This window comes from Chryseotalea sp. WA131a, from assembly GCA_025370075.1.
Lineage (GTDB): Bacteria > Bacteroidota > Bacteroidia > Cytophagales > Cyclobacteriaceae > ELB16-189.
Map to the genome: position 1 here is coordinate 288,358 of CP073016.1, position 922,746 is coordinate 1,211,103.

The 922,746-nt window shown below is 42.0% G+C and carries 793 protein-coding genes, 4 tRNA genes, 1 other RNA gene, 11 pseudogenes and 1 riboswitch (1 of these 810 only partly in view); of the genes and pseudogenes, 381 read left to right on the forward strand and 428 right to left on the reverse strand.

Going from position 1 to position 922,746, the window contains the following annotated elements:
• Nucleotides 1–19: 19 nt before the first annotated feature.
• Both KA713_01355 and KA713_01360 read right to left on the reverse strand, forming a co-directional pair.
• Nucleotides 20–529 carry a hypothetical protein gene (locus tag KA713_01355; protein UXE67281.1) on the reverse strand — a complete coding sequence of 170 codons (510 nt, stop codon included), beginning with the start codon at nucleotides 527–529 and terminating at the stop codon, nucleotides 20–22.
• Nucleotides 530–562: 33 nt separating this feature from the next.
• Entirely contained in the window at nucleotides 563–970 is a 408-nt protein-coding gene (locus tag KA713_01360) for an energy transducer TonB (GenBank protein ID UXE67282.1), read from the reverse strand.
• A 696-nt stretch (nucleotides 971–1,666) separates the two neighbouring features.
• Here KA713_01360 and KA713_01365 point away from each other — a divergent pair.
• Nucleotides 1,667–1,906 (forward strand): hypothetical protein, encoded by a 240-nt coding sequence (locus KA713_01365; GenBank protein UXE67283.1) that lies wholly within the window; start codon nucleotides 1,667–1,669, stop codon nucleotides 1,904–1,906.
• Between the two features lie 1,329 nt (nucleotides 1,907–3,235).
• On the opposite strand, the gene KA713_01370 is transcribed toward KA713_01365, so the two are convergent.
• The 33 genes from KA713_01370 to KA713_01530 form a co-directional block, all read right to left on the reverse strand.
• Nucleotides 3,236–3,397, reverse strand: coding sequence for a hypothetical protein (locus tag KA713_01370; protein ID UXE67284.1), 162 nt, complete (start codon nucleotides 3,395–3,397; stop codon nucleotides 3,236–3,238).
• 317 nt (nucleotides 3,398–3,714) lie between these two features.
• Nucleotides 3,715–4,734 (reverse strand): hypothetical protein, encoded by a 1,020-nt coding sequence (locus tag KA713_01375; protein UXE67285.1) that lies wholly within the window; start codon nucleotides 4,732–4,734, stop codon nucleotides 3,715–3,717.
• A 4-nt stretch (nucleotides 4,735–4,738) separates the two neighbouring features.
• Nucleotides 4,739–6,187 carry an MBOAT family protein gene (locus KA713_01380; GenBank protein ID UXE67286.1) on the reverse strand — a complete coding sequence of 483 codons (1,449 nt, stop codon included), beginning with the start codon at nucleotides 6,185–6,187 and terminating at the stop codon, nucleotides 4,739–4,741.
• 206 nt (nucleotides 6,188–6,393) lie between these two features.
• A complete protein-coding gene (locus KA713_01385) occupies nucleotides 6,394–7,158 on the reverse strand; it encodes a hypothetical protein (GenBank protein UXE67287.1) in 765 nt (254 codons plus the stop codon).
• Nucleotides 7,159–7,363: 205 nt separating this feature from the next.
• Nucleotides 7,364–7,906 (reverse strand): hypothetical protein, encoded by a 543-nt coding sequence (locus tag KA713_01390; protein ID UXE67288.1) that lies wholly within the window; start codon nucleotides 7,904–7,906, stop codon nucleotides 7,364–7,366.
• Between the two features lie 273 nt (nucleotides 7,907–8,179).
• On the reverse strand, nucleotides 8,180–8,575 hold the full coding sequence (locus KA713_01395) for a VOC family protein (protein UXE68992.1): 396 nt from the start codon (nucleotides 8,573–8,575) through the stop codon (nucleotides 8,180–8,182).
• A 142-nt stretch (nucleotides 8,576–8,717) separates the two neighbouring features.
• Nucleotides 8,718–9,452, reverse strand: coding sequence for a helix-turn-helix transcriptional regulator (locus KA713_01400; GenBank protein ID UXE67289.1), 735 nt, complete (start codon nucleotides 9,450–9,452; stop codon nucleotides 8,718–8,720).
• 160 nt (nucleotides 9,453–9,612) lie between these two features.
• Nucleotides 9,613–9,954 (reverse strand): hypothetical protein, encoded by a 342-nt coding sequence (locus KA713_01405; protein ID UXE67290.1) that lies wholly within the window; start codon nucleotides 9,952–9,954, stop codon nucleotides 9,613–9,615.
• 253 nt (nucleotides 9,955–10,207) lie between these two features.
• Complete coding sequence (locus KA713_01410) at nucleotides 10,208–10,780, reverse strand: hypothetical protein (GenBank protein UXE67291.1); 573 nt, start codon at nucleotides 10,778–10,780, stop codon at nucleotides 10,208–10,210.
• A 677-nt stretch (nucleotides 10,781–11,457) separates the two neighbouring features.
• Nucleotides 11,458–11,991 (reverse strand): hypothetical protein, encoded by a 534-nt coding sequence (locus KA713_01415; protein ID UXE67292.1) that lies wholly within the window; start codon nucleotides 11,989–11,991, stop codon nucleotides 11,458–11,460.
• Nucleotides 11,992–12,189: 198 nt separating this feature from the next.
• On the reverse strand, nucleotides 12,190–12,750 hold the full coding sequence (locus tag KA713_01420) for a hypothetical protein (protein UXE67293.1): 561 nt from the start codon (nucleotides 12,748–12,750) through the stop codon (nucleotides 12,190–12,192).
• 744 nt (nucleotides 12,751–13,494) lie between these two features.
• Complete coding sequence (locus tag KA713_01425) at nucleotides 13,495–13,920, reverse strand: hypothetical protein (GenBank protein ID UXE67294.1); 426 nt, start codon at nucleotides 13,918–13,920, stop codon at nucleotides 13,495–13,497.
• Between the two features lie 214 nt (nucleotides 13,921–14,134).
• A complete protein-coding gene (locus KA713_01430; GenBank protein UXE67295.1) occupies nucleotides 14,135–14,938 on the reverse strand; it encodes a hypothetical protein in 804 nt (267 codons plus the stop codon).
• Between the two features lie 137 nt (nucleotides 14,939–15,075).
• Nucleotides 15,076–15,387, reverse strand: coding sequence for a hypothetical protein (locus tag KA713_01435; GenBank protein ID UXE67296.1), 312 nt, complete (start codon nucleotides 15,385–15,387; stop codon nucleotides 15,076–15,078).
• Nucleotides 15,388–15,476: 89 nt separating this feature from the next.
• Nucleotides 15,477–15,875, reverse strand: a complete 399-nt coding sequence (locus tag KA713_01440; GenBank protein UXE67297.1) for a hypothetical protein — start codon at nucleotides 15,873–15,875, stop codon at nucleotides 15,477–15,479.
• A 152-nt stretch (nucleotides 15,876–16,027) separates the two neighbouring features.
• On the reverse strand, nucleotides 16,028–16,357 hold the full coding sequence (locus KA713_01445; protein UXE67298.1) for a hypothetical protein: 330 nt from the start codon (nucleotides 16,355–16,357) through the stop codon (nucleotides 16,028–16,030).
• Between the two features lie 471 nt (nucleotides 16,358–16,828).
• Entirely contained in the window at nucleotides 16,829–17,620 is a 792-nt protein-coding gene (locus KA713_01450; GenBank protein UXE67299.1) for a hypothetical protein, read from the reverse strand.
• A 1,156-nt stretch (nucleotides 17,621–18,776) separates the two neighbouring features.
• On the reverse strand, nucleotides 18,777–19,193 hold the full coding sequence (locus tag KA713_01455) for a hypothetical protein (protein UXE67300.1): 417 nt from the start codon (nucleotides 19,191–19,193) through the stop codon (nucleotides 18,777–18,779).
• Between the two features lie 662 nt (nucleotides 19,194–19,855).
• Entirely contained in the window at nucleotides 19,856–20,497 is a 642-nt protein-coding gene (locus tag KA713_01460) for a hypothetical protein (protein UXE67301.1), read from the reverse strand.
• Nucleotides 20,498–20,525: 28 nt separating this feature from the next.
• Nucleotides 20,526–20,837, reverse strand: a complete 312-nt coding sequence (locus KA713_01465) for a hypothetical protein (protein ID UXE67302.1) — start codon at nucleotides 20,835–20,837, stop codon at nucleotides 20,526–20,528.
• A gap of 10 nt (nucleotides 20,838–20,847) precedes the next feature.
• Nucleotides 20,848–21,333 carry an NUDIX domain-containing protein gene (locus KA713_01470; GenBank protein UXE67303.1) on the reverse strand — a complete coding sequence of 162 codons (486 nt, stop codon included), beginning with the start codon at nucleotides 21,331–21,333 and terminating at the stop codon, nucleotides 20,848–20,850.
• Nucleotides 21,334–21,500: 167 nt separating this feature from the next.
• The gene (locus tag KA713_01475) at nucleotides 21,501–23,747 is read right to left on the reverse strand and encodes a serine hydrolase (protein ID UXE67304.1); all 2,247 of its coding nucleotides are present in this window, start codon (nucleotides 23,745–23,747) and stop codon (nucleotides 21,501–21,503) included.
• 216 nt (nucleotides 23,748–23,963) lie between these two features.
• Nucleotides 23,964–24,479 carry a hypothetical protein gene (locus KA713_01480; GenBank protein UXE67305.1) on the reverse strand — a complete coding sequence of 172 codons (516 nt, stop codon included), beginning with the start codon at nucleotides 24,477–24,479 and terminating at the stop codon, nucleotides 23,964–23,966.
• Between the two features lie 174 nt (nucleotides 24,480–24,653).
• Complete coding sequence (locus tag KA713_01485; GenBank protein ID UXE67306.1) at nucleotides 24,654–25,343, reverse strand: hypothetical protein; 690 nt, start codon at nucleotides 25,341–25,343, stop codon at nucleotides 24,654–24,656.
• Nucleotides 25,344–25,521: 178 nt separating this feature from the next.
• The gene (locus KA713_01490) at nucleotides 25,522–26,349 is read right to left on the reverse strand and encodes a GIY-YIG nuclease family protein (GenBank protein ID UXE67307.1); all 828 of its coding nucleotides are present in this window, start codon (nucleotides 26,347–26,349) and stop codon (nucleotides 25,522–25,524) included.
• 194 nt (nucleotides 26,350–26,543) lie between these two features.
• Nucleotides 26,544–27,056: a hypothetical protein gene (locus KA713_01495; protein UXE67308.1), complete on the reverse strand. Its 513-nt coding sequence runs from the start codon at nucleotides 27,054–27,056 to the stop codon at nucleotides 26,544–26,546.
• A 763-nt stretch (nucleotides 27,057–27,819) separates the two neighbouring features.
• Nucleotides 27,820–30,207: an ABC transporter permease gene (locus KA713_01500; GenBank protein ID UXE67309.1), complete on the reverse strand. Its 2,388-nt coding sequence runs from the start codon at nucleotides 30,205–30,207 to the stop codon at nucleotides 27,820–27,822.
• Nucleotides 30,208–30,529: 322 nt separating this feature from the next.
• Entirely contained in the window at nucleotides 30,530–30,928 is a 399-nt protein-coding gene (locus KA713_01505; protein UXE67310.1) for a hypothetical protein, read from the reverse strand.
• A 357-nt stretch (nucleotides 30,929–31,285) separates the two neighbouring features.
• Complete coding sequence (locus tag KA713_01510) at nucleotides 31,286–31,717, reverse strand: DUF1569 domain-containing protein (GenBank protein UXE67311.1); 432 nt, start codon at nucleotides 31,715–31,717, stop codon at nucleotides 31,286–31,288.
• A gap of 265 nt (nucleotides 31,718–31,982) precedes the next feature.
• Nucleotides 31,983–32,294 (reverse strand): hypothetical protein, encoded by a 312-nt coding sequence (locus tag KA713_01515; protein ID UXE67312.1) that lies wholly within the window; start codon nucleotides 32,292–32,294, stop codon nucleotides 31,983–31,985.
• 8 nt (nucleotides 32,295–32,302) lie between these two features.
• A complete protein-coding gene (locus tag KA713_01520; protein UXE67313.1) occupies nucleotides 32,303–33,637 on the reverse strand; it encodes a hypothetical protein in 1,335 nt (444 codons plus the stop codon).
• A gap of 196 nt (nucleotides 33,638–33,833) precedes the next feature.
• Complete coding sequence (locus KA713_01525) at nucleotides 33,834–34,346, reverse strand: hypothetical protein (protein ID UXE67314.1); 513 nt, start codon at nucleotides 34,344–34,346, stop codon at nucleotides 33,834–33,836.
• Nucleotides 34,347–34,596: 250 nt separating this feature from the next.
• Nucleotides 34,597–35,658 carry a site-specific integrase gene (locus KA713_01530; GenBank protein ID UXE67315.1) on the reverse strand — a complete coding sequence of 354 codons (1,062 nt, stop codon included), beginning with the start codon at nucleotides 35,656–35,658 and terminating at the stop codon, nucleotides 34,597–34,599.
• A 180-nt stretch (nucleotides 35,659–35,838) separates the two neighbouring features.
• Between KA713_01530 and KA713_01535 the strand changes: the two genes are divergently transcribed.
• Nucleotides 35,839–36,321 (forward strand): hypothetical protein, encoded by a 483-nt coding sequence (locus KA713_01535; protein UXE67316.1) that lies wholly within the window; start codon nucleotides 35,839–35,841, stop codon nucleotides 36,319–36,321.
• Between the two features lie 41 nt (nucleotides 36,322–36,362).
• On the opposite strand, the gene KA713_01540 is transcribed toward KA713_01535, so the two are convergent.
• Together KA713_01540 and KA713_01545 are read right to left on the reverse strand one after the other, a co-directional pair.
• On the reverse strand, nucleotides 36,363–37,277 hold the full coding sequence (locus tag KA713_01540) for a hypothetical protein (GenBank protein UXE67317.1): 915 nt from the start codon (nucleotides 37,275–37,277) through the stop codon (nucleotides 36,363–36,365).
• Between the two features lie 2 nt (nucleotides 37,278–37,279).
• Nucleotides 37,280–38,047: a UDP-2,3-diacylglucosamine diphosphatase gene (locus KA713_01545; GenBank protein UXE67318.1), complete on the reverse strand. Its 768-nt coding sequence runs from the start codon at nucleotides 38,045–38,047 to the stop codon at nucleotides 37,280–37,282.
• Between KA713_01545 and KA713_01550 the strand changes: the two genes are divergently transcribed.
• Nucleotides 38,047–38,238, forward strand: a complete 192-nt coding sequence (locus tag KA713_01550; protein UXE67319.1) for a hypothetical protein — start codon at nucleotides 38,047–38,049, stop codon at nucleotides 38,236–38,238. The genes KA713_01545 and KA713_01550 overlap by 1 nt on opposite strands.
• Nucleotides 38,239–38,434: 196 nt before the next feature.
• On the opposite strand, the gene lhgO is transcribed toward KA713_01550, so the two are convergent.
• From lhgO to msrB, 3 genes are all read right to left on the reverse strand, one after another.
• On the reverse strand, nucleotides 38,435–39,628 hold the full coding sequence (gene lhgO / locus KA713_01555; protein UXE67320.1) for an L-2-hydroxyglutarate oxidase: 1,194 nt from the start codon (nucleotides 39,626–39,628) through the stop codon (nucleotides 38,435–38,437).
• Nucleotides 39,629–39,779: 151 nt separating this feature from the next.
• Entirely contained in the window at nucleotides 39,780–40,073 is a 294-nt protein-coding gene (locus tag KA713_01560) for a hypothetical protein (protein ID UXE67321.1), read from the reverse strand.
• Between the two features lie 236 nt (nucleotides 40,074–40,309).
• Complete coding sequence (gene msrB, locus KA713_01565; protein ID UXE67322.1) at nucleotides 40,310–40,822, reverse strand: peptide-methionine (R)-S-oxide reductase MsrB; 513 nt, start codon at nucleotides 40,820–40,822, stop codon at nucleotides 40,310–40,312.
• A gap of 201 nt (nucleotides 40,823–41,023) precedes the next feature.
• Between msrB and KA713_01570 the strand changes: the two genes are divergently transcribed.
• A complete protein-coding gene (locus KA713_01570; protein ID UXE67323.1) occupies nucleotides 41,024–41,521 on the forward strand; it encodes a YfiR family protein in 498 nt (165 codons plus the stop codon).
• Nucleotides 41,522–41,540: 19 nt separating this feature from the next.
• Complete coding sequence (locus KA713_01575) at nucleotides 41,541–43,532, forward strand: PAS domain S-box protein (protein UXE67324.1); 1,992 nt, start codon at nucleotides 41,541–41,543, stop codon at nucleotides 43,530–43,532.
• 189 nt (nucleotides 43,533–43,721) lie between these two features.
• On the opposite strand, the gene msrA is transcribed toward KA713_01575, so the two are convergent.
• From msrA to KA713_01615, 8 genes are all read right to left on the reverse strand, one after another.
• Entirely contained in the window at nucleotides 43,722–44,339 is a 618-nt protein-coding gene (gene msrA / locus KA713_01580; protein ID UXE67325.1) for a peptide-methionine (S)-S-oxide reductase MsrA, read from the reverse strand.
• 78 nt (nucleotides 44,340–44,417) lie between these two features.
• Nucleotides 44,418–45,530, reverse strand: coding sequence for a hypothetical protein (locus KA713_01585; protein UXE67326.1), 1,113 nt, complete (start codon nucleotides 45,528–45,530; stop codon nucleotides 44,418–44,420).
• 440 nt (nucleotides 45,531–45,970) lie between these two features.
• Entirely contained in the window at nucleotides 45,971–47,437 is a 1,467-nt protein-coding gene (locus KA713_01590; GenBank protein UXE68993.1) for an MFS transporter, read from the reverse strand.
• Nucleotides 47,438–47,684: 247 nt separating this feature from the next.
• Nucleotides 47,685–48,080, reverse strand: coding sequence for a DUF1801 domain-containing protein (locus tag KA713_01595; GenBank protein UXE67327.1), 396 nt, complete (start codon nucleotides 48,078–48,080; stop codon nucleotides 47,685–47,687).
• 2 nt (nucleotides 48,081–48,082) lie between these two features.
• Nucleotides 48,083–49,279 carry an L-fucose:H+ symporter permease gene (gene fucP, locus KA713_01600; GenBank protein ID UXE68994.1) on the reverse strand — a complete coding sequence of 399 codons (1,197 nt, stop codon included), beginning with the start codon at nucleotides 49,277–49,279 and terminating at the stop codon, nucleotides 48,083–48,085.
• 21 nt (nucleotides 49,280–49,300) lie between these two features.
• Nucleotides 49,301–49,477, reverse strand: coding sequence for a PspC domain-containing protein (locus tag KA713_01605; GenBank protein ID UXE67328.1), 177 nt, complete (start codon nucleotides 49,475–49,477; stop codon nucleotides 49,301–49,303).
• Nucleotides 49,478–49,537: 60 nt separating this feature from the next.
• Entirely contained in the window at nucleotides 49,538–50,881 is a 1,344-nt protein-coding gene (locus KA713_01610; GenBank protein ID UXE67329.1) for an rRNA methyltransferase, read from the reverse strand.
• A gap of 108 nt (nucleotides 50,882–50,989) precedes the next feature.
• Complete coding sequence (locus KA713_01615) at nucleotides 50,990–51,643, reverse strand: protein-L-isoaspartate(D-aspartate) O-methyltransferase (GenBank protein UXE67330.1); 654 nt, start codon at nucleotides 51,641–51,643, stop codon at nucleotides 50,990–50,992.
• Between the two features lie 464 nt (nucleotides 51,644–52,107).
• Here KA713_01615 and KA713_01620 point away from each other — a divergent pair, with 464 nt between their 5' ends.
• The 3 genes from KA713_01620 to KA713_01630 are packed head-to-tail and all read left to right on the forward strand — an operon-like array spanning nucleotide 52,108 to nucleotide 57,610.
• Nucleotides 52,108–54,072 carry a site-specific DNA-methyltransferase gene (locus KA713_01620; protein ID UXE67331.1) on the forward strand — a complete coding sequence of 655 codons (1,965 nt, stop codon included), beginning with the start codon at nucleotides 52,108–52,110 and terminating at the stop codon, nucleotides 54,070–54,072.
• Between the two features lie 50 nt (nucleotides 54,073–54,122).
• Nucleotides 54,123–54,965, forward strand: coding sequence for a DNA damage-inducible protein D (dinD, locus tag KA713_01625; GenBank protein ID UXE67332.1), 843 nt, complete (start codon nucleotides 54,123–54,125; stop codon nucleotides 54,963–54,965).
• Nucleotides 54,962–57,610 carry a DEAD/DEAH box helicase family protein gene (locus KA713_01630; protein UXE67333.1) on the forward strand — a complete coding sequence of 883 codons (2,649 nt, stop codon included), beginning with the start codon at nucleotides 54,962–54,964 and terminating at the stop codon, nucleotides 57,608–57,610. Before dinD (KA713_01625) ends, KA713_01630 begins: the two co-directional genes overlap by 4 nt.
• 90 nt (nucleotides 57,611–57,700) lie before the next feature.
• Here the strand turns inward: KA713_01630 and KA713_01635 are convergent, their stop codons facing one another.
• Nucleotides 57,701–60,367: a CHAT domain-containing protein gene (locus KA713_01635; protein ID UXE67334.1), complete on the reverse strand. Its 2,667-nt coding sequence runs from the start codon at nucleotides 60,365–60,367 to the stop codon at nucleotides 57,701–57,703.
• A complete protein-coding gene (locus KA713_01640) occupies nucleotides 60,367–61,296 on the reverse strand; it encodes a hypothetical protein (protein UXE67335.1) in 930 nt (309 codons plus the stop codon). The genes KA713_01635 and KA713_01640 overlap by 1 nt, the downstream gene beginning before the upstream one ends.
• Before the next feature lie 79 nt (nucleotides 61,297–61,375).
• Between KA713_01640 and KA713_01645 the strand changes: the two genes are divergently transcribed.
• The 6 genes from KA713_01645 (at nucleotide 61,376) to KA713_01670 (ending at nucleotide 64,727) form a co-directional block, all read left to right on the forward strand.
• Nucleotides 61,376–61,582 (forward strand): hypothetical protein, encoded by a 207-nt coding sequence (locus KA713_01645; protein ID UXE67336.1) that lies wholly within the window; start codon nucleotides 61,376–61,378, stop codon nucleotides 61,580–61,582.
• Nucleotides 61,579–62,025, forward strand: a complete 447-nt coding sequence (locus KA713_01650; GenBank protein ID UXE67337.1) for a hypothetical protein — start codon at nucleotides 61,579–61,581, stop codon at nucleotides 62,023–62,025. Before KA713_01645 ends, KA713_01650 begins: the two co-directional genes overlap by 4 nt.
• Before the next feature lie 62 nt (nucleotides 62,026–62,087).
• The gene (gene ychF, locus KA713_01655; protein UXE67338.1) at nucleotides 62,088–63,185 is read left to right on the forward strand and encodes a redox-regulated ATPase YchF; all 1,098 of its coding nucleotides are present in this window, start codon (nucleotides 62,088–62,090) and stop codon (nucleotides 63,183–63,185) included.
• Between the two features lie 112 nt (nucleotides 63,186–63,297).
• On the forward strand, nucleotides 63,298–64,098 hold the full coding sequence (gene cas6, locus KA713_01660; GenBank protein UXE68995.1) for a CRISPR-associated endoribonuclease Cas6: 801 nt from the start codon (nucleotides 63,298–63,300) through the stop codon (nucleotides 64,096–64,098).
• Nucleotides 64,099–64,197: 99 nt separating this feature from the next.
• Nucleotides 64,198–64,431 carry a hypothetical protein gene (locus KA713_01665; protein ID UXE67339.1) on the forward strand — a complete coding sequence of 78 codons (234 nt, stop codon included), beginning with the start codon at nucleotides 64,198–64,200 and terminating at the stop codon, nucleotides 64,429–64,431.
• On the forward strand, nucleotides 64,425–64,727 hold the full coding sequence (locus tag KA713_01670) for a type II toxin-antitoxin system RelE/ParE family toxin (GenBank protein UXE67340.1): 303 nt from the start codon (nucleotides 64,425–64,427) through the stop codon (nucleotides 64,725–64,727). The genes KA713_01665 and KA713_01670 overlap by 7 nt, the downstream gene beginning before the upstream one ends.
• A 24-nt stretch (nucleotides 64,728–64,751) precedes the next feature.
• On the opposite strand, the gene KA713_01675 is transcribed toward KA713_01670, so the two are convergent.
• Nucleotides 64,752–66,143, reverse strand: a complete 1,392-nt coding sequence (locus KA713_01675; GenBank protein ID UXE67341.1) for a DUF5103 domain-containing protein — start codon at nucleotides 66,141–66,143, stop codon at nucleotides 64,752–64,754.
• Nucleotides 66,144–66,299: 156 nt separating this feature from the next.
• Here KA713_01675 and KA713_01680 point away from each other — a divergent pair, with 156 nt between their 5' ends.
• From KA713_01680 to KA713_01695, 4 genes are all read left to right on the forward strand, one after another.
• On the forward strand, nucleotides 66,300–66,860 hold the full coding sequence (locus KA713_01680) for a sigma-70 family RNA polymerase sigma factor (protein UXE68996.1): 561 nt from the start codon (nucleotides 66,300–66,302) through the stop codon (nucleotides 66,858–66,860).
• A complete protein-coding gene (locus KA713_01685) occupies nucleotides 66,832–68,448 on the forward strand; it encodes an outer membrane beta-barrel protein (protein ID UXE67342.1) in 1,617 nt (538 codons plus the stop codon). Before KA713_01680 ends, KA713_01685 begins: the two co-directional genes overlap by 29 nt.
• A 272-nt stretch (nucleotides 68,449–68,720) precedes the next feature.
• Nucleotides 68,721–70,004: a hypothetical protein gene (locus tag KA713_01690; GenBank protein UXE67343.1), complete on the forward strand. Its 1,284-nt coding sequence runs from the start codon at nucleotides 68,721–68,723 to the stop codon at nucleotides 70,002–70,004.
• A gap of 3 nt (nucleotides 70,005–70,007) precedes the next feature.
• On the forward strand, nucleotides 70,008–70,598 hold the full coding sequence (locus KA713_01695) for a hypothetical protein (GenBank protein UXE67344.1): 591 nt from the start codon (nucleotides 70,008–70,010) through the stop codon (nucleotides 70,596–70,598).
• 81 nt (nucleotides 70,599–70,679) lie between these two features.
• On the opposite strand, the gene KA713_01700 is transcribed toward KA713_01695, so the two are convergent.
• Complete coding sequence (locus KA713_01700; protein UXE67345.1) at nucleotides 70,680–72,602, reverse strand: ABC-F family ATP-binding cassette domain-containing protein; 1,923 nt, start codon at nucleotides 72,600–72,602, stop codon at nucleotides 70,680–70,682.
• Nucleotides 72,603–72,921: 319 nt separating this feature from the next.
• Between KA713_01700 and KA713_01705 the strand changes: the two genes are divergently transcribed.
• From KA713_01705 to KA713_01780, 16 genes are all read left to right on the forward strand, one after another.
• Nucleotides 72,922–73,473: a CPBP family intramembrane metalloprotease gene (locus tag KA713_01705; GenBank protein ID UXE67346.1), complete on the forward strand. Its 552-nt coding sequence runs from the start codon at nucleotides 72,922–72,924 to the stop codon at nucleotides 73,471–73,473.
• A 164-nt stretch (nucleotides 73,474–73,637) separates the two neighbouring features.
• The gene (locus KA713_01710) at nucleotides 73,638–74,795 is read left to right on the forward strand and encodes a sorbosone dehydrogenase family protein (protein ID UXE67347.1); all 1,158 of its coding nucleotides are present in this window, start codon (nucleotides 73,638–73,640) and stop codon (nucleotides 74,793–74,795) included.
• A gap of 154 nt (nucleotides 74,796–74,949) precedes the next feature.
• A complete protein-coding gene (locus tag KA713_01715; protein UXE67348.1) occupies nucleotides 74,950–75,573 on the forward strand; it encodes a hypothetical protein in 624 nt (207 codons plus the stop codon).
• 131 nt (nucleotides 75,574–75,704) lie between these two features.
• Nucleotides 75,705–77,435, forward strand: a complete 1,731-nt coding sequence (locus tag KA713_01720; GenBank protein ID UXE67349.1) for a hypothetical protein — start codon at nucleotides 75,705–75,707, stop codon at nucleotides 77,433–77,435.
• Complete coding sequence (locus KA713_01725; GenBank protein UXE67350.1) at nucleotides 77,432–78,043, forward strand: response regulator transcription factor; 612 nt, start codon at nucleotides 77,432–77,434, stop codon at nucleotides 78,041–78,043. The genes KA713_01720 and KA713_01725 overlap by 4 nt, the downstream gene beginning before the upstream one ends.
• Nucleotides 78,044–78,180: 137 nt before the next feature.
• Nucleotides 78,181–78,417, forward strand: a complete 237-nt coding sequence (locus KA713_01730; GenBank protein ID UXE67351.1) for a hypothetical protein — start codon at nucleotides 78,181–78,183, stop codon at nucleotides 78,415–78,417.
• Nucleotides 78,418–78,711: 294 nt separating this feature from the next.
• Nucleotides 78,712–79,671, forward strand: a complete 960-nt coding sequence (locus KA713_01735) for a hypothetical protein (GenBank protein UXE67352.1) — start codon at nucleotides 78,712–78,714, stop codon at nucleotides 79,669–79,671.
• Nucleotides 79,602–80,087, forward strand: coding sequence for a hypothetical protein (locus KA713_01740; protein ID UXE67353.1), 486 nt, complete (start codon nucleotides 79,602–79,604; stop codon nucleotides 80,085–80,087). The genes KA713_01735 and KA713_01740 overlap by 70 nt, the downstream gene beginning before the upstream one ends.
• A gap of 372 nt (nucleotides 80,088–80,459) precedes the next feature.
• Entirely contained in the window at nucleotides 80,460–82,028 is a 1,569-nt protein-coding gene (locus KA713_01745) for a type I restriction-modification system subunit M (protein ID UXE67354.1), read from the forward strand.
• 13 nt (nucleotides 82,029–82,041) lie between these two features.
• Nucleotides 82,042–83,091: a virulence RhuM family protein gene (locus KA713_01750; protein UXE67355.1), complete on the forward strand. Its 1,050-nt coding sequence runs from the start codon at nucleotides 82,042–82,044 to the stop codon at nucleotides 83,089–83,091.
• Between the two features lie 110 nt (nucleotides 83,092–83,201).
• Entirely contained in the window at nucleotides 83,202–84,476 is a 1,275-nt protein-coding gene (locus KA713_01755) for a restriction endonuclease subunit S (GenBank protein ID UXE67356.1), read from the forward strand.
• 176 nt (nucleotides 84,477–84,652) lie between these two features.
• Nucleotides 84,653–85,048 (forward strand): GxxExxY protein, encoded by a 396-nt coding sequence (locus KA713_01760; protein UXE67357.1) that lies wholly within the window; start codon nucleotides 84,653–84,655, stop codon nucleotides 85,046–85,048.
• A 54-nt stretch (nucleotides 85,049–85,102) separates the two neighbouring features.
• Nucleotides 85,103–87,973 (forward strand): type I restriction endonuclease subunit R, encoded by a 2,871-nt coding sequence (locus KA713_01765; protein UXE67358.1) that lies wholly within the window; start codon nucleotides 85,103–85,105, stop codon nucleotides 87,971–87,973.
• A 189-nt stretch (nucleotides 87,974–88,162) separates the two neighbouring features.
• Nucleotides 88,163–89,974 (forward strand): DEAD/DEAH box helicase, encoded by a 1,812-nt coding sequence (locus tag KA713_01770; GenBank protein ID UXE67359.1) that lies wholly within the window; start codon nucleotides 88,163–88,165, stop codon nucleotides 89,972–89,974.
• A 330-nt stretch (nucleotides 89,975–90,304) separates the two neighbouring features.
• On the forward strand, nucleotides 90,305–91,102 hold the full coding sequence (locus tag KA713_01775) for a J domain-containing protein (protein UXE67360.1): 798 nt from the start codon (nucleotides 90,305–90,307) through the stop codon (nucleotides 91,100–91,102).
• A 108-nt stretch (nucleotides 91,103–91,210) separates the two neighbouring features.
• Complete coding sequence (locus tag KA713_01780) at nucleotides 91,211–91,558, forward strand: translation initiation factor (GenBank protein ID UXE67361.1); 348 nt, start codon at nucleotides 91,211–91,213, stop codon at nucleotides 91,556–91,558.
• On the opposite strand, the gene KA713_01785 is transcribed toward KA713_01780, so the two are convergent.
• A complete protein-coding gene (locus KA713_01785) occupies nucleotides 91,555–91,956 on the reverse strand; it encodes a TerB family tellurite resistance protein (protein UXE67362.1) in 402 nt (133 codons plus the stop codon). The genes KA713_01780 and KA713_01785 overlap by 4 nt on opposite strands.
• 428 nt (nucleotides 91,957–92,384) lie before the next feature.
• Here KA713_01785 and KA713_01790 point away from each other — a divergent pair, with 428 nt between their 5' ends.
• Together KA713_01790 and KA713_01795 are read left to right on the forward strand one after the other, a co-directional pair.
• Nucleotides 92,385–93,386: a galactose mutarotase gene (locus KA713_01790; GenBank protein UXE67363.1), complete on the forward strand. Its 1,002-nt coding sequence runs from the start codon at nucleotides 92,385–92,387 to the stop codon at nucleotides 93,384–93,386.
• Between the two features lie 28 nt (nucleotides 93,387–93,414).
• Nucleotides 93,415–94,389: an NADPH:quinone oxidoreductase family protein gene (locus tag KA713_01795; protein ID UXE67364.1), complete on the forward strand. Its 975-nt coding sequence runs from the start codon at nucleotides 93,415–93,417 to the stop codon at nucleotides 94,387–94,389.
• A gap of 84 nt (nucleotides 94,390–94,473) precedes the next feature.
• On the opposite strand, the gene glgP is transcribed toward KA713_01795, so the two are convergent.
• Entirely contained in the window at nucleotides 94,474–96,135 is a 1,662-nt protein-coding gene (gene glgP, locus KA713_01800; protein UXE67365.1) for an alpha-glucan family phosphorylase, read from the reverse strand.
• Nucleotides 96,136–96,597: 462 nt separating this feature from the next.
• On the opposite strand from glgP, the gene KA713_01805 reads away from it, so the two are divergent.
• On the forward strand, nucleotides 96,598–96,813 hold the full coding sequence (locus KA713_01805; protein ID UXE67366.1) for a hypothetical protein: 216 nt from the start codon (nucleotides 96,598–96,600) through the stop codon (nucleotides 96,811–96,813).
• A gap of 46 nt (nucleotides 96,814–96,859) precedes the next feature.
• On the opposite strand, the gene KA713_01810 is transcribed toward KA713_01805, so the two are convergent.
• The gene (locus KA713_01810; GenBank protein UXE67367.1) at nucleotides 96,860–97,711 is read right to left on the reverse strand and encodes an AraC family transcriptional regulator; all 852 of its coding nucleotides are present in this window, start codon (nucleotides 97,709–97,711) and stop codon (nucleotides 96,860–96,862) included.
• A 125-nt stretch (nucleotides 97,712–97,836) separates the two neighbouring features.
• Between KA713_01810 and KA713_01815 the strand changes: the two genes are divergently transcribed.
• The 12 genes from KA713_01815 to KA713_01870 all read left to right on the forward strand — a co-directional run bounded on the left by KA713_01815 (nucleotide 97,837) and on the right by KA713_01870 (nucleotide 112,337).
• Nucleotides 97,837–99,798 (forward strand): glycoside hydrolase family 127 protein, encoded by a 1,962-nt coding sequence (locus KA713_01815; protein ID UXE67368.1) that lies wholly within the window; start codon nucleotides 97,837–97,839, stop codon nucleotides 99,796–99,798.
• Nucleotides 99,799–99,983: 185 nt separating this feature from the next.
• Nucleotides 99,984–100,310: a cyclomaltodextrinase C-terminal domain-containing protein gene (locus KA713_01820; GenBank protein UXE67369.1), complete on the forward strand. Its 327-nt coding sequence runs from the start codon at nucleotides 99,984–99,986 to the stop codon at nucleotides 100,308–100,310.
• A 221-nt stretch (nucleotides 100,311–100,531) separates the two neighbouring features.
• Entirely contained in the window at nucleotides 100,532–101,356 is an 825-nt protein-coding gene (locus KA713_01825) for a phytanoyl-CoA dioxygenase family protein (GenBank protein ID UXE68997.1), read from the forward strand.
• Between the two features lie 5 nt (nucleotides 101,357–101,361).
• A complete protein-coding gene (locus tag KA713_01830; protein ID UXE67370.1) occupies nucleotides 101,362–102,198 on the forward strand; it encodes a sugar phosphate isomerase/epimerase in 837 nt (278 codons plus the stop codon).
• Nucleotides 102,199–102,265: 67 nt separating this feature from the next.
• On the forward strand, nucleotides 102,266–104,434 hold the full coding sequence (locus KA713_01835) for a GH92 family glycosyl hydrolase (GenBank protein ID UXE67371.1): 2,169 nt from the start codon (nucleotides 102,266–102,268) through the stop codon (nucleotides 104,432–104,434).
• Nucleotides 104,435–104,480: 46 nt separating this feature from the next.
• Nucleotides 104,481–105,401 (forward strand): alpha/beta hydrolase, encoded by a 921-nt coding sequence (locus KA713_01840; GenBank protein ID UXE67372.1) that lies wholly within the window; start codon nucleotides 104,481–104,483, stop codon nucleotides 105,399–105,401.
• Nucleotides 105,402–105,404: 3 nt separating this feature from the next.
• Complete coding sequence (locus tag KA713_01845) at nucleotides 105,405–107,252, forward strand: hypothetical protein (GenBank protein UXE67373.1); 1,848 nt, start codon at nucleotides 105,405–105,407, stop codon at nucleotides 107,250–107,252.
• 75 nt (nucleotides 107,253–107,327) lie between these two features.
• Nucleotides 107,328–108,812, forward strand: a complete 1,485-nt coding sequence (locus tag KA713_01850) for an MFS transporter (GenBank protein UXE67374.1) — start codon at nucleotides 107,328–107,330, stop codon at nucleotides 108,810–108,812.
• Nucleotides 108,813–108,844: 32 nt separating this feature from the next.
• Nucleotides 108,845–109,549: an aquaporin family protein gene (locus KA713_01855; GenBank protein ID UXE67375.1), complete on the forward strand. Its 705-nt coding sequence runs from the start codon at nucleotides 108,845–108,847 to the stop codon at nucleotides 109,547–109,549.
• A gap of 161 nt (nucleotides 109,550–109,710) precedes the next feature.
• Complete coding sequence (gene glpK, locus KA713_01860; GenBank protein UXE67376.1) at nucleotides 109,711–111,192, forward strand: glycerol kinase GlpK; 1,482 nt, start codon at nucleotides 109,711–109,713, stop codon at nucleotides 111,190–111,192.
• A gap of 106 nt (nucleotides 111,193–111,298) precedes the next feature.
• Nucleotides 111,299–111,820, forward strand: a complete 522-nt coding sequence (locus KA713_01865) for a transposase (protein UXE67377.1) — start codon at nucleotides 111,299–111,301, stop codon at nucleotides 111,818–111,820.
• Entirely contained in the window at nucleotides 111,801–112,337 is a 537-nt protein-coding gene (locus KA713_01870; protein ID UXE67378.1) for an IS630 family transposase, read from the forward strand. The genes KA713_01865 and KA713_01870 overlap by 20 nt, the downstream gene beginning before the upstream one ends.
• Nucleotides 112,338–112,408: 71 nt before the next feature.
• Here KA713_01870 and rnhA read toward each other — a convergent pair whose 3' ends face one another.
• From rnhA to rsmA, 9 genes are all read right to left on the reverse strand, one after another.
• Nucleotides 112,409–112,867, reverse strand: coding sequence for a ribonuclease HI (gene rnhA / locus KA713_01875; GenBank protein ID UXE67379.1), 459 nt, complete (start codon nucleotides 112,865–112,867; stop codon nucleotides 112,409–112,411).
• Nucleotides 112,864–113,319, reverse strand: coding sequence for a DUF3368 domain-containing protein (locus tag KA713_01880; GenBank protein UXE67380.1), 456 nt, complete (start codon nucleotides 113,317–113,319; stop codon nucleotides 112,864–112,866). The genes rnhA and KA713_01880 overlap by 4 nt, the downstream gene beginning before the upstream one ends.
• Nucleotides 113,312–113,539: a UPF0175 family protein gene (locus tag KA713_01885; GenBank protein UXE67381.1), complete on the reverse strand. Its 228-nt coding sequence runs from the start codon at nucleotides 113,537–113,539 to the stop codon at nucleotides 113,312–113,314. Before KA713_01885 ends, KA713_01880 begins: the two co-directional genes overlap by 8 nt.
• Before the next feature lie 37 nt (nucleotides 113,540–113,576).
• Nucleotides 113,577–114,146 (reverse strand): MarC family protein, encoded by a 570-nt coding sequence (locus tag KA713_01890; protein ID UXE67382.1) that lies wholly within the window; start codon nucleotides 114,144–114,146, stop codon nucleotides 113,577–113,579.
• Between the two features lie 60 nt (nucleotides 114,147–114,206).
• Nucleotides 114,207–114,605, reverse strand: a complete 399-nt coding sequence (locus KA713_01895; protein UXE67383.1) for an HIT family protein — start codon at nucleotides 114,603–114,605, stop codon at nucleotides 114,207–114,209.
• A gap of 17 nt (nucleotides 114,606–114,622) precedes the next feature.
• Nucleotides 114,623–115,099: a transcription elongation factor GreA gene (greA, locus tag KA713_01900; protein UXE67384.1), complete on the reverse strand. Its 477-nt coding sequence runs from the start codon at nucleotides 115,097–115,099 to the stop codon at nucleotides 114,623–114,625.
• Nucleotides 115,100–115,205: 106 nt separating this feature from the next.
• Nucleotides 115,206–116,051: a pentapeptide repeat-containing protein gene (locus KA713_01905; protein UXE67385.1), complete on the reverse strand. Its 846-nt coding sequence runs from the start codon at nucleotides 116,049–116,051 to the stop codon at nucleotides 115,206–115,208.
• 116 nt (nucleotides 116,052–116,167) lie between these two features.
• Nucleotides 116,168–117,520 (reverse strand): magnesium transporter, encoded by a 1,353-nt coding sequence (gene mgtE / locus KA713_01910; GenBank protein UXE67386.1) that lies wholly within the window; start codon nucleotides 117,518–117,520, stop codon nucleotides 116,168–116,170.
• Nucleotides 117,508–118,290 carry a 16S rRNA (adenine(1518)-N(6)/adenine(1519)-N(6))-dimethyltransferase RsmA gene (rsmA, locus tag KA713_01915; protein UXE67387.1) on the reverse strand — a complete coding sequence of 261 codons (783 nt, stop codon included), beginning with the start codon at nucleotides 118,288–118,290 and terminating at the stop codon, nucleotides 117,508–117,510. Before rsmA ends, mgtE begins: the two co-directional genes overlap by 13 nt.
• A 155-nt stretch (nucleotides 118,291–118,445) precedes the next feature.
• On the opposite strand from rsmA, the gene pdxA reads away from it, so the two are divergent.
• The 8 genes from pdxA to accC (KA713_01955) all read left to right on the forward strand — a co-directional run bounded on the left by pdxA (nucleotide 118,446) and on the right by accC (KA713_01955) (nucleotide 124,683).
• On the forward strand, nucleotides 118,446–119,471 hold the full coding sequence (pdxA, locus tag KA713_01920) for a 4-hydroxythreonine-4-phosphate dehydrogenase PdxA (GenBank protein UXE67388.1): 1,026 nt from the start codon (nucleotides 118,446–118,448) through the stop codon (nucleotides 119,469–119,471).
• A 75-nt stretch (nucleotides 119,472–119,546) separates the two neighbouring features.
• Nucleotides 119,547–119,948 (forward strand): TerB family tellurite resistance protein, encoded by a 402-nt coding sequence (locus KA713_01925; protein UXE67389.1) that lies wholly within the window; start codon nucleotides 119,547–119,549, stop codon nucleotides 119,946–119,948.
• A 107-nt stretch (nucleotides 119,949–120,055) separates the two neighbouring features.
• Complete coding sequence (locus KA713_01930; GenBank protein ID UXE67390.1) at nucleotides 120,056–120,562, forward strand: DUF177 domain-containing protein; 507 nt, start codon at nucleotides 120,056–120,058, stop codon at nucleotides 120,560–120,562.
• 37 nt (nucleotides 120,563–120,599) lie between these two features.
• Nucleotides 120,600–120,788 carry a 50S ribosomal protein L32 gene (gene rpmF, locus KA713_01935; protein ID UXE67391.1) on the forward strand — a complete coding sequence of 63 codons (189 nt, stop codon included), beginning with the start codon at nucleotides 120,600–120,602 and terminating at the stop codon, nucleotides 120,786–120,788.
• A gap of 135 nt (nucleotides 120,789–120,923) precedes the next feature.
• Entirely contained in the window at nucleotides 120,924–121,919 is a 996-nt protein-coding gene (locus KA713_01940) for a ketoacyl-ACP synthase III (GenBank protein ID UXE67392.1), read from the forward strand.
• Nucleotides 121,920–122,110: 191 nt separating this feature from the next.
• Complete coding sequence (gene efp / locus KA713_01945; protein UXE67393.1) at nucleotides 122,111–122,677, forward strand: elongation factor P; 567 nt, start codon at nucleotides 122,111–122,113, stop codon at nucleotides 122,675–122,677.
• A 76-nt stretch (nucleotides 122,678–122,753) separates the two neighbouring features.
• A complete protein-coding gene (gene accB / locus KA713_01950; GenBank protein UXE68998.1) occupies nucleotides 122,754–123,239 on the forward strand; it encodes an acetyl-CoA carboxylase biotin carboxyl carrier protein in 486 nt (161 codons plus the stop codon).
• 94 nt (nucleotides 123,240–123,333) lie between these two features.
• Nucleotides 123,334–124,683 carry an acetyl-CoA carboxylase biotin carboxylase subunit gene (accC, locus tag KA713_01955; GenBank protein UXE67394.1) on the forward strand — a complete coding sequence of 450 codons (1,350 nt, stop codon included), beginning with the start codon at nucleotides 123,334–123,336 and terminating at the stop codon, nucleotides 124,681–124,683.
• Nucleotides 124,684–124,768: 85 nt separating this feature from the next.
• Here accC (KA713_01955) and KA713_01960 read toward each other — a convergent pair whose 3' ends face one another.
• The 10 genes from KA713_01960 to KA713_02005 all read right to left on the reverse strand — a co-directional run bounded on the left by KA713_01960 (nucleotide 124,769) and on the right by KA713_02005 (nucleotide 131,993).
• Entirely contained in the window at nucleotides 124,769–125,002 is a 234-nt protein-coding gene (locus KA713_01960) for a hypothetical protein (protein ID UXE67395.1), read from the reverse strand.
• Entirely contained in the window at nucleotides 124,968–125,198 is a 231-nt protein-coding gene (locus KA713_01965) for a hypothetical protein (GenBank protein UXE67396.1), read from the reverse strand. Before KA713_01965 ends, KA713_01960 begins: the two co-directional genes overlap by 35 nt.
• Before the next feature lie 70 nt (nucleotides 125,199–125,268).
• A complete protein-coding gene (locus KA713_01970) occupies nucleotides 125,269–125,475 on the reverse strand; it encodes a helix-turn-helix transcriptional regulator (GenBank protein UXE67397.1) in 207 nt (68 codons plus the stop codon).
• 3 nt (nucleotides 125,476–125,478) lie between these two features.
• Complete coding sequence (locus KA713_01975) at nucleotides 125,479–126,033, reverse strand: DUF2975 domain-containing protein (protein ID UXE67398.1); 555 nt, start codon at nucleotides 126,031–126,033, stop codon at nucleotides 125,479–125,481.
• Nucleotides 126,034–126,165: 132 nt separating this feature from the next.
• Entirely contained in the window at nucleotides 126,166–127,611 is a 1,446-nt protein-coding gene (locus tag KA713_01980; GenBank protein UXE67399.1) for an SDR family oxidoreductase, read from the reverse strand.
• Nucleotides 127,608–128,756 carry a deoxyribodipyrimidine photolyase gene (locus KA713_01985; protein UXE67400.1) on the reverse strand — a complete coding sequence of 383 codons (1,149 nt, stop codon included), beginning with the start codon at nucleotides 128,754–128,756 and terminating at the stop codon, nucleotides 127,608–127,610. Before KA713_01985 ends, KA713_01980 begins: the two co-directional genes overlap by 4 nt.
• Complete coding sequence (locus KA713_01990; protein UXE67401.1) at nucleotides 128,753–129,034, reverse strand: TIGR03643 family protein; 282 nt, start codon at nucleotides 129,032–129,034, stop codon at nucleotides 128,753–128,755. The genes KA713_01985 and KA713_01990 overlap by 4 nt, the downstream gene beginning before the upstream one ends.
• Nucleotides 129,035–129,087: 53 nt before the next feature.
• The gene (locus KA713_01995) at nucleotides 129,088–129,978 is read right to left on the reverse strand and encodes a Brp/Blh family beta-carotene 15,15'-dioxygenase (GenBank protein UXE67402.1); all 891 of its coding nucleotides are present in this window, start codon (nucleotides 129,976–129,978) and stop codon (nucleotides 129,088–129,090) included.
• Nucleotides 129,978–131,186 carry a hypothetical protein gene (locus KA713_02000; GenBank protein UXE67403.1) on the reverse strand — a complete coding sequence of 403 codons (1,209 nt, stop codon included), beginning with the start codon at nucleotides 131,184–131,186 and terminating at the stop codon, nucleotides 129,978–129,980. The genes KA713_01995 and KA713_02000 overlap by 1 nt, the downstream gene beginning before the upstream one ends.
• Nucleotides 131,187–131,258: 72 nt before the next feature.
• Nucleotides 131,259–131,993, reverse strand: coding sequence for a bacteriorhodopsin (locus tag KA713_02005; protein UXE67404.1), 735 nt, complete (start codon nucleotides 131,991–131,993; stop codon nucleotides 131,259–131,261).
• Between the two features lie 327 nt (nucleotides 131,994–132,320).
• Between KA713_02005 and KA713_02010 the strand changes: the two genes are divergently transcribed.
• Nucleotides 132,321–133,349 carry a DUF2236 domain-containing protein gene (locus tag KA713_02010; protein UXE67405.1) on the forward strand — a complete coding sequence of 343 codons (1,029 nt, stop codon included), beginning with the start codon at nucleotides 132,321–132,323 and terminating at the stop codon, nucleotides 133,347–133,349.
• On the opposite strand, the gene KA713_02015 is transcribed toward KA713_02010, so the two are convergent.
• The 4 genes and pseudogenes from KA713_02015 to KA713_02030 form a co-directional block, all read right to left on the reverse strand.
• On the reverse strand, nucleotides 133,350–133,988 hold the full coding sequence (locus tag KA713_02015; protein UXE67406.1) for a flavin reductase: 639 nt from the start codon (nucleotides 133,986–133,988) through the stop codon (nucleotides 133,350–133,352).
• A gap of 36 nt (nucleotides 133,989–134,024) precedes the next feature.
• On the reverse strand, nucleotides 134,025–135,506 hold the full coding sequence (locus KA713_02020) for a cryptochrome/photolyase family protein (GenBank protein ID UXE67407.1): 1,482 nt from the start codon (nucleotides 135,504–135,506) through the stop codon (nucleotides 134,025–134,027).
• A 67-nt stretch (nucleotides 135,507–135,573) separates the two neighbouring features.
• Nucleotides 135,574–136,326, reverse strand: coding sequence for a hypothetical protein (locus tag KA713_02025; GenBank protein ID UXE67408.1), 753 nt, complete (start codon nucleotides 136,324–136,326; stop codon nucleotides 135,574–135,576).
• Nucleotides 136,323–136,616: pseudogene (locus KA713_02030) on the reverse strand (aldo/keto reductase). Before KA713_02030 ends, KA713_02025 begins: the two are co-directional and overlap by 4 nt.
• Before the next feature lie 167 nt (nucleotides 136,617–136,783).
• Between KA713_02030 and KA713_02035 the strand changes: the two are divergent.
• Nucleotides 136,784–137,683 (forward strand): helix-turn-helix transcriptional regulator, encoded by a 900-nt coding sequence (locus KA713_02035; protein ID UXE67409.1) that lies wholly within the window; start codon nucleotides 136,784–136,786, stop codon nucleotides 137,681–137,683.
• A gap of 4 nt (nucleotides 137,684–137,687) precedes the next feature.
• Here KA713_02035 and KA713_02040 read toward each other — a convergent pair whose 3' ends face one another.
• The 3 genes from KA713_02040 to KA713_02050 are packed head-to-tail and all read right to left on the reverse strand — an operon-like array spanning nucleotide 137,688 to nucleotide 139,019.
• Complete coding sequence (locus KA713_02040) at nucleotides 137,688–137,840, reverse strand: DUF2256 domain-containing protein (protein UXE67410.1); 153 nt, start codon at nucleotides 137,838–137,840, stop codon at nucleotides 137,688–137,690.
• A gap of 5 nt (nucleotides 137,841–137,845) precedes the next feature.
• Entirely contained in the window at nucleotides 137,846–138,319 is a 474-nt protein-coding gene (locus KA713_02045) for a flavin reductase (GenBank protein UXE67411.1), read from the reverse strand.
• A 1-nt stretch (nucleotide 138,320) separates the two neighbouring features.
• Nucleotides 138,321–139,019 (reverse strand): SDR family oxidoreductase, encoded by a 699-nt coding sequence (locus KA713_02050; protein ID UXE67412.1) that lies wholly within the window; start codon nucleotides 139,017–139,019, stop codon nucleotides 138,321–138,323.
• Between the two features lie 218 nt (nucleotides 139,020–139,237).
• On the opposite strand from KA713_02050, the gene KA713_02055 reads away from it, so the two are divergent.
• Nucleotides 139,238–139,462, forward strand: coding sequence for a CDGSH iron-sulfur domain-containing protein (locus KA713_02055; protein ID UXE68999.1), 225 nt, complete (start codon nucleotides 139,238–139,240; stop codon nucleotides 139,460–139,462).
• Nucleotides 139,463–139,561: 99 nt separating this feature from the next.
• Here the strand turns inward: KA713_02055 and KA713_02060 are convergent, their stop codons facing one another.
• From KA713_02060 to KA713_02085, 6 genes are all read right to left on the reverse strand, one after another.
• Nucleotides 139,562–140,626, reverse strand: coding sequence for a hypothetical protein (locus KA713_02060; protein UXE67413.1), 1,065 nt, complete (start codon nucleotides 140,624–140,626; stop codon nucleotides 139,562–139,564).
• Between the two features lie 102 nt (nucleotides 140,627–140,728).
• Complete coding sequence (locus KA713_02065) at nucleotides 140,729–141,433, reverse strand: response regulator transcription factor (protein UXE67414.1); 705 nt, start codon at nucleotides 141,431–141,433, stop codon at nucleotides 140,729–140,731.
• On the reverse strand, nucleotides 141,434–142,513 hold the full coding sequence (locus KA713_02070) for a histidine kinase (protein ID UXE67415.1): 1,080 nt from the start codon (nucleotides 142,511–142,513) through the stop codon (nucleotides 141,434–141,436).
• Nucleotides 142,513–142,722 (reverse strand): hypothetical protein, encoded by a 210-nt coding sequence (locus KA713_02075; GenBank protein ID UXE67416.1) that lies wholly within the window; start codon nucleotides 142,720–142,722, stop codon nucleotides 142,513–142,515. Before KA713_02075 ends, KA713_02070 begins: the two co-directional genes overlap by 1 nt.
• 62 nt (nucleotides 142,723–142,784) lie before the next feature.
• Nucleotides 142,785–144,107 (reverse strand): deoxyribodipyrimidine photo-lyase, encoded by a 1,323-nt coding sequence (locus KA713_02080; GenBank protein UXE67417.1) that lies wholly within the window; start codon nucleotides 144,105–144,107, stop codon nucleotides 142,785–142,787.
• Between the two features lie 5 nt (nucleotides 144,108–144,112).
• Nucleotides 144,113–144,295 (reverse strand): Lacal_2735 family protein, encoded by a 183-nt coding sequence (locus KA713_02085; GenBank protein ID UXE67418.1) that lies wholly within the window; start codon nucleotides 144,293–144,295, stop codon nucleotides 144,113–144,115.
• Between the two features lie 218 nt (nucleotides 144,296–144,513).
• Here KA713_02085 and dnaN point away from each other — a divergent pair, with 218 nt between their 5' ends.
• A complete protein-coding gene (gene dnaN, locus KA713_02090) occupies nucleotides 144,514–145,638 on the forward strand; it encodes a DNA polymerase III subunit beta (GenBank protein UXE67419.1) in 1,125 nt (374 codons plus the stop codon).
• A gap of 315 nt (nucleotides 145,639–145,953) precedes the next feature.
• Nucleotides 145,954–147,330 (forward strand): hypothetical protein, encoded by a 1,377-nt coding sequence (locus tag KA713_02095; protein ID UXE67420.1) that lies wholly within the window; start codon nucleotides 145,954–145,956, stop codon nucleotides 147,328–147,330.
• A 2-nt stretch (nucleotides 147,331–147,332) separates the two neighbouring features.
• Here the strand turns inward: KA713_02095 and KA713_02100 are convergent, their stop codons facing one another.
• On the reverse strand, nucleotides 147,333–149,297 hold the full coding sequence (locus KA713_02100; protein ID UXE67421.1) for an OmpA family protein: 1,965 nt from the start codon (nucleotides 149,295–149,297) through the stop codon (nucleotides 147,333–147,335).
• A gap of 176 nt (nucleotides 149,298–149,473) precedes the next feature.
• Here KA713_02100 and lon point away from each other — a divergent pair, with 176 nt between their 5' ends.
• From lon to KA713_02115, 3 genes are all read left to right on the forward strand, one after another.
• Nucleotides 149,474–151,936, forward strand: a complete 2,463-nt coding sequence (lon, locus tag KA713_02105) for an endopeptidase La (GenBank protein ID UXE67422.1) — start codon at nucleotides 149,474–149,476, stop codon at nucleotides 151,934–151,936.
• Between the two features lie 198 nt (nucleotides 151,937–152,134).
• A complete protein-coding gene (locus tag KA713_02110) occupies nucleotides 152,135–152,383 on the forward strand; it encodes a CopG family transcriptional regulator (protein UXE67423.1) in 249 nt (82 codons plus the stop codon).
• The gene (locus KA713_02115) at nucleotides 152,364–152,774 is read left to right on the forward strand and encodes a PIN domain-containing protein (GenBank protein UXE67424.1); all 411 of its coding nucleotides are present in this window, start codon (nucleotides 152,364–152,366) and stop codon (nucleotides 152,772–152,774) included. Before KA713_02110 ends, KA713_02115 begins: the two co-directional genes overlap by 20 nt.
• Nucleotides 152,775–152,846: 72 nt before the next feature.
• On the opposite strand, the gene KA713_02120 is transcribed toward KA713_02115, so the two are convergent.
• Nucleotides 152,847–154,895: an AAA family ATPase gene (locus KA713_02120; GenBank protein UXE67425.1), complete on the reverse strand. Its 2,049-nt coding sequence runs from the start codon at nucleotides 154,893–154,895 to the stop codon at nucleotides 152,847–152,849.
• Nucleotides 154,896–155,015: 120 nt separating this feature from the next.
• Complete coding sequence (locus KA713_02125) at nucleotides 155,016–156,185, reverse strand: ATP-binding protein (protein ID UXE67426.1); 1,170 nt, start codon at nucleotides 156,183–156,185, stop codon at nucleotides 155,016–155,018.
• Nucleotides 156,186–156,431: 246 nt separating this feature from the next.
• Between KA713_02125 and hslU the strand changes: the two genes are divergently transcribed.
• The 7 genes from hslU to KA713_02160 all read left to right on the forward strand — a co-directional run bounded on the left by hslU (nucleotide 156,432) and on the right by KA713_02160 (nucleotide 164,554).
• The gene (gene hslU / locus KA713_02130; GenBank protein UXE67427.1) at nucleotides 156,432–157,826 is read left to right on the forward strand and encodes an ATP-dependent protease ATPase subunit HslU; all 1,395 of its coding nucleotides are present in this window, start codon (nucleotides 156,432–156,434) and stop codon (nucleotides 157,824–157,826) included.
• Nucleotides 157,827–158,388: 562 nt separating this feature from the next.
• Nucleotides 158,389–160,092, forward strand: coding sequence for a hypothetical protein (locus KA713_02135; protein ID UXE67428.1), 1,704 nt, complete (start codon nucleotides 158,389–158,391; stop codon nucleotides 160,090–160,092).
• 127 nt (nucleotides 160,093–160,219) lie between these two features.
• Nucleotides 160,220–161,251, forward strand: a complete 1,032-nt coding sequence (locus KA713_02140) for a DUF4421 family protein (protein UXE67429.1) — start codon at nucleotides 160,220–160,222, stop codon at nucleotides 161,249–161,251.
• Between the two features lie 69 nt (nucleotides 161,252–161,320).
• A complete protein-coding gene (locus KA713_02145) occupies nucleotides 161,321–162,001 on the forward strand; it encodes a two pore domain potassium channel family protein (protein ID UXE67430.1) in 681 nt (226 codons plus the stop codon).
• Nucleotides 162,002–162,097: 96 nt separating this feature from the next.
• The gene (locus KA713_02150; protein UXE67431.1) at nucleotides 162,098–163,012 is read left to right on the forward strand and encodes a hypothetical protein; all 915 of its coding nucleotides are present in this window, start codon (nucleotides 162,098–162,100) and stop codon (nucleotides 163,010–163,012) included.
• Nucleotides 163,013–163,217: 205 nt separating this feature from the next.
• Nucleotides 163,218–164,048, forward strand: coding sequence for a hypothetical protein (locus tag KA713_02155; protein ID UXE67432.1), 831 nt, complete (start codon nucleotides 163,218–163,220; stop codon nucleotides 164,046–164,048).
• A gap of 26 nt (nucleotides 164,049–164,074) precedes the next feature.
• A complete protein-coding gene (locus tag KA713_02160) occupies nucleotides 164,075–164,554 on the forward strand; it encodes a hypothetical protein (GenBank protein UXE67433.1) in 480 nt (159 codons plus the stop codon).
• Nucleotides 164,555–164,725: 171 nt separating this feature from the next.
• Here the strand turns inward: KA713_02160 and KA713_02165 are convergent.
• From KA713_02165 to KA713_02240, 16 genes and pseudogenes are all read right to left on the reverse strand, one after another.
• Nucleotides 164,726–165,795: pseudogene (locus tag KA713_02165) on the reverse strand (IS3 family transposase).
• Between the two features lie 281 nt (nucleotides 165,796–166,076).
• Entirely contained in the window at nucleotides 166,077–166,505 is a 429-nt protein-coding gene (locus tag KA713_02170) for a hypothetical protein (GenBank protein ID UXE67434.1), read from the reverse strand.
• An 8-nt stretch (nucleotides 166,506–166,513) separates the two neighbouring features.
• On the reverse strand, nucleotides 166,514–166,846 hold the full coding sequence (locus KA713_02175) for a hypothetical protein (GenBank protein UXE67435.1): 333 nt from the start codon (nucleotides 166,844–166,846) through the stop codon (nucleotides 166,514–166,516).
• A 324-nt stretch (nucleotides 166,847–167,170) separates the two neighbouring features.
• A complete protein-coding gene (locus tag KA713_02180; GenBank protein ID UXE67436.1) occupies nucleotides 167,171–167,464 on the reverse strand; it encodes a hypothetical protein in 294 nt (97 codons plus the stop codon).
• Complete coding sequence (locus KA713_02185) at nucleotides 167,425–167,727, reverse strand: hypothetical protein (protein ID UXE67437.1); 303 nt, start codon at nucleotides 167,725–167,727, stop codon at nucleotides 167,425–167,427. The genes KA713_02180 and KA713_02185 overlap by 40 nt, the downstream gene beginning before the upstream one ends.
• Nucleotides 167,728–167,961: 234 nt before the next feature.
• Entirely contained in the window at nucleotides 167,962–168,648 is a 687-nt protein-coding gene (locus KA713_02190; GenBank protein ID UXE67438.1) for an HAD family hydrolase, read from the reverse strand.
• 350 nt (nucleotides 168,649–168,998) lie between these two features.
• Nucleotides 168,999–170,582: a D-aminoacylase gene (locus KA713_02195; GenBank protein ID UXE67439.1), complete on the reverse strand. Its 1,584-nt coding sequence runs from the start codon at nucleotides 170,580–170,582 to the stop codon at nucleotides 168,999–169,001.
• A 4-nt stretch (nucleotides 170,583–170,586) separates the two neighbouring features.
• The gene (locus tag KA713_02200; protein UXE67440.1) at nucleotides 170,587–173,754 is read right to left on the reverse strand and encodes a PD40 domain-containing protein; all 3,168 of its coding nucleotides are present in this window, start codon (nucleotides 173,752–173,754) and stop codon (nucleotides 170,587–170,589) included.
• A complete protein-coding gene (locus tag KA713_02205) occupies nucleotides 173,751–175,400 on the reverse strand; it encodes a serine hydrolase (protein ID UXE67441.1) in 1,650 nt (549 codons plus the stop codon). The genes KA713_02200 and KA713_02205 overlap by 4 nt, the downstream gene beginning before the upstream one ends.
• A gap of 499 nt (nucleotides 175,401–175,899) precedes the next feature.
• Nucleotides 175,900–177,081 carry a T9SS type A sorting domain-containing protein gene (locus KA713_02210; protein ID UXE67442.1) on the reverse strand — a complete coding sequence of 394 codons (1,182 nt, stop codon included), beginning with the start codon at nucleotides 177,079–177,081 and terminating at the stop codon, nucleotides 175,900–175,902.
• Nucleotides 177,014–178,498, reverse strand: a complete 1,485-nt coding sequence (locus KA713_02215; protein UXE67443.1) for an SUMF1/EgtB/PvdO family nonheme iron enzyme — start codon at nucleotides 178,496–178,498, stop codon at nucleotides 177,014–177,016. Before KA713_02215 ends, KA713_02210 begins: the two co-directional genes overlap by 68 nt.
• A 556-nt stretch (nucleotides 178,499–179,054) precedes the next feature.
• Nucleotides 179,055–179,522 carry a PAS domain S-box protein gene (locus KA713_02220; GenBank protein UXE67444.1) on the reverse strand — a complete coding sequence of 156 codons (468 nt, stop codon included), beginning with the start codon at nucleotides 179,520–179,522 and terminating at the stop codon, nucleotides 179,055–179,057.
• Nucleotides 179,506–180,024: a GAF domain-containing protein gene (locus KA713_02225; protein ID UXE67445.1), complete on the reverse strand. Its 519-nt coding sequence runs from the start codon at nucleotides 180,022–180,024 to the stop codon at nucleotides 179,506–179,508. Before KA713_02225 ends, KA713_02220 begins: the two co-directional genes overlap by 17 nt.
• Nucleotides 180,014–181,096, reverse strand: a complete 1,083-nt coding sequence (locus KA713_02230; protein UXE67446.1) for a hypothetical protein — start codon at nucleotides 181,094–181,096, stop codon at nucleotides 180,014–180,016. The genes KA713_02225 and KA713_02230 overlap by 11 nt, the downstream gene beginning before the upstream one ends.
• 28 nt (nucleotides 181,097–181,124) lie before the next feature.
• Nucleotides 181,125–181,319 (reverse strand): hypothetical protein, encoded by a 195-nt coding sequence (locus tag KA713_02235; protein ID UXE67447.1) that lies wholly within the window; start codon nucleotides 181,317–181,319, stop codon nucleotides 181,125–181,127.
• A 69-nt stretch (nucleotides 181,320–181,388) separates the two neighbouring features.
• On the reverse strand, nucleotides 181,389–181,577 hold the full coding sequence (locus tag KA713_02240; protein UXE67448.1) for a hypothetical protein: 189 nt from the start codon (nucleotides 181,575–181,577) through the stop codon (nucleotides 181,389–181,391).
• Nucleotides 181,578–181,837: 260 nt separating this feature from the next.
• Between KA713_02240 and KA713_02245 the strand changes: the two genes are divergently transcribed.
• Together KA713_02245 and KA713_02250 are read left to right on the forward strand one after the other, a co-directional pair.
• On the forward strand, nucleotides 181,838–183,160 hold the full coding sequence (locus tag KA713_02245) for an IS1380 family transposase (GenBank protein ID UXE67449.1): 1,323 nt from the start codon (nucleotides 181,838–181,840) through the stop codon (nucleotides 183,158–183,160).
• Nucleotides 183,153–183,362: a winged helix-turn-helix transcriptional regulator gene (locus tag KA713_02250; protein UXE69000.1), complete on the forward strand. Its 210-nt coding sequence runs from the start codon at nucleotides 183,153–183,155 to the stop codon at nucleotides 183,360–183,362. Before KA713_02245 ends, KA713_02250 begins: the two co-directional genes overlap by 8 nt.
• 217 nt (nucleotides 183,363–183,579) lie before the next feature.
• Here the strand turns inward: KA713_02250 and KA713_02255 are convergent, their stop codons facing one another.
• The 5 genes from KA713_02255 to KA713_02275 all read right to left on the reverse strand — a co-directional run bounded on the left by KA713_02255 (nucleotide 183,580) and on the right by KA713_02275 (nucleotide 186,460).
• On the reverse strand, nucleotides 183,580–184,434 hold the full coding sequence (locus KA713_02255) for a hypothetical protein (protein UXE67450.1): 855 nt from the start codon (nucleotides 184,432–184,434) through the stop codon (nucleotides 183,580–183,582).
• Between the two features lie 155 nt (nucleotides 184,435–184,589).
• The gene (locus KA713_02260) at nucleotides 184,590–185,066 is read right to left on the reverse strand and encodes a VOC family protein (protein UXE69001.1); all 477 of its coding nucleotides are present in this window, start codon (nucleotides 185,064–185,066) and stop codon (nucleotides 184,590–184,592) included.
• 152 nt (nucleotides 185,067–185,218) lie between these two features.
• Entirely contained in the window at nucleotides 185,219–185,740 is a 522-nt protein-coding gene (locus KA713_02265; protein UXE67451.1) for an SRPBCC domain-containing protein, read from the reverse strand.
• Nucleotides 185,737–186,063 carry a winged helix-turn-helix transcriptional regulator gene (locus tag KA713_02270; GenBank protein UXE67452.1) on the reverse strand — a complete coding sequence of 109 codons (327 nt, stop codon included), beginning with the start codon at nucleotides 186,061–186,063 and terminating at the stop codon, nucleotides 185,737–185,739. Before KA713_02270 ends, KA713_02265 begins: the two co-directional genes overlap by 4 nt.
• 160 nt (nucleotides 186,064–186,223) lie before the next feature.
• Nucleotides 186,224–186,460, reverse strand: coding sequence for a DUF4142 domain-containing protein (locus KA713_02275; protein ID UXE67453.1), 237 nt, complete (start codon nucleotides 186,458–186,460; stop codon nucleotides 186,224–186,226).
• Between the two features lie 209 nt (nucleotides 186,461–186,669).
• Here KA713_02275 and KA713_02280 point away from each other — a divergent pair, with 209 nt between their 5' ends.
• Nucleotides 186,670–187,149 (forward strand): hypothetical protein, encoded by a 480-nt coding sequence (locus KA713_02280; GenBank protein UXE67454.1) that lies wholly within the window; start codon nucleotides 186,670–186,672, stop codon nucleotides 187,147–187,149.
• A 26-nt stretch (nucleotides 187,150–187,175) separates the two neighbouring features.
• Nucleotides 187,176–187,703, forward strand: a complete 528-nt coding sequence (locus KA713_02285; GenBank protein UXE67455.1) for a cupin domain-containing protein — start codon at nucleotides 187,176–187,178, stop codon at nucleotides 187,701–187,703.
• Between the two features lie 206 nt (nucleotides 187,704–187,909).
• Here KA713_02285 and KA713_02290 read toward each other — a convergent pair whose 3' ends face one another.
• Together KA713_02290 and KA713_02295 are read right to left on the reverse strand one after the other, a co-directional pair.
• Nucleotides 187,910–196,624, reverse strand: a complete 8,715-nt coding sequence (locus tag KA713_02290) for a cyclic beta 1-2 glucan synthetase (GenBank protein ID UXE67456.1) — start codon at nucleotides 196,622–196,624, stop codon at nucleotides 187,910–187,912.
• A 133-nt stretch (nucleotides 196,625–196,757) separates the two neighbouring features.
• Entirely contained in the window at nucleotides 196,758–197,093 is a 336-nt protein-coding gene (locus KA713_02295) for a response regulator (GenBank protein ID UXE67457.1), read from the reverse strand.
• A gap of 280 nt (nucleotides 197,094–197,373) precedes the next feature.
• On the opposite strand from KA713_02295, the gene KA713_02300 reads away from it, so the two are divergent.
• The 3 genes from KA713_02300 (at nucleotide 197,374) to KA713_02310 (ending at nucleotide 203,203) form a co-directional block, all read left to right on the forward strand.
• The gene (locus KA713_02300; GenBank protein ID UXE67458.1) at nucleotides 197,374–197,853 is read left to right on the forward strand and encodes a response regulator; all 480 of its coding nucleotides are present in this window, start codon (nucleotides 197,374–197,376) and stop codon (nucleotides 197,851–197,853) included.
• Entirely contained in the window at nucleotides 197,850–201,752 is a 3,903-nt protein-coding gene (locus KA713_02305) for a PAS domain-containing protein (GenBank protein UXE67459.1), read from the forward strand. The genes KA713_02300 and KA713_02305 overlap by 4 nt, the downstream gene beginning before the upstream one ends.
• A 278-nt stretch (nucleotides 201,753–202,030) precedes the next feature.
• Complete coding sequence (locus tag KA713_02310; protein UXE67460.1) at nucleotides 202,031–203,203, forward strand: hypothetical protein; 1,173 nt, start codon at nucleotides 202,031–202,033, stop codon at nucleotides 203,201–203,203.
• A 78-nt stretch (nucleotides 203,204–203,281) separates the two neighbouring features.
• On the opposite strand, the gene KA713_02315 is transcribed toward KA713_02310, so the two are convergent.
• A complete protein-coding gene (locus KA713_02315; GenBank protein UXE67461.1) occupies nucleotides 203,282–204,292 on the reverse strand; it encodes a metal-dependent hydrolase in 1,011 nt (336 codons plus the stop codon).
• A gap of 159 nt (nucleotides 204,293–204,451) precedes the next feature.
• Here KA713_02315 and KA713_02320 point away from each other — a divergent pair, with 159 nt between their 5' ends.
• Together KA713_02320 and KA713_02325 are read left to right on the forward strand one after the other, a co-directional pair.
• Nucleotides 204,452–204,652 carry a hypothetical protein gene (locus KA713_02320; protein UXE67462.1) on the forward strand — a complete coding sequence of 67 codons (201 nt, stop codon included), beginning with the start codon at nucleotides 204,452–204,454 and terminating at the stop codon, nucleotides 204,650–204,652.
• Nucleotides 204,639–204,971 carry a hypothetical protein gene (locus KA713_02325; protein ID UXE67463.1) on the forward strand — a complete coding sequence of 111 codons (333 nt, stop codon included), beginning with the start codon at nucleotides 204,639–204,641 and terminating at the stop codon, nucleotides 204,969–204,971. The genes KA713_02320 and KA713_02325 overlap by 14 nt, the downstream gene beginning before the upstream one ends.
• Nucleotides 204,972–205,110: 139 nt before the next feature.
• Here KA713_02325 and KA713_02330 read toward each other — a convergent pair whose 3' ends face one another.
• Complete coding sequence (locus KA713_02330; GenBank protein ID UXE67464.1) at nucleotides 205,111–205,296, reverse strand: CsbD family protein; 186 nt, start codon at nucleotides 205,294–205,296, stop codon at nucleotides 205,111–205,113.
• Between the two features lie 74 nt (nucleotides 205,297–205,370).
• On the reverse strand, nucleotides 205,371–205,964 hold the full coding sequence (locus tag KA713_02335) for a YceI family protein (GenBank protein ID UXE67465.1): 594 nt from the start codon (nucleotides 205,962–205,964) through the stop codon (nucleotides 205,371–205,373).
• A 385-nt stretch (nucleotides 205,965–206,349) separates the two neighbouring features.
• Between KA713_02335 and KA713_02340 the strand changes: the two genes are divergently transcribed.
• Nucleotides 206,350–206,538 (forward strand): hypothetical protein, encoded by a 189-nt coding sequence (locus KA713_02340; GenBank protein UXE67466.1) that lies wholly within the window; start codon nucleotides 206,350–206,352, stop codon nucleotides 206,536–206,538.
• Nucleotides 206,539–206,644: 106 nt separating this feature from the next.
• Here KA713_02340 and KA713_02345 read toward each other — a convergent pair whose 3' ends face one another.
• From KA713_02345 to KA713_02385, 9 genes and pseudogenes are all read right to left on the reverse strand, one after another.
• A complete protein-coding gene (locus KA713_02345; GenBank protein UXE67467.1) occupies nucleotides 206,645–209,149 on the reverse strand; it encodes a cation-translocating P-type ATPase in 2,505 nt (834 codons plus the stop codon).
• A gap of 426 nt (nucleotides 209,150–209,575) precedes the next feature.
• A complete protein-coding gene (locus KA713_02350) occupies nucleotides 209,576–209,914 on the reverse strand; it encodes a four-helix bundle copper-binding protein (GenBank protein ID UXE67468.1) in 339 nt (112 codons plus the stop codon).
• 43 nt (nucleotides 209,915–209,957) lie between these two features.
• Entirely contained in the window at nucleotides 209,958–210,491 is a 534-nt protein-coding gene (locus KA713_02355; GenBank protein ID UXE67469.1) for a heme-binding protein, read from the reverse strand.
• 196 nt (nucleotides 210,492–210,687) lie between these two features.
• Nucleotides 210,688–211,371: an ABC transporter ATP-binding protein gene (locus KA713_02360; GenBank protein ID UXE67470.1), complete on the reverse strand. Its 684-nt coding sequence runs from the start codon at nucleotides 211,369–211,371 to the stop codon at nucleotides 210,688–210,690.
• Nucleotides 211,372–212,631: an ABC transporter permease gene (locus KA713_02365; protein ID UXE67471.1), complete on the reverse strand. Its 1,260-nt coding sequence runs from the start codon at nucleotides 212,629–212,631 to the stop codon at nucleotides 211,372–211,374.
• Entirely contained in the window at nucleotides 212,628–213,704 is a 1,077-nt protein-coding gene (locus KA713_02370) for an efflux RND transporter periplasmic adaptor subunit (protein ID UXE67472.1), read from the reverse strand. Before KA713_02370 ends, KA713_02365 begins: the two co-directional genes overlap by 4 nt.
• 22 nt (nucleotides 213,705–213,726) lie before the next feature.
• Nucleotides 213,727–214,269, reverse strand: coding sequence for a DUF4136 domain-containing protein (locus KA713_02375; GenBank protein ID UXE67473.1), 543 nt, complete (start codon nucleotides 214,267–214,269; stop codon nucleotides 213,727–213,729).
• 267 nt (nucleotides 214,270–214,536) lie between these two features.
• Nucleotides 214,537–214,695: a hypothetical protein gene (locus tag KA713_02380; protein ID UXE67474.1), complete on the reverse strand. Its 159-nt coding sequence runs from the start codon at nucleotides 214,693–214,695 to the stop codon at nucleotides 214,537–214,539.
• 70 nt (nucleotides 214,696–214,765) lie between these two features.
• Nucleotides 214,766–215,472, reverse strand: a pseudogene (locus KA713_02385) (superoxide dismutase).
• Between the two features lie 553 nt (nucleotides 215,473–216,025).
• Here KA713_02385 and KA713_02390 point away from each other — a divergent pair.
• From KA713_02390 to purT, 3 genes and pseudogenes are all read left to right on the forward strand, one after another.
• Nucleotides 216,026–216,184: a hypothetical protein gene (locus tag KA713_02390; GenBank protein UXE67475.1), complete on the forward strand. Its 159-nt coding sequence runs from the start codon at nucleotides 216,026–216,028 to the stop codon at nucleotides 216,182–216,184.
• A 19-nt stretch (nucleotides 216,185–216,203) separates the two neighbouring features.
• Nucleotides 216,204–216,293, forward strand: a pseudogene (locus KA713_02395) (ISAs1 family transposase).
• A gap of 216 nt (nucleotides 216,294–216,509) precedes the next feature.
• Nucleotides 216,510–217,703 (forward strand): formate-dependent phosphoribosylglycinamide formyltransferase, encoded by a 1,194-nt coding sequence (gene purT / locus KA713_02400; protein ID UXE67476.1) that lies wholly within the window; start codon nucleotides 216,510–216,512, stop codon nucleotides 217,701–217,703.
• 392 nt (nucleotides 217,704–218,095) lie between these two features.
• Here purT and KA713_02405 read toward each other — a convergent pair whose 3' ends face one another.
• Nucleotides 218,096–219,049, reverse strand: a complete 954-nt coding sequence (locus tag KA713_02405; GenBank protein UXE67477.1) for a winged helix-turn-helix transcriptional regulator — start codon at nucleotides 219,047–219,049, stop codon at nucleotides 218,096–218,098.
• Nucleotides 219,050–219,143: 94 nt separating this feature from the next.
• Here KA713_02405 and KA713_02410 point away from each other — a divergent pair, with 94 nt between their 5' ends.
• Nucleotides 219,144–220,298, forward strand: a complete 1,155-nt coding sequence (locus tag KA713_02410; protein UXE67478.1) for an exo-alpha-sialidase — start codon at nucleotides 219,144–219,146, stop codon at nucleotides 220,296–220,298.
• 136 nt (nucleotides 220,299–220,434) lie between these two features.
• Here KA713_02410 and KA713_02415 read toward each other — a convergent pair whose 3' ends face one another.
• Entirely contained in the window at nucleotides 220,435–221,172 is a 738-nt protein-coding gene (locus KA713_02415; protein ID UXE67479.1) for a hypothetical protein, read from the reverse strand.
• A gap of 168 nt (nucleotides 221,173–221,340) precedes the next feature.
• Nucleotides 221,341–221,586, reverse strand: a complete 246-nt coding sequence (locus KA713_02420) for a hypothetical protein (GenBank protein UXE67480.1) — start codon at nucleotides 221,584–221,586, stop codon at nucleotides 221,341–221,343.
• A 389-nt stretch (nucleotides 221,587–221,975) separates the two neighbouring features.
• Here KA713_02420 and KA713_02425 point away from each other — a divergent pair, with 389 nt between their 5' ends.
• Together KA713_02425 and KA713_02430 are read left to right on the forward strand one after the other, a co-directional pair.
• Complete coding sequence (locus tag KA713_02425) at nucleotides 221,976–222,488, forward strand: GNAT family N-acetyltransferase (protein ID UXE67481.1); 513 nt, start codon at nucleotides 221,976–221,978, stop codon at nucleotides 222,486–222,488.
• Between the two features lie 49 nt (nucleotides 222,489–222,537).
• A complete protein-coding gene (locus KA713_02430) occupies nucleotides 222,538–224,091 on the forward strand; it encodes a DUF853 family protein (protein UXE67482.1) in 1,554 nt (517 codons plus the stop codon).
• A gap of 96 nt (nucleotides 224,092–224,187) precedes the next feature.
• On the opposite strand, the gene KA713_02435 is transcribed toward KA713_02430, so the two are convergent.
• Nucleotides 224,188–224,892, reverse strand: a complete 705-nt coding sequence (locus KA713_02435; GenBank protein UXE67483.1) for a TIGR04283 family arsenosugar biosynthesis glycosyltransferase — start codon at nucleotides 224,890–224,892, stop codon at nucleotides 224,188–224,190.
• A gap of 99 nt (nucleotides 224,893–224,991) precedes the next feature.
• Here KA713_02435 and KA713_02440 point away from each other — a divergent pair, with 99 nt between their 5' ends.
• From KA713_02440 to KA713_02450, 3 genes are all read left to right on the forward strand, one after another.
• Nucleotides 224,992–225,570, forward strand: a complete 579-nt coding sequence (locus KA713_02440) for a YkgJ family cysteine cluster protein (protein UXE67484.1) — start codon at nucleotides 224,992–224,994, stop codon at nucleotides 225,568–225,570.
• A 36-nt stretch (nucleotides 225,571–225,606) separates the two neighbouring features.
• Nucleotides 225,607–226,047, forward strand: a complete 441-nt coding sequence (locus KA713_02445; GenBank protein UXE67485.1) for a hypothetical protein — start codon at nucleotides 225,607–225,609, stop codon at nucleotides 226,045–226,047.
• A gap of 114 nt (nucleotides 226,048–226,161) precedes the next feature.
• Nucleotides 226,162–226,740 carry a DUF255 domain-containing protein gene (locus KA713_02450; GenBank protein ID UXE67486.1) on the forward strand — a complete coding sequence of 193 codons (579 nt, stop codon included), beginning with the start codon at nucleotides 226,162–226,164 and terminating at the stop codon, nucleotides 226,738–226,740.
• 41 nt (nucleotides 226,741–226,781) lie between these two features.
• Here KA713_02450 and KA713_02455 read toward each other — a convergent pair whose 3' ends face one another.
• The gene (locus KA713_02455) at nucleotides 226,782–227,282 is read right to left on the reverse strand and encodes a hypothetical protein (GenBank protein UXE67487.1); all 501 of its coding nucleotides are present in this window, start codon (nucleotides 227,280–227,282) and stop codon (nucleotides 226,782–226,784) included.
• Between the two features lie 135 nt (nucleotides 227,283–227,417).
• Between KA713_02455 and KA713_02460 the strand changes: the two genes are divergently transcribed.
• From KA713_02460 to KA713_02470, 3 genes are all read left to right on the forward strand, one after another.
• A complete protein-coding gene (locus tag KA713_02460) occupies nucleotides 227,418–228,794 on the forward strand; it encodes an LPP20 family lipoprotein (GenBank protein UXE67488.1) in 1,377 nt (458 codons plus the stop codon).
• 80 nt (nucleotides 228,795–228,874) lie between these two features.
• A complete protein-coding gene (locus KA713_02465) occupies nucleotides 228,875–229,444 on the forward strand; it encodes an LPP20 family lipoprotein (GenBank protein ID UXE67489.1) in 570 nt (189 codons plus the stop codon).
• 69 nt (nucleotides 229,445–229,513) lie between these two features.
• On the forward strand, nucleotides 229,514–229,804 hold the full coding sequence (locus KA713_02470; protein UXE67490.1) for a hypothetical protein: 291 nt from the start codon (nucleotides 229,514–229,516) through the stop codon (nucleotides 229,802–229,804).
• A gap of 116 nt (nucleotides 229,805–229,920) precedes the next feature.
• Here the strand turns inward: KA713_02470 and KA713_02475 are convergent, their stop codons facing one another.
• Together KA713_02475 and KA713_02480 are read right to left on the reverse strand one after the other, a co-directional pair.
• Complete coding sequence (locus KA713_02475; GenBank protein ID UXE67491.1) at nucleotides 229,921–230,481, reverse strand: CAP domain-containing protein; 561 nt, start codon at nucleotides 230,479–230,481, stop codon at nucleotides 229,921–229,923.
• A gap of 73 nt (nucleotides 230,482–230,554) precedes the next feature.
• Entirely contained in the window at nucleotides 230,555–231,196 is a 642-nt protein-coding gene (locus tag KA713_02480) for an orotate phosphoribosyltransferase (GenBank protein ID UXE69002.1), read from the reverse strand.
• A gap of 153 nt (nucleotides 231,197–231,349) precedes the next feature.
• Between KA713_02480 and KA713_02485 the strand changes: the two genes are divergently transcribed.
• Nucleotides 231,350–232,030: an NUDIX domain-containing protein gene (locus KA713_02485; GenBank protein ID UXE67492.1), complete on the forward strand. Its 681-nt coding sequence runs from the start codon at nucleotides 231,350–231,352 to the stop codon at nucleotides 232,028–232,030.
• A gap of 22 nt (nucleotides 232,031–232,052) precedes the next feature.
• Here KA713_02485 and coaD read toward each other — a convergent pair whose 3' ends face one another.
• The 4 genes from coaD to KA713_02505 all read right to left on the reverse strand — a co-directional run bounded on the left by coaD (nucleotide 232,053) and on the right by KA713_02505 (nucleotide 234,856).
• The gene (gene coaD, locus KA713_02490) at nucleotides 232,053–232,511 is read right to left on the reverse strand and encodes a pantetheine-phosphate adenylyltransferase (protein UXE67493.1); all 459 of its coding nucleotides are present in this window, start codon (nucleotides 232,509–232,511) and stop codon (nucleotides 232,053–232,055) included.
• A 7-nt stretch (nucleotides 232,512–232,518) separates the two neighbouring features.
• On the reverse strand, nucleotides 232,519–233,406 hold the full coding sequence (locus KA713_02495) for a DUF3822 family protein (GenBank protein UXE67494.1): 888 nt from the start codon (nucleotides 233,404–233,406) through the stop codon (nucleotides 232,519–232,521).
• A complete protein-coding gene (locus KA713_02500; GenBank protein UXE67495.1) occupies nucleotides 233,407–234,240 on the reverse strand; it encodes a hypothetical protein in 834 nt (277 codons plus the stop codon).
• Between the two features lie 142 nt (nucleotides 234,241–234,382).
• Entirely contained in the window at nucleotides 234,383–234,856 is a 474-nt protein-coding gene (locus KA713_02505) for an NUDIX hydrolase (GenBank protein UXE67496.1), read from the reverse strand.
• A gap of 94 nt (nucleotides 234,857–234,950) precedes the next feature.
• Here KA713_02505 and KA713_02510 point away from each other — a divergent pair, with 94 nt between their 5' ends.
• Nucleotides 234,951–235,355: a DUF1573 domain-containing protein gene (locus KA713_02510; protein UXE67497.1), complete on the forward strand. Its 405-nt coding sequence runs from the start codon at nucleotides 234,951–234,953 to the stop codon at nucleotides 235,353–235,355.
• Between the two features lie 77 nt (nucleotides 235,356–235,432).
• On the opposite strand, the gene KA713_02515 is transcribed toward KA713_02510, so the two are convergent.
• Together KA713_02515 and KA713_02520 are read right to left on the reverse strand one after the other, a co-directional pair.
• Complete coding sequence (locus KA713_02515) at nucleotides 235,433–235,810, reverse strand: DUF423 domain-containing protein (GenBank protein UXE67498.1); 378 nt, start codon at nucleotides 235,808–235,810, stop codon at nucleotides 235,433–235,435.
• Nucleotides 235,811–235,812: 2 nt separating this feature from the next.
• On the reverse strand, nucleotides 235,813–236,487 hold the full coding sequence (locus KA713_02520) for a YggS family pyridoxal phosphate-dependent enzyme (protein ID UXE67499.1): 675 nt from the start codon (nucleotides 236,485–236,487) through the stop codon (nucleotides 235,813–235,815).
• A 37-nt stretch (nucleotides 236,488–236,524) separates the two neighbouring features.
• Between KA713_02520 and KA713_02525 the strand changes: the two genes are divergently transcribed.
• The 5 genes from KA713_02525 to KA713_02545 all read left to right on the forward strand — a co-directional run bounded on the left by KA713_02525 (nucleotide 236,525) and on the right by KA713_02545 (nucleotide 241,971).
• The gene (locus KA713_02525; GenBank protein ID UXE67500.1) at nucleotides 236,525–238,057 is read left to right on the forward strand and encodes a GH3 auxin-responsive promoter family protein; all 1,533 of its coding nucleotides are present in this window, start codon (nucleotides 236,525–236,527) and stop codon (nucleotides 238,055–238,057) included.
• 136 nt (nucleotides 238,058–238,193) lie between these two features.
• On the forward strand, nucleotides 238,194–238,826 hold the full coding sequence (locus KA713_02530; GenBank protein UXE67501.1) for a LysE family transporter: 633 nt from the start codon (nucleotides 238,194–238,196) through the stop codon (nucleotides 238,824–238,826).
• Nucleotides 238,827–238,860: 34 nt separating this feature from the next.
• Nucleotides 238,861–239,238: a hypothetical protein gene (locus KA713_02535; protein UXE67502.1), complete on the forward strand. Its 378-nt coding sequence runs from the start codon at nucleotides 238,861–238,863 to the stop codon at nucleotides 239,236–239,238.
• A gap of 73 nt (nucleotides 239,239–239,311) precedes the next feature.
• Nucleotides 239,312–239,650 carry a cation transporter gene (locus tag KA713_02540; protein UXE67503.1) on the forward strand — a complete coding sequence of 113 codons (339 nt, stop codon included), beginning with the start codon at nucleotides 239,312–239,314 and terminating at the stop codon, nucleotides 239,648–239,650.
• A 74-nt stretch (nucleotides 239,651–239,724) separates the two neighbouring features.
• Nucleotides 239,725–241,971 carry a TonB-dependent receptor gene (locus tag KA713_02545; protein UXE67504.1) on the forward strand — a complete coding sequence of 749 codons (2,247 nt, stop codon included), beginning with the start codon at nucleotides 239,725–239,727 and terminating at the stop codon, nucleotides 241,969–241,971.
• Between the two features lie 16 nt (nucleotides 241,972–241,987).
• Here KA713_02545 and KA713_02550 read toward each other — a convergent pair whose 3' ends face one another.
• The 4 genes from KA713_02550 to KA713_02565 all read right to left on the reverse strand — a co-directional run bounded on the left by KA713_02550 (nucleotide 241,988) and on the right by KA713_02565 (nucleotide 245,311).
• The gene (locus KA713_02550) at nucleotides 241,988–242,143 is read right to left on the reverse strand and encodes a hypothetical protein (GenBank protein ID UXE67505.1); all 156 of its coding nucleotides are present in this window, start codon (nucleotides 242,141–242,143) and stop codon (nucleotides 241,988–241,990) included.
• Between the two features lie 348 nt (nucleotides 242,144–242,491).
• Nucleotides 242,492–243,535, reverse strand: a complete 1,044-nt coding sequence (locus KA713_02555; protein UXE67506.1) for a VWA domain-containing protein — start codon at nucleotides 243,533–243,535, stop codon at nucleotides 242,492–242,494.
• Nucleotides 243,528–244,436 carry a hypothetical protein gene (locus KA713_02560; protein ID UXE67507.1) on the reverse strand — a complete coding sequence of 303 codons (909 nt, stop codon included), beginning with the start codon at nucleotides 244,434–244,436 and terminating at the stop codon, nucleotides 243,528–243,530. The genes KA713_02555 and KA713_02560 overlap by 8 nt, the downstream gene beginning before the upstream one ends.
• Nucleotides 244,433–245,311 (reverse strand): DUF58 domain-containing protein, encoded by an 879-nt coding sequence (locus KA713_02565; protein ID UXE67508.1) that lies wholly within the window; start codon nucleotides 245,309–245,311, stop codon nucleotides 244,433–244,435. The genes KA713_02560 and KA713_02565 overlap by 4 nt, the downstream gene beginning before the upstream one ends.
• 287 nt (nucleotides 245,312–245,598) lie before the next feature.
• On the opposite strand from KA713_02565, the gene KA713_02570 reads away from it, so the two are divergent.
• Together KA713_02570 and KA713_02575 are read left to right on the forward strand one after the other, a co-directional pair.
• Nucleotides 245,599–245,949, forward strand: a complete 351-nt coding sequence (locus tag KA713_02570; protein ID UXE67509.1) for a DUF4296 domain-containing protein — start codon at nucleotides 245,599–245,601, stop codon at nucleotides 245,947–245,949.
• Nucleotides 245,946–248,312: a Smr/MutS family protein gene (locus tag KA713_02575; protein UXE67510.1), complete on the forward strand. Its 2,367-nt coding sequence runs from the start codon at nucleotides 245,946–245,948 to the stop codon at nucleotides 248,310–248,312. The genes KA713_02570 and KA713_02575 overlap by 4 nt, the downstream gene beginning before the upstream one ends.
• A 49-nt stretch (nucleotides 248,313–248,361) precedes the next feature.
• Here KA713_02575 and KA713_02580 read toward each other — a convergent pair whose 3' ends face one another.
• From KA713_02580 to KA713_02605, 6 genes are all read right to left on the reverse strand, one after another.
• Nucleotides 248,362–248,865 (reverse strand): hypothetical protein, encoded by a 504-nt coding sequence (locus KA713_02580; protein UXE67511.1) that lies wholly within the window; start codon nucleotides 248,863–248,865, stop codon nucleotides 248,362–248,364.
• Between the two features lie 124 nt (nucleotides 248,866–248,989).
• Nucleotides 248,990–249,607, reverse strand: a complete 618-nt coding sequence (locus KA713_02585) for an ATP-binding cassette domain-containing protein (GenBank protein ID UXE67512.1) — start codon at nucleotides 249,605–249,607, stop codon at nucleotides 248,990–248,992.
• Between the two features lie 128 nt (nucleotides 249,608–249,735).
• A complete protein-coding gene (gene lpxA / locus KA713_02590; GenBank protein UXE67513.1) occupies nucleotides 249,736–250,536 on the reverse strand; it encodes an acyl-ACP--UDP-N-acetylglucosamine O-acyltransferase in 801 nt (266 codons plus the stop codon).
• Nucleotides 250,533–251,930, reverse strand: coding sequence for a bifunctional UDP-3-O-[3-hydroxymyristoyl] N-acetylglucosamine deacetylase/3-hydroxyacyl-ACP dehydratase (locus tag KA713_02595; protein ID UXE67514.1), 1,398 nt, complete (start codon nucleotides 251,928–251,930; stop codon nucleotides 250,533–250,535). The genes lpxA and KA713_02595 overlap by 4 nt, the downstream gene beginning before the upstream one ends.
• 88 nt (nucleotides 251,931–252,018) lie before the next feature.
• Nucleotides 252,019–253,080, reverse strand: a complete 1,062-nt coding sequence (lpxD, locus tag KA713_02600) for a UDP-3-O-(3-hydroxymyristoyl)glucosamine N-acyltransferase (GenBank protein UXE67515.1) — start codon at nucleotides 253,078–253,080, stop codon at nucleotides 252,019–252,021.
• Between the two features lies 1 nt (nucleotide 253,081).
• Nucleotides 253,082–254,314, reverse strand: a complete 1,233-nt coding sequence (locus KA713_02605) for an HD domain-containing protein (protein ID UXE67516.1) — start codon at nucleotides 254,312–254,314, stop codon at nucleotides 253,082–253,084.
• A gap of 66 nt (nucleotides 254,315–254,380) precedes the next feature.
• Between KA713_02605 and KA713_02610 the strand changes: the two genes are divergently transcribed.
• The 4 genes from KA713_02610 to KA713_02625 are packed head-to-tail and all read left to right on the forward strand — an operon-like array spanning nucleotide 254,381 to nucleotide 257,985.
• Entirely contained in the window at nucleotides 254,381–255,940 is a 1,560-nt protein-coding gene (locus KA713_02610; protein ID UXE67517.1) for a PglZ domain-containing protein, read from the forward strand.
• On the forward strand, nucleotides 255,933–256,373 hold the full coding sequence (gene tsaE, locus KA713_02615) for a tRNA (adenosine(37)-N6)-threonylcarbamoyltransferase complex ATPase subunit type 1 TsaE (GenBank protein UXE67518.1): 441 nt from the start codon (nucleotides 255,933–255,935) through the stop codon (nucleotides 256,371–256,373). Before KA713_02610 ends, tsaE begins: the two co-directional genes overlap by 8 nt.
• Entirely contained in the window at nucleotides 256,360–257,589 is a 1,230-nt protein-coding gene (locus KA713_02620) for an alanine dehydrogenase (protein UXE67519.1), read from the forward strand. Before tsaE ends, KA713_02620 begins: the two co-directional genes overlap by 14 nt.
• Before the next feature lie 12 nt (nucleotides 257,590–257,601).
• A complete protein-coding gene (locus tag KA713_02625) occupies nucleotides 257,602–257,985 on the forward strand; it encodes a TerB family tellurite resistance protein (GenBank protein ID UXE67520.1) in 384 nt (127 codons plus the stop codon).
• Nucleotides 257,986–257,987: 2 nt separating this feature from the next.
• Here KA713_02625 and KA713_02630 read toward each other — a convergent pair whose 3' ends face one another.
• A complete protein-coding gene (locus tag KA713_02630) occupies nucleotides 257,988–260,618 on the reverse strand; it encodes a PQQ-dependent sugar dehydrogenase (GenBank protein UXE67521.1) in 2,631 nt (876 codons plus the stop codon).
• Between the two features lie 26 nt (nucleotides 260,619–260,644).
• The gene (locus tag KA713_02635; protein UXE67522.1) at nucleotides 260,645–261,868 is read right to left on the reverse strand and encodes an amidohydrolase family protein; all 1,224 of its coding nucleotides are present in this window, start codon (nucleotides 261,866–261,868) and stop codon (nucleotides 260,645–260,647) included.
• A gap of 139 nt (nucleotides 261,869–262,007) precedes the next feature.
• Here KA713_02635 and KA713_02640 point away from each other — a divergent pair, with 139 nt between their 5' ends.
• Nucleotides 262,008–262,544, forward strand: a complete 537-nt coding sequence (locus KA713_02640; GenBank protein ID UXE67523.1) for a DUF4136 domain-containing protein — start codon at nucleotides 262,008–262,010, stop codon at nucleotides 262,542–262,544.
• Nucleotides 262,545–262,577: 33 nt separating this feature from the next.
• Here KA713_02640 and KA713_02645 read toward each other — a convergent pair whose 3' ends face one another.
• Nucleotides 262,578–263,012 (reverse strand): DUF4281 domain-containing protein, encoded by a 435-nt coding sequence (locus KA713_02645; GenBank protein ID UXE67524.1) that lies wholly within the window; start codon nucleotides 263,010–263,012, stop codon nucleotides 262,578–262,580.
• Between the two features lie 87 nt (nucleotides 263,013–263,099).
• On the opposite strand from KA713_02645, the gene KA713_02650 reads away from it, so the two are divergent.
• Genes KA713_02650 through KA713_02660 form a run of 3 tightly spaced genes read left to right on the forward strand, consistent with a single transcriptional unit; the run spans nucleotide 263,100 to nucleotide 264,321 of the window.
• The gene (locus tag KA713_02650; protein ID UXE67525.1) at nucleotides 263,100–263,753 is read left to right on the forward strand and encodes an SGNH/GDSL hydrolase family protein; all 654 of its coding nucleotides are present in this window, start codon (nucleotides 263,100–263,102) and stop codon (nucleotides 263,751–263,753) included.
• A 42-nt stretch (nucleotides 263,754–263,795) separates the two neighbouring features.
• A complete protein-coding gene (locus tag KA713_02655; protein UXE67526.1) occupies nucleotides 263,796–264,035 on the forward strand; it encodes a hypothetical protein in 240 nt (79 codons plus the stop codon).
• Complete coding sequence (locus KA713_02660; GenBank protein UXE67527.1) at nucleotides 264,019–264,321, forward strand: type II toxin-antitoxin system RelE/ParE family toxin; 303 nt, start codon at nucleotides 264,019–264,021, stop codon at nucleotides 264,319–264,321. Before KA713_02655 ends, KA713_02660 begins: the two co-directional genes overlap by 17 nt.
• Before the next feature lie 17 nt (nucleotides 264,322–264,338).
• Here KA713_02660 and KA713_02665 read toward each other — a convergent pair whose 3' ends face one another.
• Nucleotides 264,339–264,947 (reverse strand): arylesterase, encoded by a 609-nt coding sequence (locus tag KA713_02665; protein ID UXE67528.1) that lies wholly within the window; start codon nucleotides 264,945–264,947, stop codon nucleotides 264,339–264,341.
• A gap of 135 nt (nucleotides 264,948–265,082) precedes the next feature.
• Here KA713_02665 and KA713_02670 point away from each other — a divergent pair, with 135 nt between their 5' ends.
• Nucleotides 265,083–265,757 (forward strand): ABC transporter ATP-binding protein, encoded by a 675-nt coding sequence (locus KA713_02670; GenBank protein UXE67529.1) that lies wholly within the window; start codon nucleotides 265,083–265,085, stop codon nucleotides 265,755–265,757.
• 107 nt (nucleotides 265,758–265,864) lie between these two features.
• Nucleotides 265,865–268,438 carry an ABC transporter permease gene (locus KA713_02675; protein ID UXE67530.1) on the forward strand — a complete coding sequence of 858 codons (2,574 nt, stop codon included), beginning with the start codon at nucleotides 265,865–265,867 and terminating at the stop codon, nucleotides 268,436–268,438.
• Here KA713_02675 and KA713_02680 read toward each other — a convergent pair.
• From KA713_02680 to rsfS, 3 genes are all read right to left on the reverse strand, one after another.
• Entirely contained in the window at nucleotides 268,435–269,022 is a 588-nt protein-coding gene (locus KA713_02680; GenBank protein UXE67531.1) for a Uma2 family endonuclease, read from the reverse strand. The genes KA713_02675 and KA713_02680 overlap by 4 nt on opposite strands.
• A 92-nt stretch (nucleotides 269,023–269,114) precedes the next feature.
• Nucleotides 269,115–271,130, reverse strand: a complete 2,016-nt coding sequence (gene ftsH / locus KA713_02685) for an ATP-dependent zinc metalloprotease FtsH (GenBank protein UXE67532.1) — start codon at nucleotides 271,128–271,130, stop codon at nucleotides 269,115–269,117.
• A 63-nt stretch (nucleotides 271,131–271,193) separates the two neighbouring features.
• Nucleotides 271,194–271,565, reverse strand: a complete 372-nt coding sequence (gene rsfS, locus KA713_02690; GenBank protein ID UXE67533.1) for a ribosome silencing factor — start codon at nucleotides 271,563–271,565, stop codon at nucleotides 271,194–271,196.
• 57 nt (nucleotides 271,566–271,622) lie between these two features.
• Here rsfS and KA713_02695 point away from each other — a divergent pair, with 57 nt between their 5' ends.
• From KA713_02695 to KA713_02715, 5 genes are all read left to right on the forward strand, one after another.
• Entirely contained in the window at nucleotides 271,623–272,378 is a 756-nt protein-coding gene (locus KA713_02695) for a biotin--[acetyl-CoA-carboxylase] ligase (protein UXE67534.1), read from the forward strand.
• 87 nt (nucleotides 272,379–272,465) lie between these two features.
• Entirely contained in the window at nucleotides 272,466–273,356 is an 891-nt protein-coding gene (locus KA713_02700; protein ID UXE67535.1) for a helix-hairpin-helix domain-containing protein, read from the forward strand.
• A 2-nt stretch (nucleotides 273,357–273,358) separates the two neighbouring features.
• Nucleotides 273,359–277,342, forward strand: coding sequence for a DUF4011 domain-containing protein (locus KA713_02705; GenBank protein ID UXE67536.1), 3,984 nt, complete (start codon nucleotides 273,359–273,361; stop codon nucleotides 277,340–277,342).
• Between the two features lie 26 nt (nucleotides 277,343–277,368).
• Nucleotides 277,369–277,659 carry a hypothetical protein gene (locus tag KA713_02710; protein UXE67537.1) on the forward strand — a complete coding sequence of 97 codons (291 nt, stop codon included), beginning with the start codon at nucleotides 277,369–277,371 and terminating at the stop codon, nucleotides 277,657–277,659.
• A gap of 3 nt (nucleotides 277,660–277,662) precedes the next feature.
• A complete protein-coding gene (locus tag KA713_02715) occupies nucleotides 277,663–278,319 on the forward strand; it encodes a zeta toxin family protein (GenBank protein ID UXE67538.1) in 657 nt (218 codons plus the stop codon).
• Between the two features lie 82 nt (nucleotides 278,320–278,401).
• Here the strand turns inward: KA713_02715 and maf are convergent, their stop codons facing one another.
• Complete coding sequence (gene maf, locus KA713_02720; protein UXE67539.1) at nucleotides 278,402–279,073, reverse strand: septum formation protein Maf; 672 nt, start codon at nucleotides 279,071–279,073, stop codon at nucleotides 278,402–278,404.
• Between the two features lie 144 nt (nucleotides 279,074–279,217).
• On the opposite strand from maf, the gene KA713_02725 reads away from it, so the two are divergent.
• The 4 genes from KA713_02725 to KA713_02740 all read left to right on the forward strand — a co-directional run bounded on the left by KA713_02725 (nucleotide 279,218) and on the right by KA713_02740 (nucleotide 283,033).
• Nucleotides 279,218–279,964, forward strand: coding sequence for a hypothetical protein (locus KA713_02725; GenBank protein ID UXE67540.1), 747 nt, complete (start codon nucleotides 279,218–279,220; stop codon nucleotides 279,962–279,964).
• 256 nt (nucleotides 279,965–280,220) lie between these two features.
• The gene (locus tag KA713_02730) at nucleotides 280,221–281,942 is read left to right on the forward strand and encodes an amidohydrolase (GenBank protein ID UXE67541.1); all 1,722 of its coding nucleotides are present in this window, start codon (nucleotides 280,221–280,223) and stop codon (nucleotides 281,940–281,942) included.
• A 61-nt stretch (nucleotides 281,943–282,003) separates the two neighbouring features.
• Nucleotides 282,004–282,534, forward strand: coding sequence for a DUF4136 domain-containing protein (locus KA713_02735; GenBank protein ID UXE67542.1), 531 nt, complete (start codon nucleotides 282,004–282,006; stop codon nucleotides 282,532–282,534).
• A 40-nt stretch (nucleotides 282,535–282,574) separates the two neighbouring features.
• On the forward strand, nucleotides 282,575–283,033 hold the full coding sequence (locus tag KA713_02740; protein UXE67543.1) for a hypothetical protein: 459 nt from the start codon (nucleotides 282,575–282,577) through the stop codon (nucleotides 283,031–283,033).
• A gap of 362 nt (nucleotides 283,034–283,395) precedes the next feature.
• On the opposite strand, the gene KA713_02745 is transcribed toward KA713_02740, so the two are convergent.
• From KA713_02745 to KA713_02790, 10 genes are all read right to left on the reverse strand, one after another.
• The gene (locus KA713_02745; GenBank protein UXE67544.1) at nucleotides 283,396–283,827 is read right to left on the reverse strand and encodes a fasciclin domain-containing protein; all 432 of its coding nucleotides are present in this window, start codon (nucleotides 283,825–283,827) and stop codon (nucleotides 283,396–283,398) included.
• A 143-nt stretch (nucleotides 283,828–283,970) separates the two neighbouring features.
• The gene (locus tag KA713_02750) at nucleotides 283,971–285,041 is read right to left on the reverse strand and encodes a hypothetical protein (protein UXE67545.1); all 1,071 of its coding nucleotides are present in this window, start codon (nucleotides 285,039–285,041) and stop codon (nucleotides 283,971–283,973) included.
• Between the two features lie 96 nt (nucleotides 285,042–285,137).
• Nucleotides 285,138–285,716, reverse strand: coding sequence for a hypothetical protein (locus KA713_02755; GenBank protein ID UXE67546.1), 579 nt, complete (start codon nucleotides 285,714–285,716; stop codon nucleotides 285,138–285,140).
• A gap of 16 nt (nucleotides 285,717–285,732) precedes the next feature.
• Nucleotides 285,733–286,047: a hypothetical protein gene (locus KA713_02760; GenBank protein ID UXE69003.1), complete on the reverse strand. Its 315-nt coding sequence runs from the start codon at nucleotides 286,045–286,047 to the stop codon at nucleotides 285,733–285,735.
• Nucleotides 286,048–286,180: 133 nt separating this feature from the next.
• On the reverse strand, nucleotides 286,181–286,543 hold the full coding sequence (locus tag KA713_02765; protein UXE69004.1) for a hypothetical protein: 363 nt from the start codon (nucleotides 286,541–286,543) through the stop codon (nucleotides 286,181–286,183).
• A gap of 107 nt (nucleotides 286,544–286,650) precedes the next feature.
• The gene (locus KA713_02770) at nucleotides 286,651–286,803 is read right to left on the reverse strand and encodes a lmo0937 family membrane protein (GenBank protein ID UXE67547.1); all 153 of its coding nucleotides are present in this window, start codon (nucleotides 286,801–286,803) and stop codon (nucleotides 286,651–286,653) included.
• 23 nt (nucleotides 286,804–286,826) lie between these two features.
• The gene (locus KA713_02775) at nucleotides 286,827–287,396 is read right to left on the reverse strand and encodes a hypothetical protein (protein ID UXE67548.1); all 570 of its coding nucleotides are present in this window, start codon (nucleotides 287,394–287,396) and stop codon (nucleotides 286,827–286,829) included.
• Nucleotides 287,397–287,400: 4 nt separating this feature from the next.
• Nucleotides 287,401–287,667, reverse strand: a complete 267-nt coding sequence (locus tag KA713_02780; protein ID UXE67549.1) for a hypothetical protein — start codon at nucleotides 287,665–287,667, stop codon at nucleotides 287,401–287,403.
• 192 nt (nucleotides 287,668–287,859) lie between these two features.
• Nucleotides 287,860–288,300 carry a hypothetical protein gene (locus KA713_02785; GenBank protein ID UXE67550.1) on the reverse strand — a complete coding sequence of 147 codons (441 nt, stop codon included), beginning with the start codon at nucleotides 288,298–288,300 and terminating at the stop codon, nucleotides 287,860–287,862.
• Nucleotides 288,301–288,392: 92 nt separating this feature from the next.
• Nucleotides 288,393–288,950 (reverse strand): helix-turn-helix domain-containing protein, encoded by a 558-nt coding sequence (locus KA713_02790; GenBank protein ID UXE67551.1) that lies wholly within the window; start codon nucleotides 288,948–288,950, stop codon nucleotides 288,393–288,395.
• A 310-nt stretch (nucleotides 288,951–289,260) separates the two neighbouring features.
• On the opposite strand from KA713_02790, the gene KA713_02795 reads away from it, so the two are divergent.
• Complete coding sequence (locus tag KA713_02795) at nucleotides 289,261–290,715, forward strand: OmpA family protein (GenBank protein UXE67552.1); 1,455 nt, start codon at nucleotides 289,261–289,263, stop codon at nucleotides 290,713–290,715.
• A 200-nt stretch (nucleotides 290,716–290,915) separates the two neighbouring features.
• Here the strand turns inward: KA713_02795 and KA713_02800 are convergent, their stop codons facing one another.
• The 4 genes from KA713_02800 to KA713_02815 all read right to left on the reverse strand — a co-directional run bounded on the left by KA713_02800 (nucleotide 290,916) and on the right by KA713_02815 (nucleotide 295,953).
• The gene (locus tag KA713_02800; protein UXE69005.1) at nucleotides 290,916–291,296 is read right to left on the reverse strand and encodes a response regulator; all 381 of its coding nucleotides are present in this window, start codon (nucleotides 291,294–291,296) and stop codon (nucleotides 290,916–290,918) included.
• A 190-nt stretch (nucleotides 291,297–291,486) separates the two neighbouring features.
• The gene (locus KA713_02805; GenBank protein UXE67553.1) at nucleotides 291,487–293,271 is read right to left on the reverse strand and encodes a LysM peptidoglycan-binding domain-containing protein; all 1,785 of its coding nucleotides are present in this window, start codon (nucleotides 293,269–293,271) and stop codon (nucleotides 291,487–291,489) included.
• A gap of 66 nt (nucleotides 293,272–293,337) precedes the next feature.
• Entirely contained in the window at nucleotides 293,338–293,976 is a 639-nt protein-coding gene (locus tag KA713_02810; GenBank protein UXE67554.1) for a class I SAM-dependent methyltransferase, read from the reverse strand.
• Between the two features lie 66 nt (nucleotides 293,977–294,042).
• Nucleotides 294,043–295,953 carry a CocE/NonD family hydrolase gene (locus KA713_02815; GenBank protein UXE67555.1) on the reverse strand — a complete coding sequence of 637 codons (1,911 nt, stop codon included), beginning with the start codon at nucleotides 295,951–295,953 and terminating at the stop codon, nucleotides 294,043–294,045.
• A 123-nt stretch (nucleotides 295,954–296,076) separates the two neighbouring features.
• Between KA713_02815 and KA713_02820 the strand changes: the two genes are divergently transcribed.
• The 5 genes from KA713_02820 (at nucleotide 296,077) to KA713_02840 (ending at nucleotide 300,985) form a co-directional block, all read left to right on the forward strand.
• Nucleotides 296,077–297,102: an alkaline phosphatase family protein gene (locus KA713_02820; protein UXE67556.1), complete on the forward strand. Its 1,026-nt coding sequence runs from the start codon at nucleotides 296,077–296,079 to the stop codon at nucleotides 297,100–297,102.
• Nucleotides 297,103–297,199: 97 nt separating this feature from the next.
• Nucleotides 297,200–297,787 carry a fasciclin domain-containing protein gene (locus KA713_02825; protein ID UXE67557.1) on the forward strand — a complete coding sequence of 196 codons (588 nt, stop codon included), beginning with the start codon at nucleotides 297,200–297,202 and terminating at the stop codon, nucleotides 297,785–297,787.
• Nucleotides 297,788–297,910: 123 nt separating this feature from the next.
• Nucleotides 297,911–299,209 carry an amino acid permease gene (locus KA713_02830; GenBank protein UXE67558.1) on the forward strand — a complete coding sequence of 433 codons (1,299 nt, stop codon included), beginning with the start codon at nucleotides 297,911–297,913 and terminating at the stop codon, nucleotides 299,207–299,209.
• 35 nt (nucleotides 299,210–299,244) lie between these two features.
• Complete coding sequence (locus KA713_02835; GenBank protein ID UXE67559.1) at nucleotides 299,245–300,474, forward strand: hypothetical protein; 1,230 nt, start codon at nucleotides 299,245–299,247, stop codon at nucleotides 300,472–300,474.
• Nucleotides 300,475–300,571: 97 nt separating this feature from the next.
• On the forward strand, nucleotides 300,572–300,985 hold the full coding sequence (locus KA713_02840; protein ID UXE67560.1) for a VOC family protein: 414 nt from the start codon (nucleotides 300,572–300,574) through the stop codon (nucleotides 300,983–300,985).
• Here the strand turns inward: KA713_02840 and KA713_02845 are convergent.
• Nucleotides 300,982–301,494 carry a GNAT family N-acetyltransferase gene (locus KA713_02845; GenBank protein UXE67561.1) on the reverse strand — a complete coding sequence of 171 codons (513 nt, stop codon included), beginning with the start codon at nucleotides 301,492–301,494 and terminating at the stop codon, nucleotides 300,982–300,984. The two genes, KA713_02840 and KA713_02845, sit on opposite strands and share 4 nt — an antisense overlap.
• A 155-nt stretch (nucleotides 301,495–301,649) precedes the next feature.
• Between KA713_02845 and KA713_02850 the strand changes: the two genes are divergently transcribed.
• Nucleotides 301,650–302,132: a nuclear transport factor 2 family protein gene (locus KA713_02850; protein ID UXE67562.1), complete on the forward strand. Its 483-nt coding sequence runs from the start codon at nucleotides 301,650–301,652 to the stop codon at nucleotides 302,130–302,132.
• Nucleotides 302,133–302,151: 19 nt separating this feature from the next.
• Nucleotides 302,152–303,249, forward strand: coding sequence for an alkane 1-monooxygenase (locus tag KA713_02855; GenBank protein ID UXE67563.1), 1,098 nt, complete (start codon nucleotides 302,152–302,154; stop codon nucleotides 303,247–303,249).
• A gap of 3 nt (nucleotides 303,250–303,252) precedes the next feature.
• Here the strand turns inward: KA713_02855 and KA713_02860 are convergent, their stop codons facing one another.
• From KA713_02860 to KA713_02875, 4 genes are all read right to left on the reverse strand, one after another.
• Entirely contained in the window at nucleotides 303,253–305,667 is a 2,415-nt protein-coding gene (locus tag KA713_02860) for an ABC transporter permease (GenBank protein ID UXE67564.1), read from the reverse strand.
• 144 nt (nucleotides 305,668–305,811) lie between these two features.
• Entirely contained in the window at nucleotides 305,812–308,217 is a 2,406-nt protein-coding gene (locus KA713_02865; GenBank protein UXE67565.1) for an ABC transporter permease, read from the reverse strand.
• Between the two features lie 245 nt (nucleotides 308,218–308,462).
• Nucleotides 308,463–309,152: an ABC transporter ATP-binding protein gene (locus tag KA713_02870; protein UXE67566.1), complete on the reverse strand. Its 690-nt coding sequence runs from the start codon at nucleotides 309,150–309,152 to the stop codon at nucleotides 308,463–308,465.
• Nucleotides 309,153–309,332: 180 nt separating this feature from the next.
• Nucleotides 309,333–310,583 carry an HlyD family efflux transporter periplasmic adaptor subunit gene (locus KA713_02875; protein ID UXE67567.1) on the reverse strand — a complete coding sequence of 417 codons (1,251 nt, stop codon included), beginning with the start codon at nucleotides 310,581–310,583 and terminating at the stop codon, nucleotides 309,333–309,335.
• A gap of 294 nt (nucleotides 310,584–310,877) precedes the next feature.
• On the opposite strand from KA713_02875, the gene KA713_02880 reads away from it, so the two are divergent.
• From KA713_02880 to KA713_02890, 3 genes are all read left to right on the forward strand, one after another.
• Nucleotides 310,878–312,266: a sigma-54-dependent Fis family transcriptional regulator gene (locus KA713_02880; protein UXE67568.1), complete on the forward strand. Its 1,389-nt coding sequence runs from the start codon at nucleotides 310,878–310,880 to the stop codon at nucleotides 312,264–312,266.
• Between the two features lie 93 nt (nucleotides 312,267–312,359).
• The gene (locus tag KA713_02885; GenBank protein ID UXE67569.1) at nucleotides 312,360–313,703 is read left to right on the forward strand and encodes a histidine kinase; all 1,344 of its coding nucleotides are present in this window, start codon (nucleotides 312,360–312,362) and stop codon (nucleotides 313,701–313,703) included.
• Nucleotides 313,704–313,771: 68 nt separating this feature from the next.
• Nucleotides 313,772–313,972: a hypothetical protein gene (locus KA713_02890; protein ID UXE67570.1), complete on the forward strand. Its 201-nt coding sequence runs from the start codon at nucleotides 313,772–313,774 to the stop codon at nucleotides 313,970–313,972.
• On the opposite strand, the gene KA713_02895 is transcribed toward KA713_02890, so the two are convergent.
• The 6 genes from KA713_02895 to tsaD form a co-directional block, all read right to left on the reverse strand.
• Nucleotides 313,966–314,475 (reverse strand): HNH endonuclease, encoded by a 510-nt coding sequence (locus KA713_02895; protein ID UXE67571.1) that lies wholly within the window; start codon nucleotides 314,473–314,475, stop codon nucleotides 313,966–313,968. The genes KA713_02890 and KA713_02895 overlap by 7 nt on opposite strands.
• A 73-nt stretch (nucleotides 314,476–314,548) precedes the next feature.
• Nucleotides 314,549–315,331: a C40 family peptidase gene (locus KA713_02900; GenBank protein ID UXE67572.1), complete on the reverse strand. Its 783-nt coding sequence runs from the start codon at nucleotides 315,329–315,331 to the stop codon at nucleotides 314,549–314,551.
• 9 nt (nucleotides 315,332–315,340) lie between these two features.
• The gene (smpB, locus tag KA713_02905; protein ID UXE67573.1) at nucleotides 315,341–315,802 is read right to left on the reverse strand and encodes an SsrA-binding protein SmpB; all 462 of its coding nucleotides are present in this window, start codon (nucleotides 315,800–315,802) and stop codon (nucleotides 315,341–315,343) included.
• Between the two features lie 24 nt (nucleotides 315,803–315,826).
• Nucleotides 315,827–316,219 carry a hypothetical protein gene (locus KA713_02910; protein UXE67574.1) on the reverse strand — a complete coding sequence of 131 codons (393 nt, stop codon included), beginning with the start codon at nucleotides 316,217–316,219 and terminating at the stop codon, nucleotides 315,827–315,829.
• Between the two features lie 64 nt (nucleotides 316,220–316,283).
• Complete coding sequence (locus tag KA713_02915; GenBank protein UXE69006.1) at nucleotides 316,284–316,682, reverse strand: four helix bundle protein; 399 nt, start codon at nucleotides 316,680–316,682, stop codon at nucleotides 316,284–316,286.
• 54 nt (nucleotides 316,683–316,736) lie between these two features.
• Nucleotides 316,737–317,747, reverse strand: coding sequence for a tRNA (adenosine(37)-N6)-threonylcarbamoyltransferase complex transferase subunit TsaD (gene tsaD / locus KA713_02920; GenBank protein UXE67575.1), 1,011 nt, complete (start codon nucleotides 317,745–317,747; stop codon nucleotides 316,737–316,739).
• A 10-nt stretch (nucleotides 317,748–317,757) separates the two neighbouring features.
• On the opposite strand from tsaD, the gene KA713_02925 reads away from it, so the two are divergent.
• The 4 genes from KA713_02925 to KA713_02940 all read left to right on the forward strand — a co-directional run bounded on the left by KA713_02925 (nucleotide 317,758) and on the right by KA713_02940 (nucleotide 324,889).
• Nucleotides 317,758–322,314, forward strand: coding sequence for a translocation/assembly module TamB domain-containing protein (locus KA713_02925; protein ID UXE67576.1), 4,557 nt, complete (start codon nucleotides 317,758–317,760; stop codon nucleotides 322,312–322,314).
• Between the two features lie 74 nt (nucleotides 322,315–322,388).
• Entirely contained in the window at nucleotides 322,389–322,787 is a 399-nt protein-coding gene (locus KA713_02930; protein UXE67577.1) for a hypothetical protein, read from the forward strand.
• Nucleotides 322,788–323,231: 444 nt separating this feature from the next.
• An RNA gene (gene rnpB / locus KA713_02935) (RNase P RNA component class A) lies at nucleotides 323,232–323,637 on the forward strand.
• Nucleotides 323,638–323,728: 91 nt separating this feature from the next.
• Nucleotides 323,729–324,889, forward strand: coding sequence for a sigma-54-dependent Fis family transcriptional regulator (locus KA713_02940; protein ID UXE67578.1), 1,161 nt, complete (start codon nucleotides 323,729–323,731; stop codon nucleotides 324,887–324,889).
• A 211-nt stretch (nucleotides 324,890–325,100) separates the two neighbouring features.
• Here KA713_02940 and KA713_02945 read toward each other — a convergent pair whose 3' ends face one another.
• The gene (locus tag KA713_02945; protein UXE67579.1) at nucleotides 325,101–326,102 is read right to left on the reverse strand and encodes an acyl transferase; all 1,002 of its coding nucleotides are present in this window, start codon (nucleotides 326,100–326,102) and stop codon (nucleotides 325,101–325,103) included.
• 20 nt (nucleotides 326,103–326,122) lie between these two features.
• Between KA713_02945 and KA713_02950 the strand changes: the two genes are divergently transcribed.
• Nucleotides 326,123–326,887, forward strand: a complete 765-nt coding sequence (locus tag KA713_02950; protein UXE67580.1) for a hypothetical protein — start codon at nucleotides 326,123–326,125, stop codon at nucleotides 326,885–326,887.
• A gap of 13 nt (nucleotides 326,888–326,900) precedes the next feature.
• Here KA713_02950 and KA713_02955 read toward each other — a convergent pair whose 3' ends face one another.
• From KA713_02955 to KA713_02980, 6 genes are all read right to left on the reverse strand, one after another.
• Nucleotides 326,901–329,177: a transketolase gene (locus KA713_02955; protein ID UXE69007.1), complete on the reverse strand. Its 2,277-nt coding sequence runs from the start codon at nucleotides 329,175–329,177 to the stop codon at nucleotides 326,901–326,903.
• Nucleotides 329,178–329,389: 212 nt separating this feature from the next.
• Complete coding sequence (locus KA713_02960; protein ID UXE67581.1) at nucleotides 329,390–329,677, reverse strand: hypothetical protein; 288 nt, start codon at nucleotides 329,675–329,677, stop codon at nucleotides 329,390–329,392.
• A gap of 327 nt (nucleotides 329,678–330,004) precedes the next feature.
• The gene (locus tag KA713_02965) at nucleotides 330,005–331,102 is read right to left on the reverse strand and encodes a DUF1624 domain-containing protein (protein ID UXE67582.1); all 1,098 of its coding nucleotides are present in this window, start codon (nucleotides 331,100–331,102) and stop codon (nucleotides 330,005–330,007) included.
• A 103-nt stretch (nucleotides 331,103–331,205) separates the two neighbouring features.
• A complete protein-coding gene (locus KA713_02970; GenBank protein UXE67583.1) occupies nucleotides 331,206–332,609 on the reverse strand; it encodes an MBL fold metallo-hydrolase in 1,404 nt (467 codons plus the stop codon).
• Nucleotides 332,610–332,945: 336 nt separating this feature from the next.
• Complete coding sequence (locus tag KA713_02975; protein ID UXE67584.1) at nucleotides 332,946–335,375, reverse strand: PspC domain-containing protein; 2,430 nt, start codon at nucleotides 335,373–335,375, stop codon at nucleotides 332,946–332,948.
• A 183-nt stretch (nucleotides 335,376–335,558) separates the two neighbouring features.
• The gene (locus KA713_02980) at nucleotides 335,559–335,909 is read right to left on the reverse strand and encodes a PadR family transcriptional regulator (GenBank protein ID UXE67585.1); all 351 of its coding nucleotides are present in this window, start codon (nucleotides 335,907–335,909) and stop codon (nucleotides 335,559–335,561) included.
• A gap of 139 nt (nucleotides 335,910–336,048) precedes the next feature.
• On the opposite strand from KA713_02980, the gene KA713_02985 reads away from it, so the two are divergent.
• The 3 genes from KA713_02985 (at nucleotide 336,049) to KA713_02995 (ending at nucleotide 339,478) form a co-directional block, all read left to right on the forward strand.
• Nucleotides 336,049–337,536: an outer membrane protein transport protein gene (locus KA713_02985; GenBank protein ID UXE67586.1), complete on the forward strand. Its 1,488-nt coding sequence runs from the start codon at nucleotides 336,049–336,051 to the stop codon at nucleotides 337,534–337,536.
• 9 nt (nucleotides 337,537–337,545) lie between these two features.
• Entirely contained in the window at nucleotides 337,546–338,466 is a 921-nt protein-coding gene (locus KA713_02990; GenBank protein ID UXE67587.1) for an SUMF1/EgtB/PvdO family nonheme iron enzyme, read from the forward strand.
• A 757-nt stretch (nucleotides 338,467–339,223) separates the two neighbouring features.
• Nucleotides 339,224–339,478 (forward strand): 30S ribosomal protein S20, encoded by a 255-nt coding sequence (locus tag KA713_02995; GenBank protein UXE67588.1) that lies wholly within the window; start codon nucleotides 339,224–339,226, stop codon nucleotides 339,476–339,478.
• 206 nt (nucleotides 339,479–339,684) lie between these two features.
• Here KA713_02995 and thrC read toward each other — a convergent pair whose 3' ends face one another.
• The 3 genes from thrC to thrA all read right to left on the reverse strand — a co-directional run bounded on the left by thrC (nucleotide 339,685) and on the right by thrA (nucleotide 344,509).
• Complete coding sequence (thrC, locus tag KA713_03000; GenBank protein UXE67589.1) at nucleotides 339,685–340,983, reverse strand: threonine synthase; 1,299 nt, start codon at nucleotides 340,981–340,983, stop codon at nucleotides 339,685–339,687.
• 38 nt (nucleotides 340,984–341,021) lie between these two features.
• Complete coding sequence (locus tag KA713_03005; protein UXE69008.1) at nucleotides 341,022–341,963, reverse strand: homoserine kinase; 942 nt, start codon at nucleotides 341,961–341,963, stop codon at nucleotides 341,022–341,024.
• A gap of 98 nt (nucleotides 341,964–342,061) precedes the next feature.
• Entirely contained in the window at nucleotides 342,062–344,509 is a 2,448-nt protein-coding gene (gene thrA / locus KA713_03010) for a bifunctional aspartate kinase/homoserine dehydrogenase I (GenBank protein ID UXE67590.1), read from the reverse strand.
• 295 nt (nucleotides 344,510–344,804) lie between these two features.
• Here thrA and KA713_03015 point away from each other — a divergent pair, with 295 nt between their 5' ends.
• The 7 genes from KA713_03015 to recN all read left to right on the forward strand — a co-directional run bounded on the left by KA713_03015 (nucleotide 344,805) and on the right by recN (nucleotide 350,959).
• Nucleotides 344,805–345,329, forward strand: a complete 525-nt coding sequence (locus KA713_03015; GenBank protein UXE67591.1) for an acyl-CoA thioesterase — start codon at nucleotides 344,805–344,807, stop codon at nucleotides 345,327–345,329.
• Between the two features lie 4 nt (nucleotides 345,330–345,333).
• Nucleotides 345,334–345,705 carry a hypothetical protein gene (locus tag KA713_03020; GenBank protein ID UXE67592.1) on the forward strand — a complete coding sequence of 124 codons (372 nt, stop codon included), beginning with the start codon at nucleotides 345,334–345,336 and terminating at the stop codon, nucleotides 345,703–345,705.
• Nucleotides 345,706–345,886: 181 nt separating this feature from the next.
• A complete protein-coding gene (bamD, locus tag KA713_03025; GenBank protein UXE69009.1) occupies nucleotides 345,887–346,678 on the forward strand; it encodes an outer membrane protein assembly factor BamD in 792 nt (263 codons plus the stop codon).
• A 19-nt stretch (nucleotides 346,679–346,697) separates the two neighbouring features.
• Nucleotides 346,698–347,024 (forward strand): DNA-directed RNA polymerase subunit omega, encoded by a 327-nt coding sequence (locus KA713_03030; GenBank protein ID UXE67593.1) that lies wholly within the window; start codon nucleotides 346,698–346,700, stop codon nucleotides 347,022–347,024.
• Nucleotides 347,025–347,114: 90 nt separating this feature from the next.
• On the forward strand, nucleotides 347,115–348,317 hold the full coding sequence (coaBC, locus tag KA713_03035) for a bifunctional phosphopantothenoylcysteine decarboxylase/phosphopantothenate--cysteine ligase CoaBC (GenBank protein UXE69010.1): 1,203 nt from the start codon (nucleotides 347,115–347,117) through the stop codon (nucleotides 348,315–348,317).
• 11 nt (nucleotides 348,318–348,328) lie between these two features.
• Nucleotides 348,329–349,243 carry a DUF4835 family protein gene (locus tag KA713_03040; GenBank protein ID UXE67594.1) on the forward strand — a complete coding sequence of 305 codons (915 nt, stop codon included), beginning with the start codon at nucleotides 348,329–348,331 and terminating at the stop codon, nucleotides 349,241–349,243.
• 63 nt (nucleotides 349,244–349,306) lie between these two features.
• The gene (recN, locus tag KA713_03045) at nucleotides 349,307–350,959 is read left to right on the forward strand and encodes a DNA repair protein RecN (GenBank protein UXE67595.1); all 1,653 of its coding nucleotides are present in this window, start codon (nucleotides 349,307–349,309) and stop codon (nucleotides 350,957–350,959) included.
• Nucleotides 350,960–350,963: 4 nt separating this feature from the next.
• Here recN and KA713_03050 read toward each other — a convergent pair whose 3' ends face one another.
• Nucleotides 350,964–352,376 (reverse strand): inorganic phosphate transporter, encoded by a 1,413-nt coding sequence (locus KA713_03050; protein ID UXE67596.1) that lies wholly within the window; start codon nucleotides 352,374–352,376, stop codon nucleotides 350,964–350,966.
• A gap of 160 nt (nucleotides 352,377–352,536) precedes the next feature.
• On the opposite strand from KA713_03050, the gene pdeM reads away from it, so the two are divergent.
• Nucleotides 352,537–353,178, forward strand: coding sequence for a ligase-associated DNA damage response endonuclease PdeM (gene pdeM / locus KA713_03055; GenBank protein ID UXE67597.1), 642 nt, complete (start codon nucleotides 352,537–352,539; stop codon nucleotides 353,176–353,178).
• Nucleotides 353,179–353,192: 14 nt separating this feature from the next.
• On the opposite strand, the gene KA713_03060 is transcribed toward pdeM, so the two are convergent.
• The 3 genes from KA713_03060 to KA713_03070 are packed head-to-tail and all read right to left on the reverse strand — an operon-like array spanning nucleotide 353,193 to nucleotide 354,653.
• Nucleotides 353,193–353,657, reverse strand: a complete 465-nt coding sequence (locus tag KA713_03060; protein ID UXE67598.1) for a retroviral-like aspartic protease family protein — start codon at nucleotides 353,655–353,657, stop codon at nucleotides 353,193–353,195.
• A 2-nt stretch (nucleotides 353,658–353,659) separates the two neighbouring features.
• The gene (locus KA713_03065; protein UXE67599.1) at nucleotides 353,660–353,908 is read right to left on the reverse strand and encodes a hypothetical protein; all 249 of its coding nucleotides are present in this window, start codon (nucleotides 353,906–353,908) and stop codon (nucleotides 353,660–353,662) included.
• A gap of 25 nt (nucleotides 353,909–353,933) precedes the next feature.
• Complete coding sequence (locus KA713_03070) at nucleotides 353,934–354,653, reverse strand: hypothetical protein (protein ID UXE67600.1); 720 nt, start codon at nucleotides 354,651–354,653, stop codon at nucleotides 353,934–353,936.
• 175 nt (nucleotides 354,654–354,828) lie between these two features.
• On the opposite strand from KA713_03070, the gene KA713_03075 reads away from it, so the two are divergent.
• Nucleotides 354,829–356,532 (forward strand): amidohydrolase family protein, encoded by a 1,704-nt coding sequence (locus KA713_03075; GenBank protein UXE67601.1) that lies wholly within the window; start codon nucleotides 354,829–354,831, stop codon nucleotides 356,530–356,532.
• A 74-nt stretch (nucleotides 356,533–356,606) separates the two neighbouring features.
• Here the strand turns inward: KA713_03075 and KA713_03080 are convergent, their stop codons facing one another.
• Complete coding sequence (locus tag KA713_03080; GenBank protein ID UXE67602.1) at nucleotides 356,607–356,999, reverse strand: TerB family tellurite resistance protein; 393 nt, start codon at nucleotides 356,997–356,999, stop codon at nucleotides 356,607–356,609.
• Nucleotides 357,000–357,153: 154 nt separating this feature from the next.
• Between KA713_03080 and KA713_03085 the strand changes: the two genes are divergently transcribed.
• Nucleotides 357,154–357,843, forward strand: a complete 690-nt coding sequence (locus tag KA713_03085; protein ID UXE67603.1) for a DUF2807 domain-containing protein — start codon at nucleotides 357,154–357,156, stop codon at nucleotides 357,841–357,843.
• A gap of 272 nt (nucleotides 357,844–358,115) precedes the next feature.
• Here the strand turns inward: KA713_03085 and KA713_03090 are convergent, their stop codons facing one another.
• On the reverse strand, nucleotides 358,116–358,661 hold the full coding sequence (locus tag KA713_03090) for a phosphatase PAP2 family protein (GenBank protein ID UXE67604.1): 546 nt from the start codon (nucleotides 358,659–358,661) through the stop codon (nucleotides 358,116–358,118).
• A gap of 273 nt (nucleotides 358,662–358,934) precedes the next feature.
• Between KA713_03090 and KA713_03095 the strand changes: the two genes are divergently transcribed.
• The gene (locus KA713_03095) at nucleotides 358,935–361,097 is read left to right on the forward strand and encodes a glutamine synthetase III (protein UXE67605.1); all 2,163 of its coding nucleotides are present in this window, start codon (nucleotides 358,935–358,937) and stop codon (nucleotides 361,095–361,097) included.
• A 99-nt stretch (nucleotides 361,098–361,196) separates the two neighbouring features.
• Here the strand turns inward: KA713_03095 and KA713_03100 are convergent, their stop codons facing one another.
• Nucleotides 361,197–362,378 carry a chorismate-binding protein gene (locus KA713_03100; protein UXE67606.1) on the reverse strand — a complete coding sequence of 394 codons (1,182 nt, stop codon included), beginning with the start codon at nucleotides 362,376–362,378 and terminating at the stop codon, nucleotides 361,197–361,199.
• A complete protein-coding gene (locus tag KA713_03105) occupies nucleotides 362,378–362,803 on the reverse strand; it encodes a hotdog fold thioesterase (protein UXE67607.1) in 426 nt (141 codons plus the stop codon). Before KA713_03105 ends, KA713_03100 begins: the two co-directional genes overlap by 1 nt.
• A gap of 91 nt (nucleotides 362,804–362,894) precedes the next feature.
• Between KA713_03105 and KA713_03110 the strand changes: the two genes are divergently transcribed.
• A complete protein-coding gene (locus KA713_03110) occupies nucleotides 362,895–363,548 on the forward strand; it encodes a histidine phosphatase family protein (GenBank protein ID UXE67608.1) in 654 nt (217 codons plus the stop codon).
• 51 nt (nucleotides 363,549–363,599) lie between these two features.
• Here the strand turns inward: KA713_03110 and KA713_03115 are convergent, their stop codons facing one another.
• The gene (locus tag KA713_03115; protein UXE67609.1) at nucleotides 363,600–364,460 is read right to left on the reverse strand and encodes a PD-(D/E)XK nuclease family transposase; all 861 of its coding nucleotides are present in this window, start codon (nucleotides 364,458–364,460) and stop codon (nucleotides 363,600–363,602) included.
• A 35-nt stretch (nucleotides 364,461–364,495) separates the two neighbouring features.
• Nucleotides 364,496–364,882 (reverse strand): helix-turn-helix transcriptional regulator, encoded by a 387-nt coding sequence (locus KA713_03120; protein ID UXE67610.1) that lies wholly within the window; start codon nucleotides 364,880–364,882, stop codon nucleotides 364,496–364,498.
• Between the two features lie 157 nt (nucleotides 364,883–365,039).
• Between KA713_03120 and KA713_03125 the strand changes: the two genes are divergently transcribed.
• From KA713_03125 to KA713_03155, 7 genes are all read left to right on the forward strand, one after another.
• Nucleotides 365,040–365,234 carry a hypothetical protein gene (locus KA713_03125; GenBank protein UXE67611.1) on the forward strand — a complete coding sequence of 65 codons (195 nt, stop codon included), beginning with the start codon at nucleotides 365,040–365,042 and terminating at the stop codon, nucleotides 365,232–365,234.
• A 163-nt stretch (nucleotides 365,235–365,397) separates the two neighbouring features.
• Nucleotides 365,398–366,561, forward strand: a complete 1,164-nt coding sequence (locus KA713_03130) for an aspartyl protease family protein (GenBank protein ID UXE67612.1) — start codon at nucleotides 365,398–365,400, stop codon at nucleotides 366,559–366,561.
• Nucleotide 366,562: 1 nt separating this feature from the next.
• Entirely contained in the window at nucleotides 366,563–367,798 is a 1,236-nt protein-coding gene (locus tag KA713_03135) for a hypothetical protein (GenBank protein ID UXE67613.1), read from the forward strand.
• Nucleotides 367,782–368,645 (forward strand): tetratricopeptide repeat protein, encoded by an 864-nt coding sequence (locus tag KA713_03140; protein UXE67614.1) that lies wholly within the window; start codon nucleotides 367,782–367,784, stop codon nucleotides 368,643–368,645. The genes KA713_03135 and KA713_03140 overlap by 17 nt, the downstream gene beginning before the upstream one ends.
• An 8-nt stretch (nucleotides 368,646–368,653) precedes the next feature.
• Nucleotides 368,654–370,141: an MBL fold metallo-hydrolase gene (locus KA713_03145; protein UXE67615.1), complete on the forward strand. Its 1,488-nt coding sequence runs from the start codon at nucleotides 368,654–368,656 to the stop codon at nucleotides 370,139–370,141.
• A 55-nt stretch (nucleotides 370,142–370,196) separates the two neighbouring features.
• On the forward strand, nucleotides 370,197–372,362 hold the full coding sequence (locus KA713_03150) for a peptidase domain-containing ABC transporter (GenBank protein UXE69011.1): 2,166 nt from the start codon (nucleotides 370,197–370,199) through the stop codon (nucleotides 372,360–372,362).
• Nucleotides 372,362–373,651 carry an HlyD family efflux transporter periplasmic adaptor subunit gene (locus KA713_03155; protein UXE67616.1) on the forward strand — a complete coding sequence of 430 codons (1,290 nt, stop codon included), beginning with the start codon at nucleotides 372,362–372,364 and terminating at the stop codon, nucleotides 373,649–373,651. The genes KA713_03150 and KA713_03155 overlap by 1 nt, the downstream gene beginning before the upstream one ends.
• A 59-nt stretch (nucleotides 373,652–373,710) precedes the next feature.
• Here the strand turns inward: KA713_03155 and KA713_03160 are convergent, their stop codons facing one another.
• The 3 genes from KA713_03160 to KA713_03170 are packed head-to-tail and all read right to left on the reverse strand — an operon-like array spanning nucleotide 373,711 to nucleotide 377,110.
• Entirely contained in the window at nucleotides 373,711–375,273 is a 1,563-nt protein-coding gene (locus KA713_03160) for a hypothetical protein (GenBank protein UXE67617.1), read from the reverse strand.
• Nucleotides 375,215–376,003, reverse strand: coding sequence for a hypothetical protein (locus KA713_03165; GenBank protein UXE67618.1), 789 nt, complete (start codon nucleotides 376,001–376,003; stop codon nucleotides 375,215–375,217). The genes KA713_03160 and KA713_03165 overlap by 59 nt, the downstream gene beginning before the upstream one ends.
• A gap of 3 nt (nucleotides 376,004–376,006) precedes the next feature.
• On the reverse strand, nucleotides 376,007–377,110 hold the full coding sequence (locus tag KA713_03170; protein UXE67619.1) for a Nif3-like dinuclear metal center hexameric protein: 1,104 nt from the start codon (nucleotides 377,108–377,110) through the stop codon (nucleotides 376,007–376,009).
• Between the two features lie 62 nt (nucleotides 377,111–377,172).
• Between KA713_03170 and lpxK the strand changes: the two genes are divergently transcribed.
• From lpxK to KA713_03185, 3 genes are read left to right on the forward strand one after another with little or no spacing between them, the layout of a single operon-like run.
• Nucleotides 377,173–378,222 carry a tetraacyldisaccharide 4'-kinase gene (gene lpxK / locus KA713_03175; GenBank protein UXE67620.1) on the forward strand — a complete coding sequence of 350 codons (1,050 nt, stop codon included), beginning with the start codon at nucleotides 377,173–377,175 and terminating at the stop codon, nucleotides 378,220–378,222.
• A 19-nt stretch (nucleotides 378,223–378,241) separates the two neighbouring features.
• The gene (locus KA713_03180; GenBank protein UXE67621.1) at nucleotides 378,242–380,200 is read left to right on the forward strand and encodes a hypothetical protein; all 1,959 of its coding nucleotides are present in this window, start codon (nucleotides 378,242–378,244) and stop codon (nucleotides 380,198–380,200) included.
• Nucleotides 380,200–380,802 (forward strand): tRNA-(ms[2]io[6]A)-hydroxylase, encoded by a 603-nt coding sequence (locus KA713_03185; protein ID UXE67622.1) that lies wholly within the window; start codon nucleotides 380,200–380,202, stop codon nucleotides 380,800–380,802. Before KA713_03180 ends, KA713_03185 begins: the two co-directional genes overlap by 1 nt.
• Before the next feature lie 264 nt (nucleotides 380,803–381,066).
• Here the strand turns inward: KA713_03185 and KA713_03190 are convergent, their stop codons facing one another.
• Nucleotides 381,067–383,556, reverse strand: a complete 2,490-nt coding sequence (locus KA713_03190) for an aconitate hydratase (protein UXE67623.1) — start codon at nucleotides 383,554–383,556, stop codon at nucleotides 381,067–381,069.
• 389 nt (nucleotides 383,557–383,945) lie between these two features.
• Here KA713_03190 and KA713_03195 point away from each other — a divergent pair, with 389 nt between their 5' ends.
• On the forward strand, nucleotides 383,946–384,560 hold the full coding sequence (locus KA713_03195) for a sigma-70 family RNA polymerase sigma factor (protein UXE67624.1): 615 nt from the start codon (nucleotides 383,946–383,948) through the stop codon (nucleotides 384,558–384,560).
• Nucleotides 384,561–384,666: 106 nt separating this feature from the next.
• Nucleotides 384,667–385,437, forward strand: a complete 771-nt coding sequence (locus KA713_03200) for an acyl-CoA desaturase (GenBank protein ID UXE67625.1) — start codon at nucleotides 384,667–384,669, stop codon at nucleotides 385,435–385,437.
• Here the strand turns inward: KA713_03200 and KA713_03205 are convergent.
• Together KA713_03205 and KA713_03210 are read right to left on the reverse strand one after the other, a co-directional pair.
• On the reverse strand, nucleotides 385,406–385,633 hold the full coding sequence (locus KA713_03205) for a hypothetical protein (GenBank protein ID UXE67626.1): 228 nt from the start codon (nucleotides 385,631–385,633) through the stop codon (nucleotides 385,406–385,408). The genes KA713_03200 and KA713_03205 overlap by 32 nt on opposite strands.
• A gap of 111 nt (nucleotides 385,634–385,744) precedes the next feature.
• Nucleotides 385,745–387,001, reverse strand: a complete 1,257-nt coding sequence (locus tag KA713_03210) for an asparagine synthetase B (GenBank protein ID UXE69012.1) — start codon at nucleotides 386,999–387,001, stop codon at nucleotides 385,745–385,747.
• 140 nt (nucleotides 387,002–387,141) lie between these two features.
• On the opposite strand from KA713_03210, the gene KA713_03215 reads away from it, so the two are divergent.
• Nucleotides 387,142–388,377, forward strand: coding sequence for an ABC transporter permease (locus KA713_03215; protein ID UXE67627.1), 1,236 nt, complete (start codon nucleotides 387,142–387,144; stop codon nucleotides 388,375–388,377).
• A gap of 490 nt (nucleotides 388,378–388,867) precedes the next feature.
• Here the strand turns inward: KA713_03215 and KA713_03220 are convergent, their stop codons facing one another.
• The 10 genes from KA713_03220 to KA713_03265 form a co-directional block, all read right to left on the reverse strand.
• Nucleotides 388,868–389,779, reverse strand: coding sequence for a hypothetical protein (locus tag KA713_03220; GenBank protein UXE67628.1), 912 nt, complete (start codon nucleotides 389,777–389,779; stop codon nucleotides 388,868–388,870).
• Between the two features lie 174 nt (nucleotides 389,780–389,953).
• Nucleotides 389,954–390,607 (reverse strand): hypothetical protein, encoded by a 654-nt coding sequence (locus KA713_03225; GenBank protein UXE67629.1) that lies wholly within the window; start codon nucleotides 390,605–390,607, stop codon nucleotides 389,954–389,956.
• Nucleotides 390,608–390,674: 67 nt separating this feature from the next.
• Nucleotides 390,675–392,189 (reverse strand): M20/M25/M40 family metallo-hydrolase, encoded by a 1,515-nt coding sequence (locus KA713_03230; protein ID UXE67630.1) that lies wholly within the window; start codon nucleotides 392,187–392,189, stop codon nucleotides 390,675–390,677.
• 38 nt (nucleotides 392,190–392,227) lie between these two features.
• Nucleotides 392,228–392,734 (reverse strand): hypothetical protein, encoded by a 507-nt coding sequence (locus tag KA713_03235; protein ID UXE67631.1) that lies wholly within the window; start codon nucleotides 392,732–392,734, stop codon nucleotides 392,228–392,230.
• Between the two features lie 49 nt (nucleotides 392,735–392,783).
• Nucleotides 392,784–393,968 carry a phosphoglycerate kinase gene (locus KA713_03240; protein UXE67632.1) on the reverse strand — a complete coding sequence of 395 codons (1,185 nt, stop codon included), beginning with the start codon at nucleotides 393,966–393,968 and terminating at the stop codon, nucleotides 392,784–392,786.
• 135 nt (nucleotides 393,969–394,103) lie between these two features.
• Nucleotides 394,104–395,204: an ATP-dependent 6-phosphofructokinase gene (locus tag KA713_03245; protein ID UXE67633.1), complete on the reverse strand. Its 1,101-nt coding sequence runs from the start codon at nucleotides 395,202–395,204 to the stop codon at nucleotides 394,104–394,106.
• Nucleotides 395,205–395,367: 163 nt separating this feature from the next.
• A complete protein-coding gene (locus KA713_03250; GenBank protein UXE67634.1) occupies nucleotides 395,368–396,336 on the reverse strand; it encodes a threonylcarbamoyl-AMP synthase in 969 nt (322 codons plus the stop codon).
• A gap of 98 nt (nucleotides 396,337–396,434) precedes the next feature.
• The gene (locus KA713_03255; GenBank protein UXE67635.1) at nucleotides 396,435–396,980 is read right to left on the reverse strand and encodes an NUDIX hydrolase; all 546 of its coding nucleotides are present in this window, start codon (nucleotides 396,978–396,980) and stop codon (nucleotides 396,435–396,437) included.
• A gap of 97 nt (nucleotides 396,981–397,077) precedes the next feature.
• Nucleotides 397,078–397,425, reverse strand: coding sequence for a hypothetical protein (locus KA713_03260; protein UXE67636.1), 348 nt, complete (start codon nucleotides 397,423–397,425; stop codon nucleotides 397,078–397,080).
• Between the two features lie 30 nt (nucleotides 397,426–397,455).
• Nucleotides 397,456–402,741, reverse strand: a complete 5,286-nt coding sequence (locus KA713_03265; protein ID UXE67637.1) for a PKD domain-containing protein — start codon at nucleotides 402,739–402,741, stop codon at nucleotides 397,456–397,458.
• A gap of 194 nt (nucleotides 402,742–402,935) precedes the next feature.
• Between KA713_03265 and KA713_03270 the strand changes: the two genes are divergently transcribed.
• Both KA713_03270 and KA713_03275 read left to right on the forward strand, forming a co-directional pair.
• Complete coding sequence (locus KA713_03270) at nucleotides 402,936–403,952, forward strand: type IX secretion system membrane protein PorP/SprF (GenBank protein ID UXE69013.1); 1,017 nt, start codon at nucleotides 402,936–402,938, stop codon at nucleotides 403,950–403,952.
• Nucleotides 403,953–403,984: 32 nt separating this feature from the next.
• On the forward strand, nucleotides 403,985–404,395 hold the full coding sequence (locus KA713_03275) for a hypothetical protein (GenBank protein UXE67638.1): 411 nt from the start codon (nucleotides 403,985–403,987) through the stop codon (nucleotides 404,393–404,395).
• On the opposite strand, the gene KA713_03280 is transcribed toward KA713_03275, so the two are convergent.
• From KA713_03280 to KA713_03300, 5 genes are all read right to left on the reverse strand, one after another.
• Nucleotides 404,396–405,373 carry a succinylglutamate desuccinylase/aspartoacylase family protein gene (locus KA713_03280; protein ID UXE67639.1) on the reverse strand — a complete coding sequence of 326 codons (978 nt, stop codon included), beginning with the start codon at nucleotides 405,371–405,373 and terminating at the stop codon, nucleotides 404,396–404,398. It lies immediately after the preceding gene.
• A 49-nt stretch (nucleotides 405,374–405,422) separates the two neighbouring features.
• Nucleotides 405,423–405,788, reverse strand: a complete 366-nt coding sequence (locus KA713_03285) for a four helix bundle protein (protein ID UXE67640.1) — start codon at nucleotides 405,786–405,788, stop codon at nucleotides 405,423–405,425.
• 65 nt (nucleotides 405,789–405,853) lie between these two features.
• Nucleotides 405,854–406,762, reverse strand: a complete 909-nt coding sequence (gene rimK, locus KA713_03290; protein ID UXE67641.1) for a 30S ribosomal protein S6--L-glutamate ligase — start codon at nucleotides 406,760–406,762, stop codon at nucleotides 405,854–405,856.
• Complete coding sequence (locus KA713_03295) at nucleotides 406,759–407,184, reverse strand: ATP-dependent zinc protease (protein ID UXE67642.1); 426 nt, start codon at nucleotides 407,182–407,184, stop codon at nucleotides 406,759–406,761. Before KA713_03295 ends, rimK begins: the two co-directional genes overlap by 4 nt.
• 166 nt (nucleotides 407,185–407,350) lie before the next feature.
• Nucleotides 407,351–407,845, reverse strand: coding sequence for a DUF2911 domain-containing protein (locus KA713_03300; protein ID UXE67643.1), 495 nt, complete (start codon nucleotides 407,843–407,845; stop codon nucleotides 407,351–407,353).
• Nucleotides 407,846–408,115: 270 nt separating this feature from the next.
• On the opposite strand from KA713_03300, the gene KA713_03305 reads away from it, so the two are divergent.
• A complete protein-coding gene (locus tag KA713_03305; protein ID UXE67644.1) occupies nucleotides 408,116–409,003 on the forward strand; it encodes an NAD(P)H-binding protein in 888 nt (295 codons plus the stop codon).
• A 49-nt stretch (nucleotides 409,004–409,052) separates the two neighbouring features.
• On the opposite strand, the gene KA713_03310 is transcribed toward KA713_03305, so the two are convergent.
• Entirely contained in the window at nucleotides 409,053–409,463 is a 411-nt protein-coding gene (locus KA713_03310) for an acyl-CoA thioesterase (protein UXE67645.1), read from the reverse strand.
• Nucleotides 409,464–409,516: 53 nt separating this feature from the next.
• On the opposite strand from KA713_03310, the gene ligD reads away from it, so the two are divergent.
• From ligD to KA713_03380, 14 genes are all read left to right on the forward strand, one after another.
• On the forward strand, nucleotides 409,517–411,844 hold the full coding sequence (ligD, locus tag KA713_03315; protein ID UXE67646.1) for a non-homologous end-joining DNA ligase: 2,328 nt from the start codon (nucleotides 409,517–409,519) through the stop codon (nucleotides 411,842–411,844).
• Between the two features lie 34 nt (nucleotides 411,845–411,878).
• Nucleotides 411,879–412,172 (forward strand): type II toxin-antitoxin system HigB family toxin, encoded by a 294-nt coding sequence (locus KA713_03320; protein UXE67647.1) that lies wholly within the window; start codon nucleotides 411,879–411,881, stop codon nucleotides 412,170–412,172.
• A complete protein-coding gene (locus KA713_03325; GenBank protein UXE67648.1) occupies nucleotides 412,169–412,549 on the forward strand; it encodes a helix-turn-helix domain-containing protein in 381 nt (126 codons plus the stop codon). The genes KA713_03320 and KA713_03325 overlap by 4 nt, the downstream gene beginning before the upstream one ends.
• Nucleotides 412,550–412,592: 43 nt before the next feature.
• Nucleotides 412,593–413,642: an aromatic ring-hydroxylating dioxygenase subunit alpha gene (locus tag KA713_03330; GenBank protein UXE67649.1), complete on the forward strand. Its 1,050-nt coding sequence runs from the start codon at nucleotides 412,593–412,595 to the stop codon at nucleotides 413,640–413,642.
• A gap of 288 nt (nucleotides 413,643–413,930) precedes the next feature.
• The gene (typA, locus tag KA713_03335; protein ID UXE67650.1) at nucleotides 413,931–415,754 is read left to right on the forward strand and encodes a translational GTPase TypA; all 1,824 of its coding nucleotides are present in this window, start codon (nucleotides 413,931–413,933) and stop codon (nucleotides 415,752–415,754) included.
• A gap of 45 nt (nucleotides 415,755–415,799) precedes the next feature.
• The gene (locus KA713_03340; GenBank protein ID UXE67651.1) at nucleotides 415,800–416,627 is read left to right on the forward strand and encodes a tetratricopeptide repeat protein; all 828 of its coding nucleotides are present in this window, start codon (nucleotides 415,800–415,802) and stop codon (nucleotides 416,625–416,627) included.
• Nucleotides 416,628–417,128: 501 nt separating this feature from the next.
• Complete coding sequence (locus KA713_03345) at nucleotides 417,129–418,373, forward strand: c-type cytochrome (protein ID UXE67652.1); 1,245 nt, start codon at nucleotides 417,129–417,131, stop codon at nucleotides 418,371–418,373.
• A 126-nt stretch (nucleotides 418,374–418,499) separates the two neighbouring features.
• Nucleotides 418,500–421,586 (forward strand): TAT-variant-translocated molybdopterin oxidoreductase, encoded by a 3,087-nt coding sequence (locus tag KA713_03350; GenBank protein ID UXE67653.1) that lies wholly within the window; start codon nucleotides 418,500–418,502, stop codon nucleotides 421,584–421,586.
• Nucleotides 421,587–421,616: 30 nt separating this feature from the next.
• A complete protein-coding gene (gene nrfD / locus KA713_03355; protein UXE67654.1) occupies nucleotides 421,617–422,990 on the forward strand; it encodes a polysulfide reductase NrfD in 1,374 nt (457 codons plus the stop codon).
• A gap of 2 nt (nucleotides 422,991–422,992) precedes the next feature.
• The gene (locus tag KA713_03360) at nucleotides 422,993–423,517 is read left to right on the forward strand and encodes a DUF3341 domain-containing protein (protein ID UXE67655.1); all 525 of its coding nucleotides are present in this window, start codon (nucleotides 422,993–422,995) and stop codon (nucleotides 423,515–423,517) included.
• 25 nt (nucleotides 423,518–423,542) lie between these two features.
• Complete coding sequence (locus KA713_03365) at nucleotides 423,543–424,199, forward strand: cytochrome c (GenBank protein ID UXE67656.1); 657 nt, start codon at nucleotides 423,543–423,545, stop codon at nucleotides 424,197–424,199.
• A gap of 10 nt (nucleotides 424,200–424,209) precedes the next feature.
• On the forward strand, nucleotides 424,210–425,559 hold the full coding sequence (locus KA713_03370) for a quinol:cytochrome C oxidoreductase (protein ID UXE67657.1): 1,350 nt from the start codon (nucleotides 424,210–424,212) through the stop codon (nucleotides 425,557–425,559).
• A gap of 79 nt (nucleotides 425,560–425,638) precedes the next feature.
• Entirely contained in the window at nucleotides 425,639–426,658 is a 1,020-nt protein-coding gene (locus KA713_03375) for a cytochrome c oxidase subunit II (GenBank protein UXE69014.1), read from the forward strand.
• Nucleotides 426,659–426,689: 31 nt separating this feature from the next.
• Complete coding sequence (locus tag KA713_03380; protein UXE67658.1) at nucleotides 426,690–428,555, forward strand: cbb3-type cytochrome c oxidase subunit I; 1,866 nt, start codon at nucleotides 426,690–426,692, stop codon at nucleotides 428,553–428,555.
• Between the two features lie 462 nt (nucleotides 428,556–429,017).
• Here KA713_03380 and KA713_03385 read toward each other — a convergent pair whose 3' ends face one another.
• The gene (locus KA713_03385) at nucleotides 429,018–430,340 is read right to left on the reverse strand and encodes an IS1380 family transposase (GenBank protein ID UXE67659.1); all 1,323 of its coding nucleotides are present in this window, start codon (nucleotides 430,338–430,340) and stop codon (nucleotides 429,018–429,020) included.
• A gap of 104 nt (nucleotides 430,341–430,444) precedes the next feature.
• Between KA713_03385 and KA713_03390 the strand changes: the two genes are divergently transcribed.
• The 23 genes and pseudogenes from KA713_03390 (at nucleotide 430,445) to KA713_03500 (ending at nucleotide 459,409) form a co-directional block, all read left to right on the forward strand.
• On the forward strand, nucleotides 430,445–433,315 hold the full coding sequence (locus KA713_03390) for a hypothetical protein (GenBank protein UXE67660.1): 2,871 nt from the start codon (nucleotides 430,445–430,447) through the stop codon (nucleotides 433,313–433,315).
• Nucleotides 433,296–437,369 (forward strand): PKD domain-containing protein, encoded by a 4,074-nt coding sequence (locus KA713_03395; GenBank protein ID UXE67661.1) that lies wholly within the window; start codon nucleotides 433,296–433,298, stop codon nucleotides 437,367–437,369. The genes KA713_03390 and KA713_03395 overlap by 20 nt, the downstream gene beginning before the upstream one ends.
• An 18-nt stretch (nucleotides 437,370–437,387) precedes the next feature.
• Nucleotides 437,388–443,003: a hypothetical protein gene (locus KA713_03400; GenBank protein UXE67662.1), complete on the forward strand. Its 5,616-nt coding sequence runs from the start codon at nucleotides 437,388–437,390 to the stop codon at nucleotides 443,001–443,003.
• A gap of 15 nt (nucleotides 443,004–443,018) precedes the next feature.
• The gene (locus KA713_03405; GenBank protein UXE67663.1) at nucleotides 443,019–443,540 is read left to right on the forward strand and encodes an RDD family protein; all 522 of its coding nucleotides are present in this window, start codon (nucleotides 443,019–443,021) and stop codon (nucleotides 443,538–443,540) included.
• A gap of 176 nt (nucleotides 443,541–443,716) precedes the next feature.
• Nucleotides 443,717–443,884, forward strand: a complete 168-nt coding sequence (locus KA713_03410) for a hypothetical protein (GenBank protein UXE67664.1) — start codon at nucleotides 443,717–443,719, stop codon at nucleotides 443,882–443,884.
• Between the two features lie 227 nt (nucleotides 443,885–444,111).
• A complete protein-coding gene (locus KA713_03415) occupies nucleotides 444,112–445,077 on the forward strand; it encodes a hypothetical protein (GenBank protein ID UXE67665.1) in 966 nt (321 codons plus the stop codon).
• A 5-nt stretch (nucleotides 445,078–445,082) separates the two neighbouring features.
• Nucleotides 445,083–445,535, forward strand: a pseudogene (locus KA713_03420) (transposase).
• Nucleotides 445,536–445,652: 117 nt separating this feature from the next.
• Nucleotides 445,653–446,921 carry an IS4 family transposase gene (locus KA713_03425; protein UXE69015.1) on the forward strand — a complete coding sequence of 423 codons (1,269 nt, stop codon included), beginning with the start codon at nucleotides 445,653–445,655 and terminating at the stop codon, nucleotides 446,919–446,921.
• Between the two features lie 343 nt (nucleotides 446,922–447,264).
• Complete coding sequence (locus KA713_03430) at nucleotides 447,265–447,543, forward strand: hypothetical protein (GenBank protein UXE67666.1); 279 nt, start codon at nucleotides 447,265–447,267, stop codon at nucleotides 447,541–447,543.
• Nucleotides 447,544–447,548: 5 nt separating this feature from the next.
• On the forward strand, nucleotides 447,549–448,100 hold the full coding sequence (locus KA713_03435) for a transposase (protein UXE67667.1): 552 nt from the start codon (nucleotides 447,549–447,551) through the stop codon (nucleotides 448,098–448,100).
• A 206-nt stretch (nucleotides 448,101–448,306) separates the two neighbouring features.
• A complete protein-coding gene (locus KA713_03440; GenBank protein ID UXE67668.1) occupies nucleotides 448,307–449,218 on the forward strand; it encodes a hypothetical protein in 912 nt (303 codons plus the stop codon).
• 55 nt (nucleotides 449,219–449,273) lie between these two features.
• Nucleotides 449,274–450,302, forward strand: coding sequence for a COX15/CtaA family protein (locus KA713_03445; protein UXE67669.1), 1,029 nt, complete (start codon nucleotides 449,274–449,276; stop codon nucleotides 450,300–450,302).
• 2 nt (nucleotides 450,303–450,304) lie between these two features.
• On the forward strand, nucleotides 450,305–451,189 hold the full coding sequence (gene cyoE / locus KA713_03450; protein ID UXE67670.1) for a heme o synthase: 885 nt from the start codon (nucleotides 450,305–450,307) through the stop codon (nucleotides 451,187–451,189).
• The gene (locus KA713_03455; GenBank protein UXE67671.1) at nucleotides 451,190–451,621 is read left to right on the forward strand and encodes a clan AA aspartic protease; all 432 of its coding nucleotides are present in this window, start codon (nucleotides 451,190–451,192) and stop codon (nucleotides 451,619–451,621) included. It abuts the gene before it with no gap.
• 5 nt (nucleotides 451,622–451,626) lie between these two features.
• Complete coding sequence (locus tag KA713_03460; protein ID UXE67672.1) at nucleotides 451,627–452,205, forward strand: cytochrome c oxidase subunit 3; 579 nt, start codon at nucleotides 451,627–451,629, stop codon at nucleotides 452,203–452,205.
• A gap of 9 nt (nucleotides 452,206–452,214) precedes the next feature.
• A complete protein-coding gene (locus KA713_03465; protein UXE67673.1) occupies nucleotides 452,215–452,979 on the forward strand; it encodes a cytochrome c oxidase subunit 3 in 765 nt (254 codons plus the stop codon).
• A 38-nt stretch (nucleotides 452,980–453,017) separates the two neighbouring features.
• Nucleotides 453,018–453,356: a cytochrome C oxidase subunit IV family protein gene (locus tag KA713_03470; GenBank protein ID UXE67674.1), complete on the forward strand. Its 339-nt coding sequence runs from the start codon at nucleotides 453,018–453,020 to the stop codon at nucleotides 453,354–453,356.
• 64 nt (nucleotides 453,357–453,420) lie between these two features.
• The gene (locus tag KA713_03475) at nucleotides 453,421–453,891 is read left to right on the forward strand and encodes a hypothetical protein (GenBank protein ID UXE67675.1); all 471 of its coding nucleotides are present in this window, start codon (nucleotides 453,421–453,423) and stop codon (nucleotides 453,889–453,891) included.
• 35 nt (nucleotides 453,892–453,926) lie between these two features.
• Complete coding sequence (locus KA713_03480; protein ID UXE67676.1) at nucleotides 453,927–454,451, forward strand: DUF420 domain-containing protein; 525 nt, start codon at nucleotides 453,927–453,929, stop codon at nucleotides 454,449–454,451.
• A gap of 78 nt (nucleotides 454,452–454,529) precedes the next feature.
• Nucleotides 454,530–454,781 carry a hypothetical protein gene (locus KA713_03485; protein UXE67677.1) on the forward strand — a complete coding sequence of 84 codons (252 nt, stop codon included), beginning with the start codon at nucleotides 454,530–454,532 and terminating at the stop codon, nucleotides 454,779–454,781.
• A complete protein-coding gene (locus tag KA713_03490; protein UXE67678.1) occupies nucleotides 454,744–455,106 on the forward strand; it encodes a DUF983 domain-containing protein in 363 nt (120 codons plus the stop codon). The genes KA713_03485 and KA713_03490 overlap by 38 nt, the downstream gene beginning before the upstream one ends.
• Before the next feature lie 42 nt (nucleotides 455,107–455,148).
• On the forward strand, nucleotides 455,149–458,757 hold the full coding sequence (locus KA713_03495) for a HAMP domain-containing histidine kinase (protein UXE67679.1): 3,609 nt from the start codon (nucleotides 455,149–455,151) through the stop codon (nucleotides 458,755–458,757).
• A 58-nt stretch (nucleotides 458,758–458,815) separates the two neighbouring features.
• A complete protein-coding gene (locus KA713_03500; protein ID UXE67680.1) occupies nucleotides 458,816–459,409 on the forward strand; it encodes a Uma2 family endonuclease in 594 nt (197 codons plus the stop codon).
• Nucleotides 459,410–459,420: 11 nt separating this feature from the next.
• Here the strand turns inward: KA713_03500 and KA713_03505 are convergent, their stop codons facing one another.
• Nucleotides 459,421–460,176 carry an ATP-binding cassette domain-containing protein gene (locus KA713_03505; protein UXE67681.1) on the reverse strand — a complete coding sequence of 252 codons (756 nt, stop codon included), beginning with the start codon at nucleotides 460,174–460,176 and terminating at the stop codon, nucleotides 459,421–459,423.
• A gap of 10 nt (nucleotides 460,177–460,186) precedes the next feature.
• Entirely contained in the window at nucleotides 460,187–460,915 is a 729-nt protein-coding gene (locus KA713_03510; GenBank protein ID UXE67682.1) for an ABC transporter permease, read from the reverse strand.
• 364 nt (nucleotides 460,916–461,279) lie between these two features.
• On the opposite strand from KA713_03510, the gene KA713_03515 reads away from it, so the two are divergent.
• Nucleotides 461,280–461,984 carry an SDR family NAD(P)-dependent oxidoreductase gene (locus KA713_03515; protein UXE67683.1) on the forward strand — a complete coding sequence of 235 codons (705 nt, stop codon included), beginning with the start codon at nucleotides 461,280–461,282 and terminating at the stop codon, nucleotides 461,982–461,984.
• 105 nt (nucleotides 461,985–462,089) lie between these two features.
• Here KA713_03515 and KA713_03520 read toward each other — a convergent pair whose 3' ends face one another.
• Nucleotides 462,090–463,538: a TonB-dependent receptor gene (locus KA713_03520; GenBank protein ID UXE67684.1), complete on the reverse strand. Its 1,449-nt coding sequence runs from the start codon at nucleotides 463,536–463,538 to the stop codon at nucleotides 462,090–462,092.
• Between the two features lie 121 nt (nucleotides 463,539–463,659).
• On the opposite strand from KA713_03520, the gene KA713_03525 reads away from it, so the two are divergent.
• The gene (locus KA713_03525) at nucleotides 463,660–465,042 is read left to right on the forward strand and encodes a sodium-dependent transporter (GenBank protein ID UXE67685.1); all 1,383 of its coding nucleotides are present in this window, start codon (nucleotides 463,660–463,662) and stop codon (nucleotides 465,040–465,042) included.
• A 12-nt stretch (nucleotides 465,043–465,054) separates the two neighbouring features.
• Here the strand turns inward: KA713_03525 and KA713_03530 are convergent, their stop codons facing one another.
• Together KA713_03530 and KA713_03535 are read right to left on the reverse strand one after the other, a co-directional pair.
• Complete coding sequence (locus KA713_03530) at nucleotides 465,055–465,495, reverse strand: TerB family tellurite resistance protein (protein ID UXE67686.1); 441 nt, start codon at nucleotides 465,493–465,495, stop codon at nucleotides 465,055–465,057.
• Nucleotides 465,496–465,601: 106 nt separating this feature from the next.
• On the reverse strand, nucleotides 465,602–466,693 hold the full coding sequence (locus KA713_03535) for a UPF0236 family protein (protein ID UXE67687.1): 1,092 nt from the start codon (nucleotides 466,691–466,693) through the stop codon (nucleotides 465,602–465,604).
• Between the two features lie 204 nt (nucleotides 466,694–466,897).
• Between KA713_03535 and KA713_03540 the strand changes: the two genes are divergently transcribed.
• On the forward strand, nucleotides 466,898–468,766 hold the full coding sequence (locus tag KA713_03540) for an ABC-F family ATP-binding cassette domain-containing protein (GenBank protein ID UXE67688.1): 1,869 nt from the start codon (nucleotides 466,898–466,900) through the stop codon (nucleotides 468,764–468,766).
• 109 nt (nucleotides 468,767–468,875) lie between these two features.
• On the opposite strand, the gene KA713_03545 is transcribed toward KA713_03540, so the two are convergent.
• Together KA713_03545 and KA713_03550 are read right to left on the reverse strand one after the other, a co-directional pair.
• Nucleotides 468,876–469,076 carry a hypothetical protein gene (locus KA713_03545; protein UXE67689.1) on the reverse strand — a complete coding sequence of 67 codons (201 nt, stop codon included), beginning with the start codon at nucleotides 469,074–469,076 and terminating at the stop codon, nucleotides 468,876–468,878.
• A gap of 260 nt (nucleotides 469,077–469,336) precedes the next feature.
• Nucleotides 469,337–470,278, reverse strand: coding sequence for an alpha/beta hydrolase (locus KA713_03550; GenBank protein UXE67690.1), 942 nt, complete (start codon nucleotides 470,276–470,278; stop codon nucleotides 469,337–469,339).
• Between the two features lie 364 nt (nucleotides 470,279–470,642).
• Between KA713_03550 and ispG the strand changes: the two genes are divergently transcribed.
• The 3 genes from ispG (at nucleotide 470,643) to KA713_03565 (ending at nucleotide 476,611) form a co-directional block, all read left to right on the forward strand.
• A complete protein-coding gene (gene ispG, locus KA713_03555; protein UXE67691.1) occupies nucleotides 470,643–472,610 on the forward strand; it encodes a (E)-4-hydroxy-3-methylbut-2-enyl-diphosphate synthase in 1,968 nt (655 codons plus the stop codon).
• A gap of 661 nt (nucleotides 472,611–473,271) precedes the next feature.
• Nucleotides 473,272–474,510 carry an MFS transporter gene (locus KA713_03560; protein UXE67692.1) on the forward strand — a complete coding sequence of 413 codons (1,239 nt, stop codon included), beginning with the start codon at nucleotides 473,272–473,274 and terminating at the stop codon, nucleotides 474,508–474,510.
• A gap of 58 nt (nucleotides 474,511–474,568) precedes the next feature.
• On the forward strand, nucleotides 474,569–476,611 hold the full coding sequence (locus KA713_03565; protein ID UXE67693.1) for an oligopeptide transporter, OPT family: 2,043 nt from the start codon (nucleotides 474,569–474,571) through the stop codon (nucleotides 476,609–476,611).
• Nucleotides 476,612–476,638: 27 nt separating this feature from the next.
• Here KA713_03565 and KA713_03570 read toward each other — a convergent pair whose 3' ends face one another.
• From KA713_03570 to KA713_03580, 3 genes are all read right to left on the reverse strand, one after another.
• A complete protein-coding gene (locus KA713_03570; GenBank protein ID UXE67694.1) occupies nucleotides 476,639–477,016 on the reverse strand; it encodes a TerB family tellurite resistance protein in 378 nt (125 codons plus the stop codon).
• Between the two features lie 114 nt (nucleotides 477,017–477,130).
• Nucleotides 477,131–478,759: a chaperonin GroEL gene (groL, locus tag KA713_03575; GenBank protein ID UXE67695.1), complete on the reverse strand. Its 1,629-nt coding sequence runs from the start codon at nucleotides 478,757–478,759 to the stop codon at nucleotides 477,131–477,133.
• Between the two features lie 31 nt (nucleotides 478,760–478,790).
• On the reverse strand, nucleotides 478,791–479,069 hold the full coding sequence (locus KA713_03580; protein ID UXE67696.1) for a co-chaperone GroES: 279 nt from the start codon (nucleotides 479,067–479,069) through the stop codon (nucleotides 478,791–478,793).
• A 207-nt stretch (nucleotides 479,070–479,276) separates the two neighbouring features.
• Between KA713_03580 and KA713_03585 the strand changes: the two genes are divergently transcribed.
• Nucleotides 479,277–479,993 (forward strand): hypothetical protein, encoded by a 717-nt coding sequence (locus KA713_03585; GenBank protein UXE67697.1) that lies wholly within the window; start codon nucleotides 479,277–479,279, stop codon nucleotides 479,991–479,993.
• Between the two features lie 22 nt (nucleotides 479,994–480,015).
• Here the strand turns inward: KA713_03585 and secG are convergent, their stop codons facing one another.
• The 5 genes from secG to miaB all read right to left on the reverse strand — a co-directional run bounded on the left by secG (nucleotide 480,016) and on the right by miaB (nucleotide 484,705).
• Nucleotides 480,016–480,351, reverse strand: coding sequence for a preprotein translocase subunit SecG (gene secG, locus KA713_03590; GenBank protein ID UXE67698.1), 336 nt, complete (start codon nucleotides 480,349–480,351; stop codon nucleotides 480,016–480,018).
• Nucleotides 480,352–480,354: 3 nt separating this feature from the next.
• On the reverse strand, nucleotides 480,355–481,194 hold the full coding sequence (locus KA713_03595; protein UXE67699.1) for a hypothetical protein: 840 nt from the start codon (nucleotides 481,192–481,194) through the stop codon (nucleotides 480,355–480,357).
• 74 nt (nucleotides 481,195–481,268) lie between these two features.
• Entirely contained in the window at nucleotides 481,269–481,916 is a 648-nt protein-coding gene (locus KA713_03600; protein UXE67700.1) for an LptE family protein, read from the reverse strand.
• Nucleotides 481,903–483,159: a sigma-54-dependent Fis family transcriptional regulator gene (locus KA713_03605; protein UXE67701.1), complete on the reverse strand. Its 1,257-nt coding sequence runs from the start codon at nucleotides 483,157–483,159 to the stop codon at nucleotides 481,903–481,905. The genes KA713_03600 and KA713_03605 overlap by 14 nt, the downstream gene beginning before the upstream one ends.
• A gap of 82 nt (nucleotides 483,160–483,241) precedes the next feature.
• Complete coding sequence (gene miaB, locus KA713_03610) at nucleotides 483,242–484,705, reverse strand: tRNA (N6-isopentenyl adenosine(37)-C2)-methylthiotransferase MiaB (GenBank protein ID UXE67702.1); 1,464 nt, start codon at nucleotides 484,703–484,705, stop codon at nucleotides 483,242–483,244.
• Nucleotides 484,706–484,802: 97 nt separating this feature from the next.
• Between miaB and KA713_03615 the strand changes: the two genes are divergently transcribed.
• From KA713_03615 to KA713_03650, 8 genes are all read left to right on the forward strand, one after another.
• Entirely contained in the window at nucleotides 484,803–485,312 is a 510-nt protein-coding gene (locus KA713_03615; GenBank protein UXE67703.1) for a gamma carbonic anhydrase family protein, read from the forward strand.
• A 130-nt stretch (nucleotides 485,313–485,442) separates the two neighbouring features.
• The gene (locus KA713_03620) at nucleotides 485,443–485,994 is read left to right on the forward strand and encodes a hypothetical protein (protein ID UXE67704.1); all 552 of its coding nucleotides are present in this window, start codon (nucleotides 485,443–485,445) and stop codon (nucleotides 485,992–485,994) included.
• A 187-nt stretch (nucleotides 485,995–486,181) separates the two neighbouring features.
• Nucleotides 486,182–486,805 (forward strand): OmpH family outer membrane protein, encoded by a 624-nt coding sequence (locus KA713_03625; protein ID UXE67705.1) that lies wholly within the window; start codon nucleotides 486,182–486,184, stop codon nucleotides 486,803–486,805.
• Between the two features lie 60 nt (nucleotides 486,806–486,865).
• Nucleotides 486,866–490,030, forward strand: coding sequence for a cyclic nucleotide-binding domain-containing protein (locus tag KA713_03630; protein ID UXE67706.1), 3,165 nt, complete (start codon nucleotides 486,866–486,868; stop codon nucleotides 490,028–490,030).
• A gap of 145 nt (nucleotides 490,031–490,175) precedes the next feature.
• Entirely contained in the window at nucleotides 490,176–493,328 is a 3,153-nt protein-coding gene (locus KA713_03635; GenBank protein UXE67707.1) for a High-affnity carbon uptake protein Hat/HatR, read from the forward strand.
• Nucleotides 493,321–494,463, forward strand: a complete 1,143-nt coding sequence (locus tag KA713_03640) for a PorT family protein (protein ID UXE67708.1) — start codon at nucleotides 493,321–493,323, stop codon at nucleotides 494,461–494,463. The genes KA713_03635 and KA713_03640 overlap by 8 nt, the downstream gene beginning before the upstream one ends.
• Nucleotides 494,460–495,716 (forward strand): hypothetical protein, encoded by a 1,257-nt coding sequence (locus KA713_03645; GenBank protein ID UXE67709.1) that lies wholly within the window; start codon nucleotides 494,460–494,462, stop codon nucleotides 495,714–495,716. The genes KA713_03640 and KA713_03645 overlap by 4 nt, the downstream gene beginning before the upstream one ends.
• A gap of 64 nt (nucleotides 495,717–495,780) precedes the next feature.
• Nucleotides 495,781–501,108 (forward strand): T9SS type A sorting domain-containing protein, encoded by a 5,328-nt coding sequence (locus KA713_03650; protein ID UXE67710.1) that lies wholly within the window; start codon nucleotides 495,781–495,783, stop codon nucleotides 501,106–501,108.
• Here KA713_03650 and KA713_03655 read toward each other — a convergent pair.
• Nucleotides 501,095–503,038 (reverse strand): response regulator, encoded by a 1,944-nt coding sequence (locus KA713_03655; GenBank protein UXE67711.1) that lies wholly within the window; start codon nucleotides 503,036–503,038, stop codon nucleotides 501,095–501,097. The genes KA713_03650 and KA713_03655 overlap by 14 nt on opposite strands.
• Nucleotides 503,038–504,399, reverse strand: a complete 1,362-nt coding sequence (locus tag KA713_03660; protein ID UXE67712.1) for a sigma-54-dependent Fis family transcriptional regulator — start codon at nucleotides 504,397–504,399, stop codon at nucleotides 503,038–503,040. The genes KA713_03655 and KA713_03660 overlap by 1 nt, the downstream gene beginning before the upstream one ends.
• Before the next feature lie 81 nt (nucleotides 504,400–504,480).
• Here KA713_03660 and KA713_03665 point away from each other — a divergent pair, with 81 nt between their 5' ends.
• The 9 genes from KA713_03665 (at nucleotide 504,481) to KA713_03705 (ending at nucleotide 514,557) form a co-directional block, all read left to right on the forward strand.
• Nucleotides 504,481–504,942: a hypothetical protein gene (locus KA713_03665; GenBank protein UXE67713.1), complete on the forward strand. Its 462-nt coding sequence runs from the start codon at nucleotides 504,481–504,483 to the stop codon at nucleotides 504,940–504,942.
• A 74-nt stretch (nucleotides 504,943–505,016) separates the two neighbouring features.
• A complete protein-coding gene (locus KA713_03670) occupies nucleotides 505,017–505,529 on the forward strand; it encodes a rhomboid family intramembrane serine protease (GenBank protein UXE69016.1) in 513 nt (170 codons plus the stop codon).
• A 113-nt stretch (nucleotides 505,530–505,642) separates the two neighbouring features.
• Nucleotides 505,643–506,665 carry a DNA polymerase III subunit delta gene (gene holA, locus KA713_03675; GenBank protein UXE67714.1) on the forward strand — a complete coding sequence of 341 codons (1,023 nt, stop codon included), beginning with the start codon at nucleotides 505,643–505,645 and terminating at the stop codon, nucleotides 506,663–506,665.
• 76 nt (nucleotides 506,666–506,741) lie between these two features.
• Nucleotides 506,742–509,930 (forward strand): tetratricopeptide repeat protein, encoded by a 3,189-nt coding sequence (locus tag KA713_03680; protein ID UXE67715.1) that lies wholly within the window; start codon nucleotides 506,742–506,744, stop codon nucleotides 509,928–509,930.
• Nucleotides 509,917–511,656, forward strand: a complete 1,740-nt coding sequence (locus KA713_03685; protein ID UXE67716.1) for a hypothetical protein — start codon at nucleotides 509,917–509,919, stop codon at nucleotides 511,654–511,656. The genes KA713_03680 and KA713_03685 overlap by 14 nt, the downstream gene beginning before the upstream one ends.
• A 62-nt stretch (nucleotides 511,657–511,718) precedes the next feature.
• Entirely contained in the window at nucleotides 511,719–512,453 is a 735-nt protein-coding gene (locus KA713_03690) for a hypothetical protein (GenBank protein UXE67717.1), read from the forward strand.
• Between the two features lie 139 nt (nucleotides 512,454–512,592).
• Nucleotides 512,593–513,255 (forward strand): MotA/TolQ/ExbB proton channel family protein, encoded by a 663-nt coding sequence (locus tag KA713_03695; GenBank protein ID UXE67718.1) that lies wholly within the window; start codon nucleotides 512,593–512,595, stop codon nucleotides 513,253–513,255.
• A gap of 72 nt (nucleotides 513,256–513,327) precedes the next feature.
• Entirely contained in the window at nucleotides 513,328–513,717 is a 390-nt protein-coding gene (locus KA713_03700; protein ID UXE67719.1) for a biopolymer transporter ExbD, read from the forward strand.
• Between the two features lie 3 nt (nucleotides 513,718–513,720).
• Nucleotides 513,721–514,557, forward strand: a complete 837-nt coding sequence (locus KA713_03705; GenBank protein ID UXE67720.1) for a hypothetical protein — start codon at nucleotides 513,721–513,723, stop codon at nucleotides 514,555–514,557.
• Here KA713_03705 and KA713_03710 read toward each other — a convergent pair.
• The 3 genes from KA713_03710 to KA713_03720 form a co-directional block, all read right to left on the reverse strand.
• On the reverse strand, nucleotides 514,544–515,242 hold the full coding sequence (locus tag KA713_03710; GenBank protein UXE67721.1) for a restriction endonuclease subunit S: 699 nt from the start codon (nucleotides 515,240–515,242) through the stop codon (nucleotides 514,544–514,546). The two genes, KA713_03705 and KA713_03710, sit on opposite strands and share 14 nt — an antisense overlap.
• Nucleotides 515,242–516,090 (reverse strand): DNA damage-inducible protein D, encoded by an 849-nt coding sequence (gene dinD / locus KA713_03715; GenBank protein ID UXE67722.1) that lies wholly within the window; start codon nucleotides 516,088–516,090, stop codon nucleotides 515,242–515,244. The genes KA713_03710 and dinD (KA713_03715) overlap by 1 nt, the downstream gene beginning before the upstream one ends.
• A 173-nt stretch (nucleotides 516,091–516,263) precedes the next feature.
• Nucleotides 516,264–517,832 carry an SAM-dependent DNA methyltransferase gene (locus KA713_03720; protein ID UXE67723.1) on the reverse strand — a complete coding sequence of 523 codons (1,569 nt, stop codon included), beginning with the start codon at nucleotides 517,830–517,832 and terminating at the stop codon, nucleotides 516,264–516,266.
• 576 nt (nucleotides 517,833–518,408) lie between these two features.
• Between KA713_03720 and KA713_03725 the strand changes: the two genes are divergently transcribed.
• From KA713_03725 to KA713_03790, 14 genes are all read left to right on the forward strand, one after another.
• Complete coding sequence (locus KA713_03725; protein UXE67724.1) at nucleotides 518,409–520,691, forward strand: glycoside hydrolase family 65 protein; 2,283 nt, start codon at nucleotides 518,409–518,411, stop codon at nucleotides 520,689–520,691.
• 106 nt (nucleotides 520,692–520,797) lie between these two features.
• Nucleotides 520,798–521,496 carry a WbqC family protein gene (locus KA713_03730; protein ID UXE67725.1) on the forward strand — a complete coding sequence of 233 codons (699 nt, stop codon included), beginning with the start codon at nucleotides 520,798–520,800 and terminating at the stop codon, nucleotides 521,494–521,496.
• A gap of 17 nt (nucleotides 521,497–521,513) precedes the next feature.
• Nucleotides 521,514–522,434: a glycosyltransferase family 2 protein gene (locus KA713_03735; GenBank protein ID UXE67726.1), complete on the forward strand. Its 921-nt coding sequence runs from the start codon at nucleotides 521,514–521,516 to the stop codon at nucleotides 522,432–522,434.
• Nucleotides 522,431–523,054, forward strand: a complete 624-nt coding sequence (locus KA713_03740) for a class I SAM-dependent methyltransferase (protein UXE67727.1) — start codon at nucleotides 522,431–522,433, stop codon at nucleotides 523,052–523,054. The genes KA713_03735 and KA713_03740 overlap by 4 nt, the downstream gene beginning before the upstream one ends.
• Nucleotides 523,055–523,056: 2 nt before the next feature.
• A complete protein-coding gene (locus tag KA713_03745) occupies nucleotides 523,057–523,419 on the forward strand; it encodes an EamA family transporter (protein UXE67728.1) in 363 nt (120 codons plus the stop codon).
• Nucleotides 523,416–524,546 (forward strand): dTDP-4-amino-4,6-dideoxygalactose transaminase, encoded by a 1,131-nt coding sequence (gene rffA / locus KA713_03750; GenBank protein UXE67729.1) that lies wholly within the window; start codon nucleotides 523,416–523,418, stop codon nucleotides 524,544–524,546. The genes KA713_03745 and rffA overlap by 4 nt, the downstream gene beginning before the upstream one ends.
• A 127-nt stretch (nucleotides 524,547–524,673) precedes the next feature.
• Nucleotides 524,674–525,813 (forward strand): Gfo/Idh/MocA family oxidoreductase, encoded by a 1,140-nt coding sequence (locus KA713_03755; protein ID UXE69017.1) that lies wholly within the window; start codon nucleotides 524,674–524,676, stop codon nucleotides 525,811–525,813.
• Between the two features lie 149 nt (nucleotides 525,814–525,962).
• Entirely contained in the window at nucleotides 525,963–527,015 is a 1,053-nt protein-coding gene (locus KA713_03760; GenBank protein UXE67730.1) for a sugar phosphate isomerase/epimerase, read from the forward strand.
• A 39-nt stretch (nucleotides 527,016–527,054) separates the two neighbouring features.
• Entirely contained in the window at nucleotides 527,055–527,474 is a 420-nt protein-coding gene (locus KA713_03765) for a cytochrome c class I (GenBank protein UXE67731.1), read from the forward strand.
• Between the two features lie 58 nt (nucleotides 527,475–527,532).
• A complete protein-coding gene (locus tag KA713_03770; GenBank protein UXE67732.1) occupies nucleotides 527,533–528,270 on the forward strand; it encodes a DUF1080 domain-containing protein in 738 nt (245 codons plus the stop codon).
• Nucleotides 528,271–528,317: 47 nt separating this feature from the next.
• Entirely contained in the window at nucleotides 528,318–529,178 is an 861-nt protein-coding gene (locus KA713_03775) for a sugar phosphate isomerase/epimerase (protein UXE67733.1), read from the forward strand.
• Between the two features lie 22 nt (nucleotides 529,179–529,200).
• The gene (locus tag KA713_03780) at nucleotides 529,201–529,377 is read left to right on the forward strand and encodes a hypothetical protein (GenBank protein UXE67734.1); all 177 of its coding nucleotides are present in this window, start codon (nucleotides 529,201–529,203) and stop codon (nucleotides 529,375–529,377) included.
• Nucleotides 529,353–529,652 carry a hypothetical protein gene (locus KA713_03785; GenBank protein ID UXE67735.1) on the forward strand — a complete coding sequence of 100 codons (300 nt, stop codon included), beginning with the start codon at nucleotides 529,353–529,355 and terminating at the stop codon, nucleotides 529,650–529,652. Before KA713_03780 ends, KA713_03785 begins: the two co-directional genes overlap by 25 nt.
• Nucleotides 529,653–529,741: 89 nt before the next feature.
• Nucleotides 529,742–531,592 carry a phosphoenolpyruvate carboxykinase (GTP) gene (locus KA713_03790; GenBank protein UXE67736.1) on the forward strand — a complete coding sequence of 617 codons (1,851 nt, stop codon included), beginning with the start codon at nucleotides 529,742–529,744 and terminating at the stop codon, nucleotides 531,590–531,592.
• Between the two features lie 79 nt (nucleotides 531,593–531,671).
• Here KA713_03790 and KA713_03795 read toward each other — a convergent pair whose 3' ends face one another.
• From KA713_03795 to KA713_03815, 5 genes are all read right to left on the reverse strand, one after another.
• A complete protein-coding gene (locus tag KA713_03795) occupies nucleotides 531,672–533,048 on the reverse strand; it encodes a toxin-antitoxin system YwqK family antitoxin (protein ID UXE67737.1) in 1,377 nt (458 codons plus the stop codon).
• A gap of 33 nt (nucleotides 533,049–533,081) precedes the next feature.
• A complete protein-coding gene (locus KA713_03800; GenBank protein UXE67738.1) occupies nucleotides 533,082–534,260 on the reverse strand; it encodes an acetyl-CoA C-acyltransferase in 1,179 nt (392 codons plus the stop codon).
• Between the two features lie 40 nt (nucleotides 534,261–534,300).
• The gene (locus tag KA713_03805) at nucleotides 534,301–534,555 is read right to left on the reverse strand and encodes a type II toxin-antitoxin system RelE/ParE family toxin (GenBank protein ID UXE67739.1); all 255 of its coding nucleotides are present in this window, start codon (nucleotides 534,553–534,555) and stop codon (nucleotides 534,301–534,303) included.
• Nucleotides 534,555–534,767 (reverse strand): hypothetical protein, encoded by a 213-nt coding sequence (locus tag KA713_03810; GenBank protein ID UXE67740.1) that lies wholly within the window; start codon nucleotides 534,765–534,767, stop codon nucleotides 534,555–534,557. The genes KA713_03805 and KA713_03810 overlap by 1 nt, the downstream gene beginning before the upstream one ends.
• A gap of 68 nt (nucleotides 534,768–534,835) precedes the next feature.
• The gene (locus KA713_03815) at nucleotides 534,836–536,233 is read right to left on the reverse strand and encodes an alanine:cation symporter family protein (GenBank protein UXE67741.1); all 1,398 of its coding nucleotides are present in this window, start codon (nucleotides 536,231–536,233) and stop codon (nucleotides 534,836–534,838) included.
• 411 nt (nucleotides 536,234–536,644) lie between these two features.
• Here KA713_03815 and dnaB point away from each other — a divergent pair, with 411 nt between their 5' ends.
• Nucleotides 536,645–539,191 (forward strand): replicative DNA helicase, encoded by a 2,547-nt coding sequence (dnaB, locus tag KA713_03820; protein ID UXE67742.1) that lies wholly within the window; start codon nucleotides 536,645–536,647, stop codon nucleotides 539,189–539,191.
• Between the two features lie 151 nt (nucleotides 539,192–539,342).
• Nucleotides 539,343–540,332 carry a zinc-binding dehydrogenase gene (locus tag KA713_03825; protein UXE67743.1) on the forward strand — a complete coding sequence of 330 codons (990 nt, stop codon included), beginning with the start codon at nucleotides 539,343–539,345 and terminating at the stop codon, nucleotides 540,330–540,332.
• Between the two features lie 66 nt (nucleotides 540,333–540,398).
• Here the strand turns inward: KA713_03825 and KA713_03830 are convergent, their stop codons facing one another.
• Together KA713_03830 and KA713_03835 are read right to left on the reverse strand one after the other, a co-directional pair.
• Nucleotides 540,399–541,145 carry a prolyl oligopeptidase family serine peptidase gene (locus KA713_03830; protein ID UXE69018.1) on the reverse strand — a complete coding sequence of 249 codons (747 nt, stop codon included), beginning with the start codon at nucleotides 541,143–541,145 and terminating at the stop codon, nucleotides 540,399–540,401.
• 37 nt (nucleotides 541,146–541,182) lie between these two features.
• A complete protein-coding gene (locus KA713_03835) occupies nucleotides 541,183–541,497 on the reverse strand; it encodes a tetratricopeptide repeat protein (GenBank protein UXE67744.1) in 315 nt (104 codons plus the stop codon).
• 239 nt (nucleotides 541,498–541,736) lie between these two features.
• Between KA713_03835 and KA713_03840 the strand changes: the two genes are divergently transcribed.
• The 10 genes from KA713_03840 to KA713_03885 all read left to right on the forward strand — a co-directional run bounded on the left by KA713_03840 (nucleotide 541,737) and on the right by KA713_03885 (nucleotide 558,005).
• Nucleotides 541,737–542,471 (forward strand): electron transfer flavoprotein subunit beta/FixA family protein, encoded by a 735-nt coding sequence (locus KA713_03840; protein ID UXE67745.1) that lies wholly within the window; start codon nucleotides 541,737–541,739, stop codon nucleotides 542,469–542,471.
• 100 nt (nucleotides 542,472–542,571) lie between these two features.
• Nucleotides 542,572–543,519 carry an electron transfer flavoprotein subunit alpha/FixB family protein gene (locus tag KA713_03845; GenBank protein ID UXE67746.1) on the forward strand — a complete coding sequence of 316 codons (948 nt, stop codon included), beginning with the start codon at nucleotides 542,572–542,574 and terminating at the stop codon, nucleotides 543,517–543,519.
• A 165-nt stretch (nucleotides 543,520–543,684) separates the two neighbouring features.
• Nucleotides 543,685–544,290, forward strand: a complete 606-nt coding sequence (locus tag KA713_03850; GenBank protein ID UXE67747.1) for a bifunctional nuclease family protein — start codon at nucleotides 543,685–543,687, stop codon at nucleotides 544,288–544,290.
• A gap of 86 nt (nucleotides 544,291–544,376) precedes the next feature.
• On the forward strand, nucleotides 544,377–545,666 hold the full coding sequence (locus KA713_03855; protein ID UXE67748.1) for a NupC/NupG family nucleoside CNT transporter: 1,290 nt from the start codon (nucleotides 544,377–544,379) through the stop codon (nucleotides 545,664–545,666).
• A 78-nt stretch (nucleotides 545,667–545,744) separates the two neighbouring features.
• On the forward strand, nucleotides 545,745–547,532 hold the full coding sequence (locus KA713_03860; GenBank protein UXE67749.1) for an alpha-amylase family protein: 1,788 nt from the start codon (nucleotides 545,745–545,747) through the stop codon (nucleotides 547,530–547,532).
• Between the two features lie 9 nt (nucleotides 547,533–547,541).
• A complete protein-coding gene (locus KA713_03865) occupies nucleotides 547,542–549,488 on the forward strand; it encodes an alpha-1,4-glucan--maltose-1-phosphate maltosyltransferase (GenBank protein UXE67750.1) in 1,947 nt (648 codons plus the stop codon).
• A gap of 3 nt (nucleotides 549,489–549,491) precedes the next feature.
• Entirely contained in the window at nucleotides 549,492–552,809 is a 3,318-nt protein-coding gene (gene treS, locus KA713_03870) for a maltose alpha-D-glucosyltransferase (protein ID UXE67751.1), read from the forward strand.
• Nucleotides 552,810–552,843: 34 nt separating this feature from the next.
• Nucleotides 552,844–554,805 (forward strand): 1,4-alpha-glucan branching protein GlgB, encoded by a 1,962-nt coding sequence (gene glgB / locus KA713_03875; GenBank protein ID UXE67752.1) that lies wholly within the window; start codon nucleotides 552,844–552,846, stop codon nucleotides 554,803–554,805.
• A gap of 95 nt (nucleotides 554,806–554,900) precedes the next feature.
• Nucleotides 554,901–557,303 (forward strand): DUF3536 domain-containing protein, encoded by a 2,403-nt coding sequence (locus KA713_03880; GenBank protein ID UXE67753.1) that lies wholly within the window; start codon nucleotides 554,901–554,903, stop codon nucleotides 557,301–557,303.
• 273 nt (nucleotides 557,304–557,576) lie between these two features.
• Nucleotides 557,577–558,005: a putative toxin-antitoxin system toxin component, PIN family gene (locus KA713_03885; protein ID UXE67754.1), complete on the forward strand. Its 429-nt coding sequence runs from the start codon at nucleotides 557,577–557,579 to the stop codon at nucleotides 558,003–558,005.
• 51 nt (nucleotides 558,006–558,056) lie between these two features.
• Here the strand turns inward: KA713_03885 and KA713_03890 are convergent, their stop codons facing one another.
• On the reverse strand, nucleotides 558,057–558,524 hold the full coding sequence (locus tag KA713_03890; protein UXE67755.1) for a hypothetical protein: 468 nt from the start codon (nucleotides 558,522–558,524) through the stop codon (nucleotides 558,057–558,059).
• Nucleotides 558,525–558,680: 156 nt separating this feature from the next.
• Between KA713_03890 and KA713_03895 the strand changes: the two genes are divergently transcribed.
• Nucleotides 558,681–559,619: a polyphosphate kinase 2 family protein gene (locus KA713_03895; protein ID UXE67756.1), complete on the forward strand. Its 939-nt coding sequence runs from the start codon at nucleotides 558,681–558,683 to the stop codon at nucleotides 559,617–559,619.
• A gap of 109 nt (nucleotides 559,620–559,728) precedes the next feature.
• Here KA713_03895 and KA713_03900 read toward each other — a convergent pair whose 3' ends face one another.
• Nucleotides 559,729–561,096, reverse strand: a complete 1,368-nt coding sequence (locus KA713_03900) for a leucine-rich repeat domain-containing protein (protein UXE67757.1) — start codon at nucleotides 561,094–561,096, stop codon at nucleotides 559,729–559,731.
• Between the two features lie 136 nt (nucleotides 561,097–561,232).
• Here KA713_03900 and gyrB point away from each other — a divergent pair, with 136 nt between their 5' ends.
• The 3 genes from gyrB to KA713_03915 all read left to right on the forward strand — a co-directional run bounded on the left by gyrB (nucleotide 561,233) and on the right by KA713_03915 (nucleotide 568,552).
• Nucleotides 561,233–563,197 carry a DNA topoisomerase (ATP-hydrolyzing) subunit B gene (gyrB, locus tag KA713_03905; protein ID UXE67758.1) on the forward strand — a complete coding sequence of 655 codons (1,965 nt, stop codon included), beginning with the start codon at nucleotides 561,233–561,235 and terminating at the stop codon, nucleotides 563,195–563,197.
• 62 nt (nucleotides 563,198–563,259) lie between these two features.
• Nucleotides 563,260–565,389, forward strand: a complete 2,130-nt coding sequence (ppk1, locus tag KA713_03910; GenBank protein UXE67759.1) for a polyphosphate kinase 1 — start codon at nucleotides 563,260–563,262, stop codon at nucleotides 565,387–565,389.
• A 277-nt stretch (nucleotides 565,390–565,666) separates the two neighbouring features.
• A complete protein-coding gene (locus KA713_03915; protein ID UXE67760.1) occupies nucleotides 565,667–568,552 on the forward strand; it encodes an insulinase family protein in 2,886 nt (961 codons plus the stop codon).
• A 271-nt stretch (nucleotides 568,553–568,823) separates the two neighbouring features.
• On the opposite strand, the gene KA713_03920 is transcribed toward KA713_03915, so the two are convergent.
• The 3 genes from KA713_03920 to KA713_03930 form a co-directional block, all read right to left on the reverse strand.
• Nucleotides 568,824–569,012: a hypothetical protein gene (locus KA713_03920; GenBank protein ID UXE67761.1), complete on the reverse strand. Its 189-nt coding sequence runs from the start codon at nucleotides 569,010–569,012 to the stop codon at nucleotides 568,824–568,826.
• Nucleotides 569,013–569,133: 121 nt separating this feature from the next.
• Nucleotides 569,134–569,532 carry a HipA N-terminal domain-containing protein gene (locus tag KA713_03925; protein UXE67762.1) on the reverse strand — a complete coding sequence of 133 codons (399 nt, stop codon included), beginning with the start codon at nucleotides 569,530–569,532 and terminating at the stop codon, nucleotides 569,134–569,136.
• 104 nt (nucleotides 569,533–569,636) lie between these two features.
• Nucleotides 569,637–570,542: a HipA domain-containing protein gene (locus tag KA713_03930; GenBank protein UXE67763.1), complete on the reverse strand. Its 906-nt coding sequence runs from the start codon at nucleotides 570,540–570,542 to the stop codon at nucleotides 569,637–569,639.
• A gap of 477 nt (nucleotides 570,543–571,019) precedes the next feature.
• Between KA713_03930 and KA713_03935 the strand changes: the two genes are divergently transcribed.
• The 3 genes from KA713_03935 (at nucleotide 571,020) to KA713_03945 (ending at nucleotide 572,869) form a co-directional block, all read left to right on the forward strand.
• Nucleotides 571,020–571,646, forward strand: coding sequence for an IPT/TIG domain-containing protein (locus tag KA713_03935; protein UXE67764.1), 627 nt, complete (start codon nucleotides 571,020–571,022; stop codon nucleotides 571,644–571,646).
• Between the two features lie 45 nt (nucleotides 571,647–571,691).
• Nucleotides 571,692–572,276 carry a hypothetical protein gene (locus KA713_03940; protein ID UXE67765.1) on the forward strand — a complete coding sequence of 195 codons (585 nt, stop codon included), beginning with the start codon at nucleotides 571,692–571,694 and terminating at the stop codon, nucleotides 572,274–572,276.
• A gap of 287 nt (nucleotides 572,277–572,563) precedes the next feature.
• The gene (locus tag KA713_03945) at nucleotides 572,564–572,869 is read left to right on the forward strand and encodes a hypothetical protein (GenBank protein ID UXE67766.1); all 306 of its coding nucleotides are present in this window, start codon (nucleotides 572,564–572,566) and stop codon (nucleotides 572,867–572,869) included.
• 69 nt (nucleotides 572,870–572,938) lie between these two features.
• Here the strand turns inward: KA713_03945 and KA713_03950 are convergent, their stop codons facing one another.
• From KA713_03950 to KA713_04005, 12 genes are all read right to left on the reverse strand, one after another.
• Nucleotides 572,939–573,676 (reverse strand): hypothetical protein, encoded by a 738-nt coding sequence (locus KA713_03950; GenBank protein UXE67767.1) that lies wholly within the window; start codon nucleotides 573,674–573,676, stop codon nucleotides 572,939–572,941.
• 145 nt (nucleotides 573,677–573,821) lie between these two features.
• Nucleotides 573,822–574,568 (reverse strand): hypothetical protein, encoded by a 747-nt coding sequence (locus KA713_03955; GenBank protein UXE67768.1) that lies wholly within the window; start codon nucleotides 574,566–574,568, stop codon nucleotides 573,822–573,824.
• A gap of 174 nt (nucleotides 574,569–574,742) precedes the next feature.
• A complete protein-coding gene (locus tag KA713_03960) occupies nucleotides 574,743–575,162 on the reverse strand; it encodes a hypothetical protein (protein ID UXE67769.1) in 420 nt (139 codons plus the stop codon).
• Nucleotides 575,163–575,176: 14 nt separating this feature from the next.
• Entirely contained in the window at nucleotides 575,177–577,366 is a 2,190-nt protein-coding gene (locus KA713_03965; protein ID UXE67770.1) for a peptidase domain-containing ABC transporter, read from the reverse strand.
• Nucleotides 577,367–577,371: 5 nt separating this feature from the next.
• The gene (locus KA713_03970) at nucleotides 577,372–579,699 is read right to left on the reverse strand and encodes an ABC transporter permease (protein UXE67771.1); all 2,328 of its coding nucleotides are present in this window, start codon (nucleotides 579,697–579,699) and stop codon (nucleotides 577,372–577,374) included.
• A gap of 8 nt (nucleotides 579,700–579,707) precedes the next feature.
• Entirely contained in the window at nucleotides 579,708–580,331 is a 624-nt protein-coding gene (locus tag KA713_03975; protein ID UXE67772.1) for a hypothetical protein, read from the reverse strand.
• Between the two features lie 20 nt (nucleotides 580,332–580,351).
• Complete coding sequence (locus KA713_03980; GenBank protein UXE67773.1) at nucleotides 580,352–581,095, reverse strand: hypothetical protein; 744 nt, start codon at nucleotides 581,093–581,095, stop codon at nucleotides 580,352–580,354.
• Nucleotides 581,067–582,095, reverse strand: coding sequence for a grasp-with-spasm system SPASM domain peptide maturase (gene gwsS / locus KA713_03985; protein UXE67774.1), 1,029 nt, complete (start codon nucleotides 582,093–582,095; stop codon nucleotides 581,067–581,069). Before gwsS ends, KA713_03980 begins: the two co-directional genes overlap by 29 nt.
• A gap of 214 nt (nucleotides 582,096–582,309) precedes the next feature.
• A complete protein-coding gene (gene gwsG, locus KA713_03990; protein UXE67775.1) occupies nucleotides 582,310–583,302 on the reverse strand; it encodes a grasp-with-spasm system ATP-grasp peptide maturase in 993 nt (330 codons plus the stop codon).
• Nucleotides 583,303–583,427: 125 nt separating this feature from the next.
• Complete coding sequence (locus KA713_03995) at nucleotides 583,428–583,607, reverse strand: hypothetical protein (protein UXE67776.1); 180 nt, start codon at nucleotides 583,605–583,607, stop codon at nucleotides 583,428–583,430.
• Between the two features lie 54 nt (nucleotides 583,608–583,661).
• Nucleotides 583,662–583,841, reverse strand: a complete 180-nt coding sequence (locus KA713_04000; GenBank protein ID UXE67777.1) for a hypothetical protein — start codon at nucleotides 583,839–583,841, stop codon at nucleotides 583,662–583,664.
• Between the two features lie 183 nt (nucleotides 583,842–584,024).
• A complete protein-coding gene (locus KA713_04005; protein ID UXE67778.1) occupies nucleotides 584,025–584,666 on the reverse strand; it encodes a response regulator transcription factor in 642 nt (213 codons plus the stop codon).
• Nucleotides 584,667–584,763: 97 nt separating this feature from the next.
• Here KA713_04005 and KA713_04010 point away from each other — a divergent pair, with 97 nt between their 5' ends.
• The 17 genes from KA713_04010 to KA713_04090 all read left to right on the forward strand — a co-directional run bounded on the left by KA713_04010 (nucleotide 584,764) and on the right by KA713_04090 (nucleotide 598,793).
• A complete protein-coding gene (locus tag KA713_04010) occupies nucleotides 584,764–584,988 on the forward strand; it encodes a helix-turn-helix transcriptional regulator (protein ID UXE67779.1) in 225 nt (74 codons plus the stop codon).
• Nucleotides 584,989–586,586: 1,598 nt separating this feature from the next.
• Entirely contained in the window at nucleotides 586,587–586,829 is a 243-nt protein-coding gene (locus KA713_04015) for a hypothetical protein (GenBank protein UXE67780.1), read from the forward strand.
• 7 nt (nucleotides 586,830–586,836) lie between these two features.
• A complete protein-coding gene (gene trxA / locus KA713_04020) occupies nucleotides 586,837–587,139 on the forward strand; it encodes a thioredoxin (GenBank protein ID UXE67781.1) in 303 nt (100 codons plus the stop codon).
• On the forward strand, nucleotides 587,139–587,846 hold the full coding sequence (locus KA713_04025; protein ID UXE67782.1) for a redoxin domain-containing protein: 708 nt from the start codon (nucleotides 587,139–587,141) through the stop codon (nucleotides 587,844–587,846). The genes trxA and KA713_04025 overlap by 1 nt, the downstream gene beginning before the upstream one ends.
• Nucleotides 587,847–587,884: 38 nt before the next feature.
• Complete coding sequence (locus tag KA713_04030) at nucleotides 587,885–588,514, forward strand: Crp/Fnr family transcriptional regulator (protein ID UXE67783.1); 630 nt, start codon at nucleotides 587,885–587,887, stop codon at nucleotides 588,512–588,514.
• A gap of 67 nt (nucleotides 588,515–588,581) precedes the next feature.
• A complete protein-coding gene (locus KA713_04035) occupies nucleotides 588,582–589,379 on the forward strand; it encodes a sulfite exporter TauE/SafE family protein (GenBank protein UXE67784.1) in 798 nt (265 codons plus the stop codon).
• A gap of 127 nt (nucleotides 589,380–589,506) precedes the next feature.
• Nucleotides 589,507–590,907, forward strand: a complete 1,401-nt coding sequence (locus KA713_04040) for an MBL fold metallo-hydrolase (GenBank protein UXE67785.1) — start codon at nucleotides 589,507–589,509, stop codon at nucleotides 590,905–590,907.
• Nucleotides 590,908–591,074: 167 nt separating this feature from the next.
• Complete coding sequence (locus tag KA713_04045) at nucleotides 591,075–592,385, forward strand: TolC family protein (protein UXE67786.1); 1,311 nt, start codon at nucleotides 591,075–591,077, stop codon at nucleotides 592,383–592,385.
• A 10-nt stretch (nucleotides 592,386–592,395) separates the two neighbouring features.
• On the forward strand, nucleotides 592,396–593,475 hold the full coding sequence (locus tag KA713_04050) for an efflux RND transporter periplasmic adaptor subunit (protein ID UXE67787.1): 1,080 nt from the start codon (nucleotides 592,396–592,398) through the stop codon (nucleotides 593,473–593,475).
• A 124-nt stretch (nucleotides 593,476–593,599) separates the two neighbouring features.
• Nucleotides 593,600–596,791 (forward strand): efflux RND transporter permease subunit, encoded by a 3,192-nt coding sequence (locus tag KA713_04055; GenBank protein ID UXE67788.1) that lies wholly within the window; start codon nucleotides 593,600–593,602, stop codon nucleotides 596,789–596,791.
• A 13-nt stretch (nucleotides 596,792–596,804) separates the two neighbouring features.
• A complete protein-coding gene (locus KA713_04060) occupies nucleotides 596,805–597,122 on the forward strand; it encodes a hypothetical protein (GenBank protein ID UXE67789.1) in 318 nt (105 codons plus the stop codon).
• Between the two features lie 16 nt (nucleotides 597,123–597,138).
• A complete protein-coding gene (locus KA713_04065) occupies nucleotides 597,139–597,339 on the forward strand; it encodes a DUF2892 domain-containing protein (GenBank protein ID UXE67790.1) in 201 nt (66 codons plus the stop codon).
• A 148-nt stretch (nucleotides 597,340–597,487) separates the two neighbouring features.
• Nucleotides 597,488–597,694 carry a DUF2892 domain-containing protein gene (locus KA713_04070; GenBank protein ID UXE67791.1) on the forward strand — a complete coding sequence of 69 codons (207 nt, stop codon included), beginning with the start codon at nucleotides 597,488–597,490 and terminating at the stop codon, nucleotides 597,692–597,694.
• 1 nt (nucleotide 597,695) lies between these two features.
• On the forward strand, nucleotides 597,696–597,899 hold the full coding sequence (locus tag KA713_04075) for a hypothetical protein (GenBank protein UXE67792.1): 204 nt from the start codon (nucleotides 597,696–597,698) through the stop codon (nucleotides 597,897–597,899).
• Between the two features lies 1 nt (nucleotide 597,900).
• On the forward strand, nucleotides 597,901–598,173 hold the full coding sequence (locus KA713_04080) for a heavy-metal-associated domain-containing protein (protein ID UXE67793.1): 273 nt from the start codon (nucleotides 597,901–597,903) through the stop codon (nucleotides 598,171–598,173).
• 10 nt (nucleotides 598,174–598,183) lie between these two features.
• Nucleotides 598,184–598,468, forward strand: a complete 285-nt coding sequence (locus KA713_04085) for a rhodanese-like domain-containing protein (protein ID UXE67794.1) — start codon at nucleotides 598,184–598,186, stop codon at nucleotides 598,466–598,468.
• Between the two features lie 4 nt (nucleotides 598,469–598,472).
• Nucleotides 598,473–598,793, forward strand: coding sequence for a rhodanese-like domain-containing protein (locus tag KA713_04090; GenBank protein UXE67795.1), 321 nt, complete (start codon nucleotides 598,473–598,475; stop codon nucleotides 598,791–598,793).
• Between the two features lie 278 nt (nucleotides 598,794–599,071).
• Here the strand turns inward: KA713_04090 and KA713_04095 are convergent.
• From KA713_04095 to KA713_04105, 3 genes are all read right to left on the reverse strand, one after another.
• Nucleotides 599,072–599,144, reverse strand: a tRNA-Thr gene (locus tag KA713_04095).
• A gap of 520 nt (nucleotides 599,145–599,664) precedes the next feature.
• Nucleotides 599,665–601,494 carry a DUF349 domain-containing protein gene (locus tag KA713_04100; GenBank protein UXE67796.1) on the reverse strand — a complete coding sequence of 610 codons (1,830 nt, stop codon included), beginning with the start codon at nucleotides 601,492–601,494 and terminating at the stop codon, nucleotides 599,665–599,667.
• A 97-nt stretch (nucleotides 601,495–601,591) separates the two neighbouring features.
• Complete coding sequence (locus KA713_04105; protein UXE67797.1) at nucleotides 601,592–602,167, reverse strand: YqgE/AlgH family protein; 576 nt, start codon at nucleotides 602,165–602,167, stop codon at nucleotides 601,592–601,594.
• Nucleotides 602,168–602,256: 89 nt separating this feature from the next.
• Here KA713_04105 and pdxH point away from each other — a divergent pair, with 89 nt between their 5' ends.
• Entirely contained in the window at nucleotides 602,257–602,895 is a 639-nt protein-coding gene (gene pdxH, locus KA713_04110; protein ID UXE67798.1) for a pyridoxamine 5'-phosphate oxidase, read from the forward strand.
• A 43-nt stretch (nucleotides 602,896–602,938) separates the two neighbouring features.
• Here the strand turns inward: pdxH and KA713_04115 are convergent, their stop codons facing one another.
• Nucleotides 602,939–604,975, reverse strand: a complete 2,037-nt coding sequence (locus KA713_04115) for a carboxy terminal-processing peptidase (protein ID UXE67799.1) — start codon at nucleotides 604,973–604,975, stop codon at nucleotides 602,939–602,941.
• A gap of 41 nt (nucleotides 604,976–605,016) precedes the next feature.
• Entirely contained in the window at nucleotides 605,017–605,868 is an 852-nt protein-coding gene (locus KA713_04120) for a hypothetical protein (GenBank protein ID UXE69019.1), read from the reverse strand.
• A gap of 334 nt (nucleotides 605,869–606,202) precedes the next feature.
• Here KA713_04120 and KA713_04125 point away from each other — a divergent pair, with 334 nt between their 5' ends.
• Both KA713_04125 and KA713_04130 read left to right on the forward strand, forming a co-directional pair.
• Entirely contained in the window at nucleotides 606,203–606,451 is a 249-nt protein-coding gene (locus KA713_04125; GenBank protein UXE67800.1) for a hypothetical protein, read from the forward strand.
• Nucleotides 606,452–606,460: 9 nt separating this feature from the next.
• Nucleotides 606,461–606,688, forward strand: coding sequence for a hypothetical protein (locus KA713_04130; GenBank protein ID UXE67801.1), 228 nt, complete (start codon nucleotides 606,461–606,463; stop codon nucleotides 606,686–606,688).
• Nucleotide 606,689: 1 nt separating this feature from the next.
• Here the strand turns inward: KA713_04130 and KA713_04135 are convergent, their stop codons facing one another.
• Nucleotides 606,690–607,157 carry a nucleoside triphosphate pyrophosphohydrolase family protein gene (locus KA713_04135; protein ID UXE67802.1) on the reverse strand — a complete coding sequence of 156 codons (468 nt, stop codon included), beginning with the start codon at nucleotides 607,155–607,157 and terminating at the stop codon, nucleotides 606,690–606,692.
• 225 nt (nucleotides 607,158–607,382) lie between these two features.
• On the opposite strand from KA713_04135, the gene KA713_04140 reads away from it, so the two are divergent.
• The 4 genes from KA713_04140 to KA713_04155 all read left to right on the forward strand — a co-directional run bounded on the left by KA713_04140 (nucleotide 607,383) and on the right by KA713_04155 (nucleotide 611,100).
• Nucleotides 607,383–608,672, forward strand: a complete 1,290-nt coding sequence (locus tag KA713_04140) for a tyrosine--tRNA ligase (GenBank protein UXE67803.1) — start codon at nucleotides 607,383–607,385, stop codon at nucleotides 608,670–608,672.
• Nucleotides 608,672–609,307 carry a hypothetical protein gene (locus KA713_04145; protein UXE67804.1) on the forward strand — a complete coding sequence of 212 codons (636 nt, stop codon included), beginning with the start codon at nucleotides 608,672–608,674 and terminating at the stop codon, nucleotides 609,305–609,307. The genes KA713_04140 and KA713_04145 overlap by 1 nt, the downstream gene beginning before the upstream one ends.
• Nucleotides 609,308–609,420: 113 nt before the next feature.
• Nucleotides 609,421–610,317: a phytanoyl-CoA dioxygenase family protein gene (locus KA713_04150; GenBank protein UXE67805.1), complete on the forward strand. Its 897-nt coding sequence runs from the start codon at nucleotides 609,421–609,423 to the stop codon at nucleotides 610,315–610,317.
• 6 nt (nucleotides 610,318–610,323) lie between these two features.
• Nucleotides 610,324–611,100, forward strand: a complete 777-nt coding sequence (locus tag KA713_04155) for an SDR family oxidoreductase (GenBank protein ID UXE67806.1) — start codon at nucleotides 610,324–610,326, stop codon at nucleotides 611,098–611,100.
• Nucleotides 611,101–611,289: 189 nt separating this feature from the next.
• Here KA713_04155 and pgmB read toward each other — a convergent pair whose 3' ends face one another.
• The 6 genes from pgmB to glpD all read right to left on the reverse strand — a co-directional run bounded on the left by pgmB (nucleotide 611,290) and on the right by glpD (nucleotide 618,751).
• On the reverse strand, nucleotides 611,290–611,934 hold the full coding sequence (gene pgmB, locus KA713_04160) for a beta-phosphoglucomutase (GenBank protein ID UXE67807.1): 645 nt from the start codon (nucleotides 611,932–611,934) through the stop codon (nucleotides 611,290–611,292).
• Between the two features lie 60 nt (nucleotides 611,935–611,994).
• The gene (locus tag KA713_04165) at nucleotides 611,995–612,972 is read right to left on the reverse strand and encodes a hypothetical protein (protein UXE67808.1); all 978 of its coding nucleotides are present in this window, start codon (nucleotides 612,970–612,972) and stop codon (nucleotides 611,995–611,997) included.
• 107 nt (nucleotides 612,973–613,079) lie between these two features.
• Nucleotides 613,080–613,997 (reverse strand): ROK family protein, encoded by a 918-nt coding sequence (locus tag KA713_04170; protein ID UXE67809.1) that lies wholly within the window; start codon nucleotides 613,995–613,997, stop codon nucleotides 613,080–613,082.
• 84 nt (nucleotides 613,998–614,081) lie between these two features.
• Nucleotides 614,082–615,728 carry an alpha-glucosidase gene (locus tag KA713_04175; protein UXE67810.1) on the reverse strand — a complete coding sequence of 549 codons (1,647 nt, stop codon included), beginning with the start codon at nucleotides 615,726–615,728 and terminating at the stop codon, nucleotides 614,082–614,084.
• A gap of 80 nt (nucleotides 615,729–615,808) precedes the next feature.
• Nucleotides 615,809–616,996, reverse strand: coding sequence for a DUF3179 domain-containing protein (locus KA713_04180; GenBank protein UXE67811.1), 1,188 nt, complete (start codon nucleotides 616,994–616,996; stop codon nucleotides 615,809–615,811).
• A gap of 66 nt (nucleotides 616,997–617,062) precedes the next feature.
• Complete coding sequence (glpD, locus tag KA713_04185) at nucleotides 617,063–618,751, reverse strand: glycerol-3-phosphate dehydrogenase (GenBank protein ID UXE67812.1); 1,689 nt, start codon at nucleotides 618,749–618,751, stop codon at nucleotides 617,063–617,065.
• 75 nt (nucleotides 618,752–618,826) lie between these two features.
• Between glpD and KA713_04190 the strand changes: the two genes are divergently transcribed.
• The 4 genes from KA713_04190 to KA713_04205 all read left to right on the forward strand — a co-directional run bounded on the left by KA713_04190 (nucleotide 618,827) and on the right by KA713_04205 (nucleotide 621,907).
• A complete protein-coding gene (locus tag KA713_04190; protein UXE67813.1) occupies nucleotides 618,827–619,657 on the forward strand; it encodes a TerC family protein in 831 nt (276 codons plus the stop codon).
• Between the two features lie 7 nt (nucleotides 619,658–619,664).
• Nucleotides 619,665–620,192, forward strand: coding sequence for a putative metal-dependent hydrolase (locus tag KA713_04195; GenBank protein UXE67814.1), 528 nt, complete (start codon nucleotides 619,665–619,667; stop codon nucleotides 620,190–620,192).
• A 94-nt stretch (nucleotides 620,193–620,286) separates the two neighbouring features.
• Nucleotides 620,287–621,219, forward strand: a complete 933-nt coding sequence (locus tag KA713_04200) for an alpha/beta fold hydrolase (GenBank protein UXE67815.1) — start codon at nucleotides 620,287–620,289, stop codon at nucleotides 621,217–621,219.
• A complete protein-coding gene (locus KA713_04205; GenBank protein ID UXE67816.1) occupies nucleotides 621,212–621,907 on the forward strand; it encodes an SOS response-associated peptidase in 696 nt (231 codons plus the stop codon). The genes KA713_04200 and KA713_04205 overlap by 8 nt, the downstream gene beginning before the upstream one ends.
• Here KA713_04205 and KA713_04210 read toward each other — a convergent pair.
• Both KA713_04210 and KA713_04215 read right to left on the reverse strand, forming a co-directional pair.
• Nucleotides 621,904–622,884 (reverse strand): pyruvate dehydrogenase complex E1 component subunit beta, encoded by a 981-nt coding sequence (locus tag KA713_04210; GenBank protein UXE67817.1) that lies wholly within the window; start codon nucleotides 622,882–622,884, stop codon nucleotides 621,904–621,906. The two genes, KA713_04205 and KA713_04210, sit on opposite strands and share 4 nt — an antisense overlap.
• 158 nt (nucleotides 622,885–623,042) lie before the next feature.
• The gene (locus KA713_04215) at nucleotides 623,043–624,812 is read right to left on the reverse strand and encodes a hypothetical protein (protein ID UXE67818.1); all 1,770 of its coding nucleotides are present in this window, start codon (nucleotides 624,810–624,812) and stop codon (nucleotides 623,043–623,045) included.
• Between the two features lie 191 nt (nucleotides 624,813–625,003).
• On the opposite strand from KA713_04215, the gene KA713_04220 reads away from it, so the two are divergent.
• Complete coding sequence (locus KA713_04220; GenBank protein ID UXE67819.1) at nucleotides 625,004–625,228, forward strand: PspC domain-containing protein; 225 nt, start codon at nucleotides 625,004–625,006, stop codon at nucleotides 625,226–625,228.
• Here the strand turns inward: KA713_04220 and KA713_04225 are convergent.
• The 6 genes and pseudogenes from KA713_04225 to KA713_04250 all read right to left on the reverse strand — a co-directional run bounded on the left by KA713_04225 (nucleotide 625,225) and on the right by KA713_04250 (nucleotide 631,680).
• Complete coding sequence (locus KA713_04225) at nucleotides 625,225–626,241, reverse strand: glycosyltransferase family 2 protein (GenBank protein ID UXE67820.1); 1,017 nt, start codon at nucleotides 626,239–626,241, stop codon at nucleotides 625,225–625,227. The two genes, KA713_04220 and KA713_04225, sit on opposite strands and share 4 nt — an antisense overlap.
• Nucleotides 626,238–626,573 carry a YbaB/EbfC family nucleoid-associated protein gene (locus KA713_04230; GenBank protein UXE69020.1) on the reverse strand — a complete coding sequence of 112 codons (336 nt, stop codon included), beginning with the start codon at nucleotides 626,571–626,573 and terminating at the stop codon, nucleotides 626,238–626,240. The genes KA713_04225 and KA713_04230 overlap by 4 nt, the downstream gene beginning before the upstream one ends.
• A 71-nt stretch (nucleotides 626,574–626,644) precedes the next feature.
• Nucleotides 626,645–628,537, reverse strand: a complete 1,893-nt coding sequence (locus KA713_04235) for a gliding motility-associated C-terminal domain-containing protein (GenBank protein UXE67821.1) — start codon at nucleotides 628,535–628,537, stop codon at nucleotides 626,645–626,647.
• Entirely contained in the window at nucleotides 628,534–630,030 is a 1,497-nt protein-coding gene (hutH, locus tag KA713_04240; protein ID UXE67822.1) for a histidine ammonia-lyase, read from the reverse strand. Before hutH ends, KA713_04235 begins: the two co-directional genes overlap by 4 nt.
• Nucleotides 630,031–630,033: 3 nt before the next feature.
• Entirely contained in the window at nucleotides 630,034–631,335 is a 1,302-nt protein-coding gene (gene hisS / locus KA713_04245; GenBank protein ID UXE69021.1) for a histidine--tRNA ligase, read from the reverse strand.
• Nucleotides 631,336–631,452: 117 nt separating this feature from the next.
• Nucleotides 631,453–631,680 (reverse strand): annotated as a pseudogene (locus KA713_04250) (ATP phosphoribosyltransferase regulatory subunit).
• A 201-nt stretch (nucleotides 631,681–631,881) separates the two neighbouring features.
• On the opposite strand from KA713_04250, the gene KA713_04255 reads away from it, so the two are divergent.
• Entirely contained in the window at nucleotides 631,882–632,031 is a 150-nt protein-coding gene (locus tag KA713_04255) for a hypothetical protein (protein UXE67823.1), read from the forward strand.
• Between the two features lie 49 nt (nucleotides 632,032–632,080).
• On the opposite strand, the gene KA713_04260 is transcribed toward KA713_04255, so the two are convergent.
• Both KA713_04260 and KA713_04265 read right to left on the reverse strand, forming a co-directional pair.
• Nucleotides 632,081–632,263, reverse strand: coding sequence for a histone H1 (locus KA713_04260; protein UXE67824.1), 183 nt, complete (start codon nucleotides 632,261–632,263; stop codon nucleotides 632,081–632,083).
• A gap of 89 nt (nucleotides 632,264–632,352) precedes the next feature.
• Entirely contained in the window at nucleotides 632,353–633,579 is a 1,227-nt protein-coding gene (locus KA713_04265) for an aminotransferase class I/II-fold pyridoxal phosphate-dependent enzyme (protein UXE69022.1), read from the reverse strand.
• A 150-nt stretch (nucleotides 633,580–633,729) separates the two neighbouring features.
• On the opposite strand from KA713_04265, the gene KA713_04270 reads away from it, so the two are divergent.
• The 6 genes from KA713_04270 to KA713_04295 all read left to right on the forward strand — a co-directional run bounded on the left by KA713_04270 (nucleotide 633,730) and on the right by KA713_04295 (nucleotide 639,679).
• Nucleotides 633,730–633,912 carry a hypothetical protein gene (locus KA713_04270; GenBank protein UXE69023.1) on the forward strand — a complete coding sequence of 61 codons (183 nt, stop codon included), beginning with the start codon at nucleotides 633,730–633,732 and terminating at the stop codon, nucleotides 633,910–633,912.
• Nucleotides 633,900–634,178 (forward strand): type II toxin-antitoxin system RelE/ParE family toxin, encoded by a 279-nt coding sequence (locus tag KA713_04275; GenBank protein ID UXE67825.1) that lies wholly within the window; start codon nucleotides 633,900–633,902, stop codon nucleotides 634,176–634,178. The genes KA713_04270 and KA713_04275 overlap by 13 nt, the downstream gene beginning before the upstream one ends.
• Before the next feature lie 30 nt (nucleotides 634,179–634,208).
• Nucleotides 634,209–635,702 carry an acetyl-CoA carboxylase biotin carboxylase subunit gene (accC, locus tag KA713_04280; GenBank protein ID UXE67826.1) on the forward strand — a complete coding sequence of 498 codons (1,494 nt, stop codon included), beginning with the start codon at nucleotides 634,209–634,211 and terminating at the stop codon, nucleotides 635,700–635,702.
• A gap of 3 nt (nucleotides 635,703–635,705) precedes the next feature.
• Complete coding sequence (locus KA713_04285) at nucleotides 635,706–637,007, forward strand: DUF1015 domain-containing protein (GenBank protein ID UXE67827.1); 1,302 nt, start codon at nucleotides 635,706–635,708, stop codon at nucleotides 637,005–637,007.
• Between the two features lie 498 nt (nucleotides 637,008–637,505).
• A complete protein-coding gene (locus KA713_04290; GenBank protein ID UXE67828.1) occupies nucleotides 637,506–638,828 on the forward strand; it encodes an IS1380 family transposase in 1,323 nt (440 codons plus the stop codon).
• Nucleotides 638,829–638,851: 23 nt separating this feature from the next.
• Nucleotides 638,852–639,679 (forward strand): DUF3667 domain-containing protein, encoded by an 828-nt coding sequence (locus tag KA713_04295; GenBank protein UXE67829.1) that lies wholly within the window; start codon nucleotides 638,852–638,854, stop codon nucleotides 639,677–639,679.
• 1 nt (nucleotide 639,680) lies between these two features.
• Here the strand turns inward: KA713_04295 and KA713_04300 are convergent, their stop codons facing one another.
• The 3 genes from KA713_04300 to KA713_04310 form a co-directional block, all read right to left on the reverse strand.
• Nucleotides 639,681–640,277, reverse strand: a complete 597-nt coding sequence (locus KA713_04300) for a tetratricopeptide repeat protein (GenBank protein ID UXE67830.1) — start codon at nucleotides 640,275–640,277, stop codon at nucleotides 639,681–639,683.
• 80 nt (nucleotides 640,278–640,357) lie between these two features.
• Complete coding sequence (locus KA713_04305; protein UXE67831.1) at nucleotides 640,358–641,893, reverse strand: OmpA family protein; 1,536 nt, start codon at nucleotides 641,891–641,893, stop codon at nucleotides 640,358–640,360.
• Between the two features lie 139 nt (nucleotides 641,894–642,032).
• On the reverse strand, nucleotides 642,033–642,620 hold the full coding sequence (locus KA713_04310; protein UXE67832.1) for a DNA-3-methyladenine glycosylase: 588 nt from the start codon (nucleotides 642,618–642,620) through the stop codon (nucleotides 642,033–642,035).
• Between the two features lie 56 nt (nucleotides 642,621–642,676).
• Between KA713_04310 and KA713_04315 the strand changes: the two genes are divergently transcribed.
• Complete coding sequence (locus KA713_04315; protein ID UXE67833.1) at nucleotides 642,677–643,525, forward strand: DUF2911 domain-containing protein; 849 nt, start codon at nucleotides 642,677–642,679, stop codon at nucleotides 643,523–643,525.
• Nucleotides 643,526–643,557: 32 nt separating this feature from the next.
• On the opposite strand, the gene KA713_04320 is transcribed toward KA713_04315, so the two are convergent.
• From KA713_04320 to KA713_04335, 4 genes are all read right to left on the reverse strand, one after another.
• Nucleotides 643,558–645,270 (reverse strand): sodium:solute symporter, encoded by a 1,713-nt coding sequence (locus tag KA713_04320; protein UXE67834.1) that lies wholly within the window; start codon nucleotides 645,268–645,270, stop codon nucleotides 643,558–643,560.
• A gap of 142 nt (nucleotides 645,271–645,412) precedes the next feature.
• The gene (locus KA713_04325) at nucleotides 645,413–645,712 is read right to left on the reverse strand and encodes a hypothetical protein (GenBank protein UXE67835.1); all 300 of its coding nucleotides are present in this window, start codon (nucleotides 645,710–645,712) and stop codon (nucleotides 645,413–645,415) included.
• The gene (locus KA713_04330) at nucleotides 645,709–645,936 is read right to left on the reverse strand and encodes a hypothetical protein (GenBank protein UXE67836.1); all 228 of its coding nucleotides are present in this window, start codon (nucleotides 645,934–645,936) and stop codon (nucleotides 645,709–645,711) included. The genes KA713_04325 and KA713_04330 overlap by 4 nt, the downstream gene beginning before the upstream one ends.
• 45 nt (nucleotides 645,937–645,981) lie before the next feature.
• Nucleotides 645,982–648,516 (reverse strand): PIG-L family deacetylase, encoded by a 2,535-nt coding sequence (locus KA713_04335; GenBank protein UXE67837.1) that lies wholly within the window; start codon nucleotides 648,514–648,516, stop codon nucleotides 645,982–645,984.
• A 146-nt stretch (nucleotides 648,517–648,662) separates the two neighbouring features.
• On the opposite strand from KA713_04335, the gene KA713_04340 reads away from it, so the two are divergent.
• The 8 genes from KA713_04340 (at nucleotide 648,663) to KA713_04375 (ending at nucleotide 656,945) form a co-directional block, all read left to right on the forward strand.
• The gene (locus tag KA713_04340) at nucleotides 648,663–649,367 is read left to right on the forward strand and encodes a CoA transferase subunit A (GenBank protein ID UXE67838.1); all 705 of its coding nucleotides are present in this window, start codon (nucleotides 648,663–648,665) and stop codon (nucleotides 649,365–649,367) included.
• Nucleotides 649,368–649,390: 23 nt separating this feature from the next.
• On the forward strand, nucleotides 649,391–649,738 hold the full coding sequence (locus KA713_04345) for a four helix bundle protein (GenBank protein ID UXE67839.1): 348 nt from the start codon (nucleotides 649,391–649,393) through the stop codon (nucleotides 649,736–649,738).
• Between the two features lie 56 nt (nucleotides 649,739–649,794).
• A complete protein-coding gene (locus tag KA713_04350) occupies nucleotides 649,795–650,451 on the forward strand; it encodes a CoA transferase subunit B (protein UXE67840.1) in 657 nt (218 codons plus the stop codon).
• Nucleotides 650,452–650,478: 27 nt separating this feature from the next.
• Nucleotides 650,479–650,667 carry a hypothetical protein gene (locus tag KA713_04355; protein UXE67841.1) on the forward strand — a complete coding sequence of 63 codons (189 nt, stop codon included), beginning with the start codon at nucleotides 650,479–650,481 and terminating at the stop codon, nucleotides 650,665–650,667.
• Between the two features lie 62 nt (nucleotides 650,668–650,729).
• Entirely contained in the window at nucleotides 650,730–651,062 is a 333-nt protein-coding gene (gene gldC, locus KA713_04360; GenBank protein UXE67842.1) for a gliding motility protein GldC, read from the forward strand.
• Nucleotides 651,063–651,153: 91 nt separating this feature from the next.
• On the forward strand, nucleotides 651,154–653,943 hold the full coding sequence (locus KA713_04365) for a TonB-dependent receptor (GenBank protein UXE67843.1): 2,790 nt from the start codon (nucleotides 651,154–651,156) through the stop codon (nucleotides 653,941–653,943).
• A gap of 22 nt (nucleotides 653,944–653,965) precedes the next feature.
• Nucleotides 653,966–655,639 (forward strand): hypothetical protein, encoded by a 1,674-nt coding sequence (locus KA713_04370; GenBank protein ID UXE67844.1) that lies wholly within the window; start codon nucleotides 653,966–653,968, stop codon nucleotides 655,637–655,639.
• Nucleotides 655,640–655,754: 115 nt separating this feature from the next.
• Entirely contained in the window at nucleotides 655,755–656,945 is a 1,191-nt protein-coding gene (locus KA713_04375; GenBank protein ID UXE67845.1) for an ATP-binding protein, read from the forward strand.
• On the opposite strand, the gene metF is transcribed toward KA713_04375, so the two are convergent.
• From metF to KA713_04395, 4 genes are all read right to left on the reverse strand, one after another.
• A complete protein-coding gene (gene metF / locus KA713_04380) occupies nucleotides 656,942–657,898 on the reverse strand; it encodes a methylenetetrahydrofolate reductase [NAD(P)H] (GenBank protein ID UXE67846.1) in 957 nt (318 codons plus the stop codon). The genes KA713_04375 and metF overlap by 4 nt on opposite strands.
• A 41-nt stretch (nucleotides 657,899–657,939) precedes the next feature.
• Nucleotides 657,940–658,308 carry a four helix bundle protein gene (locus KA713_04385; GenBank protein ID UXE67847.1) on the reverse strand — a complete coding sequence of 123 codons (369 nt, stop codon included), beginning with the start codon at nucleotides 658,306–658,308 and terminating at the stop codon, nucleotides 657,940–657,942.
• Nucleotides 658,309–658,451: 143 nt separating this feature from the next.
• Complete coding sequence (metH, locus tag KA713_04390; GenBank protein ID UXE67848.1) at nucleotides 658,452–661,172, reverse strand: methionine synthase; 2,721 nt, start codon at nucleotides 661,170–661,172, stop codon at nucleotides 658,452–658,454.
• A 61-nt stretch (nucleotides 661,173–661,233) separates the two neighbouring features.
• Complete coding sequence (locus KA713_04395; protein UXE67849.1) at nucleotides 661,234–662,307, reverse strand: homocysteine S-methyltransferase family protein; 1,074 nt, start codon at nucleotides 662,305–662,307, stop codon at nucleotides 661,234–661,236.
• Nucleotides 662,301–662,417: riboswitch (SAM riboswitch) on the reverse strand. (Overlaps the previous gene by 7 nt.)
• A 75-nt stretch (nucleotides 662,418–662,492) precedes the next feature.
• On the opposite strand from KA713_04395, the gene KA713_04400 reads away from it, so the two are divergent.
• The 4 genes from KA713_04400 to KA713_04415 are packed head-to-tail and all read left to right on the forward strand — an operon-like array spanning nucleotide 662,493 to nucleotide 665,433.
• Nucleotides 662,493–663,440: a phosphatase gene (locus tag KA713_04400; GenBank protein ID UXE67850.1), complete on the forward strand. Its 948-nt coding sequence runs from the start codon at nucleotides 662,493–662,495 to the stop codon at nucleotides 663,438–663,440.
• 24 nt (nucleotides 663,441–663,464) lie between these two features.
• On the forward strand, nucleotides 663,465–664,367 hold the full coding sequence (locus KA713_04405) for a bile acid:sodium symporter family protein (protein ID UXE67851.1): 903 nt from the start codon (nucleotides 663,465–663,467) through the stop codon (nucleotides 664,365–664,367).
• Nucleotides 664,364–665,224, forward strand: coding sequence for a 1-acyl-sn-glycerol-3-phosphate acyltransferase (locus KA713_04410; protein UXE67852.1), 861 nt, complete (start codon nucleotides 664,364–664,366; stop codon nucleotides 665,222–665,224). The genes KA713_04405 and KA713_04410 overlap by 4 nt, the downstream gene beginning before the upstream one ends.
• A complete protein-coding gene (locus KA713_04415) occupies nucleotides 665,203–665,433 on the forward strand; it encodes a hypothetical protein (protein ID UXE67853.1) in 231 nt (76 codons plus the stop codon). Before KA713_04410 ends, KA713_04415 begins: the two co-directional genes overlap by 22 nt.
• Before the next feature lie 15 nt (nucleotides 665,434–665,448).
• Here the strand turns inward: KA713_04415 and KA713_04420 are convergent, their stop codons facing one another.
• Nucleotides 665,449–666,768: a saccharopine dehydrogenase NADP-binding domain-containing protein gene (locus KA713_04420; GenBank protein UXE67854.1), complete on the reverse strand. Its 1,320-nt coding sequence runs from the start codon at nucleotides 666,766–666,768 to the stop codon at nucleotides 665,449–665,451.
• Between the two features lie 137 nt (nucleotides 666,769–666,905).
• Here KA713_04420 and cdd point away from each other — a divergent pair, with 137 nt between their 5' ends.
• Together cdd and KA713_04430 are read left to right on the forward strand one after the other, a co-directional pair.
• On the forward strand, nucleotides 666,906–667,370 hold the full coding sequence (gene cdd, locus KA713_04425; GenBank protein UXE67855.1) for a cytidine deaminase: 465 nt from the start codon (nucleotides 666,906–666,908) through the stop codon (nucleotides 667,368–667,370).
• 21 nt (nucleotides 667,371–667,391) lie between these two features.
• A complete protein-coding gene (locus KA713_04430; protein UXE67856.1) occupies nucleotides 667,392–667,658 on the forward strand; it encodes a hypothetical protein in 267 nt (88 codons plus the stop codon).
• Nucleotides 667,659–667,906: 248 nt separating this feature from the next.
• Here the strand turns inward: KA713_04430 and KA713_04435 are convergent, their stop codons facing one another.
• The gene (locus tag KA713_04435) at nucleotides 667,907–668,743 is read right to left on the reverse strand and encodes an alpha/beta hydrolase fold domain-containing protein (GenBank protein UXE67857.1); all 837 of its coding nucleotides are present in this window, start codon (nucleotides 668,741–668,743) and stop codon (nucleotides 667,907–667,909) included.
• A 629-nt stretch (nucleotides 668,744–669,372) separates the two neighbouring features.
• On the opposite strand from KA713_04435, the gene KA713_04440 reads away from it, so the two are divergent.
• Nucleotides 669,373–670,137 (forward strand): DUF928 domain-containing protein, encoded by a 765-nt coding sequence (locus KA713_04440; protein ID UXE67858.1) that lies wholly within the window; start codon nucleotides 669,373–669,375, stop codon nucleotides 670,135–670,137.
• A 47-nt stretch (nucleotides 670,138–670,184) separates the two neighbouring features.
• The gene (locus tag KA713_04445; protein ID UXE67859.1) at nucleotides 670,185–670,418 is read left to right on the forward strand and encodes a hypothetical protein; all 234 of its coding nucleotides are present in this window, start codon (nucleotides 670,185–670,187) and stop codon (nucleotides 670,416–670,418) included.
• 269 nt (nucleotides 670,419–670,687) lie between these two features.
• Here the strand turns inward: KA713_04445 and KA713_04450 are convergent, their stop codons facing one another.
• The 5 genes from KA713_04450 to KA713_04470 all read right to left on the reverse strand — a co-directional run bounded on the left by KA713_04450 (nucleotide 670,688) and on the right by KA713_04470 (nucleotide 678,150).
• Nucleotides 670,688–672,238, reverse strand: a complete 1,551-nt coding sequence (locus tag KA713_04450) for a GAF domain-containing protein (GenBank protein UXE67860.1) — start codon at nucleotides 672,236–672,238, stop codon at nucleotides 670,688–670,690.
• Nucleotides 672,239–672,764: 526 nt separating this feature from the next.
• Nucleotides 672,765–673,601 (reverse strand): alpha/beta hydrolase fold domain-containing protein, encoded by an 837-nt coding sequence (locus KA713_04455; GenBank protein UXE67861.1) that lies wholly within the window; start codon nucleotides 673,599–673,601, stop codon nucleotides 672,765–672,767.
• Between the two features lie 738 nt (nucleotides 673,602–674,339).
• Nucleotides 674,340–675,926 (reverse strand): hypothetical protein, encoded by a 1,587-nt coding sequence (locus tag KA713_04460; GenBank protein ID UXE67862.1) that lies wholly within the window; start codon nucleotides 675,924–675,926, stop codon nucleotides 674,340–674,342.
• 226 nt (nucleotides 675,927–676,152) lie between these two features.
• Nucleotides 676,153–676,680 carry a transposase gene (locus KA713_04465; protein ID UXE67863.1) on the reverse strand — a complete coding sequence of 176 codons (528 nt, stop codon included), beginning with the start codon at nucleotides 676,678–676,680 and terminating at the stop codon, nucleotides 676,153–676,155.
• Nucleotides 676,681–677,226: 546 nt separating this feature from the next.
• Nucleotides 677,227–678,150 carry a toprim domain-containing protein gene (locus KA713_04470; GenBank protein ID UXE67864.1) on the reverse strand — a complete coding sequence of 308 codons (924 nt, stop codon included), beginning with the start codon at nucleotides 678,148–678,150 and terminating at the stop codon, nucleotides 677,227–677,229.
• A 144-nt stretch (nucleotides 678,151–678,294) separates the two neighbouring features.
• Here KA713_04470 and KA713_04475 point away from each other — a divergent pair, with 144 nt between their 5' ends.
• Nucleotides 678,295–678,630 carry a helix-turn-helix transcriptional regulator gene (locus tag KA713_04475; protein ID UXE67865.1) on the forward strand — a complete coding sequence of 112 codons (336 nt, stop codon included), beginning with the start codon at nucleotides 678,295–678,297 and terminating at the stop codon, nucleotides 678,628–678,630.
• A gap of 19 nt (nucleotides 678,631–678,649) precedes the next feature.
• Entirely contained in the window at nucleotides 678,650–679,033 is a 384-nt protein-coding gene (locus KA713_04480; GenBank protein UXE67866.1) for a hypothetical protein, read from the forward strand.
• A gap of 128 nt (nucleotides 679,034–679,161) precedes the next feature.
• Here KA713_04480 and KA713_04485 read toward each other — a convergent pair whose 3' ends face one another.
• From KA713_04485 to KA713_04545, 13 genes are all read right to left on the reverse strand, one after another.
• Nucleotides 679,162–679,548 carry a hypothetical protein gene (locus KA713_04485; GenBank protein ID UXE67867.1) on the reverse strand — a complete coding sequence of 129 codons (387 nt, stop codon included), beginning with the start codon at nucleotides 679,546–679,548 and terminating at the stop codon, nucleotides 679,162–679,164.
• Between the two features lie 17 nt (nucleotides 679,549–679,565).
• A complete protein-coding gene (locus KA713_04490) occupies nucleotides 679,566–680,891 on the reverse strand; it encodes a hypothetical protein (GenBank protein ID UXE67868.1) in 1,326 nt (441 codons plus the stop codon).
• 6 nt (nucleotides 680,892–680,897) lie between these two features.
• A complete protein-coding gene (locus KA713_04495; protein ID UXE67869.1) occupies nucleotides 680,898–681,656 on the reverse strand; it encodes a hypothetical protein in 759 nt (252 codons plus the stop codon).
• An 8-nt stretch (nucleotides 681,657–681,664) separates the two neighbouring features.
• Nucleotides 681,665–682,093, reverse strand: a complete 429-nt coding sequence (locus KA713_04500; protein ID UXE67870.1) for a hypothetical protein — start codon at nucleotides 682,091–682,093, stop codon at nucleotides 681,665–681,667.
• A gap of 88 nt (nucleotides 682,094–682,181) precedes the next feature.
• Nucleotides 682,182–682,718: a hypothetical protein gene (locus KA713_04505; protein ID UXE67871.1), complete on the reverse strand. Its 537-nt coding sequence runs from the start codon at nucleotides 682,716–682,718 to the stop codon at nucleotides 682,182–682,184.
• A 2-nt stretch (nucleotides 682,719–682,720) separates the two neighbouring features.
• The gene (locus KA713_04510) at nucleotides 682,721–688,555 is read right to left on the reverse strand and encodes a hypothetical protein (GenBank protein UXE67872.1); all 5,835 of its coding nucleotides are present in this window, start codon (nucleotides 688,553–688,555) and stop codon (nucleotides 682,721–682,723) included.
• A gap of 7 nt (nucleotides 688,556–688,562) precedes the next feature.
• Nucleotides 688,563–691,079, reverse strand: coding sequence for a hypothetical protein (locus KA713_04515; protein UXE67873.1), 2,517 nt, complete (start codon nucleotides 691,077–691,079; stop codon nucleotides 688,563–688,565).
• Nucleotides 691,070–694,894, reverse strand: a complete 3,825-nt coding sequence (locus KA713_04520) for a hypothetical protein (GenBank protein UXE67874.1) — start codon at nucleotides 694,892–694,894, stop codon at nucleotides 691,070–691,072. The genes KA713_04515 and KA713_04520 overlap by 10 nt, the downstream gene beginning before the upstream one ends.
• Before the next feature lie 28 nt (nucleotides 694,895–694,922).
• Nucleotides 694,923–695,642 (reverse strand): hypothetical protein, encoded by a 720-nt coding sequence (locus KA713_04525; protein ID UXE67875.1) that lies wholly within the window; start codon nucleotides 695,640–695,642, stop codon nucleotides 694,923–694,925.
• A 176-nt stretch (nucleotides 695,643–695,818) separates the two neighbouring features.
• A complete protein-coding gene (locus tag KA713_04530; GenBank protein UXE67876.1) occupies nucleotides 695,819–695,974 on the reverse strand; it encodes a hypothetical protein in 156 nt (51 codons plus the stop codon).
• 282 nt (nucleotides 695,975–696,256) lie between these two features.
• A complete protein-coding gene (locus KA713_04535) occupies nucleotides 696,257–696,559 on the reverse strand; it encodes a hypothetical protein (protein ID UXE67877.1) in 303 nt (100 codons plus the stop codon).
• 143 nt (nucleotides 696,560–696,702) lie between these two features.
• A complete protein-coding gene (locus KA713_04540) occupies nucleotides 696,703–697,167 on the reverse strand; it encodes a hypothetical protein (GenBank protein UXE67878.1) in 465 nt (154 codons plus the stop codon).
• Nucleotides 697,168–697,233: 66 nt separating this feature from the next.
• Nucleotides 697,234–700,326, reverse strand: a complete 3,093-nt coding sequence (locus KA713_04545) for an ATP-binding cassette domain-containing protein (protein UXE67879.1) — start codon at nucleotides 700,324–700,326, stop codon at nucleotides 697,234–697,236.
• Nucleotides 700,327–700,364: 38 nt separating this feature from the next.
• Between KA713_04545 and KA713_04550 the strand changes: the two genes are divergently transcribed.
• Nucleotides 700,365–700,604, forward strand: a complete 240-nt coding sequence (locus KA713_04550) for a hypothetical protein (protein UXE67880.1) — start codon at nucleotides 700,365–700,367, stop codon at nucleotides 700,602–700,604.
• A 307-nt stretch (nucleotides 700,605–700,911) separates the two neighbouring features.
• Here the strand turns inward: KA713_04550 and KA713_04555 are convergent, their stop codons facing one another.
• A complete protein-coding gene (locus tag KA713_04555; protein ID UXE67881.1) occupies nucleotides 700,912–701,760 on the reverse strand; it encodes a Ku protein in 849 nt (282 codons plus the stop codon).
• 220 nt (nucleotides 701,761–701,980) lie between these two features.
• Here KA713_04555 and KA713_04560 point away from each other — a divergent pair, with 220 nt between their 5' ends.
• The 3 genes from KA713_04560 (at nucleotide 701,981) to KA713_04570 (ending at nucleotide 704,639) form a co-directional block, all read left to right on the forward strand.
• A complete protein-coding gene (locus tag KA713_04560) occupies nucleotides 701,981–702,559 on the forward strand; it encodes a YceI family protein (protein ID UXE67882.1) in 579 nt (192 codons plus the stop codon).
• Nucleotides 702,560–702,605: 46 nt separating this feature from the next.
• Complete coding sequence (locus KA713_04565) at nucleotides 702,606–703,943, forward strand: hypothetical protein (GenBank protein UXE69024.1); 1,338 nt, start codon at nucleotides 702,606–702,608, stop codon at nucleotides 703,941–703,943.
• A 78-nt stretch (nucleotides 703,944–704,021) separates the two neighbouring features.
• Complete coding sequence (locus tag KA713_04570; protein ID UXE67883.1) at nucleotides 704,022–704,639, forward strand: YceI family protein; 618 nt, start codon at nucleotides 704,022–704,024, stop codon at nucleotides 704,637–704,639.
• A gap of 9 nt (nucleotides 704,640–704,648) precedes the next feature.
• On the opposite strand, the gene KA713_04575 is transcribed toward KA713_04570, so the two are convergent.
• Together KA713_04575 and KA713_04580 are read right to left on the reverse strand one after the other, a co-directional pair.
• On the reverse strand, nucleotides 704,649–705,965 hold the full coding sequence (locus tag KA713_04575; GenBank protein UXE67884.1) for a phosphotransferase: 1,317 nt from the start codon (nucleotides 705,963–705,965) through the stop codon (nucleotides 704,649–704,651).
• On the reverse strand, nucleotides 705,965–706,639 hold the full coding sequence (locus KA713_04580; protein UXE67885.1) for a TetR/AcrR family transcriptional regulator: 675 nt from the start codon (nucleotides 706,637–706,639) through the stop codon (nucleotides 705,965–705,967). The genes KA713_04575 and KA713_04580 overlap by 1 nt, the downstream gene beginning before the upstream one ends.
• A 71-nt stretch (nucleotides 706,640–706,710) precedes the next feature.
• On the opposite strand from KA713_04580, the gene KA713_04585 reads away from it, so the two are divergent.
• Together KA713_04585 and KA713_04590 are read left to right on the forward strand one after the other, a co-directional pair.
• Nucleotides 706,711–707,943, forward strand: a complete 1,233-nt coding sequence (locus tag KA713_04585; protein ID UXE67886.1) for a tetratricopeptide repeat protein — start codon at nucleotides 706,711–706,713, stop codon at nucleotides 707,941–707,943.
• 160 nt (nucleotides 707,944–708,103) lie between these two features.
• Nucleotides 708,104–709,102, forward strand: coding sequence for a hypothetical protein (locus tag KA713_04590; protein UXE67887.1), 999 nt, complete (start codon nucleotides 708,104–708,106; stop codon nucleotides 709,100–709,102).
• On the opposite strand, the gene KA713_04595 is transcribed toward KA713_04590, so the two are convergent.
• Both KA713_04595 and KA713_04600 read right to left on the reverse strand, forming a co-directional pair.
• Nucleotides 709,095–709,592 (reverse strand): hypothetical protein, encoded by a 498-nt coding sequence (locus KA713_04595; GenBank protein ID UXE67888.1) that lies wholly within the window; start codon nucleotides 709,590–709,592, stop codon nucleotides 709,095–709,097. The two genes, KA713_04590 and KA713_04595, sit on opposite strands and share 8 nt — an antisense overlap.
• Before the next feature lie 36 nt (nucleotides 709,593–709,628).
• A complete protein-coding gene (locus KA713_04600; protein ID UXE67889.1) occupies nucleotides 709,629–710,528 on the reverse strand; it encodes a class I SAM-dependent methyltransferase in 900 nt (299 codons plus the stop codon).
• A 214-nt stretch (nucleotides 710,529–710,742) separates the two neighbouring features.
• Between KA713_04600 and KA713_04605 the strand changes: the two genes are divergently transcribed.
• Nucleotides 710,743–711,444, forward strand: coding sequence for an RNA methyltransferase (locus tag KA713_04605; GenBank protein UXE69025.1), 702 nt, complete (start codon nucleotides 710,743–710,745; stop codon nucleotides 711,442–711,444).
• Here the strand turns inward: KA713_04605 and KA713_04610 are convergent.
• The 10 genes from KA713_04610 to KA713_04655 all read right to left on the reverse strand — a co-directional run bounded on the left by KA713_04610 (nucleotide 711,441) and on the right by KA713_04655 (nucleotide 725,747).
• Nucleotides 711,441–712,151 carry a hypothetical protein gene (locus KA713_04610; GenBank protein ID UXE67890.1) on the reverse strand — a complete coding sequence of 237 codons (711 nt, stop codon included), beginning with the start codon at nucleotides 712,149–712,151 and terminating at the stop codon, nucleotides 711,441–711,443. The two genes, KA713_04605 and KA713_04610, sit on opposite strands and share 4 nt — an antisense overlap.
• A 46-nt stretch (nucleotides 712,152–712,197) precedes the next feature.
• The gene (locus tag KA713_04615) at nucleotides 712,198–713,502 is read right to left on the reverse strand and encodes an amidohydrolase family protein (protein ID UXE69026.1); all 1,305 of its coding nucleotides are present in this window, start codon (nucleotides 713,500–713,502) and stop codon (nucleotides 712,198–712,200) included.
• A 14-nt stretch (nucleotides 713,503–713,516) separates the two neighbouring features.
• Nucleotides 713,517–714,935 carry an amidohydrolase gene (locus KA713_04620; GenBank protein UXE69027.1) on the reverse strand — a complete coding sequence of 473 codons (1,419 nt, stop codon included), beginning with the start codon at nucleotides 714,933–714,935 and terminating at the stop codon, nucleotides 713,517–713,519.
• 54 nt (nucleotides 714,936–714,989) lie between these two features.
• The gene (locus KA713_04625) at nucleotides 714,990–716,681 is read right to left on the reverse strand and encodes an amidohydrolase family protein (protein UXE67891.1); all 1,692 of its coding nucleotides are present in this window, start codon (nucleotides 716,679–716,681) and stop codon (nucleotides 714,990–714,992) included.
• Nucleotides 716,682–716,780: 99 nt separating this feature from the next.
• Complete coding sequence (locus KA713_04630; GenBank protein ID UXE67892.1) at nucleotides 716,781–718,676, reverse strand: tetratricopeptide repeat protein; 1,896 nt, start codon at nucleotides 718,674–718,676, stop codon at nucleotides 716,781–716,783.
• 113 nt (nucleotides 718,677–718,789) lie between these two features.
• Nucleotides 718,790–721,144, reverse strand: coding sequence for a zinc-dependent metalloprotease (locus KA713_04635; protein ID UXE69028.1), 2,355 nt, complete (start codon nucleotides 721,142–721,144; stop codon nucleotides 718,790–718,792).
• Nucleotides 721,145–721,380: 236 nt separating this feature from the next.
• Nucleotides 721,381–722,139 carry an SDR family NAD(P)-dependent oxidoreductase gene (locus KA713_04640; GenBank protein UXE67893.1) on the reverse strand — a complete coding sequence of 253 codons (759 nt, stop codon included), beginning with the start codon at nucleotides 722,137–722,139 and terminating at the stop codon, nucleotides 721,381–721,383.
• Nucleotides 722,140–722,147: 8 nt separating this feature from the next.
• A complete protein-coding gene (locus KA713_04645) occupies nucleotides 722,148–722,885 on the reverse strand; it encodes a PorT family protein (protein UXE67894.1) in 738 nt (245 codons plus the stop codon).
• Nucleotides 722,834–723,499 (reverse strand): bifunctional demethylmenaquinone methyltransferase/2-methoxy-6-polyprenyl-1,4-benzoquinol methylase UbiE, encoded by a 666-nt coding sequence (gene ubiE / locus KA713_04650; protein UXE69029.1) that lies wholly within the window; start codon nucleotides 723,497–723,499, stop codon nucleotides 722,834–722,836. Before ubiE ends, KA713_04645 begins: the two co-directional genes overlap by 52 nt.
• Before the next feature lie 175 nt (nucleotides 723,500–723,674).
• Nucleotides 723,675–725,747, reverse strand: a complete 2,073-nt coding sequence (locus KA713_04655; protein ID UXE67895.1) for an OmpA family protein — start codon at nucleotides 725,745–725,747, stop codon at nucleotides 723,675–723,677.
• A 149-nt stretch (nucleotides 725,748–725,896) separates the two neighbouring features.
• Between KA713_04655 and KA713_04660 the strand changes: the two genes are divergently transcribed.
• The 4 genes from KA713_04660 (at nucleotide 725,897) to KA713_04675 (ending at nucleotide 728,405) form a co-directional block, all read left to right on the forward strand.
• On the forward strand, nucleotides 725,897–726,499 hold the full coding sequence (locus KA713_04660) for a YihA family ribosome biogenesis GTP-binding protein (GenBank protein ID UXE67896.1): 603 nt from the start codon (nucleotides 725,897–725,899) through the stop codon (nucleotides 726,497–726,499).
• A 36-nt stretch (nucleotides 726,500–726,535) separates the two neighbouring features.
• The gene (locus tag KA713_04665) at nucleotides 726,536–726,955 is read left to right on the forward strand and encodes a DUF5606 domain-containing protein (GenBank protein UXE67897.1); all 420 of its coding nucleotides are present in this window, start codon (nucleotides 726,536–726,538) and stop codon (nucleotides 726,953–726,955) included.
• Nucleotides 726,956–727,036: 81 nt separating this feature from the next.
• Entirely contained in the window at nucleotides 727,037–727,693 is a 657-nt protein-coding gene (fsa, locus tag KA713_04670) for a fructose-6-phosphate aldolase (protein UXE67898.1), read from the forward strand.
• Between the two features lies 1 nt (nucleotide 727,694).
• The gene (locus KA713_04675) at nucleotides 727,695–728,405 is read left to right on the forward strand and encodes an ATP-binding cassette domain-containing protein (protein ID UXE67899.1); all 711 of its coding nucleotides are present in this window, start codon (nucleotides 727,695–727,697) and stop codon (nucleotides 728,403–728,405) included.
• Between the two features lie 50 nt (nucleotides 728,406–728,455).
• Here the strand turns inward: KA713_04675 and KA713_04680 are convergent, their stop codons facing one another.
• The 12 genes from KA713_04680 to KA713_04735 all read right to left on the reverse strand — a co-directional run bounded on the left by KA713_04680 (nucleotide 728,456) and on the right by KA713_04735 (nucleotide 740,572).
• The gene (locus KA713_04680) at nucleotides 728,456–728,977 is read right to left on the reverse strand and encodes a hypothetical protein (protein UXE67900.1); all 522 of its coding nucleotides are present in this window, start codon (nucleotides 728,975–728,977) and stop codon (nucleotides 728,456–728,458) included.
• 2 nt (nucleotides 728,978–728,979) lie between these two features.
• Nucleotides 728,980–729,423: an RNA polymerase sigma factor gene (locus KA713_04685; protein UXE69030.1), complete on the reverse strand. Its 444-nt coding sequence runs from the start codon at nucleotides 729,421–729,423 to the stop codon at nucleotides 728,980–728,982.
• A 212-nt stretch (nucleotides 729,424–729,635) separates the two neighbouring features.
• Nucleotides 729,636–730,400, reverse strand: coding sequence for a hypothetical protein (locus tag KA713_04690; protein UXE67901.1), 765 nt, complete (start codon nucleotides 730,398–730,400; stop codon nucleotides 729,636–729,638).
• A 2-nt stretch (nucleotides 730,401–730,402) separates the two neighbouring features.
• Complete coding sequence (locus tag KA713_04695; protein ID UXE67902.1) at nucleotides 730,403–731,839, reverse strand: HD domain-containing protein; 1,437 nt, start codon at nucleotides 731,837–731,839, stop codon at nucleotides 730,403–730,405.
• A gap of 66 nt (nucleotides 731,840–731,905) precedes the next feature.
• A complete protein-coding gene (locus KA713_04700) occupies nucleotides 731,906–732,928 on the reverse strand; it encodes an LLM class flavin-dependent oxidoreductase (protein ID UXE67903.1) in 1,023 nt (340 codons plus the stop codon).
• 433 nt (nucleotides 732,929–733,361) lie between these two features.
• Nucleotides 733,362–733,435, reverse strand: a tRNA-Cys gene (locus KA713_04705).
• Between the two features lie 100 nt (nucleotides 733,436–733,535).
• Entirely contained in the window at nucleotides 733,536–735,377 is a 1,842-nt protein-coding gene (gene rpsA, locus KA713_04710) for a 30S ribosomal protein S1 (GenBank protein ID UXE69031.1), read from the reverse strand.
• 368 nt (nucleotides 735,378–735,745) lie between these two features.
• Nucleotides 735,746–736,873, reverse strand: coding sequence for an ISAs1 family transposase (locus KA713_04715; protein ID UXE67904.1), 1,128 nt, complete (start codon nucleotides 736,871–736,873; stop codon nucleotides 735,746–735,748).
• 118 nt (nucleotides 736,874–736,991) lie between these two features.
• Nucleotides 736,992–738,437, reverse strand: a complete 1,446-nt coding sequence (locus KA713_04720; protein ID UXE67905.1) for a TolC family protein — start codon at nucleotides 738,435–738,437, stop codon at nucleotides 736,992–736,994.
• A 7-nt stretch (nucleotides 738,438–738,444) separates the two neighbouring features.
• On the reverse strand, nucleotides 738,445–739,125 hold the full coding sequence (locus KA713_04725; GenBank protein UXE67906.1) for an ABC transporter ATP-binding protein: 681 nt from the start codon (nucleotides 739,123–739,125) through the stop codon (nucleotides 738,445–738,447).
• 133 nt (nucleotides 739,126–739,258) lie between these two features.
• Nucleotides 739,259–740,140 carry a hypothetical protein gene (locus KA713_04730; GenBank protein UXE67907.1) on the reverse strand — a complete coding sequence of 294 codons (882 nt, stop codon included), beginning with the start codon at nucleotides 740,138–740,140 and terminating at the stop codon, nucleotides 739,259–739,261.
• Between the two features lie 18 nt (nucleotides 740,141–740,158).
• Entirely contained in the window at nucleotides 740,159–740,572 is a 414-nt protein-coding gene (locus KA713_04735; GenBank protein ID UXE67908.1) for an OmpA family protein, read from the reverse strand.
• Nucleotides 740,573–740,708: 136 nt separating this feature from the next.
• Between KA713_04735 and KA713_04740 the strand changes: the two genes are divergently transcribed.
• Together KA713_04740 and KA713_04745 are read left to right on the forward strand one after the other, a co-directional pair.
• Nucleotides 740,709–741,128 carry a hypothetical protein gene (locus KA713_04740; GenBank protein UXE67909.1) on the forward strand — a complete coding sequence of 140 codons (420 nt, stop codon included), beginning with the start codon at nucleotides 740,709–740,711 and terminating at the stop codon, nucleotides 741,126–741,128.
• 2 nt (nucleotides 741,129–741,130) lie between these two features.
• Nucleotides 741,131–741,751: a YdeI/OmpD-associated family protein gene (locus KA713_04745; GenBank protein ID UXE67910.1), complete on the forward strand. Its 621-nt coding sequence runs from the start codon at nucleotides 741,131–741,133 to the stop codon at nucleotides 741,749–741,751.
• A gap of 30 nt (nucleotides 741,752–741,781) precedes the next feature.
• Here the strand turns inward: KA713_04745 and KA713_04750 are convergent, their stop codons facing one another.
• Both KA713_04750 and KA713_04755 read right to left on the reverse strand, forming a co-directional pair.
• A complete protein-coding gene (locus KA713_04750) occupies nucleotides 741,782–742,273 on the reverse strand; it encodes a histidine phosphatase family protein (GenBank protein UXE67911.1) in 492 nt (163 codons plus the stop codon).
• Nucleotides 742,274–742,546: 273 nt separating this feature from the next.
• Complete coding sequence (locus KA713_04755) at nucleotides 742,547–743,041, reverse strand: nuclear transport factor 2 family protein (GenBank protein UXE67912.1); 495 nt, start codon at nucleotides 743,039–743,041, stop codon at nucleotides 742,547–742,549.
• Nucleotides 743,042–743,142: 101 nt separating this feature from the next.
• Between KA713_04755 and KA713_04760 the strand changes: the two genes are divergently transcribed.
• The 3 genes from KA713_04760 (at nucleotide 743,143) to KA713_04770 (ending at nucleotide 746,989) form a co-directional block, all read left to right on the forward strand.
• A complete protein-coding gene (locus tag KA713_04760) occupies nucleotides 743,143–744,285 on the forward strand; it encodes a tetratricopeptide repeat protein (protein UXE67913.1) in 1,143 nt (380 codons plus the stop codon).
• Complete coding sequence (locus tag KA713_04765) at nucleotides 744,285–744,824, forward strand: HD domain-containing protein (protein UXE69032.1); 540 nt, start codon at nucleotides 744,285–744,287, stop codon at nucleotides 744,822–744,824. Before KA713_04760 ends, KA713_04765 begins: the two co-directional genes overlap by 1 nt.
• Nucleotides 744,825–745,234: 410 nt before the next feature.
• The gene (locus KA713_04770; protein ID UXE69033.1) at nucleotides 745,235–746,989 is read left to right on the forward strand and encodes an AAA family ATPase; all 1,755 of its coding nucleotides are present in this window, start codon (nucleotides 745,235–745,237) and stop codon (nucleotides 746,987–746,989) included.
• 325 nt (nucleotides 746,990–747,314) lie between these two features.
• Here the strand turns inward: KA713_04770 and KA713_04775 are convergent, their stop codons facing one another.
• From KA713_04775 to KA713_04810, 8 genes are all read right to left on the reverse strand, one after another.
• Nucleotides 747,315–748,481: an O-succinylhomoserine sulfhydrylase gene (locus tag KA713_04775; protein UXE67914.1), complete on the reverse strand. Its 1,167-nt coding sequence runs from the start codon at nucleotides 748,479–748,481 to the stop codon at nucleotides 747,315–747,317.
• 33 nt (nucleotides 748,482–748,514) lie between these two features.
• Nucleotides 748,515–748,937, reverse strand: coding sequence for an OsmC family protein (locus KA713_04780; protein ID UXE67915.1), 423 nt, complete (start codon nucleotides 748,935–748,937; stop codon nucleotides 748,515–748,517).
• Nucleotides 748,934–750,331 (reverse strand): sodium:solute symporter family protein, encoded by a 1,398-nt coding sequence (locus KA713_04785; GenBank protein ID UXE67916.1) that lies wholly within the window; start codon nucleotides 750,329–750,331, stop codon nucleotides 748,934–748,936. The genes KA713_04780 and KA713_04785 overlap by 4 nt, the downstream gene beginning before the upstream one ends.
• A 74-nt stretch (nucleotides 750,332–750,405) precedes the next feature.
• The gene (locus tag KA713_04790; GenBank protein UXE69034.1) at nucleotides 750,406–751,233 is read right to left on the reverse strand and encodes a hypothetical protein; all 828 of its coding nucleotides are present in this window, start codon (nucleotides 751,231–751,233) and stop codon (nucleotides 750,406–750,408) included.
• 182 nt (nucleotides 751,234–751,415) lie between these two features.
• Nucleotides 751,416–752,711, reverse strand: a complete 1,296-nt coding sequence (locus KA713_04795) for a Na+/H+ antiporter NhaC family protein (protein ID UXE67917.1) — start codon at nucleotides 752,709–752,711, stop codon at nucleotides 751,416–751,418.
• Nucleotides 752,712–752,795: 84 nt separating this feature from the next.
• A complete protein-coding gene (locus tag KA713_04800; protein ID UXE67918.1) occupies nucleotides 752,796–753,266 on the reverse strand; it encodes a hypothetical protein in 471 nt (156 codons plus the stop codon).
• A gap of 43 nt (nucleotides 753,267–753,309) precedes the next feature.
• The gene (locus tag KA713_04805) at nucleotides 753,310–756,093 is read right to left on the reverse strand and encodes a PD-(D/E)XK nuclease family protein (GenBank protein ID UXE67919.1); all 2,784 of its coding nucleotides are present in this window, start codon (nucleotides 756,091–756,093) and stop codon (nucleotides 753,310–753,312) included.
• Nucleotides 756,090–759,281, reverse strand: coding sequence for a UvrD-helicase domain-containing protein (locus KA713_04810; protein UXE67920.1), 3,192 nt, complete (start codon nucleotides 759,279–759,281; stop codon nucleotides 756,090–756,092). Before KA713_04810 ends, KA713_04805 begins: the two co-directional genes overlap by 4 nt.
• Nucleotides 759,282–759,478: 197 nt before the next feature.
• Here KA713_04810 and KA713_04815 point away from each other — a divergent pair, with 197 nt between their 5' ends.
• The 4 genes and pseudogenes from KA713_04815 (at nucleotide 759,479) to KA713_04830 (ending at nucleotide 764,754) form a co-directional block, all read left to right on the forward strand.
• Nucleotides 759,479–761,674, forward strand: a complete 2,196-nt coding sequence (locus tag KA713_04815) for a patatin-like phospholipase family protein (GenBank protein ID UXE69035.1) — start codon at nucleotides 759,479–759,481, stop codon at nucleotides 761,672–761,674.
• 1 nt (nucleotide 761,675) lies between these two features.
• Nucleotides 761,676–762,107: a DUF2177 family protein gene (locus KA713_04820; protein ID UXE67921.1), complete on the forward strand. Its 432-nt coding sequence runs from the start codon at nucleotides 761,676–761,678 to the stop codon at nucleotides 762,105–762,107.
• 4 nt (nucleotides 762,108–762,111) lie between these two features.
• The gene (locus KA713_04825; protein UXE67922.1) at nucleotides 762,112–762,783 is read left to right on the forward strand and encodes a DUF4918 family protein; all 672 of its coding nucleotides are present in this window, start codon (nucleotides 762,112–762,114) and stop codon (nucleotides 762,781–762,783) included.
• Nucleotides 762,784–762,819: 36 nt separating this feature from the next.
• Nucleotides 762,820–764,754 (forward strand): annotated as a pseudogene (locus KA713_04830) (AAA family ATPase).
• Nucleotides 764,755–764,797: 43 nt separating this feature from the next.
• Here the strand turns inward: KA713_04830 and hrpB are convergent.
• The gene (gene hrpB / locus KA713_04835; GenBank protein ID UXE67923.1) at nucleotides 764,798–767,284 is read right to left on the reverse strand and encodes an ATP-dependent helicase HrpB; all 2,487 of its coding nucleotides are present in this window, start codon (nucleotides 767,282–767,284) and stop codon (nucleotides 764,798–764,800) included.
• A gap of 50 nt (nucleotides 767,285–767,334) precedes the next feature.
• On the opposite strand from hrpB, the gene KA713_04840 reads away from it, so the two are divergent.
• Nucleotides 767,335–767,700, forward strand: a complete 366-nt coding sequence (locus KA713_04840) for a hypothetical protein (GenBank protein ID UXE67924.1) — start codon at nucleotides 767,335–767,337, stop codon at nucleotides 767,698–767,700.
• Here KA713_04840 and KA713_04845 read toward each other — a convergent pair whose 3' ends face one another.
• Nucleotides 767,701–768,969 (reverse strand): aminotransferase class V-fold PLP-dependent enzyme, encoded by a 1,269-nt coding sequence (locus KA713_04845; GenBank protein ID UXE67925.1) that lies wholly within the window; start codon nucleotides 768,967–768,969, stop codon nucleotides 767,701–767,703.
• Nucleotides 768,970–769,346: 377 nt separating this feature from the next.
• Here KA713_04845 and KA713_04850 point away from each other — a divergent pair, with 377 nt between their 5' ends.
• The 7 genes and pseudogenes from KA713_04850 (at nucleotide 769,347) to KA713_04880 (ending at nucleotide 775,159) form a co-directional block, all read left to right on the forward strand.
• Nucleotides 769,347–770,516 carry an ATP-binding protein gene (locus tag KA713_04850; GenBank protein ID UXE67926.1) on the forward strand — a complete coding sequence of 390 codons (1,170 nt, stop codon included), beginning with the start codon at nucleotides 769,347–769,349 and terminating at the stop codon, nucleotides 770,514–770,516.
• 207 nt (nucleotides 770,517–770,723) lie between these two features.
• Nucleotides 770,724–771,032 (forward strand): CRISPR-associated endonuclease Cas2, encoded by a 309-nt coding sequence (gene cas2 / locus KA713_04855; protein UXE69036.1) that lies wholly within the window; start codon nucleotides 770,724–770,726, stop codon nucleotides 771,030–771,032.
• 800 nt (nucleotides 771,033–771,832) lie between these two features.
• Nucleotides 771,833–772,702, forward strand: coding sequence for an AraC family transcriptional regulator (locus tag KA713_04860; protein ID UXE67927.1), 870 nt, complete (start codon nucleotides 771,833–771,835; stop codon nucleotides 772,700–772,702).
• A gap of 79 nt (nucleotides 772,703–772,781) precedes the next feature.
• Entirely contained in the window at nucleotides 772,782–773,390 is a 609-nt protein-coding gene (locus KA713_04865) for a cupin domain-containing protein (GenBank protein UXE67928.1), read from the forward strand.
• 217 nt (nucleotides 773,391–773,607) lie between these two features.
• Nucleotides 773,608–773,978, forward strand: a pseudogene (locus tag KA713_04870) (DUF1080 domain-containing protein).
• A gap of 136 nt (nucleotides 773,979–774,114) precedes the next feature.
• Nucleotides 774,115–774,858, forward strand: a complete 744-nt coding sequence (locus KA713_04875) for a hypothetical protein (protein UXE67929.1) — start codon at nucleotides 774,115–774,117, stop codon at nucleotides 774,856–774,858.
• Nucleotides 774,848–775,159, forward strand: a complete 312-nt coding sequence (locus KA713_04880) for a hypothetical protein (GenBank protein UXE67930.1) — start codon at nucleotides 774,848–774,850, stop codon at nucleotides 775,157–775,159. The genes KA713_04875 and KA713_04880 overlap by 11 nt, the downstream gene beginning before the upstream one ends.
• A gap of 383 nt (nucleotides 775,160–775,542) precedes the next feature.
• Here KA713_04880 and KA713_04885 read toward each other — a convergent pair whose 3' ends face one another.
• Nucleotides 775,543–776,700 carry a hypothetical protein gene (locus KA713_04885; protein ID UXE67931.1) on the reverse strand — a complete coding sequence of 386 codons (1,158 nt, stop codon included), beginning with the start codon at nucleotides 776,698–776,700 and terminating at the stop codon, nucleotides 775,543–775,545.
• Between the two features lie 173 nt (nucleotides 776,701–776,873).
• Here KA713_04885 and KA713_04890 point away from each other — a divergent pair, with 173 nt between their 5' ends.
• Nucleotides 776,874–777,179 carry a glycoside hydrolase family 16 protein gene (locus tag KA713_04890; protein UXE69037.1) on the forward strand — a complete coding sequence of 102 codons (306 nt, stop codon included), beginning with the start codon at nucleotides 776,874–776,876 and terminating at the stop codon, nucleotides 777,177–777,179.
• 109 nt (nucleotides 777,180–777,288) lie between these two features.
• A complete protein-coding gene (locus KA713_04895) occupies nucleotides 777,289–778,104 on the forward strand; it encodes a T9SS type A sorting domain-containing protein (GenBank protein UXE67932.1) in 816 nt (271 codons plus the stop codon).
• A gap of 22 nt (nucleotides 778,105–778,126) precedes the next feature.
• Here KA713_04895 and KA713_04900 read toward each other — a convergent pair whose 3' ends face one another.
• From KA713_04900 to KA713_04945, 10 genes are all read right to left on the reverse strand, one after another.
• Nucleotides 778,127–779,116 (reverse strand): glycosyl transferase, encoded by a 990-nt coding sequence (locus tag KA713_04900; protein UXE67933.1) that lies wholly within the window; start codon nucleotides 779,114–779,116, stop codon nucleotides 778,127–778,129.
• The gene (locus KA713_04905) at nucleotides 779,113–779,967 is read right to left on the reverse strand and encodes a UDP-2,3-diacylglucosamine diphosphatase (protein ID UXE67934.1); all 855 of its coding nucleotides are present in this window, start codon (nucleotides 779,965–779,967) and stop codon (nucleotides 779,113–779,115) included. Before KA713_04905 ends, KA713_04900 begins: the two co-directional genes overlap by 4 nt.
• A gap of 107 nt (nucleotides 779,968–780,074) precedes the next feature.
• The gene (gene trmB, locus KA713_04910) at nucleotides 780,075–780,752 is read right to left on the reverse strand and encodes a tRNA (guanosine(46)-N7)-methyltransferase TrmB (protein ID UXE67935.1); all 678 of its coding nucleotides are present in this window, start codon (nucleotides 780,750–780,752) and stop codon (nucleotides 780,075–780,077) included.
• On the reverse strand, nucleotides 780,749–782,032 hold the full coding sequence (locus tag KA713_04915; protein ID UXE67936.1) for a bifunctional folylpolyglutamate synthase/dihydrofolate synthase: 1,284 nt from the start codon (nucleotides 782,030–782,032) through the stop codon (nucleotides 780,749–780,751). The genes trmB and KA713_04915 overlap by 4 nt, the downstream gene beginning before the upstream one ends.
• Before the next feature lie 64 nt (nucleotides 782,033–782,096).
• Entirely contained in the window at nucleotides 782,097–782,693 is a 597-nt protein-coding gene (locus tag KA713_04920; GenBank protein UXE67937.1) for a PorT family protein, read from the reverse strand.
• Between the two features lie 254 nt (nucleotides 782,694–782,947).
• Nucleotides 782,948–783,490 carry a lysophospholipid acyltransferase family protein gene (locus KA713_04925; GenBank protein ID UXE67938.1) on the reverse strand — a complete coding sequence of 181 codons (543 nt, stop codon included), beginning with the start codon at nucleotides 783,488–783,490 and terminating at the stop codon, nucleotides 782,948–782,950.
• A 2-nt stretch (nucleotides 783,491–783,492) separates the two neighbouring features.
• Nucleotides 783,493–785,478: a urocanate hydratase gene (locus tag KA713_04930; GenBank protein UXE69038.1), complete on the reverse strand. Its 1,986-nt coding sequence runs from the start codon at nucleotides 785,476–785,478 to the stop codon at nucleotides 783,493–783,495.
• A gap of 8 nt (nucleotides 785,479–785,486) precedes the next feature.
• Nucleotides 785,487–786,251, reverse strand: coding sequence for a patatin-like phospholipase family protein (locus KA713_04935; protein UXE67939.1), 765 nt, complete (start codon nucleotides 786,249–786,251; stop codon nucleotides 785,487–785,489).
• A 92-nt stretch (nucleotides 786,252–786,343) separates the two neighbouring features.
• Entirely contained in the window at nucleotides 786,344–787,189 is an 846-nt protein-coding gene (locus KA713_04940) for an MBL fold metallo-hydrolase (protein ID UXE67940.1), read from the reverse strand.
• A gap of 98 nt (nucleotides 787,190–787,287) precedes the next feature.
• Nucleotides 787,288–788,238, reverse strand: coding sequence for an acetyl-CoA carboxylase carboxyltransferase subunit alpha (locus KA713_04945; GenBank protein ID UXE67941.1), 951 nt, complete (start codon nucleotides 788,236–788,238; stop codon nucleotides 787,288–787,290).
• 163 nt (nucleotides 788,239–788,401) lie between these two features.
• Between KA713_04945 and KA713_04950 the strand changes: the two genes are divergently transcribed.
• Nucleotides 788,402–789,715 (forward strand): Gfo/Idh/MocA family oxidoreductase, encoded by a 1,314-nt coding sequence (locus KA713_04950; GenBank protein ID UXE67942.1) that lies wholly within the window; start codon nucleotides 788,402–788,404, stop codon nucleotides 789,713–789,715.
• Nucleotides 789,716–789,956: 241 nt separating this feature from the next.
• On the opposite strand, the gene KA713_04955 is transcribed toward KA713_04950, so the two are convergent.
• The 5 genes from KA713_04955 to KA713_04975 all read right to left on the reverse strand — a co-directional run bounded on the left by KA713_04955 (nucleotide 789,957) and on the right by KA713_04975 (nucleotide 791,877).
• Complete coding sequence (locus tag KA713_04955; protein UXE67943.1) at nucleotides 789,957–790,301, reverse strand: integrase core domain-containing protein; 345 nt, start codon at nucleotides 790,299–790,301, stop codon at nucleotides 789,957–789,959.
• Between the two features lie 236 nt (nucleotides 790,302–790,537).
• Complete coding sequence (locus tag KA713_04960; GenBank protein UXE67944.1) at nucleotides 790,538–790,837, reverse strand: ATP-binding protein; 300 nt, start codon at nucleotides 790,835–790,837, stop codon at nucleotides 790,538–790,540.
• Nucleotides 790,838–791,071: 234 nt separating this feature from the next.
• The gene (locus KA713_04965) at nucleotides 791,072–791,239 is read right to left on the reverse strand and encodes a hypothetical protein (GenBank protein ID UXE67945.1); all 168 of its coding nucleotides are present in this window, start codon (nucleotides 791,237–791,239) and stop codon (nucleotides 791,072–791,074) included.
• Nucleotides 791,240–791,254: 15 nt separating this feature from the next.
• Complete coding sequence (locus tag KA713_04970; GenBank protein UXE67946.1) at nucleotides 791,255–791,590, reverse strand: type II toxin-antitoxin system PemK/MazF family toxin; 336 nt, start codon at nucleotides 791,588–791,590, stop codon at nucleotides 791,255–791,257.
• Nucleotides 791,587–791,877 (reverse strand): AbrB/MazE/SpoVT family DNA-binding domain-containing protein, encoded by a 291-nt coding sequence (locus KA713_04975; GenBank protein ID UXE67947.1) that lies wholly within the window; start codon nucleotides 791,875–791,877, stop codon nucleotides 791,587–791,589. Before KA713_04975 ends, KA713_04970 begins: the two co-directional genes overlap by 4 nt.
• A 382-nt stretch (nucleotides 791,878–792,259) precedes the next feature.
• On the opposite strand from KA713_04975, the gene KA713_04980 reads away from it, so the two are divergent.
• On the forward strand, nucleotides 792,260–792,403 hold the full coding sequence (locus KA713_04980) for a hypothetical protein (GenBank protein ID UXE67948.1): 144 nt from the start codon (nucleotides 792,260–792,262) through the stop codon (nucleotides 792,401–792,403).
• A 511-nt stretch (nucleotides 792,404–792,914) separates the two neighbouring features.
• Here KA713_04980 and KA713_04985 read toward each other — a convergent pair.
• The 9 genes from KA713_04985 to KA713_05025 form a co-directional block, all read right to left on the reverse strand.
• The gene (locus KA713_04985; GenBank protein ID UXE67949.1) at nucleotides 792,915–794,684 is read right to left on the reverse strand and encodes an ATP-dependent helicase; all 1,770 of its coding nucleotides are present in this window, start codon (nucleotides 794,682–794,684) and stop codon (nucleotides 792,915–792,917) included.
• A complete protein-coding gene (locus KA713_04990) occupies nucleotides 794,681–796,429 on the reverse strand; it encodes an AAA family ATPase (protein ID UXE67950.1) in 1,749 nt (582 codons plus the stop codon). Before KA713_04990 ends, KA713_04985 begins: the two co-directional genes overlap by 4 nt.
• A 282-nt stretch (nucleotides 796,430–796,711) precedes the next feature.
• A complete protein-coding gene (locus KA713_04995) occupies nucleotides 796,712–798,715 on the reverse strand; it encodes a hypothetical protein (protein ID UXE67951.1) in 2,004 nt (667 codons plus the stop codon).
• Nucleotides 798,712–799,839, reverse strand: a complete 1,128-nt coding sequence (locus tag KA713_05000) for a hypothetical protein (protein ID UXE67952.1) — start codon at nucleotides 799,837–799,839, stop codon at nucleotides 798,712–798,714. Before KA713_05000 ends, KA713_04995 begins: the two co-directional genes overlap by 4 nt.
• Nucleotides 799,840–799,919: 80 nt before the next feature.
• Nucleotides 799,920–800,723, reverse strand: coding sequence for a hypothetical protein (locus KA713_05005; protein ID UXE67953.1), 804 nt, complete (start codon nucleotides 800,721–800,723; stop codon nucleotides 799,920–799,922).
• A gap of 6 nt (nucleotides 800,724–800,729) precedes the next feature.
• On the reverse strand, nucleotides 800,730–801,632 hold the full coding sequence (locus KA713_05010) for a hypothetical protein (protein UXE67954.1): 903 nt from the start codon (nucleotides 801,630–801,632) through the stop codon (nucleotides 800,730–800,732).
• On the reverse strand, nucleotides 801,616–802,044 hold the full coding sequence (locus KA713_05015) for a hypothetical protein (GenBank protein UXE67955.1): 429 nt from the start codon (nucleotides 802,042–802,044) through the stop codon (nucleotides 801,616–801,618). The genes KA713_05010 and KA713_05015 overlap by 17 nt, the downstream gene beginning before the upstream one ends.
• A 237-nt stretch (nucleotides 802,045–802,281) precedes the next feature.
• Complete coding sequence (locus KA713_05020; GenBank protein ID UXE67956.1) at nucleotides 802,282–803,547, reverse strand: MBL fold metallo-hydrolase; 1,266 nt, start codon at nucleotides 803,545–803,547, stop codon at nucleotides 802,282–802,284.
• The gene (locus KA713_05025) at nucleotides 803,544–805,553 is read right to left on the reverse strand and encodes a S8 family serine peptidase (protein UXE67957.1); all 2,010 of its coding nucleotides are present in this window, start codon (nucleotides 805,551–805,553) and stop codon (nucleotides 803,544–803,546) included. The genes KA713_05020 and KA713_05025 overlap by 4 nt, the downstream gene beginning before the upstream one ends.
• Before the next feature lie 702 nt (nucleotides 805,554–806,255).
• Between KA713_05025 and KA713_05030 the strand changes: the two genes are divergently transcribed.
• Both KA713_05030 and KA713_05035 read left to right on the forward strand, forming a co-directional pair.
• Nucleotides 806,256–806,993 (forward strand): hypothetical protein, encoded by a 738-nt coding sequence (locus tag KA713_05030; protein ID UXE67958.1) that lies wholly within the window; start codon nucleotides 806,256–806,258, stop codon nucleotides 806,991–806,993.
• Nucleotides 806,951–807,148 (forward strand): helix-turn-helix transcriptional regulator, encoded by a 198-nt coding sequence (locus KA713_05035; protein UXE67959.1) that lies wholly within the window; start codon nucleotides 806,951–806,953, stop codon nucleotides 807,146–807,148. Before KA713_05030 ends, KA713_05035 begins: the two co-directional genes overlap by 43 nt.
• On the opposite strand, the gene KA713_05040 is transcribed toward KA713_05035, so the two are convergent.
• On the reverse strand, nucleotides 807,135–807,374 hold the full coding sequence (locus KA713_05040; GenBank protein ID UXE67960.1) for a hypothetical protein: 240 nt from the start codon (nucleotides 807,372–807,374) through the stop codon (nucleotides 807,135–807,137). The genes KA713_05035 and KA713_05040 overlap by 14 nt on opposite strands.
• A gap of 130 nt (nucleotides 807,375–807,504) precedes the next feature.
• On the opposite strand from KA713_05040, the gene KA713_05045 reads away from it, so the two are divergent.
• Entirely contained in the window at nucleotides 807,505–807,786 is a 282-nt protein-coding gene (locus KA713_05045; protein ID UXE67961.1) for a transposase, read from the forward strand.
• Nucleotides 807,787–808,379: 593 nt separating this feature from the next.
• A complete protein-coding gene (locus KA713_05050) occupies nucleotides 808,380–809,207 on the forward strand; it encodes a hypothetical protein (GenBank protein UXE67962.1) in 828 nt (275 codons plus the stop codon).
• Here the strand turns inward: KA713_05050 and KA713_05055 are convergent.
• The 25 genes from KA713_05055 to KA713_05175 form a co-directional block, all read right to left on the reverse strand.
• Nucleotides 809,173–810,144 carry a glycosyltransferase gene (locus KA713_05055; GenBank protein ID UXE67963.1) on the reverse strand — a complete coding sequence of 324 codons (972 nt, stop codon included), beginning with the start codon at nucleotides 810,142–810,144 and terminating at the stop codon, nucleotides 809,173–809,175. The two genes, KA713_05050 and KA713_05055, sit on opposite strands and share 35 nt — an antisense overlap.
• Nucleotides 810,145–810,163: 19 nt before the next feature.
• Complete coding sequence (locus KA713_05060) at nucleotides 810,164–810,817, reverse strand: 4'-phosphopantetheinyl transferase superfamily protein (GenBank protein ID UXE67964.1); 654 nt, start codon at nucleotides 810,815–810,817, stop codon at nucleotides 810,164–810,166.
• A gap of 13 nt (nucleotides 810,818–810,830) precedes the next feature.
• Nucleotides 810,831–812,459, reverse strand: coding sequence for an MBL fold metallo-hydrolase (locus KA713_05065; protein UXE67965.1), 1,629 nt, complete (start codon nucleotides 812,457–812,459; stop codon nucleotides 810,831–810,833).
• 16 nt (nucleotides 812,460–812,475) lie between these two features.
• On the reverse strand, nucleotides 812,476–813,636 hold the full coding sequence (locus tag KA713_05070; protein ID UXE67966.1) for a glycosyltransferase family 2 protein: 1,161 nt from the start codon (nucleotides 813,634–813,636) through the stop codon (nucleotides 812,476–812,478).
• A gap of 8 nt (nucleotides 813,637–813,644) precedes the next feature.
• Entirely contained in the window at nucleotides 813,645–815,237 is a 1,593-nt protein-coding gene (locus KA713_05075) for a hypothetical protein (GenBank protein UXE67967.1), read from the reverse strand.
• Between the two features lie 18 nt (nucleotides 815,238–815,255).
• On the reverse strand, nucleotides 815,256–818,621 hold the full coding sequence (locus KA713_05080) for an amino acid adenylation domain-containing protein (protein UXE67968.1): 3,366 nt from the start codon (nucleotides 818,619–818,621) through the stop codon (nucleotides 815,256–815,258).
• A 16-nt stretch (nucleotides 818,622–818,637) separates the two neighbouring features.
• Nucleotides 818,638–819,351, reverse strand: a complete 714-nt coding sequence (locus KA713_05085; protein UXE67969.1) for a thioesterase — start codon at nucleotides 819,349–819,351, stop codon at nucleotides 818,638–818,640.
• 52 nt (nucleotides 819,352–819,403) lie between these two features.
• Complete coding sequence (locus KA713_05090) at nucleotides 819,404–820,171, reverse strand: aspartate/glutamate racemase family protein (protein UXE67970.1); 768 nt, start codon at nucleotides 820,169–820,171, stop codon at nucleotides 819,404–819,406.
• Between the two features lie 20 nt (nucleotides 820,172–820,191).
• Nucleotides 820,192–823,278: a cyclic peptide export ABC transporter gene (locus tag KA713_05095; protein UXE67971.1), complete on the reverse strand. Its 3,087-nt coding sequence runs from the start codon at nucleotides 823,276–823,278 to the stop codon at nucleotides 820,192–820,194.
• A gap of 55 nt (nucleotides 823,279–823,333) precedes the next feature.
• Nucleotides 823,334–824,284, reverse strand: a complete 951-nt coding sequence (locus KA713_05100) for a TauD/TfdA family dioxygenase (GenBank protein ID UXE67972.1) — start codon at nucleotides 824,282–824,284, stop codon at nucleotides 823,334–823,336.
• A 60-nt stretch (nucleotides 824,285–824,344) separates the two neighbouring features.
• Complete coding sequence (locus tag KA713_05105) at nucleotides 824,345–825,787, reverse strand: aspartate aminotransferase family protein (GenBank protein UXE67973.1); 1,443 nt, start codon at nucleotides 825,785–825,787, stop codon at nucleotides 824,345–824,347.
• A 9-nt stretch (nucleotides 825,788–825,796) separates the two neighbouring features.
• On the reverse strand, nucleotides 825,797–827,701 hold the full coding sequence (locus KA713_05110; GenBank protein ID UXE67974.1) for a serine hydrolase: 1,905 nt from the start codon (nucleotides 827,699–827,701) through the stop codon (nucleotides 825,797–825,799).
• A gap of 15 nt (nucleotides 827,702–827,716) precedes the next feature.
• Nucleotides 827,717–837,922: an amino acid adenylation domain-containing protein gene (locus KA713_05115; protein UXE67975.1), complete on the reverse strand. Its 10,206-nt coding sequence runs from the start codon at nucleotides 837,920–837,922 to the stop codon at nucleotides 827,717–827,719.
• 32 nt (nucleotides 837,923–837,954) lie between these two features.
• Complete coding sequence (locus tag KA713_05120; protein UXE67976.1) at nucleotides 837,955–841,092, reverse strand: amino acid adenylation domain-containing protein; 3,138 nt, start codon at nucleotides 841,090–841,092, stop codon at nucleotides 837,955–837,957.
• A 21-nt stretch (nucleotides 841,093–841,113) separates the two neighbouring features.
• Nucleotides 841,114–842,973: an asparagine synthase (glutamine-hydrolyzing) gene (asnB, locus tag KA713_05125; protein ID UXE67977.1), complete on the reverse strand. Its 1,860-nt coding sequence runs from the start codon at nucleotides 842,971–842,973 to the stop codon at nucleotides 841,114–841,116.
• A gap of 15 nt (nucleotides 842,974–842,988) precedes the next feature.
• Complete coding sequence (locus tag KA713_05130; protein ID UXE67978.1) at nucleotides 842,989–846,849, reverse strand: amino acid adenylation domain-containing protein; 3,861 nt, start codon at nucleotides 846,847–846,849, stop codon at nucleotides 842,989–842,991.
• Nucleotides 846,850–846,873: 24 nt separating this feature from the next.
• Nucleotides 846,874–850,050, reverse strand: a complete 3,177-nt coding sequence (locus KA713_05135) for an amino acid adenylation domain-containing protein (protein UXE67979.1) — start codon at nucleotides 850,048–850,050, stop codon at nucleotides 846,874–846,876.
• A 58-nt stretch (nucleotides 850,051–850,108) separates the two neighbouring features.
• Nucleotides 850,109–860,815 carry an amino acid adenylation domain-containing protein gene (locus KA713_05140; protein ID UXE67980.1) on the reverse strand — a complete coding sequence of 3,569 codons (10,707 nt, stop codon included), beginning with the start codon at nucleotides 860,813–860,815 and terminating at the stop codon, nucleotides 850,109–850,111.
• 34 nt (nucleotides 860,816–860,849) lie between these two features.
• Nucleotides 860,850–867,311: an amino acid adenylation domain-containing protein gene (locus KA713_05145; protein UXE67981.1), complete on the reverse strand. Its 6,462-nt coding sequence runs from the start codon at nucleotides 867,309–867,311 to the stop codon at nucleotides 860,850–860,852.
• 122 nt (nucleotides 867,312–867,433) lie between these two features.
• Nucleotides 867,434–869,884 carry an ABC transporter permease gene (locus KA713_05150; GenBank protein UXE67982.1) on the reverse strand — a complete coding sequence of 817 codons (2,451 nt, stop codon included), beginning with the start codon at nucleotides 869,882–869,884 and terminating at the stop codon, nucleotides 867,434–867,436.
• 91 nt (nucleotides 869,885–869,975) lie between these two features.
• Nucleotides 869,976–871,739, reverse strand: a complete 1,764-nt coding sequence (locus tag KA713_05155) for an HAD-IIIC family phosphatase (GenBank protein ID UXE67983.1) — start codon at nucleotides 871,737–871,739, stop codon at nucleotides 869,976–869,978.
• Nucleotides 871,732–872,451, reverse strand: coding sequence for a PIG-L family deacetylase (locus KA713_05160; protein UXE67984.1), 720 nt, complete (start codon nucleotides 872,449–872,451; stop codon nucleotides 871,732–871,734). The genes KA713_05155 and KA713_05160 overlap by 8 nt, the downstream gene beginning before the upstream one ends.
• 222 nt (nucleotides 872,452–872,673) lie before the next feature.
• Nucleotides 872,674–873,249 (reverse strand): UpxY family transcription antiterminator, encoded by a 576-nt coding sequence (locus KA713_05165; GenBank protein ID UXE67985.1) that lies wholly within the window; start codon nucleotides 873,247–873,249, stop codon nucleotides 872,674–872,676.
• Nucleotides 873,250–873,372: 123 nt separating this feature from the next.
• A complete protein-coding gene (locus tag KA713_05170; protein UXE67986.1) occupies nucleotides 873,373–874,587 on the reverse strand; it encodes a homoserine dehydrogenase in 1,215 nt (404 codons plus the stop codon).
• Nucleotides 874,588–875,029: 442 nt separating this feature from the next.
• Entirely contained in the window at nucleotides 875,030–875,911 is an 882-nt protein-coding gene (locus KA713_05175; GenBank protein UXE67987.1) for a ParB N-terminal domain-containing protein, read from the reverse strand.
• A gap of 81 nt (nucleotides 875,912–875,992) precedes the next feature.
• Here KA713_05175 and KA713_05180 point away from each other — a divergent pair, with 81 nt between their 5' ends.
• The 6 genes and pseudogenes from KA713_05180 to KA713_05205 all read left to right on the forward strand — a co-directional run bounded on the left by KA713_05180 (nucleotide 875,993) and on the right by KA713_05205 (nucleotide 882,528).
• Nucleotides 875,993–876,436, forward strand: coding sequence for a hypothetical protein (locus KA713_05180; protein ID UXE67988.1), 444 nt, complete (start codon nucleotides 875,993–875,995; stop codon nucleotides 876,434–876,436).
• Between the two features lie 248 nt (nucleotides 876,437–876,684).
• Nucleotides 876,685–878,568 carry a hypothetical protein gene (locus KA713_05185; protein UXE67989.1) on the forward strand — a complete coding sequence of 628 codons (1,884 nt, stop codon included), beginning with the start codon at nucleotides 876,685–876,687 and terminating at the stop codon, nucleotides 878,566–878,568.
• Nucleotides 878,569–878,715: 147 nt separating this feature from the next.
• Nucleotides 878,716–879,216: an NYN domain-containing protein gene (locus tag KA713_05190; GenBank protein ID UXE67990.1), complete on the forward strand. Its 501-nt coding sequence runs from the start codon at nucleotides 878,716–878,718 to the stop codon at nucleotides 879,214–879,216.
• 366 nt (nucleotides 879,217–879,582) lie between these two features.
• Nucleotides 879,583–880,029, forward strand: a complete 447-nt coding sequence (locus KA713_05195) for a hypothetical protein (protein UXE67991.1) — start codon at nucleotides 879,583–879,585, stop codon at nucleotides 880,027–880,029.
• 635 nt (nucleotides 880,030–880,664) lie between these two features.
• Nucleotides 880,665–880,967, forward strand: a complete 303-nt coding sequence (locus KA713_05200) for a hypothetical protein (protein ID UXE69039.1) — start codon at nucleotides 880,665–880,667, stop codon at nucleotides 880,965–880,967.
• Nucleotides 880,968–880,992: 25 nt separating this feature from the next.
• Nucleotides 880,993–882,528: pseudogene (locus tag KA713_05205) on the forward strand (FAD-binding protein).
• A 58-nt stretch (nucleotides 882,529–882,586) separates the two neighbouring features.
• Here the strand turns inward: KA713_05205 and KA713_05210 are convergent.
• The 3 genes from KA713_05210 to KA713_05220 form a co-directional block, all read right to left on the reverse strand.
• A complete protein-coding gene (locus KA713_05210) occupies nucleotides 882,587–882,925 on the reverse strand; it encodes a hypothetical protein (GenBank protein UXE67992.1) in 339 nt (112 codons plus the stop codon).
• A gap of 108 nt (nucleotides 882,926–883,033) precedes the next feature.
• Nucleotides 883,034–884,521 (reverse strand): hypothetical protein, encoded by a 1,488-nt coding sequence (locus KA713_05215; GenBank protein ID UXE67993.1) that lies wholly within the window; start codon nucleotides 884,519–884,521, stop codon nucleotides 883,034–883,036.
• Entirely contained in the window at nucleotides 884,511–887,234 is a 2,724-nt protein-coding gene (locus tag KA713_05220; protein UXE67994.1) for an SIR2 family protein, read from the reverse strand. Before KA713_05220 ends, KA713_05215 begins: the two co-directional genes overlap by 11 nt.
• Nucleotides 887,235–887,281: 47 nt before the next feature.
• Here KA713_05220 and KA713_05225 point away from each other — a divergent pair.
• The 3 genes and pseudogenes from KA713_05225 (at nucleotide 887,282) to KA713_05235 (ending at nucleotide 890,124) form a co-directional block, all read left to right on the forward strand.
• Nucleotides 887,282–888,351, forward strand: a pseudogene (locus tag KA713_05225) (IS3 family transposase).
• Nucleotides 888,352–889,150: 799 nt separating this feature from the next.
• Nucleotides 889,151–889,645: a DUF2384 domain-containing protein gene (locus tag KA713_05230; GenBank protein UXE67995.1), complete on the forward strand. Its 495-nt coding sequence runs from the start codon at nucleotides 889,151–889,153 to the stop codon at nucleotides 889,643–889,645.
• Nucleotides 889,646–889,647: 2 nt separating this feature from the next.
• A complete protein-coding gene (locus KA713_05235) occupies nucleotides 889,648–890,124 on the forward strand; it encodes an RES family NAD+ phosphorylase (GenBank protein UXE67996.1) in 477 nt (158 codons plus the stop codon).
• A gap of 382 nt (nucleotides 890,125–890,506) precedes the next feature.
• Here the strand turns inward: KA713_05235 and KA713_05240 are convergent, their stop codons facing one another.
• On the reverse strand, nucleotides 890,507–890,851 hold the full coding sequence (locus KA713_05240; GenBank protein ID UXE67997.1) for a helix-turn-helix transcriptional regulator: 345 nt from the start codon (nucleotides 890,849–890,851) through the stop codon (nucleotides 890,507–890,509).
• Nucleotides 890,852–891,154: 303 nt separating this feature from the next.
• Between KA713_05240 and KA713_05245 the strand changes: the two genes are divergently transcribed.
• The 4 genes and pseudogenes from KA713_05245 (at nucleotide 891,155) to KA713_05260 (ending at nucleotide 893,576) form a co-directional block, all read left to right on the forward strand.
• Nucleotides 891,155–891,937, forward strand: a complete 783-nt coding sequence (locus tag KA713_05245) for a recombinase family protein (protein UXE67998.1) — start codon at nucleotides 891,155–891,157, stop codon at nucleotides 891,935–891,937.
• A gap of 12 nt (nucleotides 891,938–891,949) precedes the next feature.
• The gene (locus KA713_05250; GenBank protein ID UXE67999.1) at nucleotides 891,950–892,174 is read left to right on the forward strand and encodes a hypothetical protein; all 225 of its coding nucleotides are present in this window, start codon (nucleotides 891,950–891,952) and stop codon (nucleotides 892,172–892,174) included.
• On the forward strand, nucleotides 892,161–893,021 hold the full coding sequence (locus KA713_05255) for a recombinase family protein (protein UXE68000.1): 861 nt from the start codon (nucleotides 892,161–892,163) through the stop codon (nucleotides 893,019–893,021). The genes KA713_05250 and KA713_05255 overlap by 14 nt, the downstream gene beginning before the upstream one ends.
• Before the next feature lie 21 nt (nucleotides 893,022–893,042).
• Nucleotides 893,043–893,576: pseudogene (locus KA713_05260) on the forward strand (recombinase family protein).
• A 1,039-nt stretch (nucleotides 893,577–894,615) separates the two neighbouring features.
• Here the strand turns inward: KA713_05260 and KA713_05265 are convergent.
• The 8 genes from KA713_05265 to KA713_05300 all read right to left on the reverse strand — a co-directional run bounded on the left by KA713_05265 (nucleotide 894,616) and on the right by KA713_05300 (nucleotide 901,889).
• Nucleotides 894,616–894,689: transfer RNA gene (locus KA713_05265), tRNA-Asp, on the reverse strand.
• Nucleotides 894,690–894,760: 71 nt separating this feature from the next.
• Nucleotides 894,761–895,483 (reverse strand): bacillithiol biosynthesis deacetylase BshB1, encoded by a 723-nt coding sequence (gene bshB1, locus KA713_05270; protein UXE68001.1) that lies wholly within the window; start codon nucleotides 895,481–895,483, stop codon nucleotides 894,761–894,763.
• Between the two features lie 30 nt (nucleotides 895,484–895,513).
• Nucleotides 895,514–896,467 carry a thioredoxin-disulfide reductase gene (gene trxB, locus KA713_05275; GenBank protein ID UXE68002.1) on the reverse strand — a complete coding sequence of 318 codons (954 nt, stop codon included), beginning with the start codon at nucleotides 896,465–896,467 and terminating at the stop codon, nucleotides 895,514–895,516.
• Nucleotides 896,468–896,564: 97 nt separating this feature from the next.
• Entirely contained in the window at nucleotides 896,565–897,428 is an 864-nt protein-coding gene (locus tag KA713_05280; GenBank protein ID UXE68003.1) for an RNA polymerase sigma factor RpoD/SigA, read from the reverse strand.
• Between the two features lie 64 nt (nucleotides 897,429–897,492).
• Entirely contained in the window at nucleotides 897,493–899,637 is a 2,145-nt protein-coding gene (gene pnp, locus KA713_05285; protein ID UXE68004.1) for a polyribonucleotide nucleotidyltransferase, read from the reverse strand.
• A 98-nt stretch (nucleotides 899,638–899,735) separates the two neighbouring features.
• On the reverse strand, nucleotides 899,736–900,011 hold the full coding sequence (rpsO, locus tag KA713_05290) for a 30S ribosomal protein S15 (protein ID UXE68005.1): 276 nt from the start codon (nucleotides 900,009–900,011) through the stop codon (nucleotides 899,736–899,738).
• A gap of 103 nt (nucleotides 900,012–900,114) precedes the next feature.
• Nucleotides 900,115–901,704 carry an LptF/LptG family permease gene (locus tag KA713_05295; protein UXE68006.1) on the reverse strand — a complete coding sequence of 530 codons (1,590 nt, stop codon included), beginning with the start codon at nucleotides 901,702–901,704 and terminating at the stop codon, nucleotides 900,115–900,117.
• Nucleotides 901,705–901,815: 111 nt separating this feature from the next.
• Nucleotides 901,816–901,889 (reverse strand) — tRNA-Met (locus KA713_05300).
• 195 nt (nucleotides 901,890–902,084) lie between these two features.
• On the opposite strand from KA713_05300, the gene KA713_05305 reads away from it, so the two are divergent.
• Entirely contained in the window at nucleotides 902,085–902,429 is a 345-nt protein-coding gene (locus KA713_05305; protein UXE69040.1) for an ATPase, read from the forward strand.
• Nucleotides 902,430–902,495: 66 nt separating this feature from the next.
• Here the strand turns inward: KA713_05305 and KA713_05310 are convergent, their stop codons facing one another.
• A complete protein-coding gene (locus tag KA713_05310; GenBank protein ID UXE68007.1) occupies nucleotides 902,496–903,350 on the reverse strand; it encodes a transporter substrate-binding domain-containing protein in 855 nt (284 codons plus the stop codon).
• A gap of 128 nt (nucleotides 903,351–903,478) precedes the next feature.
• On the opposite strand from KA713_05310, the gene pgi reads away from it, so the two are divergent.
• The 6 genes from pgi (at nucleotide 903,479) to KA713_05340 (ending at nucleotide 910,847) form a co-directional block, all read left to right on the forward strand.
• Nucleotides 903,479–905,131 carry a glucose-6-phosphate isomerase gene (pgi, locus tag KA713_05315; protein ID UXE68008.1) on the forward strand — a complete coding sequence of 551 codons (1,653 nt, stop codon included), beginning with the start codon at nucleotides 903,479–903,481 and terminating at the stop codon, nucleotides 905,129–905,131.
• 70 nt (nucleotides 905,132–905,201) lie between these two features.
• The gene (pfkA, locus tag KA713_05320) at nucleotides 905,202–906,185 is read left to right on the forward strand and encodes a 6-phosphofructokinase (protein ID UXE68009.1); all 984 of its coding nucleotides are present in this window, start codon (nucleotides 905,202–905,204) and stop codon (nucleotides 906,183–906,185) included.
• A 4-nt stretch (nucleotides 906,186–906,189) separates the two neighbouring features.
• Complete coding sequence (locus tag KA713_05325) at nucleotides 906,190–907,167, forward strand: ROK family protein (GenBank protein UXE68010.1); 978 nt, start codon at nucleotides 906,190–906,192, stop codon at nucleotides 907,165–907,167.
• A gap of 185 nt (nucleotides 907,168–907,352) precedes the next feature.
• Complete coding sequence (locus tag KA713_05330; protein UXE69041.1) at nucleotides 907,353–907,928, forward strand: sterol desaturase family protein; 576 nt, start codon at nucleotides 907,353–907,355, stop codon at nucleotides 907,926–907,928.
• A gap of 126 nt (nucleotides 907,929–908,054) precedes the next feature.
• Entirely contained in the window at nucleotides 908,055–910,286 is a 2,232-nt protein-coding gene (locus tag KA713_05335; protein ID UXE68011.1) for a M28 family peptidase, read from the forward strand.
• A 375-nt stretch (nucleotides 910,287–910,661) separates the two neighbouring features.
• Nucleotides 910,662–910,847, forward strand: a complete 186-nt coding sequence (locus KA713_05340; protein UXE69227.1) for a hypothetical protein — start codon at nucleotides 910,662–910,664, stop codon at nucleotides 910,845–910,847.
• Nucleotides 910,848–910,887: 40 nt separating this feature from the next.
• Here the strand turns inward: KA713_05340 and KA713_05345 are convergent, their stop codons facing one another.
• Nucleotides 910,888–911,319, reverse strand: a complete 432-nt coding sequence (locus KA713_05345; GenBank protein UXE68012.1) for a hypothetical protein — start codon at nucleotides 911,317–911,319, stop codon at nucleotides 910,888–910,890.
• Between the two features lie 202 nt (nucleotides 911,320–911,521).
• On the opposite strand from KA713_05345, the gene KA713_05350 reads away from it, so the two are divergent.
• The 5 genes from KA713_05350 (at nucleotide 911,522) to KA713_05370 (ending at nucleotide 915,995) form a co-directional block, all read left to right on the forward strand.
• Nucleotides 911,522–912,613: a UPF0236 family protein gene (locus KA713_05350; protein ID UXE68013.1), complete on the forward strand. Its 1,092-nt coding sequence runs from the start codon at nucleotides 911,522–911,524 to the stop codon at nucleotides 912,611–912,613.
• Between the two features lie 127 nt (nucleotides 912,614–912,740).
• Complete coding sequence (locus tag KA713_05355) at nucleotides 912,741–913,676, forward strand: phosphoribosylaminoimidazolesuccinocarboxamide synthase (GenBank protein UXE68014.1); 936 nt, start codon at nucleotides 912,741–912,743, stop codon at nucleotides 913,674–913,676.
• Nucleotides 913,677–913,830: 154 nt separating this feature from the next.
• On the forward strand, nucleotides 913,831–914,205 hold the full coding sequence (locus KA713_05360; protein UXE68015.1) for an STAS domain-containing protein: 375 nt from the start codon (nucleotides 913,831–913,833) through the stop codon (nucleotides 914,203–914,205).
• Between the two features lie 72 nt (nucleotides 914,206–914,277).
• Nucleotides 914,278–915,213 (forward strand): ribonuclease Z, encoded by a 936-nt coding sequence (locus tag KA713_05365; GenBank protein UXE68016.1) that lies wholly within the window; start codon nucleotides 914,278–914,280, stop codon nucleotides 915,211–915,213.
• Nucleotides 915,210–915,995 carry a queuosine precursor transporter gene (locus KA713_05370; protein ID UXE68017.1) on the forward strand — a complete coding sequence of 262 codons (786 nt, stop codon included), beginning with the start codon at nucleotides 915,210–915,212 and terminating at the stop codon, nucleotides 915,993–915,995. Before KA713_05365 ends, KA713_05370 begins: the two co-directional genes overlap by 4 nt.
• Nucleotides 915,996–915,999: 4 nt before the next feature.
• On the opposite strand, the gene KA713_05375 is transcribed toward KA713_05370, so the two are convergent.
• On the reverse strand, nucleotides 916,000–916,734 hold the full coding sequence (locus tag KA713_05375) for an RNA methyltransferase (protein UXE68018.1): 735 nt from the start codon (nucleotides 916,732–916,734) through the stop codon (nucleotides 916,000–916,002).
• A gap of 136 nt (nucleotides 916,735–916,870) precedes the next feature.
• Here KA713_05375 and KA713_05380 point away from each other — a divergent pair, with 136 nt between their 5' ends.
• Entirely contained in the window at nucleotides 916,871–919,198 is a 2,328-nt protein-coding gene (locus tag KA713_05380) for a BamA/TamA family outer membrane protein (GenBank protein ID UXE68019.1), read from the forward strand.
• Nucleotides 919,199–919,203: 5 nt separating this feature from the next.
• Here KA713_05380 and KA713_05385 read toward each other — a convergent pair whose 3' ends face one another.
• Nucleotides 919,204–920,109 (reverse strand): amidinotransferase, encoded by a 906-nt coding sequence (locus KA713_05385; protein ID UXE68020.1) that lies wholly within the window; start codon nucleotides 920,107–920,109, stop codon nucleotides 919,204–919,206.
• A gap of 5 nt (nucleotides 920,110–920,114) precedes the next feature.
• Nucleotides 920,115–922,184 (reverse strand): tungsten formylmethanofuran dehydrogenase, encoded by a 2,070-nt coding sequence (locus KA713_05390; protein UXE68021.1) that lies wholly within the window; start codon nucleotides 922,182–922,184, stop codon nucleotides 920,115–920,117.
• Between the two features lie 112 nt (nucleotides 922,185–922,296).
• Between KA713_05390 and KA713_05395 the strand changes: the two genes are divergently transcribed.
• Nucleotides 922,297–922,746, forward strand: the beginning of a protein-coding gene (locus tag KA713_05395; GenBank protein UXE68022.1) for a hypothetical protein. The gene runs 1,425 nt beyond the window's last position; only the first 450 of its 1,875 coding nucleotides appear in the window; the start codon lies at nucleotides 922,297–922,299; its stop codon lies beyond the right edge, outside the window.

Genomic DNA, 922,746 nt, shown 5'->3' on the forward strand with positions numbered 1-922,746 from the left:
CCAATGCAATAACGTTTTCCTAATTAGAACCCTCGTCTCCTTCTATCATGTTAAAATATAGCGTATAGGCATATGAACGTGAACGCTGTGTGATGTTCAATTTAAGCACCAAAGTGCTGTCGGTAATTTCCAATATATCATATGTATTAATTGAACCATTAGCAGTCAACAGCAAGCGCTTATTCTGTTCAACTACTTGCCAAGTACCATGTGAAAAAATCCTTTTATCATTTGGTTTATCCCTCGAAGCTCCTTCGTCATAGAGATATGTTCCATCCTCCCTCAATATAAGTATGTCATCGCGCTCAGGTGCTGGAAATTGTAAAGTAATATTACGAACAGTTGTATCAGGATGCTCGGTTAACAATACATCACCTTCTAACCAATGCTTGTTAATTAAAAGCTTTGCAGTAGAAGAATGCTCAAACGTTGGCAGTTGCGTAGCAATGTTTTTATGCGAGCAGCCCGATAATAGAATGATTAATACTGCTGGTATTATCAGATAGTTCTTAATTAATGAGTATTTCATAAAATTAATATCTACGCAATTCTGTCTGGTCATTTATAACCCATATAGATATGCCATTTGTGTCAAAAATTTAACAGGTTGTCCGTTGATTGTTGCTGGTTTCCATTTAGGCATCTTTTTGAATGCTTCAACAGCCGCTTCATCACAACCATAACCTATCCCTTTAATTACTTTAAAATCACTTGACGTTCCGTCAGCATTGACAATGAATTGAATAATTACCTTACCCTCAATTTTATTTTTTCTTGCTTGTTCAGGGTAATAATGATTTTTTCCGTCCACATATTTTCCAAGTGCTTTCATTCCTCCCGGAAATTCTGGAAGGACATCAACCCTTGAATAAACTGAGTCCAAATTTATTGGCAAACTATCTTGAGCCTTTATTGCCCCAATTGAAAGTATAAAGAGTCCAATTGTAAAAATAAGATGTTTCTGTGTCATGGTATAGGTTTTAATATTGATATGAAGTTTATCTTTGTAATTGATTGCTCACTTTTTCCGAAGCCCCAGTATTGCACGCAACGGCTTGGCTTGCAGAAGGCGGGCAATCAAAAACCTGCGCTTTCTCCCACGTGATAAAACAAATGAAACGCACTGAACTTTCCTAACGCACACTCCGCCCGCTTTTCTGCAAGCTAGTGTTATGGCCAGTTTGCAACCGAGCATAGGGTTTTAATGTCGACCGTGCAAAAGAAGAAATGTCAACCGAGAAGTCTCGCGAGCAAGTCGTCCAGCGCAAGAGTTTTGGTCGTCCGCCAGAAAATGTTGTCAATAGTTGTCGTGCGAAAAGTCCTCTGATTGCAAATGTTTCCGAGGCGAGTCGTTAACGAGCAAAAAATTGTCCACAAGGGAAAAAGTTTAAACAAGTGCGGCTTTGATTTTTTAAATTTCCCATCTGTTGTTTCAAGCAAAGTCCGCGGAAAGTTGATGAATTGTCAGCGAGCAGAAACCAGTCGTCTACTAATTTGCCGTCACCGAAATTTCGGATGCACACTCGTCCCGCAAATTGGCCATAACGTTTAGGCTTGCAGAAGGCGGGCAATTAAAAACCTGCGCCTTCTCCCACGAGATAAAATAAATGAAACGCGCTGAACTTTCCTAACGCACAATCCGCCCGCTTTTCTGCAAGCCTGTGTTATGGCCAGTTTGCAACCGAGCTTTGGCTTTAAAGTCGACCGTGCAAAAGAAAACATTGTCTACCGAGAAGTCTCGCGAGCAAATCGTCCAGTGAAAAAGTTTGGTCGTCCGCCAGAAAATGTCGTTAAGAATTGTCGCGCGCGAACAGGTCGCCCGATTGCAAATGTTCCCGAGGCGGTTCGTCAACGAGCAAAAGTGTCCGCAAGAAAAGAGTTGAAAAAGGCGTCTTTGATTTTTTAAATTTTCCGTCAGCCGTTTGAAGCAAAGTCATCGTTGTTGAAGAATTGTCAGGGAGCAGAAGTCAGTCGCCTACTAATTTGTCGTCACCGAAATTTCGGATGCACACTCGTCCCGCAAATTGGCCATAACGTTTAGCTTATTGCTGGCGGGCAATTAAAACCAGCGCCCTTTCCAACGTGATAAAGATAAATAAAGAACTACACACTTCAATGACGCACAGTCCCGCCCGCTTGCAATAAGCTTTTGTTGGCGGTTCGTTTTGGCCTTACTCCAATTTCTTTGTCAACCGTTTTGGTGGAAATAAAACTATCCCAGCAATAGGTACACCAATTAAGTTTATTAGGTACCCGAAGAAGATAAACACGGCTGCTCCAGTCACACATTTTGGGTCGCCTGGTCCGAAATTGTAAGCAAGTCCACGAGCAGAAAGAAATGTCGCGACAATGGGAACAATCAGTCCGACCAAAAAGCATCCGAGAATTGCAACTCCAAAGTCAGTCCGGTCGATTCTATTTTTCCTTCGTCCAATCAGAATGAGAATTGTCAAAGGTGTAAAAATTGTCAAGGTCGGAATTATCAGTCCAAGGAGTAGTCCCATGTCGTTAATCCTTTATCGGTTTCTTGTTCATCGGTCAGTCGTTGTTGTCCTTGGTCATTTTCGTTAGCACTTCACTGTCCAGGCCAAAATTACCGCCAACGTTTAGCTTGCAGAAGGCGGGCAGTTAAAACCTGCGCCTTCTCCCACGTGATAAAATAAATGAAACGCACTGAACTTTCCTAACGCACAGTCCGCCCGCTTTTCTGCAAGCCTGTGTTATGGCCAGTTTGCAACCGAGCTTAGGGTTTTAGTGTCGACCGTGAAAAAGGAAAATTGTCCACCGATAAGTTTTGCGAGCAAAGTCGTCCAGCGGAAGAGTTTGGTCGTCCGCCAGAAAGTGTCGTTATGAGTTGTCGCGCGAGAATGGGTCGTCCGATTGCTGCAAATGTTTCCGAGGCGAGTCGTCAACGAGCAAAAGCGTCCGCAAGAAAAGAGTTGAAAAAGGCGTCTTTGATTTTTTAAAATTTCCGTCAGTCGTTTGAAGCAAAGTCCGCGGAATGTTGATGAATTGTCAACGAGCAGAAGTCAGTCGTCTATTAATTGTCGTCACCGAAATTGGGGACGCACACTCGTCCCGCAAATTGGCCATAACGTGAGGCTTGCAGAAGGCGGGCAATTAAAACCTGCGCCTTCTCCCACGTGATAAAATAAATGAAACGCACTGAACTTTCCTAGCGCACACTCCGCCCGCTTTTCTGCAAGCTAGTGTTATGGCCAGTTTGCAACCGAGCTTAGGTTTTAATGTCGACCGAGCAAAAGAAAATATCGTCTACCGAAAAGTCTGCGAGTAAGTCGTCCAGCGAAAGAGTTTGGTCGTCCGCCAGAAAGTGTCGCTGAGAGTTGTCGTGCGAAAGGTCGTCTGATTGCAAATGATTCCGAGGCGAGTCGTCCACGAAGAAAAATGTCCCGAAGGAAAAAAGTTTAAACAAGTGCGGCTTCAATTTTTAGATTTCCTTCAGTCGTTTGAAGCAAAGTCCGCGGAATATTGATGAATTGTCAACGAGCAGAAGTCAGTCGTCTACTAATTAGTCGTCAGCGAAATTGGGGACGCACACTCGTCCCGCAAATTGGCCATAACGGCTGAGGCTATATGCAGTAAGGGATTGCGGGCTGCATACCTGTCCCGCGACACCGAAGTTTGAGCGGGGCAGAATGCTTGAATTACCAATGAAACCCTTATTGCATATAGCCTTTGTTACCGCCATGTGCTTTATTCTTTATTATATATTTCATCTAATATTTTTCTTGAAACATGTGGCCGATAATGAGAAGTTTCATAAAAATTAGTGTAATCTCTAGTGTAATTATTTATACCAGAATAATCAAACACATTTTTTTCACCAAATAGCTTTTTTAGATATTGTAAGTCATTTTGATTTAATTTTACTTGGTCATAAAGTGGGCTTATTATTATCTTATAGTTTGTATGGTGTTTAAGAAAAACATTATTTATGTCTTTTAACATTGATTTCTGCAAAGAAAATATTGCTGGTTGAGAATATACTTGCACAGCACCCCTTTCATAAAAAAGGTTTAATTTTTCTTTTGTATAAAATTTACCATCATCAATCATTTTTTCGAATATTTCAAATTGTAGCTCATTAGTAATTGGGTCAACACTGCGTTGTCTATAATCCAAAGCACCTTTCATAAATGGAGGTACATTGTTTGTTAGCTTAAAGTAAATTACTGGAATAAAAAAGCTAGGTGAAGTGAATGCCTTGAAATATGTAAAGTGAAAAGATAAGAAATTATCGTTATTTTCTAACTGAGGTGAAATTTCGAATAACGGCCCATTATTCGGCTTATCTTTCTTTAATAGTTCATTATCTAAAACTAATAGCACATTGTCAATATTTGCTTTTTTACTGTCAATATATAATATTTTTTTATGCAATGCGTATAATGCTTCACCTGACGCGTCAAAATGAAATCCACTATTCTTCTGACCAATATGACTTTTCCAATCAGAGATTTGATAGAAAATTGAGCGACTATTTCCAAAGATAAATGAATTATACAAATATTTTTTGTAGTTATTGTCAAATGTTTTGGTGGAAACATAATCTTGATTTAGAACAATATAAGCTTTGGCATTATTCTCAACATATCTGTCATAGTGCCAAATAACTTTAAAAGGGTCTATGGAAATATAAACAAATGTCCAAATAATTACTATAAGTAAAGGAACAATTGCAAAACGAATTAAATTAATTAAAAATTTCTTCATAATCTTAAAACTGGAAATAAATAAATTGTTGTTCTGAACCTGCAAAGAAGTAAATGACTAAAATAATACAGTAATACATTGCCCATCTTACAGGTTTATACCATTTTGTTCCTAAATGTGCGATTGCATATTGTTGTTCTCTCCCAAGCCATTCAACGATTAAAAATATGCTTGTCAGAAAAACTATTGGCACTGCTTTCCCAATCCCTGGAAAATGGGGTATTGTCAACAATGAACTGGAAAATATTTCAGAGATATAAGTAAAAGCATGCGTTACATTGGCAGCACGAAAGAAAATCCAAGCAAATACAGTTAAGCTAAAAGTAATTCCAATAGCAAAAAACTCTCGTATTGTTGGTAGGTATTTACCTCTTGCCACAATATCAAGGTTGTTTCTGTGTGTGTTGAATACAATTGAAGGCATTATATATAGAGCATTTAGAAAGCCCCAAACAATAAATGTCCAATTTGCACCGTGCCAGAAACCACTTACAAGAAAAATGATAAAGGTATTCCGAATTTTCATCCACATTCCGCCTTTACTGCCACCTAATGGAATATAGAGGTAATCCTTGAACCAAGAGGATAGCGAAATATGCCAACGTCTCCAAAATTCGGCAATGTCTCGTGAGAAATATGGAAAAGCAAAGTTCCTTAAAAGGTCTATTCCAAATAATCGGGCTGTACCTAATGCAATATCAGAGTAACCTGAAAAGTCACAATAGATTTGGAAAGTAAAAAATAATGCACCCAAAACAAGCGTACTTCCTGAATAATCCGCTGAATTATTGAAAATTGTATTTGCATATTCTGCACAGTTGTCAGCTATGACAATTTTCTTGAATAAACCCCATAATATTTGTCGTAATCCATCAACCGCTTTTGAATAATCAAACTCCCTTTTTTTAAGAATTTGAGGTAAAAGATGGGTTGCCCTTTCTATTGGTCCAGCTACAAGCAAAGGAAAAAAGCTAACGAAAACAGAATAGTCAATAAAGTTTCTTTCTGGTTTTATTCTATTTTTATAAAGGTCAAGCACATAGGATAAACCATGAAAAGTATAAAAAGAAATACCTACAGGTAATATTACTTGTAATGAACCTAAATTTGCTTTAAAACCTAATAGTTGTAGTCCATCGGCAAATGAAGCAGAAAAAAAGTTGTAATATTTAAAAACTCCAAGAAAACCTAAATTTACACCAATACTAAGCCATAACCAAAATAATTTCTTTCTCCTGTTTGTAGCCTCGTAGATTTTGATGCCAGTAAAATAGTCTAATAAGGTCGAGAAGATAAGTAAAAACATAAACCGCCAGTCCCAACAAGCATAAAAAAAGTAACTTGAAACGAGCAGTAAAATATTTTGAAGTCTTAAATTTCCTTTTGTCGCAAACCAGTAAAGTATAAAAACAATCGGTAAGAATATTGCAAAGTTTAATGAGTTAAAAAGCATATTATCTGTATATTTTTTAATTTTTAAGTTGTGAACTGTCTGTCTGTGTGTCTTTTTTTAGCATTGGCGGTAACGTTTGGCTTGTGGCAGGCGGGCAAATAAAAACCTTCGTCCTGTCCCACGTGATAAAGATAAGTAAAGAACTACACACTTCAATGACGCACAGTCCCGCCCGCTTGCCACAAGCTGTTGTTGGCAGCCGTATTTCAGTCCTTCGCTATATTATAGTACCTAATATTGTAGTTAATCCTTTTCCCAACTACTAAATTGTCTTTTGCACCGTCACCGTAAAACGCTTTCTTAGCTCCACAGATGTCAACCAGTTCTATGACTAAGATATAGTCATACTTCTTTAAGATTTTTTTTCCCCTGACTAGTCCGTGAACTAAACAAACTCTCCCGTTGTCGTCCCATGATAAAGAGTCTTTGTTGATGTTAAATAAGTGTAAGTAGTTTGGTTGTTTACTTTGAGAGAATTTCATCGTTACTTTGTCTCCGAGTTGAAAAGTTGCAAACTCTGCTTTATCTAGTTCGCTTTTCTTCTCTGCCTGTTTTTTGCTTTCTTCTTTCACATTCTTCCAATAGTCTTTGTGATGCTGAATTTGATTTTCCAAATCGATTTGCCTTTTATTCAATTGTCGATGAAAAGAAGTTAAGATAATTGAAGAAATGTCATCGGGATGAAAAATTCCCTTTGATTTAAAAAATCGATAGAGCGAGTTCTTCGCCTTCCAGAGTTCCCATCCATTCCTTATACCAAGGCCTGTCCCCATGTGTAGTTCTGTAACCGCATCACTTTCGTCCTTTGACTTAAAATCTTCTTTGTTCTTATCCGTCCAAGAACAATTTAGATATGTCAAGGCGTCATCTAAGTCCTTTGGTATGTAGTTTTCAGGATATTTGATACAGTCGCCCTGAGTGTACGCTGTCCCAATTGTCAGTAAGAATATTTGTAGGTAGACCAATCTCATTTCAAATATGGCTGCCAACGTGAGTATTTGCGTTCGAGCGGGGCTTCCGAAGCCACGCCTTGTCCCCGACACCGAACGCACTAAAGATACGAAAACGTTGGATTACGCGTCAACCCCGCTTGACGCAAATACATTGTTGTGGGCCGTTTTTTACACCCGAATTTTTACTGGAAGTCCAAATATTTGCCAGATGGCCGCAGTGGTACTATTCGTTCGTTAATTCGTCCTTTAAGTTTGTGAAGTCAATATGTCGTATTACTTGCCCTTGCCAGTCACAGTCACCTCGTAACCAAGCCGTGAAAATCTTATTCTCTGAATTGGTAATTTCTATTTTGTACGGAACTAATGTGTCCGAAACTATTTTAATGTTTATGACACCTAGTCCAAGCAGTCGTGGCCTTATTTTTTCGATGTCGATTGGATTTTGCATAAATAATTCTTTCATAATATTATCAAAGTCCTTACGATAAAATAACGAGTCGCACTCTGTCGAGTTGATTCTATCTACATCTAATGAGAAGCCTTTGCCTACTACGTCTTCTAATAAAAACCCATAAAATGTCTTAAGCCCATTTTTGTTGTCGTGCTCGAACGTCCAATAGCCACAAGTGTCCCATATTGTATCACATTCAGCCACGTTCATTTTGTTATGAAACTTAAAGTCCTTGTCAAACGGGTCGAAATCGTCATTACTTGATTTACAACCCAAAGCAATTAGTCCGACAATAAAAAGCGTAAATAGTCTCATAGTATCATCAGTCCAAAACGTAGTCTTTCCAAAGTCCGATAGCTAATTTTTATCTTGTCAATAGTAGTCCCGTTAATCGAAAAAAAATGGCCCACAACGTTTGTGTTTGCGCAGTGGTGCGGTTTCGAAGCCGCGTCCTGTCCCCGACACCAAAACGTGGAACGAAGATAACACTTTGAGTAACACGTCACCGCACCATTGAGCAAACATTTTGTTAGCGGCTGGCCCTATCAATCAATTCATAGTCCGACTTGGGCGTCCTATGTTACGTAGTCAATTCATTGGCGTGCAAATTTCGATTAAAAACCCATCATAGTCTCTAACGTAAGCAACGACCTGTCCCCAAGGTTTTGCTTTTGGCTCCACAACAAGTGTCGCTCCAGCTTCAATGGACGACTTAACGACTGCATCGACATCTTTAGTTGTAAAGGCAATTTCAATTCCCAATGGTTTGTTTGTCAAATTGCTCTCAATAAAACCGTCTATCAAATTTGCTTTTGCAAGTGCTGTCGATGTAAATGAAAGAGTTGTTTCTCCAACTAAAAGTTCTCCGTAGTCGTTCTCGGGTGTTACAAATTTCCTTGTAAAACCAAATGCTTTTTCATAAAAAGCAATAGATTTTTCTACATCGTTGACATAGAGGATAGTATAAGAAAATTTTATCTCCATATTTTTTTGTTTTGGTTGAATTATAAATGCTGTCAAAAGACTACCTACAAGCAGAGTAGCGATTGTTATCTTCATTGTTGGCTATTTTTTGACCAAAATAACACTAAATTTTGCTCGCTTGCTTTGGAAAAAAACGACAAAATTAAAATTGCGATGGCAATACTCCCGTGTACCGCTTTACTTCATTAGTCAAATGAGAATGGTCGTAGTACCCACACTCCAAAGCTATGTCCAATAGACTTTGATTAGCTGATTTACTTTTTATTGTTGAAACAGCGAACTGATAACGAACCAAGTTGATGAATTCCTTAGGGCTTATCCCGACATGTTTCTTAAATCCTCTTTCAAGTTGTCGAATAGTAGTAAAATGACTCAACGCTAACACTTGTAAACTAATTTGTCCTTTGTGTTTGAGGATATCATTAATAACTTGAAACAAGTTGTGATTTGGTTTTGAAAGCTTGTTTAAGAAAAATTGATTAAGAGATAGAACTGAATCTTCCATTATTTTTTGAAAGTCAGGCAGGAACTCTTTGTCCAATTCTATTTTTTGGTCAGTCACTTCATGAAGCGAATCGAATTCGTAGAAAGCAGAAAAGGCAGCAGGTTTAAAGCGGATACCAAGAAGATCTGTTTCACTGGTCGTAATTGTATTCTTGAAACGAGTCATTGTACCTACCAAATAGACTCCTTCATTTTTCATTATAAAGCCGTTGTCATCGGCCTTATGATTTTCACCCAAATTAAAAATTATGTCTACGCATCCGTCTGGCAAAATCTTCTCTGTCGTTAATTCATTTTTGTCCCCCTTGGCATACCAATAGGCATCAATGTAATTCGTCAATGCGTAGTCAGGACTGAATTGAAAATAACTCATAATTATACCTCGTCTTTTAGGTCGTCTTGGGCTTGCCGCTAACGTGAGTATTTGCGTTCGAGCGGGGCTTTCGAAGCCACGTCCTGTCCCCGACACCGAACGCAATAAAGATACGAAAACGTTGGATTACGCGTCAACCCCGCTTGACGCAAATACATTGTTAGCTGCCGTTTTCCTTCCTCTCCAAATGCTCTATTGCTTTTTCTTTGTCGTCAAATACTTCAACATTATCAACAATGTCCTTGGTTGTATGTAGTCCAAATTTAAGAGTCGACATTGCCTGTCGACACTTAGGTCCAACTACAATAGCAATTGGTCGTTGTGGGTCTGGTCCGTCAAGAAATAAAACAATGGAGTCGCCCCATTCGTATTGAAATTCAGAAAGGTCAAGCAAAACCGCGAGTGGCCGCCAAATGTTAACTGCCATGTCCATCGTCCCTTTGATCAGTTTTGCGTCATCGTCACCGGTTGAACCGTCTCGATAGCTCCCAAGAACTGTCATTATCAAAATATTAGGGAAATAGGAATTGTCAGTCGTGACTAATTCAAATGAAAAGTCAACTGTCGGGCATGTCTGCTTAAAGGAAACAATCTTTCTCGTCTTCATCTAAAATGGCAGCTAACGTGAGTATTTGCGTTCGAGCGGGGCTTCCGAAGCCGCGTGGTGTCCCCGACACCGAACGCATTAAAGATACGAAACGTTGGATTACGCGTCAACCCCGCTTGACGCAAATACATTGTTGGCGGCCGTTTTCTTACTCCACTGTGATAGGTGGGCAAATCCAAATCAATCGGTCGTCTGTGGTAAAAACTCCTTTTGCATAACCAAATTTAGTTGCCACTCCTGTCAAGTAGAATTTGTCCTTATCAGCCGTTTTCGTTTCTATTAATATTCTTTTATTTTCAATCATTGAACAAACACCCTCCCGTAAATAATTTTCAGTCAGTGTTCGAATGTTCTTCACATCTGTCCATGAAGAATCATACTGGTCATTCTTTTTTGTCCATATATACTCAAAAGTCAGATTACTACAAGTGTCTAGATAGTTCACGATTTTATTCATCATTTCAAGCATTTCGACTTCGTCTTTGTCAAAGAGAGCAGCCGTCTCCTTTGTCGCTTTTAATAAGTCCGCCTTACTAACATTCAGAATAAATTGTTTCTCAATGAATCTCGCAAAAGGTTCTTGGATTGATGGTGCAGTCAATATATCAACTTTGTCTTTTCTTTTTACTTTGTCCCCGATTGAATAGGTCCCTTGTCCCATTGACGTTATTGTCAATAGAGTCGAAAATGCAATTAATACTGTTGTCTTACTAAGTTTCACGCAATTCAATTTTCGTAACTCACTTGTCCTGAAAATGGCCGCCAACGTTTAGGCTTGCAGAAGGCGGGCAATTAAAAACCTGCGCCTTCTCCAACGTGATAAAATAAATGAAACGCCACGAACTTTCCTAACGCACAGTCCGCCCGCTTTTCTGCAAGCCTGTGTTATGGCCAGTTTGCAATCTAGCTTATGGTTTTTATGTCGACCGTGCAAAAGAAAAAATGTCAGCCGAGAAGTCTCGCGAGCAAGTCGTCCAGCGCAAGAGTTTTGTCGTCTGCCAGAAAGTGTCGTCAATAGTTGCCGTGCGAGAATGATTCGTCCGATTGCTGCAAATGTTTCCGAGACGAATCGTCAACTAGCAAAAGTGTCACCAAGTAAAAAGTTTAAAAAGGCGTATTTGATTTTTTTAAATTTTCCGTCAGTCGTTTGAAGCAAAGTCCGCGGAATGTTTATGAATTGTCAGCGAGCAGAAGTCAGCCGTCTATTAATTGGCGTCACCGAAATTCTGGAGGAGCACTCGTCCCGCAAATTGGCCATAACGTTTGTGTTTGCGCAATGGTGCGGTTTCGAAGCCGCGTCCTGTCCCCGACACCAAACGTGGAACGAAGATATAAACTTTGGGCTACACGTCAACGCACCATTGCGCAAACATTTTGTTAGCGGCCTGTGCGTTTCTGTCAACCGTTAACTTTATTAATTATACGATAATACTTTCTGTTCAAAATCAAGAACACAATCAAGATTACAGTCCCAATTGTTAAACAAATTAGTCCCAGTTTCATTCTTCCATTCCAGATTGTCCTCGGCATGATGTCATAGATAACTTTCCCGTCCCTTACAATCTCTTTAACTACTTGGTTAACCGGTTCGTCCTTTGTCGCCCAATTCTCCTCAAACGTCACTCGTATTGAGTCCCCGACCTTCAGTCCTCTAAAGTTATCGTCAAGAATCGGAATTAACTTTTCATTTGTTCCAACGCCTAAAAACTGGTGATGATTAGTCAGACCGAAATAGTAAACATTACTGTATCCACCACGAACGCCTTTGACTTTTGTGTTCCCTTCTTCTGTAACACGTCCGCTAATCACTTTGAAATCCTTTCTCGTTTTGAAGGAGTCCTTGATTAGAGAATATGCAAAGAAATAGAACATCACAAAAAGCATTACAATCAGCCATCTTGCAATCTTATATCCTTGAGGGTCAAAATTCATCTCTATGAATGTCCGTGGTTAAAGTTCTTAATAGTTAACTCTGGTCTGTCCAAACGCATGGCCGCTAACGTTTAGCTTGTGGCAGGCGGGCAAATAAAAACCTTCGTCCTGTCCACCGCCATAAAGATAAATAAAGAACTACACACTTCGATGACGCACAGTCCCGCCCGCTTGCCACAAGCTTTTGTTGGCGGCCGTTTATTTAATCAACTCGGATAGTTCGCTGTCCAGCATGATTAGGAATTTATACAATTTTAAATTTTTGTTTTTTGTCTTTGTCGACTGGTCATCGTCCTCGTCAACACACTCTTTACAAAAATGTTTGTAAGTCCGGAGTTTGCCGTCTCTAAATTCATAAATAGAGTAAAAGACAGTGTGGTCTATGTAAAATCTCTGGTCAATCGAGTCCGCTTTTATTTGATGTCTATTGTTCTCAAAGAACCGTAAAGCATTTGAGTCAGTTGTCAAGCGAGTTTGTCCACAGTTATCGTACTTAGTGAATTCATATTTCTTTGAATTATTAGCCTTGACTAGGATGAATTTTAAGAAAGACTCGTCCCTACAGCTGTCGTACTTCTTTAAATATACTAGTCCAGGGTACATTCTGTCCACGAAGAAAAAGTCCTTTTGTCCAGCTTTTATGAATGAGTCAACAAAGTTCCGATTTTGTCCCCATAAATACTTATCGAGATTCAAATCCTTCTCTTGTCCGAAGGAGCTAAAGGATAACAGTGTCAATAAGATAATCAGTCTGTTCATGGTAAATGGCCGCCAACGTGAGGCTTGCAGAAGGCGGGCAATTAAAAACCTGCGCCTTCTCCCACGTGATAAAATAAATGAAACGCACTGAACTTTCCTAACGCACACTCCGCCTGCTTTTCTGCAAGCTAGTGTTATGGCCAGTTTGCAACCGAGCTTAGGGTTTTAATGTCGACCGTGAAAAAGGAAAAATGTCCACCGATAAGTTCGTCCAGCCCAAGAGTTTTGGTCGTCCGCCAGAAAGTGTCGTTAAGAGTTGTCGCGCGAGAATGGGTCGTCCAATTGCTGCAAATGTTTCCGAGACGGTTCGTCAACGAGCAAAAGTGTCCGCAAGAAAAGAGTTGAAAAAGGCGTCTTTTATTTTTTAAAATTTCCGTCAGTCATTTGAAGCAAAGTCCGCGGAATGTTTATGAATTGTCAGTGAGCAAAAGTCAGTCGTCTACTAATTTGTCGTCAGTGAAATTGGGGACGCACACTCGTCCCGCAAATTGGCCATAACGTGAGTATTTGCGTTCGAGCGGGGCTTCCGAAGCCACGCCTTATCCCCGACACCGAACGCAATAAAGATACGAAAACGTTGGATTACGCGTCAACCCTGCTTGACGCAAATACATTGTTGGGTGCTGGGCGTTTCGGTCTACCGTTATATTTTACAGAGCCCCGATCGTTCGTCCAAGTTAATTAGTCTACGTGTCAAAGTCGGCCAATAAGTTACGGTCAAACGGAAATGTCCAGTGCCCACATTCAATTTGTGCGGGGCCTGTACTTTAATTCCCAATATTTATTTGTCTCCACAGGCTCGTCTTCTTCTCTTTCTTTGGTGTAAAGTATCAAGTTGGAAAGTTCTAATATGGTTATGATGTATGTCTTTTGTGGGATGTCATTATAGAGCGTTTTAAGCTTGATTTCCTTGCCAATTTTATTCCAAGTCCAAGTACCTTTGATAACAATACTATTACAGTCATTGGTTCTTTTATATTGCCCATCAGATGTGAATGTATAGGATTCACCGCAAGTCGTCAGTGTATAGTAACCCGAAGGATTATGTACAATTTCTGGTTTACCCCAAGCTCTTGATGTTAAGAGCTGGTTTTCATTTGCATCATTGTCCTTGTCACAGGATATCAATATTGAAAAAAGTCCCAGAAATACAAATAGCCCAATTTTCATACATTTAATTTATGTCGGTAAATCTGTTTCTATAAACCAATTGTTCCCTTTGTCCGAAGCGGTGTCCACGCCTTGCACCCAACGTTTGTGTTTCTTCAGTGGTGCGCTTCCGAAGCCGCGTCCTGTCCCCGACACAGAACGTTGAACGAAGATATAAACTTTGGATTACACCTCACCGCACCATTGAAGAAACATTTTGTTGTGCGCTGGCTTTTTATTCGAGTATCGTGTCAATTGTCCCAAATTTATGAACTCGATTTCCAACATTGTCACTAAACGTCATATAACAAACTGGAATACTTGTGTTTTTAAATTGAGGCTGATATGTCTCGTAGTATTGAATCAATCGTTTTATGTCGTCAATCGGTCCCCAAACCACAGGTATTAAGAGAAACTCATAAGTCGTCTTTAAACCTTTTCTATTCAGTTTTCCTTTTATTTTTTGGTCAAGTAGCGTTTCGATTTTGTTGTCTGTCCCAGTCACGTTGTCGTTAATGTGAAGGTTAACAATTTCAACCAGAAGCTTTCTATCAGAGTCCGCGTTAAAGAAAACAAAGTCAATTTTGGTTCCGTCTTTCTTGTTTTTGTCGAGTGGTTGCTCTGTTGCAATCAATTTTAGTTTTGTATTTCTCTTGACTTGATTTAAAACACAAAGTTCTCCCAGAAAGTTAAGATACTTCATGTCTATGTTTGTCAAAAGGTCAAAGATGTTTTTCTTAATCAACTTCCTTTCCTCTTTGTCAAGTCGTGCAATTAACTCTTGAAATAGTTTCGTGATAAAGTCGAGAAGTCTTGTTGCCTCGTCTTTTCCCTCTTTTGAGGCCGTTATTATATGGTAAAGAGATGCCTCAACTCGAATTAGTTGTCCCGTGAGCTCAAATTTCTTTATGTGCTCATCAAGCTTCTCTCCAAACCGCTTCTCAATTGTCCGCCAGTCTAAATTATTCTCCCCAATTAATTCAAAAATTATCGGGAAGTACTCCTTTAGTCTGTTCTTAATGTCATACTTAGTCGTCATCTAAAAAGCTTGCGCACAACGTTTAGCTTATTGCTGGCGGGCAATTAAAACCTGCGCCCTGTCCAACGAGATAAAGATAAATAAAGAACCGCAAACTTCAATGACGCACAGTCCCGCCCGCTTGCAATAAGCTTTTGTTAGCGGCTGGCAGTCCTATTTAGTAGGTCGTAAATTATTTTTTCAAATTCTTCGTCCCCTAAAATAGTTTGATGTGTCGCTCCTTTTATGTCAAAATATTGGGCGTCTGGTTTCAATAATTTTTTAAGCTCAAGAGCGTCTCGGTGAAGATCACTCTTTGTCCCAGAAATAATAGCAATTTCACTTTTTGTTTTCGGAATATCTAAATCAGTCCTAAACGAGAACTTGTTAATTCTCGGAAGCGGAAAAAAAAACGCGTCTAAGTACTCGTTGACAAACTTCTCCCGAGGTTCTATCAATATTGTTATCAAGGGGTTGTTATCGATGGCCAGATGCGATGCAATGCTTGTCCCAAGGGAGTAACCAACAATTACAATTTTATTTTCTTGGTATCTCGATTTTAGAAAATCATAAACTGTCTGCGAGTCGGAATAGAAATTGTCAAGCGTGATTTCTCTGTGCTTTTTCCGTGTTGTCTGTAGTCAGTAATAATTATGTCGTAGTTGCATTTTAAAAACATTGGAGCCATAAGTCCCCACCTGTCAAGATTCTCACCATTGCCTTTCCAAAAACATACTACTCCACGCGAGCTGTCCTTCTTAAAAAGCAACGAATTGATTTGTCCTCCGCCTTTCGATTTAAAATTCAGTTCTTCGAAAGGGACGTCAAACTTGAATTTAAAGTCTGATGATAGTTTAACTGATTTAAACCTGTCCCCTTGTGTAGAATAGAAATAGACGTAAAGTCCTAAATAGCCTACGACTCCTAGTCCAAAGATAATTGTTAACACTTTTTTCATATCGAAGCCTCGCTTGCCGCTAACGTGAATATTTGCGATCGGGCGGGAATTTGAAACTGCGTCCTGTCCCCGGCACCAAACGGAATAAAGATAACAAAACTTTGAATCACACGTCAACCCCGCCTGGCGCAAATATAATGTTAGTGGCAGTTCTATTGTTCTTCAATTAATTTAAAGTTGTCGTCCAGAGTCACGACCTTACCAATTTTGCAGTCCTTTATCTGGCTTAGATAGTCTTTCAAGATTTGGGAATATTTATCTTTCTCGTCAGTACTTAAAGATGTCACGTCAGCAAGTTTGTCAAGTACCTTATTTTCGTCAAGGTCAACTCCGGTGTAAATTACCAGTCCAAAGTCGTAAACCATCTTACTCTTAATTCCAATCAGTCTACTTTTGTCGTCAAACACGTCAGGAATTAGAAATTCGCTTTTGCATTTCTGTCCATTTATTTTCTTGTCGGTATGGATAAACTTCTTTGTCATAGAGTCTCACTTTTGGAGCAGGCTAAATTGCCACTAACGTCCATGTTTACGTTCGGGCGGAGATTTTGAAATGCCGCCCTTTCCCTCGTGACGAACTTACTGCAAAACCGCCAGCTTTCAAAACCCACTTCCCCCCGCCTGACGAAAACATATTGTTGGTGGCAGTTGGTTCAGTACGAAAGGCCGCGAGCTGTCCCCGGGGCGTGGCTTCGTCACTGTCCATGAAAAGCGCTCGGTGCCGTCATCGTAGGTGAACTGTCCTTCTCTCCATTTCGTGGGCCGCAAAATCAGTTCTGAAATGGCTCTCTACCAAGTGCCGCTGCGCGAATTGCCACCAACGTGAGTATTTGCGTTCGAGCGGGGCTTCCGAAGCCACGCCTTGTCCCCGACAACGAACGCATTAAAGATACGAAAACGTTGGTTTACGCGTCAACCCCGCTTGACGCAAATACATTGTTGTGGGCAGTTTTTCTACTCCGAATATTTAATTTTTCTTTTAAAAATCCTGTCCTTCTTTCTCTTTCCGTTTGTCACTTTATAAATAGTCTCAGTTGTCCAGTTACCAAATTCGTCATACTTTCTTTGATATTCGTAATTCTTTGAACTTACTAAGTCCCCATGTTCATTGAATATGTCGCCTTGTCGTGGGAAGTCTTTAGATTTAGTGAAATCAATAGTTGTAGAGTCTGATGAAAGAGTTTTTCCAATCTTATCTTTAACTGCTGTTAATGCTTTATTCGTTAAATAATTATATGTCGCCACTTCAATTCCATATAAATTTCCGTTACCGTCATACAACTCCAGTTTTAAGGGGTGTCCTTTCTCGTTGTTTGATAAGATGGCTTGTTGAATGGTTTGTCCCTTAGAGTTTCTGTCAGTCATACTAACCAAATAACCGTTAGAGTCATACTCGTAAGATGCTATTTCTAAAGAGTAACCAATTACTTTATTCCAACGCTCAAATTGTCGGGATATAGTTTTTTGTCCAAGTGAGTCAAATTTTCTTGTTAACCTGTCGGTAAGTTTGCCTTGGTCGTCAAATCTTTCCTCAGTCTGAACGAGATGATTATGATTTATCGTTTTCTTATTCTTCTTGATTTCTTGTCCTGAAGAGTTAATAAATATGTTCTCCTCTAATATTTCCTTGATTTCTTTATTTTCTCTAACGTCTTCTGGTCGGTTAAGATGTAGTGCTGTATAAATATTCTGTCCTAGTAATGAACTTGCCGTCAGAAGTAGTGTAATAAATAGTCCGTATTTCATAGTGTGATTAATCGTCCCGAAAAATTGCCCACAACGGTTAGGCTTGCAGAAGGCGGGCAATTAAAAACCTACGCCTTCTCCCACGTGATAAAATAAATGAAACGCACTGAACTTTCCTAACGCACACTCCGCCCGCTTTTCTGCAAGCTAGTGTTATGGCCAGTTTGCAACCGAGCTTAGGTTTTAATATCGGCCCTAGCAAAAGAAAATATCGTCCACCGAGAAGTCTCGCGAGCAATTCGTCCAGCGAAAGAGTTTGGTCGTCCGCCAGAAAGTGTCGTTAAGAGTTGTCGCGCGAGAATGGGTCGACCGATTGTAAATGTTTCGGAGTCGGGTCGTTAACGAGCAAAAAAAGTCCACAAAGAAAAAAGTTTAAACAAGTGCGGCTTTGATTTTTAGATTTCCGGTCAGTCGTTTGAAGAAAAGTCCGCGTAATGTTTATGAATTGTTAGCGAGCAGAAGTCAGTCGTCTATTAATTTGGCGGCACCGAAATTCTGGAGGAGCACTCGTCCCGCAAATTGGCCATAACGATTTGGCTTGCAGAAGGCGGGCAATTAAAACCTGCGCCTTCTCCCGCGTGATAAAATAAATGAAACGCACTGAACTTTCCTAACGCACACTCCGCCCGCTTTTCTGCAAGCTAGTGTTATGGCCAGTTTGCAACCGAGCTTAGGGTTTCAATGTCGACCGAACAAAAGAAAATATCGTCCACCGAGAATTCTCGCGAGCAAGTCGTCCAGCGGAAAAGTTTGGTCGTCCGCCAGAAATTGTCGTTAAGAGTTGTCGTGCGCGAACAGGTTGTCCGATTGCAAATGATTCCTAGGCGGGTCGTCAACGTTCAAAAGTGTCCCAAGGGAAAAAGTCTACAACTGTAACGAATTTGGTTCCTCAAATTTTCCGTCAGTCGTTTGAAGAAAAGTACGCGTAATGTTTATGAATTGTCAGCGAGCAAAAGTCAGTCGTTTACTAATTTGTCGTCACCGAAATTTCGGATGCACACTCGTCCCGCAAATTGGCCATAACGTTTAGCTTATTGCTGGCGGGCAATTAAAACCTGCGCCCTGTCCAACGAGATAAAGATAAATAAAGAACCACACACTTCAATGACCCACAGTCCCGCCCGCTTGCAATAAGCTTTTGTTGTGGGCAGGCTATTCACAGGTCATTTACTATTAATTGTCCCTTTACCCATTCAATCAATTGAACGTTTTTAAAGTCAAACCATTTTTGTCGGTAGAGTCCAGAATTATCAATGGTCAATTTGAAGTTTGCAAATGGTTTTGGTCGTCTCAATGCCTCTTCAAGTCTGTCACGAAGTGGTAAGTTGTCGATCGTGTTTATAAATTTTTCCAGTAGTCGAAATGATTCATGGCTATCCATTTTTTCGATTTCTACATAACTGTCAAAATTGTTTTCGATTTCTTCATTTGCCTCGTCCCACCATTCTGAATCGCTGTCGGGATTGTTTATTGTATCAGGAGTCGTCACAATTGCTTTTTTCTCCTTGTGAACAAAACACCTTAATCCAGAGTCCAAGGCGTCTGCGAGTTCGTTTATTTGTTCGTCAGTCATTAGTTGTTGAAGTTGCACGCTAGCTTGCCCACAACGATTAGGCTTGCAGAAGGCGGGCAATTGAAAACCTGCGCCTTCTCCCACGTGATAAAATAAATGAAACGCACTGAACTTTCCTAACGCACAGTCCGCCCGCTTTTCTGCAAGCCTGTGTTATGGCCAGTTTGCAACCGAGCTGAAGGTTTTAGTTTCGACCGTGCAAAAGGAAAAATATCCACCGATAAGTTTTGCGAACAAGTCGTCCAGCGAAAGAATTTGGTCGTCCGCCAGAAAGTGTCGTTAAGAGTTGTCGCGCGCGAACGTGTCGTCCGATTGCAAATTTTTCCGAGTCGAGTCGTTAACGAGCAAAAAAAGTCCACAAAGAGAAAAGTTTAAACAAGTGCGGCTTTGATTTTTAAATTTCCGGTCAGTCGTTTGAAGAAAAGTCCGCGTAATGTTTATGAATTGTCAACGAGCAGAAGTAAGTCGTCTACTAATTAGTCGTCAGCGAAATTGGGGACGCACCCTCGTCCCGCAAATTGGCCATAACGTTTAGCTTGTGGCAGGCGGGCAATTAAAACCTGCGCCCTGTCCACTGTGATAAAGATAAATAAAGAACTACAAACTTCAATGACGCACAGTCCCGCCCGCTTGCCACAAGCTTTTGTTGGCGGTAGTTTTTTCTACTCGAAATAATAAACTCTTGAGTCAAACCATTTCCAAGTATAGGGTTCAGGTCCTAAGTATTTATATCCGATGTCAATCATTGTCGGCTTAATTTGTTTGAAGTTGAATTGCTCGAATTGCATAATTTCAAATTTCCTGTTGTCCGCGAGATAAATAATTAGCTGCTTAAATGTCCCAATTCTATATTCAATTCTTGAGTCACTAAATCCCTTTATATTCTCTTTCTTAATTCTCTCCGTTTTGAGTTTTAAAATGTCCGTTACTATCAATTGAGAATTTGTCACCGAGTAAATTTTAGAATTCTTAAAAAGTCCCTTAAGTGGAATATAAAAAAGAGTCCCAACAATAGGTACTCCTATTATGAAAATCCAAATTGCTCTTGTCGTGTCTGTCCCGTAATTGGTGAAACACACATAAAATATTCTTGTCAGTAGAGCACCTGCTGCAACTGTCCAAATGAACCTAACTAAGGGAATTATCGGATTAAATTTTACTTTAAATGTGTCCATGCTGTCCGAAAAAATTACCGCCAACGTTTCGGGGCTTGGCGAAGTGGGGGAAATCGAAGCACAAATGTTCAATAAACCACAAATGTTGATAGAAGTACGAATGTTCAAATTTAGCACTTCTGCCCCCATTTTGCCAAACCCTTGTTAGCGGTAGTTTTTATTTGTATGCTTGTTTTAACGTTCCTTTCAAATTTACAAATTGTCCGTTTGGCAATGTAACATTTGAATACACAATTTCATTTTCATAGTCTTGAACTTGGGTAATTGTCTTGCCATTTTCTTCTTTCCAAGTTACTTGAAATAGTTGTGGTCTTAGTTCTACCATTTTCGTTTCAACAGTTTCACTTATGTTAACAGCGTTACCATTTTGTTCTATAATAGTAAATGTTAGCGAAGTGTCACTATGAATATCCAAAGTAGCCTTTGCCATTCCCAAGTCAATTTTAAATTTGTTGCCTATTATATTCATTTTTATTTGTTTATGCTAATACGTTGAGTTTGTTTAACCATTCTTGAACTTCAAATTTATTGTTTTTTGAATAGTCAAGAAGTTCAGCCTTCTGTACGATTTTATATTCGTCAAGTTCTTCGTTTAATTCTATTTGTCCTTTTGCAGTAATGTGATAAGCTATTACAATTTGGTTTGCTTTCGGAAAAGGGAATACACCAAGAAAATTTGTTTCAATTGTGTCAAGTCCAAGTTCTTCTTTTGTTTCTCGTTGAGAGGCTAATTCTGGTGTTTCGTCTGCTTCTAAAAAGCCTGTAATAATTGAAAAAATTCCTTTTGGTGCTAGCTTATTGTGAGCTAAAACAATTCCTTTGTCTGTTTCAACAACAATTCCAACAACTGGTATTGGATTATTCCAATAAATAAATCCACAACTATTGTCAATGCAACAAAGTCGTTCTTTTTGGTCAATTACTTTTTTGGTAAGTATCTTACCACATTTTGTACAGTATTTCATTGTCTGTCTGTGTCGTTTATAAAATTACCGCTAACGTTTGTGTTTGCGCAGTGGTGCGGTTTCGAAGCCGCGTCCTGTCCCCGACACAAAAACGTGGAACGAAGATATAAACTTTGGGCTACACGTCAACGCACCATTGCGCAAACATTTTGTTGGCTGCCGTTTTCTTACCGACTCTCAATAATTTCAATTATCTGGTCAGCTAAGTCCTTGTCAAAATAAGTGTCTGTCCCCGTGTTAGCTAAATATGAAATGACAATATTTTTCTTTGGATAAATTAACAGATGGGAACTATATGACGGAGCTGTCCCAGAATGATGGATCATTATTTCGCCTTCGCTATCTGTGTCGACAAACCAGCCTAAACTATAACCCGTACTCTCATTGGTCTTAGTGGTCTGAGTTGTCAGAAGTAATTGGAAAGTTTCCTTTTTAAGGATGTCGCCATTTAGCAGGGCTGTCCCAAATTTGATTAAATCCTCTGCCGTGGATACAATTCCTCCTGATGGCCATTTGTAACTTAAATTATCTTCGGGACTCTTTACCCTTTGAATATCTTTTAAAAAGTAATATTCACTTTCGTTTTCAATTTTCTTATTTGCCCGTGCACCATACGTGTACTTCATTTGAGAAGGAACTATAATATTTGATTGAAGGTAATCCAAGTAGTTCATTCCAGAAGCTCCTTCAATTACTGCTCCTAATAAATTGAATCCATAGGAAGAATAGTAAAAACTTGTACCCGGTTCAAAAAGAAGGGAATCATCTCTAAATGTTTCTATTGATTCAGTTACGGATTTGTATTGTTTGTCCCTATAAAAATCTTCGTTGTCTGTGTAATGTCTGATTCCACTTGTATTTCCTAAGAGTTCAAGGCTGTTTATATTCCATTTTTTTTGTGGAAATGAGGGAACATAAGTTTGTACAGCCTCATTTAAATTTAATTTCCCGTCCTCCATAAGTTTCAAAGCCGCAACAGAAGTTAACGTCTTGGAAACACTTGCAATTCGAAATGGTGTTTCATTTGTTGCTTTAATTTTTTTGTCTAGATCTGAGTATCCAAATGCTTTTGAGATTTCAAGTTTTCCATTAACCGAAACTGCAAGTTGAGCACCAGGTATATCATATTGATTCTGATAATTTTCGATTAGGCAAATTATTTTTTCGGTAGGCGATAAGTCTTTGTCACACTTGAATGACTTTTTCTTTCTCGCCTTATTTCCATTTCTAATAAATTGTTCTTCAATTGCACCTTCTCTTTCTAAATCAGCGATTATCTGTGTAGTCAGCGGAACAACATTAAAATTCTTCCAGAAGTCAGGATTGTATTGCGTCATTTGATCATCAATGGCTGCTCCAAACTTTGTCATTAGTTTTGAAGGATCGGGTTTCGTTGTGTTTCTTGCAACAATCTGATTTACTCGCAATTCACGCAACCAACTGCTATTTTCATAAATTGATTTTGTTGCAGTGTTGTACTTATCATAGTCCCAGAGCGCAGAAAGATAATCGGGGTAGTATTTTTCCTCAAAGCGTTTATAAATATTTATCACTTTAAAGCGCCTTAGTCGAAATTGATGCGTTTTATCAATTGGTCCTGTGTATAGCTTTCCTCTCTCAGCATACCAATCCTCCATCTCTATTCTGGTGATTGCATAATCTTCTTCATTGATATAGAAGGTATATTTCCTCTCAGGGAAAACTCCTGAGGTTATCACATATACATTTTTACCATTCTCTAGTCGAATGTCTTCAAACTTGTAATTGCTCTTTTTGAAATCAGAAAGCTTTATAAACCCTTCATTATTTGCTATGTAGTCAAGTCTGAGTATCTGGTTAAGTAAATTCTCCTCGTGAGCAAATCTTATTAGGTCAATTTTTCTAGTATCCAATAACTCAATCGTCTGATGATAATTATCTATCCCCTTTCCATACGCATTTAGGGCAACCTCAATTAAATGATCGTACTTGCCATTTACATTTCTCAAATCCCGATAGTATGCTTCTAGCTTGAACGGTTTGTTGTCATAATTTCGCGTTCTATTTTCAATAACTTTTTTTATGATGTCATTTGGCACTAACTTTTTTGCCCTTACCGTAACTTCGTCTAGTGAATATGTCTTTGGATCTAATCTTACTTCTTGCTTGTCAATAAAATTAAGCACAGGTACAAATACGGATTCATAACCAATCATTGAAAACCTTATTGTATCATTTTTGTCAAGCTCATTGAATATGAGTCTGAATCGTCCGTCCGAATTAGTATTTGTCCCAATTCCTTTTTTGACAACTCCAATAGTTACTAATTCTATCGGTGTACCAGTTGTTTTGTCTACAACAGTCCCCGAAATGACATTTTGAGAGTTACCGACTATGGGAATAATCAGTACAAGAAAAAATAGTCTGATGGTCATTTTATTTTTTTTGTGATAACAACGGCTCACTTGTGTCGGAATTGTCCATGTTGTCTAGTCGTCCCCGAAAATGGCAGCCAACGTTTTGCCGCTTTGCGAAGGCGGGGATTTCCAGCACTAAACTTCATTAGATGCACAAAGCTTGAATTTAGCACTTCACTTTCATAGAAGCACCAAACCCCCGCTTTTGCAAAACGGCTGTTAGCTGCTGGTGTTTTAAATTTCATTTTCCGACAAGTCCTTAGCCAAACTTGCAATTTTAAGTTTTCGGTTTCTAATTACATAGTTTAAATCAGATGTGTTGTCAATCATTAATTGTCTATTATAATAATTGATGTGTTCAAGAATGCCAAAAACGTTTGCAATGATTGCCCAAAATATCAAATTCTCTGTTTTCACTTCCCAATTGTTAAAATATAGCTGGATAATAAATACTAACGGAATTAAACCTATCATAAAAAGGTTGTTTTTTTTCGATTTTCTAAAAAATATTAGATTCTTGTTTTGGTCAAATGGCTTTCCTGTAAGCCTATTAAGTTTTAGCTTCCAATAATGTTGTCCTTGAAACAATATGAAAATGCACAGAACTAAGCCATATAAAATAAATATTATATCAAGAAATGAATTAGTAAAGAGCAAATAGATTGCAATTAATGGGAAAGTAATAAATGCGTGCATCCGTTCCATTGGATAATACCAATTTAATCGTTTTATTAAATCTTTTTTTGTCATTTTTCTGTTTTTATTTATTGTCAGTTTGTACACTTGCAGCTAACGTTTGTGTTTGCGCAGTGGTGGGACTTTGAAACGCTTCACTGTCCCACGTGACAAAACGTTGAACGAAGATAGCACTTTGAGCTTACACTAAACCCCACCATTGCGCAAACATTTTGTTGGGCGCTGTAATTACTTTTTCTGTCTCTTACTTACAGTTTCAAAAATGTCAGTCGTTGATGATTTAACACTCGTAATTAGTAAACAACTTAGCGGATTCATACATGTCCACATGTCACCGTAACTATTCATGTCACCGTTACCCTGCTTTTCAAATAATACTTTTGAATCTTTGTTCGCAAATAATATAGTCGTGACATTCATGGTCAACAGTCCATTGTCCAGCTTGTTGGTATGAATGTCTTTGTAACTAACCACATAGTCCGCTTTGTAATTGTCCGCAATATCTTTTAAGTTTTTTGATTTCAAGTCCCGCGCTCTTACAACTTGAAAAGTCGAATTAGGAGGATACTCATTGAAGTACATTTGAAGAACGGAGTATGAGTAATCCGGGATTGTTTCAAAATATTTAAATTTCTTGACTTCTTGCTCTGATTGTTTGGCTACTTTGATTTTTTCCTCATACTCCTTTTTCATTTTCTGATCATCAGTATAATTCACGAAGCGTTCCATTTGTTTAATGGTGTTATAATACATTTTCAGATAATCTGCCTGAACGGTGTCCACGAAGATTTTCAGTCCCTCGTCTATTATTGCAGTGTCAGGTGAAACGATTATCATTTTGAATGGTCGAAAGTTACTTCTCTGTCCGAATGAAAAATTGCTTGATAGGAAAAGGAGGATTACAAAAAAATGTCTCATATAGGAGAATTGTTATCAAAAAGTAATTATTGCGCCCAACGTTTGTGTTTGCGCAGTGGTGCGGTTTCAAAGCCGCGTCCTGTCCCCGACACCAAACGTGGAACGAAGATAAAAACTTTGGGCTACACGTCAACGCACCATTGCGCAAACATTTTGTTGGCGGCTGGGCATCTCGTCACTAGTTACTGTTTAGTCCAAATGAGTTTGTCCCCAATTTATTTTTAAAAAGTCGTTCTTTCTCAATTGCTTGGTCTGCCGTTATTGTCTTTGGTAAAATCATTAAAATTGAAAACTGAAAGTTCTCGGCATAGCCGTCTTTCTTTAGAATCAATTCTTTCAATTGCTTGTTTCCACCATGTCCGTTTGTCGAAACATAGGAATTCCATCGTCCCCAAATACCCTCTTCTCCGTAAGCTGACCCAACGTAAAGTTTACCAGTCTTCGAGTCACTTATTAGGTATATTCCTTTTGCTCCAGAAAGCATTCTTTTCCAGTCGTTGTACCCGTTTGTGACAATTTCTTTTAGCTCATTGAAGTTCAAAATGAAGTCAGAGTAGTCAGTGAAATGCTTGTAGTGAAGTCCCGGGTGTATTTCAATAACTTCCATTTCGTTTTTAATCCACTGATGCCAAGAAATAGCATTGCTCCATTTTACGATAACTCTTTCTTTTAAATCATCGAAATTTAGTATTTCTTCGAAGTCGTATTCAATGTTATAAGGAGTGTCAATAACACTCACTTGCACTTTTGGTAGATGTCGGCAGCGTAAAACTTTATAGACTCCTACAAACCTTGAAAGAAGTCCTTCTTCTCCAATAAAAGAAACTATGTAGTCAACACCATTAAAGACTTCTTTAGCTTGTTGCTGTTGGTACTTTAAGAATATTTCTCGTTTTGTTCTGTAAGCGTTATAGAGGTCAATTCTTGAATCTTTATGTCTTACAAGTTTGATTCTTGATTGTCTGTCGAGTCCGCGATTGAACAATAACTCCTGAATTGTTATCATCTGCTTGTCCGTCTAAATTTGTACACACTTTGTCATGCCTTGCCGCCAACGTTTGTGTTTGCGCAGTGGTGGGCTTTCGAAGCCGCCACTGTCCGCGTGGGCAAACGTTGAACGAAGATAACACTTATAGCTTGCACGTCACCCCACCATTGCGCAAACATTTTGTTGGCGGTAGTACCATCTCTGACTGTTTACTAATCTGCCAGTTCGTTGAGTCTTGGTTGAATGAACCAAACTCCAAGTGGAACCATCCATATTAGAAATGCCTCTACGGCATATTCGTTAATCTTTGCAAGTCGTCCCAATTCAATTGTTTTAAGTGTCTTAGCTGCGAATAACACAGAATAAACCATTAGTCCCAAATAGATTGGAACTCCGGTGAATACTAAGATTAAAAAGTCGTCACCACTCAAAAAATTTTCATTTTCTGTTAACCAGAAAATAAAAATTAAGAGTGTCAGCGCCAATAGAAATGCAACTCTAAATCTCCAAAGTCGGAAGTTGTGTCCAACGGGCAATAGCTTATAGAGTCCATTTGGAATTGTCCAAATCCAGCTAAACACTGTCGAAACAGTTATCATTCCTACTATTACGTCAGCGTACCCAGTTTGTCCGTGTCCAGAAACACCTAAGATGTCAGCCAAGATTGGTACTCCAATCGTCAACAAAAATAATTGCCAGTGTTTAAGTCGAAGAATAAATTTCATTTGTCCTATGTTTTCTCTGTCGAGGTATTACCGCCAACGGTTAGGCTTGCAGAAGGCGGGCAATTAAAAACCTGCGCCTTCTCCCACGAGATAAAATAAATGAAACGCACTGAACTTTCCTAACGCACAGTCCGCCCGCTTTTCTGCAAGCCTGTGTTATGGCCAGTTTGCAACCGAGCTTAGGGTTTTAGTGTCGACCGTGAAAAAGGAAAAATGTCCACCGATAAGTTTTGCGAGCAAGTCGTCCAGCGCAAGAGTTTTGGTCGTCCGCCAGAAAGTGTCATTAAGAGTTGTCGCGCGAGAATGGGTCGTCCGATTGCAGATAATTCCGAGACGGGTCGTCAACGAGAAAAAGCGTCCGCAAGAAAAGGGTTTAAAAAGGTGTCTTTGATTTTTTAAATTTTCCGTCAGTCGTTTGAAGCAAAGTCCTCGGAAAGTTTATGAATTGTCAGCGAGCAGAAGTCAGTCGGCATTTGTCGTCACCGAAATTGGGGATGCACACTCGTCCCGCAAATTGGCCATAACGTGAGTATTTGCGTTCGAGCGGGGCTTCCGAAGCCACGCCTTGTCCCCGACAACGAACGCATTAAAGATACGAAAACGTTGGATTACGCGTCAACCCCGCTTGACGCAAATACATTGTTATGCACATGTGCCGCAGTCGACCGTTACTTAACCACACGGATGCCAGTGCTTTGGTTGCGTGTTGGCATGTGTGGCACTGGCATTGGTGTGGTGGGCCACGAAACCTAGTCCACGTTTTCTATTCATATCTCAAACTGTCGATCGGATTTGTGCTTGCAGATTTTACTGTCTTTACACTTATTGTCAGAGTCGTCAGCAGTACAAGGATCAAAACTGGAACTAAAAACAGTGATGCATTTATAGGCATTTGATACGCATATGTCTGCAGCCATTTTTTAATCATTTCATAGCCTACAGGAAGTCCAATGGCACATCCAATTATTACCAACTTGACATAGTCTTTTGATAGAAGTGAAACAATACTAAATGAAGAGGCTCCAAGTACCTTTCTTATTCCAATCTCTTTGGTTTTACGGTTAACGGTATACAATGACAATCCGAACAAACCCAAAAATGAAACAACAACAGCCAGAAATGTTAATACGCCTACTATCATTCCAATTTGCTTGACCGTTGTGTACTGCATGTCAAATTTTTCATCTAAGAAATAATAACTGAATATGTTGTCCGGATAAGTTTCTCTCCATTGTTTTTCAATAGTTGAGATTGTACTTGTAAAATTCTGACCAGCAAGTTTGATCGCATAAGCTGGATTTTTGGGATAACCCTGCATATATAATAGAGGCTGAAGCTGATGCTGTAGCGATCTAACGTGATAATTTTTTATTACTCCGATGACTTCAAATCGTCTGCTTCCAATAAAGATAATTTTTCCTATAGCATCTTCTACTCCCTTAAATCCAAACATTTTGGTAGCCTCTTCATTAATCAACATTGCTTTCCTATCGCTTTCAAGGTCTGGATTGAAGTTTCGCCCAGTCAACAACGCCAAATTAAAAACGCCCAGAAACTCAGTCCCTATGCTTACTATACGACTACTATAACGGTAAGGAGCATTCTCCTCATTCAATGTAATATCAGCTCTATGCCAATCAATTTCAGACCCGGGAAAACTTGAGGCATATGTAACGCCATTCACCGAGGGTAATCGAAGAACTTCGTTTTTAAACGGCTCGTATTTATTGACCGTTGTTGCATCCGTTAGTACGGGCGAATCTATAATTAAAGTTTGCTCCAATGAGATTCCGAGACTTTGACTCCGGATAAAGTCAATTTGCTTTTGAATAGCAAAAATTGCTGTAATCAGTATTAACGATACGGTGAGTTGAGTTACTACCAACACTTTTCTTAGTGTTGAGCGTTCAGTGAATTCGTTGAGTTTTCCCTTTATAGATTGAAGCGGTTTAAATGACGAAAGAAAAATAGCTGGGTACAGCCCTGACATCACAACTCCAGCTACCAATGCGGCCAATAGAAACAAGTAAACCTGCGGTATCTCTAGAATTAATTCGGAAGATGGTATCTTGAAGTAAGTCGCTGCCAGTGGCCAAACAATCACGAACAACAAAATCGCACACAAAAACGAAATTGTATTAAAGACAAATGATTCAGTAAGGAATCGGAAAATCAGTTGCTTCCTACTGGCTCCGATAAGTTTACGAATGCCCACCTCCTTCATGCTTTCCAAAAGTCTAGCAGTAGAAAGGCTTATGTAGTTGAACCATGCCAACATCAAAACAACCAAACCTAATCCAAGAAAGAAATTTACCATTGTTGCTTTGCCACTTCCATCCAAAGCGTGCAAGCGGATGTCACCAATGGGCTCTAATAAATACTTGTCGCCAGTATCGTCTTGATGATATTGTTTTACAATTTTTGCCAGTCCTTCCCTTAGGCGTTCAGGACTAGAATTGGGATTCAAGCGCAGATATGTAGTTACGTTGCTCCAAGCCCAGTTCTCATTCCATTCTTGTTCGTTTTTAGGTGGCAATACAATGTCAAACTGCTGATTAGCGTTTGCTGGGATATCTTCAAAAACGCCATCTACAACATATAGCCGCATTTCAATATTAGCACCAGGGAAACCAATCTCAAGAGATTTGCCGACAGCATCAGCGTTGCCAAAATATTTACTTGCGATGGACTTCGATATAATAATGGATTGAGCAGTTTTGAGAACTTTGAGATTATCACCAGAAAGAACATTGATTGCCAAAACGTCAACAATTGAGGGGTCAGCAAAGACAATACGACTCTCGAAATTTCTTATCTTCTCAATAGGGTTAGACACAACGGCTCCTTCTTTTGAACTAAGTCGCCCAACTGCCTCAATATCCGGAAGTGTTTGTTTAATAGCATAAGCCAGTCCCGATACCGTTCCCTTTGAAATTTCTTCAAAAACGCCATTAGAGGTATTGTAGAGATTTACACGGTATGTTCTGTCCGCATTCTTATTAAATTGTTCAAAGCTGTACTCGAACCAAACAAATTGAGTGATAAATAAACAAACTGTTAGTCCTGTAATTAATCCAATAAGATTTATAAGTGAGAATGATTTGTTTCTTGTCAGCTGACGAAAAACAATTTTGATATTATTAGCAATCATGGCAGGTTTATTGATGAGTGTCTATAAAACGTAATCTGGTCGTCCCAATTGTCCAATCGAGCGTGGCAAAGATTGGCTCTTTTGCTTGCTTTGGTGTCGCGCTGGAATGAGCGGCAAGCAAATGTGCCAATGCGGGAGGCCACTACTCTGTCCCGCGGCATTGTGCATAACGTTTAGCTTATTGCTGGCGGGCAATTAAAACCTGCGCCCTGTCCAACGAGATAAAGATAAATAAAGAACGACAAACTTCAATCACGCACTGTCCCGCCCGCTTGCAATAAGCTTTTGTTATGCACAGTACCAATCCCTAAACTATTCTTCGTCACAAAATCAATACTCGTAGTTTAGTCCGTCCCCTGATCTTTATCTTATTGCTTATCAACAATTTTGCAAGAAGTCCAACGCCAATTATAGATCCGCTCATCGCCATTGTGTTCCGGTTTAATTTTCCCGTATTGATGATGTCCAACGCTAGATAACCCGTCCCAGTTATAAATGATAGTTGAGCAATTTTATATCTTAACCACCATTTTGTCTTTTCGTCAATGTAAAGGCATTTGATTTCAGAAACTTTAACCTCGTAGCCTTGAAATACGATAACACTGTCTTTGAAATCAATAATTTGTCCAGTAATTTTTAATCTCCGTCCCTTTACTTGAAAAGAAATAACATCGCCTTTCTCATAAAATACGTTCTTGTTCTTATTCTTTTTCTGCAGCATTAAAAAACTTCTCTGCTCAGTTCTCTTTACCTTTTTATCCGTCCGCTGTGAAAGAGGGCAAGTGCTAAAAAGCAATGTCGCAAGTAATACAAGAAACGTCAATCTCATTCTCCAAGGTTTAGGTGACCTTCAGATGATGCATTGTCGGCAAGAATAGTTGAATAGTAACACTGTCAATATCAAGGGACGTCCACGGTATTGTGCATAACGTTTAGCTTATTGCTGGCGGGCAATTAAAACCTGCGCCTTGTCCAACGAGATAAAGATAAATAAAGAACAACAAACTTCAATGACGCACAGTCCCGCCCGCTTGCAATAAGCTTTTGTTGGCGGCTGGCCATTTCGTCTGCTCATCAGTCACGCGTTAAATTGTCCCAAGTGATGGTTGAGATGATAGACAACCAGGTTTGTCCATCGTGTTTTATCAATTTTGCCAAAGTACGGGTGTAAAGGATAGTCAAAGTCGTCAGGTAATTTTGAAAAGCCCGTAATATGCTTCTTTAAAATTTGCTTATCGTTTTCTAAGTCTGTCGGTGTCGTTCCGTCACCTTCAACTTGTCCGAGTCCTTTTGGTGTTGGAACTGGACGTCCAGTTTTAGCTAAGTTGATAATCTCAAGCGGGTCAACAGTGCCTTGTTCACCTAACGTCTTTGTCCCCAAAGCAATGCGTAACTGGTCAGTGCAATGACAAATCATTTGATTAGCTGTCATAAGTCCAAATGATGCTTTCTGCTCATTAGTTATTTTTTCAATACGTTGAAAAAGTATAGTAATTTGCTCTTCTGTCATTTCTCTTTAAATTTCTTGTCGCTACTGCACTTCGTCTGCGAGGTGTCCGAGGCTTGCCGCCAACGTGAGTATTTGCGTTCGAGCGGGGCTTCCGAAGCCACGCCTTGTCCCCGACACCGAACGCATTAAAGATACGAAAACGTGGATTACGCGTCAACCCCGCTTGACGCAAATACATTGTTGTGCACAGTTTTTTACAACCTCTTCTCTTATCTAATAGTTTATGACCAGTCTCGTTTTTGCATAATTGCTTTACAAGTTCTAGCTAGAAAAGATAGTCGATTCGCAACTGACCAGAAGTAACGTTGGAAGGTGTATACTTAATACGAAGTGAGTCGGAGTACTGATCCAGGAGTAATGTAGTATCTATTTTTCCTTTGTCAAAGTTAAGTTCGTTCAAAGTAAAATCTCCATTTATGTCCCCTTTAATATCTATTCTGACATTTGATGGACTTCTTTCTTTAGAGTAAATAACTTGTTCATAAGGTTTTGAAACATCTGGGATGTCAAAGCCACGTCTGCTGTCACACGAAAAGGAAAAGCTTATAATTGTTAGAAGCAATAGAATTCTTTTCATAAACAAGATTATTGGTTTGTAGGAATTAGTTGAGTAACTCCGGGAATGATAAGATTACTTGGGTCTAGCGGTGACAGATACTTGAGTTCACCTTTAACCAATCCTTCAAGAACATAATATTCAAGTAGTTCAATGTCACAAGGACAATTTGAACCGTAATCTATTCCTTTTTCATTGTTATGCAAATCCATTTGCTTTTCAAGATTCAAAGAAATCGGGGTTTCAGATTCATGTGCGTCAGCGAACAGTTTCGTTAATTGTGCACCCACAGAATAAGTGTTGAGTCCTTGAAAATATGCGTGCCGGAAAGCATCAGATTTATTATTATGACCATTTTCATTAAACTGCGATATTGTTTTTTGTGTTGCAACGTCTCTGTTTTTCTTAATCTTCAACGCCTCCTGAGGAAATTGTTTTACTAAATCTTTTTCTGCTTGAGTCAGTTTTTTGAACTGGTCATACGGATCAATCTGAAAATTTTCATCTAACCATTGGTCATCTAACCACCAATTCTTTGGGTATCCAAGATCGCTTCCCGGCCAGTCATAGTATACACCAATTGGGGTATCCCCAAATTCTTCGCCACCAGTTCCATTTGTCCCGCCTCCATATGTGCCACCTCCAGAGTTATTGTTTCCATAGTTACTGTCATTCCCACCAGTACTTCCCGAACCTGATCCTCCACTAGTACTACCTCCGTTTGAGGAACTGCCTGTTTCAGAGCTTGATCCACCTCCGCCACCGCATGCTCTCTGAGCCCAAAAATAACTTCCAGTAGCTGTGCTAAGTACAAGTTCATAACATCCAGGACTTTCAGGAAACGGGGGAAGATCATTTGTCCTGCCACCTTTGCCTGATAGCGCTTTGACTGTTCTACCATCCTTTACTAAGCTCATACCAGTTACAATACCATTGAGGTCAAGACTCAATAATTTGCCAGTAAATTTTGCAAAGTCGCTACCATTCTTATACCAATCATTGGCGGGTTCATAGATAATGATGAATCCAGTTAAGCCTGTTTTGGTTTCGGTCAAAATGAAATTACTAAATTGATTCAGGCTATCAGAAGTATACCTAAATGTATAGCGGGCTTTGCCATTGCGAGGGTCAACTATTTTTATTGCTTTGTCCCATACAATACCGTTTTGGGTTGCTTTACGTCCATTGGGGCTGGAGAAAATTGAATTAACTTTCTCCTCCAGAGATACCTCCTTTAAAGGGTCTATTTCTACAATTGTCCAATTATCTTTAATTGAAGTTTCTTCCTTGTTACAGGTTGTCAACAAAAGAACAATCGTCAAGTAACATAAAGATTTAATAAAATAATTTTTCCGATGCTTCATAGTCAGGGTATTTTGTTTGTTCGGTAATTTAGTAAAAAAATTGTGCACAACGTGTGTGTTTGCGCAGTGGTGCGATTTCGAAGCCGCGTCCTATCCCACGAAACCAAACTTGGACGAAGATAAAAACTTTGAGCTACACCGCACCGCACCATTGCGCAAACATTTTGTTGGCGGTAGTACCATCTCTGACTGTTTACTAATCTGCCAGTTCGTTGAGTCTTGGTTGAATGAACCAAACTCCAAGTGGAACCATCCATATTAGAAATGCCTCTACGGCATATTCGTTAATCTTTGCAAGTCGTCCCAATTCAATTGTTTTAAGTGTCTTAGCTGCGAATAACACAGAATAAACCATTAGTCCCAAATAGATTGGAACTCCCGTGAATACTAAGATTAAAAAGTCGTCACCACTCAAAAAATTTTCATTTTCTGTTAACCAAAAAATAAAAATTAAGAGTGTCAGCGCCAATAGAAATGCAACTCTAAATCTCCAAAGTCGGAAGTTGTGTCCAACGGGCAATAGCTTATAGAGTCCATTTGGAATTGTCCAAATCCAGCTAAACACTGTCGAAACAGTTATCATTCCCACTATTACTTCAGCGTACCAAGTTTGTCCGTGTCCAGAAACACCTAAGATGTCAGCCAAGATTGGTACTCCAATCGTCAACAAAAATAATTGCCAGTGTTTAAGTCGAAGAATAAATCTCATTTGTCCTACGTTTTCTCTGTCGAGGTATTACCGCCAACTATATAATATACGCAAGTTCTCGGCTCGCCAACAATGTTAATAAATTTGTAAATTCTATCAAAGTCAATTGTCTATTTTATTGTTATAAATTTGACATTCAATCATTTATGCTGAATCCTCATGGGGGTTTGTAATTATCAATTAAAGTTGCGCATTTTGTATTGTCATGGGCTTCTTGCCTAGTTTAACAATACAAAATACGAGGCTTATTTTACAGGTTATCAAGTGGGCTTTTTATGTTTTTTAGGCTCTTTTGGCTCACATGGGTGTAGCGCAGGGTAGTATGCACATTATTGTGCCCCAGCAATTGCTGGATAAATGTTACGTCCGTTCCGCTTTCTAGCAGGTGCGTGGCAAAGCTATGCCGCAGCCCGTGGATGCCTATCGCCTTATTGATATTTGCCTTTTTTAAGGCCAATTTAAAAACCTCTTGCGCGCTGCGTGTGCTGTACTTGTCGCCATACTGGCCTTCAAACAAATATTTTTTAGGGCGATATTCCTTATAGTAATTTCGCAGTTGCTCTACTAGGCTGATGGGTAAATTTACATAGCGGTCTTTTTTCCCCTTCGCCCGCTCAATCAGCGCGTGCTTGCTTTTGCCATCTATATCGGCTACTTTCAGGTTTACGATTTCACTCACTCGCAGGCCCATGCCATAGCACAATTTCAACATGGTGTTGTGCTTCAGGTTGGTGGTCACCTCCAAAAGTTTCTTGATGTCTTTTGCATTAATCACCTTGGGTAAAGTGGACGGTTTTTTGGGGCGTGGTATCTCCACAAAAAAGCGTTCGCGCTTCAGCACCTGTTCAAAGTAAAACTTCAAAGCATTTAGCCGGCTGTGCAACGTATTCTCCGAAAGTTTTAGTTGGTTGGTGCAATAGAGAAAATAACTTCTTATCTGAGTTCCATCCATGCTTCTCACATCTTTGTCTTTCAGCACGTGCAACAGTTGGGCAAATTCATTAATGTAGGTTTTGATGGTGTTGGGGCTATAGGCCTTTAGCTGAAGCATTTCGGCCATTTGAATGAGCGCAGGTTGGTTCATCGGGTGAACGTAACTCAGCACTTCCTTGCCCACTAGCAACGGGGGCAAACCGAATTTTTGCCGGTAGTGGGGCGAATCGATTACATACCAGGCTTTTTTCGATTGGCTCCACCGCACGCCCGTCAATTTTTTTACACGTGCAATCAAACCGGCATCATAGTCAAACCGTATTAAAATCACTGGCTTGCCGTGGTGCTGGGTGGCTTCGAATTTAATTATACTATTCATTTTTTGATAAAATAAATGTACTGACTAAGATCATTTCCGCAATTGTAATGCCCGTAAATATTTTTTTTCACCTATATCGCAGCATGTGTTTCGAAGGATAGTCCACAGTAAGTGTAGTTTTTTATATTTTTATTGAATGAAACCAGCAAAAATTTATCTAATCAAATCCTTCAGCCATCCATGAAAATCGAATCAACCTATTTAAGTCCCAAGCTCAAAACATTTCTAGGATACTTGATGCTCTTGAGTATTTCATTTTTTGCCTTGAAAACATTGATTCACATTTTCACATCAGCCAACCCATTGGAGTTGAAATCCTATGACTGGTGGCCAAACATATTTCTTTATTCAGTCACTTTATCTTTTGGTGTAACGTTTGGTGCAAGAAGGGTTCAACTGATAATTACTAACCCAACAGACATAGAGCGAGTGAATGACATGGTAGAAAATTTTTTTACCATGAATGGAACCAGGGTTAAAAAAAAATATGAAAGCGAGACGACTTTTGAGTCTGTCAAAAGCTTTTATCGATTATTCAATAATTGGTTTGAAACGGAGTTGGTATGTATTAACAAAACGGAAAATCAGTTAAAAGTTGTTGGCCCATTTAGGCTAGTTGATTCACTTGATTCGAAACTAAGATTTACAAGGCCTTTGGCTTGAAGACTGGGTAGGGTTAGGGATTCTCAATTTTTCCTAATGAATTAATCAATGGGGGCCAACGGTATCTCCCACAGGGTCACTTTATTTTTGGTATCAATCAGTATCATGCGCTCATCCGTTACCAAGGCAAATTTATGGGTGCCTTCTACTTTCACTTCACGCGTAGCTTCGGTGGTCAAGTCAAAGAATTTTAGTGTGTTGCCATCGGCATAATACAATTCTTCGCCCACAAAATTGAAATTTAGAATTCCCTTTTTTTGAATATGCTCAATTTGTTTGCCCAAAATCGAAAAAATCAAAATGCCGGATTGTTGGTCGAGAACAAAAAGCATGTTTTGGTATTCGCGGAGGTGTGTAAACAATGGCTTCGTTTTAAATTGTGCGGTATCAATCGGAATCTCTGAAACCGTAGCACCCGTCATGGGGTTGATGTGCTTCAATGTGGCATCTGCCTTGTCTAAAATCCAAACATGGTTATCTGCCCGAATGCTTACCAAGTAGGGCTCAATCGCCCACGAGGCATCTATGTCAGTTTCGATCGGGTTCTCAAAGTAACGACCGTAGCGCGAAAACTTTTTGTTTGCTCGGTCAAAAACAAAAATGCTCGGATGGAACCAGGGCTCTATCAAATCAACCCGCTTGCTTTTTAAAGAAGCTACCCGTTTTCCGTTGGCATCGTACTTGTTTACCTTCCCGTTTTTCAAAACAAGAAAAAAATTTCCGAGCCGATCTACCGTGGCAGCCTTCACTTCACCCGGGTTGAATTCTTTTATTTTTTTGGTGGGTGCTTGTGCGGAGCAGATGGGAGAGGTGAGAAGGGAGATTTGCAAAAAGAGAATAATGAAGACTAGTCTAATCAGAATTGAGCGAAAATGAAGATTTTTGAAAAGGGCATTGCTTCGTGAATCCAATCGCGCCTTCCCGATGCTAGTCCCCCGCCATAACGATGACTTCATTATCATTTTCCTTCAAACTTTTTTAGTTCCACATTTCCATTGCTAAACGTGGCGTACGTATCGAAATGTACCCACTCGCCTAAATTTATATACCGGCTGTTTTCGGCTACTTTTAAATCGAGTGGCAAATGGCGGTGACCAAAAATGTAAAAATCGTGGTGATTGATTTTTTCTTGCTCCTTGCAATACGTCAGTAAAAATTCGTTCTCTTCACCGCGAAATTTTTCTTCGCGCTTGGTGTTGGCCAAGCGGCTTTTCTTGCTCCAAAATTTGGCAATTCCCATTCCAAGGTTGGGATGTATCCGTGCAAACAACCATTGGCAAAGTGGGCTATTAAAAAACTGTTTTTGAAACTTGTATAAGTTATCGCCAGGCCCCAAGCCATCGCCATGGCCAATCAATAATTTTTTATCACTCACCATTAGCGTTTGTGGTTCTCGGTAAATCATGATGCCCAATTCTTTTTCAAAATAATCGAACAGCCACATATCGTGGTTGCCGGTAAAAAAATAAATGGGCAAACCAGCATCCCGCAACTCGGCCAGTTTTCCTTGAAAGCGAATAAATCCCTTGGGGATGGCGTGTTTGTATTCAAACCAGAAGTCGAAGATATCTCCCATCAAGTAAATGCTGTGGGCGTCTTTCTTCACATCATCCAGCCAAGCAATGATTCTGCGTTCTCGTGCAAGGCTGGATTCTGCAGTGGGCACCCCCAAGTGGAAATCGGAGGCAAAGTAGATGCGTTGCTGAGTGGGCAGTTGTATTTCCATTGGCTGAAGCAGCCGTAAAAATAGAAAAAGCAATTGATTGGCAGATATTGCAACTAAACATCGTTGCTACGCGCCATGTAATTGGTAGGGTAGTCGGTGTGCTGATACACGAGAATTTTGGTGGCAAGGGCTCTTTCTTCGAATCAACGCATGCCATCTTTGCTCAATCTACCAATAAAATAAGAAGATAGGTGCAACGCTTAAATATCGCGCGGCACAAGATTTCACGACAGGTATGGTGCCACGCAGAGAGCTCAGTGCCAGTTTTGAAAGACGTATTTTTTCGTGCGGTAGTTGGAATGGCTACTTAACCGTGGGCGGAGTTTATCAGCGCTACTACGAGTTGATTAAAGTATAGGGCATTCAAGCAGTGCCTTTCGCATTTTTTCACCACCGCTTCAAAGCGAGCCCTGATACCGTTTCGCCAATGGCCAGCGATGATGTTGCCGCAGGCGAAGGCGCATTGCATACGTTTATTACGTTCTTTCCTTCCAAAATCAGAAAGTCATCTACCAATCCCCCTTCGCGGTCGCACGCTTGCGCCCGCACGCCCGCACCACCTTCTACTAAATCTTCTTGTTGAATTTCGGGAATGAGTTTTTGCAAGGCCTTGGTAAACGCAGCTTTTGAAAACGACCGATACATTTCGCCAAAACCGGTGCGCCAATATTTAGCTGCTACTTTTTGAAAGCCGGGCCACGCCAATGTTTCGGCCAACTCTTTTAAGTTCACATCTGATTTTTTGTATCCTTCGCGTTGAAATGCCAACACCGCATTTGGGCCAGCTTCTACACCGCCCTTGGCCATGCGTGTAAAGTGCACACCCAAGAAAGGAAAATTCGGATCGGGCACCGGGTAAATTAAACTCTTCACCAAATACTCTTTTTCCTTTCTCAATTTATAATACTCTCCCCGAAAAGGAATGATTTTTACATTTAGATTTTGAACCGTTAGTCGCGCTACTTTGTCGCTGTATAACCCCGCACAATTGATAACGAGTTCGGTGGTGTATGAACTCTTGTCGGTGATAACGGTTGTTGATTTTTCTGTTGAGATGTTCACTACCTTTTCGCCTAGATGAATTTCTACACCTTGCTTGCGAAGAACTTCACCATATTTTTCGGCAACGAGTTTATAGTCCACAATACCCGTTTGAGGAACAAAAATTCCTTCGATGCCATTTACATGCGGTTCGTATTCTTTCAGTTCACCAGCCGAAAGTTTTTTTAAATTTTTTAATCCGTTTTGCTCTCCCCGAACAAAAAGATTTTGCAGAAGCAGCTTCTCTGATTCATCGGTAGCCACAATTATTTTTCCGCAAAGTTCAAATGGAATAGTTTGCTCTTGGCAAAAAGCAATCAGTTGATGGTAGCCTCGCATGCAATTGGTAGCTTTTAAACTGCCAGGTTTGTAATAGATGCCCGAGTGAATGACACCACTGTTGTTGCCCGTTTGGTGTTTGGCCAGTTCAGTTTCTTTTTCGAGCACTAAAATTTTTAAATCCGGTTTCTTTTTGATCAACTGGAGGGCAGTAGCCAAGCCTACAATTCCGCCTCCTACTATTACTACAGAATATTGCACAGTCTAATTGTTTGTGGCAAAAATAGAATTTTTATTCTCTATTTTTAATGAGTGATTATCCGTCAAGCAAAAGAACAAGATGCCACTAAAAGTGAAAGAATCACTTATCCCTTGGGTATCCCAACCTCACTTTGAGAGAAGAGAAAAAATTTTAGTGAAGAATGGCTGCATGAAGTGGGAGGTCACCAGCAACCAAACGCATGTGCGAACACATCAATTTTATGTTCGCAACGGGTGGCAATTTGATTCCGATACATCGCCTACGCTGGCCGCGCGCACGAGTGCGATCATGCAATCGGTTTTTATTTTGGGGGTCAGGTAAGTTTCGATTGCTACCCGCTGGGTTGGTGGAAACAAACGTAATGGGTTCATGATTCAATTCTGGCACATACCAGCCTACACCAAAGCCATCACCATTCAGCGGTTCTTCAATTTTCTTTGGCATTGATGCTTTGGTTGACCAACGAATTTTTGGGTTGGTAGAGCAGCTTATCGATGATGATAGACGTGCCTTTATAGGCCAGTCTCACATAAAATCAATTTGAAAATGATGATTAATTTGAAAATTTGAAGATTGGTCTTTTGCACAAAGCTTTGTGTTATTTCAAATTCTCATTTTAAAACTAACCAAATAACCTGAGATTCTATCCCATTTTCAAATTGGCTAATTTTCAAATTGGTTTACTTTTTCTTTTCGGTTTTTTCGAAGGTCATCGAAACAGAATTCATGCAATACCGTAAGCCGGTTGGTTCGGGACCATCGTTAAACACATGGCCCAAATGACCTCCGCAATTGCTGCACACCACTTCATCACGCACCATGCCATGACTTGTATCAGTGCCAACATCTACTGCTTTTTTATCGATTGGTTGATAGAAACTTGGCCAGCCAGTGCCAGATTCAAATTTGGTATCGGATGCGAACAGGGCTTGGTGGCAGCCAGCGCAATAGTAGGTTCCGCGCTCGTGGTTGTCCCATAACTTGCCCGTAAAAGCTCGTTCCGTGCCTTTTTGTCGAAGTACCTCAAATTGTTCTGGAGTCAATTGTTTTTTCCATTCCATCTCAGTTTTGGCCAGGTAGGCTTTCGGTTTTGCTTTTTCAGCATCAGCACCTTTGTTTTTGGTTTGGCAGCTAACCGATAGGGCAGTGGTCAATAAAAGGGCAGCCAGAGTTAGATTCATCATTGTTTTCATTATATTTAGTGATGGTGAGATATACGTTCAATAAACAGATTTGGATTAAAATGTTTTTAAAAGAAGCCAGTGCCGTCACCAGGCGGACAAATCCCTTTTCAATCTTTAACCTATTTGTTGTTGGAAAATCCCTTTTTTTCCACAATTTTTAGGCATAACTAATGTACTTTTGATGTTTACTAATACAATTACCCAACCCCGATGAGAGTAAAGCTGTTCCTGATTCTGTGCTCAGTGAGTTTCTTCGCTCAGGCCCAAAACTATGAAACCAAGAAGGTATATGTTCACAGTTTTGCGAGGATGATTCAATGGCCAGAAGAGAGTAGGGTTGGTGATTTTGAGATTGCGGTGCTTGGTGAAACCCCCTTCTTCGATCAGCTTATCGAAATGGCATCTAAAAAGAAGTTGGGCGACAGAACCATTAAGGTAATCAAATTGGCAACCATAGCCGACTTAAATAAAAGTCACATCCTAGTTTTACCTGCAGCACAATCGGCTTCTTTGGCAGAGGTGCTTAAAAAAATTGGCACCGGTTCTACTTTGGTGGTAACAGAGCAAGATGGCTTGGCCCAAAAAGGAAGCCATATCAACTTTGTGTTGAAAGATGGAAAACTGGCCTTTGAACTTAATCAAAATGCCTTAGTAAAAAACAAATTGAAAGCCGCTAACGAACTTACTCGATTGGCCATTTTACTCTAATCATGTTTACATTTTAGCTATGGAAAATCCTTCGAAAAAAAAGAGCCTGAATATCAAGCTGAACATTGGCAATAAGATTTTTGGTGGGTTCTTAATATTGATTGTGCTGTTTGCCATCAATGCCACCATTATCTTCCGCACAGGTAATACCATCAATAATAATGTAATGGTGTCAAAAGAAACGGTTAACCCGTTAAGAGATGCCATTAATGAATTGATTACGTTGGTGCACCGGTCGCGCATGTTGGCTACCAACTGGGTGTTTTTGCAAACCAACGATGATGACAAAAATGCCTTGCGCTCCATCGTTAATGGTGAGTATAAAGGATTGAAGGAAAAGATAGAAAAACTGATGGTGAATTGGGATGCCGATAGTTTGGAATCAACGTTCAAGAAAGATAGCGCGCAGCGAGTGTTGATGACCAAGGCGCTTTACAAGTTCGATACTTTACTCATAGGCACGGAAGAAAACATCATGAATGCCCTCACGGGTTTTGATTCCTATGAGGACCCCACCACCAAATTATTGGCGGGTGATTATGTGGATCAAGTGATTATTCCACAATCCAATGATATCATCAAATTGCTTTCCGCCATTAGACTAAATCAAGAAAAATTAACTCAGAAATCATCCGATAGCATGAGTTCGTCTACCAGTAATTTGATTCGGATCACGCTAATATTAGGTGGCGCCATTGTGGTGTTAGGACTTCTATGTGCCTACTTGCTCATTCGATCTATAACAGTGCCCATCAACTACATTAAAGAAGTGGTTGTAAAACTTGGCAGAGGCGAGTTGGTGGAAGACAAAGGCCGCATTTTTAGTAATGATGAGATTGGCGAGATGGCCTTTGCCACCGATAATTTAGTAAATGGATTAAAAGCTACAACCGGCTTTGCTGAAAATATTGGTAAGGGAAATTATGCTTCAGACTTTACCCCCTTAAGTGAGCACGATGTGTTGGGCAATGCATTGATTAACATGCGCAACAATTTGGCCCGTGTGGCCGAAGAAGATAAGAAGCGTGCGTGGGCATCGGAAGGATTGGCAACGTTTGCAGAAATTTTGCGAAGCAATAACTCGGATGTTCAAAAGCTCTGCTATGAGATTATTGGAAGTTTGGTAAAATACCTCAAGGCCAACCAAGGAGCGCTCTATATTATTGATGACGTAACCGATGGCGATGAGCAAACCATGAGCATGTTGGCGTGTTATGCCTGGAACAAGAAAAAGCACGTCAATCAAAAAATTTACAAAGGGGAGGGATTGGCCGGACAAGCTTGGCAAGAGATGGACACTATTTACTTAACCGATGTTCCGCAAAATTATATTCGCATCACATCTGGTTTGGGCGATGCCAACCCAACTTCAATTTTGATCATGCCGCTAAAAGTGAACGATCAGATTTTTGGTGTGGTAGAAATCGCCTCCTTCTCTGCAATGGCAGAGCACGAGATTGAGTTTGTAAAACGCATTGCCGAAAGCATTGCATCAACGGTTTCTTCGGTAAAGGTAAATGCCCGTACCACCAAGTTATTGGCCGAGTCACAACAGATGACAGAAGAGATGCGTGCGCAAGAAGAAGAGATGCGCCAAAACATGGAAGAGTTGCAAGCCACTCAAGAAGAAATGCAGCGTGGTCAGTCTGAATCTGCGTCTATCGTTGCTATCGTTAATGAAGGTTTTAACACTATTGAATTTGACACCGATGGAAATATTTTAAAGGCAAACGATAACTTTTTGAACGCCATGGGCTATTCTTTAGATGAGATTGTTGGTGAGCATCACAGCATTTTTATGCCAAAGGAAGAACGAAATACGGATGCTTATCGTCAATTTTGGAAAGACTTGTCCGTTGGCAAAGCAAAGTCAGGCGAATTTAGAAGAATCAATAAAAATGGTGAAGAGGTTTGGACTTTGGCAACTTATTCACCTTTACGAAATCCGATAGGTCAAATTAGTCGACTTATGAAAGTTGCAATAGATATTACAAAGTATAAAAGGAAGTAAGACTCTTTACAGCAAAAAACCCCTCCGTCTGAGGGGTTTTTTGTTACCTAAACCTAAACCTATGAGAGAATTACTCTACTCTGCATATAAGAACGGAGAATGGTTATTGGAGTTACATTCTTTGATAAAAAAAATTTAAGCGCGATTAAGTGCTAAAATCTGATTGGGCTAGCAACTCCCAATAAAACATTATTTTTTTAGCTTATCGGCAAATTGCTTTTTGAATTTATCCACCTTTGGCCGAATAACGTACTGACAATAGCCCTGATTGGGGTTCAGCTCATAATAGTTTTGATGGTAGTCTTCAGCAGGATAAAAAGTGGTCAAGGTTGTAATTTCAGTAACAATCGGGTTTTTATACACATGCGATGCTTCCAATTGTTTTTTATAAGCCTCCGCAAGAGCTTTCTGATTTTCATCGGCATAAAAAACGGCTGAGCGATACTGTGTGCCTTCGTCAGCGCCTTGGCGGTTTAAGGTAGTAGGGTCGTGGGTATTCCAAAAAACTTCCAGCAGCTCTTCAAACGAAACCACCGCAGGGTCGAATGTGATTTGGGTAACCTCGGCATGGCCGGTCATACCCGTGCAAATCTCGCGATAGGTTGGGTTTTTGACTTTGCCACCAGTGTAGCCCGATACTACTTTGGTGACGCCTTTTACGTTTAAAAACACCGCTTCGGTACACCAAAAGCAGCCTGCGCCAAAGGTGGCGGTTTGTACATTAGTTGTTTCCACTTTTTTAGTTTGAGATTGTGCCTTTGCCTGAAGAATTGCCACCAGAGCAAAGGCGGTTAGTAATTTTATCATAGCTAGGTCTTATAACTTAAACTAGGATAAAATGGTTTAGAGCGGTGCATATTTGTCGTGCCTTTGTCAAAAGTATTGCTAATACCTACTATAAAACCCTCTCAACTGCTGTGTCAAATTGTTCTGCAGGTTGCTCATCGCTTGCTGATATAAGTTATCATCGTTAGGGTATCCTTCTGCTCGTTTGCACAAATTTGCTTGGTCACCATTCAGTGCACGCACATCGCCTTTGTAGGTCGCCCAATCATACTGCCAGCGAGCAACCCCATCTACGGTGGTGTTTTGCAAATACGAATTGTTGGATGCATCGGTGATAGTAAGAGTAGCCTCACTTTTGGCATTTTTTACTTTTGTATAAATGGTTAAAGTGGCCTTTACGGTTTCCATCACATCTTGTGTTTTGCCATCGGGCAATTTTTTCTCTCCTACCTTTATACTTCGCTCAATATTTTCTGTTCGTGATGAAAGCATCGCGCGGTTGTCCTGATAAAACCTATTGAAGACCAATCGTAGTATTTGCTGAGGAGGAACCGTATCGCGTTGGGCTACCGGTTTAAAGGACAAAAACTGCCGCTGCAATGAATTGATGATGGGCTGAAAGCTGCCGTAGTTGATGCGCGAGGCATTGATTTCTTCATAAGCCACGCGTAGCGTAGCGTTAAACTCAGCTTGATTCATCATTTCAATTACCTCGCGGTAGCCTTGTTCATAGCCATTGGCTTCTTTAAATGCGAAGTAAGCTTGCTTGGCATCGTTTCGCGTGTTTTTCATCATGAACTGAATGCCATCTTGATAGCTCTCTTCAGCTGCCTTGGGCTTTGCATCGGCCAACTCTTTAAATTTGGTTACGGGGTTGGTGATAACCTTCATCGCGCCCAGCGAGGTTTTTATTTGGTCGTTGAGATTATTGATTTTAGTGTAACCGTCTACTGCGTTGCGCCACTTGCGTGGATTGTCGGAATTGATGCCGTTTTGGATACTCATGTTGATGAAATCTACGGCCAGCGGATAGGCTTGTGTCAAAACAACGGTAGCCTTTTTATGGGTGGGGCTTCCGCGCAAGCGATTGACTGAGTTTATTACAGCATCGTAATAATCGCCTTGCTTTAAGGCAGCTTTTCCAGAAGAGCATGAATCGAAGAGGATAAACAAAAAGAAAAGGGCAAGGATTGCCAGAAACCGATCTTTCATAGCCAGCTAAATTTAGCTTGAAGTTACCCAACTGACTCGTAATCCGGAAACTTGGATGGGTAAAACTTTGGTAATTGGTAAGTGGTGTTCGGTGAAAGATTTTTAATTTGTGATTGGTGAATTGTGATTTTTGATTGTGCCGACCCTACCAAAAACCGATTACCAGCCATAGAACAATCATTACCGGCCACCAACTACCAACTACCACTCACCAACAACCACTTACTAACTATTTCCCAAACAAATCCACCAGCACATCGTCAATCAAGTTGTGCCAACTGTCCTAACTGCGGCCTTCGTTGTTTTGGCATAAACGGTAGCGCTTTTGGTGGTGTCGTATAACGAACTGAGCGTGGCAGTGATTTCATGCCCCTTCAAAAAGTTAAACGACAACCAAAACAACAAACAAATCACTAAGCTTCTTCATAGGAGCAAGTTACTCAATTTTTGATGACCACTTCTTCGGATGAGCGAACCCTAAGTGACAATAACGCACCTATTATCATACAAACGCCACCGAATACCAAAACATAGATGGTTTGACCGTTGAATACTTTGTTTAGCAAAAACCCTAAAACAGTTGCTGCCAATATTTGGGGGATTACAATGAAGAAGTTAAACACTCCCATGTAGTAACCCATTTTTTCGGAAGGCAACGAGCCTGAAAGCATGGCGTACGGAATAGAAAGAATGCTCGCCCAAGCAATCCCAATTCCTACCATCGAGGCGAGTAACATATCGGGGTCTTTGATGAAGTAAATGGAAAGCAAACCTATACCACCGCACATCAACGCAATAAAGTGAGTCACTCTTCGGCTAGTATACTTGGCTAATATTGGTAAGAACAGAGCGGCTAATGCGGCAATGCCGTTGTAGATACCAAACAAAACACTCACCCAATCGGCTCCTTCGTTGTAGGCGGTTGAGGTGGTAGCAGTGGCGCCATAAATGTAACTCGTTACGGCAGGTGTTGTATAAATCCACATTGAGAATAAAGCAAACCAAGAAAAGAATTGAACATAAGCTAAATCTACCATTGTTTTGGGCATGCTGTTTAAATCTTTTACCATGTGCACCATGCCTAGGTAGGAGCGACCTTGCCGAATGTAAAGCACTGCTAATAAATGAACCATTCCGAAAATAAGAAGACCACCCCCCAACACGTAAAGTTCTTTTTCTAATTCCATGTAGTTGATAATCCATAGCAAAATGGTTCCCAATAGAACCAGCACCATTCCTACTTTTGATAAGAGTGTTTTTGTTCCTTCTTCATTATCAATTTTTCGTTTCTCTCTGTTTCGCAAATTTTGATGCTGAACTTCTGGCGGATATTCTTTAGTGGTGAACACCGTCCACATGACGGCAGTGAATAACATGAATGCACCTAGGTAAAAAGAATACTTTACGGAGTCGGGGATTTCCCCATCTGGCGCTGTATTGCTTACATGCAACCAATTGGTGAAAATGTATGGGAGAAAAGAGGCAACGATTGCACCAATGCCAATAAAAAAACTTTGCATGGCAAAGCCAGTCGTACGTTGTGAAGGTGGCAGCATATCACCCACAAAAGCCCTGAAGGGTTCCATGCTAATGTTGATAGAGGCATCCATTATCCAAAGTGTGCCCACGGCCATCCATAAAATATACGCATTGGGCATTAAACACAATCCGATGGAGGCGAGTATGGCACCGAGCGCAAAATAAGGTCTTCGTCTGCCCCACGTTGGATGCCAGGTACGGTCGCTATAGAAACCAATAATAGGTTGTACGATCAAACCGGTGATGGGAGCAGCCGACCAGAATAAAGCTAGGTTATCAGGCTCTGCACCGAGTGTAGAAAAAATCCGACTGGTGTTAGCGTTTTGCAATGCAAAGCCAAACTGTATTCCTAAAAAGCCAAAGCTCATGTTCCAGATTTGCCAGAAACTTAGTTGAGGCTTGGCGGCTGTATGCGTTATAGACATGTAGACAGGTTAAATTCAGGATTCAAGATATAGATTTTGCTGAAATGGTCAATGGATATTTTAAGCTGGGATGGTCAGATTTTTACCAGAACTGCTAAGCAATTGAATAACGAGTTGCCTGCTAATGGGCTTGAAGTACGGTGGACTCGAATATGAAGGCTTGGAATTCCTCGCAATGGTAGATTACCTCTTACTTTTTCCGTATGCTCATAAAATTTTTCGACTTTACTTTGTTGATGGCCATCGCCTCGCGCAAGTAGTATTTTACTTTAGCCACCGGTATTTTTTCGGCCGCTTCAAAATAGACTTTTTTGATGTGGGCGGTATCGTCACTAAAGAGTTTGTATTTGTCGTTGATCGATGCGCCTTCCACGAATCCCAAAATCACTTTCTTGGTTTTCTTTTCGTAATTGATGTAGCACAACAACCCATCTTTACAGTAAAAGGGGCAATTCCATTTGATGCTTTCCTCTACGGCTTTCACCGTTTCAAAAATTATATCGCGCAAAACTTCTAACGTTAGTTTCACGTCATCGCGTTGAGCAAAAATATAGTTATCTACGGCTGAGCTATATCTTCTGTCCACACCTAAGCAGCCTTATACAATCGAATCCCGAAAAGGAAAATCACGACATAACAAATAATGGGCAGCAAATAGGCGTTGGCCACCCCATATTGATCGGCCACCCAACCCATTACCGGAGGGAACACCGCACCACCCACCACGCCCATCACAATGATAGACGCGGCTTTTTCTTTTAAATCGCCCAAGTTGCGCAAGCCCAAACCAAAAATGGTAGGGAACATGATCGAGAAGGTAAACTGCAAACCAATCAAACAGGCAAATGAAAACCAACCGATGTGTTGTGAAATACCGATGCAGAAGAGAATACTTCCCAACGAAAATAATGCAAGCAATCGATTGGGTGCTATAAAATTCATCAAATACGTGCCAACAATTCTACCCACTAACATCATGGCCATGCTTAAACTAAAATAGTAAGCAGCCGATTCATCACTCATGCCGGGCATGTGCTTTACGGCATAGTTAATAAAGTATGCCCAAGTTCCACCTTGCGCGGCCACATTAAAAAACTGGGCGATGGCCGCCCACCGAAAATGCTTGATTTTGAAAAGGTCTTTGTACCCGCGGGTACTTTTGTCGATCGGTATTTGAACATTCGGAACTTTTACAAACCAAAAAGCAAATGCAATGGCCAGCACCACCAAGCCAATGGCGGCATACAGTATTTTTACAGAAAATAAATCAGCTTGTGTTTCTCCTGTTAAGGTAGCGCGTAAAATAAAAAATCCACCGAGTAGTGGCCCAATAATAGTGCCCACCGCATTGAAGGCCTGCGATAAATTTATTCGTTGCTCCGAGCGTTCCTCATCGCCCAACGATGCGCTGAAAGGATGAGCCACTGCCTCTAATGTTGCCAAGCCACATGCCAAAACAAATAATGCTATTCTGAAAAACGTAAATGATTCTGCACCGGCTGCTGGAATAAAAAGAAAAGCTCCTATCGCATACAAGCACAAACCGACCAGCACGCCATTTTTGTAACCATATTTTTTCATCAGCCATCCAGCCGGAATTCCCATAACAAAGTAGGCACCAAAGAGTGAAAACTGGACGAGACCAGATTGTGCTAACGAAACATGCAATACTTTTTGAAAGTGCCGATTCAAAGCATCGCCCAACGAAAGTGCAATGCCCCACAATAAAAACAAGCTGGTAACAAAAATATAAGAGGGTAGGTACTGCTTGCGTACCAATGGGATTTTTCCATGTAGATTGAGAAGTTATTTGTCTGGCATTACGAAAGCCAAAATGATGTACAGCAAAAGGCCGGTGCCAAAAGTTAAAAAACCGACTACAAAAAGAACGCGCACAAGGGTAGGGTCTAAATCAAAGTATTCCCCTAGTCCGCTGCACACCCCAAATAGTTTTTTCTCTCCTTTTGTTAACCGTTTTGCCATAGCCTTAATTTTTATAAAAGAAATTTTAACATCTAAAACTACAATTTTTATAGGGAAATCCTATGAGCGCATCATAATTCTCCACCCAGCCGGATAGAGGTTGTTCAATCGGTTGCCCAATAAATTTACCCAACCCAGTGGCACACCTTCGTACATCACCAAAGCAAAACCCTTTTCGCCTTCACCAACGCTAAGCACATCTTTGCGTAAGTAAGCCAAGGCTTCTTCAAGGCTAAGATCTATTTTCTTAAATCGATCGGTGTGCACGTGCACTGACAAGGCCAAGGCATGCTCGGGAATAAACTTATCATGCTTCTGGGTGGCCACGGCTGTGCCACGAATCACGGGTTTTAAAAGATGAAACAAGGTGTTTAGCGCTGAAAGATATGGTGTGGAGACGGAAAGAATGTATTCATCCCGTTGAACGAAGGTATGGTTGTGTGGCATCATCCAATCATGTAATGCCTCGTTTGCTTTTTTGCTAATGAGCGTAACATTATTTTTCAACCGAAAGCTTTTCGCTGGCTCATGTGATTTCTTCCGAACAATAGCTAAAAAAAAGCCTTCGCCATTCACCCGGTGCGGGTAACAACGGTACCCCAATACATTTCCATTTTTCACTTCTTCCACTCCCCAACTTGCCTCTAATTTTAAGGAAACAAATTCTACTTGCTTGTTATTAGCGAGCCATTGTAGATTCTGTTCGTTCTCTTCTTCGCTGTAGGTGCACGTGCTGTACAACAAAATTCCTTCTTCTTTTAATGACGGCCACACATCGGCTACAATACGCTGTTGCCGTTGGGCGCATAACTGCACATTACCCACCGACCATTCTTTCATCGCAGCTTGGTCTTTGCGAAATAGTCCTTCGCCCGAGCAGGGCGCATCGACCACAATCAAATCAAAGAAACCGGGCAGCAACTGAAAGTCGATGGGGTCATTGCTGGTCACCAGTACATTTTCATATCCCCATTTTTGAATATTCTCGGAAAGGACCGAGGCGCGCGCGCGAATCACCTCGTTACTGACCAAAAAAGAATCAGGAGAAAGCAAACTCAACAAGTGCGTGGATTTTCCTCCGGGTGCGGCACATAAGTCCAGTGCCACAATGGGCTGCGTTACTTCCATCGATTGCCTTACACCTTGTTCAATCAACATCGAGCTGGCCTCTTGCACGTAATAGACTCCCGCATGAAAAAGTGGATCGAGTGTAAACCGAGGGCGCTCCTCCAAATAATAACCCGCCTCCGTCCACGGAATTTTTTTTTCGGGTACCTTACTTTTTTTTAAAGGATTGAGGCGAATGCTGGTGGGCGAATTTTCTTGCAACGTTAATTGAAAAGCTGGCCACTGCTCTCGTAAGCGCGCGCGCATCCGTGTTTCAAAGTCGGGTGGGAGGGTCATTTCTTAAAGTAAAACAGCTTGCAAGTCCTTCAAGCATAAAGGTAATCAACGCCTTGAACTTCCAATTTCTAACCTCTAATTTCCAGTTTCCAACCTCACGCTTCGATTTCACTTCCACCCATGCTCTCCCAGCAGCGGCACAAAAGCAAAGTGGTCAAACTCTTCTTTTATCAGCTTGCCATTTTTTTTGGAGACGCGCACCATCTTCTGTTTCGTTTGGTCGCCCACAGGTATAATCATGATCCCACCTTCGGCCAATTGTTCGGTGAGGGCAGTGGGCACAATCGGTGCACCTGCGGTGACGATGATTTTATCGAACGGAGCTTTGGTGGGCAAACCCTTGCTGCCATCGCCAAAAAGAAAAAAAGGTTTGTAACCAAGCGTGGGCAGCAGCTCTTTTGTTTTTTCGTATAGCTTGCGCTGAAATTCTATGGTGTACACTTTCGCGCCCATCTCCACCAGCACGGCCGCTTGGTAGCCAGAGCCCGTGCCGACTTCCAATACTTTGTCGCCCGGTTTTATGTGAAGCTTCTCGGTTTGAAACGCCACCGTGTAGGGCTGCGAAATCGTCTGTCCCTCGCCAATGGGGAAGGCCTTGTCCTCGTAGGCGTGGGTCAGCAGGGCATCGTCAAAAAAAACGTGCCTGGGCACTTTTCCGATGGCTGAAAGCACTTTTTCGTCTAAAATGCCCTTTAAACGCAATTTCTTCACCAGTTGGTTGCGTAACCCTCGCTGACGGTAGTTTTCCTCTATCATCCTCAAAAATTGAGATTTCAGCGTAAAAAAGGGCTTTTTTTATGGGTAAACAAAGTTTTGAAAAATCTTTAGGAAAAATGAAACTCAAGCCCCTACTTTACGGTTCTCTAAAGCACAGTAAAAGCCTATTTGCCATAGCGTTTCGACTGTGATGAGAACCACGCCAAAAGCGTGGTTTTTTTTTGCACGCCCTCCGAAGCCTTCTTTGACTGCCGAAGTTTTTAACGAAGGCAGTGGCGAAGGAGGGTTGCCGCCCTCCGAAGCCTTATTTGACTGCCGAAGTTTTTAACGAAGGCATTGGCGAAGGAGGGTTGCCGCCCTCCGAAGCCTTCTTTGACTGCCGAAGTTTTTAACGAAGGCAGTGGCGAAGGAGGGTTGCCGCCCTCCGAAGCCTTATTTAACTGCCAAAGTTTTTGACTGAGCTACTGCCATGCGCCAACTGACGGAATTAAGTTCCTAAAAACTTATATTTGAACAAACTCCACAGTAAACTCATGAACGGTGAATCGCTGAACATTAAAGACGACAATCTCAACAAATTAAAATCTGTATTACCTGAGTTATTCAGTGAAGACCAACTCGATTGGGAAAAACTAAAAGCTCACTTGGGAGACAACATCGTAATTGCCAATGAGCGATATACTCTGAATTGGGCTGGCAAATCAGATGCCTTTAAGGCCTTGCAACAACCTACCACAGCGACACTTAAGCCATCTCCTGAAGAATCAATCAATTTTGAGACAACCGCAAATGTATTTATTGAAGGCGAGAACCTGGAGGTGCTTAAAGTATTGCAAAAATCCTACTACGGAAAAGTAAAGTGCATTATTATAGACCCGCCTTATAACACAGGCAACGACAGTTTTATTTACCCCGACAGTTTTAAAGAAAACAAGGCCGACTACGAAAAACGTATTGGCGACAAAGACGAAGATGGCTACCTGATGAAGGAAGGCTACTTTAGAAAAAACAGCAAAGACAGCGGACACTTTCACAGCAATTGGCTGAGCATGATGTACCCACGATTGTTTTTGGCTAAAAACCTGATGCGCGATGACGGAGTAATCTTTATTCACATTGACGACAATGAAGTTCACAACCTCCGTTTGGTGATGAACGAGATTTTTGGCGAGGAAAATTTTGTGGCGCAAATTGTTTGGCAAAAGAAATATGCTGTTGCAAATGACGATGATGGGATTAGTGCAACACATGATTATATTTTAGTATTCCAAAAATCACTTGAATTTGAAAGGAAACTATTGCCTAGAACAGAAAAGCAATTGATTCGCTATCAGAATCCAGATAACGATTCAAGAGGGGAATGGTCTTCAAGCGAATACGTAAGTAGTAAATCCAAGACCGAACGTCCCACGCTGTGGTATCCAATTAAGCATCCAAAAACCAATGAAGATGTTTGGCCAGACGAAAATGCCGTGTGGCGATACAGCAAAGAAAAGCATGAGAAGATGGTTTCCGAAAATCGATTGTATTGGGGGCCTGAGCAATCATACAAAAAACCTCGTCTAAAAAGATTTTTATCTGAAATCCAGGAAGGTGTTGTGCCTAGCACTTGGTGGCCATTTGATGATGTGGGTCACAATGATGAAGGGCAAAAGGAAACAGCAGAACTGATGGGTAAGAAAATTTTTAGTACGCCCAAACCTGTTCGCTTAATTAAAAAGATAATCTCCATTGCAACAGAAAAAGATTCAGGTGATTTGATTCTGGACTTCTTCTCGGGCTCTGGAACAACGGCTCATGCCGTTTTGGAAATGAATATGGAAGTAAGTGGAAATCGAAAATTCATCCTCGCCCAGTTACCTGAGTTGTGCGATGAGTCAAGCGAAGCCTTTAAATCTGGATTTAAAACTATTGCCGATATTTCAAAAGAGCGCGTCAGAAGAGTCATTCAGAAAATAAAAAAGGAAAAATCAGAAAAGCAGGATTTGTTTGAAAATGAAAATCTCGACTTGGGTTTTAAAGTTTTCAAACTATCTGCCTCAAACTTCAAAATTTGGCGAGGAATTACGATAAAAAACCAGAGCGAAAAAGTTGGTATTGCTGCGGAGCCTGAAGAGAACTATAATGGAGATAAAGGACAAGAAAACGATTTGATCGAACAATTGGAAATGTTTACCAATCCGGTAAAAGAGGGCAGCGAAAAAGAAAACATGCTGTATGAGTTGCTATTAAAGGCTGGCTATGCCCTTGCAGAAAAAATAGAAAAGCACCCGTTTTTCTATTCTGTAAAAGATAACGAACTGATTGTAGCGTTGGAGATGATGAGTCCAGAAGTGGTAGAAGTTATCACGAAATCACTTCCCAAACCTAAGAAGGTGGTTACACTTGACATTCTTTTTGCAAATAATGACCAGTTAAAGACCAACACCGTGTTGCAGATGAAAGATGCTGGTATTGACTTTAAAACAATATAAATACCATTTTGCTGGCGCTAGCAAAATGGTGTTGTTAACAATAGAACAATATGGAGTCAGAGGCTATCAGACAACTCACATCCGATTTTGAACTTGCCGTTCAGCAAACCGGAGACACAGAATATTGGTTTGCTCGTGATTTACAGGTGCTGCTGGGATATGAGCAATGGAGGAATTTTTTACAGGTTGTAGAAAAGGCAAAAACGGCCTGCCAGCAAAGTGGTCATCCGGTTGCCGACCATTTTGCCGATGTCAGCAAAATGGTTGATCTGGGTTCTGGAGCAAAACGTGAAATAGACGACATCATGCTTACCCGCTACGCTTGCTATTTAGTTGCCCAAAATGGAGATCCCCGGAAAGAACAGATAGCTTTTGCGCAGAATTATTTTGCGGTTCAAACCAGACGCGCTGAAATCATTGAGAAACGACTTCGAGAGTATGAGCGTGTTAAGGCACGTGAAAAACTCAGCCACACAGAAAAGCAGTTGTCAGGAATTTTGTTTGAGCGAGGTGTAGACAACCAGGGCTTTGCTGTTATTCGCTCTAAAGGTGATCAGGCTTTGTTCAGGCTCTCAACACAACAGTTGAAGAAAAAATTGGGCGTACCCGAAAGCAGACCGGTTGCAGATTTTTTACCGACCATCAGCATAAAAGCCAAAGATTTAGCGGCTGAAATGACCAGCCTGAACGTGCAGAATAAGGATTTGAAAGGACAAAACCCTATTGAAAAAGAACATGTAGACAACAGCCGGGCGGTTCGAGAGATGCTTACCAAAAGAGGCATAGTACCTGAAAATTTGCCACCAGCCGAGGATGTAAAGAAAGTGCAGCGCAGATTGGAAGGTGAAGAAAAGAACTTGTTGAAAGGAGCTAAAGGAAAAAGAAAGAAATGAAACTCCACTTCGATAGCAATCAAGAATATCAGTTAGAAGCGATTAAGTCGGTAACGGATTTGTTTGAAGGTCAGCCTTTGAATGGTGGCGATTTCGAATTTACATTGACTCAATCCGGGCAACTGTTAACCGAGAATGGATTCGGAAATCATTTAATGCTTACAGAAGACCAACTACTCGCCAATGTAAAAACCATTCAGGAGCGAAACAACCTCACCCCCAGCCCCTCTCCACTTGGAGAGGGGCTTGTTCACGGAAAGCATTTTAGTGTCGAAATGGAAACTGGTACAGGCAAGACCTACGTGTACCTGCGAACGATTTATGAATTAAATAAACTTTACGGGTTCAAGAAATTTCTGATTGTTGTTCCCTCAGTCGCCATTCGTGAAGGTGTCATCAAGAATCTTAAAATCACACACGACCATTTTCAATCGCTTTACGATAATACAGCGATTGCATTTAATGTGTACGACAGCAAGCGCGTTTCTCATCTAAGAACCTATGCCAATAGCAATGCTGTTCAAATTCTGGTAATCAATATTGATTCGTTCGCCAAAGACGAAAACATTATCAATAAAATAAACGAGACTGGCAAAAGGCCTATAGAGTTCATTCAAAGCACAAACCCCATTGTGATTGTGGACGAGCCACAAAACATGGAAACCGAAATTCGGAGAAAGGCTATTTTAAATCTTCATCCGCTTTGCACCCTTCGTTATTCGGCAACGCACACCAATGTTTACAATTTGGTCTATTCACTGAATCCGGTAAAGGCTTATGATTTGGGTTTGGTCAAACAAATTGAAGTAGATTCTGTGGTAAGTGAAAACGCCATGAACGAAGCATTCATTCAGGTGGAAAAGATAAGTGCTACAAAAACCAAAATAACGGCCAAGATTAAAATTGATTGCAACACCAATAAGGGTGTCACTAAAAAGTCAGTGTCCGTTAAAGTTGGAGACGATATATTTAAACTTAGCAACAACCGCGAGATTTATAAAGATGGTTTTATCATTGATGAAATTGATGCGGGCAACCAAAGCATTACCATGACAAATGGTTTGTTTCTTTCTATGGGCGAATCGCAAGGCGGAATGAATGATGAGGTGATGAAATTCATGATTCGCAAGGCCATTGAAGAACATCTGAAAAAAGAACGAAGCTTCAAAGGCAAGGGCATTAAGGTACTTTCACTGTTCTTCATTGACAAAGTAAAAAATTACCGCGAGTACGATGCGAACGGAAATCCGGTAAAAGGAAAGTTTGCAGAATGGTTTGAGGAAATCTATAAGGAAGAAATCAAGAAGCCAGCCTATTCAGAGTTAATCTCTTTTGAAGTGGAGCAACTTCATAATGGCTATTTTTCACAAAACAACAAAGGTCGCGTTAAAGATACAGGAGGTGAAACGCAAGCTGATGATGATACCTACCAACTCATCATGCAGGAAAAAGAAAAATTATTGGACATTGAAACCCCTTTACGTTTCATTTTCAGTCACTCTGCTTTACGCGAAGGTTGGGACAATCCAAACGTATTTCAGATTTGTACCTTGAATGAAACGAAATCGGAAATCAAAAAGCGCCAAGAAATCGGAAGAGGATTAAGACTTTGTGTTGACCAGAACGGTCAACGGATTTTCGGGCAAAATATCAATCGTCTAACAATTATTGCCAATGAACGGTATGAAGATTTTGCCAAGGCACTCCAAAAAGAAATTGAAGAAGATTGCGGAGTAGATTTTTCTGGACGCACCAAAAACAAAAGAGACAGGCAAGCGGTCAACCTTCGAAAAGGATTTGAGGCCGACCCTAAGTTTTTACAAATCTGGGAGAAGATTAAGTTTCACACGAAGTACAGCGTTTCATATAAAACCGATGAACTGGTTTTACTTGCATCCAAGGCCGTAAAAGATATTCCTGAAATCAAAAAGCCATCCGTAAAGTCTACTAAAAAAGGATTGTTGTTAACGGATAAAGGAATTGAGAGTCATTTGTTAAGTGACAGTTCAACCGATAGTTACGAAGCAAAGTTTGAAATTCCTGACTTACTAACATACATACAAAGCAAAACTGAGTTAACCAGAAGCACTATTCTTGAAATTCTTAAAAAGTCGGAAAGGCTTAACGAGTATGTTCTAAATCCGCAATTGTTTATGGACTATGCCGTAACTGCCATACGGACACAACTCTATGAATTGATGATTGACGGAATCAAATACGAAAAGATTGGCGACAAGTGGTATGAAATGACTTTGTTTCAGGATGATGAACTTGAATTCTTCGTGAACCAATTCACGTTTGAAATCTCGAAGCCTGAAAGAACCATTTACGAAAATTATATTCCGCTGCAATCAGGTATTGAAAGCCAATTCGCCAAAGACTGCGAGAGCAGTGACAATATTGAGTTCTTCTTTAAACTTCCGTTCTGGTTTAAAATAAATACGCCTATTGGCACATACAACCCAGATTGGGCAGTAGTGTTTAGAGGTGAAAAGAAAATCTATTTTGTTGCCGAGACGAAAAGTCGTGGCCAGGAATTGCGAGGAAGCGAAAAACTAAAAATCAAATGCGGTGAAGCGCATTTTGCCAAGTTTAAAGAAGTTGTTTACAAAAGAGTTTCCTCCGTATCGGAATTGAATAGTTAGAAAATAAACAGCTCCAACTTTTTACCAATTAGGGTACAATTAGTACCCCAGTTGAAATGACACGCATAAAAGCAATGGAGGCAGAGGACATCAATCCCCAATCAACACAAACGGAGCCCAATAATATGGGTTGGTGAACTTTCCTTCGGCAATCATTTTCAGTTTTGCTTTTTGCAATGCCTTTTTAAAATCTTGGTTGGGGTTGGAGGCCAACTCGCGGTAGAAGTTCGTCATCAACTCTGCAGTCGATTCATCGGCCACTGTCCAAAAAGAGACAATAATGTTTTTGGCCCCTGCATAAATTAACGCACGCGATAAGCCAATCACCCCTTCACCTTTGCTTACCTTTCCCAAACCTGTTTGGCAAGCGGAGAGCACGGCCAAGTTGGCGTTGAGGTTCAGGTTATAAATTTCACCAGCGTATAGATTGCCATCGTCTGTAGTGTTGGAACTTAAAAATATGCGCGAGCTGGCGGGGTTCTCCTCGTCCACAACTCCGTGTGTGGCAAAATGCAAATAGTTGTAACTGCCCAACTCTTTTGATTTAATGAGCGATTCGTTGGCATCGGCAAACTTCACCTCTTTTGATTTGCCTGCAAACAAGTTGGCAATATCCATCACTTCCTTTTCTGTGCCGGGCAATGCATTTAGGTTTTGGTGCGCATCAAAAGTAACCGGTGCACATAAAAAAATGGAAGGTGCAGCGTTACTGGCGGGCAACTTACTTTTTTGCAAAAAAAGACTGGCAGAAAAATCGTAACTAACACCCACGCGGTTGATGAGATAAGAAACATTTTTGAATTCCTCGCCCGCAATTTTTTTGGTAGGCAATGCTTCAAACGGAATAGTGGCTAAACTGCCCGAGGGGATGATGACAATTTCAGAAATGTCATTCGTGATTTTTGGCAACAAAACTTTTGCCACTACATCAGTCGATTTTTTGTAGATGGGCAAGTTGCTGTAGAACAAACTGTTGGTAAAACCTTTTAAGTAACGATCAAAATCAACAGGCAAAGAAAGATTGATGACTTTGAATCTTTTAGTAGTGATAATGAATTGATAGAGGCGCTTGTTGCTTTCTGCAATAAAATAACTGACCAATGCGGTGGAAGGCTTCAATGCCTTTTGCAAATCGGCCACCGTTGTTTTGCTTTTGCTGTATTTAAGGTTGTAGTAGTTCGGGAAGTTGGTCTCTAGATTTTTTACAAACTGATTGTAATTGTTGTTAGCAGTAAAAAGTTGTTGCCGTAATTTTTTTTCTTCTTCCTCAACTGGTTTTTGGGCAAGTTTTTGAGCAAACAAAGCAATGGCAGATTTTAGATTTTTTTCTTTCTCCAGCAATTCATCGGGTATGCCCGCAAAAGATTTTGCTTGTGTGTCGGCAATAGACTCTTGCAACACAGCCGATTTACTTTTTTCAGCAAAGTAAAAAGCATGCTCTAAATATTCTTTTGACCCTAATGTTAGGTCGCTGATGGTGTAGGCAATGCGTACCCCGTCTTCGTACACTTCGTTGGCCAATGCACCGAGTGAAAGTTTATCACTTTCATCCGTGCTATGCTGCCGAATGTCATCGATGAGCGAATCGCACGTGTATAAACTGTTGAGCGCAATTTTCAAATCTTCTAGCTTTAATGTTTTGGAGAAGTGCCTTTCTTCCAGTGCACGCGCTTTCAATTGTAGGGTGTACACCATTACTTGTTTGTTGTAGGCCTCCGTGCCAATGGGGTTTTTATGGTAGTCTAATTCCGCAAACGAAAACGAATTTGCTTTTAACGCAGATTGATAGGATTGAAGCGTTTCATCGTATTTCTTTTTGCTCAATTGATAACGGCCTAATTGGTTGTACGTGCTAGCAATGTCTGGATGCTTTTCACCATATGATTTTTTGTACATGTCCAGTGATTGATTGAAAAAAGCGGTAGCCGATTTTTCATCATTCAAATAGGAATAAGTCACCGCCAAGTTGCCCAACACAATGGCTAGGTTGGGGTGGCCGTTCGGATAGATTTTTTCCCAGATTTTTTTAGCTTTTTCAAAGTTATTGATGGCATCGCCATACAATTTTAATTGCTGGTAGTTGATGCCGATGTTGATGGCTGCGATGGCAATTTTTGGATGGTTTGTGCCATGCAACTTTTCGTAAATCGCCAATGCTTTTTCGTATTGCTCCAAGGCCTGGTCTAAATCTTTTTTCAACGTGTAAATCAAACCCAAATCATTGTAAGAGGCAGCTACTTCTTCACTGGGTTCACCAAATAATTTTTGCCGGGTTTGGAGGGCAATCGTTCCGTACTCCAAGGCTTGGTTGCTTTTTCCGGTTGTGTTATAAACCAACGCGAGGTTAGCCAAGCACTTAGCAGCATCTTTTGTGTTTTGCTTTTCGATGGATTGAAATTTGTTCCACGAAGTTTGTAGTGATTCGAGGGCTAAATCATAACGCCCTTTGTTCAGATGCAAAAAACCAAAATTGGAAAAGGTTACCGCTTCCGCGAAAGCGTTTGAGTTTTTGATTTGACCAAGGGTGGCTTCTGCATTGATTAAATCGCCTTGTAAGATTTGGGTCTCTGCTTTTTTGTTTTGAAGAAAGGGAAGTTTAGAATTGTCTGCTTGGTTGATTTCAGATTCAATCAATTGAAGCGCTTGTGAATAATTTGCTTCGTTGATAAGGGCATCTATTTTAGCAAGTTGGGTTTCCTGCGCAACCAAGGGAGGGCTGAACAACAAAAATAGTAATGCTGCAAAATAACGTTTCATCAGAATCGATAAATGTAAGTGACTGAATTCACCAACTCGCGTGTAAGTCCGTCAGGATTCAAATCTCGCTGTATGATTTTGTGACCAATCAATAACCGAACGCCAGAACGAGTATTGAAGTTATATCCTGCCGTTACAATTCCAGAGAGTGCGAGGCCTGAGGCATCTTCACGAATTACGCGAATATTATTTGAGTTGGTAAATTCATCGCGATTGATACGATAGATTGGAAGTAAACCTATGGAACAATTGAATTGCGACCAACGAAAATTTCGCTCCACCCTCAGCATTACATCAATGCCTCTGCGCAAATTTTTGGCTTGCGTGTACAAATCTACGTAGGCTTTTTCATCTGTTCCGTTCCACGCAGACCAAACAAACTGGTTGTTATTTTCATTTAGAGGAATTTGGATTCCTGTCGCAAACAACCATTTGCGGTTGATGAACGACAGCCCCGTGATAAAATCGTAAGTCCCTAAACTTGTTTGGTAATACATGGGCAATGGCCGACCATCAACTGATTTATCTGATTGATTGGTCGGTATTTTTCCTCCCACAGAAAGATTCAAATCAAATTTATCGGAAGAAAAAATATTTCGCGTAAAGCAAAGTGAAATGTCGCCAACCGAACCCGTATTTGCCAATCGACCACTTACAAATTGGTACGGCACTTTTAATTGAAAGGTATTTTTTTGATTTAAACTAAAATTGAAATCCGCAGTGGCCACATAAATGACTGGCGTAAGGGTAGTAGTGCCACGATAGAAACTCAGTTCCATCGTTCTTAATCTCAATTGTACTTTTTTGTTGTAAGGTTGGTCAGGCTTCATGGCGCCCATCGTACAAAAGCCCGCATCGCTGCAGCCTTGCGCAAAGCAATTGACTTGAGTGACTGCAAGACCAACAAGAAAGAGAATTTTCTTAAGCATAAAATGTGGTTACAAGTTAGTGAGGGTTGGTGCATGAAGCAAGTAGGAAAATAATTTCAAATAGTGTTACCTTTGAAGTATGCTGATAGGGCGAAACGATAATAACCAAATTACGATTACTGTTTCATCTGACGTTGATAGCTTTGGATTGCAGCGGGTGATTGACTATGTCAAATATTTAGAGGCAACTTCTAAAAGCAAAGCCAAGCAATCGGACATTGATAAACTGGCTGAAAAGGTGAACTCAGATTGGTGGACTAAAAACCGCAAACGTTTTGTTAAGTGAAAGTTATTGTTGACGCTAATATTGTCTTTAGCGGAATACTCAACGTTAACAGCAAGATTGGTGACCTTTTGATAAATTCTAGGAACCATTTCGATTTCATCGCCCCGTATTTTCTTCATTCTGAAATCGGTAAACATTATCTAAAGATTCAAAAAATATCGGGTCTTTCTTTTGAGGATATAAGGGAGGCCGAATCTCAAATCTGTAAAGACATTAGTTTTATTTCTGAGGAACAAATACGTCCATCCATGTGGTCATTAGCTGAGAAATTGGTTGCAGATATTGACCCGAAAGACACAGTTTATCTTGCTTATTCAAAACAATTCAGATGTAAAATCTGGAGCGGGGATAAAAAACTAATTGTTGGATTGAAGAAAAAGGGATTTAAGAATTTTATTTCTACAGAAGAACTGTATTTACACCGAATTCAACCAGGGTCGTAATTTTTTCTCCTCCATTTTTTAAAAACCCCCAAGCGGTTATCTTTGCGCCCTAATTATAAAAAATGGGTTTAAAATGTGGGATTGTGGGGTTGCCGAATGTGGGCAAGTCCACGCTTTTCAATGCGATTTCCAATAACAAGGCCGAGGCGGCCAATTTTCCTTTCTGCACCATAGAGCCCAACGTAGGGGTGATTTCGGTGCCAGACAATCGACTGAAAATTTTGGAGGGATTGGTGAACCCGCAAAAAGTGATACCCACCACATTTGAATTTGTGGACATTGCCGGTTTGGTGAAAGGGGCCAGCAAAGGGGAAGGATTGGGCAATCAGTTTTTGGCCAACATTCGTGAAGTGGACGCGATTGCCCATGTGATTCGTTGTTTTGATAACGATAACATCATTCACGTTGCCGGAAAGGTGGATCCTATATCCGACAAGGAAATCATCGATACCGAATTGCAGTTGAAAGATTTAGAGTCGATTGAGAAAAAAATCAGCAAAGTAGAACGCACTGCCAAAAGCGGAGATGCCAAAGCGAAAAAGGAACTGGCTACCTTGGTTGCGTACAAAGAAACATTGCTAGCGGGAAAGAATGCACGCAGCTTGCAGGTTTCGCCTGAAGATAAAATAGCCATTGAAGATTTGTTGTTGTTAACGGACAAGCCTGTGATTTACGTTGCCAACGTAGACGAGAAGGCGGTGCTTACGGGAAATCAACACGTAGAGAATTTAAAGAACTTAGTGAAGCAAGAAGGTGCCGAAGTGGTAATGGTATGCGCGGCCATTGAAGCACAAATTGCCGAACTGGAAAGTGAAGAAGACCGAACCGTGTTTTTGGCAGAGTATGGATTGAAAGAATCGGGGTTGAACCGGCTAATTCGTGCGGCTTACGATTTGCTGCATTTGATAACTTATTTTACCGCAGGCGAAAAGGAAGTACGTGCTTGGACCATACATAAGGGGTGGAAAGCACCGGCAGCTGCGGGCGTCATTCATACCGATTTTGAAAAAGGCTTCATTCGGGCGGAGGTTATCAAAATACCTGATTATCAGAAATATAAAAGTGAGGCTGGTTGCCGCGAAGCGGGTAAATTGGCGGTAGAGGGCAAAGAATATGTGGTGGAAGATGGAGATGTAATGCATTTCCGCTTCAATGTTTAGAAAACCTTACATCCCATTCATTGATTCGCCTCATTTTAAGTACTTTAGCTCTCCGCTCTTCAATGATTTTTTAACAAGCGGTTCTTTTTTTAAGCTAAACGTAGTAATCACCTTGAGAATCAGGATTGTTTTTTCGCTGAAAAACCGTGGGGCATACGTACCGTTTCACCACCAATTTCTGTTGGCGCAAACCATCAAAGGCTTGATTCTTACCGGAAAGCGAGCCGAGTTTCTGTCGTACACACAATTCAACTTTTCTGGGCTCAAAGGACAGATTAAAATCAGTCGCAAGGGGTTGCATTTTTATTCTTCACGCGTCACGCTTGTGTTGTCGGCTTCCGATCAAGCGTTTTTAGATTACTTGGTTTCAATTTTGTTTGAGCAAAAAGAATTGCTCATTGGCAATTTGCAATTGGTGCCGGAAACAACCGAAGCGGAAGAACCGGTGGCAGTAGGAGAGACGGTAAAATTTCTGTGCATTTCCCCGATCGTGTTGTTGCCATCTTCTTTCAATGATGAAGCCAGCAAACGTTTTATTTCGCCCGATGTAGATGAGTTCTCGGATTTGTTGTACGATAATACGCTCGAGCGGATGGAGAAGTCGGGAAAATTCTCCGCTCAACAATTGGCAGATTTCTACAAGTTTCAATTGGTGCCCGACAAAGAATACATCGAGCGTGTTCAAGCTGCGCATAAAAAATTTGCGCGCATTTATCCGCTTTACGATTCCGACATCAAATTTGAAGTGCGCGGTTATACATTTCCCTTCACCTTGTATGCGCCACAACCCGTGCAGCAATTCATTTACGAAAATGGTTTTGGCCACTATGCCCACAAAGGCTTTGGCATGCTAGACGTGGCCGGTGCCAGTGCACACAAGCGCGAGACGGATGCGGAGTTGACGTATGCGTAAATGGGGCAGCGGGGATTAGGCATTGGTAAATGACCAATCAGAAACTGTTATTTTATTTAATTAACTTTGGTTTATCATATCTTCAAACCTTTATCACTTATGGATATTGTGGCTGAGCGTTCTTCTTTGATTAAGAAGTTGGAACAAATAAACGATGAGATGTTGCTTAAAGCAATTCATGAATTGATAGAGCAATCTCAAATACAGGATAACGAGTACTTGGGTGAAACCATTGAAGAGTACAATCGCGAATTGGATGCCGCCAAAGCTAGGGTAGAGTCTGGTAAATTTATTCGCCACGAAGATTTGGAAAAAGAATCTTCTCAATGGTGAGAAAAAGAAAAATCTTTTGGGACGAAAATGCCCGCCTCTCTTTATTTGAACTGTATAAATATATTCGTGCTGATTCATTGACTAATGCTTTAAAGGTTAAACAGGAAATTTTGGCGTCCGTAAAAGTGCTATCAACCTATCCTGCGATTCATCCACCTGATAAGTTTAAACAGCTCACCGATGGAAACTTTAGAGCGTATGAAAAGCATCTCTACAGAATATCGTATCATGTTTCAAAATTTGAAGTAATCATTCTGAGAATTAGGCATGTTAGGCAAAAGCCAGAGAAGTATTGAATAGCTGGGCAATTTCTACTAAAGCTAACGCTGATTCATCTGCAAAAAGTAATACCCAACCAACAAATCTGCATTCGGTCGGAAGGGGCGAGAGTAGACAAAAACTTCGTAGAAATTTTCTGTTTCAAAGTGATTGCCTTCTAGCGAGGTATTTTCTTTTTTGGAATCGGTTAGGTATTGATAATTATACAAACCTTGCTTGATGAACTGGCGCGATTCGTAAAAACCAGCCGAGTTGTAGTGCATCTTATTTTCATCGGTGCGTTGATAATTATTAAAAGCACCTACCACATAAACGGGTTCTGTTGCTTCCGGTATTTTCAACAAAAAGTTTACATACAGGTAATTGCCCGTCAACGGTGCATCGCCAACATCCAGGTTTTCGATTAAGTAGTTTCCATTTAGGTCAGGGTATTGTGCATAAAATTGGTCGGTGCGCGGAGCATCGGTAGCCAAGTACAACTCATATGGTTTTACGAGCTTGTTGATTTTGCTAGTATTGGCACCGGGTGCTTGCAACGAGCGAAAATCTGCCCAGCGAAATTCATTGCCACCGTCAAATTGTTGAGCAGTATCAAAAAAGCGATACTCCAAACGATGTACAGCTTCATTAACATTGTTAGGGGTTGGGTTGAATTTGGCATTGTCCCACCTGTAGTTTTGCCGCATCACCACGTGCACATTGTCCATGGGATTGATGATTTCCATGCTGCCATATTCTACATCAAAATTAAATTGTTGCTTGCCCCGTTGCAAAGTGCCACTGCCCGCAAATTGCGTGTCTTTGATTATAACCACTTGATTGGCATATACCATAAAGCGTTTGGAAAGAATTAAATCAGACACCTCGCCATCACGGTAGACAATTAATAAATAATTGCCTGGCCACTTTACGGGCGGCACTTGGTACCGGTAATGAATGTAGCGTGCGTGGGTATTGATGCTAAAGATGTAGTCTGTTATTGGGTTTTCATTGTAGTTTTCCAGAAAGTCGAGGTCGGCTAGGGTTGACTTGGTCCAATCAAAATTGCAGTGGATGAGTTTTACATAATAGCTGTTTCGATTGTCTTGAATGTCGTCAAACTCTAGCTGTAGAATTTGGTGCTCGAGTGGAACAATGGATGGCTGTAGGTAATCGCGCGGGTTGCCGATGTTGGGATAAAGTTGTACGGTTTTTATTTGCCACTCGTAGGTTTTGTCCGTGTAGGAGAGCGTTTTTTGCGAGTAGGTGGTGAGGGAACACAAAACTAAGAATGTAATAATAGTTGTGTGCGAGCGTTCGGCTAGGGATAGTAGCGAAAATCCTTTTGCACAGGGGCACGGTGGGAGGCTGCAAAAGATTGTAGCGGATAGCCCGGCCTGAGCAGTAATGACTTGTGCATGAGGGCGAAGGAGCCGCATGAAAAATCTAAACATAATTCAAAGCTAAAGGTTTTTGCTTGTTAATGGTAACTTTAGCAATGGTTGAGAAAAACCCTGACGGTAACGTTAGGATTAAACTAAATTCTAAAATCTTAACTTGGCTGTACAACCATTTGAAAAAAGCGCGTGTCTAACAAGCAGATAGGGTTCATGCTCAACGAAAAGGAGCTTCTGGAAGGCTGCGCCAAAGGCGACAGGGCCGCACAAAAGGCTTTGTATGAACGCTATTGCCGAAAAATGATGGTGATTTGCCAACGTTATGCGAAAACAACAGCTGAGGCGGAAGACATTTTGCAAGAAGGTTTTGTGAAGGTATTTGGGGCGATCAAATCATTTCGGGGTGAGTCGGCACTGGGCACGTGGATAACGCGGATTATGATCAATACGGCACTCAACTCGCAGCGACAAAAATTATACATGCTGCCGATGGTGGACTTGACGGAAGTGAGTTTGCCCGAGCGAGAAGAGGTCATTCTGGCGCAGTTTCGTTTGGAAGAATTGGTAGCCATCATTCAATCGCTGCCCGATGGATGCCGAGTGGTTTTCAACTTATTCGCCATTGAGGGATATGGACACAATGAGATTGCCAAGATGATGAACATCAGCGAAGGCACTTCGAAATCGCAGTACAACAGGGCCAAGAGTTTGCTTCGGACAAAGCTGGAGGCGCAACAACAGAAATATGAAGAGTTCGGAAAATCGAAAATTTGAGGAAGCGTGGAAGAAGGCTTTTGCCGATGCCGAAGGGAACGTGAGTGACTCGGTATGGAATAACATTGATTCGCAATTGGTGCGTGCCGAAAGCGGAGAGATGAAAAAGCGCATAGTGTTTTATAAGTGGTTGGCTGCTGCTTCGGTGGTGTTTGCGCTGGGTGTGGGTGGGGTTTTTGTGTATCGAAATAGTTTTGAGGATAAAGATGGAAGTCGGCAGTCCTCGTTCGCTCAAGCTTCGGAGGATAAATTTGAAGCAGGCAAGGGTGAGGAGGTTGACAACGGGAAGTTGACAATAGTCAAGGAGCAAGGAGAGGTTGGCAGTCGTGACGCTTTGGGTGAGGACGCTGACATTTATCGTCAGGGTAGGCAGTCCTCCATCGCTGCAGCTAAGGAGGATAAATTGGCAGTAGGCAGTGTTGAAAAAATTGACAAAGCACAATTAGCAGTTGATAAAAATAAGGTGGGAAAAGTAGGCGATCCTGATGCTTTGGTTCAAGTTATTGACATTCATCGTCAGAATGGACAGAGAATGGTAGGCAAGGGTGAAGCGGTTGAAAATGGGAAGGGAATGTCTAAGACTGATGGGGAGAAAAAACTGGGCGATGAAAAGTTTTTGACAGAACAAACAACGGAAGCCTCACTTGCTATAGTAGAAGAACCATTAAAAGAAGAAGCAAAATCAGCAGAAGTAAAATCAATGAATGAGTTGACTGGGTCCAGTCAAACAGGGGTGACAGCGATAATCCCTACCGAAAATATTTTGAAAGAAACCGATACGGTAGCATTTATTGAGAGTCCAATTAAAATTGCTAAGGTTGAAGAACTAAAATCGGATGAAGAGAAAAAGGTTGTTAAAAAAGTAGTAGAAGAAAATTGGTGGGCAGCTGTCAGTGGTTCGGCCGGAAGTTATGATCCGAATGGGGGGGCAGCTAGCTCCAGCAGTTTACTGCGCAATGCGCCCGCAGGTACATTTTCACCAAGTGCGTCACAGAATAACACGGCATCGCTGGGCACTGCCTATTCGTATGGTGTAAATTTTGGAAAGCGAATTACCCCACGCTGGGTGCTTATTTCCGGAGTAGGGTTTTTGAGCCAGTCGATCAACTATCCATCGAACCAAGCGGTGTTTAATGCTAGCCAAGCGCAAGCATTTTCGGCAGATGCTAGCAAACTTTCCAATTCAAATGGTACGACAGCAGCACCCATCAATTCATACGAGCTAAACAGCATCAACGAATTTATCACCGTGCCATTGCAGGCAGGTTATTTAATTGTGAACAAGAAAATAGGTGTACAACTGAATGCAGGTGTTGCCAGCGATATTTTTGTTCGCAATTCGTTGGTAGACCCAACCAGCCGATTGTCAACCAATACCCAAACTGCCGGAGAAAACTCAACCTACAGAACTTTTAATTGGACGGGGTTGGTAGGAACCGAGTTAAGCTACAGAATTTCCAATCATTATCGGATTTCGGTTATTCCAGGTATGCGCTATTCTTTCAATTCTATTTTAAAACCTACCGTGGGCGGTACTATCACTCCGTTGATTTGGGATGTAGGGTTTAGGTTCAGATATATTTTTTAGGAGACTGGGTTGCACGTCTTGGTGAACGTGTAACAATGTTATAGATAGGTGATGAATAATTTACTGTTAATGTTGAAACTATGAAAAATACTATTGTGTGGATTACCGATGTCCTTTTCCTGACTACAATCACTGTTTTGTTTTGGTTACTGATTCCGATGACGAGTTTGTTTTGGGGAAAGAAGTTTTTGTACAAAGCATAGCGTAATTTAGTTGGTCTCTCCAACCTATCTCAGGGTTAACGTGTCAAACATGAATAAATACCTTCTGCCATGAAAAAGAAAACCGCTCTCCCCGTTGTATTATTACTATTGCTCCTAATTCCTTTTGCTTGCGAAGACAAGTATGAGGTTGAGCAAAAGTATTCATACTTTGAGCCGATCTATACCACCGCGGCTGAGATACGAGCTTCGGTAGGAGTGGTGGCTCCGCAAGAGATCAAAGAAGCAGGCAAAATTTATATCAAAGACAATTGGCTTTTTGTGAATGAGGTGGGCAAGGGCATCCACGTTATTGATAATAGTAATCCGAAGGCACCCGTCACTAAAAATTTCCTAAACATTCCTGGTAATTACGATTTGGCAGTGAAAGGTAATATTCTCTATGCCGACAGTTATATTGATTTGCTGGCCATTGATATTTCGGACAAGTCAGATATCAAAATTGTAAAACGATTGGAAGGGATTTTTTCAGTATACAACAGGATGGGTTCAGGAATAGATCCTGTAAAGGGAATTATCACTAGCTGGAAGGAAAAGGAGAACGTGACAGTCACAACCTCAAGAAATCAAATTCAACCATGGGGAGGTTTTTGGATGCGGAGTGATGTGGTGGCATTTAGTCAGGTTTCAAGTATGAAAACAGCATCCGTTCCGGGTAATCCTGCTACTACTGGAATTGGCGGCTCAATGGCTCGCTTCACCATCGAAGGCGATTATCTATACATGCTCGATGCCGGCAATGTGCATTCGGTAAGTATTAAGACATTGGAAAACCCCATCGCGAAAAGCAAAAACATGATCGCGTGGGACATTGAAACCATTTTTCCGCATGAGGGAAAATTGTTTTTTGGCGCACAAAGTGGTATGTATATTTTCGGATTGGATGATCCCGAAAAACCAACTCAAATCAGTCGCTATGCGCACGTGCGTAGCTGCGACCCAGTGGTAGTAGAAGGCGACCTTGCGTATGTAACGCTGCGTTCGGGCACAACCTGCCAAGGATTTACCAATCAATTGGAAGTGATCGATATCAAAGATTTAACCAATCCGGTGTTGTTAAAAATCTATCCGATGACGAACCCACACGGCCTTGGCATCGACAATAAAAATCTTTTTATATGCGATGGCGATGATGGATTAAAGATTTATGACGCCACTGACCATTTAAAAATTTCGGATAATCAATTGGCGCACTATAAAAACATCAATACCTACGATGTTATTCCCTACAACAACGTTGCCATTATGACGGGCAAAGATGGGATCTATCAATTTGATTATTCCAACCCAAAAGATATTAAGTTGTTGAGTAAGGTCATGATTTCAAATCAGTAAACGATGCGGTTAATTTTTTTCTTGATAGCTGGATTCATTTCAAATCTTCTTTTCGCTCAGTCAAAAATGGATTCTGCGAAGTTTAAAAAGCATTATTTTGGTACAGTACTGAGCGGTATTCAAGCAGGGTGCACCAATTGCATCACAGGCAATCAACTAACGGCATCTGCTTATCTGATTAATGGCGTACAGTTTACCAAGCGTTTTTCGGTAGGAATAGGAGTGGGTGCGGATAGCTATCAACAATGGAAAACGATGCCGTTGTTTCTACATCTGTCTGAAAAAATTGCTGGAACTAAAAATGGCCTCCTCCTTCAATTAAATGTGGGCCATGCATGGGCTTGGTTCGATCGACAAGAATATACATTTCCCAACTTTAAACAAGTGGGTGGCTTAATGGTTCATCCTGCTATTACGTATCAGGTTGGATTAGAAAAATGGAATCTAAATTTTTCGGTTGGGTACAAAACACAACCTGCTAGTTATTCCACGCGTTATGAGTATCAGTCTTTCCAAGGAATGCAGTACTACGATACGAATATCAAAAATGAATTTAACCGATTGGTGATTCAGATTGGTTTTGGGTGGAGGTAGGGATTGGGTATTGGGTATTGGGGCTTGGGTATTAGGCATTAGGCATTAGGCCGATACTGATTATTACCACTTACCAAATCACTACCCCCCGAGTTCCTCTATCTCCAACGCAATCGACTCCCATCTTTTGTTCTCCTCTTCTAGCTGCCCATCTACTTTTTCGAATTGCTGCTGTACCACCGTCAACTTTTCAAAATCTCCATACACCTCTGGCTTGGCCATTTCCACTTCAATGGCTTCTTTTTCATTTTGAATCTTTTGAATAGTGTCTTCTACTTTTTTTAATTCTTTATGTAGGTCAGCAATCTTTTTTTGATTGTTGGGCGAAGAATTTTGCGTGGTCTCCTTTTTCTGTTCCTTTCGTGTATCTGGTTTTGATTGTTTTTTCTCTACCGGCTTGGCATCTTCCAAATTTTTCTTGCGCCAATATTCATACTCTTCGTAGGTGCCCGGGTATTCCTTTATCTGATGGTCTTCGATGTACCAAATCTTATTGGCCACTTGGCTCACAAAGTGACGATTGTGAGAGACCACTACAAAACTGCCTTGGTATTGCTGCAACGCTTGAATGAGAATGTTCTCCGAAATAAAATCCAAGTGGTTGGTTGGTTCATCCAACAACAAAAAATTTGCTTCCGAAATCAATGTCTTCGCCAATGCCACGCGCGATTTCTCTCCACCTGAAAGCACTTTTATTTTTTTGTAAACATCATCATCTGAAAACAGAAAGCAACCCAACACCCCGCGCAACTCTTGTTCCGTTTTGGCACTGCCGGCTTGTTTTAATTCCTCTAAGATTTCATTGTCAACGCGTAGCGACTCCAATTGATGCTGGGCATAAAATCCGTAAATCACATTGTAGCCAATGGTTCGCTCGCCACCTACAGACTCGGTGTTGGCAATGATTCGCAGCAGGGTAGACTTACCTTTTCCGTTCGCTCCAATCAATGCAATCTTATCGCCCCGCTCAATGGTTGCATTTGTTTTGGTTAAGATGTCCAGCGGGCCGTATGCTTTCGAAATGTCTTTCAGGGTTACAACATGCCTGCCCGAAGGTTGCTTAAAGGTAAAGCGGAAGTTTACTTCGGCTACATCGCTCACCACTTCTTCAATCATGTCCATGCGGTTCAGTGCCTTTACTCGCGATTGTACTTGTTTGGATTTGGTTGCCTTCGCGCGAAAGCGTTCAATGAATCGCTCGGTTTGTCTGATTTTTGCTTGCTGATTTTCGTATGCCCCTTGCTGAATTTCTTCGCGCATTTGTTTCTCTTGCAAATAAAAAGAGTAGTTGCCTTCGTAGGTTACCAGTTGCTCTTGGGTAACGTCTACCGTTTTGCTGATCACGTTGTCCAAAAAAGTTCGATCGTGCGAAACCACAATCACCGCGCCTTCATAATTGCGCAAATAATCTTCTACCCACTCAATGGAGGGAAGGTCCAAGTGGTTGGTAGGCTCATCGAGCATCAGGCACGAAGGTTTTTCTAGCAGCAACTTAGCCAGCATCACCCGCATGCGCCACCCGCCCGAAAATTCTTTTAGCGGCCGGTGCAAGTCTTGTGTACTGAATCCAATCCCTTCCAACACTTCTTCGGCTTTCGATTGCATGGTGTAGCCATCCAACTGCTCAAATTTTTCTTGCAGTTTGGTGAGTTTCTCTACTAGCTCATCGGAATATTCTGTTTCTAATTTATGAAGTGTGTTTTCTAATTGCCGTTGCGTATCTACTGCATCTTTAAATGCACCCATTGCCACCGTTAAAATAGCATCATCGCTTTGGTAGGAGAGCAGGTCCTGGTTCAAAAAGCCTAGTGTACAATCTTTTGCTTTGCTGATGGAGCCGCTATCGATCGTTAAATCACCGTTGATGATTTTGAGCAAAGTCGATTTGCCGCGCCCGTTCAAGCCAATCAACCCAATTTTGTCGTTAGGTTTGATGAACATAGAGGCATTTTGGTAAAGTGCGCGTCCGCCAATGAAATAAGAGATGTTGGAAATTGAAATCATGGTCTATTTGAGGGCGCAAAGGTACAAAAGGGTATTCATGTATTCTGTCAGGAATGAATACATTTCGATAGTTTTGTAAAATATACCAACAAATTTTTACGGTGAAGTTTCCCTTTTCGCTTACAGAAGTAAAATCCATTGATCGGCCTACCGCTTGGGTGGCTGTTGGCAGTGTGTTTTGCCTCGTTGGCATTCGCTTTTTTGGCAACGCTGAGTATGTGAAAAGCTTGAATGGTATTTTTCAAATGGCAGGCCTTCCTCGTTATACGATCTTATTTTTCAGAAATTGTTTCGGGAAGTTCATTCTTCCTTTTGGCAGATGGCCTATTGGGCGATCGTTACCTTATTTTTTTATTTGATCGTGCCGATGCTCATTATCAAAAAAGTTTTTAAGCAATCGTTGCGAAATTTTGGCTTGAAGCAGAAAGAAATGTTTGGCTATTCTGCAGTGTACTTGTCTGCGCTTGCTGTGATTTTGCCTGTGGTGGTCATGGTTTCTTTTTCTCCCGCCTTTCGCGCTACTTATCCCTTTTATTTTCCGGTTGATCGAGCCGATATGTTTCCCTATTTTTTTAGCTGGGAGTGTTTGTACCTGTTGCAATTTTTTGGCTTAGAATTTTTCTTTCGTGGCTTTATGATCCACGGTTTGAAAGACAAGCTCGGTATATATTCCGTATTTGTAATGACCATTCCGTATTGCATGATTCATTTTGGAAAACCCTTGCCAGAATGTGTAGGCTCGATCGGTGCGGGGTTGTTCTTAGGTATGATGAGCTACAAAACGGGTTCTGTTTGGATGGGCGCATTTTTGCACATGGCCGTGGCCATCAGCATGGATGTGTTGAGCCTGTGGCATAGAGGGTATTTCTAGAATTTACTTAACCGCAAAGGACGCAGAGAAGCGCAGAGTAGTACCGAATAAGCCTTTGCGGATCTTCGCGCCCTCAGCGGTTAGATTTTAAATACCATTCATCTAAAAATTGATTTTCTTTTGTTGAATCCATCCGTAACTTGTCAACCTTAATAAATTAAAGCATGGAAATAAAGTCTACTTACTTCATTGCCTTGTTAACCGTTGCCCTTTGTTGCAACAACACCTCTACGAAAGAAAATATAGGTAAGGAGTTGCCCGCCATCACCGAGGAGAGTGCCAAACTTCCACTGGACTTGATCAAGCTTCCGAAAGGATTTTCTATTTCAGTGTATGCCGAAGTAGAGGATGCACGCTCCATGGCGTTGTCACTCTCGGGCACTTTGTTTGTTGGCAATCGCAGCGAAGACAAAGTGTATGCGGTGAAAGATACGGATGGCGATAAGGTTGCCGATAAAAAATGGGTGTTGGCAACAGGTTTGAATATGCCCAATGGTGTAGCCTTCAAAGACGGTGATTTATATGTAGCTGAAGTGAACAAGGTGCATAAGTTTGCAGGCATCGAATCAAAATTAGATAAACCCACTTCACAGGTGATTTACGATAAATTTCCGATCGAAAAGCACCACGGCTGGAAATACATTGCCTTCGGCCCTGATGGAAAACTGTATGTGCCCGTAGGCGCACCTTGCAACATCTGCGAATCGAAAGACCCGATATATGCTTCCATTACCCGCATGAATGCCGATGGCACAGGTTTAGAGGTGTTTGCCAATGGTGTACGCAACACAGTTGGTTTTACATGGCACCCCACTACCAAAAATATTTGGTTCACCGATAATGGTCGTGATATGTTGGGCGATGATGTTCCGCCTTGCGAATTGAATACCGCTACTAAAGCAGGTCAACATTTTGGGTATCCCTATTGCCACGGTGGCACCATCAAAGACCCTGAGTTTGGCGACAAAAAACCTTGCAGTGAATTTATTCAGCCCGCACAAAACTTAGGTGCGCACGTGGCACCGCTTGGATTGAAATTTTATACGGGCAGCATGTTCCCATCCGAATACAAAAATCAAATCATCTTGGCGGAGCATGGCTCATGGAATCGTTCCAAGAAAAGCGGCTACAAGTTGAGCTTGGTAAAAGTAAACGAAGCAGGCAAAGCCACCAGCTACACTACTTTCGCTAGCGGCTGGATGGACGATGCCACTCAAAAAGTGTGGGGCCGCCCCGTAGATGTATTGCTCATGCCCGATGGCTCGATGTTGGTGAGCGATGACCAAGCGGGGGTGATTTATAGGATTGTGTATAAGGTATGAGCTGGCTTGCTTGTTTGAGATACCAACTTGGCGGTGGAGAAAAGCTGAAAGCCAAAGAAATTTAGCTAAAGCTTAAAAATATACCCATTTGCGGGTATACTTTTTTTTGAGATCTCATGCTATTTTTGAGTTAAACCTTTAAACAAAGACTATTATGATTGACTTCCACAAATTAGATTTGGTAACCTGTGTTGATTTACGTAACACAGTAAATGGGGAAAAAGATGTCTTCCACTTGATTTATGGCTCGCAACTTTACGGGACTATTTTTGCTGTCTATGGTAAATTCATAGGAAATGAAGTTACAGTCGAGAACAAAGTCACTTATGAGGTATCAAAAATTTATCTGAAGTTACTTAATTATAAGGGAATGATTAATATTGGTTTTTCAGGATGTTTTGACTTTAAATCTAATGGTGAGGGTTTAAATGTTTTTGATTTTGGTGTTCAAGGAGCGAATAGTAACATTGAAGAGGAGTATGATTTTGAAGTGAAATTAGTAGTACCAAAGGGAGGAACTGTCCGATTGATATGCAATAGAACGCTTTTTCCTTTAGCGGATTTTAACACATACCTATCTAAAGGTGACCAGGTCGACCATAACGGTAAATGGCCATTCCAACCACCTAACACTCCTCTATTTGACTCCGAATTTCATGAAAGAGACGGGATAGATTTTTATATTAGAAATCCCAAGCCAGGAATGATAGGGGAGGATATTGAAGCGGGATTCGTGGGCAAGCGTTGCATTCAAAGTGATCTGAATCTGATTTATTAATGAAAAAAAGGGTTGTTACTTTGGTTTGCCTGTTACTATGGTCAGCCAATGTTAATTCCCAGAAGAATCGAAATCTTTTTTTTCTCAAACTTTCTCAATTGGAGTTTGCTGATGCTCGGTCAAACGCGATCATGGAGAAAGATAGTCTTATGCGATTTGAAATGCTTCAATTGGCAGACCTTCTTTTTTTCGAAGGACAAAGGGAAATTTCGTATTTTAAGTTAACAGTTTTGGATTCTTCCAGTGATTCGGAGTTGCAATGCCTCCGTGCTTTAAATAAGGGCTTTTTTTGTTTATTTTATGATTTGGTTAAGGGAAATGCATATAGGCATTTTTACAAGGCATATGAGTTAGCTGTCAGATCAGAAAACATTTTATTGATAAAGGCTTCCTTGCTGGCATTTTTTAAGTATTATAATTTGGAAATTGCGCAAATAAGTGATTCCTACAAGACTCACTTGGATCACTTTGAACGATTAAAAACGGATTACTATGATGAAATTTGGCTGACCATTTATAAATTGATTTTCTATTCGAAGCTAAATACAACTGAACCTGAGTACTTCCGATTAGTTCAATCATTGAATGAGTATAAAGAAAGAATTAATCCAAGTAGTCCAGTATTGGCATACGTTTTTTTTGAACAGGCAATTGCCTATGAAGTATCCGGAGACATATTGAATGAAAAATCTGTTGAGTATTTTAAAAAAGTGATTAGTCAAGCAAACGACTATCCATTTCTGAGAGACAAGAAATTCAATTCTCTCATTAAACTGGTAAATATCGAAACATCTAGAAAGAACTTTTTGAATGCAGAGCAATACTTAGTAAAAGCAAGAAGAGAAATTAATTTATCAGATACTCTTCGGTCTAACTACTACATCAATATCTACAATTCATTTCTTAATCATGCTATTGGCAAAAATGATAGCGCATTTCTTTACTTGAAAAAAGCTTTCGTTCAGGATTTTTACCTAGGCTACAAAAGGAATAATCTGGAAATGAACAGATTAAATGTTGAACTTAAAACACAAGAGAGAGAAAATGCCAATCTGCAATTACGCCAAAATAGAACTTGGTTAACAGCGGGGCTTGTTGGTGTCGCGCTGCTTTTTTTGGTCAGCTACTTTGCCTATGCCAATCAGCGATCTAAGAACAGAATTCAAGCAAAGGAAAAAGAGGTTCAGGCCATGAAGTTAGAGAAGGTATTGAAGGATCAGGAGATAGTAGGCATCGATGCAATGATTGAGGGGCAAGAGAAAGAGCGGCAGCGAATAGCCAGTGAATTGCATGATAACTTAGGAAGCCTTCTCGCCACTATTAAGCTTCACTTTCATCACATCAAAGCTAACTTAGAGGGTAACGAAGCTGTTCAAACGGGTATGTTGCAAAAAACCGAAGACCTTCTTTCGGAAGCGTATCAAAAAGTGCGTGGCATTGCGCATGCGGGAAATGTGGGCGTTAATGCCAAGGACGGTTTACTGCCCGCAGTAAAGAAGTTTGCCTCGAAGGTTTCGATCTCCAATGAACTGAAAATTGAAGTGAAAGAACACGGAATGGATCAACGATTGGAAAATTCGTTAGAGATTACCGTTTTCAGAATGATTCAGGAATTGATTGCAAATGTGATTAAACATGCGCACGCTACAGAAATTGTTATTAGTTTAACACACTACGACCAATCAATTAATTTGATGGTTGAAGATAATGGAATTGGTTTTGACATCTCTCAAATCAAGCCTCAAGAGACGATGGGTCTGCATTCAATACAAAAAAGAATGGAGAGTTTGGGGGGCAGCGTTACCATCGATTCGATACCGCAAAAAGGCACCTCAATTATCATTGATATTCCAATTGTATGATCAAGCTGGTGATAGCGGAAGATCATAATGCGCTCATTGATGGAGTGAAGCTTCTATTGGAAAAAGAAGAGGACATTCAATTTGTGGGATTTGCCAATAATGGAGAGCAGCTCTGCCAGTTGGTAAAAAATAAAAAACCTGATGTGGTTGTCACTGATATTAGAATGCCTGTGATGGACGGCATCACGGCCGCGCGAAGTATCTTAAAAGACCAACCAGATATCAAGGTAATTGCCTTTACTATGTTCGACCAAGATGAGGCTGTTCACCAAATGCTGGAGGCTGGTGCTAAGGGTTATATTCTTAAAAACTCTAGTTTGGCCGAATTACTGTTGGCCGTGCGAACCGTGTACGCTGGCAACAGCTATTTTGGTACAGGCGTTGCACAACCCAGTGGCGTTCAAATGCAAAAAGGGCTGCTCTCCAAGCGTCAGCTTGAAATATTGAAACTAATTGCTGTGGGTAAGACCAACCAAGAAATTGCCGATCAATTATTTATAGGCAAAACCACCGTAGAGACACATCGCAAAAACATGATTCGCATCCTCAACCTGAAAGGTACAGGTGAACTACTACGTTACGCTTTAGAAAGCAAATACGATTTTTAAAAATTCATTTTAGGTTTTGTATGATTGAAAAATACCCATGGTTGGGTATTTCAGAACCTTATCGACCACACTACTTTTACTTCGGTTAGTAAAAATTTAAGTTGAAAAATCAGATGGTTGCCACTATGCCTAAACCTATGGAAATTTTGTTGAAATTATTTTCAGGCGTGCAAACTCAAACATCATCAGAGAAGCCCATACATGACACGACACTTTATAAAATAGAGACCGCAACGAATTCATATAACGGCCGCATTGTACACGATGATGGAGTAGCCATTTTATTTATGACGAGCCACGGCAAATCTGTGAAAATATTAAAGGAAAATGTGAAGAGTATTGTCATCGTCAATAACCAGAATTGGATAAACTAAAAGAACAGAACGAACTTCTCAAGGCCAAAAAGAAAAATAAAGATTTGAAAGAAATCTCTTGATGTAACCCAATAAATCTAGAGCGATTTAAACTTTTTGCAAATTCTAATTCCAAAAACCGTGAAATCAGAATTCTATTTTATGTTATTCCTTTTGATGGCGACATCCTCATGTTCACGTAGAACTTTTGAACCGGTGAGTACTTTTAGTCGCCAAGAAATAATGACTTTTGGACCGACCGACTATGACATCTCAAAGTATGTTACAAAAACCCCTTTTGGCTCCCAGCCGCATATGCAAAAGACTGACCAAAAGGCGGCTGACCAACGGGTTGAATTATACCGAAATGCCCAGTCACAGCGTGTAGCCGGTCCTATAGGTATCGGGTTGACTTTTGTGGGGTTGAAAAGTCTACTCGGTAGCTTAGAAGCTACGATTGGAACTGTTTCAGGTCAAATTCATGCTCAACTTACTAATTTGCTTTCGACAGCAAATGGTTTAGCTGCCCAGTGGGATCGAAGATTAAAAAATCGTTTAACCGAAACAATCGATCAACTCAACGCGCTAGAACGAAGGATAGTTGAAGACACTGAATCGTTTATTCGAATGTCACAGGAAACAATACGTTTGGTGGAGGCTGGTGCTATTGAAGCAGCTCGAGTTGCCGCTGGGGAGGCGGATATCGTAGCCTACAATACGACAACATTATTGGTAAGGAAAAAAGAACCGCGGTTTGTATACCCCACGCCACTTGTCTTTAGGATCGGGTTGGAAGAACCTGTTGTAGCAATCCGGGGAAATTTTTTAGGCTTTAGGCCATACAATTTAAAAATAGGCCGCAACGCTACCGAACTCACACCATTGGGATTTTCATCTAATCAAGTGACGGTGAGGATTCCTGACTCTTACCTTGAAACAATAACAACACCTACTACAATTGACCTTTCGGCTGAACCTTGGTCAAGGAAAAAAAGGCTCTTATGGTGGGGTTACAAGTATGAAAAGATGCCAACTCAAACTGTTTTAGTCTCCGCAAACCCACGTGTTGACTATACCCTTGATGTGAGCATCACACCCTTAGCGAGTGTACCAACTTTTCATACATTTACCTACAACTTCTATGAAAGCGATGAAAATTGCAATGCGAATCGCAGGGTTGATCGGCTATATCCATTGCCCCTTGGATGGGAAATAGCAATGTGCTCACCCCGCCTCAGATTACTATCAACACGGCAAACTGCGGCTCTGGTCTAGTTGGAAATGGCGCATCCTATTCTGGCGATAATGCAGTACTTGTAGAAGCAAACCTTAAGGGATGTGGTACAAATTGGATATTTAACTGTAAAGGCCGAGGTTGGTTGGGTTATACAGTGTATGCTCCTGCAAAGTCATATCAATATCAACCAATTGATAAATTTGTCGCAAATGTTAAAGTGCCCAATCAAATTCAACGCACTTTCACTTTCGATTATCCATTAGCAAACATACCTCTTGACAACAGAGGTGTTAAATATCCTTACCGTGTTTCAATATTAATCGAAGAAGGAACCATAATCAAGAGAATTGAAATAAGTGATGTCAATCCCAATGCCGAAGGGGTTCGCTCGAGATTGGATAATAATAGGTTGACAATAGAGATGGATCCAATTACAAAGATTCTCACGTTTTAATAATTTGATAGATGCTCAGCATCCTATCATTTTTCCCTTTTTCCGTTTTTAATTTTGAGATAACTGCGTATTTGGACTTGGGCTGCTCCACCAAACAAATTTTAGTTCCTCACAAATTCCCCCGCGGTCGGCTATTACCGACCGCTTTTTTTCATTTTGTATTTTCAAACCCACCCAAGCCTGAGGTTTCTTTCAGGATCAACAATCACCTCAGCCCCTGAGATGACTCTTTACTATTCATTGATGTTTTAAAACCTCAAATAATTCTCGTTTCCTTCTGAGAAACTTGATAACCCCCCGTTTTTTATAAGCAATTTCTGGCGTACATTTCCACTAATTATTTTCATTAGTAGAAAGCGAATTGGAAAGCGAATGGCCGAAGACAAAAAACAACAACTCGAACAACAACTCTGGAAAATAGCCGACACCCTGCGCGGCAAAATGGACGCAGACGATTTCCGCGATTACATTCTTGGCTTCATCTTCTACAAATACCTGAGCGAGAAGATGTACGACTATGCCACTCACATTTTAAAGCCTGATAATATTACCTACGATCAGCTAAAGAATCGCAAAGACAAAAAAGCCTTGCTTGCCGCTGTGAAAGATGAAGCCCTGGATGCCCTCGGCTACTTCCTTGAACCCGATGAACTCTTCAGTGAAATTGCCCGCAGGGGAAACTCCGAAGGCAAGCCTAAGTTTATATTGGACGACCTCACCAAGATTCTCACGCACATTGAGCAGAGCACCATGGGCACGGCCAGCGAAGAAGAGTTTGGCAACCTCTTCGAAGACCTTGACCTCACCAGCAGCAAGCTCGGCAAAAGTGAGAACGACAAAAATGAATTGATTGTAAAAGTACTCACGCACTTGCAGGATATTGATTTTGATTTGCACAATACCGAAAGCGATGTGCTGGGCGATGCCTACGAATACCTCATTGGCAAGTTTGCCAGCGGGGCAGGCAAGAAGGCCGGTGAGTTTTATACACCTCAACAAGTAAGCACCGTATTGGCGCGCCTGGTTACTACGGGCAAAACCAAACTCAAAAATGTTTACGACCCCACGTGTGGCTCCGGCTCGTTGTTATTGCGCGTGGCCAAAGAAGTAAATGAAAAAAACATTGGCAAGTTTTACGGGCAGGAGAGCAACCCCACCACTTACAACTTGTGCCGCATGAACATGATCATGCACAACGTGCACTACAAAAAGTTTGACATTAAAAACGAAGACACGCTGGAGCGCCCTGCCCACCTCGACCTGCGCTTTGATGCCATTGTTGCCAACCCGCCTTTCTCTGCCGAGTGGAGTGCCAGCCCTTTGTTTATGAGTGACGACCGCTATGCACCTTATGGAAGGCTTGCACCAAAAGGCACAGCAGACTTTGCCTTTGTGCAGCACATGATACACCAACTGGCAGATGGCGGCACCATGGCATGTGTGTTGCCTCACGGTGTGCTGTTCCGTGGAGGTGCCGAAGGCCACATACGCGAGTACCTGATCAAAGAAAAGAACTACCTCGATGCCGTGATTGGCTTGCCCTCCAATATTTTTTACGGTACGGGCATACCCACGTGCATTTTGGTGCTAAAGAAAAAGCGGCCGGATGCCGGCAGCATTTTATTTATAGATGCCAGCCAGCATTTTGAAAAAGTAAAAACACAAAACGTATTGCGCTCGGAGGACATCGATAAAATCATTAAAACGTATAAGACTCGCACTGCCGAAGATAAATACAGTTACGTAGCTTCGCTCGGTGAAATAGCCGAGAACGACTACAACCTGAACATACCCCGCTATGTAGATACGTTTGAAGAAGAAGAAGCCGTGAACTTAAAAGCGGTAGCAAAAGAATTGAAGAAGATGGAAGTGGATATGAAAGCTACTGATGTAACTATTGAAAAGTTTTGTAAAGAGTTGGGAATTGATACTCCCTTTTAAAAAAGCATTGAATATGGCTGAAGAAAAAAACATTATTATATACAAAACACAGGATGGTAAAGCGTCCGTTTCACTTTTAACTAAAGATGGCACCGTATGGATGAACCAAAACCAACTGGCCGAACTTTTTGACACCTCGGTGCCCAACATCAGCATGCATATATCTAATATATTGGAAGATAGTGAGTTACTGGCAAATTCAGTTATTAAGAATTACTTAACAACTGCCGCAGATGGCAAGAATTACGAAGTTACCTTCTACAGCCTTGATATGATACTGGCCATTGGTTTCCGCGTGCGCAGCAAGCGGGGTACACAATTCCGCCAATGGGCTAACCGCAACCTGAAAGAGTACATGGTGAAGGGTTTTGTGATGGATGATGAGCGCCTGAAAAACCCAGATGGCCGCCCCGACTACTTTGATGAATTGCTCGCACGCATACGCGACATACGCGCCTCAGAAAAAAGATTCTACCAAAAAGTGCGCGATCTGTTTGCTCTGAGTAGCGACTACGATGCCACCGATAAAGCCACCCAAATGTTTTATGCCGAAACGCAAAATAAATTGCTGTTTGCCATTACCTCTAAAACAGCAGCAGAAATTGTGGTGAGCCGTGCCAATGCCGGTGCGCCCAACATGGCGCTCACCAGTTGGAAAAGAACCGTAGTGCGCAAGCAGGATATTTACATCGCTAAAAATTATCTGAATCATGATGAACTGGACAGCCTGAACAGATTAGTAACCGTGTTTTTGGAAACTGCAGAACTGCGCGCCAAGAACAAGCAAGACCTGTTAATGGACTTTTGGCGAGATAACGTGGATAAAATTATTGCGCTAAGTGATAAACAACTGCTCACGCATGCGGGCAGCCTGAGCCATGCCCAAATGGAAAAATTGGTAGAAGCCCAATACGAAAAATTTGATACCGAAAGAAAACAATACGAAGCCCAACAAGCCGATGCTACCGATCTGGCAGAACTCAAAGCACTGGAAGAAAAAATAAAAGCAAAGCCAGTGACTAAGCCAACTTCAAAAAAATCAAAGCCATCACACAAATCTTAACTATGATTTTTGTGATTAATATGATTAAGATGAAAACTGATAACCACTAACTAAGATGAAAGGAAATTCACGTCAATCACAAGAATCAAACAAATCATAGTGCAGACAATATGAGCAAGGCAGTACCGAAGTTAAGGTTTAAGGAGTTTAAGGGCGACTGGATTAATAAAAAACTTGGGGAAGTTGTCAGTAATAAATCTGGCAAATATAACCCTGCAAGAGATGAGGGTTCAACTAAATGCATTGAGCTAGAGCATTTATCGTCAGAGACTGGGCAATTATTAGGATTTGCGAATGCCAAAGAATTGGCGAGTATCAAAAATACATTTCGCAAAGGGGATGTTCTTTTTGGAAAGCTCAGGCCGTACCTCAAAAAATTCTTATTAGCACCTTTTGATGGCGTTTGTTCTTCTGAAATTTGGGTATTAACAGGAAATGGGATCTCAAATAATTTTCTTTATCAAATAGTTCAGAGAAATACTTTTGTTGACTTAGCAAATCTTTCATCAGGGTCTAAAATGCCCCGTGCCGATTGGGACGTTGTCTCTTCGGGATTACTCATTTTCCCCTCCCTCCCCGAACAACAAAAAATCGCATCCTTCTTATCAGCGGTAGATGAAAAGATACACCAGCTCACGCGCAAAAAAGAATTGCTGGAGCAATACAAAAAAGGAGTGATGCAGCAACTCTTTTGTCTGCACTATGATTCTTCTGATTCCGGTGATGGCCATGATGGCTTGTCAAATCAAGGCAATCAAAAAAATCATTCAAAATCACAGTGCAGACAATTGCGCTTTAAAGATGAGAATGGAAAAGCGTACCCGAAGTGGGAGGAGAAGAGGTTGGGGGATATTGGAGATATTGTTTCCGGATTAACATATAGTCCTATGGACGTTAATGCGGACGGGGTGTTAGTATTACGATCATCTAATGTTCAGAATAGAAGGTTGACATTTGAAGACAATGTTTATGTGAAAGTGAGTGCTGGTGAATTCAATCCAGTTAAGGAAAACGACATTCTAATTTGCGTTCGAAATGGAAGCAAAAATCTAATTGGTAAAAATGCCTTAATCGATAGAGAAAATGCTGGTGTTGCCTTTGGCGCTTTTATGACAGTTTATCGTAGTTATTTCAACTCCTTTCTGTTCCATTATTTCGATACAGATAGTTACAAAGATGAAGTTCATAAAAATCTTGGCGCTACAATTAATTCAATAAATGGAAGTGACTTAAAAAAGTTTAAGATTCCGTTTCCATGCAAAGAAGAGCAACAAAAAATCGCCAGCTTCCTATCAGCTATCGATACCAAAATAGAAAGCGTGGCTATTCAAATAGAAAAAACCCAAACGTTTAAAAAAGGGCTGTTGCAGCAGATGTTTGTGTAATTGTCAGAATTAGGATTTGTATGATTTAAGGATGAAAGGATTAAAAAAATATATTAGTAAGTAACATAAATGATAAAAAATCCTATAATCTTCAAATCCAAGAAATCCTAATTCTGACAATGGAAAGAAATCCTAAAATCTTAACATCCTAAAAATCCAAATTCAGACAATTGACAATGAAGTACGAAGAAGTCACCAGGAAAATAATTGGTTGCGCTATGAAAGTACATAGCACATTAGGTAATGGTTTTCAGGAAGTGATATATCAGCGTGCCATGGCTATTGAAATGGAGATGCAGGGATTGGGATTTCAACGCGAGATGGAGATGGAAATATTTTATGAGGGCAGGAAAATAGGCACAAGGCGAGTCGATTTTTTCGTAGAGGAGAAAATTATGGTGGAACTAAAAGCAATCATTAAATTGGAAGATGTACATCTCGCGCAAGCCATGAACTACTGCCAAGCCTACAATCTTCCCGTTGGTTTACTGATTAATTTCGGAGCAAAGAGTTTAGAATTCAAAAGAGTGTACAATGTTAACCATCCCGAAAACAAAGACTACAAAAAATAGATAGATATCCTAATCCTATAATCCTCAAATCCAACAAATCCAAATTCAGACAATTTGCCGCAATCAGAAGCCATAATCGAAAACAACCTTATCCAGCAGCTTACCGGCTTGGGTTATCAATTTGTTGCCGTTCATGATGGCGATGTGCTGCTTTCTAATCTCAAAGAACAATTAGAATTATTCAACAACACTAAGTTCTCAGTAAAGGAATTTAATTCCATCCTTAACTACCTCGCCAAAGGCACTGTCTTCGAAAAAGCAAAGACATTAAGAGATCGGTTTAGTCTCACCAAAGATGATGGCACTTCGTTTTACGTGCGCTTCTTCAATAATGAAGATTGGTCGCAAAACAGGTATCAGGTAACCAATCAAGTAAATCAGCAAGGCTCTTTTTTAAATCGCTATGATGTTACGCTGTTGGTAAACGGTTTGCCGTTGGTGCAAATAGAATTAAAGCGCAAAGGAATAGAGATCAAAGAAGCATTCAATCAGATCAATCGTTACCAGAAACATTCGTTCTGGAGCAATCACGGGTTGTTTCAATATGTGCAGTTGTTTGTGATCAGCAACGCGGTGGATACAAAATATTTAGTGAATAATCAGTTACAATCTGTAATGCAAACATTCTTTTGGGGAGATAAAGAGAATAGGAAGATTACTGAGCTGACAGCATTTGCAGCAGCATTTCTAAATCCCGATCATTTAGGCAAATTCATTTCGCACTATGTGGTGATGAATGAAACGTTTAAGAGCATGATGGTGCTGCGGCCGTATCAATACTTTGCCGTGGAAGCCATAATCCAACAGGTAAGCACTAGCAATAACAATGGCTACATTTGGCACACTACAGGTTCGGGCAAAACACTTACCTCGTTTAAAGCAAGTCAGATCATTATGGATTTGCCCGGTGTGCACAAAGTTGTGTTTGTAGTCGACCGTAAAGATCTCGATTACCAAACCATGCAGGAGTTCAATGTCTTTAAAAAGGATAGCGTAAGTGCTACTGAAGACACTACGCTTCTGGTAAAGCAACTTAGTGATGATACCAAACTGGTGCTCACCACCATTCAAAAGCTAAACAACGCCATACGCAAAGCGCACTTTGAAAAGAAGATCACGCAACTGCGCGATAAGAAGATTGTCTTCATTTTTGATGAGTGCCACCGCACGCAGTTTGGCGAAACGCACGAGCGCATCAAAAAATATTTTCACAAGGCACAATTATTTGGCTTTACGGGTACACCGATCTTTGCAGAGAACGCTAGCAAGAACGAATATGGCAAACGCACCACAAAAGATTTGTTTGGCGAGTGCCTGCACAAGTATGTAATTACCGATGCCATCCGCGATCAGAACGTGTTGCGCTTTGGTATAGAATACATTGGCAAATACAAACAGAAGGGAAATACACTTATCGATATTGATGTAGAAGACATTGACCGCCCCGAAGTGCTGAATGATGAAAAGCGATTGGGCAAAATAGCGGACTACATTATTGCTTATCACGATCAAAAAACATTCAACAAAGAATTCTCTGCGCTGTTCTCCACCAGCAGCATCAATAACCTGATTAAATACTACGAGCTATTTAAGAAGAAGAAAGAGGCAGGCGAACACGATCTGCGCATTGCCACCATCTTTACTTTTGGTGCCAATGAAGACGATGAAGATGCCCAGGATTTTTTACCGGAAGAGGAATTGGCTATGGCAGCAGACCCGCAGGCAGCTTATCAATCGAAACACACCCGCGACAAGCTGGATGAGTTCATCACTGATTACAATAAAATGTACGGCACGGCTTTTTCTACCAAAGACAGCGAGCAATTTCAAAACTATTTTAAAGACATCAGCAAACGATTAAAGGAAAGAGAGAAGGCAACCTTTAACGATGATAAAGATCGCCTCGATTTGTTGCTGGTGGTAAACATGTTCCTTACAGGCTTTGATGCAAAGAAGGTAAACACACTTTACGTGGATAAGAATCTGAAACATCATGGCCTCATTCAAACCTATTCAAGAACCAACCGTATTTTTGGTGAGAAGAAATCGCAGGGCAACATTCTGGCCTTCCGCAATCTGAAAGAAGCCACCGACAAAGCGATTACACTATTCTCCAACAAAGAGGCGATTGAAGAAGTAATACTTCCGCCTTATGAAGTCATTGCCAAACGATTTGATGAAGCACTGCAAGATTTATTGAAGGTAACGCCAACTCCGCAAAGCGTGGATGAGCTGGTAAGCGAGGAAGAAGAGGCTGCATTTGTGCTGGCTTTCCGTGCCCTATTGCGAGCTAAGAATGTGCTGAAGTCGTTTACCGATTTCAATTGGGCGAATCTGGGAATTGATGAAGAGACCTTTACGTCATTCGAAACCAAGTACCTTGATCTGCGCGACAAGGTAAGGCGCGACAATTCAAAGGAAAAGACATCCATCCTTAATGATATCGACTTTGAAGTAGAGTTAATTCACCGCGATATAATCAATGTAGCCTACATCATTAAACTGTTGGCTAAGTTAAAGCAAGCCAAAAAATCGGAAGCCGAAAAGCAGCGAAAGGCAATTATGGATTTACTTGGCAGTGAAGTACAACTAAGAAGTAAACGCGAACTGATAGAAAAATTTATTGATGAGAACTTACCTACGATTGACAATGCCGACAACATACAAGACGAGTTTGAAAAATACTGGCAAGAACAAAAAGTACTCGCACTCGCCAAGCTTTGCGATGACGAGCACTTAGACAAAGAACAATTTAAAGCCTTGATAGATGCCTACATCTTTAGCAGCCAAGACCCCTTGCGCGATGAAGTGTTAAAATGCCTTGGCGACCGCCCCAGCATTTTGCAAGCGAGGGAAATAGGAGAGAGGATTATAAAAAAGATGAAAGAGTTTGTGGAAGTGTTTGTGCAAGGGATGGTGGCGTAGGGTCAATGAAAATTCCCATTTTTCATTACGCAGTCTAAAAAGCAGGAAAAACACAATCCGCGAAACAAAACAGTAGCACTTACCAACTTCACTTATGATTTGGATTGCGAACGGGGCCTTATAGCTAAGAATATCACTTTCAATTAATTAGGTTACATTTGCAGCTTAAATTTTTTAAAACAATACTTAATGAAATCATTTGACGCTCTGGGGCTCTCAGAGCAATTGGTGGAAGCAATCCGCCTACTGGGCTTTGAAACGCCTACCCCTATTCAAGAACAGGCGATCCCTGTGCTGTTACAGGGAAAGACCGACCTCGTTGGGTTGGCACAAACGGGTACGGGAAAGACGGCCGCTTTCGGTCTCCCATTGATCCAATTAATTGACGAAAGCAATCGCACTACGCAGGCGTTAATCTTGGCGCCTACTCGCGAGTTGAGTGTACAAATCACTACCGACCTCGAAAATTTTTCTAAGAAGGTAAAAGATTTAAACATTGTAACGGTGTATGGTGGTGCCAGTATTTCTGAGCAAATCAGAAAGGTAAAGCGCGGTGCACAAATTATAGTGGCTACACCCGGTCGCCTCATCGACTTGATTGAGCGCAGGGTTGTGAGCTTAAGCACGATCAGCTATGTGGTATTAGACGAAGCCGATGAAATGTTGAACATGGGTTTTAAAGATGCCATTGACGAAATTTTATCAAGCACTCCGGAAGAAAAAAATGTGTGGCTCTTTAGCGCTACCATGCCGCGTGAAGTGCGTGAGATTTCGAAGAACTACATGAGCAACCCACAAGAACTAACGATGGGTGAGCGCAACCAAGGCAACGAAAACATCGATCACCAATTTATCATGGTGGACGATCGCGATAAGTACTTGGCGTTGAAGCGAATGGTAGATTACACCACCGATATTTTTGGTGTTATTTTTTGCCGCACAAAAATCGATACACAACGCGTGGCCGATCACTTGATGAAGGATGGTTACAATGCGGATGCCCTTCATGGGGATTTGACGCAGGCACAACGCGACCGTGTGATGAAGAGTTTCAAAAACAAAACATTGCAGTTGTTGGTAGCTACCGATGTAGCGGCTCGTGGAATTGACGTGAGCAACATCACACACGTGATCCACATGAACTTGCCAGATGAAATTGAATACTATACACACCGAAGCGGACGAACAGCCCGTGCTGGAAAAAAGGGTATTTCGCTGGCCATCGTTTCTAAAAAAGAAATGGGCAAGATCAGCCAAATCGAAAAAGCCTTGAAACGGAGGTTTACAAAAGTGGCGGTGCCAACCGGTGATGAGGTATGTCAGAAAAAGATAATGGCGCTTACGCAGAAAATGCGAAATGTAGAGGTAAACGAAGAAGAGATCGATAGCTTCTTGCCCGAAGTTTATCATGAGCTTCGCGATTTAAGCAAAGAAGATATCATCAAACGTTTTGCTTCCATCGAGTTCAATCGTTTCTTGGAATACTACCGCGATGCCAAAGATTTGAATAAGAGCGGCAGCGAACGCAGCCGTACTTTTTCTGATGACGGTGGTGGCAGCGAAAGCTATTCCACGGGCGATCGCATCTTCATCAACATCGGTAAGATGGACGGATTGGAGAAGGGCGACTTGCTGGGTTTAATCTGCGACTATGGTGAAATCGACAAGGCCAAAATTGGTAAAATTGACTTGAAAGGAGCGTACTCTTTCTTTGAATTGGAAAAAGACGTAACTGAAAAAGTCATGAAAGGCTTTGAGGGAATTGAAGTGCGTGGCCGCAAGGTGCGCTTGGAGATGACCAGCAATGCCCCAAGAGAACGCAAAGAAGGTGGAGACTTCCCTCCGAGAAAGAGACGCTCCTTTGATGGAGGTGGAGACAGAGGTGGAAGCCGCTCCTTTGGTGGCGATCGTGATCGTGGTGGCGACCGCGGAGGAAAGCGCTCGTATGGTGGCGGAAGTGGGGGCTACGGTGGCGATAGAGAGAAGAAGAAGAGATGGTAGAACTATGTGGCAGAGCCAAACAAAAGTAGGCAAAGGCTAGTAACAATAGAAAGCCATTGCACTACTAAAATTGGTTATGGATAAAAAAAGAGGCTGTCTTAAAAGGGCAGCCTCTTTTTTTTTCAGTAAAAAAAAAGAGGAAGGCGAAGCATTCCTCTTTAGGTGCAAGTCGCTATCTTGCTTGTGTGATGATTCAAGAAATCAATGAAGCCTGCAGTGGGGATTTTCTATACGGGAGAAGGAGTGGAATTTAGATTTTAATTGGGGATTGTTAAATTTTCTTTTTGTTCAACTTGTACTTCTTAAACATTCATAAGTTTTAGTGGGATCTTGAAAAACTATTATGCCATACTGGGTATTGCCACCTACGCACAGGAGGCAGATATAAAACGTGCTTACCGCCACTTGGCGTTGTTGTACCATCCCGATAAAAATAAATCATCGGAGGCGGCTTCCTTTTTCGTAGAGATAAACGAAGCTTATGAAGTGTTGGGAGATCCGATTCGAAAAGTAGTGTATGATAAAATGTTGGCTGGAACCGAGCCCCAGGTTTCCGCACAACCAATGGTTAACAAACCGCACCGCGATCCTCGCTACCGACCCAAGTCAGCCGAGTATATCAAAGAAGTGCGTGCCAAAAAAAAACCATATTACGAATTTATAGATGCACATGTGCAGTATGCTGTTTTGTTCTCGCGGCTAGCTTTTTTGTTTTCGATTGCCTTGTTGGCCGATTATTCTTTGCAAGCCGATAAACATTCGCAGGTGATAAAAGCAGTAGAGAAAAAACTGGGCAGCGAATCTGTGAAGGTTAAAATCAACGATGACGAGGTTTTTACGCTAGCTGGCCAATCGCTGGAAGAATTTACAGCCGGAGAAGTCATCAACTTGTATCGCTCACCATTTTTTTCTGTTCCAACCAAAATTGAAAACGAACAAACTAAATTTCAAGCAGGTGTGCCCATCACCATTTACGGTAATTTTATATTTGCTCCTTTCTTTTTATTGATAACTTCTTTGATTGGGACTTTTTATTGGAAAGGAGTGGAGTTTCGGTTTAACTTGGGGGTGATGAATTTTTTACTGATTATTTTGAATAGCTTGTTTTTAAAGATTCATGCGTTTTAGAGTAGAGAATTTGTAGCCACAGATTCGCAGATGTACTGTAATATAATCGCAGAATCTATGAATCAGTGGTAGCATTTTATAAAAGTCATTATTCAACGATTTGTTCATATGCCTAAAAACAACGATTGGAAAAAGCGGGATGGAGTGGTTTACTCCACCGACCAAAATTTTTCGTTTCAATACTCACAAGGCGAAGAAGCTGAAACCCTTCCCCCGCAGCAACAGAACTTGAAAGTGCTGTTGGATAAAAATGGACGAGCGGGCAAACAAGTTACGCTGGTGGCTGGCTTTGTTGGAAAGACAGAGGCAATTGAAACGCTTACCAAATTATTGAAGACAAAATGTAGTGTTGGTGGCTCTACCAAAGATGGCGAGATTTTAATTCAGGGTGACTTGCGCGATAAAGTAGTGGCCGTGCTGACCAAAGAAGGCTACAAAGCAAAGCGTGTTGGCTAGGCCTCTAAATACAATTGCTTTGATCTCATTTCAGTTATGTACGCCCGTTGTGATTTGAGGACATCCTCGAGTTTTAGCCGTAGTTCGCTGTGATAGATAGAATAGATCAGTTGCCATTCTTCTTTGTCCATACAACCATCAGCATTTGCAACAATGCACAAGACAGCGATGGCATTCACTTGCTCTTCTTTCGGTAGTTTCTTGAGTTCAACTACTGAATTTTCGAGCAATTGATAGCGATCTACTTTTTCCAAGGCATTGAATTCATCCAATAGCGAAGTGCTTTCAAAACCATGCAAACTTGAAAGATTTTTAGCTAAAAAAATCTCACGCTCGTGCACAACGTTGTTGGCATGCACAATTAAAAAAAGCAATTGGTTAAAAAGTTGCTGGGTCATATTAGTATATATCCACCCTAGGCATCAAGATTGTGCCAATCCAAAATGCGTTGAAAAATGCGTGAAACAAGGGTTTTTTCTAATATTATTCCCAATATTGGAGTGGCGCAGATCGGATTGGGAAGAAAATGAAAAAGCCACCCGATGGGGTGGCTTTTTGATCTGGTTGAGAGTATTAACTTCTGCCTTCTTTTTTAGCTTTTTTTTCGGCTCGCTTTTCCTTTAGCGTTTTAGCGGCAGGTTTTTTAGTCTCTTTCTTTTTGTCCATTCCTTTTGACATAACAATAGAGTTTAAGTGATTTTCAAAGTAACACTATTCAAATTACATCAGCAAGTGCATGGGTCTAAAACTCTCGGTGGGGTTTGATCTCCCTCACCAATTTGTTTCCAAATAAAACTTCTCGAAATTAGCCCAACATTCGATTTACATGGCCGAAATCTTTGATTGTACACTCACCAATCGCCACGGGTGCAGTATGCGTGTAACTAATTTTGGTGGCCGGGTGATGTCGCTCTTTGTGCCAGATCGCAACGGATTGCTAGGCGATGTGGTGTTAGGCTATGATACACCAGAAGGATATGCAAATGGCAATCCTTATTTCGGTTCGCTCATCGGCCGGTTTGGAAACCGATTGGCGAAGGGGAAATTTTCATTGGATGGTAAGGACTACCGATTGCCGACCAATAATCAGGGTAATTGTCTGCATGGTGGCCCCATTGGTTTTCACAATGCAGTGTGGGAAGTGCTTCACCAATCAAATAATGAAATACAATTGCAGTACCAAAGTCCCAATGGCGAAGCGGGTTTTCCGGGCAACCTACTTTGCCAGGTAATGTATCAACTTACGGAAGCAAACGAATTGAAAATTGACTATCATGCTACCACGGATGCCCCAACGATAGTAAACTTGACGCATCATTCTTTTTTTAATTTGAAAGGAGAGGGTGATGTTTTAAATCATCAATTGATGATTGATGCTAATCAGTTTTGCCCAGTTGATGAAACATTGGTTCCACTAGGACAATTGCAGTTGGTGCGAAATACTCCTTTCGATTTCACAGAACTAACTGAGATCGGTTCGCGGATAAACCAAGATGATATTCAATTGCGAGTGGGCAATGGTTACGACCATTGTTGGGTGTTGAACAAAGACCACGCATTGAGTTTGGCCGCCCTAGCTTATGAACCGATGACGGGAAGAACGATGGAAGTATGGACTACAGAGCCTGGGCTTCAATTTTATTCAGGCAACTTTTTGAACGGAAAAGAAGGGGGCAAGCAAGGCCAACAATATGCTTTTCGCTCTGGTTTTTGTTTGGAGGCACAGCATTTTCCAGATTCACCTAATCACCCCAATTTTCCGAGTACTGTTTTGCGACCAGGAGAAACGTATCACCAACAAACCATTTACAAGTTTGGGATTTATTAATTGCTTGAACTATCTTTAAACCGCTGCCATGAAAGCTGTTCTTTGTTCTTCATTTGGATTGCCCAATCAATTAAAACTGATGGACATACCCGAACCAGATGCTGTGGACGATCAAGTTCGCATTCGGGTGGAGGCCTGTGGAGTAAACTTTCCGGATGTGTTGATCATTCAAAACAGATATCAATTCAAACCCGAGCTTCCGTTTTCGCCTGGTGGCGAGGTAGGTGGCACAATTGACCAAGTAGGAGAGAACATTACGCAGTTTAAAGTCGGTGATCGGGTAGTAGCCTTGTGTGGATGGGGCGGCTTTGCAGAAAAGGTAGTGGTAAAAGCGAATCGAGTTTTTAAAATACCACCTTCGTTGGATGCCATTTCAGCAGCCACTACACTTTATACCTACGGAACCTCCTACCACGCGCTGAAAGACAGAGCTCGTTTGCAGCAGGGTGAAACACTTTTGGTATTGGGCGCGGCAGGTGGTGTGGGTTTGGCCGCAGTCGAGTTAGGGAAATTGATAGGCGCAACGGTAATTGCGGCAGCCTCTTCAGCAGAGAAGCTTTCTGTTTGTCAATCCAAAGGGGCAGATTTCGTCATCGACTATTCCAAAGAAGATCTGCGTGCACGCGTTAAAGAAATCACCCACGACAAAGGAGTAGATGTGATATATGATCCTGTGGGAGGAAACATTTCTGAGCAAGCGTTTCGATCTATTTCGTGGAAGGGACGGCATTTGATAGTAGGATTTGCTTCGGGCGAAATCCAACTGCTACCCGCCAACCTACCGTTATTGAAAGGTGCTTCCTTCGTGGGCGTGTTCTGGGGAAGCTTTTCGGAACGGGAGCCACAACTGGCTCAACAAAATTTGATAGAGTTGATGGGTTGGATAGACCAAGGAAAAATCAAACAACACATTCATAAAATTTATCCGCTAGCAGAAGCACCATGTGCTTTACAAGATTTGATGGATAGAAAAGTGATAGGCAAGGCAGTGGTTAGGATTTAGTGTTGAATTTTATTAGTTTGAGTTGTTAGATTAAACTATGCACTTTATGGTGCAAGAATCTATCGATTTCCAGTTGATCGTGGTTTAGTTGATCTCGGGCAAATACATCTGCTCGTAATACTCCGTAGCCATGCGGCCAGAGTCGAAGAAGGGCAACACATCTTTCATTCCTGCTTTCACAATTTTTTTCCACTTGGCCGGTGAATCGTAATACATAGGAATGATTTCATTTTCCAATAACTCATAAAGTGTAGTCGCTTCTTTGCGATCGCGCTCCTCTATGCTCAAAATATCATCGGCTTTCTCGATGATGAATGAATTTTTGCCATGCTTCGAAAACTCAGGCACCCAACCATCGGGTATAGAAAGATTGACCGAACCATTCATGGCTGCCGTCATGCCCGAAGTGCCAGATGCTTCGTGGTACATGCGTGGATTATTAAGCCATAAGTCAGATCCTTTTTTCAAATGGGCAGAGAGCCATAGTTCATACCCAGTAAGCACCGTGCAATTCTTCAACTCTTTTGTCTTCCAATAAATTTCATTGAATATGTTGATGGCGTTGTAATCTTCTGGGTAGGGTTTACCAGCCCAAATGATTTGAATCGGATGTTTTTGGTTGTTGACGATTTTTAAAAACCGATCAAAATCTGAAAGCAACAAATTGGCACGCTTGTAAGCAGCAAACCTGCGCGCCCACACCAGCGTCAGCACATTGGGGTCAAAAAGCTTTCCGGTTTGGTTGGCCACCACCCGAAATAATTTGTACTTCAATTTTTTCTTGCGGTCGGCCAGAGCTTTATCGTCATCGTTGGTCAATGCTTTCTCCAACTCAGGATCTTGCCAATAGGTTTTGTTTTGTGCGTTGGTGATGGAGCTAATTTCACAAATGTTGGCAAAACCATTCCACATTTTTCTCGACACATCTCCATGAATGGCCGACACCCCATTTGCTTTTTTGGCCATGCGCAAGGCGGTGAGTGTATAGTTCAGCACACCATTTTCTGGTGCAACTAATTTGTTTACTTGATCTAGGGTTGTGCCATTGAAGAAACTCATGCTATTTAACAAAGGCATGCTGTGTTCTTCGTTGCCAGCTTTTTCAGGCGTATGCGTTGTAAACACCACGCGCTTCTTCACTTTTTCTAAGTCGTTGAATTTATCGAGTAGATAAAAACATAGCGGCAGCGCATGCCCTTCGTTCATGTGGTAAATTTCCGTAGTCCGCTCCAAAACATCCAACAGTTTGGCACCGCCTACACCCAATAAAATCGATTGGGCAATGCGCGTAGTTTCGTTGGGGTCATATAAGCGATGACTGATGGTTTGCGCGAGAAAATCATTTTCTGGAATATCTGTAGTGAGCAAAAATAAAGGTGCAGCCTTAAATACCTCGGGTTTTAGCAACATTGCTTTTACATACACCCGCGCTCCATGAATAGTGATGGGGAACACAATGCCTGTATCCGTAAGGAACGAATAATCTTTATCGCGGAAGGTTGCCTTTAGTGTTTGATCTTGGTTGCGCTCTTGATCGTAGTATCCCTTCTTCCACAAAATGCCAATGCCGATCATGTTTTGCTTTAGTTCGTAGGCACTGCGCATGTGCGAGCCCGCTAAAAAACCAAGCCCGCCACTGTAAATTTTGAGAGGTTGATCAATGGCAAACTCCATGGAGAAGTAGGCTACGGGCTTGCTGTATTTTTTATCGAACGAGTAGGGGAAAAGAGTACTTAAATCAAACATGGGTTTTGCGGTTAGGTAAAAACGGTTGCGAACTTAACAAATGCTGAGCAAACAGGTTTACCCAAATGATATAAAGTCTAACTTTTCATTTCGCAATCGATTGTAATGCCGGATTTTGGCTAATCTTACAGACTAAAGTACTGAAGCCAGTTAAGAGTCTTTTCATTTAGACTAAGACTTGAAGCATTGGACTATGGTATCCTTTGCCGTTGTGGAATCAGATAAATCTATTTGAGTTTCTGAAAATTTATAATACTCCCCATTTTTTGGCGTGATGCTGTTCAAAGATGCTCATAGCGGAAAGAACCTTTATAAACAATATGTGAAGAATGAAACGAACAGTTTATTCGGGGCAAGGCATTTGTAATTGACTCGGCAGCCCAATTTAAGCCGGTTGCTCCGAAAGCGTTTTCCATCCAGAAATCAAGTCAGTTTTATAAAGAAGCATTTGAGGTTTTTGAGGTGGTAAAGAATATTACCGAAGAGCAACGTGCCATTGCCAGCTTTTGGGACTGCAATCCGTTTGCTATTAACGTGCGAGGCCATGTGCTGTTCGCCACAAAGAAAATATCTCCTAAAGGGCATTGGATCAATATTACAAGAACTGTTTGTGAACAGACAAAGACAACCATGGTTCAATCTGCTGAAGCATACGCTAGAGTTTCGCTATCATTATAGATGGTGAGTTGATTGCGCAACGAGTGGTTACTAGAAAGTAGAGTGGTTAGCCTGAAAAATGTTTTGACCGGAATTCCCTGGGTCTCATTTTTTTCTTTTTTAGGAAAACTCGGTTAAAATAAGTGAGGCTTTCAAAGCCAGTCTCCCAGGCCACTTCTACAATGGGTTTGTCGGTGTCAATTAGCAATTGGCAAGCGTGACCAATTCGTACTTCATTCACGTAATCTGAGAAAGTTTTTCCGGTCAACCTTTTGAAAAACTTACAAAAGGCGCTTTCTGAAAGATAAATAAGCTGAGCGATTTGACCTAGCGTAAATTTTTTAGTTGAATTCTTTTGAATGTATTCGCATACCGTATTGATCCGCTTTTCATTTTTACCACCGATGACTGGTTCAAACTTAGCAGAGGAAAGGAAGGCTGCTTTTTGTTCCGCCAATTCGCTCAAAACCATCAAGAGAAATGAAATTTTTTCAACGCCACTCTTTTCTGTCAGCTTACTTATTTTTGCGATTAACCCATTTGATTGCTTTGTGGAAAAATGCAAACCACGATTCGCATGAGTCAGCATTTTTTTGATAGACTGAAATTCCGACAATGCGAGCAACGGCTCAATTAAATTGCAAGAGAACTGTATGACAACAGCTGATGATAGGCGGGAGTCTGTCAGTTCACTAACCCACGTGTGGGGGAGGTTTGTCCCTATCAATACCAAGTCACCAGAAGTAAAGTCCTGATAGCTATCTCCAACAAATCGTTTTCCGCTGCCCCTGGTGATCAGAGTCAATTCGTATTCCGGATGATAGTGCCATTTGAATTTAAATTGTTTGGTACTAAATGAATAGGCTAAAAACGATTGATCTTTCTTTTTTGATTGGATATCTTCAAAGGAAGCCTTCATGGTACAAAATGGATACGAATATCGCCACTACTTGATATTTATGTACAATATAGTGCTATTATTCGATTATTTTGTTTCGATTCAGTTATTTCAGAATGGATATGTTTGTTAATAATTTAAATCACATGGCTAAAGCATTTAATCTATTAACCTTTGTTTTTTTAGGCACTATTCTAGTCACAAGCTGCTCTGAACAACGCTCAGGACAACTTCAAGAAACTGAACAACACCAAGGTCTGTCTGAAAAACTTCAGCTCTTGCGCCTTTCAGAAATTAAACCAAGCGGTTGGCTTAAGCAGCAAATGGATGGAGATTTGGATGGCTTCACCGGGCATTTGGATAGCATCGTGCCCGACTTGATTTTGAAAGATGATATTTATGGAAAGGACAGACTTTCAAAAAAAGTGAAAACGAAAGACGTGGGGGCTATCACTGATGATGGCCAGTGGCAGGTTCAATTTCTTTGGTGGAACTCAGAAACCCAAAGCAATTGGTGGGACGGCTACCTACGTCACGCAATTCTAACGGGCAATGCTTATCACTTGGCAAGAGCAGAAAAATATGTAAACAGAATACTACAGACGCAAGATGAGGATGGTTACTTAGGAATCTATGATCAAGAACTGAGGTATAAATTTGACAATGAAAATGGGGAGCTTTGGTCCAAAACAACCTTGCTCAGAGGACTTTTAGGTTGGTATGAATATACAAAAAACGAGAAAGTGCTAGCGGCAATAGAAAGAGCCGCTAAAAACATCGTCAACAATTATCCAATAAATGCTTCTCATCCATTCTACTCTACCAATCCCGATGCCAGTGGATTGACACATGGGTTAATGATTACGGACGTATTTGAACGAGTGTATCAACTCACTAAAAAAAGTGAGTACAAAACCTATTGTGTTTTTCTTTATAAAGATTTTTCTGCGAATAAACTGAACGAAGATGCACAGATACCGAAATTGATGGATAGTGCTTATAAACTTCGCGGGCATGGCGCGCATACGTATGAGCACCTCCGTGCATTGTCGGCAGCGGCTTATTCATCCGAAGATCCTGAATTAATGAAAGCATTGGATAACTTCCTTAAGAAAATTGCTGGCACAACAGCTCCCTCAGGTGGGCCGATAGGAGACGAATGGATCAGCCAACGGGAAGCGGATGCAACCACTACTGGCTATGAGTTTTGTTCTACACACGAGTTGATGCATTCCTATATAAGTCTACTAGGAAAAACTGGCGCTATGGAGTACGCAGAAAAAGTGGAGCGGGTATTTTTTAATGCTGCACAAGGTGCTCGACACCCCCAATACAGTGCGATTGCCTATTTAAAAACGGATAACTCTTTCTCGATGAACGGTAAGCGTAATGATGATACCACTCAGCCAAAACAAACGCGTTATAAGTATTCACCGGCTCATCAGGATGCTGCGGTTTGTTGTGTGCCGAATGCTGGCCGGATAGGACCCTACTACGTTCAAAGTATGTGGATGAAAGACTCTGAGGGCTTGGTTGCCACTTTATTGGGGCCATCCGAAGTAAGCACTGAAATAAACGGTGAAAATGTGTTGATCAAAGAAATAACAGAATATCCTTACGGTAATTCCATACGATTTGTGGTAGAAAAAAATGGCAAAAAGACACTAACACTGAAAATCCGTAAGCCTTCTTGGGCGGATGAGATTAAATCTTCTGTGGATTACAAAAAAGAGGGTGATCTTCTTGTCTTCCGATCTGAAAAGGAGTTGACAGACTTTGAATTGACCTTTAAAACTAGTGTGAAAGAGCACTTATTCAAGAAGAAAGAGGTTTATTTCACCTATGGATCATTGGTCTACGCGTTACCAATTTCCAGTCAAGAGACAATTAGTAAGAATTTCCCGATATCGGGATTTCATGATTACCAATATAGCCCTAGCCCTCTTGGTTTTGCAAGATACCTCTTGCCAGCCGCGTCAAATTTGGTGGGCGATGACTCTAAAATAACAGGTGTTTTTCTGAACGAAAGAACCCGAAAACAGGAAAATCGCGAGCTTGTACCAATGGGCAAGTCGATTCTGCGGCAGGTTACCTTTCAAAGAGAATAGGATGTGAAACAACGAGGCTAAATGTTCGTTTTTGGTCATCGATAAATTGGTATATTGGTAGATATAGGTTGTCACTAATTAACGGTGATCGCCATGAGATTTTTACTTTTTTTGCCAGTTGGTTTTTATGTTTTTTGTCCCACGCTCAATCAGTAGAAATATATCCTCCACATAGGTGGGTGGACATGAAGTTAAATACCGTTCAGGTATTGGTGAGAAGCACAGATCCGACATTTAGCAAGCAGACTTTTACAGTTAATTATCGGTTGGACACGTATTTGTATAACGATTTGAATTTTATGAATCGTTGTAATGCAACCCTGTATGCCGAGTATCCGAAGCTTACCATTTTTGGCGAGCTGTGGGTACATGGCGTACCCTCACAATCCTATGCCGAGCAAACATCCAAATTCACTACGGCTATCGATGTATTGAGTAGTAATTCATTTGACCTCTCCACAAAGACCAAAATCCCCACTAAAACCATGTGGGTGCTGGAGTTAAAAAAATAGAATAGTGCCAAAATACAATTATTAACGCTTGGCTTTCAAATACCTCGTTGACTAAGCTTTCGTAATTGTGTGATACAAGATACAACTGCTTAAAACTAAGACATACTGGACTTATTTAAACAACTATAAGACTTGACATGTCAATATAGTGTCGGTCTTTGCCGTTAAGTTGAATGTTCAATAGAGTAATCAAGGTAATTTTGATGAAAACAAAATCAGCCATGCAACCTTCAGTTTCTATTTTAAAGTTCTTAGATGAGCCTTACACGTTAACGGCCGAGCAGGTATCTTTCTATCAAAAAAATAGATATATCAAGTTGAAACACGTGCTGAATCAAGAAACACTTGATTTTTTCAACAACGCAATTACTATTCGGGTAAATCAAATGAAAACCATTGATACCCCTCTGGAGCAGCGAAGCACTTATGGAAAAGCATTTTTGCAATTGTTCAATCTTTGGTGCGAAGATGAAGTCGTGAAGAAGTTGATTTTTAGTAAGCGTCTGGGAAAAATCGCTTCCGATTTGATGCAAACTGATGGGGTTAGAATTTACCACGACCAGGCACTTTTTAAAGAGGGTGGTGGCGGAATTACGCCTTGGCATGCCGATCAATATTATTGGCCATCACAAACTGATAAAACAGTTACTGCTTGGATGCCATTGCAAGCGACACCACTGGAGCTAGGACCGCTTGAATTTAGTGCAGCAAGCCATCAGATTGTGGAAGGAAGAGAACTTGAAATAGGCGATGAAAGTGAAGCCGTTATTCAACAAAAACTTCGGGTTACGGATTTCAAACATGTGATTGAACCTTTTGATGCCGGTGAGATAAGTTTTCATTCAGGATGGGTGTTTCATCGAGCAGGAGCCAATGTGACTAATCAAATGCGCAAGGTGATGACCATTATTTTTATGGACAAAGACATGAAGTTGAAGGCACCGGAAAATAAAAATCAAATTAACGACTGGAATACATGGTGCCCTGGGGCAACTGTCGGGGAAGTAATTAACAGCCCGATTAACCCGATCATTTATCAACGCTAGTCTTGATGGAGATCAAGTTTGTCTGCCCGTATTGGGGTCAAGAGGGAACATCACCTTCCGACTTTTTCAGGTGTATTCTGCAGGAGGGTTATGACGGTGTGGAGATAAACATGCCCAATTCATCGGATTTTACAAAGGAATTTCAAATTGAATTGGAATACGCGCGTAAAATGGACAAGAACTTTGTCTTCATTGCACAACAAGTTCTCCCTTTACGGCAAGAGAGCGTTGAGGAATATGCTACTCGCTTAAAAAAGCGACTTGATACTATTGTTGCGCTCAAACCAAATTTCATCAATAGTCACACAGGAAAAGATTATTTTTCATTTGATGATAATTGTAGGATTATTGAAATGGTTGAAAACATAGCACAGCAGTCGGGAATACAAATTTTACATGAGACTCACCGCGGACGTTTTACTTACCATGCTGCTTCATTGCTTCCCTACTTAGAACGATTTCCACAACTTAAACTAACAGCAGACTTTTCACATTGGTGCACTGTCTCCGAAAGCCTTTTGAACGATCAAAATGAAATAGTTGATAAAGTAATTCCTTTCGTTTACCATCTTCATGCCCGCGTGGGCTACGAGCATTCGCCACAAGTGAATGATCCTTTTGCTCCTGAATGGAAGTCAACTTTCGATACATTCGTTGGCTGGTGGAAGAAAGTTATAAAAGCCGGAAATGTTACAGGAGGCTTTTTTACAATTTGCCCGGAATTTGGTCCCGTACCGTATATGCCAACCATGCCATTCACACAAAAACCGTTGGGCGACCAATGGGAAATTAATGTAAGAATGAAAGATTACTTACAACATGAATTTGACTCTCGTTACTAGTAAGTTACTTGAAGAACACAATAGAAAAGAATTACCTGAGTCAATGTTGGAATGAAAGAAATAGCAAATGAGTAAATTTGTAAATAGACTTTTGGTATCGATTGGGTTGGTTGTTTTGTTTTTTGCTTGCCAGAATCAAGCAAATGATGACAAGGATTTTACGCAATTTGTCAATCCATTCATTGGCACAGAAGGAACGGGTCATACCTTTCCCGGTCCGTGTTTGCCGTTTGGGATGGTTCAACCGGGCCCGGATAATAGAGATCAAGGTTGGGACTACACAAGTGGATATCAATATCGGGATTCAACCATTATTGGATTTTCTCAGACACGTGCCAATGGCACTGGCATCAGTGAGTTTGGTGATGTGCTCTTGCAGCCAGTTACAGATTCCCGGACAGAGAAATTTGGTGAGGGATATCACAAACAGACAGAACGTGCAACGCCCGGTTATTATTCTGTTGCGCTCCGTAATCAAGTCAAGGTCGAGTTATCTGCCAGCGAGCGAGTTGCCTTTCATAAATACACGTACCCCAACAATAAGGCAAAGCTTTTGGTCGATCTACAACACGGTCTTCGATTTCTTACCGACTCGTTGGTGTTAGAGAGTGACGTAAGATTGAGCAATCAAAATAGTATTTCGGGTTTTTGCCACACCAAAAATTGGGTGGATCGAAAGTATTTCTTTTTTATCCAGTTCGATCAACCCTTTGTCACTAGTTCCGAATTGGTTAAGAAACCTAAGGAGAAAGCACCAAAGTACATTTTAGAATTCGAACTAAAGGACAAAGTGCTTAAAACAAAAGTTGCTTTGTCGACCGTAAGTGTAGAGGGTGCAATAGCAAATCTAAAGACTGAAATTCCAGAATGGGATTTTGACGGGACTGTAACCCAAGCAAAGCAGAAATGGAATGAATATTTATCTCGTATTGAAATAGATGCAGATCAAAAACAAAAAGAGATTTTCTATAGCTCTATGTATCGCTTATTTATTCAGCCTTCCAACATTGCGGATGTGGATGGAAAGTACAGGGGCGCAGACGATGTAGTCCGTCAAGCGGAAAACAATGAGTACTATTCTACACTCTCCTTGTGGGATACTTACCGCGCGGCTCACCCACTCTATACGCTGATCGCTCCTGAGAAAGTCAACGGGTTTGTGCAATCGATGATCGCTCATTCCAAGGCTGCCGGTTTCTTACCGATCTGGACAGCATGGGGCCAAGACAATTATTGTATGATCGGCAATCATTCCATTCCGGTGATAGTCGATGCCTATAAAAAGGGATTTATGGGTTTCGATGCAAATGATGCGCTGAAAGAGATGGTTAAAAGCACTACAGAGAAACACATCAACAGCAATTGGCCTTTGTTGAACAAGTATGGCTATTATCCTTTTGATAGTTTGGACAACGAAGCTGTTTCAAGAACACTAGAACATGGAGTAGATGATTATTTTGTTGCCACCATGGCCGAACAGTTGGGTAGACGAGATATTGCGACACAATATTTTAAGCGTGCTTCTTTTTACAAAAACCTATACGACAGCACAACCCGGCAAATGCGGGGGAAGAATAGCTTGGCTAAATGGCGAACCCCATTCAATCCGCTGATGGCAACATCGCCCATGAACAACCCGGGCGATTACACAGAAGCAAATGCATGGCAATATTTTTGGACACCTGCCCAATATGATGCGGAGGGGCTTATGCGTTTGTTAGGTGGCAAAAGAAATTTTACTGCACAATTGGATAGTTTTTTTACCATTCGCGCACTCAACCCAAATAAACACCTAGGACAAGAAGCAATGATTGGGCAATATGCGCATGGCAATGAACCAAGTCATCATATTGCCTACCTATATGCCTATTCAGAGAAGCCCCAAAGAGGCAGAGAATTGATCACGCAAATTTGCAATCAATTTTATGACAACACACCCACAGGAATGATAGGCAATGATGACTGCGGCCAAATGAGTGCGTGGTACATTTTTTCAACGCTAGGTTTTTATCCGGTTAACCCGGGAAATGGCACTTTTGTGTTTGGAGTTCCTCAGGCAAAAAAGATAGTTGTTAAACTAGCTAAGAGCAAAGAGTTAATTATCAGTTTAACTTCGAACAAACAGAACGTTTCGGTTTTTGAAGTACAGTTAAATGGTAAGAAAACTTTAGATCATTCTGTAGCCTATTCGACTCTTACCAAAGGCGGAAAACTTGAGTTTATCAGCGAAAATTGATAGTATTATGACCGCGTAACAAGTGCAAGAAAGTTAACTCAAACAGATGAAACCGATATTCATAATCACTCTATTTGTATGTTGTCATCTCGTGTCGATTTCACAAGTGCCCAAGGTTTCTTCAGGAACCATCAAACACTACGAAAAGTTTGAATCAAAATATGTGGTTCCTCGTAATGTGGACGTCTGGCTTCCGGATGGTTATGACTCCAAAAAGAAGTATGCGGTGTTGTATATGCACGATGGGAAGGGTCTTTATGATTCCGCTATCATGTGGAACAAGCAGGAGTGGGGAGTAGATGAGGTATTGGGTAGATTGTTAAAAGAAGGGAAAGTAAAGAACTGTATCGTAGTAGGTGCCTGGAATTCTGAAGGCACGCGCCACCCCGAGTATTTTCCGCAAAAGCCATATGAGAGTTTATCTCGAGTAGAAAGGGATACAATTACAGCACAGCTGCAAAAAATGGGAAGGACAAAGGAGATGTTTAAGCCAATATCAGATAATTACTTGAAGTTTTTAGTGGAGGAGTTAAAGCCTTTTATCGATAAAAACTTTTCAACGAAGACAGACGCGAAAAATACTTTCGTGGCTGGCTCAAGTATGGGTGGACTGATTTCGATGTACGCCATATGCGAGTACCCCAATGTGTTTGGTGGAGCGGCTTGCTTAAGCACCCATTGGCCAGGCACTTTTAAAGTCGAGGGAAATCCAATTCCAGAGGCCTTCTTCAATTACCTAGCCAAAAATCTGCCAAATCCTAAGTCGCACAAGTTATACTTCGATTACGGTGATCAAACGTTGGATGCTCTTTATCCACCCCTGCAAAAGAAGGCAGATGAAGTAATAAAAGCGAAAGGCTACACCGCTAAGAATTGGTTGACGAAATATTTTCCCGGAGAGAACCATTCTGAAAAGGCATGGAATAAGCGCCTGGATATTCCCCTATTGTTTTTACTAAAAAAGTAAGCTATGAGAGCAAATGCACGCTTTTTGTTTCTATTATTTTTTTTGAACTCGTTTAACTCGAGTGCGCAATCAAGCACTCCATTTAATGAACCACCGGCATGGTCGAAAGAGGTTATCTGGTACCAGATCTTTGTGGAGCGATTTAACAATGGAGACAAAACCAATGACCCAACACCAACCGATATTGACATTGCACCGTTGAATTTGCATGCACCTAAAGGCTGGTCCGTTACACCCTGGACAAACAATTGGTTTGATCAGGAAAGTTGGGCAAAACTACCGGGCAAGTCTTTTGGAGAGATGCTGCAATACAGAAGATATGGCGGGGATTTGCAAGGCGTCATCAATAAGCTAGACTATTTGCAAGAGCTGGGTGTTACAGCATTATTCATCAACCCCATCAACGATGCGCCCTCTTTACACAAATATGATGCACGAAACTATCATCATGTGGATGTAAATTTTGGACCTGATCCCGTAGGCGACAACAAAATTATTGCAAGCGAAAATCCGGCAGACCCAACTACCTGGAAATGGACGAGTGCTGATAAATTATTTCTAAAATTGGTAGCGGAAGTTCATAAGCGAAAGATGAAGATCATTATGGATTATTCCTGGAACCATGTAGGTACCACATTCTGGGCATGGCTGGATGTATTAAAAAACCAACAGGCTTCCCCTTACAAAGATTGGTTCGATCTTAAATCATTCGATAATCCGGCTACTTCTGAGAACGAATTCTCTTATAATGGATGGTTAAATATTCCTTCATTGCCCGAGTTAAAGAAAGTGAATGTTACTACCTTCAAGCAGGCGGGGCATCCGTACGAAGGAAACATCAATGAGGGAGCGAAGGCACACATCTTTGCGGTTACCAAACGTTGGCTCGCGCCAGATGGATATGCATCACAAGGAATTGATGGCTACCGGTTGGATGTAGCAGACCAAATAGGCTTAGGCTTTTGGAGAGACTTTAGGAAACAGGTACGTACCATTCAGCCCAACGCGTATTTGATTGGAGAAATTTGGTGGGAAGCTTGGCCTGATCGATTGATGAATCCAGTGCCCTATACTAAAGGTGATGTGTTCGATGCAGTGATGTTTTACCAAGCCTATCGACCCGCTCGGTATTTCTTCGCCAAAAACGACAACGCGATTGACGCGCAGACGCTAAAAGATAGTTTAGAGTTTCAATGGAACAGATTAAATAAATCAAATCGGTATGCGATGATGAACGTGGCCTCCAGTCATGATGCCCCCAGATTGCTAACTGATTTTTATAACCCAAACAAATACAAGTTCAGTGCTTCCCCCAGTGATAATCCTCTTTATAAAACCGGCAAACCTGATGATGAAACGTATAAACGGCTTCGTCTGTATCTGGTACATGCATATACTTCAATAGGCGCACCGCATATCTGGAACGGAGAAGAAATGGGCATGTGGGGGGCGGATGACCCCTACCCAAGAAAACCGTTGATGTGGAAAGAATTTACTTTTCAAGCGGAGCCAAGAAACAACTTTCAACCAGGACCAACTGAGTATGACCCGATCGCTTTTAATCAAGTGCATTTTGATTTTTACAAAAAGCTCATTGCTATTCGAAAGAGTAATCCAGTATTAGTTTCCGGAGAAATTGAATTTATTCAGTCGCAGGGAAAACATTTGGGTTATCGGAGGTTTGATGGCAAGAATGAAGTCATTGTATTATTTAATTTGGATGAAAAGCCATATACGTTTTCGGTCCCTTCGGAAGCAGCATATACTGATCTTCTTTCTAAAAGGAAACCTATTCCTGGCCAGCTGATATTGGGGTCGATGGAGGCTATGATTTTGAAAAGAATAAAGTAGCTAGTTCAATTTAGTAAAAGACCGCTTGCTTGTTCCATTTCCTTTCGTCAACTTTAATCGGTTAACGAAATCTGAATGACTATTCCCAAACCCCAACTCACTTTCTCGCAGATCATTAATATGAATGTGGGGTTCTTCGGAATCCAATATAGTTTTGGTTTGCAGCAAAGTGCTGTGAATCCCATTTATGATTTTTTGGGTGCCAGCCCAGATGAAATTCCACTTTTGAATTTAGCGGGCCCCGTAACAGGACTTTTAATACAACCTATTATTGGAGCCCTGAGTGATAAAACCTGGGACCCACGCTTTGGCAGAAGGAAACCATACTTTTTTATCGGAGCGATTTTATGTAGCATTTGTCTGTTCTTTTTTCCTTTCAGTAATGCCCTCTGGATGGCAGCCGGATTGCTTTGGATTTTGGATGTTGGAAACAATACAGCCATGGAACCTTATCGTGCATTTATTGCCGATAAATTAAATGACGATCAGCGACCGACTGGCTTTCAAACGCAAAGCTTTTTCACTGGTCTAGGCCAAACCCTTGCTAATGTTTCCCTTTTCATTTTTCCCCTTTTAATTATTGGTAGAACTGGCGCCATCCCCAATTGGGTATTTGCCTCTTTCTTTTTAGGTGCGGTTTGTTCTATTGGCACTATTTGGTGGAGCATGCACACCACTCCAGAAATTCCACCCAGTAAAGAAGAAATAGACGAGATTAACAAAAAAAATGAAGGTCAGCCACATTTGATTGTTCAGTTTTTCATTTCAATCGTCACTTCTGTTCTTGCTTATACGATGATGCTTGTTTTATTCTTGCCATCTCTGTTTTATAAATCTCTATTCAGGAAAGTCTTGAATGCGATAAAAAACAATTCAACCACCAAAATACTTTTTGCTCAAAATATTGAGATTGTTGAGGCAATCTTGGAGATGCCAAAAGTGATGTGGCAGCTGGCGTTGGTCTATTTGTTTCAATGGTATGCGCTATTTTGTTATTGGCAAAACGCGTCCAAGAGTATTGGCCTTTCTGTTTGGAAAGCTACACCATCTACGAATCCTGAACTATATGAACAAGCTGTAAGTTGGACGGGTCTGGTCAATGGTTGGTATAACGTGGTTACTTTTCTTTCCGCTTTTGCATTGGTATACTTTGTTAAGAAGTCATCTGCGAAAAAGGTTCATTTTGCATGTCTACTTTTGGCAGCAACAGGATTTTTACTTTTCCCATTTATCGAAAATAAGTACCTATTGTTTCCCGCCATCACGGGTTTTGGTATTGGCTGGGCGAGTATGATGGGTATTCCTTATTTGTTGGTGGTCGGCAATATACCGAAAGAGCGTTATGGTGTTTACATGGGAATCATCAACATGATGATTGTGGTGCCGATGATTTTGCAGACGGTTACCTTTGGCTTTGTGTTAAAGAATTTTTTAGGGAATGATAGCGGAAATGCAGTAGTATTTGCTGGTATCTTACTAGCACTTGCTGCTCTGGCTACACTATTGATCAAATCAGAATCAACAGGTGAGGAAGTTCAGTTATCATCTTCTAGCCATTAATGTTTCAATGATTAAATCATAATCTAATTTCTATGAGTCCATATTTAGCTGAATTCTTTGGAACACTTTTGCTTATTCTTCTTGGCGGAGGAGTAAATGCAGCTGTTTCATTAAAGAAGTCGAAATCTGAAAATGGCGGATGGCTGATGATTGCCATCGGATGGGGACTAGCTGTTATGCTCGCCATCTATGCAGTGGGAGGGATCAGTGGTGCACACCTCAATCCAGCCGTCACAATCGCGCTAACAATCAACGGAAGTTTTGCTTCAGATATGGTGCTTGGTTACATCGTGGCACAGTTTGCAGGAGCTATTGCTGGCGCCACCCTTGTATGGCTTCATTATTTGCCACATTGGAAAGAGACAATTGATCCATCGGCAAAGTTGGGCGTGTTTTGCAATGCCCCTGCTATTCGTAATACGTTTACCAATTTGGTGAGCGAAATAATTGCCACCACGGTGTTGGTTTTGGCTCTGTTGTTTATAGGAGCCAACGAATTTTCCAAAGGTCTTAACCCAATGGTAGTCGGCCTTTTAATCATTTCCATTGGCTTGAGTTTGGGAGGAACAACCGGCTTTGCCATTAATCCAGCTCGTGATTTAGGGCCACGAATTGCCCATTTTATTTTGCCCATACATGGCAAAGGAAAATCAGATTGGGAATATGCCTGGATACCCGTGGTGGGACCGATCATTGGTGGAATGCTAGGCGCATTTATCTACGGCCAACTATTTTGATTTGCTGTGGTAAATGGATTTTAGATTATTGATTTGTGGTTATTGATTTGTGATTTTAGGATTGCCAAACATCAGCTTACACCTCAGATTTGTCAACTGCTTATTGTGGACTTTAACACTTCTTGCTTATTACCTACTTCTCATTTAATACCTAATCCCCAATGCCCAAGTTCATCATCGCCCTCGACCAAGGTACTACCAGCTCACGAGCCGTTTTGTTTGATGAGAAAGGTTCCATAGTTGGTATCGCCCAACAAGAGTTCACCCAAATTTTTCCGCAATCTGGGTGGGTTGAGCATGATGCAAATGAAATTTGGGATACGCAACTAAGTGTTTTACAAAAAGTAATTTCGGATAATGGAGTAGATGCAAAATCTATTGTAGCAATCGGTATCACCAATCAACGTGAGACAACAGTTATTTGGGATCGACAAACAGGAGAGCCTATTTATAATGCCATCGTGTGGCAAGACAAACGCACCGCATCTATCTGCGAGGAATTAAAATCGTGCGGGCTCACAGACTACGTTCGCCAAAATACCGGACTTGTTATTGATTCTTATTTTTCTGGTACTAAAATCAAATGGATGCTAGATAATGTACCAGGTGCAAGAGCCAAAGCTGAGAAGGGTCAACTTGCATTTGGTACAATCGATAGCTGGTTGATTTGGAAGCTGACGAATGGCAAAAGCCATGTAACGGATTATTCGAATGCATCACGCACAATGGTATTCAATATTCGAGAGTTGATATGGGATGAAAAACTTTTGAAAGAGTTAAGCATACCTCCATCACTCTTGCCTGAAGTGAACCCTTCCGCTGCGGATTTTGGAAAATGGAGTTTAAACGGAATTGAAATCCCGATCGCAGGCGTGGCGGGCGATCAACAAGCTGCCTTGTTTGGTCAAGCTTGTTTTGAACCGGGCATGGCCAAGAATACATATGGCACCGGCTGTTTTATGCTGATGAATACTGGATCAAAAATCCAACAATCAAAAAATGGATTGATTACCACTATCGCCTGGGGGTTAGACGGAAAAGTGGAGTATGCATTGGAAGGAAGTGTGTTCATCGCAGGTGCAGCCGTGCAGTGGCTTCGCGATAGCATGCATTTGATCGATCAATCAAAAGATTCAGAATATTTTGCCACGAAGGCTTTGGGATCCAATGAAGTTTTTGTGGTTCCCGCTTTCGCGGGATTGGGTGCGCCTTATTGGGACATGTATGCGCGCGGAGCAATCTTCGGCTTGACGCGCGACACAGGAAAAGACCACATCATTAAAGCAACGTTAGAATCATTGGCTTATCAAACCAAAGATATACTGAATGCCATGCAAGAAGATTCCGGCATTCGGTTGGCGAGTTTAAAAGTAGACGGTGGTGCTTGCGCCAACAATATACTCATGCAGTTTCAGGCTGATATTTTGGGTGCAGAAGTAGAGCGTCCTGAGGTTATTGAATCGACTGCGTTGGGTGCAGCCTACTTAGCAGGAATTCAAGCTGGGCTTTGGAAGAAAGGGGATATTGCTCGGAACAGAAAAATTCAAAGACGTTTTGTGCCGCTGATGGATGAATCTACTCGAAGGGAACTTTACAAGAATTGGCAGAAAGCAGTGCAGCGAACCTTGGGTTGGGCGAAGTAGTTGATACTGGACACTAGACTCTGGATTCTATACACAGCGACATAAGTAATGCAGTATAATTATTAAATTGTTATCTTTGTTTTCAACAAACTAAAAATGAAGACAAATGAAACGGTTATTTATTAAAGACGACAAGAACATGCACATAGCCATCCAACAGGAGATACACAGATCGGATGATTCCAAGTACGATCATAGGCTACACGGTTTATTGTTGGTTCTTAACGGCTATGATTGTTATACCGTGGGAGAATTGTTTGGTCAATCCCCTACTACTATTCAGAGATGGGTAAAAAGTTTTAACAGCAAAGGGTTTTCTGGTTTGGCAGAAGGAGGAAAGTCAGGTCGGCCTGGTAGTCTAAGCGAGAAGCAATGGCAACAATTAGGTGATGACTTACGCAAAAGCCCTGTCGATTTTTCTTATGGACAGAATTTTTGGGATGGTAAGTTGATGTCCGCCCACCTTAAAAAAAAGTATAAGGTTGAACTGGGCGTCCGTCAATGCCAACGGATATTTAATTCGATGGGATTTCGACTACGAAAGCCGCGCCCACTAATTGCAAATGGAGACCCAAAAGCCAAAAAGGCTTTTAAAAAAACTCCTTTTGATGGCAATAAACAAAAATAACGATTTGCGTTTTGAGGATGAATGTCATTTTCAGCAGCATGGTTCAAGGTGCAAAATGTGGTTTCCGCCCGAAGATAAAGACCCCGTTTTGCTTCATGCCCCCACACGGAAAACCATATCACTTTTCGGGGTGGTAAGTGCAAGTACTGGACAGATGACAACAATGCTAACCAAAGTGTTCAACGCAATGACCTTTTTGGCGTTCTTAAAAAAAGTCCTCAAGACAAGAAAACGCGGGAAGAAATTGATCGTGGTTCTGGACAACGCAAGATATCACCATGCTATTTTGTTGAAGTCGTGGCTATCGGAAAACCAGGATAAAATCGGCCTAATGTTTTTGCCACCATACAGTCCCGATCTAAACAATATTGAGCGGGTTTGGAAGATAACACGCAGGAAATGTACCCACAATAAATATTTCTCCACACTGGGCGAAGTAGAGTTAATTATAAAAAAACAAATGAAAGAGTGGGGAAAGCCAAATGAAACAATACATAAATTATGCTGCATTATTTAAGTCGCTATGTATAGTTACTTGATGCTATTATCCGTATTCCAAAATACCGACTACTGAACAACATTTAACTCTTACTTCTTACCATTTTCATACTCCACATCAACTTTGAGATGGCTTCCTTCAGCAGCCGCCACCGCCAACTGGTCACATCGCTCGTTCTCTACATGTCCTGCGTGGCCTTTTATCCAAACAAACTTAGGCTTGAATTTGTGGTGAAGTAGGATGTATTGCTTCCATAAATCAGGATTGGCTTTTTTGGCAAAGTCTTTTTTCTTTTCCCAGTTCCAGATCCATCCTTTTTCGATAGAATCAACCACATATTTTGAATCAGAATAAATCGTTACAGGCAGTCCTTCTTTTTTGATTGCCTCCAAACCTTTGATTACTGCTAATAATTCCATTCGGTTGTTAGTCGTCAATCGAAACCCTTCCGACAATTCTTTTTCATGGCCACCGTATTTCAATATAGTTCCATACCCACCCGGGCCTGGGTTTCCTTGTGCAGCACCATCGGTGTAAATACGGATCATTCCTTTGCTTGATTAAGTATGTCCTTTTCAATTTCTTCAGAAAATCGTAATCCAGCTTCCCGTAATTTTCGGATAATAGGTTTTACAGAATCTATAAGATTAAGTTGCTTTGCTTTTACAATCACTCCAAGTGTTCCAGTAAAATCCAATTTTAGTGATGCGGCTATTTTACGAGCTTTCAAATCATCCAAGATAATCGAACAGTTTGGTATTTCTAGGCCAAGGGCAATGGCCGATGCCTCTCCAACATCTATCTTAGATTCCAATTCCCTTTGAACCAATTTATCTTTGGTTTCAATGATTGAAATCCAATCGGGTAATGGTTTATTAAATTCGGTGGCAATTTCTGGCGTAGTGATAACTTCGCGATAAATCTTGTTCAACAAGGAAAGTTCGTTGATCTTTTCTAGAACGATAAAGCAACTTGTATCAGCAATAACAGTTTTAGGCATGAGCAATGTCCTTGCGAAGATCTTCAATGGAATCACTAAAAATCGAATACCCGTATTTGCCCATTAATTCTAAAAATTCTCTTTTGCTTAATCCAACTAATCCAGCAGCCTGTCCTGATGATAGCTTCGCCTGATGATAAAGTTGACAAGCTAAAATCATCTTTAGATCAAAATCTGAAAGATCTAATGAATCTGGCAATTCTAGAGTAATTCGTTTCATCGATTAATAATATCAAGTAAAATTACAGATAATCTGACTAACTCAACAGGACGTTGCTCTTAAATATCTTAACGGCAATAGAAAGTAAAATGACCCCAAACACTCTGCGCAACACAGCAAAACCTGACTTGCCAATTTTTTGCTCGAGCCAAGAGCTGGATCGTAGAACGATGTACACAATTATAAGATTCAATACAATGCCTACTAGAATGTTTGCTTCTTCGTACACCGCGCGCAGCGATAAAATAGTGGTCAAGGTACCAGCGCCCGCTATTAAAGGAAAGGCAATGGGCACGATAGAACCAGTACCTTTAGCATCGGGGTCATCTTTGATTAATGTAATTCCCAAAATCATTTCCATGGCAATGATGAACATCACAATAGAGCCCGCTACCGCAAAGGAACCTACATCCAACCCAAATAATTTTAAAATGGATTGACCTAAATAGAGAAACAATACCATCAGCACTGCGGCAATCAAGGTGGCGGTTTCAGCATAAATCCTTCCTTCACGCTTACGAATCAAAATAATGAAAGGGATCGATCCCAAAATATCGATGACTGAAAATAAAATCAGCGTCACAGAAAAAATATCTTTTGTATTCATCGAGCAAAGGTAATGAATTACAGATAGGAGAGATTTTGAACAGAAAGTAGTTCGTTCACCCTACGAATTGAAGTTGGATTTGATTTTCTCAGCAATCGCCACAAACTCCTCTTTAGAAAGTTTAACTTTTGGATTTGAGAAATTGATATCGCCCATTGAATTTAAAGGAACCAAATGCACATGGGCATGTGGTACTTCCAAACCAATCACACTCAAACCGATTCTTTTGCAGGAGACGGATTTCATCATTGCCGATGCAATTTTTTTTGAAAAAATCATTAATTCAGAAAGTTCTTGGTCTGATAAATCAAAAATATAGTCTTCTTCGCGTTTGGGGATAACCAACGTATGACCAAGTGCTAATGGACTTATATCTAGAAAAGCAATGTGTTTTTCATCTTCGGCTACAACAAAGGCCGGTATTTCGCAGTGAATGATGCGGGTGAAAATACTTGGCATAAACCTCTCTTAAAATACTACGCTTCGATGGTAATGATTTCAAACTCCATTTCGCCTGCCGGTGTTTTTATTTTGGCACTTTCGCCTTTCTTCTTACCCAACAATCCTTTTCCGATAGGTGATTGGGTAGAGATTTTACCGGCTTTTAAATCAGCCTCTTCTTCTGCCACCAGCATGTATGTTACAGTGGCTCCATTCTTTTTGTTTTTAATCGTTACTTTGGAAAGAATGGAAACCGTTGATGTATCAATCTTACTTTCATCAATAAGGCGTGCGTTGCCCACAATATCTTCCAGCTTAGCAATTTTTGCTTCCAGGTGGCCCTGTGCATCTTTTGCAGCATCGTATTCTGCATTCTCGCTTAGGTCACCCTTGTCGCGCGCTTCTGCAATTTGCTTGGCGATATCGGCTCGACCTTTTGTTTTAAGGTCGCTTAGCTCTTTCGTTAACTTGTCGAGACCTTCTTTAGTATAATACGATAGTTGCTTTGCCATAACTGCTGCTTTATTCGGGTCTTATAAAAAAACAAACAACGGCCACCAAGAGAGTGGCCGTTGCGATTGCAAAGGTAATTGTTTTCGTTCCTATTCCAAAAGAAAACTAAGCGCCAGCCAATTCGGGAACGGCAGTTTTGATTTGTTCCAATACTTCATCGTCAAACTTAGCTAGATAAAGTGTTTTCGCTTTCGACAATTGCTCAACAGTCAATCCTTTTGCTCCACGCAGGTCTGCTTTGTACAAACTTGCATTTTCAAAATCGGCACCCATCAAATAACTGTTTTGCAAATTGGCCTCCATCAGAAATGCATTCTTAAAATTAGCCTTGATTAAAAATGCATTTTCAAATTGTGTTTTAATCAAAAAGGCATCTTTAAAGTTAGCCCCACTGGCGTAAGCGCCTTTCAAATTTGCCTGATTTAAATTTGCGTTCTCTAGGTTTGTTTGGTTGAGTCGAGTGTTTTCTAAATTCGTTTCAATCAATGATGCGTTTACCAAATTTGTTGAATTTAAATTCGAACCATGTAGGTTCACATAGTTCAAATTGGTGCGCGTTAAATTGCAGTTGACCAAATTGATTTCATGAATCTTGTGTCGGTTCAAGCGCTTGATATTACCCACCGTCCGGAAGGCAGCTTCTTCCGATTCCCACAAACGGAAGTCATCAATCTCGTCTTTATAAGTGCGGATCCGTTGACGCATTTCGCCATTTTGATTTAACCAGAATAACAAGATACCGATTACAGCAATGTCGAATATCATGCCGTGGGCTTCGGCTAAGATTTGTGGCCAAAAATTTTTAAAGTCATGTAAGTAATAAGGCAAACTAAGCCCGACTACAACGATAAAGACAATGGCCAAAACAATGACGCTCGTAAAAATGGGCTTCTCCACGATTTCATCGTACTTTTCAATTATCCTTTCCCTAAAACTTTTTGACTTCGACATTCGACTGCGCTTCTACTAAAACGAATTTGCGCTTAAAATTTTCAATTACCAAATATAAACGCGTTTGGCGGTCGCCATTAATCACTTTTAAAGACAATATTACATCTGTTTGACTATTAAAGCAACAAATGGATGGTGAGGAAGTAAACACTAAGCCCCAGCAAATCGCTGGTGGTGGTAATAAAGGGGCCCGATGCTAATGCAGGGTTAAATCCCAATCGGTTTAAGATTAAGGGTGTGATCGTGCCAACAAACGAGGAGAAAATCACTACTCCAAAAAGAGCAATTGATACAACAAATGATAACCGCTGGTTGCCGAAAAGCAAAATGGTTGCTCCTAAAACAATTACCGATAAAAAAAAACCATTCAGTAAAGCAACACTGAAAACTTTGCTCAATCTTCTATAGAGGCCTTCGTCTACAAAGCTAGGGCTGACCAAACTCTGTACCACTAGCGAAGAGGATTGAATGCCCACGTTGCCGCCCGTAGCTTGTATGAGCGGAACAAAAAAGGCGATGGCGGCCATCTTTGCTAGTTCCATTTCAAAAAAGCCCATAAACCGAGCGCTCAACATGCCTCCAAGTATTCCAATCAACAACCACGGCAAACGCGCACGGGTATTTTTCCATACTGTATCGTCTTCTTCAACATTTTCTGAGATACCTGACATGATTTGGCGCTCTTCTTCTGCCTGCTCAGTAATTACGTCCACTACGTCATCAATCGTAATTCTTCCTACCAGTTGCCCTTGTGAATTGACTACTGGCACCGATTCCATGTCATACTTTTTCATGATCTCGGCAACTTCCAAGTCTTCCATGTACGTCTCCACCGAAACTACATCGTCATCATAAATATCTTTTACGATGGTTTTAGAATCAGAGAGAATCAATTTTTGAAGTGCTACTCTTCCCAATAGTTTATCCTGATCATCCACTACATAGACCGCATAAAACTTGGTTACATTTTCTGCTTGTTTGCGTATTTCTTCCACGCACTGCACCACTGACCAATCGCTTCGTGCTTTGATCAACTCCTTTGCCATCAACCCACCGGCAACGTTTTCATCATAACGGAGCAGATCAATGACTTGTGATTTCAAGTCGGCATCGAGTCGCGAAATAATTTCTTCACTGGTTTTGATGGGCAGCTCGTTTAAAATATCTGCTGCATCGTCTGAGTCCAGTTGATTAACTACTTCTGTTATTTCGGAGGGTTCGTATATTGTTAGAAATTTTTTACGTGTATCTGCGTCAAGGTCATTAATAATTTTAGATCGTACCTCTAGCGAAAGCAAGTCTAGTACATACTTTGATTCTTCGCTATTGAACTCGTATAGGAGTGTTGTGATATCTGCTGGATTAATGTTCTCCAGACTTTCCACAATAAAAGCACCATCACGCTCATCCAAGGCTTGTTGAAAGCGGTCGCGAAACTCAGTGGTTAACTCAAATTCTACAAATTGCATTGCCCTTGTTCAATCAATTTAGTCAACGAAATAAACTGCTCTACCGACAATTGCTCTGCCCGCTTGTCCATAAGCGGCACTGCATAAATTGAGGCGATCAAATTTAGAGGTTTGAGTGCGTTTCGCAAGGTCTTCCTTCGGTTTTGAAAAGATTGCTTCACCACTTTTTTGAAAAGCACTTCATCGCAGCCCAATGTTTCGCGCTTGTTTCGCATCAATCGGATCACGCCCGACATCACTTTGGGTGGTGGGAAAAAAACGCCCGGTGGCACTTTAAACAAAAACTCAATATCATAATAAGCTTGCAACAACACGCTTAGAATACCATACGTTTTACTTCCTTCTTTCTCGGCAATCCGATCTGCCACTTCTTTTTGTAGCATGCACACCACCTGCCGCACTTGGCTTCGGTTTTCCAATACCTTAAAGAAAATCTGTGAAGAGATGTTATAGGGAAAATTGCCAATGATGTGAAAATTTGACCTCGTGATGGAGGTTAAATCCAAATCTAAAAAATCCCCTTCTATGATTTTGGGCTGCAGGGTAGGATAGTGCTGCTTCAGATAGGCAACAGAATCGCGATCTAGTTCAACCACTGTTAGGTCTATGTTAGGGTTTTTGGCAAGGTATTGAGTTAACACACCGGTGCCGGGTCCAATTTCCATCACTGCATTTTTTCCTGCGGGCAGTTGAAGGGCATCAACAATGCGTTGGGCAATGCCTGAGTCTTTTAGAAAATGCTGACCGAGTGATTTTTTTGGGCGAACCATGAGTTGAAAGGAATCTATAATGTTAGAAGTTAGAAGTTAGAATTTGAAAGGAATGATATTGATTGATTACAAATTTACACCCCTAAGTCCCAATCCCTAATCCCCAAGTTCTAATAAATCAATTAACTTGCATCATTTAAAATTAATCTTTCTGCATGTCTTTACCTTCAACAGATAAGCCTCGTATTGGAATAACGTTGGGAGACCTCAATGGCATTGGCCCAGAGGTAGTGATTAAGGCATTGGCCGACAGCCGCATCGCCAATATGATTGTTCCAGTTGTGTATGGTTCCACCCGAGTGCTTTCCTATTACCGTAAACTAATGAATTTGGAAGAGTTCAATTACAGTCAGGTGAAAACGAAAGGCCAATTCTTTCACAAGGCAATAAATGTAGTCAATTGTTGGGAAGATGTGATGGAGATCACGCCAGGGGTGCCATCCCGCCAAGGTGGAAAAGCTGCTTTGTTATCATTAAAGAAGGTGGTGGAAGAAGCCAAAGAAGGATTGATTGATGGATTTGTGACAGGTCCCATTCATAAAAATACCATTCACGGAGAGGATTTCCCTTATCGTGGACATACCGAATATTTAACGAAAGAGTTTGACGCTACCGAGAGCTTAATGTTAATGGTGGGTGAGAACTTGAAAGTGGGTTTAGTAACAGAGCATGTGCCCGTTAAGGACATTGCCGCCAACATTACCAAAGAGCGCGTGGAGCTCAAAATCCGATTATTGGAGATGTCGCTCAAAAAAGATTTTCAAATAGCCAAGCCAAAAATTGCTGTGTTGGGCTTAAATCCACACGCAGGTGACGAAGGGTTACTGGGAAAGGAGGAAAATGACATTATTAAACCAGTCATCAACGACTTAAAAGCAAAAGGCAAAGTAGTTTTTGGACCCTTTCCTGCCGATGGCTTTTTTGGGGCAGGCCAGCATGTCAAATATGATGCTGTGTTGGCCATGTACCACGACCAAGGTCTAGTGGCATTTAAAACGCTGGCTTTTGGTAACGGTGTTAACTTTACAGCCGGTTTGCCAGTTGTGCGCACTTCGCCCGACCACGGCACTGCCTATAATATTGCTGGAAAAAACTTGGCAGATGAGGCCTCCCTGCGGCAGGCAATCTTCTTGGCGTGTGATATCGTAAAGAACCGTCAACTGCAGTTGGTAGAAAAATAATGGGTTTCATGCTATCTAATAGACATTTGGAACTTCTCGCTGATTTGCACGTTTATGTTTTGGTAGTTTTGAAACATGGAAACGGCCGTTATGGACATAGTTACTAAGAAGCAGCTCAACATTTTGATTCAGTTGGCGGAAGCAGATAAGCATTTTGCCAAAGCAGAACGCGATATGATTTTTAGGATTGCCAAAGAGCGCAATTTTTCAGATGAAGAGGTCACTCAGTTGATTCGCCATCCAGAACCTATTGATACGCTAGGTGCGCTTTCTATCGACCAAAAGTTTCAGTATTTGCAAGCCTGCATCAACCTTATTCATGTCGACCATAATTTGTTTGAAAGTGAGCTGATTTTCTGCAGAAGTATTGCAATTAAGCTTGGCTTCAAAAAAAATTCAGTTGATTTCTTTGTGGATAATTTTGACAAAATGCCTTTAGAATCCCTTAAATCAACGCTTTTGAACGATTATCTCTAATTCCGCTTTCCTTTTTAATGCGAACCACTGGGTAAAAAACCCGCACAAGGGTCGAAAATTCAATAAATCCTGATAAATTTGCCCCTCATTTTAAAACCCCTTTTGGGTTGAGTGAATTTAGTGTCAATATCATTGGGCTGGCTAAAAAGCAGCATACGTTCACCTATCGTCTGAACGAAGCTTTTTTTAATCAGTATGGCAATCAAACCATTGCCAAAGGAGATTTTGATGCCAACCTGACTCTGGACAAACGGGAAACGTTGATTGAGGCAATTTTTGAAATAACGGGCAACGCTGAGCTGATCTGTGATCGGAGCTTGGAGCCTTTTCTTCACCCTATTTCTCTTCACCGCAAGGTGATCTTTAAGTATGGCGAAGAACCGGGCGAAGTAAGTGATGAGATCGTAATCATTACCGAAGAGCAAGACAAGCTAGATGTAGGCCAGTATATGTATGAGTTTATTGTGCTAGAAGTGCCGATAAAGAAAATACATCCAAAGTTTCAAAAGGAAGATAACGATGAGGAGAGTGAAGATGGCAAGTTGGTGTATCAAACAAAAGTTGACGAAAACGCCATCGATCCACGTTGGGAAAAATTGAAAAAATTGAAGTAAAAATAAGTCTTAAACTGAACGATTAAATTTCTAGGTTATGCCAAATCCAAAACGAAAAACCTCCAAAACAAGAAGAGATAAAAGAAGGACTCACTATAAAGCAGTGGCGAAACAATTTTTGACAGATGCTACCACCGGTGAAGCTCATTTGCCACACCGTGCGCATTGGCACGAGGGCAAGCTCTATTACAAGGGAAACGTGGTAATGGAGAAAGAAGTGGCCTAATTAGCCAACATGGTAGTTTTGCTAAAGCCTTGTTACTTAAAGCATCAGATTGCAGTTAATTGCAAAGCGAGCTAAGTGTGTACTAAGATGCCCGGTTGCCCAACTGGGCATTTGTTTTTTTTATAAACGCAAGAAATGAATAAAATTAGAGCAGCAATTACAGGAGTAGGCGGTTATGTTCCCGAGTATGTGCTCACCAACAAAGAGTTGGAAACGCTGGTGGATACTACCGATGAATGGATCACCTCGCGAACGGGCATTAAGGAGCGCAGGATTTTAAAAGGCGATCACCAAGGTGTATCAGTAATGGCTATTGCCGCAGTGAAAGAGATGCTGGCAAAAACCAACACCAATCCGGCAGAAGTTGACCTCGTTATTTTTGCCACCATTACCCCAGACATGACGTTCCCGGCATCGGCAAATATTGTGGCCACAGCGGTGGGTGCTACCAATGCCTTTAGCTATGACATGGCTGCGGCCTGTTCAGGTTTTTTATATGGATTAACAACGGGTGCTAGTTTTATTGAATCGGGACGCTACAAAAAAGTAATTGTAATTGGGGGCGATAAAATGTCGGCTATTTTGGATTATAGTGATCGCACTACCTGCATTATTTTTGGAGATGGGGCCGGTTGTGTTTTATTAGAACCAACAGCAGAAGAAGTAGGTGTGATGGACTACATTCTGAAAAGCGATGGCAGTGGCGAGACATTTCTGCACATGAAAGCCGGTGGCAGCCGCATTCCGGCTACCCACGATTCGGTTGATAAACGTCAGCATTTTGTATATCAAGAAGGCTCGGCAGTTTACAAATTTGCAGTGACCAACATGGCCGAGGTTTCGGCACAAGTGGCAGAACGCAACCATTTAACAAAAGAGAACATTACCTGGCTGGTGCCACATCAAGCCAATAAGCGAATCATTGACGCTACCGCTTCGCGCGTAGGCATTGGCGAAGATAAAGTGATGATGAATATTGAACGGTATGGAAATACTACAGCAGGAACAATTCCTCTTTTGCTGTGGGATTACGAGAAAAAACTAAAAAAGGGAGATAACCTCTTGTTGGCTGCTTTTGGTGGTGGTTTTACATGGGGATCGGTTTATGTAAAGTGGGCATATAATTCGTAGGTGTTATAGGATTGGGAATTTTGGAGTTAGGACTTTGGATTAGGTAGTAGGGCTTCAGGAGTAGGACTTAGGATGTGTAGTATTTAACCAAACGGCAATTGGTAATGAGTTTCCTGACTCCTTTAAAGGTTGAATAGTATAATGATTATTGGTAATCTTAAATCTCAAATCAAAAATCTTAAATAGAAAGTATGGCTTCAGTATCTGATTTAAACAAGGGAAGTTATGTACGCTACAATGGTGAAGTGGTGCAAGTAGAAGAAATGCAGCACCGAACACCGGGCAATCTTCGTGCATTTTATCAATTGAAAATGCGCAGCTTGCGCACCGGCAAAATTGTAGAAAACCGTTTCCGTCCGGGCGATTCGATTGAACAACTGCGCGTAGAAACCAAGGAATATCAATACCTCTACCAAGATGGAGATAGCCTGGTGTGCATGGATAATACCACCTACGAACAAATTTATCTTGACAAAGTATTGTTAGGTGATTCGGTAAACTATATTAAAGAGGGCGTTACCTTGCTCATTGCATTCGAAGATGGCGTGAACCCCATCACAGCTGAAGCACCGGCACACGTAAACATGTCTATAACGTACACCGAACCGGGTGTGCAAGGCGATACTGCTACACGCACGTTGAAGTCGGCCACCATTGAAACAGGCGCAGAAGTAAAAGTTCCGCTATTTGTAAATATTGGCGACATGATCAAGATCAAAACCAGTACAGGCGAATACGTAGAACGCGTAAAAGAATAACGTTATGGCAACAAAAAAATCAAACGGCACAAAAGGTATTGCAGCCAAAAAACCCACCGCACTAAACCAATCTGAAATGAAGACAACCGAGATTCGTGACCTAATCGACTTCATTGCCCAATCGGGGTTGAATGAAGTGGATATTGAAACAAAAGAGTTGAAGCTTCACGTCAAGCGTGAGCCAGATCAAAAGGTGATGAAGGCATCGGCTCCTGTAATTGCTGCACCTGTGGTAACGGCTCCTCCCACGCAAGCGGTGGTTACTCCTCAAGCACAAGTGCAGACCCCAAAAGTTGAAAAGCCAGTAGCAGCTACTGCCAAGACGGTAGATATCAAGTCACCCATGATTGGCACCTTCTATCGTTCGGCCAATCCAGATTCTCCTCCTATGATTTCGGTGGGCGATAAAGTGAGCAAGGGCCAAACGGTTTGCATCATTGAAGCCATGAAACTTTTCAATGAGATTGAGTCGGAAGTATCGGGCACGATTGTAAAAGTAATGGTCGAAAATTCCTCTCCTGTGGAGTATGATCAAGTGCTTTTTGTAGTAGAACCTGATTAAGATGTTAGATGTGAGATGTTAGATTTAAAAATGTTAGACTGCTCGATAGCGTAATCAATCTAACAACTTAAATCTTAAATCCAAAATAGAAACTATGTTCAAAAAAATACTAATTGCCAACCGAGGAGAAATTGCTTTGCGCGTGATACGTACGTGCAAAGAAATGGATATAAAAACGGTAGCAGTGTACTCCACGGCCGATCGCGAAAGCTTGCATGTGCGCTTTGCAGATGAAGCCGTTTGTATTGGTGCAGCCCCAAGCAAAGAATCGTATTTGAATATCCCACGCATAATTTCAGCCGCTGAAATTACTAACGCAGATGCTATTCACCCGGGCTATGGTTTTCTGTCAGAGAACGCAGAATTCTCGGCCGTGTGTCACGAGTACGGTATTAAGTTTATTGGGCCATCACCTGAAATGATCCGCTCGATGGGCGACAAAATCACAGCCAAAGAAACAATGATCAAGGCGGGCGTTCCGTGCATACCGGGTTCGGATGGTTTGTTGGAGTCAGTGGAGCAAGGGATTGAGCTGGCCAAAAAAATTAAGTACCCGGTGATTGTGAAAGCAACAGCCGGTGGCGGAGGAAAGGGCATGCGTATCATCAATAACGATGATGAGTTTAAAAAAGCATGGGATGATGCCAAGCGCGAAGCGGCCGCTTCGTTTGGCAACGATGGGTTGTACTTAGAGAAATTTGTAGAAGAGCCCCGCCACATCGAAATTCAGGTGGTAGGCGACCAATACGGAAAAGTTTGCCACTTATCCGAAAGAGATTGCTCGATTCAAAGACGGCACCAAAAGCTAGTGGAAGAGACACCATCGCCTATCGTATCACAAGAGTTGCGCGAGCGAATGGGCGAAGCGGCCATACAAGGAGCGAAGGCCATTAACTACGAAGGTGTGGGCACCATCGAATTTTTGGTTGACAAGCATGGTGATTTCTACTTTATGGAAATGAACACGCGCATCCAAGTGGAGCACCCGATCACCGAGGAAGTGACTGATTATGATTTGATCAAAGAACAAATAAAAGTAGCAGCCGGTGTGCCGATTTCGGGCAGAAATTACTTCCCGAATTTGTACGCCATGGAGTGCCGCATCAATGCCGAAGATCCAGCCAACGGGTTCCGACCTTCACCGGGAAAAATTACTAACATGCACATGCCGGGTGGCCACGGAGTTCGCATCGATAGCCACGTGTATTCGGGCTATACCATTCCTCCCAATTACGATTCGATGATTGCGAAGTTGATTGTGAGCGGCCAATCGCGCGAAGAGGTGATTACGCGCATGAAGCGTGCCTTGAGTGAGTTTGTGATTGAGGGAATTAAAACAACAATTCCGTTCCATTTAAAGCTGATGGACAACCCCACGTTCCGATCGGGTAAATTCACTACCAAGTTTTTGGAGACTTCGTTTGATTTTAATGAGTTGAAATAATTTCGCTAGTAAACTTTTCTCAAAGAGGCCGTCTCAAAAGTCTGAGACGGTCTTTTTTCTTATTGGGGAGTTTTTGGTCGGGATTTTAGTTTAAAGAAAAAATAGGCGTGAGTTCAGGCTGCCATTTTCGCCAGACTATCTTTTCCTTGGATACCCTATTCACAAACTTTGCCCTTGTTCCGATTGATTGGTCAGCTACTAATTCTTCTGCTTTTCTGATGAGTTTATTCAAATCACGTAATTCCTTTTTATATCGCTTAACGGAGAAATCGCAAACCAAACCGTCATGCAAGGATGGAAAAACGGATACGGGTTCCATTTTTATTCCCTAAGGCAGCATGAATCTGTTTCACCAAATCTAGATTAGCATTGGCCAGCCTTGCACCGACAATGTAGGAGACGCCCTTTGCCCTGAGCTCTGTCAATCTTTCTTCCGACAACATGGCGGCATCGGCCACAACAATGGGCATTACGCCTTTGTGTTTTTTTCCAAAACTCCCAACAACTGGCAACATCGTCTTTCCCTCAAAGGTATTGCCAGGGAAAATTTCGCTTCTAAGGCCGAGCGTCAGAAGTCAGGAGAATTTATTTTTTTGAATATTCCAGTAAATCTGCCGGTTGGCAGTCCAATGCTTTGCAAATGGCTTCCAATGTGCTGAAACGAATGGCCTTTGCTTTTCCGGTTTTGAGTATGGAAAGGTTGGCGAGCGTGATGTCCACTTTTTCAGAGAGTTCATTCAGCGACATTTTTCGCTTCGCCATCATCACATCTAAGTTTACGATTATCGGCATGGCTTATACGGTTAACTCATTTTCGGATTGAATTTCGATTCCCCGTTTAAAAATCTGAGCGATTACAAAAAGTATAACAGCCATGAAAAACCATACGTCAGCTCCGCCCAAACGTAAATGTTGTGTGTCGGGCATTTGCACGCCTTGATTCACTAACCACTCAGTGTAACCAACTCCCCATGCTGTAAAAAAGCCTATCCCAAAAGCCAATGCTGATCCGGTAATAAGAAAAATTCGCACTTCGTTATTGAATGGCTGCGCCATACTTTTATCGTGCAGTATTTTTATAATCAGATAAAATAGGAACGCCTTCAACACTGACGCAATGCTTATCAATAACGTTTCTACTAAAAAATGGCCTTGGTCGTATTGATAAAGGCTCGATAGATCATTTCCGACCCAATACGTAGCAGCATTGATTGGGTTTATCATCAGCGTGTAATAAGCACTGAAGATAGAGCCACAAGCATCAATGCACACGCCAACAAATATTATCCATGCGAGGATGTACAGTATTTGGATCATAAGTTCGGTTCTCGTTTTTGTCTTGCTTTCCATATTTTTTGTTGTTTTTTTTCTTTAACGGATCAAATATAAATAAAGTTTTATTGATAAACAATAAATATAGTATGAATTACGATAATTATTAAAAAAAAGCTGTTTCTAACGAATAATGGCATTGGGGAATGTTCACCTTCCCACAATATTCCTGGCCATCTTCGGAAAGATCAATCCGTGAAAAGGCAACACCGAATACCAATACAATCTACCCCACAACCCGAGCGGGCGGTATGTAGCAATTTGAAATAAAGTCTTTCTACCATTCTCTTCTTTTACTTTGAACTCAAGCCAAGCCTCACCGGGTAATTTCATTTCCGCATAGAGCAGCAACCTTCCGTTTGGTTTATCGGCCACCAGCACACGCCAAAAATCCAATGCGTCTCCGGCTTTTAAGTCTGTATCACTTCTCCTTCCTCTGCGCAAGCCCACGCCACCTACCATTTTGTCCATTACCCCTCGGATGCGCCACATCCAATTGCCAAAATACCAACCGCGGTTACCACCAATCTGCCAAATGTTTTCGATGACTTCCTGTTTATTCCGCTCAAATTCAATTTTGCGTTTGTCGGTAAATACACCGTGCTCGGGAACAAACGTGTTGTTAAGAAAATTTTTGTTCATGGTGCCAAGCGAGATGGAATCTTTCCAACTGGACACCACATTTTTTTGACTGATTTTATCAAATGCCAATTGCAACGCCTCCTGATAACTTAGAATTTTGGTGGGTACAATTTCGCGGATGCGGGTATCATGACAAATCACTTCGTTTTTCATGCTGTTGACCAAACTTCTCGCCAACGAATAGGTGGTGGACGTGACAAATACCAACCACAATGATGAAAGCTTGGGCGTGAGAACAGGCACGGTGATGATGAAGCGCTTGAGACCGCGCATTTTGGCAAAGCCGTAGAGCATTTGGTTATAGGTGAGTGCTTCCGTTCCACCAATATCAAATGTCTGGTGAAATGTTTCGGGTTTCAACAAAACGCCTTGCAAGTATTCAATCACGTTCCGAATGCCTATGGGCTGGCAGCGCGTTTTTAGCCACTTGGGCGCAATCATCACCGGAAGTTTTTCTACTAAGTCGCGGATAATTTCAAATGAAGCACTGCCTGACCCAATGATAATAGCCGCACGAAGAACAGTTAAAGGCGCAGTGGCCTTGGCCAAAATGACTTCTACATTTTTTCTGGATAGCAAGTGGTCCGATAAATCAACATCGTTTACAATTCCGCTTAGGTAAATGATTTGTTTGGCTTGTGTGCCATTTACAACCGTTACGAAGTTTTGTGCCGATTGCGATTCCATAGTAGTGAAATCTGGATTTGACGAACTCATCGAATGTACTAAGTAATACGCGGCATCAATATCCGTAGGGATGGAATGGATTTGTTTATCACTATTCAAATCAACTTCAAGCACTGTTATGCTTTTTAGAAATTCGGGTGTAAAATCCTCCCAATCAAACCTGCGCTGGTCTCGGACTAGACAAATTACGTGGTGACCAGCCTCTACCAACACTGGTAAAAGCCTTCTGCCGATGTAACCGGTGGAGCCAGTGAGTAGTATTTTCATAATTGTTTAAAAATTGATTTTTCACACTTCTTCCAAAACGAAAAAAAGGAATTGTAATACCCAATCACCTCTGGATAAATCCAATCGCGGCTATCTTTAACACCCGGATAGTGCTTGAAGGCGGGGTGCTCTTTAGAAATAAACCCATTTAAGCCCAATGGTGAATTTTTGTAAAGAGCGGTAAGCTCGGCTATCTCACCGACTATTACTTGTATGCCTTGAATATTTTTGGTTAGACTCGTAAGAAAGTCAATCACCCTTTTGCTGACGGGAAATTTTTGAAAGTGCGATGGCTCTAAAAGCAAGATCCGGTTAATATCTTCTTCTTTTCTCCAAAGTGGATCGAGGTTGTAAGAATTGTAAATCAGGGTTGGCTTGTTAGTATCAATGATAGGGCGGGAGTATGCGGGAAGCATTGTGTTCAAATTCAAGTTGATAGTTGCCTTCAGCCTCTCGGGTACTGGCGCATGGGGCAAGTTCTCTGTTGCCCCATCTAGAAATGTATTTCGTTGTGTGCTGTGTGTGTAACGATTAACGTTTTCTTGATTGCAATAATACTTTTTAGAAGAGAATGCACCTGCTACCCACTGCCAACTGCAGGTGTTGCTAGCGAAGTCTCCATCGAGCAAATGATAATACATCCATTGTGCAGGAGCCGACCAATGCGCTTTACTTACATTACACGCAATGCTCGCCACGTACATCCGCACGTGGTTGTGCAGGTAGCCAGTTTCGTAAAATTCGTGAATTAAATTATCAATGGCTGTTATTCCAGTATTCCCGTTTACGATGGCTTCTATCATTTGGTGATGCGCTACTTCTGACTGCGGTTGCTTTAAATCTTGAAAAAGGAACTCGCCCTTCGATTGCCACACACGCTGAAAATATTCGCGCCAAGCCAGCTCTTGCAAAAACTTCTCAACACTAGCTGGATGGTAGCCTTTCGATAAAACTGATTCTTGCACTTGCTTTATACTGATTACGCCTCGTGAGATGTAGGGAGATAAGTAGGTAACAGCACCGTCAATAAAGTTTCTGGTTTTACCATATTGAACGGGATTGATTTGATTGATTCGCTCTAAAATGGAATGATAATCGGGGGGAAAACCGATTTGCTTTTTTGCAAATGGAAACAAATCGCTCATCGCTTGCTGATTTTGTTTCCTGAAATGGATTTTTGAAGAGTTGACTTAAATCGCCCCTTTTCCACTCCGCTTAACTTTTTGTGCTTGGTCGCTCGTCCATGGGTGCGCTTGCGCCACATTTTAAAACTACTCGCCTTCATATTGGCACGCATCAATTCAATCACTTTTTTTTCTGATAGCCCGAATTGCATCTCAATGGCCTCAAAGGGTGTGCGATCTTCCCACGCCATTTGGATGATGCGGTCGATTTCATCTGAAGTTGGTAAGAGTGTTTGCATTTACGAAAATGACGAGAAGCTTTAATTTAACAATATAGTCAATGATCTTATTCTTATTCTACATTTAAAACGTGATTTGTTTTGTGATATAGTCGATGCATTACAATAACATGCGGAAGTGTAATGATCGAAAGAAGTATAAATGCCTCTGCCACATTAAACGATCTAAAATAGACGTAGACACCAAACGAAATCAGGGCCATCAAGCTAAACGGAAGCATAGCTATTAAAAATTGGTGTACCGAACGACCGGTTGACTGTTTGAAGTAGGATGCTTGGTGCTGCATCGATTGCAACGAGTGCCATAAACAAAAGGCGATGATAAAACCTGCCAAAAGCGGAGTGAGAAAATACCAAATAGTGACAATGATAAATTGAGTGAAGTACAAAAGAATATTTTTTCGTTCGAAAGTTAGTAGGCTTATGATGTATACGGTACCAAAGACGGCAATCAAAATAAATGGCCATGCGGAATGAGTTGAGGATGTTGAAACTATTGTCGTGTTAGTAGTAGTCGAAAGCATTTGCAGAAAAATACCAATGGCCTCGTCAAAATGAAGAAGTACAGGTAATGCTAAAACCCAAATTCCCCAAAGCCACGAGGGTGTATATTTAAACGATTCATTTTCAAAATTGGATTGGCCAAAATGATGGAAGGAAATGACGAAAAAAAGGAGCAGAGCCAATAAAGGTGCGATCCACCAAAGCACTAAGTAGAGCAGCATGGTTCCCAAGTAGACTGCTAAAAATTTCATCATCCCTTTTGCCGACTTGTCCGATCGATACAAATAATCATTTGAGCCATGCGGTATTCCGACAGTACAAAGTAAAATACCACATAAAATTGCCTGGGCCTTAACTGTAATTGGAATTAAGGAAACTAATACAATAAGGATAAGTTGTATAGCGATTTGTGCTTTAAATAGTTTTGATTGAATATACATTACTTGCCTAGTAAATGATCTGTCAATGATTTTAAAAACAATCGAATTGGTAATCTTGAGAAAATTGCAATTTCTTCAAAGATTGTCGTTTCCTCATCTAAAAACTTTAGAATACGTTGAATGGATTGTGTTCGAAACAATTGTTCGAAAATCTCTTTTCCTCTGTTGGGTTGATTTTGTAAAATCCGTAAGAGCAAAATGTCATACAAACGGAATCGGTAGGAGCGATACATAGAAGGAAGAGACCTCTTTTCTTTCAATGATATTGCCAATGCATTTGCATACGCTTGCATGCGCTTAAAACCAAATCCTGTTGTTGGCTTGATGGCTCCACCCGGTGTGCCAATGTAAATGATTCGCTCATCGGTTGAAAGTTGCTTTCGTTTGATATCAAATTGAGGAGTCATCGGAATAGATCCGATTTCTAATTCCGTTATTTTATAACTTCCACCTTTTTTTTCCATGTAAACGCGAAGGGATTCTTCTGCTTCGGCTTTTGATAACTTTTCTTTTCCGAACCTCGTTAACTCGATCAAAGCTTCATTATCTGAGAAGGGCAACTCATACATAAACTGCGTATAGCCACCTTGCGCTACATCAAAGTCCATCATTGACATACTATGGGCATCGAATTTTCTTTCGGTTGTTTCCACCCGCCAGCCTACAAATGATTGCCATAAGAATAGATCCGTTTTTTTCTTTAATCGTGTTTTTAAAAATCGTTGTTGTGAAAGTTGATAGTCAGCACTTGTGCTTCGACCAGAGGGAAGTGCGGAGAGAAATATTCGGTCGGTTACCCAAGTTTGAGTGTTGGTAACAACTTCTACATGTGTTTGCAGTTGGTTTACTTCTAAAACTTCTTCGGTCAACCACGAAATGGAAGGGCTTTTTCTTAGTTCATTTTTGAGGTGCGAATAGAAATCCGCACTCCGAACATGGTAGTAGCGATAGGGAGAAAGATCTATTGGTTTATTGGATAAGTTTAGCTGTAAGATTGATTGCCACTCTTTACTAATCATTTTTTCAGGTGACAGTGGTTCTTCAGACCAATAACACCAAGTCCGATCATTGTTTTTTTGGGCATCTGATTCTACGATGCACAGCGTTTTAGATTGAAGCAATCCATGTTGCAATAAAGCACGCGCTAGCCACAGCCCCGAAGCGCCTGCGCCAACAATGGTGTAGTTATATGAAGTTTGTTTCTGCATAAGTGAACCAAAAAAAACGGAGCCCAATAATGAGCTCCGTTTTAAAACTTTCTTACCGTGATTTACTCACGATTATTTTCCTTTACTTCCTACAGCAACGCTGTACACTACTAAACCAAATCCAATTTTATTGATGGCATCAGCAATGTTATAAAACAAGTCTACGTTGGAAGCACTCCAGCCAAGTCCTGTATTGAGCCATCCTCCAGGCATACACATATACCCAATCGGATAGACAGCCCATCCTACTAATACGAACCAAGCAAGAATTTTTACGCCTCTTTCTACCACAGGGTCGCCCGAATTTTTGGCAAGGTTAGCCACCTCACCGAACCAAGCTGTATATAAAATATACACATAGCCGATTGTAGAAATGGCTCCCCAAATAAATGAGTGGCTTGATGACCCATCTGTGAAAGCTTCTCCAATATAACCGGTTACCAACATCCAAACAGCCGCAATGATAAGTTTCCACAACAAGGCGATTTTGGCACCCGCTGCTTTTGTCAGCAAATAAAACTCAACACACATCAATGGTACAGTCAAAGTCCAATCGATATAACGAAGGGCAGTTGGAGTTTGGCCAGTTGCCAAGTAGTAGTCGCGCATGTAGTAATAGTGCACGGCTGCAATACCGGTAATCAAACCAGAAACCAACAATGATAATTTCCACTTGCCATCTACGCTGCTTCTTTCCATGAAGAAGAAAACAGCTGATGCAAGCATGGCCATGTAGCCAGTAAAGAATGTGAAAGCAATCGGATCATCCACTGGGATTTTCACGATATCGAGCAATAAAGTGTTCATATGGGTAAAATGTTTAAGGTTTTAAATTAATTATCAAACACAGCCTTGTTTAAGTTGTTACAATCGTTTGAAATATTTATTGATTTTTTTTCTTTGTTTAATCTGCAAGGTTTAATAATATATTTTAGTTAAACAGTAATCATATAAAAATTCAGTTGAGTCATCGAAAACAAATATTTTTTTCTATTTCATTTTAAAAAAATGTTCACTTTTTTTCTAAATAAGGTCAGTTTCGTTGAACAAAAAACTATTTCATCTCTCAGCTACAATTTTAAAAAACAACGGATTTAGCAATAAACATAAGCACAGTTGCAGTGTTCATCAGCCATGAACTCTTCACGGCAATTTTTAGACAGTCAACGGTTACAAGCGGACAAAGAAGCAGATGGCTTAATTGAGCAGACTTTCAATTCCCATCACCAAGGGGATTTATATCAACTTTTGAAGATGGCGGATAATCAAATTGAGCACGGGCAAAATTCTTCAATAAAGAACTTTTTAATTGCCAAAAAAGAGAAACCCAGTTGGTTTAACGAAAAGAAATTACAAAATGGCCAAAAGTTGTTCAAACAGTATGCCTTGGAAATGATGGCATTGCTTGGCGCGATGTCATTGCCCTATTGCTATGCGGCATCTCCTGGTAACAAAGCACTTTACTTGTCTGATAAGATGCGAAACTCACCGGGCAAGCGGTTGATAGACACAGCTTCGTTTGTGATAGCCGTTTTGTCGCCAGGCAGTTTTACCGATAGCTCGCACGGATACATCCATATCAATAAAGTGAGACTTATTCATGCCATGGCGAGGTACTATTTAAAAAAGCTGCCGACTTGGAATATGGAATGGGGGGTACCCATTAATCAAGAAGATATGGCAGGCACCAACTTGGCTTTCTCGTACGTTATCTTATTGGGCATGCAGCAATCTGGTTTTATTCTTTCCGACAAGGAGAAAGAAGATTTTATTTTTGCGTGGCGATACATTGGGTATCAATTAAACATTGATGAAGAGTTGCTGCCGGCTTCTTTTAGTGAAGCCCGAATTTTGGCAACTACCATTAAAAACAGAAACTTTAAAAAAACGGAAGAGGGTATTGTGTTGACGCGAGAGCTATTGAGTTACTACAAACAAAGCGTTCCAGCTGACCAAGCGGAATTGGTTTCCTCTCAAATTAGATTTTACTTGGGCAATGAAGTGGCCGAATACATTGGCCTGCCAAGCGACCCCATTCGATACAAGCTAGCAGCAACACTCAGTACGGCAAAGTCATTGCAGAGTATGCTATCCGCACCGCCCGATAGTTATCAAAAGATGATTTCGCAGCACGCACTCTTGAAAAAGAAGTTTGCGGGTTAATTACCTTTCAAGACTTTTTACGTTCGTGCCAGGTTTAGCGTACTCATACCGATCAATATGATGTGTGGAGTAATATCCATCAATTCCATTGCTGCAAAGTGAAGACACTTTGTCGAGTTCCAGAAATCCGTCAGATGAAACTATGAATGGATCCAGTTTCACTTCTTGAATTTTTCCGATCACTAAGAAGGTGTCGTTTAGGTGGATGGGGATTACCTCTTCCAATGTCAAACCATATTTTACTTTGCTCTCTTTCACAAATGGGGCGGCCATGTTCTCTGAAAATTCAGGCGTAAGCCCCACTTCATCGAACTCACTCACCTCAGCAGGATATTTTGCACTTGTTTGGTGTGCTTGTTCCAAAATGGATGGATGAATGTGATTGATGGTGTAAACTCCAGTAGATTGAATATTTGCCAGCGTATGTGGCGCTGCCTTGATTGGTCGGTTGATGTATCCCACCAAGGCTGGATCAGAGCCGATGTGAACGATGCTGCTGAAAATACCCAAATTGGTTTGGCCTTTGTTATTGATTGTGCCGATCAAGCTTGCAGATTTGAAGCCCGTCAGGCTGTTGATAAAATTCGCTCGGTAAAACCGTTCCCACCCTTGGATAGTTGTTGATGAAATGATTTGCATTTTTTGTCAAGTATTTTTTGGTTATATCAATACGTGTCAGTTGATGGTTTCAAAAAAGCGCTCGGCTTGTTTCAGGTGACTTTGCTGCTTCTCTTTTGGCATTTTATCAAAAGTCTTCACCAACATTCCTAACCGCGGATTCTTCAAAAAGAAATCGCGGTGCACATGCATGAATCTCCAAAACAACCCATCCCATATCGGTTGCCAATCGCCTTTTTCATAATCACTCATTTTCATTAAGTAATTGCTGCCGCTGATGTAGGGCTTGGTGGCCATCAATCCGCCATCGGCAAACTGGCTCATCCCATACACGTTCGGCACCATCACCCAATCATAGGCATCGATGAATAACTCCATAAACCAGCGATACACTTCATCGGGATCAAACTCGCACAGCAACATGAAGTTGCCTAGCACCATTAACCGCTCTATGTGATGACAGTAACCGGTAGCCAATACTTTTTTGATGGTGCTATCGATCGGTGAAATACCCGTGGTGCCATCCCAAAATGATTTCGGAATTTTGCGTGTGAATTTCCAATAGTTTTTTGTTCGCTCTTCGCTGCCTTTGTGTTCGTACACACCCCTGATGAATTCTCTCCAGCCCAGAATTTGACGAATGAATCCTTCCAAAGAATTGAGCGGCACGTCATTTTTGTTGGCGAATGAAATGGCTTGGTCAATGATCTCTTTTGGAGTTAGTAAACCCACATTCATCATCGGGGTGAGAACGCTGTGGTGCAAAATACTTTCATGGTTGACGAGTGCATCTTCGTATTCGCCAAATTCAGCAAAACGATTTTGAAAAAATTGCTTGAGCCAATCACGACTTTCCGTAAAAGTTGTTGGATAAATAAACGCCTTGTTGATTTCCCCGTAATTGTTTTGATAGTTTTTGTTTACGTATTCTACTGCCTCCACCCAATGCTCATTTTGTTTTGGAAATACTACTTCGGGTGCTTTCTTACTTTTCGGATATTTCAGTCGGTTTTCCGTATCGAACGTCCACTTGCCACCTGTTGGCTGTAACTGCTCATCTACTAGAATTTTAAATTGCTTGCGTTGCCGGGTGTAGAAGTCAGTTTGGTAGAAACGCTTTTTATTTGCGAAGTAATCGTTGATTTGGTCGCTCGTCAAAATGAATAGCGGTGAATCATACTTCACTACATTCATCTTTAAAGTCGTGATTTGCTTTGCTATTCTCCTCTCCAGCAAATAATCTGTGACATCGCAATAGTGTATTTCGCCAACGCCCTTCTTCTTGAGGAATGGCAATAGGTTGCGCACATCGGCAAGTTTGTCGTTGGCCTCAATGTACGTTACTTCATAGCCTTTGCTTTGCAGAACCCGTTGGTACGCCTTCATGCTGGCGCGGTGGAAGACCAGCTTTTGTTTGTGAAAGTTGTATTGTTTAAAAAATAGAAGCTCTTCAATAATTAAAACGGGACGGTTTTTAGCTATGGCTGGATGCTGCTCAAAAAGTTGGTGTGGAAAGACAAGTGTGACTGAGTTTTTCAATGCTGAGCGTTTTAGTCAGAAAAACACACAAACCGGAAGAAGGTTTTGGCTGTTTGAAAATGTCCCCTTACCTCAAAACGAACTTTTTGTCGAGCGTATACACGAGACTCACATTCCAATCAAAATCCCGTGAGGGAATGTCAGAAGCAATCGCTTTGTTGACAATGCTGGAGATCGTGATGGGAAAACCATTGACGCCTACCGTAGTGGTTGCATTTACATAAAAACCTTCATCGGCATCTAGTGTTAGGTAGAATACCTGTGGGTTAAAACTCACGTAGGTTTTACCCGTCATCTTGATTCTCGAGAAATTTCCCTGCAATGATACAAACATGTTATCTTTTGGGGCGTGATCCTGAAATCCATGGCCACGCAAAAAATAAATGCCCACGCTCGTTCTGTTTGATATTTTGTAAGTTGGATTGATCTCCAACGCTAAGAAACGCCTTGTCACCGAAAGTTTCTCTTCAATGCCGTTGATCATCACGGTGTTCGTTACAAAATTTAATCCCGGCAGGTGGCCACCCAACGATAATTGGAATTTCGGTTTGATGATGGCTTTGTAACGATAGATGAAAACAAAAGACCACGGGCGTCCTTCCAACGCAAACCGAAACTGCGGTTCAAAGCTCCAGCGCTTGTTGCCCATGTGCATGTCTAAAAATGCAGCCGGAGCACCCAACGTAAATGCAGGGATGATGGAAAATCCATTGTTGGTAGTGCTCAACTCGGTCTTGAAAAAGAAGGTACTGTCGCGCTGCGCGAAACTATCAGTCGTGTAAAGCAATCCGGTTAGAATCAGTAAAAGTCTAAGTCTCATAATGTTGGTTTTTGGTAGGACAAGATCAAATTTACAACCCCGTTGATTTTTCCATTTGTTCGGACCTTGTCTTTTAAAGGGGTAAGTGCCTCGCCCACCAACTCTTCGTTGTTGTAGGGACCATACACTTCGGCCGTATCGAAAAAAGTTACACCTTGTTCTACTGCTTAGTGAATCAGCGAGATGGCATCTTTCTTCACCGGGAATGGATAATAAGAGAACGTCATGCCCATGCAGCCAAGGCCGATGGCTGAGACTTCGAGGTGTTGGCCAAGTTTAGGTTTTTTCAAGATCGTGGTATTAAAAGTGGATATGTTTTTGTTTTCACAAAGGTGCCAGTATTCGAAAAAATTGGCGTATACAATTTACAGGTTTATCTACCAAATTTACGGATGTTGGTTTGCACCAATAAATAAGATGAATAAGTGCCTACCTTTGACAAGCAAAAGTTCTTGTCATGGAAGAGATCAGACGATTTGAGACCATCAGTCAATACAATGCATTCAACAATCATGAGACGCTTCACCCGCTGGTGACGGTGATCGATTTTTCGAAAGCTGCTCCAAGAAAATTGACGAGAATGTACTTTGGTTTTTACCTCGTGTTGTTGAAGGATGTTGTTTGTGGTGACCTACGCTACGGAAAAAATACTTATGACTACCAAGAAGGAACCCTTGTTTTCATCGGACCGAGCCAGATTATAGATGCGGTCAATAAAAACGAAATGTATCAACCGAAAGGTTACGGAGTTGTATTCCATCCCGATTTGATACATGGAACGTCCCTCGGAAAACATATTGACGATTACTCTTTTTTTAGCTATCAATCTAATGAGGCGCTTCACGTTTCGGAGCGTGAGCGGCAATTGGTATTGGATTGTTTTTCGAAAATCAAATACGAACTCGAGCATGCAGTTGACAAGCACAGTAAAAAGCTAATTGCTTCGAACATCGAATTGCTTTTGAATTATTGCGTAAGGTTTTATGATAGGCAGTTTATCACACGGGAAAATGTAAATAAAGGAATACTCGGAAGGTTCGAAACTTTGCTAAAAGAATTCTTTGCTTCGGACAAGCCGCAAACAGTGGGATTGCCAACTGTTGCCTGGTGTGCCAGTGAGCTTAGTCTATCTGCTAATTACTTTGGGGATTTGATCAAAAAGGAAACGGGCAAATCACCACACGAATACATCCAGCTTAAATTGATTGATGTGGCCAAAGAGCGAATGTTCGACACCAACAAATCGGTAAGTGAAGTTGCCTATGGATTGGGTTTTAAATATCCGCAACATTTCAGTCGCGTGTTCAAACAGCACGTTGGCGTGTCGCCTTTGGAGTATCGGAGTTCAATGAACTAAGAAGTCATCCGTTTGTTTTTGAGCCACTTCGGTTCATTCGGCATTTATCGCTACAGTACTTTACATCTTCCCACACTTTCTCCCATTTTTTGCGCCAGGTGAATGGTCGGCAACACACGGAGCAAATTTTGGTAGGCAGATGTTGCTTTTTGTGCATGCTTTTTAGATGCTAACTAGCTTCTTTTCCCGCAAGTCATCCAACATCAGCACTTCGTCATGATTGGTTTGAAAACTTTTTACATCAAACAAAAACATCGTGTGATCTCCGGCATCTTTTGCCCATAATTTTTCTAGCTCTAATAGCCCGGCACAGTTTTTCAATACATTTCTTCCGTTCCAATCCTCAAGCAAATGTTTTTTTCTCAGGTAGCTTTGTTTGTCGTAGCGAATTCCGCTCCTTTTTCCCAACGTATTTACTAAAGAAATATGTTGCTGACTTAAAATCTGCAGAATAGCCGTTTTGCTTTTTGAAATGTTTTCAAGGGACTTGGTGTGATGGTATACGGCTACCATATAACGTTTTGGGTGCATGCTTACCGCAGAGACATAGGTGCAGATATTCATGTTTACCTGGTCGCCCTCATAAGTAGCCAAACTGTACACAGGAATATTCGGTAAGTTCCAAGGTCGTTTCATGTTACACCTTCAAACTAGACATGCCACCGTCAGCATGCAGCACTTGCCCGGTAATCCAACTTGATTTTTCGGAAAGCAAAAACGCGGCAAGGTTTGCAAGGTCTTCTGGCTGTCCGATTTTTTTGAGCGGGTGCCGTTGTGCGTTGGCATCTTTTTTCTCGTCTGTATTCAGCAACGTTCCCGCCAAGGGCGTATTTGTAATGGAAGGCGCAATACAATTCACTCTAATCTTTGGGGCAAACTCGGCTGCCAGCGCCTTGGTCAATCCTTCCACCGCACCTTTAGACGAAGCCACCAACGAATGAAAATTGAAACCCGTCTGCACCGCCACAGTGGAAAACAAAACTACCGATGCCTGACTCGAATTTTTCAGTTTGGGCAAGGAGGCCTGCACTACTTTTACCGCACCCACCAACTGCAATTGATAGTCGAAGATGAAGTCTTCGGGTTTGATGCGCGCAAATGGCTTGAGGTTTACTGCACCCGGGCAATATACCAATCCATCAATGTTGTCGGGTAAAAAAGAAAAATCAGGGTTTTCATCTAACACGTTTAAATGCGTGTAGCCGGTCAATCCTTCGGGGCGGTTTTCGGTGGTTTTGTTAAACGTGCCATAAACGCGCTGGCCTTCGTTTACCAGCAGTTGCGCCAACGCGCGGCCAATGCCGGAGGAAGCGCCAATAATCACTTGGTTTTGCATATACTTAAAAACCCTCGTTTTATATTTTTGTTTACAACATCTTGATATTGCCGCGCGACTTGTATGTTTGCCTAAACTAAGTAACATGTCCGGTCAGCCCCTTTCCTTAAAGGTATCCGCGCCCCAGTTTTCGCTGGTAGATATTTTTGGGCACAATATTGACCTGGGGACCTATAAAGGCAAAAAGGTATTTGAATATTAGCGTAGATTTACAAAAAATTGATATGACCAAAATTATCGTAAACAACAACGGTTCTCTTAAAGTGGAGGGCGACTTTGAAATATTGGATGCCCAAGGAAATGCCTATGGCTTGCAAGGCCGAACGGTGTTATCGCTTTGCCGTTGCGGACTCTCCAACAACAAACCGTTCTGCGATGGCTCGCACAAAGAAAAATTTCAGGATGAGGCCAAAGCGTTTGAATTGCCGCCTAGGAAAGTGTAGTGTTCTTGGCGCTTTGCAGGTTATTTGCCGAGGTGTCATAAAAAAGGCTTCTCCCGAAAAAGGAGAAGCCTTCAATAAATAAAAAACCAACCCAATTATTTACCTGCCAATCGTTTTGGTGCTCACCACCCCATTGATGGTTACGGTGACTGTTGTGTTTGAGCAACTGCCATCCCCAAAATCAATCACTACTGTATCTGTTTTGTAAACCGTGGTCACGGTACCACTTACAGGTGAATGCCGCCCACGTCCGCATGAAACATCTTCGGTAACGGGCGATGTTATTGAGTTTGAAAACAATATGCTACCATCCGATAGTTTTACAGATGAGACTCCTTCTGTGGTGATTTTTCCACTCACTGGTTTTCCGTTTGCATCAACCGTGATGTTGGATACGCGTTTTTTGCTGCTCTCCCAGGTTGCCACGCTTCCATCTGCAAAAGTTATCTTTCCATTCGTTACGTTGGTGGATGAATTCCCGATACCTCCCGATAAAGTGCTGACGCGCGTTTTTGTGCCCTCTATCTGAATGCCATTTACTTTATAATTTTCATACGTAACAATTTCTGTTTTGCTGCTACTATCACCCGAGCGGTTGATGATAATTTTTCCTGATCGTGTGATGGTGTTATCGCCACGTTTATTGGTTACGCCTGATGCAAAATCGATTACTGTTTTTGCAATTTTAGATAGAAGCGAATCGTTTTTCGGAAATTGCTTGCCGCTAAAACTGCACCCTTCCGGCTTTGAGGCGGGGTCTGGTTCGGGAAGAGTGACGGTGTTTCCAGCGGTATCGTAGTGCGTGATCGTTGCGCCACCTTGCTCGTGCATCCGCAATCCGCGAAAATCGCCTGCACTTTCGGCATCAACAATAGCGAGTAACGCATCATCGGCTGTAATGAAATTGGTTCCCTCTAAAATGCGTGCGCCACCACGACCACCTTTGCGTCCACCGCCATGGGACCCTGACCCCACCAAGCCGTTTGCAGTACTTGAAGAGCTCCCTATTATTGTGAAACTCGTTCCACTTGCCAATTGCCCTGATGTTTGGGCGAGGTCGGTTAATTTGGTTTCGTTACTGTTGGTCAACTCGTTTTTGGAACATGCCCAAAAGAGGGCCATCACAAAAACAACTGAAATTCCAGAAATCAATTTTGTTTTCATATAGTTTAGTAATTGTTTTCGATTAGACGCTAAAGGTGGCAGAAAGATTGTTCGGCTGGCTCGGTGTGTAGCCGTTGACCCAAGAAGTGTAGATAAATGGGACTACTTTTTATACGTCTTCAGGAAAACCTCGGCATATTTTTCGCCAATGGGTAGGGAACGATGGCCGATGAAGACATGCGATTTTTGAAAGGAAGTAATTTTTTCTAGCGAAACAATAAAGGACTGATGAATCCGGCAAAATTGATTTTCGGGTAGTTTCTTCTCAATGGCCTTTAAGTTCAGTCGTGTGAGTATAGGTCTTGTTTGATTGTTCAAGAATATCTTTACGTAGTCTTTTAATCCCTCTATGTACTCGATGGATTGTGTGTCGATTTTGATTTCCTTATATTCTGAATAGACAAATAGATAAGCTTTTTCGGGTATTACGTTTTTTCGCAGCAGATATTGTTCATGGGCGCGATTAGCTGCCTTTAACAGGCGATCAAACGGAATTGGTTTCATGAGGTAATCAATCACTTCCAACTCAAATCCTTCAATAGCATACTGATTGTAGGCCGTAGTCAAGATGGTCATGGGTGGATGTGCTAGTGATTTTAGGAATTGAAGGCCGGTTAACTCTGGCATTTGGATGTCTAAGAAAATCAAATCGACCTGGTTTTGTTCCAAAAAAGGTTTTGCAAGGCTGGCCGATGAAAAGACATTAGCCAACCTAAGAAATGAGATTTTGCCAATATCCTCTGCGATCAGTTTCAAAGCAAAGGGCTCATCATCAATGGCAATACAAGTCAGCGCTGGGTCAGCCATCTAGTTCAATAAAATTTCAAGATGAAGGAAGTATATGTCATTTTCCTCGTGTACTTCTAAAAAATGGTTGTTAGGGTAGTGCATGGCCAATCTTTTTTTCAAATTTGCCAAACCGATGCCCGAATAATCTTTTTCTGCATTGTCTGTGGAACGCGCAATTTTGTTTTTTGCATGGATGGTCAAGAGACCGTTTTCAATTCGCAGCAAAACCGAGTTTTTTGAATCCTGATTAAATTCACCGTGTTTAAATAGATTTTCGGCAATGGGAAGCAGCAAAAGAGGGACAATCATTTTATTGGTTGCATCTCCTGAAACCTGAAAGCTGAACGATTCTTTAATCGTAAGCCGCATACTTTGCAGATCAATATATCCTTTCAAGTGCTCTATTTCTTTAATCAACTCCACTTTTTCTGTTGATGTTTGATACAGCATGTAGCGCAACAGCTGAGAAAGTTTTACGATTGAATCTTCGGCTTGGTCTGATTTGGATCGGACGAGCCACCGTATGTTGTTCAGTGTGTTGAATAAAAAATGTGGACTGATTTGCAATTTTAATGCGGACAACTCTGCACTTTTTCGTTGGATCTCCTGTTCGCGTGCAAGTTCTTTTGCTTTGGTCCAATCATCCCATAGAAATAGACTTGTACTGAAAATGATGATCAGACTCGTAATCAAAAAACTTGAAAACAAAGGGCTGGCAAACATTAGTGGTCTGAGGTTGTGCATTGGCCTTTGGTTGTGAAATGGTTCACTCCAAGGGGGTGGTGGGCCAGCAGGTTCTGACAATGTGTTGTGGATTTTCCAATTGGCAATACTTACCACCATTACTGCCACTACTATAAACACAATATAGAGCAATAAACCTTTCTTTTGTAAGACTACAGGGGTTAAGTAATAGAGATTAAGATAGAAAAGCCCTATCAATATCCCGTTGCGGAGTAACAGCGATAACAGGTTTAATGGCACCAACGCTTTTTCAAAATCTCCGGGGGGAGATAACAATAAAGGCGCCAACAGAAAAATAGCCCAAGCCGCTACATGCAAAATTAGTATCTGCGGCTTACCGTTTTGCAAAATCATTATGCAAAAATACGTGTTTGTCTTAACAATTTGATGCAGAGCGTAGATGCATCCATCAGGTGTGTAGATAGGGTAGGCACTCGGAAACGGAAATTTTTCCTTCCATGCTTTGCTCCGCCATTGTAAACGGCTACATGTCCTTTCGGTTTTAAAATCTCCTTGGTCATGCCACTGCGCATACGCGATGCAAAGCATGTAATAATGGGCATATGCTTGTCGGAAAGCTTTTGAGATCATTGCGCAACTCGTCAACTGCAATAACGCAAGAAACTTACTCCAAGGCTTCTTTATAAACTTTTAAAACCCGCTCTCTCGCCAACTTATGCTCAACAATAGGTTGGGGGTAAGCCGATGTTCCAAACTCAGCCACCCATTTTTTGATATACTCCAATTTGGGATCAAACTTTTCGGTTTGTAATTCGGGATTGAACACGCGAAAGTAAGGAGCAGCATCGCAACCAGAGCTGGCCGCCCACTGCCACCCTCCGTTATTGGCAGCTAAATCAAAATCAAGTAATTTCTTTGCAAAATAGGCTTCACCCCACCGCCAATCAATCAATAGATGTTTGGTGAGAAAACTGGCCGTAATCATGCGCACTCGGTTGTGCATGAAGCCGGTTGTGTTTAGTTCTCGCATGCCAGCATCTACAATGGGGTAACCTGTTTTACCTTCACACCAAGCTGTAAATTCTTTTTCGTTATTGAGCCATCGAATTTTATCATAAGCAGGTTTGAAGGCTTTGGTTGCTGCCTTCGGAAAGTGCCATAAAATCATGTGATAGAAGTCGCGCCAGATCAATTCGTTCAACCACGTTTCATTTTTCTTCCGTGCTAGCTGCACCAACGTGCGAATGCTTACCGTGCCAAAACGCAAATGCACACTAAGTTTCGTTGTTCCTGCAATCGCAGGAAAGTTTCGTTGCTTGTCGTAATGCTCAACAATGGATTGCTTCACCAATCGTTCTGGGAAGGAGAAGGAAGTTTCTTGAAAACCAATCGCTTGCAACGAGGGCAGGGGTAGTGGAGTTATTTTTTTGAAATTCCTAAAATGTTTTTCGGTAGGAAAACTCGTGAGGGTTGAATCCATGACCTTACTTTTCCACTTTCGGCTGTAAGGCGTGAAAACGGTGTAGGGCTTGCCATCGTCTTTTGTTACTTCCTCTTTTTCAAAAATGACTTGGTCTTTGAATGTTTTGAAGACTGTGCCTTTTGCTTCTAAAATCGTTTTTACCTGCTCGTCCCGATTTCGGGCGTAGGGTTCATAATCGTGGTTGGTGTAAACTGCTTTGGGATTTGCCTTTTTAAAAATTTCGACAGGGTTTCCATGCAGCACCAACAACGAACTGCCCATCTCTACCAATTGCTTTTGCATGACCGTAAGCGATTGATGGATGAAGGCTACGCGCAAATCCGTCTTGTCTTCGAGCTTATCAAGGATTTCTGTATCGAAAATAAAAATGGGGAGTACTTCTGCGTTTTCTTTTAAGGCATGGTATAGCCCTGCATTATCTTGCAAACGAAGATCGCGCCTAAGCCAGAAGAGGGTAGTGGTAGGGGAGATTGAATTTTCAGGATGCGAAGCAGCGAGCGTCATCGAATCTATTTTTGCATGCCTCCAGATTGAAGCATGTCCAATTCCTTTTCTAGTTTGTCGATTGCCTCCATTTTCACTGCGTAAAGTTTAAGGTCGCCAGAGCGCTGAATCTGCATGGCTTCTTCAAGCAATTTCTTGCGCTTGTTGGTGAGGTCTTTGATAGGGTCTTTTTTGAGGAAAGAAAACATAACATTATTTTGATAATAAACAACGCAAACGGCAAATTGTTATTTGCCAGAGCTAATCACCAGAGGAATCAACTTAGCCGCTTCCGTCAGGGCAGGCCGCCTAATCTTGCATTATGCGCTGTTTGCTGGTGATTTTCACCCCTAAAAAACTTCATTTTTACGATTGGTTTTTCTTGTTAACTTTACCGCCCTGTAAAACTACAAACCACTGATTCCCAATGAAGTTTATTGTCAACTCTAGCTATTTGCTAAAACAACTTTCGAATATCAACGGTGTGATCACCACCAACCCCGTAGTGCCCATTTTAGAGAATTTTTTGTTCGAGATCGATAAGAGCAATTTAAAGGTTACTGCATCTGATTTGCAAACCTCTATGATTACGGAAATCAATGTTGAATCCAAAGAGAAAGGAAGTATTGCAGTGCCCGCTCGTATTTTGTTGGATACGCTCAAGAACTTGCCCGATCAGCCAGTAACTTTTTCAATTGACTCGACTAGCTATGCTATTGAAATCAGTTCGGATAATGGACGTTATAAATTGGCAGGCGAGAATGCGACCGACTTCCCTAAAGTGCCAGCGGTTTCAAATGACTTCTCAGCACATATTTCGTCAGAGGTGTTGGCTAAAGCAGTTAATAATACCATTTTCGCTACCAGTAGTGACGAACTTCGCCCTGCGATGACGGGTGTGTATGTTAACTTAGGTGAGAAGAACACCACCTTTGTGGCAACAGACGGCCATCGTTTGGTTCGCTACAGAAGAACGGACATTAAATCAGAAAATGGCAGCACAATCATCATTCCGCGCAAAGCGTTGAATTTGTTGAAGAGCACATTGCCCACTGAAAATACCGATGTAACGATTGACTTCAATGCATCAAATGCATTTTTCAATTTCGGTAATATCCGCATGATTTGCCGATTGATTGACGAGCGTTTCCCAGATTATGAAAACGTGATCCCTTCTTCCAATCCCATCAAGATGACGATTAGTCGCACGGATTTGTTGGGTTCGTTGAAGCGTATTTCCATTTACGCCAATAAAACTACGCACCAAGTTCGGTTGAAGATAACCGGAAGCGAGTTGCAGGTTTCTGCTGAAGATTTGGATTTCTCGAACGAAGCGAACGAACGCCTTTCATGCGAGCACGAAGGCGAAGACATTGAAATTGGTTTCAACGCACGCTTTTTGATTGAGATGCTTTCAAACCTAGATGCTGACCAGATTAGGTTAAACATGTCAGCACCCAACAAGGCAGGCGTAATTAACCCAGCAGAAAAAGATAAGTCAGAAGATATATTAATGTTGGTGATGCCGGTGATGCTGAACCAATACGTTTGACCTTGATTAATTCATGATTGATATGATTCCGATGATTTAACCTTGCGGGTAGTAGGCAATTAGTAGCTGCTAAAATCAGAAGAATCAAATAAATCATTTATAACATAGTTAAGATTTTTTCTACCTAAACGATTGAGAGCCATGCAGTTTGTGTGGCTTTCTTTTTTTATATACTTCCATGCTTAGATTTCCATGAATTCTCTGTAATTATACCGTGAAGTTTTTCTCCTAGAAACAACGAAATCTAACTAGTGACAACCGAAAACCCCAATACAAGATTCTTCCTTTTCTGAAATAGTACTGATTACCAATCTCATGCCCACCATTCAATTACAATCCATTGATTTGCCAGAATTCGGCAAGTGCGAAGAGTTGCCACAAATTCCAATGCAACAATTTGAGTTGCGTATAAAAAATACGTTGGCCCAAATGAATGAGCAGCAACTCGATTTTTTGCTTGTGTTTGCCGACCGAGAACACACCGCCAACTTGGCTTTTCTCACCAACCTGGATCCTCGTTTTGAAGAAGCCTTGTTGCTATTGGACAAGCATGGAAAACGGAAAATGTTGTTGGGCAATGAGTGTATGGGCTATACGGGTATTTGCCCGATACCGATGGAGTTTGAACTGTTTCAAGATTTTAGTTTGATGGGGCAAGATCGAACCAAGTCGCGCTCGCTTGAAAAAATTCTAACCGAGTTTGGTGTCCGCAAAAACTCAAGAGTGGGGTGCAGCTATTACAAATACCAACCACAGGACCAATCAGTTTTAGATATCCCTGCCTATCTAGCAGATCTATTGAGAAAAGTTGTTGGGAATCTCGAATCTGTAGTAAATGCTTCTTCCATTTTTATGGATTTGGAAAAAGGCCTACGCCACCACAATTGTTTGGAAGAGTTGGTACGGTTTGAGTGGGCAAGCACGCGTACATCCGATAGTATCAAAAATTTATTGGCTGAACTGAAACCGGGTGTGCGTGAGTACGAACTCGCCAAAAATTTTAGTAGCGATGGGCTGCCGTATTCTTGCCATCCTATGGTATCGAGTGGAAAGAAAGCTGCGATGGGCTTGAGCAGTCCTTCTGGAAATAAAGTAGCACTTAAAGATACGTTCACTTGCGCCCTGGGCGTGCAAGGTGCATTGACGGCTCGTGCAGGGATGGTAGCTGAAAGCCCCGATCAATTAGATCAGCGCGTTGCTTTGTTTTATGAAGATTTTTGGAAGGGATATTTCAAAACTGTGGTAACGTGGTATGAAAGCATTGGTATCGGGGTTTCGGCTGGTGAGGTGAAAGCAAAAGTTGAGGCAGCACGAAACAAATCTGTTTTTGAATTTGCAGTCAATACTGGGCACACGCTGCATTTGGAGGAATGGGTGAATTCACCGTTCACCATCGGATCAATGGTAAAACTTTATTCAGGTATGGCTTTACAAATGGATATCATACCCGTAAGCAAAGGAGAATTTGTGTGCGCCAATATGGAAGATGGCATTGTGCTAGCCGATGAAAAATTGCGAGCAGAGTGGGCTGAAAAATTTCCTGTTTCATGGAACCGCATTCAAAACAGGAGCGAGTTTATGATTCATCAAATTGGAATCAACCTAAAACCAGAAGTATTGCCGTTGAGCAATACACCCGCTTATTATAGTCCGTATCTTTTGAAAGCAAACAAGGTAGCGGTTTGCAGATGATTTTATTCTTTCACAATTTCAAACTCTACTCTTCGGTTCATTTGTTTGTGTTCTTCCGTTTCTTCCTTTTGCACGATGGGCAGGGCACTTCCATAGCCGGTGGCGGATATTCTATCGGTAGCAACTAAAAATTCTTTGATCAGAAATGCTTTGATGGCATCTGCTCGATCTTGCGATAGCTTTAAGTTCAATTTTTCATCTCCGGCCGAATCGGTGTGCCCTGAAATAAGGAGTTTGGTTTCGGGGTGGTCGATCAAAAAATTGCCCATTTTGTCTAGGTCCTCTTTCATACTGAGTAAAATATCTGCTTTCCCGTTTTCAAACTCTAATGACCGAAAGGCAATTTTGCGTTGAAGTGGTTCGGCTACTCGATTGATTTCTTTAGCACCATCCAAAAAGAAAATTTCTTCTATCCTAAAATAATCATCGCCCTGAATAATCAACAAATAATTTCTTTTGTTGATGAGTTCAAAATCAAAGGTTCCATCTTTTTGAATGTATTTGGGAGCTACTTCAACACCTTTGTCTAAATCGATAACCGAAACAATTCCTCCCAGTGGTTTTCCATTTTGGTCTATGAGGGAACCGCGTAAATGAGTGGTGGCTAGCGGCTGCGCCTCCATCGGCACGGGGAAGGAATATAAGTCTAAATTCTTTTTCTTGTCTTCATTGCTGCGGGCATAGTACAAATCCTGCGATTGCGAATCGATGGTAAAATAGTATTCATCGCCTGCGCCATTTACCAGCGGACCAATATTTTTTGGTTCTGTCCAGTTGCCACCTGCTTTGTTGGTTTTATAAATATCGAATCCACCAAAGTTGAGTGGCTGTCCATTTGAACTAAAATAAAGCACGTTGAATTTGTGATGAAAGAAGGGGCTTACTTCGCTATTCAATGTGTTGATAACCGGGCCCATGTTTTTTGCCCGTTGCCAATTGCCTTTCGTGTCTTTAACCGAATAGTAAATATCAGATAGGCCAAAGCCACCCACGCGATTGGAAGCAAAGAAAAGTGTGTCGCCTCGATGCGAGAGCGAAGGGTGCGAATCCCACCCCGAACTGTTAACAGCCGAGCCAAGATTTTTGATGTCTGACCAAGTACTGTCTTTATTCAATTTAGCTGAATAGAGATCGCAATTACCCAATCCTCCGGGTGCATTGCAACGAGAAAAATAAAGCGACTTTCCATCTTTGCCCAAACAGGCAGAGCCTTCGTTGAAATGGGTGTTGATCGTTTTGAACTCTTCCGCGGCCGTCCACGCACCGTCTACCTTTAGGGTGAAGAAAAGATCTTCGTTGTAGGCGCGCTCTTGGTGGGTGTTGCGCTTGGAAGTAAATAATAGAATAAAATCGGCACTGCCCATGGCGGGGCCATAATCTTCTTTGTCGGAGTTGATGCCATCGTCCATGCGCACTAACACTGAGTGTGGTGGTCGAAGTGTATCAATTTCTTTTCTGTAGTCCACTAGGTTATAGTACAAATCGAGGGGCACATAGTTCTCTTTTTTTTCGGTCTCCACCGATTCGTAGCGTTTATATAAATCATTGATGTTGATGCCTTGCTGGTGATGTTTTAAAAGAAGTTTGTATAAAAGCACGGCTTCCCCTTTCGGTCCTAGCTTTTCGGATAGTTGCGCAAGGCGCCAGAGCAGCGGCACATTCTTAGCAAAATTTTCAATACCAAAGTTTTTTACATAGGTGCGCAAGAGCCTGTACATCTCGGCTTCATTGCCACTTTTTTCGTTTTGCTGTAATTGCTTGAGTTTGCCCGCATCGCTGTAAAGCCGCACTTTGTTGATGTTCGGGAAATCAAATAAATCTGACTGGCTGAACGTGGTGAGCGAATCTTGCAGCTTCACCGTGCCGCCTTTCTTGAATTTTTTTGGGTTTTGCGCAGGCAGCGTTACCGATGCTGCGGTTAGCAAAAAAAGTAAAAACCAAAAACTGTTTTTCTGTGTAACGTTCATTCGGTTTATTTCACTCACCACGAAAAATGTAACAAATTTGAGACTTTAGCAAGTGATTTAATTTTGCAACTCTTGAGGGACTGTGCTTGGGATAAAACTGGCACAGCTATTGACATCCTAACTCTCTTTACCGTTTCTGTTGTAGGCTACGGTTTTTTGTGTCAAATTGGCATTATATGTTTAAATCATTGGCTGCGCCCATCGTTCAAGAAGAGTCTGAAGAGTTAATACAGTTGATTAATCCTGAGCAGGAGATGGACATCAAACCGGAAGAAATGCCGGAAGAGGTTTCCATTTTACCGATCAAAAATACGGTACTTTTTCCGGGCGTGGTGATTCCTATTACCGTTACCCGCCAAAAATCCATCAAGCTGATTAAAAAAGCGTATGAAGGCAAGCGCATTATTGGCGTGGTGGCTCAGAAAAACAAACAGGCCGAAGAACCAGGGGTAGATGACCTGTTTCGGTTCGGCACGGTGGCGCGCATCATCAAAATGTTGGTGTTGCCAGATGGCAATACCACCGTAATCATTCAAGGCAAAAACCGATTTTCCATTAAGGAGTTTATAAAGGAAGAACCTTTTTTAACAGCCCACATTACGCTGCTCAGTGATGATTTATCGACAGTTGATAGCAAAGAGACAAAGGCATTGGTGCAATCGTTGAAAGATGCGGCCACCAAAATTTTAAAACTCAATCCGGAAATTCCCCAAGAGGCGCAGTTCGCGCTCGATAATATTCAAAGCATTCCATTTCTCATTCATTTTTTAGCCTCTAACTTAAATGTGGATGTAGCCGACAAGCAAAAGATTTTGGAGAGCATCTCTATTACTGAACGAGGAACGTTGCTGTTGCAATACATGCTGAAGGAAATCCAATTGTTGGAGATCAAGCACGAGATACAGAAGAAAGTACACACCGACATTGACTCGCAGCAGCGCGATTATTTTTTGCGCCAGCAGATGAAGGTGCTTCAAGATGAGTTGGGTTACGATGGCCCCGAGAAAGAAATTGAAAAACTGCGTAAGCGTGGTGCAGAGAAAAAATGGCCAAAAATTGCTTCCGAACATTTTGCGAAAGAAATGGACAAGTTGCAGCGTACCAATCCGCAAGCTCCTGATTTCCCGATTGGGATGACGTATGCTGAATTCATGCTCGATTTGCCATGGGAAGATTGCACCACTGACAATTTTGATTTGAAAAATGCGCGCAAGATTTTAGATAAAGACCATTTTGGTTTAGAGAAAGTAAAGAACCGCATCATCGAATATTTGGCGGTGCTGAAGTTGAAGCAAGATATGAAGGGGCCGATTTTGTGTTTGTATGGTCCGCCTGGAGTGGGGAAGACCTCATTGGGAAAATCGATTGCCAAAGCTTTGCAGCGAAACTATATCCGCCTGTCGCTGGGAGGAGTGCACGATGAAGCAGAGATACGTGGCCACCGCAAAACATATATTGGTGCGATGCCCGGAAAAATTTTAGCCAACTTGAAGAAAGCAAAATCATCGAATCCGGTTTTTGTGTTAGATGAGATTGACAAGGTGCGGTCAGAATTTAGGGGAGACCCTTCATCCGCTTTGCTGGAAGTACTAGACCCTGAGCAAAATAACTTGTTTGGCGACAATTATCTCGATGTAGAATACGATTTATCGAAAGTACTTTTTATTGCTACAGCCAATTCGTTAGATACCATTCAACCAGCTTTGCGCGATCGAATGGAGATAATCGAAATTACAGGCTATACCATTGAAGAGAAACTGCAAATCGCCATCAAACATTTAGTGCCCAAGCAATTGAAAGAGCACGGCTTGGGCGAAAGCGAAGTGAAATTTGAAAAAGAGGCGTTACTGAAAATAATTGAAGGCTATACACGTGAGTCGGGTGTACGGGGACTTGAACGGAAAATTGGTTCGGTCGTTCGCCAGATTGCCAAAGCAAAAGCAATGGACGATTCTTTTGATAAAACCATAACGATTGCATTTGTGGTGAAGGCATTGGGAGCAGAAATTTTTGATGAAGAATTATACCAAGGCAACGACTTAGCAGGTGTGGTTACTGGCTTGGCCTGGACACAGGTAGGTGGCGATATTTTGTTTGTAGAGTCGAGCTTGAGTAGAGGAAAAGGAGGACTTACGATTTCTGGTCAGTTGGGTGACGTGATGAAAGAATCGGCCATGGCTGCATTGTCTTATTTAAAGTCAAATGCTGAGTCGTTAAAAATTGATTATCGGATTTTTCAGCAATACGATTTGCACATTCACGTGCCGGCAGGCGCGGTGCCGAAAGATGGCCCTTCCGCAGGCATTACGATGTTAACGTCACTCGCTTCCATTTTCACCCAACGAAAGGTAAAATCTAACTTAGCGATGACGGGCGAGATTACTTTACGCGGAAAAGTATTGCCTGTGGGCGGCATCAAAGAAAAAATATTGGCGGCCAAACGCGGAGGCATCAAAGAAATTATCTTAAGCCAAAAGAACAAGCGCGACATCAGTGAAATCGAGAAAGGGTATATCAAAGGATTGACTTTCCATTACGTGGATACCGTTGATGAAGTGTTAAAGATTGCTTTGCTGAAAGAGAAGGTGGAGAAGCCGTTGGAGTTCAAGATAGAAGCGGCTTTGGCTGCAACCAAATAGTGAAAATAATCTAATACTTAGATTATCAAATTTTCAGAATTCTTTTAGAAAAAAGAATCTTAACTGGGTGGAAATTACAGTTATCTACCTTGCGCCAGACATCATTCCACAACGAAAAATAGCTGGAGGCGGTTTTCATGTAAGTTTTTTTGCTGTTCTTAAAGAATGTAATACATTTGTATTACAAATTCAATTTATATGCTAAACGTCAGGCTTTCAGATGATACCGAAAATGAGTTGGCGAGATATTGCCTTGATGAAGGCGTTTCTAAGTCAATGGTTGTAAAAGAAGCCCTCGAGGCTTACCTCGTTCAACGCAGAAAAACAAAAAGCCCTTTTGAAGCGGGCGCTGATTTGTTTGGGCAGGAGGGGAGCGGCTCCAAAAATAACTCAACTTCGTACAAGAAAAAGCTAAAACAAAAACTGCATGCAAAGCACGCTCATTGATGCGGGGCCACTTATCGCTTTGTTTGACAAGGACGATAGCTATCATGAGCGCGCAATATCTTTTCTGAAGCGCTGTCAGGGTTCTTTGATCACTACATGGCCTGTGATTACCGAAGTATCGCACATGCTCGATTTTAGTGTAAAGACCCAAATCAATTTTCTGAAGTGGATTAACCGTGGAGGCCTTCAAATTTTCGAATTGGAATTTCACGATTTGGTTAGAATCATCGATCTCAGCGAAAAATTTGCCGATGTGCCCATGGACTTTGCCGATGCTACTTTGATTGTCGCTTCAGAAGCCAAAGGCATTACAAAAATCGCCAGCGTTGATTCCGATTTTTATGTGTATCGCGATATTCGGAAAAAGTACCTGAAGAATGTTTTTATTTAGGCAGTGCAAGTCAAGCAGACCAAACAAGTACAAATTAAGCATTCGACTACCAGATTTGTACAATTTAAAAATTCACCGACTTATAAAAGTGGTCATCTCTTCTGTAAACGTAATCGAGAGTTTGTGCATGGCGCGCGTACAAGCGATGTAGAGCATGCTCTTATCCACAGCCGTGTGGTAATTGCGGGCGGATGCAAACGGAATGATTACTTCATCAAACTCCAAACCTTTTGCGAGATGTGGGGTGGTGATGATCACTCCTTCGAAAAAAGTGGTGCTATCTGCAGTGAGCAAATGAACCTTATGCGTTTTCCGTAATGAATCAAAAATGAGCTTTGCTTGATTGGCGGTTTTGCAAAGAATGCCAAGCGATTGGTGCGTAGAATTTTTGAATTGTACGAGCAGCGATTGGATTGCCTCCAGCTCTTGCGCATCGCTGCTAAAACCTGTTATGGTAGGTTTTTCTCCGTGCCGCTCCATGGCGATAACGTTTGGATTGGTTGAGATTTGTTGTGCAAATGTCGTTATCTCGTAGGTAGACCGATAGCTTCTGAATAGTTTTACGATTTCGGCTTGCGGAAAAACTTCTTCTATGCCTTCTGCCGAAGAGGCACTATACGGATTTACCGTTTGACCCACATCGCCAAGTATTGTTTTCTTGCAGGTGAACAAGCGAGACAGCACCGCATATTGCACAGGTGTGTAATCCTGCATCTCATCGATGAGTAAGTGTTTCACATAATCATTCGCTTGAAAACCTTCCAGGCGCATGGTGAAATAGATTAAGGGAAATACATCCGCGTATTCCAGCTTGTCCTCTTCCATGGTGCGAAACATTTCAGGTTTGCCCAACCACTTGAAAAAATCTTGGTATAAACCAAACGCATTTCCGATTTTGAACATGCGTGGCACGGCTTCCCAGATTTTTGTTTTCTCTTGACCGGTGAGTTTACGCTGTACTTGATTGCGTAAATGATTCTGCACATCCTTTACCACTTCCGGGAATCTTTTCAACAGCGGAATTCGGTGATAGGCCCTGAACCGCTCCTGAATAAATGGGAATGGAATAACGGTATTGCCTACACGGAGTTCGGAGAAGGTGAAGTAGTTGTTTTCGATGTAGATAAGATAGCGGTTGAGAAAGCGTAAAAATTCAAACGATGCTTTGAAGCGAATGCGCTCGATATAAGCAGCATCTGGTTTTTCTAATAGCCAAGCAACTTGTTGAAAGAAAGTTTGGAACGTGTATTTATCTTCAAGCAAGTAGACAGCCAATTCTTCCATACCCATTTCGGGGATGTGCTCTTCACCCAATTCGGGCAGCACGTTGCTGATATAATCAGAAAATATTTTGTTGGGCGAAAGGATGAGGATGTCTTTCGCACGAATCTCATCGCGGAAGCGGTATAACAAAAACGCAATGCGGTGTAGTGCGATGGATGTTTTGCCTGAGCCCGCTACGCCTTGAATAATCATTACTGTGGCCGACTCGTTTCGGATTACTGCATTTTGGTCTCGCTGAATGGTGGCGACTATGTTCTTCATCTTGTCGTCTGCAGATTTGCTGAGTTCTTGCTGCAGCACCTCATCGTGGATGTTCACCGCATTCTCGATCATAAATTCCATCTTTCCCTTCCTGATTTTATACTGCCGCTTCAAAGCAATCTCGCCTGTTACCTTGCCTGACGGAGTTTGATAGAATGCTTCGCCTAACTCAAAATCGTAAAACATTGAAGAGATGGGCGCGCGCCAATCGTACACCAAATTGGCTTTTTGTAAATCATCAAAAAAAGTATGGATACCAATGTAAATGGCAGCCCGGTTATCATTGTTGATAAAATCAATGCGACCGAAGTAGGGCGAGTCAATCAGCTTTAGCATTTTGCCCTTTCGCGTCACCGTATTTTCGCCTGCAGAGGCCATGCGATTGACGGATTGATCGGCTGAAACCTTATCCGCTTCATCCATGCTCGACTGATGTTCGTGCATGTACTCTTTTTTTTGTCGCAATTCTTCGGCATAGTTCTTTACTCGGTCGTCTATGCGCCTGATGGCTTGCAAAAGCGTTTCTTTTATAGACTCCAGAAACTCCAACTCTTCTTGCTTACTACTATTGATCATGAAGTTGATTAAGCTGCAAAGATAAGACGGTAGAATTTCTATTTGTGAAATTCTTTAAGTTCAAGAAAATGTAGGTACGAAGATTCTGCGATGAGTAGAAAGACTTAGCTAATCTAATGATTATTTCACGATCCTTCTCAACGAACTAATTTCTCTCCAATTTGCTACTGTAATCTTATCGCTGCGGGTGAAGCTTTGTGGACCATCGTACAATAATATACCACCAGTCTGTTTTGCATAGCCATTCCATTTGTGCATGTTAACCAGATGGTCATCTCGGTAAGTTTGTGCGGATTTTATTTCTACTGGCAATAGTTTCTTTCCACTTTCGATTAATAAATCGATTTCAATCCCCTTATTGTCGCGCCAATAGTAATAATTCACTTGACCCCCATTGTTGTATTTGTTTTTGAAGCACTCCGTTATCACTAAATTTTCAAATAATGCTCCACGAAAATGCGAGTTCACCACTTCATTTTCAGTTTTGATACCCAATAGTGAAGAAGCAAGCCCTGTATCATAAAAATAAAGTTTGGGTGTCTTTACCAATCGCTTATTAAAATTTTTGTGGTGAGGCTTTAGTAGAAAAACAACATAGCTGCTTTCTAAAATACTCAACCAATTAGTTACCGTACGCACATCAATGCCACACTCGTTGGCCAACGTGGCCGTATTCAATTGTTGACCAATTCGTCCGGCACATAGTTGCAGAAAGCGCGTGAATGAAATAGTGTCTGTAATGTTCTTCAATTGGCGCACATCGCGCTCTACATAGGTGCGAATGTAAGCTGGATACCACAGGTTTGGATTTCGGTTGCGGTCGTAGATTTCTGGATAGCAACCTCTCCATAGCAATTGATTGGTCGAAATATTTTTCAGATTTAGCTTTTCTAGTTCACCGTAGCAAAAGGGCAACAAGTCAATATAGCCAATTCGACCTGCTAGTGTTTGTGATATGGACGCCTGCAGTAAAAAATTATTGCTTCCTGTGAGTATGAACAAACCGTCTTTCTTTGTGTCGTCTAGAATCTTTTGCAGATAACTAAACAACGAAGGCACACGCTGTGCTTCATCAATGATGGCTCCATTTTTGAAACGCTCTAAAAAAGAACGCGGATCGGTTTCTGCTTGCAGGCGTTCATCAGGATCTTCTAAAGATACATAAGGCTTTTTAGGAAATACATCTTTGGCCAACGTGGTTTTGCCGCTTTGGCGAGGACCCACTACCGCTACCGAGCGAAACTCTTTTGCCAACAGGCGCAACCATTTTTCAGCATTTCGTTGTATCATTTTTGGGAAGGCTATAAATACATTACTAGATATTCAATATTTATTTCTGTGTAAAAATAGCCTATTTTAAGCTAAAAATCAATATCAATTCGTACAAATCATACATTCGACTGTCAGAATTGTACTATTAGTTAATTTATGAGTGGTCGCTAATTGTATGTTTGAGCAATAGATTTGTCTTTCTTAAATTTAAATTTTTCCATTCGTTAAAGAGACCCTACCTTTACAATTTATTATCAAATTCAAATGGAAAAAATTGGAGGATTGACCCCACAGGAAATCGTAATAGAACTGGACAAATACATCATCGGCCAAATGGAGGCCAAGCGAAATGTGGCGATTGCTTTGCGAAATCGATGGAGGCGCATGAACGTGCAGTCGGAAATCAAAAATGATATTATCCCCAACAATATTTTAATGATTGGTGCAACAGGTGTTGGCAAAACCGAAATCGCTAGGAGACTGGCAAAAATTGCCGATGCTCCTTTTGTAAAAGTGGAAGCTTCAAAATTTACCGAAGTAGGGTATGTGGGCCGCGATGTGGAGAGCATGGTGCGCGATTTGGTGGAGCAATCGGTGAACATGGTAAAGGCGAAGAGAAAAGAGGAGGTAAAAGAAAAGGCAGCAGCCGTGGTGGAAGAAATTATTTTAGATGCGCTCATTCCGCCTATGCGACAGTCGGCAGGGTTTCAAATACAGAATGGCGATTCGGAAGAAGTCCCTACCTCCGATGTGGAACTGAATGAGCGAACAAGAAATTTGTTTCGCGAGAAAATCAAGAATGGTGAATTGGAAGAACGCAAAATTGAAATCGACATTAAGCAAAGCGGTGGAGGCAATGTGGGTATGATTGGCGCGGGCATGATGGACGAAGTGTCAATGATGAACTTGCAAGAAATGATCAGTGGTATGATGCCCAAGAAAGGAAAGAAACGGAAAGTAACAGTGGCAGAAGCCCGCAAGATTTTATTGGAAGAAGAAGCCTCGAAGTTGATTGACATGGACGAAGTGAAAGAAGAGGCCATTCGCAAAGCGGAGAACGCAGGGATTATTTTTATTGACGAGATAGACAAGATTGCCTCCGGTGCTGGCAAGAAAGGCGGCAGCGGCCCCGATGTGAGTAGGGAAGGTGTGCAACGCGATTTGTTGCCCATCGTAGAGGGCAGCACGGTCAATACAAAGCACGGGGTGATTAAAACCGACCATGTGCTGTTCATTGCTGCAGGCGCGTTCCATATCTCCAAGCCTTCTGATTTGATTCCTGAATTACAAGGTAGATTCCCCATTCGCGTGGAGTTGAATAGTTTGAACAAGGAAGATTTTGTGCGCATCCTTAAAGAGCCTAAGAATGCGCTCACAAAACAATATCACGCTTTGTTTAATTCGGAAAGTGTTTCGATTGCTTTTGATGAAGATGCCATTGATGAAATTGCACAAGCGGCTTTTGACATCAATTCAGAAATTGAAAACATTGGTGCGCGCAGGTTACACACCGTGATGAGCCGCTTGTTGAATGAGTTTTTATTTGATGTTCCCGATAAAATCAAGCCATCCTCAGAAATAAATATTACCAAAGCGATGGTGAAAGAAAAATTGAGTGGATTGATTAAGAATAAAGATTTGAGTGAGTATATTTTGTAGTAATCTACTGAAGTCGGTCGTATTGAGTTAGTTCTGATTATTAACCTTTACTCTTTTATACAGGGTTTAAGGTGGGCGAGATATAGTTATTGAAATAGTCATTCTCTGGGATTGCAAGGGTGAAGTTCTTATTTGGTTGGGCAATATCGCATGACGTTACGATTAAAATAATTATCAACGAGGTAAGAAGAGAAAGATTTGGCAAATGAATTCTAAACACAAGATTCTTTTTATTGTCTGAAAATATCAATACATTGTATTTACAGCACAGATTCCAAGTAAATTATCACCTGTATGGTTGAGTCTTTCAGTCTACTTCGTATTAACGGCTAGACAATAAATTATCTGTTGACCGTTCAGCGCATGGAGGTACGTGGGGTCAGGTGGTTTCCATTTCACTTATTTACTACTTTTTTTACCTTGGTTTTTATTGCAGCGAATTTTTGTTAAACTTTTTTTGAGTTGGTTAATGAACGTGAATCGAATTCTTGCATTTCTTTTTTTTGGGGCCCTATTCTTCCCCTCTCCATTGGTTGGCCAAAGGGCGGACTCAGGTAAGGGAGTGAATAGGATCGTCAAAAAAGCTTACCTGGAAGGGCTAAAGTTGATCACCACCATACCCAGTGATACCACAGTAAACATTCGAAATGCAGAAGCCTTTTTACCTTTTCAAAACAAGATTATACGGGATATATACATTCAGCAGATTGGTTTTGAAAAATCGATTTATGATAGCATGCATCGCACAGAGGCTTTTGTGAATAGGGTGGCCAACGGCCTGCATAGAAGGACTCGCGAAGCAACAGTTCGAAAACATTTGTTTTTTCACAAAAACAAACCTCTAAACCCTTTCTTATTGGCCGACAACGAGCGTTACCTGCGCGACCGTGATTTCATATTGGATTGCCGCATGGTGGTAACACCAACTTCAGAAGGTTCAGACTCCGTAGATATTACCGTGATTACGCGCGATGTGTTTAGCTTAGGTTTCAACTTGGGTGGAAGCATTCCAACTGCTCCGCAATTTGGAGTTTACGATAATAATTTTTTGGGTCGAGGTCAACGATTAATATTTACAGGGCTTTATGACCCTGGCAGAAACCCAACATTTGGGTGGTCGAGTTTTTTTCGGAAAAGTAGCTTGCTCGGAACCTTGGTAGATTTAGAGCTAGGTTATTCGGAATTGAAAACAGGGACAATCATAGGGCTGGAAAGTGAATACTCCTATTCTATTCGACTCAATAGGCCATTGGTTTCTCCTTATTCCAGATTGGCGGGTGGTATAGATCTTAGTAAAAACTGGTCGCGAAATCTCTTTTCAAAGCCTGACAGTATATTCCAGAATTATCGATACAACATGGCCGACTATTGGATCGGTTACAACTTTGGTGTTGGCCAAAAGTTGGAAAATCAATTTCGCTACTTTTTTGCAGTGCGGTATTTTGATGGAGATATCTTGAATCAATTTAGAGAACTTGAGTTGGGTGGGCAATTTCAATCAACCCGGCTGCTTGCTTATTTAGGTGAGTTTACGATTTATCGGCAAGAGTTTTACAAAACCCGTTACATCTTTGGATTTGGCCGCACAGAGGATGTGCCAGTGGGGTTGTCGTTATCGTTTACCGCTGGTTATACTACTCAATTAGCGCAAAGCCGAAGCTACCTAGGTGCAAAACTGAAGTACTCATGGGTAAACCTGATCGGTAATATCTTTCGGTTCGAGTTGCAAACCGGAAGTTACAGCACCAACTACAATTCACTGGAAGATGCGGTTGTAAATGCTCGTGCTACTTATTATACACGGGCAGTCAGCATGGGCAAAAATAAACTCCGGACCATGTTATCGTTGGGGTATGTCGGGCTCTTCAACCGCACTCTTTCTGGTTCTATCGGGATTAAACTAACGGATTTGCAAGGCCTTGTTCCCACTATATTGGACGGGCGCACTAAATTTCAAGGAAGAATAGAGTCCACTTTGTACACCCGGTTGAAACCTATTGGCTTTCGTATCGCGCCTTTTGTAGGAGCCGATTTGGTATCCATTGGTTGCGGCAATTGCACGAGAGGTACACAGACGGGCTATGCAATCAGTTCTGGCGTTCGATTCCGAAATGAAAACCTTATTTTTGGTACAGTAGAGGTTCGCTTCACCTTCTTTCCAAATTCTGATTTTGGTCAAGGCAACTGGGGTTCGCAGTTTAATGAAAATTTAAAAATCAGGAATTCTGATTTGCTGGTTCGGGCGCCTGCACTTGTGCCTTATTAAAAACCCTTTTTAGAACTAAGCCGACTATGTAAATAGATAGGATGACTAATTTGCGAGCAGCCACAATCGATTTTAGAATAAAATGCTTGGCCATGAAAATTTTATAACTTGTGTTGTTTGATTAGACATGAAGAAACAATTGCTATATCTATTTACAATACTCATTTCATTGCCCGCGTTGGCCCAAAAGAAAGATTCGCTTCGTGCCATTTATGTAGAACGATACCCCGATCATTTTTTTGTTTGGCCAATCATCAAATTGCGCACAAGCACCTTTGATATTCAAAACAAGCCAGGAGGTGGTGAAAAATTGACCTATCGCCCCACCAATACTATTGGTGTGGGCGTGGGAATGTACGTATTCGAAATTGGATTTGAGCTGGTTTTTGCCATGCCAATTGAAGAGAAAAAGAAAAATCTTTTTGGGGAGTCAAAGGTGAGTGATTTACAGTTGAATGCGCTGGGCAAAAACTGGGGAGTCGATCTTTTCACACAAACATACAAGGGTTTTTATCGCGAAGATGCCAGACGAGGTATTCCGGCCAACACACCATTTCCACAACGTCCTGATATTCGAGTCGGCAATACGGGTATCAACGGCATTTATACATTTAATAAAAACAGATTTTCGTTACGTTCGTCTTATAATTTCTCTGAGAGGCAACTCAAAAGCAGTGGCTCTTTTTTGTTGTCAGGAACGCTTAACTTTTTTAATCTAAAAGCTGATTCAACAGTGTATGGATCCTTTTACGAATCAATTTTTGGCACCAAGGGTAATTTTAATGAGATCACAAGTACCACATTTAGTATCGCCCCTGGTTATTCGTATAATTTAGTTTTGGCAAAGCGGTTTTTTGTAAATGTATCTTTATCAGTGGGACCGGCACAACATTGGATTTCTTATCGAACAATTAACGGAGAAACTGATGATCAAATATTAAACGCCTTTGCAGATTTTAGAGTGGGCATTGGTTATAACGGTAAGCGTTTCTTTGCTGGTACCAATTTTGTACAGCAGTCTAGAAGTTTCCGATTTGAAGACATTGTTTTTACCAGTTCAAACGCCACCTTTAAGCTCTTGGTTGGATATCGCTTTAAAGAATGCGGTTTTCTAAAATGGCGAGCAGGTGATTTGCCTGGAATAATTTTTAATAAATGAACTGCCTTAAATTTGATTTAAATAATTTGTTTTGTATAATCAAAATTAGAAACTTTTTCTACCTAACCAATGCCATCTAAAAATTTGTTTTGGGTCAAAGAATATGGCTTCATCTGGCTGCTGGTTATTGTTGTAGCAGTTATTGCAGCCACTCAGTTTTCATCAGGCGCATCAACAGTTCATGTTCTCTTGATCCGCACAGGCTTTTATTTTATTATGATCATCGGCATTGCTGCCTCTACACTTTCACTCACACTTAAAAGGGTAGGGTATGGGATGGCGGCAATTTTGTTGTTGCTCGCTATTGCACTCACAGTTTTCTCTAGCCGAACCTTTCAAGTGGTGTATCTTTTGGCAACAGCGGTTTATCTAATCAGTGTTCTGATAGTCATCTTTGCAACTATCTTCGATGGCAACCAAATGACAACGAACAAGATCATTGGAGGTGTTGCAGCCTATTTATTGCTTGCACAAATGTGGACTGCGCTATATATGGCAGTGGACTTAATAAACCCGAACTCTTTTCTGTTGGGAGGTAAGCCCATCGTTGAAGATGCAATGGAGCACCTTTCCTACTTTAGTTTTATTACACTTTCCACCACGGGTTACGGAGATGTGACGGCCATTGAGCCCTTAGCAAGAACCTTAGTAATTTTCGAAACACTTATTGGCCAGCTATTTCCAGCGATTTTTATCGCAAAACTAGTTAATTCACACAAAGGACATTCAAAATATCAAAACGTTGACTGATGAAATTATTTGGGTAGTGTGCAAAAAAATCCTCTAACAAATTGTATCGTTGTGCGTGATACTGGCAAAAATTAAAGAAAACTTAACATTGAAAAAATGACAGACAAAACAGACGATGAGAAAATTGATGAGTTAAACAATACTTTATCAGAAAACCTTTCAGAAAATAGTATTCAACCAAAAGAAACAGAAACTAAGGAGTCAAATAAAGAAGCAAAGAATATGGAAGTACATCATCACTCGCATTCAAACCATGGAAAGAAAAATTGGAAACATTATTTTTGGGAGTTTTTAATGTTATTCCTTGCGATTTTTAGCGGTTTTTATGCCCATTATCAATTGGAGCATAAATTGGAAAACGAATGGGCAAAGGAATTGGCTAAAAGTTTTTATCAGGAAATCAAGAATGATTCGATTACAGCTAGAGTAAAAGGCCAAAACAAGCTTAAGCAGGAAGCTGCATTAGAATATCTGATTAGCTATTTCCGTGATAGCAGCCTGACGAATGTCCCTAAAGAATTTGCTATTAATTTTATATATGGGCTTAACTTTCTTTCACCTACTCAATTTGAACCAAGAACAGTAATACTCGATCAACTAAGTAACTCAGGCTCTCTACGGTATTTCAAAAATGAGGAATTTCAAAATTTAGCTGGAGATTTAAATATAGCCATAAAAAATATCTATTATAGACATGAACTAGAATTGGAAATCAGATTACAATATATAAATCCCTTGCTCATCAAACATTATGATTATAATTTTCACAATGAAATTAGAAAAGAGAGTAAGACTATTTTTGATGGTTTAGCTGCTTATGAAAGAAGTATGGAAATTGTTCCATTTCACTTAAATAACCCAAATGAAATTGACAGGAAGAGCATAGTTAGTATTTTATCATTTTATAATGAAAATGTTGTTAATACTACCCAGAAAATTCAGCTACAAGAATATATTGAAATCAATGCAAAGTTACTCAAGCTTTTGAGGGACGATTATAATTTAAAATGATCGCAACTAACACAAACCTTATCATTGATTTAGGATACTGATTGGTTCAAGATTTTCACTTCCATGATATTACCTTGGCATAGATATTTGTTCAATAGTGATCTTGATTTTAATGTTTATTGTTAAACAACGAAATTTGTTGTCGCTAATGCAAAAAATTTGAAATGTTTTCAAAAATGTTTTAATTTCATCCAACACTTGTACCATGAAAAACAAATCTGTTCATTTTGCATCCTTTGCAATAGCAATAATAATAATAGCACTAACCTCAATTGCTCAGCTTAGTCTAGCCCAAACAGTTGCTACAGATAAATTAGTTATGTTGAGTGGTGAAGAAAAAATAGGTCAAGTAACTGAGGTAGGCGACACGTTTATCAAATTTATCCATAAGGGAGAGACATTAAACTATACGTTTAAAAAGTCAGACATCAACAAGATTCAGTTTGCAAGTGGCCGGATTGAGTTTTTCACTCAGTCACCTCAAGTGGGAAAGGATTCTTTAAGAGCGGGTATTCAAGATCACCATAATGTGGTTGCGATACTACCATTTTCATACATCGGCAGTGGTGGAAGTCGCGATGAGAAAATGTCAGTAAAGGCGCAAGGGGATTGTTTTAATATCCTTAAGAAGGAATCGTCTCAATTAATTTTGCAAGATCCCATAACAACAAATGCGCTGCTAGTAAAGGGCGGGATAACGGAAGCGAATATTATCGGTTTTACGCCCAACGATCTTGCGCAACTACTTGGGGCGGAATACATCATCTATTGCACGGTTACCATCAATCAACGCGGGTCGACCACTACAGGCACCAATTACTTTAACGCAAAAAATAGGGGCAACCGAACTTCCGGATTTGGTGTGGGCTCTTCCAGCTCAACGGCTAATTTTAATACTAATGTTGACATGAAAATATATACAGATCAAGGACAGAATGTGTTTGCGCAGTCGCATAATTCTTTTTGGCCTAACGAAAATGCATATGAAACTACGTTGAAATATTTAATCAAACGCACACCTCTTCATCATAAATAATCCAAACAAAATAATCTAACTATTGCATGAAAAAATTCTTGATTATCGCGCTAGTGGCTTTTGCCCATCAACTTTGCTTTGCCCAAAACGCCAACGAACAAATTGAGTTAGTTCCTAAACGTTTTTTTAAAGACGAGGCCTATCGAAAATGCGGCATTGAGATGACGCCTACTCAATTGATGCAGGTTTTCAAAGACGATCCTAAGATGACCCAATTTGTGAAGCCATTGGCGCTCAATTACGCGGGCGAAGCAATTTTGAAAGCAGTAGGTGGCGTATTGATTTTTTGGCCGCTAACCGAGTCGATCTACCGAGATAATCCAAATTGGAATCTCGCCTACATGGGAGTCGCCTGTTATTTGGTAGCAATCCCATTTCAAAACGGTTTTAGCAAACGGGCAAAGTCGGCAATAGATTATTATAATAGTGGATACAAGCAAGCATCAAGAGTAAGTTTTAACTTGCAAGTCGATTCAAAAGGACTTGGGATTGCAATGAAGTTTTGATTTTTGCAGGTTCTAGAGAAATTTTCTATGCGCAAGCCAGGCATAAAGTCGGTGATCTGAAAGCTCCCCTTACTTAGTAGCATCCAAAATTAAAGATTTCCAGGTGAACTTGGCATCCTGTTGGAATGTGGGAAACTCCACCCCGCTCAACGGGTGGTGGGGTTTTCCATATTCCAACAGGAACTGCGAAGGTGTTCTGTAGCCTAGGGCGCTGTGCGGCCTTTCATTGTTGTAGACCCACATCCAAGCTTGCGTGAGGAGCCGTGCCTGGTTAAGATTTTCAAAAGCATAAGCATCCAGTACTTCTTCGCGGTACGTTCGATTGAACCGCTCGATGTACCCGTTTTGTTGCGGCTTGCCCTTCTCGATGAAAACAAGTTGGATGCCCTCACCGCACCAATCTTTCAGCGCCTGGGCGATAAACTCAGGGCCGTTATCGACACGGAGCCGCTCGGGTTTCCCGCGCCATTCCACTACGCGGTCAAGTTCACAGACCACGCGCTTGCTGGTCAGGCTGGTATCGATGGTGATGTTGAGTATTTCACGGTTAAAATCATCGATGACGTTAAAAGCCCGGAATGGTTTTCCATGCAAAAGGCCATCGTGAATGAAATCCATCGACCAGGTCAGGTTATGGTGCAGGGGCTGGAGCAAAGGCTGTTTAATTCGGGCGGGTAAGCGCTTTTTGTGTTTCCTGCGCAGGTTCAGTTTCATATCGGTGTAGATGCGGTAGACGCGTTTATGGTTGTCCCCAAAATTTAATAGCCGCAGCCGGTGGTACATCATCCAGAAGCCCCAGCGGCAATGGAGTTCTGCCATCATTTGAAGTTGTTCACGGATTGGCCCATCATTTTTTGGCTTGGGTTTGTAACGGTGAACTGAGGGGTGGGTGCCCAGCAGTTGGCAGACCTGACGAATGCTGATGGAATGCTCTTCTGTAGAGTAGTCAATCAACTCCCGTTTTTCGGCAGGCCCTAAAGCTTTTTTTCGACAATGTCCTTTAAAACGGTAATCTGCAAGGTCTGCTCGGCTACAATTTTCTTGTACTGGGCCAACTCACCTTCTAACTCCTTTACCCGCTTGAGCTGGTGCACCTCCATACCGGAATACTTACTCTTCCAGTAATAAAATGTAGGTTGACTGATGCCATTCTCCCGGCAGATGTCGGCCACTTTCTTTCCTTGTTCTTGCTGTTTGAGGATGCCCACGATTTGGCTCTCATTGAATTTTGTTGTTTTCATTTCTTCCCAATTTTAACGATTAAACTCTATTTATAATCGCTACTGTTTTTGGGGGAGCTTTCAACCGTTTTTGGTGTTAAGTTTGCTACAAAAGGCGAAGTGGTTACCTTGTTGCAACTCATCAGCAAAGGCTTCGCCTTTCCAATTTTCATTGCTGGTTTCGTACTGGTCGCTTACACGCTCGCGATCTATCCTTCAAATCTATGAAATTTCGGGGACTAATTTGATGACTTTTCACAAATTCATAGTTGTGCAACAGTCACCATTGTTGTGTGCAGCTCTTAATCAATAATTTCTATTTGTCGCTGTGTACAGATGTCAATGAAGTCTCGGTTGTTGTACGTGACCAAATAGCCAACATTCACGTTTATGTCCATAAGTATTTCTCTCAGAACTCCGTCAGTTAAGCTGTGTGTAAATCCTGTCTGTCTGTTTAGGAAGAGCAATTGATCGAAAGCATTATCTCGGTAACGTGAATCGTCAAAAAGTTTGATGTTTGATTTGGAAATAAGCTGTTCAAATAACAGAAGTTGTTTTCTGCGTCTTGTTAAATGAGTTGACACAGTCTCATACAGGCATGGCCAAGGTAGTAATATTTGATGATCTTCAATTAACTCAGCGACTGTCAAAGATTTCTCGTGGTGTTGATCGGTTGAGTCAATCAGGCCTAACCAAAAACATGAATCAGTGAGTATTATCTTATTAGGCATTCTCCGGTCTAGAAATTATCTTGAGAGTTAGTCTGTTTAGTTGAGAAACCCTCCCATGGTGATCTTTTGCGTCCTCCGAAAATAAATGACCCTTTCATCATACCTTTCGAATCTCGAAGAATCACATATATTCTGTCGTTTTGCTCGAGTTTGACGTTATTTGTTATCTCCCTCTTCAATTCCTCACATATTGAATCAAAGTCATTCTTTTTAAAATTCATTACAAATACTGCAACGTTGTTACCACATTCCTTTGCTTCAAGATTGTCTAACCAGGTATATAGTCCATTATAGTCACCTTTTAATCCGAGATCGTACGTAAGAACAATAGCTTTTTTCATTCAATTATTTGTTAGCAAAAATAGCAATCTTTTAGTTAACCGAATTGTCTCTTAGAGTTGCACACAACGGCAATATTTGCGATCGGGCGGGAATTTGGAACTGCGTCCTGTCCCCAGCACCGAACGGAATAAAGATAACAAAACTTTGAAATACATGTCAACCCCGCCTGACGCAAATATATTGTGCTTGTTGCACAACTAACTTTTCAGCCTAAATGCCATTCTCTACCATTCAAATCAGTGAAATCTCTCGGACTAATTTGATGGCTTTTCACAAATTCATGGTTGTGCAACAGCCACTATTGTTATGCGTTCGGCTTTTTCTCATATTTTGCCAATTAGCTTAAATGTCCTCAGGTCGTAAATGTGAATTTCATTTTTGTCCGTTTTGTCGTACTTATTATTGTTGTTAGTGTCGTAATGCCCAGTAATTACAATTGTACCAGTCTGTTTGTTAACAATCCAAGTCCGTGAGAAAAACTTATTGTCGGTCAATTGAGCTTTCTCATGTCCGTCAGTTGAAAGGATTATGATTTGTTTTGGGTCTTGCCAATCAATTCCACTTTTGCCATCAAGGTCTACTGTCTGTGCAGAAACAATGATTTCATTAATGCCCAAACTATCAATTTTGACTTGTTCAATTTTTTCAAGTAACCGTCATTTGGGAAGTCAACTTGCTGGGATTTTCCAGTCTTGGTATTAATGAATAACAGATACCTGGCTTTGGTGTCCAACATTTTACCCCAATTTTCAATTGAAGCAATTACATATTCTGTCCCCACAACTTCGGTCATTTTATTGAAGTGGACATAATTGTATTTATCTTGTCCATATCCGGTCAAGGTAAAAATTGTGAGTGTGATAACTAAGAATTGTTTCATGTTGGTCGTATTACTTGTTGTTGGTTGTGTCGTCAAAAGCTGACGCATAACGTTTGTGTTTTCGCAATGGTGCGGTTTCGAAGCCGCGTCCTGTCCCACGAAACTAAACGTGGAGCGAAGATAAAAACTTTAGCTACACGTCACCGCACCATTGAGCACATTTCGTTGTGGGCTGGCCACATCTAGTCCAATGTTTTGATCATTTATTCAGAGTGTCCTTTTTTAGTGTTTATGTTACCCTTGTCGGTCATTGATAGAATTTATGATTTGATTTACGTCTAAGTAGTCTTTGAATACAATCTTAGCTCCAATGTTTTTTAGTCTATCGTCACCTAAGATGTCAATTCCAATAAAATTTATTCCTAGATTTTGACATGCCTTAAAATCCCATATGCCATCTCCAAAGTATATAATGTCGTGTTCGTGAATATTTTCACTTGGAACTAATTGATCAATTACATTTTTGGTTATTTCTTCTCTAGATTTAAATTGGTCGCTGTTGGAGAACGCAATGTTGCTTATATCAAGTCCAATAGCATTTAGCTTTAGTAAAGCTGATTTTTCCCAGGAACCAGTTGCTATCCCCAATTTCCAATCGGTCTGTGTTTTAATGAAATTGAAAAAATGATTCGACCCCTTAACTTCATCAAATTGTTTACGGTCTTTGACTAATTCACTTTGTAGCTCGAGTATGAAGTTATTAATCATCAATTTGTATTCGTCTGCTGTCGGCTCTCTATTTAAATGAATATTTACAAGTTCTTCCGTAATTCCCCAATCGGTTACATGGTTTAGATCTGCCCAGTCTTGATTAAATATGTTAACGTCAAATGTTTGAAGAAATGCGGTCATAAAACATTTATCCTCTACCTTTTTAGTATTTGTCAAAGTGCCATCAATATCAAATATTACTACTCTCACACTTTTTGCTTAGGATTTAAAAATGTTGCTGATTACAAAGGTTCTAGTTTACAATGGCTTTTCTACCACAAGGTCAACTGGTTGTAGACAGTCTGATGGCTTGCCCACAACATTTGTGTTTGCGCAGTGGTGCGGTTTTCGAAGCCGCGTCCTGTCCCCAACACCAAACGTGGAACGAAGATAACACTTATAGCTTACACGTCACCGCGCTATTGCAGAAGCATTTTGTTAGCAACAGTGCCTATTTTCGTCCACCGTGTTTTTAGTCTTTCTTTGGCGTTAGTGCGTCACGAGGTAGATTCGCCAACAGATTGCTGTATTCCGCTCTGCGTTAAAAAAATAAATTGGCATTATCTTATTGCACTTTTATTGCGGAGCCAGACACCAGGCGTATTGTTAGTTAGCTTGGAGTTTTTTATCACAAAAACACCGTTGACGAGCATCTGCTCGATACCTTCAGAGAATTGTTTTGAATCAGTGTAAGTCGCTTTATCTCGAATCCCATCAATGTCAAAAACAATCAAGTCCGCATAAGCGCCTTCCTGAATCCGTCCTCGATTGTATTGCTTGATTTGGTTAGCCGGCATGGAAGTCATTTTTCTGATCGCTTCTTCCAGCTTAAGTACTTTCAGTTCACGAACATAGCGCGCAATCACCCTTGGAAAGGATCCAAAAGAGCGAGGGTGAGGAAAGATACTTTTCTCAGGATTCACTAAGTCACCGTCTGTTTCAATCATACAATAAGGATATTTCAATATGTTGATTACATCCTGCTCATCCATCTCATGATAAATTGCCAGGAAACCACCCTTGAGTTCCAGATCAATGATGGCTTGTATTCCACCAGTTAGATTATTTTTATACCCTTTGGCTTTCACATAGTCTTCCAATGTTTTTCCATTAAACAAGGTGTCGGATGGAATACTATTGAATTGAATGCGCCATAAGTCTTCACCGGTTTCATCTTTCATGATGATGTCTTTCATCTCCGCTTCGATTCGCTTATTAAGGTTCATGTCGTTCAACCGCTTAGCTAATTCGGCAGTACCTCCATCCAGCGCCCAGGATGGAAACAAGATGTAAGAATAAGTATTGGCTGCCGTGTAAGGATATACATCTACGGTGATATCAATGCCTGCCCTTCTGGCAGAATCAACAATTTCCAATCCCTTACTGGCTAATCCAAACTGGGCAACTCCTGCTGCTTTGAAGTGATTGATTTGCGCGGGCATGTTTGCTTCTTTGGCAATGCGAATGGTTTCGCGAATGGAAGAAAGTAATCCACTTCCCTCATTGCGCATGTGTGTGATATAAATGCCATCATATTTTGCAGACACTTTCGATAGTTCAATAATCTCTTCTGTAGATGAATAAAGACCGGGTACGTAAATTTGACCTACTGAAAAACCTAAAGCACCTTGCCTCATCGATTGTTCAACATAATACTTCATCCTATCGAGTTCGTCCCTGGTGGCAGGTCGATTTTCCAAACCTATCACTTTCTTTCTGGTCCAGTTTAAACCGGAAAAGAAAGCAACATTTGGAGCTACTCTTAAGGAAGCGGCATAGGTATCAATCGGGTAGGGTTGATCGCCACTGTGAAGACTGGCGCAGATTGTTGTTATGCCTTGTCGTAGAAAATTTTCCGGCTGCGGAAACTCATGAATCGTTGTTTGAATGTGTGCATGGCTGTCAATAAAACCCGGTGAAATAATTTTCCCATGGATATCGATGACCGTGTCAGATTTCGATGGATTGATCTTCTTATTAGTAATAAGTACAATTTTATCACCTTTGACGGCAACATCACCGATAAAACGGGGGTTTCCTAAACCATCCACAATGGTTCCGTTCGTGAACACAATATCATACTCAGGTTTGGAGATATTGCAACCTATAATGGCAAGTAGAAATAAAACGTAGAGATGCTTCATAAGATTACTTTTTTAAATGCCACCACATCTCAGGTAATCTTTTTTCTTCTGGCCAAACTTCATCGAGATTATCGCCATCGTATAGTTTACCGTTTTTCATCACATACTTAATGGTGGTGGTATTCCGTATGTTTTCTAATGGATCTTTATCCAATATCACCAGGTCAGCCAATTTACTCACTTCAAGACTTCCTAACTCTTTCTCAAGCCCAAGCGTTTCTGCACCAAAACGTGTCGCCACTTTCAGGATATCGTGTGGGAGCATTCCGCCATCGTTCATTAATTTCATCTCCCAATGATTTGAGAGTCCTTGCATTTCACCATGGCCGCCCAATGCTACACGACCACCTGCTTTTAACATCGCATTCGTTCCACTGGCTGCCTCTTTATAGTTCATGTCTTCATCGGCAAACCATAGTATTCGTTTTGCCGAACTGAGAAACAAATCTTCAGAAAAAAAATATTGAATCTTAGGATTATCATATGGGCGCTCTTCAGCCAAGACCCGATAAATGGGAAGAGCCGCACCAAATGCAACAAGCAGAGTAGGTGTATAAGTCGTACCTGCTTTGGAAAAAAGTTGAATGAGGTCCTGATACATTGGTTGGGTAGAAAGTGTATGTTCATTACCAGCACTGCCATCAAGAAAATGTGTGATTACCTCTTTTGCATCTCCACCCGCTTCGGTGGTAGGCATCATATTCAGCTCCCGACAAGCCTGTACCAGCCATTGCCTTTGTTGTCGCGTGCCCGGCAGATAAATTTTAAGGTATGATGTTTTATAATTATCGTGATAAATGTGGACAATTTTACGTGCCTCTTCCAACGACTGGATGTTGTGACTTTCGCCTATCGCTGGGCCTGTAGAAAAAATCCGAGGACTGGGTACCTCACCGGTGCTTGCCCAATCGGCATAGCCAAATAGGTCTGGATTACTTTGTGGATCGCGAAGAGTGGTAATACCAAAAGCAAGATTCGAGTAGGAGCTGGTAGATTCTGGTTCCCAGAGTTCAGGGCGAGTTGACCAATGAGCATGTACATCGATGAATCCGGGCACAACTACCTTGCCTGTAATATCAAGTATTTTAACACCAACTGGTATTTTTACTTCTCCTTGATTGCCAATGGCAGTGATTCTATTGTTCGTAATCACAATATCTGCTTTGTCAATTATTTCATCACCTTTCATGGTAATGGCCTTTGCACCTCGTAACACCAGGGTGCCCATCGTACGCTCGCGTGGTAATTCAATTTTAACCGAAGTCTTTTTAATAATGCCATTCGTTTTTTGAGAGGTGGCAAAAATCGTATTACCAACGATCCAACCGAAATGTTTTCCTGAGGCAGACCAGGTAAATGTTCTGGGTAACCATTCCGATACCAATTCGAAAGAAGATTTGACGGCAAAGTCGAGTTTATAATTCTCCTCAGTGGGTGCGGGTACTTTATACAATTTGTCATATTGTAATGCCAAAATATGAGCACCGTCCCCACTTATTTTATAAGTACGCGGACCACCTATGAAAGGATTAGTACTTGCAGAAGGAATCTGAAAATGATTTTTCTTATCCGAACCATCTGGCTTGACTGAAATCAAGCCCTCCATGGCAGAAAGATAAACCCTGTCCATCTTATTGGTAAAATGTGGGTAGCGAGCATTGTTAGCGCGGGCAATGACGGTGTAGCTACCGCCTTGTGCTGCTATCTTAACGATTTCCGTATCCGGTGGGCGCATCATATCTTGTTGTGCTGGGATTTCAGGCAGGGAACGCATCGATCCTAAAGGTGCGTGTAATGCCAGAATCATAGTTCCATCAGGTGACCATGATGGATCCATCCATAATGCGGGTAATTCTGTAATACGAACCGGGGCAGAATCGCCCTTCGAACTTACTTTCCAAAGATGTCCACCTTGACTACTCCAGCTTGCAAACACAATCCATTTTCCGTCAGGTGACCAGGCTGGCATAAACTCTCGAGGTGAGAGAGAATTCGTAAGGCGTTCGGTTTTTCCGGTAGCAAGATCAATGAGATAAATTCTGCCGAATGTTGAAACGGCAGCACGACCATCATCGGAAATCGATAACTGCTCAAGTATACGTGCCTCAACCGCACCCTCCGCAATCTGTTTTTGAACGTGTATGCGCTCTGGCATCTGCATCGAGACTTTTGCTGAGAACGGGATGATCGTATCTTCTTTCGTAGCGAGATTTAATTTGTGAATCTTACCGCCAAAGGCTGCAATGATGAATTTGCTGTCGGGCGTATAATCATAATTTGGCAACAAATCCCGTGAAGCCCGTGCCTCTAATTCACTGCGCTGCGTCTTCTCGATTAACCAATACTCATTTCCCGTAGAAAGCTCACGACATTTCAATCCAGCTAAGCCTCTGTTTTCTGCTCCGTAGACTAACCATTTTGAATCGGGTGAAATCATCGGCTTCATCGGGTTGGTTCCTCCCAATGAAATACGATCTCCTGTATTGGAAATAAGGTCATGCTTCATGATGAAACTTACGGCACCCAGGCGCATACCATAAGCGCGCGGTCGTAATGAGGTGTAGTACAACGTTTGACCATCAGGGAGAGCATGAACTCCATAGGGGCCTGGTGCTGGAGAAGAAATAAGCATAGCTGCAGGCCCATTTGCGTTTGCCACTACGCGAGAACCTTCACCGGTAGCAATATCAAAGCTCCATAACTCTGCCTCACCCTTATTGGTACCACTCATTCCACGGCCATCCACAACCGTTACAAAGATCGTCTTGTTATCCGCTGACCATTCTGGTGAAAGCATGAACCGGTTGTTGAGCTTAGAAATATTTTGACCGTTCGAACCGTCTGGATTTGCTATCCAAATATTGTCGGCACCGCTTTCATCGCTGATATAGGTGATGCGTTTACCATCGGAAGAATATCGTGGTTGCGATTGAAAAGCCAAACCGGTTGCAATAGGTTTGGCAACACCGCCTTGTAGTGGAAGGATGTATAGGTCACCCACCAACTCAAACACAATGGATTGCCCATCCGGTGAAACATCCAACGAAATCCATGTGCCTTCGTCCACAGTATATTCAATTTGCCGTATGGCTTGAAGGCCTGGTACAGATTGACTACTTACCATACCAGAACTTACAAAAAGCATCGTGAGAATGAGTACGAGTTTTTTCATTTCGTTTTGTTAAAAATCAAATTCCTGATTCTTCTGTCCTGCAAAAGGAATCCGTTCACTTTTCCATCAGTATTCCGTGTAAACACAAAACCCAGTGCTTGTCGACCGAATACATCCTGGCTCACAACTGACAGAGGAGTTGGTGTGCCATCACCTTTCAACGACCATGAAATAGAATTTCCAACTACTGAGATCAAGTAGGTGGCACCAACTTCTTCGCTGAAATATTCACCACTATATTCACTTAGGTTTTTGATTGATGTTTCATCAAAAGGCTTCACGGAAGTAGCTTGGTAGGTTTCAATTCGTTCGTGAATGGTGATAAGTCCAGGTTGTGTTTCAAAGTTAAACTGTATGGCAGGGATGTCTTTTCTAGCGAAAGAGGTTTCGCTTTGAGCGGCAAGTTTATAAGATTCATTGTTCCATAACTGTGTGGCCAGAAGACTGTCGTGATCAAATGCAATCGTGTATCGTTTATGAGGCTGGCCAATCACTTCGTATACTCCACAAAACTTGCCTAACTTTTTTGCACTGAGCTTCACCGATTTGCTTTCTTTTTTCTGAGATGGCGTTGAAACTACTGAAGGAGCAAGTAGGTCCAATAATTTAGGCGTCTTTAAATGTAGCATGGTCCCTGGATTATTTGCCAACATAATTAGTGAGGTATGCAAATCAGGGAAGCGGAAAAAGCCAGCAATAAACCCGCCCCACTTACCACCATGTTGTTCCAATCGATGGCCATTATGTTTTTCAATAAACAAGCCTCCGGCATAGTTGATTGTATCTCCGTTCGCAAGTATGGCTCTTTCACGCAGTCTGGAGAGCAATGGCTGACCACCTACTTTAGGATTGTAAAAATTATTATCCCATAAAATCAGATCTTCTACAGTAGTATAAACTTGTCCGTCTCCACCGATAGCATGATTGTAATAATGTTGTTTTTCAAACTGACCACTGGAGTTCTTTGAATAGCCAGTGGCGCTATTCTTCACCACCCGATTTGGGTTTTCCAGAATAAACGTACTTTTCATTCCAAGCGGATCAAAAATTACTTCTTGTGCAAATTGGCCTATCGATCTTCCGCTCACTCTTCGCACAACAATGGCCAGCAGCAAATAGCCTCCGTTATTATACATAAACTTCTCGCCCGGTTTAAAATTTGGTTCCTTTTGTCGTGTCATCATTTCCAGCCCCATCGCTTCGGTAAAGCTATTTCCAATTGGAATACCGGCATAGTCCATGATCTCTGCATAGTCTCTTAGGCCACTGGTATGATTAATCAGATTTCGCAGTGTGATTTTGTCGTTATGGTAGACTGGTATTTCGGGTATAAACTTTTGAAGAGGGTCATCAATGGAAAGCTTGCCCTGCTGCTCTAGCAAGAAAATGCATGCAGCCGTAAATTGCTTGGAAACCGAGCCGATATCAAAAACTGTTTTGGAAGTGATGGGGATATCATAATCAAGATTGGCCAGCCCATAACCCTTGCTGAACAAGATATTTCCATCTTTGTAAATGGCCACCTCAACACCAGGCGTGTTCTTAAATTCAGAGAATAGTTCATCAACTTTTGATTCCATTTGTGAGAAAGCACATGTTGAAATGAAAAGAGGTAGAATAATTGCCGATAATACCTTAACGATCATCTTCGTATTTTTTTATTTTACGAAAGTAAAAATTAAAATTATTGGTTCTCATAATTTTGGGATAAAGTACTTAAAAAAACTTACCCTACTCACCACCTTGGTGCAACCTGTCAGCGGTGAGAAAGTCGATTTTACATTTTTTTGTATTTGTTGACCGAAATGTTTCAGCTTACTCGTCACTGTCGGGTTGGAAAACCCAATTGTTGCCAACGTTTGTGTTTCTTTAGTGGTGCGCTTCCGAAGTCGCGTCCTGTCCCAGACACAAAACGTTGAACGAAAATATAAACTTTGGGCAACACGCACCGCAACATTGCGACATTTTGTTGGCAGTAGTTGGGCACTTCTCCTTACTTCACTCGTAGCACAATTTTTTTGCCTCTCTTTAATTGATAGCATTTTGTTTCTCCAGTTGTTGGTGACCCAACATCTTTTCTGCCTTGTTTACCTACGCTACCTTGAACACATTTATCAATCGGGTGACCCGATATACCACGCAAGATTATTTTACAACCAATTTGACGTTACTGACGTTCAGGTTATCGAAAATGGAAATAATGTAAACCCCTGATGCAAGTTTAACTGACAGGAAAAATTCGAAGGTGGTCGACTCATAAACTGTTTCACTAAGAATAGTTTTTCCATCTAAACCTTGAATTTTAATTAGGATATTTCTGTAGCCAGAGTTAGGAAGCTTGACATAAAAACTTTTTCCTTCATTGGGATTAGGGTAAATTGAATTTGTGGGCAAGGAAGATTCCACGACTACGGAAATAACCCTTGAGTAATCAAATTTCCCATCATAATCTGTCTGTTTTAACCTGTAATAGTTTATGCCTTGAAATGGTGAAATATCTGTTACCGAATACTTCAATTGTTGCGTGCTAGTTCCGGCACCAGGAGTAACCGCTATTGAATAAAAGTCAAATCCACTGTTACTTTTTTCAATAGTAAAGAAATCATTGTTTATTTCGGTGGCAGTGATCCACGAAATTTCAACTCCTTCTTTCCCTAGCTTGGCCTTAAACTCTAATAGTTCAATAGGCAGCGGTGGACAAACGGAAGTGATTTTTGAGTTATATGCAAAACCATCACTGACTCCCCCAAAATAAATATTTGTGTTTACCAGTGGTGGACAAACCGAAGTGATTTTTGAATTATATGCAAAGCCATCGCTAACTCCCCCAAAAAAAATACTTGTGTTTACCAGCGGTGGACAAACGGAAGTGATTTTTGAGTTATATGCAAAACCATCACTGTCTCCCCCAAAATAAATATTTGTGTTTACCAGTGGTGGACAAACCGAAGTGATTTTTGAATTATATGCAAAGCCATCACTGTTTCCCCCAAAATAAATATTTGTGTTTACCAGTGGTGGACAAACCGAAGTGATTTTTGAGTTAACAGCTAAGCCATCTCCGTTTCCTCCATAGTAGATATTTGAGTTTGTAGCCACAGCGCATGATGATGATACAAAGGATTGATACGCGGAAGCGTCTCCGCTACCGCCAATATATTGTGCTTTGGCTACTACGTTTATTGCGCAAAAAGCGCAAATAGTAAAGATATGAAGATACAATTTTTTCATCAAAAAATCAAGCCACGAATAAGTAGAATCACCTTCCACCTCGCCCTCCAACCGAGAGGTTTCTACCTTGATTAAAATTAATTGTCGTATTAGCACGATCACTTACGGCAGGAGTATTTATGGAATTTGTGAACCAATCGCCACCTCTTGTAATGCCGCCACCTTGCCCACCTCCGGTGGGTGGCCAGCCAGCTGTATTAGCTGTCCCTGACGATGAAAGAGAACCATCACCGGGTAGATTGGTGAAATTTGAGTAATTAAAATTATTCCCACCTACGCATTGTTCCATTGCATTACCGGACATGTCCAAACAACCATAGAATGAAGCACCTGCCTGAGTCCTATTAGTGAGAGCCGTTGCAGCGAACCCACAGCGTAGTGGCCCTTGGGCGGTGTTATTAATGCCATACGCACAAAGCCCTGAACCGGATGTGGACGATACCTCATTTGCGGCTCCCGAATTTGTTATCGCACCGGACTGAGCCTGTAGGATAGAGGATGTACCCCATGCAAATTCGCCTGGCAGGGCTGTATTTGTTCCTCTGCAAACCTTTTCAAATTCAAATTCTGTGATTGGTCGAAGTGCAGACCAATCTAAATAGGCTGTCAAATCGCTCCACTGAAGCCAGTTGCACGCAATATTTTGCCCATCTGCCGCTTCGTTGAATGTTCCATTGTTGTTTAAATCATTTCCGTACACGGCAGGAATATTATTTAATGTACCTGAAGTTTGAATCCGAATGCCATTTCTGCTATTGGTAGCTGCGGCTATGGCCAACGTACCGGCTGCAGAATTAGGGCTGTTGGCAGTAACCGAAACCTGTTGGTCGTAGGTTAATGTATTTAAAAAAGCTACATATTGCTCTTGACTTATTTCGTATTTCATACAGTAGAAACTATTCCAGCCTAAAGGATATGTAGAAGGTAAGGCAGAAGTACTTCCCAAAGAGTTCCATTGGTAATTGCTAGCTGCCCCTATCCCGGCTGTTTGAATAGCGTTTGTGATAAGTTTGGGAGGAAATGGATTTACATCTGAGAATCCATAAAGGTTTGTTCCTCTCGTTCCATCTCCGATATAAAAATCTCCTGAGGGGATGTTTACCATTTCAATGCCAAATACCCTATAATTATATCCTGCATCTATAAGTGTATTGAACTTTAGGGTTACCGTAGCACTTGATATATTACCAACTCCATTTGCATTTTGGCGAAGATAAATACCTTTACCATCGGCTACAGCCAACACTTCTAGCTGGGCACCTGTAACAGAATGGTTAGCGACAACCGTACTTAAATCAACATGATTCCACAAATTGGTGGCACAATCCTGGTATTTTACAAACACCCAAATGGCATCCCAATTTGATGGAGCTGCTGCCACACGCCAACTATTGTCCCACCGTATGGTAAACTGAATCGTTGATGTTGAGGGTAGCGATGGTACGCCTACCTGCACATTGTTTGCAAAGGCAGTGCTTGCTGCGAATAAAGATAAAGCCATAAATTTTATCATGATCTGCTCATTTATTAGTAAAACACAGTTTTTTAAAGCTTCAATATAATTAATTTTACAATAGCATCCAATGGTAAATGGCTGAGAATTTTGGCAGGTTGTAAATGAACCAATTATTCTTGTTGATCCCGACCAGACTGAGTATTCTTTAAAACATGTGATTATTGTTTTTGCGCTTCCGCAACCGAAGGATAAAAAGGAGCAAAACACCAATTTTGGACCAACTCTAATTTAAATGATATATGTTGTATCGGGTAAACCAAAGATAGGATCAGAACCAACCGATGATCCAAGGCCAGAATGATATATGTCTACTAAAATATCGTAAAAATATCTTGTACAGATGATTTATTTGGACTTGAATGGGATTGATTTAAAACTTTAGGATGCAAAACACGCTATAGATTTTTGCAAATACGCTATCTTGTCAGTGGTGCGGTGGGGATTGATTCTTGCTATTGTTGTTTCACTTGTCTAGGTGGCAATCTTTGCCGGTAGAGTGTCACCTGTTAGATGACCAAATTGTCCGCTTATTTTATGACGCCCGCCCATTCAGCTACTTCGTGACTTGTGAAGTGTGCTCCAATTCTCTAACAGGTTTTAGATATTCCTTCTCTTTTTGCGTCAATTTTTCTTCTAGAATCTTTATTGTTTCAGCCTGTTTTTGACATAGTTCTCGTATCTGTTTCTCTTTAGAAATATCTCTTGCCAGTTTAATCACTTTCATGGCTTTGCCTTGTGCATTGACGATTGTGCTGTAACTTGCCGAAAGCCAAACAGAAAATCCATCCTTTGCTTTTCTTTCAAATTCACCGGTTCTTGATTTGCCGTTTTTGAAAGATTCCCAGAACTCACGATACTCGGCTGATTCTACATAATCCCTTTCCACAAATATTCTATGATGCTTGCCTTTAATTTCATTGAACGAATATTTCATGGTTCTGCAGAAGATATCGTTGGCCTTGATAATATTTCCATCCAAGTCAAATTGTATAAATGCCTGTGAATTACTGATTGTATTCAAGGTGCCTAGCATTTCCGATTCTTTGCGCTGCATTTCTTCCTGAGTAGCAGTCAACTCCTCTATGTTTTTGACGCATTTCCTCTTCTTGTGCTTTCATTTCCTCTGCTTGCTGCTGAGATTGCTCCGGCAAGTGTTTGGTTCTTGTGTTTATGCGCACGGTGCTAATCGCTGCGGCAAGATTTTCAGAAAGTTTAACTACGAAATCACGCTCATACTCCTCCAATGATTTGAACGATTCCAGTTCCAGCACGCCAAAGATGCTTTCATTTACTTTGAGTGGAACAATGAAAATGTTACGAGGATTTGCCAGGCTTAGTCCACTTGTGATGCTTACGTAATTCTCGGGCACCTGCATAATGTAAACCGGTTCACCTTCTTGCCAGCATTGCCCGATAAGCCCGTCTCCGCGTTCTATTTTTTGTTCTACAAACTTCTTTTTATCCCATGCGTAGCAGGCTATCATCTGCAAGCACTCGTGGTTCTTATTGTCATCATTTACCACATAAAGTCGCCCTTGATTTGAGTTGGTGTACTTTACAAATAAACGATAGCACCTGTTCGCCAAATTTCTCTAGGTTCTGATCTTGATTTCGCAGTATGTCGCCCAACCTGGCTAAGCCCGTAATTGACCAATTTCTTTTCCTTTCTTCCTCCGCATTTTGTTTCAAATTTTGCCTCATGGTAAGCAACGCCTTACCCATGCTGTCTTGCTCGCTCAATAGATCAAACGGCTCTTCATACTTACCGTTTCCGATCTGAGACGCAAAAATGGACTTGGCATTTATGCCCTTTATCAGACAAGCCATAGCACTTTGTATTTGTCCCACTTCGTCATCTCTATCTTCCGCTTTGGTCTCAATGATTTTGGCCTGCGACAGGTCAACCAACGAATCCTTTATAGCAACAATAGGAGTAACGATTCTCTTCTTTACGTTAACGTATGCGGCAATTATAGTGACCACGAACGCCACAATCATTCCAACGAATAAGGTGGTAAGCAGCACGTAAGACGTTTCTTTCTCCAACTGCGCAAGAGCGATTTTTTGCTCTTGTACGTCAATGATTCTAGCTAGTGAGGCCATAAGCCGTGCTGTTGCCGGAGTGATCGATTTATTCAAAAGATCAATTGCCTTTTCAACCACCTCATCATTGCTATACAAACTGTCAACACTTAACAGAGTGATAACGGTTCTTTCATCGGCAGAAATTTTGCCTAGCATGCTCAATGCAAAACGAACAGAATCAGTTGCTTCTCCATTAGAATTGTTGGTGAGATCGGATATTTTTTTGTTGATGGCGGCATATGATTCGGTAATTATCTCAGTAAGTTTTCTCTTATCGTCTGGGTTAGGTTGAAAAATCCAACTATTGGTTAGCTTATTCATTTCTCCAGCTAACGAACTCATCTCTTTTAGACTTATACAAATGGGAAGATTAACATTCGTAATGCGTTCGTCTAGCTCCTGATTGGAGCGAAGCGAAAAAATGCAAAACAACGAAGCTACTGTGGCTACCAAAATAATTACCGCATAGCCAGCTAATACCTGATTTGCCAAATTGAATTTAAGTTTCATAATTTTTTTAAAAGGAATTTTTTTCAGACTAAAACTCCAGCACCACCTTTACCCTTGCCCTGACATCGGCAGTGAGCGATTTTAAATTCGCATAGCCAAAGCCGCCTGCCTCTTGGTCTACAAAGTCAATGATCTCTGCATCAGAGCTGAACTTATCTGGAAGTCCTTCTGCATTTTGAAACTGACGTTCCGCAAAATAGGCGCTTCCTTCTTCGTCTTCCATCTTTAAAATAATGCTATAGAATGTTTCTCTTTCAGTGCATTTTGCCTTGCGATCAGCTGGACGTATGCCCTAATTGATACCGGGCCATCGCGATTTGAGCTTCTGCAGATAATAGAGCTTTGCTTCTCCCGCAGACAATGTGGTCAACGTATTTTCTTTATTAATGATGATGGCAAAATCGCTGGCAGAAGGTGTATTAAAAGAACTCAGCAATAGCACACTTGGCAGAATACAAAAAAGGACAAGTAATTTTTTCATTGTTTCTTAGTTGAAGGCAACACTTATAATATTAAAAGCGGGCTGCTACTTGTGCCGACAGCTCATCTTCATGGTAGACGATTTCATTACCTCTGTACTTGTACTCCAACTTAATGACGGCTGCTGGCGTTAAAGAATAGCGAGAACCGATCACCAATCCTGTCAAATCATTGGGCGTAAAGTATTTTTCGCTATCAGCATATCTTAAACCCAGATTTTGGAGTAGAATAAAATAGTGACAAGGTGTCCTATATTTGAATATGGAACACCACTATACCGATAAGTTAGTAACAGCGTGGGGCGGGATGAAAGAGATGAAAATATTGATTGACCAAACTGGGATCAGCAAGAAGTTGGCCGAGCTTGGTTTGCCTGAGAGCAAGAGTAACAACCGGATAGATGCCGTGGGAATAATAGAGAGTTTTTGGGTGGGCATCTGGATTGGTTGCTTTCGTTTTAGTCACACAGCGGTGGTGCGGGTTGATGAAGTGTTGCGCCAGATATTTGGATGGAAGCGGGTTGCTTCGGGGACCACCTTCGGGCGTTTCTTTAAAAAGTTTACGCCCTCAATGAACCACCAAATTTTCATTGAACTGTACACGTGGTTTTTTGAGCAGATCCAATTCGACAATTACACGTTGGATATGGACAGCAGTGTGATCACCCGTTACGGGGAACAGGAGGGCAGCAAAAAAGGGTACAACCCCAAGAAGCCTGGCCGTGGCAGCCATCATCCCTTGTTTGCTTTTGTCAATGACATACGCATGGTGGCCAATTGCTGGAACCGCAGCGGCAATACAGGGAGCAACAGCAACTGCATCCATTTTTTAGAAGAGACCTTTGCCATCCTCAAAAACAAAACAGTAGGGTTGTTCAGGGCCGATAGTGGGTTTTGTACCGGTACAGTCTTGGATTTCATTGAGCAGAGAAATATCCCCTACGTCATTGCCTGTAAGCTGTATGCCAATTTACAAGCCAGCATTTATGGTATCACCCAATGGAATGCGATAGGCGAAGGCTTATGGGTATCGGAAATAAACTACCAGCAAGGCGGCTGGGGCAAAGCCCGTAGGATTGTGGTCATCAAACAAAGTGAAGAAATCAGGGCCAGGGCAACGGGTAAGAAGCTCAAGACATTATTCAGCAGCGTGGGCATAGCGGACGAAAAAGTGTACCGCAAAAGGTACCATGCCTTTGTCACTAACCAAGCCCTGCCGGCAACAGAAATATGGGAACAATATAAGCGCAGGGGTGATGCCGAAAACAGGATCAAGGAGTTGAAAGAAGATTTCGGTACAGAAGGCTTTTGCATGGATAGTTTTTGTGCTACTGAAACAGCTATGCGCTTTGTGATGGTAGCCTATAATTTGATGAGCCTATTCCGGCAAATAACCCATCAAAAACAGCCACAGCCCAAGCTTTCCACATTAAGGTTCAACTGCTTTGCAGTTGGAAGTTGGGTAGAGCAAGAAGCCCAAAAATGGGTACTGAAAATGTCCGTCCAAATCAAAAGAAGGCAATGGTATGATGGATTATTCTCAAATCTCCAAAATATAAACCTGCCACTAAGTCTGACTGGATAGTTCTACTGCAAAATCTGGGTTAAAGCAACTTGAACTTGATGGCTTGATAAGTCGAAAACAATACAATGAAATTCCACCAAGGGTCGAGTACTCGTTAACAGATTTCGGTAAATCTGTTTTACCTATCCTTGATCGTATTTGTGAGTGGGGCAAACAATTTGTCCCCGACAAACCATTCAAAGAGGAAATGGAGTATAATTGAAGAGCTCCTCCCTCATAGCTCGCAAAGTCAATCTATGTCGTTCTTGGATGTATTCTCCACGAAGAATGCGAATGGCCTACAACGTAAATATTTGCGATCGGGCGGGATTTTGAAACTACGTCCTGTCCCCAGCACCGAACGCAATAAAGATAACAAAACTTTGAACTACACGTCACCCCCGCCTGGCGCAAATATATTGTTATAGCCAGTGCTTACTCTATTTTTCATAATAGTAGGTTCTCGTCAACCCGTAACCTGTTTTCTTATTATTTTCTTGTCCCCATTTTTCAAAATCACTGTGTCCAGACGTTTTCCAGTCAATGTAGTTTCTTACTAGTTCTAAATCTTCTTCCAGTTCTTTCGTCCAACGTTCTCTTTGTTCAGCGGTCGTTAATAGCCTTATTTGCTCTTTTATTTTCTCTCCGAGTTGAATGTCGTCAAAAGGTTTCCCAATATAGCCTTCTGGTAAGTGATGAACAGAATAATAAATGTTATATGTCCACCAACTTAAAATTGTCTGTCTTGCTAAGTCGTCCGCTGGATTAATTTCTAATGCTTTAAATAGATGCTCCTCACTTCGATAATATTTTCCGTACCAACGAAATGGGTTCCCGTCAGTCTCTTCTTTCTCACACCATTTTAGTAAAGTTGGTTTAATCAATTTCTCACTCAACGGTTGAGGAAAAGGTCCATAATCAGCATCTTCAACTGTCTCAAAGAATGGGAACAGAAATTTTACAAATTCAATTTTCTTTTCAATCGTCCAGTCTACGGTTGATTTCAAAAAATTGTCAAGATGTTTAAAAGCTTCTTTTCGTAAACCTTTTTCTCTGTCCAAGCAATAGTTAACATAGTCTGTCCAGTCGGAATTTTTCAAAGCCGCATTTCCTACTGTCACGAGAGCTATATTCTGGTCTTTTGCTATCATTGTTCGTGTCGTCCTAGCATTGGCTATAACATTAGTATATGCGCAACGGCTCAGTTCTATATTTTTGATGTCTTTTATTGATACTGCAAAAAAGGGGCTTTCTACAATGCGTGTCAACGGGGAAAACCACGTATTTTTGAACATGGTTTTCCCCGTATTTTTCTGAAATGGGCTAAAAAGGATGGCACGGTGGGTATTTCGGATCAACTTTTTCAGGCGGGATTGGTAAGACCGACCAAGGGCTGTTTTTAATTCGTATCCAAATTCTGACGTTTTGGTTCTTGCCGTTACTATTTACCTCACTTAAGTTCTGAAAGTATCAACTTTTTCTGCTTAAGTGTATTCCTCATTGCCTTTTCTCTAACTTTTGGATCATTGCTGTTTATCAGATCAAAATATTCAACAGGAACAACCTGCCACGATAAACCATATTTGTCTTTACACCAACCGCAAGAGCCTTCTTGTCCACCATTTGCGGTCAACGCGTTCCAATAATAATCTACTTCTGCCTGGTCTTTGCAATTAATAACAAACGAAACAGATTCATTGAACTTAAAGTATGGCCCGGCAGCCAAAATGCTAAATTCCATATCGCCAATTTGCATAATCGCTGTTTCAAAGCTGTCTTGACCTCCTTGCTCTTTTGCTTCTGGTGGATTCTCGTATCGGTGATACTCTTTCATTTTGCCATCTTTGAAAATTGACAGATAGTAATCTACTACTGCTTTTGCATCACTGTCAACCCATAGACAAGGTGTTATTTTTTGTGTAATCATATCAGTCTTATTTTTTAACGTTTGATTGGAAGCTGTATCCATTTTATTGCCTTGACGAGAATCCTGTTGAGAATTGCCACAACCTATTGAGTTAACTATTACTAATGTCGTCAAAAATTTATAGACATACGTTTTTGCAAGTGTATTCATTTTTATTTTAGGTTACTTAACAATTCTTCTAACTGATTTAATCCCATACTGAAGCCTTCTCTGAAACCCATTTCAATAGTTTGTTCCAGGTCCTCTGGTTTATCAAAAGTGGACATAATCGTTACAAGCACACGATTGTTTGCTTCTGTGAACTTAGTTTCCCAAAAATTTTGCGCATAGACCGGATTGATTGTTCCGTTTTCATCGCAAAATCCGTCTTTAACCGTAAAGGATTGTTTTTCAGCGATAGAGATATAACTCCACTTACTCCAGATTTCCTGGGCATTGAGTTTTATCCTTTCGCCATTCTCGTTGAGCATGGTATATAACCAATAACCGCCCTCGCGAAAATCCAAATATTTTGTTTCATTTCGCAAAGGTGCAGGAGCCCACCATTGGTCAAGCAATTCAGCTGTTGTCCACGCTTCCCAAACTAAATCAAGGTCTGCGTTAAACTCACGCTTGATGTGAATGGAACTGTTTTCCTTATCAACGATAAAGTCGAATAGTAATGCTGTTTTCATTTTCTTTTGTTTTTGGTAGTTAATAATACTTCATCGAGTTGATTGAAACGTGTTTCCCAAATCTTACGTAATGGGTTGAGCCATTTGTCAATCTCCTTTATTTTGTTGATTTCAATTTGGTAATAGATTTCACGCCCTTGTTGTTTTGTGGTTGCTAACTCGCACTCTGTCAAAATTTTTAAGTGTTTGGAAACCGCCTGTCGTGTTGTGTCAAAGTGTTCGGCAATGGCGTTTGGTGTCATTGCCTGTAATGCAATGAGTGTAATAATCGCCCTTCTGGTCGGGTCGGCTATAGCTTGAAAAATATCTCGTCTTGTTTGCATAATGCAACCATATGGTTGCAAATATGTGTTCAATTATTTAGTTGCGCAAATTATATTTAAGATATTTCGATCCTTTTAAGAGTTGAGTGCCAGCAGAGAGGTGGACAAAAAAGATAGCCGATACATTTAGTAAGCATCACATCAATTGGTGAAAGTTTTTTCACTTTATCTTTTCCTTACACATTCTAAGTATTTCAAGGTGCTCTTTCGATGTATACAAAGTAGCATCTATCCAACTTTTCAATTCCATATCCTCTCTTTTATCCGGCCGTCTTTCAAATAGTCGAATAAATCTTTCGTGTCGATCAGCTAATGCCTGACACCATTTTTTATTGAATTGTTGCCCTTGTAATTCTGATAGTTCATTATTGTCAATCTCCGCGCTACGTGTTTCCACAATTGGGGTATTCGTTGTGAATATATTTCTACAACTTGTTTACGACTGGGTAAGTTGTTTCTAAGCATACTCACAATCCGAGGCAAATTGGCATTTACCGTTTGGCTTCAAAGTTGTCATCTAAGTGACCGTATCAGTCATCAAACATCATGAGGGTAATCATTTATCTACTTCAAAAGTAGAATCACTTTTACGAAAAGATTAACACTATGAACCACGTACACATTCATCTTTTAATAACCCATCTTCCGATTTTCGGATCGATCTTGGGTGGTCTTGTAATAGCGCACGGCATCGGTACCAAAAGCTATCAAACAGTAGTTGCCGCGTATTACGTAATAATTCTTTCCTGTGTAGGAGCAGTTATTGCCTATCTCACAGGCGAGGGAGCCGAAGAGGCTGTTGAGGATATTCAGGGAGTTGCAAAAAACATGATTGAGCAGCACGAGGATTTTGCTTTGTATGCTTTAGTCGCATTGATCGCTGCCGGGGTTGTTTCCTTACTAGGCCTTTACCTCACAATAAAGAAATCATCGCTGGCAAATACAGTTGCGTTGGTCACTCTTTTTGTTGCTATCATCAGTTTTGGGTTAGTGGCAAGAACAGGCTATTTAGGTGGACAAATCAGACATACTGAAATTGGTACAACATCACCTGCACCGGTAGGTAGTGAAAAAGATGACGATTGAGTTCTTTAACAAGAAAATAAAGCAAAATGAAAACAACATACTTACTTCCGGCCATTCTCATTATCGTACTTGGTGCATGCAACAGCAAGCCCAACAAGCAGGGCGAAATAGACGATCCGGAATTTAACCCAAACACGACAACACTAAACCCATCAACCATGAAAGGATTTGCAGCAAATATTGAAAAGGATGTTTTGGAGAACAGTAATTTCAGAAAAGTGCTTTATACGGGGCAACACATGCAACTTGTATTAATGACGCTGACGCCTGGTGAAGAAATTGGTGAAGAGACCCATTTGAAAAGCGATCAATTCTTTCGGTTTGAAAGTGGAACCGGAAAATGTATAGTTAATGGAAAAGAATATGGAATAGAAGCTGGCGATGTGGTACTTGTGCCATCTGGTGCTAAACATAATGTGATTAACACAGGAGCTATTGACTTGAAACTTTATACGATATATGCGTTGCCCAATCATAAAGATGGCATTGTAAGGGCAACTAAAGAAGACGCGTCAAAGCATGAAGCAAAATTTGATGGCAAGACAACAGAATAAATCTCTTGCATGGTGATGATTTCGATTTCAGAAACAATGTTATGCTCTCCGCAGAAATCAAGCATCTCTTGTGTTTCAGCAATGCCACCAATGAGGGAACCGGCTACAGATTTTCTTCCCAAAATCAGTGTTGGTGGGGTATTTAAGTGGACTTGAACCAATTCTAAACACGGTTCCAAAAGAAACTAAAGGTTGCCGTACCTTTTTTAGACATCAGTTGTCGCCAATGAGATTCTGATTTCTGTTTTAGCTTTTCTACCAATCTCAATAGTTACTTCATGTTCTTTTTTATCGTTGGTCAACTGAAAAAACTGGCCGGGCTGCATTTCAGCGTCCATAAAAATCTCCGTTGTTTCCCTATCTGAACCCTGATTCACCATAATGTTGTACACTGTTTCTTCAAATCGATATTTCACCGAAAATGATTTCCATGTAACCGGAATACAGGGTTCAACTTTCAACGTGTTGCCTTCCCGCGTCAAACCAAGAAACGATTCCAAAATAAGTTGATACATCCAACCCGCAGAGCCTGTGTACCACGTCCATCCACCACGGCCAACATGTGGAGCCACGCCATACACATCTGCAGCCACCACGTAGGGTTCAACTTTATAGGTGGCTATCTCATTTGCAGTGGCACCATGTTGTATAGGGTTAATTAATCTCAAGAGCTCTTCCGTTTTTTCCACGTCACCCAGTTTCGCAAAAGCCATCACCGCCCAAATAGCTGCGTGCGTGTATTGTCCACCGTTTTCGCGTACACCCGGCACGTAACCTTTGATGTAACCCGGGTCCATCTCAGACGTATCAAATGGTGGATCGAGCAATTGAATCAATCCCTTCTCTCTATTCACCAAAAATTTATCCACAGCTTGCATTGCTGAGCGAGATCGCTCAGGTTCTCCGCCTTCCGACAGTATTGACCAGCTTTGCGAAATAGCATCGATTTTACATTCTATGTTATCTTTTGATCCCAGTGGCGTGCCGTCATCAAAATAAGCGCGCAGGTACCACTCTCCATCCCACGCATGGAGGGCAATATTTTTCTTCAACAACTTTGCGTTCGTTTCACAAGTTTCTACAAAGACCACATCTCCCCGAAGGGTTGCTACCTTTTTAAACCGCATTAGGGTATCGTACAGAAAAAAAGCAAGCCACACGCTTTCACCCTTGCCATCAATACCAATTCTGTTCATGCCATCATTCCAATCGCCCGAGCCTTTTAGTGGCAGGCCGTGTTCGCCAAATCGTAGCGCATGTACAATAGCTTGTTTGCAGTGATCATACACTGTAGCTTGCTGATCAGAGGTGATGGGCAAATCATAATACGATTCTTCGTGCGGGTTTAATATTCTTCCTTGAATGAAAGAAGTAGTTTCGTCAAGTAGTTGTATATCTCCTGTTGTTGAGATATATCTACTCGTTACATACGGAAGCCACACAAAATCATCTGAACATAATGTACGCACACCTCTGCCGTGTGGTGGATGCCACCAATGCTGTACATCGCCTTCGAGGAATTGATGCGATGCACAACGTACTATTTGTTCACGTGTTAAATGAGGTTGTGTATGCATAAGCGCCAGCACATCTTGCAATTGGTCGCGAAAGCCGTACGCTCCGCCCGACTGGTACAAACCACTTCTTCCCCACAATCTGCATGCAAGCACTTGGTACAACAGCCATCCGTTTGCTAAAATATTGATGGACGCATCGGGTGTATCAACTTGTACGGCACTTAATGTATCGCTCCAAAATTGTTTTACCTGTTCCAATGACCGAGAAGCCGCAGCACTTCCTTGAAAACGTTTGATGGTAGCAACCGCCTCTGCTACATTTTGGCCAGCCCCTATCTTAAAAATAATTTTGCGTTCTTTTCCACTCTCCAATTCAAATGGAACTTGTATGGCTGCGCAACTATCCATGCCAGCACCAGATTTACCGGACAGCCGCGTGTGGCTCATTGCTTCCGGATTTTGAAGTGTGCCATTTCGCCCAATGAATTCTACACGATCGGTTGTATACGTGTAGGTTGGTTCGTCCACATCGAAGAAGGCAACATAGTTTTGAAATTCGGTGTTGTACGGATTTTTTGCAATGAGTGCCCCACTGGTAGAGTCCAACTCCGTTACCAGATGCATCACCGATTTAGATCGGAACTCGCCCATTACCCATTCCACATAACCGGTTGCTGTCAGTTTGCGCCAGCGCCCCGATTGATTAGCAATATTGATAACGACAAATTTTATGGGTGATTCCGTATCTACATAAACGCATACTTCTGATTTGATTCCATCTTCGATGTGTTCAAAACTACTATAACCAAATCCATGTTTAGTGATGTACGGAGATTGCCCAAGAGCAGGGCGGCCCATCGGTGACCAAAATTCTCCAGTCTCTTCATCGCGTAAGTAAAAAGCTTCTCCGCTTTGGTCGAGGATCGGATCGTTTTTCCAAGGTGTGATCCTAAACTCATGTGCATTTTCAAACCACGTGTAGGAAGAACCACGCTCCGATACGATGGTGCCAAAATGCGGATTCGCGATTACGTTTATCCAAGGCAGTGGCGTATGCTTTTTTTCATCGATGATGATGATGTATTCTTTACCATCCGCAGAAAATCCTCCCGTGCCATTAAAAAATTGAAGTCCTTGTGGCATTTCCAGCTTACGATGGGTATGTGAATAAGATGTAGAATGAATTAACTTGGGCATCGGAGCTTTGACAGATATTCGTTTGTTTACCTGATCCTCCAGTGTTCCCTTCATATCAGAAATGATAACACGAGCAACGGTCTGAAATAAAATTCGATCTTCGGCTGATACCTGATCGATAGGCCTTACAAAAATCCTCCCTCTTTTCTCTATCGCATGAATGCCAACGCTGGCAGCGATCAAACCTTGTATCTCTTCCTGTAACACATGGCGATAGACACTTGGGTCCTCGTTGAGTACAACCAGATCAACGGCCAAACCATTCATATTCCAGTAGGCTTGTGCTTTAATCAATTGTTTCACGATGGAAATATTTTCAGCATCGGTAATTTGCACAAGCACAATGGGTAAATCGCCCGATATAGAATAACTCCACAGGGCAGATTGACCGCGTTGGTTTTTCAACATCACACTGGGCTGTGTGCGCAAGGCATCATTTAGATAAAGTATAGAACTCGCAAGTTTTCCATAGAGTTGTGCATTGGCTTCGGTCGCCCCAATTTGGCGCAGCACCACTTGGCTATGCGTCCACGATAACTCAAATGCCCGATCGCGTAAGTGGCTGTCCTGATATTTATCCACTAAACTTTGATTGGCTGATTGAGTGTCCGCTACGCCCGTTACTAAATCAATAGTGGCCGATTCGCCCGGCTGTAAGATGATCTGATACTGAATAGAAAACATTGGATCTAAAACAGAACCTTGCGAACCCGAAAGTGGTGTCGTCTGATCCATCACTTGTGGATGACTTATTGAATATCCACGCCCTATAAATTTGCTTCTATCGGTTTCGTACGAAATGCGATCTACTTTTGCGCCTTTTACTTTCATCAAGTGAAACATCCACGGTGGGCGCTCTTCCTTTGACCGCGCACGCCTGGTGCAGATGATGGCGTTTTGATGTTCGTTGATTTCTGTTTGAACAAACAGATTGCTAAAGGCGGGATGTGCCTCGTCAGCGGATGCAGCTGTCAACACCACTTCCCCGTAACTGGTAATTTCCAGTTTTCGTTTTGAGCGCGAGTGGTTGGTAAGTTGTGTACGCCTTACCTCTACATCATCTTCGGGCGAAACTATTATAATAGTGTAAGTATCTATTCCATCATCGCGCCTGCGAAACTCTACGCGGCCTTGCGAAAATATGGCTTCGTAGTGATCGGCTTGTTTTAATGTAGGCTGATGAGCGGTTGACCAGAACATATCTTTATCGCGATCATTGATGTAACAGAATGTTCCAAAATTATCGCATGTGCTATCTTCGCGCCAGCGTGTGACAGCAATATCTTTCCACTTGCTATAGCCGCCACCTGCGTTGGAGATCATCACAAAATACTTTCCATTGGAAAGCAATTGCACCTCAGGCACAGGTGTGTTGGATGTAGTGATGATCCGGATATCTGTAGTAGTAGAAGAAGCGACTATCTTCTCATTATCTGACCCTAGATAATACCCGGTTGACTTAGGCACGCGCTCTTGCAATAACAAAAGTGCGGTTTGAAAATTAGTATCGCTCTCAAACCTTTTTTGCATGGGTTGATCCAATAAAAGATATGCAAGCGAAAGAAGGCTCATGCCTTGGTGATGCGCCATAAACGTTTGTATGACAGCGTGTGGCTGATTGCGCGATAAACGAGATGCAGTAAAATCAATCGCTTCAAAAAAGCCATATTTTCCTTCATATCCCTTGTCTTGTAAATTTTCTAAGTTGGTGCATGCCGCTTGCGGATCGACCATTAATGCCAGAACAGTAGCGTAAGGTGCTATCACTAAATCTTGACCAAGCCCACGCTTAAAGCCAAGCCTGGGAATACCAAATGCTTTGTATTGGTAGGTAAGATGTGCATCCACCAGATTGTAGCATGATTCTGAGATCCCCCAAGGTATGTCGTTCTGTTCGCCATACTCGATTTGCTTTTTTACAGTGCCAATGTTCATTTCATCCAGCAATGTATTTTGATACGTGGGCATCACCAATCCCGGCATCAGGTATTCAAACATGGAGCCGCTCCACGAAAGCAAAACTGGAGTTGTCCCTGCGGTGGTCAATCTTCTGCCCAATGCAAACCAACTTTCTTGTGGCACTTTTCCCTGTGCAATGGCCACGAACAAACCCAATCTTGCTTCCGATGCCAGCAGATCATAGTAGCCCACATCACGTTGTTGTTCCTCTACCTTATATCCAATTGTCAACAAGTGCTGCAATTTGTCATGCAGAAAATCGTACTCCATATCTGCCTGTTCATAGCATTGTGAAGCAAGTTGCTGAAAATTGGTTAAGCGCTCTCTGGCATACTTACTCGATTGATCAGTGGTTTGCTCAAAATGTTGAAGCCATTCATTTTCCGCTTCCGAATTTTCAAGTGCTTGAAGCCGGGTTAATTCAGGTTTTATTTCACGGTCCATTTTCGATAATTCCGCCAGTGTAGGTATTTCAAAAACCACTTTCCAGTTTTTAAATTTCTCTGGTATGGAAAACGCTTCCAGCCAAGGTGCAAGCACCAGTATTTCTTGAATGGTTGCCTCCAACTGGTTTTCAAAAGGAGCGAGCCACACCGTTTCTTTACCTGATGGCTCATGCGTATATAAAAGTGTGTGATAGCGTGTCAACAGATTTTCAAAATGATCTTTGAGTGCAGGCAGTTGAAATGCTTGGGTAGGGATACTATCGAGCAAGTCAATAAGTGCTTTAATCAATTCGGTTTCGGCTGCATCTGTTTGTTTGATGGCCAGCCGCAAGGTGTCTTGTAATCCGGTTAGAAATTTCACCTCAACTATTTTTTGATTAGGCAATGCCAACAATCCTTGACGCAGTGTGAGCAAGTGGCCAGCAAGGTTTCCACTATCTACTGTTGAAATGTAACGAGGATTTAGTACGCTTAAATTTTGGGTATCATACCAATTGTAAAAATGTCCTTTATAACGTTCCAGTTTCTCCATGGTGGCAAGTGCGAGGGAAGTCCGCTCAATAAATTGAGAGGTGGTAGAATAGCCAAAATCATTCGCAGAAAGATTTGCCAACAAGGCAAGACCCATATTCGTGGGCGAGGTGCGGTGGGTGATAACGGGGATTGGATACTCCTGAAGATTGTCGGGTGGAAGCCAGTTATCTTCTACCGTTACCATATTTTCAAAATACGACCAGGTCTTTCTGGCCAGTTCACGCAAATAGACCTTTTGCTCCTCACGCAACTTTGATTTTGATGAAGCAGTTGGTTTGCCTAGCAAGTGTACGATAACAGGCGATGCTATCCACAATAGAAGAAAGGGCGCTGCTATCAATAGTTCCATAGGCCATTGATAGTATAAATACGTACCGATGGCAAACGATACGGTTGGAGCAAACCACATCATGCGATAGGTGGCGAATAAATTCTCTCCTTCTTTTAGCGTAAACCCGGATGGGTTCCATTCCAATAATTTTTTACCTGTGAAGGTAATGCGCCACACGGTTCTAGCGATGGCATCTACACTCACATATGCTTCGTACGGCAAGCAGGTTACAGTAAAGGCAGCCTGAAGAATATTTTTTGAAGTGAGACTGGTTGTATTAGTAATGTGTTGCCGTATGGCAATTTCTTTTGGCTTCCACAATGCGTTCCATACGGATGAAATAAATGAAGGAATGAAAATGATGGCCATGACACTCAACGTCCAAAACCATGAATAAGAAAGTAGCGTCCACCCGGCAGTGAGTAAAAGTGTAAAAGCAATGGGTACAAAGCTGCGCCTGAGGTTATCGAATATTTTCCAACGCGATAAGGCAGAGATAGAATTTTTTGTAAGGCGATTATCTGCACCTCCCACATACGGCAAAAACCAACTTCCTATCTGCCAGTCTCCGCGTATCCACCTGTGTCTTCGGCTAATGTCCATTTCATAGCGCGAAGGATAGTCTTCATAAAATTGCACATCGCTGGCAAACCCACATCGGGCATAGCAGCCTTCCAATAAATCGTGACTCAAAATTCTGTTTTCTGGAAAACGATTGTCCAATGCTTTTTCAAACGAATCAATTTCATAAATTCCTTTCCCAATAAAAGAACCTTCGCCAAATACGTCTTGGTACACATCGGATGTGATGCGTGTATACGGATCAATGCCCGCATCATTTTCGTGCAAGCGGGTATAGCCAGATCGGGTTGCTCCATGCAAGCTGATAGCCAGGCGTGGTTGAATAATGGAATACCCTTCTATCACGCGTTTTTTCTCCTCATCATATACGGCACGGTTGAGCGGGTGCGCCATAAGTCCAATTAACTTCCAGGCAGCGTCTCGGGGCAATTGCGTATCGGTATCGAGTGTGATGATGTATTTTACCAATGTATACACCGTTTCTTCACCAACAATTAATGAGAAACTTTCTTTGCCTTTGCCACGAAGAAGATGATTGAGTGCTGAGAGTTTCCCCCGCTTGCGCTCGTAGCCCATCCAAATTTTATCAATGGCATTCCAAGCACGTGGCCGATGGAAAAGGAAAAAGGTATCATTACTTATTCGCTTATATTTTTTGTTCAGCTCTTCTATTCCTCCTTGGGCAAGTTGCAGTAGCGCATCGTCTGATAGCATCGTTTGCGAAGACGCATCGCGAAAGTCAGTGACCAGCGCGAACAAAAGATTCGGGTCGCGGTTGGCAAGGAAGCGAACTTCCAATTCTTCTATCAGTTTTTCTACTTGCAATGGGTTAGCCAATAGCGTAGGCACAGCCACCAAGGTGAGGTGTTCAGTTGGAATGCCCAATGAAAAATCCATTCGTGGCAGCGGTTTGGGTTTTATCCAAAGCGTGGCCCACCAGTTGGTAAGTGCCAACGCCAAGTGACTTGCGCAACTAAGCGATACAATGGCTATCGCAATTAACCACGCAGTATGCACACCATCGGCCATTACTTTTAGAAGCATACCGCCACCGATAAGTAATGTGAGTAAAATAGCGTTGATGATGTAAATAGCTTGGGCTGCCTGATCAATTTTTCTGCGAAGAACTTGATACATTGTTGATTTAAAACCAGCTATTTTTTCGGTTTCATCGGTGCCAGCACCTACCAAATAATAGCCAACGTGTGCTTTGCGCTGGTCATTTTTATCTTTTACAAATCCTTGTTGGGCAAGTTCAATAACGAGCCGGGCGATTTCGTGTTCCTCTTTTCCGCTTGCTTTGGCAATGCCCTCTACTTTGTGGCGGTAGTCATCGCGCGAATAAAAATCCATGGACGCATATATACCACCTATATCAGCTAGAAGCGTCTGTTCAACAATGCTCATTGACTGAACAAATTCGCGCCAATCCATTTTTGCCAGAAAACGCAAACTGTTGATACTGTTGCTTACCGAAACCTGATCTGCAGCTTGTTTCTGATTCTCAAACAGTATCATGGAGTTAGTCGTATCTTTCGTTCCAGAAAGATGTTGCTCCACCCAGTTGAGCGGCAGTGTCAACTCGGGGCCTTTCCATTGCAACTTGCGTGCAAACTCGGCAACAAACGCACTGACCATGGGCGGGTTTGACCGCGCCATATCGGCAATAATCAAGACCAAATCTTTCGGATTTCTTTCTACTGTTTCAAGTATTTGCTTCGCCCATCGGTTGGCCAAAGCAGAATCTTTTCTATCCACTGCTATGCGGGTTGCCACACGGCTCAGGTTTTCCAGCAACGCAAGCCGCAGCATAATGGGAATGGCCCACAACTCACCAAGAGTAAGATGGGTTACTTGTTGATAGGGGGCTATGAAATTAAGCAGGCTTTGAATGTCAATGTGGCCATCGCTATGGGAAACAATTTCAATGGCAATGTCATATACACGCGGGAAACCATTGCTCAATTTGGGCAATCCTTTGCTATAGCCTTTTGGTAGATAGCGCTTTGCAATACGTATCTGCTCCTCGATTAGATAGAAATTATCGAAGAGCCATTCTGCGGCAGGGCTGATCGATTTTTTATTGCGGATGCTCTCTTTCAGAAGTTCGTTTACATCCACCAGCACCTCTTGGTTGCTCGATAAATCTTTCAGTAAAAGCTCAGGTGACTTTTTTTTACTGATCAAATGTGTGCGAGCGAGGTGTTGCGCATGCTGCTCCATTTGCTCTTTACTTAAAAGCTCTGAACGCAGCGGTGGATTTTCATTTACTTCTTCGTGTGTGAACTTATCTTTCTTGAAGGTAGGCAGCAGCGGCAGCAACAATTTATCAATAACGGGTACGTTCACCTTCATGTTTTTTTAGAACTTTTAACTGTAAGCAATTCAATATCTTTATACCCAATCAAGAACTTTTAACTCTTTCGGTTTTCCAAAACTGATGGCTTTCCCCTACTTGTTCCAGAGCCATCGGGATCAATTCAAAAAATCAAACGAATATCTTATTCAGCTCGCCCGCTAGCATTGGTTTGTAGAGAATGCGAAAAGACGGAGAGTTAGTCGTAGGAACCTCCATCGCACTTATCAATATTAATTTTGTATTCGGATAGTTGGCAACAATAAATTCAGTTTTGCTCCAGCCAAAGCCATCGGGTAGGTTATTATCGAGTAGAAGATAATCTGGCCTTACTTGTTGCAATAAGCCAAGCCCAGTAGCAATCGAGTTAGCCACAAATACTTCACAGTCTTTTTTAGAAAAATATTCCTTCATCAAAAAGCCAAAATCTGCTTCATCATCAACAATCAACACTTTTTTATTTTTCATCTTCTGACTCTGGTGTTTTCAACCCTATGAGTATAAAAACCTTACCAATAAACAAACACTCCCTAAAGGGTTAAACTGGGTCAAAAAGTAGTATTGAGGAATTAATGCGGAATTAGTGTAGAATAATTTCTACATCGCGCTTTTTATATCGAATCTATGCTTACATTGAGTGCTACCAAATAGCAAGTAGAATAGCAAGGGGGCAGGGTTTGTATAGTCCAGATCAGGGCAATCGTCTATTAACATGTACCCATTTACACAGATTAATTAGCATTAAACAATGGCAAACAAAGCGTTCTCTATATTATTGGCCGATGATGATGAGGACGATTGTTTTCTGTTCATAGAGGCATTGGAAGAAATACAGGTAGCTACCAAGCTAACTACTGTGCAAAACGGGGAACAATTATTGTATCTACTTGAATCAATGGAAGAAGAACTCCCTCATGTTTTGTTTCTGGACCTCAACATGCCGCGCAAAAATGGCTGGCAATGCTTGGAAGAAATAAAGCGAAGTGAGAAACTAAAGAAACTTAAGGTGATTATTTTCTCTACCTCGTTTCAGCAAGATGTAGCTGACCAGTTATTTAAAAATGGCGCGCTGCACTATATCCGCAAGCCAGGTGATTTCTCACAACTCAAAGAACTAATTCTTCAAGTACTGATGATCTTACAGAATGAGCAACTTCACCCATCAGGCGATTACTCTTCAGGGCGAACAAAAGCCAACTACGTGCTTCTTCCAACTATTGCTTCGTGAAAAGGAATACCAAACCAACCAAAGTACTTTCTTCCAATTTTTTTCCCGTGGTGGGCATTGGTGCTTCGGCTGGCGGCCTTGATGCTTTCAAAAAATTGCTGAAAGCTATACCAGAAAACTCTGGAATGGCGTATGTACTTGTACAGCACTTAGACCCCAATCATGAAAGCCTGCTGCCCGATTTATTGCAAAAGGTGACTGTCATCCCTGTATTAGAGATTACCGATGATATACGGGTGGAGCCCAATCACATCTATGTGATACCCAGCAACAAAATGATGGTGGCCAATGATGGTGTGTTGCAGCTCACTATGCGTCCACTAAAAAATAAAAATGAGCGAAATCTGCCCATAGATCTTTTCTTTACCTCGTTGGCTGAAGTTCATCAAAGTCATGCTATTGGTGTGGTGTTATCAGGTACGGCCTCCGATGGTACCTTTGGGTTGAAAGCTATTAAAGATCACGGTGGGCTTACTTTTGCACAAGATGAAAAATCTGCTGCCTATGGCAGCATGCCAAACAGTGCCGTGCAGGCAGGTGTAGTAGACTTCGTTCTCTCGCCTGAAAAAATACCCAGCAAAATAATCGAGTTGACTAAAAGTATAAATGGCTTAGGCCACGAGGCAGAAATCACCACTTCTTCTGACGAAGATACCTTTAGGCAAATTATTTTACTCCTTCGGATCAGAAGGGGAACTGACTTTACCTATTATAAAAAGAGTACCATTCGCAGAAGAATTCTTCGCAGAATGGCGCTAAGTAAAAGGGAAGCACTCAGTGACTATTTGAAATATCTTAGAGAAAATAAAACGGAACAAGATGGGTTATATCAAGACATGCTCATTCCAGTCACCTCTTTTTTTCGCGATCAAAAATGTTTTGATAACCTCACCAAGATAGTATTTCCGCTTATTACTAAAAATAAGAAAGTCGGAGAACCTATTCGGGTATGGGTAGCTGGGTGCAGCACAGGCGAAGAGGCCTACTCCATTGCCATTTGTCTGGAAGAATTCTTTGGAGACCAAAAGGAAACGTATCAAATTTTTGCCACCGATATTAATGAACAGTGTATAGCCAAGGCGCGCACAGGCATTTACACCAAAAAGGAAATTGAAAAATTAACGGTTCAGCAACTCAACCAATTTTTCACAAAGAAAGACGGAAACTACCAGATCAATAAAACCATACGCGATACGTTTGTTTTTGCTGTTCATAATTTCTTGAAAGATCCTCCCTTCGGCAAAATGGATTTGATCAGTTGCCGTAATGTGTTTATTTACATGGAGCCTTATCTACAAAAAAAGGCACTTACCCCTTTTCACTATGCGCTCAATAAAAAAGGATTTCTACTGCTCGGCAAATCCGAAACTATTAGTGGCGTCACCGATCTCTTTGCCTCGGCTGACAAGACAGATAAATTGTTTACACGCAAAGATGTACCCTCAAAACTGACTCATTCCGCAAGCAGGCAGAGTGAGCACTACTTAGCTGATCTAACTCTAAACCTACGGAACGAACCCCCGCGAACCGATTTCCAAAAAACAGCTGACGACATCATACTAGGCAAGTACACCCCGGTGGGCGTAGTGGTGAATGAAGCCTTGGACATTGTTCACTTTCGCGGCAGCACAGGCAACTATTTAGAACAAGCACCAGGCAAACCCAGCTACCAAGTATTGAAAATGGCAAAGCATGGATTAGCTTTTGAACTTCGAAATCTTTTGCACAAAGCCAAGAAGGAGAATAAATCTGTTGCTAAGAATAACATTCCGTTCAAAATCGATGGCCATCCCAACCAGATAACTATCGAAGTGATTTCATTGCCAAATATTGTAGAGCCTCATTACCTCATCCTCTTTCATGATGGTTCGGCAGCGCCACAACAACCAAAGTTGAATGGCAAAAAAGCATTCAAGGTAAAGGCTGATCAAAAGGACAAACGCATAGAACAGTTGGGGAACGAACTTGCGCAAACGCATGAAGACATGCGTAGCATTACCGAAGACCAAGAGGCTGCTATTGAAGAACTGCAGAGCGCCAATGAGGAATTGCTAAGTAGTAGTGAAGAAGCGCAAAGTCTCAATGAAGAGCTGGAGACCAGCAAGGAAGAACTGCAAAGCACAAATGAAGAGCTCATTGTAGTAAACCAAGAACTGATCAACTTAAATGAGCACCTGACAGAGGCAAAAGAGTATGCTGAAGCCATCATAGCCACTATACGTGAGCCTCTGCTTGTATTAGATAATACGCTACGTGTAAAAACAGCTAATCAAGCTTATTACACGGCATTTAATGTTAAGGAAACACAGGTAGAAGGCAAATTAATTTATGAGTTGGACAACCAGCGATGGAACATACAGGCTCTAAAAAAATTACTGGAAACAATCCTCCCTGAAAAATCGGTGTTCAATGATTTTGAAATAAAACAAACGTTTTCAACTATTGGGGAGCGCATTATGTTGCTGAATGCGCGCGAGATCATAAAGGCCAACAGTGAAGAGAAACTGATTTTACTTGCCATCAAAGACATTACGGATAGAAAAAATCACGAGCGGCAAATTCAAGAGCTCTTGCATCGATTTCAGAGTATGGTAGCCCAAGCACCCGTCTCCATTTGTATTATAAGAAAAGAAGGGTACTATGTAGAGTTGGCCAACGATGCCTACTTGCAGTTGCTTAATAGGGGAAGAGAATTTGTTAATAAACCCCTTTTCGAATCAATACCTGAATTGATACCTCAAGGTTTCAAAGATCTTCTTGATGAGGTAATGCGAACAGGTGTTCCGTTTTATGCCGATGAAATGGAAGTGCCATTTATAAGAAAGGATAGAAAGGAAAGCGGATTTTTTAGTTTTTGCTATCAGCCTCTGGTCGAACAAGATGGAAGTATATCAGGAGTGATTGCAGTAGGCTATGAGGTGACCGAGCAAGTGATTGCAAAAAGAAAAAACTTGGAAGATCAAGCCATCCGTTCAGCAGAATTGGAAGAAAAAGTTAAAGAACGTACGGCTGCACTTAAAACGTTGAACGAAATACTAAAGCAAGAGAATGAAGAAAAAGAAAAACGCGAAGCCGAATTGGTGGCGGCCAACGAGCAACTTGCTATTCAAAATATAGAAAGAGAAAAAAGAGGAACGGAGTTAGTAACTGCTAACCAAGAGCTGGAATCGTTTACGTATGTAGCTAGTCACGATTTGCAAGAGCCCCTGCGCAAGATACAGACGTTTGCTAAAATGATCGAGGAGAAAGAAGGGGCTACTCTTAGTGAAACAGGCAAAGACTATTTTCAGCGTATGGGCAATGCAGCCAACCGTATGCAAGTCCTTATTGATGATTTGCTTTCCTATTCACGCAACAACACCAAGGTGCATAAGTTTGAAAACGATGACCTCACGAAAATTGTACAGGAAGTTATTACTGATTTCAAAGAGACAATTGAAGAAAAGAAAGCAACTCTTGAAACGGGTGATCTTGGCACGGCTAATGTTATTCCTTTTCAGTTTCGTCAGCTCATTCAGAACCTAATTGGCAATGCGCTCAAGTTTTCCAGCAGCAAAAGGTTACCCCACATTATTATTAAGAGTGAAATGCTAAAAGGGAGTAATATTCCCAATAAAACGGAATTTGCTCAAGGAAAAATACTGTCAGAATCAATCTATCATCATATTTCTGTAGCTGACAATGGTATTGGCTTTGAACCAAAATTTGAAAAAAAGATTTTTGATTTGTTCCAAAGGCTTCATGGAAAAGAGGTGTATGCAGGAACGGGAATTGGCTTAGCCATTGTGAAGAAAATTGTAGAGAACCACAATGGCATCATAACTGCAAAGGGTGAACTAGATAAGGGTGCCACGTTTGACGTCTATTTCCCTGAACTTGGTGCTAACAATAGTATTTAAGTATGATCAAACTATAGAACTTTGTAAACAAGAGTATCTGTTATCAAACCAAGAACGAAGGCAAGCGAAGCATGCTACCTAAGAGACTTTCCTCTCGGTATCTGCATTACCCTCAAATACACTAGAAATATGGAAATGACGGGGAGATAATTCCATATGCTGATGGACGTACGCTACGCATTCTTTGCTGATACTGAAATCTACCCGTGGTGTCCTAGATGTAGTATTTGCTCAATAATATTTACCTTAGATGCCAATCTGGAATTGCGTTAACTTTCATGACGAAGAACATATTTAAAAATACACAGCCTGTTTTTACAAATCAAAATTGCGTTCGTTTAGTAAAAGGTGGAAGAGCCTATTTTGAATTGCTTGAAAACATGATTGATCAAGCAAAAGATTCCATTAGCTTTCAAATCTATATTTTTGATGAAGATGCAACAGGTAAGACCATTGCCACCGCTTTAATAAGGGCTGCCAAACGAAACGTGTCAGTACATCTATTGATCGATGGTTACGCGTCACAAAACTTTTCAACTGAATTGGTTAATGAAATGAAAAGTGTTGGAATCCATTTTAAATGGTTTACTTCCTTTATCAAAAATAAAAAGGTGTATTTGGGCAGGCGCCTTCATCATAAAATTGTGGTAGTCGATAGCTTTCGAAGTTTGGTTGGAGGTCTAAACATTAGCGATCGATACAACGATTTTCCAGAAAGTGTAGCTTGGTTGGATTGGGCTGTTTATTCTGAAGGGGAAGTTTCTGAAGAATTGGAGTTGGTTTGTAAGAAACGAATGATGGATTATTCTCTCCGCTTTCAAAACCATCGCACCCCAACCGTCAACCTAAGCAATAAGCAGACTTGTTCAATCAAAGTAAATATAAATGATTGGGGTGCACGCAAATCAGACGTTACCAAGAGTTACTTGGCCATGTTGAAGAGAGCATCTTCTCGTGTCATCATTATGTCTCCTTATTTTTTACCAGGGCATTCTTTTCGAAGAAAACTTCGACAAGCTACGCAGCGAGGCGTTAGCGTGCAGGTGATATTGACAGGAATTTCGGATGTGTTGTTGGCGAAACTCGCTGAACGATACTTATACGATTGGCTCATGCGCTATAATATTCAAATTTATGAATATCAGCGCAGCGTGTTGCATGGAAAGATTGCCACCTGCGATAGCAAATGGGCAACCGTGGGTTCTTATAATGTCAATAACTTAAGTGCGTATGCAAGCATTGAGCTAAACTTGGAAATTTTGAATGATGCATTTGTGCTACAGACAGAAGGAACTTTAGAAACTATTATCGAAACCGAATGTGTTCAAATTACAAAAGATTCCTACCAACGGGAAATAAATTTTGCCAAGCGCGTTTTACAAGGGATTGCTTACAATCTTTTGCGGTTTATGCTTGTGTTATTCACGTTTAGAAAAAGTCAGCAGGAATAGGTGAAGGCACTTCGGCAGCATTTTAAGAATAGATAATCCCCTTAAGAGTTCCCTGCCAAAAAAATAAGTAAAGGCTCGTTAATCACCCCCCATTCGTTTGACCAACGACTTTAGTGATACCCAATTCCATTCAGCAAACCGTCCACGTTGCACAACCAACAGATTTTCAGTTGGCTTTTCTAAATAATAATGAAACGTGAAGCGGGTGGATGTTTTTTCCCAGCCTCCAATTCGGCCAAACCTCAGATCATTAAAGATCAAGCCATCACTTAATTTCTCTGCGGTATAGTATCCATTTGAAAATTGTAATAAATTCTTCACCTCAGAATTTTGTAAAAGGCCATTTAGCAACCACTGCTTGCGATCGAAATAAGTAAAATGAATACCTGCTGAGTGATCAAGGATCGATCGATAGCCAATGTAATAGCCGGAGTCGCTCTTGGCTACACAGTACCATAATAAATTATTAAGTGCTGTGGGTGTTGTAATATACCCTTCATAGGATATTTTTTGATTTTTTAGGGAACTCTCCACTTGCTGATTGATGGATAATTTATTTTTTATACAAAAGCCTAAATAAAAGAAGCTCAAAAGCAAAGCCCCGCTTGCCCAAAATTTTCTGTTGGGATGACTGCCACGCAAGATCAATAGTGCAATACATGAAATGCCCAATCCCACGGAAAAAAGAGGATCAATAACAAAGATTACATTAAACGAAAAGCGCTGGTTACTGAACGGCTCCAGCCATCCAATGCCATAGGCATTCAAGCTGTCAATCAATAAGTGTGTAAATATTTCCAATCCGATAAACATCATCCAATGTGTAAGTCCAAAATTATCTATTCGTCTCCACCGGTGGGCACAATATGCGATAACAAGCGACATGAGTACAGCAAAGAGAAATGAATGACTAATGCCCCGATGGAATAGAATATTCTCAGTGGGAGACAAAAACAATCCAGCTATGATATCAATATCCGGCAGGCTTTGATAAACGGCACCCACTAGCATAGCACGTTTGCCCATTACCTTTCCGGCATAGGCTTGACCTATTAATGCGCCAAGGGCTATGTGCGTCAATGAATCCATATTGTGTAACCGAGTTGTAAATATACCAGATTTGCAAATGATCTTTGTCAGGCAATTTCTCACACTTGTGTAGAATTTTCTACTCAACTGTTAAGGATAAGTCACGATTAAAGAGCGCATCAAATCGATTCGAGAAGCATCAGTATCTTGTGCATGCTAATGGCCGTTTTTGTTTTGTTGTTTGTAGGGTTAGGAGCAGCGTGGTGGTTGGGCGAATCACTCCATAACATGAAACTTGGATTCTTTATGGTGAGTGGGATTTATCTCCTTCTATTCATTGGGGTGCTCATTGCCTCCCGAAAACTGATTATCCCACGTATCCGAGATGCCATCATTAAAAAGATTTATGAACAAGATTAGCAACTATACTGAATTGATGGCCGAGCAAAAGCTGATAGAGGCAAGAATTGCTGAACAAAAAGCGATTCTCAACAAAGGTATTTCGGCCTTAAAAGACAAGGTAGAGCCATTTTTGTATCTATTGCCCATTCTAAACATCTTTAAAAAGAAAGACAGCAACACCTCTCTGTTAAAGTTCGCCACCTCTGCCGGAATTGATTTATTGGTAGGACAAAAGTTTTTGTCTAAATCAAATTGGTTGATGCGATTGATTGTGCCCATGCTCGTAAAAACATTCTCTTCGAAAGCAATTGTTGGACGAGGGGAGGATAAATTGTAAAACGTAGAGTAGTATGTTTCTTAATTAGCAATAAAGAAATAAACTATTTCACTTTCCACGTTCCGAATCTATTGAATGGGTAAATCACTTTTGTAAGAGAAGGAAAAAAAGATACCGTTTCCAGTATCTTTTTTAGAAACTATAATGCGGAAATTATTTTATGCAATTCGTCTTTTGTTTTTCCCAGTTTTACTTGAAGCTTTCCCATCATTTCTTCTTTTTTGCCTTCGGCAAACATTAAGTCGTTGTCAGTCAGCATGGCAAACTTTTTTTTAAGTTTTCCTTTCTGTTCGTTCCAGTTTCCTTTCACTTCTGTTGTGTTCATTGTTATTGGTTTTAAAATCCCGCATCTGGCGGTTCAGCTATAAATAAAATCTTTTATCGACCTGTACTTGTTAATTAAAAAGTGACTTCTTGATGCTTTATTGGTTCACATCCCTCGCTTGATTTAGGAGTGATGGCGTGAATCAATTCCACCTCACACGCGATTGACACTTCCTCGCCCACCATCATTCCACCCGTTTCGATAGTTGCGTTCCAGTTTAGACCCCAATCACTTCGGTTGATTTTTCCTGTTAGCGTAAAACCAGCCCTTTCATTTCCCCAAGGATCTTTTATGATCCCTCCAAATTCAACCTCTAGTTTTACGTTTTTGGTTACACCAATCATCATGAGTTCACCCCAAAGTTCATGGATGCCATCTGCCCCTTTTTTTGCAATTGTGCTTGACGTAAAGGTGATTTGCTTATGCCTCTCAAGATCAAAAAACTCCGAACTTTTTAAATGATCATCTCTCTTTTGGTCGCCAGTGGATATGGAGGATACATCTATCCATAGATTGATTTCGGCCGTTGTGAAATCTTTGCCCGTTGTAAATATGTTCGCATCAAAAACTTTAAACGAGCCTTTTACAGAGGCAATCATCAGATGCCGCACTTTAAATGAGATTTCGCTATGCGATTGGTCAACAGTCCATTTAATTTCTTTTGTCATTATGTTTTATTTTAAAGTTCTCGTTTAATAATTATGTCGTTACCTAAATGCCTGTATTGGGTCTCATAAATCCGCCTCAATACTGGCTTAATCGAAACCAGCGCGCCTGACTACGCATCAAATGTGGTACTGTTTACTTAGTTGAGTATTACAGAATTCTTCAGATTGGTTACATGATTCGCATATACCGAGCAGGTATTGGTCGATATTCATAACTTGTAGCCATGTTATCGACAGACACTAATCGTCTTGCTTCATTTTGGAATTTGTCCAAAGAAGATGCCCTCAATAAAATTTCAAGTTCTACTACTGGGCTTACGTCCTTTTGGCAAGAAAAAGGAGCAACAAATTCAGTAGAGGCGTTGTTAAAAATGGTGCAAATAAAATGTCTCGTTCTGCGGACGAGAAAGAAGTAGAGGTACAGATTGAGAATCTAGTTTTAGATGATGTTACCTTGCTGTCTGCAGGATATGTAGTACCAGCAGGCTGTTTGTTGATGGAGTCTAAAGATCTCTATATTGATGAAGCTGCGTTTACGGGCGAAACTTTTCCTGTAGAAAAAATTGTGTTGTAGTTTCGGCAAATGCTCCGTTAGCGAAGAGAACCAATTCGCTCTTGATGGGTTCGAATGTCCTCAAAGGCAAAGCAAAAGCCTTGGTAATGGCCACAGGCCCCCAAGTTTATATCGGCTTTGTTTTTCTTTTTCTCCACTTCACCAACTCAAACCACACTACCGATACAAACCCAACTACTATGCTCATACCTAGCTGCGACAAATTCAGTTGTTCAAATTCAAAGAATTTGGTCAAAGGTTTTACGTACAGTAAAAGGGCAGTCAATAAAATGGTTACACCGATGATCAATGGAACTAGATTGTTTTTGTATTTCATCGTAGCACTAATTGAATAGTAAAATGAGCGGTTGACCAATGTTAAAAATATATTGGCCGTCACTAACGCAGCAAAAACCATTGTCCTTGTGTGCGGCTCACTATATCCCTGGTTCACCGCGTATTGATAGATGAACAATGTTCCTAAGGTTATCACCAATCCTTGAATGATGCTGGTAGTTAATTCTTTCCAACTGAAAAATGTAGTGGTGAAGGGCCTCGGTTTTTGAACCATGGTATTTTTCTCCATGGGTTCGTTTTCATAAATAATAGAGCAGGTAGGTCCCATGATCAGCTCTAAAAAGATAATATGGATAGGCGAAAATATATTGGGATAAATCCATCCCAATGCCAACGGAATAAAAACGGTAAGAATGATGGGTATATGAATGGAAATAACAAATTGAATGGCTTTTTTGAGATTGCCATAGATTTTTCTACCCATCGCCACGGCATCAACCATTTTAGAGAGGTCATCTTCTAAGAGAACCAACGAAGCGGCTTGTTTGGCAATCTCCGTTCCTTTTTTTCCCATCGCTATGCCAATATGTGCGGCCTTTAGTGCGGGGCCATCATTGACACCATCACCTGTCATGGCCACAATTTGATTTTTTGCTTTCAGCGCATTAATGATCTTAAGTTTTGCGTCAGGAAACATCCGCACAAATACGCTCGTACTTAAAACTACTTCTTGTAATTCAGACTCTGGCAATTTTATGAGTTCATCGCCTGTAATGCTCTTTTCAAAGCCTTTAAATTCAACTTGTTTTGCAATGGCCAATGTGGTGGCTGAATTATCGCCTGTAATAATTTTTACGGCAATGCCAGCTTTATAGAAATTTTCTAGCACGGCCTTAATATTTTTCTTTGGCGGATCAGAAAATGCCACAAGACCCTTGAATGCAAATTGAAATTCTTGTTGAGCATTAGGAAAATTGTTATCCTTAAGATTTGCTTCTCCAACCGCTAATAATCGGTATCCATCGCTGGCCAGTGTTTTTATGGCTTCTTCAATCTGTTGTTTCTGAATTACAGTAAGTTTGGATAACGCCATTAATGCCTCCGGTGCACCCTTGGCAGCAATAATGCGGTTGCTCGAGTCATTTTCAAAAATGTGTGTCATCATCGGAGGTTTTCCTCCTAACGGATATTCATGAACCATTTTATAATGAGGCCTTTCATCTGCAGCCATTGAGGTTGTGTATGCTTGATGAATGGCTACCTCCATCGGGTCAAATGGAATCGGTTCACTCGCCCACATGGCCAAGCGGATGAGTGCTCTATCATCGTCATTGAATTTTTCTTCTGGATTCGAAATGGAATTGGTAGAGAGCACAAAGAGTTTTGCTAGGCTCATTTTATTCTCGGTTATCGTACCTGTTTTGTCCGTACAGATAACCGAAGCACTGCCCAAGGTCTCCACTGTTTTCATTTGCTTTACCACAATGCCCATCTTCATCATTCGCCATGCACCCAGTGCCATAAATGTGGTGAACGCAATTGGAATTTCCTCAGGTAAAATACTCATGGCTAACGTAAGCGCTTGTAACAAGCTACCCAGTACATTGTAGGAATGGAAGTAGTTTATTGCCCAAACGATAAGGAAGATAGCACCACCAACAATGGCCATCTTCTTTACGAAATTGTTTATTTGCAATTCAAGAGGCGTCTTCTCTTCCTTTATTTCCTCCAAACTTTTTCCTATTTTACCTAGCTTAGTTTGGCTACCGATAGCGGTGATGGTGGCAATCGCTAACCCACTAGCCACCGTTGTTCCTTGATAGATTAACTTGTTTTCTGCTGTTTCGTCTTTGTGGACAGATAATGCTTCACCCGTCAGTATAGACTCATTTGCCGAAAAATCATTGGCGTGCACAATTAATCCATCTGCAGCGATAGCTGATCCTTCTTCAACGACTAAACTATCGCCCACTACTAGTTCTTCACTCTTTATCTCTTCTGTTTTTCCATTGCGAATGACTTTACACTTGGGTTGGGTAAAGTCTTTCAATTTCTCTAATGCATTTCTACTTCTGGAATCTTGAAAAGAGGAAATGAGTGAAACCAGTACGATCGCAGAGGCGAGGAAGATCCCATCGGTAGTTTTTCCGCTGATGAAGTAAATGGAAGAGGCCACCAATAACAGAATAATCATTGGGTCCTTCGCATACTTAGCCAAAGCACTAAGAAATCTATTTTCTTTTTTATACTCTGCTTTGTTGAGGCCAAATTTCTTTCTCGACTCAAGAACTTGGTCTGCCGTTAGGCCTTGTATATTGAAATGATTTGTTGGCATGGTTTGAGCATCTATTGCATCGATCTAACTGATCAACTGTTTGTTGCTAGAAATAAGTTGCCCCCTTTTTATGTAGTCAATAAATGTATGCATAAACCAATGTTTACTGTATTCGAGCAAGATACAAAATCCTTACCAATGCCCGTTTACCCAAGCAACCCCTCTTCTTGATTTTCTCCAATAACCTGGGCTATAAGCTCTCCCTCTTCGTGGCATTGCCCACTAGCCATTGCGCTGCACATAGTTGCGCGAAGGTCTTTCATATACCCAGCCATCCATTGACCCAAATAGGTACAGTGCTCGGTTGCTGAGGCCTTGGCATTTGTACCTGAACAGGTTCTAATGATACATAATCTAGTTGGCAACTGACACAGATAATATTACAGCCAATAAACTGAGCGATAGGGAAGGTCTCCTAGTTTTCAATTACATTTTATCACACTCTGCCGCGCATTTAAGACAAGCCTCCGCGCATTTTTTGCAATGATCCATGTGTGTATGTTTTTCACACTCTGATGCACAATCGGTACAGATTTCTGCGCATAGCTTACAAAACTTCTTGGTAAAATAGAGTGGGTGTTCGTCAGACCTTGCCAAGAATGCTGCCGCCATACGGCACATATCAGCACAGTAGCGATCTAGCTCCACGCATTTCGCTAATATTTGCACCTCTTTTTCATGGATACAAGAAGTAGCGCAATGCTCACAGGCTGCTGCACAATCGTTGCAGGCATCAATACATGCTTTAAATTTTTCGTGACTCATATCATCCGCTATTTAGTTGCCAGTTTAAAATCCACCTAAAATCCTATTTCTTCATATCCCAATCTATGCCAACAATTATTTCATTTTTTCTTCCCATCAGTTGATAAGGAGGATTGTACCCCAGAAAACGAAAATTGCCATTGTAAGAAATGCCTTTTTCCTTCAATGAGTTTTCTAATTTTTCCGTATAAAACTTTATATCCTTTTCTGAGGCAAAGCCTTCAAATTTAATGGCCGCTACATATTCATCCGGGGCCGTGTCAATCTTTACCGCAGGGTCATTGGGCAATGGCAAGCTATCTTTTGTGTCAACCGCGGGCATGATAAAACTCATAGAAGATAGTGAATCCGAGACCTTCATGCGAACAGGTGTGGTCATCGCGATTTGCTTTCCGTCTTTATTGCCTCCAAAGATGTAGTTGGCTAGTTTCTTAAATCCAGAGTTGCCCAACTCTTTATGTGATTTTAAAGAGCTTGTGATGGTTGCCATAGCGACAGCAGGGTAGAAGCGTATTTCAAAATCCTTTTCAGTGCGCAATACATCATACTTTTGTGACTCCGATTTATTGGTTGACATAACAACGTAGGTTTGAAAAATAAAGAAAAGGCCAGTTAGAACAGCAATAATGATCATAGGGATTTTTGATTTTACGTGCCACCATTTTTCCATCACGTAAACCTGCTACTTTGGAATTGAAAAGACATTACACAACTTTTTGAATAAGTTATGGAATTCACATCTCTAGTCGAATCCAGCATCGGTTTAACGAATACTATTGTTTGATAATTCTCCCGTCTTCCATTTCTATAGTGCGGTGGGTTCGTTTAGCAAATTCAGTATCGTGGGTAACAATTAGGAGGGATTGTTTATCTACCTCTGCTAGTTCTTTGAAAATTGTAAAAACAATCTCGCTGTTCTTTTTATCAAGATTACCAGTAGGTTCATCACCCATAATAATGCGTGGGCTATTGATCAATGCCCGGGCAATAGCCACTCGTTGCTTTTCTCCACCCGACAATTGGTTTGCTTTCTTATCGCCCAATTTTTCGATGTCCAATCGCTTTAACTTTTCTAAGGCCTTTAGCCTTACTTGTTCTTCTGGTAATTTGTTTAATTTCAAACCAGGTAGCATGACGTTTTCTAAAACTGTAAATTCGTTTAATAGATAATGGAACTGAAAAACAAATCCAATCTGCTCGTTGCGTACACGCGCTAACTCCTTTTCTGTTTTGCTGTGCATTTGCTCTCCACTTAATAGCAATTCACCTTCATAGTCAGTGTCCATTGTGGAAAGTATATAGAGCAGCGTAGATTTCCCACAACCAGATTTCCCAATGATGGAAACAAAATCACCTTTATCTATTGAGAACGTAATGTCTTTTAGTACGCTGATGGTAACAGGGTCGTGAAAACTTTTGTTGATGTGATTGGCCTGAAGAACGATGTTCGAGTCCATCTATTTACCACGAATAATAACGACTGGATCTACCTTGCTAGCCTTTCTTGCAGGTGCCCAACCTGCCAAGTAAGTAGTGACTAGAGAAAAGGAAGAACCAATCAAGTAAAACACAGGGCTGTAATTGATCGGATACGTTTTGATAGTTGGGAGGGATGCCGTATTAAAAGGTATTTGATCAATACCAAAGGAAACCAAAAAACCAAAGAGTAGACCTAGCACTCCACCAAACACACCAATACTGAGTGCGATCACCAAAAAAATTCTATTCACATCTTTACCAGAAAACCCCGTAGCTTTTAAGATGGCAATGGAGTCCATCTTTTCATAGATCATCATATTTAAAATATTGTAAATGCCAAAACCAGCTACCACTAAGAGCGTAATGCCAACGGCATATGAAATAAGCGATCTTACAAAAGAGCCTGTTTCAAATTGAGCGTTGGCTGTTTGTATATCTTCCGCATCTGTTTGAAACAACTGCATGTACTCTTTCGCTATCTGTGGAGCTTCACTCATGTCGGTAAGTTTAATTGAAATATCGGTGATATAGTTGTTCGGTTTACCGAGTATCTTTTGTGTAGTGCCAATAGATGCATAGCTCTGTACTTTGTCCAGATCTTTCAAACCGGATTCAAAAAAACCTACAACTTTTAAGGAAAACCGCTCTTGCTTTACCGTGGTTACTTGCACTACGTCTCCAATGTTCGCCAATAGTTTATCTGCCAATCCTTTTCCTAAGATGAGGCTATTGGAAACATTCTGAATATCCAATGGTTTGCCGGTAGTCACATAATCACTAAAATGAAAAAGGTTACTTTCGGATTCTGCGTCAATGCCATTGACAACACCCGTAATATCAATGGCACCGTCATTAAAGAAAACTTGTGCCGTAATTTTAGGAGCAATACCTGTTACACGGCCATCCTTTCTTAAGGCTTGAATAATGGCTCCGCTATTATAGATTTCTTCACGGCTACTGCCGGACTTTATCGACCTGATAAAATTGTGGCTTTTTTTGAATTCACTAAAGTAATTGATCGGTTGATGGATGTTGGGCTTTATCTCATTGAATAATCGGATGTGAGCCGTGCGGTTCAGTATCAACCCATCCAATAAGTCATTGAGCCCAGTCATAAAACTTAAGAGCGCAATGAACATGGTGATGCTGAAGGTAACACCAATGGCGGCCACGAGAGTTTGTTTCCATCTGGCCAGCAGAAGTGATTGAGCAATTCTAAAAATCAGGCGGATGTTCATAAAGCTGGTTTATAGATTACATCGCTTGCTTTTAATCCAGATTTTATCTCTACCTTTTGATAATCCTTCAGGCCGATCACTACCTTTCTTTTTTCATTTTTGTTTACAAGTACCAAAGAATCTCCCATCAAATAACTTCTTGGAATCGTCATAGCCTTTTCTTTGGATTGAATGACAATGTTTGCTTCCACCGAAAGGTTTGGGTAAAGTACGGATGGCTTTGTTATAAAAATCGAATTGACTGTAAACGATCTGGATTGTTCGTTCATTAGCGGCTCTATGGTTGCTACTTTCGCTTGAAAAACTTTGCCTTTGTAACTATCCATGGTGAGCAAGATTTTTTGGTTTTCGCGAATACGTGCCACATCATACTCATCTACTTTCAATTCAATCAAAAAATCAGTAGCATCGCCCACTACTGCCACCGGATTTATTGTATTTGTGAATTCGCCCTTTTCTTTCAGAATTTTAAAAACCTTACCATTAACTTCACTTTTAATAATATAGTCGCCCGCAATAGCATTGGTGATTTTCAGGTTTGTCTTTGATTGACTGGCAGTGAATTCAAGCTGCTTTATTAAATTTCGATAGCTGAGATAGGCCGTTTCATAATTCGTCTTGGAGGTTTTATAGGTAAGCTTACGTTGTTCTAACTCAACCAGTGTGCCTACATTTTGCGCCCATAAGTTTTCTTGACGAAATAAAAGGAGCGAATCATTTTCCTTTTTGCTAAATGCAAGATCAATAGCAATTTTTGCTTCTTTCAATTTGTCAGCATTGGTATGCAAGTCTGCATAGTCAGCGGCAAGTTTAGCGTTTTGTGCATTTAGCCTGGATGGCTCGTTTACAACGCTCATCAACGGTGTGCCAATTTTTACGGAATCGCCTTCCGTAACAAATATTTCTTCAATCAAGCCGTTTACAGTTGAGTAGACTTGATATTGATTTTTGCTTTTAACCACTCCGGAGGCATAAACGGATTCTGAGATGGCTTCAATAGTTGGTTTGGTTTTTTCCGAACCTCCTTTACAGGAAGCTACTAGTATGACTAACGAAAAGATATTGATTTTCATGGTCAACTCGATAAATAGAGAATTAATTTTTGTTAGGAGGAAACTCTTTTAAAATTTTATACACGGCATCGTTGATTTTTTCTTCTGTAAGATTAATATCGCCATTGTCCAATATGGCTGTTCCCCAACCTCGCCAAATAAGATTATTGTTATTGGCATCCATCAAATCAATGATCAAGGTCCCTTCTCGGTATTGGTACACATCCATCTGATTGCGAATCCAATACTGACTGTAGTTGTAACCATACATAGATGGGCGTACCATCGACTTACTATCGATGACAATGTGGTAGTGAACACGCAAGTCGGGCGCATCTTTGGTGTTTTGAATTGTCTTACTTTTCAACTGCGCGTCCACTGCTCTTTTAATCCGCTTATCGGTAAGTTCGTTATACACCAACGGATTATTTTTTGATTCAATCTCCTTTACAGGAAGCCACGAATATGTTTTATACAGATTCAGATTAATGTCTTTATCGTAGTCAGACCTTACCCTCAATCGTTCGCTACAACCAACAGTCAGTAGAACTAAAATTGGTAGGAAATTCGCATTATTAATCTTCATCTGAGAATTATGTCTTTTTTAATCCAAGCAAATCTATAGTACGTTTTCGCTTAAAAATATGACTTCCGTCATTGCATCAAGTGACTTTATTTTCTGTTTACAGCAGATGAAAACAAATTTTGCGGTATATGTTACAAGGAAGATGTTTTCCCTTCACTTTTATTTCTGCGTTCTCATGCAAACTATGTTGGCGAATAAGTCTCAATAGGCTAACCATGCAGATTTCTACCGGTTTTTATCATTCAAAAAACGGAAAGGAAAGGTAATCTAGTCTTTTAATGATGGCAATAGGTACTTCATCACTTGATGAATAATCCAAGATGGTTTAGGCGGATTAGGTTTTTCTAAACCTATGTCTACAGTTTCAATCGATTCCTCACCTTTTATTAAAACTGATTCCTCCATTATTGCTTGATCTGTTTTCATTTTGAATATGGTTTTGAGTTGGCTACCTAGAATATATTTGTGCTTTCTGTGATTAGACGCTACTGACGCACTAGGCATGGAACAACGTGTCTGCGTAATCCCAATTCAGAACATTCCACCAAGCCTCAATGTAGGCAGCTCGTTTGTTTTGATATTTTAGGTAGTAGGCATGTTCCCATACATCCAATGCTATTATGGGAGAACCTTTGACGGGAACATCTTCCATCAAGGGATTATCTTGATTAGGTGTTGAAATGATTTGCAATTTATCATTAGGTGTATTAATAAGCCAGACCCATCCACTTCCAAATCTACTGGTGGCAGCTTCAGTAAATAGCTTTTTGAAATTTTCCATGGAAGTAAACTCTTTTTCGATAGCAGCTTCAAGTTTTGATGTAGGAGTTGTTTTTTTGAAAATCCTAATAACTTCCAAAACAATGAGTGATTGTAGTGCCCACCTGCATTGTTGCGAACTGCTATAGAGTACTTACCGATGTGAGTAAGAATTTCCTCGAGCGTTTCATTTTTGTAATCCATCTTGGTCAAAGCGTTGTTAAGATTGTCCACATACGCCTTGTGATGTTTGTCATGGTGAATTTCCATGGTGGAAGCATCTATGAAGGGTTCTAACGCTGCAAAAGCATAATCCAGTGCAGGTAATTTAAAATCCGGTGAATCATTTTTCATACTCAATACATCGAAAGGTTTGATAATAGTTGATAATATGGTAGCACTAACTAGTTGAGCAGTTTGGTAAATGAATTTTTTACGTTTCATTTTAACTTTTAAATCTTGACTTAGTAAAATTACTTTATGCTATAAAGGTCAAATCTTTTGATCCTTATCCTTTACACGATTTTTTTAAAATGTTACATCATTTACAGGTCAAGTCATTTTGATAGGAATATGATAGTGTACAGGAGATGTCTTACGCACATTTAAGTACCATTATTTACAAAGTAGTATCATGAGAGCATGGTCATCATGCTAACGTTGATTCGTCACCGGCAATCCACAAAGGTGGCATACCAACTGGCACACAAAGGGAATACTTCTTAGACCATCATCTAAAAGTTAAGAGCTTAACCTATTTGTGATATTTATTATTGATGAAAAATAAAAATTGGGGAATTCACTGTTGAGCTGATTTGCTGAATGACCCTTTTGTGAAAGACCGCTTCAATGGTAGAATGGTGAATAGAGCAAAGAGCCAATGCCATGGAAATCGCTTTTAAGGAATTTTGAGATAACAAAACGATCGTGTAGTATTTGGGGTACTGCCTCTGAGGCTCTATTAGTGATTTATCGAAATTGAGTTACGTGAAAAAAAATGCGTAGCTCGAATCCCCTTAGCGATAACAACTCGGTTTTCCATACATCCTTCAGCTTCTTGCCCAACCCTGGCGGAACCACCAAAGATCACTTTAAATATCCCTTGGACGCCATCCTGTTTTTAGTGATTTCGGCCCGTGCAAAGCGAGGCCGATAGTTGGTGCCCAATACTCGTTTTTTGGAAAACCAAACTGAACTGGTTACGTCACTTCCTTCCCTACGCAAATGGGATACCTTCCCATGATTTGTTGGGAAAAGTTTTTTCTTAATTGAAGTTTGCATATAGAATTGGCTCATTTGTCTTACCATCCTTTAATTTTTCCGATTACTTTTGTTTTTTGGCCATAACTGCTAACTGAAAGTGCAATCAAAAAGAACAAGCTAAAAACCTGAGTAAATGTTGGCGAATGCATCTTTTAGGGTGGTGGGTGAGTTAATTTTATTAAACAAGCGTAGTATGGTTTTATTAAAATAATATTGATATGCAGCAAGTAAATCAAATAGGCACGCCCCTCACTTCTAATGCCATCAAAGTAATGATGCTCGGCTCGGGCGAGTTAGGCAAAGAAGTAGTGATTGAATTTCAGCGCTATGGGGTAGAGGTAATTGCTGTTGACCGCTATGACCATGCACCTGCCATGCAAGTCGCGCATCGGTCGTACACCATTTCTATGCTGGATGGCACGGCTCTTCGAGCGGTGATCGAAAAAGAAAAACCCACATACATCGTGCCCGAAGTAGAAGCCATTTCTACCGCCACGTTGATTGAACTTGAGAAAGAAGGCTTTCGCGTGATTCCCACAGCCAACGCAACAAAATTGACTATGAATCGCGAAGGCATCCGCACATTGGCAGCAGAAACACTGCAACTCAAAACGTCACCTTACCGATTTGCCGAAACGTTTGATGAATTCAAATCTGCTATCCAAGCGATCGGCATACCTTGCGTGGTGAAACCAATCATGAGCTCATCGGGCAAAGGGCAGAGCGTGGTAAAGTCGGCTGCCGATATTGAAAATGCGTGGCGCTACGGGCAAGAAGGAGGCAGGACTGAAGGCGGACGTATGATCATAGAAGGCTTTATCGATTTTGACTACGAGATCACCTTGCTTACCATTCGTCATAAAAAGGGCGTATCATTTTGCGAGCCAATCGGTCACCGGCAAGAGCATGGCGACTATCAAGAATCGTGGCAGCCTCACCCCATGCCGGCCAAGGCATTGCAAGAAGCGCAGACCATCGCAAAAAAAGTTGTCGATGCGCTAGGTGGCGTGGGCATTTTTGGTGTGGAATTTTTTGTGAAAGGCGAGACGGTTTATTTTAGCGAACTATCGCCTCGCCCACATGATACAGGCATGGTCACCATGATTTCGCAAGATCTCTCCGAATTTGCGTTGCACGTGCGCGCGATTTTAGGTTTACCCATCCCCGTCATCCAACAATTGGGACCGTCTGCCTCGTCTGTAATCTTAGTGAAAGGCCAATCGAAAAATATTTCTTATTCTGGATTGGAAGAGGCGTTGGCTGAACCGGACACACAATTAAGATTGTTCGGCAAACCAGAAGTGAATGGCGAGCGCAGGATGGGCGTTTGTTTGGCCAAAGGTGCAACCATTGAAGAGGCTAGAAGGAAGGCGAATGGATCTGCACAGAAGATTCGATTTGAACTAAAATAGTTTTGATTTTGCACCCTGAACCACTTTATTTCTGACCCTATATGGGATTGGTTTTTGGTCAGCGACCGGACGACTGGTGAATTCCACAAACTGGTTCAAGGTTTAGGAGCGATGGATGATGAAATCTGTTGTTAATACCCCGTTTTATGTTGAAATAGGCTCAGTTGTTAAAAGTGTACTTGAGCCTATAACTATTGCCGAGCACGAATCAACTAATTTATAATTTGACCAACTTCGTGTTAACATGTACGCTTGATGGTAGGGAAGGAACTGCCCAATGTGTGGCGCTGCTGAGTTGAAGTTAAACCAAACTGACAAATTGATAAAATCGTAATCTGTCTACAGTACCCCACAAAAATGGAAGAGGAAAGAACCATAGTGCACAACAAAAGTTAATTCATTATTATAAAAGAGTCATTTAATATCTCAAGCCTGTAGCCTTTGCCATGTATATTGGTTATCCGAAGATCAGGGTCAGCGCTTAACTTTTTTCTAAGCTTGGAGATGAACATATCAAGGCTGCGCCCTGTAATAACACCTTCATCGGTCCATACATGCTGAATCAGTTCTTCACGCAGCGTTAGTTGTTCGATATTTCTATTGAGCAACGTCAATATGCTAGATTCTTTATCGGTCAATGAAATGGTTTCTTCACCTATTCTCAAACGCTGATGGAGGCTGTCAAACACAAATCTTCCTATTTTTTTATGTACCGGGTTGCTTTCATGTTGAGTTGAAGCATGCTGCGCCACGTGTGGCCCTGATTCTTTAGACCTAAAGCTCTTGCCTACTAATACAAAAGCTAACACTGATAGTACACCACTAATCATCATGGCAGTTTTTGAATGTAGAACAGTAGGGGAAGGGAAATCAGCAAAAACAATTTCAATCGTGTAACACGCTTTCGGTTGACTCCTGCCGCGACATGCTATAATGTTGTTGGTCGGAGGATTGATTTCAAAACCATACACAACAACATCAGGTCTGTAACATTCCTGAACCGTAACGGTATAGTGGGATAACTCCGTTTTGACGAGAGACCGCTGAACGATCTCAACTAAGGTGTCAGGCTGAAATGCAAACTCATTTTCAAATTCAAGCAAAAACACACCGTTTGATTTTTCAATGACAGGACGAACCAACGAACTAGAGTCACCGGCTTGAAGAAGCAAATCATGCCCAATGGCTCGCACCGCTATAATCACGCGTTTTGAAAGTACTTCATCTTCTGAACTGAACGTAATGAGAGTGACCAAAAATAAGATACCGGAAAAAGCAATCACCATTGCAGTGAAAAATTTAACAGTTGGGCTTTTAAGTGCCTTATTGAAAGAATTTACATTCATTTACATTTCTTTTTACAAGCTGTTAACGAACTGTTAACAAGTGCCAGCAATTTCGAGGCATACATTTGTTTATCAAAATAAAACTAATTTTTTTATGAAGCATTTGAAAAAATCTCCTGCCAGACCGGTGGGCAAGTACATCCTACTGTTGGTGCTACTAACGGTAATCATTGGCTCATGGACATTTGCCGATGGTTTTTCCATCTGGAACTTCTTGGGTAAAGTGCAACATGCTGATCAGACCCAAGAAATAAGTCAAGACAGTGCGTACATAGGGGCTGGAGAAGAACAGAGAGTAAAGTCCATTACGAACATCATTTTACAATCAAATGATGGTGGACAGACATGGCAAGACATCAGTCGGGGTTTACCTGAACAGCCCGAAGATTTTTTTGCAGGAGACTCAGAACTCTATGTGCGTTTAAAAGATGGAATGTATCGCAGTAAGAGTAATCTTAAAACGCCTGTTTGGGAAAAAGAGAATGCTCTCGATCCACGATGTACTTCTATAGCCTTCAATCGTTCGGGCGTAATGGCGTTCACTAATGAAGGAGAAATTTTTCAAAAAACACCTTCCGGCATCTGGTTGCCTATCTATACAAATTTCAAAAACCATTTGATACAATCTATCTTTGAAACATCGGATGGAACATTATTCATCGGTAGCGATAACGGACATTACAAATCTGCCGACAGGGGGGAAACCTGGAAAAAAGTACATGATGGGGTTATGGGTATGGTGGAGTCAGGCGGTGTTCTTCTCGCGACCTATTCAAAAGGTATCATGCGTTCGAGGGACAATGGTGAACCAGGTATCATGCGTTCGGCAGACTATGGCGAACATTGGGAATCCGTAATCAGCGAGGGGGGAGTGGGTATCTCGGTTGAACGTATCGATGGAGGATTTGCTGCGATATCCTATAGCTACAATAGCAAATCCAGAAGGATTCGCATTTCAAGGGATAGTGGAAAAACCTGGAATGCCATTGATGGAGGACTCCAGCCTTCGATGAACATTTCATCCATCAAGCAAATAGGTAAGTATTTAGTATGTGGCCATCCAGATGGAATATTTCGATCATCTGACATGGGTAAAACATGGAATCTTGTTCATCCAAGTGTTGACAACGCATTTAAGTTATCTGAAATAACCCAGAATCTTGTTCCCTTCAGAGATAATAGAAAAGTATTTAAGATTTATGTTTCCGGAAATGTGTTGTATGCTGTGGCGCGAAATTCTGGATGTTGAAAAGTGTTGGTATTTTTAGAATTGGCCAAGGATGATTTGTAAATAATACAAATCAATTGTTAGCAAGATATGAGTAAACAACCCTAACCACGATGGCAAGGGTTGTTTTAACTTTTGAATTCGAAAAAGAATCCTCTCATCCCAGCTTTTTCTCCAACTCATCAATTTTATTTTGAGCTTTCATGTTTCCCATTGATAAGGATAATCGATACAGTTCAAGTGCCTCCCGTCTGGTTTCTTTCTTTTTCCGTGGTGCAAAGTGTGTACGGTTGGCGGCTTTTTCCAATGCTTCGGCTTGCGCAAAATATAGATTGGCAATTGCAATTTTGTTTTCTGATTGGGTTTCATTTAACAGTTTTTCCAATGATACGATGTCACGTTCGTTCAGCTTGATCGTTTCATCTCGTAATGATAACAAGGAGTCTGTGCTATTTAATTTTGCCCACATCACTAGATTTTGATTGTGTTGGTTTGCCAATTTTAATTCTAGATCTAAAATTTCATTGGTGCGATTGGCAAGGTCTGCTTTTAATCTTCGGATAGAGGAAGCAGAGGATTTCGTTGCATTTTTGTTCGATTTTTCTAATTGAGAAAGTTTTGCCTCGGTTTGTTGAACATAAGCATTGATGTTCTTTAAACGTGATATATAATCACTATACGATGTCCCTTCTACCATCTTTAGTTGAAGCGTTTTTCGGCTGGCATCAATTGAATCGATTAACATACCAACCTCATTGAGGTTTTTCTCCGCATCTTTGCTGTTGTTAAGCTCGATGCTGAGGGAATCTATACGCTGCTGCAACACGGCTTTTTCTTTTGTTTCGCAGCTAGCAAGTGCAAACACGATGGTGATTCCAATAATGAAATTTTTCATGGTAGGGTTGTTGGTTTTGTTATTGTGGAGGGAAAGAAAAAATGATGCCGAGATGGTGCAATCACTATTGACTCTGAAATGACACTAAGCCGTCAAGGATTGGAGTCGTATGTGTAAAAATTTCCTCACTTTAAATTGAAAATAGAAGCATTTCCCCCACAACCTAGTTTACAACCAAATCAAATATAATTTCTTTTTACGATCGGCAGCTTTCTTCTGTCTTTTAAAATAACCTCTGAATAAGAAATTGTGCTTGAGCGCCTCTATATTTTCGTCAAGTTTACTGGATGCTAACTTTACATTTTCCATTGTGCCTTTTAGCTGATGCGCAAATGCAATGTCGCTTAGTAGAATGATCAAGGCATTTTCTTGGTCGTTTATTTTACCAACCGATGTTTGTAGATCTACCGACATTCTTTTGAGTTGGCACCATCATTAGAGATGTCTTGTAACATTTATCGGAATGATTTACAACTGCTGCTTGCCGTTGCTTTGCCAGGGCGCAGCCAAGCATTGCCACCATTCTTGTTTGGCTAACAAAAGCTGCTTTCCGTACCATTATAATGGGGTACAACCTGATGAGTTTATTTCGACAATTAGTACTTCAAAGCAAGTCCCGGGCTACTTTAAGCACCTTAAAATCCAAACTTCTTTAACCAAGATAAAGATGTTCAATTATCCATTCGCTAAACATTGGCATGGGCTATACCTTCCAAAACTTTGCTGATAAAAAAATAGAGATTTAAAAAATCTAATTCAAAAACCAAATCCGAAAAGTGGGGTCTTTTTTTTATTTTCGGGCAATGATTCAAATTCGACTTGCCAATTATGATGATATTTCCGATGTTCGAGAAGTAGCCATTCAGTCGTACGAGGCTACGTTTGCAGCATTCAACACCCGCGAAAACATGGATGCTTTTTACAGTGAGTCGTATGCGCTCAAGGTAATGCAACGTGAATTTTACGAACCCCATTCTTATTTGTTTGTTGCCACCGAAGGAGATTCAATTCTTGGATTTGTTCGTCTTCGCAAAAACGATGAAGCTAACGATAAATTGGGCGATAATACCCTTGAACTTCAGCGGCTCTACATTCATCCTCAACACCAGGGACGAAACATTGGCAAGCAATTAATGGAGGCAGCGCTGCAACAAGCCAGCGAATTGAAGGTTGAATACATTTGGCTAGGGGTGTGGGAAAGAAACTTTAAGGCTCAAAAGTTTTATTCTCATTGGGGATTCGAACGGTTTGGCGAGCATGTGTTCCAAATGGGGGATGATCCGCAGATTGATTGGCTGCTGAAACGAAAGTTGTGAGCAACTGTCTAGGAATTCTCTTACTTTTAAAAGGCTAATTTTAATCAGTATGTCAAAGGATAAATTTATTGTATCAATTAACACTTCTTATAGCGTTGCAGGCTCATCGATTTATTTGGGAGCGGGAGTTTTAGGCGGTGAAATCATAGCAGAAGCAAAGGTCAATCTTTCATTGAAGATGATGAACCGGCATGGATTAGTGAGCGGTGCTACGGGCTCTGGTAAAACCAGAACATTGCAACTTCTGGCCGAGCAGTTATCAGCAGCAGGTGTTTCTGTTTTTATGCCTGATATGAAGGGCGATGTAAGCGGGATGGCGAAACAAGGTGCTGTAAATGATAAAATCAACGACCGCGTAAAAGCGTTGGGTATTTCGGGCTATCAACCAAAAGGCTTTCCAGTCGAACTGTATTCATTGAGCGGAAAGCTAGGCGCACAAATGCGAGCTACGGTTACCGAGTTTGGCCCTGTGTTGCTTAGCAAGATTTTAGAATTGAACGAAGTGCAGAGCGGTGTGCTGATGGTATTGTTCAAATATGCCGATGACAAACATTTGCCGATTGTTGATTTGAATGATTTAAAGAAGGTATTGAATTATTTGTCGGAAGGAGAGGGGGCAGCAGAGATAAAGGAAGCCTATGGAAAAATTTCTTCGGCCACGGCCAGTACTATTTTGCGCAAGATTGTGGCCATGGAGCAGCAAGGCGTGAGCCAATTGTTTGGTGAAAAGTCTTTTGATATAGAAGACCTTATGGAAAAAGTAGATGGTCAAGGAATCATCAGTTTGCTCAATGTATCAGATGTGCAAAGTCAGCCAGCCATTTTCTCTACCTTTATGCTTTCACTGTTGGCCGAGTTGTACCAAAAACTTCCAGAGGCAGGCGACCTCGATAAACCCAAATTGATTTTCTTTTTGGATGAAGCCCACTTGCTGTTTAAAGATGCGCCAAAGGCTTTCATGGACCAGATTGAACAAGTGATCCGATTGATCCGCTCAAAAGGTGTTGGGGTTTTCTTTTGCTCGCAGATGGTGCAAGACATTCCCGCGTCTGTCCTATCGCAACTGGGCAACCGTGTGAGTCACGTTATCCGCGCCTTCACGCCAAACGATGTAAAGGCTTTGAAAGAAACGGTTAAGACTTTTCCGAAATCTGAATTTTACTATATGGAAGAGCAGTTTACAAAATTGGGTATCGGCCAGGCATTTGTCACGGTGCTGAATGAAAAAGGTATACCCACCGAAACGGCAACGGTTCACTTGGCGCCTCCTGCCTCTTTTATGGGTCCATTATCCGATACAGAATATAAATCACATCTCGATGGTTCAGATATGTACAAAAAGTACAAAGAAACGGTTAACCCTGAAAGTGCTTTTGAGATGTTGACAGAAAAAGTAAAGTCAAGCCAGGCCAAGCAAGAAGAAGAAACCCAACAAACGGAAGAGGCCAAGCCAACCAAAAGCGGCAGACCTGAGAAAAGTACCCTCGAAAAAGTAATGACCTCGCCCGTTGCCAATCAAATTGGAAAAGAATTGGTTCGTGGTGTGTTCGGAATGTTGTTTGGCTCTGCTCCAAGGCGAACTACCTCAAGGAGAAAGTGGTAGTTGATATGCGGATGCCCGTGTTACTTAGTTGGTCATTCGCATTTGCCGTTGGTAGTAGATGTTATTGTTCAAGTGAAAAGCATGTGACTTACAGCATTAATAGTTTTCTTGGCGATAATTTAACAATCGCTTATAAGCTTGTTTTATTTTTTCAGGATGCATACCTCCTTTAAACATAAACATCGCTACACCGTTGGCAATTTGTACACGAAGCCACGAATTAGAGTCGTATTTGCGCGTAGAAATAACAACATCCTTTTGGATCAATTCAAACGGGACTTTGGCTTCCTGCAATCGCCTCAGCAAATCGTAGTCTTCCATAATCGTGTAATATTCGTTATAACCTCCTAGTGCCTGAAATGCTTTTTTTGTAATGAACAGCGTTTGGTCTCCTCCGCGAAAGCTCAACAAGTTAAAGCGGGTCAGGTAAGCGTTAATCCGCATCAAGCCCGGGTATCGATCATATCCCGAGCGGTAGCATCCAGCTTCGTATCCATTCCGAACTGATTTTTGAATATCGTCTTGGTACGAAGCGGGAACAATGACATCTGCGTGTACAAAAAATAAGATGCCGTGTTTTGCCTTCGAAGCACCTAAATTTAGTTGAGCTGCTCGTGAGCGAATCGGACATGGAATCACGATGGCGCCTACTTCCGCAGCCATTGATGCTGTGTTATCCTTACTGCCTCCATCCACCACCACTACCTCTAGGTTTTCTGAGTCTTTAAATTGACGAATTGTTTTTTGAATGATGGCAGCCTCGTCTACTGCGGGGATAATGATGGAAATACCGGACGTCATTGAAATTTAAAGTTAACCACTAATTTCAAAAAGTAAGTGCCATCGATGCTTCTTTTCAAACCATTGAATTACATTTACAATTCAACTCAACAGAAATCCATGACCATTCAAGAAAAAGTAGAAGCAGTTGAGAAAGTTTTCAAAAAACTGGATGAACAAATCGCTGAACTCCAATCATGGTCAGGCTTGCACTGCAAATGGGGCTGTGGCAAATGCTGTTTCAAACCCGATATTGAATCCACCATTTTGGAATTTTTACCCTTTGCTTTTTATCTGTATCAAAACAAGTTGGCCGAGCAGTGGCTACGTAAACTAAAAGCCTCTGATTCTTCCATTTGCTTGATTTTAAATCCGACCCAAGCCACCGCTGGACTTTGTTCGGAATATCAATACCGTGGATTGATTTGCAGATTGTTTGGGTATTCGGCACGCACCAATAAGTACGATAAAAAAGAATTGGTGACGTGCCAAATCATTAAAACAGAGCAGCAAGCAGATTTTGAAAGAGCAGAGTTGGGAATTGCCAATGGCAGAGAAGTGCCCGTCATGAATCAATACTACATGCAATTGCACGGCATCGATTTTGAGTTGACACGTGATTTTTATCCAATCAATAAAGCAATTGAAAAGGCCATTGAAACGGTTTTGGGGTATTTTGCTTATCGTGATGTAACCTAACGAAGCGATTAAAGTATATTGAATTAAGAATTTACCATGAATAGGATGTTAATTATATCTATTTTGATTCTAGGATTTTTTAGAAGTTTTAGCCAAACCAACGAAAGACAATACATATTCAATCAATTGGAAAAAATCTATTCTCAAGAGGTAGACGAAAAATTTGAAAGATTCACTCCAACTATTGATGAAATTAAGATAGCAGACAGTCTCATTCAGTTTCACGTTACGGAGAAAGCACATGAATATTCTTGGGCTGAAAAGATTTCCAACTACAGTTCTTACTATAGGCAGTATGTAGGACACATAAATGAAAAAGGTGAAAAAATATTATTCACTAACAGTTTTTGCAAATGGGAAAGTAATTGGAGAAGTGAAATCATTAGCTACATGGGCGGAGGTTCTTGCTTTTTTACGATTAAAGTTAATGTTGATAAGAAATTGACCTATGACTTAAAAGTAAATGCGCCAAAATGATAGTTTATGTAACCCTTGGCTATTAGGGTTACTTCATTGGCACTTTTGTTGATTAAAGCCGATTGAGATTAGGCTAAAAATATTATCTAACTTTGCCTTCTCATAAGAATCTGTATGAAAAATGCCCTTCTGATTTTTTTAGTGCTTAGTTCAAATCTGCTGTTCGCTCAATCGGAGCAGCCCGCAGTGTCTGCTAAAGTGAATTGGCTTACTTTTGAACAAGCGGTGGAAAAATCCAAAACGGAAAAGCGGAAACTTTTTGTAGATGTTTATACAGATTGGTGTGGCTGGTGCAAGGTGATGGATAAAAACACGTTTGCAGAGCCTACCATTGCCAAATTATTGAACGAAAAATTCTATCCTGTAAAGTTTAATGCCGAGCAACGTGAGGATGTAGTGTTTCAAGGAACTACCTTTAAATTTATTCAGCAAGGCAATAATGGAGCGCATCAATTAGCGGCTGCTCTTTTGAACAATCAATTGAGCTATCCAACCGTTACTTTTATGGAAGAAGATTATTCAGGGGTATACCCCATTCCTGGGTATCGCAAGCCAGAAGAATTTCACCCTCTCTTGGTTTTCTTTTTAGAGAATCAACATAAAAAAGGAGGAAATGCGTATGCTGATTTTTTGAAGACCTACAAGTCGCCTTACACTGCCACTGTTGTTAAGCAAGAAGGTTCGCGCCATTGAAGATTCTAAAAAAAACGATAGAAGGATCTGCTAATTACTCCTTAATTGCTAGCGCAAACGGCCACTCCAATCCTTCCATTCGGATTAGCCACAGCAGAACCGATATTACCCGCTGCTAAAACAATATCTTTGGCTGGTCCCGTATCTGACAAATGTACTTTTATGCTGGCCTTTAGCTTCAGGAAATCGGCATAGCTGATTTTTGTCTCATCAGCCAACTGATTTACCACTGTTTCACTTTTCCCTGTGTTTCCAGTTAAAGGAGTTAACAAAGCTGCTACAGGCGCGCCAGAGGTGCTCATATCGCCTAAGTGTAAATGAACGGGGTATTTAGCATCGCCACTGGTGCCTGTAAGTTCCACCTGCACCACGGCATTGCCGTCCCGCTTTTCTTGTAAAGTTACCGTCCCCGAAATAGCATAGGTAGAGCCAGGTTGAAGTGCATAGGTAACTTGGTTGCCCGTAAATTCACTTATTTGCTCGCTTTTTTGGCAAGAACTAATAATTAAAACAGCTACTGCCAGAACACCCCATGTTTTCATAGTCAAGCGTTTAATTCGCAATAAAGTTAAATAAAAAATTATTCATTGCACCAATTAGCCATTAGCTTTGCTTACCGTTTTTGGCACGAGAAATGATTCGATTAAAAAAAACGAGCTAATTAGACCATTTATTCTGTGAAACGCACTTTATTTTTATTGCTGATTGCCGCTGGCTGTAGCCCATCGGTAACCAATACTTCCCTTAAAACCGACCTTCAAGACTCTAAACCTGCTTGGCTTAGCGCGAAGCCAGATCAATCGTTTTATTATATCGGAATTGGTAGAGGTATTAAAACTGGGACTGCTAATTATCTGCAAGCGGCAAAAAAAAGCGCTTTAGAGGATTTAGTTTCTGAAATCAAAGTTAATGTTTCGGGCACTTCTACCTTGAGCCAGATCGATGCCAACAAAGAATTTCAAGAGAAGTATGAGCAAATTATTAAGACCACCGCTGCTGATGAAATTGAAGAATTTGAACTAGTAGATTCTTGGCAAGACGAACGCAACTATTGGGTGTATTATCGTCTATCCAAGCAACGCTACAAAGAAATTAAAGACGAACAGAAAAGGAATGCCGTAAGCATTGGGTTGGATTTTTTCACCAAAGCCAAACAAGCCGAGCGAAACAACGATCCGGTATTGGCGTTGGGATTTTATTACCAAGGCTTTCGCGCCATTGAAAAATATTTAGCGGAGCCCATTCGGTTAGAGTTTGAAGGAAGGGAAATTTTATTGACCAGCGAAGTAGTAGCCAACATGCAGTTGCTATTGGATAAAATGGAGATTTCAATAACACCAGCAGAAGTTTCTCTCAATAGAAGAGTTTCCATCGATGACCAATCCTTTATCGCAAAAGCCTATGATAAAAAATCGAGAAAGATAATTTCAGATTTGCCGTTGCGGGCTTCTTTCGAAAAAGGTTCTGGCATTGTGTTTCCAGATTACAAAACAAATGCTGAAGGCTTGGCCAAAATATTGTTGACCAAAATCAGCTCGCGCGATTTGGAGCAAACGGTTTCAATTAAAGTAAACCCACTGAGTTTTGCTGGAGGCTCGGCTACTAAGATTGATTCGTTGGTAGTTCAAAAATTGGTAGTGCCACGTGCTACTATTTTATTGAAGGTACAGCGGCCGTTGGTTTATGTGGCTTCGATTGAAAAAAGCTTGGGCAATCCAAAAGCCAACCAGCAAATTACCAACCGCATCAAAAACTATCTAACGAATGCAGGTTTTGAATTCACCGACCAAAAGGGGAAGGCCGAACTGGCTTTGGATGTTGACGCTAACTCTGAAAAGGGAGCCGTTTCGGGCAGTATTTTTATAACCTATGTTACAGCCGTTATTCGGGTTTCTTCCGTTAAAGACAACAAAGAGATTTATGCCACCACCCTCGATCGGATTAAAGGATTTAGCCTGGATTACGAACGGTCAAGTCAGGAGGCTTATAATAAATCGCTGGACGTATTGGAAAAAGAGAAACTTCCTGAATTGTTGAACTCAATTTTACAATGATTTAATAATCAAGAAAACAGGTTAAAAAGTATGGCCTATAAATTGCATTAACTAAATTGCTAACCAAATAACTAACAAATATGAAAAGAATAGCAAATTATTCGCTCGTGATAGTAGCTGCTGCGGCTGCAATAATCAGCGGCTGTAAAGCCAAACAAAAAACACCTGATGGCGAAAAAGAAGTGATCGTACCTTGCTCGGGACCAGATTTCTTTACCAACAACAAAGTATTTCGCGCCAATTCTATTGGTGAGAGCATGGATCAGGTGACTTCTAAAAAGAAAGCTCTGACCAATGCGCGTAACGAACTAGCTCAATCTATTCAGACTACTGTTAAAACAGTTACAGATAATTATACCAATTCTCGCTCAATGAATCGTAAAGAAGAATTGGAGCAAAAATTTGAGCAGTTGAACCGTGAGGTGGTAGAGCAAACTTTACAAGGCGTGCGCACCATTTGCGAAAAGTTAGTTCAAACAAAAGACGGTAACTACAAAACCTATATCGCCATTGAACTTTCGGCTGATGATTTAGTAAAGCAATATAACCAACGCTTATCTACCGATGACCGTTTGAAAATCGACTACGATTACGAAAAATTTAAGGATACCTTCAATCAAGAAATGGAAAAGAGATCAAAAGGAAACTAAGTCTCTGCTTCAGTCATTCGTAAAATCCCGACCTAAAATCGGGATTTTTTATTTTACTATTTTTGATACATGCCTGGCTATTCAGGTACACCGTTGCTCAAGAAATTAGGTCTTAAAGAAGGAGATAGCATTTATCTTTTCAATGAGCCCAAAGAATACCTCAATTGGATTTCACCGCTGCCCAAGAATGTTCAAGTGAAGCAACGGCCTCAGAAAGATTCAGTCCAATTTGCTCATGTTTTTGCTTTAGACAGCAAAATATTTCAAGCGCAATTTCTGAAAGCAAGAGACGGCCTCGCCAAAACAGGCATGCTCTGGATATCATGGCCAAAAAGGCTTCCAAGATTGCAACGGATCTAGATGAAAACATTATTCGCGATTTTGGTTTGAAGAATGGTTTGGTAGATGTGAAGGTCTGCGCAGTGAGCGAGGTATGGTCAGGATTGAAGTTTGTGTATCGCGTGAAGGACCGATAATTAGAATTTCTCTGCAAAGTCCATGACACAATTGAATCCGTATTTTTTGTGTTTTTCGATAGCAATCCCAATGTAATGCAGGCGAGGCTCAAGTATATTTTTTCGATGCCCCAAATTTTCGATTCCGTCATCAATCAATAGCGACATCACAATGTCGATTGGTTCAACATTCCCGTAGTCACAATTTTCAGCAACTGCGCCTTTGGCTTTGGCCCGTTCGCGTAAGCGCTTATCAAAGGTTACTCCGTTGCTGCTGGTGTGCCCTACTTTGTTTTTGGTACCCATATCGATAGCGTGAGCTTCGGCCGTTGCCGTTAAAGCTGAAGAAAGTTGCAAACTTTCTACTTTGTCCCTGGTTTTTAAATCATTCACCAATGAAATGGCAAAACGATTTTTTGTTAGCTCATGCTTTTCAATATAAGGATTTAGGTATTCCGTAAGAAAAGATTGTGGATTCGTTCGCGCAATGTTTAATAGCTCTAGTACTTTTTCAATCTTATCTTGGCCGAAACAAGAGGAGGCAAGCAACATCAAGAAGCAAATAGATAGTGCTCTTTTCATATTTAACAACCTTGTTCGAATTAGGTGTTGGAGGATTAAGGCAACAAAGAGCCAGAAACTAGTGAGAACCACATTACTTCCAATTGGCTGGATCCAACCGCCACGATTTTACATAAATCAATTGATCTTCGTCTAAATATTTTTGTTGAATTGCTTCAGGCAACAAATGGCTGAAGTCACTTAGACATATCAATGGCACTTTTTCTTCGGCAAATGCTTTCTCACTAGCCTCAAAGCCATAAGTAAAAATGGCGACCATCCCAATTACTTTAAACCCTGCCTCGCGCATGGCCTGAGCCGCTTTTAATGAACTTCCTCCTGTGGAGATCAGATCTTCGATCAACACTACCTTTTGGCCTTTCTCAATCTTTCCTTCAATTAAATTGCCCATGCCGTGTTCCTTTGGTTTAGGACGAACGTAAACAAAGGGCAAGCCCATCTCTTCAGCCACCAGCGCGCCTTGCGGTATGCCGGCTGTGGCTACCCCAGCAATACATTCCGCTTGCGGAAAATGTTCGCGTATAGCTTGTACCAAACTGTGCTTGATATAGGTACGAATGAGTGGGTAGGAAAGCGCCAACCGATTATCGCAATAGATGGGGGATTTCCAACCTGAACTCCATGTAAAGGGGGTTTTGATGTTTAGTTTGATGGCGCCAATCTGCAGCAGCTTGCTGGCAATTTCGGTGGCCGTTTTTTCTTGAATAGTAATCATGCTCATAGGGCGGCAAGTTAGAATGAAAGCATTACTCCTCAAATATGAGCCACTAATGATTTTTAAGTAATGTGATGTTTTGGTTGTTTTTTAGTTGTGAGATTGCGAATAATTTATGTTTTTGCGCTGTTAAAAACCTGATTGAGCAGTTGAATGAATTTGTTCGTAAATGACATACCCGTCCGCATTCTAAAAGCCAATGAAAAGGCACTTTCAGGTCATTATAACTATGAAATTGATGCTTCCAAAGAGGCGATTTCAAAAGCTAAGCTGATCAACCATGTTTGGCTACACCATGCTGCCATAAAAGATATGGACAATGTATTTGACCTACTCAATTCAAAAGTGCCCACCAATCTGTTGTCTTTAACCATCAGCATCAATGATTACTTGGGTTTTATGGAGTACTTAAAAGACAGGTATAAAGTAATTAAAGCGGCCGGTGGGTTGGTGCGAAAGAAAGATAAATTTTTGATTATTTATCGGATGAAGAAGTGGGATTTGCCAAAAGGGAAAAAAGAAAGCGGAGAGCGCTCATCCGAAACCGCTGTACGCGAAGTAGAGGAGGAGTGCAATGTGAAGGTAAAACTAGGCTCTAAAATTTGCACTACGTGGCACACCTACACCATGGGCAAGAGCAACATGCTCAAAAAAACAAAATGGTATAAAATGGATTTGATTGATGACTCGAACAGCAAGCCGAGTTTAGAGGAGGATATTGAAGAGCTTCGTTGGATGACGGAGAAGGAAGTATATCACGCCCTCGAGAATTCGTATAAATCCATTCGTTTCGTTTTTGAAGAATACTACCGAAAGCGCGAGAAGGTTTCTTAGGTCAGTTTCTTAAGCCAATTAGTCATTCTAATTTATAAGGCAAAAAGCCTGACACATCACCGTTGTATCGATGTACTTCTCTTATTATGGAAGAACTGAGCGATGCCCATTCGGGTGAGGTTATCAAAAAAACAGATTCAAGCGATTTGTTTAAATGGCGGTTTACTTGCGCGATGCTGTTTTCATACTCAAAATCGGTGGTGTTGCGCAACCCTCTTAATAAATAATTTGCGCCATTTCTTTTGGCATACTCGGCTGTTAACTCTGAATAGGTTTGAACTTTTATTTGAGGATGCTTTTGAAAGGTCTCTTGTATTTTGCTGATCATAAAATCAATCGGGAAATAGCGATTGCTTTTGCCGCTGTTGTACCCGATGGCAATGATGATCTCATCAAACAAAGTTAATCCTCGCAGCACGATATCATGATGGCCATTGGTAAAAGGATCGAATGAGCCTGGAAACAAAGCAACTTTTTTCATTCACCAATCAGCTGAGCAGGTCAAGCGAATATAAATCGAAAAACTGATGCTCTTGCACATCGTCAAACATGTAGCCAAAACTCATGTGAGTTGGTCTTCCACCAAACGAAACATTGCGTACGTATTTTACAAATTCAAGGTAGTGCGGAGAGTTCTTTCCGATGTATCCCCACAGCATTACTTCGCTGGTTTGCTGATCCATGCCCACTGTTTTCATCACCAACATGATGTATTTTACGTAATCAGCGAATTGGTGAATAATGAATTGGTTGTAGTAAATCAATTTCCCTTTGTCGGCCGAGATCAAGTGCATTTTAAAGCGATCGACATAGACATACAAAGGAGTTGATGTTGATGATTTGCTGATTTGGATCACGCCCTCAATCAAAGCAGCCGACTGATGAAAAATTTTTAATTGCGTATTTTGATAGCTGGATTGAAGCCATTCTAAAATCAACTTTTGCATGGAAAACACCGTAGTGATCGCCAATGAATTGTTTTCGCAATGCAAAATGTTTTCGAGTGCTGAGTCAACCGAAGCATTAAACTTTAAATACTCAGCCGAATTTTCTTCAAGAAACAGAGCTTTCGGCAACTGAATGAACTTATTATTCTTGATCGAGATTTTTACCTCCCTCCAAAAACCAGCTTGTAAAAACTCATGCGCATCGAACAGTGCTTTTAAGAGATTAAGCAGCTCGTGATAAGAATTCAATTCGCTCAGAACATAGTCTTCAAAAAAAAGTAGCCGGTTATCGTTTTCAGCGACAACGGCTACTTGAAAATCTCTAATCCCTAGTTGTATCAACAGCCTGTATTGATGAAGGTTATCTTCATCAAACCGGTCGTCTTTGACCTTCTTTATTAACTTATAATTCGCTCCGGTGGTTTGCAATCAATTCGATTCCCAGTTTCCAGAAGTAGACACATCCAAACGCGAACCAAATTGAAGTGGTTTGCGGTTTTTGGCTTCGTTGCTTTCCTTGCGTTGAGGATTGTCAGGTTTAGGATCTTTTACTTCAATAGTCTGAACCAGCACTCCGTTTTTATCAACTTTGCCCACATAGATGCTAAACATTTGATCAGCATCTTCTTCCTTTAGTTTAGGTTTTCTGCCAATATTCTTTGTATCGATAGAAGGGTTGAAGGCATAATCCCAAAAGGCAACCAATTGTTGGCCTTTTTTCACAGGATCACCCACTTTTAAGTCTGCCAAAGTGGTAACAATGCCTTGGTCTTTAAAAGGAGGCTCTTGATTTTTTTCTCCTACTTTAATGACATACCCTTTTTGGTTTTTAATAATACGGTCGCCTATTTTTATTCTGAAGCCCATAAAAGTTCCACTCTCGGGCGCATTTTCAGCATAATTCTTTTTGAAAATTTTATCGTGTGCTGGCGCGTAGCCCAAGGTATCGTAAAACACCTTCACTTCTTCTTGGCCATAGCCAATTTGCTTGATTTCTTCTCTTCGGTTGATGATCGGCACCCGGCCATTTTGAATGAAATTGCTTAATGAGTCCCAATTGGCAGTATATCTTTTGTGTACTTCAAAAAACACAATTTCTGCCTCCCGAATCAGCTTTAATTTTTCAATCACTGCTTCTTCGGCTTTTTTGATGTTTTCCTTTTCGTCAATAGTGTTTTGAACCCCAAAATATAGTTTAGCGGCAAGCCCAGCACTGCCTGCAAACAATAGTATGGTAATGATTCGGGTTACGGTTGTATTCATGTGTTAATAATTTTTTTTAGTGGTCACATGCGATGGACTAGATGATCATCTAAATTGGAGTAGAGCATCTTAATGGCCATTTCATGCAGTTACAAGGTTTAGTGTGCAATAATAGGTATTTTAAGCGGTTCGATGCAACCAATTAGAGTTTAAAATAGCCTTTTAAATCAACTATTTGGGCAGGTTTGGTTACCAATCCAAACATTCCGTGAAGTTGGCGTTTGTTCATCCTTTCTAATTCTTGCCAAGAATGAAATCGAAGCCCCTGCAACAAACTGGGTGCCCCGGGTTCTGGATCCTTGCCCAGACTCAGGACGCCTCCTATTTTTTCCACTCTAAAAAATAGCTCCACGGCATGTAGTGCCAATTGAATAAATTCGCAAGCGAACAAAAAGTCACAAACTTTAATCTCTAGTCCGGTCTCTTCCATCCATTCTCTCTTTAAGCAATCAATGGCCGATTCTCGCCATTCGATGCTTCCCCCGGGTGGATTCCAAAAGTCACCATCGGCTATCCCTCGGTGATTGACCAATAGTATGGAATTGTTTTCAACCAATAGTCCGCATACCCGCGTCCTCAATCGATTTCCGTAAAATTGATGAACCGATTCTTGCATCTATTCGTTAAAAAAGTTGATCTTGTAGAGTTGCCTGCTTTTAGCACTAAATGTAAATGGTTGGCTTCTAATTTTTTATCTTTTCCATATCTATATGAGATATTTTTTCTCGGTTGCGTTGGTCTTTTGCTTTGCATCAGTGAAAGCTCAAATAACCACCAACACAAAAGGTGCGGTTATTTCTTGGGAGAAAACCTCATTCGATTTTGGTGATATTGTTCAAGGTGAAAAGGTGATGCACACCTTTAAATTTGTGAACACAGGTACTGAGCCTCTTATCATCACCAATATAGAAGTAACGTGTGGCTGCACCATCCCTAAGGGGTGGCCTCGCGATCCCATCTTGCCGGGCGGCAAGGGAGAAATTGAAGTTCAGTTTAATAGCTCAGGTAAGTTTGGCAGGCAAAATAAAGTAGTTACGATGGTATCTAATGCCACCTTGGGCAATAGCCAAATTACTTTTTCGGCCAATATTCTAGAGAAGAAAATGCCTAATTGATAATTTTAGGTTTAGAACGATTTTTTAACCTCTGATTGTAGGGTCTAAATAAGACAATTGCTGGTGAGTCAAACCGATTACTTCTTATAGAACCCATAAGCGGCCAGTGCCCAGCCGGCAATCAAAAACAATCCGCCAAAAGGTGTGACAATCGCTACAGCGGTTTGGTTAAAGATAGCCAAAACATATAAGCTCCCTGAGAAGAGCAAGATGCCCACCAGCAACAAGTTAGCACTCCATTTCAGAAAAGTCACATTGCCTAATTGAAAGGTTGCCCCAATTGTCATTAATGATAGTAAGTGGTAAAAATGATAACGTACAGCAAGTTCAAACGTATCGAGCCGATTATTGGCCATTAATATCCCTTTAAGCGCATGAGCCCCGAACGCACCTATACCAACGCCCAACATTCCCAAAATGCAGGCAACAACGATAATGTCTTTTTGTGTTTTCATCATCAAGCACTATAATCTCTTTCTCCAAAAATTGCCGTACCTATTCGCACCAATGTGCTGCCTTCTTCCACCGCAATAGTATAATCCGCACTCATGCCCATCGATAGTTCTTTCATTTCAATCCTTAGGTCAGTATTTTTTTGTTTGATTTTTTCAAACAGATTTTTTAAAAATTTAAACTCTTTTCGGATTTGCCCTTTGCTCTCAGTTAAAGAAGCCATGCCCATCAGCCCTTTCACCTTTACATGTGTCAATTCAGGTGGAAAATGGTCAACCAATTGAATTACCTCCGCTTCATCCAAACCAAACTTGGTTTCTTCTTGGGCAATGTATACTTGTAACAGGCAGTTGATGGTGCGGTTGATTTTCTTTCCTTGCTTGTTGATTTCTTCCAGCAACTTCAGGCTATCCACCGAATGGATGAGTGAAACGAAAGGGGCGAGGTATTTGACTTTATTGGTTTGCAAATGCCCAATCATGTTCCATTCAATATCTTTTGGAAGGGCTTCGTATTTGGTCTGCATTTCTTGGGCTTTATTCTCCCCAAATATTCTTTGACCAGCGGCATAGGCTTCTTCTAACTTGGCAATCGGTTGGGTTTTGCTTACCGCGATCAGCCGGGCGGAAGTACCCTGTAAGTTGTTATTAAAAAACTTAATATTATTTTCGATGCTCATTGCCTAATTTTAAAGATTAAATAACCCGCGCAAAGGTATGGCCATCTTAGGTACGTTGCTCAAAAAAGGAATAAAATTAAGGGAGAATCTTCAACAAGAATATTCTTCACCACTGGAGTTGCAGAAGAATGAATTAAAGGAATTGCTGATTGCGGCCAGCAGCACAGAGTTTGGCAAGTACTACGATTTCCATAAGACACTATCGCAATTTAGAAGAGGGGGCAAAGCATTCTACCAAGCCTACAAAAAATCGGTGCCCATTCACGATTACAACAAAATTTACAAAGATTGGTGGCAACTATCGCTAAAGGGAGCAAAGAACATTGCTTGGCCTGGCCGCATCAAATATTTTGCCTTGAGTTCGGGAACATCCGAGGCCGCCTCCAAGCATATTCCGGTCACCAAAGAAATGACCAAGGCGATTCAAAAGACGAGCGTACGTCAGATTATTTCTTTGTCAAAATATGATTTGCCGCCTCAAGTTTTTGAAGCCGGCATTTTAATGATCGGAGGCAGTACCCACCTCAATAAAAAAGGTAGCTACTTTGAAGGGGACCTAAGTGGAATACAGGCTGCCCGGTTGCCCTTTTGGTTTCAGCATTTTTATAAACCGGGAAGAAAAATCGCCAAAACCCGAAATTGGGATAACAAACTCAATGACATCGTAAAGAAAGCACGGGATTGGGATATTGGAATTATCGTTGGGGTCCCCGCGTGGATCCAGATTTTAATAGAAAAGATTATTGATTTTTATAAAGTAGAAAACATTCATGAGATATGGCCAAACCTTTTGGTTTATGTGCATGGGGGCGTTTCGATGGACCCTTATCGAAAGGGATTTGAAAAATTGATGGGTCGCCCTATTTATTACATTGAAACCTATTTAGCCTCAGAAGGATTTATTGCATACCAAGCGCAACCCAACCACAAAACCATGAAGTTGGTATTGAACAATGGTATTTTTTATGAGTTTGTGCCATTTGATGATGATAATTTTTTGCCCTCGGGTGAAATAAAATCAACAGCAGAGGCCATTGCCATTGATGAAGTGGAGGAAGGAAAAGAATATGCATTATTACTTTCCACCTGTGCAGGAGCATGGCGATACTTAATAGGAGATATAATCAAATTTACTTCAATAGAAGATTCAGAGATTGTTATTACTGGACGCACCAAGCACTTCTTGAGTTTGTGTGGCGAGCATTTGTCGGTAGACAATATGAACAAGGCCATTGAACTTGTTTCCAATGAATTGAACATTAGCATCAAAGAGTTTACGGTAGCTGGCATTCCGTATCAAAATTTGTTTGCGCACCAGTGGTATATTGGCACCAATGATAAAGTGGATAAGAAGAAATTGAAAGAGCGGTTGGATTTTCATTTAAAAGAACTCAATGACGACTATGCCGTGGAGCGCAGTGCCGCGTTAAAGGAAGTGATGGTAGATGTTTTGCCCTTGCATAAGTTTTACGATTGGATGCAGTCGAAAGGTAAAGTGGGTGGTCAAAATAAATTTCCACGCGTGATGAAAAGCACCCAACATGAAGAGTGGAAGAAGTTTGTTGGGTAGTGGGTGTGATTAGTAAGTTGTATTTGATAAGGGGTGGTTGGTGAGTGGTGCTAGGTATTCAGTATTCGATAATTTATACTTTCTAACTTCAATCTCCTGACTCCCTTCTCCTAAATTCTAACTCCTACTAGCATACATGGATATCCTCTTCAACGGTTTTAAGGTAGGCATCGTCCTCACGTTTTTAATAGGGCCTGTTTTTTTTACCATTATTCAAACCAGTATTGAAAGAGGTTTTTGGAATGGCGTATTGGTTGCATTGGGGGTTTCGTTAAGTGATATTGTCTATGTGGCCATTTGTTACTTTGGTATTTTTCAATTTTTGAACGAACCCAAATGGCGAACAACCATGGCGTATATAGGGGGTGCCATTTTGATTTTGTTTGGTTTGTATCACCTGCTCGTTAAAAGTAGGCGTGCCATGCAACCGGTAAAGGCTGCTTCTGAATCAAGCGGATTCAAATATTTTGTGAAAGGTTTTGTTATCAACGGTATCACACCCATGGTTTTGATTTTTTGGATTGGTACAGTGAGCGTTGCCACCCTTGATTTTGGCTATGAAAAGGGATATGAGCTGTTTTGGTTTTTTCTAGCTCTATTGCTCACGGTATTAAGTACTGATGTTTTAAAGGCTTACCTAGCAGGAAAGCTTCGCAAGCTGATTACAAATCGATTTTTAATGATTGTCAACGTGGTAGTTGGCATTTGCTTGATTGCGTTTGGCATTCAGTTGATTACTATGGCCAAGACGGTATTTGCTATAAATTGAAACCCTTTTGCTCCATTTTTAGTTTATTTGCATAGTGAAACGAGTGTTGCCCATATTATTTGCCGCCATCTACCTGATTTTAAGCATTGGGGTGGCCAAATCCACCCATTTTTGTAAGGGCAAGGCACGTCACACCTCCGTTTTTTCTTTTGAAGCAAAAAAGTGTGCTTGTTCAAAATACAACCCGACCAATAATTGTTGCGATGATGAGCGCGAATTGGTTCAATTGAAAGATGATCAGACCGGCAGTCAGTCATTGGTTGCTCCAATCCCTACCTACAATTTAATCAGTGAAATATTCACTCCAACTTTTGGTGTTTCTGAGTACAAGGCGTTTATAGCTTCTGATTTAGAAGTTCGGCCTCCTCCCAAAGTACCTATCTATCAGCACATACGCAGTCTTATCATTTGATTCTTTTCGGATTACTTAGAGCATTTTAAGCTCTTGTTTGAGTTCTATTTCTTACTTCTAAATTCTTAATCAAATGAAAACTGCATTCGCTTTCGTATTACTATTACTGATTACATCAACCAGTTGGTCGCAATTATCAGTTGTAACCACGTCCATAAAAGTCTTTGGCAACTGTGCCATGTGTAAAGCCCGCATCGAAAAGGTACTCGATCACAAGGGCATCAAAAAGGCCGAATGGAACAAAACCAGTAAGCAACTTTCGGTGGTGTACAATTCAGAAAAAATTACGGAACAAAAAATCCACGAATTGATTGCATCAATCGGGCATGATACCGAAAAGGTAAAGGCCAAAGATGAAGTGTATGCATCGCTGCCGTTTTGCTGCCTATACCGCGATCATGAACATGACTAAGTTGCCAAGAGCAATTAGGCAGTAGCCAATCCACGGGCAACTCACGTTATTCTTTTAATCGTTAACCATTGATTATGAAATTATTTTCGATCCTAGCTTTTATTTTGCTTGCAAGTTTGCCGATACAAGCGCAGAAATTATTAGGTGTAGTTTTTGAAAAAGATGAAAAAGGAAAAGATCAACCCATGGCTGGAGCGAATGTGTATTGGCTTGGCACTACCATTGGCACTGCCACCAAAGACAACGGTGTATTTCTCATCGATCGGATTGAAGGATACAACAAACTCCTGATCAGTTTTGCGGGCTACCAAACGGACACGGTTTCCATCACCGATCAAACAAGTATCAAAGTTGAGTTAAAATCCGAGCGCTACTTGCAAGAAGTAACGGTGCAGGGCTGGAGGCCTTCCACCTATGTAGATATTACTTCTGGGATCAATACCGTAACGATGAATGAGAAAGAATTATTCAAAGCGGCCTGTTGCAATTTGTCTGAAAGCTTTGAAACCAATCCTTCGGTGGATGTAGCATTTACAGATGCCCTAACAGGTACCAAGCAAATTCAAATGCTCGGACTGTCCGGAGCCAATACATTGATTTCGCTGGAGAACATGCCGGGTGTGCGCGGATTGGCCGCAAGTCAGGGCATTCAATTTATTCCTGGCACGTGGATCAATTCCATTCAAGTGACGAAAGGGGTAGGCTCAGTGGTGAACAGTCACGAAAGCATTGCCGGGCAAATCAATGTGGAATTAAAGAAGCCCCAAGAGAGTGACAAACTTTATCTGAACGGATATATAAACAATACAGGGCGAGCAGAGGCAAATACTATCTTCACAACGCAAGTTTCCAAAAAGTGGGCGACTACTTTTTTGGTGCATGGCAGCATGCGTCCCACAGAAATTGACCAAAACAAAGATGGATTTTTAGATTTCCCTACCGGGCAACAAGTAAATTTTATAAACCGATGGGTGTATAATTCCGGCAATGGTTGGCTGGGGCAACTTTCAGTCAAATATTTAAAGGATCAAAAGCAAGGCGGGCAATCGGGCTATAATGCCGAGCGCGATAAATTCAAATCGAATGTATATGGATTGGAAATAAATACTGAGCGAACAGAGTTTGTAGGAAAGTTAGGGTATCAATTTCCAGCGCAACCGTACAAAAGCTTTGGCCTTCAAGTAAGTGCCCTGCGCCACCTGCACGACAGTTATTTTGGCAACGTGGTTCACAATGCCGATGAGCAATCGGCTTACACCAACTTGATTTATCAATCGATAATTGGCAGCACTTCTCACAAATTTAAAACAGGGCTTAGTTTTTTGTACGATCGATATATTGAAACGTTAGGCACCAATATCAACATCGGTCAATATGACTTTAGTCGTACCGAACAAGTGAACGGTGCTTTCTTTGAATATTCTTATGATGACTTGAAAAAGTTCTCACTGGTGGCTGGCTTGCGGGTGGACCACCATAATTTATTTGGAGTTTATTGGACTCCACGAGTTCATGCGAAATATAACGCAACAAGCACTACAACGCTACGAGCTTCGTTTGGCAGAGGCTGGCGGTTGGCCAATATCATTGCTGAAAACTCTTCATTCTTAGCGTCTTCTCGATCCATCGTTTTGTCGAATCAACAAACAAACAAGGCGTATGGCTTTCGCCCAGACGATGCTTGGAACTATGGACTAACCCTGCAACAAGATTTTACGATTGATTACCGCCCAGGAAATATCAGCATCGATTACTTCTTTACCGATTTCAAAAACCAAGCGGTGATGGATTGGGACCGCAACACACAGCAAATAAATTTCTTTGGCCTTACGGGAAAATCTTTTTCAAACAGCATTCAAGCACAAGTAGATTATCAATTAGCAAGAAGGCTTGACCTGCGGTTGGCGTACCGGTGGCTGGATGTAGAAACCGATTATTTGAATGGCCGCTTGCAACGCCCCATGGTGCCGCGCGATAGAGCCTTTGTCAATCTCGCTTATAAAACAAAAAACCTCTGGTCGTTTGATTGGACGCTTAACCGGATTGGCGTGCAGCGAATGCCCGACATGGAATTGAACCCGATTATTCACCAATTGCCACCATTTTCTGAGCCGTACTTTTTGATGAACGCACAAGTGACTAAGGATTTTGGCGACAAATGGAGCGTGTATATGGGAGGGGAGAACCTGAATAATTTCACTGTCTCAAATCCGATTGTGGCTGCTAATGCGCCCTTTGGGCCTCACTTTGATAGTGCCATGATTTGGGGCCCTGTGTTTGGAACGGTGGTGTATGCAGGGTTTAGGTATCGGGTGAAGTAGCCGTTTTTAGGCAATTTTATTTCTTTTCACTTAAAGCCTTTACTCTTTTCAAAAGCTCTTCTTTTGATATTCTCCTGCCCCCTTTACTTAGTTTTGTCCAAAGGGCATCAGCTCTATCAGTCAAGAATGGGTTATCTCTTTGATTGTTAATTGCAGATTCTATTTTGGACATAAACTAATTTTTATTGATGATAAAAGATACTAAAAAAATAAAGTTAACAGTATTTACAAAAATCCACAATGATTTCTTCTACTGAAGGTATTTGTGCATCCAGAGTAACAATTTCCCCATCACTTTTCAATCTACAGGCTACTTTTAGGCCTTTTGTGCTCTTTGTAAATCCAATAAAACGAATAATGGTATATCCTATTTCTTCTAAAAAGAATTCGTTAGCGAAAGAATATCCTTCAATAACTTCTTCAAGTTATTTCGTAGATCTTATTCCCAATCGATGTAGCTCCGGAAGACTTAATAAGGTGTGGTCATATTCGAACATAAATTATTGAAACAAATAGGTGATTAGTCCTGCAACACATTGCTCAAGAAACTCGACTTCAACAAAAGCCACAACAAGAAAAACAAGATAGCCCATCGGAGATAAATGAAATAGAAATCAGACGTGTCTTTGAAACGGTTCTCTTTTATTTCGGCTTTTTCATATTGGTCAATGCGTTTGAATACATTGACCAACGCTTCATTGTCCGTTACACGAAAAAATTCGCCCGTTCCAATCTCAGCAATCTTGCGCATGGTGGTTTCGTCCACTGTATTTTCAACCATTTGCGGTCTTCCAAAAAAATCTTTCCCATAAGGGACCATACCTTCTTTGCCTACTACAATCGTGTAAAGTTTTATTCCATAAGCTGCCGCCAGTTCTGCCGAAGTAATGGGGTCAATGTTTCCGGCTGTATTGTCACCATCGCTTATCAATATGCCAACTTTGGATTTTGTCTCCGACTCACGCATGCGATTGGTTAATACGGCCAGTGCGCTGCCAATGGCTGTGCCACGCGATTCAATCATCTCAAAATTGATGTCCTCTAAATAATTTTTCAATAAATCATAATCGGTGGTGAGGGGAGCCAACGAAAACGCATCTCCCGAAAAAACAACCAAGCCAATACGATCTTGTTTGCGGCCATTGATAAAATCCCTCGCCACATCTTTTGCTGCTTGCAATCGGTTGGGTTTAAAATCCTCAATCTGCATCGACTGCGAAATATCCAATGCAATCATAATGTCAATACCCTCTGTCCATTGCTCTACCTTTTCATTGGTTTTCTGTGGCCGGGCCAACGCCACTAAAATCAATGCCAACACAATGGATAATAGAATGTCTGGCAAAAATCTCAATACGTGCATCGGTGAATTTTTCAAATCACTTTTTACTAATGCCACAGGTAATTTTTGGTTGAGATAATATTTCAACAACCACCTAATCAACAACACCAGTGGAATAGCAAATAACCCGTATAGAAAGAGTGGATTCTCCCACGTGTAGTTTTTAAACACGGTAGGAGTAAACCATTGTGGCGAGTACCAAGGGTCGAGCAAACTATCCATTCTTAATTTCTTCTAACTTTTCGTGGTACTTTTCTTCACTGAATTTTTCGAGTTGCACAAAGGGTTCCTTTTCTGATTCTAACTGTGCATAAATCACGCGGTCCACTTTGTTGAGCGCCAGTGCCAGCGATTCGTTGGGTATCACTTCTTTTATCTCCTTAGTGGTCAGTTTGGTGAAGGGTTTTGCGCTTAGGTTCTCAATATACTTTTTCCAAACCACCAATGCGGCTTCTGCCGAAGGCTTGTTCCCTGAAAGGGTTTTATCCATTTGTAAATGATACTGTTCCAAAAATTGGCTATGTGCTTTCTGAAGATTTTTGATGCGGTAATGCTTGCGTATTCGCTTCCCGAAAATGATCCAACCGACCAACATCAATAACAACACCACCCCAAGTAAAATAGAGGCAACTGGATAATTGAATAACCACGAAACCGGATTGTAATTTGTGTTGGTTTTCAGCGGAAGCTTTGCCAACTGCACAGAGTCGGGCAACACGATGGCGGTTTTAAAAAACACATCTCTCTGTTCTGGCAATACCACGGTGCAATCTTTTTCTTGTACCACAAATACGGGCAACTGCAATGATTGAATGCTGTCAATTTCAAATGTGGCAAAAGTGTATACCACGCTATCGTAGCTAATGCCATTGACCGTGCGGGTTGGCGACAAGTTCTTTTTCTGGTACTCAAATGGGGCAAATTTGTAGCTCGAATCCGGAAACAGCACCAACATTTTTTCAGGATACCGCGCTGTTAAAAAGTATGAAATCGGTTTCCCCAATTCAATGCTGTCAGCTGAGAACCGCGCCCTTACCTCTACCAAATTGTTTTGTGCGGTACTGGAAAGTGAAGCCGAGCAACAAATGGTTATCAAAAAGAAAATCCGCAAAATCCCCATCACACCAGTTTAAACGATTGGTTTCTTACCTTAAATAACTTTAATAATTTAGGAACGTAGTCTTCATTTGTATCCACAGCCACAAAGTTGATTTGATGTTTACGGCTAAAGTCGGCCAATTGTTTTTGCCGCTGGCTATGGTGAGTGGCAATGGCTTCACGAAAGCCCCCAAACGAGGTGTTTACCCAAATCGTTTTCCTCGTCTCCATGTCCACCACGGGAATGATGCCTAATTTCGGCAATTGGGTTTCACGATTGTCGCTTATCTGCACAATCACCAAATCGTGCCTGCGTGCCAGCGATTTCAAATCGTGGTAATAATCTTCATCAATAAAATCAGATAGCATGATAATCACACTTCTGCGCTTGATGCTGTTTAGCGCAAATGAAATGGCTTTCTTTAGATTTGTTTTCCGCGAGTGGGGAATCAATTTGAAGATGTTATAAATAATATCGTATGCTTGTTGAATCCCCTTTTTTGGCTTGATGAATTTTTCACGCTCGTCAGAGTAAGCAATCATACCAATCTGGCTCGATTCTTTGGCACCCGCCAACGCCAACACGCCACAAATTTCTTTGCCCACATCCACTTTGGTGCGGCCAGGCGAGCCAATGTCTTGCGAGGCGCTCACGTCTAAAATAAAAAAAATCGTTTGCTCTTTTTCTTCGCGAAAGGTTTTCACAAATGTTCCGTGCCCCTTGGCCGATACGTTCCAATCAATCGTGCGAATGTCATCCCCATATTGGTAGGGGCGCACATCGTCAAACTCCAAGCCCGTACCTTTAAACACCGAACGAAAATCGCCCTGCATTTGGCTGTTCACCGCCTTGCGAATCTGGATCTCGTACTTCCGCAGTTTTTTTAACAGGTCTCTCATGTCTTTAATCATTACTTGTTTGCGGCCTTTGCTGAAGTCCGTCCGCCCTCAAACCCAAACATACTTCGGGCTTTCCGCGCCCATTACTGGCCTACCTTCCAATCTAAACTTATCAACCCGCAAAATTAGCATTCCACAATTCTCTTCTGTATTTTATTATTCAAACTTACAACCTTCAAAAATAATAAATATGGTTAATTTCGTGGCCTGATTTTTGGCCATCCACAAAGAAAACGGAACGCAAAATTAGGGTCTCAATCGATCAATCGCTTAACTCATTGCAAAGTATGTACTCCTATCGAACTAGTTTGTTCATTTTTTTGACTTTACCATTGCTGCTGGTAAGCTGTGGATCTAAAGAGACTGCCCCAAAAGCCGTTTTGCCAAAAGATAAGCTGACATCCCTAATTATTGAGATGTACTTAGCAGAAGCCAAGCTCGATGGTTTGCCCATTCAAAAAGACTCCAGCATTAAATTTTTTATACCCCGCGAAAAAAAGATTTTGGAGAAATTGGGCGTACCAGATTCTGCCTTGCGCATCACCTATGAATACTATCTGAAACACCCCAAAGAGTTTGAAGAAGTATACGATGCGGTCATTGATAGCCTGAACCTGCGCGAGCAACGAATCAAATGATTTACCCTACCACTTTTGAATCTAAAATCGGCTTCGACCAAATCCGCGAGCGGCTCAAGCAACATTGCCTAAGTTCGCTTGGCGCGCAGGAAGTAGAAGCTATTTCTTTTCAAAGTGATTATCAACCAGTTTTTACGCTACTCAAACAAGCAGACGAATTCTGTCAGTTGCAGACCAAAGGCGAAACATTTCCCATCCGCAATTGGTGGGATCCATCCCAGCACCTCAACACATTAACCGTTGATGGCACCTATTGGGAAGAACAACAATTTTACCACTGCCGTTTGTCGCTGTCTACCTATTTCCAAGCCAAGGAGTTTCTCGAAAAAAACAGTGAGTTATATCCGTACTTGTTTCAGCAGATTGAATTTGTCTCATTACCAAAAAGGTTGATAGAATCAATTGATAGCAAACTAGATGATACAGCGAAAATTAAGGACAATGCAACTTCTGAGCTTCAACAAATCCGTAGGCAACTAAAACTTGAGGAAGGAAAAGTCCGCAAATTAACCGAACAACTATTTAGAACGGCTTCAGCAGAAGGCTATGTGCCAGAAGGTGCTTCACCAACCATCCGCGAAGGTCGATTGGTGATTCCAGTTCTGGCAGAGCATAAAAGAAAAATAAAAGGTTTTATTGTGGATGAATCGGCCACTGGTCAAACCATTTACCTGGAGCCTGCCGAAGTATTGGATGCCAATAATGAAATTCGCGATTTACAACATGCTGAGCGAAGAGAGGTGATCAAGGTGTTAAGGGAGCTAACGCGCATGATGGCCGCTTACTTGCCAGAGTTAAAGAATGTTTTTGAGTGGATGGGCAAGATTGATTTGGTAAGTGCCAAAGCAAAGCTGGCCAACGAATTGGATGCATGCCTTCCACAAATAGAAAACTCGCCACAACTGCAGTGGTTTGTGGCGAGGCATCCGCTGTTGGTGCTAAGTTTTAAAGGAGAAAAAAAAGTAGTTCCGCTCACAATTGAATTAAATGATGAAGATAAATTCTTATTGGTTTCAGGGCCAAACGCTGGCGGCAAGTCGGTTTGCTTAAAAACAGTGGGCCTATTGCAATACATGCTTCAATGTGGGTTGCTCGTTCCGGCCCAGTCCCATTCACGCTTTGGCATTTTTCAACATATCTATATCGACATAGGCGATCAGCAGTCGATTGAAAATGATTTGAGCACCTACAGCTCGCACCTCAAAAATATGGGCTACTTTCTCAAACAATCCAATGCCAATACGCTGGTGTTGTTAGACGAACTTGGCTCAGGCACCGATCCCAATTTTGGAGGTGGCATTGCACAAGCTGTGTTGGATAGTTTGCTCGAAAGAAAAGTGTGGGGTGTGGCCACCACCCATTATTACAATTTGAAAGTATTTGCCGAAAATAAAGTGGGAATTAAAAATGCTTCGATGCAGTTCGATACCAATAGTTTGCGGCCTTTGTTTGTGTTGGAAATTGGAAAGCCTGGTAGTTCGTTTGCATTGGAGATTGCCCGCAAAACTGGATTGCCTGATTCAGCCCTCCAAAAAGCAGAGCAAATCATTGGCAAGGAATTGACTGGCTTGGAAACATTGATGAAGACCGTTGCCGAAGAAAAATTAAGCTTGGCAAAAAGGGAAAGAGAATTTAAAGAAAAACAAGAGTTGTTGCACGTAGAGCTCAATCGATACAAGCAATTGAACAGCGAACTGGATACACGCAAAAAGGAAATCATCAATAAGGCAAAGACCGAGGCCGCCCACTTATTAAAAGAAACCAACCGGGAGATCGAAAAGACCATTCGTCACATACAAGAAAACAAAGCCCATAAAAATGAAACGCGCAAGGTGCGTAGCAACCTGCAACAGTTGGCCTCTAAAGTAAAGCCTGAAGAAAGCATTCACCCAACGGAAGCAGTTGAATTAAAAGTGGGGGACAATGTTCGCATCATTGGGCAAGAAGTTTCAGGTAAGCTGCTGTCCATCAAAGGTAATTCGGCCATGGTACAGTTTGGGCAATTGTTAGCTAATTTAAAGATTACCCAATTGGTGCGAAGCGATTTATCTGAAGTGGTACCGGCTGAATTGAAGCGAGCCCATGCTTCAGGTATAAATGTGATGGCCAAGCAAGCCAATTTCAATCCGCAATTGGATATACGAGGTATGCGGTCGGAAGAAGTAGAGCCATTGCTCATGCAGTTTTTAGACGATGCAATTCTGCTAAGCCAGAGTCAGTTGAAAATCATTCATGGAAAAGGAGAAGGCATTTTGCGCAAAGTAGTGCGCGAACGGTTGAAGAAAACGAAAGCAGTTGCTTCTTTTACCGATGAACATGCCGATAGGGGAGGCGATGGTGCAACCGTGGTAGTACTGAAATAAAAATCCCCTGCCAGTTGGCAAGGGATTTTCTTATGAAAGAGATTAGGGATTACAACCCAAAAGTAAATACCCAGTTTCCTTTTACTTGGTCGGTTCTTGTGTAACCGGCACCTTGGAAATTAAATTGAATCGACAAAGTTGCAGCTGGATCTGTAACATTGTAAGTCATTTCTAATTTATCTGATACAATGGATGGATCACGCTTAATCTGAGTTGCAGGATCCGTACCAAATGTCCACGTGCCACTAGTTTTCCAAGGGCTGAGAGCTGGCCGCCCGGCTACGGCATAGTTAAATGATGCGGATCCTTTGGTTCCAGAGAGAGTAAGGGTAAATGTAGCTTTATCGTAAGGTCCTGCGGGTGTAGCTGTCTTTAGCTGATCAACACCATCTAAGGTTACAGCCGTAAGTTTCCAAACCTGATTAGTTCCAGTAAGCAATCTTAGCTGCTTGTCTGGCAACGGTTCTGCGGCAGGTTTCGAGTCTCCACAATTTGAAAAAGTGAATAGGCTGCCAATGGCAATAACGGTAATAAAAAGTTTAGCTGCTTTCATTTAGAATCAATTTTAGAGATTCAAACTTACTAAAACTCAAAGGCAAAAGAAAAGGTTATTGGTTTTTCCCTTTCAATTTATTCTAAAATTAATGGTTTATATTAATTTTAGAAAGGTTGTAACCTTATTTAAACCGCAAAATATCAATTTTAATAGCCGATGATGGGTATTCTTCCACTTGATTGGAGGCAATTATGATCAATGCTTCGTGCGGAAGCTTAGTCAGTTGTTGCCAATACCAGTCCTTTGCTTGCGAATCTAAGTTGGTGGTTGGTTCATCTAAAAAATACATACTGGATTTAGTATTGAAGAGCAATCCCAACTTTAATCGCTGCCGCATGCCTGAGGAGAAATCGCGAATGGGTTTGTCTTTTGATGACGAAAGGTTCATGGCTTCCATGATTTGAGTCGCGTTCAAAGCCATCCGCACTGATTTGTGTCTAAAATGAAACTCCACCATTTCTTTCAAGGTGAACTCATCGATCAAATCCATGTAAGGTGTAGCAATCGACACGTATTGGAATACTTCTGAGATTGCTATTGGTTTCTCGTTGATTTGATAAGAGACGCTTCCGCGGCTAGGGATCATTTGCCCCCACAAAACTTGCATGAGGGTTGATTTGCCCGATCCGTTTGGCCCTAGTATGGCGTAGGTATTACCGCTCGAAAATTCAGCCGAAAAATTCCGGAAGATCCACTCTCGTTCAAACCGCTTGCCTAACTGGTGGGCAATAATTTTCATGCGCTAATGTTTATTTTTTAGGGTCGCATGCCTGTATGCCGTAGTGGCGGCATTCGGCACGCAGGCATGGAATGGCCTAGTTAACATTTAAAATAGCCACCAGCGGATATTTTTTGATGGCCATTTCATTATTCGAATGAACCTACCGCATTGGAGATACCCTTCATAATACCCCGCTCAGAGGCCCGAATAAATCTTATGATATAATCACGTTCATCGCTTACTGGTAATTCTTGCTCTACCAAATCCAACGCTTTGGCGTTGTTCAGTCCCTTCAAAAAGATGTATCGGTAGATTTCTTGAATCTCTGTAATCTTATCGGTATCAAACCCTCTTCTGCGTAGGCCAACAGAGTTGATGCCGGCATAGGTCAGTGGCTCACGTGCTGCTTTGGTATAGGGCGGAACATCTTTACGGACGAGCGAACCTCCGGAAACCATCACATGAGCACCGACTTTCACAAATTGATGAACCGCACTTGAACCACCAATGATGGCCCAATCTTCAATCTCTACATGACCTGCCACTTGCACTGCATTCACCAGAATACAGTTGTTGCCAATAATACAATCATGGGCAACATGTACATAGGCCATCAACAAGCAATTGTTGCCAATCACCGTTTTGAATTTATCGTTTGTGCCTCTGCTGATTGTTACGTACTCGCGGATAACTGTATTGTCACCGATAAACGTTTCCGTTTTTTCGCCCGCAAATTTTAAATCTTGTGGAACAGAGGAGATCGAAGCGCCAGGGTACACTTTTACATTTTTTCCAAGTCTGGAACCTTCCCATACAATAGCGTTGGGGCCAATCCATGAGTTATCGCCAATTACCACATCCCCTTTGACGGTTGCAAAAGGTTCTATCACAACATTATTTCCGATTTTGGCATCGGGGTGTACATGGGCCAATGGATGGTAACTCATAAATCTTTTCTGACAATGCTGGCCGTCATGGTGCCTTCGCACACCAGCGTATTTCCTACATAGGCTCTGCCAGCCATTTTTGCAATGCCCCTTCTAATAGGAGCCAATAGATCACATTGAATAACTAATGCATCACCAGGCAATACCATTTTCCTAAAACGAAACTCATCAATACCTAAAAAGTAGGTCCAGTAGTTTTCTGGGTCGGGCACGGTATTCAAAACTAAAACTCCACCAATCTGCGCCATGGCCTCTACTTGCAATACACCGGGCATCACAGGATTGCCAGGAAAATGACCTTGAAAGAAGTTTTCGTTTATGGTAACATTTTTTACTCCGACCACACGCTCACTATCTAAATAAATAATTTTATCAATCAACAAAAAGGGGTAGCGATGAGGAAGTGTATTGGTGATTTTGTTGATGTCCATAACCGGAGGCAACGATGGGTTGTACTTCGGCACCCCTTTTTTATCGCTCTCCTGCATTTGTTTCTTCAACTTCTTCGCGAATGCTACATTGGCGGCATGACCTGGCCGCGCTGCCAACACTTGTGCTTTCAATGGTCGGCCGGCCAAGGCTAGGTCACCTACAATATCTAATAGTTTATGTCTGGCGGGCTCGTTGTTGTAGCGAAGCTCGATGTTGTTAAGGATTCCTTCTTTCTTTACTTCGACTTTTGGCTTGCCGAGCATTTTGGCAATGTTTTCCAATTCATCTGGCTCGACTACCCGATCCACAATCACGATGGCATTGTTCAAATCACCTCCTTTTATCAAGTTGTTTTTGTAGAGCATTTCCAACTCATGCAAAAAACAAAAAGTGCGGCAAGAGGCAATCTCTTTTTCAAATTGTTGAATGCTGGTGATGGATGCATGCTGACTTCCCAAAACAGGTGAGTTGTAATCAACCATTACCGTTACGCGGTAATCATCAAGGGGTAAAGCTGCAATTTCTACATTGCGTGCCGCTTCCCTGTAAAAAATAGAATCCTGTACTTCAAAAAAATCACGAAGGGCATTTTGTTCTTCTGTGCCAATTTCCTTTATAGCATTTACGAATTGAATGGAACTACCATCCATGATTGGTGCTTCAGGGCCATCTAGCTGAATCAATACATTATCAATCTCTAAACCCACCAACGCAGCCAACGTATGCTCAATGGTGCTTATGCGAGCACCACTCTGTTCAATGGTGGTTCCGCGCGAAACATCAACCACCCGATCGCAATCCGCATCGATGATAGGAGAGCCTGGCAAATCGATGCGCTGAAATTTGATTCCGTGATTTGGCTTGGCGGGAACAAAGGTCATGTTGGTCTGAACCCCGGTATGTAATCCAACACCAGAAATCGTTACAGACTTCTTAATGGTTTGCTGTTTATGATTAAGCATTCTTGGTAAAAGAAGGCAAATTTAACGGTCTTTTAGTGGAATACAAGTGGCTAAGTAGGCGGCTTGGGCTAAGAGAAACCCAGTTATTTTATTTGCCATTCAAGCTTTCAGTAGGAACAACCTCTATTTTTTTCTCCAACTCCCTTAGCCGATGGTTGATGTCTGGCAATTGTTTAAACATGGCATACGATCGGAAGTATTCTTTGATATCGAAGACGGGGTAACCCAATAATCGTTGTCCTTCTTCTTTGATGGATTTGGGTACTCCTGCCTGCGCGCCCAAACTGGTGTTGTTAGCAATCACCAAATGCCCCGCAATGCCAACCTGCCCGGCAATCATACAATTTTCGCCCACTTTGGTTGAACCTGATATGCCGGTTTGAGCCGCGATGACGGTGTTCTTTCCTACTTCTACGTTGTGCGCAATTTGAATTAGGTTATCAAGCTTAACACCTTGGCGAACAATGGTAGAATCGCCAAACAAGGTGGCACAATCGATAACCGTATTTGCCCCAATTGCTACGTTATCTTCGATGATTACGTTACCGAGTTGAGGAATGGTTTTGTAGGTACCATCGGCTTGTGGCGCAAAGCCAAATCCATCGCTACCGATCACCGTACCTGAATGAATGACACAATTGTTTCCAATTTTTGTTCCTGCATACAATTTTACATTTGGGTGCAAAATCGTGTTGTTTCCTATCACTACATTATCGCCTATATAAACATGCGGATAGATTTTTACATTATCGCCAATATTTACATCGTTGCCAATGTAAGAGAATGCGCCTTGGTATAAACTTTTTCCGGCTGTTGAATTCTTGCCAAGGAAACTGGGTTGCTCTGTGCCTACTTTTTGAAAGCTGATAAGTTTGTGATATTCTTCTAGTAAAACCGTGAAACTAATGTAAGGGTTTTCCACAAGAATAAGGGAAGAGGTAATTTCTTTCTTAGGTTGAAAATCTTTTTTTACAATGACAGCGCTGGCGTTAGTGGTATAGATGTACTGCTCGTATTTTGGATTGGATAGAAATGCAATCTGACCCTTTTTTGCATCTTGTATTTTGGCGAGCATGTTTATCTTCTCGTTGCCATTGCCGCTTACCTCCCCACCCAGCATGCTAGCAATTTGCGAAACCGTAAATTCCATATTACAAATATAGATTTTTAGGCCAGCATAAATAATTTTTCTCCACAATTTTGCTGATGGCTTTAATGGTTGGTAAATCCGATGCGATGGCGATATCCACCAGTTCGCCAGCCTTGGTAAGCACGTGAATGGGTTGCCCAGCCGTTACATACGCTTCGTTGCTAACCGTGCCAAACGAAAACAGGTAGTTGGCATCTTTCCGTAAGATGGCGAAGGATTTATGTATCTGTTCGCGCACTTTTTCGATTTCTACCTTGCGAATAGGTTCAGTGGTTAATCGGATCTGAAACAGTTCGCGCAGCAACAAGCGATTGCATAATCCGGAAAGTATTTCATCGCGATGATCGCGCCAAAGCTTGAGGGCACCCCAAATATCGTTGTCATCCAATTGACCGAAGGTTTCCAGCAACTTGTTTTTGTTGCCCGAGAAATCTGATAAGGTGTGCTTGGTCTTTAAAAATATTTTTAATGCTTCACTGGCAGGTAGGTCTTCACCGGCTTCGTATAAATATTGTGCCCGTTTAACAATGTTCACCAACATACGCTCGGCACTTACCGAAGTTTTGTGTAGATACACTTGCCAATACATCAACCGCCTGGCATGCAAAAAACTCTCAATGCTAAAGATGCCTTTTTCTTCTACCACCAACTTATCGTAGTGTACATTGAGTAAGGCAATGATCCGATCCACCCCCACAGTTCCCTCCATTACACCTGTAAAAAAACTATCGCGTTTCAGATAGTCCAACCGATCTATATCCAGTTGACTGCTGATAAGTTGATTGAAGAATTTGCGCTTGTAGCCATTTCTAAAAAACTGCAGGGTAAGTTCAAGCGAACCGTTCATTTCTTGGTTCAACTCTTTCATAAATAAATACGAAATACTTTCGTGGTTTACCCCCACCAGCAGAGTTTCTTCTAAGGTATGGGATAGCGGTCCGTGGCCAATGTCGTGCAGCAAAATAGCGATTTGGGCTGCTTCAAATTCTTTTTCTGAAATCTCCACCCCCTTGGTTCGAAGGGTTTCCAAGGCTCTTCCCATCAAGTGCATGGCACCTAGGGCATGATGAAAGCGAGTGTGCTGGGCACCGGGGTAAACCAGCTCGGCCAGGCCAAGTTGTTTTACGTAACGAAGCCGCTGAAAGAATGGGTGCTGAATGATTTCAAAAATCAGTTCACTGCGGATGGAGATAAAGCCGTAAACGGGGTCGTTGATTATTTTCTTTTTATTCACCGGTTAGTTTCTGGTTATAAGTTTCCAGATTCAAGTTCAATAAACTAAATTGTAAAAAAATACTCGATGCAAAGGTACACTATTCTTTGGGCAGATGATGAAATTGATTTGCTAAAGCCACACATTCTTTTTTTGCAACAACGTGGGTACGACATTACCCCTGTCAACAACGGATCGGATGCCGTAGAGCTGGCGGAGGGCCGTGCTTTTGACATTGTTTTTTTAGATGAGCACATGCCCGGTATGTCGGGTTTGGAAGCACTCACCCAAATCAAAAGCAATAAGCCCAACCTGCCTATTGTGATGATTACGAAGAATGAAGAAGAACGGATTATGGAAGATGCGATTGGTGGAAAGATTGATGATTATCTCATAAAGCCAATCAATCCCAGTCAGATTTTACTTTCTATCAAAAAGATATTGGATAACAAGCGACTCGTAATCGAGAAAACAAATTCCAATTATCAACAAGAGTTCCGCAAGATAAGCATGGCATTTTTAGATGATATGAACCATGAGCAATGGACGGAGCTTTACAAAAAACTTGTTTTTTGGGATTTGCAAATGGATGAGGCGGATAATCGGGATATGGCCGAAGTATTGGATTCGCAAAAAGTGGAGGCCAATTTAAATTTTTGCCGGTTTATCAAGCGGAACTATGAATCGTGGTTGAACAATCCCAATATTGATAAACCCATGTTGTCTCATCAACTCATGAAGAAAAAAGTATTTCCGGAATTATCAAATACGGTTCCATGTTTTCTGATTTTGATTGACAACCTCCGCTTCGATCAATGGAAAACAATTGAACCATTGATAACCGAGTTCTTTACAGTAGAAAAAGAAGAAACGTATTATTCTATTTTGCCCACTACCACAGCCTATGCACGAAATGCCATCTTTTCGGGCATGTTGCCATCGGATATGGTAAAGACCTACCCTGATTTGTGGGTGGGGGAAGATGAAGATGAATCGAAAAATAATTTTGAAGATGAATTTTTAGCCAAACAATTAAAGCGAAACAATCTGAATATCAAATTCTCGTACAATAAAATCAAGAAATTAGAAGAAGGCCGTGATTTGGCCGATTCAGTCAATAATCTTTTTGGGAATTCGCTTAATGTGATTGTTTACAATTTTGTGGATATGCTCTCACATGCCCGCACCGACATGGCCATGATCAGGGAGTTAGCTCCTGATGAATCAGCCTATCGATCGATCACCAAATCGTGGTTTGCCCACTCGCCCTTGTTTGATATACTCAAAAAGATTTCGGAGAAAAAAGTAAAGATGATCATCACCACCGATCATGGCACGATCCGCGTGAAGCGACCGTTTAAAATCATTGGCGATAAAAGCGTCAATACGAACCTACGCTATAAGCAAGGTAAAAATTTAAATTACGAAGGAGAAAAAGTATTGGAGGCCACCAAGCCAGAGAAATTCTTTTTACCCAAAAGCAATGTTTCGACTTCGTATGTGTTTGCGTTGGAGGATCAGTTCTTTGCCTATCCCAACAACTATAATTACTACGTTAATTTCTATAAAGATACCTTTCAGCATGGTGGGGTCAGTTTAGAAGAGATGATAATCCCCATTATTTCATTAACTTCGAAAAATGTCTAACGTAGTTGCCGCTGATACTGCCCTCACTTATCGCCTCGACACTATTCACTCGGTTGCGGCTATTTTGTTGAATTCACTGGCGGATTTTTCGGTTTGCGTATTTCATGGTGAAATGGGAAGTGGAAAAACCACTTTGATAAAAGCAATCGGCCAACAATTGGGAGTAGAAGAAACAATGGCCAGCCCAACCTTTTCTATCGTAAATGAATACCAAACCTCTAAGGGAAAAACCATTTACCATTTCGATTTTTACCGATTGAAAAAAGAATCAGAGGCCTATGATATGGGAGTGCATGAATATTTTGATTCGGGCAGTTTATGCTTGGTAGAATGGCCCGATAAAATTCCATCGTTATTGCCACCTAGTTATTTTGAAGTTAATTTAACCTCTATCGATGCGGTAACCCGCGCCCTACGCTATGGCAGGCACTGAGAAAAAGAAAACAGGATTTGAAGCATTGGCTAAAACTAGTTTTTCGCCACAAGAGCAATTGATGAAAGTGAGGTCAAGTAAAAGAGCATTTTTCATTGGTCTGCCGAAAGAGACAGCCTTGCAAGAAAACCGAATCAGTTTAACCCCTGATGCTGTTGCTTTGCTGGTTAACAATGGTCACGAAGTGTGGGTGGAAACAAAGGCAGGCATCGGATCGAAGTTTACGGACAAACAATACAGCGAAGCAGGGGCTAAAATTGCTTACTCGCCTCAAGAAGTTTACAAAGCTGAAATCATTTTAAAAATTGAACCTCCCACTGTTGAAGAGATGGAATATTTTCATCCCGGACAGATGTTGATCTCGGCTTTGCAGATGGGCTATTTGAATGTAGAACGGGTGCAAGCCCTTTTGCGAAAACGAGTTACAGCTTTGGCCTATGAATTTATTGAAGACAAGGTTGGGGGCATACCCATTGTGCGCGCGATGAGCGAGATAGCAGGAAGTACGGTGATGCTGATTGCGGCTGAATATTTGAGTACCGTGAAAGGGGGCAAGGGAATAATTTTAGGAGGGATCACAGGCGTGCCACCTACTAAAGTCGTAATCATTGGTGCAGGAACGGTAGCAGAGTATAGTGCCAGGGCTGCGTTGAGCTTAGGCGCTGAAATTCAAGTATTCGATAATCATCTGTATAAACTTAGGAGGATTAAACATACACTTGGTCATCAATTTTACACCTCCACCATCGATACGGTTACACTAAGTGAATCGTTAAAAAATGCAGATGTGGTGATCGGTGCCTTGCGTGCAGAAAAAGGTCGTGTACGCCACGTGGTATCAGAAGAAATGGTGAGTCACATGAAACCTGACTCTTTGATCATCGATTTGAGTATCGATCAAGGGGGATGCATAGCTACCTCGGAAATTACATCGCATGCCAATCCGGTGTTTAGAAAATACGATGTGATTCATTACTGTGTTCCCAACGTTGCTTCCCGTGTTGCCAACACGGCAACCACCGCACTAAGCAATATTTTTACACCAACTATTTTACGGGCAGCCGAAGAGGGTGGGGTAGAAGAAATGATTTTTGCCCATCGCTGGTTTATGAAAGGCGTTTACACCTACAAGGGTAGCCTGACGAATGAATCAGTGGCTCGAAAATTTAACATGAAACATAAAGATATTGAATTACTATTTGCCGCCAGGGCTTAATCTTTCTATCGTATGGCACACGACAATCTAAACTACCAACTTGGTTTGATACACTTAGTTCATTTGCTAGTAACGGTAGATGGACACATTGATGATCGCGAACGGGCAGCGATTTCCGCTTTAAGAAAGGAAGAGAATATGAGTGAGAAACTCTGCCTTGATTTTGAAAAGAAGGTAGAGACTATGAAAGAGCAAGAAATTTATTCCGCTGGCATTAACCTTTTATCAACTTGCTCGGACGAAGAAAGATTGGCTGCCTTTGTCCATTTGTATAAATTAGCTGAAGCAGATTCCAGCATCAGTAACAAAGAGGTTCGGTTTTTGCTCTACGGCCTCAAAATAAATAATGTTAGTTTTGAAGACGTGGTTTTGTCCGCAAATATGACGGGTAAATAAAATCACAACTTGATAAACTTATTCACGAATCCAACATTCGTTTTAAAAAGGTACGGCCCGCTAGCAAGTGATGAAACGTCTATTGCTTCATGCGAATGACTTGTGTCGCCCACCAAATGAGTCCTTCCCATCAAATCAATAATGGACCATGAGGTATTTTCACCAATAATGTTTAATTGGTCTTGAACCACGGTTGGAAAAATTTGAAACTCATTTGAAGAAATATTGCCCGTAGTGAGTTGCGAGTATAATTGAGAAACAGGAATGATTTGCTTGGAGATATTGGCGTGAGCCCAGCGCAATTTCATAGAGGCACTCCCTTGCTCTTCAAAATATTCAATTTTGATCGGATAACGATTGCCGGCCGTAAGATTGATGTTGCCACTCCATTCGGTCGCTGGTTGCGGAATCCATTTGTCAACAAGTAAGTTATCATTAACCCACAATCGAACACCATCATCACTTTCTGTGAAGAAAGTGTAATTTCCACTCAAGGGTGGTTCGATTTCCCCAATCCATCGAACCGTAAAGAAATCTCCATTGATACCATTGCTCGGAGAGTCTGTGCCCCAATTAAAATCAACCTTCGGATCAGTTCTTACTAGTGTTGGACTGTTTGTGAAGGAACGAGAGGTTGTATTGTAGTATAAACCCAGAAGGCCATTTCCATTACCAACAGGCAACTCGATATAAGTAGCCGTAAAAATTTTGTTAGTTGCGGATGTATTAAAACTAAAAAACCGTCCAACACCTGCCTCTGACCATGCATTGAACAGGTAGGCCTTTCCACTCGAAGTGGCTGAAGTAGGTGCTTCCACCGTTCGTGTCACGCCAATTACACTAGTGATTACAGCGGGCGTTGTGGTTGGTTGTCCATCTACTAATATCGAAAGACCGGGTGGCACAGTCTCTACACGGAAGGTTGATTTTTGAGGAAACACATCTACATAAATTGTATTGCTCAAACCTTGACTGTCCGTTGCAGTTAAAATAAAGCGGTACCAAACATTATCAGCCGTTTCTCCTATGCGGGGCACGGTATAATTTCCTGCACCCATTCCGGATGTGGGGCCTAATCCTGGATGAACATGGGTATCGTGATGGAAATCAATTTTCCATGTAAGCTGATCGACTGGTATCGCTCCATCTTCGGCATCAGTAGCGCTTCCTGAAAAAGAAATGATTTGACCGCCTTGATAGGTTGAGCCAATAGTAGGGGTAAGGATTGTTGGAATAGGTCTTGTATTTGTTGTTACGGTTAAAGCAGCATTAGCACTGGTCACACTTCCAAGGCCATTGCTGATCACGCATGAAAATTGTTTGCCTGAGTCAGTAAGTTGAGCATTTAAGAATGTGTAACTAGATGAAGCAGCGCCAGTAATAGGAATACTATCTATTTGCCATTGATAGGTGAGGGGTTGTGCACCTGAACCAGAAACTTGAAAGTTTACATTTTCTCCGATGGGTACTACTACTGATTGCGGTTGACTTGAAATGGTGGGAATGCCGGATCCTGTATACACTACTTTCCACAGCGAGCCATTATTTGTGCTGGTATTATCCCCTTCCGATCCTCCCCCCAACCCAGCGCGTGCCATGTAGTAAAGCGCCCCATCTTTACCAATAAGCAATGCCACAGGCCGATTGATTCCGGTAGCAAAAGTGCCAATCAAGTTTCCGGTTGAAGAATCCAACATTTTGATGTACCCATTGCAGTAGTCGGCAAAGAAAAATCGGCCTACATATTCAGAAGGAAAAACCACGGAAGCGGGATTGTAAAATGCTGCTCCAATGACTGCACAACCTTGACCGTGATCATAAAAATAAAAAGGGTCAGAGTAGTTGGCTGGAGGCGTTTGCGTGGTGCGTTTTCCTTCAATCAAAGGCCAGCCATAGTTTTTTCCAGCCTGTACCCAATTGATTTCTTCAAATGAAGAGCCACCAACATCACCCACAAAAATTTTTCCACTGCCTGATTGAATGGCCATTGAAAACGGGTTGCGAAAACCCAATGCCCAAATAGCTCTCAGGTTTCCAGTAACTGAATTATAAAAAGGATTATCGGTGGGGATCAGGTTAGTAGGATCGGTATTGATACGCAATACTTTGCCAAGCAAAGAACCCATGTTTTGAGAATTTGCTGAATTGGCGCCATCGCCCGTGCCGATATACAATTTTCCATCAGAGCCAAATACCATCGAGCCCGCATTGTGAATAGAGCCGGACAATATATCTAGGTCAAGAAGCACCACTTCGCTTCCGGGCAACGTGGAGTTTCCGTTCGCGGTAAATCGGCTTATCCGATTTCGATTTGCACCGGGCACGGTATAATAAACGTAGTAGTAATTGTTGATTTCAAAATTGGGATCCAACACGAGGTGGCCAAGCCCTCTTTCATTAAAGTTATCAACGGCTAAGGATAAAAAATTAGTAGTTAATAGAACCCCGTTTTCTATTACTACTATTTTTCCGCTCTTGATGGTTATTAATATTCTTCCATCGGGGGTCATCACCATATCGGTGGGGTCAAGGTTTTGTGCAAGAAGTGATTCATTAAAACCGGCTGGCAGTTGTGCCGCATTTGCTGCGCAGATGCTTACTACTGAACAAAGTGCAATGATTATCTTCTTCATACTGAATTGAACACGAAGCTACTCTTTTATCTTCCAAAAGGTATGCGCTTGAAAACCAAATGGCCGTTGCTGATAACCATCAGGACATCTTGTAAGAAGCGAATTTCTTCCAATGGGTTGCCCGGTACTAAAATCAAGTCAGCCTCCATTCCGGGCATTACTTTGCCGGTTTGCTGATCAATCTTCAATAACTCAGCCGCTGTGTTGGTGGCAGCTTGCATAGCTTGAAAGTTTGTCATCCCCATGCGCACAAAATGCGCACATTCCAATGAAATCCGGCTCGTACTAATCGCTTGGTAACTGTTGTCTGCACCAGTAGCGATTTTAACATTTAATTGCAATGCTTTTTTAAAAACCTTCTCTGCTTGCGGCACCATAAATTTGCCACGTAACTCCAGCACGGGCCCAACGTAATCGCCACCGGGTTGCGTGAGATCTTCTAGCGTAACAAACGTAGGAACCAGGTACGTGCCCCGCTGTTTCATTAGCTGCAATGTCTCATCGCTTAAAAAAGTCCCGTGTTCAATACTGCGCGCTCCGGCTAGCACGGCCGCCTTTGCTCCTTCATCGCCATGTGCGTGTACCATGACAGGCACATTTCTTTTGCCGGCCTCTTCCACGATGACCCGTATTTGTTGTTCGGTGTATACTTGTTCTCGCGGATCCGTATCGGGCCTTCCCGCCCGTTCGGTGCCACGTGTCTTGATCACTTTTGCCCCTCGATCGATGTTTACGTTTACAAGAAGGCGAAGCTCGTCATCGCTTTTTACACCTTTGATAAGTGGGCCCAGCCGCACATCGGCAAGCACGGTTTCTTCTAAATTTGGACTGACATAGACGCCCGCGGGAACTACGTCTGGCCCGGGGAGCCGATTGCTATTTACCAACTCCATTAACGAAACATCTTGATAGGCAGAAACGCCTGCAGTACGCACCGTGGTTACGCCTGTTTCGAGCGCTCGCTTGGCAGCTGCAAGGTTATCGAGATGGGTATGTGCGTCAATTAATCCTGGTAACAAAAAATAACTTTGGCAATCGATGACCTCATAACCTCCTGTTGCATCTGCTGCTTTTCCGATTTTTTCGATCTTGCCACTCTTGATGAAAACAATTGAATTGGCGTAGACCTTGTTTTCAAATCCATTGATAACGTTCACGTTGATCAACGCGTAGTTCTTCTGCTCGAGAGGTTGAGCCATTAGAAATAAGGGAAAGAGAATAACGGCCAGGAAAAGGTTGAGCGATTTCATAAGTGTATATTTAGTACTTGTAAATTGGTGAATTGGCAGCATTAAAAAAAGTTGTGGGAACTGATCAATGTCATACTTATCAAATCCGTTAACCCATACTTTTGAATTACCGAAGCGTGGAATAAAACTAAATTGCCCCATGAAAATTTTAAAACATTTTGTCTTGGTCATGCTAATTGAGCTGGTATTGGTGGGCTGTTCAGTGCGCGTGCACACGAAATTTGATCCGCGTATCGATTTTACACAATATAAAAGATATTGTTGGTTGGAAGGATGCGAGTTTACTTTTATGGGGCCATCGTACATCAATAATCAAAAAGTGAAAGAATTGATGGAGAAGGCAGTGAAGGCGGAAATGCAAAAAAAAGGGTTTACCTATGACCGCGAAGATCCTCAGTTGCTGTTGGATGTGCACGAGGCTGTAGAAACAGATACGGCTTATATTTATCACCGGTCAAACGAAGAGGCGGTTTTTATGAACTTTGCGCCCTCTCAGCAGATTTTGCTTTTGAAAGGTACACTGATCGTAGACATGATTGACAAACAAACAGGCCGCATGATCTGGAGGTCGGTAGCCACTTCTTATCTGGAAAAAAATCCAGCGCTGACGGAGGAGAATTTTGCCAACGGTGTGGCGATCGTTTTGAGAAAGTTTCCTCCGAAGAGAAATAAGTAAGATTTTTCATCGCGTAAAAAAGCATTACTAACTTCAGAAATTTTCGTGGAGGAGTTTTTTGGTTTTACTGGTACGCACCAGATAATACATGATTAACCCAATCGGGCCGAAGAAAAAAGTAAGGAGTAAACAGGGTATCATCGCCCAATGCGAAATGCCATGTTTCTGGCCATTGCTCAGCTCCCAACTTCCGATGAACATATCAAAGGCTAGGTAATGTATCCAGCCCGCGGTTACGCCCCAAGGGCTTGTGAAAAGCTTCATCACGCCTTGCAATGAATTGAAATCACCCTCGTCCTTCCCAAAAAATAAAACAATTAATACTACGTACACGAGGCCGAGCAGCAATGGGAAGATACCAGAAATAACAATTGTTTTTGTCCAGCGCCATTTGGGGGCAATAATCATCAAGAGCCAGCCCAAGGGCGCAATGCTGTTGCAGATTTTAAAGAGTAAATCGGGAGTCATAGTCGGATTGGGTTAGTCAATAAAGTTACTGATTTATTGGTGCGGTTGATGTATTTTAATGAATTTTGATAAACTAAATCTGGAGTTATGAACATCAAGGCTTTTCTTCTTTTAGTTTTCACTTTACTTTCCACTAGCATGCAAGCACAAGAAAGAAAATACTTAGCGCTGGGCGATTCGTACACCATAGGCGAAAGCGTGAGTGAGGCTGAACGGTGGCCCAATCAATTAACTGATTCCCTAAATAGGAAGGGCTTCAAAATCGGCAGGCCTACCATTATTGCAACAACAGGTTGGCGCACCGATAATTTGAAGAATGCTATGAACATTGCTCAACTCAAACCAGAGTACGATTTGGTTTCGTTGTTGATTGGTGTAAACAACCAATACCAAGGCAAGCCTGCCGACCAATATGCCAAAGAGTTTGAGGATTTGTTGAAGACGGCCATTCACCTTGCTAAGGGCAAAAAAGAAAATGTGATAGTGGTTTCTATTCCTGATTATGGCTATACCCCTTTTGGTAAACCTAAACAAGAAGCGATTACCAAGGCCATTGACTTGTTTAATGAAATCAATGCGCGCATTACCTATCAACACAAAGTGCAATATTTCAACATTACCGAAATTTCGCGCGATGGTTTAACCGAACCCAATCTGGTAGCCAGCGATGGTTTGCATCCTTCGGGTAAAATGTATGCCGAATGGGTGGAGTTGATTGTAAAGGATTTGGAGTGGAGGTAGTTCATTTAGAATTAGTTAAATTGAACCTTAAACTTGTTAAATATGGCCGCATTGAATATTGAAAAAGAGAAACTGGAGATAATAAAATGGGTGACCAACCTTAAGGACAACACGGCAATCGAGAGACTGCGAATGCTGCGCACCCATCCAAGAAAAGCAGACTGGTGGAATGAGATTACGGAAGAAGAAAAGTTAGCCATTGATGCAGGTATTGCTGATATTAAAGCTGGCCGAGTAAAACCACATAAAGAAGCGAAGAAGCTTTATGAAAAATGGCTATAAGCTGCTTTGGTCTGAGCGCGCATTATCCGACCTGAAGAACATCGTTGATTATCTGCTTGAAAATTGGACAGAAAAAGAACTAAAAAATTTTGCAAGAAGTCTTGATAAACGACTTGAAATAATCTCGTTCAACCCAAAAATATTTCCGAAGACGAGAAAAAGAAAAGAAATTAGAAAATCAGTTCTTACAAAACATACTGTTATTTACTATGAGACTTCAGATAAAGTAATAACTATTATCACCCTTTTTGACCCTCGTCAGAATCCAAATAAGTTAAAGCTATAATAGAAACAGTCTTTGACCTAAAGAAGATTTACGAGTAAAGCACCCAAATTCCTCGCCACAATTTCATGCCCCTTTGCAGTAGGGTGAATGCCATCCGCTTGGTTTAGTTTTTCATCGCCAGCTACTCCTTCCAAAATAAAAGGCATCAATGTGGCTTTGTTCTTTTTAGCAAGTTCGGGGTAGATAACCTTGAACTCATTGCTGTATTTGGTACCCATGTTTGGCGGTACCATCATACCCGCCATCAAGATTTTAGCGTTTGGGTATCTTGCTTTCACTTTGTCGATAATGCCTTGAAGATTTTTTCTGGTTTGTTCTACGGGCAGCCCGCGCAAGCCATCGTTTGCTCCTAGCTCCAGCACAAAAATGTCGAGCGGTTGCTTTAGCACCCAGTCGATGCGGGCTAGGCCACCGGCCGAGGTTTCACCACTTAATCCGGCATTGATGGCCTTCACTTTTGTGGCGCCTTTGTTCAAATCCTTTTCAATCAAGGCGGGGAAAGCTTCCTCAACCGAAAGCCCGTAACCGGCTGTGAGGCTATCGCCAAAAAATAGGATTGTTTTTGGTGATGGATTTTTTTGAAACACCATCAACAATGCAATAAATACAATACTTTTACCGACCATAGGTGCAAGGTAGAGTTTGCTCTCAAAACTTTTGAATGCAATTTCAAAAATTTTGATAAAAATTTGTTAGCTAAAGTAAAATGGTCCGAATAAGAATTATTTTTAAAGATGTTCTAATTAGCAAAATGTAACTTCATGGAGATAGTACTAGAGTGCGACAACCTTACCAAAATCTATAAATCTGGCGAAAAGGAATTGACTGTACTGGACAGTGTATCCTTCAAAGCAGAACAAGGTACAAGTCTTTCTATCATTGGTCCCTCGGGCAGTGGCAAAACAACCTTGTTGGGCTTGTGTGCGGGATTGGATGTGCCCAGCAGTGGCACGGTTTCGCTCATGAACTTTAAGCTGAATGCCATGAGTGAAGATGACCGTGCGTATGTACGCAATCAGTACGTAGGGTTTGTCTTTCAAAATTTTCAGTTGCTTTCGACACTTACAGCTCTCGAAAATGTGATGGTGCCACTGGAGCTGCGCGGAGAAAAAAATGTTTCAGCGAAAGCGAAAGAATTATTGGCGCGTGTTGGCTTGGGCGACCGATTCCATCATTACCCCACGCAACTTTCGGGTGGCGAGCAGCAACGGGTGGCCTTGGCGCGTGCATTCATTACCTCTCCAAGAATTTTGTTTGCCGATGAGCCAACGGGAAATTTAGACGAGGCCAATGCTCAGCAAGTTACAGAATTGCTATTCGGGATGAACCGAGAAGAAAAAACAACGCTGGTTCTGGTAACGCATAATTTGGAGTTAGCACAAAAGACTGAACGAGTAATTAAGATGAAGGGCGGGCTGGTGGTGGAGGATCGGTGAGCGGTGATAGGTAGTTGGTAAATAGTAATTGGTAAATAGTAATTGGTATTCGGTGAGCTCCTAACTCCTAAATTCTGACTTCTAAATTCTTTTAAAAAATAAACACCTTGTTAGAGTACATCATCAAAATAAAGCGAGACGTAAAAAACATTTTCCAAGACCGTTGGGTGTGGCGAATGGCCTGGCGCGATGGGCGTCATAATTTTTCGCGATTGTTTTTATTTATTGCCTCCCTCATCACAGGCATTGCTGCGGTGGTAGCGATTTCATCACTTAATTATTCCCTGCAAGAAGAACTCGACCGCAACGCAAAAGAATTGTTGGGTGCAGATTTAGTCATCAACTCCAGCAAAAAATTTACCGTTGAACTTACCAAGGCCATTGATTCCACAGAAGTTAAAATCGCGGGTGATGCCGACATGGCTTCGATGGTGATGTTCATGCACACCAAAGAATCGCGGTTGATCAAGTTAACAGCATTTCAAGGAGAGTTTCCTTTTTATGGTGAACTAGAAGTGTTTCCGCCAGATGCGTATTTCAAAATGAAGATGGGTCGTTTTGCGATGTTGGATGAATCGCTCGCTACACAATTCAACGTAAGCAATGAAGATTCTTTAAAAATCGGGAACACGGTGTTTAAAGTGGCAGGAATTGTTAAGAAAATTCCGGGAGGTGGCGGATTAAGTGCTACGCTTGCACCGGCCGTTTACATTTCATTGAAAGAACTGGACTCAACTGGTTTGGTACAATACGGAAGCCGCGTGAATTATAGTTTGTATTTGAAAACCAAATCTGAGGAAGAAACCAAGCAGATTATCGAAAAGATAAAACCACTATCGAAGAAACTTGGCTTTGGCTATGAAACAGTACAAGCTCGCAGAGATGGATTGGGTCAGGGCTTTAAATCGGTATATCAATTTTTTTCGCTTTTAGCTTTTGTCGCCTTGATTTTAGGATGCATTGGCGTGGCAAGTTCGGTGCATATTTATGCGCGCGAAAAACGAGATGAGGTAGCGATATTGCGGTGTGTCGGTTCATCGGGCTGGCAGGCATTCAATATTTACTTTATTCAGATTTTTGTATTGGGTGTCATTGGCAGTTTAATAGGCGCTGTGTTGGGCGTGGTAATTCATCAAGTCATTCCGATAGCCTTCAAAGAATACATTCCCTTAAAGTTACAATTCGCCATTTCCATTCGCGCGATTGTGGAAGGGATTGCTTTGGGTGGAATTGTGTCAATGTTGTTTTCGCTTTTGCCATTGATGGCAGTGCGGTTTGTGCCACCACTTACTGTTTTGCGTGCAGACTTCAATCCCGCTAAAGTATTCTCGAAAGCACGATGGGCAGCTACGATTGCTGTTGTGGTATTTCCGATTTTGGCGGCTGCCTATCAAACCAAAAGTTTTGTTTCTGGAGGATTGTTCTCCGTTGGCTTAGCCTTGGCGTTGGGTTGTTTGACGCTGGTAGCAATTGCGTTGTTGTGGACCGTAAGAAAATATTTTCCTTCCAATGCTTCGTTTGTCTTTAGACACGCATTATCCAATTTATTCAGGCCCAACAACCAAACGCGTGTGCTGATGGTAACAATTGGGTTGGGCGCGTTTATTATTGCCACCCTGAATATCATTCAAAATAGTTTGCTCAACCAAGTGGAGTTTACGGGCAATAAAAATCAATCGAATACTATCTTGTTTGATATACAGCCCTCGCAAAAGGAAGGTGTTTTAAAATTAATGAAAGACCAAAACCTTCCCATCAATCAACTGGTACCCATTATCACGTGCCGATTGAGTGCCCTTAAAAATCGAACGGTAGATGAAATTCAAAAAGATACGACCTCTATTCCTGAATGGGCGCTAACCCGTGAATACCGAATTACCTATCGTGACAGCCTGAGCAAGAGTGGTTCCGAAAAACTGGTAAAAGGTGAAATACAGAAATTTCAAAAAGGAAAGAAAGACTCTATCTATGTAACGATTTCAGAAGGCATGCATGAAACGCTACGCTTGGAAATAGGAGATTCGCTGGCGTTCAATATCCAGGGAGTTGAGATGTGGGTGCGCGTAGCTGGCATTCGCAAAGTGGAATGGCCAAAAGACCCGCCTAATTTTTTGTTTGTATTCCCTAATGGGGTATTGGAGAATGCGCCACAAATATTTGTGGCAACAACACGTATCGACAGCACCGCTACTTCCAGTAAATTTCAACAGGCATTGGTCACTAATTTTTCCAACGTTTCCTTGATTGATTTGCGATTGGTGCTCAGCACCGTTGATGAATTGTTTAAAAAGGTGGGATTAGTGGTTCGCTTTTTGGCGCTGTTTAGTATTGTTACAGGTTTAGTGGTGTTGGCGGGCGCAGTCATCAATAGTAAGTTCGTGCGCATGAAAGAAAACGTTTTGTTACGAACCATCGGAGCGAGGACTCACCAACTGACAAAGATTACTTTGATTGAGTATGGCTACCTTGGGTTATTCTCAGCCCTTACGGGGATGATTCTTTCATTGGGCGGAGGCTGGTTGCTCTGCAAGTTTTTCTATCAAATAGATTTTGCTGTAAACTGGGTAGAACTATTGCTCATCAGTGCCGGAGTGATTTTACTTACAATGTTCATCGGGTGGTTCAACTCACGCGAGGTGATTTCAAGTCCGCCTTTGCAGGTATTGAGGAAGGAGAATTAAGGATTTTCAAAAACCTCGCCCAAATCAATTTCTAATTCGGGTAAAGTAAGACTGGCTACTTTGTCGTCTTTTACATAGGGGTGATCGGTTGATTTGTATTTTCCGGATTCCAATAAATAAATAAAAACAGTTTGCTCATTGGGGTGGACAATCCAATATTCATATACACCAGCTTCTTGATACACTTCAAATTTTTCGCGGAGGTCTTTCTGGGAGGTATTCTTAGATAGTATTTCAATGATCCAATCGGGCGCACCTAAGCAACCCTTCTCATCAATTTTTGTGGGGTTGCAGATTACGCAAATATCAGGCAGAACCACGGTGGTGATTTCATCATCTTGCTTTTTATAAGTTGATTTAGGAAGGCGAACATCAAAAGGGGCAACAAACACCTTGCATTTTTTCCCCTTTAGGTGATTAGCAATTTGTCTGAATAGTTCTCCAGTGACAGTTTGGTGAGTACTGGTAGGGGCAGACATTTTGTAAATCTTGCCCTGAATAAGTTCAACCATCTCACTCCATCGCCAAGATAAGTAATCGGAATAAGTATAGCTGCCTGACAAATCGGGTTCCTTAACTTCCATCAATCAAAGTTATAGACTTATCAATAACAAAAAAACCATCCCTATAACGGGATGGTTTTTTTAGCGAGCGTATTATTGTATTGTTATTGAAATTACTTAGTCGGCTCAATGGTTGGCTCAGCCTTAGCTGGCTCTTCAACTTTTTCAGGCGTTCCATTTGTAAATTTCTCATAGGTAGTTTGGCCTGCAAAAGGTCGCTTACCAATCAAGCGCTCAAGATCCGCTTGGAATAAAATTTCTTTTTCCAAGAGCTCTTTGGCAATGATTTCCAAATGCTCACGATGGTGCGTGAGCAGATCTTTGGTGCGGTTATAGGCATTGTCAATTATTTTTTTCACCTCCTGATCAATTCGCTGAGCGGTAGCATCCGAATAAGGTTTGCTAAAATTATAATCCGATTGCTTCGAATCGTAGAAAGACATGTTGCCAATCTCTTTGTTCATACCATACACGGTTACCATGCTGTAGGCCATTTTGGTGATTCGCTCCAAATCGCTCAACGCGCCTGTTGAAATCTTATCAAAAATAATTTCTTCGGCTGCACGGCCACCAAAGGTCATGCACATTTCATCGGTAAGTTGTTCGGTTTGGTAAAGGAACTGTTCTTTTGGCAAGTATTGCGCATACCCCAAAGCGGCCACACCGCGTGGCACAATGCTAACTTTCACCAACGGATCGGCATGTTCTAAAAACCAACCCGCAACCGCATGGCCTGCCTCGTGGTAGGCAACGATTTTTTTCTCTTCAGGCGAAATGATTTTTGTTTTCTTCTCCAATCCACCAATAACTCGGTCGATGGCATCTTGAAAATCTTGCATCTCTACTTCGGCCCTATCTCTGCGGGCAGCAATCAAAGCGGCCTCGTTACACACGTTGGCAATTTCAGCACCTGCAAAGCCAGGTGTTTGAGCAGCCAATTTCTTAATGTCTACTGACTTCGACATTTTGATGGGCTTCAAGTGGACTTTGAATATTTGTTCGCGGCCGGAGATGTCTGGTTTGTCAATGCTTATTTGCCGATCAAAACGGCCCGGTCGCAACAAAGCTGAATCCAATACGTCAGGCCGGTTGGTGGCCGCCAATATGATAACACCACTGTCGGTTGCAAAACCATCCATTTCTACAAGTAACGAGTTCAACGTGTTTTCGCGCTCATCATTGGCACCGGGCATTTGACCTCTTCCACGTGATCGGCCAATGGCATCAATCTCATCAATGAATACAATACACGGAGCTTTTTCTTTTGCTTGCTTAAACAAATCGCGAACACGCGCTGCTCCTACTCCTACAAACATTTCTACAAAATCTGATCCTGATAAAGAGAAGAAGGGCACGGCTGCCTCGCCTGCCACGGCTTTCGCCAATAATGTTTTACCCGTACCTGGAGGACCTACCAACAAAGCACCTTTCGGGATTTTGCCACCCAACTTGGTAAACTTCTGAGGAGTCTTTAAAAAATCCACAATTTCTTTTATTTCTTCTTTGGCTTCTTCCAAGCCAGCAACATCGGCAAACGTAATCTTTACCTTGTTTTCAGCATCAAACAACGCAGCTTTGGATTTGCCGATATTAAATATTTGCCCACCGGGTCCACCACCGCCCGTCATTCTGCGCATGATCATCCAAAAACCAAAAATCAATAAGATCAAAAGTCCCCAGCTAATAAGCTGACTGGTATAGTCAATGCGGTTCTCTGTTCGAAGATCCACTTTATCATTCCGTGGAATTTCTTTAGTAAGTTGATCATATTTCTCAATAAATTTATCCACACTGGGCACCATGTATTTATAATGCGGCCCGTTTACGTTCGTGCCAAGAGCGTTGGAGTTTTTTTCAACTTCTTGTTTGTATTTGGCGTTTTGTAATGCTTCTGGTTTGAGTGTGATTTCAACTAACTTTTGTTCAGGCAATAACACTATTTTCTTAATGTCTTTCGACTGAACCATGTCCTCAAACCTACTTTGCTGAATCTCTACTAATTCACCACTGTTTACGAGGCGACTGATGACAAAAATCACAACGATAAGTGCCAATATTAACCACGTTTGGTAATTGGTCTTTGGTAACTTAGGAGGGGTAATCTTCTTTTCTCTTTCTTTATCTGCCATGGAATGTGTATTCTAAAGTATAATTCTAAGTCTTACGTAACGTTCTAAATAAAAATAAGTTTGCTAATCGGGTATTTCCGTGATATGGGCATCTCCCCACAATTTCTCTAATGCATAAAACTCGCGCTTGTCTTTTTTGAAGATATGTACCACCACGGTGATATAGTCGAGAATTACCCATTCTTTATTGTTTTTCCCCTCCATGTGCCAGGGATTTTCTTTAAGTTTTTTCTCTACCTCTTCATCTACGGAGCGAGCAATGGCTTCTACTTGTTTATCTGAGCTACCGGAGCAAATCACAAAAAAGTCGGCAATGGCATTTTTTGTATCCCGCATGTCCATCACTACTATGTCTTGGGCTTTTTTCTCCTGCATTCCGGACACCACAGCCTTGCTTAATTTTTCCGAATCGGCAATCTTCTTTTTCTTGGACATTCCACTATTTTAGTGATATTTCGAAATTTCTTAAACGACAAATCTAATTAAAATACCTTGTATAAAATCCTTGCCAATACCCTCTTCTTTGGTAAAAATGTAGTTTATGTGCCAGAATGTCACTCTACCAACACATTATTGGTAGAGATGGTTGAGAAGGCAAACATGATGGAAGGTACTTTGGTGATAACCAATCATCAATTGAAGGGTAGGGGGCAGCGTGGAAATAGCTGGGAGGCTGAGCCCGGCTTGAACTTAACTTTCTCCATTTTGCTGCGCCCCTCATTTTTAACTGTGGCCGAGCAGTTTTTTTTAACACAGGCGATATCGACCGGCTTGGGCGATTATTGGCAATCAAGGATACACCTTGGAACAAAAATTAAATGGCCTAACGACATTGTGATAAACGACAAGAAGGTGACGGGTATTTTGATCGAAAATTCTTTGGCTGGAAATTCCATTCAACAAAGTGTAGTGGGAATAGGTGTGAACATCAACCAAGAGCGTTTTGCCAACCCTAAGGCAACATCTCTAAAGCAATTGGTTGGTCACCCGTTCGATTTGCAACAAGAGTTGAATAGCTTACTCGAAAAATTAGAGTATCGGTACCTTCAGCTTCGTGCGGGCAAGCGCGATGAATTGCAGCGCGAATATCTGAATCAACTCTACCGAATTGGAGAGAAGCATTTCTTCCGAATCAACGGAAAACCAGTAGAAGGGATGATTGTGGGCATTGACCCAATCGGGCAATTGAAATTGGTGATGGAAGGGGGAGAGAGAACTTTTGGCTTGAAAGAAATTGAGTTTTTATAAGCCAAACACTGTTTGTTATAGCTCCGGTTCAAAACTAGGATCGCTTCGATTTAATTTACCGTAAAAACTTTTTAACTTTCCATGGCTATGGAAAAATTAAAAGCTCTAATCAGAAATTTCTTTGCGTTTTCTAAAAAGGAAACCAATGCTTTTTTAATTCTGTTGCCACTGATGGCTTTGCTAATTTTTTCTGAACCTCTTTATAGATACTTCTTTACTCATCAAAAACAAGATTTTAGTAGCGATAAACAGAAATTGGATAGTTTGGTCTCTGTACTGAAAGACAGTGTAAAAGTAGAAGCTGAGCCAACCTTTGATCTCAAATCATTTGACCCGAACAAGGCCCCTCAATCCGAATTGGTTTCCCTGGGCTTTTCAGAAGGGTTGGCCAAACGCTTGGTCAACTATCGAAGCAAAGGGGCAAAATTCATCTTAAAAAAAGATTTGCTTAAGTTGTATGGAATGGACAATTCACTGTACAATAGATTGTATCCATATATTCAATTGCCCGATCGATTGGCCGACAGCACGCCACCTGCGGCCAAACTTTCGAAGAAACTAGCTAATGAAAACGTAAGGATTAATTTAAATGTGGCCGATACGGCTCAATTGAAAAGGGTATATGGCATTGGCGATAAATTATCACAGAGGATTATCAAATACCGCGAGAAGTTAGGCGGTTTTGTTTCCATGAGTCAATTGAAAGAAGTGTATGGATTGGATTCCACCGTAGTGGAAGATGTGGCGAAAGATTTTTTTGTGGAATCAACGTTTCAACCCAAAAAAGTAAAAATTAATGTAGCCAAGCACGATGAGTTGGCCAATCACCCTTACATCAACCGCGCTTTGGCCAGAGCCATTGAAGCCTATCGATTTCAGCATGGAAACTTCGCTCAATTAGACGACCTTCGTAAAGTGCAATTGATGAAGTCAGAGACCCTCCAAAAATTGAAACCGTACCTTTCCTTTGATCCCTGATTGTGGCTTCAGAAAAAACGAAGAAACTACTTACAAACTATTTACGAAAGCTGACCAACCTTTCGGGTAGTAACCGGTCTATTTATTTGCCCAAGCTTTTGGCAGATCAGCACATCGATCTTCAATCGTTGAGTCAACTCAATAAGCAGCCAGCCTTTAAAATCATCGAATCACTTCTTGGCAATAAAAGTAAAATCGTTTGTGCGGTGGTTGATGCTCGGATGGAGCCGGTAAACGAGGCGAGTAAAAAACTAAAGAAACTCCAACGCATCGATCGCTTTATTTTTGAAGAACGAGGCTCCACTGATTTGCATATTGGTTGGCCGATGGTGCACGGTAAATTTTTGGATGGCACGTGTGTTCGCTGCCCTTTGCTTTTCTTCCCCGCTCAATTATCGATAGAAGACGAACAGTGGATAATTGCTCCGCGCGAAGGCGATATTGCATTTAATAAATCATTTTTGCTAGCTTATTCGCATTACAACCAAGTAGAAGCAGACGAAGAATTACTGGAAGAAACATTTGACGAGGTGGAGCGCGATAGCACTGTTTTTCGCACCGCCATTTATCAGTTGTTACAAAAAGCAAAATTGGATATTCATTTCAATCCTGATAACTATCGCGATGAACTTATTCCTTTTAAAAATTTTACCCGCGATGAATTTGACGAATCTCACGGAAATGGCCAGTTGAAATTATTTCCGGAGGCAGTGTTGGGTATTTTTTCGCAGGCTGGCTCGCAATTGCTCCCCGACTATCAGCACTTGTTAGCGGATGAATCCCTTCATGACCTCGAAGATTTTTTTCAATCTCAACGCGTTACCAAATTCTCTCAAAACTACTTGACTCAAGTGAAGGAAGATAAGGTGTACAGTATTTTCCCGTTGGATGCATGGCAAGAAAACGCCTTGAAAGGTTCGAAACTAGGTTACTCGTTAGTTGTGCAAGGTCCGCCCGGCAGTGGCAAATCACAACTGATATGTAATTTGATCAGCGATGCAATGGCAAACGGAAAAAAGGTGCTGGTGGTTTGCCAAAAAAGAGCTGCTTTGGATGTTGTTTACGCTCGCATGCAGGAGCAGCACCTGGCTGATTTTATTTCGTTGGTACACGATTTTAAAACCGATCGAAAATTGATCTTCGACAAAATCGCCAAACAAATTGAACGAGTGGAGGAGTATACCGCGAAGAATATTTCGCTTGACGCCATTCAACTTAACCGCACGTTTTTTCAATGCAGCCATCGCATCGATCAATTAACAGAAGAGCTGGAGCAGTTTAGGCAACTGTTATTCGATGAAGCGGAGTGTGAGACGAGTATCAAACAACTATATCTTCAGTCTAATCCAAAATCTCCTTCCATCAATCTAAAGCAAGAATACCAATACTTTAAATTTCAATCGGTCCACGATTTTTTGAGGAAGCTCAGCCACTACTGCTCGTACGCGCACCGATTTAAAAATCAGGATTACCCGTGGCAGAACAGAAAATCTTTCAGCAATCTATCCGCCAGTGATTTTCCACTTCTTCAATCTTGCCTGATGGAAGTGTCAGCTTATTTTGATCAGGTAAAGAAGGATTTTCAAAACAGTTTCAATACCGAATTAGATTGGGAGCAATGCGAGGCATTAATGGAGCAATACCCGCAAGCGAGTACGATTGTCGGTCTGCTCGATTTGCCAACTCCGTATATCTATTTTCAGCAAATGATCAGTGAAACGGAAGACGAGACCAGTTCGCTTTGGCTTGCCAACATGGAACGAGTGCTGATGGATTGTTTTGAAGGTGAAGGGGTTGAAAAAAGCATTCCCTCTTCGCAACTTGGTCAACTTCAACTTGCCTTAGAGCAAACGCGAAAAGCCCGTAAAAATATTTTTGGTTTGATTTATTGGGAGCTTTTTTCCAAAGATAAATTTTTGGTGAAGCGTGCCTTGGTTGGAAATGGTTTAGAAAGCACCAAGATTGGATTTCGATCATTGGAGAAAAAATTAGACAATCGGCTTAACCTAGAGCACAATATCTCTAAGTTGAAAGCGAAAGCGTGGCTTCATGTACCAGAGAGTATTGATAAATCCACTTACATCAATTGGTTTAAGGAAGTCAACCAAGCGCTAGCGGCCAAATTTCTTTTCTGTTCCATTCGAGGAATCAAGAATTTAATTTCGGTTCCGCATCTTGATCATGCTGAATTTTTGAAACGGTTTGCAGTGTTGTTTAAATTGATTCAAGAACTGCCCGAGAAACGGATGCAGTGGCTTAACTATTTAGTGCCAGCACAAATAAGTCAGCTAACTAAGTTACCTGCGGTAAAAACGGATCTTCTTCAATCCCTTTCTACTGACTTTGATTCGCTAATTGAGTTTGATAAGCTTATCGAATCGCTATCTACTGATGAACGTAATGTCTTTTCTAAACTCTATGCTGAAAGTAAATCGTGGGAGGTATCGGTCAATGAAAAATTGTTTTTAAATTCATTGTCAATTGCATGGATCGATCACATCGAATTGAAACACCCTGAACTTCGAATGGTTTCTTCTGGAAAGATTGAAATGTTGGAACAGGAGTTGCAAGAGAAAATTGATAACAAGCAATCCATTGCTCAACAGATTGTGGCCTTGCGTTCACGCGAAGCAGTAACAGAAAATTTAGAGTTCAATCGACTGAACAACCGTGTCACCTACCGGGATTTACTTCACCAGGTAACAAAAAAGAAAAAGATTTGGCCGTTGCGAAAGGTGATTGGTGAATTTCACAATGAAGTGTTTAGGTTAATGCCTTGTTGGTTGGCTTCGCCCGAATCGGTTTCTGCAATCTTTCCAATGGCTTCGCTTTTCGATTTGGTTATTTTCGATGAAGCCTCTCAATGTTTTGCAGAGCGAGGTATCCCTGCGCTGTATCGCGGTAAGCAAACCGTGATTGCAGGAGATTCCAGGCAATTGCGCCCAGGAGATTTTTATATGGCTCGGTGGGATGAAGAGGGAGATGAACCCGATCAAGAGATTGATTCGTTGTTGGAATTGGCCGAACGATACGTGGGCAATGTTCACCTGCAAGGGCACTACCGTAGCGAATCACTTGCGTTGATTGATTTTTCCAACAGATACTTTTACGGAGGCAAACTTCAGCTTGTGCCGAATTTGCAAACGCTCAACAAAAATGAAAAAGCCTTGGAATTCGTAAAGGTAGAGGGTGTATGGGATAAAAACGAAAATTTGGTAGAAGCAAAGAAAGTGGCGGAGTTGGTGCTTGACCTTTCACAATCAAATCCTTCTGTATCCATTGGCGTTATTACCTTCAATGCACCCCAGCAATCGTTGGTGTTAGATGAGGTGGATGAATTGTTTACCAGCCATCGCCAAACAGTGCCTGAAAATCTTTTTGTGAAGAACATTGAAAATGTTCAGGGCGATGAACGCGACATTATTATCTTTTCGATTGGCTATGCACCTGATAAAAAGGGAAAAGTAAATGTGCAGTTCGGTAGCTTGAACCAACAAGGCGGTGAAAACAGATTGAATGTAGCAGTCAGTCGCGCGAAGAAAAAAGTCATGGTGGTCTGTAGCGTTTGGCCAAATCAGTTAGATGTTTCCCAAACAAAAAATGATGGACCAAAGTTGTTGAAGAAATACTTGGAGTATGTGAATGAAGTGAGCGAAAGAATACTTCCTCCACGAAAGGATGTGGTGGCCAATTCAGACAAGCTTTGGTCAACCATCAAGCGCGATTATCAAAATATGGCGATTCATTTATTGGATCAGTCCATTCCCTCTCATGATTTGACTGTTATGAAGAATAGCGAATATGTTTCGGCCATTTTAACCGATGACGATCATTATTATAAAGGATTATCGGCAAAAGCGCTGCACGCTCAATCCTTGCAATTGCTGGAAAAAAACAATTGGCCCTACAAGAGACTGTACAGCAGAAATTTCTGGCAAGATAGAGAACGGTTTATGTTGGAGGTAGAGAGATTTTTAAATGGCTGATATGAGTAAAATGATTAAATTCGTGCATGAAATCGGATAATGATATTTTTGAGATAGTGATCTCGAGTGGCTTAATTGGGGCCTCTTTAGGTGCTTTGATTAAAAACAACAAGAAGACTGCTACCCTAGGCGCGATTGCTGGAGCCGCTATAGTTGCATCTTATCATGCTTCTGAAAAAGCGAAAAATTTAAAGGTGCCAATAATAGTAAAGGAAAATGGTGCACTCTATGAATTGCAACTTGATGGCACAAAAAAATTCTTAAAGAGGATTCCATCTAATCCAACACACCTCAAAAAGGAATTTTCTCTTAAATAGAAAATGAGTCAAAAACGTCTTCGCATATTTGCTGGACCAAATGGCTCGGGAAAATCTACTTTTATTAGAAATTTTCCTGTAAGCCCCCAACTTAGGTTAGGTGTGTATGTAAATGCCGATGACATTGAGAAGGAACTGGTAGAAACTCGTCAATTGAATTTAGCCACTTTTAATCTCAAGCTTTCTACAGATAAAATTCAAGCTCATTTTAAGAGTTCAGGCTTTTCGCCTATTAAGCTAAACAATTCGTCCTTGTGGGAATCTTTTCGAATAGAGGAAAATAAAGTCTTTTATGCAGGTGATTCTATGAATTCCTACATAGCCGCAGATATAGCCGAGTTCATTCGACAAGAGTTACTCACAGAGGGGTTGTCTTTTTCCTTCGAAACAGTTATGAGCGATTTATCAAAGGTGGACTTTTTGAATCTGGCAAAGAAAAAAGGTTATCGGATTTACCTTTATTATTTTTCAACTGAAGATCCACTGATTAACAGGAGCAGAGTGAACGTTAGAGTTCTGCAAAAGGGGCATGCAGTTAGCGAAGAAATCATTGAGAGAAGGTATTTTCGCAGCTTGAATAATTTGAAGGCAGCAGTGCAATTATCACATCAGGCTTATGTTTTCGATAGTACTGGAATTACAGAGTTAATTGCGAAATAACCGATGGAGAGAAAGTTAATTTAATAGATACGGAGAGAGTACCTAACTGGGTAATGAATTACTTGTTTGACAAGTAAAATTTCTAAAATCGCAACAGGCGATCATACACTTTATGCATCGGCAAACCCATTACTGTAAAGTACGACCCATTAATTTTTTCAATACCCACCATACCTGGCCCTGCCTGTGTGAGGTTGATACTTTTTTCGATTAATGACATTTTATCAATGGATTTTAGAAAAGCAATTTCTTCCGTTGAGCAAGGGTTCACTCCGGCAGGCAGGCAGTCTTGCGCACCGTAAGCCCCCGCTTTATCAAATGGTTTGCAGGTGTCGATGTAGTATTCAATTTCTGCTAGACTTAATTGTTTGAACGTCACTTCCGTGCGGTCGTCAAACAAATCCATTTTCTCTTTCGACAATAGGCAGACACCCGTAATTACCAAATGAGTTTTGCCGCTCAAGGATTGCAGCATTTCTATTGCTTCCTTTCGATCGGCTGGTTTGTTCATCACTCGATTGCCAAGAATCACTACCGTATCTGCAGCCAGCACCACCTGATTGGTTAACTTGCTTTCCAAGGCTTTTGCTTTTTTCTCTGCTAAGTATGTAGGTATTTCGCTCACGTGCATGGTAGATGGAAATGATTCATCGATGTTGGGTGAGTCAACTATAAAATAAAATCCCACTTCTTTCATCAGGAATTGTCTGCGTGGCGAGCTGGAGGCGAGGATAAGAGGTTTGTTGAATTTCATTAGGTCATTTGATAAATAGACTTCAAAAATAGAGAACCATTGTGAACCCACAGTTGTGTTAAGCCAACTATTTTGATCTGATTTGCGTAAGTTTTGTTTTGGGTAGTTGCGTATATTTGGGAGTTGGCGCTCATTTTTTGGACAGTGAAGTATCTACTATCAAGTTTGACAATTATCCTGACGTCATGCTCCACATCGGTTGACGGACTATGGATTGAAAAGGAGAACCGTGGAATCCTTAAGTTCTATGGAGACTCTGTTATTAATAGTTCAAATCTTATTAGTGGCCGACTTGGTTACAGAATTACGAGAGACTCTTTAACCTGGACCGGACTAAATCCTGAATGGAATAAAGGCAAGAGAGAGAAAAGCTTTAAGTACGAACTAAAAAACGACTCGTTAAATATATGGTATCGAAACGGAGAGTTAGCAATGACTTATTTCAAGACAAACGCAGGAAATTATGTTGACTATTTCTTAAAGAAAAACGAAATCTCTTTAGTCCTACCGAAGGTTGAAAGCACTCAAGAAATGCCAAAGAGATACGAGAATCTTGACATTAAGATTGGTTTTCGCGACAAAAAAATTACCATATTCATCCAAGACATTGAGACAGAAGTAAGCGAGATTGAAAGAGCAATAAGTAAGTTTGTTGAACAAGCGGACTCTGAAATACCACCTGAATTTGCTTGCCGTTTCTTTGTGGACGAAAATATCCCTTGCGAATACACAATCGGGCTATTTGACTACTTGCGACTCTACGATATACGTAGAATAATGTTTGTCTCTGAGACAGCTAACACGGACGAATATAAGGACAACTTTAGTGGGCTATATATAGCAATACCACGCGAGAAGATAGTTATTGTGGAAGAGAAAAACGAGCGCTAACAATGTATTTGCGTCAAGCGGGGTTGACGCATAATCCAACGTTTTCGTATTTTTAATGCGTTCGGTGTCGGGGACACATTAAACTCTGCTTTCTAATGACAAATCTGGATTTGTGTCTTTAGATTGGGTGGAACTTTCTTTTAATAAAAAATCAGTCGCTTTAAATTTTATGAAAAGGAAAGTTTAATTTTGGAACTGTAGGGAAATCAAAATCTCACCCCTCCATCAGCACCATTCAAATCAAAATCAAATTCCCATGATGAAAAAAACAATTAATCTTTCTTTGGTCATGCTAGTGGTAACCTGTATGAGTTGCAATCAATCATCGAAGCAAAGCAACGTTACTACACCTGCTGATGCCATTTACTATGGTGGCGATATCATTACCATGGAGGGTGATAGCGCTGTTTATCCCGAAGCGGTTGTGGTAAGTGAGGGGCGAATAACTTTTACAGGAAGCAAAGCTGATGCAGAAAAGATGAAAGGCGACAGCACGGTTATGCGTGATCTAGGAGGCAAGACCTTGGTTCCGGGTTTTATTGACGGGCATTGTCATTTTTTTGCTTTTGGGTCGCAAGCCCTATCGGCAAACTTGCTGGCACCACCCGATGGTACGAGCAATAACATAGATGACTTGGTGAATGAACTTAAGAGTTGGTATCAGAAGAATGGTGCTGACAAAACACAAGGATGGATTGTGGGAATTGGGTTCGATGATGCCGTTCTAAAAGAAAATCGTTTTCCAACAAAAGATGACCTGGATAAGGTTTCCACCGACCTGCCTGTGATGGCAACTCACATCTCCGGGCATTTTTGCAGTGTCAACACAAAAGGCTTGGAAGTGTTGGGGATAACAGCTACATCCAAGGATCCGGAAGGTGGGGTGATCAGACGCGTAAAAGGCAGTAGGGATCCCAATGGCGTCTTAGAGGAGCTTGCCGCGATTCCACACATGTTTAAATTGGTTACACCACCCATCAAAGAGTTGAGCGATTTATATTTTGATGCAGGGCAAAGAATGGCTGCGAGTTATGGATACACTACTTGTAATGAAGGCCGTGCGATGGGCAACCATGAGCAGATGGCCGACTATGCGACACGTGGTAAAATGTATTTAGATGTAAATTCTTGGATCGACTATTCGGTGCCGCAACACATGCGCAGCAAATGGCATAGTAAAGAATACAAAAATCACTATCGCATTGCAGGACTCAAGCTAACACTCGATGGTTCGCCTCAAGGAAGAACGGCCTGGCGGAGTAGTCCATACCTGATTCCACCCGATGGTCAGAAAAAGGGCTACAAAGGCTACCCTGCCATTCCTAAAGATGAAGATGTTCAAAAAATTGTGGATAGTGCGTTTGCCAATAACTGGCAGTTGAAAGCGCATACCAATGGTGATGCTGCTGCCGATCAGTTGTTCAGAGCTATTGGTAAAGCTTCCGCCAAATATGGGAATGAAGATAGACGAAACATCTTAATACATGGACAATTGATTCGCATGGATCAGTTAGATAGTATTAAAAAATATAGTATCATTGCTTCGTTATTCCCCATGCACACTTTTTATTGGGGGGATTGGTATAAGGAAATTATCGGCCCTGATAAAGCGCAACAAATCAGCCCGATTAAATCAGCATTGAAGAAAGGAATTCGGGTCACAAGTCACACAGATGCGCCTGTCGCGTTCCCTAACATGATGATGATTCTATGGACAACGGTCAATCGTGTGAGCCGCACAGGAACGGTGATGGGGCCAGACGAAAGATTGACACCTTATGAAGCTTTAAAATCGATCACCATTTGGGGTGCCGAGCAGTTTTTTGAAGAGGGAGAAAAGGGCACATTAACACCCGGCAAATTGGCTGATATGGTAGTGCTTGATAAGAACCCGTTAAAAGTTGATCCGATGACTTTGAAGGATATTATTGTGCTAGAAACTATCAAAGAAGGGAAGACCATCTATGAAAAGAAATAAAGGCTCTTTGAAGTTCAAAGGGAAAAATGAATTAATTGCATCTTAATAAAATTAAAGAGTTATGAATCGATTATCTATTTTCTTGTTTGCATTGGTGTTGGTTTCGTGCGGGTCACTGAAAACTACTGTTGACTATGACAAAAGTGTGGATTTTGAAAAGTATAAAACTTACGGGTTTTCGGCAGAAGCCAATCAACTGCCCGTAAATGATTTGGTGCGAAAGCGCATCTTTAGTGCCATCCACAGTGCCCTGCAAAGCAAAGGACTAAAAGAAGCCGAAAAGCCAAATTTGTTGGTTGATCTTGGTGTTAAAACGGAAGAAAAACAACAGACTTCTGCTAACTCTGTGAACCTAGGTGGATTTTATGGAAGGCGGTGGGGCCTCAGCACTGGCTTTTCAACAACGCAGGTCAATACGACCAACTATACCGAAGGCACGTTGGTGATTAATCTAGTCGATGCAGTGAAACAAGAATTAGTATGGATGGGCAGCGGCACAGCAACGGTGACAGAGAAATCCATTCAGCAAGACAAAATTGAAGCAGCGGTAACAAAAATTCTTTCAAAGTTTCCTCCTGCTCCTAAGAATTGACCGTAAAGCATTTATAATAAAAACGTAAAAACAAATACATATGAGAAATATCTTAGTCCTTTTTCTTTTGCTTGCAGGAACTGCTGTTTACGCTCAAAAAACAGAAGCTGAATTGGTGCGTAGTGCATTTCAATTAGAAAAGAAAGCATTGGTAGCCGACTACCTACAGATGAGCAACGATGAAGCTGAGAAGTTTTGGCCCATCTATAATCAATACGAAGAGCAGCGAATAGATGCCTTTACCCGAAGACTAAAGTTAGTCGAAGCCTATCTATTCAATATAGAAAAGGGCATCGCGGAAGTCCATGCAGATGAAATGGTAAAGGAAAGTGCAGCCATCCAAAAGAAGGAACTTGAATTGCGCCAAAAGTACTATAAGCTGATCAAGAAATCTATTTCCTTACCAGTGGCTGCTCGTTTTTACCAGGTAGAAGATGCCATCAATGTGGCTGTCCGCAATGGACTGTATGGCAATCTTCCAGTGGCCATAAGAAAATAAACATTTGCCGAGCGCATAGCAAACCCGAAGAGACTGAATGCCAAGAAGCTTTTGATAGTTTGTATATCTTTGCTTGACTTGCAAAGGATTTGCCTGTTTTAGACACAACAGTTTTAACCAAATTATATAGCCGCCTAAGCAATAAGGCACTCGGCATCTGCTTGTGATTAGCCCAAGGTCAATTATTTGCTTCATCACTGCTTTTCTATTGCGAGCGTCTATTATCTCCTCCATCTTGATATGATTGAAGTACTACAAATCTTTGGTTCACTATTTCTGCGAATAGTTAGATCAAATACAGATTGGAAGAAAATTTGAATAGAGCCCTGCACAAGCGCAGGGCTTTGTTAATAAAAAAGCTGTTATCCTTTTGGCAACAGTACTTTGTCAATCACGTGAATAACTCCGTTGGAGGCATGAATGTCCGCTGTTGTAACATGCGCATCACCAACCATTACTTTGCCACCTGTCACGTGCACTTTCAATTTCTCGCCTTGCACGGTGGTTAGTTCTTTGCCTTCTTTTAGATCAGCCGCCATTAACTTACCACTCACTACGTGAAGGGTAAGCACTTTAGAAAGTTTCTCTTTGTTTTCGGGTTTTAGCAATGTATCCATGTTCTTTTGAATAGATGCAAAGGCAGCATCTGTTGGCGCAAACACAGTAAATGGCCCAGTGCCTTGAAGGGTTTTTACTAATCCTGCCGCTGTAACCGCTACAGCTAACATCTTAGCACTTGTTGATGCAATAGCCACAATGTCTTTTGTTGCCACCGCTTCTTTCGTTGTTGTCATGATAGGTATTTTTTATTTGCCGCGACTGGCGGAGCAGGCATGAAAGAGTATTCAATGCCTCACAAAATTGGATAGCCTTCGAAGCATAAGTGTTACATAATTAGTAGTTAAGTTTGTATCTTTCATAGTTTTCATCGGTTGGTTTACTTTTTTAAGACAATCTTCTTTTTGTCTTTTACTAAATAACGTATTCGATTCGACAACTTAATGGTATTCGAGGTTACACCGAACGTGAGCGTTGTAAGTTGTTTCTCGAAATAGACATTGTAATAATCTTGCCCACTATAAAATCGAACAAAGAATGCAATCTCATCAAACCACCTTGGATAATATTTGTAAGTGAAGTCTACAATTAGTCGGTGAGAGGCATCTAATAAACTATAATCATGATACTCACCAAAGATCCAACCCGTTTTCAGTTCCACACTAGAATTTTGAAGCCATAAATTTACCCAGCGTTTCTTTTCTTCTCGCCAAGGGCCTTCAAAGCTGATAGTGCCAAACAATCGCTTTAATCCATAAATCTTTTGCACAGGCGAATCGGCCAAGCCAGACGGGTAAAGCTCGGCATGAATTTTTATTTCACGCAACGAAAAATAGTCCTTACCCGTTGCTCTTAGTGCATAAATCAGCAGGCCGAATTGAAAATAGTTGACAGAAAAATTCCCCTTCACCAAATCGATTGTTTTGGTACTATCGTTCAAGTAGAATTTTCCATCCTGGCCATTCGAATGATGAACGATGGATGCAAACCAAAGCGCATCCGTGTACAATAGTTTTGTAGCAAACGACTTTCGCCACCAGTCCATCGATCGATAGTAGGATAAGTAGAAATGGTAGCTTGGTACCTGTATGGGCCACGACCGCTTATTGAGCATCCGCATTTGCACTTGCGGATTCATCATAAGCGCCCACTTTTTTTTGTTGCTCCCGATAAAATAAGTGGGTGAAAATTGTGCCTCAAATATGAGTGGCACTTGGTTTCCAATACCACTTCCGAATGTTGAATACGTTTGGTCTCTGTTAAAATTGATGATGGTAAGAAAACGCTGGCTCTTGAGTGTGTCATTCGTGGCATAATTGCCTTCTTGGGCTTTAATGGCCACGGAGAAAATACTAAATACAAAAAGTGAAAGTAGGCTTCGCGAATAGAGATGATTGGGATGCACCACGTTATAGCTATTGATAAAAAGTTCTGGAGTAATACCGTACAAGTGGATACATGAGCAGTTTGTTTAACGGATGATGAAGAATGCCAACCAATGCAACTGTTGAGCTAACATAAGGCTTTTGAAGTAATGCCTCCTCGCTTATAAAATCGCATGATTGGGATAATCTGTGTAGCCTTTAGCATCTTCACTATAGAATAAATCCATGTGAAGATCTTGGGATAACAACCAATTGTTTTTCAGTCTTGCCACCAAATCAGGATTGTTTATGAATGGACGACCAAAGGCTACCAAATCGCATAATCCGCTTTGCAAGTCAGCTTCGGCCCGTGCTTTGTCATAGCCTCCACATAGTATTAATGAATTTTTAAAGTTGGCACGGATTGCCTTCTTTATTTCAATGGGAACTTCTGGCGCGCCCATCGCAGAGTGATCGACCAGATGTATATAAGCGATATCTAATTTATTCAACGCTGTAGTTAAATAGTTATAGGTTTCGTGGATTTGAGAGTAGTATTGCATATCGCTTGCTGTTCCATATGGCGAAAGGCGAATGCCCGTTTTTTCCTTTCCAATTTCTTCTGCTACATCCGTTACTATTTCCAATACAAATCGGCATCGTTTTTCAATGCTGCCGCCATAATCGTCTGTACGGATGTTGCTGTAGGGGGATAAAAATTCTTCCAATAGATATCCATTGGTACCATGCAATTCCAGCATTTCTGTTTTAATTTGTTCAATCTCCTTTATCTTCTTCTAAGTCGTTATGATCATCACCACCCAAACTGTAATAGTTATTCTCTTCATCTTCGCTGCCAACCTTTTCCTGCTGGTCGTCTAGTTCTGAACCTGCTACATCAAGGTCGTTGCCTGATAGTTCGTCCTCAAAATCCTTTTCATTCATCGCATCAGCATCCTCATTTATGGTCTTCTTCTTAGAAATATCTTCTGGGTCAATATCTTGCTCCTCTTTTCCTTGCTGATAAATATCTTCGTTCGGTGGATAGAGCGGATAGCCACTAAAATGAGTGTCGTGGTGAGTCGGTTTAATAGCAGCGGTTTTTGGTTTCTTCATTTCATTTTTTGTTTAACTGGCCTGTTTTTTTTTCATCTTTCCACTTGCTTTGTTGAAAGCCATGAGTAGCCCAACTTATTTCTCGCTCACCAAGAGAAGACTTAGTCAATTATTGAAAGGCGTGCTTTGAAAAGTAGTCTTTCACAAACCCATGCTTTTGGTTCTCCGTCATCTTATCGGCTTCCCGCACTTCTATTCTGACCTTTTCAAAATGATGATCGGCTAACAAGGTGTTGAGCAATTCAATTTTTGCATTCGTTGGACCAAAGAGCAGTACCTCTTTATAATGGATGATGACATTTCCCAATTTTTTATAGTATTCAGCTTGTTGATGTTGTTCTTTGTTGTGCATCCTGTTTTCACCTTTGTGTAAGCTGAGTTCTTTTGCTCGATGATTAAAATCTGATTGAATGGTTTTTGTTTCAATAGGATCTACCGTAAATTCCATCAAGTGGGCATTCAAGTGATCCATCCAAATTCCCAATTTTTTTGTAGTTGCCATTTGCGTTTAGTTATAAGCGAAATCAAAAAAAAGTATACCCACTCCAACGAATGCTTTAGGAGAATAAACCCCAAGCACTAGATCTTCTTCCCTTGAATAATTCTTAGCAACACTACAATAAGTGCAATTACTAAAAGCACATGTATCAATCCACTGGCATTGTAGCCCAAGAAGCCAATAGCCCATATAATAACCAGTATTACCGCTATGGTGTAAAGTAGATTTCCCATAAGTTTATTATTAGTGTTTAGTTTTATTTTAGTCCATGAATGGCTATGCCAATGGTTGACACACCGCTTGATAAATCGAGAAATGCGCCAACGCCCCTGTTGAAATGATATTCTGCCCCAATATGAATGTCAAGAAACAAAGAAGAGGGGCTTTGATAATAATTGCGGTCTCCATTGTAGTCAGCATCCCAAGAAGAAGAGACAATGGCAAACCCCAATGAGCCTGCCAAATAGAAATCCCACGAAGAAGTAGCATTTAGCAAATCGTCAAAGTAGTAAATACCTTTAGCGCCTATCGGAACGACCGTTTGGCGGTAGGTATAGTTTTTGAAAGGAGTGTTGTTATTTCCCCAGTAATAACTATTTGAAAAGGAATAGATATTAATGAAAGGCGCCAAGGTAAAGTTCTTTGCCACATCCAACTCATAATCCACATGAAAGACAGGCAACGAGCGACCTACATGCCCATAGTATCCTGAATAACCTCCTACACCCAAACCAAGGTTAAGTGTTCTTCCATAGGTTTCTTGCGCGTAGCCGGTAAAACAAAAAGTTGAAAGGAAAAGTAGTGCAATCGCGGTTAGTGCTCTCATGACCTCAATCGTTTAATGTGTGATGCTTCACATCCTCACGTTGCGCTTCGCTGGCTAGCGCATGATGACCATGTGCTTTGATTGTACTTTCTGAAGCTTTCTCATGGTTGCCTGCTTCGTGGTGCTTTGCCGCCTCGTGGTGATGTTTCGCAGCTTCTTCATGATGCTTGGCAGCTTTCGTGTGGTTTTCTATTCCCTTCTCATTTTCATCATGAGGTAGATTGGGTTTTTCTATCTTACCAGTTTTACTTGGTTTTATGGCAGTTTTCATTTGGTTATAATTTCTTAGTTGGAAGAGTAAATTAAATTTTACTACACTGTAAAGGTTGTCGTTTATAGGAATGATTGAGTTACATAACTTTTAAAGTTTGTTGCATCATTTACACCTTGAACTAGCTCGCTAAAGATTCTCTTCAAAAAAAAAGCGGGCCATGCCCGCTTCCAAAAGAAAAATAGCGATTCGTTAGTTGGAGTTGTTCACACCAATGTCTTTGAACGCTCTGCCTAATTCGTTCATGTCATGTGTAAATTCGCGCTTAAAAGATGCCCACTTATCTGTTTTGGTAGTTGGCGATCCTTTGATTTTATTTTTTAGATCGTTATTTCTTTTTTCCAGATCCATAACCTGCTTATCGTATTTCTCCCGAATCTCTTTGTTGTCATTTGCCTTCTGCGCTTTCAGCTCTGTAATTTTCTTGTCATTTTCCATAATAAGCACGTGCGCCTCTGAATTGAACCGTTGGTAATCTGCTGCTGAATCTATTTTCGCCTCTCGCAAATCCAGTTTTGCTTCCTTAAGGTCTTTGCGTGCCTTAGCTGCTTTTTTGTTTTGCTGCGCTTGTACAGTCAGACTTGATCCTGCAACAAGTGCGCTTATAGCCAATGTTAAAATTGTGTTTTTCATATTCATTAATTTAGTGTTTTACTATTTAGTTGCAAAAGTCGCCCATTCCATTCGCGTATGGTTTACATAACTTTTAAAAAAAATTATATCATTTACATGTTTGCAATTAGCTGGTTTTTTTGGTTTGAGATTTTATAGAAGGAAGGCGTTAATCCAGTTACTTTCTTAAATTGATTGGATAAATGTGCCACACTGCTGTAGTGCATCTTCCAGGATATTTCGGTGAGGTTCATCTCGTTATAAGCGAGCAACTCCTTTACGCGCTCTATTTTCAGCTTAATCATAAAATGCTCAATGGTGATGGATTGATTTTCTGAAAAAATATTGGATAGATAGGTATAGTTGTAATTAAGCTTTTCGCTGAGATAGTCTGAGAGATTTAGTTTAGGCACCTCTTCTTGGTTTCGCACCAAATGAAAAATCAAATTCTTTATCTTTCCTATCAAAATGGATTTTGTATCATCTATTATTTCCATTTCTAAATTCTTCAGCTCTAGGCCAAATTGGTCACGTTGAGTTGGGGTAAAGGCTGTAGCCATCTCCACCTCACCGTAAGCGATGGATGTGAAGGGTAGTTCTAGTTTTAAAAGCAAATCCTTTACAGCCATTTTACAACTTAGACTGATCATGTTTTTGATGTATAATTTCATCTGTTTATCGTTTTGGTTAAGGAACCTGTTTTCATCCCGCAGGGTGGTGCAACATTCAAGAATTAAACCAAACGATAGGGGATTGGCAGTCAGAAGAGAATGTCCTGCTTTGACATCAATAAGGGGAGTGCCATCGGCTCAACCATCTTTTCTAGTGCTTGCACGTGAAAGTTATTCGGCAGACAGTGAGAGTAATTTCCCCATATCACGAAAACACTTTTTGCACGAAGCTTGACTCATTCAACCCAAAGCCCATTTGCCACCTATGGTACGGTTATTTGGTTAGGGTGATCAAATTAAATAATTGAACATGAAAAAATTACTACTGGCGTGTATATGCTTAGCATTTACATTAAGCGTTTCGGCACAAACCGAAGACAAAAAATGGAGTATTGGGATACACGGAGGGGCCACCCAATACAATGGAGATCTCGGCAACGATTTTTACAAAGGCAACATGGCCTTTTACACCGTAGGTGGTTTATCAGTCTCTCGCTACATCAATAGCCATTTTGATCTGAGCTTATTGATAAGTAAAGGTGAAATCGGGTTCAATAGGCCCACCGGTCAATTTCGTCAAGACTTTACTTCTGCGATGCTAAACTTTAGATTTAACATTCTAGGACCAAAATCTGCTGTTCGGCCCTACGTTTTCGTTGGTGGGGGTGCTGTGCTTTTTGATAAGAATTTGACCATCACCAACCGTCAAGTAGATTATGTCGCTCCATCCTTTGGTGGTGGTTTAAATTTTAGGTTATCGCCAGATTTGATGTTGAATGTACAAGAGACGTTTTTGTATTCTACTGCGGATAACCGCGATGGGTCGGCTACTGGAAAAAACGATGCCTACTTGTTTCATTTGGTTGGTTTAAAGTTCAACTTCGGCAATAAAAAAGATGCTGATGAAGACGGAATCAGTGATCGCTACGATAAATGCCCTAACACACCTCTTGCAGTAGTGGTTGATAAAAATGGTTGCCCTCTAGATAAAGACAAAGATGGTGTGGCCGATTATTTAGATGAATGCCCTGATGTGTCTGGAACCGAGCAACTAAAAGGTTGCCCCGACAAAGATGGCGACTACATTGTTGATAAAGATGACAAGTGCCCGGATGTAGCTGGTATTGCAAAACTAAAAGGCTGCCCCGATGCAGATAGCGATGGCGTGGCCGATGGTGAGGATCTTTGCCAAGGGACGAAACCGGGTTACATAGTAGATGCAAAAGGTTGTGCAGTAGATAAAGATAGCGATGGGGTAGTAGATGAAGAAGATGCCTGCCCCGATAAAGCCGGTGTACTGGCCTTGCTAGGTTGCCCCGATACTGATAACGATGGCGTTGGTGATAACCAAGATCGCTGCCCAGAGGTAAAAGGCACCTTGGCTAACAAAGGCTGCCCTGAGATATCGAAAGAAGACGTAAAGAAAATCACCCAAATAGGAAGTAAAATTTTTATGGAAACCAACAGCGATAAACTCCTAACGGCCTCACTTGCACAATTGGATGAGTTAGCATCCATTTTAAAACGGTATGAACAAGCTAACTTATTGATTGAAGGGCATACCGATAGCCAAGGAGATGAGGCTTTAAATTTAACCTTATCGCAAAAGAGAACCGAATCAGTAAAAACCTATCTAATGGGGCGAGGTATTATGGAATCTCGCTTAACTGCTGTGGGCTATGGCGAAACCAAACCCATTGCTGATAACAAGACTACTGCTGGTCGCGCTAAGAATAGAAGGGTTGAGTTGAAGACATCGTACTAATAAACTAACACTAAACTTTTAAAAGAGAGCTGCTGAAGAAATCAGTGGCTCTTTTTTTTGACAGTAAATGCCGTGTGGAAACCTCTACGAATTGAAGAAGAATTGAGCATTTTTGACGCAATAATGAACAATGGTTAAAAGAAGATCTGGTTTTTTTTATTGGTGTTTGGGTTTATTCCAAACGAAAATTTAAGGAACCACTAAATGTTATTGATCTTAATTTCATCCAATGACACTTCAGTAAGAGGTTTGGTGATGAATTTGATGACGAAATTATTATTGACAATCTTATCAATGTCTCGTTTGTTGTCCGAACTTGATAAAATAATCACTTTGCATTTGTTTCGCGCAATTTCACCAAATTTTTCAAATTCATATAAGAACACAAACCCATCCACAATGGGCATATTAATATCCAAGAAAATTATGCTAGGTAAATTTTCAGCGTCATTTTCAAAATGCTTGAGATACTCAAGAGCGCTTTTTCCTGAACTTTTCACCTCCACCCGCTTCGAAAACTTTGTAATTTCAATAATGCGTTTGCTGATAAAGTTATCAGTTTCATTATCGTCCACCAACATCACCAAATCCAGAACTTTTGTAGCTATATCCGCCATTAAACCTTATTTACAAATTGTTATAAACTATTCAATCTCCATGCACTTAAATGTAGCTTCAAAATTATTTCTTTCCATGGGTTTTCAAATGCATCTGCCTCAAAATTACAGCAGGCAAGTAATATATTATTCAAGTTACTTCAAAAAATAGAGGTTACCTTGCCTTAACTTTTAACTTTTCACCTGGTCGTACTGTTAATTCTGTTTTCTGATTCCAATCCATCAAGTCCTTGATTGTCACATTATACTGACGAGCTATACTATACAAGGTATCGCTTTCAGCCACGGTATGCTCATTAATTTGCGGAATATCTATACCAGTTGAAATGGTTTGGCGAGCATGTACCTTTTTATTGTTTTTTAAATCTTTTAAGAGCAACTTTTGACCTGGTTTCAGGGCTTGGTTTATTTCTAAATTATTCCACTCAAGCAATTCAGCCACCTTAACCGAATATAGTTTCGCTATCGAATAAAGCGTTTCCCCTTTCAAAACTATATGGTCAGAGGCAGTAGATAGCTCTACAAACTTTACCGAATCAACTGCTGGAGTTGCGGTTAACATTTCCTTGGGCTTTTCTGTTGGCCTCACTTCCCAATTGAAAGTTTCTTCATCAATATGTGCTACTTCCTTCACTTGCTGTACACTTTCATTGATGGAAGTAACCAATGGAGCAACGACTGGTGTGGATGGAATTGCAATTGTAGGTGCCGGATTGATTACAACTTTAGGGTTTAGTTTTACAAAAGAACCAATTCCCAATTTTTCATGTCGAGAAATCTTATTCCATTTTTCCAACTTGCTCACTCGTATTCCATACGTTTGGGCGATGGTCCATAGGTCTTCGCCCGGCTTTACTTTGTGTTGCAAGGCCTCTCCTTTTGATTTCTTTTTCTCTAAGAAGTAATACTCGCCAGCAACCAGGTTCTGATCGATGGACATTTCATTGAAGCGCAAAAACCTCGATAATGCAATGCCTGCACGATCGGTTAAGGACACCAGCGATTCACTTGGTCCGGCTTTGATCGCCCTGAGCCCATTCACAAATTTTATGTCAGGCCTAGAAAGCTTGGCTTTGTCGGATATTGGCTTTGCCCGCGCTGATTTATCGGAAGCCAAAACAAGAGATGAGAAATCTTGTATAGGTTTGTTGGTAGGGACGACCACCGTGTAAGACTTATCATCCGGTATCAAACCTTTGAGCGCCCATTTGTTATATTCTCGAAGCAATTCTTCTTCTACCTGCAACTCTGTAGCCAAATCAGCAATTGACCGAAATTTCTTAGATTCAAATAATACCACTTTTACTTGGGGGTCACCTTCTATTACTTGCTCAAAGGCGACTTTGTGCGCAATAAATTTTTTTACATACCAATACGATTCAGAGGTAATATCCATGTGCCGCTTGCCGTTGTGCTTGTCTCCGATCGATCGCTTTAATCCACCTGCACCCATCTGGTAGGCTTGTAAAGCCAGCAACCAATTATCAAACTGCTGGTTATTTTGCTTTAGGTAATTGGCTGCTCCGCGCGAAGCAGATGCAATGTTCATTCGTTCGTCAATTTCTTTATCTACTCGCAGCCCCATGCTGAGGGCCGTAAAATCTTTGAACTGCCAAAAACCTACGGCATTGGAAACCGAAACGGCATCGGGCACTAACGCGCTTTCTTGCAGCACCAAATATTTAAAATCATCGGGCAGGTCTTCTTCCGCAAAAATGCGAGATATAATTGGGAAATAGGTCTTTGCACGTTCTACCCTCATCTGAAAATGGCGGGTATAACGAGTAAGGGCATCCACATCAGCTTGAATCTCGCGTCTGGCATCGTCACGAATGGCGAGTGTCATATTGGCGAAGTGCATTTTGTGGGGCACCTGCGGAGCTTGGGCGTATGAGGCAGCGGCTCCGAATAAAATGAGTGCTACTGCAAAAAATCTCATTAATACAAAAGTAGAGAAAAGTTTTTAGAAAGCGGTAAATACGAGATAGAATTTAGGAGAGAGGAGTTAGGCGATTTTTCGCACCATCATAATTCCATCGCGCAAAGGCAGTAGCATATTCTCTACTTGTGGGTCAGCTTGCACTTTATCGTTGAAGTGTTTAATTGCTTTGGTGTCTTTATCTACTTTCTCTTGCACCACCTTTCCGCTCCACAATACATTATCCACCAAAATGAAACCACCCCTTTTTACTTTATCAAAAACCAAATCATAATACAAACCATAGTTTTCTTTATCGGCATCGATAAAAACCAAATCGAATAATTCTGTTAACATAGGGATAATCTGGCGGGCGTCACCGATGCGATAATCAATTTTAAGCCGATAATCCGATTGCTGAAAATATTTTTGGACACGGCCCTCTAACTCTTCGTTTATGTCTATGGTAATAATTTTACCTTCTGGCTGTAATCCTTCTGCCAAGCATAGTGCCGAGTAACCGGTGTAGGTGCCTATTTCTAATATCGATTTCGGTTTGATCATGTGACTGACCATTGCCAAGAACCCCCCTTGCAAATGCCCCGAAACCATGCGTGGCATCAACACCTCCGCATGCGTATCGCGACTGATCTTTTTTAACAAATTGGATTCTGTGCTACTATGATCACGACAGTATTGGTCGATGTTATCGGGAATGAAGTCCATGCTGTAAAAATTCTGGAAACTAGATACTAGCACGCAACTATCTGCATCCAGGATCCAAGCGTTAGGTTATTTCTTTGTCTCTAATGCAGCCTTAAGTTTTTGATTGCCCCCAATCTCAACCACAGATGCGCCATACACGCGAATACTCGATTTTATGAAATCTGAATCATCGGCTTTGTAAATATTATCTACATATTTCTGCGGATTGCGATCGATGTAAGGAAACCATGTGCTGTGGATCTGCACCATGATGCGGTGACCTTTTTTGAACGTGTGCAAAATATCTTGCAGTGTTACATTTACATCCGTCACTTGATTAGGGACAAATGGCTCAGGCTTTTCATAACTGTTTCTGAAACGCCCCCTAAATGTTTCGTGGCGCACCAGTTGCTGATATCCTGCCATGATAATATTGGCTGGATTGTGTTTTGTATCATTCGGTTCATTATCTGGAAACACATCGATCAACTTCACAATAAAATCTGCATCAGTGCCCGTCATCGATACTTTTAGTTTGGCCATTATTTCCCCGGCAAGGGTAACATTTTCAGTAAGCACATCGGTTTCAAACGTGATCACATCTGGCCTGCGCGAAGCTTCGCGTTGGTCGTCTGTCATAAATCTGCGCGGGGTAAACACCAATCCTTCCGTTTGCGAAGTGTAAGGCACGGGCTTGGCCGGGTCGCTGATATATTCAAATGCCGCATCGGGTTTGGTGGGTTGATTTACGGATAGCTTTCCGTTTTCGCCAAAGTAAAGTTTCATGGGCAAAATTTCTTTGGGTGGCCACTCAGCAAATTGCTTCCATGTTTTCAATCCACAATCAAACATGTAGGCCTCTGGCAATTTGGGTTGACTGCCATCTTTCAATACTGAGTTAAAAAACTTTTTTTCTATTTCGCGTTGATAAAACGTGGAGATGCTATCACCAAAATAGATATGGTTCACTTGCTGAAATCCACGCTCGCGCGCCCAATCTCCATGGCTCCATGGCCCCATTACTATAGTATTGTAGGCACCCGGGCTGGTGCTTTCAATTTTTTTATAAATGTTGAGCGGACCGTACAAGTCTTCGGCATCGTACCAACCGCCCACGGTCATGATTGCGTGCTTCACATTGGTCAGGTGCGGCAACAAGCTGCGCTTTTGCCAAAACTCATCATAATTGGGGTGATCGATGATCTGCTTCCAAAAGAAATTATCGTTGTGGTATTTTTCGGTAGCATGCTTAAGGGAACCAATTCTTAAATTAAAATCATAGCCATCTTTGGGTTGCTGTTGATAGAAGCGCATGATTTTATCATCGTACCAACTTTTATCAGTCGGTTTATCCTTTTGATAACCAAACACGGCAAGGGCCGCAAGGTAGCTTTGCAAAAAAGCCCCTTGGTGGTGAAAATCGTCAAAGAAGAAATCAGATATTGGCGCTTGCGGAGAAGATGCTTTTAATGCAGGGTGCGCATCGGGAATGCCAGCCGCTGTGTAAAAGCCAGGATACGAAATGCCCCACTGCCCAACCCGTCCATTATTGTTCTTAATATTTTTGATTAACCATTCGATTGTATCCCACGTGTCCGAAGCTTCGTCTATAGCGGTTTTATTTTTACGATCGTTGCCAGGAATGTTAGGTGTCATGTTATCAAAAACACCTTCACTCATCCATCGGCCGCGCACATCTTGGTAAACAAAAATATATCCATCGCGCATCAAATAAGGAGAAGGCCCAAGTGATTTTTCATATTTAGTGGCACCGTAGGGCTCTACACTGTAACACGTTCGATTCATCAGAATTGGATAGGTTTTGGTTTTGTCCTTTGGCGAATAGACCGTGGTAAAAAGCTTAATGCCATCCCTCATAGCAATTTGAACTTCCATTTTATCATAGTGTTGCTTTGCAAAAACAGAGTCTGGCTGCTGCGCAACCGATTGGAGGGCTGTCCATAAACAGATGACAACCAGGGCAAGTAGTTTTTTCATTTTATGATTGTTTAGCTTGGTCGATTGAATTGTGGTTTTGAAATGTAAAGATAAGCGATACAACCCACAACATATTTGTGACCGACATATTACTGGTAATTACCAAAAGGTTACTTTTACGCCATGAATTTTGGAAAGTGGTTAGTAATCATTTTTTGTTGGGTGGCGACAAATGCGCTCGCTCAAGGTAATAAAAATCAAATACGCATTGCCTTTGGATCGTGCAACGATCAAGCACGTCCTCAAGAAATGTGGAAAGAAATTCTCAACCAGCATCCACATGTTTGGATATGGGGTGGCGATAATATTTATTCGGATTTCAAAAATCCGGCTGGCCGAAAAACCTTGTATGAAAAACAAAAGTCGAACGAAGATTATCAGCAATTGATTAAAACCTGTGTGATCACCGGCACGTGGGACGATCATGATTATGGCGTGAACGATGGCGGAAAAAATTATTCCTTAAAAGAAGAAAGTCAGCAATTGGCAATGGATTTTATTTGGTTTGCCAAAAACAATCCCGTTCGCAAACATGTCGGTATCTACAATTCGATGGAATATGGCGATGGTACCAAAAAAGTGAAAATAATCAACTTGGATACACGTAGTTTTCGCGATACCCTTGATCGAGTAAACTATATCGACTCGGCTACGCAAAAGAAACTAAACCGCTATTTACCCAACCCGCAAGGCGATATGCTTGGTGAAACGCAATGGAAATGGTTGAAGCAAGAATTGAATGAAGGCAACGCATCTGTTGTGATTTTAAACTCTAGCATCCAAGTTTTACCGCAAGAGCATCGGTTTGAAAAGTGGGAAAATTTCCCTTCCGCGCGTAAAAGGCTTCTGAATTTAATCAACCAATCCAATAAATTCGTGATCATCATTAGCGGAGATCGGCACATTGCAGAATTTTCTAAAACTACCTTGAGCAATGGCCAAGCCTTGTATGAATTTACTTCAAGCGGCATGACCCACACCTGGACCGAACCGTGGGCTGAGCGCAACACGCTGCGACTTGGCGATTTGATCATTCAAAAAAATTACGGGATGATTATCGTTGATTGGCAGAACAATAAACCGATTGTAACCATGCAATCTTGTGGGCTTAACCATCAAGTGTTTAATGAAATTAGCGTTAGCAGGTAAAATAAGTCAACTAAAAAGGTAACAATTTTTTTATTTCAACTTATTGAATTTTGTGGTTTGTAAACACTACATTTGCGCGCGAAAATCAAACAAACATATGAAAACCCAAAAATCATTAGTATTAGTTGTAATTATGGCTGCATTTGCAGTAATCATCACCAGCTGTGGAGATGGTGGCAAGGCCGCTAAAGAAAAAGCAAAACAAGATTCAATCCGTGTGGCTGATTCAGTAGCACGTGTAAAGGCGGTGGCTGATTCAATCGCTGCATTGCCGAAGTCAATCGCAGAAACTGCGATGAATACGCCTAACTTGAGCACATTGGTTGCTGCTCTTCAGGCTGGCGAATTGGTAGATGTAATGAAAGGAACAGACGCATTGACTGTGTTTGCACCTACAAATGATGCATTCACTGCTGTTCAATCAACTGTTGATATGCTTTTGAAAGCTGAAAACAAATCAAAATTGCAAAACGTGTTGAAATACCACGTAGTAGCTGGCACTATTAAGGCTGCTGATTTGAGCGATGGTCAAGAATTGACTACCCTCCAAGGTGAAAAAATCAAAGTTTCTCTGAAAGACGGTAAAGTATTTGTAGGTGGTGCTGAAGTTACTAATCCAGATGTGGCTGTTAACAACGGTGTTGTTCACATGACCAACAAAGTTTTGGTGCCTAAGAAAATGTAATCTTAGTTCTACAGGTTATAAAAAAAGGCCGCCAGCATTGGTGGCCTTTTTTTTGGTTGAATTTTTTGACTGTTTGTCCATTTAGCAAATAATCCTCAACTTTCCTGTTTGTAATTTTCATTCATGACTGAAAAAAGTAAGTACACGCTTACCGTAGGCATAACACTGGTTATTGCCAATATGATTGGCACGGGGGTTTTTACTTCACTTGGCTATCAAGTAGGCCCATTGCCTTCGGGCTTTGCCATTTTACTGCTTTGGGCCATTGGTGGCGTAGTGGCCTTGTCGGGGGCATTTACCTATGCAGAGATTTCAACCACCTTGAAAAAATCAGGTGGCGAGTATCATTATTTAGGGAAAATTTTCCATCCAGCATTTGGGTTTGTGAGTGGTTGGATGAGTTTGTTGGTAGGTTTTGCGGGAGCAATCTCGGCCGTAGCCATCGCCATTGCTGAGTATTCTTCTGCTTTATTGGGTATTAACGGTAAAGTCATTGCTGTATCGGCCATCCTTGTCGTATCTGGCATTCATTGGTTTGGTGTAAAAACAGGAGGCCGTGCTCAAAACATTCTCACTGGCACCAAACTTTTGCTGATTGTATTCTTTTGCGTGGCACCGTTCTTTCTAGCTGGAGAAAAATCAGGCATTAGCTTTTTAATACGACCTGGAGATTGGAGTTTAATTACCAGTTCGAGTTTTGCGGAGTCATTGGTATTCGTAGTATATGCTTATACTGGCTGGAATGCAGCTGCCTACATAGCCGGAAATCTGGATAACCCCTCTAAAAATCTGCCCAAATCGTTAATCATCGGAACATTAATAGTCGTGGTGGTTTATCTCAGCTTAAACGCCATGTTTTTATATTCCGCTTCGTTTAGTGAGCTCAACGGAAAAAATGATATTGGCAATGTGGTGGCAGTAAAACTAATGGGCTCTAAAATTGGTGCGTTGTTTTCTTGCATTTTTAGTATTGCCTTGCTATCCACACTTAGTGCCATGACCATTGCAGGCCCCCGTGTGCTAGAAGCCATGGGCGATGACTATCCAAAATTGAAAACATTTTCAACCAAAAATAAATTTGACATGCCTTACTTGGCAATTATCACGCAAGCCACCTGGGCCGTTTTTTTGGTGTTGGTGAGTTCGTTCAAAGAAATCGTTCAGTATATCTCCATCAGCTTGTCGCTGTTCTCCATGTTTACGGTCATCGGCATTTTCTTTCTGCGTAAGCAATACAAAAAAGAAGAACGCCCATTTCAGATACCGTTGTATCCACTGCCACCCATTATTTTTATTGTTTGTACGTGCTGGATGATTTATTACGTAACCGCAGACGATCCAAAAATAATTCTGTATTCCTTCGCTACGATGGTGCCCGGATTAATCGTTTACTTTGCGATTTCAAACAAACCAAAAAACTAATTTTGTTCTACTAAACCCCTATTTTTTTTAATCACATGAAAAAAGTTTTTTTCTTTGTCTTCCTTGCTTTCGTATTGATCTCAGCTTGTTCATCCAAAAGAGAAACCAGCACATCAACACTTGATACCCTTGGAGTAGATTCTGACTTCATCAAAACAGAAGTTGTAGCAGAGCAAACTTCCGGTGCCGTTGAGCCCGTAAAAATTAAAAAAGATACCGTGTTGGACAATGCCGCGCGCTTTATCGCAGGTCTTCCACAACTCAATAAAAATTCATTTACCGAATTGGAAAAAGATAAATATTGGATTGATTACAAGGCATCAATGGATGCTAACTGGAAGAAAATGTATGACACTCGGTTGAGTAAAATTGCCGACTGGGAAAAATCTACATTTTCGAAATCGGTTGATGGCTCGCTCTCGTTGTTTTACCCGTTTTCAGGCCCAGACTTTTTGCACGCTTTTTATTTGTTTCCGCATGCACATCAATATATGCTGGCGGCCTTGGAACCCATTCGCGCGGTAGTACCGCTCGATGCTCGCACCGAGAAGTTCCGCGATGCATTTTTGGATAGCTTAGGCCATTCGCTACGCGATATTTTCAACAAAAGTTATTTTATCACCAACCACATGGAAAAAGACTTGAAGCAAGTAAAAGGTGTATTGCCTGCGCTTTACTTCTTCATCGAGCGAACCAATCATGAGATGTTGGCGCAAAAATTTATTACCGTTGATTCTTTGGGGAACGAAGTGGAACTTTACGGAAAGAAAATCAATTGGCAAAAAACGCCTGGTGTAAAAATCACCTTTCGCGATCGCACAACCAATGAAGTTAAAACGCTTTATTATTTCTCCGTTAGTATTTCCAATGGCGGACTAAAAGATCGACCCAACTTTGTTCGGTTTATTGCCAGCAAAGCTCCGTTCAACTCATTTGTAAAATCAGCTTCTTACTTGATGCACAAAGATGCCTTCACTAAAATCAAAGACCTATTGATAGCCAACAGCAACCATGTTTTTCAAGACGATACAGGCATGCCCTACAAATACCTAAAAAACAAATTGAACTGGAAAGGACAATTTTATGGAGAATATGTAAAGCCCGTAAGGGATTTCAGTTCTGAATTGTACCAAAAAGATCTTGACTCGGCCTACCAAGCATCGAAGCCACAACCACTCCCATTTTCGTTGGGTTATCACTGGAGTACGAAGAAGCAGAACTATATGTTATTTAGTAAAGAGAAAAAGTTGACGATAAATAAGTAAGGAAGGTAAGTAGTAAGTGAGAAGTAGTGGTGTTCCACTAATTACCTGTTACCAACCACCACTTACCTATCGCGAATCACTAACGAACCATTTCAACATGAGTCAACACATCGCCCATATTGCTTTGCTTGTCAGAGATTATGATGAAGCTATAGATTTTTTTGTGAATAAGCTGAATTTCAAATTAACTGAAGACACAGAGCTAAGTGAAACCAAACGCTGGGTACTGGTAGCACCGCCAGGTTCTGGTGAATGTAAATTATTGTTAGCGAAAGCTGTTGGTCGTGAACAAGAAATCCAAGTTGGCAATCAATCCGGTGGGCGTGTGTTCCTTTTTTTGCATACCGATAATTTTCAACGCGACTATCAAAACTTATTAAATCAGCAAATCAAAATTGTACGTGCACCTTCACAAGAAGTATATGGCACGGTGGTTGTGTTTGAAGATTTGTATGGAAACCGCTGGGACTTGATTGAACCGACTTTAAGCCAAAGGCCATTAAGTAATTAAAATTGATTCAATCGCAACGAATATAGCCAGTATCTATTACCAAGGCGCGGTTCAATTTCTCTCAGAATTTCAAAGCCCATTTTTTCATAAAGATGGCGAGCCGCATTCATAAATTCAGAAGTATGAAGAGCAATTACCTTTTCATTGGTTTTCTTCGCATGATTTATGCAATGTTGCATGAGTATTTCACCGATTCCATTTCCTCGGAAATTAGGATTTATGCCCACCATTCGAATATAACTCCAATCTGCTTCAAAAACATCCCACGGGTGGCCGCTGGAAATAATAAAAGCCATACCTACAATTTTGCTCTCATACTCACAAACAAAGCAAGTAGATTGACTAAACAAATCAATCCACTTACTCTCGTCAACTAAAAAACGATTGAGTTTTGACCAATGCTCAGGTTGTAAAATGCTTTTATATTCACCATAAGAAAGGCAGCCAAGATCCTTAAGTTGCAAAATATCATTCACCAGACCTTGCCGGAAAGCAAAATTATCTTTCATAAAGGGGTTATGCCAACTATGATTAAACCATGGTAAATCGAATACAAAACAAAAGAAATACTAACCCTTGTAAAGTATTTAAGTACTTTTATAGAACTCAACTAATTTTATAAATCTATTGAATGTAAAGTCAATAATAAAAGCTAATTTTCTATATGAATACCCGGGAGCACCTCATCACAAAATTTTATACTGCCTTTCAGCAACGCAATTGGCGAACCATGCAAACCTGCTATCACGAGGAGGTCCTATTCAATGATCCTGCTTTTACAAATCTAAAGGGCAAACAAGCAAAAGCCATGTGGCATATGTTAGCTGAAAACGCCAAGGATTTTTCGTTGGTGTTCAGCCAGGTGGTGGCAACAGAAACGGAAGGCTCTTGCCATTGGGAAGCTACTTACTCGTTTTCTCGCACAGGAAGAAAAGTAGTGAATAAAATAGATGCCAATTTTCAATTCAAGGATGGGCTCATCTATCGGCATACTGACCGATTTGATTTTTGGAAATGGACGCGGATGGCATTGGGTACTTCCGGAATTCTTTTAGGATGGACGCCTTTTCTACAAAATAAAGTTAAGGCAACAGCAATGGGTGGCTTAAAAAAATTTATAGAAAGTCGCGCTGAATATAAAGATTAACTTTTTGGTATCTTCGCATATGAACTCCTTCAAAAAAATCGGCTTCTTCACGGCCTTCTTCCTTCCTAGCCTTGTGATAACAGGATTTTATATGGGGGGCTGGTGGAATTGGCTTTCCATCGGTTTTGTTTTTCTAATCATCACATCGGTAGATTATTGGATCGGATTGGATACCCAAAATGTGGACGAAGACAAAGTAAAAATTGTGGGAGAAGAGTTTTATTATCGCTTCGTTACGTTCGTGTGGACATTTATCCAAGTCGGATTTGTGCTATGGGGTTGTTTTGCCATTGGCAGTGGAAAAATAAATACTTGGTTTGAATGGGTTGGCTTTACGGTGGGTTTCGGATTAGTAACCGGAGGAATTGGCATTACAGTAGCACACGAGCTCGGCCACAAAAAATCTAAGCTCGAACAATTTTACAGTCAACTGATTTTGATGACGGTGTGCTATATGCATTTCTTTATTGAACACAACCGAGGCCACCACGTGCAAGTAGCCACCCCTGCCGACCCAGCAACCGCGCGCAAAAATGAAAATTTTTATTCATTTTGGTTTCGCTCAGTGTTTATTGGGTATGCACACGCTTGGCACTTGGAAAAAGAAAGTTTGCAGCGAAAGGGTCGCGCGATCATCAGCGTCTACAATTCTATGATTTGGTTTGCCTTACTCCCTTTTTTCTTTTGTGGTTTGATGGTAGCGCTGTTTCACACCAGCACCAATTCAGCAATTGCTATTGCTATATTCTTTTTTGCTCAAAGCATCGTTGCTTTTACACTGCTGGAACTGGTAAACTATATTGAGCACTATGGAATTGTGCGTAAGCAAAATGAGCACGGGTACTTCGAACGGGTAAATCCACTTCATTCGTGGAATGCCAGTCATTTAATCAGCAATTTCTTTTTATTTCAGTTGCAACGGCATTCCGATCATCATGCCAATGCCATCAAACGTTACCAGGTGCTTAACCACGTTAACGAAAGTCCTCAACTTCCTTTTGGTTATCCCACCATGATCTTGATTGCCTTAGTACCTCCGCTCTGGTTTGCGCGGATGAATCCTTTATTGAAGGAATGGGAAGAAAAAATTTACCAACGCCATTCGGTGGTCTCGTGATGATTACTCATACCGCAGCGAATTAACAGGCTTGACCAAGGCGGCTTTCAGTGATTGGTACAACACCGTCAACCAAGCGATTATTAAAGCCGCTAAGCCACTCCAAACAAAAACAAGTACACCTACGTCAATGCGATAAGCAAACTGGCTTAGCCAATAGTTGACCATAAAATAAGAGGGCACAATGGCAAGCACGATTGAAATTAGTACCAGCAAGGTAAATTCTTTTGATAGTAATGCCGTGATGCTTCCAATGCTGGCGCCCATTGCCTTGCGAATGCCAATTTCTTTGGTTCGTTGCTCTGCAGTGAACGATGCCAGCGCGAACAACCCCAAACAGGCAATAACAATCGCTAAACCGGTAAAAACTAAAAATAAACTGCTCAGGCGTTGCTCCTCGCGGAAAAGCTCATCAAAATTTTGATCCAGAAAAGCATACTGAAATGGATCGGAGGAGGCATACTGCTTCCACATTTTTTCAGCTTCGGTAATGGCTTCATTTGGTTTGCCTGAATAGCGGATCAATACGTTGCTCGATGTTTGGGTTACTCTGATTACCATCGGGCGAACATTAACTTTGAATGATTCAAAATTAAAGTCCTTCACCACCCCAATCACTTGCATCTGTATTTCTTTGGGTGCATTACTATCACCATCAAATACGATCAATTTTTCTTCCAATGGCTTCATCCAACCTAATTCCCGTGCAGCCGCTTCGTTGATCACCACAGCTGCCGTATCCGATTTAAAATCTTTAGAGAAAAATCGCCCCTCTAGCACTTCTAGTTTCAATGCCTCGGCATGATCGACATCTGCAAAGTAGATTCCCATAATGTGGTCTTTGCTATCGTTGGCTGATCTGAAAGCTGTGGTATTGTTTACGCCTGGAAATACATTGTTGGTAAAGCTTACTTTTTCAATGCCTGTTTTTTCGAGCAATGAATTTTTAAATGCTTGTTGATTGGTTTTTAACCGAGCCGTATTGTTGATCACCAGCACCTTGTGTTTATCCATGCCAACATTGCGGCTTTGCAAAAATTCAATTTGCTGATACCCGATAATGGTGCAAATGATTAGCACAATGGAAAGTGCGAATTGAAACACAACCAAAGCACTTCGCACGCCTTTACTCTTCAAACCTGCGCGTACTTTTCCTTTCAATACTTCTGATGGGTTGAAAGAGGTGAGATAGAAAGCAGGATAGCTTCCGGCCAGCAACCCAATCACTATTATCAATACGATTACCCCCGTTAGAAATGTTGGTGTTGCTAGTCCTGTAAACGAAATCTCTTTTCCGGATAACAGGTTGAACTGCGGCAACAACATGAATGCAATCATTAAAGCCAATATAACAGCAATCAAACCGTAGATCATTGACTCAGATAAGAACTGACCAATCATTTGAGAACGGAAAGAGCCCATGGTTTTACGCAAGCCCACTTCTTTGGCTCGGCCTGCTGAACGAGCCGTTGAAAGGTTCATAAAATTGATGCACGCAATCAGTAAAATAAAAACCCCTACACCGCCAAACACATAGATGTACGCAATATTGCCCGATGGCTCTATGTCATCTCGAATATTTGTATGTAAATGCGTATCCAACATCGGGTAGGGAAAATAACCATATTCATTTCCGCTTTCTCGGAATTTATCTATGGAAATCCCCATGAAGGCCTCAATCTCAGGTGCGATGTGTTTGTCCGTTACAGCATTCAGTTTTTCTTTAATGGCATTGATATCAGTATTTTTTCCTTTTTTAAAGTATGTGTACATGCCGTTGTTCAACCATGTGGGGTTATTGTAATAGTCTTTGTTTGTGCTGGTGGATATCAAAGCAGCAAAACGAAAATGAGATTGATGAGGTGGGGATTCTACAATGCCTGTCACTTTCATGGCTTTGTTATCGTTGCCCACTGTTATGATTTTGCCGATGGCATCCTCATTAAAATACTTGGAGGCAAGAGCAGGTGTAAGCACAATGGAGTTGGGTTCTTTTAAAACAGTTGCTGCATCGCCCTTTAATAGATTGAAGGAGAAAAATTGAAAAAAGTTTGAATCGGCCGAGAAAATTCGATCTTCTACAAATGACTTTTCGCCATTCTTGAAAACTACATTATCCCTTCTATTGAGGCGTGTAGTTTGCTCTACCCCCGGCACTTCTGATTGCAATGCCCCAGCTAAAGGGGGACACGAGCTAGCTGTATTAATCTCTTGCCCAGCAATTTTTCCGTGCAAACCAATTCGGTAAATCACCTCGGCATCTTTATGAAATTTATCATAGCTCCACTCATCAGTAATGTAGAGCATGATGAACAAACAGGCCGCAACACCTACTGCCAATCCAAAAATATTGATGGAAGAATAAAAGCTGTGTTTGCGAATGTTGCGCAATGCGATGATGAAGTAGTTTTTAAGCATAAGCGATTTTTTTATTAGACGCTAGAAATGAGACCGAGGTTGCAGTTGAAATCGTAAACCAAAAACAAATTAGGATGAGGAGTAGACGGTAGGCAAGTTGCCACTTGCCTACTGCCATTGGCTATTTTAAAGCGCTGTGAAAACCTATTCGTCCCTCAAGGTTTTGGTAGGATTGAGCATGGCAGTGTAAATGGTTTTATAACCTACTGCCATTATCGCAATCACAACCATAGACGCAATGGATATAAACAATGTTACAAAGTTTAGCTTCAAATAATATTCCCAAATGGAATCCATCAACGCATCTGCTGCAAAGTAACCTAGTGCCCCTCCTATAACTGTAGCAATGCCAAGATTGACAATATATTCAAAATTGATTACGCCAGAAATATTAGCAACAGAAGCCCCCAATACTTTTCGTACACCAATCTCTTTCATTTTCTTTTCAATGTTGAGCGACACTAATGTGAACAAACCAATGCCCGTCATCAAAGCGGCAAAGAACCCTAGGAAAGCGAACATGATTGAAACATTCGTATTGATTTCGTTGGTCTCCTGCAGTTCTCGGTCAATAAACTGGCCAGTATATAAGGTGTTCGGGAAAACCTCCTTCCACTTTTTCTCCATAAATTCATTTACACTGGCCATCTTGGTTGGACTTGTTTTTACCAAGACTTGTTGATATTTATCCTTATTCGCATAGCGCAACATACACGGCTGAATCGGTACCCATAGCGCACGCGCATAAATATTTTTGACCACACCGATGACATAAAACGAAACAGTATCCATCCAAATCAATTTCTTGCCAATAGGGTCGTCTTTCCATCCAAACTGCTTTACAAATTCCTCCGTAACCAATACGGATTCTTTGTGATCAGTCTCGGAATCTTTTTGGAAATTTCTTCCCGAAAGAAGAGTCATATCCATCACATCAAAGTAGTTGTCGCCCACTTCCAAAATGTCTACTTCATGTTCGGTAGATTCATATTTCACAGGATCGTTGTACCAACCATTGGCAACATGATGGCGAGTGCCGGCTATTAATTCAATGTCTTTGTTAGAAGCAAGTGCATCACGGTACGTGTTATATCCACCTTCGTTATTTACCCAAGCAGAGATGACTCCGTGTGTAGCAAATCCCAAATCATAATTTTTTTGGTATTCACCATTTTGAAAAAAGGCTACGCCCATGATGATTGCCAATAATGATATGACAAACTGACCACCCAATAAAATTCGAGTAAACCAGTTGGTGCCGCCAAATTTTGCCTTGCCTTTCAAAATGCTGACAGGTTCAAACGAAGTAACGTAAAAGGCTGGATACGAACCTGCAATGATGGCGGTGATGACTAGTAATAAGGCCAAGAAAATCAAGAAGCCTGCATTTTCGGTATAACTCAATTTCAAGTCGAGCCACGCCCACATGTTATCATAAGCAGGTACCAGCCATTCGGCCAATAGCAATCCGGCCAACAAGCCGAAGAAACACAAGAGCAAATTCTCACCTAAAAATTGAACAATCAATTGCTTACGCATACCGCCCATTACTTTACGGATGCCAATCTCTTTCAAACGTTTCCCCGAGATTGCAATGGATGTATTGGTAAAGTTGAAGCAAGCCAACAACAATAACAACCCTGCCATGATCACCGGAACGGTGACTGCCTCGTCCGGAATGCCACCACCCAAGTAATCGCTATCCAACCGTGGATTCGCGCGGTTGCGTTTCATTAAGCCAACAAAATTCTCGAGGTAATAAGCAGTGATTTTGAAATCTTCTCGAGCTTTGTTTTGTGGTTCAATGTATTGTTGTAATTGCTTGGTAACAAGAGCAACATCACTAGGGTTTTCGATTTTTAAAAACAGTACGTGCGCCCACTTTTTCCAGCTCGTTTCGCTCACATCTTTATCTAAGTTGACATCCCAAAAATTGTCAAAGAGTGTAATGACATCGAACCCGAAACTATTGTTTTGGGGTGGCTTTTTGAATACTGCACCTATTTCGAATTCTTTAGGTCTTCGCACACCATCTGCACCCAACACAATTTGTGTGAGTAATTGGCCAACCACATCCTCTTTGTTGAAATACTTACGCGCCATTTCATCGCTGATGAATACCTTTCCTTTGTCATAAAAGTTGGAATAATCACCATACTTAAGAGGAAAAGTAAACATATCGAAGAAAGAAGAATCGGCATACGCCATTTGGTCGCCAAACACTTCTTCGCCAATGCGCATATCGCAATACGAAGACATGTAGCGAACTACTTTATTTACTTCCTTAAAGTTTGCCTTTATATAACCACCCAAGGGCATGGGCGCCATTCCATTTCTCTCCTTTTTTCCTTGAAACTCTCTCCAAAACTGAACGCGATAGACGTGGTCGGTTTTATCATGGACTTTATCCCAATTGGCGCTATAAACCCAATTGAGGTAAGCCGTAATACAGCAGGCGATAGCAAGCCCCATCCCAAAGACATTAATAACAATGAAGAGTTTATTCTTCATTAGGTTGCGAAGGGTAATCAATAAATAATTTTTAATCATGAGTGTGGGTTTCTGATTATTCTAATTGAAAGACAGCTATAAGACTGTTTTACCCCTAATGAGGTTGCAAGTTTTTTCCAATAAATATGCCAACAGATTAAAGCTTGATAATTCACTCGGATATGGGGTGGTCAAAACAGAACGGTGACCGAACTGTTCATGTTTGTACAGGTGAGTGTTCGGAAACATTTGCAAAAAAAAGCCCACCTTGTGCGAGGTGGGCCATTACCTAAACTATAAAACTTTTAGATATGAAATTGTTCTTTGATATTCTCCGTCACTACTTTTCCATCAAACAAGTTGATGATGCGATGTGCGTAGTTAGCATCGTAAGGTGAGTGCGTTACCATGATGATGGTCGTTCCCTCAGCATTTAGTTCAGAAAGAAGCTTCATTACTTCTTCCCCATTTACAGAATCCAAGTTACCAGTAGGCTCATCGGCCAATATCACTTTTGGTTTCGCTACAATGGCACGAGAGATGGCAACGCGCTGTTGCTGTCCTCCCGATAGTTGTTGAGGGAAGTGATTTCTGCGGTGCATAATGTTCATGCGCTCCAACACTTGCTCCACTCTTTTCTTGCGATCTTCAGACGGAACTTTCATATATAGCAACGGAAGTTCAACGTTTTCAAAAACAGTCAACTCGTCTATCAAATTGAAGCTTTGAAACACAAATCCAATCGAGCCTTTGCGCAATTGAGCACGTTGGCGCTCGGAATATTTGGCTACTTCATTTTCGCCAAAGAAATATTCTCCGCCTGATGGGTTATCTAACAAACCCAAAATATTAAGCAATGTAGACTTACCGCAACCAGATGGGCCCATAATGGCCACAAACTCGCCATCTTTTATTTCCATGTTAATGCTATTGAGCGCGGTGGTCTCCACTTCTTCCGTAGTATAGACTTTTTCTAGGTTTTTTAGTTTGATCATGGGGTTATGATTTTTAGTTGGATAGTTCTTTTAAGAATTTAGTTTTATAAATGAATCTTTTTGTATCAATACTTTTTGTTTATGATAAGGTTACGAACAAGTACTTATTAGACGCCAATTTTAACTTTTAGTTGCAGCTTTCAATATTTAAATCGAATTGTGACAAACTTTTACAAGTAATCAGTTCAAAATAAGCACTTCGTTGTTGCCAAAATTTTCATACGAAGAAGTAATCACCTTGTCTCCAGGCTTCAGTCCCTCCAGTACTTCAAAGTATTCCGAGCCCATCTTTCTGCCCAACTTCACTTCGCGCTTCACGGCTTTATTGTCACCTTCTAAGATGAATACCCAATTGCCACCTGTATCTTTATAAAATCCGCCAATGGGTAACAGCAACTCTTGCGATGGCTGCCCCAACTCCACGCGCATGCGCAGTGATTGGCCGCGTCTAATTCCTTGAGGCGTTTCGCCTACAAAATTCATGTCCACTTCAAACCGTCCGTTTTGGATGGTTGGATAAATGTAGGTAATAGATAATGTGTACGTTTTGCCAGCAAAGTCAGTAGTGGCTGGTAAGCCAACAGAAATTTTTGGTAAGTACAATTCATCGATGGGCACACGGACTTTATAGCTACCCACCAAATCTACTTGTCCCATTCGCTGACCTGTGGTCACCGCCTGACCAATTTCCCAGTGAGGCGTAGATAGTTGCCCATCTATTGGCGAACGAACGACCAGATTATCCAATATTTTTGAAAGACCGTTTAAGCTAATCATCATTTTCTGTTCTGACTCGGCCGTGAATCTTAATTGACGAATGCGGTCGATAGAATCATTTCTGTAAACTTCGTACGTAATCTTTTTACGGTCCACATTGTATTTATAATCTGCTTCTGTTCGCTCAAAATCTTGACGAGAAATCAATTTCTTTTCAAAAAGCTGCTTCTGTCTTCTGAATTGAGGCTCTAAGATGGCAAGCTGATTATCGATTAACGCCAACTGCTGACGCTGATCCAAATCGTTTCGCATGATATTTAATTTCGTCTCGCGGGCGCGATTGATACTTTCGTTGAAAGAGGCTTCTTGTTGTAATACAGATAGCTCACGATTTAAATTGGTAAGTTCCAATATCACATCGCCCTTTTTTAGCATGGCTCCGCTTTCGCTCACAATCCTGCGAATATTGCCACCTTCAATAGCATCTAAGTATACCGTGCGGCTGGGTTCCACCGTTCCGGTTTGAGGAATGTATTCTTTGAATTCACCTTTTTTCACTTCTGAGATGGTGATCTTATCTTTTTCAGTTTTATATGTAGAACGCCTATCAGCAAAAATAAACTGGTAGGCAACAAAAGAAACCAATGCTGCAATGCCACCATAAGTAGCTATTCGCTTCAGCGTCCAATACTTCTTTTTTAATTGTTTGTCCATGGGCACAATCTGTTCGGCAGCCTATTGCCAACAAACGTGCCAACGGGGTTTTGTGAGATTAAGCGCTAGAAACGGGGCTAATTCATACTCTTTTACGTTCACATATGAACTGATGTGTCCGCATGCGGACGATAAATGTTATCTTTGGAAGCGTTCGATTTCGAAATCAGCCCAAATAAGCAGAAATGATGTTTCGGTATCAATATTGTCATTGATTTGAAAATTCGATGATTCGTTAATCTGAAAAAACTCAAATCAACGAATCATCTTATCAACGAATTAACCAATTAGCACATGTCTGACTCCAAACAAGGAAAAATTCTAATTGTAGATGACAACGAAGATTTGTTGAAAGCGGCCAAAATGTATTTGAAGCGGCACTTTGCACAAGTTGATATTGAAAAAAACCCAGAAGCCCTGCCCGGCCTGATGAACCAAGAAGACTACGATGTAATCTTGCTCGACATGAACTTTACCAAAGATGTGAGCAGCGGCAGCGAAGGGTATTACTGGCTAGAGAAAATCCTGCAAATTGATCCATCGGCTGTAGTGGTTTTGATTACAGCTTATGGTGATGTGCAAATGGCGGTAAAAGCAATCAAGGCAGGAGCTACTGATTTTGTATTAAAGCCCTGGGAGAATGAAAAGTTGTTGGCTACTTTGTTTTCATCGATGCGTTTGCGAGAATCGCGCGATCAGGTTGAAACATTGAAAATCAAAAACCAAGAAATCAATCAAGCCATCAACGAAAAGTACAGCAGCATCATTGGCCAAAGTGCAGCCATGCAACGCATTTTTCAAACCATCGATCGGGTTGCACAGACCGATGCGAATGTTCTGATTTTGGGTGAGAACGGCACAGGCAAAGAATTAATCGCTCGCGCCATTCATGCCAACTCCATTCGAAAAGCCGAATCGTTTGTAGGCGTAGATTTGGGCTCCATAACCGAAACACTTTTTGAGAGCGAGCTCTTTGGGCACAAGAAAGGATCGTTTACCGATGCCAAAGAAGATCGACCGGGTCGGTTTGAACTGGCCAACAACGGCACACTGTTTCTAGATGAAATCGGAAATCTATCGATGCCCTTGCAGGCAAAGTTACTAACGGTTTTGCAAAACAGAAAAGTGAGTCGTGTTGGCTCAAACAAAGATATGGCGGTTGACCTCCGGTTGATTTGTGCTACCAACATGCCTTTGTATGATATGGTGAAAGAAAATCGTTTCCGTCAAGATTTGTTATATCGCATTAACACCATCGAAATTCAAATTCCTTCATTACGCGATCGGATTGAGGATATCCCGTTGTTGGCCAATCATTTTTTAAAGCACTATTCAGCAAAATATGTCAAGAGCGTTTCTAAAATAAGCGATGCCGCCATGACGCGCATGAACAAACACCCTTGGCCAGGCAATATTCGGGAGTTACAACATTCGTTGGAACGAGCGATCATCCTGAGCAATAGCAGTGTGCTGCAACCTGAAGATTTTAATTTTACATCTGCGTCCAATACAAAGGAAGTGGAGCAGTCGCTTGGGCTTGATCAATATAATTTAGATGAAGTGGAAAAACTATTGATCCGCAAAGTGCTGAAAAAATACAATGGCAACATCACACAAGCAGCTTCAGAACTTGGCTTAACAAGATCATCGCTTTATAGGCGTTTGGAGAAACATGGACTTTAATTCGTTTATTTGATAATTCGTTAATGACTCAGCGCATGTCAAACGTTTTACTGTTAGCGAATCAACAAAATAACACATTAACGAATTAGACTGATGTTTAACGATTTCCGTTTTAGGGTAGCATTTCGCGTATCACTTTTAGGTGCAACCATGGCGTTGGCCGTGTTCATGTTTGGGCGCCCTAACATGGTTTTTGCTGCCAGCCTAATGGTGCTGATCATGGTTGGTCAACTGTTAGAACTCTTTCGTTTTACCTCCCAAACCAATCGCAAACTCACGCGATTTTTGGAATCCGTAAAGTATTCTGATTTTATTTCGGGCTTTGCCCACGACAATAAACTTGGTTCCAGCTTTCGCGATTTAAACACTGCCTTTAACGAAGTGCTAGAGGCTTTTCGGAAAGCACGATCAGAAAAAGAAGAGAACTGGCAATATCTGAACACAATTGTGCAGCAAGTGCGCACTGGTATTTTATCGTACGATGCCATTGGCACAGTTGAGTTGATGAACACCAATGCCAAACGGTTTATTGGTTTTTCAAACTTGAAAAACATTCAGGAGTTAGCAGATAAAAATCCGAAATTATTTGTTGCTCTAAACGAGGTGCAGCCTGGCAAAAGTTCGCTCTACAAATCGGGCAATGAATTTTTGTTGACTATTCAAGCTACGGAATTACGGGTGCGCGGCAATACCATCAAATTAGTGACGCTGCAAAATATTCAGACAGAATTGCAAAAGCAAGAGTTAGAGGCTTGGCAAAACCTGACGCGTGTGCTGCGACACGAGATCATGAATTCCATTACGCCTATCTCTTCCCTAACGTCTACATTGCGCGAAATTTTAGATCAAGACCTTATCAGAAAAGAAAATCACTACGAACTAAAAGACGAAGGTGCTGAAGATTTACGCGAAGGCTTGAGCACCATCGAAAACAGAAGCAAAGGGTTGATTCAATTCATCGATGCGTATCGAGAATATACCTCTTTGCCAACACCGAAACTGAAAAGCATTTCCCTAAAGGAGATGGTTGAAAAAGTGGCCAGCCTCATGCGTCCCGAAATAAAAAAGACCAATATTCAATTAAGCACAATCTGTCAATCCGATTACATAACTGTACAAGCGGATGAAGAGATGATTGGACAAGTTCTCATCAACTTAGTTAAAAATGCATTGGAAGCGATCGGGCAAACAGAAAATGGAAAAATTGAAATTATCGGAAGTGTAGTGGACAATGTACCCGTTATTGAAGTGATTGACAATGGTCCGGGTATCATCCCCGAAGCAATCAATCGAATTTTTGTACCATTCTTCACCACAAAAAAAACGGGCTCGGGCATTGGTTTGGCACTTTCTCGCCAAATTATGCAAATGCACAGCGGGTCGTTAAGTGTTCAATCTGAATTGGGGGTAAAAACGGTGTTTACTTTACGTTTCTAGGGACATCTGTACCAAACTTTCCAACGTATCGTTGAAAAGATGTGTCTAACCACCAAACACCCTACCTTATGAATTGGCTCATAAAAATTACCAACCAGCCTCAGCCAGAAGTGTGGACCGAGGAAAAGCTTGAACAGATGGAATGGAAATGTGATTATTATGGTGCTAAGCCAAATTGGGTAAAGCTTCATTCGATTGAAGCTGAAGGAATCCACAAATCAGTGACCTTTCAATCACTTAATCAAGAAGTGCGAAAGGCTAGCTACTGAGCTGATTTTGATTCTAAAAACTCATCCCACTCGTTGTGCCGGGTGCCAGTAACATCACGCAGAAAAAGAGCATAGCTTGGTTTGTATGGCTTTCGCCTTAATTCCATCTCTGCTTCTTCGGGTGTGCGATCTCCTTTTTTCGCATTGCACTTTTTGCATGCTGTTACCAAATTAGTCCAGGTATGCTGTCCTCCACGGGAACTGGGCACCACGTGGTCCAGTGTTAGTTCACGCCTAGTCCCACAGTATTGGCACTCATTATTGTCTCTCTTAAAAATATTTTGCCGGGTAAGGTTAACGCCTTTGTATGGAGCATTTACATACCGATTGAGCCGAATAACAGAAGGAAGTGGAAAACTGCGGGTAATGGAGTGGATATTATGACCGTTGGCCGAGCGCACCATCTCACTTTTATTGAGGTAAACCAAAATAAAGGCCCGTTCCACCGAACAAACCATCAGCGGGCTAAAATCTTGGTTAAGTACTAATACACGGCTATTCATGGCTTTAAGATAAAGCCAATTTTTGTATCAAGCAAAAGAGGTTTTTTTGGATGCACCCCTTTATAGGAGCATTCTAATCTCCAATAATTCTAATGATCGCTTCAACTTGGTGCGTAAGAATTTTTGTTTCTGAATCGAATAACCCTTCTTCCACAATTTGATCGACCCTTACCTTTCCATCTATGTGCATCACCTTATCTTCATCAATCAATAATCCAAGATGCTGGGTCTTCTCTTTATTTGAGTTTAAGAATAATATATCGCCCAGGTGGTTAGCGCCTTTCACATGTTTATGCTGAGAAAGCAGCGCATTCAGATTATGAGGCAAATGATATCCTGAAATTTTATAGACCATTTGCACCAGCCCAATGCCATCAATCCCAAAAGGGCTTTTGCCTCCTTCTTGCTCGGGTGCATTCAAATATTTAGTGGCAATGGTTTTAATAAACTCAATCTCTCGCTTTTGACCCAGTGCTTTTGCTTCGCCATTAAATGCAAATTGTTCTTCCATTTTAAAAAGCTCTGACTGCGAAATCGGGACTACACTTCCTAAAACAATAGATACTGGCGTCTTTTTATACAGAATCGTTGCGCAGACATCCGTGGTGATTTTAAAGTCAGACGTATTGATTTGGTCGAAATACTCTTTGGTGATGGCGTGATGTTGCTTGGATTCAATCCAACCCTCTACCTTATCAAAATAGGTTCGGATCAACACCCAATGACGGTCTTTGTGTTCGTGCAAAACCTCATAATGATCGCCAAATAGCAATTGCGTAACCTGTTGGGATAAATGATTTGCATCTTTACGAACCGATACAATTGACAATCGGCAAACACCGTATTGGATTTCCATGCGCTTAGATTATCTTATTCTTATTTTTGCCAATTCTCGTTTCACATCTCGCTCTTTAATACTCTCTCGCTTGTCGTGCAGTTTTTTTCCTCTCGCTAATGCGATTTCTAGTTTTGCTAAGCCACGGTCGTTGATAAACAAACGAGTAGGGACTAGTGTTAGTCCTTTCTCTTCAACTTTACCATCCAATCTCCTCAGTTCTGACTTTTTTAGCAATAATTTTCGCTCCCGCGCTACCTCATGGTTATAATGCGTTCCCAGATTGTACTGCGAAATATTTACACCTTTGGCAAATAGTTCTCCATTATTCAAATAGCAATACCCATCTTGCAAATTCACTTTTCCCTCACGAATGGACTTAATCTCCGTGCCCTTCAAAACAATTCCAGCCACAAATTTTTCAATCAATTCGTATTGAAAGCCTGCTTGCTTGTTTTTAATATTAATATCGTTGGTGAATCTCGATTTCATTTTATGTCATCGGCAAATTGCCTACTAACTTGGTTTTGTAAAAATCTGTTTCAATCTATCTTTCTTTAGCATTTTTTGTCCCGTGGTGCCCGTAGCAATCAATCGGCCAGCGGTTTTTGCCTCAATTGAGCAAATCAATTCATTCTTTTCGATTTTCACCACTTGGGCTATAAAGATAATCTCTTCTCCCACAAATGCAGGGCTTTTATGATCAATACTCAAAAAAGTTCCTACGCCTTCTTCATCTTCTTCCTTCATATCGATAAAAAATAATCGCGATGACCATTCGAAATCACGTGCCAGCGAAAAGGTAGAGCACACCTCGTGCAAGGTTACTCCATGAAAAGCTGCTACATCGGTTGGGCCTACCGTTTTTTTATATTTTTTCTGGTCTCCGGGGATAAACATGTTTTTCATAAAGAAAAGGTATTGGGTATTACGGCACTGGGCATTGGGTCAAAACTACCAATGAACCATGAATTTAATTAACATCATTAGGTGGTTCAGATTCGTTAGTAGTTCCGATAGATTGGATATAGCGATTTATCATTCGACCAATAATTTCCAAATCGCTTTTAATTTTTAAAAAGATTTCTTCGCTAATAAGTTTTCGATTATAGGATTTGCTAAGCCAAGTCTCCGTTTCGAACATTGAACCGCGAGCATAATAACTGAAATTCTTCGTCTCTTTGTAATGATATCTACCTAATCCCTCTGCAAGATTAGCGGCAATTGAATCAGCAGCTTTCACAAATTGCTTACCAATCGTATCCTTCTCAAAATAATTCCATTTCGAAACAATATCCCAAACTGATTCTCCAAGCTTCATGGCAACTTGGTAAGTATTAAACTCGTCCAAATCTTTAATCATTTTTTTAATCATTTGTATCTACACACAAAAAACTTAATGCCTTAGTGCCTAGTGCCCGATACCTTAGTGCCCAATGCCCAAATTAGCCAATGGCGCAACATCCAATCCACAAAATTGATTTGCCAAATACTTATAATGGGCAGCCATTGCAATCATGGCTGCATTGTCAGTACAATATTGGAAATCAGGAATAAACACTTGCCAATTTTCTTTTTCTGCCATCCTCTTCAATTCCGTTCGCAAACCACTATTGGCAGCTACTCCACCTGCAATGGCAATTTGGTGGATGCCTGTTTGTTTGGTGGCAAGTTTAACTTTTGAAACCAACATCTTTACCAATTGGTACTGCAAGCTTGCACAAATGTCATTCATGTTTTTATCAACAAAATCCGGGTCAACTTTTTTTTGATCTCGCAGGAAATACAAAAAACCAGTTTTGATTCCACTAAAGGAGAAATCCAAATCTGGCATCGTTGTATTCCCAAAAGAAAACCTCTTTGGGTTACCTAATTGCGCATACTTATCAATCAACGGCCCACCTGGGTAAGGTAGACCCAACATCTTAGCGGCCTTGTCAAATGCTTCGCCCACGGCATCATCTTTGGTTTCGCCTATTACTTTCATTTTCAAATAATCTTCTACCAAAACAATCTGCGTATGTCCTCCACTTACGGTTAAGCAAAGAAAAGGAAAGGTTGGTTTAGGGTCATCAATGAAATGAGCTAATACATGTGCCTCCATGTGGTTTATTTCAATCAAGGGAATGCCCAATGCAAGCGCCATTCCCTTGGCGAATGAGACACCTACCAATAATGAGCCCATTAGGCCTGGCCCTTTGGTAAATGCGATAGCATCTAATTGATTGAAAACAATACCAGAACTGTTCAACGCTTCGTTAACTACAAGGAGGATATTTTGTTGGTGAGCTCGGGAGGCCAATTCTGGAACCACACCTCCATATTTCTGGTGTACATTTTGCGAGGCAATAACATTATTCAGTACCTTGCCTTGTTGTATAACGGAAGCCGAAGTCTCATCGCAGGAAGATTCAATGGCAAGGATGGCAGGTTGCATATTTTAAAAAATGAGGTGGCAAGTTATTAAAAATTGGCTTTGGTTACGGGCAAAGAGAGTCCTTCTCTACGGAGGCTTCTTAACGCTCACATTTTTTGTAACAGCCTTTTTTCTATTGCAACTTCCAGCCGTGCAAGAGGCCTTGATCAGCCGCTACACCCGTCAATTTTCGAAGGCCTCTGATTTTCCCATCACCTTCCAGAAATTCTACCTGCGATGGTACGATCAATTGGAAGTGGAAGGGCTTGAAATAAAGGACAGTGAAAAAAATACCATGATTGCCATTCGAAAATTGAGCGTCAATTTTCGGTTTCGGAGTTTGCTCGATCAAAACAATGTAAACATTGATGGGGTAGCCATTGACCAGGCCGATGTAAATTTTAAAAGTATCGATGAGTCAGATACCAGCAAAAATTTAAACATCAATATTTTTATCAAACGATTATCCGGTAAGTCTTCTGGTGGAGGAAATCCTCCGAAGATTAACATCGGAGAAATCGAATTGGAGAAATCGAAATTCAGTTTTAATGAAACAGAGTTCGATTCGATTGCAAGGGGTTTTGATTACCACCATTTCAAAATAGATGTTGAGGCCAACTTGAATGCCTTCAAAGTCATTGGAGATACGATTGAATTCAATGTCAACTCGCTACAAGCAAAAGATAAAAAGACCGGGTTAACTGTAAAGGATCTAAGTACTTTCTATCGTATTTCGCAAACCGGTATGGAGTTTTTGGGTTTAAAACTATCGGCCAACGAAAGCTTTATTTCTGACACCATTATTTTTTCGTACAAAAGCCAGCGCGATCTCAGCGACTTTAATCGAAAAGTAAATGTAAAAGCAAAACTCAAAAACACCATTGTCTATCCCAACGATTTAGCCCTCTTCAATTCTGGTAAACAATTCTTGCCAGAGCCGTTGGCCTTAAATGGGAACATCACCGGCCGGGTTTCAAAGTTTGTGTACAAAAACATGGAGGCTAAGTTAGGCCAAACTTCTATTATTGGTACTTTACAGATGGACGGTCTACCCTCCATTGACGAGACGTTTATTCAATTAGACGTGAAGGACGGAAACGTTCTATTAAACGATTTGAATTTTCTTTTTCCAGAAAGGATATTCTCCTTGTTAAAACCATTGAACCGCTTTTCGGTAAAGGGTCAGTTTCAAGGTTACTTGAGTGACTTTGTGGCGGATGGAGATTTTACAGGACAATTAGGCCGCATTAAATCCGACATCAACTTAAAAATCAATCCAAAGTCGATTGAGAAATCGAGCTACAGCGGAAACTTAGCACTCATTGGTTTTGATTTAGGTAAATATTTTAACGACACTACCAATTTTCAAAAAGTATCGCTTACGGGCCGCGTGCAAGGTACTGGGTTAACAGAGAACACTGCCGATTTTTTGCTGAATGGAAATGTATCGTCTATTGGCATTCGAAAATACAATTACAAGAACATTACCACCAATGCGCGGTTTGCCAAACAACTTTTCAAAGGCCAACTAAAGATTGATGATCCCAATCTTCAATTCAGCGCCAGTGGATCAATAGATATTAGGCCCGGCTTTGATCTGGTGAAGATAAAGGCTAACCTCGATACGGCCTACCTCCACAAAATTGGTTTGATCGATGATTACTTATTCATTAGTACTTATTTAGATGTAGATACCAAGGGCCTAGCCATTGACAGTTTGGTGGGCGATGCTATTTTTAGAAACACGAAAATCGGTTATCAGCAGCAATCATTAACCCTCGACTCACTTCACATTATTTCTGAACGAGATAAAAACCAACGCAAGTTAGCACTTCGCAGCTCGCTGGCCGATGTTCAGTTACAGGGTAACTATTATTACTCGACTTTATTCAATGACTTGGTAAGATTGATAAAAGAATTTCAACTCAACATCAAAAACGATAAAGTAGCGATTGCGGATTACTATCAGAAAAAGAATAGGCAAGTGCAAGAGTACCAAGCCAACTTTGAACTGAGTCTAAATAACATGAAACCACTAATTGAGTTGGCAAATTTGAATATTGACATTTCGCAACAGACCAAAATCACGGGTAAATTCACAAACGGCATCACCTCTTCGTTGCAGGCCTTTTCGAATGTAGACTCCTTGCGCCTCAACCATCAACAGTTTTTACAGAGCGAAATTGAATTTTCAGGTTCTAAAATTAGAGACAGCGTGAATGTATTGGCCATGCTAACTATAAATTCAGATCGGCAGCTTTTCAGCAAAGCCTTCAGCACCCACAATCTATTTTCAGAATTGATTTGGAATCGCGATCATATCGATTTCAATCTAGATGCCGATCAAGAAAATTCAACCAATCAACTCAGGCTAAAATCTGAAATTGATTTTTTAAGAGATAGTACAAAGATTAAAATACTTCCATCTCGCTTAAAAGTATTGAACAAAGAATGGAAAGTCAACCAGAAAAATTATGCGCTCAACCACAACAAAGAATGGGAGATTCATCATTTACAATTATTTAATGATCAAGAATCAATTTTAATTGATGGAACAATTTCTGATTTACCCGAAAAGGTTTTAAACCTATCCGTACATAACTTGAATTTAAATATTCTAAATGCCATCAGCTCAGAAAATTTTACAGGAAATTTAAATGGGGAAGTAGTAGCAAAAGACTTGTATCATAACATCTACTTTCAAAATAAATTGCGGATAGACTCTTTAACCATCAATCAATTTTTGATTGGCGATGTAACCGGTGAAAACCAATGGAACCAAGAAAAAAATATCTTTGATATTGATTTTACGATCGATCGATTGGCGAATAGGATTGTTTCATTGAAAGGCTTCTACGATTCGAAAGAAAATGATCCACTTTTCTTAAATGCTACATTGGCCAAAACAAATTTAAAAGCAATTGAGCCTATTTTGCGTGGTATTTTTTCGAATATTGATGGCACTTTAAGTGGGCAATATACCGTTACAGGAAGTTTTAGCAAACCGCTCGTGCAAGGCGAAGGAAATATAGAAAATGGGCAGATGATGGTGGATTATTTGAAAACACTTTACCGGATGGAAGGGAAGTTAAAAATGACTCCCAACCGGATTATCTTTAATGAAATATCCATAACCGATGCTTTTAAAAATAAAGGCTCGCTGGATGGCTACTTAACTCATATTAACTTTTCGGATTTTAGAATATCGTTGAATGCCGATTTCAGTAATTTTCAAATGCTCAACACTACCGCAAAAGATAATTCACAGTTTTATGGGCAAGCTTATGCTACGGGAGTTTTGAGCATGTTGGGGCCATTTGAGAACATGAAGATTTCCGCTACTGCCCGTTCCGAAAAAAATACTCGCATCTTTATACCGCTCACTTCTTATGAAACGATTGAGAAGAAAGATTTCATTTCTTTTGTGAACCTAACCGATACCGTGGCCTTGCGCAAAACCACTGAAACCAAAAAGAAAAAAACGGGGCCTACCGGTATCAGCATGGATCTTAATCTCGACATCACGCCTGATGCGTATGCAGAAATAATCCGTGATATTAAATCCGGAGACATCATTCGAGGTTATGGTCGTGGTGAAATCAAACTTCAAGTGGATACCAAAGGAGAATTCAATATGTTTGGCGTGTATGAGTTCGATCGTGGGTTTTACAATTTTACTTTGTATGATTTGATCAACAAAGAGTTTATCATTAACAAAGGCAGTCGCATTACCTGGTTTGGCGATCCGTATGCCGGTGTACTTTCTTTATCAGCCACCTATCGGCAACTGACATCGCTGGCACCCATCTTGCCCGACCAAAGCAACGCCAACCTACCTCAAATCAGAAGAAAATATCCAGTAGACGTAGTCATGAAACTGGATGGCCCAATGCTGAGCCCACAAATCAATTTTGATATTTTAGCGAGTGATTTGCCCGACAATGTAACGGGAGCAGGCGGATCGGTAGTGCAATTGAAATTCGCCTTCAATGCATTTAAGGCAAGGCTGGACGAGCAAGAACTCAAAAAACAAGTTTTCAGTTTGATTGTGCTTCGAAGGTTTTCACCTCCAGATGCATTTGCCACCAGCGGAAGTTTGTACAACAGTGTAAGTGAATTATTCTCCAACCAATTGAGCTATTGGCTAAACCAAGTGGATCAGAATCTAGAAATAGATTTAGATTTAGGTTCGCTTGATCAAGAAGCTTTTAACACCTTTCAATTGAGACTTTCTTATTCGTTTTTAAACGGGCGATTGCGCGTTACGCGCGAAGGCACGTTTTCAAACAATCAATACGTGCGTTCAGACGTAGCCAACATTGTGGGTGATTGGACGGTTGATTACCTGCTTACGGCTGATGGAAAATTTAGGGTAAAAATGTTTAACCGCACCAACCTTAATCAACTGACCAACACCATTGGCACACAAGCCACCATCACCACCGGGGTGAGTTTGCTGCATACCCAAAGTTTCAATAACTGGCGCGATTTGATTACCTCTGCTCGCGAGCGTAGGCGAAAGGAATTGGAGGAAGAAAAAACCAAAGAAGCTGAGCTAGAAGAGAAAAAGAAAGAGGGCAGCAACTAATGGTTGCAAACATTTTTTTTGTTGAAGCGAATTTCCTATATTGTAAACACCCAAAGCAAAACAAGTAAAACAGTATGGACTTGAATGAACTGATGAAAAAGTATGCCGACCACATTGGCGGGCAATACACTCAATACGACCCCGATCACTCCATCATTATCATCCCCGTATCAGGAGGAAGGTTTCAAACAGTGCTTGGCACGGTTAAGAAAAATGAACTTTATAACCGCAAGCTCATTGTGCTGCACTCTAAAGTATGTTCTTCCTCCACCTCTATTGATTACAAAATGTTGTTGGAACAAACGGCTTTTTTTAACTATTGCCGTTTTGTAATCGATCAAAACTACTTACAAATCGAAGCGGTGGCCGCGGTAGATACCTTATCAGAAGATACCATCAAAGAAATGCTGCAAGAGGTAGCCAACTTGGCCGACCAATATGAAATGAAATTGACGGGCAGTGATATTCATTAATCTGTAATGAATAAAAGTATTGGGATTGAAGTCGGTTGGGTGATACTTGTAGGTTTCACGACAATATTGCTGATTGGTTTTTTAACTCACTTCAATTTTTTTATTAACAATACTGTCGATATCCAACTACATGATACCTATGTCGTTTTGGACTTTTGGAATTCATTTATAATTATTTTCTTAAATCTATGTTTCTGGTTTTTTTTGCTGCGGCAATTGAAGTATAAGTTTGAATCTAAGACTCTAAATTATTTTCAATTAACTCTAACTGGGCTACTCATTCTCTATTTTCCTATAGTATCCAGTATCTTGCAATTCACTTTTCTATATTATTTTACATTACTATATCATTCTATTCAAATCTTCGTTTTAGCGAAAGTGGCAATCTCAATTGGTCATCAAATCAAATCCTAGAAAACGTTACACTTTTCCTACCTTTGCCTCAATGCAAGCCGCTTTATCGTGTCCCGCTTTTGCGGGATAAGGAAAGTCCGGGCAACAAAGAGCACCGTACTTCCTAACAGGAAGAGTCTCGCGAAAGTGAGATATAGATAGTGCCACAGAAAACAAACTACCCCGTCCCGATTTGTTCTGGATGGGGAAAAGGTGAAAAGGTGGGGTAAGAGCCCACCGCGCCAGTGGAGACACTGGTGGCAGGGTAAACCTTACGGGTTGAAAGGCCAAATAGGTTCTGATACAAGATGGCTCGTCTTCTAATTGCAGCAATGCAGTTGATCAGGATTGGGTAGGCTGATAGAGGCGTATGGCAACATCCGCACTAGATAAATGATAAGGCTTGTCTGCCGAAAGGTAGGCTCGACAGAACCCGGCTTACAGGCTTGCATTATTTTTTAAGTAGACACGAGATAATAGATTTTGAGATATGAGACCTTTTAGTTCACGCAATCTCAAATCGAACATCTCACATCAAAAATCTAGTTATGCCTAAAGTTTTATTGATCGAAGACGAAGCCAGCATCCGCGCGGTACTAAAAGACATTTTAACCGACCAAAAAGAGCTCGCACTTGTTATTGACGAAGCCAAAGATGGTGCAGAAGGTTTATCCAAATTGGAATCAGAAACCTATGACTTGGCATTATGTGATATCAAAATGCCTAAGATGGACGGCATGGAAGTTCTAAAAGCAGCCAAAGAAAGAGGAATCACTACCACCTTTGTGATGATATCGGCACACGGCACCACCGAGTTAGCTGTAGATGCCACCAAAATGGGCGCTTATGATTTTCTGCAGAAGCCACCGGACTTAAATCGCTTGTTGATTACGGTGCGCAATGCACTCGATAAAAACAATTTGATAAAAGAAACACGCAACCTGAAAAAAAAGGTATCGGGCAAATACGAAATGATTGGCAGCTCGCCCATGCTTGCAGACATAAAATCGACAATCGAAAAAGTAGCTCCTACGGATGCCCGTGTGTTGATTACTGGCCCAAACGGATCAGGAAAAGAATTGGTTGCTCGGCAAATTCATGAAAAAAGCAATCGGGCAAAATTTGAATTTGTGGAAGTAAACTGCGCAGCCATTCCATCCGAATTGATTGAGAGTGAATTATTCGGGCACGAGAAAGGCTCGTTCACATCTGCTATCAAGCAGCGCATCGGTAAATTTGAGCAAGCTGAAAACGGCACGTTGTTTTTGGACGAGATTGGGGATATGAGTCTTTCGGCACAAGCCAAAGTATTGCGGGCACTGCAAGAAAACAAAATCACCCGTGTGGGAGGGGAGCGGGACATCCCTGTTCATGTGCGGGTAATTGCCGCAACCAACAAAGACTTGAAGAAAGAAATTGCGGAAAATAGATTTCGCGAAGATCTATACCACCGCATTGCCGTAATGGTGATCAAAGTGCCATCGTTAAATAACCGGGCAGAAGATATTCCTGAATTAGTTGAAAAATTTTTAAACGATGTATCTACTGAAAATGGTTGGAAGAAGAAAGAAATTGACCAAAAGGCAATGAAAGCACTTAAAGCTTATAATTGGACAGGAAATATCCGCGAATTAAGGAACGTAGTTGAACGATTGGCCATTATGAGTGATTCCATAATCAGCCAAAAAGAAGTAGAAAAATACCTGTAGGAATTATATCCTATTGGCGGTGGTTTTCTTCACTTCTTTGTTGCTATAAGTAGGGCAGGTGTATTGGGTGCAAGCTGATAAGAAGCTAACCAAGAGTAAAAAAGCTAATATTCTTTTCATAATAAATGTTTTTGACAGTTTCAAAAGTATTAATCTTTTTATTCTAAACAAACCTAAAATACTCAAAAATGCAGTTTGGAGATAAATTTTGCTATCCAACCAGCAAATTGCACCCTCTAACATCGCTGTTATCCATTCTGCCAAGTACTTCAAAGTAACCGTTTTGGGTAATCCTGCCTAAATCTTGGGTTTGAATAAAAGCGCAAGAGTGGGCATTGGCCAAATCTATTATTGAAATAAGGCCCGTTTTGCCGGTCTCCAAGGTTTGGAAAGGGTCATTCAAGTCTTTAATTACAATTTTCAAGGAATTTGGAGATTCAAAAAGGCCAGCGCCATGCGAATAAGCCTGCGAAAGCAATTCTGTCATTCCATACTCAGAGTGGATAGATTTTACATTGAACCGCGCGCATAAAAATTGATGTAGCTCTTCGCGCACCCATTCTTTTCGTCTTCCTTTCATGCCTCCGGTTTCCATTACAATTGCTTTGCTTAAATCCACCTGGTTTTTTTCTGCTAAATCGAGCAAAGCAAATGAAACACCCCATACCATTACTTTACGTTTGTCATTTTTTAGGAAATCGGCTTTTGATATAAATTCATCTTGATTGTAAAGGTAAAATCCAGAATGAGTCGACTCCGTTCGTCTTATAAAATGCTCCATCATGGCAATGAGCGATGACCCTTGGCGCTCTAAATATGAAGGCAACAAAGCCAAAATATGGTAATCTTTGAGGCTACCATATACACGTTCAAAAATCTGGGTAGCATGCTGAAGGTAGAAACCAATATCATTTATGGCATGTTGGCTAGTGGTGATGCCAGTAGTGCCGCTGCTGGTAAATATGGTGCTTGGCCGCCAGTTACCAGTTTTCACCATCCCCGATTTAAAAAAGCCGATGGGCAAAAATGGTATTTGGTCAATTGCTGTTATCTTTGTTGGGTATACTCCCAGGTAGTTTAGAAACGATTGGTAGATGGGATTGTGGATCGCTTGAAATTGAAACAACGAAAGTGCAATATCCTGAAAGTTGTTTACGTTTACCGAAGAGATGGCATCAGTAAAACTTTTTATGGAATGGAAGCGTTCCTTCATCAATAAGCAAAGGTAGAAAAATGAGGTCGATAGTTGTTTCGGTATTGGTTTTTTTGGTGATTGTAGGATTGGATGGTTGCTTTACCGCGCCAAACTATCCTGTTGTTCCTGAAATTAGTTTTGTAAAAATTGGTTATGAGAAGCCTTCTGATGACTTGCCTGCTATTGTATTGGATATAACCTTTAAAGACGGTGATGGCGATTTGGGCTTAGATGACAGTTTTCAAACAGATACTTCGTTCGTACTGCAATATTATCTCACAAGACAAAATCAATTTATTTCAGATTTCACGCTTAAAAGATTTCCTTCTGTTACTCTCGTAGATGCCGATTATGTCAAGAATAATCCAAACGTTCGGCTTCCGAATGGAAGTCCTTTTCCCTCATTGAACTGCTCAAACTGGGAACAAAGAAAGGTGGCTGATGTAGTAAAGGACATTGTTTATACAGAATACAATCCAAATTACTATAATATTTTCATTGACTTGTTTATAGATGATGGTACTGGCACATTCAATCGTTTTAATTCTGAAACCTTCTTCACATTTCCAGATTGTCTTCTATCTGGATTTAACGGAAGGTTTCCAGTCCTCTCAACAGACCCAGGAAAAAAAGCACCTTTGGATGGCAATCTAAATTATCGGATGAAATCTATTGGATACGATGTAATCTTAGGCGTTAAAAGATTTAAAATGGACATAACCATTCAAGATAGGGCTTACCATAAAAGTAATAAATTATCTATTGGTCCTTACACGCTGTCGTCCATTAGACGAGACGGTTGATAAGTTATGGATACTAAAGGGGGTTATACTTTCCCGAATTCACCTCACTCATCATCGCATATACACTCTCAAAAATCTCTTCCGGATTGGGTTTAGAAAAGTAATCGCCATCCGAGCCATAAGCAGGGCGGTGCTCTTTGGCCGTAATCGTGAGAGGGGCAGAATCTAAATATTGATAGCCTTTTTGTACTTCCAACACTTGTTGCATCATAAAAGCGGTAGCTCCTCCGGGCACATCTTCGTCTGCAAATACAATGCGGTTGGTTTTCTTTAGTGACGCAACGATGGTGTGGTGAATATCAAACGGCAACAACGATTGCACATCAATCACTTCGCATGAAATGCCTTTGTTATCTAATTCATTGGCGGCATCCATCACAATACGGCACATAGACCCGTAGGTAACAATGGTAACATCATTTCCTTCTTGCAAAATTTCCGGCTCGCCAATCGGTATACAAAACTCACCTACATTATCGGGTAATTTTTCTTTGAGGCGATAGCCATTCAAACACTCAATCACCAAGGCAGGGTCATCCGATTTGAATAACGTATTATAAAAACCAGCCGCTTGCACCATGTTGCGAGGAACCAACACCAACATGCCACGCAAGCTATTCAAAATCATGCCCATAGGCGAACCTGCATGCCACACGCCTTCGAGACGATGACCGCGCGTACGCACAATCAGCGGAGCTTTTTGTCCACCTTTGGTGCGGTACTGAAGATTGGCTAAATCATCACTTAAAATTTGAATGGCGTATAGTAAATAATCCAAATATTGAATTTCCGCTATTGGCCTTAATCCACGCAAGGCCAAACCAATTCCTTGCCCAACAATCGTACATTCACGAATACCGGTGTCAGTAACGCGCAACTCTCCAAACTTTTCTTGCAAGCCAGCGAAGCCTTGGTTCACATCTCCGATCTTGCCTACATCTTCGCCAAAAGCTAAAATGCGCGGATCGCGCTTTAGTGCTTCCGTAAAACAAGCACGCAATACTTCGCGGCCGTCTACCAACAATGAATTATCTGAATACTGTGCTGCAATTCCCAGTACTTGAAAAGCAGATTCTGTCGACTGGCTAAACAAATGCGAATTAAATCGGCCATAATTAGCATTCGAAACTTTTTGTACCCATTCTTTCGCAGAATCTTTGATTGCAGAATTTTTCCCGGCCAATGCACGAAGCGCTGCTTTGGCCGCTTTCATCGAATCGTAATGAACGGGGTTGATGGTTTTATTGAGCGTTTCTACAATTGCTCTTACTTCACTATGCTCTTCTTCACATCTCTCTAACAAACTCACCAATTCCTTTTGCTCTTGCTGAATGGTTTTGTTAAAAGCTTTCCACGATTCGTCTTTTATCTTTTTAGCGGTTGCCTTTGCCTCTTTTTCCAATTCATCCAATTCGCCTTCTGTTGCGACACCTTGTTCAACCATCCACTTGCGCATTTGGCGCAAGCAATCAAATTCATTTTCCCACGCCAATCGCTCTTTTGATTTGTATCGCTCATGGCTGCCTGATGTAGAATGTCCTTGTGGCTGCGTCATCTCAACCACATGCACCAACACAGGTACATGCTCCTCACGGCAAATTTTTTCTGCCTTTTCGTACATTTTGCAGAGCGCTTGGTAATCCCAACCTTTTACCGTTAAAATTTCAAAGCCCTTGTCTTTATTATCTCGTTGAAAGCCTGCTAAAATTTTTGAGATGCTGCCTTTTGTGGTTTGGTATTCTTTGGGAACTGAAATGCCGTAGTCATCGTCCCACACAGAAATCAGCATGGGCACTTGAAGGACGCCCGCTGCGTTGATGGCTTCGAAAAACATTCCTTCTGAAGTAGAAGCGTTGCCAATTGTACCAAAAGCAATTTCGTTTCCGTTGGTGCTTAAATCGGTATATGAATTTAATTCAGGGTTGTTTCGAAAAAGTTTGGAGGCATAGGCCAAGCCCACCAGCCGCGGCATTTGCGAAGCGGTAGGAGAAATATCGGCACTGCTGTTTTTTAATTTTGAAATGGCTTTTAATTCGCCCGCCTCGTTGAGCATGCGGGTAGCGAAGTGGCCATTCATCAACCTGCCTGCGGTTGCTGGGTCTGCTTCTACATCAGTATGCGCATACAATTGAGCGAAGTAATGATGAAGATTCATTCCGCCAATAGCGAGCATAAAGGTTTGGTCGCGGTAGTAGCCCGAGCGGATATCACCTGGCTTAAATACTTTGGCCATCGCCAACTGAGCCACTTCTTTACCATCGCCAAAAATTCCGAATTTGGCTTTGCCCATAAAAACTTCCTTGCGACCCAGCAAGCTGGCCTCGCGGCTTTCGCACGCCAATCTATAATCGGCCAATACGACTTGCGCTTTTTTCGAAGAAACTTTTGGGAAATCTGTTTTCGTTTCGTTCACTCGATTGCGGAATTATGTTGTAAAGTAGAGAAAAACAATTCACCCCTCAAAGAAATTAAAATATCCGAAATAAAATAATGACAAACAATCTACCCGCGAAAGAATTTGACCCAGTCGCCACCAAAAACGAAAGGATAGTCTGCCTTGTTTTCGTATAAATAAATTTTCACGGATTGCCCATCGATGGTGATAGTATCCAGAAAGTAACCTGCCTCCATTTCGATTTGATGAATGGTTTGTTCGGTCTCTAAATTGGTGACTTCAAAAACTTCGACCAAAATTTTATCGGTAGGCGAACCTGTGCGATAGGCGAATGGATACGGCCCGAGGGAATACAACTGATAACCGGTTATCCAAATGCTGAATTGGTAACGCACCTGAATTGATCAGTGAACGATGAAACCTCTCTGAACGCGGGGAATATTTGTATTGGTCCCTAAATACAGCAATAACAAACCAAACAAGCGGAAAGCTAAGCAACACCATGGATACAGAATCGGCAGTTTCTTCTTTATAGTAAAGAAGATAAATGCCTTCAAAAATTGAACAGTAAATCCCTCCCAAAACAAATATTACCGAAAGCAAAATACTAATCAGCCATTTCATTTTGTTAAATTTTGAATTTTGTACGAATGAGAAAGAGTCAAGAGCTTGATCAAAAACCCTAATTTTAACTAATGCAAAACTTTCGTACACCCCACACACTATACCTTCACAAAAACCTTTCGCTTATACATCTGCCAAAGAATTAACAAAAAGAAAAGAATAAGTGTAATGGCAAAACCCAAGGAGGCGTTTTTGGGGCTGAGCCAACTGGCGTAAACGTTTTGATAAATCACCGACCATAATGAAATGGCATTTTCGCCTTCCCCTACCTTTATCCGAAGTAATATTTTTGCCAATAGCCCCGAAGCAACAAAAACGAAAATCGCATTCGTGCCATAATAAATAAAAGGCGTTGACCATTTTTTTATTCCTTGCACATCAATTAGCCAATAACACGCGGCCAAAAATTGCATGGCAATTCCTGCTGTGTAAAGAACATAGCTGCTCGTCCACAAGGCTTTGTTGATAGGGAAAACCAAGCCCCACGCTAAGCCGCACACGATAAGCAAGGCACCAACGAAAAATAACCAGGTTACTTTTTCTACGGGTTCAGAAATTTTAGAAAACAATTGGCCTGTTAGCATGCCGATAATGCCAGTGGCAATGGCTGGAACGGTACTCAACACTCCTTCAGGATCCCACGTTTTGCTTTGCGCCCACAAGTGACCGTTAAGCAAAATGCGATCAAGCCAAGCGCCTAAGTTTGTCTCAGGTTCTAGGTTTGCTGCGCCAATCCCGGGCACGGGTACCATCGTCATCAATACAAAGTAACCAACCAATAAAACTAATGCCAATCGAATTTGAGCAAGCCAATTGGTTTTGAAATAAATCAATGAACAAAATAAAAACACCACGCTGATGCGTTGCAATACTCCGGGAATACGAACGGTTGAAAAATTGAACTTCGGTACTAGGGCCAACATCATCCCCAACAAAAAGATGATGAGCACGCGTCTGATTATTTTTAGAAGATTTTTTTTTGTTAGCCCCTCACTCAGTTTTGGTTGGTATGCAAAGTGAATCGACACTCCGACAATAAAGAGAAAGAATGGAAAGATTAAATCATTGGGTGAGCAACCGTGCCAATGGGCATGCAATAGGGGAGGGTAAACGCTGTCCCAACTGCCTGGGTTGTTGACCAAAATCATGGCGGCCACGGTTATGCCGCGAAAAACATCTAAGGAGTAAAGTCTCATTTAGATTTATAAATTAGGATTACAAGTTACAATTTAGGTTGATGGTAAAACCGACTACTGATTTGCAAATCGTAAGTCGTAATTTGTAACCATACATTTCAATTTAAATTCCTTCAAACAAAACATCTTTTTGCAAATACTCCGGCACGATCGTCTTCCACCCTTTCTTTTCTTCAATCAGTTTGGCAAAGGCGGTAGCACTTTCAATTTCACCATGTGTGATGAACGTTTTCTTTGGGGCTTTGGTAAAGTTATCGAGCCATTGAAGCAATTCGGTTTGGTCGGCATGGGCAGACAGGCCGTGTACTTCCCGCACGTGACAATTGATCGGAATTTGCTCTCCAAATATTTTGACAAACTTTTCGCCTTCTAAAATATCGCGCCCACGCGAGCCTTCTGCCTGGTAGCCAGCAAACAAAACCGTATCGGTAGTTCGCGGTAAGCGATGGGTGAGGTGATGTAAAATCCGCCCACCGGTGGCCATCCCGCTGGCGGAGATGATGATGATGGGTTTCTTTATTTCGTTCAGTGCTTTTGAGCTTTCACGTGTGTTACAAAAGTGAATGTTGGGCGTGTCAAAAATACTCATCAATTGACTGCCCTGCCGTGTTACTATTATTTTGTGCAAACCTCCGTGCCGCTCATACAGATCCGTTACGTTGATGGCCATGGGGCTATCGATGTAAATGGGGAGCGTTGGAATCTTTTCATCCTGCATGAGTTTGTTAAAATAGTAGATCAAACTTTGGGTGCGTCCCACCGCAAAGGCCGGTATCACCAATGCGCCATTGTGGTCAATCGCTTCTTTTACAATTTTGGTCAGTTGTTCTTCAACATCTTGTTGCGGATTTACTTTGTTTCCATACGTAGATTCCACTACCAACACATCGGCTTGCGAAATGGCTTCAGGTTCAAACATCACGGGGTCGTGGTAGCGACCAAGGTCGCCCGAGAATACGATTGTCTTTTCTTCGCGATCGCCCCGCACTTTCATCTCAACAAAAGCCGCACCTAATATGTGACCCGCGTTATAAAATTTGATGGACGTGCGCTTGTTTAATTTTATTTCTTGCTTCAGCGGATGGCTGTCGACCAGCATGAGCACGGTCTTAGCATCTTCGGTGGTAAAAAGTGGTTGGGGCTTGCTGTGTTTGGAGTAACCGCGTTTGAAAGCAAAAAGGGCTTCTTCTTCTTGTAGCTTGGCGGCATCGAGCAACATGATTTTCATCAAGTCTTCGGTGGCTTGAGTACAAATGATTTTGCCTGAAAAACCATCTTTTACTAATCTTGGCAAATAACCAACGTGGTCGATGTGTGCATGGGTGATCACCACCACATCAATTTCTGCCGGATCGATCGGTAGCTTGTCCCAATTGCGAAGGCGCAATTCTTTTTGCCCTTGAAAGAGTCCACAGTCCACCAAAATCTGTTGTTCGCCCTCATCTAATAAATATTTAGAACCGGTAACGCTGCGTGCTGCCCCGAGAAATTTGATGGTGAGATTCATAAAGTCAATTTGAATATGTCAATTTGAGTATTTGTTGATTTGAAGATTTGAAAATGATCTTCAATTCAAGTTCAAAGTAGCGAATGGGGGGAGGGAAAGCAAATTGATTTTGACTTTCATAGGAACTATGCTGTTCGGCATCTGTCACTAACAAGCGGACAGAAACTTGGATGAAAAGTATTTCTTATCCTATCTGAACCTTGCTAATGGACATTTGCAATGTCGAATCTGGATAAAATGGATTTCTAATCCTATGCAGGTATTGGTAGCTTGTAACTGGCTTGATTGAAAATCAATTTTATCTGTCGTTTGATGTTATAAATGTCGAACAGTACCTCAATCCCTCCTGGTCACCTCGGGACTTCCTTGATACTTGATTGAACTCACAGCATCTGTATCCATCTCTAAGGTGTTTCTGGCATTCACCCGCGCACGGCCTAGTTTCTTTGCTTCCACTACTGCATCTTCCACTTCGTATTGGCCGGCTTTGAGTTGTGCCAGGCCGGTTACTTCGGCTTGCAAAAAACGGCCTTCACCATCCAATTCAAAAACCATTGGCCCCGTCATTTCAATATCTAGGTTTTGCACTTTTAGTTCAGCATCGCCCACCATGGTGCCTTTCAGCGCAATGTTTAGTTCTTCTTCATCAAAGCCAATTACTTTAAATTCGCCTGCACCTGTAATCTTTAATTTTGAAAGTGAGGGAAGTAAAATGGTGATTTTTATACGGTCCTCTGTAATGTCTTTTTCCCAAAATGTTCTTCCCCTGCTTTCATAATCAATTTCCAACGTCTCTCCTGAAACGTTCACTTTGTATTTTCTCTTTTCACGCTCGGGGCCATCAAGCTCTACGGAGAACCGTTCGCTTTGTTTGATACGCAAATCAAAAATCCCTTTCACTTCCACTTCGGTAAAATCTTTTAGCCCGTATTGGTCTTTGTCATCAAGCCCCTGTTCTGATTTTGGCTTTTCAGGACAGGTAATGCACTCCAACCCTTTTTCGGTCATTTCCCATGTTTGCTCATCGCTATTGTAGTAGCCAGCATATTGATAGCCATTGTAAAAAGTTTCCGAATCATTGTCGTACTGATTGTAGTTGTCAATCAATCGCCACATTTCTTTTTCCACTTTAAATTTTTGATGATAGGGCAGGTACAAAACCATTTCCAATCGTTGCGCATGAAACTTGGCATTTTTCTTAAAGGTGATATTGCTGTCAAATTCTAGCACACTGTCTTTTTGGTTTACACGGTACTCCACCATTTGTGCATTTTCAATGGCGCTTTTGCGAGTAGCTCCTTGCGAAATAAATCGCTGCACCAATTTTATTTCTTTGCCATCGTATCCACGCAAAGTCAAATCTGTAACACGGTAATCATCCAACCCCGTTTCGATCACTTTCATCACCAAAGTCTTGTTACCTAAGTCGAATGCTTTTTCGGTTTTGTATTCCGCATCTTCTTTAAAGGAATAAACAATGCGCGGAATATTTATCGCCAAAATAATGGCACAGATAAAAAACAATCCCCCAAAACTCCACGCCACCGGTGCGCCCACAATTTTTCGGTTCGCAATTACCGAACTTCCCGAAAGGATAAAGCTTAAGCACGGAATCAGCAACGCAATAAACGCGGTTACAAAGAGCCACACCGGAAAGGTATTGCGGATGGCATCCATTGGCAAACTTAACCCTTGCAACTCGCCACCCCACGAGGCGGGGAGCAGGTTGGATGTAAACAATCCGAAGAACACGCCAAACGATAGCACAACAGAAATCAAAAGCGCCAAACCAAGCAGTACGAATAGCAACCCGATGAAAATTCGTATTACATCCACCAACAAGCGCACCAGTGGCCCAAGCACTTTACCAATGGCTGTAATGGCAGCAGCTATCAACCGAAAAGGGAACAAAATTATTTTTGCAAGCGCGCTTTCTTCTTCACCTTTTTCGTTAATACCTTTTTTTACAGTCGACTCAATATTTGAAAGCGTAACCGGTTCGCCTTGCATTTCCATTTTCTCGGTAATGGTTTTAGCCTCGGGCAAGGCTATCCATAAGATGATGTAAAGAAGCAAACCGAAACCACCCGCGAAGAAGAGCACGATAAATAGCAATCGTATTACTGTAACATCGCCACCAAAGAAGGCCGCCACGCCACTCGCCACACCGCCCAGCACTTTCTTTTCTTGGTCGCGATACATTTTTTTAATGCTCGTTTGTTCGTCCAGTGAATCAGAGGCCGGAATCACAATCCACAAAATGATGTACGCTAAAAGCAATACGCCACCGCTACCGAAAATCAAGAGAGCAAACAGCACGCGCGGCCACACAGGGTCTACATTAAAATAATGGCCAAAGCCACCGCACACACCACCTAAAATTTTCCTGCGCTGGTCGCGATACAATTTCTTGTTGGCCGTGGCATAACTCGACTCCGAACGGGTTGATGTTTCTCTTTCTTTTCTTCGCTCATTGGGCTGCTCTTCAAAATCCTGTTCTTCCGCAGCTTTGAAGTCGCTCACGTTACCCATGGTGGCCATCAAACCTTCCACATCTTCATAGGTAATTACTTGCTTGCCATCGTTCAGCTTTGCCAGAAAAATTTCGGCAATGCGGTTTTCAATGTCAGCCAAAATTTCGCTGCTGTCTTGAAACGAACCAAAATACTGATTGATAGAATCCAAGTATTTGCGAAGGGCATCGTATCCGTCTTCTTCTATGTGAAAGATGATGCCGCTGATGTTGATGCTGATGTTCTTTTTCATATTAACTGAGAAGAATTTAGAATATAGAAGTCAGAAGTTAGAATATAGAATCGCTACCTAAAAAATTTAACCTTTGTTATGATTACTGAATACCGTTCACCGAATACCTGTTATCAACTACTCTTTAATTACCCACTACCTGTTTATCATCCGTAGCTTTTGCGAACGAGGACTGCCAACTGCCTACTGCCCACTGCCTACTATTTCCTGCTTCCCCCTCACTGCATCAGTCGACCGCACCAATTCATCCCATGTGTCCGTCAATCCTTTCAAAAAATCCGTGCCATCATCGGTCAGCTTGTAATATTTTCTCGGTGGCCCCGATTTTGATTCCACCCATTTATATTCCAGCAGCCCTGCATTTTTCAATCGCGTCAGCAACGGATACAAAGTACCTTCTACCACAATCATTTTGGCCGAAGTTAGTTCATCCAACATATTGGAAGCATACACTTCACCACGTGAAATAATATGGAGAATGCAGAATTCTAAAATCCCCTTCCGCATTTGTATTTGAGTGTTCTCTAAGTTCATACAGCACGTTTTTCCCTTACTTGGCAACTTATACGCCACAAGTACTATGTATGGCCAAGTACTGCCCATTATTTTCAAATATATTTTTAAAACCTCGATTTTGGGCTATATTGAAGGTTTCTACTAAACAAAAATTTTCATGAGACTTCTCTTCGCGATGAGCTTTGTGTTCGTTTCTGTACAGATTTTTGCTCAGGACACACATTACTGGACATATCGCTATGGCACCAAGGCTGTGCTGATGGGTGGCCCAGCCGTGGGCGGACTCGAAGACAATACTTCCGTTATTTACAATCCTGCCTTGTTGAGTTTTGTAAAAAGTACTTCCATTTCCATTAACTCCAATATTTATCAAATTGTGAACATCACTGCCAAAAATGGTGCAGGCCCTGGGCAAGATGTTATCAGCAATCAATTTTCTGCTGTTCCCATTACCCTTTCGGGGATGATACGCAAGAAAAAACCAAGAAGGCTTACCATGGGCTATGCGATTATCGTTCCCTCTGAATTCACATTCAAAGCTACCGCTCGAGAAGATGGATTTAAAGATATTGTAACAGCCGGAAATGAAAGCCCTGGTGCCGAAGATTATGTAGGCCAGTTTACGATCTATACACGCTTGTCTGAAAATCAAGGTGCGTTTGCTTTGGCCTATAAGATTAATGACCATTGGTCGGTGGGGCTTACCAATCAATTTAGCTTTCGGTCGCTCAGCTTTACCAAAAATGAGCTATGCCGAATGATTTTAAATAACTCGCAGGCGAGTTTGGTTAGCACAAGCGAATCACAAAGTATTGAATACACCAACCTTCGCTATACTGCTAAAATTGGAGTTGGTTTTTCTTCCGGTAAATGGTCGGCAGGTGTTGCCGTGCTGCTACCAAGCATAGGGTTAGCTGGTAGCGGAACGATTGCACGCGATATTGTGGCTAATAATCTCCAAGTCAATATCGAGCCGAATCCAAACAAGCCACCCATACTAGTGCGGTCTAATATTGCTGCCAACGACCGTCAAGAAAAACTTGCTACCACCTATAATACCCCACTCTCTATTTCTGCTGGTTTTGCATACAAAGGAACTGACTTTTTGGTGGCTGCTTCTGCCGAATGGTTTGGAAGTGTTTCGCTTTACAATATTATGTCGCCCCAAGACAATCTTTTTAAACGCCCAACCACTTTGCAACTGGATGGCAAGAAATTTTTAGAAGTGAATGCGTCCAATAAATCGATCATCAATTTTGCAATAGGTGCCGAACGTTCTATCAGCGATAGGCTAAGTCTGAGCACTGGCTTCCGTACCAATAGATCTTTTTACGATAAGGCGTTTGACCAACGCATTACCGACCGAAACGGTCGTACCATTAATAACAACCCGCTTAACTTAGACATTTCATCATGGGATGTATATCATGTTGTGCTTGGAGCCACACTAAAACAAGAAAGGAGAGATTTAAGTATTGGTATTACCTATTCGTGGGCCAATGATGGCAACATTCGTCAGTTCGCTAACTTCGACCAGCCTACAGAAAATACTTTCTTGCTAGGGCAGAAACTAACAACTACTGCCAGTTACTATTCTTTTGGAGTATTGCTCGGTTACACCCTGCGTGTCAGGTCTGAAAACTAAATCATAAAAATGAAGAATTTCATTGCCCTCATTTTTTTCTTTTTAACCAACCTTTCTTTTGCACAAGACTTTAAAGCCTATACCCAAACCATCCCCGGAGCAAAAATTAATTTTCAAATGGCGGCCATCCCACCGGGTAAATTTCAGATGGGCAGCAAAAACATCATGGCCAACAATGATGAAAGTCCTGTGAAAGAAGTGGAAGTATCTGCTTTTTGGATGGGCACCAAAGAAGTAACTTTTGGTGAATGGGATCTCTATTTTAAGGACACGCAATTGCCTCAAGGCAAAAATCCGGATGGCATCACACGCGCTACTCCCCAATACATCGACTTAACATGGGGCATGGGGCGCGATGCGAATCATCCTACGAACAGTATGAGCCAAACAGCAACGCTGATGTATTGCAAATGGCTGTACTCTAAAACTGGCATCTTTTTTCGTTTGCCCACCGAAGCGGAATGGGAGTATGCCTGCAAGGCGAACAGCCCCGCCATTTCAATTGATGCAAAAGTTTTGATTGAACATGGGTATTTCAAAGACAACAGTGAGGGAAAATTTCACCACGTGGGAGAGAAGAAACCAAATGCGTTTGGTTTGTACGACATGCTTGGTAATTTGAGCGAGTGGACGCTTGATCAATATAACCCAGATTATCTTTCAAAGATGGGTAATAAAGACCCCGTCAATCCACCAGTTTCAAAATACCCTAAAACCGTAAGAGGAGGTTCGTACATGGACAAGGCAACCGAGCTACGTTGTTCGAATCGACTGGCTTCTTCGGCTGATTGGAACAAGCGCGACCCGCAAATCCCAAAAAGCAAGTGGTGGCTCACAGATGGCATGTTTGTGGGGTTTAGAATTGTACGGCCATTGGTTCAACCAAGTAACGAAGAGATTGAAAAGTTTTTTGCGTTGTACTTGAAGTGAATGGCCACAGATTTATAGATTACTGTTTGAATCAAATTTGAATCATTCATTTTAGGTTAGCCTATAAATCAGTTTCGGTTTTTTGGTTGAGGCTAAGGTGACTATAATTTTATGGTAAGGATCACGGATTTTTATTTAACCCAAAATTGTCATCAGAAAAGGTTTAATGGCTTTCATTGGAGGAAATGCTTCGAAAGGATAAGATAATCAGCGTTTTAAGTTCTATAAGAAGAAGCCTTAAATTCGGTCAGGTTTTCGGACAAAACACATGGACTATAAAATCGAATTTGCCGATAAAGAAATCACCCCTTGATCGGGCATACTCATGCTCAAGAAAATGATTGATAAAATGGATTTCAAGAGATGTTTTGTCGGAATCTGTGGATAATACCCCGTTTTAAGTTGAAATAGGCTCAGGTGTTAAAAGTTTACTTTGGCCTATAACCATTACCGAGCACGAATCACGAAGAACACCCTACTTAAGCTTGAGGTTAACCAGATCAACAAAGGCCTGTATTACCGCTTTCCGTTAGAGGTTGCCTTGGTGGCAAAAAATGTTGAAACCGTCATAAAAACGCTGCAAATCGACTCTGCGAACAAACAAAATAGAGTTGCTCACCGAATTTGAACCCGTCCAAGTTATCTGGGTCTTAATACGTGGCTTCTGTTTGATGGGAAAATTGTAAAGAAATGACAGTCGTGGCCTTGCAAATCAAGCAATTGCCGTTATTTTTGCACTCCGTTTCAAAAAACCATTATGGCAAATCACAAATCAGCAGAGAAAAGAATTAGGGCAAATGAGACCAAGCGCGTAAGAAACCGCTACCAGATGAAAACTACTCGCACCAGCGTGAAGAAATTGTTGGGCACTACTAAAAAAGACGAAGCAGAAGCTTTGTTGAAAGAAGTAAGCGGCATGCTAGATAAATTGGCGAAAAAGAACATCATTCATTGGAAGAAGGCCGCCAACCAAAAGAGCAAATTAACGAAGCGCGTAAAAGCGATCGCTTAATTCGATAGAGCATTTTTATTTTTCCCTCCTTGGCTTCGGCTGGGGAGGGTTTTTTTATGATTGGTTTTGGGGTGGCAGCCGTGCTGTCAGCAGTTGCCATCTCACGCACATTCCACTTCAAATGAGAGGTGAAAGATAAAAAACAGAGCACCTCGAAGGTTCTGAATACTTTCAATGTATGGAATATGTTGAAACCTTATGAGGTTTTATAAACAAATCAAAAACTCTTTCAATTCCCCAAACTCTTTCCCCATTCTTATCGATTTCTTTTTACCAACCAAAAAGTTTTGTAATCGTTCGGGAATGGAAACAGCAGTACCAATGGCTGCTTGAACAGTTTCTTTGAATTTTGCGGGATGGGCCGTTTCTAAAAATACGCCAACGGCATTTGTGTTAGATTTTAGGTAATCTTTCAAACCCAAATAACCAATCGCCCCTTGCGGGTCGAGGGTGTAGTTTTTGTTTTTGAAAACAGCACGCATGGCATCGCTAGTTTGCTCATCGGAGTAATGACAACCTACCACATCCTTTGATAAGCCTTCAAAATTGTTTTGGTACAAATCCAACATGCGCGCAAAGTTGCTAGGGTTGCCTACATCCATCGCATTGCTGATGGTTTGCACCGAAGGTCGTGGTGAAAACAATTTTGTCGTAAGGTATTCTGGGACAATATCATTTTGATTGGTGGCCGCAATGAATTGATGAATCGGCAAACCCATTCGTTTGGCCAACAAGCCTGCCGTTAGGTTTCCGAAATTCCCAGAAGGAACGGAAAATACCACTTGCTTTTGTTTTTCGTTTAGCTGAGCGAAAGCATAGAAGTAATAAAATGATTGTGGAATCAATCGCGCTATGTTGATGGAATTGGCAGAGGTTAAGAATAGTTTTTGCTTTAAGTCTTCATCTATAAACGCTTGCTTCACAAGCCGCTGGCAGTCGTCAAACGTGCCATCAATTTCCAAGGCTGTAATGTTTCCGCCAAGGGTAGTAAATTGCTTTTCTTGAATCTCGCTGACTTTACCTGACGGATAGAGCACAATCACTCGTGTGCCCGATACATTGTAGAACCCATTTGCCACGGCACTGCCAGTATCGCCAGAGGTAGCGACCAGAATAGTAATTTCCTTTTCTTGCTGCTTGGCAAAGTAGCCAAGCAAGCCCGATAGAAAGCGAGCACCAAAATCTTTAAACGCAAGGGTAGGGCCATGAAACAACTCCAACGAAAAAATATTTTTTTCAATCTCCACCAGTGGCGCATCAAACTGAATGTTGTGGTCAACAATTCGTTTTAATTCTTCTTCGGGCAAATCATCGCCAATTAAATTCTTTGCAACAGCAAAGCCGATTTCTTGAAACGAAAGGTGAGATAGATTTTCAATAAAGGATTTTGATAAAACAGGAATCTGCTCGGGCATGTATAGGCCATTATCTGGCGCAAGACCTTGAAGAACTGCTTCTTTTAAACTTACCCGATGATGGATGTTGTTGGTGCTGTAATAGTGCATTTTATTAGTTTGAAATTTTTGAGCTTCGAGCTTATTATTCACAGCTCGTAGCTAAGTATTCTCGCTCCCTGTTGATTGATTTTAGATATAAAAACTTCACTCGCCAGCAGATGTCGCCTAAAAACTTCTTGAATGGTTTCGCCCACGCGCTGTGCAATGTCATGCGAAGTACTCAATGCAAACAGCGTAGGTCCAGAACCAGAAATACCACTCCCCAACGCACCAGCATTCTTCGCTTGTTCTCGCACCTCTTCAAATCCGGGAATGAAAACGGAACGCACGGGTTCGGCAATTACATCTTTTAACGATCGCCCGATCAGCGCACCATCTGCAGTACTTAAGCCTACCATCAACCCTGCTACGTTGCCGCATTGTGTGATGGTATCGTGCAGGCTGAGTGTAGAGCGTAAAATTTTTCGTGAGTCTTCCGTTTTTACTTCTAGCTGCGGGTGAACAAGTGTAGCATACAAAGCTAAAGTAGTCGGCACTTTCACTACATCTAACGGATGATAATCGCGGATCAACACAAAGCCACCAAGCAGTGAGGGCGCAACATTGTCTGCATGTGCTGCACCGCAAGCAATGCGCTCGGCTTCCATGGCGTGTGGTAGAAGCTCTATTCTGGTGAATGGCTCGCCCATCAAATGATTGATGGCCACTAAAGCTGCTACGGCACTAGCGGCACTCGAACCCATGCCACTGCCAAGGGGAAGTTTTTTATGAAGCTCGACCGTAACGCCCACATCGTTTCTACAGATGGCTGCCAAGTAAGATTGAATTGCTACGGAGGCAGTATTGCGATTTGCTTCCATCGGAAGTCTTCCGCCATCTCCTGTAATTTTAATAAGCTCAACACCTGCCTTTTCAGTGCGCGTAACGACCACCTCATCACCAGGTGCATCTACCGCAAAACCCAAAATATCAAAACCACAACACACGTTGGCAACGGTGGCGGGAGCGATGGCGTGTACTCTATTCATCATACAGTTGTTAGAAGTAGGTAGTCGGCAGTAAGCAGTCGGCAAGGGTTGCCTGTCGCTTTTGCTTACTGCTTGTTAAAATAGTGCAATCATTCAAATCAGTAGTTTCCAATCCTTATAATATCTGCAAAAACGCCCGCGGCTGTTACGGTTGCGCCAGCACCAGGGCCACGGATGACCATCGGTCGCTCATGATAGCGTTCTGTAGTCAGCAAAATAATATTATCGCTACCACTCAACGAGTAGAAGGGATGAGCTGCACCCACACTGGCAAGTTTTACATTCACTTTACCATCTTCTAATATGGCCATGTAGCGCAGCTTTTCTCCTCTGCTTTCGGCTTGCTCACGCAACTGATTGTAATGCGCATTTTGTTTTTCCAATCCGTTCATGAATTTTTCTACGGTCATCTCTCCGCGCAATTCTTCGGGCACTAAGTTATGCACCACAATATCACTCAATTCAAATTCATAACCCGCTTCGCGCGATAAGATGAGCGCTTTGCGTGCCACGTCCATTCCATTGAGGTCATCCCTTGGGTCGGGTTCTGTAAAGCCCTTTTCTTTGGCTTGCTGCACAATCTCACTGAATGCTGTGCCTGCTTGAAAAGAGCTGAAAATAAAATTCAGCGTACCACTTAGCACGGCTTCGATGCGAATTACTTTATCGCCACTGATCATTAAATCATTTAGTGTATTAATAACTGGCAGACCTGCACCCACGTTGGTCTCGTATAAAAATTTAACCCCACGTTTGGAAGCGGTTTTTTTCAACAATTGATAATTGCTCAATGCGCCTGAGTTCGCTTTTTTGTTGGGGGTAACAATACTGATATTGGCTTCCAATATCTTTGCGTAATGGTTCGCCACGACTTCGCTAGAGGTGCAATCCACAAAAACTGAGTTAGATAAATTGATGCCCACCATTGTTGAAACAAATTTTTCCATATCCATAGGCAATCCTTCCTGCAAAAGTTTTTGTACGGATTCCTTCCCGCTCAAACCCTTTTCATCGAACAACATTTTTTTACTATTGGCAATCGCCACCACTTGTATTTCTAAATGATGGTCGCTTGCTAGTTTTGAAAATTGCTCTTTCATCATGGCCAACAGTTCTTTGCCAATCAACCCTGTACCCACTAAAAATACATTCAAGATTTTTCTATCAGACAAGAAAAATGCTTCGTGCAGGGCGTTAAGTGCTTTGGCTACATCGGCTTGGTTCAACACTACCGAGATGTTTAATTCTGAAGAGCCTTGGGCAATCGCGTGCACGTTTACCCCATTTTTTCCCAGCGCACCGAACATGCGGCCGCTGGTGCCAGGGTTGTGTTTCATGTTTTCGCCCACAATGGCCACAATGGCGCGGTCGCTTTCTACTACCACGGGGTTCATCTCTAAATTTTGAATTTCGTATTGAAATTCTTTTTCAATCGATGATTTGGCTTGTATCGCATATTGACTTTCAATCGCAAAGCAAATGGAATGCTCACTCGATGCTTGGCTAATTAAAATCACGTTTATCTTTTCGCGCGCCAGTGTAGCGAACAAGCGCATGGAAACACCTACTACGCCCATTAATCCACTTCCTTGCACATTCAGTAAACTGATATTGCTCGTAGAGGAAATGCCTTTGATGATTAGCGCTTTTCCATTAGCATTTTTACTGATGAGTGTTCCTTGAAAAGTTGGGTTGAAGGTATTCTTGATCCAAATGGGAATTTTGTTGACCATGGCTGGCTGCATGGTGGCGGGGAAAATTACCTTCGCGCCAAAGTGCGAAAGCTCCATGGCTTCTTCATAGGTCATCTCTTTTACGGTGAAGGCTTTTTTTACTTTGCGCGGATCGGCTGTCATCATGCCATCCACATCGGTCCAGATCTCCAACGATTCCGCTTTGAGTGCGCCTGCAAAAATCGCAGCCGTATAATCAGAGCCACTTCTTCCGAGCGTAGTTGTCTCACCACTTTCGGAGGTGCCAATAAAACCTGTAATCACTTGGAGGGTTCGGGTGCTTTTAAAATGATCGACAATCAACCGGTTGGTTTCTGTAAAGTTGACGCGCGCATACCCAAAATGATTGTCGGTGCGCACTACTTTTCGAGCATCCAAAAATAAGGCGTCAACGCCTGAATCTTTCAGTGCTTCTGCGATGATGTAGGCAGAGAGCCGTTCGCCAAAACTCATAATGTAATCCAATGACCGCGGGGTTCTCTCTTTTACTAAAAAAACTCCGTGCAGCACATCTTCCAATTCATTGAAGGTAAACTTTACTTGCGCGAGCACGCTGCTTTGCTTTTGCATGTCCAACAGTTCGCGTACCGCATCAAGGTGACGTTTTTCAAGTTGTGCCAGTTGGTCTTTGTAACCTGCATCGCCCGTCAGCGCTAATTTGCTGACATTGATCAATATATCTGTTACACCACCAAAGGCTGAAAAGATCAACGCGATTTTTTCATTCGCCAATCGTGGTTTCACAATTTCGATAATGGATTTTATTCGTTGTGGGGTGGCTGCTGATGAACCACCAAATTTTAAAATTTTCATAAATCAATTAGTAGGACCTTCTTGTGAGGGCTTGAAAATAAGGAGTAACATGTAGAAGGGAAATGGCAGATAGTATGGGCGCTACCCCGTAATGGTAGTGGTGATAATTGTGATGGTGGTAAGTGTTGCCATTTTTAACGTGAGCAAATAAACACAGCTTACTTCGGATTGCAAATTTATTTTTGTGATTTTTGTGTGAATAAAAACTTACTAACGGTCAATAGGTTAACTTTGCCACTAGATCAAGAATTAACGAACCTCAACACCTCACTACATTAAAACTTCTACAGCTCAAATGCCCCGCAAAAAGAAAACCCCGTCAGAGTCTTTAGTAAGCATGACTGAATTGGTGCTGCCCAACGATACCAACACCCTCAACAACTTAATGGGCGGTCGACTCATGCATTGGATGGATATTGTGTCGGCCATTTCAGCACAAAAGCATGCCAACCGAATTGTGGTGACTGCTTCGGTAGATAATATTTCATTTCGGCAACCCATTCAATTGGGCAATGTTGTCACGCTCAAAGCACGCGTTACGCGGTCGTTCAATTCATCGATGGAAGTGCGCATTGATGTAGATGCAGAAGATATTCCAGCCAATAAGAAATTCAGCAGCAACAGTGCCTACTTCACCTTTGTGGCTGTGGATCAAAACGGTCAGCCGATAGATGTGCCAGAAATAGAAACAACCACTGAAGAAGAAAAAGCCTTGTATGACGGAGCCTTACGCAGACGGCAACTTCGATTGATTCTAGGCGGGCGCATGAACCCAGCGGATGCCCACGAGTTAAAGTCCATCTTCGATATAAAAACATAAAAAGATGTACTCCATTTTTGAAACTACCTTTCCTGAAGAGCTATATCTTCTCCATCCAAAAGTAACGGTAATCGTACCTGTGCCGTGGGCAGAAGTGCGAGAAGAGGAGAAGTTATTACTCTCAAAAATTTTAAGTGCCGTTAAGCAAAGTCTTGATTCGGTTGCGGTGATGCATCAAACTAAATTGGATTTATCTAAGTTCGCTGAAAAGCCCCAAAAAGTTTTGTGCTTTAGCCCTGCCGATGGGTTGCCAAAATTTGAAGTACTGCCCGCCCAAGGCACTTCGGTGATTATTTCATTTCCACTTGCCGAATTGCTGACGAATGATGATGCAAAGAAGAAGCTGTGGGCGGGATTGAGGGTGATGTTTGGCTAGTTTAAAATTTCCTTCCCCTCACCTAAACCAAAACATCGCCCAAATCCATCTAACAGTTCAAAAGGGCAATCGAATAGGCATTGACTATTGCTCCACTACTGTTATATTTGCAGGCTAATTTTAACCGTAATCCTTGATTATCCGCAGTTTAGGCAACTTCTTTACCTTTCGCACATCACATCTGGTGTGGACCTTGATTATTTTGATCTCACTGGCTTCTTGCAGTAAGTTTAGAAAAATCGAAAAAAGCGATGATTGGAAGCTGAAATACCAAGCCGGGCTGGGCTATTTTGAGAAGAAGGACTATTACCGAACCGCTATATTGTTTGAACAGATTTTGCCCATCGTTCGGGGCTTGCCAGAAGGGGAGAAGGTGGAGTTTTACTTAGCATATTGCCAGTTTTATGAAAAGACTTATTTACTGGCATCTAATCAATTCAAGACCTTTTTTGAAAATTATGGCCGTAGCCAATTGGCCGAAGAGGCCTATTACATGTATGCCTATAGTTTGTTTGTAGCCTCGCCAGCGGAAAACCTCGATCAAAAAAGTAGCATTGAGGCCATGGGTGCGATGCAAACCTATGTGAATCAATATCCGTTTGGCAAGTTTGCCGAAAAGGCCAATGAAGTAATTGCTTCGGCACAGCAAAAGTTAGAGAAAAAGGGATATGAGAATGCACGGCAATACTTAAAACTAAAATACTACCAAGCAGCTGTAATCGCATTTGAAAATTTCAAAAAAGGTTTTCCGGATTCAAAATACTTAGAGGAAGTAACGTACTTGAAAATAGTGGCTCAGTATAAACTGGCGCAACAAAGCATCTTTACCAAACAACGCGAACGCTACGCTTCTACCCTGGAATTTTACAAGGAGCTAGTGGACAATTATCCCAAAAGCAACTTCATCCGAGAAGTGGAATCCTATTATTCGGATAGTCTCAATCAATTGAACAAACTAAAAGCGAAATCATAAATTTTTAACAATCCATATTATGGCAAATCAACCCTCCATCATTACACGCGATATCGACAAAATATTGAGCCCAACCGGAAACCTATACGATTCGGTGGTAATTATTTCAAAACGTGCTCGCCAAATTGCAGTGAATTTGAAAGAAGAGTTGAATGGCAAGTTGGCTGATTTCGCCACTACCGTGGATAACCTCGAAGAGGTTTTTGAGAACCGCGAGCAAATTGAAATCTCTAAGTTCTACGAGCGTATGCCAAAGCCAACCACCACGGCTACCGAAGAATTTTTGGAAGGCAAACTTACCTACCGCATGCGCGAGCAAGGGTTGGAAGAGGGAAAGGCTGAATAATTTTTCCTGATAAAATTGGTAATTTGATCTGCTGCCATATCGGTAGATCAATTGGCACAATCGACTCTTGGTAACTACATTTTACGTCAGATGTTAGCTGGTAAAAAGATTATCGTAAGTGTGAGTGGAAGCATAGCCGCCTACAAGTCTGCTTTGCTGGTGCGATTGTTGGTGAAATCAGGTGCCGAAGTAAGAGTAATCATGACTCCTTCCGCCAAGGATTTTATCACGCCTCTTACGCTCGCTACGCTATCTAAAAATCCTGTCCTTAGTGAGTTTACAGTTGGCTCACAAGGCGAATGGAATAATCATGTGGAGCTTGGCCTGTGGGCCGATGCCATGGTAGTAGCACCGGCTAGTGCCAATACACTTGGCAAAATGGCCAACGGCCTTTGCGACAATATGTTATTGGCTGTTTACCTTTCGGCCAGGTGCCCTGTATTTTTTGCCCCTGCCATGGATTTGGATATGCTCCAACACCCCGCCACCAAAAAGAATATTGAAACGCTTATCGGTTTTGGAAACCAATTCATAAAAACCAATCATGGGGAGTTGGCCAGTGGCTTGGTGGGTGATGGCCGCATGGCCGAACCTGAAGAGATTGTACAATACCTGCTCGATTTCTTTTCTGAAAAAAAAAAATTAACAGGTAAAAAGGCTTTGGTTACTGCGGGGCCCACCCACGAAGCACTGGACCCCGTTCGTTTCATCGGCAATAATAGTAGTGGCAAAATGGGTTTTGCCATTGCCGAAGAGCTGGCACGAGAAGGGGCGGAAGTGGAATTAATTTCGGGCCCTACCTATTTAACAACCCACGTGTCAGGCATAAAACTCACGAAAGTGGTGTCGGCAGAAGAAATGTACCGTGCTAGTTCAAGCCGTTTTTCTTCCGCAGATATTACCGTGCTTTCCGCTGCCGTGGCAGATTATAAACCCACCTTAATAGCCGACCAAAAAATAAAAAAAACAAGCGAGCACCTTTCGATTGAACTTACCAAAACGCTCGATATAGCCGCGGAGTTGGGAAAGCAAAAGCACAACAGTCAACTGCTGGTTGGCTTTGCGCTGGAAACAGAAAACGAAAAAGCAAATGCTTTGAAAAAGATTGAGGCGAAAAATTTTGATTTGATTGTATTAAATTCGCTCAACGACCAAGGCGCAGGTTTTAGCCACGATACCAACAAGATTTCAATCATTAGTAAAGGAGGAGCGGAGCAGAAGTTTGATTTGAAATCAAAAAAAGAAGTGGCAAAAGATATTGTGGAGGCAATAGTCAAGGCCATAGATCGTTGATCTTTAGTAAGATGGGAACACGATTTTTTAAATTATTAACTGCCAGTTTTTTTGTAGGTGCTTTGCTCTGTCTTTGCGATTTTGCTTCTGCGCAAGAGCTTAACTGCAAGGTCACCATCAATGCCGACCAGATTCAAACTTCTGATCGTTCGGTGTTCAAAGACATGGAGCGTGCCATTGCCATCTTTCTAAATTCACGTAAGTGGACCAACGATAGTTACAAAAATTACGAGCGGATTGAATGCGCCATTTTTTTGAACATCACAAAAATGCCTGCCATCGGCCAGTTTTCGGCAAACGCACAAATAACGGTGGCGCGACCTGTTTACAACTCTAATTATCAAACCGTGTTGTTAAACTTTGCCGATCGAGATTGGGAGTTTGATTATCTGGAATCGCAGCCATTGGAGTACAACGATAATGGGTATCTTAGTAATCTTACTTCCATTTTGGCTTTTTATGCCTATGTTATTTTAGCAATGGATTATGATTCGTTTAGCGAATTGGGTGGAACGCCCTACATTCAAAAAGCATTGATGGTAGTCAATAATGCCCAAGCATCTAACCGGGCGGGTTGGGCGCCTTTGGTAAGTACGCGCAGCAGAAATGCCCTCGTGGAAAATCTCAATAACCCACAGATGGTTGACTTACGGAAGAATACCTATAACTATCATCGCATTGCGTTGGATAGCTTTGATAAAAACCCCGATCAAAGCAGAGAAAAAGTATTGGAGATATTGAAAAATGTGAAGAAGGTTTGGACACTAAACCCTACCTCCATATTTGTGATTTCCTTTTTTGATACCAAAGCAACAGAGTTGGCCAAAATATTTTCAGAAGGCAACCTGAATGTGCGTAGAGAGGCGTATGACATCCTTACACAAATCGACCCCAAGAGCAATATTTACCAAAGCATTATTAAGTAAAAGCCTCGCTCTTTTCTTCCGGCATTTTCCTTGTTGCTTCACAAGTAGTATTTTTACCTATCTATGTTGCTTAGCCTCGTTATAAAAAATTACGCACTCATTCGCGAACTGGAAATTCATCCTTCTGGAAAACTGAATGTAGTAACAGGCGAAACAGGAGCGGGCAAATCTATTATGTTGGGCGCGATTGGATTGCTGCTGGGCAATCGGGCAGATGCCAAATCGCTTTGGAATGAGAATGAAAAGTGTTTGGTGGAAGGGGCTTTTGATGTTTCGACTTACAAGCTCAAAACTCTTTTTGAGCAGTATGATTTGGATTATGAAGAACAAACATTGATCCGTAGAGAAATTAGTCCGGGTGGAAAGAGTCGTGCTTTCATCAACGATACACCGGTTACGTTGGATGTTATGCGCGTGATGGGTGACCGTTTGATGCACATCCATTCGCAACACGAAACGCTAGAACTTGCGAATAAGAATTTTCAGTTAGGATTAATCGATTCCTTTGCGGGCAACGGTAAACTGGTAAATGAATATCAGGTTGCATGGAAAGAATTCGTAACAGTATGGACGGCTTATGAAAAAATAAAAGCGGAGTCCAGTGCCCTCAAGCAAGAATCGGATTACATTAAATTTCAGTTGGAGGAGTTGACGAAAGCAAATCTAAGCCTAGGAGAACAGCAACAACTAGAATCTGAGCAGCAGGTGCAAGAGCATGCTGAGGAAATTAAGGTTAACTTGACCAACATTCTTTCATTGATTGATCAGTCCGAATTTTCCGTTCGCAACGCCTTCATTACCATTCGCGCGCAACTAAATTCCATCGTTTCTTTTTCACCGACCTATTCCAAAATGTATGAGCGATTTGAAAGCCTACGGTTGGAATTAGATGATTTAGCCAAAGAGATTGAACATGAATCCGATCTGGTCGAGTTCGATCCAAATCGAGCCCAAACAATCAACGATCGGTTAAGTACCCTTTATCAGTTATTGAAAAAGCATCGCGTGCAAGATGTTTCGCAACTGATGGAGATACAGGAAACGTTGCAGCAAAAGCACGAAAAAGCTTCTAATTTAGACGACTACCTGCTGAAGGCAAAAAATGAAATAGAACGAACTGAAAAAATAGTTTCAGAAACAGGAGCAAAGCTAAGCCTTACCCGACAAAAAGTTTTTGCAGCCATCACCAAGCAACTTTCTCAATTGCTGAAAGAATTGGGTATGCCCGATGCGGTGGTGAAGATTGAACACAGCTCCACACCACCTTCTGCCTCTGGCATGGATAGTATTGAATTATTGTTTAGTGCCAACAAGGGCGTTCTCCCCAGACCATTGGTGCAGGTAGCTTCAGGGGGAGAGTTTTCGAGGCTCATGTTTTCGATTCAATACATTCTTGCCGAAAAAACATCGTTGCCGACTTTAATTTTGGATGAGATCGATAATGGTATCTCCGGTGAAGTGGCCATACAGCTAGGAAAGATGATGAAGCAAATGGCGCAAAAGCACCAATTGATTACCATCAGTCATTTACCACAAATAGCCGCCAAGGGAGATGCGCATTACTTTGTTTATAAAGACAACACTTCTGCAAAGACGATCAGTCACATCAGGCAACTGTCTGAAAAAGAAAGAATCGATGAAATAGCCAAAATGATTGCAGGAGCAAATCCGTCTGCCAAAGCCATTGCAAACGCGAAAGAATTAATGGACTTGTAAGAATTTAGGAAATAGCCCGAAAGATTAAAAACAGCGTTCCCGCCATAATCATCACCACAGGTAAAGTTAAGAACCAAGCAATCAAAATATTGCGAATGGTATCGGGATTTAGATTTTTGACACCTTTGTTAGCCACCATGCTACCGGCAATGCCAGAAGAAAGCACGTGCGTGGTGCTCACGGGCCAGCCAAAATTTGAAGATAAGCCGATGGTTAATGCAGCGATCATTTCGGCACTCGCTCCTTGTGCATAGGTAAGATGCTCTTTTCCGATTTTTTCACCGATGGTTTTTACGATACGCTTCCAACCGATCATCGTACCAATTCCCAAAGACAAAGAAATCATAAACAAAACCCATGTGGGGGAATAGTCTGTTAAGTTTCTAACCTCTTTTAAATTTTTGTCAAGTGATAAAATATCCGTTTCACTCAGCCTTACATCTTCCTCTTTCATCAGCGAACGTAGGTTTCGATCCAACACCATTACATCTTTTCTAATTTCGAATTTCTCTGCTTTTGGTACTAGGGTAGAAGAGGGCAAAGATCCGAAGGTAGATCGTAAATGTGTGTTTTTTGATTTTACTTGGTGAAGCTTGTCTTTCTGTTTTGCAGACAAAGAAGTAGTATCGATTGAGTTAATAATCTGCTCGATGCGAGTGGTTGCGGCTGGAATCTTTGATGTATCGTAATGATCGTTAAGGGCAAAATAGGTAGGAACAATCCCAATCAACACAAGCATCGCTAACCCAACCCCTTTTTGTCCATCATTACTTCCGTGATAAAAGCTCACGAGTGTGCAGGTAATAAACAAGATGCCGCGTATCCACCAAGGTGGTGGTTGATTTTTCTTTGGCTCTTTAAAAAGCGTATCGCCAACTTCTGATTTTCGGGTGGCAATTCGAATGACATACATCAATACGATGGTGACAGAAAATCCAAAAAGAGGCGAAATCAATAACGACCAACCGATTTCACCTGCCTTCGACCAATTTACTGCATCTCCGGTAGCCTCGGGTAAAAAAGTAAATGCCAGACCAACGCCTAAAATCGATCCAATCATGGTGTGAGAGCTTGAGCATGGTATGCCTAAGTACCAGGTTAGTAAATTCCAAAATATGGCCGTAAGCAAAAGTGCCAATACCATCGAGATACTATGTGCAATGTTTTGGTCTACAAGCGTTTCAACGGGCAATAAATTTACGATACTCATGGCCACCCCAATGCCCCCTGCAAAAACTCCCAAGAAATTCCAAGTACCAGACCAGATAACTGCTACCCAAGGCTTGAGTGAATTGGTATAAATAACCGTTGCCACCGCATTGGCAGTGTCATGAAAGCCATTGACAAACTCAAAAGCACAAACTGCCACTAAACATAAGATGAGTAAGATGGCGTAGGAGGTCTCTAATTCAAACATAAACCGAGGTAAAACGATGGCATACTAAGCCATTATATGAACTAATTGCGACCAAAGGTAATGTGCCTTTGTCGACTCAATGTTATGGAATTGTTACCATTTTTTCGCGGTAAAATAGGTTTAAATAGCGTCTTTTGTGCCTTTTGCGCGGTAAAAAAGTATGGAGATTCTGCTTGAAAATGAGAGGTTAGAGCTGCTTCAGCAGAAGGCTATATATATGCCGGCCCATCGGGTATTGCTGCTGGCCGATGTGCACTTTGGTAAGGTCAATCATTTCCGAAAGGCGGGCATACCGGTACCGCTAAAGGCCAACGATCGAAATACAGAATTGTTGATCGAACTTATTCAGCAAACCAAACCGCTTCGTATTATTTTTTTAGGCGACTTATTCCACAGTCATTACAACGAAGAGTGGGAAGTGGTAGGCCAAATTACCAATCATTTTAAGGAGCTATCATTTGAGTTAGTGGTGGGCAATCACGATATCATGAGCGAGCATCAATACACACGCCATCGATTTATACTTCATCAAAAACTAACGGTGGGCAATCTTTTATTGACGCACGAAGAATTGACTCGTGTGCCGACTGGTTTTTATAACCTCGCTGGCCATGTTCATCCGGGTGTTCGGCTTCATGGCAAGGGAAGACAATCGTTGATGCTCCCATGCTTTTATTTTGGTAAACGAAAAGGTTTGCTGCCGGCCTTTGGTTCGTTTACGGGTTTGGCAAAGATTAGACCAAGGCAAAACGATAAGGTTTATGTTATTGTAGAAGGACGAATAGTGCTACTACAAGAATAGGGTTTAGGAGATAGCTAGAGTGCAAATTTCAATACAACCCTTCCGGTGTGCCCTTCATAAAGCATGGTAAAATTTTTTAAGAAAGTTCTTCCAATAAGGGCTTTGTGTAGCTGACCACCATCTGCTAAGTGAACGCCAGCAAAAGCTCCGTATATTGTATAGGATAATGAATGAACATGAATCTGCGCCAAATAGATTTTTGCTTCATGCTGGCCTGCCGAACCCGCAATAAAACGTTTGTCAATGATGGGCAAGTTAAGCTGAGAAGCTAATAAATCGTCAATGCAAGATTCCCCAGCGCCTGTATCTACTAATGCATCAACGAAATTAATTCCCGCATGTGGAGCGCTTGAAGTATTTTCCGCATTCCATTCCTTATCGAAACCAATGTTGACCTGAAGTGTAGGCCCCCAAGTGGCCAACAAATCTGCTCCATTTATACCATCACTACTATTGAAACCACAATTAGTTTCTCGCATCTTTAGAGAAGATTATATACTACAGATGCTGGAAGAGTCAAGTTAGGTGCACCCACTTGTCGAATCAAGTAAGGTCCTTCATAAAAAAGCCGAACTGCCTCTTGGGCAGCACTTTCGAAAGAATCATGTACAGAAACTAGAGTTTGATTGTGAATTAAAACCCATTTGCCTGCTTTTAATTCGCTTTGTATTTTTGTATAGAAAGAAATATTCTTATCCAGATTTTCTTCTTTTGTGCGTTCAATTATCATATTACAAAGATGCAAATTCTTTTCATTATCTCCTTTTCCTAGGCTTCGGCTTCCCACCTCCACCACCTGTATAAAACATCAGTCCGATTGAAAATTCCAATCCGGTAAAATCTACTTTTGCATCTTTAAAATCCACCGGTTTTGTTTCCGTTAAGTTAGTAAGTGTTCCGCCCGAGTAGCTTCCTTTCATTGGAAACTTGGCAGTGCCCATCAAATAATTTGTTTCGAGCGATACGCTTACTTGGTTGGTAACAGGTATGGTAAGTTCTGCACCAACATGATAACCGAAGCCGGGGTTGTTCTCGTAGGTAAGTGAAGAATTTGCCACGTCCCATTTTTCAAGTTGCCGAATGGCACGGTCGATGTTGCCGTAATTCAAATTTTGGCCAAAGCCATAAAAGAAAAAACCACCGCCTTTTATATCAAACTCTACGCGATCACCTTTTAATTCAAACACCAATTCGGCTGGGACGAGTATGGTAAAGTTAGGACCCAATAAAGAATTGTTGGACTCAAACGGAAGGCCAATAATATTTAGCCCCGACATGCGATACAAAGAGGCCCCCGTTTCCAAAGCAATAAAGCGGTTTAAGTTTACGCCAATGCCTCGGATGGAAAACGGACTGATAGGCGTTGAGAAATCTCCGTTGCGTGGAATGAAGTATGAAAAGGAAAGCCCTACTTCTTGCGCATGGGTAGCACTCATTGAACCAACGATGCAAATCAGAAACAAATTTTTTTTCATATTCTATATTGATAGAGCAAGTTACTATTTAACCGCTAACCGTTTGTAAAATTATTTCTAACCAAAAACATATTCTTCTTATCTTCAATGTTTGAATGACCAATGCTGAATTCTAGGTGCCCATGATTCTATAATTTCAAGTAAAAACGATTTACAATTTTCAATCCCTATAAAAATGAAATACTGGCCATTACTTTTTCTCATTACCATTATCAGTTGCACACAAAAAAAACCATCAGCCGACCTTATCCTGCAAGGTGGAAAAATTTATACTTTGGATGATGCTCAGCCAATCGTGGAAGCCGTGGCTGTGAAGGATGGAAAAATAGTGTTTGCCGGCTCCGCTCAAGCGGTTGAGGAATTTAAAAGTGAGAAAACAAAAATTTTTGATTTGAAAGGCAATACACTCACACCGGGTTTCATCGAAGGTCATGGCCACATCATGGGCCTTGGCTATAATGAAATGAACTTGGATTTGATGGACGTAAAAAGTTATGACGAAATGGTGGAGCGGGTGCGCGAAGCAGTGGCCAAAGCACAACCCGGACAATGGATTTTGGGAAGAGGCTGGCACCAAGATAAGTGGGAGACGAAGCCAGAAAAAATGGTGAAAGGATTTCAAACGCACGAAGCCCTTAGTGCAGTGTCGCCCAATAATCCAGTGTTCTTACGGCATGCCAGCGGCCATGCAGGTTTTGCCAATGCCAAAGCTATGCAGATCGCAGGGGTGAATCAATTATCTGTAGAGGCATTGAAACAAAATACAGAAGAAGGAGGCGAAATCATCCGCGATGAACTGGGCAACCCAACTGGTCTTTTCAATGAGCGCGCGCAGACAATGATCGCCCAACATATACCAGAAAATACGGAAGAAAGTGATACCAAAGCGTTAGAGTTAGCCATCAAGGCCTGCCTTGCCAATGGCATTACCAGTTTTCACGATGCAGGTGCATCGCGCTCATCCATAGATTTGTTCAAAAAATTTAAACAGCAAAATAAACTGGATATTGGGTTATATGTGATGGTCACCGGCTTCGATCCTAAACTTGTTTACGAAAGTTTTAGAAAAGGACCGATTATTGACTCCACAGGAATCTTAACCATACGGTCGATCAAATTAAATTGCGATGGTGCACTGGGCTCGCGTGGTGCATGGTTGCTAGAGCCCTATTCTGATCGTACCGATTTTCATGGCATGGCCACCTTGTCGATGGATACTGTTTTAAAAATCGCACGCGAAGGGTTGAACCACGGATTTCAAATTTGCTCGCACGCTATTGGCGATCGTGCCAACAAAGAAATTTTAGATCGGTATGAAAAAGCGTTCATCGAAAATCCGACCAACGCAAAGGATGTTCGTTATCGTATTGAACACGCCCAGCACTTAGCGTCAACGGATATTCCTCGCTTTGCACAGTTGGGTGTACTGCCCGCTATGCAAGCTGTTCACTTATCTTCTGATCGGCCCTGGGCAATCGATCGGCTAGGGGAGAAGCGCATCAAAGAAGGTGCTTATATGTGGCAAGCGTTGTTGAAATCAGGCGCGAAAATCGTGAACGGCACAGATGTGCCCGTGGAGCCCATCAATCCCATCGCCTCTTTCTTTGCGTCCGTTACGCGCCAAACCTTGAAAGGCGAACCCGAAGGTGGCTATGAGCCAGCAGAAAAAATGACGCGCGAGCAAGCTCTTCGTTCCTATACATTAGATGCTGCCTACGGAGCATTTGAAGAAAAGATCAAAGGCTCTATTGAGGTGGGCAAACGCGCAGACTTCACTATTTTTTCGCAAGATATCATGACAGTTTCTGATCAGAATTTGCTAAAAACAAAAGTGACTGCTACGGTGGTGGGCGGAAGAGTATTGTTTGAAAACAAGTAAGAATAACAGAAGAAACAAAAAAGCCCCGTCAAAGGGGCTTTCATTCAGTTAAGCTTTATGAAGTCTGAAAAATCCTATTTCAAAAACTTATGGGCTCTGTCCATCAATAGCTTGCGGTCAGCTGTAATCGAAGGATCGCTGTAGATGCGTGAAGATAATTCGGCCACCACACCTTTTTTGTAGCCAAGCTTTTCTGCCACTTGTTCACAAAAATTGATTTCACTTTTAAACACCTGTCCATCGCTTTTCATCAATTGGATGAGGTGATACAAATTTTCAAATTTTTGGTCTTCGGTCAATGCATCTAAATTACCAATTGGTTGCGGCTTCCTTAGCATGGCATTTACTTCCTCTTCCGATACTCCGTTGGCTTTGGCAATCAAGTGAATTACTTTTGATTCTTTTTCGGCCACCATATTATCTCTGGCTGCCAAATTTATCAGAACATTTAGTTGGTCTTTTACCATAATGATTAATATTTGTGCGAAAATAACTATAACATGAAGCGAATTTACACAAATTTCGGACAATCCTTACAACAGCAAAGAAAAATGATGTCTGGCCTTCTTGGTATGCAACCCTTGTGTGAATTAAAGGTCTATGGAGTAAAATGATTGTGATATGAAGAAATTGGTATTAACCTATTGGCTAACAGCAATGATGGTGGTAGCCTTCGCTCAACAAAAAGAAACGCGCAAGCTCAGTTCATTCAAAGGAATAAAAGTTTCGCAAGCCATTGATGTATATCTAAAAAAAGGTGATAAGGAAGAGGCTCGCATCGAAATTGGCCCGGATAGCCGCCTTGGGTTAAGTGATGTGTTGACAGATGTTTCAGGCGCTACCTTGCGGGTGCACTTGGACGGAGGAAGTTGGAAGCGGGTAGATGTGAAAGTGTATATTACTTATATTTCATTAGAGAAGATTTCGGCCAGTTCTGCAGCCAACGTTTTTGCCGATGCTACCATTAAATGCAATAGCATGGAGATTACCGCAAGCAGTGCAGGTTCCGTAGAGATAGCGATTGATGCCACTAGTGTGACGGCCGATGCCTCTAGTGCTGGCAGGATTGAGTTGGAAGGAAAGACAAAATCGCTGGATGCAGAAGCCAGCAGTGCAGGCAATGTCGATGCCTACAGTTTAGAAAGTGAAACAGTCAATGCGCAGGCCAGCAGCGCGGGCTCTATTAAGGTAGTGGCCTCCAAGGAGATTGATGCCCATGCCAGCAGTGGTGGCGATGTTCGATACCGAGGCAATCCTTCGCGTACAAACACAGGCTCTAGCAGTGGAGGTTCTGTGAAAAAATCGAACTGACAAGGGAATCGAATCATTCAAAAGGCTAAGGCTTTTCCTTGGCCTTTTTCCATCTAATCACTTTTTCAAATCACTTCTTCTTTTTTTGTTTCGCTTTATCTTCTTGTTGCAACAATTCCCAATTGATTAACGCAACCGAAAATTTTTTCTGATACACCAAGTAGGGGGCCATCGAGTTGTTGAGTAGCACGGGGTTTACCATAGCTGAAAGTTTTCCCCATTAGACGTTAAACCATGGCCTTTAGTTTGACACCTGAATAAATAAGTATAGCTTAATTGCTGAAAATCTCAGTTTTGCTCTTGAAGATCAACTGCATGCCATACGAAACAGTTAAGCCAATCAAAATTCCGCCTAAAATATCAAACGGGTAATGCACTCCCAGGTATATTCTCGAAAAAGCCACTAAAGAAGCCCACGTTAAAACAGGTAGTGCCATCTTCCAATTTTTGAAAAGAAAAATCAACGCAATGGCAGAGGCAAAAGCTTCCGTGGTGTGGCCCGATGGAAATGAATATCCACCACCAACACTCCATTGGGCAATGCGCACATCTACTTCGTAAGGACGGGGAATAGAAGTAAGCTTCTTACATGTATAGGAGACTAGACCGGCAAGACCAATGCTTAGCGCCACATACAAAAATGACAATCGTGATTTTTTCTTTTCGGTTCCGCGTTCGCCCAAAATCAAGAGAATAATCGGTATGCCAAAACTGAAGAAGGTAATCGAATCAGAAATAAACTGAAGCAATCGGGTAAGGATAGGGTTACTGGTTTTTTGCAACCCAGCAATAAAGTCCAATTGAGGAAGGTTGCTCACGAGTAGCATTAAAGTCACTATCACAACCAAACAAACGAAATAGTGCCAGTGGGTAAAACGATTAGTTGCCATGCAATTTAAAAGCGCAAAGAAAACCAAAAGAAGGTGATTGTTAGCCTAAAACAGTCTCTCAAAAAAATTTAGATAAGGTGTATTTGGAGGCTATTTCGACCGAAATAACATAATTTTTACAAAAATTGGTACAAATAAAGACTGTGTAAAGCTAAAATCGGCTATTTTTGAGCTTTCATTGATTAAAAAAACCACTAACTTATGTCACAATTACGTTTTGAAGCACTCAAAAAGCTACATGATCGATCGAAGGTTCACGTAGAGCCCAGCACCCCTCACATCTCTAAGTTTTTTGGAGAAAATGTGTTTGGTATGGAACAAATGCGATCAACCCTGGCACCAGCGGTTTTTAAAAAAGTAAGCAATGCCATCAAAAATCACGAAAAGATTGATGAAGTGACTGCCGATGCAGTTGCCTCTGCGGCTAAATCGTGGGCTATTGCAAAGGGAGCTACCCATTTTACCCATTGGTTTCAACCCATGACGGGTGGCACTGCCGAAAAGCATGATTCATTCTTTGATGCCCTTTCAGGAATTGAAAAGTTTAAAGGAAGCGAGTTAGTACAACAAGAGCCAGATGCATCTTCTTTTCCTAGTGGAGGCATTCGCAGCACATTTGAAGCAAGAGGTTATACAGCTTGGGATCCCACTTCACCTATGTTCCTATATGGAAAGACGTTGAGCATTCCAACCATTTTTGTTTCGTACACAGGAGAAACCTTGGATACGAAGTCTCCTTTGTTGAAGGCGCTAAAGGCAGTTGACTTGGCCGCTACGCAGGTTTGCCAATTGTTCGATAAAGACATCTCCCATGTAGTGGCTTCTTTAGGGTCAGAGCAAGAATATTTTGCAGTTGACAAAGCGTTGGCAGATGCTCGCCCAGATTTAGTAATGGGTGGACGCACCGTATTTGGTCACGCACCTGCACGCGGTCAGCAATTGGAAGATCATTATTTTGGCACCATTCCAGGCCGCGTATATGACTTCATGCGTGAGTTTGAAATTGAAGCGTGGAAATTAGGTATACCTGTACGTACCCGCCACAACGAAGTAGCGCCAAGCCAGTTTGAGGTGGCTCCTTTGTTTGAGGAGGTAAACGTGGCCAACGACCACAATCAATTGATGATGGACGTGATGAGCCGCGTGGGCGAGAAGCATGGATTGAAAATACTATTTCATGAAAAACCTTTTGCAGGTGTAAACGGAAGTGGAAAACACAACAACTGGTCGTTGATTACAGATACTGGCGTAAATCTTTATGCGCCTACCAGTTCGGCCAAAGACAATTTACTTTTCTTAACGTTCTTTATTACCACCATCAAAGCCGTGCACGAGCATGCAGATTTGTTAAGGGCGAGTATTGCCACTGCTGCCAATGATTTTCGCTTGGGCGCAAACGAAGCTCCGCCAGCCATCATGTCAGTGTTTATCGGATCGCAAATGACGGCCGTGTTGGATGAATTAGAGAAAAAAGGAAATGTAAAAATTGAGAAGGGTGATAATATGTATATGAAGTTGGGCATCGATCAGATTCCTGAAATCATATTGGATGCTACAGACCGTAATCGTACTTCTCCTTTTGCCTTTACCGGAAATAAATTTGAATTCCGGGCGGTGGGCTCAAGCGATAACTGCGGAACACCGATGACAGCCCTCAACTTGATAGTGGCCGATCAATTAACCAAGTTTTACGAAACCGTCAACAAGGAAATTGAAAAAGGAGAAGAGAAGCGCATGGCGATTGTGAATGTACTGCGCAAATACATCAAAGAATCAAAAGCCATTCGTTTTGAAGGAGACGGATATTCGGATGAGTGGGTGAAGGAAGCAGCCAAGCGCGGGTTGAGTAATATCAAAACCATGCCACTTGCTATCGATGCGTATCTTTCAAAAAAATCGTTGGAGTTGTTTGGTAGATATGGTGTGATGACCCACAAAGAAGTGGAAGCTCGAAACGAGATTAAGTTGGAAAGCTACATCAAGAAAGTGCAAATAGAAGCACGCGTGATGGGCGATTTGGCGATGAATCATATTATTCCCACGGCCATTGCCTATCAAAATAAATTGATCACCAATGCCAATGGCTTAAAAGGATTGGGTATTGATAACAAAGCTGTGGTGCAAACCATCAAAGAAATATCAGGCCACATTGAAATCATCAAAAACGGTGTGCGCGATTTGGTGGAGGAAAGGAAGCGAATCAATAAGATTGCTGACACCCACAAGCGAGCAATTGCTTACTGCGATGACATCAAAGAAAAATACTTTGAAGCCATCCGCGATTCGGTGGATAAACTCGAATTATTAGTTGACGATGAAGATTGGCCATTGGTAAAATACCGTGAGCTCTTGTTCTTACGATAGTTTGTTGTAGTTGGTTTTAGTAAAAATGGGCTTCTGAAAAGAAGCCTATTTTTTTATCTTTATTGGATGAATGGAAAGGCGATGAGTAATCAATAGAGATTATGATTGGGGTGCGATCAAAACGATCAAATTCCGCATCTTCATTTCCGTTTCCAAAAACTCTTTTTCAGGATTGGAATCTAAGGTTACACCCGCCCCGGCATAAAGTCGGGCGGAACTTTCCATCAGTTGAAGGCAACGAAGGTTTACGAAAACATGGCTTTCATTATCGAAATTAATGGGCCCTAAGTGGCCACTGTAAAATTCGCGATCATATCCTTCATACTTTCTTAAAAAATTCAACGCAGGTTCTAGGGGCATACCACACACTGCCGAAGTAGGATGGAGAAGTTTTAACATAACCGAGCCCAATTGTGGAAAATTGATTTCGTTCATATCTACTTCGTAATCGGTTTTTAAGTGCATAACATTGCCTGCAACCACTGTTTTGGGTCCATGCTCCAAATATTCTCGCACGCGGATCTTCTTGAAGCAATTGATAATGTAGCGTGAAACCAACGCCTGCTCTTCGATTTCCTTTTGCGTCCACGCTACCGACTTTACATTGATGGATGAATGATACGGTTGCGTTCCGGCCAAGGCATGTGTTTTGAACTTTGAATTTTTGTCAATACTCACCAACAGCTCTGGGGTAGCGCCCAACCAGGTGCCGGTTGCCGTTGATGACACGAGGGATACCATTGCTTGTGGGTGTTTTTCGCAAAGCGTATGAAAGGTTTGAAGTATATCAAAATCTTCAGCGAGCGTAACCTCTTGAAACCGGGAGGGCACAATTTTTTCAAGCTCCCCTTCTTCTATTTTCTTGATACCCAATTGCACAAGCTCTTGGTAATTGGAAGGTGAAGAATCTCTACCTGGTTTAAGGTGATATTTTAATTTTTGGGGAACTTCGTTTTCTCGCTTGTCAAATGTTGTCCACCAGCGGTGGTCAGGATTCGTTTCTTGCAATTTACCCATGGAGAAGCGAAATACAATATCGGCTGTTAAAAATATTTTCTTTTGAGATGGGTCAAACGGAGCAAACACAAATCCTGGCACCGATTCCTCTAAGCTGATTTCGTCCAACTCAACGGAGCCACTGTTGCAAATCATCAATACCTTTTCGGTGCTATTGGGTTTTCGCCACAGCGAAAAGGCTCCGCCCATCTTCAATGCATTGGCGATGATGTTTTGAATTGCTTCGCGTTCACCGATTTCTAGTTTTTCTACAACTTCCTTCATTATCTTCTATCAATAATCGCCAAAGTGATTCTGCTTATGCAAACTAATTCCTTTTCTTCGGTAGTGATGCGAATCTCCCACACCTGTGTTTTTTTGCCAATATGCACGGGCTTTGCTATGCCATAAACAAATCCGCTACGCACACTTTTAATGTGGTTGGCATTGATTTCCAACCCCACGCAATAGTGGGTAGTTCGATCAATACAGCAAGTGGCCGCTACGCTACCAAGTGTTTCCGCCAAGGCTACCGAAGCTCCTCCATGTAACAACCCAAGTGGCTGATGAGTTCTGTGATCTACAGGCATTTTTGCTTCGATAAAATCATCACCGATGGCAATACACTCAATACCCAAATGGCTGACCAGGGTATTTTCCGACATTTTGTTGAGGGTTTCAAGGGTAGGCTTTCCTTTAAAGATCGACATTATCAAGATGTTAAGGTGTGAACGTGGGCTTAGTTAATTGAACTATTTCCTTATTTTTGCGCGCGATTATTAAATCGAAAATTAACCAGAATTGAGCACTAAAAAAATCTACATCATACGCCACGGGCAAACCGATTTCAATTTGCGCGGCATTGTGCAAGGCAGCGGTGTAGATTCCAGCTTGAATGATACCGGCCGTCAACAAGCCCGCGCCTTCTTTGAGGTGTATGGACAAGTCGCTTTCGATAAGATTTATACATCAAAATTGGTGCGCACGCAAGAGTCAGTTCAGGCTTTTATCGACAAAGGTATTCCGCACGAAGCCCTAGAAGGGCTAAACGAAATTAGTTGGGGATCGAAGGAGGGACAAGAAATCACACCCGAGGAGGACGCCTACTACCATTGGATGATTGAAGAATGGCAAAAAGGAAATACATTTCAGCGGATTGTAGGAGGCGAAAGTCCTGATGATGTGGTGAAGCGTCAACAAGTTGCTATTCAGCATATCATGAAGGGCGAGGACGAGAAAACCATCTTGATTTGTATGCATGGCCGTGCCATGCGGATATTATTGTGCCAGCTATTGAACTATCCGTTGCGAGGAATGGACACTTTCGAACATAAAAACCTTTGCCTTTATCAACTGGACTTTACAGGATCCATGTTTGCCATTAAAAAGCATAATGACATAAGCCATTTGTTCGCAATAGAACAACCCAGCAAGGGACTATTGGTTCAAAATTAGTTTTATAAACTCTTTCAATCTGTTTTTACAGATTTCCATTTCGCATAGATTTTATAGTTTATCGATTTCGCCTTCGTGCAACCCAGTTATTTCAGAAATATCTTTTGATGAAACCCCTCGAAGTTTCAGTTTAATTGCGACTTCTATCTTCCCTTCTAATTTACCCTCTTGCCTTCCTTCTTGTTTTCCTTCGTCAAAAGCAGTGTCCACAGTGTTTTTGTAGTCCCTGTAGATTTTTAGGTTCATCTCGTACTTTTCCAGTTCTTCCTGCCCAAATTTGGCAATCTCTGCTTTTTCAAATGCTTGGATGAATATCTCGTCCTTGAAAATGGTAGGGATGGTCTGAAAGTCTTCCAGGTGCTTGATGAAATAAAGCCACTTATCTAAGCGGGTTTTCAATTCAGGTTCTGCCCTCTTGAAGTTTGGCATCTCCAAGTAGATGTAGGTCAGTTTATCGTAAAAGGTCTTGCCGTTTTGGTTTTTCAGTTTGATGGTATGCACCACTTCGTTTTTTTCTGCATCCTGTTCGTAGTCATCAAAAGTGAAATCCAAGATGCCCACACAGTAAACCGCTTTCAAATTGTAGTTCCACTCGCCTTTTTCTGCTTGTTCCCTTATCGGGAAAGTAGAATAATAAATAGTTCTTTCTTTGAAATAGTTTTGTTTCGCTTTTTGGAGCTCCACAATGAACTTTTCACCGCTCTCGCTTTCGCAGTAGATGTCATAGATGGCCCTCCTGTCGGCTTCTGTTTGCCCCAGATGCTCAGAATTTTTAAAACCAAGGTCAATGATTTTGGGTTGGTGGGGCAAAAGGGCATTTAAAAAGTCGAGCAATAGGGGCTTGCTGGCCTCTTCGCCAAATATTTTTTTGAAGCCAAAGTCGGTGAACGGGTTGATGTATTTTGCCTTCATAGCGTTGGCAAAGATAGCGATTTAGGGTGGAAGCATTATTTTCTTGCGCCCGCTTTCAAAAGGGCGTTCTCTTCTTTCAGCACTTGGTTTTGTTCTTTCAGCAGGGTAATGGTTTCTTCCAAGCTCCTCAGTAATTTTTCGTTCAATACACGCTCCTCCATTTTCACTTCAAAGGCATTTACCGAATTGTCCTTGTTCTCCTTATTGTTAACAATTTTTACTACTGATCCCTCTGGCAATAAATCGGCTGCATCTACTTGTAGTATTTCTGCAAGCTTTGGCAAATGGTCTAGCTTGAAATGGCTCTCGTCATTCTCCCAGTTCCAATAAGTGGCTTGAGCTACCCCAAGTTGATCAGCCACTTCTTGCTGCGATATTTTGCGTTTGTCACGGATTTTCCTCAATTGAGTACCTATATACATAAAACTGCTTTTGGTTTTTTAGTAAGGCTAATTTATCAATTTATTGATAGAATTAATAATACTACTGGTAAAGTAATACATTTGGTGGTGGCATTTTTACACTAGCCAAAGAAAAACTCAGTAAGGTGCTGGATTTATTCCCTTTGGTGAAAAAAATATGAAAAGTAACACGGGAAGGTTAACCTTGGCTGAATTGAAAGCAAAGGCAGATCAATCAAATGTAGTTGAAAACCTTGAGGCAATACAAGGTGCTGGATTGTTCAATTGTCATGGAAAATGGGGAGCTAGAGGTAAAGCAATTGCTGGATGGATAGACAGTAAAATAGACAAGATCATTGAGGAAGTCTTTTAATTGAGAATTTTTATTAAATAAGGCGATTAATTATTGAAAATTAATCGCCTTTACTTTAGGCAGTGAAATGTCAACTAGATAGTCTAATGTTCATTTCGGTAGAGTCCAGATGATGAATAAGAAAGTAATTTGCTTGTATAGTTGTCTCATAACTGTAATTTTTATGGCCTGCAAGCCTAGTGATAATTTACTTACCCGATTAGTTGGCAAGTATTTACATAACGAGTGGTTTTTTTCTTTTAAATCTGGAAATGAAACGACCACGATACCATTCGAGGTAATAAATGGATGGATAATTATTAAAGTGAAAATAGGGAAAGAGGAGCATCGCTTTCTTTTTGATACTGGAGCCTCAACAAGTATTGAACCAGAAATCACCAATGAACTTTTCCTGCCTTCAATAAGGGATTTTACAACCATTGATGCAAATGGAATTGATCGAAAAGTTCCCCTTGTTTACATTCCTAAATTGACTTTAGGGAATCGTACATTTACACACATAGGCGCGTTTTCAACTAGTCATCAATCAACAAAATGTATTGGTGTTAAAGGTGTAATTGGGCATAATTTATTATATGGCTCAGTTTGGAAAATAAATTTTCAGGATAAGACAATTACAATTTCTCAACAAACAGATAAAAGTAGTTTTAATCTTGAGAAATTTAATCTAATAAAAATTAAGACTGATTGGAAGAAAATGATGTATCTCAGATTAACTACTGACAGAGGTCAAATTGATGCCGTTCTAGATACGGGTCTTCCCAACTATATTCTCATAAATAAAAAATTCATTAATCACTTCAACAAAACCGATTTAGTTAAAAAAAAGATAAATTATATTGGTTCAGCTAATTCATCACTAATAGATACCATCAGTATGTATAAAGCTAACAATATTCGATTAAGTGATATACCAATTGACAAGGATATCCTTATCTTCTCTAATTTAGAATCTTCTGTTGGTTGTGGTTTCTTATCATATTTTCAGGAGATTGTAATCAATTTGAGGGAAAAGCGATTACTTCTATCTAAAAATGAATTGAGCAAGGTAGAGCGTAAGCCAGTGAATATAAATATTTCTTGGAAGGATGGTGTGACAAGAGTCACTGGTCTTGCTATTAATAGTAAAATGGAGAAAGCTGGCTTAAAGACTGGTGATCAAATCATAAGCATCAATTGCATCTCAACCGATTTGTTCCAGAATGCTTGCGAATATAAAGCATTTGAAAGCACTATGGATATTTACAAATCCGACATAGAATTATCCATACTTCGCGATGGTCAAAAATATAATTATACTTTTAGCAAGGATATGATGTATGAATAATATGCCTGCTTTAGAAAGGGTATGGATTGATTCTCTGTATAAAGGCCGTACTAAATTATTAGAAAACGTAAGGATACTTCTTTACAAAGAAAACCAACAGTTTTTCGAGTTACTTGATTATGAAAACGATAGGATATTCAATGAACCGTTTCTATTTGCTTACTTCTATGCTAACAAAAGCAATGCGACACTTGAGCAGCTATTATTTGGCCATATTGAAAAATCTAAACGGCCAAAAGCAATTAAGGCTAAATCAGATGAGCAAGGTCTAATCTATCTACCCGAGATTGGGTGGTTAAAGACAGATTTGCAAAATGAAATAGTAACTGTTGGAATAGATGAAACGGTTAATGGACTTTCCGTTTTAGTCCACGGCAGTAAAATGCCCTTCACTTTTGAGCCTATTTTGAAAATAGACACTACACTGTTTGAGATAGTCTATCATCAGCACCCATTACTAGCCCCCCATTATTTTGACTCAAAGAATAAACTGGTCAACGTAGAGATAGACACTATTACTGCGAAGCAAAAAGATAACCTAGCAAAAGCATTTGTATTAATCCGAAACTCAGCTCCAGAATTTTATAATCTCTTAGAAGAAGCCATAAAGAAGGTGGTGATTTTCAATGACCCATCCACTAAACGCAATTCCTTTGCTACTGTTTCTGTACACGGCTGTGCGTTCTTCAATTCATTTCAGCCGGAATACGATGAGGTTTTTTTTATTGAAGATATTGCACACCAATGTGGCCATGTCATATTCAATAATATTACTCACGGCAACAAAGATATTTTTAAGATTCACTCTGAGACAGTAATCAAAGAAAAAGGCTTATGGGGAATAATTATGAACTTGCTGGAAAAGAGAACCTTGTTTGTTGCTTTTCATGCGTTGTTCACTTACTATGGTATTACCATTTGTTTAGAAGCATGTTTACTAAAATCAGAATTATCAGAATTACAAAAACATGAAGTCTTGGGCCGCCTTGCTTTTTGTTTTCGTAAATATGGGAATGACATCAAACTATTAGGCAAGCTAGACAAGGAAGGCCAAAGCATTTATTTTACTGAAGAAGGACTGGCATTGTACAAGCCGATGGAAAATCTTTATAATCGAATTAAAATAGAATGGGGCGAGAGATTAAGAAAAATTAACCTGCTCAATCAACCCTATAATTTTTCTGTTAAGAATTTTTTTAAATCAAACCCCATTGAAGTAGATGAAAATAGGCGCTAAGATTTTTATTTTTATTCTGATAACCCATTTTGGCTGTGCCCAAAAGCAATCCAATAAAAAAGAGACGAAAAAGAAGATAAGCGTTCAAGATTCCATCAGGCTATATAAATACCTTGATAAAGTAGGTGAGTTCTCATTGTTCTCAATAAAGCGGCAGCTATATATCGATAGTGCACTCACCATTGTGCCTAAGGCATCGCAACTTTGGCAACAAAAAGCCATGCCGCTTTTTAAACAAAAGAAGTATGAGATAGGCATGCCGTACTTGGATAGTGCTGTAAAGTATGATAAAACAAACCATTGGCTTGAGTATAGGGCTTTCATCAAATGTATTTTTCAGAAATCGTACCATGCGGCAATTAAAGATTTCAACCTCGCCCAAAAGCAAAATGGTAACTCGTACGTGATGGATCACTCATACCAATTTTATAAAAGTCTTTGCTATCTGCAGCTTAACAAATTCGATTCTGCGGAATACTTAATCGACAAAGAGATTAAAGAAGAAATAAAAACCCGAAAGGAAGCGCATCATTTGCATTGGCTTTATTTAGGCATTGTGCAGTTTGAAAAGGAGAATTATGTAGAGGCCATCAAGAGCTTTGATAATGGGCTGAAATTATATCCTCAATTTTCAGATATACAATTTTACAAAGCGTTGTGCCTCTATGAGCTGAAACAAAATAAGCAAGCTGTTGAACTATTACAAAGTGCCAAGGAAAACCTTCAAAAGGGCTACGGCATCAATGAGGACAACGCTATATATGAGGCATATCCATATCAAATAAACAAATCTATGGTAGAGGCTTTTTTGGAGGGGTTTCAGGAAATGGAGGTAAACAAAAAATGAGCGAAATAATGAAACGATTTTTTGTTTCGATCTTCTTAGTTTCTATGTTTTCAGCAGTATTCGGTCAAACGATTGATAATTACAATAAGGCTTTATCTGTTTTAATAAAATCACAAACCGCCATGGGCGAGAGCAACGTAAGCATTCTTGTTTCTATTAAAGGATCTATCCATAACCAAGATCACTATGAAACACCCGAAAAAACAAAAGACCTCCCATTGCAAGAGACGTATGGATTCTTTGTCAATGAAAAGGTAGCCTATTTGTACAGAGAGATGCAGAACAGAGCAAACACCTATCAACGAACGGCTGTTTCTAAACAGGATTCGCTCTATGAGCGTGGCTATTATGATAAATCTTTCTCTAAGTTGTCAACACAAGATTTTGCTTTTGAAGTGGCCAAAACCCTACCAACGGAAATGCTTCGGTTGGCCTATGAAAACAGAAAGTCGCTTAGGTACTTAGGTGAAAAATCACTTTATTATTTGATTTCATTCAGCTATGCAACCAACCAAAACGCGACACTTTATATCAATCAGCAAACCTATATGCTTGAAAAGGTAGAAACACTTGGCTATAGTGATATATATGGTGATGTCTCTTTTGAAACGGTTTACAAAGATTTTACAGATAAGAATGGCATAAAAATACCAAGCACACGCATAGATTATGAATATGGAAAGCCTGAGCGCGAATTAACTTATAGCGATCTTCGCTTCGACCTAAAACCGGACACTAGTAATTTGAGAATAAAATGGTTGCCCGAATATTTTAGGAAGAAACTAAGTGAACCTGTATCTGCGAAAGAGCAATTTGAATTTAGCACTATCTCGCCCACACTTGATTTGGTTAAAATTCTTTCGCAAAACAATAAAGCACTGATTGCCAAATTTGCAGATTACATTGCTTTGTTTGAAGTGCCGCAAGGAATTGACTTGAACATTCAACTGATAGAGGAATTGAAGAAACGTTATCCAGACAGACCGTTGCGTTATTTATTTGTAACGCATCACCACCCCGATCATGCAGGGGGCATAAGGGCTTATGCTAACCAACAGATAACGCTCATTACTACTGCTGGCAATAAGGAATACTTTGAAAAAATATTGACCACTTCACACTCTATTGGTATTAACAAGGCATTGTACAATGAGCCGATCAAATTGAAAATGGAGTTTGTGCCACTAACAGGTGACAAAATTGTCAAAGATAAATTCAATGAAGTGATTGGGTATGAGATTGGGGCCAATACATCACATACCTCAGAGCATCTTGCTTACTATTTTCCGAAATCAAAAATTCTGTGGACGGGCGATTTGCTTTTCTTCGACCAAAAAGAAACAGTATATCCTGCAGGGGCAAGAGGCAAATCAATTTATGATTTGATTCAAACCAAGAAATTGGCAGTTGGTAAAATATATACCTCGTGGCCACTTCATGGACAAAAAGAATTTGGCACTGTTGATTTTTTGAAAAAACTGGTAGCCTCTAACTAACTATTCAGTGTCCCTTTTTAAAAAATCTTTCCCCTTCTACCGTCAGCTTGATCAGATGGACTGCGGACCTACGTGCCTGCGCATGATAGCCAAGCATCACGGCAGATCCTTTGACATTTCTTATCTTCGCCAATTGGCAAACCTTGCCCGTGACGGCTCTACGCTAGGCGGCCTTGCAGATGCTGCAGAAAAGATAGGATTCGCAACGCTTGCGCTTAATTCTACTTACAAAGACTTGGCAACAGAAATTCCATTGCCTTGCATAGCGCACTGGCGGCAGCGGCACTATGTAGTGGTGTATGAGGCCGATGAAAAGCAAATCAAGATTGCTGACCCGGCACATGGCCTAATAAATTATACTCCAGAAGAATTTTGTAAAGGGTGGATACCACTGAAAAATGTTTCGATGGATACGGAAGGTGTTTTGCTTTTGTTTGAAACCACCCCTTCATTTTATGATCGAGAAGGATATACAGTAAGCGGCAAATCACCGTTCAAATTTTTGCAACGCTATTTTCGTCCATTCCGCAAGTTCTCTTTTCAACTTTTCGTAGGCTTGTTAGTTGGTAGCTTTGTACAGTTGGCCTTGCCCTTTCTTACCCAGCAGATTGTAGATGTAGGTATCAACACCAAGAACCTGAATTTTATTTATCTGATCCTTGCCGCGCAGTTGATGTTGTTTGTCTCGCAAACAGGAATTAGAGTAGTGCGCAGTTGGATTCTGCTGCATATCACCAGCCGCATGAACCTACGGATGCTTTCGGATTTTTTGATCAAGTTAATGAACCTGCCTATTTCATTCTTTGACTCGAAGAGCCAGGGAGATTTGATGCAACGAATCCAAGACCACAATCGGATCCAGTCTTTTCTTTCGGCCACTACGCTGGATGTACTGTTTTCTGTTATCCCTTTCGTGGTTTTTGGTTTTATTCTCTCTTATTTCAACCTCACTCTTTTCATCATTTTTCTTGTTGGCTCTGGACTGTACATGCTATGGGTACTGATTTTTATGAAACGCAGAGCAGAGATTGATTATAAGTATTTTGATCAAGCCAGCGGCAACCAAAGCAGTACCATCCAACTCATTACTGGTATGCAAGAGATAAAGTTGAATGGTTCGGAGAAGCGCAGGCGCTGGGAGTGGGAGGCAATTCAGGCGCGGTTGTTTAAACTGAACATGAAAAGTTTGGTGCTTTCACAATCGCAAAACGAGGGAGGGCAGTTTATCAACGAGATAAAAAATATTTTAATAAGTTTTGTAGCGGCACAAAGCGTGATCAGCGGTCAAATTACGTTTGGTGGTATGTTGGCCGTACAATACATCATTGGCCAAATGAATGTGCCAGTAAATAACTTTATCACATTTATAAGAAGCTATCAGGATGCCAGATTGAGTATTGAACGCCTTGCTGAAATCCATAATAAACCCAACGAGGAATCAACCGAGGACCAATTGGTTCACGAGCTGCCGGCTCAAAAGTCTATCATTTTACAAAATGTGAATTTCAGGTATGGGAGCTCGGCCGCTGCATTGGTCTTGAAAAATATCAACCTTGCCATTCCGGAGGGTAAAGTAACAGCAATTGTAGGTGCCAGCGGGAGCGGTAAGACCACATTGCTGAAGTTGCTGTTGAAGTATTACGAACCGGTGGAGGGCCAAATTTACCTTGGCGGTAACAACCTTAAAAACATTGGTTATAATTTTTGGCGTAGCCACTGTGGGGTAGTTATGCAAGATGGATTTCTGTTTTCCGATTCTATTGCTAGGAACATCAGCGAATCGGATGAAAATGGTGCAGTAGACAGAAAGAAATTGCATGAGGCTGTTCGTGTTGCAAACATTGGTGGTTTTATTGAGGAGCTGCCAATGGCCTACAATACTCGCATTGGTGCGAGTGGCATGGGTATAAGTGGAGGCCAAAAGCAACGCATTATTATTGCTCGGGCGGTGTATAAAAACCCTGCATTTTTGTTTTTTGATGAGGCAACAAGCTCCTTGGATGCCAATAATGAGTCAATCATCATGCAAAACCTGGAAGGTTTTTTTAAGAGCAGAACGGTAGTAGTCGTTGCCCATCGCCTAAGCACTGTGAAAAATGCCGATCAGATTATTGTGCTTGACAAAGGCGAGATTGTTGAAACCGGAACGCACAGCGAACTGACCACTAAGCAAGGGTATTATTATTCGCTTATCAAAAACCAATTGGAACTAGGTAACTAATGGAAGACGAAGACATTGATAGTAGGAGCGAGGCTGTGCGCGATTATCTCGAGCAAGTGCCGAGCGGGCTTACCCGTTGGGGTTCCGCTGTCATCTCCTCGATTTTGCTCATTGCTATTTTGTTGACATGGTTGATTCGCTACCCCACTTTGGTGCGTGCAGATTTTAAGCTCACCACACAAATAGAACCCAAGCCCGTGGTTGCGCGAACGGATGGAAGATTAGAAAAGTTATTGATCGCCAACCATCAACTAGTTTCATCAGACCAGCTATTGGGCTTCTTAGAAAGTGCCGCGCACCACGAGGAAGTGCTTCAATTAGAAACAGAATTGAATATGATCCGTCAATTATTCGAGAAAAACGATTTTACTGGTTTTGATACGCTTCGGCTTGCATCGCTCGAGCATTTAGGCGATGTGCAAACATCTTACCAATCATTTCGTCAACAATTTTCGCAGCTTAACTCCTTGCTTGGAAAAAAGTACTACGATAAAAAAATTGAATTTCTAAAACGGGATATTTCTGAATTGGAAACGATGAACCGCCACCAAAAAAGCCAATACCAACTTTATAAACGCGATGCCAGCCTTGCGGAGAGTGAATTTGCCATGAACCAAAAACTGTTTGCCGATAAAGTAATAGCCAAACTCGATTTGGATAGGGAGGAGAGCAAAATGTTGGCTAAAAAACTTCCGCTCAGAAATATTGAAACTTCAATATTGAACAATAAAGCTCAAATAAGGTCCAAGCAAAATCAAATGATCGATTTGGAGAAACAAGTGCTGGAGCAGAAAGAGGGTTTTCGTCAATCCATTAACTCGCTAAATAGTTCCATATCTGCTTGGAAAAATCGCTATTTACTTATTTCGCCCTCACCCGGAAAAATTCTTTTTGCAAATAATCTACAAGAAAAGGAAAATGTAAAAGTTGGGACAGAATTATTTCAGGTATTTGAAACTACGTCTGTTTATGTTGGTACATTAACAATCCCGCAGGATAATTCTGGCAAGATAAAAATCGGACAACGTGTATTAATAAAATTTCAAAGCTATCCATTTGAGGAGTACGGCATGGTGGAGGGAAAGGTTTCATCGCCCCCGCAACTATCCTCACAGGACAATAAGTTATTCTTTGCATTTGTTGAATTGCCCAATGGCTTAAAGACAAATCACAACAAAACGCTTGCCTATAACTATGGAATGGCGGCATCGGCAGAGATCATTACCGAAGACCTGCGGTTGATTGAGCGGATTTTTTATACGATAAGGAAAGTATTTAATCCTAGCTGAAATAATTAATTGAATGTGCCTTTAGGAAAAGAGCAGTTTTTTTGGTTTGCAGAAAGTGATTACCCCTTCGCTGCATTCTTAATCTGCTCCAATGCAAACTTGGCTTTGCTGTCAATACTGTTTTTATATTCGTGCCGTTTGTAGCTAAGGGCCAGCTCAAAGTATTTTTTTGCTGATGCATAATCTTTTTGCTCTTGGGCCAAATACCCCATTTGTAAGGCGGAGTTGGCCGCAAAATACCACGGGTTGTCGTTGGTAAAATTGATGCACTGCTGGTAGTACGACTTAGCCGTAGTGTAGTCGTGTAGCTTGTGCGCGAGGCGTGCCTTGCGGTAAAGCAATTCAGCTTGTTCTTTTTTTATTTTGAGTTCGGTTGGCGCGATGGATTGCAGCGCGAGGGCAGCCTGATCGTAATAACCACCATCGGTGGCAAATCGGGCTTTCAATAATTTTTGATTTGCTAAATAGGATTCTTCTAACTGCTTGGCCGCGTATTTATCGGGTTCAGCCGATTCCTTTCCAGTTACTTTGGCTTTTTCAAAATTTATTTTGGCATTAGCGGGGTCGTTCAATAGCCAATGGCAAATTCCGATTTTGTAATACGAATCTTTTTTAAACGATTGGCTACGGTAGCCTTTTTGAAATTTTTGATAACACGCAATGGCCTTTTGGTATTCTCCTTTTTGTAAAAGAGCATCGCCATGCAAATAATCTGCATAATACATGGCCAAGCCTTGCGGAATTTTATCCAGTGTTTGAAAAAGGGTCAACGCTGTTTCTGCTTGCGAGTCTTTCATCAACATATTAATGGCCACAAAGAGACCCAATTTGCTTTCGGGCTGTTCTTTCAAGTAGTCCATCATGCCTTTAGCAGCTTCGCCAAATTGCTGGTTGATAAAACCTTTTACGGTGAAAAGTAAAATGGTGGCCTCTGAGCTAAGTGATGATTTTGAAACCCGTAAGTCACCTAGATTTTTTTGACCCACCACCACGGATCCGCGCATGCCCAATAAGCCCATAAACCAAGCATACTTTTCGGGTATGGAACCAAGCATGACTTGCAGCACTCCATACGTTTTTTTGATGGGGATGAAATCCGGATATTTTTTGATGCATTCGTTGGTGATATTGTAGGCTCTTCGAATGGCAAATACGGCATTAAACTCTTGACCATTGTTGAGCATGTTGAAACCTCGCTGAAGATTTAGCTCGGCTTGTAGAAAAAGCACCTCCGGGCCACTCGCTAATTTGTCCAGCGATTCAAGTCGTTGTTTAAAGTTGCGTTCCAGCAGTTCTATTTTGGTGGGGTCTTCTGTGATCAACACATCGGCTGTTTCACTCAAGCTCACGATGTACATCTTATACAGTTCATTTGACTTATCAGGCACTTTAGCCAGTTGGGCCATGGCCATTTCTGGCTGAAGGTTCAGCACGAGTTGATACGCCTTTTGTACTTCAGGATTGAAAAGCCATACCTTATCGGTAGCACGCACAGAAATATGCGCTATTAAAAAAAAGCAGGCAATCACGCCTGCTTTTTTGATGTATGCTATTGAATGAATATTAGGCAACTTTTTTAGCTCTTTTAACGGGCGCTGCCTTTTTAGGTTTTTCTTCTTCAATTACCTCTACTTCTACATCAGCCAAAATGCGGCCAGAGTGTTCGTCAATAACGATTTTCTTTTTCTCTTTGATTTCGGCAATCTTTTGAGGAGGGATGATGATGTTGCAACCTTGTGCCGCACCGCGTACTACCGTTACAACGGCCAACCCGTTGGTCAGACTTCTGCGCAGACGATCGTAATGCTTCAACATTTTGTCATCAATTTTCTTTACGGCCTTTTCGCGCTCGCCTAACAATCTTTTCTCTTCTTCTTCGCTCTCCTTCAAAATATCTTGCAATTCATTTTTCTTATTGTCAAGATCTTGGTTGCGATCGGTAATCAATGTTTCGATGGAGGTAATCTCTGCTTTTTTAGCATCAATTTTTTCTTTTGCTTCCTTTATGCGCTTCTCGCAGATCTGAACTTCCAATTCTTGCAGTTCTACTTCTTTGGTGATGGCATCGTACTCGCGGTTGTTCTTAACGTTCTTTTGCTGCTCATTGTACTTTTTGATGAGCTTTTCGGCCTCTTTAATGCCCTCTTTGTTCTTTTTGATGTTGTCTTCTAGTTCCTTCATTTCGCCTTCAAAGCGACCCAAACGAACCTTATAGCCCTCCATCTCATCTTCTAGGTCTTGCACCTCATCGGGCAGGTCGCCCCTCAATTTCTTAAGTTCATCTAGTTTTGAATCAATTGATTGAAGCTTTACCAAGGCTTCTAGTTTCTGTGCAACTGTCTGATTTTCCATTATTTAGAGATAACTTATAGGATTTGTGTTCGATTTAGAAAAAGTGGTTGTAAAAGTAGTAAAATTTTTGCTTAAAACCTCTGTCAATAACTGTTTCGTAAACTGTTCGGTTTCATAGTGGCCAATATCAGCCACGATAATTTTATGGTCGGCATCGAAGAATTCGTGGTATTTAAAATCGGCCGAGACAAAAACATCCGCCCCAGCGGCAATGGCTTGTGGAAGCAAGAAACTGCCGGCCCCACCACACACGGCCACCCGCTTTATTTTTCTATCCGTTAGTTGCGTATGGCGAATGCATTTTGCGTTCATCTTTGCTTTTAAACCATTTAAAAACTCCATTGGTTCAAGAGGTATTTCCAAATCGCCCACCATACCAGCCCCCACCTCTTGGTTTTCGTTTTCCAATCGACTCAGGTAATAGGCTACTTCCTCGTAAGGATGCGACTGATGCAACGCACCGAGCACTGAGGTTTTCATTGGCTCGGGTAAAATCATTTCTATCCTTGTTTCTTCCACCCGCTCCAATTCACCTTTTTTGCCAATGGCAGGATTAGATTTTTCATTTGGTAAAAATGTGCCTTCGCCCATCACTTGAAAACTACAGTTTGAATAGTTGCCAATGTTTCCGGCCCCGGCCGCATGCAATGCCTCAATTACTTTCTCTTTATTTTTAGTGGGCACAAAAGTGGTAAGTTTTAGAAGCGTGTTAGGTTTTGATGCCAATACCCTTGTATTTTTTAACCCAATGATGTCAGCAATTTTTCTATTTACGCCCCAATCTACGTTATCTAAATTAGTATGGATGGCGTATATGCCGATGTCATTTTTTATCGCCTTGATAATGGTGCGCTCCACATAGTTTTGTCCGGTGAGTTTTTTTAAACCTTTGAATAAGATAGGGTGGTGGGCCACAATCAAGTTGCAGCGATTGGCGATGGCTTCGGCTACAATAGTTTCCAGGCAATCCAGCGTAACCAAAATGCCGGTTACTTCTGCAAAAGGGTTTCCTACAATCAAACCACTGTTATCATAGCTTTCTTGATAGGCTTTGGGTGCCAAGGCTTCTAAATAGTGCGTTACGTCTTTAATGGTTGTGGTTGCCATTGTTTGCTTATTTTTGGAATTCTAAAAGTAGCGAAAGTAAGCATTACCAAATCATGCCGTTTTTGAAATTGATTTTTTGGCCTTTTGCGGCACTGTATAACCTTGTAATGAAGGTGCGCAATCATCTATACGATATTGGGCACAAGCCTTCATTTGAATTTGAGTCGGTGGTCATCAGTGTGGGCAATTTAAATGTGGGGGGATCGGGCAAAACCCCCATGATCGAATACTTGGTAAGGCTGCTGAAAGATCGATACAAGCTTGCCGTGCTTAGCCGTGGCTATGGTCGCAAAACGAAAGGGTTTCGAGTTGCCCAACAGGCAGATGATGCAACTACGTTGGGTGATGAACCCTATCAATATTTTTTGAAATTTGGAAAAGAAGTGATGGTGGCAGTTGGCGAAGAGCGTGCGTTGGCCATTTCTACATTGCTCAACGAAGCAGAGCCACCCCAAGTGATTTTATTGGACGATGCTTTTCAACATCGCTCGGTGGTTCCACAATTATCAATTTTGCTCACCGATTTTTCAAAACCTTTTTATGAAGATCACTTGCTACCGGTTGGGCGTTTGCGCGAGGGCAGGAGTGGGTCAGCTCGTGCAGATGCGATTGTGATAACCAAATGTGCCGGAAATGTGGAATCGCGGCTAGCCATCGACCATCAAGTAAAAAATTATGCGGGCGAGAAACCTATTTTTTTCTCGGGTCTCAAATATCGTCCTGCTGTTTCATTCATTCCTCCGAGCGATATCGGCCGAAAAGTATTGCTGGTGTCGGGCATTGCCAATGCGCAGGCCATGGAAGAGTATGTGGCAGCCCATTTTGAAATGATCAAGCATATAAAATTTGCAGATCATCACCATTACTCGGCTAATGATGTTGTAAAAATTGAGGAAACTTTTGTAACAGTCAAAGCCGAAGCGATTTTAACAACTGAAAAAGATTGGGTAAAACTCAAATCGGAATCATTAGCAGCTCATCTGCACAAAGAAAACTGGTTTTATCTGCCCGTTGAGACCGATTTTATCAATTGTGGTTCGGAATTTGATGCCATGGTGAACCTTTTGGTGGCCACTCGCCTAGAAGAATTGAGTCAGGTCACAAAAGGATAAACAATTACTATTTTTGCACGTGCGTTTTACGGTAGGTTTGATTTTAATAGGCTGGTGCTTGATAAGCCCTGCATGGGCGCAGAAGCGCGATTCTATCTTAATGAAGAGGCGCATGGTGAAAACTCCTCCACCCTCTACCTCTGACGAGCCCAAGAAGCGGACAACTTCCAAAATCATCAACGACTCGGTAAAGACAGTGTATGGCCCCAATACCTCTACTTGGACTACGGAGACAGAATTGTTTTATAACAAAAAAACCTATCGCCCGCTCGATACCGCGGTAAATAACTTCCACCGCTGGACGATGGTGCAGCGACACAACAATCAATATCAAGATTTGGGAAACATGGGCACTGCCCTAAACCCAATTTTTCCGATAGCACCCAGCACGATTGGGTTAACGCCTGGCTTTCGTGCCTATGCACCGTATTTTGAAAACACGGAGCCCCGTTATTATGATACCAAATCACCCTTCACACGCATTTATGTGGTGTGGGGTGGAAGTGGCAGGGCCATGACGCACATTGAGTTTAGTCGCAACATAAACTCCCGATGGAATTTTGGATTTAACTATCGGCCAATTTTGGTAGAGAAGCAAATTCAACGGCAGTTTGGGGTACGCCAAACTATCAGTCATTATTACGATGCGTTTACTACGTATCGATCAAAAAAGGAACGCTATTTTTTGGCGTTCAACTATAGGCGCATCCGTCACCAAGTAAAAGAAAATGGGGGTGTTAAATTAGTAAGTAACGATACCACTTACGCAGATTTTTTTGATCCCGAAGCTAAGCCCTACTGGGCAAATGCCGGAACGGAAGAACTGCGGCAAGCTATTCACTTCCATCATCATTATAAGCTAGCCAAACCTTTGCAGGTATATCAAACGGTTGACTACAATTTGCAGAATAACTATTTTAAAATCAGCCCAAGTGATACAGCTACCCGTTACTTCAGAAATATATATATCGATTCGGCACAAACGGACTTAGTTACGTTTCAGTCGTTTCAAAACGAAGTTGGCATAAAAGGTAATGCAGCATTTTTGTTTTATGATATCTACTTCAAACTACGAACCGTGTCAGCACAAAATGATTTTTTGAGAACGTATGACCCACGCGCTTCTTTGAGCAGAATAGAGAATTATGTAGGTGGCAGAATTGCTTTAAAGTTTGATAGCTTGAGTGAACTGCGCGCCAATGCAGAATTATTGCTGGATGGCAATTATAAGTTAGAAGGAATTTTAAATACACCTTGGCTCGATGCCAGTTTGATAAGCGTACTTGCCAAGCCTGGCTATATGCAACAGGTTTATCGTGGCATACGAACTTTTTGGTTGAACGACTTTAACAACACATTCACCAACCAACTAAAAGGCAACATCAAAGTAAAATGGGGCAGGCTGTATTTTTCACCTGGGCTAACGTATAGCGTATTCAACAATTACATTTATTTTACTAAAACACCCGATATTGAACGGCCGCGATTGGAAGTGCTACAGCCCAATCAATCGGCTGGCATCCAACAAGTGTTTTCGCCTGAGGTGAATTTGAACATTCGATTTTTTAGAAATTTTTATTTCCGATCACAGGTTATCTACACGCAGCTTTTGCAAAATGACGACCAAGCTTTGCGCATACCCCAATGGTTTATCAACGGGCAGTTGGCCTACGAAAAATTCGTGTTTAAAAAAGCGCTACAGATGCAATTAGGCATCGATGCATTCTATCGCTCCGATTATCAAGCCTTGGGGTATGCGCCCGACATTCAAACCTATTACAATCAAGACACCAATACGGTTAACGAATATTTAGTGGCCGATGTTTTTATGAATGCCAAGATTAAACGCGGACGATTGTTTATAAAGTATCACAATGTTGGTCGGCTCTTTCAACCGCCAGGCTATATGTTAACCTATGGCTACCCGGCCGTGCCCAACGTGATTGATTTTGGTTTTGAGTTATTGCTTTTTGATTAATGGAACAGATCGATAAACATGTGCTTGGCCTTGCCTTGCCCACCGATCCGCGTTGGGTTGATATTGCCGCCATGCAACTGCAAGACATTTTGATAGATCACGCATATTGCGAGCAAAAGGCAGCGTCTGCATGTATATCATTGATTGTTCAATATCCTGAAAAAGAGAAATTAGTGGAGACACTCACTCCGGTAGTGACAGAGGAGTGGAGCCATTTTGAGCGCGTGCTGGCAGAGATGAAAAAGCGCGGTTATGCGATGGGTTTTGCTCGAAAAGATGAGTATGTTGAACGACTGAGTGCGGTATTGAAAAAAGGTGGCAACCGCGAGCAGCAGCTATTGGAGAAATTGTTGATGTGTGCCTTGATTGAGGCACGCAGTTGCGAGCGATTTCGTTTGCTTTCCAAACAAATTGAGGATGAGGGCTTGCGCCATTTTTATTATGAACTAATGGTTTCGGAGGCAGGCCATTACAAAAATTTTCTGACATTGGCAAAAGAATACAACGAACCGAAGGAAGTAGAAAAACGCTGGCGCGAATTGCTGCACCAAGAAGGAGAGATTGTCAAGGGTTTAGCTGTACGGGCAGATCGGATGCATTAATAGTTCCATATTTTTCCTTATCAACACATCGATCAATCCTTGTAGAAATTTTTGCTATCAGTTGGGTAGTAGTTGAGTTATCATATTTAAAATGCAGTGGGTTGACACCGGGCCGCACTATTTATTTTATAAAATATATGCTTATAGAATGCCCTTGCTACTTCATTGATTTCAAGCAACGCATTGAGTAGGCCATGGTTTATTAAAATTAAAGCCATGCACGTTAACAAAATTGTTTGTGCATGGCTTTGGGATTATGAGAGACTATTTGCTCTTCTTAGAAGATTTCTTGGCTGATTTTTTGACTGTTTTTTGATTCTTTTTTACAGCTTTCTTCGCAGTTTTAGCAACCACTTTCTTGGTAGCTTTCTTCGCTGCTTTTTTGGCTACTTTCTTGACTACCTTTTTAACTGCCTTCTTCGCCACGGCCTTTTTAGGGACAGGTTTTGCCTTCTTCACCGCCTTTTTAGCAACGGGTTTTGCCGGTGATGAATTTTTGTTTTTGCCCATCGCATTCAATGCCGAACCAGCCTTAAACCAATCAATCTGATTTTTATTGTAAGTATGGTTTACAGTAATGCGCTCTTCCACACCGTTGATGTGATGGATCACCAATGTCAGTGGCTTGTCGGGCGAGAAAGTGGTAAGACCTACAATGTCGAAGCGATCGTCTTCCAATATTTTATTGTAGTCTTCTTTATTGGCAAACGTAAGCGCCAGCATCCCTTGCTTTTTCAAGTTGGTTTCGTGAATGCGCGCAAATGATTTTACCAAAATAGCCCGAACACCCAAGTGGCGTGGCTCCATGGCTGCATGTTCGCGCGATGAGCCTTCTCCGTAATTTTCGTCACCTACCACAATCGAACCAATGTTGTGCGCTTTATAATCGCGTTGCACTTTTGGCACTTCATCGTAGTGGCCACTCAACCCATTGCGCACACTGTTTATTTTTTCGTTGTAGAAATTGGTAGCGCCAATCAATAAGTTATTGGAGATGTTATCTAAATGCCCACGGTACTTTAACCATTTGCCGGCCATCGAAATATGATCGGTAGTACATTTGCCCTTTGCTTTGATGAGCAAACGTAAATTTTTCAAATCCGTCCCTTCCCATGCCTTGAAGGGTTCTAAGAGTTGCAAGCGGTCAGAATCGTGGCTCACAACCACCTGCACCTTGCTCCCATCTTTTGCGGGTGCTAAGTAACCGGGATCTTTTACATCAAAACCTTTAGGGGGCAGTTCATTTCCCGTTGGCGGATCTAATTTCACTTTTTCTCCACGCTCGTTGGTCAAGTAATCGGTCAGCGGGTTGAAATTCAAATCGCCTGCAATGGCGATAGCAGTTACCAACTCAGGCGATCCCACAAAGGCAAACGTGTTGGGGTTGCCATCGTTTCGTGATTGAAAATTTCTATTGAACGAGTGAACGATGGTGTTTTTTTCTTGCTTATCAGAGCCGGTGCGGTTCCACATGCCAATGCAAGGACCGCACGCGTTGGCAAACACTTTGGCACCTATTTTATCAAACGTGTCGATGAATCCATCGCGCTCAATGGTGTAGCGAACTTGTTCTGAACCCGGTGTGATGGTAAACTCCGCTTTTGTCTTCAATCCTTTATCGGCCACTTGCTTTGCCAAACTTGCCGCACGCGAAATGTCTTCGTACGATGAATTGGTGCACGAGCCAATCAACCCAACCTCTACTTTGGTAGGCCAACCGTTTTTAGCAGCTTCTTCTTTCATTTTTGAAATAGGAGTAGCCAAATCAGGTGTGAACGGGCCATTCAAATATGGCTCGAGCGATGACAAATCGATTTCAATAATTTGATCAAAATATTTTTCTGGATTTTGATAGACTTCAGGGTCGGCCGTCAGATGTTCTTTTATCTTGTTGGCCATTTTCGCTACTTCGGCACGTCCGGTAGAAATCAAGTAGCGCTCCATCGATTCATCGTAACCAAAAGTTGAAGTGGTGGCACCAATCTCTGCACCCATGTTACAGATAGTGCCTTTTCCAGTACAACTCATGGAGGTTGCACCTTCGCCAAAATACTCTACAATGGCACCCGTGCCACCTTTTACTGTTAGAATTCCCGCCACTTTTAAAATCACATCTTTGGCAGACGTCCAGCCATTAAGTTTGCCCGTCAACTTTACACCAATCAGCTTAGGAAATTTTAACTCCCATGCCATACCAGCCATTACATCCACCGCATCAGCACCCCCTACACCAATTGCCACCATACCCAGACCTCCAGCATTTACGGTGTGCGAGTCGGTTCCAATCATCATACCGCCAGGGAAAGCGTAATTCTCTAGCACTACTTGGTGAATAATGCCCGCACCGGGTCTCCAAAAACCGATGCCATACTTATTGGAAACGGAGGCTAAGAAATCAAAAACCTCTTTGCTCTCTTTGTTGGCATGTGTCAAGTCATCACCTGCCCCGGTTTTGGCCACAATCAAATGATCGCAATGCACCGTAGAAGGCACGGCTACCTTGGGGCGGCCAGCCGACATAAATTGGAGTAGTGCCATTTGAGCAGTGGCATCTTGCATTGCCACGCGGTCGGGGGCAAAATCGACATACGACTTGCCACGACCGAAGTTCTCCAACGGCTGGTCTTTGTATAAGTGTGAGTACAATATTTTTTCAGAAAGTGTGAGCGGTTTGCCCACCATTTTTCTGGCTTTGGCTATACGGGCAGGGAAAGCCGCATATAGGGCGCGAATCATGTCTAAATCGAATACCATAGTTTTGTGAATGTTTAAACTGCCAAACTACAAATTTTTGACAGCAACAACAGGAAAAAGTCTGTTTTTTAGGTTGTTTCTCAAGGATTTTTTACGGAGTGAAGTTCACAAGTAAAAACGGATGTTACTCATGGGTTTATTTTTTGCATTCACAGAAGCACACAGATTTTATTAATTATCATACTCATCCGATACTTTCATAAAAAATTATCAATAGCCAATAGTGTCTTGAGCATTTGGTAGAAATTGCAAATAAGTGACCCCTTTTGGTGATAAGAGTTTTAAGTTCAGCCAAGCTAGCAATACCAAAGTATTTCCACCCTAGCAAAAAAAAATTCGATAAACCCATAAATTAGCCCTATCTTTATACCAGTTTATTTTAAAGGATTTTGAATCAATCACAAGCCATTGTTCTCTACCAGCCGATGTTGCACAACATTGCTTATAACTTGCTTCGCTGCAAAGCTGACGCAGAAGACATTGTGCAAGACACTTTTGTTAAATGGTTGAGCATCGACCACAGCAAGATTCAAAACACAAAAGCCTATTTGATAAAAGCCGTTACCAATAATTGCCTCAACCATCTTAATTCATTAAAGAAGAAAAAAGAAGAGTATTGGGATTCGATTATGCTGTCGGAGCTGGTGGTAAAATTCAAAGAATCTGATTTTGCCCATATCGATTTTGAAAAAGAGTTGGCGACCGCTTTTAAAGTGATTCAGAGCAAGTTAGAGCCTTTGGAACGCGCCACCTATTTGCTCAAAGAAGTTTTCAATTTTGATTACGATGCCATTCAAAAAGTGTTAGATAAAAAGGCCGACCATTGCCGACAGTTGTTTTGCCGTGCTAAGAAAAAATTGAACGATACTTCTTTTACACCCAACTTGCCCGAAACCTCTCATTTGTTTGACAGCTTTAAAAATGCTTGTACTATCGATAACGCCAACGAGTTCATACAGCACCTCAGACACGACATTTCCGAGGCGTTTAGCTCTAAAAAGTAATTTTTTTTAGGTTTTTTGTCACAAAACTAAGTATGGGTTGTCTTACAGTTAATGGCCTTAACTAGGCTTAAAATCGTATTTTTTGTCTATAAACCTAACTTAACAAATGAAAGAAGTACTTATTTTTTTTGTGGCGCATTGGTATCTCTCTCTCTTTTTCCAAACTTTTTTCTTGCATCGGTATGCTGCACACAAGGCATTTACCATGAGCAAGACAACCGAAAAAGTTTTCTTTGTACTGACCTGGCTTTTCCAAGGCTCTAATTATTTGAGCCCATTTGGTTATGGAGTGATGCATCGTATGCACCACGCCTTTGCCGATACCGAAAACGATCCACATTCACCCAAATACGATGAAACAATTTGGAACATGATGTGGAAAACTAAAACGATTTACTCAGCCATTGCGAGTGGTAAAGAAGTACCGGAAGCTCGCTTTACTGAAGGTGTTCCACGTTGGGATTCGTTTGACAAATTTGCTCGTAGCTGGCCATCTAGATTATTTTGGGGAACCGTCTACTTTGCTTTCTATTGGCAGTTTGCTACGGTTTGGTGGTTGTGGTTATTGTTGCCGATGCAATGGTTGTTCAGCCCAATACATGGAGCGATCATCAACTGGTTTGCACACAAGTATGGTTACCGCAATTTTGAAGTAGGCGATACCTCTCGAAATTTTTTGCCAGTGGATGTATTGATGATGGGCGAAAGTTATCACAACAACCACCACAAGTATGGTTCACGTGCTAACTTTGGTGGCATTCGTTGGCATGAGTTGGATCCTACTTATATTGTTATTCGTATTCTTGATAAGTTGAAAATTGTACGATTGGTAGAACAAAAGCAGGTTAGCTTTGAACGAGTGAGAAAGGCGGCTTAACCGATTTGTTGGTTTTAATAAAAAAAATCCACGAAAGTGGATTTTTTTTTAATGTCATTTGTGGCAAACTTCGATTTGATGTTGATTGATCTATCTGCATGGCGGCAGGTCTGCCCGCTTGGTTACCCGTGAAGGCTGTCTGCCAAGGGCCATTAGCAGTAGCGCTGTAACCATCTTTCAGTAGTATCCAATCCAATCCTTTTTTTGTGGCCTCTTCAACTACAAAGTCCTTGAAGCCCGGCTGACCAAAACTTACACGAACAGCCCTACAACACAACCATAACCAATACCATTCGATCCATCGTCATCAAGTTTTTTGTTTCTTCTTTTTCGCGGCCGGAAATAAGATATTATTCAATATCAACCGATAGCCGGGGGAGTTTGGGTGCAATGCTAAATCGGTTGGCTCTTCGCCCACCGTATGCTGATAGTCTTCGGGGTCGTGGCCACCATAGAAAGTCCAAAAACCTTTGCCCAATACACCGTGTAAATATTTGGCTTCTCTGATGTCTTTGTTTTCGCCCATGATGGTGACGTCAGTCTTGATCAATTGTTTCTTAAAGCCTGTGGTCTGTCCATAAAAACCTTTTATCACGCGACTGTGGTTTTGTGTAAGCATGGAAGGGATGGGATCCCACTTGGCCGAAAATTGAAATAAGTTGAAATAATCATTGTCTTGGCGGAGACCGCGCTCAGGGGCATTGTTATCGATATCCGAAAATTCGTATTGGTAAGGATCGCGCGAAACGCGAAAATCAGTGAAGGCAAAAGTATTGGAGAAGTTCAGTTTTTCTTGCGCCTGTGGGTCGGCTGGGTCGCCATCGTACATGCGCTCACAGATGTCTACTCCTTCGGCAGCCAATGCAATGTCAAACGAATCGGTAGCGGAACACATGGCAAACAAAAATCCGCCACTCACCACAAATTCTTTGATGCGCTTGCTCACTGCCAGCTTTAACTGCGATACTTTGTTGAAACCAAATTTTCGTGCAGTGCTTTCTGCTTCTTTCACCTGATCGATGTACCAAGGCATATTCGCATAGTTGCCATAAAATTTTCCGTATTGCCCAGTAAAATCTTCATGATGCAGATGAAGCCAATCGTATTTCGCCAAGTCTCCATCCAAAACTTCGTCATCAAAAATTACAGTGTAAGGGATTTCAGCATACGAAAGCACCAAGGTAACGGCATCGTCCCACGGTTGTTTTGATTTGGGTGAGTACACGGCTATGCGCGGATACTTCTCCAACTTCATGATATCGTAATTTGCAGCGGGACTCGCAATTTCAGTAATGATGGAATTGGCCTGGGCATCGGAAATCACCTCGTAACTCACACCGCGCACCACCAATTCGTTTTGAATTTTTGGATGGTATTTAAACATGAAACTGCCACCCCGATAGTTGAGCAGCCAATCCACTTCTGAATCTAACTTCAATACCCAATAGGCAATGCCATAGGCTTTTAAGTGATTGCCTTGCTTTTCGTCCATGGGTATAAACAGGTAATTGGCCAGGCCAACCCTAGCCACCAAAAGAAACGAAAACAAAATCAAGCCCCTCACCGTTAAAACCCGCATAATTGTGTAACAAAAGGATAAGATACCTAGTCTATCAATTTTGAATGTTAAAAGTATAATTTTGCCATCTCTTTAACGAATAAAATCTGCCAACAATTAATAATTAATAAATACCACCCAATTCAATGAATTTAGCTGAAAACTTTAAAGAAGGTCTTCGATCGGTGAAAGCGAACATGCTACGGTCGGTGCTTACGGCATGCATTATTGCAATTGGCATTACCTCCCTCGTTGGAATTCTTACGGCTATTGACGGTATCGAGTATTCGGTTTCCGATAGCCTTTCGTCCTTGGGCGCTAATTCGTTTGATATATCTTCGAAGTTTAACAGGGGCTCGAACCAAGATGGCGTTAAGCAAAAAGTATATTCACCTTTATTGTTTAACCAAGCACTTGCATTCATAAAAGACTTTCCTGTGCCAGCAAGCATAAGCCTTTCAGCGCGGCTTACCATTTTGGCAGAAATCAAACACGGATCTGAAAAAACAAATCCGAATGTGAATGTCACGGGTGTGAATGAAGATTACATGGCAATCAAAGGATTAAATCTTAATGATGGTCGAAACTTCGCTCGATTTGAAATTCAAAATGGTTCGAAGGTGGCTATTCTCGGAAGTAAGCTGGCTCAAACTCTTTATACCAACAAAAAAAATCCAGTGGGTACAGTAATTTCCTTTAAGGGAACTCAGTTTAAAGTGATTGGTGTAATGAAAGAGAAAGGGGAGTTGTCAGAAAATAATTTTGATAACATGGTACTCATCCCGATAAAGGTAGCAAACCAAATGGCATCTGGCCAAGGATTAAACTACCGCTTGACAGTTGGCATTCAAGATCCAGAAATGATGGATTATGCGATGGGCGAGGCAACTGGCACCATGCGCAAAATCAGAAGGGATGAAGTGGGAAATGAAAACTCATTTGATATTGAAAAAAGTGAGACGCTGGCACAAGAACTAGAATCGATTACCAGTGCCTTACGGATTGGTGGATTTGGTGTTGGGTTTATTACTTTGTTGGGAGCCTCTATTGCATTGATGAACATCATGCTCGTTTCTGTAACGGAACGCACCCGAGAAGTAGGTGTCCGCAAGGCTTTGGGCGCAACGCCTGTGCGCATCCGTCAGCAATTTGTTATTGAAGCCATTGTGGTGTGTATGATTGGTGGAGTGGCCGGTGTGGTATTGGGGATTTTGGTGGGCAATCTGCTCGCAAAATTAATTGGCATAAGTGCATTTGTGGTGCCGTGGCTTTGGATGTTGGTTGGTATGATGATCTGCGTGGGTGTTGGTCTTCTATCGGGATGGTATCCGGCAAGCAAAGCCTCTCGATTGGATCCTATCGAGTCGTTGCGATTTGAGTAGTAAGCAGGAAAGATTTTAGGACAATATAAAACCGTACAAGCGACTACTTGGCTAGTAGTTTTTTTTGTTAAGCAGGCAAGTGAGGTGGAGAAAATTTTAGAAGGTGATCTTTACGATTTGATTGCAGAAGATGCCATCCACACGAAAGAAATAATAGCGGCTAAAATGTACCCTATGCTAGCTCCTCATTTCGGATCACATTCACTAACGAGCTTTTATAAAAATGGGTTGATATTGAAATGTGGATAACTCCACAGATTGGTTTTTGGCTCTTTCAAAGGTTTGACTGTGTGGGAGTTACCCACATTCCAGCATCACTATTATTACAATTGGATTTTTAAATGTTTAGATATGGTTTGATAAGACTTACTCCCCAACTTTTAATGCTGACCCCTCATTTCTTGATTGATGGCGAAGTGGTGTGGGGAGCAACCGCTATGATTTTGAATGAGTTGCGATTAAGTATTAACGAGCAATTTTGATCGTTGTATTAGTTAATGATTTCAATAGGAATATGCTGGTCTGATCTGTGTAGGGCTGCAGGTGGCCTTGGTATTTGCTTTCCTTGAATCACCTTAAATGCAAATCTTACTTTTACAAAGGAACCCATCTTCATTTTTTCTGGCAAACGCCAAAAGCGTTGCGAATATTTAAGGATACCAAAGACATTTCCGCTTAATTCAAAAGTTACCTTGTTCACGACTTTGATATTTTCAATCGTTTGATTTCCGATATCTAAATCGAGTATTAGTTCATTATCTAAACTATCAATGCCATTCGCCCAATTTGTCTTAAAATAATAATTAAAATATTCAGCAAAGCCGCAAAATGGTAATTTATTGAACACAGCACTTTGTAAATAGCTATTGTCTGTTTTGGGTATTAGATATACAAGCCCATGCGAAGCTGGCGATTGAAATTTGTTATGCTTCGCCAACTTTGAAAATGCAGGATTCTTATCAAAAATAACAATTGCCATATTGTAAACGCGCCTTTCATTGTCCCCAATAGAATCTGTGTTAAACAGTTTTTGATTTACAAAATAATAGTTTATCACAATGCCAGGTTTAGGCTGAGTGGTTAGGGAGATACTATCAGCTGAACATTTGTTTATAAAAAACTCTTGAAACTCATGGCTTCCATTATTTGCTTCAAAACTTTGGTTTTTATACTTAACTCTATAGTACATCCCATTTTCAAAAGGGGCAGCAGAAATGAAAAGACTATTTTTTACGAAAGTGAATCGTAAATAGCCGTTGTCGTATATTCGATTGTTATGACTGTCTGTAATTTTTGTACAAAGCCATTCTCCTCTAAGCTTTTCCTTTATCCCTTCCTTGGCATAGAGATTCGCAAATAGTGAATGGCAAAAAAAGAGAATCAAAAGATTTAAAGTCCTCATACTTGAGAATTAAATGTTGATTGGATTTTCGCTAACATAATCGCCAAAAAAGTCTTTACTGCGTCTACGTAATTACCCACGCGTAAGTTTCGTTTTCCGCATGTTGGTTGTTGTCGGCATTAACGAGTCATTGTCAATGCTTTGGGCTAACAGCATTAATATTCCTTTCACCTGCTATAATCTCAAACTCCAACCGAACAGGAACAATGGGCGGGAGATCTCTTTCCTTGGGAAGTTTCCATAGCTTTTGCTCCTTTTTAATATCAAAAAAATATGACTGCTGACTTCATAATTTACTCGGTTCACTATTCGCAAATCGGACAAGCCATGGTGGTTTATGTTGAAGTCAATCGTTAGGCAATTGTCAACACTATCGACATTGTATGCTGACTTTAGGCTAAACTCGGAATTAAAGTAGGTGCCAAAACTTTCCCCTTCGTGCCGTTTGAACCAAGGTGGGGCTAAAAAACTGTTGAGTGTCTTTTTTGTTGAGAGTAAAATATCGTTTGTCAGGTTCGACTTGTATGAAGGCACCTGTTTTAACTTATCGAAAACAGAAGCTTTGTCGAAAACGACTACTTTAAACCTGTAAATCCTTCTTGCCGGATTTTGGTCTCCATTATCCTTGAAATGAAATTGATTGATAAAACTGTAACGTAAAATTAAACCTGAATCAGTGGTGGTGGTAATTTCTAAAGAGTCTTTACCATGCACTTGAGCTTCGAAACTTTGTAGTGTAAAAGCCCCGTGCAAAAATTCAAATCCGTTTTTAGTGTATATGATAGGTTGAAAATCACCTCGGTCGATAGGATTGTTGGAGATATACAAATTACTTCCGGTGAACTTATAGCGGAGATATCCGCTCAGACCAGAAGAAATGAGATAATTAGCCCTCTCATATTTTCTCCATCATAATCGCCAAAAAAGTCTTCACCGCATCTACATAATTACCCACACGGATGTTTTCATTTTCGGCATGTTGGTTGTTGTCGGCATTAACGGTGGGTACCGCCACAGCTGGTATTCCCAATGTAATTACAAAAGGAGAAATCGGAATGCTGCCGCCCGTGGTTCTTATTTTGATGGGCTCTTTACCAAAAGCAGTGTACATTGCTTTGCTCAACCATTTGCCACAATCCGAATCAAAAGGAGTTTGAAATGCCAAATACGAAATGCTGGAATGAAAAGAAGCAATACGGGGATATTTCAGTCTCTCTTCCTCCGTTGGTTCACGATCCATGATGTAGTAGCCTTGAGCTTCCACCTGTTTGCGTACTAGTTCGATTAGCCTTTTGGGATCACTGCTGGGCACTAAACGAATGTCAATTTCGGCAACGGCTTTGGCAGGAATGAGTGTTCGTGCTTGGTCGCCTACATACAGTGCATTGAGTCCTCGAATATTCAATGTTGGGTATTGCATCGCTTCCTGAAAATTTTCACCAATCTTATCAGGCTCAGCAATGCCCAAGAATTTCTTGATTTCATTTTCATTGTCGGGCACTTGCCGCAGGGTTTTCTTCTCGGTATCTGTCAATACCACACCATCGTAAAATCCCGGCAAGGTAACACGACCATCATTGTCTTTCATGCCCGCCAACAGTTGTGCTAACCGCATGGCGGGGTTAGGCGTATAATTTCCGTAGTTGCCGCTGTGGGCCGGATTGCGCGGACCAAAAACAGTCAACGTAATTTCACAAATGCCACGCGCGCCAAAGGAAAGTGTCGGTTGGTTGCTCACATGCCGTGGGCCATCAAAGATGATGAGCATGTCGGCTGCCAATTCTTTTTTGTATTGCGAAACAGCCAAAGGCAGGTGAGGGGAGCCCAACTCTTCTTCAAAATCCATGATTACTTTCATGTTGAAGTTTGGCTCACCTTTTAATTCTTTTAGTGCATCCAATGATGCTAAGTAGGCCATGGCAGGTCCTTTGGCATCAGAGGCAGAGCGTACAAAGATTCGCCAATCGCGATTCAATTCACCTTGTAATTTTTCAAAGGGAAGAGCTATCCATTTACCTTCTGCATTTTTCTCTTTCAAGGTGGGCTTCCACGGGCTTTCTTGCTCCCACTTGGCAGAGTCAACAGGTTGTCCATCGATTTGAAGATAAATCAAGACGGTCTTTTTTGGATTGGCTACTTTTCGTTCAGCCAACAGTAGAGGCACTGTTTCTGTTTTTAGCCGTTGGGTAGTGAAGCCACGTTTTGCAAAAGCGGCTTCGCACCACTGCACATTTTTTTCGATGTCCTTGTGGAAGTGGGCATCGTTGCGAAGACTATGCAATTCATAAAATTCTTGAAATGACTTCTTCGCAAACTGTTCTGCAATTTTATCGAGATTAGAGTTTTTCGATTTTTGGGCAAAGAGTTGAAAAGACATTAATACACACAACAAGAGAAAGAATTTCTTCATACTAAAAGGTAAAAATTTGTATTGCTGGGCTCAACTTGTTACTTCAAATACTTTTCTTGTAAAGCAAACCCCATGCTTTCCGCACACCAAAAAATGGTAACAATGTAATAACGGTCTTGATCTTTAAATAGCTGAACGCTATTGATGCCTCGGTTGGTGACGGGGCCATCTTTTTTCTCTTTGGTCTCATAGGTACTGAACACATGTGTTACCGTGCCATACGATTCTGTTTTGCGCGATAGTTCTTTTTCGAAGAAACCCATGGGTATTCGCGATTGAAACAACTGTACATATTCATCTGGGCTAAGAGCTTTGATTGTTAATTCGCCCTTGTCATCCTTTCGTGTGGGGATCAGTCGCGCTTCTTGTTTAAACAAATACCTAAATCGCTCCCAATCTCGAGGAGAATTTGGCTCTCCCGAAATAACATCATATAGCGCAGCTATGATGGCATCCACAGATTTTACATCTTTTGAGTAGTCTTTTGTTTGAGAAAAGCAATTAATACTTAAAAATAGAAGTGAGTAGACAGCAGTTTTTTTCATTATATAATTTTTGAGTTGAGTTTAGGTATTGGGCTTAGATCCCTAAGCCCTAATCCAATGCCTTTACCCCGGGCAAAACCTTTCCTTCAAAATATTCAAGCAATGCGCCACCACCAGTAGATACATAGCTCACCTTATCCTCGAAACCAAATTGCGCCACGGCTGCGGCCGAATCGCCACCGCCTATCAAGCTAAACGCCCCGTTGGCCGTTGCGCGCACCACGGCTTCAGCAATTGCTTTTGTACCGCCCTCAAAATTTTGCATTTCAAAAACTCCCATCGGGCCGTTCCACAAAATGGTTTTTGATTGCTCAACCACTTTGCTAAACACTTCCCGCGCTTGCGGACCAATGTCTAATCCCATCCAACCATCGCCAATGGAGTTGTTATTTCCAATTTGGGTATTTGCGTTTGCATCAAATTTATCAGCCAACACAGAGTCGATTGGCAAATGAAGTTCCACACCTTTTGCTTTTGCTTTTTGAATCAGCTCTTTTGCTAAATCCAATTTATCAGCTTCTACAAGCGAGTTGCCAATGCTTCCGCCAAGGGCTTTAAAAAATGTATACGCCATGCCGCCACCAATTATCAAATGGTCAACTTTATCCAATAGCTTTTCAATGATCAAAATCTTGTCGGAGATTTTTGCTCCGCCCATGATGGCCGTAAAAGGCTTTACCGCATTACCCAATACTTTTTCTGCATTTTCCAATTCTGCAGCCATTACGTAACCCGCTGCTTTGTCTTTGAAGAATTGTGCCACAATGGTGGTGGAGGCGTGGGCGCGGTGGGCTGTGCCAAACGCATCGTTTACATACACATCGCCATGCTTCGAAAGTTTTTCGGCAAACGTTAAATCACCTTTTTCTTCTTCTTTATAGAAACGCAGATTTTCCAATAGCAAAACTTCGCCTGGCTTCAATGCCGCTGAAAGTTTAAAAGCTTCTTCGCTAATGCAATCAGAAGCGAATTTTACCGGTATCCCTAACAGTTGCTCAATCGTCTTTATTGTATGTTTTAGTGAATACTTTTCTTCAGGACCATCCTTTGGTCGGCCTAAGTGTGACATCAGCACGCAACTACCACCATCTTTTAAGATTTTCTGAAGAGTAGGGATGGTAGCACGAATCCGATTGTCGTCTGTTACACTAAAAGTTTTATCGAGTGGAACGTTAAAGTCTACACGGATAAGTGCACGCTTGTTGGTGAAGTTGAGTTGATCAATAGTTTTCATTTGCTTGTGAAGATTTAGAAGTCAGAACTTAGGAAATTGGTGTGTTAGGATATTGGGTGCTTTGATAGATCGATGGTTCATCATTTGGAAGCGGTCTATTTTCAAATTTTCAAATTAACTTATTTTCAAAATGGCTTAGTCCCCAAAACTAATTCCCAATCCTTTGGCCGCCTTTACCAAGTAACCATTTTTTGAAACAAAATTATAATTTTCCGTTGCCTCTTCGAGTGTTACAGACGAAATGTTGTTGTTTTTTAACGTTACCATTTGCCCAAATTTTCCTTCGAGCAACAACTCAACGGCTTTCACACCAAATAAGGTGGCCAGTACTCTATCGAATGCAGTAGGGCTTCCACCGCGTTGAACATGCCCAAGCACCGTCTCGCGAATTTCGGCTGTGCAGCCCGCCTCTTTCAGTTGCTTGGAAAGTTGAAAGGCCACCCCGCCCAAGCGCACATGTTCCGAACCTTTTGAACCTTGCGAAGCCGTAATTGTTCCATCTTTTGGTTTCGCTCCTTCTGAGATAACGATGTTCACAAAACCGTGTCCATTTTTATAGCGAGACTGAATTCGTTTTACTAACTTATGGATATTATAAGGAATTTCGGGAATCAAACAAATTTCGGCACCACCGGCAATGGCGGTGTGAAGTGCAATCCATCCCGCATCACGCCCCATCACTTCCATAATCATCACGCGGTCGTGACTTTCAGCAGTAGTCACTAGCTTATCAAAACTATCGGTTGCAATTTGCACAGCCGTTTGAAAACCAAACGTCATGTCCGTTGCCGATAAATCATTATCAATTGTTTTGGGTACACCAATGATGTTCAACCCTTTTTTGAAAAGAGCTTGCGATATTTTTTGAGAGCCATCTCCACCAATGTTAATCACGGCATCAAAGCCCAACGACTTGATGCGTTTGATAAGTTCATCGGTTCGGTCAATAAACTTTACCGTGCCATCTGCTTGTTGCACTGGGTAATTGGTAGGGTTGCCCTTGTTGGTCGTTTTTAAAATGGTGCCACCGCGCACATGTATGCCAGCCGTTTTCGCGCGGGTCAATTTGATAATCTCGGGCGGCTCGCTAAACACTCCGTTGAAAGCTTCTTTGCTCCCATAAATCTCCCAGTTCTTTTCTTTTCGGGCGCGCTTGGCAATGCCTCTAATTACAGCATTCAGTCCTGGGCAATCACCACCACCCGTCAATACGAGTAACTTTTTCAACTTCTCCATTTTTTCAATTTTAGAATCTTAAAGTAAGCGAAAACTAGGGAGTGGGCAATGACGGACCGTGAAAAAAGAAGGCAGTTGATAGTTGGAAGTTGTAGAGTTTGGAAGAAAAGTGGTCGATTGGAGATGCTGGGTTGGTAGGTTACCTGACCAAACTGCCGAATGCTTACTGCCGATTGCCTTCTTGAGCAGCAGCTCTGTACAATCTATCATTAATTGCACGGCCAATACCGACATTCGGAACTTCTTCTGCAATGATGATCGGTGGTGCTAACTTGTCCAATTCCCGCAAAGCAGAAAAAAGATTTTGGGCTGCCTCCTCCAATTTTCCTTTGGGTGAAAGGATACGTTGGTTACTCAGTTCAACTTCTCTCAACGGGTTTTTGTAAGCGACAACCGACACCTGATTTCCATAATGGCTGAGTAGTTCCGTTAAACTGCCTACTAGTAATTTTTTTCTTGGCGCGTAATGACTCCTCAACTGCCCCGGTGCCTTGGGGTTGGAAGATGAATTCAATTGTATATCCACTTTGCCAGCCACTCTTTCAATATCTTCAATGCTTAATCCACCCAAGCGAAATACCACTGGCGAGTCGTTTTCAAAACCAACAATGGTTGACTCAATACCCACTTGGCATTCACCACCATCTACTATATAATTTATTTTATTCCCTAGCTGTTCATTTACATGATGGGGATTGGTAGGGCTTACGTATCCAAAAGGATTTGCACTGGGCGCAGCCAACGGAAAATCAATCGACCGCAAAAGTTGCTGGGTCAACTCATTTTTGGGGCAGCGTATGCCCACTGTTTCCAAGCCAGCCGTTACAATATCTGGTATGACACTTTTCCGCGGAAGCAACAACGTCAACGGCCCAGGCCAAAATGCTTCTGCTAACTTTTTTGCTTTCGCAGGAATGTGGGTCACCCATTTATCGACCGATTTTAAATCTGGCACATGAACAATCAGTGGGTCGAAGAAAGGGCGCTCTTTAACGGAAAAAATTTTGGTAACCGTATTTCCATCCAATGCATTGCCTGCCAAGCCATAAACAGTCTCGGTTGGAATAGCAACCAACTCGCCTTGCTCAAGCAAACGTTTTGCTTCTTGAATATCTTTACCAATGATAGACACTAATATTAGATTTGAGACTTGAGATTTTAGATTTACGATTCTGAACACCGAACTGCTTACCGAAAACTGACCACCAATTACATCTTACCATTTACCAATTACGATTTACTCGCCTTGAATAGAACCTTCTCTACCATTCGCAAAACAGACCTTTCATTTGTGAATTTCTCAATTTCGTTGAGCGAAATCCATTTCACATCGTGCGATTCATCGCTTACTAAAATCGGTTGCTTCTCATCGGCTATCAATAGAAAGCGAATATCGTAATGGTCATGGGCCGGAAAATCTTTTCGTTCTGGAATCAAATGAATGTCAATATCAAACAATCCTTCCTTGACTTTAAAATTCGTTAACCCGGTTTCTTCTTCGGCTTCCCGCACGGCTACGCTCAAAATATTTTCGTCACCATCTGCATGGCCACCAGGTTGCACCCATTTGTTTAGCTTGGCATGATGTACCAAAAGTGCTTTGTCTTGAGTCGTATTCAAGATCCAAACCGAACCCGTGATATGTCCTGGCAAGTGCGTTCGCTGAAATGCATCCGGACTTTTGAGTAGTTCTATAAATTCAGGGGTAAATACTTGCTCTTCTTTAAAACTCGTTTGATAGGAGTGGAGCAGTTGGATTAAATGAGTTCTATTCATTAGAGGTAATCATTGACAACGGACAGTTGACAAAGTTCGCGTTTAATTAAGGGTGAGTTTTTCCTGTTGTCAATTGCTTAATGCCCACGATTCGAAACTACTGAATAACAATGGTCACCTTGTTAAACTTGCCCTCTTCTAGTTTACCGATTTTCTCTCCACCACCCGCATTGTCCTTATCATCTTTTTTCACCAAAACAAAATAAGCAGCAGGTTTCAATTTCTTAAACTTAGCAACACCTTTTGCATCGGTAGTGCCTTCGGCTATCGAATTGGTTTCTTTGGTGTAGTTCTCTTCGGTCTCAAATAACTTCACAGATGCACCAGCCACAGTATTGCCCACTTCATCGCGCACGGTGATGGTCAACGAAGTATTGAAAAGTTGAACAGTTCGGAAAGAAGCCAGACTTAGTCCGATCAGGAAAATAAAACCTGCTTTTCTCATATTGATGGTATTTTTGATCATAAATAAAAATTATCGTAATAGAACTACGCCACCGCGCTGTTCTTTCGTTCCATCTTGTGGGCGATACGAACTTTGGTAACGAATGATATAGGAATAGGTTCCTCCGGGTAAAGGTTGGCCTCCATTATTGTTATACCCACCATTCCATTTGAAGTTTCTGTCTTTCGATTCAAAAACCAATTCCCCCCACCGATTGAAAATGGCTACCTCAAAATTATCCGTTACAAAAAAACTATATACAAAGAATTCTCTATTGGAATTGCTTCCAAACTGAACATTGCTGTTCGGACGGAAAGCATTTGGCCCTACAATCTTGGGGATGCATTCGTTCAATACCTCCGTCTGATCTGAATTGGTACATCCAAATGAGTTTGTTAGATCAACTTTATATGTACCCGGACTAGTGACATTCAGTACACGTCTGGTGTTTCCCATAGGAAGGCCATCCTTAAACCAATTGTAAGTAACAAAAGATCCGGGGTTTAGGTCAACCTGATTAGTGGCGGGGTCCTGATTATCCCTGTCTGCGCAAATTATAACAGCATCAACCAATTGACCTTGTGGCAGTGGTGCTTTGATAATTTGGATACTGGCATCGGCAGAACAGGTTGCTTTGTTCACGCGAACCTTATAAGTCCCAGCATCGGTGCGATTGAGTGTTGCACTAGTTGCACCAGAAATAGGAGTAGTGCTATTGTTGAAAAACCAGGAATAAGTTACGCCCGAGGCAGTAGTGGTTGCTGTTAAGGTAAAGTCGCCATCATCACAAGCTTGCGTGGCAGTTACGGAAGCATCTACCGGGCCACTTACTTGAACCGCTTTATCGGCTGACCTCACAACGCAACCACTTATCGCGTCCACTACCTCTACTGCGTAGAGAGCGCCATCATCGGCCGTTCCAATGGATACTTGATTTCCTCCTAATGGAGCAAGAACACCGTTGCGATACCAGCGGTAGGTATAATTGCCCACTGGTGTTGCTGACAAGAGTACGGTGGTAGAACATCCATTGCTTTGTGTGAAGTTGGACGTAGGTGGTGCTGTATAAACAATGGTAGCGGTTTGAGACACCACGCACCCGCTTCCTAAAGTTACGTTCACCTGATAAGTGCCCGAACCATTAAGCGGAACATTTAGTGTTGCACCTGTTGCTGTTCCACCACCGGGAAGCACCCAATTAAAAGTGACCCCACCCGCTGCCGAGGCTACTAAGGTTGCTGGGTTAGCGCATAAGTTTTGAGTAATGGTGGGAGTTGGAGCGGTAGAAGTAATGGTTTGTGGAAATACATACGTGCAGCCTGTTCCATTGTTGTCTCTTACTTGAATCAAATAATCGCCCACTGGCAAGGTGGCGGTATTACTTGTTTGTGGGCCAACTACTGTACCGGGCCCAACAGGTGTAAAGGTGTATTGCAATACTCCAACCGTTGGCCCTGCCGTGCTGACTGTTACCAAAGAAGGATCACAATTTGAGAATGTTGCCGAAGCGGTAAAGGCTGCATCAATCAATCCATATGCTTGGTAGATGGTGCAACCTGATACTTGATCCGTAACTATACCTGAATAGGTTCCGGCCAATCGGCCTGCGAGTGGACCAACGGTAGTGGGGGCTGATTGATCAATACCTTGTTGATTGAATGACGGCCCACTGATAAAATAGGAATACGGCCCACTTGAAGGCACAGTGGTATTTAACGTAATTGTGAGCGATCCATCAGGATTGCCGCACGTGGGGTTAACGCCTGTTAAAGAGAAATTCGGAGAAACTTTTACTGTAATAGTTTTTGACTCGGTAACGCTGCAGTTTGTAATCGGATCTGTAACCGTCACACCATAGGTCAATACAGCTGGCAGTGTAGTGTCGACTGCTTGTGTGTTAAATGAATTTCCATTAGAAACGGAGTTTAATGTCCAAGCATAAAGCGACCCTAAATTCTGCGCATCCAAATTGGCAACTGCACTGTTTTGGCAGACTTCTATATCCGGCCCCAGATTAACTCTCGGTCGGTTATCGGCAACAATCGATGTTCCTCGGGCTTTGCATCCATTCGCATCCGTAGTGGTCACGGTGAACACACCAGGGTTAACAATCCCTGTGATAGTTCTATTCGTTGTACCATTAGACCACACATATGCAGCAGCAGGTCCTGCATCTAATGTTACTGGCCCATTACACAATGAAATAGCGGCTGGGTTGGTGGGTGCTGGCGGCTTAGGATTGATTATTACTGTTTTTACAATGGTGATATCCAACCCACATCGGTTGGTCAAGCGCATGGAAACAGTATACGTTCCTGCGGATGCATACAAGTGGTTAGGTGAAGAAACCGTGCTGCCGGCACCATCTCCAAATGCCCATTGAAATTTATCAATTGCGTCCGTTGGCGTGCCGTTAAATTTAGTGGTGTCTCCAATACAAAGCCCAGCAAATGTAAATCCAGGCCCGCCAAAACCATTGCCTTGTTGCTGCACAAAGTTGGGCAATCCTAAACGACTATTTGTACCCGCAGCCAGTGCAAATGGGTTGATGGTATTAAGAGGCGTGAGTAAAAGAGTGTCTTCAACTGCTTGAAAATTTCCAAGCTCGGCATTTTTGGGTGTGTCATTATAGGCCATATAGATTTGGCCATTGGGTGCAATTTGCAACGCGCCTAATTCATTTGGCTTGCTTACTTTTTGTTTGAAGCGTACCCGCTCCAGCGAGTCAATTGAGTATTCAAAAATTTCGGAAGGGGCTGGAGATCCTTTTACTGTAGCAAATAATTTTCTTCCACCGGGCGAGAACTCAACACCATATACTTGACCATTTGGTTGATTCATATCCACCTTGCGGTAATTGCGCAGCATACCAGTAGTATCGTTCAATTGAAATAATTCTAAAATGTTGCTCGTGCCGGGGGTAGATAATGCAACGGCCAAATTGTTGCGCGGTCCCATTTTCATATAGCCTTGTCCATTGGCTGCTGAAGTAAAGGAATGGACGGATCCAATATCGGAATAAACGGGTTGACCAATTCCTTGGGCGGTGATACGATAGGTGCGGAAGGTGCTGTTGCCATATTCATGTGTTACCAGCCATTGCCCATTAGAGGTAACTCGTTCGGTGCTTTTGGTGTAAAGCAAAATATTTTTTTGTGTAACTGTTCCGTTCGTGCCCACCTTTAAATCAAAAACCGAATAGCGCAATTCGTACCGCGAGGTGCCGGTTATTTCTTGTGTGGTGAAAATGTAATAGATCGTTTCATCGCCTGGCACCGATACAATCAAAGATGATTGCGTGGAGGTCGGGTCTCCGCCAATGCCGGTATCGATCAAAATGTTTGTCTTATCGTATACGTTTGTTCCATCCGTGTAGAAAACAGTATTTCCATTTCGATCGCATACAATGGCGCAGCCCGCTGGTGCATTCATGGCGCTATTATTAAGTGCTACAGGTGGCGCTTTATTAAAATCAATTCCTGCCTTGTTGCCAAAGTACCAAATGTTACTTCGCTGATCTTGTAGTCCGTATTCCTTAACGTTTACCCCTGCGTAAGTTGAGCACGTACCATTCGATACAACAACAAAATAATAGCCAGCTGAATCTGGTTTTAGGGTAGGCCCTGTTTGCCCATTGGACCATGTATAAGAAGTGGCAGTTCCTTGCGTAACCCTTACTGTTACTGAAAATTGCGTTGGTGTTGATGTGCCCCTAGGCGGAGGAAATTCAGATTTACAGGCAGTGGTATCTTGAACCAATTGTATTCTTAAGTCAAACGGAGTTATCGTTACGGCTTGTGTTGTAGTCACCCGCTGTCCCTGGTAAAAGGCAGTCAGTTGAACATTGAAGGAAGGTTGTAGTGTCGTGAATTTATGCACCGGACTCCACGCTTTTGAACTTTGCCCATCACCAAAATTCCATAGCAGACTATCTGCGTTGGGTGTGATAGTTGGAAAAAAAGTAATCGGATTGTTTTGGCAGCGCGGGGCAGCGCTGGTGGTAAAGTTTGCTGTTAAGGTTACGGTGCTGCGCGGAAAAAAAGATGGAAACTGCCTGCCTGCAAAATCAGTTGTGCCAAATGGCTGGGTAATTTTAACAAACGCTGCAAGGGTATCAGTTTTCGTAAATTTGTCAATCAAAAAAGGGCCACCAACAGTTGCTTGATAAATATGGTAAATGGCAGAATCGGGTGCCAACTGAAGGCCGTAGCTCCTGGCTGGTAAAGAAGAGGACGTAGCTGTGTATAACGATGTAGTAATAGTAGTGGGAATAGTAGGGTTCGAATTCACATAATCGTATTGCAACACATCCGCATTGGTCACGCCATCGCCACTGCGCGAAATGTAAAGATATTGCCCGCCTTTAATGTCCCATTGAATATCGTAAATCCATTCGGTGCCAACCACGGGCAGATTCGATCCTGTATTTAAAATGTAACGATCGAATGTGATATTGCCCGTAGCCGGATCGAAATCCAAAATTTGCGCGAAATCATTTTTGCTTTGTGTGGCAACAGCCAATTTTCTCAATTTGTTATTGTATGAAAAGTTTGAAACAGTAAGGTTTAACGCGCCTGCTGGGCCAGCTATACTATTGACAATCGGATTGAATGTGCCAGAAGAGTATGAAGCAGCATCGATCAACGTAGTCGTAAAATTAGATGACCCATTTTGATGGGTGATCAGCCAATAATCCGTTCCATTTGCATGGGGTAAAATGATCATTCCTTCTGAGCGATTGGATAATCCAGGCACAGGAGCATTTTTATTGGTCGCTTCTATATTTCCAAGAGATGGAGAAGGGAATACTGCATTGCCAAACAAAGACATGTCCACTACGCTTCTGTTGATCGATCCACCCGTGGTAAAATTAGCACTATTGGTAAAGATAAAATATTTGTTGGGCTGCCCAGGCACGGGGCAGATCACGGCCGGTTGATTGGCTGACGTATTTCCACTCAAGCCAGTAGTGCCATTGGGCATTTGTTTGTGACTGGCATCGTACACACGCAATCCATCGGTGTAAAACAAAAGATTGGCTGTGGCCGGATCGGTTGCTACAGCACTTCCACCCGTCCCGAAAGGAACAAATTGATCTTTCACAGTAGTAGCTTGGTTGGTGCCGCGATTGAAGCGAATTCCATCGGGCGAATTTCCGAAGTACCAATTGTGTTGCGATAGATTTTGAGAGAAGGAGGGAATTGAGATAGTAATCCAAGCAACCAAACCTACGAGGTATGCTTTTTTTAGAAACGGAATATTGTTTGGCATCAAGTTAAAGCTCATAAAATACATCTCACTGACTGCAGGTTTCACATCAAATTCAAATTTACAACGTAACTACCGTATAAAAAATACACGATTGGTTCAAAAATATCGTTAAGCAGTCGAAAGCCGCCTATTTGTCGGTGAAATACTTTTTTAAATGTGTTCAATCATCGTAATTTGCTTGCTTGAAAAAGCCTAAAATTCTATTCATGAGGTGTCGATTGGTTTGGGTGGCGGTATGGATGCTGATATCAATTGTTTCGGCAACTGCCCAAGACCCACAATTTTCTCAGTTCTACGCAGCTCCCTTGTATTTAAATCCTGCCTTTGCGGGAGCTACTAATCAAAATAGAGTAGGGATCAATTACCGCAACCAATGGCCGGCCATCGATGCAAACTTTAATACCATTTCTGCTTTTGCGGATTTCTATATTGAAAGTAAAAATAGTGGGGTGGGTATTTTGATCAACCGCGATACGGAAGGCGTGTTAGGCTTGTCGTCTACCAGCATTGCCTTGCAGTATGCCTACGATTTGAGTTTGACTAAAAAATTATCCTTTCGTCCGGGTTTTCAAGTAGGTGTTTATAACCGCGCCATCAACTTTAGTCGGTTGGTGTTTGGCGATCAATTAAATCCGCAAACGGGTGGATTGATACCTGGCGCTTCCGCGGAAGGATTGAACACTGGTCAATCAAAATTTTTTCCTGATATTTCCATGGGGGGGCTTTTTTATTCGCCACAAGGATGGTTTGGTTTTGCTGCGCATCACATCACCGAGCCCGATCAATCGCTGGTGGGATCGAAAGACAATTTGCCCATGAAAATCTCGGGCCATGCCGGTTGGAAATTTTACTTAGCACCCGGACAAATGGGGCAGGGGTTTTATAAAAAGCCACGTGAGCGAAGCCTTACACCAACTGTTCAATATCGCCACCAAGGCAGGTTCGATCAAATGGATGTGGGATTGTACTATACCTTTGAACCAATTATTATCGGTACGTGGTACCGCGGGGTGCCTTTCAAATCCTTGAATGGCATTGTCAATAACGAATCGATCGTGTTGTTGGTAGGATTTACCAAGCGCGGCACAAAAGATGTGTTGAACATTGGCTACAGTTATGACTACACGATTTCCAAACTTGGTTTTGGAAGCGGGGGGGCACACGAGTTTAGCCTAACTTACTCATGGTCATCGCGCGATCCGCGCAAGCCGGCAAAAGACAAGTTGATCATGCCTTGTCCGGTGCCGTGGTTTTAGATGAAACCGAAATTGCTTAACTTTCCATGCCTATGAAATCAGAAGAAAGAATTATTGAACTACTTGCTGAATATCTGCAAAAAACAGATCAGATTTTAGATCAAATGAAGCAAACGGATCGAAGTGTTGGGATTATGAGTAGGGCGATTGCAGCGCAGGACGTGAAGTATAACGAGCATGCCGCAAGGTTTAATGAAATTAATCTGAAGTTCAATGAAATACGAGTTGAATTTCAGTCAGAGATGAAGCAGATGAAGACTGAATATCAATCTGAGATGAAAGAAATAAAAACTGACATACGCAATCTGAGCTCTGAATTCCAATCTGAGATAAAAGAAATAAAAACTGACATACGCGATCTGCGCGAAGATCAGGGTATAATGCTGAAGGAATTGGTATCAATTTCAAAACGATTTTCGGTTGTTGAAAGTAAGTTAAGTTGATCACTCCTCCCCACTTCCCCCAAGTTTACACACATCATCCATACCCAAGTGCATCAGAGCATCACCCGCATTTACAACCGGATTATTGTTAAGCCCAACCACATAACCTGTGGAGGGTGATTTGATTTGTTCTTTGAATTCGCCAAACGGATCCGTAAGGTTGCCAATGATTTGATTTTTGTGAACGAGGTCGCCACAAGCGATCGTGGGCTGAAACAACCCTGCCGTGCGTGCTCTGGCCCAGGCAGAACTCCAAATGATTTTATTTTCTTGTTTGGGTTCAGGCGCCCAGTCGATCATATTTAAATGTTTCATCAAACGCAACGTGCCGTTAATGCCTTCTTCAATGGCTTGTTGATCCATGCGCAACAATTCGCCACCTTCGTACACAATAATGTTTTTGCCTTTTTTCGCTGCGGTTTGTCGGAGTGAGTGTGGACGAAACGGAGAGTCAATGGTGAAAGGCGCATGAAACGCATTTGCAAGCTCTGCATTTTTGGGTTCTTGCATCATGCAGCGCACTTGTGGGTAGTTGGTGCGCATGGCACCGCCTGTGTGAAAGTCAATGCCAAAGTCAATGTTGGGGATAATGTCGTGCGTTAGGTGGTAGGCCACACGCGAAGCCAATGATCCTAATTTACTTCCCGGAAAGGAGCGGTTGACATCTTTGCCATCCGGCACTTCGCGTGAGTAGTTGAGAAAGCCATATACGTTAATAATCGGCATGCACACGGTAGTTCCTCGCAGCACACGATTATGACCTGTATCAATAATTCTTCTAACAATCTCCATCCCGTTGATTTCATCGCCATGCATACCGGCAGTGAGCGCAAGCACAGGGCCGGGCTCCACTGCGCGATATACGTAAATAGGCGTATCGATCTGCGTGCGCGAGGGAAGCCGTGCAATGTTGATATTAATTTCTTTGAACTCGCCAGGGCGGATGTCGTGTTCGGCTATTGCTAGGGATTTGGGCATTTTGGGTATTAGGTGTTGGGACTTAGGACTTAGGGCTTGGGGCTTGGGGTTAGGACTTAGGTTGCTTTAGCGTATTGATGAAGCTGTTGAGCATTTTACCTAACACTTCGATGTCATTCAGTAACTTTTCAGAAGCTGTTTCTTCCATTAGGTTTCTGATTTTTACTTTTGTTAACCATGTTTTGGTTTCGAACAAAGAACCCCTTGCGTAATAACAGAAATTAATAAATTCCTTGGTATGAAAACGCCCCAATCCCTCCGATAAATTCGCTGAAATTGAATCAGTTGCTCTAGCTAACTGCTTGCCGATTGTGTCCTTTTCAAAATGATTCCACTTCAATAAAGCTTTCCAAATCTCATCCGATAACTCAAGCGATAGATTGTAAATTTTAAATTCCTCTAACGATTTAATCATAAAACGAATTTTATTGACTGGTTCTACCAAAACCTAAGTCCTAATACCCAAGCCCCAATACCCAATTAGGCGTTAATCTTATCCTTCTGGATCCTGTTCTTCCCGGCATTTTTTTCGAGGTATTGAATAATCTTTCCGCCAATATCAACTTTGGTAGCACCTTCAATTCCCTCTAGCCCTGGCGAAGAATTTACTTCAATGATGAGTGGTCCGCGTTTGGAAGGAAGCATATCTACACCCGCTACACCCAAGCCCATTTTTTTTGCCGCAATGATGGCCGCATGTTTTTCATGGCGATCAAGTTTCACCACCGTAGCATGCCCACCCCGATGGAGGTTGGAGCGAAATTCGCCATCGCGCGCTTGCCTGCGCATGGCGCCTACCACTTCACCATTTACAACAAAAGCACGGATGTCTGCACCCTTTGCTTCTTTGATAAATTCTTGAACAATTATTCGTGCCTTCACTCCATGAAACGCCTCGATCACCGACTGTGCAGCTTTTTTGTTTTCGGCCAATACCACACCCAAGCCTTGTGTACCTTCCAATAATTTGATAACCACGGGTGCTCCGCCCACGGCTTCAATCACCCCTTCGGTATCTTTGGAGTAATCCATGAAAATGGTTTTGGGCAAACCCAAGCCAGCGCGCGAAAGTATTTGCATGCTCCTCAATTTATCGCGCGAGCGAATGAGTGCTTGTGACTCTACCGCAGTAAATACTTTCATCATTTCAAATTGCCGAACCACTGCTGCACCATAAAAAGTGACCGATGCACCAATGCGTGGGATGATCGCGTCAAAGTAATCGAGCTTGCGACCGTTGTACCACACCATCGGGTTCTTCTTTTCAATCAGCAGCATGCACTTCATATGGTCGATGATCTCCACTTTGTGACCCCTCTTCTCACCAGCTTCTTTTAATCGCTTGGTGGAATACAGCTTGCTGTCGCGCGAAAGAATGGCAATGTTCATGACGGCTTGATTTTGGTTTGAAAATACAAATCTTTTTTGGTCACATCGATTAAAAAACGGTTTCGCAAAATGCGCCTTCCCAGCAAAACGGGAAAGCGAAGTTTCTCACGATCGCTCAACGAAAATTCTGCTCGGATTTTTCGATTGAATAGTTGAATGGTAGTTTTGATAACGTAGCGCATCTCCGCTTCGCCAAACGAATTTTTGATTTCTCGTTTGGTGAATTCGGTAAAGGTAAACTTCATGCCCGTGAATTCAGGATGCTCTTCATCGAGCAGCACAAACTCCAATTTGCCGTCCACCACTTCTGCACGCGAGCAATGCAAGCTACAGGTGTAAGCACCCGTATCGATTTTTGCATGGATATTGTGCAGCCCGAGTTTGGGAAAATCCACACGATCCGACCGGCCAAGTATTTGCATCTCTTTAAAAGTTTTTCAAACTAAGTGTAATTTTCAAATAATAAAAAACCCTTTCTGTTTTTCGCAGAAAGGGTTTACCTGAATTCTTAGTATTGGAAGAATACTCCTTTGACTTTATGCTGATCGCTCCTGAAGAAATCTCCCTTAGCAAAGAATGCCCCGGAATTTATCCTTTTGAAATTTTGAAGGAAACGGAAGTGTTTTCCCACTTCAAAACAACATTGTTACCTTCAACACTGATGGTGAAGGTTTCTACCATGCTCGCTGTTTTGGCAGACTTCACTTTTGCACGCAGCAGATCTTTCTTTTCAGAATAATCGAATGGGCTACCGGAAGCTTCTTTGCTCAAGATAACTGTCCATTCGGTTTCCCCAGGAATTGTGTACAAACCATATTTTCCTTTTGGAACAGCTTGTCCTTCTACCTTTGCATTTGCACTAAACTCAATACTGGTTACGGCATTAGCACCTGTGCGCCAAACTTCACCAAAAGGGACAAGCCCACCCATAATTTTACGACCTCTTGCAGATGGTTGATGGTAATCGACAGTAACAGAAACGCCATCAGCGGTTCCTGTTGCCTTGGCTGGTGGGCTCTTTTGGGCGAATCCGACAAAACTAAAAATCATTAAAGCGAATAGCAGGATAGATTGTTTTTTCATGTTGATAGTTAATTAGTTAGTTGTTTTGAATGAAACTTTAATTGTTTGTAAATATAACAAAGTGCCATCGTAACTTTAAGTTCCGAGGCACTTCGTTATAAAACTTTAATCTGTAAACTACTCCTTCTAACGACCCAATTCGCGTTTTGGTTTTTAGCTTGGGCGAATTCTTTGTTAATTTTTTGTAAATGTTTTACTGTAACAGAACTTTTTGAAAGGAAGATGGTGTTACTACCCCACAATTAAATACTAAATCTAACCAACTATTTTATGAATTATGTTATCACCGGCTCCATCGGCCATATCAGCAAGCCAATCGTTAAAAAATTAAAAGAGGCAGGTCATCATGTAACGGTGATCACCAGCAATTCAGACCGTGTAAAAGAAATTGAATCATTGGGCGCAACTGCCTTTGTGGGTTCAGTAGAAGATCCCGCGTTTGTATCAAAAGCCTTTGCCGGAGCGGATGCCGTGTATTTAATGATCCCACCCAATTGGTCGCTTACGGGAGGTTGGTTAGATTACCAAAAGAAAGTTGCTGACAATTACATCGCAGCAGTCAACCAAAGCAAAGTTAAGAATGTGGTACTATTGAGCAGTATTGGCGCTCATTTGCGCAAAGGCGCTGGCCCTGTTGATGGATTGGGCTATGCCGAAGAGAAATTATTGGCTTCAAAAGATGCAAACATAAAGGTATTCCGCCCTTCTTACTTCTTTTATAACTTGTTTAGCATGGTGCCCTTGTTGAAGAACATGAATATTTTGGGTTCCAATTTTGGAAACACTGATGAAAAATTGGTATTGGTCCACACCAGCGATATTGCCGATGTAATCGGTGATGCCTTAGCAAAGTTAGATTTTAAAGGCTATTCTATCCAATACATTGCCAGTGACGAGCGTCACCCCAACGAAATAGCCGAAGTGCTTAGCAAGGCTGCTAACAAACCTTCACCGTGGGTTACGTTTACCGATGAACAATCATTGCAAGGAATGTTGCAGGCTAATTTACCTGCCACCATTGCCAATGGTTACGTAGAGTTGGGAGCATCTCTACGCTCTGGAAAAGCACAAGAAGATTATTGGAAAAATAAACCTGTGCTTGGCAGAGTGAAGCTGGAAGATTTTGCAAAAGAATTTGTGGGGGCTTACAATGGATAAGTATTTTAGTTTCTGGTTTTGAGTTCAGAGTGACTCAAGACCAGAGACTTTAACTTGGATAACTTTTTCTCAATAATTCTATCATCGGAGCATCTATCCGTTTTGGTTTTAAAGTCTTTGCATCGAGCATCACCCACACCATGCGAGAAAATGTTAACTCAACATCACCTCGCATTAATTTTACAAATCGCTCGAAGGTAGCCCCCTTGGCCTCGCCCACCCATGTATATCCGGTAATGGTATCGCCTAAAAACGATTGGTTTTTGTAGTCGATCTCATGTCGATGCAACATCCAAGCGACTTCATTTTTTAATTGTTCAGAAGCCATGGTATTCCAATGTGCGACTGCTACTTCTTGTACCCAACGCACATACACCACATTGTTAACGTGGTTGAGTTCGTCTATATCGCTGGGCTGAACGAGTATCGAAAACGTAAAAGGATCAGTAGATAAGGTCATTGGAATTAGAGTAAATTGGTGCTTGTTATCACGAAAGTTAGTAGTTTTAACCGATGGCAAAAAAATCGCAATGGGTCACCATCGGAAAGCGCAAGATTGAACTCAGCAATCTCAACAAAGTACTTTTTCCTGAAGATAATATTTTAAAGGCAGAAGTAATTGAATACTACTTCTCTATTGCGCCCACGTTGCTCAATCACATCAAAGGCCGTGCGCTTACGCTGATTCGTTTTCCGGATGGCATTCATGGAGAAACATTTTATCAAAAAAATCGCCCTGACTGGTCGCCAGACTGGATTGAATTTGAAAGGCTAGGCAAGGAGGAAAAAAAAGATTACATCATCGCTACTGAACAGGCCTCCTTGGTTTGGTTGGCCAACCTTGCTTCTCTTGAGCTACATCAACTTCATAGTCGCAGGCCAAATTTCGATTGCCCCGATTACATGGTGTTTGATTTGGATCCCCCAGAAGGCTATGATTTTCAAAATGTAGTGCCGATTGCTTTCGAATTGAAGGAGGCAATTAAAAAATTTGGCTACACACCCTTTGTAAAAACCACAGGAGGCAAGGGCATTCATATCTGCTGCCCGCTATTGCCCAAGCATGATTTTCATACCGTGTTTGAGGCCGCTCAATTGATTGCCCAACCATTTGTAGACAGCAATCCAAACACCACGCTTCATATAAAAAAAGAAGCCCGCAAGGGTCGGGTCTTGATTGATATTTATCGAATCCGCTCTGGCCAGAGCATTGTTTCACCGTACAGTTTGCGCGGTAGGGTAGGTGCGCCTGTTTCGATGCCACTTTCGTGGGATGATTTGGCGAAAGTAAAAAGTCCGAGTGCGTTTACTATTCACAATGCATTGGAATTGGTAACAACCAAGGGAGATGCATGGGAAGGGATGGATGCGTATGCCGTTGAATTGCATACCCACAGAGAGATGAAAAATCTTGCGTCTCCACTACCGCCTAACAGAAAAAGAAAAACGCCTGAGCAATTAGAGAGCTACGAGAAGAAAAGAGATTTCAGAAAAACACCTGAGCCAAAGGCCGAGATTGATATCAGCGGTGGAAATAATTTCGTAGTCCATCGGCACCATGCCTCACATCTCCATTATGATTTGAGATTGGAGCAAGACGGAGTATTAAAATCGTGGGCGGTGCCCCGGGGTTTGCCTCCGCACCCAGGTGTAAAACGATTGGCTGTGCAGACAGAAGATCACCCAATGAAATACTTAACCTTTGATGGCACTATTCCGAAAGGGCAATATGGAGGAGGTGAAATGTGGATTTATGCATTGGGCAAATATCAGATCACGAAAGAAAAAACAGATGGATTTTACTTTAAATTGAATAGCAAAGAAATAAATGCTGAATACCGCATTCACAAAATGAAGCAAAAGGAATGGTTGATGGAGCGGGTAGACGAGCCGCAATTCAATTTTTTAAAAGCCGAAATTCAACCCATGCTTTCGGAATCATTGGATCATCCACCCACTACCTATGACTATTTTTATGAAGTGAAATGGGATGGCATCCGTGCCTTGATTTCGTTGGAAGACGGAAACATCACCATTAAAACGCGCAACCAACAAAATGTAACAGCGCAATTTCCCGAATTACTAAAAGCAGACAAATCGTTTCGGGCCACCTGTGGCTTGTTTGATGCCGAAATTGTTTGTTTGGATAAAGCTGGGAAACCCGAATTCAAAAAAGTGATTCAGCGCATGCAACAAACCGGTGCCACCACCATTGAGCGTTTATCAAAAACACTTCCTGTTAATTGTTACGTGTTCGATTGTTTGTATTTAGATGGAAGGCCATTGATTAACGAGCCGCTAGCGAAACGGAGAGAATGGTTGCGCGATGCAATTAAAACGAAGGAGTCACCCTATCGCCTCAGCGAAATAGAAGAAGATGGCAACTCGCTTTTTGCTGCTGCAAAAATTCACGGGCTAGAAGGAATCATGGCCAAGCGAAAAGACAGCAAGTACTTGATTGGCAAACGCAGCGATGCTTGGCTGAAGATAAAAGTCCGACAGTCAACCGAATGCTTCATCATCGGATTTACGCCAGGCAAGGGCGATCGGAAAGCAACCTTTGGCGCATTGCAAATTGCTGAGCAGAAAGAAGGTGCATTGTATTATAGAGGTAAGGTGGGTACCGGTTTTAACGATGCTACCATGCAAGAGATCAGTAAAGCGTTAAAGAAGTTGGCAGTTGTTAAGAGCCATACACTTCAAGGTGGTAAGATTGTAGATGAAAAAATTACCACCTGGATTGAGCCTAAACTGATGGCAGAAATCAGCTATGCCCGATTGACACCTGATGAAATGTTTCGCGAGCCTGTTTTTCTGCGGTTACGGACGGATTGTAGTTGACAAATTGTCAACTTTTCGTAATTTCGCGTATTCAATGAGGGTAATCGCCAAACGAACGTTGAAAGATTATTGGACCAAGCATGCCAATTGCCGAAAGGAGTTAGAGGAATGGTATGGAGTAGCAATAAAAGCGGAATGGGCTTCTCCAAAGGATGTAAAACAAACCTATCCTAAAGCAAGTATTGTAAGCAACAATCGAGTAGTTTTTAATATTGTAGGTGGCAATTTTCGGTTGGTTGTAAAAATTGCCTACCGAGGTAAAATTTGTTTTGTTCGATTTATTGGTACACATAAAGAATATGATACGATAGATGTAGCAACGATATGAAGACGAGTTTAGAAATTTCAGTTATTAGGAGTGAAGCGCAATACAGAAAGTATCTAGCGGAGGTTGATCATTTAATGGATATTGATCCTCCAATGAATTCACCTGATGGAAGATTGTTAGATACATTGGTCATTTTAATTGAAGCTTATGAAAAGCAGAAAGGATGGGAACTGCCAGAGCCTGATAGCCCCGTAGAGGTAATAAAGACTAGAATGGAAAATCTTGGCTTAAAGCAAACTGACTTGGTTGACGTAATTGGCGACAAAAGTGTGGTTTCAAAAGTACTAAATGGTTCTAGAAAATTGACGTATTCTATGATTGCTCCACTCAGTCGATTGTTAAAAGTACCAGCAGAATTGTTATTAGAGAGCAGGTAAACAAATAAAATTCCCAACGCTCCAAGTCCTAATCCCGAAACCCATGACAGACCACTCTCTTTATCTCAAAAACCTTTGGTACCTGGCCTTTCACAGTTCTTTTTTGAAGAAAGGCAGATTGCTTGGCAAAGAAATCTGTGGTGAGAAAATTGTTCTTGGTCGCGATGCAAGCGGCAAACCTTTTGCCTTGCGTGATAACTGCCCACACCGGGGTGTGCCGCTGTCTGCCGGGTGGTTCAAAGACGATACTATTCAATGTTGCTACCACGGTTGGCAATTCAATACCCAAGGCACTTGCACCGGCATACCCGCCATGCCACCCGATGCGACTTTCGATCCAGCGAAGATTAAGGTATTTCAATATCCGGTTGAAGAAATCAACGATACGATTTGGGTGTACATACCAGATAAAAAATTACCAACTACTGTCCCCAAGCTAACTGCACCCAATTTGTTATTGCAACCCGGACAAAAATTCAAGCATGTAGAAACGGTAATCATGCCAGCCGATATTGACCATTCTGTTATCGGATTGATCGACCCCGCGCACGTTACCTTTGTGCATCAATCGTGGTACTGGCGCTCGGCAAAAAAACTAAAGCTGAAAGAGAAAAAGTTTGAGCCCACACCACTGGGTTTCAAAATGGTGCGACACGCGCCATCCACCAATTCAAAAGGCTATGGAATTTTAAAAGGAGGCACGAGTACCGAAATCACTTTTGAAATTCCTGGCATTCGCACCGAACATATTTTGGTAGGAGAGAAGAACCAAGTAGTATCCATCACAACGCTTACACCTCTGAACGACAAGCAAACCGAACTCACGCATATTTTTTATACCGACATCGCTCTGGCCAACTGGTTGTGGTTTCCGCTCAAGCAATTGGGCAAACAATTTATCGGACAAGACTTGGGCGTGTTCAACAAACTCAACGAGGGCCTTCAATCTAAACCAACCTTGTCGCTAATTGGTGAGCCCGATTTACAAGCGCGCTGGTATTACGAGATCAAAAGGCTTTGGGCATTGTCACAGCAAAACAATGAGCCATTTGTAAATCCGGTGAAGCCGCAGGTGCTGCATTGGGTGACGTAATTTATTTGTAATTCCCTACTTTGCTCTAATACCTTCAATTTTTTTGGGTTTGATTGCTATTATCTTTTTGGCAATTGACTTTAATCATGTAAACAATGGTAAAATCATTTTAAAAAGATGCAATGACTCAATCAAATATCAACTACTGCTAACCATGATAGTTTTCCGGATAATTCAAAAAATAATCTGCTAATCTGCGGTTGACATTGAACTTATCTCACTAAATCCATAAAATTCAGCTATCTTTGCGGCCTTAAATTTTGAAATTTAGACGCAGAACAGCCTTTTATGGAAGTAGAAAAAATCAGGAACATCGCCATTATCGCCCACGTTGACCACGGCAAAACAACTTTGGTTGACAAACTATTGCATGCCGGTCATCTTTTTAAAGACCACGAGAACCCAGGCGAGCTAATCATGGACAGCAATGACTTGGAGCGCGAGCGAGGAATCACCATTTTGGCCAAGAACGTTTCTGTACGCTATAAAGATTATAAAATTAACGTGATAGACACCCCTGGTCACAGTGACTTTGGAGGTGAAGTGGAGCGCGTATTGAACATGGCCGATGGTTGTTTGCTATTGGTGGATGCGTTTGAAGGCCCAATGCCTCAAACCCGTTTTGTATTGCAAAAGGCGTTGCAATTGGGCTTAAAGCCGATTGTGGTTATTAATAAAGTAGATAAGAAAAACTGTACACCAGACGAAGTACACGAGTCGGTATTTGATTTAATGTTTGCGCTTGACGCGAATGAAGATCAGCTCGATTTCCCTACTTTCTATGGTTCGGCCAAGCAAGGCTGGATGAGCGATGATTGGAAAAAACCTACTACCGATATCAACGCGTTGATTGAAGGTGTGATCAAATACATCCCCGCACCAAAGATTGACGTTGGCCCCACACAGTTGATGATTACTTCATTGGAGTACTCGTCTTACATTGGTCGTGTGGCGATTGGTCGCATTCAGCGAGGAAGTGTAAAAGCTGGACAATTTGTGGTATTGGTAAAACGCGATACAGGTGCGATTGTAAAAACCCGTATTAAAGAGGTTTACGTATTTGAAGGCTTTGATAAGAAGAAAGTAGAAGAGGTAAAGGCTGGCGATATTTGTGCGTTGGTGGGCTTGGAAGGTTTTGAAATTGGTGATACCGTTGCCGATGTTGAAAAACCCGAGGCATTGAAATCGATCAAGATTGATGAGCCTACGATGAGCATGCTTTTCACGATTAACAACTCACCTTTCTATGGTAAAGAAGGCAAGTTTGTTACCTCACGTCACATTAAAGAGCGTTTGGATAAAGAGTTGGAGAAGAACTTGGCGTTGAAAGTTGGCGATACGGGTTCTGCCGATAGCTTCTTGGTATTTGGAAGAGGCGTGTTGCACTTGTCCGTATTGATTGAAACCATGCGCAGAGAAGGATACGAGTTACAGATTGGTCAGCCGCAAGTAATCTTCAAAGAAATTGATGGCGTAAAGTGTGAGCCAATGGAAGAATTGACCATCGATTTACCCGAAATCGTAGCAGGCAAGGCGATCGAAACGGTATCGCAGCGAAAAGGCGAAATGACGAACATGGAACCAAAAGCTGACCGCATGATTTTGAAATTCATGATTCCGGCCCGAGGCATTATTGGTTTGCGAAATTATTTATTGAACGTAACAGCCGGTGAAGCGATTGTTACACATCGTTTCAAAGAATATCAACCGTACAAAGGAGAAATTCCAGGTCGCATCAATGGCTCTTTGATTTGTATGGAACAAGGTGAAGCCATTCCTTACAGCTTGCACAACCTGCAAGACCGTGGTAAATTTTTCATTGACCCTAGTGATGCTGTCTACGAAGGGCAGGTAGTGGGCGAAAATAATCGCAGTGGGGATTTGGTGATCAACATTACCAAAACCAAGAAATTGACCAACATGCGTGCCACCGGATCAGAAGAGAAGATGACCATCCGCCCCGCAGTAAAGTTTTCGTTAGAAGAAGCGTTGGAATACATTCAAGGAGATGAGTACGTGGAGGTAACACCCAAGTCGATTCGTTTGAGAAAAATTTACTTGACCGAAAACGACCGTAAGCGTTACGCGAACAAGGCAACCGTAACTGCATAAGCACCTAAAGTTTCTTTTTTGATGTATTCAAAAAAAACAGTTTCAATGACCAAACTCGTGATGAGTTTGGTCATTTCATTTTCAACCCATTTTGTTTTTGCGCAAGGGATTGATAAAGCACTGGAAGCACAGGCCGATACCTTGGTGGAGCATCAAGAGTATGGCAAGGCAGTCGGCATTTATTCTAAAATCATAGCCAAATCAAAAACTGAAAAAACACACCGCATACAGTATAAAAGAGCGGTTTGCTTTTATTACTTGGGCGAATTTCAAAAAGCGATAGAAGATGTTACGCAGTTCATACCAGAGTATCCACAAAGTCATCAAGCCTACATTCTTCGGGCGTTGGCCTATCGGCAGTTGGGAGATTTGGATAACCAATTAAAAGACATAGAAAAAGCAACCGAGTTGCAGGCCGGTAACACACAATTGATCAAGTGGCGAGGCTCGCTGTATATCGAGAAGGGCGAGTTTGCCAAAGGCAAAGATGATTTGTTGTTGGCCAAAGCATTTGAAGACGATGCCGAACTTGAAACCAATTTGGGCATGGCGTATCAATCGTTGGGCAATTTGCAAGAAGCCATCAATTGCTTCAATCAATCCATTGTGCTAGATGTTACCTATAGCCCCGCCTACTTGTATGCGGGAAGCTTTTTGTTGGAAGAAGCCCACTATGAAAAAGCACTTGTTTATTTTGATTTACTGTTGCGCCTGGAACCCGACAATGCCTCCGCGCTTTTTTACAGAGGCGTGGCGTTGGTGGAATTGAAACGCGAGAAGGAGGGATGCCGCTGCTTGCAGAAGGCATTTAGTGCCGGGCAAGATGACGCTCTCGGTTACCTCAAGGAGTATTGTTACGATGTATTCAAATAGTCCTTCTTTCTTTACGACTTATTCTCTTTTGTTCGCAACGAATTTCCTTGCGATTTTTTGAGTTTGGGCAAACTCCAAACATAGTTGCGAAGGTCTTAGGTCACCCACTAATCTTGAACGTACAACATCAGTGGTACCCAAATGCCATGTGGCCAATATACTTTTGCTCGGTTGCTTTGGTGGATCAAATCGGTAATCCAGCTAAGGATTTGGGTTATCCCTAATCCAAGAACGATCGAGATGAGGATAGTGACGTATTCAAAAGCGCTGATGATGTGTGTAAAATCTTTCCAAATAAATGAAAAACCCTTTACAATACTTGTTTTTTCTGTCTTGTGTTTAGCAAAATGTGTAAAAAGTGGTTAGGTCTTAGTCAGTTCCGAGACCTTGGGTTACCACCAAAATAATTATCTTGCAAGTCTTTAAAATAAATTTGAAAAAATGTGTTTGCGGTGTAGATTTGTGCAATTCTAATAAAAGCGGATACCTAAACTCGCTACGATGAAGTACAAAATATCTGATTTAGTAAAGCTTCTCACACTCGCACTGATTGTTTCCCTAAGTAATCCTTCTTTTTCGCAAGACATCCCTACGGATGCGGCAAGCATTAAAGCGGGCGAGGAGTTATTTAACGGCAACTGTAAATCATGTCACCGGGTAGATAAAAAATTGGTGGGGCCTGCACTGGCAGGGGTGCAAGATAGGGCTCCTTCCATTAAATGGATTTTGGAATGGGTGAAAAATCCCGCCAAGGTGATTGCCAGTGGCGATGAGTATGCCAATAAAATCTATAACGAATACAACAAAAGCCAGATGACGGCTTTTACCAGTTATACTGATGCCCAAATCTTGAGCATCTTAGGTTATATAAAAGCTTACAAAGCTCCAGAAGCCACCCCTACTACCGTTGCTGGTGCCCCTGCTGGTGGAGCAGCCGGAATTCCAAGTGAATACCTCAACCTCATTGTGGGTGGAATGATTTTGATCTTGGTGTTGATGGTAGTGATTTTAGCACTAATTGTTTCGGCATTAAAGAGATTTTTGAACCAAAAAGAACTTAGCGAAGATGATGAGCAGGTGGTAAACTCACCTTATACGCTTGCAACTATTACCAAAAGCTCGGGCTTTATATTTGTCGTGGTATTTATTGTGGCCGCCATCGTGTTTAAAACCACCATCGATGGGTTGTACTCCATTGGTGTTCAGCAAGATTACGCACCCAAGCAGCCAATTGCTTTCTCACACAAATTGCATGCAGGCTCTTACGAAATCAACTGCAAGTATTGCCACACAGGCGTGTTAAAGGGCAAGCAAGCCAACATTCCTTCACCTAATATTTGTATGAACTGCCACACGCAGATCAAACAAGAGTCTCCTGAAATCCAAAAGATCTATTCTGCTATTGGCTATGATCCTAAAACAGCTTCCTACACGGGCAAGCAAAAGCCCATTGAGTGGGTTCGCATTCACAACCTGCCAGACTTAGCTTATTTTAACCACGCCCAGCACGTAAATGTAGGTGGCATTGAATGCCAAACTTGCCATGGCCCTATTCAAGAGATGGAAGTAGTGAAGCAATATTCTCTATTAACAATGGGTTGGTGCATCGATTGCCACCGCAAAACGGATGTGAACAGTAAGGGCAATGCCTATTATGATAAGCTCAATGAATTGCACAAGGGCTCTAAGAAGACCATGAAAGTAGAGGACATTGGTGGCTTGGAGTGTGCGAAGTGTCACTATTGAGAAGAAGGTAGGAGTTTAGGTTATAGTAGTCAGAAGAAAGAAACTAAGCAGTAGGGATAAACGGTTGTTAGCTTTGGGCATTAGGCCTAAAGCAAAAGAGAAAAGAATATCAGAACATAATTATATATGGGTAGTACCAAAAAGACATATTGGAAAGGTTTGCCAGAGTTGAAAAACGACCCGGCTCACGTAAAACATGCCGATAAGGAGTTTGTTGACTTGGGCGTGCAGGAGGACCCCGGTCACTCGCGCAGAGATTTCTTGAAGATGATGGGCTTTAGCGTAGCTGCTGCTTCGTTGGCAGCGTGCGAAGCGCCTGTTCGCAAGGCTATTCCGTATATCGTTAAGCCGGTTGATGTTGACCCCGGTATCCCGAATTACTATGCCTCCACGTATGTAAATGGTGGGGATTATTGCAGTATAGTAGTTAAAGTTCGTGACGGACGTCCGATAAAATTAGATGGCAACGCGCTTTCTAGCGTAACCAAAGGCGGCACCAGCGCTCAAGTAGAAGCTTCCGTTCTTTCTCTTTATGATAACTATCGCTTGCGTGGACCTAAAAAGGGTGGTGAAAATTCAGATTGGGATTCCATTGATGGAGAAATCACTTCAAAATTAGATGACATTGCCGGCAAAAGCGGCCAGATCAGGATTATAAGCAACACAATCTTAAGCCCTAGCACCAAAGCAGCGATTGAAAAATTTAAAGTAAAATACCCAACTACCACACATGTTCAGTACGACCCGATTTCGTATTTCGGTATGTGGAAGGCAAATGAAGAATCGTTTGGCAAGGGATTGATTCCAAGCTATGATTTTAGCAAGGCAAAAGTGATAGTAAGTGTGGGTGCTGATTTCTTGGGCACATGGCTTTCACCAATCGAGTTCACCAAAGGCTATGCGGTGAACCGCGAAGTGAGCGAAGAGAAACGCGACATGTCCCGCCATTATCAATTTGAAAGCAATCTATCCTTAACAGGAGCCAATGCCGATTATCGCGGCCAAATGAAACCTTCGCAAGAAGGAGCGGTGTTGGCACAGATCTATAATATAGTGTCGGGTGGTTCTGCTACCGATAGCGGAGTAACGTATGTTGAAAAGGCTGCCAAAGAATTGCTGGCCAACAAAGGTGCCAGCTTGGTAGTTTGCTCATCCAACGACAAAGAGACCCAAGTGTTGGTGAATGAAATTAACAATATGTTGGGCAATTATGGTACTACCATTTTACCAAGTTTGCCTGTTCACTTCCGCCAAGGAAATGATGAGGCCATGGCCACTTTCGTGGAAGAAGCGAAAGGCGGAAAAGTAGATGGCGTAATTTTCTACAACTGCAATCCGGTGTACGATCACCCGATGGGTGCAGCGTTGGCCGTTTCGTTGAAGGGAATGGCGTTAACGGTTTCTACTTCTTACACGCCCGATGAAACTGCTTCATCGGTTGCCTATTTAGCACCTGATCATCACTACTTAGAATCATGGAACGACTTTGAACCAAAGCCCGGTCATTACAGCTTATCACAACCTGCCATTACTCCGCTTTTCAAATCGCGCCAAGCGCAAGAGAGCCTTATGGTGTGGGCAGGCGAAAAGGAGGTAGAGTACTTCTCATTCGTGAGTGAAAACTGGAAGAAGTGGTTCTACGAAAAGCAAAATGCCGAAGGCAGTTTTCAGACTTTCTGGGATAAGTGCTTGTATAATGGAGTGTATGAATTTACAGCCGATACAGAAGCCGTAAACTTCACCTCACATGCTTCAGAAGCATTGGCTGCAGTTTCTGCGAAGAAAGCAGCAGGTCAATTTGAATTGGTGATTTACGAAAGCTACGGAATCGGAAACGGCTCGATGGCCAATAACCCATTGTTGCAAGAATTGCCCGACCCGATTACAAAAGCCACCTGGGATCATTATGCAACCATTTCACAAACAGATGCTTCGAAATTTTTCAAAATCGATAACGATGCGGAAGGTCACACAAAATTCATAAGCATTACCGTAAATGGGAAAACTATTGAGCTTCCTGCCTTGATTCAACCTGGCCAAGCAGTTGGTACTATTGGTGTAGCGCTGGGTTATGGAAGAACAAAAGTAGGGGCGGTGGCCGAAAACCTTGGTGTAAATGTTTACCCTATGGTAGCGTTGGCGGCTGGTTCACTTGATTATAACGCAATAAGTGCATCTGCCAAGATCGTAGACAAGTCATTCCAATTAGCGCAAACGCAAATTCACCAAACCTACATGGGTCGTGAAAATGTGATTCAAGAATCAGTCTTATCTGAATTTAAGAAAGATGCTAGAGCTGGACGATACAATCCAGAGGTAACCAATTGGGAAGAGAAAGTAGAGGCGAAAGATGTGTCGCTTTGGAAAGGTCACGAATACAAGAATCACTATTGGGGCATGTCCATCGATTTGAACACGTGTACCGGCTGCGCGGCTTGCGTGGTAGCTTGTAATGTGGAGAACAACGTGGCCATGGTGGGCAAGCAAGAAGTAATCAATAGACGTGAAATGCATTGGTTACGCATCGATCGCTATTACAGCAGCGATGCCAAGCCAGGCGATTTCACCGAAATGGAAAAGGCGGCCAACAATCCGGAAGTTACTTTCCAGCCGATGATGTGCCAGCATTGTAATAACGCACCGTGCGAAACGGTTTGTCCGGTTGCTGCCACTACACACAGTACCGAAGGCTTAAATCAAATGACCTACAACCGTTGCATTGGCACACGCTATTGCGCGAACAACTGTCCCTATAAAGTACGCAGGTTCAACTGGTTTAAATACCACGATAACCAACAATTCTATTCGGTAAACCCTGCCATGAATACCGACTTGGGCAGAATGGTGTTGAACCCTGAAGTAACCGTGCGTTCACGTGGTGTGATGGAGAAATGTTCCTTCTGTGTGCAGCGCATTCAAACAGGAAAACTGACAGCCAAAAAAGAAAGACGCCCATTGAACGATGGCGAGGTAATTACTGCTTGCCAAGCAGCGTGTACAACTGGTGCGATTGTGTTTGGTGATATGAATAATCCGGAAAGTAAAATCAGCAAGTTGTTGAAAATTGAAAGTGACCCGAAGCGTCCGTACGGCATCGACAAGAAAATTGGCAACCCACGTGCTTACCGCGTGTTGGAAGACATAGGTGTGAAGCCAAACGTTTTCTATCTCACCAAAATCAGAAACAAAGACGAACACAAAGAACACGCTTAACTATTGACAATCGACTATTGACTAATTAATATGCAAGTAACTTCTTCGATACGCGAACCTTTAATTACCGGTGGCAAAACCCTCCGCGATGTTTCGGAAGACATCAGCCGCCAGGTAGAAGGTAAACCAACCGGCCTTTGGTGGATTGCAATGGGCATTTCACTTTCGTTGTTAGGCTTTGGCTTTTACTGCCTGTGCTTCCTGTTGTGGGAGGGCGTGGGCGTTTGGGGCCTAAACAAAACAGTAGGTTGGGCGTGGGACATCACCAACTTCGTATGGTGGGTTGGTATCGGTCACGCGGGTACTTTAATTTCAGCTATTCTTTTATTGTTCCGCCAAAAGTGGAGAATGTCTATCAACCGCGCAGCCGAGGCAATGACTATCTTTGCCGTTATTTGTGCCGCTACGTTCCCATTCGCCCACATGGGTCGTTTGTGGTTAGGTTTCTATTGGGTATTCCCTTTGCCAAATACATGGGGTTCGTTATGGGCTAACTTCAACTCACCACTGTTGTGGGATGTGTTTGCCATTTCTACTTACTTCTCTGTTTCATTGGTATTTTGGTACATGGGTTTGATTCCTGACTTTGCCGTGATCAGAGACAGAGCGGTTCGTCAAGGAAATAAATTGCGCGCTCAAATTTACAATGCCTTGAGCTTTGGATGGGATGGCGCTGCAAGAACCTGGAGTCGTTATGAATCAGTTGCGTTAATCTTGGCGGGTCTATCCACGCCACTGGTACTTTCGGTTCACACCATCGTATCCATGGACTTCGCGACTTCGGTCATACCGGGATGGCACACCACTATCTTCCCGCCCTACTTTGTGGCCGGTGCGATTTTCTCAGGTTTTGCCATGGTGTTAACCTTGTTGTTGGTAACACGTAAAGTTTTTAAGCTGGAAGATTACATCACCATCTACCACGTGGAGTTGATGAACATTGTTATCATCATTACAGGTTCGATTGTGGGTATCGCCTACATCACTGAATTCTTTGTTGCTTGGTATGGTCAGGTACCGGCTGAGTATTACGCGTTTTATAACAGAGCTACTGGCCCTTATTGGTGGGCTTACTGGTCAATGATGACCTGTAATGTAATTTCACCTCAGCTTTTTTGGTTCAAAAAAATCAGAACCAACTTGGTGGCTACTTTCATCTTATCCATTATTGTAAACATAGGTATGTGGTTCGAGCGGTTTGTAATCATCGTTACTTCGCTGCACCGCGATTATGTGCCGTCAAGCTGGTCGATGTTCCACCCGACTATTTACGATATGGGTGAGTACATTTTCACATTCGGGTTGTTCTTTACCGCCTTTTTCTTATTTGCTAAATTCTTCCCGGTAATCAATATGGCAGAAGTAAAAAGTATTATTAAATCTTCCTCAGAAAAGAAACATTAATTATGGAGAGCAATAAACATTTTGTTGTCGGGATTTTTGAAGATGAAGATGTGTTGGTGCAAGCAGTGGAAAACACCCGTGAGAAAGGTGTAAAAATTCACGAAGTGTATTCACCTTTTCCGGTGCACGGCTTAGATGAAGCGCTGGGTTACAAGCGTTCACGTTTGCCAATTGCAGCCTTCATGTTTGGCGCCACAGGCACTTCATTAGCATTGTTGATGCAGATATGGATGTTGGGCTACGATTGGCCGATGATCATTGGTGGTAAAAACCACGCCTCGTTGCCCCCCTTTGTTCCCGTCACTTTTGAATTGACTGTATTGTTGGCAGCGTTTGGCATGGTGGGTACTTTCTTTATCGTGAGTGATATGAAACCTTACAAATATCCTCGTCAATTTGATTTAAGAAGCACCGATGACAAGCATGTGATGGCCATCGATTTGGCAGCGAACAAAATGAGCAAAGAAGAGATTGCTTCGATATTAAAAGCACAAGGAGCATCGGAAGTAAATGAAAAGAGTTTCTAAAAAGGAGTATTAATAGACAGCGATTATGCGATTACTAAACTTTTTATTGTGCCTATCGGTGGTAGCCATCTTGGCCTCTTGCAAGGCGAAGGGAAATTACCAGGGATTAGAGTACGCACCCAATATGTATCATTCGGTGGCATACGAGCCACTTTCACAAATCACCGACTTAGATGAAGGTACATTTACCAATGCATTGGATAACGGTCGTGGTGAGTTTTATAACTCCAATCAGTACAATCCTTATAAAATGAACTTGAGAACCCCACCGGCTCATGTAGTAAGGCGAACGGCTTCAGGTTGGTTGCCCTATCGTGGAGGAAACGATACTACGAGTTTGCGCATGGCCAATAAGTTGGCTAGTCCGTATTTGAACGACAGTACACCTGCTATTTTATCACAGGGCAAAGCTGCTTATGAAATGTATTGCCAACACTGCCACGGTGCCAAAGCGGGTGGTGATGGAAAAGTTGCCGCAGGCGTAACTATTGATGGCGTAGAGCATAGCGTTTATCCGGGTGTGGCCAACCTAAAAGGAGATGCTTATAAGAATATTACTGAAGGCCACATTTTCCATGTGATTACTTATGGAAAAGGATTGATGGGAGCGCACGGATCGCAAGTAAGCGAAGAAGATCGTTGGAAGATTGCCCGGTACGTAAAACAACTTCAAAAGAATTAATTTCCAGATAATGATAGCGGACGAAAAATATATTTTCAAAGCAGCCACACAACGCAAACTTTTCATCTTGATTGGAGTTGGGTTGTTGGTATTTGTGTTGGGTGTCATTTTGGCCATGAACTCCGGTGGACACCATGAAGAAGAGCATGCCACTGCCGAAATTGCTAAATCATTGGTAGCAAGTGCCGATCAGCATCCAACGGAGCACGCTACAAAAGAGGCGGGTGAGCACCATGCAGAAACTCCTGTTTGGTTACAACGCGTTTATTCTTCACTCTGGCACAACAATATTTTCTTCGCTGGTCTTGGCATCATCGGTTTGTTTTTTATTGCCATTCAATATGCTGCACAAGCAGGCTGGTCAGCACCCATTAAGCGCGTGCCATTGGCCATGGGATCTTGGATTCCTTTCGCAGGTATATTGATGTTGGTATTGTGGTTTGTGGTGAAAGGGCATGTGTTTCATTGGTCGCACCCAGATGTATATGTAAAGGGCGGTGAGCATTATGATAAAATATTAGATCAAAAATCAGCTTACTTCTTTGGCCCATTCGGCAAAAGCTTTCCAATATTCTACATCTTAAGAATGGTATTGTTCTTTGGTTTGTGGTATTGGTTCTTTACTTGGATCAAAAAAGAAATGTTGGCTGAAGACATTGACGGTTCTGAAAAGCATTGGTTTACTGCCCGCAAAATATCAGCCTACTTCTTAGTGGTTTTTGCGGTGAGTTCATCCGTTGCCGCTTGGGACTGGGTGATGAGCATTGACCCGCACTGGTTTAGCACCATGTTTGGTTGGTATGTGTTCGCCAGTTGGTGGGTAACTGGTTTGGCAACCATTACGTTGATTGTGGCCAACTTGAAAGGAGCGGGCTACATGAAAATGGTTACATCGAACCACTTGCATGATCTTGGTAAGTTTGTATTCGCTTTCAGTATTTTCTGGACATACATTTGGTTCTGCCAGTTTATGTTGATTTACTATTCTAACCTGCCAGAAGAAACGATTTACTTTATTCAACGCATGCGCACTTCGCCCTACGGTTGGATATTTTACGCAAATATTTTCTTAAACTTTATCCTTCCCTTCTTGTTATTAATGACGAGAGATGCAAAGCGTCAAATGTCAATGTTGAAGGTTGTGTGCCCGATTGTAATCACAGGTCATTGGTTCGATTTCTATAATATGATTACTCCTGGCTCGATGAAGGAGAATGGAGGAGTAGGTTTTATTGAAATTGGTTTGGCACTCGTCTTCATGGGAATGTTCTTGTACGTTGTTTTAAATGCGCTTTCAAAAATGCAATTGGTGGCCAAGCACCATCCGTTCATGCAAGAAAGCTTGAATCATCATATTTAATTTTTGTTAACAGAATAAAGGCAGCAATATGAATTGGATTATCGGGTTGGGTGTAGTTCTGGTACTGACAATACTCTACATGATTTTCAGAATTGGAAATTTGGTGGAAGTGGTTAAAAGCAAAAAAGAAGAACCATTTTCACTTACGTGGAATAATATCAATGCTTATTTGTTTATGGCGTTCATGCTCTTTGGTTTGATTGGGTTCTTTTGGTATTCAATTGCCAATTTTACTGACTACGATCCACCAGTAGCATCTAAACACGGGCTTGTTACCGATGGTCTTTTTTGGACTACTATGTGGATTACGGTGGCAGCTTTTACCGTTATCTTCATCATCATGTTCTGGTTTACGTTTGCTTATCGCTACGATAAAAATAGAAAGGCAGCGTTCTTTGCCGATAATCACAAATTAGAAATTGCGTGGACAGTTATTCCAGCTATTGTATTGGCATTGTTGATTTTTAAGGGTCTTCGTGCATGGAATGACATCACGGGCCCTGCTAGCAAAGATGCAATGGTGATTGAGCTGGTAGGTCAGCAATGGTTGTGGATGGCACGCTACCCTGGCACTAAAGATAAGGAGTTAGGTAAGCACAATTATAAACTGATTGATGCTTCCAATGAATTTGGTTTGGATCTAACCGACAAAAATTCATTTGATGATTTCAAATCATTGGCACTTCATATTCCGGTTGGCAAAGAAGTGTTGTTGAAGATTCGCGCTAAAGATGTTTTGCACTCAGTATTTCTACCACACTTCCGTGTGAAGATGGACGCTGTGCCTGGCATGCAAACACAGTTCAAGTTTACAGCTACCAAAACCACGCAACAAATGCGCGATGAGTTGAACAATCCAACCTTCAACTACGAAATGGCGTGTACCGAAATTTGTGGGAGAGGTCACTTCTCGATGAAATTTCCTGTAGTGGTAGATTCAGAAGAAGAATATGCTGCTTGGTTGGCCACACAAGAATCTTGGTTGAAACAAAACCCTGATTATTTGAAATATGTACCAGCTGAATTAAAAGAGGCGGCCATGATCAAAGCAGGCATTCCATTGGATCATGTTACGGTAGTTCAAACGGCAGCAAACTAATGATTTGAAGAGACGATAAAAGAGACGATTTATGGCAACTCATACAGCATCACACGCACACGATGATCACGCTCACGAACATGAGCACCATGGAAATTTTTGGACGACCTACGTATTTACCGAAGATCATAAAGTAATCGCAAAACAATTTTTGATTACGGGTATGATTTGGGCATTGATCGGGGGCGTTCTCTCCGTTCTCTTCCGTCTTCAACTTGGTTTCCCGGATGCCAACTTGGCATGGTTAAAGCCCATTCTTGGTGGCTGGTTAACTCCCGAAGGAAAGATTGACCCTGAATTTTATTTGGCGCTGGTAACCATGCACGGAACCATCATGGTATTCTTTGTATTGACAGCAGGCTTGAGCGGAACGTTTAGTAATTTCTTGATTCCGTTGCAGATTGGTGCGCGCGATATGGCGTCTGGTTTCATGAATATGCTTTCGTATTGGTTCTTCTTCCTTTCTAGCGTTGTAATGTTTACCTCTTTGTTTATATCAACAGGGCCGGCTGCGGGCGGTTGGGTAATCTATCCACCCCTTAGCGCATTGCCACAAGCCATTCCCGGTTCTGGGTTGGGTATGACGTTGTGGTTAGTATCCATGGCATTGTTTATTGTTAGTTCACTATTGGGTAGTATCAATTACATCACCACCGTTATCAACATGAGAACGATGGGCATGTCGTTCACTAAGTTGCCATTAACGATTTGGGCATTTTTCTTGACGGCTGTGATTGGTATTCTTTCATTCCCGGTATTGTTTGCGGCAGCGTTGTTATTGATTTTTGACCGCAGCTTCGGCACCAGCTTTTACTTATCAGATATTTACATTGGGGGAGAGGCGTTGCCCAACCAAGGAGGTAGCCCTATTTTGTTCCAGCACTTGTTCTGGTTTTTAGGTCACCCGGAAGTGTACATTGTGTTGTTGCCAGCCTTGGGAATTACTTCTGAAATTATTGCCACTAATTCGCGCAAGCCGATCTTTGGTTACAAAGCAATGGTGGGCTCGATGTTGTTCATTGCGATTTTGTCTTTCGTAGTGTGGGCGCATCACATGTTCGTTACGGGCATGAATCCATTCTTGGGTTCCATCTTTACATTGTTGACCTTGATTATTGCTGTGCCATCGGCTGTAAAAATATTTAACTATGTAACAACGCTTTGGAAAGGCAACATTCGCTTTACCCCTGCCATGTTGTTCTCCATCGGTTTGGTGTCGTTCTTCTTAACGGGAGGTATTACTGGAATTTTCTTGGGTAACTCAGCGGTGGATATTCAATTGCACGATACTTATTTTGTGGTAGCTCACTTCCACTTGGTAATGGGTAGTGCTTCGTTCTTCGGCATGATGGCGGGTGTGTACCATTGGTTCCCGAAAATGTTTGGCCGCATGATGGACGAGAAGTTAGGGTACGTTCACTTCTGGTTAACATTTGTGGGTGTGTACTTGGTATTCTTCCCAATGCACTACATTGGTATTGCAGGCTTCCCTCGCAGATATTACACGTGGACTGCTTTTGAGACATTCAGTGGATTTGCTGATTTGAATATGTTGGTAAGTATAGCGGCCATTGTAACGTTAGGTGCGCAATTCGTATTCTTATTCAACTTCGTTTACAATATTTTCAGAGGCAAATTGGCATCTGCTAATCCTTGGAACGCAACCACCTTAGAGTGGACAACACCTCGCTTGCCGGGGCACGGTAACTGGCCAGGCGAAATACCCACTGTGTATCGTTGGCCATATGATTATAGCAAGCCCGGTGCAAAAGAAGATTTTATTCCGCAGCACATTCCGTATTCTGAAACACCAGAGTCTAACTTCCCTCACGAGAATGATGAGATTAAGTTGGAGTTGGGAAATGATGCAATTATTGTAGAATCGGTTAAACACTAGAGTTTACAGCACTAGAAGCAAAAGCCCCTGCCAACTGGCAGGGGCTTTTGTTTTGATCTCATTTACATATAAACTCGAGTATTCAGTTATGTTACACCTTATCAGAATGAGGTAGTGGCTAATTAAACTCAAGATTGTGAAAGGTTTATTTGGTGAGGATTTTAGACATACTTCTAATTTTAAAAGCGATACTTTCTTATTTGGTTGTTGTTAAAATTATTTTTTTGATAGTTTTTTCTACCGAATGTTAACCTTGGAATAATTTTTAATAGTTTTGGTTAAACAAAATCGAATCTGCCATCACCGTATGGTAGCAGGCAATATTATTTATTTATTAGAATACCTATTTTTCTTATAGAGTGACTTTCTATGGATCGTCTGCTAGTTTTTAGTTCGTTGATCTGCTGTAAACCTCTTGCGTGCAGTTTTGAGTCTTTGTTTAACCCAGATTTTGCAGTAGAACTATCCAGTCAGACTTAGTGGCAGGTTTATTTTTTGGACATTTGAGAATAATCCATCATACCATTGCCTTCTTTTGAGTGGGACGGACATTTTCAGTACCCATTTTTGGGCTTCCTGCTCCACCCAACTTCCAACTGCAAAGCAGTTGAACCTTAATGTGGAAAGCTTGGGCTGTGGCTGTTTTTGATGGGTTATTTGCCGGAATAGGCTCATCAAATTATAGGCTACCATCACAAAGCGCATAGCTGTTTCAGTAGCACAAAAACTATCCATGCAAAAGCCTTCTGTACCGAAATCTTCTTTCAACTCCTTGATCCTGTTTTCGGCATCACCCCTGCGCTTATATTGTTCCCATATTTCTGTTGCCGGCAGGGCTTGGTTAGTGACAAAGGCATGGTACCTTTTGCGGTACACTTTTTCGTCCGCTATGCCCACGCTGCTGAATAATGTCTTGAGCTTCTTACCCGTTGCCCTGGCCCTGATTTCTTCACTTTGTTTGATGACCACAATCCTACGGGCTTTGCCCCAGCCGCCTTGCTGGTAGTTTATTTCCGATACCCATAAGCCTTCGCCTATCGCATTCCATTGGGTGATACCATAAATGCTGGCTTGTAAATTGGCATACAGCTTACAGGCAATGACGTAGGGGATATTTCTCTGCTCAATGAAATCCAAGACTGTACCGGTACAAAACCCACTATCGGCCCTGAACAACCCTACTGTTTTGTTTTTGAGGATGGCAAAGGTCTCTTCTAAAAAATGGATGCAGTTGCTGTTGCTCCCTGTATTGCCGCTGCGGTTCCAGCAATTGGCCACCATGCGTATGTCATTGACAAAAGCAAACAAGGGATGATGGCTGCCACGGCCAGGCTTCTTGGGGTTGTACCCTTTTTTGCTGCCCTCCTGTTCCCCGTAACGGGTGATCACACTGCTGTCCATATCCAACGTGTAATTGTCGAATTGGATCTGCTCAAAAAACCACGTGTACAGTTCAATGAAAATTTGGTGGTTCATTGAGGGCGTAAACTTTTTAAAGAAACGCCCGAAGGTGGTCCCCGAAGCAACCCGCTTCCATCCAAATATCTGGCGCAACACTTCATCAACCCGCACCACCGCTGTGTGACTAAAACGAAAGCAACCAATCCAGATGCCCACCCAAAAACTCTCTATTATACCCACGGCATCTATCCGGTTGTTACTCTTGCTCTCAGGCAAACCAAGCTCGGCCAACTTCTTGCTGATCCCAGTTTGGTCAATCAATATTTTCATCTCTTTCATCCCGCCCCACGCTGTTACTAATTTATCGGTATAGTGGTGTTCCATATTCAAATATAAGACACCTTGTCACTATTTCATTCTACTGCAAAATCTGGGTTTAAATGCCTTTCGTTTTATTTAATGATGAAATCCCCCAAACTTAATTTTATATGAACACTACCCAAACACGAGAAGAGATGTGCCTGCGTGGCCTGAAAATGAAATTGCTTACCGGTTTTGCGATGAGCCTTTTTGCTTTTGCAAGCTACGGCCAAGTGGCCTCCACCAATGGCAATTTTACCGCCACCACGCCCAGCAACCTATCGTTGCAGGCAGGAGCTACACCCACCACCCGGCTCACCATCCTCAACAGCAACGGCTTTGTTGGCATCAACACAACGGCACCATCCGATTGGCTGCACGTGAACGGCAACGTGAGGGCCAACCAGTTCAATACTGTCAACGGTATATTTAACACCACGGCAGCTGCCACCAACATGTCGTTCAACATCAACGGCACCAACCGCATGACGCTGTTGGCCACCAACGGCAATTTTGGCATCGGCACGGCCGCCCCTGCTGATCTTCTGCACGTGAACGGCAACGTGAGGGCCAACCAGTTCAATACTGTCAACGGTATATTTAACACCACGGCAGCTGCCACCAACATGTCGTTCAACATCAACGGCACCAACCGCATGACGCTGTTGGCCACCAATGGCAATTTTGGCATCGGCACGGCCGCCCCTGCTGATCTTCTGCACGTGAACGGCAACCTGCGCGGCACGCAGCTCAACCTTACGGGGGGCATACTCAATACCACGGCCAGCACCACCGACCTTTCTTTTAGGACCAACAACACGGCACGCATGACCATACTGGGCTACAACGGTTATGTTGGCATCGGTACCAACAGCCCGGCCAACCAGTTACAAATAGGCCCGAGCCCCAATGGCTGGGGGGGAAATGATCTGGTGGTGGCAAATGGCAATGGAGGGCTTGCCATTAGTACTGATGCTACTGAAACCTTCTTGGCTAGTACAAAAGATATCTCTATAAAACCAGGAAATGGCGTACAGTCCATTTACGCAAAATCGGATGGCAACGTAGGCATTGGCACTACTGCACCCACCGAAAAATTATCCATTAAGCAGCCTGGTGCAGCTTTTGCATTGACTGATGCGAGCATAACAAATACTGACTATAGCACCTTCAAAATTTGGGCAAACAATCAAAATGTTTTTGGATTGGGGGTTGGGGCTGAAACTAAAGCCTCCTATAATCCACAACTTCTATTTGATGGATTAAATAATTCAATTATTGCGTCTGGTACATTAGGCATTGGTACTACTACTGTCAATCCTGCGTACAAATTAGATGTAAACGGTACCATCAATGCCACCAGTATTTTGGTTAACGGTCAGCCTATATCAGGTGGCACTTCCTCGTGGACCAACATCGGCACCGATATCAATTTCCTGACTGGCAGTGTGGGGATTGGAAAGGCCCCCGCTGCCGGTAACAAGCTGGATGTTGAGGGGAACGTTAATTCCACAGGCATATTTTTGAATAGCAACCCTGGGCTGGGCGACCCTACCTTTACCACGCGAAGTGCAGGTACTAAATTTGTATTGAGCCCATCTTTGGCATCTGCCGCGGCTGACTATGCTTTTGGGGCTAGCGCCAATACACTTTGGAGTTCGGTAAACACAACTTCATCGTCTTTTAAATGGTTTGGTGGTACCACCCTTGCAGCCACCTTGACGGGAGGAGGCAATCTTACGCTAGGGGGTTCTGGGTCTATCAAAGCAAGGAACGTTATACCCTCTTCGATAAATTTAACTACTGCGGGTGCTACTACTACACTTAACTCCTCAAGTCACTATTACCAAAATTCCACAGTGGCTCAAACGATCAAGCTCCCCGTTGTTACCACCCTCAGCAATGGACATCAATTCTTCATTAAAAACAGTAGCACGCAGCCCGTTACCGTGCAAACCTCCGCTGGCACGGCCTTGCAAGTAATGGCCGCCAATGCCACGCTGGAATTGACCTGCATCAACACGGGTGGCGGCACGGGCACGGCCAGTTGGCAATGGGTGTACAACACCAACACCGCTGGTAGTCCTGCTACTTCGCAATGGACCACCACTGTAAGCAACATAAGTTATGCTGCGGGCAATGTGGGGATTGGAACGTCCACCCCGATTGGCAAGCTCGATATCAACGCTGCAGGCGTTCAATTGCGGCTGTCGGGAGGCACTGTCGCAGGGGGAGTTTGGACTAGCGCTACTGAGCATTTATACCTAGCTGATTGGAACACCGGGACAAAAGGATTACTTATTAACATGACTTCAGGCAATATAGGCATAGGCACCACTTCTCCTTCAGAAAAACTTGAGGTGAATGGAAACGTAAATGTGGGACTAAGCACTGGTGCTACAACTGGTTATGGTAGCCGATTGAATTTAAGGGGTCTTATTGATGATGGCGACCCCATTTGGATGTCGCGTTACAACGCTGGACCTAATCAAACTGAATTACGTGTGAATATCGGGGACGATGTTGGTGGAGAGGATGCCTTTACTGTTGGCAATTTTTTCTATGGTGATGGACAATGGAAGACTTTTATGAAAGTACAGAACAATGGCAACGTAGGCATCGGCACAGCCGCCCCTGATGCAGCCCTTACCGTAAAAGGTACCATCCACACCAACGAAGTGAAAGTTGACCTCAATGTACCCGGCCCCGACTACGTCTTTGAAAAAGGCTACGACCTCATGAGCTTGGAAGAAACCAAAGCCTACATAGATGCCAACAAACACCTGCCCGAAGTGCCCTCGGCCAAAGAGATGGAGAAAAACGGTGTGCAACTGGGAGAAATGAATTTGCTATTGCTTAAAAAGGTGGAGGAGCTGACGTTGTACTCCATTGAGCAAAACCAAAAGCTAAACTACCAACAATCTTTAATTCAAAAACTGCTCACAGAGCTTGACCAATTGAAAGCTGAAAATAAAGCAAATGGAAATAAAGAGAAATAATAAGCTGCCACTTTTTATAAATGAAAAAATAGTTGGGAGGCTCTTAAGAGCTACGTTGTTGCTCCATTTTTTAATGGCATCTTCATTCAATTGCCTTTCGCAAGGCGAGATTCCAGTCGATATGTTTACAGGAACTCCTTCTATCCAAATTCCTTTGTGGTCATTGACAGATTATGACTTGGTAGACAATGTTCAACTAAACTATAAGTCAACTGGCTTGAGAGTAGGGCAGCCAGTGGGTGATTTTGGAATAGGATGGAGTTTACAAGCAGGAGGCTCGATAACCAGAGAAGTGAAAGGGCTGCCGGATGATTTTCAAGGTGTGGGTGCTGATCTACGTAGGGGTTGGTTGTATCTCATATCGGCAGGCAATGGTGTGGCAAGTGATGTTGGAGGATTTACCAATAGTGCCGATTTAGCGGCTGGCTCAAGCTGTACTGACGAAACAACAGATTATAATAATCTAAATGGGTACAATTATAACATTGATACCGAGCCCGATGTATATTCTTACAGCGTTGGAAGCTTTTCAGGCAAATTTGTGTTTGACAACTCAAACTCCACTCCTGTCATTCGCCTAGTTCCGTTTGTTGACATAAAAATTCAACCTATCTTTTCTTCAGCCAGCGACTTTAAAATACAGTCATTTAAAATAACAACAAACAATGGAGTAGTTTACACATTTGATCAACCTGTAATGCAAGACAGGTGGACGGAAAAGTTGGATTGGTCTTTTAATCCGAGTAACCCCGTTCAATTTCGGCAACGAGACTTCTCACTCTACGATTTAGCCAGGTACAATAAAAAAGTAAATTTTGCGAGCGAATGGAAACTGAGTCGAATGGACTCTCCCTCTGGGGCATATATCGTATACAATTATACTTCTTATCTAACCACTTCTATTGAGCCATTTATTGTTGGATTTCGATCACCAACAAGTAGTGGCATCATAAGCAAAAGTATTTTCTCCACCCGCACAGATGGCGAGCAGAAAACACTTGCCTCTATCCGAGCATCTTCGGGGCAGCAATTGACAATTGCGACTTCCGAAAACAAGAGAACTATCTTGGTGTCGGATAGCAGGAGGGCAGTTACATCCATTAAGAGATATGAACTTTCTGTTGGTAGTTTTCTTACCTCTATTCAGGAGATTTCCGGGTGTGACTTATTGCCACCTTACAAATTTACATACGTAGGAGTGACTCCCGATGGCGCAGCGACTGAATACCCGACCCAAACCTCTTTTGAAAAGGACTTCTGGGGTTACTACAACGGAAAGACAAATACACATGCATTCCCTAAGCTTTATGTTTACCCGGCATTGCCACCGTCAGAGCGTTACCGGATTCATCCCATTCCTGGATATAGCGGCCAAGTCTACGTACTAGACGGTAGCGATCGTATACCCAATAGCAACAGCATGCAAATCGGTGTTTTGGAGACGATTCAATATCCGACAGGTGGTGCATCTACGATCAAGTATGAACCAAATAGCTATTACGATCAGTTAAGTGCTCAAACTTTAATTGGTGGAGGCTTGCGGGTTGCCTCTGTTACATATTTTGATGGAATAAATACAGCTTCAAAAATTATCAAGAATTTTAGGTACAATGATGAGTCAGGCCAAACTTCTGGACGGCTATTGACAAAGCCCGCATTTGCCATTCCTACTTACGAATATTGGGATCCCACTACTTCATCCCCTGAAGCTCGCAAGTCATATGCACAGCTTTCTGCTGGATCAGCACAGGAAATGTGGGAATATCTTACTGTCCGGACTGAGGACGACCTATTTTCCACGGAGACCACACGTGATAGTTATATTGGGTATAAGACTGTTACTGTAACCAGACCTGGTTCCGGCTCAGCAAAGTTTGAATTTTCGTTGCCCGGTTCCTTTGGTGAATCTATTAATGGCGATTGGATTTCAACTCAAAATAAATTTGTTAGAAACAGCGCCACCTGCCCCACGATGGGCATTGTTTCAGATGGAGGAACCTACGCATTTCCATATGCTCCAAATACTAATTATGAATATGAAAGGGGTTTGTTGTTGACAAAAACAGAATTTAATCAAGCAGGTACAAAGGTCAGAGAAACAATAAATCTTTATCAGAGCCTAATTGTTCCGGGTACACAGCCGCTAAAAGTATGGGGTTTAAAATACGACCGCTATAGCAATTCCTTAGATGCCTTTTTCTATGGCAAATATTATTATTTGACGGGTGTTCAAAAAGTGGCACTATCAGAAATGGTGACCGTTTTTGATGACGCTGATGTTTCGCGCAAAACCACAAGTAAGACTGAGTTCTTTTATGAAAGTCCGTACCATAAATTATTGAGCCGTGTAAAAACGACCACCAGCGAAGGTTTTATTTTTTCCACCAGGAACAAATATCCTTTAGATTATGGCGCCATTCCTTACAACAGTGACAACTCTTTAAAGATGATCCAAAAGCTTCAGACCTCGTTTAGAAACTCCACGTTTGTTGAACAGGTTCAGTCAGTGAACAAAGGGATGGGCGAGAAAACGGTCTCTGCCAACTTGATAAAATTTAATGAATATGGAACCAGCGTTTTGCCACAGTATATACTCTCACTAAATGCGGCAAATGGTATAACTGATTTTAAAGATTCAAATCAGTTGCTTCAGGGTGGCACCTACATTTTCGATATCGATTCACGCTACCAAATTAAACAGTCAATTGAAGGTTATGACCTTTACCAAAAACCGCTCACTGCAATCGGCACTGATAACATACCAATGAGTACACATTGGGGTTTGAAAAAGACTTTGCCGATTGCTACTGCCAGCAATGCGAAGGCAGGCCAATTTGCTTACTCCAATTTTGAAGCGTTTGGTCTCGCTGTCGATATTTCAGGATTTGAATTTCAGCTAAGTGGCAGTCAAGCGATTGGGATGGGTCGCACAGGCAACAATGCACTTCATCCGGTTGCTAAACTTACCCGAACGATTGACAAGGCTGAGGCGCTCAATTATATATTATCATTTTGGATGAAAAAGCAAAGTGGTTCAGTAGATTTTAACGTGACTATCAAGAATACTTCTTTAACCACTACCTACTATAGCAATACCTTTACGGTTAATCCATCGACTTCTAATTTTGAATATTTTCAGAAAGTAATTCCATCAACATCCTTCCCGGCCAGTTTTGTAATAGAACTGCAAGGTCAATTTGCACCGGGTATTACTGTAGTTTCTTCCAATTCATTATTGCCTGTGATTGATGATGTTCTTTTTTACCCTGACAATTCGGACGTAACAACCTATTCTCACGATCCGGCTTACGGAGTTCAATCGGTGACCAATAGCAGAGGACTCACCCGCTTTACAAAGTATGACAATTTGGGGCGGGCAGTCTACGAGTTGGATCAAGACAATAATATTCTTAAGAAGAATACATATAAGTATGCCGCAACACCAACACCCATTTTGACTGCCAATTTCTCCTGGGCAGACGGTCAAGTCTACGATTTCACAGACATTGTATTTGCTGCGTTTGGCAACGACTGCATTGATGGTGCAACTTATCAATGGGATTTTGGAGGAGGAGTACTGCTCAGTGGAAAAAGTGTTACTTACAACTATTCAACCACTGGCACTAAGGCGGTCATACTAAATGTAACACACCCTACCTATGGTTTTGCAACAGTTACTAGAAGTTTTTCTGTTGCACTGAAGACATGGAATGCAAATATTTGTGCAAAGGGTGTTGCTAACTATAATCAATGTACAGGGGATGTATTACAGACTTATACGTGTAGTTCGATAACCGCTAATCCCCCTAGCCTTGGAACAATTTTTCAAGCTTTATCTTTTACCCTACCCCCGGGCGAGTCAATTGTAGGCTATCAATGGAAGAAAAAATATACCACTGATTTGTATTGGACAAATGTTTCCACTACAACTTCTTATACCGCTTCTTCTCTCTACAATGACCCCGGTTCAATTGATATTCTTTTTGAAGCAACTACTAATACTGGCAGAAAATGTATTGCTGGATCGGCAATTAGTATCACCACGTGCAACTAAGAGATTATAGCATCATCAATGGATAAAGAAATAAATATGGGGTTATCAATGACTTTCTTCGATAAATCAAGGATAGGAATTTGTTTATTTTTCTTGTTTTCAATTTTTAGTTTCCCGGTTTCAGCCCAATACTATACGGTGCAGGGAAACACGCAAGTAATTGCTGGCACTTCTTCGACCTATATTTATTCCATTGATCCAGCTAATGGCATCTTGATGGCAAACCCTGTTTGGACAGTATCAAGTCAGGGAACAATTATCAGTTCTACTATTGCTGGTGAATATGCAACCTCGGCTGTGATACAATGGAATACATCCGGCTCCGCCACCGTAACAGCTAAATCCAGATTGTCGGCACAAGCAACCCTTGGTGTATCGGTTATTACGTGTACTAACTTCCCTGTACCCACAAACATAACTATTGGCAATATTATCTGCGGCTCTGGCAGCACTACTATTACAGCGACTCCTGCAGGCGGTGCCTCTACACTAAGTTGGTTTAATTCCTCAACTGGTGGCTCACCATTCCACGTGGGACTGTCGCTTCCTACTGGTATTTTATCAACATCCAAAACATATTATGTTGCTTCACAAGATAATACCTATTGTTACAATAGCCCTCGGGCCGCGGTAAATGTCATTGTTAATGCTGTTCCAGCTGCCCCAACATCAAGTTCTGCCCCAACCATTTGCAAATCACAAACCGCTTTACTTTCGGCAACACCTGCAGTCAATTGCGTTTTACGTTGGTACGATGTACCTTCTGGAGGTGCAGCATTACCATCATCTGGCAACAACTTCACAACCCCGCCACTCTCAGCCACCACCACTTACTATGTCGAAAGTTTTAATTCATTAACAGGATGTATTTCTGCACAAACGGCAGTCACGGCTACCGTAGTTACCACGCCTATAACAGCGGCTGGCGAACCCAGTGCGGTGATATATGGATCCGGATCTACTACTATCAATGTTGCCCCTGGCTCGGGAGGTGACAACGTGAAATGGTACGATACCAACACCTCTCAGCCAGCAATTTTTACCGGGCAAAATTTCACCACGCCAGTGCTTAGCGCAACCAAAACATATTATGTAACGACTTTCAACACTTCCCTCAATTGCGAAAGTGAAACGCGATCGCCCGTAAATGTTACTGTCATTCCTTTGATCAGCCCCGCAAGCATTGCACATGAGATCGTTCGGGTAAATGGCATTACCCAAGACAGTCAGTTATCATCATTATCGACTAGTCAAAAATCAACGTTTGTTTCATATTTAGATGGATTACAGCGCGTCAATCAACAGATAGCGGTAAAGGCTAGTCCAAGCGGCAAAGATGTGGTTCGCCCGGTAGAGTTCGATGCTTTTGGAAGAACCTCTAAAAATTATCTTCCCTATGTGGCCTCAACCACGGACGGCACCTTTCATTCTGCTTACTTATCGGAACAAGGTAATTTTTACAACACGCCTTCTGATAAGATTGAAGACGATACCGCTCCCTTTGCCATTTCTCTTTTTGAAGATTCGCCCTTAGGTAGGGTAAAGGAGCAGGGAAGCCCAGGCCAAACTTGGCAGCCCGGTACTAACCATACCACACGCAGTACGTATAGCTTTAATTCGTCAGGCGAGGTGCGCCAGTTCAATACCGATGGCTTCAGTACTTCCTTCTATGCAGCCAACACCCTTTCAAAAATTCAACAACTTGATGAAAATGGAAATGCGCTGATTGTTTTTCAGGATTTTGGCGGCAAACCAATTTTGAAGCGCCAGCAGTTGGATGATGTGATCAACGGAACGCTGGTGAACTACCTTGATACCTATTACATCTACGATGAGTTTGACAGGATCAAGTACGTGGTTTCACCAAAAGGCACTGCACAATTAGTGGCAAATGGTTGGGTTTTTAATCAAACCTTATCGGATCAATATGTATATCAATTTGTGTATGATGCGCGCGGCCGCGTTGTAGAAAAGAAGGTGCCTGGCCAAGCCTGGAGGTATTTTGCATACGACCCATTTGATCGGTTGGTTCTTGCTCAAGATGGTTTTTTGAAAAACCTGAACAAATGGATTTACATAAAGTATGACAAGCAAGGCCGCCCGTTAATTCAAGGACTTTATTTGAATACTGTAGAGACTACGCGCTCAGGCATTCAATTCTTATTGGATGGACTGTACAACACTGCTAATGCTACTTATCCGCCATCAGCTTGGTATGAAGATCGAGGAACTGCTTTGCATGGTTATACCAATCGAAGTTTTCCGCAAACCAATGCCGATAACAGCGCACTGGAAGTATTAACAGTAAACTATTACGATGGCTACGACTTTGATTTTAATGGTACTGATGATTTTGGCTATACACAACAAAGCTTAGCAGGAGAAGGTAGCCAAGGGATTTCATTTGGGCTGCCGACTGGGTCTAAACGCTTGGTGATGGGCACTTCCTCTTGGCTCTATAGTTACATATTTTACGATCGCTACGGGCGCCCCATTCAGGCACGAACCAACAACCACCTCTCTTCAACAATCGACAACTTAGTAACTACCGTGTATGACTTGCCCGGAAAAGTTACCTTTGAAACAAAGCCTTATCTGCAACGGATTTTTCGCAATGCTGGAGGCGGAAAAACAACAACCGTATTCAAACGTTTTGAATATAACCCACAAGGCCTGTTGCTAAAAATATTTCAAAATGTAAACAACGCCTCCAAAGATCAACTGGTAGCCCAGTATGAATACAACGAGCTTGGGCAGTTGGTAGCAAAGAAATTGCACAACAAAGGCGCTACTGTTTCGGCCGACCCCCAAGTAGGCCAACCTGGTGTTAGCTACAGCGCACTAATAAACAGCAACAGCTACAGCGCAGCACAGCCCACCTATATTGCCACGCAAGGGATTACATTAGGCAACGGATTTTTTGTGCCATCTGGCAGCACATTCAATGGGCGAATTGGCTACTCAGAAGTGGATGCACAAGCCTATAACCTTGCCAACGAAAACTTTATGCAAATAGTGGATTTCCGCTATAACATACGCGGCTGGCTCACCTCTATCAATAATTCAAAACTAAATGTTGATAGTAACAATGGCGATGCCAACGATTTGTTTGGGCTGGAATTGCTTTACAATAAAATAGAAACTGGCCTGAACGACCAAGTCGGGGACGAAGTTAGGTATAACTCGGCTATCTCGGCCATCAAATGGAAAGGCCCAGGCGGTGGCAATGGAGCAGATAACCAGCGCAGTTATAAGTTTAACTACGACAAAACTGGCAAACTAAAGACCGCCAACTCACAAGTAAGTATGGCAGGCACCTGGACAAAAGAAGTAGGCGTGCTGAACGAAGCCTTAACCTATGACCACAATGGCAACATTGTAACCCTCAAGCGCAAACAAAACCTGCGTGGGCTCAGCGGCATTACTGTTACGAGCACCCCTCAGCTAATTGACGACCTCGCTTACATCTATGATACAGGCGATCAATTGAGCAAAGTAGAAGATGCAGTAGCCACCACCGTTGGCACAGGCGATTTTAAAAATGGCTCTACAGATGCTGTAGAATACACCTATGACAACCATGGCAGCTTGACGGCCGATAAAAACAAAGGCATCTCGCTGATCACCTATAACTACTTAAAGAAACCCGTGCTGATCAACTTTAGCGATGGGCGAAAAATAGAATATAGCTACGATGCAGCCGGCACCAAACTGTGTGTGAAAAACTACAACACCAGCGGTGCTCTACAAACTACTACCGACTATGTGGATGGCTTTGTGTACACCAATAATAGCCTCAGCTTCTTTGCCTCACCCGAAGGCCGGGTAGTAAAAAATGGAACATCTCTAGAGTACCAATACGCCATTGCAGATCACCAAGGGAACACACGCGTGCTCTTCACTTCTGCTGCACCAGTGGTGCAATCGTCTACTGCCACCTACGAGAGTGCAGCACAGATTGCGGAATCCAACGACTTTCGCGATAGCTACCCTGCCGTATCAGGCATCAACGTAGTGGCCAGCAACGCCTACAGCGGCACTAGTTCACAGTTGCTCAACGGTGGCTACATGGGCATGGCCAAAAGCTATAAAGTGTACCCAGGAGATCAGGTGAAGATACAAGCATATGCCCGCTACGATGCGCCCTCTGCCACGAATAGCGCACTCACCAATTTTGCCTCGGCCTTGTTATCAGCTTTGGCCCTGCCAACCCCAGCCCCGGGTGAATTTGGCACAGCCTCCTCTGCACTGAACGGGTGGGGAACATTGGCAGCCGGAGGATTTGCCGATGGCAGCCCCAACGATGGCAACCCCAAAGCATTTGTAAACATTATTTTGTTTGACAAAGACTATAAATTTTTGGATGTAGCCTATGCGCCCGTCACCAGCACTGGCTCACCCACACTCATCAGCTCTACCTATACCGTAAAGGAGGCAGGCTATGCTTACCTATACATCAGCAACGAGCAGCCCACCCAAACCAATGTGTACTTTGACGATGTAACGATCAGCTTTACGCCCACCAATGTGGTGCAGTACAATGAGTATTATCCATTTGGCTTGCAAACTCAGAACAGTTGGACGCGCGAAAATGCTGTTGGCAACAACTTTTTGGGCAACGGTGGCACTGAGCTAAATACGGTATCTCAGACCTATGACCTTATGTTTCGCAATTACGACCCTGCACTTGGCCGCTTTGGGCAAATAGACCCATTGGCAAGTGATTACTCAAGCCACACACCCTACCAATATGCACTCAATAATCCAGTAAACTTCAACGATCCGCTGGGTGACAGGATTGTAGAGAATGATAGGGGGGATGAAGTTTGGCGGGGAATAAGTGGAGGAGGTGGACCTGGAGGGGGTGGTGGGTTTGGTGGGGGCTCAGGTTGGGCCATTACATATGGAGAAGAGAAATTTGGGATGTATTATTTGTTAAATAGTTTATTCCAGCAATCAGGAAATGGCAGCACTATTTATCGAAACTTGGGTAATGGAAGTTGGTCTATAGTTTCTAGGTTTTGGCTGTCAACCGACTTAACTTTGGGAACATACTCTCCAGGCTACGGATTTGCATTCAACGGTATCAGGGACAGGTATATCGATGTAATGAAGGGGGTTGGGGTTGTGGGGTATGGGAGTTATTCAGATTTTTCTAGAAAATTGCAGCAGACACATGGAAGTGGACCGGGAGGTTTCTCGTTCTCCAATTTCAGCGCTTTTGCAGGATTTGAAGGGGCATTTACATTAGGTTTCTTTAATTTTGCGGCAGAAGCTGAAAATATTGGAGGAATTGATTATAATCAGGGAGCAAGGGATTGGCGAGTTACGAGTAACACTAAATATGGGGGAAGTAAGCCAAATCCCAACAATAAAGCCTCGATCAATAGAATGTCAGCAGCACTAGGTCTTGGCGTTACCTCTCAGACGAATATTGTAATGCATCAAAATGGAACAAAGGAAGTTACTGAATCAGCAACTATTGGTTATGGTGCTTTTGGCCTTCAAGTTAATTTTGATGCTACCGGTGGGTTACAAGATGTGAGGCTTGGGCTTGATTCTGGCATTAGTATAGCTTTTTTCGCTGGTATTGAGCTATCAGGTCAACTAGGTATTATTTATTCATTTAAATGAAAATATCGTATTCTTATGGAGAAAAATAAATTCATCTTCAGGTTCGGGTCTGCATTCATTGATCAAGTATCAATTGCATTATGTGCCATATTGGTCAACGTCCCAGGCCTTTTCTTGGAAATTCATAAGGATGTTCCCTCAACGCCTGGAGAATATCAGTCTTTTGTGGTCTATCAAATTATTGTGCTTTACACGATTATAGTTAATAAGGATATATATCTTGGGCGCAGCCTTGGAAAACGCATCACTAGCCTTCAAGTTATATCGAACAAAACGGGTACCCTGGCGAATCCAATACAATGTGTAATCAGGAACTTATTTTTATTTTTTTGGCCGTTAGAGGTGCTGATATTGTTTTTTTCACCTGAACGCAGGTTTGGCGATATTGTGGCGGGTACAAAAGTTGTTGAATTTATCCCTAACTACAATGAATCACCGAAAATAAACCTCATCCAAACCTTAGCGGCAATTTTACTGGCAGGAATTTTCTCGTATTTCTTGTTCACTTATATTTCAAGCCTTGGTATTTTTGACTAAAATCTCTCGCCTTTGTTGGTGTTGCGCGTAGAAAGGAGCGAAGGGTCACCAATGAACGTAGTGCCGTTGTGTCCCCCCACGCCCTTGTTGGTGTTGAGCATGAGCATTAGCGCGTGGCTCACCAACAAGCGTTATGCACTACGATGACAACAACCCTTTCGTTAATTTTACAGTCAATGAAAGAGGAAATCGTTTTCTCAAAAGAGCAAAAACCGGATTACATTCACAACAATCCAGTGAAGGCTGGGCTTTGCAGGCTACAGGAAGATTACAAATACTCCAGTGCGAGGTTTTACGAGAGAAACGAAAAAGATTTGGTATTTTTAACCCACCGCGATGGATGAGCGCAGCATGCTTGTTGGTGGAGCCATCGCTCGTTCTTGCGCGCAACACCAACAAGGGCGAGTTACAAAACGCTGGTCAGGCGCATTTTGGCAAATGAGCCATCGTTAGTCACAACTTATCAAGCATAGCCTAACAGCAAGGATAAAGCTAGGATACAGGGAGGAAAGAAGGAGGGAAAAAGCCAGCCAATGTGGCCTACTTTCAGTAGATTTGTATCACCTATTGTTTGAAAAAAAACATCACCATATTTTTACTGTTGCTGCTGGCGCAGTTTGCTTTCTCGCAAGTGCAGCCAAAGGCAGATTCCATCCGCAGCGAGGCGCAATCTAAACTCGATTCACTTGTCACCAACCTCTGGCAAAAAAAGCTTGACAGCCTTCACAGCCTTGGCAACCTAGAGAAGTACAAAGACTCACTGAAAGTCATCGGCTGGGCCGATAGCCTAAAGCAGAGAGTCAACACCACCTTTACCGGCATCCAGAATTCACTTCAATCCAAAATCGATAGCCTGTTGGTTCGCAACCAACCTACCTTGCCGTTTCAACGCAAGATCGATAGCCTGCAAAGCAAGCAACAAGCATTGCTGAGCGAAGTCAGCGCGAAGCAAAACCAACTGCAACAAAAAGTAAATGAGCGATATAAAAAGTGGGGCAGCAAATTGGATTCGCTCGGGCAGAAACTGCCCAATCAAAGCATCCCAGGCATCGACAAAGTCAATGGCCAACTGGGAGGGCTCACTACCAAACTACCCAACGCCCAAGCCCAATTACCTAATAACAACTTCGCTAAGCCTTCGTTGAATTTGCCTAATACCCCAATGCCTAGTACCACAATTCCTAGTGCCTCAATTCCCTCCCTCAGCACCAGCGACTTTGCAAACCTCAACCTCTCCAAAGACCTGAACAATGTGGGCGGTAAACTTTCCGTTCCTGGCACCGACCAAATGAAGCAGTGGAACGACCAACTGAAGAATGTAGCGAACCCGTTGAAGGACGCCACAGGAAAATTGAATGAAGCAAAAGGCGCGCTGAAAGACCCGGGCAAAGCGGCCGAAGAAGCTGCCAATCAATTGAAAGATGTAAACGCAACCCATCTGGCGCAAGTCTTCCGCATGCGTGAGAGCAAGCGCGAGACTTGTGCCCCAGTTAGTCTAAAGCCGATTTGCAAAAAAGCTTTCCATCAGCGTAATTGATTAGCGTGAGCCGCAAGTACAAAATTCGTAACCTAGACAAACTTTATTTCGTCACCTTCACCGTGATCCATTGGTTGGATGTTTTCATCAGGCGTGAGTACAAAGATATTTTCTTGGACAGCTTGCGTTATTGCCAAAAGAACAAGGGATTAGAGGTCTGTGCCTATTGCATCATGAGCAGTCATGTCCACATGATCATCGGCCGGAACGGTGAAGAGAGCCTGGAGGGCATCATCAGAGACATCAAGAAATTTACATCAGTGAAAATAATCGAGGCCATCAAAGCCAACCCGCAAGAGAGCAGAAAGGAGTGGCTGGTTTGGCTGTTTGAGCGGGCAGGCAAAAAGAACAGCAACAACACGCGGTATCAATTTTGGCAACAGCACAACCACCCGATTGAATTGAGTACGAACGAAATCATCGAACAAAAATTGGAATATATATACAATGTCGTTAAGTTAAGGAAATGACGATTAAAAGTGATTATTTTTATGGCATAGTATAAGGGGCATGTTGCATTCGAACCTGTATCTGACCAGTACCGAGAAAACCTATCCGAGAAACTATTAAACCACATATCAAATGACAATTTTAAAAGCCGTTCAAAAGACGGTTCGAAGGGGGCATTTACAAGGGTCCGGAAACTTCCCTTTGAGCATTTGATAGTGAGCATGTTAACGATGGGCAACTCCTCGCTCCAACGTGAGATGGACAAGTTTATACGTGAGGCCCACGGAAGGGAATTCAATATCCGTGGCATCACCAAAAGTGCTTTTAGCCAAAGCCGCAAGCAATTAAAGCCGGAAGCATTTTTAGAGCTCAATGAGTTGGTTTGCAACGAATTTTATGAAGGTGCCCCTTACCTTGGATATAACAACCACCGTGTGCTTGGCCTGGATGGAAGCCGTCTTTTATTGCCCAACAGTGAAGACATTGCCCAGGGGTTTGGTACAGTGGGCTATGGCCCCAATGCCGATGTACAGCGAAGCTTGGCAACGGTATCTTTTCTCTACGATGTGGGCAATTACCTTACCCTTGATGCGCAAGTGGCAGCCCAGGGGGGCAGTGAAAAATCGTTATTGTACAAGCATTTAGAAAAAGTAAAGGCAGGCGACCTGTTGCTCATGGACAGGGGTTATCCAAGCAAAGCGTTGTTGGGTATCCTGGCCGGCAAGGGGATCGAATTTTGTGTGCGCATGAAAGAGGACTGGTGGTTACAGGTCAACAGCTTTGCGCAAAGCAACGCAGTGGATAGTGAAGTTGTGTTTGAACCCTCTGACAAAGACAGAAAAGAATACGGGGCCCAGTACCCAGAAATGAAACAAAAAGTGAAATGCAGGTTAGTAAAAGTCTTGCTCGACAATGGCCTTACCGAAATCCTGTGTACCTCTTTGTTGGACACACAGAAATATCCGCTTGCAGACTTTAAAGAAGTCTATCACTTGCGTTGGGGCATAGAGGAGGGCTTTAAAATGTTCAAATCAAGGGTCAACATCGAAGCCTTCACAGGAAAATCCGCAGTGTCGGTCAAGCAGGACATTTATGCCAAGGCCATGATGATGAGCCTGTGCGCAGCCTTCGCCTTCCCCATCGAGCAAAAGGTAAAAGCAGAATATGCGGCCAACAAAGACTTGAAACATCCCCAGAAAATAAACAGGACAACCGCTTATGCCAATACCAAAGCAGTGGCCATAAGCATGTTCTTAAAAAGCAAGATAAAACAGGCCATTGCCGCCTTTGATGATATTGTATATAACACAAGGGAAATAGTAAGGCCCAACAGAAAAAACCCACGCAACCACAGGCCCAAGCAACAACACTATATGAACTACAAACACATCTAGCTTAACTTAACGACATTGAATATATATACATCAAAATCCAGTAGAAGCAGGCATAGTTTTGCAGCCAGAAGATTATCTTTACAGCAGCGCGATCAACTATGCAGGCATGCCCGAAAAATTGATAGAGGTGATATTGATTTAAAAATAAAGTTATTGTAAGGCACAAGTGAGCCGCGCTACAAATCAACGCACAACACTTGCGCTAATTTTGATTTTTGTAAATTGAGAGCTAAAGTAAAAATGAGTTATTAAAAGGCACAAGTGAGCCAAGCCACATACTAACGCACAACACTTGCGCCAGTTTGGGGCGCTAAAGGGAGCAGTTATTTCTGGTGTTACTACTATGATTTCGAATGGTTTGCACGGAAGAAGCTGGGATTCTGGTTTGGGGCAATCTTTGCTAGCCGGAGCAATAGGCGGAGGTATAGCAGGTGGATTAGGCTATGTAGGGTCATCAATTAAAGGTATGGAAGCATTTGCAAGAAGTACAACTTATGGAGCAATGAAAGGTGTGGCCACCCATCTGGCGCAAGTCTTCCGCATGCGTGAGAGCAAGCGCGAGACTTGTGCCCCAGTTAGTCTAAAGCCGATTTGCAAAAAAGCTTTCCATCAGCGTAATTGATTAGCGTGAGCCGCAAGTACAAAATTCGTAACCTAGACAAACTTTATTTCGTCACCTTCACCGTGATCCATTGGTTGGATGTTTTCATCAGGCGTGAGTACAAAGATATTTTCTTGGACAGCTTGCGTTATTGCCAAAAGAACAAGGGATTAGAGGTCTGTGCCTATTGCATCATGAGCAGTCATGTCCACATGATCATCGGCCGGAACGGTGAAGAGAGCCTGGAGGGCATCATCAGAGACATCAAGAAATTTACATCAGTGAAAATAATCGAGGCCATCAAAGCCAACCCGCAAGAGAGCAGAAAGGAGTGGCTGGTTTGGCTGTTTGAGCGGGCAGGCAAAAAGAACAGCAACAACACGCGGTATCAATTTTGGCAACAGCACAACCACCCGATTGAATTGAGTACGAACGAAATCATCGAACAAAAATTGGAATATATACATCAAAATCCAGTAGAAGCAGGCATAGTTTTGCAGCCAGAAGATTATCTTTACAGCAGCGCGATCAACTATGCAGGCATGCCCGAAAAATTGATAGAGGTGATATTGATTTAAAAATAAAGTTATTGTAAGGCACAAGTGAGCCGCGCTACAAATCAACGCACAACACTTGCGCTAATTTTGATTTTTGTAAATTGAGAGCTAAAGTAAAAATGAGTTATTAAAAGGCACAAGTGAGCCAAGCCACATACTAACGCACAACACTTGCGCCAGTTTGGGGCGATTTTGCAAACCTCAACCTCTCCAAAGACCTGAACAATGTGGGCGGTAAACTTTCCGTTCCCGGCACCGACCAAATGAAGCAGTGGAACGACCAACTGAAGAATGTAGCGAACCCGTTGAAGGACGCCACAGGAAAATTAAATGAAGCAAAAGGCGCGCTCAAAGACCCGGGCAAAGCGGCCGAAGAAGCTGCCAATCAATTGAAAGATGTAAATGCCATCAGCAAAGAAATGGGCAATGCCGATAAGCTGATGAAAGACAATGAAGCCATGAAGGCAGCGGAGGCTATGAAGGACCCTGAAAAGATGAAAGAGGAAGTTGCCAAAAAAGCCATCGACCATTTTGCAGGAAAAGAAGAAGTGCTGAAGCAGGCGATGGCCCAGATGGCGAAGATCAAGAAGAAAGTGCCATCGCTCGAGAGCTTGGACAAGCTTCCCAAGAATTACAAATGGCCCAAGAACGGGCTCAAAGGAAAACCCTTCCGCGAGCGCGTGAGGTTTGGGATAAACTTTGGTGCGCAAGGCAGAAAAGATTCCATCATTGTTGATCTGTTCCCCAATGTATCGTACAATTTAACCGGAAGGATAGAACTTGGCGGGGGCATGATTTATCGCTTGCGCGAGAGCACCAAAACGTGGCAGTTTGATCAGGCCAACCCTGTGTGGGGCTTCAATATGTTTGGCACGTTCAAAACATTTAAGGCGGTTAGGTTTAGGTTAGAGGCCGATGCGGCCAGCTACCCTAAGTTTGGGGGGGTGGGCGAACCTATAGAACGCAAGTGGCGCTGGACTTGGTTGACGGGCGTTCAAACAGAGTTCAAAATCAGTCAGTACTTTACAGGCAATGTGCAGATGCTCTACAACTTTGACAAAAGCCTTACCGCGGGTTTCCCCGAGCAGTTGGTAATGCGGTTTGGGGTGCAGTATAAGTTGCTTCTAAAGAAAAGATAAACCTTTAGCAATTCGGAATGTTACCAATGTGCATTTTGAATTAACTTGCAGCCGCATGGGGTTGGTGTCAACAAGGGGTTTTTATAAACTCTGTCTTACAACGTTAGTCGCTGTTTATTTTTTGATAGCCGTGGGCGGCATAGTACGCGCCACTGGCTCGGGCATGGGCTGCCCCGATTGGCCAAAGTGTTTTGGAAGCTACATTCCACCCACTTCGGTCGATCAACTTCCTGCTGATTACAAACAAGCGTATTCTGACTATCGCGCTAAGAAAAACGTAAAGTTTACCAAGTACTTGCGATGGATTGGCATGAATGCTACGGCCGACAAAATCATGACCGATCAATCGATTTTGGTGGAAGCAGATTTTAATGCGACCAAAACGTGGATCGAGTACCTCAACCGATTGGTAGGGGTTGTTATTGGTTTATTGATTGTTGCCCTGTTTTATCGGTCATTGAAGTTTAGAAAAACCAAATCTGTCATTTTTTGGTTGTCCCTGGCAACCCTGCTGGTGGTTATCGTGCAAGGCTGGTTTGGTTCAATTGTAGTCTCTACCAACCTCACCAACTGGACCATTACCATCCACATGTTTATTGCCATGCTGATTGTTGGCTTCTTGGTGTATTTGGTAAAAGCCAGCAACGGTAAAGCCCCTGTTCAGGTAACAGAAAAAGGCATCCGTGGCTTTTTGGTTTTATGCATGGGTTTGTTATTGCTACAGATTTATTTTGGTACACAAGTACGCGAAGCAATTGATCAACTCGTTTCGCTGCCCAGAAGCTCTTGGATGGCGGGCCTGGGAATGGAGTTTATTGTGCACCGATCGTTTTCGTGGATTGTTTTGATTTGCAATGGTATTTTGATTTGGAAACTAATGAAAAGTACTGAATTAAAAGCTTTATCGAGAGCTGTAATACTGCTAATTTTGGCCTCATTTTTCACGGGAGTGGTAATGGCTTACTTTTCAGTTCCGGCAGCGTTTCAACCGATTCATTTGTTGCTGGCCACTGTTACGTTTGGGGTGCAACTGTATTTGTTTTTCTCCATAACCAAAGCCAAGCAACTCGTGTTAGATCAATAGCCATGCAAGAAACAGCGTCCATTTCCCTTCAGCCATCCAAAACAAAGGCCTATTACGATTTGTTAAAACCTCGCCTTTCCTTTTTGGTGGCATTTTCGTGTGCCTTTGGCTATGCTTTGGCCACCAAGGGAAGTGTGAATTGGCCAACTATGTTGATGTTGACTCTTGGCGGATTTTTATTGTCGGGGGCTTCCGTTTGCATCAACCAGATTATCGAAAAAGACCTGGATGCCATCATGACGCGCACGATGTACCGACCAATACCCACCGCTAAAGTTTCGGTGCAAGAGGCAAGTGTGTTTGCGGCACTTTGTGCTATTACTAGCATCATCATTTTATGGATTTATACCAACCCTCTTACGGTAATCCTTTCTATCGTTTCGATGGTGTTGTACAGTTTTGTATATACACCTTTAAAGCGTGTAGGGCCGATTGCTGTTTTTGTAGGGGCTATACCGGGTGCATTGCCGCCCTTGTTAGGTTGGGTGGCGGCCACGGGCTCTATCTCGCACGAGGCTATGATTATTTTTGGGATTCAGTTTATATGGCAGTTCCCTCACTTTTGGGCCATCGCTTGGGTAGCCGATGACGATTACAAAAAGGCAGGGTTTAAACTATTGCCATCAGGTGGAGGGAAGGATTTGAACACGGCTATTCAGATCATGATTTACACGATGTTTTTGATTCCCTTGGGATTGCTTCCGGCTACTTTTGGCATTACAGGATTAAACTCGGGTATTGTGGCTACGGTGTGTGGCGTAGCATTTTTCGCACAGACATTTTCATTGATGAAAACAGGCAGCACGCAATCGGCCAAGCGGATTATGTTTGGGTCGTTTTTATATTTGCCTATTGTGCAGATAGCGTATTTGTTGGATAAAGTTTAAATGTATAAAACCATGGGGCTGATTCATGCAAATATTGAATTGATTAATGGTGAAGACCTCATTTTAGCTAAAAGACATGTCATTGGCGAAGAAGAGGTGAAGAGGATGAATGTTGATATGCTGGTGGATACGGGGAGTGTTTATATGTGTATTAATGAGAATATTCAAGAACAGCTTAAACTGCCCGTTGTTGAAAGAAGAAAAGGCCAGTTAGCGAATGGAAGTATAGTTGAGTATGATGTGGTGGGGCCTATAGAGGTTAAATTTAAGAATAGAAGATGTTCTGTAGATGCCATGGTTTTGCCTGGTGAGAATGAGCCCTTACTCGGTGCGATACCTATGGAAGACATGGATGTGTTGATACACCCCTATAAGCAAGAGTTGGTGGTAAACCCTGACCACCCATATTACGCACAAATGAAATTAAAATAATAATTATGAACGAGGCAGTTGATTTTAAAATTGTAGAAGAACCGAAGAAGCCCATTTCCATGCACCCCAAAAAGTTTGGACTCTGGCTGTTTATGGCGAGTGTATTTATTTTGTTTATGGCTTTTACCTCTGCCTACATAGTGCGCAGGGCAGAAGGCAACTGGCAATTGTTTGAGCTGCCGAAACAGTTTTTGCTGTCCACGGTGGTCATTGTGTTGAGTAGTGTGACCATGCAAATGACCTATTGGAATGCCAAGAAAGGCTTGGCTCAGGCCGTGAAATCGATGGTGTTGATTACCACGATTTTAGGACTTGCTTTTTTGATACTACAATGGTTGGGCTGGAAAGACATGGTTGGTCATAGCGTTTACTTGGTTGGCAACCCTTCCGGTTCGTTCTTATATATCATTACAGGCCTGCACGGTGCCCACATTATCAGTGCCATTGTGTTTTTACTGATTGTTTTAAATAAAGCTTTCCGCAACAAATTCAATCTGAACCAGATAGAAATGTGCACAACTTATTGGCATTTTTTGGGTGTTCTTTGGCTATATTTGTTTGTTTTCTTAACATTGCTGCGATAATTTTTAAACATGGCACACGCAACTACTACAGCACCCGGTCAAGATGTTTGGAATGGAGGGGTATCTCCCATGAATGCCAGCTATGGCAAACTCATGATGTGGTTTTTCTTGCTTTCGGATGCATTTACATTTTCCGGCTTGCTGATTACGTATGGTTTGGTTCGTTCTGCCCATAATGCCTACGCGGGGCTGCCAGAAGCGTTTACTTTTTCAAAGGAATATTGGCCGATACCTGAAAAGGTATTTGAAGCAGTGCCTTTCCTACACGGGATGGAATTGCCGTTGGTGTTTGTCGGTATCATGACCTTCATTTTGATTATGAGCAGTGTAACCATGGTACTGGCTGTGGAGGCGGGTCACCGAATGGATCAAAAAGCTGTAGAGAAATGGATGTTGTGGACGATTGTGGGAGGCGTTACTTTTTTGAGTTGCCAAGCTTGGGAATGGACACACTTTATTGTAGGAACAGGAACTCCCACATTAGTAAAGGATTTTGTGGACGGTCAGTGGGTTACAAAAGAAGTCTTTGGTGCAAATCTTCACGCAAATCAATATGGCCCGCAACCTTTTGCTGATTTCTTTTTCTTTATTACAGGCTTCCATGGTTTCCACGTATTTAGTGGTGTTCTTTTGAACTTCTTAATCTATTATAACACGGTTACGGGGGTTTACCAGCGCAGAGGTCATTATGAAATGGTAGAAAAAGTTGGTTTGTACTGGCACTTTGTAGATTTGGTTTGGGTGTTTGTGTTCACATTCTTCTACTTGGTATAAATCTTAATTATAAAATCTTTAAATCTTAAATCTAGGATATGGCACATCATTCACATGAACCCGAAGTAACTGTACTCCCTCCAGATCGTGAGAAAATAAAAAAACTGTGGACGGTGGCCGCTATTTTAGGTGTGCTTACTGCAGTTGAGTTCTTAATAGCATTTACACTACCACACGGTGTGTTAAAAACTTCAATATTTGTAGCCATGACAATCGTAAAGGCAGCTTACATTGTGGGCGAGTTCATGCACTTGCGCTATGAGGTAAAGGTGTTGTTCTGGTCCATTTTGATTCCGATTGTTTTTATTGTTTGGATGCTCGTAGCCTTTGTTTACGAAGGCATGAAAATTTCAGATATTAATTTTATTGGTGGCTAAGCTTACTTATTTGACAATATAAAGAAGGCTAAGGTTTTACTTTAGCCTTCTTTTTTATAAAAGAATGAAAAACAAGAAATCTATTTTTTTGGGGTTAGCGCTGATTTTGCCCGTAGCCATTTTCATTTTTTTAAAGCTTTTTGGCAAGAATAAATTTGATATTCCGGTCTATTACAAGAATGGTGTGGACTCCGTTTGCGTAACCAACAAATCAAAGCCATTTGAAGTAGATGAATCCCTCATCAAGTCAATTGATTGGAAAAACCAACCGGCTTTATTAACCTTCGCGCCAAGCGAAAAGGAACTGGAGAATTTTAAACACGTGTGGCAAGAAATCAAAACCTCGGAAGTTACATCGGTTTATTTAGCGGCTGACTCAACACAATGGCGGGATTGTTTGTTATTAATGCGAGACCCTTGGAAAACAGTGCTCGTTGATACGGATAGACACATACGAGGGTATTATAATTTGAGCAGTCGAGAGGAAACAGACCGATTGATAGTGGAGTTACAGATTTTGTTGGAGCAATACTAGTTGCCACAGATTCACTGATTATCGCAAAAAGAAATATGGAGAAAGTAGATACGAAAGACCCTTACCAAAAGTTAATCATCGCATTGTCCGTTGCTATTCCATTGGTGGTAGCTGCCTTGTTTCGGGTAAAAATACCGGGTTATGATTTTTCTTTTTTGCCGCCCATTTATGCTACCATTAATGGAATTACGGCAATTCTGCTGGTGATGGCGGTTGTTGCCATCAAAAGTAAAAAGAAAAGCATTCATGAATATCTTATGAAAGTGTGCATCGCTTTATCTACCTGTTTTTTGGTGATGTACGTAATCTACCATATGTTCAGTGCCTCTACTGCTTTTGGTGGTGAAGGGCTTATTAAAATCTTATATTACGTGATATTGATTTCGCACATTCTTTTATCCATTGGGGTAGTGCCTTTTGTTTTGCTTACGTTTTCGAGAGCCTTAGCTGGCAACTATGAAAGACACAAGGCATTGGCTAAATTTACGTTTCCGTTGTGGTTGTATGTCGCTGTTACAGGCGTGGTGGTTTATTTCATGATTAGTCCTTATTATAAATAGGGATTGGGTATTAGGACTTAGGGATTGGGGGATATTGATTAACACTTACCAACCATCGATAACGAAACATTGATTACTATGAAAAAAATTGTATTCATTATCATTCTGCTGGCGAGTGCCTCCAGCTCTTTTGCCCAGTGTGCGATGTGCCGTACGCAGTTGGAGAACAATATCAGCAACGGTGATATTGGTATTGCGGCCGGCATCAACTTTGGCATTTTGTATTTATTTGTTGCACCCTATTTGGCCATTGGTGCCCTGGCTTTTTTTTGGTACCGATCTAGTAAACGCAATGAGAAAAAATTCAGCAGCAGCGATTTGGCAATGTAAGTGCCCCAAATGCCGAGAGGGTGATATGTTTACGCATCCTGCCATTTCTTTTCGGTTTGCTGAAATGTTTTCAGTATGCCCTAATTGCGGAGTTAGTCTTATGCCCGAGCCAGGTTTTTATTTTGGCGCCCTGTATGTTAGCTATGCTTTCACGGTTGCCTTGATGGTTGGCACTTGGTTGTTTTTATATTTGTTTTTTAATCCACCCGATTGGGTATTCGGGGTGGGGTTGGTACTCTCGTGCATTTTGTTTATCCCTTTCAGTTTTCGGTATTCCCGCGTGTTGTTTTTATACTGGTTTGGGGGAGAGGCGTATCGGGTTTGAGGCTTCGGTCATGCCAGCCAAGTTTGTTATCTTTAAGAAGTTATGTTCCGAAAGCTTCTTTATTTTCTATTAGGTGCTGCTTTGTTTGCGGGCATGGGTTGGTGGTCGGATCATCGTTACCACACTCAATTTTTGCCCCAACCTATTGCCTCGGAGATTTATAAAAATACCCTCTCAGAGATAAATGAATTAGATCGTGAAGCAAACATTTTAAAAAGTCTTTCTCCTGTTCATCCATCTTGGTCGGCTGTCAGGCACTCGTTTTTACTTTTTGATTCAACCACTGTTATTGCTTGGAGCAATGAGAAATTCGTTCCGGAGTTTTTCACATCCAAGGACTCTGTTTTTTTAAGTCAGTCATCGCGCGGTGATTTTTTGGTTAAGCAATGGAAGTTGCCTGAAGGCCGGTGGTTGATTGGTTCGATCCCCCTTGCGGAACGATTTAAAGTCTCCAATCAATACATTCACAATACTTGGAACCGCACTATTTTTCCAATAGACGGAATTCAAATCCTTCCGCCTTCTAATTCATTGGGCGTAAAGATTGGTACGTATTTTAATATGGGAGACGAATTTCTGATTTCCCAATTACCATTTGACACCAGAACTTTTTTCTTGGTGAGTATTTGTTTAGCGTTTCTCTTGGGGGCATTGCTAGTTGCCTTAAAATCGTTGCATCGTGGGGGCTATTATGATGTGGTGTTTTTGCTTTTGTTCTTTTCCTTGTTTGCCCTGCGATTGGGAATGATTTACTCCGAGTTTCCGGCTAATGTGGGTTACTGGAGTTTGTTTGATCCTCAAAAGTTTGCTTCTTCAACGTTCAATGTTTCGCTGGGCGATTTTTTGTTGAACTCCTTGGTGGTATTTTGTTGTTCTACCTACCTGTTTGTTTTTCATGCTCGGTTCAAGCTTTTCTCGTGGCTAGCCACCGCCAATGCCTTTACTAAGTTTATTGGTTCAACGGGATTGCTAACGGTCGCCTTTTTTTCTTTTTTATTTCCGTTTTTGTTTTACGAAATCATCTTTCACAATTCATCGATCCATTTAGATATTACTCAATTCGTTTATTTCGATGCCCTTCGCGTGGTGGCATTTGGGTGTGTGTTGTTGGGTACATTATCGAGTTTTATATTTTGCCATGTTTGTGTCAGTTGGGTAAAGCACCTTCAAACAAAAAAGGAGTTTGCCATTACGCTGCTAACTGCCGCGGCTATTTTTATTTTGTATTCTTGGGCATCCAACCATGATTACAAAATTTCTTTCCTGATTGCATCCGTTTACATTGCATTGCTTTTTTATAGTGGGCTTACCAACTCACTTTCAAAGATTGGGTTTATCAGTTTCTCTTATTTTTTATTGGCCATTGCAGCTTATAGCATTCAGGGCGGTTTAACCATTCGGTTTTTTTCATCAGAAGCTACGCAGCAATCGCAATTTCGCTTTGCCACTAATAGCTTGGTGAACCACGATATTTTAGGTGAGTATATCTTGTATGATGCCAGCAAAAAGGTTTCGCACGATCTTTTTATTCAAAGTCGCCTAAGCTCTCCTTTTCTCCCAAAAGGAGTAATCCGTCAACGCGTCCAACAACTTTACATCAATGCCTATTTCGATCGCTACGATGTGAATGTATATTTGTTTGATGCAGCAGGGGAGGGCATTGGCAATCAAACCACCGATGGCTTGGCTTCTTCTATTCAGAATGTACAGAAGTTTACCACTAAAACAGAATACGAAGGGGTGTATTGGCTGAAGGAATCGAAAGCACGCTCCATTAAGCGTTACCTGAATGTGATTCCAATCTACAAATCCACTTTAGTGGGATTTGTTTTAATTGACTTGACATTAAAAAAGGTGGCTCCTTTATCCGTTTATCCGGAACTGCTGATCGATAATCGATTTTCACAATTTTTAAATACAGGCGATTTTAGTTATGGCTTTTATTCAAATGGAAAATTGATTGCTTCCAGTGGCGAGTTTAATTACGATCGGCAGGAGACAACAAAACAAATTGCTGACCCTATCATTTTTACCAAAGGCGTGAATTCATTTGGGTATGACCATATTGCCGTGGAAGACGATGAAGGCGAAGTGGTGGTGGTGTCTGCACGCAGGTACCCTTGGTTTTACGTAGTTGCCAATTTTGCATTTTGGTTTTTGTTGGGATTGGCACTGGTGTTTGCTTGGATATTGCTGTATACGCTCTACAGTTTTTCAAAGGGCAATACACTCAACTATTCAAGCCGCATTCAATTATACATTTATGCTGCCTTTATTATTCCGTTGGTAGTGTTGGCGATTGCTACGCTGTCTGTTACCAACCGTACATCCGAATCGCAACTGACAACTTCCATCGAATCAAAATCTGAACTTTTAACGGAAACGATTGCCTCGTGGATGGAGAGCGAAGATTCAACAAAACAAGTAACCGAATTATCCACTCCATTGATTGCCTTGTCAAAATCTTCACAGTCCGACATTTCACTTTACGATGCTACTGGCGGCTTGCTGGCCTCTAGCCAACCGCTGATTTTCGATAATCAATTTTTATCCAAACAAATGAACCGTGCAGCTTGGCAAAAAATTGTAAATGAAAAAGAAAATTATGTAGTGACCGATGAGCAAATTGGAAATTTAACCTACAGTAGTTCCTATCGTGCACTTCGCTCTTCCACTTCAGGCGAATTGTTGGGCATTGTTAACCTTCCTTTTTTTCAATCGGCAAGGGCAATTGAAAAATCGCAGGCGATTGTGCTAAGCAATGTGTTGGTGGTATTTGTGGTCGTGTTTATCGTTTTTAATTTAATTTCTTTGTTTGCCAGCGATTGGCTGACGTTCCCTTTGCGATTTATCACCAAGACCCTCGGCAAAACAACTCTTACGGGAGAAAACAAACCCCTGCAATGGAAGGCCAATGATGAGATAGGCTTGATGGTAAGCGAGTATAATAAGATGCTCAGCAATTTAGAGAGCAGCAAAGCAGCTCTCGCACGCACACAAAAAGAATCCGCTTGGCGCGAAATGGCGCAGCAAGTGGCCCATGAAATTAAAAATCCACTCACCCCTATGAAGCTAACCCTTCAACAAATGGAACAGGCACCCGAAGTGGATGAAAGGAAAAAGCGTTCTATCAAAACGCTTTTGGAACAGGTAGAGATATTAAATGGCATTGCCACTTCCTTTAGTTCATTTGCAAAAATGCCAACACCTGTACTGACAAAAGTGAACATCGCTGATTCGTTGCGTAAGGCTGTAAATCTGTATGCCAATGGAAGCAATGGCAAGGTTACATTGAAAGTAGAATTTGACCATGAAGCCGTGCTGGGCGATGAACAATTGCTCATCCGCATTTTTTCTAATTTAATTTTGAATGGCTTGCAATCGTATCAACGAGAGTCGGATGCTTCTGTGGAAGTTGCATTGACAAAAAAAGATAAGCAATGCCTCATTTCGTTTTCGGATAGGGGAGTCGGCATTTCAGAAGAAGACAAATCCAAAATTTTCACCCCATCTTTCAGCACCAAAAAATCAGGCTCGGGTTTAGGTCTGGCGATTGCCAAGCAAGGAATTGAGTATATGAACGGAGTCATTTGGTTTGAGTCTGAAGTAAGGATGGGAGCCGTATTCTATATTAAGCTTTCGTTGGTTTGATAAACGCACATCACATTGCTTACTTTTTTAGTTAATTTAATATTCTTAACTTTAATCTATGGAAGTTGGGTCAGTATCTATAAAAGTTCCAAGGGAAGAACAGCTATCGGATGAATGGCTTTTCGACTTTTGTTTAGCAAATAGTGAATTGCGAATTGAGCGTGACTCAAGTGGAAAAATAGTTATTATGGCACCTGTAGGTTTGCTTGGCTCTTCTTATAATAGCACTGTATCCTCACTACTTTGGATGTGGAATCAAAAGATTAAAGGTGGTGTTACGTTTGACTCATCAGCTGGTTTTCGACTTCCAAATAATGCGATGCGTTCGCCTGATGCTGCTTGGATTAGCAGTGAGCGATGGAATAGACTTGGTCTAGAAGATAAGAAGCGGTTTGCTGCCATTTCCCCTGATTTCATAATTGAACTGAGGTCTGAATCCGATTCATTAGTTGAGCTAAAAGTTAAAATGACCGAGTGGGTTCAGAATGGAACGAAACTCGCTTGGCTTATTGACCCAATTGAAGAGAAGGCATACATCTATAAACTTGATGGGTCAATTGAAGAAGTTGATTCTTTTGATAAAATTCTAGAGGCAAATGAGATAGTTAAAGGGTTTTCAATCAACTTGACTTTACTTAAGAATAAAAACTGAACCGCGAATTCCTAAATCGGTTTACCCTTCAAACTCTTCATCACCTTGTTGATGAACACAAAGTCATCCAGCTCTTTTACACCTGAGTGGGTAATTTCTGTATTGGCACCTTCCCACATCATATTGCCCTTGTAGAGAAACATAATTTTCTCACCAATACCCAGCACCGAGTTCATATCGTGGGTAACCACAATGGTGGTAATATTAAACTCGTGCGTGATTTCTAAAATCAATTCATCAATCAAAATAGAAGTTTGCGGGTCTAAGCCAGAGTTGGGCTCATCACAAAACAAATAATTAGGATTGTTGACCATGGCGCGTGCAATGCCCACACGCTTCTTCATACCACCGCTTATCTCAGAAGCCATTTTCTTGTTCACATTCTCTAGCCCCACGCGTTTCAAGCAAAAGTTAACGCGGTCCATTTTTTCATCTAGTGGCATGGTGGTGAGAATGTCGAGGGGGAAGCGAACATTTTCTTCCACATTTTTAGAATCAAAGAGGGCGCCTCCTTGAAAGAGCATCCCGATCTCCCTGCGTATTTCAGATTTTACTTCTTTGTCGGCTTCGGTAAAGTTTCGCAAATCGTAAAACACATTCCCTGTATCGGATTGAAGCAAGCCGACAATACATTTCAACAAAACACTTTTGCCTGTGCCACTGCTTCCGATAATCAAATTGGTTTTTCCTTTGTCAAACTCACCGCTGATGTCGTTGAGCACCGCTTTGCCATTGAAGGATTTTGAAATATGTTTAATCTTAATCATGACTTGTGAATTAGAGCAGCAAGTTTGCTAAGAAGTAATCGGCCAACAAAACAGCAATCACACTGGAGGTTACGGCTTCGGTGCTGGCAATGCCCACCTCCAATGCTCCACCATGGGTGTAGTAGCCTTTAAAAGAAGAGATGGAGGAAATCAAGAAAGCGAACACGAATGATTTTATCAATGCAAACGTAACGGTGTATTCATTAAATACCGAGCGAATGCCCATGATGTATTCAGTTGGGGTAAGAATGCCCGTAAACACGCCCACCAAATAGCCGCCCACCATCGAACAAACGCCAGCAAATATCACTAGCATGGGGTACATAATGAGCGAAGCAATAATCTTGGGCAATACTAAGTATGAAGATGAATTGATACCCATCACCTCGAGCGCATCGATCTGCTCAGTAATGCGCATGGTGCCAAGTCCGCCCGCCATGCTGGACCCGATTTTACCAGCAAAAATTATGGCCATAATGGTAGGGGCCAATTCCAGCACTGTCATCTCGCGCACCACCTGCGAAATTACATAACGAGGCACAAGGGGTGTTACTAAATTGTAAGCGGTTTGCACCGTAGTCACTGCCCCCATAAAAGTAGAGACCAGCACAAAAAGCGAAATTGACTTCACCCCAATCTGCATACACTCTTCAATCACCAAGCGGTAGTAGGTAATAAACGTCTCACGCCTCACCACTAGCGTGCCCAAAAACATCATGTATTTACCGAATTCTTTCACCGTTATTTATTCTATTTTCTCACTTCTAAATTCTATATTCTTTTATCACAAGGCCGCAGGCTACATGCCTCAAGCTACAAGCTGCTCAACTGTTCTTCTTAGCTCCCCATTCTAAATTCTGACTTCTATCTTCTTTCACAAAAATGCCGCAGGCTACACGTCTCAAGCCACAGGCTGCGTATCATTACTTCTTAATTCATCATCTCCTAAATCCTAACTCCTGTCTCCTTACTCCTAACACCTAACACCCAAGTCCTAACATCTAAGCCCCAACACCCAAGTCCTAATCACCTAAATCTCAAATCTAAAATCTTAAATCTAAAATCTAAATTCCCCTATCTTGCTCAAAGATAATCGAAATTGTATGAACAAACTGATAGTTGTAACGGGCGGAACGAAAGGAATTGGCCGTGCTATTTTAGAGCGATTTGCCCAAGCCGGTTTTGATGTGGCCACCTGCGCCCGAAAGGAAAACGACTTGACCAACCTCCACACCGAAATTGAAAAGCAGCACAGCGTAAAAGCCTTTGTCTACCCGGCCGATATGTCGCAATTGAGCCAGATAAAAAGTTTTGTCAACTTTATACAGACCCTTAACCGCCCCATAGAAGTGCTCGTGAACAATGCGGGCTATTTTATTCCCGGCTCGGTGCTAGACGAGCCCGAAGGCAGTTTAGAGAGCATGATCAACAGCAATGTGTACAGCGCCTACTACATCACCCGCGGCTTGGCCAAGCAAATGGTGGCCAGCCAAAGCGGCCATATCTTCAACATGTGCTCCATCGCCAGCATAAAGGCTTACCCCAATGGCGGCTCCTATGCCATCTCTAAGTTTGCCCTCCTAGGCTTTAGCAAAGTGCTGCGCGAAGAACTCAAAGACAAAGGCATCCGGGTAACGGCCATCTTGCCCGGTGCCACCCGCACCTCCAGTTGGGAAGGAGTCGATCTGCCCGATGAACGTTTCATGAAATCCGAAGACGTAGCCGAAACCATTTTCAGCGCCTACAGCCTATCCAAGCGCAGTGTGGTGGAAGAGATTTTGATACGGCCACAGTTGGGGGATATTTGATGGTTGTACAGGCAAATAGTTCCTTGCCCTTGGTGTTATACGATTTACCACAAATTTATTCCTACCGTAAAATCTGGGGTAAAGAACCTCAATTAGAAATAAAAATCAGTTTTCAATCTTCGCTTGCTCTACAAGTGCGCCCGTAGAATTTGTTTTTGGATAGTCGAACAAGCCTTGCTCTTTAATGGCCTCTTCCACTTTGTGAGGAACATATTTTTCCCAGCCATCTTCTCCTCGCTTGATCATGGCCAGCACATTGTCGGATATGATATTGAGATTGGCCACGTTGGCATCGTGAATGTCTTCCAATTTATTGTTCTCCATTACGTAGCGGAACAAACTCTTTAAATTGGCAGGCAATTCTTTTTCGAAATCCTTTAGCGTAAAAAGGGAACCGTCTTTGCGCAAGGCGGGATAGATATACAATTTGACATTCGTGCCAAAAAGTGAAGCAAAGCATTCCAAAATCCCGCCACGAATGTTTTCGTAGGTCTTTTCGTCAAATACTTTTTGCAAGGCATAAATCCCCATCACAATGCCTGTCTTCTTTCCTTTGGTGATTTTGGATAGGTAATCAACCAATCGATAGTATTCAAAATAATTGGACACCAATACATTTTGCCCCAACGAGCAGATAATGTCTGCTCGATACAAAAAATCTTTTTCATCGATGTTCCCATCGGGGCTCAAGTCATTTAGGGTAAGTTCGGTAAGTGTAATTAGTTTGGATCGCTCTACATCCTCTTCTTTCTTAAAATGCCGAAGGGAAGTGAGTAGCATGTCTACGTTGACATGTGTAACCGGGCGAAAGCGACCGCGCAGAACCAACACATTCTTTTTATACAAATATTCCGATGGCTGCATCACTTGTCCATCGGGACCAAACATCGCTGCTTTGGTGAGCCCGTTCTTCACCAACTTCAAAGCCATCAGCCGATTATCCACATACCCAAAATCGGGGCCTGTTAACCGAAACATATCCACTTCTATCCTTCGGGTGGTAAGGCCATCTAGCAACGACAAAACAATTTGCTCAGGGTCGTGCAAAAACATACAGGCGTAAATCAGGTTCACCCCTAAAATCCCGAGGGATGATTGTTGCTGAAGTGGGTCGTTGTCGTGCATCTTTACATGAATGACGCAATCATTAAAATCACTTTGTGGATGCATTTGAAAACGTAAACCAATCCAACCATGACCTTGGTTGGTGCGTTCGTAATTCAAAACTTCTACGGTATCGGCAAAAGAGAAAAAACGGGTGGTTTCAATTCGGTGCGGAAGCCGTTCTGGCAAGAGTTGGTACTCATGTGTAAGCATCCGCATGAGTCTATCTTCGCATACATAACGATCGCCCACCCCATAAATCGCATCAGAAAACTTCATGTCGTATGCCGACATGGTTTTAGCGATGGTGCCCGAGGCACCGCCTACTTTAAAAAAATTAGCTGCAACTTCTTGCCCTGCTCCTATTTCCGCAAACGAGCCATAAATGGCTTTACTTAAGTTGATCCGCAGTGCTTTCTCTTGGGTGGTCAGTTTCTTGTGCTCTTCCATATGCTTACTTCACGCTGTCAATTTCCATTATTTTTTTGATCTAACGAAATTAAGTATTCAACCGATGCGCCTCCCTTTTGATACTAATGGTTTAACATCTATTTTGCCAAAATTTTTGACTATGGCAAACAGAGGCAGTTTCTCTAGCAAGATAGGTTTTATTTTGGCCGCAGCAGGTTCGGCTGTTGGGCTAGGTAACATTTGGCGGTTTCCTTACTTAGCAGGCCAAAACGGTGGCGCAGCTTTTTTGGTCATCTACTTGATTTGCATACTAACACTTTGTTTTCCTGTGATGGTGGGTGAAATCGCCATTGGAAGAAAAGCGCAAAGCGATGCCTACGGTTCCTACCAAAAATTGGGTGGTGGCAAGTGGGGTTACTTGGGTTTATTCGGCATCTTAGCCGGTATCTTTATTCTTTCATTCTACAATGTAGTGGCGGGCTGGGCATTTGGCTATTTCTTAGAAATATCTTTTGGCAACTTATTAAATGAGCAAGATTTTGGAGCATTTTTTGGAAGCTATATCAACAACATCGGCACGATTATGATATTCTCCATTGGGTTCATGGTGCTGACAGCCTTTGTCGTTTCGCAAGGTGTGCAGAAAGGAATTGAGGCTGCCAATAAAATTATGATGCCGGCTCTTTATGCAATCTTAATTGGACTTATTATCTACAGCCTCACATTACCCAATGCGATTGATGGTGTTAAGTTTTACTTAGTACCCGATTTAAGTAAAATCAATTCGCAAACCTTATTCGATGGGCTCCGCCAGGCCTTCTTTTCACTTTCGCTCGGCATGGGCACGTTGATGACGTATGGTTCGTATGTCGATAAAAAGCAAAATGTAGTTTCCTCCGCGGCTGTCATCTCGATTGCTGATACTTCAGTTGCTTTTTTGGCTGGTTTGATGGTGTTTCCCATGGTGGCGGCCATTGGCGCTTTTGATGTGGAAGGGCCAAGTTTGGTGTTTGTGGTTTTGACTAAGGTGTTTCACAATATGGGCCCCGTGGTGGGGCGAATAGTGGGTGGCTCATTCTTTTTATTACTTTGTTTTGCCGCGCTTACTTCCACCATCTCATTGCTCGAAGTGCCGGTTGCCTACTTAGTAGACCAAAAGAAACTGCCCCGCAAGCCGGTGGTTTGGGGAGTGGCCACATTGATCTTTGTATTGGGCATACCCAGTTTGCTAAGCATGGGGAAGGTAGAGTTTTTATCACACCTACCTTTTTATAAAGGCCGCGACTTCTTAACCTTTGTGAGCGACATGTGCGATTTAAGTTTAACGATTGGAGGCTGTATGCTCTGCATCTTCATTCGCCAGCGTTGGAAGATTGCCAACATGAACGAAGAGTTATCGCACGGCAATCCAAACTTCATAGGGTCATGGCTTAAAACGTATGTGAACTTTATGATTTCTTGGGTGTGCCCTATCTTGCTAGGCGTGCTATCGATATTGATAATCTTCGATAAGTTTATTGGGATTGAGAAAATTTTTGGGTAGTACTGTTAACTACTACTTATTTAAAACAAACATCTCCTCCGCTTCCCGCCTCATCTTCTCCCATTCATCGTGGGCAGGCTCTTTTCCTTTTTCAAAAACTTCATCCAATAGCCATTTTACGACACCTTTCTTCATTTGAAGTTTTTTGGCTATGTTTTCACAGAATTCTATTTCCTTTTTTTCAATCACACCATCGGCAAATACTATCAGCATCAAATCGTAAAGCACATTCATTTTATCCAAGTGGTTGTTGGGCACATTCACTTTAAATTTTTCGTTGCTATCCAAAATGGTTTGCACTTGGCGTTCTTTCAAGCCGTAGCGCTTGCCTATTTTAAAAATAACTGCTCTCTCCTTTTCGTGCACGTGTCCATCTGCCTTGGCCAATGCCATCAGGTTTTTAATGTGGTCTTTTTTGTAGGATAGGTATTGGTTTTCAAAGAATCCTCTCATAGAATTTGCTGTTAGTTATTGCTAAAGTACTGGCCTGTAATTGATTTAAAAATATCATTAATTTTGTTAATACCCTAAACCAAGGGTGCATTTCAAATTGACGCGGTTAAGCTGCGGCTTTAAATTCAGTTTGTACGAGTTTAACTACTTTGTCCCATTGGCCATTCATGTGCGTTACGCGTAAGTTGAGCATGTTCTGTGCTCCTCTCTTGGTCCAGCGCTGTCCGGAGAGTTTAAGTCGCTTTTGCACCACGGTTCGATGAGCGGATTCAATGGCGCCTGAACCAATAAGGCCGCAACCTATTTGTAAATATTTTTTATAGTCCATTCTGTCTTTATTGGCTTGATAGTAGCCCAAAATTTTTCTGGCTTGTGGATGGCCGGGAAATAATTCCCTGATGTTATCCATTACCCGATCCACTTCACTGTTCAACAGAAGTTTTTTTTGTGCCTCGGTCCACTGTTGTGCCTTTTGCCTGTCCTTGAAACATGATTCCGAAAAGGGGTACAGGTATTGAGTGGCATGATAATAATCCAAGATTGATAGTGCACCTGGAAAAGTATCTGCTATCCAGTTTCTGATCCATGGTGCACCATCGCAAATGAACACCAATCGCTCGCCCAGCGATCCATAGGATTCAATGAGTTTATCGCTTTGTTCGATGAAAGAGCGATGATCGCCCAAGTGGGCTATATACTGCGGTCGCTTGATCCAGCCCGGTTTTTCATCGATTTTGATACAATCTGATGAATTAAATATCCGGCCTACTTTTACTTCTTTCCATTGCTCTTCCCGTGTCAGGATCATCGACCCATCCGCCTCTACGTACAAGGTGTCTTGTTGTTTTACGGGAGGGGGTGTCCTGGCCCCATTCACTGTTTTGCCAAGTTCCGCCCCATAGGTATCGGTGACCCGGTACACTTGCGCGGCATTCACCTCCACTTGTAGAAATTGCTTGATCACCTCATGGCCCTTGCCGTAACAATCCAGTTGGCCTGCATACACCATGAGTTCTTGCATCACAGGGCTGATTTGAAAACCATTTTTGCCTTCACTGAAGGCATGCCGTTTGTCAATTCCTATTTGCCCCAAAGTCGTGTAGTTTTTTTTTACGCCTGTTAAGGGGAACAGGACCGAGATTCTTCTCGAGTACCTCTCGCCCAAGGTCTCGCCATAGTTCCACAAATAGTTTCTCATAATTGTAAAAGCTGTCCAATTGGTTCAGCTTTTGAAGGGCATCATAGCGCTGTTCCGCTACGGCTAAAAATTCCTCCTTGCTTATAGTTTTTTGTTTTTATTTAAATTTACAAAATCGCGACAATTTGAAATGCACCCGTTCAGAACTTCTCCACCGATCTTCCAACCCTTTCCTTACCTTTGCGGCCTAAATTTTTGATTGCCGTGAATTATCTCTCTGCCGAAGACCTCTCAAAATCCTTTAACGACCGCTGGCTTTTTAAAGACATCACCATTGGCATTGGTCAGGGCGAGAAGGTGGCCTTGGTAGGTGAGAACGGTACGGGCAAATCTACGCTGCTAAAAATACTAACTGGTCAGATAAAATCAGATAGTGGTGTGGTGAGCATGCGCGAAGGCATCAAGTTTGGCTACCTCACGCAGCAACCAAATGTAGCCGATATTCTTACGGTGAAAGAAATTTTGTTTGACGATAAGAACAAAGTTGCCCAAGCCGTGCGCGAATACGAAGATTGCCTTCACCACCCCGAAGTAAGTGCCGAGCGAATGCAGCGCGCTCTTGAAAAGATGGAAGAATTGAACGCGTGGGATTACGATGCCAAGGTGCAGGAGATTACGGGCCGTTTGGGCATTACTGATTTGGACCAAAAATTTGGAGAGCTCTCGGGCGGGCAGCGCAAGCGTATTTTTTTGGCACAAATGCTTCTGACTGAACCAGACCTTATTATTATGGATGAGCCGACCAACCATTTGGACTTGGAGGCCATTGAATGGTTGGAGAAATACCTCAGCGGCCAGAACATGACTGTGCTGATGGTGACCCACGACCGATACTTCTTAGACAACGTTTCAAAGGTGGTTTTAGAGCTTGACCGAGGTAAACTTTATCGGTATGTAGGCAACTATGCCTACTTTTTAGAGAAGAAGCAAGAGCGTGAAGAAATGTTAAAAACGGAAGTTTCAAAGGCAAGAAATCTGCTGAAAAAGGAGTTGGATTGGATGCGTAAACAGCCCAGGGCTCGGGGAACAAAGGCCAAATACCGTATCGAGGCGTTTTACGAATTGCAGGATAAGGCATCGGTAAACCTTAAGAAAGACAAGCTTGAATTGGATTTGAAAGAGGCCAGGCAGGGCGGAAAGATTTTGGAGCTCCACAACGTATCCAAAAGCTATGGCGACAAAAAGATGGTGGAGAAGTTCTCGTACGTGTTTAAGAAGAAAGACCGTATTGGCATTGTTGGTAAGAATGGCATTGGCAAGTCGACTTTCTTGGATATGCTTACGGGTAAATCAAAACCAACATCGGGTGAGATTATACCAGGCGTAACAACTAAAGTAGGCTACTTCACGCAAGAAGTACAAACACTGACGCTTACCAATCGGGTAATTGAAGAAGTAAAGAACATTGCTGAGTTCATTACCTTATCGGATGGTTCTCAGATTTCAGCATCCAAGTTTTTAGATAACTTTTTGTTCCCACCCGAAAAGCAATACAACATTATTGAAAAATTGAGCGGTGGTGAAAAGAAGCGATTGCAGTTGTTGAAGGTATTGGTGACCAATCCTAATTTTTTGATTTTGGATGAACCTACCAACGACTTTGATATCGACACACTGAATGTGCTAGAAGACTTTTTGGACAAGTTCACGGGCTGCTTGGTGTTGGTCTCTCACGACCGTTACTTTATGGATCATTTGGTCGATCAGCTTTTCATCTTTGAAGGCGAAGGAAAGATTAAGCCTTTCAATGGAAATTACTCGGATTATAGAGACTATTTGGAAGAAATAGAAACTTCCACCAAGTCTGTTCAATCAACTGATAATCAAGATTTAAAGATTGAATTAAAAACCAAAAAAGGACTTTCTTACAACGAGAAAATTGAGCTCGAAAAATTGCCTACCGAAATCGAAAAAATGGAAACGGAGAAAGTTCAATTAACGGAACAATTGAATGCTGGTAGCACTGACCACGAAGTGCTTACCAAACTTGCAATACAGATCCAGGAGTTGGGTAATTCCATTGAAGAGAAGACCGCGAGGTGGTTGGAGTTGAGTGAGATGGCGGGTGTGTAAAACGGGATACTGGTTACTAGATACTAGATGCTAGATACTGGTTACTAGATTCTAGATTCGGGACTCTTGGGTTAGCCAGCAATCAGAATCTAGCAACCAGTATTTAGAATTAAGCTGCTTTCAACAACTTAAACGGCAGCATCATAATCGATCCGATCAATTTAAACACCGTTTCTAGAGTAAAGCCCACAATACGGAAGGGCAGTAGCAACAACCAGATAATCGGCAATGCAAAAATCAAGGCGAGTGCCAATGGCCAACATAGCACAAGTAGTATGAACCAAAGTAAAATGCTGATTACGGTCTTCATCGATTTCTGAATTTTTTACCAGTTGATTTACAAACATCTTACCAATTTTGAAATCGCTTTTTCCGCATGCGCAAACTAAAATGCAATTGCCGCACTGTACGAACCTGTACAGATCAACCGGGCATTTTTGAACATCGCCTACGTTGAATTATACAATTTAAACAATCTTAAGTCCGTCCTACCCGAGGCAGTGGGAGCCATGATCAGGATAAGAATCTATGAGGATAAATTGAGCATCAGGAATGAAGGTAAGGCTAGACTTATTTTTTCCGCAAAATCTTCTCAAATAAAATCTCATGAAACAGCTTCGCCTGTTCCATGTGTGGCAGATGGCCAGCCTGAGGGATTACAAACAATTTTGCTTCAGGCAGTAGAGAGGTGAGATTGTCGCGCACATCGTTTAATACTACCACTGTGTCGTGCTCACCCCAGATGGCATACACGGGTAATTTGGCTTCGGCAATTTTATGGTGTTCCTCTTGCAATGGAGTACGATTTTTTAGTGTCGATAGGAGGGCACGCACAAAGCCCCGCGATTTCATGAGCGACCCATATTTTTTATCCCATCCGCGAAAGCGCGTAGAATCATAAAAATCACTGAGCTGTCCTTTTGCCATATTTCGGTAACGGTCACTATCTTTAAAATCAAGAACTTCCTTTTCAGAAATTGCTGCCGGATGCTCTTGGTTTGTTTCCGGTGTCTCAAAGCCTGCGGCATCTACATACACTAAATTTTGAATGCGCGCTGGAGACTGTGCCGCAAAAGCAGAAATGGTTCGGCCACCATCGGATAGCCCCAACAGCGTAATCGGCTTGTTGATTTGAAGGGTGTCAAGCAGTTCGCGCAATTGATTGGCAAATAGATTAACATCATAAATCGCATCGGGATTGTCGGAGTTGCCGCGACCAAAATTATCGTAGCGAAGAGTAGCATAACCGTGTTGTGTGGCGGCATAGAAAGTAGAATCCCAAATATAGGACGGGACTGAAAATCCATGTACTAGTACCAATATGGTATCAGCTTGCGGGTTGCTGAATTCGTAGTACGTGTAGCCTTTGCTCAATTGAACAAATTTTCCAGTAGTAATAGATTGGCGCCACGTGTCGTCTTTTGTGATGGTTTCAAAGTCGGTAGAGTTTTTTTCGTGAATGCAGTTGTAGAAGAGAAATGACATCAAAATGAAATAGGGTAATCTGAGCATGTTGAAGTTGATTAGTGATTCAATATAGAAAGTTGTTTTGGAAGCATCAAATTCTCTGCCCGCCAAACTTTCTTGGCAACGTGGGGCCTAAGGGTCTTGGGTTCAAAAGAAAAGTGAGATTGTTAAGTTCAAGTGTGCTGCTGCGCCCGTAAGCGGATACGCTTGGGGGCAGATTGTGTTTTGTTTTCGAAGCCCCCCTGAAACGGGTAACGCAGTAGTGGACCGATTTAGTGGGGAAATCGGTCGCCACATGCCACACTTAATGCCTAAAATAATACCACCCGTCCAAACAATCCTTCTTTCCAAGCGTTGTTCACAGCATCCATTTTTCGATAACTTTGCAGCTCCAAACGTAGCTTTTCCAATGATCAACACCTCTATCGAACAAGTCAAACAATACTGCAACACTCTCGTCAATTACAGCCGTAGAAAAACCCGTGAGGTAACCATAGGCAATGTACCACTTGGTGGCAACAACCCCATCCGTGTGCAATCCATGACCACGGTCGATACCATGGATACGCTTGGTTCCGTGGAGCAGGTCATCCGCATGGTGGATGCCGGTTGTGAGTATGTGCGCATCACCGCGCCCAGTATCAAAGAGGCACAAAACTTAGAAGTCATCAAGAAAGAACTGCGGGCGCGAGGCTATACAGTGCCACTGATTGCCGATATTCATTTTACACCGAATGCTGCCGAACTGGCCGCACGGTTGGTCGAAAAAGTGCGCATCAATCCCGGCAACTATGCTGATAAAAAACGCTTCGAAGAAATTGAATACACGGATGCGGCTTATCAGGCAGAATTGAGTCGCATCCGTGAGAAGTTTACGCCACTGGTAAAGATTTGCAAAGAATATGGCACGGCCATGCGCATCGGCACCAACCACGGTTCGCTAAGCGACCGCATTATGAGCCGCTATGGCGATACGCCACTCGGCATGGTAGAAAGTGCGCTGGAGTTTTTGCGCATCTGCGAAGACTTAAACTTTTACAACATCGTTTTGTCGATGAAATCGAGCAACCCGCAGGTGATGGTGCAAGCGTATCGGTTGCTAGTCCAGAAGTTAGATGAAGAAAGGTTTCAAGCATATCCATTGCACCTTGGCGTGACCGAGGCAGGCGATGGTGAAGATGGTCGTATCAAATCATCGGTAGGGATTGGAACACTTTTGGAAGACGGATTGGGTGATACCGTACGCGTTTCCCTGACCGAAGAACCCGAAGCAGAAGTGCCGGTGGCGCAAGATCTGGCGAGACGATATGATAAGCGCAAGGCTTCAATTGTCATTCCAGAAATTACACACTACCCCATCGATCCATTCTCCTACACACGCAGGCATACGCATGAAGTAATGAATATTGGCGGGCATAATGTACCACGCGTGATGGCCGATTTTTCGATGAAAAAGAAAATCACCCAAGCCTCTTTGTTTGCGTTGGGCTATCATTATTCCGTTCCGTTAGATAAATGGAACATTGCCGACATGGCGTGTGATTATATTTTCTTAGGAGACAACACCATTGACTTTGAAATCCCGGGTACGTTGGCAGTCGTGCAAAATCAAAAAACGTGGCTTACGCAAAAGAATAAACCAAACACGTATCCTCTCATTCCCGCCAAGGATTACAAAAAAGGAGCAGAGAAATCTGATGAATTAAATTTTGTCTATGCATGTCTGCCAGATGTGGACAGTGAATTAATTCTAAAACTAAATTCAGACAAGACTGCCGTGCTGGTGATTGATACCTACAACGATCACGGCATGCCCGAGCAGCGGAGATTGTTTGTGGAATTGTTGGAAAACAAATGCGAAGTGCCTGTTATTATCGGCAGGGCATACAAAGATTTAACTCCAGAATTATTGCAACTGTATGCGGCCACCGATATAGGCGGTTTGTTGATTGATGGGTTGGGTGATGGTGTTTTTATTGCAGCCGAAAATTGTGGCTCTGATAAAATGGTGAACGAAACCGCTTTCAATATTTTGCAAGCCACGCGCACACGCATTTCAAAAACAGAATACATTTCTTGTCCATCTTGCGGAAGAACGTTGTTCGATTTGCAAGAGACCACTGCCAAGATTCGTTCGCGCACCAGTCACCTGAAAGGGGTAAAAATTGGCATTATGGGCTGCATTGTGAACGGCCCGGGCGAAATGGCCGATGCCGATTATGGATATGTAGGTTCTGGCCCCGGACGGATTACTTTATACAAAGGAAAGGAAGTGGTGAAACGCAACGTGCCCACGCCACAGGCGGTAGATGAGTTGATTAATTTGATTAAGGATGGGGGAGATTGGATTGAGGTAGGGGACAACCGAGAGATGTAAGATATGAGATGTGATACTTTCTTTGCTGGGCATGGTTGGCGGTTTTTGCGTATACAATAGCTTTGCTTAAATAGGTCGCAGTTGGTTGCCTACACCATAGTCTTTAACTTAAACTCTAACTTAACTCTACTTTGTCAAATATCGGATTTTAGCAAATAGGGTTTTGTTTTTGATAGTGATTTATTGGATGAGGCAATCAAGATTTTTTTGAGGCAAGAGTAGAATGATTATGATCTTGAAAATTTCCTAGATATGGCCACCTGTCTTCAATTGATTGGCGCCTTTTCGTGTTGGATGAATAGTTGTGCCATCATCACCTGAGCCAAGTGTTGAGGTCATTGTGCACATTTTCCTGAAGCGGTCAATCGGATGGCAACCAAAAGTGGTTTTATAAAGTGACCACCAAAGCTATTTGCTTCTCAAAAGAAAAGTATTTTACTGTGGACTTTGTAATTGCACAAGCATTGACAGTGGCACTTACAACAGAGATTTGGGATGGCAGATTTTTTTGGGGCCATTGCTGCCGTTTGTGTTTTTGCTTTCCGCATATGGTTTTGCATCGGTTTTCAAATATTCTGGCTCAAATTCTTAATTTCAGAGATATTGCTTATTCAACTTAATCCACCTAATTTGTTTTCGATTTAGTACCTAAACCTATTTAATGAGTCTTCGAGAGCGCTCCCGCATTCTGCTCAATGGCTTTACACCTACTTTTTGGGTGGCCAATTCCCTCGAACTTTTTGAACGCTTGGCCTACTACGGCTCCAAGGCAGTGTTGGCTGTTTTTATTGCTGAAAAGGTAGGCTTAGAAAGCGAGGCAGGATTTTTATCTGGATTGTTCAATACCTTTTTGTATTCTCTTCCGATCATCGCAGGAGTGTTTGTGGATAAGTATGGTTTCAAACGAACGTTGATGACCTGCTTTGCCATTTTTTGCATTGGGTATTTTTTGATTGGTGCTGCTGGAATGGGGTGGGATTTTATTGATGTCATCGGAAAAAAGAACTATCTCGTTTTCGCCTTGATATTTACCGCCATTGGTGGCTCATTGATCAAGCCGTGTGTGGTAGGCACGGTGGCTGTTACCTCGAAGCCTGATGCTCGTGCATTGGGCTTCTCAATTTATTATACACTCGTTAATTTTGGTGGCGCCATCGGTCCAATTCTCGCCTATTACATACGTACCGATTTAGGGATTGAGTTTGTATTGATCATGTCATCTATTACATCTCTACTTTTGTTTTTCGGAGCATGGTTGTTTTATAAAGAACCAGCCGAAACAGAGTTAAAGGAAAAGAAAACATTTGGAAAAATATTGAGCGATATGGTGCTCGTTTTCGGAAACCTCAAGTTCATGATTTTTCTCCTCATCTTTTCAGGTTTTTGGATGATGTTCTGGCAAATCTATTATTCGTTTCCGTTTTACGTAAAGGACATTTTGCATTACGAAGCCTTTGAGTTTTTAGAAACCGTAGATGCGTGGAGCATTATTTTATTGACCATTCCCATTACAGCTTTGGTAAAAAAATGGAAACCCATCATCGCCATGATAGTTGGGTTTAGTATCTCCAGTCTATCGTGGATTATCATTGGAGCAGGCGGGACCACCATGGCAGCCATTATTGGTATGGCGGTGTTTGCCATTGGCGAAGCTACTCAAGCACCACGCTTTTATGAATACGTGAGTGCCATTGCACCAAAAGATCAAGTAGGTACATTTATGGGATTTGCATTTATGCCCATTGCCATAGGTTCGTTTACAGCCGGAATCATTGCTGATTGGCTGCGTGCATCGTACATGCAAACCAACCCCGCCATGATGTGGTATACGCTTTCTGGGATTGGTTTGCTATCAACAGTTTTGCTTATTGTTTATAATTTTATCGTATCAAAAAATTGATGCTCGAAGTGTATTTGTCTATTGCTTTTGCTTTCTTCCTACTTTAAACTATTAGAAAATGGAAACTCCAAAAATCTTCAAACCCTATATCGCACCAGAGCAAAACGTTGCAGAGTTCACTGTCAAGTCGATTGGTTTTGGAATTCTATTTGGAATTTTGTTCGGATGCTCTACGGTCTATCTGGCATTGAAGGCTGGTTTAACGGTGTCGGCTTCTATACCCATCGCAGTCATTGCCATTACCCTTGGTCGCAAATTTCTAAAGACAACCATTCTTGAAAACAACATCATTCAAACCACCGGTTCGGCTGGAGAATCCATTGCAGCGGGGGTAGTCTTTACCTTGCCAGGTTTTTTGTTTTTATCTCCTGGAGAAAATGGAGTTAGCGTAGGCGAGAGTTATTTTAACTACCTCACCATTTTAATTCTTGCTGCCTTTGGTGGCATGCTTGGCACACTGATGATGATTCCTTTGAGGCGATCGTTAATAGTAAAAGAGCATGGCATCCTTCCTTATCCGGAAGGAACCGCGTGTGCCTCCGTACTTCAAGCTGGGGAAAAGGGAGGTGATTTTGCCAAGACTGCGTTTTTGGGAATGGGCGTTGCGTTTGTGTATGCCGTATTACAAAAGGTAATTCACGTGATTGCGGAGACCCCATCGTACGTAACGAGTCAAGCAAATAAATTTTGGCCTAGTGCTGCAACACGTAGCGAGATTACACCGGAGTATTTGGGTGTGGGCTACATTATCGGATTCAAAATTTCAGGTGTGTTGGTGGCAGGTTCGGTATTGGCTTGGTGGGCGATGACACCCTTACTGGCAACATTGGTTCCTGCCGATACAATTGCTTTGCAATTAGTTAAACTTGGTTATCTAAAAGATATTAATTCTCCTGGTGGTGGACCTGTGCAATGGGATCCAATTGCGCACTCCTTTGGAAGTTATGCAGATGCCATATATAGGGGCTACATTAGACAGATTGGTGCAGGGGCAGTAGCTGCTGGCGGATTCATTACCCTAATTAAGACAATACCAACAATCATAAGTTCATTTACAGAGAGTGTAGAATCATTGAAAGAAAAAGGCGAGGCAGGTGTTTTGCGAACAGAACGTGATTTGTCATTCAAAGTGGTTATTATAGGTAGCTTGATTCTAGTTGCAGTTATTGCTCTTTTACCTAGCAATATTATTCCGGGTGACACAATAATTCAGAAAATTCTTATTGGGATCTTGATTATCGTTTTTGGATTCTTCTTTGTGACTGTCGCAAGCCGAATTGTGGGATTAGTTGGATCAAGTAATAGTCCAATCTCAGGAATGACAATCGCAACGTTAATGGGTACTTGCTTAATTTTTACAGCAGTAGGCTGGAGTGGTAAACTTTATGAACCGCTGGCTTTGGTGGTAGGAGGCATGATCTGCATTGCTGCAGCTAATGCTGGAGGAACTTCGCAAGATTTAAAGACTGGGTACATCATTGGGGCAACTCCTCGATATCAACAGCTAGCTCTTTTTATTGGAGCAATAGTATCATCAATAGCTATCGGGATTGTTGTAAAAATCTTAGACACGCCTACTCAGGAAATGCTGGCTCAAGGAGTTACTCACGCAATTGGTGAAAAATTTTCAGCTCCTCAAGCTACTCTAATGGCAACACTAGATCGAGGTATTCTTTCTCGAAATCTCGATTGGCAATTTGTAATGGTAGGTGTTTTCATTGCTGTGATGATTGAGTTGTGCGGCATCAAAGCGTTGGCCTTCGCAATCGGATTGTATTTACCCTTGGCTACTACACTTCCTATTTTTATCGGAGGTGCCATCAAGGGATTTGTTGACTATCGTGCGGAGAAACGAAACGAAAAAGTTGAAGAAGATGATCTGGGCAAAGGAAGTTTGTTTGCTACTGGTCTGATTGCAGGAGGTGCACTTACCGGAGTGTTTGCAGCCATCCTCATTGTTGCAAATGAAAGCCTGATGAAATCCATGAACATCGAGCACGGCATGGTAACCGCGCTTGGTGAAAATGCCTATTATATTTTGGGAGTAGCTTTCTTTATTGCTATGTGCGTAATTCTTTTCAAGACCGCCAGCAGGAAATAACTACAAGACTAATGGGGCGATGATCCATTAGTTTTTCACTTCGGCATTAATGTCGATTATTTCTTTCAAGGCTTCGAGGACAATTTTTTCGGATTCCTCCACTTTTCCATCGGCATTGATCACATCGTACAAGTCGGTGTAGACTTTGTACTTTTGCGAGAAATCAACAGATGAAAATTGTTTGAAGGTATCGCGAATGATGGTCATGGCCGTTTCGTGGTCAAAGCTTTTGTACCTTGCGAGTTCAGCGTCAAATTTCTGCTTTGGATTGGCTTCTGTTGGAAACAGCTTGCTCATTTTCCCTAAGATCACTTCTTCTTCTACTGGGTGCAGGTAATGGTCGGCAAGTGCCATGTGAATGTATAAGAACAATACAAAATCTGAAAAATTGTTGTGAAGTACCATGGTAGGTTTTGGTATTGTTTTGTGAGTTAAAGATAGAGAAAATACGAGCAACCTAAAAAAGGAAAGACCTTCCATATTAACAGAAGGTCTTTCCTTGAACTAAAAATAATCAGATTACATCATACCGCCCATGCCACCGCCTGGAGGCATAGCAGGAGCTTCTTTCTCTTCTGCGATATCCGACACAACGGCCTCAGTCGTCAATAGCAAACCTGCAATGGATGCAGCATTTTCTAATGCTAAACGAGCTACTTTCGTAGGATCGATGATACCCGCTGCAAAAAACTCTTCAAACTTGTTTTCGCCAGCATTGTAACCGAAGTCTTTCTTGCCTTCTTTTACTCGGTTTACAATTACCGAACCTTCTTGACCAGCATTTTCAGCAATGGTTCTTAAAGGAGACTCAAGGGCTAAACGGATGATATTTACACCAGTCGCTTGATCTTCATTATCAGTCACTACATCCTTCAATGCCTCAATAGCACGGATGTATGCTACACCACCGCCAGGGATGATACCTTCTTGAACGGCAGCACGTGTTGCATGCAATGCATCGTCAACACGGTCTTTCTTTTCTTTCATCTCAACTTCAGTAGCTGCACCGATGTACAAGATGGCAACACCGCCAGAAAGCTTTGCCAAACGTTCTTGTAATTTTTCTTTGTCGTAATCAGACGTAGTCACTTCAATTTGAGCTTTGATCTGATTTACACGACCTTGAATATCCGCCTTTTTACCAGCACCATTTACGATGGTTGTGTTGTCTTTATCAACATTAATTTTTTCAGCACGGCCTAGGTATTCCAACTTAGCGTCTTCCAACTTCATACCTGTCTCTTCGCTGATTACTTTACCGCCTGTCAATACTGCAATGTCTTCCAACATAGCCTTTCTGCGGTCACCAAAACCGGGAGCTTTAACAGCTGCTACACGTAATGCGCCACGGATTTTATTCACTACCAGAGTAGCCAATGCTTCGCCTTCAACTTCTTCAGCAATAATCAACAAAGGTTTACCGGTTTGGGCGGTAGCTTCCAATACAGGAAGCAATTCCTTCATAGATGAAACTTTTTTATCGTAGATCAAAACGTAAGGATGATCTAGATCAGCTTCCATTTTCTCGGTATTGGTTACAAAGTAGGGAGACAAATAACCGCGATCGAACTGCATGCCTTCAACAGTTTTTACTTCTGTCTCCGTTCCTTTTGCTTCTTCTACGGTGATCACGCCATCCTTGCCCACTTTCTCCATAGCAGTTGCAATCATCTTACCAATCTCGTGGTCGTTGTTAGATGAAATGGTGGCTACTTGAGTGATTTCTTGCGAACCTTTGATTGGTTTTGATTGCTTTTTTAGGCTTTCGATAACGGATTCAACAGCTTTGTCAATACCACGCTTTAAATCCATTGGGTTAGCTCCTGCAGCCACGTTTTTGATTCCGTGTCCGTAGATAGATTGAGCCAGCACGGTAGCAGTAGTAGTACCATCACCGGCAGCATCGGCCGTCTTAGAGGCTACTTCTTTCACAAGCTGAGCGCCCATGTTTTCAATGGCGTCTTTCAACTCGATTTCTTTAGCTACCGATACACCGTCTTTTGTTACGGTTGGGGCGCCAAATTTTTTGTCAAGGATCACGTTGCGGCCTTTAGGACCAAGGGTCACCTTCACTGCGTTCGCTAATTTATCAACGCCTTTCTTGATTCTATCGCGGGCGTTGGTATCGAATGTAATTTCTTTTGCCATATCTGTTTTAGTATTAAAATTTAGAGGTTGATTAAATGATTCCGAAGATGTCGGAATTTCTCATGATGAGGTATTCTTTGCCATCGATGGTAATTTCCGTACCCGAGTATTTTCCGTACAATACTTGGTCACCAACTTTTACTGTTACAGGCTTATCTTTTAATCCTTCGCCAACAGCAATTACTTTTCCTTGTTGGGGTTTTTCTTTTGCTGTGTCTGGTATGATGATACCAGATGCAGTTTTTTGTTCAGCAGGCGCTGCTTCTACCAGCACTCTGTCTTCGTTTGGTTTGAAATTGATTTTTGCCATAGTATGGGATAATTTTATAGTTAAACTTTAAATTAACGCAGACGCGTATAACGATATTCATGCCAAATGGGCTTTCAAGGCTTGGTTTAAGCATTATTGACCTAATTTGACGCAAGCCTGTCAGTCAGTGTCATGAATTAGTGCTTTCTAAATGGCAACTTGACAGTCTGCCTTTTTTTGGTGTAAATTAACTCCTCAAAAAAAGTTATGGAAAGATTGGATAACAATTGGTTAACACAAGGACTTATTGATTTCGAGTACAAGAAATATGTGTTGCTGGCCTACTTCAAAACAGTGAAGGAGTCTTTCACGAAAGTGGAGCTATATCCTTACCTATCTGACTTGGTTTTCCATTATCGAAACTTGCAATTATTGAAAGAAAACAAAGCGCTGCTGCACGATGCTTTTCCCAAAGAGATATCTACCGAAGGGATCAAAAATTTAGAGATCAACTACAAGAAAATTATTGAAGATGACGATGTGATGCATGAGTTGGAATCGATTATTGATTTTGCTGTGCCTCACTTTAAGTCATCGCTTGATGAGGGTTCTTACATTTATGAATATGTAGAATCGCATTGCGAAATCTCCCCCATTGGGCTAACCTCTCTTTATAAGAATGAAGGGTATTTATTTGTTGCTCAACCTCCTGAAAAGGAAACAAACATCTACAGGTATCAAATGACATTTTATGAGCAAAGTTACCCGGCCATGCGCAGCATACAAACCGAACATGTGATGATGACCGAGCGCAGCATTGCCAACACCTATGAGGATATTAAAAGAACCTTGATCAAAAAATTTACAGATTTGCCCAACCCGAGCGCCTACTTGGTTACTTCTAAAATGAGATTTCCGTATCAGCAAACATTGATGCCAATAGCAAAAAGACTTTTGGTAAGGGAAATTGGAAAGGAAGTATAACCCGAAGAATTACTTAAAAGAATCACTTTTTGGTGCTGTCGTTAGTAGCCTTGGGAGTCAAATTTAAAGAAGGTGCACTTTGCTGCTCTTTAGCTTTCTCCAAAATTTCATCTTGTGCGGAGCTGCTGCTAGGGGTAGTAAAATTAGTAGCCAATGAAAATACCATAATGGCAATGGCAAATCCCCATGTGAGTCTTTCTAAAAGGTCGCCTGTCTTTTTTACGCCCATGATGTTGCTCGCGGATGAACCTCCAAATTGACCGGAAAGGCCACCACCTTTGGAGTTTTGTGCTAACACAACCAATACTAAAAGAACGGCACTAACAATAGCCAATACGATAAACAGGGTATACAACATAACTTATTTCTTCAGCTCTTGAATTCGAGCCGCAAAGTAAGCCTTTTTTTGTGGAAACTTCCAAATCAGTTTCTTTAACATTTCCACGGCTTTTTCCTTTTTGCCTTGCTTAAGCAGAAGCTCAACCAAGGTTTCGGAAACAATATTTTCACCAAAAGAAGCACTTTTTTCAGTAAGATCAACAGCGTTGGCAACCGAAGCTTTTGCTTTTGGCATTGCCGGTTGTGTTTTAATAAATCTATCGATGATCTCAATTTGTTCTTTCAGCTTAGCGTCTGCCTTTATTCTTTTTTTTGCGTGTTGTTTAATCTCTTCAATCAATTCTTCTTCTTGCCCTGCTTCTAATGGGGGCGTAAACGCACGATTCTCAAGTTTAAGAACCATCTCTTCAAAACGCTTTTTTGCTTGGTGCATTTCATCTATATCCCGAACCACCTGCTCGTAGATATCACCATCTGAGTCGGATTCTGTTCTTAAAACAACAGGCTCTGTTCTTTGCACGATAGATTCCTCAGAAGAGGTTACTTCCACTTTGCCATGGATGCTTGTGGGGGGTAGGTCCGCTTCTTCAACCAAAGAAACATTTTCCTGATTTAAAACAGCCGCACTGCGAGGGGCTGTCATAATAGACTTTAGCACACCACGATCCGTAGCATACACGGCACTGGCATGCAACAGATTTTCTTTGCCCTCTAAATTTACATCTTGAAATACCCGGGCCGATAAATGATGGATCAGTTGACTATAGGGATAGTCTTTTAACAAACTTACCAGCAAGGTGGCATCTTCTCTTTCTAAAGAGGAATAGTTTTTAACAAGTAGGTTAAATTGACTTTTATCCACAGAGGTATTGGTGTAGCATGAGTAAATGTAGGAGAAAAATCGGATGCTAACAAAGCCAACGCATCAATAATGTATTACCAATTTGCAATGGTTGCATTAAACATATCCAAAAAGATCTGATCAAAGATTTTTTTCTCAAGACTTTCTTGAACCGTTAACAAGTTTTGTTCATTGGGGAAATCAGCGTAAAAGCTAAAAGTTTTGTCTTTAAAACTATTTTTAAGTTCCCGTGTATCCACATAGTTGACCCGCACCCCAATAGTTAACCGAGTAAGTGCAGCTTGAGTTGGCTGCGAGGCGCTGTTGTTGGAAACAGGTGCAATAGGACTGACCGCATACTGAACAAGGGTGCCTTCAATTTGAAGTTCTCCATTTTCCGGAACGATTTTCAAACTGGAATTTTGCTGGAAATAATCCTTCAAACGGTTGGTAAAATTTTGACTCAAGTTGGCCGGCCCCAAGTCGGTATTGTTGTAGAATAAATCCACTTGCATGGTTCGTGCCGTGGTAGCCGCACCCGATAGTGAATAAAGTTTGCAACCACTTAGTATTGAGAAACTTGCTAGTGCCAAAATACTACCGCAGAGTTTAAGGTAGTTTTTGATTGGTGATTTTAGAATGATTATTTTGGAATGGAGATTGATTGGTCTCTCGGTAGATTTTTGAAGCCTTGGAATCGTAAATCTTAAATCGTACATCGTAAATCGATTAGTCTTCTTCAAGCTCGTATTCTTTAATTTTCCTATAGAGCGTTCTTTCTGAAATACCCAAATCTCGTGCCGCATATTTGCGCTTATTGTTGTTTTTTCGGAGGGCACGCAAAATCAATTCTCTTTCTTTTTTCTCAATGCTCAGCGAGTCATCCTCCGCTTCATGGGTGATGTCTTGCACTTCTTCCGCCACTTCCGGACCGCTGGTGGATGGCCTCACCGGTGAGATGTTCAAAACCACATCATTCGGCTGTTTTTCTTCTAAGCGTACGCTTTCGAAGAGGTTGGCATTCTCTTTTATCAACTGGGCTGCTTGGGCGGGATTTGCCAACGCATCCAACACCATTTTTTTCAAATCGTTCATGTCCTTTTTCATATCAAAAAGAACCTTGTAAAGAATATCCCGTTCACTAATTCCTTCAGACGAATTTTGATTGTAGAGCGCGGGGAGGGTCGATTCCTTTGGAATGTAATAGGCCAAATCTCCTCCGTTGATTTCTTTTCTATCAGGTGATAGCACCGAAATTTGTTCTACCAAATTTTTTAACTGACGGATGTTTCCCGGAAATCGATATTTCAACAAAACTTCCTTTGCATCAGGGGTTAGCGTGATTGGTTTTACTTTGTATTTCTCAGCAAAGTCTGTCGCAAATTTTCTAAACAATAGTTCCGTGTCATTGCCCCTTTCCCGCAAGGGAGGAACAAAAATGGGCACGGTGTTCAGGCGGTAATAAAGGTCTTCCCTAAATTTGCCTTGCTCTACTTTGTTTAGCAAGTTTACGTTGGTAGCGGCTACCACACGCACATCGGTTTTGAGTACTTTGGAAGAGCCTACTTTAATGAACTCGCCATTCTCCAATACACGAAGCAATCGTGCTTGGGTAGCCAGGGGCATCTCGCCAATTTCATCCAAAAAAATAGTGCCACCATTGGTCACCTCAAAATAACCTTTGCGGGATTCGTGCGCACCTGTGAAGGATCCCTTTTCATGACCAAATAGTTCTGAATCGATAGTGCCTTCGGGAATGGAGCCGCAGTTGATAGCAATAAATTGCCCGTGCTTGCGGGGACTGAGTTGATGAATGATTTTAGAAAACGATTCTTTTCCCGATCCACTTTCGCCCGTAATGAGTACCGTCATGTCCGTGGGCGCAACTTGCATCGCCACTTCTACCGCATGATTTAGCAATTGCGCATTGCCGATGATTCCAAAACGCTGCTTAATACTTTGTATTTCTGATTCTTTGTTTGCCATTTTTTTTGTTAAAAGAATATAGATTTTAGAAGTTAGGATATAGGAGTTACTAGAGTGACCACTGAATACCGCTTACCACTAACTACTTACCACCAACCAATCGCCCCATCAACGTACCACCCGTACAACTCTCCACCAGCACATTGACGTATTCGCCTTTGGTTTTGTTTTCTTTTGGGAAGATCACCACCTTATTGGCCGTGTTTCTTCCTTGTAGCTGCTCGTTCGATCTGCGCGAAGTTCCTTCTACCAATACTTTGTGCACTTTGCCAATGTCTAACTGATTTCGCTTGAGCGATAGTTCGTTTTGCTTTTTGATGATTTCATCAAGTCTTTTCTTTTTCACCTCTAATGAAATATCATCAGCGTATTTTTTTGCCGCTAGGGTGCCGGGTCTTTCAGAATAATAGAACATATACGAATAATCATACTGCACGCTGTCCATCAGTGAAAGTGTATCGGCATGTTCTTCGTCTGTTTCTGTGCAAAAACCAGTAATCATATCGGATGAAAGGCCACAATCTTCGCCTAAGATTTCTCTAATTTTCTTTACGCGTTTCAAATACCACTCGCGGGTGTATCCGCGGTTCATCAATTCCAAAATCCGGCTGTTACCACTTTGCACGGGCAAGTGAATGTAATTGCAAATGTTCTCGTACTTCGCCATCGTGTAAAGCACCTCATCGGTAATATCTTTTGGATGAGAAGTGGAAAACCGTACACGTAAATCAGGGTGTACGTTGGCCACCATCTCTAAAAGATTGGCAAAATTTACAATCTGCGAGATGCCATTCTTCTCGAGCCTTGCCTTATTGTTTTCTTCTTCGCTCCATTTGTATGAGTCAACATTCTGACCTAATAGCGTTACTTCTTTGTAGCCTCTATCAAACAGATCCTTTGCTTCCGCAATAATGGAATGTGGATCGCGACTGCGCTCGCGCCCGCGCGTAAAAGGCACCACGCAAAACGAGCACATATTATCGCAGCCCCGCATGATGGAGATAAACGCGGTAATGCCATTTGAATTTAGTCGAACAGGGCTCACATCTGCATATGTTTCTTCACGTGAAAGAAATGTATTCACAGCCTTGCTTCCTTCGTCCACTTGTGCAATCAGTTTGGGAAGATCGCGGTACGCATCTGGCCCGGCTACCAAATCCACAATTTTTTCTTCCTCGAGTAATTTCGTTTTCAGTCGTTCGGCCATACAGCCCAAAACGCCCACCATCATGTAAGGCTTTTTCTTTTTAAAGCCGTTGATATGATTTAGCCTATTTCGAACGGTTTGTTCTGCCTTTTCGCGAATGGAGCAAGTATTTAAGAAAACGAGGTCGGCTTCTTCAATCTGAGAAGTGGTATCGAAACCATCTTTTTGAAGGATGGAAGCCACAATTTCGCTGTCGGAGAAATTCATTTGGCAACCGTAGCTTTCGATGTATAGTTTTCGGGCTTTACCTGTATTTTGGGTGGCCGAAACCTTTACTGTCTCACATGATTTTGTATCTTGAACGGTCAATACCCTGATGTCTTCAATCAAATTTTCCATTTTCCATTTTTTCGGACAGCAAATTTAACACATATTCGAAACTTTATGACAAGTTGTCAGTAAGATTTTATCAGTCTAAACTTTATTTGAGTAAACAATGGCTATTATAAAGACGGTTCGTGGATTTACACCCAAGTGGGGGAGTAATTGTTTTTTTGCAGATAACTGTGTGGTGGTGGGCGAGGTGGTGATGGGCGATAACTGCACGGTGTGGTTTAATGCCGTAGTGCGGGGCGATGTTCACTCTATCACCATCGGCAACAATACCAATATACAAGATGGGGCGATCATCCATTGCACTTACCAAAAAGCCAAAACCGTAATCGGAAGCAATGTTTCCATCGCGCACAATGCCATTGTGCACGGTTGTACGGTTGAAGACAATGTGCTGATTGGCATGGGCGCTATTATTATGGACGATGCCGTAATTGGGTCAAACTCCGTTATTGCCGCGGGGGCGGTGGTACTTCCCAAAACGATTGTAGAACCAGGAAGCATCTATGCAGGCATGCCGGCAAAAAAAGTAAAAGATATTGGGGACGAGATGCGCGAAGTGATTCAGCGAACTGCACGGAATTACCCGATGTATGCGGAGTGGTTTAAGTAATTGCTTTTTTGCCATAGATGCACGGATGGAAATCGATAAATTAAAAAAAATGATTTTCGTTGAAATTCGATTTAACCAAAAAATCACTTTGGCTTTTAGTTTTTCACCAATCTAATTTCTACCTTCCGATATGAATTCAAAGAATATAGTTTTTGATTCGGAGTTGCTTCATACCTTTAAAAAGAAATTGAAGGGTGCATTGTTTTGTGAGGTGGAAGAGGATGAAAATTCGGATGAATATCGCCACGTGCAGTTTGTAGGTCAATACGAGGGTGCTGAGGTTATTTACGATGCCATTATTTACACCCTTCGGCTTCAGCACGAACTCGAGTTATATGAGATGGCCGAGCACGAAGCCGCCAAGCATTTTCCTGACTATAAAAAACTAAATTACGAAGAAGACGAAAACGGCAATTTGAAAGCATTGGATAGCGAAGAGGAAGCCATCGGTTTATACATGGCCGAAGTCATTATTGATTTGCAAGAAGAGGAAGTGGTGAAAGTGAAAGAGCATATCGACTATGATTTGAGCGAAGAGAATGCCATTGGCTTGGATGTAGGTCTTCACCGAGAGTCTATCAGCACCAAAACAATTGAAGAATTTATAGCGCAATTTAATAACGGTAAAGTCACGCTAGACGATACGTGGTATTCGTTCCACCAAGAAGAGGAATCGGCATGATACCAGGCAAGGATACTAAGAATCTGTCGCCTTCCAGCCCAATGTTTAAGAAATCAATATAACCTTTGTGTCTCTGCGCCTTTGCGTGTGATTGTATTTTGCTGTACACTCTAAGCCTATTTTTTTGATTTGTGACTGCCACCTTTCTGGCTATATTTGCAACCCTTAAACATTATCCTTATTTGAAATGAAAAATCTACCCATCGCATTAAGCGGTTTATCGTTAGTGGCAGTTGTCATTTTGTATTACCTGCATTTCTCTGCTGGCACAACCAAAGCAACAGCGGCCACTACTACCACTGCCACTGGTTTGAAAATTGCCTACATCAATTCTGATACTGTCTTAAAGTATTACGATTATACAAAAGAGATCAAAGAGCGCTTTGAAGCTAAAGGAAAAAAGCTGGATTCTGATCTTCAAAACCGTGCAAAAGCGTTAGAAAGTGAGATCGGTGCTTACCAGCGTAACGTTAGCAACATGACTATTGGCCAAGCCAAAGCAATAGAAGAAGATTTGGGAAAGAAGCAACAAAACCTGGCCGTTTATCAGCGTTCACTCGAACAAGAGCTGGCCATCGATCAGGCTAAAGTAAATGAAGAATTGTATGGCAACATCACTTCTTTTTTGAAGAAATACGGAGAAGAAAATGCTTTGGAGGTTGTGCTAAAGTTCAACCGTGAATCAGATGTGCTGTTTACAAGCCCTGCGTTAGATATTTCGCAAGATGTTATCAAAGGACTTAACGAAGCGTACAAAATCAAGAAGGCAACCCCGGTAAAGAGCGACTCAACTTCGTCTAAAAAGAAGTAAAGTTTCCGCTCGCAAAATTCATGAAATTTCTTTTCGATAAGAAGTTTTAATTTTAGGATCGTGAAATACAACGCACTCCGTTTACTGAATGTAAAACCCAAAGAGCAAGCACAGGTTGCACTCATGCTCATCATGGGTTTCTTCATGGGCATTTTTGTGGCCACTTATCAAGTAACAGCCGAGTCACTTTTCCTAAGTTCGCTGGGCAAAGATTTGAACAAAGCATTTTTTATTTCAGGCGCATTGGGCATTGCCTTAACGTTGGTTTTCTCCTTTTTCCAGAATAGAGTTCGCTTTGTGCCGCTGGCAGTGGTCAGTTTGTTTTTGATTTTCTTGGCAACCACGGCTCTTCATTACTTTTATCATTACGGTACCGATGAAGTACATCAGAATATCCTTACGCTGATGTATTGCTTATCTGGCCCCATGATTGCCGTTTTGTTGCTTTGCTATTGGGGAATTTTTGGTCGGTTGTTCGACTTTAAACAGTCGAAACGGATTATTGGTTGGATCGATACAGGCCAACTGTTGGCGATCATTCTCGCCAACTTTTTAATTCCTTTGTCCGCTAAACTGTTTCCCGATACATCGGACTATTTGATTGTTTGTGACATCAGTTTGGTGGGCGCAATTATCTGTATGTTGTTGGTCACCATTCGATTTAGCCATGGTAAATTTGAAACAGCAAAGCTTACCCAAGAGATCCGAAGAGAAACCTACTTCGCTAAAATCTTTCAAGATCAATATGTTGTTTTGTTGAGCTTGTTTCTGATTGTTTCAGTGGTTACCCTCAACTTCAATCAATTTGTCTTTCAAAATCTCATCAATCAACAATATCCAAACCAACGCGACCTAACCAACTTCTTGGGTTATTTCAATGGGGTTATTTATTTGCTGAGTTTGTTCATGCAGACTTTTCTGAACGACCGAATTCTTTCCACCTACGGCATCAAAACCTCGTTGTTTATTTTGCCTGTGTTCACGGGGGTGTTGGCCATTGCTTCATTTGTCAGTGGTGCTTTTTTTGGATATGATCTGATCAGTGACCCTAACACATTTATTTACTTTTTTCTTTTTGTGGCCCTTACACGTCTCTTCAATTCCATGATTCGCGACTCGCTGGAAAACCCTGTTTACAAACTTCTTTTTGTTCCTATCGATAGTCGCATACGTTTTGGTGTGCAAGCCAAAGTAGAAGGTGTAATCAGCGAGTTTGGAAGACTGATTGCAGGAGGGTTTATATTCTTGTTCTCGTTGTTTGTTTTCTTTAAGCTTATTTGGATTTCGTTTTTATTGGTTGGACTTTGTGCGGCTTACTTTGTGGTCGTTAATAAACTCCATGCAGGTTATAGAAATAAGATCAGGTCGAAGTTGGAGACAACGGATTATGTGCAAGACAAATTAGAAGTTGGGTACAAACAAATTACCAACAAGTTGGAGCAACGGCTCTCATTCCCAGATACCTCACGTGCTGTTTTTTCGTTTAAGTTGTTGGAAAAAATAGAGCCGGCCGAAGTGTCCACCTGGGTAAATGAGCTGATGAAAAATGATCAAGAGAATGCAAAAGATTTCGCTCAGCGCAGAATGAACGAGATCAAAGGACTTTCGGTTTCAGACAAATATGTAATCAAAGCAGCAGATAAGGATGTTATTGGGGTGGAATCTAAAAAGATGCTAACCGATTTTGATTTGAAAGCCTTGATTTCAAATGGAGGAGATATTACTAAGCACAGAATAAAATCCCTTGCCCGATCAACAGAGCCTAATGACCGGCAATATGCGGCCGAATTGCTTCTGCATTCCTCGTCAGAAGAGAGTGTACTTTACTTAATTGAGTTGTTGTCAGATCCGGAAACCAAGGTGCGTAAAACGGCTATCTCCACCTCAATCAAAGTCAACAATACGGAAGTGATTTTTGCTTTAATCGATAATTTGCCGAATCCGGTTTACAGCAACCAAACCATGAATGCGCTTGTGCTGATCGGAGGCAAGGCTTTGTCTCCTTTAGAAAATGCATTTTATCGAACAGGTCAAAACACGCAAACGGTTCTACGGATCATTCAAGTAATTGGTAGGATAGGTGGGCAGCGGGCAAAAGAATTGCTATGGGCTAAAATCGATTACCCTGATAAGGTGGTTGTTTCTCAAGTGCTCGTTTCGTTAGGGCAATGTGGCTTTAAGGCAGGAGTGTCTCAAATCACCCGCATCAAATATGCAATTGAAACGGACATAGCGGATATTGCCTGGAACTTAAATACGATGGAGGTGCTCGGTCATAATGAGCAGATTGAACGATTGAATAATGCTTTGTTGCAGGAAGATCAACATGATATCGAGCACGTGTACATGTTGCTTTCTATGCTTTATGACACACGTTCTATTCAGTTGGTGAAAGAGAACATCGAGAGTGGCACATCGGAGGGTGTTACCTATGCCATTGAGTTGTTGGATGTTTTCTTGTCAGAGCAGTTGAAAGTAAAAATCATTCCGGTGTTGGATGATTTGAGCAACAATGAAAAAGTTAACCGCTTGGAGATTTATTTTCCGCGCATGCGGCTGGATAGTAAGTTGGCTCTGAAGTTTTTGGTCAACCGTGATTTTACTCAAAACAACCGATGGACAAAAGTGTGTGCGATCGAAGAAATTGGCAAACAAAGAATTGCTGACTTCAAGCTTGATTTGGTGGCACATTTGTTTAACCCAGATCGATTAATATGCGAAATGGCAGGGTGGGCCTTGTATGAAATCGACCCAGGAGAATATTATAAGAATACGATGCGATTGGAAGAGGCTGGTAGGAAATGGTTGGATGGATGCATCATTCCGGGCAAGCAATTGAGATTGCGATTGTTTGAGACGGTAGTGTTTTTCCAAAAACTACCTTTATTCCATGAGGTTTCTGGGGTGGCACTTTCATTTTTGGCTGATATTTCTAAGGAGCAGCGACTTCACGCAAACGAATTTTTGTCAATCGATGAAAAAATCAACAATGACTTTTACATTGTGTATTCCGGATCGGTAAAATATTACGAAAAAGATCAATATCTCGTAGACTTTACATCAGGTCAATTTATTGGCGAAATGATATCGCCCGCAGGGTTTGCCAATTCGAACCTGATCGTTACCAAAGAACAGACCATTCTGCTGAAGATCAACAAGGATCAATTTTATGAATTGATGGCCGATAATGTAAAGTTGGCCGAAAAATTTTTGGAATACGTATGATTTTACCTTATCTAGTCAATTTTGTAGCTATTGGTTGTATTGATTTGTTTTTTGAACTAATTGTGTGCTATAAAATTTTTGAATTGCCCTAATTAAATGGATTAAATAGGCGTAATTGCAAGGTAGGAGAACTCTAAATTATTGAATGGTTAACTATTCTGTCCAAGTTGATGAACAGCAAGATGAATCAGCCGCTTTACCCATAAGCGATAAGTTGACTCAAAACCCCTTTCCGGGGCTACGCCATTTTTCCATGGACGAGTACCATCTCTTCTTTGGCCGCGAGACTCACATTGAAGAAATTTTATTAAAGATTTCTCAGAACAGATCAGTTGCTATATTGGGTTATTCAGGCAGCGGTAAGTCCAGTTTGACGTATAGCGGGCTTATCCCAATGCTCTACGGTGGCTTCATGACCGAAACCAGTCCACATTGGAAAGTGGTTGTCACCCGCCCGGGCAGTGCCCCCATCCGAAATTTAGCCGATTCAATTGTCAAGTTGCTGCTTGAAGAGGGCAGGGTAGTGGAAGGAGATATTAGAATCCAAAAAGCAGTAATCAATTCGGTTTTGCGAAACAGCAGCAATGGATTGGTAGAGGTTACACGGTACATACAAACGCACTTGCGCGAGAATGTTTTCTTTTTGTTTGACCAGTTTGAAGAATTATTCCGATATAGGCACACGGAGAATACCGAGGATGACAACGAGGCACTGGAGTTTGTGAACCTCGTTCTCAACGTTGCTAACCAGCGGTCTGTACCATCGTACGTGGCTATTAACATGCGGGCAGATTACATGGGCAACTGCTCTGTGTTCCCCGGTCTAACTGAATTTATAAATACCAGCACGTATTTGGTTCCGCAATTAACCCGCGAGCAGAAACGGAAAGTGATTGAAGGCCCCGTGGCAGTAGGTGGCGGGCGTATTTCGCAGCGATTGGTTAAAAGATTATTGAGCGATATTGGTGACAACCAAGATCAACTGCCCTTGTTGCAGCATGCCTTGATGCGAACATGGGACTATTGGGCGGCCAATCGCGAGCCAGATGAGCCGATGGATATTCGGCATTACAATGCTATTGGTCAATTATCTCAAGCCTTGTCGCTTCATGCCGATGAAGCCTTTGATGAACTGAATGCCCAAGACCGGGAAATAGCCGAGATTTTATTCAAATCCATTACCGAAAAGAACCAAGAAAACCTAGGCGTAAGAAGGCAAGCCAAAGTTTCACTGGTTGCAGGGTTGGCCGGTGTATCCGATTCACAGGTAATCAATGTGGTGGAGAAGTTTAGGCAAGTAGGCCGTTCATTCTTGATGCCTGCCTATTCTGTTGCGCTCAATGCTGATTCGTTGATTGAACTTTCGCACGAAAGTTTGATTCGTATTTGGACCCGATTGGCGGGCTGGGTGGATGAAGAATTTGAATCGGCACGTATGTACAAACGTGTATCGGATGCGGCTGCCATGTATCAAATCGGAAAAACCGGCTTGTGGCGCCCGCCCGATTTGCAATTGGCACTCAACTGGCAAAAGAAACAAAATCCAACCCGTGCGTGGGCCGAGCGCTATGACATTGCATTTGAGCGAGCCATTGTGTTCTTGGATACCAGCCGCATTACATTTGAGGCCGAGCTCAAAAATCAAGAGATGCTGCAGCGCAGAATGCTGCGCAGGGCCCGAGTTACCAACATTGTTTTAGCGATAGCATTAGTGATTTCCATTGGCTTGTTTTTCTATGGTTTAACTCAAAGCATAGAAGCAGTAAAGCAAGCCGACAAAGCTAAAACTGAAGCAGAAAAAGCTAAACGGGCACAGAAAAAGGCAGAGAGTGCCTCGCAAGAACTGTTAAAACAAACCAAAGAGCTACGAAAGAAAGATGTACAACTTAGAAATAGCGTTACTAAGCTTAGCAGTGCGTTGGAGCAGACCAACCGAGCAAGAAACGAAGCTGCCCGTGAAGCAGAAAATGCGAAACGGCAAGAACAAAATGCTAAAAAGCAAACAGAAATAGCCAACATTAAAAGCGACAGCTTAAAGATAAAATCAGATGAAGCCAACCGGAACTTAGAAAAGGCCAATATCTTATTTTACCTAGCACTTGCCCGCTCGCTCGAGGCTAAATCTGAAAATATCGATAACCAACAACTGGCAGGACTCATTGCTATGCAAGGTTACAATTACCACCAAAAATACCGAGGCAACCAGTACGATCCGTATGTTTTTAGAGGGTTATATTATGCACTCACTAAGCTGAGAGGAACCAATTACAATGCGCTCAAAGTACCTACTGCCAACAATAAATTATTTGCTTTGGCGGTCTCAAAAAAATCTGAAACATTTTATACAAGTGGGAATGATGGAAGAGTGATAATCGGTGACTTTTTACGGATGAATTCAAAACCCACCCCCTATAAAAATACAGGTTATACCAATCAAGTGCTCGCTTTAAGCAAAGATGAAAAGTATCTGGCTGTTGGCAACGATTCAAGTATTGTCGAAGTAATAAATTTGCAAAGCAATGAAAAACCTCTTCAAGTAAAAGGCCATCAAGGATCCATCACTGACATTAAATTCATGCCGGATAATTCAGGGTTTGTATCGGTTTCCTCTGGTGGTACTTTGCGGTTTATGAAACAAAATGAAAGCAAAAGTTATGAAATGCTTTCCTTACCATTTAGTTTAAAGTCGATTGATATTAGTTCGGATAGTCGATGGATTGCGGCAGCCTCGGTAGAAGGAAAATTGATTTTGATAAACATGAAAGACTATTCGTACCGCGAAATTGCCAATGAAACGCCCAATCGGATACTTTCCGTAGCTTTCAACCCCATTAGAACCAATCTACTGGCTTATGGAATGGAGGTAATTAGCCAGCGGAAGGTTGTCCGCGGCATCGTGAAAATGATTGACATTGAAACCAATAAAACCAAAGAACTATCAGGCCATAAAGCGGGTGTGGCCGACTTGAAATTTAGCCCTGATGGTAAACTACTGGCCAGTGCAGGCTTGGATAAAAAACTGCAGATGTGGGTGGTAGACCATGAAGAAGATTTGCCCATTGTGATGGACAACAACAACGGAAATGTTTGGCGCATTGATTTTGCGAACGGATCCGATTACCTACTCGGTTCGTGCAATAATGGAGAAATTCGTGTATGGCCAACCAACATAAAAATGTTAGCCGACCAACTGTGCCCACTGTTAAGCCGCAACATTACAAAAGAAGAATGGCGGACGTATATTGGTGATGAAAAGGAAGTCAAATACGAGGAGACTTGTGCAAAGTCTAATGATTAAAATGTTAAGCATGCAACCCAAGTATTGTTTTTTTACGCTGGTTTTTTTAGTCTATTTTCTATCCATTCATCGAGCTCAAGCTCAAAAAAACTGTGAGGAAACACTGAATGAGGCGCAATTGGAATTTACGGAAGGGCGTTTCTACAATTTACCAGGATTGCTAAAAAATTGTTTAAACAATGGATTCAGCAAAGAACAAAAATTCAGGGCCTACTACTTATTAACACAAGCCTATCTGGTACTGGATAAACACATGGAGGCAGAGAACAGTTACATTATGCTACTCAAAATGAATCCAGAATTTGTGGCTTCTATCGCTCGCGACCCCGTAGAATTATATTATTTAAGTAAAAAATTTACATCACAACCAAAGTTCAATTGGCATGCTAGTTTAGGTATCAATACGTCATTTGTAACTACACTGGCAGATGTTTCCACCTATTCGAGCAAGCCAACCAATACCTCCACGTTGCCAATTGGAATTCCGGTTTTGGCCGCAGGCATGGATTTTAATATTAATAAAAACTTATCCATTTGCACGGAAATCAATTTTTCCCAAAAAGTGCATTCTGCTGAAGATAAGGGTATTTTTACCTACGATGCAATTGTGCGGGACGAGCGGAGTATTTGGATTGACTTGCCGGTTTATTTGAAATACCAACTGGACACTGGTCGCCTGCGCCCTTTTTTCTATGCAGGGTATGCACTCAATGGGTTGGTGTCATCTACGGCAACCCTTTCTTCCACAGATGGCGCAGCCGACAATACTAAGCGACTTGTGCAAGGCGTGGACGTTGACTTTACTCACGGACGAAATGCATTCACCAATTCACTTGTGATAGGTTCGGGAGTCAAATTCAAATGGTCGAAAAGCTTTTTTTATGTGGATTTTCGTTACCTAGTGGGACTCAACAATCTCGTAAAAATTGATAATAATTTTTATAACAAAGATGGTTCTTTGTCAGATGCTATTACAACCTACGGCTACGTAAACCAGTTATTCCGCATGGACAATTTATCAGTACGCTTTGGCTATATCCTGCCGCATTACAATCCACGAAGACTGAAAACAACAAATCCCAAGAGTTTTATCCAAAAAGTGCAATGGTGGAAGAAAAAAACACCTACTAAATGAGAAAGATTTTTGTATTGATCGTAGTACTGAGAATTTTTTGCGGTTGCGATACGCCCGAGGAATTGCAACGGAATCGAACCGACTATTTTTTGAAATTCTACGGTAATGATGGAAATCAAACAGGTGTTGATTTTGTAATGAATGACGATGGAACGTTTGTGCTGGTGGGCAATTCTCAGGAATCTGCAACTTCCGATCTGCAAATATACGTTGTAAAGATTAACCAAAAAGGAGAAGTACTTTGGCAAAATACCTACGGAAGCAATGCCCGTAACGAAGAAGCCAAAGACATTGAATTGCTAAAAAATGGGGAATTGATTATAGCAGGCAATTCGAAACCAAAAAATGTAACCACACAATCCGATGTCTATTTGCTAAAGCTAAATCAAGACGGAGGTTTTGTAGATAGTGTAAGGCAAGGAACAATAACATCGTTTGAAAATGTAAGCTCTGTTACAGAAGTTACAACAGCATCCGATAGCAGTGAGTTAATTGTGGCCGGCTCTATCAGCGGCATATCGGGCAATGCACAAGATACCGATGCCATGCACATGCGTTTTAAGATTGAAAAAAACTTGAACAAATTGAAGCGATTGAGCGAATTAGAATGGAAAACCCGCCCCACGTATCCCAGCTTTGGGTTTCAAGGAGTTGAAAATGCTACCAAGGTAGTTCAATACGACAATAATACGTTTTATGTGTTTGGCAGCAGTAATCAGTTGGGCAAATCCGACTTTTGGTATTATTCCTTAAGCAATAAGGCCAATGCGCCTATCAACAGCACGCTGATCGGTAAATCTGATCAGGACGAAGTATTAACTTCAGTGACCCTCTCCAAAGATCAAACCTCGGTTGTTCTTGCGGGCACCCGGCAGGGTTCTATTGTAACGGTTCTGTTGCGGTTTCCCCTTCTGCCAATCTCTCCCTTTACCCCCACCGATCTCAAGTTGAGTGAAGGCGACCAATACAGCCAACCCCGCTTGGCCATTGGCCAAAGCGGCTATTGGGTAGCTGCCCAAAAAGCAAGCACTAGCAACGGTGATATTGTGGTTGCACGTACGAATGTTGATGGAACTCGCAATTTTGAACACTTATTTGGAGAATCACTCTTAAGTCAATCGGGTTCAGTTGCCGAACTGCCAGATGGGCGGGTGGTAACCATTGGAACCATGGCGTTGGGCGGAGTAGGCAACAATAGCCAATTGAAAATGGTATTTATGAAATTGAACTCAAGCGGTAGATTAGCACCCTAAATGACACCTTTCGGTTACTTTTAATGTTTTTTTTAAATAAAATGTGCTGAAAATTTTAGTTTCTATGGCAACTATTCAACGGAATCAATCAAAACAGTGTTCGCCTTTTTACAAAGTTTTGATGCTTCCTCTTGCCTTCGTAATTTTAATGCAGGTTGATGGAATGGCGGAGTGCGACCCTCCTAATGGGGCCTCTGGAGTTAGTTGTGGACCAGGTTCAGCTACTATTTCTGCCAGTAGCCCCAACCCAGGTACATTCCGTTGGTACGATTCTCCAACAGATGGTACACTATTACGAACCAGCGCTGCTAATGTAACTGCGGACAATTATTCAACTGAGGTTATTATTGTTACTACTACCTTTTACGTTTCATTTAGTGATGGAAGCTGCGAAAGCCCCCGCACACCAGTAGTCGCTAGTGTATTGCCTAATTTATCTGACCCACCATTGGTTTTTAATGCCGCACTATGTGGTCCAGGTTCATTCACCCTTACTGCTAACAGCCCAACTGATGGGAGCAACCCGATCCCAGGAAGGTTTAGGTGGTATAGCGAACCTACTGGCGGCACGCTTCTCCTTCAAAGTTCACCTGACCAGGTGTCAAGTATTTATCCAACAGGTACTATTCTCTCCACAACCACCTTTTATGTTACATTCACAGGGAAATGTACGGAAAGCTCACGAATTCCTATTGTAGCTACCGTAAACATTATTCCGCCCCCACCAGTTCCAATACCAGGCTCCCAATGTGGTGGTGGTAGTGCAAGTGTTTTCCCACTTTACGCTAGTAGTACAGCAGTTAGTGTATTCAATTGGTACACCGCAGGTGGTTCATTCTTGGTGAATAATGACCCCACTCCAACCACTGAATCCACCATTATACCTTCTCCTCTTCCAACTGTTACCACCACCTACCTTGTGGCTGTAGCCGATGCTATAACAGGTTGTGAAAGCACCCGTGTGTCTGTTACTTTTACAGTAAGTACCACTAGTGCCCCTGTTGCACCCTCTTCGGTTGGTGGCTCGCGCTGTGGGCCCGGTAGCGTAACAGTCAACGCAAGTAGCCCTAGCGGCAGCGGAATTTTTCGGTGGTATTCCTCTCCAAGCAGTGCAATATCCCTTCGAACTAGCACAACTGTTGTTTCTAACGATAATTTCAGTACTCCATCAATAACTGCAACTACCGTTTACTATGTAAGTGTTGCCAGAAGTGGATGTGTCAGTAACCGTGCAGCCGTTACAGCCACTTTAAATCCCGTTTCTATACCCCCTGATGTAGTACCTGGCTCACGCTGCGCAACGGGCTCAGCACCAGGCCCAGTAACATTAACAGCAAATAGTTTGAACGGCATCAGTGGTACATTTAGGTGGTACGATGCTCCGTCAGGTGGCACTTTACTGCGTATTAGTTCACCTGGTATTACTAGTGATAATTATACACCGAGCATATCCACAACAACTACTTATCATGTTTCATTTGCTAACAGTACCTGTGCTGAAAGCACCACGCGCACAGCGGTATTGGCCACAGTAAACGCCCGGCCCGCGGTGCCCTCCGTTGTGCAGGGGTCGAGTTGTGGAGGAAGTACAGCAGCACTTAGGGCCTTTAGCGATGTGGCTGGCACATTTAAGTGGTATTCTGCATTAACAGGTGGTACATTATTGCAAACCAGCCCTGAAGGTATATCAAACAACAGCTTTACTCCCTCCACGCTCCCCGCATCAACTACAGATTATTTTGTAACAATAACCGATGCCAACGGATGTGAAAGTAACCCACGTAAATCAGTTCCGTTTTCGATTGATGCAAACGTCCCTGCTACACCCGTTGTTACTCCTCAGGCAAATTGTATAAATCTATCAGTCATTCTCAATGCCAACAGTGGTTCTGCTGGGCCTGGCACATTTCGTTGGTACGATGAGTCCGGCACATTATTGCAAACCAGTGCTTCATCCGTTGCAACGAATGACTATGCCACACCATCACTGAGTGTAACGACTGATTTTTATGTTACTTTTACCAAACCCAATGGCTGCGTAAGCACCCCCCCCACTCCGGTAAAAGCCACCATCAGTTCACCCCCACCACCACCCACCCCCGTGCCGGGCGCACGTTGTGGTCCAGGCATTGTTACACTGTCAGCTAGTAGTTCAGAATCTGGTACTTTTAGATGGTATTCTACTTTAACAGGAGGTTCACCTATCACACCTCATGATGGAGGGAATAACTACACGACTCCTTCATTATCAGCTACTACTACCTTTTTTGTTACCTTTAACAACGGTGCTTGCGAAAGCAGTCCGCGCACGCCCGTTGTAGCTACCATTAATACCTTACCAAATCCACCCTCTGTTATTTCTGGATCGAATTGTGCAGGTAGTATTTCAGCACTAAGCGCTAGTAGTACCATACCTATCACATTTAAGTGGTATTCTGCATTAACAGGTGGTACCTTATTGCAAACTAGCGCTGAAGGTGTATTAACCAATAGTTTTACACCCTCGCCCTCACCGGCATCAACTACGGATTATTATGTTACAAGAACTGATCTAAATGGTTGCGAAAGTAGTCCACGTACCCTTGTCAGTTTTTCAGTGAACCTAGCCTCTCCGATAACACCAACCGTTATTGCCCCACTCGCTCGTTGTGGCCCAGGGCCGGTTACGTTAACAGCCAACTCGGGTAGTGCACAGGGCACTTTCAGGTGGTTCACATCACCTGATGGCGGTATTCCATTTTCCGTTAGTGGTTCGAATGCTGTCTCTCACTCCACGACACTATCCACCTCTGCTACCACCACTTACTATGTAAGTTTCACTGGATCTGTAACCAACTGTGTTAGTAGCCGCGTACCCGTTGTAGCTACCATCAATCCGCTTTCGGTTGCTTCTTCGGTAGTGCCAGGCCAACGCTGTGGAGCAGGTTCAGTAACACTTTCTGCCACAAGTTCTACTTCAGGCATTTTCAGATGGTTTACAGTTTCCACGGGTGGTATTCCCGTGCAGCAAAGTTTATCTCCCCAAACGTCCACTACTTTTGTAACACCTTCTTTGAATTCATCAGCTCTCTACTATATTACGTTCGACAACGGTATTTGTGGTGAAAGCACACCACGAACACCCGTAACCGCCTCCATTGTTTCAGGTCTTCCACCAACCATTGGAGCTCTGCAGCCGCGTTGTGGATCTGGTACTGTTACGCTTTCAGCTACTGCAGCAGTTTCAGGAACCTTCAATTGGTTTACAACTTTGACGGGCGGCACTCCCGTACAAACTAATGCGAATGTAACATTTGATGCTTATGTCACACCTGTCTTGAACAGTTCAACTACTTATTATGTAACGCACACTGCCAGTGGATGTGAAAGCGCACGCATTCCGGTTGTCGCTTCTATTGCCTTAAAGGCCAACTTTGATTGGGTGGGAATTTGCAACGGAAACTTTACTAAGTTTATTGATAAAACAGAGGTAGCTCAAGGCTCTGTATTGTCTTACACCTGGCAGTTTGGCGATAGTATAATCAGCAACCCCATTGGTGTAAATATAAACGATGATTTGCCATTAATTACACACAGTGGTTTTACGAGAGGAACCTATAAAAATCCGCAGCACCAATTCCTAAATGTTCAGGAATACCCGGTAGTGCTTACAGCCTCCATAGGTTCCAGCTGCCAAGATATAGTAACAAAAACGGTACGAATATTGGGAGTTACAAAGGTGGGTGAATCTGTGGAATGGAGTGCCACCAAAAAAGATTTTGGATGGTTTTCCCAAGCTTTAGCGGATACGCTGAACGATTGGCGATTAGCTTCCTCCATTAATGGGAAACAAATTAAAACCAATGAGTTATCTTGGTGGACGGGTGGTAACAAAAAAAATACTTTAGAGAATTCGTACCAAAACAACCAGTCAGCCGCAATTAACATCGATCAGTGTTTGGATATAAATAGCTTGAAACGACCAATGATTTCCCTTAACTACTGGTCAGATTTTGAACTTAACTCAGACGGTGCAGTGGCACAATATTCTATCGATAACGGCACTACGTGGGAAATTGTTAAAATAGATTCCTTGGAGGATGCCGGTATCAATTGGTTCAATGGAAAAACAATTCTGGCGAACCCTGGGCAGCAAAAAATACAAGTTCCGTTTCTGTCTTTGGGTTGGACTGGCAGAACTAAAGGCTGGAGAAGAGCCGCTTATAATTTAGATATGATTCCTAAAGAAAAGAGAGATACAGTACGCTTTAGAATAGCGATGGCTACTGGAAGTATCAATCAGAATGATAATGAGGGTAATCTTGTTTACGAAGGATTCGCTTTTAACAATATGTACATCGGTGAAAAAAAACGTCAAGTGTTGGTGGAACATTTCACCAATTCAAAAGACGTTGCAAGTCAAAAAGCAGATGCTTACCTAGATGCCTTATTTAAAAGACAAGAATTATTGCGGGGTGTTGGAAATGCGGATTTCAACTCGATACGTTATTATATAAGAAACGGAAATACTGATGATGACCCCTTCCATTTAGATAACGCTACAGACCCTAGCCAACGTGCAGCCGTGTATGGAGTCACGAGACCTCCCTCTACTTTTATGGGCGGACGCTCTTTTGGTAACATTACAAATAATATTGCTACAAATTTTAATTACAAAGTAATTGACCGAAGGGCGCTGCTGCCGCCTAAATTTACCCTCCAATTAGACACCGTGGCAACAGGTAATTCTACAACCATCACTCCCAGACTTACCATTACTTCGGATACGATTGTAAATGCTTCGTTGGTGGCGCAAGTGGCATTAATTGAAAACAACGTAAAAGAGGAAAAATACGGCTCGCGTACTTATCAAAATGTACTTCGAAAATTATTGTTTGGGAGTGACCCAACCAAGCGAGACGGTGTAAATATCAGCAGCAACTATTTCAATAATGCAGGGATCACGCGCACCGTTGAGCAAACTGTTGACATCGATACGTACATATCGAATGGTAACAACCTAATGCTAGTGGGTTTTGTACTAGATAATCTAACTGGAGAGAACTATCGAAGCGTAATTATAACTGCACCAAAAAAAGTTGGTAAAAAAATGGACCCTATTACGGGATTGGATGACACTTCACTTGAACCCCATCCACTCAAGATGTATCCTAATCCAGTCGCTAACGGTAAATTGTATCTCAGCGTACCCCAAGAATTTCTACCAACAGGAAATTGGAAAATTGCAGACCAGCGAGGTGTTTTTGTTGAGAAGGGTGATTTTGAAAGCACGGTGGAAGGAACCAAGTCGATCGATGTTTCGCAACTGGCCAACGGGATTTATTTTGTTTGGATTAGTGCTGAGGGCAAAACTCCTGTTTACCGAAAATTAGTGATTATCAACCGACAGTAACTTTCTGCTGAAGCTCTTTCAAGTGATTCATTTCAAAGGTGAGTGCCTTTATAAAGGCATTCACTTTGTCAACAAAAGCGGGCGCCACTGTGTCTAGCTTAGAGGAGTTTTCAATTTCAATGGCTTGATTTTTTATATCCTGTAAACCCAATAAGGACAGTGACGATTTTATTTTGTGCACCACATCGGCTACCTCTTTCCAGTTATTATTTTCAAGGAATATCTTTATTTGGCGTAAATGCTCGGGAATGGTGCCAGTGAATGTATTCACAATTTCATTTATAAACTCTTGATCGTTATTGGACACAGTTTTAAGATAGCTGAAGTCAATTTTAGATTTTTCGCTTTTTCGATCCTTTTTATCAACGGAGATGGGTGGAGAGGAAACGGGTACGGCCACCGGCCGGTACCTGTTTAGCACTTTGAAGAGATCGTCTGGGGTAAATGGTTTGGTAATGCAGTCATCCATTCCTTCTGCCAGGCATTTTTCACAATCTTTGCGCGTGGCATTGGCAGTAAGGGCTATGATAGGAATATTTTTTTTATCCGCATCTACGAGAGACCGTATGGATTTAGTGGCTTCAAATCCATCCATTACAGGCATTTGTACATCCATCAATACTGCGTTGAAAAATTCGTTCGTAACCTTTTCAACAGCTACGAATCCATTTTCGGCCACCACGGTAATACAGCCCCAATTTTTTAAAATAGTGGTGGCGTATAAGCGATTGATTTCATTGTCTTCTACCAACAGTACCCGCATGCCGCGTAGCGTTCTTTCGGCTTTACTTTTAAGGGTGTACGAATGTAAATTGGATGATTTGAGGGCACTGATTTCGTACGGTAGATTGAACGAAAAGGAAGAACCTTCATCGACCACACTTTTCACTGAAACTTGCCCTCCCTGCAATTCCACTAATTGTTTTACAATCGTGAGCCCCAAACCTGTGCCGCCATATTTCCGGGTAACACTTGTATCTGCTTGGCTAAAACTTTCAAAAATAGTGATGAGTTTGTCTTCTGGAATTCCAATGCCGGTATCATGTACTTCAAACTGTAAGTGAATAGTCCTTTTATCTAGTTTACTCACATTACATTTTATGCGAATGCCTCCGCGTGGCGTAAACTTTAACGCATTGCTGATTAGGTTGATGAGAATCTGATTTAACCGCACGGGGTCACCAATAATAAATTGATTGGCATTTGGATCTAAGTCAAATTCAAGGGTTATTCGTTTTTCGCGCGCTTGGTGGTCAAAAGTGCTCTTAAGTGATTTAAACATGTCACTTAAGTTAAATGCAATTTTTTCAAACTTTAATTTTCCTGATTCAATCGAAGCAAGGTCTAGAATATCATTGATGATAACTTTAAGGTTTTCAGAAGCACTTTGGATGGCGCTGAGGTACAAAGAGCCCTCGAGATCACTAGGGTTTTGTGTGAGTAATGCTGCCATGCCGGCAATCCCATTGATGGGTGTGCGAATTTCATGGCTGATGTTGGCGAGAAATTGCTCTTTGGCCCTTTGGGCACGTTGCAATTCCTCTGCATCTTTTTTTCGTTGTGTAATATCGCGGCAGTCCAGTATAAAACCATTAATCTTTTCACGGATCTTCAAATTAATGGAATTGAATTCTAAGTGTTTGTAAGATCCATTTTTACATAAAAATTGAAATTCAATTCCCTCTTGGAAATGCTTACGTTTAATACTATTAAATTTTTGAACCAGGGCTACACGTGTGCCGGGCAACACATAGTCAAAGAAATTTTTATTGATCAGGCTCTTTGCTTTGTACCCAAGCGTACCTTTAACGGAGTTATTGTGGTACAATATTTTCCCATTGTAATCAACTATAAAAATTAGATCAGAACCATCTTCCACTACTGCGCGGAAGAAGCCACCTTTCATAACGTAGGATGCTAGTGAACTCATTAGATACCGGCTTGTTCCATTTCTTTTAAGTAACGATAGATAGATGATTTGCCAATGTCCAGCCGCATGGCAACTTCCATTACATTATCATTATACTTTGTTAAATAATTCCGGATGATGTGATAATTGTATTCTTGTAAGGTCATCTCTTTCAGCAAAAACATGTTTTCGCTTACCATATTATTGAAGGCGATATCCTTGGCTTGTAACTCTACACCATCTGACATAACAGCGGCTAAATCAATTACTGATTTCAATTCACGAACATTGCCAGGATACGGATACTTCAGCAACTTCTCTTGTGCCTCGTTGCTGATTTTTATTTTGGCCATGTGGTTCTCTTTCGCGAATTGATTTAAGAAATGTTTGGCCAACAAAAGAATATCTTGACCTCGTTCGCGCAGAGGGGGAACCAAGATGGGCAACCCTAGCAGGCGGTAGTACAAATCTTCGCGAAAGGTTTTGTTCTTTACCTCATCTTGCAAATTGCGGTGAGTGGCCACCAGCACGCGCACATCTAGTTTAATCACTTGGTTGCCGCCCACACGAGTAAGTTCTTTTTCTTGCAATACACGCAGCAGTTTTGCTTGTAGATTAATGTCCATCTCACCAATCTCATCCAAAAAAATAGTACCCCCTTCGGCTTCTTCAAATTTACCTATCCGCCTTTGAATAGCACCTGTAAAAGCACCCTTCTCGTGCCCAAACAACTCACTCTCGATTAGATCGCGTGGAATGGCGGCTACGTTAACCGTAACAAATGGTTTGTTCTTCCGCTTCGAGTTGTAATGAATGGCCTTTGCTGCCAGTTCTTTTCCCGTTCCCGTTTCCCCGGTAATGCTCACGGTGATCTGTGTTTTCGCTGCTTTCTCTAGCAAGTCAAATATCTTTTTGATGGCGCTGCTATTGCCGATAATGCTTTTTTCAAATTCGTACTTAACTTCAATTTCTTGCTTGAGTCGATCGATTTCCCGAATCAAGAAAGTCTTGTTGCCGGCATTGCGTATCGAGTTTAGTATCCGGTCTTTGGCTTCTTCATCTTTGGTGATGTAATCAAAAGCTCCCAATTTCAAGAGTTCAACAGCCGTCCCTATTTTCTCTTGTGCCGATACAATGATAACGTTGATGTTTGGATCAAATTCCCGAATAGCCTTCAATACTTTTTCTCCCGACATATCGGGCAATGAATAATCCAGTGTAATAACACTTGGTTTTTTGTGCAGTTGGTTGAGGCATTCTTTGCCACTGGTGAAAAAGTCAACTTCAAAATCGGGGTTTAGTGAGAGCACATACCGCATAAATTTGGTATAGGCGGGGTCGTCTTCAACTACAAAAATGCTAATCGGGTCTTTTTCGTACATATGTTTGTTTGACGAAGGAAAGAAACGGAAAAAATTTTAAAATCCAGTTTTAATTTCCCAAATTTAGAATTCTATTCCGATATGGTAAACGAATTTTATAAACTGAACAATCAAGAAACAGAGCTTGTTTTGAAAGCCCCATTATTGGTTTGTATTCTGATTGCCGGTGCAGATGACCAAATTGAAAGAAAAGAAATCAAAAAGGCGATTGCAGTCACCCAAGAAAAACAACTCAAATCAAAATCCAGGCTTACGGAATGTTATCGATTGATGGCCGAAGATTTTGAAGATAAATTGAAGGTGTTGATTCAAGGTTTCCCGCCAAGGGCTACTGACCGAAATCCTGCAATTGTTAAAGAACTTTCTCAGTTAAGTGCGATTCTTAAAAAGATAGAACCTAGCCTTGCCCGTGAATTTTACAAAAGCTTGCGCGAGATAGCCCACAAGGTAGCGCAATCATCGGGCGGGCTGCTTGGACTTAATTCGATAGGAGCGGAAGAGGCAAAGTTTATTACCTTGCCGATGATTGACGAGCCTGTCTAGTTATAAAGAAGTTCATGCCCAAATCAAAAAGTGTTTACACCAGTTCGGCACTTCCGTTTCAATTGGTATTTATCATGTGGCTCACCTTCACCGTTGAGCTTTTTCTACACATCAATCTTGGTTTTTTGGGCATCAAGCCGCGCAGTTTGTGGGGTTTGGTTGGCATTTTTACAGCACCCATGGTGCACGGAAATTACCTGCACCTGCTTTCCAATACCTTCCCGCTACTGTTTTTAGGCACGTTGCTCTTTTTCTTTTATGACCGCATTGGCCGCATTGTTTTTTTTCGTGGCTACTTTGTTACCAATCTATTGGTTTGGATTTTTAGCCCTCGGCCATCCTATCATATTGGTGCCAGCGGGTTGATCTATTCATTGGCTGCGTTTCTTATTATGTTTGGCTTTCTGCGACAAGATTTTTTGTCGTTGCTGATTTCGATTGGGGTGGTGATCGCCTATGGTGGAATCTTCTATGGTGTGTTGCCAACCGATCCGTACGTATCGTGGGAATCTCATTTGGCAGGTGCCTTGGTTGGTGTGGTTACAGCCTTTAACTTGGCAGATAAAAAAAGGATTCGATATAACTAAAGGGATGTTAGATTTAAGATTTGAGATGTTAGATTTGAGAATGCCTGATTACCACATCACTTAGTCCTAAGCCCCAATCCCCTTTCCCTAATGAACCAATAACCACTCCCTAAATGGACGCAGCAGCTAAATCGATACTGGATAATTTAAAGGCTAGAAAGTACGAGCCTGTTTACGTTTTGCAAGGCGAAGAGACCTTCTATATCGATTTGATTGCCAATTATATTGAAGCCCACGTTTTAAATGAATCGGAGAAGTCTTTTAACCAAGTGGTGCTGTACGGCAAAGATGCTCCGGTAAATGTGATACTCACCAATGCCAAACGCTTTCCCATGATGGCCGAACGCCAAGTGGTGATTGTGCGCGAAGCCCAAGATATTCCAGATCTGCAAAAAGAAGCGGGTGCTAAGTTGCTTTTAGATTACGTCTCTCGACCAGTGCCTTCCACCATTTTAGTGCTTTGCCACAAACACAAAACATTGGACAAGCGCAAGGAGTTGGGCAAAAAACTCGATAAGCTTCCGGGTGCCGCCACTTTCAAAAAAATATACGACAATCAGTTGCCTGATTTTATTTCAAGCTATGTAAAGGAGAAAGGTTGTAAGATAGATGCCGATGCCGTGCAAGTATTGGCAGAGTATGTGGGCACCGATTTGAATAGAGTTGCCAACGAAATCGATAAGGTGTTGATCAGTGCTGAAAAAGGAGAATCAATTACCACCACCAAAGTGATGGCACAAGTGGGCATTAGCCGCGAGTATAACATTTTCGAATTGCAAAAGGCATTGCTTCAACGCGATGTTTACAAGCTTGCCAAAATTGTTCATTATTTTGAGGGCAACCTCAAAAAGAACCCCATCATCCCAATGGTGGCTTACTTGTTTTCGTTTTTCAGTAAAGTACTAGCGGCACATGGCACTGCAGATAAGAGCGAACGTGGCCTTGTTACAGCATTAAAAATCAGCCCGTTTGCTGCAAAAGATTACAGCTTTGCTTTACAGCGATTTTCAGTCAACCAAGTCATTCGAAATATCTCTCTATTGAAATCAACCGATCTGAAATTGAAAGGTGTGAACGTGGGCAGCGAAGATGAAAGCGAGATTTTGAAGGAGTTGGTGTTTCAGTTGATTATCTGATAGTTGAAGAGATTTTTCGAGCAAATGAAGCAAGTTCAAGCAACACTTTAAGGCTTATTTCATTTAAACTTTCTTCATGTTTCTCTATACAAACATTGATTTCAAATTTGTATTTTTGGGTGCGTGTGGTTCTAAACTATTTTTTGCGCAAATGATATTTTTTAAACGATTGTCTGCAATAACAGATGTCTTACCAAGTTTTGTTAGAAAAAGTGGCATGATCAAAATTTATGTTGCATGCGTGGCGTTGGCGCTTAGCGGCCTGCCTGCCAAGCTATATTCGCAAGAGTTACTGACTCAGCAAAAAGAAGAGCATTTTTACAAGAAGGGGATTGAACTGATGGACCGAAGTCAGTTTGGGGCCGCGCTTGAAAATTTTTCGGAGTATATTTCATTGCATCCGGCCAGCGATATAAAAACAATTGACGCTGAGTATTATGTGGCCTTTTGTGCACTCAATCTGTTTCACACCGATGCCGAAAAATTGTTTAGCAACTTTATTGTTAAACACCCAGCACATCCCAAAGCCGTGCTGGCCAATTTCGATCTGGCCAATTTCTTCTACAATGAAAAGAACTATAAAAAATCAGCTATCTATTTTGGAAAAGTTGGTTTTTCTGAAATGACGGCTGAACAACAAAATACGGGGAGATTTCGCTGGGGCTATAGTTTGTTTACGCAGAAGTTATTGAAAGAATCTCTTGAGCAATTCAATGCCATCAAATCACAGGGCGGACAATATGGGCCTGCCGCGAGTTACTATGCTGGTTTTGTGGAATATGGCCAAGCGGATTTCGACAATTCGTTAACAGATTTAAAACGAGCGGAGAAGAATGAATCCTACGCCAAAGTGGTTCCTTACCTCATCGTCAATGTCTATTATAAAAAGAAAAGTTATGATGAACTCTTGGCTTATACTGCTGCACTTAAATCAACGGAAGGACTAACGAATGGAGATGAGATTGCCCTGCTTTCCGCGGAAGCGTATTACAAAAAGAAGGATTATAAGAATGCCCTGGAAGGTTATAACCAGTATTTAAAGGGCAAAGAAGAGACTGCCGACAAAGGCGTATTGCTGCGGGCGGGTTATGCTGCCTTTGTATTGAATCAAGATACACAAGCCATTACCTATCTCAAGAAATCCTTCACCGGCAAAGATTCGGTTGGGTGTTATTCCGCTTATTATTTGGGTTCATTATATCTCAAGCAAAACCAAAAGCCGATGGCGCTGGCCAGTTTTGATATTGCCAGAAAGTACTTTTCGGATAAACAATTGGTAGAAGAATCATCGTTTATGTACGCCAAGGTATCCTACGATATGGGCCGATCCGATCAAGCCATTGTTGAATTTGAAAAGATGTTGAAAGGATTTCCGGGAAGTGTGCATATCACCGAAATCAAAGAGTTGCTTTCACAAGCGTATGTGAATGCCAACAATTTTAACAAAGCGATTGAATACATTGAATCGCTGCCAACCCGAAGCGTAGCGGTGGAGCGTGCTTATCAAAAGGCCACTATGCTAAAGGGCTTGGATCTGTTTAACAAAGAAGATTATTTGCAGGCGGGTGAATTTTTTGAGCGATCGCTGAAGTACCCGGTCGATCTGGATTATGTGGCCGAAGCAAGTTTTTGGAATGGCGAAGCACTATCGATCAATAAAAAATACAACGAGGCATCTGCATCGTATTTGCGGATTGTAGAATTGGACGGGTTTAAGAACGTTGACCTTCTGATGAAAGTACGATATGGACTCGGCTATTGTTTTTATAATCTCGAGCAGTACGATAAAGCACTTTTCAACTTCAAGGAGTTCGTCAATAAATCCCCGAAAGGGCAGCCTAATTTAGCAGATGGTGCGTTGCGCCTGGCCGATTGTTACTATGTTTCAAAAGCTTACAACGAGGCGCTTACCAATTATCGAAAGGCCATTGGATTCAATTCTTCTGATAATGATTATGCGCATTTGCAGGTTGGTATTATATTAGGAATCCAACAACAATATGCCGAAGCTTCGAATGAGCTAACGTTGGTCATCAAAAATTATCCACAATCAAGTTTAATAGATGAGGCTTATTTTCAACGCTCGCAATTGGATTTTGAGCAAGGCAAGTATGCTACTGCGGTGGAAGGGTATTCTAAATTGATTGCATCGTACCCAACCTCTAAGTTTACGCCTTATGCCTACACGCGCAGAGCGGCATCGTATTTTAATTTAAAAGATTATAATAAAACATCGGACGACTACATCAGTGCGATTAAAAATTATCCAAATCACCCTGCTGCCAAAGATGTGTTGTTGCCTTTGCAAGAGTCACTAAACTTGGCAGGTCGCTCGGCAGAGTTTGATCAAAACTTCGAGTTGGTAAAGAAGGCCAGCCCCGATGCGAAAGGAATTGAATCGGTAGAGTTTGAGACGGCCAAGAATTTATACTTCAATGAAGATTACAGCAAAGCCATTGTTAGGTTTGGTGCATACATTAGCAATTATCCGCAAAGCCCACGGCTGGCCGATGCAAAATATTATCAAGCTGAATCGTATTACCGAACCAAAGAATTGGCCAAGGCGCTAGCGATTTATACCGATCTTTCACCCGATCAATCGTTTCCATTTGCCAATCGGGTAACGGGTCGCATGGCCGATATTGAGTTTAAGCAAGCCAAGTATGAGTTGGCCATTCCGCATTTTCAAAAATTGGCACGTGTAGCCGCTAACAAAAAAGAACAGTACAGTGCTTGGAACGGGTTAATGGAGTCGCATTATCATTTAGCGCAGTATGATTCTTCAAAAAAGTATGCCGAATCGATTTTGGAAAAGGGAAGTGTAAATGCAGGGTCCTCAAACAAAGCGGTTTTATTCTTGGGCAAGATTGCCAAGGCCAAAGGGGATTTTGAATCAGCCAAAGATGAGTTTATCAATACGATAAACTCTGCGCAAGATGAATATGGTGCGGAGGCCAAGTATGAGTTGGGCGACATTTTCTATCAAACCAAAGATTACAAGCAATGCTATGCCACGCTGGTAAGTTTAAATACAGACTTTGCTTCCTACACCGATTGGGTTGGCAAATCGTATTTGCTGTTGGCGGATAATTACTTGGCACAAGGCGATTCGTTTAATGCGAAGGCTGCCCTAAATTCACTCATTAGCAGCTTTCCACAAGAGAATGTAAAGGCACAAGCCCGCGAAAAATTGAATAAGATAGAAGCCGCAGAAATCAAAAGGACACAATCATTAAAAGCAGATTCACTCGATGATGGCAATTAATAAAATAGGCATAGGGTATAATAGGGCATTGGGCATTAGGCATTGGGGGTTTTCGGCAAAAGGACTGCCTACTGCCTACTGCCTATTGGCTACTTTTTTTCTACTGCTATCATTTGCAACAATCGCCCAAGACCAAGGAGAAATCCAAAAAGTAGAATACGAGATTGTAAAGTATCGTGAAATAAAATTACCGCAGGCCAACCGCAATTTTGGTAAAGTGCCGCCTCGCCCGGCTGAGCCAATTAAACCAGAGATTGTTTATAATTTTAAGAACCTTTCATTTAGCACACCGGATTATAATCCGGCTGTTCGCCCGATGAAACTCAAGGCAGAGCCTATCTCCAAAATCTACGGCAACTACATCAGTGCCGGTTTCGGAAATTATGTATCTCCTTATTTGGAAGCCTACCTCACCAACAAGCGAGACAAGAATAAATTCTATGGGTTAAAATTGTTCCACCATAGTTTTGGTAGTGGCCCAATAGGTGAGGGTAATTCAGCCAGTGGTCGAACACAACTAAAGGCTTTTGGCAAAATCATGACCTCCAACATATCGGCTGGTGGTTTTTTAGCTTTTGAAAATCAATCAAACAAATTTTATGGCACCGTGCCCTCGGTTTACACAGGCAATGCCGCCCAGCAGAGCTACTCAACGTTTAGTTTGGGTGCCGATATTGCCAACGCCAATAAATCAGATTTTAATTACGGATTGAAAGGCGGCTTTAGTTATTTGAAAGATAATTTTAGCTCCTCGGAAAATGAAATAAGTCTCAACTTTACAAGTAATTACAATATTAATGAAGGCAAAAAGATAATTGTAGATGCCGATTATTTTTTGATGCATCGAAAAGGAGAAAATGTGGTTTCCAGAGTGCGCCATGTTTTTAAAATTAAACCATCGTATCGCTTTTCGCCAATCGAAAACCTAGACCTATCTATTGGGTTTAATACCGCTTTTGAAAACGATACGCTCGGCACCGAAAAATCATTTCGTTTCTATCCAAACGTGCAAGCCAACTACACACTTTCAGAAGGGGTTCAAGTATATGGAGCACTCACTGGAGACATCGATCGGGTTTCGTTGCATTCGCTTTCGCGAGAAAACACCTGGATCAATGAAAATGTTGGCCTGAATAACACCAATCGCTCTATTGAATTGTTGGGTGGCCTTCAAGGAAAATTTTCAGGTAAGTTGGCTTATCACGCGGGGTTATCCATTTCAAATTTAAAGAACTTGTACTTTTATCAAAATGACTTCGTCAATCCAGAAAAGTTCGATGTGGTTTATGATGAAGGGAACGTAAAACGAACCAATCTTTTTGGTGAGTTGGGGTACTCATCAGCACGATCAGTCAAATTAGTTTTGCGTGCAGATTATTTTGGGTATTCCACAGACAAAGTTATCACGGCCTTTCATCGCCCAACCTACCGAGTAAGTTTTAATTCTACATTCAATCTCTATAACAAATTGGTTTTTGATATTAATATGATTGGCCAAGGCGGCATGAAGGGGCTAGGGTACGAACCACCTCTATCTTCTATTGCTCGCAGTGTGGTAGATATTCCTTCGGCTTTTGATTTAAATGCGAAAGCCACTTATTTAGTATCAAATCAGTTTTCGGCCTTTGCGTCTTTTAACAATATTTTAAACAACAATTACCAACTGTATCTGTACTATCCTGCACGCGGGTTTCAGGCCATGGTAGGTGCCAGTTTAAGTTTTTAGGTAGCATATTTAAAAGAAATTGCGTTATTTGTAAGTAATAATAGCTCTAACTACCCAAATCTATGGCCTTTAAAGAACAAGATGATCTAAATATAGAAAAGCAGAACGAAGACAATTTCGGTTTGCCTGATCTTGATTATAAACCATTGACCCCGTTGGACGAAACCAAGCCGCCCGCTGTCGAGGAATCGTCAGCGTTAACTGAATTTACAGAAGCTGCCTCAACAGAAGAAATTGAATCAACCATATCGCAAAAAGAGCCGAACCAAACTCACTATTCGGCAGCAGTCGAGGAACCAAAATCAAAAGCACCCCTTGTTATTGGTATTATTATCGTTTTGATTTTTTCCTTAGCGGTATATTTAACTTATCACTACGTAATCAAACCAAACAACGCAGAAAAGGATCGGATTGAGCAACTGGCCAAGCAAGAGAAAGATCTAAAAATAAAAGAGGAAGCGGCCAGGTTAGCACAAGAAGAGGAAGAGCGAAGAAAGCGAGAGGCAGAAGAAGCGGCAGCCAAAGCAACGCCAGCCGAAGGTGCAGTGGAATCATTGACAGCACCTACTGGCCGCTACTATGTAGTGGTGGCCAGCGCAGTGGATGCCGACTTGGTAATGGATTATGCCAAGAAGTTGAGTGCCAAGGGAGTGGGTAGTAAAATCATTCCACCTTTTGGAAAATGGAAATTCAACCGCATTGCCATTTCTGATCATGACACTTTTGCCGAGGGGCAAATAGCGGCAGATGCGGCCAAGGCAGAATATGGAAGTGCCGTGTGGGTAATTAAGTATTAATTGATTTTTTGCGTCTAGGCTGATAATTGTTTTATAGGCTCAGCGTTGATTGATACGTTATGATGATGTTGACAAAACGACTTCGTATTTGTATCAATCGGCCATAAGATTTCTTTATTTTTTTTTAAACTGTCTACACATGTTGTTAGCACAAATTGTAAACACCCCACAAACCACTGATACCGCCATTTCCGTTTGGGATTTGACATTGGCGGGAGGACCATTGATGATACCCATTGCACTGTCATCGTTGGTAGCTATTTACATTTTTGTTGAGCGCGTACTGACCATCAATCGTGCCAATGAAAGCCCGGATGCCTTTATGGGAAAAATCAAAGAACTGGTATTGAAAGGCGATATCAATTCTGCCAAGATGGTGTGCTCGCAACACGATACACCCGTGGCACGGATGATTGAAAAGGGTGTAGCCCGGATTGGTAGCCCATTAAAGAACATTGAAGCCTCTATCGAGAATGTGGCTAAAATTGAATTGTTCAAATTAGAGAAGAATCTTTCGGTATTGGCAACGGTAGCGGGTGCTGCCCCAATGATGGGTTTCTTAGGCACGGTGATCGGCATGGTGCAAGCGTTTATATCCATCGCACAAGAAGAAGGCTCTGTTAGTCCTAAGTTGTTAGCTGATGGAATTTATACGGCCATGATTACCACTGTGGCGGGTTTGGTGGTTGGTATTATTGCTTACCTCGGGTACAATTACTTGGTTACACGCGTTTCTAAGGTGGTTCATAAAATGGAGTACTCGGCCATTGAGTTTATTGACTTGTTACAAGAACCGAGATAGGCACTACGGGGATTGGGACTTAGCAAGTATCAAAAATCTTAAATCTTAAATTATACATCATAAATCTAAGAAATGAATTTACAATCACGAAATAAAATAGACGCGGCCTTTAGCATGGCTTCCATGACGGATTTGATTTTCTTGTTGTTGATTTTCTTCATGCTCACTTCCTCATTCGTAACTCCATCTGGTTTGCCAGTCAACTTGCCCACCAGCAAGCCCAGTACCATTGAAGTACAAAAAGTGTCCATCACAGTAACAAAAGATTTGCAATTTTTTGTGAACGACAAAAAAGTGACGAAGTCCACTTTGGAGGCTGAGTTGAAAAGTAAATTGGGTGGCCCCAAGGGGGTAGTAGTGCTTCACATTGACGAAAGTGTGCCAACACGTGAAATGGTTTTTGTAGCGGGTATTGCTACAGCGTTAGAAGCTAAAGTTTCGATTGCCACCAAACCGAAATAAGAAATGTCAAAACAGACTGAAAAGAAAAATAATCGCATTGCCTTCCTTACTTCCGTAGGAATACACAGTGCGTTGTTACTGGCTTTTTTATTTCTGATGGCATGGCGCGCGCCCAATCCACCGATTCCTGAATATGGTATCGAGATCAATATTGGATTGGATACGGAAGGAGGTGGCGATATTCAACCTGATGACCAACCGGGCACAGAAAATCCTGTTGAGGAAGTAAAACCAGAGGAAGCGCAGCCGGAAGAAGTTATAAAAGATAAGCAACAACCCGATGAGCAAATTGTATCGAAGGTGGAAAGTCCTGTGGTGGTGAAAGAAGAAAAGAAAGAGACGGTAAAGGAGAAACCTGTAGAAAAGGTAGCTGAAACAAAACCAAAAGAAACGAAAGAGGTAAAGAAAGAAGTGGCCGAAGCCGCCAAAGTAGTAGAAACGAAAAAGGGAAAAGATGTACCCAGCCAAGGCGATGATAAAGGAAAGACAGGGGATAAAGGTGATCCTCAAGGAAAGCCAGATGCGAATGCTTATTATGGAACTCCTGGTGGTGGAAGAATAGGAAAGGGAATGGATTTAGCTATGTCAGGTTGGACGTGGGCTGAAGAACCAAAAATTCCACAACTTCCCGATAATGCGGACGGAAGAATTGTCTTTGAAATTGAGTGTGACGAAGACGGAGAGATTGTAAAAATTACCACCGTGGAGCGAGGCCTCAGCCCAAAAGCAGAGCAATTGCTTAAGGATGAGATTCGGAAAAACTCGCTTGTTCGCACATCGGGTGGCAAAGCCCCTGAGCGATCAAAAGGCAAGGTGGTCTTTTTGCTCAAGACCAAGTAGCCAAAAAATTGTAATTGCTAAATTTAGTGAGTGTTCTTTTAAAGTAGCAGGTTAGAAAGATTGCTTTACCCTTCGGAAATTTGTGAGTGGATGAAATGGTGTCAAGTAGCTCTGTCAGGTTGTATTTCTTCCAGCCTTTTGGTAAGCCATTTAGCAATTTTCCGGTTGAGTTAGGATACTTGAAATTTACGAACCATTCCCTAAAAATAGCATGCGCCATTGCTTCAAGGGTTTGGTTCATTTGCAGGTTGAGTTCTATTTTGTTGTCTAAACTGGAAAGGATGGAGGCGATTTGTTTTTGCGATTTCAAATCTGGCAAATTTATTTCCACCTTATTTAGAACCTCTGTTGTTAAACTTGGAACTGCTGAGCCAACATTCATTGAGGCTAAATTCAAGTTCTTTAATAAGTAGTAAAGAAATTTGCCCGAAGTGCCTTCACTTATTTTCGTGTAGAACATTGTGTCTACAGACCAAAAGGGTTTGTCAAGATAAAATAGATTGCTCAATGTACCCTTCCTTGGAATTAGTATCGACTCCTTATCATAGATGGCTTTGTCAGCATATCGCATGATTCCACCTGAACCGAAAACAGGGATGTCGCCATCAGAAAGTAGCTTGTGATCCTTCCCATATTTAATTTCAGCTACTTCGCTAAGCTTATATGTTTTCCAATTCTTAGGCATTAGTCCTTTTTCTTTTTCAATTTCGGTTTGCCCTTACTTTCAACTTTTTTAATACTATCGGCTACGGGCAGGTTTTCAGGCATTGTGCCTCCAATGTCTTTAATGGTTTGCCGCACTTTCTTGCCCACTTCATAATGGGTTTGGTTGGCTTTCTGTTTTCCCTTTATGTTTTCTCTGCGTAGTTTCTCTTCGGTTTGCGTAGCACGGAAAAGGTTAGCGGCCAGTTCGGTGCTGCCCATGTGGTCGAGTATCTGCTGTGATTTTTTCAGGCCTTTTCTTTTGTGAATGCCTTTGGCATCAAGCCCGCCATACAAACCCATGTAGCCGTGGTTTTGAAAGATGGCATAATCAAGAGAACCCGTTACGCCCGCGTTTTTTGCTGCTGCCGCCAGTTGCGTATTGTGCTTGGCCATTTCGTTGCGCAGAAATAATCGCTTTTCATCTTCCGTGCTCAGGCGGTTATACTGGTCCATCTGCTGTATTTCGCGCAGGCGGGTTTGCACAGCAAAGTACGTTTGCCCCAAGGCCACCACTTCTTTAGAGGGGTCGGCATTTTGTACAATGAGGTAACAGGCGTAGCGCGAGAGTTTTATATTCTCTACTCCACGTTGGCCACCCTTACCTATTTCGATCATATCGAGGATATCCTCGAAATGATCTTCTGACTTGTGGCCACTGTTTTTACTGGCCTCTTTGGCTTTAACAATTACTGGCTGGAAATGCCTGTACTCCGAGTATTCAAGCACTTTGGCCATATCACGGGCTGTCCAATATTCGTTTCCTTTATCATCCACCCTTTTTATTTGCTCAAAGAGCGAGGAACCTGGTTTAGATAATTCATTTGCCATGTTCGTGTTTCTGTTTAGTTATCTGCATTGTCAAGAACGTATATAATTCAATAGGTTTACCATTTTCCAGACATCAGCAAAATGGTTGTAATTGTGCTACTATCGGCTGCACAATTACGCAGGGCGCACCTGCGCAAATCCCTTTGCATTTACGCAACCACTGGCTGCGTAATTCAGAACTCATAACCAATCTTCATTAAGTTCTTCTTTATTTCCTTGTCCAACTTACCAGCCTTCTCCATTTGCTCGGCTAATGTGGCTGTTAAACTTTTCATCTTTTTATCAAATCCCTTTTTGTCTTCTTTAACTTCTTTAAAGTCAATATAACGTCCGGGAGTCAGCACATAATTGTTCTTGCGTATTTCTTCAACGTTGGCCGATTTGCACAAACCAGGAATGTCTTTGTACCTCACCCCCGGCCCCTCTCCACGGGGAGAGGGGAGCGCCCTCCATTGATGATAGATGTTTGCAATTTTCAGAATGTCAGCATCATTCAACTCCTTTTGTTTCCGGCTAATCATCGAACCAATTTCACGGGCATCAATAAACAGGATTTCATTGCTGCGGTTTCTGAATTTGCTATTGGTTTTATTTCTTGAAAGAAACCATAAGCAAGCTGGAATCTGCGTATTGTAAAATAATTGAGGTGGGAGAGTCACCATACAATCCACTAAATCATTCTCAATCAATTCTTTTCTTATTTGCCCTTCCGTGGAAGTATCACTGCTCATACTTCCGTTCGCCAAAACAATACCTGCTGTTCCGTTTGGAGCAAGTTTACTTATGAAATGTTGGAGCCACGCATAGTTGGCGTTCCCAGTTGGTGGAATTCCATATTTCCATTTATGCGTTTCAGCTTTGTTAATGTTGTAGTCACTAACATTGAAAGGAGGATTGGCAATAATGTAATCAACTTTCAATTCTGGAAATTTGTCGTTCATCAATGTGTCACCCAACTCAATTTTTGCATCAATGCCGCGAATAGCCAAATTCATTTTAGCCAGCCGGAATGTTGTTGGGTTGCTTTCTTGGCCGTAAACTGAAATCTTTCCTTTACGGTGTTCGTGCAATTCAATAAACCTTTCGCTTTGTACAAACATTCCACCGCTTCCGCAGCAACCGTCATAGACGCGCTTCTCAGGTTCAGGTGCAAGCATTTCAACTAAAAGTTTTACAATACTTTGTGGTGTGTAAAACTGTCCGCCTTTCTTGCCTTCGGCATCAGCAAACTGACCAAGGAAGTATTCGAATACAAAACCTAAGACGTCCCCGCCTCCCGGACGGGCAGGTTTGCCTTTACCATTTCCATTTTTGCTCAATGTAATTGAGCCGATTAAGTCAGTGAGTTCACCTAATCGTTGCTTATCGAGTGCTGGTCGACCATAGTCTTTAGGTAAAACACCTTTGAGCGTAGGATTATCCTTTTCAATAGAATCCATTGCATCGTCAATGTCCTTGCCAATGGTTGGTAATTTTGCTCTGCCTTGTAACCATTTCCAGCGAGCGGATGGAGGGACGTAGAAAACTCGTTCGGCTGTGTATTCATCTTTGTCTTCGGGGTCTGCTCCTGTTTTCTTCTTCTCTCCTTCTAATTTTTGATAGAGTTCGTCAAAAGCGTCAGAGATATATTTAAGGAAGATGAGTCCCAGTGCAACGTGCTTGTACTCGGCAGCATCCATGTTGTTCCGGAGTTTGTCGGCTGCTGTCCAGAGTTTCTTTTCTAATTCGTGGTTCTCGGTCATTAAATCGTTGCTCAAAAAGTTAAGCTGACAAAATACGCAAATTTGAGTATAATAACCGCTTTTTCGGGTTGTTGGCGGGTGGGGATTTGGCTCTTGCCATAGCTCCCGTTAAAAGACGGGACAGGTTTGGTGTCGCGGTGGGTTTGTACACCTGCCGGTAGGCAGGGCTATGGCATGTGCCAAAAGCGCGGGGGGTAATTCGGAGCACAATCTTTTTAAAAATGCGAAGGGTCGGCTGTATTTTTAAAGTTCTCCGTTCTAATTCTCAGGTTCTCCCGAAGCCATTCACTTGTCCACGTAACTAGAATGAATTTGTCTGTACGCGTCAAATATTCCTCGGTCGTGGAGTTGTGCAGATTTTTCTTTCATTGTCCCATGTAGTCCAAGAACAACTGAATATAATTCGTCATAACCATCTCAAAATCAATAGCAATACAAAAAGCGCATTCATCTAAAGGATTGCCCCAATACAAACTTTTCTAAGCTCAAAAACTCTCCTTATGCATTTGAACAATACTCCAAAGTTTGCAATATTTGACCTTTCTAACCTTTCGCGTCAAACGTACAACAACGAGTATGAAGAACTACATCAAGTATCACCCTTGGCACATTGTCGAAGAGGGTTTCGATAGCCATCTCAACCGCATTTCTGAAAGTTTGTTCAGCCTCGGAAATGGCCGAATGGGGCAGCGTGCCAATTTTGAAGAACGCTATTCAGGCGATACGCACCAAGGAACGTATGTGGCCGGTGTTTACTATCCAGACAAGACACGTGTGGGCTGGTGGAAAAATGGCTACCCCGAATATTTTGCCAAAGTATTGAATGCCCCTAGCTGGATTGGCATCCAAATTAAAATCGGTAAAAATGAATTGGATTTCGATAAATGCAAAGTCAGTAATTTCAAGCGCGTGCTGGATATGCAGCAAGGACTTTTGCACCGAACGTTTACTGCCACTTTGCCCGATGGCAAAAAACTAAAAGTAGATGCTAAACGGTTTTGTAGCATGGCCGATGGGGAAGTGGGGGCAATCCGATATGCGATTACTCCGATCAATTTCACGGCCAATGCCACCATCACCCTTTCGGTTGATGCCGATGTTGTAAACAAAGACTCTAACTACGATGAAAAATTTTGGAATGAAGTTTCGAAAGAAGCAAAAGCGGGGTTGGCCTTGGTAACAGCCGAAACGAGAAAAACATTGTTTCACGTAACCATGGCCACAACCTTCGCCATTCACACGGATGGAAAAAAAGCAAAAGTGACTGTGAAGGCCAACAAGCGCGAAAAGTATGCCGACAATGTAGTGGTGACGGTATTGAAGAAGGGCATTGAAACGGTTATCTATAAATATGCTGCGGTGCTTTCATCAGAGAATCATTCCAAAAAGAAAATACAAGACAATGCCAAGAAAAAGCTGAATGCTGTTTCATTAAAAGGGTATGATAAATCGTTTGCCGAACACGTAGCCGTTTGGGAAAATATTTGGAAAAAGTGCGACATCACCATTGATGGCGATGTAGCCGCGCAACAAGGCATCCGGTTCAATATCTTTCAATTGATGCAAACCTACACTGGCGATGACGCTCGATTGAACATTGGACCCAAAGGTTTTACAGGTGAGAAATACGGTGGCAGCACGTACTGGGATACCGAAGCCTATTGCTTGCCTTTTTACTTAGGGACATCCGATCCTAAAGTAGCCCGTAATTTGTTGGTTTATCGCTACAAACATCTCCCCAAAGCGATTGAAAACGGTAAGAAACTTGGCTTTAAAGATGGAGCAGCCTTCTACCCCTTTGTAACCATGAATGGTGAGGAGTGTCACAACGAGTGGGAAATTACGTTCGAAGAAATTCACCGTACTAGCGCGATGGCGTATGCAATTCGAGATTACATCGATTACACAGGTGATGTGAATTACCTAAATCAGTTTGGACTGGAAGTGTTGATTGGCATTTCACGTTTTTGGGCGCAGCGTGTCAATTGGTCGTCAGATAAAAACAAATATGTAATCTTGGGCGTAACGGGGCCAAATGAATATGAAAACAACGTGAACAATAATTGGTACACCAATTACCTCGGTGCGTGGACGTTGAAGTATTCGCTTTGGGCCATCGAGCAGGTAAGAAAGTCTGATGCAAAGCGATTGGATGAAATTGTTGCCAAAACAAAATTCAATGAATCGGCAGAGGCTGCGAAGTGGAAAGACATTGCTACTAAGATGTACTACGGTGAAGATGTACAGCGCGGCATTTATCTGCAACAAGATGGTTTCTTAGATAAAGAACTTTTGAAAGTAACGGATTTAAAACCTGAAGACCGCCCGTTGAATCAGAAATGGTCGTGGGACCGCATTTTGCGCTCATGCTTTATCAAGCAGGCAGATGTGTTGCAGTGCATGTACTTGTTTGAAGATGATTTTAGCCTAGACCAAATCAAACGCAATTTTGATTTCTACGAACCGATGACAGTGCATGAGTCGTCACTTTCGCCTTGCGTACACGTGATACTCGCCTCAAAATTGGGCTATAAAGAAAAGGGATATGAAATGTATTTACGCACGGCTCGCTTGGACCTTGACGATTACAATAACGATACAGAAGACGGTTGCCACATCACCAGCATGGCGGGCACATGGATGAGCGTGACCAAGGGGTTCGGAGGCATGCGGGTAAAAGATGGAACACTTCACTTTACGCCTTTCATACCTGACCAATGGAAAAGTTATTCCTTCCGAATAGATTTTAGGGGGCGCGTAATCAACGTAAAAATTTCAAAGGAAAAAACAGAAACCATTTTAGAATCTGGTGAGCCCATTGAGATTGTATTGAACGGAAATAAGGTGAAGCTTTCGTAGCTACTAAATCATTCGAGTAAAAAAGGATTTTTGATTTGTGAATGTTGCCAAGCCCTAATTCCTAAGTCCTAAGTCCTAACCCCTAGTGCCCAATGCCTACAAAGTAATGTCTAAAAAGGTTGCCATTATTCAGTCGAACTACATTCCGTGGAAGGGGTATTTTGATATCATAAAAAAGGTAGATGCTTTTGTGTTGCTCGATGATGTGCAGTACACACGCAGGGATTGGCGAAACCGTAACCTTATTAAAAGCCCGCAAGGGTTGAAATGGCTTACGATACCGGTTGATGTAAAAGGCCAATTTGAAATAAAAATCAATGAGGTGATGGTAGCTGACGAGCAGTGGCCAAAAGACCATTGGAACAGAATTAAGCAAGCCTATTCAAAAGCCCCTTGCTTCAAAGAGTTTGGTCAATTGATCGAAGAAGCTTATTTACAGCTCCACGAAAAATCTTTGAGTAAAATTAATTATTTTTTTATAAAGTTGATTAATTCAATTTTAGAAATCGATACACCTGTTTTTTGGTCACATGACTTTGTGGTTTCTGATGAGAAATCAACGCGGCTTTTGGATATTTGCCAGCAGTTAAAGGCAGATTGTTATGTATCCGGCCCAGCGGCCAAAGACTATCTGAACGAAGAAATGTTTAAGGTGAAAGGTATTGAAGTAGAGTGGATGAGTTATAACGGATATCAACCTTATCGGCAACTACATGGCGAATTTGCTCACGGGGTGTCCGTTTTGGATTTGATTTTTAACGAGGGGAAGGATGCGAAGAAATATCTTCTTACTTTTAATTCGTAAAAGCAAAACCTAGGCATTTGAAGATTTCGATTGTTTCCACGCTCTACTATTCTCAAAACTACCTCGAAGAGTTTTGCAAGCGGTGTATTGACACGGCCCAAAAAATCACGTCTGATATTGAGCTCATATTGGTAAACGATGGATCGCCTGATCAATCACTGCGCAAAGCATTGGAATTACAACAAAATTATCCATTCATCACGCTTGTTGATTTGTCTCGCAATTTTGGTCATCACCGCGCTATTATGACGGGCTTGCAGCAAGCAACTGGCGACTATATTTTTTTAATTGATTGTGATTTGGAAGAAGATCCAGAATTATTGACTTCTTTTTATGAAAAAATTTCTTCCAACCCAACGGTTGATGTGGTGTATGGGCTCCAGACAAAACGCAAAGGAAATTTTTTTGAACGGTTCAGCGGATGGGCTTTTTATAAATTTTTATCCCTGCTCACGAGCATCGATTATCCAGCCGATACATTTACGGCTCGGTTGATGACCCATCGGTACGTGCAATCAGTACTTCGCTATCCCGAAAAGGAATTGGATATTTGGGGTGTGTTTGTGCTTACAGGATATAACCAAATAGGTGTTCCGGCTGTGAAGGGGTTTAAAGAAAAATCCACCTATTCACTTTATAAAAAAATTAGAATGGCCATTGAGATCATCACCAGTCTTAGCCATCGGCCATTGTATTTTACTTTTGTGCTGGGGGTGATCACTACGGTTGTATCGTTGGCGATTATCGTTTCATTGCTCTATCGGAAATGGATTAACAATATAGACGTAGAAGGTTGGGCCAGTATTTTGGCGAGTGTTTGGTTTTTGGGTGGATTGATTTTGTTGGTATTGGGTGTGATTGGCATTTACTTATCAAAGATATTTTTAGAGATTAAGAATCGACCGCTCACGATTGTAAAACAGGTTTTTAGAAAATGATTAACGCTTCCATTGAATCGTATTACCAAAACAATTTGTCTGCGCATGGTGCAGGCGCACAAGGAGTGGGTTGGAAAAATGAAGAAGCGCAACATGTGCGCTTCGAGCAACTGCTAAAGGTAATTTATTCAAAGAGACCTTTCACCATCAACGATATTGGTTGTGGTGTGGGTGATTTGTCTGCTTATATTTCAGCGAAGAAGATCGAATATCAATATGTAGGCTACGATGTATTGGATGAAATGGTTACCCAAGCCAAACTAAAATATCCTGAAAATGGCTCTAGAAGGTTTGAGCAAGTAAATGACTTAGCGCAAATGAAAGAAGCTGATTACTGTGTGGCCAGTGGGATTTTTAATTTGAAATTTGAAGTCTCTGAGGCGAGTTGGAAGGAGTACATCATCGAAACGATTCGTATTTTACATGGCAAGAGTAAATTAGGCTTTTCGTTTAATGCGTTGACTTCCTATTCGGATAAGGACTTTATGAAACCGGAACTGCATTATTCTAACCCAACTTGGCTATTTGACTATTGCAAAACCCACTTTGCTAAAAATGTGGCTTTACTCCACGATTACAGTCAATATGATTTCACTATTTTGGTGAAGAAAAACTTTTGATCATGGGCTATCTTTATGTAGCATTAACGGTATTGCTTTCTTCGTATGGTCAGCTTGTATTAAAATGGCGACTGAATCAATTGGGCGAAGTTCCACAGCCCTTAAAAGAGAAATTTCTGTTTTTGTTTTGGGCGATTTTCGATCCCTATATTTTCTCGGGTTTTGTGGCGGCATTTTTGGCAAGCCTGACGTGGATGGCAGCCCTCACCAAGTTTGACCTTTCTCAAGCCTATCCTTTTACCAGTATTTCGTTTATTTTGATTTTGCTACTCAGTTATTTTTTGTTGGGCGAACCCGTCACATTTTTTAAAGTTGCTGGTTGCTTACTCATTATGGCTGGATTGATTTTAATAACAAAAGGATGATTGGCTTTAACAAACCATATTTTTCCGGTAAGGAACTAGCGTATATTGAAGAAGCGATCAAGCAAGAAAAATTGTCAGGCAACGGAGTATTTACACAAAAGTGCCAAGAGTTTTTCGAGAGCAAGTATGGGTTTAAGAAAACATTATTGACACAATCGTGCACTGCTGCGCTGGAGATGGCTGCTCTATTGTTAGACATCCAAGCAGGCGATGAAGTAATTATTCCTTCCTACACATTTGTTTCTACGGCCAATGCGTTTGTATTGCGTGGTGCAAAAATCCTGTTTGCCGATTCCAACGCTTCAGAACCCAATATTTCAGTGGAATCCATCCGCCTACTCATTTCAAAAAGGACAAAAGCCATTGTGGTGGTCCATTATGCAGGTGTGGCATGCGCCATGGATGAGATCATGGAGTTGGCTCATCAGCATAACATTTTTGTGGTGGAAGATGCTGCACAAGCCATTGACTCCTACTACAAAGGAAAAGCGTTGGGCTCCATTGGGCACTTGGCGGCCTTTTCGTTTCACGAAACAAAAAACATTGTTTCAGGTGAGGGCGGCATGTTGGTGATCAATGATAACCGATTTGTAAAACGTTCAGAGATTATTTGGGAGAAGGGAACGAATCGTTCGGCTTTTTTTAGGGGCGAGGTTGATAAATATAATTGGGTTGACGTAGGGTCTTCCTTTTTACCTTCCGAAATAACCGCGGCTTACCTATGGGCACAATTAGAGCAATTGGATTTTATTCAACGAAAAAGAAAAGCACATTGGGAGTTTTATTTTAATCAGCTAAAGCCGCTTGCAATGGAGGGGAAAGTAGAGCTACCATTGATGCCAGCCTACGCCACCAACAATGGACATATTTTTTATTTGCTGGCTAAAAATCAACAACAACAACTCCGTTTGTTAAACCACCTAAAGCAGTCGGGGGTTCAAGCGATTTTTCATTATTTACCGTTGCATAAAAGCCCTTTTATGATGGGCCAGTCCGCTCCACCTTCGTTGCCACAAGCGGAGCGGTTTGCTGATACACTCATCCGGCTGCCTTTGTTTGTTGAGCTTACTCCAGAGCAACTGACACATATTGTCAATTCCATCAAATTATTCTACAGAGAAGGATAATAGGGTATTAATCCATCCATTAAAAAAATCTTCTTGCCGATTCAGCTATTTTTTTGGGTAGTTGACCAAATAATTTCTTATTTTTCAATCATCATTAACTATACATCGAATGAACAGAAAACTTAGAATGGGAATGGTAGGTGGGGGCAAAGACGCCTTCATAGGTTCCATACACCGACTGGCCGCCAACATGGACGGATTGATAGAAATAGTATCAGGTGCCTTGAGCATCAACCCCGAAGTTGCCAAAGAGAGTGGCAAAATGCTATTCTTAGCAGAAGATAGAACTTACTTGACGTATGAGGAAATGCTTGAAAAAGAAAGCAAGCTCCCTGCTGATAAGCGAATCGATTTCGTCACCATCGTGACGCCAAACTTTGCGCATTTTGCTCCCGCCATGCTGGCGTTGGAAAAAGGTTTTCACGTGGTGATTGAAAAGCCAATCACCTTTACATTGGATGAAGCCAAGCAATTAAAAAAGAAAGTGGATGAAACGGGTTTGGTACTGTGCCTAACACATACCTATTCGGGTTACCCCATGGTGCGGCAAGCTCGCTCGATGGTGAAAGAAGGAGTATTCGGGAAAATTAGAAAAGTAGTAGTCGAATATCCGCAAGGTTGGTTAAGTAAAATGAGTGAACGCGAAGGCAATGCACAAGCAGCTTGGCGCACCGACCCCAAGCGCTCTGGTAAAGCGGGCGCGATGGGCGACATCGGCACACATGCTGCCCACTTGGCAGAGTTTATTACTGGTTTAAAAATCACCCATCTGTGTGCCGATTTAAATATCATGGTTCCGGGTCGCGCGTTGGATGATGATGGAAATGTTCTTTTAAAATTTGATAACGGTGCAGCCGGTGTGTTGACGGCTACACAAATTGCAGCTGGCGAAGAGAATGCTTTGCGCATACGGGTGTATGGCGAACATGGCGGACTCGATTGGTCGCAGATGGAGCCGAACTCCCTTACCCTAAAATGGCTCGATAAACCAATGCAAATTTTAAGGGCTGGCACGAATGGATTTTTAGGCAGTGAGGCAATTTTTAATTTGCGCACTCCGGCTGGTCATCCCGAAGGCTACTTAGAAGCATTTGCAAACCTATACCGAAATTTTGCACTCACCGTTTCAGCAAAAATAGATGGCAAGCCAGTTCCGAAAGAAGTGAATTTCCCTACAGTTGATGAAGGCATACGCGGTATGGCCTTTATCGATAACGTGGTGAAGAGCGGGCAAAGCAAAGAGAAATGGACGGCTTTTGAAATCTAAACAATTTGAAAATTGTTCAATTTGAAAATTTGAAAATGATACTTAACCTGATGTCAGCCTTAAGTGGTATATCTAAAGTCTAACATCTCAAATCTCAAATCTTACATCTCACATCTCACATCTCACATCTTAAATCTAATATCACCTTAATGACAACTATAAAAGGCCCCGCGATTTTTTTAGCACAGTTCATGGGCGATGAACCTCCATTCGATAATTTGAAATCCATTTGCAAATGGGCGGAATCGCTTGGCTATGTGGGCGTGCAAATTCCCAGTTGGGATGCGCGGTGCATCGATTTGCGTAAAGTTGGAGAGAGCAAAGACTATGCAGACGAAGTTCGTGATACCGTTGAAAGTTGTGGGCTAAAAATCACCGAGTTATCCACGCATTTGCAAGGTCAGTTGGTAGCTGTTCATCCTGCCTACGATGCCATGTTTGATGGCTTCGCGCCAAAATCAGTGAGGGGCAAACCAAAAGAAAGAACCAAGTGGGCCATCGAGCAATTGAAGTTAGCCGCAAAGGCCAGTAAAAATTTGGGATTGCATGCGCACGCCACTTTTTCAGGTGCGTTGATGTGGCACACCGTTTACCCATGGCCGCAAAGGCCAGCAGGATTAGTGGAAGACGGATTTAAAGAATTGGCCAAGCGTTGGTTGCCAATCTTAAATGCGTTTGATAAAGTAGGGGTGGATGTGTGTTACGAAATCCACCCGGGTGAAGATTTGCACGATGGCATTACCTTCGAGCGATTTTGGGAAGCCACCGATAAACACAACCGTTGCAATATATTGTACGACCCCAGCCATTTTGTATTGCAGCAATTGGATTACAAGCAGTATATCGATTTTTATTACTCGTTTATCAAAATGTTTCATGTAAAGGATGCTGAGTTTAACCCAACAGGCAAGAGTGGAGTTTATGGAGGCTTTCAAAATTGGGTAGATCGACCGGGCCGTTTCCGTTCGTTAGGCGATGGTCAAGTAGACTTTAAAACAATATTTAGTAAATTGGCTCAATATGGCTATGATGGTTGGGCAGTGTTGGAGTGGGAGTGCTGCATCAAACATCCCGAACAAGGTGCGAAAGAAGGCGCTCCGTTTATCAAAAGGCATATCATACGCGTAACAGAAAAAGCATTCGATGATTTTGCTTCAACAGGAAAAAATCCAACACTGAACAAATCAATTTTAGGTATCTAACAGACAAAATTTAACTTTAGACTTTAAACAACTTATAACATGAACCGAAAAATCTCAACAATTGCAATACTGATTTTTTCTTGCACGATGGTATTTTACTCGTGTGGAAGCAAAGAGAAAAAAGTAGTGACCGAAGACTATGGTACACCACAAGAGACGATTGATGCACCCGATGTGGCAGCCGATGCCATCACACAGGGCGAATCGCTCGTAAAAGCAAGCGACTGCAAAACCTGTCACCATACCGTGAATAAAATCATTGGGCCATCACATACCGATGTTGCTAAGAAGTATGAATTTACGAAGGCCAATGTTGAATTATTGGCTGGTAAAATTATTAAAGGAGGTTCAGGTGTTTGGGGAGAAATACCAATGGCAGCTCATGCGGATATTACCCAAGCTGATGCTGAAAAGATGGCAAGGTACGTGCTATCATTGGATGGGGAAACGGAACATTAATACTTGTGATTTACGATGTGCGATTTTTGATTTTAATAACAATAAACTACCTCTGACAATGAACTCCCGACCAACGATCACCACGAAGTTATTAGCGATTGTTTTCTGTTGCTTTTTAATTGGAATTTGCAACGCTCAGAATACGCTTACCAAACAAGAAGAAAAAGAGGGATGGAAATTGTTGTTTAATGGAAAGACGCTAAATGGTTGGAGAAACTTTAAAAGTAAAACCATTGGCGAGGCGTGGTCGGTAACAGATGGGGCTATTCATTTGAATAAAACACAAAAAGAAGGTTTTCAAATAAAAGGAGGTGGCGATATTGTTACTGAAAACGAATTCGAAAATTTCGAATTAAGCATTGAATGGAAGATTGCTCCGTGTGGAAACAGTGGAATCATCTTCAATGTGGTTGAAGCCCCCGAGTATCAATATGTTTGGCAAACAGGCCCAGAAATGCAAGTGTTGGACAATGCTTGCCATCCAGATGCAAAAATAGAAAAACATAGAGCCGGAAATTTATATGATTTGATTGCCAGCCCAACTGAATCAGTAAAGTCGGCTAATGAATGGAATGTGGCAAAAATTGTTTCCAACAAGGGACATTTGGAATTATGGCTAAATGGCGTGAAGCAAGTGGAGACAACGATGTTCACCCCCGAGTGGGAAGCCATGATTAAAGGAAGTAAGTTCAAAGACATGCCCGGTTTTGGAAAATCCAAGAAGGGTAGAATTTCATTGCAAGACCATGGCGATTTAGTGTGGTTTCGAAACATCAAAATCAAAGAGTTAAAATAGAAGGGTACAAAGGTTGTAAGTGTCTTTAACCACAAAACAGTTATTTTATGAACCGCAGAGAATTTATTCAAACCACTTCATTCGCAGCATTAGGAGCATCCCTTACTTCATTTGCTTTCATAGACAAAAAGAAAATTGGCTTGCAGCTATACTCGTTGCGAGACATGATTCCTCAGGACCCAAAAGGAGTGTTGAAGAAAGTGGCTGACTTTGGGTACAAAGAATTGGAGGCATATAGTTACAGCGATGGAAAAATATTTGGAATGAAGTACAAGGAGTTTTCTGATTATGTGAAAGGCCTTGGTATGAAAGTGACCAGTGGCCATCATTTGCTCGGTAAATCTGAGAACACCAGAATGATGAAAGGTACTGTAATGAACGAATGGGAACGGGCCGTGAACGATGCCAAAGAATCAGGACAGGATTTTATGGTAGTAGCTTTTTTGATGCCAGATGAGCGCAAAGACTACAAGGGCGTTTGCGAAGCGTTGAACAAAGCAGGAGAGCTGTGCAAGAAATATGGGGTGCGCCTAAATTACCACAATCACGAATTTGAGTTTGAACAATTTGAAGGCCAAGTGGCTTACCACGTGATGCTAAAAGAACTTGACCCCAAATTGGTAGGAATGGAAATGGATTTGTACTGGATGCACGTGGCCAACCAAAGCCCGGCAGAATATTTTGAAAAGTATCCTGGTCGCTTTGAGCAATGGCATGTGAAAGACATGGACAAGACCAACCCTAAACAACAAGTAGACGTAGGCACCGGTCGCATCGATTTCAAATCTATTTTTGCGAAAGCAAAACAGTCTGGATTGAAACATTTTTACATTGAGCAAGAAGCTTATCCTGTTAGTTCCATTGATAGCGTGGAGAAGTGCATTGGGAATTTGAGGAGGATGATTTGATTGAATTTAATTTGAAAGGATTATGAATGAGATTACGATTGATAAAAAAAAATATGTTGTTCTTTCCTGCAAGGATTACGAGGCTTTGCAAAAGAAAGCAGCTTTGAAGACGAAGCCTGAGAAAACGCTTACTTTGTCAGAATCTAGAGCTTATGCCAAGCAATTAATTCGCAAATGGGCAAAAGAAAAATTGTCATAGGAGTATCGGCCTCTAGAAGCATTGCTGAAATTTCTTTTTTTATCGAATCAAAAGGAATGCTCGCAACAGCTGAAAAATTCTCAGATGACGTTCATAATTTTTTTGAAAGCTTAGCGGATGATAGAAAATCATATGGCTTTTGCCGAGACAAAAAAACAATTGAGCTTGGATTAAAGTGCGTAAACTACTTGAAAAAGTACACTATTGTATTTATCGAAAACAAAGACCTTTTGCACATCCGAGAATTTATTCCTTCAAAATTGATTTGGTGGTAAACCTGACAACAATCATCATTTCAATCGTTTGAAACATTTTATTTTAACATTTTCTATAACTATTTTGCATCATCTAAATGATACCCGCTATGGATGCCAAAAGTCCCAAGTCAACTTATAAGATCAACCACACTGAAATGATCAACTGGGTTCAGCAAATCGCTGACCTTTGCCAGCCCGATGCCATACGCTGGTGTGATGGCTCAAAACAAGAATACGATGATCTTTGTGAGCTTCTGGTTTCGAAAGGCACTTTTATAAAGCTCAATCCTGCAAAAAGACCAAATAGTTTTGCCTGCTTTTCAGACCCAAGTGATGTTGCGCGTGTGGAAGACAGAACCTACATCTGCTCTCGTGCCAAAGAAGATGCTGGCCCAACTAATAACTGGGTCGATCCGCGCGAGATGAAGCCTCGCCTCAAAAAGTTATTTGAAGGGTGCATGAAAGGGCGAACGCTTTATGTGATTCCCTTTAGCATGGGGCCAGTAGGATCTGATCTTTCGCACATTGGTGTGGAGATCACCGATTCTGAATATGTGGTGGTGAACATGCACTTGATGACGCGCGTAGGCGTGAACGTAATGAATGTGCTCGGTAGCGATGGTGAGTATGTGAAATGTTTGCACTCCGTGGGTGCTCCGTTGGCACCCGGGCAAACAGATGTAAAGTGGCCTACCAACCCAACCGTTAAATACATTGTACATTATCCTGAAGACAGAGCCATTGTTTCGTACGGTTCTGGTTATGGTGGCAATGCTTTGCTTGGAAAAAAATGTTTCGCGCTTCGGATTGCTTCTACCATGGCCCGCGAAGAAGGATGGCTGGCCGAACACATGCTCATCATGGGTGTTCAAAATCCAGATGGCGAGAAAACTTATTTAGCGGCTGCATTCCCCAGTGCGTGTGGCAAAACAAATTTTGCGATGCTCATTCCACCTAAGGAATTTGAGGGATGGAAAATTACGACCGTGGGCGATGACATTGCTTGGATCAAACCCGGCAAAGATGGAAAGTTATATGCCATCAACCCGGAGGCGGGATATTTTGGTGTGGCGCCTGGCACCAATGCAAAAACCAATCCTATGGCAATGGAGTCAATTTCTAAAAACACCATCTTCACCAATGTTGGCGTTACCGATGATGGCGATGTGTGGTGGGAAGGATTGACCAAAGAAGCGCCTAAAAATTTGACCGATTGGCGAGGACAAAAATGGGATCCTTCGGCAGGTAAACCTTGCGCTCATCCCAATGCGCGCTTTACTGCACCCGCAACACAAAATCCTTGCTTAGATGAAGATTGGGAAAACCCGAATGGTGTTCCGATAGGTGCGTTGATTTTTGGTGGAAGAAGAAGCACCACGATCCCGTTGATTTATCAAGCGCACAATTGGAATTCAGGTGTGTACTTGGCAGCAACCATGGGTTCTGAAATGACGGCTGCTGCATTTGGTGAAGTAGGTAAAGTGCGCAGAGATCCATTTGCCATGTTGCCTTTTTGTGGCTACCACATGGGCGATTACTTTAATCATTGGTTGCAATTCGGAAGGAATATACCCAACCCGCCACGTATTTTTGGTGTAAATTGGTTTCGTAAAGATGAGCAGGGCAATTTTATCTGGCCTGGTTTTGGCGAAAATACACGCGTGCTGAAATGGATCGTTCAAAAAATTCAAGGCAAGACAAATGCTGTTGAAAGCCCTATTGGTTGGATGCCTCATTACGATGATATCGATTGGACCGGCTGTGATTTTTCGCGCCAAGATTTTGAATCAATTATGACCATTGACCGCGAAGCGTGGAAAAAAGAGTTGCTCGATCATGCTGAATTGTTCGAGCGTATGTATGACCGTTTACCGAAGGAATTTATTTTCTTAAGAGAATTGCTACTGTCTAGTTTGTGGCGTTCACCAGAGAAATGGAGTTTGGAGGCAGGGGAGTAATGCCTTATAAAAGTTGAAAAAAGTTCCTGACGAAAGCCCCACATGAAGGGTAGTGGTCTGCGCCCTTGATGGTGGTTGATTACTTTTCCGAAATCAGAATGCCGGCTTGGAATTTCAATGTTTTAATAAGTTTGCCAGTCTCATCAAACTCTTTCCATTCTTTGTGTTTTTTGTTGGCTACGTATTCGCCTTGCTCCTTTATTTTACCATTAGGAAAGTAGCTGATGTACAACCCATGTTGACGGCTGCCTCGATACATACATTCCGAAGTTAGTTTACCATCGGTTGAGTAGTTTTTCACGGGTCCTGTAATCAAATTGAACTTCCAGGTTTCTTCCACCGATTTTTCGCCACTGTCGTGGTAGAGGGTGCGCAGGCCGTGCAGCATGTTGTTCTCATAGTTTTCTTTCAAAGTCAATGTCTTACCATCTTTTTGATAGAAATTCCAAGTGCCGTTGGATTTACCAGCACGAAAGTTTTTCTCTGCGGTGAGTTTTCCTTCTTCGTTGTACAACTCCAATTTGCTGTCCTTGCCATTAAAGGCGAATTGTTCTTTGGCTTTGATTTTTCCGCTCTCATAATAATCCGTATTGGTTCCATATTTGCCGCCATCCTTAAATTGATACTCGTGCCGTTTGACTCCATTGGCATAATAACCTTTGTTTTCACCATGAAGTTTGGCATTCATGAAATGGCCTTCTAAAAGTAGATGCCCGTCCTTATCGTAGTTTTTAAAATCGCCTACCTTTTTACCCTCTTTTATTTCATAGATAATTTCCAGTTGAGCGTTGGTATAAAACGATTTCCAATAGCCACTGATGAAGCCATCTTTGTAGTTGGCTTCTGTTTCGAGTACACCATTTTCATAATACAATTTGGTAACGCCATTTGGCTTTTGGTTTTTATAGGAAATTTCTTTTCGGATTTTTCCAGATGGATAATATTCTTTTAAAATTCCATCTGGCTTACCTTTTTCAAAAGCACTCTCCATTTTCACCAAGCCACTGGGGTAGTAAGTGGTGGCACTATCTTCCAGTTTATTGTTTTGATAAAACGCTTTTTGAAGTGGTTTTCCTTTTTCTGTAAAAATTTCTACAGGGCCGTGACGCAAGCCATCTAAGTAATTGATTTTGCGGATGAGTGTTCCGTTCTCGTGATACTCATAAAAAGTGCCAGAGCGAACGCCATTAACGAAAGTACCTTCAAGTGCGAGTTTGCCGTTAGGAAAGTAGCGTTTGTACTTTCCTTCCATCGCTTGGTTTTCGTTCGATACAAAGTAGTGTTCCTCAACTCTCTTTTCCGATTTGTCGAAATAGGTTTTTATTTCTTTTTGGGCAAAACCCAGTTGAGAAACGAGGATAAATGCAAAAGTGGCAAGCAAAAACGTTAAAGTCCTTAAATTCTTGAGTGGATTTCTTCGCGCTCTTCGCGTCTTTGCGTGGATATTGCTCTTCATATCTGACAAACGACCTTGGATGTTAAAAAGTATCTATATTGCTTCGATTACAATAGCCGAAGCACCGCCACCCCCATTGCAAATGCCGGCTACACCAATGCTCGCATTGTTTTGCTTTAAAATATTGGCCAAGCTAAGGGTAATGCGCGCTCCCGATGCACCGAGCGGGTGACCAAGTGACACGGCTCCGCCATTGACGTTTACTTTTTCGGGATCGAGGCCCAACTTGATGTTGTTGGCAATCGCCACAGCAGAAAAGGCTTCATTGATTTCGTAGAATCCAACATCTTTTTTATCGACTCCGGCCATCTTCATGGCTTTGGGAATGGCGATACTCGGAGTGGTAGTAAACCACATGGGGTCTTGCGCAGCATCGGCAAAGCCTACTATTTTGGCGATAGGACTGAGGCCGAGTTCTTTTGCTTTTTCTTTGCTAATGAGAATAACAGCTGCTGCACCATCGTTGATGGTAGAAGCATTGGCCGCGGTGACGGTACCGTCCTTGGTGAACACGGGTTTCAAGCCGGGTATCTTGTCGAAGTTGACTGCTTTGTATTCTTCGTCTTCGGAAAATAGTGTTTTGTTTCCTTTTTTGTCTACGAGTTCAACGCCTACAATTTCATCTTTGAATTTGCCGGCAGCCCATGCAGCCGCGGAACGTTTGTAAGAGTTAATCGCATAAGCATCTTGGTCCGCACGACTGATGTTCATTTCTTTGGCGGTGTTATCGGCACACACGCCCATGGCGCAGTGGTTGTACACATCGGTGAGGCCATCGTAGGTGAGGCCATCAAGCAATTCGCCATTTCCATATTTGAATCCATAGCGAGCCTTTAATAAATAGTACGGGATGTTGCTCATGCTCTCGGTGCCGCCTGCTACTACTACCTCATTTTGACCAAGCATGATGGACTGCGCGCCCAACATAATCGCCTTCATGCCCGAAGCGCATACTTTGTTTACAAGCGTACACGGGATTTCGTAACCCAGGCCTGCCGCCACGGCCACTTGTGTAGCGGGTGCTTGTTGCAAGCCGGCAGAAATCACATTGCCAATAAACACTTCTTGCACCTGCTTGGGGTCGAGGCCAATTTTTTGCAGTGCACCTTTTACGGCCACGGCACCGAGTTGCACGGCCGTTTGAGCGGCAAGGCTTCCGCCAAAGCTACCAATGGGTGTGCGCACTGCAGAGACGATATAGACTTCTTTCATAGAAAAGAATTTAGGATAGTGGGGTTAGTAATTGGTTTAATTAGTCGTAAATATTTTTTCTATCACCTAAATCAATCACTTCTACTAGTAGAATGTTATCAAAGATTTCGTAGATGATTCGATAATTGCCCACTCTGATTCTAAAACCGTTTCGCCCTTTAAGTTTTATGTAGCCATTTGGTCGCGGATTGAAGGCCAAATTAGAGATTGCTACTTTAACATTTGAATAGTAAGGCTCGTTAATTTGTTCAAGAGCCTTTATCGCTCTCTTTTGTACCTTTACTTGATAGGGCATTATTTTTTCTTTTTTCTTTTTGCCTCCACCATTTTGAAAGCTACGTCAATAGGGTAGCTCGGATCATTGGAGGCTTTAGCCTCATCGTAAAGTTTAATATCTTCCAACTCTTCTAGCTCTTCGATGATAGATTTATACTCTTTAATGGGAAGCACCACAGAAATTTTCTTTCCTTTCTTGTCTGTAATATATTGAGGATTCAGTGTAGACATATCATCATTTTTAGTCAGGCAAAGATAAGTAAATTGTATTGGTTTTATTGATTTTTACGACTTAAGTATCAAACCTCCCGCATCTCCCTCATCCTCTTAAAATACGATTTCGCCTCTGTCATTACTTTTGGTGCAAGTGCAAATCCTGAAAGCATGGTGGGGATGGCCATCAAGGCGTAGGCAATGTCGATTACGTTCATTACATCCGTCAGTGAAGCAACGGCACCGACCACAATCGTAATCAAATAAAAATAATCGTAGTACTTGCTGGCCTTTACGCCTACTAAAAAGGCAAGGGCTTTGCTTCCGTAGTACGAGTAAGAGAACAGTGAAGTAATCGCAAAGAAGAATGCACAAAGCAACAACAAATATTTACCAACTCCTGGCAGCGCCATTTGAAATGCGTTGGCTGTCAACGTTACACCACTCACGCCTTTTGTTTCCCAAACACCTGTCACCAAAATAGCCAAAGCTGTCAAAGTGCAAACCAGCAATGTGTCGATCGCGGGGCTAATCATCGAGACCAACCCTTCACGAATAGGCTCGGTACTTTGCGATGCGCCCAGGGCCATCGGTGCCGTGCCGATGCCAGCTTCATTTGAGAAACTTGCTCTGCGCACACCCGCCACAATCAATCCACCCAGCATGCCACCCAACGCAGGATTGCCGTGGTAGTGATTGGCGGTAAACGCTTCGGTGATAATCATCCATAAGTAATGGGGCACCACGCCAATATTTACAATCAATATCGCGAAGACGCAGAAAAAATAAATCACAATCATCAGTGGCACCATTTTTCCTGCCCAACTGCCAATACGCTGAATGCCGCCCAAGATCACAATCCCTGAAATAACCATCAACGTAGTGCCGATGAGGAACTTCATGGTGCTGATTTCAAATCCCAAAAAAGGGAAAGTTGAATTTTTGAATTCAGTTTCCGAAAAACCAATATCGATAATCGCTTGCGTGAGTTGGTTCGCCTGAAAAATCCCCAAACACCCAATCATCGCGCAAAGGCAAAACAAAACGGACAGTGGTTTCCACGCAGGGCCCAGTGCTTCGCGAATCACATACATCGGCCCTCCTTGTATCACACCATCTGAATCTTTTCCTCGGTACATCACCGATAACGTGCTGGTAAAGAAGTTAGTAGACATCCCTACAAAAGCGGTGACCCACATCCAAAACAAGGCACCTGGTCCGCCAATGCTGATGGCCGCGGCCACACCTGCAATGTTGCCCATACCCACGGTAGAGGCCATGGCCGTTGACAAGGCTTCGTAAGGACTAATTTGACCGGGGTCGTTGGGGTTGTGATACTTACCACGTAAAATGGCGATCGTATGCGTGAAGTAGCGATAATGGATCAGGCGCGAATAGAAAAAGAAAAACAATCCGCCCAGTATCAACAAAAACAAAATGGGCGTCCAAACTCCGGTGGCAAGGTCTGCAATAAATTCACTCACGAAAAAGGGGTTTAAAATATTAGAGCTAAAAGTAGGTAAAATACTGGATACTCGATACTGGATGCTTGGTGCTGGATTCTAGATACTAGGTACAGGATTCTTGGGGGCATCCCGTTTGAGGCGGGACCGGGCTTTTCGTTGCAAGTCCTCGTGGCACGAGACGCGCCACTGTGGGCTTTCCACTTCAATCCCTTGCCCGCTTGTGCATGATTACAAAAGTGTGATATACACATGGTTGCTTACAATTGGTTGCACAGTTCCTAGAATCCAGTATCAAGTATCTAGCAGCTAGCATCTATTTATTAACAAATCCACATCATATATTGTAGATAAGTTGTTGAGGGTAGTTTTATTTCAAGGTGTACGTTTGTCGTCCTTTAAAAAAGCAACTCATACCAGCAACCACAAAGTATGGAGCAACGGTCAACGCCAGTGAGGTTAAGTTCTGTGATGAGCGGAGCCGGAAGTAGGTCTAAAGTTTTGGTGCGCGATATCACCGAGAGTTTAGGCAAACTTCCGCCTCAGGCGATTGACTTAGAAGAAGCCATTTTGGGAGCGCTCATGCTCGAGAAGAATGCGCTGACGGCCGTAGTAGAATTTTTGCGTGCCGACCATTTCTACAAAGAGCAAAACAAAACCGTTTACGAGGCCATCATCGATTTGTTCAAAGCAACCGAGCCGGTGGACATGCGCACGGTGGTGGCGCAACTTCGTAAAAATGGAAAGTTAGAGTTGGCCGGTGGCGCGTACTACATCGCTGAACTGACATCAAAAGTAAGTTCGGCTGCCAACATTGAGTACCACTCTCGTATCATTATTGAAATGGCGATTAAGCGCGACTTGATTTCCATTGCCTCTCAAATTCACCACGATGCATTTGAAGATACGACTGATGTTTTTGAGTTATTGGATAAAACCGAGCAGTCGATTTTTCAGATCTCTGATTCCAACCTTCGGAAGAACTACGACAACATGAAAACGTTGATGTTCCAAGCGATTCAGGAATTGCAAGAAAAGAAAAACCACAAAGATGGGTTGACCGGTGTGCCCAGCGGTTTCTCGCGGTTAGACAGAGTTACTTCAGGTTGGCAAAAATCTGATTTGGTGATCATTGCAGCCAGGCCGGGTATGGGTAAGTGCTTGGGCAAAGGCACGAAGGTTTTGATGTTTGATGGTTCGCTCAAAAATGTGCAAGATGTGCAAGCAGGCGAACTTTTGATGGGCGATGACTCCACACCAAGAAAAGTTTTGTCGATAGCTAGAGGTAGAGAGAATATGTACTGGGTACACCAAAATCATGGCATCTCGTATCGAGTGAATGAATCGCACATCCTGTCATTGAAAAGAAGTAGGAGAGAAGGCAACCATGAGCATGGTGAGATATTAAACATTGAAGTAAAAGATTACCTAACTAAGTCCGACAAGTTTAAGTCGAATTACAAAGGCTATAAAGTTGCGGTTGAGTTTGACGAAAAGCCGTTGCCATTAAACCCTTACTTTTTAGGACTTTGGCTGGGAGATGGCCATTCGTACAGCTCTCGCATTACCAATCAAGACCAAGAGATTATTGACTTTATGGGCCAGTATGCCAATGAGCTTGAATTAGAATTGGTAGGGTATGCTCAAGAAGGAAAAACGAAGAATTACGCCATCACCAAAGGCCATCGAGGAAAAAATGATTTTTCGGTTCAGGCCATTTTGAACGAATTGAATTTGCTGGAGAACAAACACATACCCAATCAATTCTTAGTCAACACCAAAGAAAATAGATTGGCATTGTTGGCAGGACTGATTGATTCGGATGGGCATTACAATGATGAGTTTCATGTGTACGAAATCACCCAAAAGAATAAAGCACTGGCCAAGCAAATTAAATTTTTGTGCGATTCGCTTGGTTTTAAAACATCGTTTGTTTCCAAGACGTCATCCATCAAAGAAATTGGTTTTGAGAGCGAAGTCTATCGTGTGCGCCTGAGTGGCGATTTAGATTCAATACCAGCACGCGTAGAAAGAAAGAAGGCGCGGAAAAGAGAATCCATTATTGACTGGCGTCATACAGGTATAAAAGTAGAATTTGATAAAGTTGATGATTACTACGGATTTGAAATCGATGGGAATAGATTATTCCTTCTCGAAGACATGACCGTAACGCACAACACAGCATTTATTGTCTCCGCCCTGCGCAACGCAGCCGTTGATTTCAATTTTCCAGTGGCTATTTTTTCGTTGGAGATGGCTTCTTTGCAATTGGTGAATCGTTTGATTTCTGCGGAAGCGGAACTCGAATCAGAAAAAATCAAGAAGGGAAACCTGGCCGAGTTTGAATGGCAGCAATTGGTGCATAAAACCAACCGACTTTCTACCGCACCTATTTTTATTGACGATACCCCTGCGCTTTCCATTTTAGAACTTCGTGCCAAGTGCCGCAGGCTAAAAGCCGAGCACGGTATTCAAATGATAGTGATTGACTACTTGCAGTTGATGAAAGGCGAAATGGGCGGAAACCGTGAACAAGAAATCGCATCCATTTCACGTGCGCTCAAAGGCATTGCTAAAGAACTTTCCGTTCCCGTGATTGCATTGTCGCAATTAAGTCGTGGTGTGGAGACACGCGGTGGCGACAAGCGTCCGCAGCTTTCAGACTTGCGCGAATCGGGTTCTATCGAACAAGATGCTGATATCGTGATGTTTTTGTATCGACCTGAGTATTATAAAATCACCGTTGACGAAGAGGGAATGCCCACTCAAGGTATGGCCGAAGTAATCATTGCCAAACATAGAAACGGTTCGCTCGAAAACGTGAAACTGAAATTTATTGGCAAGTACACCAAGTTTGCCGACTACGATTCGCCCGAAGGCCTAATGCCCATGAGCAGCATCACCCGCGAAAGCAGACTCAATACTTTCCGCGATGAACCGCCCGCTCCACGCGGTGGAGATGATGAAACACCGTTCTAAATTTTAGAATTTCGATTTTTGATTTTAGATTTGAACTGGATGCTGGTTTCTGGTTACAAGTTTCTGGTTATGAACTTTTGCGTTCATGTTACTGGTAGCCAATACGCGGTATCTACCACCAGCAACTAACAACCAGTAACCAGCAACTTCTATGAGAGCCCTTGTCCTGACCGAACCTGGAAAGATTGAAATCAAAGAGATGCCCAAGCCTTTGCTTAGCACAGGTAAGGCATTGGTTAAAATCAAAGCAGCAGCGCTCAACCGAAGAGATGATTGGATTCGCGAGGGAAAATACCCCAACATTCGCTATGGCGGAATTTTAGGTTCAGATGGGGCCGGTGTGGTGGAAGAAGTTTTTGATGACGTGCACAAAGAGTGGGTTGGCAGAGAAGTGGTTATCAATCCCAACATCGATTGGGGCGCTGATTTAGATACACAATCAACCAAGTACACCATTTTGGGAATGCCCGTGAGCGGCACGTTTGCCGAATATGTGACCGTTGGAGTTGACCGACTTCATCACAAACCTTTTCACTTAGATTTTTTGCAGGCCGCAGCTTTGCCGTTGGGCGGGCTCACTGCTTTTCGGGCGTTGTTTCGTAAAGGTGGCTTGAGAGCGGGGCAAAATGTTTTGATTTCGGGCTTTGGTGGTGGCGTGGCGCAATTTGCGTTTTTGTTTGCCAAAGCTGCGGGCGCGAATGTATATATCTCTTCGGGTAGCGATGAGAAAATAGAAAAAGCTATCAAGCTAGGCGCGAAGGGCGCATATAACTACAAAAAATCAAACTTCGATGACTTGTGGAAAACGAAAGGCGGTTTTGATTTGGTGATTGACAGCGCGGGTGGCGACCAGCTCAATAATTTTATCAAGATGTTGCGGCCACAAGGCAAAATTGTTTTCTACGGAGCTACCAATGGATTGCCTAGTAAAATTGACTTGTATAGAATGTTTTGGAACCAGCTTTCGCTGATAGGCACCACCATGGGCAACGATAATGAGTTTAGCGAAATGTTAGCATTTGTTAGTCAGCACCAAATCCGCCCGATAGTAGATTCCATCCGGCCCTTCGCAAAAATTGCAGAGTCTTTTCCTGATATCACCAAAGCGAATAAGGTGGGGAAAATTGTATTTCAGGTTTAATTGCTCGTCATTGGTCAATAGTCATTAGCAAATCGCATCAATCGACCCTTGACTATTGACAACAGACTATTTTCCAAACACCCAACTCAAAAAATCAGGCTCTGCAAAAGCATTGTCCCAACTATTGTGATTCACGTTGGGATATTCTTTGTAAACTACCTTGCCACCCTGTTGTTTTATTTTCTCTACCATCTCCCGCGACTGATTGACATTCACCACTGCATCTTGTTCACCATGAAAAACGCGGAAGGAGGTTTTCTTTATTCGCTTGTCATAATGCTTCACATCGCCACCGCCACAAATGGGCACGGCAGCAGCAAATAATTTTGGCTCTCGGAACACGATTTCAAACGTACCCATCCCACCCATGGAAAGCCCCATCACATACACCCGCTTTTTATCAATCAATTTCTTTTTTAAAAGACTTTTTACAAGAGCAATGGTTAAACTCAAATCGGAGGAGGCAGGTCGTGAATAATCAAAGTCAAAGTGTATGGGTGTCTTGGTTCTATCGATTTTTACTGTGCTCCAATAACTTTCTTCCGCGCACTGGGGAAAAATAACAATGGCCGGAAATTTCTTTCGGTTCTCATCGGTTACAAAAAGCTTTGCACCGTGGATAAGTTGTTTTTCATTGTCGTTGCCCCGTTCGCCTGCCCCATGCAAAAAAAGTACGAGTGGATATTTTTTGGTGGAGTCGTAGTTTTCAGGATAAAGTATTCGATACAAAAGTTTCTTGCCATCCGTGCTTACAAACGTTTTTCGTTGGAATAATTCCAGATCTTGCGCGAGCCCTGATAAGCAAACCACCATCATAGCTAAGCTGAATAGATATTTCATAGGGTTGGTATTAATCATCTAAGTTATTCAATTGCATTTGCAATTCATTTTTGGTCTTTAGTTCGCGAGCCTTTTCAGCGAGTTTTACTCCATTTTCTAATACGATTTTCGCTTTCTCGGTATGGCCGATTTCCAAGAGTATCAACGCGGCTTGGTAGTAAGTTGGCAAATAATCAGGGAAATTGTTCAATAATCGTTCAAATGTTGGGATTGCCCTTTCAGGAGATTCCTTGACAAGCTCCATTGCCAGTCCATAAAGAGGAAACGGGTCGGAAGGGTCATCTTCAATTAATTCTTTTAACTTTTTAATCCGTTCGTTGTTCATTCCTTCTGTATGATATAACTTGAGCCAAATTTAAACTATGTTACCGTATTTGATAAAGGTAGAATACGGATTGTACTTTTTTTATTCGTTTTGTAAATGATTCATTTGATTCCGATGATTTTATTAACTTTTCGCAAAATCTTACTCACAAAAATCAAGTAAATCATCTATATAGAATGTCAACAGAATTGATTTGATTAGTAATAATTTTTTAAATGTATAATCAAGGTTAAGACAATATGAAAATTCTAGTTTGCGTATCACACGTACCCGACACCACCTCTAAAATCAATTTTATCGATAACGGCACCAAGTTCGATACCAACGGGGTTCAATTCATAATAGGCCCTTACGATGATTATGCCTTGGCTCGAGCGATTGAAATAAAAGAAGCAAATGCGGGAACAACAGTAACCGTGTTAAACGTTGGCTTGGCCGATACAGAGCCTACCATTCGCAAAGCGCTGGCGATTGGAGCAGACGATGCACTTCGTGTAAATGCAGAACCGACTGATTCGTTTTTTGTAGCCAATCAGATTGCTGAACATGCAAAGGGCTATGACTTGGTTTTGATGGGCCGCGAGTCGATTGACTACAACGGGGGTGTGGTTCATGCCATGGTGGGTGAGCTATTGGGAATACCTTCAATTTCACCCGTGATGAAGTTAGACTTAGATGGAACAACGGCAAAAATGTCGCGCGAGATAGAAGGCGGTAAAGAATCCGTAGAGGCAAGTTTGCCCTTGGTGGCAGGTTGCCAAGAGCCCATTGCGGAATGGAAAATTCCGAATATGCGTGGCATTATGTCGGCCCGTACCAAACCTTTGAAAGTTGTTGAACCAAAAGCAACAGATGTAAGCGTTAATGTTCAAAAGTTTGAACTGCCCGCACCCAAAGGCGCAGTGAAAATGATTAGTGCCGATAATGTGGCCGAGTTGGTAACGAGACTGAAAACCGAGGCGAAAGTTTTGTAATTGGGACTAGGGTGTTAGTACTTAGGCATCCTAACTCCTGACTTCGATATTCTTTTAAATTTAAATCATAAATCAAAAATCGTAAATCGAAAATAATAAAATGGCAACTTTAGTTTTTGTAGAGACCTCAGAAGGAAAAGTAAGAAAGACCTCGCTTGAGGCAGTGGCCTATGCCCATCAAATGGGTGCTGGCGTTACAGCGATTGTGTTGGGAACGGCTAGTTCTAGTGAATTGGAGTCACTCGGAAAATATGGCGCGCAGAAAGTTTTGCATGCAGCTGATTCAAAATTAGACCACCCTGTTATTCAAGTTTTTGCCTCCGTGATTACCAAGGCCATGCAAGATGAAAACGCAGATGTATTGGTTTTGGCCAATTCATCGCTGGCAACTCCGGTAGGTGCAAAAGTAGCGGTGAAAATCAACGCAAGTTTTGCTTCCAATGTGGTGGAGCTTCCTTCGGCAGGTTTTGTGGTGAAACGTAGCATCTACACAGGGAAAGCATTTTCATTGGTAGAATTGAAAAACCAAAAGAAAGTGATAGCGATCAAAAAGAATGCAGCCGAAGCCAAAGAAGTAGGTGGTTCAGCACAAGTTGTTGCTTATCCTGTTTCATTAAATGAAGCTGATTTTAACACAAAAATCACAGGTACTGAAAAAGCAACCGGGGATATTTTGTTGCCCGAAGCAGAAATAGTGGTCTCCGGTGGAAGAGGACTGAAAGGCCCTGAGCATTGGGGTATTTTAGAAGAATTGGCAAAGGCACTACATGCCGCTACTGGTTGCAGCAAACCTGTATCCGATATGCATTGGAGGCCACACCATGAACATGTTGGGCAAACGGGTGTGAAAGTAGCCCCTCAACTTTATATTGCCGTGGGCATCTCAGGTGCGATTCAGCATTTGGCGGGAGTAAACTCAAGCAAATGCATTGTGGTGATTAACAAAGACCCCGAAGCACCATTTTTCAAGGCTGCCGATTACGGAATTGTGGGTGATGCGTTTGATGTGTTGCCGAAGTTGACCGAGGCGGTGAAGACGATGAAGTGATAGAATTTTTAAATTAATATATTTACGTTATTGCAAGGCTGCTACGAATGAAGGTGGTTAGGACAGTCGTAGCAATCCCCAATTTGCTTTTCTAAATTGGAGATTACTTCGGGAATCCAGTTCATGAACTTCTCCTCCTCGCAATGACGGTTTAAAATTTAGCGAGTGAAGAAAATCAAATTAGAAATATTAGGGCTGTCTTCCAGCCAATCGCAGACGGGTTCGTTCGCTTTGGTGTTGGGCGAAGTTTCAGGAAACCGAAGACTGCCCATTATTATTGGCATGTTTGAGGCACAAGCCATCGCCATCGAAATAGAAAAAATTGTGCCCAACCGCCCGATGACACATGATTTGTTCAAGGCGTTTTCCAACTCATTTCATTTTCATGTCGAAGAAATTGTTATTTCTGATTTGAAAGAAGGCGTGTTCTTTGCCAAAATCATTTGCACCGATGGTTTGAAGAAAACCGAAATTGATGCGCGGCCTTCCGATGCCATTGCGATCGGTCTGAGGTTCGATGCAGCCATGTACACCTACGAAAATATTTTATCGGAGGCGGGCATTGTGCTGACCGACCAAGAGGAGGAAGAAGAAAAAATTGAAACCAAGCCAGAGAAAACAAAAATTAAAAAGGAAAACACTAAAAAATCTTCAGACGATTATAAAAATCTGAGCATCGACAAATTGAAAGAGTTATTGAAAGATGCCCTTGACAAAGAAGATTATGAGAAGGCTGCAAAGATTCGGGATGAGTTGGGGAAAAGGAATTGATCTGTGAGTTTTGAGTTGTGATTTTAGATTCTAAATTTTTTAATGCCGCCCACCGAATGATAATTACCATCGATTAAAAGTCAAAAATGGATTACCTACGTGCCATTATCGGTCTCCTTTTTATAGTTGCCATTGCTTACCTGCTGTCGGGGAATAGAAAGAAAATCGATTGGAAGTTGGTGGGAATTGGCATGTTATTTCAGATTGTGATTGGGTTGGCCATTGCCAAGGTTGGATTTGTGCGTGTGGTTTTTGAGTTTATTAGCGACAAGTTCGTTACCTTCCTTGGGTTTGCTCGCGAAGGTTCTTCGTTTGTATTTGGCTCGTTGGCTTCCAATACTTCCAACACAGGTTTTATTTTTGCTTTTCAAGCATTGCCAACTGTGATTTTCTTTTCGGCTGTTACGGCAGGCCTGTATTATTTAGGCATCCTTCAAAAAATTGTTTTCGGTTTTGCGTGGCTGATGACCAAAGCCATGCGCCTATCGGGAAGCGAAAGCCTCTCGGCAGCCGCCAATATTTTTATGGGCCAAACGGAAGCACCGCTATTGGTGAAACCCTTCATCGCCAAAATGACCAAGTCAGAGTTGTTTTGTTTAATGGTAGGAGGGATGGCCACCTTGGCAGGAAGCGTGTTGGCTACTTACGTGGGATTGCTGGGAGGAAATAGCCAAGAAGAAAAAACGTTGTTCACCACCTATTTGCTGTGCGCTTCCATTATGAATGCACCGTCCGCCATTGTGTTGGCAAAAATGTTTTACCCCCAAGATGAACCCGAAAAAATTGATACCGAACTAAAAGTAAACAAAGAACAGATAGGTGTAAACTTAGTAGATGCCTTGGCCAGTGGTGCGGCTGATGGTTTAAAACTCGCATTGAATATCGGTGGGATGTTGATTGCTTTCATCGCGATTATCTATGCCGTCAATTGGGTGTTAGTCGATTTTGTAGGAGCGGTAACAGGATTGAATGAATTTGTGAAGACGAGCACGAACGGTGCCTTCAATGGATTTTCACTGCAATATATATTAGGTCAAGTCTTCCGTGTTTTTGCCTTTATGATGGGGGTAGATTGGCAGCAAACACTAAGTGTTGGCAGCTTGCTAGGGCAGAAAATGGTCATCAATGAATTTGTAGCATATGTTGATTTGTCGCAGATGAAAGAAGCCGGAATACTCGATGCAAAATCGATTCGTATTGCTACCTATGCACTTTGCGGGTTTGCCAACTTTAGTTCAATAGCTATTCAGATTGGAGGCATCGGAGGTATGGCACCCGGTCGCCAGGGTGATTTATCGCGCATGGGTTTCAAAGCGATGTTGGCCGCTTCATTGGCTACCATGATGACCGCTACTATTTCAGGGGCAATTTTTTAGATCTAATTCGCGGATTTCCTTGCATTATTTTGCATTTAAATAGCCAGCTTTTGCTATCTTGAAAGCCTAAACTGAACTATGCAAAAGTGCTCATTTCTGCTATTGGCTATTTTGGTATTAGCCTGTAGCGCCCCAAAAGAAAAGATACCCGATACCCCCACGATGCCCGGAACCACCAGCAAAATGGTTGTCTATCAAATGATGACCCGCCTTTTTTCCAACACAAACTCGACCAACAAGTTTTACGGTTCTGTTGAAGAGAATGGCGTAGGCAAGATGGATAACATCAACGAAGCCGCACTCAAAGGCATCAAGCAATTGGGGGTTACCCATGTTTGGTACACGGGCATCATCGAACATGCCTTGCTAACCGATTACTCCAAATATGGAATTGCCCTAGACGATGCTGATGTGGTAAAAGGGAAGGCCGGCTCGCCTTATGCCATCAAAGACTATTATGATGTCAATCCTGATTTAGCAGTAAGTGTGCCGAATCGAATGAAGGAATTTGAAGCATTGGTAGAGCGAACCCATGCCCAAGAATTGAAAGTGATAATTGATTTTGTACCGAACCACGTGGCGCGGTCATATAAATCAGATGCCAAGCCTGCTGATATTAAAGATTTAGGTGAAGGTGATGACAACACCGTTTCTTTTAAGTCGACCAATAACTTTTACTATTTGCCTGGCCATGCTTTTCAGCCCCCCAAGGGACCTTACGAATTGGAAGCTCCTAAATCAGATGGAAATTTTTCGGAAAATCCCGCCAAGGTTACAGGCAACAATCAGTTTACGGCTGCACCCAATTTGGGCGATTGGTTTGAAACCATCAAACTGAATTATGGAATCGATTATCAAAATGGTGAAAAGAAAAACTTTGAGCCTATCCCCAATACATGGGAAAAGATGTGCGACATTTTGATCTATTGGACAAATAAAAAAGTAGATGGCTTCCGTTGCGATATGGCGGAGATGGTGCCCGTTGAATTTTGGCAGTGGGCAATCCCACAAATCAAAAAAGTAAATCCTGAAATAATTTTCATTGCCGAAATATATAACCCTGCTCAATACCGAAATTATTTAGACAACGGTCAGTTTGATTTTCTGTACGATAAAGTACAATTGTATGATACCCTTCGGTTGATGGTCAACCAAAAAGCGCATACCAACGGCATCGCTCACGTACAAGAAAGCTTGAAAGGCATTAACCACAACATGCTTCATTTTTTGGAGAATCATGACGAGCAACGTTTTGCTTCTCCTTTTTTTGCTGGCGACCCATGGAAGGCGGTGCCAGCCATGGTGGTGAGTGCCTGTATTGACGAAGGCCCTGTGATGATTTACTTTGGCCAAGAAGTTGGTGAGCCGGGAGCAAAAGCCGAAGGATTTTCAGGTGACGATGGTCGCACCACTATGTTCGATTATTGGGGTGTGCCGCAACATCAAAAATGGGTGAACGAGTTGAAGTTTGACGGTGGCCAATTAAGCGATGAACAAAAACAACTGCGGCAATTCTACGGAGATATTTTGGCACTCGCTTCCAGCAATCAAGCAATTGCACGAGGAAAGTATACAGACCTTACTAATTACAACCAACAGAAAGGGAATATGTCCGCCTTCGTTCACGCGTTTGCTCGATATCACCAAGAAGAGAAACTTATCATTGTTTCCAATTTTGATTCAAAAATGGAAGCTGTAAAAGTTGAAATTCCAAAAGAACTGGCAAATGAAATAGGACTCTCAGAAGGCACAGCTTACGTGGGCCGTGATTTGCTGCGCAGTGGTGCCGAAATTGGTATCAATGAAAAGCTAACAATGTCGATGGAGATTCCGGCCTACAGTTCATTCATTTTAAAAATTAAGTAATCGTCAATTATGCTAGGAAAGTCTCGCGTCATCATTGAAAATGTTCAACCCGTAGTGGAGGGTGGTTTGTATCCTGCTAAGCGCACCGTTGGCGAAACCGTACAAGTTACTGCCGCCATCTTTGGCGATGGCCACGACCACCTCCGTGCTTCCCTTCTGTTTAAAAAGAAAGGCACTGCCAAATGGCATACAAAAGAGATGCTTCCTACTTACAATGATGAATGGGGCGCATCTTTCCATGTGGCGGAAAAGGGAATTTATGTGTTTACTATCCATGCATGGATTGACCATTTCGAAACGTGGTACGATGGGCTCAAAAAGAAAGCGGCCGCCAAAGTAGATGTGAAAGTAGAGTTGATGGAGGGTGCCAATTTTTTAAAGACTTTAGCAAACAATGGTCTTGCTAACCTACTCAATTTGGCAACAAAATTGGAGAATACAGCCAAGTACCAAGAGGCCATCGATTTGGTATTGAGCAAAGAGTTTGAAAAAATTGTTCATGATTATCCGCTGAAAGAAAACGAAACCCAATACGCAGAAGAAGTAGAAGTTATCGTGGAGCATACCAAAGCAAACTTTAGTGCTTGGTACGAATTTTTCCCCCGCTCCAGTTCAATGGAAGTAGGCAAACACGGCACTTTTCAAGATTGTATTCGGTTGTTGCCACGCGTGGCCGCCATGGGTTTTGATGTATTGTATTTTCCCCCCATTCATCCAATCGGTAAGCTCAATAGAAAAGGAAAAAACAATAATGTGCGTGCCGAAAAAGGTGAACCGGGTTCCCCTTGGGCAATCGGCAGTGACGAAGGTGGGCACAAAGCGATATTGCCAGCGCTTGGCACGCTAGAAGATTTTAAGAAATTGGTTTTCGAAGCAAAGAAGTTGGGAATCGATGTGGCCATGGACATTGCCTTTCAATGTGCGCCCGACCATCCGTATGTCAAAGACCATCCCGATTGGTTTAAGCAACGTCCGGATGGTTCCATTCAATACGCGGAGAATCCACCAAAAAAGTACCAAGACATATACCCATTCAATTTTGAATCTAACGATTGGAAAAACCTATGGGAAGAATTGAAGTCAGTATTTTTATTTTGGATGGAACAAGGTGTTTCTGTTTTCAGAATCGATAATCCGCACACCAAGCCCATTCCGTTTTGGCAATGGGTGATAAGCGAAGTACAAAAAGTAAATCCAGATGTTATCTTCTTGTCGGAAGCATTTACCCGTCCGAAGATTATGGCTTCGCTTGGCAAAGTTGGGTTCACACAATCCTACACGTACTTTACTTGGCGTGTAACCAAACAAGAGATAGTGGAGTACATGAATGAGTTAGTGCATGGGGCATCGCGCAATTATTTCCGTCCTAACTTTTGGCCAAACACGCCCGACATTCTTCCTTATCATTTGCAAATTCAAGGGGAAAACAGTTTCATTATGCGCTATGCTTTGGCGGCAACATTATCTTCTAATTACGGTGTATACGGACCCTCGTATGAATTTTACGAGAACACTCCCATTGCAGGAAAAGAAGAATATTACAATTCGGAAAAATATGAAGTGCGCCACTACGATTGGAAGAGAACCAATCGGATGACAGACATCATGTCAATCCTCAATAAAATCAGAAAAGAAAACGAAGCGCTGCAATCTACTTGGAACATTCAATTCTGCCCGATTGAAAACAGTCAGTTGTTGGCGTATTTAAAAGCAACAGATGATTTGTCAAGCATTATTCTGGTAGTTGTTAATTTGGATGTGAATGGCAAACAATCAGGGTATGTGCAATTACCAAAGTCGCGATTGAATTTGGGGGATAAAATCAATATCAAACTGCACGATTTGATTACCGATGAATATTATACGTGGACGCAGGAGTGGAATTTTGTAGAACTCAATCCACACAAGATGCCGTTCCATTTGTTTAAAATTGAAATACACGAGTCAAACATGTAAGCCATGCCCAAAAACGACCCGCTTTGGTTTAAAGATGCTATTATTTATGAGTTGAGCGTCCGTGCTTTTTACGATAGCAATGCGGACGGCATTGGTGATTTTCCTGGGCTCATTCAAAAGCTAGATTACCTCGAAGATCTTGGCATCAATACCTTATGGTTGCTTCCATTCTTTCCCTCACCACTAAAAGACGATGGTTTTGATGTAACCGAATATTGTGACATTCATCCAGACTATGGCACACTTGCTGACTTTAAATTGTTTTTAAAGGAAGCACACCGTAGAAATATACGAGTCATCACAGAATTGATTCTCAATCACACCTCCGATCAGCACCCGTGGTTTCAAAAATCGCGCAAAGCAAGAGAGGGTTCGCGTTATAAAGATTATTATGTTTGGAGCTTAACGGCCGATAAGTATAAGGAAGCCCGCGTCATGTTTACCGATTCCGAAAGCTCAAATTGGGCGTGGGACAACGAAGCGAAGGCATATTATTGGCACCGCTTCTACCGCCATCAGCCCGAACTTAATTTTGATAATCCGGAAGTACAGTTGGAAATGATAAAGGTGGTTGACTTTTGGATGAAGATTGGCGTGGATGGTTTTCGATTGCCCAACGTTCCGTTTTTGTTTGAAGAAGAAGGAACGAATTGCGAGAACCTACCCCAAACACATGCTTTCTTAAAGCGTCTTCGTTCACATATTGATAAACATTATGAAGACCGCATCCTAATTGCTGAAGCAAATCTGTGGCCCGAAGATGCGGCCAAATATTTTGGTGAAGGAACCGAGTGCCACATGAACTTCAACTACCCGTTGATGCCTCGATTGTTTTTGGGACTTCGCACCGAAGACAGTTATCCCATCATTGATATAATTGAACAAACTCCGGCAACACCTGCCGCTGGTCAATGGGCTGTTTTCTTGCGTAACCACGATGAAATTGCGCTGGAGATGGTGACCGAAGAAGAAAAAGACTATTTGTTCAAGGCGTATGCAACGGACCCCCACACCAAACATAATTTAGGTATCAACCGTAGACTTGCACCGTTGCTTAACAACGACCGAAGAAAAATTGAATTGCTGTACACAATTTTGTTTTCCTTACCGGGAACTCCCGTGATTTATTACGGTGACGAAATAGGCATGGGTGATAATATTTATCTAGGTGACCGGTTCGGTGTCCGTACACCGATGCAGTGGAATTTGAACATCAATGCTGGTTTTTCGGATGCCAATCCTCAACGGTTGTTTTTGCCCATTGTGACCGACCCCATCTATCGATACGAATCGTTGAATGTGGCCACGCAAGAAGAAAGCCCGTCATCGTTGATGTGGTGGGTGAGAAATGTGTTGGCAATGCGTAAGCGACTCAATGTATTTGGGCGAGGTGAGTTAAAGTTTATTGAGAGCACTAATTCGAAAGTATTGTGTTTTGCTCGTTCGTATCAAAACCAAAAAGTGATTGTAGTAGCCAACTTATCACAGTTCTCACAAGCCACCACACTTAACCTTTCTGATTTCAGAGATTGCGACATCACCGAAGTGTTTAGCCAGAATCGTTTTGAAAGTGTTGGCGTAGGTGATTACAATATCACCATTGGTCCGTATGGTTATTTTTGGTTTCAGGCGGATGCTTCTGAAGCAAAGGAGTCGGCCACCAATAGTAATGAGTTGTTTCTCTATCAATCTGATTTATCGTGGGAACGATTGTTTGGAAACTATAACGAAGTGCGCATTATTGAGCGAAAGGTTCTTCAGCCTTTCATGAAAAAATGCCGATGGTTTGGAGGCAAGGCCAAGGTCATCAGCAAAATGGGCATCCACAAAGTCATTCCTGTAAAAGTGGAAGGTGAAACACATTACCTCACCATCATTCAAGTAGATTATGTGCAACGCTTGCCTGAATTGTATTTCTTGCCAATGTGTTTTGTTCCAGCCGACAATCTGTTTGACAAAACCGAGTTTATTCCGCAAAGTGTAGTTTGCCGAGCTGAAATTCAAGACAAGACGGGTTTTATCATGGATAGCAGTTACAACAAAGCCTTCCGTGATTTTCTATTTACCAGTATGGATCGCAAAGCGCGAATCAAGGATGATGATGGTGTATTGGAGTTCAATTCCAGCGTCTATGTAAAGTTAAATTCAGACCAAGTTGAGTCTAAGATTTTAAAAGCAGAACAAAGCAATACTTCTATCATTTACAACGATCAATACTTTTTCAAATTCTATCGAAAAATAGAAAATGAAATCAATCCAGATTTGGAGATTGTTCGATTTTTATCGGAGAATACAAATTTTAAAAACGCGCCCAAATATGCTGGAAGTGTGGAGTATCGTGACAATGATGATAAAACCATGGTGTTTGGTTTGCTGCAAGAGAAGGTAGAGAACCAAGGCGATAGTTGGGTGATGACGCTGGATTCCGTGGGGCGTTTTTACGAGCGCGTGATGGCGAAAGCGAAAAAAGAAAAACTGCCCAAACTTGTAAACCGCGATGCCATTAAGTTTGAAGACGCGCCTGAGTTGATTCAAGAGTTTATTGGGAAAGGTTTTTATGAACGGGTTGTTCGTTTAGGTCAGCGCACAGCCGAAATGCACTTGGCGCTTGCTTCCGATAAATCAAGTCCTTCTTTTGATCCAGAATATTTTTCTGCGAATTATCAGCGCTCGTTGTATTCATCGCTCCGTAAACTGTTAAACGATCGACTGAAATTATTGAGACAATCGTTGCCCAAACTTGATGAAGCAACTAAAAAGTTAGCTATCGAAGTATTGGAGATGGAAGATTTAATATTGGAGTGCTTCAGTGAAATTTATCAAACCCGGATCAACGCCATTAAAACACGTATTCATGGCGATTATCATTTGGGTCAAGTATTGTTTACAGGAAAAGACTTTATCATCATCGATTTTGAAGGTGAACCCGGCTTTAGTTTTAGCGAACGCAGATTAAAGAAAAATCCATTGAAAGATGTAGCGGGCATGATGCGTTCGTTTCATTATGCTGCTTTCGGAAAGATTTTGCTCAATGAAAACTACCGAGAAAAGGATTTGGAATTTTTAGAGCAATGGGCAGAGCAGTGGCAACATTATGTAAGCCGGTTCTATTTAGGTGCCTATTTGGAAAAGATTGGAATGGAAAAATCGCTTTCGCCAGAAAACGAAATTTTGATTCGTACCTATTTGATTGAAAAAGCAGTGTATGAGTTGGGCTACGAGTTAAATGGTCGCCCCGATTGGGTAAATATTCCTCTGCGCGGCATTCGGTACCAAATGAAGCGGTATGAGTTGGCAAAGGAGATGATGAAAAAGAAATAATAGGAAGAGATTCAACTATTTTAATTTATACCAAATGGGCAAAAAAATAAAGAAGATGGTAGAAGAGCCTGAACACTTTTCGTTGCTGACGGATTATGATGTGCACTTGTTCAAATCGGGCAAGCACTTTAAGCTCTACGAAAAGTTGGGCGCCCACTTGGCAACACATAAAGGTAAAGCGGGAGCGTACTTTGCAGTGTGGGCTCCGAATGCCCGAAATGTTTCGGTGATTGGTAATTTTAATAATTGGAGTAACAAAGACCACAAACTCTCTCCCCGTTGGGACGAATCTGGTATTTGGGAAGGTTTTTTTCCAGGTATCGGAAAAGGGGAAGCATACAAATATGCCATTCTTTCAAATACAGGCGAGTATTTGGAGAAAGCCGACCCCTTTGCATTTTATGCAGAGATTGCGCCAGCCACGGCTTCTATCGTTTGGAATCATGACTATAAATGGACAGACAAATCATGGATGGCAGAGCGGAAAAAAAATAGTTCTGCTCCTAAACCATATTCAGTTTATGAAGTGCACTTGGGCAGTTGGAGACGCAAACTAGAAGATGGTAACCGCTCGTTGAGTTATAAAGAGTTGGCCGATGAGTTAGTGTATTACGTGAAAGAAGCGGGCTTTACACACGTAGAGTTTTTGCCTGTAATGGAGCATCCATTTTTTGGCTCGTGGGGCTATCAGCTAACCGGATACTATGCGCCCACTAGTCGCTTTGGCAACCCGCAAGAGTTTATGTTTTTGGTGGATGCTCTTCACAAAGCTGAAATTGGCGTGATACTCGATTGGGTACCTTCTCACTTTCCAGGTGATGTACACGGGTTGTACAGATTTGATGGAACCAATCTGTACGAGCATGCGGATCCCCGTAAAGGCTTTCACCCAGATTGGAGCAGTTACATTTACAACTATGGACGAAATGAGGTGCGATGCTTTTTGATTAGCAACGCATTGTTTTGGTTGGATATTTTTCATGCCGATGGTTTACGTGTAGATGCAGTGGCGTCTATGTTGTATCTTGATTATTCTCGCAAAGCAGGGGAGTGGATCCCGAATCAATACGGTGGCAATGAAAATTTAGAAGCCATTTCATTCTTAAAAGAATTCAACGAAGTGGTGTATAGCAGTTTTCCAGATGCCGTCACCATTGCGGAAGAATCAACTGCGTGGCCAAGCGTTTCGAAGCCAACCTATTTAGGCGGACTTGGCTTTGGCCAGAAGTGGATGATGGGCTGGATGCACGATACCTTGCATTACTTTAAATTAGACCCGGTTCATCGCAAGTATCACCAAGATGAGATTACTTTCAGTATCATCTATGCGTTTACCGAAAACTTTATGTTGCCGCTTTCGCACGATGAGGTGGTTCATGGCAAAGGTTCGTTGTTCGGCCGAATGCCAGGCGATGAGTGGAGAAAGTTTGCCAATATTCGCTTGATGTATTCCTATATGTTTACTCACCCCGGAACGAAATTGTTGTTTATGGGTGGAGAATTTGGTCAGACAGGAGAATGGAACCATGACAGAAGCTTGGATTGGGATTCGTTGAATGGAAGTACCAAGCACCAAGGCGTATTGAAAGTTGTGAAGGCATTGAATGCACTTTATAAAAATGAAAAGTCTCTATACCAATATGGATTTGATGATCGTGGCTTTGAATGGTCAGATTATTCGGACAGAGAGAACAGTGTCATCATCTATATTCGCAAAGCAGATGACAAAGAGGATTTGCTGATGGTGATTTGTAACTTTACGCCAGAAACGCGTCAGCACTACCGGGTAGGTGTGCCTTATCGCGGAACGTGGAAAGAAATTTTCAATTCAGATGATTCTGACTTTGGCGGAAGCGGTGCAAAGAATGAAGGATTGTTGCACACGACACCCGTTAAGTTCCATCAAAAAGATTATTCTGTATCGTTAACCTTGCCGCCATTGGGTTGTATTGTATTGAAATTAAATGAAGAAGTAGCGGAGTTTGAGATTGAGTAACCCAAAACGCCAGATGCTTCATGCTACCTGCCACACGCTTTTCCAATTTTGATAGCCTGTGGCTTGCCGCCTGAAGTCCAATAACCCAAAAAAAAATGAGCACCACATCCAATAAATACATCTGCATCCACGGTCATTTCTATCAACCACCACGCGAAAATGCTTGGCTGGAAGTGATCGAAGTGCAAGACTCTGCTCATCCTTATCACGATTGGAACGAGCGCATCAATGCTGAATGTTACGATCCGAACGCGGCCTCTCGCATTTTAGGCAAAGATGGTGTCATCAAAAAAATCACCAACAACTACGCGAAAATCAGTTTCAACTTTGGCCCTACGCTTTTATCCTGGATGGAATTAAATGCCAAAGAAACCTATGAAGGTATTTTGGAAGCTGACCGCGAGAGCATAAAGTATTTTGGAGGTCACGGTTCTGCGCTGGCCCAGGTGTACAACCACATCATCATGCCGTTGGCCAACCAGCGCGATAAAGAAACGCAAGTCATTTGGGGCATTCGCGATTTTGAAAAGAGATTTAAGCGTAAGCCAGAGGGAATGTGGCTGGCAGAAACGGCTGTTGATTATGCCACGCTGGAAGTTTTGGCTGCTCATCATATAAAGTTTACGGTGTTAGCTCCGCGCCAGGCAGAATCTTTTAGAAAAATCGGTACCGAATCTTGGACAGACGTGAACGAGGGCACTATTAATACCCGCAAAGGGTACCTCTGCAAACTGCCTTCTGGAAAATCCATCAACTTATTTTTCTACGAAGGCAACATCTCACAGGGCATTGCATTCAATGGGTTATTGAATGACGGAAAACGCTTTGCCGAAAGCCTCACCAACGGTATCGATAAAAATGATACGGAACCTCAATTGGTACACGTGGCAACCGATGGTGAAACATACGGACACCATCATAAGCATGGTGAAATGGCACTGGCTTTCTGTTTGGATTATATGGAAAAAGACAAGCAGGTGAGCCTGGTTAACTATGGACAATTTTTAGAGAAATTTCCTCCCGTGGATGAAGTGCAGATTATTGAAAACAGCTCGTGGAGTTGCGTGCATGGAGTAGAGCGGTGGCGCAGCGACTGTGGATGCAACAGCGGAAAAGGATATCACCAGAAATGGCGCGCTCCTTTGCGCGAGGCATTGGATTGGTTGCGCGATTCGGTGCAAAAAATATTTGAAGAAGAAGGTGCAAAAGTATTAAAGGACCCGTGGCTTGCACGCAACGAATACATTGAGGTGGTGTTGAACCGAAATGACAATACAATACAGAATCTGCTCCAGCATCACGCACTTCCGAACGCCTCCGAGAATAGGGTCTTACGCATATTGGAAATGCAGCGCCATGCCATGTTGATGTACACCAGTTGCGGTTGGTTTTTTGATGAGATCTCGGGAATAGAGACAACACAAGTGATGCAGTACGCCTGCCGGGTGGTGCAGTTGGCCAGCCAGATTGGTAGCGTTGATTTAGAACCTGAATTTACGCAGCGATTGGAAAAAGCACCCAGCAATACCCACGAAAATGGTTCGATCGTTTATCAAAAGCTAGTGTTGCCAGCCCGTACCAATTTAAAACGAGTGGGCATGCACTTTGCAGTCTCTTCCATTTTTGAAGAAGAACCCGAGGCACTCACCATTTTCAATTACAGCACCAGCAATGAATCGTTTATCAAAAAGGAAGCGGGGGAGCAAAAGTTGGTATTGAGCATCACCAAAGTAAAATCGCTGGTGACCAAATCAGAAAAGAAATTTGCCTTTGCGGTAATCTATTTGGGAAAGCACAATATCATTGGCAATATTTCTTTGGACATGCAGCCCGATGATTTTGCAGGCATGCAGTTTAGGATGGTGAAGGCATTTGAAGAAGGAAGATTGGGCGATGTGATGGGTATTATGCAACAATACTTTGGCCCAGAAAAATATACGATTTGGCAAATGTTTGCGGATGAGAAGCGCAAAATTTTGGATATGATTGCGCAGCAAAGCTTGAAAGATTTGGAAAGCTCGCTTCGCAGAACCTACGATACCGATTACACGTTGGTCAATGCACTTTCCAACAACAATGTACCAATACCCAATGCCTACCGCACCACCTTTGAGTATATTCTGAATGCCGATTTGGTCAATTGTTTCCAACCCGAAAAAATCAATACCAAAGAGATGGAACGCATTTCGCAGGAGTTGACAAGATGGAATTTGAAAATCGAAGACACGGGAAAAATAGCGCGTTTGGCGGGCGATAGTATTTTTGAAGAGATCAGACGGATCGCTACTGATATTGGCAACGTGAAGCGACTGCATCGGTTGAACCGTGTTTTTCCACTATTGAAAAAGTTTGGGTTAGAGCCTAATTTTTACAAAAGCCAGAATCTTTATTTTGAAATCTCCACTGAAAAGAAAAATACACCCGAAACCATTTTACCCGAATGGCAAGAGCAATTTGTGCTGCTTGGCTTTAATTTGGGCGTGAAGGTGGAGGCATAAGGCTTGGATATCCAGCTGATTTAAAGAAAATAATTTCTATATTTGGTAGCATTTATTTCTAATAATGGTATTAAAATCATCAGAAATACTGATTGAAATTACAAAGGAGGCTTCGAAAATGAATCCTTTGGAGCAGCAACTTCTATTGACGAAACTGCGCGTGAAGCGCCTCAAAAAAAAGAGAGTTGAAAGAATTGCAAATGTCCCTAATGGTTTGAGAAAACCTACCCTAAAGCAAATTGATAAGTGGAAGCATTCCTCTAAGCGTAAGAAATGAGGGTAAACAGATTTGTGCTTGACACCAATATCTGGATAAGCTACTTTATTACTAATAACCATCAACGAATTATTGATATTATCGACCTCTATGAGATTGATATTTTTTCCTGTGATGAGTTAATAAGTGAGTTTAGTAAAGTATTGGGATATGAACATATCAAAAAGTATAGATTGAATGTTCGAAAAGCCGTTAAACTATTAAAAGAAATTACCACAGATTTTCAACTTACGTATCCAATCAAAAATTACATTCCTGAGGATGTAGATGATAACTATATTATTGCCTTGGCGTTGCAGAAGAATTCGGGTTTTGTAACCAGTGGGGATATGCATATACTTTACAGAAAGAAAAACCTTGAAAATCAATTCCGCAAATTGAAAATTATAGAGAAGAATGAGTTTGAAAAAATGTTCCCTCTTTAGGTTTCCCAACCCTAATACCTAAGTCCCAACACCGAATCCCCAAGTTCTAAATTACTCCTTCGGATATTTCGCAATCGCGCCTACGCAAATCACTTTCCATTGACCGTCTTTGCTTTTTTCTAGCACGCGCATTTGTGATGTTTCGTCACGGTCTATATCGTCTTTTACTTTTTGTACAAATCGTGCGTAAGCACCATTACCATAAACTCTAATTTCTTGCCACTCATTGGTGATGGTGGCCTTCGATGGCTTCTGTGTTCTGAAATATTCATCAAAGGTTTTGTTGAGTGCTTCCCAACCTTCTACATAGCTAGTGCCGGTAGAATCGGAATACGACCAATATGCATATGGAACTTTCGACCAGGTATCTGACCAGGTTTTGCGGTTCACATTCATAAAGGAAAACGTCTCTTTTGCGATTACAGTTTTAATGGCTTCAATATCTTTTTGCTGAGCCCTTACCGAAACAGAAGCGAAAGCTAATAAGCCCATAGCGAAGCGGTAGGCAAAATTTTTCATGACAATTTGAGTTTAGAAATGTAGCAAAAGAATACCAATGAATCAAGCCAACGTGCTTTTTCTTCAATGTCTTTTCGTGAACCTAAAATCTTGATAAAATCACCTGTCTTATTTTAATAAAAAAAAGTAGCTTGTCATTCTTTTAAACCCCTAAGTATGATTACCGACAAAAAATTGATTGACATTAAGGTCTTGCAAGTAAAGGCCAAGAGAAACATTAAGCTCAAGAGCTTCTCTACTAAATACTCGGGCAAAATTTTAAATAAGCAAGATTCAGAATTACTTCTTGATGCTGGCCGTAAACATTTGGCTGAAGTACAAGACAAACTGTATGCCCACAATAAATACGGAGTGCTGATTGTGTTGCAGGCCATGGATGCCGCGGGCAAAGATGGTGCGGTCAAACACATCATGTCAGGCTTTAATCCCTTAGGGGTAAAAGTGTACAGCTTTAAGGCACCCAGTCAGCAAGAGCTAGATCACAACTATTTGTGGCGGCACGAATTGGCCGTACCCTCACGTGGCGAAATTGCAATTCATAATCGCTCGCATTATGAAAATGTGTTGGTAACCAAAGTTCACCCCGAGTGGATTTTGAATGAAAATATCCCGGGTATCGATACCGTGAAAAAAATTGACAAAAAATTTTGGGAGCAGCGCTACAAGCAAATTCGCAGGTTTGAAAAGAATTTAACAGACAACGGAACTGTCATTCTGAAATTCTTTTTACACGTCTCTAAAAAAGAGCAAAAAAGAAGGTTTCTCGAACGCATTGAAGACCCTGCAAAAAATTGGAAATTTTCGCTGAGCGATTTAAAGGAGCGTGCTTTTTGGGACGACTATCAGAAAGCTTATAGTGAAGCACTAAGCGCCACCTCTACCGAGTACGCGCCTTGGTTTGTGATACCGGCTGATGACAAGTGGTTTGCTCGCTTAGCCATTGCTTCCATCATTGCTCGTCAATTTGATAAACTTGACATTAATTACCCAACCGTAAGCCCTTCTCAAAAAGCAGAATTGCAAAAAGCAAAACTTAAGTTGATGGCAGAGAAAGAGAATGAGAAGATTGTTAAGAAAACGAGGGTTAAAAAGTAGGCAGTAGCCAATCTTCAGTAAGAGGCAGGAAGCAAATGGATACAAAGAGAATTGATAAGTAACTTTAACTTCATAAGCTTTGTAGATGAGAACAACGGGCACTGATTTTTTAATTAAACAAAACCACTACCTCTTTCTTCTCTAACTCCTCTGCTTGCTTTCTGATTTCTTTTCGTGTAGCCTCATCCCACTGGTTTCCCAAAAGTGAAATGAATTTGAGTTTGGGTAATTGAAAGAAAGAGAAAGGCAATGAGTTTAATTGATTGTTGGCAATATCCAGTCGTTCCATTTTTTGTAGGTTTGACAAGGCATCCGGTACTAACGGAAGGTAATTGCTGTTGACGCGCAAGATTTTAAGGTTGGCAAGTTTACCAACACTCTCAGGCAATTCACTCAGTCGATTGCTGTGCAAATACAGTTCTCTCAGATTTGATAATTCACCAATGTTTAGCGGCAGTGAAAGTAGTTTGTTGTTGGATAGATAAAGCACTTCTAACTTTTTCCAATTCGCAGCCTTTTCGCCCAACCGCTCGATTTGATTATAGTACAAGTCTAATTCTTTTAGCGAACTAATTTGATACAACGCTTCTGGCACGGCAACTAATTGATTGGAATACAAACCAACTTGCTCCAATTTGTTTAACTGCGCTAATTGGCCATCCATGCTTTCAATCTGATTGTAGTTCAGCCCCAATCGTTTCAAATTTGGAAAGTTGACAAGGGCAGCAGGCACATGTTTAACATGATTGTTTTGCAATTCCAGTATCTCTAACGTTTTGCTGTTGGCTTTAAGATTTTCAAGGGTAAGTTGATTTTCCCGCAACGAAAGCTCTGTTAATTTTTTGCATCCGCTTAGTTTCGGAAACTCCTTCAAATTATTTTTAGATAAATCCAGTCGATGCAAATTCTTAAGTGAATTGAATTTCTTAGGAAGATGAGGGCTGCAAATAATCAGCGTTTTGATGGTCGAATTTTTGGGCAGCTTCAAATTTTTTCCGGATTTATCGGAATAGATTTTTAGTGTGGCTAAGTTTTTAAACTTCCGAAGTTTTCGCGGCAATTTGTTCATCCGATTGTCTATCAACTCGAGCGCCTTCAGATTTTTGAAACGATAGAGCGCTGTTGGCAATTCAGATTTTTTGATGATGGCTACTTGGGTAATTGTATCTCGCTCTTCTGGCAAGATATCCTCAAGTACTCGATAAGCGGGTTCAAATGCATACCGAAAGCCACTAATTTTGTCGCGCATGCTTTCTTGCCGTTTCATTAAATACGAGACACGAGTAGAGATGCTATCGCGATTGATGTTGCTGGTATCGCGCATCATGGTAAAGAGTTCGCGCATGCGGAGACTGATTTTTTCGTATTCAATCGAGTCCGTTTTTTCTTTAAAGATTGGCAGTTTGTTTTGGCTCCAGCTTGTGGTTGCAAATCCAACCAAAATCAATAGTAAAATACCCTGCTTTGGTGCTTTCATAAATTAAAACTAAACATTTAGTTGTAATTAAAAAAGCAGTCTCATTTGCAACCTCAAAATCATTCATAAATCTTCTAAAAAATGGCTCAAAAACCGTTTAAAAACCGTATTTTCGCCTAATTATTTAAATACCAAAATGAGCGAAGAACAGGCAAAGAAAGACACGAGTTATTCAGCGAGTAATATTCAGGTTTTAGAAGGTTTAGAGGCGGTGCGCAAGCGCCCAGCCATGTATATTGGCGACATCGGTGTTAAGGGGCTCCACCATTTGGTGTATGAGGTGGTCGATAATTCTATTGATGAGGCGTTGGCCGGCTATTGCGATGATGTGCATGTCACCATTCACGAAGATAATTCCATCACAGTAGAAGACAATGGCCGTGGTATTCCTACCGATATGCACGAAAAAGAGAAGCGTTCAGCATTGGAGGTAGTCATGACGGTGCTTCATGCGGGCGGAAAGTTCGATAAAGACACCTATAAAGTTTCTGGCGGATTGCACGGGGTAGGAGTATCGTGCGTAAATGCGTTGTCATCTGTATTGGTGGCCACCGTTTACCGCGAAGGAAAGATTTTTGAGCAAGAATATCAGCGCGGTGTGCCTCAATATCCCGTTCGTGTGATTGGCGAATCAGAAAAAAGAGGAACAACTGTTCATTTCAAACCCGATTTTGAAATCTTCACCCTTACCCAAGAATACAACTACGAAACACTGGCCAACCGTTTGCGCGAATTGTCATTCCTCAACCCAGGCATCAAACTTAACCTAAAAGACCTGCGCGAAAAAGATGAGAACGGAGTTCCAAAATCAAATGCCTTTCTTTCGGTGGGTGGGTTACGCGAATTTGTCGAATACCTAGACTCTACTCGTGAGAAATTGATCGCCCAGCCCATTTATATCGAGAACGGAAATAAGAGCGACATTCCCATTCAAGTGGCAATGGGCTACAACACTTCGTATAGCGAAAACTTGGTTTCGTATGTCAACAACATCAACACCCACGAGGGTGGTACGCACGTGGCGGGTTTCCGCAGGGCTTTAACGCGCACATTAAAAAGTTATGCCGATAAATCAGGATTGCTGGAGAAAGCAAAAGTGGAAATCAGCGGTGACGATTTTCGAGAAGGGTTGACGGCCGTGATTTCGGTGAAAGTGCAAGAGCCACAGTTTGAAGGACAAACCAAAACCAAGCTAGGCAATAGCGAGGCCATGGGTGCGGTGGATGTTGCAGTAGGGGAGATGCTCCAAAACTTTTTGGAAGAAAATCCGCGCGAAGCAAAATTGATTGTAAGCAAAGTTATTTTAGCGGCACAGGCACGCATTGCCGCCAAGAAGGCACGTGAAATGGTGCAGCGGAAAAATGTATTATCAGGCACCGGCTTGCCGGGCAAGTTGGCCGACTGTGCCAGTTCAGACCCAGCGATATGCGAATTGTATTTGGTGGAGGGTGATTCGGCTGGCGGTTCTGCCAAGCAAGGCCGCGACCGAAATTTTCAAGCCATCCTTCCTTTGCGTGGAAAAATTTTGAATGTGGAAAAAGCACAAGAGCATAAGATTTACGAGAACGAAGAGATCAAGAATATGATCACTGCGTTGGGTGTAAGTTTTGGCACAGCCGATGACAGCAAGGCACTGAACTTATCCAAACTTCGCTACCATAAGGTCATCATCATGACGGATGCCGATGTGGACGGTAGCCACATTCGCACGTTGATCTTGACATTCTTCTTCCGCTACATGCGCGATTTGATTGAGCAAGGCTATGTGTACATTGCTTTGCCACCTTTGTATCAATTGAAAAAGGGCAAAGACGAAAGGTATTGTTGGAACGAAGAACAACGCGATGCCTTGATCAAGGAGATGAGTAAAGAGGGAAAAGAGGACAGCGTGGGCGTGCAACGTTACAAAGGGTTGGGAGAAATGAACCCTGAGCAATTGTGGACCACTACCATGGATCCGCAATTTAGAACCTTGAAGCAAGTGAATGTTGAGTCGGCTGCAGAAGCAGACCATTTGTTCTCCATGCTAATGGGCGATGAAGTTGCTCCGCGCAGAGATTTTATTGAGAAGAATGCGAAGTATGCGAAGATTGATATCTAAGCATCGGATGAACGGGTTTTCTAGTTGGTGAACTTATTTTATAAACGCAAATTCATAGTTAAATGGAGAGCCTAGCAGCGGATGAAAATCCCATTGCCAAACAGATTTACGATAGCCCGTATATCAGTCGCGATTTAAGCTGGTTGAAGTTTAACTACCGTGTGCTCGATCAGTCCAAGCACATCGACCGAAGCATTTTTGATCGGCTAAAGTTTCTGGCCATCACTGCCTCTAACCTCGATGAGTTTTGCACCATTCGCGTGGGCAGCTTGTACAATTACTTGGATTATGGCAAAGAGCGTTTTGATTATAGTGGCTTGCGCGAAGAGCCATTTCGACAATACCTGTTGACGGAGATTCAAAAATTTGTATTTGAGCAGAACGATTATTTTATCAAGCGACTCAAGCCGCTTTTTGAACGAAACAATTTTAGAATTGCCCATTACGAATTGCTATCAGACGATGACCGTTTACGGGTGGATCAATATTTTCAGCGCACGATTTATCCGATGTTGACACCGATGATGTTTGATAGTTACCATACTTTTCCGGTGCTAAAAAATAATCGTCTATTGTTTGGGGTGGTCACCAAAGCCCCGCAAGATGTGGTCAACCAATTGCGCGTATCGTTCATTCAAGTGCCGAGCAATATTCCACGCTTTTATGAAATTTTAGGATTGGATGGTGTGATTTCGTTTGTGCCGGTAGAAGACATTGTTCGTCATAATATTCATCACCTTTTTCGCAATGTAGAAATTGCGGCTATCAATTTGTTTCGGATCAATCGCAACGGAGATTTCACGTTGGAAGAGAGCGAAGATATTGAATCTAATTTTTTGGATGAATTGAAGCGCAAACTACAAACCCGCAGGTCGGGCAGAGTAGTGCGCATGGACGTGGAAGAAAATCCCGATCCGTGGTTGATCCGCATGTTGAAAATTCAATGGGATTTAGACGATTTGAATATTTTTCAAATCCCGCGCGAAAGCATGATTGATTTTTCGGGTATCAATCAAATTGTGGGTCACAAAGAATTTAAGAACAAGCGACAGCAACTTCCCCCGCAAGTAAAACCAATATCGTTTCCTGAATTGGGCACGCGCGATTTGTTTGAAGTATTGAAAGAGCGTGATATTTTGATGCACCATCCGTATAACTCCATGGAGCCGGTATTGGAGCTACTTGAGAAAGCAGCGGAAGATCCCTATGTGCTTTCGATCAAGATCACCATTTACCGATTGGCCAAAGGAGATTCGCGTGTGAGCGCTGCATTATTGAAAGCAGCCGAAGCTGGAAAACACGTTTCGGTTTTATTTGAAGTGAAGGCGCGCTTTGATGAAGAAAACAATTTGCGCGAAGCACAGAAACTACAGAAGGCGGGTTGCTTTGTGATTTATGGCGTGAGCAGTTTAAAGACGCATACCAAATTATTGTTGATTGTGCGTAACGAGCCCGACCGCGTATATCGGTATGTACACCTATCCAGTGGAAATTACAACGAAACAACTTCACGACTCTACACCGATATTGGATTGCTCAGCACGCGGGAGGCCTATGCCAACGATGTGTCAGAGTTTTTTAATGTTATTACGGGTCATTCCGATCCTTCTACCTATCGAAACTTAATCACTTCTCCACGCGACATGCGCAATCAGTTGATTGCGTTGATGCGGACAGAAGCAGAGAATGCACGAAACGGAAAACCTTCGGGCATCATCATTAAATTCAACTCTGTCCAGGACAAAGAGTTTATTGATGCCTTGTATGAAACCTCGCAAGCCGGAGTGCCTGTTAAGCTGATTGTGCGTGGCATGTGTTGCCTACGGCCAGGGCGCAAAGGCTTAAGCGAAAACATTGAAGTGATTTCGATTGTGGGCGAATACTTGGAACACTCGCGAATTTATTATTTCCATAATGACGGAGACCCCAAAGTGTACATCGGCAGTGCCGATGCCATGGTGCGCAGTTTTGATCGAAGAATTGAATCACTGTTTATGCTCGAGCAAGACATGCTGCGCCAGCAAGCCATGAATATTTTGCGCTACAACCTCCGCGACAATGTAAACGCTTACACCATGAAGGAAGACGGCAGCTACGTGATTAAAGAGCAAAACGGAGAGGAACTATTCAATATCCATAAAGAGTTTTACAAAGTCACCAAGGAGATTATACAAGAGGTGAAATTATTCTGATCATTCGGACTGATTTTAACGGATTCTCAATCTATCGATTTAATCCATGTATGTCCTCCACCTATTTAGGTTCCTGCACCTATTTGTATCAGTGCGATGCGCGTAAACTATCAGCCTCGCAACGTGAAGTCAATAGTATCCAGATCTATATGTTTGCAACGATAAAGAGGGGGGTGTTTTGAAAGTTCAAATAAATCGCCTTAATTTTAAGCTACTGATACTTTAGCATTCTCCCTCGAATTAGTTGAATGTCAGTATTGAATAATCAATTTTTTATATGAGCATTTATAGGTTATACCCGGCATCACTCATTTTCTTGCTACTTTCGTGTCTCAACGTCTTTTCTCAGCCAAATCCGATATTGAAAGTGCATGAGTATGTACTCGACAATGGTTTTAAAATATCACTCAATTATGATTCCACCGCAACCAATGTCTTTGGAGCCGTTTTAGTAAATGCTGGATCAAAACATGAAAGCCCTGATGCAACAGGCATGGCTCATTATCTTGAACACCTACTTTTTAAGGGAACAGATAAGTTGGGTACCACCAACTTTGAATTGGAAAAAATTCACATCGATTCGATTACCTTCCTATACGATCTCTTGGCGCGGACTTCCGATAAAGCACAAAAGGATAATCTACTACGGAAAATTAACCAACAAGCAATTAAAGCATCTAAATACGGCTTACCGAATGAGTTTGATAAATTACTAAGAGAAATTGGAGGAACTGGCATCAATGCTTTTACCAACAAGGAAATTACATTTTATCACAATTCATTTCCCGGCAATGAATTAGAAAAATGGATGAGCTTGTATGCCGAACGTTTTAGAAATCCCATTTTTAGATCGTTTCAAACAGAACTCGAAGTTGTCTATGAAGAAAAGAATAGGGCACTGGACAACTTACAAACAAAAATTTTCGATGAGACTTTGAAATTAGTTTATCCCAATCATCCTTATGGGCAGTGGTCTACGCTAGGGAGTGTCGAGCATTTAAAAAACCCTTCAATTTCCAAGATGCAAGCGTTCTTTAATAAGTATTATGTTGCTAACAACATGGCACTGATTTTATCAGGAAACTTTAATTTACAGGAAGCTTTATGGTTGGCCAAGAAATATTTTGGCACTCTAAAATCAGATCCAAACCTAAATACAAGAGTGCAACCACCAGATCCAATTGTTGGAAATCCTACAACGAAACGCAGAATTACACCAGTTAAAGTTGCGCTGCTATCCTATCAAACGCCTCCAGCCAATCACCCTGATAGGCCGGTATTTGATGTGATAGAATATATGCTATTCAACGAAGGCGAAACAGGGTTGCTGAATAAAATTCAGCTTAGGAACGAAATGCTTTACGTAGGATCATTTGGTACCATCCAGAATGAGAGTAGCGTGCTTTCTGTTTTTTATGTGCCCAAGATTATTGGACAATCATTGAGGAGAGCCGAAGAAAAAGTCAAAAATGAAATCAACCGATTAAAGACCGGTGACTTTGATGTATCTTTTTTGAGCTCCGCCAAAAGTGAAATCGGAATTGACTTTCAAAAATCATTGGAAAATAATGAAAGTCGTGGGATTAAGATAGGAGAGGCAATCAATATGGGGAATACCTGGATTGAAACGCTTTCTTATCCCAGTAAAATAAGCAGCGTGACAAAGAATGATATTATAAGAGTGGCCAATCACTATTTTGGCGAAAACTATGCAAAACTTGTGTCTCGAACGGGCTTCGGGAAGAAAAATAAACTTAGCAAGCCATCTTTCAAAGCTGTTAAAAATGAACAAAAGGGGATTTCAGAATTTGGACATACTTGGGAGCTAATAGAAACTGCGAAAGCAAAAGAAAGGTTTGTAGATTTTAACACGGATATTGATGTGCTCGATAAAAATACTCATTCCATTTATGCAACAAAGAATCCCGTAAATAGCCTGTTTTACCTGACGATTAATTTTCACAAAGGAACAGTAAAAGAACCCAAACTTTCTGTAGCCGCCCAATGTATGAACTACGCTGCAACTAACGATAAAAATATTGAGCAGTTAAAGCTGGCATTTAGCGAAATTGGTTGTACTTATTTTTTTAGCGCTAGTTCAAACTATTCAACTGTTACATTAGAAGGTGAGGAGCAGAATTTGGCCAAAGCATTGGCACTGCTTAATGACCTAATTAAGGACGGAAAAACTGATAAGACAACGAAAGACTTGGTTTTCAATTCGATAAAGACGGAACGAAAACTGGAGGGCAGGAGTCCTAGTGCCATTGGCACTGCTCTTTTCTGGTACGGTGCACTTGGTCAATTGTCATACTATGTTTCTAGAGAAAGTCTCAAAAACATAAAAGAAACAGACGCTTCGGAATATATCTCATTGTACAAATCAATTGCTAAGGATTATAAAATGGACATATTGTTTAGTGGAAGCACTTCCGCTCAAAAACTCAATGAGCTATTTAGAACAACGTTTAGTCTATCTGGCAATTTAAAATCTGATCCGCTTAACCCTATGATTGGCAGGGATATTACTGAAAATGTCATTTACATTGTGAACGATAAAAAAGCAGTACAAAGTCAAATTTATTTCTACGTAAAAGGCGAAAAATACCCGAGAGCGGAATATGGATTAAAGAATGCATTTAATGAATATTTTGGCGGTGGATTTTCAGGTTTGGCAATGCAAGAAATTCGAGAATACCGTTCCCTTGCATACTCTACTGGTGGTAATTATTCTCCATCCATTGTTGATGAAATGCCTGGTAGCTTTTATGGTTACATCGGCTGTCAGGCCGACAAAAGCAATGAGGCTATTGAGGTTATGCAAAATTTGGTGACCAACATGCCAGTAAAGAAGGAAAGAGAAGATATGCTTCAAAAAAGTCTAAAGATGGCGATCAATACTAATTTTCCAAACTTTAAGACATTGCCATTAACTGTTCGAGGATGGAGAACAATGGGTTATATCCAAGATCCAAATAGAGAAGCTTCCATTTTGTATAACGATATTGGTATGGAAGTCATTAATCAGTTTTATCAAAAACATATAAAAGGGAAACCCTACATAATAACCATTTATGGTGATTTAAAGAGAATGGATATACAACGCTTATCAAAATTTGGAAAAATCGTGAGGCTTGAAAGAAAGGAATTTTTTGTTGAATAGGCTGCTTCGAACTTAACGCTTTAAAGAAAACAAGTTCTTATCTATGAGTATAACACACAAAAACGCGGTTTGGATTTGCTTTCAGATTTGTTTGTACCGCCACAGCGGAAGTGTTTCTTGATGGAGAAACTTAGTTCCTATGGAGTTATATAATGGCGAGCGTTATGTTAAGTAGCATTGGCAGAGCCAGTCCCGCGACCTCGTGGGAGGAGGCTTACTCAATCTTCACAGAAAGTTTTTTTAGCGTGGGCTTTCAATAATTCAATCTTCATCATTCACCACCGGGCTGGCCTGTCTGCCGAAGGTTTCCGTAGGCAGAGGCAGCGACACTCTTTGAGCAGGCTTTGGTCTTAGCATTGGCATGCGTGGCTTGCACAATGTGTGTTGCTGCTGCGCTGGCAAAAGCAATAGGGATACCTGCCTGCGCTGCCGCTTCGGCAGACAGGGAAGCGGAAAGCACGAAGCGCGTTAGCAGGAGCGAGGCCGGACTTGTAGCGAATAGCCCCGGGCCGCAGGCATTGCCACAAAAAAAGAGATGCCTTCCGACATCTCTTTTACTTCATTAGTATCTACTTAAAATCTTAAGCCATTTCAGGCACAAGCGTAAATGGACTTGTAATACTTGTCTTACCAAAGCGTTTCAAAAGTGCTGCTTCATCTTCTTCATTAATCTTTTCCTTACGCAACAATTCTTTAACGGCTGGCTGACTTAACCCAGGAATACGACTTAAGAAAAATGGCCATAATTCATCCGACCGATACGTTTTATTAGTATCTGGAAAATCAATCATAGGCTGAATTTCATTCTGACTTTTAAATTCATCAGCATACTTGAAAACCCACACACCATCTTTAAAAGTAAGCGTGCCTATTTCCAATTCCTTGTAGCCAAGCTCAAACTTCTCATGACTTTGTACCTGAGTTTTCGTCCTTGCCATTCCTAATGGCTCTTTAAACAAACCTTTCAACACTGATAACATACTTCCTCCTTATTTAAATTACTTTTCTAATTTCTTCAATTCTACGTTCAAGGCACCGATTTACCACATAAATTCTTTCGGGACTCAACAGACCATGAAACTCATCATGAAATCAGCGCTTCGCATTTTCTAAGATTGTCATCCGAAAATAAGTCATGAATGCTTTCCCTCTTAAGCCCAAAATTATATTTGGCAATTTGCTCTACAAGCCGAATATGATTTATATCGACCTCACTATCCCATCCTATCTTAGGAGAGGAACCGGTAATGTACTTCTTAATCTGAGCTTCAAGTTCTTTAGAATTCTTGCTCAAAGATACAATTTTTTGCTCTTGATAGTTCCAGAATAAACCACGGGCGGTGTCATAGACGGGCGAAAAGTAGGGTGTTTGCCTACCCTTAACGTCCGTTATCACACCCCAATTATAGAAGTGGCGATCATTATTACCAACCCACGCATCAAAAAGAAGCATTTTAATCAGGTCTTCTAAAATCTGATGGGCATGTATGGGAAAGAATTTTAAAATCGCCTTTTGAGTAATCTGGAGGGTCAATAATTCCTTGGCAAGTTTGTTCTTCTCTATTTCCTCTACAAAATCCTGATCGTCACCAAAATACCCGGCATAAATCTGGGCACCATGTACCAAAGATTGATCAGGAGCCAAAAAGTACTTGCTCAAAAAACGGATTTGAGAGCCACCGTAGGCCAACTTTGATGCGGCCATGCGAATACCCAATGTTTCACCTAATCGATTCAAAAGATATTCGGTGATGGATTCAATTGGGTACCACTTATGTCCAGTCTTTGCAATGAAGGCTGGCCACTTGTTGGGGTGGCGTTTTGCTGCTTCACCATATTCATAGTGCTTTATAAACTTTTTAGGTGCATCACCCGAAACAGGTTGGTCTGTCACATAGTACTGATGCTTTTTAAGAATCTCAATCTTACCTAAACCAGCACGAAAGCCCGAGTAATTTTCGATCTTGTCTGGCTGTAAATATTTTTTCATCAGTAACTACTCTACTTTTTAAAAAACACCCTTAAATAGGCGAATTTTTATTAATTTACAACATTCAGGGTGTTAGCGAGGAAATAGTTATATAATGGCATTGCGTTATGTTAAGTAGCTTTGGCAGAGCCTGTCCCGCGGCCTCGCGGGAGGCTTACCCAATCTTCATAGAAAGTTTTTTAGCGTGGGCTTTCAATAACTCAACCTTCATTATTTACGACCGGGCTGGCCTGTCTGCCGAAGGTTTCCGTAGGCAGAGGCAGCGGCACTTATTGGCGGGCTTTGGAAGTGGGAGGGAAGCGCGGACTGCACAATGTGTGTTGCTGCTGCGCTGGCAAAAGCATTAGGGATAGCACTATTTATGTTAAAAGTTTTTAAGGGCAAAAGATTGTAGCGGAACCTTAGCAAACCTACGTTTGCAACGCGTGCCGCAAGTATTAAGAGAACCACCGATGGTCATTATATAACTATAGAAATATGAAGAAGTTAATGCTCAGTCTATTATCCTTCATACTATTAATCACCTGCTCTAAAGATGACAAAACACCAGCATTAGCCATAACATCCATTTCCCCAGCTCAAGGAACCTCCGGGTCTACCATAAACCTTACTGGTATAGGGTTTGGTACCTCGGTTTCAGAGAATATCGTTTTACTGAATGGAAAAACTTGCATTGTAAAATCTGCCTCCACCACTCAATTAAGAATTACTATACCTATTGGAGCGAGTACAGGCAGACTACAGGTAACAGTGGGTAACCAAACAGCTTTCTCTTCATTATTCACTTGTGAGGCTTCAGTATACGTTGCAGGCTCTGAGGCCATTGATGCGACCAACTTAACAAATGATGTTGCCAAATACTGGATGAACGACTCGGCCGTGAGCCTTAGTTATATCTGGTACAGCACTGAAGCCAATTCCATTTTTGTGACGGATAATGACGTGTATGTAGCAGGCTCTGAACCTATCGGGACAAATACATATTATTTGGCCATGTACTGGAAGAACGGCACGGCCGTTAGACTTAGCGATGGTTCAAAAAATGCAAGCGCCAAATCAATTTTTGTATCTGATAATGACGTATATGCTGCCGGCTTTGAATAGAACGGATCAAATCTTGTAGCCCAATATTGGGAGAACAACACGACTGTGAGCCTTACCGATGGCTCTAAAAGTGCAGTTGCTAATTCTATTTTTGTTTCGGGCGCAGATGTGTATGTCGCAGGAGTAGAATCAGGCGAAAAAAATAATGTGGCCAAATACTGGAAGAATGGCACAGCACAGAGCCTTACGGATGGATCCAAAAGTGCAGGTGCGAATTCCATTTTTGTTTCGGGCGCAGATGTGTATGTCGCAGGGAGAGAATTCAACGGAACAAATTCTGTAGCTAAATACTGGAAAAACCGTACAAGTGTTAGTCTTACTGACGGCTCTAAAAGTGCAACAGCCAATTCTATTTTCGTTTCTGGGACAGATATATATGTTGCTGGGGTAGAATTCAACGGGGCAAAAAATGTAGCCAAATACTGGAAGAATGACACGGCCGTTAGTCTTAGCGATGGCTCAGAAGAAGCATGGGCCAATTCTATTTTTGTTTCTGGGACAGATGTGTATGTGGCGGGGATGGAATTTAATCGGACAAAAAGTGTGGCGAAGTACTGGAAGAACGGGTTTGCTGTGAACCTTACCGATGGCTTGAAAAACGCATCAGCCAATTCTATTTATGTGAGGTAACTTAGCAAGGAATGAGTTATATAATGTACTTGCGTTATGTTATGTAGCTTTGGCTACGGGCCTTACCCAATCTTCTTCGAAAGTTTTTATCGCGGGGTTCAAGAAAACCCAATCTAATAATTTACAACGGACTGGGGCAGCGACACTCTTTGGGCAGGCTTGGGAAGTGGGAGGGAAGTGTGGCCTGCACAATGTGTGTAGCTGCTGAGCTGGCAAATGCATTAGGGATAGCAGCGTAAATCCTTTTTGACCTAATTCTAAAATCCTTATTTATCTTACAAGTTTTCATGGGCAAAAAGATTGCAGCGGATAGCCCGTGCCGAAGGCAATGCCCAAATACAAACAATCTTCCAATAACTGAGAATTGGGTTGCTCCAACTAAACTTTGGGATGCGAGTTTTATAAACCCGATTGTAAACTTTACAAATTGGGATGGCAGTTTTACAAACCATCTCGCAAAAACAAAGAATTGGGTTGCGAGAATTATGTCTGGGGATGCGAGATTTACAAATCATGTTGCAAGAACTACAAATTGGGTTGCGATAATTGTACTTTGGGAAACCAACTTTATAAATGCACTTGCTCTAAATTAAAAAAACCTCTGAAGATTTATGACTTGTCTTCAGAGGTTTGAAAAGCAACTTGCTTTATTTACAAATTAACTACGCTGTTGTGAACTTAATGCCGCTCACTTGGCCGAACTGTGGGCTTGTTGCTCCAAACACGGACTTAGCATATTGTTTTACGGCTTGTGCTATGTCATACAACCCTGTTAAATCAGCGTAGAGGATTTTATCTCTCTGGATACGGGCGTTGCTTAAGTTAGCGGTAGCCGTAATTACCGCGCTGTTTTTGCTGCGCAAGTCCGCTAACAACGTATTTAATGATGCTACTTGCAATTCCACTTCATTGGGCGCGTACAAAGGCTCAGCCGAAAGTGTTTCAATTAATTTGGCAAAGTTGTCTACTTGGCTATCGTAGCTTTGCTGCGAGGTAGAGATATTGTTTGGCTCTACTGGTTTCTCTCCTTCTTTAGCTGGCTTGGCCACGGCTTTTGCACTTGCCCTTCTTCCTTGGATTTTGAAGTTAACCGCATTAGCATCATCAATTGTTTGTTGTGCTGCATCAGTTGCTGCCAGTGCATTCAATACTTTGGTTGAAAGTTTTTTGAGTGGCTCAAAGGCAATCTCGCGGTCATTGGTAGTATTGTCAAATTCTGTTTTAGCTGACTTAACAGCCGCTAGTGCACCCTGTGCGCTCGTAAGCAAAGTTTGGAGTGCTGCGATCTTGATCGAAGCCTTGCTTGGATTGTAGGCAGCCCCATACCCGTTGCAAAAGCCAATGAGCTCTTCAAAGTTTGCAACATTCTTCGCATGTCCTGTCTCACTTGTTGAAGCCATAATGTAGAAGGGTTAAATTAGTTACCTTCTGTGGGCATTAACGAGTAGGTATTTACGCAGGTTAAGGGTTTTGAAATAAAGATGAAATTTAGTTGAAGGGATAAACTAAATTTAAAAAGAAAGCGTTTTATTTTTCTTAAGATTTTTAAAACGGCAGAAATCGAAAATCCTCCACTAATCGAATCGTTAAGTTCAAATACTTTTTTTCAGGTGACTTAAGTTGGCCAAAAACTGCAAACCTTACATTTATTGGAATTTTTCTTTCTTCAAAGTGAGGTAATTGCCAACTTTTAAGAAGTACCGAAAAATAAAGTGAATTGTTGCTTTTAAAGGTAACCATACCGCTAAAGAATTTTTCGCCAGTAGCTTTGTTGATAAGTTCGCGTGTTGATAACTTGGTTTCTGCATTACCGTAAATTATCATATACTCTCCTGCAAGGTTGTCTTGTTTGCGTATGTTGGTAATATGAACTCGTCTGATAGCTTCCTTAATACTCTTTCCATCATTGCTAACAATACTCCGTCCCAAATCGACTTCACTATCTGTCAACTTAGTCTTTTTATTGCCAAGATTTTTTAACATTTGCCTTAAGGCCGATTCGAGGCCAGAGTTGATCAAGAAATTAAATCTCTCTCTGTCTTCTGCTAATTCGCTAGTGCTTAGTTCTTTTAAAAGTTGAGGGCTAATTTGTTCGTGATAATGTTGACAATCTTCGTCATGTTCAATGTTTCGATTTGACGAAAAGTACGGTGCGATTTTTTGTTTTTTTACATAGTGCAAAGATGCAATCTCACACTCAGGACAGAATATTTTTTGATAATGCAGCCTATCAGCGTATTGCACTACTGTGATAAATCTATCTAAATACTTAGCTTCATCAAACTTGGGCATTTTACGATAGTAATAGAAAAAAGATAACCAACTATGAATGCTACACCAACTGCTGTTAAAAACCAAAATACAATTTTAAGCCCCCATATATATTTGTTTTAATGCTTGGTTTATGTAGCTTTTTTCAAATAAGTTGAATAAAGACACCATAAGACATTCAATTTAGTTAGATTCTTAAAACGAGTATATTTTGAGAATTAAATTCTTTAGGTTAGTATCAGCTATAATTGTGACTGATTTACCATAGCAAGATTTAACCAGCTTCAAGTCAACTTCATCGGTAATGGTGTAGCAATCCCAATTATTGATCACTTTATCAACACCTATTTCTTTTTGATTACATATTAATCTAATTTTATTGGGATTGAGAGTTATTAAGTCACTTGTTTTAATATTACTGTCAGTAGCTAAGCTTATGCATATTTGATTACTTTCTATATGTGCTATTTTGGCAGGTACTTTTATTGATATTTTTATATTGCTTGACAATAAAAAAAATACTATAACACACATAGCTATTAGTAACACGGTTAATCCCCACCTTAAAAACCAAGGAATTTTTTGATTTAGTATTGATGAAAGTTCTATTGACATCAAATTATTTTAAATTAGGCAAGTTCAAGCTGATTATTTATTAGATTATAGTACTGTTTTTTTAAGCTTAGTAATTCAGAATGAGTGCCTTCTTCCACGATATTTCCATTTTCTAAAACAGCAATTTTATGGGCATTTTTTACTGTACTTAACCGATGTGCAATTATCAACACAGTTTTACCTTTAAAGAAATAATCATAAAGGTTTTCTGATATGATTTTTTCGTTACGTGAATCAAGAGAAGAAGTAGCTTCATCTAATAATAGAAATTCAGGGTCTTTATAAAGTGCACGGGCTATCAATAACCTTTGCTTCTGCCCTACACTTAAATCAACGCCACTACTCCCAATCTTAGTATTTAAGCCTTGAGGCAGGGTGTCAACAAATTCCTTTAGGTTTGCAAGGCCAAGAACAAAATTTACTTTCTCAATGTTTGGAAATTCATCAGATAGTGCAACATTTCTTGAAATCGAATCAGAAAAAAGAAAACCTTCTTGCAGTACTGCTCCACATTTTGCTCGCCAAACTTCACTTTTAATATTATTTAAATCATGATCACCTATTAAAATCGAATTGTTGGCAATAGAGTAATATTTCAATAGCAGTTTCATCAACGTGGTTTTTCCACTTCCACTTGACCCCACAATGGCAGTTATTTTTCCTTTGGGGATTATTAATGATAAATTCTTTAGTACTTCAGTAGAACCTTCACCTTCATAGCTAAATGATAAATTATTTATGACTACATCATTATCCATTTTAATAGTGCTACTTTTATTTTCATCTAGCGAATCCTCGTCTTGCAATTGATGAATATCGCTTATCCTTTTTAAGCTCAATTTAGTGTCTTGAGAAGACCGAATAAAGAAAAGAAAATCATTCAGGGGAACATTTAATTGGCCAATAATAAATTGAATGGTAATCATCTGACCAATTGTGAATTCTCCCGCAACCACGGCTGTAGCTGAGATTGCTGTTATCACTATATTTTTTAAATCATTAATTAATCTGCTGCCTAAGTCTTGAAACTGAAGCAACTTTTGGCTTTCCATATTTAAATTGAAAAGCTTTTCTTGAATTTTATTCCATTCTTGACGTCTAACTTTTTCTGAATTACTAAGCTTAATTTCAGGCATTCCTTGGATAATCTCAATCAAATTACTGCGATTTTGCGCCATATTATTAAAGCGCTTAAAATCTAATGCGGCACGCCTTGATTGGAATAGAAGCGAGTAAATTATATAAAGTGAACTTATTGAAATAAAGACTAGAAAAATCGGTGTATTAAATATGAATAGTACTGTTATAAATGTAATGAAAACGACAACTGAAATAAGAAAATTTAATGAAGACCCAGAAATAAATGCCTCAATCCTTTCGTGATCTTCAATTCTTTGAAGTATATCCCCAATAATCTTAGTATCAAAAAAACGCAACGGTAAACGCATCATTTTAATTAGAAAATCGGAAAGAATATTTACGGAAATTTTGGAGCTTAAATTGACTATTATCCATCGCCTTATAAATTCTATGGTGGCACTACTCAAATACAAAAAAAATTGACCAAGTAGAATAATATAAATAAGATTAACATCTTTAAAATGTATTCCTGTATCTACAATTGCACGTGTCAGCAATGGAATGGTATACAGCACAACACCTCCCATTAGTACCCCCAATAGAAATTGAAACCAGAGTTTTTTAAACCTAAGAAGGTATTTCTTTATGAAGGAATAGATATTTATTTTAGATGAGCTATCTTGAATAACTAACTCCTCAAATCTTCTGGTGGGCTGTAATAATAACATGATACCTACTCCATCTTCTTTATCATTGCTCCAGCATTTTGTAAACTCAGACTTCTTATAATTAATTAAACCAAAAGTAGGATCAGCTATGCTAAATTGACCCTCCCTTATCTTGTAAAGAACAACGAAGTGTTCGCTGTTCCAATGAATAATGGCTGGCAAATTAGCTTCTTTGATGTCATTAATGGACACCTCGCAAGGAAGTGTCTCAAACCCATATTTTTGAGCTGCATTATCAATTGAGAATAATGAAACACCATGCTTTGTGAAAAACATTTCCTCTTTTAGTGCCTCTAGACTTATTTTCTTCCCATAATATTCAAAAATCATTTTTAGGCATGCTGGCCCACAATCCTGAGAATCTTGCTGTCTATATACTGGGAATTTTTTAAACATACTGACTACTGGTAACGTAAATCAATAATGGGATTTATCATAGAGGATCTTATCGTTTGAAAACTAACAATAATTAAAATAACGAAGATTTGTGCTAGCACACATACCACTATTATTCCTAAGCCAAAATCGATTTTATATGCAAACAAATTAAGAAAAGCTTCACATGCTAAATACGTTATGGGGGTCGAGAGTAGTGCGGAGAAAAAAAAGACTTTCAGGAATTTCTTAAAATAAAGAATTGTGATTTGTTTAGAGCTAGACCCAAAAATTTTCCGTATGCTCATTTCTTTTCTTCTATTTGTTGTAGCATACTGAGCCATTCCTACGAAACCCAAAAGGCAAATTACAATGCTCATAATAGCCCCCGCCATTAATATCCAAGACAGCCTATTTTCTGGTAGAAACTTTTTATCATATTCAGGACTAAATTCCTTTATTTCAAAGGGGATTCCTAAAAAGTGTTTCGACCATAATTGCTTGATTTCGCCCGCAAGGACCTCATTGTAATTTGTAGTTTGGATAATACATCTTTTTGAATAATTAGCATTGTACTCAAGGATTAACGGAGTATTCTTAGAGCGAAATCCATTAAATAGAAAATTTCCGACAACCCCCACTATTACACTATTTGCAATATCAGGAAAAGGTTCTCCAACTTGAAGCTGGAATTGATTCTTTAATATCTCGTATGCAGAGGTGTTTAGAATGATTTCCTTAAGTTCGTTACGACTACTAAAGTTTTTGCCCTCTACAATTTCAATATTAAATAAGGGGATGAATCCTTCATCTGCTTCAATGGCATAAATTTCAACATTTTCATTTGTTTGACCAAGCCTAAGTGACCTAATTGACAATGATTGCAGGAAACTTGTAAGGGAGGCAGCGTTTACTCCGGATAGAGTTTCCGTTTCGCGCTTAAAAAGCAAAGGCGAATTATTAATTTGATTACTCTGTCTATCACTTTCAAAGTCAAGAATTAACTTATTTGATTTATTAAATCCAATATCTAAATTATCAAGATAACTTCTCTGCTGGACTACTGTCATCGTAAGCGCCAGAAATACTGAGGTTACAATGCATTGAAATCCAACTATATAATTTATGCTTTTGTGTATAAACGTTTTGGGCAATTTTGCTGAAATCAATATTTCAGATGGAGAAATACGAGTGACAGTACCGTAAATAAATACGGTTATTATACAAGAACAGAAAATTAACGTGGCGAATGTTAAAAAAAGAAATTCTCTACTTAATGTATTGAATTCTAGTTCTACAGAAAGAGATGCGCTCAATTGATTTTTTAAGAACCAGATCAAGAATAATGAAAGCAAAACTGATGAAAATACTATAAGGCTAGCTTCAACAAAAAATCCTAGTATAAGTTGAGATTTATTGATTCCAAGAATTTTTTTTATGCCAATAGACCTCATTTCCTTAATTGCGATTGTTAAAGAATGACTTGAATAGTTACTTAGTGTTATTAGAAGGATAATCACACTAACTATAGAAAAAATAGCCAGTTGAAGCCTAGATATCCTATTCGGTAATAAATCTGTCTCAATGTGTTGGTTAGCGATGTTTATTCCCTTCAACTTAGGGGTGTTTTCAGGAAATTCACTTTTTATAAATGAATTTAGCGATTGCAACAAACTACTTAGGCTTTCTGAATCAAAAAGTTCAACGTAAATAAAAGAAAGTTCTTCTTCACTATTTGCTGATAGATTTTCAGAGGATGTTGAAATTATTAAATCAAATTTTAAGCTAGAATTAATTGGCCAATCTTTGGCTATTCCACAAATAACATATTCTTTCCCTTCAACTTTTAGGATGTCACCTACAATTGATTTTGATTGATGAATCGTTTTAGCAAATTTTTCTGTGCATAAAATGTATCTACCATCTGAGAATAATTTTAATGCATCACCAGAAGTTGTTTCAATAGTAAATATTTTAAAAAACTCTTGATCAACTTTCAATAGTGTATTAACGGGCTTTTTTTCAGGAGCTACCTTTTCATGATAGACTAAGGGATCAGAAATTAAAAAAGCTCTACAAACATTTTTAACGATACTTTCATTTTTTATTACTTGGTAGATTCCTGATGGAGGCGGAGTAGCAATTGATGTTGAGTTGTAATTCCATTCCATCTCTAACAGGAACTTATTTTTATGATTTAAGTGGAAGGAATCAAAACTTAATTCAAACATTAGTATCTGCAACAAAACAAATACTATCCCAAGGCCAATTGATAGACTTAAGCAACAAATTAAATAGGATGTTTTGTGTTTTAGAATACGCTTATAAGCTGATTTTACTATATGATTGACCATTGAAAACCTCAATTAGTAATAATAAAATTACCTTTGATAGTATCACCTACTTTTAATCGACTAGCTTTTAACAATTGCAGATACTGTGATATGGGTTCGAGACCAACTGATTTGCGGATTGAATCAAGTCCATCGGGATTTTCGACATTTTTGGGTTGGGGATTATTTAGGCTATCATAATACACTTGCGTTCCATAAATCTGTGGTAGCCCTTCATTCACTCTAACTCTATCTAATAAATAGGCATAATCTATGACTAATGCGTGTCCTAATTTTACTTCTTTCGCAAGAATTGATAATACTTCTTTTTGAAATTCTATGTCGTGATCTGAGTGTTGAACGATAAGCCAAAAATTTGTAGAAGTTTCCTTACTTACCTTGTCAGTTCCTGGATAGCCGAACTCTTTGAGAATTCCTTTTGCTCTAAGGGTATTTTCCCTTAAGATACTTTGCTGTTCACTTAATAAATCTTCCCTGTCAGGGAAAGTGGAATTTTCTATTTTTGCGATTATCGCCTGATCAATGCTGGCCATACTATCAATTTCAATTTCAATTTTACTGTGAGGCTGTTTAGCGTTGCAACTGATCATAATCGTTAAGATGGAGAAAAAAGAGATAGATTTAATAAGCATTTTAAAATTATAATTAAGATTTACTTTTGGAAGAGTGTATCTATTCCAATTCTTGTAGGGCATTCTGTGCATACAAGGTGCTTCCCACTTGTTTTCATTTTGAAACATATTGAATCATTGATGATATCTAAGTGCTTAATAGATTTATTGGATATTTCTATCTTTTCGACTGCGCTATCGTGAAACATTGCTAGATATCCTTTGGAAGATTTTAAAATAAGATCGTTAACAAAGAGCCTATTCCATGTCCCCCAATCACCAAAGAACGGCAGATTATTCTTGTTTTCCTTTTGATATAAGTCGAAGATTGCCTTTTTATCAATAAGCAATGTCGTGTCACTTATGGGAAAGACTAGAGTATCATTCACAATTAATGCTAAACTTGGATAATCTTCGATAATCTGTTTGGTAATATTTAACAATAGTTTTGTTGAATTACCATTGTGAAAAGTGGTGTTTAATAACTTCTCATGATCTGTGCCTTGGAAAAAAATTAGCTCGTTGTTAACTGTTTTTACAACACCAATCTCTTTATGAAAAATATTTTCTTTTTTCCTATTTATTATAAAGGTTGAATCTGTATCAATGAAAATATAATTATTTCCATTTTCCGATTTAAACACTTTGCCTCTTTTAACAAAGTCAGATAGCTCCTCTCCTGCATCATTTTTATTTTTTGCGCAAGAAAGAAGCATAAAGAAACCAGCAATAAGCAAAAAAAAGCTGCGTATTCTTTTATTTCCAAGTAGCTGAGTAGGGGTCATATTTACACTTTAATGGTTTTGAAAATTTATGATTTGCGACTATCCTACAGTCAGTGCAGATATATCTAAATTCACAGTCTTTGCATATTTCGACCATATCTTTGTTAATTGACCATAGTTCTTGAAATTTTCGACTTTTTAAAACAATTCCGAGTTTACCTTTTTCGAATTTTCCAAAATCATTTTTTGATGTTGGGCAATTTTTAACTAATCCATCTTTATCGATTCCAACTTTTCTGTTTAAGCATGAACTAAATTTTTGGGACTCAGTAAATAAGCTAATATTGACTCTAAAGTTGCTTAATGAAATTGATCCACAGCAATTGGCTGAATCGACAACTTGTTCTTGAAACAGTATATTCGGAAAGTAACTTTGATAGGTAATTTCTTTTCTTTTTGGAGATGACGTTACGTTTATACTGCTAACCCTTTGGAATCTATCTATTAATATCTTGAGATTTGATAGGTTCACCGTATTGGAATATTTTAAGATCAACTCAATAGTTCTTATTCCTGAATCTTCGAAGCATTTCAAAATCCTTATAGTCTCATTATACTTTGGAGAGAAGAAGAATCGCAATTGTACTGCGGGACATCTCAGTTTATCAAGTTCACTGACTAACAACTCAATGTCATGATTGGAAGAAGCATCAAAATCAATGATGGCATTGGAAATCTCGTACGGAGATTTCCAATCGAGATTCACTGATGGGAATTTTTCAGGTTCATCGGAAAAGAAAATATACTCCTTATCTGTAAGAAACGTGATATATTGATGTAAAACATCTTGATTTTCTTCCCCACAATATTCGACAATTTCCTTAAATTTCTTGCCCTTAAACTCTGTTAAAATTGTAAATAGAATATTTGGTATAAAGTCAAAAGTCTCGCGTTGCAAATCACAAATTGTGCTTCTACGTGAACCTTTCACAGGGATGCAACAAGAAAAAACAATTAAAAATTTATTTGAATATTCAAGTAGGTTGTTGGTTTTAGGCATTGGCTTTTAAAATTGGGAGATAGGTTTGTAGTACCCAGGGTTGTTCAGTGATTGGCTTCTATGACTAGTGCTTTTAACATTTTTTGTTAGGAGTGTTTTAATTTTTTTCATCTTGTGATAAGCTGGGGGAATTTTATGTAGCTCAATTTTGCTCACAATTTTCGAAAAATCTAGTATATCCAAATTGATTTTTCTCTTTTCGGTTTTTATTTTTTTAATTGTCTTCATTAACTAAATATTTAGCAACCACATCTTCTAAAAAATAATTGCATGGTATTGATACCATGCCGAATTGTCCGCTGGGGTTTATTTCTAAAAAATAATATTCTCCATCAATTCCTCGTATTAAATCTATCGAACCACAATTAATATCTAGAAATTGAAGTAATTTTTGTAATTTTTTTTCAATCTTAGTTGGAAGTTTATAGGGTATTTGTCTTGTTGGATTTAAAAAATCATACTCTCTAAAATCAAATTTTGTGCTATTTCTGGACTGAGAAAATATTGCCATTGAATAAAAAGTCCCTGCTAGGTAGAAGGCGCGAATCTCATACTCTTTCTCGATAAGTTGTTGGAATAGAGATGGGAAAAACCTATCTGGATAATTATTCAGTTCATGTCTCAAAATTTGAGAAGTGTATAAAGCATAGCCAGATTTCTTGAGTAAAAAAATCTCCATTTCTGATAAGGACTTAGTTATCAAGCTTCCGTTCTTTACCATAAATCTTGATAGTGCTTTCTTGTTGTTTGTTACAAGAGTATTTGGTACACTTAGTCCGATAGATTTAGCTGCTTTAATAACGTCAAACTTGCTAGTCGAGTGACGAAAATATGCTGGCTTAGTTAGCCATTTCTTCGATTTAAGGGCAATTTGAAGTGCTCTGGTGCCTGCAAAGAATTCACTTGACAGATGACCGCCAAGTTGTTTCCTCAAATAAGGTTTAATTAATTTATTTTCATTAAGGAAAAAGTAAAAATCATCATCTCTCCACTTCCTATTCCATACGATCTTTATTTTATCCAGTGGCTTTTTAAAAAGACTTGTATTTAAAAGCAGATTAGAGTTTTCAAGACTGACATCCACATCTGAATCACTTTCTAAATCATGACCATTTATTCGGGTAAAGTCTGCTTTATATTTTTTGAGCCAGTCGATAACATAGTTTGTTGTTTCTTCATTGTTAGCGGAGCTTAGGATGAGTATCATAGGGAGGGCAAGTACCAAACAGGTTTTTCACCAATTGCTCTTGGAATAAATAAATTTAAACTGAGATAAAAAGAGCCTCAAGGAAGTGTTTATAATCATTCCCTGAGGGCTCCAATGTTGAAATTCTATTTTTGAGGGTCAGCATCCTTAGTATTATCTGTACAACGACTGTCAACGCCCCAAAGAGTATCGCTGCAACCAGTCCAGCACTGGGTGTACCCACCCCGAATACTCATGGTGTTTTTAGAATTGATTTTTTTAAACAATGGATTGTTTAATCCTTGAAATTCTTCTTTTTGTTTCATACTATTTATTTTTTAAAAGATTAAGAAAATTTTTAGTTATAGAATTTTGAAAACCTACTTTTTCGGATCTTCATCTCTAGATGAATCACCGCAGTAAGTATCACCACCCCACAGTGTGCTGTCACAGCCAGTTTTACAAATTGTATAACCTCCTCTGAGGCCTACCATTGAGTTTTTTGATAATTTTTTAAACATGGGATTGCTCAAACTTTCAAACTTGTTTTTGTTGATCATAATTTTAGATTTTACTAGGTTAGCCTACTCTTACAGCTTTTCGGCAATCGCTATTAAAGCTTTTGTTGTCGCGACCAAACAAAGATTTAATGTTCTAAAGCTGAACTAAGTTTTTAACAAAGTCAATCCGTAGATTTACGGTATTTTAGGTAATTGTAAGAAACGTGTAAGTATTTCTTCACTTTAGATAATTTTTGCCCTGCTTACTAAAGCAATTAATTGCTCTTTATTTGCGACTTCAAATTTTTTACACAGGTTTGCTCTATGATCTTCTATTGTGCGTGGGCTTTTATTTAGAATCTTTCCTATTTCAACGCTGCTATCCCCGTTGCAAACACCTTTTAGTATTGTCATCTCAAAATCCGACAACGAATGCTTTACAGTACTTTTTGGAAGTAAAGAAACTATCAGGTGCTTTTGGATAATTTCACTAGCAAGTTCTGTGAGGTAACTTCCACCATTGTACACAATACGTATAGCATTAAACAATTCATCTAGCCTAGCATCTTTACCAATAAAGCTTTTTACGCCCCGCGCATACATTTCAATAATGTTGGCTTCATAATCATATTGGGAGAAAGCTATTATTTTGATCTGGGGGTATAGCTTTTGCACTCTAATCGAAGTTTCAATGCCATCCATCTTAGGCATTCTAATGTCCATAAGAATTACTTCTGGTTTAGAATCCAGTAAGAGATCTAAAAGCTGGACGCCATTTTCAGCTTCCAATACAATTTCGAAATCATGCTCAGCTTCAATTACTTTAACCACTGACTTTCTAAACATCTGTTTGTCATCGACAATTGCTATCCTTATTTTGTTCATAGTACAGGTCTTTCGTGATTAAAGATAAAAATCATATCGGTAAACATAGCGCATCCATGCGTCTATTAAAAACTGCTTAAATATAGAGTTTGCCGATGTGATAAACATCCGCGATAAAAAACTTCTCAAAAATTTCGGTACACGTCTGAGGGAATTGCGGCTCAAAAAAGATTTAAGTCAAGAAATTTTAGCGTATGAGGCCGATATCCCAATTAGTCAAATTGGAAGGATTGAAAGGGGAGAGGTCAATGCAACTCTCAGTACGTTAAAGAAAATTGCCAATGCCTTGGGCATTTCACTTAGCGAGTTAGTAAAATTTTAAAATCGCCCTGTAAAGAATTTAAGCAAAAAAGAGCCCCTAAAAAGGGAGCTCTGATATAGAACACTCAAGCCATAAGAACCTGAGGCAAACCTCCCTAACACTGCAGGGAAGAACCGAAACCATGAATGGCCTAACGCCAAACCTAAACCCGAGCGATAGCCACCAGCCACCGATGCGGACACGAACGATATATTTAAACATAACGCCAGCACACGGGATCGGATAGAAAGGTGCAAGGGCCGCACAAAAAAAATACTACCCGCTGGAAGGAGGGAGGCACGACCGACTGACGGAGGGTGGAGATTTTTTTTGAAGCGGGCGCAGTGTCACCCTTGCAGCTTTCTATTCCGCAAGCCCGTAGCTTTGTGTTATGTTTAAGTATTGTCAACCACTCTCAATCCCAAGGTTTTGAATTGAAACTAAATCGTATCAGGCAACCTTGAGCGGTGGCCAGAGCCAAATGCGGGGTGGCGCGATGGCACGTGCGGGGAAGCATATTTGGCTCTTGATCTTTTTGTTTCTTTTTGCATCAAGGCAAAAAGAAAAGAAACCCCGCCAAAGGCGAACGCCACAGAAGCGCTGCGGAGCGCGAGCGGAGCAAATAGAAAAAAGTTGGTGAGCGATCTTTCAAAAGTTGTTGCGTAAACCATAATGTGAGGTGAACACTCTGATCCAATGCCCGCAGGTTCAATCATGCACCGGACCGAGCGATGGATAAAGCATGTGTAATGTAGGCTTTGGGTTGCGCGTGGCATGTGCGGCCTACATTACTTATGCTTGGCGCGTGGGTTGACCAACTGCGCGGTGGCAAAAACTTTTTGCACAGAAGTTTTATTTTAAAAGCCGCTCAATGCCGTGGTGCGAGCTTCTGGGCCCGTAGAAGCGCGGCCTTGAGCGGCTATTTAGCATAACGTCAAATTATATAACTGTGCGGCTGGCGAGCGTAGGATTTTTGTAGGTTGAAACCCCAAAGTTCCCCGCCTTCAAGCGGGGTTAACATAATATAATTATATAACTGCGTGTCAGGAACTTAGGGAAGCTAAAGTTATATAATTTATATTATGTTAAGTAGTGTTTTGACCTATATGTCAAATGGCGTAAAATGCCAAAAGTCGAAAAATTGAAAATGGAAGAGAAATTTGATGACCCACACATCCCCTTCGTGTTGCCTTTCTTAATTGGACAGAAAAAACAACACACACCTTAAAGGGTGTTTAAAGGAGAGTTTTGTTCGCTGTGTGACTTTGGTCACCTTTTTGGTGCGAATTGTCAGCTACCTTTGAGTGTAATCAAAAGTTTGAAAGTTTTACCATTGTAAACAGTGCTTCAAGTATAACAAGTAGCTTCTGGAATGATCGATATGCGGGTGCATTATTTTGGAAGCTTTCAATCCAGCCCAGCTAAAAAATTCTTCAGGCGGCCCCAAGGATTTGTCCATGTTACTTACCATGGAAATAGTGGAAGGAAATTTTAAAGAATTGGCCATTTAAGTATTGGCATATGAAACAATAATTCTTCAAGAGGGTAAATTCCACCAAGGTGAAGCTGAGGTAGTAAGATTTGTGGGAAGAAAAAAATAGACTAAAAAACAATAAAAAATGAAGACGAGAATTTTAACTAACTGGACTTTTATACGAGTACTCTATTTACTTATGGGCGGTTACATCATCTTTCAATCTGCAATCCATCAGCAATGGCTGGGCGTAGCGCTAGGAGGTTACTTTGCATCCATGGGCTTATTTGCTTTTGGTTGTGCTTCAGGAAGTTGCTTTACTGCCATACCTCCAAAACAAAAAGTAGAAACCGACATTCAAGAGGTGCAATACGAAGAAGTAAAATAAAAATAACATGGCAACTACATTTTCAGAGCTGATAAAAAGTGATACCCCCACCCTAGTAGATTTTTCTGCCGAGTGGTGTGGTCCTTGTAAAATGATGAAACCCATTTTGGACGAACTCAAAACAAGCGTTGGCGATAAAGCAACTATTATCAAAATAGATGTTGATAAAAACCCAAGCGTAGCTTCATCGTATAGAATCCAAGGCGTTCCTACGCTAATACTTTTTAAGAAAGGTGAAGTAAAATGGAGGCAATCTGGCGTGGTGCTTGCCAAGAATCTCGAACAAATAATTAATCAACATTCACTGTAATGAGAATACTATTTTCAATTACCCTGGTTGCCCTGCTAATCGGTGGTTGTTCCAATCGATCAACAGAATCATCAAATACTGTGCTTTCGCCATCAGCGTTTGCCGAAAAAATAAAAGCAGTTCCTTCACCAACCATTCTTGACGTGCGCACCCCAGCAGAATTTGCGAAGGGTCATGTAAAGAATGCTTTGAATTATGATTGGAATGGGATTGAATTTGATGCACAAATAGTAAACTTGGACAAATCAAAACCAGTTTTTATTTATTGCTTGAGTGGCGGAAGAAGTTCCGCTGCTGCAGACAAAATGAGAACAGTCGGTTTCAAAGAAGTGTATGAAATGCAAGGCGGATTGATGAAATGGAGAGCCGCTAATCTACCAGAAACTAAAGGTGCGGAGGAATCGCCTGATGGTTTAAGTAAACAACAGTTTGATGCGTTGCTTGAAACCAACAAATTAGTGCTAATTGATTTTTATGCCGACTGGTGTGCGCCTTGCAAAAAAATGAAGCCATATATAAATGAAATCTCAAAAGAGATGGCTGATAAGGTCGTTGTAATCAGCATAAATACAGACGAGAATCAGGCTTTATGTAAGGAATTGAACATTGATGCCATACCTGTGCTGCAAATTTACAAAGCAAAATCTCTGGTTTGGTCAAATACTGGCTTTATTGAGAAAGAAGCGGTCGTAAAACAATTACAATAGGTGAAAGAATTAGGGCTTGGCTTTTGTAACTTTGAAGTATGAGCGCATTGCAACTAAATTCAATTTTTCCTCAATTTGATACGGAACTGATTTCTAATCTGGAAAACATAGGTCAGGTAACTGAATTTAAGGAAGGTGAAATTCTGATGAGGTCAGGCCAATATTTCAAGAATTCACTTTTAATTTTAGAAGGCAGGGTAAAACTATACAGAGAGGGCGATGATGGTGAAGAGTTCTTTCTGTATTACCTCGAAAAAGGTGGTGCATGCGCCTTGTCCATGATTTGTGCTGCAAAAAATGAGACAAGTGCCATCAAAGCGCGAGCAATTACAAATGTAAAGGCATTAGCAGTACCTATTCTTCATATGGATGCGCTAATGAAGGAACATAAGCAATGGTATTATTTTGTATTGGAAACCTATCGCTCTCGCTTTAGCGAATTATTAGAGGTAATAGACCATGTTGTATTCCACTCAATGGATGAAAAACTCGAATTCTACCTGAAACGTCAATTCGATTCATTAGGCTCTAAAATTTCCATTACTCATCATGCAATTGCAGATGACTTAAATTCATCGCGCGAAGTAATTTCACGACTTTTAAAGAAGCTCGAATCTCAAAAGCGAATTTCCATTTCCAGGAATGAAATTACTCGCTTAAATTTTTGACACTATGTGACAATAGTCACTCAAAACAGGAAGGATAACCCCCAGCTTTGCTGAGAATTAATCGGCAATGGATAATTTTCTTGGTTATGTGGTTTCTGGCCTAATTGGGGTGTCTTTAGGTCTTATTGGCGGAGGTGGCTCAATAATCGCTGTTCCTATGCTGGTGTACTTATTTCACATCGAGCCCGTTTTCGCCACAGCCTATTCACTCGTTATTGTCGGTTCTACTTCTTTAGTGGGCAGCATTCGTAGTTCATTAAATAAAATGGTGGATTTCAAAACTGCTTTCTTGTTTTCAATTCCCTCGCTGGTTGCAGTTTATTTGACCAGACATTTTTTGCTGCCTCAAATACCCTCAATGATTTTCGCGGCTGGGGAATTTATCCTTACAAAAGATACTTTGCTTATGATCTTCTTTTCTGCTCTCATGATCATCGCTTCTCTCAAAATGATTACGAGCACGGCTACAGAAGTTCAAGACGGCTCCGAAATTCAATTCGACTATTTAAAGATGTCAATTCAAGCGATTATTTTGGGCATAGTTACAGGTATCATTGGAGCGGGTGGAGGATTTTTGATGATTCCTGCATTGGTTTTATTTGCTGGCCTTGGAATGAAAAAGGCGATTGGCACCTCCTTGGTCATCATTACGATCAATTCGTTGTCCGGTTTTTTGGGTGACCTAGGAACAGGTATTCAATTAAATTATACATTGGTAGCCATAATCTCTGGTTTTGCCATCGCGGGTGTTTTTGTCGGAACGTATCTATCAAAGTTTATTGATGGAAGTAATTTAAAAAAAGGTTTTGGTTGGTTTGCGTTAATAATGGCATTGGTAATCCTTGCTAAAGAGCTATTTTTTTAAAACTGCAATTGTCGGGAAACCCAAATTTTTCTCCAAAACACTACTTAGTGACAGAAGTCACCAACAAGCATTACAACACTCTCTACCTTTGTTATAACAACTAGCACACGAAAATAAAAACACAGCTATGACAATTGAACAAATTTATACCGGATGCTTGGCGCAAGGCGCTTATTATATCCGTTCTGGAAATGAAGCCGCCATTATTGATCCGCTTCGTGAAGTGGATTCTTACATAGAAAGGGCTCGAAACGATGGTGCTACTATTAAGTACATTTTAGAAACTCATTTTCACGCTGATTTCGTTTCAGGCCATTTGGATCTTGCTGCCAAGACAGGAGCAACAATAGTATTTGGACCAACAGCAGCTCCTAAATTCAAAGCTCATATTGCCATTGATGGTGAGGAATTGAAAGTGGGCAACATTGTATTCAAAGTATTGCACACACCTGGGCATACCATGGAATCAACTACCTACCTATTGAAAGATGAAGATGGAAAGGAAGTAGCCATATTTACAGGTGATACCCTTTTCTTAGGTGATGTAGGGCGTCCTGATCTGGCTCAAAAAGCAGCACACCTAACGAAAGAACAATTAGCGGGTCTTTTATTTGATTCATTGCATGCTAAGATAATTCCGTTATCGGATAGTCTTACGGTTTATCCAGCCCACGGTGCCGGTTCTGCTTGTGGCAAAAATATGAGCAAAGACACCGTTGATACATTAGGACATCAAAAGCAAACGAATTATGCATTACGGGCGAGCATGTCACGCGAAGAATTCATCAATGAAGTCACTGACGGCTTGGTAGCGCCACCAGCCTATTTTCCAGAGAACGTGAGAATGAACAAAGAAGGGTACGAAAGCATCGACAAAGTAATAAAATCAGGTACACAGCCTTTGACCACCGAAGAGTTTGAATGGATAGCCAATGAAACAGGCGCGTTGATTTTAGATACGCGTTCAGCTAATGACTTTAGGATGGGCTTTATACCCAACTCAATTAACATTGGTATTGAGGGCAGCTTTGCACCTTGGGTGGGTGCATTGATACCGGGAGTGAACCAGCCTCTTTTGATTATTAGCGATAAAGGCAGAGAAGAAGAGGTAGTTACTCGCTTGGCTCGTGTTGGTTATGACAATACACTTGGTTATCTGAACAACGGATTCGAATCTTGGGTAGCTGCAGGAAAAGAAACAGATACAATAGATTCAATTGCGGCTGAAGAATTATCAAATCAGTTGACAAAGGATACAATTATTATAGATGTCCGTAAGCAAAGTGAGTTTCAAGCTGAGCATGTAGAAGGTGCCATTAACCTTCCACTAGATTTTATTAATGATCATCTTGCTGAGATACCAAAGCAAGGAAAAGTATTTGTGCATTGCGCTGGCGGATACAGGTCTATGATTGCAATTTCTATTTTAAAAGCAAGAGGCTGGGACAATCTTATTGATGTGAGCGGGGGCTTCAAGGCTATCGCAGAAACAGCAATACCGAGGACAAACTTTGTTTGTGCGAAGTAGCGATTATTTAAACGTAACATTTTATTCATAAGAAAGAGACTGTAAGAATGCAGTCTCTTTTTTTTTAGATAATCTAAAATAAATAATAAATTCTGGTGAAGGTGACCTAGGTCACAGTGATCAGTTTTTGATTGGGATACTTTTGCACCAGTTAAAAAAAATTGATGATGAAAGAGTATTTAGGGTTGCTACTAGTTACATGGGGGTTATCGGTTTCTGCGCAAGAAATAGCTCCACTAAAATTACAAGATGCACTTGAAGTTGCTTTAAAGAGTAACAGAGAATTAGTCATCGCCAAATTAGATGAAGAAGGGAGCGCGGCTAAATTCAATCAGACGAATGCAGTTTTCCTTCCTCAGATCAATGTTAGCTATACCGCATTTACCTCAAATAATCCATTAAATGCTTTTGGTTTTAAGCTGCAACAGCAGGGCATAACCCAATCCGATTTTGACCCAAGCAGGTTAAACAATCCATCCGCTACACCAAATTTCATGGCCAAGGCGGAGCTGAATCAACCGTTAATCAATATGGACATGATTTACGCGCGGATGGCTGCCCATGAGCAAATCAATGTTTACGCTTATAAAACGAAACGCACCAAGGAGTTTATAATCCTTGAGGTTCAAAAGGCGTATACACAGTTGCAATTGGCACACGAAGCGGTGAATGTTTTAAACGAGGCTCTTCAAACAAGTAACGCAATTTATACATCCACTAACAATCGTTTTGAAAAGGGCTTGCTTCAAAAGTCAGACGTGTTGCAAGTGCAAGTGCAGGTAACCGCCACAGAGAGTAAGTTATCTGAAGCAAAAAGTAATGTAAAGAATGCCTCTGATTATTTGAGCTTGTTAATGGGAACAAAAACGGGAATTGTTTATGCTACAGACAGTATCAGTCGAGTTAATAATGAGCAAGCAATAGAATTACAAGTAAATGAAGGCCGTGCAGATTTTCAATCGATGAAAGCCGCTATACGGGCGCAAGATAGGATGATCAGTTCCGGAAGAATGGCTTACATACCCAAGCTTAATGCGTTCGCAAATTATTTTATCAACGACAAATCAGCCTTGGGGTTTGGTTCTAATTCGTATTTGCTAGGGGCTCAATTTTCATGGAATGTATTCTCGGGCACATCAGCAAAATATAAAGTTTCTGAGTATCAGGTAGGGCGCAACAAATTAGAACAGCAACTCAAGTATCAGAAAGAACAAAGCCAGTTGGAACTTGATAAAGCCAATCGTCAACTGAATGATGCATCTTTTTCGATCAAGCAATATGAAACATCGGTTAGCCAGGCTAGCGAAGCGTTGCGGATTCTTAAAAACCGTTTCGAACAAGGTTTGGTAACCAGCAACGATCTTTTACAAGCACAGGCTTCTTTGTCGCAACAAAAATTAATGAGAGCTCAAGCCATCTTTCAATACAATACAACAATATCCTATCTCCAATTTTTAACATCAACATCAGAAAAATAAAACGACTTATATGAATTTTAGAATAAATCAAATTGCAATCGTGCTGGCCTTTGGTGGAGTTTTACTTAGTTGTTCAGGAAATGAAAAGGAAAATCAATCTACCAAGGAAGAAGCAGTTCTTGTGACAGTAGGTTCAGTGTCAACTCAATCAACTAATTACATAACAACGAGCGGTCAAGTTACTTCAAAAGAAACGGCCGTAATAAGTACCCGTGTAATGGGCTTTGTTACTGGTTTCAAAGTTAAGGTAGGAGATAAAGTAAAAAAAGGACAATTGCTTGTAACGATCAGCAACGGAGACATTTTGGCTAAACGCGCACAGGCACAAGCCATGTTAACGGAAGCCGAAGCAGCATTGAAAGATGCGAAGAAAGATTATGAACGTTATGAAGAATTGTACAAGCAGAAAAGTGCCTCAGCTAAAGAGTTTGAGAACATAACGCTTCACTACAATTCAGTTAAGGCAAAAGTAGAAGCCGCCCACCAAATGAAAAACGAAGCGGATGCAATGCTTATCTATACAAATTTAACGGCTCCTTTCTCCGGAATTGTTACTCAACGCAACCTTGATGAAGGAAGTACGGCCAATCCTGGGATTCCAATATTAATGGTAGAGCAAGTGAGTAGTTACGAAGTGAGGGCATCTGTTTCTGAGGCAGATATTGCCAACATCAAAACAGGCATGGCAGCAGAATTGGAAGTAAAATCAACAGGCAAGAAGTATATCGGCAAAATAGGGGAAGTAAGCACTTCATCTCAATACAGTGGCGGTCAGTATTTTATTAAAATTTCGCTACCGTCTCAACAAGAACTTTTCTCAGGAATGTTTGTAAATGTTGCGATACCAATAGCAAACGCTAAAACCAACGAGAATAATATCTTAATCCCAGCCTCGGCACTAATTTATAAAGATCAATTGGTCGGCATCTACACCATCAGCCAAAGTAACAAAGCAATACTCCACTGGCTAAAAATTGGTAAAACTACTGGCGATAAAGTGGAAATTCTTTCTGGCCTAAATGCGGATGAAAAATTCATTCTTCAAAGCGAAGGTAAGCTCTTTAATGGCGCACCGATAAGTGTGAAATAGACTTCCAAAAAACAGAATTAACATAACGTGAAGTGGTAAACCCAACGTCTCATGTCTCAATACTAATATCTCACTACTTACTTCTTACTACTAACATCTCACTACTCACATCTCTTTACTAATTATGAACGAAGGATTATCAGGCAACATTGCTAAGGCATTTATCAAATCAAAGCTTACTATTTTATTGATGGTAGCTTTCTTGCTCATCGGGGCTTTTAGCACCATGCTAACGCCACGCGAAGAAGAACCCCAGATTGATGTACCCATGGCAGATATTTTTCTTCGCTATCCGGGAGCTTCACCAAAAGAAGTCGAAGCCCGTGTGGCTAAACCATTGGAAAAAATAATTTCCAATGTAAAGGGGGTGGAGTACGTTTACTCTACTTCTATGAATGGCCAGGCAATGGTTATCGTACAGTTTTATGTAGGCGAGGATATTGAACGCTCATTGGTAAAACTCTACAATGAGTTGATGAAGAACATGGATCAAATGCCCCCAGGTGTTTCCATGCCATTAGTAAAAACACGTGCAATAGATGACGTGCCCGTATTGGGCATCACCTTGTGGAGCGAAAAGTACAATGACTTTGAACTAAAACAACTTGGCCAAGCCTTAACAAGTGAGATCAAGAAAATACCCAATGTGGCAACCGTAAATATTATCGGTGGCCGAAGCCGTCAGGTAACAGTAATATTAGATAAAGATAAGTTAGCTCAAAATCATATTGATTTCCTTTCCATTAGCAAGCAGCTAGCTGGCAGCAATGCACAAATGCAAAGCGGTAACATGATTAACCGCGATACCGTGTTCTCAATTGATGCTGGTAACTTCCTTTCATCAGCGGAAGAAGTAGAAAATTTGATAATTGGATCCAATCAGGATAAACCTGTTTACTTGAAGCAAGTGGCCAAAGTTGAAGATGGTGCAGAGAGTCCATCTCAATATGTGTTTTTTGGATACGGTATGCACAGCGATACACTTGCCAGTAAGTACAGGTCTAATTATCCTGCGGTTACGCTTTCAATAGCCAAAAAGAAAGGAGCTGATGCGATGAATCTTTCTGAGCAAATAGTAGCAAAAGTGGAACACCTAAAGAAGGAATTGATTCCTGCTGATGTAAACGTAACACAAACCAGAAACTATGGGGAAACAGCTTCTGAGAAAGTATCGGAGCTTTTGCTTCATCTTTTTGTAGCTGTAATATCCGTAACTCTTTTCGTAATGCTGGCAATGGGTTGGCGTGGAGGTCTGGTGGTATTCTTATCGGTGCCAGTAACATTTGCGCTGACATTGTTTAGTTACTACATGATGGATTACACCCTTAATCGCATCACACTTTTTGCATTGGTATTTATTACCGGTATTGTGGTGGACGATTCAATCATTATTGCAGAGAATATGCACCGCCATTTTAAAATGAAAAAGTTGCCCTTTTTACAAGCCGCAATCTTCGCGATTAATGAAGTGGGTAACCCGACCATCTTGGCAACGTTTACTGTTATTGCTGCAGTTCTTCCAATGGCATTTGTTTCTGGAATGATGGGGCCTTATATGAGTCCTATGCCTATTGGAGCTTCGATCGCCATGATGCTGTCACTTGTGGTGGCGTTAACACTTACCCCTTATTTGGGTTACGTGTTTCTTCGCGAGAAGGAAGGACATAGCAGCAAACCGCATCCTACACTAGAGGAATCCAAAATTTACAAACTATACAAAGCCGTTATCAACCCAATGTTGGAAACACGTTGGAAACGCTGGGCATTTATTTTAGGCACTGTGGCGATACTTCTTTTCTCCTTTTCATTCTTTTATATGAAATGGGTAGCGGTAAAAATGTTACCGTTCGATAATAAGAATGAGTTTCAAGTAGTAATTGACATGCCAGAAGGCACTACACTTGAGCGCACTTCTGTAGTTACTCAAGAGATTGGCCAGTATTTGGCTGATCAAAGATTGGTAGTAAACTACCAAGGCTATGTAGGCACTGCCGGGCCCATCAGTTTTAATGGATTGGTAAGGCATTACGATTTGCGCAGAGGCAACAACGTAGCCGATATTCAAGTGAACTTGGTGGATAAAAAGGATAGAAGCATTCAAAGCCATGCCATTGTAAAACAATTGAGACCTGCCGTTCAGGCCATTGCAAAAAAGTACAACGCCAACGTAAAATTAGTAGAAGTACCTCCGGGTCCTCCAGTGCTTTCTACGATTGTTGCAGAAATATATGGCCCTGACTATGGTGAGCAAATCAAAGTAGCGCAACAAGTAAAAAACATCATTGGTCAAAACGAAGGAGTGGTTGACATGGATTGGATGACAGAAGCTGATCAAACAGAATACTCGTTTGAGGTTGACAAAGAAAAAGCAATGAGAATGGGTGTAGCTCCTGCACAAGTGGTGGCCACTATGAATGGTGCTCTTAGCAATATGCCAGTGGGTATTATGCACAATCCTGTTTCGTTCGATCCTGTGAATATTGTTCTTCAACTAAGCGATGCCGACAAATCCAATCTCGAGAAAATCAAAGGATTGAAAGTAATCAATCAGCGCGGCATGGCTATTCCAATTGGTGATCTAGTACACATATCTAAAAAGGTGAAAGAGAAAAGTATCTATCGTAAAAATCAAAAGCGAGTAGTATTTGTGTTAGCTGATTTGGCGGGCGATTTGGAAAGCCCTACTTATGCCATGATGGATATTTCTAAGAAGTTGAATGAAGTAAAAATGCCGCAAGGCTATGAATTAAAAGAGTTATACAACCACCAACCGGAATTTGAAGACGATTATACACTTAAGTGGGACGGAGAATGGCAAATTACTTTTGAGGTATTCCGTGATTTGGGAATTGCGTTTGGAGTAGTTATTATTTTGATCTACATGCTTATTGTAGGATGGTTTCAAGACTTTAAAGTTCCAATCGTAATGCTTGCAGCCATTCCGCTTTCACTCATAGGCATCATTCTAGGTCACTGGATTATGGGTGCTTACTTCACAGCGACCTCTATGATCGGTTTTATTGCACTGGCAGGGGTTATGGTGCGTAATTCAATTCTTCTAATTGATTTTATTAACATCCGCTTAGAAGAAGGCATACCATTAAAGCAAGCCATTATTGAGGCGGGAGCGGTGCGTACAACACCTATTTTATTGACAGCAGGAGCAGTGGTATTAGGAGCAATTATCATACTATTTGATCCCATTTTTCAAGGCTTGGCGATATCCTTAATGGGAGGAACAATTACGTCCACATTCCTTACCCTCATAGTAGTCCCGCTACTCTACTTTAAAATGATGCGCAGTTCAACTAAATAAAAATACTGACAAGATGAAACTATTAATAATAACAAGTCTAAAGGATTATCAGAAAGAAGCAATCAAGCTATTTCATAAGGCAGGCATAAAAGTATTTAGCGTATCCAAAACGATGGGCTTTAAAGAAAACGATTCAGCTAATTTAATGGATAGCTGGTTCAGCAATGAGGCAGAATACTTTGATTCCATAGTTTTGTTCTCGTTTACCACAGACGAGAAGTCTAGCCATGCTTTGGAGCTGGTGAATTTATACAACACTGAAAACAAAAATGAGTTCCCAATTCGGGCATTCATAATGTCTATTGAAAAGGCTAGTTATCAAATTTCCTAACATAAAAATTATATACATGCGCGAACGAATTGTAAGAACAGTAGCAGGCACTTTTGTATTGATCAGTTTAGTTTTAGCCTTTTGGGTAAGTAATTATTGGCTATGGTTTACTGCCTTTGTGGGTGTTAACTTGATTCAATCTTCCTTCACGGGATTCTGCCCTTTGGAAAAAATATTGGACAAGCTGAATATCGCGAAGAAGGTGAAAACAAGTTAGTGGTTTACAATAATCGCTCGCCAGATTTATTTTTATGAATGTGACAATAGTCACATTCAACCTACTCTTTATGGTTTAACTTTACATAACGATCGACAGCCAGAGCTAGAGCTTTCAAAGCCGTTTTAACCTTTAAAAACAAATATTTATGAAAAAGAACATGGGTATGGCAGACCGAGTTATCCGAATTTTCGTAGCACTAATAATTGCTGGCTTGTATTTTACAAACCAAATCACTGGTTTGGCGGCAATTATCCTTTTGATTTTTGCGGGTATTTTCATCCTTACAAGTTTTATTAGTTTTTGTCCATTGTATTTCCCGTTCGGGATTTCCACAAAGGTCAAACAAAAGTAAAATGGAGTTTATTGCTAAATATAAACTCACCTTGATAGGTGTAGTTGTGGGCTCGATTGGTGGCTTTCTATATTATTATTTTATAGGTTGTTCCAGTGGCACATGTGCTATTACTTCAAATCCTATAAATAGTTCTTTGTATGGAGCTTTGATGGGTGGTTTGGTTTTTAACATGACAAAAGAACAGAAAGCTAAAAAAGAATAAGATGAACTCAGAGAAAGTTATCGTTGCTAACATGAAGTGTAATGGTTGTGCTACCACGATTAAAAATGAACTGCTTAAAATGGAAGGCGTAAAGAGTGTTGACATTGACATAGAAAATGACAGCATTGATCTTTCGTATGAAAATATTCAAAGAGACTTAATCATCAACAAGCTGCATTCATTAGGCTATCCAGAAGCAACAGAAAAAAATGGCCTGCTGCTCCAGCTAAAAAGTTATACCAGTTGTATGATTGGAAAAATCAATAATCTTTAAATCAATAAGTATGAATATCGAAGAAGTAATAAGAGAAAAACAAGGAACAATCGTAGATGTGCGATCCCCTGCAGAATTTATGGGTGGTAATGTAGAAGGATCAATCAATATTCCGTTACAGGAAATTACAAGCAAAATAGATGAACTAAAGAATTTAAAACAGCCATTGGTATTGTGCTGCGCTTCTGGAAATCGCAGTGGGCTGGCACATCGCTACTTGATGCAGCAAGGCATTGATTGTTTAAATGGTGGATCTTGGATGGATGTAAATTACTATCAATCACAAATCGTGTAAACAAATGATTAACACAATCAAAAAATTATTAGGCTTAGGTCCAAAAGTGGATTATGCACAATTGATAAAAGAGGGTGCTATTATCTTAGATGTTCGCACGAAAGCGGAATATCAACATGGCCATATAAAGGGGTCACAAAACATTCCTCTCGATATGATTCCAAATCATTATTCAAAACTAAAAAAGGACGAAACAATTATCACATGTTGCGCTTCGGGCATGAGAAGCGCCTCGGCAAAAAGCCTCTTACAGTCAAAAGGTTTTTTAAAAGTCTACAATGGAGGCGGGTGGAGCAGCCTTCAAAGTAAAATTCAGAAAGGATAACTTTAAAAATGACCGGTTTCGAACTGTGATTTCGAAAGGAACTAGATTGTATGGCATATTGAATCATAAATGCCCTAAATGCCGTTAATGATCATGCCGGATCGGAGTATAAAAAAAACACCGCTCAATTTGAACAGTGTTTTAGAAGAGCCCCCTGTCGTCCCGAATTGTTCGGGAGAACTAACGACCTACTGATTATCCCGCAGATGCGGGACTCAACCAGCTTAGTTTTCGGAGTATAAAAAAAACACCGCTCAATTTGAGCAGTGTTTTAGAAGAGCCCCCTGTCGGAATCGAACCAACGACCTACTGATTACAAGTCAGTTGCTCTACCAGCTGAGCTAAGGAGGCTTTTAACATTTTTATTTCAACCTCTCGCCTACTGATTATCCCGCAAGTGCGGGACTCTACCAGCTGAGCTAAGGAGGCTTTTACCATTTTTATTTCAACCTCTCGCCTACTGATTATCCCGCAAGTGCGGGACTCTACCAGCTGAGCTAAGGAGGCTTTTACCATTTTTATTTCAACCTCTCGCCTACTGATTATCCCGCAAGTGCGGGACTCTACCAGCTGAGCTAAGGAGGCTTTTAACATTTTTATTTCAACCTCTCGCCTACTGATTATCCCGCAAGTGCGGGACTCTACCAGCTGAGCTAAGGAGGCTTTTAACATTTTCATTTCAACCTCTCGCCTACTGATTATCCCCGCAAGTGCGGGACTCTACCAGCTGAGCTAAGGAGGCTTTTAACATTTTCATTTCAACCTCTCGCCTACTGATTATCCCCGCAAGTGCGGGACTCTACCAGCTGAGCTAAGGAGGCTTAAAAGAGGCGCAAAAATACGCCAAGATTCTGGTTTTGCAAGGGCTTGCCTATGCCTGATTCAACATTTTTAATTGCTTCTTTAAATGCTGCAAATGAACTGTCAACTCTTCCACTTTTTGACCATATTCTTGCTTCATCTGTTCTGCATTTTTAGAACGTTCAAAGAAGGATAAGTTGTTCTTTAACACTGCTATATCATTCTCTACTTTTACCATCTGTTTGCGAATGGATTGCTCCTTATGAACAATTTTCCGGTCAGCTTGCGGGTCATTTTTCAAACCCGACAACTGAATTTCCAATTCGGCATCATGTCGATCTTCCACGCTTAGGCTTGCAATGGATGATAGTGCTTTGGATAACGCATCGTTGAAGCGCGACTTAATGCTGGCCATATCCTTTTTTGGCACAAATCCAATGGAATTAAACTGAGTTTGAATAGCGCGAATGGACTCTACCGTAGCCGATTTGTTTTCAATCAAACCAAGCAAATCTTTAATTAGATTATCTTTCTTGATTAAGTTCTCTTCTTGCTCTGCATTGGCCTTCGATTGCAGTCCTCTCCATTGTTCAAAGAAATAATCGCAAGCTTCCTTGAACTGAGCAAAAATTTTCTCGCGCTGCTTCTCTGGCACAGGGCCAATCTCTTTCCATTGCACCTGCAGCGTCTTCAACTCTTGGCTGGTTTTATCCCACTCAGTGCTGTCTTTTAGGGCAATTGCTTTGGTAACTATTTCCTCCTTCAGTTTTAGGTTCTTACCGCGCTCTTCGTCCAGTTTTTTAAAGAAAAGGCTTTTGTTGTGGAAAAATGTTTTGAATGGAGACCAGAATTGTTTGTTTACTTCCTTTTGCTTCGATCGTGGCACCCCTCCTATTGAATCCCACTTTTTCTGCAGTTCCAAAATCTCTTTCGTCTTCTGATTCCAGTCTTTTATTTTATCGCTTGCAAAAGTTCCGTAGGTAAGTGCTTCATCGCACAATATCACTTTTGCTTCTAGATTCTTGTTAAGTTCCGCTTGCAGGTTGGCTACAAATTCATCGCGTTTGCTGTAAACGGCATCCGATGCAGCCTTGAATTGCTGCCACAAGTTCTCCTGTTCTTCTTTCGGCACGGGCCCAATGTGCTTAAACTCATTGTGCAATTCATTCAGTTCGCGAACGGCTACAGGAATGGATTTTTCATTCAATAGCTTGGTTGCTTTGATGCAAAGTTCGCGCTTGGCCTCAAGGTTTTTTTTTCGGTCGAGTTCTTTTAACTCAAAGTAAATGGTGCGGTGATCGTAAAACCGATCAATGATGGCATTGTAGCTCGCCCACATTTCTTTGACATGTGAGGTTGGCACAGGCCCAGAATGTTTCCACTCCTTTTGTAGTTCTTTAAATTGGTGAAACGTACTAGGGGAATCTTCGCCATCCACCAAATTTCTTAACTTCTCCAGTATTTCATTTTTTATTCGCAGGCTCTCAGCTTTTTTCTCTTCTAATCCTTTGTAGTATTGATTTCTACGGTCGCGAATCAATTTTAAGGTTGCGTCAAATTGATGATCGAGTTCATCTATCCTAAAGTCAAAGTCATCCTTGTTTCCACCGTCTGCCAAAAATTTGCTTAAAGCAGATTGTTTTTCTGATTCGCGAAGTTCATCGTAAAGCGGTTTGGCTTCCTTCAACAAACGATCTACTTTTTTGAAATCGTCTTCTCGCGAAAGATCTTTCAGCAACGTCACAAAATCTTTTTTGGCGAATTGCGAAAAGTCAATAGCCTTTTCTTCTTCCACCAATTCGGGCAATACGCCTTCCGTGGTTAGGTTGGTGACGGAAACATCCATTACCTCGCTATTCAGCAAGTCATTCTGCATGGGCAGTCCATTTTCAGTTATCATACTTCACTTTTCATCTAAGGGTAACAAAAATACGAAATGGGTATTAAAATCTGGTATAATCAGACATTCGATTATTGGGCCTTTTCGGTTGCCTTCTTTAATTCATGGACGGATCTACCGGGTAATTTGAATAAATAGAAAATCGGCCGCCTAAATTTTGGAGCGATTTCTTCCACATTACTTCAGGCAACGTCTCAAAAATCAGTTCTTCCGACAAACGATTGCTTACAATCCATGAATTCACTTTTAGTTCTTCTGCCAATTGCCCAGGCGACCAGCCACTGTAACCCAAAAAAAATTTGATATGCCACTCTTCTATTTGCCCCGTTTCGATCAGCAGCATAATCTGTTCAAAATTGCCTCCCCAGTAAATTCCTTCTACTACTTCGATTGAATCCGTAACGCCACTTACTCGATGAATGTAATGAAGTGTGTCTTGCTGCACGGGGCCTCCGATACAAACAGGGCTTCGCAAATTTGTTATGTCGGGCATTACATCTCCTATTTGCGATTCGGACGGTTTGTTCAAAATAAAACCTACGGAGCCTTCTTCATTATGCTCCGTTAACAAAATAAGCGTACGCTCGAAATTTGGATCTGGTAAATAGGGCTCCGATGCCAATAATCGCCCCTTGGCGGGCTGTAACTTATTTTGGTAGTTGAAATAGTCCATTCTCCTCAATCCTAAATTCACCACAATAAAATAAGGAGAACGCTGAGAAGCAAACTCATCATTTAGTAATTTTTGGAAAATTTGAAACCATGGAATTGTCGGATATAAGAAAGGAGTACACCTTGAGGGATTTGGATAGCAAGGATGTTATGCAAAACCCTATAAAACAATTCGAGTTGTGGATGAAAGAAGCGATTCTGGCCAAGGTAAACGAGCCCAATGCGATGACCCTCTCAACGGTTACCACAGATGGCAGACCCTCTGCCCGAATTGTTCTTTTGAAAGGAATTGAAGACGATCAATTTGTTTTCTATACAAACCTTCAAAGCCAAAAAGGAAAGGAGTTGGACGGCAATCCCGCCTGTGCGCTTACTTTTTTCTGGCCCGAACTGGAAAGGCAAGTGCGCATTGAAGGAACCGCCATTCAGGTAAAAGAAGATGTAGCTGTCGCCTATTTTCAGAGCAGACCGCGCAGCAGCCAGGTGGGCGCATGGACATCGCCACAAAGTTCTATTATAAAAGACCGGCAATTATTGGACGAGCGTGCTGCTGAAATTGAAAAACGATTTACAGGCGAGCAGATCCTGCCAAAACCAAAGCAATGGGGAGGCTACCAAGTGCAGGCAAACGAAATTGAATTTTGGCAAGGGCGTCCCAGCAGACTACACGATAGAATAGTTTATTATTTAGTTGATGGAAAATGGACTAAACATCGGTTAGCACCTTAACCTCAATTCAATAACTAACTGAACAACAATCTATTGATTGCCTCTATCCTATCCTTTTTGTGAGCAATTCGGATAGTATCAAAAGACCCTCTCTAAGAAATTCGTCATCCATCTTTTTCAAGTTATTGGATGGTACGCCATCGGAGTTTATTGAAACTTTGGTATCCAACTTTTCGGATGACTTTTTCTTTTCGGCTTCGCTCATCTCTTGTTTGCGTATCGTTTCGTTCAACGAAATTTTTGTTTGAGAAAGTGTCTTTTTTAAGTCTTCCGTTTCTGCAGTATATTTTTTGAGATTGGCATCGAACTTCATCCTGTCTCTAAACGACTGATTTAGCTGGGCAATCACCTTGCTATTGATGCTACTGCTTTTCTGGAACGAAACCGACTTGATCACATCCCACGGCAACGCACTAGGGTTGGCACTTTCACCATAATGTTCGGCATCCAATGCACTTGGCATCACAATATCAGGCATCACACCTTTGTGTTGGGTACTGCTGCCCGTTACACGGTAAAATTTTTGAAACGTAAACTTTAACTCACCCACTGGCTCGTTGGCCGGAAGGGCTCGTTTTAGATCATAGACTGTTTGCACCGTTCCTTTTCCATAGGTGGATTCGCCCACGATAACGCCCCTTTGGTAATCTTGAATGGCACCCGCAAATATTTCGGATGCAGAAGCACTGAATCGATTGGTGAGCACCACCAATGGCCCGTTGTAGAAAATATCTTTATCATCGTCTGGCAATACTTCCACCCGATTCATTGAATTTTTTACTTGAACCACTGGTCCCTCTTTAATAAACAAACCAGTAAGATGTACCGCCTCCTCCAACGCACCTCCACCATTGTTTCTCAAATCCATTACCAAACCGTCTACTCCTTCCGCTTTTAGTTCGCCTATCAACTTGCGCACATCGCGTGTGGTGCTTCGGTAGTCAGGATTCCCTTTTTGATACTCATCAAAATCCCTGTAAAAGCCCGGCAGCGTGATGACCCCCAACTTCATTTCCTTGCCATCTTGTTGATAACTGATCACCTGCTTTTTAGCCGCTTGGTCTTCTAACTTTACTTTTTCACGCACAATGGATATTTCTTTTGATGGCCCCTTAACGCCCGTTAGCGCAGGGAATATTTGAAGCCTCACCGTAGTGCCCTTAGGGCCTTTGATCAATTTAACAACATCGTCTATTCGCCAGCCGATGACGTCTACCATTTCACCATCTTTGCCCTGCGCCACTCCTGTTATGATGTCATTGGCACTTAGCAATCCTGATTTTGCAGCAGGGCCACCGGGCACAATCTCAAATATCTTGGTGTAATCGTTATCGGTTTGAAGCCGCGCGCCAATCCCTTCCAGCGAGAGGCTCATGCTTTGCTTGAATAACTCAGTTGATTTTGGTGATAAATAATTGGTATGGGGATCAAAAGCCTCTGTAATCGAGTTCATGTAAAGACTGAAAACATCTTCAGCATTTACTTGCGACATTGATTTTACGAAACGCTCGTATCTTTTCTTTAAGGTTTCTTTTATCTCATCTGGTTTTTTGCCAGCCAATTTCAAACTCAAGGCTTGGCTCTTCACTACCTTACGCCATAAGTTGTTTAATTCTTCGGTTGACTTTGCCCACGGCTCTTTTTCGCGCTCGGTTTCATACACTTCATTGCTAGAATAATCAAAATTCTGGTTGATCAACGTGTTCAACGCATAGTCCATTCGTTCTTTGTAGCGTTTCCTGAAAAGGTTATAGATTTCATAGGCTGGTTCGATGTTTTCTTGAACGGTCAAATCATCGATTGTTGACCGGTATTTCTCAAACGACTTAATATCCGAAGCCAAGAAATAAGACTTGTTGTTGTCCATTTCTTTGATGTAGTGATCCAAAATAGTCGCAGACAACGAATCGTTTAGGGTAATCTTGCGGAAATGATTTTTGTTCAATATCTGAACGATCACATTCGCTTCTCGTCCATACACCGGTTTACTCACCAATTTGGCTGTATCCAACCCGTTGAATCCATACAATATCCCTGCTTGAACACACCAACCAATTACTACTACCAATCTTTTCATCATAGAAAATTAAAACTAAAATTTTAAGGTCTTACACACGAACATCATGCCAGCTTATCGAAATCAAACTCGTTCAAAAATTTCTGAGCTTCTTCTACCGTTGAAAACTCAAACGATTTTTTCTTGCCAAGGTTGGAGTGCAGATCAATTTTGATCAGCTCTAGGTTTTTGAGGTTTCCCCTTGATTTCGGTTTTTGATTTCGATAGTCATCGGCCTCTTTGCGCGAAACCGCAAAAGCAGTGGCCCTTACGTTTTCGCAATAGGTGCATTTATAATGTTTTAGCAATTCGCGGGGCGAGCCATCTTCATTCCGTTCCACAATTTCCTCTTTTTGAACTTTCATGGTATAAAAACCACAATTGTTGCATTGCAACGCAATCAAATGCCCCTTGTACTTCTCAATTTTAACATCGCTCGTCTTCTCGTCTATCCACACATCGTAATCAATACTAAAAACATTTTCTTCTGCTTGCATGCCTTCGTCTAGGTGAACATCCTCTTCCTCTTCACTTAATAACCGCATTTTGTTTCCTGTTTTAGGATTGATGCGCGGGCTGTATCTTAATTTCCGAAGTTTGTAGTTGACGCGTGTTGGATAATAATAATCCAAAATCAAAGAGGCCACGTAGGCCACCAACGTGGCGGCACATATCGAAATAAACACCCGCACAAAAAACCAAAGGCCGAGCCCTGTGTATTTTTCAGAACCATACAGGTTGATGGCAAACGCAATAGCAATACCAAGGATAATGAAAACCCATTTGAGCCACTTGATCTCTTGTGTGTTGATATAATCGTACTTCTCTTTCGGGTCGGTCTTGGTTGATACGAGTAACTTATAAATCAAATAAACAATGATGGCCAACGTAATCATTACGATTGCACCCACTGCCATTGCTGTATACCAGATAGTTAAAAACCCTTCTGCATTGTCCATCATAATTTCTTTAAATTATTTTTTTAAAGGTAAAAATAAATCGTACCCACCCCAAAAAACTTTAGTTGAGCTGATGCAAGTCCTTTCGCTTGTTAAACTAGTAGCCTTGGAATTTGCTCCAAAAGATAGGTAAAGACTACCCTTTCAGGCAGCTATGCACTTGATTTATTCCATTCTAAAAAGCCCGAAATCAGCCAAAAATGACGGTTTTAAAAAAATGTGCAATTTTTCACATAAAAATTTGCATTATAATCTATAAATTGATTATAATTGTGTATTAATACACAATAACATGAGCAACTTCGAGAAGAAAAAATTGGAAATGGACTTCAAGAATTTCACATCAAGAAATTTCGAAAGGCCGAACGATTGCAAGAATTTGGCTCAGGTACGCTTTTACGTAAGCGAGCTTTGCGGCAAGATTGAGGAGTTTGAAAAGCGCTTTAATTACGTGCCGACTTGGGCTTACTCGTTGCTATCGCAATACAATGCTAAGCAAAACAGCATGGTGCATATTGAATTTGTAAAGATCTATTCGTGAGGATGTTGTATGAAGTACATCCCCTCCCCTATTCCCATCAAGTACGACTTTATGTACAGTGCTACGGCCAATAAATCGGGTCGCATGCAGTATCATAAAGTTCGCATGGGGGTTAGCAAATTGCGCATCAGCCGCGCGGAGTTTATTAGGGCTTTTAATGATTTACCCATTATTGCCGTCAACCCGATTCAGCAACGCGGGCAAGAAATTGTATTCCAACTCCAGTTTTATGTATAAACTATTTGAAATACTGCTCCAGATCGGCTGGAGAATAATTGATGGACTTGATCGTTTTGTTGTCTTGTTTCCGGTATACCAACCATTTGCCATCTTCCTGCTTGTAGTAGCACTCCGTTCCGTCTTTTTGTTTGTAAAACTCCACTGTTCTAATGGCTTCTTCTTCGGTCAAGCAGGCCTTACTCATGTTTGAACGCTGCACTTCATCGAACAAGGCTTTGAATTTTTCGCCCAAGCCAAACTCCAATATTGCCCCCGATAGCACGTATTGAAGATCACAAAGCGCATCGGCAACTTCCACAATATCTTTATTAAGTATAGCCACTTCAAGCTCCTTTAATTCTTCGGCAATCAATGCCACGCGCAGTTTGCACCTGTTTTCGTCCGGTATGGTTGGGTTGGCTAAAATTGGATGCTGGAAAGTTTTGTGGAATTCTGCCACTTGGTTCAATGAATCGGGCTGTTGCATAACGTAGATTGGTTTTCAATTCGACCAAAAGTAGTTAATGGAATCAAAGTTTGGACAATTTGATTTAAAGGTTCTATTTCGATCGCATCAATTAAGTAATCATAACTATCTGTATTATAATTATTTATCAAGGTTTAATTAAATATATTTTTCAACCTTTCTGAATGCTTTTTTCAACTTGAAAGCTGAAAGTTGTAAACTATCTTTGCCCCTCGATTTTAAGACATGACTAACAATTTTGTACAAGAACTTCGGTGGCGTGGCATGGTGCACGACATCACCCCCGGAGCAGAAGAGCAACTTCAAAAAGAAATGACGGCCGGTTATATTGGCTTCGACCCCACGGCCGATTCGCTGCATATTGGCAACCTCGTGCAAATAATGACGCTTGTACATTTTCAAAATGCTGGACATAAACCTGTAGTATTGGTTGGGGGTGCCACGGGCATGGTGGGTGACCCTTCAGGTAAGTCGTCTGAACGAAATCTATTATCTGAAGAGGTTTTGAACCATAACCAAGCTTGTGTAAAGAAGCAATTGGAAAAGTTCCTCAACTTCCAATCGGGCAGTAACAAAGCCGAATTGGTGAATAACTATGATTGGTTCAAAGATTTCAAATTCTTGGATTTTATCCGCGATGTGGGAAAGCACATTACCGTCAACTACATGATGGCGAAAGACTCTGTTCAAAAGCGTTTGGAGACTGGGCTTTCCTTTACCGAATTCAGCTACCAACTGGTGCAGGGGTATGATTACTATTGGCTCTACCAAAACAAGAACTGCAAAATACAGATGGGTGGCTCCGATCAATGGGGAAATATAGTAACGGGTACAGAGCTTATAAGAAGGAAAATGAATGGCGATGCTTTTGCGTTAACCACCCCTCTTATCAAGAAAGCAGACGGCACTAAATTTGGAAAAACGGAGCAAGGCAACATGTGGCTAGACCCAAAGAAAACCTCGCCTTACAAGTTTTACCAGTATTGGCTAAATGCCTCTGATGAAGATGCAATTAACTTCATTAAAATATTCACTACCAAGCAGAAAGAGGAGATTGACGCATTGATTATTGAACACAGTCAGGCCATGCATTTGCGCAAATTACAGACTGAGCTCGCGAAAGAAATTTGCGTTCGCGTCCATTCGCAAGCCGAATATGATGCTGCGGTAAAAGCCTCTTCTATTCTTTTTGGAAATTCGGTAACCGAAGATCTAGAAAACCTAGATGAAGAAACGTTGCTTTCAGTGTTGGAGGGAGTTCCTCAATCCATCGTAAGCAAAGTTGCCTATCAAGCTACCAATAGCATCACCGACCTACTATCGGAAGCAACGGGTGGTAGCATCTTTGCGTCAAAAGGTGAAGCTAGAAGATTGATTCAGGGTGGTGGAGTTAGTGTTAACAAGATTAAGATTTCGGACCCATCCGCTAAGCCAGAGTTTAGATTGCTTCTTGGAAAGTTTTTGTTAGCCCAAAAGGGTAGAAGAAATTACTACCTAATCGAAGTTAAAGACTGATGATGCCCATTACGTGGAAAGAGGCACTGGCCAATCGTAAGTTTATCACCCATATATCCTTCTGGCTTGCAGGCCTTGCCATTTTTGTGCTGCCACTACCCTATTATTTCAACAATATCATTCAACCAAAGCCTGGCAGTCTATTGATAGATCCATTTCATGGCTTTTTGGAGCCAACCAATTGGTCAAGAGAAATCTTTGTGTTGATCTTTGTCTCGCCTGCCCTTTTTCTTCTCAATAACTTTAAATCGCCCAGAACGATGTTGCTGACGCTACAATGCTATGTATCCGTTAATCTCATGCGCATGTCAACCGTTTATCTGTTCACACTCGAGGCCCCGGAAGGCATCATTCCATTGGTGGACCCCTTCTTGACCAAAGTAGTTTACGGCAACAATTTGTTTGTGAAAGACCTTTTCTTTTCGGGGCATACCTGTACGATTTTCATCCTATTCCTGATCGAGAAGAAGAGGTGGTTAAAGGTGGTGCTAGGGCTTTCTACTGCTGCAGTTGCCCTATTTTTGGTTTGGCAGCGCGTTCATTACACTATAGACATACTTGGGGCAATTTTGGCTTGCATTTTGGTTTATCAATTCTTTATTCGGTCAATAGACAAAATCGATTGGAAGAAATGATGAATTTATTCGAAAAAACGATAAATTTGAAGTTGGAAAGAACATTACCTGAATAGGTACGTTAATTTTGGTTATAAAATTTTAACGTTCAGTTAATAAAAGGATAAAGTACTATGGAGGCGAATGGAGTAGCTACAAACGGGAAACACATAAATGGTGTGAATGGACATACGAATGGACAATCAGCCAACATCACCAAAAAGAACAACTATCCAGAGTTTTCGTTGGGTGAAAAACTGACCGAAGAACAAATACAGTTTTTTGAGCAAAACGGATTCATTCATTTCAAGAATTTTATTCCAAAAGAATTGGTATCGCAACTGTTAAGGGAAACCGAGCGAATTCAAAACGAGTGGGTGAGCAACGATTATAAATCGATCAATGGCGTGCCGATAAAATACGGCACTGACATTGATGGAAAAAAAATCGTACAGCGCTTTGCTTTCGTCAATCAACACAGCCCACTTTTTGCCGACCTGCTAAAAGACAATCGCCTACAAGCGCTTTTTGAATTTATTGGAACCGAAGATTGCCGCATAGGTGAAACAGAAAAAGACGGTTTGGTCTTTAATCATTATATCAACACCGAAGAAAGCAATTACAGTCAGCTTGGTTGGCATACCGATGCTTTGCGCGATGTTTTTCAAGGTCAAAAAATTATGCCGATGCTGAACGTGGGCATTCACATGGACACCAGCACAACCGATAATGGAGGATTGCGAATAATCCCCGGCACGCACAATCAAGGACTTGCCGGCTTGTTGTTCAAGAAATTTTATTTTCTAAGTCACAAGCCCGATAAAAAAGAAGTTGGGCTTAATGTGGAGCCCGGGGATCTTACCGTGCACGATGGCCGATTATGGCATCGGGTAGCGCGTTCTCCTTTTGTAGGTGAGCAGAGCCGCAGACGGGTAATGTATGTTCCCATTATTACCGGTAAGTTTCAGCCTCGCACCGAAAATAGTAAGCCACTATTTTACCAACGATTGCTCTCGCTTACCAACAAATAAACAAGGATGAGTTACGCATTAATTACAGGTGCCAGTGGTGGCATTGGTCTTTGTATTGCCCGAGAATTAGCCAAAAGAAAAATTAATTTGCTTTTGGTGGCTCGGTCTAAAAATCGACTTTTTGATTTATGTACCGAACTTGAAAAAGAGTTTGGGATCAAAACCGATTACTTGTCTGTAGATCTTAGTCTGCCCGAAGCAGCCACCTCCGTTACCACTTGGTTAAAAGCAAAATCATATCAAATAAGTATATTGGTAAACAACGCTGGCTACGGCATTTGGGGCACGGTAGAAGCTACCCCTGTTGAGCAACTCAACAACATGATGCAATTAAATATGAATGCCGTGGTGAATCTATGCCATGCGCTATTGCCCGATTTAAAGAAACAACCGAAAGCGTATATCTTAAATGTAGCCAGCACAGCCGCCTACCAAGCGGTGCCTACGTTGTCAACCTATGCAGCCACCAAGTCTTTTGTCATCTTATTTACCCGCGGACTTCGGGTAGAGTTAAAAAATACAAATGTATCCGTCACGTGTTTAAGTCCTGGTGCTACCTCAACCAATTTTGTAGATCGGGCAGGTATGGAAGCCATGAAAGAGAAGGCAGAGAAATTTAGTATGAAGCCGGAAGTGGTTGCTAAGATTGCCGTTGAAGGAATGTTTAAGGGCAAAGCAGAAATATTGCCTGGCTTTGTAAACTGGATTTCGGTGCAGCTTACCTACTTGATGCCAAAGTTTGTGCCTGAAAAGATTGCGGAAGGTTTGTACAAAACAGAGTGATCGTTAAATTGCTTAAATCCCATGATGCGTTAGAGAATTTCAATCGTGTTCAATCCGCATTGAGAAGAAACGTGAGACGTATCCTCCGACTACACGGTTATCCACTGGATCTACAGTGCTGGGTTGACAGTTTTGATCTCCGAAATCCGCTTCTTCGCAAAGCCCAAACCGTCAGGTCAACAACTGACCCTACAGACTTGATATTTTCCCCAAATCAAACTCCGCAGTTTTTGCCACAATAAAATTGGCCTTTCCCAACTGCTCGTGTGAGCCCACGCCCACACATTTCATCCCTGCCGCAAGGGCCGCCTCCACTCCTGCTTCGGCATCTTCAAATACCACACAATGCTGAGGCTGTATGTTCAGCTTTTTGGCGGCCAACAAAAATATTTCAGGGTCGGGTTTGCTATGGGTAATCATGGTGCCATCTACCATTACATCAAACAAATCACTGATTTGTAATAGACGCAAAACCGTTTCGGCATTTTTGCTGCTAGAGGCCAACGCCACTTTATAGTTTTGTTTTCGCAATTGCTGAAGCATCTGTGGCACGCCCGGGAAAACTTCGTCTGGCTTGATGGCTTCAATGTAATCGACAAACCAACTGTTCTTTTTGGTGGCGAGTTCTTCTTTCTTCTCTTCCGATAAAGTCACCCCTCCTATTTCCAAAATAATTTCAAGCGATCGCATACGGCTAACACCTTTCAATCGCTCGTTGTCTTTTTCGGTAAAACTTATTCCCAATTCTTTGGCCAAACTCTGCCATGCCACAAAGTGGTAATGAGCGGTGTCGACAATAACACCATCGAGGTCGAAGATTACAGCTTGTATCATATTTTAGTAGCTGTTGGTTATTCGTTAGTCGCAACGAACAACGAATAACCAACTACCAATTCAGCCGCGAATATAACCTTGTTTTATTATTTCCTCGGTCTCCGATTGTGATTTAAAAACTGAAAATGTTTTTCCCTGTGTGCGAAGAGCCCCAAGCGCGTTACCATATTTTACCGCACCGATGTAGTCATTAGGTTTGTTTAGCAGTCCAAAGCCAACGCCTCCTGCAAATGAATCTCCACAACCCGTGGTATCAATGACTTGGTCCACCTTAACGGCAGGTACCAAATCTTCTTTGAACTTGCCTCGCTCCTTTCGGTAAACTAAGCACCCACGCGAATCAACGGTAATGCAGACACACTTTACACCCTGATTCAGGCAATGGATGGCAAACTTTCTCAAGACCTCACGATCAGGTTCTTCAGAAATAGCAAAATCACTCGACTCGTATTCTTTCTTGAACCAAGAAGCCTGAGCTTCTTCCAAATTCATCTTCAATACATCGATGTAGGGAAGCCATTGGTCGCGGTCAATCCAAAACTTGCGTTGGCGCTCTCCATTTGAAAGGCACGCAGTGGTAGGGCCATGTGCATCAAAAATGATAATACCCTTGCTTTTCTTTTTGAGAAACTTCAAGGTATCCAATGAAATCTCGTAATCACTGATCGGAATGAATACAAATACTTTGCAGTCCAATAAGTTCTTCATGTCTTCTGGCACAATCGGATCCATAAAACCCGTTTGCCGCTCTAAACGATTGTTGACGTCTACAAATCGTAAGCTGATGATGTCGCCTTGATCGTTTTTGGTGGTAAGATGTTTGGTGTTGATACCAGCATAACCCTTAAAAACTTCCTTCACATTGTCCTTGTCCACTTGCCGCAAGTGCGATACTGGAACAATCTCAATTTTTTTTCCTGCCATGGCAGAAAGTGCAACGACCGGATGTGTTACACATCCCCACTTTTGAATTTGATCGCCCGTGTGGGTAACAATGTGATCGCGAGGGATGGGGCCGACTATAGCGATACGTTTCATACTATAGAAATTTAAGATTTACGTTGTACGATTTAAGATTTTTGCGATTAGTTTACAAAAGAGGAAAAATTTTCAAGTCTTCAGATTAACCCAATTATCAAATTTTATTAAGCCACTAAAAATGCTGCACCAAAAACACCGGCACTGTCACCCAACAAGGGTTTTACAATTGGAGTATCCAATACTCCATTGTTAAACACAAACCTTTTTGCTGAAGCTAATCCTTCAGAATAAATCTCCGCAATATTTCCTACGCCACCGCCTATCACAATTACATCCGGGTCGATAATGTTTACAATAACACTTATTGCCAAACCAAAAAAGTGAGTCATGCGCTGCATGGTTTGAGTAGCATGCAGGTCTCCACTTTTGTACAAATCGTACACTTCCTTCAATGGCTTTTGTTTGCCAGAAATTGAAGCATAGTATTTTTCCAATGCTGGCCCTGCCAATACTTTTTCTACGCAACCGCTTTTACCACAATAACAAGGTCCGCCCGATTCATCCAGAAAATTATGGCCCCACTCCCCTCCGATACCTTGTAAGCCATTCAATACTTTACCATCCACCACCAAACCTCCACCCACCCCCGTGCCCATGATTACACCAAACACCACATTCGCTTTCGGGAATTTTTCTTTTACAACACCCATTCTTGCTTCGGCCAACGCAAAGCAATTGGCATCATTTGCAATGGAGATCTCCATTCCCAACAATTTCTCTAAGTCGGTCTTCATAGGCTGAAAGTTCATGCACTCGCTGTTGCAGCCCTTCATGGTGCCTAGCTTAGGATCTAATGTTCCTGGCGTTCCTATGCCCAATTTGGCGGGACGGTAGCCCATCTTCTGCTCCATCATTTCCACCAGTTTTTTTATTTGACCAAGAATATGTTGGTAGCCATTTTCAGCACCGGTAGGTACACGGTCGCGAAAAAGAATTTCATTAAGGCCACTGGCCCCTAAAACAACCCCTTCGGCTTTGGTGCCTCCAAGGTCGATACCCCATAAGTGGTTTCCTTTATTCATCTGAACATTTAAATATTATTTCAATTATAAGTAAAAGTTGGCAGTAGGCAGTTAGTAGTCTACAAAATGTTTTGACGCGTGCTCTTAGGATATGGCATAAACAACGGCCTCCCAAGCCCGCAGCTCACTTAACTTCCCTATTTCGTAGTTACCAATTAATCGCTTTGCCCCCTCAGGGATTGGAAAGTTAGTCACCTCATCAGAAAAATTCAGCAATACCAATATCTTTTCTTGCCCCCGCATCCGCCAAAACGCAAATAGTTGTTCGTTCGAATTCTCAATGGGCTGATAGTGACCAATACTTAAGACTTCGCTTTGCTTTCGGATCTTCACCATCTCTTGAAAATAATAAAGAATAGAACTTGCCTTGTTGCTTTGGTCCTCTACATTGATGGTGAATCTATTTGGATTTACGGGCATCCAAGGTTGGCCTTCGGTAAATCCACCATGAGATTTATTATTCCACTGCATAGGAGTACGTGCATTATCTCGTCCGCTGTAGTTAGCGACTTTTAAGAAATCCATTTCACTAATTCCTTTCCGCTGCGCTTCCCGCCAACCGTTTTGTGTTTCAATATCCCACGATTCGCCCACAGAATTTAAAATGGTATTGGTCATGCCAATTTCATCACCTTGAAAAATGAACGGTGTACCCCGCATGGAAAGAAGCAAAGTAATCAGCAACTTACTCGATTGCTCCCAATACACTTTGTCGTTGCCCCAGCGCGAAACCATGCGCGCGAAGTCATGATTCCCCAGAAAAATACTTCCCCACCCTTGTTTGGCGAAGGCATCGTCCCATGTTTTAAATACTTGTTTGAAGTCGGCCATCGTCCACGGCTTGGGGTCAAATCTTCCTTGTGGGCCTTGATCCATAAACATGTGGCCAAAATGAAAAATCATATTAAGGCCATGGTGCTCGTCCAAATAATCAACTGCATTTTGAGGTGTAATGCCAGGGCCTTCACCCACAGTTATTACATCATAATGGTTCCACACTTTTTCGCGAGCCTCGCGAATAAACTCTTTCAAGCGCGGTCCATTGGCATAAAATTTCTCAATCGTTTCGTTAAAATTATCCGTATCCGTATCCGGAAAATCCATCCGCTTCGAAATGGCAGATATCACATCAAACCGCAAACCATCTACGCCCTTGTCAAGCCAAAATTTCATTAGCTGATTAATCTCTTCTCTCACCTTTGGGTTCTCCCAATTCAAGTCTGGCTGCTTGCGCGAAAACAAATGCAAATAATATTCATTCGTGGTTTCATCAAGTTGCCAGGCACTACCACCAAAAAAAGATGACCAATTGTTGGGCGGCTCATTGCCTTTTCCCTTTCGCCAGAAGTAGTAATCGCGGTAGGGATTGTCGATTGATTTTTTTGATTGCTCAAACCATTCGTGTTCATCGGAAGAGTGGTTGAGCACCAAGTCCATGATTAGCTTTACCCCACGGGCATGAAGTCCTTCAATCAATGCATCAAAATCCTGCATGGTGCCAAACTCTGGTTGAATGGCGTAATAATCGCTGATGTCGTACCCACCATCATCGTTGGGCGATTTGTAAATTGGGTTTAGCCAAACGGCATCTACACCCAACGATTTGATGTAATCTAATTTTTGGATGATGCCCTGCAAATCCCCTACCCCATCCGCATTACTATCATAAAAGCTGCGTGGATAAATTTGATAAACGATGGCGTGTTTGTACCAAGATTGGGAATTAGGCATTGGGCATTAGGGATTGGATTAGGGATAAGAATAAAGCATTTGACTTAGTTACTCATTTTCAAATCAACGAATTTTTAAATTTATTCATCCTTATAAATTTCTGTATTCGGGTGAAACGTTTTCCATGAATGCCAAAACTCTTGGTAAGATTGCACGGTTTCCAATTTCGTGCCATTCATTGTTCCCTCCACACACTCCCCTTTCCAGTTCCAGCGCGATTGGTTTTGATCTACTAAAATTTTTAAGCTGTCACTATATGAAAATCGAAGCGTGTCTTTTCCTACCACTGGCACCCAACTATGAAACGAAACGCTATCCGACTCAAGCGCAAGCATGACCGGCAATCCTTTGATCCGATCATTGATTACGCGATCTTTCACCAACTGATTCCAATCATAGGCTTTTGCAAACAAGCCCATCGGCACACCCACCACCCACGATTTATCTTTCCAAGAAAGTGAATCCCTTCCTTCCAGTTTCCCTTCCATTTTTCCTTCATCGTATTTTTCTAAGCTCTCGTATCGATCTTTAAAAGCTGGATCGGGTTGCATCACCAATGTGTTGGGGTATCGATCCATCCATGCCTGCAACGACATCTGCTCAGACGGCACTTCCGTGAGCGTTGTCCCCAGTAGTGGCCCCGCAATGGCTTCACCGTTTACCTGCCGCCACCAACTTTTGGTTGTTTCATCTTCAAACATGGCATTGTAGTGATCCATTCCCACCAATCTAAAGTTCTCGAGTTTGTTATTAACAATAGGGCTAAACACTCTACCTGTTCGGCACACCGTGCAATAGGTAATCATCAAAGGTTCACCACCAATGGTATCGCGCACTTGATGATGATAACCAATTACCTCGATGGGAAATGCTTTGGCTTGGCCATTGATCGCCACACCAATAATTATTTTTTTTGCGGATACTTTGTTTTCTGAGATCGGTGCAAATATTTTTTGGGAAGGCTGATAAAACATTTTGTCTGCCAAAAATCGGAAGTTGAACATGTACACGACCAGCACCCAAAAAATGAGCAGCGCATGCCCGGTGAACTTGATGTATCGGTTTGGCTCACCCAAAAGTGTGAAAGCTGGATAAGCAATCATCGCAATACCAATGATTCTAAAAATCCAGATGTAGCCATCAATGAAATAAGCCAAGTCAATTACCTCATCTACCTGACTACCCGGAAAAGGCATGATATAGTAGACACGCGCTACTTCAGCAACAATTAAAATGAGGATTCCGACAAGAAAGAGAGCAATTCGCATTTTTTAATAGAAGTTAGAATTTAGAAGTTAGAATCAAGAATTCTTTATTTTCAAAGTTAGTACTATTTAAAAATTGATGGAGTTTGATAATGCATCCGTTAACTTTTTTGATTCTTCCATGAGCTGATTATTATTCCATTCGAAATGATTTGCAAATTCTTGAAGAATAGGACTTAGTAATTTTTCCATTCTTGGTCGGTTGAAGTAGAGCATGCCTGTGCGTCTGATAAAATAATCGGTTGGCTTTAGCACCATTTCGAACTTTAAGCAAAACCAACACTCTGCCTTGGCCAACGCTACATCCACCTCTTTTTCTAAATTATTCTTCAATCGATCCAGTATCAAATCAGTTTGCTTTCCATAATTGTGAACTAAATAGTGTGTGTGACCTTCCACTCCCAAAACCGCCAATTGTTTTCTTAATGCCTCTGTATATTTTCTTACCTCAGCATAATTCTTAAAATCCGAACCAATTAATTGGATCTTATTGGTTTTGCATTGGGCACGATTCGCTGGAAAATAATCCTTCAAAACCTTGTCCACAATCCGTTCAGCCATTTTGCGGTAACCCGTTAATTTACCCCCTGCAATGGAAATCAACCCGGTATCGGAAACAAATATTTCGTCTTTTCTGGAAAGTTCAGAGGCCGATTTTCCTTCTTCATGAATTAGCGGGCGCAAACCTGCCCAACTTGACTCGATATCAGAAAGTTGAAGATTTACCGTTGGAAAAGTTGCGTTGACTGCTTTTAAAATATACTCGGCATCATCTGTTGAGGTGCGCACGTCATCTTTATCACTAGTGTAATTTGTATCGGTGGTGCCAATATAAGTCGTTCGATCGCGCGGGATTCCAAAAATCATCCGACCATCGCCCACATCAAAATAAATGGCCTGTTTTACATTGAATTTTTCACGAGGCACAACGATATGAACACCTTTTGTAAGGTGTAGATGTTTGCCTTTTTTTGAATGATTGACTTCGCGCAATTCATCTACCCATGGGCCAGCAGCGTTTACCACCACTGTTGCTTTTATCTGTTGTTCAATATTGGTAAGGATGTCGACCGCTCTTACACCAGCAATTTTTTCTTCACTGTAGGCGAAGTCAAGCGCCTGGCAATAATTAATTGCAACGGCACCGTTGGCAATAGCGGTCTTCACAATTTCAACAGTCAACCGCGCATCATCGGTTCGATATTCTGCATACAGTGCCCCTCCTTTTACATCATCTGACTTTAGAAGCGGCTCTTGTCGCAGCGTCTGCGCTCGAGTCAACATTTTTCGCTGATCTTCGGGCTTTACCCCAGCCAATAAATCGTAAATTTTCAAACCCAACGAGGCCAACCAATAACCCATTCCTTTCTGCTCGTACAGCGGCAGCAACATTTTCTCTGGCACTACCAAATGGGGCGCAAGGGAATGCACAACAGCTCGCTCACTTCCCACCTCTTTTACCAACCCAAATTCAAGTTGCTTTAAGTACCGAAGGCCTCCATGTATGAGTTTGGTAGACCTGCTACTGGTGCCGTGGGCAAAGTCTCCTTTTTCCAGTAATAAAACCTTTAATCCACGCGTGGCTGCATCCAAAGCAATGCCTGCCCCTGTTATTCCTCCACCAATAATCAATAAATCGAAAGAAGATTGCGTTAGTTTTGCTAACCAGGTTGTACGCTGTATGTCTGAAAAAAAAGTGAGGCTGTTCAAAAAAGTTGGTTTTACCAAATTTCTACCAAATTCATCGCTTTTTTTCATTTCTGCGAAATTTTTTTTGTAGAGGCATTTAATTTATTTTGGGAAAATTTTTCAAATACCCTAGAACTCTCCCGCATGGAAATCTTTCTAAAAGCCGATACTTGGCTTGCATTGCTCACTTTGTGCTTTCTTGAAATCGTTTTGGGGATTGACAATATCATCTTCATTTCTATTGTTTCGAACAAATTGCCCGAACATCAGCGGCAACGTGCGCGCAATTTGGGTTTATTTTTGGCCATGTTTGTGAGGATCATCTTCTTGCTATGCATTACTTGGATTATTCAATTTAAGGAACCGCTCTTTGCCGTTAATGATTTCATGCCCGATTTCCTGATCAACTTCTTTCAGTTTGATGGCAACCATACTTTTAGCGGTCGTGATTTGATTTTAGGATTTGGTGGACTTTTTCTAATCGCAAAAAGCACCATGGAAATCAATCATGAAATGGAGGGTGACGAAGAAGAGGAACTTGGTGGGGGCAAAACAAAAGGTGTAACCTTAACGGGAACGATTGTCCAAATCATTTTGCTCGACATCATTTTTTCTTTTGACTCCATCCTTACCGCCATCGGTATTGTATCGGAAGTATCCCTCATGATCATTGCTGTGATTATTTCCATAGGTGTAATGATGTTTTTCTCCGGTGCCATCAGCAAGTTTATCCAAAAGCATCCATCTATGGAAGTATTGGCACTAGGCTTCTTGATCCTCATTGGTTTTATGTTATTCTTAGAAGCATTGCACCAAGAGATACCGAAAGGCTATGTTTATTTTGCCGTGGCCTTCTCTTTGTTGATTGAGTTCACGAACATTCGCGTTAGAAACAAGCGAAAGAGTAAAACCAAACCCGTAAAGCTACACAAAACCTACACCGAAGAAGAGGCAAAAAAGGCCATCGAAGAATAATCTGAAAATGACACAAGACCTTCGCTACCCCATTGGAAAATTCCAATCGAAAGAGAGTTTCTCATCTGATGAAGTTAAATCTTTTATACATAGGATTGCGCTTGCGCCCATTCAATACGAAAAAGAATTATCCTCTTTGAGCGATGCTCAACTAGATACGCCCTATCGAGAAGGTGGTTGGACGATACGTCAAGTGGTTCATCATGTAGCCGATAGCCACATGAATGCCTACATTCGTATCAAGTGGGCACTCACTGAAAATAACCCAGTCATAAAAGCATATGATGAAAAAGAGTGGGCCAACACGCCCGAAACAAAGGCGCCTCCAACTCTTTCGCTCAATCTCTTAAAAGCACTTCACGAAAAAATCGTACAACTGGCCAGTCAATTATCCGAGGATGAATTAGCCAAAACATTTACGCATCCAGAAACAAAGCGTCAAATTCGCTTAGATCAGTTATTAGGTACCTATGCATGGCACGGAGAGCATCACTTGGCCCATATTACTACCCTAAAACAAAAAATGGGTTGGTAAAAAAAGTAGTGAATGAGCAATGCGCATGTAAATCGGACGCAAAGGACAATAGGCAAAAATCACATAAACAAAACACTATTTCTATTCATGCAACATGAATACTTATCAGCAGCCTGCCGTTCTTTTCAATCGACACCTCGAAACAATCTACCCTGCCATTTTTCGAAAAGTTCATTCCATTGACTATCAGCGCGAGCGCATTTCAACTCCCGATAACGATTTTCTGGATTTAGATTGGCTGAGAAAAGGTTCAAGAAAATTGGTTGTTATCTCACATGGGTTGGAAGGCAATTCACATCGCGCTTACGTGAAGGGAATGGCCAAAGCATTTTACGACCAAGGCTTTGACGCATTGGCCTGGAATTACCGAGGGTGCAGCCAAGAAATGAATAGGCAACTTCGGTTCTATCACAGCGGTGCAACAGACGATTTGGATCTAGTAGTTACCCATGCTTCAAAAAACTATGACGAAATATATTTAATTGGTTTCAGCCTGGGCGGAAACTTGACCTTGAAGTATGTTGGAGAAAGACGAGATCAAATCAATCCCACAATCAAAAAAGCATCGGCCTTTTCGGTGCCCATCCATTTGCATTCCAGTTGTATCCAAATTTCAAAGCCAGGCAATTGGCTTTACACCGACCGGTTTTTGAAGAGCTTACAGGCCAAAGTAGCTGCCAAATCCAAACAAATGAAAGGGCTCGATCTTTCGCATTTCAAAAAAATCAAAACGCTTATGGATTTTGATGAATGTTATACGGCTCCGATTCATGGTTTTGCCAGTGCTATTGACTACTATCAAAAATCAAGCGCAATCAATTTCCTTAACGGTATCCGCATCCCCACCTTATTGGTAAATGCACAAAATGATCCATTCCTGAGCAATGAATGTTTTCTTAAAAGCAATGACAATCCATACTTAAAATTTGAAAGCCCGCAGTATGGTGGGCACGTTGGTTTTTCGCTCTTTGATAAAAGTGGGCTATATTGGTCGGAATTACGAGCCCTCGATTTTATAAATGGTTGAACGATTTTCTATTGGCGTTACTGCTGCTTCGCTTGCAGACCGCTACAAGGTGGAAGAACCGATCTTTTTGCCAAAATACAATGGTGCACCCACCCAACTTTTTCCGGTACTCACCAGTGAAACACCGCAAGGTTTTTCCTTCTTCTATTGGGGGGTAGCTCCCGAATGGGCCAAAAACAAATCAATGGCCGAGCGATTGATTAATGTTCGGGCCGAGCAGATTGCCGAGCGACCTGTGTTAAAAAAATCGTTGCTCAACTATCGATGCATAATTCCTTCGGATGGGTTTTATGCTTGGAAGAAAGTTGGTAAAAAGACTTCCATTCCGTGGCGAATTTTTCCAAAGACCAAATCTATTTTATCGATTGCAGGCTTTTGGGAGGAGTATGATGATGAAGAGGATAGCAGCTTTCACACCTTTACCATCATTACACAAGCGAGCTCAGCCTTCGCGGCTACCATCACCGAACGGATGCCTCTTTATTTATCAAAAGAAGAGGAGAAAATTTGGTTGGATAAAAATTCGGAAGAAACAGTTTTGCTAAAACTCATCCAGCAACCCGAACCACTGGAACTTGATGGGTTTACAGTATCGCCTCAACTCAGTAATGTTGCATTTGATAAGCCATCACTGCATTTGCCGATGCCGGCTGCCGATCAATACGGCAATCTGACCTTGTTCAATTAATCGCGATACATAACCGCTTTTACCGCTTTTACCGTTCTTGCCACACTTGGCAAAATTTCATCAATCAAAGTAGGTGCATAGGGAAGCGGAACATCCAAGCTGTTAATGCGATGAATGGGGGCATCTAAATAATCGAATGCGTGTTTTTGAACATGGTAAGTAATCTCAGAAGAGATGGCAGCCAACGGCCACGCTTCTTCCACTACCACCAATCGGTTGGTCTTTTTTACAGATTCCACCACGGTAGCATAATCAATTGGCCGAACAGAACGTAAGTCAATCACCTCAACCGAAATACCCTCTTTCTCCAATTCAATAGCAGCAGCCAGCACCACCTTCATAATTTTTCCGAAAGAAACGATGGTAACATCTGTGCCTGCTCGTTTAATATCTGCTACCCCGATTGGAATCAAATACTCTTCTGTTGGCACTTCTCCTTTATCGCCATACATCAATTCTGACTCCATAAAAATTACCGGGTCATTATCACGAATGGAAGTCTTCAACAAACCTTTTGCATCGTAAGGCGTGAAAGGCACAACCACTTTTAAGCCTGGCGTATTGGCAAACCAATTTTCAAAGTTTTGCGAGTGCTGTGAGCTCAGCATACCTGCATTACCTGTTGGCCCTCGAAACACGATGGGTATATTGAACTGCCCACCAGACATGGAAAGCATTTTAGCAGCCGAGTTAATGATCTGGTCAATTGCTACTAACGAAAAATTGAAAGTCATGAATTCAACGATTGGGCGTATGCCGTTCATAGCAGCACCCACACCAATTCCCCCAAAGCCAAGTTCGGCAATAGGTGTATCGATTACCCGTTTGGGTCCAAATTCATCCAGCATGCCTTGGCTGACTTTATAAGCACCGTTGTATTCGGCTACCTCTTCGCCCATTAAAAAAACGGAAGGGTCTCTTCTCATTTCCTCGCTCATGGCCTCGCGCAACGCTTCTCTAAACTGAATTTCCCTCATATCACGGGTATTTAATGGTTAAGTCAACTAAGCCTGTAAAAATAAGTGGCCTTTAGCAGTTTTAAAAATGAGTTAAGAACTTTTACAAAATTGGAAAAGGTATAAAACAAAAGACCCTGACGATAATCGCCAGGGTCTTTTGTTTATTTCCAGATGAATTATTTTAATGCGTTACGGAATGCATCGGTTGTGTTGAACTTTGCAAACTCAAGATCGGTTAAGGCCTTTTCTTTTAAGCTAGGATCAATCTTTACAGCATTCACCAAGTTGCTAACTACGGCATCTCCGCTACCTGATTTGGCAGCAGCCACAGCCGCACCATAGTAAGCGATCGCATAGTTACTGTTCTTGCGGGTTGCCTCTGCAAAAGAGGATGAAGCATTGCTAAAATCTTTATTCAATAATTGAGCAAGCCCCTTATTGAACAAGTTTACATGGTTGTCAGAAGATGAAGAGGTAGAAGTTACTGCAGCACCATAGTTGGCCATGTAAATTTCGCACGCACCTTTTACACCGTTTACACCACGTGTTACATCGTTGTTAGCACCGTTAAGGGCTGCGCGCGCATGGCTATAAGATTTGTAAGGATTGCCTTTCATCAAAGCTACCGAGGCAAGGTTGGCATGAACTTCAGAAGAAGGATTCATTTTAGCGGCTATTTCTAATTGAGTAGCGGCTTTGTCAATCAAATCTGTCTTCGCAGGGTTTTCAATTACAGCCCGCAAATAAGCAGCACCTAAATTATTATGTGCATTCCAGTTAGAACCTTTTTTAGTAGCTGCCTCGTAAATAGCTGTTTTTTCTTCCAAAGAAGGCGTTAAGGTTGCAGCATACATCAATTCTTCAAAGCTAAGGGTATCTATACCAGCTTGGCCAGTTGTAATTTGCTTAGCCAATACTGACATTTCAGCATCTGTTTTCTTTGCTTTAATAGTTAGGATCTCCGTTTTGGCCGCGCGCAAACTTGGATAAACATCTTTGAAAACCTTATTATAACCAGCCAATTTTTTCAATTGCTTCTCTTGCTCTTCAAAAGTAGCTCCGTTGTTCACTACATTCAAGAGAGCTGTTTTTTCATCGGCACTGATACCGTTATAGGCAGCTAATGCTGTTTTAAATTCGGACCAATCGTCAACAATCGGCTTCAAAATGAATTTCACGTCCGCGGCAGCACCTTGGTAATCGTACTTTTTCATTTGGGCACGATAGAATTTTTCGATCGCGGCAGCACGTTCTTCAGAAAGTTTGCTGTTGATTCGCTCTAAACCTTCAGGTGAGTGAGTACCTGTGATGGTTACGGTGCGAGTTACGTTTTTAGAAGCTATAAAGGCATCCAATTGCTTTCCTTTTTCGGCTTTGGTTTCAGAAGTACGCAAAACTGATTTTCCGCGTTCGAATATGAAGTCTGGGATGATAACTGGAATTAATTCCTCTTGGTTATTATATCCATGGGCTGCAAAAGCGGCATAATATGAATTTTGAACCAATTTAGATGTGGTAATGATACCCGTAGCATAAGGCATGCGAGGGGTAGTCTTTGATTTTGTGCCTTTTGAAGCTACACCTTGGATTTCAACGGTACCCGTTTTATAAGCATCCTTATAGGGGAACATAAAGGCTTTTGTTACCTTCGTTTCCTCTTTGGCACTGTTCGGATAATCTTCTGCCTTCAAGGGAAGTGCAGGCAAGGCCAATTCGTTGTCTCCATACTTATAGAAAGTATTGAGCGTATAAACAGTACCTTTCTTCAACAATTTAACCGGAAGATTGCCAGACATGTCGAAATTAACGGTGTCTTTGTGGACTTCCAGCGGATTAGGCTTAATCTCAAGCTTTTGCTCTTTGGCCATTTTAATCATTTGCGGAAGCGTGCAACCGGTAAAAGTCAAAGTTCCGATGATCAGGAGTGAGTAAATTAATTTTCTCATTGGATATTTAAGTTTATGCGTCTTTTTTTAGAAATGGCAAATCTAATGGGCTGCCAATTTTTTTGCAATTATACTTAAAAAAATAAGAATTTAGGCCATGTTGGCTATTGGCTTTGTCGTTATATTTGCGAGTTGAAAGTTTAATCGATAAAGAGCAGGTTTACTGGGGTAAAAAGACCAAATTAGGGGTTATGATAATAGTAGATCGCATTAAGTATTATTTTGAAAACAACGCTTTTGGTGTTTGCTCTGCATTGGGCGATAAATTGGGTGTTGCAACATCCTCTATCCGATTGTTTTTCATCTATGCGTCTTGTTTAACGCTGGGTTCGCCCATTATAATCTATTTGTCGCTTGCATTTATCATGAATATGAGAGCCCATTTGCGGAAGCGAAGTACCATTTGGGATTTCTAATGCCGGAGTTTCTTAAACTCTTTCGCTCCCAATAAAAAGTAATCTACCACCAATAAATGTGGATATATCTGCCCTACCCTGTAGGTCTTAAGTTGTTGCTTTAACTTTCTGCGCTTGGCATATTCACTGCCCAGATGCGAAAAGTAATAAACGTGTGCTTTGATTACCGCCCACGCATCCGCAGGGGAAGGCTGTACCAAAAATTTAAGTGCAGCCACCCAATCGAGCAAAATGCGCACCGGCAGTTTCCACAAAAGCTCGGCAGCAGAAAAATGCTTGGAAATCATGCTTAACCCATTTCTAAAGTTGTAATAGGTTTTTCGTGGACTTAAGGAAGATAAGGTGCCGCCACCTACATGATAAACGGTGCTTTCGCCTTGGTAATAGATTTGATAGCCTGCTCGCTGAAGGCGCCAGCAAAAATCGATTTCTTCCATGTGGGCAAAGTAATCTTCATCTAAACCACCCAATTGATGATACAATTCAGCGCGCACAAAATGACATGCGCCCGTGGCCCAAAAAATAGGCCGTTGGTCATTGTATTGAGTGGTGTCCGTTTCAACAGAATTAAAAATCCGCCCACGGCAAAAAGGATAACCTAACGCATCGATCAATCCACCGCCTGCACCAGCGTACTCAAACTCTTGTTTATTCTTGTGCGAAAGTATTTTAGGCTGGACTGCAGCAATGTTTTTATTCTCGCGAAACAATTTGATAACGGGCTCCAACCAATTGGGGGTAACTTCTACATCTGAATTGAGCAATACGTAATAAGTACTTTCAATCTGTTTCAACGCATAATTATAGCCCCCACAAAAACCTCGATTGATTTGGCTCTCGACCAACGTAATGGATGGGAAATTTGATTTTAGGAAGTTGACCGAATCATCGGTTGAACCATTATCAGCCACAACGATTTCGGCACCTGGGCTAAATTGAATGACGGAGGGCAAAAACTGCTGAAGGAATTTCTTTCCGTTATAGTTTAAAATGACAACGGCAACCTCGGTCATCCCATCAGGTTACTTAAATCCATGCCAGGGATATTTGGCAGCAAACCTTCTGTACCTTTTTTCATCTCTTCTTTTGCCAATATCTCAGCTTTATCGGAGGCGATTCGCACAGCCGCCACCACCAAGTCTTGCACCATTGTTTTATCCTCGGCTTTTAGAATGGCTGGATCAATATCAATGGAAATCAATTGTTTCTTTCCATTCACTACTGCCTTCACCATCCCGCCACCTGATTCTCCACTGGCGGTAATATTGGCCAAATTATTTTGGGCTTCTTGAATTCGGGCTTGCACCTCTTTCATCTTGCCCATCATTTTCATCATGTCGAACATACCAATTTCAAAATAAGATGGCAAAGGTAACCAATCTCTTGGTTTGAAAAACTATACCAAATTGATGTGGTCTATTTCCGCAATAGGACTACCGTGCCGCTTCGTTTATACGTTTGGCCTGAGATATCCGTAACATTGGCTGTCCATACATAGGTGGCAATGGGCATTGGCTGGCCCGATTGCGTGCCATCCCACGCTTCTTTTTTATCCGAGTAAAAAATCAACGAGCCCCATCGGTCAAAAATGGAAAGCTCTAGTTTGTCGATGAATTGTCCGCTAATATTAAATACTTCGTTTTCTATCGGGCCTTTATTGTCAGGAGTAAAGGCTGTTGGATAAAATAAATTTACGGTTTTATAAACTTCCACATAATTGCTGATAGAAGGATCGGTTAAACTCGATTGATTGGCGATTGCAAAAACTCTGTAAGAAACAATTTGATTAACGTTATCGATATCTTTATCAACCAATGTGGTGGCATTGCCCACGTCTACTGATTTAATCAATGATCCAGCACGGTTGTATTTGTCTACTCGGTATCGCAGCACACCGGCCAACCAACCAAGGTAGTCATTCCAAGTAAGCGTTACTTCGTTGCCCGAAGACAACGTGTATGTCAAACGAATAGGGCAGATGGGCGAACTTTCGGCACTGGTGTTATCGCACTTATCCACATAATTTATTTTGTAACAGCTATTGGAGGCGGTAGAATAGGTTGCGTCTGAGAATTGTGGGGCGGTACTTTTGCCTTGCAAGAAAAAAGCACCTTGATTATTGGACTTGAAAATATTGTACTCGGTAGGAACAAAGGCTGGGTCTTGGATCCACGTAAGCAAAGCATTTTCATTTTCAACCACTGCAGTGGTATTGGTGATACTGGTTGGGTTGTTTCTAATAAATGAAGTACCACATTTTTCTAATGAAATACTTTCTGCGCCATTTGGATATTTACTAACCACCTGATAACAGTAATTGATTTTACAGTCAATCAACCCATCTGAAAATGTAAGTGTGTTGGCTGGCAAATTAGGATAGTCAGGATTTGAATTACGAATTATGTCAACACTAGAAATTCCAGTAACAGAAGTCTGCCAATCTAATTTATTGGAACCATTTTGAATGGTTAGGTCTAAATTTTGACTACAAACCTGACCAGATGAACCTGTTGCAAAAGGTAACGAACTATTACAAGGATCGATGGGTACAATTCGAAAACAGTAATAAAAATCATCAACACGCAAGTTATCAATGGTAGTAGAGGCAATTGCACCTGTATTGCTATACAAAAACTTGACAGGCTGAAAGTTAGTTGAGTTAACCGCAATCTCTAATCGATATTGAAAAAAAGGCACAAGAGTATACTGCAGCTCTAGGGACGAAGTGCTAATAGCCTTTAGTTGATTAATGGTAGCCATTGGTGTTGCTGACGTAGAATAGCTAATGGTAGTAGGGGTACAATTCCAAGCTCCATTCTGCTTTCTGCCTTCAACCTTAATAGGATAAGTACCACCTACAGCATAGGTATTTTGGTCTATTTGATTATTGCTAGCGAAGATGTTGCGAATTGTTCCGTCTCCATAGTTAATCCTGTATTCATCGTACAATTTATTAGCTACCTTAACAAAAACTTGGTTAACTGAGCAACTATACACCTCTACATCAGGGGGTGTATTTGGGTCAACGGTAATTAGAATATCATCTACTCCAACAGACTGAAAAATTACCCTAAAGGTGTAGTTGCCAGGGGTTGTATATTGAAAAGTTGTGGTCGCCACTTGAACTCCATTGCCTAGATAATCAAAGGCACAGGTACCGCATTTGTTCAAATAATCAATAAAGTTAATTGTAAAAGGAGCGCACCCTCTTTGTTCATCTACTTGAAATTGTTCTAGCCTACTTTTATATTGCCCAACCGAAACGGTAGCCACAGCTAAAAAAATCAATAAAATTAAAATCCGCTTCACGCTTGCAAGTTAACTTCTTTCAAAAATTTCTCTGCTTTTACGATGTCGTGGTGCAGCAGCCGATCATTCTGAATTAACGGTACCTGCTGCCTAAAAGTATGTATCCATTTTTCCAAAATCGGTGAAGTCCTTAATGGTTCTCTAAAATGCAGTGCCTGCGAAGCCGTTATCAATTCAATAGCCAAAATGCTGTACACATTGTTCACTACTTTATAAAGTTTGGTAGCCGCATTTGCACCCATGCTTACATGATCTTCTTGCCCATTGCTAGATACAATGCTATCCACCGAAGCGGGTGTACACAATTGTTTGTTTTGACTCACGATAGATGCAGCCGTATATTGAGGAATCATTAGGCCCGAGTTAATGCCCGGATTGGCGACTAAGTAATTTGGCAAATCGCGCGCTCCTGAAATTAATTGATAGGTTCTCCGTTCGGAAATACTTCCCAATTCTGCTATTGCAATGGCCAAAAAATCCAATGCCAATGCCAACGGCTGGCCGTGAAAATTACCTGCCGAAACAATTTGATCTTCTTCGGGAAAAACATTGGGGTTATCAGAGACACTGTTAACTTCCGTCAAAAAAATGGAGGTGGCGTAGTCGATTGCATCCGAGCTCGCCCCATGCACCTGCGGAATGCACCGAAAGGAGTAAGGATCTTGAACATGCTTCTTATGCTTCTCTAAAATGGTGCTTCCTTTTAACAAAGATTTAATTTCGGCCGCTACTTTTTGTTGTCCTTGATGTGGGCGTATTTTATGCACCAACTCATGAAATGGCTCGATGCGGCCATCAAAAGCATCAAGAGAAATGGCGCTTATCATGTTTGCTAATTGAATGATGCGGTGGCCGTGCAACAAACACCAAATACCATAGGCGCTCATAAATTGAGTTCCGTTCAACAATGCCAATCCTTCTTTGGCTTTTAGATGAATTCGCTCCCAGCCAAGTAGGTTCAATACTTCGCTGCTTGAATAAATTTTTCCCAAATAGTTCACTTCCCCCTCTCCCATCAATGGCAAGGTTAAATGTGCTAAAGGTGCCAAATCGCCCGATGCACCCAACGAACCCATCTCATAAACGCGCGGCAACAAACGTTGATTGAACATTTCGATCAATCGCTCTACGGTTTGCACCTGCACCCCTGAATATCCATACGAAAGGGATTGCGCTTTTAAAAACAGCATCAACATCACAATCTCTCTGGGCACTTCAGCCCCCGTGCCACACGCATGGGAGCGCACCAAATTCTCTTGCAATTTTTCAAGTTGATCTTTGGGAATGTTTTTGGCGTAAAGCGAACCAAAGCCGGTGTTGATGCCGTAAATCGGAGAATGTGTTTCTGAAAGTTTACGGTCTAAATAATCGCGGCACTTTTGAATTTTCTCCTTCGATTCATCCGACAATGAAATTTTTCCATGCCCATGAATAATATGGTCAAGCGCTGTTAACGTTAAAGGTGTATTCGAAATGAAATGGGTGGCTTCCAAAATTTAAATGGATAAGTCAGCAATAATTTCCTGTAATGTTTTCTTTCCCTGATCGCCTGTTTGCATATTTTTAAATGTGAGTTGGCCGCTCTTTACTTCGTCCGAGCCGATTACAATCACATACGGTATTGCTTTTTTATTGGCATAGTCCAATTGCTTTTTGAGTTTTGCCACAGCAGGGTACACCTCGGTGGCAATGTTTTTTTCGCGCAAAGTGCTTGCCACCTTCAAAGCATAGTGCTGTGTTTCAGAATCAAAATAGCAAATCATTACAGTTGAGGAGATCATGGTTGCATCTGGGAAAAGTTTCAACTCCTCCATAGAATCGTACAATCGATCTACGCCAAAAGAAATCCCAATGCCCGATACACCTTCCAATCCAAATGACCCGGTGAGGTTATCGTATCGGCCACCACCACTTACGCTACCAATGGCCACGTTGTTTATTTTAACTTCAAATATGCAACCTGTGTAATAGCTTAATCCCCGTGCCAGCGAAATATCAAACTCAACGGGCGAAGCATCGTCCCCGTATCCATTTAACAAAGTAAGCACTTCTTGAAAATCGGCTAACCCTTTTTTTCCTTTTTCTGAATTTGAAAATTGGTTGGATAGAAACTCAATTTTCTGCTGTGTGTTTCCCTTAAAATTCAAAATCTGAAACAATGTTGTTAAACTTTCTGGTTGAAAACCCCTGCCAATTAATTCTTCCTTCACTTTCTCTTCACCGATCTTATCCAACTTATCAATTGCCATAAATAGCGAAGTTTCATTTTCCTTGGCCTGACAGATTTCCGCCAGCCCTGAGAGAATACCTCGATGATTGATTTTGATTGTATAATCTAAAATGCCAAGTGCTTTGAAAACTTCTTTGATCATCAACACAATTTCAGCTTCGCATAGTAGCGAATCAGTACCCACCACATCGGCATCGCATTGATAAAACTCGCGGTAACGCCCTTTTTGAGGACGATCAGCACGCCACACGGGTTGTATTTGATAGCGTTTAAATGGGAAGGTGATTTCATGACGGTTCATTACCACATAGCGAGCAAAGGGAACAGTTAGGTCGTAGCGGAGGCCTTTTTCGGATATCTCTCTCACCACGCGCTTAGAAGCAAAAAGAGAGCTCAATATTTCATTCTCGCTATACTTGTAAACATCATCAAAAATTATCTTCAATTTATCCTGATCAAATTCGCGCTCAATGAAAACATTCAGAAGTTCTAGCTTCGAATTTCCAATAAATTCATATTCTTGTGGAATTGATTTAAGCAAGGCCGCCAATTCTTTGTTGATGAACATATCCAGTTCATTGACAGTTTCTGGTGCTTTTGGTCTTAGTGAAGCAACAAAGTCAAAGAAAATTCGCTTGCCTTTCTCCTTCAACTCACCGCTGTTGAAGTCTTCAATTCGACCTGTCAACTCTTCAATGAAATCTCCCGAGTTCAAGATTTTGAACAGCAATTGATCACCCTCATCACCATACTTGCCTGTGAGTGTTGAAAGGTTTTCCATCGCTGGGGTTTCCAATGGTTGGAAGCCATACTTTTGAAATACTTTTTTGATGCGATCTAAAATAAATTGGCGCTTGGCCATTTGGGCTGGCCCGAAATCGCGTGTGCCTTTGGGTAAACTTGGTTTTTCCATTCTTCTAAACCTTCAAAATTAATTTATAATCCCACAAAGGCATACTGGGCAAGCGGTTATTTCAAGTAAAAGCAAAGCAAGTGGAGGTTAAAAGAAAATCTGATTGCTTTTAACCACTCAAAAGAATTTGGGCTTGCCAAAATCTTTGCTTGTAATCTGCCAAAGGATGCTTATTTTTGCCGTTATTTTAACACAAAAGCCATGTCAGTTACCCGATTAAAGAGAAAGAACCGCAAAGATAAAGCGAAAGCGGCACGCAGAAGAACAGACTTAAAGAATCAAAACTTTAAGCCAGTAACCAAAACGGTTGATATCGAAAAGATAAAAGAAGCCTTTAAGAAAAACGCATAAAAAAAGGGACGGTCATCGTCCCTTTTTCGTTTCTACTGACTTCAAAAACTTAATTCGTCTCTTTATTTTTTAAGTCCTGTACCTCGGCACGTATGGCCTGAGCAGCATTCTTCACATCTTGCATTCCTTTTCTCACGCGTGTACCAGCAGCGCTGTTGCCTTTGTTATAAAACTTATCAAAATCTCCTTCAAGGGAGGCAATGAGGGCTTTTAGTTCTTCTAATTTTTTCATCTTATTATAGTGTTTTGGTTAAAAGGCTTTTTAATTCCTATGCCAAATTAATCAAAAACCTTTAAAAACAATCAAAATCAGCGTTTTTTTTAAAATTTGGTCACAGCCACCAACTCTTCTTTACGGTAAAAACCATCGTCAAGCTTTGTTTTCAGGGCAGAAAACGCGTTTAGTGTTCTTTCCACATCTTCCATGGTGTGCACCGCTGTGGGGATGATTCTAAATATGATTACGTCTTTTGGCACTATCGGGTAGATAACCACCGAACAGAAAATACCGTAATTCTCACGCAAATCCATGCTCATGTTGGCAGCCTCACCTACACCACCTTTAAATAAAACTGGGGTGGGTGGCGTTTTGGTTTTGTTGATGGCAAAACCACGGTCTTGTAAACCGGATTTGATGGCTGCCATTATCTTCTTCAAATTTTCTCTGTATTCAGGGTGCTTCTTTAGCAGCTCCAAACGCTTCATACCACCAATCACCAATGGCATCGGCAAGCTCTTTGCATAAATTTGAGAGCGAACTGTGTAGCGAAAGAACTTCAATATTTTCTTGTCGCCTGCCACAAATGCGCCAATACTGGCCATTGATTTGGCAAAGGTGGAGAAGTATAAATCGATTTGGTCTTGCACGCCCTGCTCCTCGCCTACTCCGGCTCCGGTAGCACCCATGGTTCCAAAACCGTGGGCATCGTCTACGAACAAGCGGAAATTGTATTTTTTCTTGAGTTCAACGATGCTCTTCAAATCGCCCATGTTGCCGCTCATACCAAACACACCTTCAGTAATCACTAAAATACCACCGCCTGTTTCGTTGGCAAGTTTGGTAGCGCGTTGCAATTGTTTCTCTAAGTTCTCAATGTTATTGTGGGGATACACAAACCGTTTGCCCATGTGCAAACGAACGCCATCTATAATACATGCATGCGACTCTGAGTCATAGACAATCACATCTTTTCTATCGACCAACGCATCGATTACCGATACCACACCTTGGTAGCCGTAGTTCAACAACATGGCATCTTCTTTTTGCACAAATTCTGCCAACTGTCTTTCAAACTCAAGGTGGTGCTTTGAATTACCAGACATCATGCGGGCACCCATCGGGTAAGCCAAACCATATTCTGCTGTAGAATCGGCATCGGCCTTGCGCACTTCGGGGTGGTTGGCTAAACCGAGATAGTTGTTCAAACTCCAATTCAAAACTTTCTTTCCGTTGAACATCATGTGAGGGCCAATCTCGCCTTCAAGCTTGGGGAAAAAGAAATAATCGTCTGGTAAGTGAGAGTATTTGGCCAATGGGCCATCTTCCATGCGGAGTTTTTCGAATAAATCGGTCATTTTGGTAATATTCGGTTAATAATTCCGCAAAAATAGAAAAATTGGATGGAAGTAGCACATACAAGGATTAAGTGAAAATTTGGGCAAATAGGTTTAAATTTGGAAACAAAATATACTGAATCCATGATAACAAAGACTCAACTTCAGGAATCGCTTGATAAGCTCCCTGAGAAATTCACGTTAGATGAATTAATGGATAAAGTTATACTAATTGATAAGATTGAAAGGGGCAATGAACAATCTGAGCACGGGGATACGCTTTCCGAGGAAGAACTAGATATAGAAATGGCGAAATGGTTCAAGTAAAATGGGCTCAACTGGCAAAAGATGATTTAAAAGAAATCTACTTTTATATAGCTCGTGACTCAGTCAAGTTTGCAAAGATTCAAACTTTGAAAATTCGGGATAAATCGAAAATCCTTGCCAAGCATCCTCTATTCGGAAAACCAGTTCCTGAGTATCGAGACAATCGGTACAGAGAATTGATCGAAGGTCGCTACCGAATAATCTATAAATTGGTTAACGAAACTCGAATCGATATTTTAACATACATCATTCAGCTAAGAATCTAGTTGAAAGAAAAATGGAATAACTTTCATTTTATGACTAAAATCAAAAAACTCCTAGTAGCCAACCGTGGCGAGATTGCCTTGCGGGTGATGCGAAGCGCCAAAGAGATGGGTATCTCCACCGTGGCTGTATATAGTGAAATTGACCGCAATGCCCTGCACGTTCGGTTTGCCGATGAGGCATACTGCATCGGGCCAGCTCCTTCGTCCGAATCGTATTTGCGGATGGAAAAAATAATGGATGTGGCAAAAAAATCTGGAGCGGACGCTATTCATCCCGGCTATGGATTTTTGTCTGAGAACGAAGAATTTGCAGATTTGGTAGCAAACGAGGGATTGATTTTCATCGGCCCTTCGGCAGACTCCATGCGCTTAATGGGCAGTAAGTTGGCCGCCAAGGAAGCGGTGGCAAAATTCAATGTGCCGTTAGTGCCCGGCACCAGCACACCGATAACAGACATTAACGAAGCAAAAGCCATCGCCAAAAAAATTGGCTATCCTATTTTGATCAAAGCCAGTGCAGGTGGCGGTGGCAAAGGGATGCGCGTGGTGGAAAATGAAAACGATTTTCAAAACCAAATGGAGCGTGCCGTAAGTGAAGCTACTTCCGCCTTTGGAGATGGGGCGGTGTTTATTGAAAAGTACATCATGAAACCGCGCCACATTGAGTTTCAAATTTTTGGGGATCAACATGGCAACGTAGTCCATTTATTTGAACGCGAATGCTCCATTCAGCGCAGGCATCAAAAAGTGGTGGAAGAAGCCCCTTCTGCGGTGCTCACACCCGAACTCCGAAAAAAAATGGGTGAAGCTGCGGTAAATGCTGCCAAAGCTGCCAACTATTATAATGCGGGTACCATTGAATTTATCTATGATGAAGATGGAAGTTTTTATTTCTTGGAGATGAATACGCGCCTGCAAGTAGAACATCCGGTAACGGAGATGATTACAGGCTTGGATTTGGTGAAACTGCAAATCAAAATTGCCGAAGGCGAAAAACTTCCTTTCGAACAGAAAGACTTAACTATTAATGGCCATGCCATAGAGTTGCGGGTGTGTGCCGAAGACCCCGCCAATAACTTCTTGCCAGACATTGGCACCCTGGAAACCTACAGACGACCACAAGGCCACGGTGTGCGTGTGGACGATGGCTACGAAGAAGGGATGAAAATCCCCGTGCAATACGACCCATTATTGGCAAAGTTGGTTGTGTCTGCTGAAACGCGTGAACTGGCCATGGACAAAATGATTCGGGCGATTGATGATTATCAAATCAGTGGCCTGGAGACAACACTAGGTTTTGGAAAATTTGTGATGCAGCATTCCGCTTTCCGAAAAGGTGATTTCAACACACGCTTTATTGAACATTACTTCAAACCGGAAATGTTAAAAGGCAAACCGGATGAGGATGAAGAAAAGTTAGCATCCGCTTTGGCAACGATGGTCATGAACCAAACCAAGTCAAAGCAATCCGTCACTTCAACCGCCACCACACCAACCAGCAAGTGGCGCAAAAATCGCGTTTAAGGTATGGCAGAAATTAAACCGATTCGGGCGTGGCGCTATAATTCTTCATTAGTAGGCGAAATCGATGAACTTACCTCTCCCCTCTTTGATGTTGTCTCAGATAAGCAACGAAAAGCACTTTATCAAAATGAGTACAACTCCATCCATCTTTCAGTTCCTCAAGGAAACAATCCTGTTGAATCAGCAGGAAGATTATTGAAAGAATGGAAAGCGAATGGTGTGATTGTACAAGATGCCATTGCCGGAATCTACGTTTACTTTCAATATTTTAAATTAGCAGGAAACCCAAAAGAATATTGCCGCAAGGGTTTCATTTGCCACATCCGCGCCAACGACTGGGAGGAGAATGTGATTCTGCGACACGAGAACACCATACCCAAAGCTGTAAATGATCGCATTGAATTGTTGGAAAAAACAATGTTGCACGCCAGCCCTACGCATGGGCTTTACACCGATACCGATTTTGAACTAGAGCAGTACATGGACGAAGCCATGCGATCGCCCATTTATGAAACCGAAGATTATCAAGGTGTGCGCGATGTGCTGGCCGTGATACACGATGCCAAAATCATCAAGAAGTTTATCCATGTAATTGAAGCAAAAAAAATAATTCTAGCCGATGGTCATCATCGCTATGAAAGTTCGCTGGCTTTGAAGCACAAACTGCAGTTGGAAAATCTAAACCACACGGGCCAAGAAGGGTACAATTTTCACCTGATGTATTTGACCAATACAGAGAATGGTGATTTGCGGATATTGCCTACGCACCGGCTCATAAACGGATTGAGAACCTTCAACCAAGAAGAGGTGGTGAAAAAATTGACTGAAGATTTTGAAATAAAATTGCTCGATGACTCCGATACGGTAAACGAAATCATTCACGGAAAAAAATGGGCTTTCGGAATTTTGTTTAAAGAAACAGCCTACAAAGTCAAATTAAAGCCAGAGGCGATTCATAAACTGAAATGGAACTTCCCTAATGAAATCAAAGAACTTGATTTAACTGTTTTGCACTACTTTATTATTGAAAAGATTTTAGGCATTGCCGGAAAAGACCAGCGCGGCTCCGATAACATTGGGTTTGACCGAAGTTTTTCGGATTGCTTGGCCAAAGTAATCCGCGGAGACGTGCAGATGGCCATTATCACGCAAGAAGTAAGCATTGAAGAAGTGAAAAAGGTGTGCGCCAGTGGATATACCATGCCGCAGAAATCAACCTACTTTTACCCCAAAGTGATTGGTGGATTTTTGTTTAGTTCCATAAAAGAAGATGAATTTTACATTCCCCCTTATTCTCGGTTCTAACGTCATCTGTCGCCAAAAAAATACTTCCAGGGATTTGTGTTGCTGCATAACTTATCATTTTCGGACAAGAACGGAAACCCTACAAATTGTATACATTGGACATTATGTTGACGGCTGTGTTCTTCTCTTATTTCTCCTCACTTTGGATTAGCATTTCAAAATCTTTTTTAAGCGAAGGGTCTCTAGGTCGTTTTGCGTTTAAGTCGTAGTGATTCCCACTTCTGAGAAAATACATACTTCCAGGAGTGCATAAATTCGATTTTTTTGAATTTATGGTTCAAATCGTCACCGTCAGTTTTAGGCCCTAAAACCTTGTAAATCAAGATTTCAAAGAACGCTTTTAATATTTTTACTGGACACTAATGGTTAACAATAAAAGTTTTACAATTGATTTCATCGAGAACATAAAATTCATTGGCAAAGTCTAAATTTGCCCAAAATTTTTAACCCAGATTTTGCAGTAGAATGAAATAGTGACAAGGTGTCTTATATTTGAATATGGAACACCACTATACCGATAAATTAGTAACAGCGTGGGGCGGGATGAAAGAGATGAAAATATTGATTGACCAAACTGGGATCAGCAAGAAGTTGGCCGAGCTTGGTTTGCCTGAGAGCAAGAGTAACAACCGGATAGATGCCGTGGGTATAATAGAGAGTTTTTGGGTGGGCATCTGGATTGGTTGCTTTCGTTTTAGTCACACAGCGGTGGTGCGGGTTGATGAAGTGTTGCGCCAGATATTTGGATGGAAGCGGGTTGCTTCGGGGACCACCTTCGGGCGTTTCTTTAAAAAGTTTACGCCCTCAATGAACCACCAAATTTTCATTGAACTGTACACGTGGTTTTTTGAGCAGATCCAATTCGACAATTACACGTTGGATATGGACAGCAGTGTGATCACCCGTTACGGGGAACAGGAGGGCAGCAAAAAAGGGTACAACCCCAAGAAGCCTGGCCGTGGCAGCCATCATCCCTTGTTTGCTTTTGTCAATGACATACGCATGGTGGCCAATTGCTGGAACCGCAGCGGCAATACAGGGAGCAACAGCAACTGCATCCATTTTTTAGAAGAGACCTTTGCCATCCTCAAAAACAAAACAGTAGGGTTGTTCAGGGCCGATAGTGGGTTTTGTACCGGTACAGTCTTGGATTTCATTGAGCAGAGAAATATCCCCTACGTCATTGCCTGTAAGCTGTATGCCAATTTACAAGCCAGCATTTATGGTATCACCCAATGGAATGCGATAGGCGAAGGCTTATGGGTATCGGAAATAAACTACCAGCAAGGCGGCTGGGGCAAAGCCCGTAGGATTGTGGTCATCAAACAAAGTGAAGAAATCAGGGCCAGGGCAACGGGTAAGAAGCTCAAGACATTATTCAGCAGCGTGGGCATAGCGGACGAAAAAGTGTACCGCAAAAGGTACCATGCCTTTGTCACTAACCAAGCCCTGCCGGCAACAGAAATATGGGAACAATATAAGCGCAGGGGTGATGCCGAAAACAGGATCAAGGAGTTGAAAGAAGATTTCGGTACAGAAGGCTTTTGCATGGATAGTTTTTGTGCTACTGAAACAGCTATGCGCTTTGTGATGGTAGCCTATAATTTGATGAGCCTGTTCCGCCAAATAACCCATCAAAAACAGCCACAGCCCAAGCTTTCCACATTAAGGTTCAACTGCTTTGCAGTTGGAAGTTGGGTGGAGCAGGAAGCCCAAAAATGGGTACTGAAAATGTCCGTCCCACTCAAAAGAAGGCAATGGTATGATGGATTATTCTCAAATGTCCAAAAAATAAACCTGCCACTAAGTCTGACTGGATAGTTCTACTGCAAAATCTGGGTTTAATGACCGACCACACTTCAGAAACCCACACCTGCAAAAGCTGCGGTAACCATTTTATTGGCAATTACTGCAACCAATGTGGTGAGAAAATTTTGCGCCCTGCCGACCGATCGTTTAAAGCATTCCTGAGCAACATCTTAATCGCTATCACCTTTGCGGATAGCAAAATGATAAAGACGCTTTGGCTGGTGTTGAAAAAACCGGGGTTTGTTTCATACGAGTTTGCGAATGGCCGCAGAATAAATTACCTCAAACCAATTTCACTCTTTTTCGTATTGAACTTGATTTATTTTTTCTTTCCAGTGATCCAATTGTTTAACGCCTCACTCAAAACACAGTTAGGCTCACCATTGGGCAAAATACTATATCAAAATATAGTCGCACATAGAGTCTTAGATTTGAAAATGGCAGTGCCGTCTTTTGAATTAATCTATAATTTAAAAACTGCCAGTTTGGCGAAGTTGATAGTGATGGTCTTCGTGGTCATTGCCTCACTACCACTCAACCTATTGTACTGGAAAAAGAACCGCTACTTTACCGACCATGTTGGGTATACGGTAGAGTTAGCATGTTTTAATTTATTTGTGAATGCCATTGTGCTTTCACTCTTCGCAGCATTTTTAGGTGCCGGCAAGTATTTAGACGAAACCGTGCTAACCGTTATTTTTATTTGTACCAATCTCTATTTTGTATTGAGGTCTGGTTATCAGTTCTATGGCGAAAAAGGATGGCGATTGATTTTGAAGTCAATCGTAATGATCCTGTTCTTAAAACTTTCGTTGGAAATTTACCGGGCGATACTCTTTTTTGTTACCCTTTGGTCGTTGTAGCCTAAAGTGACATTTCTAAATTGGCAATTAACTCTGAAGAATGCTTTCGTTCGCTGGCCAAAACCAATCGTTCGAATGATTTCAAAGCTTCAATTGCTAACCTATATTCTCTATTGAGGGCAAGGGTCAACCCCAAATTAAAATAATTATTAGGAAAGGTAGGCTCAATTTCAATGGAGGTCTGGTAATGAATTTTAGCTAACAACAGATTGCCAATTTCGGCATATACATTGGCTAAGTTATAATGCGATTCGTAATGCCTTGGCTCTTCCTTCAGCGAAAGTGTAAAATAGTCAATGGCTTTACTGTAATTTTCATCCTTTGATTCTAAAATGCCCAAATTGCAATATGCATCTGCCGTTGAATCAGACTTATCAATCGCTTTCAGGTACAGTTCCTTTGCATTTTTGTCATGATGCTCATCCAGCCAAAGAGCCTCTTCAAAAACCGAAAGTTGATGGAGGCTAACCACTTTGCCACCTTCAAACAAATTGAGTTGGCCAGGTTTGCCCTGCTGGGTAAGCCGCGTTTTGCGAACGGGCTTAAAACCAAATTTCTCAGGATTGTATTGGTTTGGAAAAGCAATTACTTTGGCCATGCAGCAAAGATAATTAGAATGGTTAGTATTCCGTTAACCTGACCTGTTCTTCTAAAAATCTTATCTTTTACAATCATTTGCTAATTCTTGGTAATCAAAAAATCAACCCGTCTATTCATTTTACGCGCTTCTTCACTATCGCTAGATGCAATCGGCCGTGAGCCGCCAAACCCTTTTCCTTTTATGCGCTTGGATGGAATACCCTTACTAACCAAATACGATTTTATTTTCTCTACTCGTTGTTGCGAAAGCACCACGTTCTTTTTAGCGTCTCCCCTATTGTCGGTATGGCCTTCTAGCTCAATTTCAACTTTTGGGTTTATTTTCATAAAATCAACCACGGCATCCAATTCGGCAAATGATTCTTCGAGCAACGCTGTGGTGCCCATATAAAACAAAACGCTTTTCAAATTCACGAGCGCCCCTACCTCAATGGGTTGAAGGGAAAAACTCATCTCCAACGCGTTTAGCTCAATGGTTTTTAAATCCAAACGCTCTACCACATTTACATACCCCTTCAATTCAATCTCAATGGTATAAGCTTTGGTAGAAGGAATGCTCACTTTGTACTGACCGTTGGCAGATGCTAAAATTGAAAAGGAAGAATCAGAACGAAACTTCAATGCTGCTGGAATGCCCACTTTTGTTTTGGCATTTGTTACCTTACCAAAAAGTAGAATGGCGTTGGTAGTGTTTCTTGAATAATCCTTTTCTCTGATTTTTAAAAGCGTATCAATCTTAGGTTTCGCCTCAAACACAGAATCGGCCAATACTTTTATCACGCCATATCGATTGCTGTCGTGGGTAGAAGTAAACAATGAATAACCCTTCTCTTCGTACTTTCTAAAGTACAATTCACGCGATTCTGAATTTACTTGCTCACCAAGCCCAATAGGCGTTGACCATTTTTCCCAGCTTTCGTCCAATCGATTCGATACAAACAAATCGAAACTACCCAACCCACCACGACCGTTGCTGGCAAAATACAAGGTGCGACTATCATCACTCAATGTCGGTGTCATCTCTTGAAATGGTGTGTTGATGTTCTTTCCAAGGTTCAGCGGCTCCGACCATTTGTTATTTTTTTTAAACGAAACATAAATATCCTCTCCTCCTAAAGTGTTGTACGATTCTGCCGAGAACACGAAAATATTGGCAGAGCGATTGATGAACCCACTGCTATTTGGAGAGCGATTTAAAAAATAGGGGATGGAAATATTTTGAGGTACGCTCCAGTCATTTTCATTTTTTTGAGAGACCGAAATTCCTTGAGTCGTTACAACGCCTTTTGCATAATGCCCCCACAAATACAAATCGCCCACATCGCTAAAGCCAACCACGGCATTGTAGTTTTCGTTGTTGATGGCACTTCCACCATGAATAGGTTTTTGCCATTGGCCATTTAAAAAAATCGAAACCCAGATATCACCCAAATCATTTTTGCCCCCTACGTTTTGCGGGTGCTTGGCAATGGTAAAATACAATGCTTTGCCATCGGGGCTAAGTACAGGATTCTGTTCATCATATGGTGAATTGATGTTGAGCAACGATGGAGCTTGCGCCCAACTCGCAAGCGAAATCCAAAAAAAAGAAAGCGCAAAAAAAATATTTCTCATTAAAAAAAAAAGAAGTTAGAATGTAGGAGATAGGAGTTAGTATTTAGGAGGCAGAATACTGAACACCAACCTACCTCTTACCAATTACCACTCATCCCTTACTAATTAAAACCATTGCCTAGTACCTAATACCCAAAACTTAACGCCCACTCACCCACTCGCTTCCCTTCAGCGTAAACCTCCAAGGCAACTTCGCATCTTCACCTGCATAATCAATGCCAATACGTGGCGAGGCCAAAATGCTTTTTGCCAGCACGCGTGATGAACCTTCTTCAATCCAAATTTCATGATTCTGCAAAAATAACCCATTATGGTTTCGGTCAATGCCCAACGCCTTCGTTAGTTTCCCAGGACCACTTGTGATTTTATTCAGGGATTTTGTTTTCATCCTTTCTTGCATAACGCTTTGCCCGACCAACGGCTCCAATGCCCGAATCAAGACCGCATCCGCTTTGTCTTTTTGGTTGGTGACTACATTGAACAAATGGTGGATGCCATAACAGAGGTAAACGTAAGTTACGCCACCCTCTTCAAACATTACTTTGTTTCGTGGCGTCATGCCTTTGAAAGCATGGCAGCCGCGTTCTTTGTAAGAGTATGCCTCCGTTTCTACTATAATCCCACTCGTTAACTTATTGTTAACGTTGGTTACCAGCACTTTACCAATCAGTTCTTTGGCAATGGTGGTCACATTTTGCCGTTGGTAAAAGGAGTTGGGCAGTTTCACGCGTGGGTAATGTAATTCTTATAAATTTGCGCCTCAAATTAACCAGACAAACTCATATGAAAAACATTTTAGCAATTGCATTGATAGTGGTTGGCCTTGTTGCCCAAGCTCAAGTGCAAACCCCACAGCCTAGCCCTGCGGCATCGGTTTCTACGAATGTAGGATTGACCGACATCAAAATCGACTACTCACGACCAAGTGCCAAAGGCAGAAAGATTTTTGGCACTGAGCCAACCGCTGTAGTTCCGTTTGGAGCCATCTGGAGAACCGGTGCCAACAACGGAACAAAAATCTCCTTCAGCGAAAATGTGAAAGTTGAAGGCATTGAAGTTGCCAAAGGAGAATACCTAATCTTTTCATGGCCTGGTGCTAGCGAATGGACAATCTCATTGTACAAAGACATTAAGTTAGGAGGAAACACAGGCGGTTACGACAAGACACAAGAGGCAGCCAACTTTAAAGTGAAAAATGAAAAATTGACCGAGCGCGTAGAGACATTGACTTTTGAAATTAGCGACATCGCAGCCGATAGCAAAACGGCCAAAGTACAATTAGCGTGGGAAAACACGTCTGTAAAATTCACCGTTGGTGTAGACTACGATGCCAAAGTGATGAAGTCGATTGAGGCAAGCACGAAAGTAAACCCTAACAACTACTTTCAAGCGGCTGTTTACTATTTAGAAAACGGAAAGGATTTAAAGCAAGCAAACGAGTGGATCAACAAAGCCGTAGAAGCGAATCCTACCGCATTTTGGATTTTATATCAAAAAGCTAGAATCTTAACGAAGCTTGGAGATAAGGCTGGTGCATTGGCGTCCTCAAAACTATCATGGGAAGAAGCTAAAAAAGCTAACAACCGTGACTATCAAATGATGAACGAAGATCTTCAAAAAGGTTTGAAGTAATCCAAATTTACTTCCTATCGAAAAGGCAGGGTTTATGACTCTGCCTTTTTTATTGTCTCGGATTTCCAAAACAATTGAATAAAAATTGCGATTGCAATAACCACCGCACAACCGATAATGTTGTAGTACAGAAAGGCAATCTGCTCATAAAACAAAAAGTAGCAAGTTAATACAACCCCCTCGCCTATCAGGGCAGCTATGAATACCGCATTACTGCCAACCTTTTTCAAATAAAAGGCTACCAAAAAAATCCCTAAAATAGTTCCATAAAAAAGCGAACCTACTATATTCACATACTGAATTAGATTTTCGGCAAAGTTGGCCAATGCAGCAAATACCATAGCAATCAACGCCCACATAATGGTAAATGACTTGGATGCATTCAGGTAGTGTTTTTCCGAGCCATTCTTCATAACTGAACGCTTATAAATATCCACTGTGGTGGTAGAGGCCAATGCGTTTAGCTCAGATGCCATGCTCGACATCGCTGCTGAAAACATAACGGCCAACAACAACCCAATTAACCCGTGAGGCAGATAGTTCAATACAAAATTGAGAAAAATATAATCACGGTCTTGTGTTTTGGCCAGCGGCACAGCCGATGCAATAGTTGACTTTACTTCTTTGCGGATGGCATTTTCTTTTTCTTGAATTTCGTAATAATTGGCTTTGGATGATTTCTTTAATAAAGCATCTTCCGTTTGAATTCCTTTCAATAAACCATCCACTGCTTCTCGTTTCAATTGATACAAACCATCGTAGTGATTTTCAAGCAAACGAATAGAATCTGCCTGAGCGGTTTGCATGGCTTGTTGACGCAGTGTCTGGTTATGAAAAATAGGTGGCTGCACAAAAAGGTAAAAGACAAACACCAACACCCCAATAAATAAAATGATAAACTGCATGGGGATTTTCAACAGTCCGTTAAAAATCAAACCCATTCGGCTTTCACGAATGGATTTACCTCCTAGGTAGCGCCCCACTTGAGATTGGTCGGTGCCGAAGTAGGATAAAAACAAAAAAGTAGAAGCAATTAATCCGGACCAAATATTGAAGCGGTCGTTCCAGCTAAAGTTTGTTGTAACAATATTTAATTTTCCCAACTCACCTGCCAACTGAATGGTATCACCAAACGAAACATGGCTCGGTAACAAACGATAGGCGATCACTCCTGCCAGCAACATCCCTCCCATTATCACGGTCATTTGTTGGCGTTGTGTCAAACTCACTGCTTTGGTTCCTCCCGATACGGTGTAAACGATAACCAAAATTCCGATCAAAAAAGTGGTAATGAAAATATTCCAACCTAAAATAGTAGACAGCACCAAAGATGGCGCAAACAATGTGATGCCCGCAGAAAGTCCGCGCAAAATCAAAAACAAGATGGCAGCCAAGGTCCGCGTCTTTAAATCGAAACGCGTTTCTAAATATTCGTAAGCTGTGTATACTTTCAGTCGATAGTAAATGGGCACCATGGTGACGGCAATGATGACCATGGCCAGCGGCAATCCAAAATAAAATTGAATGAACCGCATGCCGTCTTCAATGGCTTGGCCGGGTGTGGAAAGAAAAGTGATGGCACTTGCTTGTGTGGCCATAATGGAAACGCCCATCATCCACCACTTCATGGTGTTATCGCCTTTCAAATAACCATCAATATTTTTTGCGCCACGGGTTTTCCAGGTTCCGTACAGAACAATGGAAGCAATGGTACCAAAGAGAATTAACCAATCGAGCCAGTTCAAGTTAGGTGTGAGATTTGGGATTTAAGAGTCTATCGAAAAAATTGTGTTATAAATGAATAGAATATGACTTGCAAAACCATTGCTCCTAGCACCAGCCAATACCAGGTGCTCCAAGATTTGAAGAGAGGTGGTTTTTCTTCCATTAAGATAATAATTTACCTGGGTCACGATACGTATTCCAAAATGTAAGCAGATCCACCTGCCTTTCATTCACAATCATAAAATATAGAATGATTCTTTTGTTAACGATACACTTATGAATCTTTTCGGACAGGCGGTGCAAAGGAAATACTGAAGGATTTGCTGAAACCAATTCGAGTACTTCGTCTACTCTATCTAAAAAATCATTTACAACTTGGTTACCCCAATCGTTAGCCAAATACTCAAGGTTTTGATTGAAGGTCTTTGTGGCTTCTTCAGTCCAATAAAGGGTGTAACTCACAACTTATACTTATCCCGAAACTCTTTCATTGCTACGTTGTGGGGCCTTACTTTCCCTAACCTTGACTCGTTCAACCCCCGTTCAATAGATTGCTCCAATGCTTCATTTTCTTGTTGTCTTGTTAACCCAAAGTCCAACAGATTCTTAATAGCTCGAATCAAAGCAAGGTCATTCACTTTTTCAACCCTCTCTAATATATCCGCTTTTTCAGATGCTATGTTCATAAGATTCTATTTCGTAATAAAGCTACAATTTTTATTTGCAAAAAATCATTTGTACTTAACCTTACTTTTTGACTTTATTTTGCTTTCCTCTAACCTTGGCTTCTTCAACGAAACCAAATTTGCAAACAACTTGTAAGCCCCCGCCACGCCTTCGGGCAACTCGCGGAAGAAAGACAACCCTGTGTAAACATAATAGCCCTCTCCATATTGTGCTACCAACAAACTGCCGTTTCGTGCTGGCTCATTGGCATCGTTCATGGATAAAATGGCATCAAATTTTTCATCCCACACATTTGGAAAATACAAGCCACGCTCTTGCACCCAACCTTCAAAATCAGCGGTCGTAATCTTGTTGGGCGTGTTTAGGACAGGGTGTTCTGGTTTTAATATTCGCACCTCACTGTTTTCTTCCGTTACGCGGTCGCGCGAAAGCGTGAGTGGGTAGGGCGAAATTTTATCTTTATCGATTTCCAAATCGTTGCTGGTATTGTATTGAATAATCATGGTGCCTCCTTCCTTGACATAGTTTAGCAAATCGGGCATGATGTACCGGATGCGCTCGTTTGTATTCAATGCACGAATGCCCAGCACTATGGCATCTACTTTTTTGAGATTGGTGGCCGTGATTTCTTCGTTTTTCATTTCCCAAACTTCGTAACCCATGTTGCGCAAGCTAGAAGGCACATCATCGCCAGCACCACGTATGTAGCCAATCGTGTTGCCATCTTTATTCAGATTTACTTTTAACAATTCCTCTTCGGCCTTTGGCAAAAGTGTTTGTGTTGGGATATGGTCGTACTGAATGGTCTGCAATGAATAATCGTACTTCTTTCCGTTCACTTCAGCGATGGCTTTAATGGTTGATTTAATTTCGTCTTTGCCCGGATAAATCATGAAGCGAATGGTTTTCTCTTCACCGCGTTTCTTTAACTCAAATGAACTTACCAAAGGCTCTGCAAGCCAACCCGAAGGCAACTCCAAGAATAGATTTCCGGCCATTACATCTGAAGAAGATGATTTTAACAAAACACTTACCGTTTGTGGTTGCTCATTAGTAAAAAGATAAACAGGCTTATCTAAATTGACCAACACGGGCGGAACAATTTCAAATGGGCGAGATAACTCTCCTTTTACAGGATCCGTCCACTTATAAACTAACGGAGCTGTAACCACTAAATTCTCATCGTGCACTTTAAAGGTAAAGTCGAAAGTGGTCGAAGGGTCATTCTCTGGTTTGCCAATCAAGTTTTTATCCGCAAACGAAAACAATCCAAGCGAGTGTTTCTCTTTCAACCAGTAAGGCCCTGAGTAGGTGGCATTGTCTGACAACTTCCGTTTTGATTTAAAGTTAAGCGGTAGATTATTTTTTAATGAAGTAGTGAGCGTGCTATCCCAATTTACCGATGCTGAATGAATGGATTCCAAACTAATATTGGCAGCAGAACGGTTAATTATTTCAAAAGTTGCCGTCACTGGTTGCCCAGGAGAAACATAAAAATTATCGGCCCCTACTTCCACAAATAAGCCTGCGCAATCTTGCAACAACTGATTCACTTCGTTCAACTTGCGGTCGCGCCAAGCGGAAGGACCAAGTGTAGAAATAGATTTACGAATCGTCAATAAAGAAGGAATCGAACCAGCAGGATTTTCTTCTTTGTATTCGGTTAACAACTTATCAATCAGAGCAGGTATTTTTTCAGCTCCTTTAATTTTTGACCATGTTGTATTCACACCGTCAAAAACATCGTTGATATGGCGTTCCCCTTTTACGTATTCAAAAAACTCCAGTGCATCTCCCCTTCTTCCGGGCGAGCCAAAGCCTTGGCTCTTGTGCTGCGTGCGGCTTTCGGCAGCTATTTCAGAGTACGACTTGCCCAGCAAGGTGTTATAGGTGCCAACATTCATCGTTAAGATGCCAGGGGTTTTTTCGTTGATGGTTTGGTTCCACCAGCGCCCTGTGTTGGTGTACAATCGCTTGACTTGCCACGTGCCAAACTGTTTTACTTGTTCAGGAAATTGATTGGGGTCATTAGTGATATCCACCGCTTCCTGTGCCAAGATAGCCGAGGCAGTGTGGTGTCCATGACCTGCACGTTCATCCGGGGGAAAGCGCGTGAGTATAACATCCGGTTGAAATTGACGAATAACTTTTACAACATCCGAAAGTATTTCTTGCTTGTTCCAAATTTCAAAAGTCTCTTTGGCTGTTTTTGAAAATCCAAAGTCGTTGGCACGCGTAAAAAATTGTTCGCCTCCATCAATCCTTCTGGCAGCCATTAACTCTTGGGTCCGAATCAATCCGAGCAAATCCCGTATCTCGGGCCCAATTAAATTTTGGCCGCCATCGCCACGCGTCATGGAGAGGTATGCGGTGGCGGCTAGTTTATCGTTTGCCAAGTAGGCAATGGCACGGGTGTTTTCATCATCAGGATGGGCGGCTACATAAAGTACCGAACCAAGAAAATTCAGCTTTTTCATTTTTAGGCGGATTTCGGATCCGCTGGGTTGTTTTCTAGACTGAGAAAATCCAATCTGAGCGAAGCTGAAAATGATGAATAACCAAGTGATTTTTGTACGCATAAATAAAATTCAAAGTGCGGAAAGATAAGACGAATGAACGACTGAATGTTAAATAAGTTGTTAAACGCAACGAGGAATTTTCAAACGGTGACTTCGTTCTTGTCGGTTGCCTTTTTAGTCTGATATTTGTACGAAAAAACAAAGCAATGATTGACAAACAAGTAAAAGATGCCGAAACAGCGGTGCACGACATCCCCAACAATGCCACGCTTATGTTGGGTGGATTTGGCCTATGTGGGATACCTGAAAATTGTATTGCCGCGTTACTAAAAAAAGGTGTGAAAGGATTAACCTGCATCTCCAACAATGCAGGTGTCGATGATTTTGGGATTGGCTTATTGTTAAAAACACGACAGGTAAAAAAAATGATTTCGTCTTATGTAGGCGAGAATGCGGAGTTTGAGCGACAGTTATTATCTGGTGAACTGGAAGTTGAATTGATTCCACAAGGCACATTGGCCGAGCGCGTGCGGGCTGGCGGTGCTGGTATTCCTGCTTTCTTTACACCGGCCGGAGTAGGAACGGAGGTAGCTGAAGGAAAAGAGATTCGCGTGTTTGATGGCAAAACTTATTTGATGGAAAATTGGCTGAAGGCTGATTTTGCAATTGTAAAAGCGTGGAAAGGCGACACGTCTGGGAATTTGATTTACAAAGGCACCGCCCGAAACTTTAACCCAATGATGGCCACCGCTGGAAAAATTACCATTGCGGAAGTAGAAGAAATGTTGCCCGTAGGCGCACTCGACCCCAACGAAATTCACACACCGGGTATTTTTGTGCATCGGATTTTTCAAGGTAATAATTATGAGAAGAGGATTGAGCAGAGAACTATTTCTAATTTGAAAATTTGAAAATTCGTTAATTTGAAAATGATATGAGAGATGATAAAGAGAATGTAATCATTGATTTGACTTTCAAGTTTTCATTATCAATCATTGACTATTGCGAAAAGTTAGAGTCTCAACGAAAGTATGTTTTGGCTAGACAACTATTAAAATCTGGCACCTCCATTGGTGCTAACTCTAGAGAAGCCCAGAATGCAGAAAGCAAAAATGACTTTATTCATAAATTTAAAATTGCTGCAAAAGAAGCTGACGAAACTGAATACTGGTTGGAACTTTGTAAATCTTCTCGGCATTATCCTGACCCTTCTGAATTAATACCTGATTTAAAAGTCATCATCAAGATAATCTCTAAAATAATAGGTTCATCTAAAGGTTAAGTAAGTGGTCATCATTTTCAAATTTTCAAATTGACTCATTTTCAAATTAAAAAAGTATGCTGGATAAGGTCGGAATTGCAAAACGCATCGCGCAAGAAGTAAAAGACGGTATGTACATCAACTTAGGCATTGGCATCCCTACTTTGGTGGCGAATTACATTCCAAAAAACATCAATGTGGTGCTTCAATCAGAAAACGGGTTGCTTGGCATTGGCCCCTTTCCAATGGAAGGCAATGTAGACCCCGACTTAATCAATGCCGGTAAACAGACTATTACTATGATGCCAGGCTCAGCGTTGTTCAGCTCCGCAGATAGTTTTGGAATGATACGAGGCGGGAAAGTAAACTTGACAATTTTAGGGGCAATGGAAGTATCTGAAAACGGAGACATTGCCAATTGGAAAGTGCCCGGCAAAATGGTAAAAGGCATGGGCGGTGCTATGGACTTAGTAGCCTCGGCCGAAAATATTATCGTGGCCATGCAACATTGCAGCAAAGAGGGTGCTTCCAAACTTTTAAAGAAATGCTCATTGCCCATCACGGGGTTAGGCTGTGTAAAAAAAATCGTGAGCGACCTAGCGGTATTGGATGTTTTGCCAACCGGTGGCTTTCAATTATTGGAGCGCGCACCAGGGGTATCTGTGGAGCAAATCAAAAATGCCACGGAAGGCAGACTGTTTATTGATGGTGAAATTCCTGAAATGGTATTGTGATGATTTGCTTAATTTGCGCCTACTAAGATGAAAATAATTAAAACTAATTTTGAAGACGACCAGCTAGGTGAAAATGAGGAAGCTTGGCTTAGGCTTACTGGAGAGCAACGCTTAGAACTAATGATGAAACAAAGAGAACTTACCCAAAAAAAAGGAGTGAATTATTCTTACAAAGGACAGAAAGTTACCGTCCAACGAGGTGAACCGCTACAATAAAAGTTTCAATCAGTCCGCTTCATTTTCAAATCAACGAATTTTCAAATTTTCAAACTAACTGAATGAAACAATCTGAAATCAATTTTAAAGTTCAACTCGATAGCAACAACGTGCCCGACAAAATTCTATGGGAAGCCACCGAAAAACCAGACCCAGGGCTTACGGAAACAAAATCCATCAGCATTTCCTTGTGGGACCATACCCAAAAAAATACCCTCCGTATTGACTTGTGGACCAAAGACATGCCCGTGGACGAGATGAAACGGTTCTACATAGACTGCCTGGGGGGACTAGGCCAAAGCGTACTTACTTCCACTGGCGATGAGCATATGTCCAGTGAAATCAATGCTCTTTGCGAGCGGCTGGCCAAGCATCTAAGTTCTCAAAAAGGTTAAAAAAACTGACTTTATCGAAAAAAAGTTGATCAACAATCGTTTGTGTTTGTAGTTTTTCTCGTAGTTTTAACAATTAAACAACGTAAACTTTATGACTAAACTCTACTTTAAAACCGTTGTGCCGCTGATTCTCATGCTGATAGGCACAGCAAATCTACTTGCCCAATCCACTATTTCGGGCACGGTAACCGATGGTGGCACCAAAGAAATCCTAGCCGGGGTGAATATTGTGGTGAAAGGCAAAGTGATCGGTACGATCTCCAACTCAAATGGGGAGTATAGCTTGAAAGTAAATCAAGAGCCTCCTTTCACACTCGTTTTTTCTTTTATTGGTTTCCGCAGTCAAGAAATCGAAATAAAAGACGCTAACACAACTGGCTTGAATGTTACTTTAGAAGAGGAGACTCTTCTAGGCCAAGAAGTTGTGGTTGCGGCATCTAGGGTTGAAGAAAGCATTCTAAAATCTCCAGTTACAATTGAAAAAATGGACATTTTAGCAATCAAGCAATCTGCAGCACCCGATTTTTATGACGCATTGGCCAATGTAAAAGGGGTGCAAACAGCTTCCGGTAGTTTAAACTTTACAGCTATCAATACCCGGGGTTTTGCATCTATTGCCAATACGCGTTTTGTGCAATGGGTAGACGGTATGGATACACAAGCACCTCTTCTTAACTTTCCAACTGGAAGCATCATGGGAGTTGGCGAATTGGATGCGGAAAGCATGGAATTAATACCAGGTGCGGCATCGGCACTTTATGGTCCAAATGCTTTTAATGGGATTTTAATAATGAACAGCAAAAGTCCTTTTGACTATCAGGGGTTGAGCGCACAAGTTAAAGCTGGCGTTACAAGTTCCACTGCCGCTGGTACCGATCCAATGACTCAATACAGCGTTCGGTATGCGAAAGCCTTCAATAACAAGTTTGCGTTTAAAGTGGGTGCATCTCTTTTGCAAGCAAAGGACTGGCTAGGAAATGATTATAGAACAGACAGGATGAACACAGCGTCTACAGTAGACCTAAGCGGCAAGTCGAATTTTGATGGGCTTAACCTTTACGGTGATGAAAATCAAATTAATTTAGCAGCGCTTGCGCTTCTGCCAAATTTGCCAACCGTCACACGTACCGGATTCCGAGAACAGGATCTAGTTGACAATCGGGATGCTAAAACTCTTAAGTTGGATGGTTCTTTACACTATAGGATTACCGACAAAATTGAAGTTTCTTATACCTATCGCTACGGAGGAGGAAGTTCGATCTACCAAGGGGCTGAAAAGTATGCGTTGCGCGATTTCAATCAACAATTCCATAAAATTGAATTTAAAGGAGACAATTTCTTTTTACGCGGTTATCAATCAGCTACGGATGCAGGAAAGTCTTATAACCTCACCGCTCTTGGTACCTTCATGAATGAAACGTACAGCCCAACTAGAACAGAATGGGTTCCTTCTTTCATCTCTGCTTTTCAGGGATCAGTACCAGGAGTTCCTGCAGCAGACGTGAATGAGGCACGCGCCTTTGCCGATAGAAATAGGCCAACCCCCGGAACTCCAGAGTTTACTAACCTAGTAGACCTTGTCAAAGCTAACTTCTTCCAAAAAACACCAACTGGCACTTTTCCAGGCGTTCAGGATGGAATAGCTCGTATTGCAGGAGGTGGTGGCTCATTTTTTGATAACTCAAAATTGAACCACATCGAGGGTAATTATAAATTCTTTAACCAAATCAAATGGGCCGAAATACAGATAGGAGGTAATTTCCGCCAATACGACTTGTTTTCTAATGGCACGATCTTCAATGAAGCACCCGCTGACGGTGTAAATTTTTCTAGAGTGGTAATCAACGAGTTCGGTGGATATGCTCAAATAGCTAAGACTTTTGCTGAGAAATTGAAAATAACTGGCTCGCTGCGCTATGATAAAAATGAGAACTTTAACGGCCAGTTGTCGCCACGTTTGTCAGCTGTTTACGAGCTTGATAAAAACAACAATCTACGCGCATCTTTCCAAACCGGGTTTAGAAACCCTGATACGCAAGCACAGTTTATTTTCTTCCCAACGGCTGGGCCTACACTTCTTGGTAGTGCCGAGAAAAATGCAGGAAGATATGGAGTGCATAATGGTGGGTCGTGGACTCAAAGTTCCTATGCTGCATATATCGCCTCTGGTGGATCAATAGCCACAGGTGCCCCAGTTGGAGGCAACACAAGTTTATTGGTGGAAGCAAATGTTCCGTATGTTCAACCTGAACAACTTCGTTCATTTGAATTGGGTTATAAAGGACTTGCATTCTCCAAACTATTGATCGATTTGAATGGATACTATACCTCCTATACTAATTTCTTGGGATCGCAAATTGTTGCTGCTAAATTGCCAACTACCCATCAGGGCGTAGTATCTGCTCCAGGTAGGCTCTTCTCTCTCTACAACAATTCACCACAGGAAATTAAATCTTATGGCGTTGGTCTTGGATTAACTTATAGCCTTCCCAAAAATTTTATTGTGAATGGAAATTACAACTGGGCAGATCTTGACGCAGAAGAAACAGCTGAGTTCAATGCCGGTTTCAATACACCAAACAACCGCTTTAGTGTTGGAATTGGCAACCGGAAAGTGGCAAAGAATTTAGGCTTCAACGTAAATTACAGATGGCAGGAGGATTTCATTTGGGTATCCTCGTTCGGAAACAACTTGCCTGCTGTGATTCCTTCGTTTGGCGTTTTAGATGCCCAGTTGAACTACAAAGTTTCGGCAATCAAATCGATGATAAAAGTGGGAGCGACAAACTTAGGAGGAGGCGACTACCGAACCAATTTGGGTTCTCCTTTTGTGGGGCAACAGTACTACATCTCTATTACGTTTGATGAATTCTTAAATTAATCCCCGTAGAAAAAATTAAGCTATGAAAAAGACTAAACTAATATACATCGCGCTAACAGCCTCCCTTATCGTTGGGTCGTGTAAGCAAGAACCAATCAAACTAACTCCTCCAGAAGTTGTGACACCACCCGTTGTAACACCTTCTAAGGGTACGGCTGACTTCACGAAATTTGTAGCAATCGGTAATTCACTTACTGCAGGCTATCAAGCTGGTGCGCTGTTTACCGAAGGTCAAAAAAACTCACTTGGGGCAATCCTTGCGCAGCAGTTTGCAACTGTTGGTGGTGGAGCTTTTAACCAGCCCGACATTAATTCAGTTAATGGCTTTAACACCACAACTACCAACCCTCCAGCTGGTAGTGCTACTATTCTCGGAAGAATAGTATTGTTTGATCCAGACGGATCTGGGCCAAGAGCGGCCGGGCCTGCCGCATTGGGAACTCCGGCAAGAACAGTAACCTGCCCTTCAACAGTTTCAACACCTGCTGTACCCGGTTCAGGTGATGCCCCTACTGCTTTTTCTGGCAATAAGGCTACACTAAATAATTTCGGGGTACCGGGTATACAACTGATACAAGCGATCATACCACAAACTGGCGGCCCACCCACTGGTAACCCAGCATTCAATCCGTTCTATCAACGATTTGCTTCAAATCCTGGAACTTCAACTATATTAGTAGATGCCGTTGCAGCCAATGGTTCGTTCTTTATGTTCTTTTTGGGTAACAATGATATACTTGGATACGCTACAACCGGTGGGTCCGGTGCTATTCCATTAACAACACTTGGAGGTGCTCCCGGGCCAGGAACTGGGTTTCAGGCTACCTATCAATCAATCATAGCCACCCTACTTGCAGCAAATCCAAATTCAAAAGGCGTTGTGGGCAACATACCAAACGTAACAAACATTCCGTTCTTTATTACGGTGAGGTTTAATGCCGTAACCCTTACATCCGAACAGGCCACTGCTCTGAATTTTGGTTTTGCTGGATATAACGCAATACTTGATGCCATAAAGGCCAACCCTGGTCTATTGGCTTTATCTGGTTCTACTGCGGCAAACTTAGACGCTCGAAAAGTTACTTATGCTGCAGGGGCAGGTAATAGAATATTAATCGCAGAAAAGTCTCCCGAGTTCCCTGACTTAGGAGCTACCTTCGATGCGCTTCGAACCGCTGGTCAGATAACCCAAGCCCAACGAGATGGGTTGGAGCTATACAGAAGAGTAAGACAAGCCACAGCCACTGACTTAATTGCTCTTTCTGCTGGAGCCGTTCTCGGGTCATGCTTTAATAATACTCCCACTGCAATTATAGGAACGTCAGTGCCACTCGCTGATCAGTTTGTTTTGATACCCTCTGAAATTCAAGCTATTCTCACCAGAACAGCCGAGTTCAATGATGTTATTAAAGCTGCTGCGGATAATAGTAACAACAGAATTGCTTTGGCGGACGTAAATGCAGTGTTCGCTAAACTAATAACAGATCGCCTCCAGATAATCGATGGAGTTGCCGTCTCGCCAAGTTTTGCGCCCCCAACAGGTGTTTTCTCTGAAGATGGAGTTCACCCCAATAACAGAGGTTCTGCCTACTTGGCTAATGTGTTCATTGATGCAATTAACGCGAAGTTTAATGCAACAATACCTCGAGCTAACTTGTCGAAGTTCAGCGGAACATTTATACCTATTAATCCTTAATTGTCTTCCGTTATTTTAAAAAGGGCTTCGGCCCTTTTTTTATTGCTCAACTATTTTCAAGTCATTTACGCTTTACTCAATACTTTGAGTATTTTTACTCAATATATTGAGCAAAATGTCAAATGTATTCATTCGCACTCATTATCAACAAGTTGTAGATAGGCTAAACGAACCAAGAAAGTTCATTCAGGCTATCTATGGCCCTCGTCAGGTGGGGAAAACCACTGTTGTAACACAAGTCTTAAGGGGCTTAAAAACCCCGCATTTGTTTGTCTCAGCCGATGACACGAACTCTAATCCTGCATGGATTGACTTGCAATGGGATACCGCGCGCCAACGCGCCAAGCAATTGGAATCAGCCGATTTTATATTAGTCATTGACGAGATTCAAAAAATTGGCAATTGGAGTGAAGCGGTCAAAAAGAATTGGGACTTGGATACTCAACAAGGAACAGCCATCAAAGTTTTGCTGTTGGGATCCTCCCGTCTATTGCTACAACAAGGCCTGACGGAGTCTTTAGCAGGTCGATTCGAATCCATTTTCATGGGGCATTGGACGTTCCCAGAAATGAATGCAGCTTTTGGCTGGGATGCCAACACCTACACTTGGTTTGGAGGCTATCCGGGAGCCGCATCACTAATCAATGACCCAGAAAGATGGAGAAACTACGTTTCGGATTCACTCATAGAATCCAGTATTTCGCGCGACATATTGATGCTGACACGTGTTGATAAGCCCGCCTTGATGCGAAAGCTCTTTGAATTGGGATGCACGTACTCTGGTCAGATTTTGTCCTACACCAAAATGCAAGGACAATTGCAAGATGTTGGAAACACTACTACGCTCGCCAACTACTTGCACCTGCTTGATACCGCAGGGTTACTAGGCGGGCTTGAAAAATTTTCTTCTAACAAATTGTCCGTGCGTAGCTCTAGCCCCAAATTTCAAGTTCACAATAATGCCCTGTTAGCAGTGCAACGCTCGGAGACACTAAGCGAAGCTCTTTCAAAGCCTGAATTGTGGGGTCGCTTTGTAGAGTCTTCCATCGGAGCATTTCTGATCAACGAATCGCTTCGCGACAAGTTTAATGTGCACTATTGGAGGCACCGAAACCACGAAGTAGATTTTGTGTTGGAACAACGCGGCAAAGTAATTGGATTGGAGATCAAAAGTGGCGCAAAACAAAAAGCCTCTGGGATGGCAGCCTTTCAAAAAGAAATGAGCCCAGACAAAGTCTTTTTGATCGGCAGTAGCGCTTTGCCCTGGGAAGAATTTTTACGAATGCGTCCTGCCGAATTATTCTAGAACAACTGCTTGGCAATTTTATAAATCGGATCTGATTTGCCCATAGAATAGAAGTGCACCAAAGGCACACCAAACTTCATGAGTTCTTTGGATTGATTTACACACCATTCTATTCCTAATTGCTTTACGGCTACGTTGTCTTTGCACTTCTCTATTTCATCGGCAAGTTCTTCAGGCAGGTCTATGTGGAAAATCGTTGGGAGAACATTGGCCTGAACCTTTGCGGTAATTGGCTTAATGCCCGGAATGATAGGGACGGTGATTCCCGTTTCTCTGCATTTGTCTACAAACTCAAAATAGGCTTTGTTTTCGAAAAACATTTGAGTAACAATGTACTCTGCACCCAAGTCCACCTTGTTCTTTAAAAATTTCAAATCTGTCTTTAGATTAGGCGCGGAAAAATGTTTCTCGGGATAGCCAGATACACCAATGCAAAAATTAGTTGGTGTAGCATGTTGTAGCTCCTCATCAATAAACTTGCCGTTGTTCATGTTCACAATTTGTTCCACCAATTCAGATGCATAGCGGTGGCCATCCGGTTCGGGTATAAATTTAGCTTCAGATTTAATGGCATCTCCCTGTAGCGCCAACACATTATCAATGCCTAAAAACTGTAAATCAATCAATGCATTTTCTGTCTCTTCTCTATTAAAGCCGCCACAAATAATGTGAGGCACCGTATCGACCTTGTAGTGATTTTGAATGGCCGCGCAAATGCCAACCGTTCCAGGTCGTTTGCGGGTAGATCTTTTCTCTAATAGCCCATTCTCTTTTTTCTTGTACACATACTCTTCTCTGTGATACGTCACATCAATAAATGGAGGTTTGAATTCCATCAATGGATCCATGTTATCAAACAAGGTTCTGATATTTTCGCCCTTCAAAGGCGGAAGAATTTCAAGACTAAAAAGGGTTTTGCCGTTGGCGTTCTTTATGTGATCGATTACTTTCATGTGTTGATGTGTTAATGTTTTAACGTGTTAAAATGTTGATGTTACTTTTTGTTTCGTAGATAACGAATGAGGGCGAGAGTTATACTTTTGGTTTCTTCTGCTTTCTTACTTATCTCCATTATCTTATCTTCCGGTAAATAGTTTAAATCGATTAACACATAGGTGATGCTTTTTACTTCCATCGCGGAACTTTGCGCAATCTCCAAGAATCGGATAAACTCTTTATCGCTTGCCCTGCCAAATCCCTCAGCAATATTATTCATTGTCGACAAGGCTGCCCTTCTAATTTGACTTTTCGTGTCAAAATCTTTAACAAACTTCCCATCTTCACAAGCTACATATACCATTTTCACTAGCTCTCTCGCTGCCTGCCAACATTTCAAGTCCTCAAACTTCTCAATCTTTGCCACGACTAAAAATTATTCTAGAGACATTAACACTTGGTAACCTTAACACTTCAACACTTCAACACCTCAACACTTCAACACCTCAACACTTCAACACTTCAACACTTCAACACTTCAACACTTCAACACATTAATACTTCCACACCTCAATACGCTAAATTCGGACTCAACCATCTCTCCATCTCTTTCAAATCCATGCCCTTCCGATTGGCATACTCTACCACTTGGTCTTTCTCAATTTTTCCCAAGCCAAAATACTTTGACGCTGGATGAGAAAAATAATAGCCACTGACGGCTGCGGTTGGGTACATGGCAAATGACTCGGTGAGTGTGATGCCTATTTCCTTTTCAGCATCCAACAGTTCAAAAATTGTTTTCTTTTCGGTATGGTCGGGACAAGCCGGGTAGCCCGGTGCAGGACGAATGCCTTGGTAATTTTCACCGATCAACTCTTCTACACTTATGTTTTCCTCTTTAGCATAACCCCAAAACTCCTTTCTTGTTTTGGCATGAAGCAATTCTGCAAACGCTTCGGCCAAACGATCGGCCAGCGCCTTGGCCATAATCTCAGAATAGTCATCTTGCTTGGCTTTGTATTCTTCCACCAATTTCTCTAAACCAATACCTGCCGTTACGGCAAACATACCAATGTAATCTCGCTTTCCAGTTGATTGCGGTGCCGTGAAATCGGACAAACAAAAATTAGGAAGGTCTTTCGCTTTCTTGTTTTGCTGACGAAGGAAGTGTAAGGTAGCCAGTTGATCTTGCTCATTCTTTTGATATAGCACTACATCATCTGTATCGGTGCTGTTAGCAGGATAGAATGCCAAAATACCGTTGGCCGATAATTTTCTTCCAACAATAATTCGTTGGAGCATGACTTGCGCATCGTCAAATAATTTCTTCGCCTCCACTCCTACTGTTTTATCTTTAAAAATATCGGGGTAGCGGCCAAACAACATCCACGTTTGGAAGAATGGTGTCCAATCGATGTATTCCGCAATTTCTTCTAAAGGATAATTCACCAAGGTACGCTTACCAATAAAAGCAGGTTTATGAAGGGTTGCAGCATCCCAATCGATTTTTACTTTGTTCTTGCGCGCTTCTACTAGTGAAATATAGTTTTTAAGTTGTTGTTTTCCTTCATGATCTTTTCGCAACTCTACATATTCTTGCTTGATCTTTGCTTTGAATTTTCCTCTCGATAGCGGATTGATCAATTCACTTGCTACCGGCACCGACCGGCTTGCATCCAGCACATGCACCACGGGACCATCATACACAGGATCAATCTTTACAGCCGTGTGCAAGCGAGAAGTGGTAGCTCCACCAATCAACAAAGGCAAATCCATTTTCTCGTGCTGCATTTCTTTCGCCACATGCACCATCTCATCGAGTGATGGAGTTATCAACCCACTCAATCCAATAATATCTACTTTTTCTTCTTTGGCGCGCTGAATAATTTTTTCTGCAGGCACCATCACACCCATGTCCACTACATCGTAGTTGTTGCAAGCCAATACCACGCCCACAATGTTTTTACCAATGTCATGCACATCTCCCTTCACCGTGGCCATCAAAATTTTGGCGGCCGGTTGCCCCGAATCACCCGTAAGTCTTTTCTCTTCTTCTAAAAAAGGCGTGAGGTACGCAACCGACTTTTTCATGACACGCGCACTTTTTACCACTTGGGGCAAAAACATTTTACCCGCCCCAAACAAATCACCGACTACATTCATACCTGCCATCAGCGGTCCTTCGATCACATGCAAGGGGCGGCCATACTTTTGCCTAGCCTCTTCGGTATCTACGTCCACAAAATCAATAATGCCTTTTACCAACGAATGGGTGATCCGCTCTTCGATTGTACCATTTCGCCAGGCATCATCCACTTCCTTTTTCTTACCGGCACCCTTTACTGTTTCGGCCAGTTCCAACAGTCGCTCTGTGGCATCCTCGCGCCTGTTCAACAATACGTCTTCTACGCGTTCCAATAATTCTTTAGGTATCTCATCATACACTTCTAGCATGGTCGGATTCACGATGCCCATGTCCATCCCATTTTTGATGGCATGATACAGAAATGCCGAGTGCATGGCTTCGCGCACCAATTGATTTCCGCGAAAGCTAAACGATACGTTACTCACACCACCGCTTACGTGCGCCCCGGGTAAATTTATGCGAATCCATTTAGTTGCCCTGAAAAAATCAAGCGCATAATTTTTATGCTCATCAATACCCGTTGCCACAGGAAAAATATTGGGGTCAAAAATGATGTCCTGTGGAGGAAACTTTACTTGATCTACCAATATATCATAGGCTCTCTTGCAAATTGAGATTCTTCGTTCATACGTATCGGCCTGACCTTGTTCATCAAATGCCATCACCACGGTGGCTGCCCCGTACCGCTTCACCAATTTAGCTTGCTTGATAAATTCTTCTTCACCCGCTTTTAAGCTAATCGAATTAACGATGCCCTTGCCTTGCAAACATTTCAATCCGGCTTCAATCACTTCCCATTTCGATGAGTCAATCATCACGGGTATGCGCGAAATCTCTGGCTCAGATGCCATCAAATTCAAAAACTTGACCATGGCAGCTTTTGAATCGAGCATGCCCTCGTCCATATTCACATCAATCACTTGCGCCCCTCCACGCACTTGATCCAATGCCACTTCTAATGCTTCATCAAATTTATCTTCTTTGATAAGCTTTAGAAACCGTGCCGATCCCGTTACGTTGGTTCGCTCGCCAATGTTTACAAAATTGGATTCGGGTGTGATGACTACGGCTTCAAGGCCGCTTAGTTTTAGTCTTAAGTCAACAGACAATGGACGATTCGTGATAGATGATGGTTGCTCACTCATTTATTTGATGGAATTTCTTAATGCTTGATTAAATTTGGTGATCATGGCTGCAAAACATTGACTAAAGACTATCTATTATTGACAATGGACTATCGACCAGCCGCGGCTTATATTTCTTCGCTATGTTCGCAATCACTTTAATATGATCGGGAGTAGTACCACAACAACCGCCCACGATATTCACCAATCCTTCTTTCAAAAATTCCTCCATCTGCACACCCATCTCTTGTGGGGTTTGGTCATAATGACCAAAGGCATTGGGCAAGCCTGCATTGGGGTAGGCACTGGTAAAGAAAGGCGCATGGTCGTTCAACACTTGCAAGTAAGGTCTTAACTGAGCTGCACCCAAGGCGCAATTCAACCCCACGCTCAATAAAGGAACATGCGAGACTGAAATCAAAAACGCTTCTGTTGTTTGACCTGATAACGTTCTTCCACTTGCATCTGTAATAGTTCCTGAAACCATTACTGGTACTTGCTTGCCTATTTCTTCAAACAATTCTTGCACGGCAAACAAAGCTGCTTTGGCATTGAGGGTATCAAAAATGGTCTCAATCAACAATAAATCTGCCCCTCCATCTATCAACCCTTTTGCTTGCTCTTTGTAGGCAATTCGCAAATCATCGAACGTAATGGCACGGTAACCCGGATTATTTACATCAGGGGATAAAGATGCTGTTCGGTTGGTGGGTCCCAAGGCACCGGCTACAAACCGTGGTTTGTTCGGTTCGTGCGTGGTAAATTCATCAGCTACTTCCCTTGCAATTTTTGCTGATTGAAAATTAAGTTCGTACGCCAACGATTCGAGGTGATAGTCGGCTTGGGCAACCGTGGTGCTGCTGAAGGTATTCGTCTCTACAATATCAGCGCCTGCCTCTAGGTACTGCTTGTGAATGTCTTTAATGATCTCAGGCTGCGTTATCGAAAGCAAATCATTGTTACCTTTTAGTGGTGAGGGGTGATTTTTAAATCGCTCTGCACGAAAATCCTCCTCCTCTAGTTTGTGGCGTTGTATCATAGTGCCCATAGCACCGTCCAGCACCAAAATCCTTTCTTTCAAAATGTCTTGAATATTCACTCTTTCTGTTGTTTTTGGTTGGGTATCCAGAAAGAGCCTTGATGATTGGCCGCTCATCTTCTCCCGTATCCGATTGAAATCGGAGCGAGAAGGGAATTAGCACCCAGTTGTGGGCTAGGTTGCTAAGACGTCTACGGGCCCGGTCCCTCGGTCTTTCTGGATAAGCGATGCAAAGAAACGCAAATTGATAGTAATTAAAAAGACAAAGTGCTTATTTTGATGCATTATTCAACCACGATCCATTGAAACTCGCAGCAATTGACATCGGCTCCAACGCCATTCGTTTTCAGGTCTCTTCCGTGCTGGAAAGCGACAACCAAGTTTTGTTTAAGAAAATGGAATACGTTCGTTTTCCGCTGCGCTTAGGTCACGATGTTTTTTCTACCAACCGCATTAGCAAAGGAAGCACCATCAAGTTTAAAAAATTGATGAATGCCTTTAAGTTGTTATTGGAACTGTACGAAGTGGACGATTACATGCTCTGTGCCACTTCCGCCATGCGGGAGTCAGAAAATGGTGCGCAGATAGCAAAAGAAGTAAAAGATGAATTGGGGATTTCAATCGAAATCATTGATGGTAAAAAAGAGGCAGAGCTAATTGACAAAGCCATTCAATCATACTTAGGAAACAAAACCTACTTGCACATTGATGTGGGCGGTGGTAGCACCGAACTAAATTTATATTTTGGTGGAAAGAAGATAAAAACCAAATCATTTAAGGTTGGCTCAGTGCGGATATTGGAGCACCACGATTTGCCCTCAGTATGGTTGGAGATGGAGAAATGGGTGAAAGAAAATATCAAAAAAGAAATGGGCAAAGTAACAGCGGTGGGCACTGGGGGAAACATTAGTAAGATTTATGAGCTCTCAAAACTTAAGCCCGACCAACTGCTATCGTTAAAAAAAATGTATGGGGTAAAGGAAATGATTGAGCGGCATACCATTGAAGAACGTATCTACAAACTTCAAATGAACCCCGATCGTGCCGATGTGATTTTGCCAGCGAGCAGCATCTACCTGACCGTAATGGAGTGGGCCAGTGCAAAAGAAATTTTTGTGCCGGAGGTAGGTTTGAAAGACGGCATCATGCTCTATTTGTTTGAGCGTAATTCAAAAAAGAAAAAAATTGGGTTTGTCAATACAGAAGATCAATCGCTGGGCAAAAAAACAACCGCAATTGGGAAGAAGTAACTATAAAGGCTGAAACCAAAGTACATGCCCGCTCCTGCTATTCAATTTTCGCCACAAAGTCTTACTCTTTTAAATGTATGCTTGGCCATCATTATGCTAGGTGTTGCATTGGAAATAAAGCGGGAACACTTCCTGGAATTGGTTAACGAAAAAAAAGCAATTATCACCGGCTTGTTAGCACAATTGGTTTTGCTGCCATTCCTTACGTTTCTATTGGTAAGCATCCTTCCGCTATCACCGGGGTTGGCGCTGGGCATGATGCTAGTTGCCGCCTGCCCAGGTGGCAATGTGTCGAACTTTTTTTCCTATTGGGCAAAAGGAAATGTAGCCCTATCCGTTTCGCTTACCGCTTTCTCTTCATTATTGGCTTTCGTTTTAACCCCTTTAAATTTTTTCTTTTGGTCTTCTCTCCTACCCCATCTATCCACTGAAGTAAAAACATTCTCAGTTGACTTTTGGTCGTTGTTTCTTAACATGATTGCCATCTTACTTTTGCCGTTATTATCGGGAATGTGGGTTGCCGAAAAGTATCCTCGGCTAACAACAAAAATCAGTAAACCACTTCAATGGGTCTCTTTACTCATATTGGCGACTTTCATTTTGGTGGCCATAAAAAACAATGCCGAAGTATTTATGAATGGGTTTGGCCAAGTTTTTTGGATTGTGTTAATCCATAATGGTACAGCCCTGCTTGCTGCCTATTTTTTCAGTGCGTGGTTAAAAAATAATGAAGCCAACAACCGAACCATCGCCATCGAAACAGGAATTCAAAATTCTGGGTTAGGCCTGATTTTGATTTTTACTTTTTTCGATGGACATGCCGAAATGGCTTTGGTGGCTGCATGGTGGGGCGTGTGGCACCTGATCAGTGGTTTTTCGTTCGCGTCTTGGATGCGCTGGCGATCTCTTGCATCTTTACGAGCATGAGGATTGCATTCTATTTTTTATTAAAGCAATACTGTCGCCTGGCCCTCTACTTCTTTTACCGAAAATGGCAGGTGCAGGGGAAAGAAAATATTCCTCCAGGGCCGGTGATTTTTGTAGCCAATCACCAAAATGCTTTTTTAGATGCCGTGCTGGTAAGTTGCAGCACCCAACGCAACCCTTGGTTCTTAACGCGGGCAAGTGTGTTCGGAAAATCGTGGTCAAATGTTTTATTAGGCTGGCTAAGAATGATACCGGTGTATCGGTTTCGCGATGGGTTTGCCAGTCTTCGCAAGAGCGAACAAGCCATGGAAAGATTTACCGATCTTCTTCAGCGAGGAGAGAGTATTTTGATTTTTGGTGAAGGGAATCATGCCGAGCGATGGACCTTGCGCCCGCTGCAAAAAGGGTTTGCGCGGATTGCCATCGACTCCGAAGAAAAAAGCAACTGGCGGCTAGGGGTTAAAATCATCCCTGTTGGACTGCAGTACGATGAACTTCACCAATCGGGATCGCGCGTACTGGTTAGCTTTGGCAAACCCATTACGGTTGGTTCGGATAATACGATTACTACTGATAAAAACAAACAATTGAATAACCTTGTTCAGAAAACCACAGAAGGCTTGAAGACTTTAATGGTGAACCTGGGAAGTGTTGACTATGCTGCTCGCGCTCGTTATTTTTTATCGCAACGAACTATTAAAAAAGATTTGGTTGAACAGCTTCGCTACGATGAGCAATTGCTCCTCAGCCTCGAATCAGGAAATACCCGTGAAAAGCCCCACGTAAAAAACAACTCAACAATCCGATTTTCTGGTATGCTTACCTCAATACAATTTTGCCGAGAAGCATTATACTGAAAATCATCCAGAAAAAAGTTAAAGACCTTCAGTTTATAGGCTCACTAAAGTTTGCTTCGGGCATGGTGTTAGTGCCCATTTTTATAGTGCTGCAAAGTTTAGTGGTGTTCTACCTATTGAACCTTGCCATTGCCGTTGGTTACGCGGTTTCTGTTTTTGTGGCATTTAAGTTGGGAAATACTGCGACCGAGACAATCATAGATGGGTAAATGGAAGCCTGAAATTTAACCATGAATCAATCGTATTCCCAGTTCACTTAGTTCTTCTAAAACTGGCTCATAAATTTCCCTCGTTACTGGAATCATCACACCACGTTGTTCTATTTTCCCTTGCAGCAAAAGCTTGGCCGCAATACCCAAAGGCAAACCTACCGTTTTGGCCATGGCCGTGCTTATTTCATCATCGCCTTTAGCAGTCAGGTAAGCCTGTATTTCTTTTTCCTTTCCATCCTTCAAAAATTTAAAGCGGTGCCACATCACTATAAAATCTTTATCACCTGCTTGCAGTTTCCACTTTTTGTTTAAAATGTGTTCTAGAATTTGAGCGGGTGTGCCGTTGGCTAGACCAACCAATTCATCCGAAAACAATCCGCTCCAGCGCAAGCGTTTCAATTCTTCACTGTCGAATTTCAAATCGAACATGAGTTCCAATTTCTCTTCGATCGATTCATCTTGCAAATCCAAGAACGAGATGATGAAACTTCGATGTGTCATCGAGGCAACATTCTCCATCCAATAGCCATCGTCACAGCAACCTGCTTGTACGAGGATATTCCACGCACTGCAATAGCCTTGGTTGCGCAACGTGCCGCGCAGCATCGTTTTGATTCCTTGCAATTGGTAGGTATCTAAGTACGAAAGTGAATCGCGATTGGCATAGCCTTCGTACGCGCCAAAACCCGGAACGGTTACGGGGGTAATTCGTTGAAACAACTGTTGGTACGGAATAAATTTATACTCACCGTTTTGCAAATACTTGGCCGTGCTTTGTCCTGCCATCACCACATTGCGCGGGTTCCAAGTGAATTTATAGCGCCATGGGTTTTCAGGATCGGTTTCGGGGGCAATCAATCCACCTGTGAAAGATTCAAAAGAGGTAAGCTTCCCCTCTTCTGATTTGATTTGATCGATTACTTGCATGGCACTCATATGGTCGATGCCCGGATCAAGCCCACATTCATTCAAAAAAAGTAATCCTTTTTGTAATGCTTCGTCATGAAATGACTTCATCTCTGGTGAAACATAACTCGCGGTAAGCAAATGTTTGCCCTTCGCTAAACAAATTTTGGCCACCAATGAATGGAGGTGTGCTGGTATCAACGATATGACCACATCTGCAGAACCAATTGCTGCTTGACTCTGTTCGAGATGCTGAATATCAAATGAAATAGCGGTTGCTTTTCCATTGCCAATGCGTGTTTCGGCAGCTTGCTTTGAAACATCTCCTACGGTAACTCTCCATTCAAATTTTTCAGCTTGCTTAATGATGTAATCAATCAATGCTGAAGACGAGCGGCCTGCTCCCAATACTAAAATATTTGCCATGGCTCAAAGGTAATGGTCAATAGTCAATGGCCAATGAGAAACAGCGATAAGAAATTAATTTTTACGCGTAAGATAGCTTGCAATTATTCTAACTCCTATCTACTAAATTCTAACTTCTAATTTCCGTATATTTGATTATGAAAGATTTTGAAGTATATCGTTCTTTAGAAGAGCTTGATGCCGAATCGAAGTATTTGGTTCATAAAGCAAAAGATGCCACCGCGCATGCTTACGCTCCTTATTCCAAATTTCATGTGGGGGCGGCAGTTATTTTAGAAGATGATACGGTTGTAATAGGAGCCAATCAAGAAAATGCTGCTTACCCGCTTTGCATGTGTGCTGAGCGGGTGGCCTTGTACGCGGCCATTTCTGCGCACCCCGAAAAAAAGATAACCAAGCTGGCGGTGGTGGCCCACAAGAAAAACCATAAAGAGTTGGTGCCGGCCACCTCGTGCGGGGCATGTCGCCAAGTGATATTGGAGTTTGAGCACCGCCAACAAGCACCCATTCAAATCATACAATTAGCGGCCGAGGGGCAATGGATCATCAGCAAAGATTCAGGCTGCTTGCTTCCGTATCATTTTTCGAAGGAGAATTTGTAAGAGTGGTGCTGAGTTGATGCTATGGCTCATTCAATTTGCATTGTTGTTGCTCTCGCCTATTTTCTCCTATTCGTCTTTGTTTTTATCAGCACCTTCGTTTACAATAAATTCAATGGAAGCATTATCGAGAAGGAGCTAGTCATTTACCTCCATACGTTACCATGGATGTTGTTTGTGAATCAATTTACTAAAAATGCGGGCTATTCTCAGCGTATAAAAAATAAACCCACATTATGCATTAGAGAATTTCAATCATCTTGTAAATTAATGAAAATGAGCACCTTGTAGCGAGTTTTATTCCAAACCACTCTAATGCTATGCATTAGAACTTAAGTTATTGATTCTCTTGAAGAAAAAAGTTATCAACTTAGTTTAATGCATAATTCGGGATGAACAAGCAACAGCAAGTAAAAAAGAGATGGTCAGTAGTTTATTTTTCATAGGGTGCTTTTTGGAAGATAAAAATTGAATTTGTCAATTTAGGTATTATTGAAATTTGTTAGTGATGAAGCAATATAAGTCATTGCTTTTTTAGACTACCTGTTAAGAAAGCTATTGTATTTTACTTTAGCCTCCGGGCTATCAAATAAGGCCGTGTGCTCATAGTTAGCCACGTCAAAAAATTGACGATCCTTGCAATTGCTGCATTGAGTTACCTTTTGTTTAAACGTAGGCCAAGATGTTAGTTGGATTTGCGCATCTAACAACCCTTGAATAAATAAGATGTCAGACTTAAAGCCATCGGCAAAGAACAAGAGTGAACGTTGTTGGTAGGCATTGCTATTGGATGAGGTGCTTCCGTAGACACTTCGAAGCAAGTCGCAGGTAACAGAGGCAGGTGTCCTATCACTTTCTTCTAACTGACACCTCAGGATCAAATCAAGCGGGCCCGGGGCGTTGGCAACAACACCGTTTGTTTCGTGCATTCTGTTGAGTCGGGTAACAATGTAGCCTCCTTGTGAGTGGCCTACCAAAAAAATCTTTTTCACTGTAATTCCCAATTCTTGACTCGCTTTGTTTTTTACCCAGAGCAAGGCGGCTTCAGATTGTTTTACATTATCGCCCATTAAAAGACCTTCTTCGGGGTAAGCAACACTTACAAACATAACATCTTTTCGATCGGTAATTTTCTTGACAGCGTCCAGCGTTGTATTGGCGGCTGTAAGGATTTTGCTATCCAAGAAAACCGTGCCGTGGTAGGCAACAATCACATCCAGTACATTGCCCTCGGGTTTGTCAATAACTACATCAACCGATACATTGTTGAAGTTGACAGACCGGGTTTCTTTTATTGGTGGAGATGGGATGCTAGCAATTTGATCCTTACCGCAGGCAAGAGTCACGAAAAAAGCAAATAAAAAGGCGGTGCGCATGATTGAAACTGTTTGCTGCCTTGGACTGATTTATTATCGGAGGGTTTAATCGACAGTCGATATTTTTGAAAATATTGAAGAGAGCTTCGCAATGTCTAAACCACTGGTGTTAGCCTCCGCTAAGACCCACCATTTAACAAGCGTCCGCTTGTATAAGCTATTCCAAATAATCAATTCCACCTTAGCTTTTCTAATTGCAATTGATAACTGTAAACGTTACAAAAATACAATTTGCTGTGATCGTGAAATTTGTATTTTCTGCCCATATACAAATGTATTAAATGGAGTGAACATGAGCGCACGCTAAGACCAGAGGGGAAAAAGAAGGCAAGGCTGCGGAAGTAATAAAATCCAACAGAACAAAAACTTCGCGAGACTAAGGGGCTATTTATTAATTGAGGCATCTCTTAAAACCTTTCGTTCACGCTGGTCGCCTGACCAGCGTGCGCACAAACACTACAATAATCTAAAACTAGATGCTGGCGTGCGAAACAAGTTGTTGGTCAGCGACCAACAACTACTACTAAAAATTACTTTTTGACCAACGACAACTAAGGTTTTCCTTAAAGAAATAAAATCTATCAATGCTTTTGGTTGATTTTTGGAATATCCTTAATACATTTAGTGTTATGAAAATAGGCATATTTTCTTTTTACCCAGTGCTAGTAGGGTTACTGATTGGCTGCTCTGGCCAAGAAGATGAGGTTAAAATTGTTAACAACCCTCCAATAGCAAATTTTCGCATTGTAGAAACTGCTGATAAGTTTTCTCTGGATGGAAGCCTTTCAATTGATCCCAATGGTGATTCACTCACTTATAAGTGGAGCACCACTTCTGCATTGCTTACCATCGCGTCCCCCACTGCACCTAAGACTTTTTTTAGCGTGCCTAATGTAGCTCAGTCATTTACCACAGAAGTGAAGCTGGAATTGAAAGATGGAATTAATACCGTTCACTCCACACAAACTGTGCGTATTCCAGCCATTAACCAAATGGTGATATACGGACTAGGTATAAATTTAATCAAAAGTGTAAGCAACAATACTAATTACAATTGGTACTATGACCAGGCGAACTCCGGTACTTACTCATCAATCAACTGCGGACCAACTTCTGTTTCCATGGCCATCAAATGGACTAATGAGTTTACAAATAGCAGTCCTATAGCGGCACGAAATGTATACGGAGCAAATGGCGGGTGGTGGCAAACCTTTGATATTATTAACTATTTAAATGACAATAATGTCGCTAATTCAACCATTAGCTTGGCTTCTATTGACATTTTGAAAGATAAAATTGACAAGGGCAAAATCATCATTCTTTGCCTAGATATGTATTTTGTACAAATATCAAACCAATGCCACCTATCATCACAGCAAATTCTATCATACTGACTCACCTAGATTGGGTCACTTTATTGTGGTGAAAGGATACAAGGAAGTTGATAAATGAAACTTTCTTTGAAATCTATGATCCATACAGTTATGGCGAGCGATATGCAGACGGTTCGTTGAAAGGAAAAGATCGCTACTACAAAGCTGCGGACTTAGATTTAGCCACTAACAACTGGTGGGATTATGCGATCGTAGTTTCTAAAAACACTTCTGGGGGTAGGATGTCTGCAGAGCTTGATGCCGTTGATCTAAGTACGATTATTCATAAATCCGGTCGCTGATTGCTATTGAAACTGGATATCAACGCGTAAACGTTCTATAGTAGGAAAACGTGTTCATTTAGGAGAAGCGGCAATTCCCCTACTTAGTCATTCTTTAAAAGCAACGCACACTCCAGTCGCGCAACCATGAAGTACCTGCAGCTAATTTTTCAATCCCTTCTTTACTGGTAAAGTCATGATTGTGATTCACTGAATCCGCAATGCCGCACCACGGTTCTATGCAGATGGATTATGAGTTGCAAAATTTTATGTTGATCAACTATCTGCATCTAAATGTCATTTTTGTTTCTTGCAAGTTGCTCTTGTGTTGCCTGCATTTCTTCTAAATTTTGTCTTAGCTCTTCTTCCTGAGATCGCAACCGCTCTGCTTGTTCTTGAGTTTCCGCTAGAATATTTTTCATTTCTTGAGCAGTTGTAACATTGTTGATAACCGAGGCTACAAAACTGCCAGCTTTTTCTAAAAATTCAATTTCGTGGTCTTTCCATTTATGAAAACCAGCCAGTTCTATTATCGCCTCTATCTCATCGTTAAACTTCATTGGTACGATGATCAGGCAGTTTGGGGTTGCTTCGCCAAGCCCTGAGGTGATGGTAGTGTAATCATTTGGCAAGCTAGTAAGCAGGGTGGTTTGTCCTTCCAAGTAGGCTTGGCCTAGCAAACCTTCGCCAACAGCAATGGACTTGGAGATGTATTTCTTGCGGTCGTAAGCATAGCAAGCCGCCAATTCAAGCCACTTTTTTCCGGTCTCTTCTTTTACAATAAAAAGGCTTCCCTGGGTGGCGTTCATGTAGCGGCATAAGAACAATACTGTTTGGTAAGAAAGGTCGGTGATCGAGTTTTGATGGTTGCGCACCAACTCGTTGAACTTGGCAAGGCCAACGTTTAACCAATTTCTTTTTTCGTCTTCTTCTTTTAATGTACTTAGTTGATTTCTAAGTGCTGTTAACTTTCCTGCAAGGTTAGTATTATTAAGTGATGTATTATGTTTGTTTAAACCGCGCCACTCCACATCAAATTTTCCATTGGTTAGATCCGCAACAAATGCGGCAGCAACTTTAAAGCTTGAAATGGAGCGGTCAATATAATGCGCTTCGTTAGCAGTGCTAACTTCGTTGCCATCGTCAAACAGATAGGTTCTGTTGCTCCTGTCAAACTCAAGCAATAGTGCCGTTCGCTGCTTGGCCTCCTTTGCCAGACGCAATACAATAAAAATAAGTGTGGGTATGCCTGTTAAGAGTAGGAGTGCTTGTATCCAACTAGTGCGCGCCATAGCATTTTGATACCGAGACTGCGCAATGCGATTGAGCTCGTCCTGATGGGCAACTATCACCTTAGCTACAGCATCGTACTCGTACCATAATGCAGTGCCGCGGTCTTCTTTAAACATCGCACGAAAAGTATTCATACTATCTTGTTTAATTTCATCTATCATTTTTCCAGAAAACTCAAGATAGTTGGCCACTTCTGTTTTAATTTTCTGCAGCCCATCCAGTGTTACGCCCTGCGCCCCCAATTGCGTATTGAGATCTTCAAAAGTCTTTGGGAATACCTCTTTTGCTATAGTGTAGGGTTTGAGCAAGCGTTCGTCTTTGTCAACCGAAAAACCCCGCACGCTTACGTCAGCGCGCTGCACAATGCCACGTATAATAAAATTCATATTCTCCTTAATGGAGGCCGTTTCTTCTTTGATTCTTACGGTGGAGACCATCACCAAATTATTATAATAAACCGCTGTTGCGCTTACCACAATTAGAAAACCGAGAAAAGAAATAGGTAAGAATATGGAGTTCCTTTTCAGAAAAGAAGCTGGCTTTTCCATTATCGTTTTGCGTTGTTTTAAAGATTAAACAAATAAACTAATTTAATTGTTCTTTTAAAAAGCAGCAATGGATAAATGAAAAAAAAGGCTGCTCGTTTTGAGGCAGCCATTCAACCAAACAACCAATCAAAAAGTACTAGTTTGCTCCCAAACTAGCGCAAGTGTTGTGCGTTGGGCATTTGGCTTGGCTCACTTGTGCCTTTTAATTAATGATAACCCAAATTATGCATTAGAGAATTTCAAGAACCCTGTAAATTGATGAAAATGAGTGCCTTGCATCAAGTTTTATTCCAAACCTTTCTTATGCTATGCATTAGAACTTAAGTTATTGATTCTCTTGAAGAAAAAAGTTATCATCTTAGTTTAATGCATAATTCGGGATGAACAAGCAACAGCAAGTAAAAAAGAGATGCTCAGTAGTTTATTTTTCATAGGGTGCTTTTTGGAAGATATAAATTGAATTTGCCAATTTAGGTATTATTGAAATTTGTTAGTGATGAAGCAATATAAGTCATTGCTTTTTAGACTACCTGTTAAGAAAGCTATTGTATTTTACTTTAGCCTCCGGGCTATCAAATAAGGCCGTGTGCTCATAGTTAGCCACGTCAAAAAATTGACGATCCTTGCAATTGCTGCATTGAGTTACCTTTTGTTTAAACGTAGGCCAAGATGTTAGTTGGATTTGTGCATCCAACAACCCTTGAATAAATAAGATGTCAGACTTAAAGCCATCGGCAAAGAACAAGAGTGAACGTTGTTGGTAGGCATTACTATTGGATGAAGTGCTTCCGTAGGCACTTCGAAGAAAGTCGCAGGTAACAGAGGCAGGTGTCCTATCACTTTCTTCTAACTGACACCTAAGGATCAAATCAAGCGGGCCGGGGGCGTTGGCAACAACACCGTTTGTTTCGTGCATTCTGTTGAGCCGGGTAACAATGTAGCCTCCTTGTGAGTGGCCTACCAAAAAAACCTTTTTCACCGTAATTCCCAATTCTTGACTCGCTTTGTTTTTTACCCAGAGCAAGGCGGCTTCCGATTGTTTTACATTATCGCCCATTAAAAGACCTTCTTCGGGGTAAGCAACACTTACAAACATAATATCTTTTCGATCGGTAATTTTCTTGACAGCGTCCAGCGTTGTATTGGCGGCTGTAAGGATTTTGCTATCCAAGAAAACCGTGCCGTGATAGGCAACAATCACATCCAGTGTGTTGCCCTCGGGTTTGTCAATAACTACATCAACCGATACATTGTTGAAGTTGACAGACCGTGTTTCTTTTATTGGTGGAGATGGGATGCTAGCAATTTGATCCTTTCCGCAGGCAAGGGTCACGAAAAAAGCAAATAAAAAGGCGGTGCGCATTATTGAAACTGTTTGCCGCCTTGGACTGATTTGTTATCGGAGGGTTTAATCGACTACCGATACTTTTGAAAATATTGAAGAGAGCTTCGCAATGTCTATCCCACTGGTCTTAGCGGACGCTAAGACCTATAATTTAACAAGCGTCCGCTTGTATAAGCTATTCCAAATAAATCAACTCCACCTTAGCTTTTTTAATTGCAATTGATAACTGTAAACGTTACAAAAATACAATTTGCTGTGATCGTGAAATTTGTATTTTCTGCCCATATACAAATGTATTAAATGGAGTGAACATGAGCGCACGCTAAGACCAGAGGGGAAAACGAAGGCAAGGCTGAGGAAGTAATAAAATCCAACAGAACAAAAACTTCGCGAGACTAAGGGGCTATTTATTAATTGAGGCATCTCTTAAAACCTTTCGTTCACGCTGGTCGCCTGACCAGCGTGCGCACAAACACTACAATAACCTAAAATTAGATGCTGGCGTGCGAAAACAAGTTGGACAGGTGTGCGAAAACAAGTTGCGGGTCAGGCGACCCGCAACAACAACCAAGAATAACTTTTTGACCAACGAGAACTAGGGGTTTGTGAAGTTGTTGGTCAGGCGACCAACAACTACGACTAAAAACAACTTACTGACCAACGGCAACTAGGGGGGCAATGGATCATCAGCAAAGATTCCGGCTGCTTGCTTCCGTATCATTTTTCGAAGGAGAATTTGTAAAAGATTTTATTGTTCTATTTTTCCTGTACCGTGGGAAGCAACTTATACTGCACGCCAAACCGAAGCACCAGTTGCTCTGGGAATCCAGCTGTAAGGCTTTTATCAAAGTTGTAGAGCATCTGTACATTGCCTGTGAAGTGTTGACTGACCTTAAACTCGGTCTGCATGCCCATCAACATTGTCCACCGCCACTTGCGCGCAATAGGCTCGTCAGCACCGCCAAACTTAGGGTAGCTGGCCGCATCGGCCTCAAGCCTAAAACGGACGGCCTTGAAAGTTTTGAACGTACCAAACATGTTGAAGCCCCACACGGGGTTTGCTTGGTCGAACTGCCAAGTCTTGGTACTTTCGCGCAAGCGATAAATCATGCCCCCGCCAAGTTCTATCCTTCCGGTTAAATTATACGATACATTGAGGAACAGATCAACGATGATCGAATCCTTTCTGCCTTGCGCACCGAAGTTTATCCCAAACCGAACGCGCTCGCGGAAGGGTTTTCCTTTGAGCCCGTTCTTGGGCCATTTGTAATTCTTGGGAAGCTTGTCCAAGCTCTCCAGCGAGGGCACTTTCTTTTTGATCTTCGCCATTTGGTCCATCGCTTGCTTAAGCACTTCTTCTTTGCCCGCAAAATGGTCGATGGCTTTTTTGGTAACTTCTTCTTTTAGCTTCTCGGGGTCCTTCATCGCCTCTGCCGTTTTCATCGCTTCGTTTTCTTTCATCAATTTATCTGCATTGTCCATCTCTTTGCTGATGGCATTTACATCTTTCAATTGATTGGCAGCTTCTTCGGCCGCTTTGCCTGGGTCTTTCAGCGCGCCTTTTGCTTCATTTAATTTTCCCTTGGCTTCCTTCAACGGGCTCGCTACATTCTTCAGTTGGTCGTTCCACTGCTTCATTTGGTCTGTGCCAGGGACGGAAAGTTTACCGCCCACATTGTTCAGGTCTTTGGAGAGGTCTAGACCAGCAAAGTCGTTGGTGTTGAGGGAGGGAATTGGGGCACTAGGCGTTGGGGTATTAGGCACACTCAACGAAGGCGCAGAGAAGTTGGTATTAGGTAGTCGAGCTTGGGTGTTGGGTAGTTTGGTATTGAGCCCTGCCAATTGGCCGTTTACTTTGTCGATACCTGGGATGCTTGCTTTGGGCAGTTTCAGCCCAAGCGAATCCAGTTTGCTTCCCCACTTTTTATATCCCGCATTTACTTTTTGTTGCAGTTGGTTTTGCTTCGCGCTGACTTCGCTCAGTAATGCTTGTTGCTCGCTTTGCAGGCTATCGATCTTGCGTTGAAACAGCAGCGTAGGTTGATTGCGAACCAACAGGCTATCGATTTTGGATTGAAGTGAATTCTGTATGCCGGCAAAGGTGGTGTTGACTCTCTGCTTTAGGCTATCAGCCCAGCCGATGACTTTCAATGAGTCTTTGTATTTCTCTAGGTTGCCAAGGCTATGAAGGCTATCCAGTTTTTTTTGCCAAGGGGTGTTGGTCAGTGAATCGAGTTTTGATTGAGCTTTGCTTCTAACGGAATCGACCGTTGGCAATTGTTGCGCAAAAGTGAGCTGCGTGAGAAGCAACAAAAACAAGAATATGGTGATCTCTTTTTTCAAAATGATGAGTAGTACAAATCTACTGAAAGCAGGTCATATTGGATGGGCTTTTTTCGTCCATCTTGCCTCTATATTTCCTCCCTTTATCCTCTAAGTATCCTTGCTGTTAGGCTATGCTTAGAGAAAGTGAGCAGTCAAGCATATGCTGCTAAACTGGCAGCGATTGAATCTGCTGAATCTTCTTCCCTTCGTTAATGCTAGTCGCCTGACCAGCATTTAAATCAACCTACAATTCATCCAAGTGAGTAATGATCCCGAACTCGTCCATGCCTGTTTCATAAAAGCTTGCAGAGCTGAAGCGATAATCTCTTGTGTCTGCGGCCAAATTCCAATGTGGTTGGCAAGGATTGTTGTGAATGTAATTCATCTTTTGCTGGACAAATTTTTCAGAGAAAAGATCAATGCTCAGCGAATCCCTTTTCCATACTTGAAAGGTTCTGTCTTTGGCACCTACATAAATCTCTTCCAATTTCTTTTGGCCATCGCGCTGCTTTATTCTTTCGATTATCTTCTTTGCCGTGAACTTTAAGAGATCGCGCTGCACGTCTTCTAACTTAAAGTCATTCTGTATGCGCCAAATGATATGAATGTGGTTCGGCATGATTACGTAGGCGCCCACTTTTATCTGCCCTTGAGCAATCCTAAATTTCAATGATTCAATTACGATCAGTTTTGCCTCATCGCTGTCCAACAGCTTGAGCCAATCATAACATACAGCAGTGAAAAACTGAACGTGATTTTTTTGCAGCACCATTCGCAAGCGAAATTAGCAATTTCCGTTCTCGCACATCATTACGTTCACGCTGGTCGCCTGACCAGCGTACGCACAAACAGCTAAACAATAGCTAACGAGTCTGTAAAAACAAGTTGTTGGTCAGCGACCAACAACTACAACTAAAAACAAACTTCTTGACCAACGACAGCTAGGGGTGTGCGAAAACAAGTTGCGGGTCAGGCGACCCGCAACAACAACCAAGAATAACTTTTTGACCAACGAGAACTAGGGGTTTGTGAAGTTGTTGGTCAGGCGACCAACAACTACGACTAAAAACAACTTACTGACCAACGGCAACTAGGGGGTGTGCGAAAACAAGTTGCGGGTCAGGCGACCCGCAACAACAACCAAGAATAACTTTTTGACCAACGAGAACTAGGGGTTTGTGAAGTTGTTGGTCAGGCGACCAACAACTACGACTAAAAACAACTTACTGACCAACGGCAACTAGGGGGTGTGCGAAAACAAGTTGCGGGTCAGGCGACCCGCAACAACAACCAAGAATAACTTTTTGACCAACGAGAACTAGGGGACGGCTTTTGTCCCTGCTTCATCTCCATCAAAAAAGAAAATGATTTCCCCTAACTGTTCAAGCTCTTTGATCGCTTGCTGGTGTTCTTCTGTCAATCCATTCGTTCCGTAGCAACTCAGGATCGTGTAGTTCGCTGTGATCTCGGAGGATTGCAACAACGTGGCCGCATCAATGATGGCTTCGGTTAAAATCAGTTTTTTGGTTTCAGGTTTTGGGTAGTGCGGGTAAAGTCCTTGCCGGTCTTTTAAGTAGTAATGCTTCCCGCTTTGGCGGGACGGGTCCTGATCGGTATCGTTGATGGTGCTGCGGAAGTATAAACTTGTTACTTGGTTCGATTTGTTCTTCAGTGCAAACACAATGCACCATTTGCCGAACACATTGTACGCCTTGTCATCTTTCGACCTTGCATTGATAACATTTGTTTCCCGCAGCAATCCGTATTTCAGGCAGTTGTTGATCAGCGTTTCTTCTTTCCGTTTTCCATGGTGGAACTGTGCCGAGTTGTAACCAACCTCTGTTTGGTAATGATCTAACGAACGGCTCGCAATGTAATCCGCTGCTGGCTTGCTGTTGTACACCGCATTTTTAAAGTAGGTGAACATGTTTGTTAAAAATGCTTCTCGGCTTAGTGTAGGTATTTCAGTATTACCGATCAGTGATTGCGCTTTCAGTATCGCGTTGTGTTTGTCTGTCTTCTCTTTGTGCATGATAAAATCGATCACGTCCAAGCTCTTGCCATTCGTTGGGCAGTTGCTGGAGAAGCAGTAGCAGGTATGGGTTTTCCAATACACTTGGAAGCTCGGTGTCTTGTCGTCATGGAAAGGGCAATTCATTTTCCCGTGCTTGTCGGGTTTTAACCCGTAGTGGTCTAAGACTTGGGCGAGGGTGAGGCGGGTTTTGATGTCTGCTATCTCCATGAATGAAAATATTTTTTCGTGTGATATATCATTCACAAACCTAACCAATCATTCTTATTCAGGCAAGCATCATAACAATTGTTTCCGACTTTTCATTCGCTTACTTTTACCTAAAGCTTAGTTTTTAGCTCATAAATACGATATATGATGACGTTTGGACAGAGAATAACCTATGCAAGGAAGCAAATCAAGATGACCCAAGCCGATCTCGGCAAAGAGGTCGGCACTTCTGGCGATATCATCGGGAAGTACGAGCGCGATGAGATCAAGCCCTCCATCGACACGGCCGCCAAGATCGCGGACGCCTTAAAAGTTACGCTCGACTTCCTTGTGAAGAACACCGAGTACCAGAACATTGACAACGATGCGCTCAAGAGGTTGAAGCTCATGGAGAAACTTTCCCCCGAGGACAAGAGCCACATCTTCGCTCTCATGGATGCCTTCTTTGCAAAGAGTAAACTCAAAATCCTGATGGACTAATCCTAAACTGCCAATATCCATGAATACACTACTTTTGATCGTTCGCGCTATCAACGGATGCTTTACATTGTTCCGCAACCTCAAAAAGCACCGTTCTGTTTTAAAGCCTGTGGGCAGGTACTTGACGCAAGGATCTGTTCAATTGAACCAATTCCTTAACAGGCCCTATGTGGTTACCACAAAAGGTCTTTCCGTTGTCGTGACACCCTCTTTTGTTCTCCGCTCTTTCATGGCCTTGAATATCTTTGCAATGCGGGCATTGTTCTTCTTCTTGTCCCTCTTGACTTTTGCTATAGTGGTCTCTTCTGGTATGCCAATACACACCACCCTGATCGTTACGGGGGGAATGTTCCTATCTGGGAAAATCGCGCTCGACTATTTTGATAAGCTCAACAAAGACTAAAAAATAAAACCCGACTCATCATCGGGTTTTTGCTTGATGTGAGCTGGATAACACCTCACTGGGCGGAACACCTGACAAGACAGAAAAACCAGATCGCTCTGGGCTTTCACTTGTCAACTTCTTTTCTTTTAGTGAATCAAGAACGGCAAAAGATATAATAGGAATGGGAGAATAATGGCAAAAACTACCAACCAGCCTCTTGTCTTCCGAAGTGCCGGATTGTCTTTCTCTTTCTCACGCCATCGGTCGGACAATTTCCAATACTTGCCCCTAAAGTGAAAGTAGTTCAACGCTATCAAAAGGACTGCTAAAGCAACCCCAATCATGCGGCCATACTTCACATAACCCTGAACATCGGATTGATGCAGGAAAAGCACACGGATCAGAAGTAACAAATCAACAAGCAACATCCCTTGCATCACGCTTAACACTGCAACTGCCCTAAAGGCACTGCTGCCGTCCCGCTTGTAATAGAATTTTGCAACCCTATAAAAAATGTATTCGACTAAGTTCATTTGTCAAGATTGGTTCGTCAATAGCCTAACTTAATATTTGCGTTTGGCAACGCACTGTCTAACCCGTTCGCTATCCTATCAGTCAAGCCTGTACCCGTTCCAAATTGGAACGCCAGATCGGTGAGACCGTAAACAATTCCAAATACAGGGAAGGCCACTGAGGCAACCCCCAAGGCAAATTTAGTACCATCACCAATTGAAAGGTTACCGTCAAGGGCACTTTCAACGCCAGTTGAAAGGATACCAACAACACCAAGGCCAGTACCAAAATTCCTGACATACTTCGAGGCAGTTGCGACCTGCCTTAACTTTGAGAAATTGCTTATGTACCTAGCATCGTTCCTTACCGCAGCATCTACCGCATTGGACATTAGCCCAGCGAACCCAGCAAGGCTCGAACCTGAAATCTCGTTTGTCCGCGGACCCCATCCAAAACCTAGTACAAATCTTTCCAGTGGATCCGGCCCTCCTCCCTGTGTCTGCTGACTTGAGGACACCTTCACAAACTTCGCATTAACAACCACCGCATTTCCGGATCTATAATTTGTTTGTACCCAATATCCCATTTCACCATACTTATTACTTCCCGCTTCTGCATTACCCTGATTGGCAGCAAATGCCGCTTTCTGGTATTCAATGCCTCCTAAAAAGCTATTCAAAGCTCCACCATCACCAGGACCGTATTTCTCAAATGCACTGCCCCACCCAGAACCATTCAAATCGTCATCACCGATCACTCCATACATTCGTCTCTGATCATTAAACATACGGTCAATAATCCTTTGATCGGATTGTTCTCTTACGCTGCTCTTCTTGTCTGGAGGCTCCGCTCCACTGGGGTCATTCCAGTATATAGGATCGTTAAACATTGCTGAATATGGTGAGTGCGCCAAGTTTCGATCACTTAAAGGATCAACCTGCTGCCACCGGCCAGTACTCACATCCAGTCCTCGAAAGTAAGTGTCATAAACATTTGCATCTATCGTTGTCTGCACTTCACTGCCCGCATTGTAAAGAAAATTATTCTTGGTGCTGTTCTCTCGTTGATAGCTCAACGCACTATTATCCATGCCATGCGCAAAGTGATCATTGCTCTGCACCACCGGTGATTTGGTATGGGTCACTTGAAAATCATCAAAATAAACTTCTATGGGTATGGGGCTTGTGTTGGGCGGTTGAATGCTTTCGTTGCTCAGGTAAATATACACATAGCCTGGCTCCGTGATAGATAGCTCTGGTGATTGCAGCCGCTCATGTGGCACATCGATGCCTGCCTCTTTGGCCAACGTAGTGATCTGCTTAAAGCCCCCTGTTTGAAAAACATAGTCCCTGTCAAAAATCAACCGGGATCAAATGGTCGGGAATTCGTTCCCCAAAAGACCAATTATATCACTGTCCACAGACTTAACGGTATTGTCTTCGTTGAATGTAAAAGCCAATTTCACTACACCAGCATTGTAAAACCAGCAAAAGACTGTCCCCTCAGGCTGATCAAAATCAAGGCTCGTGGCATCTACCAATTTAGCCGTGGCTTTCACGAATTCCAAATTGTTAAGAGGCCAATGTGCAATCAACGAATCTATGTCGGAGGTGCTGCGCAAGATTTTATGCATCGTTGGGTTTGTTGGGTTTGAAAGGAAAGAGCAATATGCCCCAATGATATCTTGTCTGGATTTTAGTTCCTTAGAACGCACATACTCATTGAACACCTCAATATTAATCAACATCGAAATATGTTTATTCCATCCGCTGCTCTCTATTGTTTTCTCTTTCACCCCCACCAACTCGAATGGGTAAGCCCTAAGGAATTTTGATTCAGCACCAACTGTAAGTACTATGAAGTTCTGGTGTGATGACCCTATCTCATCCACCATGTTTATGACCTTTACATTGTCAAACGATTCAAGCACAACTCTTGAATATCTGTCTTGATAAGGCGAAGGAACTATGCCCAATAATTTATGAAAATAATATCCCTTTGACTCAGCCTTAAAAATTCTATACGTCAACGAATTTATAGAATTGAAGAATACCCTTACAGCCAATATAGCTATTACCAATACGGTAATCACCACTGCTATCATACTCACTTTCATTTTGTTTGTCATAGATTCATCTATTTTCCACCCCAAATACTTGCTTTTATTATGGCTTGCTGGTCCGCATTGAAACCCGCGCCTTGCCTGTACGCACTCCTATAATCCATAATGCTTGTTGGGTCATTAGTAGCCCCAGTCCCAAAAGCATGACTAAACCCAAAGAATCCATGTCCTATCTCATGAACGGCAGCATTTACATATGCACACATGGGCAATTGTTTTCCTGCACCAGTTGGAGAAAGACCATTGTACACGATAGGTCCATTTGGGTCATTCGAAGGGGAATATCCACCAGCTTCCAACTTATCCTTCCCAAGCCTAAAGTTTTTTATTGTAACAGTACCAGTGGGCGAATCATTCCACCAAGCTTTTAATCTGCCACCAAGGGACGAATATTCCACCACTAGGTTACTGGCAAAACCATTCGCAATTAGAGTTGTCCGCAAATCATTTATGTAGCCCGCTTGGTCAAATCCCTTGGGTATGACCTCTAAGTTAATGAAGATAGTTGGAGCCCCTCCTTGCGTCTGAACTTTACTCTATCAGTATTTTAAAATTCCCTTTTATTTCTATGTTAGAATCACTACAACCTTCTCCACGGCACTTCCCTTTAAATTCAGTATAACCCCTTATAGTCTTACCTTTCTTAAAGTCCAAGCTGTTTAATTTCACTAAGTACTCAATAGGAATAACTTTTCTTTCAAATTCTGGACCAGACATCTGATATTGATAGTCAACTTTACATTTATCCTTGAAAATCTTTATTACGTAACGATGACTGTATGCTTGGTCAGTGCTATAAATCTCTATCTGTAATGTGTCTTTGTTAAAGGAGTTAAAGTAAGTTTTAGTAAACCAAATATGCCTAAGGTCATCATTGTTTACCACTAACCCCGACCGAATCGTGTCGCTGACGGCTTCTTCTTCAAAGATTTTCACAGCTTTACCCTCGTCCCTGAATTCAAACTTATCCTTACTGTCGATGATGACTGATTTAAACTTAGCTGATGGGTTTTGACAGCTCAATAAATAAGGAGCCGACAAAATGAAAAATAAAAGTGCTTTTCTCATGGTTATCTTGATTTTATTGTTGGCCCTAAGATTAGGGCAGGTGTTGGCGCATAGTCATACATTACCTGAACTGGGCCTGAATATTGGCGAATGAAATTATTGAATTCGGTAATTCCTTGTACCCCTCCCAATATCGCCACGCACCCAGTCAACCCGATGGAATTGGTGATGGTTGAAGGGCCAATGTGTAAATAATAAGTTTCGTAACCCAAGCTGTTGTAGAGACCTTTCACCTGCCATGCTCCACCATTGTATGCTGTTGACCATTGAAGGTCATAAGGTCCATTTGCACCGTTTACCCCAACGACCTTTGGGTCTGTGGTTGCCGTATTGTAAACTCCAAACCTTAACGCTGAAAATTGTTTGGTCGTGACTTTTCCATTTGCATCAGTGCCCGTAACGTTAACGCGATAATATGGAACACTGTATGTTCTTAGGTCTCCATTGGCGTCATAGGTCTTTAGTGGGTAGGCAGAAACTCGGCCCTGCAAAACAATTTCACCTGTGATGGTGACCACTACCCCCGCGTCATTCAGCTGCTGCCGCTGCCTCCGCTGCTGATTTTCATATACATACATCATCTTTGTATCATACCCATAAGAATAATCATATGTATAATCGTGTATAAAATTTCCCTTGTCGTCCTTGTAGCCAGATTCCTCCATCCAATAATTAGTCACCTTGTACCAATTGCCCACACCGGCACCAATTTTGCCAAACATCATCCCATACATATCATCGTCACCGTAAATTCCGTGCGTGTTGTAGTAGTTACGCTCCATGTCATAGTTGCGGCTCTCCTGGATTTGATTCCATCCATCGCTATTCGGATCAGCTCCATTTGGGTCATTAAAAAACACCGGATCGTTAAACGCATAATTATATGTACTATGGCTAGAGTAACTACCCGCCAAAGGGTCCACCTGCATCATCCGCCCTATGCTCACATCCATGCCGCGGTAGGGCATATCATAAATGTTTTGATCGATGCTGCCTTGCACTTCGCTGCCCGCATTATAGAGAAAATTATTCTTGGTGCTGTTTTCTCGTTGATAGCTCAACGCACTATTGTCCATGCCATGCGCAAAGTGATCATTGCTCTGCACCACCGGTGTTTTGGTATGGGTCACTTTAAAATCATCAAAATAAACTTCTATGGGTATGGGGCTTGCGTTGGGCGGTTGCATGCTTTCGTTGCTCAGGTAAATATACACGTAGCCCGGCTGCGTAATGGTGATGGTGGGTGAGGCAATGTATTCATGTAGCACATCGGTGCCCGCCTCTTTGGCCAATGTAGTGATCTGCTTAAAGCCCCCCGTTTGAAAAACATAGTTCCTGTCAAAAATCAACCAGTTCAGGTACGCCCTCGGCGCGCCATTGTCGGTCTTGCCCTGTAGCCCTCCATAGGTAGTTGGGAAAGAGGAAGTGCTATTGCCGTAACTGCTTCCGTCTATCACTACGCCTGCCGTGCTGGCTGCTATCTGAGCAAGTAGGTTGAGCAGGTTCTGCCCGGCAGTAGTGGAGTTGTTTACTGCCGGATCCACGTACTTGGCATATACCTCGGCATTGATCACATCGCCCGGCATCACGCTCAGCGATTTTGCCAGGCCGTACTGCTCATTGGCAGAGCCGTTCAACCGCTGGCTGTATCCTGTGGATGCCCCGTTTGTCTTGTCAAAAATGATCGCGTTGATGCGCCTGGCCGTGGCATAGCGCAAGAACTTGCTCTGCTCGGTGGCAGCGCTGGCATTCTCCAGCGTGGCCGTGTTAGCCTCGCTATCGTCTTTGGTGGTGAAGGTCATGCGCACGTTGCCCTGGTGGTCGGTAAGGTGGTATTGGTAAATCAAGTTGCCTCCATCGGGCACCAATCTCCCCTCTTGGTGCTGCACCACTTGCAGTGCTTCGTTTTCATACAGCAGCTCGCCCACGTAGTCGGTGCTCTTCTGCAGGGCGTTGGCACTGTTATACAACTCTTGCCGCAGCTTGCGGCCTGCGCCATCATACACATACTTCAGGTAGCTGCCATCACGCTTGTTCACCCGCTCGGGTTTGTTCTGGTAGTTATACAGCATGCTGCTGATGCCCTTGTTCTTATCCGTAGTCAGGCTGCCATTGTTGTTATACACATAGTCGACATCGGTGTTAGCCCCATCGGCAAAGCCGGTGGTCTTGCTGCCGCTGTCGGTCACTTTAAGCAGGCGGTTGCTCTTGCTATTGCCCGTGCCGTAGTCATAAGTCAGCACGTCAAGGTCGGTGCCCGTGGCGCTTTTGCGTGTGAGGGCCAGTATGTTTCCGTTTTGGTCATACTGGTAGCCGCTCTCGCTGTAGGCATTGCCCAAAGGCTGGCTCCACGCCACGGCTTTCTCTTTGTAGGTGGCATCGGTGAGGCGGTCTTGTGCATCATATTTATAATTATAAGCGCGTTCTTTCACGGTACTCACACCCTGGTTGGCGCTCCACTTCATGGCCGTAATGTTGCCATTGTAGGCGGGGGTACTGCCCGTGCCCAGCGTGTTGTTGTAGGCCAATTCCAAACCAAAGAAATCTCCCGTATCGTCATTGGTAATTAGGTCATTTGCCAATTGAGCATTGTTAATTGACATGAGCCAGCCGCGTATGTTGTAGCGGTAGTCAAGGCTTTGCTTAAAGGTGGCGCCATTGTCCGTGCTGTGGAGTTTCTTGTCTATCAATTGGCCTAGGGCATTGTACTCATACTGCGCGAGCAGGGTCTCGGCCTGGCTGTTTATCTTATGAAATGTTTGCCAGGGCCGTCCGTCATCATCGTAGTTCATTCTACGGGCAATGGTGGTGGTAGTGCCGCCCACCACGTAGGTGGTCTTGCTGTTGAGTATCTTGTTTTCAAAATCATAAACCGTAGTCATGCGGTTGATGCCGCTCTTGTGGTTGCTGCTCACAGTCTGTATCGGCCGCAGGCGGTCGTCTACATAGCTCACGCTCCACAAGTAGGTGGTGGTGCCGAGTTGTTTTACTTTCGAGCCCGTGGCCATGCCATTGAGATAGTCAAAGACCTGGGTGGCTTGCCCGCTCACATCGTTGCCCACAAAGTTAAAGCGGGTGTCGGCCAGCAGCGTTTTAAAATCATAATTGTCATAGTACCCTACGGTGAGCACGTCAAGGCTGGTGGTGGGAAACACGGTGTTGGTGTAGCCGTGGGTGGCGGCAGCGCCATTGTAACTTTCGAAGAAGGCGGTGGTGCTGAGCAAAAGTGTCATGGCCGCCTGGTCAATGGCGCTGGTGTGGGTGTAGAGGGCGGTGATGATGGGGCGGTTGCGCTCATCGTATTTCACCACCATCCACTGGTTGAGTTTGCGCTGCTCGGCATCCTGGGTCATCACAAGGCGGTCAATGTCATCGTACACAAAATAGACCCAATCGGCACCCGGTGCTTTTTTGGCGGTGAGGCGGCTGCGGTCGTCATAGCGGTATTGAAAGGCCCAGTTGTTCATGAAGGCCGCCTTCACTATTCCTTTGCAGGCGCTCACATTGGTATTGACTGTCAATACCGCACTGGCTGTCATGGTTCTTGCGCAGGCTGAAGTAGTGTGCGTTGCCACTACGGTGTAGGTACCCGCAGCGCTTAGGTCTGCCCAGGTGAGGGTGTAGCCACTGCCAGGCAGCGGGGTGCCTACATTAGTGGCACCGTTTTTTAATTGATAGGTGGCGGTTGTCTCCGAGCCGCTGAGGGTTATAGTGGCAGTCTGCGCGGCACAAATAGTACCGCCCCCGCTGAGGGTAAAGAGGGCCGGTGTGGGGTTCACAATCGTGCTGGTGCCGTTCATTAGCTGCGTGCAAGTAGTGGTGGCGTTGGTGGCTCTCACGGTATAAACGCCTGCCGAGTTGAGGCCCGTCCATGTGCGGGCGCTGCCGTTGCCAGCTACTACTGCGCCTACATTCACAGACCCATCGCGAATGAGTTGATAATTTACACCACTCTGCGAACCGGATAAGGTAAGGGTTAATGAGCCCGTACCGCAGATGGTTCCACCACCCGTGAGGTTATAAACGGTCGGCAGTGCATTAATGGTAACTGTGCGCGTGCCACTCATGGTGAGGTTACACATAGTGGTGGGATTAGTAGCGATGACTGTGTAGCTACCAGCTGCTGTAGTGTTTGTCCAGTTAAGTGCCGCACCGGTTCCGGCCACCGCACTGCCAGCGTTAGCCGCCCCGATTCTCAACTGGTAGTTAATGCCTATCTGCGAGCCGCTAAGGGTAATGTTCACACCTGCGCCACCAGCACAATAGCCGCCACCACCACTGGTGGTGAAATTCGTGGGCAGGGGGTTAATGGTGAGCACGGCCGAGCCGGTCATGGTTGTTACACACGAATTGGCTGTACGCGTAGCTGCTACGGTGTAGGTACCTGATGTAGACTGGCTGACCCAACTCAAAGCTGCACCCGTGCCGGCCACAGTCGTGCCGACATAGGTGGTGCCCCGTTTTAATTGATAGTTAACGCCCGTCTCCGAAGCACTGAGTGAAATTGTAACCGAGGCCGAGCCACAGAAGGTGCCTCCTCCACTTACTGTAAACAATGCGGGGGCAGGGTTCACCGTAAGAGTGGCGCTACCAGTCATGGTTTGGGTACACTGTGTGGTGGCGTTGGTGGCCACCACCGTATAAATTCCCGCAAGGTTCTGCCCTGTAAAATTCAACGCGCTGCCAGTACCCGCAAGTGGTGTGCCTGTGTTCACTCCGTCTTTGCGCAATTGATAATTTACACCGGTTTGTGTGCCGCTCAAACTGACCGTGGTCGAATACCCTGAGCATATTGCCGCTGTGCCGCTCACGGTAAATAAGGCAGGCAAAGGGGTAATGACTACAATGGAAGAACCAGACATCGCTTGCACACAACCAGTAGAAGAGTTAGTAGCCACTACCGTGTACGTGCCGGCAGCGGTTTGCCCTGCCCAACTTAAACTGCCATTGGTTCCACCGATAGCCGAACCGGTATTTACTCCGTCTTTTCTAAGTTGATAGTTTACACCAACTTGTGAACCGCTCAAGGTAATAGTAGCTGACGCTGACCCACAAAACGTGCCGCTACCGCCTACAGCAAAAACCGTGGGCAGTGCATTCACACCAATGCTCACACTGCCTGTCATCAGCTTGTTGCAGCCATTGGCACTTGCAAGTACCGTATAATTTCCGGCTGAGGTTAAACCTCCCCAATTCAAAACGCCACCATTGCCACCTTGCGTATTGATAACCGAGCCATTCAGCAGAAGCTGGTAGGTGTATCCACCCTGAGAACCGGATAATCCTACATTCGTGGATCCGCCCAAACAGAAGGAACCTCCTCCGGTAACAGTATAGTTGGCGAAGGCCACCACCGATACTGAGAGTGTACCGCTGTAGACAACATTGTAGCATTGCTCTACGGGTGGCGGATCAATGGTTTCGCAGTTTTGCCCTATTATATAACAAATCTGGAAAGGTGGTGCATCATCCGGGTAGCATTCAATAACATCGGTGCATACCTGATAGGGTGGCGGGTCGTCCACTACATAGCAGTTTTGAGTCTCCCTGGAAGCAGTAACTGTGCCACCTGTTCCCGTCCACGATACTGTGACTGTACTGCCCGTAGCAGATCCTACTATGGTGCCGCTTCCTGTTAATGACCACGAGAACGAGGTGTTTGAATCGTTTTGTACCGCATACACATATTGATTTGCAGAACAAGCCACGGCAGTACCAACGACCGTTAATTCACCCACGGGTAAATTTTTCTTCCCCTTTCCAGAACCCGGCCATGCGAAGGTCTCTGCTGTAAACAGCCACAAGCAAAAAAAGAAGAATGTGAATTTTGTTTTCATGGGCATCTCAGTTTTGTGTGAACATTGAACCCATACTGTTGATGGCCTCCGGTGGCAGCACCACGGCTAACCGGCCTAGGTGATCATAGACATAATAGGTAGAGCCGAAAAGCGGATTGTTACCTGCGTCTTTGCCATACTGCACTTTCTTTAAAATTGTTTTGCCTTCTTTATCCGTAAAAACGACCACCTGGTTGTTGTTCTCATCGTAGGTGATGTTTTTGAATAGCTGGTTGGCCGAATAATACAATGGCTGTGTACCAGTGGTGGCACTCACAGAGCCGTCAGCCGCGTTATAGGTGAACAGCAATACCTCTGAAGTTGTATTAAATGCATATTGATTTTTAACCGTGCGGTCTGCTAAACTTAGCGGGTCAGCTGTCGGTTGCCAGTCAGTTCCCGGTGCGCCTTGCTTAAGCACACGGCCCACTGGGCTGTTATCGTACAGGGTCACGGCATATGGATTAGGGTTTTCGGCACGCTTTAAAGCAATTGAGTTGGTATAAAAATTTCGTTGTTCCGCGTTACTATAATCTCCGGTAGTGCCTTTAAGGGCGTACGGTCTGAAAAGACCATCATTAATTTCAAGAGAATAGGACAGAAAAGTAGTTGAGTTTTTTCCAAATTGATCGTAGCTCATGGGCTGAATTATCTCAACCGACCCTGGCGCCTGTCTTACACCCACTTGCTGAATAGGCCTGCCCAATCCATCCTGATATTGAATTGATTGAGTATAGTTAGGTGTGGGAGACTTATAAACATTGGTAAAAGGTGAGATACCTGCTACCCTAAAACGTGTAACGCTTTTATAGTTGACACTTACCTGGCCGCTCAAGCCCTTTACCGTAACAGTATTTGTCACGCAGCTGGGAGACGTAGGTGTAGCTTTCACCTCAGCTTTATAAGTTCCCGGTTCGTTTATGTAAAGGGCGGTGGGCGTAGTCGAAAACTGTGTAAGCTCGATGTCATCTTTGAACCATCGATAACTACTATACGAACCCACTTCCATTAAGGTAACGCCACCGTAGGTAAAAGTGCTTGTTCCGTTGATAGTTGCAGTTGGCCGATAAACTTTCAAGGTAGCAACAGGTGTTTCAACTTGGGGGCATACACCATTTTTAAGTATGGCTTTAAATTGTGTATTCGAGTCAACTACATCTACAAGGTTGAGAGTGGTTGAATTCGAGGAAGGGATAATCTGCCATCCAGCACCTGTATTTTTTTCCCAACGCAAAACACCTCCCAAGCTATTAATGATATTCAATGGGCCGCTAAACTTGGTACACACTTCTGTAGATGGTGGATTAATGACACCTGGTACTGAGAACTCATTTATAAAAATAGCAACGGTATTAGTTGAACGTGCATCGTTACAGCTGGTATCAATACGCTTAAAGCGATGGGTAACACCAGTACTCGTAACCGTATAGTTTAAGCCATTGGCGCCACTTATAGGATCCCATCCGCCAAAGTCATTTTGAATGTACCACTGGTAAGTGTAGCTAGCATTTCCACCCCCTGCAGGGCTACCTGTAAAAGTAGCTCCTCCTCCAGTGCACACGGTAGTTGTACCACTTAGTGTGCCTGGAGTCAATGAAGGAAGAATACTCACGGAAACAGCATTGGAATACCGCACGGTGCAACTTGTTACTTTTCTCCTGAACCAGGTAGTACCTGTAAGATTTCCTGTAGAAACTCCTGTAGGGTCGGTTGAACCAGTAACATCGGACCAAGTAGCTGCATCATTACTTCTTTGCCATTGATAGGAATAAGTTCCGGTACCGCCAGTAGCCGTGGATGCCCCATACAGATATCCCGTAGGGGACGCATTACATAAAGGAGCTGGCTGAGAAATTGAACCCGGTGTCAAAAGAGGAAAAACTGACACGTATACCGTATTGGAAGAAATCTGACCGCATTGGAAACTTGCCATTCGATAAAAATAAGTAGACTCCGTAAGAGAATTGGTTGTATAGCTATCTCCAATAACTCCATCTATTTGCGTAAACCAAGCTTCAGATACCCCCCTCTTCCACCAAAAGTATCTAGCAAAACCTCCACCACCGGCACCAGATGAGTTGGAAATTGTGGCCGTTGCATTGTAGCAGACCGATGATGGGGCAGATATGGTTCCTGCAGTAAGTGTGCCTCCGCTTGGGAATACAACTACTGAAAGCGTAGCGGTGGACTGTGCCTCACCTGCCACTGTGTAGGTAACGGTTACCTTTCCAACGTTTGTCGCAGTAGTCCAATTTATCGTCACACTCGTACCACTTCCAGTCGCTGACCCTCCAATTACTTGCCAGCCAGTTACCGAAGATCCCGCTGGGCCAGAGAATGTGTATCCGGCACTTTGGCCAACACAAATTGAAGTTTGTCCGTTAATACTTTGTGCACTTGCCCGGTATGAAGATAACTCAACTACCAGCAATAGAATTAATGGCAGTGCAGTTATTCTCAAATCAATCTTACCCTGTAACTTGATTTTATTTTTAATAAAAGTTTCCATTGCAGCTATTGACATTTTCTATTTGATCCATCATATTTAACCGTGAATGTACTTTCTCCGACCGCTGTCGCACTGAAACAAGTACTATTACACACCATAGAAACTTGGCACCTTATCTCTACCCAACCCGTAGTTGATCCTTGTGGGCAAACATAGTCAGCCTGTGGTATCGTACCAGCATAGTTAAATACATAGCTGGGACTAATGCCACCATTGAATACTTGTACCCAAGTAGAACTGTTGCAATTCTTATACGACCAACCGTAACTCAGAGAGGAACCGGGAGACGCACATTGACCAGTTACAACAGCTGTCATAGTAACACCCGAAAGATCACAAAAGGTAACCGTTTCTCTGGAGGCTCGAATAGCAACCCCCAAATCCATAGGATTAATTGTTAACTTATATTTTGAAACGCTTGGTTCAATGCCTTCTGGAGAAGTCACTCGCAACTCCACCCAATAATAACAATGCGTTGGAAAAGTATAAGTTAGCGTAGGGCTATTCGTTCCAACCACCACATCATCCACTTTCCACTGATGAATTGTCGCGGTGCAATTTTCTGGAGCCGTAAACGTCATCGAACTACCGGCTTTGTAATTGCCAGCGATTGCAAAATTTGATTTAAGAGACGGTGCTGGTGAAACCAAATACTTATACTCATCCAATTGCACCAGATTTTTCTTTGCGTCAAAAGTGTATTTGAGACGACCCAATTCATCATATTGATAAAATACCGAGTTACCCCGTGTATCTGTAATTGAAGTCTTCCCATTGATGGGCTCAAACGTACTAGACGTGATCTCTGCTTTTTCTGGATATAAGGCTACCTGATCTACTAGTAACAGACCAGAAGCACCTATGCGAAATGAAAATGTCGATGGAATGCCGGTCATTGGAATTCTCCGTTCAAGATAAATCCATTGCCCACTCGAAGCAGTAGGGTATGTAATTGGGAAAGCTTGCCATGATGTCCCATTAAAAATTCTTGCCTCAATTGTAATATTTACAGCAGTTGTCGCTTTTGCCCAACATGAAAATTTATAAAAGCCCCCAATGGCACCATTGAATAAACCTGACTTCTCGATTACGGTGGAGGCATTTAACTTCCCACATCTTTTTCCTGACCATGCGTCTGTTAACTCAACAAAATTGAAATAGTCTGATAAATGCCCGGTTGAGTTGCTTTCAAAATCACTAAAACATACTTCGTTTGCCTTGGCATTCACAATTGAAACAACAGGAATACTATTGCCATATCCGTAATGAGAGGAACTAACATTACGTTGTTTGTCAGCTACAGTTAACACATTGCCTGACAAATCGTAATGACTGAATATCATGGCTGGCCTATAGCGATTTGAGTAACTGAAGCTTTGGGAAGCGCCATTTACTGCCACTGTTGATTCAGTAAACCCAGGAGACCCGGAATACACGAGGGAGCGTGCCGGAAGAACCCGGCTGGAAGTACTAAAGTTACTAAAGAGTGTAAGCCCGCCAGACGCATAAGTCTCTGCTCCGGATGGCCTTTGTACAGTGGAGAATGTTTCCACTACAAAACCGTGCATGAAATTACTTGCATTATTCATCCGACTGATCGTTACATTATGAGCCCTCAACACCGTATCGACTAAACCAAGATCTGGGTTGGTAATCGCATTGAAGTCTCGGGCATATCTAATCTTCGATCTTGTAATGACTCCATCACTATTGGTAGTTTGCACCTGGCTCAACATATTATGAACTACATTGTAAGAATAACTTACAATACTTTCGTTCCCTTGATTTAGATTTGATGGATCATAAACAATCGTTTTTTCTTCGTCCACCACTTTGGCAACATTGGCTATGATAGTGTATTGCCCAAATTGGTAAGTATTTGATTCAAATTGATTGAAGCGAGTGGCCTGAATATATGACGGTACTGTATTCAGGCGTTTATAAGTTATGGTCTTTTCTTGTAATGGTAAACTTGCACCTTCTGCAAAATCGGCTACACGACTAAGAAGGCCACGCTCAAAATCAAAATTGGTATTGGGAGGATAGGGATAGGTGTAGTATCCATTTTGTAGATTTTCAATTGGTGGACTTCCATTGCGCGCGTATTGTGAGAGCGTGGCCGCAAAATCAGTGCCCGCTATAGCCTGTTGCGGATAAACTCCTGGTACAGAATATTCATAAACTGTTTTCCCTTTCCCTGCTTGCAGGACTGTTGCTCGTTCAAACAACAAATCATCATCTGGCGCTAGATTATCGGGAGTCAATACAATAGTAACTCCATCCGCATATGCAAAAGAAGGTTTATAAACAAAACGTCCGCTTGATTGACCATTTGCTAATTTATATTCATACTCCCTTACTATATCATTGGTAGCATCCGTATCGTTATCACTTATGGTCACCTTTTTTACGCGCACTCCTCCTCCCAATAAAGTTGTTCCATTATCATTATAGTCAGATGCTTCAAAATCAATTTGGGCATATCCACCGGATGGGTAATAAATGCGCCTTAAAGAACCATCGGCAACAACGAAAGCATTAACACTTCTATCGGAACCACCCGTGGTGGCTGTATAACCGGGCAATTTTGATATCCTATAACGCTCTCCATTGGGTGCCGAATCATTATAATATATTAAAGGCACAACCGATGTACTGGTAGCGTTGTGATACCCCCAATAATCCTGTTTGTCTTTATCTCGAAAGGGAATACTGGTCCTGTCTGTGTTGAAATCGACAGAATAGTATTCAAACCGAAAGGACGGAAATGCACTACAGCCTGCTTCCTCTTTTATTTCCTTCAGAAATCGCTTAAAATTCGGCCCCCCTGCAAAATCATTGGATTGAAGTATATCCCTATAGTTGAATGAAAATTTCTTTGTCAAAGAATAAATTCCATCAACTACTTCAATGGATTGAATGTACTTGTTAGACCATTTGAACACGATCGAGAGTGGTCCGGAAGTAATAGAACTAAGAGTTCGTAATTGAATATTGTCAGTTATTGTGTACAAATGAGTAAGATCTCCAGATGCTGTAGCTACTCTTACTTTTTTTGTTACGATATCTGTATTTGTCGAACTTCCTAGTGAATAGATTAGACCGATGTTTTCTCCAGAAGGCGATTGAATAGAAGTTAGCTTCCAAGTAGAATTGAAATTGACGGGGACTTCATACAGTTTAAAATCCTTAACAAAAGCTGAAATAGCCGTTGTCCCATTTCTAACGGCCCTGCGCTGCACCGTTTCAGGCTCGTTGAAAAAGTATTTTGTACCAGTATTATTGGTTACAACAAAACTGACTATTCGGTTTTCAGTTCCAATTCTGGTATAGTCAACCTTAACATCCTGATACGGTATAAGTCTAAGTTGACGATTGTTATCAAAGACAAATTGGCCACTCAGCCCTGGTGCATTGATGGTAAATATATCCGGTTCAGAGTCTCTCACGCTACCAAAAAAATTCAATGCATTCCAGTTAGCTTGCTCATTAGATATCGTAAATGTATTGGTATAGCTGGAGGACAGCCACCCTTTTCTTGAATCACCTGATACTTCAAAATCGTCTGGAAGCCCCCTCAGCTCACGAGAAATCTGCCCTCCAGCCGTGAGCGACCAGCCTACACCCGCATTCCCTTCAATTTCCTCGACTTTCACTCCACCACCATTGTAAAATAAGGAAACCGGCAACTTAAGGCTGCCGTAAGAAGCATTCCACATCGGTATAACGACCCGGGCTTTACCCGTAGATGGATCTACCGGTACATCAATCTGTCCAGCACCTTGCAGCCACAAGGCGATAAAAAAAGTTGCTGTATAAAATCGTTTCATCGCTAATGAAAAAAATTATTAAAATCCCTTAGTTAATATTCCACTTTCGTTTAAAATCCGAAATCGGCCCCAACCCAACTGACAATCTTCGCGTGTCAACCGAGGCGGGATCTCGTAAGGGAGCCAGACTGTATTGACCAGTTTGCGCATCCTTGCGAATCTGTGTCCCATAAATTTGCATTTCTCCTTTGCTTATGGCAATCCTGTCTTCCATTATGGCAGCAACTGAGGCTTTTGCCTTTCCCGCTTGTACGGCAGTCTTCAATAAGCGCAAGTACCTTTCTTGAGTGGATGCATCGGCCCGCTGAAGGGTATTTAATATGGCAGCCTCCCCATCGGCACCCACCATCTCACTGTTCAACCAGCCATATTGATCAAGAAGATCAGTCACCGTTTTAATATTTTGTGCGTCATTGGCCTTAATTCTTCCCCATAGCTCGTGCATTTGCTTGGAGTTCATTCCATATTTTGAACGAATGCTATCAATACCTCCACGGATACTTCGATCCGACTCACTGACCTCAGCAAGTACATTCTTTGCACTGCTAATGACTTGGGCACCTGATGTAATACCGCCAAGAGTTAAAGTCAGCAGTACTAACCAAATAACTTTATATCTAAACTTTAATAGCTTCATTTTTATCTTTAGTTTCATATTAAGTGAGGTAATGGGCATAGGTGTAGCTAGTGAGGTTGGTTTTTGCTTGCCAGTGGCATCATTTTCCGCTGTACGATATTCAGTAGGCATCGAGCAAATGGTCATTACATTCTAACCCAACATTACAAAACAATCCCCTCCATTGCAACGTGGAAAACCACGTATTTTTTACATGGTTTTCCAAGTTGACTTTGTCATAAATTTTACAGGTAGACTGTTTTAGATAATATCGTAATTCTCCCAACCTGAAATCGGAAGTTCAAATATTAAAATCCAATATCCTCTGAAAAGCAGTTTGCTACATTGTAATCCTGAGCATACAAAGCAATCTGGGCTTCAAAAACCTCAACCTCGTTCTTTAAGTCAAACTGTTTTTCCAGAAAAAAACCGTTAGAACCATGTCTAGTTAAATCATCTTTCACAATTCTAATGGAAGATAGCAATTTGAAATTATTTTCCTTAAAGCTTTTCTCCGTTGCGAAAATCAATAGAATAGAATTGAATTGAAACAATCTGCAAGAAAGTCGGGTTTTAACTTTAAAACCTTGCAGATTTTTTATGCTTACAAAACCAGCTTCTACATCTCAACTTAGTTTATAGGGTCTGTAAAGTAAACTGTGTCAGTTAATAATTATTGTTAATCATACCTGATGTTGGAATGTGGTCAACCCCCACGCTATTGCCCTCACACAATGTTATAAAATTTAGTTGGGAGTTGTCCACTCAACTATATTCATGGCCACACCAAACTGCTTAGCAAACAACGCACAATCAATGGTACCTTTTGCAATGGTAATTTCACGATTCACTAATTCAGAAGTAAGCGGAAAACCCGTCCGTCTGATTTCTTTGGGGGTAAGTTCCAAATTGTTCAACCGCTGCCAATAATCGGCTTGGTGGGTACGCACTATCACTTCTTCCCGAAGTGGAGCAGGCTCAAATAAGTTGGCTGATGTAATCGTACCTTCGTACAACAATTGCTGTGGCAAGATCTCGTACTTGCTCATGGGAAACCGATGGTTTGGCGGCAATGGCAGTACGTAAGAAGGAGCCCAGGAAATTTTTAACATAAAAATAATTTCAAGCCACAGGCCTCAGCTACAAGCTTATCGGTCGTGACTTGAAAGCATGTTGGAAATTCAACTAGCAATCAATGTTTATGTTCCGCTGCACCTTCGTGTTCATGCTTCTCTCCTCCTCCATGCCACGCTTCCATGATTCCATGGAAACTATCGTGAAGGGTATTTAATGCCGAGCCAATTTCCGTGTCGGCAGCACCCGAATTAACTTGATCTGCGAAAGCACGTGTATCAGTCTTAAGTTTCTCAAGCTGTTGTTTTACCTCGTCTGTATTCACTTTGCTTGGCAAAGAAGCACTTGCCCACTTCTCCGCTTCAGTGGCCATTTCTTCGGCTAGTTTCTTGGCAGGAGCAAGATTGGACGAATCTTTATACGGATGAAAGGCTTCCGCCATAATCATGTGAAACGAATCCATTTCTTTCCATTCGTCTGATTCGGTTGCAGCGGCTTCAGTAGTTGTCTCTTCTTTCTTTTGGTTGCAGCTCGTCAAACCAATGAAAGCCAAAACCAATAAGCTCAATACATATTTCTTCATAGTGTTTTAAAATTTTGGTAAAGTTACTAATTGTTTAAATAAGTTGGAGTTTAGAAGCTGGACCCATTACTTTTTGTTCCGATATTTTCGTCTCATTTCCAACGCATCGACTAGTTTCTTTAACAGATCGAAATAAAGTGTTACAAACAAAACAACGGTCATGGCCCAAATCATGCCAATGTTAAAATACAACGTATCAATTTTTCGTCCCCAGAAATATTTAGCTGGTACATAAAAGTTTTCACGGAAATCTAACAAGTGACGGGGCCGATGGTCTTCAAAATAAATTGGATAGATTTTTTGCACCAACTCCCCTCTCCACTCGGCAATGCGCACCGTTTCGTTTGAGCGTTCCACCATTTGGTTTACAGCTTCATTTTGAAATTTCAATCGCATGGCATCGTATTGTGCCTTCCGCTCGGGTGTGCTGGTCAATTGTGTAACCAGTTTTTCTTTGTCTGTCATGGCATTCTTGCTGCGAATGCCATAATACTCTTTTAAGGTTACCAAAAATTGATGTGTTTTCTCGTAAACAGAAGAGTCAAACTTACTCGTAGCCAAACGATCCACTTCCGGCAATCGATCGGCACCCACGTAGGCTAATTCATTGGAAATCTCATCATGCAATAAGGTAAGAGCTTGAAGGGTTTTGTTATCCTCATTTTTTCTTCCCCAATCGCTACGATGATTTAAAACAAAAGCCAGTTTTGATTCCAATGCTGGTAAATAATATTGCCTCTTGTATTCGGCAATCGCGCGCTTTTTATCCAATTCATAAAACTGCTTTTCAAACGGATTATCTTTGAACTGCGTCACCATGTAGGCTTCAAAAGCCCAACGCGATGCCATCATTTCGCCCAATACCGGAATGCCGTTGGGTGCGCCTACTTTCGGATTAAATTTATCGAAACTGATCACCACCCCGCTGAGCAATAACTGCGGGATAATGAGAATGGGAATTAATATATAGATCGTTACCGCGGAATTGAAAGCGGCTGAAATATTCAATCCCAACATATTCGCAAAACAGGAGCATGAAAACAAAATCATCCAATACCTAATTTCTGAAAAGGGTATCTCCAACAGCCAATTGCCCACCAATACAAAGCAAAAAGTTTGTACTGCCGAAAGCGAAAACAAAATCACCACCTTCGAAAACAAGTAACTGATCTTGCTTAAGTTTAGGTATTGTTCGCGCTTTAAGATTTTGCGGTCTTTGAATATTTCTTCGGCACTGATGATGAGCCCAACAAAAAGAGCTACCACTATGCTCATGAAAAAGTAAACCGGGATATTGAAATTATAGTAAAAGGTGTAAGCCGGTTTATCGATGCCCAAGGTATCGTAATACTTTACGAAATAGCCGATGAACAATGCCAGCACGGGAGTTAGCAGCAAGTTGACAGTTACATACTGCTTGTTGGCAACCTTGGCTAGCACATCACGAGTGATAAAAATCCAAAGCTGCTTAAATCGGTTGGGCAGCTTTTGCACTACGGGCAATGGATCTTTTACCTCTTCTATCTTGGGTATTTTGATATTCTTTTTAAAATATTGATACCATTGGCCGGGCGAAACTTTACGCGTGTGCGTCAGTCTTCCAAATTCATTCACCACTTTGGTCTCGATGATGTTGAACACCTGTTCGGGATTGATATTACCGCACTCGGGGCAAGCACCGGGAGTTTTGTTGGCCGCATTGATGATCCCCTGAAAATAATTGGTAGACTCCACCGGGTTGCCGTAGTAAATTTGAAACCCGCCCACATCCAAGATAATGAGCGTATCAAACATTTTAAAAATATCAGACGAGGGCTGATGGATCACCACAAAAATCATTTTGCCACGCAGCGCCAACTCTTTTAACAAGTCCATAATGTTTTCTGAGTCGCTGGACGATAATCCAGAAGTTGGTTCGTCCACAAATAGCACGGTGGGCTCACGCAATAATTCCAACCCAATGTTTACCCGCTTTCGTTGCCCACCACTGATGGTTTTGGATAATGGCGAACCTACTTTTAGATTTCTGATTTCGGATAATCCCAAGCTAAGCAAAACTTTTTCCACCAACGCGGCCGAGTATTGCTTTGGATATTGGCCAAAACACAAGCGCGCACTGTAGTATAGGTTTTCAAAAACAGTCAGCTCTTCCACCAGCAGGTCGTCTTGTGGAATGTAGCCAATCACCCCTTCTAATTTTTCAGGATGCTGATGGATGTTGATCCCATTGATCAGCACGCGTCCGCTCGAAGGCTTCTCCGTTCCGTTCAATACGCTTAGCAAAGTAGATTTGCCCGAGCCGCTAGCGCCCATCAATCCAATCAACTTCCCTCCTGCCTCGGCAATGTTTACGTTTTGTAGACCCGCTCGCCCACTTTTAAAATGATAGAACAAATGGTCGGCCTCAAAACTGATTTCGGTGTCACTCTCCTCAAATAAAAACTTACCTACCACATCGCTATAGTAAATGGGTTCAATCTTAGAACCACGAATGGTGCTGCCCGTTGGGAACACATCTATCTTACGACTCTTTAAGGTGATGCTATTCAGCGTAAGCGAAGTGATCCCAAGGTATTTGATGAAGTACGTTTCAATATCGTGGAGTCGTAGAATGGCGATCAGGCCTGTAAGATTTTTGGAAGTGATGCGTGGCCCCGGATGCTCCAATTCATCTGAGCCTTCATCTACAATCAAAATGTTTTTAGAAGCCAGTTCTTCAATGTCTTGCCCAATCACGAAGGCGCGCACTGCCCTAAAATCTTTGTTGGGTATTTTCAGTGCCTCGCTGATGTAGAAGATCAAATTGCTTTGTCGCTCCGAAAGATGGTTGTCGGCAAACACCAACTCAATAATTTTCACCAACAGCACCACCTTTTGCTGCATGGTCAGCGCTTGGTTCACCTTTTTGGAGATCTGCATGATCTGCGCCCAATCGTCCACAAACTCTTGGGTGTCGGCATCCATGGGCAAAGCGGTGGCCATGGTGCGTTGGTTCGCCTTTATAAACTCATCAAACAGCGATAAATAGTAGCGGACACCATCTTGGTTGAGGTGAATAGACAAAAATTCTTTGATGATGGCCCGTTCATCTTCGGTAATGCGTTCTTTGGCCACAATGCCAAAAAACTGGATTACCGCCTTCAACAACTCTTCACTCATGCGCTATTGGTTGCAAATAGTGCCTAAAATAAGCAAAAATGTACGGAGTGCAACGCGGGAATTTTCTCTGGATTGTGAATTTGTTACATCCAAAAGTTTTTTTCCGATCGGATAGATTCAATCAACAAAACTTTTATGCCACCGAAGCGGCATTGAACTTTGCGATGATGGCCTACAACTTCATTAGCTTATTCAGACAAGTTGTGTTGGGGCAAAAAATTCACCAGCAAACGAAAACACTGCGTTACAATGTTTTTGCATTGGCGGATAAATTTTAAAAAACGGCAACCAAAGAATCCTTAAACTATCATTGGCCATGAAAGGAAGAGAATGGTTTACTGGCCTATGGACGAACTCAAACTCAATCAATAGCCCGTTAAGATTCACTTTCTAATGACAATTCTGGGATAATTCAACAGATTTAAGAGAGTAAATTTTCATGTTCGTGCTCGCTCCATAAATTGCTTTGATGGATTGGCTACATCGTTGGGTGCTTTACCTGTTGTTTGACCAATTTCATGTACGGGTTGTCTGGAAATACAATGATTAAAGCACGCGACATGACAATTTGGGAACTAAAATTTGCTAGCCAACCTTGCGCTTTTGCTTTTTAGTTTCTTCCTTCTGTTCTTTGGCCACAGTGCCCACGGCCTTCTCCATCGGTTTCTTTTTTGCGGCATCGATGCTGGCCTTTAGCGCAGTCATGATGTCGACCACCTTGGGTTCTTCTTCCACCACCATCACCACTTCCTTACCGGCCACCTTCGCATCAATAATTGTCTTTAAGGCATCGTAGTAATGGTCTTTCATTTCAATTTTGGAAAACGAAGTGGTCATGGAATCTACCAACGTCTTGGCAAGTTTCAATTGCTCATTCTCTGCCTTGACTTCCAGCAAACTTGGCACTTCGTTAATGCTCCGCACCTCACTCGGGTAGCGAAGTCGGTAAAGCAAAATTCCTCGTTCGTGGGGTGTCAACAAAACGGGTGTTTCACGATCGCGCAACACTACTTTGCCCACACCTACTTTGCCTGATTCTTTAAGTGTGGCACACAATAGGCCGTAAGTTTTAGCGGCCACATCCCCATCAGGCCCTAAAAAGTAAGGCGCTTCAAACAACGTAGGGTGAACCTCTTCGCTGCTAACAAAACCTTCAATTTCAATTACTTTTTCACTCTTCAATTTCACTCTATCCAAATCCTCTTGTTCGATAATTACAAATTGGCCTGGCTCATACTCATACCCCTTCACAATATCTTCGCTGCGCAAAGGTTGCCCCGTAACTTTATCTTTCTTCTCGTAGCCCACCGGGTGGTGCCCTTCTTTTGATAACAAATTGAAACCAATGGTTTGCCCCGTATCAATGGCATTGTAAAGCCTTACGGGAATTGTTACAAGCGAAAACTGGATGTGACCTTTCCAAATAGAGCGCATAATCAGTTAGTTTAAAAAATGAAGTAACAAGTGCTAAACTACTGATAATGAAGGTTATTTCAAAATCAAATTAAAATTAAACTTCACTTTAGAAAAGGATCCCTTGCAATCGTCATGGCATCACCTGACAATAATCATACAATGGGTTGATAGCAATCATTTAGCAAGGAATGGACGCAGGCTAACATTGTACTGTCAAACAACACTAAGGCAAAACTCAATGAAAGCTATAAACCCAACTGCTCTTTTATTATGCATGACCATGGCCATCACCAGTCAAGCCCAAAAAATTGTTAGCTACCAACACGGTAGCACTAACAAAACCACTATTGCAGGCACCAGCACATTGCACGATTGGACGATGACGTCTACCGAAGGTACGTATGATGCCAAGTTCGAAATCAACCAAGAGGGTGCAGCCACCCAATTGCTTGCCCTCACCTATAACTTACGAGCAGAAAGCTTGAAGAGCGGTAAAAATGCAATGGACAAAAATGCTTACAACGCGCTGAACACTGAGAAGCACAAAAAAATATCATTTGTTCTGACCACCGCAGCTACTGAAGATTCCAAAATCAAAGCGTCAGGAAACCTAACGATTGCAGGTGTAACCAAAGCCATTCCGGTAGAAGCTACTTGCAAGAATAGCCCCAACGGTGAACTTATATGCACCGCCAAAGCCACTATGAAAATGACCGACTACAAAGTAGAACCGCCCACATTTATGTTCGGCTCCATTAAAACGGGAGACGAAATCACCTTAACCTTTAGCATCACCTTATCACCAACAAAACTTTAACCCAGATTAAAAACAACCAAATTCTATGAAAACTAACTATCAATCCATGAAAACGCTAATGGCAGCCATTGGCCTCTTTATGCTGAGTGCTTATGCTTATGGGCAGCAACCAGCGATTCAATATTTCAGGTATTATGATAAACGTGGTATAAACGTATTTGAAACCTCAAAGACAGATACCATTCCCTACGATGGTTTAAAAATTCGCTTTGGCGCAGGCTTTACCCAGGGTTATCAAAGCCTTACTCACAGCAATGGTTTGCCTGCCCCCTCTCCACTGTATGAAATGGGAGGCGGCTTTCCTCTTGCCCAAGCCAACTTTAACATTGATGTTCAATTGTATGATGGCGTAAGCTTGAATCTAGTGTCCTACATGTCATCTCACCACCACAATGAATTTTGGGTAAAAGGCGGCTACTTGCAAATTGACAAGGTGGGTTTTTTGAAAAGTGAGTTCTTTGATAACCTTTGGAAAAACCTGACTTTAAAAGTCGGTCACATGGAAGTGAATTATGGCGATGCACACTTTCGGAGGAGCGATGGTGGCCACACACTGTGGAATCCTTGGATTGAAAACAACATCATGGATGCCTTTACCACAGAAATTGGTGCCGAGTTATACTGGAAGAAAGATGGATTCTTTGTAATGGGTGGTTATACGGATGGCGAAATACAAGGTAACATTGCGGCTCCATCCACACCCGCAAGTGCAAAACGTGCACCCTCCTTTTATGGAAAAGTTGGATTTGATAAACGATTAAAGGAAAACCTTCGGGTAAGGCTTACCGGTTCAGCGGTTACAACCTCCTCCTCTATCAGCAACACGCTTTTTGGTGGTGATCGTACAGGATCAAACTATCAATATGTAATGGAAAATGCTCCTGTTACACTTACAGGAAACGCTTTCTCAGGTCGGTTTAACCCAGGGTTCCGCGATAAACTTACTTCCTTTGTAATAAACCCTTTTGTGAAATTTAGTGGACTGGAAGTGTTTGGAACATTTGAATGGGCTAGTGGACTAAGTTCGTTTGAAAACGGAGAAGGAACAAACTATGCTAAAGTACCTGATCGCGCGGCCTCACAAACTGCAGTTGAAGCATTGTACCGCTTCGGAAAAACTGAACAGTTTTATGTTGGCGCTCGCTACATAAAAGTTGATGCAACTGCGTCCGAAGGCTATACCGCTACGGCTCAAGGAAGCCGGTACGATGTAACCATCGACCGCACTTCTATTGGTGCTGGTTGGTTTATTACACAAAACATCTTGCTAAAAGGCGAATACGTAACACAGAACTATGGTAACTTTCTGCCTACCGGATCAAACAACCGCTTCTACAATGGTAAGTTTGATGGATTCGTTATTCAAGGGGCGATCAGTTTCTAATGTTGGTGCGCACTGTTAATTACCGGTCGGCCATTGGCCGACCGGATTGTTTTACAATTATCTTTAGTAAATTTGAAAATGTCTCGCACAGTTAACCTTGTAGTTGTTGTAGTTCTGTGCTGCTCCTTTGGAATAAAGTCTGGGCCTGAAAATTTTTTACGCCATCGCTTTGTGGTGTTGCCTACCAGCACGCTAACCATCAATGGCAAAACCAACGTAAACAATTTTAAATGTGGCATACACCGCTACTGCGGGGCAGACACGCTGGTAATCAAAGAGACCCCGCACGAGAAACCCATTATCTTGAAAGGGTTTGTTGGGCTAGAAGCCACAACATTCGACTGTGGAATAGCCCCGATGACGCACGATTTTAACAAAACGCTTAAATCAAGTGACTTCCCTACCATCGGAATCGATTTTAAATCTTTTGAGCGGATACCTGATTTAACGTGCACACAAGACAAATTTGCAGCAGAAGTGGCCATCTCAATGGCGGGTGTAACGAAACTTTTTAAAATGCCTTGCACCTTTGAAACCACCAAAAAAGGTGAAATATTCTTGCGGGGAGAGCGTGCGTTTCTGTTTTCGGATTTTAATTTAAAGGCGCCACAGCGAATGATGGGGATGATCAAAGTAAACGAAAATCTTTTCGTTCAATTCAACTTATCATTAAAACTGGATGTCAACCGCTGGTAAATCGTCAACCTAAAACGGCACCCACGAAGTGGTGTTCACCGAGGCTTTTAAATCATACAGCAAGTTGTAAAGTCCAAAGTAGGTACGGTTGATATAAATCGCGTGCTTCACCCCTCTTGCTTTCTTCGACTCGCGCAGTTCTTTCATATTCGATAATTGTTCTCCAAACTTGAAAACTTCTTCAAAGTAGGTGGCATTATCAAAATCAAATTCATTGGAGCGAAATGGTCTTCCTAGCAATTCTACCAAGTGGGTAAAAACATCTATGAAGAATCTCTTGTCCTTTGCCGAATCGTCTGGATAAATAAACCTGAGTTGATAAAACGCATTTTCCAACTTGGTTTTGTTTTGCAAAATATCACGATCCAGCAATTGAAAGTATTGCGGATAGAATTCTTGTGGTATCACTTTCACACATCCAAAATCGATAATGCCCAATTTTTTATCGTTTGTGATGATGAAATTGCCTGGATGCGGATCGGCATGCAGCTCTTTTAGCTGATGAATTTGAAAATGATAAAAATCCCACATGGCCTGACCAATCCGGTTGGCTTCTGCCTTCGTCAGCTTTTCGGTTTTTAAAAATTCGCCCAAGGGTTTGCCCTCCAGCCAATCCATGGTAAGAATTTTATCGCTCGATTGCTGCGGGTAATAAGTAGGGAAAACCAAGTTCTCAATTCCTTTGCATTGCTTCGATAAATTGATTGAACGCTTTAGTTCCAGGGTATAGTCTGCCTCTTCCAACATGCGTGCTTGCACTTCTTGAATAAACTCATCGTACTCGGTGGCATTGAGCTTGAACATTCGCAACGCAATTGGCTTGACCATGGCCAAATCGCTTTTGATGCTATCGCCCACCCCAGGGTATTGAATCTTTACTGCCAACTTCTTGCCATTCAACGTGGCTTCGTGTACTTGACCAATGGAGGCTGCATTACGAGCAGAAGTTGTAAACGTATCGAATAATTCGGTAGGTCGTTTTTTAAAATACTTCTCAAACGTGCGAACCACCAATGGATAAGAGAGTGGTGGCGCGCTGTATTGCGCCATCGCAAATTGATTTTGATAAGCACTGGGCAACAGATTTTTGTCCATGCTCAGCATTTGCGCAACTTTTAGCGCACTGCCCTTCAACTGGCTTAATGAATTATAAATATCAGAAGCATTGTCGGCATGCAATTCATCTTTCGAAAGCTCGGGGTTGATAAGCTTCTTGCTATAATGCTTTAAATAATTGCCTCCAATTTTTGCACCCGTGGCAATGAATTTGGTGGCACGTTGTACTTTTCCGGTAGGTATTTGTTCTTGCTCTTTTACGCTGGCCATTAATTTTTTGATTGCTGATAGAGAAACTTCCCAAAATCCAACGCATTGTCTAGCACGCCTTTACCAATTAAATCAAAGGCAAGGGTTACAGATTTTTCGATGGCCACATCGGTCTTTTCAAAACCATTGCTTTCATCGTGTGCCCAAAACTGAAGAATAAACATCAAGTGCAACCAAAAGAGTGAGTGATAACGGTCATCCAAATACGGGCGTTTGGCAATCTCACCCGTGGCCTTGCCTTCGTTCAGAACCAATGAAATCCATTCCGAAAACGCAGCTTTAAATCCTTTCAAAAATACAGGTGTTGAAGCGGGTGTCTTAATCGATTGCAACTGATGCAACACAAAACTGCGGTCGGTCTTTAACAGTTCAACCAAAGAAAAATAGAATGTGAGTATTTTTTCACGCGAACCAAACGTAACATATGCCTCATCTGACTCCATGCGTTGGCGAGTTTGGATAACGTAGGCAGTCCAAATAGACTTTTCGAGGGCATCAAAAGAAGCAAAATGCTGATAAAACTCTTCCTCCTTGATACCTAGGTCTTTACAGAATTTAAAAACCGTGGCGGGTCGTTTTCCTTCCATTAGCACGAATTCGTGATAAGCATGACTGATCTCCGTACCTGTTTTGGTTTCGGCTTTTTTAGCCTTCGATTTTTTAGTAGCTTCCATATGCTTCTCTTAACAGAAAATCCGCCCAAATGGTTAAGGTTTTGGTGTAAAGAATTTTGATATTTGATTCAATGCTCTCTTCGCAATTATCAAAGGTCATTTCATTCGTTTTCTGTGGTTGTTTACTACTCGCTAGCAACCATGCCATTCAAGCCCAATCTGAAAAACCCAAAACAGCTACCTACTATTTTGAATTGGGGGATGCCTCCTTAAAACTCCGAAACTACAGAACCGCCCTTGCTCATTATAATGAAGCCATTCGCCTGGATCCTTTTTTTTGGGATGCGTATTTTGCCCGCGCTATGGCACGCGAGCGATTGGGCGACTTGAAAGGATCGCTGACCGACTACAATATCTTTTTGGAAGCGAGGCCTACCAATGTGGAAGCATTATTTTCGCGGGCAGTTTTGCGCTATCAAAACGGGCAGTGGGCGGTTGCACGAGAAGGCTTCTTAAAGCTATTGACATTACCCCCTGGCGAAACAAATACAGTCTACTTTCAAGTTGACAAAGGTGAAGAGGCGAACAAAATATTTACAACACAAGGCGATACCCGTTGCCTCTACTTCAATTACCTGGGGTTGATTGATCTCAAACTCACCAAGTACAAAACGGCCATTCAGTATTTTGATTCTGCCGTGCGCGTAGACGCATCATGTGCCGATTGTTATCTAAATCGCGGATTGGCCTTTCAGATGGCAAGAGATACATCGAAAGCTATTTCAAGTTACAAAAAAACCATCGAACTAAATCCGGAAAATAGTTTGGCACTTCACAATTTAGCGGTGCTGTCAGGCTTTGTTGGCAACCTGAAGGAAACAGAAAAAATGTTGGGCGAAGCGATCGATAAAAATCCGAAGCTGCCCTACTCGTATGCCGAGCGTGGCCATGTACGAATGAAACTCAAAAACTGGAAAGGTGCGCTGGCCGACTTTACAGAAGCATTGGTCATTGACCCCACCGATGCAGACGATTGGCTTAGTCGTGGGTTAGTGAAAGAAAAGCTAAAAGACTTGGCCGGAGCGTTGAATGATTTAACCGAGGCCATTAAACTCAAAGATAATTTTGAAAAAGCTTGGCTTTGCAGAGGAAACGTATTGACCAACCTTAACAGGCTGCCGGAAGCATTGGAGGATTATACGTTGGCCATTCATCATTATCCTGAATACGGTGCGGCATATTATAATCGAGCATTAGCTTATCATAAACTTGGTAAACAAAAAGAAGCTTGCGGTGATTTGCGAAAAGCACAAGACCTAAAAACCAAAGTTGATTCAAAAGTTTTTAAAACAATTTGCAAGTAATCTCCCCAATACAAGTTTGGTATTTTGATTTTTCAATTTTTAAAAATGGAAAGCAACATAACGTCCAAGTGAAGGCCTACGTTCCTTATGTAGTTTCAATTTTTACGATTTTGAAAGAGATCCAGTAGTTTCCATAAATCCTTATGCGTTACTTTACTCCATGAAAATTGCGATTAATGGAATGGGCCGCATTGGCCGTTTGCTTTGCAAGTTACTGCAAACTACCAGCCATCAGATTGTAGCAGTAAACGATTTGATGCCGAAAGAAAACTTAGCCTATTTGCTGGAATACGATTCGACTTACGGTCAGTATTTTTTAGGCAAGAACAAGTATGGTATTACCGATGAGGGTATTCAAATCAATAAACAAAAAATAAAAGTATTTTCAGAGCCAACACCAGTCAAACTACCGTGGAAGGAATTGGAAGTTGATGTAGTAGTGGATTGCAGTGGTCGGTTTTTAACAAGAGAATTGTTATCACATCATCTTGAGGCGGGCGCAAAGCGTGTGCTGCTTTCCACGACAGGTGGAGAGGGTGTGCCAATGGTTATCCGAGGGTTTAACGATTCGCCTGAATTGTTGCAGCAACCGATACTCGCTTCGGGCGGGTGTATGACGAATTGTACCGTGTTGTTGCTTCATCACCTCATCAAAAACTTTGGGGTAGAATCGGTGCATATCAATGTAACGCACTCGTACACCTCACGGCAATCTCTGGTGGACTCACCGCATGCCGATTTCAGGCGCGGTCGGGCCGCCACCACCTCCATCATCCCGGTGAAAATCGATTTGCACGACACACTTGAAAAGGTATTTCCTACGCTGCATCGAAAAGTAATTTCGTCCTCCACACGGGTGCCCATCATTTGTGGAGCTTTGTGCGACCTAAACTTTATCGCTACCCAATCAGTCGATGTTCGAACCATCCACGAATTATTTGCCCACCTTTCAAAAAACGAGTTGAAGGGGCTCGTGGATTACAATGAAAAACCTGTTACCTCAAGCGATATTTTATGTAATCCCAACTCTGCCATTGTGGACGCAACCCTTACCCACGCCATTAGCAAACACGTAAAGCTTTCTGCCTGGTTTGACGATCAGTTTGCTTTTACGAATAGGTTAATTGAAATAATAGCCTCAAATAAAATAATTATTTAATTTTCTTCCTATTTAAGTACAAGGAAAAGCCAACCGCAAATCCTATACTTGATGAGTTTGATGAGTCACCTACTCCAGTCGAATAGACAATTGCTGGTTCAATCGCGATATTATCAGTTAAAAAAGCGGCATAACCTCCTTCGAAGTTAACTGACCCTGAAGTTGTACTATTGACGGATTTGCTACCGAGGAAATTCGCACCTAAAAAGTATTTACCAGACACATAGTATCTCCCGAAAGCACCGATAGATGTTTGGTCAATGCTTCCAAAGTTTATATAATTAAAATTGAAGCCTATTGCTAAGTTTTCAGCTATAAAGTATCCCAATCTTGTGTTAACGTTGAAGAGAGTTTGTGAAGAACTACCGAGCTTGGTACTTTGGATAATTCCTGATGATGACCCTCCTACTAAGATTGTCCCAGGGTAAATTTGGGCATCGGCTGATGATAAGAGACCACAAGTAAATACAATCAAAAAAAGTCTTTTCATTGGTGGGTTGCTTTAAATACATAATTACTGCTGCTGTTAACTTTTGAACCTCACAAACGTACCCATCGGCAAACTATTGCCCTCCTTTGGTTTTAAAAAGAATTCTCCGCATTCTACTTTCACGTTTTTAAAATGGGTGGTCACCACATTTTGCCCCACCATCGCTGAAAGCCCAACGGCATACATCGACAAAATGAAAAAGGAATTTTCTTTCTCCAATAACTGGCTGCTCAAAAAAATAAGTTCATTGAGCTTCTCCTCCAGCGACCACTTCTCCCCTTCTGGCCCACGTCCATACGGTGGTGGGTCCATGATAATGCCACTGTATTTTTTGCCTCGCTTGGCCTCGCGTTTCACAAATTTCAAAGCATCTTCATGCACCCACCGAATGTTATCTAAATTGTTTTGCTTCATGTTCTCATTGGCCCAATTCAATCCAGGGCGAGAGGCATCTACGTGCATCACATCCGCGCCAGCTGCTTTGGCCACTACCGATGCTGCGCCTGTATAAGCAAAAAGATTTAACACTTTAGGTTGCGGCATCGCCCAGCTAGTAATGGTATCATAAATAAAATTCCAATTCTCGCCTTGCTCCGGAAAAATGCCCACATGCCCAAAATTGGTGAGGCTAAGTCGAAGTTTGATGGAGAGTTTATTGTACTTGTAGGTTACGTCCCAACTATCAGGAATGGGTTTCAATTTTTTCCATCCACCTTTAATATCTTCGCCAAAGCGATAATTTTCTTTTTGCTCGCGCGTAAAATGTGCATGTGCCACGTGTTGCCATTCATCTTCTGACAGACCGGGCTCCCAAATCGCTTGTGGCTCGGGGCGAATCAAAATATATTTTCCAAAACGCTCTAGCTTTTCAAAAGAGCCCGAGTCGAGCAATTCATAATCTTGCCAAGAGTCGGGACTAAGAAGTTGTAAATTCAAGAATAAAAGTTTAAAGTTCTAAGTTCAAAATTTAAAAGTTGAAAGTTAAAGTTTAAAAGTTAAAAGTAAAATTGAGGATTGACCATCAACTATTAACCCTTGACCATTACCTTTGAAATCAATGAAGCCAGGTACCGTAATCACCAGCACCCAAAACCCAAAGGTAAAAAGCCTATTGCAGTTGGAGAAACCGCGCGAGCGCAGGCGACAACAATTGTTTTTGATAGAAGGAAGCCGCGAAGTACGGTTGGCACTCGAGGCCGGCTATAAAGTCGGCAACATATTTTACTGCGAAGAAATCATTGCCAAGGGCAACTTGGGCTTTGACTTAACCGACAATAAATTGGTCATTCCCGTTTCACGCGAAGTGTTTGAAAAACTGGCGGTACGAGAAGATTCGGGTGGGGTACTTGCGGTAGCTGAAATGAAGCCGCATGGATTGGAGCAAATTTCGTTAAGCAAAAATCCATTGCTCTTGATTTTAGAGGGTGTAGAAAAACCCGGAAACCTGGGCGCCATTCTTCGCACGGCCGATGCCGCGGGAGTGGATGCCGTTATCATTTGCGATCCTCAAACGGATTTTTACAATCCCAATGTTATTCGCTCCAGTGTAGGCTGTGTTTTTACCAAACAAATAGCGGCAGCTTCATCTGAGCAAACCATTGCTTGGCTAAAGAAGAATAACATCGATATCTATTGCACCTATCTTTCGGCTTCACAAATCTATCATCAAGTTAATTACCGGAAGCCCTCCGCTATTGTCATGGGCACCGAAGCAACCGGTCTTTCGGAGACTTGGGTGAAGAACGCAACAGCTAACATCATCATCCCAATGCACGGAAAAATTGACAGCATGAATGTATCGAATGCAGCTGCTGTGGTGGTATTTGAAGCCGTGAGGCAGCGAGAAACTTAAAAGGTAGTAAGTAGCGGGTCTAATGATTTACCGTTTACTACATTCAAATCAACGTAGGTATTGATTCCTTTTAAATGTGCGCGATTTGCAAATTGCCATATCACCCAGTCTCTTCCTTCTAATTTAGGTTGACGATAGATATCCCGAATCCAAATCGGATAATCTCTAAAATCATTCAGCAGGTACTTTTGATAAAATTCCCTGGTAGCATAAATCATGGGTCGTTTTCGATAATACGACTCGAGGAGAATTAAAAAATCTCTCACTTCTGATACCATTACGGAATCCGTTTTGGTGGTCTTGCAATTGCCGCCAAACTCCAAATCAATGCTGGGCGGTAGGCTGTGCCTATCAAATGGAACTACGTCCATAAAGTTTTGAGCTTGTTCTCTGCCCGTCTTACAAAAGCTATAAAAATGATAAGCTCCGAATTTATACTTCTCCTTTTTGCATGCTTCCCAATTTTCATTGAACAAAGGGTCTTTGAAGTCGCCTCCTTCTGTGGATTTAACTATGACGAACGACAACTTTTCTTCGCGTAACCGCTGCCAGTCAATTTTACCTTGGTGATGAGAAATGTCAATGCCTAAAAGAGGAAACTCATTACGGTCGGGGTAATTGAAACGAATTCTTCCATCGTAGAAAAGATAAGCCGCAATACTTATTAGACCAACACAAAAAATAACTACGAGAATGACACGCTTCATTCAAAGGGTTGGTCGTTGCAACAAGTGGATACCAGTACCCATCATTCTAATTCTTACTCACCCCCGGCTCTCGTTTCAAAAACTCGTTGTATAATTCAATCTGCCGGCTTGTCATCGGCATTTGCCAGCCATCAATAAACACGTGCTTGATTTGTGTTTTGGTCTCCATCGGGTCGCCATCACACACAAAAAGGTTGGCAATCTTGCCTATTTCAAGGGAACCCATTTTATCACTCACTCCTAAAATTTCCGCAGGCACAATCGTGATGGCTTTCAATGCTTCTTCTTTGTCCATACCATAGGCAACTGCAAACCCTGCATGGTAAGGCAGGTTTCGGTAATTTCCATTATTCTCTTCCAACGAACGAATGGCTACCTTCACACCCGCTTTTTTCATCAAACCAGGGTTCGCATAGGCAGCATCGTATCGATCATAATCGCGTGTTGGTAATGCAATCACCGGACCCGTAATCACAGGAACTCCTGCTTTTGCAATTTCATCTGCCACTCTCCATCCTTCTGATACACCCATTAGAACGAGTTTCTTCACTTTCTTCTCTTTGCCCCATTTCAAGGCAGCCTGAATATCTTTGGCCGCGTTTACTTCGATCAACAATGTCTGAGTTCCCCTGACAATCGGCAACATGGCCTGCATTTCAGGATAGTAGGTTGTGCCTTTGCCTTTAGTAGCACTGTCGAGTTTGTGAAATTGAATGGCACGATCCCACACATCGTTCAGTTGTTGCAGTGCTTTCTCAGATGCTTTTTTTATTTCATCGTCCGATCTTCTATCAAAAAAACCTCTTCTTCCTGTATTCGGAAAGTTAATTACTACTCCCTCGAAACCCGCAAACATCTGGTCGGGCACGTAACCAAATAAATTTACAAGAGCAGCCGTGCCGGGGATTAATCCGCCATCGGGTGTAACCAAGGTAGTGGTAATGCCACTGACACGTGTAACCGGAATGGCTGTTGCATTCGGGTTGATCGCTGTCAATGCTTTTATCTGCGGAAGTACATCTCCCTTCTCAGCTTCATCGCTGCCTTGTGGAATCTGCCCGATTTCTAACAAACCAATTTTACCACCTGCATCGATCATGCCGGGATAAATGCGCAGCCCTTTACAATCAATAACTTCTGCGTTGGCTGGAACCGTTACATTGGTGCCGAGCGCTTGAATTTTTCCGTTGGCCAATATAATTGATCCGTTATTGATCGTGCCTTTGGTCACGGTTTCAATCGTGGCGTTGGTGAGCGCGAATGTTCCGTTCTTCGCCTTTGGGCTTTGCGCCTGTACATGAACGACAAAGATTGCTAAAACGCAAGTCAAAATTCCGGTAATTAGTTGCATTCTCTTTTCCATAATCATTTTTTGTCGTTAAATAAATCGGCCAATTCCATATCTACATCTTGCAAACAATTGTCTTTGTCATGGGCGTAGCTCTTATGAATGGTGGGGATATCGATTGTCTCTTTTGGGTCAGTCCACACACGCATATCGTTATTGTCTTTTGCTCGGTCAAATCGTACAAGGCCATCTACAATTGAATATTGTGGTACCCCATAAATAGAGAGTGGATGATTTTTGAAGATGGCGAAGTCTCCATCCTTTCCAACTTCAATAGAACCTACTCTATTTTCTATACCCAATTGCTTAGCAGGATTGATAGTAATTAATGATAAGGCTTCGTCATCACTAAGGCTACCATATTTTTGTGTTTTACCTGCTTGGTGATACAGGTTTCGGATCATTCCGGCATCGTCTGAATTGATAGAAGTAACCACACCATTCTTGACCAGAATAGCGGCATTGTAAGCAGTGGAATAATACACTTCTAATTTGTACTGCCACCAATCAGAAAATACAGAAGCCATGGCGCCAGCAGCCGCTAGTTCGGGCGCTACTTTGAAACCTTCGTTTACGTGTTGAAACGTAATTCGTTTGATACCAAAATCTTTGCACACGTTCAACATCATATTGATTTCATCGGCACGGTAACTGTGGCAATGGATGATGATGTTGCCCTTTAAAATTTCGGCCAAGGTCTCTAACCGCAAACTGTAGGTTGGGGGTGTTCCGCGAAAGCCTTTCACCAATTTATTTGCATTGTATTTTTCCCAAGCCTCTTTGTACTCTTTTGCTTGCGAAAATGCTTCGCGAATCACAAACTCCACGCCCATCCGCGATTGCGGTTGTGTACCATCTCTCCTACCGTGGGTCGTTGGGTTTTCACCAAGCGCAAACTTGATAGTGCGAGGTGCGCCTTCCATTTTCATCGCCTCTTGATCAAGTGTGCCGTAGCGATGCTTGATGGTTTGGCATTGGCCACCTATGGAATTGGCCGAACCATGCATGGCATGTGAAGAGGTGCATCCTCCGGCCAAAGCTCTGTAAATACTGATTTGGGTGGGGTTGATAGCATCCGAAACATGTACTTCAGGAGTAATGGCGTTCGTGCCTTCATTAATCGCGTCCAATCCAATATGTGAGTGCGCATCAATAATGCCAGGCATCACAAATAAACCCGAAGCATCGATTACCTTCACACCTGCTGGCGCAGCAATCGATTTTCCGACCTGCACAATCTTACCGTCTTTAACCAGTATATCCGTTTGCTCCAGCGTGCCTTTGGTGATGGTAAGTACTGTTCCATTCTTGATCAACATACTTCCCTTTTCAACTTGGCCATAGCATATAAAAGAAGCTAGAATACAGAAGATAGAAGTCAGAATACTGCCTACTGCCAACTGCCTACTGCCTATTATTTGTTTATCATCTTTCATCATATTGATTTTTGATTTTGTCAATTGTTCATTTTCAACTTACTACTGGCCAACTTACTTCGGGTCTTTCTTGCCTTCAATTGTAAAGCTACCGAACTGACCAACATTTGCATTGCCTTTAAACGCATCGCCTTCAACGGTTGCCGACACTTCTACATCTACGGAGCGTCCACCAAAATTTAACGTGTACGTATATGTAAGTGAATTACCTTCCAGCGTTACTGATTTTAGAGACACTTCATTAGGAAGTCGGCCACCCGAAATAGTGCCCGAATAATTGCTGCCTTCTTTCTTGAAAGCGACCTTGTTGGTTGACTTTCCCTGCGGGCTATCGGTAGTGGTAGACCAGCTTCCTTGAATTTCCACCTTTGCATTCGGGTCAGTTTTTTTAGTCTCCTTGACTTCCATCTTGTAGAGATTGCCATCGGCAAACACATAACGAACTTTTGCTTTTTCGTTGAAGTACGACTTATCGGTGATCACGAGGTTGGCCATTTTTCCATTATCGATGGACCCCATCCGATCACTTAACCCTAGCAATTGAGCAGGTGTCGTTGTCAGAGAGGCTAGCGCTGCATCTTCCGATAATCCTGCGGCAATCATGCGCCTAAGGTTAGTCGGTATATCTTTTGGTTTGGCACTCATAACAGAAAAGCCAAACGGAACCCCAGCTTTGCTAAAGCTGGCAGCTTGCCCAATGAAGTTCGCAATAGCATCAGCTTTTCTTTTCTCCAGCGCTTCCTTTTCTAGTTCGCCCTCAGACTTGGGTTGATCTTCTTTTTTAGGTTCTTCTTTTTCTTTCTTGTCATCTTTTTTCACCTCCTCGGGTAAATCAAGAGATAAAAAGACCTTAGCCCCTGAACTTTTTATTTTATTGATGATGGGCCATCCTTCTTTCAAATCACCCATCATCAAGGAAAACTTTAAATCATTTTTTAAAATCATGACACGTTGCGTTTCCAACATTTTTTCTGCTTTGAAAATCATAGGCATGCGTTGGTCGATAACCGGATAAAATGCTTCTAGCGATCTGTCCGAAAGGGGGCGCTCCAGCCCTACCCGATTGGAGGCATACAAACTTTGATTTGACTTTGCAGCCGTGGCTTGTCTATACAAATCGCGCCACTTGGCCATCACACCAAGAATCGTGGCGGGGTACACGTTTTCTGCTGTCGATAATTCAGAATACATGGCAGAATTGCTAACCAACACCATTCCATCGGCAGTCTTAGCGCCCAACGAAACAATGGCTGCTTGACCGGGCAATAAATTCCCGTAAGGCACTACTTGTGCTACGGTAAAGCCAATATTCCGCAGCTCTTCAATTGCTTTGTCATTTGGGTTTAAAAAATTACGCACATCATTCTGTGGGGTGATGCCCGCGCGTTCATTGGTCGGTTTGCCCGGATCTTTGGGACGCTCCTTCTGTTCTTCTTTTGGTTTGCTCACCCCCACGCGAGAGAAGCCATCGATGAAGCCTGCGTACACAAACATTGAATCGGCCTTGATAACAATTGCCTCTGGTGGAATGGATACTGAGACACCAACTGCTTGGATCAATCCATCTTTCACCACTACGGTTCCTTTTTCGATTTTACGCCCTGGTGATTGAATGATGTTGGCATTAGTAATAGCGTAGGTACGAGTTACCGGATTCAGTTCCTTATCTTCTTGGGCGAACAAATAAGTGGAAGAGAACAATAGTGCGAGCGCTATTGACTTCTTAACCAGAAATAAATTTTGCATAAGTCATGAGTTAACAATGCTGAAAGTAGCAAGAATTAAAGGTCGACACCAAGTGGCTTACAGGAGTGGCGAAATAAAACGATTAGAGGAAAAGTATCGTTAGGCAGGTTGGCTTTCCATCGTTACGGTAAAGGTGGTTCCCTTTCTTTCATGGCTTTGAACTGCGATAGACCCTTTGTTGGTCTCCACAAACTCCTTGACTAAAATCAAACCGAGGCCAATACCTTTTTCATTTTGCGTGCCCATTCGAGTGAAATGGTTTTCAATCATGAATAACTTTTGAATTTCTTCCTCGCTCATACCGATCCCAAAATCTTTTACCTCCATGCGTACGATTTTGCCTTCATCGAAAGCGTTTACTTCGATTTTTGAATGAGGCGCACTGAATTTAATGGCATTGCTGAGGAGGTTGCGAAACACTAACCTCAAATGATTAATATCGGCCCACACATAAAGATTCGCAGCAATATTTAAATCAATTTGGATAGATTTATTCTTTGCCACTTCTGCGAACAGGTTCACCTTCTCCATCACCACGTCCTGAACGGAAACACGTTCAAACTGTGGCCGAATACCCTTTACTTGAGCGTTGGCCCAATGAAGAAGGTTATCTAAATCATTGTAAACATAGTCGAGGTTTTTGCGCAGATTTTTTGAAACTTCAATAAACTCTTCTTGCGAAATGCTATCCGTACTCATCAAGTTGACAATGCCTTTCAATCCCGCCAACGGGCTTCGCATATCATGACTAATAATCGATAGGATTTTATCCTTTGTTTTGTTAAGTGCTTCCAATTGGTTAGACTGATCGTTGATCAATTCATTTTGTTTTGAAAGCAAGGAGTTGGCCATTTTGTTTCGTTGATTGCTTTGCAAAAGATTGAAGATCAAAATGGCTAACACAATCAGAATACCTATACCCACATACATCAATATTCGCTGAGCCTTCAATTCATTTCCCTTAATCAACGAATCTCTTGTCAGCAATTCAATCTGAGCATTCTTAATTTCTGATTGGTATTTTGATTGGATATTCTCGGTTAGTTCTCCTCTCCGTTGTTCAGAAAGAGAATCTTTTAATTGGTAATGCAACGTTTGGTACTCCATTGCTTTGGCTAAATCATTTTTTAATGAATACGATTCTGCCATTACCAAATAGCTGGACTCTAATTCACTTTTATAATTGTATTTTTTAGCAACCTCAATATTTTGGAATAGTATCTGCAAAGCCTTGTCAGGGTTTTTTAGTTTATTATAAGTCTTGGCGATTCTATATTGGGTAGAAGCAACCAAAAAATTATTTTTTTGCACCACTGCAGATCGCAAACAATCCTCGTAATAGCCCAATGCCTCACCATAATTTTTCTCTTCCAGAGCGATGTCACCCAAAAGGCGTTTTGAGAATGGGGCAAAATTACTGTTGGTAAATTCATTGATTGAACGTTGCGTGTAATGGCGAGCAGAGTCTAATTTCTTAAGGCGCAAAAAACAAAAAGCAATGTTATTCAAGCTTCTGTTCATACCTATTGTATAATTAATCTTCGTTGAATAAGCATACGCTTCTTTAAAACTTTTCAAAGCATCATCGAACTTTTTTTGCTCGAAGGTAATTGCACCTATGTTGTTCAGGCAGTTTGAAATCTCTTTATTGTCACCCAATTGACGGTCAATTTTTAGGGCTTCCATAGAGAGCGAAAGGGCTTCAGAATAAATGCCTTGACGGTAATTGATCCACCCAATGTTGGCCAATGTCATAGCAATGCCCCTATTAAACTGTAGCTTTTCGGCCAGCATTCTTGCCTGCTGTGTTATCTCTAAAGCTTTGTTGCTATCCGACTCGCGCAAAGCAATGGAGGCCTCGTTCAATAAGATTACGCGCGAAGAATCTTGATGGGTTTGGTTGGCCAAGTTCATCAAACTGTCGTACCTAGTTTGAGAGAACACCGTAACCGACACAGCTATGTAAGCAGATAGTATAAAAAGGGGTTTGGTCATAATCTACCATTCCAAATGTAGGTACACAAGGGTTGATAAATCTTCAAAAACTAACTGAAAACCTACATCAATAGGTTTTAGCGAGTTTTATGACCACCGAATAACCAAAAAAATCAGGGTTTTCTAAACTCTCCACAAAAATCCAAATCCATATCGCCTATAGGCATGCCAGGAGGTGGTGGCAACACATTCTCTTCCTTGTATTCGTCCGGATCGTCTTGCAATTGTGTTAACTTTTCTGCCAAATACGAATAATGTGCTCTCCAGCCATCATCGGCTGTAGCTCTAGTACTTAACCAAGCTATTAGCTGTGTAATCTTAAAGTGAATGATAGATTTGGTTTGACCCAATGCGTCTTTATTTAGAGCCAGACTTGCCAAGTTCGAAATCAACGCAATGTTTACAGCCATTTGAACAGATGACTCCAAACCCGTTCGGGGTGCACTTTTAATAGTGGCTGTTACCATTTGATCGATTACATTTTCCAAGGACGGCAACTTGGCTTCACGTGTGTGCTGTTCAACCAACCGATTGGCACGTGCGGGGTGTAGTATCAAACTAAACGTCATGTCGGCTGCTGTTTCGGCCGCGGAGAGCGGATCGAAGGTAAGTTCTGTTTTGATTTTAATCAGTTCGCGGTGACGCGAATAACCGATGGGCCGTGGAGGAATGATCTTCAATAAACTTTCTGGGAGAGTAAGTGCTGAAGGGTGCACAGTTTTCAATAATGCTTCCAACGCTTTCTGTTCTTGTGGTGGCGATAGCAATTCGGTGATCGGTTGCCCATCTCCACGCAAGGCATACCGATAATTTAATCCGCCAATCATTTTTACGGCCGCTTCAGCTTGGTAACGATGAAAGAAATACATCGGCACCAGCACTTCCTCCAACATCGCCATGGGGGCACCCATTTTAATATTTTTCTCACCAAAATTTTTCAATGCTACCTGCCTGATTTCCATCACACGATTCAATTCATCTACCGGGTCTTTGCCATTGTCCCACAAATGTGCGTAAGGGTGTGCCCCGCCTTGCGGTCGCGCATCTTGATCGGATAAAAAAGTAAGCCCGGCTTTCAATGATTTTTGAAGTATGTCATTCAACGCTTTGTCTTCATCTGTTCCTTGCGGGAAATGTTGATAGCCATACGCAATCGAAACTTTATCAAACACACCAATTTTGGTATCGTACGCTTCACTCAAATCAATTTTGCCATTTACCAATTTAGCCATGGGGTGCGGGTAATCCATCACCGATGCCAAATTTTCTGCACTTGAAGAATAAGCATGCGCCAAGCCCAGTGTATGGCCTACTTCGTGCGCAGCCAATTGACGCAAGCGCGCCAGTGCCATTTGTTCCATTTCCTTTGAAACTGGTAGGCCTTCTTCATACGGAGCAAGCAACCCTTCGGCAATTAAAAAATCTTGACGCACCCGTAGCGAACCCAACGTAACATGACCTTTGATAATTTCTCCTGTGCGCGGGTCAGTTACACTACTTCCATACGACCACCCGCGTGTGGATCGATGTACCCAATTAATCATATTGTAGCGCACATCCATTGGGTCTGCACCTTCGGGCAATACTTTTACCTGGAAAGCATCTTTATAACCGGCCGCTTCAAAAGCTTGGTTCCACCACTGGGCACCATCCATCAATGCCGAGCGAATGGGCTCGGGTGCACCCGGATCCATATAATACACAATTGGCTTGACGGATTCACTAATGGAAGCAGTTGGGTCCTTCTTTTCTAAACGATGGCGTGTGATCCATCTTTTTTCGAGCGGCTCGCTGATGGGGGTTGCGTAATCATAAAACGAAAAAGTAAAATATCCGGCACGCGGATCGAACTTGCGAGGCTTAAAATTTCCATCAGGCAATTGTACAAATGAATGATGTTCACGAACAGTAACGCTAGTGGGTGTAGGGGTTACACTGCGAATATAATTACCGGTAGCTTGTCCGGTGAACGTAAGCGTTACCTCAAACTCGGAATTATTCGCAAAATTTTTGGTGCGCGGCAGGTAAAATGCAGAACGAGATTTATCAAGCGAATAAGTGCCTTGATTCTGTGCCTTTAATGTGCCCACAACATCGTGAACGTCTTGCAACAAAAAATCAGAGGCATCTACCAAAACTTTGTTGCCCTCTTCTGCAATCGACACAAAGCCCCAGAGGACGGATTGCGCAAAAGATTCTTCTACCGCCTTGCGCTCGGCTTCATGGTTGCTTCTGGCACGATAGAAATAATTTTGTTCAATCAGTAGAACTTTGTTCCCTCGTTTTTCAAATTTCACAATCCTCTCTTTGCCTAGCTGATTGCGGTCCAGCCCAATATCGTTTGAGCCAATGGCGGCCGTCAACGATTCAATATGCAGTACTTCAGTATCAAACTTATCAATCAGCAAAAAGATTTTGTCTTGCTTCTCATCATAATAATACTCAAAGTAACCTTCGTATTTTTTCATGCCCGCTACTTTGGCAGCGATGGGTGAAATAGATACAGGCGCTGGCGGGGCATCTTGCTTTTTCTTTTGGGAGAATGCGAGTTGGTTGATAATTACCAAGCTGGCGAATAGAATCAGTCGGTTCATGGAATATCGGATTTTAGTGGAAAGCTAAAAAATAATTAACAAGAAGTGCACGGGAATTGGATGGGCGGGGATATGAAGTTACCTGAATTATCGGCCACCAAAAAGGATAATTAAACATTCCTTTTTACCACAGTAGCGCTTGCTTGCGCGGTGGGCAACACAATCATATCGGCCACTACTACATGGGCAGGCCGTGTAATGGTAAACAAAATCAACTCAGCAATATCTTTTCCAGTAAGCGGATTTAAGCCTTTATACACAGTGGCTGCGCGCGTCTCATCCCCTTTAAAGCGTACAATCGAAAATTCAGTTTCCACCAAACCCGGATGAATCCCCGTTACTTTGATGCCGTAAGGATTTAAATCCATTCGCATTCCATTAGTGATGGCATCCACGGCATGTTTGCTTGCACAATAAACGTTACCGTTGGGGTACACTTCTTTTCCAGCAATGGAACCAATATTTACGATGTGCCCTTTCGCTCTTGAAATCATACCCAGCATAACCTCTTTAGAAACGTATAGCAGACCTTTTACATTGATGTCTATCATCGCATCCCAATCTTCTGTGCTTCCGGTTTGGATAGGATCCAGTCCATGAGCATTACCAGCATTGTTAATCAATACATCAATTGATTTCCATTCACTTGATAAAGAATGGACGGCAGATTTTACGTCATTCAGATTTCGGACATCGAAAGCAAGAGTGGTAACCTTGGTAAGCGAACCCAAGCTTTTCTCCAACGCTTGCAATCGGTCTTTTCTGCGACCACATAGAATCAAATCAAAATTGTTATTCGCCAATAAAATAGCAGTGGCTTCGCCAATTCCGGAAGTAGCTCCTGTAATGAGTGCAATTCTCTTTTGCATAAAAAAGGTTATTGGAAGATAAGATAGACACCAATGGTGTTTGTGTTCAATCGGCTGATGGGGTCTTTGTAATAATTTGACTCATCGCCCAACATGTTTGAAATGCCTCTCGAAAATCGAATTTCAGGAGAAAATTTGAAAAGAGGAAAATAAAAATCGAAGCCAATGCCAGCATCCAAGCTTATATTTCTTCGCACGATTGGGAGAGTGGCAGAAGCATTTCCAACATCGTTCTTACCAGAGATTTCAAATGCGGGTGTTAACCCCCCTATCATATACATGCGCACATTGCCACGCCTCATTGATTTGAATTTTAGCAATAGCGGAAATTCCACCAATGTAGATTCCACCATTTGATATTGCGTGGTGCGTTTGGTAAAGTAATAGGTAAGTCGGTGAGAATAGAAACCAGCCTTTGGCATGAGCCGCAAATCAAAAAACTCGTTGAGTCGATAATTGACCAAAAAGCCCAATGAAAAACCGGGGAAAAATTGTGGCTGAATAGACGACAATGTATCGTAGGCCTTTGCGATAAATTTCTCAGAATAGTTTACCTGATACGAACTGGTATGCAAGCCGATTGAAAACCCATAGCTGATTTTTCGCTCGTCATAATTGGGATTGTGCTGCCGAGCCCAGCGAAACAATTGCGCCTGCGCAGCCGAAGTAAGCAAGAGCAAAAACGAAACGGCTACTATTTGATGCCGGTGTAGAGCGAACTTACTCCAAATGTTAATGGCCTGCATGTAGTTTTTTTATATCCAACAGCTTCCAAAATGTCGGTAAAATTTTTACCGTCTGGAAAGGCACTTACCGACTCGGGAAGGTACGAATAAGCTGCTGAATCTTTTGAAAATATTTTTCCAACCAAGGGTGTAATCACCTTGAAATAAAACAAGTAGAAAGGACGAAACCAAGGTGACCGAGGATTGGAACATTCCAAAATCACCACCTTTCCTCCTGGCTTTAATACCCGGTGCATCTCTGCCAATCCCTTTTTTAGATTCTCAAAATTGCGTACACCAAAGGCAACGATGATCGCATCGAAATTATTGTCAGCAAAGGGTAGATTTTCTGAATCGGCCGTTTGCATCGAAATAATTTTGTTGTGGCCTTTGTCCACCATTTTCTTTCTTCCCACCTGCAGCATACCTTCGGAGATATCAATACCAACCACTTTCTCAGGATTCAGACTCAGCGCTTCAATCGCAAAATCGCCTGTACCTGTGGCAACATCTAGTATTAACTTGGGGTGCAATTCCTTCAATGTATCAATTGCTTTTCTTCGCCAAATAATATCAATGCCAAAACTCAAAAAGTGATTCAAAAAATCGTAGGTACCACTGATGGAGTTGAACATGCGGGCCACTTGTTGCTTTTTGGTGGCTTCATCATTTTTATAGGGGACTACCAAGAATATTTAAGATTTAAGATGTTTGATTTAAGATTAAGGACTCTTAACAACCATAGATTCCTAACTCAGATAACAAGTATAAGAAGCTGTTGTTTTGATTAAGTTGGGCGAAATCAAAAATTTAATTGCCCAACACTTTAAACTCCACTCTGCGATTTAATTGACGACCTTCTTCTTCATCGTCATTGCTAGCCAGCGGACGTTCTTCTCCATAACCTATTGTTGCTACTCTTCGTGGGTCAATTCCCTTTGAGGTTAAAAAACTCTTTACGGCTCTTGCTCTTCTTTCAGATAGGTTCATGTTCACTATTTTAGAACCGAAGCTATCGGTATGGCCTGCAATTTCAACTGAAAGGTTTTGATTTTGTTTCATCATCGCCTCCAACTTGTTCAACTCAGGGTAAGCCTCTGTTTTGAAGGTGGCCTTATCAAAATCAAAATAAATATTGCGTAGAATAGAAACCGCTCCTACCACCAACTTTCTCATTCGAATGGTGTTGGTAATGGTTTTCTCTTTCTCAGTGGCTGCCTCTACTTTTACGGTAAGATTTTGAAAAATATATCCTTCACGCTCAATTGATAATCGATAGTCTTTTGGCTTCGTGCTTGCCAATGAAAACTCATATTCAGTACCATTGTTGGTCATGCCCACTGGTGAATTATCTTTAGAACCCTGCATGCGCACCTTGGCATCAATTGGACTTTCAGACTCTGCATCTACTACCTTCACTACATATTTGATTGGGACTATGCTTGGCTTAACGGGCTCTACTATGGGTTCGACCTTTGGTTCTACTTTAGGCTCTACCAATGGGATTTTAGGTTCTTCTATGATCGGATCGGGGGTTTTTGCTACTATTGATTCCTTCTTTGGCTCTATTGGTAAAATCTCATAGATATCTTCATAGCCAATTCCATCATCTCTTAGAGACGAATAGTACCATCTTTTTCCGTCTTTTGAAGTGCTAAAAAACACATCATTATCGGGGGAATTAATGGGATACCCAATGTTTTCAGGCTCAGTCCATTCATTTTTGTCCGCATTGATTAAAGTTGTTTTAAAGATATCATACTCACCCATTCCCTTTTTGCCTTTCGAACTGAAATACAAAGTTTTTCCATCGTAAGAAATAAATGGGCCATCTTCTTCGTATTCTGTATTGATTGTTGTCCCTAAGTTTTTTATTCGGCTCCATTCTCCATTACTATCCTTTACACTATAATAAATGTCAGAAGCTCCATAGCCTCCTGGTCTTTCACTCGCAAAGTATATCGTATTTCCATCGGCTGTGATTGAGACGGACGATTCTCTATATGAGGAATTTAAAGCTGTTAAGGCTTCAGGTTCGCTCCAAGTTCCATCTTTTTGTCTTTCACTCTCGTAAATATCTCCATTTCCTTCATCTTTATATAAAAACAATGTTTGGCCGTCAGGAGAAAGAGTTAAATTAGAATCTCCAAATTTGCTATTAATCGGGAGGCCGATATTTTGAGCTTTCTTCCAAGATCCACCTACTTTCTTGGCAATAAAGACATCTTCATAGGGCTTGTTATCAATAGCAACATTTTCATACGTATTTCCATCTCGCCTACGAGTGGTAAAAATAACTTCTGATTCGTCCGCGTTAAACACAGGGCCGTAATCTTCAAATTCAGAATTGATCTCTCTCCCCATATTGATAATTGAATATGGCTGAGGATTGGCTACGAACTCTTTTCCGTTTTTACACTCTTCTATGTTTCTGTCAACTACTTTCAATTCTATTTTGTCTTTGCCCAGATAGTTAGGCTTTCTAATCAATTTATCCCGGTAACGGTTATAAAAATCAATTGCTTTATCAAATTGCAAACCATATTGATAGCTTTTGCCAATCCAAAATTCTAAATCAAATCTATAATTTGGATCCTGTCTATAAATTCGTAAGAAGTACTTTACAGCCAATTCCTTACCAATGGTTATCAAATGCATGTGCCCAGCCTCAAAATTTGCCTGAATAAAAGTAGTATCCAGATTCGCTGCCGTCACTATAATCTCGCGGGCTTCGTCTTCAGCTTTTGTATCAGCCAAAATCAACTCAGCCTGTTCCATGTAAGTTCGAGCCAATTCTTTGTCTTGTCGGTTCTGGGCGAACAAAAGATCAGACGAAAGTGTGATTAAGCAAAGTAAAAAAAGTACCCGCAAATAGCTGTACATATCAAAAAATGGTTTTACTCGATTAAAAAATAAGTTAATAAGGGGCAATTTAGCAAATTCCTTCAAAAAATAAAGCGGTCATTTTTTATCATAACTAACTCCATTATTACATTCTTAGTAATTTGCGCTTCAATCAACACTTTAAGTATATGGTAATCAGGTTGGCAGAATTCATGGTGAGCAATACCGACTACCAAAAATGCCCCGAGCCCAAACTTCCAGAGTTTGCCTTTATCGGCCGATCAAACGTTGGCAAGTCCTCTCTCATCAACATGTTGGTGGAGCGCAGAGACTTGGCCAAAGTATCGAGCACGCCTGGCAAAACTCAGACAATCAATCACTTTGCTATCAATAAGCAATGGTATTTGGTAGATTTACCAGGCTATGGTTTTGCCCGTGTTAGCCGCGAGTCGCGCTGGCAATTCGGTCAAATGATTGAAGGGTATTTAAAAAATCGAACCAATCTCTTGTGTACGTTTATCCTACTAGATGCCCGTTTACCTCTGCAAAACAAAGATTTAGATTTCATCAATTGGATGGGCGAGCAGCAATTGGCAATGTCCATCATACTTACCAAAGCTGATAAACTTAAGCAGTTTGAATTGGCCCAATCCAAAAGTCAAATTGAGGCAAGCCTGCTCAAATATTGGGAAGAACTTCCTCCTCTCTTTGTTACCTCGGCCGAAAAAAGAACCGGACGTGATAAAGTTTTGACTTTTATCACCGAATCAATGGCCACGGCAAGCGAATAAAATCATTAGTTTTGCCGAAAATTTATTAATCAATTTATGACGTTATCGGATATCGCTTCAGTCAGCGGAAAAGGAGGATTGTTTAAGATTTGGAAACCTGGCAAATCGGGAGTAATTCTCGAATCGCTTGATGTTACCAAAGCAAAGCTTGTGGTGGGCGCAACCCAACGCATGTCGGTGCTAAGCGAAATCTCCATTTATACGACCACCAAAGAAGGAACCGCACCGCTGCAAGAAGTATTGAAAACCATGAACGTTAAGTTTGGTCAAGAATTGGGGATCACTCCAGAGGCCGATACCAAAGATCTTCAGGCTTTTATGAAATCATTTTTGCCAGAGTTTGATCAAGACCGTGTATATCCGTCAGATATTAAAAAGCTCATTAAGTGGTATAGCATTTTGGTGCAAGAAGCACCCGAAGTGTTTGATGCTACCGAAGATAAAAAGCCTGAATAGCCATGTTGCTTTTTGATAAATTTGTTAACCAATCCGAGATCAAAAAAACCGATTTTCTCACTACCCTAAAATAAAATTCAAATGAAGTTCTTTATCGACACGGCCAACCTCAATGAAATAAAAGAAGCCTACAACTTGGGCGTTTTAGATGGCGTAACCACCAACCCATCGCTCATGGCCAAAGAAGGAATTGCCGGTGCGGAAAAAGTAAAGGCACACTACAAAGCCATTTGTGACATCGTTGACAATAACGTGAGTGCAGAAGTGATTGCCACCGATTTTGATAATATCATTAAAGAAGGAAAAGAGTTGGCAAAGATTGACGATAAGATTGTGGTAAAAGTGCCGATGATTAAAGATGGCGTAAAGGCCATTAAAAAATTTACCAGCGAAGGCATTCGAACCAATTGCACCTTGGTGTTTTCTCCAGGGCAAGCTTTATTGGCCGCCAAAGCAGGCGCTAGTTATCTTTCTCCCTTTATCGGGCGGCTGGACGACATCTCGCAAGATGGGCTTGAACTCATTGCCCAAATCCGTTTAATCTATAACAACTACGGATTTGAAACTGAAATCCTAGCTGCTAGCATTCGCCACACCATTCATTTAGTTAAATGTGCCGAAATTGGTGCCGATGTAGTCACTTGTCCATTGAATGTGATCATGAGTTTGCTAAAACATCCGCTCACCGATAGTGGCTTAGAGAAATTTTTGGCCGACCACAAGAAAGCTAACTCCTAACATGTTTTCAACCGATCCCGTTGTTCGCGTAAAAGAGGCAAGCATTTTTCAAGATCAAAGCACCGTGCTCAGCAACATTAGCTTTGAAATTGAAAAAGGTGAATTTGTATTTATGATTGGTCGCACGGGCTCAGGCAAATCATCTTTGTTAAAAACTTTATATGCCGATCTTCCTCTTCGGCAAGGCGACATCAGTGTGGCTGGTGTATCGATTCGTGGAATCAAAAACCATGAAGTGCCTTTGCTTCGCAGAAAAATTGGAATCATCTTCCAAGATTTTCAATTATTGCCCGATCGCACCGTGGGCGAAAACCTGATGTTTGTAATGAAGGCCACTGCGTGGAAAGACAAGGCCAAAATGAAGAACCGGCTGGCAGAGGTGTTGATGCAAGTAGGATTAGGGGCAGTAGAAAAAAAAATGCCGCATCAATTATCGGGTGGCGAGCAACAGCGTGTGGTGATTGCCCGTGCCTTGCTTAATGAGCCGTTGATTTTAATTGCAGACGAACCAACTGGAAATTTAGATCCCGAGGTGGCACATGGCATCATTCGTATATTTCAACAAATCAATAAAAGTGGCACTGCAATCCTAATGGCCACGCACAGTTACGGGTTGATCAAAAAATTTCCTGCCCGCATATTGAAATGCGAAGAGAGTAAAATACTTGACTCTACCAAAGAGCAGTTTGAGTTGAATCAAGACTTGTATTAAAGGATCCTGGATACTGGATCAAAATCAAGAATCCAGTATCAAGAATCGATTTAAACACTTTTAGAACTTTCCTTATCTTCTTCCCTCCTATCCAATTTATTCAATTGCTGATTGAGTAAATCAATGCGAACCAACAGATTCAATACCAAAGCATCCTTTACATCTTGCGAGGGGCGTTGGCGCATTTCGGTTTTGAGAACTTGATACATGGCCTCTAGTTTTTGAATATTCTGTGTCACTTCATCATCCGTCTCACCCTGCTCTATCTGAAACTGAGAAACCAACTCCGCCTTCTCCGTTATCTGGTTACTATAAAAAACATCCAAGTCTTTGAATTCACTGGCCAGTTGCCGATTGGTTTTGTTGATAGGTGCTGTTCGGGTAATCAACAAATAAGAAGATAGCCCAAACAAAATAATGGCGGTTGCACGCCAAACTGAAACCGTATTCCACCACCTTGTTCTATGGGACGAGAGACCAGCTTCAATTTTAGTCCAGGCAGTTTGATTTGGTTGTTTATTGTCAAACCCATCTCGGTTTGCATCCATAAACTCTTTTAGTGAATCTTTCATACTCATTTCTGTTCTAGTAATTCTTTTAATTTCTTCTTTGATCGATTGAACTGCGATTTTGATGTTGATTCCGTGATGTTCAATATCTCGGAAATCTCACCATGGTCGTAACCTTCCAACAAATAAAGCGATAGTACGGTGCGATACCCATCTGGCAAAGACTCAATGGCAGACCTCACTTTTTCAACGGTGAATGGATAGGCTTCAAACGGATCTACTTCCTGCTCTTGCTTCACATCCCATTTATCATCATCGGGAAATCGTTCTGTCTTTCTTTTGTGAAGATAATTGATTGCTTTGTTTACTACAATCCGCTTCAGCCACGAACCAAACGATGACTCTTGTCGATAACTATCTAGATTATTGAAGGCACTGATAAAGGCTTCTTGCAATACATCGTGCGCTTCGTCTTCGTTATTAACGATTCGGTAGCCAACATTATACATGCTTCGGCTATACAATTTATACAAATCATAGTACGATTGGCGGTCGCCAGCACGGCAACGGTCAATCAACTGCTGATGTACATGTATCACCGTTGAATCCAAAAAAACAGAATTTCAGAATTAAAGACCGCGGGTTTTTGAAAAGGTTGCATTCAATTGGGTGTTGGGTTGGTCACCCCAGTCTTAAGCACCATCACTTAAAGCCCAAAAGATTACTTCGTCTTCGCCAATCCCTCTTTTGCCAACACAAAATCAGGTGCGATTGCCAACGTTTGCTCGAAAAACTTTTTAGCATTCACCTTGTCTCCTTGATCGATGGCCAACATACCTTTTAAATTAAGCACAGCCACGCGCATGGCGTAATCCTTAGGTTTTCCATCGGCACCATTGAAAGTCACTTTATTGGTGTCCACGTCTTTTGATGCCAACAAAATATCCGAGGAAGCTCCGCTTTCACCATATCTATTTAAGCGATATTGAAGAAAAGCCATTTTGTACATGATGCTAATATTGGTGGTAAGCAAATACAAGCTTTCATATTTTTGAATGGCTTTGTCCAACACACCTAAGGTTTCTAAACCAGAAGCATTGATTTCCAATGCTGCCGTATTTTTTGGATTGCGTACCAGCAGCTCGTTTGATACCAACACAGCGCTGGCCGCCTTTTGATTTTGGTAATAGAAAACTGCTAGATCAAAAATTAACGAATCGTTTTGAGGGTTGCGAACAATTAAATCATAAAGAGCATCTTTGGCCACCTCATAATCGTTCCACTGGAGGGCCGTAGCATATTTTCGGGCAAAGTGTTCTGATAAAATATTTCGTGGAGCCAGCGAATCTTTTTTTACAGGTTCAGCTTTCTTTACTTCCGTTGTTGCAGGTTGGGCAGTGGTTTGTGGCTCTTCACCCTTTTTCTTCTTTTGGGCGAATGCATTGAAACAAAAAAATACGATCAATAGTACAAGTACACTTCTCATGTTCATACAGGTGGATGGGTTATAGTTTTAGTTTTAATGGTTAATCCTTTTAGGAAAGCGATTTTCAGCATGTATTCATACGCCTCTTCGTGATTGTTTTTGATTACACCTTCCAATATAGCCTCTTTTATTTCATCTTTAATATCGCCAATGATTTTGCCAGGGGGAACATCAAATAATTGCATGATCTCATCACCCGCCACGGGTGGTTGAAAGGTGCGGATATGATCTTTCTCTTCCACCTCAATCATTTTTTGTTGAACCTTTTCAAAATTAGTCAGGTACTTCTTTACCTTTTCCGAATTTTTGGAAGTAATGTCGGCTCGGCACAATTTCATGAGCGCATCGGCATCTTCGCCCGCCTCAAAAAGCAATCTGCGAACAGCCGAATCGGTTACATCTTTTACCAATGCAATGGGGCGCAAATGCAAACGAACCAGTTTTTGTACAAACTCCATTTTATCATTCATGGGCAACTTCATGCGCCTAAAAATACCCGGCACCATTCGCGCACCTTTGTCTTCGTGTCCATGAAAAGTCCAACCCACTTCTTTGTCGAACCGCTTGGTGGCTGGTTTGGCTATGTCGTGCAAAATAGCTGCCCAACGCAACCATAAGTTATCTGACATTTTAGAAACATTGTCAAGCACTTGCAGGGTGTGATAAAAATTATCCTTGTGGGCTTTATTGTCTTGATACTCTACACCGTGTAAGGCCACCATCTCTGGAAAAAACTCTTTGAGTAATCCTGCTTGAAACAGCAACTTGAATCCGTACGAAGGCAGGGGCGTCAGAATAATTTTATTCAGCTCTACGGCAATGCGCTCCATCGATACAATCTTGATACGGTCTTTATTTTTAATAATCGATTCAAACGTATCGGCATCAATATCAAAATTGAGCTGAGAAGCAAAGCGAATGGCGCGCATCATGCGCAGCGGATCATCGGAAAAAGTAATTTCTGGATCAAGTGGCGTCTTGATCAACTTTTCTTTTAAATGATTCACACCCCCAAACGGATCTATCAAATCACCATAATTAGATTTATTGAGGCTGATGGCCATGGCATTGATAGTAAAGTCCCTCCGGTTTTGATCATCTTCAAGTGTGCCACCTTCTACAATTGGCTTACGTGAATCTCGTTGATACGACTCTTTCCGTGCACCTACAAACTCTAATTCATACTCACCGTGCTTGACATTGGCCGTACCAAAGTTCTTGAAAACGGTTACTTGCTTTTCGTTCAAAATCTTTGCGACTGCTTCCGCCAATTCGATGCCACTGCCTACACAGACAAAGTCGATATCTTTGCAAGGACGCTTGAGCAGCAAATCACGAACGTAGCCGCCTACCACATACGCCTTGCAGCCAAGTTTTTCCGCAGCATGCGCCACTGACTTAAACACAGGGTTCTCTTTCAACTGGGCGGAAAAGTTCACAACAGGCTTTTTTCGATGATTAAAACCCTCAAAGGTAAAAGGAAATGCGGAATTATTTAGAGCTTGCTATCCATTAACCAAAGGCTTCACCTTCTTACCAATCAACTCGATGGCCTGCATCAATTTTTTGTGAGACAGGCCGGCATTGTCCATTTGAAAAGACAGTCGAGTAATGCCACCCAATGCGTTGCTATGTCGAATGATTTTCGCTGCTACTTCCTCCGGGCTGCCTACCAAAAACGCACCCAATGGGCCACGCTGAGATTCAAAGCCAGCCCTTGTAACAGGTGGCCAACCACGCTCTTTGCCAATGCGTGTAAACATCTCGGCATAACCGGGATAGTAATCAGCAATAGCCTCTTCCGTTGTATTGGCAACATAGCCCAAGGAGTGCAATCCTACTTTCAATTTTTCGGGAGAATGCCCTGCCTCTTTGCCTGCCTGCCGATACAAATCAATCAGCGGGCGAAACCGATGCGTCTCTCCACCAATAACCGCAACCATTAGTGGTAAGCCCAGCATGCCTGCGCGGATAAATGATTCAGGTGTTCCGCCTACACCCAACCAAATGGGAATGGGATTTTGCAGTGGACGTGGGTACACCGATTGATTTTTCAAAGGTGGGCGAAACTGCCCAGACCAATTGACCACTTCATTCGCTCGAATCTGCAAAAGCAATTCTAGTTTCTCAGCAAACAAGTCGTCATAGTCTTGCAGATTTAATCCAAACAATGGAAAGGACTCAATGAAAGAACCACGGCCTACCACCATTTCTGCACGGCCCTGCGAAACCAAGTCAAGCGTAGCAAAATTTTGAAACACACGAACAGGATCTGCTGCACTCAAAACCGTAACGGCACTTGTTAAACGAATGCGTTTAGTGCGGGCAGCAGCTGCCGCCAAAATAACGGCCGGTGCAGAATCTAAAAACTCTTTTCGATGGTGTTCCCCAATGCCAAATACATCCAAACCATAGCTGTCTGCTTGCTCGATCCGTTCCAATAGTTCAGTGATCACTTGAGTGCTGCTCAATCGCTCGCTGTTATCGCTTGCAGTAATGGCGGCAAAGCTGTCAATTCCAACTTCCATTTTTTTGTTTTATTTATATGTAAGATACGAAATGCAATTAACCACAGAGCTTATACTGTACTTTGGAAACTCTGCGTTCTTTGGAGTTAAAGGAACAGTCTTTTCTTTTACAGAAAGTTAAATAAAATTTCAAACCTTTAAACTTCTTGCCTTATGTTCAATAAACTTTTATGACCAAATCGGCTCTGGAATTATTAGGGCTTGGGAGCATTACGCATCAACACGGATTTATTGATGACCTCCATGGCTGGGTGATTTTTGACAGGAAAACGATGTAGTCTTATTTGTATACCGGCCAATTCTGAACGCGGGGTGAAAAACGCAATCTATCGTTTGGGTATGTTGTTGGTCTGACACCCGAGCTACTCCTGCCTTCATATTCAAGCAGGAAAAAATTAGCAAGTAAAAAAGCCATGAATGTCTTCATGGCTTTTGGAGGTCTCGAGCGGATTCGAACCGCTGTAGGAGCTTTTGCAGAGCTCAGCCTAGCCACTCGGCCACGAGACCTTATTGATGCTACAAAACTACAAAATCGCATTGGTATTGCAACCATAAAAAAAAGTGGCCCCAAAATATGGGGCCACCTTAGAATCATCTGAAAGAAAACTTAGTTGGCGTCTGGGTTAGACTTAGCCGCATTCATTTTCTCTTTCAACGCACTCAATGCCTCGATGTCGCCCAAGGTAGATTTCTCTACTTCTTGATTGATTTTTTCGATGCTCTTGCCTTTAGGCGCGGCTGGCTTCTTAGCAGCCGCTGCTTTAGGTGCCGCTGGCTCCTCAGCCGACCACATGGCCTTCAAGCTTAAAACAATTCTTCTGTCATCTTTCGAGAACTCAAGCACTTTAAAGTCAAGTGATTCGCCTGCTTCTACTTTGCCACCATCCTCTTTGGCAAGGTTTTTTGCAGAACAGAATCCTTCAATTCCATAAGGCAACTCAAGGGTAGCACCTTTGTCATTTTTACTTAGAATTGTACACTTGTGAACGGAACCAATAGTGAAGATGTTCTCAAATGTATCCCATGGATTTTCTTCCAAGTGCTTATGGCTCAAGGCCAATCTTCGGTTGGCTGTATCCAATTCCAATACTTGCACATCTATCTTCTCCCCTACCTTAGTGAATTCAGATGGGTGCTTGATTTTTTTGGTCCAGCTCAAATCTGAAACGTGAACCAATCCATCAATGCCTTCTTCTAATTCAATGAACAACCCAAAGTTGGTAAGGTTGCGAACGACACCGGTATGACGTGTGCCGATGGCATACTTGCCCAACACATCTTGACGTGTCCAAGGATCTTCGGTCAATTGTTTAATGCCCAACGACATCTTGCGTTCGTCACGGTCGATAGTCAAGACTACAGCGTTTAACTCATCACCAACTTTCATGAAATCTTGCGGGTTGCGCAAGTGTTGGCTCCAGCTCATTTCACTTACGTGGATCAAGCCTTCTACACCGGGTTGCAATTCTAAGAACGCACCGTAATCAGCCACGTTAACAATCTTGCCTTTTACTTTCGATCCGATTGCGATCTCGGCCGCTAATGACTCCCAAGGGTGAGGCGTCAATTGCTTCATACCCAATGAAATTCTCTTTTTGTCGCCATCGAAATCCAACACTACTACCTTTACCACCTGATCGAGTTTCAACAACTCTTCTGGATGGCTGATGCGACCCCACGAAATGTCGGTAATATGAAGAAGACCATCTACACCACCCAAGTCGATGAATACACCGAAGTTGGTCATGTTTTTGATCACACCTTCCAATACTTGTCCTTTTTCTAAGTTTGTTAAGATAACAGCCTTTTGCTGCTCAAGGTCTTTTTCGATCAATACCTTATGCGACACTACTACGTTGTCGTTGGTATTGTTGATTTTCACCACCTTCACCTCAATCGACTTATTCACATAAATATCGAAATCGCGGATAGGCTTCACATCAATTTGAGATCCTGGCAAGAAAGCTTCGATACCAAACACATCTACAATCAAACCACCTTTGGTTCTGCGTTTCACAAAGCCTTCAATCACTTCGTCTTTATCCAATGCCTTCTGAACATAATCCCAGCCCTTCACCAACTTCGCCTTTCTGCGCGACAGGATCAATTGCCCCATGGCGTTTTCGCGTTCCTCAATGAACAAATCCACTACATCACCAATCTTTAGGTTGGTCATGTCTTTGAATTCGGCCAACGGCACCAAGCCATCAGACTTGAAACCGATATTTAATATAACATCGCGGTCGTTGATGCCCACCACAGTGCCTTCCACTACTTCGCTTTCGTTAACCGAAGTAACAGAGCCACCGAACAATTTATCCAACTCGGCACGTTCATTTTTTGAATAACCTTCCCCGAAACCTTTGCGGTCAAAGGTTTCCCAATTGAAGTTTTCAAGCGAAAAATTAGATGCGGTAGCTTCTTTGCGAGCGGTTACATCTTTGATCATGCGGCTGATGCCCTCTTCTTCCTCGCGCTTCTTCTGCGCCTTAAAGGCAGCAAGGTCGTCTTGCTCAAGTTCTGCTTCTGCAGTCTTTACGTCTACATCCGCTTCAGCACCTTTTACGGCAAGGGCTTTTTTCACTTGTCCATCTCCTTTCGATGTTTTTGAATCTTTTTGATCTTTGTCTTTTGACACTTTAGCCATACGCTTTGCCCTGTTTTACATGCAACGAACGGGCATTTTCGCTACAAATTTAGTTTTAGATGGCTGCTTCTTTAAAAAAACAACCCCTGATGATTTCATCAGGGCCGCAAATATAGGTAAAAAAGGCAGAAAGCCTTACTAAAAGGATGGTTTTAGCAGGGAAATCGCTTTTAACATTTCAGCACCAAACTTCTGTAACCATCATCTAGTGCAGCGGTCAACCGTTTAGATCGTTTGGACATTTTGGTGGATTTTTCTTTGTCCAACAAAGCCAAGGCCATCTTGTTGACAATCGAGAAATTGACAACCGAGTTTCCGGATTTCATCAGCAGGGCATCTTCGTTGAAGAGCACATCCAATGACCAGTGCAGGTTGTTTTCGATTGCCCAATGTTGCCTGATCTTGGCATTGAACTGTGCGGCATCCCCGCGCAAAGAAGAAATATAATAGCGGGCCTCCCGCGTGATCTTCCCTGTTTTCTTTTCTGCCCGTTCTGATCTTATCCGCACGATGCTTTGAAGCCCCGGCCAATGCGAACGGTCATCTAAAAACCTCAACCCACTGATCACATCACATCCCCTTTTTTCTGCACGCCCATGCCCCATATCTGTCTGCCTATGGGAATGGGAAGGTTTTTCAAGGGTGAACACTTTCTCGATCTGTTGTTTCAGACTTTTCTGGTTGTCCTTCACCATCAAAATATAATCGGCCTTCTTGTCGAGGATTTTCTGGGCAATATCCTGTTGGCAGCCCATTGCATCCACAGTGACCACACAGCTTTCAATGGCAAGCATGTCCAATAAAACAGGGATGGCGGTGATCTCATTGCTCTTTTCCTTCACACATTGTTGGCCCAGGCAAAGCCTGTTTTGGGTGGCATAAGCGGAGACCAGGTGAAAAGCTGTCCGGTCTTGCGAAGCTGATCCACAAAGCGTCTTCCCATCTATGGCAACCACTTCCCCGTCCGTTAGTTTGGACAGGGAATTGACCCAAAGCATAAAACACCGGTTGAACTCAACGGGGTCGATCAACGCAAACACCTTCCCCAACACATCGTGTGAAGGTATCCCATTTGCATAGGGAAGGTATTGGCGCAACCAGTCCAGTTTGGCTTTCCCGAAAACGTGTACGGGGCACCAGCCATCGGCCCCGCTCAGTACGGCCGAGATCACTAAAAACAAAATCTCATCCAGCGGGTATTGAAAGTGGCCTTTGGTGGTCCTGCGAGGGTCGGGCAAGGGGCTGAAGGATGTATGGAAAACCGAGTTGCTATCTCTAAGGGGATTTGGGCTACGCATTTTTTTTCACGTAACTCATTTTGATGAATCAAAAATACAGTATCACTGCCCTTGCTCCAAATACTTCATAATCATTTTGTTATCTGAAAATTTCTTAAAAGCGATTTCCCTGATGGTTTTAGGGTTGAATATCTTCTACTTTTAGTGTGCCCACAGCATAGTCTAGCAATACCTTTTGGAAGAGCAAACGATACTCTGCTTGTGCCTTGTCGGTTTGCGCCTGCACAAACACGCGATTGGCGTTAATAAAGTCTACAAAATTGGTAACGCCTAGGTTGTAGCGTTCTGTTTCCAAACCAAAAGCCATCTCAGCTGCCTTTAATTGATCGACAGTTACTACGTAAGCCTTTTTTGCACCGTCATAGTTTCTTGAAGCGCGAACCACATCATTGCGGATTTGATACTCGATGTTTTTCCGTGTCAACTTGCTGTTTTCATATAATGTTTTTTGTTGATAATAATTTGTTCTGTTCTGCAAACCACTAAAAAGTGGAATGGAAAGCTGAAAGCCATATTGCTTGTAAACGTTATCGAATCTAAACTGATCATTAAATGATCGCTGCTTATCATTCGGCTGAAGAGTTTCTACCCCTTGCAAACCATATCCAGAAGCCTGCGAAGGGTCTACAACTACAAGTGTTCTAAACCTAGAAACAGAGTCCGGTTCTCCTCTTTGAAAGTTGTAGGCGGATCCGTAGTTAAAAAAAGCAAATAAAGATGGCATCATATTTCCCATGGATGCACGCATAGCGTATTTTTGAGCTGATTCATTCTTTTCAGCCCGGATATAATCTCCACGATGTAGTTTTGCTTGACCAGCCAATGTTTCGGGGTTAATACTTTCTGCGCTAATTGTATTGATATCCCAGCTAGGACGCTCCACGTCATACTCCTCTAAGGCATCTATTAAAAGGGTTTGAGCTAAAAAGGCTTTGTCATTATTAAGGGTAATTTCTGCTTGCACCGCTCGTAGTTCAGCCCCCTTGGTCAGTGCATCTTGATTATACTCATCAACTGGCGATTTTGCTCCCACCCTTACCTGCTCTATCGTTTGCTCCAATTGTTTAGTTAGTGCGGCCAGGTTTTCTTTAGCAATTCGTAGCAATTCGACATCTAACATAACTTGCAAGTATTGCGTTGAAACCGTATTGAGAACATCTTGCGAGGTGCGTTGAACAAAATTGGCTTGCGCGTCTAGCTGATGTGAAAACTGCTTGATTGAATTGATTCGATTAAACCCACTAAACAAATTTAGGTTGGCATTTAAAGAACCCGAAATATTATCGCGAACACCATTTACAACCTGCCCAGTATTTTGATTAAACGAATTACCGTTAAATTGTGAAGTTGTCAAATTTGCGGAGAGATTGGGCGCGATACCAGCAATGCTCGATCTCTTCTGGGCTTGGTTAAGTTCTAAATTATTGCGTTGTTGATTTAACACAATTGAGTTTTTCAATGCGATTTTTATCGCTTCATCAAACGTCAAAATTCTTTTTCCGCTTTGCGCGAAGCCGAAAGACAAACAGAAAAAACTAAAAATTGCTAAAATTATTCTTCTCATAATTTACTTATCTCTTTACCAATTCATCAGATTCAATTGCGCCATCCACTACTTTTACTACACGCTTGCCACGCTTGGCATTTTCTTCGGAGTGGGTTACCTGTATAATGGTGATGCCCTCATCGTTTAGTTTCTCAAAAATGTCCATGATCTGCTTGCCTTGGTCGGAATGCAGATTGCCCGTGGGCTCATCGGCTAATAACAATTTCGGTTCACCAACTATTGCTCGGGCAATTCCCACCAATTGCTGCTGCCCGCCCGAGAGTTGTTCGGGAAACAAATCTTTCTTCGCTACCATGTTAAACCGGTCCAGCATTTCGGCCACCATGCTTTTGCGTTGGCTTCCGCTTACTCCCTTATACAGCAAAGGCGTTTCTATGTTTTCGTAAACCGTTAATTCATCGATTAAATGATAGGCTTGAAAAATGAAGCCGATGTAATTCTTGTGCATCTCACTCTTCTGCTTTTCGCGCATTTTGTGCACGGGCTCGTCAAAAAAATAATACTCTCCAACAGAGGGTTCATCTAACATACCAATGATGTTCATCAACGATGATTTGCCCGCACCGCTAGGACCCATAATGGTTACAAACTCCCCTTGTTGCACCTCAAGATCAACACCTTTTAAAATAAAAGTGCGCTGAAAACGGGAATCAATGTATTTGTCGATCTTTTGAAGTTTAAGCATAGTGTTGGTTAACCGAGGAGATAATGGCGAATAATATGCCAACCTCGATTATCTGCAAAAGACGCTAAATTTGGTTGTTTTGTTGCTTAGAAATCGTTCGCTTGTGAAAAAAGGTGTCCGAAAGCGGATATGTTCAATACGAATAATTGTCATTCCATGGGCGCCAGTCTCTCCAAGATTCTTCTATTTTAATCCACTTTAAGCCAGGTCGGATCGTTCCGGTTCTGATAACCGATGTTGAATCTATTTTAGGACCTAAAGAATTTGCGATTAGAAACCGATAAGGTCCAAATTTCTTATTTAATAGTTCGATTGAAGTGCCTCTTGACAAATCTAATTTTGCACTGTTCTTTTTAAAAGCATTAAGAATTTGACGAAATTCTTTTGGCTTTATATTCAAATAGCGCAACGGCTGTATTGAATCGATACCATTAGGCGAAAACCGAAATGTAAACATCCATCTATTGGCAAACCTCTGGTTTTCCGCAATCAATGAGGCATCATCTAAAATCTTGTAATCCTTAAGCTTTTCAAGCGATAAAAAAAAAGGATCAACCCAATTTACCTCGTCATTAAATTTTTCGACTTGGTAGTGCTTTAATGTTATTTCGAAGCAATCACACCAATTCACATAGTTGAGTGAAACCATTCTTTTTGTGAGTGATTGCGCGAATTTATTAATCAACATCACCTCTTTTTCGTTCGAAACAAAATATTGATTGATTCCATTCTCCTCAAATTCCTTCTGCTGAGAAAGGAATAAAGGCTCTCTGATCAAAAAGATCCAAATAATGTAGCCAAAAGCTACGACTAAGATTAGTGCTATAAAAATCCTAAACCCTAGCGTTTCTTTTAGCTGCTTATATCGAGAAATTTTCTCATTAGTATTCCAATAATTCTCTACGTCATCTTGCAGAGCTCGATTGGTTTCAAAATGTTCTTTGTATTTCTTAAAGGCCTTCTTGGGTTTACGAGTATAATCCTCCTTCCGCATACCAAACCCCATATATCCCATAAATCATCAATAAGATTGTTAAAACACTAACGGATGCAAAATCACATCCACTCTCCTATTCATCGACATGCCTCGGTAATTTTCGTTTGAATAAACGGGGTTTTCAAATGCCCAATCTTTTATATGGATGATGCGCTCGGGAATATCTTTTTGGATCAATGCATCAAACACCACTTGACTGCGCATTTTAGAGAGCCATTGGTTGTAGCGCTTCCCACCGACAGGATCGGTGTGGCTGATCAATTGGATTTCGTATTTATCTAATAAGTTTGGAATAGAATCGAGCCAGCGCGAAAGCGAAGTAGATTGTTCATCGTCCAAATAATAGCTGCCACCGCCAAAAAAAATGCTCATGCGAATTTCTTCTTGCTGAGCCACCATAGATCCAGAAGAAAACAGCGCTAAGATTAATATTAGGATGAGTCGTACCACGGTATTAGAGACAATAATTTGTCATCATATAAATAAAGGTAAACATGAATATTGAAAAATCCATTTTGGTCAACCCAAGGCTGAGTTGCTTTTGCTTCCTACGATTGCTTAATTTGTAACAAATTTACAAATGCCTATGCGCCATTTTCGCCTCCTTTTGTGGATTCCTGTCTTAATGCTATCCTCATGCGGCAATAAAATTATTTACTACGGTCGGGAATATACACCCACTCAAAATGTGGACATTTTCTTTCGGGAAGGTGATGTAGCCGAGCCCAACGAAATTATGGGAAAGGTAACGTTGGAAATGTCAGCTAAAAAAAGCTCTGATAAAATACAACGTAAGTTGATGAATCGCGCCAAAAGCAAAGGTGCCGATGCCATTATTTTCGATAACATTAGTTTAACTACCACGGGCAGTACTTCTGGCACAGCAGGCGTAGGCACTGCCAAGCGTGGTTGGTTTTTCGGCATCTTTGGGTCGAAAACCAAATACGATAAAGGGCAACAAGTAAGCGGAACCTTGTTGAAATACAAAAAGAACATCGGCAAGTAAACATGCCATTAAAAATCAAAAAGCAATTTCAAGAGGTTGAGCCCAAAAGCCGAAAAGAGTGGCGACAGTGGCTGCAAAAAAATAACACGCAATCAGAAAGCATTTGGGTAGTCATTGCCAAAAAGGAAAGCGGACTGCCCAGCATAACCAACAATGATTTAGTCGAAGAAGCATTGTGCTTTGGCTGGATCGATAGCGTGCCCAATAAAATAGACAATCAACGATTTAAAGTTTTGGTTTCGCCACGCAAACCCAAAAGCAATTGGTCGCAGATCAATAAAGGGCGAGCCGAGCGTATGATGAAAGAGGGCTGGATGACAGCGGCCGGGCAGAAGATGATTGATCTGGCAAAAAAATCGGGAACGTGGAATGCTTTGAACAACATAAGCGAACTTCAATTACCTGCAGATTTAAACCGTGCGTTCAGTAAAAACAAAAAGGCGAACGAATTTTTCAACGCCTTTCCTCCTTCTACCAAAAAGGGAATATTGGAATGGATCCTCAATGCAAAAACCGATGAGACGAGGAATAAGCGCATCACCGAAACAGTAAGCCTAGCATCCAAAAACATTCGTGCGAATCAGTATCGGCAACCGAAAAAGTCGACTGACAACTCCAAGTAATCAGAGGATTGATTGCCAATTACTAACCTACTAAAATGTCAACCAAGTAACGTGGGCTTGCTTGTTTTCTCCAAGGGCTACAATGATTAAGTTACCGTACTCACTATCCGCAAAGGCAGCATATTCTTCTTTGCCAATCAAATAATTAACAATGGCAGGCGTGGTATTCGAATGGCCACAAATCACTACCGTTCCTCCAGACCACCGAGCAAGTGTCTCATCAATCTCGGCCATCTTACTGCCATCATAATGATTGATGGATAGATTCTTGGATTTTGCCAACGGCTTTACGGTATCCTCTGTCCGCTTAAATGCGGTGGAGTAAATTGCGTTAATCTTGGTTTTGGAGAGCAATGTCACCAAACCGGCAGCCCGGTTTTTGCCAGCTTCTGAAAGTTCGGGGTTTTTGCCTCCATCGTTTTCTTTCTCAGCATGGCGAAGTAAGATAATTGTGGTTAGCTTTTCTTGAGAGAATCCAAGTTGAGCAAAAAAAATAGTTATGGTTAAAAATAAAATCTTCATTGCTTAGTTGTTTTGCTAAAGTAATCACTAATAACAACGCTCCCTGCATCAAATCATGGAAGGCTCTTCTCTTTGGATTGTTAAGCATCGTCACAATCTCAACGAGAAACCAAAAAAATCCGAGCCAACTTAAAAAACTTTCCACCCGGCTATCAGATGCAGGAGAACGACCTAGTTTGATGATTTGAAAAGCAAGAACCAGTATTCCTAAGACCTCAAGAAATAATACCCGCGCAAAATCTACTCCAAAAGGTATCGTACTTTTTTTCCATACTACTTAAACTGCTGAGAAATCGAGTCAGGTATTTGGCAATTCTCTTTTCGTCTGGTATCAGCCAAATGAAAAATCTTCCATTGGCCATCGGTGTCTCTATACAATTGAAAAGCGTCTACCCCGCAATGGCTGAATTGGTTGCCCATGTAAAAAGCATAATCAGCCCACACCTGTGCAAAGTTGCCATCCACTTCAATTTTCAAATTCCAGATAGGCTCATTGTAAGCTACCGGGTGCGGTGTGCCAATGGCCTTCATAAAATTTGCGATGCCAGCTTCGCGATTGATAGAGGGCGAGCCATCTTTCTTTTGCCCAATGGTGACCATGGTAACCTGATCGGCAAAGGCTGTCTTTAACAACGAACTATCGCCCTTTTTCATGGCGGTGAATAGGGTATTAATCGTACTTTCTATATTTTTTTTATCCGTGGATGATTGGCCAAGGCAGGCAGTCGAAAAGATGACCGACAAAAATAGAGGGAGAAAATGTTTCATATGGATGGTGTTTCATCAAAAATAAGAACATTAAGGAATTGTTTGACATTCCCCATGACCCAAAAAATCTCTACTTTTATCCTTTGTTACTAACCACGTATATGAAATACCTCGCCTTACTTGTCTTATTGGTTTGTTCTAGTTCTGTTTTTGGTCAAAATCAATTGGATAGTCTTAACAAAGCGTTGGATAATGCCAAAGGTGACCAACGGGTAAAAACATTAAACGAACTCTTCCGCGCAAATTTTAATTCCGAACCAGTGCAAGCCATTGGCTACGCACGCCAAGCACTCACGTTGGCCACCGAAATTGATGACCGCAAAGGCATGGCAGCCGCCTACAATAATTTGGGCGTGGCCTACAAAAGCCAAGGTGCATTAGATAAAGCCCTGGAATACTATCTAAACTCACTAAAAATTTACGATAACCTAAAAAACAAAGATGGTGTTGCCACAACCAAGAGCAACATCGGAGCAATCTACTCACTTAAAAAAGATTACGGTCAGGCCATGAAGTATTTTGAGGAAGCCAACGAATCTTTTACTGAATTGGGCAATCCCGAAAAAATTGTTGGATCCTTGAACAACTTGGGCATTTTGCACAGCGACCTCCAACTATATGAACAGTCTTTGAAGTATTTCTCACAGGCCTCGCAACTAAGCGAAAAAATGGGTAAGGTAAACTCAGATCCACTCAACAATATTGGCAATTTGTATTTCCGCCAAGGTAACTACCAACGCGCAGCCGAGTACTATGAACGCGCAATGGTGATCGCCCGAAAAGAAAACAATCAAACCGCATTGCTCTATTCACTCGCCAATCTAGGCGAGTTGTATGCCAAAGCTGGGCAAACCACCAAAGCACAATCGTATTTAGATACTGCCGCAGTGCTGAGCGGGCGATTGCAAGCCTATTTGTTTGAGCCTACCATTTTGAAAAGCCAGGCTTCCAACTTCGCCAAGCAAAATAAAATGAAAGAGGCTTATGAAACCATGCTGCGCTACGACCAAGCTAAAGACAAAATATACGGTGAAGAAAGCACACGCAAAATAGCTCAAATGGAGATGGCCTTAAACCTTCACGAAAAAGAAAAAGAAATTGAATCGCTGAAGGCTACCGATGACATCAAAAGTTTGCAGCTAAAGAACTCACGCATGTTTATTGTGGCCATCGTATTAAGTATCATTACCATCATTGGCTTGATCAACTTCTTCTACACCAAAAGAAAAATTGCGAAGGCATGATGCAGCGAACTGAAGCCATTGACCTACTACGCTCGATGACGAAAAGCGAAAGTCTGCTGCGCCATATGCGCAGTATTGAATTGGTGATGGAGGCCTATGCCGAAAAATTTAACCAAGACAAAAATAGTTGGGGCATTGCGGGCTTGCTGCATGATGCCGACTACGAGGCTTTCCCTGACAAACACCCGCACATCATTGTAGAAAAATTACGCGAAAAAGGCGAAATAGAAATTGCCTATGCCATCTCAGCACATTATACCAAATGGAACGTCCCGTATAAAACACTGATGGACAAAGCGCTGTTAGCATGCGATGAACTGACCGGTTTTACCATTGCCTGCTGCCAAGTGCGGCCAGACGGAATCAATTCGTTGGAAGTGAAATCGGTAGTTAAGAAACTGAAAGACAAAGGCTTTGCCGCCAAAGTAGAGCGCGATGAGGTATACAAAGGCATTGAACTACTGGGTGTAGAGCTGAATAAACACATTGCATTTATTATTGATGTGTTGAAGAAAAATAAAGAAGAGTTGGGTATTTAGAGATTAGGGGCTGGGTATTAGGTGTTTGGGTTCAATTCCTAAGTCCTAAGCCCCAATACCTAAGTCCCAGCATCTATTGAGAATTAATCATTTCCACTTATATTTGAGCTTCTAAAAACAGTGCATATGTTCAATCAAAATGTGGCCGATGGTGCCAACCTCTTCGTAATCATTTTAGCGGTTATTGTTGGCTTCGCAGCAGCGATGGGCTATGTGGATTATTTGAGAACCAAGCAGAAGGGAGAGTAGTCTTTTTTCTGCTTTCTTTTAGATTTTTAGGGCTTCTGCATCCCTTTTATTTGTTGTAAAATTCCTGTTCATTTCTTGTTAGGCATTGATTACTTTGGCTAATCAAAACACCTACCATGAGTACACGCGGAAATAGTAATTCGCCCGAAACGCCAAAACCGATGCCGCTAAAATACAAGCATCGCGACATCAAAATCTATTCATCCGATGAATGGATGGCCGATAATTCCAAAAAATACCGCAAGGTTTTCGACCGATGGGAAACTACCTACCAGCGTGCAGAGTTTTCTTTTTTTAATAAACTTTTTGATGAAGAAGATTGGGATGCCTCCATTCGCATGAAGTGCTTCTTCCACAACGGAAGTCAAAAAAATGAACTGTGCAGCCTCGAACAGAAGCGCAAAGTGTTGAAAGATGAAAACATTGTGTACATCCGCGAGTCGTGGGGCAATGCCGCACCCGGTACCTATTGGCAAAAGGGCGATTACTCGTGGGAAGCCTACATCGATGAAGTGAAAGTTGGCGAGTCTAAATTCTATGTGGAAGACGTAGGGCAAGCAAAGCCCAACGAAAATCTTTTCTTCGATATTATTTCCATCAAAATGTTTGAAGGTGATGGGCAAGCGCATGCATTGCCTGAAAAAAAATACCTTAAAACATTTAGCCAAAAAGATACGCGCTACGTGTGGAGTGAGTTCAGTTTCAAAAACAAAAGTCCCAAAGATTATTACGCTGAAATCTTCTTCAATTTTTACGACAATGCCGGCCAACTGAAAGGGTCGCACGCGTACCTGACCTACGTGGCCCCCAATACGCCTGACAAAGTCTACACGATATTCCCCGGATGGGGTGGTGAAACACCCGGCCGATGGACAGATGATTCCTACACCATGGAAGTGGTGTTTATGGATAACCTCATTGCTACGGTGCCCTTCTTTGTGGGTATCGCCCTTGAAGAAGGAGAAGCCGCGGTGATTACGGATGCAGGAAAAATGATGAGCCAAGCTTCCAAGGCAGCCTCACCCACTTCCAACAAATCGTTGGATGATATTTTGTATGAAAGCTTGGCAGAACTAAATGCACTGACTGGGCTTGACAATATCAAGACCGAAGTAAACGAAATGGTGAAATTGGTTCGGTTCTACCAAGAGAGCGGAAAAGATGTGTTAAATAAATTTTCCCTTCACACCGTTTTCACGGGAAACCCCGGCACCGGAAAAACAACCGTGGCCCGCATCTTAGCTAAGATTTACAAAGGTCTTGGCATTTTAGAAAAAGGTCATTTAGTTGAAATGGACCGCGAAGGATTGGTGGCAGGGTATGTAGGCCAAACCGCTATCAAAACAGGCGAAAAAATTAACGAGGCCATGGGCGGCATTTTGTTTATTGATGAAGCATACTCGCTTGCTTCTGGCAAAGGCAGTCAGTATGACTTTGGGGGTGAGGCCATTCAAATTATTTTGAAACGGATGGAAGACCTGCGCGGAAAGTTTGGGGTGATTGTAGCCGGCTATACGGAAAACATGCAAGAGTTTATTGGCTCCAACCCAGGATTGAAATCTAGGTTCGATAAGTATTTTCAATTTGCCGACTACACACCCAATGAAATGTTTGCGATTGCCATGGCTCACTTCAACAAAGAGAGCGTGAAGCCCGAAGCAGCCGCTGCCGATCACCTAAAAAATTACTTCGACTTCTTGCACGGCCAACGCGACAAACATTTTGGCAACGCGCGCACCGTGCGGCAAGTGGTGGGCGAATCAGTCAAAAATCAAAACCTCCGATTGGCTTCCATGAAAAAAGAAGAACGAACACCCGAATTGATGGAGACCTTGATTTTGGAAGATGTGAAAGAGTTTGAAATCAAAGAAGTGGATAAAGGGCCAGCGATTGGGTTTAGGATCAAAGGCCAGTAAGGCTTGTTTAAATCCTCCAAAGCCTTTAATAAGATGTATGGCCGAAGGGGCAGTCTGTTTATCCCAAACTTTTAACGTGAAGAAGTAACGAGTGACGAATATTTTACCAATGTAATTTGCTACATCCACCGCAACCCCGTTCATCATGGGTTTACTAATTCATTTTCTGATTGGCCTTGGAGTTCGTATGAATTAATATTTGATGACACTCCTACCTTTGTGATGAAAAAAGAAGTGATGACATGGTTCGGCAATGCTGAAGATTATAAAAAAATGCACCAGCAATCTATTGCAGCATTTGGTGGAGTGGAGGGCTCAACAAAACCTAAAGCGCTTGCTCAATATCTTTCATAATATCCTCAACAGCTTCTAACCCCGCAGAGATGCGAATGAGGCCGGGAGTAATGCCCACGGCCAATCGTTCGGCATCCGTAAGTTTAGAATGCGTGGTAGAGGCTGGGTGCGTGGCAATGGTACGCGTGTCGCCCAAGTTGGCAGAGTGAGAAATCAACTTAAGTGAATTCAAAAAGTTTCGACCTTTGTCAATTCCGCCTTTCACTTCAAACGAAACAATGCCGCCACCCAAGCGCATTTGTTTTTTGGCAATGGCTTGCTGCGGATGCGAAGCTAAAAAAGGATACTTGACATACTCTACTTTTGGATGTTGTTCTAAATACTCAGCAATCTTGAGCGCATTCTCACAATGCTTTTCCATACGTACCGCTAGGGTCTCCAAACTTTTTGATAGCACCCACGCATTGAATGGAGACATAGATGGCCCCGTATGCCTGGCAAAGAAGCGGATCTCTTTGATCAATTCTTTCTTTCCCACAATCGCTCCGCCTATCACCCTCCCCTGCCCATCAATAAACTTAGTGGCCGAATGCGTAACGATGTGTGCACCCCATTGAGCGGGGTTTTGCAAATAGGGAGTAGCAAAGCAATTATCAACATTCAAAATAAGATTGTGCTTGTTAACCAATTTGCTCAGCCATTCCAAATCAATAATATCCAAGGCCGGATTGGAAGGCGTCTCCACAAAAATCATTTTGGTGTTGGGCTGTATCTTACTTTCCCACGAATCAACATCACTGATGTCTACATACGTGTGAGTGATATTAAATCGCGGAAACAGCACATTTAAAATTTGGTGAGTAGAACCAAATACCGAGCGTGAAGCCAGCACATGGTCGCCTGCTTTTAATAACGAAGCCATACTGCAATACATAGCCGCCATGCCCGAGGCGGTTGCGATTCCATCTTCTGCACCTTCCAACAAACAAAGCTTGTTGATGAATTCAGTATTATTCGGATTGGAAAACCGGGTGTAAATATTTCCAGGCACTTCATCGGCAAACAACGCACGAGCTTGTTCGGCATCGTCAAAAACAAAACTAGAGGTTAGGTACAACGGCACCGAGTGCTCGCGAAAATCGGTTCGGGCCGCTTGAGCACGGATGGCATCGGTTTCAAAATTTCGCTTCTCTTCCATAAATCAAAAATCACAAATCAAAAAATCACACATCTAAACTGAAATCACCTCTACACTATAGGTAATCTTTGCCGACTTTTCCAATGTTTTGGCGACAGAGCAATATTTGCCGACTGATAACGCCACCGCCTTTTCGGCTTTGTCTTTATCAACATTTCCAAAGATTTTAAAATGCGCATGCACTTCCGTGTACAGCGAAGGGGCTTTGTCTTTTTCGCGTTCGCCCGAAATCGTAATTTTTAAATCCTTCAAATCTTGGCGCTGCTTGCGCAGAATGGTGACTATATCTACAGCACTGCATCCACCCATAGCTGCCAGCAATACTTGCATCGGGCGCATACCTCCATCTTGCCCGCCATCGGCTGGTGAGCCATCCATCACGATTTTGTTGCCCATGTCGTTCACGGCCTCCATGCAAAAGTTATCGTCTTTGCGGGTGAGTTCTATTTTCGTCATGCTGCTTTGATCATAGTCCTATCTTCTTTTTTTTTCAATAAACTTCCACCAATCATGGCTACAAAGCTAACCAATGTAGCGGGAAGTAAACTCGGCCAATCAGTATCGATGAATTCAAAAATCGCCCACGTAGCCGTGCCCAAAATCATGGCCGATAATGCACCTGTACTATTGGCACGCTTCCAATATAAACCCAATACCAATGGAGCAAACAATGAAACCAAACTCAACACGGACGACTCCCCTACCAACTCGTAAATATTGGAGCGAAGGCACGCCATTACCGTAGCAATGCAACTAAAAATCAGTACGGAGATTCGGGTGATTTGTAACAATTGCTTGTCCGTAAATCGTTCCTTGGCCAATGGCTTGATCAAATTTTCTGAAAAGATAGCAGCCGGGGCAAGTATGGCCGAACTAGTGGTGCTCATGATCGCAGACAGTAACGACCCAAAAAAAAGAATTTGTATTGGCAACGAAGCATGTTGCAAAACCATGTTGGGCAATGCCAATTGTGTATCGCCTTGTGCTAGGTGTGGGTAAAGATGCTTTGCGCAGAGGCTGATAAACAAGGGGATCGCAGCGATGGTCAAATACATACCTGAGGCAATGAAGCACGACCGTACAGCAATTTTTTCAGAGCCTGATGACATCACCCGTTGAAAGACATCTTGCGAGGGAATAGAACCCAACCCCAATACCGACCACGCGGCCAACCAAAGAAGAATGTCGCGAAGGCGAAATGTTGGGAAAAACCGAAAGGTATCGGGCTGCACTTCCTTCAACACATTGGATACGCCACCTGCTTGATTCGCTAAGATAACGGCCACCACCACCAAACCCAATACGATGATGATGCTTTGGATAAAATCAGTAATCGAAATGGCCCACATGCCACCGATGTAGGTATAAAACGTTACCACAAAGGCCGAGGCGATTACGCCTTGCCAAACAGGAAGCCCGGTAACTACATTGATGATCAAGCCCATTGCCACCAACTGCGCTGCGATGTAGCCAACGTAGGGTGGTGCCAAAAAAATGCTGGTGATCAGTTCTGTACGCTTTCCATATCTTACTTCAAAAAAATCTCCCAGCGTGAGCAAGTTCATGGAGTATAGTTTACGTGCGAAGAACAATCCAAAAAGCAACAAGCAAAGGGCTGCCCCAAAAGGATCTTCGATGACGGAATACAACCCACCTTTTAAAAATTCGGAAGAAGCGCCAAAAACAGTTTCGCTGCCAAACCAAGTGGCAAACAGAGCCGATGAACTGAGCACGATGGGTAGGCTTCTGCCCGCCAACATAAAATCGCCCGAGGTTTTAACTTTGCGCGCTGCCCAATAGCCGACAAAAATCGTAAGCAGCAAATAGATGATGATAGAAGCTAAAAGCAATTCAGGTCAATTCAGATTTTCTACAAAAACCTAAATCTAAAAACTATCGACTAAAGTTCATTGATTGGCGGATACTATTTTCTCTTTTTCAATTGGAAAGCACGCGTTACGTTGAAGCCCAAATGAATGTCGCCATTGAAAAAATCGCCTTCCGATTCGGTGATGAAGGTACGTTCGGTAATCCGCTGCGAGCTGCTAAGCAATAACTGAAACACATGGCCGCCCGTTTCAATATCTACACCAAACCCAATTGAGTTTTTGTAAGGGTTGTTGGTTTTTACATCCAACCGATGATAATACTCTGAAGTGATGGCAATGCTTCGCGAAATTTTATACCGACCTCCAATGCCGATAGCAATTTGATCGTTAGATTCAATGGTTTTGTCTACTGCGTTTTTGTGTACGTAGGTAGGCATCAATTGAAGCGATAGTTTGGGTGAAAATTTTCGAGCGATCAACAATTGAGTAACATACGCAGTACGGTCGTTTAATGAAGTGGCATCACCGGGTGAGGCTAGTTTAAAACTGGCATATCCAAACACAGTTATTGTTACAGGGACAGCGTCCACACGTTGCCTAACAATTTTGTAGCGCGAATAAAAGTCCATGATTTTGTCAGAAGAACTGCGGCCAAAACCTATACCCCACCGATCTGTAATGCCATATTCTAAACCGAGCCTCACAGCTGCTTGATCGAGACCATATAGATTGTATGATCCAGAGTTCATTGCGCCAAAGCGATGCGAGAAAATAAATTCAAGCTCGCCTCTACCGCGTGTCTCCACGGTTTGCCCGTTCACCAACCGAGATCCTTTAAAGGTGCTCTCGGCATACGCAGTTCTTGGCGCTTTGCTTTCTAACTCGTTCAATAGATCGTTTTGCGCTATGGCCGAGCAAAACATAACACTGGCAGCCAACAGTAAACTTATTTTCTTCATAATTTAAAACTAGACTAAAGGGTTATCGCAATCTCTTCAGTAATATTCTGCCAAAGCATTTTAGCTTTACTTTGTCAAATATCGGATTTTAGCGAATATGTTTTTGTTTTTGATTTGTTCTCCTTAAAAATTAAAAAACTGTTACTTTAATTTTGAGATGGCCTAAATTTATTGTTAACGGTTATAAACACCACGGTGCTCAATCCCAAAAGATAGGGATAATAAAGGTGCGCCATAATATCAAACGGCCCCACCAGTTGATTGGCCACGGCCAAGGCGGCTAACATCTGCGCTCCGTAGGGAAGCAATCCTTGCACAAAACAAGAAATGGTATCGAGTATGCTGGCGCTTCTGCGCGGGTCAATTTGATTTTTGTCGGCTATATTCTTAGCCAGTGGCCCCACAATCAAAATGGTGATCGTATTGTTTGCCAAGGTGGTATTTACCAAAGCCGTGAGCGTGGCAATTCCTAACTCCCCTCCTCTTCTACTTTTTACATGACGTGATACGTGGTGCAAAATATAATCGATGCCTCCATAAAATCGGATCATACCCACAATGCCGCCAATGATGATGCACGTTAAACTCAATTCAAACATGGAAGCCATACCCGTGTTGAGCGCGTTGACCATCGGCCACAGCGCGAGGTCGCTCACAAAAAAACCAATCACCATGGAAAGAAAAATACCAGAGATCAACACCCAAATCACATTCATGCCCAATAAGGCAGCAATAAAAATAAAGAGGTAAGGAATGATTTTGATAAACGAATACTCGTAAACAGCCGCAGACTGTGCAGGAAGATTGGTGGTGAATGCATAGAGCAAAAAGGTGATGATCGAAGGCGGCAGTGCAATCCAAAAGTTGACTTTGAATTTCGCGCGCATCTCCACTCCTTGGGTGCGTGTGGCCGCGATGGTGGTATCTGAAATCATGCTGAGGTTATCGCCAAACATGGCACCACCCACTACGGCCGCAAGCCCGACTGCCAACGTGCCGGGAACAGATTCATTGATGCCCGCAGCGATAGGTGCTAGTGCCACTACCGTACCTACCGAAGTGCCCAATGAAAGTGAAATAAAACAGGAGGTTAAAAACAATCCGCCAATCAGCAAACTGGGAGAAACGTAACTCAATGCAAAGTTGATGGTAGATTGCACCGCGCCCATACTTTTGCTTACTTCGGCAAACGCACCCGCGAGTAAGAAAATTAAAATCATGAGCATGATACCCGAGTCGCCAGCGCCCTTGCTAAACTCTTCTACTTTTTGGTGGAATGTAAATTTGGGATAGAGCAGAAACCCGATGATGGCCGAGAATAAAAACGCCACCAAAATGGGCATCTTGTAAAAATCGTTGAGTAAAAGTGATGTGCCCAAGTAAACAACTATGAAGACCATCAACGGGAGCAATGCCCAAAACCTTCCAGAATTATTTTCCATCTAGTAAAATAAAATTGCAAACATAGTCGATTAAGTTGATAGGTTATTAAAAGTGAAACAAATATTACCCAACTTGATGCCTTACTAAGGCTTTAACTTCGCGTCAAGTAAGATAATCTGATTATCTGATAGGAATGAAAACGGCACATAAATTCTAATTGCAATCTCCGTCTCAAAAACGTAATAATACTTACGCCTAAAAATTCTTCTAAATCGTTCGTAGAGGACTTCCGTTTGACTTAAATCCTCTCTAAAGATAATTCTATCCTCTAAAGGTTGTACACCGAAGTTAATCGTTTTAAAAGAATCAATCCTAAACAAAACCCATAACAATGGCTTGAGCGTAAAATATATTCCATAAGCAATGCAAAATCCAGCGTAGGCAATTCCGAACTTGTCATTACTATTGTAAAGATTACAACCAACTAATACTAAGAATGGACCACCAATAATCCTGTTAATCATTGCAAATCTTGAATAGCCAAAATAGTATTCACTAAAGAACATTTTTATTCGATTACTTCTCAATAATTTATTCAGTTCAAAAGTTTCCATGGTTTATGGTGCCTCTCTTTATTAAGTTTGTAAATCAGTTTTATTATCTACTACAAATCTCTTTAAACGAACAATACTTACATGTATCTAAATTCTCCGTTTGGTCAAAAGGGGTTTGCTTATCGAAAATCTCCGTAAGCAATTTTACAAAGTGATCTTCAAACTCAGGTAACAAAGGCCTTACATCTCTCACCACTTTTTTATCCATCTGCAGCCCGTATTCAAAATCGGATTTAAAGAGATCTTTGCGATTGACCAACCCCGATTGCAACGTATAGGTGGAATTATTTTTTCGTTCATACACCCATGCATACAACATCGCCTGAAAGGCCGCTTTATTCCGATCTTTCTTTCGCTCAAAAAGAGAAGCAATCGAATCAAAGCTATTGACATCCTTTCCTGTTTTGTAGTCAATGATTCGTACATGATTTTCCTTCCGGTCTACACGGTCAATCTTGCCCCCAATGGCAATTGATTGCCGATCGGAAAGCACATAGCTGGTTTTAAAATCTGCCGCCTCTAACATCTCAATCACAAACGGTGCATACTCTTTGTCTTTTTCCAGTACATGCTGCGCCATTCGCTTCACCGTTTCATTTACTACCAACTGTTGACCTTCGTATTCCACCGGTCGTTTGTCGTGCAAGGAGAAATGGTTGCGATAAGCCCGCTCCATCAATAAATCTAATTTCAAATTCAAATTGTCAAAGTGTTTGGCTTCTACCCTCCACGGGCCCGCAGGTGGTTTTACATCATGATAGAAATATTCCATCACCTTATGAAAGAGATTGCCGAATACGCGAGCATCGGCTACCTCTTCCACCTCGTTGGGCTCTTTCAACCCAATCACATTCTTAAAATAAAACATTAGGCGGCACTCCAAATAATTGTTCAACGAAGAAGGTGTTAACTCTTTGCCCTGATAGCGCGAAAGCTTGTCGAGCACACTGGCATCTTTTGGAATGACAATGGGCTTAGGTTGCTTGATGGAGATGGGGCTATACAAAATTTTCTTCTCGTAGGGCCAGCCCGTTTCGTACATAATCTGGTTGAGGTAGCGGCTCATTTCACCCGTGCCCAATACATCGGGTTCGGTATTGTAAAACAAAAAAGCCCGTTGTGTTCGCTGCAGCAATCGATAAAAAAGATACGCGTACATGGCATCTTGTTGCTGATACGTAGGTAACCCATATGCTTTGCGGATGGAGTACGGCAAATAAGAACCTTGCTTGGCAGAAGCCGGCCACTGTCCTTCGTTCAAAGAAAGCACAAATACATTTTCAAAATCAAGCGTACGAGTTTCCAACACACCCATGATCTGAATGCCTTTCAGCGGCTCGCCCACAAACGGCACTTTTTCAGCCCTCGCCATTTGCCGAAACAACCGTTGCACCATCATCACTTCCATCGGCTCGGTATCATTCAGTCCTTTTAGTTTTGTCAGCATGCGATGAAACTGATACGCAAACTCTTTTTCAAACAAGGTTTGTGTTGTATTGGCCAATAGGGTAATGACTTCCAGTAATAGACCCAATAAATCCGTTGGCGCTACTTGCTTAAACACAGTCGCTATCAAACTTGATTGTGTGGAAAAAAAATCCTCCGGTAACTGAACGAGGTTATCCTTTTTGATCTTTTCTTGAAGTTGGTTAACCGCTGTAGCATCAGTCGATTTTATGTATGGATGGTTGAGCACATTCAGCACTGCGCGGAAATAAAATCCATTCTTGCGCTTTGTTCGGTGAAGGTCAAACACAAAATCAATCAACGAAAATAGTGGTGTGTTCACCAAAGGATAACCCATCGTAACATTGATCGCTGGCAATTGCGGTGGCAATGAATAAAGAACCGGCAGCAGCATGCTTTCATCGGGCAGCACCACTACCGTTTTTTCGTGCTCTTCTATCGGAAGCTCTTCCAAATATTGTGCTAACAACTTTGATTGACCCGCTCGCTGCGGAACACCCAGCATAGTTAGCTTGCGTGGTCGATCTAAATTTTTGGAAGGGCTGTTGCTAAATGTCTTGCCCAAGATGGGATGCTTGCGGTACAACCGAAAAAAACTACCTGCCTCACGATAATCTTTCTCCACATAAAAATCGTCTTCATCCCAATGCACAACAGCCGATTGATGTTGAACAAACCAACTGATAATGCTCTCCTCTGCTTTGGTCAGCGCATAAAAACCAGCAAAGACTATTTGCTTAGGGTAAAAGCCTGGCCGTTCATTGCTGATGCGTTGTGCCACTTGCTGGTGGATCATGCCCGCATAGCCAATGCCTTCGCGTTGCAAACGTTCGGTGAAGTTTTTGTACACGGGCATTAAACTTCGCCAGAGATTCAAAAATCGCTGCTTGGTTTCTGGGGTCGAAAATTCAACGGATTGCCAAAATTCCTTTAGATATTCCTTTTGTTCTTCGGTTAGGTAATCGAAATATTCTTCTACTTCTTTTAGATTGCTCACATCGCGAAAAAGAAATTCGGCATTCACCAAATATTTATCGAGCTCATCAAAATCGCGCAACAACATTTCGCCCCAAAAATAAAATCGGTCGATGTTCTCGGTATTGGGGTTTACTTCTTTGTAGGAGTGATACAGTTTAACGATCAGCGTAAATTTATCGGCCTCTTGCAAATCAGAAAATGAACCAATAAATTCTTCGATGGTGAGAATAGTAGGCACCCAGCGAGGAGCCGTTAAATCGTTGCGCAAGGCATCTTTAAAATAGAGAGCGGCCCTGCGGTTCGGAAATACCACGGTCAGATTTTCCCAATCAGAATAATCGGTTTTGACTGTATCGGCTAACTCTTGCAGGAATGATTTCATGTGTTTTCCAAAACCTTAACTTCTTCTATTCTTTTTTCATTCACATATACCAAATACCCGTTCTTTACTTGATAGCCCATCCGCGAAAGCAATACCATGTACTCCTTCACCTGATCTCTATCTTTTGAATATTCACTACCCGTTTTATAATCCAATACCCACGCTTGCTGATCCTTAATGGCAACTCGATCGATTCGTTTTTCCTCACCATTCGCTGAAAAGAGAGAAACTTCCTTTTTGTGAATCACATCTCTACTAAAAAATGGCGACAGAATTGGTTCGTTCAACAACCACACTACTGTTTGCGCAGTTGCCTGCATTTCTTCCATTGAAAGTTCACCAGACTCTGCGATCTGCTTTAACAATTGTTGTGCTTCATCGGCATACGAAATTTTGGAAAGCAAACGGTGCATCAACACACCCACGTTAATTTTAACTCGCTTATCGGATGTATGAAAATAATCATGGCCGCTCTTTCGAAGAGTCAATCGATTGCGCCATTGGGTAACAGCGTATGATTTAAGGGCGACCATGGCCTCGGTGGGTTGGTTGTCATCGGTTTGGTCAATTACACCCAACGTCAATTGTTTTTCCGCTTCGTTCCAAGCCAACTGAAGAGGCTCGCTTGTTTGAATGGCTTCCCACACGAGTTGACTGACACGCTTCAGTTCAGTTGGTTTTTTTTTCGATGCAGGTGCAAGTGCAATCATTCCTTCCTCGGCACGGGTAAACGCTACATACAATACATTTAAGTTATCGATGTACACACGCTTCGTTTCTTCAGAATAATAATCTTTAAAATAAGTTGACTCAAGTGATTGGGTATACTTTACTGGGATAAAGCCCGCTTGGCTAAACAACGAATGATTTGCCTTTACCCACAGCATGGGCGATTTGTTGCCATGACCCAATTCCCAATCTAAAAAAGGAATAATCACATACTTGAACTGCAACCCTTTGGCCCGATGGATGGTGATGATCTGTGCGGCATCTACTCCACCGGCCACTTGAATAGATTTTTTTTCGCGATTGATTTCCCACCATTCCAAAAATGAACCTACATCATTTTTCTCGCGCTGCATAAATTCTTGCACCACATCCTGAAATGATTGCACGTAAATGATTTCGTCTGTCAACTGACCGAGATTAAAAATATGGATCAGGTTCTCGACCATTTCAAACAACGAAAGCGAAGCAAGGTAATCCCGCTGATGCACAAACATGGGCGGCACCCATTTTACGAAATTTTTGGTGGTGGTATCAGAAAATATTTCATTCAAGTCAGTAAACGTTTGGGTCGGCCACAACTTCTGATATTCATACGATAGATTTGCCTTGGCAATCAAATCGGCTGAGTTGTGGATTACCCGCAACGCATTGATGAGTACCACAACGCACGAAGCGCGGTACAGCATTAATGACTCATTGGAAACCACCTCATAGTTGAATCCTTCTTTTGCTTCTTGGGTTTTGTACTCAATAAACCGTGCCGCTATTTTTTGACCCTCTTTGTTTTCGCGCACCAAAAAGGCAATATCCCGTTGGCGGACCCCTTTGCTTTGCAAATCTTCTATTATGTTTGGCAATCTCCGGAGAGCCTCTTCTTCAAAACTTGTTTCCTTGTCCGTATCCAAAAATTGAATATTGACATAGCCTTTATCTTCTTCTCTGAAAAACTTCTGTGCAGCATCTTGGTAGGCTTCGGTTGGAAAGTTGTCTCCTGTTTGGGCCGCAATGAGTTTGGCTGCTACGTCAAATAAAGAATTGTTAAAAGCCACCAATCGCCCTTCGCTTCGGTAATTGGTGTCAAGCGAATGGGTTTCCGAAAGCAGCTCGCTCACATCCGTTTTTACTTTTTGCTGCAAGATGGAAAGATCACCCCCGCGCCATCGGTAAATGGATTGCTTGATGTCGCCCACAATCAAACTTCTGTAATTCTGCGCCAGCCCGTTTTGCACCAAGGGCAATAAATTATTCCATTGCAGTCCGCTGGTGTCTTGAAACTCGTCTAACAAATAGTGTCTATAAAATGATCCCACTTTCTCATAAATGAAAGACGTGTCTTGTTCGCGCATCAGCACATTCAAAAACTTGGGCGCATCCGACAAGAGCACTAGATTTTCATCACTTAAGTACTTCTTTTGGATTTTAGTCAAGTCGGCCAGTAAACCAAACGTGTATAAATTCTTGGCCACCACCGATGCGGAACTATAAAGAATATTGTTCTGCTCAATGAACTCGACCAAAGCTTGGAGTTGTGGCTGCCATCTTTTTTGGGCCATCGAATAAACAACCGCCCGAGACGATGATGATTTGTGTGCCCATTTGGCGGCATCGGATACAGTTTCCATTACTGTATCACTTGGTAGGGAGGTCTTTGCTGAAAGATTAACAATATAAGAGAAAACCCCTTTTGATTTGCCTGTAAAATCATCTGCCGTCAATTGATTGGCCTCCATCTCTTGTACCATCTTTTGAGAAACACTTTTCACGTGGTTATCAATGGAATAAATGGTGTTGTCCAAATTTCTTTTGAATGTTTGGAAGAAGTCCTTGTCACCCGTTGCCCTCACCACATCTTCTTCAATGGATTTAAACGATTCATCTTTCATCAACCTGGCGAAATCTGAAAGGGCCGTGCGGATATCCCAATTTTCTCCTTGTTGCAATTTTTCGATGCTAAAGTCCAATACCCAACTTCGCAATTGAGGGTTGTTGGTTAGGTCATCCATCAACAAGTTGACTACTTCTTCCAGCACGAGTTCGTTATCTACTTCCAAACGGAAATTACCGAGCAAACCCGTTTCCCGGGAAAACGAGCGGATAACACGTTGAAAAAAAGCATCGATGGTGCTGATGGAAAACTCGGAATAGCGGTGCAAGAGCAAAGACAAAATCTGTGCGCTCCGTTCTTTCAATTCCTTCAACGAAAGTCTGATTTGCTCCGACTCCAATTGCTCGATTATCTCTTTGGCTAAATCCTGGCTTTTACCTTCCGTAAAATCGTAGAGGTAATGCAAGATTCGATCCTTCATCTCTTGCGTGCTTTTGTTGGTGAAGGTCATCGCAAGAATGTATTTGAAATAATCTGGTCGCTTCAGCGCCAACTGAATGTAGGATCTGGCCAATACCCTTGTTTTGCCAGAGCCGGCAGAAGATCGATAGATATGAAAGGGTTTAGCTGTCAAAATGCGCTTGCTCTGAACTATTAAAAGACTAAAAATGCTAAATCAAATCGATAAGAAATAAAATTTTTGAGTCGCTTTTACCAAAATTTTCCATTATTTTCGGGAAATTCATGTCGCGCAAGCTCTATTTATGGTGGCCACGGTTTTACTACTCGTTTGCCATACAGTTACTGCTCAACAACATCAGGCGCAATCATGTGCTACTTTTGTGTTGGATTATTCTTTTTGCCATGATCACGGGCAGTTTTGGGAAACTGTTGGGCATACCGTACTTGTTTTTGGATCCTGAATACCTCAACAAAGTCAGCTTCACGAGTTTTTTCTTCATGGGCCTTATGTCGGCTGGGTTTAGCATGGCCTTCCACATCACAGGCTATATTTCAGATGGCCACCGCTTCTCGTTTGTGGGCACACTTCCGAATCCGTTCAAAAAATTCGTAATCAACAATAGCATTATACCGATGTTGTTTCTTGGTATTTTCATTTATCAAATTATCACCTTCCAAATCGACAACGAACATTGCACCACACAGCAATTGATTGAGCGAATTGGTGGACTACTGGCCGGCTATGGGTTAATGACTTTTCTGTTTGCCATCTACTTTCGACTTACCAATAAAGATATTTTTAAATATATGGTATGCCGCATCGATGAAAAAATAAAAAGCAATGTGAGACTAACGCGGGCAAGCGCTATGAAGAAGCTGGACATTGCACGTAAAAAACAAGTGCGGGTGGATAACTATTTGGACAGCCGCATTCGCGTAACCAAAATAGAAGATGTAAGTTTTTATGATAAGGCTACCATCCTTCAAGTATTTGATCAGAACCATTTTAACCTAGTAGTGATTGAACTGTTGATTTTTGTGGCCGTAGTAATATTGGGCATCTTCAAAGATTATGCTGCCTTTCAATTACCTGCGGCCGCTAGCTTTATGATCTTCCTTACCATTTTTGTAATGGCTTCCGGGGCATTTGCCTACTGGTTTGGGGAGTGGTCGGCCACAGCCGGCCTAGTAGTATTCTTGTTTATCAACTATTTAGAAGGAAAAGATTTCTTTACCAAAAAGTATGAAGCTTTTGGTATGAATTACGATACATTTCCTGCCATTTACGATGCGGACACATTACAGTTTCAAAATGATACCACTGTCATTGAAGAAGACAAGAAAACCACTTTGGTACAGCTCAACAACTGGAAGAACAAATTTCACGCTTCTCAGAAACCCAAAATGCTTTTTGTATGCGTAAGCGGTGGCGGAAAACGTGCGGCCCTGTGGACCCTGAACGCGTTGCAAACAGCCGACAGCTTAACGCATGGAAAGAGTTCTGAAAGTACGGTATTGATAACGGGTGCCTCGGGCGGATTGATTGGCGCAAGTTATTATCGAGAACTGAAGCTGCGCGAAAAATTGGGCGAGCACACCAAGCCGAATCACAAAATCCATCGGCAAATGATAAGCAGCGACAACTTGAATCCGCTCATTTTCAGTTTGCTGGCCAACGATTTATTCGTAGGCTTTACACATTTTGAATATGCTGATAAAAAATACCAAAAAGACCGAGCGTATACATTCGAAGATCAATTGAACAAAATCACCGAAGGGTTAATGGATCACCCCATCTCCTATTATTACGAACACGAAATGAAAGGCACCATTCCAATGGTCATTCTCTCCCCTACGGTGGTAAACGATGGCCGAAAAATATACATCGCATCTCGTCCTGTTTCATTCATGAATGCTGAGTTGGAGAATTTTAAAAACTACTCGTTGGAAAAATTCAGCGGTGTCGATTTTCAACGATTCTTTAAAGAACAAGATGCCGACAAACTTCGGTTTTTGTCAGCGCTGCGCATGAGTGCTACTTTCCCTTACATCACACCCAACACTACGCTTCCAACCGATCCTCCCATCGAAATGATGGACGCTGGCATTTCTGATAACTTTGGGATCATTGATGCTGTTCGATTTATGTATGCGTTTAAAAATTGGATCAACGAAAACACCAGTGGCATTGTGGTGGTGTCCATTCGCGATTCGCCTAAGGTACCATCGGTGCAACCGAAATCGGGGCAAACGATTTTAGATGCCCTTACTCAGCCAATCAGTTCGGTGTACAACAACTTCGAAAATTTTCAAGACATCAATGGAGACTTGTTGTTGGGGCAAGCACACGATTGGTTAGACGTTTCCATCGATCGAATTGATCTACAATACCAAGCGGAAAATTATATCAATTTGCTACAAGGCATGGATAGCATCCGCCAAAATAATGCACGCGCATCGCTCAGTTGGCGATTAACGACTCGCGAAAAAGAAGGCATTGTAAATAATATTTACTCAGAACGAAACAAATCAGAATTGGCACGATTCAAATCACTTCTTCAATAAAATGGATTTTCTGTTTTCCTTTAAGTTTTTAAAAATAGCATTGCTATCAGCAGTTCTTTTCATCCTGCTGGATTTTCTATGGTTGGCCGTGATCGCTTCACCTTGGTATAGAAACGCACTAGGCTACTTATCTCAGTTGAGTGCCGAAGGTAAAATCACTTTCAACATTCCCGCAGGTTTAATAGCTCAGCTTGCAATTTCGTTTACCCTTTCGTTCGTCATTATGCTTAGCCTTCAAGTTGACAACCGGTTGGTAACCGCAATGCTGGTCGGTGGATTTATCGGGCTTGCCTTCTATGCTTGTTACGATTTTACAAACCTATCTTTTGTAAAAGATTGGCCGCTATGGATCTCCTTAATCGATATGGCGTGGGGAACGTTGCAAGGTGTATTGGCAGGTGTTTATGTCTATTTTATGAATCAGCATTTTTAACAACGTGTTATCGCCACACATCACACATTTTAATAAAGGTCTTTCGATTTCAATTCGCCTCCCGAAAGGAATTGTGGTACTGAATCCTTTTAAGGACGAGGTAACGCGATACCTGAGCGAAGCCTTCTATAAAAAGTACTATTCAGACTCCAACAAGCGCACAGCTATTATTGGTATCAATCCTGGTCGGTTTGGGAGCGGCATCACGGGAGTGCCGTTTACTGACCCTATCAACTTAGAGAAATACTGTGGTATCAAAAATAACCTGCCCAAAAAGCACGAACTATCATCCGAATTTGTGTATCGCGTCATAGAGGCCTATGGTGGGTTGCAAAATTTTTATGGTGATTTCTATTTTACTTCCGTATCACCTCTGGGCTTCACCAAAGACGGAAAGAACATCAACTACTATGATGACAAAGTTCTTCAAACGAAATTGGAAGATTTCATTTGCGAATCCTTCACCACCCAACTAAGTTGGGGCATCAACCGCGAAGTTGCATTTGTTTTTGGTGAAGGCAAGAATTACGATTTTTTGGAAAAACTCAATCAACAGCACCGATTTTTTAAATTACTTATTCCGCTTCCTCATCCACGTTTCATCATGCAATACAAGCGCAAGAAGGTAGATGAATACATTGCCTTATATTTGCGGGCTTTACAGGGTACTACGTAGCGTTGGCGAAATAGCACAGAAGAAGTAAAGCACACCATGAATTCGCGCGAGCAACTAAAAAAAACATTAGAACTCATTCAGCTTGAGAAGCAGGCAGATCTGGAACAGTACCGCCAAAAAGTATTGTTGAAGCCGCTCACTTCGCGCGTACGCGATGGCATGACATGGTATCCTGTAAAACTTAAGAGCAATCACATTGGCACGGGTGAACGAATTATCATTGAAATCGAACGGAACGGTCTTCACGATCAGCCTCATGCTTTTCAAAGTGGAAAAGTAGTGAACGTTTTTTCCAATGCACAAAACAAACCCGATCGTGATAATCAAACCGGAGTAGTAAATTATGTACGGGAAAATTTAATGGTGATTACGCTGAATGGCGAAGATATTCCCGATTGGATGGATGCCAGTTCACTTGGTGTCGATGTGATGTTTGATGAGGTGAGCTATCGAGAGATGGAGTATGCCTTGAAAAAGGTGATGGAAGCCGAAGAGAATCGGGTGGCGGAGTTGAGAGAGATTTTGTTGGGGGATACCAGATCCTGGATGCTGGATACTAGTAGCCATGCTACTATTATCCAGCATCCAGAAACTACTATTTTAAATGATAGTCAATATAAAGCACTACAAAAAGTAATTAACACCAATGCGGTCGCCTTCATCCACGGCCCCCCGGGCACAGGGAAAACAACTACTATTGTAGAAGCGATTCGGTACACCGTGAAAATGGAAGGGCAAGTACTGATGTGTGCACCGAGCAATGCCGCTATTGATTTATTGGTAGAAAAATTAAGCGATAAAAAGTTATCAGTCTTGCGGTTGGGGCATCCTGCCCGGGTGACAGAACAATCACTAAGCAAAACATTGGACGCGCGCATTGCCGAACATCCTAACTTTGATGAGCTGCGATCGCTCCGAAAAAAATTAGAGCATACCAAACAAAAAGCTAGCAAGTACAAGCGCACCTTTGGACATTTTGAAAAAGCCGAACGGAGAATGCTTCGAGAAGAAGCTAGGCAATTGAAATCGGACGCAGACATGTTGGAGTTTTACATTACTAATGATTTGATTCAATCCAGCGCAATAATTGCTTGCACATTGGTGGGGTCCTCTCACCAAACGTTGAGAGGCAGAAAATTTAAAACACTTTTTATTGACGAGGCCGGGCAATCGCTGGAGCCCGCCAGTTGGATACCCATCTTAAAAACACAACGTGTAATTTTTGCAGGTGATCATCACCAACTCCCTCCTACCATCAAATCGATTGAAGCCGCCAAACAAGGGTTAGACAAAACGTTGTTCGAAAAAGGAATTGCCAAACACCCGCAGCAATCTACTATGTTGCAAGTGCAATACCGAATGCACGAGGACATCATGAAATTTTCGTCCAATTATTTTTATAAGAGTGGGTTGATCGCGCACGAGTCGGTGCGAAGAGAATTGTTACTACCCACTGAATCGCCCGTTGAATTTATCGATACGGCAGGTTGTAGTTACAACGAAGAGCAAGATCCAGAAACGCTCAGCAGAATGAACAAAGAAGAGGCAGCATTACTCATTCGATTGGTAGAGCGATTAATTGATCAAATTGGGATTGAAAATTGGCAACACCAGAAGATTACCTTGGGCATTATTACTCCTTATCGGGCTCAAGTAGATTATCTCCATTCGTTGGCTGAATGATCGGCACAATTGGAACCACTCCATAAATTGATTTCCATCAATACGGTGGATGCTTTTCAAGGGCAAGAGTGCGATGTGATTGCGATTAGCTTTGTTCGCAGCAATGAAAAGGGTGAAGTCGGTTTCCTTTCAGACATCCGCAGAACCAATGTAGCCATGACGCGCGCCAAGAAAAAACTAATCATGGTTGGCGATAGTGCTACGCTGGGCTCCCATCCATTTTACATAAAACTTCTGGAATACGTGCAAGAAAAAGACTTTTATCGGAGCGCGTTTGAAAATCTCTAGCTGACACTTACCAGTTTGCACAAAACTGTCACGCGCAAAGTGCCTAATGTCTTTTCCGAATAGCCCCCCTCACTGCCTCTGCCGTCCACGGATCCTCTGGCCAATGGTGGCGGGGATACCGTCTTCGAAGTTCGCTCCGCACCTCGTGATACATGGTTTGCCAAAAACTTTTTAAGTCTTGCGTTACTTGCACGGGTTTGTAGCCAGGAGAAAGCAAATGCAGGATCACTTTTGTGCGGCCTTCATTGATTGCTGGCGTATCCAATAACCCAAACATTTCCTGTAAACGCACTTCCATAATTGGCGTGTTGCCCTGCTCATCGTATTGAAGCTTAATCATCGAACCACTTGGCACTTTTAGTTTCTCAGGCGCCAGCTGGTCAAGCTTTGCGTTCATCTCCCAAGGCAAAATAGCTTGCGTGATGGCATTCAAATCCAGTCGCTGTAATTCTGTTCGTTTGGAACAATCATTTATAAATGGTATTAACCAAACACCTGCCGTTTCGATTAGTTGTTCGTCCGTTACCAATGGCCAGTTTTCTTCGGGTCGCCATTTTGCTAAACTGATAATGCGTGCTTGCCATTCTTTTTGTTTCTCTCCCCAACCAATCAAGGATAATCCCTCCTCAAGCAGCGCAGCTAGTAAAACCTCTACTCTTTTTTCATCCGAAACTTTTGAAATCTGCTTTGCGGAAAAAACTAAGCTACCCATTCGTCTTTCAAGTGAAGCCGAAATCATTCCCCGCTCTCCATCCCACTTTACATTTTCAACTTCTCGACTTTTTGAAATCAAATCCGCTTCATTAAGTGGGGCAGCTAAAAAAATCTTGCCCTCACTTCGGCCTGCATCTAACTGCGCAATGCACAGCCACGATTCGCGATGCAGGGCATCATGGTCCGGCAATTTTGCCACCCGACCATTGGCCAATTTATATCGCTCGCTTTGCTTGGTAACTTGTTGGGCTATCCGCTCTGGATAGGCCTCCATTAACAACAACCCAACATCTGTATCGGCCACCAACGAGTTATCGACTTTCACATTTAAAATTTTTCGCCATGCGGTGGCCAATCGTTCAATCCGCTGCAACACATTTCTATCTGCATTTACCTTTTCCTCTCTTCTCCACTTGCTCAATACCTCAATGCGTAAACTCAAATCAGCACCGGCCTCTTTGGACAAAGGATCGCGTTCTTCTAATATCGCAGCTATGTCAATTGCTAAATTTATACCCACGCCTCCTCCCGCTACAGGCGTAGATTTGCTCAGCAACATGTGGGCTATGCGCGGGTGCGTAGGCAGTTTTAAAATCTGCTTGCCGCGATGAGTAATCTTGTTCCCCTCCAAAGCTTCCAACTGATTCAATAATTCAATTGCCTGGTTAACTGCCCCTCTTGGCGGAGGTGTGATCCATGTTAATTCAAAAACATCTTTCACTCCCCAATTTGCCAACTCCAGCACCAACGATGTCAAATCAGCATCCAAAATTTCTGGTTGTCGCGATGGTTGTAAATTCAGTTGGACACTCTCTGACCACAGTCTGTAGCAACTGCCTGGCCCAAGCCTACCCGCACGTCCAGCACGCTGATCGGCAGCATCTTTGGTTACACGAATGGTTTCCAACTTTGTAAGTCCACTGCGTGGATCAAACGTTGGCGCGCGCGAATACCCTGAATCAATCACCGTATTGATTCCTTCTATCGTTAATGAAGTTTCGGCAATGGAAGTGGCCAACACCACTTTCCGCATTCCTTGGGCATTTGGCAAAATCGCTTCTTGTTGCTTCTTAAAAGGCAAATCGCCATACAAGGGCATGACTACAAAACTTTCGTTGCTCAATAATTCTTGCACTTGTCGAATTTCGCCAACACCCGGAAGAAAAGCGAGTAGATCACCCTGGTTTTCGTGAATGGCTTTCTTAATCGCCCGAACCATCAATGAAGAAATTGCAGCATCGCGCTCGGGCACTATGTATTTTATCGCCACCGGATATTGCTTGCCAACACTCGTAATAATCGGGGCTTTCAAAATGGAAGAAAGCTTTTCGCCATCCAGCGTAGCCGACATGATGAGGATACGCAAATCCTCGCGCAGTAATTGTTGAACTTGCAGGCATAAAGCCAATGCCAGATCCGCATGCAAACTCCGCTCGTGAAATTCATCGAAAATCACTAACCCTACTCCTTCCAACGAAGGATCTGTTTGAATTTTCCTTGTCAAGATTCCCTCCGTCACCACATCGATGCGAGTGGTGGCATTAGTAGTATTTTCAAAACGAACCTGGTAACCTACGGTTTTACCCACTTCCTCTTCTCTTAAACTAGCGATGCGCGTGGCCACCGATCGTGCAGCCAATCGCCTCGGCTCCAGCATCACCATTTTTTTTCCATTCAACCAATTCTCGTGCAGTAACTCCAAAGGCAAGACAGTCGACTTGCCCGCCCCAGGTGGAGCTTGAAGAATTACGATCTTATCTGATTTGAGCTTTTGCTTTAACTCAGGAAGGATTTCGAGGACGGGGTAAGAAGACATTCTGCAAAAATACTCGTTCAGAACAGTTATTTTTACATATCTAACTAACAATGAAAAAAATCAGCTTATCATTACTATCCATCTTCTACATTCTAGCTGGCCTTAATCATTTTCTTAATCCCGCTTTCTATTTACCACTCATTCCACCCTACTTACCATGGCACCATTTCATCAATATTTTTAGTGGGTCGATTGAAATTCTATTTGGCGTACTACTCATTCCTACCATTAGCCGAAAATGGGCTGTCTACGGAATCATCGCAATGCTCGTTGCTTTTATCTCTTCTCATGTGTATTTTATTCAGATCAACAGTTGTATTGAAGGCGGACTTTGTGTTTCACCCTTGATCGGTTGGATCCGGTTGCTAGTCGTTCATCCTCTATTGATATATTGGGCTTGGTCAAATAGAAAATGACTAGGCCGATAATTCATTAACTATTTTCAGCGCACGATCGATCTCGCCTTCACTATTAAAAATATGCGTGGAATGCCGCACTCCAAATACATCGCCTTGCGACCGTGGGCGCATTTTTGCTTTTGCCCAATAGGCGTCTTGCAATTGTGTGCCCGTCATGCCATCGATGTTGTAAAGTGTGATGCCCGCACACATGGCTTCTTCTTTGGGTGAAAAGATTTTTACTTTCTTGTTTTCACGAAGACCATGGCGCAAGCGGTTGCCTAAAAATTTAATCCGTTCATACACTTTATCAGCACCCAGTTGAAAATGAAAATCCAGTGCCGCTTCTAACCCAAACAATACCGAGAAATTTCCGGTGCCTCGTTGGGTAAAGCGAAATCCTTCATCGGCATGGTCGTCCCATCGATAGCTGGCTACGGTAGTCCAAAGATTTTTAAGATGTTCTGCTTTTACAAACATAAAGCCAGTGCCACAAGGTGCGCCCATCCATTTGTGAAAACAGCCAACATACGCATCGCAGTCAATGTCTTTTATGTCCACTTTAATTTGCCCAACGGTTTGCGCACCATCCAGCACCGTAAAGATGCCGCGCTTCCTCGCTTCGGCACATAACTCTTTCACAGGCAAAATTGCACCACTGCCGGAAATCATGTGTGAAAGCATCAGCACTTTTGTTTTGGGAGTGAAGGCCTTCACAATCGTATCAAAAACTTCCGATGAACTGTTGATGGGTTTACCAATGACCACGGTTTTGAAAACAGCACCAAACCGCTTTTCTTTTACCTTCCACGCTGACTGATCGCCACCATGTTCTTGGTCGGTGGTTAAAATTTCATCACCGGGTTGCAACGTCATACCATTGGCTAGGTAACTCATGCCATTGGTCACGTTATCCGTCATGGCAATTTCACCGATCTCGCAATTAAGTAGTTTAGCCACTTTGGTGCGAATGGGCAATAAATTATTATAGCCACTGATGAATTGTTCTTTGTTATCGTCTTTGTAGGCCCAGTCGGCTACGTTGGTAGCTAAATAGTTTGTGTGCTCGGTCATCTTTTCCACCACCACACGCGGCATTACTCCTACTGTGCCACAGTTAAAAAATACGCTATCATTGGATAGCATAAATTGTTTGCGCATGCTGTCCCAATAGTTAGGATTATCTGTTCGCAACAGTGGTTCAATTGAATTGGCGTGACTAGAGATGGCCGAAAGCGAAAGTGCCGAAAGGCCCAAGTACTTTAAAACATTTCTGCGGTGGAGCATGGTAGTATATAGATTGATAAAGCAATCTAGCATTTTATAGAGAACAATAACAGGCTAACTTTTAAAGATGGGAGTAACAAAAACGGTATTTTTCTTATAATGAAGAAAAAAGAATACCCATAAAAAACGGTGAGGTGCTATACAGGTTTAGATGCGGTTGCTCCTGTAAAGTAGACCGAGCCTAAAGAAAGTTTGGAAGATAAGAAAGCCAAAAGATGTGTTCAGGCCAGCCTTAGCAGTATGTCGGGAATAAGAGTAAAACTCGATGCATTGGGTCAAATAGTGCGGATAGGAGATTAAATTTTATAATTCTATAAACCGTGAAAATTTAAAATGCCATTTTAAATTTTCACGGTTCATTTTTCTATATTTGTACTATGATAAACCGCGCGCTTACGTCAGAATTGGATACACTGCTTACCGAATTTCCTGCGGTGGCGCTACTGGGGCCACGCCAAGTGGGCAAAACTACGCTTGCCCAAAGTATTCTGAAAAAGCACAAACGGAAAACCATCTATTTCGATTTGGAAAACGACAACGACTTGGCAAAACTAAAAGATGCTGCTTTTGTTTTCGATCAATATCAAGACCATTGTATTATACTAGACGAAGTGCAGCGCATGCCCAGTTTGTTTGCCCAACTGCGCCCAATAATAGATCGGCACCGTAAGCCAGGCCGGTTTCTCCTTACCGGCTCGGCATCACCCACGTTGGTGAAAGGCGTCTCCGAATCGCTTGCCGGACGAATCGCCTTTGCTGAACTTACACCCATCAATTGGGTAGAAGCGAAAAAAAGCCGCATAGGCTTGGCGCGTCATTGGTTTCGGGGTGGCTTCCCGATGGCCCTCACAGCCAATACTGATGCCGCATTTGTTCGGTGGATGGAAAATTTCATCCGTACCTATATTGAACGTGACTTATCGCAACTGTTTGGTGTGGGGCTTTCAGAAAAAACCATGCGTAATTTTTGGTATATGTTGGCTGGCAACCAAGGGGCCATCTGGAATGGTGAAAAGTACGCGCGCGCGCTTGGAGTAAGTAGCCCTACCGTGAAAAGGTATGTAGATTTTATGGAAGGCGCATTTTTAGTACGCTCATTGCCGGCTTGGTATGTAAACACCACCAAGCGCTTGGTGAAAGCGCCCAAAATATATTTGCGCGACTGTGGCTTGCTGCATGTGCTTAATCGCATTGGCAACATGGCCAACATGCACCTGCATCTAGGAGTGGGCGCCTCGTGGGAGGGTTATGTAATTGAACAGGTGTATCAGCTCAAACCCAAGGGCATAGACCTGTACTACTATCGTACTTTCCATGGCGCAGAGTGCGATTTACTATTAGTGAGAGGGCTAACGCCTATAATGGCCGTTGAAATTAAACACGCAGCTAACCCTTCGCTATCGAAAGGATTTTATACGGTACTTGACGATTTGAAAATAACACGAGGGTACGTAATCGTTTCTAAAGAAGGTTTACAACTCTTAGAGAAACGAATAACCTGTAGCGGGTTGTTGTATTTTTTAACGGACATACTTCCTAAGCTGTAAATACAAACCGTGAAAACTTAAAACATAATTTTAGATTTTCACGGTTCTTTAGAGGCACTAAATTCATTTATCATGATAAAACGCACCCTCTATTTCGGCAACCCTGCCTACCTCAGCACAAAGTTCGACCAACTAGTAGTACGTTTACCCGAAGTTGAAAAGAATGATACCCTCCCCGAAGCGTTTAAAAAAGAAGCCGCAGCCACCATACCTATTGAAGACATTGGTGCGGTACCGCCCACCGAAACCAAGCAAGACAAAAAGAACTATACCGACTTTCGCAAAAAAATGCAGAAAGACGGCTTCACCATGTTTCAATTTAGTGCCTATTTGCGCCACTGCTCCAGCCGAGAAAATGCCGAAGTGCACGTAAAGCGTGTACAGCGAAATTTACCGCCCAAAGGGCATGTGGGGATACTTACCGTTACGGATAAGCAATTTGGCATGATGCAAGTATTTTTTGGCGGGGTAGAAAAAGAAAAAGCCCCGGTGCCACAACAGCTAGAACTGTTTTAGCACGGGGCCTTTACTGATTGATTGCCACACTTTTTTAAATCGTAATTTTGGCTATAAGTAACTGAGATAGAAAGTTTTGAATGGGGGTACTCTGTAAACAATCTATCAAAGAACACCCCCGCTAAGGCGGGATGAAACAAATCTGAAAGCAAATCATCCCGCGTCTCGCGGGACAATCTATCAAAGAACACAATCTGAAAGCAAATCACAACAGGATTTTGTGTGGTGAGGAAATTTCTTTTAGTCTTCTAAAATACTTATTGGTGGTAAAAGGAGGATTACTTTTACCTGTATGTTATTACTCGACCTACCATTCGTTCAACGCATAAATAGATTTTCTTGTATCAAATAAAAAGTACTCACCGCTGTAGGCGATACCGTAGTATTTGGGGAGTTTGAATCGCTGAATTAAGGGTATCTCTAAAAAACTTCATTCAGAACGCAAGTGAAGCAACACGCAATTCGGACTCCCAATAGACATTGCTTCAGCCTGTCCGCTTTTCGCAAACATGGTCTTTTAGTTTTAGCGATGCCCTTAATCCCAAATTACGCAATAGAAAGTGTTTTTTGATAATCAAAAACCATTGTAAACCCTATATCATCAGTGATTTACAGTTATTTTATTGTTAAAATTTCCTATTGCTACGCATTAGAAAATAAATGCCCTAAACAACTGATTTTCAATTGTTTTGCCTCATCTTTTTCTAATGCGTAATCTGGGTTAATTGTAAATTGTCTATTTTTTACCACTAAACTGTAGAAGCTTCTTATCAATTTGACAAGCGTTTTATAACCCAATCATGCTTTTAAAGGATTTTCTTCCCCACCCAAGTGTAAGTCAATTTGTACGCCTTTATCGGATCGTTCATTTTTCGTTTGATAATAACCTTACATCTTTCCCAGTCAAAGCCTACGCGCCACGACCTGAGCAGATTTTGGCCTTTTTTCCTTATGATACTGAGAAAGCAGAGTACAAGATTAGTAAAAGGAAGATGGATCATTTTAGGACTACCCTCACGGGGCAGCAGCTGGAAGTTATCAATCGCACGGTTGCCAGAAATATCTTGGTAATCCAGATTGTGTTTCAGCCTTCAGGTTTATATCAACTGCTGGGCATTCCATCAAACGAATTAACAAACCAATACATAGATGCCGAACTCGTACTTACATCAGATATCAACTTTGTAAATGAGCAACTTTATCATGCGAAAAGTTACGATGAGATGTTGAAAGTTGCACATAACTTTGTTTTAAGCTTGATACGCAAACGTGCCAAAGACTCACATCCGTTAGATAGGATTAGTAAAATTATCTTAAGGCAGGATTCAAGGTTTTCAATAGATTTGTTAGCACGTGAGTCTTGTTGCAGCCATAAACAATTTGAAAGAAAATTTAAAGAGCGTGTGGGAGTTACACCAAAATTGTTTTCGCGTGTCACTCGTTTTGATAAAGCTTTCATCTTAAAAAACAAGCAGCCGCACTTAGACTGGTTAACAATAGCAATCCAGTGTGGTTACTATGATTATCAGCATTTGGTAAGAGACTACAAGGAGTTTACTGGATGCTCGCCCACTTCATTTTATGAAATAGAAAATAAATCACCCGAGCGTTCGCTCGGGCTAAGTGAGGCTTGGTATCGCTACGCTATTGAAGATCAAACTTTCGATTAATATTGACGTTTTCTTACCACTTAGGTTTCTCCTTCACATGCCATTTTTGAATTATAAAATTAACAAAAACGGTAACGCTATGAAAAGGAAACAATTTCTTCTATCGAGTATGATGCTTGGCCTAGCATCCACTGCCCTCGCAAGTAATTTAAAGATCAACAAAGGTAATCCAACACTGAAAACTTTTTATTTGCCGCCCGATCCAACGCCCCTAATACCCGAGCATGGGTTGGATATACGGCTCAAAGTAAGGAGCAAGCAAACGAATAACCAGTTCTCGTGTATCGATTTCGCTGTGGCACCTAAAACAATGGGTCCATCTCCTCATGTGCATGAAGCCTTAGATGAATTAATGTACGTTCATGAAGGCGTAGTTAGTGTTTTGGTAGGCACTGAGGTAGTTGAAGTAAAGGCGGGTGGTTGGCATTTCAGACCCAAAGGTATTGTTCACACTTTTTGGAATTCCTCCGATAAAGTAGCGCGAGGCACCGATATGTATTTCAACCAAAACTTTGACGATTTTTTGGAGGAGCTTTTCTTCAAGCTGATCCCAGAAATGGCACAACGCAATTTACCCCCAACCCATCCAGAGATGGCAAAGAAATTAACTGATCTTGATAAACGATTCGGAATTACAACGTTTAATAACCAACGCCAAGCCATCGTTGACAAATTTGGTTTGAGTTGATTTTTCTTAAATCATAACGGCTATTTCTGTAAGCAATCTATCAAAGAACACTATATCATCCCGCGTCTCGCGAGACAATTTATCCTTGCCCACCGTAGCCTTAGCGAAGGTGGGAAAGAACACTCCTGCTAGGTCGTGATGAAACAAATCTGTAAGCAAATCAAAACCCTCAATCAGGCGTAAACCTGTTTACCGATAAGAAGTTTACAGACTTAAATTGCACATCGAGTTCCGTTATCCTAAAGACAACAACAGCGGTGTATATTTGCGCGTTCGCTATGAGGTGCAAGTAACTGATAGCAAAGAATTGGATCCTTGGGATAACCAATTTAGCATTATCTATGGATTCTTGATGCTCAATCAAATAGTGGCCAAAGAAGCTGGTGAGTGGCAGAGTTATGACATCACGTTGGTTGGCAGAACTGTGATAGTGGTGGCCAATGGAATTACTGTAATCTGTGATCAAGGATACCTGGCATTACAAGCGGAGCAATTGATAGCCACGAAGCCGAGCCCAGTCCATTATTTTTACAAGGCAACCATGGTCCAATTGAATACCAAAAAATAGTGGTTACGCCCGCTAAGTAATCAAACACAGTTTTTTTTGTTAGCATTATCTTTACTGGTATCGATCAAAAAAATCTCTATGTCATTTTTATTTTAGACATTTGGTTACCAAAATCTCATCTTTAGCATCAAAACGGTAACCCTAAACTGAATCAACATGAAAACAAAAAGATTTTTTCTTTTGGCCCATGTATTATTTGCGTCTCAATTTTGTTTGTCGCAAGACCTTACGGACCTCAATGAATTTATGAAAGCAGAAAAAGCTGACGCAAATCGTCTTTTGGCTTCATACATATCACCCGCGCTCAATGCAATTTCAAACGGAACCAATACCGGTTGGTACACAACAGCCAAAACACACAAGCCACTAGGGTTTGATTTAGGTGTTTCTTTGTCCGCAGTGTTTGTGCCTTCCTCTGATAATTATTTTACACCGTCACTAACCAACACAACTTTCAACAATACTACTAATCCCGGTGCAGGAGCTCCAACCGTATTTGGCCCGAAAGATTTAACCCGGTACACCTCTAGTTATGATCCTGATGGTAATGGCCCTTTGGCCAGTCAATCCATTTCATTTGATGGACCTGAAGGGTTGGATCTAAGCAAGAATGTAGGTTTAGGTGCTATGCTTGTGCCCATTTTGCAGGTAGGTATTGGTACAATCAAAAATACCGATCTTAAAATAAGGTACGTTCCCGAAATCAAAAAAGAATCTTCGGGTATCAAAATGTTTGGCATTGCTGTAATGCATAGCCTAAGCCAATACATGGGCAAACTGAAAGAGATGCCTTTTGATTTGGCAGTGCTGGCGAGTTATAATTCCGTTTCAGCCAATTCTAGCTTAGTGAGTACAACAAGTGTCGTTAGCAAAGATGGCAACCTTACCAATGAAGTTTAACTCCTGGTCCATCCAAGCACTTATTTCCAAAAAATTGTCTGTGCTTACCCTGTACGCTGCAGCGGGCTATGGTTCGGTTAATTCAACTGCCGACATTACAGGCACTTTCACTTTTAATGCCAATCAGGAAGGTTCTTCTCCTATTTCTGTAACAAATCCACTCGCTATGTCTGTCGATAACAGTAGTGCCCGCTTAACAGGGGGATTACGGGTAAAGTTGGGTCCTTTTTATATTAATGGCGACTACACGTTGCAAAAATACAACACTCTTACAGTGGGAACTGGCCTAGCGATTCGCTAGTAAAAATTAATTATTTTTAATTTGGGTATGAGCGACCTTCTTTTTTTGAAAGAAGGTCGCTCCTTTTACATCCATTAAACTCATTTTGTATCAGCAGGTTCCTAAAATAGTACTCTTGCCTGTGCTCTAAATCTGTGTTAAAGTTAGTGACTATTGCTCGAAGGAATCAATTATCTTCTGTAAGCAATCTATCAAAGAACACAATCTGAAAGCAAATCACAACAAAAGCCCCAACGAGTAGATCGGACAAATTAAAATCAACCTACTGTAAAGAATCGACATCATTTAAGTTGGGATGGCAAGGAGGTGATGTTTTTAGTTAACTCGATTATTCGCTGAGACAATTTTGTAACAGTCCTTTCTTTTAAAAGGGTAATACGAAATCAGTATTCTAAAATAAACTTAGATAAGTTCTTATGTGTCTCCAGTTTAAACTTCTTTCGCAGACGATATCTGGCTATTTCAACACCGCGTGGCGAAATGGTCATCAGGTTGGCAATTTCCTTTGTGTCCATGTTCAGACGAAGGAATGCGCAAAGTTTTTGCTCACCGGGGGTCAGGTCAGAAAATTCACTTGTCAAGCGTTTTAAAAAATCGCCATGCACGCGGTCAAAGTGATGTTCAAATTGTTGCCAGTCTTCTTGTACTTTTAATGTAGTGTCAATTTCTTTGATGATCCGCTCCAAAGCTTTTTGCTGGTCTTGCACCTTATCGGTTGCTTTTGCTTGCCTGATTTCTTCTTTGATGTTATCCATGAACTCGTTCTTCACCACCAGGTTCATGGTAGATGCAGCTAGCAAATTATTGACATGGCTCAGTTCTCGTTTTATTTGTTCTTCCTTTAAATCTTGAAGTTCTTGTTGCTTTGCAGCCAGCTCTGTTTGTTTTACCACTTCCAGCCGATTTTGTTTTCTTCGGTAATACTGTCGCTGTTGCCTGTAAATTTGGTACAAAACAAAAATGGCCAACAAAAAATAGAAAGACTTGGCAACATTGCTTTTGTAAAACAGTGGTGTCACTTCTATCTCCAATGGTTGGCCGGTGATAATTTCGCCCCTGGGGTCAACGGTCTGCACCACAAACGTGTAACTTCCTGGTTTTAGGTTGGTGTATTCCTTTGTGCCAGAAGTACTCCAGGCTCCGTATCCCTCATCAAAGCCTTTGAGGTAAAAACGAAACTGTTGGTTGCTAACATCTTTAAATTTAAACGACTCTACTGTCAACTGCAGCACTTTGGTGCCTTCCGAAATCTGTATAGGTGCCACCTCATCAGTTCTCGCATCAAATGGTTTGCGCTCGTAAAGCACACTGTCTTCTGCAACGCTATATACCCTGCTTACCAGCGGGGCTTTGGTAAAAGATACTTGCTCTTCCAGCTCAGGGTTGTAATAGATAAATCCTTCATTGGCGTTGAAGATTACGCCATGCTGCACATTGCTGGAGATATGAAGAAGGTCGTTGTTGAAGGATTGCCTTAACTGAAACAGCGCAGTCGGCAAGTACACATAATTTCCCAGGCTCACTTGCTTGAACATGCCCATCTTATTTTCTGAATGAACGTATATATTTTTGTTTCTGTCTTGCGCGAACTGGTAAACCCACTGCTTCCCAACTGTTTTTGAGAAAATCTCTTGCTCTACAATTTCATCATTGGTTTGGTCTATTTTAAAAATGCCTTTTACAGTCTGCCCGACTCAATTCAAAGTTTGCTTTTATTTATGGGCGAGTAGATGTTCGCGCGAAACTTCCGAGTGGTGCTGGCACTTGGCCTGCAATCTGGATGCTAGGAAAAAATATCAATGAACCCGGAGGTTTCTTCTCCAATCAATTTGGGACAGTTAGCTGGCCCGCCTGTGGCGAAATAGATATCATGGAGCATTGGGGCAATAATCCCAATGTGATTCACGGGTCTATTCATACGCACTCAAGTTTTCGGAAGCACCATCAACACGCGAACAAAAATACTCTCTCAGGTCAGCAGCACCTTTTATGTTTATTCTATCGTATGGGACGAAACTAAAATAGATTTTCTGATCGATGACGTTGTTTTTTACACCTATAGCCCGAGCGTAAAGGACGCGAACACATGGCCGTTCAACAAGCCTCAATACCTATTACTCAACATCGCAATGGGTGGAGTGGGAGGAGCCGTTGATCCCACTTTCACAGAATCTTCCATGGAGGTGGACTATGTAAGGGTTTATCAAAAGGGAGTTCCTCCTCCTGTCAACACCCAAACCATCACCTTTCCGTCCATACCCGATCAATTGATTTCCAATCCACCATTTCAATTGACTGCTATAGCAAGTTCCAACTTGCCGGTGCAATATTCTACACTATCTGATAAAGTAATTCTCAATGGAAGTACGGTTACAATTGTCGGCACCGGTCGTGTTTTGATTAAAGCAAACCAGTTGGGCAACAGCACCATTAGTGCTGCGCCAGAAGTCGCCCAATCTTTTTGCATCAAACCTGTGCAGCCATTCGTTACAACTGCCGGAATCAATACAGATAAGGTCACCCTCACCTCAAATGCAACGACAGGAAATCAGTGGTTTAAGAATGGGTCGGCCATACCAGCCGCTACCAACGCCACGCTGTTAGTTTCCTCGCCAGGCGTGTACAGCGTTCACGTGGTAGCTGACGATTGTGTCAGTGATTTCTCAGATGAAATTTCAATTATAATCACAGCGGACTCACTCGCGTTTGTTAGCACCATTGTCCTCTACCCCAATCCTGTTGGAAGTTTTCTTTATCTCACGGGAATAAGCGAACAGGTAGCCGAGGCAAGAATAACAAATATGCACGGACATGAGGCCGATATCGTTTTGACAAGGGAAGGTGATGTCTATCGAGCTAGCACCGACCATCTTGTGCCGGGCTTGTATATCTTAACACTCAAAACCGCGCATGAATTACACAAAATCAAACTAATCAAGCGATGACTCGGTCTTTTAGCCATTCTGGTTAATCCGCAAATTTGTTAAAGAGGTGTTCAACCGCATCGGCCGTCACGTCAGGAAAAGAAAGATTTAGTGGCTTTGCTTCTTCAAGCCATTGGGCTATTTTTTTGACCGACTTCTTTTTAACTTTCTTTAAAACAGGAACGCCCAACTTTTTTAGTGCAGCTGCATTGCAATGTTGTTCGTATTGGCTCTTCATCGGCACTACCAACAATTTTTTGTTTAAGTGCAATACTTCGGCTGGAGTTTCAAAACCAGCCCCACACAATACGCCACTGCTGCTCACCACGCTTTCTATAAAATCAATACCGCTTACAGGGAAAACTGAAATCCGACCTACATGATAGGGCTTCGTGGTATGTTTCGAAAAAATGTGCCACTTGATTTTGCTCAACTTTAGTAATCTTTGAACCAACTTTTTATCATCATAAGCTGGCAAGTAAACCGTGTAATGACCATCATCTGTAACCTTTGCTTGACGGATGGCATTTCGGATAACGGGTGTAAAAATATTCTTATCGTATTCCTCAAAATGGAAGCCCACATATTTTTTAACAGGTGCGTAGTTTTTAAGCATCCACTCACCAAACGGATCAATGATTTTTGGCCGCGGTGCTTTTTTAGAAAGCAAGGCCGCTTGGTGACTAAGGGATACAATCTTTACTTCTTTCCGCTTGCAAGCCCAAGCACTGATAGGCTCAAAATCGTTGATGACCAAATCATAATTCTCAACGGGAAAATTTTTTATTTCTTTGATAACATCTTTGGAGCTGTTCTTTTGAAAGGTCTTCAAAAAATTGATGCCCCCACTTTTCCCAAAATAAAAACTAAGACCTTTTGACTTGTACTTTACCGGATAGGGCAACACAATTTCGGCTTGGGCACCGCTTACAAACAAATCGAGACTGCCGTATTTTTTAAGTTCGGGTATGATGTCAATTGCCCGGCTGAGGTGACCATTGCCGGTGCCTTGAATCGCGTAGAGTAGCTTCATTTTTTAGTGGACAGAAATTCACTGACAAGGTCTTTAAATATCTCGTCATTATCCAGCGAATGGCGTATATGTTTTGATAATTTTATCTTTTGTGCCACCAAATCATCTTGGTAATTATAGATCCTCCAAACTCCTTGCTGGTATTCCAGGGCAGTTAGGTTTTCTACCCAATCCCCCGAATTGAGGTAAGTCACCTCCCCTTTCTCGGTGGTTATCTTCCGCATAGCAGGCTGATGGATGTGTCCACAGATCACATAGCTGTACCCGTTGCTAATGGCAATGTCGGCTGCCGTCTTCTCAAAATCATCAATGAACTTAACCGCCTGTTTTACGCTGTCTTTTACTTTTTTACTTAACGAGATTTTCCCTCTTCCCAGAAGTTTGCTGATAAAATTCACAAACGAATTGATCACAATCAATGTATCGTACCCGATCGCGCCAAGCTTGGCCAGCCATTTCGAGTATTGCATGGTTACATCAAACACATCGCCATGAAAAATCCAGGCCGACTGTCCATTTAACGACAATACTTTTTTATTGGCAATTTGAAAGGATCCGAGTTTGAAACCAGCAAACTTGCGAAGCATTTCATCGTGATTGCCTGTTAGGTAAGTGATCTTGGTTCCCTTGGCCAACAAGCCGGTAATGTGCTTCACCACTTGCATGTGCGACTTTGGCCAATAGCGTTTGCTAAACTGCCACATGTCGATGATGTCGCCATTTAAAATCAACCGTTTGGGCTTGATGGATTTGAGGTAGCGGAGCAGTTCTTCGGCATGGCAACCATACGTGCCCAAATGAACATCAGAAAGGATGACCAATTCAACTTCGCGCTTCCGCTTCTTTGCCATTACAATGGTTAGGTGAACAAAGATACTTTGTGCAAGGCTTTTCTTACGGGAAGCTGTGTTATCAAAATGTTAAGGTGACGATTCAGATACGGAATGTTAGGTACTGGCTAGTTCGTACTCGTTTGCTGCTCCTTAAATCTAAATCGTAAGTACTTGATGGTTTCACCTTGGGCAGCAAATATTTCTTCGTACTTGGTTTTGATATCGAAGCATTCGGCCCGAAGGGTTGAAGCATATAAATCGTGGGTAAATTGATAGTCCTCAATATCAGTGCGTAAACTCAATTCATCTAATGTAAAATTGAAAAGGTCTGTGCTGTCTGTTTTAAATCGAAAATACCCTGCTGGGTGCAAGATTTTTTTATACATGTCTATAAACACACGGCTCGAAAGCCTTCGCTCGGCATCGCGCTTACGCGGAAGTGGATCCGGAAAAGTGAGCCATATTTCGTTTACTTCGCCTTGCTCAAAAAAACTTTCAATGAACAAAATGCCTGTGCGCAGAAAACCAACATTCGCCAGTTGATCTTCCACCGCCCACGTACTGCCTTTCCAAATGCGATCACCCTTTTTGTCGATGCCGATAAAATTGCCATTCGGAAAATGCTTGGCCAATCCTACAGTGTACTCACCCCTACCACAAGCCAACTCGATGGTAATGGGCAGACTGTTTTTAAAGTAGACTTCGTTCCACTTTCCTTTGATCGTATTAAAAAGTTCTTTGCCTGGCTCGATTACATTCTCTCTGGCCGCAATAATCTCAAATCGCTTTAGTTTGCTCTTCATAAATTCTCAATCTCGGCCACCACAAAAGTGCTTCCTCCAATAAAAATCATATCCTTTTGAGTAGCTCGTTCATTTGCTTGACAAATAGAGTTGTTCACATTTAGTATTACCTCTCCCCTCAGGCCTGCCGCCTTGGCTTTTAAAAATAATTCATTTGCATCCATCGCCCGTGGAATGTTTGCCTGACAAAAAAAATAATAGGCACTGCTGGGCAGTATCGAAAGTATCTTTGAAACATCTTTGTCGTTTACCATCCCCCATACCATAAATAGCTTTTCAAATTTCTGGGCTTTGATTTGCTTTAGAATCTCCATTACGCCTGCTTCGTTGTGACCCGTATCGCAAATGGTTAACGGATTGTCTTTCAGTTTTTGCCACCGCCCTTTTAATCCTGTTAAAGTGGTTGTATTCGATAAACCTTTTTCCGTTGCTTCATCTGTAATTTTAAACCCCAAGTTTTTTAGTTCATCAAGGGTAGCCAATACACCTGGCAAATTTTTTTGTTGGTAGATTCCTTTTAAGTCCAGTTCGTAAGTTGACGTCACTTTATCATCTGTGACCTGAAACTTTCCGTATCCTTCACCGACTACTTCATATTTTTTATCGGCAAAAACGATTGAACTACTTTCACTTTTCGATTTTTGGACAAACACCTCCTTAATTGAATCTTGTGTTTCGCTGATCACAACCGTCACTTCTTTTTTGATGATGCCAGCTTTTTCAAAAGCTATTTTTGGTAAAGTATCGCCCAACAAGTTCATGTGGTCCCAACTGATATTGGTAATTAACGAAACAAGCGGTGTGATCACGTTCGTAGAATCCAGTCTACCCCCTAGGCCAACTTCCACCACGGCAATATCTACTTTTTGCCTAGCAAAATAATCAAACGCCATGGCCACGGTAATCTCAAAAAATGAAGGTTGAATTTTATCAATACTTGATTGAATTCTATTCACGAAATCAACCACAAATGCTTGATCTATTTCTTGGCCATTGATGCGGATGCGTTCGGTAAAGTTTTTAAGGTGAGGCGAAGTATAAAGCCCCGTTTTATAACCCGCACATTGCAACACGGCTGCCAACATATGTGACGAGCTACCTTTGCCATTCGTACCTGCCACATGAATGTTTTTAAACTTATAGTGAGGATTGCCCAAGGCTTCGCACAGTTGAATAGTATTGGTCAGGTCGGCTTTATAAGCCACTGCCCCCACCCGCTGATACATGGGCAGATTTTGGTATAGAAACTCAACGGCTTGTGGGTAGCTCGAAATCAACATGGTGCAAAAGTAAAGAGCCAATCCTTATGCAAGACTGGCTCTTCTAAATTCTTTTGAGAAATAATTACTTGCCGAATTTGAAGAGTTTGTAGCCAAGTGAAATTTGAATTACTTGGTTTTTAATTTCTGCAGAGGTACTTGTTCCTTCATTTATTTTTGAAAGACCTAAGTTGTAACGAGCATCAATTGACAAGCCAAATGGTGCATCCCAACCAAGCCCTAAGGCTGCGCTGATATCAGAACCTTTTAATTTGTCAACGATTGTACTTCCATTGTTTACATTGATTCCAACGGGCACGTTACCTGATGCAAAGCCAAATTGAGGACCGACCTGAAGATTGATGCCAGCAATGGTATAGAGTTTTAAAATGATCGGAATATTGAAATAATCGTAGTTGGCGTCAAAGCTAGTGGTGTTCACTTTGAATGCAGAGCCCTGCTTTGAATAAATTAATTCTGGTTGAATACCAATTTTTCCAAGTTTAATTAACACAAAGGCACCTCCGTGATAACCTGTTTTATTGCTATACGCTGCAGATATACTGCTTGCATCTAAATTAGCAAAGTTTAATCCACCTTTAATGCCAATGGCAAACTGCGCTTGAGAATAAGCCGATACTGATGCAATTGCAATCAACAAGATTAAAAATGATTTTTTCATTGTTTATAATTTTTCTCAAAGATAACTATTTTAGCAAATAAACTTAAATACCAAATAGTAGGAATAAGTCAGCATTGGGCTCCGTAACGTAACTGTCATTGGGGAAAGACTTTGCACTTGAAACAGTGGCAATAAAAACGGATAAGATTACTGCAAAAACTTTTTCTCTCATGGTTGATTAATTTTTTTGACGTGAGAGTAGCAAGAATCCAAATCTCAAAAACTTTTAATTAGTGAAGGCACAGAATTAACGACTAAAGGCCGTAGGCAGGATTTTTCCCTTTCACTTGTCGGTAAAACGATAGAAGAAAATTCATATCCTTTTCCATGTCATCGGAAGGCAATATCGGTTGGCCGATAATAATCGTCTTGATTGAGAAATCAAATCCAACTGGAACGATGGGTACATTTGCTTTTTTGGCGATATAATAGAATCCCGTTCTAAGTTTCTCTACTTTTTTGCGCGTGCCTTCTGGTGCCATCGCCAAAATAAAATGATCATGATTGGCAAAGTAGCCGGCTACTTGTTCCGTAATGTCATTCCTATTTTTCCGATCTACGGGGTATCCGCCTAGCCATCGGAAGAACCAACCAAAAGGAGGCTGGAACAATGAATCTTTCCCTAAAAATTTTGCAGATTCTAAATGAAGAATGCTTCGCGCCATTACCCCTACTACAAAATCCCAATTGCTGGTATGGGGTGCCACGGCCACCACGAATTTTTTAAGGTCTGGAAATTTACCCTTAATCTTCCAGCCAGCAATCCAAAAGATCAATCGATAGATGGGGCGAAACATGTCTAACTAATTTTATCTAACAAATTATCTTGGACCAAGTGAGGTATGGTTACGCTTACATTTTTCTCGCGTTGAATGGTCGTCAATGCATTTGGGTTTCTTGCCCAAGCGCGCCTAGCGATTCCGTTGTTCACATCAAAATGCAACATGTTTTTTAGCCTCCTATCCGCAACAACGGAACCATCCAATAACAGTCCAAATCCGCCATTGATTACTTCTCCCCATCCTACTCCCCCACCGTTGTGGATTGAAACCCACGTAGCTCCACGAAATGAGTCGCCAATCACATTGTGGATGGCCATGTCTGCGGTAAATCGAGAACCATCGTAAATGTTAGATGTCTCTCGGTACGGGCTATCTGTTCCCGATACATCATGGTGATCGCGACCTAACACTATCGGTTCAATTTTTCCCTCTCGAATGGCTCGATTAAAAGCTTCAGCAATTTTTATTCTGCCTTCGGCATCGGCATACAAAATCCTAGCTTTGGAGCCAACCACTAAATTATTCGCTTTTGCGGATTTAATCCAATTGATGTTGTCAATCAATTGTGCGTGAATGTCAGAAGGGGCTGATTCTAAAATGCTAGTCAATACTTCGGCAGCTAGATTATCCGTAAAATCCAAATCTTGCTGCTTGCCCGAAGTGCATACCCATCGGAAAGGGCCAAATCCATAATCGAAACACATGGGCCCCATAATGTCTTGCACATACGATGGGTAAATAAAATTCACGCCATCCCCTTTCAAAATAGCAGCTCCCGCACGTGATGCTTCCAACAAAAATGCATTACCATAGTCGAAAAAATAAGTACCGTTATCTGTATGCTTTCGAATGGCGGTCGCATGCCTGCGAATCGACTCCTGTACTTTCAATTTAAACGCATCAGGCTGTTGACTCATCAAGCGATTTGATTCTTCAAAAGATAATCCAACAGGATAATAGCCGCCTGACCATGGGTTGTGCAGCGATGTTTGATCAGAACCTAAATCCACATATACGTTTTCATCAGCAAACTTTTCCCACACTTCTACTACATTTCCTTGGTAAGCAAGCGAGACAATTTCCTTTTTCTTTTTGGCTTCTGTCACACGACTAACCAATTGATCTAAGTCATACATTACTTCATCCACCCAACCCTGCTCATGTCTCTTTTTTGTTGCCTTCTCGTTTACTTCGGCAATCACAGTTATGCAGCCAGCAATGTTGCCTGCCTTGGGTTGCGCACCACTCATTCCGCCAAGGCCAGAAGTAACAAAGATTTTACCCGCAAGCCCTTCCCCTTGTTTCGAAATTTTTCGGCCTGCATTTAAGATCGTAATGTTGGTGCCATGCACAATCCCTTGCGGTCCAATGTACATGTAGCTACCAGCTGTCATCTGTCCGTATTGTGTTACGCCCAAGGCATTGTATTTTTCCCAATCGTCTTGCTTGGAATAATTAGGGATCATCATCCCGTTTGTCACCACCACTCGTGGAGCTTCTTCGGAAGAGGGAAACAATCCCATGGGGTGACCACTGTACATGTGCAAGGTTTGATCGCCCTTCATAGTGGCCAAGTATTGCATAGTCAATAGATACTGCGCCCAATTTTGAAACACTGCACCATTCCCTCCATAAGTGATCAACTCATGTGGATGTTGTGCTACGGCAGGATCCAAATTGTTTTGGATCATCAATTGGATAGCCGCTGATTGCGCAGTCTGACACGGATATTCGGAAATTGCCCTTGCTTTCATGTCATACTCCGGACGAAAACGATACATGTAAATTCGCCCAAACTTTTGAATCTCTTCGTAAAATTCTTGAGCCAACACTTCATGATGCCGAGGATGAAAATAACGCAATGCATTTTTCAGGGCTAACTTCTTTTCATCGATTGATAAAATATCCTTGCGCTTAGGGGCATGACTTACGGAATAGTCAAAAGGCTTGGGTGAAGGCAACGCTTCTGGAATACCTCTTAAGATTTCATCTTTGAAGTTCAAGGCGGTGGTCATGCGGAGGGAAATTGAAAATGATGTGGTAAAAAATTGCTTTTTGTGAACTTATAACCATAATCAAAAATCTCTTGCGCTTTGCTAATGTCAAAGCTGCCATACCTGCTCATATTGGGTGGCTCAATGTACACATCGCAAAGCGCTTTGCTTACCAAGGTATTTGCATTTATGGCCATTAACAAGCTGCGCTCAATTACCGTACGCAAACTATTGGGGTCAAAATCTTGTGTAATGTGATTGCAGTGTAGCCCAACAATTTTATCACAAGCATCGCGAATAGGCCTAACGGGTAGATTGTCAAACAAACCACCATCTACATACAATCCACCCTTGAACGACATCGGGTTGAACACGGCTGGAATACTGCAGGAACTCAACACAGCAGGTATCAATTCGCCAGAAGTAAAATATTCAATTCTTCCTTTTCGAATTTCGGTGGCAGCTACCGTCAATGGCAATTTCAATTTTTCAAAACTGTTTTCAGGAATGTGCTTTAGCAAAAGCTCTTGCAAGCCGTCCATTCGCAGCAAACCGGCCCAAGTCCAGGCAGGGCGCACAGATTTAAAGATGCTTAAGGATTTAATGAGTGCAAAGATTTCATCGGGTGAATATCCATAGGCATACAGTGAGCCGACTATCGAACCAGCACTGGTGCCAGATACCGCGGAAAACTTCACACCCATTTCTTCAAGCGCTTTTAGAACGCCAATATGTGCCACCCCCCTAGCACCGCCACCTGAAAGTACGAGTCCGAGTTTCATCGATTACTTAGTTATGGGTACAATTTAGTAAAGATGTTGAAATCTAGATACTGGATGCTAGTCTAGCATCCAGCAACTTTCATCCTGCATTGCTAAAGAATCTCTTTTAAAGGAAAAACACGATCCAACCGAACTCCTTTTTCAGTGTGTTTTACAGTGCAGCACTCATTTACGGGGTCGTGCTCCAAGAAAAGAATGTATTGGTTATCGGCTGCTTGATTTAAAAAGGCTTCCTTTTCTTTGAGTGTGATAAGAGGGCGTGTATCGTACCCCATCACATAGGGCAACGGAATATGCCCAACCGATGGAAGGAGATCGGCCATGAAGCAAATTGTATGGTCCTTATATTTTACTTTCGGGATCATCATTTTATCGGTGTGCCCCGAAGCATAGAAGATTTCCATAAAATCAAAAGGAGAAGATTGCCCCTCTTTTTCTAAAATAAACTTCAGGTGACCGCTTTCTTGCATCGGCAAAATGTTCTCTTTTAAAAAACTTGCCTTCTCGCGCGCGTTGGGTTGAGTAGCCCATTTCCAATGATCTTCATTGCTCCAATAGTTGGCGTTGGCAAAAATCAACTCAAACTTCTCTCCTATTTTTTTTACGCCACCCCCACAGTGGTCAAAATGCAAGTGCGAAAGGAACATATCAGTGATGTTGCTTTCTGTGAACCCAATTTTATTCAAAGATTTTGATAGGCTCTCGTCTCCATTCAAAAAATAATGACTTAAAAACTTTTCGTCCTGTTTTTTTCCAATGCCGTTGTCGATAAGCATCAGTTGCTTTCCATTTTCAATGAGCAAGCAGCGCATGGCCCAATTGCAAAGATTATTACTATCGGCAGGGTTTGTTTTTTGCCAAATGGATTTAGGCACCACACCAAACATGGCTCCGCCATCGAGTTTGAAATTGCCTGTGTTGATGACGTGTAGATTCAAGATAAGATTTTAGGAGTTAGGAATTAGAATTTAGGAGATAGAGATCTTAACACCTTTTGCCTTTTACTTATTACCGAATATTATTTTATCAATGACTACTATTCCTTTACCACTCCCATCGCACAAAACTTATCAATACGCTGACTGATTCGCTCTTGTGGTGTGTGCTTTGAGAGATCAGCAAAATTTTGAAGTATCACTTTTTTGATTTCAGCCGCCATCGATTTCACATCTGTATGCGCTCCGCCCAAGGGTTCTTTAATGATCCCATCAATCAACTTATTCTTCAGCATGTCTTTGGCTGTCAGCTTTAATACTTCTGCAGCTTGTTCTTTATAATCCCAACTTCTCCACAAAATAGATGAACATGATTCTGGCGAAATTACCGAATACCAAGTGTTTTCCAACATCAATACTTTATCGCCAATGGCAATACCCAATGCACCGCCTGAAGCGCCTTCGCCAATGATGATGCAAATCACGGGCACCTTCAACATGAACATTTCTTTGAGGTTACGGGCAATTGCTTCCCCTTGCCCACGCTCTTCGGCTTCTAACCCAGGAAAAGCTCCTGGCGTATCAATAAAGGTAACAATGGGCTTATTAAATTTCTCTGCAATTTTCATAAGTCGCAATGCCTTGCGATAGCCTTCTGGATTGGCCATACCAAAATTTCGCATTTGGCGCTGCTTGGTGTTGCGGCCTTTTTGTTGACCAATCATCATAAATGTTTGCCCCTCAATACTACCCAGTCCACCTATCATGGCTTTATCATCGGCAACTGTCCGATCACCATGCAATTCGATAAAGTCGGTCGTGATTTCGTAAATATAATCCAGTGTATAGGGTCTATCCGGGTGACGCGACAGCTGAACACGCTGCCAGCCCGTCAGGTTTTCAAAAGTTTCTTTTTTCAAATCGGTGATTTTTTTGTCCAAGGCCTCAATGGCTTTCTTCACACTTTCATCGCTGTCGTCTGAAAGCTGCTTCATGTCTGCCAACTTACCTTCCAACTCCGCAATGGGTTTTTCAAAATCCAATAGATTCATTCGTATCGCCTTTGTTAATTTTGCGAGGACAAATTTAACAGAATTTTAAAATTGGGGCTACAATCAGGTCTTAACAGAGGCTAACTAGCTGACAGGTAAGTAGCTTGCAACAGGCTTTTTCCTTACTTTAGCCTTTCAATAATTCTTACTAAATTCAACAACCATGGCATCATCGCGCAGAGATTTTATTAAGAATACATCTACCGCATTGGCAGGAATGGGTCTATCCATGGGCCTTCCTTGGGAAGCATTAGCCAATTCAAAAAAAACAATTTCGGCCAACGATAAAATTGGCATTGGGGTGATTGGCATCAAAGGGATGGGCTGGACAGATTTACAATCAATGATGAAAATTCCAGACACACAAGTAGTGGCCATCTGCGATGTGGATGAAAATGTTTTAAGCGAAAGGAAAGAAGAACTGAAAAAGGGTGGCCTTGAAGTGAAGGCATTTGTTGAGTATAGAAAAATGCTGGAAGACAAAGACATTGATGTGGTGATTATAGGCACGCCCGATCATTGGCATTGCTTGCAAATGATTGAGTCTTGTTCAGCTGGCAAAGATGTGTATGTTGAAAAACCCGTTGGCAATTCGATGCAAGAGTGCAATGCCATGATGGCGGCACAAAAAAGATATTCAAAAGCAGTTCAGGCTGGGCAATGGCAACGTAGCATGCCCCATTTTGTGGATGCCCTTACTTACTTAAAATCTGGAAAGCTTGGCAAGATAAGAACAGTGAAAGCCTGGGCCTATCAAGGTTGGATGAAAAATCTTGAAGTGCAACCCGATGGAGTGGCACCTGCGGGAGTTCATTACGATTTATGGCTCGGACCAGCCCCTAGGCGTCCATTCAATCCCAATCGATTTCATTTCAACTTTCGTTGGTTTTGGGATTATGCAGGTGGATTGATGACCGACTGGGGCGTGCATCTCATCGATTATGCGTTGCTGGGAATGGATGCCAAATTTCCTAAGTCAGCAGTAGCAATGGGCGGCATTTATGGGAGCACCAATGGATCACAAGAAACCCCCGATACACTGGCTACGGTTTTTGAATTTGACGGGTACAATATGCTGTGGGAGCATGCCCAAAGCATCAGCAACGGCAACTACGGGCGCGATCATGGCATAGCTTATATCGGAACGAATGGAACATTGGTTTTAGATCGTGGCGGATGGGAGGTAATCGCAGACGAGAAACGAATGGAATCAATTCCAAAACAATTAAATAAAGGGTCAGGATTGGATTTGCATACAGCTAATTTTATTGAAGCGGTAAAGTCTCGTGATTTTACTAAACTGACTTGCTCTATTCAAGATGGGGCGCATGTAGCAAAGGTTTGTCAAATGGGAAATATTTCTTATCGAACCGGTAGCAAAGTGACGTGGGACCAAAAAACAGCTAAGTTTAAAGAAGCAGCCGCTAATCCATACATGTTTGCGAAGTACCACAACGGGTATTCTATTCCTAAGTAAGATTGCCACTATTCTTTTTCAGGTAATGAAACAGGATTTGCTTCTAAAACCAAAAAGGAAACAATGATTGAAAGTAAAATAGTTGAATTGACACTAAGTGACCCCAAGACAATGCCCGCGAAATAAAGATCAACTCAGATATCTTTTTTGATACTGAAATAGATAAAGATGTTGTTGAAAAAAGTAAATAAAAAAAGCCTCTTAGAAAGGCTTTTTTTACTATGCGGGACGAATGATACTATTATCGAACCCTTTTAACCAAGATTACCATGCCATTTTGGCGTTCATGGAGGAGAGAAAGATGCGAAAAATTTGATACCACATCAAAATTCTCTTCGTTATTAAATAAGTTAAAGGCCTGATCTGCCGGACTCATACCATCTAAGACATCGTGCAGGCGATGATGGTTGTAATCCCCTATCCACTCCTCTGCAAGCCTTCTTACCTGATTGAGGTTCTCGAAACAGATTAGCGTCCAACGCATCTTTCCTGAAGCTACCATTGAATCTTTCAATGTATGTGCATTACGCATTGGCTTACCCAGCTGAATGAACTGCAAGGCAATCCCTTTTTCTTCGCACCACATACCAAGCTTTCTTGAAATATTCTGGACCGCTTTCGACACGAATACGCTCGGGTATCTCCAGTCAATGATTTGGTCCAATTCTCTAACTAACTATACTTGCTCTGCTGTAATGAGGGTCCATGTCGTTGTACAAGCATCGATTTACCAGCGCAAAGTCCTTGTCTATCAAGAAGAATAGGTCGGTCGAACAGCAGTCACATTGCGCAACCACCTTACAATTGTCGTCAGAGAATCGCTCAGTCAACATGAAGACATGTCCCGTGACGGATAATACCATCCAGGATGGCATCGGCTATCGTTTGTTCACCAATCACTTCATGCCAAAGAGCTACTGGTACCTGTGATGTGAATATGGTCGAGTGCTTGCCATGGCGATCTTCAATAATCTCCATGAGTATCGTCCTGCTTTGCTGATCCAGGGGTTGGATACCGAAGTCGTCAATGATTAGCAAGTCTTGTTTTTCCATCTTGGTGATCTCTTTCAAGTAGGTACCATCGGCCTTGCCAGGGCTTAATCCTATAGTAAGAGGTTTCATCGGCTCGATCAGGTGAAGGTATTTGTACGTTCGAAGTAATTGCACAAGTGTTGACAGAGTTCCGCCCCACCTCCTTCAATCTTTGAAACTGTATTTCTATGAAGCCCTGACAGACAGGCAGCTTCTAGCTGGGTAAAATTATTCTTGGCGGTGTTTCATAAAGGCGTTCATCTTTTTCCTTTTTCATACCAGGTTATCCAGTATCCTAGAGGATCCTCTGGCTTGCCTTGTTTATTACGGGAATAAATCCCTGCGCCAGCTTTCATAGAATGCTTTCAAGCCCTCGATACCGAAAATGTAATTCGGATGGCCACCTACACCACAATGTATTCTTACCCAATCACCATCTATCGGCAAAGGAAATGAAGTGGGTGTACCAAACGTCTTAAATTTTGTTTCCATCGTTTAATGGGACTGTTAAAATAGATCTAAAACTGTCATTAAGGTTAATTTAATCCCTTCCATTTCCTTTTGCGATAACTTACCTAAACGTTTAACAAATCTGTTGTGAGAAATTGATTTGATTTGAAAACAATCAGCAATGCTTTCTTTAGATAAGCCATTTTCCAATGTAGGGCTTAAAGAGAAATGCCAATCACGGATTGATCGAGCTGGATCAGTTACTGGAACAACAACTTTCAATTCTAAAGCTCCGATGCTATCATGATTTACAATAATGCCAGGCCTTACCTTATCAATTTCTTGACCTACTCTCGGAGAAAAATCAACCAACCAAATTTCGCTTTGTTTCATCCCTCAATTATTTCGGTGTCTAAATCAGCAAAATTATTGGATGGGTTTGAATAATACTTGATTGTTTCTGGATCTGAAGCTTGAATCTCAATCCGTTTATATATGGCGGCTTTATTCTTTCTCATCTTGTCAACGGCTTTCTGGAAAGATGATTTGACGGCCGTCCTGATTAAAATCCCATCTTCAGTCTCCTCAATGATTACTTTATCTCCACCTAACTTTTTTACCATTTGTGCTGGCAGGATAACAGCTTTGCTATTACCGACCACTGTTAATGTCTTTTCCATAACTCAAATAACGGATAATTTTTGATAATGTTATAATATTGTTATTACTTTTATTAAGTCGTAATAAAACGGTACTTTGTAAGACTCATTAATGAGACGGAGTTTATGGGACTGTTAGGGCTATTGCAACGCCTTCCTCATAGTGAGAGTACCAATAAACTTCCGTTATTCGAGACATTAAGATTTTAAACGCAAAAGTTAAATAACCGCAATTGAAAATCTCTAAGAAATAATGCACTTTACGAAAATAAATCAATGCCCACTGGTTGAAATTCGTCCATGTAACGAATTTACAAAATCTAAAATACATAAAAGTGAATGCCTAGTTTGTTTAACAAGAAACAAATCGCGAAATTTTGAATAAATCAAAAACTATTAATTTATGGCAGGTCAAAGAAAAACAAGCCCATCAGCGGCAAAGGCTGCATCAAGGGTTTTGAGAGATGGAAGAACCTCAAAGGACAGTAAGAAAGCAGCGGGTAGCGCATTGTCTCAAGCAGCTCCTAAGGGAGGAAAGAAAAAATAGTTTCTATTCACTTATTAACCCATCACTAGGGGGCTTTAAATAGCCCCCTAGTGATGGGTCTTCGTTACTGTATCGAAAACTAACATTCATTGCAATATCTGGCTAACTGCTTCGCTATGGATTATTTACATTTTTGCCCAGGCCTTTTGAACTGAAATTATTGTGTCCCAGATTGTCTCCGAAGTCAAGTGGCAAAAGGTAAAATTTCAAGTAACCACCATATTTAACGCGAGATGGCCTTGAAATCGTTGAATAATAGATCCTAGCCTTTAGCGGCTATCATTTAGGGTTTCGTGTTAAGGCTATTGATGGTTTCGGTTCTCCCCTGCAGTATTAGCAAGGTTCATTAATGATACCGATGTTTAGGCTCCTTCAATTGAAAGCATCCGCATGATGGGACGAAGAGTCCGAATATTGAGTACTTTGAAAGAATCGCGTAACTTTTTTGCACGTCTCGGATGATTCAATTTGTATTGGGTGGGCTACAATTTTGGAAAACTTGTATTGATCGTCAATAGAGAAACGGACATTCCTTTTCTGATGGAGTAATTATAGTTGTTCGCCTAATTGCACGAGTTACTCCTACTCTAAGGGCTAATCTAGATTGATTAAGAACGTTATCTCCCTTATCTGTAATTGCTATTCTCCCAGAATGAAGGCCTTCATAAATAATTACTTCATCAAACTCTTTGGCTTTCGACTTATGCATGGTCATTAGATGAATGCCTTTCAGGTTGCTCACAGTTGCCGTAAAATGCTCCAGAGCCAACGCAGTTCGGATTAGATTGACTGCCCCTCTATAATTACCTTTATCTCTCCATAGTGTTCCAAGACCACTATTTAACAATGTTCCTTTTCTTAGAAGTCGAAGAAATTGCGCATCTAATGCCACTTGATTCACAACTTCATTTTGTGAAGAGCTCAGTAGTTTCCTCACAGCAATCCAATCTGAAGCAGGATCGCCAGTAAAATCAAGACGTTGACATAGGCTTGCAATTCTTAAGGTCTCTGCTACAATTTCCTTCCTTGTGCTTCCTGATATTTTCCCCGTAAACGTATAGTCTCTAAGAGATTGTGCTAGTTTAATATTGGCTTGACTCACAACACTATCGCCATTTCTCCCTCTAATATGTTCATAGAGATTTTTCAGAATTGAGAATTGTAGTTCTAAATCACTACCAGCCCTCTCCAACATTTGTGCTATCAACACTGCCGCTAGCGATGGACCTTCCATACTCATTGCAACTTCATGGAAAACCGGCGGTAGCGACTTGTTTCCTGCAAATCTTTGTGACGCAGAAAGATAATCCGATACCGCAAGCATAAGATTTTTTGAGGGAACAAATATTCCAATTGACCAATCTCCCCCACGTTCATTTAATCTCCTGCATGCGCCTATAACCTCAGTTTTTAGAGTCAAATGGTATGCCCCTTTTCGCGATTGGTATCTTTTCAAGATTACATCGCGATAATTTTGAGCTTTGTTTCGCCCTGTCAGTAAATCATTTCCAAAGTTTGCTATGTCAGTACCATTGCTCCTATTGTTCTCAGTCCCGAAGTCAAATTCTGTTGGTTTAAATCTCTTTATGAACTCCCCTATTCGTTTTGGATCTGCGCCTCTGAACTCATAGATACGTTGATCTAGATCACCAAGGGCAATTAATACGCTTCCCTTTCCAAGTTCTTGTATAAGCTTCCACTCATCCGTGTCAGTGTCTTGAAATTCATCGAGGATTATATAAGGATATGCATCTGATATCAATGCAGAAAGGCTTTTGCTTCTAGCTAACAACTCTGAACTAAGTCGGGCAAAGAGATCGAAATGAACCAGGCCCTCGGTTAAAAAAAGTTTTTGCTTTTCCACATCGCGAAGATCACGGTTTATGTCTGCCAATCTTGAGGCGGCTTCAGGAGGTGGCAACAATTTAAGATCTTTTGCATTGAGTAGATATCCATGAGATCTTAGTAGAGTCCACGCAAATCCATGATAAGTATTAATCTCCAGACATTCCCTAACATCTTTGACGATTTTCTTTGCTTGTTGATCTACTCGGTCTACCGTAGATCTAGCGAAACTCAGAAAGAGAACCTTCTGACCCTTTTTAAGTCCTTGTTCAATTATTCGCCTCGCCTTTAGCAATGATATGGTTGTCTTACCTGCACCTGGTCCTCCAAGAGCTACAATGCAACCGGGCGTTTCAAGTAATTCTTTTTTCTTTTCTGAAAGTTCAAATGGCGGCTCACTCATACTAGTTAATGAAAGCTTTAAAAAGTTCATCAAGAATCAATAGTGGCATTAATTGCGAGTAGAGTGTCTTTGACAAACACTGGTAATTCGTGCTCAGTGCATTGAGATAATAGATGACCAGCATCACCACTTCCTTTCGACCAATTAAAATATTCAAGCAATGCACCTTTAAGTTCTTCGAGTGGCATCTCTGAAGTAGGCGTTTTGTCGTGAAGATGACTTGGCCACTCTTTGCTTGAAACTAACTCGCCCGCAAATCTTCTCAGTGCTGTATCTGCTGTTCCATTCAATATTACTTTTTCAAAGCTGGTTTCGGGCGCTTCAAATGAGTGATGAACTACCAGATCAATGGCCGCCTTAACAGTTGGTTCTTGCTTGTCAAATGTTGCATAAACTACTTTTCCAAGATCCTTAAAAAACTTTCCAAGCGGTTCAATTTGGGAATCAGTTTCTGCATTAATAACTGCAATGCCCAAACCTTCAAGGGTTGAGTACCTTGAACTATCTATCTCGTGTAGCTTCCGGGCTGCTGAGGGGAATGCATCGAATTCGGTCCGGCCTTCGGTAATTAGCACGCGCCTACTAAGCAAAGCTTCACAGAAGCGTTTCTTAAATTCTTCTTTATATTTTTTTGGTTTTATAGTAGGGGGATAACTCGCTGGGGTTCCTGTAAACACTCCTTTTTCTCTTTTGACAACTAGAATGTTCTCGGGCGTAAACTCCTCTAAAACATAAGGTGAATGGGAAGTGAAAATTGATTGTGACGCTATGGACATAACATTATTTACAATTCTCTTTTGAGCATACGGAGGTATTGCCGTCTCACATTCTTCCATTGCAAAAATTACGTTCTGCTTGAGTTCTGCAATCATCACCAGTAATGTAAGCACAAGAACATTAATTGTTCCTGTGCCTTGGTGCTGATATGGAGCACCATATTCGATTCCCTGATCGTCCACTTCTCCGGTTCCAATAAAGACAGTTAAAACTCGCCTTAGCTCTTCTCTTGTAAGTGATGTAACCCTTAGTCGAGGGCTATCTGCCCACTCAATTGGAACAAAAGCTCGAATAGACTTTTGTACGCTGCTCAAAATATCGGAAATACCGAGGGTAGGATCGTCTGCGACAGAAACGATTCGTAGTTGAGATAGAACGTCCTCCCACATTTTTGGGCGTATTTCACTGAGGTGTAAAATGATATCCAATAGAGAGCCCCGTTCTAGGGTCAATGCCCTTGATCCAGTCCGAATTGTCCTTAAGTATAAATATCCACACAATCTCTTATCAGTCTTTGTAAAAGAACTATGCTTCTCGCCCTCCCCTGCCTCTGGATGACAAAAATATGTTTCACCCTTAAAATCGTCATCACCTTCATCGTAGAATCCCTTAAACGCAACTCTCAATACAGGGTAGACACCTGGTTGGTCTGTCTCTTCAGCTGGTGGGCCTTCAATTAACGTGTGAGTTTCTTTGTTGTAGTATTCGATGTTATTTCTAAACTTTCTTAGTTGCTCTTCATTCAAGTCAATAAGCAGAACTTCAATGTTTATTTGAATTTGATCAGCTCCATTTCCAGAATAATTGCCAACATAAAAGTCATGTTCATCTATCACAGGAAATTTATAAAGACGTTCTGGCCCGAGTACTAGATCAAGCGCTTCAAGAATTGTTGACTTACCAATATTATTATCTCCCACAAGAACGGTATGATTGCTAAGAATCAAATCAGCACTTTTTATTCCTCGAAAATTTTGCACTTTGACTTTAATTATTCTCATGTTTAATCTCCTTATTATGGTTTGCTAATAAAAAAAACACGCCTTCTATTCTTTAATTTGACAGCAATATAGGCCCCTATGGTAAGTAAATTCTACTTTGTAAGTTCAAAGGCTTTTTTCCCCTACGTGGTTAATATACAAAAATTAACGCTTTAGAACCATTTTTGTAAGGTCATATTCTAATTGCAACCATAAACTTTAATGCGCCATAAGTTCGTAGATTGACCAAACTGTCCGATCAAGGCTCACCGATGTCGTGCAAGGTTACTAGAACTAAAAGACTCAGCTCCCACCTTTAGCGGCGATCTTAATACTATCCAGCGTAATATCAAGTCCAAATGCAAAAACAAAAATTGATATCATCTCCGGCACAGTCCCGATGAAATCCTTATAGTAAAGTCCGTACGACCCCAACGCCATAACGAAACTCACCAGTAACAATTGCAGAAAGTTAATTCTCCAAAATGCATACTTATCTCTCTCCACCATACCCAGCAGATCTATGTTTGGAGTAATTGCAGGTCCATTTCCAGGTAACTGTCTCGGCTCTACTAGACTTGAATCAATCTCTACGGTCAAAGCCATGTTCATTCCGAGCTGGACTCCGGCCTGAGTAGTCGTCAAGTTATCGCCGCTCGTTAGTCCGACCTCTTTCTCTAAGGCCGTTTTGCGCTGATCGAGTACTGCGAACTTACCACGGTCCGGCAAGTCTTTATCCAAAAAAGTTGACGCCATTGTTTCCTTCCATACACCATGAGCTTTGAGTAATTCTGTCTTCAGGTGGCCCTCAAGCATTGATGATACAAGGTTGATCATTGCATTGGCAAATTTCTCCAGGTTATTTTTATTGGCCTCTGCATTCGAAATAAATCGTTTGATCTTATCAATGCTATCGACATTGTCAGCAGGGAGTTGTGATTTGAGATCATCCACCCATTTTTGAAAGATACCCCTTCCCGGGATGAAAACAGGCACTAGAGAGTCAGAGCTCATTGCGTTGCTTACTTCCCTTAATTGTCTTGAGTACTCAACTGCAAAGGCGAGTAATTCCTGTTCACTGGTCTTACATAACTCTTGCGCCAGGTCTAACTGCCCATTTTTATAATTCACATCTGCCTTAGTAAAAGCTTCCAGCGCCGAAACGAACGAGGAATCGCTGATGTTAATATCAGCTTCAAATATGTCTCTTAGTTTTCGAACGTTGTCCTTTGTAACAGCAACCTGTTCACAGAATTCTGTCTTCAGCTCATTGAACTCATTAGTGACACTTGTAACAGCCGCATCCACATTCTCGCGCTCAGCAACTATAGTCACGCTCCGAATCATAAGGGCGCTCGAGAGTTTTGCCACGCATGCTTCAAATTTTTTCGACCATACTGCGTCACGAACGTCGCTATCGATATAGGCACGCATTCTTTGCATCTGAGTTGTCGCTTTAATTCTTGATTCAAGAAGTGCTTTACTTGGGACAAGGAGATTTCTGATCACCGATCCGACAAATGCACCTCCCAAAATGAGTAGAATAATTAGTCCTCGATTGCGCCGATTCAAAATCTCCCAGGATATTATGAGGGGAGTTGGAGACTCCGGAGCCGTTATACGCATTTGGCCTGTAAGCTTACCTAGTGGCAAACTCGTCGCAGCACCTCGCGATAGATCATATTTGATTTGTGTTTTTGAATTGGCTGGTATGTCTATAACGTGGGGCGTAAACTCAATTAAACCGGGCATTGATACCCCGAATATATCAGGTGATATTAATTTCACAGATCTCGCATCTGATAGGCCGCCGGTTTCCAAAATAGAAAATGGAGAACCGCTCTCTAACTCTCCTCCTGAAATGGTGATCCTTATTATCTCTGACGATTCCAATTTCGGCGCAGGTCGCAGTAATGTAAAGCGCGCATTAAGTCTCTTGGATTCATTTCCTTCCGCAACATATCTGAATCTTACTCCACCCACATAGATGCCAGGTGCTTGTAGACTGTCAAGATTGATCTCCATTTGAATTTTTTCATCGGTCAAACTTTTCGAGAGGGTAATTGCGTTTCGATATTCGCTGTCGAAGCGGCCTTCATATCGCACAAACAAGGGCCGAGGATCAACTTCAACGTTTTTAAAATTCAAAGAGCCGTCAATAGCAAAGGAAAGACTCTGCTTGCTGTATTTCCCGAAAGCGGCAAGTTTAATTGTGCTGTCGTTCAGCACCGCCCAGTTTTTTTGGGCTACGGCACTAGAGCATAAATGCAGAATAAGTAATAATCCAAAGAATCTTATCTTAGTCATTTGCATACCAGATTTAGGTTTTTCTCGCAATTCAAGTGCGTAATAATATCTTCGCTCATAATTCCGTACGCCGATTGACGGTCCTCGGCAACAATCATGGCACACCATTCATTATTACCATTGCGTTGCGTGATTGCCCACGCGCCGGAGTCACCTCCCTGAGCAGGACTGTTGTTCACTAAACTGGAAATCGATGGGTCCTGGATCTGTATCAAGTCCTTGTAACAACAGATGCTACCATTCAAGGCAGTCACTTGCTGAACAACGCCGATACTGTTGACCACCAGATTGGGTTTATGGGATGAAGTCCTACCTGTATACTCGATACCCATACCTTTATTGATAAGGTTTGCAGGAGTAATCCCATCAACCGCACCTATGTTGTTTATTGAGAATTGACTGCCTATTTGATTAAGCTCAATTAACGCGACATCCATATCGTTCAGGTTTGACGTCAGATTTCTTGGATTGCAAACATTGCCAAGGTTGGGCAACGCATCTTTGGAATAAATACAATTTCCTATGATCGTATTTGATCCATGATCAATCAGCGCGGGTTGAATCACTGGTACATTGTTGCTTGGTATGACGTGACCACAGCTAATGGCATATCGAACTCCAGTCGCCGCGTCTTTCAAAATTCCTCCCAGCGTACCTGCCACGTTGGATCCGTTTTCACTGATGCTTATTCCACCCTGCATCGTGGTGAACCGTCCTTGTGGATTGGCCACCATACGTGGAATCGATCTGCTCTCTTGCCGTATGAACAGGGACGGATTGCCGTTCAGAATCTCTTCGGGGTCCACGAAAGGCATGCCCGGCTTCATGTGTAGGGTTACGACAATTGGGCTGCGCTGTCCGAAAACACGAATCCATTCCGGTGGCCGAAAAGACAAATCAATGGACGTCATGACTGAATTGGATCCCGGTATTACCTGCCTTGGAAAAGGAGCATTAAAATCCGGGAACAAATCATACGACTTTCCAAATGAACGGTGCATCGACAAACTCAACCACCAATCATGAATGGTCAAAACAACACCATGTATGCTGCTAAATTCGAGTGTCCTATCAACAACCTCGTTTAGACCTAATTCGCGCGCTCTTTCTATTAGGTATCTCATTCGAAAGGGACTTGTTTATCTTATATTTTGGGGTAATTCATTGCAACTAGTTGTTGATCCTGTTTAGACAGTTGTGTGTTCTATCCGCAGCTAAAGCCATCTGTAGTGTGTCCGGGCGGAATTGGATAGAGCATGATAGACCTAGCGTCAAAAACATTATTTGTTATTTCCGCTTGACTGTACTTTCGAAATATGTTGAAATCTACCATAGCTTCATCCCATGGCGGATCCTGTGTCGCCTTGTAATACTTATACACTTCAGGCTTATTCCAATTAATAACGGCATCTGAAGTCTGATGCTCATGTATGCAACCTAGGGTATGACCAAACTCATGAAGGATAGTCGAACTAAAATCATCCTCTACAGTCTGATTGTGAAACCATCCAAAGTTCATGGTTGGTTTAGTTTGATCGTTAATACTTAATGCGTCAGTTCCAACTTGTGACCAGGAACCCCCAGGCGTAAATGAGATTCTGATTTCTGCATCTCCTTTCGTTACAAAGTTAAAGTGTATGTTGGCGAACTGTTCCCATATTTTAGCGTACTCCTGGACTTTGCTCTGAATATACGGTTTGCTTTCCAAAAACCTTACCCACAAATATTTCCCACTGCCCCACCAGGTTCGCCTCGCGATGGCGAGTTCCATTAGAAGTGCTTTTTCTTTTTTATTAGCAAATAGTAGTTTGTCCAGAGCACTACTAGTTTTCGAATCATACAATAGTTGTTCAGTCAGAGTGCCCGGTCGAACAATTGATTTAGCACGTTCATGGAGAATATTTTCAGAACGCTCCATAAATGCGTGGTGCAGGCGGTGAACCAAATGATTTTCGTCTAGAAATCGATGATCGTTCTCCCTGTCGATACAAACCCTTAGTAGATCCACTGGATATTATTTTTGAATTGTGAATTTTACTTTCGCAGTTAAGGTCTCATATTTTTGATCTGCTAAGCCCTCCAATGGATTGGCACCTTGAATCCAGTCGTAAGCAATTCCAATTGTATTGGACGCAGTGCCAAGTCGTATGTTTATTCCACATTGCAGATCGATCGCTGAATCAAGGTCAAGATCTGTCGTTCCATAAAACGGCGTTCGTCCCCGATAGGAAAATTGAATCTTAAAAAAATCCGTGTACTTACCACCTGTCCACTTGTTGATCAATCTTGGAAAAAGGAATGAATTGAACTCTAGATCGAGAGTTCCCAGCAGAATATCCTCGTCCTTCCCTAGATAAGTCACTCCAATCGAATGAGCATGTGAAAACTGAACTATATGTGCCAGTGGTGACGCCAGCCTGGGGAAAGCGTTTCGGGTCTTAAGAAAGTCTTTTCCGGTGTATGTGTTGAAACTACTTGCCGCAATTATCTGAAAAGTTTCCTCGTCTGCCTTCCTGTCTTCGGATAGTTTCAGTGTAAGAGTAGATGGTATCTGAAATTTGGCCACGCCAATTTCATCTTCAATCAAAGTAAACACCTTACCAATCGATGCTCCAAACTGAACCACATGCTGTTCTTTAGCAATGAGAGTGTTCCGATGTATTTCAGCGATGAGCCCATATTGCCAACGATTGGTATCTGTGTAGGTTAGCTCAAAAAAAGCATTCGTTAGCCATGCATCCTTCGCGTTTAATGAATCAGGAAATGTTCCAATCACCTCCGCCTCTTTGCCTTTCGTATACGAATTATCTGACGACCGTCCGAGTGTAAATGACATACCCTTTTCTTGGGCAATCAAACAATGCACACACAAGAGAGGAAATGCCAAGAGGATAAGTGTTCTATTTAGACTTGTCATAATGATCGGTAATTAATTCCACAAGATCTTTAATTTGCGTCAGGTCATCAATTTCTTTCAACTTGATTTTTTTTGTCGCGGCTGTTGGCTTTTTCATTCGGACATTTTTCTCTAATATCCAGTTCAACACGTACAGTAGACCTTCAGAACTCTCAACAAAATTCAGCGAAATTCCGAGTTGCGTCCTGAAATTTGAATCAAGGCCGATGAATGAACCATTGGCGTAGTTTTTTAGACGTTCTTTTATATCAAAAAAGATCTCGGCACCATTGGTAATGTCGGAACGAATCTCATTGATCAAGGTTTGAATTTTCTGGAACGAAGTAGGACTAGCCGCCCTGGCAGCCGCGAACTCCAGCGCCTCTAGCAATGTCGCTGCGTCTTCATCTTTAATATCAAATTCAATTCTCATGTAGGTTTTATTGTTTAAGGTGGCGGACAAAAAAGCAAAAATCTATCTCCGAGAAAATTACCCTTCTAAGAGGATGGAGTCATCAATCATATACATTCAATTAATAGCCATTTTGCGAGAGTCAAATTTGAGATTTTAGAAATTTCAGCCACAAAATAAGGCAGATGCAACGACATAATTCTTTGGATTTTTAAGATGCGTTTGATCTCTCTTCTTGAGCCTAGCACTGCTTTATAATTATTTAAGCACGATATCCATGTAGCTCTTTCCAGCTGCCATGAATTCAAAATCAAATTTTTTACTGTTTAAAGATTCTTTCTTAACCAAGTCTTCAATGCTTTTCATGTGTTTTTTATTAGCGCTTTTAGTTTCCAATGATGAACTATTAAAGTGTAGCGTAAAATTATTTTTGGCTTGAGGTGTAATGGCCTTGTTTTTTCCAACTCGCGAGTCAATAATTGCTTTAATCACATTCAGATCGGGGTTATGATGGGCACCATTGCCACAGAAGACATAGTGATCTGCTGTAACCGTTCTGCAAAATTCTTCATCGAGATTGTTCTCGGATCCATGATGTTGCACTTTCAGCACATCCACGTGCCGTCCTTTGGTGCGATCTAACTTATTAATGGCCTCAAGGCCCTTCATAATATCCTCACTGTGCCCATCTCCTGTCATTAAGACTGTGTGTTTGCCATCTTCCACCAAAAACATAATTGAGGCGAGGTTAGGCGTAGTGACTTCTCCTCTGTTTCCTAATTCCCCGGCTAATGCTAAAAGTTCAGAATTGTTTGAAGTAAGCAAGGGTTCATCTTTTTTTTGAGAATTCTTAATTTGGCTGATGACTGACTTATTTGTTTTCAGCCAAGTATTCCACTCCTCACGTAATTTTTTCAGGTCTTTCTCGAATGGAGCAATAATGGATAGAGTCATTGTCCCAATTTTAATGGGAGCTTGCTTCGTCCGATACATTGCTAATTTACCTTTGAATCGCTTATTTAGTTTCAATCCTAATTGCTCAGCCCGAAGTCGGCCGCTTAATTGAATTGCCTGACGAATGCTATACGCATAGCCACCAAGTTCAGCAAGTTCTGGTACGTTGGTAGAACTGTAAATTGAAGCCGACGCTGCCAACATCTCTTCGATTTCGCCTTTGTTTTTCGAGATAGAATCATAAAATGCATTATGCCAAATCTCATCAATAACAGGTGGTCGGGGTGATTTTGGTTCTTTTATTTTCGAACCGCTTGCCTGATGATGATCAAAAACTCGCCAATCAACTTCATCTTCAATCAGTTTTAATATTCCTTGAATATGATCTTCATCAATATGCGATACACAGAGAAGATCTATTTTCTCGCCACCGTTTCGCATTTTGTTTAAGTATGGCGCCACATGAGCGTTATAGGATGAAGAAAGCCCACCATCAACTAAGATATTGGTTGAACCGTGAGAGAGTAAAAGGCAATCTCCTTTGTCGGATTGAAATATTTTTAGCTTCATTTTTTTAAATCTTTTTTAATTTCAATTTGTTTCGCTTCGGCAACGCATGCTTGAGCGTCTACGACACCAAATCCAAGGTCATCTTTCCAATGATAATCTGTTCCGGGTACTGGCTTACTGGTTCGGATCATAATGCCACTGATTTGCGGAGCGGTTAATTTAGAATTGACCGCCAGCATTTGCGCTGCTACACCACAGACGATTGGAGCGGCCATGCTTGTGCCACTCATTTCTATCCACGGATCATGAACACCGCCAAAACCCTTTGCTGCAATAATTTTGGTTCCGGGCGCAATCACCTCAGGTTTTGTGCGACCATCACGTGTAGGGCCTTGACTGCTTGTTTTGTTTATACGCTCGTTGATATGATCGTAATTACCTACTGAAACAACGTATCTTGCACAGGCGAGAGAACTGATGGATGTGTTGTCTACATTTGTTTTCTCTGAAAAGAAGGATGGGAAATTCCAGTCTGCCGTATCTCCTGTTGGACCCACTGGGCGTGGATCATCACGCTCAATCCAAGCATGATACTCGCCATTCCTAATATCTTCTCCGTACAGCCGTACCTGCCAGATTCCAGCCCGGATAGGAATTACCTGCCTCTTATTGTAATTAGGACTCAAAAAAATTGCAATACAATTATTTCCGTTAGCCGGATGATATAAATCATTATATACGCTCAAAAAAGAACCGTCATGTAACTGAAGATTTTCAATGAATTCGTTTGCCTTCACCATGGGAAGCCAGTCCATTCCTGGTGGTTTTACAGATACCGCGAATCTATCTTGTGAGGGATACCACACCTCTAATTCGTTCTCAGAAACATCTGATATACTATTACCGACTACACACCACTCAATATCACTGGTTAAGCCACGTGATTTTATTTTTCCGCTTGAATGAATTCGCCCCATGACGTAACCGTGGTCGTCAGGGGTTTCCGCAGCCTCTTGACCTGCATTTCCTGCAGCCACTGTCACACATCGGCCTTCGCTGAGCAATTCGAAATCAATCCACCGACTCATCGCATCACTACCATCGTGTGCGTGACCATTAGTACCTAAACTAATATTTATAGATAATGGTATTTCCATTGAATCTGCCAGTCGACTCAAATAGGCAACAGCATGAACAATACTAGCTGAATCATAAAAAGACTTTCTTCGATCTAGCTCGGATGGCGTTAGCGAAATGAGCACACCAGCAATCAAAGCATCCGGACAAACACCTGATTTTCCTGCTGCTATGCTGGCTACATGTGTACCATGTGAGCCTACCGAGATGACGGATTGCTTTTCAATTTCGAATGCCGGTATCTTCAGTTTCTTTGAATCTTTTATGGCACTGTTAAGTTGTGTCCGATTGAATTCTGAGCCATAGTCAAATCCATTCGGTGGCTCTCTAAAATCACCACCCTGATCCCAAATGGCAACAAAACGTGTTTGATCGTCCTTATCTAGAAACTCTGGGTGAGAAAAATCAAATCCGCCCACGTCAATGATGCCTATCAGTACCTTTTGTTGTACAGGTTTTATCTTGAAAGACTGCAGAATATTTTTCTCAGGTTTGCCAGGATATTCGCTTTCTATTTTTGGTGTTGGGTGCCTCAGTGGCCTTCCAGATTCGATACTAACTACTCCACGTTTATTTTTTAAGTCATGTATCTGCGTGAGCGAAAGTCTTGCTGAAATGATATTTCCCTTTTCAATAATTTTTCCCGGGACTTTAAGATCAGTTTGATCAGGCGTGACGCGCACAAAAACATTTGTAAGGATATTATCAGGAAGATTGGTTGCCTTCTTTTTCTTCAGAGATCGAGTGAGTTGCGGAATCTCAGCCAGATTTGACTGTAACTGAAGATAATGCTTCAGTTGCTTTTTAACACTTAAGCCGCCTTGAAAGCCCGCGCGAATCTCATTTACTTCCTGGCTTCCATTTGCATACATACGCAGTTTAGCATCCACTAATGTTGAGGGGATGTGGTTTAAATCATCTTTTGCCATATGGAATTGAATTTCATGAGAAATTTAGCACATTAAATCCAAAGTTTGAAGAACGATCATCTCTAATATGAAGTGCTCCAAAAGGCATGGTGAGCATGTCGATTTCCCGAAAATGCGATAGCTCGCAAACTGATTGGTACCTGTGGGCCATTGGGGCGGGCAAAAATCACGATCATATGGGCGTAGCCTCTTGCGCTTGTAGCAATTTCCCCTTTCTTAAACCAATCCTGAATATTCTGGATAAATTCAGGGATTGAGCAAAATTTGACCCTTCGAGAAGTCGGGACAAAAGCCAGAAAATACTTGAAAATGCGTACGCGTTTCTGAAACCTCTGAACACATTTTGGGTTTTTTAAGAATGCTCGAAAAACTTGAAAAACACCATTTCTAATAGCCCGCAGCCTTAATAGCGATAGATAAGTGAAGGCTTGCAGAGTAGGCTTGAAGCGCTGAAAACTTTCACAATCATCATATCAGTGTTGAGATACATTATTGATCGTCCCAGCCAAAAGGAAAAAGACTCTCCGACACATATTTATATGAAACTTTAGACCAAGAAAACGGCAGCTAACAAAATGTTTGCGAATTCTATGGTATCGTCAGTTGTGTCACTCACTTGTACTTTTAATAGTTCTATTTGTCTTTTCTTAAAGTAGTTAAATTTGGTTTATCTTACCATACAATTAACGTTAAACCTTTATTATGCCACCTTTAAAAAAATTATCAGCCACACTTACACAAAAGCTGCTGAGCATTAAAAAACTCCGTAAAAATCAGCTAAGCCCAATTGCAGAGGATTGGATTTACCTGCAGGAAAGTGAACTGTTTTTTATAGATTTTATGAAAAGCAAAAAGGAGCCTGCTGTTGGCAATATGGAGTATGGGCCTGCATTGTACTTATTACATCAATTGCCAAAAGTTGTGGTTGATGTTTTAATTTTTGTAATGGGCATGCCGCCAACACAGATAAAAAAAGTCGATTGGGATAAATGGCTGCATGACGTAGAGCATGGCCCGGGCGTGGTTGCTGGTGATGGTACCATATACCTGTTTAAAAAATATGCTCAGCTTGATTTTGGCTGGACAGAATCACTGGTGTATTACCTGTATTACAGACACGAGAAGAGGAAAGATGCAAAATTTGGTATCACACCAGTTACCACCAAAATTCCCAAACAAAATAGCCTTACTATTGCCATCGTGGGCGACTGGGGTACCGGTGTTTACAGCGATGAAGGTTTTGAAGCACCTTCGCAATTGGTTAAAAATGCAATTAATGCCCTTAAGCTTCCACCCCTTGGCCTTCCACCGGATATAACCCTGCACCTTAGGCTTCATATTAATTCCTTGATTGTCAGTTTATGGCAATTAAACCAAGGAAATCTTTTGCGAAATCATTGGGACCGCGGATTCGAGCACTACGGCTTAAGAAGGGCATAAGTCTCAAGCATTTTGAAGCAAAAGAGAATTCTATTGATAGACATGTACTTTCCGATATAGAAAATGGCAAGAAAGTCCCCAATGTCTATACCCTATTCAGGATATCGCTTATCCTAGATGTTCCACTGGAGGAATTCGTGTCTAAACTGAAGTAGACTCTTCTTTTGTCATATAAGGCTTGGTGAACCTTATGTCAGTTGGGTCGATGAATCTTACAATTCCGTTGAAAAGCTCAATGAGTGCATATGTTTTAGTGATATACCCTCCTAAATCATTATAAAAGGGCTCTTTACACCAACCATGAAAAAATCCGCCATTCTCCGGTTTTGAGATTCCATTCAAAACTGTGATCGATCTGAGTTCCTGTAACTCACCATTCATGATGTTTACGTTTATGGTTACACAATTATATAACCTTGATCGTTTCGTGTCAATAAAGTATCTAGGGCATCTCTAATAACCCTACCAAGTTATCGATAAATTTTGTTTCTTGAGAAAAAGGAGAAAATAAATGAAGAACAGAACGAGAGGATTATTCGATGAGCAGTTTCGGTTGAATAAAATGGGCAAGCAAAACGATCCGCTGATAAAATTGCAAGCTCAGATAGACTTTGAGATTTTCCGCACACCACTGAAGACACATTTTGAATTTGGAAAAGACCGAAGCCAAGGCGGTCGGCCTTCGTTTGATTATTTGATGATGTTCAAGATATTGATTTTGCAGCGCTTAGGGTTGAACATTTCCGATACCGTGCCCGATGCCAAAACGATCTGGAACTTTACTCTTGGGTGAGATAGCAGACCTCCTGACTCTTGCCTATGATCTATTTTGCACAAAGATCCATTCACTAGGAGAAGCGGGTATGGCGTAAGAGCTCTTGAAGGATCGCTATATGGATTCTTTTCAGGCGAATGGCTTCTATAAGCTTGCCAACTTTAAGAACTCGGCCAGGTAATTGGCATCAAAGAATCCAGGGTTACTAAATTCATTAATGAATTCACTGGCAAAGACGAGAGCATCGATTACTTGGTTGATCGATCATTTCTCAAAGATGATATCAAGGCTGGCTTCAAGTCGTACTACAAAGACAAGCTTAAAAGGATCAAACAGGCTTAAAACATTGTCAAGATCTTTGTACGTTAGTCTCTATATTCGTTCTTATCACGTTACCACTTTGTTGCTCGACAACTCAAATCTAGCTGAGTAACAGGTTATAAAATATTTTGTATCGGGGAAGTAGATACCCGAACGTTGTTATTCCAGCATAGAACAGAACTCGGCATGTCTCGAGTCGAATACAACTGAGATAAAAAAAATAAAATGTTGCCGACTAATTAAACGAGTTGCAAAATAAAATGAGTTAACTTGCCAAGAACAAGTGTTACATGGAACAAATAAAAAATAAAATACAAAGTCTTTGGATTGGAGATTCGCTTTCACCAATCGAAATATTAAGTATTAATTCATTCATAAAAAATCAATATCAATTCGACCTTTACTGTTATGATCCAATATCAAACGTTCCTGCAGGAGTTAATCTGAAAGACGCCAATGAGATTATTCCCCGTGAGGAGGTTTTTATTGCCCACAACAGTTACGCAATTTTTGCAGATTATTTCCGAAGCTTGCTGCTCTATCACAACGGAGGAACCTGGGTTGACACGGATGTGGTTTGCCTGAGAAGGTTTGACTTCGACGAGAACGAAGTAATTATCGGTTACCAGGAGGAAGGTGAAGTCGTTTGCAATGCTGTGCTTGGATTCCCGGCAAGAAGCATACTGGGACAGAAAATCCTTCAACGATGCGAGAAGCCATGGGTCTATGGTCGCCCTGAAGAAATCGAAGCCTTTGAACAATTAAACGGGGTGTCAACAATGGAGCTGCTTGAGAAAGAGGGTGAAAAATATCTCATGAGGTATTTTCATGTCAATAGCCCCTGGGGTGCGATAGCCGGACCGATCGGTGTAACGACGATCATCAAGGATCTCAACTTTGCAGACAAAGTAAAACCTTCAACATATTTTTATCCGGTCTCCTATCAGCAATGGTGGAGCCTTTTCTACGACAATTCAATCGACCATATTGTTGATTTTAGCAATAGTTACGCGGTTCACCTTTGGCGCGAATGTGTAAGAGGTTACAGTTATTTTAACAAGTCAGCATTTCAACACGGAAGCTTCACACAGAAGCTTTGGAGGCAATATTGCGAGTGACGACAGCCTGTGTGGAAGTTATCCAGTGCCTGAACATCAAGTTGTAGAACTTCAAGGTCTTGTAAAGAACGCCGAGGTTAAAAGGAGTCAATCCCTTGCTCGCACGTAGAAACCGCCTGAACGCATATCTTGCTCTTTTCACACGGCCGTGTTTTAACAATTCAAACGCCAGTTCGTAAGCAACCCGGGTCTCGCAACTGCAGAAGGCACTCTCATGTTTCCGTTTAAGATGCTTGTTCATAAATGTGTATATCTGCAGGTGTGTAAGGTACTGACTTTGATAAGGTCTGCCCGTCCAATCTCCGTTGGGATGTTTCCGATACACCGACCATGTTTCGTTGAAGTAGTAGGAACGGCCAAACTCCGACAAAAAAAGGAACAAGGGCCTGTCTGTCGCTTTCAACGAGCAATAGTTGGGCGGCGGAAACTTCTTTAATGCACTGCGCCTGAAGACGACGCTCCCCGTGGGAATATGTGTGTCACACACAATATCGGATAGAGAAACAACTTTCTTTTGCTTGTCACCGCAGCACGTTTGGGGCCCGATCTGTCCGTTCAACCCCAACACTTTAGCATCATGGAAACAAAGAACGAAATCGGGGTTCGCATCGAGAAAATCAACTTGGTGTTGGAGTTTTTCAGTGCCCAACCAGTAATCGTCGCCATCCAACAATGCAATGTATTCCCCGCGAGCCTGACCCAGTATGTAAACATTATTTGGCATGACGCCAAGGTTCTTCGGGTTCAAAAACGCCCGAACCTTGTCAGGATACTTTGCCTGAAAGGATTCGACGATGTCTCTCGTCCTGTCAGTTGAACAGTCTTCACCGATTATAACCTCGAATTCAAAATTGGCCTGTTGTTTTAAGACACTTTCGATGGCTTGTGCGATAAATGCCGCATGATTAAAAGTGAAAATACAAACGCTTAATTTCACGGATACATTGGTGATTTAGTCAATCAAACTGTACGTTACGTATTGCGACCGGCGGAACAACAGACCCCGGAGGATACTGCAGCGCCAGGCTGCACATATATCCGGCTGCTATATTCACGTTGGTGGCTGTGAAAGTTTTATTCCCGTAGGAAATCTCCTTCCCTGTGACCTCAAACGATGTAAGGGGAATAGACAGGCCCTCGCCATAAGCTTTGACTACTGCTTCCTTCCTCGTCCAAAACGAATAGAACATTTTTAGCACATTGTCCGACGCACGGATCTGTTCCCATTCCCTTTTACTCATTGAGTTCTCTAGGTCATCAAGAATTATGGGGCGTATCGACTCGATATCGATACCGATTTCATGATGATGTGTGATGGCGCACGTGGCTATTTCTCCGGAATGAGAGATATTAAACTTAATACTGTCATTGGTCGAAAAGCGCGGCTTGTTATAAGGAGTGTATTCAACGAAATTATTTGATGTGTTTCCTGCAAGTTCCCTGATCCCACGTTCAAGCAAAAGCCTGCCCAGCAACGATAATTGTAAATCTTCCCATCGTTTGAATCTGTGCAATCGGTTCTGAAAATCTAATGGAAAATGGGGCAAATGCTCTTCGACGAGTAACGAGTGATTTCGCTTCGAAATTCTTGAGTAATAGACGTAGACCATCTTGCTATCCGGTCTAGACCATGAGTACGCCTTCTCCCGGAACTATGTTCTTGTCGTATAAGATCTCTTTCTCTCCGTAAAGCCTTTCGGAAACGAGTCCCATTTCCCGGCATTCCCTGATAAGTTGGTTGGACTGAACAATAGGGTTTGCATCGTCGGCATTCCTTGCAGTTGTTATGAACTCAAGCCATGGCTCGAGCCCCATTGCATATACATAAACCTCTTTCGGGTTAAAGATGTTAACGAGTTTTATCCCCTCCTTGCAATTCGATCCTGCCAGTCGCCTGCTTTGATCCTGTACCCTTGTTAGTTTCTGCGTCAAGAGTGGGCCGTACAACCACGAAAGTGGAGCACCGTCACACTCCATTCCGAGGAACATTACATCTACGTCGCCTGTCAAGCTGTGCACTCGTTCGTACATCTCTGGTATCGTAGCTTTGGAATCCGCAAAAAACAACAACTTGAAATTTCCAATCTTAATAAAGTAACAGGCCTTTGTGAGGATGTCGAGATCACAGTGTTCCCCGGTAAACGGGAGCGCTTGAACGCTTATATCGTCGAACTGCAACAAATCCATTTCTCCCACTTCTACCACATTGTTGAAGCCGATGCTATTCAACATTAATTTCAAGTTAGGGTCTTCAAGCTTGCCGCCATAGGTCCGGGGCACGATGACCTTTCCAATTTTATGACGAATGGGTAGCAACGTCTCGAACAGTATGTGATCCTGGTGATTGTGGGTGATCACCACATAATCAATGACTGGCGGAAGGTCCATGTCCGAAAAACGATCGAGCCCGTTTAAATACCCGTAGTAACTCAAGAGCGGATCCAAAAGAATACTTACTTCCCTTGTTTCAATGAGAATGCAGGCATGTCCCATATACCGCATACGTACCTTATCCCCTGTATACCGGTTATAAGGGCGCGGCGGCTCGTCGGTAAAGAATGTTTGAAAAATATCCTTCTGCTCTGTCTTGATCCCCAGGACTTGCTGTATCCGATCATATGAACTGGGATGCCATTTCATTTTGGCCAGCAGATCTATTTCCGGGCGATTAAAGGCCAGGTCAAGGTAAACACTGTTATGGTCCTCAAACCTTGGTGTGCTCAGTACAAAGGGGCGTTCATCGTTTTCCGTTAGCCATAAGGCGACACCTTGAGATTTTGCCTTATAGAAATCGGATTGATACAAAAGAGGTTCAAAGAATCGGAAGTCAGCGTGATGATTCCTGTCGTAGTACAATTCAACCAGTCCCCGCAGTATCGTAGGTACTTTTTGATAAATCTCGTCCAACCCGACGCCCTTATTTTGATTTCGAAGGAGTGCATCAAGTTCCTGTATGGCATCGGCCAATTGCAATAGGTCCGTATTCTCCTCGAGTGTTTTTTGCAGCAACGCCGTAACCCTGTCTACGGAATTTTCTTTAAAATCCATGAATGGCCCGCCCTTCATTTTCGGATTACTTGCAGCATTGCGGTGAATTTCCGGATTATCAATATATGATTGCATAATCGTAAAATGCCGTCTTTGAATATTGAGTGCCAGGGTGGCGGGAGAAATGAGGTGTGACCACGCATACCACTGATTAACGAGTGGCTCGAAGACAACATTCGGTTTCAAATACACTTCGCGTTCCATGTAATAGTTTTACCGGTTAAAAAAACACGCCGGTTAAAGTCGCGGGCTTCAATCTGCTTTTTCTGGATTTTCGAATAAATGTCCGGATCGCGCCGAACCACGAAAAGTAATCGACGATCAACTTGATAGCGGGGAACATCACAACTGCCTTCATCTTCTTTCCTTTCAATTCACTAAACTCCTTCGGCCCCGTTACAATCATAATGATGCAGCCGAGAGCGTTCAGAATGTAAATAGAGGGAAGTATGAGTAGTGCAACTATTGGATTAATGAACGCCGTCGCGAACAACGTAATTGGAAGGAGCAAAACGAAAGCAATAACAAGAAAATCCAGTACCGCGCGTACTCCAATCTTCTTCATCTTTCTCATTTCCGACAGGTAGTAGTCACGTTCTTTACTAAACGTCTCCAGGTACCCTAGTTCCCAGCGAATTCGTTGCTTGACCAGAGCCTTAAGCGTGAGCGGTGGTCGTGTCGAAATCAAAATATTGTCGACATACACAGTCTTGTATCCACCCCGCAGGCCAATCAATGTAGACTCCCGATCCTCGCCACTTCGCAAGCCGCTATGCCTGACGAAAATATTATTCAACACACTCCGTTTGTAGCACGAGCCGGCGCCTGGCATAACCGGAACGCTTTGTTCCTTGTGATGAATCCGATAGAAGACCCTGAGACAAGAGTACTCAAGTTGCTGCCATAGAAATATATTACCAGAGCCTTCGTACGGCACCATCCTGTAATAACAGCCCATCAACTCCGGGTTGCGCCGCAGGTTCTCAATGCTTTTACCGACATTCCAGAGTCCATCAAGATCTGTATCGAAGTCCGACAAGATGACAAACTCATGAGTGATCGAGAGCGTAGTCAGGAAGAGAGCCCCCACCTTCTGGGCATTAGGATACACAGAAGCAACGAAGAACGCGCTCTGATTTAATTCAAAAAAAGTTACAAGCTTCTGAAGACTACGGTCAGTCGATCCGTCGTCAATTATTATGACGTCTATTTCGTCTCTGTATTTCTCGGCAAGTCCTTTGAAGTAAGAAAGGCGACGTTCCATATTGCAATTGCTGTCCTCATTAAAAAGTGGTATCAATAAGGCAACTTTCTTATAACCCTCGGGAACCGGTCCGATCCACTTTAGGTTTACCGCCCGCTGTTTAAGATCCTTGATCATTATCATACTCAAATTCCAATTAGTGGTCTTTGTTTCTCTTTTAACACTCGTTTTATATGAGAAAGGTATTCGCCGATGAAGTTGGTTATCGCAGTTTTGTCAAGGACACTACTGTCATAGTCAACCCTCAGCCGTATATTGTTAGCAGTATTAATAAACTTCAGGTTTATATCTATTGGGATGAGTATGTTGGAAGGCCCTTCGATCGCCGATACCGTGAAGTCTACGGGTAGTGGCATCCTCGATAAATCGGAGCGACTGTATGAAGATCTGTCAGTATCTTCGTATTGTATTGCCCAGAATGTGTCTGACGGATTTCCCTCCGCCAGGAGTTTTTCGTGTAGGAACTGCATCAACGTAAGAGCGCGATGTTCCTGCATATCTTCGTTGGCCTTTTTTACTCTCGGGATAGCAGTCGCGAACGACTCATCCTCATCAAATACAGTACGCACAAATACGCCCTTCGCGTAGCATCCGATCTGATTATTGCAGCTCTGGAAGTCGCGGCCAAAAACATCGGTTCGAATCAAAATGTCATTGACCCGGGTTGATGAAAAAACGAATGATTTAAACGTGGCTTGCAAGATGACAAAAAGCGAAGTCGAGAAGTCGATCGTCAGCGCTCTCAACTTCCTGGACGCGTCGGTGCTAAACTCAAATTGCTCGCACTTTGATATCCGGTCGGACATCTTTCGCTTCAGACTTCTGATGCCACGAATGGGTACCCTTTTTGTGGGCAGTTTGGGAAAAGTGGAATTCCAATACACCCATTGCGATCGACCATGGAGCTCTACCTGGTAATTGATCAACGCAAGATTCTCCTTGTACTGATATCTTAGAGCCGGTAGATTAGGAAGCAAATTTTTCGCGAAGGCGATATAGGAAACATAGAGATCTCTCAAAAAGATCTCGTCGGACATCGTATCGAATACTACGTGATGAAACTTGAAGGAGAGAATGTACTTCTTAACCTTCAACTGGATCAGGCGTACAAGGAATATTGGTCCATTTTCAAGATCAAACTTATGATCTGCGAAACGGGAAAGTTGAACGATTTTCTCATCTCCTTCGGCCATTCCACTTAAATCGAAGTACTCCGAGGTATAGAAACTTTCGTCTTCGACTCTCAGAAAGTAACTGTCGTCCAGCTTATGGAATGTGGTCCTGAGGCTTTCGTGACGTTGTACAAGGTATGCAATACTCTTGTTGAATGTAGTCACGTCGAAATCGCCGAGTATCTCATAATTCTGGATGACACTCCCATGGATATTGTCCTCGTTTTTAAACTCGGCGTCCAATGAGTCGTCGAGCCAATAATTTTGTACGGGTGTCACGGCATAGTAGTCTCTACCATTCCTGACGACTTTCGGTATTGACCAGTCCGAGTGAAGTTCACTAAAATCCTTTTCGGACTTCATATTCTTTAAATATTCAATAACATTTTGCTTATGGAGGCGTAGTTCATCCAGGATTCCCGGATCAATGACTTTTCCTTTCGGGTATTTGAGCGAGAGTCCTGAATCATCGTACAAAATCTTCAGGCCTGCCTGATTCGATCGACCAAGCAACTCACTTATCTGTGTTAACAATAATTTATCCACGCGTGAACGAAATGGTGTTTATAGAGTGATTGAATCGTACTCTTCGAATTTCTCCAGGTCGTTTTCCATGCAATATTGAATGTGCCTGGCAAGCAGATTAATGCTCTTAAACTGAAATATGGCTTTCACAGAAAGCTGCACTTTAAATTTGTCGTTGATCTCATAGATGAGCCGGATCGCCAATAACGAATGTCCACCCATTTCGAAAAAATCGTCGTTAACACCAATGGCTTTTGTCCTTAGCACATGTTCCCAGATCTCGGCGAGCTTTAATTCAATCTCTGTTCCCGGTGCCTCAAAAGATCTTGTATTCTCAAAAGAACGTTCCGGCATAGCGATCAATTTCTTCTTGTCAATTTTCCCGCTAAAGGTCAATGGCAATTGATCCAGCTGAACGTAGAAAACCGGGATCATGTAATCCGGTAATGTTCGTGCGAGGTGTTCGCGTATCTTCCGGTTTTCAATTGCAGACGAGCCTGTAAAGTAAACTACCAACTCCTTGTCGTCGCATTTGGTTTGTTTCATTAGGACAACCGCCTCGATGACGCCGGGATAGGCAGCCACTGCATTTTCAATTTCACCTAATTCAATCCGGTTCCCCCGAATTTTTACCTGGTCGTCTTTTCTTCCCAGAAAGACAATGTTACCGTCGGGCAACCACATCGCCATATCACCAGTACGGTATAGACGAGTGCCTCCTGGAAAAGGATTATATGTAAATACGGATTCTGTTAGCGAGGAATTATTAAAATATCCTCTCGCAACGCCGGCGCCCGAAATGCACAACTCTCCAGCTATACCGACAGGCTGCAGATTGTCATATTTGTCGAGAACATAAAGCTGTATATTATCAATCGGCCGGCCGATCGGCACCGACGGCAAATCATCAATCTCACCCGGTGAGCAATCATAATAAGATACATCGACAGTGGCTTCCGTTGGTCCATACAGGTTGATTAGTCGAGGCCCTTTCCCCAATGTCCGTCCAAAGGTAACGGTATCATCGATCTTTAGGGCCTCCCCGCTCGCAAATACCTTCTTAAGCGATGTTAATATGCCCACATTGTAAGCCGGAGTAAATGCGGAAAGGAAACTCCTCAGCATTGACGGAACAAAATGCAACGTCGTTACGTCGTATTTTTGAATAGTGGTCATCAGACGGTACGGATCCTTCTCGTCTCCCGGTTCCAACAAGCACAGGCTTGCTCCGGTGAAAGCCCACCATAACAACTCCCATACAGACACGTCGAAAACCAGCGGCGTCTTTTGAAGAATTACATCATTGTTGGTGATGCTATACCTCTTCTGCATCCAAAGTATCCTATTGACCACGGAGTGATGCTCAACCATCACTCCTTTTGGAACACCTGTTGATCCGGAAGTGTATATGATATATGCAAGGTCTGAGCCTTTCGCGACTTGCCGGGTGGTAAAATCTGCTTCGGAATTTTCAATCTCTGCCCATATCTGTTCAATGTCCACTGTTTGGCAAGTGCCTGTGACCAAATCCTCCATAAAATTCTTGCGTGAAAAAAGTACTTTAAGGCGTGCGTCGCCGAGGATCAAATACTTCCTTTCGATAGGGTAACGTGGATCTATAGGCACGTAAACGCCACCGGCTTTCAATATTCCAAAGATCAATGGGATCAGGTGAGCTTCCCGTTCCAGCATAACTCCAACCTGATCTCCCACCCTGATGTTGTGAGCGGCGATCAGCCAGTGAGCGACTTTAGTCGTCTGTTCGTAAAGTTTCGAAAAACTTATCCTCTCGTCTCGCCATATCAAGGCGATGTTGTTCGGGTTTTTGGATACTTGTTCTTCAAATAACTCAATCACGTTACCGCTTGCTGGATATTCAGCTTGGGTCGCGTTAAACTCATTCAGGATTTGATCTTGTTCTTCATCTGACAAGATCCTGATATCACGCAGCTTGATCATCGGGTTGTTTAATGCCTGACCCAGGATCATTTTGAAATAAGTAATGAATCGACTTATGGTTTCTTCACGGAAGAGCTTTCCCTTGTATTCAAAGCTAAATGTAATCAGGTTCTCAGAGTCAAGAACCGATAGCGTAAGATCGAAGTTGGGCGCCTCGTGCGAATATTTACTAGGCTCAATCTTGAGGCTCTGGGTGTTAATCGCCAACCCGTTGTTGTTCTGATAAGAGAACAAAACATCGAAAAGTGGATTACGGGTAATATTCCTGGTTAGATTGAGTTCTTCAATCAATTCTTCATAACCATAGTCCTGGTTTTCAAAACAGTTAAGTGTTTTGGTGGTGACCCTTCTGACGCACTCCTGAAACGACAAATCTCCGGGGATGCAGTTTCTCAAGGCAAGGGTGTTGACAAACATACCAACCACTCCGTCCAATCCAAAACGTCCCTGCGTGGAAACGGGCGTACCGATAACGATATCTTCCTGGTTACTCAGCTTCGATAACAGGACGTAATACATCGCTAAACAAACCATGTATGAGGTGGTGCCGGCGGTTGTCGCAAATTCATTCAGTGCTTTCTTCTCTTGTCCTTGCAGGGTGAACTTCAGAGTGTGTCCGGATGACTTCTGCCCGATCTGTCTTGGAAAATCTATCGGCAACTCTAGTGGAACGACCTCATCCTGATACTCGGATTTCCAGAAGGCGGCCTGTTCCGATATTGCCTGCAGTCTTTTTTTACTTTGTTGCCACTCTGCATAGTCCTTATACTGTCTCCTCAACGGTGGAAGGGATTCTCCATCGTAGAGTCGTTTAAAGTCGTTGATCAAATACTCCTGGGAGATACCATCAACGATTATATGGTGCATGTCGAGGATCAACAGATGTGAAGCGTCGCTTAACTCAACCAAACCTACCCTGAAAAGAGGATCGTGCAGGAGATCAAAAGGTCTTATGAAGGTGGCGATTGTTTTGTCCAGCTGTGCTACATCCGAAAATGAACACTCCATTCGCGTGGTACCCTCCGGTGAAATCACCTGATAGGGTGCGTTGTCCGCCAGGATAAAGGAGGTACGCAGGCTTTCGTGTCGGTCGACCAATTTCCTGATTGCCCGTTCCAGCTTCTTTTTATTGAGTTCGCCAGTTATCCTCAGTATGATCGGGATATTGTATGCAAGGGACTCGCGCTCAAATTCATACAAGAAATAAAGACGTTTCTGTGCAGACGATAGCTTGTAATACTTCTTCGGCCTGCATTTCGGGATCAAGGTCAACGTACTGTCGCTGCTTACCTTTTGCAAGTAGGTGATCAATTCAGATTTATTCTTTCGCACTTCATCCAGCAGCTGGTCGGAGTCGAATTCATCTGGAAGAAGAAGTTCGAGGTCATTGTCCCTGACCTTTATCATGATCTTGCTCTCTCTTAGCTTCTCTATTAACTTTTCCATTTATTCAGATTTTAGGTCACCGGGTATTAAGTGAAAACGTTTTATCAAGCGCGGTGTGTATCAGGCCGATTATCTTTTCAAGATTGTCGTTAATAAAAAAATGCCCACCCTCAAAAAACTTCAGGTCGCATTTTCCCCGGGTGTGCTTTCGCCACCCGAAGCACTGTTCAAGGGTCAATTCTTCTTCGGTACCAAGCATTACGGTTATGTCGGTCGTCAGGGGGCGTATCTCCTTGCCGGGCAGATCTGTCTCTGCAAGTCTGAAATCATTCTTCAAAACCGGCAAATAGATATCGACAATTTCGGGGTGATCAAAAAACTCTCTCGGTGTTCCGCCAAAGCTGATCAACTTGTGTTTGAAGTCCTGATCACTCAACAGGTGATATCTTTTATTGGGGTCTTTTAGATGGGGAGCACCGCAACCGGATACAAAGAGATGGTCTGGTTCCGGCAAGCCACTGGATACTATGCGTTGAGCCAATTCGTACGCCAAAAATGCACCGAGGCTATGTCCATAAAGAACATAAGGAGACTGCCTCAGGTCTTTTTCAATAATTTTAAGAATATCTTCCACTGCTTTGAACCGGTGCTCGTACAATGGTTCCTTCATTCGGGTGCCACGTCCTGCGAGCTCTACAGGAACAAGTTCAAATCCGGGATTCAAATGCTTTCTCCACAGATTAAACAACTGCGCCGAACCTCCGGCGTAGGGTATACAGAAAATTTTCATTTGCTAATGCATTAAGATGACGGCCTTATTGACCCTGGCGTCGTTCGAAGAGTTAAGGCAGATACTCCAGTTCAACTGGTGTCTTGCGTGTGGCTTCCCGTATCAATGCACGGGCCGTTATCGCGGTTGAGTCAAAGATCAACATATCGTTAACCTTCTGCTCCCGGATCGCCATCGGCAATTCAGTACAGCCCAAAATGATCGCATCGGCTTTGCGATCACGGAAATAATCTATTGCCCGGCTTGCCAACAAGATCACATACTCTGTGACGTGGTTCTTTGATTTAAGGCCAACCTGTTCATCATAGATCATCCGGTGTATAACCTCATTCTGAAATTGAAATGGTGGCAACACTACCTCGCACCCCATCTGTGTTATTAGTTGCTCATAAAGGCGGGTCTTGTATGTCCCGTTAGTTGACATCACTCCAATTCGACGCACGTTCTTATGATGGTCACTTATGTACCGGCAGGTTTCAAAAGGCATGTGAAGGAGCTTCACACCCGACTTACGTTTTCTCAGGGCACTAACGACAACGTCATAAATTGGTGGCGCATGGGCAGAGTTACACGCCATGGCAACTACTTTTGCATCCGCTGCTTCCAGTTTCCTGATCACTTCGGAAATACTGTGTGCGGGATTTGTGCTTATCTCTCCATCCAGGAACGCCGTTCGATCTCCGATCAGGTTCGGGAATGACATCAGTACAACAGGCAAATGATCTTGGTCACGGCTGGCTTGTGTAAAAGAGAGTACACTGTTGAACAGCCCTACTCCCGCCTGCGGCCCCATTCCACCGACAATTCCTATTGTGTCCATGTCCATCATTGACAACAGAGTTATTGCAAAGCTGTGTCTCTCTTTTCGTGAATTAGTTCGGCAAAATAGGGTTCAAGTTTGCCGTGATGCATCTTCAGAATGACATCTGCAACGTCGAAGTAGTTGTCATCATGAGTGATTGCAATAACAATCTTACCCGACCTTTTCATCTCCGGTAAAAGGGTTCGGTAAAAGAATTTCCGATACTCAGGATCCTGATCGGCCGCCCATTCGTCGAACAGGTAAACGGGAGAATCTCTCAGCCAACACTCCAGTAGCGCCAGTCTCTTTCGTTGGCCGCCTGACAGTTTGATTGTGTCATACCTGTTGTTCACGATACTAACCTTCTCGTCGAGATGAAGTAGTTTCAAGAGTCGCCTGGAATCGGCAGCTACACGATCTCCATCTACATCATAAATTCTCTCGAAGAGACAAGGCGGACTAAATACAACACTGAAGTACTCACTGAGTGTACTACCGGAGACGTGCTCTCCGTTGATCATAATGTGTCCGTTGTCGGGCTGGTAAAGTCCTGTAAGAACCTTTGCCAGGGTAGTCTTGCCGCAGCCGTTTCCACCTATCACGAACAGGATCTCCCCACCATTTATCTGGAGGTCTATCGGACCTACTTCGAATCCGGTCTTAACTCCTGCCTCATTCTTAAACTGGTAGGTAATTCCCCGCGCTTCGAAGGTTAATACCGGATCGGATTTTTCAACGCGTGCCTGTTTGTTACTGTCGACGCTTGCTGGTATCTCGTCAATAAATTTAGTTATCCTGTTCCATGAAATTCGCAGGGTCATTAAACTCGGTACGGATTCCAAAATGGCATTGACCGGGCCAATCAGGTACAGCAAGACAATAACAAAGCTAATGATCGTATAGACCTCAATTGCCGGAAAAATCTCGGACATTCCAATCGACACAAAGCCCAAAAGCAATACTAAAAAAGACTCGCCAATCAAAAACGCGTTGGTGAACTGAATGTCGGCAGTTGAAATTTTGTCTTTAAATTCTCCTGCGCTGGCTCCAACTTCCTCCTTATACTCGCTTTTCTGACGCGTGTGTAAACTAAGCTCCTTGAAGCCGTCAATGATTCCATTTACCAGCCTCATGAAGGTGTTGCTCGAATCGCGAGCTTCCTCGTAATACCGGTTTGTTCTCTTGCCAACAATAAAATAGAGCAGGGAAATTCCTACCACCATAGCGATAGTGACAATTGCCGCCCAGAACGCGATGGATGCAAGATAAGCCAACGCACCAATGGCGGTTACGACACTGGTGATCAGTGTTACAATCATGTGAGTCGAGTGACCTATTGTATTTACATCATCGTTGAGCGCTGTATACACTCTTCCTCGATCGATTCTCTCAAAATTCTCATACGAAGTTGAAAAGATCTTGTCGATCAGTTTCATTCGAAGATCGTACACCATTCCCCTCGCAAACCCTATCAGATTTACCTGCACAAACCTTCTGCCGAGGATATACAATCCAGTCATTAACAAGAAGTAGAAGACTGTATACTTCAATGGTATATCGGAGTCGATAAACGAGCTGACCATAATTACCACGGCTACATTCGCCAGGCCAGATAGCATGCTCAGGAGCAATATCCAAGGGATCTTAATCTTATACGGATCTTTCTCCGGGAAAAATAGACTCAGCGCATACGCCGCATAGGTCAATGCTACTGCCGCTAAAAGCGCTCCTATTAAAAAGCCGAAACTCTGCGGCATCCAAACCAGCATCGAATCCCATGAAAACTCACCGAATGCCTCAGGGATCAGGTAGATCCCAAGTAAAAATGGTGTAAACCAAAAAAGAAGTTTGATCAGGTGGTTAAGAACGATCGTGAAGTGATGATCAAATTTACGCCGACCCCAGATGGACTCGATAACGATTCGGGCGATAAACGCAGCAACGCACAGCAGGTAAAAAAGCACCCCGAAACAAACCATGGAATATACCTTATCATTAAGGTCGCCCGGATCGTACTCGTCTTCAACTTCTCGCCCAAGAAGTTGCTGCATCAACCGGTTCCCGAGGTACAATGTGTACTGGCTGTTTGAATTCGTAAGGATCACCACACCGGTTTTTTTCTCCCGGTTAAACCCCACATAAGAAGTGAAATTGGGATTGTAGCCGCTATGAATGATGTTTCCGGATCCATCGAATGAAACTTGCCATCCTTCTGCGTACGAAAACATCTCATGTATCGCAACGGTTTCATCACGCTTCTGTGTCGACTTTGCGAGTGCACTAAGTGAGTGATCCAGCAACCCCATTTGAAGTTGCAGCCAAGTCTTCATGTCTCCCGAATTTGAAATGACATAACCAGCCGGGCTGTTACCACGATATACCGGAGCCTTGTACTCACGAGGAACAAAAAAGCCGGTCTTGTATCCGGTTGCCATGTCAGCTGGGTTATTGGGAAAAGTAACGGATGTATGACTCAGCCCGAGCGGAGACAACACTTCATCGTTCAGATACTTTTCAAACTTCTGTTTCGTCACGATCTCGATGAGGAGAGCGAGAATGTCGTAGTTCACCGTTGCATATTGAAACTCCTTACCAGGCTTGCTGCGCAGCTCCTGCCCCACCAGTTTTCTAACAGTGATCTCCAATGCATCTTCGGCTGTTGTCTCGGGAATCTTCGACAATGTGTTCCATGGTATTCCACTCGTATGGTGCAACAATTGCCGGATTGTAACGTCGGTAACTGAATCGTTGTAGGAGAACCAAAGCCATGGTATAAGTTTGGAAATAGGGGTATCTGGATTGACAGCGTACTGTTCAAAAAATCTCTCCAGTGCCAGTGCAGTGAATGATTTAGTACAAGATCCAATTTCGAAAAGCGTTTTGTCGGTGACCTTCTCGCGGCTATCTAAATTGGCATAGCCGTAATTCCTGGTGACGATTTCGCCGTTCCGGATGATCACCGCGCTAAGCCCTGGTATCTTTCCGTCGTCCATTTGACGCAGCATCTCTTTTTCAACCTGACTCACCCATTCGCCCACGACGGGTTTCTGTGACCAGCCGGTAACAAACAGGATCGAGAATAACACCGCCAGTAGAAGGCGTGTAAACTTAACGGGCGATGTCAAAGCTTGATGTTTCGTATTTCAACTTTAAAGGACAGTGTACAGTTGCCCGGTTTTATTAAGCGGACATTGCAACCAGGACTTTTCTCTCGCCCGTGTATGAATTCCTCCCGTGACTCGCAAGTTCATTATCGACAACAAGCAATTCGTTTCTCTCCCAACGCGGTGCATAGGTAACTTTGTCGACCTGTTCAAGAACATGTTTTATTACATCATCGCCGATGGGTGCTCTGTTGCCATATTGAACCCACATTGGATAATCTTCGGGGGTGTCGTAGGTGACTTTCAAGACGTCGTACATTTCCTCGCCGAGATGATATGGATGAAACTGGTCGATCTGGTTGAACCAAACCTCTTCGTGGGTTGAGCGATGCCGGATAATGCCTTTGCTATGTTGGCGCAATTGAATTGCACCATCGGCTCGCCACGTGAAATCAATTTCGTATGCCTTGCAATTCTTTTCGAGCTGGGCCTTATCAGTCGTGTCGAAAGTGTCTTGCCATGATGGTCCGATGCCACCGCCACCATGTAGATTTCTAATGTATGTGATGCCATGGGTTCTTATTTGTCTGACAATACTATCGTCTATCTGGCGAAGTACTTCACGGCTGTCAGCGAGTAAAGTCTCTCCTCCTGTAGTTGCCGGCTGGAGGCAACTAAAAAAGAGCTTGTTTGGCCACTTCGCAGAATATGAAAGCTCATTGTGCATGGTGATCTTCTGCATTTTGTCATACTCTGTCGATGTATAAACATTCTCGCCAAGCTTGGTTCGTGGCGAATTACCATCGACGTAATTCATAAAATTGCTGGACACCGAATTAACGATATGCTGAAAAGATCCTGTTGAAGCAATCTGAACGTTTTTGAATTTGATCGCCCCGAACGTGGATAATTTTTTTTCTATTTCGCCTGCATTCTTTTTGTAGAAAGAAATAAAGGAATCGGGCTCCGATTCAATAACGTCCCAAACGAATGGCAATTTGATTTTGGATTGTTGTAGTGTTTCCATTTTGATTCTTTTAAAAAGGTTGATCCGGCTTTTTTTAAGGCGTTCTGACCCGCATTCACTTCAAGTCGCCTGAGGAATGGCAGCCTCTTTCTCAGGGATATCTGTCAGGTTTGTTTGCAGTCGCTTCATCACCTGGTGATGTGCATTTCTGAATATGCGCATCGCATTGTCGACGATTTCGCGATTAATGATCAGTGCCGGCAAGAAGCGAATCACATTTCCGTAGTGTCCGCCTATCTCAAACAGCAATCCGGTCTTGAAGCAAGCTTCACGTATTGCAGCCGATACCTGGGGGGCCGGTCTTTTTGAATCTGGATCTTGCACATATTCTATCCCTATCATCAGGCCTGCTCTGCGAACATCTCCGATAGCTGGGAAAAGTTCTTTCAGTTCAGTAAGTTGAGAGAACAGGTAGTCCGAAATTTCGCGAGTGTGATTCGCAACGTCATAGTCGCGGATAAAATCGAATGCCGCATTTCCGGCTGCAATGCTTACCTGGTTCCCCCTGAACGTACCGATATGGTCACCCGACTTCCATGCCTCGATTTCCTTTTTGTATATGATCGCTGATATGGGGAATCCAATTCCGCCCAGTCCTTTCGACATAGTGATGATGTCTGGTACTGCGCCGCCAGACTGAAAGGCCAGGAACTCTCCTGTTCGGAAAAAGCCGCATTGAACTTCATCAAATATCACGAGCACCTCGTTTGCCTTCGCGATTTCAACGATCCGCTCGAGGAACCCCTTCTTCGGAACCACCGTACCACCTTCGCCTTGCACAGGCTCAAGCAGGATGGCAGCAGGTTTTGGTTGCCCCGAATGCGGATTTGTCAAAACATACTCCAGGTAGTCAGCACAGTTAAGTGAGCACGACTCCGATTCCTTCCCAAAGGGACACCTGTAACAATAACTGTATGGGATGAAATTTACATTCGGAACAAGGGACCGAACCTCTCTTCTAAAATGCGTATCACTCGTGGCCGACAGTGCAGTTGCAGTCATGCCATGATATGACCCATGAAAAGCAATGATGCCTTCGCGTTGAGTTTTTATTTTTGCGAGTTTGATTGCCGCCTCTATCACGTCTGATCCAGAAGGGCCACAAAAACTGACCTTATAGTCTTCTCTAATAGACGCAGGAAGCATGTTGAGGATTTTCTCTATTAACTGCATTTTATTCTCGGTCGGAAAGTCGAGGGCATGTATCAATTGCTCTTGCTGCTCCTTCACCCGTTCGAGCACGTAAGGATTACATTGTCCGACGTTCAATACGCCAGCTCCACTAAAGAAGTCGATAAACAAATTTTCATCCACGTCTTCAATTATTGAGCCTTTACTACGCCGGATGGCAATGGGCATTCGTTTTGGGTAGGATACTATACTGCCTTCCTTGCGGGTCTGGTAGTCCAGTATCTTCTGGGATTGCTCCCCAGGTACATTATCAGTAATTATTTTAGCATCCTGTGCCAAATGAAAATCGCGGAAAGCGTTCGCTGAATTCATAACGATATTTTAGTTTGATAACTTTTGAAAGCTGATCCAGTTGAGGTTGAACCCGTCCCGAACGACCTGAAGAGTTAGTGTCTGCTTCTCTTTCGCCAAGTCGACATTGATGGTTACAGTCTTCCAGGTTTGCCAGCCGTCTGTTTTAGGAATGTCTACGACAGCGATGTTCTCAAAATTCGCGAGAACTTTTATTTTACCACCCCCATCAGGGCTCGCAACCCTGAAAGAGAGTTGATATGCGCCCGAATCCTCCGGATCGATAGAATAACTGAGCCAATCTGTTGCATCGAGATACCCAACGTTGTCGCCACCGCCCGTATCCATTGTAGGTTCTACATCTACCCCACACATACCATTGAAATCTTCCGCCTCTCGTTGACTAACCTTTGTTCTGTCAATCCTCGTAACCAGTACGGTCCTTTTGCTGATCTCGGAGATCAACTGGTTGCAGCGCTTGATCTCTCCACTTGTATCCACATCGGGAACCTTGGAAAAGTGAAACTTCGCCGTCTCGAAATTGCACGACTCCATATTGACGTATGCCAGGTAATACTGCACGGCCGTCGACGATGGATAAGTGTTCGCCGCCTCGTTAAGCACCTGGATAGCCAGGTCCTTGTCGCGATACTTGATCGCCAGTGCCACTTCTGTAAAAGCTTTTTCAGATATCTCTTTTTTGTGCTTTAGATCGCTCAGATATTTCAACAATTCCCGAGATCCCCGTTCCAGGTAGGTTTTCAGAAGGTAGGGGACGACACTTGGATACTGCGTGATATCGTAAGTATTTATAATCGGTGTGATGTCTATACCCGCAGTCATTTCATTGAGCACCTTTGCCATCGTGTATCCACGATCGTAGTTCGTAAAAAGCACGAAGCCCCGTTTAGAGACTTTTGAATAATAGAAAACATGCTTGAAGCCGTCGTTACTGCCACCGTGTGCAATGATGGTGTCCTTCGCAGTGATACTTATAATGAAGGCAGGATTCATAGATAGCCCAGGATCTTTGTCTGTCATCCCTGTACCCGCGCTAAAAAGGCTGCGTCTGCTCGCTTCAGAGAGGTTTCCCTTCTTCAAAAAGAAAAGCAAAAATCTGGCATAGTCAGCAACAGATGCCATGTTGGCACCGGCAGGATCCGGCTCGAAATAAATCTGCTTGTAGGTCTTGTCGAGCAAAGCGTTGTGTCCCATTAGATAGTTACCCGGCGACAAAGAATAAGTTGAGTCAGGCCGGTAAAGTCTGGTGAACTTTGTGAAAGTACTTTCAAGCTTCAGGGGACGGAGGACCATTTCATCTATGTATTCCTCATATGGCTTTTTTAGAATGCGCGCGATTGCCCTGGACAGATAAACATATCCTTCACCTGAGTATATGAACTTTGTCCCCGGGGTTGCCAATATTTCTAACACATCCGGGTTGTTATAGTCTCTCCAGTTTTCAATCCCTGACGAATGATTCAAGATCATCCTGGGGGTAATCAACTTGTACCTTTCGTCGTGATCCAGATCGGTGTTTTCAAGATATTGGTAAACAGGTTTATCAAGATCCAGTTTACCTTCATCAGCCAGCTTCAATGCGACGTATGAAAGGAAGGGTTTCGACAAAGATGCGAGCTCGAATACGGAAGTTTTATCAAGCCTGCTGGCAGTGTCGGAATTTACTTTATACCCATACACCAGATCGTAAACTATTTTGTTGTTGTCAATGATCGCTATTCCTAATCCAGGTGCTAAAATGTCTTTCCGGATACGCTCGATTTCCTGGTCAAAACTCCGGGTGTTTATTTTCTTATCATTAATCGTGAAGTGATCCCGGTTCTGAGCATAAAGCGGGAACCAGGATATCGCTAGTAGCGACAGCAAGGCAATGGAAAGAATACCTTTCCTCATTAAGTGAGTAAGTCGACTCATAGATCCAAAAGAATGTTAGATGATTACGCTTTTCTTCCGGCTGTTTTCATTCCGGTTGTCTTCCCTGGTTAACCAAAGGCGTGTTTCAATGTGTGCGGCAGTACTCTTTATTGTCGGATTCGAGAAGAAATTTACCAGTTTCATATTCACCCCGAAGACTTTCGCGATCTGATTAACCAGTACCACTGCTTTGAGAGAGTGTCCTCCGATGTCAAAGAAGCTGGTGTCGGTGCTTATCTTGTCTTTTTCCACCGACAATATCTTCGACCATATCTCCTGCAACTGATACTCGGTGGTATTGGCAGGGGAAAGAAAATTCTTAACCGTCCACACCTGTGGCGCCGGTAACAACTTCTTGTCAAGCTTGCCATTTGAATTCAACGGCAACTTCTCTACCCGAACGAAAAATGACGGTACCATGTAGTCAGGAACATAACTCAACAGATGTGCCTTCAGCATCTCGTCTTCCAGCTCCCCGTCGGATACATAATACGCCGCTAGGTGTTTGTCACCTTCAACTGTTACCGGCACAACTGCCACCTCTGAGATGCCGACCTGTTGCTGTAGTGCATATTGGATCTCACCCGGCTCGATCCGGTAGCCGCGGATCTTCAACTGGTCATCGCCACGACCGGAGAACACCACGTGTCCTTCCCCGCTCATGTAGCCAACATCACCCGTCTTATACATCATCCGGTAGTCCTCATCTCCGAACTCTTCATAATAAGGATTGGGAACAAAGGAACTACGCGTCTTATCCTGGTCACCATGATAACCCAGCCCTACACCAATGCCAGAGATACATATCTCCCCCTTCACTCCTACCGGACATAATTTCCCGTAACTGTCAAGAATATAAACATGAGTGTTCTGAATCGGTTTACCGATCGGTATACTCATCTCCCCGCGCCTGGGTGGCTTTACTACATACGTCGTTACATCGTCTGAGGCTTCCGCCGGACCATACGCGTTAAGAAGCGGAATATTACTGTACCTGGAATACCATTGTCTCGCCAGCGAGGCACTTAACGCTTCCCCCGTAGGGATCATCCAGCGAAGGTGCGGAAGGTCATCATCATCACGGTCCGAAAATTCATTCAGCATGCTATGTATCAGCGAGGGAACCGCCTGGAATATGGTGATCTCTTTCTCCCGCAGGGAGCCCATGAGTTGATGCGGATCAAGTACAGTACCTTCGTCGATTATGTGCGTGGTCCCGCCAACCAGTAACGCCGTCAGGAACTGCCATACTGAAATATCAAATCCTGCTGACGCCGTTTGTGCTACGTGATCCTCAGATCCTAATCCAAGAATATCAACCATCGCATACAGGTGGTTCAACATCCCAAGATGGTGAACCATCGCGCCCTTGGGCTTGCCCGTGGTCCCCGACGTATATATAATGTAGGCCAGATCTCCTGGCTTGCATTCTTTTGCTTTAAAGTCAAAAGGAATTAGCTCATCCGCTTCGGCCTGGACACAAATTCCATTATATAAACCCGAAGACTGTATTCTTCCCTTTGTCCCCTCGTTCACCACGATGACCTGAGGCTGACAATCGGTCAGTATCGCCGCAACCCTTTGGTCGGGAAGATGAACGTCAATGGGGACATACGCCCCTCCAACATGAAACGTTGCCAGCATTGATACCAGCATGTCGATTCCCCGCGTCATGTAAATGCCAACAACGGGTTTTGTCCCGAAGCCGTCTATCCGGCGGGCCAGCGCAGTTACTCTCCGGTACAGCTCACTGTAGCTAAGTCGTTGGTTCCTGTGTTCAACGGCTATCGCATCTCCGTAAAGGTCCGCACGTTCCTCGAAGAGCCGGCCAAGCATCCGGGTCCTGTCAAGATCCTTACGGGTATCATTAAATGTAAATAGCAACCGCTCCCTCTCCTTCGAAGGGATCATCTCGATATTCCCTATCCGGGTATCCGGATCATTACAAACAACCCGAACGATCTGCTTGAAATAGGAGATCAGGCGCCTGATCGTTTTCTCCTTAAACAATGCCGTTGCATACTCGAAGCTCAAGTTAATTTGACCTGCTTCCTGGAATGCAGTCAAAGTGAGATCGAACTTCGATACGTCGTACACTTCACTATACGGCGTTACATTGAAGTCGAGGAAACTAAAATCGCCACCGTCAAAGTTCTCGTACGAAAACATAACGTCGAACAGTGGGTTCCGCGAAGTATTCCTCGGTATTTGTAAGTCGTCGATAAGTAACTCGTATTCGTACGATTGATTATCGAAGCAGGCAATCGTCCGGGACCTGACGTCAGCTAAGAAATCACTGAACGACGATTCGCCCTTTGGAAAATTCCGCAACGGAAGGGTGTTTACAAATAGACCGATCATCGTTTCGAGATCGGGATGATTGCGACCCGCAATGGGAGTGCCGACCACAATATCTTCGCTCCCTCTGAGTTTGAATAACAGGATGTTGTATATCGACAAGAGGACTACAAATGGCGTTGTTCGATATTTTTCCGTAATAACGTTTAATCTATTTGTCTCCTCGACCGACAACTGGAATCGTAATGTCTTTCCCTTAAAGTCGCTTACCTGGGGCCTTGTAAAATCGTAAGGTAACTCAATTGCAACCGGTTCAGCTTTGAATTCGTTTATCCAGAACTGTTTTTGATTTGCAATTAATTGCACGTATTCATCACTGTTCTGCCAGACCGCAAAGTCCGTGTATTGCAAGGGAAGTTCCTCAACATCCCGGTTCTCATAGAATGATCTGAGATCTTTGACCAGCAAAGCATCAGACACTCCATCTGATACAATGTGATGCAAATCAATCATAAGCAAACATTCATCTTCGGAAATAGTAGCGATCGCCGCACGCAACAGTGGCGATTCTCCAAGGTTAAATGGTCGAATAAATTGCTTAACGATCTGCGGGATGTCATCATAAGAAGATATCTCTTCAAGTTCAAATTGCGCATGATCCAGTACCTTCTGGATCGGGCCATTCTCTGCGATCTCAAAACTGGTTCTAAGGATCTCATGACGGGCGATCAGCTTTCTGAATGCCGTCTCGAGTTTTGGCTGATTGAGACTTCCCTTCGCCTTCAAAACAAAAGGCATGTTATAGGCTATTGAACCCGGAGAAAACTGATCCAAAAAGAACAGTCGCTTTTGGGCTGAGCTCAAAGGATAGTGACTACGCTTTGGAGCCTTTTTAATGTGTTTGTATCCAGAGTTCCCTGCGCGAGAATGCGCTTCCCCCACATTTTTCAATTGCTCGTTTATCCCAAGTATGGTGGGGTTTTCAAAGAGTTGTTTAAAGGTTAGCCTTACCCCGAAGACTTTCGCGATCTGATTAACCAGTACCACTGCTTTGAGAGAGTGTCCTCCGATGTCAAAGAAGCTGGTGTCGGTGCTTATCTTGTCTTTTTCCACCGACAATATCTTCGACCATATCTCCTGCAACTGATACTCGGTGGTATTGGCAGGGGAAAGAAAATTCTTAACCGTCCACACCTGTGGCGCCGGTAACAACTTCTTGTCAAGCTTGCCATTTGAATTCAACGGCAACTTCTCTACCCGAACGAAAAATGACGGTACCATGTAGTCAGGAACATAACTCAACAGATGTGCCTTCAGCATCTCGTCTTCCAGCTCCCCGTCGGATACATAATACGCCGCTAGGTGTTTGTCACCTTCAACTGTTACCGGCACAACTGCCACCTCTGAGATGCCGACCTGTTGCTGTAGTGCATATTGGATCTCACCCGGCTCGATCCGGTAGCCGCGGATCTTCAACTGGTCATCGCCACGACCGGAGAACACCACGTGTCCTTCCCCGCTCATGTAGCCAACATCACCCGTCTTATACATCATCCGGTAGTCCTCATCTCCGAACTCTTCATAATAAGGATTGGGAACAAAGGAACTACGCGTCTTATCCTGGTCACCATGATAACCCAGCCCTACACCAATGCCAGAGATACATATCTCCCCCTTCACTCCTACCGGACATAATTTCCCGTAACTGTCAAGAATATAAACATGAGTGTTCTGAATCGGTTTACCGATCGGTATACTCATCTCCCCGCGCCTGGGTGGCTTTACTACATACGTCGTTACATCGTCTGAGGCTTCCGCCGGACCATACGCGTTAAGAAGCGGAATATTACTGTACCTGGAATACCATTGTCTCGCCAGCGAGGCACTTAACGCTTCCCCCGTAGGGATCATCCAGCGAAGGTGCGGAAGGTCATCATCATCACGGTCCGAAAATTCATTCAGCATGCTATGTATCAGCGAGGGAACCGCCTGGAATATGGTGATCTCTTTCTCCCGCAGGGAGCCCATGAGTTGATGCGGATCAAGTACAGTACCTTCGTCGATTATGTGCGTGGTCCCGCCAACCAGTAACGCCGTCAGGAACTGCCATACTGAAATATCAAATCCTGCTGACGCCGTTTGTGCTACGTGATCCTCAGATCCTAATCCAAGAATATCAACCATCGCATACAGGTGGTTCAACATCCCAAGATGGTGAACCATCGCGCCCTTGGGCTTGCCCGTGGTCCCCGACGTATATATAATGTAGGCCAGATCTCCTGGCTTGCATTCTTTTGCTTTAAAGTCAAAAGGAATTAGCTCATCCGCTTCGGCCTGGACACAAATTCCATTATATAAACCCGAAGACTGTATTCTTCCCTTTGTCCCCTCGTTCACCACGATGACCTGAGGCTGACAATCGGTCAGTATCGCCGCAACCCTTTGGTCGGGAAGATGAACGTCAATGGGGACATACGCCCCTCCAACATGAAACGTTGCCAGCATTGATACCAGCATGTCGATTCCCCGCGTCATGTAAATGCCAACAACGGGTTTTGTCCCGAAGCCGTCTATCCGGCGGGCCAGCGCAGTTACTCTCCGGTACAGCTCACTGTAGCTAAGTCGTTGGTTCCTGTGTTCAACGGCTATCGCATCTCCGTAAAGGTCCGCACGTTCCTCGAAGAGCCGGCCAAGCATCCGGGTCCTGTCAAGATCCTTACGGGTATCATTAAATGTAAATAGCAACCGCTCCCTCTCCTTCGAAGGGATCATCTCGATATTCCCTATCCGGGTATCCGGATCATTACAAACAACCCGAACGATCTGCTTGAAATAGGAGATCAGGCGCGTCAAACTTTTACGATCAATAGCATTCGAATTACATACAACTTTTACCTGCAGGTGATCAATCACTTTTGTTACAGACACCCCAAGATCAAATTTTCCAGGGGTGCTAACCGCCGGAGTCATCCAGGCACTGAATGATCCCAGGTCAATCTCAAAAGGGACGTCCAGGTTGAAGTCATAGAAAACGTTAAACATGGGACCATGCACATCTGCGCCCCCGAGATGGTCGGAAAGAACTTCGAACGGGAGGTAATGCTTCAGTCCTTCACTTATACTGCCATCAAGGGAAGAAATCAACTGTCGGAACGTCGATTCTTTGGTGACCGTGGTTTTTGATATCAGAACATTGTCAAGAGGCCCGATCATACTCTTGAGAAAGATATTTTCGCGGTTAGGTGTCGACACACCTACAACAATCTCGTCTTGCGAACAATAATTATGCATGAGGATTTTGAGAGCTCCCAGCATTATCGTTTTAAGGTCTGCCTCCTGTTTACTCAACTTCTTTAATAGACTGCTAATATCTACTGAAGGAAGTGTAAGTAACGCTTCGAGTTGTTTTCGAGGCTTTTGCCGGGACACAGCTCTTTCCGAAGGAAACGTGAGAACAAAAGGACCTTGACCCAACTTACGTTTCCAATACGAGAGGAGATGGAACTCGATCCCTTTAAGGGTCTTTTGCTCCCAGTGAGAATAGTTTAGAAAAGGCAGCCGGTGTTGAGGTGTCAACCGAGCAGTCGAAGAAAGGGAAGCAAGGTATTTGTAAGTGATCAAGAACTCATGACCGACGGCTGCCAACGAAAATCGATCGAGATAAGCCGGGTGCCCGGACAAGGCAAGGTGAAAATTCTTATCCTCTATGTCGTTGGCGGACAAAACCAGAGATACAACTTCAGAATCGCCCCGACTTATCTGTTGGCAGAGGTCTCCATCGATCATCGTGATCCCGGTCCGCAATATTTCATACTTCCTGGTGATGGACTGAAGAGTTTGTTCCAATAGCTGTTTGTCGGGTTTTCCCGTGAGATCAATATTCAAGAGATTCCAATCGTCTTTTGGAACATTTGCAAGGCGACGCTGGCTATAAGAGGTCAAATGCAATTCCTCTTTCGAAAACTGAAGGGCAGGCATTTCCTGCTGCACTTTCGTTAGTTTGTCGTCCCAAAAGAAATCGTCGGGTTCTAATTCACTTTCAGGAGAATGAATGATCCTTGAAAGCGCCGACAGAAAAATAATTTCATAGAACTCAAATATTTCTTCCGTCATGAACGGCGACGAATACTCGTGCATGCAGTAGACGCGCTTGGAATTAACGTTGTAGTTGAGGTCGAAGAATGTGTAATCCCTGAGAAAAACATCAAAATCAAGACGGTCGATCTCCGACTCAACCCTCTTCTCCCATCGGATGTCATCCTCGATATGCCAATTAATATAATTGAAAGTGGTATCGAAGAGTGGATTTTCGGCTGAGGTTGGAAGGCCTATCGACTGAGTGATCTCGAAAAGTGAAAGATTCTCATACTTCTTTACTTCGATTGCCTTATCATGAACAAGTTGAACGAACCCTTCCCACGTCGATCTTTCCGGCACTCTTACCCGGAACGGGATCGTGTTCAGGAAACATCCCAGCAATTTATCGCCATCTTGCTTCAACGGACGAGAAAACGTTACAACGCCAGTGAGAATATCGCTTTCGGAAGTGAGTATTTTGATCGCATAGATATATGCCGCAAGCATGATATTCTTGACGGTCGTACTCATTCGCTGTGCGGCAGTTTCGAGATCTGCCGCCAATTGCAAAGGGTACACGCGCCTGACCGACTTGAAGATCCGATGATCCGGGCCTGCCTTTATCACCAACTTTCGAAAATCCTGCAAATCCTTTTTCCAAAATGCGCGGGTTTCTTCGTTCCTCTTATGAAATATTTCGAGGGCAACTACATCCTTATACCCTGAAGCCAAGGGCTTGGGTGCAGTGAATTCGTTTCTGAGAAGCTGACCATAAGTGTTGTTCAACTCTGTCACGAAGGACGCGATACTCCACCCATCGAGAACACTGTGGTGATACTCCACGACCAGCTCATGGTGGCTTGTCGCGAGCTTGTATACAGTTACCCTCCAGAAGGGATAATCGTTCAGATCGAATCCCTTCTTTCGATTAAACTCCAGGTTGGAAGCAATGATGGATTTTTGATTCGTCTCCGCTGTCAGATCATAAAATACGATCTGGTTCTTAAGTTCCTTGTGAATGAGATGCGCGAATTCATCCAGGTCGAAGCTCTTGCGTAAGGTATCATGCCTGGCGGTCAGGAGGTCAAGAGCGCGCTGCAACGTTTCAATATGAAATACTTCGTATGTTACCGGCCACATCAACTGCTCAAAGTACAGGAGATCCTCCGGTCGGTACTGAGTGACATAGCACATTGCCTTTTCAATATCGATCATTGGATATACCGCTTCGATCGAAGAGTCAGGGTGACTAGTCTTGTAGTCAAGGTCAAACTGAATCAGCTCCGCATCGATTGTCGCGTTGATCCGGCCAAACCTGTTAGCGTCGAGTTTGCTGATTAATTTCGAAAGTGCCAGGACCGTATCGTTCTCATACAGATCCGCCATAGTCAGTTCGATATCGAATTCCCTGTTGATGGCACCGATCAATCTCACGGCCAGAATAGAATCGCCACCTATCCTGAAGAAACTGTCGTCTATGCTGATCTGGTTCTCACCAAGTATCGTTTTCCATTGATCAACAATTTGCTTTTCAAGCTCGGTAGATGGCGCAGAGTAGTGCGATTCGACTTTCTTCTGGACAGACAACAATTTCGCCCGGTCTACTTTTCCGTTGATGGTCAACGGGATCGCATCGACCTGTATGAGGTAAGAGGGCACCATATACTCGGGAACCCTCGCTAACATAAACTTCCGTAGCTCTTCCTCTTTTAGGTCACCGTCACTTATCACGTAGCCCACTAGTTGTAATGAACCCGCTGTCGACTCCTTCGCGAGTGCAACTGCATCGGTTATTCCATCAAAAGCTTTTAGTACGTGTTCGACTTCGCCCAGTTCGATCCGATTTCCACGGATCTTCACCTGGTGATCGATCCTCCCAAGAAACTCAATGTTCCCGTCGGGCATCCACTTTGCTAGATCGCCGGTTCTATAAAGCTTTGCATCTTTGTCGAACGGACTCTTGACGAATTTACTGTTCGTTAGTTCTGGTAATCCAACATAACCGATGGATAAGTTTACTCCACCGATAAACAATTCACCGGGAATACCTATTGGTTGAAGATTACGATTCTCATTCAGAACATATAGCTGTGTGTTGTCAATCGGTTTCCCGATCGGAACCCTGAAGTAGTCTTTGTTCGGCAAAACCTCATAGTATGAAACATCGACGGTAGCTTCGGTGGGCCCATACAAATTGTGAAGTTGTACCTTTTTAAAAAGGCTGTGAAATAGCGTTACGTCGGATGCCTTCAATTCCTCGCCGCTGGTGAAAATGAGCCGCAGGCTGGTCAAAGCATGTGACGGACGGCTCTCCTTTACATAGTTTAAAAATGCATGGAGCATCGAGGGAACAAAATGCATTACCCTTATCTCCTCTTTTACAATTGTGTTATACAATGCATGCGGATCCTTCTCGATCCCCGTAGGCGCCAGCACAAGTTTCGAACCGACCATCGACCACCAAAAGAGCTCCCAGATTGACACATCAAAGACAGTTGGAGTTTTCTGTATGATAGTGTCGTCCGCACCAAGTGAATACTCGTTTTGCATCCATTCGATCCGGTTAACTACCGACCGATGAAGAATTTGAACTCCTTTCGGCCTCCCGGTTGAGCCAGAAGTATAGATGATGTATGCAAGATCTGTTGGTTCCGCCCGACTGATGAATTCCTCAGAAAGCGTTGTAACTTCGTGCATATCCATATACTTCACATCACGTTCGAGGTCTGCGTATCGCACGCGCGAACAGAAGATTCCGAGCGCGTTGCTATTATCCAGGACATACCGGATCCTGTCTACTGGGTATTCGGTAGAGATCGGGAGATAGATACATCCTGCCTTCAGAATACCAAACACTGCAATCATGAACTCCAGCGAGCGGTCAAGGTTCACGGCGATCACGTGCCCCTTGCCTTGAAAATGCATAGCGAGGTAGTTAGCCACTTGACTTGCTTCTGCATCGAGCTCTCGATAAGTAATATTTTTGTCCTGAAACCGTAACGCAATTGCATCGGGGGTCTTTTTCGTTTGAGCTTCAAACAAATCCACAACGGTTGCATCGTGAGAAAACTTCCTCTCCGTTTGATTGAAGCCGTTCATAATCAAATTCTTCTCATCATCCGGGATCATTTCAATTGATGAAATTGGATCATTCTTCCGGGTGAGTAACCGATGAAGGAGTGTAAAAAATAGTTTTGAAAGTCTAGCTATATAATCTTCGTCAAATCTGTCTGCCTGGTAGGTGATCTCCAGTTCCAATTCGCCCTCGGTCCTGAAACTGAACAAGATTTCGACGGGCAAATCAGAAAATGAATTTGTGTCATGGATCTCTTTGACCAAAAGGCCGACAAGGCTTGCCGTCTTTGTGTCGAACGCACCATTCAGCACATTTAGAGCTGGATAATTTCCATGGTCAAAATCTGCAACCAGACTGTCGCGGACTGCGATCAGGAACTTTGCGAACGGCTCGTCCCATAATTCCTGCACCCTGATCGGTATCGCCAATGTATTTGGTGACGGCTCAAGGTTATTACGATATAATGGCGTGAAAATCCAAATGTCCTTTAACGACGAACCTTTCCGGATCAGGATACTTAGAGCAGCGAGCAACACAACATGCTTTGCTTTAGCTGAACCTGCCAGCCCATTCAATGCTTCAACCAGAACATCGGGAGCCTTGCAGATGTAGGAAGACTCGGAATCCTTCGCCTTTACACCACTCGACTTGCCGAAGTTAAAGTATGCCTCTGGCTCAAATCCCTTCAGGCGGTTCCTCCAATACTGCCTGTGCGAGGCAAACCTGTTGGCCTCAAGGGTCTTATGGTCAAGTTTTGATTCTACTGACATAACTCCAGGGAAAATTAAAATGGATTGCCTGTCTATAAGTTGAAGTCGATCGTGTTCTTCTCTGTTGCGACTGGGACGTCGCCATCGATGTAGTCAACAATTTTCAATTCCGTATTTGCGCACACCGACGCCACCAGTGACTTGAATTGAACGACAAGTAGTTCAACATCATTGCGTGTAAAATAGGCTGAAGAGTATTCCATCTTGAATCGTAGGGATCCGTCCCCGCCCTCAAATGCAAATAAAGTGATCGGGTATTTAAAAGTTTTATTTTTGACCTCGACCGCGGAGAATTGAATATTGTCTGTATAGATCGTCTTCTGGTCAAAGTTCTGGTAGACAAACATCACATCGATCAGATCGTTGACCGGAAGATCGAGGGTTCGATTTAACTCCTTGACAATGTCGCTAAGGTCATACAGCTGATGATTTTCAGATTCAATGAGCTCCTGTTGAACACTTTTAACAAATTTCAAGAACTCCTGCTCCAGGTCGACCCTGATCCTGATGGGCAGCGTTTTTGTGAACATCCCTACAACGTCCTGCAGGCTCTCCTGAATCCGCCCAGACGTGTTGATCCCAAAAATGAATTCTTCCTGGCCGCTTATCTGGCACAAGAAAATTGTAAACATGGAACAAAATCCTGCGAACGGAGTGACACCCTGTTTCCTTAACATGTCAACTATCGGAACACAATATCCCTGTTCGATCTTAAAATATACAGCATCTCCTTCCGATTGTCCCAGCCTTCCCGAATCGCGCAGAACAGGGAGATCCAATTTCGGAGCAACCCCATAAAATCTGTCGAGCCAGAATTCTCTAAGCAAATTGTAATGGTCGGTAGCCTTAAATTGTTCTTCCCATTCAGCATAGTCCTTGTATTGAATTTGCAGGGGCTGCAGGTCTTCGCCATTAAAGAGTTTCAAAAAATCCGAATAAAGCGTGATCTGGGACATGCCATCTGCAATAATGTGGTGCATGTCCATTGCCAGAAACGTCCTCTCACCTGCGTGAAGGATAGCACACCTGATCAATGGAGCTTTCCGAATATCGAATGGCCTGACGAACCTGGAGAGAACAGCATCAAAATCATTATCGTCGGACGGTAGTTGCTCAACTTCAACTACTACATCTTCCTTAATACGTTGCAAGTACCGCCCGTCCCGGAAGACGATCTCGGTCCTGAGGCTTTCGTGTCGGGCCGTCAGTAACTTAAGAATGGTCTGGACCTTTCCCATATTCAAATTTCCAAACACTTCCCAGGCCATTGGCAGATTGTATGAAGTGCCTGCCTTATTAAGCTCATAATGGTAGTGTATCCTCTCCTGGGCTGACGAAAGTCTGTATGCAGCCTGTGGTTTTGTCTTTTCTATATCGAAAACATTATCACTGGCCGCATTGATTATATATTGAGCCTGCTGTTTAATGGTGAGATTGTTGAATATGTCACGAAGGGTAATACGAACGTTGTACTCTTGATGTATCCGACCGGCCAGGCGCATTATTCGCAGAGAGTTGCCGCCGATTATGATGAAATTATCATCTGTTGAAATTGCCTGAACACCCAAGATCTCCTTCCAAATAGAGAGTACCTTTTCCTCCATTTCGTTCTCCGGCTGAAGGACCGTTGCCCTGGTTAGAGAAGCGATCAGCTGTTCGGTATTTATTTTGCCATTCGGCAGCAGAGGGTAGGCTTCCAGTAATACGATCTGCGGGGGGATCATATAGACCGGGAGACTCTCTTTTAGATAATTGCGGATCGAGTCGCTCAGATCAACTTCCCTCGAATGAGTTTCCCTTGGAATAATAAAGGCCGACAAATTGATATCGTAATTTCCTGAGTCGTCCTCGTTCGAGCGACAGACTACCAATGCCTTGTCTACCTTTTCAAATTTCAACAAAGCTTGTTCGATGTCATCGAGTTCCACCCGTATCCCATTCAGTTTGATCTGCCGGTCACCCCTTCCGAGGAGTTCAATTCTTCCGTCTATCATCAGTCGAGCCTTGTCGCCCGTCTTAAAGGCTGTCTTCGCCTGCAGGGTACCTGCATTCAACACGACGAACTTTTCCCTGTCAAGTTCAGGGCGGTTAAGGTATCCTTTAGTGATGTAATTGGAGACGATCAGTAATTCACCAACCACAAGCCTTTCGCAGGGCTTACCTTTGCTATCGATCACGATGAACTCAGTATCATTTATCGGATGGCCTATCGGCATTCTTTTCGATGACACGTCGCCGGGTTGAATTAAATAGCAACTTTTGATCAGTGTAGTTTCCGTGGCGCCATAAAGGTTAACCAGTTGAATGCGACTTCCGAAAACATCGTACCACTGTTTTAATTCTATTGGGGTAATACGTTCCCCGGAAAGTAAAATATTGCGAAGCGACTTGAAGTTGTCATTAGTCAGATGCGCATGATTCATCATTCTGAAAAGACTTGGCACACAATGAATGAGGCTTATACGCCTTTCATCTATCCATGAAACCAGGTTTTTTGGCGTGAGAAAATCGTCCTCACTGGAAGGAATACATACCGTCCCGCCGGACAGAAAAGCAACAAATACATCACGCAAGAATGCATCAAAGTATGGGCTGATAAGTTGGCTGATTCGTGCAGTGCTGTCGATCCTGAACTTCCCAATCTCCCACTGAAGGAAATGCAAGAGGCTACTGTTCTTTCCGATTATACCTTTCGGTTTGCCGGTCGACCCTGAAGTAAAATAAATATAGAGGCTATCGTCGGCATGAAATGAAGGATAACCCGGAAACTCTGCCGGCGACTCCGCTTGAAAGATCTCCTCAAGGTAATAGTGTGGCACTGAAAGGAATGGCGTTCTTCTCGCGGACGCAGATCCTGAAGTGATAATACAATTCAGGTGAAGGTCTTCTTGCATCGAAAAAAGTCTGGAGTCAGGAAGCGAGCTATCGATAGGTACAAATATTCCCCTGGCGTTTGCGACACCGATGATACTAGTGATCAGATCAGACCGGTCGTTCAGGCATATCCCGACCCGGCTATTCAGCTCCACTCCATTCTTCCTCAAAAAAACAGAGATCTTGTCGGCTCGCTCCTTAAGATTGGAATAGGTGACAGTTATCGCACCGTTTTCAATAGAAATACAATTCCCATACCTGGCAAGGCAGGCATTTAACTCATCCTGAAAGATCATAAGTTGGTTCTAAGTGCTTTCTTAATCGAAGAATTGATCGAGAAAAATCTGGAAAGTGATCACGACAATAAGCAAGTCGCTTTCATAAGGAGCATTAACGGTGAAACCTTTTTGACTATAGAGATGTCTCAGTTCCTCAACTTTGTCCGGGTTAAAATATCCCTGTCGTTTTATACGATCGTGAGATAGCAGGTCATTGATGTACTGTACATTCTTTTGCAGGAGATAAGGGCTTCCCGGGGCAATAAAATGAAACTTCTCTCTTTCGAATATTTGCTTTGGGACAAACCGTTGTGCCATCTTTTTTAAAATGTACTTCTCAGTAAAGTCTTTCAATTTCAAATCCGAAGGTACTTTCGTTGAAAATTCAACCAGGTTTTTATCGAGGAATGGATAACGTACTTCAACGGAGTTTGCGAGCGCCATACGATCGCCGTGATCCGAAACCAGGTGATCCACGAGGCGTATCTTATAGTCTACGTATGCTCGTCTGTTCAGAACGTCCAGGTTTCTGGTTCTTTCATTGTTTATGATGGGATGATTGAGGCAATTGATCTCGTCGAATGAAGCGTTTACACCGTCAGAGTACAATCCTCTTTTCACAACATCGAACTCGAGAAAATTTCGCTCGTAAAAGAAATCCGGATCGCCCCATAACTTATCCCTCAATGCACGCTCCTGTGGGGAACAAGTATTCTTTATGAGATTGTTCGCCCGCATTTTGTCGAAACGATAACCCACATACCCGGCAAAAAACTCATCGGCACCTTCGCCCGACAGAATTACCTTGATGCCCTTCGCCCTGACATCTTCGGAGAGCGACAGCGATGCCGTGTTGTAGGTCTCCTTGATGGGGCATTCGCTATGGTAAATCGACAAAGGAAGTCTCTCAATAATATCTTTAAAAAAAAATGTCTTTTGGTTCAGGTGTGAGTTACTTTCCCGTGCTACCAGTTTTTGATAAATAGATTCAGAGTAGGTGGAATCGACGAAGTCAATCGAAAAAACCTCTTTTTCGACAGTTGGATGCAACTGGTGGACCTTCATGGTGATCATCGATGAATCCAAACCGCCGCTCAGGTAGAGGCCAGAAGGAACGTCGGATCGAAGGCGAAGCCTGATCGAGTTCTCAAAAAGTTCTTCCAGCTCTTCGATATATTGCTGTTCTGGTTTTCCGTTCATCCTCACTTCTCCATCCGGGTAATTCAGATCCCAATATTCTTCGATGCGAACACAGCCATCGCTATGAATCACTATGTAATGCCCGTTCTCCAGGCTCGAGATACCCTGGAACATCGTTCGTGGGCTAACAAGGCCCGCAAATGTGAAGATCTGGTCCAGCCCCGTGAGATCTACCTTTCTCGGAACGGCCGGGTGTTGCAAGATCGCTTTGATCTCTGACGCGAAGACGAACGTGCTATCGACCACTGTAAAAAATAAAGGTGTGATCCCCATCTGGTCCCTGGCGCAAAACAATCTTTGCTTTTGTTTATCATAGAGGGCAAACGCAAATTGTCCGTTCAGTTCGTTGAGGAAATTCATGCTATGGTCCTCATAAAGATGCAGGATGACTTCGACGTCGGAACTTGTCCTGAAACGATGTCCCTTGTTTTGCAGCTCCTCCCTCAACTCAATGTAGTTGAAGATCTCTCCGTTACAGATAAGTACCAGCGATCCATCTTCGTTGGTGATCGGTTGCATTCCGTTATTGAGGCCAATGATACTTAACCTGCTGAATCCCAGGGCAACGTTATCCAGGAGCTGGTGCTCCTGGGCGTCCGGTCCGCGATGAATCAGCTTGCTGTTCATTTTCTCTATGATTGGCCTGTCTGACTCGTCTACGTTCCCGTTGAACTTGAAAAAACCGCATATACCACACATGATGCCTGGGAGAATTTAGTTGAATGAACCAAGTTTTAAGTCCTGAACGCGGATAGAGGGTTCCCGTACGACGCTTCTGACAATCCCTGCGTAATAACTGACAAAGAGTTCGATGACCGACTCGTCAAACCGGTCCGAATTATACCTGAATCCCATAAGATATTCATCTCCCCGGTCCTCAAGAGTTAACTCAAGCAGATAGCGACTCGATCGCGGCTTCTTTTTCAGAACGACGGGAGTTATTGCGAGGCCATCCGGCTCGATCTCATTCTGAAAGAAATCAGCATTTGAAAAATAAAGGTTTACGACGTCCTCGTGGCGCACATTACCCAAAAGATGTATGATCTCATCGTAAGGGAACTCCTGGTTTTCTGATGCCGACAAGACTACATTTCTAACTTGCTCTAATAAATCAACGAAAAGCAATTCACCAGTGATCCTCACACGCAATGGAAGAACGTTTATAAATGTTCCCACAATATTCATCAGTGATTGCCTGGTCCGCCCGATTGTATCTGTTCCAATGATTACTTCCGAAGAACCTGATAATTTTGAGATTAAAATGTAATACACTGAAAGGAAGATCATGAAAGGCGTTGCGCCGAGTTCCACGGCGAGTTCCCTCACACCGGTTCCAGTTTCGCCGCCGATGGCCCACTCCCTTCTACCCTCAATGTTCTCGCCCTGCGCTCCACCCAGCATCCCCGGCAACTCCACAGCTGAGAGGTCACCGGATAGGTGCTCAAGCCAATAGCGTCGTTGGGCTGAAAGTGCGTTCTCTGAATTTCTTTGCCAACAAGCGTAGTCTACGTATTCAAGTGCAATCGAAGGCAGGTCCTCTCCATTATAAACGCGCTTAAATTCGTTCATCAGGATGTTGATCGAGATCCCATCACATACAATATGATGAATGTCGACAAACATGAAATTCTTTTGGTCGCCTGCCGGCAAAAGACCCACGCGCATCAGTAGATCGTTTGCCAGATCGAATGGCCTTATGAATTGACTGAACGCGTCCACCGGGGTGAGCTCGTCGGAGTTGAATATTTCAATTTGAATGGTTGTGGTCTTACGGATCGACTGCCACACCTTCTTCCCTGTCAGGAAAAAGTTAGCGCGCAAGCCGCTGTGCCTTTTGAGCAGCGAGTTAAGAGTATCGTTCAGCCTTTTGATATCGAGTTCACCGTCGACTTTATATGCATACGAACAATTATTGACCAGGTCATTCTTGTTGAGCATTTGCACACAGAATAGTCTCTCTTGTGAGGATGATGCGGGGTAACTTTCACGATCCTCTGCTTTCCTGATCGGCTCCTCAGCCGACCAGGATGTTTCAACTACAAGACGTGCCTGACCTTCAATGGTCGGATAGTCGAATATCTTCTTCAGTCCTATGTCTACTAAAAAAAACTGTTCAACGCTTTGAATCAGTTGCGCAGCCTTTATTGACTGTCCGCCCAATTCAAAAAAGTTGTGCCTGATACCTATCTCCTTTCTTTCGATGTTTAAGATCTTTGACCATATCCCAACCAGCTTTTCCTCAATCGCATTTCCGGCTTTTACATACGACGAGGGGGCGGCCACGTCGGAAGGCGACGGCAATGCCTTGCGATCTACCTTTCCGTTCGAGGTAAGAGGGATTCTTGCCATCGAAATAAAATGGAGGGGAATCATGTATACCGGCAACCTTTCCAGTAAAAAATTCCGCAATTGGTTCGCCTCCAGTTCTTCGGTAGCCACGTAATAGGCTGCAAGAAATTTATCATCGCTTTCGTTCCTCACTACAACAACGGCGTCCCTGATCAGATTGTGTTTGGTGAGATGGCTCTCAATGTCCCCGAGTTCTATCCTGTATCCCCTGATCTTAACCTGGTGGTCCCTCCTTCCCAAGTATTCAATGTTACCATCCGGTCTGAACCTTGCTAGGTCACCAGTCCTGTATACGCGAATCCCATCAAGAGCTGCGACGGAAACAAACTTTTCATCCGTGAGATAAGGGTTATTCAGATACCCCCGTGCCAAACCTATGCCTGCAATTACCAACTCGCCGGTCATTCCAATGGGTACCATGGACATCGACTGGTCGACTACAAACAAGCGAATGTTGTCGATCGGCTTGCCAATAGGCACATCTTTATATTCTTCATCGAAGCGGCACTCGAAATATGAAACGTCCACCGTGGCCTCCGTCGGTCCGTACAAGTTGATAAGCCTCACGTGGTGGTCTTTCACTAAAGCGCCGAAAGCCTCTACATGTATTGGCCTCAGTGCCTCTCCGCTACAGAATACCAGCCGCAAACTCTTGAGATCAGTTATTAGTCCGTGAGCCAAAAACTCCAGGAATACCGATAGCATTGAAGGAACAAAGTGAATGGTCGTGACTTTGAACTTGCCGATGGCGCGCGCCACTTCCTTTGGATCTTTCTCTGCTTCGGGTGGAAGAAGACAGACGGAAGCCCCATAAAACGACCACCAGAATAGTTCCCAGACGGATACATCAAATGTGGTCGGCGTTTTTTGCATCACCACGTCCTTTTCGCTGAGGGGATACTCCTTTTGCATCCAGTTGATCCGATTTACAACCGAGCCATGCTCCACCATTACACCCTTTGGCATCCCGGTGGTACCGGATGTATAGATGACATAAGCGAGGTCTCTTGGAGTCAACGAAACCTCGGGCAAACTAAAATCGGCTTCTGGAATTACGAGATCGTCCAGGTCTGAAAAGATCTCGAGATCGGAAAGAGAACTATGCGTGTTTCGTCGTCGGCCGATTAGCACATTCAACTTCGAGTCGGATATGATCTCGGAGATACGCTGAGCAGGAAATACTACATCTAACGGAACGTATGCCGCGCCGGCTTTCAAAACACCGTAGATAACAGGGAGAAGTAATTCTTCCCGCTGCAGCATTACGCCAACCAAATGGCCAGGCAACACTCCTCTGTCTTTCCGTAGGTAGGTTGCAATCCGGCTGCTCAGGTAATCGAGTTCCTGGTAAGTCCAGGAAACGTCGCCGAACCTGACGGCGATCTTCCCACTGGAACTTGCCACCTGCTTTGTGAATAGCGACACGATGGTATCCAGGAAAGGATATTCTGCCTGAGTGTTATTGAACTCATGAATTATTTTTACTTCCTCTTCCTCGGAAACAAGGTCGATGTCGTAAATCCGATCATTTGTGTTATTTACAATCGAACCCAGCAAATGGCAGTACAAATCCGTGAGTTGAATAATCGACGACTTATCGAATGCATCCCGGTTGTACAACATCTTAAGTGTCAACGAATCGCCCGCCTCGAATGAAAAGATACATTCCGGCGCCACCTTCTCAAATGCGAAATCACTACGCACTTCGTCCAGCATTACCCCCACTACAGGAATGTCTTTTAACTCCTCTTCTTCAATACCAAGAATATTCCTCAATGGATACCTGGCGTAGCTGAAATCCTGAAGCATTTTGTTGCTCAGCTGCAATAGAAAGTCCTTTACTTTGAGATGGTCGTCAGCGTGGATTCGCAACGGGACAACACAATTATCGGGGAGTGAGAGTTTTCGTTGATAAGCTGGACTGAATATGATCACTTCGGGCAGGCCCGATAACCTTTGTAACAGAATTCCCAAAGTTGCCACCAACACAACGTGCCTGGACTCAGCTTTCGGTGCCAACCTGTTTAACGTAGCAAGTACTTCCCGCGACACGGTCCGGGAGTACGTCGCCACGTCTCCTTTCCTTTTAACGCCTGTGTTGGAATAGAAGCCGTAGAAATAAGGCTCCGGCTTGCAGCCCTGTAATCGCTTCCTCCAATAGTCACGGAGAGCCAGGCTCTTATTCGCTTCGATAGCCGCGAAATCCAGGTTAGTTCCGGAGTGCATACTTCTTATCGGTGGCTGAACTTATCAGAAATTAAAATCAACTTTCGCTTGAATCTTCTCGTGAGGGTCTTCACGGTGCTCAATGTATTCGCCCACGCTCAGGTGTGGATTCTTAAAGATCATTTTCAACAACAACTGAAATTGGCCGGCGATAATTTCCGCATCGTCCATCGTGAAATGATCAAGCAGGTATTCCAGCCTGAACTTAAAACTGCGGGTACCCTCGTAAGCGAATAGAGTGATCGGGAACTTCGCCGAGCCATTCTTTTCAAGGAAGTATGTAAAGTCATCGTCAACAAAATCACCCAGATCGGAGCTGAAATTTTGGAACACGAACATCACAGAGAACAAATTCTCGATGGGGCTCTTTCGTTTTTTGTTTAATTCCTCAACGATAGCGGAAAGGTCGTAGGATTGATAGTTAATTGCATCAATCAGATACTGGTGAACGTTCTTTACAAACACCGGAAACGGCTGGTCAGGCTCTATCGGACAGCGGATCGGCAGTGTCCTGGTGAACATTCCTACTGCTTGCGACAACTCGTCTTGCAACCTCCCCGACGAGTTTGTGCCGACCACTATATCATTCGCACCCGTAAGCTGGAAGAGGTACACATAAAACGAAGCAAATAGAAAAGAGAACGATGTTACATTATTCTCCTTCAGAAACCCGGTCATCCCGCCTGCTTCCTCAAGGGCAATTTCGAAGTAATGATTTCCGCCTCCATCACCTGCTCCTTTATCAAGTCTCTGCGACACTGGCAATTTCAATTCCGGAATTTTTCCTCCTTCAAATGATCTCAACCAAAATTCACGCTCCAGGATGTACTGATTTGATTTTTCAAAGTTCTTTTCCCAGGCTACGTAGTCCCTGTAGTGTACCGACAAAGGGTCAAGAATTTTTCCCGCCAACAGGGAATGCAGATCTTTCAACAGATTGATTTGTGATATGCCGTCGCATATAATGTGATGGATATCGATCAGCAATAGCGTCTTCTTACCGGCTACGTGGATGACAAAAAATCGGAACAACGGTCCTTTGTTCAATTGAAAAGGTTGTATGAACTTTTTAAACGTGGCAGCCAAGTCGGTTTCTGCGATGTCAACTTCTTCGAATGGTACAATCACCGCGTCGTCAACTATTTGAAATAATTCACCATTGTCGAAGGTGAACCGGGTTCTCAAACATTCATGTCTCCGAACCAGCTGATTCAAGGATCGCTTTATTCCTCCCACATCACGACCATTCTTTAGTTGCCACGCCAAAGGCGTATTGTAGGCAATGCTGCCGGGGTCCAGCTTGTTGAGGTAATAGATCCTTTCTTGTGCACGAGATAAAGGGTAAACGCTCTCGTCTGCGGTCCTAGATATTTCGAGAATGACATCTTTCTTTAAACCATCGATCAGTAACGCCTGTTTTTTTATCGTGGAGTTTTCGAGAATTGCACTTAGAGGCACCCGTACTTTAAACTCTTTGTATATCTGGCCAACCAGTCGCAGGATGGTTAGCGAATTCCCTCCAATCTCATAAAAGCTGTCGTTTGTCGATATACTGTCGATCTTCAGTAACCCTTTCCAAATGTCACAGAGTTTCATTTCCAGTTGATTCGCAGGCCCTTCAACTTCTTTTTGCTCCAGACCATCGAGCAATTGGAAAAGATCAATCTTACCACTACTTAAAAGAGGAAACTTCGCAACAACCACAAACCTCGACGGAACCATGTAGCCTGGCAACAATTTTTTAACGTGTCCTTCCATGAGTTCGACAGCGTCCTTTTCCTTTACTTCGGGGTCGACAAGGATGACAAAAGCCACCAGGCGATCACGGTTTCCCGACAAATCATTTTGAGAGCCCTTCCTTGTTTTAGAACCGTCGTCCAACAATACCACCGCTTTTGCAATCAGGGGAAATTGCTGCAATGCATACTCCACCTCGTCCAGTTCTATGCGAATGCCTCTTAATTTTACCTGCCGGTCTTCGCGTCCGAGAAGTTCGACCTCATTGTTTCCCAATCTCCTCGCCTTATCTCCGGTCTTGAAAGCTGGAATCGGTTTGTTGTCGCCTCTCTTTATCTCCAGGAATCTCTCCTTGTTGAGTTCAGGCCGGTTTAAATATCCTTTAGTTAGATATCGCGACAAAATATAAAGATCGCCTGGGAAGAAAGGTCTGCTTTCGGTCAGATCGGAGTTGGCCACCAACAATACGGTATCGGGTATCGGTTCTCCAATCGGGATCTTTGACTTGTGTACGTCGTCCGTCCGGATCCGATAGAATGTCCTTATCATTGTTGTTTCCGTAGCGCCGTACAAATTGACAAGCTGGATTCGCGTTCCGAAAATGTCGAACCATTTCTTCAATGAAAGGGGTACGATCCTTTCTCCCGAGAGCAACACATAGTTCAGATCGTCCAACATTTCATCCGTAAGACCTGAGTGATTGATGATATCAAAGAAGCTTGGTACACAATGAATAAAGTTGATCCTCTTCGACGTGATCCATGATGTAAGTTTGTCGGGTGTATCGAGCTCATCCGATGTTGGCACGAGGCAAATGGTTCCTCCCGAAATGAGCGGTGTAAAAATGTCCCTCAGAAATGCATCGAAATAGGGGCTGATAAACTGACTGAACCGGGTACCTGGTGTAATTGAAAACTCGGCGATTTCCCATTTAATAAAATGTGTCAGACTGCAGTTCCTGCCAATGATCCCTTTCGGCTTCCCCGTCGTTCCGGAGGTGAAATACACATAGAGACTGTCATCTTCCTTGAATTCCGGGTAATCAGGATCGGAAGCCAACCCGTCCAAGGCCTCATCAATAATATCTTCATAAACATGTCGCGAACGTACACTCTCTCTTTCTACATCCTGATCACTGGTCACGTCCCGCGATGTGATCAAGGTCGTCAAACCCAGGTCCTCGATCATGCTGGCCCTTCTTTGTCTCGGTAAACCCGGATCTATGGGCACTACAACGCATCTTGCATTCATCACTCCAATCATTGAAATGATAAGTTTCAAATTGTCAGTTATCTCAAGGCCGACCCGTGTCTCCGATGGAACGTTTTTTGCCAGCAAGAAACGAGTGATGGCGTTGGATCCTTTCAATACGTATTCATAACTGAACGATTCACTTGCGGTCTCGACAGCAATCAATGGGGAATGAGCCTTGAGGCTCTCGAGGAGTGCTTTTTGAAATACCATCTTGTTAGATTAAAATAATTTAATGCGATAGATGTGAAGGAATTCCAGGTAGCGACCGTCAGTGAGTCAGTGTTTCAGTTGCAAACACTTCTGAACTAGAACCAATGGCTTCGAGGATGTGCGCGAGCGTATCGACAAAATAATTTCGGACCACCTCGATAAACTGTGAATCATAGAGATCGGTAGAGAACACAAAATCAAGTATGATCTTGTCATCTTGCTCTAGCGCTTCGATCTTAAACTCATATTGAGTTGTCGTGTAACCGCGGAGGTTGACAGGCACAAAACCAAAATCCTTTAACTGTTGGTCGGAGGATGAATAGTCGGAGTAAGAAAATATAACCTGAACGATGGGATTTAACCGGTCACCTTCTGATCTACGGGCAAGGGAAACCATCTCATTGAACTGCAGATCCTGATTTCTAAATGCTTCGGTAGTAAGCTTCTTCACCTTTGCCAGCAATTGCGAATGGTTGTCAATTGAATCAAGCTGCATCCGTAACGGCAGAATGTTTACAAATGTGCCCACGATGTTCTTCAGATTAGTCCGAGTTCTGCCCACGGCCGGAGTACCTATGATGATATCTTTACTTCCCGTCAATTCAGACATAACGAGGTAGTAGACCGACAGCAAGTACATGAAATGGGAGACATTTGAATCCCTTGCCGCTCGCTTTAGTTTTTCGAACGCTGCCCCTTCAATCCTGCACATCTTACTTGACGCCCTTTCGATCACCACAGTAGACCTATCCTGCAATGTGGGTAGACTCAGAAAAGGTAGTTTTTCTGCAAGGGTCGCTCCCCAAAATTCCCTTTGGTCCTCCATTCGGCTATCGAGGTTCTTCTGCCAGACGGCATAGTCGACATATCGCAGATTCAACGAGGGCAGTTTTACTCCATGATAAAGTTTCCGGAAATCATCGACCAGGATATCGTACGACAACCCATCGCATACAATGTGGTGTACGTCAATGAAGAGGAAGATTTTATTTTTAGCATTGCTTTTAAACAGGGCAGCTCTGAAAAGGGATGCACTTCCCAAATCGAATGGCCGAATAAATCTTTTGAAAGCCTCCTCCGGTTTTAAGCTATTCTCATCGATTTCCTCTAGGGTGAATTCAAATTCATTGCTGATCCTTTGAAGAAGGTTGTCGTCCGATAAAATAAAGCTGGTTCTTAAGGTTTCATGCCTATCAACGAGCGACTGGATCGAAGAGCGAAGGTGATCTTTTGATACTCCGTTAGGAATTTCAATGGCGCCTGACACGTTGTGTGCTAAGCTTTCAAGGTTGTGCATCTGAAGGTAGTAAAGGCGCTCTTGGGCGGGAGATGCGGGATAATATAGCCTATCTTCTGCCCTGTTGATACTGTTTTGAGGCAGGTAAGAGTCGGCCTGATTCAAATAAACGGACAGATCCCGGACGGTCGGATATTCGAAAATTTTCTTCACTTCCAGGTCAACGGAAAGCACTCGTGAGATGGCATTGATGAGGTGAATGGCCTTGATCGAGTTCCCTCCCATCTCAAACAAACTCTTGTCGGTACTTACTTCGTCAGGAGAAATATTCATCACATCGGCCCAAACTGCGACCAGTTTTTCCTCAAGAGGTGTATTGGCCGCCAGGATGGCCGACGCGGTATTAATTTCAGGGTGTGGCAATGCCGCAGAATTCAGTTTCCCGTTTTGCGTAACCGGCATTTTTTCAAGCCTGACAAAACACGACGGCACCATATATTCGGGGAGCATTTGAATCAAATGTTGTCTGATTGTGAAATCATCAAGGTCCTTTTCCCCCACCCAATAACACACAAGCATTGCATCGTCCGATTTGCCCTTTAACACCACAACAACCTCCTTGATCGACTCAAGTCTGAGTACCTGATTTTCGATCTCACCCAATTCAATCCTGAATCCACGAAGCTTTACCTGATTATCAATCCGGCCCAGGAACAATAAGTTACCGTCTTGTGTCCACCTGGCTAAGTCTCCAGTCTTGTACACGCGTTCCTTTCTTCCATTGAGAGTTATACTTACAAATCTGGATTCCGTCAAAACTATATTATCGAGATAACCTCTTGCTAAACCGACACCGGCTATTGCCAGCTCACCGGATGTGCCCAAGGGAACCGGTTTGTTATCCAGGCCTAAAACGTAAAGTCTGATGTTATTAATGGGCTTTCCAATCGGGATATTGACGGGAATATTTTCTAAGACACAGTTATAGTAAGAAACATCAACCGTCGCTTCGGTAGGTCCGTACAGGTTGATAAGATGCGTACGGCTAGTATCGCATCGTTCTGCGAACAACTTAACCTGCTGTTTTTTCAAAGCCTCGCCGCTTGCAAACACAAATCTAAGGGCCGACATTCTCCGTGACATCTCTTTTCCTTCAAGGGACAGCAGGAAGGCATTGAGCATTGAGGGAACAAAATGGATCACGGAAACTTTTTGTTCCTCTATAATTCTGACCAGGGCTTTCGGCTCTTTTTCCAGTCCGGGTGGCAGTACGTACAAACCAGCTCCGGCAAATGCCCACCAGAAGATCTCCCAGACGGACACGTCGAATGTCGTCGGAGTCTTCTGTATCAGAATATCATTTGAAGTCAACGGATATTTCTCCTGCATCCAAAGCAGGCGATTTACCACTGCCCGATGTTCCACCATGACACCCTTGGGTACACCGGTAGAACCGGAAGTATAAATCACATACGCAAGGTCGTCAGCTTTCGGACCAACGAACGACGACTTCGGCTCTCCATTATTGATATGCTCCAGCACCTTCTCCAGGTAGACGACCGGCGACTTCAACTGGTCCTCGTACGGCAGGAAAGTCTTTTTGGTTAAAAGCAATTTTAGATTGGCATCGGATACTATTGTAGATATCCGCTCATGCGGATTCCTGGGGTCAATGGGAACGTAAGCTGCGCCGGTTTTTAATATTCCATAAATACATGGGATCAAGTCAGCATCCCTTTCCATTAAGACACCGACGAGATCGCCATTCGAAACGTGATGGGAACTACGCAGGTACCCGGCAATCCTGTCGGCACACTCTTTCAACTCCAGGTACGTAAAAGATTTCCTTCCAAATGTTATCGCCATTTTTGCGGGACCACTTTGCACAGTTCTTTCAAACATCGACACAATCGTTTCGTCTTCCGGGAACGGCACATAAGTATCGTTGAAGTTCACCAGAACGTTACGCTTCTCGTCATCTGAAAGAATATCGATATCCGAAATCCTGACTTGCGGATTCTCAGCGACAGCTGTGACGACCCCTTTGAAATAACCGACAAACCGGTCAATCGTTGTAGCGCTGAATAATGAAGTGCAGTACTCAAATCGCATACGAAGCTGATTGTCCTGCTCAGCCGCGTAAAGAGAAAGATCAAATTTGGCTACGTTGTGAGCATATTCACCCGGAGTAATAGAGAGGCCGGGTATCTCCAGTTTCGTTTGGCCGTAATTCTCCAGGGCAAAAAACACATCGAATAACGGGTTTCGATTCATTGTCCGCGGAATGTTCAGGGAATCGATAAGGTCTTCGTATGCAAATCCCGCATTGGCCAGGCAAGTGAATGTCTGCGCCGACACGCCCGATACAAGCTCGATAAACAACAGGTCGCTCTTCACCCGGTTCCTGATAGCCAGGGTGTTAACAAACATTCCTATGATATTTTCGAGATCGGCATGGTGTCTTCCGGCCACAGGCGTGCCCACAACGATTTCTTCCCGGTTTGCCAGTTTCGACAGAAATACGTTAAAGATCGAAAGCAGTATATTATAGATTGAGGTATTTTGAGATTGGGAGATCTTCATGAGCTGCTGCGTCTCGATCCGGTTCAACATGAATTCCACCAGGTCACCGTCGTACGCTTTAACCTGAGGACGTTCATAGTCATACGGCAACTCGAGTGGCATCGGCAGTTCCGAGTATTCGTTTAACCAAAAATCTTTCTGTTTCGCAGCTCTTTTATTTTCCTCCGGAGTCTCCATCCAGAGTGTATAGTCTTTGTACTGCAACGCGGTTGGCGACAGGGGCTTCCCAGCATACAATGCCATCAGGTCATTTATCAGAATATTCACAGACATGCCATCTGAAATGATATGATGCATGTCGACCATGAGAAGATATTCAGGTGACGCGGTTTCCGTGGCTGCGGACAGGGATACGACGGCTACCCGGAGCAACGGTGCTTCCCTTAGGTCAAATGGACGGACAAATGTTTGAATCAGGTCATCGATATCTGAGCCTGTTCTGTTCCAATAGTGAATTGAAAAATCGGCAACTGGTAATATCTTTTGGGCAGGGACATCATTTACGATATAGAAGGATGTACGCAAACTACTATGTCTTTTTACAACTTCTTTAAAGGCGTACTCCAATGATTCGCGATCCAATTTGCCCTTTATCTTCAGAGCGCCGTAAATGTTGTATGCGGTTATTCCCTTGTCAAATTGCTGGAGAAAATACAATCGCTTCTGAGCAGCCGATAGCGGATAGTACTCACGTTCCTTCGCCACCTCTATGGCGCTAAAAATTCCCAGGCTTTTTGCAGCGAGGTGCCTGGTGAGGCTTCGTATATTTTGGTTTTCAAAAATCGCACGGACAGACACCTCGATCGACGTCTTCTTAAAGATCCTGTTGGCAAGTGTCGTCGCATTCAACGAATGTCCCCCTAATTCAAAAAAGCTTTGATCTATACCAATTTTCTCCTTATCGACCTTCAAAACTTCGGACCATATATCAACCAGCAGGGACTCCACGGAATTTGTTGCATTGTTATAATTCGAAGGGAGGTTGTCAAGCGGGTTCGGCAATTCCTTCTTGTTGATCTTGCCATTGGGTGTTAGGGGCATTTTCTCCAAGCGGATAAAATGCTCAGGTACCATATAATGTGGAAGAACCTCCGTCAAATAGGCCTTTAGCTTGTCGGCGCCCAGATCGTCTGCGGAAATGTAGTACGCAACAATAAACTTGTTCCTGTCATTGTCTTTTACCGCCACAACTGCCCTGCGGATCTGTTTGTGTCGGTTCAAATGATACTCGATCTCACCCAACTCAATTCTAAAACCGCGTATCTTGACCTGGTCGTTGGCGCGGCCGAGATACTCGATATTGCCGTCTTCAAGCCAGCGGGCAACATCACCGGTTTTATACATCAGCTCTTGCGGGAAGTAGGGATTACGAACAAATTTCTCCCTCGTTAGGGCCTCCTTATTCAAATAACCACGAGATAGACCGACTCCACTAATGCATAGCTCACCCTTCACTCCTATCGGCGTGATCTTGCCATCTGCATTCGTAATGATCAATCGTGTGTTCGAGAGCGGTTTGCCTATCGGAATATTCTGATACACTCCATTTACATGGAAACTGGTTGTGAATACAGTATACTCAGTTGGTCCATAAATATTAAACAATTGATATTTATTGATGCCGGTTGCACTCAATTTGTCGCCACCGGTTAGTAGGGCGCGTAGAGAATTATTCTCCAACTGGATAAATTGCTCGCAAACAGGCGTTGGAAGGCTAGCTATCGTGATTTGGTTCTGCTCGCAAAATCTGTTGAGTTTCGCCATGTCCGACTTCGTTTCTTCGTCGACCAAATAGATTGGCGTGCCCTTAATAAGGTATGGGAATAATTCATCGACGGTGAGATCAAAGCCAAGGCTGGCGAATTTCAAAGCCCGGTCGGATGGCCTTACATTAAAATGATTGATATGCCAATAACACAAATTGACCACCGATCGATGCTCGATCATAGAGCCTTTAGGCAATCCCGTGCTGCCCGACGTATAGATGACGTAAGCCAAGTCCCTCGACGAGCGATTGATGACGACATTTGATGCCGGCTGTTCCGCAAGTTGGGAATCGGACGGGTCGATGTATGTCAAGTTCAAACCGACCCTGTTCATAACATCGGCTTGCGAGATCAACATGGCGTACCCGCTGTCCTCAAGCATATACTGAATTCTCTTGATCGGATAGCTGGTGTCAATGGGCAGAAATGCGGCTCCGGCTTTAAGAATTCCAAGGATACCGATCACCATTCCGGGCGACTGATCTATCAGTATCGCCACAATGGCATCCGGGTCCAGGTTATACTCGCGCAGCCTCCAGGCAAGCCGGTTCGCCCTTTCATTTAACTCGGAATATGGATAGACTATTCCATTCCAGACCAAAGCAGGACTTTCGGGTGCCCTGTCTACCTGTTCCTCGAAAAGCTCAACCAGCGTTTTATCACCAGGGAAAGGAGTCTCCGTATCATTGAACAAATACAAAAGTTTCTTTCGTTCGGTTTCGGATAAAATCTCTATTTCAGAGAGTTTAATGCTTGTATCTGAAATGACTTCTTTTATTATTCTTTCATAATAGTCTGCATATCGTGCGATTGTCTCACGTTTAAAAAGGCTTGTGGCGTATTGAATGCAAATTCGGATACCGCCTGCCTCTTCCGACGCAAAGAATGTAAGATCGAACTTGGCATCCAGGCGCTTAAGTCCATAGTCCTTTATATCGAGGCCGGGTATTGTCCAAGCCTTCTCGTCGGCATTCTGCAAAACAAAGACGACATCGAAAAGGGCATTACGGCTGATATCACGTGGCAACTGGAGTGCATCAATCAATTCCTCATAGGGATATGTCTGGTGGTTGAAACAAGTAAGCGTTTTTGCTTTAACCGAAGCCACGAATTCGTTGAAACTGAGCCTGCCGTCAACATCACTCTGGATGGCAATCATGTTCATAAACATCCCGGCTATTTGTTCCAAATCGGGGTGTTGCCGGCCAGCCACAGGTGAGCCGATAATTATTTTCTCCTGATTACATATCTTATTGAGAAGTATTGCACAAGTCGACAACAAAACCATGAATAAGGTCGCCTGGTTTGACTCGCCGACCGCCTTCAGTTTCCTGGCTTCATTTGGCTCAATAAAAACTTCGACTATGTCACCCTCATACTTCGTTACGGTAGGGCGGGGAAAATCCGTTGGCAGATCGAGTGTCGAAATTTCCCCGGTGAAAGTGTCAAGCCAAAATTGTTTTTGCTTCGCAAGCGATCCCTTTACCGACTCATTCTGTTGCCATACAACATAGTCTTTGTATTGCAAGTTGGCTGGTCGAAGGGGCTCGTTGTTGTAAATTGAAAGGAGGTCATGGACATATTGACCCGACGAAACCGCATCGGCAACAATATGATGGCCATCAACGACAAGTATATGATCCCGATCCGAGATCGCTATAAGGCCAACCCGCATCAATGGGGGTTTGCTCAGATCAAAAGGTCTTATAAACTTCCGGATTGCTTCTTCCTCCCTGCCCTCTTTCCAATCGACCGTTTCGATGTCGAAGAAAATTTCATCGACGATACGTTGCGCCGGTATACCGTCGACAAGGTCAAAACTGGTTCGTAAAGTTTCGTGCCTTTGCAGCAGCCTGAAAAAGGCATCCTTTAGGCGAGGTTTTTCCAAAGGTCCCTTGATTCTCAATGCCAGGTAAACATTGTACGCGGTTGACGACGGCTCAAACCGGTGAATAAAATAAAGCCTGTTTTGAAATGAACTTAATGGATAGTAAGGTTGATCTGCAGATTTCTGAATGGGAATATACTGGTCGCCGGCTTTTCCGTTCGAAGCCGTAGAACTTTGTATCAGGTTTTCAAGCCCGGCGATTGTTGGATTCTCGAACAGTTGATCGATAGGAACCTGAACGTTGAATGTCTTAAAGATCCTGTTTACGAGCTCAACTGCTTTTAGCGAATGTCCACCTACATCAAAAAAACTTATATCGTTATTAATTGCCTGTTTATCTATGTGTAAAACGTTCGACCAGATCTCTGCCAGACTGCGACCTACTTCACTAACCGGAGAAGACCGGTCGGCTTCCTCGTTCAATTCCGGATCAGGAAGAGCGCGTTTGTCGACTTTACCATTCGACGTTAGCGGGAATGAACTCAAATGAACATAGAACGATGGAAGCATGTGTTCGAGTAGTCTCGGCGCCAGGAAGCGCTGAATCTCCGTCTTTTCCAGCGGTGCGTCCGAACGGTAATACGCTACCAGTATCTTGCTTTCGTTGGTTTCCCTGCATACGGCTACCGCCTCTTTGATCTGTTCATGTGTCAATAGTTGATTTTCAACTTCCCCCAACTCAATTCTAAAACCTCTGAGTTGCACCTGATTATCGATTCGTCCATGGTATTCCAGATCGCCGGACTCCATTATCCTGGCCAGATCACCCGTTTTGTAAAGTATGTTTTTTGCATTAAATGGGTCCGGCACAAATTTCTGAGCCGTTATCTCTTTCTTGTTTAAGTAACCTCGGGTTACTCCGGGTCCGCCAACGTAAAGCTCTCCAACAGATCCACGCGGGACCAGCTTCATGTTTTCGTCAAGAATAAGAACAGACTTCGTTGCAAGCGGAAGCCCAATGCTGCCACTGTTACTATCAATATCAGCCTGTCCCAATTCTTTGGAGGTAATAATGATAGTCGTCTCCGTAATTCCGTAGCCATTGTAAAGACGCGCAGTTGGATACTTGTCTTTCCAGGGCTGGAGTTTTTTGGGGCTAAGAGCTTCTCCACCCAGCATTACGAAACGTACTGCAAGAACAACGGGCGAAGATGAATCTTGATCAATGAGGCTGTAGAAAGCGCTCGGCGTTTGTCCCAGCATGGTCACTTTTTCACGCGCTAACAAATCGTGAAAAGCAGCTGTATCTTGTGCAACTTTCTTGGGTACAATAACTACTGTCCCTCCCGACAATAAGGCAGCGTAAAGTTCCCATACACTAAAGTCGAAACATGGGCTATGGAACATAGTCCAGACATCTCCCTGCCGGCCATCGTAAGGAAACTGTTCGTTGCAAAATAACCCGACAATATTTCTGTGCTCTATCATCACTCCCTTCGGATTACCAGTAGTTCCGGAGGTGTAAATGATACAGCACAGATCCGAGGGTTGATTGATCTCCTCAACCCTTGGCTCTTCCGACGTCGGGTTCTCGACGTCTTCATAAAAGACGACCGGTATCTTAAAATTATTTTTCTTCAAGATCTCCTTTGAAGCAAGGACCATTCGGGCGCCACTATCGCGGATCATATACTCGATCCTTTCGTCAGGGTAGTCATTTTCGATCGGCATGTAGGCTGCTCCAGCCTTCATGACTGCCAGCATACCTATTGTCAGGTTATGGGACCGATCTGTGAGAAGTGCGATGACCTCGTTTCTATTGATCTCAGTCCGTTTCAAATGGCGGGCAAGACGATCGGATGCCTGGTCCAGTTCCCGGTAGGTGAGCTTGTGGTCCATGAATTTTACGGCAACTGAGTCCGGGGTCTCTCTCACCCGATCGCGAAAGACCGCGACAACAGTTTTGTCTTCTGGAAAGGGAACCTTCGAATAATCGAATTCGTCAAGGAGACTCTGCTTTTCAGCTTCGTCCAAAAAGTCGATTTCACCGACGGTCTTAGTGTCCTTCTCGAGAATAGCGTCGATTGCAACTTTGAAGAAGCGAGTAATTTGTGTCAGCCGGGAATGGCTGATCTCGTCATCACGGTGAGCGAAGTCCAAAGCCAGCTCGTCGTTGAACAAGACATTCATTCCAAGCAGATATTGAGTGGCCTCGTAAGATGATTCCAGCGTGACCTTGAATTCCGAATTCAACTCTGCAAGTATTTCATTCAGTGGGTAATTTTGGGCAGCCAAGACAACGTCAAATAAATCCTGATTGAATCCCAGGCCCAAATATTCTTTTATCTCCGAATAAGAAGTGTTGACGTATTGAGTTTTGGAAATAACATCGTTGCTCACTGCCCGGACAAGATCGCTCAGCGTTGTATCACCCGCTACACAAACTCTTAGAGGAATAGAGTTGATGAAGTTTCCAATGATCCTGTCCGCACCTGCTATCGAGCTGTCACGATTCGAAACGGTGATACCGAAGACAACATCGGAACGATTCAGTAGTCTGTGCAAGGCCAACCCTAAAGCGCCGTAGATTACGGCAGCTTTGGTTATCCTTTTTCTATTCGCATAAGATTCCAGATTGGCCGCGGTAACCTGGAAACGGGTCTTCTTAACGGGACTGTCGGATGTGCCATTGACCTTACCGGATGGGACAGGCGTAATCTCGTAGCCCTTAAGATATTCCGACCAGTAAGCCCTGGCACTGGATTCGTCTCCCTTCCCGGCTATAGCCTGATGGCCTTCCTTATACGACGGCTTCGACTCCAGGTCTGCCCGTATGCCACGCGACAATTTATTGTATTCAGTAAAAAGCTCGGAGAGAAGTATGCCACCACTCCAACCATCATACAGAATGTGGTGATGTGTAATTCTAAACAAATACAATGACGGTCCGGTTTTAACGAGCGTTAACCGCACTGGTAGATCCTGAAGGTCGAACCTTCTTGCACTTTCCTTCTGAAATAACGAATCCAACGCTCCATCCGCATCCTCATCCTGCAGCGTTGAAAGGTCCTCGTATATAAAGTCGAATGGACACTCCTTCAAAATAATTTGCACGGGCTTTCCGAGTTTCTCCCATCGGAAAACAGACCTAAGCACCTCGTTTCTCGTCTGAACGTTTGTAAATGCTGCTTTAAGTGTCTCATGATCGATGGTGCCCTGAATTCGGAACGTCAGTTGTGCCTGGTAAAGATTCTTCTCCGTCTCCTTCAAATATTGAAACAACATTCCCTTTTGAACGGGGCTAAGCTCAAACAATTCTTGCACATTCGACTTCTGCAATTTGTCGCGCATACTGGTCATGATTTTTGCTTGTTTGTGTAGACGACTACTCGAAAAGAATATCCAATTCGTCCTGGATCAGTTCGGCTGTTTGAAAATCCGAAGGCGTAAACTGAACATCTTTCGCATGTTCCAGGTGTTCCACAATTCTGAGAGCTTCGGAGAGATAAAGGTCCATGAACCAATTTATCGTCTCGTCTGCGTGAGCTTCGCAGTTATACACGAGCTCTGTACGAAGCTGATTCCTGGAGATCATCAGATTCATCTCCAGTACCGCAGTCATTTCGTTCTCTGGATCGGTATCGATACTTGGATCTTCGCCGATAAACTCGAAGATATCGTTGTTTAACTCCAGGCCAAACTCTCCTAGATAATTGAAACGAACTGGCGTACGCTGTACAGAATTGGCAATGTCCTTCTGTTCATTACTATATGCCTGCAGGCTAAATCCGAGTCCCGCATTCGGTACTTGCCCGAACTGTTCCTTAATGCTTTTGATCTGTGCAGCAAGGTCCGCCGATTCAATACCCAGCACCAGAGGGTGCATGATTGTAAACCAACCGACCGTCCGGTGCAGGTTAACGTCCGGCAGATGTCTTCCGTGGTTCTCTATTTCTATAACAAAACGGTCCTTTTTGGTCCACTCCTTAAGAACTCTTGCCAGCGCTACGCTTAAGATAACGGGAATGCTGGTGTTGTAAATTGCGCTCGACTTCCTCTTCAATACGTCAGTGTCGGCCACTGTCAACATCCTGTATATCTTCTTCGTGTTCCGCGACCGCCAGTCTGCCTTCCGATGATCTTGCGGAACAATAAAGATCTCTTCCGATATTTTCTTCCAATAGTCTTTTTCACGCGACATATCATAGCCGGTTGCGTACGACGTTAACCGCAATTGCCAGTCGGTCAGGCTTGCAGTCTTGCGAGGTAACTCCGGGGTACGGGCAGACCTTAAACTGTCATATATCGAATAGAGATCTTCGAGCAAGATCCTCCAGGAAATTCCGTCGACGACAAGGTGATGAGCTGTGATTAACAAGCCTTCAAATTCATTCCTGCTTTTTACGATGGCTGCTTTTATCAGAAGGGTACGATGTATTTCGAAGCCTGCCTTTATGCTGCCTAACACCTGTGATATTTTTTCTTCAGAAATGGTGTCTATCTCATGAATCGCAATTCCGAAAGGATCAGACAAATGAGCTTCGTTATAAAAGAGAGAACCGGTGGTCTCGGAATAGTTCAATCTGAGCCCATCGTGATGTCTGACCAACCGTCTAAATGCCTCAGACAACATGATTGGATCCACTTTTTTTTTTAGTTTCAGAAAAACCGACTGGTTGAAAAAATGTGGATTGGCAAATCTTCGCTGGAAAAACCAGTGCTGGATCGGGTTTAATGAAAGTTGCCCTTCGACCAAACCCTGTTCATAATCTTTGTCCTGTGAAGAACGAAGCGCAAATGGACTTACCTGAAGGATTGTTTGGTATGTCAGAATGGCTTTCGGTGAAACTTGAATTCCTTTCTCAGTCAATCTTGTTGCAATCTGAAACGCCTTTATTGAATCTCCGCCGAGCTCGTAAAAATTATCGGTCATCGCAATCGTGTCATGCCGCAAAACATGCTTCCAAACGCTGAGTGACTCTATTTCAATCATCCCTACTTCATCCAAACTCGCATGCTGATCATTGTTCATCACAAGATTCGTGAGCTCCTGGTAGTTCACCTTCCCGTTTATTGTTAAGGGAATACTTGCAACAACGAAATACCTGGCAGGGATCATGTAGTAAGGCAGCCGGCTCGCCAAGTGTTGGAGGAATACTTTCTGAGATATTTCTTTCTTTTCCGTAGTCGTATAGTACGCCTGCAAAATGAGTGCGTCATTTCCAGTCGAGCGTGTCAGAACGACGCAGTCGGTGACGTCCGGAACCAGCAACAGGTTTTGTTCTATCTCTGTTATATCTATGCGATGACCTTTGATCTTAATTTCCCTGTCAGAGCGACCTAGATAGATCATCTTTCCCGACTGAAGTCGTTTTGCGATGTCACTCGTTCTGTAGAGTATTGAGCTCGGGCGAAAAGGATTCTCGACAAACTTCAATCTTGTTTGCTCCTCGTTATTATGATAACCTTGAGACAAACACATCCCGGATATATAAAGCTCCCCAGGAATACCGTCCGGAACCGGGTTCATAAAGTTGTCCAGGAGGTAGACCTCGGAATTTACTATCGACTCTCCTATTGGAACGGTTAAGCAAGAATCTTTGGGGTTGTATTTATAAATCATACATCCAACCGTAGCCTCGGTAGGACCATACTCATTATAGATGATCGTCTCAGGTCCAAATTTTGTCCAAATCGACTTTGCCAGTTTTGTTTCAAAACTTTCACCTCCCACGATGAAGATCAAGCCAGCTGACCGAACAGAGCGCTTCACCGCCAAATCCCTCAATATCTTTAAGTGCGAAGGCGTCAATTTAATGCAACTCACCACGCCGTCGCATATCATCCGCGTCAAGACCTCGGAAGGATCCTTGTCATTGTAGATCACGACTTTGTTGCCCGTAATCAACGGTACAAAAATTGAAGTAATCGTCAGGTCAAAAGACACAGACGTAAACAATGGAAAATCCCTTTGTTCCTCTCCAACATATTTAATCCCGGCCCACTGAACATAATTCGATAGTGATCTGTGCTGCACCACTACACCTTTTGGACTTCCGGTCGAACCAGAAGTATAGATCATATACGCCCATCCATCAAGGTTGGACCGATCATTAGCGACAGCCGCGGGGTCAAACCGCACATCATTTACGTTAACGATATATTGGCCGAATTCATGCCTGATCGTTTCTGGCAACTGGCTAACATCTTTGTCCGTGAGGATAACCCTGGGCCCTGAATGACGGAAAATATTCAGAATCCGGTCCTCCGGAAAATCAGTGTCGATTGGCAAGTAGCAAGCGCCAGCCTTAAGTACTCCGAAGATACTGGCAAGGAATGCCGCTGACTTTTCCATTAATATACCAGCAATATCGCCCGGGCTTAGTCCAGAGTTTTGCAAAAAAAGGCACAATCCATCAACGCGCCGTGCGAGCTCGCTGTAGTCCATCTCGGTGTCACCCTCTATAATAGCTATCAGATCGGGAGTTTTCGAGGCCTGCTTTTCAAACAGCTCAACCACGGTTGCACCCGGGGTCTGATCATTCACCTCATCCAGACGGCTTGCATCTTCGTAAGACGGATCCAGTTTGTAGTCCACCAGTCGCTTACCCGGATCCAAAACGATTTCATCCATAAGGTTCGTGAAGTACTTTACCAACCTTATGACTGTCTCCCTGCTAAAGAGTGATGAGGCGTATTCGAACCAACATTCTATCGACTGTTCGCCGTGATCAAATATCTCGACGGAGAAATCAAATTTCGCTATCCCTATGTCGAAGAAATACGGCTGCATTCCAATACGTTTATAGACCTTCGAACTACCGGTGAGGTTATGAAACGTAAACATTGTATCAAATAATGGATTGCGGCTTGGATCTCTTTGCGTGTCGCTCATCTCCATCATTCTGTTAAATGGATAACTCTGATGATCCAAAGCCGCCAGGAGTTCATCCTTTTCCTTCATCACAAGCTCTACAAACATGCTCAATGGGTTGACTGAGTTCGTTTGGACGATATTATTCACAAACATGCCCAGCGTACGTTGTATTTCTGGATGATCTCGTCCACTAACCGGAATTCCAATCGGGATGTTTGATTGCCCCGTTATTTTAAAAATGAACAATCGGTAGATCGCCAATAGCAGCACATGTGACGTGCACTCGAGTGTGGCCGCTAATCGCCTCAAGGCTAAAACTGTTTCCCGCGCAACCACGACTCTGACTTTGCCGCCCTTCAGATCGAATACCGGTGGACGACTACTGTCGAACGGCAGCTCCAAAGACTGAACTTCGCCGTTCACTCTCCCAAGCCAAAAATCTCTGTGTGTTTCCAGTTCCCCTGATTGGATTCTTCCGTCAATCCACAATGCATAATCAGAATATGAAACTTCTGGAAGGCATGTCGTGTCATCATGATACAAGTCGACCAACTCCTTTACCAAAAGATTTACTGACAGTCCATCCATGATACTATGATGAAAATCCAGAAACAAAATGAGTTCCTGGCAGGTCAGCTCCAATACCTCGATCCTAAAGAGCTTGGGTTGATGGAGGTCAAATGGACGACACCTTGCCAATATCGTTTCGTGAATGTCGCCACCGGAAAAAGTTAAACAGTTTAACCTGAAGTCGATCGAATCCGCAATACGAAAACACACGCCGTCTCCGCCCTCAAAATATACCCTTAGGGAATCGTGCCGCTGGATTAAAGAGCGGATACACTGTTCAATCTTTTGGATATTTAATGGTCCCGAAATTTTGAAGGCAACTGGGATATTGTATGCAACTGAATCCTTGTTCAGACTCCAATGGTAGTACAGTCGGGTTTGTGCCTGTGTCGTGGGGTAACTCTCTCTCGTGCCACATCGCGGAATGACGCTACGCGTTTGTGTCGTATGACTCGAAATCACCAAGCCAATTTTTCTGATCGATGGATTTTGATACACAGTCCTCACCGGGAGATCCAGCTGGAATTGCTCCGAGATTCGCATACTCAATTCGTACACCTTGAGCGAGTCTGCCCCAAGGTCAAAAACGTTTTGATCAACCCCGAGATACTGGCCTTCAAAAATAGTTTGCCATATACTCAACAACCTGCGCTCCACATCGGTCATGGGCTCCCGCTCACTGCCTCCCTTATCGGCTGCTGATTGCAGTCGATCAATCTCCGTTTCGGTGTTTCTGAACTTACCCTGGCGGTATTGCGAAACAAGTTCAAATCTCTGAAGTTTCCCACTGGTGGTCTTGGGGATAAGGGAAACAGGAAGGATCAGATCTATGACTAGGCCGGTATGGTTGAAAATAGTTTCTCTGATCCGTTCTACAAGTGGAATAAAATCCTCCAGCGCGCCTTTATGTAATACAAAACCGATGGACTCTTCTTTTTGAGTAACTTGATTGAAGTATCCACCGAATGCAATCCTGTTCAGTTCAACTCCTTCTACCTGTTCGGCGATCCTCTCAAGATCGTGCGAGTAAAAATTTTGACCGTTGCTGAAAATTATATCGTTCGCCCTACCCGTGATGTACAAATTTCCGTTGCTGATGAATCCTATGTCACCAGTATCGAGCCAGGGCGGGTCTTTAAATACTATAGAAGTTGCTTCACGATTGTTATAGTATCCTGATGTTACATTGCCACCAATAATTTGTATTCTTCCAATGGTTTCATCGATAACTGGCAAGTTTCCTGTGTCCGCTATCCGTATACAACAGTTGTTGATTGCTCTACCAACGTTGACGATGGCGATTCCATCAGGCTTGTCTGAAGACAAAAGTACCTTCTCACCTATATTCAGATGCTTGCGGTTGATGGTGAGATAGCTCATCTCTTCATCGACGGCGGAAATTGAGACAGCCACGCTGGCTTCAGCTAATCCATATACGGGGCACATCGCTTTAAACCTCAAGCCATACTTCTCCATCGTGACAAGAAAGTTACTCGCTAGCTCTGCCGAGATGGGTTCGGCCCCATTATAGATGATTCGGATACTCGACAAGTCCCAACCTTTGTCGGAACCATCAATGATAGCTTTTAATAAATACTGGTATCCAAAATTAGGGGACGCGAGGATTGTCGTTTTGTACCTGGACGCCACATCAAACCAGACCGCCGGTCGTCTAATAAAGAAGGCTGTCGGTATCAGGTATTGGTTTAGGCCGGTGACAAGAGGACTTATATGAAACCCAATTAGTCCCATATCGTGCGTAAGAGGCATCCAACTCAGTGTACTGTCCCTCATAGAATAACCCGCTGCCGAGGCGATGTCCCTGGTGTTGGTTAAAAGGTTGTTATGGGTCAAGATCACACCTTTTGGATCACCGGTGGATCCTGATGAGAATTGTATAAATGCTATGTCATCCGATGCTGCCGGATAGACTTGTCCGTTGTTGGGCACATTCAAATCAATTGTATCCATTCCACAGTATTGCGCGCGCATCGCGTCGGCCGTTTCACCGAAAGAGTTCCCGTATCCGTAAACTGTCAGGCTCTCGAGTATCTCGCTGCTGGCGAATAGGTGCGGGTTCACCAGATATTTCCAAACAGCAAACGTCTTTCTTTTGTGCTCCTCGTTTCGACCTACAGTCAAAGGCACAGGAACGATTCCTCCCAGAACACAAGCCCAAAAAACGCACAGGAATGTTTTATTATCATCTATCTGCAACACCATTTCATCGCCGGCTTTTATTCCATTTTTTTGGAAGACATGCAGGATCTTCAGGGCATTGTTGACCATATCTGCGTACGAGAGAAAAAAGTCGGCTGAACCATTCGAAATAAACGTTACACCCTTCGATGCTTCCGAACGAAGCTCCAGAACAATGCTACTTAGTGTTATCGCGTTCATAAACGAAGTAATTAACAGGAATACCGATCGGTATTCGGAAAAGAACCAGAATGAAAAGGGAAAGAAAAATGTGAGGCGTTCAAGCGGGAACACCGGATTGAATTGCTGAAAGATTTGGACTACTACTGCTCTCTCAAAGCATCCACTGGATTCTTCTGGGCAGCTTGAAGCGTTTGCAAGGTTACAGTCAGTAGCGCGATGATCATAACAACTGAGCCCGCAATCAGGAAATACTGGAACTTCAGATCAATCCTATAAGCAAAATCGGATAACCAATTGGACATGAAATAATACGACAAGGGCAGGCCCGCTGCGATCGATATCAGTACCAACTGCGTAAATTCTCTGGACACCAACAATGCAATTTGAATATCTCCCTGCCCTAACACCTTTCTTATTCCGATCTCCTTTTTTCTCTTCTGGGTAGAGAACACCACAAGCCCAAACAATCCAATACAGGAAATGAAAATTGCAATCCCGGCGGCATATCCCGAGAGCATCTCAGCTCTTTTTTCACGATCATACAGCTTTTGATACTTTTCGTCCAGGAACCTGAATTCAAACGGAAGGCTTGAAACAAAGTACTCTTCGTAAGCACTCCTCACACGATCGATTACATCATCCTGATTGTTTCCATCAATCTTTACGATCAATTGAGATGCAAAATCATCCGTAGTCAGATTGATGAACAGCGGCTTTATTTTTTCGTAGATCCGTTCAAAGTGAAAATCCTTAACGACCCCGATTATTTCCCGCTCTTCGCCCCAAAGAACAACCTTTGCCCCAATCGGATCAGTAAGTCCCATCTCTTTCACCGCCGTCTCATTGAAGACTATCTTTTTATTCTCTTCCCCGAATTCTCTCGAATATGAGCGCCCCTGTACCATTTCCATTCCTGTGGTCTCGACGAAATCGTAACCGGCCGCTATATTTGCAAACACCATGTCGTTGTTCGGATCTTTGCCTGGCCATGAGAGACCATCGGTAGTTCCGAAATTATCGATGAAGTAGGCATATTGCGAAGTATTTGCCACGCCGGGAATGTTCTTCAAAAGCTTCAAGAATCTCTCGATTCTTTGTTCAGGCTTCTCAACCCCCGTAGTGTCCTTCTTAAACGATTTGATCTGATTTGCTTCGCCAGCGTTAGATTGTTCAGAAAGGGGCACACCCTTCGTAAAGGTTATTATGTTGTCTTTATTGTAACCAAGGTTCTTCGTTTGTACTAATTCTATCTGCTTGTAGATTACCAGGATCGACAGAATCAAAATCGTTGTTACCGTAAACTGAAATACCACCAGTCCTTTTCGGATCGACTGACCGCCTTTCCCGGTATCGAGCGTTCCCCTCAAAGCCTTGACAGGTGAGAACCCCGACAGGTATATGGCCGGGTAGCAGCCCGCCAGGATGCCGGCTACAATTGTTACGATTAGAAATCCACCTACCGACCACACAGTGAATGTTAACACGACCTCCTTTCCAAAGAGTGTATCGAGTTCCGGTAGTATGAGTATCACCAATACCAGTGCCACACTCAGCGAAATAAATACTGTCATCAACGACTCCATCAAAAACTGTTCGAACAGGCTTATCCGTTTGATGCCAATCGCCTTTTTCAAACCGATCTCCCGCACTCTGGTCGATGCTTTTGCGGTGGACAAATTGATGAAGTTAACACACGCGATCAAAAGTATAAGAGCCGCTATTACAATGAATAGTTTGATATACTCGATCTTCCCTCCTGCGGGCTTCCCGTTCTCGTAAGCGTCATACAAGTAGGTATCCATATACCGCTGGGCAAACAAGGTACCCTGTGAATCACTATTCTTGCTTTTTACTACGTCTCGGATCCTGTCATTGAATCGGTCGATATTGGCATTGGGATCTAGAAGCAGGAACGTATACGGATTACTGTTGTCCCAATTCTGGTATCCATCGGTAAGTTTATTGATGACTTCATAGCTGAACACGGCATCAAACATGCTCGATGAGCTGGCGGGAAGGCTGAACACTCCCGTAACGTTGTAACTACCACCGAAGGTATTGTGCAACCACACAACGTTTTTACCCAAGGGGTTCTCCTTTCCAAATAGTTTCAATGCTAACTCTTCCGAAATAACAACCGAATTATCGTCGTCAAGCACATGATCCCTGCTTCCTTGAGTGAGCGGGTAAGAAAACACAGAAAAATAGTCCTTGCTGACGAATTGGTTGCGTGATGTCACGAATTGCTCTTGTCCATTCGACAGGATAAATTCGTCACTGGAAAACCATTCAAATGGAAGCACTGTGACAGCTTGTTTGACCTCCGGAAACTCCGCAACCAGTAAAGCGGACAATGGGCTTGGAGTATTTTTCCAAGTGGTGATCCCATCAGACCCCGGCATGTTTTGCAGAACCTGAACGAGGTTGTCCTTGTTGTCCAGGAATTTGTCGACACTTAACTCAGTCGATGTCCATATGTAGATCAACAGCACCGTTGCAAGACCGATCGTTAAGCCAGTAACGTTTATCAAAAAGGAGATCTTATTCCTTTTGATCTGTCTGAAGAAGAGTATGAGATGATGTTTTAACATAGTGTTGGCTTTGATACCTGAAATATAACTGAAAAAATAGTTGGTGGCAAGTTAGTTCAATTTCCCGAGTGGGGTTTTCGTCAGTGCCCCCCTACTTACTATCCGCTATCTTCTCCAGGATTTTCGGATCCATTTTGAAACTCATTACTTGTGCTACGTGGACCTCCTGCTTCAATTCCAGTTTTAAAGTTTGGACATTGTTTGTCTTATCCTGGACCATAAATGGAAGATCTTGAAATACCTTTATTAAAGGCCCGTTTTTTGCACTAGTTACCAGTCTTGCCATCATCTTAGTAAATCCCGCATTTCGCAGCACAAGGCAGAGCTCCTTTATAAAAGTGTATTCAACCATTTTTTGCGCCACGCGACAAGAAATTACAAAGTTTTCAAGGTATGGTTCTTTCACAATCCTGAGACTGGAAAATCCGACTATTCCATAGTTCCCATAACGGTCCTTACAGTTTATTGCTACAGGAACTACTAATCTGTCCTTAAGAAGACTACGAAACTCGCTTTCTGAATACCGAATAGTGGATAGATTTAACTGATTACTCCGTTGAACGAGTTCGAAGCACCGACGAATCTGACTTTCCTCCTCAGGAATAAATGCTTCTGCATGCATGGCGCAACTGATGAGAAAACTCTCATAGGAACCTGCAAATTTATCGCTGTCCTCCACGCGGTTGGTTTCCACCAAATATTGTATACGTCGGTTCTTGCTTTCCTCACTAACAATCACGTCGAATTCGGGGAAACTCGGAATATACTGTATGTCGTTTTCGGTGTAGATATTCACTTCCGGGATATGCTGCTTTATTTCGTCCCGTTCAAATGGCGAATCGTCTATTATGCCGACGTCCGCCATCCCAATATTGAGCTGCTTAACGATCTTCAGAAGATTCTTGCTTTTGGGATCCCAGTTGATTTCAGGTAACACAAAATACTTGTCCAGTTTGAACTCTTTAATTTTCTCCCAGCAAGGCTCATAATTATTCTTACTGACAATAGTTTGAATTATTCCACGCGCGTCCAGCAACTTTATGGCCCTAACGGACTCGGGATTTAGGAAAACCTGTTGGTCTTCTATCAGAATTCCACGCCACATGGTGTTATCTAGGTCCCACGCAATGCACTTGATCTTTCGGTGACTTCTATTTTCTTTTTGGCTGCTTTCCTGTTTCCGAAACTTTACAAAATCCAGCCAGGTGAAAATGATCCTTTTCTCTGTATTGGTATCCTCTGGGCAAAGGTGGATGTAGCCCTTTAGGCCTGCTAACGCGAATGAACGAAAGGGAATGCTAAATCTATTGTGGCCATAACTGACCGTGAAATCCGTTCTGAGCCTGGTCTGTCTTAGTTCATTTTTCTGCTCAAAATGTTCAAAGATTAACTTAAAAGGAGTTTTTTCAGTAGAAAAACATTCGATCAGGAACTCATCGAAAACTCCATCGCGATAATTACTTTTTCGATTCGCGTTGTTAAAAAGTCTTGACCAAAAATTGACGTTGAACGGCCGCCCTAAAAAGTATCGTATTTGGACAGGATATGAATCGGCAAGTTTGGCCTCAACTTTCGCCCATTTACGGAACCTGATGTCAGCGCCGTAATTATAATGGCCGACAAAATTCCGATTTGGATAGATCCCGTAGGCTGATCGTTCGCAATTTCCATCCTCCCTCGCAGAATAGAATGTGCAAAGCGAATAACATGTTGGCATAGCACATTCGACGCAGTGAATTTCCCATGTCAGATGGAGTGTAGCCAGAATGTTTCTTCTGTCGACTGCAGAAGCGCTTGTCTCGACGTCTCCTTCAGTTCTCCAGATATCCTTCCTGATCCACTTCCGGTCAAACATCTTGCGTGATTTTTTCAGCCCCAATAGGAACCCAGATCCGTTCGTAGTGATTATTGTCGAACAGGTTATAGGAGTACGATTTTACGTACCCGAGCCATTCGTCCGACATTTGACTTTTATAGCATCGTAGCAGAGACTCCTTGAGTTCAATATCAATCTCAAAGATCTCGGGACGGTATCCAGACTCAGTCATTACCCTAAATGTGTTCTTGTGATCGTGGCAACTCCTGGCGGCATAAGGCAGATCTTCGTAAAAAAATACCATGCAACCGAGAGCAATCAATTTCCGGGAAGCTGAGCGGACAATATCGTGATCGGGATGTTTCAGACCGCTTGCTAATGGAACAATAAAGATATCTTTTCGGCCACAACTTTTAATAAGTGTATCGGCGATTCGGTCGACCAGGTCTCTTTCGGTTTCTTCGCTATGTTGATCCCGAAATGGAAAGTCAACGAAATCCAGGAACTTAAAGGTGTAGCCGAGTTTAACCGCAACGTCCGATTCTTCATTCTTTCTTATCCCAGTGATTGTGTCGACATCAGGTGGATACCCATCTTCGCAAATCGCATCCCGGTTAGTCCAGTTCGAAACAGTAAATACATACTGGATCGTTACGTGCTCGTCTCTCTTAAGGAGATTTCTTACTGCGCCTCCCATGCTCAATATTGCATCGTCGATATGCGGGGAAATAATTTGGATAGACCTTTTCATTCCACTTTACACGGAGGGGAACAAAGGAACTTCCAGTCTCGTTCTATTGACGAACAATCGTCCTGAGAAGCAGGAAAAATGTAATTCCTTCCTCCTGAAGCTTATCATTGGTCTTCGTTCTGCCCTTGGATGCGTATATACAACATACCAGACGGCGCTCGTTTGATCGGCAATCATTTAGTTTGATTTTGTACTTATGACTATGAACACAGCATAGACTCGTCACGTATCGACAAGCGAACTTTCTTGAATAAAATCAATCTTCTTTGCATACTTTGACGAAAGTACAAACGAAAAAGCTTTCATCAAACCCTCTACTTTAATAATCAATCGAGACTTATTACATTTTTTAATGACCACACCCTCTAGCCCTGCAAAGTGTCCGTGCGCTATTCTTACCTTCATTCCCTCCTGAAAATGAAAATATTCCTCCGTTGAAATCTCATCAAAATCTCCACTCAATAGCCTTTTAATTGTCAAGATTTCATTCTCTCTGATCACAACTGGTTTACCTTCAATGGAAACAAATTTCAATAACTCATCAATTGAAAACAGAAGCCTTCTCCTAACATCATCCACTTTCACAAACACATAATTTGAAAAAAGTGGGACTTCCATTTTTTTCTTTCTATCGCTCCATTGCCGGATAACTTTATGCATTGGCAAGTACGATTCTATCCCCATCGCAGCAATACTTGAAGCCACTTTTCTTTCTGACTTAGGCAGTGTATAAACAACGTACCACTTATTCTCATGTAGATTTGTGTCATACCTGAACTTATTCTTTGACTTTTCCATTGCGGATATGTGCCTTTTCAACATTAGCCATTCTATTCCGGTCATGCTCAGCCAACTGCCATGTCTTTAAAGATCGAGCGACCCGTTCAATAGTAAGTGAACTCGATGACCCTTATCCGCTGCTTAAACTAGCGCGAGCTTTTCAACACTAACGGGAAATTGCGTGGTCTTTGGACATAATATAATTCCTACCGATCGCTCTTTCGATAAAGTAAGAAGTTTCTCCAACATTATGCTTCCACGCATATATTGGTTTCCCTGAAATGCATAGCCCGACATAAATTCTACAAAATCTCCGGGAACAAGTTCACCAGGATTTTGAAAGCTAATGAACACCTCCACGCACAGATCATTTGAAAATTGAACACTAAGTCCCTGGTGATGCTTTCTATATTCGTAGCGATAGTCATAAGCCAATGCAGAAATATCCGACATCACGGCCGAACCAGTGGGATAACAACCAGCACCTTTTCCAATAAACAGAAGTGATTCGCTGAACACACCCTTGATTTGCACGGCATTAAATTCATTCCTCACAGTAGCGAATTCGTCCGTCTTTTCAAGAAATTGTGGAGCCACAAAGCCATAAACCTTTTCACCATCTCTAAACGCGCGAGCAATCAACTTGATTGTATAGTTATTTTCTGACGCAAATTTCAAATCGAGCCCCGATATCTTATTGATGCCGATACTAATAATATCTTCGGGATTGACGAACAGTCCAAACGTATGGGCAATTGCAATCACGAGTTTGTATTTAGGATCATATCCACTAACGAGCGTAGGATCCGATTCCGCGAAACCAAGCCGCTGTACTGCCGCGAGTGCTTCTGAATAGCTGATCTTTTCTTCGAATATCTTTGTGAGAATGTAGTTTGTTGGACTATTAAATATCCCCGCGATACTACTGATCAGATGATCGTTGTTGCAATATTCTTCTAGGTTGCGAAGGATTGGTATACTTCCGCAAACAGCCCCTTCGTAAAGTACCGGTTTTCCATGCCTGCGCTGTAAAAGATAGATTTCCTCAATGTGCTCCGATAGCATTTTATTGTTGGCAGTAACTACAGCCTTGCCCTGCTCGAGTGCCGTCTTCACGATGGAGAATGCTGCGTCAGCATCGTTGATCAGCTCCACCACGATGTCAATTTTGGGATCGAACAAGATATCGCAACTGTCAAAAGTAAGTCGTGATGCAGGGATCATACGCTGTTTTTCATTCTTAACACATATCTTTTTAATTGCCGCCTTAATTCCAGCTGTTTCATGGAGCATATGATAGAGACCCTGGCCAACACCGCCAAACCCGAACATGCCAAGATTAAATCCCCTCTTCACAAATTAGGCGGACACTGTGCACTAAAGACAAGAAGCAAATAAGAATATTCGCGAATTAATTCTACCGACAAGAAATTCTAAAATGACAGAGCTTCGCTACTATAAGTCCCCCGTAACTTATTTGATCAGACGAGAAATACAAAAGAATTTACTTTTAATACAACTACTAGAAAAAAAATTTTTAGTCGCTAATTGTATTCTTTGCCAATGTAAAATAAAATAATCTTGACAAACAAGATTATTCTATTTTTTTTTCGATGTTCCTCGGTGGAATGCTTTTGTGACAGATGAACAAAATGAAAAAGGAAGTTACAGTATATTGTTAGTACGGTATTGAACCCTAATTAATTATCAATTACTTAATCTATTCTTAAAGCTCGAAAGCTCAATTTGACACTTTAACGAGGTGCGAGGTCGCTAAAGTTTTTTCGGGCTAAAACACCTAATCCTGTAATTCAGTTGCAAGTTTACCAATCAGCTTTTTTAGTTCTTTTATGGCAACGGAGTCCCTCGCAATTATAGCACGATTGATTGCACTGATAATCATACCCTTTATTTTTTTAAGCCTATCCTCTCTGGTAAGAAATGCAGGTTCCATGCCTTTAAGTATCTCTTGCGCTTTTTCGGATTTCTGCTTTTCGATCTTCTTTACCTTGGCTTCCACTTCCTGCAAGACTTCCTCTTTGATCGCCTTTGCTTTATTGTACAAATCGGCTTCATTTTTTATGTTCATTTTTTCAGGGTTTCTAGCATCGGTAAGAGCCTGAACATCAGCTTTTTTAACCGTAGCTTTTCCTGTCAAGATGTTTAGTTTCAGTCCTGGGTTGGTAAAGCCAATTACATTGAGCCCCTCGGCAAACTTGGCATCCCTTTTTATTGTACTTTCACTAATATCAAATTGAGCGGCTAGAAATTCAGAAGTCGAAAAGTCATTTTGACCTTTAGATAGCACGTTATCATACCCACCTTTCTTTTTCTTTAAAGAAAGGTACTTTAAGCCTCGATAGTAACTCATTTGGTCTGGAGTCAAGTTCCTCCTTCCCATTTGGTTCTCGACCATCCAGATTTTGACTTCCTCGATATCCTTGAAATCAATCTTCTTTACCTTGAAAGGTATGTTGTTCTTTTTACAGATTTTATATCTGTTGTGTCCATCAACAAGAACCAACTGATCATCTTTTTTTTGCCAAGCAATAAGGGGATCTCGGCAGCCTTCTAGAAGAATACTTTTTTCTAGATTAAAAAACTCTTCTTCTGAGAGTGGATGTATATAATCCTTTATTTCCTTAAGAATTGTTAGTGATTTAGCAATATCGTTAACCATAAATTAATGTGGGCTGATTAAAAGCATGTAATAAACATCGCAATTTAGCGTTTTTTAACAGATATATTTTCGTTAAAATTTATGACTAAGGTGAAAATTCACTACATGCTCGAAAATAAGCCTTTACGTTTTTATTCCAATGACTATTCATTGATTATAAATTTCAATGGATCGGATGGTAACATATCAGGCCAATTTTGCCTATCGTCTCCATATGACTCAATAATTTTTCCTTTCAAAACCTTTTATAATAAAGACGATATCTCAAAATTTGCATTTTCAATAGAATGGTCTTTTTCTCCCAAAGAAAATTACGGGTTTACCATGTTCTCAGCGCAGATTCTAAACCCAAATGTCTTAATTCTTGATTGGCTTATGGTAAGAAATGGCGTAGATGATTATTCTGTCAAAGGAACTAATTTTCTTTACTCCTCGATGTATTACGATGTTCAAGGGAAAAAGACGCCCCTGAGTATAAAGCCGTTCCCCTTAGAGTTTGCAAGACGTTTCGAGAAAGCATCTTAGTAAGTTTGTCACAATGGAATTGTGCTAAAGAAGTCGATCTCTGTAGACAAGCAGATAAGGTACTTTTAGAGAGTATGGATTGATAAGTCCTTCTTCAAAAATCCTTAACACAACAACTTTTTCATTCCTTCCCAAAAATCCCATGGGACTTTCTCCCACCCCTTCCCCCCTTTCTAATTTCACATCGCTATTTTCGCCTGAGCGGAGCATGCCGAAAATCCGAAGAAGAGTAAGCAAAACCAGTCCCTATGAAAACACTAAAAGTCTTTTTAAATCTTTTATGCTTGATGCTAGTGGTTGTTTCTTGTCGTGATAAGGAAAAGCCGCTGGATATAACACAGTTTAATTTAAATCCTGCTTTTGAAATGAATCCCCCAATTCCTAAAGGAGTATTTATTCAGGAATTGACAAAGCCAACGGAGAGTGGAAATATTCTTTTAACCTCTGAGTTTGAACAAGGGCAACTGAAAGAGTCGTTTCTCCCAATTCAATTGGGTGATGAAAAAGTAGTATTGAATGATGATGGCAAAAATGGAGATGAAAAAAAAGGAGATAACATTTTTAGTATCGTTCTAAAAGAAGACGTCAAGGAGTTAATGAAAGGAGTACGCAGCAATTTAGAATTATTCTCTAAACAAAATCCACCCATCCAATTCGACAATCGATCGGCCATTGTGCTTACTCGAGCTGACTTGCGGGCGCGGTTAAAAACTTTTGATTTTGAGAATGGTTTACGTAAGAAAGTGCCCATTGATCTGTTTGTAATTGCGCCAGACGCTGCCACTCTTGTTAAAATCAAAGATCATTCTTTAATGGTTACCGATCCGGCTGTAGTGGAGGACGGAACCCGTACATTTAATCCTTGCACACGGGTTGGCAATTCAAGTGGTGTATGGACGTTTGGCATGTTAATGAACGAGCTTGCTAACCAAACAATGACTGGAGTCAACCCTGTTGATTTCACGTTAAGCTGGCTCAAATCATGGAAGACACTGGCTAATCCAAATAATGATAATGTCCCCGCAAGAAACGCGATTGACAATGTTATAAATACCTGGCAACAGTTAAGTGGTGGTGTCAACCAGCCATTAAAGTTGGAGGCATTGCCATTTAAGTTAATGGCAATTGTCAATCGACTTGACCTTCGAGGAAATTCGGGATATGGATTTAGTAATGCAGGAGAAGGTAGACTTGTATTCACTGCTCTTTCCTCATCCTGTAACCCATTGCAGTTTACCGTCATTTTCGAATACGGCATTAATAAGAGTAAGTGTAGTGATGTAAAAGCATTTGCTAAGCAGTGGTACGAACTGGAAAACGAAACAATCGGCTCAACCACCTACAATCAGAAGCTACAGGATATTACAGATCAGTTTACTAAGGGTGGTACTAATCCCTCAAAGCCAAACCAGAGCTCATTAAATCAGCTCCGCACAAACGAAATAGCTTTGGGCAGACCATGGGAACTTCGTGAATTTTCAATAGATGCTGCAACGCATCAGTTAAAAATTACTACCACAAAGCAAGAGCCAGCTACAATTTTCAATCAAGTCAACACATTAGCTTTAAGCACTCCTCAGCCCGTTCAAGCAGTTAATGTCGAAAGGCTAGTGAAATTTATTAACGATAACCAAGCTGCAGTTGAAACAAATAACTATACCGTCCCTGAATTGTTTGACGGAGTTTCCTTTTTGGGAGGTAAATCGCATTCTATTGACGCAACTAGCTATCATTGGAATGGACGTAATGTTGCACCAGAGCTAATTGTTAGCGATAAGGCTCGTCATGTATTCTCCTTGAACACATGTAGTGGTTGCCATGGAGGTGAAGCAAAGACTTTCACATTCACTCATGTTAGACCAACAAGTTTTGGAACTGCGGCTTCCTTATCGGGATTCTTAACTGGTTTGGGTACAGACGACAATAATGATCCTTCGGATAACGATGCAGATCCATTGGGGCTTTTTTACATTAACGACCCTGCTGGTAGGCTCAGTGGAAGCCCTCGCGGATTCAACGACTTGGCGCGAAGAGCTCTTGACCTACATGATTTGGCTAATTCCGGCTGTCGGATTAAAGTGCTTGATTTGGCCCGCAGGCTTAAATTCAAGCCGATAAGAATGACGCATTAAGGCAAACAACATATAGGCGCAGAATCCCGAAACGGATCAAATGAAAAAAGCAATTGTTTATGCGGCCACTTCGCAAACACACACTGTTACCGCCAATGCCCAAAGCAACGCAACAGAAACTTGTTAGACAAATTAAATTGACAACACATGAGAATCTCAGTATTTCTTGACGGAGCGAATTTCTTTTTTATGCAAAGAGATGCATTAAAATGGTTCGCTGACCCAAAAAAACTTTTGGACTATATTGGTAAAAAAGGAGAAATTGTTGATGCGTTTTATTACATAGGACAAGATGCACCACCCGAGGCGAAACAGCAGGCATTCCTAGACGCACTTCCCTCAATGGGCTATACGCTCGTTACAAAACAAATAAAGACAATCTATGACAGCAAAACTGGGACAACAAAAAGGAAAGCAAACTTAGACATTGAAATCGTTCTTGACATGTTCAATACACTAGAGCATTACGATCTAGCAGTATTAATCAGTGGTGACGGAGACTTTGAAAGAGCATTGAGTCTTTTGAGAGCAAGAGGCAAGCAATTTCTAGTTATTGCCACTGACAAGTTTGTAGCAAGGGAATTACTCAATGTTGCTGGACGACATTATATTGACCTTATCGACATAAAAGCAGAAATACAGAAATAGTTTACAGCATCGGACTGGAATGGATAATAATAGTGTTGGAGAAGTTGCCTCTGAGCTCATAAATCTACGGTAGACAATTTGAAAGGCGGATTATAGAAACTGAACAAAGCAGGCGGTTATTCTGAATACTCTTATGGATAGTCAAAATAAACATGATAAGCTTGACAATAAACTATATCATCGGTGAGATTGTTAGATTACCGTATTGAATTTTCCTTCGAATGCCCGTTAAAGCATCCGTAAGAGTGTGGTTGCTTTGAAAATCCCACATTGGCAATTATGACAAACTTTATCTATTTGAAATCAATTGCTCAATGCCACTGTGAACATTCTTAAACAGATTTGAAACCCATTAAAACAACGACAATGAAAACAGTATTGGCAATTTGGCACAAAGGCGACAACGGAAAAACAGAAACTTTGAGAGAGTTTGCAAATTTACTATTTGCAACTTACCCATCTCGCACACAAATCTTCCCAACGACTGCAATGGTCCCAACAACAGGCGACTTTAGACTTGTTGTTCAGATAAACGGCAAAATAATTGGTGTTGAAAGTCAAGGCGACCCAAATACAAACCTACAAAACCGACTGTTAGAATTAGCTGATAATTTCAAATGTGAGGTTATACTTTGCTCAACAAGAACGAGAGGAGACACAGTGGTAGCAGTTGATAGTTTACATCACACAAGAGGGTTTGACACTATTTGGACTTCGACTTACCAAGTAGCTGGACAATCACAACAAGTTATTGCCAACAATCTAAAAGCAAAACACATATTAGACTTACTTCAAACCCTTGGAATAATATAACGGACGAAAGCAGCTAGGCTACTACACACGTTTTTGCATTTGGACGGGTGTTGCGGAAATTTGCGGTTGGCTTCGTATTAGGTTCAGTACTGTTTAGATTTAGGGCTTGTTGTTTTCACAGGAGACTTACAACCATTAAATATTGCACATTAATCTACAGTGTCATCGCCAACAACAATCTAGGACTATGCAAGTTCGGCATAAGTGTTATAGGTTGCTTTAGCCGAATCTATTCCACTTAAAGTTCGTAGCTTTTTGTAGATATGTATGCAGCACACGATATATATTGGTAGATCTAAAAAAATGAACCCGCGTGTTGCTGGCTACTTGGCTGAATCTGAAGAGCGCAGTGATGTTTTAACTTCGTAGGCCAATACCAAATAACGTCTGTTGCCTTTAGTTGAGAATGAGTACTCACGAGCGCTGCTCCATCGCTTGCAGCCATAAGACGACATAGGAGTTTCTCCCACTGGTTACCAGCAATTTGAAATATAATCGCCAATTTCGTTTAGGCACGTTTGGGCTGGTCAGGACACGCTCCCTTATAGAAATTCAATATATATAAATACCCAAGAATTATGCACAACGAATTCGACTCCAAAAAGCACGTGTTAATGGCTGCGTTGGTGGTGACCATGACCCTCGCCCAGGGTTGCTATCATTATCGTGTATCTTCAGCTAAGTTTGATCCTTCTACCAATTATCAAAAAAAACGAGTGGATGCCTTGTTTTGGGGAGTTGGGCAGAAGAGAAACAATGCCATCGATGTAGTTACCACCAATTGCGATAAACTCAATATCAACAAAATTGACGAGGTAAAGGTAACCACGAATTACGGGTACGCACTCATTACGGTACTTACACTAGGTATCTGGTGCCCTATGCAAATTGAGTGGAAATGCGCGAAGCCCTGCGACAGAGAGGGCTCCATTCCTTAATTATTCACCCTTAAACAACATTGAGATGATCATTCACAAATCCGGCAATAAAAAATGGATCAATCGCCACGAGACTTTTGAGCAGCCCATCAACGATCTATACGATCTCGCCAACCGAAATACGGGAGATATACTTGCCGACTATAACGACACTACCGAGTCGATTCAAGAAATTATTCAGCAAGCAATTGATTCGGGTACTACCCTGCGCGTACTTGGTGGATAATGGTCGTGGACAAAAATCGCTGCTACCAATGGAATACTGCTCAACACAAAATCGTTGAATATCACTTTTAAGATCAGCCAGCAGAACCTCTCCCCTTCCTGCGCCAAATCCCCCGAAGATTTATATTTTTCCCAATGCGGAACATCCGTAAAGGAACTAAGCGATCGCTTAAGAAAAAGAAATCGATCGTTAAAAACATCAGGCGCCAGCAATGGACAAACTATTGTTGGAGCCATGTCGACTGGTACGCACGGTTCGGCTATTGATGTGGGGTCTATTCAAGATTGTGTAGTAGGTCTCCACATTATCGTAAGCCCGACCAGGCATGTGTGGCTTGAACGCAAGTCCAACCCTATCGTTTCTCAAACCTTTGTATCGAATATCAAGGCTACGCTCATTCAAGATGATTCTTTGTTCAACGCAGCGTTGGTTTGTTTCGGCAGCTTCGGATTCATTCATGGCGTGATGATAGAAACAGATCCACTGTTCCTATACCGATGCTATCGATTGAAGGTGGATAGCGGTGATGACTTATATGATTTAATGGAAACGTTGAATTTTGAACGTACGAGTGTTGCCCTACCCTTCGGCAATGAGCGCCCTTATCATTTTCAAACGCTCATCAACCAATATGACAAAAAAAATCAGGCGTACGTTACCGCCATGTATAAAAGGTCCTATACAAATACATATTCGCCACCTTCAACCACAGGCGGATTTGCGCCCGGAGATGACGCACCTTCTTTTATTGGCGCCATCATTCAAGCACTTCCTGTTCTAGTGCCTCCAATAGTCAATGCTCTAATCTCATCTGCCTATGCCCCTTACAATAGTGTATGGGGAACCCATGGGGAAATTTTTAGCAATACGGATACCCATGGAAAAGTATTGAGTTCCGCTACAGGCGTTCCACTAAATTGCGTAAACAAAGTACGTTTAATACTACTGGAACTAAACAAAACGAAGGGTCCATTTGCCGGAGTGATTGCTTTCAGATACGTAAAAGGAACACAGGCAACCCTTGGTTTTACCAAATTTCCAATCACGTGCATTGTCGAATTAGACGGTGTCTTCTCCAACGAGTCATTCCGTTTCTATGAACTCTTTTGGGCTGAGTTGTTTGCGCAGAATGTTCCATTTACGTTCCATTGGGGCAAACTTTTAAAACTCGACAATCTAAAAATCAGAAAGCTCTATACAGATGAAAACGTAAATGAGTGGCTTGTGGCGAGAAAGAAGGTAATGATTGACCCGTTAAGCATGCGGGTGTTTACAAATGACTTGATGGTAGAATGGGGGCTTGATATGATTAGCACAGAAAAACAAATTTCTTAGTTTGGCAAAGATAATGCATAGAATTTGAAAGTGATTGGCTGGAATAAATACAGCTTTTTCAAACTGGTTTGGCTAGGCCATACTTCTTAAAGATGGTGTGTAGCTCAATTTCAAGGAGGGGATGTTCAGGTGTGAATGAACTTGACCCAAGTATTTTGGTATCTCGAATGATGGAGGCATAGTGGACGAGATCAAGGGAATTATCACGCAGCTCCTTCAAATCGCGTTTGATGAATTCTAGTTTCACGGGGCTGATGGCTATGGTATTGAAATTCTCTTCCAGATAAGCCAACAGCATATCCTCGTTCATTAACTTGGTTAGGTAAATGTTGCGTACCTCCCAAATATTGGAAATGATTGCTTCGGTGGATATAGATGGATTTATTTTGTTGTGCATTGGGTTGGTCAAAATTATAAAGAAAAAGGTAATAGGGTGGTTTTTGTGTTCAGTAGATCAAAAGCAAATGTCAGGCTACACAAAAAATGTTTACAAGTTGGAGAATATTTATAAATAAAATCTAAATGATGATGGGGGCTCTTCATCACCAAATTCAGCCATAATCCCACCCACGCGTCTTGAGAATAAAAGAGTCACTGGATGACCACCTGTAGTACTTGCTGTATTCCAGTTCATGCGAGAAAGGGCTATTACATCAGAAGCGGTTTTAACAATATCGAGTTTTCGATCAGACTGTATTTTGACAGGCGCAGGTATATGTGGGCCAGGATATGTATTTAATTCCTTCATGAAACCAGTTGTGAAAAGATAACTTGCATCATCATTTACAGTGCAAAGCATTCCTCGTCTTGGTGGATAGTCGCCAAACCTTACTAATCTGAATTCTGTTGGAGCTAAATTTATTAACTCAACAATTGGTACATTATTTAATGCGGAATACAATCCTTGCCTTTCAGCGTCATCAAAAGTTGTTGTCTTGTGTAACACTATTCGCAAAGGTGTGCTTCCAGTTCTATATCTATATTCATTGAGGATACGCTCACCCAAAAATTGCGCTTGTTCTTCAGTCAAGTGGACATTCCTTCCTTGCTCAGCAGTCCAAGGAACATTAACTCCTCTAATAGCAAAACCTTCACCATCTGATGAAAATGCCTGTGCAATACATGACCTCACAAGGTGCTTATCATGAGTGGTATAAAGATGATGAAAGCTAATTCCAACATAACAAGTTTCTACACCCTCCTTTCTTAGACGCCAAGGAATACCACCAGCTTTATAGTATAAAGCTATGCTGCTGTTCCATGCTCTAATAGCAGTATCTTGATTCTTCAACGAGTCGAGAAATAGATTATCCGTTCCAATTTGGATAGGAATACCAAATCTCATCGCTGTTGCTTTGAGAGCCCTCCTAAAGTCTCGGTTTAGAATATCCTCTTCTTGCTCTTCAATTGGTTCCTTTTCAAAGTCAGCAAATAATGGAAGCTGGTTTGAAAGAGCTTTGGCTTTCTTCCGATCCTCTATCTTTACCTTTTCGTTTGTTACGCTCCAACATCTATCAATGACTTCATTCGAAAGACAGCAAAATATTACGTCAGGTTTTACTGTGTCAATTTTTGAAATATGGTTTAATCCGTTAGAATACAGAGCCAATGTATTCTTGAAGACCTCTGTTTCTTTTCGTTGAGAAAGTATTTGATCGAGACTCGACTTATCAATAACATAGTTCCATCGTTCGTTAAATGTTATATCTGCCCTGAATGTTTCTTTAAAGCCTAGAAAGTTAGGGTATTGAAATATGTTAGCCATTTTTGATTCGATTGGCTGTTGAGTACAACTCAACCAATTCATTGCTTTTTCTATCATAACTTCATCACCAATAAAACCTACATGAATAACTGATTTCCGTGCTGTGCCAAATCTCAAATCAAACGGCCCCCCCTGTTTTAAACCTTCCTTCGGGTCCATAAATTCTCCCACTCCGCCAAATTCAAGCGTGGGATCAGGTATCTGAGTTATCTCTATTTTAGTTGCCATCTTTTTTCCTTTCCTTATCCTGTTCTTCCTTCGCAAGTTGCTCAAGTTCTTTTTCTATATCTTCAATGTCTTCCAAATCACTTGGCTCCACGAAGGGATCAACAATTGAAACATCATGAACTGATGCTATTGGTAGTTTCGATGACAACACGATTTCCGGAAGATCGGAATCTACAATTTTTTGCCGTTCCGATGTCCTCATGTTAGATCTTAATAAGAAAACGCTTTCACTGTTGACTGAAATATAACTAGCCCAAAAAGTAAGGTCGTTATGAACACTCATGTTATAATCCCTTGAAGCTTTCTTGGTGGAAAGAATATTTACTTTTTCGGATTTGAGTAGTTGCTTAATTCCATCAATTGTAAATACATAGGCAGGATTTATTAGCAAGTACCAAACTGCGCCAAGCCGTTCAAAACTAAACCATATTGATTTGTGCTCCCAATAGTAAACTTTCCCAGTAACTTTGTTGATTCTAGGTTTTGCGACCGTTCTTGTAGCTTTTTTTATTCTTCCCTGATAACTGATTTCTTTAGGAGACCCATCAATATTTTTTGTAAAATATGCTCTTTTTTTCTTTGTATCGACTCTAAGGCCTACCGAAAACAAATGCTGAATCATACTGTCATTGAGCAATTGAACCAACTCCTTCGTTCCATTATTTAGGTCAAGAAATTCTTCAATTGTTATTTCTTCAAGAGTACCTACGTCAATGAACTGTTTTAATGGACTGGTCGCTTTTGATAAATCATAAAAAGACCAAATTCTTTCTCTCAAGAGCAAAAATGATGGTGTCCAGGCGTTGTTCAGTGCATTGTATATTTCTTGTCTTCGCCTTACGTCTGTATCTGCGTGATAAATTACCCTCGGTAGTTTAAGTATCTCAAATAGATTACAAGCGAATCGTACTGGTTCCTTCACATTAATTGTGGTAGTAGTAATTGGTGTCGCAGTAAGTGTTTCTTTGTCTACCTCTTCAATTCTACGGTATATGACTACCTCGAAATTCTCTTCCGTAACCGTTGGTCCAAATGTGATTGCCGATCCACCATTCATGACTTGCTTAACAACATCAGAAAGTCCAGAGCCTTCTTTATCCATTGCTCCTGCTCCGTAAAACAAGTCTGCAAGGACGGGATTTCTGTATCCTTTAATTCCGCGTTTGCCCTTTCGTATTTCATCTTCAAGTGATTCTGACAATAGCTGACGTTTCACTTCTTCAACAAGTCCGCCAGGGCTTGTAAAAACAATTCGGTCAGCAGACACACGAATTACTACGGGGATAAGTATTGAATAATCCCTGTGAACTATGGAGTTGACTATTATCTCCTTTAAAGCAAGAGTTGGATAAGGATAGACATTCTCTGATAGCTCACCCTTTAATCTGAATGGTCTGTTTATTAAGGTGAGAGTATCAGTTATCTCATTCAATTGGTTCCAAATATTGCCCTCTATTTTTCTCTCAATAATACCCGTTGACAAATTTTCAAAACTGACTTCTCTTTCAGATGAAAACGAAGTTACTTCCCTCAACCATTCTTCACTGCCCTCGAATCTCAAAATAGTATGCGCTTGTGGCAGATACTCTTGTGTCTTAGAAGAGAATAACAAAATGCCGGATGAAGTTAATTCGTATTTATCGTTTGCTACAAGTTCTGCAACCTTTAGACGAACCATTTGCTGATAAAACCACCAATCCTCTTCGTAAACTTTAATATCTAGTCTCGAACAATAGTTCTTGATTCGCTCTCTTAATAAAGCCACTTCGAGGGCGCCAATAGTATTTTCACCAACAAGTCTCGTGTCATAAGAAGGAGCACAGACATTATCTTGTTGGACAAAGACAGGTTTGGCTTTTAAGTCAATTTGTGTAGCCCGTAGTTTACCCCAGATTTCTTTTTTCATTAGTTCATCAAATCCATCTATTGGTATAAACTGAAAGTTATTACCTGCTCCCTTAATTAGTTCCCGTAGATGTGGAGCCAATAGCGACTCATTAGCTTGGGCTTGTTCTAAATCTCTTTTTAAAATACACCAATAAATACCTTGATGAAAATTATTCGTGTAAGACAGATTGTCCAGAAATAAGTTCTTCATCACTGATGGCTCAGACCCCCTATAGCCAATCACAAATAACGGTCTGTCCTTCAATAGCGGTTTCAATGTTGAAGACAACTCTGGGTTCAACGTCTGAATCTCATCGACCAAATTCTGATCAGTGTAATGCTCTACGGATCCGTGCAGATAAATTAGTTGAGGATATTTAGGGGTATATGAAAATGTAGATAAATCAAACGGAGTTTTAATCAAATGAATAACTGGTGGCTTTCTTACTTGAATACTAGCTTTGTATAAGCAATTATCAAAATTCCCTGTTAAAACTGTGTCAATAAGTTCAAGGTGCATTAACTCGCACAATATCTCATAACCTCTGCTGGAAGGGATGTCTGGGTTAATAATCTTTAGGAAGAAATCTTTTCTGGTTTGACGAGGATTCAATAGTTCCTCTATGATGATTGGATAAAGGACACTATAATCATCTGTGTACCACGAAAACTTAGTAAGCCACTTCTTCCAATCGCTCATAGTCAGCCGTGGGTCGTCAACCGAAATTCCGTTAGTATCACAATATGCCCACTTAGCTGCTTCTTCAACAATTTCAACGACCAACTTAACACCAGACTGCTTTGATGCTCCTGAAAGCTCCCCCAAAAACAGTAGCGATTATAAATAGAGTTTAATCGTTAAATTGGGAAGAAATGAAAACAACAAAATTCAATGAGAGCCAAATCGTGGGCATCCTCAAACAGCAAGAACAAGGGAAGAAAGTGGCCGACATCTGCCGGGAGAATGGCATCAGCCAACCTACATTTTATTACTGGAAGAGTAAGTATTCCGGTATGGAGGTGCACCAGCTCAAGCGGGTAAAGGAGTTGGAAGGTGAGTTGGCCCAGTACAAGAAAATTGTAGCCGAGCAGACCTTGCAGATTACCGTTTTAAAGGACATTGTCGAAAAAAAGCTTTAGGGCCTGCCGAAAAACGGGGGCTGATTGACCACTCTACAGAAGAGCATTCCATCAGCATTCGTCAGGTCTGCCAACTGCTGGGCACCCACCCCTCAGTTCACCGTTACAAACCCAAGCCAAAAAATGATGGGCCAATCCGTGAACAACTTCAAATGATGGCAGAGCTCCATTGCCGCTGGGGCTTCTGGATGATGTACCACCGGCTGCGGCTATTAAATTTTGGGGACAACCATAAACGCGTCTACCGCATTTACACCGATATGAAACTGAACCTGCGCAGGAAACACAAAAAGCGCTTGCCTGCCCGAATCAAGCAGCCTTTGCTCCAACCCCTGCACCATAACCTGACCTGGTCGATGGATTTTATTCACGATGGCCTTTTGTATGGAAAACCATTCCGGGCTTTCAACGTCATCGATGATTTTAACCGTGAAGCACTCAACATCACCATCGATACCAGCCTGACCGGCAAGCGCGTGGTTCGTGAACTTGACCGCATAGTGGAATGGCGCGGGAAACCCGAGCGGCTCCGTGTCGATAACGGCCCGGAGTTTATCGCCCAGGCGCTGAAAGATTGGTGCGGTGACAGCATCGAACTTGTTTTCATCGAGAAGGGCAAGCCGCAACAAAACGGGTACATCGAGCGGTTCAATCGAACGTACCGCGAAGAGGTACTGGATGCTTATGCCTTTGAAAATCTTAACCAGGCACGGCTCCTCACGCAAGCTTGGATGTGGGTCTACAACAATGAAAGGCCGCACAGCGCCCTAGGCTACAGAACACCTTCGCAGTTCCTGTTGAAATATGGAAAACTCCACCACCCGTTGAGCGGGGTGGAGTTTCCCACATTCCAACAGGATGCCAAGTTCACCTGGAAATCTTTAATTTTGGATGCTACTAAGTAAGGGGAGCTTTCACTCCTGCACCAAGAAAACAAATCGGCTTTACTGATTTATTCAGTAATGAAACGATCGATCCGGGTTGTGCTATCTTAAGCATTCTACTATATGAGTTTAATGTATTGGTAAATAGTGACGTTAAATGACGATTATCAGGTCGTGAATATCAAGCTTTTCGTCAATACCTTTCACACAATTTACATTAATTTAGCTTTTAGTGCACCTAGTAATTCCGCGTGCTTAGCAGGACTATTTTTCAAAAGATTCTGGATGTTCAACAACTTCCATTTTATAGCAGGTAGGCATTGTATATTAATCGGATTAGTCTCTACTATAGTTCTACTTTTTTATGCTGTGATGCGTTCTTCAATACGGTCTCTAAAGAATAGATAGTTTGCACGAACAGATTGCGAAAACGTTGGTTTCCAATTCCTTTCAAAATCAACTCTGGCATGAAAATCACAACTTTATCCTTCAATTGAAAGCATCAATTATTGATTCCCATCATCAAATCTAACTGTTAAAAATTCTATCGCACGATCTGGATTTAACTGAAGGCAATTTGACATAAAGCCGGAATCGCGCAAAAGAATACCGGCCACTGTGAATTGTGTAGGGCGCTATTTACGGCACTACTGGTAACCAAATAAATTTGATAGAGAGCCAACTATTTTACGCCAAATGTCGTATCTTTGATAGACAAATGGCAAAATTAATGAAAACAACTAAACCAGGGGTCTTTGTAATCCGGGCGCTTAACACAGAGCCGGTCAATATTACAGTAGGCAACCGATTCGGCTTTTTTATCAAAGAGGCTGGCAAGGCCAGAAATTTTCACGATCTCAATACGATTATCGGCAAGGGACTGCCTTACCGCTCGGTCCAGCCCCTGATGACTTTCCTTGACCTGAACACCCAAGAAATAGCTGACCTTACAGGCGTATCGCAGCGCACTATTTCCAGGTGGGCAGATGATTCCATTATTGGTGTTCTTCCTTCCAAGAACTTGGTTAAGGTAGATGAACTGGTTCACAAGGGCATTGAGGTCTTTGGCTCTGAAGACTCTTTTAAGTCTTGGTTACAACAACCCAATACAGCCTTGGGGGACGAAAAGCCGATCGATTTGCTCCCTACCCCATATGGTACTGAGTTGGTGGAAGATGCTATCGAGGCCATGGAGTATGGCAACGTGATGTAACAATGGCCGAGTATTTTCGGATCATTCAAAAAAAACATGCTGCCAGTTCCATGGGCTACGGCAGTGGCGGGGCAAGATGGAACAGTCGAGGTGTTCCTATGGTTTATGCCGGCTCCAGTGTCGCTATTATCACTTCTGAATTTATTAGCATCAAAGGTGGTGCCGTGGTCGATCAGTCGTGGTCATTGGTTACTTATTCTGTTTTGTCAGAACCACCAATGTTGGATGAAGCTTCTTTGCCGGTTGACTGGGACTCGCGTCCTTACCCAATGTCAACGCAGGAATTCGGTAGAAATTGGGCGCGAATGAATACTTCGGTGTGCCTCAAAGTTCCTTCTGCGCGCATCCTTTTAAAAGCTTATCCGAGGGAACATAATCTGTTGATCAATCCATTGCATCCAAATTTATTGGGTGAAGTAAAAGTGGTGTCCGTGGATGATCTATTTTTTAATTTGAACGGGGCTACGGGGGCTAAGTAGGGTTGAAAGTTGAAGTAATAGCTTGCTAAAAATTATGAGAATTAAACACCTTTTATTGCAAAAAAGGATTTGAATTCAAGACTTAATGCAAAATTCCTTATTGTATTTGGTGATATTTTACTTTTGTCACCAGCTCCACATGACAATTCAATCCCACAATCACGGCTTCCATCATCGTTCGATTAAAGATTTAGTTTAGGCTCTTCTCTTATAACCAACTCTCAAGCAATCTTCTCTCGAAATTATAAGTGGTTGAGAAATTAACCAAAGCTCCATAGGTTGAGATGGACCAATGCCTGAATCGTCCTTGCAATATCAATCAATTCAATTACGACGCACTCCTAAATTAAACTCATTTACCCATAGATTATAGATCAACCAATTAAGCGAATACTTTACGCCCTTTTGCCTCCCGTATATAAGTATCAATAAGGTCAAAAAGTATTTTCCTTCTATCGTCTTCCAAACTGCAAATTCCCTCGATTCGCTTCATCACTTGCGAATCAAGCACTGAAATGGCCTCCTCATCTACAAGTCTGTCAATTGATACACCAAGAGCATCAGCAATCTTCTTGGCTGCTTCAATTGATGGCAATGATTCATCGCGCTCATACTTACCTATCATAACTCTTGAAACTCCACACAACTCGGCTAGCGCAGTCTGGGTAAGTCCTCTGGAATCTCTTAGCCTCAAAATGATCTTACCTGTTTTTAAAGAAGAAATCATACCTCAAAAAAATAATGAAACAATATTTATCAATAAAAAGCATAATAACCAAAAAAATAGGCTACATTGTACCAGTTAGATACATAAAGGATCTTTTATCAACATCACTAGAAGAAAAAAATCATTGGAGCTGTTTGCTTTTTGGATCGTCTAAAGTTAGAGAAAATATCCTGTTAATCGGTTCGCTACTCAGTATTTCCCTACGATTAAAAGGATGAACGATGAATTAGTTATTTGCTATTAAAAAGATGAAAGCCACCAAAGATCTGGTTGAATACTATCGGGAGATTCACTAAAAAATACATGGAAACATCAAAAATGGGCTGTGTTATTTATTCCCGAAGAGGGATTGATACTGATAGGAACTCATTTGATGCACAATTGGATATCTGTAGAAAATACTGTGCCGAACATGGTTTCATCATAAAAAAGGAGTTTTCAGACTTTGGGAAATTCTTAGACTTTGGGGAGATATGCCTATTGTTCGAGTATTTAAAAGATAATTTTGATGTTAGCTTAGTTATGGTTACGACTGAGGACAGAATTCTCAATTCTACAAACCCAACAAAATTGTATCAATACATCAATGATTTAATAAAAGTAGAAAGGCAGATAAACTTAATAACGATAACCGAAAATCAGAATCAGATATCATTTTCTCAGCTTCAGCGATCGCTCTTTTCATCGGTTACCTTATATGAACAATCGAAAAAAGAAGAGAAATCTTATAAAGGATTAATCGAAAATGCACTGGATGGAAATTGGATAGGAGTCTTACCAAAAGGCTACAAAAGAGTTGTCGTCACAGACTATAACATTGTTCATTCGAAGGAAGCCAAATTTATTCGTAAAGCATTCGAAATGAAGCTATCAAAAATTTCTGACAAGGAAATATTGAAGTACTTGTTTGAAAACGATATCTCGATCATTCGGAGTACTCTCCACGCAATTCTTAAAAATGTCTTTTATACAGGTCATATCAGAACGAAACTAACAAGTGGAAAATTAGTAAAAGGTAGGCACGATGGCCTCATCACGCAAGAAGAGTTTGAGCAAGTTCAGATATTTCTGCGAAATGGAACTTAAAACGAAATTCGAATGAGATCAATTACCCCTGTCGGCCTCGATGAATCTGAAATAAAACCGTCTGAAATAGTCGAGTCGACTCAACAGATTTCCATCGATGAAGGACATGTGCCAAACGGTAACCGAAAACTTGAAATAGTAACTGAGCAGGAGGAAGTCTTGAAAAGCACTGAACACTTTGCAGAAATGTTCACAAAAATTTGTCTTGAGATTTTTGATAAAAATGAAGAGAAGTAATTCAAATAAAGACTTGAAGTCAATCAATAGCTCTAGTGAGCCCCTGAGGTGCGTGATTTACTCCCTCAGGGAACGTGACACAACTTTCCATCTCAAGCCATGTAACGAACAGATCGATGCTTGCAGGAGTTTTGCATTAAAAAACAATCTTTTGATTAAAATGGAATTTTCAGATTACGGAGTTTCTCATAAAAGTAAAGAAATTGACGATCTATTTCATCATGTGTCAAATGAATTAGATATCCGAGTAATTCTTGTCACAACACAAGATCGAATTTTGAAGTCAAAAAATCCACGAAAGCTGTATAAGTATTTAAATCAACTAGAAAACTCCCAACGTGATATTGAAATTATTGCTGTATCTGAGCGAGACAGAGGGATGTCATTGTCGAAATTTAAGGAGTTACTCTTCTGGAAGATAAATTCTACTGAGAAATTAATAAAGGATGAAAAAAGATACAAAGGCCTAAAAAAATATGCTTTAGCAGGAGGTTGGATAGGAGCTTTACCAATCGGTTTTACAAGGGTAGCTATCAATCAAACAAATATTGAGGAATCCAATGAGTTAGCCTTAATCAAAAACGCATTTGAAATGAAACTTGCCAATACTCCGAGTGGTGCCATTCTCAAATTTTTAAATGAGCAAGGTATTGCTATTGATAGAGATTTTCTTCGCAGAATGTTTAAGAACATATTTTACACAGGCTTCTTCAGGAAAAAGTTGACTGACGGAAAACTAGTTAAAGGTCGATACAACGGTATTATCACTATTAAAGAGTTCGAGAAGATTCAATGGCTTTGCCGCAGTCGAAAATTTCCCGTCGAAAACAATGAATTGCTGTTATGAGATATTGCTAAAAGATAAGCCATGGAAAATAATAAACAAGAAGAGCGTTTAGTTGAGTTTGCGAACTCTATTGAATTGACGTCAACCAAAAAATCAAAGCCCCGGAATTGTATTACCTATACCAGGGTTTCTAGTTCAAAACAGCTTACAAATCAGAGTTTGGAAACTCAGTCTGTAGCGGTAAGAAAACATGCTGAAGGAAATGGACTTAAAGTTTTGAGAGAATTTGGAGGGATCGCAGAAAGTGCTAAAACCGATGATGATCGGAAGGAGTTTGATAGAATGTGGGCTTTTGCGACAAAACACCACAATGAGATTTCAGTAATAATAGTTTATTCCTTGGATCGATTTGGTCGGTCAGGAAATGGTGCTTTGATGAAGGTTCTTCAACTAAAGGAGGAATATGGAATAAGCGTAGTTGGCCTTACATTGCCAACAGACGAAACCGTATATGGTGACATGATCAAAGCATTGTATTTGTTTGCGGCAAAAATTGAAAACAATGCCCGCACTGAAAGGGCCGTGACAGGCATGAAGAAAAGACTATTGAAAGGTCTTTGGATTGGAATGTTGGGGATTGGCTATGAGTATAAGGAAATCGCGGGATCCAAACAATGTGTTGTTAACTGTGAGGGTGAACAAATTAGGCAGGCATTTAAATGGAAAGATGAAGGGTATTCAAATGCTGAAATACAGGAGAGGCTTAAAAAAAATGGTCTTGACTTGCCTAGGAATACGCTTTTTAGAGTATTCGCGAATATATTCTACACCGGATATATTAAACATGGTCTCTTACCTGAAAAAGTATTTAAGGGATCTCACGAACCAATTGTTGACATTGAATTATTTCTTCGCATAAATTCCAAGAAAATCAGGCCACAGGCATACAAGAAAAACAGATTTGCACTCAACTCTTTTGTTAAAGATTTTGAAACAAAGTGTTCATACACCGGATACAGTACAACAAATAGATACGGTAAGAAGTATTCGTATTATAAAGCCAATAAAGTGGGCGTCCGGATGAATCGTGACCAGATTTTTTTTGAAGGTAAGTTTATGGAATTTCTGGGCGAATATTGTATTAAGGAAGAAAATGTCCCAGCAATCGAAGCAATATTGATAAGTGGATTCAAAAATCATAATCAACATATTTCTAAAATAAAAGTCGAAGCCGAGAATAGGTTCAAGAACACTGAAGAGGAATATAAAAACTTCTTAACCGGATATTCCGTCAACCAATCGATTTCAAAAGAAGATTTTGAGCTGGTAAAACCTGACCTCGATAAGAAAAGGAAAGACGCAAAGGACTTTTTGGGAAGCGTCAAAACCGGTTTATCGAACCCTGATAAATTTGTAGCCTATTCTCTGGAATTATGTAATAATATGAGTAAAATGTGGCATTTGTCGTCAGTTATGGGCAGAAGAAAGCTGCAAATTTTGGTGTTCCCAGACGGTATTTTCTATGATTCGAAAACCGAAGAGTATCGAACACTAAAAACTAACAGCTGTATTGAGCTAATTCAAAGACTATCAGCCGATAAGGACAACGAAAAAAAAGGGGCAGAATTGCTTAATGCAGTACTGCCCCAACCCGCGGTCTGGACGGGATTCGAACCCGCGACCTCCTGCGTGACAGGCAGGCATTCTAACCAGCTGAACTACCAGACCGTTCGCTCAACGAGGGCGCAAAGATAACGCCACAGGTCATTTTTGCAAAGGTTTTGTTCAAATATGATAGATTACTTCAAGTTAAATAAATTGTCGACACCCAGCATGTTTGCAGCAACAAAACCTTCACCATAAGGCGCATTGATTGCATGACCAAATTCTTTTGCTCTGGCTTCTAAAAAAGTCAAGAATTCAGGCTTAGAAATGTACGTCTCGGGCTCCGCACTTTTAGGGTCAAAGAATTGGGTTTTGTAAGCTTTTACCGATTGAATCTTTTGCTCCCAGTGTTGAGAAATATCGACCACAAAATCAGGCATTAGCAATTGACTTTGAATGTAGTGATATACTTGCTTGGGACGCCACGGAGATTGCTTCTTCCCATCCCTATCCGTTTCTACTTTTGCCAAACCAGAAAGAAAACAAGCCTCATAAGCCAAGTTAGCTCCTTTGCCGTGGTCGGGATGGCGGTCTTTAATGGCATTGGCCAAAACAATTTCAGGTTGGTAGGTGCGAATGGATTGTACAACTTTTAAAATGTCTTCTTCGGTATGCCGAAAGAATCCATCGCGCAAACCCAAATTTTCTCTTACCGATAATCCCAAAATATTTGCGGCATCTTTCGCTTCTTGCTCACGGGTTTGAATGGTTCCACGTGTACCGAGTTCTCCTCTAGTGAAATCAACCACACCGACTTTATAACCTAACTGAACATGCTTTACAATCGTGCCTCCACAGCCCAATTCGGCATCATCAGGGTGAGCGGCTAGTACAAGAATATCTAGTTTTGTTACCATGAAAAAAAGTAGGCAGGAATTCGCATAAGATTAATGACTTACTAATTCCATTTCTTTGGCTACCAAAAATTTTTCTGCATCCAGCGCGCCCATGCAACCAGTGCCTGCAGCCGTAATGGCCTGACGGTAAACTTTATCAGCCACATCTCCTACCGCAAACACACCCTCTACATTGGTTTTGGTTGAACCCGGAATTACTTTTATATAACCCGCTTCGTCCATGTTCAACTTGCCTTTAAAAATTTCGGTATTGGGTTTGTGCCCAATGGCTAAGAAGAAGCCTTCTATCGAAAGGACCTTCTTCTCTTTGGTTTGATTGTTAATAATGCGAACTCCGTTCACACCATTATCGTCACCCAAAATTTCATCAGTTTCAGAATGCCAATGAATTTCAATGTTGTGTGTATTGGCTACACGCTGCTGCATTATTTTTGAAGCACGCATTTCCCCTCTTCGCACAATCAAATGTACCTTGGTACATAAGTTGGCCAAGTAGGTTGCTTCTTCGGCAGCAGAATCTCCTGCACCCACTACTGCCACTTCCTTTCCTCTATAGAAAAAGCCATCGCAAACCGCACATGCCGATACCCCTCTATTTGCATAACGTTCTTCCGATGGAATACCCAAGTATTTTGCTGTAGCCCCCGTGGCAACAATTACCGATTCTGCTCCGATTATATTTTTCTCGTCAACACTAATCTTGTAAGGCCAACTGGAAAAATCGACTGCCGTTACCAATCCAAAATTTACCTTTGTGCCAAACCGTTCAGCTTGAGTTTGCAAATCGACCATCATCTGCGGGCCGTTAATACCTTGCGGATAGCCAGGAAAATTCTCCACATCGTTGGTGGTGGTCAACTGGCCACCAGGTTGGCCACCTGTAAACAAAATAGGCTTCAAACCTGCCCTTGCGGCATAAATGGCAGCGGTATAGCCTGCTGGGCCTGAACCAATGATTAGGACTTTAACTTTTTCGTTTATCATAACTTGTACATTGCTCAATACAACAAATTTGGAATAAAAAAGGTCTCGTGGTAGAGACCTATAGTTTATTTATAATTTCACTCGGATCAAATCATTATTAACCCAAGTAAGGTTTTAAAGCTTTACTTCTAGAGGTATGGCGCAATCTTCTGATGGCCTTTTCCTTAATCTGACGAACACGTTCGCGGGTTAAGCTAAACTTCTCTCCGATCTCTTCCAAGGTCAAGGCGTGCTCGCCATTTAGCCCAAAATAAAGAGTGATTACGTCCGATTCCCGCTGAGTTAAGGTGGATAACGCCCGTTGCACTTCTCTGCGCAACGAATCGGTCATTAAACCTGAGTCTGGGGTTTCTTCGCTATCATTTTCCAATACATCTAGCAAACTGTTTTCTTCCCCTTGCACAAACGGGGCATCCATCGATACGTGGCGGCCCGAAATTTTCATCGTGTCCACCACCTCGGCAGTAGTAACTTCCAATACTTCCGCCAACTCCTCCGGTGAAGGTTCGCGTTCAAATTTTTGCTCAAGTTCCGAGAATGTTTTTGAAATCTTGTTCAATGAACCAACGCGGTTCAATGGCAAACGAACAATACGCGATTGTTCGGCCAACGCCTGAAGAATTGATTGGCGAATCCACCACACCGCATAAGAGATAAATTTGAAACCACGGGTTTCATCAAAACGCTGTGCTGCCTTAATCAAACCAAGGTTACCCTCATTAATCAAATCACCAAGTGACAGGCCTTGATTTTGATATTGCTTCGCCACAGACACCACAAAGCGCAAGTTGGCTTTTGTCAATTTTTCGAGCGCGATTTGGTCACCATCTTTAATACGCTTTGCCAACTCCACTTCCTCATCGGGGGTAAGCAAATCTACCTTACCAATTTCTTGCAAATACTTATCAAGCGATTGGCTCTCACGGTTGGTAATCTGCTTGCTGATTTTAAGCTGTCTCATCCAATTACTTTTAACTAATTCAACACGTAATTTTCAAAAATAAGTTCCAAAAGGCAAATTACTATTAAGCACTGGGTGTTTCTGCCTTGGCTGCAGACTTTGGCAACAGCACTTTCCTTGAAAGCCTGAATTTACCCGTTTTCTTATCTACTTCAACCAATTTTACCTTTACTTCTTCACCCACTTGCATCACACCCTCCATGGTCTCAAGGCGCTCCCATTTGATTTCAGAGATGTGGAGCAACCCGTCTTTTCCAGGCATGAATTCCACAAAGGCACCAAAAGGCATAATGGACTTTACAATTCCATCGTAGGTTTCACCCACTTCAGGAACTGCCACTATTGCTTTCACTCGCTTCACGGCAGCATCCATAACTTGCTGATTAGTAGCGAATATATTGACGATACCTTTTTCTTTTACTTCTTCAATTACCACAGTAGCTCCGGTAGTCTTTTGGATGTCTTGTACTACCTTACCACCTGGCCCGATTACCGCGCCAATCAGCTCTTTATCGATAACAATGGTTACCGCCCTTGGTGCATGAGGTTTCAGATCAGGCTTAGAAACCTTCAAAGTCTTCTTCATCTCATTTAAGATATGCGTGCGACCTTCCTTCGCTTGGTCCAAAGCCTCCTTTAGCACATCGTAGGTAAGGCCATCAACCTTCAAATCCATTTGGCAAGCGGTTATACCTTTATCGGTACCCGTTACCTTAAAGTCCATATCACCCAAGTGGTCTTCATCACCTAAGATATCAGATAAGATTGCATACTTACCGGTTGCACTGTCTGAAATCATACCCATGGCAATACCTGACACCGGGCCTGAAATTTGGATACCTGCATCCATCAATGCCAATGAGCCTGCGCATACGGTTGCCATAGAGGATGAACCATTCGATTCCAAAATATCAGAGACTACACGAATAGTGTACGGACTCTCAGTCATGTTAGGAAGCACTTGCTTCAATGCACGCATGGCCAAATTACCATGCCCTACTTCTCTTCTGCCTGGCCCACGGTTAGGTTTTACTTCACCAGTTGAAAACGAAGGGAAGTTGTAGTGAAGAATAAATTTATTGTTGCCAGAGAACATGGCTCCGTCAATCATTTGTTCGTCTAACTTCGTGCCCAACGTTACGCTGGTCAACGATTGCGTTTCTCCGCGGGTAAATACTGCCGAGCCGTGCGCATTCGGCAAGTAATCAACCTCCGACCAAATGGGTCTGATTTCATTTGTCTTACGACCATCCAATCTCACTTTTTCGTTCAACACTAAATTGCGGCAAGCTTCTTTTTGGATGGACTTATAATAACGCTTTACTAAGTCTTTGCTGATGGTCGTATCTTCTGGCAGCGAAGCCATATATTCATCAATGATTTGATGGAACAACTCAGACCGTTTGTGTTTGCTAGTCAATTGTTGACGAGCTACTTCGTACACTTTCGGATATAAGAGAGTATGTAGTTCCGCTTTTAAGTTCTCGTCCTTTTCTTCGTGGTTATAGGTACGCTTTTCCGTTTTGCCTAATTCCTTTGCCATCTCCAATTGCAGATTGCATTGCACCTTAATGACACTGTGGGCTAGCTTCAACGCCTCAAGCATATCCACTTCATTGATTTCTTTGGCTTCTCCTTCCACCATCAGAATGTTCTCAAGAGAGGCAGCCACAATAAAGTCCAAATCAGCAGCGTCCTTTTGCTCTAAAGTTGGGTTGATGATAAACTGGCCGTTTACACGAGCTACTCGAACTTCCGAAATGGGTGTGTAAAAAGGAATATCAGAAATCGACAAAGCGGCTGAAGCTGCAAAGGCAGCCAAGGCATCGGGCAGCGCATTGTGATCACCTGAAATCAGTTGAATAGAAACTTGCGTTTCAGCATGATAATCATCGGGAAACATGGGGCGGATAGCCCTGTCCACCAAGCGACTAATTAATACTTCATAGTCTGATAGCTTTCCTTCGCGTTTCAAAAATCCTCCTGGTATTTTACCTGTCGAGGCAAATTTCTCTTGGTAATCAACTGACAAAGGAAGAAAATCTGCACCTTCTTTATGTTGTTGCATGGCAACAGCGGTGGCCAAAATCATGGTATTGCCCATTCGCAATACTACTGCGCCATCCGCTTGCCGTGCCAGTTTACCCGTTTCGATGGTTATTTCCCTGCCATCGGGAAGTTGGCAAGATTTCTTTAAAATTGGATTCATAGTGTTGGTTTTTTCGATTGGGTAATCCCAAATCAAGTATGTAAATAAAAGCAGAAAGGGAACCGGTGTGGGTTCCCTTGTTTGCTAGCATTCTATAATTATTTTCTAAGATCTAGTTCGGCAAGAATAGCGCGGTACCGGTTGATGTTAGTGCGCTGTAAATAGCTCAACAATCTTTTGCGTTGACCTACTAATTTAATAAGGCCTTGTTGAGTTGAAAAATCCTTCTTCTGCACTTTCAAATGCTCGGTAATCTCGTTGATACGAGTCGTGAAAAGGGCAATTTGTGATTCAGGCGAACCGGTGTCTGTTTTTGTCTTGGAGAAACCGTGCTTGCTGAACAATTCTTGTTTTCTGGCTGTACTAAGTTGCATCGCTTGTTATTTTCTTATTTTCCTTATTTTTAATCGCGCAAAAGTAAGGCTATCGGCCTTAAATACCAAAATTTGGCGGATTTTAATTTAAGCGTGGTTTTCCCTAGGCTACCTCTGGACTTGCATCCAAAAAAGGAAAGCGTTTCTTGAGCTTATCCAGTGCAACATTATAGAAATCAGCATCAAACAAGCGAGCATCTACCCTTGCTTGACGCAAAAATACCAAACCAATAGCAAATAGGATTACATTCGCCATCCACACACCCGTATAAACTGAAATACTATACTGCCTCGCCCATTTGGTGCCAAGTAAATCTAATACATAGTATAAAATGAAGAATAAAATGGATACCAATACGGGTACGCCAAGACCACCTTTTTTGATGATCGACCCGAGTGGCGCACCGATTAGAAACATGGCCAAACAAGCAATGGAGTTTGCCAAAATCTTATGCCATTGGATCCAAAAAACAGTGTATTCGTGCTTTTGAGAATCCATGTTGGTATTTGAGTTTTGTAACTGCGACTTTACCATCCGTGCCCTATTCAAGGCATTTACAACTTCCGTTTTGGTAACAGCCAGTGCATACAAGCTATCCGAAATGTCCACCTCACGTTCGGATATTTTAGTGGGTATTTTAACCGATGGAAAATACTGACTACTGGATGATAAATAGCCGGACCCTGTGTATGCTGCAGCGGTATTGGTAAGCCTGGCTATCGAGTCATTTTTTGTTTTATGAGATCTCAGATCGCTGGGCATTGGGATGGAGTCGTCTTTAAAATGATGGGAGAAAAAATTTCCTTGGGTTTGGTATAAGCTTACCCGTTGATTCTTCATCAAGTTATCAACAGAGTCCATGTCTACTTCCAACTCGGCCACATTGCGCATAATGCGATTGCCTTTGAACCATTTGGTGTCGGTTCGTTGCATACCAAAAGAAGAAAGATCGAGTACCATCTCCGTTTTGGTAAACTGAGACTTTCGAAAGGTTTCATCATTCGAAGGTCGACCTGTTTCATCCGTACCACCGCCTGAATTTTCAGCATAGTTATAGCCCTTAAACAATTCCAATTTTAAGTATTGATCATTCAGTATGGTGTACATTTTTCCAGAATCGGCAACCGTTACATCCTTATTTCCAACTTTATTGCGATGGTCATAAATGATTACCCCTTTGAGTGTTATGCCATCTTTAAACTTTTGATTTACCTTAATGCTGATGTCGGGTATTCCATTGTAAAATGTACCCGGACGAATGTCGAGGGCTGGCTTTTTTTGTTTGATATCCCATAGGAGACTGTACGCCTCGAGAGAGGCTTTGGGCACCAAATAGTTGTTTGAAAAAAATGCTCCAATGGTTATAAAGATCACCACCGTAAAAAGAGGCAGCAAACTTCGGGTAAGCGAAATACCGAGACTCTTAATGGCTGTCAATTCAAAATGTTCACCCAAATTTCCAAATGTAATGAGTGACGCCATCAACACAGCCAATGGCAAAGCAGAGGGCATCAAAGTGAGTGACAAATAAAACATTAATGTCCCCAAATCTCCCCAGCTTAATCCCTTGCCTATAATGTCATCGAAGTAAATAAGCATTTGCTTCATCAATAGAATAAATACCACCACCAGCAAGGTCATGATGAATGGCCCCACAAAAGAACTGACGATCAGCTTATCGATTTTTTTCACTTAGTTAAAGACTTAAGGAATGGTGGCAAATTCATAGGCAAAAATAAAGCCACACTCAAATCAAATTAAAAAGCTAATGACAAGTGGAATTTAATTCCCTGTAAGGGAAAGTAGCGCGGGGGGGAGTTGAACCCCCGACCTTTGGGTTATGAATCCAACGCTCTAACCACCTGAGCTACCGCGCCATTTATTTTGGGAGCGCAAATGTATAAACTTTTTACATTTAACCATTTGTGTGTGGCTACTTTCATCAGGTAATAATTTTCTTTTTTGATGGATTGAAAAATTTGATGTAAATTAAAATCCAAACAAACGCTATGGCCACTGCAATTGTAAAGAAGCTCTTCAATGCTGATTTTGAAATCCATGCTTCCATCAAAATGTTGTACCCGTATATCGACTCTGCAAGCGGTTTATCCGAATGGTTTGCTGACAATGTAACCATCAGTCCCGAGAAGGTATTTACATTTACTTGGGACCATGAGGTGCACCAAGCTACTTTGGTTGCGCACCGCACCAATCACTATGCAAAATTTCAGTACTTACCCGAAACGAAGGAGGACGAAAAAGATCCATCCTATTTTGAACTTCGGTTGGAGGTAAATGAATTAACGCAGACCACTTTCTTAAAGGTTACCGATTATTCTGACTTTGATGACCTGGATGAACTACAAGATCTTTGGGAAGGTCTTATTGAAAATCTAAAGAAGGTTGTTGGAGGCTAAGCCAATAACCAATCCAGAAAGGCTTGTGGATTTTTTAGTGGAAGATTCTTCGCTAACGCTGAGAATTCATTTAATCATTTTGATAAACGTCAACACGCTTTGCCCTAAGTGATCAGTAATGATTTTGTTATACTGAGAACTTTCTATAAAGCCTGATTTCATAAACTCTGTTAAAATCGGGTTCCAGTCGTTGCTCAATGGCATGATGATGCCGAACTCCTCCCCTGCCTCATCAAAAATTGCGTGGCGCTTGATTGGCTTTCTGGCCTTAAGTGCCTTCAAGTAATATGTAAAATCAGCAGAGGTGAAAGTGTTCTTTTCAGTGGCTACTGTTTCAATGGACTTCAAAAATGAAGAAGAGCTCTCAATCACCAAATTCGGCAAATATTTCTTTTTCAAATCAAGTACTCTCGCCTCGTTAGTCGAGCCTTTGACTACCACCGCTTTTAACGAACCAAAAGAGGCAGATAAATCTTTGATATCCGTAATTTCAGCCACCGAGTTGTTGGTGATGATCATCGATACATTCTTTAGAAAGGGAGGGCTAAAATTGTATGACTTTTTACGCTCGGAGGTAATGGTTGTGTTGCTCAATCCAAAAACCCCTCCTTTGGCTTGTTTCACTGTGGATAGGAAGTCTGTAAAATTCGCGGGATCATCCACTTTTGCATAGGTTAAAGTAACATCAATGCCCGCCTTGGTTTTCACATACTTGGCAAACTCCTGCATTAAATCATAGCAAATGCCATCAGGTTTTCCATTTACCAACGTAGCCAAGCCTGGCGAGTCAGAATATGTAATTGTCCACGAAGCCTTTTTAGATTGTTTGGCGGCAGCATAAGTATCTCCTTGCAATTGACCAAAAGCACTAAGGCTGATGATGGATAGAAGAGAGATCAATGTTAGAAATCGTGTTTGCATTTGCATGTTGATTATGGTTATTGGTCGAAAGGTACATGGCCGTCAGAAATCATTCCATTATTTTATTGCGAAAACCTTACACCAAGTTTACTTTGCTATTTTTGCTCTGATATAAATTTTAAACACGTATGCTTTCCACCATCGATCCTTCTGAAACCAGTGCCTGGCAAAAACTGACTGGCCACTTTTTAACCATGCAGGCTACCCACTTGCGCGAACTCTTTGAAGAAGACCCGCAACGCTTCGAAAAATTTCAATTGAAACTCAATGATATTTTAATTGATTACTCAAAAAATATAGTCACAGAAGAAACGATGGGCCTATTGGTTGAATTGGCCAAGGAAACAGAACTAAAAGCCGCCATTGAAGCAATGTTCAACGGGGATAAAATCAATCGAACCGAAAATCGCTCTGTACTCCACGTGGCACTCCGCAACCGCAGCAACTCCCCAATTTTAGTGGATGGCAAAGATGTAATGCCCGAGGTGAACAACATATTGGCACAGATGAAAGATTTTTCAGATCGATTGATCGGTGGGAGCTGGAAAGGATATTCTGGCAAAGCCATCACCGATATTGTAAACATTGGCATCGGAGGATCTGACCTAGGGCCTTTGATGGTAACGGAAGCGCTAAAGCCATATTGGAAAAATATCACTCCTCATTTTGTTTCAAATGTAGACGGAACACATATCGCGGAAACGCTAAAAAAATTGAACCCTGAAACCACACTGTTCATTATTGCGTCCAAAACTTTTACCACGCAAGAAACTATGACCAATGCCGAATCGGCCAAGCAATGGTTTTTGAACAAGACAGCTAATGCAGGCGATGTATCGAAACACTTTGTGGCGGTATCTACCAATACAAAAGCGGTGACAACCTTTGGCATTGCGCCTGAAAATATGTTTGTGTTTTGGGATTGGGTGGGCGGCCGCTATTCGTTGTGGTCGTCTATCGGCCTATCCATTGCCTGCACCATTGGCTTCGAAAATTTTGAACAACTGCTGGAAGGAGCACACCAAGCCGACAATCATTTTAAGAACGAACCCTTCGAAAAAAATATACCGGTTGTACTTGCCTTGCTGGGGATTTGGTACGTGAATTTCTTTGATTCAAGTTCGGAAGCCATTCTTCCATACGATCAATACTTGCATCGATTTGCTGCCTACTTTCAACAAGGCAACATGGAGAGCAATGGTAAGTCTGTGAATCGCGAAGGTCATGCTTTTCATTATCAAACGGGGCCGGTGATTTGGGGCGAACCAGGCACCAATGGCCAGCATGCCTTCTATCAATTAATTCACCAAGGCACAAAAATGATTCCATGCGATTTCATTGCGCCCGCTATCAGTCACAATCCAATTAGCGACCATCACGATAAATTGCTGTCAAATTATTTTGCCCAAACCGAAGCATTGATGATGGGCAAAACAGAAGAAGAAGTAAAAGCAGAATTGAAAGCTGCTGGTTTCTCTGCCGATGATATCGAATTTCACAAACCGTATCGTGTATTTGCGGGCAATCGTCCAACCAATTCAATTCTATTCAAGAAGCTTACACCGCAGGTGTTGGGAAGTTTGATTGCCTTTTACGAACACAAAATTTTTGTGCAAGGGGTGATTTGGAACATCTTCAGTTTCGACCAGTGGGGCGTTGAATTGGGAAAGGTTTTGGCAAAAAAGATTTTACCTGAACTCACTTCTTCCGAGGTTGTTTCAACTCACGATTCATCCACCAACGGATTAATCAATTATTTCAAACGATTGAAACAAGTATAGCTTTTAAACAAAGATTGAAAAACTTGCAAAGTAGAGCCTAAGCAGTATTTTTGACGCTTCTAATTTGTAAATGGAGAATAAAATTTCAAAGATTGGTGTGTTCACTTCAGGTGGCGATGCACCGGGGATGAATGCAGCAATCCGTGCCGTGGTTCGTGCTGCTATCTATTATAAGAAAGAAGTGTACGGCATCATGCAAGGTTACGAAGGCATGATTGATGGTGACATTGTGAAGTTGGGTGCTCGTTCGGTGGGCAACATCATTCAACGGGGTGGCACTATTTTAAAAACTGCCAGAAGCCAAGAGTTTAGGACCAAGGAAGGTCGAGAAAAAGCTTTTCAGAACATCAAGAAGAATGGCATTGATGGGTTGGTGGCCATTGGTGGAGACGGCACTTTTACAGGTCTTCACAAATTTTACGAAGAGTATCAGATTCCCTCTATTTGTATCCCTGGCACGATCGATAATGATTTGGCAGGAACCGATTACACCATTGGCTTTGATACAGCCACCAATACAGCGGTAGAAGCGATTGACAAAATCCGGGACACCGCCATTTCGCACAACCGTCTTTTTTTTATTGAAGTAATGGGGCGCAACTCTGGATACATCGCTATTAATTGTGGCATAGCAGGTGGTGCGGTGAGTACCATCATTCCGGAAGAGTCAATTACCATGGATGAATTGTTTGCTAAATTGGATGAAGGCGGCAAGACAAACAAAAAGTCGAGCTTAATTGTGGTGGCCGAAGGAAGTAAGATTGGTAGCGCGATGGAATTGGCTCACAAGTTTTCGGAGCGAAACAACTACTTCGATATCAAAGTAACGATACTCGGTCATTTGCAGCGAGGCGGAACCCCCACCTATTTTGATCGCGTACTTGCCAGCAAAATGGGTGTGGCCGCGGTAGAAGGCTTACTCAATGGCCAAAAAGATGTAATGGTTGGCATTCGCGATAATAAGATAGTGTACAATAGCTTCGAGACCATCATCAATCATCATCACGAAATTGATAACGAATCGCTTCGTATTTCTAAAATCCTTTCTATCTAAATCTATGAGAGAGCTTACCGTTGGCATTGATATTGGTGGCACGAATACGAAATACGGTATTGTGGATCGAGCCGGAAATGTGTTGTTGCAAGGCAACATTCCCACTACCCAATACGAAGAGTTTCAAGACTATTTTGATGGCATGGCCAATGCGTTGCGCGAAGGCATGGAAAAGTTGCCGAGCGATTCAAAAGTGGTGGGCATTGGTGTTGGTGCCGCCAATGGGAATTATTACACAGGCACTATTGAACGGGCTACCAACTTAAAGTGGAAAGGTGTATTGCCATTGGCGAAAATGTTTAGAGAAGAGTTTGGTGTGCCGTGCATGCTCACCAACGATGCGAATGCTGCTGCCGTTGGTGAAATGATTTACGGCAATGCCAAAAACATGAAAGACTTTGTGGTGATTACGCTTGGTACCGGTTTAGGGAGTGGGTTTGTTTGTGGCGGGGTATTGTTAAATGGTCATCATGGTATTGCGGGTGAAGTTGGGCATACTTCGGTAAACCCGGTAGGTCGCTATTGCAATTGTGGAAAACGTGGCTGTTTGGAAACGTATGTAAGTGCCACCGGCATTAAGCGTACCGTTTATAAATTACTGGCCGATCATTTAGAGCCGAGTGAATTGCGCGAAATCAGTTTTGATAATCTGAATACCAAAATGATTACGGAGGCTTCCCTGCGTGGCGACATCGTGGCGCAAGAAGCTTTTGAATATACAGGTCGAATTTTAGGAATGAAACTGGCCGAGACTGTTGTTCATACCGACCCGGAGGCGATCTTTTTATTCGGGGGGTTGGCGCAGGCGGGTGATTTAATTTTCAAACCCACCATCAAGCACATGGAGGCCAATCTGATGCCTCTTTTCCGAGGAAAAATAAAAGTCCTGCCATCGGCCATGCAAAACCAAGCGGCACCCATTTTAGGAGCGAGCAGTTTGGTGTGGGATCATTTGGACAAGAAGCGGTTGGAGATGGCCTGACCTTAATTGGTTTTTGCATTTGCCAATAATCCAAAGGTATTGATCCTAACTTGCTCGCCCGAGCATTTTTTAAATTGCTCTGCCAAACCCCACCATCACCTTAGTTCAAGATTCTTATTATCTTTGCTCGTCAATTTTGATTGAGCATGAAGAATTTTGTTTCCAATTCTACGGAGAGCACCAGAATGTTTAAACAACAATGGATGGAGGCGTTATCGAAAGTGCATTACTCCGTGCCTTTGTTCATATTTGTGCCGCTCATATCTTACTTTGCTTGGACAGGCTTGACTCAGCCGGGTATTACCACCGTCAATTGTATTCTTACCGTTCTAGCTGGCCTATTGGCATGGACGCTTACCGAATACGTTATGCACCGATTTATTTTCCATTATCAGCCCAATACAGAATGGGGTAAAAAATTGCATTTTATCTTTCATGGTGTTCACCACGATTATCCCAACGATGCCAAACGATTGGTTATGCCACCTTCCATGAGCATCCCACTGGCCACAGCTTTCTATTTTTTGTTTAAGGCTACCGTTCCTGTGTTGTATCTGAATACCTTTTTTGCTTCTTTCCTTGCGGGATACTTGTGCTACGATATGTTTCACTATGCCTTTCACCACGGCACGTTCACCAACCCCATCCTGAAAAAGCTAAAGCAACACCACATGCAGCACCATTATGCTGACGCAGACAGAGGATATGGTGTCACTTCTGTGTTGTGGGATATTATCTTCCGTTCGGAGTTGAAAAAGTAGTTGCTGGTTACCGCTTGCTGGTCACTAATTTCCAGTACGCTTTTTTATCTGGTATTCTTGTATTACACCAGTGGTTCTCAATCTTCCACATTCGGTTGTAACTTCGGTTTTATAATGCAAAGTCCTATGAAATATTCTGCCCTCGTAGTGCTGCTAATGGTAAGCACCCTCTCCTTTTCCCAAAAGTCAATTTTAGGTTACAGCAAAGAATCTGGAGAAGCGCAATTGAAAGCTGAAGAGAAATTTGATAGTTACCTGTCCACCAAAAATATTGAGGATTGGATCAAGCGGTTATCTGCCCGTCCTCACCATGTGGGTTCGCCCTATGGCAAGGCCAATGCGGAATACATGCGCGATCTATTTAAAAGTTGGGGCTACGATGCCGAGTTGGAAACGTATTACGTCCTCTTCCCTACTCCAAAATCTCGCCTGCTCGAATTAATGGGCAGCAATCCTTACAAAGCAAAATTGGAAGAACCTGCTTTGAAAGAAGACGGCACCTCCAATCAAAAATCGGAACAACTGCCTGTGTACAACTGTTGGTCGCCTGATGGAGATGTAACAGGAGAATTGGTATTCGTGAATTACGGTGTGCCGGACGACTACATTCAATTGGAGAGAATGGGCATAGACGTGAAAGGCAAAATTGTGATTGCCAAATACGGTGGATCTTGGCGTGGCATCAAACCCAAAGTGGCGCAAGAACATGGCGCGATTGGTTGCATTATTTATTCTGACCCACAGGGCGATGGCTATTTTCAAGGAGATGTTTATCCCAAAGGGCCATTTAAAAATGAGTTTGGCGCGCAGCGCGGTTCGGTGTTGGATATGCCCATCTATCCAGGCGATCCGCTCACCCCTAACTATGGCTCTACGCAAGAGGCCAAGCGTATCGACCGAAAAGATGCCCCCAACTTATTGAAGATTCCGGTATTGCCTATTTCATACAGTGATGCAAAACCACTGCTACAAGCATTGGGCGGGCCGGTTGCACCCGAAAAATGGAGAGGCGCGTTGCCGATCACCTATCATGTGGGGCCAAGTGTAGCCAAGGTTCGTTTAAAGTTAGAATTCAATTGGGACACCAAGCCAGCCTATAACGTCATTGCAAAAATCCGCGGAACGCAATTTCAAGATGAGTGGGTCATTCGAGGAAACCATCATGATGCATGGGTAAATGGGGCGAACGATCCTGTCAGTGGCATGGCAGCATTGTTGGAAGAAGCCAGAGGTGTTTCTGAATTGATGAAGACAGGATGGAAACCAAAGCGAACAATCATCTACTGCGCGTGGGATGCCGAAGAACCTTCTTTGATGGGTTCAACCGAATGGGTGGAAGATCATTGGGATGAACTATCCGATAAAGCAGTTGCGTATATTAATTCTGATTCCAATGGCAGAGGATTTTTTGATGCCGATGGATCGCACACGCTCGAGACCATGGTGAACGAAATTGCCAAAGAAGTGATCGATCCTCAAACTGGCGTTACGGTTTTAGAGAGAAGGAAATCTGCAGACGCAACTCAGGCTTCTACCGTGAAAGCAAAAAAAGAAATACTGGCTAAAAAAAACCTGTCCATTGGGGCACTCGGCTCTGGTTCAGATTACTCACCTTTCATCCAGCATTTGGGTATTGCCTCCTTAAACCTTGGCTTCGGTGGCGAAGATGCCGGTGGTGAATATCATTCCATTTATGATTCGTACGATCACTACAAGCGTTTCAAAGATCCAACGTTTGAGTATGGTGTGGCACTGGCGAAAACAGCGGGGCGCGCTACCATGCGCTTGACCAATGCAGATGTGTTACCGTTTGATTTTAAAGCCTTTCAAAAAACAGTGAGTACGTACGCAACAGAAGTCACCTCTTTGATTGAAACCATGCGTGAATCTACCGAAGTAGAAAATCAAATGATTGCAGAAAAGCGTTACGTGTTGGCCAACGACCCTACCGAAAAATTTATTCCACCCGCAAGTAAAGAACCAGTACCCTTTTTAAATTTTTCAAGTCTGCAAAATGCCGTGGCAAATTTAGAAAAGAGCGCAGCCACTTTTTCTGATTTGTATGCGGCCAACCCCAAACCGAATACCAATATTGTCAACCTAAACAAACTATTGTTTCAATCGGAAAGAAAACTGCTATCCGAGACCGGACTGCCACGAAGACCTTGGTACAAGCACACGATTTATGCACCTGGTTTTTATACAGGATACGGTGTGAAGACACTGCCAGGAATCAGGGAAGCCATCGAACAACGAAATTGGAAAGAAGCGCAGGAGCAGATTGAATCGGTTACGTCTGCACTCATTAAGTTTTCTGTGCAAGTAGATGCCGCCAATAAAATATTGATGATGCGGTGAGCGAGTCTCAGGCGACCCGCAACAACAACCAAGAATAACTTTTTGACCAACGAGAACTAGGGATCGCCTCTTCCGAAAAATGTTTTCCAATTATCTGGCCAATGAACTTCGTCTGTGTCTCAATGAATGATTGTTGCTCGATTTAAGTTGTTTCTCCCTTGAAACAGCTAAATTTGAAACATCGAAAGCGGGCACAAACAAAAAACCGCTTTTTAAAAACTAAAAATACTATGGGGAGAAAACTTTGTAAGTTACCCGAAGGGGTTACTATCTCCACTCCGCAAAGCTCCTTAAGTTAACGACTATGGTCAGGCGACCAACAACTACGACTAAAAACAACTTACTGACCAACGACAACTAGGGGAACTGCTGGATTTGTTCAAAGCTGACCAGACGTTCAAGGACATCAATTCCTTTGATAAATCGCTCGCTGAAAAACTCTCCTTCATCGAAGGGCTCGACAAAAAAGACAAGATCGCTTTCTATGCCGTGCTCGATGCATTCATCGGCAAGAAAAAACTGAAGGACGCCCTCGCGAACGTCCTCAGTGATGTGAAGTGAAAGTCAGGGACACTCTGCGAAGAACTAAAAGCACTACCTACTATTCAGCACCAACGATAAAACCAAAATCCCAGAGATTTTGGTAAGTCTTGCAATTAGTAACTACACTAATTGAATCCGCCTCAATAATAGTTATGTGCACTAGGCTGTAGGATGATAAACTACATTTAGTGGTTGCAAGCACTTTGCCATTTACTTTTACTTTTATAATATAATCAAGACCCCTCTCTAGTCTTAGACCCCACTTTTTTTCATCATGAGCTGTTAACTCGCCCTTGTTGGTGTTGCGTGCAAGAACGAGCGATGGCTCCACCAACAAGCATGCTGCCCTCATCCATCGTGGTGGGTCAAAAATACCCAATCTTTTTCGTTTCTCTCGTAAAACCTCGCACTGGAGTATTTGTAATCTTACGGTAGCCTGCAAAGCCCGGCCTTCACTGGATTGTTGTGAATGTAATCCAATTTTTGCCAAAATACTTATTGAAATAGGGATTAACTAGATCGTAACGAAAGTTTTTTCATAATTGTTGGTTTAGGGTGCATTTCAAATTGTCGCGATTTTGTAAATTTAAATAAAAACAAAAGACTATGAGCAAGGAGGAATTTTTAGCCGTAGCGGAACAGCGCTATGATTGCCCTTCAAAAGCTGAACCAATTGGACAGCTTTTACAATTATGAGAAACTATTTGTGGAACTATGGCGAGACCTTGGGCGAGAGGTACTCGAGAAGAATCTCGGTCCTGTTCCCCTTAACAGACGTAAAAAAAAACTACACGACTTTGGGGCAAATAGAAATTGACAAACGGCATGCCTTCAGTGAAGGCAAAAATGGTTTTCAAATCAGCCCTGTGATGCAAGAACTCATGGTGTATGCAGGCCAACTGGATTGTTACGGCAAGAGCCATGAGGTGATCAAGCAATTTCTACAAGTGGAGGTGAATGCCGCGCAAGTGTACCGGGTCACCGATACCTATGGGGCGGAACTTGGCAAAACAGTGAATGGGGCCAGGACACCCCCTCCCGTAAAACAACAAGACACCTTGTACGTAGAGGCGGATGGATCGATGATCCTGACACGGGAAGAGCAATGGAAAGAAGTAAAAGTAGGCCGGATATTTAATTCATCAGATTGTATCAAAATCGATGAAAAACCGGGTTGGATCAAGCGATCGCAGTATATAGCCCACTTGGGCGATCATCGCTCTTTCATCGAACAAAGCGATAAACTCATTGAATCCTATGGATCGCTGGGCGAGCGATTGGTGTTCATTTGCGATGGTGCACCATGGATCAGAAACTGGATAGCAGATACTTTTCCAGGTGCACTATCAATCTTGGATTATTATCATGCCACTCAATACCTGTACCCCTTTTCGGAATCATGTTTCAAGGACAGGCAAAAGGCACAACAGTGGACCGAGGCACAAAAAAAACTTCTGTTGAACAGTGAAGTGGATCGGGTAATGGATAACATCAGGGAATTATTTCCCGGCCATCCACAAGCCAGAAAAATTTTGGGCTACTATCAAGCCAATAAAGACAGAATGGACTATAAAAAATATTTACAAATAGGTTGCGGCCTTATTGGTTCAGGCGCCATTGAATCCGCTCATCGAACCGTGGTGCAAAAGCGACTTAAACTCTCCGGACAGCGCTGGACCAAGAGAGGAGCACAGAACATGCTCAACTTACGCGTAACGCACATGAATGGCCAATGGGACAAAGTAGTTAAACTCGTACAAACTGAATTTAAAGCCGCAGCTTAACCGCGTCAATTTGAAATGCACCCTCTGAACCTTGCTGGTCATCCGATCAACTCATTAGCCGCAAATGCCTATTGCCCCTTGCCAAATGCCTTATTTCATTTAATTTGCATCGTCAGTTAATCAGCACATGAAGGCAATCAAAGAGACTCACTTTCACTTCCCTCAACAAACCGGATTTTACAAAGGCAAAGTACGTGACGTCTATTACTTTGGTGAACAGATGGCCCTGGTAGCGACCGATCGCATCTCCGCATTCGATGTGGTCTTGCCTAAGGGCATTCCAGACAAGGGTCGGATTCTAAACCAAATTGCTGCCTACAATCTCAATGCTACCAAAGACATCGTCCCTAACTGGGTTTTATCAACGCCTGACCCCAATGTGACGATCGGTTTTAAGTGCGAACCCTTTGCCGTAGAGATGGTGGTCCGTGGTTACTTGGCCGGTCACGCTTGGCGCGAATACAAATCAGGCAAACGCAAAATCTGTGGTGTGCCATTGCCGGATGGACTGAAAGAAAATGATCTACTCCCCGCTCCTATCATCACCCCTACCACAAAAGCAAAAGTAGGCCACGATGAAGACATATCGCGCGAAGAAATTTTGAGCCGAGGAATTGTAAATGAAGGCGACTACAAGATGTTAGAAGACTATACTTTTAAACTCTATAAAAAAGGAACAGAACTGGCAGCCGCCCGGAGTTTGATATTGGTAGATACCAAGTATGAATTTGGTAAACATAACGGCAAGATTTACTTGATTGACGAAGTTCACACACCTGATTCATCCCGCTATTTTTACAAAGAAGGCTACGAGGCGAGGCAAAAATCAGGTGAGGCGCAGAAACAACTTTCCAAAGAGTTTGTTCGACAATGGCTGATTGAAAATGGCTTTCAAGGAAAGGATGGGCAAAAAGTACCTGAGATGACCGATGAAATCGTTGCAGGGATTTCCCACCGATACCAGGAGCTTTATCAACAAATGACCGGTGAAAAGTTGGCTTCCATTGATTATTCGACCATCGAGAAACGAATTGAACAAAGTATCGTTAAATCGTTAAATTAGCGTTTTGAAAAGTAGGCAAGTAGTCAAATGCAAAAAGTAATAACCTCTGTTAACCAATTAGGAATTGAATAATTACAAATAACCAATTATTAAGTTTAAAAACTCCGACTTCTAAATTCTAACCAGTAACCCCTAACTACTATATTCTTCCCAAATGAAATACACCATCGACAAACAAGAAAAGTACACGCTGATTCGCTTGCACGAAGAGAAATTAGATTCAACAGCCGCACCGCAGCTAAAGTCAGAAATGGTGACGTTGCATGCGGAAGGCGTTCGCAATATCATTCTTGATTTGAGTGAAGTGAAGTACACTGATTCATCCGGCCTTAGTGCATTGCTTGTAGGCAATAGGATCTTGCAAGAAGACGGAGGCATTTTCGTGCTTACCCAGTTATCAGACCATACCACCAAACTGATTAAGATTTCGCAATTGGATAGCGTGTTGAATATTTTGCCAACGGTTGAAGAAGGGATCGACTCGGTGTTTATGCACGAGATGGAGAAGGACATGAAAAGTGAAGAATAACAATTTGAAGACTAGTCAATTTGAAGATTTGAAAATTGGCTCAGATAGAAACCCACTAACATCTCCGTTCACTTGTCTTTTAGGTTAACTATTCTTGGTTCTAGTGCTGCAGCCCCAGCTCTTGGTCGCTATACTTCCTGCCAATACCTAAACATTCAAAACAAACATTTTCTTATCGACTGCGGGGAAGGTGCACAAATGCAGATGCAGCGATTTGACCTACCCATTGGCAAAATCAGTAAAATTTTTATCAGCCACTTGCATGGCGACCACTACTTGGGTTTAATGGGTTTGCTCTTTTCCATGCACCTCAACAAACGCACCAGCGATTTGGATTTATACAGTCCATATGGGTTAAATGAAATCATTTTGTTGCACTTAAAATATTCCAAGTCAAGCTTAAACTACCAAGTCAATTACCATACTTTTAACCCCTACGAAAAAAAAATATTGGTTGATGACGAAAAACTTACCGTAGAAACCATACCGCTCAATCATAAATTACCGTGTGCCGGTTTTCTATTCCGAGAAAAGACAAAACCGCTCAACATCAATAAAGACAAGTTACCCGATGGCATGTTTCTTCAGCATATTGCCACCTTAAAGAGAGGTGAAGATGTCTATGCCGAATCAGGAAAACTTATTTACAAAAGTTCCGATTTCACATTACCACCCAAAGTACCGCTTTCGTACGCCTATTGCTCAGACACGATGTGGAATGAACCCATGGCCGAACAAATTAAAGATGTGGACTTGCTTTATCATGAATCTACCTTTATGGACATGGATGCAGACAAAGCACGGGAAACCAAGCATAGCACGGCCAAGCAAGCAGCTGAGATGGCAAAATTATGCGGAGCGAAAAAACTTTTACTCGGCCACTTTTCAGCCCGTTATCGCGATTTGGATTTGATGTTGGCTGAAGCGAAAGCAACCTTCGAAAACACCATTCTTGCAGTGGAGGGCCAAACAATAGATGTCGAAAATTTGTTAGAGAATGTCCCATGATAAGTACAATTGAAAAGAAGAAAAATACTTTATTTATAGTACTGGCGTGCATTTTTCTTACCAATGCCATTATTGCAGAACTAATTGGAGTAAAGATTTTCTCGGGAGAAAATACGCTAGGTTTAGCCCCTGCTCACTTGAACATTTTGGGCTTCACCATGGATTTTAACTTAACTGCCGGTGCAGTAATTTGGCCGGTGGTGTTTATCACTTCTGATTTGATCAATGAATATTTTGGCAAACCTGGCGTAAAGCGAATCAGCTATTTGGCGGCAATTTTCATCGCCTACTCCTTTCTGGTAATTTTCTTTACAATCAAACTTCCACCGGCCGAGTGGTGGTTGGAAGCCAACAACAAAGATGGCGCAGGAAACTATTTTAACATGGACTTTGCCTTCAACAAAATATTGGGGCAAGGCCAACGGATCATCATTGCTTCGTTAGCTGCTTTTTTGATTGGGCAATTGATTGACGTATTTGTCTTTCAGAAATTGAAATCGGTAACAGGGCCTAAGAAATTATGGCTACGAGCCACCGGCTCAACCCTTGTATCACAGTTCATAGATAGTTTTGTTGTACTCTATCTTGCGTTTGTAGGTATATTCCCCAACGAGCAAATCATCGCTATCGGGCTGACCAATTATCTCTATAAATTTTCGGTTGCCATTTTACTTACGCCCCTTATTTACCTCGGCCATTATTTGATTGACAATTATCTAGGCAAAGAGGAAGCGGAGAAACTTTCTGAAGAAGCGAGCAAACAAAGCGCTGGGTTTTTCTAAGTCGTCATCGAAACACATTATCCAATACAATGGCAGTAGCAATAGATGCGTTGAGCGATTCCGCTCCTCCCCTTTTTGGTATTGTTATTGGGACCGTGACCAACTGCCCAACTTCAGTCGATATCCCGTTTGCCTCGTTTCCCATTGCAATCAAGCCCGCCTTTTCAAAGTCAACCGTATAAATGTTCTTTCCATTCAGGAATGTTCCGTAAACCGGAAGGTGAGTTGTATTTAGATATTCAACCAGATTTGCATAATACAGTTGCACACGACAAAAAGAACCCATAGTAGCACTGATTACCTTGGGATTATAGAAATCGGCCGTTTTTTCGGAGGCAATAATTTTGTCAATTCCGTACCAATCCGCTGTACGGATGATGGTTCCCAAGTTGCCCGGATCACGAATGTCGTCTAAAATCAAAGCATACTCATTTTGCACGGTCAAAGGCTGGTTTGGCTTCATCGAAGCAATGGCCAAGGCTCCATCGTTTGTCTGAAAGGTGCCTAGTTGCCCCAACTCCTTGGCAGATGCTTCCGTCCACTCAATATGCCTATTGCTCAAGACATTCGAGTGCAATTGAAGAAAATCATCGGTGGCGGCTAACCATTTTACCTCAAAGTCTGAGCGTAATAATTCAGCAACACTTTTCGCTCCTTCTACTATAAAAGATTGCTCCTCTTTTCGGTATTTCTTTACTTGCAAAGATTTGATGAACTTACCTGTTGCTTTGGAAATCATTCAGACTGTTTTCGTGTGTGCGCTCAAATTAATAAATAGTTGGCAGTCTCGCCTACTGTCAGTTTTTTATTGCATAATAATTTCCATTTTTCTGAGTAGCTGCCTTGGTACACAATATTTAAAGGATAACCAGAAGATGCTAAGCCGCCAAACAGTGGAGGCACCGAAAGGTTTCAACAGCACAAACGTTACTAATTTGGCGGTGCAGCGCCCCAATAAAAAATTCCTTTGGCTGAATATCAATCTGTTGGTATGGATGTATCATACGGGTGAAAAGCGGTACGATAAAATATCGCGGCAAAAATTTATTAGTAAAAGAGCCAGCATTGCAGAAGAGTATGATCAATTAATTGCCAATGCCACTAGTCAAAAGAAGATAAATACACTTCAATTTAAAAAAAGAAAAAAAACAGATGCCCTCGATAAAAAAATAGAGAACGGAAATTTACGTATGCAATGGGGCGAACCTCTGGCCATTTTTGATTCGGCAAAACTAATTGCCAGCCTTGAAAAAATGAATAACTACCTTTTTGTCAAAGGCTATTTCAGGGGAAAGGTTTCTGCTACTACTGAGGTTGCCAATCAAAAAGTAACGATCAACTATAAGGTAAATCCTGAACGACCGTATTTCATCGACACAGTACTTTATAACATAGCCGACTCCTCTGTTTCCGAGATTGTGCAATCAAGTAAAAGTTTGGTGGCAGAAGGTGACCAATTCGACCAAGACAAACTAACCAAAGAACGCGAGCGCATTGATTACGTGCTAAAAGATAATGGATACTATGCATTCTCACGGCAATACATCGATTTTCAAGTAGATACAGTTTCGCGGAAAAATCACCTCATCACCTTGCGAATGGAAGTACTCAATCCACCCAAGGCAACCAACCACCAGCAATACAAAATTGATTCCGTTAGTTTAACTACCGACACCGGTTTGAAAGGAATTGGAAATCTAAAACGAATTTCGGAACCCTATGAACAGATTACCTTTAACTTCCTCCACCCTGAGTACAAAAAGAAAGTACTGGCACAACGCATTTTTATTAAACGCGATAGTCTTTATAGCCGCACCAAAACCATTAATACACAACGGCAATTAGCAAACCTAGATGTCTTCAAATTTGTAAATGTTAACTACGACACCTCGCGTGGAAAAATGGCTGCAAATCTGTTTATGAGTCCGCTGGATCGATATTCCTGGACGAACGAAGCGGGGGTAACCGTTACACAGGGTTTTCCCGGTCCCTACATCAGCACGAACCTGAAAAGAAGAAACTTATTTGGTGGTTTAGAGATTTTTGAAATCAATGGTCGTTTCGGTTTTGAGGGTGTTGCCTCGGCAACGGAGGTAGGCAACTTTTACCAAAGCACCGAGGCCAGCGCGAATGCTTCGCTCACCTTCCCTCAGTTTTTATTCCCTCTTAGCAAAGCGGCATCATTCCGCTACGCAAAATACAACCCGCGCACCCGGTTAACCGCAGGCTACACCTACACCGATCGACCAGAGTATCAACGAAAAATTACTACGTTATCTTCTACTTTTTCGTGGGATATTAATCAAAAGTTTCAGTTCTCCTTTACACCCACCAACCTGAGTGTAATACAATCTACTGTCAGTAATGATTTTAAATTGGTTCTAGATACCCTAGAACGGAAAGGAAATAATCTAATAAACGCCTTTTTGCCGTCTTTTGTGGGAAGCATGATTTTTTCATTTACCTGGAATAATAACTATGGTAATTCCCAAAAAAGCTCATCGCTTTTTCGTACCAGTTTTGAAAGCGGTGGCACGCTGTTGAATCTGTACACTCCTCCATTCCTTATCGATCAAGGATTAGCTATCTTTAAGTATCTGCGGTTCAGTGCTGACTTCCGCAAAAATGTTTTCATTAATAAAAGGTCTTCATTTGCTTGGAGAATAAATACAGGCTTTGGATACGCTTATAGCGATAATCGAGTTTTACCCTATGAGAAAAACTTCTTTGTCGGTGGAAGTAATTCTGTGCGTGCTTGGCGGCCCAGAAGATTGGGTGTTGGTTCAGATCCCCCACAATTAAGCACCAACCCATCTGCGAACGGTTATTTCGATTATCGATTTGAAAAACCAGGTGACTTGTTGCTGGAAGGAAGCATGGAATGGAGACAAAAATTGATTGGCTTTATTAATTATGCTTTTTTTATTGATGCCGGAAATGTTTGGTCGTTACGATCAAACGATAAAGAGACCGCCCAGTTTAACTTCAGCAATTTTTATGAAGAACTTGCCGTTGGTACAGGTGTTGGGCTACGACTGGATTTTTCCTTTTTAATCTTACGTTTGGATGTAGGAATCAAAGCGTGGGATCCTGCCAGGCCGGTGGGTCAGCGGTGGGTGTTAAATCGGGCAGCATTTGGCGGACCTTATGGAATTGATAAGGAGCCCGTGATTTATAACATTGGTATTGGATATCCTTTCTAGCAGTATCAAAAAACTTCCGCCATCATACACCGAGCACTTCCTCCCCCATTCGTCTCTATGGTAGTCAAAGAAGAATGGATAATTTTATTTTGTAGGCTTAACTTTTGAATTTGAAGAGTGGAAAGTGATTGGAAAGCTTGTGAAGACATCACCATGTGCTTTTCATTTTTTGTATTTTGTACTTGCAACATATTACCTGCAAAGCAATTCATTTGCTCCATTGAAATTTCAATTACTTGCTTTCGGGTAGATTGAACAAACGAGATAATTTTTTCTTTCTCGGCTGAATCTGTAATCGATTCTGAGCAAATAACTGCCAATTCATCCGCAATGCACATCATTACGTTGGTGTGATAAATGGGAAGTCCATTGCTATCAACAGCATGAAAAATACAAGATTGGTAACCAATTTTTTTACAGAATTCATTCAAAACGTCTGTGTACGTGCGTGGTGAAATACAGGCATAGGCAATTTTATTCTGACGATCAAGCACCATGCTACCAGTTCCTTCTAAGTATTTTCCTTCCCTTTCAAAATAGGTTAAGTCAATGATTGTTCGATCCCCAAATTCAGTTTGCAGTTGAGCGAGTGTTGTCGGCTTCCGTTCCAAGCGCCTGTTGTTTGCAAACATTGGATAAAGAACTAAATGGCCATCGCTGTGAAATGAAAACCAATTATTGGGGAAAATTGAATCGGGTGTATGTGGCTCTGGTGTATCGCCTACAACCAATACATTGATCAAACTTGCACGGAGCTTCTCAACAAACTGATCAAATTCATCCAAAGCCGTTGCCTGCACATCAGCGTGTGACATCTTTTGAAATGAATTGTTAATTGCTGTTTGGGCATTAAACCCAAAATGGATTGGGCGAACCATCAACACTTGAGAAGTAAGTTGGTTGGTTCTCATTAGATTTAATAATGAAGAAGTTCACCTAAAGCCGATTTTACTTTCTCTGCGTTAGGAAGCATCATTTTTTCTAACGCTACATTCAATGCAATTGCTGGCAGGTTCGCAGCCCCGACCGTCCATACAGGTGCATCAAGGGAAGAAAAACATTCTTTGGCTATTCTCCCTGCCAATGATTCTGCAAATGAATTTAAGAGTGGTTCTTCTGTAAGTACCATGGCTCGGCCGTGAACCTTTACCGAATTTACAATAGCACTCCAATCGATTGGGTTTAACGTACGCAAATCCAAGATTTCAATTCTTCCTTCAAATGATTTTGCGGCCTCTTTCGCCCAATAAACTCCCATGCCATAGGTGATCACCACCGCACTTTCGCTGCTCGTTACCTTGTCCTCATCAGCACATAAGACTTTACTGGCCTTGCCCAACGGAATAACGTAGCGCGAATCGGGTTCTATTGTTTTTGCTTCTAATGTGCCGGGCACTTTGCTCCAATACAAACCTTTATGTTCTAACATTACCACCGGATTGGGATCTAGAAAAGCGGCCTTCATTAGCCCTTTCATATCGGCTGCATTGCTGGGATACACAACCTTTATTCCGCGGATTGTCAACAACGTAGATTCTATACTGCCTGAATGATACGGTCCACCACCTCCGTACGCACCAATGGGCACACGTATCAGTGACTGAATGGGGAACTTGCCTTTGCTGAGATAGCAACTCTTGGAAAGTTCTTCCACCAACTGATTCATCCCAGGCCAAATGTAATCGGCAAATTGAATTTCAACGATGGGCTTTGCGCCCACGGCACTCATGCCTGCGGTGGAACCAACAATGTAGGCTTCTTGAATAGGAGTATTGAATACACGCTCATCACCATACTTTTGTGCTAATGTTGCCGCTTCGCGAAACACACCACCCAGTCGGCCACCAACGTCTTGGCCATAAAAAATTGCTTCCGGATACTCTTTTAAAATTTCTTCCACGGCATGCAAGGCAGCATCTACCATTACAACTTTTTCGCCTTTTGCAGGAGACCTTTCTCCACTTTCTTCTAAAATAGTTGCTGCGGCAAACTCATGGGTATCAAAATCATCGGGGTCAGGGTTAGGCATTCTCATCGCCTTTTCAAAATCTGCTCTTACTTTAGCAGCAGCTCGGTCTTTTATGTTGTTTAATGCCGTTTCGTTTTCACCATTTTGAAGCAAATAACTTTCGAGTTTTGGGAGAGGATCATCTTGCGCTTGAAATTTTAAATCATCGCCACGGTACCATTCTTTGCGCACACCCGATGTATGATGGCCGAGCAAAGGACATTTTGCATGAACCAAAATTGGCGCCTTGTTTTTCCTCACATAGTCAAAAGCTTTTTCTAAGCCTATAAAACTTTCAACAAAATCAGAACCGTCCACCCTCATGCGCTCCAACCCTTTGAAACCGGCCGCATACTGGTAAGCATCCATGGTGCGCATTTCGCTGCCTGTGGCTGATATGCCCCAATCGTTATCTTGTATTAAATATAAGATGGGGAGTTTTTTTAATACTGCCATTTGAAAAGCCTCAGCTACTTCTCCCTCCGTAACCGAGCCATCGCCCAGCGAGCAAAGCACCATACTCCCTGGCTCACTCAATAAGCCTTGTGAATAAAGATAGGAAAGACCCTGTGCCATGCCCGTAGCAGGAATGGCCTGCATACCCGTAGCCGAACTTTGGTGTGGTATGGTAGGAAATCCCTTTCGCTTTAATGAGGGATGCCCATAGTAAGTTCGTCCACCAGAAAATGGGTCGTCTTTTTTTGCCATCAGTTGAAGCATCAGCTCCCAGGGTTCTAACCCGATCCCGAGCAACATCGATTCATCGCGGTAATACGGGGCGGCATAGTCATACGCACGCAAATGAAAGGCAGCAGCCAATTGAATGGCCTCATGCCCTCTGGACGTACTGTGTACATACTTGGCACAAACTTCCTTTTGTTCATCATATAAATCAGCCATCCCCTTGGCCGTATGCATCAGTTCGTAAGCCCTCAGCAAAAGTTTAGAATCGATCAACACCGGCCGTTCTTTTACCATTCAATTTCTGTTTGTATAGGGCAAAGATAAGACTCTCACGCAAAAAAAAACCTTTTCAATCGGTGGCAATAAAATTGGTGTTGTAAAGTATATTTCCATAAATTGTGGGCTTATGATGGGTACTTTTTGGAGCCAACTATGCGAGTTGGGAGTTCATGAACAGCAAGACACCTTTATAAAACGGTACGTCAGTATTACCAACCAAGCTAGCTTTATTGTAAGCGTCTTTGTCTTTATTATCTTCATAGCAGGCCTCTTCTTTTTCGGCTGGATTCCTTCCTTAGCATTAGTACTAGCTTCATCCTTCTTATGGATTCTTCCAATAGTGTTAAATAGCCTTGGGAAAATCAACACCAGTCGCGTGATGGCTTCCGTTATGTTGAGCCTGATGTCGTTGGGTATTTCTGTAGTTGATAAATTTGATTTTGTTATCATAGAGAATTTCCAATACTTCCAGTTTCGTATGATGCTGGTGAGTTCGTCCATATTTCCATTCATTATTTTTCGCTTGCAAGAAAGGAAGCAGCTATTAACTGCTTTGACAATCAATATTTTGTGTTTG

Bases quoted from the DNA above. Each gene is read 5' to 3' on its own strand.
- KA713_01355 (UXE67281.1), bottom strand. From the start codon at position 529: ATGAAATACTCATTAATTAAGAACTATCTGATAATACCAGCAGTATTA.
- KA713_01360 (UXE67282.1), bottom strand. From the start codon at position 970: ATGACACAGAAACATCTTATTTTTACAATTGGACTCTTTATACTTTCA.
- KA713_01365 (UXE67283.1), top strand. From the start codon at position 1,667: ATGGCCAGTTTGCAACCGAGCTTTGGCTTTAAAGTCGACCGTGCAAAA.
- KA713_01375 (UXE67285.1), bottom strand. From the start codon at position 4,734: ATGAAGAAATTTTTAATTAATTTAATTCGTTTTGCAATTGTTCCTTTA.
- KA713_01380 (UXE67286.1), bottom strand. From the start codon at position 6,187: ATGCTTTTTAACTCATTAAACTTTGCAATATTCTTACCGATTGTTTTT.
- KA713_01385 (UXE67287.1), bottom strand. From the start codon at position 7,158: ATGAGATTGGTCTACCTACAAATATTCTTACTGACAATTGGGACAGCG.
- KA713_01390 (UXE67288.1), bottom strand. From the start codon at position 7,906: ATGAGACTATTTACGCTTTTTATTGTCGGACTAATTGCTTTGGGTTGT.
- KA713_01395 (UXE68992.1), bottom strand. From the start codon at position 8,575: ATGGAGATAAAATTTTCTTATACTATCCTCTATGTCAACGATGTAGAA.
- KA713_01400 (UXE67289.1), bottom strand. From the start codon at position 9,452: ATGAGTTATTTTCAATTCAGTCCTGACTACGCATTGACGAATTACATT.
- KA713_01405 (UXE67290.1), bottom strand. From the start codon at position 9,954: ATGACAGTTCTTGGGAGCTATCGAGACGGTTCAACCGGTGACGATGAC.
- KA713_01415 (UXE67292.1), bottom strand. From the start codon at position 11,991: ATGAATTTTGACCCTCAAGGATATAAGATTGCAAGATGGCTGATTGTA.
- KA713_01420 (UXE67293.1), bottom strand. From the start codon at position 12,750: ATGAACAGACTGATTATCTTATTGACACTGTTATCCTTTAGCTCCTTC.
- KA713_01425 (UXE67294.1), bottom strand. From the start codon at position 13,920: ATGAAAATTGGGCTATTTGTATTTCTGGGACTTTTTTCAATATTGATA.
- KA713_01430 (UXE67295.1), bottom strand. From the start codon at position 14,938: ATGACGACTAAGTATGACATTAAGAACAGACTAAAGGAGTACTTCCCG.
- KA713_01440 (UXE67297.1), bottom strand. From the start codon at position 15,875: ATGAAAAAAGTGTTAACAATTATCTTTGGACTAGGAGTCGTAGGCTAT.
- KA713_01445 (UXE67298.1), bottom strand. From the start codon at position 16,357: ATGACAAAGAAGTTTATCCATACCGACAAGAAAATAAATGGACAGAAA.
- KA713_01450 (UXE67299.1), bottom strand. From the start codon at position 17,620: ATGAAATACGGACTATTTATTACACTACTTCTGACGGCAAGTTCATTA.
- KA713_01455 (UXE67300.1), bottom strand. From the start codon at position 19,193: ATGACTGACGAACAAATAAACGAACTCGCAGACGCCTTGGACTCTGGA.
- KA713_01460 (UXE67301.1), bottom strand. From the start codon at position 20,497: ATGGGGGCAGAAGTGCTAAATTTGAACATTCGTACTTCTATCAACATT.
- KA713_01465 (UXE67302.1), bottom strand. From the start codon at position 20,837: ATGAATATAATAGGCAACAAATTTAAAATTGACTTGGGAATGGCAAAG.
- KA713_01470 (UXE67303.1), bottom strand. From the start codon at position 21,333: ATGAAATACTGTACAAAATGTGGTAAGATACTTACCAAAAAAGTAATT.
- KA713_01475 (UXE67304.1), bottom strand. From the start codon at position 23,747: ATGACCATCAGACTATTTTTTCTTGTACTGATTATTCCCATAGTCGGT.
- KA713_01480 (UXE67305.1), bottom strand. From the start codon at position 24,479: ATGACAAAAAAAGATTTAATAAAACGATTAAATTGGTATTATCCAATG.
- KA713_01485 (UXE67306.1), bottom strand. From the start codon at position 25,343: ATGAGACATTTTTTTGTAATCCTCCTTTTCCTATCAAGCAATTTTTCA.
- KA713_01490 (UXE67307.1), bottom strand. From the start codon at position 26,349: ATGATAACAATTCAGGAGTTATTGTTCAATCGCGGACTCGACAGACAA.
- KA713_01495 (UXE67308.1), bottom strand. From the start codon at position 27,056: ATGAAATTTATTCTTCGACTTAAACACTGGCAATTATTTTTGTTGACG.
- KA713_01500 (UXE67309.1), bottom strand. From the start codon at position 30,207: ATGATTGCTAATAATATCAAAATTGTTTTTCGTCAGCTGACAAGAAAC.
- KA713_01505 (UXE67310.1), bottom strand. From the start codon at position 30,928: ATGCTGCAGAAAAAGAATAAGAACAAGAACGTATTTTATGAGAAAGGC.
- KA713_01510 (UXE67311.1), bottom strand. From the start codon at position 31,717: ATGACAGAAGAGCAAATTACTATACTTTTTCAACGTATTGAAAAAATA.
- KA713_01515 (UXE67312.1), bottom strand. From the start codon at position 32,294: ATGAAAAGAATTCTATTGCTTCTAACAATTATAAGCTTTTCCTTTTCG.
- KA713_01520 (UXE67313.1), bottom strand. From the start codon at position 33,637: ATGAAGCATCGGAAAAATTATTTTATTAAATCTTTATGTTACTTGACG.
- KA713_01525 (UXE67314.1), bottom strand. From the start codon at position 34,346: ATGAGATTTATTCTTCGACTTAAACACTGGCAATTATTTTTGTTGACG.
- KA713_01530 (UXE67315.1), bottom strand. From the start codon at position 35,658: ATGAATAGTATAATTAAATTCGAAGCCACCCAGCACCACGGCAAGCCA.
- KA713_01535 (UXE67316.1), top strand. From the start codon at position 35,839: ATGAAAATCGAATCAACCTATTTAAGTCCCAAGCTCAAAACATTTCTA.
- KA713_01540 (UXE67317.1), bottom strand. From the start codon at position 37,277: ATGAAGTCATCGTTATGGCGGGGGACTAGCATCGGGAAGGCGCGATTG.
- KA713_01545 (UXE67318.1), bottom strand. From the start codon at position 38,047: ATGGAAATACAACTGCCCACTCAGCAACGCATCTACTTTGCCTCCGAT.
- KA713_01560 (UXE67321.1), bottom strand. From the start codon at position 40,073: ATGCCAAAGAAAATTGAAGAACCGCTGAATGGTGATGGCTTTGGTGTA.
- msrB (UXE67322.1), bottom strand. From the start codon at position 40,822: ATGAAAACAATGATGAATCTAACTCTGGCTGCCCTTTTATTGACCACT.
- KA713_01570 (UXE67323.1), top strand. From the start codon at position 41,024: ATGAGAGTAAAGCTGTTCCTGATTCTGTGCTCAGTGAGTTTCTTCGCT.
- KA713_01575 (UXE67324.1), top strand. From the start codon at position 41,541: ATGGAAAATCCTTCGAAAAAAAAGAGCCTGAATATCAAGCTGAACATT.
- msrA (UXE67325.1), bottom strand. From the start codon at position 44,339: ATGATAAAATTACTAACCGCCTTTGCTCTGGTGGCAATTCTTCAGGCA.
- KA713_01585 (UXE67326.1), bottom strand. From the start codon at position 45,530: ATGAAAGATCGGTTTCTGGCAATCCTTGCCCTTTTCTTTTTGTTTATC.
- KA713_01590 (UXE68993.1), bottom strand. From the start codon at position 47,437: ATGAGCTTTGGCTTTTTAGGAATACAGTTTGGCTTTGCATTGCAAAAC.
- KA713_01605 (UXE67328.1), bottom strand. From the start codon at position 49,477: ATGGCAAAACGGTTAACAAAAGGAGAGAAAAAACTATTTGGGGTGTGC.
- KA713_01610 (UXE67329.1), bottom strand. From the start codon at position 50,881: ATGACCCTCCCACCCGACTTTGAAACACGGATGCGCGCGCGCTTACGA.
- dinD (UXE67332.1), top strand. From the start codon at position 54,123: ATGGAGTCAGAGGCTATCAGACAACTCACATCCGATTTTGAACTTGCC.
- KA713_01630 (UXE67333.1), top strand. From the start codon at position 54,962: ATGAAACTCCACTTCGATAGCAATCAAGAATATCAGTTAGAAGCGATT.
- KA713_01635 (UXE67334.1), bottom strand. From the start codon at position 60,367: ATGAAACGTTATTTTGCAGCATTACTATTTTTGTTGTTCAGCCCTCCC.
- KA713_01640 (UXE67335.1), bottom strand. From the start codon at position 61,296: ATGCTTAAGAAAATTCTCTTTCTTGTTGGTCTTGCAGTCACTCAAGTC.
- KA713_01645 (UXE67336.1), top strand. From the start codon at position 61,376: ATGCTGATAGGGCGAAACGATAATAACCAAATTACGATTACTGTTTCA.
- ychF (UXE67338.1), top strand. From the start codon at position 62,088: ATGGGTTTAAAATGTGGGATTGTGGGGTTGCCGAATGTGGGCAAGTCC.
- KA713_01665 (UXE67339.1), top strand. From the start codon at position 64,198: ATGGATATTGTGGCTGAGCGTTCTTCTTTGATTAAGAAGTTGGAACAA.
- KA713_01670 (UXE67340.1), top strand. From the start codon at position 64,425: ATGGTGAGAAAAAGAAAAATCTTTTGGGACGAAAATGCCCGCCTCTCT.
- KA713_01675 (UXE67341.1), bottom strand. From the start codon at position 66,143: ATGTTTAGATTTTTCATGCGGCTCCTTCGCCCTCATGCACAAGTCATT.
- KA713_01680 (UXE68996.1), top strand. From the start codon at position 66,300: ATGCTCAACGAAAAGGAGCTTCTGGAAGGCTGCGCCAAAGGCGACAGG.
- KA713_01685 (UXE67342.1), top strand. From the start codon at position 66,832: ATGAAGAGTTCGGAAAATCGAAAATTTGAGGAAGCGTGGAAGAAGGCT.
- KA713_01690 (UXE67343.1), top strand. From the start codon at position 68,721: ATGAAAAAGAAAACCGCTCTCCCCGTTGTATTATTACTATTGCTCCTA.
- KA713_01695 (UXE67344.1), top strand. From the start codon at position 70,008: ATGCGGTTAATTTTTTTCTTGATAGCTGGATTCATTTCAAATCTTCTT.
- KA713_01700 (UXE67345.1), bottom strand. From the start codon at position 72,602: ATGATTTCAATTTCCAACATCTCTTATTTCATTGGCGGACGCGCACTT.
- KA713_01705 (UXE67346.1), top strand. From the start codon at position 72,922: ATGGCCTATTGGGCGATCGTTACCTTATTTTTTTATTTGATCGTGCCG.
- KA713_01710 (UXE67347.1), top strand. From the start codon at position 73,638: ATGGAAATAAAGTCTACTTACTTCATTGCCTTGTTAACCGTTGCCCTT.
- KA713_01715 (UXE67348.1), top strand. From the start codon at position 74,950: ATGATTGACTTCCACAAATTAGATTTGGTAACCTGTGTTGATTTACGT.
- KA713_01720 (UXE67349.1), top strand. From the start codon at position 75,705: ATGGAGAAAGATAGTCTTATGCGATTTGAAATGCTTCAATTGGCAGAC.
- KA713_01725 (UXE67350.1), top strand. From the start codon at position 77,432: ATGATCAAGCTGGTGATAGCGGAAGATCATAATGCGCTCATTGATGGA.
- KA713_01730 (UXE67351.1), top strand. From the start codon at position 78,181: ATGGAAATTTTGTTGAAATTATTTTCAGGCGTGCAAACTCAAACATCA.
- KA713_01735 (UXE67352.1), top strand. From the start codon at position 78,712: ATGCAAAAGACTGACCAAAAGGCGGCTGACCAACGGGTTGAATTATAC.
- KA713_01740 (UXE67353.1), top strand. From the start codon at position 79,602: ATGGGAAATAGCAATGTGCTCACCCCGCCTCAGATTACTATCAACACG.
- KA713_01745 (UXE67354.1), top strand. From the start codon at position 80,460: ATGGCCGAAGACAAAAAACAACAACTCGAACAACAACTCTGGAAAATA.
- KA713_01750 (UXE67355.1), top strand. From the start codon at position 82,042: ATGGCTGAAGAAAAAAACATTATTATATACAAAACACAGGATGGTAAA.
- KA713_01755 (UXE67356.1), top strand. From the start codon at position 83,202: ATGAGCAAGGCAGTACCGAAGTTAAGGTTTAAGGAGTTTAAGGGCGAC.
- KA713_01760 (UXE67357.1), top strand. From the start codon at position 84,653: ATGAAGTACGAAGAAGTCACCAGGAAAATAATTGGTTGCGCTATGAAA.
- KA713_01770 (UXE67359.1), top strand. From the start codon at position 88,163: ATGAAATCATTTGACGCTCTGGGGCTCTCAGAGCAATTGGTGGAAGCA.
- KA713_01780 (UXE67361.1), top strand. From the start codon at position 91,211: ATGCCTAAAAACAACGATTGGAAAAAGCGGGATGGAGTGGTTTACTCC.
- KA713_01785 (UXE67362.1), bottom strand. From the start codon at position 91,956: ATGACCCAGCAACTTTTTAACCAATTGCTTTTTTTAATTGTGCATGCC.
- KA713_01790 (UXE67363.1), top strand. From the start codon at position 92,385: ATGGCCGAAATCTTTGATTGTACACTCACCAATCGCCACGGGTGCAGT.
- KA713_01795 (UXE67364.1), top strand. From the start codon at position 93,415: ATGAAAGCTGTTCTTTGTTCTTCATTTGGATTGCCCAATCAATTAAAA.
- glgP (UXE67365.1), bottom strand. From the start codon at position 96,135: ATGTTTGATTTAAGTACTCTTTTCCCCTACTCGTTCGATAAAAAATAC.
- KA713_01810 (UXE67367.1), bottom strand. From the start codon at position 97,711: ATGAAGGCTTCCTTTGAAGATATCCAATCAAAAAAGAAAGATCAATCG.
- KA713_01815 (UXE67368.1), top strand. From the start codon at position 97,837: ATGGCTAAAGCATTTAATCTATTAACCTTTGTTTTTTTAGGCACTATT.
- KA713_01820 (UXE67369.1), top strand. From the start codon at position 99,984: ATGAAGTTAAATACCGTTCAGGTATTGGTGAGAAGCACAGATCCGACA.
- KA713_01825 (UXE68997.1), top strand. From the start codon at position 100,532: ATGCAACCTTCAGTTTCTATTTTAAAGTTCTTAGATGAGCCTTACACG.
- KA713_01830 (UXE67370.1), top strand. From the start codon at position 101,362: ATGGAGATCAAGTTTGTCTGCCCGTATTGGGGTCAAGAGGGAACATCA.
- KA713_01835 (UXE67371.1), top strand. From the start codon at position 102,266: ATGAGTAAATTTGTAAATAGACTTTTGGTATCGATTGGGTTGGTTGTT.
- KA713_01840 (UXE67372.1), top strand. From the start codon at position 104,481: ATGAAACCGATATTCATAATCACTCTATTTGTATGTTGTCATCTCGTG.
- KA713_01845 (UXE67373.1), top strand. From the start codon at position 105,405: ATGAGAGCAAATGCACGCTTTTTGTTTCTATTATTTTTTTTGAACTCG.
- KA713_01850 (UXE67374.1), top strand. From the start codon at position 107,328: ATGACTATTCCCAAACCCCAACTCACTTTCTCGCAGATCATTAATATG.
- KA713_01855 (UXE67375.1), top strand. From the start codon at position 108,845: ATGAGTCCATATTTAGCTGAATTCTTTGGAACACTTTTGCTTATTCTT.
- glpK (UXE67376.1), top strand. From the start codon at position 109,711: ATGCCCAAGTTCATCATCGCCCTCGACCAAGGTACTACCAGCTCACGA.
- KA713_01865 (UXE67377.1), top strand. From the start codon at position 111,299: ATGAAACGGTTATTTATTAAAGACGACAAGAACATGCACATAGCCATC.
- KA713_01870 (UXE67378.1), top strand. From the start codon at position 111,801: ATGGCAATAAACAAAAATAACGATTTGCGTTTTGAGGATGAATGTCAT.
- rnhA (UXE67379.1), bottom strand. From the start codon at position 112,867: ATGATCCGTATTTACACCGATGGTGCTGCACAAGGAAACCCAGGCCCG.
- KA713_01880 (UXE67380.1), bottom strand. From the start codon at position 113,319: ATGCCTAAAACTGTTATTGCTGATACAAGTTGCTTTATCGTTCTAGAA.
- KA713_01885 (UXE67381.1), bottom strand. From the start codon at position 113,539: ATGAAACGAATTACTCTAGAATTGCCAGATTCATTAGATCTTTCAGAT.
- KA713_01890 (UXE67382.1), bottom strand. From the start codon at position 114,146: ATGAATACAAAAGATATTTTTTCTGTGACGCTGATTTTATTTTCAGTC.
- KA713_01895 (UXE67383.1), bottom strand. From the start codon at position 114,605: ATGCCAAGTATTTTCACCCGCATCATTCACTGCGAAATACCGGCCTTT.
- greA (UXE67384.1), bottom strand. From the start codon at position 115,099: ATGGCAAAGCAACTATCGTATTATACTAAAGAAGGTCTCGACAAGTTA.
- KA713_01905 (UXE67385.1), bottom strand. From the start codon at position 116,051: ATGTCGAAGTCAAAAAGTTTTAGGGAAAGGATAATTGAAAAGTACGAT.
- mgtE (UXE67386.1), bottom strand. From the start codon at position 117,520: ATGCAATTTGTAGAATTTGAGTTAACCACTGAGTTTCGCGACCGCTTT.
- rsmA (UXE67387.1), bottom strand. From the start codon at position 118,290: ATGGTTCGCCCAAAAAAATCACTCGGTCAGCATTTTCTAAAAGACTCA.
- pdxA (UXE67388.1), top strand. From the start codon at position 118,446: ATGTCTTTACCTTCAACAGATAAGCCTCGTATTGGAATAACGTTGGGA.
- KA713_01925 (UXE67389.1), top strand. From the start codon at position 119,547: ATGGAAACGGCCGTTATGGACATAGTTACTAAGAAGCAGCTCAACATT.
- rpmF (UXE67391.1), top strand. From the start codon at position 120,600: ATGCCAAATCCAAAACGAAAAACCTCCAAAACAAGAAGAGATAAAAGA.
- KA713_01940 (UXE67392.1), top strand. From the start codon at position 120,924: ATGAATAAAATTAGAGCAGCAATTACAGGAGTAGGCGGTTATGTTCCC.
- efp (UXE67393.1), top strand. From the start codon at position 122,111: ATGGCTTCAGTATCTGATTTAAACAAGGGAAGTTATGTACGCTACAAT.
- accB (UXE68998.1), top strand. From the start codon at position 122,754: ATGAAGACAACCGAGATTCGTGACCTAATCGACTTCATTGCCCAATCG.
- accC (UXE67394.1), top strand. From the start codon at position 123,334: ATGTTCAAAAAAATACTAATTGCCAACCGAGGAGAAATTGCTTTGCGC.
- KA713_01960 (UXE67395.1), bottom strand. From the start codon at position 125,002: ATGGAACCCGTATCCGTTTTTCCATCCTTGCATGACGGTTTGGTTTGC.
- KA713_01965 (UXE67396.1), bottom strand. From the start codon at position 125,198: ATGTTGCCAGTTGTTGGGAGTTTTGGAAAAAAACACAAAGGCGTAATG.
- KA713_01970 (UXE67397.1), bottom strand. From the start codon at position 125,475: ATGCCGATAATCGTAAACTTAGATGTGATGATGGCGAAGCGAAAAATG.
- KA713_01975 (UXE67398.1), bottom strand. From the start codon at position 126,033: ATGGAAAGCAAGACAAAAACGAGAACCGAACTTATGATCCAAATACTG.
- KA713_01980 (UXE67399.1), bottom strand. From the start codon at position 127,611: ATGAAAATACTACTCACTGGCTCCACCGGTTACATCGGCAGAAGGCTT.
- KA713_01985 (UXE67400.1), bottom strand. From the start codon at position 128,756: ATGAGCGATTTGTTTCCATTTGCAAAAAAGCAAATCGGTTTTCCCCCC.
- KA713_01990 (UXE67401.1), bottom strand. From the start codon at position 129,034: ATGCAAACACTCTTACCAACTTCAGATGAAATCGACCGCATCATCCAA.
- KA713_01995 (UXE67402.1), bottom strand. From the start codon at position 129,978: ATGTATATTCAATCAAAACTATTTAAAGCACAAATCGCTATACAACTT.
- KA713_02000 (UXE67403.1), bottom strand. From the start codon at position 131,186: ATGCAGAAACAAACTTCATATAACTACACCATTGTTGGCGCAGGCGCT.
- KA713_02005 (UXE67404.1), bottom strand. From the start codon at position 131,993: ATGAACACTTTATTGCTCGATATCGTGAAAATCCCAGTGGATGATCCG.
- KA713_02010 (UXE67405.1), top strand. From the start codon at position 132,321: ATGAACTCTTCACGGCAATTTTTAGACAGTCAACGGTTACAAGCGGAC.
- KA713_02015 (UXE67406.1), bottom strand. From the start codon at position 133,988: ATGCAAATCATTTCATCAACAACTATCCAAGGGTGGGAACGGTTTTAC.
- KA713_02025 (UXE67408.1), bottom strand. From the start codon at position 136,326: ATGAGACTTAGACTTTTACTGATTCTAACCGGATTGCTTTACACGACT.
- KA713_02035 (UXE67409.1), top strand. From the start codon at position 136,784: ATGGAAGAGATCAGACGATTTGAGACCATCAGTCAATACAATGCATTC.
- KA713_02040 (UXE67410.1), bottom strand. From the start codon at position 137,840: ATGCACAAAAAGCAACATCTGCCTACCAAAATTTGCTCCGTGTGTTGC.
- KA713_02045 (UXE67411.1), bottom strand. From the start codon at position 138,319: ATGAAACGACCTTGGAACTTACCGAATATTCCTGTGTACAGTTTGGCT.
- KA713_02050 (UXE67412.1), bottom strand. From the start codon at position 139,019: ATGCAAAACCAAGTGATTATTGGCGCTTCCTCCGGCATTGGCCGCGCG.
- KA713_02060 (UXE67413.1), bottom strand. From the start codon at position 140,626: ATGAAAACAAAATTGATTTCTGGAATTTCAGTTGTTTTTGTGATGGCC.
- KA713_02065 (UXE67414.1), bottom strand. From the start codon at position 141,433: ATGGCTGACCCAGCGCTGACTTGTATTGCCATTGATGATGAGCCCTTT.
- KA713_02070 (UXE67415.1), bottom strand. From the start codon at position 142,513: ATGATTTTGCAAAACGGTAAGCCGCAGATACTAATTTTGCATGTAGCG.
- KA713_02075 (UXE67416.1), bottom strand. From the start codon at position 142,722: ATGCCCATTATTACATGCTTTGCATCGCGTATGCGCAGTGGCATGACC.
- KA713_02080 (UXE67417.1), bottom strand. From the start codon at position 144,107: ATGACGCTCGCTGCTTCGCATCCTGAAAATTCAATCTCCCCTACCACT.
- KA713_02085 (UXE67418.1), bottom strand. From the start codon at position 144,295: ATGTTTTCTTTCCTCAAAAAAGACCCTATCAAAGACCTCACCAACAAG.
- dnaN (UXE67419.1), top strand. From the start codon at position 144,514: ATGAAGTTTATTGTCAACTCTAGCTATTTGCTAAAACAACTTTCGAAT.
- KA713_02095 (UXE67420.1), top strand. From the start codon at position 145,954: ATGCCCACCATTCAATTACAATCCATTGATTTGCCAGAATTCGGCAAG.
- KA713_02100 (UXE67421.1), bottom strand. From the start codon at position 149,297: ATGAACGTTACACAGAAAAACAGTTTTTGGTTTTTACTTTTTTTGCTA.
- lon (UXE67422.1), top strand. From the start codon at position 149,474: ATGTTTAAATCATTGGCTGCGCCCATCGTTCAAGAAGAGTCTGAAGAG.
- KA713_02110 (UXE67423.1), top strand. From the start codon at position 152,135: ATGCTAAACGTCAGGCTTTCAGATGATACCGAAAATGAGTTGGCGAGA.
- KA713_02115 (UXE67424.1), top strand. From the start codon at position 152,364: ATGCAAAGCACGCTCATTGATGCGGGGCCACTTATCGCTTTGTTTGAC.
- KA713_02120 (UXE67425.1), bottom strand. From the start codon at position 154,895: ATGATCAATAGTAGTAAGCAAGAAGAGTTGGAGTTTCTGGAGTCTATA.
- KA713_02125 (UXE67426.1), bottom strand. From the start codon at position 156,185: ATGATACAACGAAATGCTGAAAAATGGTTGCGCCTGTTGGCAAAAGAG.
- hslU (UXE67427.1), top strand. From the start codon at position 156,432: ATGGAAAAAATTGGAGGATTGACCCCACAGGAAATCGTAATAGAACTG.
- KA713_02140 (UXE67429.1), top strand. From the start codon at position 160,220: ATGAAGAAACAATTGCTATATCTATTTACAATACTCATTTCATTGCCC.
- KA713_02145 (UXE67430.1), top strand. From the start codon at position 161,321: ATGCCATCTAAAAATTTGTTTTGGGTCAAAGAATATGGCTTCATCTGG.
- KA713_02150 (UXE67431.1), top strand. From the start codon at position 162,098: ATGACAGACAAAACAGACGATGAGAAAATTGATGAGTTAAACAATACT.
- KA713_02155 (UXE67432.1), top strand. From the start codon at position 163,218: ATGAAAAACAAATCTGTTCATTTTGCATCCTTTGCAATAGCAATAATA.
- KA713_02160 (UXE67433.1), top strand. From the start codon at position 164,075: ATGAAAAAATTCTTGATTATCGCGCTAGTGGCTTTTGCCCATCAACTT.
- KA713_02170 (UXE67434.1), bottom strand. From the start codon at position 166,505: ATGCCTAATAAGATAATACTCACTGATTCATGTTTTTGGTTAGGCCTG.
- KA713_02175 (UXE67435.1), bottom strand. From the start codon at position 166,846: ATGAAAAAAGCTATTGTTCTTACGTACGATCTCGGATTAAAAGGTGAC.
- KA713_02185 (UXE67437.1), bottom strand. From the start codon at position 167,727: ATGAAACAATTCTTAGTTATCACACTCACAATTTTTACCTTGACCGGA.
- KA713_02195 (UXE67439.1), bottom strand. From the start codon at position 170,582: ATGAAGCATCTCTACGTTTTATTTCTACTTGCCATTATAGGTTGCAAT.
- KA713_02200 (UXE67440.1), bottom strand. From the start codon at position 173,754: ATGAAAAAACTCGTACTCATTCTCACGATGCTTTTTGTAAGTTCTGGT.
- KA713_02205 (UXE67441.1), bottom strand. From the start codon at position 175,400: ATGATCGTTAAGGTATTATCGGCAATTATTCTACCTCTTTTCATTTCA.
- KA713_02215 (UXE67443.1), bottom strand. From the start codon at position 178,498: ATGATAAAATTTATGGCTTTATCTTTATTCGCAGCAAGCACTGCCTTT.
- KA713_02230 (UXE67446.1), bottom strand. From the start codon at position 181,096: ATGAAACTTAAATTCAATTTGGCAAATCAGGTATTAGCTGGCTATGCG.
- KA713_02235 (UXE67447.1), bottom strand. From the start codon at position 181,319: ATGGAAGACGAAGAAGGAAGCGCCTATTTTGCGGAACGTCAGTTTCAA.
- KA713_02240 (UXE67448.1), bottom strand. From the start codon at position 181,577: ATGAAAAAATTACTTGTCCTTTTTTGTATTCTGCCAAGTGTGCTATTG.
- KA713_02245 (UXE67449.1), top strand. From the start codon at position 181,838: ATGGAACACCACTATACCGATAAGTTAGTAACAGCGTGGGGCGGGATG.
- KA713_02255 (UXE67450.1), bottom strand. From the start codon at position 184,434: ATGTTCAAAAATACGTGGTTTTCCCCGTTGACACGCATTGTAGAAAGC.
- KA713_02260 (UXE69001.1), bottom strand. From the start codon at position 185,066: ATGATTACACAAAAAATAACACCTTGTCTATGGGTTGACAGTGATGCA.
- KA713_02265 (UXE67451.1), bottom strand. From the start codon at position 185,740: ATGAAAACAGCATTACTATTCGACTTTATCGTTGATAAGGAAAACAGT.
- KA713_02270 (UXE67452.1), bottom strand. From the start codon at position 186,063: ATGCAAACAAGACGAGATATTTTTCAAGCTATAGCCGACCCGACCAGA.
- KA713_02280 (UXE67454.1), top strand. From the start codon at position 186,670: ATGAACCACGTACACATTCATCTTTTAATAACCCATCTTCCGATTTTC.
- KA713_02285 (UXE67455.1), top strand. From the start codon at position 187,176: ATGAAAACAACATACTTACTTCCGGCCATTCTCATTATCGTACTTGGT.
- KA713_02290 (UXE67456.1), bottom strand. From the start codon at position 196,624: ATGAAGGTGAACGTACCCGTTATTGATAAATTGTTGCTGCCGCTGCTG.
- KA713_02295 (UXE67457.1), bottom strand. From the start codon at position 197,093: ATGAAAAATAAAAAAGTGTTGATTGTTGATGATGAAGCAGATTTTGGC.
- KA713_02300 (UXE67458.1), top strand. From the start codon at position 197,374: ATGGCAAACAAAGCGTTCTCTATATTATTGGCCGATGATGATGAGGAC.
- KA713_02310 (UXE67460.1), top strand. From the start codon at position 202,031: ATGACGAAGAACATATTTAAAAATACACAGCCTGTTTTTACAAATCAA.
- KA713_02315 (UXE67461.1), bottom strand. From the start codon at position 204,292: ATGGATTCATTGACGCACATAGCCCTTGGCGCATTAATAGGTCAAGCC.
- KA713_02320 (UXE67462.1), top strand. From the start codon at position 204,452: ATGGCCGTTTTTGTTTTGTTGTTTGTAGGGTTAGGAGCAGCGTGGTGG.
- KA713_02325 (UXE67463.1), top strand. From the start codon at position 204,639: ATGAACAAGATTAGCAACTATACTGAATTGATGGCCGAGCAAAAGCTG.
- KA713_02330 (UXE67464.1), bottom strand. From the start codon at position 205,296: ATGAACACAACAGAAGTGAAAGGAAACTGGAACGAACAGAAAGGAAAA.
- KA713_02335 (UXE67465.1), bottom strand. From the start codon at position 205,964: ATGACAAAAGAAATTAAATGGACTGTTGACCAATCGCATAGCGAAATC.
- KA713_02340 (UXE67466.1), top strand. From the start codon at position 206,350: ATGTCTCGTTCTGCGGACGAGAAAGAAGTAGAGGTACAGATTGAGAAT.
- KA713_02345 (UXE67467.1), bottom strand. From the start codon at position 209,149: ATGCCAACAAATCATTTCAATATACAAGGCCTAACGGCAGACCAAGTT.
- KA713_02350 (UXE67468.1), bottom strand. From the start codon at position 209,914: ATGAGTCACGAAAAATTTAAAGCATGTATTGATGCCTGCAACGATTGT.
- KA713_02355 (UXE67469.1), bottom strand. From the start codon at position 210,491: ATGTCAACCAATAAATCGGAGTCACAAAAGTATGATGTATTGCGCACT.
- KA713_02360 (UXE67470.1), bottom strand. From the start codon at position 211,371: ATGGACTCGAACATCGTTCTTCAGGCCAATCACATCAACAAAAGTTTT.
- KA713_02365 (UXE67471.1), bottom strand. From the start codon at position 212,631: ATGAACATCCGCCTGATTTTTAGAATTGCTCAATCACTTCTGCTGGCC.
- KA713_02370 (UXE67472.1), bottom strand. From the start codon at position 213,704: ATGAAAATCAATATCTTTTCGTTAGTCATACTAGTAGCTTCCTGTAAA.
- KA713_02375 (UXE67473.1), bottom strand. From the start codon at position 214,269: ATGAAGATTAATAATGCGAATTTCCTACCAATTTTAGTTCTACTGACT.
- KA713_02380 (UXE67474.1), bottom strand. From the start codon at position 214,695: ATGAAAACAGATCAAGCAATAATGGAGGAATCAGTTTTAATAAAAGGT.
- KA713_02390 (UXE67475.1), top strand. From the start codon at position 216,026: ATGCGTAGCTCGAATCCCCTTAGCGATAACAACTCGGTTTTCCATACA.
- purT (UXE67476.1), top strand. From the start codon at position 216,510: ATGCAGCAAGTAAATCAAATAGGCACGCCCCTCACTTCTAATGCCATC.
- KA713_02405 (UXE67477.1), bottom strand. From the start codon at position 219,049: ATGAATGTAAATTCTTTCAATAAGGCACTTAAAAGCCCAACTGTTAAA.
- KA713_02410 (UXE67478.1), top strand. From the start codon at position 219,144: ATGAAGCATTTGAAAAAATCTCCTGCCAGACCGGTGGGCAAGTACATC.
- KA713_02415 (UXE67479.1), bottom strand. From the start codon at position 221,172: ATGAAAAATTTCATTATTGGAATCACCATCGTGTTTGCACTTGCTAGC.
- KA713_02420 (UXE67480.1), bottom strand. From the start codon at position 221,586: ATGTCGGTAGATCTACAAACATCGGTTGGTAAAATAAACGACCAAGAA.
- KA713_02425 (UXE67481.1), top strand. From the start codon at position 221,976: ATGATTCAAATTCGACTTGCCAATTATGATGATATTTCCGATGTTCGA.
- KA713_02430 (UXE67482.1), top strand. From the start codon at position 222,538: ATGTCAAAGGATAAATTTATTGTATCAATTAACACTTCTTATAGCGTT.
- KA713_02435 (UXE67483.1), bottom strand. From the start codon at position 224,892: ATGACGTCCGGTATTTCCATCATTATCCCCGCAGTAGACGAGGCTGCC.
- KA713_02440 (UXE67484.1), top strand. From the start codon at position 224,992: ATGACCATTCAAGAAAAAGTAGAAGCAGTTGAGAAAGTTTTCAAAAAA.
- KA713_02445 (UXE67485.1), top strand. From the start codon at position 225,607: ATGAATAGGATGTTAATTATATCTATTTTGATTCTAGGATTTTTTAGA.
- KA713_02450 (UXE67486.1), top strand. From the start codon at position 226,162: ATGAAAAATGCCCTTCTGATTTTTTTAGTGCTTAGTTCAAATCTGCTG.
- KA713_02455 (UXE67487.1), bottom strand. From the start codon at position 227,282: ATGAAAACATGGGGTGTTCTGGCAGTAGCTGTTTTAATTATTAGTTCT.
- KA713_02465 (UXE67489.1), top strand. From the start codon at position 228,875: ATGAAAAGAATAGCAAATTATTCGCTCGTGATAGTAGCTGCTGCGGCT.
- KA713_02470 (UXE67490.1), top strand. From the start codon at position 229,514: ATGCCTGGCTATTCAGGTACACCGTTGCTCAAGAAATTAGGTCTTAAA.
- KA713_02475 (UXE67491.1), bottom strand. From the start codon at position 230,481: ATGAAAAGAGCACTATCTATTTGCTTCTTGATGTTGCTTGCCTCCTCT.
- KA713_02480 (UXE69002.1), bottom strand. From the start codon at position 231,196: ATGATTACTATTCAAGAAAAAACGGCCACCGAAATTGCCAGCAAGCTG.
- KA713_02485 (UXE67492.1), top strand. From the start codon at position 231,350: ATGAATTTGTTCGTAAATGACATACCCGTCCGCATTCTAAAAGCCAAT.
- coaD (UXE67493.1), bottom strand. From the start codon at position 232,511: ATGAAAAAAGTTGCTTTGTTTCCAGGCTCATTCGATCCTTTTACCAAT.
- KA713_02500 (UXE67495.1), bottom strand. From the start codon at position 234,240: ATGAATACAACCGTAACCCGAATCATTACCATACTATTGTTTGCAGGC.
- KA713_02505 (UXE67496.1), bottom strand. From the start codon at position 234,856: ATGCAAGAATCGGTTCATCAATTTTACGGAAATCGATTGAGGACGCGG.
- KA713_02510 (UXE67497.1), top strand. From the start codon at position 234,951: ATGAGATATTTTTTCTCGGTTGCGTTGGTCTTTTGCTTTGCATCAGTG.
- KA713_02515 (UXE67498.1), bottom strand. From the start codon at position 235,810: ATGAAAACACAAAAAGACATTATCGTTGTTGCCTGCATTTTGGGAATG.
- KA713_02520 (UXE67499.1), bottom strand. From the start codon at position 236,487: ATGAGCATCGAAAATAATATTAAGTTTTTTAATAACAACTTACAGGGT.
- KA713_02525 (UXE67500.1), top strand. From the start codon at position 236,525: ATGGCCATCTTAGGTACGTTGCTCAAAAAAGGAATAAAATTAAGGGAG.
- KA713_02530 (UXE67501.1), top strand. From the start codon at position 238,194: ATGGATATCCTCTTCAACGGTTTTAAGGTAGGCATCGTCCTCACGTTT.
- KA713_02540 (UXE67503.1), top strand. From the start codon at position 239,312: ATGAAAACTGCATTCGCTTTCGTATTACTATTACTGATTACATCAACC.
- KA713_02545 (UXE67504.1), top strand. From the start codon at position 239,725: ATGAAATTATTTTCGATCCTAGCTTTTATTTTGCTTGCAAGTTTGCCG.
- KA713_02550 (UXE67505.1), bottom strand. From the start codon at position 242,143: ATGTCCAAAATAGAATCTGCAATTAACAATCAAAGAGATAACCCATTC.
- KA713_02555 (UXE67506.1), bottom strand. From the start codon at position 243,535: ATGGATAGTTTGCTCGACCCTTGGTACTCGCCACAATGGTTTACTCCT.
- KA713_02565 (UXE67508.1), bottom strand. From the start codon at position 245,311: ATGAGAGACCTGTTAAAAAAACTGCGGAAGTACGAGATCCAGATTCGC.
- KA713_02570 (UXE67509.1), top strand. From the start codon at position 245,599: ATGTACTCCTATCGAACTAGTTTGTTCATTTTTTTGACTTTACCATTG.
- KA713_02575 (UXE67510.1), top strand. From the start codon at position 245,946: ATGATTTACCCTACCACTTTTGAATCTAAAATCGGCTTCGACCAAATC.
- KA713_02580 (UXE67511.1), bottom strand. From the start codon at position 248,865: ATGAAAGCAGCTAAACTTTTTATTACCGTTATTGCCATTGGCAGCCTA.
- KA713_02585 (UXE67512.1), bottom strand. From the start codon at position 249,607: ATGAAAATTATTGCCCACCAGTTAGGCAAGCGGTTTGAACGAGAGTGG.
- lpxA (UXE67513.1), bottom strand. From the start codon at position 250,536: ATGAGTTACCATCCATTGGCCCATGTACACCCCGATGCCAAAATCGGA.
- KA713_02595 (UXE67514.1), bottom strand. From the start codon at position 251,930: ATGCTTAATCATAAACAGCAAACCATTAAGAAGTCTGTAACGATTTCT.
- lpxD (UXE67515.1), bottom strand. From the start codon at position 253,080: ATGGAATTTACGGTTTCGCAAATTGCTAGCATGCTGGGTGGGGAGGTA.
- KA713_02610 (UXE67517.1), top strand. From the start codon at position 254,381: ATGCAAAGGTACACTATTCTTTGGGCAGATGATGAAATTGATTTGCTA.
- tsaE (UXE67518.1), top strand. From the start codon at position 255,933: ATGTCTAACGTAGTTGCCGCTGATACTGCCCTCACTTATCGCCTCGAC.
- KA713_02620 (UXE67519.1), top strand. From the start codon at position 256,360: ATGGCAGGCACTGAGAAAAAGAAAACAGGATTTGAAGCATTGGCTAAA.
- KA713_02625 (UXE67520.1), top strand. From the start codon at position 257,602: ATGGCACACGACAATCTAAACTACCAACTTGGTTTGATACACTTAGTT.
- KA713_02630 (UXE67521.1), bottom strand. From the start codon at position 260,618: ATGAAGAAGATAATCATTGCACTTTGTTCAGTAGTAAGCATCTGCGCA.
- KA713_02635 (UXE67522.1), bottom strand. From the start codon at position 261,868: ATGAAATCGCTCAACCTTTTCCTGGCCGTTATTCTCTTTCCCTTATTT.
- KA713_02640 (UXE67523.1), top strand. From the start codon at position 262,008: ATGAAAATTTTAAAACATTTTGTCTTGGTCATGCTAATTGAGCTGGTA.
- KA713_02645 (UXE67524.1), bottom strand. From the start codon at position 263,012: ATGACTCCCGATTTACTCTTTAAAATCTGCAACAGCATTGCGCCCTTG.
- KA713_02650 (UXE67525.1), top strand. From the start codon at position 263,100: ATGAACATCAAGGCTTTTCTTCTTTTAGTTTTCACTTTACTTTCCACT.
- KA713_02655 (UXE67526.1), top strand. From the start codon at position 263,796: ATGGCCGCATTGAATATTGAAAAAGAGAAACTGGAGATAATAAAATGG.
- KA713_02660 (UXE67527.1), top strand. From the start codon at position 264,019: ATGAAAAATGGCTATAAGCTGCTTTGGTCTGAGCGCGCATTATCCGAC.
- KA713_02665 (UXE67528.1), bottom strand. From the start codon at position 264,947: ATGGTCGGTAAAAGTATTGTATTTATTGCATTGTTGATGGTGTTTCAA.
- KA713_02670 (UXE67529.1), top strand. From the start codon at position 265,083: ATGGAGATAGTACTAGAGTGCGACAACCTTACCAAAATCTATAAATCT.
- KA713_02680 (UXE67531.1), bottom strand. From the start codon at position 269,022: ATGGAAGTTAAGGAACCCGATTTGTCAGGCAGCTATACTTATTCCGAT.
- ftsH (UXE67532.1), bottom strand. From the start codon at position 271,130: ATGGCAGATAAAGAAAGAGAAAAGAAGATTACCCCTCCTAAGTTACCA.
- rsfS (UXE67533.1), bottom strand. From the start codon at position 271,565: ATGTCCAAGAAAAAGAAGATTGCCGATTCGGAAAAATTAAGCAAGGCT.
- KA713_02700 (UXE67535.1), top strand. From the start codon at position 272,466: ATGGAAAAATTAAAAGCTCTAATCAGAAATTTCTTTGCGTTTTCTAAA.
- KA713_02710 (UXE67537.1), top strand. From the start codon at position 277,369: ATGAAATCGGATAATGATATTTTTGAGATAGTGATCTCGAGTGGCTTA.
- KA713_02715 (UXE67538.1), top strand. From the start codon at position 277,663: ATGAGTCAAAAACGTCTTCGCATATTTGCTGGACCAAATGGCTCGGGA.
- maf (UXE67539.1), bottom strand. From the start codon at position 279,073: ATGAAATTCAACAAACCTCTTATCCTCGCCTCCAGCTCGCCACGCAGA.
- KA713_02730 (UXE67541.1), top strand. From the start codon at position 280,221: ATGATGAAAAAAACAATTAATCTTTCTTTGGTCATGCTAGTGGTAACC.
- KA713_02735 (UXE67542.1), top strand. From the start codon at position 282,004: ATGAATCGATTATCTATTTTCTTGTTTGCATTGGTGTTGGTTTCGTGC.
- KA713_02740 (UXE67543.1), top strand. From the start codon at position 282,575: ATGAGAAATATCTTAGTCCTTTTTCTTTTGCTTGCAGGAACTGCTGTT.
- KA713_02745 (UXE67544.1), bottom strand. From the start codon at position 283,827: ATGACAACAACGAAAGAAGCGGTGGCAACAAAAGACATTGTGGCTATT.
- KA713_02755 (UXE67546.1), bottom strand. From the start codon at position 285,716: ATGCTGGAATTGCATGGTACCAATGGATATCTATTGGAAGAATTTTTA.
- KA713_02765 (UXE69004.1), bottom strand. From the start codon at position 286,543: ATGGATCACTTGAATGCCCACTTGATGGAATTTACGGTAGATCCTATT.
- KA713_02770 (UXE67547.1), bottom strand. From the start codon at position 286,803: ATGGGAAATCTACTTTACACCATAGCGGTAATACTGGTTATTATATGG.
- KA713_02775 (UXE67548.1), bottom strand. From the start codon at position 287,396: ATGAGAGCACTAACCGCGATTGCACTACTTTTCCTTTCAACTTTTTGT.
- KA713_02780 (UXE67549.1), bottom strand. From the start codon at position 287,667: ATGAAAACTGCCATAAAACCAAGTAAAACTGGTAAGATAGAAAAACCC.
- KA713_02785 (UXE67550.1), bottom strand. From the start codon at position 288,300: ATGAAAAACACAATTTTAACATTGGCTATAAGCGCACTTGTTGCAGGA.
- KA713_02790 (UXE67551.1), bottom strand. From the start codon at position 288,950: ATGAAATTATACATCAAAAACATGATCAGTCTAAGTTGTAAAATGGCT.
- KA713_02795 (UXE67552.1), top strand. From the start codon at position 289,261: ATGAAAAAATTACTACTGGCGTGTATATGCTTAGCATTTACATTAAGC.
- KA713_02800 (UXE69005.1), bottom strand. From the start codon at position 291,296: ATGTTGGTGGACGATAATGAAACTGATAACTTTATCAGCAAACGCATT.
- KA713_02805 (UXE67553.1), bottom strand. From the start codon at position 293,271: ATGAGATTTTTTGCAGTAGCACTCATTTTATTCGGAGCCGCTGCCTCA.
- KA713_02810 (UXE67554.1), bottom strand. From the start codon at position 293,976: ATGGACTTCATTCCCGATAACATCGACCAATACTGTCGTGATCATAGT.
- KA713_02815 (UXE67555.1), bottom strand. From the start codon at position 295,953: ATGAAAAAACTACTTGCCCTGGTTGTCATCTGTTTATGGACAGCCCTC.
- KA713_02820 (UXE67556.1), top strand. From the start codon at position 296,077: ATGAATTTTGGAAAGTGGTTAGTAATCATTTTTTGTTGGGTGGCGACA.
- KA713_02825 (UXE67557.1), top strand. From the start codon at position 297,200: ATGAAAACCCAAAAATCATTAGTATTAGTTGTAATTATGGCTGCATTT.
- KA713_02830 (UXE67558.1), top strand. From the start codon at position 297,911: ATGACTGAAAAAAGTAAGTACACGCTTACCGTAGGCATAACACTGGTT.
- KA713_02835 (UXE67559.1), top strand. From the start codon at position 299,245: ATGAAAAAAGTTTTTTTCTTTGTCTTCCTTGCTTTCGTATTGATCTCA.
- KA713_02840 (UXE67560.1), top strand. From the start codon at position 300,572: ATGAGTCAACACATCGCCCATATTGCTTTGCTTGTCAGAGATTATGAT.
- KA713_02845 (UXE67561.1), bottom strand. From the start codon at position 301,494: ATGAAAGATAATTTTGCTTTCCGGCAAGGTCTGGTGAATGATATTTTG.
- KA713_02850 (UXE67562.1), top strand. From the start codon at position 301,650: ATGAATACCCGGGAGCACCTCATCACAAAATTTTATACTGCCTTTCAG.
- KA713_02855 (UXE67563.1), top strand. From the start codon at position 302,152: ATGAACTCCTTCAAAAAAATCGGCTTCTTCACGGCCTTCTTCCTTCCT.
- KA713_02860 (UXE67564.1), bottom strand. From the start codon at position 305,667: ATGCTTAAAAACTACTTCATCATCGCATTGCGCAACATTCGCAAACAC.
- KA713_02865 (UXE67565.1), bottom strand. From the start codon at position 308,217: ATGATTAAAAATTATTTATTGATTACCCTTCGCAACCTAATGAAGAAT.
- KA713_02870 (UXE67566.1), bottom strand. From the start codon at position 309,152: ATGATCAAACTAAAAAACCTAGAAAAAGTCTATACTACGGAAGAAGTG.
- KA713_02875 (UXE67567.1), bottom strand. From the start codon at position 310,583: ATGGACAAACAATTAAAAAAGAAGTATTGGACGCTGAAGCGAATAGCT.
- KA713_02880 (UXE67568.1), top strand. From the start codon at position 310,878: ATGTCTGACTCCAAACAAGGAAAAATTCTAATTGTAGATGACAACGAA.
- KA713_02885 (UXE67569.1), top strand. From the start codon at position 312,360: ATGTTTAACGATTTCCGTTTTAGGGTAGCATTTCGCGTATCACTTTTA.
- KA713_02890 (UXE67570.1), top strand. From the start codon at position 313,772: ATGAATTGGCTCATAAAAATTACCAACCAGCCTCAGCCAGAAGTGTGG.
- KA713_02895 (UXE67571.1), bottom strand. From the start codon at position 314,475: ATGAATAGCCGTGTATTAGTACTTAACCAAGATTTTAGCCCGCTGATG.
- KA713_02900 (UXE67572.1), bottom strand. From the start codon at position 315,331: ATGGAAATCCAATACGGTGTTTGCCGATTGTCAATTGTATCGGTTCGT.
- smpB (UXE67573.1), bottom strand. From the start codon at position 315,802: ATGAAATCGAGATTCACCAACGATATTAATATTAAAAACAAGCAAGCA.
- KA713_02910 (UXE67574.1), bottom strand. From the start codon at position 316,219: ATGAAAAACATGTTTATCCCCGGAGACCAGAAAAAATATAAAAAAACG.
- tsaD (UXE67575.1), bottom strand. From the start codon at position 317,747: ATGCAACCTGCCATCCTTGCCATTGAATCTTCCTGCGATGAGACTTCG.
- KA713_02925 (UXE67576.1), top strand. From the start codon at position 317,758: ATGAGGTGGCAAGTTATTAAAAATTGGCTTTGGTTACGGGCAAAGAGA.
- KA713_02930 (UXE67577.1), top strand. From the start codon at position 322,389: ATGGACTTGAATGAACTGATGAAAAAGTATGCCGACCACATTGGCGGG.
- KA713_02940 (UXE67578.1), top strand. From the start codon at position 323,729: ATGCCTAAAGTTTTATTGATCGAAGACGAAGCCAGCATCCGCGCGGTA.
- KA713_02945 (UXE67579.1), bottom strand. From the start codon at position 326,102: ATGAAGGAACGCTTCCATTCCATAAAAAGTTTTACTGATGCCATCTCT.
- KA713_02950 (UXE67580.1), top strand. From the start codon at position 326,123: ATGAGGTCGATAGTTGTTTCGGTATTGGTTTTTTTGGTGATTGTAGGA.
- KA713_02955 (UXE69007.1), bottom strand. From the start codon at position 329,177: ATGGGCAAAGCCAAATTCGGAATTTTTGGCGATGGTAAAGAAGTGGCT.
- KA713_02965 (UXE67582.1), bottom strand. From the start codon at position 331,102: ATGAGACTTTACTCCTTAGATGTTTTTCGCGGCATAACCGTGGCCGCC.
- KA713_02970 (UXE67583.1), bottom strand. From the start codon at position 332,609: ATGAATCTCACCATCAAATTTCTCGGGGCAGCACGCAGCGTTACCGGT.
- KA713_02975 (UXE67584.1), bottom strand. From the start codon at position 335,375: ATGAAAAAGAACATCAGCATCAACATCAGCGGCATCATCTTTCACATA.
- KA713_02980 (UXE67585.1), bottom strand. From the start codon at position 335,909: ATGAACTTAGAGAACACTCAAATACAAATGCGGAAGGGGATTTTAGAA.
- KA713_02985 (UXE67586.1), top strand. From the start codon at position 336,049: ATGAGACTTCTCTTCGCGATGAGCTTTGTGTTCGTTTCTGTACAGATT.
- KA713_02990 (UXE67587.1), top strand. From the start codon at position 337,546: ATGAAGAATTTCATTGCCCTCATTTTTTTCTTTTTAACCAACCTTTCT.
- KA713_02995 (UXE67588.1), top strand. From the start codon at position 339,224: ATGGCAAATCACAAATCAGCAGAGAAAAGAATTAGGGCAAATGAGACC.
- thrC (UXE67589.1), bottom strand. From the start codon at position 340,983: ATGCACTATTACAGCACCAACAACATCCATCATCGGGTAAGTTTAAAA.
- KA713_03005 (UXE69008.1), bottom strand. From the start codon at position 341,963: ATGAATAGAGTACACGCCATCGCTCCCGCCACCGTTGCCAACGTGTGT.
- thrA (UXE67590.1), bottom strand. From the start codon at position 344,509: ATGAAAATTTTAAAATTTGGTGGTTCATCAGCAGCCACCCCACAACGA.
- KA713_03015 (UXE67591.1), top strand. From the start codon at position 344,805: ATGCCCCGCAAAAAGAAAACCCCGTCAGAGTCTTTAGTAAGCATGACT.
- KA713_03020 (UXE67592.1), top strand. From the start codon at position 345,334: ATGTACTCCATTTTTGAAACTACCTTTCCTGAAGAGCTATATCTTCTC.
- KA713_03030 (UXE67593.1), top strand. From the start codon at position 346,698: ATGGCAAATCAACCCTCCATCATTACACGCGATATCGACAAAATATTG.
- coaBC (UXE69010.1), top strand. From the start codon at position 347,115: ATGTTAGCTGGTAAAAAGATTATCGTAAGTGTGAGTGGAAGCATAGCC.
- KA713_03040 (UXE67594.1), top strand. From the start codon at position 348,329: ATGGGAACACGATTTTTTAAATTATTAACTGCCAGTTTTTTTGTAGGT.
- recN (UXE67595.1), top strand. From the start codon at position 349,307: ATGTTGCTTAGCCTCGTTATAAAAAATTACGCACTCATTCGCGAACTG.
- KA713_03050 (UXE67596.1), bottom strand. From the start codon at position 352,376: ATGTTTGAATTAGAGACCTCCTACGCCATCTTACTCATCTTATGTTTA.
- pdeM (UXE67597.1), top strand. From the start codon at position 352,537: ATGGAGATTCTGCTTGAAAATGAGAGGTTAGAGCTGCTTCAGCAGAAG.
- KA713_03060 (UXE67598.1), bottom strand. From the start codon at position 353,657: ATGCGAGAAACTAATTGTGGTTTCAATAGTAGTGATGGTATAAATGGA.
- KA713_03065 (UXE67599.1), bottom strand. From the start codon at position 353,908: ATGATAATTGAACGCACAAAAGAAGAAAATCTGGATAAGAATATTTCT.
- KA713_03070 (UXE67600.1), bottom strand. From the start codon at position 354,653: ATGAAAAAAAATTTGTTTCTGATTTGCATCGTTGGTTCAATGAGTGCT.
- KA713_03075 (UXE67601.1), top strand. From the start codon at position 354,829: ATGAAATACTGGCCATTACTTTTTCTCATTACCATTATCAGTTGCACA.
- KA713_03080 (UXE67602.1), bottom strand. From the start codon at position 356,999: ATGGTAAAAGACCAACTAAATGTTCTGATAAATTTGGCAGCCAGAGAT.
- KA713_03085 (UXE67603.1), top strand. From the start codon at position 357,154: ATGAAGAAATTGGTATTAACCTATTGGCTAACAGCAATGATGGTGGTA.
- KA713_03095 (UXE67605.1), top strand. From the start codon at position 358,935: ATGTCACAATTACGTTTTGAAGCACTCAAAAAGCTACATGATCGATCG.
- KA713_03100 (UXE67606.1), bottom strand. From the start codon at position 362,378: ATGAAGGAAGTTGTAGAAAAACTAGAAATCGGTGAACGCGAAGCAATT.
- KA713_03105 (UXE67607.1), bottom strand. From the start codon at position 362,803: ATGTCGATCTTTAAAGGAAAGCCTACCCTTGAAACCCTCAACAAAATG.
- KA713_03115 (UXE67609.1), bottom strand. From the start codon at position 364,460: ATGAAGGCAAAATACATCAACCCGTTCACCGACTTTGGCTTCAAAAAA.
- KA713_03120 (UXE67610.1), bottom strand. From the start codon at position 364,882: ATGTATATAGGTACTCAATTGAGGAAAATCCGTGACAAACGCAAAATA.
- KA713_03125 (UXE67611.1), top strand. From the start codon at position 365,040: ATGAAAAGTAACACGGGAAGGTTAACCTTGGCTGAATTGAAAGCAAAG.
- KA713_03130 (UXE67612.1), top strand. From the start codon at position 365,398: ATGGCCTGCAAGCCTAGTGATAATTTACTTACCCGATTAGTTGGCAAG.
- KA713_03135 (UXE67613.1), top strand. From the start codon at position 366,563: ATGCCTGCTTTAGAAAGGGTATGGATTGATTCTCTGTATAAAGGCCGT.
- KA713_03140 (UXE67614.1), top strand. From the start codon at position 367,782: ATGAAAATAGGCGCTAAGATTTTTATTTTTATTCTGATAACCCATTTT.
- KA713_03145 (UXE67615.1), top strand. From the start codon at position 368,654: ATGAAACGATTTTTTGTTTCGATCTTCTTAGTTTCTATGTTTTCAGCA.
- KA713_03150 (UXE69011.1), top strand. From the start codon at position 370,197: ATGGACTGCGGACCTACGTGCCTGCGCATGATAGCCAAGCATCACGGC.
- KA713_03155 (UXE67616.1), top strand. From the start codon at position 372,362: ATGGAAGACGAAGACATTGATAGTAGGAGCGAGGCTGTGCGCGATTAT.
- KA713_03165 (UXE67618.1), bottom strand. From the start codon at position 376,003: ATGGAAAATCAGACAGTTGCACAGAAACTAGAAGCCTTGGTAAAGCTT.
- KA713_03170 (UXE67619.1), bottom strand. From the start codon at position 377,110: ATGGCAACCACAACCATTAAAGACGTAACGCACTATTTAGAAGCCTTG.
- KA713_03185 (UXE67622.1), top strand. From the start codon at position 380,200: ATGGAACAGATCGATAAACATGTGCTTGGCCTTGCCTTGCCCACCGAT.
- KA713_03190 (UXE67623.1), bottom strand. From the start codon at position 383,556: ATGGTATTCGATTTAGACATGATTCGCGCCCTATATGCGGCTTTCCCT.
- KA713_03200 (UXE67625.1), top strand. From the start codon at position 384,667: ATGAAAGAAGTACTTATTTTTTTTGTGGCGCATTGGTATCTCTCTCTC.
- KA713_03215 (UXE67627.1), top strand. From the start codon at position 387,142: ATGAATTTAGCTGAAAACTTTAAAGAAGGTCTTCGATCGGTGAAAGCG.
- KA713_03220 (UXE67628.1), bottom strand. From the start codon at position 389,779: ATGAGGACTTTAAATCTTTTGATTCTCTTTTTTTGCCATTCACTATTT.
- KA713_03230 (UXE67630.1), bottom strand. From the start codon at position 392,189: ATGAAGAAATTCTTTCTCTTGTTGTGTGTATTAATGTCTTTTCAACTC.
- KA713_03235 (UXE67631.1), bottom strand. From the start codon at position 392,734: ATGAAAAAAACTGCTGTCTACTCACTTCTATTTTTAAGTATTAATTGC.
- KA713_03240 (UXE67632.1), bottom strand. From the start codon at position 393,968: ATGAAAACTATTGATCAACTCAACTTCACCAACAAGCGTGCACTTATC.
- KA713_03245 (UXE67633.1), bottom strand. From the start codon at position 395,204: ATGGAGAAGTTGAAAAAGTTACTCGTATTGACGGGTGGTGGTGATTGC.
- KA713_03255 (UXE67635.1), bottom strand. From the start codon at position 396,980: ATGAATAGAACTCATTTAATCCAACTGCTCCACTCCTATCAAACGAGT.
- KA713_03260 (UXE67636.1), bottom strand. From the start codon at position 397,425: ATGAGAAAAGCAGGTTTTATTTTCCTGATCGGACTAAGTCTGGCTTCT.
- KA713_03270 (UXE69013.1), top strand. From the start codon at position 402,936: ATGCTGATATCAATTGTTTCGGCAACTGCCCAAGACCCACAATTTTCT.
- KA713_03275 (UXE67638.1), top strand. From the start codon at position 403,985: ATGAAATCAGAAGAAAGAATTATTGAACTACTTGCTGAATATCTGCAA.
- KA713_03280 (UXE67639.1), bottom strand. From the start codon at position 405,373: ATGCCCAAATCCCTAGCAATAGCCGAACACGACATCCGCCCTGGCGAG.
- KA713_03285 (UXE67640.1), bottom strand. From the start codon at position 405,788: ATGATTAAATCGTTAGAGGAATTTAAAATTTACAATCTATCGCTTGAG.
- rimK (UXE67641.1), bottom strand. From the start codon at position 406,762: ATGAACATTGCCATTCTTTCGCGCGACAGCAAGCTGTATTCCACCAAG.
- KA713_03295 (UXE67642.1), bottom strand. From the start codon at position 407,184: ATGCAAATACTTGGCCGGTCGGATCGTGTGGATTTTCCCAAACTCGGG.
- KA713_03300 (UXE67643.1), bottom strand. From the start codon at position 407,845: ATGAAAAAACAATCTATCCTGCTATTCGCTTTAATGATTTTTAGTTTT.
- KA713_03305 (UXE67644.1), top strand. From the start codon at position 408,116: ATGAATTATGTTATCACCGGCTCCATCGGCCATATCAGCAAGCCAATC.
- KA713_03310 (UXE67645.1), bottom strand. From the start codon at position 409,463: ATGACCTTATCTACTGATCCTTTTACGTTTTCGATACTCGTTCAGCCC.
- ligD (UXE67646.1), top strand. From the start codon at position 409,517: ATGGCAAAAAAATCGCAATGGGTCACCATCGGAAAGCGCAAGATTGAA.
- KA713_03320 (UXE67647.1), top strand. From the start codon at position 411,879: ATGAGGGTAATCGCCAAACGAACGTTGAAAGATTATTGGACCAAGCAT.
- KA713_03325 (UXE67648.1), top strand. From the start codon at position 412,169: ATGAAGACGAGTTTAGAAATTTCAGTTATTAGGAGTGAAGCGCAATAC.
- KA713_03330 (UXE67649.1), top strand. From the start codon at position 412,593: ATGACAGACCACTCTCTTTATCTCAAAAACCTTTGGTACCTGGCCTTT.
- typA (UXE67650.1), top strand. From the start codon at position 413,931: ATGGAAGTAGAAAAAATCAGGAACATCGCCATTATCGCCCACGTTGAC.
- KA713_03340 (UXE67651.1), top strand. From the start codon at position 415,800: ATGACCAAACTCGTGATGAGTTTGGTCATTTCATTTTCAACCCATTTT.
- KA713_03345 (UXE67652.1), top strand. From the start codon at position 417,129: ATGAAGTACAAAATATCTGATTTAGTAAAGCTTCTCACACTCGCACTG.
- KA713_03350 (UXE67653.1), top strand. From the start codon at position 418,500: ATGGGTAGTACCAAAAAGACATATTGGAAAGGTTTGCCAGAGTTGAAA.
- nrfD (UXE67654.1), top strand. From the start codon at position 421,617: ATGCAAGTAACTTCTTCGATACGCGAACCTTTAATTACCGGTGGCAAA.
- KA713_03360 (UXE67655.1), top strand. From the start codon at position 422,993: ATGGAGAGCAATAAACATTTTGTTGTCGGGATTTTTGAAGATGAAGAT.
- KA713_03365 (UXE67656.1), top strand. From the start codon at position 423,543: ATGCGATTACTAAACTTTTTATTGTGCCTATCGGTGGTAGCCATCTTG.
- KA713_03370 (UXE67657.1), top strand. From the start codon at position 424,210: ATGATAGCGGACGAAAAATATATTTTCAAAGCAGCCACACAACGCAAA.
- KA713_03375 (UXE69014.1), top strand. From the start codon at position 425,639: ATGATTTTCAGAATTGGAAATTTGGTGGAAGTGGTTAAAAGCAAAAAA.
- KA713_03380 (UXE67658.1), top strand. From the start codon at position 426,690: ATGGCAACTCATACAGCATCACACGCACACGATGATCACGCTCACGAA.
- KA713_03385 (UXE67659.1), bottom strand. From the start codon at position 430,340: ATGGAACACCACTATACCGATAAATTAGTAACAGCGTGGGGCGGGATG.
- KA713_03390 (UXE67660.1), top strand. From the start codon at position 430,445: ATGAACACTACCCAAACACGAGAAGAGATGTGCCTGCGTGGCCTGAAA.
- KA713_03395 (UXE67661.1), top strand. From the start codon at position 433,296: ATGGAAATAAAGAGAAATAATAAGCTGCCACTTTTTATAAATGAAAAA.
- KA713_03400 (UXE67662.1), top strand. From the start codon at position 437,388: ATGGATAAAGAAATAAATATGGGGTTATCAATGACTTTCTTCGATAAA.
- KA713_03405 (UXE67663.1), top strand. From the start codon at position 443,019: ATGGAGAAAAATAAATTCATCTTCAGGTTCGGGTCTGCATTCATTGAT.
- KA713_03410 (UXE67664.1), top strand. From the start codon at position 443,717: ATGAAAGAGGAAATCGTTTTCTCAAAAGAGCAAAAACCGGATTACATT.
- KA713_03430 (UXE67666.1), top strand. From the start codon at position 447,265: ATGATTTCGAATGGTTTGCACGGAAGAAGCTGGGATTCTGGTTTGGGG.
- KA713_03445 (UXE67669.1), top strand. From the start codon at position 449,274: ATGGGGTTGGTGTCAACAAGGGGTTTTTATAAACTCTGTCTTACAACG.
- cyoE (UXE67670.1), top strand. From the start codon at position 450,305: ATGCAAGAAACAGCGTCCATTTCCCTTCAGCCATCCAAAACAAAGGCC.
- KA713_03455 (UXE67671.1), top strand. From the start codon at position 451,190: ATGTATAAAACCATGGGGCTGATTCATGCAAATATTGAATTGATTAAT.
- KA713_03460 (UXE67672.1), top strand. From the start codon at position 451,627: ATGAACGAGGCAGTTGATTTTAAAATTGTAGAAGAACCGAAGAAGCCC.
- KA713_03465 (UXE67673.1), top strand. From the start codon at position 452,215: ATGGCACACGCAACTACTACAGCACCCGGTCAAGATGTTTGGAATGGA.
- KA713_03470 (UXE67674.1), top strand. From the start codon at position 453,018: ATGGCACATCATTCACATGAACCCGAAGTAACTGTACTCCCTCCAGAT.
- KA713_03475 (UXE67675.1), top strand. From the start codon at position 453,421: ATGAAAAACAAGAAATCTATTTTTTTGGGGTTAGCGCTGATTTTGCCC.
- KA713_03480 (UXE67676.1), top strand. From the start codon at position 453,927: ATGGAGAAAGTAGATACGAAAGACCCTTACCAAAAGTTAATCATCGCA.
- KA713_03485 (UXE67677.1), top strand. From the start codon at position 454,530: ATGAAAAAAATTGTATTCATTATCATTCTGCTGGCGAGTGCCTCCAGC.
- KA713_03490 (UXE67678.1), top strand. From the start codon at position 454,744: ATGAGAAAAAATTCAGCAGCAGCGATTTGGCAATGTAAGTGCCCCAAA.
- KA713_03495 (UXE67679.1), top strand. From the start codon at position 455,149: ATGTTCCGAAAGCTTCTTTATTTTCTATTAGGTGCTGCTTTGTTTGCG.
- KA713_03500 (UXE67680.1), top strand. From the start codon at position 458,816: ATGGAAGTTGGGTCAGTATCTATAAAAGTTCCAAGGGAAGAACAGCTA.
- KA713_03505 (UXE67681.1), bottom strand. From the start codon at position 460,176: ATGATTAAGATTAAACATATTTCAAAATCCTTCAATGGCAAAGCGGTG.
- KA713_03515 (UXE67683.1), top strand. From the start codon at position 461,280: ATGAACAAACTGATAGTTGTAACGGGCGGAACGAAAGGAATTGGCCGT.
- KA713_03520 (UXE67684.1), bottom strand. From the start codon at position 463,538: ATGGAAGAGCACAAGAAACTGACCACCCAAGAGAAAGCACTGCGGATC.
- KA713_03525 (UXE67685.1), top strand. From the start codon at position 463,660: ATGGCAAACAGAGGCAGTTTCTCTAGCAAGATAGGTTTTATTTTGGCC.
- KA713_03530 (UXE67686.1), bottom strand. From the start codon at position 465,495: ATGAGAGGATTCTTTGAAAACCAATACCTATCCTACAAAAAAGACCAC.
- KA713_03535 (UXE67687.1), bottom strand. From the start codon at position 466,693: ATGAGAAACTATTTGTGGAACTATGGCGAGACCTTGGGCGAGAGGTAC.
- KA713_03545 (UXE67689.1), bottom strand. From the start codon at position 469,076: ATGAAGACCGTAATCAGCATTTTACTTTGGTTCATACTACTTGTGCTA.
- KA713_03550 (UXE67690.1), bottom strand. From the start codon at position 470,278: ATGCTCAGATTACCCTATTTCATTTTGATGTCATTTCTCTTCTACAAC.
- ispG (UXE67691.1), top strand. From the start codon at position 470,643: ATGATCAACACCTCTATCGAACAAGTCAAACAATACTGCAACACTCTC.
- KA713_03560 (UXE67692.1), top strand. From the start codon at position 473,272: ATGAGTCTTCGAGAGCGCTCCCGCATTCTGCTCAATGGCTTTACACCT.
- KA713_03565 (UXE67693.1), top strand. From the start codon at position 474,569: ATGGAAACTCCAAAAATCTTCAAACCCTATATCGCACCAGAGCAAAAC.
- KA713_03570 (UXE67694.1), bottom strand. From the start codon at position 477,016: ATGGTACTTCACAACAATTTTTCAGATTTTGTATTGTTCTTATACATT.
- groL (UXE67695.1), bottom strand. From the start codon at position 478,759: ATGGCAAAAGAAATTACATTCGATACCAACGCCCGCGATAGAATCAAG.
- KA713_03580 (UXE67696.1), bottom strand. From the start codon at position 479,069: ATGGCAAAAATCAATTTCAAACCAAACGAAGACAGAGTGCTGGTAGAA.
- KA713_03585 (UXE67697.1), top strand. From the start codon at position 479,277: ATGGAAAGATTGGATAACAATTGGTTAACACAAGGACTTATTGATTTC.
- secG (UXE67698.1), bottom strand. From the start codon at position 480,351: ATGTTGTATACCCTGTTTATCGTATTGGCTATTGTTAGTGCCGTTCTT.
- KA713_03605 (UXE67701.1), bottom strand. From the start codon at position 483,159: ATGGCAAACAAAGAATCAGAAATACAAAGTATTAAGCAGCGTTTTGGA.
- miaB (UXE67702.1), bottom strand. From the start codon at position 484,705: ATGGAAAATTTGATTGAAGACATCAGGGTATTGACCGTTCAAGATACA.
- KA713_03615 (UXE67703.1), top strand. From the start codon at position 484,803: ATGGCTATTATAAAGACGGTTCGTGGATTTACACCCAAGTGGGGGAGT.
- KA713_03620 (UXE67704.1), top strand. From the start codon at position 485,443: ATGAATTCAAAGAATATAGTTTTTGATTCGGAGTTGCTTCATACCTTT.
- KA713_03625 (UXE67705.1), top strand. From the start codon at position 486,182: ATGAAAAATCTACCCATCGCATTAAGCGGTTTATCGTTAGTGGCAGTT.
- KA713_03635 (UXE67707.1), top strand. From the start codon at position 490,176: ATGGTTAACTATTCTGTCCAAGTTGATGAACAGCAAGATGAATCAGCC.
- KA713_03640 (UXE67708.1), top strand. From the start codon at position 493,321: ATGATTAAAATGTTAAGCATGCAACCCAAGTATTGTTTTTTTACGCTG.
- KA713_03645 (UXE67709.1), top strand. From the start codon at position 494,460: ATGAGAAAGATTTTTGTATTGATCGTAGTACTGAGAATTTTTTGCGGT.
- KA713_03650 (UXE67710.1), top strand. From the start codon at position 495,781: ATGGCAACTATTCAACGGAATCAATCAAAACAGTGTTCGCCTTTTTAC.
- KA713_03655 (UXE67711.1), bottom strand. From the start codon at position 503,038: ATGAGTTCACTAGCATCCTACGTTATGAAAGGTGGCTTCTTCCGCGCA.
- KA713_03660 (UXE67712.1), bottom strand. From the start codon at position 504,399: ATGTACGAAAAAGACCCGATTAGCATTTTTGTAGTTGAAGACGACCCC.
- KA713_03665 (UXE67713.1), top strand. From the start codon at position 504,481: ATGGTAAACGAATTTTATAAACTGAACAATCAAGAAACAGAGCTTGTT.
- KA713_03670 (UXE69016.1), top strand. From the start codon at position 505,017: ATGTGGCTCACCTTCACCGTTGAGCTTTTTCTACACATCAATCTTGGT.
- holA (UXE67714.1), top strand. From the start codon at position 505,643: ATGGACGCAGCAGCTAAATCGATACTGGATAATTTAAAGGCTAGAAAG.
- KA713_03680 (UXE67715.1), top strand. From the start codon at position 506,742: ATGTTTCTCTATACAAACATTGATTTCAAATTTGTATTTTTGGGTGCG.
- KA713_03685 (UXE67716.1), top strand. From the start codon at position 509,917: ATGATGGCAATTAATAAAATAGGCATAGGGTATAATAGGGCATTGGGC.
- KA713_03690 (UXE67717.1), top strand. From the start codon at position 511,719: ATGGCCTTTAAAGAACAAGATGATCTAAATATAGAAAAGCAGAACGAA.
- KA713_03695 (UXE67718.1), top strand. From the start codon at position 512,593: ATGTTGTTAGCACAAATTGTAAACACCCCACAAACCACTGATACCGCC.
- KA713_03700 (UXE67719.1), top strand. From the start codon at position 513,328: ATGAATTTACAATCACGAAATAAAATAGACGCGGCCTTTAGCATGGCT.
- KA713_03705 (UXE67720.1), top strand. From the start codon at position 513,721: ATGTCAAAACAGACTGAAAAGAAAAATAATCGCATTGCCTTCCTTACT.
- KA713_03710 (UXE67721.1), bottom strand. From the start codon at position 515,242: ATGCCTAAGAATTGGAAAACATATAAGCTTAGCGAAGTAGCTGAAATT.
- dinD (UXE67722.1), bottom strand. From the start codon at position 516,090: ATGGCAAATGAATTATCTAAACCAGGTTCCTCGCTCTTTGAGCAAATA.
- KA713_03720 (UXE67723.1), bottom strand. From the start codon at position 517,832: ATGACCGAGAACCACGAATTAGAAAAGAAACTCTGGACAGCAGCCGAC.
- KA713_03725 (UXE67724.1), top strand. From the start codon at position 518,409: ATGAAGAACTACATCAAGTATCACCCTTGGCACATTGTCGAAGAGGGT.
- KA713_03730 (UXE67725.1), top strand. From the start codon at position 520,798: ATGTCTAAAAAGGTTGCCATTATTCAGTCGAACTACATTCCGTGGAAG.
- KA713_03740 (UXE67727.1), top strand. From the start codon at position 522,431: ATGATTAACGCTTCCATTGAATCGTATTACCAAAACAATTTGTCTGCG.
- KA713_03745 (UXE67728.1), top strand. From the start codon at position 523,057: ATGGGCTATCTTTATGTAGCATTAACGGTATTGCTTTCTTCGTATGGT.
- rffA (UXE67729.1), top strand. From the start codon at position 523,416: ATGATTGGCTTTAACAAACCATATTTTTCCGGTAAGGAACTAGCGTAT.
- KA713_03755 (UXE69017.1), top strand. From the start codon at position 524,674: ATGGGAATGGTAGGTGGGGGCAAAGACGCCTTCATAGGTTCCATACAC.
- KA713_03760 (UXE67730.1), top strand. From the start codon at position 525,963: ATGACAACTATAAAAGGCCCCGCGATTTTTTTAGCACAGTTCATGGGC.
- KA713_03765 (UXE67731.1), top strand. From the start codon at position 527,055: ATGAACCGAAAAATCTCAACAATTGCAATACTGATTTTTTCTTGCACG.
- KA713_03770 (UXE67732.1), top strand. From the start codon at position 527,533: ATGAACTCCCGACCAACGATCACCACGAAGTTATTAGCGATTGTTTTC.
- KA713_03775 (UXE67733.1), top strand. From the start codon at position 528,318: ATGAACCGCAGAGAATTTATTCAAACCACTTCATTCGCAGCATTAGGA.
- KA713_03780 (UXE67734.1), top strand. From the start codon at position 529,201: ATGAATGAGATTACGATTGATAAAAAAAAATATGTTGTTCTTTCCTGC.
- KA713_03785 (UXE67735.1), top strand. From the start codon at position 529,353: ATGGGCAAAAGAAAAATTGTCATAGGAGTATCGGCCTCTAGAAGCATT.
- KA713_03790 (UXE67736.1), top strand. From the start codon at position 529,742: ATGGATGCCAAAAGTCCCAAGTCAACTTATAAGATCAACCACACTGAA.
- KA713_03795 (UXE67737.1), bottom strand. From the start codon at position 533,048: ATGAAGAGCAATATCCACGCAAAGACGCGAAGAGCGCGAAGAAATCCA.
- KA713_03800 (UXE67738.1), bottom strand. From the start codon at position 534,260: ATGAAAGAAGTCTATATCGTCTCTGCAGTGCGCACACCCATTGGTAGC.
- KA713_03805 (UXE67739.1), bottom strand. From the start codon at position 534,555: ATGCCCTATCAAGTAAAGGTACAAAAGAGAGCGATAAAGGCTCTTGAA.
- KA713_03810 (UXE67740.1), bottom strand. From the start codon at position 534,767: ATGTCTACACTGAATCCTCAATATATTACAGACAAGAAAGGAAAGAAA.
- dnaB (UXE67742.1), top strand. From the start codon at position 536,645: ATGGAGCAACGGTCAACGCCAGTGAGGTTAAGTTCTGTGATGAGCGGA.
- KA713_03825 (UXE67743.1), top strand. From the start codon at position 539,343: ATGAGAGCCCTTGTCCTGACCGAACCTGGAAAGATTGAAATCAAAGAG.
- KA713_03830 (UXE69018.1), bottom strand. From the start codon at position 541,145: ATGGTGGTTTGCTTATCAGGGCTCGCGCAAGATCTGGAATTATTCCAA.
- KA713_03835 (UXE67744.1), bottom strand. From the start codon at position 541,497: ATGAACAACGAACGGATTAAAAAGTTAAAAGAATTAATTGAAGATGAC.
- KA713_03840 (UXE67745.1), top strand. From the start codon at position 541,737: ATGAAAATTCTAGTTTGCGTATCACACGTACCCGACACCACCTCTAAA.
- KA713_03845 (UXE67746.1), top strand. From the start codon at position 542,572: ATGGCAACTTTAGTTTTTGTAGAGACCTCAGAAGGAAAAGTAAGAAAG.
- KA713_03855 (UXE67748.1), top strand. From the start codon at position 544,377: ATGGATTACCTACGTGCCATTATCGGTCTCCTTTTTATAGTTGCCATT.
- KA713_03860 (UXE67749.1), top strand. From the start codon at position 545,745: ATGCAAAAGTGCTCATTTCTGCTATTGGCTATTTTGGTATTAGCCTGT.
- KA713_03865 (UXE67750.1), top strand. From the start codon at position 547,542: ATGCTAGGAAAGTCTCGCGTCATCATTGAAAATGTTCAACCCGTAGTG.
- treS (UXE67751.1), top strand. From the start codon at position 549,492: ATGCCCAAAAACGACCCGCTTTGGTTTAAAGATGCTATTATTTATGAG.
- glgB (UXE67752.1), top strand. From the start codon at position 552,844: ATGGGCAAAAAAATAAAGAAGATGGTAGAAGAGCCTGAACACTTTTCG.
- KA713_03880 (UXE67753.1), top strand. From the start codon at position 554,901: ATGAGCACCACATCCAATAAATACATCTGCATCCACGGTCATTTCTAT.
- KA713_03885 (UXE67754.1), top strand. From the start codon at position 557,577: ATGAGGGTAAACAGATTTGTGCTTGACACCAATATCTGGATAAGCTAC.
- KA713_03890 (UXE67755.1), bottom strand. From the start codon at position 558,524: ATGAAAAATTTTGCCTACCGCTTCGCTATGGGCTTATTAGCTTTCGCT.
- KA713_03895 (UXE67756.1), top strand. From the start codon at position 558,681: ATGATTACCGACAAAAAATTGATTGACATTAAGGTCTTGCAAGTAAAG.
- KA713_03900 (UXE67757.1), bottom strand. From the start codon at position 561,096: ATGAAAGCACCAAAGCAGGGTATTTTACTATTGATTTTGGTTGGATTT.
- gyrB (UXE67758.1), top strand. From the start codon at position 561,233: ATGAGCGAAGAACAGGCAAAGAAAGACACGAGTTATTCAGCGAGTAAT.
- ppk1 (UXE67759.1), top strand. From the start codon at position 563,260: ATGGAGAGCCTAGCAGCGGATGAAAATCCCATTGCCAAACAGATTTAC.
- KA713_03915 (UXE67760.1), top strand. From the start codon at position 565,667: ATGAGCATTTATAGGTTATACCCGGCATCACTCATTTTCTTGCTACTT.
- KA713_03925 (UXE67762.1), bottom strand. From the start codon at position 569,532: ATGTTATCAGTGTTGAAAGGTTTGTTTAAAGAGCCATTAGGAATGGCA.
- KA713_03930 (UXE67763.1), bottom strand. From the start codon at position 570,542: ATGAAAAAATATTTACAGCCAGACAAGATCGAAAATTACTCGGGCTTT.
- KA713_03935 (UXE67764.1), top strand. From the start codon at position 571,020: ATGAAGAAGTTAATGCTCAGTCTATTATCCTTCATACTATTAATCACC.
- KA713_03945 (UXE67766.1), top strand. From the start codon at position 572,564: ATGGGCAAAAAGATTGCAGCGGATAGCCCGTGCCGAAGGCAATGCCCA.
- KA713_03950 (UXE67767.1), bottom strand. From the start codon at position 573,676: ATGGCTTCAACAAGTGAGACAGGACATGCGAAGAATGTTGCAAACTTT.
- KA713_03955 (UXE67768.1), bottom strand. From the start codon at position 574,568: ATGCCCAAGTTTGATGAAGCTAAGTATTTAGATAGATTTATCACAGTA.
- KA713_03960 (UXE67769.1), bottom strand. From the start codon at position 575,162: ATGTCAATAGAACTTTCATCAATACTAAATCAAAAAATTCCTTGGTTT.
- KA713_03965 (UXE67770.1), bottom strand. From the start codon at position 577,366: ATGTTTAAAAAATTCCCAGTATATAGACAGCAAGATTCTCAGGATTGT.
- KA713_03970 (UXE67771.1), bottom strand. From the start codon at position 579,699: ATGGTCAATCATATAGTAAAATCAGCTTATAAGCGTATTCTAAAACAC.
- KA713_03975 (UXE67772.1), bottom strand. From the start codon at position 580,331: ATGCTTATTAAATCTATCTCTTTTTTCTCCATCTTAACGATTATGATC.
- KA713_03980 (UXE67773.1), bottom strand. From the start codon at position 581,095: ATGACCCCTACTCAGCTACTTGGAAATAAAAGAATACGCAGCTTTTTT.
- gwsS (UXE67774.1), bottom strand. From the start codon at position 582,095: ATGCCTAAAACCAACAACCTACTTGAATATTCAAATAAATTTTTAATT.
- gwsG (UXE67775.1), bottom strand. From the start codon at position 583,302: ATGATACTCATCCTAAGCTCCGCTAACAATGAAGAAACAACAAACTAT.
- KA713_03995 (UXE67776.1), bottom strand. From the start codon at position 583,607: ATGAAACAAAAAGAAGAATTTCAAGGATTAAACAATCCATTGTTTAAA.
- KA713_04000 (UXE67777.1), bottom strand. From the start codon at position 583,841: ATGATCAACAAAAACAAGTTTGAAAGTTTGAGCAATCCCATGTTTAAA.
- KA713_04005 (UXE67778.1), bottom strand. From the start codon at position 584,666: ATGAACAAAATAAGGATAGCAATTGTCGATGACAAACAGATGTTTAGA.
- KA713_04015 (UXE67780.1), top strand. From the start codon at position 586,587: ATGAAGACGAGAATTTTAACTAACTGGACTTTTATACGAGTACTCTAT.
- trxA (UXE67781.1), top strand. From the start codon at position 586,837: ATGGCAACTACATTTTCAGAGCTGATAAAAAGTGATACCCCCACCCTA.
- KA713_04025 (UXE67782.1), top strand. From the start codon at position 587,139: ATGAGAATACTATTTTCAATTACCCTGGTTGCCCTGCTAATCGGTGGT.
- KA713_04030 (UXE67783.1), top strand. From the start codon at position 587,885: ATGAGCGCATTGCAACTAAATTCAATTTTTCCTCAATTTGATACGGAA.
- KA713_04035 (UXE67784.1), top strand. From the start codon at position 588,582: ATGGATAATTTTCTTGGTTATGTGGTTTCTGGCCTAATTGGGGTGTCT.
- KA713_04040 (UXE67785.1), top strand. From the start codon at position 589,507: ATGACAATTGAACAAATTTATACCGGATGCTTGGCGCAAGGCGCTTAT.
- KA713_04045 (UXE67786.1), top strand. From the start codon at position 591,075: ATGAAAGAGTATTTAGGGTTGCTACTAGTTACATGGGGGTTATCGGTT.
- KA713_04050 (UXE67787.1), top strand. From the start codon at position 592,396: ATGAATTTTAGAATAAATCAAATTGCAATCGTGCTGGCCTTTGGTGGA.
- KA713_04055 (UXE67788.1), top strand. From the start codon at position 593,600: ATGAACGAAGGATTATCAGGCAACATTGCTAAGGCATTTATCAAATCA.
- KA713_04060 (UXE67789.1), top strand. From the start codon at position 596,805: ATGAAACTATTAATAATAACAAGTCTAAAGGATTATCAGAAAGAAGCA.
- KA713_04065 (UXE67790.1), top strand. From the start codon at position 597,139: ATGCGCGAACGAATTGTAAGAACAGTAGCAGGCACTTTTGTATTGATC.
- KA713_04070 (UXE67791.1), top strand. From the start codon at position 597,488: ATGAAAAAGAACATGGGTATGGCAGACCGAGTTATCCGAATTTTCGTA.
- KA713_04075 (UXE67792.1), top strand. From the start codon at position 597,696: ATGGAGTTTATTGCTAAATATAAACTCACCTTGATAGGTGTAGTTGTG.
- KA713_04080 (UXE67793.1), top strand. From the start codon at position 597,901: ATGAACTCAGAGAAAGTTATCGTTGCTAACATGAAGTGTAATGGTTGT.
- KA713_04085 (UXE67794.1), top strand. From the start codon at position 598,184: ATGAATATCGAAGAAGTAATAAGAGAAAAACAAGGAACAATCGTAGAT.
- KA713_04090 (UXE67795.1), top strand. From the start codon at position 598,473: ATGATTAACACAATCAAAAAATTATTAGGCTTAGGTCCAAAAGTGGAT.
- KA713_04100 (UXE67796.1), bottom strand. From the start codon at position 601,494: ATGATAACTGAAAATGGACTGCCCATGCAGAATGACTTGCTGAATAGC.
- KA713_04105 (UXE67797.1), bottom strand. From the start codon at position 602,167: ATGGACTATTTCAACTACCAAAATAAGTTACAGCCCGCCAAGGGGCGA.
- pdxH (UXE67798.1), top strand. From the start codon at position 602,257: ATGGAATTGTCGGATATAAGAAAGGAGTACACCTTGAGGGATTTGGAT.
- KA713_04115 (UXE67799.1), bottom strand. From the start codon at position 604,975: ATGATGAAAAGATTGGTAGTAGTAATTGGTTGGTGTGTTCAAGCAGGG.
- KA713_04120 (UXE69019.1), bottom strand. From the start codon at position 605,868: ATGGCAGTGGGTGCAATCGTAATGATTACGTTGGCCATCATTGTTTAT.
- KA713_04125 (UXE67800.1), top strand. From the start codon at position 606,203: ATGAGCAACTTCGAGAAGAAAAAATTGGAAATGGACTTCAAGAATTTC.
- KA713_04130 (UXE67801.1), top strand. From the start codon at position 606,461: ATGAAGTACATCCCCTCCCCTATTCCCATCAAGTACGACTTTATGTAC.
- KA713_04135 (UXE67802.1), bottom strand. From the start codon at position 607,157: ATGCAACAGCCCGATTCATTGAACCAAGTGGCAGAATTCCACAAAACT.
- KA713_04140 (UXE67803.1), top strand. From the start codon at position 607,383: ATGACTAACAATTTTGTACAAGAACTTCGGTGGCGTGGCATGGTGCAC.
- KA713_04145 (UXE67804.1), top strand. From the start codon at position 608,672: ATGATGCCCATTACGTGGAAAGAGGCACTGGCCAATCGTAAGTTTATC.
- KA713_04150 (UXE67805.1), top strand. From the start codon at position 609,421: ATGGAGGCGAATGGAGTAGCTACAAACGGGAAACACATAAATGGTGTG.
- KA713_04155 (UXE67806.1), top strand. From the start codon at position 610,324: ATGAGTTACGCATTAATTACAGGTGCCAGTGGTGGCATTGGTCTTTGT.
- pgmB (UXE67807.1), bottom strand. From the start codon at position 611,934: ATGATACAAGCTGTAATCTTCGACCTCGATGGTGTTATTGTCGACACC.
- KA713_04165 (UXE67808.1), bottom strand. From the start codon at position 612,972: ATGAAACGTATCGCTATAGTCGGCCCCATCCCTCGCGATCACATTGTT.
- KA713_04170 (UXE67809.1), bottom strand. From the start codon at position 613,997: ATGAATAAAGGAAACCACTTATGGGGTATCGACCTTGGAGGCACCAAA.
- KA713_04175 (UXE67810.1), bottom strand. From the start codon at position 615,728: ATGCCTAATTCCCAATCTTGGTACAAACACGCCATCGTTTATCAAATT.
- KA713_04180 (UXE67811.1), bottom strand. From the start codon at position 616,996: ATGCGAATTGCTCTCTTTCTTGTCGGAATCCTCATTTTAATTGTTGCT.
- glpD (UXE67812.1), bottom strand. From the start codon at position 618,751: ATGAAAAAAAGCGATGAATTTGGTAGAAATTTGGTAAAACCAACTTTT.
- KA713_04190 (UXE67813.1), top strand. From the start codon at position 618,827: ATGGAAATCTTTCTAAAAGCCGATACTTGGCTTGCATTGCTCACTTTG.
- KA713_04195 (UXE67814.1), top strand. From the start codon at position 619,665: ATGACACAAGACCTTCGCTACCCCATTGGAAAATTCCAATCGAAAGAG.
- KA713_04200 (UXE67815.1), top strand. From the start codon at position 620,287: ATGAATACTTATCAGCAGCCTGCCGTTCTTTTCAATCGACACCTCGAA.
- KA713_04205 (UXE67816.1), top strand. From the start codon at position 621,212: ATGGTTGAACGATTTTCTATTGGCGTTACTGCTGCTTCGCTTGCAGAC.
- KA713_04210 (UXE67817.1), bottom strand. From the start codon at position 622,884: ATGAGGGAAATTCAGTTTAGAGAAGCGTTGCGCGAGGCCATGAGCGAG.
- KA713_04215 (UXE67818.1), bottom strand. From the start codon at position 624,812: ATGAGAAAATTAATTTACTCACTCCTGATCATCGGAACTTTGACTTTT.
- KA713_04220 (UXE67819.1), top strand. From the start codon at position 625,004: ATGATAATAGTAGATCGCATTAAGTATTATTTTGAAAACAACGCTTTT.
- KA713_04225 (UXE67820.1), bottom strand. From the start codon at position 626,241: ATGACCGAGGTTGCCGTTGTCATTTTAAACTATAACGGAAAGAAATTC.
- KA713_04230 (UXE69020.1), bottom strand. From the start codon at position 626,573: ATGTTCGACATGATGAAAATGATGGGCAAGATGAAAGAGGTGCAAGCC.
- hisS (UXE69021.1), bottom strand. From the start codon at position 631,335: ATGTTCATCAACAAAGAATTGGCGGCCTTGCTTAAATCAATTCCACAA.
- KA713_04255 (UXE67823.1), top strand. From the start codon at position 631,882: ATGTCAGTTACCCGATTAAAGAGAAAGAACCGCAAAGATAAAGCGAAA.
- KA713_04260 (UXE67824.1), bottom strand. From the start codon at position 632,263: ATGAAAAAATTAGAAGAACTAAAAGCCCTCATTGCCTCCCTTGAAGGA.
- KA713_04265 (UXE69022.1), bottom strand. From the start codon at position 633,579: ATGGAAGATGGCCCATTGGCCAAATACTCTCACTTACCAGACGATTAT.
- KA713_04270 (UXE69023.1), top strand. From the start codon at position 633,730: ATGATAACAAAGACTCAACTTCAGGAATCGCTTGATAAGCTCCCTGAG.
- KA713_04275 (UXE67825.1), top strand. From the start codon at position 633,900: ATGGTTCAAGTAAAATGGGCTCAACTGGCAAAAGATGATTTAAAAGAA.
- accC (UXE67826.1), top strand. From the start codon at position 634,209: ATGACTAAAATCAAAAAACTCCTAGTAGCCAACCGTGGCGAGATTGCC.
- KA713_04285 (UXE67827.1), top strand. From the start codon at position 635,706: ATGGCAGAAATTAAACCGATTCGGGCGTGGCGCTATAATTCTTCATTA.
- KA713_04290 (UXE67828.1), top strand. From the start codon at position 637,506: ATGGAACACCACTATACCGATAAATTAGTAACAGCGTGGGGCGGGATG.
- KA713_04295 (UXE67829.1), top strand. From the start codon at position 638,852: ATGACCGACCACACTTCAGAAACCCACACCTGCAAAAGCTGCGGTAAC.
- KA713_04300 (UXE67830.1), bottom strand. From the start codon at position 640,277: ATGGCCAAAGTAATTGCTTTTCCAAACCAATACAATCCTGAGAAATTT.
- KA713_04305 (UXE67831.1), bottom strand. From the start codon at position 641,893: ATGAGAAATATTTTTTTTGCGCTTTCTTTTTTTTGGATTTCGCTTGCG.
- KA713_04315 (UXE67833.1), top strand. From the start codon at position 642,677: ATGAAAAACATTTTAGCAATTGCATTGATAGTGGTTGGCCTTGTTGCC.
- KA713_04330 (UXE67836.1), bottom strand. From the start codon at position 645,936: ATGAACATAGCATCTGAAAAAGCGGATATATTAGAGAGGGTTGAAAAA.
- KA713_04335 (UXE67837.1), bottom strand. From the start codon at position 648,516: ATGCGTACAAAAATCACTTGGTTATTCATCATTTTCAGCTTCGCTCAG.
- KA713_04340 (UXE67838.1), top strand. From the start codon at position 648,663: ATGATTGACAAACAAGTAAAAGATGCCGAAACAGCGGTGCACGACATC.
- KA713_04345 (UXE67839.1), top strand. From the start codon at position 649,391: ATGAGAGATGATAAAGAGAATGTAATCATTGATTTGACTTTCAAGTTT.
- KA713_04350 (UXE67840.1), top strand. From the start codon at position 649,795: ATGCTGGATAAGGTCGGAATTGCAAAACGCATCGCGCAAGAAGTAAAA.
- KA713_04355 (UXE67841.1), top strand. From the start codon at position 650,479: ATGAAAATAATTAAAACTAATTTTGAAGACGACCAGCTAGGTGAAAAT.
- gldC (UXE67842.1), top strand. From the start codon at position 650,730: ATGAAACAATCTGAAATCAATTTTAAAGTTCAACTCGATAGCAACAAC.
- KA713_04365 (UXE67843.1), top strand. From the start codon at position 651,154: ATGACTAAACTCTACTTTAAAACCGTTGTGCCGCTGATTCTCATGCTG.
- KA713_04370 (UXE67844.1), top strand. From the start codon at position 653,966: ATGAAAAAGACTAAACTAATATACATCGCGCTAACAGCCTCCCTTATC.
- KA713_04375 (UXE67845.1), top strand. From the start codon at position 655,755: ATGTCAAATGTATTCATTCGCACTCATTATCAACAAGTTGTAGATAGG.
- metF (UXE67846.1), bottom strand. From the start codon at position 657,898: ATGAAAGTAATCGATCACATAAAGAACGCCAACGGCAAAACCCTTTTT.
- metH (UXE67848.1), bottom strand. From the start codon at position 661,172: ATGAGTGAGCAACCATCATCTATCACGAATCGTCCATTGTCTGTTGAC.
- KA713_04395 (UXE67849.1), bottom strand. From the start codon at position 662,307: ATGAGCGGCCAATCATCAAGGCTCTTTCTGGATACCCAACCAAAAACA.
- KA713_04405 (UXE67851.1), top strand. From the start codon at position 663,465: ATGCCCGCTCCTGCTATTCAATTTTCGCCACAAAGTCTTACTCTTTTA.
- KA713_04410 (UXE67852.1), top strand. From the start codon at position 664,364: ATGAGGATTGCATTCTATTTTTTATTAAAGCAATACTGTCGCCTGGCC.
- KA713_04420 (UXE67854.1), bottom strand. From the start codon at position 666,768: ATGGCAAATATTTTAGTATTGGGAGCAGGCCGCTCGTCTTCAGCATTG.
- cdd (UXE67855.1), top strand. From the start codon at position 666,906: ATGAAAGATTTTGAAGTATATCGTTCTTTAGAAGAGCTTGATGCCGAA.
- KA713_04430 (UXE67856.1), top strand. From the start codon at position 667,392: ATGGCTCATTCAATTTGCATTGTTGTTGCTCTCGCCTATTTTCTCCTA.
- KA713_04435 (UXE67857.1), bottom strand. From the start codon at position 668,743: ATGCGCACCGCCTTTTTATTTGCTTTTTTCGTGACTCTTGCCTGCGGT.
- KA713_04440 (UXE67858.1), top strand. From the start codon at position 669,373: ATGAAAATAGGCATATTTTCTTTTTACCCAGTGCTAGTAGGGTTACTG.
- KA713_04450 (UXE67860.1), bottom strand. From the start codon at position 672,238: ATGGAAAAGCCAGCTTCTTTTCTGAAAAGGAACTCCATATTCTTACCT.
- KA713_04455 (UXE67861.1), bottom strand. From the start codon at position 673,601: ATGCGCACCGCCTTTTTATTTGCTTTTTTCGTGACCCTTGCCTGCGGA.
- KA713_04465 (UXE67863.1), bottom strand. From the start codon at position 676,680: ATGGTGCTGCAAAAAAATCACGTTCAGTTTTTCACTGCTGTATGTTAT.
- KA713_04470 (UXE67864.1), bottom strand. From the start codon at position 678,150: ATGGAGATAGCAGACATCAAAACCCGCCTCACCCTCGCCCAAGTCTTA.
- KA713_04475 (UXE67865.1), top strand. From the start codon at position 678,295: ATGATGACGTTTGGACAGAGAATAACCTATGCAAGGAAGCAAATCAAG.
- KA713_04480 (UXE67866.1), top strand. From the start codon at position 678,650: ATGAATACACTACTTTTGATCGTTCGCGCTATCAACGGATGCTTTACA.
- KA713_04485 (UXE67867.1), bottom strand. From the start codon at position 679,548: ATGAACTTAGTCGAATACATTTTTTATAGGGTTGCAAAATTCTATTAC.
- KA713_04495 (UXE67869.1), bottom strand. From the start codon at position 681,656: ATGACAAACAAAATGAAAGTGAGTATGATAGCAGTGGTGATTACCGTA.
- KA713_04505 (UXE67871.1), bottom strand. From the start codon at position 682,718: ATGAGAAAAGCACTTTTATTTTTCATTTTGTCGGCTCCTTATTTATTG.
- KA713_04510 (UXE67872.1), bottom strand. From the start codon at position 688,555: ATGAAAACAAAATTCACATTCTTCTTTTTTTGCTTGTGGCTGTTTACA.
- KA713_04515 (UXE67873.1), bottom strand. From the start codon at position 691,079: ATGTCAATAGCTGCAATGGAAACTTTTATTAAAAATAAAATCAAGTTA.
- KA713_04520 (UXE67874.1), bottom strand. From the start codon at position 694,894: ATGAAACGATTTTATACAGCAACTTTTTTTATCGCCTTGTGGCTGCAA.
- KA713_04525 (UXE67875.1), bottom strand. From the start codon at position 695,642: ATGCCTACTGAATATCGTACAGCGGAAAATGATGCCACTGGCAAGCAA.
- KA713_04535 (UXE67877.1), bottom strand. From the start codon at position 696,559: ATGAGCAAGTACGAGATCTTGCCACAGCAATTGTTGTACGAAGGTACG.
- KA713_04540 (UXE67878.1), bottom strand. From the start codon at position 697,167: ATGAAGAAATATGTATTGAGCTTATTGGTTTTGGCTTTCATTGGTTTG.
- KA713_04545 (UXE67879.1), bottom strand. From the start codon at position 700,326: ATGAGTGAAGAGTTGTTGAAGGCGGTAATCCAGTTTTTTGGCATTGTG.
- KA713_04550 (UXE67880.1), top strand. From the start codon at position 700,365: ATGTACGGAGTGCAACGCGGGAATTTTCTCTGGATTGTGAATTTGTTA.
- KA713_04555 (UXE67881.1), bottom strand. From the start codon at position 701,760: ATGCGCTCTATTTGGAAAGGTCACATCCAGTTTTCGCTTGTAACAATT.
- KA713_04560 (UXE67882.1), top strand. From the start codon at position 701,981: ATGAAAGCTATAAACCCAACTGCTCTTTTATTATGCATGACCATGGCC.
- KA713_04565 (UXE69024.1), top strand. From the start codon at position 702,606: ATGAAAACGCTAATGGCAGCCATTGGCCTCTTTATGCTGAGTGCTTAT.
- KA713_04570 (UXE67883.1), top strand. From the start codon at position 704,022: ATGTCTCGCACAGTTAACCTTGTAGTTGTTGTAGTTCTGTGCTGCTCC.
- KA713_04575 (UXE67884.1), bottom strand. From the start codon at position 705,965: ATGGCCAGCGTAAAAGAGCAAGAACAAATACCTACCGGAAAAGTACAA.
- KA713_04580 (UXE67885.1), bottom strand. From the start codon at position 706,639: ATGGAAGCTACTAAAAAATCGAAGGCTAAAAAAGCCGAAACCAAAACA.
- KA713_04585 (UXE67886.1), top strand. From the start codon at position 706,711: ATGCTCTCTTCGCAATTATCAAAGGTCATTTCATTCGTTTTCTGTGGT.
- KA713_04590 (UXE67887.1), top strand. From the start codon at position 708,104: ATGAAAATTGCGATTAATGGAATGGGCCGCATTGGCCGTTTGCTTTGC.
- KA713_04595 (UXE67888.1), bottom strand. From the start codon at position 709,592: ATGAAAAGACTTTTTTTGATTGTATTTACTTGTGGTCTCTTATCATCA.
- KA713_04610 (UXE67890.1), bottom strand. From the start codon at position 712,151: ATGAAGCGTGTCATTCTCGTAGTTATTTTTTGTGTTGGTCTAATAAGT.
- KA713_04615 (UXE69026.1), bottom strand. From the start codon at position 713,502: ATGCAACTAATTACCGGAATTTTGACTTGCGTTTTAGCAATCTTTGTC.
- KA713_04620 (UXE69027.1), bottom strand. From the start codon at position 714,935: ATGAAAGATGATAAACAAATAATAGGCAGTAGGCAGTTGGCAGTAGGC.
- KA713_04625 (UXE67891.1), bottom strand. From the start codon at position 716,681: ATGCAAAATTTATTTCTGGTTAAGAAGTCAATAGCGCTCGCACTATTG.
- KA713_04630 (UXE67892.1), bottom strand. From the start codon at position 718,676: ATGACCAAACCCCTTTTTATACTATCTGCTTACATAGCTGTGTCGGTT.
- KA713_04635 (UXE69028.1), bottom strand. From the start codon at position 721,144: ATGAAAAAATACGAAGGTTACTTTGAGTATTATTATGATGAGAAGCAA.
- KA713_04640 (UXE67893.1), bottom strand. From the start codon at position 722,139: ATGCAAAAGAGAATTGCACTCATTACAGGAGCTACTTCCGGAATTGGC.
- KA713_04645 (UXE67894.1), bottom strand. From the start codon at position 722,885: ATGCAGGCCATTAACATTTGGAGTAAGTTCGCTCTACACCGGCATCAA.
- ubiE (UXE69029.1), bottom strand. From the start codon at position 723,499: ATGTTCAACTCCATCAGTGGTACCTACGATTTTTTGAATCACTTTTTG.
- KA713_04655 (UXE67895.1), bottom strand. From the start codon at position 725,747: ATGTACAGCTATTTGCGGGTACTTTTTTTACTTTGCTTAATCACACTT.
- KA713_04660 (UXE67896.1), top strand. From the start codon at position 725,897: ATGGTAATCAGGTTGGCAGAATTCATGGTGAGCAATACCGACTACCAA.
- KA713_04665 (UXE67897.1), top strand. From the start codon at position 726,536: ATGACGTTATCGGATATCGCTTCAGTCAGCGGAAAAGGAGGATTGTTT.
- fsa (UXE67898.1), top strand. From the start codon at position 727,037: ATGAAGTTCTTTATCGACACGGCCAACCTCAATGAAATAAAAGAAGCC.
- KA713_04675 (UXE67899.1), top strand. From the start codon at position 727,695: ATGTTTTCAACCGATCCCGTTGTTCGCGTAAAAGAGGCAAGCATTTTT.
- KA713_04680 (UXE67900.1), bottom strand. From the start codon at position 728,977: ATGAAAGATTCACTAAAAGAGTTTATGGATGCAAACCGAGATGGGTTT.
- KA713_04685 (UXE69030.1), bottom strand. From the start codon at position 729,423: ATGTATAATGTTGGCTACCGAATCGTTAATAACGAAGACGAAGCGCAC.
- KA713_04690 (UXE67901.1), bottom strand. From the start codon at position 730,400: ATGAGAAGTGTACTTGTACTATTGATCGTATTTTTTTGTTTCAATGCA.
- KA713_04700 (UXE67903.1), bottom strand. From the start codon at position 732,928: ATGGAAGTTGGAATTGACAGCTTTGCCGCCATTACTGCAAGCGATAAC.
- rpsA (UXE69031.1), bottom strand. From the start codon at position 735,377: ATGATCAAAGATGTAACCGCTCGCAAAGAAGCTACCGCATCTAATTTT.
- KA713_04715 (UXE67904.1), bottom strand. From the start codon at position 736,873: ATGCGTAGCCCAAATCCCCTTAGAGATAGCAACTCGGTTTTCCATACA.
- KA713_04720 (UXE67905.1), bottom strand. From the start codon at position 738,437: ATGAGAAGAATAATTTTAGCAATTTTTAGTTTTTTCTGTTTGTCTTTC.
- KA713_04725 (UXE67906.1), bottom strand. From the start codon at position 739,125: ATGCTTAAACTTCAAAAGATCGACAAATACATTGATTCCCGTTTTCAG.
- KA713_04730 (UXE67907.1), bottom strand. From the start codon at position 740,140: ATGGGATATATGGGGTTTGGTATGCGGAAGGAGGATTATACTCGTAAA.
- KA713_04740 (UXE67909.1), top strand. From the start codon at position 740,709: ATGCGCCATTTTCGCCTCCTTTTGTGGATTCCTGTCTTAATGCTATCC.
- KA713_04745 (UXE67910.1), top strand. From the start codon at position 741,131: ATGCCATTAAAAATCAAAAAGCAATTTCAAGAGGTTGAGCCCAAAAGC.
- KA713_04750 (UXE67911.1), bottom strand. From the start codon at position 742,273: ATGAAGATTTTATTTTTAACCATAACTATTTTTTTTGCTCAACTTGGA.
- KA713_04755 (UXE67912.1), bottom strand. From the start codon at position 743,041: ATGAAACATTTTCTCCCTCTATTTTTGTCGGTCATCTTTTCGACTGCC.
- KA713_04760 (UXE67913.1), top strand. From the start codon at position 743,143: ATGAAATACCTCGCCTTACTTGTCTTATTGGTTTGTTCTAGTTCTGTT.
- KA713_04765 (UXE69032.1), top strand. From the start codon at position 744,285: ATGCAGCGAACTGAAGCCATTGACCTACTACGCTCGATGACGAAAAGC.
- KA713_04770 (UXE69033.1), top strand. From the start codon at position 745,235: ATGCCGCTAAAATACAAGCATCGCGACATCAAAATCTATTCATCCGAT.
- KA713_04775 (UXE67914.1), bottom strand. From the start codon at position 748,481: ATGGAAGAGAAGCGAAATTTTGAAACCGATGCCATCCGTGCTCAAGCG.
- KA713_04780 (UXE67915.1), bottom strand. From the start codon at position 748,937: ATGACGAAAATAGAACTCACCCGCAAAGACGATAACTTTTGCATGGAG.
- KA713_04790 (UXE69034.1), bottom strand. From the start codon at position 751,233: ATGTTTTGCTCGGCCATAGCGCAAAACGATCTATTGAACGAGTTAGAA.
- KA713_04795 (UXE67917.1), bottom strand. From the start codon at position 752,711: ATGGAAAATAATTCTGGAAGGTTTTGGGCATTGCTCCCGTTGATGGTC.
- KA713_04800 (UXE67918.1), bottom strand. From the start codon at position 753,266: ATGGAAACTTTTGAACTGAATAAATTATTGAGAAGTAATCGAATAAAA.
- KA713_04805 (UXE67919.1), bottom strand. From the start codon at position 756,093: ATGAAATCATTCCTGCAAGAGTTAGCCGATACAGTCAAAACCGATTAT.
- KA713_04820 (UXE67921.1), top strand. From the start codon at position 761,676: ATGGATTTTCTGTTTTCCTTTAAGTTTTTAAAAATAGCATTGCTATCA.
- hrpB (UXE67923.1), bottom strand. From the start codon at position 767,284: ATGTCTTCTTACCCCGTCCTCGAAATCCTTCCTGAGTTAAAGCAAAAG.
- KA713_04840 (UXE67924.1), top strand. From the start codon at position 767,335: ATGAAAAAAATCAGCTTATCATTACTATCCATCTTCTACATTCTAGCT.
- KA713_04845 (UXE67925.1), bottom strand. From the start codon at position 768,969: ATGCTCCACCGCAGAAATGTTTTAAAGTACTTGGGCCTTTCGGCACTT.
- KA713_04850 (UXE67926.1), top strand. From the start codon at position 769,347: ATGATAAACCGCGCGCTTACGTCAGAATTGGATACACTGCTTACCGAA.
- KA713_04860 (UXE67927.1), top strand. From the start codon at position 771,833: ATGCTTTTAAAGGATTTTCTTCCCCACCCAAGTGTAAGTCAATTTGTA.
- KA713_04865 (UXE67928.1), top strand. From the start codon at position 772,782: ATGAAAAGGAAACAATTTCTTCTATCGAGTATGATGCTTGGCCTAGCA.
- KA713_04875 (UXE67929.1), top strand. From the start codon at position 774,115: ATGAAAACAAAAAGATTTTTTCTTTTGGCCCATGTATTATTTGCGTCT.
- KA713_04880 (UXE67930.1), top strand. From the start codon at position 774,848: ATGAAGTTTAACTCCTGGTCCATCCAAGCACTTATTTCCAAAAAATTG.
- KA713_04885 (UXE67931.1), bottom strand. From the start codon at position 776,700: ATGGGCATGTTCAAGCAAGTGAGCCTGGGAAATTATGTGTACTTGCCG.
- KA713_04895 (UXE67932.1), top strand. From the start codon at position 777,289: ATGGGTGGAGTGGGAGGAGCCGTTGATCCCACTTTCACAGAATCTTCC.
- KA713_04900 (UXE67933.1), bottom strand. From the start codon at position 779,116: ATGAAGCTACTCTACGCGATTCAAGGCACCGGCAATGGTCACCTCAGC.
- KA713_04905 (UXE67934.1), bottom strand. From the start codon at position 779,967: ATGGCAAAGAAGCGGAAGCGCGAAGTTGAATTGGTCATCCTTTCTGAT.
- trmB (UXE67935.1), bottom strand. From the start codon at position 780,752: ATGAAGAGCAAACTAAAGCGATTTGAGATTATTGCGGCCAGAGAGAAT.
- KA713_04915 (UXE67936.1), bottom strand. From the start codon at position 782,032: ATGTTGATTTCGAGCTACCCACAAGCCGTTGAGTTTCTATACCAAAAT.
- KA713_04920 (UXE67937.1), bottom strand. From the start codon at position 782,693: ATGAAAAAATCATTTTTAATCTTGTTGATTGCAATTGCATCAGTATCG.
- KA713_04925 (UXE67938.1), bottom strand. From the start codon at position 783,490: ATGTTTCGCCCCATCTATCGATTGATCTTTTGGATTGCTGGCTGGAAG.
- KA713_04935 (UXE67939.1), bottom strand. From the start codon at position 786,251: ATGAAACTCGGACTCGTACTTTCAGGTGGCGGTGCTAGGGGGGTGGCA.
- KA713_04945 (UXE67941.1), bottom strand. From the start codon at position 788,238: ATGAATCTATTGGATTTTGAAAAACCCATTGCGGAGTTGGAAGGTAAG.
- KA713_04950 (UXE67942.1), top strand. From the start codon at position 788,402: ATGGCATCATCGCGCAGAGATTTTATTAAGAATACATCTACCGCATTG.
- KA713_04955 (UXE67943.1), bottom strand. From the start codon at position 790,301: ATGTGGTGCGAAGAAAAAGGGATTGCCTTGCAGTTCATTCAGCTGGGT.
- KA713_04960 (UXE67944.1), bottom strand. From the start codon at position 790,837: ATGAAACCTCTTACTATAGGATTAAGCCCTGGCAAGGCCGATGGTACC.
- KA713_04965 (UXE67945.1), bottom strand. From the start codon at position 791,239: ATGGAAACAAAATTTAAGACGTTTGGTACACCCACTTCATTTCCTTTG.
- KA713_04970 (UXE67946.1), bottom strand. From the start codon at position 791,590: ATGAAACAAAGCGAAATTTGGTTGGTTGATTTTTCTCCGAGAGTAGGT.
- KA713_04975 (UXE67947.1), bottom strand. From the start codon at position 791,877: ATGGAAAAGACATTAACAGTGGTCGGTAATAGCAAAGCTGTTATCCTG.
- KA713_04980 (UXE67948.1), top strand. From the start codon at position 792,260: ATGGCAGGTCAAAGAAAAACAAGCCCATCAGCGGCAAAGGCTGCATCA.
- KA713_04990 (UXE67950.1), bottom strand. From the start codon at position 796,429: ATGAGAATAATTAAAGTCAAAGTGCAAAATTTTCGAGGAATAAAAAGT.
- KA713_04995 (UXE67951.1), bottom strand. From the start codon at position 798,715: ATGACTAAGATAAGATTCTTTGGATTATTACTTATTCTGCATTTATGC.
- KA713_05000 (UXE67952.1), bottom strand. From the start codon at position 799,839: ATGAGATACCTAATAGAAAGAGCGCGCGAATTAGGTCTAAACGAGGTT.
- KA713_05010 (UXE67954.1), bottom strand. From the start codon at position 801,632: ATGACAAGTCTAAATAGAACACTTATCCTCTTGGCATTTCCTCTCTTG.
- KA713_05015 (UXE67955.1), bottom strand. From the start codon at position 802,044: ATGAGAATTGAATTTGATATTAAAGATGAAGACGCAGCGACATTGCTA.
- KA713_05020 (UXE67956.1), bottom strand. From the start codon at position 803,547: ATGAAGCTAAAAATATTTCAATCCGACAAAGGAGATTGCCTTTTACTC.
- KA713_05025 (UXE67957.1), bottom strand. From the start codon at position 805,553: ATGGCAAAAGATGATTTAAACCACATCCCCTCAACATTAGTGGATGCT.
- KA713_05030 (UXE67958.1), top strand. From the start codon at position 806,256: ATGCCACCTTTAAAAAAATTATCAGCCACACTTACACAAAAGCTGCTG.
- KA713_05040 (UXE67960.1), bottom strand. From the start codon at position 807,374: ATGAATGGTGAGTTACAGGAACTCAGATCGATCACAGTTTTGAATGGA.
- KA713_05045 (UXE67961.1), top strand. From the start codon at position 807,505: ATGAAGAACAGAACGAGAGGATTATTCGATGAGCAGTTTCGGTTGAAT.
- KA713_05050 (UXE67962.1), top strand. From the start codon at position 808,380: ATGGAACAAATAAAAAATAAAATACAAAGTCTTTGGATTGGAGATTCG.
- KA713_05060 (UXE67964.1), bottom strand. From the start codon at position 810,817: ATGGTCTACGTCTATTACTCAAGAATTTCGAAGCGAAATCACTCGTTA.
- KA713_05065 (UXE67965.1), bottom strand. From the start codon at position 812,459: ATGGAACGCGAAGTGTATTTGAAACCGAATGTTGTCTTCGAGCCACTC.
- KA713_05070 (UXE67966.1), bottom strand. From the start codon at position 813,636: ATGATCAAGGATCTTAAACAGCGGGCGGTAAACCTAAAGTGGATCGGA.
- KA713_05080 (UXE67968.1), bottom strand. From the start codon at position 818,621: ATGGAAAAGTTAATAGAGAAGCTAAGAGAGAGCAAGATCATGATAAAG.
- KA713_05085 (UXE67969.1), bottom strand. From the start codon at position 819,351: ATGAAAATTTTCTGTATACCCTACGCCGGAGGTTCGGCGCAGTTGTTT.
- KA713_05090 (UXE67970.1), bottom strand. From the start codon at position 820,171: ATGGACACAATAGGAATTGTCGGTGGAATGGGGCCGCAGGCGGGAGTA.
- KA713_05100 (UXE67972.1), bottom strand. From the start codon at position 824,284: ATGGAAACACTACAACAATCCAAAATCAAATTGCCATTCGTTTGGGAC.
- KA713_05105 (UXE67973.1), bottom strand. From the start codon at position 825,787: ATGAATTCAGCGAACGCTTTCCGCGATTTTCATTTGGCACAGGATGCT.
- KA713_05110 (UXE67974.1), bottom strand. From the start codon at position 827,701: ATGAGTCGACTTACTCACTTAATGAGGAAAGGTATTCTTTCCATTGCC.
- KA713_05115 (UXE67975.1), bottom strand. From the start codon at position 837,922: ATGTCAGTAGAATCAAAACTTGACCATAAGACCCTTGAGGCCAACAGG.
- KA713_05120 (UXE67976.1), bottom strand. From the start codon at position 841,092: ATGATCTTTCAGGATGAGTTAAATGCCTGCCTTGCCAGGTATGGGAAT.
- asnB (UXE67977.1), bottom strand. From the start codon at position 842,973: ATGTGTGGTATATGCGGTTTTTTCAAGTTCAACGGGAACGTAGACGAG.
- KA713_05130 (UXE67978.1), bottom strand. From the start codon at position 846,849: ATGCACTCCGGAACTAACCTGGATTTCGCGGCTATCGAAGCGAATAAG.
- KA713_05135 (UXE67979.1), bottom strand. From the start codon at position 850,050: ATGGTATTTCAAAAAGCACTCCTCGAGAGCCTCAAGGCTCATTCCCCA.
- KA713_05140 (UXE67980.1), bottom strand. From the start codon at position 860,815: ATGCGCGACAAATTGCAGAAGTCGAATGTGCAAGAATTGTTTGAGCTT.
- KA713_05145 (UXE67981.1), bottom strand. From the start codon at position 867,311: ATGAACGCGATAACACTAAGTAGCATTGTTCTGGAGCTTCGTTCGGAA.
- KA713_05150 (UXE67982.1), bottom strand. From the start codon at position 869,884: ATGTTAAAACATCATCTCATACTCTTCTTCAGACAGATCAAAAGGAAT.
- KA713_05155 (UXE67983.1), bottom strand. From the start codon at position 871,739: ATGTTTGACCGGAAGTGGATCAGGAAGGATATCTGGAGAACTGAAGGA.
- KA713_05160 (UXE67984.1), bottom strand. From the start codon at position 872,451: ATGAAAAGGTCTATCCAAATTATTTCCCCGCATATCGACGATGCAATA.
- KA713_05165 (UXE67985.1), bottom strand. From the start codon at position 873,249: ATGGAAAAGTCAAAGAATAAGTTCAGGTATGACACAAATCTACATGAG.
- KA713_05175 (UXE67987.1), bottom strand. From the start codon at position 875,911: ATGGTTAACGATATTGCTAAATCACTAACAATTCTTAAGGAAATAAAG.
- KA713_05180 (UXE67988.1), top strand. From the start codon at position 875,993: ATGACTAAGGTGAAAATTCACTACATGCTCGAAAATAAGCCTTTACGT.
- KA713_05185 (UXE67989.1), top strand. From the start codon at position 876,685: ATGAAAACACTAAAAGTCTTTTTAAATCTTTTATGCTTGATGCTAGTG.
- KA713_05190 (UXE67990.1), top strand. From the start codon at position 878,716: ATGAGAATCTCAGTATTTCTTGACGGAGCGAATTTCTTTTTTATGCAA.
- KA713_05195 (UXE67991.1), top strand. From the start codon at position 879,583: ATGAAAACAGTATTGGCAATTTGGCACAAAGGCGACAACGGAAAAACA.
- KA713_05200 (UXE69039.1), top strand. From the start codon at position 880,665: ATGACCCTCGCCCAGGGTTGCTATCATTATCGTGTATCTTCAGCTAAG.
- KA713_05210 (UXE67992.1), bottom strand. From the start codon at position 882,925: ATGCACAACAAAATAAATCCATCTATATCCACCGAAGCAATCATTTCC.
- KA713_05215 (UXE67993.1), bottom strand. From the start codon at position 884,521: ATGGCAACTAAAATAGAGATAACTCAGATACCTGATCCCACGCTTGAA.
- KA713_05230 (UXE67995.1), top strand. From the start codon at position 889,151: ATGGCAAAATTAATGAAAACAACTAAACCAGGGGTCTTTGTAATCCGG.
- KA713_05235 (UXE67996.1), top strand. From the start codon at position 889,648: ATGGCCGAGTATTTTCGGATCATTCAAAAAAAACATGCTGCCAGTTCC.
- KA713_05240 (UXE67997.1), bottom strand. From the start codon at position 890,851: ATGATTTCTTCTTTAAAAACAGGTAAGATCATTTTGAGGCTAAGAGAT.
- KA713_05245 (UXE67998.1), top strand. From the start codon at position 891,155: ATGGAAACATCAAAAATGGGCTGTGTTATTTATTCCCGAAGAGGGATT.
- KA713_05250 (UXE67999.1), top strand. From the start codon at position 891,950: ATGAGATCAATTACCCCTGTCGGCCTCGATGAATCTGAAATAAAACCG.
- KA713_05255 (UXE68000.1), top strand. From the start codon at position 892,161: ATGAAGAGAAGTAATTCAAATAAAGACTTGAAGTCAATCAATAGCTCT.
- bshB1 (UXE68001.1), bottom strand. From the start codon at position 895,483: ATGGTAACAAAACTAGATATTCTTGTACTAGCCGCTCACCCTGATGAT.
- trxB (UXE68002.1), bottom strand. From the start codon at position 896,467: ATGATAAACGAAAAAGTTAAAGTCCTAATCATTGGTTCAGGCCCAGCA.
- KA713_05280 (UXE68003.1), bottom strand. From the start codon at position 897,428: ATGAGACAGCTTAAAATCAGCAAGCAGATTACCAACCGTGAGAGCCAA.
- pnp (UXE68004.1), bottom strand. From the start codon at position 899,637: ATGAATCCAATTTTAAAGAAATCTTGCCAACTTCCCGATGGCAGGGAA.
- rpsO (UXE68005.1), bottom strand. From the start codon at position 900,011: ATGCAACTTAGTACAGCCAGAAAACAAGAATTGTTCAGCAAGCACGGT.
- KA713_05305 (UXE69040.1), top strand. From the start codon at position 902,085: ATGTTGTACCCGTATATCGACTCTGCAAGCGGTTTATCCGAATGGTTT.
- KA713_05310 (UXE68007.1), bottom strand. From the start codon at position 903,350: ATGCAAACACGATTTCTAACATTGATCTCTCTTCTATCCATCATCAGC.
- pgi (UXE68008.1), top strand. From the start codon at position 903,479: ATGCTTTCCACCATCGATCCTTCTGAAACCAGTGCCTGGCAAAAACTG.
- pfkA (UXE68009.1), top strand. From the start codon at position 905,202: ATGGAGAATAAAATTTCAAAGATTGGTGTGTTCACTTCAGGTGGCGAT.
- KA713_05325 (UXE68010.1), top strand. From the start codon at position 906,190: ATGAGAGAGCTTACCGTTGGCATTGATATTGGTGGCACGAATACGAAA.
- KA713_05330 (UXE69041.1), top strand. From the start codon at position 907,353: ATGTTTAAACAACAATGGATGGAGGCGTTATCGAAAGTGCATTACTCC.
- KA713_05335 (UXE68011.1), top strand. From the start codon at position 908,055: ATGAAATATTCTGCCCTCGTAGTGCTGCTAATGGTAAGCACCCTCTCC.
- KA713_05350 (UXE68013.1), top strand. From the start codon at position 911,522: ATGAGAAACTATTTGTGGAACTATGGCGAGACCTTGGGCGAGAGGTAC.
- KA713_05355 (UXE68014.1), top strand. From the start codon at position 912,741: ATGAAGGCAATCAAAGAGACTCACTTTCACTTCCCTCAACAAACCGGA.
- KA713_05360 (UXE68015.1), top strand. From the start codon at position 913,831: ATGAAATACACCATCGACAAACAAGAAAAGTACACGCTGATTCGCTTG.
- KA713_05370 (UXE68017.1), top strand. From the start codon at position 915,210: ATGATAAGTACAATTGAAAAGAAGAAAAATACTTTATTTATAGTACTG.
- KA713_05375 (UXE68018.1), bottom strand. From the start codon at position 916,734: ATGATTTCCAAAGCAACAGGTAAGTTCATCAAATCTTTGCAAGTAAAG.
- KA713_05380 (UXE68019.1), top strand. From the start codon at position 916,871: ATGCTAAGCCGCCAAACAGTGGAGGCACCGAAAGGTTTCAACAGCACA.
- KA713_05385 (UXE68020.1), bottom strand. From the start codon at position 920,109: ATGAGAACCAACCAACTTACTTCTCAAGTGTTGATGGTTCGCCCAATC.
- KA713_05390 (UXE68021.1), bottom strand. From the start codon at position 922,184: ATGGTAAAAGAACGGCCGGTGTTGATCGATTCTAAACTTTTGCTGAGG.